Annotated in this window: 948 protein-coding genes, 15 tRNA genes and 14 pseudogenes (2 of these 977 only partly in view); 459 read left to right on the top strand and 518 right to left on the bottom strand. The window is 64.7% G+C overall.

What is annotated here, in order from left to right; translation table 11 throughout:
• The 14 genes from HACJB3_RS04980 to HACJB3_RS05040 all read right to left on the bottom strand — a co-directional run.
• Window positions 1–79, bottom strand: partial view of a Holliday junction DNA helicase gene (locus tag HACJB3_RS04980; protein WP_008414551.1) — the 5' portion only. It extends 287 nt beyond the left edge of the window; the window shows 79 of its 366 coding nt (coding positions 1–79); its start codon is at window positions 77–79; its stop codon lies beyond the left edge, outside the window.
• On the bottom strand, window positions 76–726 hold the full coding sequence (locus tag HACJB3_RS04985; RefSeq protein ID WP_008414552.1) for a hypothetical protein: 651 nt from the start codon (window positions 724–726) through the stop codon (window positions 76–78). The genes HACJB3_RS04980 and HACJB3_RS04985 overlap by 4 nt, the downstream gene beginning before the upstream one ends.
• Window positions 723–1,094 carry a hypothetical protein gene (locus HACJB3_RS04990; protein ID WP_008414553.1) on the bottom strand — a complete coding sequence of 124 codons (372 nt, stop codon included), beginning with the start codon at window positions 1,092–1,094 and terminating at the stop codon, window positions 723–725. The genes HACJB3_RS04985 and HACJB3_RS04990 overlap by 4 nt, the downstream gene beginning before the upstream one ends.
• Entirely contained in the window at window positions 1,091–1,312 is a 222-nt protein-coding gene (locus HACJB3_RS04995; protein WP_008414554.1) for a hypothetical protein, read from the bottom strand. Before HACJB3_RS04995 ends, HACJB3_RS04990 begins: the two co-directional genes overlap by 4 nt.
• Entirely contained in the window at window positions 1,309–1,509 is a 201-nt protein-coding gene (locus tag HACJB3_RS05000; protein ID WP_008414557.1) for a hypothetical protein, read from the bottom strand. The genes HACJB3_RS04995 and HACJB3_RS05000 overlap by 4 nt, the downstream gene beginning before the upstream one ends.
• 409 nt (window positions 1,510–1,918) lie before the next feature.
• On the bottom strand, window positions 1,919–2,146 hold the full coding sequence (locus HACJB3_RS05005) for a hypothetical protein (RefSeq protein WP_008414561.1): 228 nt from the start codon (window positions 2,144–2,146) through the stop codon (window positions 1,919–1,921).
• Complete coding sequence (locus HACJB3_RS05010) at window positions 2,143–2,520, bottom strand: DUF7344 domain-containing protein (RefSeq protein ID WP_008414563.1); 378 nt, start codon at window positions 2,518–2,520, stop codon at window positions 2,143–2,145. Before HACJB3_RS05010 ends, HACJB3_RS05005 begins: the two co-directional genes overlap by 4 nt.
• Window positions 2,517–2,909, bottom strand: a complete 393-nt coding sequence (locus HACJB3_RS05015; protein ID WP_238532828.1) for a DUF7344 domain-containing protein — start codon at window positions 2,907–2,909, stop codon at window positions 2,517–2,519. Before HACJB3_RS05015 ends, HACJB3_RS05010 begins: the two co-directional genes overlap by 4 nt.
• Window positions 2,902–3,024 carry a hypothetical protein gene (locus HACJB3_RS21000; protein ID WP_274378063.1) on the bottom strand — a complete coding sequence of 41 codons (123 nt, stop codon included), beginning with the start codon at window positions 3,022–3,024 and terminating at the stop codon, window positions 2,902–2,904. The genes HACJB3_RS05015 and HACJB3_RS21000 overlap by 8 nt, the downstream gene beginning before the upstream one ends.
• Window positions 3,021–3,596 carry a hypothetical protein gene (locus tag HACJB3_RS05020; protein ID WP_008414565.1) on the bottom strand — a complete coding sequence of 192 codons (576 nt, stop codon included), beginning with the start codon at window positions 3,594–3,596 and terminating at the stop codon, window positions 3,021–3,023. The genes HACJB3_RS21000 and HACJB3_RS05020 overlap by 4 nt, the downstream gene beginning before the upstream one ends.
• The gene (locus tag HACJB3_RS05025; RefSeq protein ID WP_008414566.1) at window positions 3,596–3,781 is read right to left on the bottom strand and encodes a hypothetical protein; all 186 of its coding nucleotides are present in this window, start codon (window positions 3,779–3,781) and stop codon (window positions 3,596–3,598) included. The genes HACJB3_RS05020 and HACJB3_RS05025 overlap by 1 nt, the downstream gene beginning before the upstream one ends.
• A 6-nt stretch (window positions 3,782–3,787) precedes the next feature.
• The gene (locus HACJB3_RS05030; protein ID WP_008414567.1) at window positions 3,788–4,606 is read right to left on the bottom strand and encodes a hypothetical protein; all 819 of its coding nucleotides are present in this window, start codon (window positions 4,604–4,606) and stop codon (window positions 3,788–3,790) included.
• The gene (locus tag HACJB3_RS05035; protein WP_008414568.1) at window positions 4,606–4,923 is read right to left on the bottom strand and encodes a PadR family transcriptional regulator; all 318 of its coding nucleotides are present in this window, start codon (window positions 4,921–4,923) and stop codon (window positions 4,606–4,608) included. The genes HACJB3_RS05030 and HACJB3_RS05035 overlap by 1 nt, the downstream gene beginning before the upstream one ends.
• A complete protein-coding gene (locus tag HACJB3_RS05040; protein WP_008414569.1) occupies window positions 4,920–5,174 on the bottom strand; it encodes a hypothetical protein in 255 nt (84 codons plus the stop codon). Before HACJB3_RS05040 ends, HACJB3_RS05035 begins: the two co-directional genes overlap by 4 nt.
• Window positions 5,175–5,912: 738 nt before the next feature.
• Between HACJB3_RS05040 and HACJB3_RS05045 the strand changes: the two genes are divergently transcribed.
• Complete coding sequence (locus HACJB3_RS05045) at window positions 5,913–6,140, top strand: DeoR family transcriptional regulator (RefSeq protein WP_008414570.1); 228 nt, start codon at window positions 5,913–5,915, stop codon at window positions 6,138–6,140.
• 7 nt (window positions 6,141–6,147) lie between these two features.
• Here the strand turns inward: HACJB3_RS05045 and HACJB3_RS05050 are convergent, their stop codons facing one another.
• The 3 genes from HACJB3_RS05050 to HACJB3_RS05060 all read right to left on the bottom strand — a co-directional run bounded on the left by HACJB3_RS05050 (window position 6,148) and on the right by HACJB3_RS05060 (window position 7,109).
• Window positions 6,148–6,513 carry a hypothetical protein gene (locus tag HACJB3_RS05050; protein ID WP_008414572.1) on the bottom strand — a complete coding sequence of 122 codons (366 nt, stop codon included), beginning with the start codon at window positions 6,511–6,513 and terminating at the stop codon, window positions 6,148–6,150.
• A gap of 63 nt (window positions 6,514–6,576) precedes the next feature.
• Window positions 6,577–6,765 (bottom strand): hypothetical protein, encoded by a 189-nt coding sequence (locus HACJB3_RS05055; protein WP_008414573.1) that lies wholly within the window; start codon window positions 6,763–6,765, stop codon window positions 6,577–6,579.
• Window positions 6,762–7,109: a hypothetical protein gene (locus HACJB3_RS05060; protein ID WP_238532829.1), complete on the bottom strand. Its 348-nt coding sequence runs from the start codon at window positions 7,107–7,109 to the stop codon at window positions 6,762–6,764. The genes HACJB3_RS05055 and HACJB3_RS05060 overlap by 4 nt, the downstream gene beginning before the upstream one ends.
• 443 nt (window positions 7,110–7,552) lie before the next feature.
• Here HACJB3_RS05060 and HACJB3_RS05065 point away from each other — a divergent pair, with 443 nt between their 5' ends.
• From HACJB3_RS05065 to HACJB3_RS05085, 6 genes are all read left to right on the top strand, one after another.
• Window positions 7,553–8,023: a hypothetical protein gene (locus HACJB3_RS05065; RefSeq protein ID WP_008414576.1), complete on the top strand. Its 471-nt coding sequence runs from the start codon at window positions 7,553–7,555 to the stop codon at window positions 8,021–8,023.
• Window positions 8,020–8,148, top strand: a complete 129-nt coding sequence (locus HACJB3_RS21005; RefSeq protein WP_008414577.1) for a hypothetical protein — start codon at window positions 8,020–8,022, stop codon at window positions 8,146–8,148. Before HACJB3_RS05065 ends, HACJB3_RS21005 begins: the two co-directional genes overlap by 4 nt.
• The gene (locus tag HACJB3_RS05070) at window positions 8,148–8,357 is read left to right on the top strand and encodes a hypothetical protein (protein WP_008414578.1); all 210 of its coding nucleotides are present in this window, start codon (window positions 8,148–8,150) and stop codon (window positions 8,355–8,357) included. Before HACJB3_RS21005 ends, HACJB3_RS05070 begins: the two co-directional genes overlap by 1 nt.
• 1 nt (window position 8,358) lies before the next feature.
• Window positions 8,359–8,643: a hypothetical protein gene (locus tag HACJB3_RS05075; protein ID WP_008414580.1), complete on the top strand. Its 285-nt coding sequence runs from the start codon at window positions 8,359–8,361 to the stop codon at window positions 8,641–8,643.
• Window positions 8,640–8,960 carry a hypothetical protein gene (locus HACJB3_RS05080; protein ID WP_008414581.1) on the top strand — a complete coding sequence of 107 codons (321 nt, stop codon included), beginning with the start codon at window positions 8,640–8,642 and terminating at the stop codon, window positions 8,958–8,960. The genes HACJB3_RS05075 and HACJB3_RS05080 overlap by 4 nt, the downstream gene beginning before the upstream one ends.
• 181 nt (window positions 8,961–9,141) lie before the next feature.
• The gene (locus HACJB3_RS05085) at window positions 9,142–9,648 is read left to right on the top strand and encodes a hypothetical protein (protein WP_008414582.1); all 507 of its coding nucleotides are present in this window, start codon (window positions 9,142–9,144) and stop codon (window positions 9,646–9,648) included.
• Between the two features lie 85 nt (window positions 9,649–9,733).
• Here HACJB3_RS05085 and HACJB3_RS05090 read toward each other — a convergent pair whose 3' ends face one another.
• The 4 genes from HACJB3_RS05090 to HACJB3_RS05105 all read right to left on the bottom strand — a co-directional run bounded on the left by HACJB3_RS05090 (window position 9,734) and on the right by HACJB3_RS05105 (window position 12,144).
• Window positions 9,734–10,273 carry a hypothetical protein gene (locus tag HACJB3_RS05090; RefSeq protein ID WP_238532830.1) on the bottom strand — a complete coding sequence of 180 codons (540 nt, stop codon included), beginning with the start codon at window positions 10,271–10,273 and terminating at the stop codon, window positions 9,734–9,736.
• Window positions 10,266–10,523, bottom strand: coding sequence for a hypothetical protein (locus HACJB3_RS05095; RefSeq protein WP_008414584.1), 258 nt, complete (start codon window positions 10,521–10,523; stop codon window positions 10,266–10,268). Before HACJB3_RS05095 ends, HACJB3_RS05090 begins: the two co-directional genes overlap by 8 nt.
• 142 nt (window positions 10,524–10,665) lie before the next feature.
• Window positions 10,666–11,256, bottom strand: a complete 591-nt coding sequence (locus HACJB3_RS05100) for a hypothetical protein (RefSeq protein WP_008414585.1) — start codon at window positions 11,254–11,256, stop codon at window positions 10,666–10,668.
• A 9-nt stretch (window positions 11,257–11,265) separates the two neighbouring features.
• Window positions 11,266–12,144 (bottom strand): hypothetical protein, encoded by an 879-nt coding sequence (locus HACJB3_RS05105; protein ID WP_148258233.1) that lies wholly within the window; start codon window positions 12,142–12,144, stop codon window positions 11,266–11,268.
• 143 nt (window positions 12,145–12,287) lie between these two features.
• Between HACJB3_RS05105 and HACJB3_RS05110 the strand changes: the two genes are divergently transcribed.
• Window positions 12,288–12,515, top strand: coding sequence for a hypothetical protein (locus HACJB3_RS05110; protein ID WP_013199407.1), 228 nt, complete (start codon window positions 12,288–12,290; stop codon window positions 12,513–12,515).
• Window positions 12,516–12,533: 18 nt separating this feature from the next.
• Here the strand turns inward: HACJB3_RS05110 and HACJB3_RS05115 are convergent, their stop codons facing one another.
• Window positions 12,534–13,298, bottom strand: a complete 765-nt coding sequence (locus HACJB3_RS05115) for a hypothetical protein (protein ID WP_008414586.1) — start codon at window positions 13,296–13,298, stop codon at window positions 12,534–12,536.
• A 240-nt stretch (window positions 13,299–13,538) separates the two neighbouring features.
• On the opposite strand from HACJB3_RS05115, the gene HACJB3_RS05120 reads away from it, so the two are divergent.
• The gene (locus HACJB3_RS05120) at window positions 13,539–14,258 is read left to right on the top strand and encodes a site-specific integrase (protein ID WP_238532831.1); all 720 of its coding nucleotides are present in this window, start codon (window positions 13,539–13,541) and stop codon (window positions 14,256–14,258) included.
• An 84-nt stretch (window positions 14,259–14,342) separates the two neighbouring features.
• Here HACJB3_RS05120 and HACJB3_RS05125 read toward each other — a convergent pair whose 3' ends face one another.
• The 43 genes from HACJB3_RS05125 to HACJB3_RS05340 all read right to left on the bottom strand — a co-directional run bounded on the left by HACJB3_RS05125 (window position 14,343) and on the right by HACJB3_RS05340 (window position 51,960).
• Window positions 14,343–15,953, bottom strand: coding sequence for an asparagine synthase-related protein (locus HACJB3_RS05125; RefSeq protein WP_008414589.1), 1,611 nt, complete (start codon window positions 15,951–15,953; stop codon window positions 14,343–14,345).
• A gap of 46 nt (window positions 15,954–15,999) precedes the next feature.
• A complete protein-coding gene (locus HACJB3_RS05130) occupies window positions 16,000–17,727 on the bottom strand; it encodes a right-handed parallel beta-helix repeat-containing protein (protein ID WP_238532832.1) in 1,728 nt (575 codons plus the stop codon).
• Between the two features lie 73 nt (window positions 17,728–17,800).
• Window positions 17,801–20,008: a hypothetical protein gene (locus tag HACJB3_RS05135; RefSeq protein WP_008414593.1), complete on the bottom strand. Its 2,208-nt coding sequence runs from the start codon at window positions 20,006–20,008 to the stop codon at window positions 17,801–17,803.
• 18 nt (window positions 20,009–20,026) lie between these two features.
• Window positions 20,027–20,860 carry a hypothetical protein gene (locus HACJB3_RS05140; RefSeq protein WP_008414594.1) on the bottom strand — a complete coding sequence of 278 codons (834 nt, stop codon included), beginning with the start codon at window positions 20,858–20,860 and terminating at the stop codon, window positions 20,027–20,029.
• A gap of 6 nt (window positions 20,861–20,866) precedes the next feature.
• Window positions 20,867–21,355, bottom strand: coding sequence for a hypothetical protein (locus HACJB3_RS05145; RefSeq protein WP_008414595.1), 489 nt, complete (start codon window positions 21,353–21,355; stop codon window positions 20,867–20,869).
• A gap of 39 nt (window positions 21,356–21,394) precedes the next feature.
• Window positions 21,395–22,282 carry a hypothetical protein gene (locus tag HACJB3_RS05150; protein WP_008414596.1) on the bottom strand — a complete coding sequence of 296 codons (888 nt, stop codon included), beginning with the start codon at window positions 22,280–22,282 and terminating at the stop codon, window positions 21,395–21,397.
• Window positions 22,283–22,288: 6 nt separating this feature from the next.
• The gene (locus tag HACJB3_RS05155; protein WP_008414597.1) at window positions 22,289–22,744 is read right to left on the bottom strand and encodes a hypothetical protein; all 456 of its coding nucleotides are present in this window, start codon (window positions 22,742–22,744) and stop codon (window positions 22,289–22,291) included.
• A 3-nt stretch (window positions 22,745–22,747) separates the two neighbouring features.
• Window positions 22,748–24,130 carry a baseplate J/gp47 family protein gene (locus HACJB3_RS05160; RefSeq protein WP_008414598.1) on the bottom strand — a complete coding sequence of 461 codons (1,383 nt, stop codon included), beginning with the start codon at window positions 24,128–24,130 and terminating at the stop codon, window positions 22,748–22,750.
• Complete coding sequence (locus HACJB3_RS05165) at window positions 24,127–24,651, bottom strand: hypothetical protein (protein ID WP_008414599.1); 525 nt, start codon at window positions 24,649–24,651, stop codon at window positions 24,127–24,129. The genes HACJB3_RS05160 and HACJB3_RS05165 overlap by 4 nt, the downstream gene beginning before the upstream one ends.
• 11 nt (window positions 24,652–24,662) lie before the next feature.
• Window positions 24,663–25,724, bottom strand: coding sequence for a hypothetical protein (locus HACJB3_RS05170; protein WP_008414600.1), 1,062 nt, complete (start codon window positions 25,722–25,724; stop codon window positions 24,663–24,665).
• A 15-nt stretch (window positions 25,725–25,739) separates the two neighbouring features.
• Window positions 25,740–26,657 carry a hypothetical protein gene (locus tag HACJB3_RS05175; RefSeq protein ID WP_008414602.1) on the bottom strand — a complete coding sequence of 306 codons (918 nt, stop codon included), beginning with the start codon at window positions 26,655–26,657 and terminating at the stop codon, window positions 25,740–25,742.
• A 2-nt stretch (window positions 26,658–26,659) separates the two neighbouring features.
• Window positions 26,660–27,109, bottom strand: coding sequence for a hypothetical protein (locus tag HACJB3_RS05180; protein WP_008414604.1), 450 nt, complete (start codon window positions 27,107–27,109; stop codon window positions 26,660–26,662).
• Window positions 27,110–27,111: 2 nt separating this feature from the next.
• Window positions 27,112–27,726: a hypothetical protein gene (locus tag HACJB3_RS05185; RefSeq protein ID WP_008414606.1), complete on the bottom strand. Its 615-nt coding sequence runs from the start codon at window positions 27,724–27,726 to the stop codon at window positions 27,112–27,114.
• A 2-nt stretch (window positions 27,727–27,728) separates the two neighbouring features.
• Window positions 27,729–31,274: a phage tail tape measure protein gene (locus HACJB3_RS05190; RefSeq protein ID WP_008414607.1), complete on the bottom strand. Its 3,546-nt coding sequence runs from the start codon at window positions 31,272–31,274 to the stop codon at window positions 27,729–27,731.
• Between the two features lie 65 nt (window positions 31,275–31,339).
• A complete protein-coding gene (locus HACJB3_RS05195; protein ID WP_008414608.1) occupies window positions 31,340–31,519 on the bottom strand; it encodes a hypothetical protein in 180 nt (59 codons plus the stop codon).
• Between the two features lie 48 nt (window positions 31,520–31,567).
• Entirely contained in the window at window positions 31,568–32,011 is a 444-nt protein-coding gene (locus tag HACJB3_RS05200) for a hypothetical protein (RefSeq protein WP_008414610.1), read from the bottom strand.
• Window positions 32,008–32,214 (bottom strand): hypothetical protein, encoded by a 207-nt coding sequence (locus tag HACJB3_RS05205; protein ID WP_238532833.1) that lies wholly within the window; start codon window positions 32,212–32,214, stop codon window positions 32,008–32,010. Before HACJB3_RS05205 ends, HACJB3_RS05200 begins: the two co-directional genes overlap by 4 nt.
• A gap of 124 nt (window positions 32,215–32,338) precedes the next feature.
• Window positions 32,339–33,583: a hypothetical protein gene (locus tag HACJB3_RS18710; RefSeq protein ID WP_049934310.1), complete on the bottom strand. Its 1,245-nt coding sequence runs from the start codon at window positions 33,581–33,583 to the stop codon at window positions 32,339–32,341.
• 92 nt (window positions 33,584–33,675) lie between these two features.
• Entirely contained in the window at window positions 33,676–34,077 is a 402-nt protein-coding gene (locus HACJB3_RS05215) for a hypothetical protein (protein ID WP_008414614.1), read from the bottom strand.
• A gap of 19 nt (window positions 34,078–34,096) precedes the next feature.
• Window positions 34,097–35,470 carry a hypothetical protein gene (locus tag HACJB3_RS05220; RefSeq protein ID WP_008414615.1) on the bottom strand — a complete coding sequence of 458 codons (1,374 nt, stop codon included), beginning with the start codon at window positions 35,468–35,470 and terminating at the stop codon, window positions 34,097–34,099.
• 71 nt (window positions 35,471–35,541) lie between these two features.
• Window positions 35,542–36,267, bottom strand: a complete 726-nt coding sequence (locus tag HACJB3_RS05225; RefSeq protein ID WP_008414616.1) for a hypothetical protein — start codon at window positions 36,265–36,267, stop codon at window positions 35,542–35,544.
• A gap of 10 nt (window positions 36,268–36,277) precedes the next feature.
• Complete coding sequence (locus HACJB3_RS05230; protein ID WP_008414617.1) at window positions 36,278–36,724, bottom strand: hypothetical protein; 447 nt, start codon at window positions 36,722–36,724, stop codon at window positions 36,278–36,280.
• Between the two features lie 3 nt (window positions 36,725–36,727).
• The gene (locus tag HACJB3_RS05235) at window positions 36,728–37,168 is read right to left on the bottom strand and encodes a phage virion morphogenesis protein (RefSeq protein WP_008414618.1); all 441 of its coding nucleotides are present in this window, start codon (window positions 37,166–37,168) and stop codon (window positions 36,728–36,730) included.
• A gap of 6 nt (window positions 37,169–37,174) precedes the next feature.
• A complete protein-coding gene (locus HACJB3_RS05240; protein WP_008414619.1) occupies window positions 37,175–37,780 on the bottom strand; it encodes a hypothetical protein in 606 nt (201 codons plus the stop codon).
• Window positions 37,781–37,797: 17 nt separating this feature from the next.
• Window positions 37,798–38,193, bottom strand: coding sequence for a hypothetical protein (locus tag HACJB3_RS05245; protein WP_008414620.1), 396 nt, complete (start codon window positions 38,191–38,193; stop codon window positions 37,798–37,800).
• A gap of 11 nt (window positions 38,194–38,204) precedes the next feature.
• Complete coding sequence (locus HACJB3_RS05250) at window positions 38,205–38,804, bottom strand: hypothetical protein (RefSeq protein ID WP_008414622.1); 600 nt, start codon at window positions 38,802–38,804, stop codon at window positions 38,205–38,207.
• A 6-nt stretch (window positions 38,805–38,810) separates the two neighbouring features.
• A complete protein-coding gene (locus HACJB3_RS05255; RefSeq protein WP_008414624.1) occupies window positions 38,811–39,881 on the bottom strand; it encodes an encapsulin in 1,071 nt (356 codons plus the stop codon).
• The gene (locus HACJB3_RS05260) at window positions 39,882–40,340 is read right to left on the bottom strand and encodes a hypothetical protein (protein ID WP_238532834.1); all 459 of its coding nucleotides are present in this window, start codon (window positions 40,338–40,340) and stop codon (window positions 39,882–39,884) included.
• Window positions 40,341–40,450: 110 nt separating this feature from the next.
• A complete protein-coding gene (locus HACJB3_RS05265; RefSeq protein ID WP_008414626.1) occupies window positions 40,451–42,769 on the bottom strand; it encodes a hypothetical protein in 2,319 nt (772 codons plus the stop codon).
• Window positions 42,770–42,781: 12 nt separating this feature from the next.
• On the bottom strand, window positions 42,782–43,774 hold the full coding sequence (locus tag HACJB3_RS05270) for a hypothetical protein (RefSeq protein WP_008414627.1): 993 nt from the start codon (window positions 43,772–43,774) through the stop codon (window positions 42,782–42,784).
• 21 nt (window positions 43,775–43,795) lie between these two features.
• Entirely contained in the window at window positions 43,796–44,200 is a 405-nt protein-coding gene (locus HACJB3_RS05275; protein ID WP_008414628.1) for a hypothetical protein, read from the bottom strand.
• A gap of 176 nt (window positions 44,201–44,376) precedes the next feature.
• On the bottom strand, window positions 44,377–46,080 hold the full coding sequence (locus HACJB3_RS05280) for an anti-CBASS protein Acb1 family protein (protein ID WP_238532835.1): 1,704 nt from the start codon (window positions 46,078–46,080) through the stop codon (window positions 44,377–44,379).
• 3 nt (window positions 46,081–46,083) lie between these two features.
• Complete coding sequence (locus tag HACJB3_RS05285; RefSeq protein WP_008414631.1) at window positions 46,084–47,697, bottom strand: hypothetical protein; 1,614 nt, start codon at window positions 47,695–47,697, stop codon at window positions 46,084–46,086.
• Window positions 47,697–47,894 (bottom strand): hypothetical protein, encoded by a 198-nt coding sequence (locus tag HACJB3_RS05290; protein WP_008414632.1) that lies wholly within the window; start codon window positions 47,892–47,894, stop codon window positions 47,697–47,699. The genes HACJB3_RS05285 and HACJB3_RS05290 overlap by 1 nt, the downstream gene beginning before the upstream one ends.
• Window positions 47,895–47,901: 7 nt before the next feature.
• Window positions 47,902–48,552 (bottom strand): hypothetical protein, encoded by a 651-nt coding sequence (locus HACJB3_RS05295; RefSeq protein WP_008414633.1) that lies wholly within the window; start codon window positions 48,550–48,552, stop codon window positions 47,902–47,904.
• A 523-nt stretch (window positions 48,553–49,075) separates the two neighbouring features.
• A complete protein-coding gene (locus HACJB3_RS05305) occupies window positions 49,076–49,366 on the bottom strand; it encodes an HNH endonuclease (protein ID WP_008414636.1) in 291 nt (96 codons plus the stop codon).
• The gene (locus HACJB3_RS05310) at window positions 49,366–49,554 is read right to left on the bottom strand and encodes a hypothetical protein (RefSeq protein WP_008414637.1); all 189 of its coding nucleotides are present in this window, start codon (window positions 49,552–49,554) and stop codon (window positions 49,366–49,368) included. The genes HACJB3_RS05305 and HACJB3_RS05310 overlap by 1 nt, the downstream gene beginning before the upstream one ends.
• Before the next feature lie 8 nt (window positions 49,555–49,562).
• Window positions 49,563–49,694, bottom strand: coding sequence for a hypothetical protein (locus HACJB3_RS21010; RefSeq protein WP_013199409.1), 132 nt, complete (start codon window positions 49,692–49,694; stop codon window positions 49,563–49,565).
• Between the two features lie 219 nt (window positions 49,695–49,913).
• Window positions 49,914–50,198: a hypothetical protein gene (locus HACJB3_RS05320; protein ID WP_008414638.1), complete on the bottom strand. Its 285-nt coding sequence runs from the start codon at window positions 50,196–50,198 to the stop codon at window positions 49,914–49,916.
• Between the two features lie 39 nt (window positions 50,199–50,237).
• Window positions 50,238–50,453, bottom strand: coding sequence for a hypothetical protein (locus HACJB3_RS05325; RefSeq protein WP_008414639.1), 216 nt, complete (start codon window positions 50,451–50,453; stop codon window positions 50,238–50,240).
• Window positions 50,454–50,814: 361 nt separating this feature from the next.
• Complete coding sequence (locus tag HACJB3_RS05330; protein ID WP_008414641.1) at window positions 50,815–51,012, bottom strand: hypothetical protein; 198 nt, start codon at window positions 51,010–51,012, stop codon at window positions 50,815–50,817.
• Window positions 51,009–51,206 (bottom strand): hypothetical protein, encoded by a 198-nt coding sequence (locus tag HACJB3_RS05335; protein WP_008414643.1) that lies wholly within the window; start codon window positions 51,204–51,206, stop codon window positions 51,009–51,011. The genes HACJB3_RS05330 and HACJB3_RS05335 overlap by 4 nt, the downstream gene beginning before the upstream one ends.
• Window positions 51,184–51,960 carry a hypothetical protein gene (locus HACJB3_RS05340; protein ID WP_238532836.1) on the bottom strand — a complete coding sequence of 259 codons (777 nt, stop codon included), beginning with the start codon at window positions 51,958–51,960 and terminating at the stop codon, window positions 51,184–51,186. The genes HACJB3_RS05335 and HACJB3_RS05340 overlap by 23 nt, the downstream gene beginning before the upstream one ends.
• A gap of 788 nt (window positions 51,961–52,748) precedes the next feature.
• On the opposite strand from HACJB3_RS05340, the gene HACJB3_RS05355 reads away from it, so the two are divergent.
• Window positions 52,749–53,363 (top strand): FxLYD domain-containing protein, encoded by a 615-nt coding sequence (locus HACJB3_RS05355; RefSeq protein WP_008414648.1) that lies wholly within the window; start codon window positions 52,749–52,751, stop codon window positions 53,361–53,363.
• 2 nt (window positions 53,364–53,365) lie between these two features.
• Here HACJB3_RS05355 and HACJB3_RS05360 read toward each other — a convergent pair whose 3' ends face one another.
• The 8 genes from HACJB3_RS05360 to HACJB3_RS05395 form a co-directional block, all read right to left on the bottom strand.
• Window positions 53,366–54,574 (bottom strand): hypothetical protein, encoded by a 1,209-nt coding sequence (locus HACJB3_RS05360; RefSeq protein WP_008414650.1) that lies wholly within the window; start codon window positions 54,572–54,574, stop codon window positions 53,366–53,368.
• 87 nt (window positions 54,575–54,661) lie between these two features.
• Complete coding sequence (locus HACJB3_RS05365; RefSeq protein WP_013199411.1) at window positions 54,662–57,484, bottom strand: type IV secretory system conjugative DNA transfer family protein; 2,823 nt, start codon at window positions 57,482–57,484, stop codon at window positions 54,662–54,664.
• Between the two features lie 23 nt (window positions 57,485–57,507).
• Complete coding sequence (locus HACJB3_RS05370) at window positions 57,508–58,605, bottom strand: hypothetical protein (RefSeq protein ID WP_008414659.1); 1,098 nt, start codon at window positions 58,603–58,605, stop codon at window positions 57,508–57,510.
• The gene (locus tag HACJB3_RS05375) at window positions 58,602–59,624 is read right to left on the bottom strand and encodes a hypothetical protein (RefSeq protein WP_008414660.1); all 1,023 of its coding nucleotides are present in this window, start codon (window positions 59,622–59,624) and stop codon (window positions 58,602–58,604) included. The genes HACJB3_RS05370 and HACJB3_RS05375 overlap by 4 nt, the downstream gene beginning before the upstream one ends.
• Complete coding sequence (locus HACJB3_RS05380) at window positions 59,602–61,554, bottom strand: VirB4 family type IV secretion system protein (protein WP_008414661.1); 1,953 nt, start codon at window positions 61,552–61,554, stop codon at window positions 59,602–59,604. Before HACJB3_RS05380 ends, HACJB3_RS05375 begins: the two co-directional genes overlap by 23 nt.
• A gap of 1 nt (window position 61,555) precedes the next feature.
• Complete coding sequence (locus HACJB3_RS05385) at window positions 61,556–62,995, bottom strand: hypothetical protein (protein ID WP_008414662.1); 1,440 nt, start codon at window positions 62,993–62,995, stop codon at window positions 61,556–61,558.
• Window position 62,996: 1 nt separating this feature from the next.
• Window positions 62,997–64,955 carry a hypothetical protein gene (locus HACJB3_RS05390; protein WP_008414663.1) on the bottom strand — a complete coding sequence of 653 codons (1,959 nt, stop codon included), beginning with the start codon at window positions 64,953–64,955 and terminating at the stop codon, window positions 62,997–62,999.
• A gap of 20 nt (window positions 64,956–64,975) precedes the next feature.
• Window positions 64,976–65,494 (bottom strand): hypothetical protein, encoded by a 519-nt coding sequence (locus HACJB3_RS05395; protein ID WP_238532837.1) that lies wholly within the window; start codon window positions 65,492–65,494, stop codon window positions 64,976–64,978.
• Window positions 65,495–65,866: 372 nt separating this feature from the next.
• Here HACJB3_RS05395 and HACJB3_RS20005 point away from each other — a divergent pair, with 372 nt between their 5' ends.
• Together HACJB3_RS20005 and HACJB3_RS05405 are read left to right on the top strand one after the other, a co-directional pair.
• Entirely contained in the window at window positions 65,867–66,007 is a 141-nt protein-coding gene (locus tag HACJB3_RS20005) for a hypothetical protein (protein WP_162147992.1), read from the top strand.
• A gap of 388 nt (window positions 66,008–66,395) precedes the next feature.
• On the top strand, window positions 66,396–66,953 hold the full coding sequence (locus HACJB3_RS05405; protein ID WP_008414668.1) for a hypothetical protein: 558 nt from the start codon (window positions 66,396–66,398) through the stop codon (window positions 66,951–66,953).
• Here HACJB3_RS05405 and HACJB3_RS20630 read toward each other — a convergent pair.
• Both HACJB3_RS20630 and HACJB3_RS05415 read right to left on the bottom strand, forming a co-directional pair.
• On the bottom strand, window positions 66,950–67,297 hold the full coding sequence (locus tag HACJB3_RS20630) for a hypothetical protein (RefSeq protein WP_238532838.1): 348 nt from the start codon (window positions 67,295–67,297) through the stop codon (window positions 66,950–66,952). The two genes, HACJB3_RS05405 and HACJB3_RS20630, sit on opposite strands and share 4 nt — an antisense overlap.
• A complete protein-coding gene (locus HACJB3_RS05415) occupies window positions 67,294–68,049 on the bottom strand; it encodes a ParA family protein (protein ID WP_008414671.1) in 756 nt (251 codons plus the stop codon). Before HACJB3_RS05415 ends, HACJB3_RS20630 begins: the two co-directional genes overlap by 4 nt.
• Before the next feature lie 97 nt (window positions 68,050–68,146).
• Between HACJB3_RS05415 and HACJB3_RS05420 the strand changes: the two genes are divergently transcribed.
• A complete protein-coding gene (locus tag HACJB3_RS05420) occupies window positions 68,147–68,716 on the top strand; it encodes a GIY-YIG nuclease family protein (protein WP_008414673.1) in 570 nt (189 codons plus the stop codon).
• A gap of 84 nt (window positions 68,717–68,800) precedes the next feature.
• Here the strand turns inward: HACJB3_RS05420 and HACJB3_RS05425 are convergent, their stop codons facing one another.
• The 9 genes and pseudogenes from HACJB3_RS05425 to HACJB3_RS05465 all read right to left on the bottom strand — a co-directional run bounded on the left by HACJB3_RS05425 (window position 68,801) and on the right by HACJB3_RS05465 (window position 75,004).
• A complete protein-coding gene (locus tag HACJB3_RS05425) occupies window positions 68,801–69,037 on the bottom strand; it encodes a MarR family transcriptional regulator (protein ID WP_008414674.1) in 237 nt (78 codons plus the stop codon).
• The gene (locus HACJB3_RS05430) at window positions 69,030–69,266 is read right to left on the bottom strand and encodes a hypothetical protein (protein ID WP_008414675.1); all 237 of its coding nucleotides are present in this window, start codon (window positions 69,264–69,266) and stop codon (window positions 69,030–69,032) included. The genes HACJB3_RS05425 and HACJB3_RS05430 overlap by 8 nt, the downstream gene beginning before the upstream one ends.
• 240 nt (window positions 69,267–69,506) lie before the next feature.
• Window positions 69,507–69,713, bottom strand: a complete 207-nt coding sequence (locus HACJB3_RS05435) for a hypothetical protein (protein WP_008414676.1) — start codon at window positions 69,711–69,713, stop codon at window positions 69,507–69,509.
• Window positions 69,714–69,849: 136 nt separating this feature from the next.
• A complete protein-coding gene (locus HACJB3_RS20635; protein WP_238532839.1) occupies window positions 69,850–70,062 on the bottom strand; it encodes a hypothetical protein in 213 nt (70 codons plus the stop codon).
• A 367-nt stretch (window positions 70,063–70,429) separates the two neighbouring features.
• Window positions 70,430–70,666, bottom strand: a complete 237-nt coding sequence (locus tag HACJB3_RS05445; RefSeq protein ID WP_008414679.1) for a hypothetical protein — start codon at window positions 70,664–70,666, stop codon at window positions 70,430–70,432.
• Window positions 70,663–73,578: a hypothetical protein gene (locus HACJB3_RS05450; RefSeq protein WP_008414681.1), complete on the bottom strand. Its 2,916-nt coding sequence runs from the start codon at window positions 73,576–73,578 to the stop codon at window positions 70,663–70,665. Before HACJB3_RS05450 ends, HACJB3_RS05445 begins: the two co-directional genes overlap by 4 nt.
• Before the next feature lie 51 nt (window positions 73,579–73,629).
• Window positions 73,630–73,755 (bottom strand): annotated as a pseudogene (locus HACJB3_RS21305) (DUF5817 domain-containing protein); the annotation flags it as partial.
• Between the two features lie 265 nt (window positions 73,756–74,020).
• On the bottom strand, window positions 74,021–74,365 hold the full coding sequence (locus HACJB3_RS05460) for a hypothetical protein (RefSeq protein ID WP_008414683.1): 345 nt from the start codon (window positions 74,363–74,365) through the stop codon (window positions 74,021–74,023).
• Between the two features lie 447 nt (window positions 74,366–74,812).
• Window positions 74,813–75,004, bottom strand: a complete 192-nt coding sequence (locus HACJB3_RS05465) for a hypothetical protein (protein ID WP_008414685.1) — start codon at window positions 75,002–75,004, stop codon at window positions 74,813–74,815.
• A gap of 228 nt (window positions 75,005–75,232) precedes the next feature.
• Here HACJB3_RS05465 and HACJB3_RS05475 point away from each other — a divergent pair, with 228 nt between their 5' ends.
• The gene (locus HACJB3_RS05475) at window positions 75,233–75,667 is read left to right on the top strand and encodes a Rieske (2Fe-2S) protein (protein ID WP_008414686.1); all 435 of its coding nucleotides are present in this window, start codon (window positions 75,233–75,235) and stop codon (window positions 75,665–75,667) included.
• Between the two features lie 11 nt (window positions 75,668–75,678).
• Here HACJB3_RS05475 and HACJB3_RS05480 read toward each other — a convergent pair whose 3' ends face one another.
• Together HACJB3_RS05480 and HACJB3_RS05485 are read right to left on the bottom strand one after the other, a co-directional pair.
• Window positions 75,679–76,572, bottom strand: coding sequence for an ABC transporter permease (locus HACJB3_RS05480; protein WP_008414687.1), 894 nt, complete (start codon window positions 76,570–76,572; stop codon window positions 75,679–75,681).
• Window positions 76,569–77,582: an ABC transporter ATP-binding protein gene (locus tag HACJB3_RS05485; RefSeq protein ID WP_008414688.1), complete on the bottom strand. Its 1,014-nt coding sequence runs from the start codon at window positions 77,580–77,582 to the stop codon at window positions 76,569–76,571. The genes HACJB3_RS05480 and HACJB3_RS05485 overlap by 4 nt, the downstream gene beginning before the upstream one ends.
• A 328-nt stretch (window positions 77,583–77,910) precedes the next feature.
• On the opposite strand from HACJB3_RS05485, the gene HACJB3_RS21015 reads away from it, so the two are divergent.
• Window positions 77,911–78,039 carry a hypothetical protein gene (locus HACJB3_RS21015; RefSeq protein WP_008414689.1) on the top strand — a complete coding sequence of 43 codons (129 nt, stop codon included), beginning with the start codon at window positions 77,911–77,913 and terminating at the stop codon, window positions 78,037–78,039.
• 6 nt (window positions 78,040–78,045) lie between these two features.
• Here HACJB3_RS21015 and HACJB3_RS05490 read toward each other — a convergent pair whose 3' ends face one another.
• The 3 genes from HACJB3_RS05490 to HACJB3_RS21020 are packed head-to-tail and all read right to left on the bottom strand — an operon-like array spanning window position 78,046 to window position 79,576.
• The gene (locus HACJB3_RS05490; protein WP_008414690.1) at window positions 78,046–78,420 is read right to left on the bottom strand and encodes a hypothetical protein; all 375 of its coding nucleotides are present in this window, start codon (window positions 78,418–78,420) and stop codon (window positions 78,046–78,048) included.
• 44 nt (window positions 78,421–78,464) lie between these two features.
• Complete coding sequence (locus HACJB3_RS05495; RefSeq protein WP_008414693.1) at window positions 78,465–79,445, bottom strand: YeiH family protein; 981 nt, start codon at window positions 79,443–79,445, stop codon at window positions 78,465–78,467.
• Window positions 79,445–79,576: a hypothetical protein gene (locus HACJB3_RS21020; protein ID WP_274378064.1), complete on the bottom strand. Its 132-nt coding sequence runs from the start codon at window positions 79,574–79,576 to the stop codon at window positions 79,445–79,447. Before HACJB3_RS21020 ends, HACJB3_RS05495 begins: the two co-directional genes overlap by 1 nt.
• Before the next feature lie 142 nt (window positions 79,577–79,718).
• Between HACJB3_RS21020 and HACJB3_RS05500 the strand changes: the two genes are divergently transcribed.
• Window positions 79,719–80,342 (top strand): adenylate kinase, encoded by a 624-nt coding sequence (locus HACJB3_RS05500; protein ID WP_008414696.1) that lies wholly within the window; start codon window positions 79,719–79,721, stop codon window positions 80,340–80,342.
• 90 nt (window positions 80,343–80,432) lie between these two features.
• On the top strand, window positions 80,433–81,392 hold the full coding sequence (locus HACJB3_RS05505) for a PH domain-containing protein (protein WP_008414698.1): 960 nt from the start codon (window positions 80,433–80,435) through the stop codon (window positions 81,390–81,392).
• Window positions 81,393–81,418: 26 nt separating this feature from the next.
• On the opposite strand, the gene HACJB3_RS05510 is transcribed toward HACJB3_RS05505, so the two are convergent.
• The gene (locus HACJB3_RS05510; RefSeq protein ID WP_008414699.1) at window positions 81,419–81,790 is read right to left on the bottom strand and encodes an SHOCT domain-containing protein; all 372 of its coding nucleotides are present in this window, start codon (window positions 81,788–81,790) and stop codon (window positions 81,419–81,421) included.
• Between the two features lie 149 nt (window positions 81,791–81,939).
• On the opposite strand from HACJB3_RS05510, the gene HACJB3_RS05515 reads away from it, so the two are divergent.
• The 3 genes from HACJB3_RS05515 to HACJB3_RS05525 are packed head-to-tail and all read left to right on the top strand — an operon-like array spanning window position 81,940 to window position 84,358.
• On the top strand, window positions 81,940–82,869 hold the full coding sequence (locus HACJB3_RS05515) for a DUF106 domain-containing protein (protein WP_008414701.1): 930 nt from the start codon (window positions 81,940–81,942) through the stop codon (window positions 82,867–82,869).
• Between the two features lie 41 nt (window positions 82,870–82,910).
• Entirely contained in the window at window positions 82,911–83,489 is a 579-nt protein-coding gene (cmk, locus tag HACJB3_RS05520) for a (d)CMP kinase (protein WP_008414703.1), read from the top strand.
• Window positions 83,489–84,358: an RNA-guided pseudouridylation complex pseudouridine synthase subunit Cbf5 gene (locus tag HACJB3_RS05525; protein ID WP_008414705.1), complete on the top strand. Its 870-nt coding sequence runs from the start codon at window positions 83,489–83,491 to the stop codon at window positions 84,356–84,358. The genes cmk and HACJB3_RS05525 overlap by 1 nt, the downstream gene beginning before the upstream one ends.
• Here the strand turns inward: HACJB3_RS05525 and HACJB3_RS05530 are convergent.
• Complete coding sequence (locus HACJB3_RS05530) at window positions 84,355–85,197, bottom strand: alpha/beta fold hydrolase (protein ID WP_008414707.1); 843 nt, start codon at window positions 85,195–85,197, stop codon at window positions 84,355–84,357. The two genes, HACJB3_RS05525 and HACJB3_RS05530, sit on opposite strands and share 4 nt — an antisense overlap.
• Window positions 85,198–85,323: 126 nt before the next feature.
• On the opposite strand from HACJB3_RS05530, the gene HACJB3_RS05535 reads away from it, so the two are divergent.
• From HACJB3_RS05535 to HACJB3_RS05560, 6 genes are all read left to right on the top strand, one after another.
• On the top strand, window positions 85,324–86,055 hold the full coding sequence (locus HACJB3_RS05535; RefSeq protein ID WP_008414709.1) for a helix-turn-helix domain-containing protein: 732 nt from the start codon (window positions 85,324–85,326) through the stop codon (window positions 86,053–86,055).
• 23 nt (window positions 86,056–86,078) lie between these two features.
• Window positions 86,079–86,149, top strand: a tRNA-Pro gene (locus HACJB3_RS05540).
• Between the two features lie 98 nt (window positions 86,150–86,247).
• The gene (locus HACJB3_RS05545; RefSeq protein WP_008414711.1) at window positions 86,248–86,841 is read left to right on the top strand and encodes a hypothetical protein; all 594 of its coding nucleotides are present in this window, start codon (window positions 86,248–86,250) and stop codon (window positions 86,839–86,841) included.
• Entirely contained in the window at window positions 86,838–87,491 is a 654-nt protein-coding gene (locus HACJB3_RS05550; protein ID WP_013199415.1) for a hypothetical protein, read from the top strand. Before HACJB3_RS05545 ends, HACJB3_RS05550 begins: the two co-directional genes overlap by 4 nt.
• A gap of 56 nt (window positions 87,492–87,547) precedes the next feature.
• Entirely contained in the window at window positions 87,548–88,522 is a 975-nt protein-coding gene (locus HACJB3_RS05555; RefSeq protein WP_008414719.1) for a metal-dependent hydrolase, read from the top strand.
• Window positions 88,523–88,570: 48 nt separating this feature from the next.
• Entirely contained in the window at window positions 88,571–89,446 is an 876-nt protein-coding gene (locus HACJB3_RS05560) for a succinylglutamate desuccinylase/aspartoacylase family protein (protein WP_008414721.1), read from the top strand.
• Here the strand turns inward: HACJB3_RS05560 and gfo6 are convergent.
• A complete protein-coding gene (gene gfo6, locus HACJB3_RS05565; RefSeq protein ID WP_008414722.1) occupies window positions 89,441–90,505 on the bottom strand; it encodes a D-xylose 1-dehydrogenase Gfo6 in 1,065 nt (354 codons plus the stop codon). The two genes, HACJB3_RS05560 and gfo6, sit on opposite strands and share 6 nt — an antisense overlap.
• 116 nt (window positions 90,506–90,621) lie before the next feature.
• On the opposite strand from gfo6, the gene HACJB3_RS05570 reads away from it, so the two are divergent.
• On the top strand, window positions 90,622–90,999 hold the full coding sequence (locus HACJB3_RS05570) for a transcriptional regulator (RefSeq protein ID WP_008414723.1): 378 nt from the start codon (window positions 90,622–90,624) through the stop codon (window positions 90,997–90,999).
• 1 nt (window position 91,000) lies between these two features.
• On the top strand, window positions 91,001–91,294 hold the full coding sequence (locus HACJB3_RS05575; RefSeq protein ID WP_008414724.1) for a DUF7521 family protein: 294 nt from the start codon (window positions 91,001–91,003) through the stop codon (window positions 91,292–91,294).
• 1 nt (window position 91,295) lies between these two features.
• On the opposite strand, the gene HACJB3_RS05580 is transcribed toward HACJB3_RS05575, so the two are convergent.
• Together HACJB3_RS05580 and HACJB3_RS05585 are read right to left on the bottom strand one after the other, a co-directional pair.
• Complete coding sequence (locus tag HACJB3_RS05580) at window positions 91,296–93,383, bottom strand: cation:proton antiporter (RefSeq protein WP_202946618.1); 2,088 nt, start codon at window positions 93,381–93,383, stop codon at window positions 91,296–91,298.
• A 129-nt stretch (window positions 93,384–93,512) separates the two neighbouring features.
• Window positions 93,513–94,268 carry a response regulator gene (locus HACJB3_RS05585; protein WP_008414725.1) on the bottom strand — a complete coding sequence of 252 codons (756 nt, stop codon included), beginning with the start codon at window positions 94,266–94,268 and terminating at the stop codon, window positions 93,513–93,515.
• Window positions 94,269–94,417: 149 nt separating this feature from the next.
• Here HACJB3_RS05585 and HACJB3_RS20135 point away from each other — a divergent pair, with 149 nt between their 5' ends.
• Window positions 94,418–94,579, top strand: coding sequence for a hypothetical protein (locus tag HACJB3_RS20135; protein WP_008414726.1), 162 nt, complete (start codon window positions 94,418–94,420; stop codon window positions 94,577–94,579).
• 5 nt (window positions 94,580–94,584) lie between these two features.
• Here the strand turns inward: HACJB3_RS20135 and ilvD are convergent, their stop codons facing one another.
• A complete protein-coding gene (gene ilvD / locus HACJB3_RS05590; RefSeq protein WP_008414727.1) occupies window positions 94,585–96,330 on the bottom strand; it encodes a dihydroxy-acid dehydratase in 1,746 nt (581 codons plus the stop codon).
• Window positions 96,331–96,483: 153 nt separating this feature from the next.
• Here ilvD and HACJB3_RS05595 point away from each other — a divergent pair, with 153 nt between their 5' ends.
• Genes HACJB3_RS05595 through HACJB3_RS05615 form a run of 5 tightly spaced genes read left to right on the top strand, consistent with a single transcriptional unit; the run spans window position 96,484 to window position 104,851 of the window.
• The gene (locus HACJB3_RS05595) at window positions 96,484–100,302 is read left to right on the top strand and encodes a glycoside hydrolase family 97 catalytic domain-containing protein (protein WP_008414728.1); all 3,819 of its coding nucleotides are present in this window, start codon (window positions 96,484–96,486) and stop codon (window positions 100,300–100,302) included.
• Between the two features lie 48 nt (window positions 100,303–100,350).
• Window positions 100,351–101,598 carry a four-carbon acid sugar kinase family protein gene (locus HACJB3_RS05600; protein ID WP_008414729.1) on the top strand — a complete coding sequence of 416 codons (1,248 nt, stop codon included), beginning with the start codon at window positions 100,351–100,353 and terminating at the stop codon, window positions 101,596–101,598.
• Window positions 101,591–102,613 carry a 4-hydroxythreonine-4-phosphate dehydrogenase PdxA gene (pdxA, locus tag HACJB3_RS05605; protein ID WP_008414730.1) on the top strand — a complete coding sequence of 341 codons (1,023 nt, stop codon included), beginning with the start codon at window positions 101,591–101,593 and terminating at the stop codon, window positions 102,611–102,613. The genes HACJB3_RS05600 and pdxA overlap by 8 nt, the downstream gene beginning before the upstream one ends.
• Window positions 102,610–103,914 carry a lactate racemase domain-containing protein gene (locus HACJB3_RS05610; protein ID WP_008414731.1) on the top strand — a complete coding sequence of 435 codons (1,305 nt, stop codon included), beginning with the start codon at window positions 102,610–102,612 and terminating at the stop codon, window positions 103,912–103,914. Before pdxA ends, HACJB3_RS05610 begins: the two co-directional genes overlap by 4 nt.
• 49 nt (window positions 103,915–103,963) lie before the next feature.
• On the top strand, window positions 103,964–104,851 hold the full coding sequence (locus tag HACJB3_RS05615; RefSeq protein WP_008414732.1) for a dihydrodipicolinate synthase family protein: 888 nt from the start codon (window positions 103,964–103,966) through the stop codon (window positions 104,849–104,851).
• 4 nt (window positions 104,852–104,855) lie between these two features.
• On the opposite strand, the gene HACJB3_RS05620 is transcribed toward HACJB3_RS05615, so the two are convergent.
• Window positions 104,856–106,220 carry a GntP family permease gene (locus HACJB3_RS05620; RefSeq protein ID WP_008414733.1) on the bottom strand — a complete coding sequence of 455 codons (1,365 nt, stop codon included), beginning with the start codon at window positions 106,218–106,220 and terminating at the stop codon, window positions 104,856–104,858.
• Between the two features lie 123 nt (window positions 106,221–106,343).
• Between HACJB3_RS05620 and ilvC the strand changes: the two genes are divergently transcribed.
• The 3 genes from ilvC (at window position 106,344) to HACJB3_RS05635 (ending at window position 108,927) form a co-directional block, all read left to right on the top strand.
• Window positions 106,344–107,351 (top strand): ketol-acid reductoisomerase, encoded by a 1,008-nt coding sequence (gene ilvC / locus HACJB3_RS05625; RefSeq protein WP_008414734.1) that lies wholly within the window; start codon window positions 106,344–106,346, stop codon window positions 107,349–107,351.
• 99 nt (window positions 107,352–107,450) lie between these two features.
• Window positions 107,451–107,909 (top strand): universal stress protein, encoded by a 459-nt coding sequence (locus HACJB3_RS05630; RefSeq protein WP_008414735.1) that lies wholly within the window; start codon window positions 107,451–107,453, stop codon window positions 107,907–107,909.
• Between the two features lie 52 nt (window positions 107,910–107,961).
• The gene (locus tag HACJB3_RS05635) at window positions 107,962–108,927 is read left to right on the top strand and encodes a beta-ribofuranosylaminobenzene 5'-phosphate synthase family protein (protein ID WP_008414736.1); all 966 of its coding nucleotides are present in this window, start codon (window positions 107,962–107,964) and stop codon (window positions 108,925–108,927) included.
• A gap of 5 nt (window positions 108,928–108,932) precedes the next feature.
• On the opposite strand, the gene HACJB3_RS05640 is transcribed toward HACJB3_RS05635, so the two are convergent.
• Window positions 108,933–109,085 (bottom strand): C2H2-type zinc finger protein, encoded by a 153-nt coding sequence (locus tag HACJB3_RS05640; protein WP_008414737.1) that lies wholly within the window; start codon window positions 109,083–109,085, stop codon window positions 108,933–108,935.
• Between the two features lie 137 nt (window positions 109,086–109,222).
• Here HACJB3_RS05640 and HACJB3_RS05645 point away from each other — a divergent pair, with 137 nt between their 5' ends.
• The gene (locus HACJB3_RS05645; protein ID WP_008414738.1) at window positions 109,223–109,546 is read left to right on the top strand and encodes a transcription factor S; all 324 of its coding nucleotides are present in this window, start codon (window positions 109,223–109,225) and stop codon (window positions 109,544–109,546) included.
• A 50-nt stretch (window positions 109,547–109,596) separates the two neighbouring features.
• Here the strand turns inward: HACJB3_RS05645 and HACJB3_RS05650 are convergent, their stop codons facing one another.
• On the bottom strand, window positions 109,597–109,848 hold the full coding sequence (locus tag HACJB3_RS05650; RefSeq protein WP_008414740.1) for a hypothetical protein: 252 nt from the start codon (window positions 109,846–109,848) through the stop codon (window positions 109,597–109,599).
• A gap of 279 nt (window positions 109,849–110,127) precedes the next feature.
• Here HACJB3_RS05650 and ppc point away from each other — a divergent pair, with 279 nt between their 5' ends.
• The 3 genes from ppc (at window position 110,128) to HACJB3_RS05665 (ending at window position 115,265) form a co-directional block, all read left to right on the top strand.
• Complete coding sequence (gene ppc, locus HACJB3_RS05655; protein ID WP_008414741.1) at window positions 110,128–112,836, top strand: phosphoenolpyruvate carboxylase; 2,709 nt, start codon at window positions 110,128–110,130, stop codon at window positions 112,834–112,836.
• Between the two features lie 120 nt (window positions 112,837–112,956).
• Window positions 112,957–114,438, top strand: a complete 1,482-nt coding sequence (locus HACJB3_RS05660) for a phytoene desaturase family protein (RefSeq protein WP_008414743.1) — start codon at window positions 112,957–112,959, stop codon at window positions 114,436–114,438.
• Complete coding sequence (locus HACJB3_RS05665) at window positions 114,435–115,265, top strand: prenyltransferase (RefSeq protein ID WP_008414744.1); 831 nt, start codon at window positions 114,435–114,437, stop codon at window positions 115,263–115,265. Before HACJB3_RS05660 ends, HACJB3_RS05665 begins: the two co-directional genes overlap by 4 nt.
• Window positions 115,266–115,396: 131 nt before the next feature.
• Here HACJB3_RS05665 and HACJB3_RS05670 read toward each other — a convergent pair whose 3' ends face one another.
• Complete coding sequence (locus HACJB3_RS05670; protein WP_008414746.1) at window positions 115,397–117,787, bottom strand: heavy metal translocating P-type ATPase; 2,391 nt, start codon at window positions 117,785–117,787, stop codon at window positions 115,397–115,399.
• 277 nt (window positions 117,788–118,064) lie between these two features.
• Between HACJB3_RS05670 and HACJB3_RS05675 the strand changes: the two genes are divergently transcribed.
• Together HACJB3_RS05675 and HACJB3_RS05680 are read left to right on the top strand one after the other, a co-directional pair.
• A complete protein-coding gene (locus HACJB3_RS05675) occupies window positions 118,065–118,844 on the top strand; it encodes a FixH family protein (RefSeq protein WP_008414748.1) in 780 nt (259 codons plus the stop codon).
• 199 nt (window positions 118,845–119,043) lie between these two features.
• Window positions 119,044–119,319, top strand: coding sequence for a hypothetical protein (locus HACJB3_RS05680; protein WP_008414749.1), 276 nt, complete (start codon window positions 119,044–119,046; stop codon window positions 119,317–119,319).
• Window positions 119,320–119,342: 23 nt separating this feature from the next.
• On the opposite strand, the gene HACJB3_RS05685 is transcribed toward HACJB3_RS05680, so the two are convergent.
• Complete coding sequence (locus HACJB3_RS05685; RefSeq protein ID WP_049934328.1) at window positions 119,343–119,906, bottom strand: hypothetical protein; 564 nt, start codon at window positions 119,904–119,906, stop codon at window positions 119,343–119,345.
• A 1,019-nt stretch (window positions 119,907–120,925) separates the two neighbouring features.
• On the opposite strand from HACJB3_RS05685, the gene HACJB3_RS05690 reads away from it, so the two are divergent.
• Complete coding sequence (locus tag HACJB3_RS05690; protein ID WP_008414751.1) at window positions 120,926–121,273, top strand: hypothetical protein; 348 nt, start codon at window positions 120,926–120,928, stop codon at window positions 121,271–121,273.
• Between the two features lie 62 nt (window positions 121,274–121,335).
• On the opposite strand, the gene HACJB3_RS18720 is transcribed toward HACJB3_RS05690, so the two are convergent.
• A complete protein-coding gene (locus HACJB3_RS18720; RefSeq protein ID WP_158306593.1) occupies window positions 121,336–122,496 on the bottom strand; it encodes a Fic family protein in 1,161 nt (386 codons plus the stop codon).
• A gap of 814 nt (window positions 122,497–123,310) precedes the next feature.
• On the opposite strand from HACJB3_RS18720, the gene HACJB3_RS05700 reads away from it, so the two are divergent.
• Window positions 123,311–124,903: a transposase gene (locus HACJB3_RS05700; RefSeq protein ID WP_008414755.1), complete on the top strand. Its 1,593-nt coding sequence runs from the start codon at window positions 123,311–123,313 to the stop codon at window positions 124,901–124,903.
• Between the two features lie 304 nt (window positions 124,904–125,207).
• Complete coding sequence (cruF, locus tag HACJB3_RS05705; RefSeq protein WP_008414756.1) at window positions 125,208–126,041, top strand: bisanhydrobacterioruberin hydratase; 834 nt, start codon at window positions 125,208–125,210, stop codon at window positions 126,039–126,041.
• A gap of 1 nt (window position 126,042) precedes the next feature.
• Here cruF and HACJB3_RS05710 read toward each other — a convergent pair whose 3' ends face one another.
• The 5 genes from HACJB3_RS05710 to HACJB3_RS05725 all read right to left on the bottom strand — a co-directional run bounded on the left by HACJB3_RS05710 (window position 126,043) and on the right by HACJB3_RS05725 (window position 130,774).
• On the bottom strand, window positions 126,043–126,993 hold the full coding sequence (locus tag HACJB3_RS05710) for a phytoene/squalene synthase family protein (RefSeq protein ID WP_008414757.1): 951 nt from the start codon (window positions 126,991–126,993) through the stop codon (window positions 126,043–126,045).
• Between the two features lie 74 nt (window positions 126,994–127,067).
• Complete coding sequence (gene aceA, locus HACJB3_RS05715) at window positions 127,068–128,132, bottom strand: isocitrate lyase (RefSeq protein ID WP_008414758.1); 1,065 nt, start codon at window positions 128,130–128,132, stop codon at window positions 127,068–127,070.
• Window positions 128,129–128,350 (bottom strand): hypothetical protein, encoded by a 222-nt coding sequence (locus tag HACJB3_RS19585; protein ID WP_049946385.1) that lies wholly within the window; start codon window positions 128,348–128,350, stop codon window positions 128,129–128,131. Before HACJB3_RS19585 ends, aceA begins: the two co-directional genes overlap by 4 nt.
• Window positions 128,351–128,467: 117 nt before the next feature.
• Window positions 128,468–129,718: an ornithine cyclodeaminase gene (locus HACJB3_RS05720; protein WP_013199422.1), complete on the bottom strand. Its 1,251-nt coding sequence runs from the start codon at window positions 129,716–129,718 to the stop codon at window positions 128,468–128,470.
• Window positions 129,719–129,754: 36 nt separating this feature from the next.
• Entirely contained in the window at window positions 129,755–130,774 is a 1,020-nt protein-coding gene (locus HACJB3_RS05725) for a sodium:calcium antiporter (RefSeq protein WP_008414762.1), read from the bottom strand.
• A gap of 84 nt (window positions 130,775–130,858) precedes the next feature.
• Here HACJB3_RS05725 and HACJB3_RS05730 point away from each other — a divergent pair, with 84 nt between their 5' ends.
• From HACJB3_RS05730 to HACJB3_RS05740, 3 genes are read left to right on the top strand one after another with little or no spacing between them, the layout of a single operon-like run.
• Complete coding sequence (locus HACJB3_RS05730; RefSeq protein WP_008414764.1) at window positions 130,859–131,527, top strand: SOS response-associated peptidase; 669 nt, start codon at window positions 130,859–130,861, stop codon at window positions 131,525–131,527.
• Window positions 131,520–132,215: an HAD family hydrolase gene (locus tag HACJB3_RS05735; protein WP_008414767.1), complete on the top strand. Its 696-nt coding sequence runs from the start codon at window positions 131,520–131,522 to the stop codon at window positions 132,213–132,215. Before HACJB3_RS05730 ends, HACJB3_RS05735 begins: the two co-directional genes overlap by 8 nt.
• A gap of 20 nt (window positions 132,216–132,235) precedes the next feature.
• Window positions 132,236–132,955 carry a fumarylacetoacetate hydrolase family protein gene (locus tag HACJB3_RS05740; RefSeq protein ID WP_008414769.1) on the top strand — a complete coding sequence of 240 codons (720 nt, stop codon included), beginning with the start codon at window positions 132,236–132,238 and terminating at the stop codon, window positions 132,953–132,955.
• 3 nt (window positions 132,956–132,958) lie between these two features.
• Here the strand turns inward: HACJB3_RS05740 and HACJB3_RS05745 are convergent, their stop codons facing one another.
• The 3 genes from HACJB3_RS05745 to HACJB3_RS05755 form a co-directional block, all read right to left on the bottom strand.
• Complete coding sequence (locus HACJB3_RS05745) at window positions 132,959–133,780, bottom strand: alpha/beta fold hydrolase (protein ID WP_008414770.1); 822 nt, start codon at window positions 133,778–133,780, stop codon at window positions 132,959–132,961.
• 78 nt (window positions 133,781–133,858) lie between these two features.
• Entirely contained in the window at window positions 133,859–134,377 is a 519-nt protein-coding gene (locus HACJB3_RS05750) for a gamma carbonic anhydrase family protein (protein WP_008414773.1), read from the bottom strand.
• 58 nt (window positions 134,378–134,435) lie between these two features.
• On the bottom strand, window positions 134,436–136,223 hold the full coding sequence (locus HACJB3_RS05755; RefSeq protein WP_008414775.1) for an asparagine synthase-related protein: 1,788 nt from the start codon (window positions 136,221–136,223) through the stop codon (window positions 134,436–134,438).
• Window positions 136,224–136,357: 134 nt separating this feature from the next.
• On the opposite strand from HACJB3_RS05755, the gene HACJB3_RS05760 reads away from it, so the two are divergent.
• Together HACJB3_RS05760 and HACJB3_RS20140 are read left to right on the top strand one after the other, a co-directional pair.
• Window positions 136,358–137,548 carry a redox-regulated ATPase YchF gene (locus HACJB3_RS05760; protein ID WP_008414776.1) on the top strand — a complete coding sequence of 397 codons (1,191 nt, stop codon included), beginning with the start codon at window positions 136,358–136,360 and terminating at the stop codon, window positions 137,546–137,548.
• A 42-nt stretch (window positions 137,549–137,590) separates the two neighbouring features.
• Window positions 137,591–137,743, top strand: coding sequence for a hypothetical protein (locus HACJB3_RS20140; protein WP_008414777.1), 153 nt, complete (start codon window positions 137,591–137,593; stop codon window positions 137,741–137,743).
• Here the strand turns inward: HACJB3_RS20140 and HACJB3_RS05765 are convergent.
• The gene (locus HACJB3_RS05765) at window positions 137,740–139,308 is read right to left on the bottom strand and encodes an HVO_0234 family beta-propeller protein (protein WP_008414778.1); all 1,569 of its coding nucleotides are present in this window, start codon (window positions 139,306–139,308) and stop codon (window positions 137,740–137,742) included. The genes HACJB3_RS20140 and HACJB3_RS05765 overlap by 4 nt on opposite strands.
• 88 nt (window positions 139,309–139,396) lie before the next feature.
• On the opposite strand from HACJB3_RS05765, the gene HACJB3_RS05770 reads away from it, so the two are divergent.
• Genes HACJB3_RS05770 through HACJB3_RS05780 form a run of 3 tightly spaced genes read left to right on the top strand, consistent with a single transcriptional unit; the run spans window position 139,397 to window position 141,372 of the window.
• On the top strand, window positions 139,397–139,891 hold the full coding sequence (locus tag HACJB3_RS05770; RefSeq protein WP_008414779.1) for a CBS domain-containing protein: 495 nt from the start codon (window positions 139,397–139,399) through the stop codon (window positions 139,889–139,891).
• A gap of 53 nt (window positions 139,892–139,944) precedes the next feature.
• Window positions 139,945–140,598 carry a hypothetical protein gene (locus HACJB3_RS05775; RefSeq protein WP_238532840.1) on the top strand — a complete coding sequence of 218 codons (654 nt, stop codon included), beginning with the start codon at window positions 139,945–139,947 and terminating at the stop codon, window positions 140,596–140,598.
• Window positions 140,599–140,643: 45 nt separating this feature from the next.
• A complete protein-coding gene (locus HACJB3_RS05780; RefSeq protein ID WP_008414781.1) occupies window positions 140,644–141,372 on the top strand; it encodes a hypothetical protein in 729 nt (242 codons plus the stop codon).
• Between the two features lie 297 nt (window positions 141,373–141,669).
• On the opposite strand, the gene HACJB3_RS05785 is transcribed toward HACJB3_RS05780, so the two are convergent.
• From HACJB3_RS05785 to hpt, 3 genes are all read right to left on the bottom strand, one after another.
• On the bottom strand, window positions 141,670–142,581 hold the full coding sequence (locus tag HACJB3_RS05785) for an NAD+ synthase (RefSeq protein ID WP_008414782.1): 912 nt from the start codon (window positions 142,579–142,581) through the stop codon (window positions 141,670–141,672).
• A 121-nt stretch (window positions 142,582–142,702) separates the two neighbouring features.
• Entirely contained in the window at window positions 142,703–142,891 is a 189-nt protein-coding gene (locus HACJB3_RS05790) for a hypothetical protein (RefSeq protein WP_008414783.1), read from the bottom strand.
• A gap of 182 nt (window positions 142,892–143,073) precedes the next feature.
• Window positions 143,074–143,619, bottom strand: coding sequence for a hypoxanthine/guanine phosphoribosyltransferase (gene hpt, locus HACJB3_RS05795; protein ID WP_008414784.1), 546 nt, complete (start codon window positions 143,617–143,619; stop codon window positions 143,074–143,076).
• A 235-nt stretch (window positions 143,620–143,854) separates the two neighbouring features.
• Here hpt and HACJB3_RS05800 point away from each other — a divergent pair, with 235 nt between their 5' ends.
• On the top strand, window positions 143,855–144,505 hold the full coding sequence (locus tag HACJB3_RS05800) for a helix-turn-helix domain-containing protein (protein WP_008414786.1): 651 nt from the start codon (window positions 143,855–143,857) through the stop codon (window positions 144,503–144,505).
• A gap of 168 nt (window positions 144,506–144,673) precedes the next feature.
• On the opposite strand, the gene HACJB3_RS05805 is transcribed toward HACJB3_RS05800, so the two are convergent.
• From HACJB3_RS05805 to HACJB3_RS05845, 9 genes are all read right to left on the bottom strand, one after another.
• Window positions 144,674–145,756, bottom strand: coding sequence for a deoxyhypusine synthase (locus tag HACJB3_RS05805; protein WP_008414787.1), 1,083 nt, complete (start codon window positions 145,754–145,756; stop codon window positions 144,674–144,676).
• A 351-nt stretch (window positions 145,757–146,107) separates the two neighbouring features.
• On the bottom strand, window positions 146,108–146,869 hold the full coding sequence (locus HACJB3_RS05810) for a Nif3-like dinuclear metal center hexameric protein (protein WP_008414788.1): 762 nt from the start codon (window positions 146,867–146,869) through the stop codon (window positions 146,108–146,110).
• A 235-nt stretch (window positions 146,870–147,104) separates the two neighbouring features.
• The gene (speB, locus tag HACJB3_RS05815; protein WP_008414789.1) at window positions 147,105–147,929 is read right to left on the bottom strand and encodes an agmatinase; all 825 of its coding nucleotides are present in this window, start codon (window positions 147,927–147,929) and stop codon (window positions 147,105–147,107) included.
• A complete protein-coding gene (locus HACJB3_RS05820) occupies window positions 147,929–148,306 on the bottom strand; it encodes a translation initiation factor IF-5A (RefSeq protein WP_008414790.1) in 378 nt (125 codons plus the stop codon). The genes speB and HACJB3_RS05820 overlap by 1 nt, the downstream gene beginning before the upstream one ends.
• A gap of 44 nt (window positions 148,307–148,350) precedes the next feature.
• On the bottom strand, window positions 148,351–149,421 hold the full coding sequence (locus tag HACJB3_RS05825) for an aminotransferase class I/II-fold pyridoxal phosphate-dependent enzyme (protein ID WP_008414791.1): 1,071 nt from the start codon (window positions 149,419–149,421) through the stop codon (window positions 148,351–148,353).
• Window positions 149,422–149,445: 24 nt separating this feature from the next.
• On the bottom strand, window positions 149,446–149,844 hold the full coding sequence (locus HACJB3_RS05830) for a GNAT family N-acetyltransferase (protein WP_008414792.1): 399 nt from the start codon (window positions 149,842–149,844) through the stop codon (window positions 149,446–149,448).
• Between the two features lie 31 nt (window positions 149,845–149,875).
• The gene (locus tag HACJB3_RS05835) at window positions 149,876–151,540 is read right to left on the bottom strand and encodes an ABC1 kinase family protein (protein ID WP_008414793.1); all 1,665 of its coding nucleotides are present in this window, start codon (window positions 151,538–151,540) and stop codon (window positions 149,876–149,878) included.
• A 6-nt stretch (window positions 151,541–151,546) separates the two neighbouring features.
• Complete coding sequence (locus HACJB3_RS05840; RefSeq protein WP_008414794.1) at window positions 151,547–151,903, bottom strand: Hsp20/alpha crystallin family protein; 357 nt, start codon at window positions 151,901–151,903, stop codon at window positions 151,547–151,549.
• A 38-nt stretch (window positions 151,904–151,941) separates the two neighbouring features.
• A complete protein-coding gene (locus tag HACJB3_RS05845) occupies window positions 151,942–152,718 on the bottom strand; it encodes a GIDE domain-containing protein (protein WP_008414796.1) in 777 nt (258 codons plus the stop codon).
• Window positions 152,719–152,794: 76 nt separating this feature from the next.
• Here HACJB3_RS05845 and HACJB3_RS05850 point away from each other — a divergent pair, with 76 nt between their 5' ends.
• From HACJB3_RS05850 to HACJB3_RS05855, 3 genes are read left to right on the top strand one after another with little or no spacing between them, the layout of a single operon-like run.
• Window positions 152,795–154,012, top strand: coding sequence for a molybdopterin molybdotransferase MoeA (locus HACJB3_RS05850; protein WP_008414798.1), 1,218 nt, complete (start codon window positions 152,795–152,797; stop codon window positions 154,010–154,012).
• Window positions 154,009–154,143, top strand: coding sequence for a hypothetical protein (locus HACJB3_RS21025; protein ID WP_008414800.1), 135 nt, complete (start codon window positions 154,009–154,011; stop codon window positions 154,141–154,143). The genes HACJB3_RS05850 and HACJB3_RS21025 overlap by 4 nt, the downstream gene beginning before the upstream one ends.
• On the top strand, window positions 154,140–156,008 hold the full coding sequence (locus HACJB3_RS05855; RefSeq protein ID WP_008414801.1) for a molybdopterin biosynthesis protein: 1,869 nt from the start codon (window positions 154,140–154,142) through the stop codon (window positions 156,006–156,008). Before HACJB3_RS21025 ends, HACJB3_RS05855 begins: the two co-directional genes overlap by 4 nt.
• Here HACJB3_RS05855 and HACJB3_RS05860 read toward each other — a convergent pair.
• From HACJB3_RS05860 to HACJB3_RS05895, 8 genes are all read right to left on the bottom strand, one after another.
• Window positions 155,988–156,653, bottom strand: a complete 666-nt coding sequence (locus tag HACJB3_RS05860; protein WP_008414803.1) for an HAD family hydrolase — start codon at window positions 156,651–156,653, stop codon at window positions 155,988–155,990. The two genes, HACJB3_RS05855 and HACJB3_RS05860, sit on opposite strands and share 21 nt — an antisense overlap.
• A gap of 59 nt (window positions 156,654–156,712) precedes the next feature.
• Window positions 156,713–157,084: an LWR-salt protein gene (gene lwrS / locus HACJB3_RS05865; RefSeq protein WP_008414804.1), complete on the bottom strand. Its 372-nt coding sequence runs from the start codon at window positions 157,082–157,084 to the stop codon at window positions 156,713–156,715.
• A 1-nt stretch (window position 157,085) separates the two neighbouring features.
• Window positions 157,086–157,361, bottom strand: coding sequence for a 4a-hydroxytetrahydrobiopterin dehydratase (locus HACJB3_RS05870; RefSeq protein ID WP_008414805.1), 276 nt, complete (start codon window positions 157,359–157,361; stop codon window positions 157,086–157,088).
• A 49-nt stretch (window positions 157,362–157,410) separates the two neighbouring features.
• Window positions 157,411–158,721 carry a glutamyl-tRNA reductase gene (gene hemA / locus HACJB3_RS05875; protein WP_008414806.1) on the bottom strand — a complete coding sequence of 437 codons (1,311 nt, stop codon included), beginning with the start codon at window positions 158,719–158,721 and terminating at the stop codon, window positions 157,411–157,413.
• On the bottom strand, window positions 158,718–159,362 hold the full coding sequence (locus HACJB3_RS05880; RefSeq protein WP_008414807.1) for a precorrin-2 dehydrogenase/sirohydrochlorin ferrochelatase family protein: 645 nt from the start codon (window positions 159,360–159,362) through the stop codon (window positions 158,718–158,720). The genes hemA and HACJB3_RS05880 overlap by 4 nt, the downstream gene beginning before the upstream one ends.
• Window positions 159,359–160,423, bottom strand: a complete 1,065-nt coding sequence (gene ahbB, locus HACJB3_RS05885; protein ID WP_008414808.1) for a siroheme decarboxylase subunit beta — start codon at window positions 160,421–160,423, stop codon at window positions 159,359–159,361. Before ahbB ends, HACJB3_RS05880 begins: the two co-directional genes overlap by 4 nt.
• A gap of 47 nt (window positions 160,424–160,470) precedes the next feature.
• A complete protein-coding gene (locus tag HACJB3_RS05890; protein ID WP_008414809.1) occupies window positions 160,471–160,872 on the bottom strand; it encodes a DUF5778 family protein in 402 nt (133 codons plus the stop codon).
• A gap of 118 nt (window positions 160,873–160,990) precedes the next feature.
• Window positions 160,991–161,185 carry a cold-shock protein gene (locus HACJB3_RS05895; RefSeq protein WP_008414810.1) on the bottom strand — a complete coding sequence of 65 codons (195 nt, stop codon included), beginning with the start codon at window positions 161,183–161,185 and terminating at the stop codon, window positions 160,991–160,993.
• A 154-nt stretch (window positions 161,186–161,339) separates the two neighbouring features.
• On the opposite strand from HACJB3_RS05895, the gene uppS reads away from it, so the two are divergent.
• The 4 genes from uppS to HACJB3_RS05915 all read left to right on the top strand — a co-directional run bounded on the left by uppS (window position 161,340) and on the right by HACJB3_RS05915 (window position 164,696).
• A complete protein-coding gene (gene uppS / locus HACJB3_RS05900; protein ID WP_008414811.1) occupies window positions 161,340–162,236 on the top strand; it encodes a polyprenyl diphosphate synthase in 897 nt (298 codons plus the stop codon).
• A 50-nt stretch (window positions 162,237–162,286) separates the two neighbouring features.
• Complete coding sequence (locus HACJB3_RS05905) at window positions 162,287–163,135, top strand: helix-turn-helix transcriptional regulator (RefSeq protein ID WP_008414812.1); 849 nt, start codon at window positions 162,287–162,289, stop codon at window positions 163,133–163,135.
• Window positions 163,136–163,253: 118 nt separating this feature from the next.
• Entirely contained in the window at window positions 163,254–163,871 is a 618-nt protein-coding gene (locus tag HACJB3_RS05910) for a DUF1326 domain-containing protein (RefSeq protein WP_008414813.1), read from the top strand.
• A gap of 12 nt (window positions 163,872–163,883) precedes the next feature.
• Entirely contained in the window at window positions 163,884–164,696 is an 813-nt protein-coding gene (locus HACJB3_RS05915) for a DUF2182 domain-containing protein (protein WP_008414814.1), read from the top strand.
• A 34-nt stretch (window positions 164,697–164,730) separates the two neighbouring features.
• On the opposite strand, the gene HACJB3_RS05920 is transcribed toward HACJB3_RS05915, so the two are convergent.
• A complete protein-coding gene (locus HACJB3_RS05920) occupies window positions 164,731–165,339 on the bottom strand; it encodes an undecaprenyl diphosphate synthase family protein (RefSeq protein WP_008414816.1) in 609 nt (202 codons plus the stop codon).
• Window positions 165,340–165,450: 111 nt separating this feature from the next.
• Here HACJB3_RS05920 and HACJB3_RS05925 point away from each other — a divergent pair, with 111 nt between their 5' ends.
• Window positions 165,451–166,758, top strand: coding sequence for a DUF92 domain-containing protein (locus HACJB3_RS05925; RefSeq protein WP_008414817.1), 1,308 nt, complete (start codon window positions 165,451–165,453; stop codon window positions 166,756–166,758).
• 4 nt (window positions 166,759–166,762) lie between these two features.
• On the opposite strand, the gene dnaG is transcribed toward HACJB3_RS05925, so the two are convergent.
• From dnaG to HACJB3_RS05940, 3 genes are all read right to left on the bottom strand, one after another.
• Window positions 166,763–168,055 (bottom strand): DNA primase DnaG, encoded by a 1,293-nt coding sequence (gene dnaG, locus HACJB3_RS05930; protein WP_013199425.1) that lies wholly within the window; start codon window positions 168,053–168,055, stop codon window positions 166,763–166,765.
• Between the two features lie 110 nt (window positions 168,056–168,165).
• A complete protein-coding gene (locus HACJB3_RS05935; protein WP_008414826.1) occupies window positions 168,166–168,468 on the bottom strand; it encodes a hypothetical protein in 303 nt (100 codons plus the stop codon).
• Window positions 168,469–168,488: 20 nt separating this feature from the next.
• Window positions 168,489–169,175: a DUF1405 domain-containing protein gene (locus tag HACJB3_RS05940; protein ID WP_008414827.1), complete on the bottom strand. Its 687-nt coding sequence runs from the start codon at window positions 169,173–169,175 to the stop codon at window positions 168,489–168,491.
• A gap of 88 nt (window positions 169,176–169,263) precedes the next feature.
• Here HACJB3_RS05940 and HACJB3_RS05945 point away from each other — a divergent pair, with 88 nt between their 5' ends.
• From HACJB3_RS05945 to pdxS, 3 genes are all read left to right on the top strand, one after another.
• A complete protein-coding gene (locus HACJB3_RS05945; RefSeq protein ID WP_008414828.1) occupies window positions 169,264–170,337 on the top strand; it encodes a pyridoxal-phosphate-dependent aminotransferase family protein in 1,074 nt (357 codons plus the stop codon).
• A 51-nt stretch (window positions 170,338–170,388) separates the two neighbouring features.
• The gene (locus HACJB3_RS05950) at window positions 170,389–170,571 is read left to right on the top strand and encodes a hypothetical protein (RefSeq protein WP_008414829.1); all 183 of its coding nucleotides are present in this window, start codon (window positions 170,389–170,391) and stop codon (window positions 170,569–170,571) included.
• A 61-nt stretch (window positions 170,572–170,632) separates the two neighbouring features.
• Entirely contained in the window at window positions 170,633–171,541 is a 909-nt protein-coding gene (gene pdxS / locus HACJB3_RS05955) for a pyridoxal 5'-phosphate synthase lyase subunit PdxS (protein ID WP_008414830.1), read from the top strand.
• A gap of 32 nt (window positions 171,542–171,573) precedes the next feature.
• Here pdxS and HACJB3_RS05960 read toward each other — a convergent pair whose 3' ends face one another.
• Window positions 171,574–172,785, bottom strand: coding sequence for a putative manganese transporter (locus HACJB3_RS05960; RefSeq protein WP_008414831.1), 1,212 nt, complete (start codon window positions 172,783–172,785; stop codon window positions 171,574–171,576).
• Window positions 172,786–172,920: 135 nt separating this feature from the next.
• On the opposite strand from HACJB3_RS05960, the pseudogene HACJB3_RS18730 reads away from it, so the two are divergent.
• Window positions 172,921–173,891: pseudogene (locus tag HACJB3_RS18730) on the top strand (Gfo/Idh/MocA family protein).
• 4 nt (window positions 173,892–173,895) lie between these two features.
• Here HACJB3_RS18730 and HACJB3_RS05975 read toward each other — a convergent pair.
• Both HACJB3_RS05975 and HACJB3_RS05980 read right to left on the bottom strand, forming a co-directional pair.
• A complete protein-coding gene (locus HACJB3_RS05975; RefSeq protein ID WP_008414835.1) occupies window positions 173,896–174,771 on the bottom strand; it encodes a homoserine kinase in 876 nt (291 codons plus the stop codon).
• Window positions 174,772–174,816: 45 nt separating this feature from the next.
• The gene (locus HACJB3_RS05980) at window positions 174,817–175,407 is read right to left on the bottom strand and encodes a DUF6149 family protein (protein ID WP_008414836.1); all 591 of its coding nucleotides are present in this window, start codon (window positions 175,405–175,407) and stop codon (window positions 174,817–174,819) included.
• Window positions 175,408–175,500: 93 nt separating this feature from the next.
• On the opposite strand from HACJB3_RS05980, the gene HACJB3_RS05985 reads away from it, so the two are divergent.
• The 11 genes from HACJB3_RS05985 to HACJB3_RS06035 all read left to right on the top strand — a co-directional run bounded on the left by HACJB3_RS05985 (window position 175,501) and on the right by HACJB3_RS06035 (window position 187,457).
• A complete protein-coding gene (locus tag HACJB3_RS05985; RefSeq protein WP_008414837.1) occupies window positions 175,501–176,736 on the top strand; it encodes an NAD(P)/FAD-dependent oxidoreductase in 1,236 nt (411 codons plus the stop codon).
• 113 nt (window positions 176,737–176,849) lie between these two features.
• Window positions 176,850–177,362 (top strand): monooxygenase family protein, encoded by a 513-nt coding sequence (locus HACJB3_RS05990; RefSeq protein ID WP_238532841.1) that lies wholly within the window; start codon window positions 176,850–176,852, stop codon window positions 177,360–177,362.
• 51 nt (window positions 177,363–177,413) lie between these two features.
• The gene (locus tag HACJB3_RS05995; RefSeq protein WP_013199426.1) at window positions 177,414–178,259 is read left to right on the top strand and encodes an aldo/keto reductase; all 846 of its coding nucleotides are present in this window, start codon (window positions 177,414–177,416) and stop codon (window positions 178,257–178,259) included.
• 40 nt (window positions 178,260–178,299) lie between these two features.
• Window positions 178,300–178,707 carry a DUF7124 domain-containing protein gene (locus HACJB3_RS06000; protein WP_008414839.1) on the top strand — a complete coding sequence of 136 codons (408 nt, stop codon included), beginning with the start codon at window positions 178,300–178,302 and terminating at the stop codon, window positions 178,705–178,707.
• A gap of 39 nt (window positions 178,708–178,746) precedes the next feature.
• Window positions 178,747–179,568 carry a hypothetical protein gene (locus HACJB3_RS06005; RefSeq protein ID WP_008414840.1) on the top strand — a complete coding sequence of 274 codons (822 nt, stop codon included), beginning with the start codon at window positions 178,747–178,749 and terminating at the stop codon, window positions 179,566–179,568.
• 41 nt (window positions 179,569–179,609) lie between these two features.
• The gene (locus HACJB3_RS06010) at window positions 179,610–180,137 is read left to right on the top strand and encodes a DUF5815 family protein (RefSeq protein ID WP_008414841.1); all 528 of its coding nucleotides are present in this window, start codon (window positions 179,610–179,612) and stop codon (window positions 180,135–180,137) included.
• Between the two features lie 211 nt (window positions 180,138–180,348).
• The gene (locus tag HACJB3_RS06015; protein ID WP_008414843.1) at window positions 180,349–181,176 is read left to right on the top strand and encodes a hypothetical protein; all 828 of its coding nucleotides are present in this window, start codon (window positions 180,349–180,351) and stop codon (window positions 181,174–181,176) included.
• A 195-nt stretch (window positions 181,177–181,371) separates the two neighbouring features.
• Window positions 181,372–182,607 (top strand): molybdopterin-dependent oxidoreductase, encoded by a 1,236-nt coding sequence (locus tag HACJB3_RS06020; RefSeq protein WP_008414844.1) that lies wholly within the window; start codon window positions 181,372–181,374, stop codon window positions 182,605–182,607.
• A gap of 79 nt (window positions 182,608–182,686) precedes the next feature.
• Entirely contained in the window at window positions 182,687–185,824 is a 3,138-nt protein-coding gene (gene carB, locus HACJB3_RS06025) for a carbamoyl-phosphate synthase large subunit (RefSeq protein ID WP_008414846.1), read from the top strand.
• Window positions 185,825–185,867: 43 nt separating this feature from the next.
• Window positions 185,868–186,569 carry an SDR family oxidoreductase gene (locus tag HACJB3_RS06030; protein WP_008414848.1) on the top strand — a complete coding sequence of 234 codons (702 nt, stop codon included), beginning with the start codon at window positions 185,868–185,870 and terminating at the stop codon, window positions 186,567–186,569.
• A 69-nt stretch (window positions 186,570–186,638) separates the two neighbouring features.
• The gene (locus HACJB3_RS06035; RefSeq protein WP_008414850.1) at window positions 186,639–187,457 is read left to right on the top strand and encodes a glycerophosphodiester phosphodiesterase; all 819 of its coding nucleotides are present in this window, start codon (window positions 186,639–186,641) and stop codon (window positions 187,455–187,457) included.
• On the opposite strand, the gene carA is transcribed toward HACJB3_RS06035, so the two are convergent.
• Window positions 187,454–188,512: a glutamine-hydrolyzing carbamoyl-phosphate synthase small subunit gene (gene carA, locus HACJB3_RS06040; protein WP_008414851.1), complete on the bottom strand. Its 1,059-nt coding sequence runs from the start codon at window positions 188,510–188,512 to the stop codon at window positions 187,454–187,456. The two genes, HACJB3_RS06035 and carA, sit on opposite strands and share 4 nt — an antisense overlap.
• Window positions 188,513–188,612: 100 nt before the next feature.
• On the opposite strand from carA, the gene HACJB3_RS06045 reads away from it, so the two are divergent.
• Entirely contained in the window at window positions 188,613–189,023 is a 411-nt protein-coding gene (locus tag HACJB3_RS06045) for an Lrp/AsnC family transcriptional regulator (protein ID WP_008414852.1), read from the top strand.
• Here the strand turns inward: HACJB3_RS06045 and HACJB3_RS06050 are convergent.
• Window positions 189,020–189,715, bottom strand: coding sequence for a PHP-associated domain-containing protein (locus HACJB3_RS06050; RefSeq protein ID WP_008414853.1), 696 nt, complete (start codon window positions 189,713–189,715; stop codon window positions 189,020–189,022). The genes HACJB3_RS06045 and HACJB3_RS06050 overlap by 4 nt on opposite strands.
• Before the next feature lie 51 nt (window positions 189,716–189,766).
• On the opposite strand from HACJB3_RS06050, the gene HACJB3_RS06055 reads away from it, so the two are divergent.
• From HACJB3_RS06055 to HACJB3_RS06070, 4 genes are read left to right on the top strand one after another with little or no spacing between them, the layout of a single operon-like run.
• Entirely contained in the window at window positions 189,767–190,693 is a 927-nt protein-coding gene (locus HACJB3_RS06055; RefSeq protein WP_008414854.1) for a diacylglycerol/lipid kinase family protein, read from the top strand.
• A gap of 22 nt (window positions 190,694–190,715) precedes the next feature.
• Window positions 190,716–191,282: an NUDIX hydrolase gene (locus HACJB3_RS06060; RefSeq protein WP_008414855.1), complete on the top strand. Its 567-nt coding sequence runs from the start codon at window positions 190,716–190,718 to the stop codon at window positions 191,280–191,282.
• Between the two features lie 34 nt (window positions 191,283–191,316).
• Window positions 191,317–191,979, top strand: a complete 663-nt coding sequence (locus tag HACJB3_RS06065) for an MBL fold metallo-hydrolase (protein WP_008414856.1) — start codon at window positions 191,317–191,319, stop codon at window positions 191,977–191,979.
• A 44-nt stretch (window positions 191,980–192,023) separates the two neighbouring features.
• Entirely contained in the window at window positions 192,024–192,254 is a 231-nt protein-coding gene (locus tag HACJB3_RS06070) for a hypothetical protein (RefSeq protein ID WP_008414857.1), read from the top strand.
• Here HACJB3_RS06070 and HACJB3_RS06075 read toward each other — a convergent pair.
• Window positions 192,251–192,496, bottom strand: a complete 246-nt coding sequence (locus HACJB3_RS06075; protein WP_008414858.1) for a hypothetical protein — start codon at window positions 192,494–192,496, stop codon at window positions 192,251–192,253. The genes HACJB3_RS06070 and HACJB3_RS06075 overlap by 4 nt on opposite strands.
• Before the next feature lie 3 nt (window positions 192,497–192,499).
• On the bottom strand, window positions 192,500–193,525 hold the full coding sequence (locus HACJB3_RS06080; protein ID WP_008414859.1) for a zinc-binding dehydrogenase: 1,026 nt from the start codon (window positions 193,523–193,525) through the stop codon (window positions 192,500–192,502).
• Window positions 193,526–193,600: 75 nt separating this feature from the next.
• Between HACJB3_RS06080 and HACJB3_RS06085 the strand changes: the two genes are divergently transcribed.
• Window positions 193,601–194,209 carry a MogA/MoaB family molybdenum cofactor biosynthesis protein gene (locus HACJB3_RS06085; protein ID WP_008414860.1) on the top strand — a complete coding sequence of 203 codons (609 nt, stop codon included), beginning with the start codon at window positions 193,601–193,603 and terminating at the stop codon, window positions 194,207–194,209.
• 3 nt (window positions 194,210–194,212) lie between these two features.
• Here HACJB3_RS06085 and HACJB3_RS06090 read toward each other — a convergent pair whose 3' ends face one another.
• From HACJB3_RS06090 to HACJB3_RS06110, 5 genes are all read right to left on the bottom strand, one after another.
• A complete protein-coding gene (locus HACJB3_RS06090) occupies window positions 194,213–194,536 on the bottom strand; it encodes a cupin domain-containing protein (RefSeq protein ID WP_008414863.1) in 324 nt (107 codons plus the stop codon).
• 41 nt (window positions 194,537–194,577) lie between these two features.
• Complete coding sequence (locus tag HACJB3_RS06095) at window positions 194,578–194,892, bottom strand: DUF7126 family protein (protein ID WP_008414865.1); 315 nt, start codon at window positions 194,890–194,892, stop codon at window positions 194,578–194,580.
• Complete coding sequence (gene guaA, locus HACJB3_RS06100) at window positions 194,889–195,806, bottom strand: glutamine-hydrolyzing GMP synthase (protein ID WP_008414867.1); 918 nt, start codon at window positions 195,804–195,806, stop codon at window positions 194,889–194,891. Before guaA ends, HACJB3_RS06095 begins: the two co-directional genes overlap by 4 nt.
• Window positions 195,806–197,437, bottom strand: coding sequence for a CTP synthase (locus tag HACJB3_RS06105; protein ID WP_013199427.1), 1,632 nt, complete (start codon window positions 197,435–197,437; stop codon window positions 195,806–195,808). The genes guaA and HACJB3_RS06105 overlap by 1 nt, the downstream gene beginning before the upstream one ends.
• Window positions 197,438–197,512: 75 nt before the next feature.
• Window positions 197,513–198,106: an alpha/beta hydrolase gene (locus HACJB3_RS06110; protein ID WP_008414871.1), complete on the bottom strand. Its 594-nt coding sequence runs from the start codon at window positions 198,104–198,106 to the stop codon at window positions 197,513–197,515.
• 50 nt (window positions 198,107–198,156) lie between these two features.
• Between HACJB3_RS06110 and HACJB3_RS06115 the strand changes: the two genes are divergently transcribed.
• On the top strand, window positions 198,157–198,996 hold the full coding sequence (locus tag HACJB3_RS06115) for a PspA/IM30 family protein (protein WP_008414872.1): 840 nt from the start codon (window positions 198,157–198,159) through the stop codon (window positions 198,994–198,996).
• A gap of 33 nt (window positions 198,997–199,029) precedes the next feature.
• Here the strand turns inward: HACJB3_RS06115 and HACJB3_RS06120 are convergent, their stop codons facing one another.
• Window positions 199,030–199,524, bottom strand: coding sequence for an HPP family protein (locus HACJB3_RS06120; protein ID WP_008414874.1), 495 nt, complete (start codon window positions 199,522–199,524; stop codon window positions 199,030–199,032).
• Between the two features lie 103 nt (window positions 199,525–199,627).
• On the opposite strand from HACJB3_RS06120, the gene HACJB3_RS06125 reads away from it, so the two are divergent.
• On the top strand, window positions 199,628–200,650 hold the full coding sequence (locus tag HACJB3_RS06125; protein WP_008414875.1) for a hypothetical protein: 1,023 nt from the start codon (window positions 199,628–199,630) through the stop codon (window positions 200,648–200,650).
• 7 nt (window positions 200,651–200,657) lie between these two features.
• Here the strand turns inward: HACJB3_RS06125 and HACJB3_RS06130 are convergent, their stop codons facing one another.
• Window positions 200,658–201,671 (bottom strand): hypothetical protein, encoded by a 1,014-nt coding sequence (locus HACJB3_RS06130; RefSeq protein ID WP_008414876.1) that lies wholly within the window; start codon window positions 201,669–201,671, stop codon window positions 200,658–200,660.
• Window positions 201,672–201,797: 126 nt separating this feature from the next.
• On the opposite strand from HACJB3_RS06130, the gene HACJB3_RS06135 reads away from it, so the two are divergent.
• Window positions 201,798–202,826: a hypothetical protein gene (locus HACJB3_RS06135; protein WP_008414878.1), complete on the top strand. Its 1,029-nt coding sequence runs from the start codon at window positions 201,798–201,800 to the stop codon at window positions 202,824–202,826.
• Window positions 202,827–202,867: 41 nt separating this feature from the next.
• On the top strand, window positions 202,868–203,059 hold the full coding sequence (locus HACJB3_RS06140; protein WP_008414881.1) for a hypothetical protein: 192 nt from the start codon (window positions 202,868–202,870) through the stop codon (window positions 203,057–203,059).
• A 1-nt stretch (window position 203,060) separates the two neighbouring features.
• Here HACJB3_RS06140 and HACJB3_RS06145 read toward each other — a convergent pair whose 3' ends face one another.
• Entirely contained in the window at window positions 203,061–204,110 is a 1,050-nt protein-coding gene (locus HACJB3_RS06145; protein WP_008414882.1) for a hypothetical protein, read from the bottom strand.
• 123 nt (window positions 204,111–204,233) lie between these two features.
• On the opposite strand from HACJB3_RS06145, the gene HACJB3_RS06150 reads away from it, so the two are divergent.
• Complete coding sequence (locus HACJB3_RS06150) at window positions 204,234–204,776, top strand: FxLYD domain-containing protein (protein WP_008414884.1); 543 nt, start codon at window positions 204,234–204,236, stop codon at window positions 204,774–204,776.
• Here HACJB3_RS06150 and HACJB3_RS06155 read toward each other — a convergent pair.
• Window positions 204,773–205,801, bottom strand: a complete 1,029-nt coding sequence (locus HACJB3_RS06155; RefSeq protein WP_008414887.1) for a dipeptide epimerase — start codon at window positions 205,799–205,801, stop codon at window positions 204,773–204,775. The genes HACJB3_RS06150 and HACJB3_RS06155 overlap by 4 nt on opposite strands.
• The gene (locus HACJB3_RS06160) at window positions 205,798–206,811 is read right to left on the bottom strand and encodes a DUF1611 domain-containing protein (RefSeq protein WP_008414888.1); all 1,014 of its coding nucleotides are present in this window, start codon (window positions 206,809–206,811) and stop codon (window positions 205,798–205,800) included. The genes HACJB3_RS06155 and HACJB3_RS06160 overlap by 4 nt, the downstream gene beginning before the upstream one ends.
• A 134-nt stretch (window positions 206,812–206,945) precedes the next feature.
• On the opposite strand from HACJB3_RS06160, the gene HACJB3_RS06165 reads away from it, so the two are divergent.
• Window positions 206,946–208,121 (top strand): inorganic phosphate transporter, encoded by a 1,176-nt coding sequence (locus tag HACJB3_RS06165; protein WP_008414890.1) that lies wholly within the window; start codon window positions 206,946–206,948, stop codon window positions 208,119–208,121.
• Between the two features lie 146 nt (window positions 208,122–208,267).
• A complete protein-coding gene (locus HACJB3_RS06170) occupies window positions 208,268–210,076 on the top strand; it encodes an SLC13 family permease (protein ID WP_049934536.1) in 1,809 nt (602 codons plus the stop codon).
• On the opposite strand, the gene HACJB3_RS06175 is transcribed toward HACJB3_RS06170, so the two are convergent.
• Both HACJB3_RS06175 and HACJB3_RS06180 read right to left on the bottom strand, forming a co-directional pair.
• Entirely contained in the window at window positions 210,073–210,951 is an 879-nt protein-coding gene (locus tag HACJB3_RS06175) for a Vms1/Ankzf1 family peptidyl-tRNA hydrolase (RefSeq protein WP_008414893.1), read from the bottom strand. The two genes, HACJB3_RS06170 and HACJB3_RS06175, sit on opposite strands and share 4 nt — an antisense overlap.
• Before the next feature lie 26 nt (window positions 210,952–210,977).
• The gene (locus HACJB3_RS06180; protein ID WP_008414895.1) at window positions 210,978–211,331 is read right to left on the bottom strand and encodes a DUF5802 family protein; all 354 of its coding nucleotides are present in this window, start codon (window positions 211,329–211,331) and stop codon (window positions 210,978–210,980) included.
• Window positions 211,332–211,448: 117 nt separating this feature from the next.
• Here HACJB3_RS06180 and HACJB3_RS06185 point away from each other — a divergent pair, with 117 nt between their 5' ends.
• Window positions 211,449–212,075 (top strand): DUF1405 domain-containing protein, encoded by a 627-nt coding sequence (locus HACJB3_RS06185; protein ID WP_008414897.1) that lies wholly within the window; start codon window positions 211,449–211,451, stop codon window positions 212,073–212,075.
• Between the two features lie 49 nt (window positions 212,076–212,124).
• Window positions 212,125–212,778, top strand: coding sequence for an ArsR/SmtB family transcription factor (locus tag HACJB3_RS06190; RefSeq protein ID WP_008414898.1), 654 nt, complete (start codon window positions 212,125–212,127; stop codon window positions 212,776–212,778).
• Here HACJB3_RS06190 and HACJB3_RS06195 read toward each other — a convergent pair.
• Window positions 212,775–213,215, bottom strand: a complete 441-nt coding sequence (locus HACJB3_RS06195; protein ID WP_008414900.1) for a hypothetical protein — start codon at window positions 213,213–213,215, stop codon at window positions 212,775–212,777. The two genes, HACJB3_RS06190 and HACJB3_RS06195, sit on opposite strands and share 4 nt — an antisense overlap.
• Before the next feature lie 89 nt (window positions 213,216–213,304).
• Between HACJB3_RS06195 and gatD the strand changes: the two genes are divergently transcribed.
• Together gatD and HACJB3_RS20640 are read left to right on the top strand one after the other, a co-directional pair.
• The gene (gatD, locus tag HACJB3_RS06200; protein WP_008414903.1) at window positions 213,305–214,552 is read left to right on the top strand and encodes a Glu-tRNA(Gln) amidotransferase subunit GatD; all 1,248 of its coding nucleotides are present in this window, start codon (window positions 213,305–213,307) and stop codon (window positions 214,550–214,552) included.
• Window positions 214,543–215,442 carry a GNAT family N-acetyltransferase gene (locus HACJB3_RS20640; RefSeq protein ID WP_008414905.1) on the top strand — a complete coding sequence of 300 codons (900 nt, stop codon included), beginning with the start codon at window positions 214,543–214,545 and terminating at the stop codon, window positions 215,440–215,442. Before gatD ends, HACJB3_RS20640 begins: the two co-directional genes overlap by 10 nt.
• On the opposite strand, the pseudogene HACJB3_RS20645 reads toward HACJB3_RS20640, so the two are convergent.
• Window positions 215,432–215,707, bottom strand: a pseudogene (locus HACJB3_RS20645) (ubiquitin-like small modifier protein 1); the annotation flags it as partial. The gene HACJB3_RS20640 and the pseudogene HACJB3_RS20645 sit on opposite strands and share 11 nt — an antisense overlap.
• Before the next feature lie 147 nt (window positions 215,708–215,854).
• Between HACJB3_RS20645 and HACJB3_RS06215 the strand changes: the two are divergent.
• Window positions 215,855–216,082 (top strand): TrmB family transcriptional regulator, encoded by a 228-nt coding sequence (locus tag HACJB3_RS06215; RefSeq protein ID WP_008414909.1) that lies wholly within the window; start codon window positions 215,855–215,857, stop codon window positions 216,080–216,082.
• On the opposite strand, the gene HACJB3_RS06220 is transcribed toward HACJB3_RS06215, so the two are convergent.
• The 3 genes from HACJB3_RS06220 to HACJB3_RS06230 are packed head-to-tail and all read right to left on the bottom strand — an operon-like array spanning window position 216,064 to window position 218,831.
• Window positions 216,064–217,146, bottom strand: a complete 1,083-nt coding sequence (locus HACJB3_RS06220) for a hypothetical protein (RefSeq protein ID WP_008414911.1) — start codon at window positions 217,144–217,146, stop codon at window positions 216,064–216,066. The two genes, HACJB3_RS06215 and HACJB3_RS06220, sit on opposite strands and share 19 nt — an antisense overlap.
• Before the next feature lie 55 nt (window positions 217,147–217,201).
• Window positions 217,202–218,314: a hypothetical protein gene (locus HACJB3_RS06225; RefSeq protein ID WP_008414913.1), complete on the bottom strand. Its 1,113-nt coding sequence runs from the start codon at window positions 218,312–218,314 to the stop codon at window positions 217,202–217,204.
• A 37-nt stretch (window positions 218,315–218,351) separates the two neighbouring features.
• Complete coding sequence (locus HACJB3_RS06230) at window positions 218,352–218,831, bottom strand: cation:proton antiporter regulatory subunit (RefSeq protein WP_008414914.1); 480 nt, start codon at window positions 218,829–218,831, stop codon at window positions 218,352–218,354.
• 129 nt (window positions 218,832–218,960) lie between these two features.
• On the opposite strand from HACJB3_RS06230, the gene HACJB3_RS06235 reads away from it, so the two are divergent.
• Window positions 218,961–220,172, top strand: coding sequence for a cation:proton antiporter (locus HACJB3_RS06235; RefSeq protein ID WP_008414916.1), 1,212 nt, complete (start codon window positions 218,961–218,963; stop codon window positions 220,170–220,172).
• Window positions 220,173–220,222: 50 nt separating this feature from the next.
• Entirely contained in the window at window positions 220,223–221,386 is a 1,164-nt protein-coding gene (locus HACJB3_RS06240) for an NAD-binding protein (RefSeq protein WP_008414917.1), read from the top strand.
• Here the strand turns inward: HACJB3_RS06240 and HACJB3_RS06245 are convergent.
• From HACJB3_RS06245 to HACJB3_RS06260, 4 genes are read right to left on the bottom strand one after another with little or no spacing between them, the layout of a single operon-like run.
• Complete coding sequence (locus HACJB3_RS06245) at window positions 221,383–222,390, bottom strand: AI-2E family transporter (RefSeq protein WP_008414918.1); 1,008 nt, start codon at window positions 222,388–222,390, stop codon at window positions 221,383–221,385. The genes HACJB3_RS06240 and HACJB3_RS06245 overlap by 4 nt on opposite strands.
• A 42-nt stretch (window positions 222,391–222,432) precedes the next feature.
• Window positions 222,433–223,431 carry an AI-2E family transporter gene (locus HACJB3_RS06250; RefSeq protein WP_238532842.1) on the bottom strand — a complete coding sequence of 333 codons (999 nt, stop codon included), beginning with the start codon at window positions 223,429–223,431 and terminating at the stop codon, window positions 222,433–222,435.
• Window positions 223,432–223,472: 41 nt separating this feature from the next.
• Window positions 223,473–224,201 (bottom strand): nucleoside phosphorylase, encoded by a 729-nt coding sequence (locus HACJB3_RS06255; RefSeq protein ID WP_008414920.1) that lies wholly within the window; start codon window positions 224,199–224,201, stop codon window positions 223,473–223,475.
• Window positions 224,202–224,241: 40 nt separating this feature from the next.
• On the bottom strand, window positions 224,242–225,033 hold the full coding sequence (locus tag HACJB3_RS06260; protein WP_008414921.1) for a DUF63 family protein: 792 nt from the start codon (window positions 225,031–225,033) through the stop codon (window positions 224,242–224,244).
• Between the two features lie 82 nt (window positions 225,034–225,115).
• On the opposite strand from HACJB3_RS06260, the gene deoC reads away from it, so the two are divergent.
• The 3 genes from deoC to HACJB3_RS06275 all read left to right on the top strand — a co-directional run bounded on the left by deoC (window position 225,116) and on the right by HACJB3_RS06275 (window position 229,444).
• A complete protein-coding gene (gene deoC / locus HACJB3_RS06265; protein WP_008414922.1) occupies window positions 225,116–225,748 on the top strand; it encodes a deoxyribose-phosphate aldolase in 633 nt (210 codons plus the stop codon).
• Between the two features lie 147 nt (window positions 225,749–225,895).
• A complete protein-coding gene (locus HACJB3_RS06270; RefSeq protein WP_008414923.1) occupies window positions 225,896–228,151 on the top strand; it encodes an amino acid permease in 2,256 nt (751 codons plus the stop codon).
• Between the two features lie 48 nt (window positions 228,152–228,199).
• Window positions 228,200–229,444: a tRNA (N(6)-L-threonylcarbamoyladenosine(37)-C(2))-methylthiotransferase gene (locus tag HACJB3_RS06275; RefSeq protein WP_008414924.1), complete on the top strand. Its 1,245-nt coding sequence runs from the start codon at window positions 228,200–228,202 to the stop codon at window positions 229,442–229,444.
• Here HACJB3_RS06275 and HACJB3_RS06280 read toward each other — a convergent pair.
• The 3 genes from HACJB3_RS06280 to HACJB3_RS06290 form a co-directional block, all read right to left on the bottom strand.
• The gene (locus HACJB3_RS06280; protein WP_238532843.1) at window positions 229,441–230,313 is read right to left on the bottom strand and encodes a mechanosensitive ion channel family protein; all 873 of its coding nucleotides are present in this window, start codon (window positions 230,311–230,313) and stop codon (window positions 229,441–229,443) included. The genes HACJB3_RS06275 and HACJB3_RS06280 overlap by 4 nt on opposite strands.
• 78 nt (window positions 230,314–230,391) lie before the next feature.
• Window positions 230,392–231,321: a cation diffusion facilitator family transporter gene (locus HACJB3_RS06285; protein WP_008414926.1), complete on the bottom strand. Its 930-nt coding sequence runs from the start codon at window positions 231,319–231,321 to the stop codon at window positions 230,392–230,394.
• 38 nt (window positions 231,322–231,359) lie between these two features.
• Entirely contained in the window at window positions 231,360–231,893 is a 534-nt protein-coding gene (locus tag HACJB3_RS06290; RefSeq protein WP_008414927.1) for an HIT family protein, read from the bottom strand.
• A 130-nt stretch (window positions 231,894–232,023) separates the two neighbouring features.
• Here HACJB3_RS06290 and HACJB3_RS06295 point away from each other — a divergent pair, with 130 nt between their 5' ends.
• Window positions 232,024–232,224: a DUF7835 family putative zinc beta-ribbon protein gene (locus tag HACJB3_RS06295; protein ID WP_008414929.1), complete on the top strand. Its 201-nt coding sequence runs from the start codon at window positions 232,024–232,026 to the stop codon at window positions 232,222–232,224.
• A gap of 63 nt (window positions 232,225–232,287) precedes the next feature.
• Here HACJB3_RS06295 and map read toward each other — a convergent pair whose 3' ends face one another.
• On the bottom strand, window positions 232,288–233,187 hold the full coding sequence (map, locus tag HACJB3_RS06300) for a type II methionyl aminopeptidase (RefSeq protein WP_008414931.1): 900 nt from the start codon (window positions 233,185–233,187) through the stop codon (window positions 232,288–232,290).
• A 228-nt stretch (window positions 233,188–233,415) separates the two neighbouring features.
• The gene (locus tag HACJB3_RS06305) at window positions 233,416–234,318 is read right to left on the bottom strand and encodes an isoaspartyl peptidase/L-asparaginase (protein WP_008414933.1); all 903 of its coding nucleotides are present in this window, start codon (window positions 234,316–234,318) and stop codon (window positions 233,416–233,418) included.
• Window positions 234,319–234,537: 219 nt separating this feature from the next.
• Here HACJB3_RS06305 and HACJB3_RS06310 point away from each other — a divergent pair, with 219 nt between their 5' ends.
• The 3 genes from HACJB3_RS06310 to icd all read left to right on the top strand — a co-directional run bounded on the left by HACJB3_RS06310 (window position 234,538) and on the right by icd (window position 236,986).
• Window positions 234,538–235,221, top strand: a complete 684-nt coding sequence (locus HACJB3_RS06310) for a hypothetical protein (protein WP_008414934.1) — start codon at window positions 234,538–234,540, stop codon at window positions 235,219–235,221.
• Complete coding sequence (locus HACJB3_RS06315; RefSeq protein WP_008414936.1) at window positions 235,218–235,652, top strand: hypothetical protein; 435 nt, start codon at window positions 235,218–235,220, stop codon at window positions 235,650–235,652. The genes HACJB3_RS06310 and HACJB3_RS06315 overlap by 4 nt, the downstream gene beginning before the upstream one ends.
• Window positions 235,653–235,726: 74 nt before the next feature.
• Complete coding sequence (gene icd, locus HACJB3_RS06320; RefSeq protein ID WP_008414938.1) at window positions 235,727–236,986, top strand: isocitrate dehydrogenase (NADP(+)); 1,260 nt, start codon at window positions 235,727–235,729, stop codon at window positions 236,984–236,986.
• Window positions 236,987–237,135: 149 nt separating this feature from the next.
• Here icd and HACJB3_RS06325 read toward each other — a convergent pair whose 3' ends face one another.
• The 3 genes from HACJB3_RS06325 to HACJB3_RS06335 all read right to left on the bottom strand — a co-directional run bounded on the left by HACJB3_RS06325 (window position 237,136) and on the right by HACJB3_RS06335 (window position 239,423).
• Window positions 237,136–237,978 carry an alpha/beta fold hydrolase gene (locus HACJB3_RS06325; RefSeq protein ID WP_008414940.1) on the bottom strand — a complete coding sequence of 281 codons (843 nt, stop codon included), beginning with the start codon at window positions 237,976–237,978 and terminating at the stop codon, window positions 237,136–237,138.
• Window positions 237,979–238,083: 105 nt separating this feature from the next.
• A complete protein-coding gene (gvpN, locus tag HACJB3_RS06330; protein WP_202946619.1) occupies window positions 238,084–239,010 on the bottom strand; it encodes a gas vesicle protein GvpN in 927 nt (308 codons plus the stop codon).
• A gap of 80 nt (window positions 239,011–239,090) precedes the next feature.
• Window positions 239,091–239,423, bottom strand: a complete 333-nt coding sequence (locus tag HACJB3_RS06335; RefSeq protein ID WP_008414955.1) for a cupin domain-containing protein — start codon at window positions 239,421–239,423, stop codon at window positions 239,091–239,093.
• Between the two features lie 53 nt (window positions 239,424–239,476).
• On the opposite strand from HACJB3_RS06335, the gene HACJB3_RS06340 reads away from it, so the two are divergent.
• The 5 genes from HACJB3_RS06340 to HACJB3_RS20655 all read left to right on the top strand — a co-directional run bounded on the left by HACJB3_RS06340 (window position 239,477) and on the right by HACJB3_RS20655 (window position 242,938).
• Window positions 239,477–239,989, top strand: coding sequence for a DUF5817 domain-containing protein (locus HACJB3_RS06340; protein WP_008414957.1), 513 nt, complete (start codon window positions 239,477–239,479; stop codon window positions 239,987–239,989).
• A 75-nt stretch (window positions 239,990–240,064) separates the two neighbouring features.
• A complete protein-coding gene (locus HACJB3_RS06345) occupies window positions 240,065–240,433 on the top strand; it encodes a response regulator transcription factor (protein WP_008414958.1) in 369 nt (122 codons plus the stop codon).
• Window positions 240,433–241,524 (top strand): HEAT repeat domain-containing protein, encoded by a 1,092-nt coding sequence (locus HACJB3_RS06350; RefSeq protein ID WP_008414959.1) that lies wholly within the window; start codon window positions 240,433–240,435, stop codon window positions 241,522–241,524. Before HACJB3_RS06345 ends, HACJB3_RS06350 begins: the two co-directional genes overlap by 1 nt.
• On the top strand, window positions 241,521–242,342 hold the full coding sequence (locus tag HACJB3_RS20650; RefSeq protein ID WP_238532844.1) for a glycosyltransferase family 2 protein: 822 nt from the start codon (window positions 241,521–241,523) through the stop codon (window positions 242,340–242,342). The genes HACJB3_RS06350 and HACJB3_RS20650 overlap by 4 nt, the downstream gene beginning before the upstream one ends.
• Window positions 242,303–242,938: a glycosyltransferase gene (locus HACJB3_RS20655; RefSeq protein WP_238532845.1), complete on the top strand. Its 636-nt coding sequence runs from the start codon at window positions 242,303–242,305 to the stop codon at window positions 242,936–242,938. The genes HACJB3_RS20650 and HACJB3_RS20655 overlap by 40 nt, the downstream gene beginning before the upstream one ends.
• Window positions 242,939–242,982: 44 nt before the next feature.
• Here the strand turns inward: HACJB3_RS20655 and HACJB3_RS06360 are convergent, their stop codons facing one another.
• Together HACJB3_RS06360 and HACJB3_RS06365 are read right to left on the bottom strand one after the other, a co-directional pair.
• Window positions 242,983–246,525, bottom strand: a complete 3,543-nt coding sequence (locus HACJB3_RS06360; RefSeq protein ID WP_008414960.1) for a PAS domain S-box protein — start codon at window positions 246,523–246,525, stop codon at window positions 242,983–242,985.
• Between the two features lie 49 nt (window positions 246,526–246,574).
• Window positions 246,575–247,171, bottom strand: coding sequence for a response regulator (locus tag HACJB3_RS06365; protein ID WP_008414961.1), 597 nt, complete (start codon window positions 247,169–247,171; stop codon window positions 246,575–246,577).
• A gap of 139 nt (window positions 247,172–247,310) precedes the next feature.
• On the opposite strand from HACJB3_RS06365, the gene HACJB3_RS06370 reads away from it, so the two are divergent.
• Complete coding sequence (locus HACJB3_RS06370; RefSeq protein WP_008414962.1) at window positions 247,311–248,180, top strand: hypothetical protein; 870 nt, start codon at window positions 247,311–247,313, stop codon at window positions 248,178–248,180.
• On the opposite strand, the gene hmgA is transcribed toward HACJB3_RS06370, so the two are convergent.
• Window positions 248,177–249,406: a hydroxymethylglutaryl-CoA reductase (NADPH) gene (gene hmgA / locus HACJB3_RS06375; protein WP_008414963.1), complete on the bottom strand. Its 1,230-nt coding sequence runs from the start codon at window positions 249,404–249,406 to the stop codon at window positions 248,177–248,179. The genes HACJB3_RS06370 and hmgA overlap by 4 nt on opposite strands.
• Before the next feature lie 62 nt (window positions 249,407–249,468).
• Here hmgA and HACJB3_RS21310 point away from each other — a divergent pair, with 62 nt between their 5' ends.
• Together HACJB3_RS21310 and HACJB3_RS06380 are read left to right on the top strand one after the other, a co-directional pair.
• The gene (locus tag HACJB3_RS21310) at window positions 249,469–249,636 is read left to right on the top strand and encodes a hypothetical protein (RefSeq protein ID WP_155828809.1); all 168 of its coding nucleotides are present in this window, start codon (window positions 249,469–249,471) and stop codon (window positions 249,634–249,636) included.
• Window positions 249,637–249,847: 211 nt separating this feature from the next.
• Window positions 249,848–251,362, top strand: coding sequence for an amidohydrolase (locus tag HACJB3_RS06380; protein WP_008414964.1), 1,515 nt, complete (start codon window positions 249,848–249,850; stop codon window positions 251,360–251,362).
• Between the two features lie 9 nt (window positions 251,363–251,371).
• On the opposite strand, the gene gpmI is transcribed toward HACJB3_RS06380, so the two are convergent.
• Entirely contained in the window at window positions 251,372–252,955 is a 1,584-nt protein-coding gene (gene gpmI / locus HACJB3_RS06385; RefSeq protein ID WP_008414966.1) for a 2,3-bisphosphoglycerate-independent phosphoglycerate mutase, read from the bottom strand.
• Window positions 252,956–253,000: 45 nt separating this feature from the next.
• A complete protein-coding gene (locus tag HACJB3_RS06390) occupies window positions 253,001–253,534 on the bottom strand; it encodes a hypothetical protein (protein WP_008414968.1) in 534 nt (177 codons plus the stop codon).
• Between the two features lie 91 nt (window positions 253,535–253,625).
• On the opposite strand from HACJB3_RS06390, the gene HACJB3_RS06395 reads away from it, so the two are divergent.
• A complete protein-coding gene (locus tag HACJB3_RS06395) occupies window positions 253,626–254,876 on the top strand; it encodes a DNA double-strand break repair nuclease NurA (RefSeq protein WP_008414970.1) in 1,251 nt (416 codons plus the stop codon).
• 4 nt (window positions 254,877–254,880) lie between these two features.
• On the opposite strand, the gene HACJB3_RS06400 is transcribed toward HACJB3_RS06395, so the two are convergent.
• The gene (locus tag HACJB3_RS06400) at window positions 254,881–255,111 is read right to left on the bottom strand and encodes a hypothetical protein (RefSeq protein ID WP_008414971.1); all 231 of its coding nucleotides are present in this window, start codon (window positions 255,109–255,111) and stop codon (window positions 254,881–254,883) included.
• 78 nt (window positions 255,112–255,189) lie between these two features.
• Entirely contained in the window at window positions 255,190–255,534 is a 345-nt protein-coding gene (locus HACJB3_RS06405; RefSeq protein WP_008414973.1) for a DUF7113 family protein, read from the bottom strand.
• Between the two features lie 75 nt (window positions 255,535–255,609).
• On the opposite strand from HACJB3_RS06405, the gene HACJB3_RS06410 reads away from it, so the two are divergent.
• The 4 genes from HACJB3_RS06410 (at window position 255,610) to HACJB3_RS06425 (ending at window position 258,589) form a co-directional block, all read left to right on the top strand.
• Window positions 255,610–257,367, top strand: a complete 1,758-nt coding sequence (locus tag HACJB3_RS06410) for an ATP-binding protein (RefSeq protein ID WP_008414974.1) — start codon at window positions 255,610–255,612, stop codon at window positions 257,365–257,367.
• Between the two features lie 38 nt (window positions 257,368–257,405).
• The gene (locus HACJB3_RS06415) at window positions 257,406–257,837 is read left to right on the top strand and encodes a universal stress protein (protein WP_008414975.1); all 432 of its coding nucleotides are present in this window, start codon (window positions 257,406–257,408) and stop codon (window positions 257,835–257,837) included.
• A 68-nt stretch (window positions 257,838–257,905) separates the two neighbouring features.
• Window positions 257,906–258,154 (top strand): hypothetical protein, encoded by a 249-nt coding sequence (locus HACJB3_RS06420; protein ID WP_008414976.1) that lies wholly within the window; start codon window positions 257,906–257,908, stop codon window positions 258,152–258,154.
• 168 nt (window positions 258,155–258,322) lie between these two features.
• Window positions 258,323–258,589 carry a hypothetical protein gene (locus HACJB3_RS06425; RefSeq protein ID WP_008414977.1) on the top strand — a complete coding sequence of 89 codons (267 nt, stop codon included), beginning with the start codon at window positions 258,323–258,325 and terminating at the stop codon, window positions 258,587–258,589.
• A 141-nt stretch (window positions 258,590–258,730) separates the two neighbouring features.
• Here HACJB3_RS06425 and HACJB3_RS06430 read toward each other — a convergent pair.
• A pseudogene (locus tag HACJB3_RS06430) lies at window positions 258,731–259,536 on the bottom strand (ABC transporter ATP-binding protein).
• Window positions 259,537–259,712: 176 nt separating this feature from the next.
• Window positions 259,713–260,642 (bottom strand): DMT family transporter, encoded by a 930-nt coding sequence (locus tag HACJB3_RS06435; protein WP_013199431.1) that lies wholly within the window; start codon window positions 260,640–260,642, stop codon window positions 259,713–259,715.
• A gap of 79 nt (window positions 260,643–260,721) precedes the next feature.
• Here HACJB3_RS06435 and HACJB3_RS06440 point away from each other — a divergent pair, with 79 nt between their 5' ends.
• A complete protein-coding gene (locus HACJB3_RS06440) occupies window positions 260,722–261,345 on the top strand; it encodes a reverse transcriptase-like protein (protein WP_008414987.1) in 624 nt (207 codons plus the stop codon).
• Here the strand turns inward: HACJB3_RS06440 and HACJB3_RS06445 are convergent.
• Window positions 261,342–262,412 carry a M24 family metallopeptidase gene (locus HACJB3_RS06445; protein ID WP_008414989.1) on the bottom strand — a complete coding sequence of 357 codons (1,071 nt, stop codon included), beginning with the start codon at window positions 262,410–262,412 and terminating at the stop codon, window positions 261,342–261,344. The genes HACJB3_RS06440 and HACJB3_RS06445 overlap by 4 nt on opposite strands.
• Window positions 262,413–262,535: 123 nt before the next feature.
• Between HACJB3_RS06445 and HACJB3_RS06450 the strand changes: the two genes are divergently transcribed.
• A complete protein-coding gene (locus tag HACJB3_RS06450) occupies window positions 262,536–263,366 on the top strand; it encodes a COX15/CtaA family protein (RefSeq protein ID WP_013199432.1) in 831 nt (276 codons plus the stop codon).
• Here the strand turns inward: HACJB3_RS06450 and HACJB3_RS19960 are convergent.
• Together HACJB3_RS19960 and HACJB3_RS06455 are read right to left on the bottom strand one after the other, a co-directional pair.
• On the bottom strand, window positions 263,360–263,509 hold the full coding sequence (locus HACJB3_RS19960) for a hypothetical protein (protein ID WP_155828810.1): 150 nt from the start codon (window positions 263,507–263,509) through the stop codon (window positions 263,360–263,362). The genes HACJB3_RS06450 and HACJB3_RS19960 overlap by 7 nt on opposite strands.
• A 56-nt stretch (window positions 263,510–263,565) precedes the next feature.
• The gene (locus HACJB3_RS06455) at window positions 263,566–265,014 is read right to left on the bottom strand and encodes a replication factor C large subunit (protein ID WP_008414992.1); all 1,449 of its coding nucleotides are present in this window, start codon (window positions 265,012–265,014) and stop codon (window positions 263,566–263,568) included.
• Window positions 265,015–265,109: 95 nt separating this feature from the next.
• Here HACJB3_RS06455 and HACJB3_RS06460 point away from each other — a divergent pair, with 95 nt between their 5' ends.
• On the top strand, window positions 265,110–266,363 hold the full coding sequence (locus HACJB3_RS06460; protein WP_008414994.1) for a hypothetical protein: 1,254 nt from the start codon (window positions 265,110–265,112) through the stop codon (window positions 266,361–266,363).
• 39 nt (window positions 266,364–266,402) lie between these two features.
• Complete coding sequence (locus HACJB3_RS06465; protein WP_008414996.1) at window positions 266,403–267,026, top strand: GNAT family N-acetyltransferase; 624 nt, start codon at window positions 266,403–266,405, stop codon at window positions 267,024–267,026.
• 2 nt (window positions 267,027–267,028) lie between these two features.
• Here the strand turns inward: HACJB3_RS06465 and HACJB3_RS06470 are convergent, their stop codons facing one another.
• The 4 genes from HACJB3_RS06470 to HACJB3_RS06485 all read right to left on the bottom strand — a co-directional run bounded on the left by HACJB3_RS06470 (window position 267,029) and on the right by HACJB3_RS06485 (window position 269,887).
• Complete coding sequence (locus tag HACJB3_RS06470) at window positions 267,029–268,204, bottom strand: metal-dependent hydrolase family protein (RefSeq protein WP_008414997.1); 1,176 nt, start codon at window positions 268,202–268,204, stop codon at window positions 267,029–267,031.
• 55 nt (window positions 268,205–268,259) lie between these two features.
• A complete protein-coding gene (locus HACJB3_RS06475; protein ID WP_008414998.1) occupies window positions 268,260–268,652 on the bottom strand; it encodes a zinc ribbon domain-containing protein in 393 nt (130 codons plus the stop codon).
• Between the two features lie 68 nt (window positions 268,653–268,720).
• Entirely contained in the window at window positions 268,721–269,209 is a 489-nt protein-coding gene (locus HACJB3_RS06480; protein ID WP_008415000.1) for a GNAT family N-acetyltransferase, read from the bottom strand.
• Between the two features lie 36 nt (window positions 269,210–269,245).
• Complete coding sequence (locus tag HACJB3_RS06485) at window positions 269,246–269,887, bottom strand: metal-dependent hydrolase (RefSeq protein ID WP_008415001.1); 642 nt, start codon at window positions 269,885–269,887, stop codon at window positions 269,246–269,248.
• A 143-nt stretch (window positions 269,888–270,030) separates the two neighbouring features.
• Here HACJB3_RS06485 and HACJB3_RS06490 point away from each other — a divergent pair, with 143 nt between their 5' ends.
• On the top strand, window positions 270,031–270,753 hold the full coding sequence (locus tag HACJB3_RS06490; RefSeq protein ID WP_008415002.1) for a helix-turn-helix domain-containing protein: 723 nt from the start codon (window positions 270,031–270,033) through the stop codon (window positions 270,751–270,753).
• Here the strand turns inward: HACJB3_RS06490 and HACJB3_RS06495 are convergent.
• Window positions 270,738–271,607: an AAC(3) family N-acetyltransferase gene (locus HACJB3_RS06495; protein ID WP_008415003.1), complete on the bottom strand. Its 870-nt coding sequence runs from the start codon at window positions 271,605–271,607 to the stop codon at window positions 270,738–270,740. The two genes, HACJB3_RS06490 and HACJB3_RS06495, sit on opposite strands and share 16 nt — an antisense overlap.
• Before the next feature lie 244 nt (window positions 271,608–271,851).
• Between HACJB3_RS06495 and HACJB3_RS06500 the strand changes: the two genes are divergently transcribed.
• On the top strand, window positions 271,852–274,437 hold the full coding sequence (locus HACJB3_RS06500) for a M14 family zinc carboxypeptidase (RefSeq protein WP_008415005.1): 2,586 nt from the start codon (window positions 271,852–271,854) through the stop codon (window positions 274,435–274,437).
• A gap of 12 nt (window positions 274,438–274,449) precedes the next feature.
• Here HACJB3_RS06500 and hmgB read toward each other — a convergent pair whose 3' ends face one another.
• The 4 genes from hmgB to HACJB3_RS06520 form a co-directional block, all read right to left on the bottom strand.
• Window positions 274,450–275,793, bottom strand: coding sequence for a hydroxymethylglutaryl-CoA synthase (gene hmgB, locus HACJB3_RS06505; protein ID WP_008415006.1), 1,344 nt, complete (start codon window positions 275,791–275,793; stop codon window positions 274,450–274,452).
• 130 nt (window positions 275,794–275,923) lie between these two features.
• On the bottom strand, window positions 275,924–276,508 hold the full coding sequence (locus HACJB3_RS06510) for a DUF2150 family protein (RefSeq protein ID WP_008415007.1): 585 nt from the start codon (window positions 276,506–276,508) through the stop codon (window positions 275,924–275,926).
• A gap of 36 nt (window positions 276,509–276,544) precedes the next feature.
• Window positions 276,545–277,378: a TatD family hydrolase gene (locus tag HACJB3_RS06515; protein ID WP_008415008.1), complete on the bottom strand. Its 834-nt coding sequence runs from the start codon at window positions 277,376–277,378 to the stop codon at window positions 276,545–276,547.
• 31 nt (window positions 277,379–277,409) lie between these two features.
• Entirely contained in the window at window positions 277,410–277,883 is a 474-nt protein-coding gene (locus tag HACJB3_RS06520) for an NYN domain-containing protein (RefSeq protein ID WP_008415009.1), read from the bottom strand.
• A 93-nt stretch (window positions 277,884–277,976) separates the two neighbouring features.
• Between HACJB3_RS06520 and gcvT the strand changes: the two genes are divergently transcribed.
• From gcvT to HACJB3_RS06545, 5 genes are all read left to right on the top strand, one after another.
• Window positions 277,977–279,059, top strand: coding sequence for a glycine cleavage system aminomethyltransferase GcvT (gene gcvT / locus HACJB3_RS06525; protein ID WP_008415010.1), 1,083 nt, complete (start codon window positions 277,977–277,979; stop codon window positions 279,057–279,059).
• Window positions 279,059–279,430, top strand: a complete 372-nt coding sequence (gene gcvH, locus HACJB3_RS06530; protein WP_008415011.1) for a glycine cleavage system protein GcvH — start codon at window positions 279,059–279,061, stop codon at window positions 279,428–279,430. Before gcvT ends, gcvH begins: the two co-directional genes overlap by 1 nt.
• A gap of 79 nt (window positions 279,431–279,509) precedes the next feature.
• Window positions 279,510–280,847: an aminomethyl-transferring glycine dehydrogenase subunit GcvPA gene (gcvPA, locus tag HACJB3_RS06535; protein WP_008415012.1), complete on the top strand. Its 1,338-nt coding sequence runs from the start codon at window positions 279,510–279,512 to the stop codon at window positions 280,845–280,847.
• The gene (gene gcvPB, locus HACJB3_RS06540) at window positions 280,844–282,271 is read left to right on the top strand and encodes an aminomethyl-transferring glycine dehydrogenase subunit GcvPB (protein WP_008415013.1); all 1,428 of its coding nucleotides are present in this window, start codon (window positions 280,844–280,846) and stop codon (window positions 282,269–282,271) included. The genes gcvPA and gcvPB overlap by 4 nt, the downstream gene beginning before the upstream one ends.
• Before the next feature lie 64 nt (window positions 282,272–282,335).
• Window positions 282,336–282,761 (top strand): nickel-responsive transcriptional regulator NikR, encoded by a 426-nt coding sequence (locus HACJB3_RS06545; RefSeq protein ID WP_008415014.1) that lies wholly within the window; start codon window positions 282,336–282,338, stop codon window positions 282,759–282,761.
• A gap of 8 nt (window positions 282,762–282,769) precedes the next feature.
• On the opposite strand, the gene arsB is transcribed toward HACJB3_RS06545, so the two are convergent.
• The 3 genes from arsB to HACJB3_RS06560 form a co-directional block, all read right to left on the bottom strand.
• Window positions 282,770–283,942 (bottom strand): ACR3 family arsenite efflux transporter, encoded by a 1,173-nt coding sequence (gene arsB, locus HACJB3_RS06550; RefSeq protein ID WP_049934346.1) that lies wholly within the window; start codon window positions 283,940–283,942, stop codon window positions 282,770–282,772.
• 94 nt (window positions 283,943–284,036) lie between these two features.
• Entirely contained in the window at window positions 284,037–284,486 is a 450-nt protein-coding gene (locus tag HACJB3_RS06555) for a RidA family protein (protein WP_008415017.1), read from the bottom strand.
• 99 nt (window positions 284,487–284,585) lie between these two features.
• Entirely contained in the window at window positions 284,586–284,975 is a 390-nt protein-coding gene (locus HACJB3_RS06560; RefSeq protein ID WP_008415019.1) for an ArsR/SmtB family transcription factor, read from the bottom strand.
• Between the two features lie 101 nt (window positions 284,976–285,076).
• On the opposite strand from HACJB3_RS06560, the gene HACJB3_RS06565 reads away from it, so the two are divergent.
• Window positions 285,077–285,445, top strand: coding sequence for an ArsR/SmtB family transcription factor (locus tag HACJB3_RS06565; protein ID WP_008415020.1), 369 nt, complete (start codon window positions 285,077–285,079; stop codon window positions 285,443–285,445).
• Window positions 285,442–286,236 (top strand): arsenite methyltransferase, encoded by a 795-nt coding sequence (arsM, locus tag HACJB3_RS06570; protein ID WP_008415021.1) that lies wholly within the window; start codon window positions 285,442–285,444, stop codon window positions 286,234–286,236. The genes HACJB3_RS06565 and arsM overlap by 4 nt, the downstream gene beginning before the upstream one ends.
• Before the next feature lie 42 nt (window positions 286,237–286,278).
• Here arsM and HACJB3_RS06575 read toward each other — a convergent pair whose 3' ends face one another.
• The 3 genes from HACJB3_RS06575 to HACJB3_RS06580 all read right to left on the bottom strand — a co-directional run bounded on the left by HACJB3_RS06575 (window position 286,279) and on the right by HACJB3_RS06580 (window position 288,270).
• Window positions 286,279–286,716, bottom strand: coding sequence for an arsenate-mycothiol transferase ArsC (locus tag HACJB3_RS06575; protein WP_008415022.1), 438 nt, complete (start codon window positions 286,714–286,716; stop codon window positions 286,279–286,281).
• Window positions 286,717–286,808: 92 nt separating this feature from the next.
• Window positions 286,809–286,970, bottom strand: a complete 162-nt coding sequence (locus HACJB3_RS20145) for a DUF7838 family putative zinc beta-ribbon protein (protein ID WP_008415023.1) — start codon at window positions 286,968–286,970, stop codon at window positions 286,809–286,811.
• 85 nt (window positions 286,971–287,055) lie between these two features.
• A complete protein-coding gene (locus tag HACJB3_RS06580; protein ID WP_008415024.1) occupies window positions 287,056–288,270 on the bottom strand; it encodes an MFS transporter in 1,215 nt (404 codons plus the stop codon).
• Between the two features lie 139 nt (window positions 288,271–288,409).
• Here HACJB3_RS06580 and HACJB3_RS06585 point away from each other — a divergent pair, with 139 nt between their 5' ends.
• Entirely contained in the window at window positions 288,410–288,943 is a 534-nt protein-coding gene (locus tag HACJB3_RS06585) for a cob(I)yrinic acid a,c-diamide adenosyltransferase (RefSeq protein ID WP_008415025.1), read from the top strand.
• Between the two features lies 1 nt (window position 288,944).
• Here HACJB3_RS06585 and HACJB3_RS06590 read toward each other — a convergent pair whose 3' ends face one another.
• Window positions 288,945–290,648, bottom strand: coding sequence for an adenine deaminase C-terminal domain-containing protein (locus HACJB3_RS06590; protein ID WP_008415026.1), 1,704 nt, complete (start codon window positions 290,646–290,648; stop codon window positions 288,945–288,947).
• A 130-nt stretch (window positions 290,649–290,778) separates the two neighbouring features.
• Between HACJB3_RS06590 and HACJB3_RS06595 the strand changes: the two genes are divergently transcribed.
• Window positions 290,779–290,853, top strand: a tRNA-Val gene (locus HACJB3_RS06595).
• Between the two features lie 81 nt (window positions 290,854–290,934).
• The gene (locus HACJB3_RS06600; protein WP_238532846.1) at window positions 290,935–292,416 is read left to right on the top strand and encodes a methyl-accepting chemotaxis protein; all 1,482 of its coding nucleotides are present in this window, start codon (window positions 290,935–290,937) and stop codon (window positions 292,414–292,416) included.
• Between the two features lie 115 nt (window positions 292,417–292,531).
• Here the strand turns inward: HACJB3_RS06600 and HACJB3_RS21030 are convergent, their stop codons facing one another.
• Together HACJB3_RS21030 and HACJB3_RS06605 are read right to left on the bottom strand one after the other, a co-directional pair.
• Complete coding sequence (locus HACJB3_RS21030; protein WP_008415029.1) at window positions 292,532–292,654, bottom strand: hypothetical protein; 123 nt, start codon at window positions 292,652–292,654, stop codon at window positions 292,532–292,534.
• A 46-nt stretch (window positions 292,655–292,700) separates the two neighbouring features.
• Entirely contained in the window at window positions 292,701–293,333 is a 633-nt protein-coding gene (locus HACJB3_RS06605) for an SOUL family heme-binding protein (RefSeq protein WP_008415030.1), read from the bottom strand.
• A gap of 77 nt (window positions 293,334–293,410) precedes the next feature.
• On the opposite strand from HACJB3_RS06605, the gene HACJB3_RS06610 reads away from it, so the two are divergent.
• The 3 genes from HACJB3_RS06610 to HACJB3_RS06620 all read left to right on the top strand — a co-directional run bounded on the left by HACJB3_RS06610 (window position 293,411) and on the right by HACJB3_RS06620 (window position 296,667).
• Entirely contained in the window at window positions 293,411–294,172 is a 762-nt protein-coding gene (locus HACJB3_RS06610; protein ID WP_008415032.1) for a GNAT family N-acetyltransferase, read from the top strand.
• 38 nt (window positions 294,173–294,210) lie between these two features.
• The gene (gene thrC, locus HACJB3_RS06615; RefSeq protein ID WP_013199433.1) at window positions 294,211–295,359 is read left to right on the top strand and encodes a threonine synthase; all 1,149 of its coding nucleotides are present in this window, start codon (window positions 294,211–294,213) and stop codon (window positions 295,357–295,359) included.
• A 225-nt stretch (window positions 295,360–295,584) separates the two neighbouring features.
• Window positions 295,585–296,667, top strand: coding sequence for a glutamate-cysteine ligase family protein (locus tag HACJB3_RS06620; protein WP_008415036.1), 1,083 nt, complete (start codon window positions 295,585–295,587; stop codon window positions 296,665–296,667).
• A gap of 1 nt (window position 296,668) precedes the next feature.
• On the opposite strand, the gene sucD is transcribed toward HACJB3_RS06620, so the two are convergent.
• The 3 genes from sucD to HACJB3_RS06635 form a co-directional block, all read right to left on the bottom strand.
• Window positions 296,669–297,538: a succinate--CoA ligase subunit alpha gene (gene sucD, locus HACJB3_RS06625; RefSeq protein WP_008415038.1), complete on the bottom strand. Its 870-nt coding sequence runs from the start codon at window positions 297,536–297,538 to the stop codon at window positions 296,669–296,671.
• Window positions 297,539–297,617: 79 nt separating this feature from the next.
• The gene (gene sucC / locus HACJB3_RS06630; RefSeq protein ID WP_008415040.1) at window positions 297,618–298,763 is read right to left on the bottom strand and encodes an ADP-forming succinate--CoA ligase subunit beta; all 1,146 of its coding nucleotides are present in this window, start codon (window positions 298,761–298,763) and stop codon (window positions 297,618–297,620) included.
• A 124-nt stretch (window positions 298,764–298,887) separates the two neighbouring features.
• The gene (locus HACJB3_RS06635; protein ID WP_008415042.1) at window positions 298,888–299,595 is read right to left on the bottom strand and encodes a DUF2270 domain-containing protein; all 708 of its coding nucleotides are present in this window, start codon (window positions 299,593–299,595) and stop codon (window positions 298,888–298,890) included.
• A gap of 103 nt (window positions 299,596–299,698) precedes the next feature.
• Here HACJB3_RS06635 and HACJB3_RS06640 point away from each other — a divergent pair, with 103 nt between their 5' ends.
• The 5 genes and pseudogenes from HACJB3_RS06640 (at window position 299,699) to HACJB3_RS06655 (ending at window position 303,132) form a co-directional block, all read left to right on the top strand.
• On the top strand, window positions 299,699–300,709 hold the full coding sequence (locus HACJB3_RS06640) for an ABC transporter ATP-binding protein (RefSeq protein WP_008415044.1): 1,011 nt from the start codon (window positions 299,699–299,701) through the stop codon (window positions 300,707–300,709).
• A pseudogene (locus HACJB3_RS06645) lies at window positions 300,709–300,987 on the top strand (ABC transporter); the annotation flags it as partial. The gene HACJB3_RS06640 and the pseudogene HACJB3_RS06645, both read left to right, overlap by 1 nt.
• 405 nt (window positions 300,988–301,392) lie before the next feature.
• Window positions 301,393–301,698, top strand: coding sequence for a hypothetical protein (locus tag HACJB3_RS06650; RefSeq protein ID WP_008415046.1), 306 nt, complete (start codon window positions 301,393–301,395; stop codon window positions 301,696–301,698).
• A 156-nt stretch (window positions 301,699–301,854) separates the two neighbouring features.
• Window positions 301,855–302,640: a hypothetical protein gene (locus HACJB3_RS19590; RefSeq protein WP_148258235.1), complete on the top strand. Its 786-nt coding sequence runs from the start codon at window positions 301,855–301,857 to the stop codon at window positions 302,638–302,640.
• Between the two features lie 138 nt (window positions 302,641–302,778).
• Window positions 302,779–303,132 carry a hypothetical protein gene (locus HACJB3_RS06655; protein WP_008415047.1) on the top strand — a complete coding sequence of 118 codons (354 nt, stop codon included), beginning with the start codon at window positions 302,779–302,781 and terminating at the stop codon, window positions 303,130–303,132.
• Window positions 303,133–303,513: 381 nt separating this feature from the next.
• On the opposite strand, the gene HACJB3_RS06660 is transcribed toward HACJB3_RS06655, so the two are convergent.
• The 4 genes and pseudogenes from HACJB3_RS06660 to HACJB3_RS18740 all read right to left on the bottom strand — a co-directional run bounded on the left by HACJB3_RS06660 (window position 303,514) and on the right by HACJB3_RS18740 (window position 305,985).
• Entirely contained in the window at window positions 303,514–304,020 is a 507-nt protein-coding gene (locus HACJB3_RS06660; RefSeq protein WP_008415048.1) for an SWIM zinc finger family protein, read from the bottom strand.
• Window positions 304,021–304,477: 457 nt separating this feature from the next.
• On the bottom strand, window positions 304,478–305,209 hold the full coding sequence (locus tag HACJB3_RS06665; protein WP_238532847.1) for a tyrosine-type recombinase/integrase: 732 nt from the start codon (window positions 305,207–305,209) through the stop codon (window positions 304,478–304,480).
• A gap of 69 nt (window positions 305,210–305,278) precedes the next feature.
• Window positions 305,279–305,479: pseudogene (locus HACJB3_RS21235) on the bottom strand (site-specific integrase); the annotation flags it as partial.
• Window positions 305,476–305,985, bottom strand: coding sequence for a hypothetical protein (locus HACJB3_RS18740; RefSeq protein ID WP_008415050.1), 510 nt, complete (start codon window positions 305,983–305,985; stop codon window positions 305,476–305,478). The pseudogene HACJB3_RS21235 and the gene HACJB3_RS18740, both read right to left, overlap by 4 nt.
• A gap of 62 nt (window positions 305,986–306,047) precedes the next feature.
• Between HACJB3_RS18740 and HACJB3_RS06670 the strand changes: the two are divergent.
• Window positions 306,048–306,554, top strand: a pseudogene (locus tag HACJB3_RS06670) (ABC transporter permease); the annotation flags it as partial.
• A gap of 39 nt (window positions 306,555–306,593) precedes the next feature.
• Window positions 306,594–307,547 carry an NADPH:quinone reductase gene (locus HACJB3_RS06675; protein ID WP_008415052.1) on the top strand — a complete coding sequence of 318 codons (954 nt, stop codon included), beginning with the start codon at window positions 306,594–306,596 and terminating at the stop codon, window positions 307,545–307,547.
• A gap of 1 nt (window position 307,548) precedes the next feature.
• On the opposite strand, the gene HACJB3_RS06680 is transcribed toward HACJB3_RS06675, so the two are convergent.
• Both HACJB3_RS06680 and HACJB3_RS06685 read right to left on the bottom strand, forming a co-directional pair.
• A complete protein-coding gene (locus HACJB3_RS06680; protein WP_008415053.1) occupies window positions 307,549–308,148 on the bottom strand; it encodes a HalOD1 output domain-containing protein in 600 nt (199 codons plus the stop codon).
• A gap of 4 nt (window positions 308,149–308,152) precedes the next feature.
• Window positions 308,153–309,043: a DUF7504 family protein gene (locus HACJB3_RS06685; RefSeq protein WP_008415055.1), complete on the bottom strand. Its 891-nt coding sequence runs from the start codon at window positions 309,041–309,043 to the stop codon at window positions 308,153–308,155.
• Between the two features lie 149 nt (window positions 309,044–309,192).
• Here HACJB3_RS06685 and HACJB3_RS06690 point away from each other — a divergent pair, with 149 nt between their 5' ends.
• The 6 genes from HACJB3_RS06690 to HACJB3_RS06715 all read left to right on the top strand — a co-directional run bounded on the left by HACJB3_RS06690 (window position 309,193) and on the right by HACJB3_RS06715 (window position 316,056).
• Window positions 309,193–309,894, top strand: a complete 702-nt coding sequence (locus tag HACJB3_RS06690; RefSeq protein WP_008415057.1) for an SDR family NAD(P)-dependent oxidoreductase — start codon at window positions 309,193–309,195, stop codon at window positions 309,892–309,894.
• A 157-nt stretch (window positions 309,895–310,051) separates the two neighbouring features.
• The gene (locus HACJB3_RS06695; protein ID WP_008415060.1) at window positions 310,052–311,407 is read left to right on the top strand and encodes a sodium-dependent transporter; all 1,356 of its coding nucleotides are present in this window, start codon (window positions 310,052–310,054) and stop codon (window positions 311,405–311,407) included.
• A 93-nt stretch (window positions 311,408–311,500) separates the two neighbouring features.
• Window positions 311,501–313,045 carry an acyl-CoA carboxylase subunit beta gene (locus HACJB3_RS06700; protein WP_049934540.1) on the top strand — a complete coding sequence of 515 codons (1,545 nt, stop codon included), beginning with the start codon at window positions 311,501–311,503 and terminating at the stop codon, window positions 313,043–313,045.
• Entirely contained in the window at window positions 313,026–313,283 is a 258-nt protein-coding gene (locus HACJB3_RS06705; RefSeq protein WP_008415064.1) for a hypothetical protein, read from the top strand. The genes HACJB3_RS06700 and HACJB3_RS06705 overlap by 20 nt, the downstream gene beginning before the upstream one ends.
• A 22-nt stretch (window positions 313,284–313,305) precedes the next feature.
• Window positions 313,306–315,132 (top strand): acetyl-CoA carboxylase biotin carboxylase subunit, encoded by a 1,827-nt coding sequence (locus HACJB3_RS06710; protein ID WP_008415066.1) that lies wholly within the window; start codon window positions 313,306–313,308, stop codon window positions 315,130–315,132.
• Window positions 315,133–316,056 (top strand): biotin--[acetyl-CoA-carboxylase] ligase, encoded by a 924-nt coding sequence (locus HACJB3_RS06715; protein WP_008415067.1) that lies wholly within the window; start codon window positions 315,133–315,135, stop codon window positions 316,054–316,056. It abuts the gene before it with no gap.
• Between the two features lie 2 nt (window positions 316,057–316,058).
• Here HACJB3_RS06715 and HACJB3_RS06720 read toward each other — a convergent pair whose 3' ends face one another.
• The 8 genes from HACJB3_RS06720 to HACJB3_RS06750 form a co-directional block, all read right to left on the bottom strand.
• Window positions 316,059–316,505, bottom strand: coding sequence for a universal stress protein (locus HACJB3_RS06720; protein WP_008415069.1), 447 nt, complete (start codon window positions 316,503–316,505; stop codon window positions 316,059–316,061).
• Between the two features lie 24 nt (window positions 316,506–316,529).
• Window positions 316,530–317,558, bottom strand: coding sequence for an amidohydrolase family protein (locus HACJB3_RS06725; protein WP_008415071.1), 1,029 nt, complete (start codon window positions 317,556–317,558; stop codon window positions 316,530–316,532).
• A 39-nt stretch (window positions 317,559–317,597) separates the two neighbouring features.
• Complete coding sequence (locus HACJB3_RS06730; RefSeq protein ID WP_008415072.1) at window positions 317,598–318,830, bottom strand: HD domain-containing protein; 1,233 nt, start codon at window positions 318,828–318,830, stop codon at window positions 317,598–317,600.
• 104 nt (window positions 318,831–318,934) lie between these two features.
• Window positions 318,935–319,201, bottom strand: a complete 267-nt coding sequence (locus HACJB3_RS19595; RefSeq protein WP_148258236.1) for a hypothetical protein — start codon at window positions 319,199–319,201, stop codon at window positions 318,935–318,937.
• Between the two features lie 149 nt (window positions 319,202–319,350).
• The gene (locus HACJB3_RS06735) at window positions 319,351–320,631 is read right to left on the bottom strand and encodes an amidase (RefSeq protein ID WP_008415074.1); all 1,281 of its coding nucleotides are present in this window, start codon (window positions 320,629–320,631) and stop codon (window positions 319,351–319,353) included.
• Between the two features lie 52 nt (window positions 320,632–320,683).
• Window positions 320,684–322,072 carry a short-chain fatty acid transporter gene (locus HACJB3_RS06740; RefSeq protein WP_238532848.1) on the bottom strand — a complete coding sequence of 463 codons (1,389 nt, stop codon included), beginning with the start codon at window positions 322,070–322,072 and terminating at the stop codon, window positions 320,684–320,686.
• Between the two features lie 71 nt (window positions 322,073–322,143).
• The gene (locus tag HACJB3_RS06745) at window positions 322,144–322,392 is read right to left on the bottom strand and encodes a hypothetical protein (protein WP_008415076.1); all 249 of its coding nucleotides are present in this window, start codon (window positions 322,390–322,392) and stop codon (window positions 322,144–322,146) included.
• A 42-nt stretch (window positions 322,393–322,434) separates the two neighbouring features.
• The gene (locus HACJB3_RS06750; RefSeq protein ID WP_008415078.1) at window positions 322,435–322,704 is read right to left on the bottom strand and encodes a hypothetical protein; all 270 of its coding nucleotides are present in this window, start codon (window positions 322,702–322,704) and stop codon (window positions 322,435–322,437) included.
• 101 nt (window positions 322,705–322,805) lie between these two features.
• On the opposite strand from HACJB3_RS06750, the gene cofD reads away from it, so the two are divergent.
• The 8 genes from cofD (at window position 322,806) to HACJB3_RS06790 (ending at window position 329,036) form a co-directional block, all read left to right on the top strand.
• Window positions 322,806–323,789, top strand: a complete 984-nt coding sequence (gene cofD / locus HACJB3_RS06755) for a 2-phospho-L-lactate transferase (RefSeq protein WP_008415079.1) — start codon at window positions 322,806–322,808, stop codon at window positions 323,787–323,789.
• Window positions 323,786–324,523: a tRNA-dihydrouridine synthase gene (locus HACJB3_RS06760; RefSeq protein WP_008415080.1), complete on the top strand. Its 738-nt coding sequence runs from the start codon at window positions 323,786–323,788 to the stop codon at window positions 324,521–324,523. The genes cofD and HACJB3_RS06760 overlap by 4 nt, the downstream gene beginning before the upstream one ends.
• The gene (locus HACJB3_RS06765) at window positions 324,520–325,344 is read left to right on the top strand and encodes a triphosphoribosyl-dephospho-CoA synthase (protein ID WP_008415082.1); all 825 of its coding nucleotides are present in this window, start codon (window positions 324,520–324,522) and stop codon (window positions 325,342–325,344) included. The genes HACJB3_RS06760 and HACJB3_RS06765 overlap by 4 nt, the downstream gene beginning before the upstream one ends.
• Window positions 325,341–325,946, top strand: coding sequence for a DUF447 domain-containing protein (locus HACJB3_RS06770; protein ID WP_008415083.1), 606 nt, complete (start codon window positions 325,341–325,343; stop codon window positions 325,944–325,946). The genes HACJB3_RS06765 and HACJB3_RS06770 overlap by 4 nt, the downstream gene beginning before the upstream one ends.
• 24 nt (window positions 325,947–325,970) lie before the next feature.
• Complete coding sequence (locus HACJB3_RS06775; protein WP_008415084.1) at window positions 325,971–326,165, top strand: 30S ribosomal protein S17e; 195 nt, start codon at window positions 325,971–325,973, stop codon at window positions 326,163–326,165.
• 133 nt (window positions 326,166–326,298) lie between these two features.
• Window positions 326,299–327,330 (top strand): aspartate-semialdehyde dehydrogenase, encoded by a 1,032-nt coding sequence (asd, locus tag HACJB3_RS06780; protein ID WP_008415085.1) that lies wholly within the window; start codon window positions 326,299–326,301, stop codon window positions 327,328–327,330.
• Between the two features lie 64 nt (window positions 327,331–327,394).
• Complete coding sequence (locus HACJB3_RS06785; RefSeq protein ID WP_008415086.1) at window positions 327,395–327,832, top strand: MarR family winged helix-turn-helix transcriptional regulator; 438 nt, start codon at window positions 327,395–327,397, stop codon at window positions 327,830–327,832.
• Window positions 327,833–327,893: 61 nt separating this feature from the next.
• Window positions 327,894–329,036 carry an MFS transporter gene (locus HACJB3_RS06790; RefSeq protein ID WP_008415087.1) on the top strand — a complete coding sequence of 381 codons (1,143 nt, stop codon included), beginning with the start codon at window positions 327,894–327,896 and terminating at the stop codon, window positions 329,034–329,036.
• 4 nt (window positions 329,037–329,040) lie between these two features.
• Here the strand turns inward: HACJB3_RS06790 and HACJB3_RS06795 are convergent, their stop codons facing one another.
• Together HACJB3_RS06795 and HACJB3_RS06800 are read right to left on the bottom strand one after the other, a co-directional pair.
• Entirely contained in the window at window positions 329,041–329,997 is a 957-nt protein-coding gene (locus HACJB3_RS06795; protein ID WP_008415088.1) for a D-2-hydroxyacid dehydrogenase, read from the bottom strand.
• A gap of 25 nt (window positions 329,998–330,022) precedes the next feature.
• On the bottom strand, window positions 330,023–331,180 hold the full coding sequence (locus HACJB3_RS06800; protein ID WP_008415089.1) for an amidohydrolase: 1,158 nt from the start codon (window positions 331,178–331,180) through the stop codon (window positions 330,023–330,025).
• A gap of 103 nt (window positions 331,181–331,283) precedes the next feature.
• Between HACJB3_RS06800 and HACJB3_RS06805 the strand changes: the two genes are divergently transcribed.
• Window positions 331,284–332,651, top strand: a complete 1,368-nt coding sequence (locus tag HACJB3_RS06805; protein ID WP_008415090.1) for an NAD(P)/FAD-dependent oxidoreductase — start codon at window positions 331,284–331,286, stop codon at window positions 332,649–332,651.
• Window positions 332,652–332,676: 25 nt separating this feature from the next.
• On the opposite strand, the gene HACJB3_RS06810 is transcribed toward HACJB3_RS06805, so the two are convergent.
• Window positions 332,677–333,921, bottom strand: coding sequence for a twin-arginine translocation signal domain-containing protein (locus HACJB3_RS06810; RefSeq protein ID WP_008415091.1), 1,245 nt, complete (start codon window positions 333,919–333,921; stop codon window positions 332,677–332,679).
• A gap of 374 nt (window positions 333,922–334,295) precedes the next feature.
• Between HACJB3_RS06810 and HACJB3_RS20150 the strand changes: the two genes are divergently transcribed.
• The 4 genes from HACJB3_RS20150 (at window position 334,296) to HACJB3_RS06825 (ending at window position 336,657) form a co-directional block, all read left to right on the top strand.
• Window positions 334,296–334,460 (top strand): hypothetical protein, encoded by a 165-nt coding sequence (locus tag HACJB3_RS20150; RefSeq protein ID WP_008415092.1) that lies wholly within the window; start codon window positions 334,296–334,298, stop codon window positions 334,458–334,460.
• Between the two features lie 42 nt (window positions 334,461–334,502).
• Entirely contained in the window at window positions 334,503–335,828 is a 1,326-nt protein-coding gene (hisD, locus tag HACJB3_RS06815) for a histidinol dehydrogenase (RefSeq protein ID WP_008415093.1), read from the top strand.
• Window positions 335,829–335,864: 36 nt separating this feature from the next.
• Window positions 335,865–336,230: an SHOCT domain-containing protein gene (locus HACJB3_RS06820; RefSeq protein ID WP_008415094.1), complete on the top strand. Its 366-nt coding sequence runs from the start codon at window positions 335,865–335,867 to the stop codon at window positions 336,228–336,230.
• A 64-nt stretch (window positions 336,231–336,294) separates the two neighbouring features.
• A complete protein-coding gene (locus tag HACJB3_RS06825) occupies window positions 336,295–336,657 on the top strand; it encodes a HesB/IscA family protein (RefSeq protein ID WP_008415096.1) in 363 nt (120 codons plus the stop codon).
• Window positions 336,658–336,686: 29 nt separating this feature from the next.
• Here the strand turns inward: HACJB3_RS06825 and HACJB3_RS06830 are convergent, their stop codons facing one another.
• From HACJB3_RS06830 to HACJB3_RS06850, 6 genes are all read right to left on the bottom strand, one after another.
• Window positions 336,687–336,887 carry a dodecin gene (locus HACJB3_RS06830; RefSeq protein ID WP_008415098.1) on the bottom strand — a complete coding sequence of 67 codons (201 nt, stop codon included), beginning with the start codon at window positions 336,885–336,887 and terminating at the stop codon, window positions 336,687–336,689.
• 48 nt (window positions 336,888–336,935) lie between these two features.
• Window positions 336,936–337,136: a helix-turn-helix domain-containing protein gene (locus HACJB3_RS18745; RefSeq protein WP_081461306.1), complete on the bottom strand. Its 201-nt coding sequence runs from the start codon at window positions 337,134–337,136 to the stop codon at window positions 336,936–336,938.
• Window positions 337,137–337,225: 89 nt separating this feature from the next.
• On the bottom strand, window positions 337,226–338,074 hold the full coding sequence (locus tag HACJB3_RS06835) for a phosphatase PAP2 family protein (RefSeq protein WP_008415101.1): 849 nt from the start codon (window positions 338,072–338,074) through the stop codon (window positions 337,226–337,228).
• Between the two features lie 3 nt (window positions 338,075–338,077).
• Window positions 338,078–339,844 carry an ABC transporter substrate-binding protein gene (locus HACJB3_RS06840; protein WP_008415102.1) on the bottom strand — a complete coding sequence of 589 codons (1,767 nt, stop codon included), beginning with the start codon at window positions 339,842–339,844 and terminating at the stop codon, window positions 338,078–338,080.
• A 46-nt stretch (window positions 339,845–339,890) separates the two neighbouring features.
• Window positions 339,891–340,208, bottom strand: a complete 318-nt coding sequence (locus HACJB3_RS06845) for a DUF7116 family protein (protein WP_008415104.1) — start codon at window positions 340,206–340,208, stop codon at window positions 339,891–339,893.
• 41 nt (window positions 340,209–340,249) lie between these two features.
• Window positions 340,250–340,486, bottom strand: coding sequence for a DUF5816 domain-containing protein (locus tag HACJB3_RS06850; protein WP_008415106.1), 237 nt, complete (start codon window positions 340,484–340,486; stop codon window positions 340,250–340,252).
• 170 nt (window positions 340,487–340,656) lie between these two features.
• On the opposite strand from HACJB3_RS06850, the gene HACJB3_RS06855 reads away from it, so the two are divergent.
• Together HACJB3_RS06855 and HACJB3_RS06860 are read left to right on the top strand one after the other, a co-directional pair.
• The gene (locus HACJB3_RS06855; RefSeq protein WP_049934351.1) at window positions 340,657–341,712 is read left to right on the top strand and encodes a polysaccharide deacetylase family protein; all 1,056 of its coding nucleotides are present in this window, start codon (window positions 340,657–340,659) and stop codon (window positions 341,710–341,712) included.
• A gap of 126 nt (window positions 341,713–341,838) precedes the next feature.
• The gene (locus tag HACJB3_RS06860) at window positions 341,839–342,240 is read left to right on the top strand and encodes a universal stress protein (RefSeq protein ID WP_008415111.1); all 402 of its coding nucleotides are present in this window, start codon (window positions 341,839–341,841) and stop codon (window positions 342,238–342,240) included.
• On the opposite strand, the gene HACJB3_RS06865 is transcribed toward HACJB3_RS06860, so the two are convergent.
• Complete coding sequence (locus HACJB3_RS06865; RefSeq protein WP_008415112.1) at window positions 342,230–343,168, bottom strand: mechanosensitive ion channel family protein; 939 nt, start codon at window positions 343,166–343,168, stop codon at window positions 342,230–342,232. The two genes, HACJB3_RS06860 and HACJB3_RS06865, sit on opposite strands and share 11 nt — an antisense overlap.
• Window positions 343,169–343,277: 109 nt before the next feature.
• Between HACJB3_RS06865 and HACJB3_RS06870 the strand changes: the two genes are divergently transcribed.
• The 14 genes from HACJB3_RS06870 (at window position 343,278) to HACJB3_RS06930 (ending at window position 355,951) form a co-directional block, all read left to right on the top strand.
• Entirely contained in the window at window positions 343,278–344,021 is a 744-nt protein-coding gene (locus HACJB3_RS06870) for a proteasome assembly chaperone family protein (RefSeq protein WP_008415113.1), read from the top strand.
• A gap of 67 nt (window positions 344,022–344,088) precedes the next feature.
• Window positions 344,089–345,141 (top strand): HTH-type sugar sensing transcriptional regulator TrmB, encoded by a 1,053-nt coding sequence (trmB, locus tag HACJB3_RS06875; protein ID WP_008415114.1) that lies wholly within the window; start codon window positions 344,089–344,091, stop codon window positions 345,139–345,141.
• Window positions 345,142–345,208: 67 nt separating this feature from the next.
• Window positions 345,209–345,409 (top strand): DUF4177 domain-containing protein, encoded by a 201-nt coding sequence (locus HACJB3_RS06880; protein WP_008415115.1) that lies wholly within the window; start codon window positions 345,209–345,211, stop codon window positions 345,407–345,409.
• Window positions 345,406–346,488 (top strand): hypothetical protein, encoded by a 1,083-nt coding sequence (locus HACJB3_RS06885; RefSeq protein ID WP_008415116.1) that lies wholly within the window; start codon window positions 345,406–345,408, stop codon window positions 346,486–346,488. The genes HACJB3_RS06880 and HACJB3_RS06885 overlap by 4 nt, the downstream gene beginning before the upstream one ends.
• 62 nt (window positions 346,489–346,550) lie before the next feature.
• Window positions 346,551–347,528 (top strand): aldo/keto reductase, encoded by a 978-nt coding sequence (locus tag HACJB3_RS06890; protein ID WP_049934542.1) that lies wholly within the window; start codon window positions 346,551–346,553, stop codon window positions 347,526–347,528.
• 42 nt (window positions 347,529–347,570) lie between these two features.
• The gene (locus tag HACJB3_RS06895; RefSeq protein ID WP_008415118.1) at window positions 347,571–348,644 is read left to right on the top strand and encodes a TrmB family transcriptional regulator; all 1,074 of its coding nucleotides are present in this window, start codon (window positions 347,571–347,573) and stop codon (window positions 348,642–348,644) included.
• 37 nt (window positions 348,645–348,681) lie between these two features.
• Window positions 348,682–349,221, top strand: a complete 540-nt coding sequence (locus HACJB3_RS06900) for a PH domain-containing protein (RefSeq protein WP_008415119.1) — start codon at window positions 348,682–348,684, stop codon at window positions 349,219–349,221.
• A gap of 43 nt (window positions 349,222–349,264) precedes the next feature.
• Window positions 349,265–350,053: a hypothetical protein gene (locus HACJB3_RS06905; RefSeq protein ID WP_008415120.1), complete on the top strand. Its 789-nt coding sequence runs from the start codon at window positions 349,265–349,267 to the stop codon at window positions 350,051–350,053.
• An 82-nt stretch (window positions 350,054–350,135) separates the two neighbouring features.
• On the top strand, window positions 350,136–350,507 hold the full coding sequence (locus tag HACJB3_RS20660; RefSeq protein WP_238532849.1) for a hypothetical protein: 372 nt from the start codon (window positions 350,136–350,138) through the stop codon (window positions 350,505–350,507).
• Window positions 350,465–351,574 (top strand): extracellular solute-binding protein, encoded by a 1,110-nt coding sequence (locus tag HACJB3_RS06910; RefSeq protein ID WP_238532850.1) that lies wholly within the window; start codon window positions 350,465–350,467, stop codon window positions 351,572–351,574. The genes HACJB3_RS20660 and HACJB3_RS06910 overlap by 43 nt, the downstream gene beginning before the upstream one ends.
• 1 nt (window position 351,575) lies before the next feature.
• Entirely contained in the window at window positions 351,576–352,577 is a 1,002-nt protein-coding gene (locus HACJB3_RS06915) for a carbohydrate ABC transporter permease (protein WP_008415121.1), read from the top strand.
• Entirely contained in the window at window positions 352,577–353,530 is a 954-nt protein-coding gene (locus HACJB3_RS06920; protein ID WP_008415122.1) for a carbohydrate ABC transporter permease, read from the top strand. The genes HACJB3_RS06915 and HACJB3_RS06920 overlap by 1 nt, the downstream gene beginning before the upstream one ends.
• A gap of 3 nt (window positions 353,531–353,533) precedes the next feature.
• Window positions 353,534–354,730: an ABC transporter ATP-binding protein gene (locus tag HACJB3_RS06925; RefSeq protein WP_008415123.1), complete on the top strand. Its 1,197-nt coding sequence runs from the start codon at window positions 353,534–353,536 to the stop codon at window positions 354,728–354,730.
• Between the two features lie 135 nt (window positions 354,731–354,865).
• On the top strand, window positions 354,866–355,951 hold the full coding sequence (locus tag HACJB3_RS06930; RefSeq protein WP_008415125.1) for a Gfo/Idh/MocA family protein: 1,086 nt from the start codon (window positions 354,866–354,868) through the stop codon (window positions 355,949–355,951).
• A gap of 47 nt (window positions 355,952–355,998) precedes the next feature.
• Here HACJB3_RS06930 and HACJB3_RS06935 read toward each other — a convergent pair whose 3' ends face one another.
• The 3 genes from HACJB3_RS06935 to HACJB3_RS20460 form a co-directional block, all read right to left on the bottom strand.
• Window positions 355,999–356,283: a hypothetical protein gene (locus tag HACJB3_RS06935; protein WP_013199437.1), complete on the bottom strand. Its 285-nt coding sequence runs from the start codon at window positions 356,281–356,283 to the stop codon at window positions 355,999–356,001.
• 56 nt (window positions 356,284–356,339) lie between these two features.
• Window positions 356,340–356,846, bottom strand: a complete 507-nt coding sequence (locus tag HACJB3_RS06940) for a Rho termination factor N-terminal domain-containing protein (protein WP_148258237.1) — start codon at window positions 356,844–356,846, stop codon at window positions 356,340–356,342.
• Between the two features lie 1,206 nt (window positions 356,847–358,052).
• On the bottom strand, window positions 358,053–358,352 hold the full coding sequence (locus HACJB3_RS20460) for a hypothetical protein (RefSeq protein WP_174264854.1): 300 nt from the start codon (window positions 358,350–358,352) through the stop codon (window positions 358,053–358,055).
• Window positions 358,353–358,929: 577 nt separating this feature from the next.
• Here HACJB3_RS20460 and HACJB3_RS06955 point away from each other — a divergent pair.
• From HACJB3_RS06955 to HACJB3_RS07000, 6 genes are all read left to right on the top strand, one after another.
• Entirely contained in the window at window positions 358,930–359,220 is a 291-nt protein-coding gene (locus HACJB3_RS06955) for a hypothetical protein (RefSeq protein ID WP_008415131.1), read from the top strand.
• Between the two features lie 277 nt (window positions 359,221–359,497).
• The gene (locus tag HACJB3_RS20665; protein ID WP_238532851.1) at window positions 359,498–360,169 is read left to right on the top strand and encodes a hypothetical protein; all 672 of its coding nucleotides are present in this window, start codon (window positions 359,498–359,500) and stop codon (window positions 360,167–360,169) included.
• The gene (locus HACJB3_RS06970) at window positions 360,159–362,981 is read left to right on the top strand and encodes a phage tail tape measure protein (protein ID WP_238532852.1); all 2,823 of its coding nucleotides are present in this window, start codon (window positions 360,159–360,161) and stop codon (window positions 362,979–362,981) included. The genes HACJB3_RS20665 and HACJB3_RS06970 overlap by 11 nt, the downstream gene beginning before the upstream one ends.
• Window positions 362,978–364,897 (top strand): phage tail protein, encoded by a 1,920-nt coding sequence (locus HACJB3_RS06975; protein WP_238532853.1) that lies wholly within the window; start codon window positions 362,978–362,980, stop codon window positions 364,895–364,897. The genes HACJB3_RS06970 and HACJB3_RS06975 overlap by 4 nt, the downstream gene beginning before the upstream one ends.
• Before the next feature lie 1,607 nt (window positions 364,898–366,504).
• Entirely contained in the window at window positions 366,505–367,302 is a 798-nt protein-coding gene (locus tag HACJB3_RS06985; protein WP_238532854.1) for a hypothetical protein, read from the top strand.
• A gap of 238 nt (window positions 367,303–367,540) precedes the next feature.
• Window positions 367,541–370,783: a winged helix-turn-helix transcriptional regulator gene (locus HACJB3_RS07000; RefSeq protein ID WP_081461307.1), complete on the top strand. Its 3,243-nt coding sequence runs from the start codon at window positions 367,541–367,543 to the stop codon at window positions 370,781–370,783.
• Between the two features lie 959 nt (window positions 370,784–371,742).
• On the opposite strand, the gene HACJB3_RS07005 is transcribed toward HACJB3_RS07000, so the two are convergent.
• Both HACJB3_RS07005 and HACJB3_RS20670 read right to left on the bottom strand, forming a co-directional pair.
• Window positions 371,743–372,675: a tyrosine-type recombinase/integrase gene (locus tag HACJB3_RS07005; protein WP_008415146.1), complete on the bottom strand. Its 933-nt coding sequence runs from the start codon at window positions 372,673–372,675 to the stop codon at window positions 371,743–371,745.
• Window positions 372,672–373,154 carry a hypothetical protein gene (locus tag HACJB3_RS20670; protein ID WP_238532855.1) on the bottom strand — a complete coding sequence of 161 codons (483 nt, stop codon included), beginning with the start codon at window positions 373,152–373,154 and terminating at the stop codon, window positions 372,672–372,674. Before HACJB3_RS20670 ends, HACJB3_RS07005 begins: the two co-directional genes overlap by 4 nt.
• Before the next feature lie 102 nt (window positions 373,155–373,256).
• On the opposite strand from HACJB3_RS20670, the gene HACJB3_RS07015 reads away from it, so the two are divergent.
• A complete protein-coding gene (locus tag HACJB3_RS07015; RefSeq protein ID WP_008415148.1) occupies window positions 373,257–374,228 on the top strand; it encodes a sugar phosphate isomerase/epimerase family protein in 972 nt (323 codons plus the stop codon).
• A gap of 497 nt (window positions 374,229–374,725) precedes the next feature.
• On the opposite strand, the gene HACJB3_RS07020 is transcribed toward HACJB3_RS07015, so the two are convergent.
• Window positions 374,726–375,871 (bottom strand): zinc-dependent alcohol dehydrogenase, encoded by a 1,146-nt coding sequence (locus HACJB3_RS07020; protein ID WP_008415149.1) that lies wholly within the window; start codon window positions 375,869–375,871, stop codon window positions 374,726–374,728.
• 108 nt (window positions 375,872–375,979) lie between these two features.
• Here HACJB3_RS07020 and HACJB3_RS07025 point away from each other — a divergent pair, with 108 nt between their 5' ends.
• Window positions 375,980–377,089: a Gfo/Idh/MocA family protein gene (locus HACJB3_RS07025; protein ID WP_008415150.1), complete on the top strand. Its 1,110-nt coding sequence runs from the start codon at window positions 375,980–375,982 to the stop codon at window positions 377,087–377,089.
• Here HACJB3_RS07025 and HACJB3_RS07030 read toward each other — a convergent pair.
• Both HACJB3_RS07030 and HACJB3_RS07035 read right to left on the bottom strand, forming a co-directional pair.
• Window positions 377,076–377,969 (bottom strand): alpha/beta fold hydrolase, encoded by an 894-nt coding sequence (locus tag HACJB3_RS07030; RefSeq protein ID WP_008415152.1) that lies wholly within the window; start codon window positions 377,967–377,969, stop codon window positions 377,076–377,078. The genes HACJB3_RS07025 and HACJB3_RS07030 overlap by 14 nt on opposite strands.
• A 70-nt stretch (window positions 377,970–378,039) precedes the next feature.
• Complete coding sequence (locus tag HACJB3_RS07035) at window positions 378,040–378,891, bottom strand: translation initiation factor eIF-2B (protein ID WP_008415154.1); 852 nt, start codon at window positions 378,889–378,891, stop codon at window positions 378,040–378,042.
• A gap of 280 nt (window positions 378,892–379,171) precedes the next feature.
• Here HACJB3_RS07035 and HACJB3_RS07040 point away from each other — a divergent pair, with 280 nt between their 5' ends.
• Window positions 379,172–379,555 (top strand): hypothetical protein, encoded by a 384-nt coding sequence (locus tag HACJB3_RS07040; RefSeq protein ID WP_008415155.1) that lies wholly within the window; start codon window positions 379,172–379,174, stop codon window positions 379,553–379,555.
• A 38-nt stretch (window positions 379,556–379,593) separates the two neighbouring features.
• Entirely contained in the window at window positions 379,594–379,815 is a 222-nt protein-coding gene (locus tag HACJB3_RS07045; protein ID WP_008415156.1) for a hypothetical protein, read from the top strand.
• On the opposite strand, the gene HACJB3_RS07050 is transcribed toward HACJB3_RS07045, so the two are convergent.
• The gene (locus tag HACJB3_RS07050; RefSeq protein ID WP_008415157.1) at window positions 379,812–381,272 is read right to left on the bottom strand and encodes an RtcB family protein; all 1,461 of its coding nucleotides are present in this window, start codon (window positions 381,270–381,272) and stop codon (window positions 379,812–379,814) included. The two genes, HACJB3_RS07045 and HACJB3_RS07050, sit on opposite strands and share 4 nt — an antisense overlap.
• A gap of 44 nt (window positions 381,273–381,316) precedes the next feature.
• A complete protein-coding gene (locus HACJB3_RS07055; protein ID WP_008415158.1) occupies window positions 381,317–381,904 on the bottom strand; it encodes a hypothetical protein in 588 nt (195 codons plus the stop codon).
• A 90-nt stretch (window positions 381,905–381,994) separates the two neighbouring features.
• On the opposite strand from HACJB3_RS07055, the gene HACJB3_RS07060 reads away from it, so the two are divergent.
• Window positions 381,995–383,227: a cation:proton antiporter gene (locus HACJB3_RS07060; protein WP_013199442.1), complete on the top strand. Its 1,233-nt coding sequence runs from the start codon at window positions 381,995–381,997 to the stop codon at window positions 383,225–383,227.
• Here HACJB3_RS07060 and HACJB3_RS07065 read toward each other — a convergent pair.
• Complete coding sequence (locus HACJB3_RS07065) at window positions 383,224–383,637, bottom strand: archease (RefSeq protein WP_008415160.1); 414 nt, start codon at window positions 383,635–383,637, stop codon at window positions 383,224–383,226. The two genes, HACJB3_RS07060 and HACJB3_RS07065, sit on opposite strands and share 4 nt — an antisense overlap.
• Before the next feature lie 81 nt (window positions 383,638–383,718).
• On the opposite strand from HACJB3_RS07065, the gene HACJB3_RS07070 reads away from it, so the two are divergent.
• From HACJB3_RS07070 to HACJB3_RS07085, 4 genes are all read left to right on the top strand, one after another.
• A complete protein-coding gene (locus tag HACJB3_RS07070; protein WP_008415161.1) occupies window positions 383,719–384,195 on the top strand; it encodes a GNAT family N-acetyltransferase in 477 nt (158 codons plus the stop codon).
• A gap of 33 nt (window positions 384,196–384,228) precedes the next feature.
• Window positions 384,229–385,410: a DNA primase small subunit PriS gene (gene priS, locus HACJB3_RS07075; protein WP_008415163.1), complete on the top strand. Its 1,182-nt coding sequence runs from the start codon at window positions 384,229–384,231 to the stop codon at window positions 385,408–385,410.
• 149 nt (window positions 385,411–385,559) lie between these two features.
• Window positions 385,560–386,396: a DNA replication complex subunit Gins51 gene (locus HACJB3_RS07080; protein ID WP_008415164.1), complete on the top strand. Its 837-nt coding sequence runs from the start codon at window positions 385,560–385,562 to the stop codon at window positions 386,394–386,396.
• Window positions 386,397–386,458: 62 nt separating this feature from the next.
• Window positions 386,459–388,063 carry a hypothetical protein gene (locus tag HACJB3_RS07085; RefSeq protein WP_008415166.1) on the top strand — a complete coding sequence of 535 codons (1,605 nt, stop codon included), beginning with the start codon at window positions 386,459–386,461 and terminating at the stop codon, window positions 388,061–388,063.
• A gap of 15 nt (window positions 388,064–388,078) precedes the next feature.
• On the opposite strand, the gene HACJB3_RS07090 is transcribed toward HACJB3_RS07085, so the two are convergent.
• The gene (locus HACJB3_RS07090) at window positions 388,079–390,352 is read right to left on the bottom strand and encodes a CDC48 family AAA ATPase (RefSeq protein ID WP_008415167.1); all 2,274 of its coding nucleotides are present in this window, start codon (window positions 390,350–390,352) and stop codon (window positions 388,079–388,081) included.
• Window positions 390,349–390,597, bottom strand: a complete 249-nt coding sequence (locus HACJB3_RS07095) for an Hsp20/alpha crystallin family protein (protein ID WP_008415168.1) — start codon at window positions 390,595–390,597, stop codon at window positions 390,349–390,351. The genes HACJB3_RS07090 and HACJB3_RS07095 overlap by 4 nt, the downstream gene beginning before the upstream one ends.
• A gap of 141 nt (window positions 390,598–390,738) precedes the next feature.
• On the opposite strand from HACJB3_RS07095, the gene HACJB3_RS07100 reads away from it, so the two are divergent.
• A complete protein-coding gene (locus HACJB3_RS07100) occupies window positions 390,739–391,515 on the top strand; it encodes an alpha/beta fold hydrolase (RefSeq protein WP_008415170.1) in 777 nt (258 codons plus the stop codon).
• Here HACJB3_RS07100 and panB read toward each other — a convergent pair.
• Window positions 391,509–392,315, bottom strand: coding sequence for a 3-methyl-2-oxobutanoate hydroxymethyltransferase (gene panB, locus HACJB3_RS07105; protein WP_008415171.1), 807 nt, complete (start codon window positions 392,313–392,315; stop codon window positions 391,509–391,511). The genes HACJB3_RS07100 and panB overlap by 7 nt on opposite strands.
• A gap of 89 nt (window positions 392,316–392,404) precedes the next feature.
• Between panB and HACJB3_RS07110 the strand changes: the two genes are divergently transcribed.
• A complete protein-coding gene (locus tag HACJB3_RS07110) occupies window positions 392,405–392,635 on the top strand; it encodes a DUF5822 domain-containing protein (protein WP_013199443.1) in 231 nt (76 codons plus the stop codon).
• Here HACJB3_RS07110 and HACJB3_RS07115 read toward each other — a convergent pair whose 3' ends face one another.
• From HACJB3_RS07115 to HACJB3_RS07150, 7 genes are all read right to left on the bottom strand, one after another.
• Window positions 392,636–393,187: an HAD family hydrolase gene (locus HACJB3_RS07115; protein WP_008415173.1), complete on the bottom strand. Its 552-nt coding sequence runs from the start codon at window positions 393,185–393,187 to the stop codon at window positions 392,636–392,638.
• Window positions 393,188–393,294: 107 nt separating this feature from the next.
• Window positions 393,295–393,939, bottom strand: a complete 645-nt coding sequence (gene tpiA, locus HACJB3_RS07120) for a triose-phosphate isomerase (protein WP_008415174.1) — start codon at window positions 393,937–393,939, stop codon at window positions 393,295–393,297.
• Between the two features lie 44 nt (window positions 393,940–393,983).
• Window positions 393,984–394,523, bottom strand: a complete 540-nt coding sequence (locus tag HACJB3_RS18750) for a multiprotein bridging factor aMBF1 (protein ID WP_049946389.1) — start codon at window positions 394,521–394,523, stop codon at window positions 393,984–393,986.
• Window positions 394,524–394,565: 42 nt separating this feature from the next.
• Window positions 394,566–395,174, bottom strand: coding sequence for a CDP-alcohol phosphatidyltransferase family protein (locus tag HACJB3_RS07135; RefSeq protein WP_008415177.1), 609 nt, complete (start codon window positions 395,172–395,174; stop codon window positions 394,566–394,568).
• The gene (locus tag HACJB3_RS07140; protein WP_008415178.1) at window positions 395,171–395,659 is read right to left on the bottom strand and encodes an adenylate kinase family protein; all 489 of its coding nucleotides are present in this window, start codon (window positions 395,657–395,659) and stop codon (window positions 395,171–395,173) included. Before HACJB3_RS07140 ends, HACJB3_RS07135 begins: the two co-directional genes overlap by 4 nt.
• On the bottom strand, window positions 395,656–396,735 hold the full coding sequence (gene hisC, locus HACJB3_RS07145) for a histidinol-phosphate transaminase (RefSeq protein ID WP_008415180.1): 1,080 nt from the start codon (window positions 396,733–396,735) through the stop codon (window positions 395,656–395,658). Before hisC ends, HACJB3_RS07140 begins: the two co-directional genes overlap by 4 nt.
• A 78-nt stretch (window positions 396,736–396,813) precedes the next feature.
• A complete protein-coding gene (locus tag HACJB3_RS07150) occupies window positions 396,814–397,542 on the bottom strand; it encodes a fumarylacetoacetate hydrolase family protein (protein WP_008415181.1) in 729 nt (242 codons plus the stop codon).
• 97 nt (window positions 397,543–397,639) lie between these two features.
• On the opposite strand from HACJB3_RS07150, the gene HACJB3_RS07155 reads away from it, so the two are divergent.
• Entirely contained in the window at window positions 397,640–398,368 is a 729-nt protein-coding gene (locus tag HACJB3_RS07155; RefSeq protein WP_008415183.1) for a metal-dependent hydrolase, read from the top strand.
• A gap of 62 nt (window positions 398,369–398,430) precedes the next feature.
• Here HACJB3_RS07155 and HACJB3_RS07160 read toward each other — a convergent pair whose 3' ends face one another.
• Window positions 398,431–398,700: a hypothetical protein gene (locus tag HACJB3_RS07160; protein ID WP_008415185.1), complete on the bottom strand. Its 270-nt coding sequence runs from the start codon at window positions 398,698–398,700 to the stop codon at window positions 398,431–398,433.
• A 225-nt stretch (window positions 398,701–398,925) separates the two neighbouring features.
• On the opposite strand from HACJB3_RS07160, the gene HACJB3_RS07165 reads away from it, so the two are divergent.
• Both HACJB3_RS07165 and HACJB3_RS07170 read left to right on the top strand, forming a co-directional pair.
• Entirely contained in the window at window positions 398,926–399,324 is a 399-nt protein-coding gene (locus HACJB3_RS07165) for an OsmC family protein (protein WP_008415186.1), read from the top strand.
• A gap of 87 nt (window positions 399,325–399,411) precedes the next feature.
• Window positions 399,412–399,807, top strand: a complete 396-nt coding sequence (locus HACJB3_RS07170) for an OsmC family protein (RefSeq protein ID WP_008415188.1) — start codon at window positions 399,412–399,414, stop codon at window positions 399,805–399,807.
• A gap of 8 nt (window positions 399,808–399,815) precedes the next feature.
• Here the strand turns inward: HACJB3_RS07170 and HACJB3_RS07175 are convergent, their stop codons facing one another.
• Complete coding sequence (locus HACJB3_RS07175) at window positions 399,816–400,259, bottom strand: ester cyclase (RefSeq protein WP_008415190.1); 444 nt, start codon at window positions 400,257–400,259, stop codon at window positions 399,816–399,818.
• Window positions 400,260–400,353: 94 nt separating this feature from the next.
• Here HACJB3_RS07175 and HACJB3_RS07180 point away from each other — a divergent pair, with 94 nt between their 5' ends.
• A complete protein-coding gene (locus tag HACJB3_RS07180) occupies window positions 400,354–400,830 on the top strand; it encodes a DUF5799 family protein (protein WP_008415191.1) in 477 nt (158 codons plus the stop codon).
• Here the strand turns inward: HACJB3_RS07180 and HACJB3_RS20155 are convergent.
• Window positions 400,827–400,976 (bottom strand): DUF7557 family protein, encoded by a 150-nt coding sequence (locus tag HACJB3_RS20155; RefSeq protein ID WP_008415193.1) that lies wholly within the window; start codon window positions 400,974–400,976, stop codon window positions 400,827–400,829. The two genes, HACJB3_RS07180 and HACJB3_RS20155, sit on opposite strands and share 4 nt — an antisense overlap.
• Window positions 400,977–401,076: 100 nt before the next feature.
• On the opposite strand from HACJB3_RS20155, the gene HACJB3_RS07185 reads away from it, so the two are divergent.
• Window positions 401,077–402,570, top strand: a complete 1,494-nt coding sequence (locus tag HACJB3_RS07185; protein WP_008415195.1) for a uracil-xanthine permease family protein — start codon at window positions 401,077–401,079, stop codon at window positions 402,568–402,570.
• A gap of 51 nt (window positions 402,571–402,621) precedes the next feature.
• On the opposite strand, the gene HACJB3_RS07190 is transcribed toward HACJB3_RS07185, so the two are convergent.
• From HACJB3_RS07190 to HACJB3_RS07200, 3 genes are all read right to left on the bottom strand, one after another.
• Window positions 402,622–403,077, bottom strand: coding sequence for an SRPBCC family protein (locus HACJB3_RS07190; protein ID WP_081461308.1), 456 nt, complete (start codon window positions 403,075–403,077; stop codon window positions 402,622–402,624).
• A gap of 135 nt (window positions 403,078–403,212) precedes the next feature.
• Complete coding sequence (locus HACJB3_RS07195; protein ID WP_008415199.1) at window positions 403,213–403,779, bottom strand: thioredoxin family protein; 567 nt, start codon at window positions 403,777–403,779, stop codon at window positions 403,213–403,215.
• 42 nt (window positions 403,780–403,821) lie between these two features.
• Window positions 403,822–404,238, bottom strand: coding sequence for an EamA family transporter (locus HACJB3_RS07200; RefSeq protein ID WP_008415200.1), 417 nt, complete (start codon window positions 404,236–404,238; stop codon window positions 403,822–403,824).
• 101 nt (window positions 404,239–404,339) lie between these two features.
• Here HACJB3_RS07200 and HACJB3_RS07205 point away from each other — a divergent pair, with 101 nt between their 5' ends.
• The gene (locus tag HACJB3_RS07205; protein ID WP_008415203.1) at window positions 404,340–404,828 is read left to right on the top strand and encodes an Lrp/AsnC family transcriptional regulator; all 489 of its coding nucleotides are present in this window, start codon (window positions 404,340–404,342) and stop codon (window positions 404,826–404,828) included.
• Window positions 404,829–404,951: 123 nt separating this feature from the next.
• The gene (locus tag HACJB3_RS07210; protein ID WP_008415205.1) at window positions 404,952–406,097 is read left to right on the top strand and encodes a pyridoxal phosphate-dependent aminotransferase; all 1,146 of its coding nucleotides are present in this window, start codon (window positions 404,952–404,954) and stop codon (window positions 406,095–406,097) included.
• A gap of 105 nt (window positions 406,098–406,202) precedes the next feature.
• Here HACJB3_RS07210 and HACJB3_RS07215 read toward each other — a convergent pair whose 3' ends face one another.
• Window positions 406,203–406,424 carry a hypothetical protein gene (locus HACJB3_RS07215; RefSeq protein WP_008415206.1) on the bottom strand — a complete coding sequence of 74 codons (222 nt, stop codon included), beginning with the start codon at window positions 406,422–406,424 and terminating at the stop codon, window positions 406,203–406,205.
• 93 nt (window positions 406,425–406,517) lie between these two features.
• Here HACJB3_RS07215 and HACJB3_RS07220 point away from each other — a divergent pair, with 93 nt between their 5' ends.
• Complete coding sequence (locus tag HACJB3_RS07220; protein ID WP_008415207.1) at window positions 406,518–407,486, top strand: ornithine cyclodeaminase family protein; 969 nt, start codon at window positions 406,518–406,520, stop codon at window positions 407,484–407,486.
• Between the two features lie 103 nt (window positions 407,487–407,589).
• Here HACJB3_RS07220 and HACJB3_RS07225 read toward each other — a convergent pair whose 3' ends face one another.
• Window positions 407,590–407,868, bottom strand: a complete 279-nt coding sequence (locus HACJB3_RS07225) for a YgaP family membrane protein (protein WP_049934357.1) — start codon at window positions 407,866–407,868, stop codon at window positions 407,590–407,592.
• Between the two features lie 268 nt (window positions 407,869–408,136).
• Between HACJB3_RS07225 and dhaK the strand changes: the two genes are divergently transcribed.
• The 3 genes from dhaK to dhaM are packed head-to-tail and all read left to right on the top strand — an operon-like array spanning window position 408,137 to window position 410,235.
• Entirely contained in the window at window positions 408,137–409,144 is a 1,008-nt protein-coding gene (gene dhaK, locus HACJB3_RS07230; RefSeq protein ID WP_008415209.1) for a dihydroxyacetone kinase subunit DhaK, read from the top strand.
• A gap of 3 nt (window positions 409,145–409,147) precedes the next feature.
• Complete coding sequence (gene dhaL / locus HACJB3_RS07235; protein ID WP_008415210.1) at window positions 409,148–409,855, top strand: dihydroxyacetone kinase subunit DhaL; 708 nt, start codon at window positions 409,148–409,150, stop codon at window positions 409,853–409,855.
• Window positions 409,852–410,235, top strand: coding sequence for a dihydroxyacetone kinase phosphoryl donor subunit DhaM (dhaM, locus tag HACJB3_RS07240; protein WP_008415211.1), 384 nt, complete (start codon window positions 409,852–409,854; stop codon window positions 410,233–410,235). The genes dhaL and dhaM overlap by 4 nt, the downstream gene beginning before the upstream one ends.
• A 5-nt stretch (window positions 410,236–410,240) precedes the next feature.
• On the opposite strand, the gene purL is transcribed toward dhaM, so the two are convergent.
• The 5 genes from purL to HACJB3_RS07265 all read right to left on the bottom strand — a co-directional run bounded on the left by purL (window position 410,241) and on the right by HACJB3_RS07265 (window position 416,911).
• On the bottom strand, window positions 410,241–412,427 hold the full coding sequence (gene purL / locus HACJB3_RS07245) for a phosphoribosylformylglycinamidine synthase subunit PurL (RefSeq protein WP_008415212.1): 2,187 nt from the start codon (window positions 412,425–412,427) through the stop codon (window positions 410,241–410,243).
• A gap of 116 nt (window positions 412,428–412,543) precedes the next feature.
• Window positions 412,544–413,689 (bottom strand): ABC transporter ATP-binding protein, encoded by a 1,146-nt coding sequence (locus tag HACJB3_RS07250; protein ID WP_008415214.1) that lies wholly within the window; start codon window positions 413,687–413,689, stop codon window positions 412,544–412,546.
• Between the two features lie 39 nt (window positions 413,690–413,728).
• Window positions 413,729–414,637: a carbohydrate ABC transporter permease gene (locus HACJB3_RS07255; RefSeq protein WP_008415216.1), complete on the bottom strand. Its 909-nt coding sequence runs from the start codon at window positions 414,635–414,637 to the stop codon at window positions 413,729–413,731.
• Window positions 414,634–415,605, bottom strand: a complete 972-nt coding sequence (locus HACJB3_RS07260) for a carbohydrate ABC transporter permease (protein ID WP_238532857.1) — start codon at window positions 415,603–415,605, stop codon at window positions 414,634–414,636. Before HACJB3_RS07260 ends, HACJB3_RS07255 begins: the two co-directional genes overlap by 4 nt.
• Window positions 415,606–415,618: 13 nt before the next feature.
• Window positions 415,619–416,911 (bottom strand): ABC transporter substrate-binding protein, encoded by a 1,293-nt coding sequence (locus HACJB3_RS07265; RefSeq protein WP_049934359.1) that lies wholly within the window; start codon window positions 416,909–416,911, stop codon window positions 415,619–415,621.
• Between the two features lie 282 nt (window positions 416,912–417,193).
• Here HACJB3_RS07265 and HACJB3_RS07270 point away from each other — a divergent pair, with 282 nt between their 5' ends.
• Together HACJB3_RS07270 and HACJB3_RS07275 are read left to right on the top strand one after the other, a co-directional pair.
• A complete protein-coding gene (locus HACJB3_RS07270) occupies window positions 417,194–418,600 on the top strand; it encodes a class II fumarate hydratase (protein WP_008415220.1) in 1,407 nt (468 codons plus the stop codon).
• A 94-nt stretch (window positions 418,601–418,694) separates the two neighbouring features.
• Window positions 418,695–418,934, top strand: a complete 240-nt coding sequence (locus tag HACJB3_RS07275) for an HVO_2901 family zinc finger protein (protein ID WP_008415221.1) — start codon at window positions 418,695–418,697, stop codon at window positions 418,932–418,934.
• A gap of 21 nt (window positions 418,935–418,955) precedes the next feature.
• On the opposite strand, the gene HACJB3_RS07280 is transcribed toward HACJB3_RS07275, so the two are convergent.
• On the bottom strand, window positions 418,956–419,198 hold the full coding sequence (locus HACJB3_RS07280; RefSeq protein WP_008415223.1) for a hypothetical protein: 243 nt from the start codon (window positions 419,196–419,198) through the stop codon (window positions 418,956–418,958).
• 95 nt (window positions 419,199–419,293) lie between these two features.
• Between HACJB3_RS07280 and HACJB3_RS07285 the strand changes: the two genes are divergently transcribed.
• Both HACJB3_RS07285 and gatE read left to right on the top strand, forming a co-directional pair.
• A complete protein-coding gene (locus tag HACJB3_RS07285) occupies window positions 419,294–419,539 on the top strand; it encodes a hypothetical protein (protein ID WP_008415225.1) in 246 nt (81 codons plus the stop codon).
• A 64-nt stretch (window positions 419,540–419,603) separates the two neighbouring features.
• Entirely contained in the window at window positions 419,604–421,481 is a 1,878-nt protein-coding gene (gene gatE, locus HACJB3_RS07290; RefSeq protein WP_008415227.1) for a Glu-tRNA(Gln) amidotransferase subunit GatE, read from the top strand.
• 139 nt (window positions 421,482–421,620) lie between these two features.
• Here gatE and HACJB3_RS07295 read toward each other — a convergent pair whose 3' ends face one another.
• The 3 genes from HACJB3_RS07295 to HACJB3_RS07305 form a co-directional block, all read right to left on the bottom strand.
• A complete protein-coding gene (locus tag HACJB3_RS07295; protein WP_049934361.1) occupies window positions 421,621–422,253 on the bottom strand; it encodes a LysE family translocator in 633 nt (210 codons plus the stop codon).
• A 180-nt stretch (window positions 422,254–422,433) separates the two neighbouring features.
• Window positions 422,434–423,150, bottom strand: coding sequence for an RNA methyltransferase (locus HACJB3_RS07300; RefSeq protein WP_008415229.1), 717 nt, complete (start codon window positions 423,148–423,150; stop codon window positions 422,434–422,436).
• Window positions 423,147–423,671 carry a hypothetical protein gene (locus tag HACJB3_RS07305; protein WP_008415231.1) on the bottom strand — a complete coding sequence of 175 codons (525 nt, stop codon included), beginning with the start codon at window positions 423,669–423,671 and terminating at the stop codon, window positions 423,147–423,149. The genes HACJB3_RS07300 and HACJB3_RS07305 overlap by 4 nt, the downstream gene beginning before the upstream one ends.
• Window positions 423,672–423,767: 96 nt before the next feature.
• Here HACJB3_RS07305 and folP point away from each other — a divergent pair, with 96 nt between their 5' ends.
• Both folP and HACJB3_RS07315 read left to right on the top strand, forming a co-directional pair.
• Window positions 423,768–424,895: a dihydropteroate synthase gene (gene folP / locus HACJB3_RS07310; protein ID WP_008415232.1), complete on the top strand. Its 1,128-nt coding sequence runs from the start codon at window positions 423,768–423,770 to the stop codon at window positions 424,893–424,895.
• A gap of 126 nt (window positions 424,896–425,021) precedes the next feature.
• Window positions 425,022–425,702: a 6-hydroxymethylpterin diphosphokinase MptE-like protein gene (locus HACJB3_RS07315; protein ID WP_008415234.1), complete on the top strand. Its 681-nt coding sequence runs from the start codon at window positions 425,022–425,024 to the stop codon at window positions 425,700–425,702.
• Window positions 425,703–425,704: 2 nt separating this feature from the next.
• Here HACJB3_RS07315 and HACJB3_RS07320 read toward each other — a convergent pair whose 3' ends face one another.
• On the bottom strand, window positions 425,705–426,670 hold the full coding sequence (locus HACJB3_RS07320) for a quinone oxidoreductase family protein (protein ID WP_008415235.1): 966 nt from the start codon (window positions 426,668–426,670) through the stop codon (window positions 425,705–425,707).
• 70 nt (window positions 426,671–426,740) lie between these two features.
• Here HACJB3_RS07320 and HACJB3_RS07325 point away from each other — a divergent pair, with 70 nt between their 5' ends.
• Complete coding sequence (locus HACJB3_RS07325; protein ID WP_008415236.1) at window positions 426,741–428,150, top strand: carotenoid oxygenase family protein; 1,410 nt, start codon at window positions 426,741–426,743, stop codon at window positions 428,148–428,150.
• Here the strand turns inward: HACJB3_RS07325 and HACJB3_RS07330 are convergent.
• A complete protein-coding gene (locus HACJB3_RS07330; protein ID WP_008415237.1) occupies window positions 428,147–429,145 on the bottom strand; it encodes a TIGR04024 family LLM class F420-dependent oxidoreductase in 999 nt (332 codons plus the stop codon). The genes HACJB3_RS07325 and HACJB3_RS07330 overlap by 4 nt on opposite strands.
• A gap of 66 nt (window positions 429,146–429,211) precedes the next feature.
• The gene (locus tag HACJB3_RS07335; protein WP_008415238.1) at window positions 429,212–430,105 is read right to left on the bottom strand and encodes a ribonucleotide-diphosphate reductase subunit beta; all 894 of its coding nucleotides are present in this window, start codon (window positions 430,103–430,105) and stop codon (window positions 429,212–429,214) included.
• A gap of 79 nt (window positions 430,106–430,184) precedes the next feature.
• Between HACJB3_RS07335 and HACJB3_RS07340 the strand changes: the two genes are divergently transcribed.
• Window positions 430,185–430,424, top strand: coding sequence for a glutaredoxin family protein (locus tag HACJB3_RS07340; RefSeq protein ID WP_008415239.1), 240 nt, complete (start codon window positions 430,185–430,187; stop codon window positions 430,422–430,424).
• Window positions 430,425–430,439: 15 nt separating this feature from the next.
• On the opposite strand, the gene HACJB3_RS07345 is transcribed toward HACJB3_RS07340, so the two are convergent.
• Window positions 430,440–431,462 (bottom strand): phosphate uptake regulator PhoU, encoded by a 1,023-nt coding sequence (locus HACJB3_RS07345; protein ID WP_008415240.1) that lies wholly within the window; start codon window positions 431,460–431,462, stop codon window positions 430,440–430,442.
• A gap of 498 nt (window positions 431,463–431,960) precedes the next feature.
• Here HACJB3_RS07345 and pstB point away from each other — a divergent pair, with 498 nt between their 5' ends.
• From pstB to HACJB3_RS07390, 9 genes are all read left to right on the top strand, one after another.
• Window positions 431,961–432,797, top strand: a complete 837-nt coding sequence (gene pstB / locus HACJB3_RS07350; RefSeq protein WP_049934545.1) for a phosphate ABC transporter ATP-binding protein PstB — start codon at window positions 431,961–431,963, stop codon at window positions 432,795–432,797.
• Window positions 432,798–433,466, top strand: a complete 669-nt coding sequence (phoU, locus tag HACJB3_RS07355; protein WP_008417745.1) for a phosphate signaling complex protein PhoU — start codon at window positions 432,798–432,800, stop codon at window positions 433,464–433,466.
• Window positions 433,467–433,529: 63 nt separating this feature from the next.
• Window positions 433,530–434,381 (top strand): SDR family oxidoreductase, encoded by an 852-nt coding sequence (locus HACJB3_RS07360; protein WP_008417744.1) that lies wholly within the window; start codon window positions 433,530–433,532, stop codon window positions 434,379–434,381.
• Between the two features lie 14 nt (window positions 434,382–434,395).
• Entirely contained in the window at window positions 434,396–435,463 is a 1,068-nt protein-coding gene (gmd, locus tag HACJB3_RS07365; protein ID WP_238532739.1) for a GDP-mannose 4,6-dehydratase, read from the top strand.
• A gap of 31 nt (window positions 435,464–435,494) precedes the next feature.
• Window positions 435,495–436,874 carry a cryptochrome/photolyase family protein gene (locus tag HACJB3_RS07370; protein WP_008417742.1) on the top strand — a complete coding sequence of 460 codons (1,380 nt, stop codon included), beginning with the start codon at window positions 435,495–435,497 and terminating at the stop codon, window positions 436,872–436,874.
• A gap of 91 nt (window positions 436,875–436,965) precedes the next feature.
• Complete coding sequence (locus tag HACJB3_RS07375; RefSeq protein ID WP_008417741.1) at window positions 436,966–437,913, top strand: UbiA family prenyltransferase; 948 nt, start codon at window positions 436,966–436,968, stop codon at window positions 437,911–437,913.
• 77 nt (window positions 437,914–437,990) lie between these two features.
• The gene (locus HACJB3_RS07380; protein WP_008417740.1) at window positions 437,991–439,673 is read left to right on the top strand and encodes a histidine kinase N-terminal 7TM domain-containing protein; all 1,683 of its coding nucleotides are present in this window, start codon (window positions 437,991–437,993) and stop codon (window positions 439,671–439,673) included.
• Between the two features lie 80 nt (window positions 439,674–439,753).
• Window positions 439,754–440,365 (top strand): superoxide dismutase, encoded by a 612-nt coding sequence (gene sod / locus HACJB3_RS07385; protein ID WP_008417739.1) that lies wholly within the window; start codon window positions 439,754–439,756, stop codon window positions 440,363–440,365.
• Between the two features lie 71 nt (window positions 440,366–440,436).
• Entirely contained in the window at window positions 440,437–440,721 is a 285-nt protein-coding gene (locus tag HACJB3_RS07390; RefSeq protein ID WP_008417738.1) for a DUF5827 family protein, read from the top strand.
• Here HACJB3_RS07390 and HACJB3_RS07395 read toward each other — a convergent pair.
• Window positions 440,718–442,547: a sensor histidine kinase gene (locus tag HACJB3_RS07395; RefSeq protein ID WP_008417737.1), complete on the bottom strand. Its 1,830-nt coding sequence runs from the start codon at window positions 442,545–442,547 to the stop codon at window positions 440,718–440,720. The two genes, HACJB3_RS07390 and HACJB3_RS07395, sit on opposite strands and share 4 nt — an antisense overlap.
• Window positions 442,548–442,644: 97 nt before the next feature.
• Between HACJB3_RS07395 and thyX the strand changes: the two genes are divergently transcribed.
• The 3 genes from thyX (at window position 442,645) to HACJB3_RS07410 (ending at window position 446,226) form a co-directional block, all read left to right on the top strand.
• A complete protein-coding gene (gene thyX, locus HACJB3_RS07400; protein WP_008417736.1) occupies window positions 442,645–443,388 on the top strand; it encodes an FAD-dependent thymidylate synthase in 744 nt (247 codons plus the stop codon).
• Window positions 443,385–444,605: a CaiB/BaiF CoA transferase family protein gene (locus HACJB3_RS07405; protein WP_008417735.1), complete on the top strand. Its 1,221-nt coding sequence runs from the start codon at window positions 443,385–443,387 to the stop codon at window positions 444,603–444,605. The genes thyX and HACJB3_RS07405 overlap by 4 nt, the downstream gene beginning before the upstream one ends.
• A 301-nt stretch (window positions 444,606–444,906) precedes the next feature.
• Window positions 444,907–446,226, top strand: coding sequence for a right-handed parallel beta-helix repeat-containing protein (locus HACJB3_RS07410; protein ID WP_008417734.1), 1,320 nt, complete (start codon window positions 444,907–444,909; stop codon window positions 446,224–446,226).
• 14 nt (window positions 446,227–446,240) lie between these two features.
• On the opposite strand, the gene HACJB3_RS07415 is transcribed toward HACJB3_RS07410, so the two are convergent.
• Window positions 446,241–446,981: an SDR family oxidoreductase gene (locus tag HACJB3_RS07415; protein ID WP_008417733.1), complete on the bottom strand. Its 741-nt coding sequence runs from the start codon at window positions 446,979–446,981 to the stop codon at window positions 446,241–446,243.
• 92 nt (window positions 446,982–447,073) lie between these two features.
• On the opposite strand from HACJB3_RS07415, the gene HACJB3_RS21315 reads away from it, so the two are divergent.
• The 3 genes from HACJB3_RS21315 (at window position 447,074) to HACJB3_RS07430 (ending at window position 448,660) form a co-directional block, all read left to right on the top strand.
• Complete coding sequence (locus HACJB3_RS21315; RefSeq protein ID WP_008417732.1) at window positions 447,074–447,526, top strand: helix-turn-helix transcriptional regulator; 453 nt, start codon at window positions 447,074–447,076, stop codon at window positions 447,524–447,526.
• Between the two features lie 86 nt (window positions 447,527–447,612).
• Window positions 447,613–447,687: transfer RNA gene (locus HACJB3_RS07425), tRNA-Glu, on the top strand.
• Window positions 447,688–447,757: 70 nt separating this feature from the next.
• Window positions 447,758–448,660 carry an NAD(P)-dependent oxidoreductase gene (locus HACJB3_RS07430; RefSeq protein ID WP_049934366.1) on the top strand — a complete coding sequence of 301 codons (903 nt, stop codon included), beginning with the start codon at window positions 447,758–447,760 and terminating at the stop codon, window positions 448,658–448,660.
• Window positions 448,661–448,683: 23 nt separating this feature from the next.
• Here the strand turns inward: HACJB3_RS07430 and HACJB3_RS07435 are convergent, their stop codons facing one another.
• Together HACJB3_RS07435 and HACJB3_RS21335 are read right to left on the bottom strand one after the other, a co-directional pair.
• Entirely contained in the window at window positions 448,684–448,983 is a 300-nt protein-coding gene (locus tag HACJB3_RS07435) for a hypothetical protein (protein ID WP_008417730.1), read from the bottom strand.
• A 45-nt stretch (window positions 448,984–449,028) separates the two neighbouring features.
• Complete coding sequence (locus HACJB3_RS21335) at window positions 449,029–449,139, bottom strand: DUF7563 family protein (protein ID WP_013199450.1); 111 nt, start codon at window positions 449,137–449,139, stop codon at window positions 449,029–449,031.
• A 156-nt stretch (window positions 449,140–449,295) separates the two neighbouring features.
• On the opposite strand from HACJB3_RS21335, the gene HACJB3_RS07440 reads away from it, so the two are divergent.
• Window positions 449,296–449,670, top strand: a complete 375-nt coding sequence (locus HACJB3_RS07440) for a DoxX family protein (protein WP_008417727.1) — start codon at window positions 449,296–449,298, stop codon at window positions 449,668–449,670.
• A gap of 5 nt (window positions 449,671–449,675) precedes the next feature.
• Here HACJB3_RS07440 and HACJB3_RS07445 read toward each other — a convergent pair whose 3' ends face one another.
• Window positions 449,676–450,740, bottom strand: a complete 1,065-nt coding sequence (locus HACJB3_RS07445) for a Gfo/Idh/MocA family protein (RefSeq protein ID WP_008417726.1) — start codon at window positions 450,738–450,740, stop codon at window positions 449,676–449,678.
• A 97-nt stretch (window positions 450,741–450,837) separates the two neighbouring features.
• Between HACJB3_RS07445 and HACJB3_RS07450 the strand changes: the two genes are divergently transcribed.
• Window positions 450,838–451,086 carry a glutaredoxin family protein gene (locus HACJB3_RS07450; RefSeq protein WP_013199451.1) on the top strand — a complete coding sequence of 83 codons (249 nt, stop codon included), beginning with the start codon at window positions 450,838–450,840 and terminating at the stop codon, window positions 451,084–451,086.
• Here the strand turns inward: HACJB3_RS07450 and HACJB3_RS07455 are convergent.
• Complete coding sequence (locus HACJB3_RS07455) at window positions 451,075–452,025, bottom strand: AIR synthase family protein (protein ID WP_008417724.1); 951 nt, start codon at window positions 452,023–452,025, stop codon at window positions 451,075–451,077. The two genes, HACJB3_RS07450 and HACJB3_RS07455, sit on opposite strands and share 12 nt — an antisense overlap.
• 192 nt (window positions 452,026–452,217) lie before the next feature.
• On the opposite strand from HACJB3_RS07455, the gene HACJB3_RS07460 reads away from it, so the two are divergent.
• From HACJB3_RS07460 to HACJB3_RS07475, 4 genes are read left to right on the top strand one after another with little or no spacing between them, the layout of a single operon-like run.
• Entirely contained in the window at window positions 452,218–452,559 is a 342-nt protein-coding gene (locus tag HACJB3_RS07460) for a hypothetical protein (protein ID WP_008417723.1), read from the top strand.
• 47 nt (window positions 452,560–452,606) lie between these two features.
• Entirely contained in the window at window positions 452,607–452,969 is a 363-nt protein-coding gene (locus HACJB3_RS07465; RefSeq protein ID WP_008417722.1) for a fluoride efflux transporter FluC, read from the top strand.
• A complete protein-coding gene (gene crcB, locus HACJB3_RS07470) occupies window positions 452,966–453,316 on the top strand; it encodes a fluoride efflux transporter CrcB (protein ID WP_049934368.1) in 351 nt (116 codons plus the stop codon). Before HACJB3_RS07465 ends, crcB begins: the two co-directional genes overlap by 4 nt.
• Before the next feature lie 31 nt (window positions 453,317–453,347).
• Window positions 453,348–453,638: an HTH domain-containing protein gene (locus tag HACJB3_RS07475; protein ID WP_008417720.1), complete on the top strand. Its 291-nt coding sequence runs from the start codon at window positions 453,348–453,350 to the stop codon at window positions 453,636–453,638.
• Window positions 453,639–453,954: 316 nt separating this feature from the next.
• On the opposite strand, the gene HACJB3_RS07480 is transcribed toward HACJB3_RS07475, so the two are convergent.
• Window positions 453,955–454,629, bottom strand: a complete 675-nt coding sequence (locus HACJB3_RS07480; RefSeq protein ID WP_008417719.1) for a hypothetical protein — start codon at window positions 454,627–454,629, stop codon at window positions 453,955–453,957.
• Window positions 454,630–454,746: 117 nt separating this feature from the next.
• On the opposite strand from HACJB3_RS07480, the gene HACJB3_RS07485 reads away from it, so the two are divergent.
• Complete coding sequence (locus HACJB3_RS07485) at window positions 454,747–455,556, top strand: alpha/beta fold hydrolase (RefSeq protein WP_008417718.1); 810 nt, start codon at window positions 454,747–454,749, stop codon at window positions 455,554–455,556.
• On the opposite strand, the gene HACJB3_RS07490 is transcribed toward HACJB3_RS07485, so the two are convergent.
• Both HACJB3_RS07490 and HACJB3_RS07495 read right to left on the bottom strand, forming a co-directional pair.
• Window positions 455,547–456,314, bottom strand: a complete 768-nt coding sequence (locus HACJB3_RS07490) for an enoyl-CoA hydratase/isomerase family protein (RefSeq protein ID WP_008417717.1) — start codon at window positions 456,312–456,314, stop codon at window positions 455,547–455,549. The genes HACJB3_RS07485 and HACJB3_RS07490 overlap by 10 nt on opposite strands.
• Window positions 456,315–456,352: 38 nt before the next feature.
• A complete protein-coding gene (locus HACJB3_RS07495) occupies window positions 456,353–457,837 on the bottom strand; it encodes an ATP-binding protein (protein WP_008417716.1) in 1,485 nt (494 codons plus the stop codon).
• 249 nt (window positions 457,838–458,086) lie between these two features.
• On the opposite strand from HACJB3_RS07495, the gene HACJB3_RS07500 reads away from it, so the two are divergent.
• From HACJB3_RS07500 to HACJB3_RS07520, 5 genes are read left to right on the top strand one after another with little or no spacing between them, the layout of a single operon-like run.
• Window positions 458,087–458,917: an NOP5/NOP56 family protein gene (locus HACJB3_RS07500; RefSeq protein WP_008417715.1), complete on the top strand. Its 831-nt coding sequence runs from the start codon at window positions 458,087–458,089 to the stop codon at window positions 458,915–458,917.
• Complete coding sequence (locus tag HACJB3_RS07505) at window positions 458,914–459,546, top strand: fibrillarin-like rRNA/tRNA 2'-O-methyltransferase (RefSeq protein ID WP_008417714.1); 633 nt, start codon at window positions 458,914–458,916, stop codon at window positions 459,544–459,546. The genes HACJB3_RS07500 and HACJB3_RS07505 overlap by 4 nt, the downstream gene beginning before the upstream one ends.
• A gap of 38 nt (window positions 459,547–459,584) precedes the next feature.
• Window positions 459,585–460,709 carry a glutamate--cysteine ligase gene (locus tag HACJB3_RS07510; protein ID WP_008417713.1) on the top strand — a complete coding sequence of 375 codons (1,125 nt, stop codon included), beginning with the start codon at window positions 459,585–459,587 and terminating at the stop codon, window positions 460,707–460,709.
• Between the two features lie 45 nt (window positions 460,710–460,754).
• Window positions 460,755–461,294 carry a winged helix-turn-helix domain-containing protein gene (locus HACJB3_RS07515; RefSeq protein ID WP_008417712.1) on the top strand — a complete coding sequence of 180 codons (540 nt, stop codon included), beginning with the start codon at window positions 460,755–460,757 and terminating at the stop codon, window positions 461,292–461,294.
• A 42-nt stretch (window positions 461,295–461,336) separates the two neighbouring features.
• Window positions 461,337–461,825, top strand: coding sequence for a phosphopantetheine adenylyltransferase (locus HACJB3_RS07520; protein WP_008417711.1), 489 nt, complete (start codon window positions 461,337–461,339; stop codon window positions 461,823–461,825).
• Window positions 461,826–461,845: 20 nt separating this feature from the next.
• Here the strand turns inward: HACJB3_RS07520 and HACJB3_RS21035 are convergent, their stop codons facing one another.
• Window positions 461,846–461,980: a hypothetical protein gene (locus HACJB3_RS21035; protein WP_008417710.1), complete on the bottom strand. Its 135-nt coding sequence runs from the start codon at window positions 461,978–461,980 to the stop codon at window positions 461,846–461,848.
• Window positions 461,981–462,033: 53 nt separating this feature from the next.
• Entirely contained in the window at window positions 462,034–462,342 is a 309-nt protein-coding gene (locus HACJB3_RS07525) for a hypothetical protein (RefSeq protein WP_008417709.1), read from the bottom strand.
• A gap of 91 nt (window positions 462,343–462,433) precedes the next feature.
• Here HACJB3_RS07525 and HACJB3_RS07530 point away from each other — a divergent pair.
• A tRNA-Leu gene (locus tag HACJB3_RS07530) sits at window positions 462,434–462,518 on the top strand.
• Between the two features lie 26 nt (window positions 462,519–462,544).
• Here HACJB3_RS07530 and HACJB3_RS20160 read toward each other — a convergent pair.
• Complete coding sequence (locus HACJB3_RS20160) at window positions 462,545–462,694, bottom strand: hypothetical protein (protein ID WP_008417707.1); 150 nt, start codon at window positions 462,692–462,694, stop codon at window positions 462,545–462,547.
• Between the two features lie 119 nt (window positions 462,695–462,813).
• Between HACJB3_RS20160 and dacZ the strand changes: the two genes are divergently transcribed.
• Together dacZ and HACJB3_RS07540 are read left to right on the top strand one after the other, a co-directional pair.
• Window positions 462,814–463,629, top strand: coding sequence for a diadenylate cyclase DacZ (dacZ, locus tag HACJB3_RS07535; protein ID WP_008417705.1), 816 nt, complete (start codon window positions 462,814–462,816; stop codon window positions 463,627–463,629).
• Complete coding sequence (locus HACJB3_RS07540; protein ID WP_008417703.1) at window positions 463,629–464,387, top strand: mechanosensitive ion channel family protein; 759 nt, start codon at window positions 463,629–463,631, stop codon at window positions 464,385–464,387. The genes dacZ and HACJB3_RS07540 overlap by 1 nt, the downstream gene beginning before the upstream one ends.
• Window positions 464,388–464,400: 13 nt before the next feature.
• Here HACJB3_RS07540 and HACJB3_RS07545 read toward each other — a convergent pair whose 3' ends face one another.
• The 3 genes from HACJB3_RS07545 to purD all read right to left on the bottom strand — a co-directional run bounded on the left by HACJB3_RS07545 (window position 464,401) and on the right by purD (window position 467,891).
• A complete protein-coding gene (locus HACJB3_RS07545) occupies window positions 464,401–464,910 on the bottom strand; it encodes an acyltransferase (protein WP_008417702.1) in 510 nt (169 codons plus the stop codon).
• Window positions 464,911–464,992: 82 nt separating this feature from the next.
• A complete protein-coding gene (locus HACJB3_RS07550) occupies window positions 464,993–466,516 on the bottom strand; it encodes an FAD-dependent oxidoreductase (protein WP_008417700.1) in 1,524 nt (507 codons plus the stop codon).
• Between the two features lie 52 nt (window positions 466,517–466,568).
• Entirely contained in the window at window positions 466,569–467,891 is a 1,323-nt protein-coding gene (purD, locus tag HACJB3_RS07555) for a phosphoribosylamine--glycine ligase (protein ID WP_008417698.1), read from the bottom strand.
• 116 nt (window positions 467,892–468,007) lie between these two features.
• Between purD and HACJB3_RS07560 the strand changes: the two genes are divergently transcribed.
• Entirely contained in the window at window positions 468,008–469,183 is a 1,176-nt protein-coding gene (locus HACJB3_RS07560) for a mandelate racemase/muconate lactonizing enzyme family protein (protein WP_008417696.1), read from the top strand.
• A gap of 133 nt (window positions 469,184–469,316) precedes the next feature.
• Here HACJB3_RS07560 and HACJB3_RS07565 read toward each other — a convergent pair whose 3' ends face one another.
• Window positions 469,317–469,622, bottom strand: a complete 306-nt coding sequence (locus tag HACJB3_RS07565) for a hypothetical protein (protein ID WP_238532742.1) — start codon at window positions 469,620–469,622, stop codon at window positions 469,317–469,319.
• Between the two features lie 298 nt (window positions 469,623–469,920).
• A complete protein-coding gene (locus HACJB3_RS07570) occupies window positions 469,921–471,321 on the bottom strand; it encodes a GntP family permease (protein ID WP_008417692.1) in 1,401 nt (466 codons plus the stop codon).
• 97 nt (window positions 471,322–471,418) lie between these two features.
• Here HACJB3_RS07570 and HACJB3_RS07575 point away from each other — a divergent pair, with 97 nt between their 5' ends.
• On the top strand, window positions 471,419–472,009 hold the full coding sequence (locus HACJB3_RS07575) for an NAD(P)/FAD-dependent oxidoreductase (RefSeq protein WP_008417689.1): 591 nt from the start codon (window positions 471,419–471,421) through the stop codon (window positions 472,007–472,009).
• Here the strand turns inward: HACJB3_RS07575 and HACJB3_RS07580 are convergent, their stop codons facing one another.
• The 3 genes from HACJB3_RS07580 to yciH are packed head-to-tail and all read right to left on the bottom strand — an operon-like array spanning window position 472,010 to window position 473,473.
• Window positions 472,010–472,369: a hypothetical protein gene (locus tag HACJB3_RS07580; protein WP_008417687.1), complete on the bottom strand. Its 360-nt coding sequence runs from the start codon at window positions 472,367–472,369 to the stop codon at window positions 472,010–472,012.
• 54 nt (window positions 472,370–472,423) lie between these two features.
• A complete protein-coding gene (locus tag HACJB3_RS07585) occupies window positions 472,424–473,161 on the bottom strand; it encodes an NRDE family protein (RefSeq protein WP_008417685.1) in 738 nt (245 codons plus the stop codon).
• A gap of 3 nt (window positions 473,162–473,164) precedes the next feature.
• Window positions 473,165–473,473: a stress response translation initiation inhibitor YciH gene (yciH, locus tag HACJB3_RS07590; RefSeq protein ID WP_008417683.1), complete on the bottom strand. Its 309-nt coding sequence runs from the start codon at window positions 473,471–473,473 to the stop codon at window positions 473,165–473,167.
• A 71-nt stretch (window positions 473,474–473,544) separates the two neighbouring features.
• Between yciH and HACJB3_RS07595 the strand changes: the two genes are divergently transcribed.
• Window positions 473,545–475,674 (top strand): thioredoxin domain-containing protein, encoded by a 2,130-nt coding sequence (locus tag HACJB3_RS07595; protein ID WP_008417681.1) that lies wholly within the window; start codon window positions 473,545–473,547, stop codon window positions 475,672–475,674.
• Here HACJB3_RS07595 and HACJB3_RS07600 read toward each other — a convergent pair.
• Together HACJB3_RS07600 and HACJB3_RS07605 are read right to left on the bottom strand one after the other, a co-directional pair.
• Entirely contained in the window at window positions 475,671–476,060 is a 390-nt protein-coding gene (locus HACJB3_RS07600; RefSeq protein WP_008417679.1) for a thioredoxin family protein, read from the bottom strand. The genes HACJB3_RS07595 and HACJB3_RS07600 overlap by 4 nt on opposite strands.
• 38 nt (window positions 476,061–476,098) lie before the next feature.
• A complete protein-coding gene (locus HACJB3_RS07605; RefSeq protein ID WP_008417678.1) occupies window positions 476,099–477,271 on the bottom strand; it encodes an MFS transporter in 1,173 nt (390 codons plus the stop codon).
• A 146-nt stretch (window positions 477,272–477,417) separates the two neighbouring features.
• Between HACJB3_RS07605 and HACJB3_RS07610 the strand changes: the two genes are divergently transcribed.
• Window positions 477,418–478,386 carry a PLP-dependent cysteine synthase family protein gene (locus HACJB3_RS07610; RefSeq protein WP_008417676.1) on the top strand — a complete coding sequence of 323 codons (969 nt, stop codon included), beginning with the start codon at window positions 477,418–477,420 and terminating at the stop codon, window positions 478,384–478,386.
• Here HACJB3_RS07610 and HACJB3_RS07615 read toward each other — a convergent pair.
• The 4 genes from HACJB3_RS07615 to cyaB form a co-directional block, all read right to left on the bottom strand.
• Entirely contained in the window at window positions 478,383–478,835 is a 453-nt protein-coding gene (locus HACJB3_RS07615) for a DUF5804 family protein (protein ID WP_008417675.1), read from the bottom strand. The two genes, HACJB3_RS07610 and HACJB3_RS07615, sit on opposite strands and share 4 nt — an antisense overlap.
• Window positions 478,836–478,884: 49 nt before the next feature.
• Window positions 478,885–480,051, bottom strand: a complete 1,167-nt coding sequence (locus HACJB3_RS07620; protein ID WP_008417673.1) for a tRNA sulfurtransferase — start codon at window positions 480,049–480,051, stop codon at window positions 478,885–478,887.
• A 37-nt stretch (window positions 480,052–480,088) separates the two neighbouring features.
• Window positions 480,089–481,294 (bottom strand): methionine adenosyltransferase, encoded by a 1,206-nt coding sequence (locus tag HACJB3_RS07625; protein ID WP_008417671.1) that lies wholly within the window; start codon window positions 481,292–481,294, stop codon window positions 480,089–480,091.
• A 62-nt stretch (window positions 481,295–481,356) separates the two neighbouring features.
• Window positions 481,357–481,899 (bottom strand): class IV adenylate cyclase, encoded by a 543-nt coding sequence (gene cyaB, locus HACJB3_RS07630; protein ID WP_049934550.1) that lies wholly within the window; start codon window positions 481,897–481,899, stop codon window positions 481,357–481,359.
• Window positions 481,900–482,175: 276 nt separating this feature from the next.
• Between cyaB and HACJB3_RS07635 the strand changes: the two genes are divergently transcribed.
• Both HACJB3_RS07635 and HACJB3_RS07640 read left to right on the top strand, forming a co-directional pair.
• Entirely contained in the window at window positions 482,176–482,844 is a 669-nt protein-coding gene (locus HACJB3_RS07635) for a TlpA family protein disulfide reductase (protein WP_013199453.1), read from the top strand.
• Between the two features lie 75 nt (window positions 482,845–482,919).
• Window positions 482,920–483,915: an FKBP-type peptidyl-prolyl cis-trans isomerase gene (locus tag HACJB3_RS07640; protein WP_008417665.1), complete on the top strand. Its 996-nt coding sequence runs from the start codon at window positions 482,920–482,922 to the stop codon at window positions 483,913–483,915.
• A gap of 13 nt (window positions 483,916–483,928) precedes the next feature.
• On the opposite strand, the gene HACJB3_RS07645 is transcribed toward HACJB3_RS07640, so the two are convergent.
• Window positions 483,929–484,555, bottom strand: a complete 627-nt coding sequence (locus HACJB3_RS07645; protein WP_008417663.1) for an RAD55 family ATPase — start codon at window positions 484,553–484,555, stop codon at window positions 483,929–483,931.
• A 188-nt stretch (window positions 484,556–484,743) separates the two neighbouring features.
• Here HACJB3_RS07645 and pyrB point away from each other — a divergent pair, with 188 nt between their 5' ends.
• Both pyrB and pyrI read left to right on the top strand, forming a co-directional pair.
• On the top strand, window positions 484,744–485,640 hold the full coding sequence (pyrB, locus tag HACJB3_RS07650) for an aspartate carbamoyltransferase (protein WP_008417661.1): 897 nt from the start codon (window positions 484,744–484,746) through the stop codon (window positions 485,638–485,640).
• Window positions 485,637–486,101 carry an aspartate carbamoyltransferase regulatory subunit gene (gene pyrI, locus HACJB3_RS07655; RefSeq protein ID WP_008417659.1) on the top strand — a complete coding sequence of 155 codons (465 nt, stop codon included), beginning with the start codon at window positions 485,637–485,639 and terminating at the stop codon, window positions 486,099–486,101. Before pyrB ends, pyrI begins: the two co-directional genes overlap by 4 nt.
• Before the next feature lie 48 nt (window positions 486,102–486,149).
• Here the strand turns inward: pyrI and HACJB3_RS07660 are convergent, their stop codons facing one another.
• On the bottom strand, window positions 486,150–486,557 hold the full coding sequence (locus tag HACJB3_RS07660; protein WP_008417658.1) for a universal stress protein: 408 nt from the start codon (window positions 486,555–486,557) through the stop codon (window positions 486,150–486,152).
• Window positions 486,558–486,726: 169 nt separating this feature from the next.
• Entirely contained in the window at window positions 486,727–486,954 is a 228-nt protein-coding gene (locus tag HACJB3_RS07665) for a DUF7860 family protein (RefSeq protein WP_008417657.1), read from the bottom strand.
• A gap of 82 nt (window positions 486,955–487,036) precedes the next feature.
• Between HACJB3_RS07665 and HACJB3_RS07670 the strand changes: the two genes are divergently transcribed.
• Window positions 487,037–487,870: a hypothetical protein gene (locus HACJB3_RS07670; RefSeq protein WP_008417656.1), complete on the top strand. Its 834-nt coding sequence runs from the start codon at window positions 487,037–487,039 to the stop codon at window positions 487,868–487,870.
• 1 nt (window position 487,871) lies between these two features.
• Here the strand turns inward: HACJB3_RS07670 and HACJB3_RS07675 are convergent, their stop codons facing one another.
• Complete coding sequence (locus HACJB3_RS07675) at window positions 487,872–488,435, bottom strand: NUDIX hydrolase (protein WP_008417654.1); 564 nt, start codon at window positions 488,433–488,435, stop codon at window positions 487,872–487,874.
• A 125-nt stretch (window positions 488,436–488,560) separates the two neighbouring features.
• On the opposite strand from HACJB3_RS07675, the gene HACJB3_RS07680 reads away from it, so the two are divergent.
• From HACJB3_RS07680 to HACJB3_RS07690, 3 genes are read left to right on the top strand one after another with little or no spacing between them, the layout of a single operon-like run.
• Window positions 488,561–488,758 carry a hypothetical protein gene (locus tag HACJB3_RS07680; RefSeq protein ID WP_008417652.1) on the top strand — a complete coding sequence of 66 codons (198 nt, stop codon included), beginning with the start codon at window positions 488,561–488,563 and terminating at the stop codon, window positions 488,756–488,758.
• Window positions 488,759–488,764: 6 nt separating this feature from the next.
• Window positions 488,765–489,181 carry an RNA-binding protein gene (locus tag HACJB3_RS07685; RefSeq protein WP_008417651.1) on the top strand — a complete coding sequence of 139 codons (417 nt, stop codon included), beginning with the start codon at window positions 488,765–488,767 and terminating at the stop codon, window positions 489,179–489,181.
• Window positions 489,182–489,239: 58 nt separating this feature from the next.
• On the top strand, window positions 489,240–490,616 hold the full coding sequence (locus HACJB3_RS07690) for an APC family permease (RefSeq protein ID WP_008417650.1): 1,377 nt from the start codon (window positions 489,240–489,242) through the stop codon (window positions 490,614–490,616).
• Here HACJB3_RS07690 and HACJB3_RS07695 read toward each other — a convergent pair.
• Both HACJB3_RS07695 and HACJB3_RS07700 read right to left on the bottom strand, forming a co-directional pair.
• The gene (locus HACJB3_RS07695) at window positions 490,613–491,701 is read right to left on the bottom strand and encodes an AMP-binding protein (RefSeq protein ID WP_008417649.1); all 1,089 of its coding nucleotides are present in this window, start codon (window positions 491,699–491,701) and stop codon (window positions 490,613–490,615) included. The genes HACJB3_RS07690 and HACJB3_RS07695 overlap by 4 nt on opposite strands.
• Window positions 491,698–493,305, bottom strand: a complete 1,608-nt coding sequence (locus tag HACJB3_RS07700; RefSeq protein WP_174264855.1) for an acetolactate synthase large subunit — start codon at window positions 493,303–493,305, stop codon at window positions 491,698–491,700. The genes HACJB3_RS07695 and HACJB3_RS07700 overlap by 4 nt, the downstream gene beginning before the upstream one ends.
• Before the next feature lie 8 nt (window positions 493,306–493,313).
• Between HACJB3_RS07700 and HACJB3_RS21040 the strand changes: the two genes are divergently transcribed.
• Complete coding sequence (locus tag HACJB3_RS21040) at window positions 493,314–493,448, top strand: hypothetical protein (RefSeq protein ID WP_274378057.1); 135 nt, start codon at window positions 493,314–493,316, stop codon at window positions 493,446–493,448.
• A gap of 31 nt (window positions 493,449–493,479) precedes the next feature.
• Window positions 493,480–493,905: a universal stress protein gene (locus tag HACJB3_RS07705; protein ID WP_008417645.1), complete on the top strand. Its 426-nt coding sequence runs from the start codon at window positions 493,480–493,482 to the stop codon at window positions 493,903–493,905.
• On the opposite strand, the gene HACJB3_RS07710 is transcribed toward HACJB3_RS07705, so the two are convergent.
• The 4 genes from HACJB3_RS07710 to HACJB3_RS07720 all read right to left on the bottom strand — a co-directional run bounded on the left by HACJB3_RS07710 (window position 493,902) and on the right by HACJB3_RS07720 (window position 496,479).
• Window positions 493,902–494,294 carry a hypothetical protein gene (locus HACJB3_RS07710; RefSeq protein ID WP_008417643.1) on the bottom strand — a complete coding sequence of 131 codons (393 nt, stop codon included), beginning with the start codon at window positions 494,292–494,294 and terminating at the stop codon, window positions 493,902–493,904. The genes HACJB3_RS07705 and HACJB3_RS07710 overlap by 4 nt on opposite strands.
• Before the next feature lie 26 nt (window positions 494,295–494,320).
• The gene (locus tag HACJB3_RS07715) at window positions 494,321–495,715 is read right to left on the bottom strand and encodes an NAD-dependent succinate-semialdehyde dehydrogenase (RefSeq protein ID WP_008417641.1); all 1,395 of its coding nucleotides are present in this window, start codon (window positions 495,713–495,715) and stop codon (window positions 494,321–494,323) included.
• Window positions 495,716–495,817: 102 nt separating this feature from the next.
• Window positions 495,818–495,946 (bottom strand): hypothetical protein, encoded by a 129-nt coding sequence (locus HACJB3_RS21045; protein ID WP_008417639.1) that lies wholly within the window; start codon window positions 495,944–495,946, stop codon window positions 495,818–495,820.
• A gap of 95 nt (window positions 495,947–496,041) precedes the next feature.
• Window positions 496,042–496,479 carry an Hsp20/alpha crystallin family protein gene (locus tag HACJB3_RS07720; RefSeq protein WP_008417637.1) on the bottom strand — a complete coding sequence of 146 codons (438 nt, stop codon included), beginning with the start codon at window positions 496,477–496,479 and terminating at the stop codon, window positions 496,042–496,044.
• An 80-nt stretch (window positions 496,480–496,559) separates the two neighbouring features.
• Here HACJB3_RS07720 and HACJB3_RS07725 point away from each other — a divergent pair, with 80 nt between their 5' ends.
• From HACJB3_RS07725 to HACJB3_RS07740, 4 genes are all read left to right on the top strand, one after another.
• On the top strand, window positions 496,560–497,261 hold the full coding sequence (locus HACJB3_RS07725) for an RNase P subunit p30 family protein (RefSeq protein ID WP_008417635.1): 702 nt from the start codon (window positions 496,560–496,562) through the stop codon (window positions 497,259–497,261).
• Entirely contained in the window at window positions 497,245–497,859 is a 615-nt protein-coding gene (locus HACJB3_RS07730) for a class I SAM-dependent methyltransferase (protein WP_008417633.1), read from the top strand. Before HACJB3_RS07725 ends, HACJB3_RS07730 begins: the two co-directional genes overlap by 17 nt.
• Before the next feature lie 307 nt (window positions 497,860–498,166).
• Window positions 498,167–499,756, top strand: a complete 1,590-nt coding sequence (locus HACJB3_RS07735) for a BCCT family transporter (protein ID WP_008417631.1) — start codon at window positions 498,167–498,169, stop codon at window positions 499,754–499,756.
• Window positions 499,757–499,806: 50 nt separating this feature from the next.
• Window positions 499,807–500,283: a DnaJ domain-containing protein gene (locus tag HACJB3_RS07740; protein ID WP_008417630.1), complete on the top strand. Its 477-nt coding sequence runs from the start codon at window positions 499,807–499,809 to the stop codon at window positions 500,281–500,283.
• On the opposite strand, the gene surE is transcribed toward HACJB3_RS07740, so the two are convergent.
• The 4 genes from surE to HACJB3_RS07760 form a co-directional block, all read right to left on the bottom strand.
• Window positions 500,280–501,050 carry a 5'/3'-nucleotidase SurE gene (surE, locus tag HACJB3_RS07745; protein WP_008417628.1) on the bottom strand — a complete coding sequence of 257 codons (771 nt, stop codon included), beginning with the start codon at window positions 501,048–501,050 and terminating at the stop codon, window positions 500,280–500,282. The two genes, HACJB3_RS07740 and surE, sit on opposite strands and share 4 nt — an antisense overlap.
• A gap of 34 nt (window positions 501,051–501,084) precedes the next feature.
• Window positions 501,085–502,548, bottom strand: coding sequence for a small ribosomal subunit Rsm22 family protein (locus HACJB3_RS07750; protein WP_008417626.1), 1,464 nt, complete (start codon window positions 502,546–502,548; stop codon window positions 501,085–501,087).
• Window positions 502,545–503,273 (bottom strand): prephenate dehydrogenase, encoded by a 729-nt coding sequence (locus HACJB3_RS07755; protein WP_008417624.1) that lies wholly within the window; start codon window positions 503,271–503,273, stop codon window positions 502,545–502,547. Before HACJB3_RS07755 ends, HACJB3_RS07750 begins: the two co-directional genes overlap by 4 nt.
• A gap of 267 nt (window positions 503,274–503,540) precedes the next feature.
• On the bottom strand, window positions 503,541–504,695 hold the full coding sequence (locus tag HACJB3_RS07760; RefSeq protein WP_008417623.1) for a M24 family metallopeptidase: 1,155 nt from the start codon (window positions 504,693–504,695) through the stop codon (window positions 503,541–503,543).
• A gap of 196 nt (window positions 504,696–504,891) precedes the next feature.
• On the opposite strand from HACJB3_RS07760, the gene HACJB3_RS07765 reads away from it, so the two are divergent.
• The gene (locus HACJB3_RS07765; protein ID WP_008417621.1) at window positions 504,892–506,172 is read left to right on the top strand and encodes an NRAMP family divalent metal transporter; all 1,281 of its coding nucleotides are present in this window, start codon (window positions 504,892–504,894) and stop codon (window positions 506,170–506,172) included.
• A 19-nt stretch (window positions 506,173–506,191) separates the two neighbouring features.
• Here the strand turns inward: HACJB3_RS07765 and HACJB3_RS07770 are convergent, their stop codons facing one another.
• Both HACJB3_RS07770 and HACJB3_RS07775 read right to left on the bottom strand, forming a co-directional pair.
• Window positions 506,192–506,989 carry an ABC transporter permease subunit gene (locus HACJB3_RS07770; RefSeq protein WP_008417618.1) on the bottom strand — a complete coding sequence of 266 codons (798 nt, stop codon included), beginning with the start codon at window positions 506,987–506,989 and terminating at the stop codon, window positions 506,192–506,194.
• Entirely contained in the window at window positions 506,982–507,914 is a 933-nt protein-coding gene (locus HACJB3_RS07775; RefSeq protein WP_008417616.1) for an ABC transporter ATP-binding protein, read from the bottom strand. The genes HACJB3_RS07770 and HACJB3_RS07775 overlap by 8 nt, the downstream gene beginning before the upstream one ends.
• A 96-nt stretch (window positions 507,915–508,010) precedes the next feature.
• Here HACJB3_RS07775 and HACJB3_RS07780 point away from each other — a divergent pair, with 96 nt between their 5' ends.
• Window positions 508,011–508,619, top strand: coding sequence for a TetR/AcrR family transcriptional regulator (locus tag HACJB3_RS07780; protein WP_008417615.1), 609 nt, complete (start codon window positions 508,011–508,013; stop codon window positions 508,617–508,619).
• On the opposite strand, the gene HACJB3_RS07785 is transcribed toward HACJB3_RS07780, so the two are convergent.
• A complete protein-coding gene (locus HACJB3_RS07785) occupies window positions 508,616–509,044 on the bottom strand; it encodes a hypothetical protein (RefSeq protein WP_008417613.1) in 429 nt (142 codons plus the stop codon). The two genes, HACJB3_RS07780 and HACJB3_RS07785, sit on opposite strands and share 4 nt — an antisense overlap.
• A 76-nt stretch (window positions 509,045–509,120) precedes the next feature.
• On the opposite strand from HACJB3_RS07785, the gene aroA reads away from it, so the two are divergent.
• The 8 genes from aroA to HACJB3_RS07825 all read left to right on the top strand — a co-directional run bounded on the left by aroA (window position 509,121) and on the right by HACJB3_RS07825 (window position 517,029).
• Window positions 509,121–510,440: a 3-phosphoshikimate 1-carboxyvinyltransferase gene (aroA, locus tag HACJB3_RS07790; RefSeq protein WP_008417610.1), complete on the top strand. Its 1,320-nt coding sequence runs from the start codon at window positions 509,121–509,123 to the stop codon at window positions 510,438–510,440.
• Window positions 510,437–511,588, top strand: a complete 1,152-nt coding sequence (gene aroC, locus HACJB3_RS07795) for a chorismate synthase (RefSeq protein WP_008417607.1) — start codon at window positions 510,437–510,439, stop codon at window positions 511,586–511,588. The genes aroA and aroC overlap by 4 nt, the downstream gene beginning before the upstream one ends.
• Before the next feature lie 103 nt (window positions 511,589–511,691).
• The gene (locus HACJB3_RS07800) at window positions 511,692–512,234 is read left to right on the top strand and encodes a DUF6789 family protein (RefSeq protein ID WP_008417605.1); all 543 of its coding nucleotides are present in this window, start codon (window positions 511,692–511,694) and stop codon (window positions 512,232–512,234) included.
• A 61-nt stretch (window positions 512,235–512,295) separates the two neighbouring features.
• Complete coding sequence (locus HACJB3_RS07805) at window positions 512,296–513,027, top strand: DICT sensory domain-containing protein (RefSeq protein WP_008417603.1); 732 nt, start codon at window positions 512,296–512,298, stop codon at window positions 513,025–513,027.
• A 126-nt stretch (window positions 513,028–513,153) separates the two neighbouring features.
• Window positions 513,154–515,058 (top strand): 2-oxoacid:acceptor oxidoreductase subunit alpha, encoded by a 1,905-nt coding sequence (locus HACJB3_RS07810; RefSeq protein WP_008417601.1) that lies wholly within the window; start codon window positions 513,154–513,156, stop codon window positions 515,056–515,058.
• Window positions 515,059–515,062: 4 nt separating this feature from the next.
• Window positions 515,063–515,998, top strand: a complete 936-nt coding sequence (locus tag HACJB3_RS07815; RefSeq protein ID WP_008417600.1) for a thiamine pyrophosphate-dependent enzyme — start codon at window positions 515,063–515,065, stop codon at window positions 515,996–515,998.
• A 91-nt stretch (window positions 515,999–516,089) separates the two neighbouring features.
• Entirely contained in the window at window positions 516,090–516,518 is a 429-nt protein-coding gene (lrpA1, locus tag HACJB3_RS07820) for an HTH-type transcriptional regulator LrpA1 (RefSeq protein WP_008417598.1), read from the top strand.
• A 37-nt stretch (window positions 516,519–516,555) separates the two neighbouring features.
• Window positions 516,556–517,029 (top strand): SRPBCC family protein, encoded by a 474-nt coding sequence (locus HACJB3_RS07825; RefSeq protein ID WP_008417597.1) that lies wholly within the window; start codon window positions 516,556–516,558, stop codon window positions 517,027–517,029.
• On the opposite strand, the gene HACJB3_RS07830 is transcribed toward HACJB3_RS07825, so the two are convergent.
• A complete protein-coding gene (locus HACJB3_RS07830) occupies window positions 517,026–517,436 on the bottom strand; it encodes a hypothetical protein (protein ID WP_008417596.1) in 411 nt (136 codons plus the stop codon). The two genes, HACJB3_RS07825 and HACJB3_RS07830, sit on opposite strands and share 4 nt — an antisense overlap.
• Window positions 517,437–517,512: 76 nt before the next feature.
• Here HACJB3_RS07830 and HACJB3_RS07835 point away from each other — a divergent pair, with 76 nt between their 5' ends.
• Entirely contained in the window at window positions 517,513–518,385 is an 873-nt protein-coding gene (locus HACJB3_RS07835) for a DMT family transporter (protein ID WP_008417595.1), read from the top strand.
• Between the two features lie 2 nt (window positions 518,386–518,387).
• Here HACJB3_RS07835 and HACJB3_RS07840 read toward each other — a convergent pair whose 3' ends face one another.
• Window positions 518,388–519,002 (bottom strand): DUF7504 family protein, encoded by a 615-nt coding sequence (locus HACJB3_RS07840; protein ID WP_013199454.1) that lies wholly within the window; start codon window positions 519,000–519,002, stop codon window positions 518,388–518,390.
• Between the two features lie 126 nt (window positions 519,003–519,128).
• Here HACJB3_RS07840 and HACJB3_RS07845 point away from each other — a divergent pair.
• Both HACJB3_RS07845 and HACJB3_RS07850 read left to right on the top strand, forming a co-directional pair.
• Window positions 519,129–519,852: pseudogene (locus tag HACJB3_RS07845) on the top strand (RAD55 family ATPase).
• Between the two features lie 134 nt (window positions 519,853–519,986).
• Window positions 519,987–520,388: a hypothetical protein gene (locus tag HACJB3_RS07850; protein ID WP_008417593.1), complete on the top strand. Its 402-nt coding sequence runs from the start codon at window positions 519,987–519,989 to the stop codon at window positions 520,386–520,388.
• On the opposite strand, the gene HACJB3_RS07855 is transcribed toward HACJB3_RS07850, so the two are convergent.
• Window positions 520,365–520,790, bottom strand: a complete 426-nt coding sequence (locus HACJB3_RS07855; protein WP_008417592.1) for a chemotaxis protein CheW — start codon at window positions 520,788–520,790, stop codon at window positions 520,365–520,367. The genes HACJB3_RS07850 and HACJB3_RS07855 overlap by 24 nt on opposite strands.
• The gene (locus HACJB3_RS07860; RefSeq protein ID WP_008417591.1) at window positions 520,787–521,713 is read right to left on the bottom strand and encodes a methyl-accepting chemotaxis protein; all 927 of its coding nucleotides are present in this window, start codon (window positions 521,711–521,713) and stop codon (window positions 520,787–520,789) included. Before HACJB3_RS07860 ends, HACJB3_RS07855 begins: the two co-directional genes overlap by 4 nt.
• 197 nt (window positions 521,714–521,910) lie before the next feature.
• On the opposite strand from HACJB3_RS07860, the gene HACJB3_RS18755 reads away from it, so the two are divergent.
• From HACJB3_RS18755 to HACJB3_RS18765, 3 genes are all read left to right on the top strand, one after another.
• Window positions 521,911–522,516 carry a response regulator gene (locus HACJB3_RS18755; RefSeq protein WP_238532866.1) on the top strand — a complete coding sequence of 202 codons (606 nt, stop codon included), beginning with the start codon at window positions 521,911–521,913 and terminating at the stop codon, window positions 522,514–522,516.
• A gap of 78 nt (window positions 522,517–522,594) precedes the next feature.
• On the top strand, window positions 522,595–522,786 hold the full coding sequence (locus HACJB3_RS18760; RefSeq protein ID WP_081461311.1) for a hypothetical protein: 192 nt from the start codon (window positions 522,595–522,597) through the stop codon (window positions 522,784–522,786).
• Window positions 522,787–522,891: 105 nt separating this feature from the next.
• Window positions 522,892–523,335, top strand: a complete 444-nt coding sequence (locus HACJB3_RS18765; RefSeq protein WP_081461312.1) for a hypothetical protein — start codon at window positions 522,892–522,894, stop codon at window positions 523,333–523,335.
• Here the strand turns inward: HACJB3_RS18765 and cheY are convergent.
• The 5 genes from cheY to HACJB3_RS07890 form a co-directional block, all read right to left on the bottom strand.
• On the bottom strand, window positions 523,269–523,631 hold the full coding sequence (cheY, locus tag HACJB3_RS07870) for a chemotaxis protein CheY (protein WP_008417586.1): 363 nt from the start codon (window positions 523,629–523,631) through the stop codon (window positions 523,269–523,271). The two genes, HACJB3_RS18765 and cheY, sit on opposite strands and share 67 nt — an antisense overlap.
• Before the next feature lie 50 nt (window positions 523,632–523,681).
• Window positions 523,682–524,146: a DUF7500 family protein gene (locus HACJB3_RS07875; protein WP_008417584.1), complete on the bottom strand. Its 465-nt coding sequence runs from the start codon at window positions 524,144–524,146 to the stop codon at window positions 523,682–523,684.
• A gap of 38 nt (window positions 524,147–524,184) precedes the next feature.
• Window positions 524,185–524,640 carry a fla cluster protein flaG gene (locus HACJB3_RS07880; protein ID WP_008417582.1) on the bottom strand — a complete coding sequence of 152 codons (456 nt, stop codon included), beginning with the start codon at window positions 524,638–524,640 and terminating at the stop codon, window positions 524,185–524,187.
• A complete protein-coding gene (locus HACJB3_RS07885) occupies window positions 524,641–525,087 on the bottom strand; it encodes a fla cluster protein flaF (RefSeq protein ID WP_008417581.1) in 447 nt (148 codons plus the stop codon).
• Between the two features lie 84 nt (window positions 525,088–525,171).
• On the bottom strand, window positions 525,172–526,026 hold the full coding sequence (locus HACJB3_RS07890) for an archaellin/type IV pilin N-terminal domain-containing protein (RefSeq protein ID WP_008417580.1): 855 nt from the start codon (window positions 526,024–526,026) through the stop codon (window positions 525,172–525,174).
• A gap of 284 nt (window positions 526,027–526,310) precedes the next feature.
• Here HACJB3_RS07890 and HACJB3_RS18770 point away from each other — a divergent pair.
• A pseudogene (locus HACJB3_RS18770) lies at window positions 526,311–526,647 on the top strand (helix-turn-helix domain-containing protein).
• Between the two features lie 9 nt (window positions 526,648–526,656).
• On the opposite strand, the gene HACJB3_RS07895 reads toward HACJB3_RS18770, so the two are convergent.
• Together HACJB3_RS07895 and btuC are read right to left on the bottom strand one after the other, a co-directional pair.
• Entirely contained in the window at window positions 526,657–527,892 is a 1,236-nt protein-coding gene (locus HACJB3_RS07895) for a heme ABC transporter ATP-binding protein (protein ID WP_008417576.1), read from the bottom strand.
• Window positions 527,889–528,956, bottom strand: coding sequence for a vitamin B12 ABC transporter permease BtuC (btuC, locus tag HACJB3_RS07900; protein ID WP_008417575.1), 1,068 nt, complete (start codon window positions 528,954–528,956; stop codon window positions 527,889–527,891). Before btuC ends, HACJB3_RS07895 begins: the two co-directional genes overlap by 4 nt.
• A gap of 76 nt (window positions 528,957–529,032) precedes the next feature.
• Between btuC and HACJB3_RS07905 the strand changes: the two genes are divergently transcribed.
• The 4 genes from HACJB3_RS07905 to HACJB3_RS07920 are packed head-to-tail and all read left to right on the top strand — an operon-like array spanning window position 529,033 to window position 531,655.
• Entirely contained in the window at window positions 529,033–530,097 is a 1,065-nt protein-coding gene (locus HACJB3_RS07905) for a PGF-CTERM-anchored ABC transporter substrate-binding protein (RefSeq protein WP_008417574.1), read from the top strand.
• Window positions 530,098–530,136: 39 nt separating this feature from the next.
• On the top strand, window positions 530,137–530,415 hold the full coding sequence (gene srp19, locus HACJB3_RS07910) for a signal recognition particle subunit SRP19 (protein WP_008417573.1): 279 nt from the start codon (window positions 530,137–530,139) through the stop codon (window positions 530,413–530,415).
• 4 nt (window positions 530,416–530,419) lie between these two features.
• The gene (locus HACJB3_RS07915; RefSeq protein ID WP_008417572.1) at window positions 530,420–530,647 is read left to right on the top strand and encodes an H/ACA ribonucleoprotein complex subunit GAR1; all 228 of its coding nucleotides are present in this window, start codon (window positions 530,420–530,422) and stop codon (window positions 530,645–530,647) included.
• Window positions 530,648–530,701: 54 nt separating this feature from the next.
• The gene (locus tag HACJB3_RS07920; protein WP_008417571.1) at window positions 530,702–531,655 is read left to right on the top strand and encodes a presenilin family intramembrane aspartyl protease PSH; all 954 of its coding nucleotides are present in this window, start codon (window positions 530,702–530,704) and stop codon (window positions 531,653–531,655) included.
• Window positions 531,656–531,659: 4 nt separating this feature from the next.
• Here the strand turns inward: HACJB3_RS07920 and HACJB3_RS07925 are convergent, their stop codons facing one another.
• The 4 genes from HACJB3_RS07925 to HACJB3_RS07940 form a co-directional block, all read right to left on the bottom strand.
• The gene (locus tag HACJB3_RS07925) at window positions 531,660–532,883 is read right to left on the bottom strand and encodes an MFS transporter (RefSeq protein WP_008417569.1); all 1,224 of its coding nucleotides are present in this window, start codon (window positions 532,881–532,883) and stop codon (window positions 531,660–531,662) included.
• Window positions 532,884–532,954: 71 nt separating this feature from the next.
• Window positions 532,955–533,953, bottom strand: a complete 999-nt coding sequence (locus tag HACJB3_RS07930) for an ornithine cyclodeaminase family protein (protein WP_008417568.1) — start codon at window positions 533,951–533,953, stop codon at window positions 532,955–532,957.
• 40 nt (window positions 533,954–533,993) lie between these two features.
• Window positions 533,994–534,227: a hypothetical protein gene (locus tag HACJB3_RS07935; RefSeq protein WP_049934554.1), complete on the bottom strand. Its 234-nt coding sequence runs from the start codon at window positions 534,225–534,227 to the stop codon at window positions 533,994–533,996.
• A 231-nt stretch (window positions 534,228–534,458) separates the two neighbouring features.
• Window positions 534,459–534,872: a DUF3054 domain-containing protein gene (locus HACJB3_RS07940; protein WP_008417566.1), complete on the bottom strand. Its 414-nt coding sequence runs from the start codon at window positions 534,870–534,872 to the stop codon at window positions 534,459–534,461.
• A 77-nt stretch (window positions 534,873–534,949) separates the two neighbouring features.
• Here HACJB3_RS07940 and HACJB3_RS07945 point away from each other — a divergent pair, with 77 nt between their 5' ends.
• Both HACJB3_RS07945 and HACJB3_RS07950 read left to right on the top strand, forming a co-directional pair.
• Complete coding sequence (locus tag HACJB3_RS07945) at window positions 534,950–535,480, top strand: GNAT family N-acetyltransferase (protein WP_008417564.1); 531 nt, start codon at window positions 534,950–534,952, stop codon at window positions 535,478–535,480.
• Window positions 535,481–535,514: 34 nt separating this feature from the next.
• On the top strand, window positions 535,515–535,976 hold the full coding sequence (locus HACJB3_RS07950; RefSeq protein WP_008417563.1) for an NUDIX hydrolase: 462 nt from the start codon (window positions 535,515–535,517) through the stop codon (window positions 535,974–535,976).
• Here the strand turns inward: HACJB3_RS07950 and HACJB3_RS07955 are convergent.
• The 4 genes from HACJB3_RS07955 to fen form a co-directional block, all read right to left on the bottom strand.
• Window positions 535,965–537,020 (bottom strand): asparagine synthase C-terminal domain-containing protein, encoded by a 1,056-nt coding sequence (locus HACJB3_RS07955; protein ID WP_008417561.1) that lies wholly within the window; start codon window positions 537,018–537,020, stop codon window positions 535,965–535,967. The two genes, HACJB3_RS07950 and HACJB3_RS07955, sit on opposite strands and share 12 nt — an antisense overlap.
• A complete protein-coding gene (locus HACJB3_RS07960; protein WP_008417560.1) occupies window positions 537,017–537,706 on the bottom strand; it encodes a CehA/McbA family metallohydrolase in 690 nt (229 codons plus the stop codon). Before HACJB3_RS07960 ends, HACJB3_RS07955 begins: the two co-directional genes overlap by 4 nt.
• Window positions 537,707–537,768: 62 nt before the next feature.
• Window positions 537,769–538,017 (bottom strand): BolA family protein, encoded by a 249-nt coding sequence (locus tag HACJB3_RS07965; RefSeq protein ID WP_008417558.1) that lies wholly within the window; start codon window positions 538,015–538,017, stop codon window positions 537,769–537,771.
• A 40-nt stretch (window positions 538,018–538,057) separates the two neighbouring features.
• Window positions 538,058–539,035, bottom strand: a complete 978-nt coding sequence (gene fen, locus HACJB3_RS07970) for a flap endonuclease-1 (protein WP_008417556.1) — start codon at window positions 539,033–539,035, stop codon at window positions 538,058–538,060.
• Between the two features lie 95 nt (window positions 539,036–539,130).
• Here fen and HACJB3_RS07975 point away from each other — a divergent pair, with 95 nt between their 5' ends.
• Genes HACJB3_RS07975 through gatA form a run of 4 tightly spaced genes read left to right on the top strand, consistent with a single transcriptional unit; the run spans window position 539,131 to window position 544,429 of the window.
• On the top strand, window positions 539,131–540,405 hold the full coding sequence (locus tag HACJB3_RS07975; protein ID WP_008417555.1) for a COG1361 S-layer family protein: 1,275 nt from the start codon (window positions 539,131–539,133) through the stop codon (window positions 540,403–540,405).
• Window positions 540,406–542,850, top strand: a complete 2,445-nt coding sequence (locus tag HACJB3_RS07980) for an efflux RND transporter permease subunit (protein WP_008417553.1) — start codon at window positions 540,406–540,408, stop codon at window positions 542,848–542,850.
• Between the two features lie 38 nt (window positions 542,851–542,888).
• Window positions 542,889–543,167 (top strand): Asp-tRNA(Asn)/Glu-tRNA(Gln) amidotransferase subunit GatC, encoded by a 279-nt coding sequence (gatC, locus tag HACJB3_RS07985; RefSeq protein WP_008417549.1) that lies wholly within the window; start codon window positions 542,889–542,891, stop codon window positions 543,165–543,167.
• The gene (gatA, locus tag HACJB3_RS07990) at window positions 543,164–544,429 is read left to right on the top strand and encodes an Asp-tRNA(Asn)/Glu-tRNA(Gln) amidotransferase subunit GatA (RefSeq protein ID WP_008417547.1); all 1,266 of its coding nucleotides are present in this window, start codon (window positions 543,164–543,166) and stop codon (window positions 544,427–544,429) included. Before gatC ends, gatA begins: the two co-directional genes overlap by 4 nt.
• Here gatA and HACJB3_RS07995 read toward each other — a convergent pair whose 3' ends face one another.
• Both HACJB3_RS07995 and HACJB3_RS08000 read right to left on the bottom strand, forming a co-directional pair.
• Window positions 544,430–544,780, bottom strand: coding sequence for a nuclear transport factor 2 family protein (locus HACJB3_RS07995; protein WP_008417545.1), 351 nt, complete (start codon window positions 544,778–544,780; stop codon window positions 544,430–544,432). It abuts the gene before it with no gap.
• 72 nt (window positions 544,781–544,852) lie between these two features.
• Window positions 544,853–545,203 carry a helix-turn-helix transcriptional regulator gene (locus HACJB3_RS08000; RefSeq protein ID WP_008417543.1) on the bottom strand — a complete coding sequence of 117 codons (351 nt, stop codon included), beginning with the start codon at window positions 545,201–545,203 and terminating at the stop codon, window positions 544,853–544,855.
• An 84-nt stretch (window positions 545,204–545,287) separates the two neighbouring features.
• Between HACJB3_RS08000 and HACJB3_RS08005 the strand changes: the two genes are divergently transcribed.
• Window positions 545,288–546,394: an aminotransferase class V-fold PLP-dependent enzyme gene (locus HACJB3_RS08005; protein ID WP_008417541.1), complete on the top strand. Its 1,107-nt coding sequence runs from the start codon at window positions 545,288–545,290 to the stop codon at window positions 546,392–546,394.
• Here the strand turns inward: HACJB3_RS08005 and HACJB3_RS08010 are convergent.
• Genes HACJB3_RS08010 through HACJB3_RS08020 form a run of 3 tightly spaced genes read right to left on the bottom strand, consistent with a single transcriptional unit; the run spans window position 546,377 to window position 549,772 of the window.
• Window positions 546,377–547,828 carry a class I adenylate-forming enzyme family protein gene (locus tag HACJB3_RS08010; protein WP_013199455.1) on the bottom strand — a complete coding sequence of 484 codons (1,452 nt, stop codon included), beginning with the start codon at window positions 547,826–547,828 and terminating at the stop codon, window positions 546,377–546,379. The genes HACJB3_RS08005 and HACJB3_RS08010 overlap by 18 nt on opposite strands.
• Window positions 547,821–548,840: a mandelate racemase/muconate lactonizing enzyme family protein gene (locus HACJB3_RS08015; RefSeq protein WP_008417538.1), complete on the bottom strand. Its 1,020-nt coding sequence runs from the start codon at window positions 548,838–548,840 to the stop codon at window positions 547,821–547,823. The genes HACJB3_RS08010 and HACJB3_RS08015 overlap by 8 nt, the downstream gene beginning before the upstream one ends.
• The gene (locus HACJB3_RS08020) at window positions 548,837–549,772 is read right to left on the bottom strand and encodes a 1,4-dihydroxy-2-naphthoate polyprenyltransferase (protein WP_008417537.1); all 936 of its coding nucleotides are present in this window, start codon (window positions 549,770–549,772) and stop codon (window positions 548,837–548,839) included. The genes HACJB3_RS08015 and HACJB3_RS08020 overlap by 4 nt, the downstream gene beginning before the upstream one ends.
• Window positions 549,773–549,862: 90 nt before the next feature.
• Between HACJB3_RS08020 and HACJB3_RS08025 the strand changes: the two genes are divergently transcribed.
• Window positions 549,863–550,066 (top strand): hypothetical protein, encoded by a 204-nt coding sequence (locus tag HACJB3_RS08025; protein ID WP_008417536.1) that lies wholly within the window; start codon window positions 549,863–549,865, stop codon window positions 550,064–550,066.
• A 14-nt stretch (window positions 550,067–550,080) separates the two neighbouring features.
• On the opposite strand, the gene HACJB3_RS08030 is transcribed toward HACJB3_RS08025, so the two are convergent.
• The 6 genes from HACJB3_RS08030 to HACJB3_RS08055 form a co-directional block, all read right to left on the bottom strand.
• On the bottom strand, window positions 550,081–550,530 hold the full coding sequence (locus HACJB3_RS08030) for a pyridoxamine 5'-phosphate oxidase family protein (protein WP_008417535.1): 450 nt from the start codon (window positions 550,528–550,530) through the stop codon (window positions 550,081–550,083).
• Between the two features lie 93 nt (window positions 550,531–550,623).
• Window positions 550,624–551,535, bottom strand: coding sequence for a 1,4-dihydroxy-2-naphthoyl-CoA synthase (locus HACJB3_RS08035; RefSeq protein WP_008417534.1), 912 nt, complete (start codon window positions 551,533–551,535; stop codon window positions 550,624–550,626).
• Window positions 551,536–551,571: 36 nt separating this feature from the next.
• A complete protein-coding gene (gene menD, locus HACJB3_RS08040; protein ID WP_008417533.1) occupies window positions 551,572–553,314 on the bottom strand; it encodes a 2-succinyl-5-enolpyruvyl-6-hydroxy-3-cyclohexene-1-carboxylic-acid synthase in 1,743 nt (580 codons plus the stop codon).
• Window positions 553,311–554,678, bottom strand: coding sequence for an isochorismate synthase (locus HACJB3_RS08045; protein ID WP_008417532.1), 1,368 nt, complete (start codon window positions 554,676–554,678; stop codon window positions 553,311–553,313). Before HACJB3_RS08045 ends, menD begins: the two co-directional genes overlap by 4 nt.
• Before the next feature lie 103 nt (window positions 554,679–554,781).
• Window positions 554,782–555,978, bottom strand: coding sequence for a Cdc6/Cdc18 family protein (locus tag HACJB3_RS08050; RefSeq protein WP_008417531.1), 1,197 nt, complete (start codon window positions 555,976–555,978; stop codon window positions 554,782–554,784).
• A gap of 529 nt (window positions 555,979–556,507) precedes the next feature.
• Window positions 556,508–557,104 carry a sulfite oxidase-like oxidoreductase gene (locus HACJB3_RS08055; protein WP_008417530.1) on the bottom strand — a complete coding sequence of 199 codons (597 nt, stop codon included), beginning with the start codon at window positions 557,102–557,104 and terminating at the stop codon, window positions 556,508–556,510.
• A gap of 150 nt (window positions 557,105–557,254) precedes the next feature.
• On the opposite strand from HACJB3_RS08055, the gene HACJB3_RS08060 reads away from it, so the two are divergent.
• From HACJB3_RS08060 to HACJB3_RS08070, 3 genes are all read left to right on the top strand, one after another.
• Window positions 557,255–557,467: a ribbon-helix-helix domain-containing protein gene (locus HACJB3_RS08060; protein ID WP_008417529.1), complete on the top strand. Its 213-nt coding sequence runs from the start codon at window positions 557,255–557,257 to the stop codon at window positions 557,465–557,467.
• 77 nt (window positions 557,468–557,544) lie between these two features.
• Window positions 557,545–557,823 (top strand): UPF0058 family protein, encoded by a 279-nt coding sequence (locus tag HACJB3_RS08065; RefSeq protein WP_008417528.1) that lies wholly within the window; start codon window positions 557,545–557,547, stop codon window positions 557,821–557,823.
• A gap of 54 nt (window positions 557,824–557,877) precedes the next feature.
• Entirely contained in the window at window positions 557,878–559,728 is a 1,851-nt protein-coding gene (locus tag HACJB3_RS08070) for a DUF7527 domain-containing protein (RefSeq protein WP_008417527.1), read from the top strand.
• On the opposite strand, the gene HACJB3_RS08075 is transcribed toward HACJB3_RS08070, so the two are convergent.
• Window positions 559,725–560,030, bottom strand: a complete 306-nt coding sequence (locus HACJB3_RS08075) for a hypothetical protein (RefSeq protein ID WP_008417524.1) — start codon at window positions 560,028–560,030, stop codon at window positions 559,725–559,727. The two genes, HACJB3_RS08070 and HACJB3_RS08075, sit on opposite strands and share 4 nt — an antisense overlap.
• Before the next feature lie 220 nt (window positions 560,031–560,250).
• On the opposite strand from HACJB3_RS08075, the gene HACJB3_RS08080 reads away from it, so the two are divergent.
• Entirely contained in the window at window positions 560,251–561,606 is a 1,356-nt protein-coding gene (locus tag HACJB3_RS08080) for an adenylosuccinate synthase (RefSeq protein ID WP_008417522.1), read from the top strand.
• 117 nt (window positions 561,607–561,723) lie between these two features.
• Here the strand turns inward: HACJB3_RS08080 and HACJB3_RS18775 are convergent, their stop codons facing one another.
• The gene (locus HACJB3_RS18775; protein ID WP_202946612.1) at window positions 561,724–562,176 is read right to left on the bottom strand and encodes a hypothetical protein; all 453 of its coding nucleotides are present in this window, start codon (window positions 562,174–562,176) and stop codon (window positions 561,724–561,726) included.
• Between the two features lie 143 nt (window positions 562,177–562,319).
• On the opposite strand from HACJB3_RS18775, the gene fdhF reads away from it, so the two are divergent.
• The 3 genes from fdhF (at window position 562,320) to HACJB3_RS08095 (ending at window position 566,879) form a co-directional block, all read left to right on the top strand.
• Window positions 562,320–564,449: a formate dehydrogenase subunit alpha gene (gene fdhF, locus HACJB3_RS08085; protein ID WP_008417520.1), complete on the top strand. Its 2,130-nt coding sequence runs from the start codon at window positions 562,320–562,322 to the stop codon at window positions 564,447–564,449.
• A gap of 88 nt (window positions 564,450–564,537) precedes the next feature.
• Complete coding sequence (locus HACJB3_RS08090) at window positions 564,538–565,749, top strand: AGE family epimerase/isomerase (protein ID WP_008417519.1); 1,212 nt, start codon at window positions 564,538–564,540, stop codon at window positions 565,747–565,749.
• 44 nt (window positions 565,750–565,793) lie between these two features.
• Window positions 565,794–566,879 (top strand): CobW family GTP-binding protein, encoded by a 1,086-nt coding sequence (locus tag HACJB3_RS08095; RefSeq protein ID WP_008417518.1) that lies wholly within the window; start codon window positions 565,794–565,796, stop codon window positions 566,877–566,879.
• Here the strand turns inward: HACJB3_RS08095 and HACJB3_RS08100 are convergent.
• The gene (locus tag HACJB3_RS08100) at window positions 566,876–567,028 is read right to left on the bottom strand and encodes a hypothetical protein (protein WP_169312201.1); all 153 of its coding nucleotides are present in this window, start codon (window positions 567,026–567,028) and stop codon (window positions 566,876–566,878) included. The genes HACJB3_RS08095 and HACJB3_RS08100 overlap by 4 nt on opposite strands.
• 94 nt (window positions 567,029–567,122) lie before the next feature.
• Between HACJB3_RS08100 and HACJB3_RS20165 the strand changes: the two genes are divergently transcribed.
• Window positions 567,123–567,284, top strand: coding sequence for a hypothetical protein (locus tag HACJB3_RS20165; protein WP_008417516.1), 162 nt, complete (start codon window positions 567,123–567,125; stop codon window positions 567,282–567,284).
• A 37-nt stretch (window positions 567,285–567,321) separates the two neighbouring features.
• On the opposite strand, the gene HACJB3_RS08105 is transcribed toward HACJB3_RS20165, so the two are convergent.
• Entirely contained in the window at window positions 567,322–568,482 is a 1,161-nt protein-coding gene (locus tag HACJB3_RS08105) for a glutathione-independent formaldehyde dehydrogenase (protein WP_008417514.1), read from the bottom strand.
• A 130-nt stretch (window positions 568,483–568,612) separates the two neighbouring features.
• Between HACJB3_RS08105 and yqeC the strand changes: the two genes are divergently transcribed.
• The gene (yqeC, locus tag HACJB3_RS08110; RefSeq protein ID WP_008417512.1) at window positions 568,613–569,338 is read left to right on the top strand and encodes a selenium cofactor biosynthesis protein YqeC; all 726 of its coding nucleotides are present in this window, start codon (window positions 568,613–568,615) and stop codon (window positions 569,336–569,338) included.
• On the opposite strand, the gene HACJB3_RS08115 is transcribed toward yqeC, so the two are convergent.
• Complete coding sequence (locus HACJB3_RS08115) at window positions 569,322–569,933, bottom strand: molybdenum cofactor guanylyltransferase (RefSeq protein WP_008417510.1); 612 nt, start codon at window positions 569,931–569,933, stop codon at window positions 569,322–569,324. The two genes, yqeC and HACJB3_RS08115, sit on opposite strands and share 17 nt — an antisense overlap.
• Window positions 569,934–570,038: 105 nt before the next feature.
• Between HACJB3_RS08115 and HACJB3_RS08120 the strand changes: the two genes are divergently transcribed.
• A complete protein-coding gene (locus HACJB3_RS08120) occupies window positions 570,039–570,233 on the top strand; it encodes a methytransferase partner Trm112 (RefSeq protein ID WP_008417509.1) in 195 nt (64 codons plus the stop codon).
• Between the two features lie 6 nt (window positions 570,234–570,239).
• Window positions 570,240–570,818: a DUF7524 family protein gene (locus tag HACJB3_RS08125; protein WP_008417507.1), complete on the top strand. Its 579-nt coding sequence runs from the start codon at window positions 570,240–570,242 to the stop codon at window positions 570,816–570,818.
• Here HACJB3_RS08125 and HACJB3_RS08130 read toward each other — a convergent pair.
• Genes HACJB3_RS08130 through HACJB3_RS08140 form a run of 3 tightly spaced genes read right to left on the bottom strand, consistent with a single transcriptional unit; the run spans window position 570,815 to window position 573,580 of the window.
• On the bottom strand, window positions 570,815–571,876 hold the full coding sequence (locus tag HACJB3_RS08130) for a DR2241 family protein (RefSeq protein WP_008417505.1): 1,062 nt from the start codon (window positions 571,874–571,876) through the stop codon (window positions 570,815–570,817). The two genes, HACJB3_RS08125 and HACJB3_RS08130, sit on opposite strands and share 4 nt — an antisense overlap.
• Window positions 571,876–572,742 (bottom strand): CbiX/SirB N-terminal domain-containing protein, encoded by an 867-nt coding sequence (locus HACJB3_RS08135; RefSeq protein WP_008417504.1) that lies wholly within the window; start codon window positions 572,740–572,742, stop codon window positions 571,876–571,878. Before HACJB3_RS08135 ends, HACJB3_RS08130 begins: the two co-directional genes overlap by 1 nt.
• 55 nt (window positions 572,743–572,797) lie before the next feature.
• Window positions 572,798–573,580: a response regulator gene (locus HACJB3_RS08140; protein ID WP_238532744.1), complete on the bottom strand. Its 783-nt coding sequence runs from the start codon at window positions 573,578–573,580 to the stop codon at window positions 572,798–572,800.
• 109 nt (window positions 573,581–573,689) lie between these two features.
• Between HACJB3_RS08140 and cysS the strand changes: the two genes are divergently transcribed.
• The 5 genes from cysS (at window position 573,690) to HACJB3_RS08165 (ending at window position 578,339) form a co-directional block, all read left to right on the top strand.
• Window positions 573,690–575,177 (top strand): cysteine--tRNA ligase, encoded by a 1,488-nt coding sequence (gene cysS, locus HACJB3_RS08145; protein WP_008417502.1) that lies wholly within the window; start codon window positions 573,690–573,692, stop codon window positions 575,175–575,177.
• Window positions 575,178–575,211: 34 nt separating this feature from the next.
• Window positions 575,212–575,859, top strand: a complete 648-nt coding sequence (locus HACJB3_RS08150) for a DUF6517 family protein (RefSeq protein ID WP_008417501.1) — start codon at window positions 575,212–575,214, stop codon at window positions 575,857–575,859.
• Between the two features lie 46 nt (window positions 575,860–575,905).
• On the top strand, window positions 575,906–576,556 hold the full coding sequence (locus tag HACJB3_RS08155; RefSeq protein WP_008417500.1) for a DUF6517 family protein: 651 nt from the start codon (window positions 575,906–575,908) through the stop codon (window positions 576,554–576,556).
• A 601-nt stretch (window positions 576,557–577,157) separates the two neighbouring features.
• Window positions 577,158–577,442 (top strand): DUF7545 family protein, encoded by a 285-nt coding sequence (locus tag HACJB3_RS08160; protein WP_008417499.1) that lies wholly within the window; start codon window positions 577,158–577,160, stop codon window positions 577,440–577,442.
• Window positions 577,443–577,496: 54 nt separating this feature from the next.
• Window positions 577,497–578,339, top strand: a complete 843-nt coding sequence (locus HACJB3_RS08165) for a M55 family metallopeptidase (RefSeq protein ID WP_008417498.1) — start codon at window positions 577,497–577,499, stop codon at window positions 578,337–578,339.
• A gap of 21 nt (window positions 578,340–578,360) precedes the next feature.
• Here HACJB3_RS08165 and HACJB3_RS08170 read toward each other — a convergent pair whose 3' ends face one another.
• From HACJB3_RS08170 to HACJB3_RS08190, 6 genes are all read right to left on the bottom strand, one after another.
• Window positions 578,361–578,756: a hypothetical protein gene (locus tag HACJB3_RS08170; RefSeq protein WP_008417497.1), complete on the bottom strand. Its 396-nt coding sequence runs from the start codon at window positions 578,754–578,756 to the stop codon at window positions 578,361–578,363.
• Window positions 578,757–578,934: 178 nt separating this feature from the next.
• Window positions 578,935–580,551 (bottom strand): bacterio-opsin activator domain-containing protein, encoded by a 1,617-nt coding sequence (locus tag HACJB3_RS08175; RefSeq protein ID WP_008417496.1) that lies wholly within the window; start codon window positions 580,549–580,551, stop codon window positions 578,935–578,937.
• Between the two features lie 353 nt (window positions 580,552–580,904).
• A complete protein-coding gene (locus tag HACJB3_RS08180; RefSeq protein WP_008417495.1) occupies window positions 580,905–582,095 on the bottom strand; it encodes a copper resistance D family protein in 1,191 nt (396 codons plus the stop codon).
• Between the two features lie 2 nt (window positions 582,096–582,097).
• The gene (locus tag HACJB3_RS19600; RefSeq protein WP_148258240.1) at window positions 582,098–582,313 is read right to left on the bottom strand and encodes a hypothetical protein; all 216 of its coding nucleotides are present in this window, start codon (window positions 582,311–582,313) and stop codon (window positions 582,098–582,100) included.
• Between the two features lie 503 nt (window positions 582,314–582,816).
• Window positions 582,817–582,889, bottom strand: a tRNA-Thr gene (locus HACJB3_RS08185).
• A gap of 113 nt (window positions 582,890–583,002) precedes the next feature.
• Window positions 583,003–583,992, bottom strand: a complete 990-nt coding sequence (locus HACJB3_RS08190) for a class I SAM-dependent methyltransferase (protein ID WP_008417494.1) — start codon at window positions 583,990–583,992, stop codon at window positions 583,003–583,005.
• Window positions 583,993–584,075: 83 nt separating this feature from the next.
• Between HACJB3_RS08190 and dph5 the strand changes: the two genes are divergently transcribed.
• Window positions 584,076–584,849: a diphthine synthase gene (gene dph5 / locus HACJB3_RS08195; RefSeq protein WP_008417493.1), complete on the top strand. Its 774-nt coding sequence runs from the start codon at window positions 584,076–584,078 to the stop codon at window positions 584,847–584,849.
• The gene (locus tag HACJB3_RS08200) at window positions 584,846–585,220 is read left to right on the top strand and encodes a VanZ family protein (protein ID WP_008417492.1); all 375 of its coding nucleotides are present in this window, start codon (window positions 584,846–584,848) and stop codon (window positions 585,218–585,220) included. The genes dph5 and HACJB3_RS08200 overlap by 4 nt, the downstream gene beginning before the upstream one ends.
• On the opposite strand, the gene HACJB3_RS08205 is transcribed toward HACJB3_RS08200, so the two are convergent.
• The 4 genes from HACJB3_RS08205 to HACJB3_RS08220 form a co-directional block, all read right to left on the bottom strand.
• The gene (locus tag HACJB3_RS08205; protein WP_008417490.1) at window positions 585,203–586,021 is read right to left on the bottom strand and encodes an undecaprenyl-diphosphate phosphatase; all 819 of its coding nucleotides are present in this window, start codon (window positions 586,019–586,021) and stop codon (window positions 585,203–585,205) included. The genes HACJB3_RS08200 and HACJB3_RS08205 overlap by 18 nt on opposite strands.
• 125 nt (window positions 586,022–586,146) lie before the next feature.
• The gene (locus HACJB3_RS08210) at window positions 586,147–586,944 is read right to left on the bottom strand and encodes a VOC family protein (RefSeq protein WP_008417488.1); all 798 of its coding nucleotides are present in this window, start codon (window positions 586,942–586,944) and stop codon (window positions 586,147–586,149) included.
• A 68-nt stretch (window positions 586,945–587,012) separates the two neighbouring features.
• On the bottom strand, window positions 587,013–587,729 hold the full coding sequence (locus HACJB3_RS08215) for a phosphatase PAP2 family protein (protein WP_008417486.1): 717 nt from the start codon (window positions 587,727–587,729) through the stop codon (window positions 587,013–587,015).
• A gap of 248 nt (window positions 587,730–587,977) precedes the next feature.
• Complete coding sequence (locus tag HACJB3_RS08220) at window positions 587,978–589,087, bottom strand: OBG GTPase family GTP-binding protein (protein ID WP_008417484.1); 1,110 nt, start codon at window positions 589,085–589,087, stop codon at window positions 587,978–587,980.
• Between the two features lie 160 nt (window positions 589,088–589,247).
• Here HACJB3_RS08220 and HACJB3_RS08225 point away from each other — a divergent pair, with 160 nt between their 5' ends.
• From HACJB3_RS08225 to HACJB3_RS08235, 3 genes are all read left to right on the top strand, one after another.
• Entirely contained in the window at window positions 589,248–589,448 is a 201-nt protein-coding gene (locus HACJB3_RS08225; protein ID WP_013199457.1) for a VNG_1110C family protein, read from the top strand.
• Window positions 589,449–589,537: 89 nt separating this feature from the next.
• On the top strand, window positions 589,538–590,026 hold the full coding sequence (locus HACJB3_RS08230; RefSeq protein ID WP_008417481.1) for a 50S ribosomal protein L11: 489 nt from the start codon (window positions 589,538–589,540) through the stop codon (window positions 590,024–590,026).
• A gap of 43 nt (window positions 590,027–590,069) precedes the next feature.
• Window positions 590,070–590,324, top strand: coding sequence for an amphi-Trp domain-containing protein (locus HACJB3_RS08235; protein ID WP_008417480.1), 255 nt, complete (start codon window positions 590,070–590,072; stop codon window positions 590,322–590,324).
• On the opposite strand, the gene HACJB3_RS08240 is transcribed toward HACJB3_RS08235, so the two are convergent.
• The gene (locus HACJB3_RS08240) at window positions 590,325–591,035 is read right to left on the bottom strand and encodes a hypothetical protein (protein ID WP_008417478.1); all 711 of its coding nucleotides are present in this window, start codon (window positions 591,033–591,035) and stop codon (window positions 590,325–590,327) included.
• Window positions 591,036–591,188: 153 nt separating this feature from the next.
• Here HACJB3_RS08240 and HACJB3_RS08245 point away from each other — a divergent pair, with 153 nt between their 5' ends.
• From HACJB3_RS08245 to HACJB3_RS19610, 7 genes and pseudogenes are all read left to right on the top strand, one after another.
• The gene (locus tag HACJB3_RS08245; protein WP_008417475.1) at window positions 591,189–591,827 is read left to right on the top strand and encodes a 50S ribosomal protein L1; all 639 of its coding nucleotides are present in this window, start codon (window positions 591,189–591,191) and stop codon (window positions 591,825–591,827) included.
• Complete coding sequence (locus tag HACJB3_RS08250) at window positions 591,828–592,874, top strand: 50S ribosomal protein L10 (RefSeq protein WP_008417473.1); 1,047 nt, start codon at window positions 591,828–591,830, stop codon at window positions 592,872–592,874.
• 16 nt (window positions 592,875–592,890) lie between these two features.
• Window positions 592,891–593,232: a 50S ribosomal protein P1 gene (gene rpl12p / locus HACJB3_RS08255; protein WP_008417472.1), complete on the top strand. Its 342-nt coding sequence runs from the start codon at window positions 592,891–592,893 to the stop codon at window positions 593,230–593,232.
• A gap of 105 nt (window positions 593,233–593,337) precedes the next feature.
• Window positions 593,338–594,210 (top strand): annotated as a pseudogene (locus HACJB3_RS08260) (tripartite tricarboxylate transporter permease); the annotation flags it as partial.
• 57 nt (window positions 594,211–594,267) lie between these two features.
• The gene (locus HACJB3_RS20010; RefSeq protein WP_162147994.1) at window positions 594,268–594,780 is read left to right on the top strand and encodes a hypothetical protein; all 513 of its coding nucleotides are present in this window, start codon (window positions 594,268–594,270) and stop codon (window positions 594,778–594,780) included.
• Window positions 594,777–595,772, top strand: coding sequence for a tyrosine-type recombinase/integrase (locus tag HACJB3_RS18780; protein ID WP_081461313.1), 996 nt, complete (start codon window positions 594,777–594,779; stop codon window positions 595,770–595,772). Before HACJB3_RS20010 ends, HACJB3_RS18780 begins: the two co-directional genes overlap by 4 nt.
• Window positions 595,773–597,201: 1,429 nt before the next feature.
• Window positions 597,202–597,921 (top strand): hypothetical protein, encoded by a 720-nt coding sequence (locus HACJB3_RS19610; RefSeq protein ID WP_148258242.1) that lies wholly within the window; start codon window positions 597,202–597,204, stop codon window positions 597,919–597,921.
• A gap of 46 nt (window positions 597,922–597,967) precedes the next feature.
• Here the strand turns inward: HACJB3_RS19610 and HACJB3_RS19615 are convergent, their stop codons facing one another.
• Window positions 597,968–598,747 (bottom strand): hypothetical protein, encoded by a 780-nt coding sequence (locus HACJB3_RS19615; RefSeq protein ID WP_148258243.1) that lies wholly within the window; start codon window positions 598,745–598,747, stop codon window positions 597,968–597,970.
• A gap of 286 nt (window positions 598,748–599,033) precedes the next feature.
• Here HACJB3_RS19615 and HACJB3_RS19620 point away from each other — a divergent pair, with 286 nt between their 5' ends.
• The 4 genes and pseudogenes from HACJB3_RS19620 (at window position 599,034) to HACJB3_RS08275 (ending at window position 601,525) form a co-directional block, all read left to right on the top strand.
• Window positions 599,034–600,524: a HEPN domain-containing protein gene (locus tag HACJB3_RS19620; RefSeq protein ID WP_148258244.1), complete on the top strand. Its 1,491-nt coding sequence runs from the start codon at window positions 599,034–599,036 to the stop codon at window positions 600,522–600,524.
• A 66-nt stretch (window positions 600,525–600,590) separates the two neighbouring features.
• Window positions 600,591–600,977 (top strand): annotated as a pseudogene (locus HACJB3_RS08265) (tripartite tricarboxylate transporter permease); the annotation flags it as partial.
• 99 nt (window positions 600,978–601,076) lie between these two features.
• On the top strand, window positions 601,077–601,256 hold the full coding sequence (locus tag HACJB3_RS08270) for an HVO_2753 family zinc finger protein (protein WP_008417465.1): 180 nt from the start codon (window positions 601,077–601,079) through the stop codon (window positions 601,254–601,256).
• Between the two features lie 2 nt (window positions 601,257–601,258).
• On the top strand, window positions 601,259–601,525 hold the full coding sequence (locus HACJB3_RS08275; RefSeq protein ID WP_008417463.1) for an elongation factor 1-beta: 267 nt from the start codon (window positions 601,259–601,261) through the stop codon (window positions 601,523–601,525).
• A gap of 174 nt (window positions 601,526–601,699) precedes the next feature.
• Here HACJB3_RS08275 and HACJB3_RS08280 read toward each other — a convergent pair whose 3' ends face one another.
• Window positions 601,700–602,875: a cystathionine gamma-synthase gene (locus tag HACJB3_RS08280; RefSeq protein WP_008417462.1), complete on the bottom strand. Its 1,176-nt coding sequence runs from the start codon at window positions 602,873–602,875 to the stop codon at window positions 601,700–601,702.
• An 88-nt stretch (window positions 602,876–602,963) separates the two neighbouring features.
• On the opposite strand from HACJB3_RS08280, the gene HACJB3_RS08285 reads away from it, so the two are divergent.
• From HACJB3_RS08285 to HACJB3_RS08335, 11 genes are all read left to right on the top strand, one after another.
• The gene (locus HACJB3_RS08285; RefSeq protein WP_008417460.1) at window positions 602,964–603,362 is read left to right on the top strand and encodes a hypothetical protein; all 399 of its coding nucleotides are present in this window, start codon (window positions 602,964–602,966) and stop codon (window positions 603,360–603,362) included.
• Between the two features lie 75 nt (window positions 603,363–603,437).
• Window positions 603,438–603,728, top strand: a complete 291-nt coding sequence (locus HACJB3_RS08290) for a 50S ribosomal protein L21e (protein ID WP_008417458.1) — start codon at window positions 603,438–603,440, stop codon at window positions 603,726–603,728.
• Complete coding sequence (locus tag HACJB3_RS08295; protein WP_008417456.1) at window positions 603,725–604,081, top strand: RNA polymerase Rpb4 family protein; 357 nt, start codon at window positions 603,725–603,727, stop codon at window positions 604,079–604,081. The genes HACJB3_RS08290 and HACJB3_RS08295 overlap by 4 nt, the downstream gene beginning before the upstream one ends.
• A gap of 41 nt (window positions 604,082–604,122) precedes the next feature.
• Window positions 604,123–604,689: a DUF655 domain-containing protein gene (locus HACJB3_RS08300; RefSeq protein ID WP_008417454.1), complete on the top strand. Its 567-nt coding sequence runs from the start codon at window positions 604,123–604,125 to the stop codon at window positions 604,687–604,689.
• Window positions 604,690–604,727: 38 nt separating this feature from the next.
• Window positions 604,728–605,561, top strand: coding sequence for a 16S ribosomal RNA methyltransferase A (locus HACJB3_RS08305; RefSeq protein ID WP_008417453.1), 834 nt, complete (start codon window positions 604,728–604,730; stop codon window positions 605,559–605,561).
• A complete protein-coding gene (locus HACJB3_RS08310; protein WP_008417451.1) occupies window positions 605,558–606,673 on the top strand; it encodes a mechanosensitive ion channel family protein in 1,116 nt (371 codons plus the stop codon). Before HACJB3_RS08305 ends, HACJB3_RS08310 begins: the two co-directional genes overlap by 4 nt.
• Entirely contained in the window at window positions 606,670–607,245 is a 576-nt protein-coding gene (locus HACJB3_RS08315) for a HemK2/MTQ2 family protein methyltransferase (protein WP_008417450.1), read from the top strand. The genes HACJB3_RS08310 and HACJB3_RS08315 overlap by 4 nt, the downstream gene beginning before the upstream one ends.
• Window positions 607,246–607,317: 72 nt before the next feature.
• Window positions 607,318–608,307: a hypothetical protein gene (locus tag HACJB3_RS08320; RefSeq protein ID WP_008417449.1), complete on the top strand. Its 990-nt coding sequence runs from the start codon at window positions 607,318–607,320 to the stop codon at window positions 608,305–608,307.
• Window positions 608,304–609,365, top strand: a complete 1,062-nt coding sequence (locus HACJB3_RS08325; protein WP_008417448.1) for a methionine synthase — start codon at window positions 608,304–608,306, stop codon at window positions 609,363–609,365. The genes HACJB3_RS08320 and HACJB3_RS08325 overlap by 4 nt, the downstream gene beginning before the upstream one ends.
• Before the next feature lie 60 nt (window positions 609,366–609,425).
• Window positions 609,426–610,430, top strand: a complete 1,005-nt coding sequence (locus tag HACJB3_RS08330; RefSeq protein WP_008417447.1) for a PfkB family carbohydrate kinase — start codon at window positions 609,426–609,428, stop codon at window positions 610,428–610,430.
• Between the two features lie 108 nt (window positions 610,431–610,538).
• Window positions 610,539–611,378: an aldo/keto reductase gene (locus HACJB3_RS08335; RefSeq protein WP_008417446.1), complete on the top strand. Its 840-nt coding sequence runs from the start codon at window positions 610,539–610,541 to the stop codon at window positions 611,376–611,378.
• A gap of 39 nt (window positions 611,379–611,417) precedes the next feature.
• On the opposite strand, the gene ndk is transcribed toward HACJB3_RS08335, so the two are convergent.
• Genes ndk through rpl7ae form a run of 4 tightly spaced genes read right to left on the bottom strand, consistent with a single transcriptional unit; the run spans window position 611,418 to window position 612,887 of the window.
• Window positions 611,418–611,882, bottom strand: coding sequence for a nucleoside-diphosphate kinase (ndk, locus tag HACJB3_RS08340; protein ID WP_008417445.1), 465 nt, complete (start codon window positions 611,880–611,882; stop codon window positions 611,418–611,420).
• Entirely contained in the window at window positions 611,879–612,289 is a 411-nt protein-coding gene (locus tag HACJB3_RS08345; RefSeq protein WP_013199459.1) for a 50S ribosomal protein L24e, read from the bottom strand. Before HACJB3_RS08345 ends, ndk begins: the two co-directional genes overlap by 4 nt.
• Window positions 612,289–612,513, bottom strand: coding sequence for a 30S ribosomal protein S28e (locus HACJB3_RS08350; RefSeq protein WP_008417443.1), 225 nt, complete (start codon window positions 612,511–612,513; stop codon window positions 612,289–612,291). The genes HACJB3_RS08345 and HACJB3_RS08350 overlap by 1 nt, the downstream gene beginning before the upstream one ends.
• An 11-nt stretch (window positions 612,514–612,524) precedes the next feature.
• Entirely contained in the window at window positions 612,525–612,887 is a 363-nt protein-coding gene (rpl7ae, locus tag HACJB3_RS08355; protein WP_008417441.1) for a 50S ribosomal protein L7Ae, read from the bottom strand.
• A 381-nt stretch (window positions 612,888–613,268) separates the two neighbouring features.
• On the opposite strand from rpl7ae, the gene tmcA reads away from it, so the two are divergent.
• Both tmcA and HACJB3_RS20170 read left to right on the top strand, forming a co-directional pair.
• Entirely contained in the window at window positions 613,269–615,491 is a 2,223-nt protein-coding gene (gene tmcA / locus HACJB3_RS08360) for a tRNA(Met) cytidine acetyltransferase TmcA (RefSeq protein ID WP_008417439.1), read from the top strand.
• Window positions 615,484–615,651 (top strand): hypothetical protein, encoded by a 168-nt coding sequence (locus tag HACJB3_RS20170; RefSeq protein ID WP_008417438.1) that lies wholly within the window; start codon window positions 615,484–615,486, stop codon window positions 615,649–615,651. Before tmcA ends, HACJB3_RS20170 begins: the two co-directional genes overlap by 8 nt.
• On the opposite strand, the gene HACJB3_RS08365 is transcribed toward HACJB3_RS20170, so the two are convergent.
• From HACJB3_RS08365 to HACJB3_RS08460, 20 genes are all read right to left on the bottom strand, one after another.
• Window positions 615,652–617,421 carry a glutamate--tRNA ligase gene (locus tag HACJB3_RS08365; RefSeq protein ID WP_008417437.1) on the bottom strand — a complete coding sequence of 590 codons (1,770 nt, stop codon included), beginning with the start codon at window positions 617,419–617,421 and terminating at the stop codon, window positions 615,652–615,654. It lies immediately after the preceding gene.
• 270 nt (window positions 617,422–617,691) lie between these two features.
• On the bottom strand, window positions 617,692–618,735 hold the full coding sequence (gene idsA3 / locus HACJB3_RS08370; RefSeq protein WP_008417436.1) for a geranylfarnesyl diphosphate synthase: 1,044 nt from the start codon (window positions 618,733–618,735) through the stop codon (window positions 617,692–617,694).
• Window positions 618,736–618,737: 2 nt separating this feature from the next.
• The gene (locus HACJB3_RS08375) at window positions 618,738–620,084 is read right to left on the bottom strand and encodes a ribonuclease J (protein ID WP_008417435.1); all 1,347 of its coding nucleotides are present in this window, start codon (window positions 620,082–620,084) and stop codon (window positions 618,738–618,740) included.
• A 205-nt stretch (window positions 620,085–620,289) separates the two neighbouring features.
• Complete coding sequence (locus tag HACJB3_RS08380) at window positions 620,290–621,105, bottom strand: hypothetical protein (RefSeq protein ID WP_049934380.1); 816 nt, start codon at window positions 621,103–621,105, stop codon at window positions 620,290–620,292.
• 43 nt (window positions 621,106–621,148) lie between these two features.
• Entirely contained in the window at window positions 621,149–621,874 is a 726-nt protein-coding gene (locus tag HACJB3_RS08385) for an isopentenyl phosphate kinase (RefSeq protein WP_008417434.1), read from the bottom strand.
• Window positions 621,871–622,854, bottom strand: a complete 984-nt coding sequence (gene mvk, locus HACJB3_RS08390) for a mevalonate kinase (protein WP_008417433.1) — start codon at window positions 622,852–622,854, stop codon at window positions 621,871–621,873. The genes HACJB3_RS08385 and mvk overlap by 4 nt, the downstream gene beginning before the upstream one ends.
• A gap of 93 nt (window positions 622,855–622,947) precedes the next feature.
• Entirely contained in the window at window positions 622,948–623,763 is an 816-nt protein-coding gene (gene rpsB / locus HACJB3_RS08395; RefSeq protein WP_008417432.1) for a 30S ribosomal protein S2, read from the bottom strand.
• Window positions 623,760–624,959, bottom strand: coding sequence for a phosphopyruvate hydratase (gene eno, locus HACJB3_RS08400; protein WP_013199460.1), 1,200 nt, complete (start codon window positions 624,957–624,959; stop codon window positions 623,760–623,762). Before eno ends, rpsB begins: the two co-directional genes overlap by 4 nt.
• The gene (locus HACJB3_RS08405; protein WP_008417428.1) at window positions 624,956–625,135 is read right to left on the bottom strand and encodes a DNA-directed RNA polymerase subunit K; all 180 of its coding nucleotides are present in this window, start codon (window positions 625,133–625,135) and stop codon (window positions 624,956–624,958) included. Before HACJB3_RS08405 ends, eno begins: the two co-directional genes overlap by 4 nt.
• A complete protein-coding gene (locus HACJB3_RS08410; RefSeq protein ID WP_008417427.1) occupies window positions 625,132–625,323 on the bottom strand; it encodes a DNA-directed RNA polymerase subunit N in 192 nt (63 codons plus the stop codon). The genes HACJB3_RS08405 and HACJB3_RS08410 overlap by 4 nt, the downstream gene beginning before the upstream one ends.
• Window positions 625,324–625,334: 11 nt before the next feature.
• Window positions 625,335–625,730 (bottom strand): 30S ribosomal protein S9, encoded by a 396-nt coding sequence (locus HACJB3_RS08415; protein WP_008417426.1) that lies wholly within the window; start codon window positions 625,728–625,730, stop codon window positions 625,335–625,337.
• Window positions 625,724–626,161: a 50S ribosomal protein L13 gene (locus HACJB3_RS08420; RefSeq protein ID WP_008417425.1), complete on the bottom strand. Its 438-nt coding sequence runs from the start codon at window positions 626,159–626,161 to the stop codon at window positions 625,724–625,726. The genes HACJB3_RS08415 and HACJB3_RS08420 overlap by 7 nt, the downstream gene beginning before the upstream one ends.
• The gene (locus HACJB3_RS08425) at window positions 626,158–626,511 is read right to left on the bottom strand and encodes a 50S ribosomal protein L18e (RefSeq protein ID WP_008417424.1); all 354 of its coding nucleotides are present in this window, start codon (window positions 626,509–626,511) and stop codon (window positions 626,158–626,160) included. Before HACJB3_RS08425 ends, HACJB3_RS08420 begins: the two co-directional genes overlap by 4 nt.
• 39 nt (window positions 626,512–626,550) lie before the next feature.
• A tRNA-Leu gene (locus HACJB3_RS08430) sits at window positions 626,551–626,635 on the bottom strand.
• Between the two features lie 124 nt (window positions 626,636–626,759).
• Window positions 626,760–627,506, bottom strand: a complete 747-nt coding sequence (locus HACJB3_RS08435; RefSeq protein WP_008417423.1) for a DNA-directed RNA polymerase subunit D — start codon at window positions 627,504–627,506, stop codon at window positions 626,760–626,762.
• 1 nt (window position 627,507) lies between these two features.
• Window positions 627,508–627,897 carry a 30S ribosomal protein S11 gene (locus tag HACJB3_RS08440; protein WP_008417422.1) on the bottom strand — a complete coding sequence of 130 codons (390 nt, stop codon included), beginning with the start codon at window positions 627,895–627,897 and terminating at the stop codon, window positions 627,508–627,510.
• Window positions 627,898–628,422, bottom strand: coding sequence for a 30S ribosomal protein S4 (locus tag HACJB3_RS08445; protein WP_008417421.1), 525 nt, complete (start codon window positions 628,420–628,422; stop codon window positions 627,898–627,900).
• Window positions 628,422–628,928: a 30S ribosomal protein S13 gene (locus tag HACJB3_RS08450; RefSeq protein WP_008417420.1), complete on the bottom strand. Its 507-nt coding sequence runs from the start codon at window positions 628,926–628,928 to the stop codon at window positions 628,422–628,424. Before HACJB3_RS08450 ends, HACJB3_RS08445 begins: the two co-directional genes overlap by 1 nt.
• Window positions 628,929–629,004: 76 nt before the next feature.
• Window positions 629,005–629,087 (bottom strand) — tRNA-Ser (locus tag HACJB3_RS08455).
• Window positions 629,088–629,184: 97 nt separating this feature from the next.
• Window positions 629,185–630,489, bottom strand: coding sequence for an aspartate aminotransferase family protein (locus tag HACJB3_RS08460; protein ID WP_008417419.1), 1,305 nt, complete (start codon window positions 630,487–630,489; stop codon window positions 629,185–629,187).
• A 76-nt stretch (window positions 630,490–630,565) separates the two neighbouring features.
• Here HACJB3_RS08460 and HACJB3_RS08465 point away from each other — a divergent pair, with 76 nt between their 5' ends.
• Window positions 630,566–631,522, top strand: a complete 957-nt coding sequence (locus tag HACJB3_RS08465) for an NAD(P)/FAD-dependent oxidoreductase (RefSeq protein WP_008417418.1) — start codon at window positions 630,566–630,568, stop codon at window positions 631,520–631,522.
• Here HACJB3_RS08465 and HACJB3_RS08470 read toward each other — a convergent pair.
• The 3 genes from HACJB3_RS08470 to HACJB3_RS08480 all read right to left on the bottom strand — a co-directional run bounded on the left by HACJB3_RS08470 (window position 631,493) and on the right by HACJB3_RS08480 (window position 633,932).
• Window positions 631,493–632,164 carry a hypothetical protein gene (locus HACJB3_RS08470; protein ID WP_008417417.1) on the bottom strand — a complete coding sequence of 224 codons (672 nt, stop codon included), beginning with the start codon at window positions 632,162–632,164 and terminating at the stop codon, window positions 631,493–631,495. The genes HACJB3_RS08465 and HACJB3_RS08470 overlap by 30 nt on opposite strands.
• A 146-nt stretch (window positions 632,165–632,310) precedes the next feature.
• On the bottom strand, window positions 632,311–633,294 hold the full coding sequence (gene moaA, locus HACJB3_RS08475) for a GTP 3',8-cyclase MoaA (protein ID WP_008417416.1): 984 nt from the start codon (window positions 633,292–633,294) through the stop codon (window positions 632,311–632,313).
• Between the two features lie 68 nt (window positions 633,295–633,362).
• A complete protein-coding gene (locus tag HACJB3_RS08480) occupies window positions 633,363–633,932 on the bottom strand; it encodes a hypothetical protein (RefSeq protein WP_008417415.1) in 570 nt (189 codons plus the stop codon).
• 150 nt (window positions 633,933–634,082) lie between these two features.
• Here HACJB3_RS08480 and HACJB3_RS08485 point away from each other — a divergent pair, with 150 nt between their 5' ends.
• From HACJB3_RS08485 to HACJB3_RS08495, 3 genes are read left to right on the top strand one after another with little or no spacing between them, the layout of a single operon-like run.
• Complete coding sequence (locus HACJB3_RS08485; protein WP_008417414.1) at window positions 634,083–635,123, top strand: Mrp/NBP35 family ATP-binding protein; 1,041 nt, start codon at window positions 634,083–634,085, stop codon at window positions 635,121–635,123.
• Complete coding sequence (locus HACJB3_RS08490) at window positions 635,120–635,338, top strand: hypothetical protein (protein ID WP_008417413.1); 219 nt, start codon at window positions 635,120–635,122, stop codon at window positions 635,336–635,338. Before HACJB3_RS08485 ends, HACJB3_RS08490 begins: the two co-directional genes overlap by 4 nt.
• Window positions 635,339–635,379: 41 nt before the next feature.
• Window positions 635,380–636,009 (top strand): uracil-DNA glycosylase, encoded by a 630-nt coding sequence (locus tag HACJB3_RS08495; protein ID WP_008417411.1) that lies wholly within the window; start codon window positions 635,380–635,382, stop codon window positions 636,007–636,009.
• Window positions 636,010–636,017: 8 nt separating this feature from the next.
• On the opposite strand, the gene HACJB3_RS08500 is transcribed toward HACJB3_RS08495, so the two are convergent.
• Both HACJB3_RS08500 and HACJB3_RS08505 read right to left on the bottom strand, forming a co-directional pair.
• Window positions 636,018–636,227, bottom strand: coding sequence for a hypothetical protein (locus tag HACJB3_RS08500; protein WP_008417409.1), 210 nt, complete (start codon window positions 636,225–636,227; stop codon window positions 636,018–636,020).
• A gap of 147 nt (window positions 636,228–636,374) precedes the next feature.
• The gene (locus tag HACJB3_RS08505) at window positions 636,375–636,575 is read right to left on the bottom strand and encodes a hypothetical protein (protein ID WP_008417408.1); all 201 of its coding nucleotides are present in this window, start codon (window positions 636,573–636,575) and stop codon (window positions 636,375–636,377) included.
• Between the two features lie 96 nt (window positions 636,576–636,671).
• Here HACJB3_RS08505 and HACJB3_RS08510 point away from each other — a divergent pair, with 96 nt between their 5' ends.
• From HACJB3_RS08510 to HACJB3_RS08520, 3 genes are all read left to right on the top strand, one after another.
• The gene (locus HACJB3_RS08510; protein ID WP_008417406.1) at window positions 636,672–637,409 is read left to right on the top strand and encodes a CAP domain-containing protein; all 738 of its coding nucleotides are present in this window, start codon (window positions 636,672–636,674) and stop codon (window positions 637,407–637,409) included.
• A 45-nt stretch (window positions 637,410–637,454) separates the two neighbouring features.
• The gene (locus tag HACJB3_RS08515; protein ID WP_008417404.1) at window positions 637,455–638,192 is read left to right on the top strand and encodes a hypothetical protein; all 738 of its coding nucleotides are present in this window, start codon (window positions 637,455–637,457) and stop codon (window positions 638,190–638,192) included.
• Between the two features lie 33 nt (window positions 638,193–638,225).
• Window positions 638,226–638,309, top strand: a tRNA-Ser gene (locus HACJB3_RS08520).
• Between the two features lie 204 nt (window positions 638,310–638,513).
• Here the strand turns inward: HACJB3_RS08520 and HACJB3_RS08525 are convergent.
• The gene (locus tag HACJB3_RS08525) at window positions 638,514–639,287 is read right to left on the bottom strand and encodes a CPBP family intramembrane glutamic endopeptidase (protein WP_008417403.1); all 774 of its coding nucleotides are present in this window, start codon (window positions 639,285–639,287) and stop codon (window positions 638,514–638,516) included.
• Window positions 639,288–639,377: 90 nt separating this feature from the next.
• Here HACJB3_RS08525 and HACJB3_RS08530 point away from each other — a divergent pair, with 90 nt between their 5' ends.
• Window positions 639,378–639,698, top strand: a complete 321-nt coding sequence (locus HACJB3_RS08530; RefSeq protein WP_008417401.1) for a DUF5785 family protein — start codon at window positions 639,378–639,380, stop codon at window positions 639,696–639,698.
• Here the strand turns inward: HACJB3_RS08530 and udk are convergent.
• Window positions 639,695–640,429 (bottom strand): uridine kinase, encoded by a 735-nt coding sequence (udk, locus tag HACJB3_RS08535; protein ID WP_008417400.1) that lies wholly within the window; start codon window positions 640,427–640,429, stop codon window positions 639,695–639,697. The two genes, HACJB3_RS08530 and udk, sit on opposite strands and share 4 nt — an antisense overlap.
• A 132-nt stretch (window positions 640,430–640,561) precedes the next feature.
• Between udk and HACJB3_RS08540 the strand changes: the two genes are divergently transcribed.
• The 3 genes from HACJB3_RS08540 (at window position 640,562) to HACJB3_RS08550 (ending at window position 641,734) form a co-directional block, all read left to right on the top strand.
• Window positions 640,562–641,128: a CBS domain-containing protein gene (locus tag HACJB3_RS08540; RefSeq protein WP_008417398.1), complete on the top strand. Its 567-nt coding sequence runs from the start codon at window positions 640,562–640,564 to the stop codon at window positions 641,126–641,128.
• 43 nt (window positions 641,129–641,171) lie between these two features.
• Window positions 641,172–641,642 carry a GNAT family N-acetyltransferase gene (locus HACJB3_RS08545; RefSeq protein ID WP_008417397.1) on the top strand — a complete coding sequence of 157 codons (471 nt, stop codon included), beginning with the start codon at window positions 641,172–641,174 and terminating at the stop codon, window positions 641,640–641,642.
• Between the two features lie 18 nt (window positions 641,643–641,660).
• Window positions 641,661–641,734 (top strand) — tRNA-Thr (locus HACJB3_RS08550).
• A 276-nt stretch (window positions 641,735–642,010) separates the two neighbouring features.
• Here HACJB3_RS08550 and HACJB3_RS21055 read toward each other — a convergent pair.
• Together HACJB3_RS21055 and HACJB3_RS08555 are read right to left on the bottom strand one after the other, a co-directional pair.
• The gene (locus HACJB3_RS21055) at window positions 642,011–642,133 is read right to left on the bottom strand and encodes a hypothetical protein (protein ID WP_008417396.1); all 123 of its coding nucleotides are present in this window, start codon (window positions 642,131–642,133) and stop codon (window positions 642,011–642,013) included.
• Between the two features lie 201 nt (window positions 642,134–642,334).
• Window positions 642,335–642,413: transfer RNA gene (locus tag HACJB3_RS08555), tRNA-OTHER, on the bottom strand.
• A gap of 76 nt (window positions 642,414–642,489) precedes the next feature.
• On the opposite strand from HACJB3_RS08555, the gene HACJB3_RS08560 reads away from it, so the two are divergent.
• Complete coding sequence (locus HACJB3_RS08560; protein WP_008417395.1) at window positions 642,490–643,782, top strand: 5'-deoxyadenosine deaminase; 1,293 nt, start codon at window positions 642,490–642,492, stop codon at window positions 643,780–643,782.
• Window position 643,783: 1 nt separating this feature from the next.
• Here the strand turns inward: HACJB3_RS08560 and HACJB3_RS08565 are convergent, their stop codons facing one another.
• The 5 genes from HACJB3_RS08565 to HACJB3_RS08585 form a co-directional block, all read right to left on the bottom strand.
• Window positions 643,784–645,646, bottom strand: coding sequence for an FAD-binding protein (locus tag HACJB3_RS08565; protein WP_008417394.1), 1,863 nt, complete (start codon window positions 645,644–645,646; stop codon window positions 643,784–643,786).
• A gap of 60 nt (window positions 645,647–645,706) precedes the next feature.
• Window positions 645,707–646,588 (bottom strand): succinate dehydrogenase/fumarate reductase iron-sulfur subunit, encoded by an 882-nt coding sequence (locus HACJB3_RS08570; RefSeq protein ID WP_008417393.1) that lies wholly within the window; start codon window positions 646,586–646,588, stop codon window positions 645,707–645,709.
• 1 nt (window position 646,589) lies between these two features.
• The gene (locus HACJB3_RS08575; protein WP_008417392.1) at window positions 646,590–646,958 is read right to left on the bottom strand and encodes a succinate dehydrogenase hydrophobic membrane anchor subunit; all 369 of its coding nucleotides are present in this window, start codon (window positions 646,956–646,958) and stop codon (window positions 646,590–646,592) included.
• Entirely contained in the window at window positions 646,959–647,351 is a 393-nt protein-coding gene (gene sdhC, locus HACJB3_RS08580) for a succinate dehydrogenase, cytochrome b556 subunit (RefSeq protein ID WP_008417390.1), read from the bottom strand.
• Between the two features lie 93 nt (window positions 647,352–647,444).
• The gene (locus HACJB3_RS08585) at window positions 647,445–648,461 is read right to left on the bottom strand and encodes a succinylglutamate desuccinylase/aspartoacylase family protein (RefSeq protein ID WP_008417388.1); all 1,017 of its coding nucleotides are present in this window, start codon (window positions 648,459–648,461) and stop codon (window positions 647,445–647,447) included.
• Window positions 648,462–648,544: 83 nt separating this feature from the next.
• Between HACJB3_RS08585 and HACJB3_RS08590 the strand changes: the two genes are divergently transcribed.
• The gene (locus tag HACJB3_RS08590) at window positions 648,545–649,900 is read left to right on the top strand and encodes a RimK family alpha-L-glutamate ligase (RefSeq protein ID WP_008417386.1); all 1,356 of its coding nucleotides are present in this window, start codon (window positions 648,545–648,547) and stop codon (window positions 649,898–649,900) included.
• 6 nt (window positions 649,901–649,906) lie between these two features.
• Here the strand turns inward: HACJB3_RS08590 and HACJB3_RS08595 are convergent, their stop codons facing one another.
• Window positions 649,907–650,500: a DNA-3-methyladenine glycosylase family protein gene (locus tag HACJB3_RS08595; protein WP_008417384.1), complete on the bottom strand. Its 594-nt coding sequence runs from the start codon at window positions 650,498–650,500 to the stop codon at window positions 649,907–649,909.
• Window positions 650,501–650,638: 138 nt separating this feature from the next.
• Here HACJB3_RS08595 and HACJB3_RS08600 point away from each other — a divergent pair, with 138 nt between their 5' ends.
• Window positions 650,639–652,609 carry a 3-hydroxyacyl-CoA dehydrogenase/enoyl-CoA hydratase family protein gene (locus HACJB3_RS08600; RefSeq protein WP_008417381.1) on the top strand — a complete coding sequence of 657 codons (1,971 nt, stop codon included), beginning with the start codon at window positions 650,639–650,641 and terminating at the stop codon, window positions 652,607–652,609.
• A gap of 51 nt (window positions 652,610–652,660) precedes the next feature.
• Window positions 652,661–652,735 (top strand) — tRNA-Glu (locus HACJB3_RS08605).
• Between the two features lie 150 nt (window positions 652,736–652,885).
• On the opposite strand, the gene HACJB3_RS08610 is transcribed toward HACJB3_RS08605, so the two are convergent.
• The 6 genes from HACJB3_RS08610 to HACJB3_RS08635 form a co-directional block, all read right to left on the bottom strand.
• Entirely contained in the window at window positions 652,886–653,347 is a 462-nt protein-coding gene (locus tag HACJB3_RS08610) for a DUF7344 domain-containing protein (RefSeq protein ID WP_008417380.1), read from the bottom strand.
• A gap of 194 nt (window positions 653,348–653,541) precedes the next feature.
• Entirely contained in the window at window positions 653,542–654,048 is a 507-nt protein-coding gene (locus HACJB3_RS08615; RefSeq protein WP_008417379.1) for a DUF7344 domain-containing protein, read from the bottom strand.
• 217 nt (window positions 654,049–654,265) lie between these two features.
• Window positions 654,266–656,263, bottom strand: a complete 1,998-nt coding sequence (locus tag HACJB3_RS08620; RefSeq protein WP_008417376.1) for a SpoVR family protein — start codon at window positions 656,261–656,263, stop codon at window positions 654,266–654,268.
• The gene (locus HACJB3_RS08625; RefSeq protein WP_008417374.1) at window positions 656,260–657,567 is read right to left on the bottom strand and encodes a YeaH/YhbH family protein; all 1,308 of its coding nucleotides are present in this window, start codon (window positions 657,565–657,567) and stop codon (window positions 656,260–656,262) included. Before HACJB3_RS08625 ends, HACJB3_RS08620 begins: the two co-directional genes overlap by 4 nt.
• Entirely contained in the window at window positions 657,558–659,834 is a 2,277-nt protein-coding gene (locus HACJB3_RS08630; protein ID WP_008417373.1) for a PrkA family serine protein kinase, read from the bottom strand. The genes HACJB3_RS08625 and HACJB3_RS08630 overlap by 10 nt, the downstream gene beginning before the upstream one ends.
• The gene (locus HACJB3_RS08635) at window positions 659,831–661,900 is read right to left on the bottom strand and encodes a PrkA family serine protein kinase (protein WP_008417371.1); all 2,070 of its coding nucleotides are present in this window, start codon (window positions 661,898–661,900) and stop codon (window positions 659,831–659,833) included. The genes HACJB3_RS08630 and HACJB3_RS08635 overlap by 4 nt, the downstream gene beginning before the upstream one ends.
• Window positions 661,901–662,244: 344 nt before the next feature.
• Here HACJB3_RS08635 and HACJB3_RS08640 point away from each other — a divergent pair, with 344 nt between their 5' ends.
• From HACJB3_RS08640 to HACJB3_RS08650, 3 genes are all read left to right on the top strand, one after another.
• Window positions 662,245–662,628 carry a DUF5820 family protein gene (locus HACJB3_RS08640; protein WP_008417370.1) on the top strand — a complete coding sequence of 128 codons (384 nt, stop codon included), beginning with the start codon at window positions 662,245–662,247 and terminating at the stop codon, window positions 662,626–662,628.
• A 25-nt stretch (window positions 662,629–662,653) separates the two neighbouring features.
• The gene (locus HACJB3_RS08645) at window positions 662,654–663,103 is read left to right on the top strand and encodes a UPF0179 family protein (RefSeq protein WP_008417367.1); all 450 of its coding nucleotides are present in this window, start codon (window positions 662,654–662,656) and stop codon (window positions 663,101–663,103) included.
• A gap of 88 nt (window positions 663,104–663,191) precedes the next feature.
• Entirely contained in the window at window positions 663,192–664,532 is a 1,341-nt protein-coding gene (locus HACJB3_RS08650) for a tryptophanase (RefSeq protein ID WP_008417365.1), read from the top strand.
• Here HACJB3_RS08650 and HACJB3_RS08655 read toward each other — a convergent pair.
• Both HACJB3_RS08655 and HACJB3_RS08660 read right to left on the bottom strand, forming a co-directional pair.
• On the bottom strand, window positions 664,529–665,032 hold the full coding sequence (locus HACJB3_RS08655; RefSeq protein ID WP_008417364.1) for a DUF309 domain-containing protein: 504 nt from the start codon (window positions 665,030–665,032) through the stop codon (window positions 664,529–664,531). The two genes, HACJB3_RS08650 and HACJB3_RS08655, sit on opposite strands and share 4 nt — an antisense overlap.
• Before the next feature lie 43 nt (window positions 665,033–665,075).
• A complete protein-coding gene (locus HACJB3_RS08660) occupies window positions 665,076–666,602 on the bottom strand; it encodes a phosphoenolpyruvate carboxykinase (ATP) (protein ID WP_008417362.1) in 1,527 nt (508 codons plus the stop codon).
• A gap of 183 nt (window positions 666,603–666,785) precedes the next feature.
• On the opposite strand from HACJB3_RS08660, the gene HACJB3_RS08665 reads away from it, so the two are divergent.
• Both HACJB3_RS08665 and HACJB3_RS08670 read left to right on the top strand, forming a co-directional pair.
• A tRNA-Leu gene (locus HACJB3_RS08665) sits at window positions 666,786–666,869 on the top strand.
• Between the two features lie 420 nt (window positions 666,870–667,289).
• Entirely contained in the window at window positions 667,290–668,423 is a 1,134-nt protein-coding gene (locus HACJB3_RS08670) for a DUF63 family protein (RefSeq protein ID WP_008417361.1), read from the top strand.
• On the opposite strand, the gene HACJB3_RS08675 is transcribed toward HACJB3_RS08670, so the two are convergent.
• The 3 genes from HACJB3_RS08675 to HACJB3_RS08685 all read right to left on the bottom strand — a co-directional run bounded on the left by HACJB3_RS08675 (window position 668,420) and on the right by HACJB3_RS08685 (window position 673,153).
• Window positions 668,420–670,126, bottom strand: coding sequence for a YcaO-like family protein (locus HACJB3_RS08675; RefSeq protein ID WP_008417360.1), 1,707 nt, complete (start codon window positions 670,124–670,126; stop codon window positions 668,420–668,422). The two genes, HACJB3_RS08670 and HACJB3_RS08675, sit on opposite strands and share 4 nt — an antisense overlap.
• Window positions 670,127–670,175: 49 nt before the next feature.
• A complete protein-coding gene (gene tbsP, locus HACJB3_RS08680; protein ID WP_008417359.1) occupies window positions 670,176–670,991 on the bottom strand; it encodes a transcriptional regulator TbsP in 816 nt (271 codons plus the stop codon).
• Between the two features lie 158 nt (window positions 670,992–671,149).
• A complete protein-coding gene (locus tag HACJB3_RS08685; protein WP_008417358.1) occupies window positions 671,150–673,153 on the bottom strand; it encodes a hypothetical protein in 2,004 nt (667 codons plus the stop codon).
• A gap of 146 nt (window positions 673,154–673,299) precedes the next feature.
• Between HACJB3_RS08685 and glyA the strand changes: the two genes are divergently transcribed.
• Both glyA and HACJB3_RS08695 read left to right on the top strand, forming a co-directional pair.
• Entirely contained in the window at window positions 673,300–674,550 is a 1,251-nt protein-coding gene (gene glyA / locus HACJB3_RS08690; protein WP_008417357.1) for a serine hydroxymethyltransferase, read from the top strand.
• Between the two features lie 44 nt (window positions 674,551–674,594).
• Window positions 674,595–675,038: a luciferase domain-containing protein gene (locus HACJB3_RS08695; RefSeq protein WP_008417356.1), complete on the top strand. Its 444-nt coding sequence runs from the start codon at window positions 674,595–674,597 to the stop codon at window positions 675,036–675,038.
• Between the two features lie 15 nt (window positions 675,039–675,053).
• Here the strand turns inward: HACJB3_RS08695 and HACJB3_RS08700 are convergent, their stop codons facing one another.
• Together HACJB3_RS08700 and HACJB3_RS08705 are read right to left on the bottom strand one after the other, a co-directional pair.
• Window positions 675,054–675,332: a DUF7513 family protein gene (locus HACJB3_RS08700; protein ID WP_013199466.1), complete on the bottom strand. Its 279-nt coding sequence runs from the start codon at window positions 675,330–675,332 to the stop codon at window positions 675,054–675,056.
• A complete protein-coding gene (locus tag HACJB3_RS08705; RefSeq protein WP_008417354.1) occupies window positions 675,329–676,885 on the bottom strand; it encodes a Na+/H+ antiporter NhaC family protein in 1,557 nt (518 codons plus the stop codon). The genes HACJB3_RS08700 and HACJB3_RS08705 overlap by 4 nt, the downstream gene beginning before the upstream one ends.
• A gap of 142 nt (window positions 676,886–677,027) precedes the next feature.
• On the opposite strand from HACJB3_RS08705, the gene HACJB3_RS08710 reads away from it, so the two are divergent.
• On the top strand, window positions 677,028–678,023 hold the full coding sequence (locus HACJB3_RS08710; protein ID WP_008417353.1) for a zinc-binding dehydrogenase: 996 nt from the start codon (window positions 677,028–677,030) through the stop codon (window positions 678,021–678,023).
• A 10-nt stretch (window positions 678,024–678,033) separates the two neighbouring features.
• Here HACJB3_RS08710 and HACJB3_RS08715 read toward each other — a convergent pair whose 3' ends face one another.
• Window positions 678,034–678,558: a DUF6789 family protein gene (locus HACJB3_RS08715; RefSeq protein ID WP_081461315.1), complete on the bottom strand. Its 525-nt coding sequence runs from the start codon at window positions 678,556–678,558 to the stop codon at window positions 678,034–678,036.
• A 155-nt stretch (window positions 678,559–678,713) separates the two neighbouring features.
• Between HACJB3_RS08715 and HACJB3_RS08720 the strand changes: the two genes are divergently transcribed.
• Window positions 678,714–679,607 (top strand): bifunctional methylenetetrahydrofolate dehydrogenase/methenyltetrahydrofolate cyclohydrolase, encoded by an 894-nt coding sequence (locus tag HACJB3_RS08720; protein ID WP_008417350.1) that lies wholly within the window; start codon window positions 678,714–678,716, stop codon window positions 679,605–679,607.
• Here the strand turns inward: HACJB3_RS08720 and HACJB3_RS08725 are convergent.
• The gene (locus HACJB3_RS08725; protein ID WP_008417349.1) at window positions 679,599–680,324 is read right to left on the bottom strand and encodes a DUF7117 family protein; all 726 of its coding nucleotides are present in this window, start codon (window positions 680,322–680,324) and stop codon (window positions 679,599–679,601) included. The genes HACJB3_RS08720 and HACJB3_RS08725 overlap by 9 nt on opposite strands.
• A 107-nt stretch (window positions 680,325–680,431) precedes the next feature.
• On the opposite strand from HACJB3_RS08725, the gene HACJB3_RS20175 reads away from it, so the two are divergent.
• The 4 genes from HACJB3_RS20175 (at window position 680,432) to HACJB3_RS08740 (ending at window position 683,869) form a co-directional block, all read left to right on the top strand.
• Window positions 680,432–680,578 carry a hypothetical protein gene (locus HACJB3_RS20175; RefSeq protein ID WP_008417348.1) on the top strand — a complete coding sequence of 49 codons (147 nt, stop codon included), beginning with the start codon at window positions 680,432–680,434 and terminating at the stop codon, window positions 680,576–680,578.
• A 311-nt stretch (window positions 680,579–680,889) separates the two neighbouring features.
• A complete protein-coding gene (locus HACJB3_RS08730) occupies window positions 680,890–681,165 on the top strand; it encodes a PadR family transcriptional regulator (protein WP_008417347.1) in 276 nt (91 codons plus the stop codon).
• 39 nt (window positions 681,166–681,204) lie between these two features.
• The gene (locus HACJB3_RS08735; RefSeq protein WP_008417346.1) at window positions 681,205–682,461 is read left to right on the top strand and encodes an MgtC/SapB family protein; all 1,257 of its coding nucleotides are present in this window, start codon (window positions 681,205–681,207) and stop codon (window positions 682,459–682,461) included.
• Window positions 682,462–682,525: 64 nt separating this feature from the next.
• A complete protein-coding gene (locus HACJB3_RS08740; RefSeq protein WP_008417345.1) occupies window positions 682,526–683,869 on the top strand; it encodes a class-III pyridoxal-phosphate-dependent aminotransferase in 1,344 nt (447 codons plus the stop codon).
• 240 nt (window positions 683,870–684,109) lie between these two features.
• On the opposite strand, the gene HACJB3_RS08745 is transcribed toward HACJB3_RS08740, so the two are convergent.
• The 3 genes from HACJB3_RS08745 to HACJB3_RS08755 form a co-directional block, all read right to left on the bottom strand.
• Window positions 684,110–684,439 carry a hypothetical protein gene (locus HACJB3_RS08745; protein ID WP_008417344.1) on the bottom strand — a complete coding sequence of 110 codons (330 nt, stop codon included), beginning with the start codon at window positions 684,437–684,439 and terminating at the stop codon, window positions 684,110–684,112.
• Between the two features lie 49 nt (window positions 684,440–684,488).
• Window positions 684,489–685,241, bottom strand: coding sequence for an SDR family NAD(P)-dependent oxidoreductase (locus HACJB3_RS08750; protein ID WP_008417343.1), 753 nt, complete (start codon window positions 685,239–685,241; stop codon window positions 684,489–684,491).
• Window positions 685,242–685,313: 72 nt separating this feature from the next.
• The gene (locus tag HACJB3_RS08755; RefSeq protein WP_008417342.1) at window positions 685,314–686,294 is read right to left on the bottom strand and encodes an AI-2E family transporter; all 981 of its coding nucleotides are present in this window, start codon (window positions 686,292–686,294) and stop codon (window positions 685,314–685,316) included.
• A gap of 98 nt (window positions 686,295–686,392) precedes the next feature.
• Between HACJB3_RS08755 and HACJB3_RS08760 the strand changes: the two genes are divergently transcribed.
• From HACJB3_RS08760 to HACJB3_RS08825, 14 genes are all read left to right on the top strand, one after another.
• Window positions 686,393–687,289, top strand: coding sequence for an A/G-specific adenine glycosylase (locus HACJB3_RS08760; protein WP_008417341.1), 897 nt, complete (start codon window positions 686,393–686,395; stop codon window positions 687,287–687,289).
• A gap of 30 nt (window positions 687,290–687,319) precedes the next feature.
• The gene (locus HACJB3_RS08765; RefSeq protein ID WP_008417340.1) at window positions 687,320–687,907 is read left to right on the top strand and encodes an NADPH-dependent FMN reductase; all 588 of its coding nucleotides are present in this window, start codon (window positions 687,320–687,322) and stop codon (window positions 687,905–687,907) included.
• A gap of 73 nt (window positions 687,908–687,980) precedes the next feature.
• Window positions 687,981–688,568 (top strand): thymidine kinase, encoded by a 588-nt coding sequence (locus HACJB3_RS08770; RefSeq protein ID WP_008417339.1) that lies wholly within the window; start codon window positions 687,981–687,983, stop codon window positions 688,566–688,568.
• 7 nt (window positions 688,569–688,575) lie between these two features.
• Window positions 688,576–689,196 (top strand): YIP1 family protein, encoded by a 621-nt coding sequence (locus HACJB3_RS08775; protein ID WP_008417338.1) that lies wholly within the window; start codon window positions 688,576–688,578, stop codon window positions 689,194–689,196.
• A 62-nt stretch (window positions 689,197–689,258) separates the two neighbouring features.
• Window positions 689,259–691,313 carry a DHH family phosphoesterase gene (locus HACJB3_RS08780; protein WP_008417337.1) on the top strand — a complete coding sequence of 685 codons (2,055 nt, stop codon included), beginning with the start codon at window positions 689,259–689,261 and terminating at the stop codon, window positions 691,311–691,313.
• A 45-nt stretch (window positions 691,314–691,358) separates the two neighbouring features.
• Window positions 691,359–693,014: a tRNA uridine(34) 5-carboxymethylaminomethyl modification radical SAM/GNAT enzyme Elp3 gene (locus HACJB3_RS08785; protein WP_008417336.1), complete on the top strand. Its 1,656-nt coding sequence runs from the start codon at window positions 691,359–691,361 to the stop codon at window positions 693,012–693,014.
• A gap of 307 nt (window positions 693,015–693,321) precedes the next feature.
• Window positions 693,322–694,023, top strand: coding sequence for a DUF4013 domain-containing protein (locus HACJB3_RS08790; protein ID WP_008417335.1), 702 nt, complete (start codon window positions 693,322–693,324; stop codon window positions 694,021–694,023).
• 34 nt (window positions 694,024–694,057) lie between these two features.
• A complete protein-coding gene (locus HACJB3_RS08795) occupies window positions 694,058–694,576 on the top strand; it encodes an HVO_2922 family protein (protein WP_008417333.1) in 519 nt (172 codons plus the stop codon).
• A 40-nt stretch (window positions 694,577–694,616) separates the two neighbouring features.
• A complete protein-coding gene (locus HACJB3_RS08800) occupies window positions 694,617–695,093 on the top strand; it encodes an SHOCT domain-containing protein (RefSeq protein ID WP_008417332.1) in 477 nt (158 codons plus the stop codon).
• Window positions 695,094–695,132: 39 nt separating this feature from the next.
• Entirely contained in the window at window positions 695,133–697,217 is a 2,085-nt protein-coding gene (gene rqcH / locus HACJB3_RS08805; protein WP_008417331.1) for a ribosome rescue protein RqcH, read from the top strand.
• Window positions 697,218–697,254: 37 nt separating this feature from the next.
• Window positions 697,255–698,172 carry a DUF4013 domain-containing protein gene (locus tag HACJB3_RS08810; RefSeq protein ID WP_008417330.1) on the top strand — a complete coding sequence of 306 codons (918 nt, stop codon included), beginning with the start codon at window positions 697,255–697,257 and terminating at the stop codon, window positions 698,170–698,172.
• Window positions 698,169–698,798 carry a DUF4013 domain-containing protein gene (locus tag HACJB3_RS08815; protein ID WP_008417329.1) on the top strand — a complete coding sequence of 210 codons (630 nt, stop codon included), beginning with the start codon at window positions 698,169–698,171 and terminating at the stop codon, window positions 698,796–698,798. Before HACJB3_RS08810 ends, HACJB3_RS08815 begins: the two co-directional genes overlap by 4 nt.
• A gap of 45 nt (window positions 698,799–698,843) precedes the next feature.
• A complete protein-coding gene (locus HACJB3_RS08820; RefSeq protein ID WP_008417328.1) occupies window positions 698,844–699,911 on the top strand; it encodes an mRNA surveillance protein pelota in 1,068 nt (355 codons plus the stop codon).
• Between the two features lie 40 nt (window positions 699,912–699,951).
• Complete coding sequence (locus HACJB3_RS08825) at window positions 699,952–700,323, top strand: 2Fe-2S iron-sulfur cluster-binding protein (protein ID WP_008417327.1); 372 nt, start codon at window positions 699,952–699,954, stop codon at window positions 700,321–700,323.
• Here HACJB3_RS08825 and HACJB3_RS08830 read toward each other — a convergent pair.
• The gene (locus HACJB3_RS08830; protein WP_008417326.1) at window positions 700,320–701,099 is read right to left on the bottom strand and encodes an MBL fold metallo-hydrolase; all 780 of its coding nucleotides are present in this window, start codon (window positions 701,097–701,099) and stop codon (window positions 700,320–700,322) included. The two genes, HACJB3_RS08825 and HACJB3_RS08830, sit on opposite strands and share 4 nt — an antisense overlap.
• A 101-nt stretch (window positions 701,100–701,200) precedes the next feature.
• On the opposite strand from HACJB3_RS08830, the gene HACJB3_RS08835 reads away from it, so the two are divergent.
• Window positions 701,201–703,927 carry an ATP-dependent helicase gene (locus HACJB3_RS08835; RefSeq protein ID WP_008417325.1) on the top strand — a complete coding sequence of 909 codons (2,727 nt, stop codon included), beginning with the start codon at window positions 701,201–701,203 and terminating at the stop codon, window positions 703,925–703,927.
• Here HACJB3_RS08835 and HACJB3_RS08840 read toward each other — a convergent pair.
• Together HACJB3_RS08840 and HACJB3_RS08845 are read right to left on the bottom strand one after the other, a co-directional pair.
• Window positions 703,924–706,635: an AAA domain-containing protein gene (locus HACJB3_RS08840; RefSeq protein WP_008417324.1), complete on the bottom strand. Its 2,712-nt coding sequence runs from the start codon at window positions 706,633–706,635 to the stop codon at window positions 703,924–703,926. The genes HACJB3_RS08835 and HACJB3_RS08840 overlap by 4 nt on opposite strands.
• 37 nt (window positions 706,636–706,672) lie before the next feature.
• Window positions 706,673–707,110 carry an NUDIX hydrolase gene (locus HACJB3_RS08845; protein ID WP_008417323.1) on the bottom strand — a complete coding sequence of 146 codons (438 nt, stop codon included), beginning with the start codon at window positions 707,108–707,110 and terminating at the stop codon, window positions 706,673–706,675.
• A gap of 99 nt (window positions 707,111–707,209) precedes the next feature.
• Between HACJB3_RS08845 and HACJB3_RS08850 the strand changes: the two genes are divergently transcribed.
• The 3 genes from HACJB3_RS08850 to HACJB3_RS08860 are packed head-to-tail and all read left to right on the top strand — an operon-like array spanning window position 707,210 to window position 708,356.
• A complete protein-coding gene (locus tag HACJB3_RS08850) occupies window positions 707,210–707,758 on the top strand; it encodes a hypothetical protein (RefSeq protein ID WP_008417322.1) in 549 nt (182 codons plus the stop codon).
• A 29-nt stretch (window positions 707,759–707,787) separates the two neighbouring features.
• Entirely contained in the window at window positions 707,788–708,159 is a 372-nt protein-coding gene (locus HACJB3_RS08855; RefSeq protein WP_008417321.1) for a nuclear transport factor 2 family protein, read from the top strand.
• Window positions 708,159–708,356, top strand: coding sequence for a hypothetical protein (locus HACJB3_RS08860; protein WP_008417320.1), 198 nt, complete (start codon window positions 708,159–708,161; stop codon window positions 708,354–708,356). Before HACJB3_RS08855 ends, HACJB3_RS08860 begins: the two co-directional genes overlap by 1 nt.
• Here the strand turns inward: HACJB3_RS08860 and HACJB3_RS08865 are convergent.
• Both HACJB3_RS08865 and HACJB3_RS08870 read right to left on the bottom strand, forming a co-directional pair.
• The gene (locus HACJB3_RS08865; protein ID WP_008417319.1) at window positions 708,353–709,306 is read right to left on the bottom strand and encodes a zinc-dependent metalloprotease; all 954 of its coding nucleotides are present in this window, start codon (window positions 709,304–709,306) and stop codon (window positions 708,353–708,355) included. The two genes, HACJB3_RS08860 and HACJB3_RS08865, sit on opposite strands and share 4 nt — an antisense overlap.
• A gap of 39 nt (window positions 709,307–709,345) precedes the next feature.
• Window positions 709,346–709,792 (bottom strand): hypothetical protein, encoded by a 447-nt coding sequence (locus HACJB3_RS08870; RefSeq protein WP_008417318.1) that lies wholly within the window; start codon window positions 709,790–709,792, stop codon window positions 709,346–709,348.
• Between the two features lie 80 nt (window positions 709,793–709,872).
• On the opposite strand from HACJB3_RS08870, the gene HACJB3_RS08875 reads away from it, so the two are divergent.
• The 4 genes from HACJB3_RS08875 to purF all read left to right on the top strand — a co-directional run bounded on the left by HACJB3_RS08875 (window position 709,873) and on the right by purF (window position 712,943).
• Entirely contained in the window at window positions 709,873–710,928 is a 1,056-nt protein-coding gene (locus tag HACJB3_RS08875) for a M20/M25/M40 family metallo-hydrolase (RefSeq protein WP_008417317.1), read from the top strand.
• 41 nt (window positions 710,929–710,969) lie between these two features.
• Entirely contained in the window at window positions 710,970–711,155 is a 186-nt protein-coding gene (locus HACJB3_RS08880) for an LSM domain-containing protein (protein ID WP_008417316.1), read from the top strand.
• Window positions 711,152–711,328, top strand: coding sequence for a 50S ribosomal protein L37e (locus HACJB3_RS08885; protein ID WP_008417315.1), 177 nt, complete (start codon window positions 711,152–711,154; stop codon window positions 711,326–711,328). The genes HACJB3_RS08880 and HACJB3_RS08885 overlap by 4 nt, the downstream gene beginning before the upstream one ends.
• A gap of 163 nt (window positions 711,329–711,491) precedes the next feature.
• On the top strand, window positions 711,492–712,943 hold the full coding sequence (gene purF, locus HACJB3_RS08890; RefSeq protein ID WP_008417314.1) for an amidophosphoribosyltransferase: 1,452 nt from the start codon (window positions 711,492–711,494) through the stop codon (window positions 712,941–712,943).
• A gap of 9 nt (window positions 712,944–712,952) precedes the next feature.
• Here purF and HACJB3_RS08895 read toward each other — a convergent pair whose 3' ends face one another.
• Window positions 712,953–713,516 carry a DUF420 domain-containing protein gene (locus HACJB3_RS08895; protein ID WP_008417313.1) on the bottom strand — a complete coding sequence of 188 codons (564 nt, stop codon included), beginning with the start codon at window positions 713,514–713,516 and terminating at the stop codon, window positions 712,953–712,955.
• Window positions 713,517–713,651: 135 nt separating this feature from the next.
• Between HACJB3_RS08895 and HACJB3_RS08900 the strand changes: the two genes are divergently transcribed.
• Window positions 713,652–714,950: a polysaccharide deacetylase family protein gene (locus tag HACJB3_RS08900; protein ID WP_238532745.1), complete on the top strand. Its 1,299-nt coding sequence runs from the start codon at window positions 713,652–713,654 to the stop codon at window positions 714,948–714,950.
• 247 nt (window positions 714,951–715,197) lie between these two features.
• Here the strand turns inward: HACJB3_RS08900 and HACJB3_RS08905 are convergent.
• Window positions 715,198–715,282: transfer RNA gene (locus tag HACJB3_RS08905), tRNA-Leu, on the bottom strand.
• A 131-nt stretch (window positions 715,283–715,413) separates the two neighbouring features.
• On the opposite strand from HACJB3_RS08905, the gene HACJB3_RS08910 reads away from it, so the two are divergent.
• From HACJB3_RS08910 to HACJB3_RS08920, 3 genes are read left to right on the top strand one after another with little or no spacing between them, the layout of a single operon-like run.
• Window positions 715,414–715,908, top strand: a complete 495-nt coding sequence (locus HACJB3_RS08910) for a helix-turn-helix domain-containing protein (protein ID WP_008417311.1) — start codon at window positions 715,414–715,416, stop codon at window positions 715,906–715,908.
• 30 nt (window positions 715,909–715,938) lie between these two features.
• The gene (locus tag HACJB3_RS08915; RefSeq protein WP_008417310.1) at window positions 715,939–717,165 is read left to right on the top strand and encodes an alanyl-tRNA editing protein; all 1,227 of its coding nucleotides are present in this window, start codon (window positions 715,939–715,941) and stop codon (window positions 717,163–717,165) included.
• Window positions 717,166–717,203: 38 nt separating this feature from the next.
• A complete protein-coding gene (locus HACJB3_RS08920) occupies window positions 717,204–718,322 on the top strand; it encodes an acyl-CoA dehydrogenase family protein (RefSeq protein ID WP_008417309.1) in 1,119 nt (372 codons plus the stop codon).
• Window positions 718,323–718,334: 12 nt separating this feature from the next.
• Here the strand turns inward: HACJB3_RS08920 and HACJB3_RS08925 are convergent, their stop codons facing one another.
• From HACJB3_RS08925 to HACJB3_RS08940, 4 genes are all read right to left on the bottom strand, one after another.
• Window positions 718,335–718,565, bottom strand: a complete 231-nt coding sequence (locus tag HACJB3_RS08925) for a SelT/SelW/SelH family protein (protein WP_008417308.1) — start codon at window positions 718,563–718,565, stop codon at window positions 718,335–718,337.
• 117 nt (window positions 718,566–718,682) lie between these two features.
• Entirely contained in the window at window positions 718,683–719,921 is a 1,239-nt protein-coding gene (gene dinB, locus HACJB3_RS08930; protein ID WP_008417307.1) for a DNA polymerase IV, read from the bottom strand.
• Window positions 719,922–720,020: 99 nt separating this feature from the next.
• Window positions 720,021–720,302: a hypothetical protein gene (locus HACJB3_RS08935; protein WP_238532746.1), complete on the bottom strand. Its 282-nt coding sequence runs from the start codon at window positions 720,300–720,302 to the stop codon at window positions 720,021–720,023.
• 40 nt (window positions 720,303–720,342) lie between these two features.
• Window positions 720,343–721,203 carry a DUF7504 family protein gene (locus HACJB3_RS08940; protein WP_008417305.1) on the bottom strand — a complete coding sequence of 287 codons (861 nt, stop codon included), beginning with the start codon at window positions 721,201–721,203 and terminating at the stop codon, window positions 720,343–720,345.
• 185 nt (window positions 721,204–721,388) lie between these two features.
• Between HACJB3_RS08940 and HACJB3_RS08945 the strand changes: the two genes are divergently transcribed.
• From HACJB3_RS08945 to HACJB3_RS08960, 4 genes are all read left to right on the top strand, one after another.
• The gene (locus HACJB3_RS08945; protein ID WP_008417304.1) at window positions 721,389–722,546 is read left to right on the top strand and encodes a mechanosensitive ion channel family protein; all 1,158 of its coding nucleotides are present in this window, start codon (window positions 721,389–721,391) and stop codon (window positions 722,544–722,546) included.
• Window positions 722,547–722,588: 42 nt separating this feature from the next.
• On the top strand, window positions 722,589–723,914 hold the full coding sequence (locus HACJB3_RS08950) for an NRAMP family divalent metal transporter (protein ID WP_008417303.1): 1,326 nt from the start codon (window positions 722,589–722,591) through the stop codon (window positions 723,912–723,914).
• A complete protein-coding gene (locus HACJB3_RS08955; protein WP_008417302.1) occupies window positions 723,911–724,450 on the top strand; it encodes a hypothetical protein in 540 nt (179 codons plus the stop codon). Before HACJB3_RS08950 ends, HACJB3_RS08955 begins: the two co-directional genes overlap by 4 nt.
• Before the next feature lie 438 nt (window positions 724,451–724,888).
• A complete protein-coding gene (locus tag HACJB3_RS08960) occupies window positions 724,889–726,157 on the top strand; it encodes an FAD-binding oxidoreductase (protein ID WP_008417300.1) in 1,269 nt (422 codons plus the stop codon).
• Between the two features lie 154 nt (window positions 726,158–726,311).
• On the opposite strand, the gene trxB is transcribed toward HACJB3_RS08960, so the two are convergent.
• A complete protein-coding gene (gene trxB / locus HACJB3_RS08965) occupies window positions 726,312–727,628 on the bottom strand; it encodes a thioredoxin-disulfide reductase (protein ID WP_008417299.1) in 1,317 nt (438 codons plus the stop codon).
• Window positions 727,629–727,748: 120 nt separating this feature from the next.
• Here trxB and HACJB3_RS08970 point away from each other — a divergent pair, with 120 nt between their 5' ends.
• From HACJB3_RS08970 to HACJB3_RS08995, 6 genes are all read left to right on the top strand, one after another.
• Window positions 727,749–728,036, top strand: a complete 288-nt coding sequence (locus tag HACJB3_RS08970) for a DUF357 domain-containing protein (RefSeq protein ID WP_008417298.1) — start codon at window positions 727,749–727,751, stop codon at window positions 728,034–728,036.
• Between the two features lie 291 nt (window positions 728,037–728,327).
• A complete protein-coding gene (locus HACJB3_RS08975) occupies window positions 728,328–728,603 on the top strand; it encodes a winged helix-turn-helix domain-containing protein (RefSeq protein ID WP_008417297.1) in 276 nt (91 codons plus the stop codon).
• Window positions 728,604–728,731: 128 nt separating this feature from the next.
• Complete coding sequence (locus tag HACJB3_RS08980; protein WP_013199470.1) at window positions 728,732–729,061, top strand: hypothetical protein; 330 nt, start codon at window positions 728,732–728,734, stop codon at window positions 729,059–729,061.
• A gap of 182 nt (window positions 729,062–729,243) precedes the next feature.
• The gene (locus tag HACJB3_RS08985; RefSeq protein WP_008417295.1) at window positions 729,244–729,957 is read left to right on the top strand and encodes a ferritin-like domain-containing protein; all 714 of its coding nucleotides are present in this window, start codon (window positions 729,244–729,246) and stop codon (window positions 729,955–729,957) included.
• 172 nt (window positions 729,958–730,129) lie between these two features.
• Window positions 730,130–731,137, top strand: coding sequence for a transcription initiation factor IIB (locus tag HACJB3_RS08990; RefSeq protein ID WP_013199471.1), 1,008 nt, complete (start codon window positions 730,130–730,132; stop codon window positions 731,135–731,137).
• A gap of 134 nt (window positions 731,138–731,271) precedes the next feature.
• Window positions 731,272–731,505, top strand: coding sequence for a UPF0058 family protein (locus HACJB3_RS08995; RefSeq protein WP_008417292.1), 234 nt, complete (start codon window positions 731,272–731,274; stop codon window positions 731,503–731,505).
• A 111-nt stretch (window positions 731,506–731,616) separates the two neighbouring features.
• Here HACJB3_RS08995 and HACJB3_RS09000 read toward each other — a convergent pair whose 3' ends face one another.
• The gene (locus tag HACJB3_RS09000) at window positions 731,617–732,054 is read right to left on the bottom strand and encodes a DUF555 domain-containing protein (RefSeq protein WP_008417291.1); all 438 of its coding nucleotides are present in this window, start codon (window positions 732,052–732,054) and stop codon (window positions 731,617–731,619) included.
• Between the two features lie 85 nt (window positions 732,055–732,139).
• On the opposite strand from HACJB3_RS09000, the gene HACJB3_RS09005 reads away from it, so the two are divergent.
• Genes HACJB3_RS09005 through HACJB3_RS09015 form a run of 3 tightly spaced genes read left to right on the top strand, consistent with a single transcriptional unit; the run spans window position 732,140 to window position 733,987 of the window.
• On the top strand, window positions 732,140–733,033 hold the full coding sequence (locus tag HACJB3_RS09005; protein ID WP_008417290.1) for a DNA-3-methyladenine glycosylase family protein: 894 nt from the start codon (window positions 732,140–732,142) through the stop codon (window positions 733,031–733,033).
• 35 nt (window positions 733,034–733,068) lie between these two features.
• Window positions 733,069–733,671 (top strand): hypothetical protein, encoded by a 603-nt coding sequence (locus tag HACJB3_RS09010; RefSeq protein ID WP_008417288.1) that lies wholly within the window; start codon window positions 733,069–733,071, stop codon window positions 733,669–733,671.
• Between the two features lie 40 nt (window positions 733,672–733,711).
• Window positions 733,712–733,987: an acylphosphatase gene (locus HACJB3_RS09015; protein WP_008417287.1), complete on the top strand. Its 276-nt coding sequence runs from the start codon at window positions 733,712–733,714 to the stop codon at window positions 733,985–733,987.
• On the opposite strand, the gene HACJB3_RS09020 is transcribed toward HACJB3_RS09015, so the two are convergent.
• Window positions 733,988–734,494, bottom strand: a complete 507-nt coding sequence (locus HACJB3_RS09020) for a hypothetical protein (protein ID WP_008417286.1) — start codon at window positions 734,492–734,494, stop codon at window positions 733,988–733,990. It lies immediately after the preceding gene.
• A gap of 98 nt (window positions 734,495–734,592) precedes the next feature.
• Here HACJB3_RS09020 and HACJB3_RS09025 point away from each other — a divergent pair, with 98 nt between their 5' ends.
• Together HACJB3_RS09025 and moaC are read left to right on the top strand one after the other, a co-directional pair.
• A complete protein-coding gene (locus HACJB3_RS09025; protein WP_008417285.1) occupies window positions 734,593–736,011 on the top strand; it encodes a bifunctional ADP-dependent NAD(P)H-hydrate dehydratase/NAD(P)H-hydrate epimerase in 1,419 nt (472 codons plus the stop codon).
• Complete coding sequence (gene moaC, locus HACJB3_RS09030; RefSeq protein ID WP_008417284.1) at window positions 736,008–736,502, top strand: cyclic pyranopterin monophosphate synthase MoaC; 495 nt, start codon at window positions 736,008–736,010, stop codon at window positions 736,500–736,502. The genes HACJB3_RS09025 and moaC overlap by 4 nt, the downstream gene beginning before the upstream one ends.
• A gap of 32 nt (window positions 736,503–736,534) precedes the next feature.
• On the opposite strand, the gene HACJB3_RS09035 is transcribed toward moaC, so the two are convergent.
• From HACJB3_RS09035 to HACJB3_RS09065, 7 genes and pseudogenes are all read right to left on the bottom strand, one after another.
• A complete protein-coding gene (locus HACJB3_RS09035; RefSeq protein ID WP_008417283.1) occupies window positions 736,535–737,959 on the bottom strand; it encodes an FAD-binding oxidoreductase in 1,425 nt (474 codons plus the stop codon).
• A 234-nt stretch (window positions 737,960–738,193) separates the two neighbouring features.
• Complete coding sequence (hflX, locus tag HACJB3_RS09040; protein WP_008417282.1) at window positions 738,194–739,486, bottom strand: GTPase HflX; 1,293 nt, start codon at window positions 739,484–739,486, stop codon at window positions 738,194–738,196.
• Window positions 739,483–739,839: a DUF2209 family protein gene (locus HACJB3_RS09045; RefSeq protein WP_169312205.1), complete on the bottom strand. Its 357-nt coding sequence runs from the start codon at window positions 739,837–739,839 to the stop codon at window positions 739,483–739,485. Before HACJB3_RS09045 ends, hflX begins: the two co-directional genes overlap by 4 nt.
• Before the next feature lie 130 nt (window positions 739,840–739,969).
• On the bottom strand, window positions 739,970–740,695 hold the full coding sequence (locus HACJB3_RS09050; RefSeq protein WP_008417279.1) for a ribosome assembly factor SBDS: 726 nt from the start codon (window positions 740,693–740,695) through the stop codon (window positions 739,970–739,972).
• Window positions 740,696–740,740: 45 nt separating this feature from the next.
• On the bottom strand, window positions 740,741–741,508 hold the full coding sequence (psmA, locus tag HACJB3_RS09055; protein WP_008417278.1) for an archaeal proteasome endopeptidase complex subunit alpha: 768 nt from the start codon (window positions 741,506–741,508) through the stop codon (window positions 740,741–740,743).
• A 4-nt stretch (window positions 741,509–741,512) separates the two neighbouring features.
• The gene (locus HACJB3_RS09060) at window positions 741,513–741,998 is read right to left on the bottom strand and encodes an Rpp14/Pop5 family protein (RefSeq protein WP_008417277.1); all 486 of its coding nucleotides are present in this window, start codon (window positions 741,996–741,998) and stop codon (window positions 741,513–741,515) included.
• Between the two features lie 324 nt (window positions 741,999–742,322).
• Window positions 742,323–742,667, bottom strand: a pseudogene (locus HACJB3_RS09065) (hypothetical protein); the annotation flags it as partial.
• On the opposite strand from HACJB3_RS09065, the pseudogene HACJB3_RS09070 reads away from it, so the two are divergent.
• Together HACJB3_RS09070 and HACJB3_RS09075 are read left to right on the top strand one after the other, a co-directional pair.
• Window positions 742,643–742,849, top strand: a pseudogene (locus tag HACJB3_RS09070) (CopG family ribbon-helix-helix protein); the annotation flags it as partial. The pseudogenes HACJB3_RS09065 and HACJB3_RS09070 sit on opposite strands and share 25 nt — an antisense overlap.
• 68 nt (window positions 742,850–742,917) lie before the next feature.
• On the top strand, window positions 742,918–743,919 hold the full coding sequence (locus HACJB3_RS09075) for an arsenic resistance protein (protein WP_008417274.1): 1,002 nt from the start codon (window positions 742,918–742,920) through the stop codon (window positions 743,917–743,919).
• Window positions 743,920–743,970: 51 nt separating this feature from the next.
• On the opposite strand, the gene HACJB3_RS09080 is transcribed toward HACJB3_RS09075, so the two are convergent.
• From HACJB3_RS09080 to HACJB3_RS09090, 3 genes are read right to left on the bottom strand one after another with little or no spacing between them, the layout of a single operon-like run.
• Window positions 743,971–744,327 (bottom strand): hypothetical protein, encoded by a 357-nt coding sequence (locus HACJB3_RS09080; RefSeq protein ID WP_008417273.1) that lies wholly within the window; start codon window positions 744,325–744,327, stop codon window positions 743,971–743,973.
• Window positions 744,328–744,378: 51 nt separating this feature from the next.
• A complete protein-coding gene (locus HACJB3_RS09085; protein WP_368085829.1) occupies window positions 744,379–744,684 on the bottom strand; it encodes a chorismate mutase in 306 nt (101 codons plus the stop codon).
• Window positions 744,642–745,499, bottom strand: coding sequence for a shikimate kinase (locus HACJB3_RS09090; RefSeq protein WP_008417270.1), 858 nt, complete (start codon window positions 745,497–745,499; stop codon window positions 744,642–744,644). Before HACJB3_RS09090 ends, HACJB3_RS09085 begins: the two co-directional genes overlap by 43 nt.
• Window positions 745,500–745,573: 74 nt before the next feature.
• Between HACJB3_RS09090 and HACJB3_RS09095 the strand changes: the two genes are divergently transcribed.
• Window positions 745,574–746,008, top strand: coding sequence for a DUF5796 family protein (locus tag HACJB3_RS09095; protein WP_008417269.1), 435 nt, complete (start codon window positions 745,574–745,576; stop codon window positions 746,006–746,008).
• 15 nt (window positions 746,009–746,023) lie between these two features.
• On the opposite strand, the gene HACJB3_RS21060 is transcribed toward HACJB3_RS09095, so the two are convergent.
• On the bottom strand, window positions 746,024–746,158 hold the full coding sequence (locus HACJB3_RS21060; protein WP_008417268.1) for a DUF7128 family protein: 135 nt from the start codon (window positions 746,156–746,158) through the stop codon (window positions 746,024–746,026).
• Window positions 746,159–746,247: 89 nt separating this feature from the next.
• Here HACJB3_RS21060 and HACJB3_RS09105 point away from each other — a divergent pair, with 89 nt between their 5' ends.
• Window positions 746,248–748,353: a CDC48 family AAA ATPase gene (locus HACJB3_RS09105; protein ID WP_008417267.1), complete on the top strand. Its 2,106-nt coding sequence runs from the start codon at window positions 746,248–746,250 to the stop codon at window positions 748,351–748,353.
• Here HACJB3_RS09105 and HACJB3_RS09110 read toward each other — a convergent pair.
• Window positions 748,350–749,021, bottom strand: a complete 672-nt coding sequence (locus HACJB3_RS09110; protein ID WP_008417266.1) for a protein sorting system archaetidylserine decarboxylase — start codon at window positions 749,019–749,021, stop codon at window positions 748,350–748,352. The two genes, HACJB3_RS09105 and HACJB3_RS09110, sit on opposite strands and share 4 nt — an antisense overlap.
• Before the next feature lie 144 nt (window positions 749,022–749,165).
• Between HACJB3_RS09110 and HACJB3_RS09115 the strand changes: the two genes are divergently transcribed.
• The gene (locus tag HACJB3_RS09115; RefSeq protein WP_008417265.1) at window positions 749,166–749,411 is read left to right on the top strand and encodes a hypothetical protein; all 246 of its coding nucleotides are present in this window, start codon (window positions 749,166–749,168) and stop codon (window positions 749,409–749,411) included.
• A gap of 6 nt (window positions 749,412–749,417) precedes the next feature.
• Here HACJB3_RS09115 and HACJB3_RS09120 read toward each other — a convergent pair whose 3' ends face one another.
• From HACJB3_RS09120 to HACJB3_RS09135, 4 genes are read right to left on the bottom strand one after another with little or no spacing between them, the layout of a single operon-like run.
• The gene (locus HACJB3_RS09120) at window positions 749,418–752,258 is read right to left on the bottom strand and encodes a DEAD/DEAH box helicase (protein WP_008417264.1); all 2,841 of its coding nucleotides are present in this window, start codon (window positions 752,256–752,258) and stop codon (window positions 749,418–749,420) included.
• Window positions 752,259–752,306: 48 nt separating this feature from the next.
• Window positions 752,307–753,077, bottom strand: coding sequence for a metallophosphoesterase (locus HACJB3_RS09125; protein WP_008417263.1), 771 nt, complete (start codon window positions 753,075–753,077; stop codon window positions 752,307–752,309).
• Entirely contained in the window at window positions 753,077–754,603 is a 1,527-nt protein-coding gene (locus HACJB3_RS09130; RefSeq protein WP_008417262.1) for a hypothetical protein, read from the bottom strand. Before HACJB3_RS09130 ends, HACJB3_RS09125 begins: the two co-directional genes overlap by 1 nt.
• On the bottom strand, window positions 754,600–755,868 hold the full coding sequence (locus HACJB3_RS09135; RefSeq protein WP_008417261.1) for a Single-stranded DNA binding protein: 1,269 nt from the start codon (window positions 755,866–755,868) through the stop codon (window positions 754,600–754,602). Before HACJB3_RS09135 ends, HACJB3_RS09130 begins: the two co-directional genes overlap by 4 nt.
• Window positions 755,869–755,951: 83 nt before the next feature.
• Here HACJB3_RS09135 and HACJB3_RS09140 point away from each other — a divergent pair, with 83 nt between their 5' ends.
• From HACJB3_RS09140 to HACJB3_RS09165, 6 genes are all read left to right on the top strand, one after another.
• Window positions 755,952–756,608 (top strand): 2,5-diamino-6-(ribosylamino)-4(3H)-pyrimidinone 5'-phosphate reductase, encoded by a 657-nt coding sequence (locus tag HACJB3_RS09140; RefSeq protein WP_008417260.1) that lies wholly within the window; start codon window positions 755,952–755,954, stop codon window positions 756,606–756,608.
• A 285-nt stretch (window positions 756,609–756,893) separates the two neighbouring features.
• Window positions 756,894–758,489: a bacterio-opsin activator domain-containing protein gene (locus HACJB3_RS09145; protein WP_008417259.1), complete on the top strand. Its 1,596-nt coding sequence runs from the start codon at window positions 756,894–756,896 to the stop codon at window positions 758,487–758,489.
• A 53-nt stretch (window positions 758,490–758,542) separates the two neighbouring features.
• Window positions 758,543–759,313 carry a DUF4397 domain-containing protein gene (locus HACJB3_RS09150; protein WP_008417258.1) on the top strand — a complete coding sequence of 257 codons (771 nt, stop codon included), beginning with the start codon at window positions 758,543–758,545 and terminating at the stop codon, window positions 759,311–759,313.
• 88 nt (window positions 759,314–759,401) lie between these two features.
• Entirely contained in the window at window positions 759,402–760,556 is a 1,155-nt protein-coding gene (locus HACJB3_RS09155; protein ID WP_008417257.1) for a hypothetical protein, read from the top strand.
• 79 nt (window positions 760,557–760,635) lie between these two features.
• Complete coding sequence (locus tag HACJB3_RS09160) at window positions 760,636–761,310, top strand: hypothetical protein (RefSeq protein WP_008417256.1); 675 nt, start codon at window positions 760,636–760,638, stop codon at window positions 761,308–761,310.
• Between the two features lie 23 nt (window positions 761,311–761,333).
• A complete protein-coding gene (locus HACJB3_RS09165; protein ID WP_013199473.1) occupies window positions 761,334–762,335 on the top strand; it encodes a sensor histidine kinase in 1,002 nt (333 codons plus the stop codon).
• A gap of 26 nt (window positions 762,336–762,361) precedes the next feature.
• Here the strand turns inward: HACJB3_RS09165 and HACJB3_RS09170 are convergent, their stop codons facing one another.
• The 7 genes from HACJB3_RS09170 to HACJB3_RS09200 all read right to left on the bottom strand — a co-directional run bounded on the left by HACJB3_RS09170 (window position 762,362) and on the right by HACJB3_RS09200 (window position 769,373).
• Window positions 762,362–763,651 (bottom strand): hypothetical protein, encoded by a 1,290-nt coding sequence (locus HACJB3_RS09170; protein WP_008417254.1) that lies wholly within the window; start codon window positions 763,649–763,651, stop codon window positions 762,362–762,364.
• Window positions 763,652–763,722: 71 nt separating this feature from the next.
• Window positions 763,723–764,982, bottom strand: coding sequence for a carboxylate--amine ligase (locus HACJB3_RS09175; RefSeq protein WP_008417253.1), 1,260 nt, complete (start codon window positions 764,980–764,982; stop codon window positions 763,723–763,725).
• A 358-nt stretch (window positions 764,983–765,340) separates the two neighbouring features.
• Entirely contained in the window at window positions 765,341–765,979 is a 639-nt protein-coding gene (locus HACJB3_RS09180; protein WP_008417251.1) for an acyltransferase, read from the bottom strand.
• 106 nt (window positions 765,980–766,085) lie between these two features.
• On the bottom strand, window positions 766,086–767,657 hold the full coding sequence (locus HACJB3_RS09185; RefSeq protein WP_008417250.1) for a lysylphosphatidylglycerol synthetase family protein: 1,572 nt from the start codon (window positions 767,655–767,657) through the stop codon (window positions 766,086–766,088).
• Between the two features lie 354 nt (window positions 767,658–768,011).
• A tRNA-Trp gene (locus HACJB3_RS09190) sits at window positions 768,012–768,213 on the bottom strand.
• 40 nt (window positions 768,214–768,253) lie between these two features.
• Window positions 768,254–768,481, bottom strand: a complete 228-nt coding sequence (locus tag HACJB3_RS09195) for a DUF5795 family protein (protein WP_008417249.1) — start codon at window positions 768,479–768,481, stop codon at window positions 768,254–768,256.
• Window positions 768,482–768,518: 37 nt separating this feature from the next.
• A complete protein-coding gene (locus HACJB3_RS09200; protein WP_008417248.1) occupies window positions 768,519–769,373 on the bottom strand; it encodes a DUF5794 domain-containing protein in 855 nt (284 codons plus the stop codon).
• Window positions 769,374–769,733: 360 nt separating this feature from the next.
• On the opposite strand from HACJB3_RS09200, the gene guaB reads away from it, so the two are divergent.
• Window positions 769,734–771,215, top strand: coding sequence for an IMP dehydrogenase (gene guaB, locus HACJB3_RS09205; RefSeq protein ID WP_008417247.1), 1,482 nt, complete (start codon window positions 769,734–769,736; stop codon window positions 771,213–771,215).
• 428 nt (window positions 771,216–771,643) lie between these two features.
• On the opposite strand, the gene HACJB3_RS09210 is transcribed toward guaB, so the two are convergent.
• Both HACJB3_RS09210 and HACJB3_RS09215 read right to left on the bottom strand, forming a co-directional pair.
• On the bottom strand, window positions 771,644–772,720 hold the full coding sequence (locus tag HACJB3_RS09210; RefSeq protein ID WP_008417245.1) for a hypothetical protein: 1,077 nt from the start codon (window positions 772,718–772,720) through the stop codon (window positions 771,644–771,646).
• A gap of 195 nt (window positions 772,721–772,915) precedes the next feature.
• Window positions 772,916–772,989, bottom strand: a tRNA-Lys gene (locus HACJB3_RS09215).
• A 204-nt stretch (window positions 772,990–773,193) separates the two neighbouring features.
• Here HACJB3_RS09215 and HACJB3_RS09220 point away from each other — a divergent pair.
• Window positions 773,194–774,672: a DHH family phosphoesterase gene (locus HACJB3_RS09220; RefSeq protein ID WP_008417242.1), complete on the top strand. Its 1,479-nt coding sequence runs from the start codon at window positions 773,194–773,196 to the stop codon at window positions 774,670–774,672.
• A 2-nt stretch (window positions 774,673–774,674) separates the two neighbouring features.
• On the opposite strand, the gene HACJB3_RS09225 is transcribed toward HACJB3_RS09220, so the two are convergent.
• The 7 genes from HACJB3_RS09225 to HACJB3_RS09255 all read right to left on the bottom strand — a co-directional run bounded on the left by HACJB3_RS09225 (window position 774,675) and on the right by HACJB3_RS09255 (window position 780,542).
• Window positions 774,675–774,974 carry a PRC-barrel domain-containing protein gene (locus tag HACJB3_RS09225; protein WP_008417241.1) on the bottom strand — a complete coding sequence of 100 codons (300 nt, stop codon included), beginning with the start codon at window positions 774,972–774,974 and terminating at the stop codon, window positions 774,675–774,677.
• A 294-nt stretch (window positions 774,975–775,268) separates the two neighbouring features.
• A complete protein-coding gene (locus HACJB3_RS09230; protein WP_008417240.1) occupies window positions 775,269–776,186 on the bottom strand; it encodes a DUF7544 domain-containing protein in 918 nt (305 codons plus the stop codon).
• Window positions 776,187–776,223: 37 nt separating this feature from the next.
• Window positions 776,224–777,195 (bottom strand): metal ABC transporter permease, encoded by a 972-nt coding sequence (locus HACJB3_RS09235; RefSeq protein WP_013199475.1) that lies wholly within the window; start codon window positions 777,193–777,195, stop codon window positions 776,224–776,226.
• Complete coding sequence (locus HACJB3_RS09240; RefSeq protein WP_008417237.1) at window positions 777,195–777,941, bottom strand: metal ABC transporter ATP-binding protein; 747 nt, start codon at window positions 777,939–777,941, stop codon at window positions 777,195–777,197. The genes HACJB3_RS09235 and HACJB3_RS09240 overlap by 1 nt, the downstream gene beginning before the upstream one ends.
• Window positions 777,938–779,005, bottom strand: coding sequence for a metal ABC transporter solute-binding protein, Zn/Mn family (locus tag HACJB3_RS09245; protein WP_008417236.1), 1,068 nt, complete (start codon window positions 779,003–779,005; stop codon window positions 777,938–777,940). Before HACJB3_RS09245 ends, HACJB3_RS09240 begins: the two co-directional genes overlap by 4 nt.
• 75 nt (window positions 779,006–779,080) lie before the next feature.
• Window positions 779,081–779,551 (bottom strand): YbaK/EbsC family protein, encoded by a 471-nt coding sequence (locus HACJB3_RS09250; RefSeq protein ID WP_008417235.1) that lies wholly within the window; start codon window positions 779,549–779,551, stop codon window positions 779,081–779,083.
• Window positions 779,552–779,585: 34 nt separating this feature from the next.
• Complete coding sequence (locus tag HACJB3_RS09255) at window positions 779,586–780,542, bottom strand: carbohydrate kinase family protein (RefSeq protein ID WP_008417233.1); 957 nt, start codon at window positions 780,540–780,542, stop codon at window positions 779,586–779,588.
• 242 nt (window positions 780,543–780,784) lie between these two features.
• On the opposite strand from HACJB3_RS09255, the gene dpsA reads away from it, so the two are divergent.
• Window positions 780,785–781,333: a DNA starvation/stationary phase protection protein DpsA gene (gene dpsA, locus HACJB3_RS09260; RefSeq protein WP_008417232.1), complete on the top strand. Its 549-nt coding sequence runs from the start codon at window positions 780,785–780,787 to the stop codon at window positions 781,331–781,333.
• A 51-nt stretch (window positions 781,334–781,384) separates the two neighbouring features.
• Here dpsA and HACJB3_RS20180 read toward each other — a convergent pair whose 3' ends face one another.
• A complete protein-coding gene (locus HACJB3_RS20180; protein WP_008417231.1) occupies window positions 781,385–781,549 on the bottom strand; it encodes a hypothetical protein in 165 nt (54 codons plus the stop codon).
• A 44-nt stretch (window positions 781,550–781,593) separates the two neighbouring features.
• Window positions 781,594–782,424 (bottom strand): hypothetical protein, encoded by an 831-nt coding sequence (locus HACJB3_RS09265; RefSeq protein ID WP_008417230.1) that lies wholly within the window; start codon window positions 782,422–782,424, stop codon window positions 781,594–781,596.
• Between the two features lie 116 nt (window positions 782,425–782,540).
• Here HACJB3_RS09265 and HACJB3_RS09270 point away from each other — a divergent pair, with 116 nt between their 5' ends.
• Together HACJB3_RS09270 and HACJB3_RS09275 are read left to right on the top strand one after the other, a co-directional pair.
• Window positions 782,541–783,632, top strand: a complete 1,092-nt coding sequence (locus HACJB3_RS09270) for an NADH:flavin oxidoreductase/NADH oxidase (protein WP_008417229.1) — start codon at window positions 782,541–782,543, stop codon at window positions 783,630–783,632.
• Window positions 783,633–783,669: 37 nt separating this feature from the next.
• Entirely contained in the window at window positions 783,670–784,296 is a 627-nt protein-coding gene (locus tag HACJB3_RS09275) for a DUF7547 family protein (protein WP_008417228.1), read from the top strand.
• A gap of 121 nt (window positions 784,297–784,417) precedes the next feature.
• Here HACJB3_RS09275 and HACJB3_RS09280 read toward each other — a convergent pair whose 3' ends face one another.
• The 9 genes from HACJB3_RS09280 to HACJB3_RS09320 all read right to left on the bottom strand — a co-directional run bounded on the left by HACJB3_RS09280 (window position 784,418) and on the right by HACJB3_RS09320 (window position 792,028).
• Window positions 784,418–784,780: an OB-fold domain-containing protein gene (locus HACJB3_RS09280; RefSeq protein ID WP_008417227.1), complete on the bottom strand. Its 363-nt coding sequence runs from the start codon at window positions 784,778–784,780 to the stop codon at window positions 784,418–784,420.
• Window positions 784,777–785,931: a thiolase family protein gene (locus tag HACJB3_RS09285; RefSeq protein WP_008417226.1), complete on the bottom strand. Its 1,155-nt coding sequence runs from the start codon at window positions 785,929–785,931 to the stop codon at window positions 784,777–784,779. Before HACJB3_RS09285 ends, HACJB3_RS09280 begins: the two co-directional genes overlap by 4 nt.
• Before the next feature lie 72 nt (window positions 785,932–786,003).
• Window positions 786,004–786,546 (bottom strand): DoxX family membrane protein, encoded by a 543-nt coding sequence (locus HACJB3_RS09290; protein ID WP_008417225.1) that lies wholly within the window; start codon window positions 786,544–786,546, stop codon window positions 786,004–786,006.
• Window positions 786,547–786,661: 115 nt separating this feature from the next.
• On the bottom strand, window positions 786,662–787,405 hold the full coding sequence (locus HACJB3_RS09295; protein ID WP_008417223.1) for a beta-ketoacyl-ACP reductase: 744 nt from the start codon (window positions 787,403–787,405) through the stop codon (window positions 786,662–786,664).
• Between the two features lie 88 nt (window positions 787,406–787,493).
• Entirely contained in the window at window positions 787,494–788,939 is a 1,446-nt protein-coding gene (phaC, locus tag HACJB3_RS09300) for a class III poly(R)-hydroxyalkanoic acid synthase subunit PhaC (RefSeq protein ID WP_008417222.1), read from the bottom strand.
• Window positions 788,936–789,493 (bottom strand): poly(R)-hydroxyalkanoic acid synthase subunit PhaE, encoded by a 558-nt coding sequence (locus HACJB3_RS09305; RefSeq protein WP_013199478.1) that lies wholly within the window; start codon window positions 789,491–789,493, stop codon window positions 788,936–788,938. Before HACJB3_RS09305 ends, phaC begins: the two co-directional genes overlap by 4 nt.
• Before the next feature lie 43 nt (window positions 789,494–789,536).
• The gene (locus HACJB3_RS09310) at window positions 789,537–790,004 is read right to left on the bottom strand and encodes a hypothetical protein (protein ID WP_008417220.1); all 468 of its coding nucleotides are present in this window, start codon (window positions 790,002–790,004) and stop codon (window positions 789,537–789,539) included.
• Window positions 789,997–790,320, bottom strand: a complete 324-nt coding sequence (locus HACJB3_RS09315; RefSeq protein ID WP_008417219.1) for an AbrB/MazE/SpoVT family DNA-binding domain-containing protein — start codon at window positions 790,318–790,320, stop codon at window positions 789,997–789,999. The genes HACJB3_RS09310 and HACJB3_RS09315 overlap by 8 nt, the downstream gene beginning before the upstream one ends.
• 109 nt (window positions 790,321–790,429) lie before the next feature.
• Window positions 790,430–792,028, bottom strand: coding sequence for an ABC transporter permease (locus HACJB3_RS09320; protein WP_008417218.1), 1,599 nt, complete (start codon window positions 792,026–792,028; stop codon window positions 790,430–790,432).
• A 104-nt stretch (window positions 792,029–792,132) separates the two neighbouring features.
• On the opposite strand from HACJB3_RS09320, the gene HACJB3_RS09325 reads away from it, so the two are divergent.
• The 3 genes from HACJB3_RS09325 (at window position 792,133) to HACJB3_RS09335 (ending at window position 795,030) form a co-directional block, all read left to right on the top strand.
• Window positions 792,133–792,642 carry a gluconate 2-dehydrogenase subunit 3 family protein gene (locus tag HACJB3_RS09325; RefSeq protein ID WP_008417217.1) on the top strand — a complete coding sequence of 170 codons (510 nt, stop codon included), beginning with the start codon at window positions 792,133–792,135 and terminating at the stop codon, window positions 792,640–792,642.
• Window positions 792,639–794,225, top strand: coding sequence for a GMC family oxidoreductase (locus HACJB3_RS09330; RefSeq protein ID WP_008417216.1), 1,587 nt, complete (start codon window positions 792,639–792,641; stop codon window positions 794,223–794,225). The genes HACJB3_RS09325 and HACJB3_RS09330 overlap by 4 nt, the downstream gene beginning before the upstream one ends.
• A gap of 157 nt (window positions 794,226–794,382) precedes the next feature.
• Window positions 794,383–795,030 (top strand): dolichyl-phosphate hexose transferase, encoded by a 648-nt coding sequence (locus HACJB3_RS09335; protein WP_202946624.1) that lies wholly within the window; start codon window positions 794,383–794,385, stop codon window positions 795,028–795,030.
• Here the strand turns inward: HACJB3_RS09335 and HACJB3_RS09340 are convergent.
• Genes HACJB3_RS09340 through HACJB3_RS09350 form a run of 3 tightly spaced genes read right to left on the bottom strand, consistent with a single transcriptional unit; the run spans window position 795,027 to window position 799,457 of the window.
• The gene (locus HACJB3_RS09340) at window positions 795,027–797,108 is read right to left on the bottom strand and encodes an ArnT family glycosyltransferase (protein WP_008417214.1); all 2,082 of its coding nucleotides are present in this window, start codon (window positions 797,106–797,108) and stop codon (window positions 795,027–795,029) included. The two genes, HACJB3_RS09335 and HACJB3_RS09340, sit on opposite strands and share 4 nt — an antisense overlap.
• Before the next feature lie 13 nt (window positions 797,109–797,121).
• Window positions 797,122–798,264: an extracellular solute-binding protein gene (locus tag HACJB3_RS09345; protein WP_008417212.1), complete on the bottom strand. Its 1,143-nt coding sequence runs from the start codon at window positions 798,262–798,264 to the stop codon at window positions 797,122–797,124.
• 44 nt (window positions 798,265–798,308) lie between these two features.
• Window positions 798,309–799,457 (bottom strand): hypothetical protein, encoded by a 1,149-nt coding sequence (locus HACJB3_RS09350; protein ID WP_008417211.1) that lies wholly within the window; start codon window positions 799,455–799,457, stop codon window positions 798,309–798,311.
• Window positions 799,458–799,593: 136 nt separating this feature from the next.
• On the opposite strand from HACJB3_RS09350, the gene HACJB3_RS09355 reads away from it, so the two are divergent.
• Complete coding sequence (locus HACJB3_RS09355) at window positions 799,594–800,730, top strand: ABC transporter ATP-binding protein (RefSeq protein WP_008417210.1); 1,137 nt, start codon at window positions 799,594–799,596, stop codon at window positions 800,728–800,730.
• On the opposite strand, the gene HACJB3_RS09360 is transcribed toward HACJB3_RS09355, so the two are convergent.
• A complete protein-coding gene (locus tag HACJB3_RS09360) occupies window positions 800,724–801,044 on the bottom strand; it encodes a 2Fe-2S iron-sulfur cluster-binding protein (protein WP_008417209.1) in 321 nt (106 codons plus the stop codon). The genes HACJB3_RS09355 and HACJB3_RS09360 overlap by 7 nt on opposite strands.
• A gap of 80 nt (window positions 801,045–801,124) precedes the next feature.
• On the opposite strand from HACJB3_RS09360, the gene HACJB3_RS09365 reads away from it, so the two are divergent.
• On the top strand, window positions 801,125–802,177 hold the full coding sequence (locus tag HACJB3_RS09365; RefSeq protein WP_008417208.1) for a zinc-dependent alcohol dehydrogenase family protein: 1,053 nt from the start codon (window positions 801,125–801,127) through the stop codon (window positions 802,175–802,177).
• A gap of 170 nt (window positions 802,178–802,347) precedes the next feature.
• Entirely contained in the window at window positions 802,348–802,761 is a 414-nt protein-coding gene (locus HACJB3_RS09370) for a helix-turn-helix domain-containing protein (protein WP_008417207.1), read from the top strand.
• A 14-nt stretch (window positions 802,762–802,775) separates the two neighbouring features.
• Here the strand turns inward: HACJB3_RS09370 and HACJB3_RS09375 are convergent, their stop codons facing one another.
• The 5 genes from HACJB3_RS09375 to HACJB3_RS09395 all read right to left on the bottom strand — a co-directional run bounded on the left by HACJB3_RS09375 (window position 802,776) and on the right by HACJB3_RS09395 (window position 807,680).
• A complete protein-coding gene (locus tag HACJB3_RS09375; RefSeq protein WP_008417206.1) occupies window positions 802,776–804,659 on the bottom strand; it encodes an archaea-specific SMC-related protein in 1,884 nt (627 codons plus the stop codon).
• Between the two features lie 77 nt (window positions 804,660–804,736).
• Window positions 804,737–805,354 (bottom strand): rod-determining factor RdfA, encoded by a 618-nt coding sequence (rdfA, locus tag HACJB3_RS09380; RefSeq protein WP_013199480.1) that lies wholly within the window; start codon window positions 805,352–805,354, stop codon window positions 804,737–804,739.
• Window positions 805,355–805,430: 76 nt separating this feature from the next.
• Window positions 805,431–806,585: a galactonate dehydratase gene (gene dgoD, locus HACJB3_RS09385; protein WP_008417203.1), complete on the bottom strand. Its 1,155-nt coding sequence runs from the start codon at window positions 806,583–806,585 to the stop codon at window positions 805,431–805,433.
• 143 nt (window positions 806,586–806,728) lie between these two features.
• On the bottom strand, window positions 806,729–807,148 hold the full coding sequence (locus HACJB3_RS09390) for a VOC family protein (RefSeq protein WP_008417202.1): 420 nt from the start codon (window positions 807,146–807,148) through the stop codon (window positions 806,729–806,731).
• A gap of 274 nt (window positions 807,149–807,422) precedes the next feature.
• On the bottom strand, window positions 807,423–807,680 hold the full coding sequence (locus HACJB3_RS09395; protein WP_008417200.1) for a hypothetical protein: 258 nt from the start codon (window positions 807,678–807,680) through the stop codon (window positions 807,423–807,425).
• A gap of 171 nt (window positions 807,681–807,851) precedes the next feature.
• Here HACJB3_RS09395 and HACJB3_RS18785 point away from each other — a divergent pair, with 171 nt between their 5' ends.
• The 3 genes from HACJB3_RS18785 (at window position 807,852) to HACJB3_RS09405 (ending at window position 810,293) form a co-directional block, all read left to right on the top strand.
• Window positions 807,852–808,706, top strand: a complete 855-nt coding sequence (locus tag HACJB3_RS18785) for an HNH endonuclease (protein ID WP_158306594.1) — start codon at window positions 807,852–807,854, stop codon at window positions 808,704–808,706.
• 151 nt (window positions 808,707–808,857) lie between these two features.
• Complete coding sequence (locus tag HACJB3_RS09400; RefSeq protein ID WP_049934563.1) at window positions 808,858–809,241, top strand: DUF5805 domain-containing protein; 384 nt, start codon at window positions 808,858–808,860, stop codon at window positions 809,239–809,241.
• Window positions 809,238–810,293, top strand: a complete 1,056-nt coding sequence (locus HACJB3_RS09405) for a tyrosine-type recombinase/integrase (RefSeq protein WP_008417197.1) — start codon at window positions 809,238–809,240, stop codon at window positions 810,291–810,293. The genes HACJB3_RS09400 and HACJB3_RS09405 overlap by 4 nt, the downstream gene beginning before the upstream one ends.
• A 138-nt stretch (window positions 810,294–810,431) precedes the next feature.
• On the opposite strand, the gene HACJB3_RS09410 is transcribed toward HACJB3_RS09405, so the two are convergent.
• The gene (locus tag HACJB3_RS09410) at window positions 810,432–811,193 is read right to left on the bottom strand and encodes an IclR family transcriptional regulator (protein ID WP_008417196.1); all 762 of its coding nucleotides are present in this window, start codon (window positions 811,191–811,193) and stop codon (window positions 810,432–810,434) included.
• A 432-nt stretch (window positions 811,194–811,625) separates the two neighbouring features.
• Here HACJB3_RS09410 and HACJB3_RS09415 point away from each other — a divergent pair, with 432 nt between their 5' ends.
• Window positions 811,626–812,537, top strand: a complete 912-nt coding sequence (locus HACJB3_RS09415) for an HpcH/HpaI aldolase/citrate lyase family protein (protein WP_008417195.1) — start codon at window positions 811,626–811,628, stop codon at window positions 812,535–812,537.
• A 35-nt stretch (window positions 812,538–812,572) separates the two neighbouring features.
• Here HACJB3_RS09415 and HACJB3_RS09420 read toward each other — a convergent pair whose 3' ends face one another.
• Window positions 812,573–812,941: a VOC family protein gene (locus tag HACJB3_RS09420; RefSeq protein WP_008417194.1), complete on the bottom strand. Its 369-nt coding sequence runs from the start codon at window positions 812,939–812,941 to the stop codon at window positions 812,573–812,575.
• Between the two features lie 104 nt (window positions 812,942–813,045).
• On the opposite strand from HACJB3_RS09420, the gene HACJB3_RS09425 reads away from it, so the two are divergent.
• Complete coding sequence (locus tag HACJB3_RS09425) at window positions 813,046–816,057, top strand: FAD-binding and (Fe-S)-binding domain-containing protein (RefSeq protein WP_008417193.1); 3,012 nt, start codon at window positions 813,046–813,048, stop codon at window positions 816,055–816,057.
• 133 nt (window positions 816,058–816,190) lie between these two features.
• A complete protein-coding gene (locus HACJB3_RS09430) occupies window positions 816,191–817,930 on the top strand; it encodes an L-lactate permease (RefSeq protein ID WP_049934389.1) in 1,740 nt (579 codons plus the stop codon).
• Between the two features lie 26 nt (window positions 817,931–817,956).
• Here HACJB3_RS09430 and HACJB3_RS09435 read toward each other — a convergent pair whose 3' ends face one another.
• Window positions 817,957–818,103, bottom strand: a complete 147-nt coding sequence (locus tag HACJB3_RS09435; RefSeq protein WP_008417191.1) for a hypothetical protein — start codon at window positions 818,101–818,103, stop codon at window positions 817,957–817,959.
• Window positions 818,104–818,219: 116 nt separating this feature from the next.
• Between HACJB3_RS09435 and HACJB3_RS09440 the strand changes: the two genes are divergently transcribed.
• Together HACJB3_RS09440 and HACJB3_RS09445 are read left to right on the top strand one after the other, a co-directional pair.
• Complete coding sequence (locus HACJB3_RS09440; protein WP_008417190.1) at window positions 818,220–820,469, top strand: NADP-dependent malic enzyme; 2,250 nt, start codon at window positions 818,220–818,222, stop codon at window positions 820,467–820,469.
• Window positions 820,470–820,590: 121 nt separating this feature from the next.
• Window positions 820,591–821,817: an MFS transporter gene (locus HACJB3_RS09445; RefSeq protein WP_008417189.1), complete on the top strand. Its 1,227-nt coding sequence runs from the start codon at window positions 820,591–820,593 to the stop codon at window positions 821,815–821,817.
• Between the two features lie 5 nt (window positions 821,818–821,822).
• On the opposite strand, the gene ddh is transcribed toward HACJB3_RS09445, so the two are convergent.
• Window positions 821,823–822,758 carry a D-2-hydroxyacid dehydrogenase gene (ddh, locus tag HACJB3_RS09450; protein ID WP_008417188.1) on the bottom strand — a complete coding sequence of 312 codons (936 nt, stop codon included), beginning with the start codon at window positions 822,756–822,758 and terminating at the stop codon, window positions 821,823–821,825.
• Window positions 822,759–822,919: 161 nt separating this feature from the next.
• On the opposite strand from ddh, the gene HACJB3_RS09455 reads away from it, so the two are divergent.
• From HACJB3_RS09455 to HACJB3_RS09465, 3 genes are all read left to right on the top strand, one after another.
• Window positions 822,920–824,536 carry a thiamine pyrophosphate-requiring protein gene (locus HACJB3_RS09455; protein WP_008417186.1) on the top strand — a complete coding sequence of 539 codons (1,617 nt, stop codon included), beginning with the start codon at window positions 822,920–822,922 and terminating at the stop codon, window positions 824,534–824,536.
• Window positions 824,537–824,596: 60 nt separating this feature from the next.
• Window positions 824,597–825,856 carry a CaiB/BaiF CoA transferase family protein gene (locus HACJB3_RS09460; RefSeq protein ID WP_008417185.1) on the top strand — a complete coding sequence of 420 codons (1,260 nt, stop codon included), beginning with the start codon at window positions 824,597–824,599 and terminating at the stop codon, window positions 825,854–825,856.
• Between the two features lie 168 nt (window positions 825,857–826,024).
• Window positions 826,025–829,000: an FAD-binding and (Fe-S)-binding domain-containing protein gene (locus tag HACJB3_RS09465; protein ID WP_008417184.1), complete on the top strand. Its 2,976-nt coding sequence runs from the start codon at window positions 826,025–826,027 to the stop codon at window positions 828,998–829,000.
• Here the strand turns inward: HACJB3_RS09465 and HACJB3_RS09470 are convergent.
• A complete protein-coding gene (locus HACJB3_RS09470; RefSeq protein ID WP_008417183.1) occupies window positions 828,997–830,205 on the bottom strand; it encodes a CaiB/BaiF CoA transferase family protein in 1,209 nt (402 codons plus the stop codon). The genes HACJB3_RS09465 and HACJB3_RS09470 overlap by 4 nt on opposite strands.
• 2 nt (window positions 830,206–830,207) lie before the next feature.
• On the bottom strand, window positions 830,208–830,990 hold the full coding sequence (locus tag HACJB3_RS09475; RefSeq protein WP_008417182.1) for an enoyl-CoA hydratase/isomerase family protein: 783 nt from the start codon (window positions 830,988–830,990) through the stop codon (window positions 830,208–830,210).
• 328 nt (window positions 830,991–831,318) lie between these two features.
• Between HACJB3_RS09475 and HACJB3_RS09480 the strand changes: the two genes are divergently transcribed.
• Window positions 831,319–832,374, top strand: coding sequence for an isocitrate/isopropylmalate dehydrogenase family protein (locus HACJB3_RS09480; RefSeq protein ID WP_008417181.1), 1,056 nt, complete (start codon window positions 831,319–831,321; stop codon window positions 832,372–832,374).
• Here HACJB3_RS09480 and HACJB3_RS09485 read toward each other — a convergent pair.
• On the bottom strand, window positions 832,371–832,805 hold the full coding sequence (locus HACJB3_RS09485) for a universal stress protein (RefSeq protein ID WP_008417180.1): 435 nt from the start codon (window positions 832,803–832,805) through the stop codon (window positions 832,371–832,373). The two genes, HACJB3_RS09480 and HACJB3_RS09485, sit on opposite strands and share 4 nt — an antisense overlap.
• Window positions 832,806–833,218: 413 nt before the next feature.
• On the opposite strand from HACJB3_RS09485, the gene HACJB3_RS09490 reads away from it, so the two are divergent.
• The 6 genes from HACJB3_RS09490 to HACJB3_RS09515 all read left to right on the top strand — a co-directional run bounded on the left by HACJB3_RS09490 (window position 833,219) and on the right by HACJB3_RS09515 (window position 840,320).
• Window positions 833,219–834,226, top strand: a complete 1,008-nt coding sequence (locus HACJB3_RS09490) for a Bug family tripartite tricarboxylate transporter substrate binding protein (RefSeq protein WP_008417179.1) — start codon at window positions 833,219–833,221, stop codon at window positions 834,224–834,226.
• Between the two features lie 78 nt (window positions 834,227–834,304).
• Entirely contained in the window at window positions 834,305–834,865 is a 561-nt protein-coding gene (locus tag HACJB3_RS09495; RefSeq protein ID WP_008417178.1) for a tripartite tricarboxylate transporter TctB family protein, read from the top strand.
• On the top strand, window positions 834,866–836,401 hold the full coding sequence (locus HACJB3_RS09500) for a tripartite tricarboxylate transporter permease (protein ID WP_008417177.1): 1,536 nt from the start codon (window positions 834,866–834,868) through the stop codon (window positions 836,399–836,401).
• Window positions 836,402–836,438: 37 nt separating this feature from the next.
• Complete coding sequence (locus HACJB3_RS09505) at window positions 836,439–836,831, top strand: VOC family protein (protein WP_008417176.1); 393 nt, start codon at window positions 836,439–836,441, stop codon at window positions 836,829–836,831.
• Between the two features lie 23 nt (window positions 836,832–836,854).
• A complete protein-coding gene (locus tag HACJB3_RS09510) occupies window positions 836,855–837,295 on the top strand; it encodes a cupin domain-containing protein (protein ID WP_008417175.1) in 441 nt (146 codons plus the stop codon).
• Between the two features lie 4 nt (window positions 837,296–837,299).
• A complete protein-coding gene (locus tag HACJB3_RS09515) occupies window positions 837,300–840,320 on the top strand; it encodes an FAD-binding and (Fe-S)-binding domain-containing protein (protein ID WP_008417174.1) in 3,021 nt (1,006 codons plus the stop codon).
• 200 nt (window positions 840,321–840,520) lie between these two features.
• Here the strand turns inward: HACJB3_RS09515 and HACJB3_RS09520 are convergent, their stop codons facing one another.
• The 4 genes from HACJB3_RS09520 to HACJB3_RS09535 form a co-directional block, all read right to left on the bottom strand.
• The gene (locus HACJB3_RS09520) at window positions 840,521–841,429 is read right to left on the bottom strand and encodes a hypothetical protein (RefSeq protein WP_008417172.1); all 909 of its coding nucleotides are present in this window, start codon (window positions 841,427–841,429) and stop codon (window positions 840,521–840,523) included.
• Between the two features lie 47 nt (window positions 841,430–841,476).
• On the bottom strand, window positions 841,477–842,418 hold the full coding sequence (locus tag HACJB3_RS09525; protein ID WP_008417170.1) for a hypothetical protein: 942 nt from the start codon (window positions 842,416–842,418) through the stop codon (window positions 841,477–841,479).
• A 49-nt stretch (window positions 842,419–842,467) separates the two neighbouring features.
• Entirely contained in the window at window positions 842,468–843,298 is an 831-nt protein-coding gene (locus HACJB3_RS09530) for an MBL fold metallo-hydrolase (RefSeq protein WP_008417169.1), read from the bottom strand.
• Window positions 843,299–843,467: 169 nt separating this feature from the next.
• Window positions 843,468–843,863 (bottom strand): YlbF family regulator, encoded by a 396-nt coding sequence (locus HACJB3_RS09535; RefSeq protein ID WP_008417168.1) that lies wholly within the window; start codon window positions 843,861–843,863, stop codon window positions 843,468–843,470.
• Window positions 843,864–843,942: 79 nt separating this feature from the next.
• Between HACJB3_RS09535 and HACJB3_RS09540 the strand changes: the two genes are divergently transcribed.
• From HACJB3_RS09540 to HACJB3_RS09555, 5 genes are all read left to right on the top strand, one after another.
• Window positions 843,943–845,469, top strand: coding sequence for a TrkH family potassium uptake protein (locus HACJB3_RS09540; RefSeq protein ID WP_008417167.1), 1,527 nt, complete (start codon window positions 843,943–843,945; stop codon window positions 845,467–845,469).
• Window positions 845,466–845,660, top strand: coding sequence for a hypothetical protein (locus HACJB3_RS19625; RefSeq protein WP_148258246.1), 195 nt, complete (start codon window positions 845,466–845,468; stop codon window positions 845,658–845,660). Before HACJB3_RS09540 ends, HACJB3_RS19625 begins: the two co-directional genes overlap by 4 nt.
• Window positions 845,661–845,697: 37 nt before the next feature.
• Window positions 845,698–846,378, top strand: coding sequence for a potassium channel family protein (locus HACJB3_RS09545; protein WP_008417165.1), 681 nt, complete (start codon window positions 845,698–845,700; stop codon window positions 846,376–846,378).
• Window positions 846,379–846,403: 25 nt separating this feature from the next.
• Window positions 846,404–847,438: a diphthamide biosynthesis enzyme Dph2 gene (gene dph2 / locus HACJB3_RS09550; RefSeq protein ID WP_008417164.1), complete on the top strand. Its 1,035-nt coding sequence runs from the start codon at window positions 846,404–846,406 to the stop codon at window positions 847,436–847,438.
• Between the two features lie 67 nt (window positions 847,439–847,505).
• Window positions 847,506–848,024 carry a hypothetical protein gene (locus tag HACJB3_RS09555; protein ID WP_008417162.1) on the top strand — a complete coding sequence of 173 codons (519 nt, stop codon included), beginning with the start codon at window positions 847,506–847,508 and terminating at the stop codon, window positions 848,022–848,024.
• 42 nt (window positions 848,025–848,066) lie between these two features.
• Here the strand turns inward: HACJB3_RS09555 and HACJB3_RS09560 are convergent, their stop codons facing one another.
• Entirely contained in the window at window positions 848,067–848,996 is a 930-nt protein-coding gene (locus HACJB3_RS09560) for an alpha/beta hydrolase (RefSeq protein ID WP_008417161.1), read from the bottom strand.
• Window positions 848,997–849,145: 149 nt separating this feature from the next.
• Between HACJB3_RS09560 and HACJB3_RS09565 the strand changes: the two are divergent.
• The 3 genes and pseudogenes from HACJB3_RS09565 to HACJB3_RS09575 all read left to right on the top strand — a co-directional run.
• Window positions 849,146–849,535 (top strand): annotated as a pseudogene (locus HACJB3_RS09565) (hypothetical protein); the annotation flags it as partial.
• A gap of 139 nt (window positions 849,536–849,674) precedes the next feature.
• Window positions 849,675–850,064, top strand: a complete 390-nt coding sequence (locus tag HACJB3_RS09570) for a hypothetical protein (RefSeq protein ID WP_008417159.1) — start codon at window positions 849,675–849,677, stop codon at window positions 850,062–850,064.
• A gap of 31 nt (window positions 850,065–850,095) precedes the next feature.
• On the top strand, window positions 850,096–850,713 hold the full coding sequence (locus HACJB3_RS09575) for an METTL5 family protein (RefSeq protein ID WP_008417158.1): 618 nt from the start codon (window positions 850,096–850,098) through the stop codon (window positions 850,711–850,713).
• On the opposite strand, the gene HACJB3_RS09580 is transcribed toward HACJB3_RS09575, so the two are convergent.
• A complete protein-coding gene (locus tag HACJB3_RS09580) occupies window positions 850,692–852,332 on the bottom strand; it encodes a rhomboid family intramembrane serine protease (RefSeq protein WP_008417157.1) in 1,641 nt (546 codons plus the stop codon). The two genes, HACJB3_RS09575 and HACJB3_RS09580, sit on opposite strands and share 22 nt — an antisense overlap.
• A 118-nt stretch (window positions 852,333–852,450) precedes the next feature.
• Here HACJB3_RS09580 and HACJB3_RS09585 point away from each other — a divergent pair, with 118 nt between their 5' ends.
• Window positions 852,451–852,732, top strand: coding sequence for a DNA-directed RNA polymerase subunit L (locus tag HACJB3_RS09585; protein WP_008417156.1), 282 nt, complete (start codon window positions 852,451–852,453; stop codon window positions 852,730–852,732).
• Window positions 852,733–852,741: 9 nt separating this feature from the next.
• Here the strand turns inward: HACJB3_RS09585 and hisF are convergent, their stop codons facing one another.
• Window positions 852,742–853,554 carry an imidazole glycerol phosphate synthase subunit HisF gene (hisF, locus tag HACJB3_RS09590; protein ID WP_008417155.1) on the bottom strand — a complete coding sequence of 271 codons (813 nt, stop codon included), beginning with the start codon at window positions 853,552–853,554 and terminating at the stop codon, window positions 852,742–852,744.
• Between the two features lie 84 nt (window positions 853,555–853,638).
• Here hisF and HACJB3_RS09595 point away from each other — a divergent pair, with 84 nt between their 5' ends.
• Window positions 853,639–853,896 carry a DUF7550 family protein gene (locus HACJB3_RS09595; RefSeq protein WP_008417154.1) on the top strand — a complete coding sequence of 86 codons (258 nt, stop codon included), beginning with the start codon at window positions 853,639–853,641 and terminating at the stop codon, window positions 853,894–853,896.
• A 44-nt stretch (window positions 853,897–853,940) separates the two neighbouring features.
• Here the strand turns inward: HACJB3_RS09595 and HACJB3_RS09600 are convergent, their stop codons facing one another.
• The 7 genes from HACJB3_RS09600 to HACJB3_RS09630 all read right to left on the bottom strand — a co-directional run bounded on the left by HACJB3_RS09600 (window position 853,941) and on the right by HACJB3_RS09630 (window position 860,075).
• Window positions 853,941–854,657, bottom strand: coding sequence for a ThuA domain-containing protein (locus tag HACJB3_RS09600; protein ID WP_008417152.1), 717 nt, complete (start codon window positions 854,655–854,657; stop codon window positions 853,941–853,943).
• 44 nt (window positions 854,658–854,701) lie between these two features.
• The gene (locus HACJB3_RS09605) at window positions 854,702–855,358 is read right to left on the bottom strand and encodes a uracil-DNA glycosylase family protein (RefSeq protein ID WP_008417150.1); all 657 of its coding nucleotides are present in this window, start codon (window positions 855,356–855,358) and stop codon (window positions 854,702–854,704) included.
• Window positions 855,359–855,403: 45 nt separating this feature from the next.
• Window positions 855,404–855,889, bottom strand: coding sequence for a halocyanin domain-containing protein (locus HACJB3_RS09610; protein ID WP_008417149.1), 486 nt, complete (start codon window positions 855,887–855,889; stop codon window positions 855,404–855,406).
• A gap of 74 nt (window positions 855,890–855,963) precedes the next feature.
• Complete coding sequence (locus tag HACJB3_RS09615) at window positions 855,964–856,284, bottom strand: cupin domain-containing protein (protein ID WP_008417148.1); 321 nt, start codon at window positions 856,282–856,284, stop codon at window positions 855,964–855,966.
• A gap of 44 nt (window positions 856,285–856,328) precedes the next feature.
• Complete coding sequence (locus tag HACJB3_RS09620; protein ID WP_008417147.1) at window positions 856,329–856,556, bottom strand: hypothetical protein; 228 nt, start codon at window positions 856,554–856,556, stop codon at window positions 856,329–856,331.
• 267 nt (window positions 856,557–856,823) lie between these two features.
• Entirely contained in the window at window positions 856,824–859,361 is a 2,538-nt protein-coding gene (locus HACJB3_RS09625) for a heavy metal translocating P-type ATPase (protein ID WP_008417146.1), read from the bottom strand.
• A 123-nt stretch (window positions 859,362–859,484) separates the two neighbouring features.
• Window positions 859,485–860,075, bottom strand: coding sequence for an AsnC family transcriptional regulator (locus HACJB3_RS09630; protein WP_008417145.1), 591 nt, complete (start codon window positions 860,073–860,075; stop codon window positions 859,485–859,487).
• Between the two features lie 129 nt (window positions 860,076–860,204).
• Here HACJB3_RS09630 and HACJB3_RS09635 point away from each other — a divergent pair, with 129 nt between their 5' ends.
• Window positions 860,205–860,396: a heavy-metal-associated domain-containing protein gene (locus HACJB3_RS09635; RefSeq protein ID WP_008417144.1), complete on the top strand. Its 192-nt coding sequence runs from the start codon at window positions 860,205–860,207 to the stop codon at window positions 860,394–860,396.
• A 223-nt stretch (window positions 860,397–860,619) separates the two neighbouring features.
• The gene (locus HACJB3_RS09640) at window positions 860,620–861,105 is read left to right on the top strand and encodes a metal-dependent hydrolase (RefSeq protein WP_008417142.1); all 486 of its coding nucleotides are present in this window, start codon (window positions 860,620–860,622) and stop codon (window positions 861,103–861,105) included.
• On the opposite strand, the gene HACJB3_RS09645 is transcribed toward HACJB3_RS09640, so the two are convergent.
• The 8 genes from HACJB3_RS09645 to HACJB3_RS09680 form a co-directional block, all read right to left on the bottom strand.
• Window positions 861,102–861,878, bottom strand: a complete 777-nt coding sequence (locus HACJB3_RS09645; RefSeq protein ID WP_008417141.1) for an HAD-IIA family hydrolase — start codon at window positions 861,876–861,878, stop codon at window positions 861,102–861,104. The genes HACJB3_RS09640 and HACJB3_RS09645 overlap by 4 nt on opposite strands.
• Window positions 861,875–862,693, bottom strand: coding sequence for an aldo/keto reductase (locus HACJB3_RS09650; RefSeq protein ID WP_008417139.1), 819 nt, complete (start codon window positions 862,691–862,693; stop codon window positions 861,875–861,877). Before HACJB3_RS09650 ends, HACJB3_RS09645 begins: the two co-directional genes overlap by 4 nt.
• Before the next feature lie 104 nt (window positions 862,694–862,797).
• Window positions 862,798–863,091: a hypothetical protein gene (locus HACJB3_RS09655; protein ID WP_008417137.1), complete on the bottom strand. Its 294-nt coding sequence runs from the start codon at window positions 863,089–863,091 to the stop codon at window positions 862,798–862,800.
• A complete protein-coding gene (locus tag HACJB3_RS09660) occupies window positions 863,088–864,605 on the bottom strand; it encodes a PH domain-containing protein (RefSeq protein ID WP_008417135.1) in 1,518 nt (505 codons plus the stop codon). The genes HACJB3_RS09655 and HACJB3_RS09660 overlap by 4 nt, the downstream gene beginning before the upstream one ends.
• Window positions 864,602–865,063 (bottom strand): PH domain-containing protein, encoded by a 462-nt coding sequence (locus tag HACJB3_RS09665; RefSeq protein WP_008417134.1) that lies wholly within the window; start codon window positions 865,061–865,063, stop codon window positions 864,602–864,604. The genes HACJB3_RS09660 and HACJB3_RS09665 overlap by 4 nt, the downstream gene beginning before the upstream one ends.
• A gap of 39 nt (window positions 865,064–865,102) precedes the next feature.
• A complete protein-coding gene (locus tag HACJB3_RS09670; protein WP_013199486.1) occupies window positions 865,103–865,804 on the bottom strand; it encodes an MBL fold metallo-hydrolase in 702 nt (233 codons plus the stop codon).
• Window positions 865,805–866,094: 290 nt separating this feature from the next.
• Window positions 866,095–866,400, bottom strand: a complete 306-nt coding sequence (locus tag HACJB3_RS09675) for a hypothetical protein (RefSeq protein WP_238532749.1) — start codon at window positions 866,398–866,400, stop codon at window positions 866,095–866,097.
• A gap of 143 nt (window positions 866,401–866,543) precedes the next feature.
• Window positions 866,544–867,521: an aldo/keto reductase gene (locus HACJB3_RS09680; RefSeq protein ID WP_008417129.1), complete on the bottom strand. Its 978-nt coding sequence runs from the start codon at window positions 867,519–867,521 to the stop codon at window positions 866,544–866,546.
• A gap of 80 nt (window positions 867,522–867,601) precedes the next feature.
• On the opposite strand from HACJB3_RS09680, the gene HACJB3_RS09685 reads away from it, so the two are divergent.
• Entirely contained in the window at window positions 867,602–867,838 is a 237-nt protein-coding gene (locus HACJB3_RS09685; protein ID WP_008417127.1) for a hypothetical protein, read from the top strand.
• Between the two features lie 22 nt (window positions 867,839–867,860).
• Here the strand turns inward: HACJB3_RS09685 and HACJB3_RS09690 are convergent, their stop codons facing one another.
• The 3 genes from HACJB3_RS09690 to ggt all read right to left on the bottom strand — a co-directional run.
• Window positions 867,861–868,325 (bottom strand): CopD family protein, encoded by a 465-nt coding sequence (locus HACJB3_RS09690; RefSeq protein WP_008417126.1) that lies wholly within the window; start codon window positions 868,323–868,325, stop codon window positions 867,861–867,863.
• A gap of 96 nt (window positions 868,326–868,421) precedes the next feature.
• Window positions 868,422–869,612, bottom strand: coding sequence for a M14 family zinc carboxypeptidase (locus tag HACJB3_RS09695; protein ID WP_008417125.1), 1,191 nt, complete (start codon window positions 869,610–869,612; stop codon window positions 868,422–868,424).
• Between the two features lie 104 nt (window positions 869,613–869,716).
• Window positions 869,717–871,114: the 3' portion of a gamma-glutamyltransferase gene (gene ggt / locus HACJB3_RS09700; protein WP_013199487.1), read on the bottom strand. It continues 375 nt past the right edge of the window; 1,398 of the gene's 1,773 nt are visible here — the last part of the coding sequence; the start codon falls outside the window, past its right edge — the gene reads right to left on this strand; the stop codon is at window positions 869,717–869,719.

Consider the following 871,114-nt stretch of genomic DNA (forward strand, 5'->3'; position numbering starts at 1 on the left):
CGTTGTACTCCCGCGAGGCAAGCAAATCGGGCCGGTCACTCGCCGTTCCGGCACCGCTGGCCGCGCCACCGGAGCTCACAGATACCCCTCCCGCATCGCGTCGATGCGATCGCGGCGCTCATCGGAATCGAGTAGCTGCCCGCTCGGCTTCGTGAGTCCGAGTTCTGCGAGCAACCCGCGGGTGAAGCTTATCCCACCGAGGGCAAGGCGCTGGTTGAGCGTGACGCAGTTGTCCATCTGCTCGGCAGCGTCCAGGACCTCCCGAAGGGCCCGACTCCCGGCACCGCGGGAGTCATATGCCTCCCGAACGATCGTGTGCGGGTCGTCTCTGAGCCACGCACAACCGTCGTCGGCCTCTTCCGAAAGCTCGTCAACGATCTCGTCGGCGCTCAGTCCGTCATCGAACTCGAACTCGAACTCGAATCCCTCTACGTCGATTTCCTCGCCATTAACGACGACTGAGGACTCGGTGACATCGAACTGGGGGGCATCGTCGCCGGCCTGATCATCCTGACCGTCGCCCATCCCGCTGACCTCGATCTCCTTGAGGAGCTCCCACTCCCCGTCGAGTTCGCTGATCGCATCGCGGACGTCGTCTGGTCGAGCGTCGAGCGATTCGGCGATCCCCTCAACGTGCACCGTCGGATTGTCCTGAATGCCAGCTACGATCGAGAGCTCGAGCCGGACGTCGTCGGGCCCGATCAGGTCGTACTCTTGATTGCTCATGGCTGCATCCACGCCTCCATCGGGACCTGGCTAAATCGCTGCAGGTAATCCATAGCTAGTTCCATGTCCTCGATTTCACCCTCACCGTAGTTCTCATGAAGGAACTCCGAGGTCCGACCAGCCGACTCTGACGGGTCGTCAGTGATTTCATTGGCGTCGAACTGTTCCCACTGACCACTATTGCGTGAGTAGCCGATACTCACGGCACGACCATCCTGGCGGTGATACGTCGCCGCGACGAATCGCACATTCTCATCAGCCCGCCAGCAAATGTCCGGCAGGAACCGGGCGGTCGTCTTCTGGAACAGGACTTCCGCTTCGTCCTCTTCGAGCGGCCGATTTGGAAGCGTGTCAACTAGTCCTCTCATCGAGATCTCTCCTTGTCGGCGTCCGAGTTCTCGACAACGGCTGTTGTGGGGAGTCTGAACGAGACATAATAATCGAACTCGCTCATCGCCCCCAGTTCGTGCCAATCAACCACTGTCACGTGCTGCGAGCTCTTCATCCTCTCAAAACCGGCCTCATAGAACGCGCCGGTGAAGGCGTTCGCTGATCGCTCGACACTGTTTGAGGATGTACCGCTCATCGCGACCCCTCCAGCCCAACGACAACCCGACCGAGCACGTCGACCATCTCACGGCCGAGATCGAGTGCCTCGGGCGCGTACTGGAGTAGCTGAAACAGCAGGATCGCGATCACCGTCAACGCGATCGACGTCACGATAAGCGCGATCGCGATGGCGACAAGCGAATAGGCGGCAGCTCGGATTCGCCAATCTGTCACTTGAACGCTCTGTTCACTTTCGCTGCGGGGTCTCGACTCTGGGGTTGGTTCTGATCGCTTAGACATCGGCTCTCACCTCTGGAGTCGCATCGTCGTGTTCGGTCTCTCCCTCTCTGCTGGCCGCCAAGGTGGGCCCGCCGATCACGATCGCTCGATCGGCACCGGGCCAGCGATGGCTCACGTCATGAACGGGGATCACGTCGAGATCACCCCGGCCATGATTGCCACGAATGCGAGCAGGAGGATCGACATCCACACCGCGACGAACCACGTGATGACCGTTCGTTCGGGGCTCATCGCGACTCACGCTCCTCGATCTCGCGAAGGTCGTTGCAGTTCCAGCAGGGCCGAAATCGAAGGGGCTCTCCACAGGACCGACAGTGCCCGTCGGGAGGGCGTGCAGCGGCCATCACTCCGACCCCTCTTTATCAACGTACACGCGGAGATGACCGGCGTCGAAATCCCCGATCGTGTTGGTCACATCAAGCCCGGCGCTGCGGGCGCTGGCGAACACTTTCGTAGCGTCGATCTTCCCCTCGGCCTCTTCCTCGCACGTCGCGACGAACTCCTCGCCTTCGTCGGAGATCGACACCCCGTCGAGCTTCACTGCCGCTTCGAGGAACTCGGCGTTGCTCACGCCATCTCACCCCCGTCGTCCACATCATCACCCGGCGGCGGGCCGCTCAGGATATCGTCGTGCTCCATCGCGTACTCGACGAGCGTTGTGAGTTCGCGCGCGAGAGCGTAGTTCGGGCCCGTCTCGACCGTCCTGCCCTCTCGATCCCATTCGATCACGTTGTGGGCATCGAGCTTCGGGAGGTGGATATGCCGTAGCGAGCGCCCGATCCCAGCCATCCCGGGGGTATCTTCGTGCCGGGACAGGACGCGAACGAGGTCCGAGACGGGCACTGCATCGCCTTCTGTGAGAGCGCGAAGGATCTGCCGACGGGCCGTCGTCGCGATCACTCCGAGCGCGTCGTCAGTCGTTAGCTTCGGCGCGACACCGTTCATGCCGACTCACCCGTTTTGCCCTCGCCGAGTGCACGCTCGGCGCTCATTGCCAGCGCCGCACCGTTCTTCGCGTTCAGAACGAGATCGAACGCCGGGCCCGGACTGATCGGATCGAGTCGGCGTTCGCCATCACCACCGGCACGAATCACGCCGTGATCCCTGAGCTTCGGGAGGTGGGTCTGGATCAGCGAGACGTGGGCGTTCTGATAATCACTGTAGCTGTGACCTTCGCCTTTCGTCCGAGTGACCAATTCCCGAGCGAGATCTCGCTTGTCCCACTCGCTTCGATCCCGTGCGAGTAACTCGATCACGATCAACCGGCGCTCGTTCGAAAGCAGCATGTAGATATCCGACAGAGAGAGCTCCGTCTCGATGTCGGCCTCAGACATCGTCCTCACCTCCTCGGAGATCGTCGCCACAGACCGAACAGAAGTTGTCCTGGCCCGAGCAGAGATGGCCATGCAGGCAGCGCTGCTGGCCGGAGAGTGGCGTGTCGCTGCTCATCGCCCGACCCCCATGTCGATCGGCCCGCCATCGGCTTCTCGAACGGCGCACTCCAGACACCGAACACCGTCGAAACCATCGGCCGTGCCGAACGGCCCGTCGCGCGTGTCACAGCGCTCGCAGCGCGTCGCGTTCTCTGCCGAGCTGCACTCCCTCTCGCGACGGATATCCTCGGCGAACGCTCGCATCTCGGCCTGCGTGATCGAGGAGTGCTCGCCGTGATCGAGCACCTCGATCCCATCGTGGCGATTGTCCCACGGGATGCCTCGATCGCCGTCGACGTCGGGGCAGTTGTGATGGACGTCCTGTCCTTTCAGATCCTCGAGGACCTCCTCGATCGGCATCTCGATCGGGTAACAGGCGATGACTGCAAGCAGTCGGTGATGGCTGACGTAGACGTCTTCTTTCTCTTGGCCCGGCGTCTCCGGTCGGTACTCGTACGAGCGCCACCGCTCGTAGCCCGCCCCCGTATCGCCGTTCGGCGTCGGGGGCTTGGTCTCGAACCTGGCGTAGGCCATCTGCTGGATCGGTGCGCGTCCAAGGACGTACGGCGGGGATTCGACCGCCGCCATCAGTTCTCACCTCCGTCATCGTCGTCGACGTCCGGTGCGACCGCGCCGTCGAAGGTGAGTTGGCCGCGTGGCCGGCCACCATCGAGCGAGCGCTGCGTGATCTGAAACCCACGCTCGGGTTCGTCCTCGTCCCCGGTCTCGCTGCCGACCGCTTCGCCGTCGGTATCGGAGTGAGTATCACACATGGGAGATCACTCCGACTGGATCCGCGGCGCAAGCATCACGGTCGTCTCGATCGTCTCCTCGTCCCCCCCGTCGACGAAGTCGAACTTGATGGGGAACTCCTTGCCGACGCGGATCTGCACCTCGCCCGATTTCGGGAGGACCTTCTCCATCTCTTCCACGTAGCTCATCGAGAGGATCGTGTCCGTCTCGCCGTGCTCGTGAACCTCCTGTTTGGTTTCGTCGGGGTCGACAAGCGTGTCGTCCGTGTCGCCCTCGGCGCTGAAGAACAGCCCCCAGTTGCGATGCTCGGACTCGCCATCGTAGAACCCAACCGAGATCTGATCGGACGTCAACCCACAGGCCTTGATCGCCCGCCGGAGCGACCCCACCTCGAGGTCGACACGCGTCGGCAGGTCGAGTTCTGGGAAGTCCGGCTCCTGTCGAATCGTATCGGGGTCGATCAGCGCGATCGACTGGTTGATCTCGCCCGCGCGCAGGTGGAGCATCCGCGTCTCGTCATCGAACCCGATCGAGACGAGCTCGTCGTTGCTGACGAGTCCGATCACGTCCTGGAGGCGATCGATAGCTAATCCGACGACGAGCGTGCCGTTGCCATCCGCACCGGCTCGGTGGCTCTCGAACGCCTGCTTGTCGAGGGCCGTCTCGGTCATCCCGACGTTCGCCGGATCGACAACGCGCGTGTGATAGCCATCGGGCGTAATGTGCAATTTAAACTCGTCGACGTACATCCCGACGTGGTCCAACCACATGTCGAGCGTCCCTGCCCGGATGATCGACTCGAAGGCCAGGTCCTCGCCGGCCTGCTCGAAGGTCGAGCGGGCCATCAGTTCGCACCCCCGGCCATCTCGACCCCAGCTGCAGCACTGAGATACCGCTTCCCGTTCGATCGGAGGAGATCGCGACCGCGCTCGGTGACACGGTACTCGTTCGTCCGCCGATCGCGCGAGGACTTCTCGACTAACCCCTCCTCGACAAGCGTGTCGAGATTCGGGTAGAGACGACCGTGGTTGATCTCAGTCTCGTAGTGCTCCTCGACTCTCGATTTGATCCCGAGCCCGTGCGACGCCCCGAGTTCTGCGGTCGTCATGAGGACGTCGCGCTGGAACGCAGTGAGGCCCGCGAGGGTAGCGATGTCGCTCATTCAGCGAACCCCCGGATCGCGACCTCGGTCAGATCATGCAACGACTCGAGGAGGGCCTCCCCCTCGTCTGTGAGACGCCAGTCGTGAGAGACGCCATCCGCGAACTCGCTTTTCGAGACGAGCCCGCACTCGACGAGCTGGTTGATCGAGCGGTTGACGTTCCGCCGATTCATTCGCTGATCAGTGATCTGTTCGATCTGATCGGAGATATCGACCCCTCGGATAGTCGACTTGCCCTGCTTATCGAGCATCTTGATCGCAATGAGCCCCAAAATCGCCCTTGAGTGGCCAACTTCTTCGATGCTGGAGAGTATCTCGCCGTCCAATCTATCAGTGCCTACCGTTGACATTTGTGTAAATTTTGTCTGATTGTCACTGAGCCGCATGAGTGCGGCCTGTTCGATTGCTCGAAGCCCCTGCTGGTCCGCATACGAGTAATTATTTAGTGGCGTATAATAGTAGTTTTCTGACGAGAATGACTGACAGATATTACGGACGGAAACCGTACATTGTTCCGTGATATATCTCGTGAAAAGTCTATTTCTCCACAAACGACTGTTTGACCAAAGGTAACGTTGTGCTCCCAATCCGGGGCGAGATATCCTACTAATAGCCGCGCACTTTCGTATCTGAAACAAACGTCTGACGCTACGCTCAGTAGATACTGTCAACTGATCGGTGTTAATTACGGTACGATTCGAGTCGGACAATCCCGTAGTGTTATTACGGGGTCGGTCGTGGTGTGACATGCGAAGCTCCTCGCGTCTCGGTTCCCCCGGTCGCTTCGACCGCGGGCAGGAACTGAGGCACGCGGGGATCCCAACCTCCTACAGATGAAATCCGATAGCGGTGCGTCTCAGTTCCTAATATCACCTATAGCTCTAGCGTATTCAACCTTGTGGAACGGACGTCGTGGCACGTACAACGTGGGAAAACCCTATTGGCACTCGACCCGTGGATACTATGTAATGGCGTCTGTATCATCGGCCATGTCTGGCCGCGACCGAGACGACGGCGGTCGGTTCACAGCGGCGATGAGCCTCGACGATGTCTACGAGTACGTTCGCGAGCAAGGCAACGTGACGACGACGGAGGTTGCCGAACACTGGGGTGTGAGCAGCGAGACTGCTAGGCGAAAACTTCGCGAGCTCGAAGAGGAGGATCGCGTTATCGCACGCGATGTTGGCTCGGCGCTGCTGTGGATGGCTGACGAATAAGCGACCGCTACGCTATCGTATAGTAGCTGGCGTCTTCCTCTGACGGATTATCGTCCTCACCTGATGGTATGACTCGACACTCTACATCACCGCTCGCCATCAGATCATCGAGATGGATATTGTACTCTCTTTGTAACATCATCATCCTGTCCCACTCGTCGGATTCGTGAATCTCGACGAGTTTGTCGGTCTGCCCTGGCTTTTGCAATTCTTCGATCACTTCACCCCAGCGGGTATCCTCGATCGCATCGCACAGTTCTGGCGTTGTAAATGCTTTATCCGGGTTGGATTCGAGGAACTCAAGAATTCCCGTTTTGTCTGAAATCCCCACGTCAGCTTCTTTCCAGGTGTCGCTTTCTGTCGAAATTGGCATAGCTATTCTGGAAGCTATCGGCGCATAATACCTTGGTTACCTCACCAAACCTAGTCTACCGAGTTACGCCTGCGCCCGCTCGACAGTACCCTCGAGGTGCTCCTCGCAGGCGAACTCCGAGAGGACGTCGCCGGTCAGGACGTAGTACTCACCGTCGCGATCGCAGTCCGAGTCCTGGCAGCGCCGAGGCGCGTTGGTCTCACCGAGCCGGAGGACGAGATCGACGCCAGGACGGGAGAGGCGTTCAGTCATACGACCCACCATTCGGCATCCGGGTGTTGTTGTGCCCACGCGAGCAGGATTGAAAGGGCGTGCCCGGCGTTTCCTGCCGTCGCCTCCCAGTAGTCATCGCTCTGTTCAGTTCCTAGTACATCCACGGCCTCGCGGAGACGCGCTTCGGTATCTCCAGCACGCTTGTCGTTGAGCCACCGAAGCCCCTCTTCTTCGTCGAGTGCTTCCTCGAAGAACTCGGAATAGTTGAATGTCACACTCATTTTGGCCTTAGTGACTCCACTGAGCGCGTATGATCCTCCCTCGGTGTGCCGGGGGGCCCCAACAGCTTCCTCGCCGTCTCTGAGTTCAACACTATATCCCATTTCCATCTCCGACTCTTGGATCGTCTACGAGTTCGTACAGTCCAGTCGGCTCGTGGACGTACTGTACACAATCTCCCGACAGGAGTGACCGTAACTGATTCTGGACAGTGTTTCTGGACAGGCCAGTCTGCTCTTGGAGGTAACCTGGCGTTGCTCGACCCTCCTGGAGCACATCAAGAATGGCTTCTGTGGAGGGTGTGATCTTGATCGCCATCGTTGCGTTGGGCATAATTGTCCTCACATGTTGTTTGTTCCGGTTGTACATATTTCTTTGGTCTATCTGACCACACACTCTTACATTACAGGTAGTAGCATTTATGATGCTGGCCCCTATACTATAGCATAAGCGCGGGATGCCCGGCAGAAGTCCGGGCCGGTGCTTGTGACACCGACCCCGTGCTGGAGATGTGACCCAGCAAATGAGTCAGACTCAATCAGCGACCATGAATCGAACGGTCCGAACGGACACCACGTCGGTGCGCTACGGCTTCCGGAGCGATCCCGAGCCACTCCCCGAATCGTGGGCTGACTTCGGTGGTCGTGCCCCATGCGGGACTGAGCCGGCGTACGAGGACTCGGAGGCGCAGCTGTACTACGCGGTCGAAGTGGCGGTACAGGACCGCCAGATTATCGACTACTCCGAGGGGATCGGAGAGAACGCCAACGTCCGAGAGGAGATGGCCGTGATCGTACGCTACACTCGCGGAGATGGTGAGGACGCGATCTTCCGCGAGTTCGCGGGTGTCGAGCGAGACGGGGCGGTCGTCCCGCGGATCGTCGCCGAGAGCGGGCCCGGGTCGTGGCCGGCAGTGCTCTCGCTGACGTCCGCAGCAGCGGATAGGTTCACCGACGCACCGGCACTCGGTGAGCGTGATACGGCCGCGATCACGCGCCTGTATGGTGATTCGCTATGAGTCGCTGGAGCCGAGACACGGAGAGCGTCCGCCTCGAAATGGCAGAAATTCGCGGCGAACACGGCGACGACGCGGACCTTATCGAGCACCTTGCCCGGCGCTGGGGCATGGAGGGGTCGGCATAATGCCCTTCAACGGCCCCATGCGTGAGTTGCACGGCGACGAGAATCACCGCGAGGAGTCGGTTTACTGTACGCAGTGTGGGTCGATATTCGTCAGGAACCAGATCGCCCGCTCATGCCCAGCATGCACGCTCGCCGAGCGCCAAGAGAAGATCATCGAACAGATCGACCGGCTTGACCGAGATCTCGATACCATCGACGGAGGGGTCTAAGATGAGTTCCAATACGGCGGTCGGCCCCGACCGATCCGACCTCGGAACTCTCGCCGACAAGCTCGCCGAGCGCGAGGACGTACTGGGCGTGCGGATCCACAACGAGCCCGAGCGCAACTGGCGCGACGCGTGGCTCGAGATGGCGATCGAGACCGAGAAGGAAGTGATTCCGTCGGCCGTCCACCGGCTGATCGCCGAGGCGGGCTGTGGAATCACGGAAGCCCACCCGCCCCAACTCGGTCAGACGCATCGCGCCGTCGAGATCAAGGAGGACCCCAGCGCATGAGCATCCAGCAACCCACTGACCCGTACGCAGTCGAAGCAGCGTTCCTCGGCCACGCAGGGACGGTCGAACCGCCGGGCGAACCCGGTGAGGTGGACACGTCCTGCGACGAGACGGACGACTTCGACGGGTGCTCGATGGAACTCCGGATCGGCGATGTCTACACCGGTGACTCGCTGGGCGTGTTGACGCCGTCGGAGGTCGCCGTCGAGGCCCACCAAGATCCCGATGGCTGGCTCGTCCTCGCCGAATCCAACGACGATTGTGACTGCCGGTGGATCCAGATGGCGAGTGCCGACACCGTCGAGATCGAACAGTAGCTGATCACCCCGCTGACGTTGCGGTATCTCTCCCCTTACGTGCGACCCGCCCGCGTGGATTCGCCGGGTTCGACTCCCGGCCGGGCAATTGCGGTGCAGTACGGTGCGGTCAAAGAGGTCAAACAAAACGATGGCAACAGCAGACAACTCAACAGAAGCCCGAGAAGCACAGTATCAGAGAATGCACCTCCAAAAGTTCCCCGTTCGTCTCTACTGGAAGATGGGCGACGATGGCGGGGAAGTCCCGGCGTGCAATATCAAGAACCCTGACGAGAGTGACGCAGCACAGCTCGTCTACGACGCCTACGACGTTGCGTCGTTCGACGAACTCGCCGAAAAGGTGTTCGGAACGACTGACCGGATGCCCTTCGGGAGCAGTGAGCAGCGTGTCGGCGTCCTCGTTGACGAGCCCGGTGAGAATGAAGAGTTCTTCACCGATCGGGAGTTGCTCGGTTTCGCGGACATCCTCGACGAGGAACTCGCCGACGGCTTGATCGAACTCTACGGCGACATTCCGTCGCTGTGTGAGACGGTTCGGGGTGGTCATGCAGGCGCGATTTGGGAGGATGCCGACATCGAAGGGTTCGAATGGACGGATAAGATTCCAGAAAATCGGGAGATCGAACGGTCGATGAAGCAGGCGAAGGTCTGGGAGGAGCCCGAGAACGTCACGGCAGACGACTGGTAGGCGTACTTTCCTTTTCACGGTCCTCAGAATAGTGTTGCCACTGGCGAGCGTTGCTAACCCGTCAAAAAGAACGCCCTGCGCCGCTTCAGTCGCCGATCCGCCGCTCTTTGTCGCCGGGATCTTCTTCGCGCTCAGTACCGACACGCAAGCCGAACGAATCCGCTATCTCTTCGATCCGCTCGGCGATCGGCTCGGGCGCGACGTCGACGACCGTCTCAAGTGGGTCGTACCCATCCAACTCGATGATCCCGTACCACGCCCACACGGCGGGGATCCCGACCGTCCAGATCAGGACGATCGCGCTGATGCCCGCGTTCGCATAGACGTGCTCGAGCGCGAGCAAGTGCGAGAGCACCCAGAGTGTGAAGCCGATCAGTACGGCGATCAGTGCGGCCGGGATCGAAACACCGTCTCGGTCGGGGTGCAAGATCCCGAAGAAGCCACCGAACAGCAGGATGCTCACGCCGAGTGCGCCAACGACACGCCGAAGCGAGAACGTCCCATTAAGAAAGCCGATGGCATGACTCGACAGCATCCACGCGACGGCGACGACGATCACCGCCGTCGTGAGGTTGCGAAACGCTTGCTTCCCCAAATCGGCGGCGACCGTGAGGAGTTTAGCCATCGTCACCGTCCCCATCGTTCGAGCCCCCGTCCGAATCCTTCGGGGCCTGGATCGACACCAGTCCCTTGAAGAAGTCCCCTCTGAGCGTGGCTTGCTGGCCGAGCAAGAGCAGGAGGATCAGGGCTGCGAGTGGGACGAACACCGGTTCGAGCGTGCTTGCGTCCGCGTAGCCGTACGAGTCGCCGGTGTAGATCACGATGACCATGATCACCAGTGCCGACCCCATCATCCGTGCCAACGTGTTCGTCATTTGTTTGCATCAAGATGCCAACTCGGTCCGTGCCTTGCCGCGACCGCGTTGTATTTATCATGATTGTGTGTGGGTGTGTGCGTCCCAACGGGGCTGTCTCCCCGTGGGGACAGGCGTCGGGGCAGACTCCCCGGCGCGCTACTCATGCCGGTGGTAGTCCCCCCGATGTGTCTTCGGAGTTGTCTTCGTTGATCCCGGACTCGTCAGTCTGTCGCACGCCTTCGTTCTCGCCCTCGAGAAGCGTCTCGTCATCGCGCTGGAGGAGTGCCTCCTCTTCGGGGAAGCGCCCCTCCCAGCGCTCACGCTGTTCGCTCTCGTCGAGCCCGCTGTACTCGTCAGTTCCCTCCTCGATCGACTCGCTGACCTCCCCGCGGGACGTCCCGTGGCTCATCGTGGTTGCGAGAAAGCGCTCGATCGCCTTTCCAAACCCACGCTGGGCCTGCCGGCGCTCACCATTGATCAGCGCCTTGATGCCGTACTCGACGAGTGCGACCGTCCCAGCATACGACGTCAGCGCGAAGCCGACGTGCTCGTAGGTCGGTTGGATCCCCAGGACCGCCGAGATCGCGCCGAAGACGCCGCCGAGGAGCACCGTCGTCGCGAACTTGATCGAATCGAACGTCTCGGGTTCGTCGGGATCGAGTCGCACTCGGGCGAAGAAGATCCCGCCGTACAGCATCGCGCCGAGGATACCCAGTACAACCGTGTTCTGTGTCAGTGTTTCAAGATTCATGAGTTGGGTTCAATCCGCCCGCATCGCTGCTTCGACCGCACCGAGGCATCGCGCACCCGCCTGTGCACTCGCCCGTCGCTTCTCGACACCGCTCGTCCGATCGACACTGGGGGCCGGGGACGTCCCGGTCCAGTTGACCGGCGCGCCCTTCCCTTCCGACCAGTTCTCGAGGCCGCCGAACTCGTTGCCCGATCGCCGCCAGCCGGTCGGGAAGCTCACGTTACGCTGATCCAGCGCGTCTCCCTCCTCGAAGTGGACGAACTGACAGTCCCGCGTATCGTAGCCGGGCGCACCCGGTGCCGGATGGCCTCGGATCCCGATCGCCGGACAGCCCGAGCGGGAGTACCATCCCGGCGTCGCGAAACGCTCGCGGGCGAGGAACGTACACTCGTAGGTGTTGAGGAACTTCCCCGCCGTCAGATCGCCGTCCTCGCCGCCGTTCTCGTCGAGATTATGCATGTCGATCGGGGTGAGCATGGCATTCGGTCCGAAGAGGTCGCCGCGACAGGTGTAGCCACAGTCGGGATGGCCAAAGCCCGTAATCGCGTGCCGGGTCGCGTCGTAGTAGTTGAGCTCCGACGTGACCGTACCGTTGTACAGGTTGATCCCGTAGCCGTATCCCGGAACCGCGCAGTTGTGTAACATCGACCGGCTCACCGTAACGTCGGGCGTGTGGTTCCGCGATCCGAAGCTGAGCGCCGCGTGCGTGAAGCCACGCGCCTCGATGTTCCGGACCGTTCCGTCGACGCGAGCGTTCAGCCCGCGCGAGAAGACCTCCGAACGCATGTCGTCGCGCTCCGAGAGTGTGGTTCCGTCGCGCGAGATCGGCTCGTAGCCCGGCCAGTCGATGACGTCGGCCTGCTCGAGCAGTCGATAGCCGTCAGCCATCTCGGGGCGCCACGAGGGGCCGTCGATCCGCACCCCTTCGAGATGCCACTCGCCGCCCGAGTCGGCACGGATCGCCCCACGGTAGGCGGCCGATCTCGGACCGGACGTCCGAATGTCGTCGTCCCCGGCTCGACGCCGGGCTTGTGCCGGCCGCCGACCAGGACCGACCCGGCGATGTCGAAATACTCGTCGGTCACTTGGACGGTCTCGCCGTCGGCGAGGTAGACGATATCGTTGTCGTCGGCGCGCTCGAACTCCGAGGTCTCGGAGACGATCACGTCGGCGTCGTCCTCACTCCACCGTGGTTCTCGAACGCTCTCCCCGCCACCGACGGCCGACGCTTCGAGTGCCGCCGCTGGGTCGATTGCTGACTCGTTCAGTGGCACAGGTCAGTCCTCCACGAGATCGTCGAATCCGAGATCGATGTTGGTCCAGTGATGCAGGATCGCGTCCCAGCCGGCGTCCTGGTAGTCGGCGAAGGCCTGCGATCCGGGCCCGGCACGACCGAGTTGCCACGAACACTCGGCTGTCAGCGGGACCTCTGGATCGTTGATGGCGTTCCAGTCGGCGATCTGTCGCCCTCGCTTGAGAGCGACGACGTCGTCCCCGGTCGGGTTGGCCGTGTCGCGAGTGATGAAGTACTGCTGGCCCTCGTGGACCGTTACGTCAGGATAGATCGTCTGTCGACCTTCCTCGAGGGTGATCTCCCGAGTTGCGATCCGCGAGCCGACGTCGTAGGTCTCGCTGGCCTCGTAGTCCATCGCGAAGACCTCGAGTAGCATCGACCCCGCCTCGCGGGCGTGGACGTCTGCCCCGCGCCAGTGGGCGTCAGCCTCGGCGGTGACGACGATTCCCCACGCACCGATCCCGTTGCCGTCACGAGTGGTGTGGAAGGCTTCGTCGTCGTGGCTCCCACTGGCGAGCGTCCGGGTGTGCGCAGGGCTGCTGACGAGCTGGAGCTCCTGTCGGGACTGGCGGATCTCCGCGAGTTCGTCCTCGAGTGCGGGTGTCGATCCGGCCCCCTCTCGGTTCGCGATCTCCTCGACGGTCGTACCGAGTTCGGCGATCGCCGTTTCTGTTGACTCGACGCGCTCTGTGAGCGCCGCGAGGTCCTCATCAAGCTGTGCTCCGGTCTGCTGATAGTTCTCACTCATGGTTTGAAGAGTTGCCGCGCCACTCGCATCGCTGCCCGGCCCCGTCTGTCTCAGGGACTATTCGAGACGGTCATCAGGGCCGGGCCATCACGTCCCGTCCGGATCACTTTCACCACGCTATCTGCAGCCTTTTGTAGCCAGAGCCGTACCTATCGATACGAAGCGCGGTTTCGCCGATTGCTATGAATGGAATCGGCCCGGAGTCCAGTCCGGACCGTGCTTCTGGAGGTGCCAGAAGCAATGTCACGTTCACCACCACCGACCAAAGGTATTGCGCACGACTGCCCTCGACACAGTAGCGAGGACGCTCTGTCCGAACGCGAGTTCCAGCTGTTACTTGAGGGCGCGGCCTCACTCCGAGATCCGTACGCCCAACAGGCCCGATTCGTCATTCTCGTCGCCGGCCGACTCGGGATGCGCGCCGGCGAGATCGCCCACATGGATCGCTCCTGGATCGACTGGCGGAACCAGATGATCGTCGTCCCACGCCATGATCCCTGCACTAAAGCTCGAGGCGAGGCTGGCCCGTGTGGGTACTGCAAGCGACTCGCCGAGCAGGCTGCCGATCACAACCCGGAACTCTCGTACGAGGCTGCACTGGCCCGTGCATGGACGCCAAAGACCGATAGCGCTGCGCGATCGATCCCGTTCGATTTCGACCCACGGACGGATCTCGTAATCGAGCGGTTCTTCGAGCGCTACGAGAAGTTTCCACACTCGAAGCAGGCGGTCAACCGGCGAGTCAACAAGGCTGCCGAAGTCACCGACGAGCTCGACGAAGACTCGATCTACCCGCACTGCCTTCGGGCTACGGCGGCCACTTACCACGCCTCACGAGGTCTGAGCGCACTCCCACTTCAGTCGATGCTCGGGTGGAGTGATCTGTCCACGTCTCAGAAGTACGTTCGTCGGTCGGGAGAAGCAACGGCCCGGGCACTTCGAACGGTCCACCGACAGTAACGCTACAGCCTGTCGGATACTTTTTTCTTGTACTTTATTGCACGAGGTTGCTGTTCGGATCGGCTGTTAGCTGAGTACTCAGTATCACTCGATAGCGATCCGGTTGTTGTCGGGAAGGCGGGAACTGTCCGGTGGCCTGAACGAGAGCAACCCGATCGCCTCCGCGGACCGAAACGAGTGATGCGATTCGTATCCTGTATTCAGTTCCTCGTATTGATCCGCGTTCAGAATCCCGTTGTATCCGAGTGGGTGCGAACCAACGCCTTGACGGCGCTTGTATATCGGGAGTAAGTAATCTCCGAGTGGACTACTCGCCACACGTCGAAGCCCGTCCATCACGACCGACTCAAGCCCAGCCCCCTCATCGCCACTGGGCGCGTCTGCGCCAGTTACCACCGGGTACAACGCATCTGTGTAGTCTCGCAATATCTGTTTATCAAATCTGTGCGTCGGAGAGACACCGCCCCACGTTGTGATGAACTCCCGATCAACTAATGGGAACCAAAAGTCATAGCCCCAGTCTGCATACAACATCCCGGCCTTCGCCATAAATTTTCCTTGGCGCTCCTTGAACTCCCACGATGCGAATTCTCGCCGGAGATCGGCAGTGGTGGTGATCTCATCAGGGAGTTGAGATGCGATCCGTGCCTTCATCCGCGCTTCCGTCTCGGATGTGCATCGGAACAGCGTATAGTGTTCGTCAAAGATGTGGTCAACTAACTCCCCCTTGCTTGCGGCACGGTCCGTGGCCCATCTCGCCGGGACGTGTTCCGAGACGCTCGCGACGGTTTGGCCAGGGACGATGATTGCATCGTCCCCGATCCGACCTGACTCTTTGAGGACTTTGAGCGCCGGCCAGCTACCGACGGGGGGTAGTGCATCACTGACGCCTGCGAACTCGAAGTAGTCCCGGCGTTCGTCGGAGTCGTACCACTGAGACCATTTCCCGGGGGTATATTCGACGTGCTCCCATTCCAGGCCGATGTCGTCCGCAACCTGCCGGGCAGTCTCAACCTCGGATTCGCCGGGCTGTCCATAGGTAAACGTGAATATATTGTTGTAGCCGGCTCGTTTGAGATGTAGCGCGATAAGGCGAGAATCAACCCCTCCACTCAGGGGAATGGCGATTTGTCGCCCATTAGCATAATCAACCAAACGCCCAATTGCGTTCCCAAGAGCGGAATCGAGGCGCTCGACAGTTTCGGACTTGTCCCGCCCTGTCGATGAGGGGGCGTACTCGCAATGGGTCTCGCGATCCACGACACTCCCCGTGCCGGTAAGCAGAACGGCTTCCCCGGCCTGGATCTGAGAGACGGATGGTGTCAGCGTATCCGACCCGGTGACGTATTGACACAGTAGGAACTCGGCGACCTCCTCCCGGTCAATCTTGGGTTCGTTAACTACGTCCGGTGAATCGCGGATCGCCCCATCAGTATCGTAAAACAGCGGCAGAGTGCGGAACTGATCGACCGCCGCCCCGACCCCTTCGTTGAGTGGTGTGATGAGTGCAAAGTGGCCGGTGAGATCCCCGACGAATGAGACGAACTGCTCCCAGGCATCGATACCGCGGAGTTCGTGGACTAATTGAGCAGTCGATAGTTGTTGGTCACCTCTAAAAGCGGTGCCCGCCGCCGCTGTGTCTCCGTCAATCGCCCATTCGTATCGTGTGAGTTCGGTTTTAATGTCTCTCGACATGGTGTGTAAACGAACACATCACCATGTTATAATGGTTATCGTTCCATCAGGCCTGTGCCCCCCGACAATTGCGAACGGTGAGGTTCGTCTCGTCGGTCAGTGAAATGTCAATATCCACGTCGACGGAGCCCTGTGCATCAACGTCTGAGAGGGTCATCCACGGCGAGTCGGCGCGCGACCGAACGTTTTGCCAGTTGCTCGTGAGTTGTCCCCCATCAATCCGAATGAAGTCAGCGGATTTCGTCCCTGATTCGTTGATATTGATACCGGCCGAATATGCCGACTGGCCGTTGTCCGTACATTGCGGGGCCGTGACATCCACGTAGACGTTCGAGCGAAGTTCAACACCATTCGATTCACTCCCTATTGCTCGTGGAGTCGTCAGTACAACCCGATCACATTCACGATATGTCTGGCCGTTGCCAGCATCATTAAGCGATTCCAACCCAGTCCCTTCAACTTCTGCGCCATCGGCCAGAATTCCGCTATCGCCACCATTGCCGCTCGTGATGACGGATGTCGCTTTAAGCGTTCCATTCTCGACGAACAGGCCTCGACCCGTATTTGCCCACGACCGGACATCTGATATATCATAGGTTATGGTTCCTTGGTCCTCGATGAGGTGGAGGCCGTGGTTGCCGTTGTCGTGGGTTCGGATGTTCGAGAGATGGACTGTCGCCTCCGTCGTCGCCTCATAGCGGACGTTAACCCCGACCTGCCCGTTTCCATACGATTCGATATTAGTCAAGTAGTATCCTTTCCCAGCCCCGTCCAACTGGTTTTGAGGACGGACGCCGTGTCGATAATGGTTTCGAGAGATGACGTTATGAGCACGAACATTGTTCGACTCGGGGATGTTGAGCCCGTAGTAGCCCCCGTTCTGGACGATGGCATTGCGGATCTCGGATCCATCCGTCTCCCCGAGGCGAACTACTGAGAGATATGCCTGCCCTCCTGTTTGAGAGGTTCCATCCCACGTTCCCCCGTCAATGACGACGTTATCCGCCCCTTCAGTATCCAAGAGGTACTCGTCGGCCTGTGTTTCGATCAGTGCGCCATGAGAGATAATGGTCGTGTCAGACGGCGGGGTGAGTTTTGTGCCGCCGCTGGTATGCGTTCCTGGCGTTATCCGAAGGACACCACCCGCCGCCTCCGAAAGTTTTGCATGAAGGTCGTCGCCCGGCTTGGCCTGAATTGTGTTATTTAGCTCCTCTGTATCTATCGCCGAGTAGTTCTCAAGTGTGGCCGTGCCGGCTCCGTCCTTCGGCGCTTTCTGTCCGGCTACCGTATCTATTTCTGCTTGTCTGGCAACACCCGTCTCACTCTCAGGCGCGTTCTCGACAGTCGCCTCTTGAGCGCTGATCGAGCCGAACACGCTGTTGAGTTCGAAGCGCCGGTTCTCGAACGCCGACGCCGAGATCGTCGCCACACCCGATCCGACCCAGATCTCCCAGAGCGGCGTCCCATCGAACTCGGAGAAGGCCGGCGGTGCGGGCCGAACCGCCCGCTTGCCACTATCGGCCTCCTCGACGGCCGCCTCGGGCGTACCCGGGATGATCGACAGATCGCCGGCCGGCGTTGCGATCAACAGGTCACGTCGAGGGTTGTCCGGATCCGACGTCGACACGCCGATCGTCTGCTCGTCGATCTCCTGGACGGTCCCGTCGACAAGGGCTGACCCGCCGCCGAACCGAAGGGTGTTCGTTGTGCCGAGATCGCCCGTCTCGATCGACAGCCCACACCCACTGATTACGCCATAGCCGGCGAAGGCCATCGCGAGTTGGTTCTGATCGAGTGCCTGAAACCCGTCTCTGTCATCTATTGCGTACATGTCTTAAAAGTCGTTGTCAGTTGGTCGTGACCACGCTGTACGGGTCGTGAACGGTCGTGTCCGTATGCGCTGTCACACTCGGGGCGTCGACCGGGCCCGTCCAGAGATCCGTGTAGGGCAGCCCCGTGAGGTCGATGTCAGCGTCCGAATCGACGTTCAGGAGTTTAACCGTCCCGCCAGTCGTATCCGATTCTCCGGCGACGATCGCGTCGAGACCCGTAGCGTCGATCTCGAAGTCCGTCCCGTCGAACTCGAAGTTGCCTTCCTCGAGAATGAGCGGTCCGATCCCGGTCTGGGCGTCGGCATGGACGCGAATGTCGCACTCGTCGAACTCAACCCGCCCGCGAACCGTCGCCGAGTAATTCGCGATGAACTCGGTCCCGATCGCCTTGATTGTCGAGTTGACGCCCGAGGAAATGATGCGCCCGCGCTGGAGCTCCCAGCGCCGGTCTTCGGTCCCACCGTGGTCGTCCATCGTATCGTCCGGGCCCCGGCAGTGAACCGACCCGCCAACCACAACCATCCGGCCGGCGACCTCGGCACCGTGAAACGAGAGGCCGTTCATCGAGACGCGAGATATCTGCGGATGGATGACCATCAGCGTATCACAGCCCGACCGGATGTCGGGCCCCCGGCGGACGCCCAGTGCTCGCGGTCGGACGAGCGCTATGTCAGTCGAGCCGTTGAAGTAGAACGGCTCGCCGCAAGACCCCGAGAGATTCATCGGCCTCTCCGCCCGAAGGTCCGCACCGACTGCGTTCATGTCGTCGCTCGTCGTCCAGACGTGCGAATCGAATCCGCGTGCGTAGACGTCCTGGATTCGTGCTCCCCGAGTCAGTCGCGTGCCGATGATGTGACGCGGCCCGCCGAGGACCTTCCCCACGCTTTCGTCGAACGTGGGCTCGTTGCGCGGGTAGACTTTGAGCCCCTGAATCTCGGGGAACTGGATCTGATTCTCGATGTGGGTCGCATACCAGTTGTCCTGGACGTCGTACCGGAGCGCCTTCGTGAGCTTGATCTCGCCCGTCGAGTCGTTGACCTCGGAGACGGTCGCAACGGTCGGCGTGTACGACCGATCCATCACCGAGCCAGCGGTATCGATATTCCGAACGACGATCCCGTCGCCGATATCGAATAGCCCTGGGTCGTCGATATACAGCGAGTCGGTGCCTCTCGGCGCACTCGAAGAAATTCCCGCTGTACTCCCGAGTTCGCCCCGGAAATAGAAGAGGGGTCGGTAGTGATTCTGATCGTTGGGATAGGCGAGCCCGTCGTGATAGTCCGATTCGATCCGCGCGCGGCGGGCGTCGATCGAGATCGCCTGCGTGATGCGGAGCTGATCCGCGAGGTAGTAAGTCCCGCTTCCGAAGACGATCTCGTCGTGCTCGTCACAGACGTTGTTCGCGAGGTCCTCGATCGCTGCCGATGAGTCTTCGATACCAGTGGGGTCCGCGCCGTAGTCGTCGACGTGATACGATGCTCCGGTTCCATCGCCACCACTGCCGCCACCACTACCACCGCCGGTATCGACGTTGCCCTGGATCCACCCGATCGTCGCGTACTCGTCCGTTTCGCTGGGGGGCGACGTTGCCCGGGCCGAGCTAAAGTACCCTGTCGCCGGATCGCCTTCGCTGCCGACCTGCCCACCTTCGTGACCCTGCGAGTCGTGCCCGCCGAGTTCCTGCTGGCGGACTCCGTCGGTCGGCTCCTCGGGCGGGTTCTCGATCGATAGCGACTGCGTTGAGACATCACCGAACGTCGGATTGATGTCCGTAAAGCGGCGCAGGATGTCACCGTTCGCGATCTCACTAACACCGGGGTCGACCCAGATCTCGCACAGCGGCGTCCCGTCGATCTCCTCGAACGTCGGTGGGGCCGGCCGCTTTGCCGTCTCAAGCCGGACGTACGATTCGCGAGGATGTTTCTCCTCTGGCGTGCCGTCGTTGACGATGAGCTCGTTACTCGCGTTGATCGAGAGGACGTCCCGTCGGGGATTGTCACTCGTGTTCTCGGGGATCGAGACTGGCTCGGCGTCGTGCTCCTGGAACGACCCGGCGACGGCGGCAATGCCCTCTGACACGGCAAGGGTATCCGCTTCGCCGACAGTCCCACTGCCGACCGAAACCTCGAGGCCGGAGACCACGCCGTAGCCGGCGAAGGCCGCCGCGAGAACGCCGTAGTCGACCGCTTGGTACGCCTGATAATCGTCTAATGTGTATGGCATATACGCTGATCACCTCTGTCAGTCCCACTCAAAGGCCGTCGTCGGCGGGATCTTCTCGGGGACGTCGATGTAGTAATGGCCACCCGGATTACCCCGAAAGCCGATCCCGTTCGGGGGGAGGGGATTGCTCTCGTCAGCGGCCATGTAGCCGAACTGCTGGGACGCGTCGCCGGTTCGGATGATCGGGCCGTCATTCTGGAAGTCGATGTCCGTCAGATACCACTTGCCGTCGACCGTCGGGATGCTCGAGACAGTATCCAGGACGTCACTGTTGTCCGAGCGCCGGAGGACCATGTCTGCGCCCGATCCAGTGCGGTGCTCGATTCGATACGTTTCAGGGTTCGCCTGTGTCTCGTTTTGCTGACAGACGTAGACCCAGAACTGGCCACTCGACCAGTCCATATTTCGCCACCAGACGGCAAAGCGCTCACCAACCGTCGGAAGCGGGTTGAGCGAGTAGGCCGGAAACGTCCAGAATGCCGAGGTGTTCTGGAGGTCCATCTCGAAGGCCCACCCGCCCCCGCGACCCTGACCGCTGACGGGCCGCTTGATCATCGTATCCGAATCAGAGCGCCAGTTCCCCGCAGTCCGATCCCAGGGGTCTTCGTTCGGCCAGTCGGCAAGCGGCTCACGAGCGCTTGAGGCGAGCCAGTACGTCCCGTCGACCGTCTCGATCACGTACGGGAGGTTTGCCTCCTCACGAGGGACGGTGCGGATATAGCCTGTCTCTTGGGGCCCACCGACGACAGTCCCCTCCTCGTTGGCATCGAGATGATCGGAGTCGTAGGCGGTCGCCTGGAGGAGGGTATAATCGCTCTCACCGCCGAACAGGAACTCGCCGATCTTCGGCACCGTCGATCACCCCTCGAAATCCGGGTCGTGCCGGATCGAGCCCGTGATGAGCTCACCGCCGTCCCACGACGCAACGGCGAAGTTCTCGACACGGTTGCCATCGCCGACGTCGAGGTTGCCTGTCATCGGGAGTGAGCCGTCTCTGAGCAGGTAGTCTTCGAGCATCTCGTCGATGTCGTTCTGGCGATAGTACCGCGAGTCGTGATTGTGACTCTCGAAGGCGTTTTGGAGGTCGTTATGGGACTGTTGAAGGGTCTCGAGGTCGGACTCAAGCTGGTCGATCCGCTCAAGAGCCGCCCCCAGTGCGGCGTTCAACAGCTCGTGGTTCGTCGTTGTCGACGAGTTATGGTCATTGTCGGTACCGGCATCGGGCTCCTTGCCGGGCTCGTACGCTGCCTCTTCGGGATCGGCAGGCGCTTCGCCGAGTGAAGGCCACGGATAGCCCTCGAGATCGACTGCGCCTCCCTCGGTGGTCGTGCGTGCTCTCTCTGGCATGGTTGTAGTAAGGGTCGTATCGAACGTCTGGAACGGTCGTCAGCGGTTATACCGCGACTTGTACGGGGCTTCGTTGTATCCGCGCGTGTGCAGCGTCGGGTCGTCGTCGCTCGCCGGCCGATGGCGGAACGGGTCTTCGATCGTCAACTCGACTTCGACGCCGGCCGCCGCAGCGCCGAGGACGTACTCGCGCAGCTCCTCGCGCTCGACCGGAGCCTGATCCAACAGTGGGGCGTCGAAGTCCACGACCATCGTCGCAGGGACCAGATCGAACGGTTCGGAGATGCGGATCTGTTCGCGATCGGTATCCAGGAGGACGGCGAGCATCTGGCGGATCTCGTCGATCGTCCCGCCGCTTACGCGCTTGAGGAACTCCGCTTTGATCCGGATTCGGTAGGGGTCGTCGCGCTCATCTTGTCGTCGCGGCGTTAACACGAGCGCCCCGATTCGATCGAGTTGCCGGCCACGGGCGAGATCGACGTATCGCTCGGCGAGCATCTCGTTCCGCATCGAAACCATCGCCTGCGCCATCTCGGAAAACATCCCGACGAGCGCCCCGAACTCCGTCGCCTCGTAGGTCCCGTCAGTTAGTCGTGGCGTCCGGAAGGGGGCCTTGAGATAGGACTCGAGGCGCTCGCGCTCGCTGATGGAGTCACGCGTCGGCGAGACCGTCCCGATCAGATCGGGATACTGCGCCGCAAGCGTCGCGCCGCGGGAGTTCCCGACGACGTCCGTCTCTCCTTCGAGGGTGGCGATGGCCGTGATGCGGCCCTGCATTGACGCATGCCCTGATTCGCCGACGGCCGCAGCGCCGACTCGGGCGTCGCCTGCCACGAGGCCGATATCGAACGGGTACTCCGTCGATGGCTGGTACCCCTCGTCACCTCCGTATCGGGCCTCTCCGTACCGGTCTTCTCCTGCTCGCATACCCGATCACCCCGTCTGTGTGATCGAGCCGGCGAACGAGAGGGTCAGGAGGGCGTCGAGATCGCGATCGCGACGGGTACCGTTTTGGTCCCGTAACGGCGCCGCGCCGATGAGGTGCATCTGGGCGACATCATCGGTCAGGGCGGCGAACTCTGCAGCGACAAACCAGGCATCGCTGATTCCGGTGGTGTTCGTCAGATCGAACTCCTGCTCGGCAAATGAGAGCCGCCAGTCGCCGTTAGCGTTCGCCTCGAGCGTGACGGCCTCACCGTCGAGTGCGTAGGCCAATCGAGCGTACTCGCCGGTCTGGGGCTCGCTCGTGATTGCACTCAGGTCGTCTGCATCTGAGAGACGGTCGGCAACGTCGTCATACAACCCGATCTCGAGCGTCGTTACTGCCGACAGGTCGCCGTAGGCCCGACGGACCATGTACTCCTTGCCGTAGTTTGAGAGTCCTATCATGAGTTACACCGTCTGGATCGTGATATTATCGGGCCCTGTCACGGCGAGTTCGGCGTCACCGATCGCCACTGAGGAGGTCCCCGTCGGAGAGGGGTCCGTTCCGATGTGGATGTAGTTGTACTCGTTCCAGCCCGGAACGGAGTCGTCGAGGATGTCCCCCAGTATCCAGTGATAGTAGACGTCCTCACCGATCTCAGTCCCCCGATAGCGCTCGCCGTTTAGCTCCCCGCCGATCCGGCTGACGATGTTCTCGACGAGCTGGTCGATCCCGTCGTACGGGAACTGGTCGGTCGTCTCTAACTCCGCGCTGACGTAGATCTGAATCTTCTCTGCAGGGTCGAACGCCAGCCCGTCGCCGTAGTCCTCGCCGGTCGCCTGCGTCGCGACGCCGCTGTACTCGCCGACTGACTGGATACCGCCAGCCCGCGTCTCGTAAATCGCCTGGATTACCTCATCACGTGCCGGCGGGGTATCCTCTTCGAGGGCGACGATCGGCCTGAACTGTCGACCCGAGTAGGTCCCGTCACCGTTGTCGACGATCGGGAGCTCCTCCTGGACGGTGACGCTCTGGACGATCTCGCCATTACCGCCGTTTCGAATCGACGCCTCGAGTGCGTCGACCGTCGCCCGGCCGCCGAACGCCAGGCTTGCCTCATATCGCCGGCGGAACTGCGTGTCGGTCTCGCGATCGCGACCGGATACGAAGTTGTACGGAGTGCCATCCGCGCGTTCGCCCGACCCGCCAGTCGGAAGTGGGTTCGTGACCTCACCAACGCCGAGAATCGGATCGATAATGCGCTCGATCGTCCCCGCGTCGACGTTCGTCGCAGCGCCGATCTGGTCGTCGTCGAGATCCGCCGTCTGATCGAGCGGGTCGACGGCCCGGATCGGGACCTGTCTGACTTCTGACTCGCCCTCGCGAAGCGTCACGGGCTCGGTCGTCTCGAAGATGATCTCCTCAGTCTCCTCGTCGGCGCGCGTCGCGACGCGCGTTCGGGCCTGGATCAGCCGATCGTTCGACACCGTGCCGTTGGCGGCGGTGAACGCCACCTCGCCGGTCGCCTCGCGGCGTTCGAGTCGGCGGAACCCAACGATCTCGAGAAGGTAGTCGAGTTGAGCATCCCGAGCATGCGAGTAGTATCCCGCATAATAGAGCGCCTCCAAGGTCTCGAAATAGGTGTACGTCCACAGCACCGCCATCTCGACGTACTGCAGCTCGGCCTCGGAGACGGCGGTGATCTGCTTGCCGAAGCGGTCCTCGGCTTCCCGGACGAACACTTCCCAGATGTGATCGACCGGAGGGCGCTGGAAGCCCTGCCGCGTAACGCCGTACTCACTGAAGAGGTCGGTGATTCCGAAGCCTTCGTTGTCAGGGATCGCGCTCACAATTGCGCTCCTCCGAGGCGTTCAGTCGATCGCTCTCGACCGCTCTGGAACCCATCACGAGTCATCCGTCCACGGAGTTGTGTCGCGAACTCGACCGGCGTCCCGTCGGCGAGGTACACCGTGATATGGACTTCGACGTCGTCCCGATTTCCGGCGGTCCGGTCGAGCTCGATATCGCCTGGCGCGAGCCGGGCAACGCGACTGTCGGCGTCCGGCCCGATTGCCTCGATGATTGCCTCCTTGGCAAGCGCCTCGGACGTCCCGAGCAACTTCGACCTGTCGAGTCCGTACTCCGGTCGGAAGGGATCGGTCCCACTGGCTCGATGGAAATCCTCGTCGTATCGATCCTCACACGGGGTGAGCAACGTTCGGACGAGTTGCTCGGCGACCATCTGCGGGCCACGGAGCACCCGAACGCGGTTCCGAGCGTCTCGACGGAAGTCACCCGAGACATGGTCGAAGCCCATCGCCTCGCCGTAGCTATCGCTTGCTTCGTCGTAGCTGTTGTAGACGTCTCTCATCGTTTGTCAGGTCAGGGGTAGATCGTATCGGCCGCTTCGTCCGCCGGGACCCAGATCTTGAGTTCTTGGTCTTCGGTATGCCAGAAGATGTGCATCGGAAGCCGGCGCTCGCCGATCTCGTCCTCGATCGCATCAAGGTCGACGTAGGCCGGATTCGTCGGGTCCGTCACGGCTGGATCGGGATCCATCTCCCGGCGCTCGGGGACTAACCCACGAAGCTCGAAGAACCCGCAGTTGAGCGGGCCCTGTAGCCGCGCCGTGTCGGGATTCCGGTACTCGGTCTGGGAGGTCTCGCTCGGATCGACGATCGGCGCAACGGGCTCGTCGACGCGATCATACGGCCGGGGGTCGTCGGGATCCGTGATCTCCGATTCGGTGTCCTCCCGGTAAGCATCGCGATCGCCGATCGATGCCCGTCCGTCGAGGGTCGCCTCGCCGCGCTCGTCGACGGCGATCGCGCCGGTCGGGTCGGTTGCGAACTCGTTGAGTGTATCGGGGAGTTGGATCGACGCCTGCTCGTCATCGACGAGGATCTCCGATGTCTCGCCGTCCGAGCGGGCGAACTCGATCCGGACCTGTCCATCGCTCACTTCGATCTCGTGGCCCTGCGGATGGCGCACGAAGACATCGCTTTCCTCAGTGACGTTGATCTCCGCTCCTCCGGGAAATCGATACAGGTACTCGAGAGGATCGGTCCCGAGATCCTCTTCGTCGTCGAACCAGATCCCGGGGATGAACAGGCCATCCTCGAACTCGTGATCGCGACGCTTCGAGGGCCGCTCGAGATACTCCGACGTCTCGATCTCCTCGGGCGTCGGGCGATCCGGTACGAGTAAGAGCCCCTTCTTCGGCACCTCGATCGGGTGTTCCTCGCCCCATCCATCGCCCGCCGACGTCCAGATGATCGGAACGTCCTTTGCCGACTGTTGCTCGTCATGGGCGTTGTGGACGAGGCCGCGATTCTTTCCGTCGGTGAGCTGCTCGAGGATCGCCCACTCGGCGAAGTACTTCTCCCGACGGACGCGTTCGGTCCCGCGAGCGAGGTCTTCTGCGACGTTGCTTAGGTCTACCATGATGTACGAAAAGCCTCACTGCACGGGATGATACCGGGCCCCAGTCCCACCCTCCTCGACGAGGCGATACTCGCCGTCGGTCGGGACGAGCTCGCCACTCATCGTATGACTTCCCGATTCGGTCGACGAGTCGAGCGTGTAGTGGGCCACTCGATAGGCACCGGCGTGCTCGGTCGACTCCAGTGGGACGAGAGCATCCTTCTCGATCAACGGATCGATTAGCGCCTCGAACTCGATGTTCGACCCACCCTCGGACTTCTTCTGCGTCCCTTCGGCCTCTTCGGCCCGGATCAGGTTCCCCTGCTCGCCAGACACGAGAGCGTTGATCTCGACCGGAGCGCTCGTGGCCTTCGGAAGGAAGTGTAACGTCCCGGCGATGGCGTACCATTCGTACTCTTCATCGCCGAGTTCGCCCGCCTCCTCGACGAGGCGATCGAGGGCGTGTTTGAGCGAATGCTTCTTCGAGATCGACCAGCGCTCGTCGAGCGTTCCACCGGGGGTATCGATCTGACCGGCCGAGATGCCCGCCATCGAGGCGATGTCTCGGACGACCATCCCGATGTCGGGCGATTCCCAGGTTCGCGTTCGGTATCGCCCCCGGATCGCTTTCTCTGACTCGTCGGGTCCAGAGATCGTGTAGGACGTATCCGCCTTCTCACTCTCCGGGCTGGCCTTCTCTTCGATCGTACCGAAGAAGACTGTCCGAACAGGCCCGTCCCGATAGCCCAGCTTGATTCGGAAGGGGTCGCCCTCGTCGATCGCCTGCCACGAGTCCCAGCTGATGTTCCAGATCGCAACGGTCGCCGACAGGCCATCGTCTTCGCTGTGGCTGACCTCGATCTCCATGCGGACGTCCTCGGGCTGACCGGCGGCCCGGACGGTCCACGCCGAGGTCGCTAGCTCTCGGACTTGCTGAAAGGCGTCGTAGCCCACCGTTACACCTCGACAGGTTCGTCCGCGTTCTCGTCAGTGTCGAGCTGTCGGGCAAGCCAGGCATCGAATCCGGGCGACCCACGTTCGGGAAGGGCGATCAACTCCACCTCACTCCCGAGGTTTGCGGGCGTGATCCGGCGCTCTCGTCGCGAGAAATCGACGAAGAGAAACGAGATCCGGTCGCGAAACGTGTACGGGTCGGCGTATCGGACGGGTTGGCGCTCGACGATCGTGGCGTCATCCATCCGTCCTGCGAGCTCGACAGTCCAGATCCACGCGCCCCCATCCCCGAACGATTCGTTCCATTCGAAGAGAAGAGTGAATGGCTGGCCCGGCCATGCTGGATGGTCGCGGACCGTTCGTTTGACCGGCCGCTTATCGGAGAGTCGTCCATCCGGGAGGGGAATCGCATCCCACTCCGTAACGTCGTACGTCTCAGGTTCGTTCGGCATGATCAGGAGAATAGCCCCGCGACGTCGTTCGCGATACTCGTGACGGGTGAGAGAGCACCACTTCCACCGTCACCATCAGTGCCACCCTCGCCATCGCCGCCATCGACAGTCGCCCCGTCGCTCGTCGATCGGGATTCGGATCCGACGACGTCGTCACCGGGTTGGCTTTCGGCCCCCTCAGTCGCCGGGCCGTCCTCGGTAACGGCCTCGATCGAGCCCGCGCCGACCTCGGCGACGAACACTTGCCGCCACTCGAACTCGATATCGAATTTGTTCGTGTACTTCCCTTCTCGATTCCGGCGGACGTTCTCGACGACGACCTCCGAGACGGTCCCTTCCGCCGTCGTAATCGAGATTGGGTCTTCCTCCTCGGCGACAGCCCGCAACTGCGCGATCTCCGAGGACTCAGCCGCGGCGTAGATCGTCCCCGACTGTGGTATGAGGACGTTGCGCTGGCTGATCTCTGCGCCGTCCTCGAGGGATTTCGTTGGGGCGTCCTGCCCGCTCGATTGATCGCTCTGGATCCCGGCACGGAGCTCCATGCCGTCGATGATCATCGGCTGCCCGCTACCGTGCGGGTTCGTGACTTTCCGGACGCCGGGTTCGTCTCCTGCCATAGTTAGTCACCGTCGCGGAACTTCCGGAAGACGCGTTTGACCTCCGTCTCGAACTCGGTCATGCGCTGGTTGAGGAGGGCTTCGCTGACCGCGTTGCCCACTTCTGCGGGCGTCCCCGCGTCACTGGCGTCGACGATCACGTCGCCGACGTTGGTCGTGATGTGGACGTCGATCGACTGCCCAGTCTGACCCGCCTGGCCCGTTGCACTCGACTGCCCTTCCGAATCTCCGGATCCAGTCCGGGGTGCCGGTACTGAAACCGGCCCACGAGGCCCGGCAGGCCCCTGTGGTCCAGGATCGAACCCATCACTCCCACCATCTCCCGAGTCATCCGGTCCCGATCGCGACGTCTGCTGTGGTGTAACGGGGGCGGTCGTCTGCCCGCCGCCAGCGACGGCCGCCGCAGCACCCGCCCCACCACCACCCGGACCGATCGGGCCAGTGGGTGAGACGGTCGTCTCGGGGGTGACCGGTGCCGAGACCGGCCCCGGTTGATCGACCGTCGGATTGATCGTCGGGTCGTCCACTTCGGGTGTCAGTATGTCGGTCGGCATGGTGATCGCGTCGTGAGCAGCCCCCGCCACACGCTCCATCTCACTTGCGACCTGGCCCTCGCTCGCCCGTGCGCCGAGCGCGAGGGTCTCCGGCAGCGCACGCCCTTGCTCAGTGAGATTCGACAGCGGGCCCCTGTCGGCATCGCTGGAGGGTAGGTACGAGGCCGCCGTCTCGGCGATCGACGACGCGACGGATTCGACCGCGCCCTCGCCAGCGTTGGCTCCGGAAGCGTACGTCTTGCCGAGCGCCTGCGAGTCGGCCCCCGGCTCTGCACCGCCCGCGGCGGGCTGGTCATCGCCGCCGAAGAGCCCGCCGATGATCGGGATATCCTCCTTCGAGGGGAGGTCGGGCACCTTATCGATCACGCGCTGCATCCAGGCGAGCAGTCGGCGGAACGGGTCGATCGCCGCGTTGATTCCCTGTTTGAACGAGTCGAAACGCTGCTTTGCGGCGGCGGTCCGCTCGTTGATCCGGTCGAGTACTGGCGAAAGCGCCCACGAGGCGAAGGCCGAGCCGATATTCAGCAGGCCACGGAGGACGCCCCGCGCCACGCCCAGTCGGTAGGCCCACACCTCGAGACGGTCGTTGAGTCGGCCGATCGTCCCCTCGACGGCCCAGTCGACGAATGCGTTGCCGGCGTCGGCGACGCCCTGAATGAGCCCGCCCAGTGGGCCGAGCTTCTCCTCGAGATCGTCAGCGCCGGTCGCCGCCCGGACGAGCCAGTAAACCAGCCCCGGCGCGGTGAACAACGACAGGACGCGGATGAACGTCGCCACCCGATCGGCAGCGCCGCCGAAGCGCTCGTTGAATCGGTCGACCGCGGTGTGGATCGTCTCGATGTGACTCCGCGTCGACTCGATCGGCGAGGCTGCCCGCTTCAGGAATCCGGTGAAGTAGCCCGCGGCATCGCCGGCAGCGCGGAACGCCGCGCCGATGAGCGATATCGGGAGCGTGATCGGCAGAGCGGCGATCTTGATTAGGATCCCTCCGAGCCGGCCAAGGACCTTGATGAACGACCACGTCGCGCCGGCAACGCCCGTGATGATATTCCACAGGCCGCCGATCGTCCCGGTCAGAATACCGACGACGGCGTCGGCCTCTTGGCCGATCCCGAGCCAGTCGAACAGGCCGGCCCGCCAGGCAGCCCACGCCGCCGTGATCCCGAGGACGATCCAGCCCAGCGGGCCGAGCGAGACGAGCAAGCCTTTCGCGGCGACGGCTGCCCCCTTCATCGCCCCGCCGGCAGCGGTGACGGCTCCGGTAAGCGTCATCTTGCTCGCCGCCGTCGCGAGTGAGCCCGCACGCGAGGCCCACAGCGCCGACGTGAGTTGCCCCGTCGAAGCCGTCATCAGCCACTGCGCACCCGCCGCCGCCCGAGAGGCTCCCGAGAGGATGTGCTGGGCGGCCGCGTAGCCGTACGTGCTGTCCATCGCCGACATCGCCGCGAGGTTCTGCAGCTTGATCTGGACGATTGCCGCCCCGAGTGCGGCCGTCAGCGCGAGGGAAGCGCCGGTCGCGACGACCATCCCCGCCCCCATCGCCTCAAGCAACCAGGGCATCTCGCCGAGTGCGTCGGCGGCCGTCATCGCGACGTCCAAGAACGCCGAGATCCCTGGGGCCGCCCCCTGGAACATCTCGTAGGCGAGCGCCGACGCACTACCTCGTAAGTACGTGATCTGCCCCTGGACGTTGTCCATCGCCGCCTCGGCGAGGTCGGCCGATGTCGTTGCCTCGTCGATCGACGCGGCGAGATCCTTGAAGCTGCCCTCTGCGTTGGCGAGTTGTGGGGCCAGTTGCTCCGCCGCCCCGGAGTCGATCGCGAGCCCCGCCTCGAGCATGAACGCCGCCTCCTCTTGCGAACTCGCTTGCTCACTGATCTGCTGGAGGACGTCCTCGGTACTGCCGGGTCGGAGTTCGAAGCCGACCTGTGCCTGGCGCGTCGCCAGTGCTTCGTCGTCGAGTCCCTGCAGGCGCTCGATCGCCCCGCCGGCCTGTGAGTAGGCCGTCTCCTGGAGCGTCTCGTTGAGCGACTCGGACTGGGCGATCAGCGAGCCCATCGCCCGAGCGCCTCGGGCGTTGAAGATCTGATTCAGGAGTTGGGATCGCTCGTGGGCGGAGAGATCGGCCATCTGCTCGTCGAGCATCGTCGCAACCTCGCCGATCGAGCGCATGTTCCCCTCTTCGTCGAAGAAATCGTCGGTCGTCAGACCAAGCTCCGAGAGCGCTTCCTCGGCTTTCCCGGCGGGGTTGACGAGCGAACGGAGCATGGCGTCCATCGACGTCCCTGCCGTGCTCGCGTCGAGGCCAGCGTCCGAGAGCGTCCCGACCGCAGCGGAGAGGTCCGTGACCGAGAGGCCGACCTGATTCGCGGACGTCGCCGCATAGCGCATCGCATCGCCGAGCCCCGAGACGTCGGCCGCCGTACTCGAGGCGACCGAGGCGAGCGTGTCGGCGACCGCCGAGACCTGATCGGCTTCAAGACCGAACGCGTTCATCGCGTTCGTCGCGATCGAGGCCGCCTGCCCCATCTGGAGGCCACCGGCGACCGCCAGTTGCGAGACGCTCTCGACGGCGGCAAGAGCCTCTTCGGCTTCGAGACCGCGACGGGTGAGCTGCTCGAAGGAGTTCGCGATCTCCGTCATCGTCAGCGGCATCTCCGCGCCGAGCGTCGAGGACATGTCCCGCATCGCGTTCATCTCCTCGGTCGTCGCCCCGGCCAGCACCTCGACCCGGCTAAAGGTCGCCTCGACGGGGCCGCCCGCCCGGACGATCCCGGCGAGGCCCGCAACGAGTGCCGTCGTCCCGGCCGCCGCAGCGAGGAACGCCCCCTCGAGAGCACGGGCCTTCCCGTCGACGGCATCCATCTCGGCTTCCGTCTGGTCGAGCTCGCCGCGAGCGGCACCCATCGCCGTCGTGAAAGACTGCGTGTCGCCCTGCAGGACGATCGAGAGCCCGCCGACGGGCTGTGCGCCCCCTCCTGGTGCTCCGCTCATGAGTTGATGAAAACAGTCTACAGCTGTCGCTCGCGCTCAGCAAGCGCCGAAAACTACCGTCCGTCCTATACGTCGTCGACCGGCCGCCGGAAGATCATCGCGATCGTCGAGCCCTGCCAGGTACAGCGCTCATCGAGCACCCACCCCTCAGCCGCGAGTTCGTTGATTCGGTCCTCGAGATCGCCATTCCGAACGTCGGCGATATCGGGGTTAAACTGTTTATATTCGAACTGTTGCGTTGCCATACGAGCGACCTCGGCGACCGGAGAGATGAATGCTTTGGCCTGACCGGCTCAGGCGAGCCCATCCTCGACGACGTCAATATCGACGTAGTCCGAGAGACGAACCCAGGCGGCGACGTGATCGAACAAGAGCGACCGCTCGCGTTCGGTGAGGGCGTTCGCCCACCGGTCGTACGTCAGCTCCGGCTCGTCAACGACGGCCGAACAGAGTCGGTACCGATCGTCCTCGATGACGGCTAAGAGGATCTGGTTCATCGTCTCCTCGGAATCGGGCTCGGCGAACACGAAGCGCTTTGGCTCGCCGCCATCAATCGGATGGATTCGGAACTCCGTCCGGGCCGGCTCGCCGATCCACGACTCGGCGATCACCTCGTAGTCACTGTCCTCTTCGACTTCGCTGAAGAGTTCGGTGTCAACCTGCTCGCCGGGGCCGAGGTCTTCGCGATCCTCGCCGTCGCCGTCGTACTCGTAGTCCGGTGTCGTTTGCTCGCTCATGTGTTGTTTTGTTGTTCTTTCGCCCGCTCGAGGAACAACTCGAGTTCGCGGTCGTCCGCCCGCCCCTTCGCGACGTCCTCTTTGATCTGCTCGGGCAAGAGGCCCCACTCCTCGTCGGTGAGGTGATCGGGCTTCTCGCCGTACTTCGCCCGCTCTTCGGCCCGCTCGCGTTCCTCCTCACGCCATTCGTTCAGGCTGTTCATGTTGATGAGGTAGAAATCCACGCGATCGCGTGACCAGCGGAGGACGTCCTCGTAGGTGTAGTTATTCCACTCTTGCTCCGCGATGATGAGCCGACGGCGCCCGGTCGGCGAATCGGCATACTCCTTAGCGGCGCCTCTGTCGAAATTTGGCGTCGCCGTGGACGAACTGGCCCATGCGCTGGCCGATCATCATGCGATCGTACCAGCTCATGGCATCCCAGATCGGGGTGGCGTTCGGGTGGCTCGCCAGCCCCTTCGACCCGTCCTCGTCGGCGATCACGAGGTTGCCCCGGTCGGGATGCTCGACTTGGTAGACGGCTTGGTGTGGGTGACCGTCGATCTCGAGGAGGTCGTCAGCGAGTTCGCGGGCGAAGCGCCGCGCCTGGGCCTCTTGCTTGCCACTATCGAGATCCTGGAAGTTCTCAAGCAACCCGAGCTTGTCCTCGTACTGCTGCTTGTCCTCAGGCTCCCAGACGTCGAACGGGACGCCCTTGTAGCCGAATTTGAGGACATCGCGTTCGCCGACCTTCGACGCATCGCTGATAACCTCCTCTTCTTCCCAGGGGAACTCACCGTCGTCGTTCAGGAGGTCGGTGCTCTCGAGTGTCGGCTCCGACTCCAGGCTCGACTCGTCAGCGTCCGTCATCGGCTCGTGTGCGCCCGTGCTCGACTGGTGTGACGCCGTGGCACTCTCCGAGGGGGCAGGGTTAGACTCGGCCGTCTCGTCCGTTACGGGCTGGTTCTCGCCCCGAATCGCCTCGGGAAGGACGGCCTCCATCTCCGCTTCGGAGATCTCGTCGTTCCGGTAGGCGTCGCGCACTTGCTCGACGGTCGGGGTGCGATCAGAGCGCCCGGTCACGACTCTGAGGACGGTGTTGAGGTTGACCTCCTCGTGGTCGGTTTCGAGTTCGTGATGAGTGCGAGGCTGGCCCTCTGCGCCGTCCGCAGTAGTGTCGTCCTCCCCTTCGTGCCGAGCCTCGAGCTCCTCTTGCAGGTGGGTGAGTGTGTTGATCGCCTCTTCGCGAGCCTCCTTGGATATCTCGGGATGGTCGAGGTCATCGAGTGTGATATCCATCGGATGCTTCCCGCGGAGATGATCGGGGATTCCGATCGAATCCTCGACAGCCCCATCCGACTCGGCGTGCATCTCTCGGAGGCGAGCGACTGCCGAGTCGTCGTTCTCGGTCGATGACGCTGGGCTGGATGCTCCACTCGTGTCCGGGATGGGGTCCTGATCCTGACGCTGATTCTGATCTCTGTCCCCGATCTCGGTCTCGATCCCGCTGAACGGCTGTTCGTCGCTCGACTGTGAGCGAGACTGTTCGTCTTGGTGATCGTCGCGATCGCGAGGGTGCGTATCGTCTGGCATGATGGGTGTCGTGCATCCGAAATGCGGTGTGGATGCGGTACGAAAAAGTGTGCGCTCTCGGGCCGGCAGGTCGTCGCCTGAGGCGGGACGCCTCAGATCACGAAGTCGCCTTCCCAGTCGCCGGTGTAGAGATACCCGGTGTCGAGCTCGTCCTGGGAGACGTTCGTGAAGCGAACGCCCGTTACTGCATGCCTGCCCTTCGTGTCATCGTCGGGGAGTGTGTAGGCCACACTCCCGATCTTGCGGGCGAGAATCGCCTCATACATCGCCGAGACGCTCGGCGACGTTGGATAGAGGCTGAACGACCCGCTGGGGTCGACCGGGCGATCGTAGTGGACGGTGTCGCCCTCAATAGCTCGCTCGCGCTCGCTCGGGTCCTCGATCTCGAAATCGAAGCCCGAAAAACGAATGAGCGGGACGCCAAGGACGTTCCCGGTTGCTTCTTCGACGGCGACGCGAGTGGACTGTCCGCTCGGGGTTTGTTTGATTGACATTGGTGAATCCTCCAGTCAGTTACAGCGTGGCCCGGATCGTCCCGCTCATGCGGTGGACGGGCTCGTTCAGGTTGATCAGCAGCTCGATGTTCTCCCAGATTCGATTGGCCCGCTCTTCGCGAGCCGTGTCTTCGGGCTCGGGGACGTTGTGTCCGACCGAGGTGAACATCGCGTTACGCCCACCGATGGCGTCGGCGAACTCCTCTTCGATGGCCTGCTCGATATCGGTCTTCGTGTACTGATCGAACGACCGATCGTCGGATCGGAGCAAGTCCTGCAGTGCGAGCTTCGCACGGTTCTTCGCGTAGGCGACGCGTCGCGTCCGGTCGAGGTAGCGATAGTCGTCTTCGATCCCGGCCGTCGTGAGCGAGTTCGTCGCGTACACACCGCCGTCGTCCTCGAGGACGTTCGACGGGCCGCTTCCCTCGTCACCACCTTCGAAGGTGCCCGAGAGACCCACATCGCCGATCAGGCGAGTGTACCGCGTGTTGTTCGGCACGCTCGCAGCGATCGACTTGTAGATGATGTTGTAGTCGACATCGTTCGTCGAGTAGAGCCCCGCGATCCGACCGCCGAGGCCATCGGTCGGCGATTCGTTCGCCATCGGTAGGACCCACTTCGAGGGGGCGTAGCCACCGACCTCATGGGCGAGCGCGAGCCCCTCCTCGGGCCGGTCGAACGTCTGGCCGTTGACGTACGGCTGCACTCGCATGACCTCCTCGGCGTCCATCCACGGGCCGAGTTCGTCCATGTCCCCGATCGAGTGATAGCCATACCGGTGGTTCGCGAGATCGATGATGTCGACCGTGACGCTCTCGAGTTCGTCGAACGCGTCACGCCACGGGAGTGTCGAGTAGGTGATCTCGATTCCAGTGCCGGTTCCGGACGTCTCGGTGTCGGTGGTCAGTTCGCCGGTATCACGGTTGAGCGCGGCCAGTGGTGGGGCGTCGACGGACTCCTCGCGACGCTCCTCGGCCTCCGTGATGTCCGGCGGGGCACTAATCACGTCGACGACCTCGGCATCAGTATCGTCGATAGTGACGGTGACGTCCTCGAGGCCGGTGATCGGCGTGTTCTCGACCTGAGCGGTGTCGGTCGCTTCGGCAGCGCCGAACGTCTCGGTGTGCTCGCTGGCCTCGAGGACCATCGCACGGAGCATCTCCGTGCCTTCGCCGAAGACCTCCATCGCGGCAGTGTGGACGTCGCTATCCTCGCCGAAGTCATCGGCGACCGCGCTGGCGTCGGTGTAGTGTGACAGGCTGTTGAAGCCTGCCGTCGGTTCCTCTGCAGTCGGCGCACTGCCGATCAGTGCGACCTCCTGCAGGGTATCTCGCGGACTCGCCGCGAACTCTTCCTCAACGGTGAATGAAACTGCGTTATCGATGCGTGGCATCTGTCAGTTGTGTCTCCTGTCTGTGATCGTGCCGCAGCTCGCGGCGATGATGGTTCTCTGCATTGGACTGCTCACTTCGTGTCGTACGGTTCGATCTCCTCGCCGTCGATGGCCGGCGTCGGATGGACACCCGCCTCACTCACGAGGTAGCGATACTCGGTCCACTCGTCGGCATATGCCAGTTCGACCGCGGCGTCGTACTGTGCGCCCGCGGCGTCGACCTGGTCGGTGACGTCCTTGGGCCCCCGCCCCGGGATCGGACGAACCGTTATCTCCGGGTCGATCTCGTCGGCGTACTGTGCGGGGAGCGACGGGTCGTCGGGATCGAGCGGAGCACCATCTGAGTCGAAGTGATCAAGCGGACGCGATGGCCAGCGCTCGATCAGGAACGATTTGACCGCATCCGCCAGTGCTGATGCCCGATCGTTGGGAGTGTACTGCTCGCCCGCGATCGTCGCGTTCCCCCGGGCAGTCACGATCAGGTTGAGGACGTCGTAGACGTCGTATCCCTTCGTGACCGCACCGTGAGCGTGCCCCTCCTCGACGCCCTCGGGATCGAACACTTCGCGTGAGCGCTCCCGATCGATCGTCTGCTCTTCTTCGAGAACGCCGGTCGGATCGAGAGACATCGTGACCGACTCGTACGGCGGCTCGGGCCGGTCGAAGCTCTGATAGTGCCATCGGAGCTGGGGCTGGATTGCCGTCTGCGAGATCCCCTCGTCAGGGTGATCGATATCGACCCAGTAGACCTCCGGTAGCGACCTCCGGATCGTCTCGCGTGTTGGCTGGTCGAGCATGCTATCAGGTCTATCGGACGGGGTAGCCGCCACTCTCTTCGTCGCTACTGTCGCCCCGCTCGTCGGCCGTCAGTGCGTACCACGCGATCCGATCGCCGTCGAAGTCCGTCACTTCCGGCGTGCCGACGCGATAGAGACCCGGCGATTCGTCACGGGCGTCGTCGAACGCCAGCCGGTCGCCCCGAGTGATTCCTCGCTCGAGCATCGCACACAGTGCATACTCGACGTCCTCGTCGGGCCCCTCGACGGCCCGGTCGAACGGCGAGACCTCCGGCGAGACGATGAGTAGTTCCATCTCGACGGGATCGCCGAACTCGTAGTCGGTCGAGCCATCGGTATCGCTATCGACGGCCTCGCCCGGACGCCAGACGACCGGCCGAGTAAAATCGGGATCGTCGATGACGCCGGCCAGTGAGTCATTCCACGGGCCAGCGTCGGTGGAGGCGTGCCAGGACATGATCTACCGGATCGCCATGCCGAACTTCAGCGCCAGGATCGCCTTCGCGATGCGCTTCGTGAGGACTGACCGCAGATGTCCGGCCCGGAGGTGTGTCTTCGCCGGACCCAGGACCTTCCGCGGTGGGATGTCTTCGGTCCCCCATTCGTGTATCTGGATCTTCGGATCGGCGATGCCCAACGTGACAGCGTTAGGCCCCGACCGACTCACGAACCCGCTCTGTCGCATGCTGCCGCTCTCGCGAAGGATCCGACTGTGCCCCTTCTTCCGAATCGTCGACTCGGCCAGCGGCGTCCATGACCGCCCGAGAGCGTCTTTGTCCTGGTCCCAGTTGCGTTCGATCCGTTCGAGTTCCGATCGGGCGGCCTCCAGTAGCCCCGTCGAGAAGGCCGCGACGATCGCCGTCTCGGCCTCTCGGAGGTTGTCGGATCGGTTGACTGGCATGGGCGATTAGCCGTCCGGGTCGTACTCGGGGTGGTGCGGGTCGCGCCGGGAGAGTCGGGCCGGATTGTTCTCCGACTCCAGACTCAGTTTGACCTGCATCCCACGGGTATCATCACCGCCGTTGGGATCGGTCCGGTAGGGCACGTCGTACGTTCCCTTATCCGGGTAGAACTCGCCGGCGACCCCCATCGCTGTCGGGACGAAGATCCGGAGCGTTTCAGGTGCGCCGCTGGCGTACGGATCGGGGAGGTCGACTCCCTCGAGCCCTGCTTCAGTCGCGCCTGCGCCTTGTCCGGCTCGTTGCATGGCCGGCGACGCGCTCGAACTGTTGACGTCAGCCGGCGTGAGGTCGGGCTCTTCGGTCGCGAGATCCGGGCCCGAGGTGAGGACGTCGAGTTCCTCGTCGAGCGCGTCGAGTGCCGTGCTCCGGGGGTCATCGCGGCGCATCTCGACGCGCCGGAAGGTCCGCAACTGCTCGGCGGTGTACTCGCCAGTGTCGATCGCCTCGCGGAGGTCGTCGACGGTGTGGTCTGTTTCGGTGAGGCGATCGCGCAGTGCCTCGCCGGCCTGTTCGTGCGTGCCGCTCAGTGGATGGTCGTCTGTTAGTGGCATGTATGATCCATGTGGTCTCAAAACCGGCGGGGCGTCCTGCACGTCCGACGATCGCCAACAGAATGAAGCGAGGGGGTGTTATCTCCCGTAATCTCGTCGAGGATTTCATCTCGCCGATTTGAAAGCCGGTCGATGAACTCCCCGACATCCCAGCTCTTGTCGACATCTGCAGCGCCCTTCGCGTCGAGGAATGCCTGTTTGTCCGAAGTGATGACGCGCCATGCCGCCTCAATGGCGATCGCCTCATCAACATCCGCAGCATCGGCTGATTCAACGCTCCGCTTTTCGACGAATCGAACCGCTCGCGACAGGTGGTACTCGATCAGGCCCGCGTCGAGATTCTGCTCAGTATCGCCGAGTTCGTAATGGACGGCACTTACACGATCGGTGCCATCACCGCCGTTCGAAGACATAGTCAGTCGGACTACTCAGCGAGATAGTCGCCGATCGCGTTTTTCACGCCGTCGCGGTCATCCCCGCCGGCCTCAGTTTCCCGAAGGGTTTCGAGCTGCTCGTCGGTGAGGTCAGCTACTTCGAGATCGGATTTGATCTCCGGAATCGTTTGGTCGAGAAACTCTTCGGGTGAGTCGAAACTCTTCTCTGAACCGGAATCCTCGGGGTTGGTTCCATCGTCGGCATCGGTGCTAGTCTCGGTGTCGGTAGTCCCGGACTCACTTTCCGGATCTTCGTCTCCGTCGGTGGGGAGGAGGTTGTCGGCGAACGCCCGAGCGATCCCCGCTTCGAAGTGCTCGATGTCGCCGGGTTGGGCGTCGCCAATCGGAGTTCGGTGGACACGATACTCCCCCGCCTCGACGGGACCGGGCTGATCGGCAAGAGTCGACGGACCGCCATTGCCACCAACGACCTGCGAGCGGAACTCGTCATCGGGCAGGTCTTCGTCCGCAGGGTGCAGATTATCCTCGAACGCACTTGCCACGTCCGGCGAGAGTTCGATTGTTTCGCCAGGTTGGGTACCGGCGATGGGCTCGTTCAGGACCTGATATTCCTGCGTATCATCTGCCATGCGCTATCAGGCCTCCGAATCAGTACCGGCACCAGCGAAGTGAACGATGCCGGTGTTGCCGTCCTGGTTGTGCTTGATCCTGGGCGCGAGCAGGTGGTAGAGTTTGAACTGGTTCACGACGCCACCATGGCTATCCCACGAGAGGTTGAGTGGGCCGTCGGGAAGACGCGCCATGTCGATGACCTGCGGACTGGGCTTGAACAGGACCGCCTCGCCGTCGGGCATCCGCGGAACGTGGACGATTCGGTCAAGATCCGAGATTTCCTCGAGACGATCCCGGGTCGAGGTGTCGTTGATTGCGGTGGTCTCGTAATCGCGGTTGAAGTACGTGTCCTGCTTCGTCGCAGTGAGCAGCCACATGCCCGACCCCTCAGCGTAGTACTTCCGGTCTTTCAGCTGACCGATGCCTTCGAGGACGTCGTTCTTCGCCGTCGGACCATCGTCCCACGTCCCGGACGTGGGCTGCTGAAGCCGCCCTTCGACGTTCAGCATACCAGGGCAGCCAAGCGTGTAGCCCTGCTGGGTCGTCAACTGGATGCGCGACCCGTAGAGCATCGTGTCTTCGAGGAGCTCGGACGCGCTCTCGCCCGCACCTTCGGCGTACTGTGCCTCGATGTCCGTGCCGTAGGCGATCGCCTTCTCGATCTGGGCCTGTGGGATGCGGTAGTCCTTGATCGTGTAGGGCACGGCAATCCCTTCACGACCCTGTGCGAGTGCGCCCTCTTCGCTGCGAGTCATGAGATCCGAAGAGTGCTCGGCCTCATTCATCCGCCCACGGATCCCCCACGAGGTTTCGGTCTCCCACCACTGGAGGTCGTGGGTCAGCTCCGCCTCCTCGAACAACTGCACGAGGACGAGGTTGTCGTACATCGGGGCCATGACCGTATCGTCGATCGAGTCGAGGATGGCCGGCGGGAGCGACGATGCATTGACGCGAAGTTCGTCGCGTTCTTCGGCCGAGTTGGCGTTGAGCTGGTCTCGAACGCTGCCGCCCATCTGCCCCTTGGCGGTCTGATTGAGTCCCTGTCCATCGAGTCCTGTCTGCCCGTCATTCATGTAGTAGTCCTGAGTGCTCATTTACATCATCACCTCCAGACGGATTCGGTTGGGGCCGTCTGACTCCCCACTCGTGTCAACGCCTTCGAGGGCGCGAACGATCGCGTTCTCTGCAGTCTCGCCACCGCCGCTGTCGATCGAACGGAACGTCCCGTCACCGTTCGAAACGAGGAGATCGTCCTCTTCAACCGTGTTGCCGTCGGCGAGAAGGCCCCACACACGGTGGAGCTTATCGAACCCGGCGAACAGCGCGGTATCACCCGCAAAGTGAGTTGCGTTGTTGACCGTCGAGAGTTCGTTCGCGAAGATATCGGTATCGTCGGCGAGCATTCCCCAGTCGCGCTTTTCGACGGCGAACATCGGCGATGCCGGGCCGCCGTCTTCGGAGTGGTTCTGGAGCTCGTCGCCGTTTCGCTCGACAAGTGCCCCTGGCCGAATGTCTTCGGCCGCGGGAAGGTCGTCGACTTCGATTTCGTCCATGCCGCGGAGGATGGCGGTGTGGGGGCTGTACGTCTCTGCGTTCGGATTCGGAGATTTGAATGGCATCTACGTGTACCTGTGTTGAGTATCGCAGTCAGTCGCGAATCGACTCAGTCGCTCGATTCCGCCTTCTGGTTGGCGGCGTATTCGGCAAAACTCCCGCCAGTACTCGTCGTTCCCTCGTCCTCGTCGGCGTTGCCGTCGATATCGGAGGGGAACGGTTCGTTGAGCCCGCCCCAGTCCGCAGCGCTGGTGGCTTCCTGAAGTGCGTTCGCCGTCGTCTCGAGTACTTCAGTGTCCATCTCGTCGAGTTGCTCGTCGGAGTAGCGATTCGAGTTCGCCTGAATGACGTCCGTCGCCTGCTTGCGACGGCGCTGCTCGTTCGCGTCGCGGTTGGCGTTCAGCTCGTCGATGACCTCCTGCTGGGCATTGACCGTCTGGCGGAGATCGGAGAGCTCGTCCTGGAACGCGTCAGGCAGGGCGTCGATGTCTGAGTTGACGTCAACGTCGTCGGTGTCGGTACCCCCATCGCCGCCCTCTTCAGAGGCTTCCGCAGCGTTCTCGACGAGAGTGTTGAGGCTCTCGAGTTGGTTGCTATCCATCCGACGGAGTTGCTCGGAGCTAAACTCCGTCGCATTTGCGATGCGCTCGTAGTCGTCGTCAGTAATATCGTCTCCCATTGTTGTGCTGCTCGTGTTCGTATTCGCTGAGTTGATTGCCTTCGTCTCCCGGCCGTTCGCGCTGCAGTGACACTCCTCATGCGTTCCCGTGTTGCAATCACAGGCAGTGTCACCACCCCCTCGACTGCTATTGAGGCCCGCCCGCTGGAGTAGCGACCCCACCGAGTGAAGGATGCCGGCTGCCTCATTGGCGTCCACATCGGCCGTGCTGTCACCGTCCTCGAAGTCGTGGCCGAACTCATCGACAAGTAACTGCCGAGCTACCTCGCGGGCGGACTCGCGTTGCTCATCGGGGATGGTCCACCGAGAGCCAGTCGTCCCGAGGACGTCCTCGAGAAGCTCCTCATGAAGAACGCCGTCGGGGCTGACCACCGCGCCCATCAGAAGGTTGTCCTCAGTCTCGGCGTCGGGATTGCCCAGTAGTGACTTCCGGGCAATCCACCCCCGAGCTCCGTCCGGCACTTCGCTCAGTGCGGAGTAAGGATCGCCCTGATAGTCCGCATCGGTCGCGTCAGCCCATGCCTCAAGGTACTCATCGAGGCCCCACCACAACTCCCAGGATTCGAGGCCTTCGGCGTCCGCTGCTGCAACGGACATCGTCTCGTCGTACTCCGGGGTGCGCGCCTCGGAGAGGATATTCCCCTGTATTGACGTACTCGATCGATTGCCGTTAGTAGTCACACCGTTCGAATCGATTTGCTCCGATGGGAACTCCTCGATGACAGTGAGGTTCTCCTCGAGGACCGTTTCCTCTTCGTCGGTGTTTTCCCACTCGACGCTATCGTCATCATCGTCTGTCGGGACTTGCTCGTAAACGGCGACGAGGACAGACTCATCGTCATCGTCGAGTTCGTCGGCTACGATACCATACCGCGTCTCGTCTGTGTTCTCCGCCTCCCAGCGGACGCGGTCGTCTTCGGATTGATTTAGCTCCATATCATAATCTCCCTCCTCGCTGGATTGGGGCGTAGATGGCCGATCACGTCCGCCCTCTGGTGGGCGCATGTTGACGAACACGCGATCGGCCGATCGGCCCGGTTGTCCGTTGACGCAGTAGCCCGCGCCGGGAACACCTTCTGGCCCGGCCGATGGTGGTGTATGCCCCGACACGCCGATCGTATTCGTGACCGGCGTCTCGGATTCGTCGACCGTCGCCAGTGCGTTCTCGACGATGCCGTCAGATGCATCAACACCACACCCATCTGAGCACGAGCACTTTCCGGGGCCCAGATCATCAGGCAACAGCGCGACGTGATCCGGACGGAGGTTGACTTTCACTTCATCGCGGTACGATTCACCATCGACGCCCTCGTAGACGCCTGGTGTGCCGGGGTCGCCCCGATATGCCGACGACACTTCGAGCTCGTCGCCATCTTCGAGGATCTCGATAATGCGCTCGCCGTACACCCCGAGTGTCTCAGTTTGCTCGACATCGACCCACAGATCACCGTTCAGTTCGCGCTCGTCGGTGTCATACGAGGCGTAGTACAACGAACCTGTGACGGCGTTGTCGATGACTTCCGGGAGGCGGGCGGTGATGTAGTTGCCGTGGACATCGACCGGGTGGCCGATCGGCAATGGAACGTGGTTCCACCCCGGAACGCTCTCAGCGAACGCCTCATCAGGGACGTATCCCCCGTTGAGGCTCATCGGTCGGGCGACCGTTACGTTCGCGACGAGGTACTCACGTCCGTTTCGTTCTTCTTCACGGACGGTCTCAACGTCGATGCTATTGGTACAGAGTTGCATTGCTGAATTGATCTAACCTGTCAAAACCACTCTACATCTACACCGAGGGTGTAAGGGTGGGTTCGGGCCCACGCCCGTCCGGATCTCAGTTAGCGTCCACGATGTCCCCTCGTATGGCGAACACCTGCCACAAACTCTGAGGTCTCCGGCGGTCGTGTACTCGTATTCAGGATCGTCGTCCTCGATGTCGTACTCGATCGAAACGCCGACTTCTTCGACGCCGACTTCGGCTCCACGCTCGATGACAGCCGTATTGACTGACTCGACGATCCGAGTATGAGCCGACGTCTCCGTACTGGTTTGGCCGACAGCGTTGACTCGGCCGACGACCTGATTCGTGAGCTCGCGGATTGTGATCCCGCCAGCAGCCGCAAGCGAGAGATCCTCCGAGAGGGTGCGCTGGGCCTGCGTATGCGTCTCATTGACTGCCCGATTTACGTCACCATAAATCTGAGTGCGCTCTTGTTTTAGCGCATCCTGATGGCGATCGCGCCCAACCAGGTCGCTCGGGTTTTCATCCCCGTCATCGCCAGTATTCGGATCGGGAAGTGACGACTGACGCAGATCGTGATTCGCGAGCGAGAGGCCACGAGCGTACGCCGCAGCGACCATCGCTGCAGTGTAATGGCCCCCCTCTTTGACACGCTCTTCATCAAGCGGCTCGAGAACGTGCTCGTCAAGGACGGCACGGAACCACTCGGAGAATCGTGAGAGTCGGTCGGCGTTCGACTCAGTACCGAAGTCATCGATTACGTCCGGGCGAAGTGTGCCGGGCGCGACCGACCGCTCGGGGCCATGATCGATGTCGCGGAGCCGGAGGGCATCGTTGCGTTCGAGTGTCTCGCGAAGGATCCCTCGGACAGTCGCCCATCGGTTGTTGAACGTACCAGTGGCGTTCTTTCGGGCTGTCTTCGTCCCCGTCGGGTCCTCGCTTCGAGCGTCCTGGTTCGGATGAAGCGTTGAGCCCGCTTCGAAGACGTCCGACTGAGACGTGGTACTACTCATCAGGGATGGGATGTGACGACGTTAGGCGAACCGGCCTTGGTACGGACTCCGCGGGCCATTCTCTGACTCTTCGTTTGGCTTGAGTGGTTCGGGCCAGTTCGCTGTGTAGCCGCTGAACTGATCGGAATGGATGACCGTATTGCCAGTCTCACCACATCGACGCCGAACGACCTCGTGTCGAATCCACCCCTCAGACTCACCGACCGTCGAGAAGATGAGACGTTCTCGATAGAACGGACACCCCTTTGCCCCACCCCGTGCTTCCGCTTCGAAGGGGTAGGTGGCGTCGATCGTGTGGTACGCCTCGACTTCGAAGTCGCCGTCATTCCATGTGGTGGTCGTAAGTGTTGTCGGGCCACTGAGTCGGATTGATGCGAGATCCTCGAGAATGGCAACGGCGGCGTCGCGGTCATAATCGTAGTTCATGCGGGCACCTCGCCGTTACTGTTTTTTACCGATTCGGGCAGCCCGTCGTAGCTTACCGATCGTGGGTCGTCGCCGCTCATCCGTCGCTCTCTTGTTCGTCTTCGTCGTCCTCATCGCTGTCAGGACGGAGTTCTTCCGGAGTCTGTGCGCGCTCGTCATCGGTCGCGGGCGTGATATCAGTCATCAGTCTGACCCTCGTTGGTTGATTGAATCGCATCGAATGCCGCCTGCACTTCTGGGTCGTCCTCGTCGATGTTGTAGGCCATGTCGCGATCGAAGCGCCCAGACCCACGCTCACCGTCCGCATCCGGCGGAGACAGCCCAACGGCCCGATAGGCCGCCTCTTCGTCAGCCCCCATCGCTACCGTATCGTGGATGTTCTTCAGGGCCTGTGAGAGGGTGTGCGTCATTTCCGCTTTCTCGAGGTCCGTCAGTTCGAACAACGAGCGCCAGTTGACGAGATACCCACTCGGACCACCCTCGGGTTCGGCGACCGCGCCGTATGCGATATAGTCGTCGATCGTTGGGATGACAAAGCGCTTTGCCGCGACTTGCTCTTGGCGCTCGGACATACGCGAGAGCCAGTTTGATTCATCCTGCGAACTCGCGAGCTCGCCGCGTTCGGACCCTTTCATGATCCGCTGGGGCTGTTGTGAGACACCCGCAAGCGTGTCGTAGAGTGAGTCGAGCAGCGGAGACGGATCGACCGACTCGCCGGAGATCTCTTTGATGTCGAGGTTCTCGCCGTACGCGGTCGTTCGCATCCCGTCGGTCATCTCGCGCATCTGCTCGTCGAACTGCTCGATTACCTCTTCGCGATCGGACCCGAGCGATCCCTCTTCCGATCCCATACCGATGAATTTCCGGTCGACGTTCCCGTAGTGAGCCTCGGCGGAACTCCCACGCACCTTCTCGAAGTCGATCAGGGCGTGGAGGATCGGTTCGAGACACCCCTCGCCCAGATACTCCGAACGGTCAGGCCGCTCGATGATATGTTGGAGCCGGGAGTAATGGACGATTCGCTTGTCCTCATCAATCGAGCCATCAGGTTTCGACGTCTCGAACGTGATCTCATAGAGAATCGGCTTGTCGGGGCGCTCGATACCATCCCGAGCTGGCTCACCCTTATCGAAGTCACCCGCGACTGCCCAATTCGTCACGTCTGACTGGCTGAAAACGTTACAGTAGGCGATATCGTCCGGCCCGTTGATGTTGTTGGCGTTAACGGGTTGACTCATTTTCCGCCCGTCGCGATAGCCTGTGAAAAGCAGGCCATACTGCACAGGACGCTGAGCTCGATCAGCCCATGACCAGTACGTGTTCAACCCAGCGCGCTCGGCATTGGGATCGCGATCCTCGGTCGAACCGTCGAGCAGCTGTTGAACGTCTTGTTCGAACTGGGTAGGATCGTCGCCGTCGGCCCGCCCCGTATCGCGGATGATCGGCGGGCGCTTCCATGTCGCCCGGACGGGGGCCTCGGTGATGATTCGTGCTTCGGGCTGTACGCGTGCCCGGAGTTCGTAATCTTCGGCGGACTGGTTGCGTGGGTCGGGATACCCGAACACGTCCCAGTAGTCCCGTCGGCCACGATGAGATCGGCCCACCCCCAGCGCACCCCGAATCCCGAACTGGGCCATCTGCTGCCGGCGAGCACGCCGTGCTCCTCGGACGGACTGATTCGCCATGTACTGCCCGAGAGCGGATGCCGTCGTATCGTCTAACTCCGGCGCGTCAGTCCCGTTCCGCGCGGCTGCAAGCGTGGCAACGGCTCGTCCCTGCTCGGCGAGCTGCGAGCGCTGATCAAGGATATCGACATCGGCATCACCGCTCCGACGATGTGCGCCGGGAGCCGAACGTTCGTTATCAGTGCTGTCACTCATGGATTAAAACCCGATGCTGTAGACCCGCGTTTCCTTTTTCTGCCCGCCTTCGTCGTCGCTGAAGTTTCTGAGGCCGATCTCCGCAGCGTCTAACATGTCATCATGGTCAGCAGATGGGAACGCAACGAACTCGTCCTCGAAGCCATCCCAGATCGGGAGTTGCTTGCCCCGCTTGCGAAGTGGGTCGACGATCTTCACATCGCCCGACTCGAACATCGGCGACATGCTGATGATCCGGTCTTCTTTGTTACCCGAGCTATGACTCGTTTCAAGCGGGAGACCGTGTTTTTCGCGGCCCTGTTGGGTGAACCAACTCTGAGCCTGATTGCTCTCGACGAGGCATTTTACAACCCGATTATAGTCCGAGAGATGACCGTCGACCCACTCAAGCGCTTGTGTGAGCGTCATGCCTCGCTTGCGAGCCATATCCTCAAGGTAGATCGCTTCTGTCGAGATGTCCTGGGCGTAGATCGACAGCGCGAAGTAGTCCGTGTTATTTGACGCCGCCTTCTCCGGGTCCTTCTCCGTTGCGAGGTCGAGCCCAGCATACCGGACGTAATCGGACTGGCGGCCGGGGAGGGCCGCCGTCCAGTGGAGCATGTCCGACGAGAGGACGGCGCCCGTCAGTGCGCTCGCGTCGTTCTGCATCTCCCGCTTCCACACCAGCCGGCTCTCGTCACGCCCGAACCCAGTGTGGAGGTCCAAGAGCAGCTCGTCGAGCGGCCAGCGCTCAGGCCACAGGACGGGGCACTGTCGGTGTGGGTCGGCCTCGATGATCGTTTCGTTCGGACCGCGAGCGCCAATTTCCGACGCGTTGTAGCGACGACGCTGTCCCGTCTCATCGTCGATCGTGATGAGATCGTACTCCCCGTTCTCGACGATAGACCAGTCTTCGATCGCCTGCTCGACGGTCGTGTTCCACCCGCCGGCGTCGATCAGGTTCTGGTAGATGTCCTTCGAGTGCTTGCGCGTCCCCAACGTGAGGAACACCGTCTCGTCGCTTGCCCGGAGACGGAGGTGTGCAAGGAAGTCCTCCTCGATCGTCTTGCGGCGATGGGCCGTCCGTTGGGCCGCCTGGTCGACGATGTCGTCGAAGATGATGTAGTCGTAGCGCCCACCCGTAACGCCCGTATCGAACCCAGCGGCGCGGATCGTCGGCTCGGCATGGTCAGCATCGCGCTCGAGTGTGAGACGAGTCTTGTTGGATTCAATGATGTTGTGGCCGTACTTCGGGGCAAGCGCCTCGAGATATCCCTTACACTTCTGGAGCTTGCCCTTCGCTTCCTCCGTGTTCAACATCATGATCAGGATCCGAACGTTCGGATCCTGTAACGCCTTCCAGACTGGAGTGACGCCCGATCCCGACTCCGATTTGGCGTGTCCACGCGGCTCGATCCGGGCGAGTGTCTTCGGCGCGTCGGGGTGATTGTCCGAAAAGGCTCGATGGATCGCCCCGTAGATTTCCCGAACGTGCGGCGGGGGGCTCTGCTCGTGGCCGAATACCTCCGACTCGCGAATGGCCAGCGTCAGTGGGTGGGCAAGGGGCTTGTTCCGGACGAGGTGCTCGAGAATCTCGCGATCGGACTCCCCGAGCGGGGACTGTGCTGTCGTACTCATCAGGGGGTGGAAAATCGCGGGTGGTAGAGATCGGTACCGTGCTCCATGAACTCAGAACAGCGATCGCAGACAACCGCCTCGATCTCCCAACCGATGACGATGGTTGAGGCACCGCACTGACAACGGTACTGAATATGCGGGAACCGTTCGAACGGGCCAGGATCGTAGTCCGTCACCGTGTGGGTTTCTTCGGACATGATAGTACTACCAGCCAATCTCAGGAGAGTCCTGGTCTTCGGAGTCTGAGCCATCCTCCCCCGAGCGAGAGGTGTCTTCGACCGCCTCGACCGCGATCTCGTCAGGCCCGCCGGTAATGCTGTCGAGGGCGGAGTGCTCCCGCTCGCCAAGCTCGTAGTCGTGATCGTGTTGATGCTGGTGGGCGTGTCGGTGGTTGTGCTCCATCTCCTCGCCAGGGAAGATCTGCGCTTTGTCGCACAGTTGCCGGTACTCGCGCAGGAAGCGCTCGTCGCCCGATCGGCGGAACTGTTCGAGAGCGACGCCAGCCATCATCCGAGCGTGTTTCTGCGATCCCTTGGGCGTTGAGAGGATTTCCTCGACGATCTCAACGCGACTGGCCTCCTCGTCAGTAAGGTAGTTCTCAAGGAACCCCTCGCGATACGCTCCGTGGGTTACGGCCCGGTCATTGCCTTCTGGCGCACCATCCCCCCCTCGATTCCCAACGGCGTTCTGGTTGCCTTCATGACTCGACCCGTCGGGAGACGTCCCGCGGTGTTTGCGGCACTTGCCCGAATCGAAGTCCGTCCCCCACCCTGCGGCGCGTCCGCATGGGTCGCCACGGGAGTTTGTCCCGCCGTGATCGCCGCATTCGTCGGCGTAATTTCGATTGTCCTCCATGAGGTGTGTCTGTTTCGTGGATTATGAAAATTCGTATACAGGAGTTCGTACGCGGGTATCCCACGGTTCAACGCAGGTTAGTACAAGAGTCGCTGCGGCCGCCTCCAGAGCGATAGTAGTGCGTCCTGTCCGCGATCTCCTGCACCGGGTACGTCACTGAGTGTTCACCAGACGGTCCGTCGAATCGGTCCGGGTCGTCATGCGGGACGAATTGAGCCTTGACAACTTCCCCAGGATACGGGCCCTCAACCGACCGCCATCCCGGAACTGTAAGAAATGCGTGCCCGGAACGCCACGCCGCCTTTAGCTCCCGTTCGAGTCGCTCGAGAAACTTGATCCGCCCCTGAAGTGAAAACGGTGGTATCTGTTCGTCATCCGACACGGGCGTTCCCGGGTCGACGAGATAGTCTTTGGGAAACCCGTGGACTGAAACCAGATCCAGTCGTGGGTAGTCATGCTCCAACTTTGATTCTGCGGCCGCCTCGGTATCACTGGTCTGAGTCATGGTTCGAAAGTATCAGGGTCAAGTATCCGGACTGTCTATCTCTGGCGTCGGCGGATCGGTATCGAACGGGATCGGGGCCTTTAGTTTCGGGCTGAGTCCGCGCCGGTTGCCATGCTCGCCGCCTTGATGACAGTCCGAGCACAGCCCCATCGTGTTATCCGGATCGGGGTTGCGCTTGTTTCGGTCTCGGTGGTGGACCTCGATCGCGTCGACGGCCTCTCGAGGGCGACCACAGCCCGGGCACTGATACTCGCTGCCGTTTCGGTTCTCCCAGAAGACGTCCCGGGAGGTCTTGCGTGGGTCGACCATCAACCCATGAGCAGCTCGTAGGTGCACTCACCGCAGAGCGTGATGGTCGTGCTCTCACTGTAGCCCATCTCGGCGAGTCGGCCACCGATCTCGGTCGTTCGGAAGAACTGTGGCGAGAACTGCCCGAGGAGGCCCGGTGCGGGCGTGCATTTGTCGTCGCACTTGTTGCAGGTTGCTGTGTAGCCCATCTGATTAGTTAGATGTAGTTCGGTGTTTCGGTGGAGTTAGCGACTGGGACTTCGCCGAGGAACCACGCGAAGCCGTGGACTACGAACGCCCAAACGACCATGACGATGGCGTATGCCACGATGAGATCCGGGTCAGCCATTAGAAGGGGACTCGCCGTATTCAACTCCGTGGCCGGCAGTCCCGTCAAGACCGTAGCGATTGTACGACCGGATCTCCCGCCCGGGTGCGAACTCCCGGTAGTCTTCCCGGCAGTCGTCATTGCAAAAGTACAGCGGGCCTCGATGCCGCCGGTCGTTGCTCTGAGCGATTCTGACGGCCCACTTCTTGCGGATATGCACTCCGCACTGTTCGCAGATCATCAGTATCGAAGCTCGTCGATGCCCTTGAGGACCTTTTTGGCTGACTTGTCCGAGGTCTGGGCGACGATGTCGGGGATATCATCCGTCGTCAAGACGGTCTCCGGTAGACCGTTACACTCCGTTACATCGGTACCAGTTTCAGTTGCTTCGTCGGACTGGTGCTCCTCGAGGCGGTCACAGGCACGGTGGAGTAGCTCGGTGGCCGACTCGTCTTCACGGCGGTCGAGTAGGTTCTCGAAGCGTTCGGCTGCCTCTCCGGCGACGGAGTAGTGTTGTCGGCTCATGGTGTAACGGTGGTGTTACGGTACAGCGGAAATGCGGTGTCACCGAGCGTCGGGAAGGGACGTCGCAACGCCAGGGAGGGCAGCGATCCACGTCCCTTCATCCCCGCCGATGCCGTTCGGGTCGAAGATCGTGACGCCGTCTTCGCTCGTCATCTTGTGATAGAGCTTGAGCGAGCGATGGCGAGGTGGGTAATCGCGAGGACCGTACGTACCTCTCGACGCGCCCCAGTCATCGCGCTCGTCGTACTGGCTCATCGGGTATTGATTCGTGTACTGAAAGAGCCGATGAGCCATACTCCCAATGGGGAGTCTATGGGGCCCATCGGCGATGGTCGAGCCAGCATCGTGGATTCACCACGCGACCAGATGCCAATCGACGTGCCCTTCACAGCCAGACGAGTTCGGCCACAACCGGGTTGGATTGTGGATTTGTCGATTCGGCGATCTTGCTGGCCGAGAGAACGCCGGACGTAACACGGATCACACACCCACGGACGATCCGTGGTGGATCATCTCCGGGAGGGTCAGGACTCTTGCATCGACTGGCAGGACTCGCAAAAGGGGCCCTCGTCGCGCTCGAGGTCGCGATCGCACTCCGCGCAGTGTTTGAGTGAGCTCATGATCGGTGGCCACCGTCGATGGTTGTCGCGTCTCGGATCGAGGCATCGATCAGCTCGTCACGCATCCGGCGAAGGTCGACGGGTGAGACGAGTGGTCTCAGTGCCTCGAGATCCCGAAGAGATTGCTCGACCGATCGTTTGAACAGGTCGGCATCGAACGTGATCGTGACCTCCTGCGAGTAGGTGTGAGTCATTCGAGGATGTCCTTCGGCGAGACGGCGATCGTCGTGCCGTTCTCGCGTTCGAGTGTTACACGCTCAGGAGCCCGCAGTGAGGCGAGCCCATAGTCGACGTCGGTAACGCGACCGGTGACATGGCGACCGCCGAGGTCGGCCGTAACGGTCCGGTGGAGGTACTCAGCGAGACTACTGTTCGTGTTCGTGCTCATGGTCGGAATCGGGATCGGAATCGAACTGGAGGGCTTCGGCCATCGCGTTGATGAACCGGTGTTGATCAGGAGTATGGTTCTGCGGGTCGGTCTTCTGGGCGCGGACCTCGTCCAGGAGGACGTCCGGATCGTGTGGTGGGGCCTCGCCCTCCTCGCAGAGGACGTCGAGCACGTCCGAGAGACGCAGTGCGTACCCCGCCACCATCTCCTCGACGCCCTGGATCGGGCGCACAGTCGTCGTGTGATGGCCGACGCCACAGACGCAGTTGAGGGTATTCGTCGGCTCTTTGGCCGTCTGATAGTTCGTATCGGGGTGTGGATCGCTCAGAGAGAGCCGATCGCCCGGCCCGCGTTCGGTATGTTTCGTCGGCACGAGCATCGGGTCGAGATGCTCTCGGTTGCCGTCCTCGCGGAAGTAGGCGTACGGGTCGGCTGGGGACTTCGTCCGGACCGGGTAGCGCCGGTTGGGGAGATTGACGTACCAGACCGCCGTCCGGACTTTACTCGAGCCGATCTCCCGACCTTGCTCGACGTACTCGCCGATCTGGTGGAACGAGTTCGCACAGAACCGGGGATCGTGTTTGATGTCGTTCATGATCCCGGCTGCGTCAGCCCGTCGTCGACAGGCCGGCATGCAGTACGGTTCTGAGTCCGTCTCGTCGACGGGATCGGAGTCCTCGCAGTGGCGGTATCGGCACGTGTCGTATTCCGTTATCGAGGCGATATCGCCGAGGCTGCTGGTGCTTGATGACATGGATGTGGAATATGAGGCCCCGAGCCCGCCGAGAAAAGCGACGGACCCGGGGCTATACCTGACGCGCACGGTAGCGCGCCCGTCGAAGGTCATCCGTCCCGTCGTCGCATGGCGGCTCGGGGACGGACTCTGGCCGTGAGGCCGGGATGGCGAACGTTTGGGGATGGGGTTGCGTGGTCTGGAAGGCCGCCAGGGGAAGCAGGCCAGGATTTCACGAGCCACCGGGGATGATGGCTCTACTGTGGGCGTGGGGCGGCAACAGTAATAGGTCACCCCAGTTGTAACACATATTGCGGCCGGATTCGACGGACGGATACTGAATCGAGAAGCGTGTGTTTATCGAGAGGTTACGAAGAGGTATGTCCGCAGCTAGTACACTCGTACTCCGCGCCGACGTTTCGGGTAACGGTTTCGCCGGTCACGTAGTCCTTCTCTCGCTTTCTGATCATTTGCTTCTTCATACGCCCGCCACATAGGTTGCAGGTTCCTCGCATTGTCTGACCCCACTATTGCCAACGTTGGCAAAGTACTTGTTTCTTGCCCACATTGGCAACTACTAAGATGGGATGGAGTCGACTGCCCAGCATGTCCGATATTAAAGAGCGGTTGTTAGATGTGATGGTCGTCTGTGAACCCTACTCAACGCGCGAACTAGCCCAAGAGGTCGGCGAGCCACGACGGACGGTCCTCTACAACCTCGAGCAGCTCGCCGACGATGGGGAAATAAATCGGAAGCAAAGTTCAAAGCGGGATGTGTCCTGGTGGATCGGGGTTGAGGCGGGACAAGGATGAACCGTCGACAGTACCTCAAGACAGGCGGTGCAACGGGCCTCGCCCTCGGGACGGCGGGCTGTCTCGGGTGGCTTCCGTGGCGCGATGATAGTGATCAGAAGCAAGTCCAAGAGGGCGCGCCCAGTGAAGGAAGTGACGAGCCCACGGAGAACGATACCTCTCCAGAGACAGACGAGCAGTCTGCAACCGGCGAGAAAGAGGAGGATAAGCGGACAGAGGCCGAAAACGAATCCGAGGGCGAACGGAATCCCCTCCCAGACGAGAATGATACTGAGATCGATCGAGAACAGTACAATGAGAGTGAAGAACGCGACGTAACGGAACTCGACGAATCATCCGTCTCCGTCGTAACTGATGCAACAGTTGACGATAGCGGGAGTGTAACTGTCCAGATTAAGGTGACAAATACGACCGACGCGACGATTGATGGCGTCGATCTCGAAGTCATATATCTCGATAGTGCGGGTAAGGAGATCGGGTTGGACTTGAAAGTCGTTCAGGGGCTCGGGCCGAGAGGAACAGAGTCCGTCGAAGCTCGTGCAAGCCCAGTCGATCTGCGTGGAGATATCGCAGAAGTGAGCGTAACCCCGACGCCACAGAACTACTCGTAACCCTATGGGATCTGTTGGACGGCCTCGAACGGGTTCGCCCACTGGTTGCCCGATGAATAGATGTTGACGAACCCATGTTCGTCGCGCGTATAGCGCGATGGGACACCACTCTGTTCGATTCCTGCACCAATTCCGGGGTGCGAACACCGGTTGTCCTCGAAGTAAAAGCCGTCGAGTGGGACGCCGCGAATCCGAGCGTGGGGAGTTCCACCGCCCTGATTGTGGTTGATGAAGGGGAGATCTGGAACTCGCTTGGCGAGGATATCACTCCCGCGGACGAGCATCGTCCCCCCTGCTCGTTGCTCCCAGTTCGAATCGGACGGGTCCGACGACCCACTCTCGTTTTCCCCAACACGGTGCATATCAAGTGGATGCGAGCTGGTCCACGGCCCGATCGTCGACTCAAGAACGTAGTAGTTCGCGTCGGCATGGCCCGACCCACACATTGCGTGACGAGCGGCATCAAGGTATGATTTATAAACAGTCACATCGCCGTGACGAATGTCGACACAGTAGCCGTATGATGTCATCATTGTGTTGTGGACGTGACTGTACGCGACAATTGCGTTCGAAACCGCCCCCTCACCCCCGACAGCAATCCCTTGTACTGAGAAGGCCCACACTTCGGAGTTGTCCACACGGCAGTTGTCGCCCTGGATGTGAATACCGCGGGCGAACCGTGCCTCGCGCCATCGCTCGCGCTCAGCTTCGCTCCCTGGAGCGAACGGGAAGTACCCTGGTATCGCCTGATGCTCTGTAACACTCGTATGCGGTCCACGGATCTCGACGCCCGTGATGCGTGCATTATCCTCCATCCGGATGAGGCCAGTTCCATTCGAGCCGCCAGCCCATGCAGGCGACGAGGTGCCTTCATCTTCTGTGAGGATCGTCGCTCCACCAGTAGACGATGACCGACCCGAGGCGATCGTAACGTCCGTGACGGTAAGGGTCGTACCGGAAAAGTCGTAGAGGTTCTCCGACGGGAGCCAAACGACCCGCCCGTCGTTTTGCGAGGCGTGGTGCTTGAGTTGCTCGACAGTATCGGCCTGCACGTCCGCGTCCCCGGGCTGGATGTCTTGAAGGGCGGGGACGCCACCACTCGGCAGCCGACCCGCACCAGGACCGTTATACTCAACAGTACAACCCGCCACGCCCACCACCGCCGCTCCGGCAAGCCCGGTGAGGAATTGGCGCCGGGTGGTCGGGTTCATTTCTCAGTCAAGAGAACGGTAGTATAGGCAATAATACTTACGAACCGTCCAGATAATTCGTCAAGTCCACAGGGTGGAAGGACGGGGTTACTCGAGCCGGGATTCTAGATCGGCGAACTTATCCCCGATAGACCCACCCGAGCCGGAGGCTGTTGTCTCATCGTCCGGTGCATCCTCAGCAGCACTATCCGCGGTGTCGTCTCCATCCTCAACCAGGGACGTAGGCGTGTACCGCAGAGGTTCCTCACTCGCCGACAGGAGATCCTCAGTATCCGCCAGATCGCCAAGGTCGTCGAAGGGGACGGCCTCGCCGTGATGGATGAGCGAAAGGTCCGCTGCCCGTGTCGTCCCTTCAGGAACGATTACGACGGCCCAGTGTTCCCGTGAGAGAGATGGCTCGGGCACGAGTTCGGTCGGTGCCCCAACCGCGACGTACTCCTCGCGTTCGGGATCGCCTTCTTCAAAGTCGGATTCGCGAGCGGGATACTTCCCAATGGCACCCGATGAGTCGATGTCTTCGCGTGTTTTGAACGACGCTATCGACGTCCCGTCAGTGTCCTCGAGCACCCAGTGATATCCGTCGTCCGGGTCGGGATCGTACCACCACACCGCGTTTCCGCCCTTGACGCGGAGCATGGGCTCGCCGTCGACTGTGACTGTTCCGAGATTGTACGAGCGCCGACGCCCGTTCTCGTCGACCTCGCGGCAGTACATCGGATCGGTGAGCGTATCGTAGACCTTCCATGCTTTCTCGGGACGGGCGGCGTAGAGACATCGTTCGCCGTCCTCGATGGCGTCGTGGAGGTGGCGAAGGGTCTGTCCGGGGCTGGACTCGCCGGTCGAGTCTTCGAGCTCCACGCGGACGTTCTTGCCTCCTGAGAGGGCAGCGAGTTCGGGGTTCTCCTCCATGAACCGTTCGCGGGCCTGGCGTGAATCTTCCGGGGTGACGATGTCCCACGAAACGGCATCCTTGAAGGCCCGCTCGATCGACGCGAACCCGTCGCTGGATCGGCCGATGGTCTGTTGCTCGATCTCGGTGTCGAAGCCTGCGTCAGTGAGGGCGTCGTAGAGTTCCTTGATCGCTTTGCGGTGGTCGCCCTTGCCGTCAACGGGCGAACCGCTGATCTTCTTGAAGAGAGTGATGCCACGGGACGTCGTCTTGAGTTTGACCTCACCGTCGCGCTTCTCTCGCTCAACGAGGTCGTCGCCGACCATGTCGAGGACACCCCACACCTGGGACTCGTGGCCGAGGTCTTCGCGATCGACGCCCAGATTATCGATGAGGCGGTGTTGGATTAGATCGGCAGAGACAAAGCCGTCATCATCACCGTGCTCGATCGCGACGTCATGGACTGTCTTACAGGTCTGGCGTTCGACACGGTCAAGGTCGATGTCAGCGACGGCCATCGACTTTCGGTTCCCGCTATCGTCGAGGATCGCACCGGCCCCGTCGAGCTGCCCGTCGCCGCGATTGAGGAGTAGCTCGTCCATGAGTTGCTGGTCGGACTTTGGCTCATGTCCGTCTCGGCGGACGATCCGCTCGATATGGTGGTCGGCTTCGGTTTGAGTGATCGTTGGCGGGAATGGCGGGAGTGCGTAGACACGGTATGGGTCCGGCGGCCCGACCGAAGTCTTCATCCAGACATGATATTCCTCTTCGTCGCGGAGTGTTTCCCACTTGAGTCCAAGATTTTTCCCGACGACCTTGCAGGCGTCGGCTGAGCCGACGGAGAAGGACATCTTCGTATCGCACTGGCTGAAGAGTGCTCCGACGATCTCAGGCGGGAGTTGATCGGGATACTGGCAACAGAGGAATAAACAGAGCCGCGAGGTCCGCGCCTTCGAGAGCATCGTCGGGAGTGAGGACCCCTCATGAGCCAGCAGATCAGCTTCGTCCATAAGGAGATGGAAGTTATCCGGGCCGCTCCCTCGCGAGCTCTTATCACCATCCCGGTCGCGTGCGGCGGCCCACGTCCGGCGGAGGATGGCCGTCCCAACCATCTCTTTGATACCCTCGTCCTCTTTGTTCATCCGCACGATGAGGATCTTGCCCTCGTCAATCACCTCTTGAAGGTTGATCGTATTGCCCCGGTGGGCGAACACGCGCCTCGCGATGGGGTTCTCAACCCAGTTTTTGAAGCGCCTGCGGATCGCGTCCAGGTCGTCATCATCGTACTCGGCGAGCTTATCGGCGAACAGCGCGAGGAAGATGTGGCCCGATGCGTTGACCATGTCCCTGTAGCGCTCGCGGTTCTCCTGATCCGCGAGGATGAAGTACAGGTCGATCATCGTGAACTCGGCGTCGTGGCGAGCGGCGAATCGGATGATGTTCTCCGCGATCGCGTCCATCAGCGGCCCCCAGTAATTACTCGCGCCGAGCATCTGCACCAGGTCGTTAAGGATATTCTCGACGATTAGTTCAAATTCGGGGTGGTCCGGGGAAACGCCAGGGTCGAGGAAGTTGAACCCGGTCTGGGCAGACCGAGTGCCGGCGGGCTCAAGCCATACGACGTCGCCTTTCCGGTGGTCGGGGAGGATGGAGTAGAACCGTTTTGCACCGTCGCCTTTGGGTTCGATATAAATCATGCCGTCGCCGGACTCGGCGATCGTCCGGCCGGCATTCATCATGAGGTTCGACTTCCCATAGCCCGTGCTCCCGAAGAGGACAGTGTGCTGGCGAAGGTCCGTCTGGTCGATTGAGGCGTGGCCACCGCGACGCGTTCCGACGCCGACTGCGATGGGGCTCTCGGCGTCAGCTCGCGGCGACCGCATCATCTGACGGGCGAGATACCCGGCAAAGACCTGCTCGTTGCTGTGTTCGTCGGTTCCATGTGACCGGAGCGTCTCATTCCCTTCGACGGCCTCGGTCGACTCCTCTTCCCAGATGTAGAGGCCGTCATCAGGGCTCAAGGGTTGTGTTGGGGCAGCCGCCACTAGTCCGCCACCTCTGGTTCAGAATCGCCGAGGTCGAGATTGGAATGGAACGTGTGGCTTTCCCGCGGGACGCCAGGGCCCGACTCGCGAGTCGCCCACTTCACGTCGGGGACCTCAATTGACCCGTTCGGAAGGTGGAAGAGCCCTTCCCATTCTTGGATCGTGAATGCGTTCGACGTTCCGTGGAGGAAGCGGCCGACGGGCGAGCGTTTCCGAACGCGCCGCCGGACGAGATCTTCAGCCTCGTTTATATTGCCAGTGTGCTTGAAGTATGTCGGTCGAAGTTTCTGCTTGTTGGCGTAGTCGTATTTTGAGAAGGACTTAGCGGCCTTTTCAAGAGCGGTTTGGACATCCGATTTATCAGGGCCGATCGCCATGAGACGGATACTGGTTCGAAACGTCTCATCGGAGACCTGCTTTTGCATATCTTTCGCGAGGTCTTCGTTGAGGTCAGACTTCACGACCTTTGTCGTCTCTTGGCGCAAGCCGATTGAAAGCGTGCCCTGTCGGGTCGAATCGGCGATTCGATCACCGTCGCCGCCGATCCGTCCGCGCTTGTACCACTTGCTCGAGATGGGTTTGCCACAGCCCTGAACAATCAGTCGGACATCATTCTCGTTGACGAACTTCGGGAGTGTCGACGAATACGGGTCGCCATCCAATGGATCACCGGTCGAGTCGCGGAAAGATATCGGGTGGATGGCGTCGAGTTGTGGTTCGACGCGGCAGGTAAACACCCACTCGCCGACCTTGGCATCGGGGAGTGGGTCTTGGTACGTCTCCATCCGGCTGTTGGCGTACTTAGAGTTGATCAACGACTGGATGTCGCTAAGGTCCTCGTCGGCAGCAGTGATCTGGGCAGTCAATTGATCTCGGAACCACCATTCGAAACTGAAGGTCCCGCCTTTTCGACCAGTGCCGACAGTGTTATAGATATCTTCAAGGAAGTCTGCGCCGCCGCTCATACCAGCAGTATCGACATAGGGCCGCACCTCTAAGCGGTTCGGATGTTCGATTTCGTGATAGAGCCGATCGATGCGATCCTCGAGAAGTTTCGTCGGTTTACCACCCCAAGAGACCCAGGAAAGGATGCTCATTCGTCGCCACCCCTGCTGTGCTGGAGTAGTTCCCAGTTAGGCCCGAGGTCGTACCACTTGCGTGCGAAGAGGTAGGCCGGGATGGAGATGATTGGTAGAAGTGCACCCACTGTAACGCCCACTACGAGCGATGCGATACCTGTAGCGACGCTCATTCGAAGGACGAACAGTTCGCGGTCGTAGCGGGGGACCCAGTCGACTCGGGAGCAGCACCGATCAGCACGAACGGCAGTCTCGAGGTTTGTAAACCCAATAATGCCGCTTGCGATGTACATCGAGAGCCCCAGCGCAAACTGCCCGCTGGTCGATGCGAGTGGCACCGTCAGAGCCCCACCAACGAGCCCTGCGCTGGCGATCGCGAGAACGGACCACGGGCCATCCGAGAAATTAAATTCCTGAACAGTCGTCCCACGATGATCATTTTTCTCGCGTTCGTGGAGGTGAAGCCAGTAGCTCCCCACGAGTAAGATCGTGCCTGCGAGGACAATAGCGGAGATATTAGCAGTGTCGAGGTAGTTCAGGGTCGGAACAAGTCCAGATGTGAATGCAGTCATGATCGTGGTGAGGGCAGTAGCAGCGAAGAGGAGGACGATACCAGCGGCAGCTCGTCGAGCGAATAGTGTCTTAACAGGTCCACGGCTGACCCAGTGAATCACCTCATCAAGACGGGTGTTGATCTGTTGGTCACGGCGATTCTGTCGAACGCGCATCTCCCACTCTTCGGTCCCGTGACAGTCGAGGCAGACGAGGGCATGGCTCTCGTCAGAGAAATCAACCTCATCGAGGTCGACGATGATCCAATCGCCGAGAGAAGTACCGTCGACAACCGTCCCGCAGCACTCGCAAGTCGAGCTGGCATTCCCGATCGTTCGGAGGATGACGCTTAGGTCATAGTCGTGTGGCGGCGTCGCTGTGGGGCTATCCCCGTCCGTCTCACCAGCACCATCCGAACTATTTTGAGTTGTCACGTTGGAATTTGTTCCAGTAGACATATTATTAAGCATTATCACCACCTCCATTGTCAGACGGATCCTTGCCGAGTTTGAGCAGTTCCTCCGCTAACGGTTTGATCTTTACCGGGTACGTCCCGTGGTCGTCGATATCAGCTAAACAGTGTGAATATCCCCGCTTTGGCGTCCCTTTGTTCATCTTCCGGGCGAAGGCGCACTCGTTCTCAGTGAGGCCCAGCTTCTCGCCATACTCGTCGAAGTGGATGCCCGGTTCTTTGTGAATAAACTTGTGTGACGTAAGGTTCGCAAGCGTCTCGGCCTTCGGATGGATAAAGAAGTCCTGAGCCTGCTGGGTGATCATATGCAACGAGATGTCGAAGTGTCGGGAGTGGCGGACAATCTTTTCGAGCCACTCGAGACTGTTTGGCGTCTCAAACAGCCGGTGGATCTCGTCGATGGCAATGACCATGCGTTTGTCCGACGCCTTAGCGCGCTGGTAGATCACGTTGAATGGAGCCTGGAGTCGGAGGGCCTTCTCCCGATCTGAACCGCCCTGTTGCACGTCGATTAGCGTGGACTTGCCTGAGAGGTCAATGTTCGAGCGGCGCCCCAGATTGGCAAAGTTTCCACCCTCGAACGAGTCCATCGCCATGTGAAGGTCCGCAGCAGCGTCTTCCCATTTCTCGGAATCGCGAACGTTCGATGCGCGATCGTCACTCGAGAAGTTGTACTCGCCATCTGGCGTTCGGGCGAAGAATCCCTCGGCATCGTCGGCGATCATGCCAAGCGTCTCGCGGAGATCGAGCGGTGCTGGACTCGGATTTGAGTGGGTCTTCGGATCTTCGTTGATCTCCATCCGGTAGGCGGTCTTGCGGATCCCTTTCTGCAGAACCGTCCACTCGTCTCGTGTGAGACCGCCGTCAGAGCCGCCGGCCTGCGAGAAGAACGTCTCAAACCACCCCAGCGTCGTCGATGCCCAATGGTTGAACGGGTTGAGTCCCTCTTCCTCAACAACGTGAATGGGCGTTGGCTGGATCTCCATCGGGTTGACAGCGTTCTCACCACCGAGAGGGAGGCGCTTTGCTCCAGTTTCATGGGCGAGTTTGTCGAGGCCGTTGACCGGGTCAATCATCACGAGGATGGTGTCGGGATCCATCGCAAGCCGTCGAAGCAACATCATCATCGTCCCAAAAGACTTGCCTGACCCGAGGTCGCCGATAGTGAGTGCGTTGTAGCCCCCCTCACGATTCCAGCGGTCGAAGGCGAACGGCTCGTCAGTAACCGCGTGGTACCCGATCAAGACACCATCGGGCTCGTAAAGCGTACTCGCAGAAAACGGGAACATCGCACCAACGGCATCCCCAAGCATCTTTCCCGACGCACCACCGAGCATGTCCTTCGCGATCGGGGACGTGCTTGTTAGTGCGTCGTCGCTCTGGTAGTCGATCGTTCGGATCGATATATCGTTCTTGTTGAGCTCGTCAGTGATCGAGCGTGCCTCGTTAGTGACGACATCTCTCGACTTGCCTCGAATGCGAATGTAAACGCCGACATCCCAGAGTTTCTGTGACCCCGTCTTGAGTTCATCGCGGATGAACTGGTGCTCTGCGATCTGCTGTTTTGTGAGGCCGATATCCGGATCCTCTTGTTTCTGCTGCTGGCGGAGTTTGACTTTGAGCTTCTGAATCGACCGGTCGATCTTCTGGACCATCTGCTGACTGTCAGCCGGATTGAAGTGAATGACGGGTTCGACAGCCGTGTTGGGGTGCGTATTGATCAGGTCAATGATTCCCGGTTCGATCTTCGAGGGCATCGACGTGATACAGAGGTGCTTGATCCAGTCTTCGCCAGACCGGCACCCGCCTAGTTCGTAGGCGACCGACGACGGGCCGACAGCACGCGCTTGGTGTTCTCGGGCCTCATCGACGGACCCAGTGTCCGCACTCGTGTCGAACTTGTCCGATACTTTTTCCTTCAGGTGTGCGATTTTTCCACTCATATTAACTCATTGCCTCTTTTGTCTCCGCATCTGCATCCGCGGCCTCCGTTGCTGTGTCCGACTGCTCCATCTCCTCGACAAGGGCCGCAGCAGCCTCTTCTATCGAATCATACTCTTTGCCAAGACTCGCCTCATCGGGCGCGGTCGATCCAGGCGATTCATCCGAGAGTTCCGGTTCGGAAGCAGTACCGAGATCTTCGTCGACGTTGTCTTCCGGGACGTCTTCAATGGTGCCAGCAGACCGCTGTAGATCGGAGATGATCTGCTGATCGAGTTCGTCATCGGCCAACTGGTCGGGCGAACGCATGTCGCCCTGCGTTTCCGTATATTCGCGAGACATCGTGACCAGCGGGAGTGAACGGTCGTCCCGTTCTTCAGTTACGACGCGCTCGCCGGTCCACGACTCCTCGAGGACGCTAATCAAGTCGTCCATTGAGAGTTGGTCCGCATCGCAACCAGTGATGCCCGCGAGATTTTTCTTGAGAGAGTTCCGTCGACCATTCATGACCTGCTCTTGTCGATAGCGAATCTCTGGGACAGTGAGATCCCTCGAGGCCAGCAATGAAGCGATTGTGGAGCCGACCAGAGGAAACTCGTCCAGACGGCCGAGGACCCGGTGGCCCTGCATTTGGACCTCCTCCATCGTGACCGGAGCAAGCATCTGGAAGCCGCGAATGCTGGCGTTCTTCGACTCCATCTGATTTGAGAGGTTGTCCTTGTACATCGAAACGTTCTGCTGGAGATTCGGGTTACTCCGGACATCCGTGTCCCCCAGTCGATCGCCGAATTTTCGCTTAACACCCTCAGTATCGATTTTAACCGAGCCGTTTCGGAGTTCTCCCGAGTGGCTGAGGGAATTGACGATGTCCCCGAGCTCGTCGGCGGCAGTCTCCCAGTCGGCCTGTGTGGCAAGCGAGAGTTCGGCAGGATCAATACTCACACCACCAACCAGAGCGCCATCGAATCGCCACACAGCATCGGATTGTGGTGCAAACCCATCGACACGGGTGAGATCCTCCAAGGCACGACGATCGCCGTTAGTCGAGATACTGTCCTTCGTGATCCGTCCCGAGTCGCCCCTGTGTGCCGACCGGTAATCAGACCCGAATTTGAACCCCTTCTTGCACTTCAACCATTTGTAGAAGGACATCCCCGGTGGCGATACGTAGATGCCGACGACGACGGTTCCGATGAGGAGTGTCGACATACCGAGGGCGAGGAGTGCCCAGTTGCGGCCGTCGGGGACGACGTTGCCGACGATGAGGAACGTCATCAGCGACCCGAACAAAAGAAGGATGTCCGAGAACGCGATGTCTGTATCGGTAAAGTCCATTACCCCCATCGTCCCGAGCGAGTCGAGATTCCGACGGGTGGCGTTCTTCTTCCCGTGGAGCGATTCAACCAAATCTTCGATTTGTGTTTGTTCCGAGTTGCTTGCCATATTAGATCCCTCGTGCGTTATCAACAGTCGACCGACTCTCTGCATTCTGTTCAGCTTCCGAAAGGCCGAGGCCATGATTATCTGACTCTGCGACTTCCGAGACATCGTAGAACTGCTGGTCGTTCTCTCCACGAACGAACAAGTCGCGTTCGCCGTAGGCATCGTCCACTCGCTTGAACGTCTCTCCAGTAACCATCTCCGACGATCGGGGGACATTGAGCATCTTCTGGAACTCGATGTCGGTTCCCGGACCGCTGCCGGTGAAGTACCCTGCACGATACTTCTGGTCGCCGGGCAGATCGTCCGGAGAAGTGACCGTCGTAATCGACGGATCATCCACAGAGACACGTCCCTCGGGAGAGTCCCGCACAGTAGCACCAGACGAGGTCCCCGACGAGGAGTGGCTTGCACTCGCGCTAGCGGACGGCCCTGACGACGGGCTAGGTCCAGATCCACCAGGAAGAGCTGTCCCCGACGGATTCGTTCCAGTAGATGCTCCCGCAGACGTGGGTGCGCTTGCGCCCGTGTCAGCGGATGCGAGGTCAGAGCCACCCGTAGAGAGTCCCGACGAGGACGAACCAGAACCGAGCGCCCCGCCCGTCCCCGAGCCGCCACTGCCGAGTGCGTGCCCATTGACTGCGTTGCTGATACCGCCAGCAGCTGCCGACGTGCCAGACCCAGCAGCCCCACCAGCGGCGGCACCAGCTCCAGCAGCGCTACCACCGCCGAGTCGGCCAAGCGCACTCGAGATCGCGCCAAGGCCGACCGATCCGGCGATGATGGCACCGGCACCAGCACCGACCCGCTTGAACCAGAACAAGTATATCGACGAGATGAACGCCAAGAGCCAGATCACGATGATTGCGACTGCGCTCACAGGGACAGCGCCCCACTCTGCAGGCCCCGGCAGGAGGTTCTCGATCGCACCGAGAACCGAGTATCCCACTGAGAGGACGACAACCGCGGGTAATGGGAAAAACGCCGCGGAGGGGAATAACTCGAGGACGCCTTCGAACGCTTCGGCGACACCCTTCATGATCCACACCTTCGGCACGCTCATGGCGATCAGTATCGGCATGGCTGGGAAGATGACATAGAGAAACAGCCAGGTCACGAAGAACGTGAATGCCATCGCGAGGGCGAACGCGCCACCGAACGCATAGAATAGGAGGATGCTGATTCCGGCCGCGGCATTGTTCGCAGCGATCGAGGATGTATCGGGAGCAATCGTGCTCGGATCAAGTGGAACGGCGTTCATCGCGAACGACGCTGCAAAGAGGATGATCGTTCCGAGCGCCCACGAAAACGGGATGAGAAGCAGCTTGATCCATGCCTCTTGCTGGGCGATCTTGATCTGCTGGTAGGTCGGCGTCGGCGGCCATACCATCCCCAGGATATACAGAACGAGGGTCATGATGAGCCAGATCGCCGCCCCTGCGACTAAACTGACGCCGTACCAATACTCGTACAGGATAGACATCAGGTCTCCATCGGGTTCGCCACTGACGGCGACCGAGCCATCCTGCATCGGATAGACCGTACTCGACTGGAGTGCCTCGGCCATCGAGACGAGGAGGTCAGTCCCGAACGTGAACCACGGCTCGAAGAAACTGATGAGGAGCCCGACGGGATCGATCGATATCGGGAAGATTCCACTGTCATCATTCTCCTCTGGTCGGTAGGTGTCCGAACCGCCGCCCGTCGCGTTTTCAGACTCGCTTTCTGAATCATTCACAGCATCCCCGCCCTGTGGAGTAGGGTTCGATGGGACCGAGTCGACGCGATCAGAGGCCGAACTATTACCACTCGCGTTTGGGCTCTCGACGCCCGTCGTCTCATTGGATTGGGCCACGACAGGCCCAGCCCCAACCATAACTACAGCCCCGACACTCATCGAGATGAGAAGAACAACCAGCAGGGCAGAGAGTGTCGCGTTGGTCTGTCGGGGACGGGTTATCATAGAAAGGGTCACTGGACGGATTAGAGAATGCCGAGCCCACCAGTAACGCACTCGGCAAATGTGAAGCCGAACACGTCGCCGAAGACCATCTGGATTAAGGTCGGGGCGAGGAGTGCAACGCCGAGTCCCATGAACCCACGCTTGGCCCAGTTGATGTCGCCCTCGAGCTTACCCGGTGTTTTGTGTATCGCGTAGGACATGCCGGCAACGATCAAGACGCCAAGGCAGACGACGAAGCCGATACGTTGGAGCATCGGAAGGCCATTGGCTGCTGCCTGCTGTGTGATCGTGGAACAACCTTCGCCACCAACATCCTGTGACTGAGCCAAGACAGTCCCGACGGAGAACATGTACGCAGTGATCCCGATTAAGGCGTAGATCGCCATGTCGGCCGCCATGGAGCGTGTCTCGTGAAGGGCATACTTCAGCCGACTCGATTCTTCGCGATCAAGTGGGTTCGTTCGTGAGCGTGCGATTCGGCCCGCCAGGCCGGACATCGCAGGTTCGTCGTCATCGGTACAGGACGTATCTGAGTCCATAGTAGTACACTATCCTCATGTGCAATTAAACTTACGTATCGTCCAGTAAATTCGTAAAGTCGTACCGAGCAAGCGAATCGAATGGAGGGAGTGACCAACCAGTACAACTATAATTGATGCCTCTCGAAATTATCACCACTACACTACATGTCATCCCGATTGACCCCTGTCGACAACCAGATTCTTACTGTTCTCAGCCTTGAATGTGCACGCACCCAGGGCTACCTTGCCGACCGGACTGGCCGATCGAGACAACAGATCCACACTCGTCTTCAGATCCTCTCCGAGGGGAGGGCGCTCCGACGCGTTCATTCATCCACAGCCACCTACGAGCTTATTACAGACCCGCGGGGTGGCGCTGACCAGCCCCTCGTGGAGCTGCAACTCATCAATCCTGACGGGGACGATCTCGGGACTGAAGAAGTACAGCTTGATTCTGCGGGCGTTCCGGTCGTACATCGCTACCAGTGGTATGACGAGGACGGCGATGGCGAGCAGCCCGCCGGCGATTGAGGCCGCACCGCACTCCGCTTCCCTGCTCTTCTCACAGCTTCTGGATCGCCCTGTGTCGACACTCGTTGAGGTGTTGATTAACTCTGCTCGAGGAGATGTTGATGGTCTTTATTTGATGAAATGTTGAGATTCTATATGACCCGCTGATCTGTTCTGTTGTGATGTGTTCTGAGTGATGAAGTGTTCACCAGGATCTGCATGATGAGATGATAGTGTCCTGGAGCCCCTGGGGTATCGGGTGAGCTTTATCGTGTTCTGTGTCCAGTACCGCTTTCGCACTGCGCGTCACCCCTGCGGGGTTCCTTACTTCGTCGGAGTTTGAGGCTGTACAGCTATTCTTTTGATGGCTGTAGGGAAGATTAAAGAGAAGAGGAACGTATCATGACACATGGCAATAGCAGTGGACTCCACCGTCGAGATGGATACCACCCTCCATCACAATGCTGTCAACGTCCTCCTCGCGATCTACGATGCGGAAGACGAGACAGCTAACACAAGCCAGATAGGGGCCGTTACGGGGCTCTCAAGTGCCAATATTTCCGGCGGACACGCTCAGACACTTGAACGGGAAGGATTGATTGAACGAGCTGGATCTGTCGAGAGTAGCGCGCCGAGGGATACGAACGTCTATACCGTAACACACCGTGGTCGGAAGGAAGCAAAGCGTCTTTTAAATGAAACCGATGCCGAGGTTCCGATGTCGGATGGGGAGAAGTTGGCCCTGTTGAATCTGCTCAAAGACCATGCCGGTGGCATCGAACAAGCCCCCAGGAGTAGAGGGCAGGATGCGGTAAGCCGAGAAGAGCTCAAGGAACTCCGTCAAGAGGTAGCCGAAGTTAAATCGATGCTGGAGAGTCACGAAGAGCGGCTGAATGACCATGACGATGGTTTCGAAAACGCATGGAATACATTAGAGAAGGTCGTAGATAGAGTAGTGGAAGACTAATCCTCGATCCCAAGCACTTCGCGTACAGTCTTCTCGGAGAAGGCTGCCTCCAAGACGGCAGGGTAGAAGTCTGCGTTCTTCTGTAGCTTCTCGCCGTGCTCACGGCGATACTCGAGGTTAAGTTCTTGGAATTGGAGATCAAGCGTATCTACTTCCTCCTCGGACAGGTACATCGTCAGGGCCGTCTTGTCCTTCGTAGACGGCCTACCAGTAGAGTTTGTAGATGATGTTTTGCTCGTTTTGGATGTTTTGTTTGTTTGTTCTTCAGTAGACGCTTCGTCCGAATTGTTCTGAAAGCGGGCGTTGAGTGAATCCTTTCGGGAGTCCTTTGGGTCATCGCTCATCGGACCACCTCAGCCATTTCGAGGAACACGTCTCCCATATCACACTCCTCCTCATGGTGGAATATGGACGTTCCGTTCGACCAGGCCCGTTTGAGTGCGACGCGTTTTCGGATCTCGTAGACTGGCACGGCCGGCTCGAACGTCTCTCGGAACCACGTCATCATCTCGTCTGACTCGCCGTCGTTCTCGACACGGTTCGCCGCGATCGCGTCGACGGCGATCGTCTCGTCGAAGTTCTCCTCGATAGTATCGACCTGGTCGAACAGTATCTCGACGGCACGGGTCGACGTTGATTCGGCCAGCCCTGGGACGACGATGCTATCGCACGCCAATAGTGCCGAGTCCGTGAGGATCCCCAGCCACGGTGGGCAGTCGATGATAATGTAATCCGGGTCAGCGTCGAGCTGCTCGAGCGCCATGTCGAGGCGTTCTCGATTTCGCATCTCGGTGATGAGCTCCGGTTCGGCGTTGAACATCTCGATGTTCGACGGAGCCAAGCGTAGTTCGTCATGGTCGACCAGAATGTCGTTGATTGTTGACTGGTCCGAGAGGAGTGTGTCGTATAGAGACGGGCCGGAGGCATCGTCATATTCGCCCGTGAATCCGAGTCCCTCAGTTGCGTTCCCCTGGGGGTCGAGGTCGACAAACAGTACGTCCTCGCCAACCTGGTTGAGTGCTCCCGCGAGATTGATCGCGACGGTGGTCTTTCCGACGCCGCCCTTCTGGTTTGTGATGGCTATCTTTTTCGCCATGTCTGTATTGTCTATCCAAAACGTCAAATAAGTACCGTCAGACAAGTCTATCCAAAACATCCAAAACAGACAATACGGAGTAAACTATATCGAGGGTATGGACTCAGACTGCGCGCTGTACGTCATTGAACTCGAACCGAAGAAGGACTCGAATGTGATGTGGTACGTTGGGATCTCGAAGCATCCTGAAAAACGATATAGAGAACACTGTGTAGAGTACGGGTCGAAGTGTACACACCGGAATACCTGCGTCGAGATGCATGTCCTTCTCTGGGGAAAGAGACGGCTGATGAGATCCCTTGAAGATCGTCTTACGCTAGCACTCTGGGATCAGTATGGGCCGGGGACAACACAAGGCGGGAATTACACTGGAGAGAAGCTTGGTGATGGTACTCTCCCAGACGATGTGGATACAAGCCTCCCGCCCCCACTGGCGTCGGCTTTGGAAGAAACAGGTGACGAACGGTTAGCGAAACTCAGTGAGAGGCGTCGAGTCTACATGACCATAGAAGCAGAAGTGCCATTCAGTTCAGTGGAGGAAGCGGGTGAATGGGCCGATCGAGAACTGCCCGAAGGTGCAAAGATCAGACTATCCACGTCCGACTACGAACTTGGTACCTACTATGCTGAAGATTCGAAGGCGGTTGAGAAGATAGAATCTGAGTAGTCATGCGATAGTGTGAAACCTTGTGCAACATCGGCAGGTCGTGAAAGGGGAGTGTTGCACAAGGGATGGCGACGAACGCAGCCCTTACTTGCTCGTCTGATACAGCTTCTGACGAGCGTCGGCCATGTTCGGTCGGACGGTGACAGTCTCCTCGCCGTCGATGAGGCGCTCGAGTGCGTATCGGACTGTCCGCGGGGGGAGGCGGGTGATCTCGCTGATGTCGCCTTGCGTCAGCTCGCCGTGATCGTCCAGAGCGTAATAGACCAGCTTGCACGACGGGGGGCAGTCCTTGATCTCGCGGGGGAGAGTCGTCTCACTCATCGCCACACTCCGCTTCCGGTGGGAGGGGGTCGCTTGTCGCCTCGCCACAGTTCGTGCAGTACCACTTGTCCGCCCCGGGCGTCCGCCCGATCTGGGACCGATTGGGCGTGAGGCAGACCGACTCGCAATACGGACACCGACGCATCTCTTCGTGAGGGGTTGACGAGCGAGCGTAGAGCGCCTCCTGGAGATCGAATCCCTCGGGGACGATATCGGACGAGCCGCTCATCGGTCGATCACACTCCAGTCGATATGGTCTTCGTCATACCCATACCACTCGGCGTGATTCGCCGCAATCTGGCGAGCGATCTCCTCGTCGCGCAGTTTGATATTGTAGTTGTAGCAATCGCAGTCGCCGCGATGGATCACGAGTGATCACCCCCCTGGGCACTCCCGCACCACTTACAGAACGGGACGACGACGGAGATCTCCCGATCGCACGACTGACAGGGACGCTGGTAGCCGTGCATCAGTGCTCACTCCCATCGAACTCGCCGAGTTGAGGGTGCTCATGTTCGTGCTCGTCGAGGTCGCCCTCGTAAAACGCGATCACCTCATCGTAGTCCTCGGGTTGGCGACCCACGATCCGCTCGAAGTCGTTTTTGTGCTTCCGGGCGTGTGCCGGTGCGCCGAGACCTCGGCTCACCTCTTGGCCACAGATCTGGCAGAAGGGCATTATGCAAACCTCCGGTAGTAGCTCGGCGTGCAGCTCGAGCAGACGAACTCGGGACTCCATCCGGCGGTCGAGCCGTCGTGATCAATGTCGGCCGTCCAGAGGGCGTCCATTTCGCCATCGCACGAGAGGCAGTCCATCAGTCATCCGCCTCCTGGACGTCGGCACCACCGTCCGTCATTATCGCGTTCTCGACGTTAAACGTATCTTCGACGCGGCGGCACTCGTTGTGTTCGTCAGACTCCCCGTGCAGTACCTCGGTGAACTCCTTTGAGTAACGAGCAGAGGACGTGAGATTGTAGAGAGTCTCACTCTCCGGCCAGAAGATTACCATCGCGAAGTCCTCGTGCATGTCCCCCCGTTCAATCCAGCCGTAGACCGAGACGGATTGTTCACCGTTCCACTCACCGACGGTGAATCGGTCCCACGAGACGAAACGGCAGGCTCGGAGTTTGCGCGCGATCCATCGCCGGTTTTCGATTCGGTCAGCCCCGTCTGAGGAAGTATCGCTCACGCCGGCTCACCTCCCGGAAGACACCAGTCATCGTGATTGGGGCCGTCACGCCCCGGGTCGACGCAATCCGGTCGACGAGAACAACGTTCTGTCGCTCCTGTATCACCGCGTCCGCGTTCGTGACCGTATTCGATCCCTGACGGGCCAATAGTTATCTGACGGCCACATACCGGACAGCGTTCAGTACCGTCTGAGGAGGTATCGCTCATCGCGAGTCCCCCATGAGATCGGCCAGCAGTTCCTCGTAACCGAGTTCGTCAGTCGTACAGCCACACTCGCCGCGGCCATGGTGTGGGATGTTCGACTTCGAGATCGAGAAGCACATCGCGAGCTCGCGATTCGTCCACTCGCCATACAGCAGGCGGATCGCCGCGCATTCCCGGGGCGAGAGGTCAGTCGACGGGCCCGGCGAGTGGACGTCGATGATCGGGTCGGTGCTCATGCCGCCACCTCCTGGATCGCGACCTGATCGGACTGCCTCCCGAAGCGAACCGTCCTCGTCTCGGGCTCGAGGCCCCGATGGGAGAGGCGCCCGGCCAGATCGATCCAGCGCTCGTAGACAGCGAACTGACCCAGTGCGCCGGCCCAGTCCTCACTGAAGAACGCCGCGCCGACCGGATGCTCGGAATCGTGAGCCGCCTCGCCAGAGATCGCCTCGGCGAGGTCGTAGAGGACGTCGACCGGATCGGCGCCCGTCTCCGTTGCGATCCCCGGGACGATGTCTGAGCCGCGCTCATCGCTCGTCGGGAAGGGGAGCGCAAAGCGAATCCCGGCCTCATCTGAGTCGGCCAGCCCGAGTGCCTCGAGACGCGGGAGGTGGGTGCGGACCGACCGAGACGAGACGTCCGCCCGGCCGGCGAGTTCACTCTGTGTGAGGGGTGATTCAACGGTCAGCAGCGCTTTCGTGAGTTTCTGAACTGTGGGTTGCATGGTTGGAAGGAGTCGGTCTGAGGGGAGCTGGGCGAGTGCCCGGCGCACCTCGTCGAGTCGGATATCTCGAGGGCGGTCCTCGGACTGCAGGGCGTAATCGATCGCCGCCGCGGCGTCGAGTGGCGAGCCGGCGAGAGCGTCGAACAGCGCGATCGACTCGCGAGTCGCTGAGAGGTTCTTCTGCGCGAGCCGATCGCGAGCAGTGAGTGCCATCGCCGGCCGGCCGACGTCGGTCGTGATCGACACGGGAACGTCGAACTCGGGGGCGTCCTCGTGGAGTCGACTATCGGCCCCGTCCGCCCCGCGGCGGATCTCTGCCCGGAGGTCGTCGGCCAGTCGCGAGATAGACGACCCGACGATAACGAACGAGCCGATCATGTCCCCGGACGGGTCATCGGCCGGGATCGACGGCTCCATCGCAGCTGCTCGTTTGTCTTCGTCGGCCTCGAACAGCTGCCGATAGGCAGCGAAGTGACCGTGCCGGCTCGCGATCTGAGCCCCGTGAACGACGTTCTTCGCGAGGTCGGCCCGGTCGTCGGCATCGAACCGGCGCGTGAACTCGGGGACGCGAACCTCCCGGACGAGCTCGACGTCGGCGAGATCGCACAGATGGGCGACCGTGCCGATGATCCCGTGAGAGAACCGAGTGATCCGAGAGCGGAACTCCTCGGGAGTACACGAGTAGTCGCCATTATGCCACTGCCGAGTCATGTCGAGAAGCTCATCTTCAGCGGCCATCAGCGCCTCCGCGTACCGCTCGGCAGTCGTATCTCGATCCGACAGCCAGCCGAGACAACGAGCATCCCGAAGGATCCGCGGGTCGTCCGTTGCGAGCCCACCGAGATCGCCGACGTCACCGTCGAGGCGATCGGGAGTGAGAACATCCCGGAACACACGGCGGTCGGTTAACGCTCGTGCAACACACACCGTGTACTGCATAGGGTTGCGGTACTCAGCGCCGGCCACCAGTCGGTCGTCGCCATCGTAGCTCAGGTACGGCTGGCGTAGCTCGTCACTCGGTTCAACTGGGTGGTCAACCAAGCTCACAGCGCCTTCGGTGGCACTTGCAGCAACCGCGGCCCCTCGCCACCGGGGCATATACTCCACAGTCACGGCGGCGCCGTGGCGGCGGCGGTCGGCCGGGCCGGTCGCGGCGGTGGTGGGGGTGTCCTCCCCTCCCCCATCTCGCTGCGTGCTTACACGGCAATAGATGGAGGACTTTCCGGAGTCGCTAACGCAACTATCGAGTGTTGCCTGCCGACCGATTTCAGCGTCGAGACGGTCCACAAACGCCGATCCTGCTTTGAGGAGTTCGACGTGCGGTCCATCGGCAGTCTCGAACGTCGCGACGAGATCGAGGTCGCTGAGTCGACCAACGCACTGTCGTATTCGCGAGGACGAAACGCCGGCACTACTCTCGATCGCGTGCTTCGGGAGGGTTTCGCTGGCCTCCCCGCTGAGTTGCCGGAGGATCGCCACCTCTCGCGAGTCGTGACTGAGTTCCAGGCCGGCCTGTTCGACTGTCGCATCGGTGGACTGCCCAGGACGGCCTGTACTGCAGATCTCGCTAACGCCGGGCAGGTCCTGGCGGTGCTTCCTCGCGAGCTTCCGACGGACGCCCATGGTCGTCACGACGCGGACGTCACACCCTCGTGCGAGTGCGGCAATGATCGACAGGACGCCCCGGCGCTGATCGGCAACCCGGTCGAAGAACTCCCGATCGAGTCGAACGGCGACGGTCGGCGTTCGACCACTCCCGGCGAGCAACTCGAGCGCATGCCCGATCTCCTCGGTCGGGGATGTCCCCTGGCCGAGCGTCTGGAGGTCGTCGACGAGTTGCCAGAGCGCGACCCGGTCGCCCTTCCCGATCCGGACTGCGAGCTCGGGATACGTATCGGGGAGATCGCGACCGACTAACTCCTCGCGATACTCGTTGGGTGACTTTCCGGTTGCGCTAACGCGGACCGACTCGATGATCGCCTCGATGAACGATCCCGTCTCGGTGAGTTCCGACCAGAGGTCGGTCGGCGAGCGATCGCCCACCTCCACGTCGACGATGGCAGACAGGGGGGCCTGATCGGTGAACGTCAGCGACCCGTCGCCGGTGATCGGCTCGCCCGCCTCGAACTCCTGGAGTTGCTCCTCGACCTTCGCCTCGTAGCGTCGATCACAGTCCTCGAACGCCCCCTCGTACAGCGAGGCGTAGAGGCTGTCCCACTCGTCGAGTGCACCCTCCGTCTCGCCGCTGGTCGAGTGGCGCTCGTTGAACGCTTCGAGACGCTGCTCTGCGATCTCGGCGTAGGGGTCCTCGAGGCCGAGTTCTTCGACGTCGCCCTCGGCTCGGAGGTAGCTGTGCTCGTCGGGGTCGTATTCAATCGAGTTATATGACTTGTTGGCGTCCTCGACGTTGGCCTTTCCACGCACCTCTCGAGCTTCTTCGGCTGTTTGGGTGGACTGAAGTACCCGAAGCGCACTCGTTTTGTGAACAGAACCACACGACCGACACTCAACTCGGTCTTTGAAACGAATATCCTCAACTATCCAATAGCTATTACAATGAGTACAGCCAACAACCGAGAAGGGCGCACTGTCGCCCCTCATTTGTCATCCTCCTGCGAAGCAACGATTTGCTTCCTCTCGCACCAAAAGTGTACTTCGATCTGGGAAAAGCGACACCAGTCATTTCGAGTGCTACTCTTCGCCTCTTCAATGGTTTCGCGCGTCTGGTGAACCGAATCTATTTGATATGCAAACTGTTCACCTGATTCAACATCGACCAGTCGGTATAGGAGAACGTATACGAATTCCCCCTTGATTTCTGATGCTCGGCGAAAACCGCGGGGATACTTATCGTCACGACTTGCCGTCATGCTGCCCCCTCGCCTTCATCGGCAGCTTTCGGTGCGGGGAGATCGACGCCCTCGATCGCCTCGAAGACGAGGATCTGACTCTTGGGGAACCACGCCTCGTCATCCTCTCGACCGAGGAGGATCGCGTCATCCGTCTCTCGGATGATAGATCCGGCGACGACTTCGCCACCTCCAGTCGACGGGTAGTCCTTCTGCCCGACGAGCCAGTCGGGGGCGTAGGCAACGAGTTCGCGACCGGCGTTGAGCTCGACGACGACCGCGTCGGCCCGCACAACGTTGAGGAACGGATCGCCGATGAGGTCGCCGTAGGAGCTAACCTCGACCGTATCGAGATCACCCATCGAGGTCACCCCGAGCAACCTGACCAGTTGTATAAACCGTATGACGATTTATGGATGCTGGTTGCTGGGGGTGACAGAAGTCAGCGTGAGAGGCCGTGTAAGCCTCCGTGATCTGGCCCAGATTCTCTGCGTCTGATGCAGAGCATGCGCCAGATGTTCGGCGGACGGTAGCTCCGTTTTCGCGGATATAGCTCCCGAAGGACGCCGTATTCTACCGTTTTTGAGCCAGCGGCCGCGATACATCCATTCTGGCTGGATGGCGGCCGTAGTAGGTCAATAACGGTGCACATGGCCTCGTTCCGGTGGCGTCCTTCTGCGACCGTCTTGGGAGTACGCCGATCGACGATCGGCATTATCTGCTACAAAAGTCGTGATGAAACGCAACGGAGGTATTCAACAGCACGATTCTGACAGCGTCTCTACCACTCACTGATGCGTATCCGAGGTTCACCCGTGACAGTTGGGGTTGTGGCTGGCGGCTGCGTCGGCGCCGTTGTGGCAACCGGCTACATCGACGCCGGCCGGGTTGTGCGCAGCGACTTCACCGGCAGCGCCGACGAGCAGCATCAGCGCGACGATCGCCAAGAGGATGGCGATTCGGTGATAGCGGATCGTGAATCGAAGGGCCGTATCTTTCATGAGTGCGACGACTTACCACACCTATCGCGGGACAATGGTCGTTCCGATCTATTCATCGGCTCGACGTTATTTCGGACGAAAGGACGAGAAGCGAGAGTCGTGGACGACCCGTCGTTTGCTCATGGACAGATGGCCGGAAATTCGTTCGGATAGACGGTTCGACGTGCTCTATATCACGAAGCGTCTACCGATCGAGGGGCTAAACTACCTCCCGACCGAGAGGCGACCATGAGCGGGCGCTATCGATTGACGAGCGTCGAGACGGTCGAAAACGAGGGTACGTGGTTGTTCACGGTTCGTGACGAGCGCGACGAGGACGTGGAGGTCCTGCTCGTGCCCTGTGAGGACGACGAGGGTGGAGCGGTCGAGGCGTGGGTCAACAGCTGTACCCACGAGGCTCAACCCCTCTACCGTGAGGGCGTCGGTGCGGCGGTCCGCGAGGGGGCAGTCGTCTGCCCGAAACACGGGTCGATGTTCGACACCTGTTCGGGCTACTGCGACAACGGCCCCGCCGCGGAGACGACCCTGCCCTCCGTCGAGATAAGCGTCGAGGACGGCCAGGTCTACCTGACCGACGGGGACGTCAGGTTCCTGCGTGCGGGCCCCAGCGAGGACGACGATGACGACGACGGGCCGAGTTCGACCTCCCACCTGCGACTGTAGATCGAAACGGGTCAGTCGACCTGCGAACTCGACGCGCGGTTCAGGTATCCGACGGCGATCGCGCCCAACAGGAGATCGAGTGCCACCAAGAGTCCGAGCGCCGGCACGAGTGTGTTCCAGATCCCGCCGAACGCCGTCACGTCGAGGACGGCAAGGACGTCCCGACCGAGTACGAGCGCTCGCACCGCATCGACGCCGTAGGTGATCGGGTTGACCGTCGCGACCGCCTGCACCCAGCCGGGCAGCACCTCGACGGGGAGGAAGGCGCTCGAAACGAACAACAGCGGGAACTGAAGCAGGTTCGCGCCGATGATGGTCGCCTCCTGATCGCGGGTCACGAGCGCGACGACGTTCGAGAAGGCGGTAAACCAGATCGCGAACACGACGGTGACCCCGAGGATCCCGAGGACGCCGAGCAGGCCGGTCTCGACGTAGGTTCCGACCTCGCCGCCGGTATCGATCCACAGGAGCACGTAACCGAGTACAAGGATAATAACGGTCTGGACGACGATCCGGACGACCTCCGAGAGGGCTTTCCCGAGGAACATCGCGCCGCGGCTGATCGGCGAAACGAGCACTTTCTCGAACATTCCGCTTTCCATGTCGTCGACTAGTCCGATGCCCGATCCGGCGGCCGCGACCAGTGCCGACTGGATCACGATCGCGGGGACGAGGTACGTGATGTAATTGACTTCCGCACCGAGCGCGCCGGCCAGCGCCCCGCCGGTCACCTGACCGAACACCTCGGTGAACAACACGAGGAACACGATCGGCTGGACCAGCGAGGAGACGACTACGAACGGGTTGCGCGTCGTCTTTATCAGCCAGCGCTTGAGAACGATCCAGACGTCGATCGCAAAGGCGTTTCCGCTCCGTTGCTCGACTACGCCGTCGGGAGTACTCACCGGCCCACCTCCGTCTCGACGGGCTCGCCGGGGCCGCCCGACTCCGTTCGGTCGCGCTCGTCGTTCGCCCGCTCGCCGGTGATCGCGAGGAACACGTCGTCGAGCGTCGGCGATCTGACGTCGAAGCCGGTCACAGTGAGCCCCGCATCGCGGAGCGCGACCAGCAGATCCGTTCCCGATCGGCGCGCGCGCTTCGAGGTGACACTGATTCCCTCGTCGGTGGGTTCGACGGTGCCGTCCTCGAAGAGCCCGGACCGCTCTGCGACCCGGCGAGCGCGAGTGCGGTCGTCCTCGCTCGCGTCCGCGAGCGTGATGTCGAGGACGTCGCCGCCGACCTGCGATTTGAGCGCCTCGGGCGAATCGGTGGCGACGATCCGCCCGTCTTGGATCACCGAGAGGCGATCGCAGAGCTGGTCGGCCTCCTCGAGGTACTGGGTCGTGAGAAACACCGTCGTCCCCTGGCGGTTGATCTCCCTGAAGTATTCCCAGAGGTCGATCCGGGCCTTCGGATCGAGCCCGGTCGTCGGCTCGTCGAGAAAGACGAGCGGGGGGCGGTGGACGAGAGCGGTCGCGACGTCGAGGCGCTTTCGCATCCCGCCGGAGAACCCGTCGGCGCGCTTCTCGGCGACGTCCGCCAGATCGACCAGATCGAGCAGTTCGTCGATCCGATCGGCACGCTCGCCTCGGGGAACGCCGTAGGCCTCACAGGCGAAACTGACGTTCTCGCGGGCGGTGAGTTCCTTATCGATGCTCGTCTCTTGGGCCATGTACCCGATCGATGCTCGCACCGCTCGTGGCTCCTCGATCACGTCGAACCCGTTTACCGCGACCGTGCCCGCGGTCGGGCGCAACAGGGTGGTGAGCGTCTTGATCGCCGTCGTCTTGCCGGCACCGTTCGGACCCAGGAACCCGAAAAACTCCCCTTCGGGGACCGCGAGATTGATCCCCCGGACGGCCTCGGTCCCGTCCGAATAGGTGAGTTCGACGCTCGTCGCCTCGATCGCGTTCATCGGATCGGTAAAGCGGACGAACGCGTATATAGATACTGAACGAATATTCAATCAACGTGAGCCGCGGCCGTCTTCGCCGGCCTCGGGGAGTATCCCGAGTCGCATCTACTGATCGGCGGTGAGGGCAAACAGGGCTAAACGGGGCCGGACCTACCTTCGGTCGGTTCCCCCGTTCGTAGCGGCCCCGGAATCCGTCTAAGCACCGCTTATCGACGATTATCGACTCCCTATCGCATCACGGGGCCGCACCGCCGCACGGAGCGGGTCGTTCGCGATGGTCGCCACTAGCGAGTGTATAGTAACGTATCATTTCGACTATCTATTCGTTATGGATCTCCAGCACGATGCTGCCGATCGCGTGTCGGCGTACTACCGGTCAAACGGTCTCGAACTTCGGGATGCGACCTCCGCGGAGGCGTGGCTGTTCGCCTCCGATCCCGTCGAAATCGAACAGTAATCGGACTCAGACTTCCGTCACCCACGCGACGTATCCCGTGGGTTGTTCGTAGACGGTCCGGAAACACCGTTCGACGAACTCCGCGAGTCGCTCCTCGTCGGTGTAGGCCTGGATCCGGACGTTCGTTCCCTCGGCGTTCTCGGGCCGGGTCAGTTCCTCGATCGAGAACGCAGCGAACTCGTCGAGCAGCCCTTCGAGGCGATAGAGTTCCTCGTCGGTGCAGTCGAGGTTCATGGTGTTCCCGCCGACCTGCATCCACGTCGGCCCCTCGGTGTCGGCTTCGAACGTACAGAATCGACTCTCGCGGGCCCGATGGGCGGCGATCGCGTCCGCGAAGAGCGCTTTGCGGTCGGACTCCGAATCGGCGCAGAATCTCGTCATACGTCGACTACGGAGGCGAGACCGAAAGGTCGCTCGAAGACTGACTACAGGAGCGCGCGGACGACCAGTAGCGTAACGATGCTGATCACACAGAACGCACAGAGGACGGTTGCGATCGGCGTCAGGCCGCTCTCGCGCATCCGGGCCGGTCGGATCTCGAAGCCGAGTCCGACGAACGCGAGGACGAACAGCCAATCGGCGGTTCGACCGATCCCCGCTATCGACTCGGGGGTCAACAGCCCGGCGTTGGCGACCGCCGCCACCAAGAGAAAGCCGACAAGGAACTTCGGGAACTGGAGCCAGAGGCGCTTGACGCCGGGATCGTTCGCCTTCCGAGTCGCGTACCCGAGCGAGTACGCGACGACGACCGCACCAAGGAGGGTGTTTCGGGCGAGTTTCGTCACCGTCGCCCACTGGCCGGCCTCCGGCGAGTGAGCAAATCCCGCCGCCGCGACCGGGCCCGTACTGAACATACTCAGTCCGGCCCAGACGCCGAACTGACGGGCACTCAGTCCCAGCAGATCCCCGAGGGCAGGGTAGAGCACGAGCGTGATCGCGTCGAAGAAAACGACCGTTGCGGCCGCGTACGTGAGTTGATCGCCCCGGGCCTCGACGACCCGCCCGACGGCCGCGACAGCGGACACCCCGCAGATGCTAGTTCCGGCCGCGAGCAACGAGGCGGTCTTCCCACGGAGACCGAAGACGCGGCGCGCTACCGCCTCGACTAACAGGAGGCTGAACGCGACCGTCACGACGACCAACACGAGAACCGTCGGCCCCGCCCCGATCAGTTCGTCGATCGCGATCGACGCCCCGAGCAGCACGATCCCGGTTTCGAGAAAGAGCTTGTGGTTCTCGATCCCGTGGGCGATCCACGGTGGAATCTCCACGAGGTTGCCGATCAGCACGCCCACGCCGATCGCGAGGACGAGGTCGTTGATCCCCACTAGGCCCGCGACGCTCCGGGCGACGATCCCGACGACGACCAGCGTCAGTATTCCCGGAATTTGTTGCCGCAAACCCATCAGATCGCCTGCCCCATCCAGTGTAGCCCGACGACGGCGACCCCGAGGATTACCGCCTGCCATCCCCGGTCGAGACCGGTCCAGTACGCGCTTATCTGTCCCGATAGCGGCGTTCCGTCGTCACGCTCCATGACCATGCTTGCGCGTATCCATCCGCGTGAACGACTTTACCGTGTCGTTTTCGCTGGCAAAAATCTCCGACGACTGCAACAACTTTCGGGGGCGAGTCGCGGTTCCTGTATCTCTTTAATGCTGGAGGAGCGAGGGGCCGATATGGCACAACCACAGATCCTGATCGTCGGGGCGCCCGGTGCGGGAAAGGGAACCCAGAGTTCGAATATCGCCGAGGAGTACGGGGTCGAACACGTCACGACGGGCGACGCCCTGCGCGCGAACAAGGACACGGAGACCGAGTACGGCACGCCACGCGAGTACATGGAGACCGGGGAACTGGTCCCCGACGAGCTCGTCAACGAGATCGTCCGCGAGGCCCTCGAATCGGCCGACGGCTACGTGCTGGACGGCTATCCGCGAAACGAGTCCCAGGTCGAGTACCTCGAAGGCATCACGGATCTGGACGTGATCCTCTATCTCGATGTCGCCGAAGAGGAACTCGTCCACCGACTGACGGGCCGGCGCGTCGACCCCGAGACGGGCGAGAACTATCACACGGAGTTCGACATGCCCGACGACGAGGCGGTGCGCGAACGCCTCGTCCAGCGCGATGACGACACCGAAGACACCGTCAAAGAGCGCCTGCGGGTCTTCGAGGAGAACACCGCGCCGGTCATCGAGCACTACGAGGACCACGCGGGGTTCGTCCGGATAGACGGCGAAGGGAGCCCCGACGAGGTCTGGGCCGATATCGAGGCCGCGATCGACGAGCGCGTCCGCTAACCACCGGTTCGGTCGCCCGTGCGGACGGATCGCCGGTCGGGGGCGTTCGGCGAAGGTATTTTACCCCGCCGAACATATACGCGAGTATTCATGTCCCACCGGCACGACCCGACGCTCCCCGTCGAGGCGTTCGAGACGCCCGACGCGGGGTTCATGGCCGCCGCGGGGGCCTTCCTCGCGGCCGTCCTCGTCGCGGCGGTGCTGACCGTCGCGGCCGCGGTCGGCGCGTCGGTGGCGAGCGTCCTCGGAGGCGTCTCGACCGCGGCGACCGTCGGCGTCATCGCCGGTGGCGTGGCGTCGAGTTTCGTCGCGGGCCTGCCCGAGCGCATCGGTCGGCGATCGCAACGGTTGGTCCTCCCGTTCGTTCCCGCCGTCGTTCTCGTCGGGATCGCCGCCATCGCGCTCGCGGTCCCCGCGATCCCGGCGCTGGTCGCCCTCGGTGCGGGTATCGGGGCGGGGCTGACGCTTCTCGGCGCGTTCGCGATCGCGACCATGTCGCGGACCCGCTATGCGCGCGCGATGACACCGGACGAGCCGACGGCGTCGGTCCTGTGGCTGAAGCCGAACCAGGACCGCCGGTGGTTCGCACTCGGCGCGCTCTGGATCGCGGGCTACGCCGCGTTGATCGTGGCGACGGGCGAGTTCTCGGCCGGAAACACGATCCTCCACGTCCTCGTGTGGGGTGTCTTCGCCCTCTACCGGGGACTCGAACTGCGTCTCCGACTCGGGAAGACCGGTCGGGACGGCCGACTGGCCCGGATTTTCGATCCGGACCGCCTCCTCGATTTGACGGATCGGTGGCTGCCGGAACTGCGGGTTCACGAGGCCGGACTCGCGGTCGTCCGGCCGATGCAACGGCGTTTCGTTCCGTGGACGACCGTCGCCGACGTCCGTCTGACAGCCGAGGAACTCGTCATCGAACGCCCCCGCCGATTCGATCTGCGCTGTGACCGGACTACGATCGACGACGCTGAACGCCTCTTCGATCGGATCGAATCCGCCCGGACGAACCGGGAGATCGCCGACGCATTGACGATTCGGAACGCTTGATCCGCCGTCGCCGGAACGAGGGCGTCTCAGTTCGATCGTTCGATCGACAGCTCCCGCGTTTCGACCCCCGCTTGGTCGGCCCGCTCGTTGGTCTCGATCAACCGGTCGAGCGCGGCTTCGAACTCGGCGTCGTTCATCTCGCCGGCGGCGTAGCGACGCTGGAGTGTCGTGACCGGATCGCGCTCGGATGGGTCGTCCTCGACGGTTCGACTGGAGTCGACCCGCTGGGTGAGATACCACGTCAGGAACACGCTGACGACGAGCAGCGCCGTAATGGCGACCGCGTAGATGGGATCGGCGAGCAACAGCGCCGCGATGATGATGACGTCGGCGAGGACGAACTTAATGATGAAGATCTCCACGACGTCGTAGCTGCTTTCCGTACTGTCACGACCCATAGTTGATTCATCGGTTCGTCCGGCAAGAGTATAATGGACCGTGTGCCTGTCGGTTCCGGGTCGAGCGCTCGATCGGCGGTCCGATCGTTCGGAGACCGCTCAAACCGAGAGGAACAGGTTGATTACCCACGATTTCCTACGGCGGGGTAATGGGACGAACCGCGGAGAAAGTACAGACACTCATCGAACAAAACCCCGAGATGGAACGCGCGATAGCGGTCGTGTTGCGCGAGTCCGAGGGCGACGGGGAGGTCGAGTGGGCGGACGTCCGCGAGGACATCACCAGCGGACAGTGGGGCCGATTGATCGAAAAGGGGATCCTCGTCGACGGTCTCGAAGGGTTCGAGGTCAGTGACCGCGAGGAGGTCGCCTCGGTCGTCGACGCGGCCGGGACGGGAACGACTACCGCAAACGCGACTACCACGAACTCGACGAGCGCGGACGACGACGAGGAGTCCAGCTGGTCGAAGTGGGACAAAATGGCCGCCGGCGGGGTCGCCCTGACCTTCCTCGGCTATGCGTGGGGCCCCGCCCGGGACGCCATCGGAGGGACGATGAACGTGGTTCTTGGCCCACTCAACGCCGCGTTGCCCTTTTATGCCGTCATCCTCGTCCTCGCGCTGGTGACGGGGCTGTACTCCTCGCTGTTGCAGTCGAACCTGATGGACACCTCGAAGATGAGCGAGTATCAGGGCAAGATGAAGGCCATTCAGGACAAACGCGAGCGCGCAAAGGAGCGCGGCGACGACGAGGCCATGGAGCGCATCCAACAGGAGCAGATGGAGGCGATGGGCGAGCAGATGGGCATGCTCAAAGAGCAGTTCCGCCCGATGGTCTGGATCATGCTGCTTACCATCCCAGTGTTCCTGTGGATGTACTGGATGATCGGTGCACGGGGAGCCGAGGCACACCTCCAAGAGGTCGGCGGGATCGTGATGCCGCTTGCCGGCCAGGTGGGGTGGACCAGCGGCATCGTCGGCCCGATGCAGGCGTGGATCGTCTGGTACTTCGTCTGCTCGATGGCGTTCACCCAGATCCTGCGCAAATCGCTCAACGTCAGCACGACGCCGACGGGCTAGCGGATAGAAACTTCTTTTAGCCTCTCCGGGCGAGAGTGGATATGTTACTCACGGTTTCGGGACCGCCGGGCAGCGGCAAGAGCACCGCCGCCGCCGGGCTCTCGGAGGCGCTCGACTACGAGCACGTAAGCGGTGGGGACGTCTTTCGCGAACTCGCCGCCGAACGGGGGCTCTCGCTCTCGGAGTTCAACACGCTCGCAGAGGAGGACGACGCGATCGACCGGGACCTCGATCGACGGCTCCGGGAACTGGCCGCCGAGCGCGAGGACCTCGTGCTCGAATCCCGACTCGCGGGCTGGATGGCCGCCGAACACGCCGACCTCCGGCTGTGGCTTAACGCGCCGGTCGAGGTGCGGGCCGAGCGGATCGCAGAGCGAGAGGACAAGTCGGTCAAGCAGGCCAAATCCGAGACGTTGACGCGGGCCGAAAGCGAGGCCCGTCGCTACGAGGAGTACTACGGAATCGACATCTCGGACCTCTCGATCTACGATCTGGCGGTCAACACCGCCCGTTGGGGGCCCGCGGAGACGACCGACCTGCTGGTTACCGCCGCCGAACGCTACGACCCGACCGGCGACGAGGGGGCCTTCCCGGTAGCGGGCGTGCGCTACGAGTTCTGATGGTTCGTGCCCCGCCAGAGGAGCGTGACCTCGGATCGCTCGTCGAGTTCGGCGTCGTCAACCTCGATAAGCCCCCCGGGCCCTCTGCCCACCAGGTGTCGGCGTGGGTCCGGGACCTGGTAGGCGTCGAGAAAGCCGCCCACGCCGGCACCCTCGACCCGAAGGTCACGGGCTGTCTGCCGGTCCTGACGGGCACGGCGACGCGGCTGGCCCCCGCGTTTCTGGAGGGCGAGAAGGAGTACGTTGCGGTGCTCGAACTCCACGGGCCGGCTCCCGCCGATATCGAGGCCGTGATCGGGGAGTTCGAGGGCGACCTCTACCAGAAACCACCGCGGAAGAGCGCGGTCTCCCGGCGACTCCGCGTCCGGACCATCTACGAACTCGACCTCCTCGAAGTCCAGGAGCGAAAGGCGCTTTTGAAGATCCGCTGTGAGAGCGGAACCTACGTCAGGAAGCTCTGTCACGACCTCGGCCTCGCGCTCGGAACGGGCGCGCACATGGGTCACCTCCGGCGGACCGCGACTACCCCGTTCGACGACGCCTCGCTGTGTTCGCTGTACGACCTGGCCGACGCGATCGCGTTCGCCGAGGAGGGCGACGAGGCCCCCTTGCGGGACCTCCTCGAACCCGGTGAGCGGGCGCTCGCCCACCTGCCTCGGGTGACGGTCGCGCCGAGTGCGGCCCACGAGATTGCCCACGGCGCGCAGGTCTACGCCCCGGGCGTGATCGACGCCGAGGGCGACCCCGACGACGAGCCGCTCGTTGCCTGTTATACCCCCGAGGGCTCGGCGGTCTGTCTCGGCCGGCTCGTGGGCGATCCCGCCGCCGAGACGGGGCGGGTGGTTGCGCTCGAACGCGTGTTGGTCTAGTCGAGGAAGGCGATCACCCGTTCGGCGAACTCCTCGGGGCGCTCGCGGGGAACCCAGTGGCCGGCGTCGGGGACGACCCAGCACTCGACACCCATCAGATCGGCGGCCCGAACCGACCAGCGCGGCGGGAACACCTCGTCCTCGCGCCCGTGGACGAACAGCGTCGGGGCGTCGATCTCCCCCAACCGGGACCGGTAATCGGTGCGAAACCCGCTTGAACTCACCTCGTGGCGGCGCCAACTCCGGTAGGCGCGTCCGGCGTCGGGGTGCTGGACGAGTTCGTAGACCGTCTCGACGAGTTCCGGGGGAAGGGACTCGGGATCGGTCACGATCCCCCCGAGACTCGCCCTCGTCAGGCGCCGACTCCGACGCAAGGCCGCCATGGAGAGGCGGTTCAGTGCCGGGAGCCGCGAGAGTGCGTAGGTGAGCCGGCCGTTGGGCAACTCCCGTCCGAGACCGTAGCTCGCGACGGGCACGAGCCGATCGACCCGCTCGGGCGAACGAAGCGCGAGGCCGAGCGCGACGCTTCCGCCGACCGACAGGCCCACGAAACTCGCGCTGTCGATCCCGATCGCGTCGATGAACGACTCGATGACCGCGACGTGGCGCTCGGTGCTGTATGCGAGGTCGGGTCGGTCGCTGTCGCCGTATCCCAGGAGATCGGGAACGACCACGCGAAAACGCTCCGCGAGCGGGGTGATGACCTCGCCCCACGAGAGGTGGGCGGCGTCGATCAGCCCGCCGTGCAACAGGACCACCGGCGGCCCCTCCGTGCCGGCCTGCAGATATCGGAGCCGGTAGTCGCCGGCGTTGACGTATCGTTCGTCGATCGCGCTCATGCTCCCCGTTTTGCCGCCGGCGGGTAGTTCCTTTCGGCGCGCTCGGTCCCGGTTCGGAGACCCGGCTTGCAGGTTCGGCGTCGGCAGAGGAACAATCGTTATGTACTCCGGTGCGGAGACACACCCATGATCGACCTCGCGATGGACATGGAGCAGTACGACTGCCCCTTTATCGACACGACGGACGATCACGGGGTCGCGTTCTCGGCGGTCCACTGGCATTTTGACACCGCGAGCGAGCGCCTCGAGACGCGCATGATCGTCGAGGCCGACTCCCATGTCGAACTCGAACGCGCGCTGGCGGCGCTCCGGGAGCACGACCGGCTCCACGAGTGCGATACGTTCATGAAACATGGCGATACGGGTCTCGTCCGGACGGTAATCGACCAGACCAACGCCATGCAAACGATCCGCGACAACGGCGGCTACATCACCGGCCCGTTTCACATCGAGGACGGCCGCGAGTGCTGGGAAGTGGGCTTCGACGACGAGGACGTCGCCGACGAGACGCTCTCGGATCTGGAACGCGAAAACGAGTTTTCGGTCACCGAGCGGGCGGCAGTTTCCCCCGAGGACCTGTTCGACGTGCTGCGAAACGCCGGGCCCGCCGCGGACCTGCTCTCGGCCTGTCGATCGCTCTCCGTGACCGAACGTGAGACGCTCTCGGTCGCGGTCGACCGGGGCTACTTCGAGACCCCGCGGGAGGAGACTCTCTCATCGCTCGGGACTCGGTTCGGGATCTCGGATACGGCGGTCTCGAACAACCTGCGCCGGGCCGAACGGAAACTCCTCGGGCGGGTCGTCGATACGGCGGCCGAACTCGACGATCACGATCGGGAAAACGATACCCTTAATTGACCGACGGGCGTTGTCCGAGACACGGGACCGTGGGGTAGTGGTATCCTCTGCGGATGGGGTCCGTAGGACCTGAGTTCGACTCTCAGCGGTCCCACTCTTCCGGCTGGAAACGGAACAGTCACGAGCGCTGCGCTCGCCCGGAAACACGAGGCATATACGTCGAGGCTCGGTAGTGTCTCAAACGAGTAGCGAATGGGTTCGACAGTGATCGACTCGTTTATCGAAACCGAGTCACGAAACGCGATCGCGGCGTGGCTACTCGCCGGGTTCGTCCTCGCCGTCGCCGCGAGCAGTCTCTTGGTGGGGGATCTCCTCTGGGCCGGGTTCGCGGCGTTCGTCTGCGTCCTCGCGGTGCTTCCGGCCGTCGCGTTTCGGAGCGGGCGGGTGACCCCGCCGTGGGAGGTGCTCGCGCTCGCCTCCGGACCGCTGGTCGTGCGAACGTTCGGGCCGGGCGGCGTCGGGGAGTTCGCGACCTACCTCTCGGTGGCGGCGATCGCGCTGTTGGTCGCGGTCGAGCTCAACGCGTTCACCCCCGTCAGGATGACCTCCGGGTTCGCGGTCGCGTTCGTCGTCATCGCGACGATGGCGACGGCGGGCGCGTGGGCCGTGGTCCGCTGGATCGCCGACCTCTATCTGGCGACCGGTTTTCTGGGCAGCGAGGAGGCGCTCATGTGGGAGTTCGTCGCCTCGACGGCCGCCGGGATCGTTGCCGGGATCGTCTTCGAGTTGTACTTCCGGCGGTACTCCCGGGCGCTCGAACGGCCGCTGGCCGGTGAAACGCCGTGAACCTCCGCGATCGCGTCGGAATCTCTTCGCGGACACAGCGGTATCTCGTGTGGTTGATGGAGGTCGCCCTCGTCGGGATGTTCTTCATCGGGCTCGAACGGGGCGAGACCGGCATCGTCGTTAACACCGGCGTGGCGCTCGCCGTGACCCAGCTCCCCCCGCTGCTCGAACGCGAGTACGGCATCGCGATGGACGCGGGGTTGACCCTCTGGATCACCGCCGCCGTATTCCTACACGCGTTCGGGACCGTAGGGCTGCCCGGAAGCCCGCTCAGCCCGTATAAGTCGATCTGGTGGTGGGATCACCTGACTCACGGGCTGTCGTCCTCGGTCGTCGCCGCCGCCGGCTACGCCACCGCGCGCGCCCTCGAGATCCACAGCGACGACATTCACCTCCCCTCGCGGTTCATGTTCGTGTTCATCCTCCTGTTCGTCCTCGCGTTCGGCGTCTTCTGGGAGGTCCTTGAGTTCGCCATCGCAACGATCTCCCCGTCGCTCGGCCTCGGCACGGTCCTCACGCAGTACGGCCTCGAGGACACGATGCTGGATCTGGTGTTCGACACCGTCGGGGCGATCATCGTCGCCCTCTGGGGGACGTCGCACCTGAACGAGCTCGTCGGCTCGATCACGACCCGCCTCGAAAGCGGGTGAGCCACGCGAGAGCGAGCCACGAACGACTTATATCCGTCAGGTGCGTTCGGGAGTCTATGTTCGTCGGCCACGCGATGCTGGCGTTCGCCCTCGGTGCCGGGGGCGCGCGACTGGCCGGACGCCGTCCCGAGCGGGCGCTTTCGATCGGCGTTCTCGCAGGGGCCTTCGCGACCGTCCCGGACGTCGATATGCTGTACGCGCTGTCGGGACTGGTCGGCGAAACGGGCGGCGTTGAGGGGTTCTGGAGCGCGAGCACGCTCGTCCACCGCGCCGCCACTCACTCGCTTCTCGTCGGCGTCGCAAGCGCCGTCGGGTTCTCGCTCTGTGCGGCCGGCCTCGCCTCGCTGCGACCGGGCGAGCGTCCCCTCGTGCGGGCGGCGGGTCCGCTCTCGGGACTCGCGATCCTGTTTGCCCTGCTCGCGGTCGCCGGGGCCGCGAGCGGCCCGCTCGGACTCGCGGTGATGGGGGCGTTCGTCCTCGCGGGGCTCGCGCTCACGGCGGCAGCCGTTCGGTTCGGCGGTCTCGGACCCGGCGTGGTCGGGGCGGCGGCGCTGGTCGGACTGGTGAGCCACCCGTTCGGGGACCTCCTGACCGGCGAGCCGCCGCTGTTTCTCTACCCGCTCGAAGCCCCGCTCGTCACCGAACGCGTCCTCTTGAGCCCGGATCCGACGCTTCACCTGCTGGGTGCGTTCGGCCTCGAACTGGCGACGATCTGGCTGGCCGCACTCGTCTACTGTCGGCTGACCGAGCGCTCGCTCCGGGGCCACGTCCACTGGCGGGCGGCGCTGGGCGTCGCCTACGTGGGTGGTGCGCTGGCGGTGCCCGCACCGACCGTCGACTCGGCCTACCGGTTCGTCTTCGGGGTCCTCGCGATCGGCGTCGTCGGCCCCGCGCCGCTGGCCCGGCGGATCTATCCCGCGACCCGGATCGCACAGTGGCGCCCGGACGGGGTTGCGACGCCGCTGCTCACCGGGCTGGCCGCGATCACGCTCGCGGGGCTGTCCTTTGCGGTCGGCTACGCGCTGCTCTGAGTGCCGTCTCACGGCGTTTATTTTCCGTCGGGACCTACTGCGCGACGGATGACACCTCCCGCCCGCCCCTCGCGTCGAACCGTCCTCGCAACCGTCGGTGGAACTGCCGCTGCCGCGCTCTCCGGCTGTATCGGCGGCCGCGACGACACTCCCCCGACGGACGACGGCGAACCCACGGAAACCGAACGAGAGACGTCCCTAATGATGGAGGGAACCGACTACGAGACGACCGTCCACGTCCTCACCGCGGGCGAGGGCCCCACGGGGATGGTCCTCGGGGGGGTTCACGGCAACGAGGTCGGCGGGGTCGAGGCCGCCCACGTCGCCACCGAATACGAGCTTTCCGGTGGTCGACTGATCGTCATCCCCGAGACGAACGCGCCCGCCGTCGAGAAGGAGGGACGCACCGGACCCGACGGCGACCTGAACCGCCAGTTTCCCATCGGCGAGGAGCCCACGACGGAGATCGCACGCGGGCTCTGGGCCGAGATCGAGGCCTACGAACCGGACTGTCTGATCGACATGCACACTTCGCGGGGCATCCTCGGCGTCGACGAGGGCGCGGTCGGCCAGACGATCTTCCCCTCGCCTGCAGAGGGGACGAGCGTCGACGCCGAGGCAACGGCCCAGTACGTAAACGAGGAGGTCATCGCCGAGTTCCTCGAGGAGAACCCCGAGTACGCCTTCCGGGCGGCGCGCGTCGAGGAGGAGAACATCGACCAGAACGACGAGAGCCACCTGATGGCGGTGATGAAGGCGGGCGCGGACCTCGGAATCGAGGGCTGGATCACCGAGGTCACCTACAGGGGCTTCGACCGCGACCAGCAGGCGTTTCTCCACGACCGGATCGCGACCCGGCTGCTCGCGGAAAACGGCCTCGACGTCGTGAGCCCGCTCGATGGCGAGTCGCTTCAGTCCCTATAGCTCGACGCGCTTTCCGGTCTCGGCGGCTTCGTAGACGGCCTCGATCGCCCGGATGTCGAGGACGCCGTGTTCGCCATCGGGCGCCGGCTCGGTGTCGGTCAGCAGGCAGTGGGCGAAGTAATCGAACTCCTCGCGCATCTGGTCGCGCTGGTCGAACGTTACCGTCGAGCGTGTTCCCTCGCGCTCGACGAGGAGCTCGCGGGATCGGCCGGGGAAGAAGGGACGGTCGAGCAGCAGTTGCCCCTCCGTTCCGACCACCCGCAGGTGGCTCTCCTCGCAGGCGCTGTGGCTGACCGACCCCGTGAGGACGATCCCGTCCTCGAACCCGAACTCGAAGCTCGCGTGCTCGTCGACGCCCTCGAACTCCGGACTCTCCGACCAGGTTCGCCCGGAGGCGGAGATCGGATCCCGATCCAGCAGGAAGCGGGTCGTGTTCAGCGGGTAGATCCCGATGTCGTTCATCGTCGTTCCCCCCGAGAGGTCGGGATCGAGGCGCCAGTGGTCGGGGCCGTCGACGAACGAGAGCATGTCGTCTGTCATCCCGCCGTGGACGCTGACGGGCTCGCCAATGACGCCCTCACGGAGCAGGTCCCGGGCGCGACGGGTTGCGGGGTCGGTCTGGACGCGGTAGGCGATCATCAGGGTGACGCCCGCTCGCTCGCAGACCGCCGTCAGCTCCCTTGCACGCTCCGCGGAGACCTCCATGGGTTTCTCACAGATGACGTCCTTGCCGAGTTTCGCGGCGGACCGAACGTGCTCTAAGTGCAGCGCGTTGGGCGTGGCAACGTACACGGCGTCGTAGGCCCCGCTTGCCTCGCCGTCGGCGAAGGCCTCGTAGTCGATGGCGTATTCGAGGTCGGTTCCCTCGACCTCACGCGGGTCCGAGATCGAACCGCTCACCGCCACGGTCGTCTCACAGAAGTCGCTGCCCTCGATCGCGGGGATGGCTTCCTCGCGCGTCCACCACCCCATCCCGACCATCGCGAGACGAACCGTTCCTTCCTCGCGGTGTTGCCAGTCGCGCTCGGTGAACCCGCCGAGGAACTCCTCCAGTGACATACGACCGGGCTTGGTCGCCCGATCGCTTATATCGTCCCCTGACACCGGTCCCCGGCCTTCCGAAAGCACCGGCGGGGCGCATCAGTTATGTGGCTCGGTTCTGAACGTCCGGTCGGATGGCCCGGGACCCGCTCGCCGAGGGGGACGAACCGGACCCCCAACGCGTCCTCGACGCGCTCTGTGACGACGACTGCCGGGCGATCGTCCGGACCCTCGACGGCGCGATGACCGCAAGCGATATCTCGGAGGCCTGTGAGATCCCCCTCTCGACGACCTACCGGAAACTGGATACGATGACCGAGGCGACGCTACTGGAGGAACTAACGGAGATCCGAGCCGACGGCCGCCACACCGCGCGCTATCGTCTCGATTTCGACTCGGTCACGGTCTCGATCACCGAGGACCGCCGGCTCGATCTGACGATCTCCCGGCCGACGCGGACGGCCGACGAACGACTCGCGGCGCTGTGGTCGGACGTTCGACGGGAGGTCTGAGATGGTCCACGAAACCGCACCCGAGTGGGTAACGATCGCACTGATCGTCGTCAAGACGCTGATGGTGGTTTTGGGTGGGGCGATCACCTTTTTCGCCTATCGGGCCTTTCGGCGCACTCGAAACCGGTCGCTTGGCCTCCTTACAGGCGGGTTCGCGCTCGTGACGCTCGGGAGCGCACTCGCCGGGCTTGCCTTCGAGATCCTCGGGGTGTGGATCGGGCTCGGGGTACTCATCGAGGGACTGTTCGTGTTGGCGGGGTTCTCGCTGATCGCCGCCTCCTTGCTCGGGGAGTGACTCAGCGGAGCCGGAGGAACTGCCGGTCGTCGGCGCGCTCTGCGCTGGCCGGGTAGACGACGAGGAAATCCCCGCCGTGGAGCGTCGAGACGCTCTTGGGGAGGGTTTCGAGTTCCGGATGCCACCCGCGGGTCCCGCGCCGGGCGCTCAGCAGGACGACCAGATCCCTCCGCGAGACCTCGTCTCGAATCAACGCGAGAAGCGCCTTCCAGTCCCTCACGGCGTCGGAATCGGTCTCGACCGTCGGTGCGACGCCCTCGACGGCCCGTCGACATCGTGGGACGTCGTCCCCGACGACGACCGCTCGGATCCCGAGGCCCGTCCGGCTCGCGAGGAGTTTGACGGTGTGGATCGCCTCGGCGAAGCCGGCGTTGTGATCGATTCCTGGCGGGAGCACGAGGACGACCCGGCTGGCCGTGGTGAGCGGTTCGCGGATACGGGAGACGACCACGAGCTGGGTGGTCCGTTCGAGGACCTGATCGATCACGTTCCCGTGAGCTTGCTGGCGGCGCGAGCGCGCGCCGTCCCAGCCGATGACGACCGTCGTGATCCGGTTCTCGATGCCCGCGTTGACGACGCCGGAGGCGACGTTGTAGTTGAGCCGCGTCCCCGTATCGACGGGGACCTCCGCTCCAGCGACGTAGGCGACGGTCCGCGCGAGCGTCGCTTCGGCCCGCGCCACGCGCGAGCGGGCGTCCTCGCCGGGTTCGACGACCGTCAGCGCCCGGAGCGGTTCGTCCGAGCGCGGGTTGCGGATCACGAGCGCCAGATCACACAGCGCCTCCCAGTGTTCGGACTCGGCCGAGAAGGGGAGTAAGATCCGCTGTGGGCTCGCGACTTCGTCCTCGTGCGGGGTTTCGAGCAGGATCCGCTTTCCGGCGCGTTCGACGACGGCGGGGCTGATGAGGCTCGCCGCGAGGATCATCAACACGACGGCGTTGACCATGTCCCCGTCGAAGCCGTCGATGCCGAGTTCGAAGCCCACGAGGACGATCGCGAGCGCGGCGGCGGCCTGTCCCAGCGAGAGCCCGAACATCCCGCTGACTTGTTCGGGGCTGTAGCCGTAGAGCCGGCCGGTGACCCACGCCGCCGCGAACTTCGTGGCGAGGACGCTGGCGACGAGAACGACCGTGATGAGCAGCGTCCGCGGGCCCGCGGCGATCGCGCGGACGTCGACGAGCATCCCGATCGACAGCAGGAAAAAGGGGATAAAGAGCGCGTTGCCCACGAACTCGATGCGGTTCATCAGCGTGCCCGACTCGGGGATCAGCCGGTTCAGAGCCAACCCCGCGAGGAAGGCTCCGACGATCGGCTCGACGCCCGCGAGCTCCGCGAGGAACGCACAGACGAACACCACCGCCAGCACGAAGAGGAACTCGAAGTAGCTCTCGTCGGTGTGGGTGCGGAAGAACCACCTGCCCACGTGCGGGACGAGCGTCCAGACGCCGAGGAAAAAGAGGACGAGGCCGATCCCGAGTCGCGTCCAGAAGAGTCCGTCGAGGACTCCCTGCGTCGAGGCCGCGACCACCGCCAGCACGAGCAACGCGAGCGTGTCGGTGACGATCGTCCCGCCGATGGTCACGGTCATCGCCTCGTCGCCGACGATCCCCAGCCGATTGGCGACCGGGTACGCGAGCAGGGTGTGGGAGGCGAAGATCGAGGCGAACAGCGACGCTGCCGGTATCGTGAGCCCGAGAACGAGAACGCCGGCGACGGTTCCGACCGCCTGCGGGATCACGAACGACAGCAGGCCGAAGACGACACTCCGATCGACGCTCTCGGTGAACTCGCCGACGTCGATCTCCAGACCGGCGACGAACATGAGATAGAGCAATCCCACCTCCCCCAGCAGGACGATCGTCGTGTCGCGTGCGAGGAGTCCGAGCGCGTTCGGGCCGATCGCCGCCCCCACGACGATGACCCCGACGATTCCGGGCAGGCGATAGCGCTGGAAGGCGAGCGGCGCAACGAGAAACACGAGAACCGCGAGCGCGAATATCAGGACGGGATCCGCGACGGGCAGGTCCGTCGCGAGCATCGCTGTCATCGGTTCGGTGGGGTTCGCCCTCGGAACACCCACTCGCCCCATCGCGGTCCGTCGATGCGATTCACGCTACCGTCTCACGAGTTCGCCAACCGACATAAATCTACGAGTCCCGGTCGGAATCCCGGGGACCGGTCGTCGCCGCGGTCGCGACACCCGCCCCCACGACCGAATTCAGGCGGCGTTCTCGACGTGGCTCTCGTCCAACTCCGAGACGGCGATCATGAGCCGGCCGTCGTCGAGTGCACTCACCAGTTTCGACTCGACGAACGTACTGCCGTCGGAGCGCAGCCCCTCGCTTCGACCGCTCCAAGTCCCCTGCTCCCGGACGACCGGCAACACGTGCGTGCGGATGTGCTCGACCTCCCACTCGGGGTGGAGTTCCGTCCAGTGTTTGCCCGCGACGTCATCGGGGGCGTAGCCGTAACACGAGGCGTAGGTCTCGTCGGCCCGCTCGAAGAACTCGTCGCTGCCGACGACACCGACGCCGTCGAGTTCGGTTTCGGCCGCCGGGTCGAATCGCCCGTCCGAGTCGACCGCGTGACCGACCCGACGGATCAGCATGGTGTACTGGTCGGTTCCCATCCCTTTCCGGAGGTAATCGGTCAGCCCCGCGTGGATGATCTCGGCGGCGACGGCGTTGGTCTCCTCGCCCGAGAACAACAACACCGGAAGCTCCGGATGGTCCTCGCGGACGGTCTCGAGGAACTCGATCCCGTTCATCCCGGGCATCCGGTAGTCGCTGATCACACAGTCGATGCCCTCGCCGTCGTCGAGTCGCTCGAGCGCGTCGACCGGGGACGTCTCGCTCAGCACGCGACACTCCAACCCGCTCGCCTCGCGTTCGAGGAACGTCTTTACGAGCCCTCCCAACGCCGGATCGTCGTCGACGTGAAGGATCGTCACTCCGTCGCTTCCCTCGGATTCCATATCCCTCAAAAGGGTCCGAAACATACAATATTATTGATACGATAAACGGCCGGGTCCGTCCCCGCTCGGAGCGAAACGGATCGCACGCGCGGTCACGTCGCCCCCGCGACGGGCGACGGCTTGATGGCGGTTCGGTCCTCGGGGTCGGTATGAACAAACGGTCGCTCGTCGCCAGCCTCGTTTTCCTCGCGCTCGCGTTCGTCGGCGTCGTTCACACGGTCGCGGACTTCGCCTACGGCACCGGCCTCTCGGGGATCGGGATCCCGGTCGTCGCGGTCGCGCTGGTCGGGCTCCTCGTCGTGAACCGCTGACTCTTCTATTCCTGTTTCGCGCCGGGATTGCTCACCGCGCCGTTGGCCGCCGAGCCGAAGGTCGCGCCGTATTTCGCGAGCACGCCCGTCGTATACTGGGGCTCGGCGCGTTCCCACGTCTCGCGGCGCTCTGCTAGCTCGCCGTCGCTGACGTCGACCGAGAGGGTCCGCTCGGGGATGTCCACGGTAACCGTATCGCCCTCCTCGACGAGCCCGATCGGGCCGCCGTCTGCGGCCTCGGGGGCGACGTGACCGATCATCGGGCCCCGAGTGGCACCCGAGAACCGACCATCAGTCAAAAGCGCCACGTCGTCCTCGTGACCCTGGCCGACGACCGCGGCGGTGACGCCGAGCATCTCGCGCATCCCGGGCCCGCCGCGCGGTCCTTCATTCCTGATGACGAGCACGTCGCCGCTTTCGAGGTGACCCTCTTGGACGTACTTCATCGCCGCTTCCTCGTTCTCGAACACTCTCGCGGGCCCTTCGTGGTGGAATGCGTCGTCGCCGGTCACCTTCAGCACCGCGCCGTCGGGTGCGAGGTTCCCGGTCAGGATCTTGATCGCGCCCTCGTCCTGATAGGGGTCGTCGGTAGTGTAGATGAAGTCGGCGTCGACCTCGCCGTCCTCGGGAATCTCGTTTGCGTCCTCCAGATGGGCGAGTTCCTCCTCTATTGTTCGCCCGGTGACGGTCATCGCGTCGCCGTGGACGTAGCCCGCCGCAAGCAGTCGGCGCATCACGACCGGGACGCCGCCCTGCTCCCAGAGGTCCTTCATCACGCGGGTACCGCCGGGCTGGAGGTTCGCAATCTTCGGCGTCCGCCGCGAGATCTCGTCGAACTCCTCGATATCGAGGTCGATGCCCGCCTCCGCGGCCATCGCAAGCAGGTGGAGCACGGCGTTGGTCGAGCCGCCCATCGCGACCTGCACGGCGATGGCGTTCTCGAAGGAGAGCTTCGAGAGGACCTCGGAGGGGGTGCGCTCGGCCTCGACGCATTCGAGGGCGAGTTCGCCGGCCCGACGGGCGATCTCGTAGCGTTCGTCGGTCTCGGCTGGCGCGCCCGCGCTGCCGAGCGGCGCGAGCCCGATCGCCTCCGAGATCGAGGCCATCGTGTTCGCGGTGAACATCCCGCCACACGAGCCCGCGCCGGGACAGGCCTCGTGTTCCATTTCCACTAATTCCTCCTCGCTCATTTCGCCGGAGCTGACCGCGCCGACGCCTTCGAAGACGTTCTGCACTGTGATCTCCCGTCCGTCGTGCTCGCCGGGCATGATCGAGCCCCCATAGAGGAACACGGAGGGGAGGTCCGTGCGGATCGCGGCCATCATCATCCCCGGCAGGTTCTTATCACAGCCCGCGACCGTCACCAGCGCGTCCATGCGCTCGCCGAAGGCGACGAGCTCAACCGAATCGGCGATCATCTCCCGGCTGATGAGCGAGGCCTTCATTCCTTCAGTCCCCATCGAGATCGCGTCCGAGATGGTGATCGTCCCGAACTCGATGGGCATCCCCTCGGCGTCGTCGACGCCCTCGATGGCGGCGTCGGCCACGTCGTCGAGGTGGACGTTACACGGGGTGATGTCGGCGGCGGGATTGGCGATCCCGACCATCGGCGAGGCCAGGTCCCGATCGTCGTAGCCCATTGCGCGGAACATCGCGCGGTGGGGTGCGCGTTCGGGTCCCTCGGTCACCTCGCGACTCGGCAGGTCCTCTCGTTTCTCGCCCCGTCGCTCCTGTTGTGGCGTGTTACTCATATCCATTCGGGCGGTTCGGAGGAATTAATAACTGCCGATAGACTCACCTGCGTCGGACGACTGGCTCCCTCGGATGGGTGCGGATTTCATACCTATTCTAGATATCATCTGAGACTAATTTTATTAATAGTACGGGTTAACACTCACTCGAAGATGAGTGAGAAGCGATCTCAGCGTGCGGTGACGGAGTCGAGTCGGCGAGGGTTCCTCGGGGGCGTCGGGGCGCTCGTCGCCGCGGCGGCGTACAGCCGGGACGTGCCCGCGGCGGTGGCCGCCCGGGTCACGAACGACGAGGACGACGCCGTCCAGCGCGTCTCCTCGCCCGACGGGTCGATCGCGGTGACAATCGACCTCTCGGACGGCGTTCCGACCTACGAGGTGGCCTGCAACGGAACGACCTACATCGAGCCCTCCACGGTGGGCTTTGACTTCCGGAACCAGCCATCCTTCGGCGCGAGCGAGGGCGAGGGCGGGGCTGCACTCGGGGCCACGGGAAGCGAACGCGAGTCGGCCACCGAGGGGTGGGACCCCGTCTGGGGCTCCTACGAACGTGTCTCGGCCGAGTACGAGTCGCTCGTCGTCGGCCTGGAGGAACGAGACGATCCGGGTCGATCGGCCAACCTGGAGGTCCGGGTGTTCGACGACGGGGTGGGCTTTCGTGTGATCCTCGACGAAAGCTTCGCGAGTAACTCCGAGCGAGCGGTCATCACCACCGAGAACACCGGCTTCGACTTCGCGGGTGACTACACCGCGTGGTGGATCGAAAACGAGGTCACGAACCCGCGATTCGAACAGGAGTACACCGAGTCGGCGCTGAGTGAGATCCCCGGCGGCACCCGCGAGACCCGCCCGACCGATACCCCGATACGGAACGGCGCGCACACGCCGCTGACGGTCGACGCCGGGGACGTCTACCTGAGCGTCCACGAGTCGAACCTCGAGGATTACGCCGCGGCGACGCTCGCGCCCCGCTCACAAGAGGGCGGAACCGAGTTCGGTACCGAACTCACGCCGCTTCCGGACGGGACGCGGGCCTCGCTCGAACTGCCGAACGCCACGCCGTGGCGGACGATCCAGATCGGGTCGACGCCCGGCGATCTCGTCGAATCGGAGCTGATACCGCTGCTTGCGGATCCTCTCGACGAACCGGCGTTTCCGACTGTCGGCGGGGAAGCCGACACCGACTGGATCATCCCCCGAAAGTATGCCGGCATCTGGTGGACGATGATCGCGGGGTCGGCAAACTGGGAGTACCGCCCCGACGGGAGCTTCGAGAGCCCGGAGGAGGCGGCCGGATACGTCCACGGCGCTCGAACCGAACGGATGAAACGCTACATGAGCTTCGCGAGCGAGAACGGTCTCGACAGCGTGCTCGTCGAGGGCTGGAACGAGGGCTGGGATACGTATCCCGGCGACGGCTCGGGACTCGAGTTCGGCGTCGACGACTCCTATCCCGACTTCGACGTGCGGGAGGTCACCGGGTTCGGGGCGGCCCTCGATGACCCCGTCGAGATGACCATCCACAACGAGACGGCGGGCAACCTCCCCCAGTACGAGGCCCAGATCGCCGAGGACGACATCTTCGAACAGTACGAGGAGGTGGGGATCCACACGATCAAGAACGGCTACGTCTCGGACCCGGGACTCATCATCACCGACGAGGACGAGAACCCCCAGCCGACCCACAACCAGCACAACCAACTCGCGGTCAACCACCACCGACTGGTCATGCGGGCGGCGGCGAAACACCGCCAGATGCTCGAGATCCACGAGGGGATCAAACCCACCGGCGAGATCCGCACCTACCCCAACGTCGCCAACCGCGAGGTCGTCAAGGCCCAAGAGTACGACGGGTTCGGCCAGCTGGGGTCGAACGTCGGGCGCGAACACCACGTCACGCTGCCGTTTACCCGGATGCTCGCCGGGCCGACGAGCTACCAGCCCGGCATCTTCGATCTCACCTTCAACGACGACCGAGGCGGGCGGATCCAGACGACGCGAGCCAAGCAGCTCGCGATGTACCCCACCTACCTGAGTGGTCTGCAGATGGTCGCCGACCGGATGGAAGCCTACGTCAACGAGGAGTTCGCACTCGGCGAGGCCCTTCAGGCGGCCTCCGGCGACCTCGACGGGATGATCACCGACGACGCGTGGCGAAACGCCTTCGGGACGAACTTCGTCGCGGTCGATCCCAACCGCGTCCCCAGCGGCTCGTCGGTTTCCGTTACGGTACGGGACGTCCCCTCGGCGGGCACGTACGACCTGCACCTCCGGTACGCGAGCGCGCCCGAGGACAACGCCGGGCGCGTGATCGAGGCCGGCGGGCCACGGGCGACACTGCGGGTCAACGGTTCGACCGAGACGATCGCCCCCGAGTTCACCGAGTACTGGGACCAGTGGGAGGTGTTCACGACCGCCGTCGAACTGGACGCGGGCGACAACGAGGTCGCCATCGAGCTGCACTACGAGAACGGCGAGTCCTTCGAGGGCGACGTCGGCGGGTTCAACCTGAACACGGTCGCGGTGACCGAGTCTGGCGATCCCTCGCCGATCCCCGCGGAATACGAGGGGTATACGCCCGAGAGCGAGAACTTCGACGCGAAACCCGAGTTCGCCTTCATCGAGGACGTACCGGTGGACTGGGACGAGACCCGTGTGGTGGATTCGGCCATCGGCGAGTACGTCGTCACCGCCCGACGGTCGGGCGAGGAGTGGTACGTCGGCTCGATGACCGACGGGGGCGGACGGGCACTCGACGTGCCCCTCGACTTCCTCGCACCCGGCGAATCGGGCGGGTCGGGGCGTGGACGGGCTCCACGCGGCCCGAAGTACGTCGCCGAGATCTACTCCGACGGGGTCGGTGCCGGCGTGGATAGCGATCCGACCGACGTGCGGATCGACGAGGCGATCGTCGACCCGAGTACGACCCTGTTGGTCTCGATGGCTCCCAGCGGCGGGACCGCGATTCGCCTCCGCCCGGCAAAGGGTCGGGAACGAAGCGAGCGTCCGAGCTACGAGCGTCCCGAACAGACGCTCACCTACTCGATCGACTCCGAGGCGGGGCTGGGCGAGCCGCTCGTCACGGCGACCGGGTCGAACGACGGCGATTTCGTCGGCGGAACGACCGTCGAGATCGAAGTCGACGGCGAGGTCGTTGCCGTCGACAACGTCCGGCTCCCGCCGGGCGCATCGGAGGACACTGTCGAACTGGGCTATCGGATCAGTTCCATCGGAACCTACGACGTGGTCGTTCGCGACCCCGAGAGCGGCGATGAACTCGCCTCGGGGACCGTCAGCGTCGAGCCCGGCGAACTCGTCGTCGAACTCTCCGATCCCGGCGGCGACGATTACGGCCCCGGCGGGTACGTCTATCCGACCGACGGGGCCTTCGAGGACGGCGCGTTCGACCTGCGATCGTTTGCCCTCTACGAGACGGACGCGCAGTATCGCTTCGCCTTCACCGTCGAGAACCTCTATGACACCTTCGACGGGGCGTTCTCGCCGCATTACTTCCTGTTGTACCTGCGCGATCCCTCGCGCTCGGACGGCCGGACGACCGGGCTCGACGACCTCGGACTCACCGCCGAGTTCGAGGCGCCCTGGCACTACCGGATCGACGCCAGCGGGTTCGGGCGCGCGGTCGTCGACAGCGAGGGTACGGGCCTGGGAACGCCCGACCTCGTCGTCGATTTCGAGAGCGATACCGTGATCGTCTCGGTCGGGAAGGACGTACTCGGCGGTCTGGACCCGACCGACGCGGAACTCGCCCCGCTCGTCGGCAGCGAGGACAACGGGGCGCTCCGGCCGGTTGCGGTCGATCCCGAGTCGTTCGTCTTCGGTGGCGCACGTGAGGGCGCGGTCGGAAACGCACCGCGGGTCGTCGACCTCCTGACCCCCGACGGCGTCGCCCAGGAGGCGGCCCTCGAATACGACGCCGACTCGCTCGCGACGATCCCGTTCACGTCGCTGTAGGGTCACCGCGATAGAACCGATTTTTACACGGGGGAGCGAATCGCCCCTATGCCACGCGCGCTGGTCGTCGCCGACGACCTCACCGGCGCGACCGACACTGCCCACGCGTTCGCGACGCGGGGCTACGAGACGGCGGTGCAGGTCGATCCGAACCGAACGGCCCCCGAGTCGACCGTCCTCGCGGTGAACACCGACTCGCGCTATGTCGACCCCGAAACCGCCGCCGGGCGGGTGCGCCGGGCGATCGCCGGGAGCGACGCCCGACTCGTCTACAAGAAAGTCGACTCGACGCTGCGGGGGAACGTCGAACGCGAGGTCGACGCCGCCATCGAAGCCGGGGGGTTCGACCTCGCGCTCGTCGCGCCCGCCGCCCCCGCCGTCGGGCGACTGACCGCCTGCGGCGCCCACCTCGTCGACGGCCGCCTGCTCTCGGAGACCGAGTACGCGGACGATCCCAACCCGCCTCCCAGCGCCCGCCCGGCGGCGCTGTTCGAGGGGGCGACTCGACCGGTCGAACGCATCGGGATCGAGGTCGTCGCAAGCGGTCCCGAACCCGTCCGGGAGACGCTCGCCGCCGTCCGGACCGGTGCGGTGGTCACCTGCGACGCGACCCACGACCGGCACCTCGCGGCGCTGGGGCGGGCGGGTCGGGAACTCGACCGCTCGGTGCTCTACGTCGGCAGTTCGGGTCTCGCCGAGCACGTCGCCCTCCCGGTCGATCCCGGCACCCCGCGTCCCACCGCGACCGGCGACGGGGGGGCACTCGGGATCGTCGGCAGCGTCAGCGAGACGAGCCTCGCACAGATCGCTGCGCTCCCGGCCGAATGGGTGCTCGCGATCGATCCCGAGGCCCTGCTTTCCGATCCCGAGCGCGCGGGCCGAGAGGCGGGTCGGCGGGCCACGGCACGCCTCGCAACCGGCGAGCACGCCGTCGTGACGGCCGCGCCGGATCGCGAAACGGTCGGGCGAACCCTCGAACTCGGTCGCGAACGGGGACTGACTGGCAAGGCGATCCGTACGCGGGTCGCGACGGCGCTCGCGGGCGCGGCGCGCCCGGCCGTCGCCGAGGCGGCGGGACTGTTCGTCACCGGCGGGGACGTCGCGATGGCCGCTTTCGACCGGCTCGGAGTGCGGGCGCTCTCGCTGTCGGGGGCGGACATCGAGGCCGGGATCCCGATCGGGCGGATCGACGGCGGACCCGCAGACGGTGTGGCGGTCGTCACCAAAGCCGGCGGGTTCGGAGGCGAGGTGACGGTAATTAACTGCCTGCGGACCCTCGGTGAGGACCATGAGTAAGCCCACGGTCGGGATCACGATGGGCGATCCCGCCGGGATCGGCCCGGAGATCGTCGTCAAGGGATATCGCGAGCTTCGAGCGGCGGCCGACGTGCTGGTGATCGGCGACGCCGACGTCGTCGAGAGCGCCCGCGGGATCTGTGGGTCGGATCTGGGTGTCGAGCGGATCGCTTCGCCGACCGAGGCGACCTTCAGCCCGGACGCGATCCCCGTCCTCGATCTCGACAACGTCGGCGATCTAGAGCGGGGCGTGGTCCGCGAGGACTACGGACGAGCGAGCCTCGGGTACGTCGAGCGGGCCATCGAACTCGCGCAGGCGGGCGAGATCGACGCGATGACCACCGCCCCGATCAACAAGCAGTCGACGAAACTCGCGGGCAGCGAACATGCGGGCCATACGGGGATGCTCGCCGACTACACCGACACCGAGAACTACTCGATGATGCTGATCGAGGACGACCTCAGAGTGACCCACGTCAGCACCCACGTCCCCCTTCGGGAGGCCTGCGACCTCGTTGGCGAGGAGGTCGTCCTCGACACCGTCCGCGTGACCGACGAGGCGCTTCGCGAGTTGGGCGTCGAGGAGCCGACAGTGGCGGTCGCGGGGCTCAACCCCCACGCCAGCGACGGCGGGTTGCTCGGCGCGGAGGATGGCGACGAAATCGAACCGGCCGTTTCGCGCGCCCGCGAGGAGGGGATCGACGCGTTCGGGCCCGAATCGCCCGACACGGTCTACGTGCAGGCCGCCCGTGGCGCCGCGGACTGTGTCGTTTCGATGTACCACGACCAGGGTCACATCCCGATCAAGATGCTCGGCTTCGCCGAGGGCGGCGCAGTCTCGGGCGTCAACGTCACGATCGGCCTCCCGATCGTCAGGACGAGCGTCGATCACGGCACCGCCTTCGACATCGCGGGCGAGGGAATCGCCAGCGAGCGGAGCCTGCTCGACGCCGTAGCGGTCGCAGGCAAGATGGCCCGAGACCGGACGCGCGCCGAGGCGGGTGAGGGCGCGTGAACCTCGAATTTCCCGACGCCGAGACGCTTCGGGGAGCCAACGACGTCGATCCCGAGGACCTGCCCCGCTTCGCACGCGCGACCCGCGAGCGCGACCTCGATTCGATCGAGGACGTCGATGCGGCCGCCCGGCAGGCCGTCGCCGACCTCCCGCTCGACGCGCTCGATCCCGGTGCGGAGGTCGCGATCACCGCCGGGAGTCGCGGCATTCACGACATGCCCGCACTGTTAGCGGCGGCCGTCGACGACCTGCGCGAGCGGGGGTTCGAGCCCTCGGTGATCGCCGCGATGGGTTCGCATGGCGGGGCGACCAGCGATGGGCAACGCGAGACGCTCGACGCGCTCGGGATCTCCGAGGACCGTCTGGGGTGTGCGATCCACACCTCGATGGCGGTCGCCGAAGTCGGACGCGATAGTCTGGATCGGCCGGTCTACGTCGCCGAGGACGCCCTCGACATGGACGCGGTGATCCTCGCGAACCGGATCAAACCCCACACCGACTTTCATGGACCGGTCGAGAGCGGGCTGTGTAAGATCGCGGTGATCGGGCTGGGCAAGCATCGCGGCGCCGAATCGCTGCACAACGCCGGGTTAGCGTCGGATTTCAGCGAGGTCATCCGGGAGCGAGCCGAGTTAATCATCGAGAACAGTCCCGTCGTGGGCGGGATCGGCCTGATAGAGGACGCCGCCGACAGGGCGACCCACATCGAGGGTGTTCCTGCGAATCGGATCACCGAACGGGAGCCCGAACTGCTCGACCGAGCGCGCGAGGAACTCCCGACCCTCCCCGTTTCCGACCTCGACTTTCTCGTACTCGACGAGATCGGCAAGGAGGTCTCGGGGACCGGCATGGACACCAACGTGATCGGGCGGGTGCTCTTTCACGGCGAGGCCGAACCCGAGTCTCCGAGTATCACCCGGATCTACGCCCGGTCGATCACGCCCGCCTCCCACGGCAACGGGCTGGGGCTCGGTCTCGCGGACTTCGTTCACCAGGGCGTCGTCGCGGACCTCGAACTCTCCGATATGTACGTCAACATCGTCACCAGCGGGGAACCCACCCGGGCGCGCATCCCCTTTACCGTTCCCGATGATCTGACTGCGCTCATGCTGGCGTGCTCGACGACAGGGGTGGCGGACCCCGCCGACCTGCGGGTCGCCCGGATCGAGAACACGATGGAGCCCGACGAACTGCTGGTCTCGGAACCCGTCGCCCGCGAGTTGGACGGTCGCGAGGACGTCTCGGTCGGTTCGCTCGAACCGCTCGGATACGAGGACGGAACGTTCGCGCCGTTCGGGTGACGTTACCGGGACGCCAAGTTCTTTGAGCGTGCTCCTCGGATCGGGACGTATGCCGACACTTGACAGCTCGTTCACCGGCGTCCTGTGCCCCATCGTCACGCCACTCGACGACGGCGAGGTCGACGAGGAAGCGCTCGCATCGCTCACCCAGTTCATTCTAGAGGGCGGCGTCGACGGCCTCTTTCCCTGTGGCACCACCGGCGAGTTCGCCAGCCTCGCGCCCGAACAGCGCAGCCAGGTCATCGGTACCGTCGCCGAGGTTGCGGGTGATGCGCCCGTGATCGCCGGCGCGGCCGCCACGAGCGTCCCCGAAACCCTCGAACGCATCGAGGAGGCCGAGGCCGCCGGCGCCGACGCCGCCGCGATCGTCGGGCCCTACTTCCACACCGCCAACGCCGCCGGAGGCACCCAGCAGTACTTCGAGGCGGTCGCCGACGAGAGCGCTCTGCCGCTCTATCTGTATAACATCCCGATGTACGTCGGCGACGGGATCGACGCCGAGACGGTAGGTGCGCTCGCCGAACACGACTCGATCCGCGGGATGAAAGACACCAGCGGCGACCTCTCGTATTTCCTCTCGGTGGATCGTCAGACCCCCGAGGAGTTCGTCCTCTTCCAAGGCTTTGACACCCTGCTTGTGCCAGCCCTGCGGATGGGCTCGAACGGTGGCGTCCACGCGCTCGGAAACGTCATCCCCGAGGTTTTTGCCGAACTGCTCGATTCTGCCGACGCCGAGCGCGGCGCCGAACTCCAGCGCGAGGCGATCGCGCCGCTGTTCGAACTCTGCGTGGAGTACGGCTTCGCCCCGGCGACGAAGGCCGCACTGGTCCATCGGGACGTGATTCCCTCGGATGCGGTCAAGCCCCCGCTGGTCTCGCTCGATGAAGAGGCCCGTGCGGAGATCGGCGAGGCCGTCGATCGGGCGCTCGACGTCTGACCAGTTACGTCAGCGGGAACAGCGTCGAGAGGATCAACACGACCGTGATTCCGGTGATCGACATGACGAAGTTCACCGCCGAGAAGGTCTTGAACGTCTCCGCCTGCGTGATACCCGAAACTTCCTTGACGATCCAGTAGCCGCTGTCGTTGTACCACGCAAAGAGCATCCCGCCGGTGCCGACGGCCATCATCATCCAGACCGGATGCACCCCCGCCCCGCCCGTCAGCGGCGCCATGATCGCCGCGCCGGTGAGGATCGCGACGGTTCCCGACCCCTGTGCGACGCGGATCAGACCGGCGATCAGCCATCCCGTGAGAAGGAGCGGAATGCCGACCTCGCCGAGCCCCTCGGCGATGTAATCGCCGATGCCGGCCGTCTGGAGCATCGCGCCGAACGCACCGCCCGCGGCCGTGATCGCGATGATGTTCCCGCCGCTTTTGAGCGCCTCCGTCAGTTCGTCGCCGAGGGCTTCCTTATCGAGGTCGCTCATTCGATAGAACGTCCCCGTCGCGGCGAGCGCAGCCAGCGTCAGCGCGATGTTCGGATCGCCGAAAAACCCCGTCGCCGAGAGGATCGACGAGCCCTCCGGGACCGCGACGCCGGCGATCGTGTTCGCGGCGATCAATGCCACGGGCAACGCGATCGGTAGCGACGACTCGGCCAACCCCGGCAGTTCGGCCGTCGATTTGTCCGCCGTCTCCTGAATACTCTCGCTGGTCGTGCCCATCGCCTCCCGGAGCGGAATGTCCATTCGCTGATCGATCCACCGCCCGTAGACGACCCCGCCAACGAGCGTCGTCGGGAGGGCAACTGACATGCCGACGAGGATCGCGAGACCGAGATCGACGTTCAGTTCCGCGGCCATCGCCAGTGGGCCGGGCGTCGGCGGGACGAGCATGTGTGTGCCGAGCGCACCGGCGCCAAGCACCGAGATGTAGATCGCGTACTTCCCCCCGGTCCGTGCGCGCATCGACCGGCCGATCGGCGCGAGCAGGTAGAACACGTTGTCGAAAAAGACCGGGATCGAGAGGACGTAGCTGCTTCCGAGCAGCGCGAACTCGGAGTTGTCCTTGCCGGTGAGGCCGAGGAACCCCCGAACGATACGCTCGGCGGCGCCACTTTCCATCAGCGTCTTGCCGATGATCGCCGCCATCAGGATCGGGATCCCGATCCCGACCAGTATCTCGCCGAACGCCTCCGCCGTCGTCGTCGGTACGTCCACGATCGGCACCTCGGTCGTGACGATCCCGACGACGAACGTCGCGATGATCAACCCGACAAACGCGGGCAGTTTCAACCAGACGAGCAACAGGACGACGGTCAACAACCCCACGGCGAACGGGATCAACGGGTTTTCGAGCACCATTTTCCATGAGTAATGATACCATGGGTAATAAATATGAGGTGCGAACACGCCGTCGTCATTCGATTACGTACACGACGGTGGACTGACCGGTAGAAATAAGCGACTGTGATCTAGGGTTCGTGTGTGACAGAGACAACCATATACGACGACTCGGATGCCGACCTCTCGGTGCTCGAGGGCGCGACCGTGGCGATGATCGGCTACGGGAACCAGGGGCGCTCTCAGGCGCTCAACCTGCGCGACTCGGGCGTCGAGGTGGTCGTAGGGAATCGCGGCGACGAGTACCGCGAGCGGATCGAGGACGACGGCTTCGAGGCGCTCTCGATCGCGGACGCGGCCGAGCGCGGCGACGTGATCTGTCTGCTCATCCCCGACGAGGTCGCCCCCGACGTATTCGACGCGGAGATCGAACCCGGACTCGAGGAGGGGAACACGGTCTACGTCTCGCATGGCTACAACCTCACCTACGACCTGTTACAGCCCCCCGAGACCACCGACGTCGTGCTCGTCGCGCCGCGCATGGGTGGGTGGGCCGTCCGGGAACTCTACGAGTCGGGCGAGGGGTTCCCGAGCGTGCTGGCAGTCGAGCAGGACTACACGGGGGACGCGAAGGCCATTGCACTGGCGATGGCGAAGGGGATCGGCTCGACGCAGGCGGGGGTGGTCGAGGGGACCGCGGACATGGAGACGAAGATCGACTTGCTTTCCGAGCAGGCGCTTCTCCCGATCATGATGGCCGCGATGACCACGAAGTTCGAGGTGGAAGTCGCCCACGGGATCCCCCCGGAGATCGTCATGTCCGAACTGTACCTCTCTTATGAGATGGCCGAGATCTTCGAGGAGATGGCCGAACGGGGCTACCTCGGCCAGCTTCCATTTCACTCGCGAACGAGCCAGTACGGCCAGCTCAGCCGCTTTGATCAGTTCGACGCCGAACCGCTGCGGGAGTTCTACGAAGAACAGCTCCAGGGGATCGATAACGGGTCGTTCGCCCGCGAGTGGAGCGCCGAGCAGGACCTCGACCGCCCGGGATTGAAACGCCTCTACAAGAAGTACCGTGAATCCGCGTTCTTCGAGGCCGAACGCGAGACGATGGAGCGACTCGACTTCGGGGCCGAAGACGGCACGTGAGACGATAGCGACCCGTTCGCCTCGCTTGCGACCCGTTCGACCGGGGTCCACCGCTTCGTCGCCCCAGTAGTTATGTCGGGGGTGGTCGATATAACAGCCATGTACGAGACGATACTCGTGCCGACCGACGGGAGCCCCCAATCGAGGGAGGCTGCCGACCACGCCCTCGAGATCGCCCGCCAGTTCGGAAGCACCGTCCACGCGCTGTACGTCCTCGACGACCGGGGGACCGGGCGCATGTCTCAAGCGGTTAACGAGCTCTCGCACGACTCCCCCGAGCGCAAGGAGATGGACCAGCGCCACGAGGAGGCCGGCGCGGAACTGACCGACGAGATCGTCGAGCGGGCCCGCGAGGCGGGGGTGGACGCCGAAAGCGTCGTCCGGAGCGGTGACCCCGCCGAGACGATCACCGACTACGCCGAGGAGCGGGGGATCGACCTCATCGTACTGGGTGCGCGCGGGCGAAGCGCGGTCGGGAAGTTCCTGCTGGGGGACGTCGCCGGCAAGGTCGCGCGCCACGCCACGACGCCCGTGATGCTGATCCGACCCGACGAGTAGGCCGGTTGCCACCGCCGAAACGCCCTTCTCCCGCGTCCGCGAACCACCGGCGATGACAGTTCGGGTGACCACCGGCGGCCGACTCCACTTCGGGTTTCAGAACCTCTCGCTGGCCCACGAACGCCTCTACGGGAGTCTGGGGCTCGCCCTCTCCGAACCCCGAGCGGTCGTCGAGTGTGCGTGCGCCGACGCGATCCGAGCGCAGCACCCGGACGCCGAGCGCTACGCCCGGCGCGCGGTCGAGATCCTCGACGTGCCCGGTGCGCACGTGACCGTCAACGAGGTGCTGCCGCGCCACGCCGGACTCGGCAGCGGCACGCAGCTCTCGCTTGCGGTCCTCGCGGGGATCGCCCGCGCGTACGGTCGCGAGCCGCGGATCGAGGACCGCGCCCCGCTGTTGGGTCGGGGCGGGCGAAGCGGCGTCGGGATCGCCACCTTCCGGGAGGGCGGATTCGTCTGTGATGGAGGCCACCCGGCGACGCGCTTTACCGCCGAACGTCCCCGCGACGGCACTTGGGAGGTCCCCCCGATCGTCGCGCGCCACCCGATCCCCGAGGAATGGCGATTCGTCCTCGTGATCCCCGACCTCGAACCCGGCAGAAGCGGCACTGAGGAGGACGCGGACATGCGGGCGGTCGTCGAGCGCGCCAGCCCCGCCGTCGCGGACGAGATCACGGCGATCGGCTCCCGACAGGTGTTGCCGGCGATCGTCGAGGAGGACCTCGCGACGTTCGGCGCGGGCGTCGCGGAGATCGGGCGACTCAACGGGGCGTGGTACGCGGACGCCCAGGGCGGGGTGTATCGGCCGCCGATCGGGACGGTCGTACGCGAACTCGAGGCCGACCGCGCAGTAGTGGGTGCGGGCCAGTCGTCGTGGGGACCAGTCGTCTACGGCGTCACCGATCGAGAAGGCGCCGCGGGTGCACGCGAGGCCGGCGAACGTGCACTCTCGCGGGCCGACATCGGGGGCAACGTACGTGTGGTCGCGGGTCGAAACACCGGCGCTCGAATCGACTGACGGTCTCAGGGCTGTTTGCTGTAGTCTTCCTCGCTCTCGTGTTCGGCCTCGCCGTGTTGTTCCAGTTCCTGCTGGCTGTCGAATGTCTCGTCACAGATCGTACAGCGAAACTGGTCGGTTTCCTCGGTTTCCTCGTCCTCTCTGGGATCAGTTACCATGGGACAGCTTTCTACCCTAATGATAATGAACTCCATACTTGCCGATGCAAGTGTGTTATATAATCTCACACGACACACCGGACGAAAATTGCCGGTTTCGGGGCCGTTGTGGGGCGGACTCGCATAGGACTGCCATCATGCAGTTCTGTCCCGACTGCGGTTCGATGATGAAAGCTGAGGACGATCGGTGGGTCTGTGGCTCGTGTGGCGAGACGACCGCACGCGACCGTGAGGCCGAATCGGCGTTCGTCTCCACCGAGGAACAGAGCGGCGACGAACTGATCGAGACCGAGGAGGGCGCGGAGTTCGAGGGCAAACCGACCGCCCGGGATGTGACCTGCGAGGAGTGTGGCGCGAGCGAGGCGTGGTACACGATCAAACAGACCGGCAGTGCTGACGAGCCCCCGACGCGCTTTTTCAAATGTAAGGAGTGTGGGTATCGCTGGCGCGAGTACAACTGACCGGCGCTCACACGCAACCTGCCGACCGCAGCCACAGGCAAAAAATGGGGTCAGTCGTCGTGAGCCGGGAGGTACAGAACGGTCCCACACCCGATACATTCGAACCCGAGGTTCCCGATCGCCCCCCGCTCGACGTCTTTCAGGATCGTCGCCCCACAATCGCCACAAACGTAGGTCGTATCGCCGCCTCCCTCGACGAACGACTCCATGTCCGGCTCCCCGACGAGAATCGTGATCTCGGGGTCGTCCCGGTCGATCTCGATGCCCAGATCCTCGATCGGCGTGAGCGCGTATGTGGGCATGTCTATTCATTGGCCGGCGGACGAGTTAGGGATATTGATAACTATTGTGCATACCGGGCGGGCGATCCAGTATTTCGTAGCGGCCTCGACCCGATCGTGAGTGGACCGTAGTTGGCGCTTCGAGAGGGGGATGCCGATCAGTACTACGGCCCACAGGAGCGACTCGGTGGTCGTAGCGGAGATGGAGGTCGCGGTTGGGTTTATCACGATTAACTCGGGTTCGAGACAACCTTCGCGGGTAGCAAGGGATTTTAGAGGGGGGCCGTGTTGGACACACCCATGAACGATGAGTTGCACAACCGGACGGTCAATCAGGACGTCCGGGAACTCGGTGCGCTGGTGGGGGATACGATCCGCGAGCAGGCCTCTCGTGACGACTTCGAGACGGTCGAGACCCTTCGGACTGCCTCGATCGCCTACCGTAACGGGGATGCCGACTCCAGACAGGGGCTCCACCAGATCCTCGATCGGCTTCGCCCCGACCGCGAGAGTATCGTCGCGCGCGGCTTTACCACCTACTTCGAGCTGATCAACCTCGCCGAGGAGCGCGAACGGGTCCGGGCGATCCGCAGCGCCTCCCAGGAGCAGTCGCTCGGGGACAGCCTCGAGGTCGCCGCCGAGGCGCTCGCGGAGGTCGACGAACACACCGCAAAACGCGTCCTCGAGGACGTCCTCATCGAGCCGACCTTCACGGCCCATCCCACCGAAGCTCGCAGGAAGACGGTCAAATCCAAGCTTCGAAGCGTCGGGGTGGACCTCGAGACGCTCGACGAACGCGATCTGACCGACAAGGAGCGAAGCCACGTCGACCGGGACATCGAAAGCGAGGTTGTCAGCCTCTGGCAGACCCCGCAGGTCCGGTATCGCCAACCCGAGCCGACCGACGAGGCCATCAACGTCCAGTGGTACCTCGAGAACACCATCTTCGACGTGGTCGGGGAGGTCTACGACGAGTTCGAGGAGGCCCTTTCGAAGGCCGGCCACGACATCGATGTGCCCAAACTGTTCGAGTTCCGCTCGTGGGCCGGTTCGGACCGCGACGGCAACCCCTACGTCACCCCCGAGGTGACCGCGGAAACCCTGGATCGCCAGCGACGGGTCGTCCTCGAGCGCTATCGCGACGCCCTCAAACGTCTCTCCGGGGTCCTCAGCCAGGACGGCAGCCGGATCGACGTGGGCGAGGCTTTCGAGAAGTCGCTGTCGGCGGATCGCGAGCGCCTGCCGGGGGTCGCCCGCGCCGCGGAGGACCGCTACCCGCGCGAGCCCTACCGCCAGAAGCTGAAGCTGATGCGCGAGCGGATCAACCGGATCGACGACGTCCGTCCCGGCGGCTACGAGGACTCGACCGAGTTCCGCGCGGATCTGGACGTGCTCGCCGAGAGCGCCGCCGAGAACGGCGGACAGAGCGTCGTGAACGCCCACGTCGATCCCCTCCGTCGGCAGGTCGACACCTTCGGATTCTCGCTTGCGAGCCTCGACCTGCGCGACCACCAGGAAAACCACACCGAGGCCGTCGCCGAGGCGCTCGCGCTCGAAGGGATCGACTACCGGGAGCTCTCCGAAGAGGAGCGCATCGAGACGCTCACCGAGGCCGTCGTACAGGACGAACCCGTGATCGACCCCGGGGCGCTGTATCGCGACGAGGGCGCCGACCTCTCGGAGACCGCCCGCACGGTGCTGGAGCTGTTCGCCCGACTCGCGGACTGGCAGGCCGAGTACGGCGACGACGCCATCGATACGTACGCCATCTCGATGACCGAGGAGCCGAGTCACGTCCTCGAAGTGCTCTTCTTGGCCGAGCAGGCCGGCGTGATCGCGCTGCCCGAGCACTCGGGAATCGACATCGTTCCCCTCCTTGAGACCGAGTACGCCCTCTCCGGTGCCCGTCGGATCATGGGCACGCTCTTCGAGAACGAGGCCTACAGTCAGGCGCTCGACGCGCGAGGGGACACCCAGGAGATCATGCTCGGCTATTCGGATTCGAACAAGGAAAACGGCTTTCTGGCCGCGAACTGGTCGCTGTACGACAACCAGCGCCGCCTCGCGGAGATCACCGACGACTTCGACGTGACGATGCGGCTGTTTCACGGTCGCGGCGGGTCAATCTCGCGAGGCGGGGGCCCGATGAACGAGGCGCTGCTCGCGCTGCCAAACGAGTCGGTCTCCGGACAGGTGAAGTTCACCGAGCAGGGAGAGGCCATCGCCGAGAAGTACGCCAACCCCCGGATCGCCGAGAGAAACATCGAGCAGATGGTCAACGCACAGGTCCGGGCCCGAAAGCGCGCCCTCGACGAGCCCGAGGAGGACGTCCGCGAGGAGTGGACCGGGGCCATGGAGACGATGGCCGACGCCGCCCGCGAGGAGTACCGCGACTTACTGGAGAGCGACGGGTTCGTCAGCTACTTCGAGCAGGCCACGCCCATCACCGTGATCGAGGAACTCAACCTCGGCTCGCGGCCCGCCTCCCGGAGCGAGGAGCGGTCGGTCGAGGACCTCCGGGCGATCCCGTGGGTGTTCTCTTGGACCCAATCGCGGTGTATCCTGCCGGGGTGGTACGCGCTGGCGGCGGGGATCGACGCCTACCTGGACTCGGGTGGCGACGTAGCGGACCTCCGGGAGATGTACGACGAGTGGCCGTTCTTCAGAACGACGCTCGATAACGCCGCACTGGCACTAGCGCGCACGGAGATGGAGATCGCCGCCGAGTACGCCGGCCTCGCCGAATCCTCGCTGGCCGAGACGTTCTTCCCGCGGATCGAACGCGAGTACGAGCGCGCCTCGGAGCTGGTGACCGAGATCGCCGGGCGCGACGCGCTGGTCCGCCGGGACTGGCTCGAAGAGAGCCTGCGGCGTCGCAACCCCTACGTCGACCCGCTGAACCTGCTCCAGACGCACCTGCTGGGACAGACCCACCGCACCGATGTCGAGGAGCGAACCCTCCGGCTCACGGTCAAGGGGATCGCCGCCGGGATGAAAAACACCGGCTAATCACCCCGTGACCTCCACCCGTCGCGTTCGTTGTCACTGAGAGCACGTCGCCGACGGCGCTGCCGACCGGTGCGACGACGTGGCACCCGGATTTATACCGTCGTCGGCCCGAGTGTCGACATGAAGCTGTCCGAGCAGTCGATCGTCGTGATCGGGAGCGGATTCGGCGGACTCTCTGTGGCGTGTTATCTGGCCGATGCCGGCGCGGACGTACGGGTCGTCGAGAAGAACGACGGGCTCGGCGGGCGCGCATCGCGGCTGGAAGCCGACGGTTTTCGCTTCGACATGGGACCGTCGTGGTACCTGATGCCCGACGTCTTCGAGCGGTTTTTCGCCGACTTCGGGCGCGAGGTCGAGGAGTACTACACCACCGAGCAGCTCGACCCCCACTACCGGATCTTCTTCAAGGACGGGGACGACGTCGATATCTCGCCGGATCTCGAGGAGACCAAAGAGACCTTCGAGGCCTACGAGCCGGGTGCGGGCGACGCTCTCGAAGAGTACCTCGAAAAGAGCGAACTCAACTACGAGGTCGGCATGGAGCACTTCGTCTACGAGGATCGGCCCCGGTTTCGGGACTGGGCCGACTGGGACGTGATGAAAAACGCCCGCGGGCTCTCGCTGGTCGGCTCGATGCAGGACCACGTCGAGAACTACTTCGATCACCCGAAACTCCAGCAGGTCATGCAGTACACCCTCGTGTTTCTCGGGGGGGCACCGAACAACACGCCCGCACTCTACAACCTGATGAGTCACGTCGATTTCAACCTCGGCGTCCACTACCCCGAGGGCGGGTTGGGCGGCGTCGTCGACGGGATCACCGAACTCGGCGAGGAGCTGGGTGTCACCTACCACACCGATCAGCCCGTCTCCGCCATCGAGGGCCGCGCCGGCGGGTTCAAGGTCGAGGCCCGCGACACCTTCCTCCCCGACCTCGTGGTCTCGGACGCCGACTACGCTCACACCGAACTCGACCTCCTCCCGCCCGAAAAGCGGGGGTACAGCGAGTCCTACTGGGACTCACGCACCTACGCGCCCTCCGCATTCTTGCTCTATCTGGGCGTCGAGGGCGACCTCGACGAACTGGCCCACCACACCCTCGTCCTACCCACCGACTGGGAGACCCACTTCGCGGAGATCTTCGACGATCCGGAGTGGCCCGCCGATCCCGCCTACTACCTCTGTGTCCCCTCGAAGACCGACGATTCGGTCGCGCCCGAGGGTCACTCGAACCTCTTTGCGCTGGTGCCGGTCGCCCCCGGCCTCGACGACCGGCCCGTGATCCGCGAGAGCTACCGAAACCTCGTCCTCGACGACATCGCCGAGAACACCGGCGTCGACCTCAGAGAGCGGATCGTCTTCGAGGAGACGTTCACGATCGACGACTTCGCCGACCGGTACAACAGCAGGAAGGGCACGGCACTCGGCCTCGCTCACACGCTCGAACAGACCGCCGTCTTCCGCCCGCCCCACCGCTCGAAGGAGGTCCCCGGACTCTATTTCACCGGCTCGTACACCACCCCCGGCATCGGTGTCCCGATGTGCCTGATCAGCGGGCAACTCACGGCCGAAGCCGTCGCGACGGACTACCCCGACCAGTGACCCTTCGCTACCTGCTGGTACTCTCCCGGCCGCGTTTTTGGTTCTATCTGGCCGGGCCGGTACTCGTGGGCGCGGTCTTCGGGGCCGACCGTCTCGGCGACCTACTCTCGGTCCCCGTACTCGCACTGTTCGCGTACTTCCTCGTGCCCGCGAACGTCTTCCTCTACGGGATCAACGACGTCTACGACCGGGAGATCGACGCGGCAAACCCGAAAAAGGAGGGCCGCGAGGCGCGCTTCGAGGGCCAACGGGCCGTCCCGGTCGCCGTGACGGTCTGTGCGCTCGTCCCGCTTGCGTTCTTTCCGGTGCTTCCTGCCGGTGCGTGGCCGTGGCTCGCGGCCTTTCTGCTTCTCGGGGCGGCCTACAGCGCTCCGCCCGCGCGGTTCAAAACCACGCCGGTTCTCGATTCGGTCTCGAACGGACTCTACTTCGCGCCCGGCGCGGCCGCGTACGTCGCCCTCGCGGGCACGCAGCCACCCGCGCTGGCGATCGCCGGCGGGTGGCTCTGGACGATGGGGATGCACACGTTCAGCGCGATCCCCGACATCGAACCGGATCGCGCCGCCGGAATCGAAACGACCGCGACCGTCCTCGGGGAGTCACGGACCTACGCGTACTGTGGTGCGTGCTGGGCGCTCTCGGCCCTCGCCTTCGGCGCGCTTGATGCCCGACTGGGCGCGCTCTTTTCGATCTACCCGGCGCTCGTCCTCGCGGTCGCGATCACCGAGGCCGATGTCTCGCGGGCCTACTGGTGGTTCCCGGCGATCAACACCGTCGTCGGCGCGCTGTTCACGATGGGGGGGCTCTGGGCGCTTGTGTACGGTTAGGTCCGGAATCCTCCCCTCCGGCCGCCGACTCTCGGATCTGTCGTAGGAACCCTCCATGACGGGCACCCCTCCGGTGGTGCTGTACGGCGTCGGTCTCGCGGTCGGCAGCGATACCCCGACGTTGGGCCCGGTCAGGCGGTTCGGCTGGGGGCTTCCTGGTCCCGAGCGCCGGCGTCGTCGGACGTGATCCGGGACAGTCGCATCGCATTGCCCGTCACGGCCGTCGTCATCCCGGCGTCACCGGCGAGAACGGCCAGCCAGATCGGGACGTAGCCGAAGGGTACCCCGATCGCGAGGGTGGCCTTGACCGCGAGGCTCGCGTAGACGTTCTGCCGGATGACCCCGTTTGCGTCGTGTGCGAGTTCGTACAGGTAGGGGAGTTTCGAGAGGTCGTCGGCCATCAGGGCGATGTCCGCCGTTTCGAGGGCGGTGTCGGTACCCGCCGCACCCATCGCGATGCCGACGGTCGCCGTCGCGAGCGCGGGTGCGTCGTTGATCCCGTCGCCGATCATCGCAACCCCCTCGTGGGTCGCGACGAGCTCCTCGATCGCGCCGACTTTCTCCTCGGGGAGCAGTTCGGCCCGATACTCGTCGACGCCGACCTGGTCTGCGATCGCGCGGGCGGTGCGCTCGTTGTCGCCGGTGAGCATGACGGTCCGTTCGACACCGAGTTCCCGGAGTCGGGCGACCGTCGCGGCGGCTTCCGGTCGGATCTCGTCGGCGACGCCGATGACCCCCTCGAGTTCCTCGTCGGTCCCGACGAGGACGACCGTCTTGCCCTCGGACTGGAGCCGGGGGACCGTGTCCTCGAGCAGGTCCAGACAGTCGTTTCGCTCACAGAGCTTGCGGGCGGTCCGCGTGACTGCGCCGCCGTCGGTCGTCGCGTGGACGTGCGAGAGGTCGAACCCGAGCTCCTCGAACAGGCCGGGTTTGCCCGCGAAGTGGGGCGTCCCGTCGAGGTCGGCACGGACACCCTTGCCGGTGATGCTCTCGAACTCCTCGATCTCGCGCTCGTCGACCTGCTCCCGTTCGGCGTAGGCGACGATGGCTTCGCCGATCGGGTGTTCGCTGCGGCGTTCGAGCCCGCGCGCACACCGCAGGACGTCCTCCTCGCTGGTACCGTTCAGCGCGACGACGTCGGTGACGGTGAGTTGGCCCTTCGTGATCGTCCCGGTCTTATCGAAGGCGACGACGTCGATCTCACCCATCGCCTCGAGGTGGTTTCCGCCCTTGATCAGAACGCCGTTTTTCGCGGCGCTGGTGATTCCCGAAACCACGGAGACGGGCGTCGAGATGACGAACGCACACGGGCAGGCAAGCACCAGCAACGTCAGCCCGTAGACGATTGCCGTCGGCCACGTGGTTCCGAGCACGGCGGGACTGGCGAGCGTTACGAGCACGGCGAAGGCGACGACGACCGGCGTGTAGTACGCCGAGAACCGCTCGACGAACTGCTCGCGTTCGGTCCGGTTCGACTGTGCGTCCTCGACCAGCTCGACGATCCGCGAGAGGGTGTCTTCGCCCGCCGCGGAGGTGACCTGCACTTCGAGGTACCCCTCCTCGTTGATCGTCCCGGCGTAGACCCCCTCGCCGACGGTCTTGTCGACGGGGACGCTCTCGCCGGTGATCGGGGCCTGATTGACGGCGCTTTCGCCCTCTAGGACCTCCCCGTCGGTCGGGATCTTCTCGCCCGGGCGGACGACCACGACGTCCCCGACCGCGAGCTCGTCGACCGGAACGGTCACCTCCTCGCCGTCCCGTCTGACCGTCGCCTCCTCCGGCGAGAGGTCCATCAGTTCACGCAGCGAGTTGCGCGCGCGGTCCATCGAGTAGCGTTCGAGGAGTTCGGCGACGCTGAAGAGAAACGCGAGCGTGGCGGCCTCGAAGTACAGCGCCTCCCCGAAGGCCACGCTCGCGACCAGCGCGCCGAGGATGGCCACCGACATCAGGAAATCGATGTCGAGGTTCAGGTTCCGCGCCGAGTAGTAACCGTTACGGACGATCTCCTGACCGCCGACGGCGACGGCGACGAGGAAAGCGATGTCGGCGACGAGCAACTCGCGACCCACGACGCTCGCGAGCTGGACGTTCGAACCGGTCAGCAGGAACTCGAAGAGGAGCCCGGCCGCGACGAAAACGCCACTCGCCCACGTCTTGAGCGCGCGCGGACTCGTCCGGATGTCCTCTCGCGTGTCGCTCCCGTCGGCGTCGTCGCCGGCGTCGGTGCTGCTCTCGACGACCTCGTAGCCGGCGCTCTCGATGGCGCTTTTCATCCCCGCCTCGTCGAGGGCGTTTGGGTCGTACGTGACGCGTACCGATCCGGTCGTCGGCCGCGCGTCGATCGCAGAGACGCCCGCGAGGCTGTCGAGTGCGTTCTCGATCTTTCCCGCACACGAGGGACAGTCCATTCCGGGGACGCCGAACCGAGCCACAGCGGTCCGTTCACCCGGGTGGTCGTGTGAACCGGCGCCGGAACCGGGTTCGCCGCCGGCGTCACTCGAGTCTCGATCGGGAGTACTCATCACCGCTGGCTAGGCCGCGTAGTTTTATTAAACTAGCTGCTAAAAAACCCGTTTCTATGCCCCATTATTGATAATTCAATCGAGATATTTTATTAACTCTCCAGGTAGCGACGAGACGCCGGACCGGGTCGGCGACTTCCGTTGGACTCGCCCAAATGGCCGATCGCGTCCATCGGTACCCGGGGCTGTCCAACGATGAATGAACAAACCTAAATGAATGATGGTGCTGTTTGACCGGCTTTATTTTTCCTGCTTTCGGGGATTGGTACGAACTACGATGGTTCGAAGAGATAGCGAATCCGACGGGACGCATCACCGACGAACAGTACTGAAAGCCGGCCTCGTCGCCACAACGGGTGTCGCCGGCCTATCGACGGCCGGGTTCGCCCAGAACGACGGGAGTTCCGAGGACCACGTGATCACGCTCACGGTCGTCGATCAGGACGGAAACCCGCTACAGGGAGAGGTGGCGATTTTCGAGGGGAATCACGGAGACATCGTCGACGACCGGGAACTCGACGAGAACGGTCAGGCGACGTGGGAAGTGAGTCGGGAAGGACAGTACTCCTACGACTACATCCGGTCCGGATACGAGATGGTTTCGGAGGACACCACCTTCGAAGTCGATGGCGGCACCGAGGTCACGGTCGAAATGCGAAAGGAGGACTGGGAGGTCGGGGACAACACGATCACCGTCACCGCCCTCGACGAGGAGACCGGCAAACCCGTCGAGGGGGCACGGGTCGAACTGGTCGGTGGACTGCCCGGTCCCGCCGAATCGGTCGATCGAGGCGAGACGAACGCCGAAGGCGTCTACGAGGCCACCGTACCGGCCGTCATGCAGGCGGTCAGCGTGGACCTCGTTGATGGGTACTACGGCGACTCTGCGCTGGTCGACCTCAGTGAAGGCGACGCCGAGGTGACGATCGAACTGACGCCCGCAAGCGGTTCGGACGACGGCGGGGAGGACTCGGAAGGCGATGAATCGCCGGCTGACGGCGAGGATTCGTCCGAAGCGGACTCGGACGACAGTGTAGACTGCGAGAAACGTACGTAACGCACTCGATTCCGCGTTCGGCCGTCCGGCGAAACCTCCTCAGTGCTGTTCACACCCAGTAGTTCCGAAGGTCAAAATCTGTGCAGGAGATCATCTCATCAAATCGTGTAGCGTAGAAAGTTGATCCATTGGCCCGAATGCCGTTGGCTACAAGCAAGGCAATAATACTACTGGAGTCCGGAACCCGAAATAACAAACCATGGGAAAAGACGATCTGATTGACGAGATTGAACGGCGAATAGAAGGATCAGAGACGCTGTCAGCCGAAGATTTAGACGTTGAGCAACGGTGCCGATATTGCGAGACACCACTACCGTATGAGGACTATAATGAGCACACCCCGAGCGCAGATTACGTCATCCACATCATGCCCACTGCCGGAGAACAATCACCTCCAGAAAAGAGAATATACTGCACCCCAGACTGCCTGGTCAAGGACATGCGCGAAATAGAGGAACAATTCCTCCAAGAATAAACCGCCGACAGAAGGTGTGAGCGTTACCTTCTGTGAAGACTCACCGCTCGCTCCGTAGCTTCGTAGACATTAGGGGTTGACCGCCAGTCGAGACGGCCATAATCTCCCTGCTGTACCGTCTCGTTTGCTTTAATCGCATTGACAGTTTCTTCAAGCCGATCCCGCTTCTCAAATAGGTCACCTTCGAAGAGGACTGAATTAACTTGATTCGGCGAGACCTCCAGAGCCTCGGCGATGACCTGACGCACGTGAGGATCTCTGTTGATGTGCTGAGTTACTCGTTGAAGTTCATCGTTCACAGCGGGCCCCATCTCATCTCCATAGACCCGCCCGTTCGTACGCTGATTCAGCAAGTAGCTGTCTGCTCCCTCACTCGTTTCATTGAGTAAGCCAATTTCTTCGGTCAGCCGACGGAGCCGACCATATGAGGCTTCAGGGCAGGCAGCTTCGATATCAGCTCGATACATGCCCGAACCTGGTGGTGCATTACTGGAGGTATAGGCGAGGACCTCCGCTAATTCGGGAGCAATTCGAATATCTGCATTCGCTTCACGTTCGACCGCGGCGATCAGATCTTTTCGAGACATATTTCAGTGGTGTTCAATGGCGTGTCAATCATATACGATACCATACACTAGCCACTCCCTCTATGGATTACCGAAGCGTCTAAGTCCTCGGAGGAGCTACAGCCTTGCACAGACCAGTGGGAGGTCTACCGGTCACTCTCTGCTAGTGCCAGAGACAGTGGCCGAATCGGCTTTATTGGAGGGTGTTATCTCATGACGAGACTTTGGCACGATATACATATAACACTTTCCCCAGATATTGACAATAAAGCATTTGAACCGGATTGAATTTTCTAATCGGAAATTTTGAATGTAGTCTTCCGTTCTAAAGATTAAAATTTATCCTATCAATCATAAAACATCAATATTTTCCCACCAATTATATGTCATATATGCTTGAACTAATGGGTATATTGCAATCCGAAGGTCAGAATCTGTGCAGGAGATAAATCCACGAGGAAGCTATACAAAACAATGACTAAACAACACATTATCGGCGGCTGCGAACGGTTCATCGAAAAAGCCGAACACTACACCCACTGCGAACATGGTTAAGTACAAGTGGAAAGCATCGATTTCGAAATCACGAAATTAACAGAGTCGGGATGAGTTTGAGGGAAAAGCGCCAACAGTAGCTTCGCGAATGGCAAATAGGTCTGAATCTCGGAATAATAAGTGCAAAAACGCGACAAAACTATGAGTATCAAGCCAAATCATACAATAACTAAACCACCGAAAGAACTAGATAGGGGGCTACCGTTGGGTACACTATGAGTGTTGGAGTTACTGTAGAAGAACGGGCCATTAGTGTTGACCTGCCTGATCAGCGAGAATATCGTAGCAAGGAGGATGCGGAATTAGATAAGGCTCTGGTAGAGTCAATTAAATGCGCAGAAGAGGCAGATAACGACTATTTGACGACAGTGTTGAAAAACGAACTCAAATCCCATTATTACAGCGAACAATTGAGTTACTGACTTAAGCAGATACCTCGCAAACATGCTAGGTTATTAAGTGGTAGTGAGTGTAGTTCCGTTATCATGGGCGAGGATGAAGTGAAAGAACGCGTCAAAGAATTGCTCTTAGAACACGAGGGTTCAGATGACCCTATCACTTCGCGAGAGATCAATGAGGAAACGAACCTTGACAATATCGGTTCTTTCCCCTCTACTAGAGCTGTGATTCGTGAGCTTGTACTGGAAGACCAACTGCCGATAGCAGCCACATCACAAGGATATTTCATTATCCAAGACGAAAATGAGCTATCAGAGTATGTGGATCAACTTGAAAGTCGCGTGATGAATATTACTGACCGCAAATTTGCTGTACAGCGCGCTGCTCTAAATTGGGATGAAGGGTTCACCGACGAAGACGACGATATTTTATAGCCCTAATTGTTGAGCTCTTTAATCGAGCATCGAGTAGAGAATCCCAGTAGCTCCGAAATAGATTAGCGATATTGTAACTCATCGACAGGCTTCTGGATTATATCGAAAACCTCTTTTGCTCGATAGACACGGTTCCTGCTCTGCCCCGTAGTCTCCTCTAATACTCCATCTTCTTCTAACCGATCTACAGCCTTATTCGCTGTTCTGTAAGCCATATCAATCATCTGTTTAGCTTCATTAACGGTAATATATGGTTGGGCGAATATTTCCATCGAAAGCTGTGAAACAGAATTTGCATCGTCTTGGTATCTGTCTCGATAATCATCACGCAAATCGAGCAAAGCAGAAGCCCTACTGAATGCCTCTTCTGTCTGCTGAGAAATACCTCTTAAGAAGAAAACTAGCCACTCTTGCCAAGCATTGTCTCGGCTTACAGCTAATAGCCGATTAGTGTATTCCTCTCTATTACGATTGAAGTATGAACTGGGATATAGAAAGGGTTCTGGTAAAAGGTCATCATCACACATCATCATCATGATGAGTAGCCGACCCATTCTACCGTTACCATCCCGGAAGGGGTGGATCGTCTCAAACTGATAGTGCACCAATCCTATATCGATTAGAGACTGATACCTGCCGCCAGTCTGGATATATGTCTCCAGATTCTGCATCGCATAGGGGACTACTGACGGTGGTGAGGGTACAAATCGTGCATCTTCTCCACGACCTCCGATATAAACTTGTGTATCACGAAATTTTCCAGGTTTTTTATCTCCGCCTCGAACACCACTCATCAAAGTATTGTGTAGAGAGCGGATAAGATCAAGGTCGATTCCGTTTTCCATTTTTTGAATTCCTTCGAAGACCGCTCTGACATAGTTATGAACTTCTTTTAGCTCATTACGGCTAGGCCCTGATGGGTCATTTTCCTGCCCTGCTTCGTATTCGTATACATCGGATAGTGTAACTCGTGTCCCCTCTATTTCAGAAGAGACGACTGCCTCTTTATAAATAAAAGGACTAATCAACATACTGGGGTTCTCAACACGCCTCCCGACGCCACTAAGTTGGCCTATGTTATTGGTTGCCTGCGTGAACACATCCAATAGTTCATCGTCCATTTCTATTTCTGGAGGAAGAGTGTCTGGTTTGAACGCGATATCTCCCCCAGAATTCACTAACTCTCCAGACATTTTGCCGGATCGGAATTGATCTATGTTCATATATCCTATCATTGGTAGAGAGCATATTAAACTGTTTTCCATATAGGTTCAATACAGGTGGATCACCGGAACTCATAGTGACCTTGTATTTCGGCCCAATATATATCTAAAAGGGCCTATACAGTGCTCAAAGTCGAAGAACCCGAGTTCAAAGTGAAATATAGGAAGTGAAATAAGAGGCAGGCATGAGGCGTATATTGATGTGCTACCGAAGATAGTACAATAAGCTATATCATGTTCACAGTAAAACATATATAGAGGATCATATAGTTCGGATCCAAATTGCCCGCCGTGGTTCTGGCTTTTTCTTTCTAACCCGCCCTTGCCCTGCTAACTCTTCGAGATAATTGTATACCGTCCGTCGCGGGGCATCAACCATATCCGCGATCTCACCTGTCGTATAGGGCTCCATTGGCTCCATCGCTTCGAAGACTGTCTCTACAGTAGCGCCATGTTCCGACTCAAACTGCCCCTTTTTGTCGCGATTTACGTCATTCATGTGTACCGAATGTAGTCGTCTGTGTTGCAACTTGCAACATGAACTACTTAGCCCTTGCCGTGATAGGAACCGGTATACTTATTGGCCATGCCTTACAAGGAATGGATATAGGAGCCTGGTTAATCGATAGACTGCGGTAGAATATCCGGGTGTTAGAGCACCCGGATTTGGCTCCTTGCGGAGCGCGCGGAGCTGATCCCCTATGTCCAGTAAGAGTCACAGCTCCAACGAGCAGTTGGAGACTACGGCGGTTAAGCATGGCGACAGAACACCCCATGATGCGCAGTATAATGCAATTTCTGGGGTTGCATTCTTATGAGCCGCGACGACGATGCACCACAGTCGCGGTTAGAGGCACAAGCAAGCGAGATTATTAACGAGGAAACAACAGTAATAGAACTAACCAGTCAACTCGATTTCGGCTACGTCAAACACAATGATCAGTACGCGGAGTGGCACGCTTCAGCGCCACTCCTGCCCTTAGTTCGGGCGTTGTTCGTACGGGAAATTGAAAGCCATAACACCAGCCAACTCCACCGAAACCTCGCAAACAGCCCGAGCGAAGCGGAGGCCCTTGGATTTGATGGCGTGCCTTCGCGGTCAACTTTCTCGCGTGCGTGGCGCGAACGCTTTAACGATAGTCTGAAGAAAAGTATCGAATTCAATGCGAAGCGCATCCGTAAGCTGGCTCACGAACGCGGGTGCTCGATCGGTCTGAACGCTACGAAGCCCGAAGACAAGCAAGACGCTTCACGGCGGACCCAAGACCGGTTCATCGCCAGCAAGTCAAAGGAGGTGACCGAAGAGATGCAGCGACTGGTATTCCCCGCCTTCGAATTCGGGCGCGCCGAGAACGCTACGCACAAGACGGACACTTTCCTCGAATTGCAGAGCCATATGGGCCTCTCACAGTCCGCTGCAGAGTCCGGTACAGATCTCTTCGCCGATGACACGGACCGCGAGTCCGGTGCCCCAGACGGCGACACACACCTGCATAACGTCAAGCAGCTTGGTCCTGACGCAATTCAAGAGATGGTCGATGAGGGCATTGGTCGGATGGTCCACGAAGCGAAGCACCATCTCGAATTTGACCGGCCCGCAGACGTGGCGATCGACATGACCTATATCGCCTACTACGGCGACCGGGATGAACTGGAGATGGTCATGGGTGCGCCACGGACGAAGGCTTATGACTGGTGCTACAAGTTCGCGACGCTGACCGTCGTTGGCGAGAACGTAAAGTTCACACTGGCGATGCGGCCTGTTGAGAAGGGTGATCGAATCGGTGTGATTGTCCGCGATCTATTCTGGCGGGCGCGTGAACACGTTAGTATTGGCACAGTCTATGCTGATTCGGAATTCTGTGCGGCTGATACTATCCACGCGCTCGAAGAGGCAGGAGTGCAGTACGTAATACCCTCGCCGAAGAATCGGCGTGTGAAGCGTGCTATTGAGCAAATGATTCAGAACGTGGAGGTTGAGCAAGCGTATGGAATCTATGGTCCAGTTCTTGGCAGCGGCACCCGGAAACGAGCTGAAACGAATCTCGTACTTATCCCATCAACGGCAGATGAAGACAAGACAGTTGCGTTCATCACGAACAAGGACGTTGACGACGAGATCGAGTTAGACCGACGCGAAACGAAAGGTGTGGTTGGTAGGTACCGGCGGCGCTGGGGTATCGAGAACAGCTACAAGACGATTAAGGACTTCTTGGCGTGGACGACCTCAAAGGACTTCAGCGTCCGATTGTTCTACTTCGGATTCGCCGTTCTGCTGTACAATATGTGGCTAATAGTCGATCTACTGGTGCAATTGAGTCTCGACATAGAACACCGCTATAAGCCGCGTGTCACGGCAAAGCGGTTCCTGAATCTGGCACGCAAGCAGCTCGCTGGCATCGGCTAAGCAACGACTGAAGGCGGCGTTCGCCCGTAATTAGTTACAACTCTGTTTTTGACGGCGATATTCGGGTTCGGTTTGATTCGGTTAGTCTCTTCTGAGTGGATTTGGCTGTTCTGAGTCTCGTAGGCCAGCTATCCGCCCTTTCTTAGCGGTAGTTTTATGCTCAAATCTACCATATTCGGAACTACTGCACACCTATTTCATATGGCGCTATAGGGTTTATAGACCGTCCCTCGGGACAGGGGAGGCCGGCGGGGAACCCGCGCGGCTAAGTGCCCGCCGTCCGAACGGCCGACGATGAAGGCAGGTGGTGACCGTGAGTGAACTCGCGACGCCGGGGACCCGTCGGCGGGTCGAATCGACCCTCGAACGCGTCGTCGAAGACAACCGCTTTACCATCGCCGTCACGTTCCCGATCGTCGGGGTCGCCCTGTTGCTCGCCGGCCGGGCGGAGCTGGTCCCGCCGCAGATCGCGATGAACCCGTATCTGCTGATCGGTGCGAACCTAGTGATGGTCTCGCCGCTGGTCGCGGGGCTCGTCCCACTGCTCGACCGGCGTGCGCTCGTCGGACTCGGGGTTCTCGCGCTCTTTACCTGGGGGATCGAACTCGTCGGGGTCCTTACCGGCCTCCCGTACGGGGCGTTCTCGTATGGGGTGGAACTCGGGCCGATGCTGTTCGACCTCGTTCCCCTCGGGCTGCCCGTTTTTTACTTTCCGATCCTGCTGAATAGCTATCTGCTCGCGCTGTTGGTCCTCGATTCCCCGTCGTTTCTCCGCCGGTTCGCGTTCACGCTCGGCGTCGTCATCGCGCTGGATCTCATCCTCGATCCCGGTGCGGTCGCACTCGGTTTCTGGGGCTGGGCGGATCCGGGCGGGTACTACGGCGTGCCCGCGGTCAACTACCTCGGCTGGCTTCTCAGCGGTTCGGTCGCTATCGCGATCCTCCAGGTGGCCTTCGACCACGAGGCGGTCCGCGACCGCCTGGAGCGGTGTGGCTTTTTCCTCGACGACCTGGTGAGCTTTCTGGTGCTCTGGGGGTTGATCAACGCCTCCGTCGGCAACTGGATACCCGTTGTGGTGGCGCTGGGGCTGGTCGGGACCTTGCTCACGAGCGACTGGTTCGACTTCGACGTGGTGTGAATCAGCGGGTCGGCAGGCTCTCGTGGCGGGGTTCGGCGGTGTGACTCGTCCGATTGGGGATGGCACTCACCCGTTCGAAGACGGCCTCGGGGTCAGTGTTCCACTGCCAGTACCACCGCACGCGGGCGACGATCCAGAGCTTCCGCAGGGTACTCAGTTCGGGTTCGTTGGTCAGGACGTCGTACTCGCAGTCGCGGATCAGGCGGTGGTGTTCGGCGTACAGGACCGCCGCCAACAGAACGGGGAGCTGGCAGTCCTTCGGGAGATACTTGATGCCGGCAACGCCCTCGCGGTAGAGCGATTCGGCACGCGAGAGTTCGATCCGGACAGCACTGGCGACGTCCTCGTTCATCTCGAAGCGCTCGATTCGTCCGTCGCTGACGCCACACTCCGCAAGCGTCGACTGAGGGAGGTAGATCCGATCGCGCTCGATGACGTCCTCGCGGACGTCCCGAACGAAGTTCGTCAGCTGGAAGGCCTCGCCCAGTGCCGTGGCATGGGAGAGGGCGTTCTCGGGGTCGTCGGGATCCATGATGGCGGTCATCATCCGCCCGACTGCGGCCGCAGAGCCGTTCATGTAGGCTTCGAGTTCGGCGTACGTCTCGTACCGTCGGGTGTCGATGTCCGTGAGCATCGCCTCGATAAACGTCTCGACGTCCTCGTCGGCGATATCGTGGCGCCGTTTGACGGTTCGAAACGCCTCCAGAACGGGCCCTTCGGGGTCGGTTCGACCGAGTGCCTGATCGCGCAACGATTCGAGTTCACGGCGCTGTTCCTCGGGGGGCGTTCCCGCGGCGTCGTCGACGACCTCGTCGGCGATGCGAAAGAACGCGTACAGCACGTAGGTGGCCTCGCGGACCCGGCCCGGAAGCAGCCGGGTCGCGTAGTAGAACGTCCGGCCGGTCCGTCGATGAATCGCCTTACTCTGTTCGATCTGATCTCTCTCTACCATTTCGGGCATTGATCCCTGATTCCGGCTAGGGACGCCCGATTATTAGTTGTTTGTACCGTCGTACTATCCTTCGCTCAGTCGTCGCCCTCGGCCTCCGTGCCTTCGGCGCGCTCCTCGGCTGTCTGGAGGGTGTCTCGCTCCTCGGCGAAGCCCTCCGAGCCCTCGATGCGCGCGCGGGCCTCGGCGTCGAACTCCATCTCGACGTCCTGATACCGGCTGACCTGCGAGAGCTCGTGGTGGGACTCGGTCGGGTGACCGATATACCGCCCTTCGAGATCGAACTGGGCCTGTTCGTCCTCCTCGGCGAGCTGCTTGAAGTCCTCGTAGACCGCGTGGGCCCCCGAGTGCAGGCCGAACAGCGTGATGAAGATGTACTTATAGCCCAGATCACCCAGCTCCTCGAACGTCAGCGGGTCGTCCTGGTCGGACCACGCAAACGAGGAGGAGTAGTTGAAGGCGAGATCCAGATCCGGGTGGGTCTCGTGGATCGTCTCGGCGTAGTTGACCGCGTCCTCCCGGCTCGGGTCGGGCATCTCGGGCCAGACTAAGTCGACCCCACAGTCGGCATAGAGGCGGCCGCGTTCGAGGTGTTCCTCCCAGTCACCGTTCGCGGAGCCGTAGGCGTCCGTGCGGGCGATGACCACGGTGTCCTCGCTCTGCTTTGCGTCGACCGCCGCCGAGAATCGGGCTTCTGCCTGCTCCCGAGAAACGATCTCCTTGCCGGCGATGTGCCCACAGCGCTTGGGCGTGGTCTGGTCCTCGATGTGGACCGCGGCGACGCCGGCCTTCTCGTACTCTCGGACTGCTCGCCGGACGTTGTGGACGCCGCCGTAGCCCGTATCACAGTCCGCGATCAGCGGGATGGTACAGGCATCGACCATGCGTTCTGCGTTCTCGACCATCTCAGTCATCGAGACCATCTCCAGGTCGGGGAAACCGAACTGGCCGAGCACGGTCGAATAACCGCTCATGTAGATGGCGTCGTGGCCGGTCATTTCGGCGAGCCGGGCGTCGAGTGCGTGATAGGCGCCGGGTGCGAAGACGAACTGCTGGTCTTCGAGTTGGCGGCGGAACTCCCTGCCGGCGGGGTTATCGATGTCCCGAACGGTCGTGTCGGTATCGCCGATATTCTCGATCATCGGGCTTCCTCCGTGGGGGTCTCGATGAGGTGGCTCCAGACTTCCTCCTCCATCGTCTCGCGGCGGTCTCGCGAGGAGCTTGCGGGGGTTAGTTGCGGAACGATCGGCAGTCCGGTGTTGTCGGTGTCGGTGTACATTGGGTTTCGGTCGCGGGCGGTCTGTGGGCGGTGCGATCGGGCGGCGAATCGCTTTCGTACACGATTTTTCACGACAGTCATGGAAACTCCGAACTGCTACTTAACTATAACGATTAATCATTTTAAACAGATGAAGGACACCCTATGATCGTTAATTAATAATATTGGCAGTATATCACACACTCTTCTCGGCGCTTCTCACTCGCGGCCGTCGAGCAGTTCGTCGGCCAGCAGCGGGACGAACGTCCCGATGTCGGTGACCATGCCGACCGTTTGGGCGCTCCCGCGATCCTGCAGTTGAGTGACCGTCGCGGGGTTGATGTCCACACAGACGACGCGGGTGGTCGAGGGCAGGCAGTTACCGACCGCCACGGAGTGAAGCAGCGTCGCGAGCATCAACACGAGATCCGCGTCGTGGGCCTGCTCGCGAATGGCGTTCTGGGCGGCGATCGAGTCGGTGATGGTATCCGGAAGCGGGCCGTCGTCCCGGATCGAGCCCGCGAGCACGAACGGGATGTCGTTCTCGACACACTCGTACATGATCCCCGAGTCGATCTTGCCCTCCGCGACGGCCTCGGGGATCCCGCCCGAGCGGATGATCTCGCTGATCGTGTAGATGTGGTGTTTGTGGCCCTTTCGAGGGTGCTCTAGGGTCTCGACGTCCATCCCCAGTGAGGTGCCATAGAGGTCGCGTTCGAGGTCGTGGACCGCAAAGCCGTTGCCGGCGCTGATCGAATCGACGTAGCCCTCCCGTACGAGGCGGGCCAGATCGTTTCGCGCCCCCGAGTGGATCACTGCAGGGCCGGCGACGACCATCACCGATCCGCCCCGGTTTTTGGTCTCGGCGATCGCGTCGGCGACGTTCCCGATCTGGGTGGTCGCGGGGCGCTCGCTGCTGACCCCGCCCTGCATGAACCCGAAGGCCCCACCGGCATCGCGCGGCCGTTCGGGCGGGTTGACGCGGATGCCCGTATTGCCCGTCACGACGAGATCGCCCTTCTCGATGGCGTTGAGAACCTTGGTGTAGGCACGTGGTCCGTCGTGATCGTCCTCGCCCCCGTCGGGGTCGATCACGACCGCACAGTCCATCTCGATGCGTTCGACCCCGATCCACTTGCCCTCGTATCTGATCTCGGTGGGGTGGTTCGTCGTCGAGTAGAAGCCCGCGGGAACGACTCGGTCGTCGGGCGCGGGCTCGATTCCGGCGTCGATGGGGTCCTCGAGGGTCGCGCCGGTCTGGTTGAGTTGATGCAGGATCTCGTGGAGGACGTCCTCCTCCTCGGCGGAGACGCGCATTCGGGCGTAGGTCTCCTCGTGTTTCCGGGTACCGACGTCGAACTGCTCGATATCGAACCACCCGCCCATGTCCATGACGATGCCGAAACACCGCCCCATCACACCCGAGTCGATGATGTGCCCCTCCAGTTCGACCGTTCGCGAGACGCTCATACTCGCCCATTACGCGCATGGCCCAAAGCCCCTGCGTTAGACGAGAACACCCGTGAGTCCGAGGCTTTCGAGCGTAAGCCAGAGCAAAAAGGCGAGATAGAGTCCGAGCAACGTCCATGGCTCCCAGGAGGCGAGTTCGAGGTCGGTCCTGAGGAACGCAAACAGCGCGACCGTCGCGAGGACCAGAACGGCGATCAGTGGGACGACAACCGCGAAGTCGACGGCCACCGCTTCGGTCGTCACGGCGCTCGCGACGATCACCCCCGCGGGGACCGCGACCAAGAGGTCGAAGACGTTGCTCCCGAGGACGTTGGCGATGCTGGTCACGTCGTGATCACGTTTCGCGGCGGTGACGCTGACGAAGGCGTCCGGAAGGCTCGTCGCGGCGGCGACGACGGTCAGCCCCCAGACGAAACTCGGCGTGCCGAAGGCGTTGCCGAACCCGATCGCCGCCCGGACGAGCGCCTCGACGCCGAAGAGGATCGCCGCGAGGCTCACGAGCATGTATGCCCACTGCGTTGCCGGAGCGATCCCCGAGACGTCGGGAGCGTCGTGCTCGATGGTGTCCTCGTACTGGATGAACAGATAGAGGAGGTAGGTCCCGATCGGGATGGCCGCGAGGACGGGCGTGATGGTTCCCGAGACGCCGTTCTCGACGGGGTAGTAGATCACCGCGAACGAACACATCAACAGGAAAACCGCGATGGAGACGAAGTAGAACTGTGCCTCCTTGTAAACCACATCTCGGTTTACGTTTAAGGCCCCCGGGCTGAAGGTCGTCGCCAGTCCGGGGATCACGAGGACGTTGAAGATCGCAGAGCCGATGATCGCACCGACGCCGAGGTCGAACTCGCCATGGATCAGCGGCGCGACGACCGCCGTAGTGAGTTCGGGAAAACTGGAGGCGACTGCGACGACGAGCGCCCCCTGTACGATCGCCGGAAGCCCGTAGTACGCCGAGAGCCTGTCGGCGGACGTTTCGAGCCAGTCGCTCGCCGTCCAGACGACAGCGGTACCCACGAGCGCGAGGACGACGTACCACGCGAGGGCCAGCATACTCGTCGAATCGTCGCTGGGAATGAAACCGGTGTCGTTGTCGTGACGCCGAAGTTTATACCCACGCCACCCCTTATCCGAACCATGTGTGGACGTTACGCCCTGTTTACGCCACCCGACGAGTTGGCCGAACGCTTCGACGTAGCGGTGCCGGATATCGAGCCGACGTACAACGCTGCTCCCTCCCAGCACCTACCGATCGTCCCCGACGACGCCGAGGAGATCCGCTTCGCGCGCTGGGGGCTGACCCCCGAGTGGGCCGACGAACGGCGGGATCTGATCAACGCCCGCGCCGAGACGATGACCGAAAAACCAAGTTTCAAGGATACTCGACGCTGTCTGGTCCCCGCCGACGGCTTCTATGAGTGGGTCGAACAGGGCGGCGGCAAACAGCCCTACTACGTCTCCCGGACGGACGGCGAGCCCTTCGCGATGGCCGGACTTCGGACGCACTGGACGCCGCCGACCCGCCAAACCGGTCTCGACGCGTTCTCCGACGGGGAAACCGGTTCCGAGGACGCCGAGGCGGTCGAGACGTTCGCCGTCGTCACGACCGAACCAAACGCGGTCGTCGAGAAACTGCATCACCGGATGGCCGTAATCCTCGACCGGGAGGGCGAACGCGAGTGGCTCTCCGGGGACCCCTTCTCGCTCGCCGCCGCCGACGACCTGCGGACGTACCCCGTCTCGACGGCGGTCAACAGCCCCGACACCGACTCGCCCGAACTCGTCCGGGAGGCTGTGGATGTCTGAGTACGACGCGGTCGTCTTCGACAACGACGGTGTGCTCGTCGAGCGAACGAGGAGGGACGTGCTTCACGGCGCGATCCGCGAGACCTACGAGGAGTTCGGCGTCTCGCCGGCCGAGGCGGAGGTCGAGGCCCTGCTCGGCGTGACCCGCGAGTCGGTCGACGAACTCGCGACCGAGTACGGTCTCGACACCGCCGAGTTCTGGTATCGCCGCGACATGCTCGCCTCGCGCGCCCAGTGTGAATCGATCGAAAACGGCGGCAAGCCCCTCTACGAGGATATCGGTGCACTCGACGAGCTCTCACCTACCCTGGGCGTCGTCAGCAACAACCAACACCGCACCATCGAGTTCATCCTCGAGCACTACGACCTGCACCACCACTTCGAGACCCACTACGGCCGCGAACCCACCCTGGCCGGGATCGAGCGAAAGAAACCCAGCGCCTACTACATCGAGCGCGCGCTGACTGATCTGGACACCAGAAACGCCCTGTACGTCGGCGACAGCGGCGTGGACGTGCTTGCCGCACGGGAGGCCGGCCTCGACTGTGCGTTTATCCGCCGACCTCACCGTGAGGACTACGACCTGCCCGCCGCACCGGCCTACGAGATCCGCAGTTTAGCGGACCTGCCCGTGATCTGTCGCGGAGACGGCGAGGCGTTCCGGCCGGATATGGAATCAGCTACATAGCGGGAGTTCACAGGGCGAGTATGCGACTCGCACGCGCCCTGACCGACGACGGGGTTCGGGAAGGAGAGCTTTCCGACGGAACGCTCAGCACCGACGACGACGAGTACGAGGTCGGACGGGAGGACCTACTCGCGCCGTGTGTCCCCTCCGCGCTGTACTGCGTCGGGCGCAACTACGCCGCAACGCTCGATCAGATGGACTACGAACGGCCCGAGGAACCCGACTTCTTCATCAAGCCGCCGGTCTCGGTGATACCGACCGAGACACCCATCCCGTATCCCACCTTCTCCGAGGAGGTCACCTACGCCGGCGAACTCGCCGCGGTGATCGGCGAGGAGTGCAAGAACGTCACCCCGGAGGCGGTCCCCGACGTGGTTCGGGGCTATACGATCATGAACGACGTCGACGCGCTCGACCAGCAGGGCCGCACGGCCCGCAAGGCCTTCGACGGCTCGGGACCCTTGGGTCCCTGGATCGAGACCGACCTCGACCCCCGCGGGATCGACATGCACACCGAGATCAACGGGGAGGTTCGTCAAGAAGCGAACACGGAACTGATGCTGTTCGACGCCCACGAGATCGTCTCCTATCTCTCCGAGCGCTTTACCTTCTCGCCGGGGGACGTCATCGCCTTCGGCAGCCCCGCGAACCCCGGGACCGTCGAACCCGGCGACGATATCGAGATCACCTACGAGGACGTCGGCACGCTCCGGAACGGGGTCGCGAAACCGCGTCGATAACCCCTACCGTTCGACTTCCTCGAGCAGTCCCGTGAGCACCGCATCGAACGCTTCCGGGTTGTCCTGGTTGACCAGGTGGGCGGCGTCGCGGATTTCGTGGACGTCACACCCGAGCGCACTCGCGAGGTCCCGGCTCTGGCGTTTGACCGGCGGGGCTTCGTGTTCACCGTAGACGACGCGTGCGGGGGCGGAAAGCCGGTCGAGTTCGGGCGGACGGAACCGGTAGAGCGCCGCAAACACCTTCTTGAACTCGTCTCTCGGCATCGCCTCGACGGTTTCGAGGGCGGTGGCGCGAACCTCCGAGTCGCGTGCGAGCCACGGACCCCCGGTCAACGGGCGGATGGTTGAGAGAAGCGACCGAAACGTCGCCCCGCTTCCCGTAAGGGCGAGCGAACTCGCGAGCATCGGGAGTGGCGTGAGCAGTCGCTTCATCGGGCCCGGGATCGCGACCGGCGGGAACGTCTGGACCGCACCCGCGAGCACGAGTCCGCGGATCCGGCCGGGATGGCGGGCGGCGTAGGTCTGTGCAACCATCGACCCGAGCGAGAGCCCACAGAGAACGCACTCCTCGATCCCCAACTCCGAGAGCAACGCGTCGAGGTCTGCGGCCAGCAGACCGATCGAGTAGCGGCGGGATTCGGATGCGCCGGTGCGACCGTGCCCCCGGAGGTCGGGGGTGATCACCCGGTACTCCTCGCCGAACCGTTCGCGCTGGCCGGCCCAACTCGCCGCAGAGAGCCAGCCACCGTGCAGAAATACGAGCGGTGGGCCCGATCCATCGTCGTCGTACGCGAGCCCGATCGTCGGGGCGTCCGTGGTTGTCACGACCGGTGTACGCGTTCGATGGCCCTGAATCGTTCGCTTGCCGCTCGGTAGCCCCGAACCCCGATGATCCTCGACGGGTCACTCGAACAGCTCCTCGTGGCGCTCGGCGAGGTTCGTGTACGCACCCGAGGAGTGTTCCTCGAAGATCGTTTCAGGATCGATCGTCGTCTCCGAGAGCGGCGTCACCTCCGCGGGAACCCCCCGAACGAACGATTCGGACGGGATCTCGTAGCCCTCCGGGACCGTCGTCCCGCTGGCGACGATGCTGCCGGCGCCTACGACGACCCGGGAGTTGACCGACGCGTTGAACCCGACGAGCGCACCGTCCTCGACGGTCGCGTCGTTCAACACCGCGCCGTGGCCGATCATCACCCGTTCGCCGAGCGTCGAGGCGTGGACCGTCGCGTTGTCCCCGACGTGCGAACGTTCCCCGATCACGACCGGCCCGACGTCGCCGCGCAGAACCGCGCCCGGCCAGACGCTCGCTTCTCCCTCGACGCGCACGTCGCCGACGAGTACCGATTCGCGGCTCACGCGCGCCGAGTCCTCGATCGTCGGTTCGGTCCCCTCGAACCCGTAGCCACCCCCTCGATTCATGGGTACTGGTATCTATCGCCACAAGTGAAAACGGTTCCGGCGATCGGGTGTCCCGGCATTAGGGTGTCGGCGTCCGTTCGTGTCGCGACGCGGTCACCGTCCGGGTGATCGGCATCTCCAGCAGCGTCAACAGACCGCAGAGCGCGGCGGTATGGTCGGCCCCTGCCATGTGGGCGTCGTAGGTCCGCCGGACGGCGTCGTACTCCACTAGGGGCAGGGCCCGAATGGTCGGCTCGCGGCGCTCGAAGAGCCTCTCGATCCAGTCGGTTTCCCTGAGCGTCGCCGCGTTGCCGGCGGCGTCCGAGCGCAGTTCCGCGCCCATCGTCGCGAGGCGGTGGAGCCACCGGGGCCGAGAGAGGGCCAGTCCGCTCGCGTCGTGGGGGACGGCGGCCAGTTCGGGTGCGAGGCGCGCGAGCGCCCGGTCGACGAGGTTGTACCGCAGCGCGTACGCCCTGGGCATCCGTAATGCGAGATCGATCAGCCGCCGGTCGAGGAACGGGTGGACCGTCGGGAGGACCTGCCCGTCGCTGTAGCGGTCGAAGGAGGTCTCGTTGGTCAGCGGGAACCAGAACCCGTGGGCCGAGAGCGCACCGTAGGACGAGTAGGCCATCCCGTGATCGACCACCGGGGTCCCGGTCGAGAGGTTTCGCTCGTGGGCTCGCTCGACGACGCCGTCGGGCAGGTACGGCGGTGTCGACGTGTCCCGCGCTTCGAGGACGTCCGCGCGCGTTTCGATGTTTTGGGCGGCCGGAACCGGCAGCGATGCCCCCGGAACCGAGAGGCGGCGAGTCGGTGTCGTCCAGCCCTTGAACAGCACGTCCGCGTAGAGCCCGGAGACGAGCGCGTCGACCTCGCGGCGCAGGGTCGCCTCGACGCCGATCGCCCGGCCTTCGTTGAACCAGCCGACGAAGTTGCTCACCGCGGCGTTGCGCCGGAGCAGGCGCCTGTCGTATCCGGGTTCGTGCTCGAAGCGAGTGAACGGGACGCCGGCGAGATCGGCCACCAGTCGTGCGGTTTCGACCTCGCCCGAGGGGTCCGCGAAGCCGTAGGCGTCGACGCGATCCAGCGTCGCGAGGACGAGGCGCGAGTCGCTGCCTCCCGAGAGCAACAGCCCGTATCGCCGGTCGGCGCGGATCCGGTCGTCGATCGCGTCGAGGAACCGCTCGGTAAACTGATCGACGAACGCCGACAACGGGCGGTTTTCGGGCCGGTGAATCGGTTGCCAGTACCGTTCGGCCCGCACCTCGCCGGCGTCGGGATCGAGGGTCACGACCGACGCCGGCGGGAGCTGTTCGATCCCCGAAAGCGGCGTGTGCAGCCCGCGGACGGTCTTCGTTCCCAGATACTCCGCGAGGTACTCGGGGACGTACCCGGTCTCGATCCCCGGGTGGCCCGCAAGGGCCTGGATCGACGTCGAGAACGTGATCGCCCCGCGTTCGGCACGGTAGTATACTGGTCGTGTTCCCAGCCGATCGGTGACGATCCGGACCCGGTCGCCGTCCGGGTGCTCGACGAGACAGACGAACTCGCCGTTCATCTCCGCCAGCGCTTCGATACCGTCCTCGGCGTAGGCCCGGGCGCAGAACTCGGCCGTGGTGACCTCCGGCGGGCGCCGCTCGTACCCCTGCTGTCGTTCCCGGCTGTAGACTGCCCCCCAGACGACCAGCGAGGCACCCTCTCCGGGGACCGTGGCCGGTCGCCCCGCCCGGTCGTGAGCGATCACGCTACCGCGGAGTCGCCCCGTCCCGTACTCGAAGCGTTCGTCCGTCTCGGAACGCGAGAGCGCCGCGGCGATCGGTTCGACGTCGAGGCGTCGCGAGCCGTACGATCCACAGAGGCCGACCATCGTTCGTGTTACGAATGGCAGAATATTTATTATTGAGTAGCTATACGATCGCCCGATACCACGTCATATGCCAGCACGGGCCGGTGAACGTTGGGTTCGCAACGCTTTCGGCCGCCGGCCGGTCATCGGGGGTAATGAGCTACCGGATCGGTCTCGTCGGCAAACCCTCGGTTGGCAAGTCGACCTTCTTCAACGCCGCGACGATGAACGACGTCCCCGAGGGAGCCTATCCCTTCACGACGATCGATCCCAGCGTCGGCGAGGCGTACGTCCGCGTCGAGTGTGCCGCCCCCGAGTTCGACCGCTCGTGCACACCGGAAACGGGTTTCTGTCGCGACGAGACCCGCTTCGTCCCCACCAAGCTCGTCGACGTCGCGGGGCTGATCCCCGGCGCTCACGAAGGCAACGGGCTCGGAAACCAGTTCCTGACCGACCTCAACGAGACCGACGTACTCGTCCACGTCGTCGACTTCTCGGGGACGACCGACGCCGAGGGCGAACCCACGGAGGGCCACGACCCGCGCGAGGACATCGACTTCCTCGAGACCGAACTCGACATGTGGTACCTCGAGATCCTCGAAAAGGGGATCGATAAGTTCGAGGGGAGGTATGGAGGCGAGGAGGCCGACATCGAGGTCGAACTCGCAGAACAGATGAGCGCCTTTCGGATCAACAAGGACGAGGTCAAGCGCCTGATCCTCCGACTCGACCTCGGGTTCGAGCCCGCCGAGTGGGACGTCGAGGACCGCGAAGCGCTCGCCCGTGAGATCAGAAAGGAGACGAAACCGATGGTGATCGCCGCGAACAAGATGGACACGCCCGCAGCCAGGACGAACTACGAGGCGATCACGACCGACCCCGAGTACGAGCACCTGACGATCGTTCCCGCGAGCGCGCACGCCGAGAAGGCGCTCAAGCGCGCCGACGAGCAGGGTGCGATCGAGTACCGGCCCGGCGACGGCGACTTCGAGATCGTGGGTGACCTCTCTTCCGACCAGGAAGCCGGACTCTCCCAGATCGGGGAGTTCGTCCGCGAGTTCGACGGGACGGGCGTCCAGCGCGCGCTCGAAGCCGCGCTGTTCGAGGAGCTCGACGCCATCGCCGTCTTCCCCGGCTCGGCGAACGGTGACCCCGAGGACGGGAAGTTCATGCGTGACTGTTTCGTCCTGCCCGAGAGCTCGACCACCGAGGACTTCGCGTACTTCCTGCATTCGGATATCGGCGACGGGCTGCTCCACGGGATCGACTGTCGGTCCAACCGCCAGGTCGGCGCCGGCCACGAACTCTCGCACCGGGACGTCATCGAGATCGTTTCTACCAACTGAACGGACACAACGACTATGCGGGTCGCTGTCGTAACACGAGGCATGGCCAGCGTACAGGCCGACTCGCGCTGTCTGAACTGCGGCTTCACCGCTGCGTCGGGGAGCGACGAGTGGGCGCACGTGGCGGTTCCGAAGCTCGGGACGCTCACGCAGTGTCCCGAGTGCAACAGCACGAACGTCACCAGCGGGCGCTAGCGGGCCCGTTCGAGGACCGTTCCGTCCTCGCCGACCGCTACCGAGAGCGCGCCGGCGGCGACCGCGAACAGGTCCGACGCCGTCGGCGAGTCGACCGACTCCCAGTCGCCATCCCGATTTTCGTGGATCGTTCCCTCGGGGCCGACCGCGATCCACTCCTCGTCGTCCGTAGCCAGCCCGGTCACTGCATCCTCCGAGACCCGAACCGGCGTCCAGACGCTCCCGTCGAACCGCTGGACGACTCCGGAGTCGTTCGCGACTACAACCGTCTCGTCGGTCGCGGCGAGCGCGTCGAACCCGCTCGCGTCCTCGATTCCGATGTGTTCGAACTCCTCGCCCTGAAGCCGGTAGACGCCCGCGTTGGTGTCACAGCAGTAGCCGAGCGATCCGTCGAGGAACGCGATCGCGCTCATCGAGGAGCCGCTGCCCGGTTTGACTGGTTCGGCCCACTCGACTTCGCTGCCGTCGTACTCGCCCAATAAGACCTGCCCGGAGCCGTTGACCAGCGCGACGCGCTCCTCGTCGGCCGCGCCCACGACCGCGAGACCGGACCAGTTGTCTGTGATCCCCTCCGGGGCCGAGTGGTCCGTGTGGCGAGCAGTAGCAGGGTCGTAGCGCCCGAGGGCACCGCCGTCACCGGCGACCCAGATCGCCCCGCCGTCGGTGGTGGCGTCGACCCCGCGGAGCGTCTCCGAGGCGGCCCCCGGGCCGTTTTCGAGGGCGGCTTCCCACTCGCTGCCGGGTGGGCGCGCGAGCAAAACGCCGCCCTCCCCGACCGCGAAGGCCCGCTCGTCCGCCACGACGGCGTCGAACAGCGCCCCGTCGGTCGGCGCGTCGGCCTCGACCCATTCGTCCGGCTCGCTCTCGTCCGCGCCGGTCTCGTCGGCCTCCGTGATCCCGTCGGTCGATGCGGGCCCGTCGTCGTCCCGCTCGTGTGATTCGTCACCGATCGCGTCGGGTCCCGTCGGCTCCGACTCGGCTTCGGATCCGCCCCCAGTCCCGCCTGTAGGTTCGGCTCCGCCCCGTCCGGTTGCCGCCGGGTCGTCCACGGGGTCGGATTCGTCGTCGAGGGTCCCGTCGTCCTCGCCGACCGACTCGGTGGCGCTCCCGGGTCCAGTTTCGAGGGCTCCGTCGGGCGGGGAGCCGGATCCCGCTCCGGCGGGGGCCGACCTCGCCGCGGTCGTGGTCCCTGGGGTTCCTTCGGCCGTCGGTCCCGTGTCCCGGTCCGGCCGCTCCTCGTCGACGTCGCTCGCCGTCGCCTCGGCGTCGGTACTGGCGTTCGTGACGGCGGGCCCGTTTGCGGCCGACCGGTTCGAACCGGTCGCTTCGCCCGTCTCGCCGTCTCCGCCGACCGGTTCCGGGGCATCTCCGTCGCGGGTCAGATAGAGGTAGATCGGCGGGAGGACGTAGACCGCGATCGCCAGCACGACGAACCCACGGTGGACGAACGTCAACAGCCCGAAGGCGGTCAGGGCGGTCGCGGTGATGGTGTGAATGCCGGTGTGGGCGTACTCGCGGTAGAACGTGAGAAACCCCTCATCGCCACCCTCGGCGGCCGTACTCATTGACGGCCCTACTCGCGCGACGCCGATGAGGCTTTCCGTTGCACCGTCGGACCACAAGACATAGCCCTCCACCGAGTGACCATCACACATGGACCTCTCCGCCCGCGAGATCATGACGACCGACGTCGAGACCGCCAGCCCCGACGACGAGGTCGGCACCGTGCTCGAACGCCTCGCGAAGGCCGATTTCAACGGCTTTCCGATCGTCGAGGACGGTCGGGTGGTGGGGATCGTCACGCAGGGTGATTTCGTGCGGCTCTTTCGCAAGAAGGATCGGCTAGTCTGGATCCCCATCGGCGTCCCGCCCTTCAGCGAGACGCTGCCATATGCCGTGGACTTCTCGCTCGACGAACTCGATCTGGGTATCGACTTCGTGAAGAACGCCCGCAAGGACGTGCGCGAGATCATGACGACGGACGTCGTCACCGTCGAGGCCGACTCGGGCGTCGGGGAGGTCCTCTCGATTCTCGCGGGCGAGGACCGGGACATCAACCGCGTGCCGGTCCTCGAAGACGGGGGACTCGTCGGGATCATCACCCGAGAGGACCTCCTGCGGGCCCTGCGAGTGGAACTGGATCGTTGAGCGCAAGCTTCTCTACGCTGGATGACTAATCGTACCCTGACTGGGGGAGGACGATGATCCAACTGGGAGGACTAACGATCACGTGGGGGATGGCAGTGCTCGCACTCGCGCTCGTCGCAGGAGCCGTGTGGCTGGTCCGGCGGTGGCCGTATGCGGTGCTCGTCGTCGTCGGCCTGGTCGGGGCGGTTCACGCGCTGGCCTACGGGACGGCGTATCTCGACGCGGCCCGGGTCACGAGCGCGCGCGAAACGGCGATCGAACTGGCCCGCGAGGGCTTTCTCGTGGCCGCCGCCGGCCTCGACGCGGCCTTCGGTACCGTCCGGGAACTGATCGCCGCCGGCCTCGCGGTTCTCGACGGGACGCCGATGCCGGCGGCCTCGACGTCGGTACTGGAGTTCGTGGCCTTCCTGCTCGGGGCCGTCGTCGTGAGCGGTCTCGTCGCCGGCGCGGTGCTCTGGATCGTCCACTGGGCCGACGGCACGCCGCTCGGGGCGTGGCTCGCGGGGCTGGGCGTGGTCTTCGGTGCGACGGGGATCCTCTGGACGTGGCTCCCCATGGGACTCGCCGAGATGAACGCGATCTACGCCGTCGCGATCGTCGCCGCGATCCTCGCGGGCGTGGTCGGCGCGGGCTATGCGATCTCCGCGCTCACGGCGACCGACTCGCCGACGATCGGCCCGCGAAAACGGATCCGTGCGGACCGATAGGCGCCCGACCGATAGCCTATCCCGCGTCGAACCCCTCGAGAGGGTATGCCCGAGTGGCCCGATCTGCAGGGTGATAGCGAGGCGGTGCGGACCCGACGCGACGAACTGGTCGGGGAGGTGCGCGATCACGCCGGACGAGTCGCCTACCAGCTCGCCCGGCTACAGGGTGGCGAGTACGGCCAGCGGACCTTCTCGACGAAACGGGGCGAGTGGACCGTCAAATACGAGGCTGGCGACCTCCAGTATCTTCGCTACGATCCGGCCGCCGGCTCCGAAACCTACGTCGTCTCGACGAAACAGCCCCCCGAGCCCGCGGCGCTCGCGGACGCCCTTTCCGATTACGGGGCGTTCGTCGAGGCCTACAACGAGTACGTTCGCTCGCTGGACGGCGTCCTCGATGGGATCGAGACGGAGTTTCCGGCCGTCCAGACGACCGACGAGGTCGTCGCCCAGCGCGATCGCGTCCTCGGACGGATCCGCGAGGCCTGTGATCTGATCGCGGGGGAACTCCACCGCTACGAGGGCGGTGAGTACGGCACGTTCACCGCCCGCGTCTCGGGGACGCGCTGGGAACTGAAGTGGGACCGCGACGGCGCCTCGTACCTCCGGGTCGGTGGTTCGGGGGGCGTCTATCTCCTCTCGCAGTACGAACCGCCCTCGGCGACGGACATCCGCGAGCACGCGCCGGCGTTTCCGGGATTCGTCGCGGCGTACAACGATCACGTCGAGGACGTCGAAAGCGACCTGCGAGAAGTGTCGATCGGGACGGAGTAGCCTAGTGTGTGATTAAGGGTTATTACTAGTTAGAATCGATATATGGGGAACTGTTATTATAGGCCATCACTTCCGTTCGCACATGGCATGACAGAAAAGCACACACCGACGTGATCCGATACGGAGTATCGCCTGCGAACGCCAACCGCCATGTGTAATCCTCGGAGCCCGCCACCGCCGTAGAGGCCCGGCAGTGGCTGTCGTTCTCCATTACGCCACATCCGCCACGACGAGTTCTCGCTTGATCCCGATGGCCCGCTTCGAAGAGACGCAGGATACCGCCCCGTTCGGACGACGTTACTCGGCCCGGTCGTCGGACCCGACCCCGAAAGCGGGCCGATCCCCGATTCCCGGTTTCGGTGGCGATGCCCGCTTGTGGGCCGATGATCGACAGCGCCGGCCGTACTCTTCGACCATCCCGCGTTCGACGCCGAGTTCGTCCGCGACCGTTTCCGCGCGCTTTCCCTCGTCGATGAGTCCCGTCAGGATCGCATCGAGCAGGTCGTATGGTGCGCCGAGGTCGTCGGCGTCGGTCTGCCCGGCCCAGAACCCGGCGGTGGGGTCCTTTTCGACGATCCGCCTGGGGACCCCCACCCGGGTCGCGAGCGCCCGGACTTCTGTTTTGTAGAGATCACCCAGCGGATGCAGATCCGCCCCGCCGTCGCCGTACTTCGTGAAGTAGCCGAGCAGCAACTCCGAGCGGTTCGCGGTCCCGAGTACGAGCGACGAGCGAACGTTGGCCGCGTAGTACGCACAGGTCATCCGGAGCCGTGCGACGACGTTCCCGAGTGCGTCCCGCTCGTCCGTCGGTCCGATCGTCGGGGCGACCTGCGTCTCGAAACGGTCGAGCAGCCCCCGTAGTTGGACCTCCCGATGTTCGATCCCCAGCCCCTCGGCGATCGTCCGGGCGTCCGTCGCGTCGAGGTACTCCGTCTTGTGACAGGGCAAGCGCAGCGCCAACACCCGATCGGCTCCGAGGGCCTCGGCGGCGATCGCCGCCGTCACCGTCGAGTCGATGCCGCCACTCATCGGGACGACGACCCCCTCCGCATCCGCCCGCTCGACGCGCTGGCTGATGAACGAGACGACCTCCTCTCGAACCCGTTCGAGGTCCATCGACGCCGTCAGGAACGGTCCTTCGTGAGGGTGTTCGAAAAACCGACCGTACGTAGTTTTATTCTCGATATACTCTGCGGTACAATCTTCCATGTCGGTAGACACTCGACTATCTATCATATATAAGCACTATCCTTAAACAAAGTAAGGTGTTCTGGCGAGCCCGGCGTCCCACCCGGGATCTACACGCTCCGTAAGAACGGGCCGGAACCGGTTAGTCGCGATCGGCGCTGAAGGCGGGCGAGACGCCGAGGTTCTCGTCGTCGATCAGACAGCCGAGCCGGCGACGGCAGCCGGTGTCGAAGGTCGCCGGCGCGCCGGCAGTCGGCTCCCTGTTTCGTTCGATGGGAGTAGTTCGTGGCGATTCGGTCGCGGGTCGGTGGGGTTGTGGGGTGCTACTCATCGGGTGTCGGGTTCCATGATCGGAAAGCGATGCTGGCGGGGTGGCGGTCAGTCCTGGACACGTACTACCGACATCTGTAGTTCGTCCCAGCAGCCGATACATAATGAATGTTCGGGTAGATTGGGGGGCTGCCGGATCGGACGGTACGGTATCGGGCAGGGTCGAACCGGCGATTCGACCGCTCAGTGGACGAGTACCTCGCCGTCTTCGACGGTGATGTCGAGCAGGCTCGTCACCTCGAACTCGGTGTCGTCGAGTGCGGAGGGACCGACCTTCCGCAGCACGACGACGACGTCGGCGATCTCGGCGCCGATATCCGAAAGCGAGGCACAGATCGCCGCGAGGGTGCCACCGGTGCTGAGCAGATCGTCGACGACGAGCACGCGGTCGCCGGCCTCGACGTCGTTGATGTACATCTCCGATTCGGAGTAGCCCGTCTGTTGGTGGAGCGAGACCTCGCCGTCGAGCCCGTAGGCGCGCTTTCTGATCACCACGAGCGGGATGTCCGTCTGCAAGGAGAGGGCGGTCGATAAGTGGATCCCCATCGCCTCGGGCGTGACGATCTTATCGACGTCCAACTCCGCCGTCTGCATGAGTTCGACGACGACCTCGCGCAACAGCGCGGGATCGAGCATCGGGACGCCGTTGCTGATCGGGTGGACGAGGTACTCGTAGCCGTCCTTGTCGATGATCGGCGCGTCGTCGAGCGAGGCGATGAGCGTCTCCATGGCACGGCTTCGGGCATTCGGGCTAAAAGCGGATCGTTCTGCCGGGTGGCCTCGGCACTCATAGGGCTCCTCATCGCACGCTGCCTAGACGTGCTCGGTGCGGGTGTTCGTCATCGGCCGGTGATGACTACCGGCGGCGTGCCAAAGAGGGTTGCTTTCGGCCCGCTCGTCCCGATGATATGTTGATGGTCGAACAAGCGATACTCGTATATCGATCCGAGTGCCAGAGTCAGTGATGAGTACCGTCATCGAGTTCACGGTTCCTGCGGACTCCTGTTCGCTGGGCCGGGCACTAGGCGGTGAGTCCGAAGCGCTGATCGAAATCGACCGCATCGTCCCGACGGACGACACCATCCTCCCCTTCTTCTGGGTCTGGGGTCGGGATCCAGAGGCGTTCGTGGCGTCCGCGAACGACGAACCCGCGATCGACCGGATCACGCTGGTCGACCGCGTCGAGGACGGCGCGCTGTTCTCCGTCCGATGGAACCGCGAGGAGGCCGGGACGCTGTTTGCGATCAGTCGCTCGGAGGGAGCGTTGCTGGACGCCCGAGCGACCCCCGAGGAGTGGCACTTCGAGGTCCGATTCGCCGAGCGGACCGACGTCACCGACTTCCGATCGTTCTGTGAGGATCGGAACGTTCCCCTGACGATCGAACGGGTGATCCCGACACACACTCCCGACGAGGACCGCTACGGACTCACAGCCGAGCAACAGGAGGCACTGACGGTCGCCTACCGACAGGGCTACTTCGAGGAGCCCCGCAGCGTCACGCTACAGGAGGTCGCCGCGGAGCTTGGCATCTCTCCGCGGGCGGTCGCGGGCCGACTGAGACGCGGGCAGGCGGCCCTGCTCGAACATATCGGTCTGTCGTCGTACCCGGCGTGAGTATATAAATCAGTTCAGCTGTGAACGGATAGAGCAATACTGTCGGCGGGACTATCGTAGTCTGCGGCCCGACGAGTTCCGTACCGACGGAAGATACGGCGCTCACCCGCTGTCGGCTGTGTCACGCATCGGGCCATGGAACCGCTGTCAGAGGCACCCACCCGGAGTTCATCCACCTTCTTCCTGTTCGATTCGCTCGCGAGCAGCCGCCAGCACCAGCGGGAGCGTGATCGTCGCGTCCGCGTAGACCGAGGCGTTCTCGCCGGCCTTCTCGATCTTGCCCCACGAGCGCGCCTCGTCGAGCGTCGCCCCCGAGAGCCCGCCCGTCTGAGGAGGATCCATCGTCAACTGCACCGCATAGTCGTAGGCGGTCGGCGTCACGAGCATCGTCTGGAGGACGTAGTTCTTCGGCACGCCGCCGCCGACGACGAACGCCCCCGTCCGTTCGGCGTGGTAGGCGAGATCGTTCAGGTGGGTCATGTCCGAGAGCGCATCCAGCGAGAACGCCGATGTCTGGGAGTACATCCACGCCTGCAGGCCGAGCACCGAGTCCTGGATCGCGGGACAGTAGATCGGGACGCCCGCCTCGTAGGCCGCGGCGGCGATGCCAGGGTCCTCCTCGATTCCCTCTTCCCGATTGACCTCTGCGGTCGCCCGCCCGAGTTCGGCGGTCAGCTCCTGAATCGAGACCGTCCCATCGAACGCGGGAAAGACCTCCTCTCGGAGGTGGGTCTCGAGCAGGGTGAAGTGTTCCTGTGGGAGATAGACGTTGTAGATCCGGTCGACCCATTCGTCGCGCAGGGTTTCGTCGTGTTCGCGTTCGGTGTCCTCGCCGTGCTCCCCGTGTTCACGCGAGTCGTCGGGCGAGTGTGAGCAGGGCGCGCCGGGCCGTCGGTCGTGTGGTCCGGCGCGCCCGTGGTGGTGCTTGCCGCCGATCCCCTCGATGGCGTCGTGGGTGAGGTTCGCGCCGGTCGTCACCAACGCATCGATATAGCCGTCGCGGATCAGATCGACCACGAGCCGGCGCATCCCAGTGGGGACCATCGCGCCCGCGAGCCCGAAGAAGACGCTGACGTCTTCCTCTCCGAACATCTGTTCGGTGATCCCGATCGCCCGGTGGAGGTCCGCCGCGCCGATCCCTGCGTTGCCGTACTCGGCGGCCAGTTCGCCGACGCTCATCCCGGCGCGAACCCTCGCGTGCTCGATCGGATCGTGGGCGAACTCCTCGCGTGGAGGGGTTTCGTCGGTCATGAATCTGCTGGGACCGGCAGGCGTTTCAAGCGTTCGATACCACGATGGAAAGGGGAATAGCCATGCGGGGCGGCCCGTTGTCGGATGGTCGGACCGCCCCCTGTTCGCCGGCGGTGCGGTTTCTGCCAGGAGACCGCACAGAGACGAACACGGGTCGAGCGTCGTTGGACCCGTCCGTACTCCTCCGATCGGGCTGTGAGCCCCCGGGGGAATACACCAACGTGTACTACCTGATAGCCCATTACTATCCACCAATTAATTTCGTGCGTTCTGTCCTGATCGTTTCCGATACCGAATTAGTGATACATTTATTACCTACTCGATGACGGTTTTTGACGTCAAATTACTGAACTAAATTCCCGTCGGGGCGTCGATCCACGTCGCTTCGAGCCCCCAGTCATCGGCGAGCGCCTGTAGGGAGCGAACGCCGAACGTCTCGGTCGCGTAGTGGCCCCCGAGCGCGACCGTCACGCCGGCTTCGCGGGCCTCGTGGTAGATCTGCTGTTTGCCCTCGCCGGTCACGAACGCGTCCGCACCCGATTCGGCGGCCTCATCCAGCCAATCGGCCCCGCTTCCGGTGACGATCGCCACCTCCGAGAGGGATTCGGGTCCGAAATCGAGGATTCGCGCGTCCCGACCGCCGGTATCGAGGTCCGAGAGCGTCTCGGCGAGTTCGTCGACACCGAACGCAGAGGGCGCATGCCCGGATAGTCCAATCGTCTCGCCGCCGAGCGAGCCGAAGGGCTCCGAGTCTTCGAGTCCCAGACGATCCGCGACCCCGGCGGCGTTTCCGAGTTCGGGATGGGAATCGAGCGGGAGGTGCGAGACGTACAGCGCCACCTCGTTTTCGATCAGCGCGGCGATCCGGTCGTGGGCCCGGCCCGTGATCCGCTCCAGCCCGCCCCAGACCAGCCCGTGGTGGACACAGAGGACGTCCGCGCCGGCCTCGGCGGCCCGCTCGATGGTTTCGACGGCGGCGTCGACCGCGAAGGCGACGTGGCCGACCTCGCCCTCGGAGCCGACCTGGAGGCCGTTCGCGCTCGCGTCGAGATCGGCGAAGGCGTCTGTTCGGAGCCGCTCGTCGTAGCGCTTACACAGCATCATCAGCTTCATGCCGGCCGGTTCGATCGCCACCGTTAAGAACGTGTGTTAACGAGTGCGCGTGCGGTTCGCGCAACGTCGGATCGAACGAGGTGACTCACGATGAGCAAGGTTCGAAAGGCCATGCGGACGTGGCGACGGCTGCCACGCAGCGTCAGACGGCGCATCACCAGCAAGGCACGGCGAATCGTTCGCCGAACCGGCTCCTCGAAGTGACGGTCGATCGACCGACGGCGTTCTTTCGGCGCTACGTCCGATTATTCGCGTGTTCGTGGACGAACTCCCTGAGTAGCTTTCCGCCCAGCGCCGCGGCCTGCCCGTCGTCGCGGTCGTTGACCTCGACGACGTCGAATCCGACAGCGTGGGGCGCGACCACCCGAACGACCTCACGCATCTCGCGGGGGGTCAGCCCGAACGGCTCTTTGGTGCCCGTCCCGGGGGCGAAACCGGGGTCCGTCCCGTCGATGTCGACGCTCAGGTAGACGTCTCGTCCCGAGAGGCGCTCCGTCGCGTCGGTCGAGCCGAGCCACGTGCTTGCGTCCTCGGGCGCGACGACCGTGACGTCCCCCTCGGCGGCGCGCTCCCACTCTTCTTCGCTTCCCGTGCGAGCACCGACGACGATCGCCTCTTCGGCCGTCTCCAGTACTCGCCGGGTGATACAGGCGTGGGACCACTCGTCGCCGTCGTACTCGCTCCGGAGGTCCAGATGGGCGTCGATCGTGACGAACAGTTCGGGCTCGGTCGCTCGGACGCCCGCGGTGCTGACGGTGTGTTCGCCGCCCAGAAGCAGGGGGATCGCGTCGTCCCAGACGACGTCGCGAAGCACACCCGAGAGGTACTCGATGTATGCGGGCACGTCGTTCCAGGCGTGGACGTCACCGTGATCGGACACGGAGAGGGCAGAGAAGTGCCGGTCGGTCCGTCGGTCGTAGTCGTCGAACGCCTCGGCGAACGTTCGGATTCGATCGGGGCCGAACCGCGTGCCGGGCTGGAAACTCGTCGAGACGTCGAGGGGCGCGCCGACGACCACGTACTCGGCGTCCTCGCGTGGTGCCGACGCACCGGGAAACATCAGACGATCTTTCGCTGGCCTTCCATCTCGAGGTACTCGATGCTGTCCTCGGGCGAGAGGTCGGCATCGGAGGGCGTGCTGATCGTGATGGTCTCGTAGGTGTCGAGGTCCATCACCTGTGCGACGGTGTCGCTCTCGACGCTGATGACCTGGCCCTGCTTTCGCTCGATTATCGGGACGCGGATCTTCGCGTCGACGGGCTGGGAGAAGCTGCGTTTCTTGCTGTCGAAGACGCCCTTGCCTTCGACGCGGGCTTTCGCGCTGCCGTGTTTGCCCGGTTTCGCAGTACTGTAGTGGGTGATCTTACACGCCGCCTCGTCCATCATGACGTAGCCGCCCTCCTGCAGATCGCGAACCTGCTTTTGCTGCGTTACCATAGGGAGCGGTATCCACGGTAGCTGTATAAGTGGTTTGGAACGCGCTACTCGTGGCGTTCGATCACACGCCCGACCCGGTCGAGACCCTCCTCGAGGGCCTCGGTATTGAGTCCAAATCCGATCCGGAAGTACTCCTCGAAGCCGAAGAACTCCCCCGGTGCGAGCACGACGCTCTCTTCTTCGACGACCGCCCGACAGAACGATTTTCCATCGGGAAACCCCTCGGGCACGCTGACGAACCCGTTGACGCCGACGGGGTCGTGCCACGACAGCCCGTGTTCGTCGATCCACGCCGCCACCCGATCGTGATGCTCGCGCGCCAGCTCGCGGTTCTCTTCGAGGATCGCCTCCTCCTGTCCGCCCAGCGCCTGTTTCGCGACGTGCTGACCGAAGACCGACGGCGAGATCGTGGTGTAGTCCTTCCAGCGCACAGCCCCCTCGATCACTTCCTTTGGTCCGGCGATCCACCCGAAGCGAAGTCCGGCGAGCCCGTAGGCCTTCGTCAGGCTCGTCGTGCTGATCCCGTACTCGCCAAGCGAGGCCACCGGCGCGATCGACTCCTCTGCGAGCAGCCGGTAGACCTCATCACAGAGCAGGTACGTGTCGTTCTCTTCGGCGAGGTCGTACAGCGCCTCGACCGTTTCCTCCGAGTGGTACTTCCCGGTCGGGTTGTTTGGGTTGTTGAGCACGAGCAGACGGGTCTCGGGTCGAATCGCGTCCGCGACCGCATCGAGATCCAGCGTCCAGTCGGGCGCTTCGAGTTCGACCTGCGAGACCGCACAGATCGACTCGGGTACCGCAGAAAGCGCCTGATAGGTCGGCGTGACGACGACCGCGTGATCTCCGGGGTCGAGCAACGACCGGAAGACGAGGTAGTTCGCCTCCTGGGTTCCACAGGTGAAACAAACCTCCTCGGCCGACCGGCCGTAGCGCTCCCCGACTTCGGCACGGAACTCGGGATCGCCGTCGGTCGGAATCACGTAGCCGAGCTGTCCGGGGTCGGTGTCGAAGCGCTCTGCGGGGAGGCTTCGGATCCCGCTCTCGGCGAGCATGATATCGGCCTCGTGTTCGTACTCGTCGAACCAGCGTTCGAGCTCGAAGGGGGCGATCTCCATGCGGCGGCTACGGTGGTGCGTGTATCAACCCTGCCGGTCCATCCCGACTAACTCGGGGGCACACGCCTCGAAGCCGAACCGTTCGTAGAACTCCGGAACGTTCGCGATCAGGTTGACGTAGGCCGTCTCGGGGGCGTTCTCGTCGAGATACGCGAGCAGCTCCTCCATCACCCGCCGGCCGAGTCCCTCGCCCTGCCGGTTGGGATGGACGGCGATATCGACGATCTGATAGACGGTTGCCCCGTCGCCGACGATCCGTCCCATTCCGACCGCCCGCTCGCCGTCGCGGACGGTCACCGCGAACAGCTCGTTGCCCAGTCCGCGGCGGGCGGCCGCCTCGGTGTGGGGGTTCAACCCCGCGGCGCGGCGCAGCGAGACGAACTCCGCGGGCGTGGGCGGTTCGGTCTCGATTTCGTAGCTCATAGTCGGGTGGAAGGACGCGGGATCATACTGATCACTCCTCGCGGCGCCTTCGCATGCTCTGGCGGGTGAACTGCGGTCGGGCGCGGATCCCCTTGCGGCGGCTCTTGAACGACCGATAGAGCACGTAGATGATGAACACCGACACCAGCGCGGGGACGACGGCGGGCTGCCAGGCCCGAAACGCGTAGATGATCGACGTCGAGATGAGCGTCACCGAGAGGATCAGCCCGTAGATCAGCCGCTTTGCGAACCGGTCGAAGACGTTGTTCGGGTCCTCGATATCGACGTTGACTGCGACGTTCCCGCGTTCGAGTTTCGTCAGCGTGCGGTCGGCCGTCTGGGGCAGGCGGATCGATGCCCGCGTCGAATCCCACAGCTCCCGGCCGGTCTCCTCGGCGACCTGTTTTGCCGTCTCCTCGCGATAGCCCTCTTCCGAGAGGTACTCCGTCGCGGTTTCGATGAAGTCGAAGTCTGGATCGAGCGTGACACAGACACCCTCGACGACCGTCGCGACACGAAGGACCAACGCGAGGTTCGACGGCAACCGGAGGGGGAACTCGTAGATGGTGTTTTCGATCTGGCTGATGATCTGGTTGACGCGGTACTGTTCGATCTGCTCGCCGCGGACGTCCGCAATCGCCAGTTCCATCACCTCGCCCATCACCTGCCGGTCGGCTTCCGGGGAGAGGGTCCCCATCTCGATCAGGGTGTCCAGAATGGCGTCGATGTCCTGGTTGGCGACGGCGATGTAGAACTCGACGATCTTGCCCTGGATGAACGGGTCGACCCGCCCGCTCATCCCGAAGTCATAAAAGACGATCGCCCCGTCCTCGCGAACCGCGAGGTTGCCGGGATGGGGGTCGGCGTGGAAGACCCCGTCGTCGATGATCATCTGGAGGTAGGTCCGTTGCAGGGTTTCCGCGAGTTCGTGGCGGTCGATCCCCTTCTCGTCGAGTTCGCGGACGTTGCTGATCTTCGTCCCGCCGATGTACTCCATGGTGAGGACGCGTCCCGTCGAGTGGCTCTCGACTATCCCGGGGATCCGAACCCGGTCGTTGCCCGCGAAGTTCCCGCGGATCTCCCGGAGCATGTCGGCTTCCCGCTCGTAGTCCATCTCCTCGCGGATCGTCTTCGCGAACTCCTCCGAGAGGTTCTCCAGTGAGAACGCCTGAGCGTCCTGGACGAACCGCAACAGTAGGGGAAGGGAGAACTTGATCACCCGCAGGTCGGCCTCGATCAGCGACTCGATGTCGGGTCGCCGGACCTTCACCGCCACGAGCCGGTCGTCGATATAGGCCCGGTAGACCTGTCCGAGACTCGCGCCGCTGATCGCGTTGCGGTTGAACTCCGAAAAGCGCTCCTCGACGGGGCCCAGGTCCTCCTCGAGGACCTTCTTCGCTTCTGCCCACTCGGCGGGCGGGACCTCGTCTTGGAGCTTCGAGAGTTCCTCGATGTACGCCGGCGGGAGGACATCCGGGCGCGTCGAGAGCAACTGACCGAGTTTGATGAACGTCGGTCCCAGCGTCAACAGCGACTCCAACAGCCGATTTGCACGCTCGCGCTGGGTTTCGACGTCCACCTGCCGTCCGCGCCCGAAGAACACGAATCGGCGTCGATCCCGCGTATAGGCCCACAGCAACGGCAGGAACTGCCATGCAACGACGAAAAACCGGCGGTACGCACGGAGCCGTACCATCCGGGCCTATGCGTCCTCGATCGGGATGATCGTCTCCTCGGTCGGCGGTCGGCGGGGGATTTCCAGTTCGAGGACGCCCTGATCGAGGGTCGCGTGGGCGTCCTCGCCGATCGCGTCCGGGGGCAGGGGCAAGTCCAGATCCACGAACAGCGAACGGTCCTCGCGGACGTACTCGAAGTCAGCGGGGACCGTCTTCTCGCGGCGCGCTTCGACCCGAATCCGGCGGTCTTCGGTCGTGATCTCGGTGGTCTCGCCCGTCGTGCCGGGCAGGTCGATCACCACCAGATACGCCTCCTCACCTTCGAGCAGGTCGGCGAAAACGGCTTCGGGCAACTCCCGCAGGGCCTCGCGCAGCGCTGACATACCCGACGGTAGGGACGCGGGGGCGAAAAAGCCCGCGGTCAGGCGACGAACACGAGCAGGCAGATCCCCGCGACGAGCGCCCCCGGCACGAGATACAATCCGCCGCGACCGAGCGCGCGAAGCCCCGTCGCCCGCGGCGAGCGATCCGATACCAGCAGTCGGGTCCCCGATTCGACGTCCGCCCCGACCACCGCGTTGACGCTGCCCGCACGCCCCGATTCGGGTCGAGCCCGCCCGAGGACGTAGACAGCCCCGCCGGGCCGGAGCCGCCGTTCGGTGTAGCGCCGGTCCGTCCCCGTCGACAACGAGAGCGGTCCCACGTCGAGGTGGGTGTTCTCACTGGAGAGGTCGTCGTTGTCCTCGATGTACCGCCGGATCTGCTCGGACGGGGCGGTCCCGCCGTCGACACGGACTTCCTCGACGTCCCGCCCGAGCCGTACGTTGGCCGCGCGCGGATCGACGAGTACGCTCCCTGAGTCGTCCGCGAGCACGAACGGTCTCGACCGGGTTGCCGAATCGACCTCGGTCCACGAACCGCCGTGCTGGTTCGACTCGTACTCCTCGACGACGACCTCCGCGAGCAGGCACTCCGTGCCGGTAACGGGGCCCGGGACCGTCCCGTCTGTGGTCCGTGCGGTGCCGTGGAGTTCGATCGCTCCCTCCGAATCGGTCAGCAGATCGCTTACCCGCCCGGTCGGGGCCGAGAACACCCGGTAGGCGGTGTGGAACTCGCGGCCGGCGACGAGGATCGACCCGAGGACGACGACCCCACAGACCACGAGCACGAGGAACGCGATCGGGGAGGCGAGGACCATAGCCGAACGTCACGGTTTCTTGATGTAAACGTATCGGCGACGTGGGCTTTTATTCCCGGGGCCGCAACCCCCTCGTATGAGTCAGGACGACCTCCAGCGCTCGGGGTTCAAAGAGCGCACGCGGATCGACGAGGCCCGCGAGCGGTTGCTCGATCGAGTCACGCCACACGAGCGAAGCGAGCGGGTCTCGCTTGCGCGCGCGGACGGTCGGACGCTCGCCGCCCGCGTGTCGGCGCCCAAGCCCGTCCCGGGCTACGACCGGGCGGCGATGGACGGCTACGCGGTGCGCGCAGCGGACACCTTCGGCGCGAGCGAGCGCTCGCCGAACCTCTTGCGAGAGGGCGAGGACGTCGGTCCCGAGACCGCGGTTCAGGTTCACACGGGAAGCGAACTCCCCGCGGGCGCGGACGCGGTCGTGATGATCGAACAGGTGGCCGAAATCGGCGGCGAACTGGAGGTCAGCGACGCGGTCGCCGAGGGCGAGAACGTCGGGCCGACGGGGGAGGACGTATCGGAGGGCCAGACGCTCTACGAGCCGGGCCACCGGGTTCGGCCCTCGGATCTCGGCCTCCTGAAATCGGTCGGGCTGACGGACGTGGCGGTCCGCGAGCGACCCACCGTCTCGGTAATCCCGACCGGCGAGGAACTCGTTCAGGCGGACCCCCAACCGGGCGAGGTGATCGAGACGAACGCGCTAACCGTCTCGCGGTTCGTCGATCGCTGGGGCGGCCGGCCCACCTATCGGGATATCGTCACCGATGACCACGAGGCCCTTCGGGCGGCGATACAGCGCGACCTCACCAAGGACCTGATCGTCACGACAGGGGGGTCCTCGGTGGGCGAACGCGACCTCATCCCCGAGGTCGTCGACGACATCGGCGAGGTGCTCGTCCACGGTGTCGCCCTCAAACCGGGCCACCCGGTTGCCTTAGGTATCGTCGAGGATACTCCCGTACTGATGCTACCGGGCTATCCCGTCGCGTGCATCGTCAACGCCGTGCAGTTCCTCCGGCCGGCGCTCAAACGCGCGGGCGGGATGGCCTGTGAGGATCACCCCACGACCGAGGCGGCCCTCGAACGCAAGATCAGAAGCGAGCCCGGAATCCGGACGTTCGCGCGGGTGAAACTCGACCGGGACGGTGGGGAACCCACGGCGCTTCCCACGCGGGTCAGCGGCTCGGGCGTGCTTTCGAGCGTGGCGCTTGCGGACGGCTGGGTTGTCGTGCCCGAGGAGCGCGAGGGGATCGCCGAGGGCGAGACCGTCGCCGTCGAGAACTGGGAGTGGTCGCCATGAGTTCCGTCGGACGACTCGCTCACGACGTTCGCGAGGCTTCGACCGACGACACCGCTGGAAACGAGTTCCAGCGTGCTCACGAGAGCGTTGCTCGCATGAACCTCACGCTCACACCGGAGGTGCTCGCATGAGCGAGCGAAAGGAGTTCCGCGAACTCGTCCCCCCGGAAGAGGCCCACGAGGCGATCGCGTCGCTCGATGTCGGCGGCGGTACCGAGGAAGTCCCGCTGCGCGAAGCCCGCGGGCGGGTGCTCGCACAGCGAGTCGATGCCACGCTCGACGTGCCGGGGTTCGACCGCGCGAGCATGGACGGGTATGCTGTTCGTGCGCGCGACACCTTCGGCGCGGGCGAAGCCGACCCCGTCGTGCTCGAACTGTCGGGGGCGGTCCACGCCGGCGAGGAACCCGAGATCCGGGTTGAGGAAGGGGCCTGCGCGGAGATCTCGACGGGGGCCGTGATGCCCGAGGGTGCCGACGCGGTGGTGATGGTCGAGCGAACCGACGAGGTCGAAAACGGGATCGAGATCCGCACCTCGCTCGCGCCGGGCGATCACGTCATGCTCGCCGGCGCGGACGTCGCCGCCGGCGAGCGCGCACTCGGGCCCGGAACGCAGTTGACGTCACGGGAAATCGGCTTGCTGTCGGCACTGGGCGTCGATTCGGTGCCCGTGCGGGCGAAACCCCGCGTCGGGATCGTCTCGACGGGCGATGAGCTGGTGCGCCCGGGCGAGGCGGTCGCAAGCGAGCGCGGACAGATCTACGACGTCAACAGCTACACGGTCGCCACCGCCGTCGAGGAAGCGGGCGGCGAAGCGGTCCTCTATCCCCACGCCGGCGACGACTACGAGGAGATGGAGCGGATCCTCACCGAGGCCGCAGCGGAGTGCGATCTGGTGCTGTCCTCGGGCTCGACGTCGGCGAGCGCCGTCGACGTGATCTACCGCGTGATCGAGGACCAGGGTGAACTCCTGCTTCACGGCGTGGCGATCAAGCCCGGCAAACCCATGCTCGTCGGCGAGTTCCCTGACTCGGCGTACGTCGGCCTTCCCGGCTACCCGGTCTCGGCGCTCATGATCTTCCGGCACTTCGTTGCGGGCGCGATCCGCCGGGCTGCCGGCGTCCCCGAGCCGCCCACGGCGACCGTCGAGGCCGAAATGGCCGTCGAGGAGCGCTACGAGGAGGGACGTACCCGACTCATGCCCGTCGGTATCCTCGAAAGCCGTGGCCGCACCCTCGCGTATCCCGTCGATAAGGGCTCGGGTGCGACGACCAGCCTCGTCGAGGCCGACGGGATCGTCGAGGTCGATTCCGATACCGCCTACCTCGACCCGGGCGAGCCCGTCTCGGTCACGCTCTTCTCGCCGGACGTCCGCCCGCCGACCGTCTTCGGCGTCGGCGAGGACGATCCCACCCTCTCGAACCTCCTCGACGACCTCGACCGGCCACGATATCTCGCTATCGGCGGGCGTCAAGGTCGACGCCGCCTCGCCCAGGGCGTTCCCGACTTCGCCGTCGTTACGGGCGGGAGTGACGACATCGAGGCGACCGAGCTCGGCGCCTGGACCCGCGAGTGGGGGCTGGTCGTCGGGTCGGGGAATCCCGAAGGCATCGAGGGACTTTCGGATCTCGTCGACCGGGAGCTACGGTTCGTCAACCGACCCACCGACGCGGGGCTCAGGACGACCCTCTCAAAGGCGATCGAGCAGCTCGCGGCGGCCCGCGGGGAATCACGCACCGAGCTGGTCGAGCGGATCGACGGGTTCGAACTCGCCGCCCGTGCCCAGGAGAGCCCCGCACGAAAGGTCGCCGCGGGGGGCGCGGACGCGGGGCTCGGACTGCGTTCGACCGCCGAAAAACTCGATCTAGACTTCGTCGCACTGGGCGAAGAGCGGGTGCGGGTACTCGCAAACCCCGACCGGGTCGGGAAACGGGGCGTCGAAGCGCTCAAAAACGCGCTCGCGAACGTCGACCCGGAGCTACCGGGCGTCGGGCGCTGAAGCGAGTTCGAGCTCCGAGAAGCTGCGCACGCGGTGGTCGCCGAGCACACAGACGCCCCGGCTGTCGGTGCCGTGGCGCTCGACGTGGATCGCGTCGAGGCCGGCGTTCCAGGCCGCTCCCACGTCGTTTGCCCCGTCGCCCGCGAGCACGCCCCGGCCCTCGGCGCCGAGATCCCCGATCGCTCGCTCGACGGGCGTCGGGTCGGGCTTCCAGCCCAGCTCGTCCGAACAACAGACGACGGTGTCGAACCAGTCGGTGATATCGAGCCGGTCGAGGACGGGCTCGGTGAGATCGGGTCGACAGTGCGTGACGAGCCCAACGGGTCCCTCGAGGTCGGCGACGAACCCCGCGTCCTCGTACAGCCGCGTCGCTTCGACACGCTCTGCGGGGGTTTCGACCGCGTCGAAGGCGGCCCAGAACGGCTCGCGGTCGAGGCCCAGCGCGGCGATCTGTGCCTCCCGATTGGCCCCGAGGCCGTACCAGAGGCCGCGTGCCTCGGTATCGGTGAACCTGCGACCGAGGCGCTCGCCCACACGGTCGAACGTCTCACGGACATACGGCCACTCCACGTCGACGAGGGTCCCGTCCAGATCGAGTAGCCAGAAGTCGTAGTCGTAGTCGGAGTCGGACGCGCTGCCGGTCATCGAGTGTCGTCCCTACGGGCTCACGGTCATATCAGCGTATCGCCTGCACTACCCGTTTCCTATCCGTCGGGTTCGACCTCGATCGAACTCCCGAAGTACTTGTTCAGCACCTCGCTTCCGGCCGTGGCGTTGAACAGGTCGAGATCCGCCGCGATCGCCTCCTTGAGCGCTGCGTACTCCTCGTCGGTGGTTTCGAACCGGCGATAGTCGACGGCCTCGACCGGGACGCTGAGTGCCTCCTCGGCGAGCGAGCGCAGGTGTTCTGGCGCGTTCGCCTCGCCGCGCCAGAGGGTGTCCCGGAAGAACAGCCACCCCTCCTCGCCCGGCGGGGCCGCCTCCTTCGAGAGGGTCGTCTCGAAGGTCGCCGGTTCGATCCGGAACCCCCGGTCGGGCTCGGGGCGAAACCGGACGCGAAAGACGTACCGGCTCACCTCAGCCCTCGTCGTTGACGCGCTCGGCCATCTCGATATCCTGGTCGGTGATGCCGCCCTCTTCGTGACTGGTAAAACGGACCTCGACCTCCTCGTAGCCGACGATCATCTCGGGGTGGTGAAACTCCTTTTCTGCGAGTTCGCCGACCTCGCGGGCGAAATCAACCCCTTCGAGGTAGTCGTCGAACTCGAAGGTCCGGGTAATCTCCTCGCCGTCTCGCTCCCAGCCCTCGGGGAGCCGTGACTGGATCTCCTCGTCGTCGAGCAGTTCTGCCATACCGCCACGAGGACGCGCAGGCGAATAAAAGCCGGCCCCGGACCGTGCGTCAGTCGTCCTCGATTCGGGCGGCGACCTCCGGCGGGACTCCCTCCGAGGAGTCGGGCCCGATCGTCTCGGCGCGAGTCGCTCCCTCGGTGGGATCGAACAGCTGGATGGCGGTGTTGATGGTCTCCCAGTCGTCCTCTGCGGCCGCCTCGCGCAGGCTCTTGGTGGGAGCCGAGAGCAGCTGGCCCACCAGGGCGTCGGCCATCGCCTCGACGGTTTCCCGCTGGTCGTCGGTCAGCCCGCCTTGCGATTCGAGCTTCGCGAGGGCAGTCGTTACCTCCGAGCGCTTGATGTGCTGGGCGCCCTCGTACATCCCGCTGATCGCGTCGTCGGCCTGTTTTCGCTTGAACTGCCCGAGCAGGTGCTCGAGTTCGCGGTCGATCATCGTCTCGACCGTCGAGGCCGCCGCCGCCCGCTTTGCTGCGGTCCGTTCGGTGACCGTCTCGAGGTCGTCGAGATCGTAGAGGGTCACCGACGCGTCCGTCTCTGAGTCACGCTCGATGTCTCGCGGTTTCGCGAGGTCGACGACGCACGTCTGGGGGTCGAACGTCCCGGCGTCGAGGACCGGCTCGTCGCTGCCGGTCGCGGCGATCACCACGTCGACGCCCGACAGCACCGTCTCGAGCCCGTCGAGCGAACGCGCCTCGGCGTTGACCGGGAGCTCCTCGGCGATCCGTTCGGCCCGCGAGCGGGTTCGGTTCGCGACGACGAGCTCCGAGAGGTCGTATCGCGAGAGCGCCTGTGCGGCGAGGGTTCCCATCTCGCCGGCCCCGATAACGAGTGCACTCGCACCGTCGATCTCGCGCTCGCCCGTGATTAGCGAGACGGCAGCGCTGCCCAGCGAGACGACCCCCTCGTTGATCGCCGTTTCGGTGCGCGCGCGCTCGCCGACGTGGATCGCCTTCAACAGGGCGTCGTCCAGTATCTCGCCGAGCGCGCCGATCCCGCGGGCCTCGGCGTAGGCCTCCTTGAGCTGGCCGATGATCTGGTCCTCGCCGACGACCAGCGAGTCGAGCCCAGCGGCCACCCGGAGGAGGTGGCGGAGACTTTCCTCGTGGCCCGACCACGTCGCCGCCCCGTCCGGGAGCTCCTCGGTCCACGGACCGAGCGCTCGCCGCCCCGTCGCGATGTCGTCACTGACGACGTAGGCCTCGGATCGGTTGCACGTCTGGAGGGCAAACGCCTCCGTGACGCCCTCGCGGGCCAGCAGCGTCTCGATCAACTCGTTTCCGTCGGGGCGACAGGCCTCGTCGATCGTATCGACCGAGGCGGTCTCGTGGGTGACCCTGACCCCCGTGATGACGCCACTCACGGCGACCGACCCTCCGATTCGACTCTATCGATCACGTCTGCAACCACTTGCGGGCGGTTCGTGTCGCCCGTACGTAAATCCTTCCAAACCGCCGACGAGGAGACGACCGCCCGGAGCGCCTCCCGGCGACGCTCGGGGGACAGGTCGGCCAGTTCCTCACGCAGTTCGGCGGTCAGTTCGGCCATCTCGCCGGCCCCCGCGAGTTCGGGTTCGATCCGTTTTCTGAGCTCCCGGCTCAGTGCCGGGCTCCGCCCGCCCGTCGAGATCGACACCACCACCCCTCCCTCGCGAACCGTCGCCGGCACCACGACGCTTCCGGGTTCCCGGGAGCCGTGCGTGTCGGCGCGATTGACCAGCACCCCGCGCTCGCGGGCCTCGCGTTCGACCGCCTCGTTCAACTCCTCGTCGTCGGTCGCCGCGACGACCAGCGCCGGATCGGCCCGCTCGAACCACTCGGGCACGTCCGCGGGCGTCGGCGCCGCCCGGACGAGTTCGCTCCCGTCGAACGCCCCCGAGAAGGCGGGGCTCACGACGACGACGCGAGCCTCGCGCGAAAAGCGCCGGGCCTTTCGCGCGCCGACGCTCCCGCCGCCGAAGATCAGCACCGTCTGGCCCTCGAAGTCGTGCAACAGCGGGATCATTCGGTGTTGGCCTCGGCGCGTTCCTCCAGCCTGATGCCGGTCTTTTTCAGGATGCGCGACGAGAACAGCGTGTCCCAGTCCGCCTCGCCGACGTCCCAGAACTCCGCCATGCGCTTTCGGACCCGCTCGATGCGCTCTTCGCTTTCGGCCTCGCTTCGCCCGTGAGTCATCGCGAAGAAGTTGTACGGCCAGACCCCCTCGTGGCGCGGGCGCTCATAACAGTGGGTGACGAAGGGCAGCGAGGCGACCGCGGGCCCGACCTCGCCCACGAGGTCGTCGGGGACGTTCCAGACGGTCATCCCGTTCTCGGTGTAGCCGAGCGCGTAGTGGTTCGGAATCGCGCCCACGCGCCGGATCTTCCCCTCGCGGTCGAACCGTTTGATCGTCGCGCGAGCCCATTCGGGATCGGCGCCGAGGCCCTCTGCGATCTCCTCGTAGGGATTGGCGACGATCGGGAAACCGCCTTGGATCGCGAGGACCAGATCGCGCTCGTCCGGCGAAAGCGTCGTGCTGTCGGTCGGCTCGACCGCGGGACCCAGATCCGAGCAGTCGACGTCGCCCTCGGAGATCGGTCCCTCGAGCATGAACTTCGCCTCGACGCGGAACTCCCGCTGTTTGGGCAGGTTGTACGTCTCCTCGCCCGTCTCGGATTCGATCTCGGCGAGCACCTCCTCGACGCGCGATTCGTCCGCCACCGAGAGGACGAACCACATGTTCAGATGGGGGTGCTCGCGCTCGTAGTTATGTGCGACCTCCCGGTGGCCGTTGACCGCCTCGGCGACCGCCTCGAAGCGTTCTTCGGGGGCGTGCATCGCCACCAACGTCGCGGTTCCTCCGATCTCCTGGGCGTTCACCAGCGCGCCGAATCGCGTGAGGACGTCCGCCTCGTCCAGACGCCGAACGCGTTCGAGCAGTTCCTCGCCGCCCACTTCGACGCCCCGCTCCGAGAGCGCCCGTGCGGCGTGCTCGAAGGGGCGTTCACAGACCGGAAACCCACCCTGAAAGGCGTTGAGCAGGGCGCGGTCGACGCGGTCGAGGTCCTCGACCCGAGCCCGATTCATACGCGACGCTCGGGGTTCGCGTGGGATAAGCGTCGCGCTCCGCCCCGCTACTCCCGAACGCCGGTGACCCGAAAGCCCGCCTCGCGGATCCCCGCGAGGATCGCCTCGTGATCCGCCGACGCCTCGTAGTAAAAGACGACGTCGAAGGTGCCCTCCCGGAGGAGCTGCTGGCACTCCCAGACGAACTCGTCGCCCTCGATGGTCAGCCCCTGGTGCTGGTTCGAGGAGAAGTCCGTGTCGTCGGTCCCCGAATAGACGTAGGTGTCGGTCGGGTCGTGGCCCGCGCCCTCGGCGATGATCTCGCCGATGTCGACGGTCGCTTGATGCATCTCGATGTCGTCGGAACTCTCCAGTTCGGTGTGGACGATCGCGCCGGCCAGTTCGATCTCACCGGGTTCGAGCAGCCGTTTGGTCCGCTCGTAGAGGTCGTCGTCGAGCGTCTCGCTCATACGATCGGTGGGCGTGCCGGCCCTATACCGTTCACGGTCGGCGTCGCTGGTGGCGCGTGAAAATGACAGAACGTGGTTCGCGGGCGGATGCCCCCGATCGATCGAGTCGAATCCGAGACTACAGTCGCTCGAGGTTGACTGCGCGCGGGCCCTTGTCGGCCTGCTCGATGTCGAACTCCACTTCCTGGCCCTCTTCGAGGTCGGGGCCGCCGACGTCTTCCATGTGGAAGAACACGTCCTCCTCGGAATCCTCGCTGTCGATAAAGCCGTAACCACCGGTGTCGTTGAAGAAATCAACCGTACCTTTCGCCATTGCAACTACCGCTTCGTCATCCACCTTTAAAAATGTGCGCACGTCCCGCCGAGAAACGACGACCGGGCGACAGATACGACGCGGTGGGTCGGAGGGCGTTCAGATGGGTCCCAACCGACAGTATCATTGTATCGGGTGGCGTCGCCGCAGATAGATGGTATCGCTCGCACGCTCGCTTGGTTCCCGCGTGTACGAGAACCTCCTCCTGCGCGAGATCGACGACGGACCCACCCACGTCGCCGTCATCCAGGACGGCAACCGTCGGTACGCCCGCAAACAGGGCACCGAAACCTCCGACGGGCACCGTGCCGGCGCACAGACCACCGAACGGGTGCTCAACTGGTGTGAGGAACTCGGCATCGAGGAACTCACCCTGTATGCCTTCTCGACGGAGAACTTGGAACGTCCCCCCGACGAGCGAGAGGCGATCTACGGCCTGCTGTGTGAGAAACTCCGAGAGTTCGCCGACGCCGACCGGGTCCACGACGGCGGCGTACGGATCCGCGCGCTCGGGAACCTCTCGCTGCTTCCCGAACGGGTGCAGGAGGCCGCCCGGTACGCTGAGCGACGGACCCGGGAGTACGACACCTTCGTGCTCAACATCGCGCTTGCCTACGGCGGCCGGGCCGAACTGTTGGGGGTCGCTCGCGACGTCGCCCGGGCGGTCGAGACCAGCGATCTGCGCCCACGCGAGATCGACGCCGACGAGATCGACCGGCGACTGTACGACGACGAACTCCGGGACGTCGACCTGATCATCCGCACCGGCGGGGACGAACGTACCTCGAACTTCCTGCCGTGGCACGCCAACGGCAACGAGGCTGCGGTCTTCTTCTGTGCGCCCTACTGGCCGGAGTTCTCGAAGGTCGACTTCCTCCGAGCCGTTCGGACCTACCAACACCGCGAGGCCTCCTGGCAGCGCACGCGAACCCGGCGCGCGATGGCGCTCGTGGGCGCGCTCTCGGACGTCGATCTGCCGAAGGCACGGGACGTCCTCGACGGCGAGAGCGAACCCGCTACCCGGGAGACCCCTGTGCCGATCGAACGATAGTCGCCCGAGTTCGACCCGAACGCTATTGTTACTGGCTGCGTATTGATAGCATGGTACATTCGTTCGACGACCGCGATCGGGACGGATCGGACGGTCCGTCGGGACGGCCGCCGGCGACCGAGGACGTCGCCTTTCTCACTCGGTCACAACACCGAACCGTCGTTCTCGACGCGCTTGCCGACCGCCCGCGGGATCGGCGCGACCTTCGGACGCTGGCCGGGGTGTCGGCCTCGACGATCTGTCGGACTCTACGTGAGTTCGAGACGCGGTGCTGGATCCGCAAGGACGGCCACCGCTACGAGGCGACCCAGTTGGGTGCGTTCGTCGCCAGGGGGACCGTCGAACTGATCGACCGGATCGAAACGGAGCGACGGCTGCGGGACGTCTGGCCGCTGCTCGCCATCAGGGAGGGCGACCTCGGTATCGGCGCGCTCTCCGATGCGGTCGTGACCGTCGCCGCGGCCGACGACCCCTACCGGCCGGTCAATCGGTTCGTCTCGCTGCTCCGAGAGACCGAACGGTTTCGCTTCGCCGGTCCCGAACTCGCGCTGCTCGAACCCTGCCGGGACGAGCTCCGGCGACGGATCCTCGACGGGATGACCACGGAGATCGTCGACCCGCCCGGCGGCGCCGACCGCATCCTCTCGACGTACCCTGACCACTGTGCGGCTCCCCTCGAAAGCGGCAATCTCACGGTCTTCGTATGTGAGGACCTGCCGACCTACGGGCTCTGTCTCCTCGACGACCGGGTCGGGATCAGCGGTTACGATCCCGACAGCGGCACGGTCCGGGCCCTGATCGACACCGACGCGCCCGCGGTCCGCGAGTGGGCCGAATCGACCTACGAGACCCACCGCCGGAAGGCGCGGCCGCTCGTCCCCGAAACCGCCGTCCCGTAACGGCTCGACTCCTTCGGGGCCGGCGATCCCTTTCACCGACTGCAATCCGATCACGTCCTCCCACTATATCACTAGTTGCCTACAATACCCGCGCGTCCGTACCTCGACCGGAGGTACCATGTCAGTAGATAACACGAATCAATGGAGCGTCCGAGGGGAGTTCGCCGAGGCCTGCAACTGCTCGGCCCCGTGTCAGTGTCTCTACGGCGAGGCGCCCGACGACGACGAGTGTACCGGGGCCCTGTTCTGGCACGTCGAGGAGGGCGAGTACGACGGGGCCGAACTGGACGGGCTCACGGTCGGCGTCCTCCTCTACGACGAGGGGATCCTCTTCGAGGGGGACTGGAGGGTCGTCTTCCTCCTCGACGACCGGGCGGACGAGGCGCAGGCGGCAGCCCTCGAGGCGGTCTTTACGGGACAGGCCGGCGGGGTCATGGGTGCGGTCGCCGAACTGGTCGGCGACGTGCGGGCGGTCGAGACCGTCCCGATCGCCTACTCGAGGGATGAGGACCACGTCTCGATCGCGGCAGGCGAGGTCGCGGCGGTCGAGGCCGACCTCATCGAGGGGTTCGGCGAGGTTCCCGGCGAGGTGTCCCCGCATCCGGTCACCGCACCGTCGATGGCGGTGACCACCGGAAAGTCCGCCACGGCGACCGTCTCGTACGACGAGGAGTTCTCGTGGGACGTCTCGGGGAACAACGCCTTCCTGGGCGAGTTCGAGTACGAAGGCGAGTAGACCGGAACCGCCATGTCCACACACGAACTGCGCGATCGCATCGATCTCAGCCGCCTCCCGCTGGTCGCGCTGTCGGCGTACCTGCTCTCGCTGCTCGCGTGGGTCGCGCTCGTCGGCCGGTGGCTCCCGATGCCGGGCGGGGAAGCGGGCCACGGCGGTTCGGCGGGGGCGACGATGGCCGACCCCGGCGTGCCGGAGGCGATGGCACTGTCGAGCGGGTTCTCGGGTATCGCGCTCTACTTGCTCATGTGGGGCGTGATGATGATCGCGATGATGTACCCCTCGACGGTGCCGCTGTTCCGGCTGTACGGCGGCGCGCTCCGGGACGCGACGGGGCCCGAACGCGCGGCCCGTCTCGGTGCGTTCATGGGAACGTACGCGCTCGCGTGGGCGCTCACGGGTGCGGTGCCGCTGGCGGTGAACCGCTACCTCCCGATCGCCGCCCTCGCCGAGGGCCACGGTGCGCTCTTCGTCGGCGGGTCGCTGCTGGTGCTGGCGGCCTACCAGCTCTCGCCGTACAAGCGTCGCTGTCTGGAGTACTGCCGATCGCCGCTGGGTTTTCTGACCGAGCACTACCGTCCCGGCGTTCGGGGCGCGATCGGCCTGAGCGCGCGCTTCAGCGCCCTCTGTATCGGCTGCTGTTGGGCGCTGATGGGGCTCATGGTGGTCGTCGGTTCGATGAACCTGCTGTGGATGGGCGCGATCACGCTCGTCGTCTCGCTCGAACGGCTGGTCCCGTGGGGCGACCGGCTGGCGACGGGGGTCGGTGTCGTCGCCGGCATCGCGGGCGTCGGACTCGTCGCGAGTTGGCTACTCGTCGGTTGATAGCCGACGCCGGGCTCGCCCCTCGTGCTTCGGCCTACCGGCCGAACCGCCGGCTTCGTTTCTTGTAGTCGAGCACGGCTCTGAGGTAGTCGCGTTTGCGAAAGTCCCGCCAATTGACGTCCGTGAAGTACAGTTCCGCGTAGACCGACTGCCAGATCATGAAATCGGAGAGACGCTCGGCCCCGGTCTTGATCAACAGATCGGGTTCGTCGGGAAAGACCAGTTGGGATTCGATGTCCGCATCGCGGATCCCGTCGGGGTCGCGCTCGCCGCGTTCGACCTCGTGGGCGAGTCCGCGCACCGCGCGGGTGAACTCGCGTTTTCCCCCGAGTCCGATCCCGACGCTGATCGGGGCGTCGACCCGTCGGGTGTCGTCGGGTCCGCGGACGTCGACCGCCCGGGGAGCGTCGATTTCGGCGAGTTCGCTCGCGAGGGTGGGTGCGGCCGCCGGGTCCAATACGCTCACATAGACGGTCACGCGGTCGGCCTCGTACTCGAAGGCCCACCGGAGGACGTCCTCGAGGGTCTCGTAGGCCCCTCGTTCGAGGAGGTCACGTTCGGTGATCACGATGGCGACGTGGCTCGGGGACGCCCCGTCGTGGCGTCGAACGCGGGCGGCGAGATACCGGTCGTACAGACCCACACGCCATCTCTCGCCGGCGGCCCCGTAAGCCTCACGACCCCGCTTTGTGAGCACCTCGGGGATCGCCCCACATCCGATAGTATAAGTGTTCGACCCCGAAACCGGAGCGGTGTGACCGGCGAAGTCCGGCGTGCGGGTGCGTTCGCGCTCGTGGGTAGCCTCTCGCTCGCCGCACCGTTTCTCGGCCCCGCCGCGTTCGTCCCCTTTGCCGCGGTCGGCCTGCTTGCCGCACTCGTCATCGACGGCGGGCCCGTCTTCGACCTCTTTGCGCGTCCCGGCGACCGCGAGGACAACACGCTCTACGGGCTGGCGGGCTTTTCGCTCGCCGCGACCGGCCTCGCGTTGTTGGTGATCGTCGGCTTTCCCCCCGAACTGTTCGCCGGCACGGTCTGTCTGCTCGCCGGCGGCAACCTCCTCCAGCAGGTAGTCATAGCCCGCCGGAGCGGGGATATGGCTCCCGCCGCCGGCTTCGTCGCCGGCGGTTTCCTCGCCGGGACCGCCGCCCAGTTGCTCGTCACGCCCGTCTCGCTTTCGGTCGCGCCGGCCTCGGCGGCGTTTCTCGCGGCCTGCGGTGCGCTCATCGCCTCGCTGCTCCGGAGCGTTCTCTACGAGCGCGACGACCCCCTCGTGTTGCTGAGCGTGGGGCTCGTGTTGTGGGTGATCGCGGATCTCGGCGTCGAGACCACGCCGGTCGAGATCGCCGCCGCCATCGCCGTGACGGCGCTTTTAGGCTACGTCTCCTATGCGCTGGGGACGGCCTCGATCCCGGGGATGGTCACCGGGATGTTGCTCGCGCTCGTCACGATCGTCCTCGGGGGCTACGGCTGGTTCGTCCTGTTGATCGCGTTTTTCGCCATCGGCGGGCTCTCCTCGAAGTTCCGATACGAGAGAAAGCGATCCCGTGGGGTCGCCGAGGACAACGACGGCGCACGGGGCAGCGGCAACGTCCTCGGTAATTCGGCGGTCGCGCTCGTCGCCGTGTTGGGCTATGCCGCCACGCCCGATCCGCTTTCGGTCGCGCCGGGCGTCTTCTTTTTCGCCTTCGCGGGTGCGGTCGCGACGGCGATGGCAGACACCCTTTCGAGCGAGATCGGTGGCGTCTACGACACCCCCCGGCTCGTCACCACCGGCGAGCGCGTTCCACCCGGAACCGACGGCGCGATCACGTGGCAGGGCGAACTCGCCGGGATCGCGGGCGCGCTCGCGGTCGCGGGGCCCACACTCGTGCTCTTCGAAACGATCACCCTGTCGGGGGCGGTGCTGATCGCACTCGGCGGCGTCGCGGGTATGACCGCCGACAGTCTGCTGGGTGCGACCGTCGAGAACCGCTGGCTCGACAATCAGGGCGTGAACTTCCTCGCGACGCTGGCCGGAGCGCTGGCGGCGGTCGCGCTGGCGGCGCTCGCGGGCCTGTTCTGAAACGCTACGCAGGGCCGACCAGTTCTTCGAAGGTGCGGATCCGAACGCTGGTGGGTCGTTTCGTGTACTGGCCGCGTTCGCGCGCGATCGCCTGCGAGACGCCCCGCTGGGCCGCGACGTCGAGGACGCGCTGGCTCAAATCGCCGTCGAGGACCATCGCGTGTGGCGGTTTCCCGGCGTCCCGAACCGTCTCGAAGGCGTCCTCGGTGGGCGCGTTCGCGAGTTCCCGGAACTCGCCATCGAGCAGGCGGACCATCCCCGTGCCCTCGCCGATCACCGCCTCGGCGTGTTCGCGAAGCGACTCGGGTTCCGGCTCCACCGAGGCCTCGACTCCCGACTCGTCGTCGGTGTCAGCGGGGCGATCCGCTCCCTCGTCGATAGTCGGTTCGACCGACGCTCGGGCCCCTTCGCCCGGCGTTTCTGCGTGGCCGTCGGGGGCGGGCCGGGCGCTACCGTCGGTTGCGGCGACGGCCTCGTGTGGACCCTCCTCGACCATCGCCTGATACGAGACCTTCTCCCGGAGCGCCTCGGTGACCTCCTCCCGGGAGAGGTCCTCGACCGACCGACCCGCGGGCGCGAAGGCGACCGAGTCGATCTCGCCGACCTGTGCGAGTTCCTTCATGATGAGTTCGCCCCCGCGGTCTCCGTCGAGGAAGGCCGTCGTCGTGCGCTCGTTGGTGAGTTCGGCGACCGCCTCGGGGACGTTTGTCCCCTCGACGGCGATGGCGTTCTTGATGCCGTACTTCAACAGCTGGAGAACGTCCGCCCGCCCCTCGACGACGATGATCGCGTCGCCGCCGGCCACGCGGGGCCCCGCAGGATAGCCCTCGTACTCGGTGATGTCCTCGACGCGAACGCTCTCGCGCACCTGATCGAGCAACTCGTCGCTCGAGAGCACCGTCTCGTCGAAGGCCGTCGAGAGCAGGTCCCGGGCCCGGCTGACGACCTCGCGGCGGGCCGCCGCACGGGTGTCCTCGATGCGGCTGATTTCGAGGGTCGCCCGGCAGGGCCCGACGCGCTCGATGGTTTCGAGCGCCGCCGCGAGAACGGCGGTCTCGACCTTGTCCATACTGCTGGCGACGGTTACAGTCCCAGTGGACTGGCCCGCTTGGCTCGCGATCTCGACGTCGATCCGCCCGACCTTCGAGGACTGCTGGAGGTCGTGGATCTCCAGGTCGTCGCCCAACAGCCCTTCGGTCTGGCCGAAGATCGCGCCGACGACGTCACTCCGCTCGACCACCCCGTCGGCCGTGATGTCCGCGTGGATGAGGTATTTCGCAGTATCGTTGAGTGTCATTGGTAACTGTCATGAACGTCTCCATGACGCCGTACGGTTCGCGCCCGACGGGGAAAATAATTGCCGTCTGCGTTCGACACGTACTCTCCGGGGCTCTCGCGGCGCTCGACTCACCGACCCCCGTCGCGGGCGTCGTGTCGGTACTCCTCGAAGATCGACTCGATGGTCTCGCGGGCGTCCTCGCGGCTCGTCTCGCCGAAGCGGTACTCCCCGATGGGGACGCTCTCGACGACGGCGATCGCTGCGGGGTCCTCGATCAGGAAGACCGTGACCGTCTGTGCCCCGTACCAGACCGCCATGAGCCGGCGATCGGCGCTGACGGCGACGTACTGTGCCTCGTCGATCGCTTCATCCAGTTCGATCGTCATGTCCTCCCGGTGGGCACCGACCGTGTTAGTTCTGCTCCCGGTCATGGGTAATCCCCGGCCGATGGCTATCGCGGCGCCGAACGGGAGGCACGTGTCGTCGCCTTCTTCGCACGGGTCGCAAGCGCGAGAAACGTGATCCAGACCGTCAGCAGCGTCGCGCCCCACGCGGCGACCAGAAACGCCGTCGTGTTGCCCGCAAGCGCGACGGCCGCCGGCTCGGCGTACGGGAGGGTCGTGTGGTGTGGTCCACCGAGAACGGGAACGAAGTAATCGACCGTGAGATCGACGCTGTACCAGACGAGCGCTGCGGCGATCGCCGAGATCGAAAAGTCGCTGTAGCGTTGGATCAAAAAGGCCTGTGCGACCATTCCGAGGTGACTCACCAGCAGGAAGGCGTACATCGGGGGGGCGGTCCCCGCGAGGAAGGCCTCCCGGAAGGCGACGAGGACGAAGGGGGTCCACAGTCCGAGTTTGATGTTGCCGAAGAAGGCGAGCATATCCACCAATTCACTCTGTCGGTCGAGCTTCCAGAGGGCGAGACTCAGTGCGATAAAGAGGGTGGCGAGCGGGCTGTCTGGCACCCACGGCCACATTACCGCCGGCGTGCCCGCGAACTGAAAGCGGTAGTACCAGAAGCCAAAGGCCGTTCCCACCACGTTGATCGCGACGATGAGCCACGCGTACCGCAGCGCGAACTCCTCCAGCCGGCGGGGGAGGGGCGCGAGCCACGCGGGGAGTGTCGGCCCGGTCATTATCCCGATGGGTGGGTGTGTGAACCAAAGACCTGCCGGTTCGACGCTCGACCCGACGGATTTAGGGCGACGAACCCGGAGCTACCGTATGGACGACCGAGAGACACTGATGATGACGCCCGGACCGACCGCACTCCCCGAGGAGGTCCGCGAGGCGATGGCCCGCCCGATACAGAACCCCGATATCGAACCCGCGTTTAGCGAGTTTTACGGGGACTTCCTCGGGAAACTCGCCCGCGTCTACGGCACCGACGACGACCTCGTGGTACTGGCGGGCGAGGGGATGGTCGGGTTGGAGGCGAGCGTCGCTTCGCTGATCGAACCCGGCGACACCGTCCTCTGTCTCGCGAACGGGATCTACGGAGCCGGGTTCGGGGACCTCGTTTCCCTCCACGGCGGCGAGCCCGTCCTCCACGAAGTTTCGCCCACGGAGGGGTTCGACCCCGAGGCGGTCCGGGAGGCGGTCGAAGAACACGAGCCCGACGTGGCGACGATGGTCCACTGCGAGACGCCGACCGGCGTGTTGAACGATTTCGACGGGGTTCTCGACGTGTTCGACGAGGCGGGCGTGCTGACGATCTGCGATGCGGTCTCCTCGCTTGGCGGCGTGGAGGTGCCGACCGAGTCCATAGATATCTGCCTCGGAGCCTCCCAGAAGTGTTTCAGCGCGCCGCCCGGCCTCGCGACCCTGTCGGTGAGCGAGGCGGCCTGGGAGCGAATCGAGGCAATCGAACAGCGCTCCTTTTATTTGAACCTCGAACCGTGGCGCGATCTCGGGTTCGAGGACCCGCCGGCGGCGTTCCCCTACACCCACTCGGTCTCGGACCTGTACGCGCTCGACGCGGCGCTCGACCGGCTGCTCGACGAGGGCATCGGAACCGTCTTCGAGCGCCACGCGCGGGCCGCAGCGCACTGCCGGGAACGCGGGCGTGACCTCGGATTGGAGCCGTTCGCGTCGGAACACAGCTCACCGACCGTTACCGCCTTCGCGGTCGAGAACGCGGACACGCTCCGAGAGCGGGTCGCGACGGAGGGCGTCGTTCTGGCGACCGGCCTGGGGGAGTTCTCCGAGAGCGTCCTTCGGGTCGGTCATATGGGCTACAACGCCGAAATCGGGAGAGTCGACCGCGCGATGGACGCGCTCGAAGCCGTCCTCGATTGATCTCATCGCTTCGGCAGTGACAGTTATCGTGGTTCGGGACGAACGGACGTCATGTCAGTTGATACGAACTCCGAACCGGACGAGGGCGATTCGGATGCGAATATCGGGGTGGGAATAGCTATCGGCGTCGCCCTCGGCGTCGGGATCGGGACAGCGACGGACGACCTCGCACTGTGGCTCCCGATGGGGATCGCCCTCGGGGTCGCCATCGGGGCGGGGATGGGAACCCGGTAGCGAAGCGGCGACGCATGGCACCACCGACACGTATTACCCATGTCCGTTCTACGGGCCGAGTATGGCCGAGGAGACCGACATCGAGGAGCTGAAACGAGGGACAGATCTCGTCAAACGTGGCTTCGCGCGGATGCAGAAAGGTGGCGTCATCATGGACGTCGTCAACGCGGAGCAGGCTCGCGTCGCGGAGGAAGCCGGCGCGGTCGCGGTGATGGCCCTCGAAGCGGTGCCCGCCGACATCCGCAAACGCGGCGGGGTCGCCCGGATGGCCGACCCCGCCGACGTCGCGGAGATCGTCGAGAGTGTCTCGATCCCGGTGATGGGCAAGTCCCGCATCGGGCACACGAAGGAGGCCCAGATCCTCGAAGCCGTGGGAGTGGACATGATCGACGAGTCGGAGGTGCTGACCCCCGCCGACGACGCCTACCACATCGACAAGCGCGACTTTACTGCGCCGTTCGTCTGTGGGGCACGCGATCTGGGCGAAGCTCTCAGGCGGATCGAGGAGGGCGCGGCGATGATCCGCACGAAGGGCGAGGCCGGCACCGGCGACGTCAATCAGGCGGTGCATCACCAGCGCCAGATCAAGGGCGCGATCAGGAAGATCGAGGGCATGGCCCACGAGGAACGCGAGGCGTTCGCCCGCGAGATCGAAGCGCCGGCCCACCTCGTCCACGAGACCGCAGAGGCCGGTCGCCTCCCCGTGGTGAACTTCGCGGCGGGCGGGATCGCGACGCCCGCCGACGCCGCCTTGATGATGCACCACGGCTGTGACGGCATCTTCGTGGGCTCGGGGATCTTCGGCGCCGAGAACCCCGAGGCGATGGCCGACGCCATCGTCGCCGCGACGACCAACTGGGACAGTCCTGAAAAACTCGCCGAGATCGCCTCGAACGTCGGCAAGAGCATGACAGGCGACGCGAACGTCGACCTCCCCGAGGAGGAAAAGATGCAAGACCGGGGCGTCTAAACGAGCTGACGCCGGTTTCGATCGGCTCGAACTCAGAGCACGCCGAAGCCGAACAGCGGCCCGAAGACGACGTGGAGGGCGATTCCGACCACGAGTGCCGGAACCGTCGTGTAGATTGAGGCGACGATCGCCGCGGTCTTGTCCATCGCGATCAGGGGAAAGAGCGCGTCCCCGTCCTGACTGATCGCGTTCGCCGTCAGCGCCGAGAAGGGGATCGCGCCCTCGGCGTAGACGCCCGCGAGGACGATTTGGGGGCCACAGCCCGGGATCAATCCGAGAAGCGCACCGCCGACCGGCGCGAGTAGCCCCGCCGCGGCCGCGAACGCCGCGATATCGACGTTGCCGAACTGAACGACGTACTCGTAGAGCAGGTAGCCCGCGATCACCCAGACGGTGACGAAACTCGTCTCCATCGCCGCGTGCTGGAAGGTGTCGTAGGCGCTGTGAAACGACTCGCGGACGTGCCCGACCCCGCCCTCGCCGATGTAGCGCCGGCCGACCGCGTAGAGGTAGACCGAGAGGATCGACCCAGTGATCCCGGCGACGGTGAAGGCTCCTTCGAAGGTGGGCGCGACGGTCATCGCCACGTCGGGCGCGCCCCGCAGCAGGTAGACGGTGCCTGCGATAAGCGCCACGAGCGCGGTGGCCCACCACGCGACGTGGGCGGCGTGGCTCAGCCACGTCATGAACCCCGGCTCCCGTTTCCGACTGTGGTCGTGGCTGCACGCGACGCCGTCGTACTCGTGGCCCGGGTTCGCCGCGGGGTTCGCGCCGGCCGTCCCACTCACGACACCGCCGTCGGTGGCGGTCGGACGGAGTCGGGCGACCGCGCGGTCGACGCGGCCGACGCCGAGGCCGAAGCGGTCGATCGCGTATCCCGAGACGATCGCCGCGCCGAACGAGATCCCATACGCATAAAGCGCCGCTTCGGGCGCGAGTGCGAGCAGGACGAACGCCGAGTCGCCGGCGGTGGCGATCAGCGTCGCGACGACGGTCCCGAAGCTGACGCTCCCCCGGACGTACAGCGGCATCATCACGATCGCGCCGCCACAGCCCGGCGTCAGTCCCAATAACGCACCGATCAGGGGCTGGGCGCGTTCGTTGCGTTCGAGGCGCTCGACCAGCCGTCCGCCGGTCCGGTACTGCAGGTAGCTGAAGAGGACGACCGTGATCGCGACGAACGCGCCCACCTGGACGAACCCGTCGCGGACCGACCCGAGGAGGATCCCGACCGGATCAGCCACACTGCTCACGCGCCGCCGGCGCTCGCTCCAATGAATTAGACATCTCTAATCCTATCTTTAGCCTACTACAATATAGGTTTTGCGCAGCGATCGTCGTCCGACCGGGTTTTTATACCGACCGCCCGACCCTTCGATATGGAGTTCGGCGTGCTGAGTACGGCGGGTATCGCGCGGAAGGCGTTCCTCCCGGCAGTGGAGGCGAGCGATCACGCGGTCGGCGCGATCGCCTCGCGCGACGGCGATCGCGCGCGAAGCGTCGCCGAGGAGTACGCGATTCCCCGCCACTACGGGAGCTACGAGGCGCTGTTGAGTGACGATGGGATCGACGCGATCTACGTCCCGCTGCCCAACGGGTTGCACGCCGAGTGGACCCGGAGGGCGACCGACGCGGGCCTCGACGTGCTCTGCGAGAAACCGCTCGCAGCGGACGCCGCGGAGGCCCGGGCGGTCGTCGAGCACTGTCGCGAACGGGACGTGACGCTGATGGAGGGGTTCATGTACCGCTATCACCCCCGCACGGAGCGCGCCGTCGAACTCGCACGCGAGGAGTTGGAGGGCGTTCACTCGGTGTCGGCGACGTTCAAGTTCCCGCTCGAAGGATCGGAGGACGTGCGCCTCTCGCCGGAACTGGCCGGCGGGAGCCTGATGGACGTGGGCTGCTATGCGGTTTCGGTGGCGCGGCACTTCTTGGGCGAGCCCGAGACCGCCTTCGCGACCGCCCACGATTCGCGGGACGCCGGCGTCGACACCGATCTCACGGGAATTCTCGACTTCGGCGGGGGCACTTCGGCCCGTGTCGCCTGTGGGTTCGACTCGCAACTGGTCCATACCGCGTCGAGGGGGAAAACGGCTGGATCGAGGTCGAGGACGCCTTCGACGCGCCCACCGACGAACCGACCGAGCTTACCTATCGGGTCGACGGCCGTGAGGGCACGGAGACCTTCGACCCGATCGACCAGTTCCGCCTCGAAGTCGAGGGCTTCGCCTCGGCTGTCGAATCGGGCGAGTCCCCGCGGACGGACGGCGAGGAGGCGATCGAAAACATGGAGGCCATCGACGCGCTGGCCGAGAGCGCCGAGCGGGGCGAGGTCGTCGACGTCGAGTGATCTCTCAGAACAGTTCCGCACCGCGTCCGACCCGCGTCTGGTAGGCGCGCGCCTCGATTCCCTCCCCGGCGAACCGATCGAGCATCGCGCTCGCGATGGGTTTTCGCCGGCGCTCCTCGCAGGCGGCGATGATCGCCGGGCCCGCGCCGCTGACGGTCACGCCGGTCGCGCCCGCTTCGAGGGCGGCTTCGCGCACGTCGGCGTAGCCGTCAATGAGGTCCGCGCGCGCGGGCGTGACGATCCCGTCCTCCATGCCCTGTCCGACGAGGTCGGGATCGTCACGGAACATCCCCGCGACGAGCGTGGCGGCCCGGCCGACGCACTCGACGATCTGTGAGACCTGTGCCGAGCGCGGTACCACCCGGCGGGCGTCCCGCGTCGAGATCACGATCTCGGGCAGACAGACCACCAGCGGGATCGAGGCGTCGACCTGCGTGACCCCCTCGGGGGTGGCGATCGTAAACCCGCCCATGATCGAGGGCGCGACGTTGTCGGCATGGGCCTCCCCCGAGACCAACGCCTCGCCCTCGGCGGCGTAGGGGACGAGTTCCTCGCGGGAGTAGCCCAGATCGTAGGCCGCGTTGATCCCGACGGCGACGGCGGCGGCGCTGGCCGCCGAGGAGCCAAGCCCCGAGGAGGGACGAACCCCCTTGTCGATCCGGATGGTCGCGGGCGATTCGAGTGCCTTCGCGACCGCGCCGGCGACGTTCTTCTCGGGGTCCTCGGGAATGAACTCGCTTCCCGCCCCCGCCATCTCGATCGTCGTCGCCTCGGCGGGTTCGACCCGAACGACGTCGGCGGGCTTCGAGAGCGCCGCGCCGAAGACGTCGAAGCCGCTGCCGAGGTTCGCGCTCGTCGCGGGGGCCCGCACGGTAACCATACCCGCCCTTCTTGTAGGGCCAGCAAAAAGGTAGCGTCTCCGCGCTTACGCGTCGCCCTCGTCGCGAACGCCCGGTGCGCTCCCGACGTCGACGTCCTCGGGTTCCTCGCCACCGCCGACGCCGACCTCGCCGTGTTCGTCTTCGACGTACAGGTCGTCCGCAAAGCCGCCCTCGGCGTGGGGATGCTCGGGATCGTCGAGTTTGTCGAGGGTCGCCGGTGCCTCGGGGATCCCGTCGGCGGGCCGGAAGGAACCGAGCGGGTCGTCGATGGTGATATCGTAGCGCTCGAAGAAGTTCGCGTAGCGCTCGTAGTGTTTTTCGAGTTCGTCGACGGGGATCTCCATCATCTCGGTCCATCCATGATTGAAGAAGTCGAAGTTGGCCTGGATGTGGGTGATCTCGCGGGCACCCGCCTCGTCGAAGTCCTCTTCGAGCGCGCGCAGGTAGGTGTCCATCGTCGCGTCGAAGAAGGCGTCCAGATGTGCGCGACGTTCCTCTTGTCTGTGTTCCTCGGCCTTTCCGAGGAAGATCCGCGTGTGCATCTTCACGAGTCCGTAGTTCGTGACGGTGCTGATGCCGGGAGTCGACAGCGCCTTTTTTGCGGCCCAGTGGCGCGGGTTCTGTCGGATCTTCATGCGAGCGGGTTAGAACGCCAAAACCTTGAACGTCCCGACGACGATCCTTTCGGAATAGCAACCGACTTTACCCCTCGTGTCGAACCGACGGCCATGACCCAGTCGTACGTGATCATCGGCGATGGGATCTCGGGGAGTTCCGCCGCCGAAACCCTCCGCGAGAAGGACCCCGACGCGGAGATCACGGTCATCACCGACGAGGGTGAACCGCTGTACAACCGCATTCTCATCAAGGAGTTCGCCAAAGGAAAACTCCCCGAAGCGCCCATCTCGATCCACGACGAGGGCTGGTACGAGGACCGGGACATCACCCTCTCGCTGAACACCCACGTCACCCGCATCGACCCCGACGCTCACGTCGTCCACACCCACGAAGGTGCGGATCTGGAGTACGACAAACTGCTGATCGCGACGGGCGGCACGCCGACCCAACTGCCCGTCGAGAACTCCGACGCGGACGGGATCCACCACTTCTGGACGTTCCAGGACGCCCGCAACATCGAGGCCGACGCCAGCGAGGCCGAGACGGGCGTCGCCGTCGGCGCGGGCCTGCTGGGGATCGACCTGGCGGCGATCTGTGGCGCCCAGGACGTCGCGGGCAAATATCTGATGCGCGGGAACCGCTGGTGGCGCTATGCGCTCTCGCTGGACGGTGCGGAGATCATCCACGATGGACTCCGGGAGAAGGGCGTTGAGCCGGTCTTCGACAGCGGTGTCGACCACTTCGAGACGGACGACTCGGGACGCGTCACCGCCGCGGTCGACCCCAACGGCGACCGCTACGAGGCCGACTTCGTCGGGATCGCTATCGGGCTGAACTTCAACACCGAGTACCTGCGGGGATCGGGTATCGAACAGGACGAAGGGATCGTCGTCGACGAGTACATGCAGACGAACGTCGACGACATCTACGCCGCGGGCGATCTCACCCGGTTTTACGACACGATCCTCGGCGAGTACGCCCAGAACGGCTCGTGGGGCTCGGCAAAGGAGCAGGGCAAGATCGCGGGCGTCAACATGGCCGCCGACGAGGAAAGCGAGGCGTTTCGCTGGGTGTCCTCCTACTCCATCACCCACTTCGATTTCCCCTTCCTCTCGTTTGGTCACCCCACCCTCGGCGACCAGCACATCGAGCGCAAGTACTCCGACACCGAGTGGCGCCGCATCGCCATCAAGGACGGCAAGGTCGTCGGCGGCGTGCTGATCGGGGATCTGGCCCCCCAGACCCGCCTGAAGAAGCTCATGCGCGAGGAGACCTCCGTTGAGGGCCAGACAGAGGTCCTGCTCGAAGAGGAGATCGACCTCGACCAACTCGTGGTCTCGCAGTAACGGTATCGCATACCGGTTCGACGCCCTCGCTCGGGGTGGTGTGATGACACCCCGTCGATTTTGCCGTCTTTCGGACCGCTAACTGGAAATCCGGGAAACACCTACCGAATAGGATGGTATCGATCAACAGGGGACGGATGGCTGCCGAGATCGACGGGGAGTACGTCGTCTACATCAACGGGATGCGGCTCAACAGGCTCCGAGCGCTCCCGAGGTATCTCTACGCCGGCATCCAAGCCGGGAGGATCTTCAAACGGTTGGAGGCGGATCCGGACAGCGGATTTCTGGGTTATCTGCCGGCGTACATGAGCCCGCGAAGCGGCGCCGCCATCCAGTACTGGCGCTCGCTCGAGGACATCAGACGGTTCGCACAGGACCCGGACGACCGTCACGTCCCGGTGTGGCGGTGGTACAACGAGGCGGGCGGAAACGACGGCGGACTCGGGTTCTGGGCCGAACTCTACGTCGTCAAGGACGGCAGTTTCGAGACGTTCTACCGCAACGTACCGCCCATCGGACTCGGCGAACACGGGTCGCTCGTTCCGATGACGACCCATCGCCGAGGACTCGGCCTCTCCGACGAGGAAACAGCCGTACATCCAGCCGACGACACCAATAACGGGTAAGGCCCGCTTCGAGGCACACACCGAAGGTCCTCGACACCCTTCTCCGAGTCGATGGTAGCAAACGAGAGCGACACGTTCGACATCGGCGGCGAGTTGACCGTCCACCGGCTCGGCTTCGGCGCGATGCGTCTCACCGGCGAGAACATCATCGGGCGACCCGAGGACGAGGGGGAGGCCCGGGAAGTCCTCAAACACGCCCGCGAGATCGGCGTCGACTTCGTCGATACGGCCGACTCGTATGGCCCGGCGGTCAGCGAGCGCCTGATCGGCGAGACCCTCTCGGGGGACGAGGACGTTACGGTCGCCACGAAGGGTGGCCTGTGGCGCACGCTGGACGGGAACTGGCCGCCGTGTGGTGATCCCGAGTACCTCCAGAACGCCCTGCTGGGAAGTCTCGATCGCCTCGGCGCCGAGTCGATCGACCTCTATCAGTTCCACCGCCCCGACCCTGAGGTGCCTTTCGAGGACTCGGTCCACCAACTGGCCGAGTTCAAGGACGAGGGCCTGATCGAGCACGTCGGCGTGAGCAACGTCTCGGTCGAGCAGTTAGAAACTGCCCGCGACATCGTCGAGGTCGCCACGGTGCAAAACGAGTTCAACGTCGGCGACCGGAGCGACGAGGACGTTCTCGAAGCGTGTGAGGACGCCGGAATCGGCTTCATCCCGTGGTCGCCCATCGGCTCGGGCGACAACGATTTGGGCGGGAAGGGTGAGGCGGTCGCGGAGATCGCCGGCGCCCACGACGCGAGTGACTCCCAGATCGCGCTGGCGTGGCTACTCCAGCGCTCGCCGGTGATCCTTCCGATCCCGGGGACCTCGAGCGTCGAGCACTTAGAGGAGAACGTCGCGGCCTCGGGGATCGACCTCACCGACGACGAGATGGCTCGCCTAGAGTAGGAAGCGGTACCGTTTTCGGTCGCCCCGGCCGAATACGGGTATGAACGGGGATGCGGACATGACGCTGGCGTTCGATCTGGCGGCGCTCCAGGAACTGGCCGAACCCGACCGGGTCTTTACCGACGCGCGCCAGTGGACCGAGTACGTCGGCGTCGTCAGCGAGAAGCCGACCTACGTCGTGACGAACTTCACGCGCAAACACCGGATCCGCCAGGACTTCTTCTCGGGCCCGCGCGGTCGCGAGGAGAGTCTAGAGAGCGTTCGCGAGCAGTTCGACACCGAACGCCACGTCTTCGTCGGCACGGGCGAGGAGGACCGCGAACTCGCAGAGCGGGTCGGCTGGGAGTACCTCCCGGTGGCGGACGCCGCCGAGGCGGCGGGCTGGACGCTGGCAGACGACGCCCCCGAACCGGAGCCCGACGAGGACGAACGGGACGACTGGCCCTGAACCGGGGAGACTTACTACGCAGGCCGGGAAGCGATCGATATGGCACTCGACGTCGTCCGTGCGCTGACGGAAGGCTTAGACCGACTCACGAGTCGCAACGGTTTCGTGTTCGTCGGCGCCTTCACGCTGATCGCGATCGTCGGCAACGTCGCCCTCGACAGCGCGACGGTTGCGCTCGAAGCGCTGACTGCCGACTTGGCTGCCCAGACGGACCAACCCCAGCCACAACCGCTGCCAGAGGGCGCGACGCCGCTTGCGGTCGATCTGCCTGGGTCCGTGATCGCCCTCCTGGTCCTCGGGTGGCTACTCGCGTGGGCAGCGACGAGCGTCCTCGCCGTGCGGGTCGTGGCGAGCGACCACACCGAGGCGATCCCCGACGATCTGCTCTCGCGGCGACTGACGCTCGCGACGGTCAACGAGGTATTCGCCCGGATCGTCGTCCTGACGCTCATCGGAATCGGGTTCGTCGCCCTCGTTCTCCCGGGGATCTTCCTCGCGATCTGTTTCTACTTCGTCCGGCCGCTGATCGCCATCGAGGACCGAAACGCGATCGATGCGATGACCGAGAGCTGGCGCCTCTCGCGGGGCAACCGGATCCGGATCCTCCTCTTGCTGGTCGGGGCGGTCGCCGTCTATGCAGCCATCTCGATCGCCGGGACCCTCGGCGCGCTGGCTCTCTCGGCGCTTCCCGTTGTGGGAACGGTGATCTCGATCGTCTTTGCGGCGGTCGCGAACGTCTTCTGGCTTGCCGTCTCCGCCCGGGCGTTCGTCCAGTTTCACGAGCCGGTCGAACCGGAACCCGAGGCCGGGGGGTCCGAGCCGGACGACGGATGGGACGACCCGCCGGGCGTCGAGTGGTAGAAAACGCGCCCTTTAACCGGCCGACGGGGTAAGGAAAAGCGATGGCAACGCCACGGGTTCCCGGTGACGAGGCGATCGAACTCCCCTGTGGCGAGTCGGTCTCGCTCGCCCAACTGGACATGGGGATGCGCGAGTACGCCTGTTCGTGCGGGGAGCGCCACGCCCTCGTGATGGACGTCCACCCACCCTCGCGGTTCGTCCCCGAGGCGATCGTCGCGGTGCTCAGAGAGACCGTCGAAACCGAAGACGAGTTCGGCGAGTTCGGCACGCCCCACATCATGGGCGTCGTCCTCGAGGAGTTTCCCGACGGAGTCGTCGCCGAGGACGTCTCGGAGAACGGCCAAGTCGGGTATTCGATGCTCTGGCTGACGGACTTCGACTCCCGACGCCTGCACGTCGTCGTCGTCGAGTTGCTGGTCGAACTGATGGAACACGCGATCAGCCACAGCGAGGACTCGGGGGCCACAAGCGAGTTCGAAGAGCAGATGCTCGAGTTCGACGTCGAGGCGTTCGTCGACGATTATCGAACGGCCCGCGAGTTCGAGAGCGAGTTCGACCGGCCGGCTTAGTTACTTCTACAGTAGTTCGCAGTCGTTTCGTACTCTGTGCATGATCCGTGCCGCCGGTTCACGGCCCAGGTATCACCGGTGTCACTGTAAGACGTTCATGTCCCGTCTTGAGTCTGCGCCTATCTGATCTCGTTGGCCCGGCTTGCGTTTCTCGTGGATCTCTGTCCGTTTCGTTCCGTGTATTTAATACATATTCTAATAGAATGGATTTATGGAAGACGTAGTCCTAGCTCTCTTGTTCAGCATCGGATCGCTTCTGGCCTTCGTGTGGTTCGGCTACCGAGGTGCGATTGTTTACCGTCTGTACAGATCGGTTTCGAACGGTGGTGGTAGCGATAGATCTGACCTCGTTGACGGGCGCAAAGCGACTGTCGAAGGGGATATCGTTATCGAGCAGGCTGCAAACGAAACCTACCCGGGAGAAACAACTCTTGAGTCGGTACCGGCCGCACTCTTGCTCTGGCGCGTCCGCAAGCGAAAGAACCGATCCGATGGATGGGATATGGTTGAATCCGGTTTGGAATCTGGCGTGTTCAAGCTAGATACCGGCGGCGGCCAGATCCGCGTCGATACGGACTGGCTTGTCAAACAACATGGAGATACGGGTATTGACTCGCTTACACCATCCGATTTGAAGAGTGAGTCGTTCAGGGATTCGCTTGCGGCCAAGACGGGTGTCGTATCACGATACGTCTACTTCGACCGGTTCCGCGATACCGTCGATGCTATGAAAACGGTGTCCTGGCCCCCGAACAGTTATCAGCATCTGGAACGTTCACGACAGAACTATCGGATCGAAGTCGCGATGGCGCCCGAAGCGAAATCGCTGACGGTCCATGGTCAGGTCGCCATCGAGCAGGGCGAAGTCGTACTATCCGGATCCGATAGCGTGCCGATGGCGATAGCCGATACTGGAATCGAATCGCTAGAAAGTAATCTGCGAGCGCAGATGACCACGTCCGGTGTGTATGCCTTTGGCTCGCTCATCGCCTCGGCGGCCTTCTTCTACGTGTGGGTGCTCCCCGAACTCCCCCTTTAGTCCGGCTGTACGCTACTGGCGTCGTTTCAGTGCTGACTGTTTCTCCCCTTCGCTCCCCCTGGTGATCGCCGTCGTACGGCTTTCCAGCCGACCTTGCTGGCCCGCCTACTGGTCCCCGCCCCTGTTGGAAGAGGAACCGTCCCGTTCGTGTACAACCATGCAAATAGGTTTGTGTATGAGCGTTCAGGATGCGGTATGGCAACTACCGACCGCTCGCGGGAGCGCCGCGAGGAGATCGAGGCGATCCTCGAACGCAAGCCGGGCGTCCGCGAGGTCCGCGACGAGGCCGACCGCTACACCGTCGTCGGGGCCGCGGGCCGAGGAACCTACGCGAACTGGCTGACGCCCATCGAGGAGCACTTCGTCTGTCACCGCAACGCAATCCCCGAGATCGCGGACGACTCCTGGACGATCACCTTTTCCGGCGGTCTCGACGGCGAGGCCTCCGTGGCCGACCTCACCGAGCGATTCCCGACAGTCGCGGTCGCGCACACCATGGAGTGTGCGGGCAACGGCCGCGGCCAGCACGACCCCGAGACCGCGAGCGTCCAGTGGGGTTTCGAGGCCGCCGCCACCGCCGTCTGGACCGGCGTTCCCCTCAGTTCCGTTCTCCGAGCGTTTTCGGAGGAACTCCCCGAATCGGGATGGCTGACCGCCATCGGCGGCGACCCCGGCGAGGAGGGGGTCTTCGCCCGGTCGATCCCAGTCGAGAAGGCGACCGACGACTGCATCCTGGCCGTCGGCGTCAACGGCCGGCCGATCCCCGCCGAACACGGCTACCCAGTACGATTGCTCGTTCCGGGCTGGTACGGCGTCAACAGCGTGAAGTGGCTCGACGAACTCCGACTCATGGACTCGATGGTCACGGAGGGCTCGCTCGACCGACCCGGGCGCCACGCCGAGTGGCAACAGGACGAGTACCGGATCCATCCCGCGGGTGAGACCCCTGAGCCGATGGAAACCATCGAAACGTTCGACACGTGGGACCAGTTCGAGTCCGACGAGATCGACCATCCCTACACCTTCGACGAGAACGTGATGTCGGTGATCGGCGCACCCGACGGCGAGGAACCGGTCCGCGCCGGAGAAGTCGACGTCTGTGGCGTCGCGTGGGCGGGCGACGATACGGTCGAGCGCGTCGAGGTCTCGACGGATGGCGGCGAACACTGGAGCGAGGCAGAACGGTTCGGCCCCGACTACGCGGGCGCGTGGCGGCTCTTTCGGACCACGTGGGACGCGACGCCCGGAACACACACGCTTGTCTCGCGGGCGAGCGACGACCGGGGCCGGACCCAACCGGCGACGATCGGCACCCCCGAGGAGGGGTTCGGAGCGCTCGATTCCGGCCGATACCCGTGGAACGAGGGCGGGTACGCCGCGAACGCCTATCTGCCGAACGCGTTCGAGGTCGAGGTCGAACCCGAGAGGTAGTCTTCGAATCTCGAAACGCGGCTTCGCTTTTCACAACGTATCGTTCCTCTTATTACGATGTGCGAACTGGGTCCGGGTGATGACCGACGAGGACACGGTCGACGGGGAGCAACGGACGATCCTTCTCATCGGAAGCGGCCCGATCCAGATCGGGCAGGCCGCCGAGTTCGACTACTCCGGCGCCCAAGCCTGCCGAGCGCTTCAAGAGGAGGGGGTCCGAGTCGTCCTCGTCAACTCAAATCCCGCGACGATCATGACCGATCCCGAGATGGCCGATAAGGTCTACATCGAGCCGATCACGACCGAGGCCATCGCGGAGATCATCGAAAAGGAACGCCCCGACGGCGTCATTGCCGGTCTGGGCGGCCAGACGGGGCTGAACGTCACCGCCGAACTCGCAGAGGAGGGCGTCCTCGAGGAGTTCGACGTCGAGATCATGGGCACGCCCCTCGAGACCATCTACGCGACCGAGGACCGCGATCAGTTCCGCGAGCGCATGGAGGAGATCGGACAGCCGATGCCCCGCTCGCGCACCATCGAGTCCGTCGGCGAGGTCGAGGACGCCGTCGAGGCCGTCGGCGGCCTGCCGGTAATCATGCGCACGACCTACACCCTCGGCGGGTCGGGGTCGGGCGTCGTCGAGGAGATGGACGAACTCAAGGAGTCGGTCCGCAGGGGACTTCGCCTCTCCCGGAACGGGGAGGTACTGATCACGGAATCCATCTCGGGCTGGGTCGAACTCGAATACGAGGTGATGCGCGACGCCGACGACTCGTGTATCATCATCTGCAACATGGAGAACATCGACCCGATGGGCATTCACACCGGCGAATCGACCGTCGTCACCCCTTCGCAGGTGATCCCCGACGAGGGCCACCAGGAGATGCGCTCGGCGGCGCTGGAAGTCATTCGCGACCTGGGGATCCAAGGCGGGTGTAACATCCAGTTCGCCTGGCACGACGACGGCACGCCCGGTGGCGAGTACAGGGTCGTGGAGGTCAACCCGCGGGTGTCTCGCTCCTCGGCGCTGGCCTCGAAAGCGACGGGGTATCCCATCGCCCGCGTAACGGCGAAGGTCGCGCTCGGAAAGCGTCTCCACGAGATCGAAAACGAGATCACCGGCGAGACGACCGCCGCCTTCGAGCCGGCGATCGACTACGTCGTAACCAAAGTCCCGCGCTGGCCCAAGGACAAGTTCGACGAGGTCGAGTTCAAACTCGGTACCGCGATGAAGAGTACGGGAGAAGCGATGTCGATCGGGCGGACCTTCGAGGAGTCACTGTTGAAGGCGCTTCGCTCGACGGAGTACGTCCCCGACGTCGACTGGGGGACCCTCTCGGACGAGGACCTCGAGGAGGGGTACCTCGAGACGCCCTCACCGGATCGCCCCTACGGGATGTTCGAGGCCTTCTCGCGGGGCTATTCGGTCGAGGAGATCTGTGAGTTGACCGGGATCTACGAGTGGTACGTCGAGCGCTACGAGACCATCGCCAGCGCGGCCGACGCCGCACAGAACGGCGAGTTCGGGGAGGCGGCCGAGATCGGCTTTACGAACGCACAGGTCGCGGCGGGGATCGACGCCAGCGAGGCCTCGACGATCCCGCAGGCCGACGGCGGCGCGATCGACGCCGTCGAGGCGAGCGCGCCCGAGCGCGACTTCAAGCAGGTCGATACCTGCGCCGGGGAGTTTGCTGCCTCGACGCCGTATTACTACTCCGCACGCGCCCGCGGCGACCGGCTGGGCCGCGACGAGGTACAGGTCGATACCGACGCCGAGAGCGTCGTGATCGTCGGCGGGGGCCCGATCCGCATCGGCCAGGGCGTCGAGTTCGACTACTGTACGGTCCACGCCGTCCAGGCACTCCGCGAGAACGGTATCGAGGCCCACGTCGTCAACAACAACCCCGAAACCGTTTCGACGGACTACGACACCTCCGACGGGCTCTTTTTCGAACCCATCACCGCAGAGGAGGTCGCGGACGTGATCGAGGCCACGGGTGCCGACGGCGCGATGATCCAGTTCGGCGGCCAGACCTCCGTCGACATCGGCGAACCGCTGGAGCAGGAGATCGAGCGTCGTGGACTGGACTGTGAGATCATGGGTACGGCTGTCGACGCGATGGACTTAGCGGAGGACCGCGACCGGTTCAACGGACTCATGGACGAACTGGGCATCGCCCAACCCGAGGGCGGCACCGCGACCAGCGAGGCCGAGGCGCTCGATCTCGCCCACGAGATCGGCTATCCCGTGCTCGTTCGCCCTTCCTACGTGCTGGGCGGGCGGGCGATGGAGGTCGTCCATTCCGATTCGGAGCTCGAGGAGTACATCGAAGAAGCAGTGCGTGTCGCCCCCGACAAACCGATCCTCGTCGATAAGTTCCTCGAAGGCGGCGTCGAACTCGACGTCGACGCCGTTTCCGACGGCGAGCGCGTGCTGATCGGCGGGATCATGGAACACGTCGAGAGCGCCGGGGTCCACTCGGGGGACTCTGCGTGTATGATCCCGCCGCGCTGGCTCGAGGCCGACGCGATGGGGCGCATCCGCGAGGTGGTCGAGCAAATCGCCCGCGCGCTCGACACCGTGGGCCTGCTCAACGTCCAACTGGCCGTCTACGAGGGCGAAGTCTACGTCTTGGAGGCGAACCCCCGGTCGTCCCGGACGGTGCCGTTCGTCTCGAAGGCCACCGGCGTCCCGATTGCGAAGCTCGCCGCCCGCGTGATGGCCGGCGCAAGCCTCGACGACCTGGATGCGAGCGAGGGGATCCCCGAACAGACCAGCGTCAAGGAGGTCGTCCTGCCCTTCGACCGCCTGCCCGGATCCGACCCGCGCCTCGGCCCCGAGATGAAGTCCACCGGGGAAGTCATGGGCACCGCCGATTCGTTCGGCAAGGCCTACTGGAAGGCCCAGCAGGCCGCCGGCGCCGTCCTCCCGCGCGGGGGCACTGCCGTGATCGATCTGGACGTCGACGGCTTCGACGAGTTCTACGAGATCAGGGAGTTCGAGGACGTGCCCGAAGCGATCCGCGAGGGCAAGGTCGATCTGGTGATCACGCGCGATCGCGAGTCACTCCAGACCGCCGTCGAGGAGGACGTCACCTACTACTCGACCGCGCCGAGCGTGCAGGCGGCCCTCGAGGCGCTGCGCGCGCGCGACGACCCCCTCGATGTCCGGGCGGTTTCGGACCGGCCCGTCCGCGAGGCCGAGTGGGGGCGATGACTGCCGGGTAAACCTTCAACCGGCTCGCGCCGGTAGGTCAACTATGGCTATCGAGACCGTTCTGGTGGCGGGCGCGAGCGGGAAGACGGGTCGCGAGATCCTGCACCTCCTTCGGAACACCGACCTCCACGTGCGCGCGATGACGCGCGACCCCGCGAACGTCGGCCGCCTCACGCGGCTGGGAGCCGACGAGGTGATCGTCGGGGACCTCCTCGAACAGGCCGACGCCGACCGGGCGGTCTCGGGGGTCGACACCGTTCTCTGTGCCGTGGGAACGAAACCGGGACTCGACGCCCTGACCGGCGGGTTCGTCGACGGACAGGGTGTGATCAACCTCGCCGACGCCGCGAGCGAAGCGGGCGTCGAACGGTTCGTCTTCGAGTCCTCACTGGGGGTCGGCGACGCGAAAGCGGGCCTACCCCTGCCCGCGCGCGTCCTCATCGGGCCGATCCTCCGGGCGAAAGACGACTCCGAGACCCACCTCCGCGAGTCGGGGCTGACGTATACGATCCTCCGGCCCGGCGGGCTGACGACCGGGCCGCCCTCGGGTGAAGTCGTCGTCGGCGAGGGCGGCGATTCTGTTTCGGGCCGTATCTCACGGGCCGACGTCGCCCGTCTGATGGTCGCCGCGCCGTTTACCCCCGAGGCCGAAAACCGCACCTTCGAGGTCGTGAGCCACGAGGGACTCCGGGGGTCGCCGAAAAACGTCGTCCCGATGACGTGGGTCGAGCCGAGCGTGGCCTGAGTCGGACGGACCGACCGCACGTAGATTTGTCACGAAAATATTTAACGCATTCCACCGGATAGGACGCCAATGATTCCCGATACGGACGTCGAGGCGATGTGGGCCGTCGGGCCCGACGTGGCGAGCGCACCTCCTCCGATCCCCGAGGGGACGCCCGCGCTGATCGCACACCGCGGGTTCGCGGGACAGTACCCCGAGAACACGGTGGGTGCGATCCGGGCGGCCTCCCGGACGGCCGACTGGATCGAGATCGACTGTCGCCCGACCGCCGACGGCGATCCGGCCGTCTTTCACGACCACCGGCTCGATCGCCTCACCGACCGGCGCGGCCTCGTCGCCGAGACACCGAGCGAGGTGGTCTTCCGGACGGAAGTGCTCGAAAGCGGCGCCTCGATCCCCCGTCTCGACAGGGCGCTCGAGGCCGTCGGGCCCGACGTCGGCGTCGTCCTCGACCTCAAGGGCCGGTTCGGCGCTCTTTCGGGTCCCGACGGGCGCTCCGAGACGTGGGACTGGGTCGCGTCGGCACTCGACACCCTCGCGGGGGCCGACCGTCGCATCCTCGTCTCGACGTTCTGGGAGGACGCGCTGGCTGCCGTCGAGGAGACGGCGGACGTCCCGACTGCCGTCCTGTTCTGCGAGGACGCCGCGGGCGGGCTGGCGGTCGCTCGCCGGTATGGCTGTGAAGCGATCCACCCCGCCGCCCACCTGCTGACCGACGTGGGCGGCGGAGCGGCCCTCGTCGATCGGGCACACGAGTCGGGCATGGCGGTCAACGTCTGGTCGCCGGTCACCCGCTACGAGGGCGCGCTTCTTTCGGCTCGCGGGGTCGACGGCGTCATCACTGACTACGACGACGTGCTGCGGCCCCGGCGGGTGCTCCCGCCCTAGTCGGCGGTTGCGACCCGTCGGTCGGCCAGTTCGAGGACGTTATCGAAGAAATCGAGCGAGTCGTGGGGACCGGGGTTGGCTTCGGGGTGGTACTGACGGGTGAGTACGCCGAGGTCCTCGCTGTCGAGGCCTTCGGGTGTGTCGTCGTTGACGTTCACCTGCGTGACCTCGAGTTCGCCCGGTTCCGAAACCGTGTAGCCGTGGTTCTGGGTCGTCATGACGACCTTGCCGGTGCGCAGGTCCCGGACGGGCTGGTTGACGCCCCGATGCCCGAAGGTCATCTTCTCGGTGTCGCCGCCCAATGCCCGGGCGACGACCTGCTGGCCGAGACAGATCCCCGCGATGGGGATCTCGCCGACGAACTCCTCGACGAGTCCCCGGGCGGCCTCGAAGTTCGCGGGGTCGCCCGGCCCGTTCGAGATGAAGAGGACGTCCGGGTCGAGTTCGGTGATCTCCGCGGGCGTCGTATCGTAGGGCAGGACGTGGACGTCCGCGCCGCGGTCGGTCAGCGAGGAGGTGATCGAGCCCTTCGCGCCACAGTCGACCAGCGCGACGTCGTATTCGCCGCCGCCTTCGACGGTGTAGCGCTCGGCGACGCTGACCTGTGCGCCGATATCGACGTGCTCGCTCATCCCTTTGCACGCTTCGAGCTCCGCGAGCGCGTCCTCGGGAGTGGCCTCGGGCCCGGCGGCGATCCCACAGCGCATCGCCCCCTCGTCGCGGATCTCGGTGACGAGATCGCGCGTATCGAGGTGGTCGATCGCGGGGATCCCCTCCTCGGCGAGCCACTCGGCGACGTCGTCGGTTAGTTCGAGGGCGACGGCCGCGGTCGGGTGGATCCGGTCGGACTCGAATCGCTCGTCTCGGACGCCGTAGTTCCCGATCAGGGGATACGAGAAGGTCAACACCTGCTCCTCGTAGGAGGGATCGGTCAGGCTCTCCTCGTAGCCCGTGTACGCGGTCGTAAAGACCAGCTCCCCTCGGGCCGTCCCGGGCGCACGCCCGCGCGCTTCGAGAACACGACCCCCTTCCAGTGCCAGGTAGGCATCCGACATTACGAGAAGCGTATGAACACGCCGAGTATAAACCTTGCTTTCGAAGCGAAGTTACGAATTTCGTAACGATGAAGCGCGCCCGCCCACAACTACCGCTCCGATGGACGAACTGGATCGGGAGATCCTCGACGTGCTCCGCCGGGACGCCCGGATCCCGTACACCGAGATCGCAGAGAGCGTCGATACCAGTGAGGGGACCGTCAGAAACCGCGTCGACCGGATGCTCGAGACAGGCATCATCGAGCGCTTTACCGTCGCGACCCGGACTGGCAACATCAAGGCGATGATCGAACTCGGCGTCGACGTGGCCGTCGACACCACCGAGGTCGCAGAACGGATGGCCGACTGGGCGGCCGTCGACTTCGTCTGGCAGGTCAGCGGCGAGCAGGACGTGGTGTTGATCGTCGACGCGGCCGACACGACCGCCGTCAACGACCTCATCACCCGCGCGCGCGACGTCGAGGAGGTCGTCAGTACCACGACTCGGCTGATCCTCGACGAGCAGCGCTAGTCCTCCGGTGGCGCCCCGACGCCCGGCGTCGGATCGAGCGGGAGGTGGCCTTTGCGTTTGTGGATCCGCTTATATCCCCGCCGGAGGAGACGGGCGAGCGTTCCACCCGCGACCGCCGGCTCGACCCGTCCCGCCCGGATCGCCCCGACGATCGCCTCGGGGGTCGGTTCGGCGTCGATCTTCGTGTAGGCCCGCCCGACCTCGACGGGGTAGTGGGCGTCGCTGCCGCCCACGAGTGGAATCCCCCGCTCGTTGGCGATTTCCCGGACCAGCGGCCACGTCCGGGGGTGTTTGCCGTTGCACTCGATGGCGTCGAACTCGACGTCGGTCTCGCGGATCGTGCTGTTGCGAAACGGGTGGGCGATGATCGCCACACAGCCCCGGTCGTGGGCCAATTCGACGGCTTCGGCGGGCGTAATCGCTCCCTTCTTGGTTCGAGTCGGCGGATCCGAGCCGACGACGAGGACGTGGCCTTTCGTCGTCGAGATCTCGATGCCGGGAACGGAGAGAAATCCCTTGCTGGGGCTGCCGAGCGGCCGATAGTAGTCATGGTTCGTCAGCGCTACGCCATCGAGCCCGCGACGGCGCGCGACGGCCGCGAGCGCGGCGTGACCGTATGGGTCGAACCGTTCTGCGAGCCGGTCGCGACCGTGGAAAAAGCGCGTATGCGTGTGGAGATCGAGCGAGAGCATAGTCCCTCTGGGTGTCGCCAGCCCTTTGCGCTTGCGCCTCGACGGTCAGGTATGACCGGTGACGAATCCGATTGCGTCGTCGTTGCGAATCCAGTGAGTGGCGGTCCCGACGACGACATCTCCGAGATCCGGGAACTGGCGGCCGAGTACGGCTTCGGGCTCGCGGTCTCCGAGGAGTCGGGCGATGCCATCGAGTTGACCCACGAGGCGATCGAGGCGGGCGCGATCCGGGTCGGCGCCTACGGCGGTGACGGGACGATAAACGAGGTCGTCCGCGGGATCGACGCCGCCAACGCCTTCGAGTCGACGACGCTGGGGGTGCTCCCCGGCGGGACGGGCAACAACTTCGCGGGCAACATCGGTGTCGAAAGCGTCGAACACGGGTTCTCGCTGCTCGCGGAGGGCGAGACCCGGCGGATCGATCTGGGCGTCGCCGGCGACGAACTGTTCGTCAACTCCTGTGTCTGCGGGCTGACCGCCGACGCGAGCGAGGCGACCTCCTCCGAGTTGAAGGGGCGGTTCGGCGAACTCGCGTACGTCTTCAACACGATCGACCGGATGCGAAATTTCGAGTCGATCCCGCTGCACGTCCACGCCGAAGACGAGGAAGTCCTCTGGGACGGTGACGCGATGTTCGTCCTGATCGGCAACGCCAGACGATTTCCCGCCGGCGGTAGACAGCAAGCCAACGTCGAGGACGGCCTTTTCGAGGTGACGATCATCGAGGATGTCTCGACGGGCCAACTGGTCAGAGAGACCGCGACCCGGCGACTGCTTGGCGGGGAGGTCAGCAGCATCCACCGCCTCACGGCCCCGTCGCTGACCGTCGACGTCCGACGCGAGGAGCCGGTGTCGTTCAGTTTCGACGGCGAGATCGACCAGTTCAACCGGCTCCCGTGTCAGGTCCGCCCGCGGACCCTCGCCGTCCGGGTCGGCGAGGGCTACGATCCCGTGCCACCGGAACCGGAGGATGTTTGACCCCGGTCGCTGATATCGGGATATGAGCGCTCAGGACACCGCGGGCGAACAATCCCACGCGAACGCCCGCCAGAACGTCGTCGCGGTCGATGCCGACGACGCGAAACAGGGCGTCGTCAACCGACTCGAGGCCCACACCGGCGAGGGGATCCGCCACCGGGCGTTTACCGCGCTCGTTTTCAACCACGACGATCACGTGTTGTTGGCCCAGCGAAGCCCGGACAAACGCCTCTGGGACACCTACTGGGACGGCACCGTCGCCTCCCACCCCGTCGAGGGACAGAGCCAGTCGGACGCCACCGAGGCCCGACTCGCCGATGAACTGGGCATCCAGTCGAACCAGTACACCGACCTGCGGGTGACCGATAAGTTCGAGTACAAACGCTACTACCCCAACGAGGGCCTCGAATGGGAGGTCTGCTCGGTACTGAAATGCACGCTCGACGACACCGCGCTCGACCCCGACGAGAGCGAGGTCGCGGGACTCATGTGGGTCCCCTACGAGCGCCTCTATGACAACCCCAAGTGGTACCGCCAACTGCGCCTCTGTCCGTGGTTCGAGATCGCGATGCGACGGGACTTCGACTGAGGGGCTTTTTGGGTTCGGCGCGAAAAGGAACGACATGGCACTCGACAGTCGCGTCTATCGCCTCGTTGACGGTCCCGCGAACGTGTATCTCGTCGACGACGGCGAGTTGACCCTCGTCGACGCCGGCGTTCCGGGCGACGCGAAGGCGATTCGCGACGGGATCCGCGCGCTCGGCCACGCCGTCGTCGACGTGGATCGGGTCCTCCTGACCCACTACGATTACGATCACGTCGGCGCGCTCGCCTCGCTGGGATTGGACGCGCCGGTCCACGCGGGCGACCCCGACGGAACCTACGTGACCGGCGCGGCGAAACCGCCGCGTTCGAACCTGAAGGGCCTCACCCAGCGTGTAATGGCTCGGAATCTCGATTTCCCGGACCTCACCACGGTCCCCGTGGCCGACGGCGAGGAGATCGGCGACTTTCGAGCCTACCACACGCCGGGCCACACCGCCGGGCACATGGCGTATCTCCACGAGGACCTCGACATCGCCTTCCTCGGCGACTGCGTGCGCGAAACGGAGAGCACCCTTCAGCCCATGACCGGCTGGCTGTGTGCGGACGCCGAGCGAAACCACGAGAGCATCAAGGACCTCTCGGCGCGCACGCCGACGTTCGATTACGGCGCGCCGGGACACGGTGACCCCATCACAGCGGGTGCAAGCGCCGTCCTTCGACGGGTTGCGGCCGGTCTGTAGCCCGCGGCAGAACCCTTATTTCGTCGCCTCCGCTAGGACGGGACATGGCCCTTCAGTACTACGACCTCGTGTTGCTGGGTATCGCCGGCAGCGTCGTCCTCGGGCGGTTGATCGGCGCGTTCACGGCCGTCGGGATCGTTCCCGCCGTGATCGGCACCTCCGCGCTCGCCGCGGGGTTGATGGCCCACGCGATGTTCGTCCGCGGGCCCGTCGACGGGGTCGGGGATCTCACGGAGGAGGTCGAGCGGGTCGGGCCGGTCGAGTTCTCGAACTAGCGGGTCGTCGACCAGACCGCGACCAGCCCCAACAGCACGGCCGGGGCCAGCGGGAGGACGAGGTACGCGACGAAAAACGGCAGGGTCTCGGGCGGGTGAAAGAGGATGACCGCCGGCGCGACGAGGAAGGCGAAGACGATCACGCCGACGAGCGTCCAGCCCCGCCAGTCGAACTCCCGCTCGTCGGGGCTGGTCGCCCGCTCGACCCCCGGTTCATAGACGTACCCCCGATCGTCGCTCATCACCTACAGTTCACTATCCGGAACCACAACTACCTTTCCGAATCCCTCGCGCTCCTCGATGATCTCGTGGGCGCGGGCGGCCTCGCTCATCGGGAGCGTCTCGCGGATCTTCGGCTCGAAGGTACCGTCCCAGACGAGTTCGAGTGCCGTCTCGGCCTGCTCGGGGGTCGCCATCGTCGAGCCGATAACTGAGAGTTGGTTCCAGAACATCCGGTTCAAGCCCGCGCCGGGGTTCGGTCCCGTCGTCGCCCCACAGGTGACGATCCGCCCGCCCTTCGCGAGGCTCTTCAAGGACTCGTCCCACGTCTCCGCGCCGATGTGGTCGACCACCATGTCGACCCCCCGGCCGTCGGTCAGTGACTTCACCTCGCTCCCGAACTCCGTCTCGGCGTAGTTGATCGTCTCGTCGGCGCCGATCTCCTCCGCGTACTCCAACTTTTCGTCCGAACTTGCCGTCGCATATACCGTTGCCCCTGCGTGGGCCGCGACCTGCACGGCGGCGTGGCCCACGCCCCCCGAGGCACCGAGCACGAGCACGTCCTCGCCCGCTTTGAGCTCGCCGCGCTCGATGAGCATGCGCCAGGCGGTCTGAAAGACCAGCGGCGCGGCCGCTGCGGTCTCCCACTCGACGCCCTCGGGTACGGAAACGAGGTTGTCGGCGGGAGCCGCCGCGTACTCGCTGTGGACGCCCCGAACGTGCTCGCCGATGATGTGGAATCGCGGGTCCAGCGTCGGGTCGTCCATGCGCTCGTCGCCGACGCCCGCGATGAGCGCGACCCGGTCGCCCTCCTCGAATCGGGTGACGCTTTCGCCGACCTCCGCGACGACGCCCGCACAGTCGCTGCCCGGAATGTGGGGCATCTCCAGATCGAGGCCCGGCAGGCCCTTTCGCGTCCAGATGTCGAGGTGATTCAGCGCGCCGGCTTTCACGTCGACGAGCACCTCGTCGCTCTCGATCTCGGGATCGGGGAACTCGCCGTACTCGATTACCCCTCGGCCACCGTGCTCCGCAAACTGGACTGCGTCCATACGCGTGAGCATGGCTACCGCACCCAAAACTGTACTGGTGGCGGCCTTTTAGACGGTGGCCCTCGAAGGCGGGCTATGGCCGAGGAAACACGACACGACGACCGCAAGAACGAACACGACCATCACGAGAGCGGGGGCGCCGACGGGTCCGACGGCGATCACGGTCATCGGAACCACGACCACCACGCCCACGACGCCGAGGAGATCACGGCGGGCGTCGTCACCGTCTCCTCCTCGCGCGAATCCGGCGAGGACCCCTCGGGGGACGCGATCATCGAGGTCCTCGAGGACAACGGGATCGAACTGACCCACCGCGAACTCATCCCGGACGACTTCGACCGCGCCCAGCAGACCGTCGATACCCTCACCGACCGGGACGACGTCGACCTCATCGTCACCACGGGCGGGACGGGCGTCACGCCCGACGACGTGACCGTCGAGGCCGTCGAACCCCTATTGGGAAAGATGTTACCCGGGTTCGGCGAACTGTTCCGAACGCTCTCGTACGAGGAGGTCGGCACCCACGTCGTCGCCACGCGGGCGATCGCCGGGATCGCCGACGGCGTCCCCGTGTTCTGCCTGCCGGGCAGCGAGAACGCCGTCCGGCTTGGCACCCGCGATATCATCGTCGAGGAGGCCGGACACCTCATCGGCCTCGCCACCCGCGACGACGAGGACGAGTAACACCTACGACGGGAGCGGACAGAGACTCGCGGTGAAGACGACGACCTCGTCGGTGTCGTTTCGAGCGCCGTGAGCGACCCCGCGTTCGTGAAGCACCACGCCTGGCGCGCCGATCTCCTCTTCCGTGTCACCCTGAACGACGGTCACGACCCCTTCGAGGACATGAAAGACGTTCGTCGAGTCGGCGTGTTCGTGCGCCGAGAGTTCGGCGCCCGGTCCGAGCGCGAAGGCCTTGACCAGCACGTCGTCTTCGACCACGAGTTCGGTGCTCTCGACGTCACCCTCGTCGGGATCGAGACCGTGCTCCCCGTAGCGATCGAGTGTCATAACTGGCCTTCGGCGGATCGGCACAAAAACGCGGCGGTCGTTCAGAGCTCCTCGGCGACCGCATCGGGGCCCAACAGTCCGGGATCGACGATCAGGTCCGCGAGCGGGCGGGCGAATTCGGGCAGCGAGTCCTCCGCGTAGACGACGATCCGGAGGTCCTCGTTGAGTTCGCGCGCGATCGGAATCCCCGTGGCGTGGACCGTATCGGTGATCGCGAAGACGTCAGCGGAGCCGACATCGGCCGCTTCGAGGGTCTCGCGGTCGGCGAACCCCGCTATTCGAGTGACTTCGAAGCCCTCGACTTCGAGCGCTGCACCCAGTCCCGCGGCGTCCTCGCCCGCAATGATCGCGTTCATTCGTACTCGATGGTCGCGGGCGGTTTGTGCGTCACGTCGTAGACCACGCGCGCGACGTTCTCGTTCTTGCCGGTGATGCGACTCTGGATGCGTTGGAGCGTCTCCCAGTCGATCTCCTGGGCGCGGGCGGTCATGCCGTCACGCGATTCGACCGACCGAACCGAGACGACCCAGCCATGCACTCGATTGTCGCCTTTGACCCCGGTGGCTTTGCCGATCACCGCCGCCAGTGCCTGCCAGGGCTCGTACTCCTCGAGTTCGTCTTCGACGACGTGACACGCCTCACGGGCCACCGAGAGTTTCTCCTCCGTGACCTCGCCGATGACGCGGACCGCGAGACCGGGCCCCGGGAAGGGCATTCGCTCTGCGACGAGTTCCTCGAGACCGAGTTCGCGTGCGACCTCGCGGACCTCGTCCTTGTAGAGATCACGCACCGGTTCGACGATCCCCTCGAAGTCGATCACGTCGGGGAGCCCGCCGACGTTGTGGTGGGATTTGATCCCGCCCTCGCTCTCGATCCGGTCGGGGTAGATCGTCCCCTGGACTAGATAGTCGGCGTCGGCCTCCTTTGCCTCGCGTTCGAACTCGCGGATGAACCCCTCGCCGATGACCTCGCGTTTTGCCTCGGGGTCGGTCACGCCCGAGAGGAGGTCCAGAAAGCGCTCCTCGGCGTCGACCACTCGGAGCGACTCCATATACGAGAAGGTTTCACTCACTTGTTCGGTCTCGCCCTTTCGCATCAGCCCGGTGTCGACGTAGACCGGCGTGAGCTGGTCGCCGACGGCCTCGTAGGCCAGTGCCGCGGCGACCGAGGAATCGACCCCACCCGACAGCGCGATCACGGCGTTGGCGTCGCCGATTTCGTCCCTAATCTCCGCGACCGCGTCGTCGACGAACGCCTCGGGTCGGACCATCAGGCTTCGACCTCCGTTCGAGCGCGTTCGAGCACCGCATCCACCAGCCCGACGAAAGGTGGGCTCGCCCGTCCGGGCCGCGAGCGGAACTCGGGGTGGAACTGCGTCCCGAGGAAGTACGGGTGGTCCTCGATCTCGAGGATCTCCATGCGGTTTTTGGCGCGCCCCGAGAAGGTAAGCCCTTCCGCTTCCAGTTGCTGGATGTACTCGGGGTTGACCTYATATCGGTGTCTGTGGCGTTCCGTACAGGCCTCTGCGCCACCGTAGACCTTGCTTGCGAGCGTGTTCGGTTGAATGTCGGTATTATGAGCGCCCAGTCGCATCGTTCCGCCCATGTCCTCGATTTCGTACTGTTCGGGCAGGATGTCGATCACCGGGTGGTCGGTCTGGGGATCGATCTCCGTCGAGTGGGCCCCCTCGAGCCCGCAGACGTTCCGGGCGTACTCGACGACCGCCATCTGGAAGCCCAGACAAAGCCCCAGATAGGGAATCCCCTCCTCGCGGGCGTAGCGCACTGCTTCGATCTTCCCGCGCGTCCCGCGCGAGCCGAAGCCACCGGGGACGACGACCCCGTCGGCCCCCTCGAGGCGCTCGCGGTGGGCGGCGGCCATCTCGTCGGAGTCGACCCAGCGGACGTTGACCTCGACGTTGCGCTCTAGTCCGGCGTGTTTCAGCGCCTCGTGAATCGAGAGATAGGCGTCCTCCAGGGCGTACTTGCCGACGAGGGCGATGTCGATCTCCTGGTCGGCCTCCTGGGTGACCAGCTCGCGCCACTCGTTTTTCCGCTCGGCCTCGGGCAGGGCCTCCCCGGACAGCCCCAGTCGCTCCATGACGTACTCGTCGAGGCCCTCCGATTCGACCATCAGGGGGACCTCGTAGATGTCCTCGACGTCGGGGTTCGAGAACACCGCCTCGGTGGGCACGTCCCCGAACAGGGCGATCTTCTCCTTGGTCTCGGGTTCGAGGCGGTCGTCACACCGCCCGACGACGATGTCGGGCTGGAGCCCGATCGAGCGAAGTTCCTTCACCGAGTGTTGGGTCGGTTTGGTCTTCTGCTCGCCGTTTTTCGAGTACGGAACGAGGGTGACGTGGGCAAAGAGGATGTCCTCGTCGTCCTCCTCGTGGGCGAACTGGCGCAGTGCTTCGAGATACGGCATCCCCTCGATGTCCCCCACTGTGCCCCCGACCTCGATGAGACAGACGTCTGTGCCCGCGGCGGCTTCCCGAATGCGCCGTTTGATGTCGTCGGTGATGTGGGGGATGATCTGGACGGTCTTGCCGAGGTAGTCCCCGGCGCGTTCCTTCTCGATGACGTGCTGGTAGGTCTTGCCCGTCGTGACGTTGTGGTCGAACGTCATGTCGATGTCGAGGAACCGCTCGTAGTTTCCCAGGTCGAGATCGACCTCGCCACCGTCCTTCAGGACGTAAACCTCGCCGTGCTGGTAGGGGTTCATCGTTCCGGCGTCGACGTTCAGGTAGGGGTCGATCTTCACTGCCGTCACCGAGAAGCCGGCGTTTTTTAGCAGGCGACCGGTGCTCGCGGCGGTGATCCCCTTTCCGAGCCCGCTCATCACGCCCCCGGTGACGAAAATGAACTTCCTCCCGAGGGAGGGATCGTAATCGGTCGGCATACTGACCCTGTGCGAAGGGGATAAAAAACGGTTTCGGAGGGGTGTCACCGGGACAGCGGTTGGCACGACCGGCCCCTACGGGCCGGTTCCGCCGGCGAAGAACTCAGCCACCGACTCGCCGATCCGCTCGTGCTTGCCGAGAAAGAAGTGATCCGCCGATAGCTCCTCGACGCTCGCCCCGCGTTCTCTCGCCGCATCCACGACCGACTCCCACTCGGCGGTGCTGTCGCGGGTGCCGTAGACCACTTGGAGGGGACAGTTGAGGTCCGCGACGGCGTCGACCACGTCGAGATCACCGCCGACCTGCGCTGCGGGCGCGAGCGCCGACACCCCGATCAGCGGTTCGTCAATCGAAGCCGCAGCGAGAATCGCCATCGCGCCGCCGAAACTGTAGCCGAAGACCCCCACCGAATCGTACTCCTCAGCGGCCCATCGGATCGCGTTGCGAGCGTCCTCTCGCTCGCCCCGACCCTCGTCCCACGCGCCGTAGTCGAAGCGCAGGCAGGCGACCCCCCGCCCTCCCAGCGCGTCGCTCACCGCCGTCAATCTGGGATCGCCCCGATGACCGCGATGCTGGGGATGGGGCGGGCAGGCAACCACGGCGGTCTCGCCCGCGCCGTCGAGGGTCCCGCGAACGTCCCTCGCTCCGGGAACGACCACGTCGGTCATACGCCCCGTTCGGCGGGGATATTTTTAAGCACTGGGCCGCAACTACGGCCATGGGAATACTCTCGCGGATGTCGTACGTCATCCGGTCGAAGGTCAACGCCGTCCTCAATCGCTCGGAGGACCCCCGGGAAACGCTCGATTACTCCTACGAGCAGATGCGCGACCGCCTGCAGGACGTCAAACAGGGGATCGCCGATCTGACCACGCAGAAAAAGCGCCTCGAAATGCAGAAACGACGCCTCGAGGAGAACGTCGAGAAACACAACGAACAGGCCCGCGAGGCCGTCGCTCAGGACCGCGATGATCTGGCCCGCCAGGCCCTCGAAAAGAAGAAGGCCAAAATGAGCCAGATCGAACAGCTCGAGGATCAGATCGCGGACCTCCAGAACAAACAGGAGAACCTCGTCGAACAGAAAAACGAACTCCAGAGCCGCATCGAGCAGTTCCGCACCAAAAAGGAGACGATGAAGGCCCAGTACGAGGCCAGCGAGGCCAGCGTGCGCGTTTCGGAGGCGATGACGGGCGCGGGCGACGAAATGGAGGACGTCTCGCGGGCCATCGAGCGCGCCGAGGAGGACACCGAGGAGATGGAGGCCCGTTCGGCCGCGATGGACGAACTCCAGGACACCGGCGCCTTTGACGACGCACTCTCGGATCAGGACAGCATCGACCGCGAACTGGCGGCCGGCCGGACCGACAGCGAGGTTGAGGCCGAACTCGAAACCCTGAAAGGCGAGATGGGCAAGGAGACCGCCTCGGTCGAGGAGAGCGAGGACGACGGCGAGACCGAGACTGAAACGGAGACGAACGCGGACGTCGACGTCGAAGAGGAGCTCCAATCGAGCGAGATCGACGAGGAGCTGGAGGAGATCCGCGACGAGCAGCGATAGTCCACGGCGCCCGCTTTCGAGCCGGCCCGGCAGTTACTCCCCGACCACCCGCTCGAACAGCGCGAGCACCACGGAGTGGATCTCGACGAGCACGACGACGCTGACGACGATTATCGCGACCTGCAACGGCGTCGAGAGCAGACCCAACGAAACGATCAGCGTGGTCGCACATGCCGGCGCGTGGTTCGTGTTCGTCGCGATCATCGCCCAACTCGTCAGGACGATCGAGCAGACGCCGCTTGCGGCGAGCCACAGCCCGTCGGGGGAGAACGCGGCGGGAGCGGGCGTGATCGAGACGCCGTGTGCGAGCAGGCTGTAGGAGAGCAATCCCACAACGCCGCCGATGAGGTGGCCGCCGACGATACGGTAGGTCCGCGTGCGCTCGCCGCGCCGGTCGAACGCGAGGATGAACGCCGAGGGGCCGAGACTCGGGAAGACGAACGGCTGGCCGCTCGCCCAGGCGACCAGTCCCAGCACGGTAAACAGGACTCCCGCATAGAGGCTGGTCCCGACCCGTCGTCGTACCATGTCCGTTCTCCACCGGCACGTCGTAAAACCCTATTCAACCCGTCGGTGCTCACGGTTCCGTGATCGCCAGATTGAGGTGGGAACGCATCGACGCGGATGTACTGTGAGCGACTCCGACGACCTCGTGCCGCCCGCCGACACGATGCGCGAGCGGACCGACGAGAGCACGCTGAAGATCTGGTTTCTCGTCACGGCCAACCGCTGGCTCGTCACCGGACTCCTCTCGCTTTCGATGGTCGCCATCTTCGTCGGACTCTACTTCCTCGGACCGACCAACCTCCCGGGCGTCATGGGGGCGTCGTCGGTCGGAAACGTCTTCGGGTCGGTGATCATCGCCGTCGTTACCGGCGTCTCGCTCATTCTGGCCATCGCCCAACTGGTCCTCTCCGAACAGATGGGGCCGTTGGGCGAGAAACAGGCGGAGATGCGCGATCAGATCGAGTTCCGCGGCGAGGTCGAAGACCGGATCGACGCCGCCGTTGGCCCCGCGACCCCCTCGGCGTTCCTCTCGGCGCTCATTGAGGCGGTCGACCGGCAGGCGCGAGCGCTCAGGGAGTCGGTGGCCGACGACGACGTCACGGAACTCTACGAGTACGCCGACTCGCTTCTCGAACACGGGGAGGAGGTCAGCGACCAACTCGAAAGCACCGAATTCGGCTCTTTCGAGGTGATCCTCCCCGTCTTGAACTACAACTACTCCTGGAAGATCGTCGCCGGCCGGACGCTCGCGGCGCGATACGCCGACTCGATCGGTGACGACACCGAGCGACATCTCGAGAAGCTGATCGAGTCGCTTCGATTCTTCGCCCCGGCTCGCGAGTATTTCAAGATGCTGTACTTCCAGTGGGAGATCAACAACATCGCGCGGGGAGTGCTATACGCCTCGATCCCGTCGCTTGCGATCGCCGCCTACATGATCCTCGCGTTCGACGCGACCCTGATCACGGGTTCGACGCTGGGGCTTCCAAACCGGTATCTCGCCGTCGGCCTCCTCTATTCTCTCGCGTTGTTGCCGTTTACGGTGGTGCTCGCGTACATCCTCAGGATCGTCACCGTCACGAAACGCACGCTGGCGCTCGGTCCGTTCATCCTCCGGGAGACAAAACAGGCCGGCGACGTGAATTGAACCGGTCTCAGTGTTCGGTCACGTCGGTCGAGGCCGCCGTCCCCTCCTCGACTTCCTTGTTCGGGACCATCGGCCCGATCGAGGCCGTCCGACGGGTGACCGTCGCCGAGCGAAGCACGAACGCCGAGAGCAACGCCAGCGGCGAGAGCACTACGAGGATCAGCGGGATGATCACCTGTGGGGCGATCTCCGGCGAGACGGTCAACCCGCCGCGATCCCCGTAGAGCAGTCCCGTGCTCAACGCCGCGAGGATCGCCGGGATCCCGAGGTAGGTGATCAGCCGCGACAGGCGCGAGAGTTCCCGTTCCATGTACGTCGTCTTGAAGTGCGAGCGGGCGACGTTGAACAGCTGGAGGGTTTCGAGCAGATCGGTCAGGGCCTCGTCGGTTTCCTCGTCGATCCCCTCCGCGTGTTCGTTCTGGAGGTAGCGCCCGGCGTAGATCTGCTGGGAGTCGTCGTAATCGATCGTCAGCGAAACGGCGTGAAAGGTCCCGAAATCGGCGTCGTCGAGGCGATCGCGGGCATCGCCGGCGGCCTCGGCGACGGTCCGTGCGTACTCCGAGACCTCCCGCTCGCGTTCGTTTTCCTCCGCGACCGTCTCCCCGAGGCGGATCGCCCGGTCCTCGACCGCGCTCATCACCACTTCGAGCAGCGCGGTCGGTTCGGCGGGGCTGGCGTGGACGTCCGCTTTCTGTGCGATGTCCTCGCGCAGTTCCATCACGCCGTCGAGGCGCTCGCGCAGTTGACTGGCGGCGGCGAACTGCCGGGAGAGGATCAACTGGTTGATCGTGATGACGATCGTGACGACGCTGAACGTTCCCGCGACCATCCCGTTCGCGAGGCGGTTGATCGAACTCTCGTTGGTGAATCCGACCACGTCCGCGGCGGTGAGCGCCGCGAGTACGAGGCCGCTGACGGCGAGGATCCCTGCCGCAATGAGAAACCGGTTCCCGTCGAGGAGGATCCACCGCAGCAGTCCGCTTTCCGAGCCGGTCGTCGGTCCCGTTCGTTCCTCACCCATCGCCTTTGCCTACTCGGCTCCAGGGTAAAAACCATCACCCGGCAGCGGCGAATCGACGACACCCACACACAGCGCCGCCAGCCGAACAACCGCACGCTTTTGTGAGCACTCTCCTACAACCCCGTAATGAGCGACGAGCCGAACGATACGATGCGCGAGCGCGCCGACGGAAGCGGGTTCCGGTTGTGGGTGTTGATGCGGATGAACCGATACGCGCTCGCCGGAGCGATCATGGTGGGGTTGTTCGCGACGATCGTCGCCCTCGGGTTCGTCGGATTGAACCCCCTCTCGGTGCTCTCGGTTCAGGACCCCGACGCGATTCAGACGCTCTTTAGCTCGATGGTTGGGCCGATCATCACCGGCGTGACGCTGGTGGCGACGATCGGTCAACTGGTGCTCTCACAGGAGTTGGGCGCGGTCGGCGACCAGCGCGAGCGCATGCAGGAGGCCATGGAGTTTCGCCGCGACATCGAGTCCAAAACCGAACAGGACGTCAGCCCACCCGAGCCCGCCGCATTCTTGCGCGAACTCGTGGCGGGGATCGAGGACCACGCGGAAGCCCTCCGGGACGCCGTCGCCGGGAACTACGACGGGGAACTCGAAAGGGAGATCATCGAGTACGTCGAGGCCCTCGACGACCACGCGGAGGCGGTCCGCGAGAAGATCGAGAACACCCAGTTTGGCACCTTCGACGTGATCTGGACGGCGCTCGATTTCAACTACTCGTGGAAGATCTTCCAGGCGCGACAACTCCGCTCGGAGTACGGCGACTCGCTCTCGGAGGAGGCCGACGGCCTCCTCGATGAGTTGATCGTGACACTACAGTTCTTCGGACCGGCCCGCGAGCATTTCAAGACGCTGTACTTCCAGCACGAACTGATCAACCTTTCACGGGCGCTGTTGTACACCGGCCCGCCCGCGCTGGTCGTGGTCGCTGCGATGATCATGTACGTCGATCCGAACACACTGCCGGGAACGCTGTTCGGGATCGAGCGCATCTCCCTGCTGGTCAGCGGGGCGTTCGTCCTCACGCTCGCGCCGTTCGTCCTGCTTGTGAGTTTCGTCCTCCGGATCGCAACCGTCGCCCAACGGACGCTCGCGATGGGACCGTTTATCCTGCGGGAGTCGAGTCGCGACGCCGACAGCGACGTCTGAACCCAAGGGGGTTAACCCCGCGGGCCTCCCGGTAGGGACCGATGGACCGAAACAACGCGTGGGAGTATCGAACGCTCGTTCCGCCGCGGGAGGCGACCCAGAAGGAGGCGGGCAATCCCGAAGAGGAGATGAACGATCTGGGCGCCGACGACTGGGAGTTCGCCGGGACGATCGATTACACCGGCGGCGGCACGAAATACCTGCTGTTCAAGCGGCCGGCCGGCGGGGACTAACTCACCCCTCGACGCGGTCGAGGTCCTCGGCATCGGCCTGCTCGCGGAGAATGAACGGACCGATGGTGAGCGTCCGCTGGGAGACGGTCACCATCCGCAGAACGAACGACAACAAAAGCGCGAAGGGAAACAGCGAGAGGACGATCACGACCGAGACGACCACGAACGCGCTGTCGAGTCCGAGGACCGTCCCCGCAAACGGTGCGACGTCGAAGGCAAACCCCATGAACGTCGTCAACCCCAGCGCGGGCATCGCGGTGTAGAGCAACACCCGTGAGACGTCGATCAGTTCGTGCTGGTAGTACAGCAGCTTGAAGTACTGGCGGGCGGGGCCAAAGAGGCTGAGGTTCTTGACCAGTTCGTCGAGCAGTCGGTCGGTCTCGGGTGAGAGTTCGTCGCCGTGGCGATCGCGGAGGCGGCGGGCGGTGCGGGTCTTCCAAGAGTAGTTGAAATCGAGTACCGCCGACAGCGTCCCGAAGGTCCCGAACTCCGTGTCGTCAAGGTCGTCCATGACCTGCTGGCCGTGATCGGCGACGAGGTCCGCGAGCATTGTGACCTCCGTCGCTGCCGTCGAGTCGGGTTCCTCCGCGACCTGCTCGCGAAGCGCCGTGGCGCTCTGTTTGGCGCCCAGGAGTAACGTTCGGAGAAAGCCCGTCGGCGTCGCTGGTGGCACCCCGACGTCCATCGAGGTCTGGACGTCCTTTCGAAACTGGATCTCGTCTTGCATCCGGCTTCGCTGCTCGCCCAGATCCCCCATCTCCTCCGAGAGGATGAGTTGGCCGATCGTCAGGGTCAGCGCGATGCTCGTCACCGTCGCGAGGAAGATCGACTGAAACAGCGAGCGGATCGACGACGTGGTCAGGGCCGCCTCGAACGACCGCGGGAACGCGAGTCCCACGAGCATGATAACGAGAAACGAGACCACCAAAAGCAGGCCGGCAACGGCCCACCGGTTCCCGTCGATGAGAAACCAGACCTTGAGTCGGCCGTCGCCGACCCGTTCCCGCATCGTATCCGCCGGCGGCGACAGCGTTCCATCGGATTCGCTCACGGCGGGTCGTTGTGGGGCGATGGTCTATAGTCGTTCCATCTCGACTCGCGAGACGACCCGCTTTCGGGCCGGGGTTTCGACGTCAAGGAGCAGATTCAAGCGCGCGCGCTTCGATCCTCCGACATGGATTCGAACGCGGCCCCCGATCGGGGGGAGTGCGAACGGACGGATCGCCACGACAGGATCGGCCGCCGTCGGTTCGCCACGCTCGTCGGCGCTGGCGGCCTGTTCGGCCTCGCGGGCTGTCTCGGGTCGGGGTCGTCGGGCCAGCCCTCCTACGAGTCGGGCGACGTCCCCGACGACATCAACGGCAGCGCGCGCAATACCAGCGAGGCGTCGGCCGCATACTCCGCCGGCAGCACGACCCCTCGCACCGACCTCGCCCCGCTGTCGGACCTCTCGATCACCGATCACGAGTTCGTCTTCGAGAGCGGGTACACCGGCTCGACGGTCCAGGGCACGGCGGAGAACGCCGGCAACACCCAGATCAACACCGCGGAGGTCCGCGTCCGGGTGTACAACTCCGACGGCCAGCAGTTGGGAACGTACCTCGACTCGACGAGCGACCTCGGGACCGGCGAGGAGTGGTCCTTTCAGGTGATCATCCTCGAGTCGCCCTCGGACATCGCCGACTACGACATCGCGGTCGTCGGCCTGCCGGACTAACGGACGCCGGTGCCGCGTTCGACCGCCGCGAGGTCGATCCCGCCGGCCGGCATCCCGACCCCGTCGTAGGGGTCCTCGTCGAGCAACAGCGACCCGTCGAGGTCGGCGTAATCCAGAAGCGGCGCGAGGTGACACGCCGCCGCGATCGAGGCGTTCGATTCGTTCATACAGCCGAGCATCGTCTCCAGTCCGTTGGCACGCGCAGCCGCGAACATCTCGCGGGCCTCCCGGAGCGAGCCACACTTCATCAGCTTGACGTTCGCGATGTCGGCGATCTCCGCTACGCGGGGGATGTCCGCAAGCGTCACACAGGACTCGTCGGCGGCGATGGGAAGGGGCGCTCGCTCGCGGACGAAGGCCATCCCCGCCGGATCCTCCGCGGGCACGGGCTGTTCGACGAACTCCACGTCGTGGGCGGCCAGCGCCTCGATCTTCCCCACGGCCTCGCGCGGGGCCCACGCCTCGTTGGCGTCGACCCGGATCGTCGCTTCGGGTGCTTCCTCACGGACCGTCTCGATGATCTCCTCGTCGCGATCGGTCCCGAGTTTGATCTTCAGCGTCGAGTAGCCCCGTTTGCGGGCGACGGTGGTCTTCTCGCGCATCCGTTCGGTCCCGTCGATTCCGATGGTGTAGGAGGTCTCGGGCAGCTCCTCGGGATCGAGTCCCCAGTAGCGATACAGCGGGAGGTCGAGCCGTTTTGCGACCAGGTCGTGTAGCGCGATCGATATCGCACACCGCGCGGCGGGGTTTCGGTTCACCCGTGCCTTCATTCGACGCTCGATTCGCTCCAACTGGTGGGGCTCGCCGACCTCCTCAACGATGTCGAGAAGCGTGGGTAAGACGGCCTCGACGGTCTCGACCGTCTCGCCGTAGTGCGGGGAGGGACCGGCCCCACCGAGCCCCGTGAACTCGCCGTCGCTCACCCGGACGATCACGTTCTCGGCGGTCTCGACGGTCCCCCGGGAGATGGTAAAGGGAAACTCAAGCGGCAGCGAGACGCGCTCGAAGTCGGTCTCGAGGCTCACAGCAGCGCCTCCAGCACCTCCTCGGTGTCGAACCGGACGGGGTCCGTCGCGGGCACGCCCAGATCCGATCCGTACTCGGAGACGGCGTCGCGGGCGGGACCGTCGTCGGCGATCTCCATCGTGTTGAGCGCGCCCGCGGCGACCTCGGCCTCGTGGACCGGCCCGGCGAGCCCCTCGTAGAGGTCGACGTAGGTGTCGACCGGCGGGATCGAAAAGTCCTCGTAGCCGTGGATCGCTTCGCGCCCGGCAGCGTGACAGAGCACGAGTTTGTCGGGCATCGCGCCGTGGAGGATACCACACGTCACCGCCGAGTACGCCGGGTGGATGATCGTCCCCTGGCCTTCGACGAACAGATAGTCGTGTTCGTCACCTTTCTCGAGGATCATCTCCTCGACGGCGCCCGCAGTGAAATCGCTGACGACCCGGTCGATCGGGTTGCCCCAGCCCTCGATCATGATTCCTGTCTGACCGGTGGGGATGAACCCGGCGTCGACGCCCTGGGCTTGGGCCGCACGTGCGAGTTCGAGCGAGACGGTCATCTTCCCGACCGAGCAATCGGTTCCGACCGTCAGAACCACCTCCGCATCGACGTCCTTTGCGATCCCTTGGCTGACGGTGAGGTCCTCGTCGGGTTTGCGGACGTCCCACAGTTCGCAGTCGTTCTCCGCCGCGAGCGAGACGAACTCCTCGTCCTCCGAAAGGAAGTAGTGCAGCCCGGAGATGACGTCACACCCTCTCGACAGGGCGTTCTCGACGTCCTCGCGCCAGCTCTCGTCGAATCCCCCTCCAATCGGTGCGATCCCGATCAGCAACGCGTCGGCGTTCTCGACGTCTTCCATCCCCTCGACGATGGGGGCGTCCGGGACGCCCGGCAGATACTCGTTGACCCGTCCGCCGGCGCGGTCGCGATCTAGAACGGCGGTCACGTCGTAATCGGCGTATCGGAGGACGCCGACGGCTGTTTTCGCGCGCTCGGGAAACTTCTCGTGTGCGAGAACGGCGACTTGCATACCGGAGGGATGCACAACGGGGTGTTAACCCTTTAGATGCCGACCGGCCCCACCCGCCCGCCGCCGACCCGCCGATTCCCGGCCCGTCGGCCCGGACCGCAACATATACCCCGATCTATTACGTAAGTTATCGTATGGTTTCTGTACTTCTGGTTCTGGGGATGTTGGCGGCCGTGTTCGTCGGATTCAACATCGGCGGCTCCTCGACGGGCGTCGCGTGGGGGCCGTCGGTCGGCGCGAAGATCATCAACAAGACCGCCGCCGCGGCGCTGATGACGTTTTTCGTCTTTCTCGGGGGCTGGACGGTCGGCCGGAACGTAATCGACACGCTTGGCGGGGACATCGTCCCGCAGACGATCTTTACGATCGAGGCGAGCATCATCGTCCTGTTTTTCATCGGACTCGGGATGATGGTCGCGAACGTCTACGGCGTACCCGTCTCGACCTCGATGACGGCCGTCGGTGCGATCTCGGGGCTCGGGCTGGCGACGGGTCAACTGGACATGGCGGTGCTGGGCGGAATCGTCATCTGGTGGCTCGTTGCCCCGATCACCGGGTTCTGGTGTGGTGCCGTCGTCGGGCGCTATCTCTATCCGCACCTCGACCGACGGTTCGCCCTCGAACAGTCCGAGGGCCCGCTTCTCGTCCTCGATCGCACGGGCGCGGTCCCGAAACCGACGCTGGGACCGGGCACGACCTCCCGAGAACTGATCAGCACCGTGGTCGTCGTCCTGATCGCCTGTTACATGGCGTTCAGCGCCGGCGCGAGCAACGTCGCAAACGCTGTCGCGCCGCTGGTTGGGGGCGGACTCGTCGGGGTCGAGGGCGGAGTGGTCCTCGCGACGGTCGCGATCGGGCTGGGCGCGTTCACGATCGCCCGGCGGACGATGGACTCGGTGGGCAACGACCTGACGGCGCTCCCGCTCTTGGCGGCGATGATCGTCATGATCGTCGCCGCGAGCATCACGACCGTTCTCTCGTGGATCGGCATCCCGATCAGCCTCGCAATGGCGACGGTCATGTGTATCGTCGGGCTGGGCTGGGGACGGGCCACCCGTCAGGCGACCGCGCGCGACCTCGTGCGGGGCGACCTCGCGAGCGACATCTCCGTCGACGCGATCACGGCCGAAACTACGGAGGAAGTCCCGCGGGTCGGCGAGGAACGGCCCGAGGACCTCCGGGGCGTCGAGCAACTGTTCGACGGGTCGGCGGTGATCCGGTTCGTCTCGTTTTGGATCATCGGGCCGTCGATGGCGACGATCCTCTCGTATCTGGCGTTCGTCCTCCTCCCGATCGCCGGCACACCGTAAGCGGGCGTCCGCGAGCATGCCGATCCCCTGTAGGCTTTTGCTTACCTCCGCCGTAGGACGAGATAATGGTCCCCCTCGGGCGATCCCTCCTTGACGTGTTCTCTCTTTTCCAGATCGTCGGACGGGTCCCCGAGATCACGGCCGGCATGGTCGTCGTCTCCGGGATCGTCCTGTTCGCGCTCGTGGCGTTCATCACCGAACCCGTTCCGATCGACATCACCGCGATTACCGTGATGGTGCTGTTGATCGTCCTCGAACCGTGGACGACGATCTCGCCCGCCGAGGGCGTCTCTGGCTTTGCGAGTTCCGCGACCATCACCGTCCTCATGATGTTCGTCCTGAGCGAAGGGATCCGGAAGACGGGGGTCGTCCAGACCATCAGCGCGAGGATCGCCGCCTTCGCCGGTGACGACGGGCGAAAGCTGCTCGGGTCGATCGTCGGCGTCTCGGGGCTGTCTTCGGGCTTCATCAACAACACCCCTGTCGTCGCGATCATGATCCCGATGGCGAGCGATCTGGCTCGCCGGGCGAGCGTCTCGCCCTCGCGCTTTATGATCCCGCTTTCGTACGCCTCGATGCTCGGCGGCATGCTCACCCTGATCGGCACCTCGACGAACATCCTCGCGAGCGACGTCTCCGCGCGCCTGATCGGGCGCCCCTTCTCGATGTTCGAGTTCACCGCGCTTGGCGCGCTCGTCTTGCTCGTCGGTTCGGCGTACCTGTTGGTGATCGCCCCGCGACTGCTTCCCGACCGGCTTCCCGCAGAGGGAGATCTCACTGCGGAGTTCGGCATGGCTGACTACCTCACCGAGGTGATCGTCCGCGAGAACTCGCCGTTCGTCGGGCACACGGTCCGGGAGGCCATCGAGGACGCGGAGTTCGAGTTCGACCTCGTCCAGCTCATTCGCGAGGGCGAGGTGTTCGGCGAACCGCTCGCCCAGAAGACGATCCGACCCGACGACGTCCTCGTGGTGCGGACCGGTCGGGACACCGTGGTCGACCTCATCGACGTCGAAGGGGTCGACCTGCTTCCCCACGTCGCCTTTACCGACGCCGATCTGGCCGCAGGCGAGGGGGGCCGCCGGACCGATTCCGGGGCCCGACAGGACCTCGTCGAGGTGATCGTCCCGCCGGACTCCTCGCTCGTGGGCGAGACCCTCGTTAGCGCGAACTTCCGGAGCAGTTTCGACGCGACCGTCCTCGCGCTCCGCCGGGGGCCGACGGTGCTTCATCGCCGGATGGACCACGTCGAACTGCGCGGTGGCGACACCATGCTCGTTCAGGCCAGTCGCGGCTCCATCGAGCGACTGGGTGCGAACCGGGAGTTCATCCTCGGAAGCGAGGTCGCTCGCGCCGAGTACCGCCGCTCGAAGCTTCCGGTCGCGGTCGCGATCATCGCCGCCGTCGTCGGACTCGCAGCCCTGGAGATCTATCCCATCCTCGTCACCGCGATCGCCGGGGCGGTCGCGATGGTCGCGACCGGCGTGCTCGATCCCAACGAGATCTACGACGCCGTCGACTGGTCCGTCATCTTCCTGCTGGCCGGGCTGATCCCGCTCGGAATCGCGATGGAGCGGACCGGTGCGGCGGCCTTTCTCGCGGGGATCGTGGTCGCGAGTACGACCGCCTTCGACGCCGTGGTCGTCCTCGGGGTGTTCTACCTGTTTACGGCGCTGATAACGAACGTTATCAGCAACAACGCGAGCGTCGTGCTCATGATCCCCGTCGCCGTCGACGCCGCAAACCGGATCGGTGCCAACGAGTTCGCGTTCGTGCTGGCGGTCACGTTCGCGGCCTCCTCGGCGATGCTCACCCCGATCGGCTACCAGACCAACCTCATGGTCTACGCCCCCGGCGGCTACCGGTTCACCGACTTCGCGCGCGTGGGAGCACCCCTTCAGTTGATCCTCACGGTCGTCACCACGCTGGGGATCGCGACCATCTGGGGGGTCTAGAGCCGGTAGAGCCGGGTTGTGAAGAACTCGCGAAGCGCCTTCTCGAGTGCCGCCTCGGGGTCACCCGTCGCGTCGACCGCCCGCCGGGCGTCGGCGTCGAACTCCTTGAGGAGGGTTCGCTGGCCGACGACGATCAACCGCTGTGCGTTCCGTGCGGCGATCGCCTCGTGGCACCTCTCGAGGTGGGCCGCGATCTGGTTGTCCCGGCGGCGCTCGAACCGGCCCTGTGAGAACCCGCCCTTCGAGTGGTCGCCTTTCACGTCGCTTTCGAAGGCCCGAACCGACTCGCGCTCGCTCCCGTCGTACTCGCCCATCGCAAACAGGTCCGAGCGAACGAGCGCGAACGCGAACTCGCCCTCGGGGAGGAACCACCCGGGATCGATCTCGACTGCGTCGCTCCACACCTGGAAGGCCGCGGGAGCCAGCGGAGGGCGGAGCGCGACGCTCACGAGACCGGCGTCGTCGGTCACCGCCAGACAGGGCTCGACCCGCGAGAGCAACGGGGCGCGCTCGCCGAACGCCGCCGTGACCACCTCGGGGAGTTGCCCGTCGACCATCGCCGTGAGCACGCCCTCCTCGCCGGTTCGGAGGCTCTCGAGGCGAGCGAGGACCTCACGGAGGCGCCCCCCGCGGAGGGTCTCGACGCCGCGAAAGTCGAGTTCGCACTCCCCGTCGGTGCGCCCGAGGCGTCCCTCGAGGTCGCTGATTCGGTCCTCGAGGCGGTTCTCGCGCTCCTCGGCGGCCTGCTTCTCTCGGGTCGCCACCCGGCGGCGCTCGCGTTCGGCCTCGAAGCGCGCTTCGAGGCGCTCGCGCTCGCGTTCCAGCTCGGCGATCCGATCCCTGAGGGCGGTCCGACCGAGCAGGTCGTCGAGCATACCGGATGGCGGCGGCGGGTCGGCTTTTATCTTCCGGCCCGTTCGGGGGAAACGATCTCCAGCAGTTGAGAGGCGCGATCCGCTTTCGCGAGCAGCACCTCGCGGGGGGCCGGGAGCGTATCGACGTAGCCGGGATCGAGCCCGTCGCGGGGGACCAACAGGGTGCGTTCGGGGACGCCGTCGTCGCCGTGAACCGCGAAGTGCTGTTGGGAGAGCTTCATCACGAGCGGGAGGTCGAGCCGTTCTACGCCCTCGCCGGTGGCATAGAGCTGCTCGTTGACCAGCTCGTGGTGATCGCGGCGCAACACCGCCCGGTCCCCGTCGTAGGGCTCGACGAACAACCGGCCGACGTAGTAGCTTCGGGAGAATGTCTCAAACATGCTATACGGTAGCACGTTAGAGGTGGCAGTATATAACGCTTTTGCGACATGTTTATGTCGAACCGCACTGCGGGGACAACGCCAGCGCTTTGGCCGTGGGGCCCGCGCTCACGGACGATGATCCCGCGGCGGTACGCCCGCTACTATCTGGAGAACGCCCCGAGTCTGTGCTGGCTCGTCGGCCTCAACGCCCTCGCGATGCTTGTCGGGGTTCGCTTCTACGTCGAGACGATGCCCTCGATGTCTACGTTCCTGTGGCCCCTCTATCTGGATTCGCCTGCGGCACTGTTTCTCGCGACGCTCTCGCTGGTGACGCTGCTTTCGACCCTCGGGCGCTCGCTCGATGAGGTCCCTCACAACCTCGCGCTCGCGTATCTCCACACGCTGGCGTTCGTCTGGCTCGTCAAGTACGGTCTGTGGACCGTTCTCGCGCTCAACCTGGGCTTCTGGGAGTACTTCCCCGATCTGTACGACTACTGGTTCATCGTCCTCACGCATTCGGCGTTTGTCCTCGAGGCGTACCTGATACCCCACTACGGGACGACGACGCGGGGCGCGCTCTTACTCGCGCTCGCGCTCCTCTTGGCCAACGATATCTTCGATTACGTTCTGGGGAACCACCCGCCGCTTCGGTACGAACCGGGGCTTGCGCTCGTTTTCGGGACTCTTCTGCTCTCGGTGCTCTCAGTGTGGGGTGCCTCACGGGCGTTCGAGCGTCTCGACCGATCGGCTGTGAGGCGCTGAACTCACGGGGAGACACCCTTTTCCGTTCCCATCGCATAGCGTCAGATAGATGGACTCCGCGGCGTTGCTGGATCTCCTCGGTAACGAAAACCGACGGCGGATCCTCCGACTTCTCTCACAAAAGCCCTGCTACGTCACGGAGATCTCCGAGTACCTCGGCGTCAGCCCGAAGGCGGTGATCGACCACCTCCGGAAGTTAGAGGAAGCGGGGCTAGTCGAGAGCCGCACCGACGACAGACGCCGCAAATACTTCCACATCGCGCGCAACCTCCGGCTCGAAGTGAGCGTTTCTCCCTACGGGTTCGCCTCGAAGAGCGCCTATCCTGCGAGTTCGAGCCTCGACATGACCAGTTCCTGTTCGCACCTGTCGATCAACGTCACCGCCACCGACGGGGGCGACGTCTGCGATCTGGCGGGGGAACTCCGGACCTTAGAGGAACTCGAAGACGAACTCTCCTTGGCCCAGCGCTGGGTGCAGGGCCGGATCGCCGAGGCCCACGAGCGCATCAGCGAGGCGATCGGTGACGCCGAAAACAGCCGCCTGTACGCGGCCGTTCTGTCGGCGCTCGATGACGGGGCGACCGATACGGAGACGATCGCCCGCGAGGCGGAGTTGCCCCCGCCGGTCGCGGAGGACGCCCTCTCGGTGCTCGCGGATCACGGCGTCGTCGCGCGCACGGAAACCGGTTGGGCGCTCGATTAGATCTCGCGGGTCAGCCCGTCGCGCAGGTCGGCCCCGAAGTACGCGCCGAGCGTACAGACGACGAACCCGACTGCCAGTCCCAGCGCCGCGATCGTCCGTCCGTTCCCGCCGACGAGCCACGGGAGGTAATCGAACGCCGTCGAGAGTCCCACCACTGCCGCGCCGGCCACTCCCGTCTCGATCATCGGGCGGTGTCGGCTCGCGACGCCGACGAGAAAGGCCCCGACGAACGCCCCGATGATCCCGCCGGCGACGGGAACGACCCCGCCGACCAGCGTCCCGGCGACGATCAGCGCGAGCGCGAACAGGAACCGTTTCGGGGAGAACAGCGTCCCGGCACGCTTGCGGACCCGGCCGGTCCGCGAGGGCGGCTCCTCGAGGTCGAGTTCGTGGTCCGCCGAGCGGGCTTCGGTCAACTGGTCGGTTCGCTCGGCCATACTCTTCCTCCCGTTCGCAGGAGCAAGGACCTTTCGGCGGGGTCGGCCAAACGGGTGGATTGAAGTCCGATCGCCGGGAATCGCTCCGTATGAACGCAGGCGACCGGGTCCGAGCACGGCGGGCCGAAACGACTTACGAGGGCGTCCTCCTGCCCTCCTCGAACGAGGACCACCTCGTACTCAAGCTCGACGGCGGGTACAACGTCGGGATCTCCCGCGACGGGGCGGACGTCGAGACGCTCGAATCGGGCGTCCACGAGATCGGGACCGAGAGCGACGGCGACAGCGAGGTCGCCTTCGACGAGGACCTCCCGACCGTCTCGCTGATCAGCACTGGGGGAACGATCGCCTCGACAGTCGATTACCGTACCGGGGCGGTCACGGCGCAGTTCGACGCCGAGGACGTCCTCCGGGCGGTGCCGGACCTGGCCGGCCTGGCGAACTACCGCGGGCGGGTCGTAGCGAACATCCTCTCGGAGAACATGACGCCCGACATCTGGCGGGAACTCGCCGAGGCGGTCTACGAGGAGATCGAGGCCGGCGCGGACGGCGTCGTCGTCATGCACGGTACCGACACGATGCAGTTCTCTGCGTCGGCGCTCGCGTTCATGCTCGACACTCCGGTTCCGGTGGTCTTCACCGGCAGTCAGCGTTCGGCGGATCGGCCCTCCTCCGACAACGTCATGAACGCGGTCTGTGCGGTCGAGGCCGCCAAAAGCGACCTCGCGGAGGTGCTCGTCTGTATGCACGCCACCGAGTCGGACGACCGCTGTGCGCTGCATCGCGGGACCCGAGTCAGGAAGAATCACACTTCCCGAAGGGACGCCTTCGAGACCGTCGGACGAAACCCGCTCGCCGAGGTCGACTACGAGAGCCGCGAACTCACGATCCGGGGCGAGCACGTGGCACGAGGCGACCGAGCGCTCGCGCTCTCACCCGCCCTCGAAGCCGACGTCGAGCTCTTGAAGTACACCCCCGGGATGGGTCCCGAAGCGCTGTCCCCCTACGAGGACAGTGCGGGCCTCGTGATCGAGGGCACCGGGCTGGGGCACGTCCACACCGACTGGATCCCCCGGATCGCCGAACTCGTCGAGTCGGGGACACCCGTCGTAATGACCAGCCAGTGTCTCGAAGGGCGGGTCTGTGACCGGGTCTATGACACTGGACGCGATCTGCTTTCGGCGGGCGTGATCGAGGCCGGCGACACCCTGCCCGGCACCGCGAAGGTCAAGCTCATGTGGGCGCTCGCGAACGCCGACTCGGCCGGGGCGGTCGAGGAGGCGATGGGGACCTCGGTCGCGGGCGAGCTCACCGAGCGCTCGGTGCCATGGAACTGAGGGACGCCCGACTGGAAGACCACGAGGCGGTCGCCGCCTTCACCCGGGACACCTGGCCCGACCGGGAGGCCGGCGACTACCTGCCCGGGATCTACCCCGAGTGGATCGAGGGCGACAACCGCACCCTCGTGGCCGACGCCGGATCGGAGATCGCCGGGATCGCCCAGTGTGTGATGCTTTCGGAAACGGAGGCGTGGTGCCAAGGGATGCGCGTGAACCCGGCGTATCGCGGCCGGGGAGTCGCCAGCCGGCTCACCCACGCCCTGTTCGAGTGGGCGCGCGATCAGGGGGCGCTCGTCGCCCGCAGCATGGTGTTCTCGTGGAACGTCCCCAGTCTGGGGCTCACGCGGAAGATCGGTTTCGACCCCGCGGCGGAGCTCCGCTGGGCCACGCCCGAACCGGACCCCGACGCCGAGCCCGGCCTCACGGTTACGGACGAGCCCGACGCCGCGTGGCACGCCTGGACCGACAGCGACGCCCGCAGCCGGCTGGGCGGGCTCGCGCTCGATCGCGAGGAGACGTGGGCGGTCTCGGAGCTCACCCGCGAGAACCTCCGGCGGGCGGCCGACGAGACCGCGGTCCTCGTGGTGTGTGAGGACGGACTCCGGGCGATGAGCTACCGGGTACGCGACTACGAGCACGAACACGAGGACGGGACAGAGCGCTATGCCGAGTACGGAATCGGCACCTGGGACGACCTCGAGGCGGGACGGGCGTTGTTCGCCGCGATCGCCCGAGACGCCGCCGAGGTCGGTGCCGACCGCACGCGGGTGTGGATCCCCGAGACCACGGGCTACGTCTCCGATGCGGCCTACCTCCGGGCCGGGGCCTCCGAAGAGCCCGATTTCGTGTTCGCGGCCGACCTGACCGCCGACCGGACCCGCCGCTAACTGGGGGAAAGAGCGCGAGCTCGTCGCCCGATTCGAGCTCGGTGTCCAGTCCCGCCCCCTGAATGAAGACGTTCGATCCGTTGTGAAGCAGGTTGATGTGTTCTGCCAGTTGGCCTTCCCCGTCGAGTACGCGCTCTTCGAGCGCCGGCTGGGAGTCGAGCAGCGCCGCCAGCGCCTCCCCGACGGTATCGCCGGGCCCGGCGTCGACGGCGACCCGTTTCCCGCCGGCCAATTCGGCCAGGTCGGCGAAGAGTTTCCACTCCATACCCGCTATGGTCCCTCGGTCCGAATGAGGGTTCCGCTCGTCGCCTCGTCACACGTCACCATCGTACATTATGCCATTATATAACACACTTACGCATTATCCGATATATGGACTAGGTTTATATTGGATGACAGACAGCAGTTGGGTATGAGCGCGACGACACTCACCCACGACCGCACCGAACTCCCGACCGAGATAGAATCGACCGGCTCGAAGCTCGTCTACCTCTACCTGCACACCGCCGGCGAAGCGACCATCGAGGAACTGCAGTCCTCGCTGGGAATGAAGCAACTCGCGCTGTTCCCCGTCCTCGATACGCTATCGAGCGAGGGGTTCGTCGACCGCGACGGCGAGACCTACACCCTGACGGCCTGATCCAGCACGTAGACCACCTCCTCGTTTTCCAGCCGCCGCCGGGGATCGGGCAGCACCTCGAAGTCGGCCCCCTTGATCCCCAGTACGACCCGATCGAATTCGGCCACTCGACGACCCGCGAGCTCGGCGTCCACACGACGTTTCGTCACCGCGGACCTGAACAGCGCTCTTGCGGCCCGTTCGGCGCCGTTTCCTTCCGCGAGCGTCACCAGCCGGTACTCCTCGGGCGCGAGGGGCGTATCGTCCGAATCGAGTGCCACGGTCGCGACCGTTTCGGTCGCGTCCCGGAGTTCGCCCGTCGCGATCCGGTGGCCCTCACACCAGAGTTCGATCGCGTCGCCAGGGCTCGCGTCGGGTGCCGGATCGGCGCGGATCGCGAGTGCGACGGTCCCGGGCGCGAGCCGTGGTCCGAGCCCCGAGGCCCGTAGCCCGACCGCGAGGCTCGATACCGTTCCATCCGTGCTGATCTCGCAGTCGACGTGGCCGATCCCGTAGTCGTCCCCGAGTCGACTTTCGAGGCGCTCGCGCAGTTCCGCGACGGTCAGTCCCCGCGGGAAGACGAACGTCGCCCCCGCCAGCGTCTCCTTGGTGTCCTTCGAGACCGGCTCGTAGCCCGGTGCGTCCTCGACCGTCGTCGGCAGCGTCACGGTGAGCACGCGCCCGACGGCCTTGACCAGCGGGCTAACCTCCCCCTCGACCGAGCGCGCCCCCGCTAGCACCGAGGAGTTCGCCGCGAGCCGATCGCCTGCTCGACGACCCAGCTCCGCCGCCCCCGCGCTCGCGGCGAACACGAGGACGTTTCGCACCGCTCGGACGGGAGCCAGCGGGTCCGTCCCGGCGTCGACGTACTGGGTCAGCGCGACGACGGTGTTGAGCCAGATCGCGACCGCGCTCAGTCCGACCAGAATCCCGAGGCGCGCCGGCATCGTTTCGCGGGCGTACAGCCGGTAACCCGCCGCGGCCGTCGCTGTCACCGCGCCTGCGAGCGCCGCGAGCGCGAGCGTCCGGACGGCGACCGAGAGCGCGGCGGCGATTTCGACCTGCAGCGCCGAGAGCGCGCTCACGTGATCCCCCCCAAATCGAGGACCCGGCGTACTCGCGTTCGCTCGGGGCGCTCGCTCACGCGAGCACCTCCCGGAGACCGCGAAGCGTTTCTGGCGTTCCGACCGCGAGCAACTCCTCGTCGTCGGCTACCTCGAGCGATGCGCTCGGCACCCGAACGCCGCCGGTTCCACGGACCGCGATCAGTTGGGCGCCGGTCTCGGCGCGGAGTTCGCCGGGATCGAGCGTCCGCGCGCGCCCGACCGGGACCGTCCGCACCCGGAACCCGGCCGCCTTCAACCGGCCGAGCAGGTCCCGACCGTTCGCCTCCCCGCGGACGCCGACCCGCACCTCGGAGTCGCCGAGGACTGCCTCGACGTCGGCCGGCGAGACGGCGACGGTCAGTCGTCGCGCAGGCGTCTCCTCGTCCTCGTTCCCGTCACCGACGCCGAGGACCTGTCCCTCGACGGTCCGCTCGGGAAACCAGAGGACGGCGCTGTCGCCCCGGTCGATCCCCTCGGGAACCAGCGCGTCGACCGAGACCGCACGCTGGCCGGCAGGGACCCGTCGGGAGAAACCCCCCAGGGCGGGTGCGGCGGTGACCGTCGCATTCGCCCGGCGATCCAGCGAGACGTCGACCGTCTCGAGGTCGTACGACGACAGCAGGCGGTCGCGGATCCGCGTTTCGAGTTCCGAAAGCGGCAGGTCGGCGGGCAGGGAGAACCGTTCGCCCTCGAGTTTCTCGCGCAGGCCCGATGGGAGGGGCGGATACCCCTCGACGTCCTCGACGCCCTTGACCGTCGCGTGGACCCGCCCGAAGCGACCGACCCGCTCGACGGCGTCCGCGGCGATGGTTCGCCTGCGGATCGAATCGAGGGTGATGCGACGCGGGAACACCTCGCCCATCTTATCGCCCTGATTATGCGCCCAGAAGGAGGCCATCAACACGACCAGCGCGGCGACGATCCCGACTGGCGTCTCCGAGATCGCGGGATCGAGCAGGCCGAGCAGCCCCCCCGAGAGGCCGGCGATCGCCGCCGCGACGACGACGACCCCGAGCCCGGGGACGGTCACGCCGGTCACGTACCGAAACGAGAACCCGAGCGCCCACGAGACGAACGCCGGCAACACCCCGGTCAGAACGCCGAGATACAGGCCGACGAGTACCTGTGCGAGAAGGGACTCCGGCATACAGGGCGCACCCGGCGACCGACCATAGGCCTGTCGGCTACGCCAGCAGCTCCTCAAGCCGGCGCTGGTTCTCCCGGGTACCGACCGCGACGGCGACGTCGCCCGCCCGGAGCGTGAAGTCGGCCTCGGGGCTGGGAAAGACCTCCTCGCCGCGCTCGACGGCGATGATCGTCGCGCCGGTCCGCCCGCGGATGTCGCTCTCTTCGAGGGGCTCCCCGACGATGGGGTCCTCGTCGTCGAGGGTGTACCACTCGAGGATGACGTCCTCTCCCAGCGTCGCCTCCGGGGATTCTGTCCGAACCGGCTGGAAGAACGCCCCCTCGAGGATCGACCCCACCACCCGCGATTCCCGATCCGTCAGATCGAGCAGTTCCTCCCCGTCGGCGTCGGGCGATTCCCGATAGAACAGTTCGCGTCGGCCGCTGTTGTGGATGACGACGACCGCGACACCCCCCTCCTCGAGGGCGACCTCGAAGCGCTTGCCAACCCCTGGGAGATCGGTTTCCGAGACGTCCATACAGCGCCTTCTGGCTTCGGCCGTATAAAGGTAGAACCCTCGCGCGGATGGAAAGGCTATTCTCCGGTCCCTCACATCGGGTAGGTATGTATCGTCGGTCGAGCGAGCGACGTCCCCGTCGGATGTAGAATGGCCGCAGAGAACCACCTGCTCGAGGTCGGGGTCATGTTCGCGGCGGTCGCCGGCGCGGGCGTCCTCGCGAGCCGGATCGACCAGTCGGTCATCCCCTTTTACATCCTCACCGGGATGGTGCTGGGACCGAACGTCCTCGGCCGGGCCGGCCTTCCCTTCGTCGAGGAGACGACCTTCGTCGCGGTCGGCGCGGAACTCGGGATCGTCTTCTTGCTGTTTTTCCTCGGATTGGAGTTCAACCTCGACCGGCTCCTCGAAAGCAAACACCGGATCGGCCGGGCCGGCACCGTCGATCTCCTGATCAACTTCGGGGCCGGACTCGTACTCGGGTATCTCGTCTTCGGGACGCTCCTTTCGGCCCTGCTGGTCGCCGGGATCGTCTACATCTCCTCGTCGGCGATCATCACCAAGTCGCTGATCGATCTGGGCTGGATCGCCAACCGCGAGAGCGACCCAATGCTCGGGACGCTCGTCTACGAGGACCTCTTCATCGCGGTCTATCTGGCGGTCGTCTCGGCGCTGGTGCTGGGCGGGGGCGGCCTGAGCGAGGCGCTCGGCTCGGTCGGTCTCGCGCTCGGGTTCATCCTCGCGTTGCTCCTCGTGGTCTACTTCGGCACCTCGTGGTTCGAGCGGGCACTCCACACCCAGTCGAACGAGTTCTTCGTCCTGCGGGCGGTCGGGATCACCGTCCTCGTCGCGGGGGCGGCACTCGCGGCGGGCGTGAGCGAGGCCGTCGCGGCCTTCTTCATCGGAATGGCCTTTAGCGCCACCGACTACGTCGACGAGATCGAGCACAACCTCGAGTCGATCCGGGACGTCTTCGCCGCCGTCTTTTTCTTCTGGATCGGCCTCGTGACCGATCCCTCGCTGTTTCCGGGGGTCGCCGGGTTGGTCGCGCTTGCAGTCCTCGTAACGACACCCACGAAGCTCGCCAGTGGCTTTCTCGCCGGGCGGATCTACGGTCTCGACGAGCGTCGGTCGACCCGCGTCGGGCTCGGCATGGTCACCCGCGGGGAGTTTTCGCTGATCATCGCGACCGTCGCCGCCGGCGGCGCGGGCCTAACGATCCCCGAACCGGTCGCGGCGACGATTCAGGCCTTTGCGGTCGGCTACGTCCTCGTGATGAGCATCCTCGGGACGACCCTGATGCGCTACTCGTCGGTCTTCGAGGAGCGCGTCCTCGCCCGATTGCCCGAATCGACCGCCTGAGAGGGAGCCGAACACGGGAGGTCTATAACGCCCACCCGGCGAATGGATGTATGGAGTGGGGCGAACGACGGGGGCTGATCGGGACACACCTGACGGTCGTGCTGACGGGGACCGTCGCCGTTCTCTCGATCGTCACCGGGATCGCGAACATCAGCGCTCCCGCGGTCGGACTGCTCGACGATTGGATCGCCATCCCGGAGATCGTCCACCGTACCGCCGGATTTACCGGCGCGATGACCGGCTTTCTGATGTTGCTCTCGGCCTACGGCCTTCGCACTCGGCTTCGGGTCGCGTGGTGGTCGACGGCCGTGTTGTTGCCGATGACCGCGATCCAGGGATTGCTCCAGTCGAGCGTGCTCTCGATTCCGCTCATACTCGTTTCCGCGCTTGCGATGCCGAACCTGCTTGCGAACCGCGCGCGCTTCGACCGCGAACTCGAACTCACGAACACCCAGATCGCCGCCGGCCTCGCGCTCGTCGGCGCACAGGCCTACGGCACGCTCGGCACCTACGCGCTGCGCGAGGAGTTCGGCGAGGTCGAGACGATCCTCGACGCTTTTTACTTCACGCTCGTAACCGCAAGCACCGTCGGCTACGGCGACGCGACCCCCCTCACCCAGCAAGCCCGGCTGTTCGGGATGTCGGTGCTGTTGGTCGGGACCGCGAGCTTCGCGGTCGCGCTCGGTGCCTTGCTCAGTCCCGTCATCGAAGCCCGCTTTGCGGCCGCACTCGGAAGAATGAACGACGCAGAACTCGCTTCACTGGACGATCACGTACTGGTTCTCGGCTACGGCGAACTCACCGAGCCGATCCTGCAGGAACTCGAATCGCGCGCACCCTTCGTCGTCGTTACCGAACACGACGAGCGCGCCGACCGGCTTGGCGAGCGCGATCTCCTCGTGCTCCGGGGTGATCCAAGCGACGAGGAGACCATCGAGCGCGCCGGCCTCGACCGGGCTCGGGCGGTCGTCGTCGCGACCGACACGGACGCCGAGGACGCCCTGACGGTGCTGACCGTCAGACAGCTTCGCCCCGACGTCCGTATCGTCTCGGCGGCGACCGACCGGGAGAACGTCCCGAAACTCAGACGCGCCGGGGCCGACGCCGTCATCAGCCCCGCGACCATCGGCGGCCGGCTCATGGTCCAGTCCGCGCTGGGACGGGACGACACCGAGGACGTCGCCGACAGGCTGCTCGGCGACCGTGACCGTTAGAGCGCCTCGTAGTGCTCGTCGAAGATCTCGAGGACGACCTTCAGCGCACCGACGATCACGGGGCCGACGAACAGCCCCATAAAGCCGATCAGGTAGACCCCGCCGATCACGCCGATGATGATGATGCTGGGGTTGATCTTCGCGTGGCGGTCGACGACGATGGGTCGGAGGAAGTTGTCCGTCGCGTTGACGATGATCGTCCCGTAGAGCAACAACCCGACGCCGAAGACTGTCTGACCGGTCGCGACGAGGTAGATCGCCGCGGGCCCCCAGACGAGGAAGGACCCGATTATCGGGATCAGCGAGAGGACGATCATGATGAACGTCCACAGCGTGGCGTTCGGGATGCCGACGACGAACAGGCCGATCCCGGCGATCGCTCCCTGGACGATCGCGACCAGCACGTGGCCGAGCAACACCGCCCACGTGATCTCGTTGAGCGAGGCGTACAACTCGTCCTGGACCGTCGACGGGAGCGGCAGCGTCTCCCTGAGCCACCCCATCAGCTTGCTCCCGTCCTTCAACAGGTAGTACAGCACGAACAGCCCGAGGCCGAGGCCGACGAACGCATGTGAGATCGTGCCGAACACGCCGGGGGCGCTCCCCGCGACGATCCCTGCGGCCTGTTCGGCGTACGCGCTTACCCGGGAGGCAAGATCGATCTGGAAGCCGGTGTACTGCTGAATTAGCGCCTCGACTTGGCCGAGGCCGAACCCGCTTACCCCGCCGCTCTGGAGTTGCTGGGCGAGTGCCATCGCGTCGCCGGCGACGGTCGCGCCGACCACGACGAAGGGGATGACGAACGCGATCAACGAGCCGACGATCAGGATCGCTGCCGAGAGCTGTCCGCCCACCTTCGGTTCGAGACGCTCGTGGAGCGGGTGGAGGACGAACGCGAGTAACAGCGCCAACAGGAGGTACTGGAGGAACGGCTGGACCATCGCGAACGACACCGCGAGCAGCAACGCGATCAGCCCGAGCAAGAACCCCCGTCGCACGTTCATACCGCCCCTGAACGCGCCCGCCGGATAAAATGCGGCCTTGCGTCACCGGTCGACGTAGTACGTATCGAAGGTCTCGATGGCGATCTTGAACGAGCCGACGATCACCGGCCCGAAGAACAGTCCCATCACGCCGAGCAGGTAGAGCCCGCCGACGACCCCGAGCATGATCGTCGCGGGGTTGAGTTGGGCCCGCCGATCGACGAGGATCGACCGCAGGTAGTTGTCCGAGAGGCCCACGACCGTCATCCCGTAGAGAAACAGCCCGCCGCCCGCGACTGGATCGCCCAGCGCGACCAGATAGACCGCCGCCGGCCCCCAGACGAGAAACGCACCGACGACCGGCAACAGCGCCAGCAACATCATCGCGACCGTCCAGAAGACTGCGTTGGGAATCCCGGTCACGGCCAGTCCAATCCCCGCGAGCAGGCCCTGGATCGCCGAGACGAGGACGTGGCCCACGAGCACCGCCCACATGAGGTCGTCGACGTTCGTGGCCAGTTCGCCCAGCACGACGTCGGGAAGCGGCGTGACCTCGAAGAGCCACTCGGTGAAGTACCGGCCGTCCCGCAGGAAGAAAAACAGGAGGAACGCCGAGAGGGTGATCCCGATCAGGGCGTGGGTGAACACGCCGACCAGATCCGAGGCGTTCCCGACGAGCACGCCCGCGAAGTTCTCGCCGGCGGTGCCGAGCGTCGTCGAGAGGTCGACCTCTCGGCCCGTCGAGGCGGCGATGACGCTCTCGACTTCCTCGAGGTCGATGTCGCTGTCGCTCAGACGCTGGGCCAGATCGAGCGCGTCGCTCGCGACGACCGATAGCAACGCCGCAAACGGCAGGATCACCACGCCGGTCGCAGCCCCCATCAACGCCAGCGCACCCCCCGTCTCGCCGGTGACGGGTACCAGCCGGCGATAGACCGGCGTGAGCAGGTACGCGATCAGCACCGCCAACAGCACGTACTGGCGGAAGGGCCAGACGATCGCAAGCGACAGCGTCCCGAACGCGCCGATCACGACCAGCATAAATCCCCTGCTGACGTCCATGCGAGATGACACGCCCGCAAGCGAGATAAAACGATCCGGCGCTACGAGAGCGCGAGGACGGCGTCGAGGCTGATACCGATGGCGCGCTCGACGTTGTCTTTCGCCTTTTCAGGCAGTTCCTCGTCGTCGGTCTCGCCCTTCTGGGTCCCCTCGACGAGGTTGCCGTCGACGGTACAGATCGCACCCGCACGCATCCCCTTGCGCCGCGCGAGGGTGAAGACGGCGGCGGCTTCCATCTCGACGGAAAGGATCCCCGCCCGCTCCCAGCCCTCGACGTACTCGTCGGTTTCGGCGTAGAAGGCGTCATCGGAGGCGATCGGGCCGACGTGGACCGCCTCGCCCCGGCCCTCCGCACCGTCGACCAGCGCCGAGAGCACCTCGAAATCGGGGACGGCGGGGTAGGTGACCGACTCGTAGCGCTTCGAGGTCCCCTCGTCCTTCGCGGCACCCGTCGCGACGATCATGTCGCCGATCTCGATGTCGTTCTGCAGGGCACCCGTCGTGCCCACGCGGATCACCGTCTCCACTCCTACTCGCTCGAGTTCCTCGATCGCGATGGCCGCGGAGGGACAGCCGATCCCCGTCGAGCAGATGGTCAGGTCGGTCCCCTCGTAGGTCGCGTTGACGAGTTTGTACTCGCGGTTCTCGGCGACGACCTCGGAAGACTCACAGAGGCCGGCGATCCGGTCGACGCGACCGGGATCGCCGGGAATCAGCGCGATATCGTTGAGGTCGCCCTCCTCTACCAGCAGATGTGGCTGTTTCGCCATACGCGCGAGTCTCGGGGGCCGGACAAAAGCCGTGCGGTCCTCAGCCCCCGACCGCGAACAACAGCAGGTTGTGGACGCCGGGACCGAACCCGACGGCGGCGATCAGCGCGAGCAACAGAAAGCCCTCGTTCGGTTCGTCCTCGACGTACTCGGCCATGAGCCAGACAATCACGCAGGCCAATGCGAGTTTTACGAGGACGAACAGCCACCCGACGCCGATGGTTTCGGCGGTGGGAAGTCCCTCGGCGACCCCCATGATTGCCCGCGGCAGGGGCGAGCGTTCGGTGACCTCGAGTACGTCGATTCCCACGGCCGTCGAGATCCCGTCAAGGGCGTGTGCGAGGACGACCAGCGCGCCGGCCACACCGGTCGTCGCCGCGACGCCCGGGAGCGCACGCCGAAACAGCCCCCACGTCCCCGCCGCGAGGACGATCGAGAGCACGAGCGCGACGAGCGGCCAGTAGGGTGTGATCGTTCCGCGCCCGTAGCCGACGCCGAAGGCTGCCCCGACCGCCAACAGCGCCGCGAGCGTGCCCGCGAGTGCGAGGAACCGGTCGTCCGTGACCGTCCAGATCGCCCCCGCGAGGACGAACGTGCTGACGTAGACGCTCGGGGTCCCCAGCAAGGGCGCGAAGGCGGGGGGAACGGCCTCGATCACTTCGAGGACGTGACACGCCGCACCGGCGACCATCCACGGGACGAACGCCAGCACCGTCGCCTCCCGGACGGGTGGTCGCCGCCGCCACAGCGCCGTCGCGACCGCCGCCGCCGCCACGAGCAAGACGAGGAGATATGAGAGCGGGGGCAACGAAAAGCCGTCGGGCAGGACCATACGCGGACCTCTCGGCGTGAAACGGAAAGCATTGCGATACGATTCCCCGTGGTATTTAGTCCCTCGCCACCATCCACCGCTGATGGAACGAACGGAGTTCGCTGCGGCCATCGATCACACCGTCCTCGGGCCGGAGACGACCCGCGAGGACGTCCGGGGAACCGTCGAGGAGGCCGCCGAATACGGGATGAACGCCTGTATTCCGCCGTGTTACGTCGAGGACGCCGCCGAGTACGGCGAGGTCACGCTCGTGACCGTCGTCGGGTTCCCCCACGGCCAGAACTCGCCCGGGGCGAAGCGAAAGGAGGCCGTCGAGGCCTGGAAGGCGGGCGCGGACGAACTCGACGTGGTCTGTAATCGGGGACGGCTCCTGGGCGGGGAGGACGAACGGTTCCACGACGAGCTCGCCGAGATCGTCGCCGCGGTGCCGGTCCCGGTGAAGGTGATCGTCGAAGCCAGCGAACTCGACGAGGCCGAACTCAGGCGGGCGGCCGAACTTGCCGTCGAGGCCGACGCCGCCATGCTCAAGACCTCGACCGGGTTCGCCGAGGGCGGGGCGAGCGTCGAGGCCGTCGAAATCCTCGCGGAGTACCTCCCTGTGAAAGCAAGCGGCGGGATCGGCGACTACGAGACCGCACGGACGATGCTTGCGGCCGGTGCCGAGCGGATCGGCGCCTCCTCGGGGGTCGCGCTGGTCGAGGGGTTCGACGGCTGACCTCGACCCCCGCCGGGTGGCGCTTGGCCGCCTTCGAACGTGTTAAGGAGCCTCCTCGAAAAGAAGGGCCATGTCATACCCTCCGAGTCATACGGATCGGGATCGCGACAGGACGGGCCAGCCCACCGTCGGCAGGCGCGACCGATAATGGCTGACGAAGAACTCGCGAAGGACCTCGGACTTCTGTCGGCGCTCACCATCGGTATCGGGACGATGATCGGCGCGGGCATTTTCGTCCTCCCGGGGGTGGCGGTCAGCGATGCCGGCCCGCTGGCGGCCGCGTCGTTCGTCCTCGGTGGCGTCATTGCGCTGTTTACCGCCCTTTCGGCCAGCGAACTCGGCACGGCGATGCCGAAAGCGGGTGGGGCGTACTTCTATATCAACCGTGCGCTCGGGCCGCTCTTCGGCTCGATCGCGGGCTGGGGCAACTGGATCGGGCTGACCTTCGCTTCTGCCTTCTACATGTTCGGCTTCGGCGAGTACGTCGCCGCGTTCGTCGCCGTCCCCGGGATATCGCTCGGCCCGCTCGCGCTTGCGGGTCCGGAGATCATCGCGCTGCTCGGCGCGACGTTTTTCACCACCGTCAACTACGTCGGCGCCAAGGAGACCGGCAAACTCCAGAACGTCATCGTCGGCGTTCTGGTCCTGATCCTCGCGGTGTTTACCCTCTTTGGCGTGTTCAACGCCGACCTCCAGACGCTGCGGCCGATCGCCCCGGAGGGCTTTTCGGCGCTGTTGCCCGTTACGGGCCTGATCTTCGTCTCGTATCTCGGCTTCGTCCAGATCACCTCCGTCGCAGAGGAGATCAAGAACCCCGGGAGGAACCTCCCGATCGCCATCGTGGGCAGCGTCGTCGTCGTGACCACGATCTACGCGCTGGTGTTGGTGGTGGTGCTCGCGGCGGTGCCAAACGAGATCGTCGCCGGCAACGATACCGCCGTGGTGCAGGTCGCGGAGATCCTCATCGGCCCGCTCGGCGCGGGCGCGATGTTGCTCGGCGGCCTGCTCGCGACGGCATCCTCGGCGAACGCCTCGATCCTCTCCTCGTCGCGGATCAACTTCGCGATGGGACGCGACAGGCTCGTCAGCCCGGCGCTGAACGAGATCCACGGGAAGTTCGGGACACCGTATCGCTCGATCGCGATCACCGGGGGGTTGATCGTTCTGTTTATCGTCTTCGGCAACCTCGAGTTGCTCTCGACGGCCAGCAGCGTGCTTCATCTAGTGGTCTACGGGCTGTTGAACGTCGCGCTGATCGTCATGCGCGAGGCCCGCCCCCCCGAGTACGATCCCGATTTCACCGTCCCGTTATACCCGATCACGCCCATAGTCGGAGCCGTGCTCTCGTTTGCCCTGATCGGTTTCATCGAACCTACCGTGATCGTCCTCTGTGCGGTGTTCGTCGTTTTTGCGGCCCTCTGGTACCTACTGTACGCCCGGAGCAAGACCGAATCCGAGGGGGTTCTTTCGGAGTACGTCCGCTCGCGCTCGGAGGCGATGCCCGACGCGGCCGTCTCGGCCGCGGAAAGCGTCAAACCCGAGGCCGCCGACTACCGGGTGATGGTCCCGCTTGCGAACCCGCGGACCGAACAGCACCTGATCACGCTCGCCAGCACGCTCGCGAAGGCAAACGGGGGAGCCGTCCACGCGGTCCACATCGTGCAGGTGCCCGATCAGGTCCCCCTATCGGCCGCCACGGACCACATGGCCGATCTCGACGCGGACTCGGAGACGCTGCTCGATCGGGCCCGCGAGGATGCAGAGACCTTCGGCGTGCCAGTCGAGACCCACACCCTCGTCTCCCATCGCGGGTTCGAGGAGGTCTTCGAGGCCGCCCGGACCTACGAGGCCGACATGACGATCATGGGCTGGAGCGAGAACGCCCACTGGTCGCCGGGGCGCGCCGAGAGCGCCTTCGACGAACTCGCCCACGACCTGCCGTGTGATTTCCTCGTCCTGAAAGACCGCGGGTTCGGCGTCGAACGCGTCCTCGTACCCACGGCGGGCGGGCCCGATTCCGACCTGAGCGCCGAGGTCGCCCGGACGCTTCGCGACGAGGTCGACTCGACCGTCTCGCTGCTGTACGTCGTCGATGGGCCGGAAGAACGGGTCGAGGGCGAGGCGTTCCTCACCGAGTGGGCGGAGAGCCACGGCCTCGCCGACGCCGAGATCCTGATCGACGAGTCGGGTGAGGTCGAGGGGGCGATCGCTCGGGCGGCCGAGGACCACGATCTCGTCGTTATCGGTGCAACCGAGCGGGGCCTGCTCTCGCGGCTCGTGCGCGGTTCGCTCGCCTACGACGTGATCGACGAACTCGACCGGTCCGTGCTGCTGGCCGAGCGCCCGACGTCCCGGTCGATCCGTGAGCGCCTGTTCGGTTCGGGGAGCGGTTCGGACGACTGACGTCGCCCGATCCGTCGTGCTTTTGGCCCCCGAGGCGCTCTCTCGGGTATGGCCCGGTACCACATCGAGACCTACGGCTGCACCTCCAATCGGGGTGAGAGCCGCGCGATCGAGAGCGCGCTGCGCGACGCCGGCCACTACCGGGCGGCGGGTCCCGCGGAGGCGGACGTCGCCATCCTCAACACCTGTACCGTCGTCGAGAAGACCGAGACGAACATGCTGCGGCGAGCCAAGGAACTAGAAGAGGAAACCACGGACCTCATCGTCACCGGCTGTATGGCGCTCGCCCAGAGCGAGGCCTTTTCCGACGTCGACGCCCGCGTGATGCACTGGGACGAGGTGCCCCAAGCCGCGCTCAACGGCGAGTGTCCGACCCCCGGGCCGGGCGTCGAGCCCGTTTTAGAGGGCGTGGTCGGCATCCTCCCCATCGCCCGAGGCTGTATGTCGAACTGCTCGTACTGTATCACCAAGCACGCTACTGGACGGGTAGACTCCCCGACGATCGAGGCAAACGTCGAGAAGGCCCGCGCGCTGGTCCACGCCGGCGCGAAGGAACTGCGGATCACGGGCCAGGACACCGGCGTCTACGGCTGGGACGACGGGGAGCGTTCGCTCCCCGAACTGCTCTCGCGGATCTGTGCCATCGAGGGCGAGTTCCGCGTGCGGCTGGGCATGGCTAACCCCGGCGGGATCCACGGCATCCACGAGGAACTCGCCGAGGTCTTCGCCGAAAACGAGAAGCTGTATGACTTCATCCACGCCCCGGTCCAGTCGGGCAGCGACGAGGTATTGGAGGAAATGCGCCGCCAACACAAGGTCGAGAAGTTCAGGGAGATCGTCAAGACCTTCGATCGGGAACTGGACCACTGGACACTCTCGACGGACTTCATCGTCGGCTTTCCGACCGAAACCGAAGCGGACCACGAACTGAGTATGGATCTCCTACGCGAGATCCGCCCCGAGAAGGTCAACGTCACGCGCTTTTCGAAGCGGCCCAAAACGGACGCTGCCGATATGAAGGGCCTCGGCGGGACGATCAAGAAGGAGCGCTCGAAGGCGATGAGCGAGGCAAAGAGAGAAATCGTCGGCGAGGTCTACGAGGGGATGGTCGGGGACACGTGCGAGGTGCTGTGCGTACAACCGGGCACCGGCGATTCGGTGAAGTGTCGCGATCCGGCGTACAGACAGGTGATCGTCCAGAACGCCTCCGAGTACGGGATCGAGCCCGGTGACTTCTTCGAGGCCGAGATCACCGCGAGCCAGACGATGTACGCGTTCGGAAAGCCGGTCTAACGTTCTTTTCCTCCCGAGAACCGGTCTCTCGGTACGTCGCGCAGTTCGACACCCACCTCCCCGTCGAGTTCCGTCGGTCCGCCATCTCCCAGTTCGATTCCGGCTTCGGGAAGCCGGGTTGCGATCTCGCGGGCGTACTCCGAGCGCACCCTGGCGAACGACGCGCGCGTCGGATCCGCGATCCAGATCCGCGCGGAGAGTCGAACCCTCTCGTCGACGCTGGTGATCCTGACCGATGGCTCGGGAGCGTCGAGTACGTCGGGGTGGTCCTCGGCCGCGCTCACGAGCACCGCGACGGCGGTATCGAGATCGGCGTCGTGACCGAGTTCGAGCGGGAGGTCGATCCGCAGCCGGTCGTTCAACACGGGGTTGACGACGGTCGTGGTCGTGAGCGCGGCGTTCGGGACGGTGACGACCTCGTTGTCGAACGTGCGCACCCGGGTCGCCCGGAAATCGATGTCCTCGATGGTCCCCTCGCCACCCTCCCAGCGGATCCAGTCGCCGATGTTGAACTTCGGATCCGTGACGATGAAGGCGCCGCTGACGACGTTGCCGACGACGTCCTGGGCGGCAAACCCGAGTGCGACCGTCAGCGCCGCGACGACGATCGCCGAGCGATCCAACAGGTACCCCAGTCCGGCGACCCACAGTCCGGCGACGACGCTCGCGACGACCACGGCGACCGCGAGCACCCGCTGGAGCCCCCGCCGGAGCGTCGGTTCCGTGCCCCGAAGTTCCATCAGGTAGCCAGCAGCGGGTTCGACGAGAAACCGACCGAGGGCGTACGCCAACGCGACCGTCAGGAGGAACGTCGCGACGTTGTCGAGAAGCGCGGCGTACCTCGCGAACAACCCGGCGAGTCGTGGCACGATCACGCCCTCCCGAACGCATCGCTCCCCCTCAAACCTTGGCCCGGCATGCCCCTCGAACGGCCATCGGGCGGGATATCAGCCTTCGCCCTCGCTGTCGAACTCTAGCAGTCGGTCGGCCGTCTCGTCCTCTTTCCACTCGCCGAGTTCCTTCGGGTCGATGTGGACGAACACGTCGTCGACCTCGGGCAGCTCGCGTACCGCCCGAACGATCTCGGTTTCGATCCCGTGGGCTTCGAGCAGGGTTCGATCCCCCTCGACCTCGATGTGGACGGAGACGTCGATCTCGGGGCCGACGTAGTGGGCGACCACGTCGTGGACGCCCTCGACGTCGGGGTGGGCGATGGTCCGCTTGACGATCTCGGCGTGGAGGTTCTCGGGCGGGGCACGTCCGATGAGGTAGTCGACGTTGTCCCTGAGGACCTCCCAGCCGGTATAGAAGACGCCCAGCGAGACGACGGCGGCGGCCAGCGGATCCAGAACCGGATAGCCCGCACGCGCACCGAGGACGCCGATCAGCGCGGCACCGACGGTCAGGACGTCGTTTCTGCTGTCCAGTCCGGCCGCGACGAGCGCCGGCGAGTTGTAGTCGTTCCCGACCCGGAGACAATATCGGTAGAGTCCGAGTTTCGCGGCACCGGCCCCGACGAGGACGACGGCGGCGGCGGGACCGGTCGCGACCGCGATCTCCCCGGCGTACAGCGCTCGGGCGGCTCCCCAGAGGATCGCCCCGCCGGCGGCGAAGATCGCCATGGCGATGAAGAGCGACACCAGCGGCTCGATGCGCTCATGGCCGTGTGGGTGATCGACATCGGGGGGCTGGGTCGTCAGGTACAGCCCCGCGAGAACGACAGCACTGTAGATCGCGTCCGTGAGGCTGTTTACGGCCTCCGACCCGATCGCGAGACTCCCCGTCCGATACCAGACGAGTGCTTTCGCGACGACGAGCCCCAGGTTCACCCCGAGAATCAGGAATCCGACCCTGCGCACCGTCACGGCCCGGTTCACAGCGGCCGTTCACAGCGGGCGGGTATATGGCCTTCGGGCTATCCGAACCGAACGGCCCCATCGTCGCTCGCTTCCGCCCCATCGAGTCCCCCGAACGCGTCGTACAGCCGGTCGTAGGTCTCCTCTAGGGCCTGGACGATCACCTTCGTCTCCCCGATGACCGGCATGAAGTTCGTATCACCCTCCCAGCGCGGGACGACGTGGGCGTGGAGGTGATCGTCGATCGAACCGCCCGCACCCCGCCCGAGGTTGTAGCCCGCGTTGAACCCGTCCGGCGAGAACGCCGTCTCCATCGCTCGGAAGGTCCGTCGTTTCAATCGAGCGTGATCTAGCAGTTCCTCGTCGGAGAGGCCCGCGTATTCGCCGGTGTGGCGGGCGGGGATCACCATCACGTGACCGGGGTTGTACGGGTAGTTGTTCAGGAGGACCAACCCGCGGTCGCTGCGGGCGACGACGCGGTTCTCCCGGTCGGCCTCTGCGGCCTCGAACGCACAGAACACACAGCCGGTCTCCTCGTCGGGCGCGTCGCGCTCGACCCACTCGATGCGCCACGGGGCGAACATCCGGTCCATGGCTCCGAATCGGTGATCGGACTCCTTAGTTGCACCCGTCCCCGGTCGCACGCCCGTCCGTCGCCCGAGTTATATTATTAACAACCTAAAAAAGATAGATTTTTTTATGATTAGGTGGTGTACTATCGTAATGGCCGCCAAAGAACCCTCCCCCCAAACGGTGCTCGAGCGCTGTTCGAACTGCGAGCGCGAGACCGAACACACGGTCTCGCTGGAGATACGGACCGAAGGATCGAACCCCGAGACGGACCACTACTCGCGGGAACCCTACCGTTTGACGCGGTGTCTCGGCTGTGGAACTCGCCGGAGCCAGCGGATGAACAACGCCTGATTCGGTCGATTCGACCCGAGGGCGTCGAGAACGGCCCTCCCGTCGTCCGGGTCGTGGGGTCGATCAGCCCCGCGTCGTCACTTCACAGCCCTCTTCGGTGACGATGACGGTGTGTTCTTTCTGACTGACCAGTGTGCCGTCGCCCTCCTTGAGCACCGGATAACCGTGGACGAGCCCGTGGGTTTTCAGGCGGCGAAGCGCCATCTTCGGACGGTCGGTATCGAGCCATCGAGCGGCAAAGGGGAGCGTCCGAAACTCCTCGGTGATCTGTTCGAGGGCCGCACGTGCGCCCCGGTCGCGGACCGACCCCTCGCGGTCGAGCGCGAAGATCTCCTCGTCGTTGCCCTCGGTGACCTTCCCGCTGCCGTCGGTCGCGAACGGTTCGATCGCGACCACGTCGCCGACTTCCAGAGTCGTGCTCTGGGAGACCCCTCGATTGGGAATGCTCGGTTCGGTGTGCTGGTCCCAGTGGCCAAGCCCGTGTCCCGAGAGGTTGACAACGGGGTTGAACCCGTAGCCCTCGATGGTCTCCTCGATGATCCGTCCGAGTTCGCCGGTCTCGACGCCCGGTTCGACAAGTTCGATCGCGGCCTCCAGCGCTTCCTCGGGGGCCGCCGCGAGGTCGTCGTGGCCCGAGAGGTCCACGGTGATCGCGGTATCGGCCAGCCAGCCGTCGCAGTGAACGCCGATGTCGAGGTTGATCATCTCCTCGCCGAACGTCGCCTCGTCGTCGGCACTCGGGGTCGCGTGGGCGGCCTCCTCGTCGATAGAGATGTTGACGGGAAAGGCCGGCTCCCCACCGAGTTCGCGGATACGGTCCTCGGCGTACTCCGCGACGTCGAGGTGGCTCGCGCCGACCTCCACCCGGTCTGCGGTCTCCTCACGGACTTGCGCGAGGATCTCGCCGGCCTCGCGGACCTTCTCGTGTGCCTCGCTTCCCAGTTCGATCCGGCTGTCTGGCATAGGTGCGCTTCGGACGAGCGATCCAAAGCCCTTGCGTTGCGCGGTTCCGGCGGTGACCGGCGCTGTAGCGAGTCGCCGGCGGTGCGGTGGCCGGCGCGAACGGGATCGCCATCTCCGGCGACCCCGTTCGCAGGGCGGGGAAAGGCTGGCTGACTCGGAAGCGGCGCGTAACTGCGCGCCGCGACTCGGCGGTGCCTGGCTGGAAATGAAAAGGGCGAACGAGGGACGTCAGTCCCGAGTGAGGGCTTTCGTTTGCATGAGCTCGCTGTTGTAGGCACTGCCCGTTTCACCGGCCCGATCGCAGACGATGACCCCTGCAGTCGAGTCGGTGAGGTCGGCGAACTCTCCGATAGCGCGGTCGGCGGCGTTTTGGGCGCTCGCGCCGTCCTCGAGATACGAGACCGCCTGCCGCGAGAGGGTCACGCGTGCGATGTCCTCGCCCGCACCCGTGGCGCTCGCACCGCCTGCCGGGGTGCAGTAAAACCCGCCGCCGATCTGCGGGACGTCACCGACCCGTCCCGCGAGTGCGAGCCAGCGCCCGCCGGTCGACGTCGCCGCCGCGACGTGCTCGCCGTCGCTTGCGACCGCACCCACCGTATCGTGGTCCTTTGGATCCCCGTCGATATCGCGGCCGTCCGGATCCTCGGCGCTCTCACCGAAACGGTCTTTCACCCACTCTAACTGCTCTCGTGGGCCGCCCGACGGTGGTTCGAGATCGTCCCAGTGTTCGCGTGTGCGTGAAGACCAGAGGTCCTGTTCGACCTCGATCCCGTGGTCGGCGGCGAAGTCGACGGCGTGAACACCCGAGAGGAGGACGTGGGGCGTCTCCTCCATCACTGCGCGTGCGACGTCGACCGCGTGGGTCACGCTGGGCATCGAGCAGGCCGCGCCCGCCTCCCTGCGGCCGGTCATGATCCCCGCGTCGGTCCTGACGATCCCGTCGCTCTGGACCGCCCCGCCGATGCCGGCGTTGAATCGGGGTGACTCCTCCAGAACCGCGATGGCCCCGCAGACTGCCTCGACCGGCGAGGCGGTCGCCGTCCCCGTTCTCGCGGCCTCGTCGAGGACCGTCTGCCGCGATTCGGGATCCTCGGGTGTGCTCCCGGCACCGCCGTGGACGATTACGTTCACGGCTACGGATCCGACCCGATGCGCTTAACACTACCTCCTGAAAAACAATCAGAATATATATGTAATCCGAATGTGTATTGAAGGTTGAACGTGAGACGGTGAGAACCGTCCCCGTCACGTCTGGCGGTTACCGGCGGGTAAGTGGTGGCCGTTACCGATATATTGGCTGAATTATATATGTGTTCCTCGGTCAAATGTGAGTGTACTCGGAGCCCACCAATGAACTCCCAACCCCTCGATACCACGGCCGGTCAGTTCGGAACGCCCACCGACGCCGAAGGATACGACATCGACGCCGACGCCTTCGGCGAGGCCGACGAACGCGAACTCGCCCGCTTCATGTCCGAACAGACCTGCCTCGGTTTCATCTACCACGACCGCCGCGAGTACGAGGCCGCCGTCGAGGCGTTCTATCAGGTCGACCGCCACCAGTTCGCCCACCTCACCGACGAGGAGGCACGCGAGGCTGCACGAGCGCTCACGGATGCGTTTTGGGCGAAAGACGACGTCGAACAGGCTCACATCGACGGCGCGGACGTCGATCCCGAACTCGACGAAGCCGACTGGAGCCCTGTCGAGGACGCCCTGTCGCGCCGTGCCGGGATCGTCGGCATGGACCCCGAATACGCGCCCAAAACCACTGAAGCGTGGCGAAACCACAAGACCGGCGGGGATTACTGGACCCCGACGATGGTCGCCCAGAGCCACGAGATCGACGCGGCGATCGGCTCTCCCCAGGAGAAACCCAAGTACGGCCGATCGGGCTACGGCCACCTCACCACCCGGTATCTGACCGGACTCGAACTCCACGATATGCACACTGAACGCCACTGGAAGGAAGCAGCGGACGTGATGACCGACTACTACGCCGAGATCCTCGGCGCCCAGGAGGCCGACCGATGAGCGCCAACGACCGCACGTTCGATGACGCCATCACCGAGGCGAAGGCCATCCTCGAAGGTCACGACGAGGCCGAATACGAGGCACTGTCCCCGAGCGCGAAGGCGAACTACCAGGAGGCCCTGGAATTCCTCTTGCGGCTCGAGGACTCAATCGAGGACGACACGGCGGACCGAGGCGACTCCGCTGGGTCAGCGACCGGCGGACGGTCCCCGAAGGAGGCCGAAACGGCGGACGACCCGGAGTTCGAGATCGATACGGATCTCGAATCGACGATGGGCGACGATGGCGACCGGGTCGGTCCCTTCGGCGACGATGGCGACCGGGTCGGTCCCTTCGGCGGCGACGACGTGGTCGTCTACGATCCCAAGGACGACGACGGGTGGCTCTCGATGCGCTACGACGCGACGATCCCCATCGAAAACATGCGTTGAACTGACGACCGGCCGATAGCTCCGAGGGCGAATACGTAGGTCTTTTACCGCCGATTGCCGACCGTCTAGGTGATATGAGCTACGAGAAGGTCGAAGTCCCGGAGGAGGGTGACGCCATCGAGTTCGACGGCGAGGAACTCTCCGTCCCTGACACCCCCGTTATTCCCATCATCTACGGCGACGGCATCGGTGTCGACGTCGCCCCCGCCGCCCAAACGGTATTGGAAGCTGCCGCAAACGCCACCGGCCGCGACATCGCCTGGATGCGCGTCTACGCCGGCGAGGCCGCCAACGAACAGTACGGCGAGGGCGAACACCTCCCCGACGAGACCGTCGAGGCCTTCGAGCAGTTCCACGTCGGCATCAAGGGCCCGCTGACGACACCCGTCGGCGCGGGCTTTCGCAGCCTCAACGTCGCGCTTCGAAAGAAGCTCGACCTCTACGCGAACGTTCGGCCCACCTACCACCTCAACGGCGTCCCCTCGCCCGTGACGAACCCCGAGCAGATGGACATGGTCTCGTTCCGCGAGAACACCGAGGACGTCTACGCCGGCATCGAGTGGGAAGCCGGCACCGATGAAGCCGAAGAGGTACGCGAGTTCGTCGAAGAGCAGATGGGCTTCGACTCGACCATTCATGACGGGCCCGTCGGCATCGGCATCAAGCCCATCTCCGAGTTCGGCACCAAACGTCTGGTCCGGCGCGCGATCGACTACGCGCTCGAACGCGATCGCGACTCGGTGACGCTGGTCCACAAGGGCAACATCATGAAGTTCACCGAGGGTGCCTTCCGCGACTGGGGCTACGAGGTCGCAGAAGAGGAGTACGGCGAGGAGGTTATCTCCGAGGACACCCTCTGGGAGGAGCGCGACGGCGAGGCGCCCGAGGACGCGGTGGTCGTCAACGACCGGATCGCCGACAACATGCTCCAGCAGGTCCTCACACGCACCGACGAGTACGACGTGCTGGCACTACCGAACCTCAACGGCGACTACCTCTCGGACGCGTGTGGTGCCCAGATCGGTGGGCTGGGCATCGCGCCGGGCGCGAACTTCGGCGAGGGCCGATGTCTCGCAGAACCCGTTCACGGGAGCGCACCCAAATACGCGGGCCAGGACAAGGTCAACCCGACAGCGATGATCCTCTCGGGACGCTTGATGCTCGAGTATCTGGGCTGGGACGACGCGGCGGATCTCGTCCGCGATGCGGTCGAGCAGACGATCGAGTCCGGAACCGTGACCTACGACCTCGAACGCCAGATCGAGGGCGGCGAGAAGGTCGCGACCAGCGAGTTCGCCGACGCGATCGTCGAGAACATCGAAGAGATGGCCTAGGCCATCTCTTCAAGCAATCAGACGCCTTCTGCGTCTGATCACATCGAAGAGTTGGCGTAAACAACGGTTCGGGCTCTCACGGCATCGCCACGAGAACGAACCGGCATAACCAGTTTCTCTGACCTCCGAGCGAACCTCGAGAACGGTTCTCAGTCCGCCGTCATCAGTTCCCTGTCGGCGATGCTCGCCACGAACGCTTTCAGCCTCCCGTTGAACTTCTCGGACTCCTCCCAGAACGGGCTATGTCCGCTCGCCGCAAACGTTACGAGTTCGGAGTCGGGGATCTGCTCGTGCATCCATTCGCCCACCAGTCCGGGGAAGACCGCGCTGTGTTCGCCGTAGCAGAGCAGCGTCGGAACCGCGATCGTCGGGAGGAATTCCCTGAAGTCCCGCGGAACCATGTCGTTCAACATCGCCGTCGCGACCGAGGTCGGCGTCAGCATCGTCCGGGCGTAGATCTCGGCGAGGCGCTCCTCGGAGCGGGGCTCGGCGAAGAAGGCCTGGATGATCGGCTTGACTGTCTCGGAACGGTTGGCCTCGATACCACCGACCAACCCGGCGAGCGCCTCCTCTGAGAACTCGCCCATGAGCGGGAACTCCCAGCCGTCGTCGGAGTAGAACTTCGGGGTTTGGTCGATCAGGCCGATCGCTCGAACCCGTTCGTCACCGATCTCATCGAGGTACGTCATGACGATCGGCACGCCCATCGACCAGCCGACGAGCGTCGCGTCATCCAGATCGAGCGACTCCATGAGGAATTCGAGATCCGCCGCGTAGCCCGAGAGGGTGTGGCCGTCGTCGGTCTTCCCCGAGAGCCCGTGGCCTCTGAGGTCGTAGGTGACGAGGTGGTGATCCATCGCGAGCACGTCGGCGTTCTTCTGCCACCAGAACTCGGAGTCACCCGTCCAGCCGTGGACGAGTACGATCGTCTCGCCCTCGCCGCGTTCGTTGTAGTACAGCGATACCCCATCCGGTGTCTCGATATGAGTCATACTATTATAATGATCGATAATTAGAAATACGTTTTCGTCTTTTCGGCGGAATATTCGGTATGGGATGTATGCAACGCTCGGCTAGGAACGTCGAGGCGGACCGGGCTAGCTCGCCACGTCTTCGATCTCCTCGCGGATCTCCTGGACGTCCTCGAACGATTCTGCCTTCGAGCCCAGCACGTCGACACAGACCTCGACGAGTTCGTCCTCGCCGAAGGCGACCTGCCCTTCGGCGATCATGACCGCTGCGCGCGTCCCGACGTGGAGTTCGAGGCGATCACGGAGCTCGCGGACGATATCGACGATCTCCTCGATCTCTCCGTCGTCGAGATCCGAGACGCGCGACGAGACGATCTCGATCTCGGTGTCGCGCTCGTAGTAATCGAGGTGAACACCGATGAACCGGTCAAGCAGGGCGTCCTGCGGGCGGTGGACGCCGGCGTATTCCGTCGAGTTCGAGGTGAAGATCGCACGAAAGTCGGAGTCGACCTCGACGATCCGGTTTTCGCCGCGCTGGCCGGGCCGGTCGAGGACGCCCTCCTCGAAGACCGAGAGGAGAACGTTGTGGGCGGCGGGTTTCGTTCTCGAAAACTCGTTGTAGACGAGCGTCGCGCCGTTCTGGACGGCGACGGAGAGCGGGTTGTCGACCCACCGATCCCGGATGATCGACTTCTTCTTCATCACGCCCCGGACGAAGTTGTCCCGCTCTTTGTACTGGGCCTTGCCGGCGTGTTCGCCGACGAGTGATCCGGTGTCGATCAGTTCGTCGCCGTTGACCCAGACGACGGGCTGGTCGCGGGCGGCCGCGATCGAGAGTGCGAGTGCGGTCTTCCCACAGCCGGTCGGCCCGACGATGTGGACCGGTCGGGGGACGTCGAGCCAATTGCGCACGCGGTCCTGTATCGACTCGATCTCGTCGGTCTCGACGAACGAGCCGCCGATCGCCTCCTCGACGCTCGTCGGCGCGAACGTCGCGCCGTCCTCCCCATGCTCCCGTACGAACCGTTCGAGTTGGCGTTCTTCCTTGTCCATGGCTGTGTTCTCGGCCATCCCCGCTGATGAACGTGTGGATCGACAGTCGGCCGGTGACGGGAAAAAGGGCTGTGCTTGCGTCACTCGCCCCAGTCGGGGTTCGGGCGCGGCGGGCTGAAGACGTCCACCCCCCGGACGATGCTCTCGCCCCGATTCTCCGCGCCGTGGACCTCCTTGCCCGCGATAACGTACGACTCGCCCGCGTTTACCGTCTGCTCGCCGTCCTCAAGCAGGAAGGTCAACTCACCCTCGTAAATAAAGCCCGTCTGCTCGTGGTGATGGTCGTGTTTTGGGACCGTCGCGCCGGGCTCGAACTCGAAATGCTGGACGCTCATCTCCTCGCCCGCAGCGAGTTGGGCGAGGTGGACGTTCTCGACGGCCTCGGTCGTCTCCGCGAGTGGAACGTGCTCCATACCGTCTGCTCGCGCGGACGGATCTTATATATCGCCCTCTCCAATCCGGAGGCATGTACGCCGTCGTCGGCTGTACCGATTGCAACGCCCTCTGGCTCATTGAGGGGCGCCAGGAAACGGTCCGGTGTCGGGGCTGCGGGAGGACCCACCAGTACGGAAAGTTAAAACAGTTCGTCGAGACCGAGGACGCGAACCACGCCCGCGAGGTGCGCGCCTCGATGCTGGCAAGCCGGGGCGGGCACGCCGACGCCTTCGCCGCAGTCGATTCGTTCGCCGACCTCGATTCGCAGGTCGAGCGGTCCGTCATCGACGACGACGAACTGCTTGAGGGGGCGGGTATCGACGCCACGGCGGCGGCCGCGGCCGGAACCACCGAAAGCGCCTCGAAGGACCGCAGGGAGGTCGTCCTCGACGCCGTCGAACACTACGAGGAGCCGACGGCGCGGGCCGTCGTGGACTACGCCACGGAGCGGGGCATCCCGGAGGGCTACGTCGAACGGGCGCTCGAGAAACTGGTCCGCGCCGGGGAACTCACGGAGTCCGACGGCCGGTACCGCCGCCTCTGAGTTTCCTCGTCGAATTAGCCTGTCGGTAACTAAATACTTATACGCATAGTTACAGGTATACATCCTTCGAGACCCATGAACACGGACGTCTTTGTCGTCGACGACGAGCCCGAACTCCGGGAGCTAGTCTCGTTTCACCTCGAGACGGCCGGGTACGACGTGGCGACGTATCCCGATGGCGAGGCCTGCTGGCAACAGCTACAGGGGACGGATTCACCCCCGGACGTGCTGCTCGTCGACGTGATGATGCCGAACATGAACGGTTTCCAGCTGCTGAAGGCCGTTCGGGACGGCGAGGGTCTTTCGGAGCTGCCCGTCATCATGTTGACTGCCCGCGGAACCGAGACTGACGTGGTACAGGGATTCGACATCGGCGCGACGGACTACCTGACCAAACCGTTTCGCTCACAGGAACTGCTCGCCCGGATCGGGCGGTACGTCTGATGGCGCTCCCGCCCGGATTGGTATCCCGACCGTTCGTCTACGGCCTCTTAGCGGTCGTCCTCTGTTCGCTACTCGTCGTGGGACTGTTCACGGTCGGTCGTGCGATTCGGATCGAACGGCGAAACGAACGACGGGAAGCGGTCCGGCCGGCGGTTCGGGCTGCCCTGTTCGACCGGCTCGGGGGAGACGACCCCGATTGGGAGCCGTGGATAGAGGGGCTCACGCCGTCCGAGCGAGCGGTCCTCCGGGACCTGCTCGATACGCACCTCCGACTGCTCGACGGCGACGACCGCGAGCGCCTCCAACCGGCCGTCGCCGCCGTCGGAATCGATGAGTGGGCGATGCACATGGTACGGACGGGCGACCGATACGCGAAGCTCAGGGCCCTGAGTTGGCTCGCCTACGTCGACCATCGCCACGACCCAGCGCTGATCCGTCGGGCGTGTGCCGACGATCCCGCGCTCCAGGCCGCAGGGGCCCGCGTCATGGTCGAACGCGCGTACCCAAAGGCTCCGGCACGCGGGATCGCACTCCTCCTCGACGATCCGCCCGAGTCGCTCTCGGCGTTCGGTCTCGACACTCTCTACGAACTCGCCCGCACGCGGCCGGGTTTCCTCGCCGAGTACGCGGAGGCGCGATACGAACGCTGGACGGACACACTCCTGATCCAGGTGTTTCGGGTACTCCGAGTGACCGATTCGGGCGCTGCCGTCGATCGGTTCGACTGGGTCGTCGACCACTGTAGACACGATTCGCCGGACGTGCGGGCGGCCGCGATCAGAACCCTCGCCGACGGTGGCTGGCGACCCGAACTGCGCTTGCAGGTGCCGATCGACGCTCTCACCGACGACCCCTCGCCGGCGGTCCGTGCGGCGGTCTACGAGATGCTAGGAGAATGGGGCGACGCGGAAAGCGTTCGGACGCTTGCTCGGGTTGCCCGCCGAGAGGAGGATTCACGCTGCCGTCTCCGGGCTGTCCGGGCCCTCGCCCGGGGTCGACCGGACGACGATCTCGAAGCGGCCGTCAGATCGGACTTCCCGTCGCTGTGGGGCTGGGCGGTCACCGGCGAGGACCGGGTGAGCGCTCGATGATCGACGCTGCCACGTTCGTCGCACTCTCGGGGCTGTTCTTCCTCGGCTACTACCTCCTCGTGCACGCGAACTACCTGGTTCTTCACGTCCTCGCACTCGCGGAACTGCGCGAGAGCACACGCCAACGGACCTACGAACCCGCCTACCAGCCCTTTGCCAGTCGGTTCCTCCCTGGCGTGGCGATCATCGCGCCGGCCTACAACGAGGCGCCCACCATCGTCGACAGCGTCCGCTCGTTGCTGGCGGTAAAGTACGCCGACAAAGAGGTCATCGTAGTCAACGATGGTTCGACCGACGACACCTTCGCGAGACTCGACGAAGCCTACGATCTGCAGACGGTCGCGGACTACCCACTGGAGATACCGTCGGCGACGGTTCGCGGGGTCTATCGGTCAGCCGTCTCCGAGGAGCTGTTGGTGGTCGATAAGGAAAACGGCGGAAAGAGCGACGCGCTGAACGCCGCGGTCTGGATCACCGACCAGCCGCTGTTCTGTGCGGTCGACGCCGACTCGGTGATCGACCGCGACGGGCTATTACAGGCCGTCGAGCCATTTCTCGAGGACCCGAACCGGACCGTCGCGACCGGCGGGACGATCTGGGCGGCAAACGGCTGTGAGATCGAACATGGCGTCATTCGGTCGTTCGCACTCCCCTCGAGCCTGCTCGCGAAGGTGCAGGTCGTCGAGTACCTGCGCTCTTTTTACGCGGGGCGACTTGGATTGAGCCGGCTGAAGGGGTTGATCCTCATCTCCGGGGCCTTCGGCGTCTTCGGACCGACGTGGTCCGCGAGATCGGGGGGTATCGTCGCGACACCGTGACCGAGGACATCGACCTCGTGTTACGAATCCACCGCCACGCCGCCGAAATCGGGCGCGAATACCGCGTCCAATTCGTCGCCGAGCCCATCGTGTTGACGGAGGTACCCGAACGGCTGGGTGAACTGAGCCGACAGCGCCGCCGGTGGTATCGCGGATTGATCGAGACGGCCGTCGCCCATCGCGATATGATGGGACGCCGGTCTTACGGCCGCGCGGGATACGTCCTGCCCGTGTTCGTCGTCGTCGAGGTGTTCGGACCGCTCGTCGAGGGCCTCGGCTATGTAGTGGTCACGGTGGCCTTCGGCGTCGGTGCGCTGGATCTCGAGTTCTTCGTGCTGTATTTCGTGATCACGACCGGCATCGGTGTGTTGCTCTCGTGGTTCAGCGTCCTCACCATCGTCGGCGGTTTCAGCCGCTACGACCGGGTTCGACAGATCGTCGCGCTGCTCGGGATCGGCGTCCTCGAGAACCTCGGCTTCCGACAGTGGAAGGCGCTGGTTTCCTGGCACGGCCTCCTCGAGTACCTCCGAGGCGAGGACTCGTGGGGTGTCATGAGACGGAGTGGTTTCCGGGGCATCGAGGATACGGAGAGTTGAGCGGTACGGTTCCGTCGTCTCGACCGCGAGCGCTCGCGGTCGCATCACGCCCCCGAGTGACGCGTCCCCGGGTCGCCCTCCGTCGATGACGGATGGACCGAGAACTCGAATCGAGCACCGCCGTCGGTGCCGTCCGTGACCGTCACCGTCCACCCGTGTGCCTCAACGATAGTGCTGACGATCGACAGTCCAAGGCCGGTGCCGGATTCGGTGGTGGTGTGACCGTATTCGAAGACCGCCTCACGGTCCTCCGCCGGGACCCCGGGCCCGTCGTCTTCGACGTAGAACCCGTCGGGTGTCGCGCCGACACGACACGTCACCCCCTCGCTTCCGTGTTCGATCGCGTTGCGAAACAGGTTCTCGAAGACCTCCTCCAGTCGACTCCCGTCGGCCGCGACACACCCCGGATCGCCATCGACGACGAGTCGTGCCTCAGCAGTCTCGACGTTCTCCCAGGCGTCCTCGACCACCTCCGCGAGCGAAACGGATCGCGTCTCGCCGATGGCCTTTCCCTGGCGGGCGAGCGTCAGGACGTCCTCGATGATCCGTTCCATTCGGTCGTGAGCACTCTGAACCTTCCCGAGGAACTCGCGTTGTTCCTCCGGAACGTCGAGGACTTCGAGGTAGCCGCTGGCGACCGTCAGCGGGTTGCGGAGGTCGTGTGAAATCAGGCTCGCAAACCCTTCGAGGCGCTCGTTTTGCCGTTCGAGTTCCCGCTCGTGGTTCCGTCGTTCGAGTTCGCTTGTGACCCCGCGAACGAGGAGGTCGACGAACGCCAGTTCGAGGTTGGTGAAGTCCGACTCGCGCGGCGCGCGACTTGCGAAACAGACGAGGCCGTAGCGCTCGCCGTTGACGGCGAGTTCCGAGGTGACGTAGGAGTCGAACCCGAAGCGCCCGGCGACGGGATCGTCGTCCCACTCGGCGTCTACGACATTGGGGACGGCGACCGGTCCATCCCGGCCGATCGTCTCTTGACAGTACGACTCCGGTAGCGACCACTCCTCGTCCGGCCGGACGTTCCCGTCCGACCCGCGGACTTCGAGGATCCGGTGTCTGTCGTCCTCCAGACGCGTGAGGAAGGCCCCGTCGGCGTCGAGGTACTCGCGTCCGAGTTCGAGCGCACGCCCGATCCGGCCGTCGCCGACCGTGTCGGTGTCAGACCAGAGTTCGTACAGTCGGCGGCGGTACTCCTCGTGTCTGCGGTGTTCGCTGACGTCGGTGTAGATCCCGAACGCCTCTGTCCCCTCGGAGTCGATCGGGACGTTCCGGAAGAGGAACTCGTGGACGTCCCCGTCGGCCGTCCGCCGGTGGACCTCCGCCGTGATCTGCTCGCCCGCCATCGCCGTCCGGTCGATCTCGGCCGCCTCCTCCCTACGGTCGGGGGGAACGATGAGGTCGTTCAGCGACCGGCCGACCGCCGTCTCGGCGTCGTAGCCGAACACCTCCTCGAAGCCATCGTTGACCGACGTGACGATCAGATCGCCGTCGCGGAAATCGACCGTCACGGCCGGATCCGGGATGTAGTCGAACAGCGCCGCGAACCGGTCGCGCTCGCGGGCGAGCCCGAGTTGGTGTTCGCGTAGGGCTTGCTCGCGATCCGAGCGATCGATCGCGACCTCGGCGTTGGCTGCGAGCACCTGTACCAGCCCGAGGTCCGACTCGTCGAACTCCCCGACCGCGGTCGATCCCACGAGGACTACGCCGTGGTCACCGAGTGGTACGTACATCCCGCTTCGGATCGGCGTCTCGTGGTTGTACACTTCGCTTGTGGTACGGACGTCGTCGTAGACGGCCGCCTCGCCCGTCTCGAAGGCTTCCCACGCCAATCCCGAACCGGCTTCAAAGGTCGGCGGCCGACCGATCATCTCCTCGGCCGCCGGCGTCAGGGCGATCGGGACGAGACCGTCGGTATCCGGATCGTGGTAGTGGACGCCGACCAACGGGTGATCGAGCACGTCGACGACCGTCTCGACGACGATATCGGCCACGTCTTCCGGCGTCCGAACGGCCATGAGTTCCCGCGTCGCGTCGTGGAGCGCCGCCAGCATCCGCTCGTGTCGCTTCTGTTCGGTGACGTCCTGGAACGCCCCACGGATCAGCACTGTCTCGCCGCTCTCCTGGTGGGGCTTTCCCGCGACTCGGACCCAGCGGACGTTCCCGTCCGCGGTCGTGATCCTGGCCTCGATGTCGAAGGGGTCGCCGTCTTTGATCGCGCGCTCGATGGCCTCCTCGATGGTCGGGACGTCCTCGGGATGGTAGTATCCGAGGACGCTCTCTCTATTTAGCTCGTCCTCGAACGACAACCCGTGGATCCGGTAGACCTCGTCGGTACACCGCAGCGTCTCCTCGACGAGGTCGAGTTCCCAGCCGCCGACGGTAGCCATTCGCTGTGTGTGTTCGAGCAGATCGGTCTTGCGGTCGAGTTCGCGCTGGCGTTCGCGGCGCTCCGAGACGTCGCGGATCGCGCCCACGACGCCGTTGAACTCCCCGTCGTCGATGCGGGGCGCCAAGTGGTCCTCACAGGGGATTCGCTCGCCGTCTTCGGTTCGGATCTCGAACTCGACGGTGGTCTCGTCGATTCCCGTAGAGAGCATCTCCCCGAGGACCCGCTCGAACATCGCGGTCGTCTCGGGGTCTTTGATACAGTCGACGCCCTCGCCGACGACGCTCGCGGCCTCGTAGCCCGTCAGTTCGGTGAACGCCCCGTTGACGAACTCGAAGCGGCCCCGCCCGTCGAGGACGTAGACCGCGTCGTCCATCGCCTCGATGATCGCCTCGTACTGTTCGAGGTCGCGCTGGTGGCGCTTTCGCTCGGTGATGTCGCGGATGACGCCCGTAAAGAGGTGGGATCCGTCCTCGACGTACTCTCCGAAGGAGATTCCGACGGGGAACTCGTGGCCGTCGCGGTGGCTCGCGGGCAGTTCGGTCCAGTCCCAGTCCAGCCGCCGATCGCCCTCGCGGAGATAGCGACTGACCGCCTCGAAGTGGGGCTGTTCGAGGCGGTCGGGAACGATCTTGTCCAGCGAGTCCCCGACCATCTCCTCGGGGGCGTAGCCGAACATCGCCTCGACGGCCTCGTTGGCGTACTGGACGACGTTGTCCTCGTCGATCGTGATCACGGAGAAGGCGGCGTTTTCGGCGAGCGACCGAAAGCGCGCGTCGGCGGTCCCGAGCGCGCAGGGCTCCTTCCGACGCGCTACGTGTTCGCGCGCCTCGACCGCGTCCGCGATCCGCGTTCCGAGAAGCGCTCCCCGACGGGGCTCGATCTCGGCCGGGAGGACGTCAGTGACGCCTGCGGAGATGGCCGTCTCGACGGCGTCCTCGTCGTCGACTCGGAGGAACACGGGGAGGGCTGCGTCGACCTCACGAACCCGATCGAGGAGCGCGAGACCGTCGGTTTCCGGTGGGTCGTGCTCGCCGAGGATGCAGTCGATACTCGATTCGGTGAGTCGCGTGAGGTCGTCGTCGGTGGCCGTCCGCACCTCGAAGGCGCGACGGTCGCTTTCGATGGCTCGACGCGTCCGGGCGGCTGCCTCGGGGTCGCCGACGTAGAGGACCTCTATCGGTACGTGCTCCGTCTCGCTCATCGGCGCGGAATGTGGGACCCGGTCGGCGGTGGTCGTGTCGTCGCGCCAGTCATCGCCGGTCCCGGAGCCCGTCCGACCCCGACCCGCCGTCGTTGCCCTCCATCGATCCGGCGATGGTGTCGAGTTGCCCGGCGAGATCCGCCAGTCGCGATTCGAGGGTCGCGTACTCCTCGTTTGCGGCCCGGTCGGCCTCGGTCGTCTCCTCGGCCAGCAGGATCCGTTTGCGCGAGAGGGTCGAGAACTCCCGCAGCGTCGCGTGATAGCTCGCCATCGTGAGCGTCCGCCGGATCGCATCCCGGAGTTCCGCTCGCGTGATGGGTTTGCGGAGATAGCCGTCGAACTCCATGCTCACGAGGTCGAAATCCGGTTCGACGCCCGAGGCCACGAGGACCTGACAGGACAGATCTCGCTCGCGGATGACGTCGAGCACGTCGTCGCCCGAGAGCGACGGGAGCTGTCTGTCCAGTACGACTACGTCCGTCTCGGAGTCGATCAGCTCTAAGCTCTGCTCGCCGTCGGTCGCCGTCCGGACGCTGTTCACATCCGACAGCCACTGCGTATAGAGTGCGGCGAGATCGCGGTCGTCCTCGACTACGAGGACCGATACGTCGTCGAGGGCCGGTGAGTTCGGCGTTATCGTGGACATTCGGGGGGCACCAATCGGATACGTATTATCTTTCCGATGATTTATAATTTTCTCTAGTACATAATGGGACGCGATCGAACGGGAGCAACCAAAAAATATCGCCGGAACGTTTATTTCCGATTCGTTACTATCTTCTGATATGAGCGTTCGCGAACCGGTCGAGTGGCGGATCGATGCCGCCAGCTCGTGGGGACTGCGTGCGCTCGTCTACGTCGTCGTCGGGCTCTGGGGCGGCGGCGCGCTTCTGGTCGCCGTCGGGACGACGTTCCTGGGCGTTTCGATGGGGCTGGGCGGTGAGTACGGCTTTCTCGCCTTCCTCGGACTGCTCGCGCTGATCGGCGGGCCGCTCTCGGTGCTCTACCTTCTGCCGATACTCACGGACCGCGAGCAACGCCCGCCGCTCGCGGCGCTGTTCGCCGACGAGAGGGTCGCCGAGCGCTACACCGCCGCGTTCACCCGGGGACGGCTGTTCGCGGCCGTCCTCGGTGGGGCGCTCGCGATCCTCGCGGCGCTCTCGGTCGATCCGCGGGCGCTGTTCGTGCTGGTCGTCGGGACGTTGTTGCTGATCCCGCTCGGATCGGGCGTGGTCTCCTGGGGTCGGATCGATCCCGAAGAGGGGACCCTGACCCACCGCTATCGGACGATCTCGCTCTCGCGGGTCGAGCGGGTCCGCCGGGTCGACGTCGGGGGCGTCTCGCTGTGCTGGCTCTCCTACCGTCCAGGCGCCGCTGACGTGACGAGCCCACGATTCCTCGCGACCAGTCCCGAAGCGGCCGACGCAATCGAGCGGGCGCTCGCCGCGATTCCCGATATCGACGACGAGTACGAACCGGATCGGGCGGTGCAGGCTGCGCTCGCCGTTCTCGCGCTGTGTTTCCTCGGCCTCGCAGGGGCGGTGTTCCTCGCCGAACCCGGCGGCGCGGGCGATCCCGTCCTCAAGTGGTACATCGTCGTCGGGTTCGGTTTTTTCGGGACGATGCTCGGGCTCGCCGCCCTCGTTTCGGGTTAGCGCCCGAGGTCCTCGTGGGCACTGGAGAGGTGCCGCGAGGCGAGCGCAGCCAGCAGCGAGAGTTCGCCCGCGAGCGCGCCCGTCGCGATGATCTCCGCGAGCGCGTCGGCGTTCGAGCCGGGTGGGTCACCGCCGCCGCTCAGACCCAGAACGTCGAGTGCCTCGGCCTGCGTCGGCAGTTTCGTTCCGCCGCCAACCGTCCCGACTTCGAGGCTGGCGATCGAGAGGCTCGCGTACAGCGAGTCGTCCTTGACCTCGGCGGTCGTGATCGCGTTCGAACCTTCAACTACTTGGGCGGCGTCCTGGCCCGTCGCGAGAAAGGCCGCCGCGATCGTGTTCGCGGCGTGGGCGTTGAACCCCAGACTGCCGGCCTTCGCGCTCCCGATCAGGTTCTTTCTGGTGTTCGCCTCCGCGATCGCCTCGGGGGTGGTGTGGAGGCGCTCCTCGACGACCTCACGGGGGATCGTCACGTCGGCGGTGACGCTCCTGCCGCGGCCCTCGATCGCGTTGATCGCGGCGGGTTTTTTATCCGAACAGAGGTTGCCCGAGAGCGCGACCAGCGATGCGGTGGTCTCCTCTTCGATCAGGTCGCACGCGGCCTGGGTCGCGATCGTCACCATATTCATCCCCATCGCGTCCTTCGAGTCGAACCGGAACCTGAGGAAGACGTTGTCGCCGACGACGTACGGCGTGATATCGAGTAGCTCGCCGTGATTCGTCGTCCCCTCCGCTTTCTCACACAATTTTTCGATACTGCCCTGGACCCATTCGACGATCTCGGCGGCCTCGGCGATCCCCGCGACGCGGAAGACGGGCGCACGGGTCATCCCCGACTTCGTGACGCGAGCGTTCGCGCCACCGGCGGTCCGAATGACCGAACAGCCCCGGTTGACCGAGGCGACGAGCGCGCCCTCCGTGGTCGCGAGCGGCAGGTAGTGCTCGCCCCCGGCCGCGCCGCCCGCCGAGTCGCCATCGGTATTGATCGGAACCGGGCCGACGACGCCCATTGGGAGCTGTGCGCCACCGATCATGTTCTCGATGTTGGGCTCGGCATCGCCCGCCGAAAAGGAGAAGTCGCCAACTGTGCCGAGGTCGGCGTCGGTTTCGGCTTCGAGCAGCTTCCGGCGGGCGGCGGCGGCCGTCTCGGGGTCGGCGTGCTCTTCGAGCTCGTGCAGGCGCAGGTCGCCCTCGCGGACGCGCGCCGCGAGGGCTGCTGGATCGTTCATACCGGCCCCTCTCGTCGGGCGGGCCTAAGAATGCCGATCCGGACTACACGACGAACGCGAACATGAGATACGCACCGACGGTCGCGACCACCGGGATAACGTGTTGCATGGCGAAGACGTGGGTGGTTTTCGTCGGGTCGAGCGTCTCGACGACTCGCCGGCCGAGCGTACGCCCCCAGCTCGAAGAAGGTGGCCATCAGCAGGCCAGCGACGGACTTCGAGACGGGTGAGACACCGACCGCGGGGCCGAACGCGGGGGCGGTCGTCGCGCCGCCGATGTCGTAGCCGATGAACAGCGCGGCCAGCAGGATACCTACCAAGAGGAGGGGACTTAACGAGACCTCTCCGGAGTTCGACAGTATGAACCCGTGTGACCCGCCAAGTACGTCACTGGATCGGCGACTTCGGAAGGCTTACCGCCCTCTCGGCGGTGGTCGGGGTATGACGCACGCCGCGGATCTGCTGTTTCGAAACGCCGAGGTACACACACTCGTCGAGCCCGACGCGACCCACGAGGCACTCGCGATTCGGGACGGTCGGATCGTCCGCGTGGGTAAGACCTATGAGATCGAATTCCTCGAGGGCGTGGAGACGGATGTGATCGACTGTGAGGGCCGAGTCGTCCTCCCCGGGTTCGTCGACGCCCACACCCACATGGAGACGCTCGGGCGATACCTCGTCCACGCCGACCTCTCGGGGGCAGGTGGGCCCGACGACTGCGTCGAGCACCTCCGCGAGTCGGCCGACGAGCGAGGGGACCACGAGTGGATCCTCGGCTTTGGCTACGACGAGAGCCGGTGGGACGCGGGATATCTCACCAGCACGGACCTCGACCGCGTCAGCGGGGAGCGGCCGGTAGCGGCTTTTCGCGAGGACATGCACGTCGCCTCGCTCAACACCGTCGCCCGCGAGCGCTACGAGGACGACATGCCCACCGGGGACGTCAAGGGCGACGGCGTGATCGTCGAGGAGGCCGTCGACGTCGTCTACGAGGCGATCGCCCCCGGCCCCGAAGAGACACGCGAGCTCCTCGTCGCCGCGGGTGAATACGCCAACGCCCGCGGGGTGACCGGTGTCCACGACATGGTCAGGAACTCCCACGCCCCGCGTGTCTACCGGGACCTCGACGACGAGGACACCCTCACCCACCGGGTCCGCATCAACTACTGGAGCGATCACCTCGATGCCGTCTCGGAGGCCGGTTTGCGGACGAATCACGGCAGCGAGATGGTTCGAACGGGCGCGATCAAGACCTACACGGACGGGAGTTTCGGCGGCCGGACCGCGAAACTCACCGAGCCCTACGAGGGGGGCGGGACCGGCCAGTGGGTCGTCCCTCCGGAAGAACTGCGCGAACTGATCAAGCGCGCCGACGGCGAGGGATACCAGCTCTCAGTACACGCCATCGGGGATCGGGCGATCGAGGAGACCCTCGACGCCATGGAAATACGCGACGACCCGGGCGCGGCGCGCCACCGGATCGAACACGCCGAACTCCTTTCCGAGGAGGCGATCGAGCGCTTTGCCGAGTCGGGAATCGTCGCGAGCGTCCAGCCGAATTTCCTCAAGTGGGCCGGAGACGGCGGGCTCTACGACGATCGACTCGGAGACGAACGCCGAACGCGGACGAACCGCTATCGGGACCTGCTGGATGCGGGTGCACGCCTCGCCTTCGGCAGCGACTGTATGCCCCTCGATCCGCTTCTCGGGGTTCACCACGCCGTTACCGCCTCCGAACCGAGCCAGCGACTCTCGGTCACGGAGGCGCTTCGGGCCTACACCTCGGGGGCGGCCTACGCCGGCTTCGACGAACACCGTCTCGGCACGGCAGAACCCGGCAAACTGGCCGATCTCGTCGTCCTGGAGGAGTCGCCGTGGGAGAACGACGACCGGATCGACGACATCGAGATCGCGACGACCCTCGTCGACGGCACAGTCGTCTACGACGCCCGCTAACGTTCGAATCTACGCTCGATCGATCAACAACGGCTCGCCCGTCATCGCCTCGGGTCGGTCGATCCCGATACGCTCTAAGAGCGTGGGTGCGAGGTCACAGAGCGATCCGCCCTCGCGGACGGCGTATTCGCCGCCGGTCCCGTCGGGATCGAGGTAGATCATCGGGACGGGGTTGTACGTGTGGGCAGTGTGTGGACTCTCTTCGGTACCCATGTCGTCGGCGTTGCCGTGATCCGCGGTGACGATGACGTGCGCGCTGTGGGCCGAGAGCGTTTCGAGCAGTCGGTCCAACTGAGCGTCGACGGCCTCGACGGCCTCGACCGCCGCTTCGAAATCGCCCGTATGGCCGACCATGTCGGGGTTCGCGTAGTTGAGTACGACGACGTCGGGTTCTTCGCCCTTGACGATGGAGATCGTGTTGTCGGTGAGTTCGGGGGCGCTCATCTGGGGCTGGAGGTCGTAGGTCGGCACGTCCGGACTCGAAACGATCTCGCGGATCTCACCGTCGAACTCGATTTCCCGTCCCCCGTTCAGGAAGTAGGTGACGTGGGCGTACTTCTCGGATTCGGCGGTTCGAAGCTGTGTCTTTCCACGATCAGCGAGTACCTCCCCGAGCGTGTCCGCGGGCTGGTTTGGCGGGAAGGCAACGGGCACGTCGAAGGTCTTGTCGTACTGAGTCATCGCGACCAGATGCACGTCGGGCGCGGGCGTATCGACGTCCCATTCGGGGCGGATGTCCTGGAGCATGCGTGTGAGCTGACGCCCCCGGTCGCCCCGGAAGTTGAAGAAGATCGCCGCGTCATCGTCTCGTATCGCGAGACGGTCGCCAGCCGAACGCTGCTCGGTGCTGTCACCGTCCCGTGTCGTGGGACCGCTCTCTACGAGCGTCGGCTCGACGAACTCGTCGGTCTCGCCGCGGTCGTAGGCCGCCTCGACCGCCGCGGTCCCCGACGGGGCGGTGTACTCGGCCTCGCGATTCACCATCGCGTCGTAGGCTTTTCTGGTGCGCTCCCAGTTCGTGTCCCGGTCCATCGCGTAGTACCTGCCGGAAACGGTCGCGACCTCGCCCGTTCCTGCCTTTTCGATGACTTCCTCTAGCTCGCGCAGATAGCCCGCGCCGCTTTTCGGGTCTGTGTCCCGGCCGTCGGTAAAGGCATGGGTGACGGCCTCGACGCCCCGATCTGCGGCCCATTCGATCAGCGCGTGGAGGTGTTTCTGGTCGGAGTGAACCCCACCGGCACTGACGAGGCCGAGAAAGTGGACGCGGCCGCCTGACCCCTCTACATGGTCGAACACCCCGGCCAACGCCTCGTTCGTGCGAAATGCGCCGTCAGAAACTGCGTCGTTGATCCGGGTGTAGGCCTGTTTGACGACTCGGCCGGCGCCGATGTTGAGGTGACCGACCTCGCTGTTTCCCATCTGGCCCTCGGGGAGGCCGACGCGCCGGCCCGTCGGATCCAGCCGGCCGAACGCACCCGACTCCCGGATCCGGTCGAAGGTGGGTGTTTCGGCGCTTGCGACCGCATCCCGACCGCCGTCGTCGCCCGGTTCGCGAAGTCCCCAGCCGTCCAACACGATGAGTGCGCCGTCCATGCACGAGGTGAGACCCGCCGCCGGTAACTACTCTTCGCTACTCGCTCAGGTTCGTCCGGACTCGCCCTCCAGTACCGCCCGGCGTTCGCGGGCGGCTCGGGCTTCTTCGAGGGAGTCGTTCGAGACGAGACGATCGACCCGGCGTTCGAACTCGCGTTCGTCGATCTCGCCGTCGACGTACTGGCGTTTCAGCTCCGCGAGCGTCCGCTCGGCTCGCTCCTCGGGGGTCGGCTCGGGCGGGGAGAGCGACTCCGAGAGGCCAAGCGCTCCGAGCAGGGGGACCTCGCGTTCCGCTCGCCCGGCCACCGACGCCAGCCGGTCGTTTTTCGGAATCGAGGCGCGTTGCAGCAGCGACCACCCGAACCAGATCCCCGAGAGCACGACGAGGACGAGCAAGACGGCCACGACGGGGAGATACGGGACCGTCATATCGAGGAGGATCCCGACGATCGGCGTCCCCGTCATCAACGCGGAGTAGACGACGAGCCCGAGGTAGCCCAGTACGACTGCGAGCAGGCTGCTCGTGACGAGCAACACTACCAGCGAGATCCCGAGAGCGCGATTACTGAGCCAGCCCATTTCCTCCGGCCTATGACCGCTGTGAAGGTATATCTCTCGATCCCGGGCCGCCGACCGCAGCGTTTTTTTCGTCCCCGAAAGAGGCTCTTCTATGACGCTGGATCCGGTCCACTTCGAGGGGATCGCTGCGCTGGCCCGGCAGGTCGGCCGCGAGGTCGACGACGCCTCCCACCGGGAGTTCGCCGAGCGCGTCTGGGAGTCGTTTCTCGACCCCCTCGAAGTCGACGGCCGTCGGGTGCTCGAACCGCTCGACCGCCAGTACCGAAAGCGCGTCGCCATCGAGGACGCCGCCCTCTGTGAACGGCCCTTCCCCGAGAGCTACGGGATCGACTCGGGGACGATCAACCCCACGACCTACAAGAACGGCGTCGTGATGGACGTCGCGCATGCCGCAATGGGCTGTGTACCGACGGATTTGGATTGTCACCGCTCTCGGACCGTGGTGATCGGGCTGCATATCGACGACGATGCGCTCACCTTCGATGAGGACTGGGTGATCTACGACGAGGGCTACAGCCGTCGGCGAGTCCTCTTGCTTCGGGATATCGAGCGCCGCCGGTACACCGAGGCGACCGTCCACGCCCTCTCGCTGTACCTCGCAGAAAGCGAACACGCGCTCGCCAACGCCGACGGGATCAACGACCTACTGATCCTCGACGGGCCGCTCTACCCCAAGGGACTGCTGAGCTGGCGCGATCGCGAACCCGAACTCGCAGACCAGCTCGAAGCGAAAACACCACGCGAAGTGGTCGCGAGCTACGTCCAACTCGTCGAGGGGTTCTTAGAGAGGGGGGTGCCACTTGCGGGCTTCGTCAAAAACCCCGCGTCGAAGCGGATCACGAACGCCCTCGGCGAGCGCACGCCCGCACCCTGGACCGACGACGCGGCGCTGTTCGTGCGCCTGCTCGAACAGCACGAGGACGGCGAGCGGGTCCGGGACGAACTCACCTACACCAACTGGTTCGTCTCGCGGGCCGGCACGAACCGGATGTTCGCCAAGGACGGCGACGCCCTCGGCTTGGAACGGCGCCACACGGCGGCGGACTACGAGGTTACCTTCTTTGCGATCTACGATCCGCGCGACGACCTGCTCTACACCGTCGAGGCGCCCTACGGAGTGACGAAAGACGAGGAAACACGCACCGCACTCCAGACACAGATGCTCGCGGAGGTCGCCACCCAGCGTGACCCGCCGGAGGCGGTGGCGAAAGCCGACGAACTCGCACGCATCAGCGCCCGCGAGAAGGACTCGTTGCGCCGGATGATCGAGGACGAACTCGACACCGAACTCACGCGGACCTACGACGACCGACGATGGGGCGGCGATGAGACCTTTTTCTGATCCGCTAACCCTTGACGTACCCGATGGTCGGATCGTTACCGAGCCAGAACAGGAGGACGCCCACGCCCGCGATGATTCCGATCGGGAGGCTCACGGTCGGGGCGATGACCCCGCCCTCCGCGAGCATATCGACGAAGTAGAGCGCGCCCATACTGAGGAACCCCGCCATGGCGAACCATCCCAGCGGCCCGATCCGGTGCCCGCGACCGTCGACCGTCCTCGTCTTCGTTCCCATACGTTCCCTATTCGACCAGAGGTATATAATTCTAGGTTTTTGATAGGAAGATATAGTTCTCCGGAGGCCACGGGATCCCTATAGTTCCGCACCCGGTTCTGCCTTCTCGACGGCGAGTTCCACGTCGGCAGGGGGGATACCGATCCGGGCGAACTGCGTGCGGACGTGTTCTTTCGCGGCGGCGATCCCCTGTTCACGGGTGTCAAAGCCCCGTGGCATGGGCGACTCGAAGGCGACGTGCATCGTCCGACCGCCGACCTCCATCTCCGAACCGCCGCTTTCGACCTCGTAGAACTCGTCGCAGACCCAGACGTAGGGGGCGTCCTCGTCGGGCGCGCCCCGAAATGTGGGTGCGCGCTCGCCACGCTCGAAGAGCGTCCCGGTCAGCGTCGTGCCGCCCGCGCTACCCTGAATGAGAAGCATACCTCACCTATCCAGCCAGCGGGCAAAAGCCCGTTGGCGGTAGTGTTTTCACGCTCGCTGCCCGATGGCGCAGATATGTCCGATCTCGGCGATTTCACGCCCTCCACATCCTCCTCCGACGACTCAGCGACGGACCGGTTCGAGGAAAGTTCGCTCTCCGCGGCCGGCGACGACGTGGGAATCGGGGCCATCCCGACCGCCAGGGGACTGAAGATCGCCGAGGACGGCGACGACACGGAGATCCGCGCTTCGATCACCGCGGGCAACCGCTCGAACGTTCGCCTTGGAAAGTACCTCCTGCTCTCGTATCCCGACGACGAGAAACTGTTCTGTCGGATCACGGGGCTCGAATACGACCAGGAGTTTCATACTGACGACGCGAGCGAGATCCACGTCCGGCGGGCGATGCGAAACGGGGGGATCGAGGAGACTGACTACAAGTTCCTCGCGACGCTCGAACCCATCGCGGTCCTGTACAGCGACGGCGACGAGTTGAAACGGCGAATGGCCGACCGGGTCCCGAAACCCGAGACCGTAGTGCGAGAGGCGACCGACACCGAGGAGATCAAGACGGGGTTGAAGATGCCCGAAGACGGTGTCTTCGTGGGCCATCTCGCGGTCGGGGGTGAGAAGGTCCGGACCGCCGCCGAACCGCCGACGATCGACTACCGCTTGAAGGACGACTACGGGGCGGGCGACCCGCTGGTCTTCCGTCACACGCTCGTCGCCGGCGGCACCGGCTCGGGCAAGACCCACGGTGCGAAGAACGTCCTCCGGCAGTACCTCGGTTCCGACCGCGAGTACGAACTCGACGACGGTCGGACGATATCGCCGGCGGTCGTTCAGTTCGACCCGCAGGACGAGTACGCCCAGATGCACGACGACAACCCCGCCGTCGGGAGCGAGGACGAGCGCGCCTACGAGCGCGAGGGAATCGCCTACGGCGGGCATAGTGACACGAAAGCGTTCGTTCCGGCCGTCGGCGATTCCTCGTATGCGGCCGACGGGCACCACGCCGAACAGGTCGAGTTCACGATCCCGTTCTCGATGGTCCGGGCCAACAAGTGGCTTGTCGCCGGGAGCGACCTCAACGACAACCAGTTCAACGCGCTGACCTACCTGCTCGATCGTTTCTTCAAACAGTACGGCGATTCGGGGACCTACCGGGCGTTCAAGAGCTTCCTCGACGACCCCGCGTTGCGCGAGGAACTCGACGAAAGCGGTCGCGTCCACGAGGCGACCTTCGACGCGGTTAAACGCCGCGCCTACGGGTTTGACAGCGTCTTCGATCAGGACGTCCCCGCGATCACCGACCTCGTCCACGAGTTCGTCCGTCCGGGCGGCCTCTCGGTGGTCCCGACCTACCACATCAACGACTCGCGAGCCACGGAGGTCGTCGTCCTCGCACTCGCGAGCCTGCTCGTCGACCAGAAACTCTCGAACGACCCCTCATTCGACCGAATCAAGGAGACGCCGCTCGTACTGGGGATGGACGAGGCCCACAACTTCCTCAGCGGTGCGGAAAGCGCACAGGGCGGGAAAGTGATCGGGAAGTTCGCGGAGGCCGCAAAGCAGGGGCGCAAGGAACGGTTAGGGCTCTTTCTCATCACACAGGACCCACAGGACATCGCCGACGCCGTCTTCAAGCAGGTAAACACCAAACTCGTCCTCAACCTCGGTGACGAGGACGCCATCTCGGCGGTGAACATCCCCACGAGCCTCGCGGGAAAGGTTCCTTACATGGAAAAGGGCCAGATGGTCGCCTACTCGCCGGACAACTCCGAACCCGTCGAATTGATCGGTCTCTCGAAGTGTCTCACTAAACACGGTTAGGCACAGAGTATAATTGATGGGGCGGTGATGGGGGACGTATGGCACAGCGCGTCCTTGTCCCGATCGATGGCTCGCCACAGGCACAGGAGTCGTTCGAATACGCTATCCGCGAGTTCCCCGACGCGACCCTGATCGCGCTCACCGTTCTCGATCCGGCGGAGATGAGTGCCGGCGGGACTGAGATGGGGATGGCATCGTACGCCGACCGCTGGATGGAGGTCGAAGAGGAGCGTGCCGAGGAACGGTTCGATCGGGTTCGCGCGCTCGCGGCCGACGGCGACGTCGCGCTCGAGACCCAAACCGTGCTCGGTCGACCCGCACGGGCCATCGTCGAGTACGCCGAGGACAACGACGTCGATCACGTCGTCATGGGGAGTCATGGACGCGACGGCGTCTCGCGCATCCTGTTGGGGAGCGTCGCCGAAACCGTCGTTCGACGCTCACCGTGTCCAGTCACCGTCGTGCGGTAGTCGCCGGCCATCGTTCGGCCCGGAGGCCCACCGGAGACGGTTTTACCTCTCGGTCCCCTTCTCGAGGTATGGTCCGTCTCGATACCGCGACCGTCGGCGGCGGGTTCGTCCTCGCCGGACTCACACACCTCCTCGCACCGCGACCGTTGCTCGCGGTCGCCCGTCGTGCCTACCGGCAAGTGCTGGCCGCGGAGTTCGATGGGGACGAGCGAACTGAACGGCGCGTCCGTGCGGTCGGTTTGGTGTTGCTCGCGATCGGGACCGTCGTGGCTCCGGCCCGGAGGTCGATCTCGATCGTGCTCGAGAAGTCGAGATAGGAACAACTAGCTCTGCTGAAAGTATAAACTTTCTTACTAGATCTACGCCAGTCGTGAAACGTCGTTAGTAGTGTATCAATTCGGTAAAATGAAGAAAAACGGAATGAAATCTCGTGTCATTATATGTACTTGTCTAACACATAGGAAAACAGACACGAGGTGTCCCCGATGTCAGTACCCTCCATTCACACGGACAACACGTCCGGCTGCGCGGACCCCGAACAGCCCACCGATCATGCGAGTCGATTCGATGCCGCGGCCCTCGCCCGTCCGGTCGAGGCGGTCGCCTTCTGGAGCGCGATTGCCCTTCCGTTTCTGTATCTCCCGTTGTTGGTCAGCGGGCTCGGCTCGACGGCCCAACTCACCGCGTTTCTCGCGTTGCTCGCCGTTCACGCCGCTTCGATCGTTGGCGGTCACCGGTATAATCGACGCTAGACGACTACTGTTCGTTCGTCGTATCGAGTGCGTTCCGGGGCGAAAAGTCGGACACTCCCTGGAGCCGGTTCGTCGGATCCGTCGAATCGTTCGCCGGGACAGTGACGTATGGCCGGACTGTTCGGTCGGGAAAACGAACGTCTACCGGTCGTGTTCACGGGCGGTTTCGGGTTCTTCGTCTCCGGATGGTCTCTGATCCGGAACCGCCGCCTGTGGCGTCTCGTGGGTTACCTCGAGGAAGGCGTCCTCCAGACTCCGCTGTTTGCCGGTTTCCGCGCGCCGTTTCAGGTCGTCGGGCGACCCCTCCGCGACGAGACGTCCGTCGTGAATCACGCCCACGGCGTCGGCGAGTTCGTCGACGACGGGGAGGATGTGCGTCGAGAGGAGGATCGTCATCTCCTGGGCGGCGAGCTCCGCGATGGTATCGCGCATGGTCCGGGCGGCCCGTGGATCCAGGCCCGTCGTCGGTTCGTCGAGGAATACGACCTGCGGGCGGTGGAGAACCGCCTGCATGATACCGAGTTTCTTTCGCATCCCCGTCGAGTACGAGTCGATGCGCTTGTCGGCGCCCTCGACGAGGTCGAAGCGCTCGAACAGTTCGGTCATCCGCTCGCGGGCTTCCGTCTCGGGGACGTCGCGGAGACCGGCGATATATGTCAACTGTTCGCGGCCCGTCAACTCGTCGTACAGGGGGGCTCGTCGGGCAAGTAGCCGATGTGGGGCGTGACGCTATCGCGGTGCTCGATAGAGGCCCCGGCGACGCGTGCGGTGCCGCTGGTGGGCCGGGTAAGCGTCGTGAGCATCCGCATCGTCGTCGTCTTTCCTGCGCCGTTGGGCCCCAGAAACCCATAGACGCTCCCCGATTCGATCGAGAGGGTGAGATCGTCGACCGCGGTTTCCTCGCCGTAGCGTTTGGTCAGTCCTCTCGTTTCGATAGCAGCGGTCATGGCTCGTGTTACTCCCGGGCCCGTATATATTTTCTTGCTGACTTATTATGAAATATTGTGGCGGAGGGCGGCGTAAGCGTAGCCGACGGCCGAGGGAGCGTCGGCTCTCAGTACAGCGAAAAGCATTACATTTGTCCACTTTCAAATTTGAAATGCCAAAATCATAAGTATATAGGTTACAGTCGGTCGGTTATCGCGGCCCGCATCGCGGGGAGTTCAGCGACGAGTTGGCGGCGCTTGATCAGGCAAAAGCCGACGAAGATAATCAAAAAGCCCCCGATGGTCGCTGGATCGAGCGCCTCGGCGAGCAACAGCCACCCGGCGATCGCCGTGACGACCGGAACGACGTAGGAGACGAGGTTGATCTCGATCGGTCCAAGCCGTTCGAGCAGGTCGAAATACAGGAGAAAGCCGACCGCGCTCGAGACGACCGCGAGGTAGGCGAGCGCGAGGACGGCCTCGGAACTCCACTCGACGGCCGCGAAAGCCTCACCCGGCATCCAGACGGAGAGGGCATGCATCAACAGCGCGCCCAGCGCCATCGACCAGCCCTCCAGCGTTTCGATCGGGAGTTCGGCCTCGGCCCGTCTGAGCAGGACGCTTCCGAGGGCGAAGGCGGCCGCACCGGCCAGGATCAGCCCCGTCGCGATCACGTCCGCAGAGAGGACGTTCCCGGGATCCGGACGCGAGAGGATCGCGACGCCGGCCAGTCCGAGCGCCATCCCGAGGAGGCCGGCGGGCGCGAGACGCTCGCTCGGGAGCAAAACGCGTGCGAAGGCGGTCGTCAGAACGGGCGAGAGGCTGACGATCACGGCCGCCATCGCGCTGGTAACGCTCTGTTGGCCGACGAAGAGAAAGGCGTGATACGCGGCGATCAGTAGGGTGCCGCCGATCCCGACCGCGAGCCACTCCTCGCGAGTGCGGGGAACGGGTCGGTCGGTCGCGTAGGCGGCGTAGGCAAGCATGAACGCCGCCGCGAGGTCGTACCGGAGGGCGGCAAAGAGCACGGGCGGGAAGTACTCGAGACCGGCCCTGATGGCGACGAAGGCGGTCCCCCAGGCGACCGCCAACAGGAGAAACGAGGCGACGGTTCGGTACCGGCTCACGTCGGAACTGTCGGGGCGACCGCCTTGAAGGGCTCGACTCTGGGCCATATTTATATAGAATCGCCGTCATACTGGAGGTATGGCCGCCTATGGCCGCCGGTCCCTCCGAGATCGCTTCGACAGCGCGCCGACCCCCCACGTCGCCCACCCGCCGCGAACCCACCACCGGGACTTCTACGTCGCGACCGACGGGTCCTATCACCTCCACGACCATCGCGCAGGGATGGGGGTCGTCATCGAGACGCGCGACGGCACGCGCGTGGCGCGCTTTGCTCTCCCGACGACGGCGACCGACAACAACGTCGCCGAGTACCAGGCGCTTCACTTCGGGCTGGACGTACTGGCCGCCCGTGCTCCATCGACCGCCCGCATCGGTGTCCTCACCGATCACGACAGTCTGGCGACGAACGTCAACAGCGCCGCGCTCACTCACGACGGCTGGGGTCCCGGTGAGATACGCGTCCCGCTCGCCAGCCAGAACCACTGGCGCGGAATCCGCGCGCGCATCGCCGGGTTCGGGGAACTGCGCGCAGCGGTGATCGACGGGACCGACAACCCTGCCCACCCGCTCGCGAACTCGCCGAAGGAGTACGCCCACGTCAACCGCGAACCCGACCGGTGTGTCCGACCCGAGACGCCCCCTGTGAGCAGCACGCCGGGCGTCCCGCCGCCGTCACGCGCCGACCGCCACGCGAGCGACTAGTCGAGTTCCAGAACCGCCGGCCGTTCGAGCTCCAGCCCCCCCTTCGAGACCGACCGAGTCGGCCACTCGCCCGTCGTCGTCAGGACCTCCGGTTCGTCTTCCCTTACTAGCACCGTATCCTCGCTTTTCGCACCCTGCACCGTGGGGTTCCACGCGTAGGCCATCGGGAGCGTCACCTCCCCGTCGTGCCACGGGGTGGCGATCCACTCCCGTCCCTGATAGCCCGCTGCCCCGCCCTGGTGGTGGTGTTTCCACTCGCGAGGATAGCTCACCTCGCGGTAAGCTTCTTGAATCGCCTCGAAGACCTCGCGGGCTTTGCCGCCGGTTCGCCCCACCTGTCGAGTCGCGGCTAGTGCCGCCGTTTCCACCTTCGTTGCCGCCTCGTGACGCGATTCGAGCCACTCGGGGGCGTCGAACGCCACGGTGCGGGTACAACTGGCGTGCAGACCGTCCCGACGGGCGGTCACCGAGACGAGCGCGTACTTCCCGAGCTTCTTCGTCGTCGGCGTGTAATGGCGGTACTCGCGGGCGCGTTTCGCCCCGCCGACGAGCGCTACTGGCGAGTCGATCCCCTGCTCGGCGAGCTCCCCTCGGAGGTCGGCGGCCACCTCACGTTCCGTACTGGTGGGTTCGAGCTCCCGACAGACCCCTTCGAGGACCTCGGCTGTCTCGCGACCGAGTTCGCGATACGTCTCGATGTCGCCGTCCGTCAGCGGGTAGCGAAGCGCCGAGATATCGACGTGACGGAAACCGGGCACCCGGAAGTCCGCGGCCGCCCGTCCGTCGGTGTAGGAAGCGACCGCATCGGCGAGCGAGCCGGAGTACCAGTCGTAGGTCACGATCCGCTCGTCAGAGAGTTCCTCCTCCGCGAGCCGCGCGGCCTCGATGTTGTCGGTGATGACGGTGACCTCGTGGCCGTCATAGCCCGCGGCGGCGACGCCGAGGTCGCCCGCGCGGTCGACGACGTTGGTCCCGCCGGTGAGCCACGCGAAGTTCTCCGGCCGGGCGAGCCAGATCGAATCGAGGTCGTGGCGCATCCGGTAGGCGTCTAGTCGGGTCCGTTTCATGGTCGCGAATCGCCCGGCAGGACCAAAACTGCCGGGGACCGTTCCCGGTTGGACAGACCTATGTGCGGCCGGCCCCGAAATCCGGACGATAGCCATGACGCGAGTCACGACACGGGGGCGACGATGAGCCGCGACCGACTGCGGTCCCTCCTGTTGGCGACGACCGGCCTCACGTACGTCCTGTTGTTGATCGGTATCTATACTGCCGCTTCGGGTGCCGGCCTGACCTGTGCAGGGCGTTGGCCGCTGTGTGACGGCGCCGTCTTCGGGCTGTTTCCCGCCAACTGGCCCAGTTTCATCGAGTGGTTCCACCGCCTGATCGCCATGATCGCCGGGTTCGTCGTGATCGGCGCGACCTACGGGGCCTGGCGCTGGCAGGACGGCCGTCGGATCCGACTGGCGATGACCACCGCCCTCGCGCTGTATCCCGTTCAGGCGTTGCTGGGGGCCGGGACGGTGCTCGATTACTCGTTGTTCTACCTTACGGCGCACTTTCTCACCGCACTCACGATCTTCGGATCGCTCGTGCTCGCGACGCTGTGGTACGTCGCCGATATCGCGAGTATCAGACGAGTCCGATCCGCGCTGTTCGTCGCCGTTGGGCTGTTTCCGGTCCTCGTCGCGCTCTCGCCGGGGACGCTGGTCGACCACACGGCGGCCGTACAGGCGATTTACTATGCGATCGGCCTCGCACTGTTCGCGACGCTGCTTGCAGCAGCCGTCTGGTCGGGTCTCCTCGAAGCGACCGCGTCCCGCCTCTCGCGGGTGCGCCTGCTTGCGGGCGTCGGGGCCGCGACACTCGCCGCCCAACTCCTGTTGGGCCGGTACGTCTACACCGACCTGATCCAACTGCTCGATGCGACGGCGATGGCCGCCGCGTTCCTGATCGCCGTCGCCGCCGCGTGGCTCACCGCTCGGATCGAACCGGCCGCGGCCAGCCCGCAGGCTCAGTAGTAGTACAGTTCGAACGCGCTCTCACAGTCGAGACAACTCTCGACGCTGCCAGTCAGCCGGCCGTTCTCAGGCGACGGGGTCATCGTCGCCGCGGTCGGGGCGCCACAGTGCGGGCAAGTAACGCGGAGTTCGGTGGAGGACATAGACGCTACCGTTCGAACTGCTAACATATAGTTACGACGGCCCTATCGACCGGGCCTCACATGAAGTCGCCCAGACCCGACTGCGAGTCACTGGCGTCGGCCTGCTCGTCGTCGTCGGTTTCCATCGACTCGGTATCGGCGTCAGGTGACGCCGACTTCTCGGCCGTCGGGTCCTCTTCGGCGTACGTTCGGCGCGCACCCTCGAATGCCCCGCCCGAGCTCTCGACAGCGGCCTCCTCGCGTAGGCGCTCTGCGTCCGCGACGATGTCCTGGACCTTGTTGGTGTCCTTCCCGCTGCCGGTGACGAAGGCGACGTGTTCGGCGTCCAGTTCGTATCGGGCGGTCATCGCCACCGTGAGTTCGCGATTCTTACAGTGATGGGTCATCGCGGCGAGGTAGGGCAGGACCTCTCGGCGGGCACTCGACATGCTCACGCCACCGGATTCGGCGATCTTTTGGGCGACGTAGTCCCGGCGGTCGCGCGCACCCCGGGAACTCCCGAGTTTGCGCCAGTAACTCGGCGGGCCATACCGGGTCCATCCCCCTTTCGGCTCGCGGCGGGCGGCGGCGACCCCGGCGGTCATGTTGTCGCCCGCGTAGCGCCAGTACGAGTAGTTCTGCGTCGCACGCACCCGCCCGAGCCACCGGTCCGCCCGCGCGAGGGCGCTGTAGGCGTCGGCGAGTTCCCTCCCCGCGAAGTCCTTGGGGACGTTGTCCTCGATCCAGTTGATGAGGTCGTCGGGCGTCTCGTCGACCTCATAGGAGGCATAGAGCGCCTCCTGTGCCCCTTTCTCCTTGATCACCTCGTCGAGGAAGTCGAAGATCCCCTTGGTGCGGTCGCGCTCACCCGTGACGACCGCCTCGGCGGTGAGGCGATCCTCGCGTTCGGCGAGCGCCTGCAGGTCGTTGACCGCCGAGCGCAGGTCGCCGTCGGTGTTTTCGGCGATCGCCTCCAGAGCTTCGGCTTCGAATTCGATGCCTTCCTGTCGGCAGATGTCCCGCAACACGGGGACGATCGAGCGCTTCGAGACGTCCCGAAACTCGACGGTTTCACAGCTGTTTCGCAGGTTCTGGGACATGTCGTAGAACTCGTTTGCGATCAGGACAACCGGCTGGTTCGCCGACTTGATTACGTCCGTGACCGCGCGCGAGCCGCCGTAGTCGACGTTCCCGTGGAAGTTGTCTGCTTCGTCGAGGATCACAAGCCGCCGGCCCGCGGTCCCGCCGGTGAGGGTGCCGCTCTTTGCCGCCTCGCCGGCGATCCGTTTCACGATGTCGGCCTTTCGCTGATCCGAGGCGTTGAGTTCGATCGTCGGCCAGCCTAGGTCGTTCGCAAGCGCGTGGGCCGCCGAGGTCTTCCCGACGCCGGGGCTCCCGTGGAGGATGACCGCTTTCTGGTGGTCCTCCCAGCTCTCGGCCCACTCGCGGAACGCGTCGCGGGCCTTGTCGTTGCCCCGCACCTCCGACAGCGTCGAGGGGCGGTACGTCTCCGTCCAATCGGCCATTACCGGAGGGAGGGCCGAGGCGCGTTTAGTGGTTGCGAACTCCTGAACGGAATCCGGCAGAACGCCTTTATGCCCCGTCCGGATAGCCGGAAGCGATGGTAACCGTCGTTCCAATAGCGCTCGGTGTCGTCGCTCTCGCAATCGCCGCGGAGGTCGTCTCCCAGCGCGCCCTCGAACGCTACGGAGAGGGACTGGGTAGCATGCCGACCGTGGTGCTGGAGGAGTTCCCCGAGATCAGCTCCGGGCTGCTCGGAAAGTACACCAGCTTCGACCCCGATCTCGGGTGGGTCCCCCAGCCCGATCAGCAAAAACAGAAAGACACGGGCGATCACCTCCCCGGCGAGGAGGTCGAGAGCGTCGTCACCTACTCGACCGACGAGTACGGCAGCCGGGTCTGTCCCGCCGCTGACCGCGATGAGGGCCGCGGCGCGGTCTCGACGTACGGCGACTCGTACTGCTTTTGCCGGGAGGTCGACGACGAGGATACCTTCCAGAACCGCCTCGCACGGAGGATAGACGCCCACGTCGGCAACTACGGCGGGGGTAACTACGGCCTCGATCAGGCGCTCTTGCGGATGAAACGCCAGTACCCCGAGGACCCGACCGATCACGTCTGTATCGTCGTGACCGCCTCCTCGATTGCCCGGATCCTCTCGGTCTGGAAGCACTACCAGGAGTTCGGGAACGTGCTGGCGGTCAAACCGCGCTACGAACTCCGGGACGGCGAACTCGAACTCCTCGAGAGCCCCGTCGACGAGAAAGAAGACCTCCTTGACCTCGAATCCCGTGCGCCCTTCCTCCGGACCCACGACGGCCACTACGAGAACTGGTTCAAACCGCACCTCGCCAGTTTCCCCTACGCAACCGACTTCCTCGACGACCCCGACCAGGTCAAGTACGCGCTCTACGCCGCGGGAATGGACCTCGAAAGCGAGTACGGGATCTCGATCCCGGGGGTCGACCTCGGCGCGCGCCAGGCCGCGACGACCCTGCGGCTCGAACAGTCCCGCGTGCGCTATCACGAGCGACTGTTCGAGGAGAAGGCGGACCTCTTCGACGCGCTGATCGGCGAGTTCGTTTCGTACGCCGACGAACACGACTTCACGCCGACGTTCGTCATGGTCCAGCAGCTCCGATACGCAGCCCACGAGGCCGACCGTGGCCCGATCTACGGCGACCTCATGGACCGGCTCGACGAGCGCTATCCCGACCTGGAAACGATCGACATGGCCGAGCACCTCTCGGGCGACCCCGAGTCTCTGTACGTCCAGCGCGGCGAGGGCGGTCACTACAGCCCCGAGACCAACGCACGAATCGCCGAGGTGCTCGAAGAGCGTCTGATCGAGTGACGCACACAACGGTTTTACCGTGGGTTGCGAAGAGCCGTCATGTTCCCCGAGACGATCGCGACGGATCGCCTCAGACTCGAGCGACTGACTCGTGAGCTGGTCGATCCCCTCGAAGCCTACGAGCATTTCGCGAACGGCGACGACATCGAGGAGGAGACGCAGCATATCTCGTGGAACCCCCACACCACCCCGAAGGAGACGTGGGACGTCCTCGGCGAGTTCGAGGAGCGGTGGGAACAGCGCGAGGACGCCATCTATGCTCTCTTCCCCCGTGAGGGCGAGGCGGGGACGGGCGAGTTCGCCGGAACAACTGGCTTGCACTTCGAGTGGGACAAGCACGCCGCGGACCTCGGCATCTGGCTGCGAAAGCCGTTCTGGGGGCGTGGGTACTCCGGCGAGCGCGCGGCCGCCCTGTTCGCCCTCGCGTTCTCACGGCTCGACCTCGAACTCGTCTCGGTAGCTCATTTCTCCGGCAACGAGCAGTCGAAACGAGCCATCGAGAAGTACGTCGAGCGCTTCGGTGGGCGATACGAAGGCCGGCTGAGAAACCATCTCGTCGACGCCGACGGCGAAGTCCACGACGCGCACCGCTACAGCGTTTCACAAGAAGAGTGGTCCGATGCCGTCTCGGAGGAACGCACGGCCGTTTCCTTCGAAGGCTGAGCTTACTCCCCGTCCGGCAACTCGCCCGCGACGACCGCCCCACCTTTGAGAACCGCCGTCGGCTCGCGGAGCAACGAGACGTCCTCCAAGGGGTTGCCCTCGACCACGAGCAGGTCGGCGTATTTCCCGGGTTCGAGGACGCCCACGTCGAGGCCGACCACGTCAGCGGCGCTCGCAGTCATCGCCTCGATCGCTTCCGCCTCACTCATCCCGTGTTCGACCATAAAGGAGATCTCCGTGCTGTTGGTCCCGTGGTAGTTGAACGGGGTACCGACGTCGGTGCCGCCCGCGATGTTCACGCCCGCCTCGTAGGCTCGTTTGAACGACTCGATGTGGCGTTCGTAGACGTTACTGGTCTTCTGTGAGCTCTCCTCGGTCGCCTGCTCTGCGTTGCGTGCGATCCGGTAGGGCGCCGAAAGGGTCGGCACGAGCGTCACGTCGTTGGTGACGAGCATGTCGATCGCCTCCTCGTCCATGAACGTGCCGTGCTCGACCGTGTCGACGCCCGCCGCGGCCGCGGCCTTGATCCCCTCGGCACCGTGGGCGTGGGTCGCCACGTGGACCCCCCGCCGGTGGGCCTCGTCGATCAGCGCCTCCAGTTCCTCGCGGGTAAAGGCGAGCGTCTCGGGGTCGGTTCCGGGCGTCGTCACGCCGCCGGTCGCCATGAACTTGATGAAGCCCGCCCCCTGTTTGACCTGCTCGCGGACCGCCCGTCGACACTCGGTGGGCCCGTCGACCTCCCGACCGAGGTGGTGGCCGTGCCCGCCCGTAATCGTGATCGAGCGACAGTTCGCGAGGGTACGGGGTCCGGGGACGTCCCCGCGGTCGATCGCGCGTTTGAGGACGACGTCGAGGTCGCGAGCGCCCATCGCGCGTACGCTCGTCACGCCCGATTCGAGGGTCGTCCGGGCGTTTTTCACCTCGCTCAGCGTGAGTTCGGCGTCGCTCTGCCCGACGACGTCTTCGACGGTCGCCTGCCCCGACAGGGAGAAGTGAACGTGGGCATCGACCAGGCCGGGCAGTATCGTGTGGCCCGACAGCGAGAGCACGGACTCCTCGCCCTGTGGCTCGGCGTCGCCGACCGCCTCGATCAACCCCGACTCAGGGTCCATACGGATCGCTCCGTCCGCCGTGACTTCCTCGCGCCCGTCGAACAGGCGCGCGTCCCGCAGAATCATTACCGGTGTTTATCGGTGCGGGTGCTTGAATGGCACGAAGCGCGCGCCGAACCCGTCAGCGTTCGTGACCGTCGGTCACCGGGAGGTCCGACCCACACCACTCGCAAAAACCCACCTCGGCCGAGAGTTCGCGAGCACAGTGCGGACAGCGGCGGGACTCCCGGATCTCCTCGGCGAATCGTTCACGGCGTGCGATCAGGTAGGCGTCAACCACGCTCGCGGCGGCGGCGAGGGCTAGCGGAAACACCTCCCGGAAAGGTGCCGCCACGAGTGCGGCCGGACTCTCGAGCGCGCTCGCCGGAACGAACAGCGTCGACACCGCGGTGACGACGAGCAACCAGCCGAACGCGCGCTTCCAGCGCCGGAGGTAGATGTGCCCGAACCCGATCACCGGAACGGCGAGTGCGGCCGCGAGCCACGGCCGCTTTCGATTCGCTGGTCCGTCCATGTCCTAACTGAACGGTCAGTCAGTAGTAAGGATTACGGAACCCGGGATTTCGTATCGTCGGCTCCGCTTTATTCGAGCGGACGGGCGATCATCTCGCCCCACGGCTCGAAGCCGTGGCGGTCGTAAAAGGCGCGCGCACGGGCGTTGGCGGGGTCGACGTCGAGGACAAGGCGTTCAAGCGGGAGGGTCTGCTCGCGTGCGAGCGCACACGCCGCCGCCATCAGGTCGTCGGCGACGCCGGTCCCCCGGTGTTCGGGGGCGACGTAGAGTTCGTTCACCACCGCAGCGTCCCAGATCATCGCCAGTCGCTCCGGGAGGACGAAGACGTAGCCAACGAGGCCGTCGTCCTCGGCGACGGTCAGACAGCGCGGATCGTCCGCGACACAGCGCCCGACCCATGCGAGATACCGCTCGCGGTACGCGTCGGTGAGTTTCGCCTCGTAGGTCGTTTCCTTCGTCTCGCCGCCGGTTTCCGCGCCGAGTCCGCGCTCGAAGGCTGCTTTGAGCGTCCACAGATCGTCGTCGTCCGTTCCGGGTTCGTACGGTCTGGTCTCCATGGCTCGTCTTCGCGGGGCCCGCGTTTCGAGTTGTCGTTAGTCCTCGCTCAGATACTCGGCGGTGCGTGCGGTGGTGGTCGTCCGGAGGTCCTCGACGATCCGTCTCGTGATGGCCGCACCGCTTGCGACCAATAGCACGAACTGTTCGCCGGTCAGGGCGACGGGGAATCGGCGCCCGTTGGCCCGGACCGTATCGAACCCGGTCCCGTAGTGGGTGTCGGCGGTCGTTCCGAGTTCGACGACGTTGAGGACGTCAACGGTGAACCCCCCGTCGTGCCAGAACACCAGGTCCCCCGTGATCATGTAATACCGGTCGTACACCGGCCAGAAAGCGTTGATTCCGGAGCCGAACGAGTCGAGGACGATGTGTGCAAGCGTCATCGAGACGATGGCGACCCAACACACCTGAACGCCGTAAGTCCCCCAGCGACCGGACACGAACGAGCGCTCGCGCCAGTAGACATCCCAGATCAGAAGAACGGAGAGCATGATCGGAAACAACACCGAGTGCAACGCCGCCCGATGGGCGCCGGGGATCACGAACCCGACGAACACGTCGAGGTCGGGAACGGCCGCCGCCCCCATCACGACGAAGATGGCTCGCGTATCGAAGTGATCCGCGAGAAGCACCGCACCGATCAGTCCGCCCAGAGCGATGTGGACCGTCACAGGTGGCATGATACCACGTACCATTCGTTCCTATATGAGTCTGTTCGCTACCGAACGTCAGGAGAGTGCTCCGTATCGGTACCGACAGCTATGTGTGTGTTGTAGACGATCGTCGAAGCAATGTTCGTCACGAGCAATACCGGGGGCCGGTCGTGAGTTCCCGCTCGCCGCGGGAGGAACTCGCCGAGAAGGTCGCCGGGGAGATCACCCTCAGCGAGGATCCCGGAGCCACGTTGCGAAAGTGGCGCAGCGACTTTACGGTCTCCCAGACCGAACTCGCCGAGGAGCTCTCGATCTCCTCGTCGGTGATCAGCGACTACGAGAGCGGCCGTCGCGAGAGTCCGGGGATCGCGGTCGTCCGGCGGATCGTCACCGCGTTGCTCGACATCGACGAGCGCCGAGGCGGCGGCCGGATCCGCCAGTACGCGCGCGTGATCTCGGCGGGCTTCGAGAGCGACATCGTTCAGGACCTCCGGGAGTACCCCACGACGATCCCGCTGGCGCGTTTCTACGACGCGATCGACGCCACCGAACTCGTATCGGGCAACTCGGATCGCATCAGCGGTCACACCGTAATCGACAGCATCGAGGCGATCACGAGGCTGTCGAGCGAGGAGTTCTACCGCCTCTACGGGCAAAGTACAAACCGCGCGCTGGTGTTTACCGGCGTCACGCGGGGCGAATCCCCGCTAGTGGCGATGCGCGTCGTGAACCCGACGCCGAACGCGGTCGTCCTCCACGGGCTTTCGGAGGACGACCTCTGGGAGCACGCTCCCGATCTCGCGCGGGTCGATGGGTTCTCGCTCGCGGTCTGTAATACGGACATCGAGACGACCCTCGAACGGCTGGGGGAGCTCCCTCAAGTGACGAGATAGTACGGGTCGGCGAGGATCTTCGGCGTGAGTACCTGCCGGATATCGCGGGCGCGAAACGCGAAGACCTGCAAGCCGTTCAGATCGTAGCTATCGAGGACGCCCGCACGTTCGAGGTCCTCGCGGATCTTCGCCCGGTTCCACGTCATCGCCATCGTATACTCGTGCGAACGGTGGGTGATCGACTCACAACTCCCGTCCTCGCGACAGATCACTCCCTCGTACTCGACGATCTCGACGTAGGGCACGTTCAGGCGGTTTTCGAGGTAGTGGATGTGCGAGGAGCGAAGCCAGTCGGTTCCGACGTTCAGATACTGGACGTTCTCCCGATCCAGTTTGGCGAAACAGCCGTCGGCCGCCCAGGTGTCGTCCTGACGGCAGTCGTCGAACCGGTAGGGTCCCCGGACCAAAATCGAGTTCGTCGGGTCGTCGGTCCGGTACTCACAGTCCTCGAGAAACAGCCGCGAGAACGCCCCAAATCTCGGCATCGAGTGTCGTTTGTGGTAGATTCCCCCGTCGACCGACCGAAACGCGGGCGTGAATCCCGGGTTGAGTATCGACCCGAAGCGGTCGTCGAGTCGATTCAGGAGGAATACGTAGGGGTCCCGGTCGAACGCTCGGCTGATGTCGCGCAGACCGACGTGAACGAAGACGGCGTCGGTCCCCGCGTGCGAATCCAGCACGGACTCGAAGTCGGCTTCCGAGACGGTCCCGACGTCGTAGTTCCGTCGCTTTCGCCGGAGGGCCATCGAGGTCCGGTTGCGGAGTGCCCGACCGCGGTGGTAGCCCTCCGTCGCAGTCCGGAGCGTCGTGTCGATGCGCGAGTCCCCCCGTCGGTCCACCAGTGGTAGCTCCATGTTCCCCCTCGTCAGTAGTGTTGTCAATCCAACTAATCAATGTATCGCATATCACGATACGGATACGTACCGTCGGAGAAATGTTTCAGACCTGCTCGATTTGTTATAATGTTGAATACATAAATCCTATTCAAATAGAGTAAAGTTACATACTAACTCATACTCGATAATGAAGAGATCAGTTGCGGACGGCCGATTTTCTGACGTACCGGTCTCCCGGCGACGATTCGTCCAGTTGTCGGCCATGACAGCCGGCGCGCTCGCGTTACCGGGCAGCGCACACAGCGATCACACCTCCGAGAAGACGGGCGATCTCTACGAGTTCGTCAGGAACCACACCCCCGAGGAGTACCGTATCCCGACGCTGATCCGAATCGACGACGGGTCGGCATTCGAGGCGCTCTCCGCGCTCGACGGGATCGAAGCCTACCGCGAGACCAGAGAGCCCGAACCCGCGGCCTACGGCCGACTCGACGGGGCGGCAGTCGCGACGGTCCTCGACGTCGGGGGCGTCTCGGAACTCGAGTACGCGCCGGGGGCGAACCCGTTCTGGAAGCTCGGTGTGTTCCCCTCGAGGGTGTTTCCGGCCGTCGAGGACAGCGTCGGCTACATCGGCTTCGAGGAGTGTGAGGCCGGCCTTGCGGCGCTCGCGGAGGCCCACCCCGAGCGGCTCGCGCTCACCTCGGTCGGCGAGAGCCCCGGCCACCGGGACCTGTTCGAGGGCGATACGGACCCGAAGGACCTGTGGGTGGCCGAACTGACCAACGACGTCGGGAACGACTCTTCGTTCGAGGAGAAGGACAAGCTCGTCTACACCCTCTCGATCCACGGCGACGAGCGCGTCGGCGTCGAGGCCGGGAGCCGGTTCATCGAGCGGGTACTCGCGGGCGAGGAGCCGGCCGTCGAGGACCGCCTCGACGACGCCGTACTCGTGTTCCTGTACGCGAACCCGGACGGGTGGGTCGCCCGGGAGCCTCGGTATCCGAGCCCGGACGACGGCTTCGAACGCGTGAGCGCGACTGGGGTCGATCCGAATCGCCAGTACCCGACCGCGGGCCGGATCGACCCGGTCCACTACCCGGCGGACCCGGACGGGGCGGACCTCATCGACGACGCCCCCGGCGTCGACGGGGATATCCCCGAGCGCGTCGCCGAGCACGCACCCGACGCGCTCTCGATCGCCCGGCACATGCGTGGGTACGAGAACGTCGAACTGTTCTGTGACCTCCACGGGATGCACTGGTCCGAGCAGTTCGTCGTCTCGCTGGTCGCAAACGCCCAGTACGACCACCGTCGACTCGCGGAGATGGACCTGCTCAACCGCGCGATCGGGGCGGAACTCGAAGCGGAGATCGGCTCGCTCGAGGAGAACCGCGAGGCGCTCTCGATCGGGGCCGAGCGCTACGATCCCGTCCGCGAGGAGGGTGGGGAGGTCCCCGACGCGGAGGCGATGGTGCCCGAGTCGCTGTACGACTTCGGAACGGTCTACGACACCCTCGGATACAGCACCACGGGCGCGTTGCTGGGCTGGGCGGCCCACCCCGAGGAGGCCGGCGGGCTCGGCGCGAAGTCGATCGCCCTCGAGATGGCCTTCTCGAACACGATCTCGCCGATGCGACTGGAGTACAGCCCCGAACTGCTCGACGTGCAGGTCGGTGCGTACCTCGGCGCGCTCCGGGCGGCCAGCCGCGAGGCCCCCGCCGACCGGGACCCGTCGATCTCGGGGGAGGGCTCGACCGCGGTCGTCACCACCGACGACCTCGCTCGGTCCTCGGACGCGCTCTCGTTCGTCGGCGCGCGCTCCGAGGAGACCCGTACCACTGCGGAGATCGACCCGCGGGGCGACGAGACGGTCACGTTCGGCGTCTCGGCGCCGACCGACGAGATATCCCTTCGCCTCCGTGCCGACGGGACCGAACCGCTTCACGCGACGGTCTTCGGTCCCGACGGGGCAGAACGCCACGCCTTCGACGGCACGAGCACCACGTCGGGCCGGGACCCGAGTTGGACCGTCGCCGACCCCGCCGTGGGCCAGTGGCGCGTGGCGATCTCGAACCCGCGGTCGGTCCGCGCCGAGGTCGCCGTGCTGGTCGATGCGGTCGTCTCGGATGCAAGCGCCGACCCGCCGGACCCGCGGGACGTACTGGGGTACGAACAGCGCCTCTACGAGACGAACCCGCTGTCGTATTTCGAGTCCTACGCCGAGTTCGCCGAGGGAAGCGTCGAGTTCGTCTCGCCGGCGGAGGTCGCCTCGGGCGTCCTCACTGACGGCGACCGGCCGGTCTACGACGCCGTGGTCCTGATCCACGACTCGTTCGAAGCCCCGGAAGCGATCGACGAGTACGTCGAGGCCGGCGGCTCGCTCGTGCTCACCGATTCGGGTGTCGAGTTGCTCTGCGATCTGCACGCCGGGTCGCTCTCGGTGATCGGCTCCCGTGCGATCACCACCGGTCGGCGGGAGTTCGCCGCGCTCGACGAGTACCGGGCGAGTGAGCACCCCCTGCTGGCCGAGACCCGCGGGATCGAACGCGAACTCTGGACGCTCGCGCCGAAGGGCTACGCCATCGGGGAGGAAGCGCCGGTCACGTCCGTCGTTCCCGAGGTCTTCGAGGCCGCCGGGGGGTCGGTCGCCGCGACCATCGGCGGCGGCGTCGCCGTCGGCTCGATCGGAAACGTCCACGTGATCGGAAGCCTGCTGCCCCCGAGCAGTCAGGCCCACCTTCACCCGTTCGGTCTGCTCGATCACAGCGTCTCGATGCTCGGGCACACGATCCTCTCGAACGCGCTCGGCTACGCGGTCGGTCGGGGCGAGAACGAACCGCTGTTCTGAGCGTCCGACGGTCTACTCGACGAAGCGGTACTTGCGTTCGCCCATCCGGCCCCAGCCGTCGAAGACGAACTCGGCTTCGGGCGCGGTGAACTCCTCGACGTCCGCGTCGGTCTCGACGTCGTGGTTGTGGACGTCGTGGACGCGCTCGTACTCGTCATAGGAGAGGTCGTACCGCTTCTCGATCCCCTCGTCGACGGTCATCGCCTCGATCTTCTCGGTCCAGCCCTCCTGGACGGTCTCGGCGTGGATCTCGGCCTGCGCGCCGCTGCCGTAGGATCCAACGAGCAGGCGCTCGCCGGCCAGGTCGCGTCCCTCCTCGGCGGCGGTCTTGAGTGCGCTCGCCCGGGCGAGGTGGACCGAACCGGTGTACCAGTTGCCGACCTCCCGCGAGATCGAAAGCGTGGGATCGACGACCCGCGCGTACCACTCCTGATAGGCGTCGGTGCGTTTGAGCCCGTCCATGTACTCGCTGAGCGCTTCTTCGAACGTCCCGTCGTCGTCGAAGGCCTCTTCGCGGGGCTGGCGACCGATCTCCCCGGCCAACTCGTCTTCCTTCTGGGTGTCGCGGATCATGTGACGATAGCCGAAGAGCGCGGCCTTCCGGACCATCCCCGGGAACGGGGTGTGAAACGGGATGTACGTGAAGTCCTCGGTGTGCGTGCGCCCGGCGACGCTCTCGAAGTCCTCCAGGGCCTCGCGCATCCGGGAGAGATACACCTGCACGGAACGCTTGCCGTCGACCGAGGGGAACTGCTGGTTCGGTTTGAGGAAGTCGGTCTCGTCGGCGCTCCCGTAGCCCTGCTCGGTCGAGAGCGCCACGAGGTCGGGCTCCTCGGAGATGAGCATGGCGACGGCACCGCCCCCCTGTGTGGCCTCGCCGGGGTCGTTTCTGGCGTACAGTGCGGTGTCGGTCGCGATCACGAGCGCCGAGCGACCCCTGTGTCGCCCGGCCTTGATCCAGTTGTAGGCGTCGTCGATCGACTGGGTGCCCGCCAGACAGGCGAACTTGCGTTCGCCCTTGTTGGCGTGGCTGAACTCCCCGTCGAAGACGGCCTCCAGACAGCCCGCGATGTAGGTCGAAACGGGCTTCGAGTTGTCGAAGGAGCTCTCGGTCGCGACGTCGATCCGCCCGATGTCCTCGGGCCCGAGCCCCTCGCGTTCCATCAGGCGGTGGGCGGCGTTCGCGCCCATCGTGACGATGTCCTCGTAGGTGTCGGGAAACGAACTCGCGTTCAGTCCGAGGCCCTTGGTGTACTTCTCGGGATCCTCACCCTTCGCCGGCGCGAAGGTGTTCGGCAGATCGAGCTTGAGCTTCCCGGTTCGGATCTCGATGGCGTCGATACCGACGTCTGTCATGTGTCGTAACTATCGTGCGGATTATATGGGTCTGTCGACTATTGATTCGACGATCGACGAAATAATCGGGCCGCTGTCGGGCTCTCGGGCGGGCGGGTCCGCGAAAACCGTCGCGTGGGCCGGTCGGTCCTCAGTCCTCGTCCTCTTCCTCGATGACTTCGGGGTCGCGCATCGCGCTCTGAAGGCTGTCGAGGCCGTTGACCCACTCGGCGACGAAGCCGTACTCGATCTCCTCGCCGACGCTCACGTCCAGATCCTCGCCGTCGATGATCCGGGTACCGCCCTGCGCGCAGTAGCCAAGAGCCGCGTCGAAGTCCTCCTCGGCCTCGGCGTCGGCAGCGGCGTGGACGTACTCCTCGACGGTGGCTTCCTCGCTCGCGCCCCGGAGGATGAACTCCTCGGCGGCAGCGAAGACACAGACGAGACTGGTCTGGACGCCGTCGATCAGGAAGGCGGTTTCCTCGTTCTCGACCTCGACGTCCGAGAGGACGATCTCCCGGACCTCCGCGAGTTCCTCGACGGCCTCCTCCTCGCTCAACTCGCCCTCCTCGTGGGCGCTGACGATCTTCGCGACGGCGATGGCGGCGTCGTCCTGCAGGTTGAGAAGCAGGCGCGCCGAGTCCTCGTCCTCGGGGTCGATGTCCTCGGCTTTCAAGCGGTCGATCCAGTTCTGCCAGCGTTCCTCGGAGTAGAACGCTTCGGGCGGGGTGCTCATACCGAGAGGTGTCGACCCGCGTTCAAAGCCCTTTCTCTACTCGTCCAGTGTGCTGACCGTATCGATCCCGTAGACTTCCTCGGGTGTCTCGACGTGGGCGGTCCGGATCGCCCCCTCGTAGCCCTCCTCGCGGAGCCAGGTCACCCGTCGGGGGACGGTCTTGGGTCCCAGCACCGCCCCCGGACGGTCGGGATCGTCGATGAAATCGGTCTCCATCATGAAGGGCGCGTTCGATTCGGCCGCGCGCCGGAGTTCGTCCCTCTGACAAATGACGCTCGGGGTCGGACCCTTCAATCGGCCGTTCGCGTAGTGCTTGACGACGCGGTGAGCGGGTAAGCCACGCTCCTCGGCCCACTCAGCGATCTCGGTGAGGTCTTCGCTACCCTCGGTGTGGAGTTGAACCGCACACTCGTGGTCCGCGCCGAGCGAAAGGGCGTGTTTGAGGACCGCGTTCGAGGCCTTCCAGACGGCCTCGCTCACCTCGTAATGCGGTCGGCCGGACTTGAGGCCAAGCGCCGCCCCGCTCGCGACGTACTCCCCGGCGCGATCCAGCCCCGCGCGCATGATCTCACCCGCCTCCTCGGGTGTGTGGCCCGCGTCGGTCAGTTGTGAGATCAGTCCCGGATGGACGCCGAGGATCGGCCACGCACACCCATCGAGGACGTCGGTGGCCTCGGCGACGGCCCCCAGCGTCGTCTCGAAGACGGACTCGAAATCCGCACCCGCGTCGGGCAGATCCCCGAGGTGCCAGGAGGGTTTGTTGACGACGAGCAGGTGGGTGCCGCCGGCTCTCGAAAAGTCTTTGACGGCCTCGACCCCCTGACCGTGATCGGGATCGAGGTGCATGTGATCGTCGAGGATCGGCTCCATACCCGGCCTTCGCGTGCGCACCCGAAAGGGCCTACGTATCGCCGTCGAGCAGGACCGCCTCCTGGGCGGCGTTGCGCAGTGCGTCCGAGCGCCCGTACGTACCGGGTGCGACCGCGACGGTGTGGATCCCCCGTTTGGCTGCCTTCTCGAGGACGGGCTTGAAGTCGGTGTCCCGCGAGACGACCATCAGGGTGTCGACCGCGTCGGTATAGACGAGTTCGGTGGCGTCGATCGCGAGTTTCACGTCGACGTCGCCGCTGGTGATGACCACCTCGTACCCGCGGGCTTCGGCGGCCTGAATCAGTCCGGGCGTGGCGTGTTCGTCGAGGTAGAGTCGCGTCGCGACGAGGGTGCCGGCGTCGTCGCCGACGGCACGCACGTCGTCCAGATCCACGTCGAACTCCTCGCGCAGCACGTTGGGCCCGTCGACGAGCAATCCGACCCGCCGGCGCTCCGAGCGCTCGCTCCGGAGCCGCCTCACGACCTGTCGTAAACCCCCGACCATGCGTTTCCCACCGTGGAGGCCCCCCAAAACCGTATCGAAGTTTCGGCGGGATCGGAGGGAAACCCTTAGCCCCTCGCGTGCGACACCGGAGGTATGTCCGAGCAAGAACCGCCGCTGTACACCACCCACGAGGAGCGGGGCGCGAAGTTCACCCCCTTCGGTGGGTGGGCGATGCCCGTCGAGTTCGACTCCATCCGAACCGAACACGAGGCCGTCCGCGAGTCGGCCGGGATCTTCGACGTCTCGCACATGGGTGAGATCGAGGTCTCGGGGCCGGACGCCGCCACGCTCCTCCAAGGACTGACGACCAACGACGTCGAGTCCCTCTCCGTAGGGCGCGCCCAGTACTCGACGATCACGAACGAGGAGGGTGTCATCCTCGACGACACCGTGATCTACCGCCTCGCAGAGGAAGAGTTCTTGTTCATCCCGAACGCGGGCCACGACGGGGAGATGGAGGAGCGGTGGGTCGAGCATCGAGCGGAGTGGGACCTCGACTGTGCAGTCGAGAACCGAACCGACGAGTGGGCGATGTTCGCGATCCAGGGCCCCGACGCGGCGGCCCTCGTTTCTAAAGCGGCTGGCGAGGGACTGCGGGACCTCTCCCGGTTCTCGATCACGCGCGCCGAGGTCGCGGGCACGGAGTGTCTGTTCGCTCGCACCGGCTACACCGGCGAGGACGGCTACGAGGCGCTCGTGCCGTGGGACGGTGCCGAAGGGGTGTGGGAGGAGTTCGACTGCCAGCCCTGTGGACTCGGTGCCCGCGACACCCTCCGGATCGAGGCGGGCTTCCTGCTTTCGGGCCAGGACTTTCACTCGGAGGAAAACCCCAGAAACCCCTACGAGGCGCGCGTGGGCTTCACTGTCGATCTGGATACCGAGTTCGTCGGTCGGGACGCGCTCGCGCGCGTCGACGAGAACGGTCCCGAGGAACTGTTCGTCGGCATCCGCCTCGAGGAGCGTGGAATCCCGCGACAGTGCTACGAGATCCGCGCCGACGGGGAGCCGGTCGGCGAGGTCACCAGCGGGACGATGAGTCCCACGCTGGGTGAACCCATCGGGTTGGGCTACGTTCCTACCGACTACGCCGAGGAGGGAACCGAGGTCGCGGTGCGGATCCGCGGGACGGACAAAAGGGCAAGGATTGAAGCCCCCGGCTTCCTCGGTGATAGGTAATGAGCTTCGAGGTACCCGAGGACCTGTACTATCTGGCCTCACACGAATGGATCGACCCCGAGACCGGGCGAGTCGGAATCAGCGAGTTCGCACAGGACGAACTCGGCGACGTGGTGTTCGTCGAACTCCCCAACGAGGGCGAGGATCTCACCCAAGAGGAGGAGTTCGGCGTCGTCGAGTCGATCAAGGCCGTCTCGGACCTCTATTCGCCCGCAAGCGGCACGGTGACCGCGGTCAATGAGGCGCTGTTCGACCGGCCAGAACTCGTCAACGACGACCCGTTCGGCGAGGGCTGGATGCTCGAACTCGACGTCGCGGACGACCTCGACGGGGTGCTGTCGGCGGCGGAGTACCGCGAGCAGATCGAGTAGCGAAACCCCGCCGTTCATGTACTCGTACCCGTAAGAGCCGCCATGAACCGGCGGACGAACGCTACGCTTTTGACGATGTATGATGACACGACACAGCCGCGGTAGTCCCTTCGCACCCCACACAGACGGGGAGACGGCCGCGATGCTCGAGGCGGTCGGCGCCGAGAGCATCGAGGACCTCTTCGACATCCCCGAACCGATCCGGTTCGACGGCGAGTTCGGGATCGAGCCGCGAAGCGAGCGCGAGATCAGAACGGAGATGCGGGCGCTCCTGGGGAGAAACGACGACCTCACGGAGTTCCTCGGACGCGGGCACTACGACCACTACGTCCCGTCGTTGGTCGATCACCTCGCCGATCGCTCGGAGTTCCTCACGAGCTACACCCAGTACCAACCCGAGATCACCCAGGGCTTTCTCCAGGTGCTCTTCGAGTACCAGTCGATGCTCGTCGAACTCACCGGATTGGAGGTCGCGAACTGCTCGATGTACGACGCCGCGACGGCGCTCGGTGAGGCCGCGACGCTTGCGGACAGGGTGCGGGAAACGAGCGGTTCGACCGTTCTGGTCCCCGAGTTGCTCCGCGAGGAACGTCGCTCGGTGCTCGAAAACTACACCGAGGGCGCGGGACTGACCGTCGAGACGTATCCTTACGAGGACGCCAACGCAGACCGGGAGGCGCTCGCGGACCTCGCGAGCGAGGGGACGGTGATGATCTACGCCGAGAGCCCCACCGTCCGGGGGACCGTCGAAGAAGGGCTGGGAGCGATCGCCGACATCGCCCACGACGAGGACGCGCTGTTCGTTCTGGGCTCGGATCCGGTCGCCCTCTCCGTGCTCGAAGAGCCCGCGAACGTCGGCGCCGATGTGGTGATCGGGGACGCCGCGACGCTGGGACTGGGCACGAGCTACGGGATGGGGCTCGGCCTTTTCGCCACCCGCGAGGGGTTCGTCCGGCAGGTCCCCGGACGGCTGGTGGGTGCGAGTACCGATTCAGCGGGTGAACGGGCCTACACGCTGACGCTCCAGACGCGCGAACAGCACATCCGGCGCGAGCGCGCAACCAGCAATATCTGTACGAACCAGGCGTGGGTCGCGCTTCGGACCGCGATCCACGCGGCCTCGCTCGGGCCCTCCGGGCTCGTCGACCTCGCGAGCGACTGTCTGGAGGCGCCTGCCGAGCTGGCCGACCGTCTCGACGACATCGTCGGGGTCCAGGCCCCGGTCCACGACCGCCACCATTTCCGGGAGTTCGTCGCCCGGACCGACCAGCCCGCCGAAGCGGTCCGCGAAACCCTAGAGGAGTACGGCTTTGCGGTCCACGCGATCGACGATCACCTCGTGCAGGTCTGTGTAACCGAGACCAATCGCAAGAAAGCGGACGCGCTGGTCACCGCGTTCAGGGAGGCCGCCAAATGACGCTCGAATACACGCAAGCGCGCTGGAACACGGACGACGAGGGGTACGAGCCGCTGCTCGCCGAGAAGAACGAGGAGACCGTCGATACTGACGACGTTCCCCTCCCGGACGACCTGAAACGGGACTCGCTAACGCTTCCCGAGCTCTCAGAACCCGAGCTCGCGCGCCACTACACCCGCCTGTCCCAGATGAACTACGGAGTCGATAGCGGCCCCTACCCGCTGGGCAGCTGTACGATGAAGTACAACCCCAAGTTCACAGAAGACGTCGCGGCGCTGTCGTCGGCCGGGGTCCACCCGGATCGCTCGCCGGGAAGCGTTCAGGGAACTCTCGAACTCCTCGCGCGACTCGAAGAGCAACTCGGGCGCATCGGCGGCATGGACGCCGTCACCCTTCAGCCGCCCGCGGGTGCGGCCGGCGAGTTCGTCGGCATCCTGATCGCGAAGGCGTATCACGAGTCACGCGACGATGAGCGCACGGAGGTCGTGATCCCCGACGCGGCCCATGGAACGAATTTCGCGAGCGCCGCACTCGGCGGCTACGACGTCGTCGAACTCCCTTCCGGCGAGGACGGCCGGGTCGATCTCGACGCCCTCGAAGCCGCCCTCTCCGAGGAGACCGCGGCGCTGATGCTTACGAACCCCAATACGCTGGGGCTGTTCGAGCGCGAGATCGAGGAGATCGCAGGGATGGTCCACGACGTCGGCGGCTTGCTCTACTACGACGGTGCGAACCTGAACGCCCTCCTTGGGCGGGCGCGCCCCGGTGACATGGGTTTCGACGTCATGCACTACAACGTCCACAAGACGTTCGCGACGCCCCACGGCGGGGGCGGCCCCGGCGCGGGCCCCGTCGGCGTGGTCGAGGAGCTCGCGGAGTTCCTGCCCAGCCCGCACGTCCGAGGGGGCGACAGTGGTTACGAGCTGTTCGAGCCCGAGAGCACCATCGGCAAGGTCCACGGCTTCATGGGCAACTGGCTCGTCCTCATCAAGGCGTATGCCTACATCGCCCGGCTGGGTGACGGGGGCCTTGCCGATGCGAGCGCGAAGGCCGTGCTCAACGCGAACTACCTCGGGAGCCGGATCGAGTACGAGGTTCCATACAGCCCGTTCCACCACGAGTTCGTCGCGAGCGCGGGCGAACAGGACGCCGCCGACGTCGCAAAGCGAATGCTCGATTACGGTGTCCACCCCCCCACCACCAAATGGCCCGAACTCGTCGGAGAGGCGCTGATGACCGAGCCGACCGAGATCGAGAACAGACGGTCGCTCGACCAACTCGCCGCGGCGTTCAACGCGGTCGCGAGCGAGGATCGAGCGGCGGTCGAGACAGCCCCCGAACGAACAACCGCCGGACGGATCGACCAGACGGAGGCCGCACGGAACCTCCGGCTCTCGTGGCAGTCCCTCGACGACAGTTCATAACTGGCCGGCACTCTCGGGGGGTCAGTTAGCAACTCTTACTATCTACCCTCCCTTCGATTAATACATGACCGTCGTTAGCGTCTCGATGCCCGAGGAGCTTCTGAACAGGATTGACGAGTTCGCGGACGACCACGGCTACACCGGCCGCAGCGAGGTGGTTCGGGAGGCCTCTCGGAACCTGCTGGGCGAGTTTCAGGACCGTGAACTCGAGGGCCACGACCTGATGGGCGTCGTGACCGTGCTGTTCGACTACGAGACGACGACCGTCGAGGAGCGCATGATGCGTCTGCGCCACGAACACGAGTCGCTGGTCGCCTCGAACTTCCACAGTCACGTCGGCGATCACTACTGCATGGAGCTGTTCGTCCTCGAGGGCGATCTGGAGTCGATCTCGCAGTTCGTCGGGAAGGTCCGGGCGACGGGCGACGTCCTCACCGTGGATTACTCGGTGATCCCGGTCGACGATTTCGCGGCGACGCTCTCGAAATAGACGGCCGTTCAGTCGTCGTCGGAGCGCTCCGAAACCGCCCCTTCTCGCCTCACCGCATCCGAGCGCCCGCTCTCCGAGCCCGTCCAGTCGAGTCGGCGCTGGAGGTACAGCGCGACGTGGACCAGCGCGAGCAACACCGGCACCTCGATCAGCGGGCCGACGACGGTCGCGAAGGCGACGCCGGAGCCGACGCCGAAGACCGCGACCGCGACGGCGATCGCGAGTTCAAAGTTGTTCGAGGCGGCGGTGAATCCGATCGCGGTCGTCGTCGAGTAGTCCGCACCGATTCCCCGACCCATTCCGAAGCTCACGAAGAACATCACGACGAAGTAGATCGTCAGCGGCACCGCGATCAACAGCACGTCGCCCGGCGAAGCGACGATGTTCTCGCCCTGCGTGGCGAACATCACGATCACGGTGAACAGCAGCGCGATCAAGGTCAAGGGATCGATCCTCGGAACGAACTGCTCGTCGTACCACTCCTCGCTTTTCGTTCGGGTCCCCAGATACCGCGAGAGGAACCCGGCGGCGAAGGGAATCCCAAGGAAGACGACGATCGCCTGGATCACCTGCATCGGGGTGATGTCGAAGGTCGTGATACCTGCGACGAGCGATTCCATGCCCAGAATCGGCGGGAGAACGAGCGCGAAAAACCAGACGTACACCCCGTAGGTGAGGATCTGAAACAGGCTGTTGAACGCCACCAGCCCGGTGACGTACTCGGGCGAGCCCTCCGCGAGTTCGTTCCAGACCAGCACCATCGCGATACAGCGGGCCATCCCGATGAACACCAGCCCGAGGAAGAACTCCGGGCGCGCGGGCAGACCCGGGACGAGCCCGCCGAAGAAGACCACCGCGAGCGAGAACATCAGCGTCGGTCCGATCAGCCAGTTCTGGATCAGACTGAGCCCCAGCACGCGCCAGTTACGAAACACGGTCGGCAACTGCGAGTAGTCGGCCTTCGCGAGCGGCGGGTACATCATCACCACGAGGCCGATCTCGACGAGGTGGAACTCCCGGATCGGGCCGACGATGGAGGGCGCGACGAAGCCGAGGCCGACGCCGATAGCCATCGCGGCGAAGATCCAGACGGTGAGGTACTTGTCCAAGAAGTCCATCGAGCGCGGATCGCCACAGGCCTCACAGTCACAACCGGGTCCGTGGTCGTGCTCGACGCTCATCGCGTCTTCCCCGGAGATGCGGTGGTCGTCGTTGTCCGACTCGATTCGACTCGGTCGCGTGGGTGTTCCAGTATCTGTCTCATCGGTATCGTGCTCACTCCTCGGCGGCGACGACGTCCAGTTGGATCCCCGCTCCACCGGGCAGCGAGCAGACCCCGACGGTCGTCCGCGGCGGGAACTCGCCGTCGAAGCGCGCCCGGTAGACCTCGTCGACCGCCTCGCGCACGTCGAGGTCGGTCAACTGGACTTCGACCTTCATCACGTTCTCCAGCGTCGCACCTCGCCTATCGAGCATCGCTTCGAGACGGTCGAGACACGCCACAGTTTGCTCATCAATTGAATGAGTGTTCAACACGTTTCCGTCGCGTTCGGGGAGGACCCCTTCGAGAAAGAGGAGGTCAGAACTCCCCGACCGCTGGCCGAACGCGCCGGTGGTTCCGATTCCCTCGCGCTGTTTCCGGCTCTCGTTGCTCGGTCGATCGATTCCACTCGAGACGGTCGAGCCGTCGTTCCGCGTCATCCGTTCGCCGAATGATTGAACCATATTTCAATTGAATATACAGTCATTCATAAATCCATTGCTACCGGCACGGGTCGTCGGTGTAGTCTGCGACCGGGTCGAACTATCAATGGAAAGGGCGGATCAACGGGTACCGTCGAGAACGACCAGAAGCGCGCTCGCACGCGGAGTCGCCCGGTACTTGCGCCACCGTCCGTCCTTACGTTTGGTGACGAGGTCGGTATCAACGAGCTTCGCGAGCGCGTGGCTCACGGCGCTGTCGCTGACGTCCATCAGCGGCGTGAGCTCACAGACACACAGTTCGCTGTCGGCTTCCACCAGCAGCCGGACGAGTCGGTATCGCGTCTCGTTGCCCAGCGCCGCGAGGGCCCCGACGTCTGTCGAGAGCGCCTCCTCGTCGACCAGCGCGTCGAGTTCGTCCAGTTCGTCGAGGCGCTTCTGGAGGTCCTCGCTACGACACTCTCCGAGCTCGTCTGCCAGATAGCGCTCGATCCGACTCGTCGCTTCGGCCATACAAACAGTTGTCCGATTACTCAAATAAGGGTTCCGGCGCGCTCATCGGTAGCCGACCGCAACAGCTATATTAGCAACTGCTTATATTAGAATACACTAATATGGTCGAGACGAACCAGTTTCAGGAGGCTGTATCGACTCCGACAGACGGGGAGGGATGCTGTTCTCCGGCACCGCAACCGGACGCCGCTGTCGTCGAGGCGGACGTGCGATTGCTGTCGGCGCTCGCAAGCGAGACGCGCTACGAGGCGCTTCGAGTGCTCGCGGATGCGGAGGGCGAACGCTGTGCCTGTGAGATCGAGAGGGCGCTTCCCGTGAGCCAGAGCGCGGTCAGCCAGGCGCTGGGTGCGCTGTACGACGCCGGCCTCGTCGAGCGCCGAAAGGAGGGGCGGTGGCGCTACTACCGGCCGACCGAGCGTGCACGAGCCGTGATCGAGACCCTCGACGCCGTCCGGAGTGAGCGGCGATGACCGGTGGAATCGATCCGGCCGAGCAGCGCGCGGCCGTCCGCGAGCGGTACGCGACGATCGCCACGGGGGACTCGGAGGGGTGCTGTGATTCCGGATCCTCGGGGTCGTGTAGTGGCTCGTCCGAGGAGGCGAGCGAGCGACTGGGCTACTCGTCCGACGAGATCGGAGCGGTCGCGGGCGAGGCGAACCTCGGGTTGGGCTGTGGGAACCCGACCGCGATCGCGGATCTGCGGCCCGGCGAGACGGTCCTCGATCTCGGTTCGGGCGGCGGGTTCGATTGCTTTCTGGCAGCCCGCCGGGTCGGCCCCGAGGGCCGCGTCATCGGCGTCGATATGACCCCCGAGATGGTCGAGAAGGCACGAAAGAACGCCGAGAAGAACGACGCCGGGACCGTGAGCTTTCGCCTCGGCGAGATCGAACACCTGCCGGTCGCGGACGAAAGCGTCGACGCGATCGTCTCGAACTGCGTGATCAACCTCTCGGCGGACAAGCCGAGGGTGTTCGCGGAGGCCTTTCGCGTCCTGCGTCCGGGCGGGCGACTGGCCGTCTCGGACCTCGTGCGCACGGCCGAGCCCCTCGACGGGCTACGGGCCGACCCCGAAAGCGTCGCGGCCTGCGTGGCGGGTGCCGCGACGATCGAGGGACTCGAAGCGATGCTCGCGGCGGCGGGCTTCGAGGACGTCGGAATCGACCCGAAAGACGACAGCGAGGAGTTCATTCGCGAGTGGTCCGACGAGCGCGACCCGAGCGAGTTCGTCGTCTCGGCGACCATCGAGGCCCGAAGACCGTAGCAGCGACTCATAATCGAGCGTGCCGTCGGGTCGTCGGCCCGGCTACTGCTCGGGTTCGATCTCGGCGAAGTACTCGTCGAACAGCGCTTCCACCCGGTTCGCGATCTCGTCGCGGATGGCCCGCACCTCCTCGGGGTCCTTCCCGTCCGGGTCGGGGAGGTCCCAGTCGCGCACGTCGGTCTCGGCGTCGAGATCGAGCGTCGAACAGCCCATGGTCGCGACGGCGGTACAGGATTCGAGTTCCGCTTCGGAGATCTCGCGGGGCGCGCGATCGGAGAGGTCGATGTCGAGGTCGGCCATCGCCTCGATCACCTCCCCGTGGACCGCCTCGGCCGGCAGCGTCCCGCCGGTGACGATGGCGAGGTCCTCGCCCAGTCCCCGCCGCTCGCGTTCGCGCTCCGCGAACGCGGTGGCCATCTGGCTACGGCCGGCGTTCTGGACACAGACGAATCCGAACCGGATCGGCGGCTCCGAACTCATACGGGTAATTCTGGGAGGGCTGTAGCTTTACTGCTACTATGTGGGCTATATACCCCTATGGACCTCCTGTGGGTCCGTGAGGCGGCGTGCGATCAGGCCTGGCTGGAGTCGATCCCGTTGATCTGGACGAACCCGTAGTCACAGTCGGGACAGTGCCACTTTACCTTCTCGCCCAGATGGAGCGTCGTGCTCGCCGCCCGGTAGAACGTGCGTTCGGCCCCGCACTCCGGACAGTCGTGGTCGAGTTCCTGCATACCGGTCCTCGAACGCGCCGGCGCTTAACCGTGATGATTCCTCGTCCCAGCCGTAGCAGAGAGCGCGACAGACCGCGGCGTCGGATCACTCGCTGACGGTGGTCCGAGGGCTGACGCTGCCGGTCTGACGGTAGACGCCGTAGACGAGGATCGCGCCCGCGAGCAACGGAATGACCGCACACGCCGCGTACACCGGCGAGAAGCCGACCGATTCGACCAGCGGCAAAGAGAGCACCGGCCCGAGACCCCCGCCGATGTCCCCGAGGACGTTGTTCGTGCCCATCGCCCGCCCCGTCCGGTCCTCGGGGGTCAGATCCGCGAGTAGGGCGATCAGCGGGCCGCTGGTGCCGCCCTGGCCCGCGCCGATAAACACGCAGGCAAGCAGCAGGCCGCCGACCGAGCCCGCAACGGTGAGCAGGAGAAAGCCGACGAACGAAACAGCCAGAAAGGCGAGGAGGACGGGCACGCGCCTTCCGAGGCGGTCGCTTACGACCCCGCCGCCCAGCATCAACACCGACGCCGAGAGGACGGTGATCGCCATGAGCACGCCGGAGGTGGCCTGCGGGCCGTATTCGAAGACGGAAAAGTCGTTCGCGGCCAGAAAGAGCACGAGCGTCGAGAAGAGCGCGCCGAGGTAGGCGAAGTACAGCCCGAAGTTGACGAGTCCGACCGTGAGCGCGGGGACCGTCGTTTCGATTTCCCAGGGCTTGATCGCCGTCTTGGCCCCGCTGACGTGGGTTTCGGGAATGGTCGCGGACGCGAGCACGCCCGCGACGAGGGCGAACGCCGCCGCGAGCGCGAAGGCTGTGGGAATCGAGAACAGTTCGCTCACGACCCCGCCCAGCACGAGGCCGGCGGGAAAGCCGAGCGTCATCCCGCCCCGAACGACGCCCATGTTGGTGCCCCGCGAGGCGCCGGTGCTCACGTCGGCGGCGATGGTGTAGGCCGTCGCGAACACGAGCGCGCTGCCGATCCCCCAGATCACGCGTGCGAGCAGGAACCACGCCTCGGGGGAGGCAGACAGCATCGCGGCGATATACCCGAGGGTGGCGACGGCTTCGACGAACAATCCCGTAATAAAGGGACGACGAGTGCCGATCCGGTCGACGAGCGCACCCGCGGGGGTGTTCGCGACGGTCCGCGTAAATCGGTTAGCACTCAGGATGATCCCGACGAGAAACGGCGAGATCCCCAGTATGCTCCCGAGGTTCGGGAGGATCGGAAAGACCACGCCGCCGCCGAAGCCGACGAAGAAGGTGCTGAGGATGACCGCGAGTACGATCGTGTGGTCGCGTCTCACGCCGTAGACGGCCTCCGACGCGAGCGAGGACGGGCGTCCATTGGGGCCTCTACCCCGCTTGCGCGTTTAGGGCTTGTCGCTGCGGCACGGCCTTCCGGGAGCCCTCGGAAGCTAAGTGGGTCCGCGCGCTCTCGTCGGTATGAAGGTCTACACCGGCCGCGGCGACGAGGGACAGACCGACCTCCGGACCATGGAACGGGTCTCGAAGACCAGCCCCCGGATCGATGCCTACGGCACGGTCGACGAGGCCAACGCGCTGGTGGGGACGGCGCGGCCGGCTGGCTACGACGACGTCGACGACCAGCTACGGGGGATCCAAAACCACCTTCACGTCCTGCAGGCGGACTTCGCGAACCCCGACCCCGACGAGGACGACCACCGCGTGCGCGAGGCACACGTCGAGCAGTTGGAGGCGTGGATCGATTCCTACGACGAGGAACTCGACCCCCTCCAGCAGTTCGTCCTCCCGGGGGGCAGCGAGACGGGCGCGAAACTGCACCACGCCCGCGCCGTCGTCCGGCGGGCCGAACGCCGCGCCGTCGCGCTCGCCGAGGACGAACCGATAAACGAGGTCGCCGTCGTCTACCTCAATCGCCTCTCGGACGCGCTGTTCGTGATCGCACGGGCGGTGAACAAACGCGAGGGCGTCCGCGAGGAGAACCCGACGTACTGACCTATCGAAGGCCGACCAGTTCGCGCGCCCGAACGTCGGCGTAGCCCGAAAACGAGAGTTTCAGCGCGGGGACGCCCGGAAACGAGAGCGTCTGGATCGCAAGCAGTGGGCGGTCGACCCCGACCCCGCGGGCCCGGAGCGCGCTCTCGACCGTGCCAGTCAGCGTCGCCGTCTCCTCGACGTCGAGGTCCGAGCAGAGCCCGCCGACCCGCAGCGGGAGTTCGGCGACGATCTCCCCGTCGGCGACCGCCCACCCGCCGCCCATCCCCGCGACGCGCGCGGCGGCGCGGGCCATCTCGCGCTCGTCGGCCCCGACGACGATCACGCCGGGGCGCTCCCAGGCCAGCGACGTGGCCACCGCACCCGATTCCAGCCCCAGCCCCGTCAGAAAGCCGGTAAACCCCCCCTCGCTGTCGGCGCGCCGATCGAGCAACGCGGCCTTGAGCACGTCCCCGTCCGGATCCGGCCGGAACCCGCCGCCCTCGACGACCGGCGAGACGCGCTGTTCACCGGTCAGGAGTCCGCCTTCGAGCGTGATCGCACGTACCCAATCGCCGTCGGCCGGTGTCGAAAACGCCCCGGGATCGGTCGGGATCGAGACGCTGTCGTAGAACTCCGGGGGGTACTCGCGGTTGCGCGGGCCGACAGTGGCCGAGCCGTTTCTGACGACCACCTCCCCGCCGCTGACGACGGTCTCGACTCGCACCCCTTCGAGGTCCGAGAGCACGACCACGTCGGCGACGTTGCCCGGCGCGAGCGATCCGCGGTCCGAGAGGCCGAAGTGTTGGGCCGGCGAGAGCGTCGCCATCCGGATCGCGTCCGTCGGTTCGATGCCGGCCTCGATGGCGCGGCGGACCACCCGATCCATGTGCCCGTCGGTCAGATCGCGCGGCCAGACGCCGTCGCTCGACAGCGAGCACTCGGCGGGGTCGACCCTGTCGATGGCCGCGGCCAGCGCCTCGATGTCGTCGCGAACCGACCCACACCGCCCGACGACGTGGATCCCGTTTTCGGCGCGCTCGATGACTCCCTCGCGAGTGATGGCCTCGTGGTCGTCGTCTATAATCGAGGCGAAGGCGGCGAGGTCCGCCCCGCGACAGCCCGCGGCGTGACCCGTCACCGGCTTGCCGACCTCGCCGGCGCGCTCGTAGAGCGCCTCGGCGGGCGTATCGCGGCCGACCGCGTGGATCCAGCCGCTCTCGCCGACCCCCACCACCCGGTCGTCCGCGAGCAGGTCGAGCAGTTCGCTCGCCTCCTCGTCGGTCGCCGCCGGGGGCTCGAACGTATCGAACAGCGGGGTCGGCGGGAGGGTCGCCCGTACGGTGACCGGCAGGTAGGCGGTCGCCGCGAGGAACTCCTCGATTCCGGACGGGCCGAACGAACCGAACCCCGAGCACTCGGAGATCACCGTCGTCGTCCCGCCCTCCAGCGAGTAGTGGTAGGCCAGTTCGTAACACTGCTGGAGGTCGAGATGGGTGTGGGCGTCGATAAAGCCCGGAACGACCGCCCTGCCGTCGGCGTGGATGACCTCGGTGTCGGGGCCGACCGCCGACTCGGGGTCCGCGGGGAGCGCCGCGACGCGGTTGTTGACGACCGCGACGGCCCGCGACTGGAACTCGCCCAGTTCGGGGAGTAACACCCGTCCGCCCTCGACGACGAGGTCCGCGGACGCCTCGCCGAGCGCGACCATCTGGAGGTCGTTCATCCGTCCACCACCGCCCGCTTGCACGCTGGCATGGCACGTGGTACCAGAGCGGGGATTAAACCTGTTGTGTCACGACCGGCGGGCCGGGAGACAGAATCCTTAAGTCGAGTCCGGGGAAACAACTCGCTGCGGGTCGGTGATCTAGTCCGGTTATGATACCTCCTTCACACGGAGGAAGTCGGCGGTTCGAATCCGCCCCGACCCACTGATTCTGTGGCGGTACGCGAGTATCCGACGTGATAGCTGGACGAATAGATATATATTCTCAGACATTAATTTTGACTAAATGACAGCTGTGGATCAGACGGCCGAGGACGGATCGATCGCCCTCGGCGTCGGGTACGAGGCGGTGCTCGACGGGATCCGGTATCCCGCGTTCGTCCTCGACGCCGAGCGCCGGGTCGTCGCGTGGAACGGGGCGCTGGCGGCGTTCACGGGGACGCCGCGCGAGGAGATTATCGGTCGAACGGAAGCCAGCACCGCCTTCTATCAGGACGGCCGTCGGGCGAAGACGCTCGCCGATAAGGTGATCGAGGCGCCCGAATCGGCCGACGAGGTCTTCGACGTGCCCCGGACGGACGCCGAGGGCACGGCCTACGGCGACGAGAGCACCATGTTCAACGCCCGCGGCGAGGAGCGAAACATCCGCTTTACGGCGACGCCGCTGTACGACGGCGAGGAACTGGTCGGCGCGGTCGAGACCGTCCGGGACGTCACCGACGAGAAGCGCCGCGGCGAGGCAATGGAGCGGCTGGTCGAGGAGACCGTCGAGACGATGAGCGCACTCAGCGCGGGCGAGTACTCGGCGCGCGCGAGTTTCGACTGTGAAGCCGGAGTCATCCGCGAGGACCTCCTCGGCGTGGTCGACGCGACCAACCGGCTGGCCGACCGCTTCGAGGCGCTGATGGACGACCTGCAGGCCGAATCGGAGACCCTCTCGGTGACCATCGACGACGCCGCCGGCGCAGCCACCGAAATCGACGCCCTGACCGACGAGCAGAACCGCTCGTTGCGGACGGTCGCCGACGGGATGGGCGAGTTCAGCGCGAACATGCAGGAGGTCGCGGCGACCGCCGCTGAGGTCTCGAACGCCGCCGACGCGGCGACCCAGGCGACGAGCGCCGGTACCGACGCCAGCGAGAACGCCCGCGAAGCGACCGACGAACTCGTCGCGACGAGCGACCGACTCACCGGGACGGTCCGCGAACTCGACGAGCGGATGGCCTCGATCGAGAACGTCGTCGAGGTGATCGAGCGCGTCGCAGACGAAACGAACCTGCTCGCGCTCAACGCTTCGATCGAGGCCGCACGCGCCGGCGAGGCCGGTGCGGGCTTTGCGGTCGTCGCAAACGAGATCAAATCACTGGCCGACGAGACGAAGACACACACCACTGAAATCACCGCACTCCTCGACGGCGTTCAGGAGCAGACGGCGGTCACCGTCGAGGCCGCAGAGCAGTCGAACCGGCTGGTCGAGGACGCCACGGGCGAGATCGACGAGGCGTTCTCGGCGCTCTCGCGGATCGAGGAGGCGGTCGACGAGGCCGCCTACGGTATCGAGGAGGTCGTGGCGGCCAACGACCAGCAGGCCGCGACGATCGAGGAGGTCACGGCGACCGTCGAGGACGTGACCGAGCAGTCCGACGAGATAACCGATCTGAGCGGCGATATCGTCGACCGGACGACCGCCCAGCAGGAGTCGCTCTCGTCGCTTTCGGCCCACCTGCGCTCGGACCGATCGCGGGCGGACCCGTCAACTGACGGGTGAACCTATTAGTACGTCGCCGGTCTGGGAACGGACATGACCGCTGGACTCAAAGGACTGCTCAAACGCGTTTTCACACTGAAGCTGCTCCGGAAACTCCTCCGGAAGATCCGGTAGCCTAGAGCAAGCCGACGAGCCGATAGAGCAACCCGATCACGAACAGCGCGACCAGCAGGGCCGTCACCACGGGGACGGCCGGCGAGAGCGTCCCCGGTCCGGTTCCGAACTCGGTGTCGAACATACACGCCACTCTCGCCGATGGTGGATAAGCCTTCCCTCGGCGCGGGTCATCGGTCCTCGAGGACGACCGCGACCTCGTTGGTCCGCATGAACGGCGGGGTCAGCGGCGGATCGTAGCGCAACAGGACCGGCTCGCCGACGGTGGCGATCCCACGGTCGGCGAGCGCGTCGGCGAGACGAGCCGTAATCCGCCGCGTCCGGTCCTCGGTCGCGTACCACGAGAACGACGCGATCCCGAGGGTTCGCTCGGGGTCGACGACGAGCCGTACCGACGGGTCCGTGGGCAGCGGTGCGTCCTCGGGGTCGTATTCCGACGGGAGGTAAAACGCCATCCGAACGCTTCCGTCCGCGGGCACGTCGGTGGTTCGGACCGGCGCGGTCATCGGGATCTCGACGCCCTCGGTTCTGTCGGTCCGGACCGGGGCGGTCATCGCGATCTCCTCGCGTCGCTCGTTCGCACCGCTGATGTACTCGAACAGCCGGCCGAAGGCCACGCGCTCGTCGGGGGCGGTGGTCTCGACGGCTATCGTCGGGGGATAGCGACGGAGTTCGACGCCGTCGAACCGATCGAGCACCTCGTACGGGACGCGCTCGGCGGCACGTGCCCGATGGAGCCGTCTCGCTGAAACGGCGGTGAAGAGGGCGATCCCGGCGGCGAGGGCGACGGTTCGGCGGTTCATGTCTCGAGGAGGCGCCCGGGCGGCAAATACCTGCGTTCGCGGAAAACAGTTTAGTAGCGAGCACCCACAGACGGGGTATGGCAATCCGAGACGCGACCCGTTCGGACGTCGCGGCCATCCGCGAGGTGGCCCGCCAATCGCTGCGGACGTCCTACGCACACTTTCTGGAGGAGCAAACGATCGATGACGCCGTCGAGCAGTGGTACGGCGACGGCCGACTCGAGGAACTGATCTCCGACGAGGCCGACGACGTCTCGATTCCCGTCCTCGAGGTCGACGGCGAGATCGTCGCGTTCGCTCAGTGTTACCTCGTCGAGTTCCCCGAGCGCGTCGGCGAGATCCACTGGCTGCACGTCGATCCCGAACACCGCGGCGAGGGCTACGGCTCGCAGCTCTACGAACACGTCCGCGAGACGTTCGAGGAGGAGGGAATCGACCGGTTCAAGGGCTTCGTCTTCGCGGAGAACGAACCCGGCAACGAGTTCTACGAGCGCCGGGGCTACGAGTCGGCCTACACCCACACCCAGGAGATCGCCGGCGAGGAGTACACCGAGAACGTCTGGGTCGATATTCCCGAAGGCGAGCGGTATCGCCGTGCGGTCGAGCCCCACGAGGACGCGGACGGAACCACGCTGTACGTCGCCTACCGGGAGGCCTCCGTGGGATCGCGCGGAGCGTTTCACGTCGCCTATCTCGACGAGGACCTCGAGGAGCGCTACGGCTGGTTCTGTTCGGCCTGCGAGAGTTTCGACAACGCGATGGACGCCTCGGGCCGGATCGTCTGCAACGAGTGTGGGAACACCCGCAAGGCGACGCGCTGGGACGCCGCCTACCTCTAACCCGTAGGCTCTTTTCGCCGCCCGCCGTCGCCTCGCGTATGTCGACCGTCCGATGTTACGACTGTGGCCGTTCGTTCGCCTTTCCCGAGCGAAAGCGCTGTGAGTGTGGCGAACCCCTCTGGTTCGACCATGGGGAAGTCGCGTGGCCCGATCGACGCGATCCGGGGATGTGGCGCTACGCCGACTCGCTTCCCGCCGCGGCCCCCGCGGGCGTCGGGGCCGCCGCCGGCGGCACGCCGCTGGTCCGGGCGCCCCGCCTCGATACCGGCGGCGTCGAACTGTACCTGAAAGACGAGGGGCAGAACCCGACGGGAAGTTTCAAGGACCGGGGCAGCGCGCTGGCGGTCGCCTCCGCCCGCGAGCGCGGGATCGATCGTGTGGGGACCGTCTCGCATGGCAACATGGCGATGAGCACCGCCGCGTGTGCGGCCGGCGCGGGATTGGAATGTACGGTCTGTGTCCCCGCCGACATCCCCGAGGAGCGTCTTGCCCATATTGCACGTTACGGCCCCGAAATCCTGCGCGTCGAGGGCGAGTACGGTCGTCTGTACGAGCGATCCTTAGAACTAGAGGGGGTTGACTTCGTCAACTCCGATACCCCGCTTCGGGTCGCGGGCCAGAAGACGGTCGCCTACGAGATCTGCGAGGCGTTCGCGTCCGACGTCCCCGACGCGATCGTCCTTCCGGTGTCTAGCGGCGGCCAACTGAGCGGGATCTGGAAGGCGATCCTCGAACTGCGCGCCGCCGGCCTGATCGACGAACGCCCCCGCCTGTACGCCTCTCAGGCGAGCGCCTGCGACCCGATCGTCCGGGCGTTCGGGGCCGACAGACGGGAAGTGAGCCCGATCGAGGGTGGGGAGACGATCGCCTACTCGATCGCCAACGCCGACCCCCCGAGCGGAAATCGGGCGCTCGCGGCGCTGCGGGATACGGATGGCGGGGCGGTGTCGGTATCCGACGATGCCATCCGCGCCGCCCAGCGACGACTCGCCCGCAAGGGGGGCTTTCGCGTCGAGGCGTCCTCGGCGGTCGCCTACGCCGGTCTCGAACGACTACTCGAGCGCGGCGAGATCGGCTCCGGAGAGCGCGTCGTGGTGATCCTCACCGGGAGTGGGTTCAAGGAATCCGACAGCGTTTCGATCAACGCGAAGAGGGTCACACTCGACGCGCTGACGGGCGCGTTCTAGGACTGTCGCGATACCCCCGAAGACGCGACAAGAGTTATAGGGGTGTCCCGCGACACTACGATTGAATAGAAACATCGAAACCGTGTCCGGGGTTCGGTGTTCGTTCGAACGATTCCGATCCGGTCGGAGTCGAGCCCGTCCAGCCGTGTGAGAGAACGACTCGCTTGCCATCGTTTCTCGGGTACGGAGCTACTGGCGGCAGCGGTCGAGACCGGACGAAACACAATGAAAACGAGCATCGAGGTGGAGTTCTGGGTGATCGACCGGGACGGATCGCTGACCGATCCCGGGGATCTGACGGAGATCTCCCCACAGGTCGAAGAGGAGTTCGTCGACTGTCTCTTCGAGATAAAGACGACCCCGTGTGAGTCGATCGACGAACTGCGCGACGAACTGGTGGGACGACTGGCCGAAACCATCCGCGAGGCGAAGCGACGCCGAAAGGCACTCGTGCCGCTCGGCACGCCGATCAACGGCGGAGACATCGCCCAGTTTCCCGAGGAGCGAAGCCGCATCCAGCGCCGGGTCCTCGGTGAGGACTTCGACTATGCCAAACACTGTGCGGGCACGCACATTCACTTCGAGAAGCGTCGCATCGTCGACCAGTTGAACGCGCTCGTCGCGCTGGATCCAGCCCTCGCGCTGGCGAACTCCTCGCCGTACTACAAGGGCCGACGGGTCGCCGCCGGCGCACGGCCCTACATCTACCGCAAGCGGGGCTACGCCCAGTTCCCCGATCACGGCCAGCTCTGGAGCTACGTCGATAGCGTCGCCGAGTGGAACGACCGCCTCACCGAGCGCTACGTCGAGTTCGAGCGCGCCGCGCTCGATGCCGGGATCGACGAGCGCACGTTCAAACGCCACTTCACGCCCGACGATACCATCTGGACCCCCGTCCGACTGCGGAAGGCCTACCCCACCGTCGAGTGGCGCTCGCCCGACGCCACGCTCCCGAGTCAGATCCTCCGCCTCGCCGAGGAGATGTACGCGGTCGTAGAGCGGGCAAACGAGAGCGTCACCATCGAGGGCCACCACGGGTTCGCGACCGACGACGGGCTGGTGTTGCCGGAGTTCGACGTGGTCCGCGAACTCACCGACGCCGCCATCCACGAGGGACTGGGGGCGGATCGCGTCCGCTCGTACCTCGACGGAATGGGATTTGCGGTCGATGCCTACGACCCGCTCACCGAGCGCCTCGACGGCCAGGAGTACGTCGGCGAAGCGGACGCCCGCTCGCTCAGAACGACGTACGCTCGCCGGCTCGAACGCGACGTCGCCCGTCTCGAAAAAGGGCAGCAGCGCGTGTAGTCTACAGCAAGTCCTCGACGTTGTCGGCGACCTCCTCGGGGGTGTCCCCGACGGGAACGCCAGCGTCGTTCAGCGCGTCGATCTTCGATTCTGCGGTGCCCGTCCCGCTGCCCGAGACAATGGCACCGGCGTGGCCCATCCGCTTGCCCGGCGGGGCCGTGCGGCCGGCGATGAAGCCCGCGACAGGGGTGTCCATGTTCTCGGCGATGAACTCGGCGGCCTGCTCTTCGTCCTCGCCACCGATCTCGCCACACATGACGACCGCGTCGGTCTCGGGGTCCTCTTCGAACAGCGAGAGGGCGTCGACGAAGGAGGTGCCGATGATCGGGTCGCCGCCGATACCGACGGCGGTCGTCTGACCCAGCCCGCGGTTGGTGAGGTTGTCGACGACCTGGTAGGTCAGGGTGCCCGAGCGCGAGACCAGCCCGACGTTACCCGACGAGAAGATGTTGCCGGGTAGGATGCCGAGTTTGGCCTCGTCGGGGGTGATAAGGCCGGGACAGTTCGGACCCACGAGGTGGGTGTCGACCTCCGAGAGGCGCTTGTAGACCTTGCTCATGTCCTGGGTCGGGATCCCCTCGGTGATCGCGACCGCGAGGTCGAGCTCGGAATCGAGCGACTCGAAGATGGCGTCCGCGGCGAACGCCGGCGGGACGAAGATAACGGAGGCGTCCGCGTCCTCCTCGCGCACGGCCTGGGAGACGGTGTCGTAGACCGGCACGCCGGCGACCTCCTGGCCGCCGCGTCCGGGCACCGCGCCCGCGACGACGTTCGTGCCGTACTCCATCATCTGTTCGGTGTGGAACTTCCCCTCGCCGCCGGTGATGCCCTGGACGACCACGCGGGTGTCCTCGTCGACTAGAATGCTCACGCGAACCACCTCGTGGTGAGGGTGAAGTTATCGTGCGCGAGCGAGCGAACTCCGTGAGCGAGCGAGTGTACGATTGAACTCATTGGTGGACCTCCTGTGCGTTCTCGACGGCACGCTGAACCGCTTCCTCCAGCGTCTGTTCGACCTGTACTAGATCGGCGTTCAGGATTTCCATGCCCTCCTCGGCGTTCGTCCCCGCCAGTCGGACGACGACCGGTTTCGGAATCTCGTCGAACTGCTCTAAGGCGTTGTTGATCCCCTTTGCGACCTCGTCGCCGCGGGTGATGCCCCCGAAGATGTTGAACACGACCGACTCGACGTTCTCGTCGGAAAAGACCATGTCCAGCGCGTTCGCGATCCGGTCGGCTTTCGCACCGCCACCGACGTCGAGGAAGTTCGCGGGCTCACCACCATAATAATCGACCAGGTCGAGCGTCGTCATCACGAGACCGGCGCCGTTGCCGATGATGCCGACGTCGCCCTCCAGGCGGACGTAGTCGAAGCCATACTCGCCGGCCTTTCGTTCGAGGTCGTCGGTGTAGGACTCCTCTTCCATTTCGGCCAGCTCGGCCTGGCGAAAGAGCGCGTCCTCGTCGATGTTCATCACGGCGTCGGCCGCGATGACCTCGCCGTCGCTGGTGACCATCAGCGGGTTGATTTCGGTATCGGAGGCGTCGCGGTCGTCCCAGAGCGAAAAGAGCGTCGTGAGGACGCTCGAAACGTCGCCTGCGACCTCGCGGTCGATCCCGGCGTCATAGACCACCCGGCGGGCCTGATAGGGCTGGAGGCCGAAGGCGGGGTCGACGTGCTCGCGGGCGATCGCGTCGGGGTCCTCTTCTGCGACTTCCTCGATGTTCACACCGCCCTTTCGTGAGACCATCGCGACGGGTTTCCCTTCGCCCCGGTCCATCGTCACGCCGACGTAGAGTTCGTCGACGAAGTCGACGGCCTCCTCGACGAGGACGCGTTCGACGGTGTAGCCTTTCAGGTCCATCCCCAGGATCGAGTCGGCGGCCTCGCGGGCCTCCTCGTCGTTCTCGACGAGTTCGATCCCGCCGGCCTTGCCGCGCCCACCGACCTGCACCTGCGCCTTGACGGCGACTGGATACCCGACCGACTCGGCCGCAGACAGCACCTCCTCGGTGCTTTCTGCGAGTTGCGAATCGGGCGTCGGGATGCCCGCGTCGGCGAACACCGACTTCGCCTGATACTCGTGGAGCTTCATTGGTGACTCGAACGGAACTCCTGCGTACGGCGAGTTAGTAGTACCGAAAGCGGTCGCAATGCTTGCCGCGAGGGGGCGATTCGCCGGGAATCGTCCGGTCCGTTGATTCCGGGTCGATGGCGGCTCACTCCTCGTCCTTCCACTCGCCGGCCTCGACGCCGTGGTACTCGCCTTTGGCCTGCCGTGGAGTCGGCCACGCCGTCAACGCGAGCGCACAGGTGTAGTACGCGAGGACGGTTCCGACCACGACCGTCCCCGGGACCCCCGGCATCGCGGCGGTCTCGACCCAGCCCTCCCCGGGAACGAAGAGGCTGATCCGAAACAGCCACGCCAGGAGCAGCACGCTCAACAACAGGAAGTAGACCCGTCGCAGTCGTCGTGTTATCGCCTCCCGGGCCGAAACCTTCAACGTGGGGTTTCGCAGGTCGTCGGCGAGGTCGGTGCGCCATTCAGGTCGGATCGAGCTCTCGGGGTTGAAGGCGTTGGCGAAGACGTTCTCCTCGATCATCCGGACTCGTGATCGCGTGGCGTCGAACGACCGGTAGCGCCTGATGTCGAAGACGAGAAAGACCGACAGGGCGAACATGCCGATCAACAGGAAGTACGGCGGACTCTCGGACGAGGCGAACGACAGCGAGAGGACGGCGGCGATCACGGCGATGGCCCAGTCGGTCGTCAGGTCCAGCCTGTCCAGCCGTTTCGACATCTGTCCGACCTCCCCCCGGTAGTAGTGAGGCAGCAGGGCCAAGAAGTCCGAGGCCTCCGTGCCGGCTTTCGCGGCCACCTCACGCGCCTCGTGGGTCTCGGGGTCGAATCGATCGGTTCGGTCCATGTTCCCACTAGGCGCCCACGACCAAAGCTCTGGACGCCCCGGCGGTCCCGAACAGGCTTCCGCATCCGTCGCGCTTTATCGTCGCGAGCGCCTCGGTTCGACAATGACGCTTGCGATCGACGCGACCGATCTCGAAAAGGAGTACGGCGACGTCCGGGCGCTCGACGGCCTCTCGCTGTCGGTCGAGGCCGGGGAGTTCTTCGGTCTTCTCGGGCCGAACGGTGCGGGCAAGACCACGTTCATCAACACGCTGGTCGGACTGGTCAGAAAGACCGGCGGCGAGGTCAGCGTCTTCGGCGAGGACGTCGAGGACGACTACCGGGCGGTGCGCGACAGCATCGGGCTGGCCCCACAGGAATTCAACGTCGACCGGTTTTTCCCGATCCGCGAGGTGTTGATGCACAAGGCGGGCTACCATGGCGTGAGCGAGGCCGAACGGGAGCGACGGGCCGACGAGGCGCTCAAACTCGTCGGGATCTACGACAAGCGAAACACCCGTTTCGACTGGCTCTCGGGTGGGATGAAGCGCCGGCTCCTGCTCGCGCGTGCGATCGTCACCGAGCCGGACCTCCTGATCCTGGACGAGCCGACCGCGGGCGTCGACGTCCAGTTGCGCCACGACCTCTGGGAGGTGATCAACCGGCTGAACGACGAGGGGACGACGATCCTTCTCACTACGCACTACATCGAGGAGGCCGAACGCCTCTGTGACCGGGTCGCGATCATGGACTCGGGCCGGAAGGTCACGGTCGCCACACCCGAGGAACTGACCGAGCGGGGCAGCGACACGATCACCGTCGAACTGCGCGACCCGCCAGCGAACGCCCCGCCCCTCGACGGGATCGAAGCGATCGAGGGGACGCGACTGGAGGGGGACCGACTGGCCGTCCGGGTGGCCGGGAGCGGCGGTCGGGTCGCCCCCCGAGTGCTCAACGCCCTCGAAGACAGGGGTCACGAGATCACCGACATCGAGATCTCGCGCACGTCGCTGGAGGAGATCTTCGTCGAACTCACCGAAGGACAACGCGGGAGCGGTGACCCCGAGGAGAACGACGAAACCGACGAGGACGGTGTGACCGACGGGACGGCGCGTCTCGCTGGGGAGGCGCGCTGATGGCCGCAAACCCCCTCTCGGCGCGCTTTTATACGCTGCTCGAACGCGAGGTCCAGCGGTTCGTCCGCCGGCCGTGGAACACCTTCCTCCCGCCGATGATCACGAACGTACTCTACTTCTCCGTCTTCGGGGTGATCCTCGGGACGCGCATTCAGGAGATCCAGGGCTTCTCGTACATCCTGTTTCTCCTGCCCGGGCTCGTGGTGCTGGGTGCGATCTCGAACGCCTTCGAGAACGCCTCGTTTTCGATCTTTCACGGCCGGTGGAACGAGTACATCAATCTAAACGTGTGTAAAAGGTTGTGAGTACTTATAATATAAAGAGTATTCTCAGTATCACCTCAGTCGTGTCGAGATCCTTGGATTCTTGGATTCATATCAGTCTTCATATCTTTTTTATTTGGCGAGAGAATCCTTCCTTCTCGTATCCCGTCCGACCTGACTTCAGAAATCCCTCTACTCCTCGTTCAGTATAATGAAAAGTCTGTACACATATTATGTAACATTTCCGAAAGCTTTAAGTATCAGGAGATTGTAACTATATACGTATGACGCATAATATCATTCGAATGAATCAAAGCGAGAAGGATCGGCTCATGAAATCTATCGAAAAGAGGTACGGCGACCCCAATCGTATTTCTCACGGGCTCGCTATTGCTGAATTATCGGAGGAGGCTACAAAGAATGAGTGATACTCAAATGGCGCGAATGGCTGTCGCTCTATCGAGTCACTCTCCGAAGTATAAGGAGTATTCCGAAGAAGAAGAAGTGATCGAAGAATTACTTAAGGAGGAGGTCGAGCATACGACGAAACTACTTGAATCGAGAATTGCTATTAGTTCGAACGACGAAGATACTCAGTCGATTAGTGAGTTGAAGAAGTCTCTGCCGTCTACTGATACAGTCACCGAATTGGAGGAGTCTCATGGCTCTGAGAAGGCACAGCACATTCTCGATAAACAGAAAGAATTGCGAGAATTGCGAAAATAATTACATAGAATGATCTCTCTAATTTAATTTACTGAAAGAAAACTGCAAGTGTGATCGACACACCGCATATCCTATGAATTCCATATTGTGGTATGTGACGGTGCTACTTAAATCTGTCGATCACTTGTCAGGAAGACGAGAGCATTCAATTCATGAATGTCAACTACAGATACTACAAGTGTACAAACGTATAGTGATCGACCGAATATTCCCATTAAGGGTAAAGAATGGAGCGACGTAGAGTATTCTTTCAATAAAAAATTGAGTAAGACAGCACCTCATATTTATATGGGCACCGCGACTCCCCGCTTCACAAAGCCGCATGGAGATTATCATTACGCGAGGATCAAAGCAGTATCCGATTACTGTGAAGAACACTATGATCCTCTCACGACCGTCTGGCTCTCTCTTCAAGCCGACGAGAAAATCAGGGGAGAGTGGGTAGATCCATTGATGCACGACGATGGTTTCAGATCTAATGCCGTGAAACAATCCCTCTTTCGTGTGAGAAAGAAACTCGACGTAGACGAATGGGCTGGCTGTTGGCTGATGAGTCCAAGAAGAACAGGCTATAGCCACCGGCACTATGCTCTATGGATTAACAAGGAGGTCGAAGTAAGTGATTTTCATTCGGTGATCGATAGCCATGTACGTAATCACCCGACGGCTTCGAGTGAGAAAAACCAGTATAGAGACGCGATTCAGATTCGGCAAGGCGATGAGGTGAAAGGATTACCTGCCGAGATTGCTCATAATCTTCCCGAGATCGGAGCCTCTACTGATGTGAGAAGCGTCGATGAAGCGAGACGCTGGTGCTCGATGTACTGGTTCGATGATCGGATTCGATTTCAAGAATTAGGGAGCTTCAGAGAGTATGCCGAAGACAGTCGTCCAGAGAGAGAAGGTGTGTTCAAACACGGGCGAGGTTGGGTGAATGAATGAAGTGTTACGATCCTTCAGGATGTCATAGAACTCTTACCATGGTCGCTATTTTCACGGGTAGTCAGGACGAATTGACCGATATGTAGAGCCTGCGAATCTATCAGAAACTATTTTATCCGATAAACGACAATAGAAAACATGGCATGGATGGCTCAAGGGCTGGTTTTACTGTTTTTCTTGGTGCTTACTGGCCAGTATGCGTATCGGGAAGCGAAGAGGGAGAACCGGTCGTCACCGAGGCTTCGAGGGATCTTCTGGATAGTGTTCGGTATCCGAGGGGCCGTCACCTATCTTGTTCAGATCCAAAAACGAGAGTGGAAGCGATTAGGATGGATTGGATTTTCGCTACTACTCTTTGCGGTGTGGGCCGTCGGAACCTTCGGCTTCTGGGGACTAAGCGGTGGTTTTCATCTTTGGGGAGGACTGTTCGCTGGGCTCCTCGTCCTGTATTGGCAATTCAACCTCGAACAGGAGGGGGATGAGTTTAGATAGCTCACCATCGAGATATAACCGTGAAGTAGTGCCACTATATCTACCGATTCCACCCCTCCGAAGAGAGGGTATGAACTGTTCTATGACACCCTCATCCTTATTATGTGGTTCATGTGATAACACAGAATCCATCGAATCATCGATCTGTTACGATCCTTATTATGTGGTTCAGAGAGATGAGAGTATCCTTCGATCCTCAAATCATATAATGGTCATCGAATAAATCACTCAATCCATGAACCATATAATAGTCATCGTAACAGATCAATTACTCCTCGTATCTGACTCTATGATTACATGGACGATAGTATCGATCAGCGGGCGATGGTCCGACGATCTCGATATAGAGAATCCTCATACCACATACATGACATCGATCCATCACCGCTCCTCGAAGTGACGGCAGTCGAGAGAGTGAGTGAGCTGATCGAATCCTCCGAGTTTCGAGAGTAGTTCGTGTTCACAGTCACGGCACTTCTCGTATTCCTCGCCTCCCTGATCCTCCGGTTCGATGTGAGTACTGTATGCCTTCTGAAGAGCCTCACGTCCATCCTGAGAGCCGCCGTCCGTCACGAGAGGCGTAGACATTGCCACCATGATCGGCGCTCTTAGGAGGCAAGCGAGGCCGTGTTTACACATCCCTGAATGGTACTCGAAGGCCTTGCACGTGCAACGAACGGGCATCCCGTCCTCGAAGTGAACGCTGTAGGTATGGCCATTCTCGCCCTCATACGACGTGTTGTGAACGTTCACGACCTCGTGGGAGGCGATGCAGGTGAACTGATAGCAGTCGTCCTGTGCCTTCAAGAGAGCGCCGCTGGTAGCTCCCTCGATCAGGTCCTTCTTCGATCCGATACCGTTTTCCGATCCGCTTGTGTCTACTGACATGGGTTGATCCCAACCCACGGCTTCGGTGCTGCAAACACCGGAGCCACTTTCTATAATGGCTCGCCGTGAGTTACATCAACCTATGAGCCATACCCATATAAAGCTATCTGAATAATACTGATATGATATACGTATCCTATAGATCCTGTGCTCCGTTCTGAGAGCGATGAGTCTGAAGAGGTCATATGATACTCGTATCAATGCCATTCCTCTGAGGATGCCAGCACGTTCCATAGAATTGAATCCTACTCATACTCATTCCCTCAATCGAGGGCTTACTCTCTCCAATATATGAAACATCTGAGCATTACTGTATATAGATATAAACACTTTGCATGTCTTTATAGTATCTGAATAATACTGATAAGTTATATATATATCCTACATATGTAAAACGACCCCATGTAAGTATGAAGATGCTGTATTCCGACAATAGAGTACACTGAAAGCTCACATCTCAATATGGTGTGAATGCTCTTGCCGCCTTCTTATGATCCTCTTCTGCCATCTTCATATAGATTTCAGTTGTTTCAAGCTTTTCATGTCCGAGGAGAGCTTGAAGATTCCTCGGATTAATGCCACTCTTGATAGCCTGCACCGCGTAACTGTGTCGAAGGGTGTGGCTTGTAATCATATTGAGCTTTCTCTTACCACCTGCATAGCTCCCGGCAGTTGATTGTAAGTCGGCAGACTCTGCCGCTCCTTTCACAATTTGATTAATATAATCCGTGGTAACATGAGGATTCGTCTGTGTTGGGAAGAGATACGTATCAATATCTTTACCTACTAAGTTCTTCCCTCTGTATCCATCAAGGTATTCATCCATCAGAAAATCGATATACTCAGGGTTGTAGTACACAGTTCGAGAAGACGGTGACTTGGATTTGAAGGAGGGGATGTATATCGATGTCTCCTGTCTGTCAATCTCATCCATTTCGATAGACGCAAGTTCTCCGACTCGCATTCCTGTGTTGAATTGAAGTCGTATAAGAAGCTCATTTCTTCCGATAGGTGACGGCACATTTCTACAGAGAGTATCGATCTCATCAGGCGAGAGATATTGAATACCCTCTTTATTTTGAGACTTCCGAGATTTCTTCGTATCTCCTCTGAGGATTTTCTTGTCGTCCTTGTCGAAGCCCTCGTATGGATTTTCAGGCACCTTCGGCATGTCGAAGATGTCGGTCATCTTCGCACACTCCTGATAGAAGACGCTCACTGCCGAGACGTGAGTCGTGATCGTCGTCGGAGCATAGTCGTCTCTTGAGAGTTGCGTAGTATATGCGCGTAAATCTGCCGTTTGTGCATCCCATACAGTTTTTTCTCTTGATTCTTCAAGAAATGTCTTCCAATGTTTGATATTCCTCACATATCTCGATGCCGTCGCTCCCGTTTCCGAACGAGAGATGTCATTCCGACGATGCTCGAATTCTTCGAGGATTCCATTCCAGTTCATCATTCTCGTTTAATGTACACAGTTTTCTCGTTACTGTGGAGTCGCTCTACTCGGCTCGTCATATTTATGATATTATCAAGAGCGTCCTCCACCGTCTCCAAATCAGCACCTATAGATGATGCGATTTCATCTGCCGTGATCCCGTATTCCGCGTAATACCTTGTTCGATCAGCCGGAGGTACAGGGATCGCGTATTGAAGAAGGATCTTTGATAGATCATACAGTTCTCCTTCAGTTGATTGCTGATTATCCATATGGGTGACAGTCGTCTGAATATCAGAGACGTTTTCCTCCAATTCATTGAGCGCACTCATCAACTCTTCAGACGCGCCTGTGTCTCTCTGAGGAGCCTGTCGATTCTGTGAATGTAATCCTTCGAGTTCTCTGAAAACGCTTGTACGGATCAATTCTGCAAGGCTCTCATACTCTCCTGAGAGCACAGCATCTTCCCATTTCTCTTTCCTCTGTTCATTGACGACGAGAGCAATTCGTGGTTTTTCTGAAGGCATACCTTCTCTTTATCGAGGAGCACCTTGAACCTTTACACAACTTCTTGTACACCATCAGATTGATCGAGTACATCCACGAGACGATCACCTCGCCGCTTTCCTACACCGAGATGGTGCTTGCGTACGTCCTCTCGAGCGCTTCCAGAGGGATCGTCGTCGGGATCATCATCGCGGTCATCGGCGCGTTCTTCACCCCGGTGGGGGTCGAACACCCCCTGTACCTCGTGGCCTTTCTACTCGTGGTCACGCTGCTGTTTGCCGCCCTCGGAATCGTCGGTGGGCTGGTCGCCGAGGACTTCGACCACCTGACAGTGATGAACCAGTTCATCCTCCGCCCGCTGGTGTTTTTCGGCGGCGTCTTCTACTCGCTCGAGATCCTGCCGTCGCTGTGGCGGACCGCCTCGCTGTTAAACCCGATGGTCTACATGGTCAACGGCGTGCGCTATGGGTTTCTTGGTTACTCCGACGTGGACCCGAACGCCGCGCTTGCGGTACTCTCGGGGCTGACGCTCGCGGTGATCGCGCTCGATATCGCCATGTTCGCACGGGGCTACGGGCTGACGGACTGAGGGGGTAGGGTTTTGTCGTCCGAACCCGACTCCCCGCGTATGCGTGCGGTACGATACCACGACCACGGCGGCCCCGAAGTACTGAGCGTCGAGGAGATCGAGCGACCCGAACCGGGCGGACACGAACTGCTCGTCCGGGTCGCGGCCGCGGGGGTCAACCCCGTCGACACCTACTTCCGCGAGGGATCGTTCCAGCCCTATCAGCTGCCGATGACGCCCGGCTCGGACTTCTCGGGTGTCGTCGAGGAAACGGGCGACTGGACAGCCGGATTCGAGGCGGGCGATCGGGTGTTCGGAACCGGTCTCGGACGGGACCACCAGGGCACCTACGCCGAGTACGCGCTCGTGCCCACCGATAGGGTCGCCCACCTGCCCGAGAACGTCGACTTCGACGCGGGCGGCGGGGCGGGTGTCGCCGCCGTGACCGCGTGGCGCGCGCTGATCGACCACGCGGGCCTCGAACCCGCAGAGACCTGCCTGATCCACGGCGGTTCCGGCGGTGTCGGACACGCCGCCGTCGGACTGGCGGCGGCGACCGGCGCGGAAGTGGTGACGACCGCCGCGCCGGAGTACCACGACGTGTTGGAAGAACTGGGCGCCGATACCGTCCTCGACTACGCCGACGAGGACCTCGAAGAAGCGGTCGGGAAGTACGAACCGGCGGTGATCCTCGACCATCGCCTCGACGAGTACCTCGATTTCGACGCGGCGGTGGCCCAGCAGGGTGCGCGGATCGTCGGGATCGGCAACACCCGACCACAAGCGGGCTGGGAGAACGTCCCGGCCGCCCGTGCAAAGGAGCTCACCGTCCAGTTGATGAGCATGTTCAACACGCCCGACCTTTCGGCTCGTCTCGAACGGGTCGCGCGACTCATGGAGCGCGAGACGCTGTCGATCCACGTCGATCGGTGCTATCCACTTGAGGAGGCGGGCGAGGCCCAGCGCGCGGTGGTAGAGGAGAGCTTCCTCGGCAAACTCATGGTCGAACCCTGACTCAGTCGCCGACGTAGTACCACATCGCGTTGCCCTTCGCGACGTCGGGACAGGCCCCGAGTCCGGGCTTGACGACGGTCTCCCACCACCCGCCGTCGGGAATCGCGTACTCGCCCGGATAGCAGGGATAGACCTCGCGGATGAAGTCGCTCCGGCGGGCGCTGCCCTGGCCCCTAAGGAAAGCGTAGGCGGCAAGGATCGCCCGTCGGCGTTCGGTCTGTTCGGTGCCGGTCCCCGGGATGTATCGGTCCTCGATGAGGCTGCGGACCTGCTCGGGAGCGTCGCATTTGGGCTGGCGCGGTCGGTCGGTTTCGACGACGATCCGCCCGCTCGCGTGGACGGTGACCGCACAGTCTTTGTAGCGAAACGAGAGCGGGTCGTCGTCGCTCTCGTTGTCGAGGTGATCGCGGATCGAATCGGTGTCGACGACCGATTCCAGCGGCGGGACGAGGTCCATCGGGGCTTGGTCTCTGGCGGCGGCGATGGCCGTCGTGACGGCGACGATGGGCGACGTGTCGGCGGTGGGCGGGTAGTGGATCTCGTGGGTGGTGCCCTCGCCTTCAGTCGTGTCCGGCCGGCGGATCGGGTCGTCTTGTGACATGGTCCTAGTCGTCTCGTCTATGAGTTCGGTCGAGGAGTCGGTCGACGTGTGCCGGCTCGACCGCGAGTGCGGCGGTTCGTCCCGTCCAGTCGACGCTCACCAGCTCGTCGTCGGCCAGTTTGGGGAGCCCGGCGTGGTAGAGATCGATCGCGACCAGACGCGCGTTCGCGGGGTCGCGTCCCTCGGGGTGGTGGGCGTTCTCGTCGGCGGCGACCCGGCCGGCGATCGTCTCGATCGAAAGGGTTCCCGCGTCCCGCAGCACCCGCAACACCCGCTGTTCGCGCGAGTCGGCCACGGCGTTCTCCGTGGTTTCGACCGCCACGACACGGTCGAAGGCGTCCCCGATCATCGAGAGGGTGTGGTCGTCGTGGTCGCGCGGGTCGACCCGCACGTAGGCGATCGCGCCGGTCATCCGCAGGCGCTTCGCGAGGGCCTCGACGAACGACGCCGTTCGTCTGGTCCCGACGTGTTCGATCACCGGCGTCAGCGATTCGAGCCAGATCACCGTCTGCTGGTCGGTGTGGAGCCACTCGGTGATGTAGAGGTTGATCGCAGTGTAGAGTTCGGCCAGATCGCTCGGGCGCTCGACGGCCGTCAGCGGCAGGTCGACCGTCTCGTGGGTCGGGCGCTCGGGGGTCGCGGGAGCGATCGGCGTTCCGATACGGATCGCGCCCGTCTTGACGGGCAGTTCGCCGAGTTGTCGCTCGCAGGCGTCGACCCATTCGAGGGGGTCCAACTGCGTCGTGATCGCCAGCACGTTCATCCTCGCCGGATCGCGCTGGTCCCAGATCGGTCCCCAGGCTTCCTCGGAGGGCCCCCGGAGCAGGATCGTCGCCGGACCGTCGCCGTCCTCCCCGATCCCACCCGGCGTGACCGACTGTGAGGTCTGCGTCATACTCGCCCCTCAACCGGGAGCGGCAAGTACCTTGTCGTTCGTCGGCCGGTATCGGCCCGTGGACAGGTCAGATCGGGGAATTTCGCCCGCCTCCCTCGGATCCCGTCCCGGCGGTCGGATTTATTCACGTCGGCGTCCAAACGGGGGACATGTCCGCGAACTTCGAATACGACGGGCGGGTGGTACTGGTGACTGGCGCCTGTGGCGCGCTCGGCAGCGCGGTCTGCGAGGCGTTCGACGCGGCGGGCGCAAGCGTCCACGCGACCGACGTGATCGACGTCGAGAGCGAGGATTCGCTGCTCGATCCCGACCGCGTCGAGTTTCATCGGGGCGACCTCACCGACGAGGACGACGTCGAGCGGGTCGTCGAGGCGGTCGTCGACTCGGCGGGCCGACTCGATTATCTGGCGAACGTCGCCGGGACGTGGATGGGCGGCCAGCCCATCGACGAGACCGACCTCTCGGAGTTCGAGACGGTCCTCGATGTGAACCTGAAAAGCGCCTTTCTGGTCTCGAAACACGCCCTGCCCCATCTCCGGGAGACCGACGGTGCAATCGTCTCGGTCTCGGCGCGGGCCTCCCTCAAGGGCGGTGAGGGCGACGGTCCCTACCGGGCCTCGAAGGCCGGCGTTCGGCTGCTGACCGAGACCCTCGCCGAGGAGAACCGCGGGACGGTTCGAGCCAACTGCGTCATGCCCAGCGTGATCGACACGCCCGCGAACCGCGAGATGATGGACCCCAAGGAGGAGTGGGTCGATCCCGCCGACATCGCCGAGGTGTTTCTGGTCCTCTGTAGCGACGCGACGGGTCCCACGAGCGGCGCAGCAGTCCCGGTCTATGGCGAGGCCTGACCCCTCGCTTCGCCGGAGTGTTCGACGTCCCACCGATCCGATTCCGGCGTGATCCCGCCGCAGGGGAGTGATTCGATCCGTTCGGCGGCGCTCGAAATCATGTCATTTGCTTTCATGTATCGGTGGGTTTATATACGGTGGTGCGAATCTTGGCCCCATGTCACAACGAGAGACGTGGGCGACCAGAACGGGGTTCATCCTGGCCGCCGTCGGCAGTGCGGTTGGCCTGGGGAACATCTGGCGGTTCCCGTTCCAGACCTCGGCCAACGGCGGGGCGGCCTTCCTGGTCGTCTATCTGGCGGCGGTGTTGTTGATCGGGATCCCGGTGATCCTCGCGGAGTTCGCGATCGGGCGACGGGCGAACGTCGACGCCGTCAAGGCGTTTCGTAACCTCGATAAGCCGAATTGGCGCTTCGTCGGGGCGATCGGAATCCTCGCGTCCTTCTGGACGCTGTCGTACTACAGCGTCGTCGGCGGGTGGGTCACCCGCTACATCGCCGGCAGCGTCACCGGCAACGCGCTCGCGGCCCCCGAGAGCTACTTCGGGGCGGTCTCGGCTGGCGTCCCCGCGGTCATCACTCACGCGATCTTCATCGCGGTGACGATCGGTATCGTCGCCTTCGGCATCGAACGGGGGATCGAACTCGCGACGAAGTTCATGGTCCCGAGCATCGTCGTCCTGCTCGTGATTCTGGCGGGATTCGCCGCCACGCTGCCCGGCGCGGGCGAGGGCTACGCCTTCTTCCTCTCGCCCGATTTCGGCGTGGTCGCCGAGAACTGGCAGTCGATCCTGCCGGCGGCGTTCGGACAGGCGCTCTTTTCGCTGTCGCTCGGCTTTTCGGTGATGATCACCTACGCGTCGTACCTCGGGAGTGACGACAGCCTCTATGCCGACGGACTGGCGATCGCGATCACGAACACGTTCGTGGGTGTGCTCGCGGGACTGGTCGTCATGCCGCTGCTGTTCGCTCAGGGCGTCCCGCCGGGCGAGGGCGGTGCCGGTGCGGTGTTCATCGCGATTCCGACGGCGCTCGCGGAACTGCCCGGCGGTGGACTGGTCGGACAGGTCATCGGCGTCGTCTTCTTCGCGGTCGTCTTCATCGCCGCGCTGTCGTCGGCGATCAGTCTGCTCGAGGCCGTCGTCGCCTACGCCGTCGACACCTTCGGAATCGCCCGCGCGCCGGCCGCCGTCGGGCTGGGGATCGCCGGCTTCCTTCTCGGAATTCCCTCGGCGCTCGACACCGCGTGGCTCGACTGGTTCGACGGGCTCGGCGTGACGCTGTTCCTGCCGCTTGCGGTGCTTGCGGTCGTCGTGTTCGTCGGCTGGATCATGGGCGGGGAGGCTGTCGACGAACTCCGGCGTGGCTCCTCGCTTGGCGTCGGGCCGGCGTGGCTGTGGTCGCTGCGGACGTTCGTGCTCGTCGTCGTGCTGGTGGTCGTCGCACTCAACTTCAACGACCTCTTTCTCACGCCCGAGACGGGCTACTACATCGTTCCGGCCCCGCTGCAGTAGCCCCGATCGGGCTCGACCGTGCGGAACGTTTTTGATCGACTCGGTAATGGGTTGGCGTATGCTGAACCGTGATGGATGGTGGTGGCCGTGACCATCGACGACGACATCGAGGAGCTCCGCGAACTGAAGGCGGAGGCCGAACTCGGCGGGGGCGAAGACCGTATCGAGTCCCAACACGAGAAGGGCAAGATGACCGCCAGAGAGCGCATCGAGTACTTCCTCGACGAGGGTACCTTCCACGAGTTCGACCAGCTTCGGACCCACCGGAACCACAACTTCGGAATGGAGGAACGCAAGATCCTCGGCGACGGCGTCGTCACGGGCTACGGCGACGTCAACGGCAGAAAGACGTTCGTCTTCGCCCACGACTTCACCGTCTTCGGGGGCTCCCTCGGGGAGGTGTTCGCCGAGAAGATCTGTAAGGTGATGGATACCGCCATGGAGGTCGGTGCGCCCATCGTCGGGCTGAACGACTCCGCGGGCGCGCGCATCCAGGAGGGCGTGGTCTCGCTTGCGGGCTTTACCGAGATCTTCCACCGAAACCAGAAAGCCAGCGGCGTGGTCCCACAGATCTCCGGGATCATGGGGCCGTGTGCGGGCGGGGCGGTCTACTCGCCCTCGATCACGGACTTCATCTTCATGGTCAAGGACACGAGCCACATGTACATCACCGGCCCGGGGGTGATCGAGACCGTCACCGGCGAGCAGGTCACCCAGGAGGAACTGGGCGGCGCGCGCACGCACGCGAACCAGACCGGGGTCGCGCAGTTCGCCGCCGAGAGCGAGAAGGCCGCGCTGGACGACATCAAGCGCTTGCTCTCCTACGTTCCCCAGAACAACGTCGAGGACCCCCCGAGGGTGGAACCGTGGGACGACCCCGAGCGCCGGGACGAGGAACTCAACCGGATCGTCCCCGACGAGCCCCGCAAGCCCTACGACATGGTCGACGTGATCGACGGGGTCACCGATGAGGGGGCCTTCTTCGAGGTCGCCCCCGAGTTCGCGAAGAACATCGTCGTCGGCTTCTCCCGGCTCGACGGCCACTCCATCGGGGTGGTCGCCAACCAGCCACGGGCCAACGCCGGGACCCTGACGGTGGATTCGAGCATGAAGGCCTCGCGGTTCGTCCGGTTCTGTGACGCCTTCAACGTCCCCATCCTCACCTTCGTCGACGTGCCCGGCTATATGCCCGGGACGGATCAGGAACACCGGGGGATCATCCGTCACGGCGCGAAACTGCTGTACGCCTACTCGGAGGCGACGGTGCCGTTGCTGACGGTGATTACCCGCAAGGCCTACGGCGGGGCCTACTGCGTGATGGCCTCGAAACACCTCGGGGCGGACGTCAACTACGCCTGGCCCACAAGCGAGATCGCGGTGATGGGTCCCCAGGGCGCGGTGAACATCCTCTACCGCCAGGAACTCGAGGAGGCCGACGACACCGAGAAACGGCGCCAGGAGCTGATCGACGAGTACAGAGAGGAGTTCGCGAACCCGTATACCGCCGCCGACAGGGGCTTCGTCGACGACGTGATCGAACCCGCAGACACCCGCTCGCGGCTCGTCGACGACCTCGAAATGCTGCGCTCGAAACGCGAGTCCCAACCGGAGAAGAAACATGGAAACATCCCACTATAACCTCGACCTCCCGGACGACGCAAGCGAGGACGAAGCCGCGGCGATCGCTGCCGCCATCGGATCGCACCTGCGTGCCCAGGAGGCCGCCGCCACCGAGGGCGACGAGCCGACGTGGGAGGGCGAACGCTGGACCTTCGCGGGTCGGGTCGAGGCCACACAGGGGCGGCGAATACGCGTACCGAGCGGCGCGCCGACCGACCGGTGGGCGGCGGCGGGCCGAACCGATAGAATGAGGTAATCCACTCGGAGATAATTCAACAATGTTCAGGAAAGTCTTAGTCGCGAACCGAGGTGAGATCGCCGTGCGCGTCATGCGCGCGTGTGAGGAACTCAACATCAGCACGGTCGCCGTCTACAGCGAGGCCGACACGGATTCGGGCCACGTCAGATACGCCGACGAGGCGTACAACGTCGGCCCTGCGCGGGCCGCCGACTCGTATCTCGATCACGAGGCGGTGATAGAGGCCGCACGGAAGGCCGACGCCGACGCGATCCACCCCGGATACGGCTTTCTCGCGGAGAACGCGACGTTCGCCGCGAAGGTCGAGGAGACGGATGGCATCACGTGGATCGGCCCGAAGAGCGACGCGATGGAGCAACTGGGCGAGAAGACCAAGGCCCGCCGGATCATGCAGGAGGCGGGCGTGCCGATCGTCCCCGGGACGACCGACCCCGTCGAGGAACCCGAACAGGTACGGGAATTCGGCGAGGAACACGGCTATCCGGTCGCGATCAAGGCAGAAGGCGGCGGGGGCGGGCGCGGGATGAAGATCGTCCACGATCCCGAGGAGGCTGACGAGCAGCTCGAAAGCGCGAAACGCGAGGGCGAGGCGTACTTCGACAACGACTCGGTGTACGTCGAGCGCTTCCTCGAGAACCCCCGGCACATCGAGGTCCAGATCCTCGCCGACCACGCCGGCAACGTCCGGCATCTGGGCGAACGGGACTGCTCGCTGCAGCGGCGCCACCAGAAGGTCATCGAGGAGGGTCCGAGCCCGGCGCTGACCGACGAACTCAGAGAGCGGATCGGCGAAGCCGCCCGCCGGGGCGTGAGCGCCGCCGAGTACACCAACGCCGGCACCGTCGAGTTCCTCGTCGAGGAGGACGTAGAGCGGGAGGGCGGCGAACTGCTGGGCTCGGAGACGGACTTCTACTTCCTCGAAGTGAATACGAGGATCCAGGTCGAACACACCGTCACCGAGGAGATCACGGGCATCGACATCGTCAAGTGGCAACTTCGGGTCGCCGCCGGCGAGGAGATCGGGTTCGCACAGGACGAAATCGAGATCGACGGCCACGCGATGGAGTTCCGGATCAACGCCGAGAACGCGGCCGAGGAGTTCGCGCCCTCGACCGGCGGGAAACTCGAAACCTACGACCCGCCGGGTGGGATCGGCGTGCGCATGGACGACGCGCTCAGGCAGGGCGATTCGATCGTGACGGATTACGACTCGATGATCGCGAAGCTGATTGTGTACGGCAGCGACCGCGAGGAGTGTCTCTCGCGGAGCCTGCGCGCACTGCGCGAGTACGAGATCGAGGGGATCGTGACCGTGATCCCGTTCCACCGACTGATGCTCGCCGACGAGCGGTTCGTCTCGGGTACCCACACCACGAAGTACCTCGACGACGAGCTGGACAGGAGTCGCATCGAGGAGGCCCAAGCTCAGTGGGGCAGCGAGACCGACGGCGCGAGCGACGACGAAGACGTCGTCCACCGCGAGTTCACCGTCGAGGTCAACGGCAAGCGTTTCGAGGTCGATCTCGAAGAACGAGGCGCCCAGGCGGTCGGTAGCGCAGGCGGTGGCGGCGCCGCACAGCCCCCCCAGCCGGCCGGGGGAAGCGACTCCGGTGGCGAGGAGGTCGCCGCCGACGGCGAGCAAGTGACGGCGGAGATGCAGGGCACCATCCTCTCGGTGGAAGTCGAGGAGGGCGACGAGGTCGAAAGCGGCGACGTGCTCTGTGTGCTCGAAGCGATGAAGATGGAAAACGACGTGGTCGCCTCCTCGGGCGGGACCGTCGCGCAGGTTCTGGTCGGCGAGGGAGAAAGCGTCGACATGGGCGATACCCTGGTGGTCATCGACTGAATGGAAACACGGAAGGCACTCTGTGACGCCCTGGCCTCGGGGCCCGTCTCTGGCCCCGACCTCGCCGAGGAGTTGGGTGTATCGCGCAACGCCGTCTGGAAGCAGGTCGAGGAGCTTCGCGAATCGGGCTTCGAAATCGAGAGCACTGACGCAGGGTATCGAGTCGTCTCGGTTCCCGAGTTCTGTGGCTCGGCCGTCGAGTACGGGTTGGACGCCCCCTACGAGATCGAGTACCACGAGGCGATCGACAGCACGAACGCCCGGGCACGGGAGTTGGCGAAAGCCGGCGCGGGGCGCGTTGCCGTCCTCGCGGGCGAACAGACCGCCGGCCGGGGCCGGCTCGAACGGGCCTGGAGCGCTCCGAGCGGTGGGATCTATCTGAGCATCGTCCTTCGCCCCACGATGACGCCGATGCAGGCACCCCTCCTGACGCTTGCGGGTGCGGTGGCGACGACCCGCGCGCTCCGGGAGGCGGGCGTCGACGCCGGCATCAAATGGCCCAACGACATTTTACTGGCATCCTCGGGCGAGAAGCTCGTCGGGATCCTCACCGAGATGGAGGGCGAGGCCGATCGCGTCTCGTGGGTCGTCTGTGGGATCGGGGTCAACGCCAACGTCGACGCTGCTGCGCTCCCCGAGGGCGCGACCAGCGTCCGCGAGCAGGTCGGCGATATCGACCGACGCGTGTTCACCCAGCGCCTCCTCGAGGAATTCACGACGCTTCGGGCCGACCCCGACGCGATCCTCGACAGGTGGCGCGAGCACGCGCTCACGCTCGGCCAGCGCGTGCGCGTCGAAACAGGGGCGGGCGACGTCGTCGGTCGAGCACTCGACATCGAGTCCCCCGGCCGACTGGTGATCGGGACCGACGAGGGCGAGGTCCGGGTACACGCCGGGGACTGCGAGCACCTCCGACCGGTCTGATCTCAGTCGAGGTCCTCCTCACGAACCCGAACGGTGAGGACGGGGACCGGCGAGCCCCGGACGACGCGCTCGGCGACGCTCCCCAGCAGGAGGCGGTCGATCCCGCCCCGCCCGTGGGTGCCCATGACGATCAGGTCACAGCCCTCCGCCTCCGCGTATCGGACGACCTCCTTCGAAGGGGTCCCCTCGATCAGGGCCGTCTCGACGGGGACGCCGTATCGATCGGCGATCTGCCGGACGCGTTCGAGCGCCTTCTCGCCGTCCTCCCGGAGCATGTCGCTGACGCCCTCCCAGGAGGTCTCCATCGGGAGGCTCGCGAAGCTCGCGGTGTTGACGACGAAGACGGCGTGGATCGTCGCCCCGTGGACGTCCGCGAGCGCCGCGGCCTGTTCGATGGCGCGCTCGACGCCCGCCGACCCGTCCGTGGGAACGAGAATCCGGTCGTACATGTGCACGTTGTTCGCATACCGACCTTAACTGTGTTGCGCCGGGTGGAGCACCTCGCTGACGTCCGAGACGCCGGCCCGGCGTACGACCGCCCGCACCGGATCCCGAACCCCCGCGAGGTTGTCCGAATCGCCGTCGAGGACGCACAATCGGGCCTCCCGCCCTTCCTCGATCGTGCCGGCGTCGAGCCCCATCAACTCGGCACCGGCGCGGGTCGCCATCGCGAGCACCTCGGGCGCGTCGAGGGTCGTGACCTTGGCGGCGAACTCCATCTCGCGGAACATCGAGGGGCTGTTGAGCATCACGTTGTCCGTCCCGAGCGCGACGGTGGTTCGCTCGACCAGTTCCTCCATGGGCGGCAGGCCCACGTTCGTTACCAGATTGGCCCGCGGACAGACGACGACCGGAATCTCCTGTTCCTCAACCCGGTCGAGGTGCTCGTCGCTCGCGTTGACCATGTGGACGAGATAGTCGGAGTCGAGATCGAGCGCGGGGACGATGTCGTCGGTGCGGTTCTCGCCAGCGTGGATGCCGAAGGGCTTGCCCGCTTCGCGAGCCGCTTCGCGCTCGCGCGTGAAATCGGCGTCTGCCGCGCCGCTGGCGCCGTAACCGTCGCCCGCTTCGAGGGCTGCGAGTTCGTCACGTCCCATCGCGAAGGCCTCGACCGGGAGCCCCTCGGCCGCTTCTCTGAGGACCGAGACGCCGTCGGCCCCGCCCTCGCGGAAGTCGAGAAAGCCCGTCACGCCGCCCGCGTGCATGAACTGGATCGATCTCTTGATGGCTTGGACCATCTCCTCGCGGTCGCTCTCACGAAGCAAACGGTGTTTCAGCCCGTCGGGTGGCGCGACGAGTTCCTCCAGGGTCAGTCCTCGCCCCGCTTCCTTGGCGATGGAGTCCCCGATGTGGGTGTGGGCGTTGATAAAGGCGGGAACGACGATTCGGTCGCTCTCGACGCGCTCTTCCTCGATTGCGGTGATGTGCCCGTCCTCGCAGACGACCCGTCCCTCGACCGGGGTGTACTCTGGCCCTCGGAGGACGGTCCCCTCGACGATCATATCGGGGACAGTCGCTCGCGGGATTTGAACCCGGCCATTCTACTCGGCGCCGACGCCGAAGCGATCTAGCGTGGTGTAGAGCCCGGGCCTCGCGTCGCTGATCAGCGTGCCATCGGTGTCGAGCCCGAGGACGGCCTCGGTCGCGTGGCCCACCCGTTCTGTGGCCTCGGCGGGCGCGTACACCCCGAGGCGCCACTGGTTGAGCTGTGACTGCCTGAGTGTGCGAACGAGTGGCGATTGCTCGTCCAGTCGGCGGATCTCCCCGCCGACGACCACGCGGGTGCTCGATTCGGTCATCTTCGGGTACGCCGGCACGTCGAGGACCACGCCGTCGGGTTCGATGCCGGCGCGGTCCGCGATCGTCTCCTCGTAGTCGACGAGCGCCTCGTGATCGAGGTCGAGCAGGTCGCCCGGAACGTCCCGGTACTCGGCCCAGACGGCCCGCTTGAAGAGGTTCCGGTGGGCGAGCCGACGGGCGATTTCCGATGTGCGTTCGGTCGTCCGCAGCGCCACGAGTAGGTCGTGGTCGTCCATCCTCCTGAGGTCCCTTGGGTCGGTCCTCGCCGCGATCAGTCGTTCGGCCCCCCGACGGAGCATCGACTTGCCGATCCGGGCGACGTGGTGGCTGTAGACGGTGGGGTTCATCAGTGCTCGGGCGACCAGCAGGCTCTCTGCGGTCTGGACGTTGCCCTCACCCAGCACGAGTTCGTCCTCGACGAAGCGCAGTTCCCGAACGAGCCGACCGTGGTCGATGGTGCCGTAGGGGACGCCGGTGTGGTGGGCGTCCCGCACGAGGTAGTCCATCCGGTCGACGTCGAGTTCGCCCGAGACCAGCCCCCCGTACTGGCCTTCGCCGTGGATGAGCCCGGCCACTCGGTCGGGGTCGAGGTCGTACTCGGCGAGGACCGCCTCGACCGAGCCGCCGTCGATGATCCCCTCGACGTCCTCGTGGTACTTGCCGGTGTGGCGCTCGATGACGTCCTCGACGTTGTGGCTGTAGGGGCCGTGACCGATATCGTGTAAGATTGCGGCCGCCCGGATTCGCTCGGCAGTTCGACCCTCGATTCCGAGTTGGGAGAGCGCTTCGCAGGCGAGGTGATAGACGCCAAGGGAGTGCTCGAAGCGGGTGTGGTTCGCGGAGGGATAGACCAGCGAGACGGTCCCGAGCTGCGAGATGTGGCGCAGGCGCTGGACCTCGGGGGTGTCGAGCAGCGCGCGGGCGACCCCGTCGACTTCGATGTGGTCGTGGACGCTGTCCTTGATCGTCTTCATACCCGATCTGGGTCGTCCGCGTGCTTAAACCGCCGGACCGAGCGAATCTACGGTGGCTACACGTCACTCGTCGGATCCATCCCGATGGAAAATCCCGATCCGGATTATATGAAGCCGAGTACGAACGCGACGATCCCGATCGTACCGAGAAGTGCTGCCGACTTGTGATCGATATCGGGATCGTTCACGTCGATATCGGCAAACTCGCCCCATTCGAAAAGGACCGCAATACCCATGACGATCAAGCAGATCGCTCCGACCGAACCAGCTAGATCTGCTAAGAGATCGATTGGGACTGCGCCCGGATCGGAGAGTACTCGTGGAACCGCCTGAAAAGAGAGACCATTGTGTTGCGCGAGGAAAAATCCCATACTCAGAGGTACGAGACCGAATGCCCTTGGTTCAGCCACGCTAGTATGTTTTACTTTCTATAATAAATATTTTCTTCCGATGTGATTCGTCGTTTTCAGGCACCGATTCGTATCGCTCTCGGAGATAAATCGCCTGTCAGCGTTGGCGGCTACAGTGCAGCGGCGATCCCGTCGGCCCAGCTCAGGAGGGATTCGTCCTCACCGTAGCGCGCGACACACTGCAGCCCGAGCGGGAGTCCGTCAAGTTCGCCCGCCGGCAGCGCCATCGTCGGCAGCCCGCAATGGGTCCACGGGAGGTTCATCACCGGATCGCCCGTATCGTCGATCCCCTCCGGTGCGGGCCCGGGTGCGCCCGGACAGACCCAGACGTCGATCCCCTCCTGATCCATTTCCCGCTCGACGGCCTCGCGGAGCGCGCCGCGTCCGATTCGCGCTTCGCAGAGCTCGCCGACGTCGACGTCGTGACCCTCGCGGATCAGGTCGGCGGTCGCTTCGGCGTAGCGATCGCCGTGCTCCGCAAAGCGCTCGCTGTGGGACAGCGCGGTCTCGGCGGCGACCAGACGTTGATGCCGGTCGTTGATCGCGTCGATATCCTCCAACAGCGCGACCCGCCGAACCTCGTAGCCCGCCGTCTCCAGTCGGGCGACCTGCTCGTCGAAGGCCTCGCGGGCCGCCGGGTCGGCCTGGTCGAGATACGGCCCCTCGGGGACCCCTAGCGTCGGCACTCCAGTACTCTCGGGCCGCCAGTGCTCGTAGAGGACGCTCGCGGCCAGTTGTGCGCCCGCCACGTCCTGCGTGAAAAAGCCGACGTGATCCACTGAGGGTGCGACCGGGAGCACGCCACCGATGGGGATCCGTCCGTAGGTCGGCTTCAGGCCGACGATCCCGCAGAACGCGGCCGGGCGGATCACCGAGCCGATGGTCTGGGACCCCAGTGCCAGCGGGCAGAAGCCGGCGGCGACCGCCGCGGCTGAACCACTGGAGGAACCGCCGGGGGTGTGCTCGGGATCGTGGGGGTTGCGCGTCGGACCGGGCTCGAAGTAGGCGAACTCGGTCGTGACGGTCTTTCCGAGTACGAGCGCGCCGGCTTCCTTGAGCGCCCGTACGCTGTCGGCCTCGGGGCCGGTCACCGTCTCGGACGGGACGGTCGAACCCGCTTTCATCGGGAACCCCTCGACGTTGAAGATGTCCTTTACCCCCACTGGAACCCCGTACAGCGGCGGTCTCGTCGCCGGATCGTCGAATCGGGCTTCGAGCGCGCCCGCCTCGCGCTGGAGTCGGTCCCATCGGGCCGGTTCGTCGAGCAGCGCCTCGATTCGCGGTTCGGCACGCTCGACGCGTCCTTCGAAGGTCGCAAGATATTCGCCGAGTTCGATATCACCGGTCCGAAGCACTCTCGCGATGTCCGCGAGCGGTTCGTCGTCGATCATTCCCGAACCGAGGGGGCCTCACCCCTTAATCGTTGATGATCGTTATCAGGGATCAGTACGGCAGGAAGTACAGCCCGACGGCGATCACGGGCGCGAGCGCGACCATGACGATCAGGGTGTAGCCGAGGATGTCCCGCGCGTCCATCCGGGTGATGCCCAGAAGCGGGATTGCCCAGAAGGGCTGGAACATGTTGGTCCACATGTCGCCGGCGCCGTAGGCGATGATCGCCTGTCCGGGTTCGACACCGAGTTCGACCGCGGTTCCGCCAACGATTCCGCCGATGATGCCCCACTCGCCGCCGCCGCTGGGGACGAAGATGTTCATGACGCCGCCGAGGAGCCACGCCACGACCGGGAACGTCGCCGGCGTGGCGACGTCGAGTAAGAACGCCGCGATCAGATCCGAGAGCCCGGAGTTCGAGATGATCCCCAAAATTCCGGCGTAGAAGGGAAACTGCAGGATGATTCCCGCCGAACTCTCGGTCGCGTTCCGAATCGCGCCCATGTAGGCCGTCGGCGTGCCGTAGAGGAAGAGGCCAGCGGCGATGAAGGCGAAGTTGAAGACGTTCAGATCGAGGGCCTCGCCCAGACCCGCCGTCGCGAAGTGCTGGAGGACGTAGACGAACATCCCCGTCCCGACGAGGTAGGCGATCAGTCGGCTCTCATTGAGCCGTTCGGAGGGGGTCCGTGCGACAGTCTCGCCGCCGTCGGACCGCGGCTCCGTGTCGGGCCCGTCGAGCAGTTCGGGCGCGTACTCCTCGATCCCCACGGCGTGATCGGGTTCGGGCGCGAGGTAGTACATCAGCGGAACGACCGTCAGAAAGACCATGACAGCGAGCCCGAACGCGTACAGGGTAAAGGCGCTCTCGGAGAGGGGGACGACCCCGATGACGTCCTCGAAGACGTGGCCCTCGGTCGCCGAGAGCAACCCGGCGCTCGTCGAGGGGCCGACGTGCCAGATCACCTGACTGGTGTAGCCGGCCGCGCACAAAAGCGGGTAGTGGAACGTCTTCCCGCGCTCGCGGCCGGCTCGGGCGACGAAGACCGCGAAGATCGCCCCGACGATCAGCCCGACCCCCCAGTGGAAGTAGCCGGCGCCCATCGCGACGGCCGCGACGAGCGCGGCCGCCTGCGACCCGGTGTCGGGTATCGAGGCGATCCGGTCGAGCAGGCCGCTGACCTGCTCGGAGTCGGCGACCGCGTAGCCGGTGACGAGAATGAGCACCATCTGCATCGCGAACTCCAACAGGGTCCAAAACCCGTCGTACCAGTTGACGATGTTCGCGAGCGGGCCGTCCGAGGTGAACGCGAGCGCCGCCACGTACGCGATCAGCGTGAGGCCGATCGCGAAGATAAACGGGCTCGGTACCCACCGCTCGGACCAGCGTGCGACCGACTGCCCGAGCCGCTGCAACGATCCTTGGGAACTGCTAGCAGACATACGACCGATGAAATCACGCGGGGGTGATAGCCGTTTTGCTTCGATCCTCGAAAGCCGGGCTATCCGGAGAACTAGGACCCATCGTACAGGGCACGGAGGGCGAGCAAGCCGAAGTAGAGCAAGACCAGCGGCGGGAGCACCTCGAAGAGCAACCCGCCGCCGAGCGTCGGGCCGCCGACCGCCAGTCGACCGATCCAGACGATCCCCAGCACGACGGCGACCGCCCCGAGGGCCCCGCGCCCGAGCGTCCCGAGCCTCCCGGACCCGCCGCTCGCTTCGTCTTTCGAGTCGTCGCGCTCGGTACCGTCCCCGTCTGTCATGAGGCGGCTACTCGCGGCGGGGCCCTAAGTCGCTTCGTCTCGCTACGACTCGATCTTCGCGACGATCTCGCGGGCCTGTTCTTTCGCTTTCTCCTCGCCGACGTGTTTCTCGATCAGCACCGAGGTCACCTCCCAGTCGTCGCTCCCCTCGATTTTCCCGGTACGGACCTCGCTTCCCTCCGAGACGGATTCGGCCGGCTCCTTCGCCCAGTCGGGGGTCCGGATTTCTTCGTAGCGGTCGGGATCGCGGAACCTGACGTGGACGTACTCGTCGTCGGTCTCGACCAGTTCGATGTCGGGTATCTCGGCCATGCGTCGCGGTACCACTGGCGACGACTAAAGCGTCGAGGTTGCTCGCGCCGGCCGCCCGGCGAGAGCGAGCGCTTAAGGCCGGCCGACCGCCTACCCGGCGTATGGTCACGTTCCTCTCCGGGGGGACCGGGACGCCGAAGCTCCTCTCGGGGACCGCGGGCGTCTTTCCCCCGGCGGAGATGACGGTGATAGCGAACACCGGCGACGACATCGAACTCGGGGGGTTGTTCGTCTCGCCCGACGTCGACACCGTGCTCTTCGAGCGCGGGGGCGTCCTCGATTCCGAAACGTGGTGGGGGATCGAGGGCGATACCCACGAGACGAACGACTTCCTCTTCGAACTCGCCGAACGAGCGGGATTGGACGGCGGGCCGCGCTACCTCCCCGAGGAGGCACAGACGAACGGGCGCGAGATCGCTCGCTGGCGGCGTTTTTCGGGAATCGCGGAGTTCATGACGATCGGGGACCGGGACCGGGCGGTCCACCTCACCCGGACGAGCCTGCTCGACGAAGGTCACAGCCTCACCGAAGTCACCCGCACTCTCGCGGGGGCGTTCGGCCTGGAGATCGACCTCGTGCCGATGAGCGACGACCCGCTCGCGACGATCGTCTCCACCCCTGACGGGCCGATGCACTTCCAAGAGTTCTGGGTCGGACACCGGGGGACACCGACCGTCGAGGGCGTGGAGTTCCGCGGGGCAGCCCGGACGACGGAGGCGGTCCGGGAGGCGCTTTCCGAGCCCGTGGTGGTCGGGCCCTCGAACCCGGTCACGAGTATCGGCCCGATCCGGGCGGTCGAGGGCGTCGAAGAGCGCCTCGCCGAGACCCCGGTGGTCGCGGTCTCGCCCTTTATCGGGGATCGTGTCTTTTCGGGGCCGGCGGGCGAGTTACTGGCCGCGATGGGGTACGAGCCGAGCACGGCTGGCGTCGCCGAGGCGTATCCCTTCGCCGACGCGTTCGTGCTGGATTCCGCGGATGAAACCGACCTGGACCGCCCGGTCGTTCGCACCGACACGACGATCGACTCGCCCGCGGACGCGACCCGTATCGCACGGGCCGTCCGCGAGGCGCTGGAGGGGATATGAGACTCGTCGCCGCGAGCCTGAGCGGGCAGTCGGACGCCGAGTGGGCGCGTGTTGCAAGTCCGTACGTCGACCGCGCGGTCCTCGGCGGGATCGCGCTCGACGAGCCCTCCCGAACGGCGGCCCGCGAGCTGGTCGCCCGGGATCGCGAGGAGTTCCTACCGGCGGATCCGCTCGCGTTCGTCGACGAGCAGCTCGCGGCGCTTTCGGACGTGCCCCTTGAAACGGGCGTTAACGTACGAAGCACGTCGACCGCGCCGATCCGTGCCGCCGGGGAGATCTGTCGGCGCCACGACGCGATCTGTGAGATCAACGCCCACTGCCGACAGGCCGAACTCCGTCGCGTGGGCTGTGGCGAGACGCTGCTTGCGGACACCGACCGACTCTGTGAACAGGTCCGTGCGGCAGCCGAAACGGGGGCGCGCGTCAGCGTGAAGGTCCGCGCCGAGGTTCCGGGAGTGGACCTCGTCGAGACGGCGCGCGCGGTCGAGCGGGCCGGGGCGGGGATCATCCACGTCGACGCGATGGATTCCGAGCCCGTCGTTCTGGCAGTGTGTGAGGCGAGCGAGCTCTCGGTAATCGCGAACAACGGGGTCCGAGGGCGAGAGAGCGTCGCGGAGTACGCCGAGTACGGCGCGGATGCGGTGAGTGTCGGGCGGCCCAGCGACGACCCGCGGGTGCTCACACGTGTTCGCGAGGCGGTCGACGAGCTGGCCTCACGGGAGGCACACGTATGAGGCCCGCCGAGAACGCCCAGCTCGCGCTGTTGCTCGAGGTCTCGGGAACGCCGAAGCCGGGCAACGTCGACCGCGACCGGAATCTCTCTGACCTCCGATACGAGGATTTCCTTGTAGGTGCAGTCGGCGCGGGACGGGGGCTTCGCGCGGCCGAAACGGGGCCCGTCGGCGAGGCGTTCGAGCGTGCCGTCGAGGGGATGGCCGAGCGCCATGGGCGAAACAGCCAGTTCGGCGCGCTGCTCCTTCTCGTGCCCCTCGTCCGGGCGGCAAGCGAGGGCGAGCTCTCGCCGGCGGGTGCAGAGCGCGTGGTGAACGACACTACCGTCGCGGACGCCGCGGACTTCTACCGGGCGTTCGAGCACGTTGCCGTGTTCGTGTCCGACCCACCGGCCGACGTGGACGACCTCGACGTGCGCCGCGGGGCGGCGGCGATCCCCGCCCTCGAAGACCGGGAACTGACCCTCGCCGACGTCATGGCGCTTGGCGACGCCGACGACGTGGCCCGCGAGTGGACCACCGGGTTCGAGCGATCCTTTCGGGTTGCAGACCGGGTCGGGGAGCTGTCGGGACCGCTCTCGGCCCGGGCCGCCGAAGCGTTCTGCGAGCAGTTGGCCGAGCATCCCGATACGCTAGTGGTGAAAAAGCATGGCGAGGAAATCGCCCGGGAGGCGAGCCGGCGGGTTGCCGACGCGATCGGGAGTCGTGATGATATCGATGCACTGGCTATGGAGTTCGTCCGCCGCGGGATCAACCCCGGCACTACCGCCGACATCGTCGCGGCCGGCCTGTTCATCGCGCTCGAACGGGGGGTCGAGCCGTGAGCAGCGCGGGCGAGGGAAAGGAGGGGTGGCCGGTCGAACTCACCGGCGTCACCGAGTCGGTCGTCTCGACGCTCGGGCCGAACGACCGGTGGAACTTCGCGGCGCTCGGCCTGTTTGCCGGTGAGCCGGTCACCGCCCGTACCTGGGGGAACACGCGCACGCGACGGAACTTCCACGGACGGGGCGAGGGCTACGTCCAGTTCACCCGCGATCCCGTCGCGTTCGTCGAGGCAGCCTGCTCGATCCACGAGCGCGAGGAGCCGGTTCTCCCCGCGGCGGACGCGTGGGTTCGTGTCGAGGCCGAACACGTCGGCAGCGGGGAATCCGGCGGGACACAGTGGGAGGAGTGGGCGCTCCGCCCCGTCGAATCCGTCGTCGAAAACCGCGTGGTGCCGACGACCTCGCGTGGGTACTCCGCCGTGATCGAGGGGACGGTTGCGGCCTCCCGGCTCGACGTCGAGAGCTACGATACTGGGGCGCTGCTCGACCGTCTCGCGTACTTCGAGGGAGTCGTCGAGCGCTGTGGCGGCGAGCGCGAGCGCGAGGCGTTCTCGCGGCTCTCCGAACACACGGGCTGGACGCACCGAAACGAATCCTTTTAGGCCGATACTCCAGTAGAGCGGGGTATGGCAATCAAACCGGCCTACGTCAAGAAAACCGGGACGCTCCTCATGGAGCGCTATCCGGAAGCGTTCGGCGGCGACTTCGAGCACAACAAGCGAAGCGTTCGGGAGCTCACCAACATCGAGTCGAAAGGCGTCCGCAACCGCATCGCGGGCTACGTCACCCGGAAACACGACCAGCAGCAGGCGGCTCAGTAACACCGATTCTCGCAGCAGTTCGTTCCGACAGACGGCGACAGCGACGCGTCTAGCAGCATTTGCCAGTACCGTAACCGGCTTTCGGGCGTTCGTATCCAAACCGTTTTGAACGGCTCCGGCCCTAACTGCGCCAATGACTCACACTGTCGGTATCCTCGGCGCGACCGGTGCCGTCGGCCAGCGACTCATCCAGCTACTCGACCCCCATCCCGACTTCGAGATCAGCGCGCTCACCGCGAGCTCCGAGAGCGCGGGAAAGCCCTACCGAAAGGCCGCAAAGTGGCGAATCAGCACGCCCATTCCCGAAAGCGTTGCCGGGATCACCGTCGCCGAAACCGATCCGGACGCGATCGGCGACGTCGACCTGCTGTTCTCCTCGCTTCCCTCCTCGGTCGGCGAGCGCGTCGAGCCGGCATTCTGCGAGGCGGGCTACGTGGTCTCCTCGAACTCCTCGAACCAGCGCATGGCCGAGGACGTCCCCCTCGTGATCCCCGAGGTCAACGCCGACCACCTCGGGCTGCTCGAAGTCCAGCGCGACTCACGGGGCTGGGACGGCGCGATGATCAAAAACCCCAACTGCTCGACGATCACGATGGTGCCCACCCTCGCCGCGCTCGATACGTTCGGCCTCTCGAGGGTCCACGTCGCGACCCTGCAAGCCGTTTCGGGGGCTGGCTACGACGGCGTCACCTCGATGGAGATCATCGACAACGCGATCCCGCATATTGGCGGCGAGGAGGAGAAGATGGAAAGCGAGTCCCGTAAACTGCTGGGCGGGTTCGACGGCGCGGAGCTGTCGATGCACGACGCGACGGTCTCGGCCTCCTGTAACCGCATTCCCACCCTCGACGGCCACCTCGAGAACGTCTGGGCCGAGACCGAGGAGGAGGCGTCCGTCGAGGACGCCCGCGAGGCGCTCGAATCCTACGAGGGGATCGACCTTCCCAGTTCACCCGACCCCCTCATCGAGGTGTTCGAGGAGCCAGAACGTCCCCAGCCCCGACTGGACCGCGAGCGTGAGGACGGCATGCAGATCTGTGCGGGCGGGTTACGCGAGAACGAGACGGGGCTTCAGTACAACTGTCTGGCCCACAACACGCTCCGGGGCGCCGCGGGTGCGAGCGTGCTCAACGGGGAGTTGCTCGCGAAGGAAGGCTACCTGTAGACGCGATTCCGCCCGGCTTGATCGGGAACCCGCCGATTAAGTTGCACCAGCAACTACCTGCGATATGGCGACGGACGAGCGACTCGCGTGGCACGTCTCGTTGGCCGGGCGCGCGCTCAGCGCGCGCATTCAGCGCCGCCTCGCGGAGTACGGCCTCGGACACGGCGAGTACCGCGTGCTGTTCGCGCTATACGACGAGGAGGGGCTGACTCAGACCGACATCGTCGAGTGCCATCACCTCGATAAGTCGGTCGTCGCCCGCGTTACGGGCCGCCTCGAGGAGAAGGGCTACGTCGAACGACGTCCGGACCCCGAGGACCGGCGGCGCAAGCGGCTGGTTCTCACCCCGGCCGCCGAGGAGCTCCGCCCGGCGGTTCGGGAGATCAAGGAGGAGGTGAACGCGGAGGTGACCCGCGGGCTCGACGACGGGGAGGTCGAATCCCTCGTGGCCGGCCTGCGGACCGTGGCCCGGAACCTCGGCGCCGAACTGGAGGACGAGTGATGGTCGTCGAGAACCGGGGAGCGGCCGGCGCGAGCGGTCTCCGACGTCCCGAGATCGCGCTGTGGGTGGTCGTCGCGTCGGCGACGCTGACCGTCATGGCGGGGCCATCCTCGGGCCGGTCGTCAACCAGATCCAATCCGGGCTGGGGGTCCCCCAATCCCAAGCCGGGTTGATCATCACGACTCACGGCCTGTTTATCGTTCTGACCAGTCCCATCGCCGGCGCGATCATCGACCGGATGGGGCCGCGGCGACCGTACGTCGCCGGCCTGTTCGTCTACGGCGTCGCCGGGGCCGCCGGGCTGGTCGTCGAGTCGTTCCCGCTGTTGCTGGCCTCGCGGGCGGTCCTCGGGGTCGGCGTCGCGTTCGTCTACACCGGCGTGACGGTGCTCATCTACAACCTCTTTTCGGGCGAGCGAAAGGACCGCGCGATGGGGCTTCGCGGGAGCGCCAACAGCCTCGGCGGCGCGGTCTGGCCGGTCGTCGGCGGCGCGCTCGGAACGCTGTCGTGGCACGCTCCCTTCGCGGTTTACGGGCTGGCGCTTCCGCTGGGAGTGCTCGCGTCCCTCACGGTCCCCGAGACCGCCCTCAACCGCGAGATATCGGCAGAAACGGGCGACGACGGCGGAATCGCCGGTCTGCTCTCGGTGTTCGCCGCCCGACCGGTCATCCTGTTGGTCTATGGGCTCTATTTCGTCGCGAACCTCCTGTTGTACGCCTACACCGTCTACTACCCCGCGCTCTTGGCGACGTTCGGGGTCGAATCGTCGCTGGTCATCAGCCTCTACCTCGCGGCGCTCGGCGTCGTCGGCGGGACGAGCGCGTACTTCTACGACCGGATCAAACGACGCTTCGGCTACCGACAGCTCACGCTCGCGGCACTCGCGCTGTGGACCGTCGGCTTTGCCGTCGCGGCGGTCGCCGACGGGCGGTTCGTGGCCGTTCTCCCGGTCGCGCTGTTCGGGCTGGGCCAGGGGCTCGTCTTTCCCACTGTCTTGCTCTGGATCGAGGAACTGGCCCCTGCCGATCGGAAGGGCCAGTACAGCTCCTATGTAGCGATGTTCGGCTATATTGGCCAGTTCCTCTCACCGGTGGTACTCGGACCCGTCGCGGGTGCGGCGGGCGTCCACGCCGTCTTCGCCGTCGCTGGCACGTTCGTCGGCGTCGCGGTGCTGGGCGTGGCGATCGCCCACCACCGCCGGTAGCGGCTCAGGCGACCTGATTCTCCAACTCGTCCTCGCCCGCGTCGATTCGCTCGACGTTCCCGGCGACGATATCGGCGAGGCGCTCGTAGTATCTCGGCGTATGCCCGGCGTTGTGGGGCGTGATCTGGACGGTGCCGAAGTCCCACAGCGGGTGGTCCCCGGGGAGGGGTTCGGGGTCGGTCACGTCCAGCGCCGCCCCGCGGAGCTTGTTGCGCCGCAGCGCGGAGACGAGCGCCTCCGTCTCGACGACGGGACCGCGCGCGATATTTACTAACAGAGCGTCCTCAGGCAGCGTGACGAACTCCTCCTCGCCGATCAGTCCGCGAGTCGTGTCGGTCAACGGGCAGGCGAGCACCAGCACGTCGGTTCGGGAAAGCGCCCCATGGAGGTCCGCTTCCTCGAAGCCGACCACTTCGTCGGTCGGACCGCCCTTCTCGGGGGTGTAGCGCACGCCAATGGTGTCGACGCCGAAGCCTGCGAGGCGCTCGACGATCGCCTGGCCGATCGCGCCCAGGCCGACGACCGTCACGGTCGCGCCCATGAACTCGTCGGTCTGGTAGTGGCGCCACTCGTGGTTCGTCTGGCGGTCCCGGCCCTCGAAGAAGCCCCGGTAGAACGCGAGGATCGAGCCGACGACCCCCTCGGCGATGTTCGGGCCGTGGACGCCGGCAGCGTTGGTCACCGCCACGCCCGCCTCCTCTAGAGAACCCATCGGGAGGTGGCCCGTGCCGGCGTAGGCACACGCAAAGAGGTCGAGGTTCTCGGCGTGGCTCAACAGGTCCTCGTCGATCCCCATCCCGACGGCGATCCGTGCGTCGGCGATCAGTTCGCGCTCCCCGACGGGGGTCTCGGCGACCCGGATCTCGTGATCGGGTAATCGGTCTCGGAGCTCGTTCGAGAGGTCGGTGACCGGCATGCCGTGCGTACCCCGTCGAAGGACGAGGATGGGTTCGGTGGACATGTCTCGTCGGTCCCGCTGACGGACCTTAACTCTCCCCGATAGGCTCGCCGTCGACGAACACCCAGTCGGGGCTCGTCGAGATCTCGAAGGGCTCGCCGTCCCAGATCACGAGGTCACCATCGGTCCCTTCTTCGAGGGTGCCGACCCGGTCCGCGATCCCGAGGATCTCGGCGGGGTTCTTCGTCACGGTCGCAAGGGCGGCCTCCTCCGGGAGCCCCTCGCGGATCGCGAGGCCCACACAGACGTCGAGGTGCTTCTGTGGGAGGACCGGCGCGTCGGTTTGGATCGCGACTTTTACGCCGGCTTCGTGGAGGATTCCGGGGGTCTCGAAGGTGATGTTCGAGAGTTCGTACTTCGCGCCGCTGTAGAGGCTCGGGCCGACGACCGCCGGAACGCCCCGCTCGGCGAACTCCGCGGCGATCAGGTGTCCCTCCGTCGCGTGCTCGATCGAGAGGTCCTCGATCCCGAACTCCTCGACGATCCGGAAGACGGTCATGATGTCGTCGGCGCGGTGGGCGTGAACTCGCAGGGGGAGATCGCCCTCGATCACTCGCGAGAGGTTCTCCATACCGAGATCGCGCTCGAAGGGCTCGTCGTTCTCACGACTCGCCTCCCTGCGTTCGAGGTAGTCCTCGGCGTTCATCAGCGCCTGTCTGAGCGTCGCCGCGACGCCGGGTCGGGTGACCGGCGCACGATCACGGTCCTTCCCGTGAACTCGCTTTGGGTTCTCGCCGAAGGCGGCTTTCATGCCGTCCTCGCGGATGAACATCGCGTCGGCGGTCGTCCCGTGGGTCTTCATCGAGCAGATGATCCCGCCGACGACGTTCGCGCTGCCCATGCGCGCGCTGACGGTCGTCACGCCGCCGCGACACGCGTGGGAGAGCTCCTCGTCGCCGGGGTGAAACCCGTCGAGGACGTTGACCTCGGGAGTTACGGGATCCGACACCTCGTTGTGATCTGAGTCCTCGGGCTCGCCCCATTCGCTGACGCCGGCGTGACTGTGTGCGTCGACAAGCCCGGGCGTGACCGGCTTTCCGCCGGCGTCGATCTCCCGTACCCCGTCGGGGATCTCGACGTCGGTTCCGACGGCCGTGATCGCGCCGTCCTCGACGAGAACGGTTCCGCCCTCGATGGATCCCGCCTCGGTGAGCGTGTGAACGTCCCCATTGGTGATCGCGTACATACTCCACCCTTCGGGGAGGCCGCGATCAATATTTCGGTTCGAAACACGCTTTCGTGCACTATCGGTTCAGGAGGTTTAAGAGCGTCCGAGCGACGTTCGGTGTATGGAGCGCGTTGACGTTGCGATAGTCGGCGGCGGCCCCGGCGGAATGTCGGCCGCCGAGGAGGCCGCAAAGCGCGGGGCGAGGACGCTCGTCGTCGAGAAGGGCGTTCCGCGGGCGGATCGCGAGAGACCGGGTCCGGACTCGACGGACGCCGCCGGGATGCTCGATTACTGGGTCGACATCATGGACATCCCCTTCGAGGAGATCCCCGACGAGATCGTTCTCCGGGAGCTCGAGGGAACCGAGTTCGTCGGCCCCACCGAAGGCTGTACGATGTACTCGACGGGGATCGATTCCTCGTACTCGAAGTTCGGCTTTACGTTCGACCGGCCCCGGATGGACGACTGGCTGCGCGAGCGCGCCGAGGAGGCCGGCGCCGAATATCGCGTCGGCATGGCGGTCAAGAGCGTCGAGAGTGACCTCTCGGCGGGTCACACGCACCGTCTGACGCTCGGCGACGGCACCGAGGTCGAAGCCGAATACCTCGTGCTTGCCGACGGTCCCCAGCGAAACGTCACGATCCCGGTTCTCGACCAGTTCATCCCTGGAAAATCGATGGGCGATCTCATGGGCACCCACGCCAACCACATCGCCTACCAGGAACACCGCCGGTTCCCCGAGGAGGTCTTCGAGGACGATCTCCTGACGTTCTGGTGGGGCCACATCCCCGGTCGCACCGCCTACCCGTGGATCTTTCCCAACGACGGTACCGTCGCCCGGGTCGGCCTGACGATGCCCATCGGAATGAGTCTAGACCAAATCGAGAACCCGGAGAGCTACCCCCTTCTCAAGCCCGACGACGAGCGCCTGCCCTCCGGGCGGGAGTACCTCCGGCGCCTGCTCGAACGCGAGTACGGCGATCGCTACGACATCGAGGAGGACTTCCCGCTGGTCGCCGAGCGCGGCAAACGCGGGGGCACCGAGGCCTACCCGATCTCCTCGACACGGCCGATCGACTCGCCCACGAGGGCGGGGATCGCCGTCGTCGGCGGGGCGATGGGGACGACCTCGGCGTTTCACGAAGGCGGCTATCACGTCGCCGTCCGATCGGGGAAGATCGCAGGTCGACTCGCCGCCATCGGCGATCTCACGAGTTACAACGACACCTGGAAGGGCCGGATCGGCGAGGAGATCCTGCGCAACGTCTCGATGGCGGAGCTCGTCAAAGAGTACACCCCCGCCGACTGGGATCGGACCTTTCGGGTCGCCGACCGGATGCTCGCCGAAAGCGGCGGGTACGACATGTTCCGCCGGAAGTTCGGTGCCGGAGTGGGCGCGACCCGCCTCCTCTTTCAGTACCGAAAGACCAAGTTCGGCTTCCGTAACGGCCGGTACGTCCAGTTCCACGAATCGGAGTACTCGCTGTAGCTCCGACCGCACGACCGGGACGCGACTACGGGTCGGGAAACGCCCGTAGTTCGCGCGGCGGAACGAGGTAGTTGCCCCGCCGTCGCACCGTGAGATACTGGAGGATGCCGTTGTTGGTGATCGAGCCGACGGCGCTGTCGGCGGCGAGATCCGCGCCGGTCATCGCCTCGCGTACGCGGACGAACTCGTCGATCTCGCGCTGCAGCGAGAGGAAGTGAAGCCCGGGTCGGTCCCCATCGGTGGTGTTGAAATCCCGGCGAAGGAGGAGCGGTTCGCCGTCCTCGCGGGCGCGAGCGGCCTTCTGGGCGTGGCCGACGACGCCGTGGTCGCGGGCGTCCTCGAGGGTACTCGCGATGCGCTCGGCGCTCAGGGCGTTCGAGTCGTCGAGTTTCTCGCCGTACTCGCCGACGAGTCCCTCCGCGGCGTGCTGGTGGCTGAACAGTTTCGCCACCCGCTGGAACTGCGAGTCCTGTTCGTACCACTGGCGGAGATCGATCGCGATCGATTCGACGTGGCGCGTCGTGCCCCCGGCGAAGGGGCCCTCCTCGATGGTCACGCGATCCTCGGTCGCCTGACTCTCCTCGAAGCCCGAGCGAAACCCCATGAAGAAGGGTGCCTCCTCGTGGATCGGCTCCGAGTCGGGCACGCCCGGCGTGTCCTGGTGCTCGGCGGGCAGACCGGGACCGACGAAGCCGGTGAGCCGCTCGCGCGAGCCAACCAGATCCGCGATGTCGGAGTCCATTTCGACGCCGTTTACCTCCTCGACTTCGCCCAGCAGCGACTCCTCGGCGGCGAGCACCGCCTGGGAGTGGTCGCTCGCGAGGTGGATCTGGCAGTCGCCGGATTCGAACTCGGGGGACTCGAAGTCGGTCAGCGCCGTGGGTTCGGGCAGGCTGTCCCAGCCGACCCGCTCGAAGTACTGTGGGGTGTAGCCGACGGCAAAGAGCAGTCCCTCGTGGCTCCACTCGTAGGCGCGTTCGAGGGTCGCGAGCGCGTTCTCGAAGCGCTCTCGGTCCTCGTCGGTCGGGTCACGCGCGAGGGATACGGAGAGCAGGACGTGATGGCGCGCGGGGACGACGTTCTCGTTGTCCCCGGAGAGGACGCCGTTCCAGGCGTGCTGGCGGGCCGGGACGGCATCGGGATCGCCCGCCGGGATCTCGACGTTCGATTCCTCCTCGAGACAGGCCGCGAGTGCGCTCGCCCCGCCGACGGCGACGAGTCCCTTGAGGTACTCGCGACGCGAGAGGACGCCTCGGTCGGGGAGGGTCATTCGAGTTCGACGTAGGGTGTGGGCGCGCAAATACCTGTCTTCGCCCGCTCGATACACAGGGCTTAATCGCCCCGCGCCCATAGGGGGACTGCACACCTCAAGTCCCCGGCGGAGTTCTCCCACTCGGGAGCGATGATCGCACGGCGAACCCGGGTGTGCGATATTCCGGTCCGTCCGTGACCGAACGCGGAACGACCGCGAACGGATGCGCCCGGCACGAGGGTTTCCCGGTCGACGCGGCACGCCGCCTCGGGATGAGACCGGTCGTTAGTGTTCCGGGCGACAGTTCCCCTGTGATGAGCCGACCGGCCGCGAGACGACCGTCCCATCGGTTCACTCATGAACCACCGGTGCCTACTTCGGGGTGAACGACCATGGGCGATCGACTCACCGGGTTCGTCGGAGACGCACGCGGAATCGCGGAGGAGTTCCTGTACGACGACGGCATGCTCGGAACGGTGCTCGCGTTCGTACTGGTGTTCGGCGGGTCGGCCGCGGCCGTCCTCCTGATCGTCCTGATCGCCGGCCTGCTCGCGTGACGCGATGGAAACGACTTTTCGGGGCAGGGTGCAAGCGAGGGTATGAACGTCCAGTCCATCGCCGATCTGGGTCCCGAGCGTCGCCGCGCGCTGTTCGAGCGCGACGCCGGCATCGAGGCGATCCGGGGCGACGTCGGGGAGATCGTCGAGCGCGTCCGTGAGGAGGGTGACGTCGCAGTCCGGGAGTTCTGCCGGGAGTTCGACGCGGTCGACGTGGGTAACCTCGATATTACCGACGCCGCCGAGCGCGCCTTCGAGGCGGTCGATGCCGACACGCGGGCGGCGATCGAGACCGCCGCGGAGAACGTCTGGGAGTTTCACGAGCGCCAACTCCCCGAAGACTGGCGCGAGGAGTTCGCCGAGGGGCGCGAACTCGGACGACGGTTCCGGCCCCTCGATCGGGTCGGCGTCTACGTCCCCGGCGGGGCGGCGGCCTACCCTTCGAGCGCGCTGATGGGGGTGATCCCCGCGACCGTCGCGGGCGTCGAGACGATCTGCGTCGCGACCCCGCCCGCAGAGGAGATCAACCCCGTGACGCTGGCGGCGATCCACGCCGCGGGCGCCGACGAGGTCTACAGCGTCGGGGGCGCACAGGCGATCGGGGCGCTGGCCTACGGGACCGAGTCGGTCACACGAGTCCAGAAGGTCGTCGGCCCCGGCAACCGCTGGGTGACGGCCGCGAAAGCCGAGGTTCGGGGCGACTGCGAGATCGACTTCCTTGCAGGCCCGAGCGAGGTGCTCGTGATCGCGGACGAAACAGCCGAGCCGGCGTTCGTCGCGAGCGATCTGCTCGCCCAGGCCGAACACGACGAGAACGCCTCGGTGGTCGCCGTCACGACCGACCGGGCGGTCGCCGAGGCGATCGCCCGCGAGGTCGACGAGCGGGCCGCCGACCGCGATCGCCGAGAAACGATCGAGGCGGCGCTCGAACAGGACGCCAGCGGCGTTTTTGCCGCCCGTTCGATGAGCGAGGCGATCGCCTTCGCCGAGGCGTACGCCGCCGAACACCTCTCGATACAGGCCGATGGGGATGAGGCCGTTCTGGATCGGATCGACAGCGCCGGGAGCGTCTTTCTGGGACCGTACACCCCCGTCGCAGCGGGCGATTACGCAAGCGGCACGAACCACGTCCTGCCGACTAACGGGCTCGCAAAGGTCACCGGCGGCCTGTCGATCGAGCAGTTCCTTCGTGCGAGTACGGTCCAGCGCCTCTCGCCCGGTGGCCTCGACTCGCTCTCGGATACGATCGACACTCTCGCGCGTGCGGAGGGCCTCGAAGCCCACGCCGAGAGCGTCGCCGTCCGGTCGCGCGAGCGGGCCGAACGCGAGGGGGAGGGCGGGGAGGAGCGCGATCCGCTCGGAGAGTAGGCGAACGTTTTTATCGACGGGCAGGTATCGGGGAATATGGATGCCGAGGACAGGGACGCGCTGTTGATCCTCGGGACGATCCTCGTTCTCGTGATCGTTCTCCCCCTCCTGATCCTCGAGGCGCCCTGGGTGCTCGCGCTCGCGATGGTCCTCGTAGCGGGCTACTGGTGGGAGACGAGGCGAAATCCCGTTTCCGTGATCCTCGAGGCCGTCCGGGACGATCAAGCGGCCGACTCACGGGATCGACTGGATCCTGCTACTGACGACCCCCTCACCGTGCTCCGCGAGCGCTACGCCCGCGGGGAGATCAGCGACGAGGAGTTCGAACGCCGCCTCGACCGCCTGCTCGAAACCGAAACTGAGTCGCTGTCCCGCGAGCGCTCGCGGATCTACGAGCGGTGACCGGCGGTGGACGGACGGATCTGTCGGCGTCACAGTTAACCGCCTCGGGGACAGATCACTGGACATGAGCACCGAGACCACCACCGGGGCGGATCCGGAGATCCAGGTCTCCCCGACGGCCGCAGAGCAGGCACTCAGTCTGCTGGAGGGCGAAGACCTCGATACCGGCGTCGCGGGCCTGCGACTGTTCGTCCAGCAGGGCGGCTGTGCTGGCCTCTCGTATGGAATGCGTTTCGACGACGAACCGGAAGACGACGACACCATCTACGAGCACCACGGCCTACGCGTGTTCGTCGACCCCGCGAGCATGCGGTATATCGAGGGCAGCGTCCTCGATTACGAGTCCGGCCTGCAGGGTGCGGGCTTTCACGTCGAGAACCCGAACGTCGTCAGCGAGTGTGGCTGCGGGGAGTCCTTTAGAACGTAGCTCGGGATCCGATAAAAACCGCCGCCCGCTCAGTCCTCGACTTCGAAGGCGACTTCGAGGGTCGCCTGATACTCGGGTTCGTCGACGTTCTTGAGTTCGACGCCGAACTCATCGACCTCCGCCCAGTAGACGTTCTCGAGGGTGTTCTGGGCACGTTCGATCGCGTTGTCGGCGGCGTCGTCGAAGCTCTCGGTGCTCGTCCCGACCAGCGTGACCTTTTTGAATACCATCGCACCGTCTACAACGGCCGCCCGTCGCTTAAAAACCGGGGCCGGTGGCTACGTTTCCTCCTCGTCATGGGGGCAAGTGACGGTGAGGGCGTTTTCGACCAGCGTCCCGTGGCCCCGTCGGAGCCGATTCGAGAGCGCCTGTGGGGTGATTCCGAGTTCTCCGGCCAGTTCCTTCATCGAGAGGTCGCGTGGGATCCCGTAGTAGCCGGCCGACAGCGCGGTAACGAGGGTGTCGTGTTGGAGGTCGATTTCGGGTTGTCATAACAACCCCACTACTAGCCGGTCGGCTGCAAACGGCATCGCAACGGGGTCGATTCCCAACCGGTAGCGAACTGTCCCTATGGCCGCGAGCGAAACGCGGCGGCGAGTCTCGGCGTGGCGCTCGTCACGGCCTCGCGCCAGCGGTCGGCCCCGTGGACGCCGATCCAGTAGCTCGCGCTCGCGAGACCGATTCCGGCGATAACGTCGGTCAGCCAGTGGATCCCGAGATACATCGTCGAAACCGCGACGCTCGTCGCCAGCACCGCCGCGATGGCGAGCCAGCGCGGATAGGCCCCGCGCGTGCGCCACGCAAAGAGGAGGACCGTCACCGAAAGCGAGGTGTGAAGCGACGGAAAGACGTTCGTGGGCGTGTTGACCGCGCTCGTGAGGAATCGCGAGGAGGGATAGACGTTGTACATGAACTGTTCTGCGATGCCGAGGTTCCGCGGGCCGTAGGCGATAAAGAGCAGGTAACAGACCAGCCCGAGGGCGTAGTTTGCGGTGTAGGCGATAGTCAGCTCGTGGAGCGGCCGCTGTTTCGAGAGCGCGAGATAGGCAAACAGGGGAAAGACGAGCAAGAACACGTAGCCGTAGACGTAAACCGCCGAGAAATACAGCGTCAGCTCGGTGGTCTGGAACGTCTGGACCCACGCGACGAACGTCCCCTCGAGCCGGAATATCCGGTCGGTGATCTCGACGCCGATCAGCCACGACAGGCGCTGGGCGGTCCGGCGGGTGAGGCTGTTTACCACGAGGACGACCGCCAACAGCCCGATCGCGGGGGCCGCGAGTCGGAGTCGCGCTCGCAGGTCGTCCCTGAGTTCGCGAAGCTGGCGGCGATCGATGCAGAGGGCCGCCCCGACGACGATCAGGGCGGTCACGACCACGACGATCGAGAGCAGTACCGTTATGAGTCCACTAGCCATGCCTCAGCGCACGATAAGTTCTCCTCCCTCATTGTATATATACCCTGCCTCGCGGAAGAGGTCGTGTGCGGTCTTTTCCTCGACGGTTCCGCTTCCGCTCTCGCCGACGAACCCGGCGGGATGATCCGTGGTCCACTCGTCGTCGGGACCGCCGACGGCGATAGGGTCAAACGCCGGGATCGCGTTCCCGGCGAACACCTCCGTGCGCAGGTACTCCCGGTCGAGCAGCCGCGAGAGGGCGCGTCTGAACCGGGGGTTCGACAGCGGCGCGTTGCGCGTGTTGAATCCGACGTGGTAGTACGCGCTGGTGGTCTCGGCGGCGAGGTCGACCTCGCTCGCTTGTCGAGCGCGTTCGATCTCCCCGGGCGAGAGCGCCGTTGCGCTGGCGTCGAGATCGCCCGCCTGGATCGACTCGACGAGGGTCGCCTCCGAAGGGAAGTAGACGAAGGTCAACCGCTCGTATGGCGGTCCGCCCTCGAAGGCCGGGAACGAGCCGTCCGACAGTTCGGCGAGGAAGTGCTCGTCGTTGCGAACGAGTTCGAGGCGAGTGTCGGGCGTCGCCGCCTCGAACCGGAGGGGTCCCGAACCGACGGGGTTCATGTTGTCGACGACGAGCGCCTCGGTGACGTTCTCGAGGTCGAAGACCGCGATCGAGGTGAGGGCGGTCCGCTCCTCCCAGATGTGAGTCGGCAGGATCGGGACGGTGAGAGCGCGGAGACCGGTCTCGGGCGTGCCCGCGAGCGCGAACTCGACGGTTCGCTCGCCGGTGGCTTCGACGCCATCGACGAGCGAGCTCCGGGCGCGAAAACAGGGTGCCGGGACGGTCGGGCTCTCGGCGGTGCCGGTGGTGTCCCGAAGCAGTCGGTGAGTGAAGGCGACGTCGTGGGCGGTCAGGTCCGTCCCGTCGTGCCACGTGAGTCCCTCGCGGAGGCGAACGCGTAGTCGGTCGTCGATCCACGACCAGTCGTCCGCGAGCCACGGTTCGACGGCTCCCTCGATGTAGCGCCCTAGCGGATCGTACAGCAGTCCGGTGACGACCCATCGGTCGCGGTATTCGGCGGAGAGGGGGTTCAGGTTGTAGGTGATTCGCCTGTCGGTGATGCCGACACGGAGCGTCTCGCGCGGCCGGGACCCGCGTTCGGCCCCGGTTCGCTCCTGAAGGCCGAGGTAGCCCAGTGGGGATTCGAAGGATCGATAGCTCCACCCCGAGTACCGGTCGGTTCGGATCGCCCGCGACTCCTCGGGGTAGGCGACGACCGAGAGGGGCGCTTCCTCGCGGACGGCCTCGGCAAGCGAGGAAAGCGCCGTCGTCCGGGTGTCGCCGCTCGCCGTGCGCTGGGTTTCGAGCGGGTCGTCCACGCCGGGGACGTTCACGTAGCCGTAGGGGTTCTGCCAGCCCGGTTCCTCGCTGAATCGCGAGTGAAGCAGTCCATACAGGTAATCCGGATCGAAGTGGCCGGGATGCTGGCCGACGTATAGGTCGAAGTTCTGGTTCAGGAGGACGTTGCGCCAGAGCTTCTCGGTGGTCACCGGCTGGAGGCCGACATCGATGCCGGCGGTCGCGAAGGTTTCGGCGAGATGGCGGGCGATACCGACGGGAACGGGGTCTTCGTCGGCGGGGACCGTCGAGATGGATAGTGAGACCTGCTCGGGCGTATCGCGGTCGACGGAGGCTTGAAACCGGTTCAGACAGCCGGCGCTCGCGGCCAGCGCGCCGGCCGTGCTAGCGAGGAGGGTACGGCGACCGAGCGGTCCCTTCGGTACGGGCACAGTTCTGACGGTACGGGGTCCGGAAGCATCAACGTTCGGCCGTGGCCTACGCTCGCATCGAGGGTGCGTGGACCACGTCGTAGCCCGATCCGTCGGTGACCGAGATGACCGCCCACTCGTAGTCGGGTTTCAGGTCCGAGAGGCGGCGAACGAGCGACTCGGCGGCCTCCCGATATGTGACGAAACAGCGAAGCGAGCCCGAATCCGGGATCGAGTCTTCGTCTTCGTCGGTAGTTGCGGTTACGTGAACGACCTTCCACTCGCGCTCGGCGCGGAACTCGGTGCCGTCTCCCGACAGCGTGTAGCCGAGTTCGCTGAAGATCGACCGGGCCTGCTCGACGGGTGGTATGCTAACAGGTCCCATCCGGTAGGTGCTACGACGACGGCGATTATAAAGGTTCACCCTTATTCGTGCGCCGCGTCCCACTCGGTGGGCTTGCGCTGGTTAGGACAGTCGTTACAGACGATCCGACCCATGGTGTCCATGGCGGTGTTGGTGCTCTCGCAGTTCCCACAGAGATAGCCCCACCGCTCGCGTCGGTCCGTCGTCCGGTAGACGACGTAGAAGGGCCCGTTCGAACCCCTCTCTGCCTCCTCGCGGGCGACGTAGTGAGTCTCCCCGTCGATCGACAGTCGGTCCATACCTCCCCTCGCCGTGCCGGCCGCTTGAGGGTTACCCTAACCGGACGCGGTGGTCTCTCCCGCCCGGATTCCTCCCGACGACGACATCTCGACGGTCCGATACATTCTAATCAGGAAAATTGAATTAATAAGTTGACAATAATACGGGTCGAAGACGAAGTCACCGGTAGATGACACAAAGATCACCCTCCCGTCGGGCGATACTCGGGTTGAGTGGAGCGACCCTCGCCGGATTGGCCGGCTGTCTCGGGAGCCTCTCGACGGACACCGACGAACCGACCGACCACATCGACGATACCGACAACGAATCGGATGACGGGAGCGACGACGAGGACTCGACGCCCCCGGAGCCGCCGGACGGCGGGGCGGTGGTGTTCGTCTACGACGACGGCCCGATGGAGGATTACACCCAAGCGTTGCCGGCCCACCGGCGTTTCGATGCCCCGGCGACGGTCGGGATCGTCAGCGACTGGGTCGGGCGCGCCGACTATCAGGACAACGGCTGTATGGACGTCGAGCATCTCGAAGAACTGGTCGATGCCGGCTGGGAGATCGCCTCCCACACGACCGAACACACCACGCTGGGCACGTTCGAACTCCTGAAAGACGCCCACCCCGACGACACGCGCATCTACCCCGAGGAGATCCGCCATGGCTACCACCGGGGCAAGACCATTGAGATCATCAACGATGAACACGATTTCACCCGCACGGTCGCGGATTACGGAACTGACGGGACGGGCAGATACGTCGAGGTCGACACGCCCATCGACCGCCGGTGTCTCGCCGGCGAGACGATAGTGCGCTACCCCGAAGAACAGATGCGCACCTCGCTAGAGGAGTCGAAGCGCGCGCTCGAAGGGATGGGGTTTTCGGTCGAGACGCTGCTTGCGCCCTACGACAACTTCGGCGAGTACGCCCGACAGTTCGCCACGGAGCACTACTCGGGCGTGGCAAACGCCCGCCACGGCGAGCGAGTGAACGCCCGCGAGGGGTTCGACCCGTATCGGACGCGTCGGGATTACTTCATCGAGTACACGGATCGCGAGTCGGTCACACGCGACCTGGACGAGATCGCCGAGACGGGGGCCCTGGGGGTGGTGGGTGCACATACGTTCAAGGAGGAGGTCACGGAAGAACGGATCGCGGACACCCTCTCGTGGGTCCACGAGCGCGATATCACCGTCCTCACCCTGCGCGAGGCCATCGAACGCTACGCGAGGTGATCGTCGGAGCTCGACCGGCTCGTACCGATCGATGGAGCGGGCCCGTAGCCGGAAGGGATCCGGCAGTGGGCAGGCGTGGCGGATCGAAGGGAAAGGTTGACGCCGGTCGACGGGCGAACAACGGGTGTGACTCGCGTCGTCGTTCCGGTCAGATATCCCCTCTCGAGACGCTCGAAACGGACCGTCGAGCGCGCGCTCGCTGTCGCAGAAGACGACGACGCCGACCTGACCGTGTTACACGTCAACCTCTATCAGAACGGCCACCCGATCACGCGTTCGGAACTGAAGCGCGCGATCGAGACCGAGTTCGGGCGACTACCGAGCGTTCGCTACGTCGTTCGGTCGGGCTTTTTGGTCGAGGAGACGATCCTCGACGAGATCGCCGCCGAGGACGCCGACATCGTCGTCATCGGCCACAGGCAGGCCTCGCGCTGGAAGCGCCTGATCAACCGTCTGGTGCGCGATCCCGACATCGAGAGTTTCCTCAAGAACCACCTCGACTGTACCGTAATCACCGTCAGCGGCTGACGTCCGACTCGGTCTGTCCCTCGGCGCGGTCCATCGACACGCGGGCCTCGCCGCTGGTGTCGTCGAAGACGACGTGTGCGTGAGGGTACGGGATCTCGACGTCGAGGTCGTCGAGTTCCTTCCAGATCCGCTCTTGGATCTCCGACTGGACCTTCGCGGCGTAGTACGGCGTTCGAACCCAGTAGCGCAGCCTGAGTGCGACGCCGTGATCGCCGTATTCGCGGATCTGACAGGTCGGACGGGCCGGATACCGGGCGTTGCCGACTCGGATCGTCGGCCCGCCCGCGATGACGCCCTCGGCCTGCCGGGCGGCCCGCACGACCAGCCGGCGCGCCTCTGCGAGGTCGCCCTCGTAGGTAACGGTCATATCCAGCGTCATTCGCGTGCGCTCGTCCTCGGCGGAGTAGTTGATCACGTCCCGTTCGCGGATCGTGGCGTTGGGGATCACGAGCACGGAGTTGTCCTCGGTGAGGATCTTCGTATAGCGAAGCGTGATGTCCTCGATGAACCCCCGCTGTTGGGCGTCGACGATCTCGACCATGTCGCCGATCTCGTAGGGTTGGTCCGCGAGCACGAACAGCCCGCCGACGTAGTTGCCGATGACCGGCGCGAGGATGACACCGATCACCGCCGAGATCACGGTCACCGAGAGGAAGATGTTGCCGATCCCGACGCCGAGGATCCCGGCAGCGATCGTGACCGCAAAGAGGATGATTCCGAGTTTGATGCCGCGTAGGACCGTCCGCGAGAGGCTCTGGCGCTCGAATTGCTGGGCGACCGGCCGTCCGAGCATCCGGACGACGACGCCCGAGACGTACCAGCCGACGACCAGCACCGCAAGCGCGAGCAACAGCCGACCCGTGATCGAGGTGACGAGCCACTGGAGGAATCCCTCGATCGTCTCGACGATCGTCTGGCCGATCTGCATCGTCCGTAGTTGTACGAGCGGCGCCCAAAGCGTTGTCGTCTGATGGCCGGTCCGGGAACCGAACGCCGGGCGCCGACAGTATAACGAACCACCCGAGCGTAGCCCGGCCATGGCGCAGACTCCCATGGAGACGTCGTTTCACGTCACACACGAGGCCGATCGGACGGGCGAGACGCTGCTGGTCGGCCTCTCGCAGTTCGGACTGGCCGGGCTGACGGCCGTCGACTACCTCGCCACTCAGCTCGAACTCGAAGAGACCGGTCACATCACCGCCGAGGCCCTGCCGTCGATCACGCCCTTCGCCGAGGGCCGCCCGCGACACCACACGCGGTTGTACTCCCGTCCGGACCTCGAGTTCACCGTCCTCGTCGGCGAACTGTTCGTCCCTGTTCAGGCGGCCGACCCGTTCAGCCGGGCGATCCTCGAGTGGACCGACCACAACACCGTCGACGAGGTGGCCGTCCTCTCGGGGATCCCCCTCGCACACGGCCCCGAGGACCACCGCACCTTCTATATCGCCACCGAGGACTACCGCCGCGACCGGCTCGCCGAGACCGACGTCGACCCGATGGGGATGGGGTTTCTCGACGGCGTCAACGCGAGTCTCATCGAGCGAGGACTCGATACGGACCTCGACGTGGGCGTGTTCGTGACTCCCGTTCACGCCCAAACCCCCGACGCCGAGGCGGCCCTTCGCCTCCTCTCGACGCTGAAGGCGGTCTACGACCTCGATCTCGACACCGGACCCCTCGAAGCGTTCGCGGGGGAGGTAAAGAACCACTACGCCCAGCTCTCCGAACGCCTCGAAGCCGCCCAGTCCCACGAGCGCCCCGACGACCGGATGTTCATGTAACGCCGTTCCGAAACGGCGTGCTACTCGAATCCGGATACGTAATATGGTGCCGGCGTCAAGACTGCCCATGACCAGCCCGGATCTCCGTGCGACCCTCGAAGCAGTCGGCGAGCAGTTCAACCTCGGCGAGTACGAGATCGACGCCTACCTCACCGTCCTCGAACACGGCCAACTCACCGCAAGCGAGATCGCCGACAGGACCGACATCCCCCAGCCGCGAGTCTACGACACCGTTCGCAGCCTCTCGGACCGCGGGCTGGTCGAACTGCGCGAGACCCGCCCGATGCAGATCATCGCGGTCGACCCCGAGGAGGCCTTCTCGCGGGTTCGGGGCTCGCTCGAGGAGATGGTCGACGAACTCGAGGCGCGTTACACCGCCCCCGCCCGCGAAACGGAGGCGGTCTCGTTGGTGAAATCCCGCTCGACGATCCTCAGACACCTCGAAGACGTGATCGAGGCCGCCGAGTACGAACTGATCCTCTCGTTGACTCCGGACCTGCTCGATCGGTTCGCCGACGATCTGCGCGAGGCGCTCTCGTCGGGGGTAAGCATCGAACTGCTCGTCGCGCCCGTTTCCGAGGCTCCCTCGCCCGAGGAGTACCCCTACGGCGAGGTCTCGACGGTCGCTCGCGGTCGGCGCGGGATCACCACGCCCGTGATCGCAGTCGCCGACGGGGTCTACTCGGTGTATGCCACCCAGGACGCCATCCGCGACGACCGCGACCGGTACGGCGTGATCTTCAACCGCTCGGCGCTTGGCTTTCTCGTCTCGGGCTTTTTCGGGACCGTACTCTGGACCACGGCCGAGACGCTCGCAGAGAACGGCGACGGACGGCCCTTCCCGAGAAAGTACGCCTCGATCCGCCGGTGTGTCAAGGACATCCGCGAACTCGGTGGGGATTTCTTCGCGAGCGTCGAGGGCCGGGACGTCGAGACCGGCGAGCCCCGCGTGGTGCGCGGGCGGGTCGCAGGCGTCGACTTCGAGGATACCGAGGAGGTCGCGACGATGACCATCGAGACCGACAACGGCGAGGTGAGCGTCGGTGGGCGCGTGGCCGCACTCGAGCGGATCGAGGCCCACGAGATCCACGTCGACCGCGACGGCGTTCCCTCCCAGTAACTCGACGACGGCAGCATTGCGCAAGGGTTGGATACTTGCTTTTCGAGCACGGCGATACGGTAGAGCGATGAGTCAGGACCGAGTACGATGGGAGTACGAGACGCTCAGGCCTCCCCGCGAGGCGACGAAAAAGGAGGCCAGCGACCCGAAGGCTGAACTGAACGCGCTCGGCGAAGAGGGCTGGGAGCTGGTCGAGACCGTCGAGTACACCGGCGGCGGAACGAAGTTTCTGCTGTTCAAGCGTCCAATTGACGACGGAGCGACATGAGCGCGGACCCCGATGCCGGCCCCGACATCGAGGCCAACGCGGAGACCGAAACCGAGATCGAGACCGATCGCGACACCGACATCGGCACCGCCAACACGATGCGGGAACGTTCGAACGAGAGTCGCGTCAAGCTCTGGGCGACGATGACGGGAAACCGGCTACTGATCACCGGTCTACTGGCGCTCAGTTTTTTCATCGGGTTCGTCGTGGTCGGGGAGTGGTTCGTACCGAATTTCGAGTCGACGATCCATTCCGACAGTATGATCAGCTACATGTTCTCGACGATGATCAGCGCGATCGTCACCGGGACGACGCTGGTCGTTACGATCAGCCAGATCGTGATCTCACAGGAGAACGGCCCGCTCGGTGATCAGCGCACACGCATGAGCAACACGATGGACTACCGGGAGTACACCGAGGAAATGATCGGCTCGCCGGCTCCCGCGGATCCCTCTGCGTTCCTCCGACAGATCATCGGCGCGACCGAACGTCGGGCGCGATTACTGCGCGATAGCATCGCCGGTAACGACGACGAGCAACTGCGCGCGGAGGTCGACGACTTCACCGAGAGCCTGATCGAGAACGCAGAAGAGGTACGAGACGAGCTAGAGGGAGGGAGTTTCGGCTCGTTCGACGTTCTCAACGCCGCACTCAACTACAACTACGGCATCAAGATCTTCCAGGTCGAGCGCATCGCAAACGACCACCCCGAGGATCTCACCGACGAGGACATGTCGATCCTCGACGACCTGAAGTCGACGCTTTCGATGTTCGGGCCGGCCCGCGAGCACATCAAGACGCTGTATTTCCAGTGGGCGCTGATGGACCTCTCACAGATGATCCTCTATACGTCGGTTCCGGCCCTGCTGGTCGCCGGGAGCATGCTCGGGTTTTTCGACGGGCTCTCCCTACCGAACACGACCTTCGGCGTGAGCAACACCATCCTGATAGTCGGGGCGGCCTTTACCGTCACGCTGATCCCGTTCCTGTTGCTGATCAGCTACATCGCCCGGGTGGCGACCGCCGCGAAACGCACGCTCGCGATCGGCCCGCTCGTCCTTCGGGAGTCACAGCGCTAGTCCGGCGCCAGTCTTTTGCTCGCCTGCCCCGATAATCGAGCGTGAACGACGCCGACGACGGGATGGAGTATACGACCCTCGGAACCACCGGCCTCGAGGTCTCGACGCTCTGTCTCGGCTGCATGAACTTCGGAAGCGACCGGCCCTGGATGATCGACGACGACGAAAAGAGCCGGGCGGTCATCGAGCGCGCGCTCGATCTCGGGATCAACTTCCTCGATACGGCGAACGTCTACTCGCGCGGGGAGAGCGAGGAGATCGTCGGGCGGGCCATCGAGGGCTACGACCGCTCGGAACTCGTGCTCGCCACCAAAGTCTACGGGGAGATGGGCGAGGGCCCCAATCAGGGCGGGCTCTCACGAAAGCACATCATCGACCAGTGCGAGGCGAGCCTCGACCGACTCGGGACGGACTACATCGACCTCTATCAGATCCACCGCTGGGACGACCAGACGCCGATCGAGGAGACGCTTTCGGCACTCAACCATCTCGTCGAGGAAGGGCTCGTGCGGTATATCGGCGCCTCGACGATGATGGGCTGGCAGTTCGCGAAGGCCCTCTACGAGAGCGACCTCAACGATTACGAGCGATTCGTCTCGATGCAGCCCGAATACAGCCTCGTCGATCGCCACGAGGAGGAGAACCTGCTTCCCGTGTGTGCCGATCAGGGCGTCGGCGTGGTTCCGTGGAGCCCGCTCGCGGGCGGCTTTCTCACCGGCAAGTACGAGCGCGACGCCGAGCCCGAATCGGGGCGGGCGGCCACCGACGAGCACACCCGCGAGCGCTTCACCGAGGAAAATTGGGCGGTGCTCGACGCCGTCCGCGAGATCGCCGCCGAGAAGGACGCCTCGCCTGCACAGGTCAGTCTGGCGTGGCTGTTGCACAAACCGGTAGTCGACGCCCCGATCATCGGGCCCCGGTCGCTCGACCACCTCGATGAGAACGCCGGGGCGGTCTCGGTGTCGCTGACCGACGAGGAGATCGAGCGTCTAGAAGCGCCGAAGACCCCCGTTTGGTCGCGTGCGACCGGCGACCTCTGAGGCGACCAGTACGTTTATCCCCCGTGGCGGGGACTCCCAGCTATGTCCGGCGACGAGGGCGATCTCGGGACGATCCTCGAGGAGGGTGGTCTCTCGCCGTATCAGGCCGCCGCCTTCGTCGCGCTGTTGGATCTGGGGTCGGCGTCCGCCCGGACGATCGCACGGGCGAGTGACGTACCCGACCCGCGGATCTACGACGTGTTGCGCGATCTGGAAGCCGACGGCTACGTCGAGACCTACGAACAGGACCGTCTGCACGCCCGGGTGAGCGACCTCGATCGGATCACCGACAGACTGGCCGCACGCGCCGAGCGCTTCGCGTGGGCCAGCGAGGAGGTCACGGAGCGATACGAGCGCCCCCACGCGGAGATCGGCGAGGCGCGGATCGTCGGCCGGTTCGAGACGGTGTTCGACCACGCACGCGGGGCCATCGAACGGGCGACCGACCGGGTGCAAGCCTCGCTCACCCCCGAGGAGTTCGCGGACCTCGAACCCGCGCTCGCGGCCGCCATCGACCGTGGCGTCGACATCCAGCTCTCGATCCACGGCAACGAGGACTCGATGCCCGCCACCGGGACGCTCGCGGGCGCCTGTACTGAGGCGCGCTATCGGCCGCTTCCTGCGCCCTTCGTCGTGCTCGTCGACCGCTCGGAGCTGTGTTTCGTCCCCCACAGCGACTCGATCAACGAGTACGGCGTGATCGTCGACGACCGAACCCACGCCTACGTGTTTCACTGGTTTTTCACCCTCTGTCTGTGGGACGTCTGGGAGGTCCACTACTCCGGGCGGGCGAACGAGCCGCCGATCACCTACGCCGGCCTGCGCGAGTGTCTCCGGGCGATCGAACCCGAACTCGACGCCGGGCGGACCGTCCTCGTGACGGTCGAGGGGCGGTGGACCGACACCGGCGAGGGCTGTTCGATCGTCGGGCAGGCACTCGAGTGTACCTACACGACCCAGTCGGCAAACGTGCGGGTCGACCCGACGATCGCCGCCTACGCCGGGCGCGCGACGCTGACTGTCACCACCGACGACGGTCCCGTCTCGGTCGGCGGGTGGGGTGCGACCGTCGAGGATGCCGAGGTGAACCGGATCACCGTCGAGTCGATCGAGTAGGACAACGCTCTTGCCGGTTCCGGCCGTTTCGACGGGTATGGACGAACTGCCGGCGCGTTTTGGCGGCGCCGACTGGCTCGATCTCGGACCCGACGAGGAGGTCCTCTGGGCCGGCCACCCGAGTTTCGTCCCCTATCTCGGGGGATTCGCCCTCGGGGCGGCGTTGATCGTCGCCGGCGTCGCCGGGGCGATCCTGCTCGGGGAGTTCGCGCTCGTGGGCGTCCTCGCGTTCGCGGTCGGTCTCGCAGTGGTCGGTTGGACGTACTACCAGCGGATCTCGACGGGTTACGTCATCACGAGCGCCGAGGTCTACCACAAGGAGGGTCTGATCGCCCGGGACGTGACCCAGATCCGCTACGAGCGGATCCAGAACACCTCCTTCAGCCAGACGGTCCTCGAACGCACGCTCTCGTATGGCGACGTGATCATCACCAGCGCGGGCACCGGCGAGGTCGAGATCACCCTCCGGAACGTTCCCGACCCCGAGCGGCTCAAGCGACTGTTGAGCGAGCAACTCGACGCAGTTTACGCGACGGGGACCGCGCGGGCGGAGCGGTCGATCCGGACCGACACCTGAAACCGACACAACCCTCATACCGTCGCCCCGAGAACGGACATCGATGGGACCCATCGTCCTCCGTCGGCCGGAGTACACCGGACAGAACCGGTGTTGGCCCTGTACCGTCGCCAACGGCCTCGTCCTCGCAGGCTGTTGTCTCGCGCTCGTGCCCCTCTCGATCCCGCTTTCGCTTTTCGCCCTGCTCGCGGGCGCGGGTGCGATTCGATACCGGGGCTATCTCGTCCCCTACACCCCACAGCTCACCGCCCGCGTGCGCCAAGCGATAGCCAGCGAACCGGCCCGCCCCCGTGCCGGCTCGCTCGATCTGAAGGACGACGAGGAACTCGGCCGGCGAACGGTCGAGACGCTGCTGGCCGAGGGAGTGCTCGTCCCCGACGGGGACAGACTCCACCTCGAGGAGCGGTTTCGCGGGGCGTGGCGCGAGGAGATGACCCGGCTGCGTGCCCGCTCGGACGAGGGACTGCTCGCGGCGATTACGGCGGCGACCGACGGGACCGACGTCGAGCTACTCGAGGCGGACCGTCCCTTGTTCGTCCTCACCGGTTCTGTCGGCGGCGAGGCGTGGGTATCCCGGCCGGTCGTGATCGCGGAGATCGCCGCCGAGCGGGCACTGGGTGTATGTGTCCCCGACATGAATCGCCGGGATCGGCTCACGGCCGCTCGTGCGCTGCGCTCGTTTCTCGAGTACTGTCCGGTCTGTGAGACGCCGACCGAGGAGACCCGTCCCCACCTGTGTTGCGGGAGTGCTCCCACCCCGGAAGCACGCTCGGGAACGGTCCTCGTCTGCCCGGCGTGCGACGAGGCGCTGTATCGGTTTCTCGACGACTAATCGCCCGACGGGGCGGTTTACAACGCTTGTAGTATCGTTATTCCAAACAACTAAATAGGAAAGATCCGTTTCTCTGCCAGAGATGGGCCGAGGGAACACTAGACGACGCTCTGGGGTATCGAGACGAACCTTCGTCAAGGCGGCCGGTGCCTCGGGCGTCACCGCCGGGTCGCTCGGGTTGGCCGGTTGTGTTGGGAGCGCGAACCAAGACGCGCTTATACTGCACGCCGACGCGCGCTTTCAGAGTTCACAGGACGCGATCCAAGAGGCGCTCTGGGAGGCCGGTCTCGATCAGGAGATCGAATTCGACGTCCGGGCGGCCTCCCAAAACACCGAACAGCGCCGCCAGGAGATCCAGTCAGCCCTACAGGCGGGTCGGGCACCCCCGGACGTCTTCCTGATGGACTCGGGGTGGACGATCCCGTTTATCCTCCGCGAACAGACCTCAACCTGACCGAGCGACTCTCGAACGACGTACTGAGTCGGGTGCAGGACACCTACATGGACACCTCCGTCGAGACGGCGAGCCATCCCGAGACGGGGGATCTCCATGCCCTGCCGCTGTTTCCCGACTTCCCGGTGATGCTCTACCGGAAGGACCTCGTCGAGGAGGCGGGCTACGACACGAGCGGGTGGGCGACCAACGCGCTCTCCTGGCAGGAGTTCTCCGAGGTCGTCGCCGACACCCAACAGCAGGCCGGTCTCACGTACGGCTTTACCACACAGGGGGCGGCCTACGAGGGGCTGTCGTGTTGTACGTTCAACGAGACGATGTCGGGTTGGGGCGGGGCGTACTTCGGCGGTATCGACAACCTCTTCGAGGCCGGCGACCGGCCCGTCACCGTCGACGAGAAGCCGGTCCTCGACGCGATCCGCATGATGCGGGCGTTCATGTACGGCGAGGAGGACGAACACGCCCTCGACGGGTTCCAACAGATCTGTCCCACCGCGATCGTCCAGTGGATCGAGGACGACTCGCTGGGTCCGTTCCAGAACGGCAACGCCGTCGCCCACCGGAACTGGCCCTATGCGATCGCAGAAACCGCAAGCGAGGACGCCTTCGGCGAGGCCATCGGCGTAATGCCGATCCCTTACGGCGTCACGCCCGAGCAGGCCCAGTACGAGGGAACCGGCGGGACCTGTGCGGCGCTCGGGGGATGGAACCTGGCGATCAACCCCTACAGCGATCGTGTCGATGAAGCCATCCAGATGATCGAGGCGTTCTCCCAGGAGAGCATGCAGGTCTTTCTCTTCGAGGAGCAGAGCCTGTTTCCGCCGAACCTCGACCTGCTCGAAACGGAGGAGATCCGACAGATCGAACCGCTCGGGCGGTACGTCGAGACGCTCCAGACGCTCGGCGAGAACGCTATCCCGCGGCCGGTGACGGACATCTGGGCCGAACAGGGCGCCGTGATCGCGATCGAGGTACAAAACGCCTACACCGGACAGAAATCACCCGAAGAAGCGATGACCGATCTGAGAAACCGACTGCAGGAAAGCGAACAGGACGTGGGGAACTAGAATGGCGACCGACACGCGCAATCGCGGACGGCTCGCCCCGGTCGTCGACTGGATGGAAAACTTGAGCGAGGCGGCCTACGCCTACTTGCTGTTGCTCCCGGCGTTCGGGCTTCTGACGCTCATTGCGTTCTATCCACTGATCTCGACGTTCTGGATGTCGCTACTCGAAGACCAAACCCGAGGTGCAGAAACCCTCGGCGGGTTCGTCGGACTGGACAACTACATCGGCATCCTCACCGGCGATGCGCGCCTCGCCCGGCAGTTCCTCGATATCCAGTTCACTGGAAGCTTCCCGTTCTTCGAACTCGGCGTCGGGTTCTTCCAACAGGCGCTGTTCGTCACGCTGGCGTTTGCAATCCTGAACGTGCTGTTTACGACGCTGATCGGGTTCGGTCAGGCGCTCGTACTCGATAAGGACTTCCGAGGGCGGCGCTGGGTCCGGGTCGCGGTCATCATCCCGTGGGCGGTGCCGATCGTCGTCCAGGGGATGATCTTCTACCTGATGTTCCAGCCGACCGTCGGCTTCGGTGCCGACCTGATGAACGGCCTCGGCCTGTTCAGCGCCAATCCGCTCGCGAGCAGCCGGGACTCGTTTTTCATCATCCTGATCGCAGACGTCTGGAAGACCTCGGCGTTCATGGCGCTGCTCATCCTGGCGGGCCTCCAGAGCGTCGATCGGAGCCTCTATGACGTCGCGAAGGTCTCGGGGGCCTCGGCGTGGCAGCGATTCAAACTCATTACCTTCCCGCTCGTCCTTCCGGCGCTGCTGGTCGCGATGCTGTTTCGGACCATGGACGCGATGCGGGTCTACGGGCTGATCGAATCGACCGCGGGCTGTACGACCGTTCCCTCGATGACCTGTATGGTCATCGAAGGGATGTTCGGCGGGACGCGAATCTACGGCACCGCAGCGGCGGTGGCGTTCATGACGGCGGTGATCATCGGGGTGTTCATCTCGGTCTACATCGTCAAATTCCGGGACACGGACGGAGGTGTTTACTGATGGCAACTGAAACGGAGACGAGGACACGGACGGAAGGCGAACAGGACGACGACGCGGGGCCGTTCAAGCGATGGGTTTCGGGGTCGATCTCGCAGCCCGGACGGGCCTACCGGCCGATGTTCTGGCTCGTGACGATCTTCTTCCTCGTTACGACGCTGTTTCCCTTCTACTGGCTGTTGATGGTGGCGCTGACGCCCGAGGGCCAGCTCCAGGACGTGCTGTTTACGCCCAACGGCTTCAACCCCGGCGTGTTCGTTGAGATCTTCCAGATCCTGCCGTTTCACCGCTACATGTTCAACAGCTTCGTGATCGCGACGGTGACGACCGCCTTCGTCCTCGTGGTGGCGAGCCTCGCGGGGTACGTCTTCGGGCGGCTGCGCTTTCCGGGGAAGAGCCCGCTCATGTTACTGGTCTTGCTGGTGTCGTTTTTCCCGCCGGCGGCGTTTTTCATCCCGCTGAACGACCTGTTCAACGCGAACATCGACATCCTCGAACCGGTCCTCTCGAACGGGAGTCTCTACAACACGCCCTACGCGCTGGTCATCCCGATGTCGGCGCTGTTCATGCCGCTTGCGATCTTCATTCTCACGACCTTCTACAGCCAGATCCCTGACGGGCTCGAAGACGCCGCCCGAGTCGAGGGAACCACCCGACTCGGCGCGCTGTTTCGGGTGATCATCCCGCTCTCGGCGCCGGGCGTCGCCACCGCGGGCGTGCTGACCTTCATCGGCGTCTACAACGAGTTCTTCTTCTCGTTTCTGATGACCGACGGACAGCCCCAGAACTGGGCCCCGGTCCTGCAGGGGATCCTCGGGTTCCAGGGACAGTACCAGACGCTGTACAACGCGATGGCCGCGGCGTCGATCGTCGCGGTGTTGCCGATGGCGATCCTCGTGGTCGTCGCACAGGAGAAGATCGTTAGCGGACTCACTGCGGGCGGACTCAAGGAGTAACCCATGGCAAACGTAACACTCGACGGAGTCACGAAACGGTACGAGGACGTAACGGCAGTCGATGACATGAACATGGAGATCGGGGACGGGGAGTTCGTCACCTTCGTTGGTCCCTCCGGCTGTGGGAAGTCGACCACGATGGAGACGATCGCCGGGTTGACTAAGCCCACCGAGGGCCATGTCTACATCGGCGAGCGCGACGTAACCAACCTCCCGCCCAAGGACAGGGGGATCGCGATGGTGTTCCAGAACATCGCCCTGTTTCCCCATATGGACGTCTACGACAACATCAGCTTCGGGCTGCGGATCCGCAACCACGAGAAATCCGACATCGATCGGCGCGTCGAGGAGGCCGCCGAGATCGTCCAGCTCGACGGGATGATGCACCGGATGCCCGAGGAGATGTCCGGCGGCCAGCGCCAGCGCGTCGCGATCGCCCGTGCGCTCGTCCGGGAGCCCGACGTGTTCCTGATGGACGAGCCACTCGCGAACCTCGACGCCAAGCTCCGTGTGCACATGCGCACGGAGCTCCAGCGACTCCACCGCCGGCTCGACACCACGATCATCTACGTCACTCACGACCAGGCAGAAGCGATGACGATGTCCGACCGGATCGCGGTGATCAACGCCGGGAAGCTCCAGCAGATCGCCCCGCCGCTGACCTGTTATAACGAACCGGCAAACCGCTTCGTCGCGGGTTTTATCGGGTCGCCCTCGATGAACTTCGTCGACGCCGAGGTCACCAACGACGGGCTCGAAAGCGAGAACTTCACCATCGAGTTCGATCCCTCAACGACTGACGGACTCGCCCCCGGCGATCGCGTAACCGTCGGCGTCAGACCCGAGGACGTCTACCTCGAACGTACCGCCGACGGCGTCGAACATCCCACGGGGCTGATCGACGCCCGAACCGACGTTCTCGAACCGATGGGCAACGAGGTGTTCGTCTACCTCGTCACTGGCGACGACACCGAGACCAGCATGGAAATCGAGGGCGGCGCCACGACCGACGACCAACTGCTGATGAGCGTCGATCCCGACACTCGAATCGACGTCGACGAGGACGTCGAAGTCGTCCTCGACCGCTCGCGGATCCACCTCTTCGACTACGAAACCGGCGATGCGCTGCGCCACGGGCTCGTCGATATCGCCAGCGCCGGCTCGGGGACACCCGAACGCGGCGTCGGCGACAGCGACTGAGCGGCTTTATAGTCAGCATAACAATACGTCCACGATCCGAGTTCCGGATGTAGTCTCATCCGACGAACGACACATGAAACGGACGACACGATCATGAACGAAAGGGTAATCCCATGAGTTTCGCTAGTTCCTCCAATGAACGATCCACGAGACGTTAAGATCGGGGTCATCGGCCTCGGAAACATCGGTCGCTACCACGCCGACCGACTGCGTAGCTACGGGGCGGAGATCGTGGGCGGGATGGACGTGCTTCCGGAGGCTCGCGAACGCTTCGGCCGGGATTACGGCGTGGCGATCTACGAGGACCACGAGGAACTCTATTCGGTCGCGGACGCGATCATCGTCACCACGCCCAACAAGTTCCACGAGGAATACGCCGTCTCCGCGCTCGAAGCGGGACTGGACGTCTTGCTCGAAAAACCCCTCGCACACTCCGTCGAGAGCGCAGAGCGGATCGCGGCGGCCGCCCAGTCCTCCGAGGGGTTCTGTATGGTCGGCTTCCACAATCGCTATCTCCCCTCCATCGAGGTGTTGACGACCGAACGCGACCGGGGACGGTTCGGCGACCTCTCGCATGTCGAAGCCAACTACATCCGCAGGCGCGGGATCCCCGGGCGCGGCTCGTGGTTCACCTCCCGGGAGATCGCCGGTGGCGGCGCGCTGATCGACATCGGCGTCCACGCGCTGGACCTCGCGCTGTACGTGCTGGATTTCCCTGAAATCGCGGAGGTTTCGGGCGTTGCACGCTCGGAGTTCGGTACCCGTGAGGACTACACCTACCTCCAGATGTGGGGCGACGACGCGGGCCACGAGCGCTTCGACGTCGAGGACTCGGTCAGCGCGTTCATCCGCTGTGTCGACGGTCAGACCATCTCGCTCGAGGTCGCGTGGGCGGCCAACCGTCCGACCGACAACGAGTTCGTCGTCCGTGGTAGCGACGCTGGCGCGCGCTTCGACCGGGCCAGCGGCGACATGACCATCTACGAGACCAGCGCCGACGGCTCGCCACACTTCAACGACACGCAGGTCAAAACCCGCGAGCGAGACGCCCACGCCGCCGAACAGGAGACGTTCCTGCAGGCGGTCGCCGCAGGCGAACCGCCCGAACGGAACACCGTCGAACAGGGGCTGCTCGTCCAGCGAGTGATCGACGCGATCTACCGTTCGAGCGAGAAAGGGCGGACGATCACGTTCGACGAGCGGCCGCTCGTGGCCGAATAATCACCGGGGTTTAAAAAGAAACGTTACCACACCTGTGGACACACGTTTTACTTGTCGATGTTTATCTCGACATCGGCATCTCCAGAGACATCTACATCAATATCTACATCATCAGTTTCCTCTCGCTCTTTCAGAGCATCATATATCGCCTGCGCTATGACCTGCGATCCAACCATAAAGACGAATTCAAGAATAACCCCTGCCTCGCCGGAGCCCGTCCCACTCCCACGAACCTGTATTGGTTCAACTTGTGACTTGATTTGATCGCGTATCTCGTGTGCGTCTTTGAGCGACGCCGTATCCATATCTACGTTCCAGGTTACTTCAGGCATACAGAATAGCATACTCGTATCCTGAAATAAGTATGCCTGAGAAAGGAGCCAGGGGGCTACTCTCTGTCGCCCGAGGGGGCGACAATCCTGAGAAAATATGGGGTGGAGCTATTCATCATCCACCTATCGTCCTTGGGGCCTCTATAGCGCCTCAGGTGAGCGCCCCTGGCCCTTGGGCCTCCGTCCAATGGGACAATGAGCCTGTGTCTCCCACCCTGAGTCGTCTTCATAGTCACAATGATAGTGTCATCGTTGCGCTCAACTCCTGTGACTACTGGCGTAGCTTGAGACAAATGACTCACCTCGACGACGTCGCCTTCCTCTACCTCCAGCATGTCGCTGAACTCTCCTCGTCGCTCGACACATGACTTGAGCTCGTCGAAGTCGACATCCTTCGGGCCGACGAGCCTTTGCTCGTCAGTCAGTGCTTCGAGCAACTCGCCCTTCGTCATCTTCGATCGACCCTCGACACTTTGCGACTTTGCGACTTCGTACAATTCATCGCGAGTCTTCACTTTGAGATTTTGTGCGCTCATCTTTTTTGGGACCTCTTTTCCATTCATTCATTTAGTCTGACACACAATAAGTGTCACTCTTTCAATACGAAAAGTGCCTGCAGCCGGTGGTGGTGGAGCCATCCTGTGCTTTACTGTTCCACTCACAGACTCGCTCTCGTGACACTTGTATACAGAACTGCCTCCGACTCGAGCCTTTTGTTTCATCCGCCCACCTCGCAAAACGAAATCAATCCCACGGCAGAGTGCCGAAACCGAAAATTCTCGCAGCCCTGAAGTTCAAGCCTTAGTCAACAGTTGACGCTCCACCGACAAAACCACTTACAAATAACGAAACAGACTCACAAACCGTTCTCGTCTCTAATTTTCTGCCTGACGAATTCAGGAAGGTTATGATGACCTCGTCCGTGCAATTCCGGCATTGTTTCACCTGATGTATCGATGTGATCAGGCAAGTCACCATCATGCAGAAGACCAAAATGCACCGAAAGTCGATACCCTGCGTCGAATTCCTTACCACACTCCGGGCAATTCATCGAGTCACTTCACGATTGTCGACGATCGCCTCCTCCTGAAGCCCGTGAGCACAATCTGAACAACAATTGACTTCGAAATGGCGGTAGTCTTCGAGACTTCCCTTCACGATGACGCTAGCGCGCCGATTACATTTCGGGTTCTCACAATTCCCGAGAAGCTCCGTGTGCTTCACATCGTAAACTGAACATTGAAAAACGGTTTCGTCTAGCATATGATATATATAGTTTGAAATGTGATAAAGGTTAACATTTATTGTGATACAGTCCATATTATGATATGCAGTACAATAGGTACCATCGCCCCCTTCCCTGTTTGGGGATAAAAACAGGAGAGCTGTTCAGTGAGTTTTCTGACACATCGAGCGGGTGGAAATCCCGCTTCACTCATTCCTCGCTAGAGCCGCGCTCATCGTGAGAATGCTCGATACAGATTCGCGATTGTCGACAGAATAGTCGACCATCATCATGTTTAACTCAGTCCGTTGATCGATTTTTTCCGCAGCTCCCGAGAGTACATTCGGCGTCGGAACGAAACGAGTAATCTTGAATTCCGTAACCGGGTTGTCATTCATATTATCAAAGCAGTGCTGACGACAGTCATCGCAAAGTTCGCCTCTGAGAGCGCGATATTCGCTCCCGAACGATCCTTCGATGAACTGACTACACATTGGCGGGAGTAGCACCTGATAATTTCCTTCGTCTTCACATCGTGCGCAAATCATTGTCCAACCTCCGTGACTTTTGCAGCTCGTTCTTCGAGGAATTCGACGTCGACATCTTCGTAATTGAAAATGAGCGGCTCATCACATTCCTCAACTGGGTTTTCACAGTACATCAGGACTGGAACCGCGTCGACCCTGTGAAGATTCAAATTTAGGCCGAGAACCTGTTCAGTGACATCAATATAACGCCTTCCGATGATCGCGACCTGAGTTACTGATCTACATCGTGGGCACGCTGAATCGAGGTCGACGCGAATGATGCCGCTGACTTCTGAATGGGATTGTGGGAGGCTCATTCTTCTACCGTAGCTTGTTCCGACGAGCTGAGTACGACATCTGATTCGATGAGAAGAGTTATTCTACTTTCTTCGTTCACGCAATCTCGGAGAACCTCTTCGCTCACTCCGAATATTGATGCAAACGAGACTGGAATATCCCCTGTGTTTTCTCCACATTCCAAACAACGAAGTGTTACGTTGTTATCATTCCCTGTCGCATCAGTAGTGACTCGTTTCGGAAATATGCAAGAACAAGAGTTCATTGTTCGTATTCGTCCAGGAGTTCATTGACGATTTCAGTATACGTTTTCTCAAAGCCCTTCATTTTTCTGAGCCGATTCCTCGTAGTTTTTTGGATTCCGACCATTTTTCTGTCCATTAATCCAATAATTAATAATACATGTAAACAAATAAGTGTTCTCAATATTCTGATGATTCCGCGGAACTATGTAATTTGATTGATAGCTCAAAATCATTCCTGTACTATATATTTAGTACGAATATGATTTCTTGCTATTAACGAAGGGACATGTATTCCCAACTATGCGCGTCATGTAAGTGATACATTTATTGTCATACATTCTATATATTATATATGGACTCTCAGATCCCGGTCCTGGAGTGCTGCTCAGATAAGGAGCAAGTCCTACTCGTGCTGACGATGTGCGATGAGCCGGTTACTGATGAAGAAATTGCGGAGTACACAACGATTAGTGTCGATCGCGTGCACGCGATGTTATTGGAGTTGGTCGACGGCCCAAGTATCAGGAGGGTCGGAGAAACAAAGTGGGAGACGACAGATCCGTTCCGTTCAGCAGTGGAGGTAATCCCTGAGTGGCGTCTCGATCCCGATGACGACGATTCATACGTCAAAATTGCCGTTTAGACATGTTTCTTATATTTCGGATTTCGGCGTAAAACATACCTAGATATCCGTTTTTTAGCCTTTCAGTCACATACATATCAAATATATGTCAATACTTATTGTGATTCGGATATAATAATTATATAGATCATGTCACAGACCAAGAAAGATCTAACGACAGTCGCAGTGTCGAAGCAAACGCATCGGTGGATCAATGGACTCCGCCGTGGCGGCGAGACGTTCGACAGACTCATTCAGAAGATGGCTGCGCAGTACGATCCGGAGGAGGCGAACTGAGATGTTGGGAAACTTGACGAGCGGTGGGAGTCACGCACCGTCAAATCCTCACGAAGTCGTCAAGGAAGAGGTCGATTTCAGTGAGCTCTATGATTCGGCCAATACTGGACGAGTTGCAGTACCGCTACGACGTATGTATCAAGCTATTATCCATTCTGATTCTTCTCTCACTGATGATGACCTACTTGTTCATTTCAGTGGCGCTGATAGTGCTACTTCTACGCCTCATGGCGTTTATTCCACTGGATCCGCTCATCGCTTTCTTGCTGATTATCGTGACGAGCTTAAGTCGCTCCCCGGCGTAAAGCTGAAAAACGGACACTGGAAGTTCATCGGTGTCTCGAAAGGCCAGAACACTATCCCACTTAGTGAGTTGCGTACTGATCCGGTGACTCAGTTTGAGGCAGGATTGGATCAGAAGGGCGTCCAGCGTGATTCGGAAGAACGGAAGCGCCACCTGAAAGCATTTGAGGAGTTGCGCGCTGGCAACTTCGATCCTCATCGCGCACGCATTGATCTTGATGTCTTCGCCTCACTACCCACTGTGAACAAGGTCGTCGATGACCCGCCTGAACCGGAGGACATCGAGATCGAGACCTACGCCGATGTTCTTGAAGCGGAGGAGTTGCTCGATAAGGATCCCACTGTGACTTGGGAGTTCGATGGTCAGTAACCCGTTTCAGGAGGGCCTCACAGTAGAAATCGCGAGTGACGCTTCGAATTTCGACGCAGGGATTGCTCAGGCTACATCAGTTCTAGACTCGTTTGAGGCGAAAGTCGGAGCAGCCGGAGGCGCTTTAGCCGCCTTATCTGCAGGCGGATTAGCAAAAGCAGCTAATTCGGCTGCAGATTTCGATCAAGCGATGACCGAGTCGTTGTCGGTTGTCGGCGATGTGAGCGCTGAAATGGAAGAGCAGATGAGGTCTACTGCTCGGACTGTAGCTCAAGAGACTACGTATTCTGCACAACAGGCAGCAGAAGGGTACTACTATCTCGCATCTGCCGGTCTTGAAGCCGAAGAACAAATCGCTGCACTCCCTGAAGTCGCTAGTTTCGCGACTGCCGGTAACATCGAGATGGCAGAAGCATCTGATTACGCAACTGACATCATGAAGGCGTTCGGCTATGAAGCCGATGAGCTTGATACTGTGATGGATACCTTGACTGCGACGTTTACAAATCACAATCAGACGGCGCAGGATATGGGTACTGCGATGTCGTATGTCGCGCCAGTTGCTGAAGCTGCAGGGATGTCGATCCAAGAAACTAGTGCTGCCATCGGGATGATGGGTGATGCTGGTATCAAAGGCTCGAAAGCTGGTACATCACTACGTCAAGCGATTGCCAGTCTTCAGAGTCCGACGTCGAAACAAGCTGAGTTGATGAACGAACTCGGCATTAACGCGACTGATTCTGAAGGTAATCTCCTGGGTATGACGGAGATCATTCGGCAACTGGAACAGGCTGGTGCCGGCTCAGCGGAGGTCATGGAGTTGTTCGGTACCCAAGCTGGTCCTGGGATGCAAGTCCTACTGAGTGAAGGCTCAGCCGCTCTCGACAAAAATACTCAGAAGATCCGTGAATCTGGTGGCGTTACTCAAGAAGTCGCCGAGAAACAGCTTCAAACATTCAACAACCAGTTACAGATCCTGAAATCGAGGGTTGAGGAGGTCTTCATCGCGATGGGTCAAAATCTCCTACCTGTGATGAATGGTCTGGTCCAGATAGCTATTGATGCAGTCGGTGCATTCGCAAATATTAATTCATCGACAAACGGCCTGTTAGGAGTAGTCATTCTTCTTACTGGTCTAGTCGGTGGCTTGGCAATGGCAATCGGTTCAGCAGTGAATGCGGGCCTGACGCTCACGTCAGTACTCCTACCGTTGAAAACTGGACTATCAGTGATCGGAGGCGTCATTGGTGGTTTGACACTTCCGCTAGTAGCACTCATTGGCACAATAGTGGCATTAGCAGCCGCTTGGAAAACGAACTTCGGCGGTATTCGTACTCAAACAATGCGCGTCGTCAAAGCATTGCGCGACGCTCTCTCACCTGTACTTGATCTCTTCGGTGGCAAATCGGTCAACATTCTTGGAATGGTCAAACAGGCCTGGAATTCATTCATTGCGATCGCGGAACCGATCTTCGCGACATTATTCACATGGTTTGCCGACAAGCTCATTGTAGGGATTGAGGCATTCGGAAATGTCCTACGTGTCGTGATTCCAGCTGCGATTGGCCTCTGGAATCAGTTGAAGTCAGGAGTCGGTGGAGCAATCAACTTCATTCGAAATTCGGTCATAGCTCCCTTTGTTGAGTGGTTCGCACCGGTCTTCAGGAAAAACGTCATGCCTGTGATCAAAGAAGCACAGAGGACGTTCAAAGTCTGGCAAGAAATCGCCACATACGTCTTCGATACTATCCAGAAACGTGTCGGAGCGTTCATCGAATGGTTCAGTCCTTACTGGAACTCATGGCTTGGTGACACACGCCAAAGCTTCAATACTCAGATGGCCGGCATCAGAGATCTTTGGGACAAGTACGGTGACGAGATCATTACGATCGTAAACTTCCTCACTGACACTGTCTCTGGCGTGTTCAAGGGCTTCTTCAAAGTCATTAGTACTTCAGCACAGTCGTTCTTCGCACTACTTCGCGGCGACTGGCGAACAATGCTTGAGGTGTGGCTTGACTTGTTCAAGGACATCGGAGGCGGTATCATCAGCTTCGTTGAGAAGTGGGGCGGTAAGCTCACTGGCGGGATCGGTGATATCGTCGATGCTGTCGTTGGCTGGTTCGAAGATCTCTACGAGAAGCTCATCGGTGGCTCAATCGTCCCGGACATGTTCAATGACATCCTTGGCGCGACGAAACAGTTCGCTAAGGACTTCGTGAACTTCTACAAAGGCATCTTCGAAGACGTCATCTCTGGAATGACGAGCTTCGCTACGGACGCTACGAACAAGATTGACAACATTATGGACGATGTTCTTGGTAAAATCACAGGTGTTGCAAGTGACTTCAAGGCCGCTGGAGGTGATCTCGTTGAATCACTGGCAGATGGTATTTCTGGAGCAGTTGGTTCAGCAACAGATGCAGCCGGTGATGTAGTTGGTAAGATCAGGGATTTCCTCCCTGGCTCAGACGCAGATACTGGTCCATTGTCGGATCTTGAGGCAAGCTCGCTCAGTCTCTCTCAGACGCTTGGCGAAAAGATGCTTGATGGCACACGGTTTGTCGAAAGAGCTTCTCAACAGCTCGCACAAGCTGCTACGATCGACGCTCAGGCTTCTACACCGAGCTATGACGGATCCGGTTACTCACTCAACCAAGCTGTCTCATCTCTCACGAGTGAGGTCGAAGGGCTTCGTCGAGATGTCCGGCGCGGAAGCGACAAACGAGTCGAACTTGACGGCAAAAAGGTCGGGTCGACTGTTGACAAAACGATGAGCAGGAAGACACACCAGTGGGAGGTATCACGATGAAACTTAGGATCAAACACCCAGCATACGGCATTCCGGGAGGCAGTCGCCCGTTTGAGTCCGTACTCAATGGGATCGAAGCAACGATGGAGGAATCATTCGATAAACAATCTCATGCCGAGATAACCGTGTATCGTGACGAGTGGAACGAAATTGTCGATGACGTCGACCCACTTGTGGATGAGTTTTACATCGAAGACGAAAATAAATCTGGATCGATTTTCGGTGGTAGACTCACGGACGTAAAGCGCGGAGGTGTTCAAATCGAACTTATTCTCGGTAGTTTCGAGACGGATGCGCGTCAAGGCGAGCCAGTTCAGGACACCGTCGTGTTCGACAATTCGCCTGACAGCCTCGTCGTGAGTTCCGCACTCGAACGAACTGATACGTTGTCAGCCGGGCAAATCCAGAACGTCGGTCATGAGATGTCAATCATGTTCTCAAAGACGAGCCCGGCGAAGATGATTCGAGACACAACGGAGATGACCGGCGGTGAAGTTCGGTATAATCCGGACAAAACTGTGGACTATAAACACAGGTTGGGGAGTGATAAGTTAGACATCATTGGTCCTACAAATCAGACTGTCACGGAGGAATTCGCTGCCACACAGGTTACTCAGGAGCGTCCGACTCATCTCTTGATGCTGGGCGCTGGAGAAGGAGACGCTCAACTACAAACTACCTCAGTGGCTCCATGGTATGACGATTCCGTGCCGCGACAAAACTGGATTAAGCGTGCCAACAAAGAGATCACGAACGAGCGTCGTCTACAGCGCGTAGCAGATCATGCTATGGCGGAATATAACGAATCTCCGCAGTACATTGAGATAGAAATCGAAACATTCGATCTACAGATCAGTCTCGGTGATACCTTCCCTGTGATATATGAGGAGGAAGACATCAACACACGTCTCCGTGTTATGGAGCTGACGACGAACTACTCATCTGAAGGGGTCACTCATGAAGCGACCTTGTCTAACAGGAGGTTCACTCGTGCATCGAACCCTGGACAAAATACGAGGGAAACGGCTGCGCAATTTCAGGAGTCGTTCCAAGGATCTACTGTTCCCATCTCAACGACAGGTGGTCGTCAACCAGTTAGCAATGATCTCAACTACGAGATGAGCGTCGATTACCCAAGTGACGTCCAGAAGGAGATGCGTGCTAAGCTTCACGTGAGGGGATTGCCTTACAGGGCATACTCACAAGGAGTGTCGGCTGGAGGCGGAGGAATCCTCTCAGAGACGTCTGGAGACAACGCTGATTTCGAAAGCGTCGTAGACTCACAAATCGATTCCGTATTCCAAGGGACTGATAACGCCTGGCAAGAGATCGGGTCGTTTACCACCGACGAAGACACATCGATGTTGTTCGTCTCAGTGCGCGCTCAACGAGAAGGGACTACCGGGAGCGATGACTTGGGAGGTACGTACATTCGCCTCCATGATCAGGGTGACGACAGGTTTTATCCACGGCATCTTGGGTCTCAGATCAGTCCTCAGGAAAACGATACGGTATCACGGACGCTACTCATTCCAAAAAACGTGAACGGAGATGACATCATTCTCCAAGCTCGATACTCCGGCGAAGACTCGACAACAAACATTGGCTTCGAGAGTGACTGGGTCGCAGTCGGGCAACACAACCATGAGATCGAGCTAGAACTCAACGAACACTCACACGATGTTAAGCCAGGGATCATCGAATTCGATGAATATCCGTCACGGTGTGATGTAAGAGTCAACGGTGAATCACATGAAGTCTCACTCGGCGATGGATCAAACGAGTTCGAAGAAACAGTCGATATTTCTGACAGGCTCGATGAAGGATTCAATGAGATCGAAGTGACTTCCGAAACGCTCGGACACTTGGACGTCACATGTGCTTTGGACGTCTACAGGCAAATTAGAGGCGAATAGAGGCTGCTGCGACTGATCTTTGGTGCCGTTACCCCTTGGGGTTACAGTTAGGAAGTACCGCTCCGGAATCAGTTATTCAGTTTGTCGCGCCAATCGTCTACAGGATCAGCCTTGATCGCTTCACGATGTGCCTCCGTGATACTCGTGTCAATGTATTCGTCAGGCGTTCCGTCGTGTTTTTTCGCAAGGTGGAGGACGACGCCGTGACGTGACTTGAATTTCTTATCACAAGCAGGACACGGTTCAGTCATCTCCGGCTCGTCATCCCGATCTGAATCACAGTTTGGGCGCTGCGCTTGGTGCATCGTGACACCAAACTCATTCGTGAATGACTCACCACATTTTTGACATATTTCCATATATACAGTATGTTTTGAACCGCAATACATATTGTTATATGTCAGGTATATTATTTCACAGATACCATCATTTATAATGATATAGGCATTATAATCATTCAAGGACAAATCACATTCAGTAATCTCACAGTAATTGTGAAAAACCGAGTGGGCTAACACTCGGTCAAAAGCTGAGGTGACATGGTCCTGATGAGGAAGACGATGTCAAAAAAAGATAACAGCCATCGATCAATAAACGTAACGGAAGCACTGTGGATTAGAAATAAAGACGCCGAGCCAAAGGAATGTGAACTAGACTCCTGTCATCGGGATTGTAATTCGCTGATCAGTTTCGGTGAAACCGTCAAGGAACTCTGTGATCCACATTCTGCAGCGATTTGCAAAGAGTCCGATCATCACCTGGTGCTAGATGCATGAAGGACCTAATTCCACGTAAGCAGGAATATCACTACCTCATCACTGAGGCACAAGATGACACAGAATGCGACTTGTGCGTGTGGGGTAATACTGCTGACTATTCAGTGTTCTTTGACCTGAATCGAGTGGATGCGTGTGAGTACTGTTTAGCGGAACATGATCAGCTCGAAACTGGATATGATGTTCCATACGTCAAATATAACGACGGCTGGCACGAGGTTAAAGAGCCATCTCATTGCTGCAGTAAATGCGATCAGAGCGGCTACATCAAGATCAAGAGAACCTACTGTTACGATCACTTCCAAGAAGAATTCTTCACGGTGGTCGGGCAATGATCTCCGGTCTCGTAGTTCGTGAGCATATCGACGGAGAGAACTGTCACTACTGTCCTAGAACTGCGCGATTCACGGTGCACCATAATTGCTCATGGCCTACATTCGATGTCTGTGAGCAGCATCTCAACCAGGACAATGAACTGTTCGATACAGACGATGCCCCCGACGCTTCAATGTACTACTACAATGGACACGACTGGATCGCGGTCGTCCGAGAGAAACTCAATACCTGTGATGAATGCAGTGCTGACTCATTTGTGAAGACATCACAAGGAACAGTATGGTGTCGAGGGCACTTCCGAATAGCATTCAGCAAGCACCTTACTGCGGATATGATTACTGATCAAATAGCAGGATAGTTCTTAACTGATATTTATAAATATCCAACTAGTACAATATTCTTATTTTTTATTGATCTAATAAATTTACTTATATTCTACTGGGTTATTCTCTCTGGATAGAAAAGAATATTAATTAATCACGTATAGTTAATCGCATGCCTAAAATTGGACTACGGTTTGGCGAAGTACAGGCAGACGAGATGATCCCTCCAATGGAGACTATTGCTGATGAAGTCGAAAATAACCGTATTTTCGGAAAAACTGGATCTCAACACGGAGTGGCGATGTCTTCGTCTGAAGAAGAATATACGATTGGAGACGATTACATTTTTGCGCGCTATGTACACGAAGTACCGCAGGAACGAACAGAGATCAGCGATGGGGAAGTAGTTCTTGCAGAAGGGAATGTCGCGAGAATAATGCACTTCCTCTTGACTCGTGATGGTGACTACGCGTACGAGTCAGTCGATCGTGTCTATGATGATCATGCTCTTGAGTATTTCATTGGGGATGACTCATTCGAGATCGACTTCGAGTGTAATCGATATAATCGGTTTACTCGAGATCAAATGCGAGAATTCTATTCGAATGCATTCCGCGTTCGAGGGATGAAACTGAAAGAGATCGGGGAGCGAGATCGAAATGGTACCTCAGTTTCTGACGAAGTCGCAGATTACATCGAAAACGCTGGTGAAAACACAGTCAGGTCTGAATTTAGCACTGGACAAAAAGACAAGAATCTAAAAGGGCCCGATATCATCGACGGATTTGGACAGCTGTCTGAAATAGACTACATCCGCATAAAAGACTCGGAAGGTGAAATCAATGAGGCATACAATGATGGTCGTTACACGATGTCTTATTCGACAGATACTAACCTCAGCGATCTTGGTGGGAAGGTTCGAGATACGATTTCCACAGTCACAACCGGTCTTACGAGAGTAGACGACTAGCGCCGTTCGGAAGAGTCACTCGTCACTATGAAGTCGCGATGCTAAGCACGAAAAACTGAGTAAGTGCTTTCTTTTTCTTCTGATTTGTGGAGAATCCTTAATTGTTTACAAGTATTATCAATGACTGGATGGAAAGAACTACCATTGCGCTCGAAGCACAAACGAAAGAACGATTGCGTGACGCGAAAGCAGGGTCGACGTTCGATAAGATTCTGAACGAACTAATGAATAACTACGAATGAGCAATAATGGAACCGAGGAAGATGGAGCCTCCTCAATGTTAAATAACAACTGTAAATATAAAAGAATTACGGAGGAGATGAACAGTCCGCGTTGGAAACAAGCGATGGCTATCGCGATTGAATGGTATCATGACCAGATCGACGAAGTAATTGAGGATCACACTGAGGATGGGAATCATCCAGAACGTCCAACGACTGCTCGCGACTATTTTCACAACCGTGGGTGGACGGATGAGACGATAGAACGATTCAAACTTGGATGGGCGCCTGGTGATCAACGCAAACTCGGGGATATACTCATTGAACACGATTTCAGCGATCCGGACCTCAAAAAAGCAGGACTCATGAGTGAGTATGGACCGGAATACCAAGGGAGATATATCTTCCCCTACTTCGAAAATGGTGATCCGGTCCACCTTATCGGGCGGTCAACAGGTCCAAAAGGTGAATATCATCCCGATGATTACGAGCATAATGGTGGATACCAAAAAATAAAATCACGCGATCACATTGAGGCATCTGAACCAATATTTGGTGTTGATCAAATCGGTGACAACGATACTCTTCTTATCACAGAAGGTATAGCAGACGCGATATCTGCACAACAATGTGGTTATCCGTGTATTTCGCCGGTTACGACATCGTTCAGTCACAAAGACAGGGAAAAACTCATAGAGCTGTTTGAGGACGAAACTGTCGTCGTCATTCAAGACAAGGACGCAGTCGAATGTTCGCTTGGGAACGACGGAACTGTTATCGATACACCAGAATATGGGCCAGGTGAGAGTGGCGCTCGGATTACAGTTGATTATCTCAGACAACATGGGATCGACGCTCGGTTGGGTCATCTTCCACAACCAGCGTCGATGAAAGTCGATCTTGATGACTACCTATTGAGATGGGAGGGCGATCTAACTCCTGTAATAGCAGCTGCGAAGCCAATCGAAATCGAGGAGGAAAAACGAGATCGCGATTACGAGCCTGCTCAGTCGCTTAGGCAAGCTGACGAAGTCACATCACTCTTTAGTCTCAAACTGACCGATGTCGCGCCTGTTGAACCCGGGTTCAGGGGAAAGAACCCAGTATATCACTCCGGCGAGTCAGATGACTACTTCGTCGTCTCAGACGATGGTGAGACTGCATACGATCATAAACATGGGAATGTTACTCTAAACGCTCAAACGTACCTCCTCTGTGAGATGGGAGAACGGAGAGTCAGAAATGTCGAAGGACCCCTCTCACGCCGAGAGAAATTCCTTGTGTTCAAGAAGGCAAAGGAAGAGGGCTTCATTCCTGACGACGACAGAATCACGAAAGACGCAATGGTATACGTTGCGCTGGAAGAAGGATTCTGCACAGAAAACGATCTAGCCGGAGATGGTATTCTCCCAGCACGCGCATACAACAAAGTTCTCGATCATCTCGACTTCAAACATGGACGACATCCAGTTAACGAGAAAGACATCCCAGTCATTCCTACATTTGATCCAGAACATCCAATTGTATACCAACAGTCGACGGGCATGTCACTCAACGATGTCCGGAAAACTACTCAGGCAGAAATTAAAGCCGCAATAGAGAGCAGCGACGATGTTCTCCTGTATGCCCTTCCGTCAATGGGGAAAACAGACAGTTCGATATACGCTGTCGAAGAGGCAAACGGGAAAATCGCGATCCTTGTACCAAGGGGACATGAAAGCGATTTCGATCAAGGACTCTATCGTGACATCGAGGATACGTGTGTTGCTGTCGGGGTCGAAAGCAGGATCTTACCGAGTTTCCACAGAGAATGCGAATCAGCAGTAGGGGCTCATGGAGATGATGTTAAAGACGACGTGATAAGCGCATACAATAATGGAGCGTCAGCGAGCGAAATTCACAGCCAGTGGGACCTTCCATGTCAAGAGAATGGTGGGTGCCCTTACATCGAGAAAATGAGCGAAGATTTCGACGAAGACGTCCTTATCGGTCACTACAAACACGCTCACGTTGAAAGTGTCATAAAGAATCGAACTGTTATTATCGACGAATATCCTGCACAAGCATTTGAAGTATCACTAAAGGGAGATACGCTAAACAGCGCGATCAATACCTTCATCGACAGTGATGATGACGAAGTCGATTTCATGACACTAGTCGAGAACAGCGACGAAAACCTCATCGACCTTATCGCGCCAGAATACGTCACACCGGAGGGCGACTTCAAAACGCGCAATAACGACTTTGCATTCACTGAGAACGGTAACGTCTGGGCTCCGGCTATTATCATGACGATCCTCTATGGGCAGTCAGTCGGATCCTGGAGGCGGCTTGTCATCAACGATAAGGTTTGCATCTTCACACGAAGCAACCAGGACGACACACCGGAATTCCGGATGCTCAACAGACCTGACTTCTTTAATGCGAATAATATCATTGCGCTCGATGGAACACCAGAACAGGAACTGTGGGAATTCGCGCTTGACAAAACGCTTGAACAGCGGACAGTCGTGAGTCACATTCACGAAGAATTTGTCACTGATATTCTCAGGAACGAAATCGTCCTAACGAAAAACACTACATATCCAGCCGGCGCTGGAGGGAATCGCGTCAAAGCGATCCGTGACATCAAGCTCTTTGAATATATCGATGACAAGCACGACGAACTGACACCCCTTATCGCGCCACGGAGAGCACTCGAAAAGTACCGATTTGTTAACGGAACTTCAATTACGAGTGAGCGGGAGGTAGGGTGGTACGGAAACCTCCTTGGATCGAACAAATTCAAGAACGCAGAAATTGGTATCGTCTCTGGCAGCAGACACAACGGTGACAGCTACATTGAACAATGGTGCGCCTACAACGATGTCGAAATAGAACGTGAAGGGACAGGAATGGACCTCACATACAATGACGAATTTGCCGACGCACTCCTTAGACAAATGCGCGAACACCAAACTGTTCAAGCGATATTTCGATTTGGGAGGGACAATCGGCCATCGCGCATTTACGTCAACACAAACGCGCTGCCAGAATGGTTCCCCATCTACGATGAAGTGCTATGGACTGATGAAACAGGATTAAATATCCTTGAAGTACTAGATAAAGCTAACGAGCTTCAAGCGTCTGAGATAGCCAACGAAATAGATATGAGCGCCTCTAACACGCGAAAACGGCTCAACGAACTACATGACGAAGGGCTCATTTCGAAGCGAACACATCGAGGGCGAAATCATTGGGGCAAACAAGTTAACGAGTAAACAACAAGAAATCATATTCGTACTAAATATATAGTACAGGAATGATTTCTTGCTATCAATCAAATGATACTTATTCCCAACTATGCGCGCTAGACTTGACTACGTTATCTCTTTGCATGTAACTATAGGCAGTTACATCTAATGCTTTTCGTCATGTCAAGTAAACTAAATTGGATACATCAAACGCACCATCAAACGCTGTAATGAATTTCAATTTTAGTTAGAGTAAACTCTAGTTTAATTCGTGTTTCGAATTCGCTTCTGCCGGTTCCTGATCGATTGTTCGGAAGAATTGTGAAATGAACTTGTTTCAAGTTTAGAGTTTAGTCTAGATCGTCATGCGCGCGGCTTGATTTTGATATAACTGGGCAAAGGGTCCATCGAGTGAAACTGCACGCACGAAATCGGCCGGTTCGGTAGAATGACATTGCTATTGCTCCTTGATGTGGATGTCGCGCACTGTCACATAAGATGTGACGGAAAGACGCGCGGCAGGTTAGACCAATGATAGAGTGTCAACGATGCGGAGCAGAAGATATCAGCGAAATCCAAGATGGAGATGGACTCACGTTTTGTGTGGACTGTCTCTATGAGTTAGAACAGACAGCGTGCCACGATTGCGGTAACGAAATGGACGATTATTTCGACCTATCGTCAACAACACTCTGGCTTGAAAGTACGATTCGGCTTTGTTATGACTGTTTAGAAGGGTACGACGACGTCGAAGTACCAGAAAAGCGCACTCCAATCTGCGGGCACTGTGGGGACCTTACAGCTAAAACAGAAATCGTGACTGTAGAAACGAAAAATGGCGATAAAATGACAATATCTGTTTGTCCCGCCTGCGAAGATTTAATTAGCGATGAGCCGACATTAGCTATTGAGCGCACCGTCTTCCAGCACTGAACCCCAAGGGGTAACGGCACCAAAGTGCCGTCGCAGCAGTAATGAGCGATGGCTCAGCTGAATTTTTTGTAAGCTTCTGCGACGTCGTCTTCGACAAGTCTCATGTATTGCATCGTCCGTTCAAGGCTCGCATGCCCTAGTTGTTCTTGGACTGCTCTGACGTTGACCCCTGATTTTAGCGCATGGACTGCATGACCATGTCGAAAGCTATGAGGGCGGATTCTCATTCGTTTGTTTCCGTCCTGAGTTTCTTGAGCGACCTCATTGAATTCTTGTGCAGCATCGAGTATGACGCTCCTGACGACGGAGTAGCCGATCTGGTCTGATGATTGACCTGGGAAGAGGTATTCGCTATTGGCTCTAAGTGGGCGTTCAGTTTCAAGCCAAATATCGAGTAGACGATTGAGTGAGTTTTGGTAGTGAACGTAGTCCCATTCTGATGTCTTTTTCCGATAGATTTTGATCCGGTTGTTGCGTTGATCAACGTTGTCGACTTCGATGTCGATAAGTTCTGAAACACGCATTCCGGTTTGCCACAGGATCTCGATGATGAGTTTGTTTGAGACAAAGTGACGCTCCGGAAGCGCGTCTATCATTTTGTCTTTTTCATCTTCTGTGACATAGTGGAGGGTATCGTCGTCGCGCTTCGAACTGATGTTGAGATCTGAGAGTGTGATTCCGTCACAGGGGTGGTGGTCGATAACCTGAAATTTGTCTTTCGCGGAGCTGTATAGTGATTGGACCGCTGTATATCGTGTCCGAATAGTATTTGCCGAGTAGTTATCATTCTTGAGTGACAGGATGAAGTCTTCGATGTCAAGTGGTTCTACCTCTTTAGCGCTCAGGTTCTGTTCATGCAGCCACTGATCGTATTGTTTCAGGCACATGCTATACTGGATATACGTGCCATGGTCGTCTCCCTTGATCCGCATGAGCCGGTCCAGAAACCGCTCTATGAGCTCATCGCTAATATCCTGATGTCTCATGACCGGTAGTACACTCCGTTAATCGAGTGGACGTTGTGCAGTTCGTTTTGTAATTCTTTGAGCGCAGTCCGGACGTCCTCGACATTCCCGTCGATGTGTCGAGCGATGTATTCCGGGTTTCCGGACGCCTCCGTGTGGCTATGCTCATCGAACATCGCGCCGTCTCGATCTGGAATCGAATTGGGGAGGAGCTCGTAGACTTGTGAGGCGATATCTCGAGTTGGCTTGAGCATCGACTCGATCACTGCTAGCCGATGTTCGACGTCGTCTGAGCCGAGTGAATTTTCGAGTTTATCGAGCCTCTGGTGTAGTTCGCTGAAGTCCTGAGTTTCACTACTGAAGCCGTTGATCTCCTTAAGAACGCAAAACCTGATGAATTCTGATAAGTTTCGTCCTTGTGAGTTGGCTTCTTGTTCCCACCTTGACTTCGTCTGTTCTTTTAGTCGAATTCTGACTGAGCTGTTTCTCCTTTTTGCCATATATGTATGTAAGACTACATAAGACAATAAAGGTTACACATACGTTATCACGATTATCTAATGACCACCGGGATTTATTCTCGTTCGAGTTCATCCCGGTGTATGGACATCGGCGTACTCACCGTCCCGCTGGGCGGTCAGTCCCGAGAGGAAGCGTTCTCGTATCTCGCCGACCTCGGTGTCGGCGCGGTCGAACTCGGCTGTGGGGGCGCTCCGGGTGACGACCACCTGCCCCGTGGGGAGTTCCTCGGGGACGAGGCGGCCCAATCGGACCTACTGAATCTACTCGACGAGCACGATCTGCGCATCAGCGCGCTCGCGACCCACAACAACCCGTTGCATCCCGGCGAGGAACACGCCGAGGAGGCCGACACCGAACTGCGCGAGGCAATCGAACTGGCCGACGAACTCGACGTCGGGATCGTCACCTGCTTTTCGGGACTGCCCGCAGGCGGCCCGAACGACGAGACGCCGAACTGGATCACCGCGCCGTGGCCCACCGAACACGCCGATGCCCACGAGTACCAGTGGGAGGAGGTCGCGATCCCCTACTGGCAGGACCTCGCGGAGCACGCCGCGGATCACGACGTCGACGTCGCCATCGAAATGCACCCGAACATGCTGGTGTACGAACCACACGGCATGGCTCGACTGCGAGAGGAGACCAACGAGTACATCGGCGCGAACTTCGACCCCTCCCATCTGTACTGGCAGGGGATTTCTATTACTGATGCGATCCGGTATCTCGGCGAGCGCGACGCCATCCACCACGTTCATGCGAAAGACACCAAGGTCTACGAGGAACAGGCACGCGAGAAGGGCGTCCTCGACACCACCCCCTACACCGACGAGCCCAACCGCTCGTGGCTGTTCCGTTCCATTGGATATGGCCACGGCGAGAGTCACTGGAAGGACGTCGTCAGCACGCTTAGAATGGTCGGTTACGACGACGTGCTCAGCATCGAACACGAGGATTCCCTGACGAGCGCGAACGAAGGGCTGGAGAAGGCCGTCGACGTGCTCGACAGGGCGGTCTTCGAGACGACGCCCGGCGAGGCCTACTGGGCCGAATAACGAGATTTAGCGCTGTTTCATCGGTTCATCACTACGTCAAACCCGATCGACTTGATCTCGCGTCTGTCGGCAAATCCGTACTGATGGGATAGGAACCGGTTTGTTCCTGAGTTCTAAAAACGATATAATCTATCAATTGACTTATTAGATAGTAGACCATATCCCGCTTCATGGTGCTAAATGATATGGTCTTGACGTATGAGAACGATGCCCGAAAACCACTCGACAGTAGCCGGGAACGTACGTTTCACCAGGGATGGGAAGATGCACTTGACAGTGGGCCGTATAGTGAAGGAACGTTCAACAAGTTGAGTTGGCAAAACCTAGGCAATTGCCTTGGTTGTCTCTTTGGAAACGTACCTGACGAAATGCGAGACGAACTCATGTTTTGGGCAGAGCGGCAACGCCGACTCGATTAACACTAATCCATTATATATCTGGTACGCATCCCACATACGATCGACTAACGCAGCGGGAAGCTGCGCTTTGACAAAGTATTACGGCTCCAGAACGACCTTGACGCAGTCGTCCTCTTTGTTGTTGAACGTCTCGTAGAGTTCGGGGCCGTCCTCGAGCGAGCCCCGGTGGGTGATGATCTCGGTGGGGTCGATCTCGCCGTTCTCGATCGTCTCGAGCAGCGGGTTCAGGTAGGCCTGGACGTGGGTCTGGCCAGCGTTGACCGTCAGGGCCTTGTTCATCAGCGGGCCCATCGGGACGTCGTCCATCCCGTCGATGTAGACGCCCGGAATCGAGAGGGTCCCGCCCTTGCGACAGGACTTGATCGCCTCCTGGAGCACGTACGGGCGATCGGGCTCGTCGGGGACGTGGTCGACGCAGGTGTGGTGGGCCTCGGAGCCGACGGCGTCGATACACCGGTCGGGTCCGCGCCCGTCAGTCTCGTCCATCAGCCAGTCGTAGACGTCGTCCTCCGAGTAGTCGACCACCTCGGTGTCGGCGTGACCCTCGGCCATTCCTAAACGCTCTTCGACCCGGTCGATGGCGATCACGCGATCGGCACCCATCATCCAGGCGCTCTGGACGGCAAACTGGCCGACCGGCCCACAGCCCCAGACGGCGACCGTGTCGTTCTCCTCGATCTCGGCGTTCTCGGCAGCCATATAGCCCGTGGGATAGATATCCGAGAGGAACAGCACCTCCTCGTCCGAGAGGTCCGAGTCGATCTTGACGGGCCCGACGTCGGCGTGGGGTACCCGCAAATACTCGGCCTGCCCGCCATCGTACCCGCCCAGTGTGTGCGAGAAACCGAAGAGGCCAGCCGGCGAGTGGCCCATCGTCTCGGCGGCCATCTCGGCGTTCGGGTTGGTCTCGTCACACAGCGAGTACAGGTCGTTCTCGCAGAACCAGCACTCGCCACAGCTGATGGTGAAGGGGATGACGACCCGATCGCCCTCCCGCAGGTCGTCGACCTCCTCGCCGACCTCGACGACCTCGCCCATCGGCTCGTGGCCCAGGATGTCGCCCTCCTCCATCCCCGGCATGAAGTCGTTATAGAGATGGAGATCCGAGCCACAGATCGCCGTGGCCGTGATCTCGACGATCGCGTCGGTCGGTTCCTCTATCTCTGGTTTCGGAACCTCGTCGACGCGGACGTCGCCCTCGCCGTGCCAGCGGAGTGCTTGCATACAGTTACGTACTGGGTAGTCGTTTCGATAAAAGCGCGGCCTGTCATGGCAACGCCCCTTGCCGCCGATACGGAAACTCCTAACTACATCTGTGGTGAACGATCGCGCATGACACTCGACGTCGGCGTACTCGGCTACCGATTCATGGGCAAGGCCCACGCGAACGCGATGGCGCGGCTCCCGATGTTCTTCCCCGATGCCCCCGAGATCAATCGGGAGGTCCTCGTGGGCCGCGACGAGGAGGCCCTCTCGGAGGCGACCGACCGGCTCGGTTTTTCGAGAACCACCACTGACCCGACCGAGGCCATCGAGTCGGTCGACGTCTTCTACAACCTCGGTCCGAACTTCGTCCATCCCGAATACTCGATCGAGGCGCTCGAAGCGGGCGTGCCGGTCTTCTGTGAGAAGCCGCTCGCGCCCACCATGGAGGAAGCAGAGGGGATGGCCGAGGCGGCGAGCGAAGCCGGCGTCCCCAACGGCTGTGCGTTCAACTACCGGTTCGTCCCGGCGATCCAGTATGCGAGAAATCTGATTGAGGCTGGCGAACTCGGCGAGATATATCACGTCCGCGGGCGGTATCTGCAGGACTGGCTGGTCGACCCCGAGGCTCCGTGGGCGTGGCGCCTCGACGAAGAACTGGCGGGGAGCGGCGCGCTCGGGGATCTGGGTGCCCACACGATCGATCTCGCACGCTTTCTCGTCGGCGACGTCGAGGGAGAGATCAGCGAGATCTCGGGCCGGCTGCGGACGTTCACCGACGAGCGCCCCACCGAGGACGGCGAGACCCGCGAGGTGACCGTCGACGACGCCTACCTCGCGACCGCCGAGTTCGAAGGCGGCGCGGTCGGGAGCTTCGAAGCCTCCCGGAACGCCAACGGCCGGAAGAACGACCACACCATCGAGATCGAGGGCTCGAAGGGGAGCCTGAAGTTCTCGCTCGAACGGCTCAACGAACTGGAGTACAAACGCGAGGGTGCACGCGGGTTCGAGACGGTGCTGGTGACCGACAGCGACGACCCGTACATCGATCACTGGTGGCCACCGGGCCACGTCATCGGCTGGGAGCACACGTTCGTCCACGAGAACTACGAGTTCCTCTCGGCAGTCGATTCGGGTGGGGAGTTCGCCCCGAGCTTCGAGGACGGGCTCGCGACCCAGCGCGTGCTCGCGGCGATCGAGGAGAGCGACGAAAGCGGCGAGCGCGTCAGTCTCGATTGAGAAAACCAACGAGCGACTCGTTGACCCGGTCGGTGGCGTCGAGTTGGACCCAGTGGCCCGCTCCCGCGACCCGCTCGATCTCGATATCGGGCACCCACTCCTCGAGGCCTTCGGTGAGGGCGGGCGAGAGCGCCTCGTCCTCGGTCCCCCAGAGAAGCAACGTGGGCCGCCCGACCAACCCGTCGCTGGTGGTCGAACAGGGCCGACTCTGCCCGGGGATCTTCGAGCCGAGCGTCCCTCGGAACAGCGCCCGGTAGTAGTTGAGCATCGCGCTCATCGCACCGGGTCGCGTGCACGCGTCCGTATAGCGCTCTATCGCCTCCTCGTCGAACGCCTCGGGGGACCGCGAAGCTCCCCGAAACAGCGCCCCGAGGAGGCGTTGCCGTCCGAACCGAACGAGGAGTTCGGGGAGCCACGGCAGTTGGAAGAGGAGGACGTACCACGAGCGCCGTCGCTGGTCGGACTCGCGGTCACGGAGCTCGCGGCGGTACGCGCTCGGATGGGGCGCGTTGAGGACGACCAGTCGATCGACACTGTCGGGATACCGGGCGGCGACTTCCCAGGCGACGACGCCACCCCAGTCGTGGCCGACGAGGTGGGCGCGCTCGGCCCCGAAGTGGGCGATCAGCTCGCGGACGTCCTCGATGAGATGTCCGATCCGGTAGGCGCTCACGCCGGGCGGTTTCTCCGAGCGGTTGTATCCACGCATGTCCGGCGCGACGACCCGGTAGCCCGCCTCGACGAGCGCGGGGATCTGTTCGCGCCAGCCGTACCAGTGATCGGGGAACCCGTGGAGGAGGACGACGAGCGGTCCCTCCCCCGCCTCGACGTAGTGCAGCCTGAGGCCGTTGACGATCGCCTCCCCATGGGACCAGTCCATGCCAGATTCTCCGGGCGACAGCCGGGTAGCTCTTGTGCTCGGGGTCGCGGGCATCGAGCGCGGCTCCGCCTCAAAAGGACATGGCCCCGTCATCGGTGATGATCGCATCGAGAAGGCGGACGGGGGTCGCGTCGTACATCGGGTTCTCGATAGCGAAGTCCTCGGCCGGTTCGAGCAGCACCTCGCTCGCCGGGCGGTACTCGTTCTCGAAGACGAACCCGCCATCGATGAGTTTCGCCCCCGATCCGGTCACGTACATCGGCACGTCGAGGTCGGCGGCGGTCGCCGCGATCGGGTAGGTCCCTACGCGGTTGTACAGCGTCTCGCCGACCAGACAGTCCATTCCCATCAGCACGCAGTCACACTCGCCGAGATAGGTGCCCGACGCGCTGTCGACGATCAGCGTCGGCTCGACGCCCTCGATCGCGGCCAGTTTGCGAGCGGTCTTTCGTCCCGCGAGCCTGGGGCGGGCTTCGGTGACGTAAACCGACAGCGAGACCCCTCCGTCGACGGCCCGCTCGATCGCTGCGTTCACCGTCGAGGAGTAGTCGTGGGTCAGGATCGTCATGCCGTCCTCGAGGTAATCGGCCGTGTGGGCGGCGGCGCGTTTTTTCCCCCCGTCGATTCGTTCGATCACCCGGTCGATCGCGGCCGTGAGCGCGGCCTTTCCTTCCTCGACCGTCTGTGGGTCCGCTTCCTCGACCTCGCGCGTGATGGTCCGGTGGACGTTGTACAGCGAGGCGTGCGAGGGGTTCGCCCGCCGGAGCACCGAGCTGTTTCGCTCGACGTCGCGGACGAACTCCTCGACCGTCGCGTACTCGCGACCGGTCAGCTCCGAGAGCGCACGGGCTGCCTTGACAGCCACGACCGAGGAGCTGTGCGTCTGCATCTCCTCGATCTCCGCAACCGTCTCGTCGATCATACCCGAACCAATCAGCCTCAAGCAAAAGACCTTCCGACGAATCCCTCGCTTGCCCTCTTCATGTCGCTACGAGAGAGCGCGTCGCGCTCTCTCGGCATCCCGGAAATCAAACATTTCCGAGGACTACCCCTCTCCGGCGTTCTCGGGCGGTCGGGCAGGCGGCAACTTCGCGGCCCGCCCTCGGCCACCGTACTGTCCGCTCCAAGCACCCCGCAACCATCGCCGTCTACCGCTGATCGCCCACCGGGGAGCTAAACGGCCCCGGTACCTACGTGGAGGTATGGTCGAGGTCACCTACTACTGTCCCCGCTGTGGCGCGCTCGCGGGACTCGAACGCGACGCCTATCTCGCCGACAAGTCGGTGACGCCCTATCCGCTCGAGGGCTGGGAGTACGCCACACCCGGCGAGGACTACGAGGACGCGGAGGGCGTACGGTTCGTCTGCGGGAGCGGGGAGTCGCCGGCGCTGTCCTTTCGGCCGCCCGAGGACGGCGAAGGGAGTTCCGAGGACGTCGGCTGTGGCGAGCCGTTCTACCTGAGTTTCGTCCGGTTCGAGGCGGGCAGAGAGATCGAACCGCGCCCGCCCGACGAGTACGTCGAGATCGGTGCGGGGATCGGTCCGCGGGGACTGCGGGGACCGCGTGGACCCGACGGCCGGTCGTGACGGGGGAAAGATAAGGCCGATGGGAGCATAGGGTGAGTATGAACGATCGGATCCTCGAGGACCAGCACGAACTCGTCGAGCTGCTGGAGGCCGCCGGCTGGGACGTGACCGACGCCGAACTCTCAGTCTACGAGAGCCCGTGGGAGAACGAGGAGGTACCCGAAGCATCGGTCACACTCAGCGCGCGAAAGCGCTACCCCGAGGAGGAGGGGGACGACGGGGACGATGGCGACGACGAGAGCCCCTACCGGATCTCCTAACCCTTGATGTTACAGACCGGAAACGTGCGCGCGACCCGGTCGCCGATCCCCAGTGCGTCCGAAACGCGAACCACCTCGTCGACGTCCTTGTAAACGCCCGGGGCCTCCTCGGCGACGGTCGCGCCGCTCTGGGCTTTGACGTAGATGCGGTCCTGGTCCTGCAGGTCGTCGCGTACGTCCTCGCCCCAGAACTCGTTTTTCGCCTGCGTCCGGCTCATCACCCGGCCCGCGCCGTGGGCCGTCGAGCCGAACGTTTCCGCCATCGACTCGCTGCCCCCCCGCAGCACGTAGCTGCCCGCGCCCATGCTCCCGGGGATGATGACCGGCTGGCCGACCTCGCGGTAGGCGGCGGGCACCTCGGGGTGGCCCGCCGGGAACGCCCGGGTCGCGCCCTTGCGGTGGACGTACAGTTCGCGCTCCTCGCCGTCCACCTCGTGGACCTCCTTTTTCGCGATGTTGTGGGCGACGTCGTAGAGCAGTTCCATGCCCATCTCCTCGTGGTCCCGTCCGAACACCCGCTCGAAGACCGCCCTCGTTCTGTGGGTGATCAGCTGGCGGTTTACCCACGCGAAGTTGATCGCCGCACACATCGCGCCGTAGTACTCCTCGGCCAGTTCGGAACCGGCGGGCGCGGCCGCAAGCTCCTTATCGGGGAGCTCCGCGAGCAGGTCGCCGTGGCGTTTCTCGATCTTCCGGAGGTAGTCCGTACAGACTTGGTGGCCGAGTCCCCGCGACCCACAGTGGATCAGGACGACGATCCGGTCCTCAGCTAGTCCGTAGGCCTCGGCGACGTCCTCGCGGAACACGTCGGTGACGCGCTGGACCTCGAGGAAGTGGTTTCCCGAGCCGAGCGAGCCGATCTGGTTCTTCCCTCTGTCCTTTGCTTTCTGGCTCACCGCTGCCGGATCGCTGTCCTCTCGTACGCCCTCGTCCTCGCAGTGATCGAGATCAGCGGGCACGGCATACCCCTCTTCGAGGGCCCACTCCATGCCCCGGTCGAGGATCGCCTCGACGGTGTCGATCCCGCTTTCCACGACGCCGCCCCCGCCTAACCCCGAGGGAACGTTCGCAAAGAGGGCGTCGACGAGTTCCTCCTCGCGGCCCGCCACGTCATCGTAGGTGAGGTTCGTCCGCACCATCCGCACGCCGCAGTTGATGTCGTATCCCACGCCGCCCGGCGAGATACAGCCCTCCTCGGCGTCGAGCCCGGCGACGCCGCCGACCGGAAACCCGTATCCCTGATGGCCGTCGGGCATACACAGCGCGTGCTCGCTGATCCCCGGCAGGTGGGCGGTGTTTTTCAGCTGCTGGAGGGTCTTGTCGTCGCTGATCTGCTCTAAGAGCGCCTCGCTCGCGAGGACGCGGGCGGGCACGCGCATCCCGTCCTCTCGGGGGATCTCCCAGACGTACTCACGCACCTTCTCGAGCGTGATCCCGTCGGCGTCGAACGTGGTCATACCCGACACTCGACCACGCGGTGGGGAATACGTTTCGACGCGGCTCACTCCTCGGTGGCCGACCCGATCCCCGCCGGCGAGTGCCGGGATTCGACGGTCCCGGCGACGCGCTCGCCGTACTCCGTCGCGCTTGCTGTACCTTGGTGATACTCGAGCGCCCACGAAGTTTCGACCTCGGCGGCGCCGAAGACGGTCGACCCGCCGTCGAGGATCGTCACATCGAGGAACGCCGCCTCGTAGCCCGCCCCCACGATCGCGGCGTACGCGCCCGCGATGGGGCCGAGGTCCTGAAAGACTCCGCCGTCGCCCAGACCGGTCGCGACGTACTCGACGGTGAGGGCCCCCCGTTCGCGCTCGACGGTCTCGACGGCGACGCCGTGCTCCGAGAGGGTCTCCTCGAACTCCGTCTCGTCCTCGATGTCGCGCTCTGCGAGCGCCTCGATCCCCGCGACGAGTACGTCAGAGCGCTTCGTGACCGGCAGCGCGGGGACGTACTCGCCGGTCGGCCACTCCCGGTTGGGCGGGAACTGTTCACCGACCTCGGCGACACAGCCCGAGAGGCCACCGAGGGCCACGAGCCCGCCGGCGCCGCGGGCGAGCAGCGCCCGGCGCGAACACGAGGGGTCGTCCATGGGCCCCCTACGAACGCTCGGGGTATGGATCTACGGCCGGCATTGGCGTGCAGGCTCAACCGTTTTGACGCCCGTGTCTGTACGTCCGCCATGGCGATCGAACTGTACGACGTCGCGCTGGTAGTGATCGGGATCGCGCTGCTCGGGGTCGCCGTCCTGCCGCTGGTGGTCTCCGAGCGACCGATCTCGCTGCCGATCTTCTTCGTCGCCTTCGGCGCACTCGTCTTCTGGCTGCCGGTCGCACCCGCACCCGACCCCCTCGAACAGGGTCTTCTCACCGAGCACTTCGCCGAACTGGGGGTGGTCCTCGCGCTGATGGGTCTCGGGCTGAAGATCGACCGCCCGCCGAGTCTGCGGGGGTGGGTCTCGACGTGGCGCCTGCTCGCGATCACGATGCCCCTGTCGATCGCCGGGGCCGCCCTGCTGGGCTGGTGGCTCGTCGGCCTGCTTGCCCCCACGGCGATCCTACTGGGTGCGGCGATCGCGCCGACCGACCCCGTGCTCGCGGGCGAGGTCCAGGTCGAAGAACCCGGCGAGGGTCATACGAGCGAGGAGGGCTCGGAACCCCGCTTTGCGCTCTCCTCGGAGGCCGGCCTCAACGACGGGCTTGCCTTTCCCTTTACGAACCTCGCGATCGCGATCGCGCTCGTCGGTCTCGCGCCGGGTAACTGGCTCGGCGAGTGGCTCCTCGTTGCGGTGGTCTACAGGACCGTCGTGGGTACCCTCGCCGGAATCGTTTTCGGGGCGATACTCGCCCGGCTGGTCTTCGCGGCCGTCCCCGAGACGCGGATCGCCCAGTCGGTCCGTGGGCTGGAGGCGATCGCCGGAACGCTCGTCGTCTACGGGCTGACCGAGATCATCGGTGGATACGGCTTCATCGCGGTGTTCGTCGCCGCGCTCACGATCCGCCACTACGAGCGCGACCACGAGTACAACGAGTCGCTCCACCGGATCTCCGAACTCGCAGAACAGATGCTGATGGCGCTGATAATGGTGTTCTTCGGCGGCGCGCTCGTCGGGGGTCTGCTCGACCCGCTCACGACCGAGGGGTTGATCGTGGCGCTCGCGACCGTCTTTCTCGTCCGGCCGCTTGCGGGGATCGTCGGCCTCGCCGGGTCCGGCCTCGCGTGGGCCGACCGGGGTGCGATCGCCTTCTTCGGCGTGCGGGGGATCGGTTCGTTCTACTATCTGGCCCACGGGCTGAACGAGGCGGCTTTCGCCGACGCCGATCTGCTGTGGGCGATCGTCGGTGCCATCGTCCTCGTCTCGGTCCTCGTCCACGGCGTCAGCGCCTCGCCGATCATGAATCGCCTCCACTCCTAAACGTCCAGAACGACGTAGGCCTCCCAACCGTTCTCGACCTCCTCGATGCGCATCTCGGAGTAGGTGACGGCTTTCACCTCGCGGGCCTCGACCGCTTCGAGGGGCACCCCGCGCGAACTCGCGTCGAGTCGCCACTCCTCGCCGGGGTCGATTGTGATCCTGTTGTCGACCGGGAGGACGAGTCGAACGTCGCGTTCGTAGATGAGCTGATCGAGATAGTCGAACAGCAGCGCCTCGCGACTTTCCGCGATCAGCGAAAACGAGAAGCGCTCGCCGTCGGCGGGAATCGAATCGCACTGGGCGGCTGCGAGTCCATCCCCGAGCGCGCCGAAGACCGAATCGAGGGTCGGGCCCGAAGCCCCGATCCCCACGTCGGCCGTGTGCTCGCGGAGGTCGAACGTCGCGTCCATACCGTGTGTGGGGTAGTGCAGCGCCTAAAGGCGTCGTTAGGGGCGGTGAACTTATAGTGAGGTCGGTACTATACAAGGAGAGTGAGCGTCAACGTCGATCTGCAGGTCGTCGGACCGGGCGACGACACACACGTCGAGACCGCATGGCGGCTGAAGGAGGACATCCGGCTCCGGGAGGGCGTTCTCAAACAGCGCCGCGGCTTTTTCACCGACGCCTATCGTCGGTCGACGGTCCATCTCCTCTTTCTGGACGATCGCCTCGTCGGTTTCGCGGCGACCCGTCGGGACGGCTACCTGCTCTTTCTGGCCGTCGACCCCGAGTACCGCGGACAGGGCTTTGGCGAGCGGCTGGTCGATCTCGTCGCCGAGGACCACCGCGCCGTGACCTGTCACGCCCGCACGACCAACGAGGAGGCGCTTTCCTTCTACGACCATCTCGGCTTCGAGATCGTCCGGCGGATCGACAACTACTATGAGGACGCGGGGGACTCCTTTTATCTCAAGCGCGGGAATACCGATGGGATCGCCGGACGACTCTCGGCGTATCTCCATCGCTAGCCCTATATCGACGGGACCGAGAGTCACTCGGGTATGGAGGAGCGAACGTGCGCGTATCTCCGGGGGCGCTTTGGCGACCACTATCGCCGAGCGACGGTGAGTCCGCCGCCCGGAGCCGGCGAACGCGAGTGGGGGTACATTCCGTGGCGCACGGGCGGGACGACGATGATCCGCCATCGCTCCCTGCTCGACCTCGGCGACATCGACGACTTCCTCGCGCGCGAACGCCCGCGACACGTCTACTTCTCGGCGGGACGGTACGACGATCCGGGGGCGGGCTCGATGGGCGAGAAGGACTGGCGTGGCTCGGATCTGATCTTCGATCTGGACGCCGACCACCTGCCCGGCGTCGTTCCGAGCGAGGACTCCTACGGGGAGATGCTCGCCGACTGCAAGGAGGCGCTGTTCAAGTTGCTTTCCTTTCTCGATGCGGACTTCGGGTTCGAGGAACTGACGGTCGTCTTCTCGGGCGGACGGGGCTATCACGTCCACGTCCGGGACCCAGGCGTCCAGGACCTCGAACGCGACAGCCGGCGCGAGATAGTCGATTACGTCCGGGGGATCGGGCTGGATTTCGAGGAGCTGATCGTCCGTGAAACGGTCGCGGGCCTCGGGCGGCGAACCCCTGCCGAAAAACGCACCCTCGATACCCGCGGCGGGTGGTCAAAACGGGCCCACGAACACGTCCTCGATCTCGTCACCGAACTCGTCGAACTGGCCGACACAAACGAGGAGACCGCCATCGACCGGCTCCGCGAGTTCGAGGGGATCGGCGAAGGGAAGGCCAGAGCCGCGCTGACGGCGATGACCGAGAACCGCGCCGAAATCGAAGCCGGGAACGTCGACGTTCATCCGGCCTTTTTCAGCCTCGCCCGGCAGATCGCCGCCGAGAGCGTCACCCGGGACAACGCGCCCATCGACGAACCGGTCACGACCGACACCAACCGTCTCATTCGCCTCCCCGGAAGCTTACACGGGGGCAGCGGGCTCGCGGTCAAACGCTTGGACCGCGAGGAACTCGACGACTTTGCCCCGTTGATCGACGCGGTCCCGGGGACGTTTCGGAACCACGAGATAACCGTCGAACTCTCCGAGTCCCGTCGAGTGGAGTTAGGCGGGCTCGACCGCTCGCTTGCGCCCGGAACGCACACCCTACCCGAGTACGCGGGGATCTTCCTGATGGCGCGCGGGTGGGCTGAGAAGAGCCGCGAGTGAAACAGTTAAGAGGATCGGGAATGACAGTCGGGGATATGCACTTACTGTCGGACGCAAACCATTGTGCGAGTTCGCCGAACCGTTGTGGCGAACTCGCACAATCAGTTGCAGCCGATAGTAACTGGTTCGTCGAGGAGGTGTGCCGGTAGGTGGATCTCGGCGAACTCCAGTCGGTCAAGGACACCGAGCGGGGCAAGGACAGCCTCCAGCACCTCCCCGATTCCTTCTACACCGATGTCGCGGATCACATCGCGTCGCTGAAAGACGAGCGAAGCGCACGCGCGAACGAGGCCGACGACCCCTTCGGCGACCCCGAGGTCCAGCGCCTGACCGGCGAGATCGACTCGACCGAGCAGGTGGTCACCTCGATTTACGAGCGCCGAGTGGGGAAACTCGTCAAACTCGCGAGCTTCGCCGCCGCCGACATGCCCGCCGACGAGGAGGGACTCACGAGCGAGGAGCGCGAACTGTTCTCGGACCTCGTCGCTCGGATCAAGGAAAACCGCGGGCACGTCCTTGACGTACTGGCCGGCGAGACCGACCCCGACCCCGTCGAACCGGCCGACGGATCGCCCGAATCGACGCCCGATTCGCCCGACCAGCCCGATCCGACCGAGGAGCCGTCGGAACCGACCGACATGGGGTCCGAACCCGACTCGACGGTCACCGCCGCCGACCTCATGGGCGACGGCTCGGAACCCGAGAGCGTGCCCGCGAGCGCTGGCGCGATGACGGACGAACCCGACACGGACGACGTGGCCGGTCCTGCCGGGCCATCCGACCTACCCGAACCGTCCGAACCGGACCGCGCGGACGATGACGACGGGCGGGTCGAGCGGACCACCCTCCGGATCACCCGCGACGTCGGCGAGATCGTCGGGGTCGACGACCGCGAGTACGAACTGGCGACCGACGACATCGTCACCCTCCCCGAGGTTAACGCCGGCGCGCTCCTCGAACGCGAGGCCGCCGAACGCCTCGACTAGGAGGATTCGTTCAGCCGCTACTGATCGGATACTTGATTAGTACCGGCTCTCGATATCGGAGTATGGCTCTCCGACGGGAGTTGCACCACGCCCACCGGATCGCCCGCGTCGAACTCCGCCGCGGCTGGCGCTCGGCGGTCGACCGGTGGACGCTCGTCGGCGTCGGGCTCGGCGTGTGTCTGTTCGCCGGCTGGACGCTGTTTCTCGGCGCGATCAGCTACGTTCTCGGGTCGGTTGCGGGGGGCGAGGCGCTTTCGATCACCGATTCGACGGGCGGGCAGCTGGTCGGCTGGGTGTTGTTTCTCGCCGGGTTGATCGCGTTTCAGGTCGTCGAGCGCCGCGCGCGAATCGACAACGAGGCGCTGCTGTTTACGACCGTTCCCGCACGGGCCGTGCTTCTCGGGCTCCTCGGTACGGAACTGGCCCGCGAGTCGCTGCTGTTCGGACCGTTCGTTCTCGTCGGCGCGACCGGCCTCGCGCTTGGGGCGGGCGCACCGACGCTGGTTCCGGTCGTCGCCCTCGTGGCGCTTCCGGTGCTCGCCCTCGTCGTGTTGTTCGGCCATACCGTTGGGATCGCGGCGAAGCTCCTGGCCGAACGAATGAGTGGGTTCGGGTGGCTCCGGACGGTGCTGGGGACTGTCCTGGGCGTCCTCGTCGGGCTCGGGCCCGTGGTGTTCTTCGGCGGGGCCGACTGGCTCGGCCTCTCGATCGACGTCGGTTCGCTGCTCGCGGTCGTCCCCGTGGCGGCCTACGTCGACCTGCTGGCGATCGGAACGCCCCTGCAAGCCTCGTTCGGCCCCGACACGGTCGTGGCGGTGGCTCTCGTCCTCGGTGCGATCCCCGCCCTGTTCGTCCTCGATTGTCGGCTCGCGCTGGCGCTCTGGTTCGGCGAGTCCGAAGGGAGTACTGCAGTCCACCGGCGTGCCCGTACGCCGCCGGCGTGGCTCGAACGTGGCTCGACCGGCTGGCTCGTCTGGTGGTACTGGGTACGGGGACTGCGTGCGCCCGCCCGCTTCTCGCACCTGCTGTACTACACGTTTCCCCTGTTCTGGCTCGTCTTCGACGCGATTCGAGACCCCTCGACGCTCCCCGTGGCGGTTTCGACGGTGCTCGCGGTGCTGGGCGTAGCGTTCGCCGGTGCGACGTTCGGACTGAACCCTCTGGGCGACGAGCGCCGGGCGCTGCCGGCGGTGCTCACGACGCCGTCCGGGGAACGGTTCGTCCGCGCTCGCGTCCTTGCGGGCCTGCCCTGGACCGCCCTCGCGATCGCGGGCGTCGCCATCGCGGGCGCCATCGGTCGGTTCGATCCGGTGACGACGCTGTTGCTCGGGCTCGTCGTCCTCGCACTCTGTGTCCTGAGTGCGACCATCGCGCCCGTCGTCGGGATCGCACTCCCCCGCTTCGAACCGATCGCCGCGACGAACACCGAGGCGATCACGCCCAGCTTCGGCGCCGTTCTCGCCCATCTGGTCGCCGTCGGAACGGCCGGTACCGTCGGCCTCCTCGCCGTCTTCGGTCCACTGATCCTCGGTACGCTCTCGGGATCGGCGCCCTCGCTTGCGACAAGAGTGGGGCTCGTCTGTGGCGTCACGCTCGTCGTTCTCGGGACGAGCTACGTGGCGTATCGCCGTGCCGCGGGTCGTTTCGGGACGACGAGGATCGCCTAAAAGATGGGCGCCGGCTTACTGGAAGGTCCGGCTGACGTTGTCCTCCTCGAGTTCGGCGCTGCCACGGTCGAAGCGCTCTTCGATCTCGGCGTAGCGCTCGCGGGTCTCGGGGGTGACGCTCGGGTTGACCTCCTCTAAGGCCTGCTCGAAGTGCTCGCGGCTCACCCGGACGTTGCCGACGCTGTCGGCGGCCTCCTCGGGGCCGACACTGTTGATGAACTCCCGCGTGGCTGCCATCGAGGCCTCCCGGCAGACCGCCTCGATGTCCGCGCCGACGTAGCCCTCGGTTTCCTCGGCCAGCTCGTCGAGGTCCACGTCGTCCGCGAGGGGTTTCTCGCGGGTGTGGACCGTGAAGATCGCTTTTCGAGCCGCCTCGTCGGGCACCGGCACGTGGACGTGACGGTCGAGTCGACCGGGGCGAAGCAGTGCCGAGTCGATCAGGTCCGGGCGGTTCGTCGTCGCGATCACGACGACGTCCTCCAGTTCCTCGAGCCCGTCGAGTTCGGTCAGCAGTTGCGAGACCATCCGCTCGCCGACGCCGGAGTCGCCCGAGTGACGGCCCCGCTCGCCCGCGACCGAGTCGATCTCGTCGAAGAAGATCACGGTCGGGGCGTTCTCGCGGGCCTTGCTGAACACCTCGCGGACCCCCTTCTCGCTCTCGCCGACGAACTTGTTGAGCAGCTCGGGGCCCTTGATCGAGATGAAGTTCGACTCGGCCTCGTTTGCGACGGCCTTCGCGAGCAGCGTCTTGCCCGTGCCCGGCGGACCGTAGAGCAGGACGCCCTTCGCGGCGTCCAGGTCCATCGACTCGAAGACCTCGGGGTACTCCAGTGGCCACTGGATCGTCTCGCGCAGGCGCTCTTTGGTGTCCTCGAGCCCGCCGACCTGCTCCCAGGACGTGTCGGGCACCTCGACGAACACCTCACGCAGTGCGGAGGGTTCGATTCCCTTGCGAGCGCTTTTGAAGTCCGCCTCGGTCACGCGAAGCGCGTCGAGCACGTCGGCGTCGATCTCCTCGCTCTCGAGGTCGAGTTCGGGGCGGATCCGTCGCAGCGCGTTCATCGCTGCCTCGCGGGCCAGGGTCGCGATATCCGCGCCGACGAACCCGTGGGTGTTCTCGGCGTAGCGCTCGAGGTCGATCCCCTCCGCAAGCGGCATCCCCCGGGTGTGGACCTGCAGGATCTCGCGGCGTCCTTCCTTGTCGGGGACGCCGATCTCGATCTCGCGGTCGAAGCGCCCGCCGCGGCGCAGTGCGGGGTCGATGGCGTCGACCCTGTTGGTAGCGCCGATGACGATGACCTGCCCGCGCTCTTCGAGCCCGTCCATCAGACTCAACAGTTGAGCCACGACGCGCCGCTCGACGTCGCCGCTGGTCTCGCCGCGCTTTGGCGCGATGGAGTCGAGCTCGTCGATGAAAACGATCGCGGGAGCGTTCTCCTCCGCTTCCTCGAACATCTCGCGCAGTTGCTCCTCGCTCTCGCCGTAGTACTTCGACATGATCTCCGGGCCGGAGATGGTGTGGAAGCTCGCGTCGATCTCGTTGGCGACGGCTTTCGCCATCAGTGTCTTACCGGTGCCGGGCGGGCCGTGCAGCAACACGCCCTTGGGCGGCTCGATACCCAGTTGCTGGAACAGCTCGGGGTGGCGCATCGGCAGCTCGATCATTTCCCGTACTTGTTCGAGCTCGCGGTCCAGTCCGCCGATGTCCTCGTAGGTGATGTTCGGCGAACCGCCCTGACCGCCTCCGGCGATCCCCTCGTGGATCTGCTCGGCGGGTTTTTCGCTGATCGTGATCTCCGTGCCGTCGGTGACGACGACCGTCCCCGACGGGGTGGTGTCGGCGATCTTCAGTGGGATCTCCCGACCACCGCCGGACATCGGCCCGATCCCGAAGCCCACGCGAACAGTCTGGCCCTGCGTGATCGCCTGTCCACTCAGGCGATCACGAACCAGCGGGCCGATGTTACCCTGAATACGGAGGTTCTGGGGCGTCGCGATGGTGATCTCGGTTGCGGGGTTGACCTCGGCCTTCTCGACGGTCGCGCGGTCGTCGATGCCGACGTTTGCCTCCTGTCGGAGCCGGCCATCGATACGGATCACACCCCGGCCGTCGTCTTCTGGATAGCCCGGCCAGACGCGCGCAACGGCCTTCTCGCCCCCGCCGCCCGCGATGAGGATGTAGTCCCCGTTCTCGAGGTCCAGTTCCCGCATCGACGCGCGGTCGATGGCCGCGAGTCCGCGCCCCGCGTCCTTCTGTTTCAACGGTTTGATCGTGAGTTTCGCGCTCATTGCTCCACCTCGATGGTGAGAACGCCGTTTCTGATAAACGCTCGTGCCTCCTCACCCGGAAGGTCGAACTCCTCCTGGTGCTCTCCGTCGGAGGTTTCCGTGATCACGATCGCGGTGTCGCCGACCACGTCGACGGTCGACTCACCCGCTTTGCTGCCCAGATCGACCGCGATCACGGACTCGTCGTCGTACTCGTAGCGACGGACGAACGCCTCGTTCTCGCCTGCTTTGTGTTGTGGCGTCATCGTTGTACTAACTCTACGTTAGTCACGTTGATATATAAAACCTTTCCCGGCAGTAGCACTACCGGGGGGCGATCGCCCTCGACCGGTGGTATTGTGATTCGGGGTAATGAGCTTTATCAGACGAGCGATCGAACCGATGGTATGGAGACTGTCTCACATCACGGCCGGGAGACCGCCTACGAGCACCGCGACCGTGGTGGCGGGGGACGGGGGATCCTCTGTATTCACGGCAGCGGCGGCTCGCGCGACGTCTGGAAGTCCCAGGCGAGACTGGCCGACGACCGGCCCGTGATCGCGCTCGATCTCTCGGGCCACGGCGAAAGCGGGGATATCGCCAGCGAGGCGGGCTTCAGCACGCTGTCGGCGTACGCCGACGACGTGATCGCCGTCGCGCGCGAGACCGACGCCCGGGTGCTCGTGGGCAACTCGCTGGGGGGTGCGGTCGCGCTTCATATCGCGCTCTACCGGGAGTTCGATCCCGAGGCGCTCGTGCTGGTCGGGACGGGAGCGAGGCTCGCGGTGCTCGAGGACCTGCTGGCGTGGCTCGCCGAGGACTTCGAGCGCGCGATCGACTTCCTCCACGAGCCCGGCCACCTCTTTTACGATGCCGACGACGCGCTCGTGGCACTCTCGCGGGGAGCGATGGACGAGTGCGGGCGGCGGGTCGTCGAACGGGATTTCAGGAGCTGTCACACCTTTGATGTCCGCGACGATCTCGACGGGATCGCGGTCCCGACGCTTGCGGTCTGTGGCGAGCACGACCGGCTCACGCCGCCCGCCTATCACGAGTACCTGGCCGAGGAGATCCCCGACGGCGAGTTCGAGACGATCCCCGAGGCTGCCCATCTGGCGATGCTCGAACGACCAGGGGCGTTCAACGAGCGGGTGTCGGCGTTCCTGACCGACCGCGATCAGTAGACGTCCTCGACTTCCTCGACCGTTTCGGCGTGTTCCTCGGCGGGGAACTCCCCGCCCTCGACGGCCTCCTTGTACGCGCCGACGGCGGATTCGATCTCGCCGCGAACGTCCCCGAACTGCTCGGAAAAGGGCGGGGTCCACTCGCCGAGCCCGATCACGTCGGTGATCACGAGCACTTGTCCGTCACAGTCGGGTCCGGCGCCGATCCCGATCGTTGGAACCGAGAGCTCCTCGGTGATCCGGGCGGCGAGGTTCGCGGGGACGTGTTCGAGCACGAGCGAGAACGCCCCGGCTTCCTCGTGGGCGACCGCGAGCTCCGCGATCTCGGTGGCGGCCTCCCGGGTCGTACCCTGTCGGCCGTAGCCGCCGAGCTGGTTCACGCGTTGTGGGGTGAGCCCGAGGTGAGCCATCACGGGGATCCCCAACTCAACGAGCCGCTCGGTCAGCTCGACGGTGTGGGGCCCGCTCTCGAGTTTGATCGCGTCCGCGCCGGCCTCCTTGATCATGCAGCCGGCGTTCTCGATGCTCTCGGCTTCCTCGACACCGAACGAGAGAAACGGCATGTCCGCGACGACCAGCGTCTCCTCGGTCGCCCGCGTGACGGCTCCGGTGCGGCTGTGGACCTCCTCGACGGTCACGGGAAGCGTCGAATCGTGACCCAACACGGCATTTCCCATGCTGTCGCCGACGAGGATCACGTCGATCCCCGCGGCCTCGATCAGCTCGGCCGTCGGGGCGTCGTAGGCGGTCAGCATCGTGATCGGCTCGTCGGCCGCGCGAATGTCCGCGACAGTCGGCATGGAGGGGATTGCCACCGCCCGACCTAAACGACCGCGGTTCGTCGGTCCGAACCCACAGGCTTACGAGCGCACCGCGCCCACCGTCGGGCGTGCCAACCCCAGTCGAGCGCCACGACCCCGAGGGAATCGATTACGGCTGGGTCATGCAGGTCACGTTCGTGCTCACGATCGTGGTCGGTGCGCCGGTCGTCGCGCTGCTGTCGATCGCTGCGGACCTGCCGACGTGGGGCGACCGACTGGAGTTCACCGTCCGAGTAGGGTCGGTCGTCTGGATCGCCATCGGCCTCACGACGTTCCTCTACGCGCGCCGACGGGTCTGATCAGACCAGCTCGCGGACGTACAGGAACCCCGTTCCGGCCCGTTCTGCTGTGATCGCGTCCCTGTCGGTATCGCCGACGAAGACGGTCCGTCCGAGGGGTGCCCCGAGGGCCTCGGCGGCCGCTTCGAGCGGCCCGGGGTCGGGTTTGGGCTTCGCCACCGAGTCCCGGCCGATCACCGCCTCGACGTGGTTCTCCAGGTCGTGTTTCTCGAGGGCGATCCGGCAGGCCTCCTCACAGTTGAGCGAGCAGACCGCCACCGGACGGTCTTCCCCGACGATCTGGTCGGCCAGCGCCAGTCGCTCCGAGCGACGGGCCCCGCCCCGTTCGTACTCGGAGATGATCTCCTCGACCTCGCCCCGCAGATCCACCTCTGAGGCGCGCTCGAGCAGATCCCAGAGCGAGCCGCTCGTGTCGACCCCCCGCTTGGCGAAGGTCGTGACCACCGCGGTCGCGACCTCGTCCCAGTCGACCGCGAGATCGACGAGCGTGCCGTCGAGGTCGTAGACGATCGCCTCCCACCCGTCGTCGATCCGGCGTGGCCCGTCGGTCATACCGGTGTGGTAGGTGACGCGGGGGAAAAATAGCTTGCCAACGAAAGGCAGTAGTGGGCGTGACAGCACGTACCGTACTCCATCGGTGACCGAATCGAAGCGCCCCCTCACAGGGGCTCGACCAGGTCCTCGAGGGCCGCTTTCGGGTCGTCGGCCTTCGCGACCCCGCTCGCGAGCAACACGCCCTCCGCACCGAGATCGGCGGCCGCGGTCAGGTCCTCGCCGGTGCTGATGCCGGCCCCACAGAGTACGTCCACCGAGTCGTCGACCGCTTCGGCCGCGGCGACCGCGTCGGTCACGATGTCGGGATCGGCCTGACTCACGGGAGTGCCCGAACCGATCAGTTCGGGCGGCTCGACGGCCACGCTGTCCGGGCCGAGCGCCGCGACGGCTTTTACCTGCTCGGGGTTGTTCGCACAGACGACCGTCTCGAGGCCGGCACGCTCGGCGGCCCCGATCCCGGCGTCGATATCGGCGAGTGTCAGGCGTTTCTCCGAGTGGTTGATCATGGTGCCACTCGCGCCCGCTGCCGCCAGCGATTCTGCGAGTGCGCTACCGGTGTGACTGCCCGTCTCGTTGCCATCGGTATGCTGGGCCCACGTCTCGACGCCCGTCCCGGCGACCGATTCTAACCGAGCGGTCTGGGGCGCGACGGCGATCCGGGTGCCCGACTCCTCGCTGACCTCGTGTGCCGCCGCCGCGATCTCGACTGGGTCACACGGGTAGGCCTTGCAGTTGACCAGAACGAACATGGCTCGACCGAGGGCGGGGTAATTAAAGAGTCTTCCCGATCAGGTCAGGAGTCCTTTCGCGTGACGACGTCACCGAGCGTATAACTGCCCGTCGAGGAGCCTCCTTCCCACTCTGTGTCCTCGGTGTCGCCCCTCTCCGACAGCGAGATTTCCAACTTGCGTTCGAGCTTCTTCTGGACCGAGTCGCTGGGCAGCATGTCGCCGCGTTCGAGCTTGCGGATCAGGCTGGCTTTCTCGTTGAGCTCGCCGGCCAAGTCCTCTTGACTGAGTCCGGCCGACTCGCGGGCCTCGCGGATCCGCTGGTCGTAATCGGTGGCGACCTCATCCATCTCGTCGAACATGTCGCGCCGGCGTCGGCTCGAACCGCCGCCCGACCCACCCGAGGTCGTCGACTCCGAGGAGCTCGACTCCGAGCGACCCGACGAGGAGGACGTCGAGTACTTCGAGGAGCTCCCCGAGGAGTCCTGGGTCTGGACCTCGGTCCCGAAATCCGCACAGGAGTCACAGACATCGAGTTCAGCGCCCTCGATCTTGACCGTCTTGGGTGTGGACGTCTCGGTGCCACACATCTCACACTGAACCATACCCGTTCTTGCGGGCGGGGGTGTATAAATGGTGCGCCACGCTCACCCAAGGGTTCCCATCGCGTGATAGAACCGCTGGAAGGCGGTGACGTGGCCGACGACCGCGAACACCACGAGCAGCCAGCCCACGAGCGTGAACCAGCCGATCGTGACCGGGAGCAAGCCGGTGAGTACCGCGACGACACCGACGAGAACGAGCCGGTCGGCCCGGCCGAGCAGTCCCCCATAGACGCGATCCAGTCCGACGGCCTGGGCCTGCGTCCCGAGATACGAGGTCATGAGCACGCCCGTGACGGCGACGAATCCGAGCGCGTACTCGCCGATCCCGGCCGCCAGCCCGGCGATAATGAGGATGTCCGCGTAGCGATCGAGCACGTGGTCGAGCAGATCGCCCGCCGTCGAGGCGACGTTCTGCCGGCGCGCGAGCGCGCCGTCGAGCAGGTCGAGCGCCCCGTTGAGCAGGACGAGCAACGCTCCGATGAGATACCAGCCGGGGGTCGCGCCGGCGAGGTAGAAGGTCCCGGCCGCGACGCCCGCGAGTGCGAACGCGAGGACGCTCACGCCGTTGGGCGATAGTCCGATCCTGTCGGCACCCTCGACGAACGGCTCAAGGGCGCGATCCGCGAGCGGGCGGTACTTATCAAGGGTCACGAGAACGTCACCTCCCCGGCACTCGGCTCTCGCTCGCCCGCGAGCACGCGCTCGATCTCGCTTGCCACCTCGTCTGGCGACCGGTCGGTCGTGTCGATCTCGTAGACGCTCTCGAGACCGTGTTCGGTGACCGCCTCCGAGAGGATCAGATCGAGTTCCTCGCTCTCCCGGTTCTCCCCGGCTTTCGCCTCGTCCTCCCCGCGCTCTCGCAGGCGGCGTTCGAGGTCGTCGGGGGCACACCGCAGGACGATCACTCGCTCGGCGGGCAGGTGGTGTGCGAGGTGGGACTCGACGATCCCCTCGCGTCCGCCGACGAACTCGCCGAGGGCGTCCAGATCGACCACGAGGCTGTCGCGCTCGGCGTCGCGCTCGGTGTAGAGCCCCTCGCGTTCGATCACGTCGTTCAGGTGGAGCACCTCCCGGTCGAGGCGCTCGGTGGCGCTCGTTTTCCCCGTTCCGGGGGTGCCGGTGACGACGGTTCTCATGTCGCCCCCCGGAGGACCTCGTTGCACTCGGTGATCGCGAGCCGGGTCTCCTCCTCGGTCCCGCAGGTGATGCGGATGCACTCGGGCAGCCCGAAGCTCGTACAGTCCCGGACGATGACTCCGCGCTCCCGGAGGCGTTTCGCGACGTCGCTCGCGTCGCCGACCTCCGCGAGCACGAAGTTGCCCGCACTCTCCCAGGTGGGGGCGTCGAGGCGCTCGCAGATGCGGTCGCGCCCGGCCTGCACGAGCGCGACCGAGCGCTCGACGTGCTCGGTATCGGACAGCGCGGCCAGCCCCGCCCGGCAGGCGATTTCGCTGGCGGCAAAGGGCGTGTTGACGCGCGCGTAGGCGTCCGCCCACGCTTCGGGAACTAGCGCGTAGCCCAAACGAAGCCCCGCAAGCCCGTAGGCCTTCGAGAACGTCCGCAACACGGCCACGTCGTCGCGTGTCTCGACCAGCGAGACGGCGCTCGGGCTCTCGGCGAACTCGCCGTAGGCCTCGTCGACGACGATCAGGGTGTCCTCCTCGGTTCGTTCGGCCAGCGTCTCGACCTCCGCGACGGGGATCTCGCTGCCGCTCGGGTTGTGCGGACTGGTGAGGTAGACGATCCGCTGGCCGTCGTAGTCGGCGAGGATCTTCCGCGCGCGCTGCTCGAAGCCCTCGGCCTTCGAGACCGGATAGGTCGTCACCTCGCCGTGGTGAAACCGGGCGCTCATCCCATAGTAGGCGAATCCCGGTTCGGGGACGAGCACGCGATCGCCCGGGTCGATGGCCGTCCGCGCGAGGTAATCGAGCGCGCCGTCGCCGCCGTTGGCGAGCCAGACCTGATTCGGATCGAGGTCCCAGCGGGCGGCGAGTTCGGCCGTGAGATCCGCGTGGGAGGCCTTCGGATAGGTGTGAACCCGATCTGCGTGTTCCCGAATGGCCTCGACGGCCGCCGGGGACGGCCCGAGGGGGTTCTCGTTGGAGGCGAGTTTCACGAGCGAGTCGGGATCGAGCCCCAACTCGCGGGCGACCTCCTCGATTCCCCGCCCGGCCTCGTAGGCGGTGTGCGAGGAGAGGTCCCGTGGATACATGGTCGCCTGAAATCGGTCGGGAGTATTAAGCGTGGTTACACGCGCCGCCCGGCACCACCCGCGGATCGACCGGCCGTGCTACGGCTGGCGCACGTCGTGTTCGAGGGTTCCGATCCCCTCGATCTCGACTTCCACCCTCTGGCCGTCCTCGACGGGACCGACGCCCTCGGGGGTACCGGTCGCGATCACGTCGCCGGGTTCGAGGGTCAGATACTGGGTGATCTCCGCGATCAGCTCCGGAATCGAGAAGATGAGGTGCTCCAGGGTCGAATCCTGTCGGGTCTCGCCGTCGACCCGTAGCTGGATCCGGGCGTCATCGGGCACCTCCTCGGGGGGCGCGAGTACCGGCCCCATCGGCGCGGCGTTGTCGAAGGCCTTTCCGCGGACCCAGTTCTGTTCCTCGTCCTGGTCGTCTCGATTGGAAAGGTCGTCGAAGCAGGTGTAGCCCGCGATGACCTCGTCGGCCTCGTCCTCGCTCACGTGACGGCACTGCTCGCCGATCACGACCGCGAGTTCAGCCTCGTGTTCGACGTACCGCTCGGCGGGCAGGGTCACGGTGTCGCCGTGGCCCGCAACGGCGTTTGGCGGCTTGAGAAAGAGGAGGGGCCGGTCGGGAAGTTCCTCGTCGCGCTCCGCGGCGTGGGCGGCGTAGTTGCGGCCGATGCAGACGATTTTCGAGGGTTCACACGGCGCGAGGACGTCGATCTCCTCGCTGTCGTACGTCTCGCCGGCGAAACTGACCTCGCCGTCTACCCATTCGCCCTGTCGGATCGAGCCGGCGGGATCGCGGAATCGAACGCGGTGCATGGGTGGTCCTCAAAGCGCGCCCTCAAAAGGGTTCGTTCGGCGGCAGGACTGCCGCGGCGACACCTTTTATGCGTTCGTCGGCCGATGGTCCAGCCGTATGGAACTCACCTGGCACGGCCACTCGACGTGGCACGTCACCGTCGGCGACACCGACCTGTTGATCGACCCGTTTTTCGACAACCCGAAGACCGATCTCGAACCGAGCGATATCGACTCGCCCGACTACGTCCTGCTCACGCACGGTCACGCCGACCACATCGGCCACGCCGGCGAGTTCAGCGACGCGACCCTCGTTGCCGTGCCCGAACTCGCCACCTACGCACAGGAGGAACTGGGCTTCGAGGACGCCGTCGCCGGCATGGGGATGAACATGGGCGGGACCGTCGAGTGTGGCGACGCCTACGTGACGATGTGCCGTGCGGATCACACCAACGGTATCAATACCGACTACGAGTACTCCGCGGGCCCGCCCGTCGGGTTCGTCATCGGCGATACGAAGCCGACACAGGTTTCGGACGAAGAGAGCACCAGCTTCTATCACGCCGGCGACACCGGCCTGATGACCGAGATGCGAGAGATCATCGGCCCGTATCTCGAACCCGACGCCGCCGCCCTGCCGGTCGGCGATCACTTCACGATGGGGCCGTGGCAGGCCGCCATCGCCACCGACTGGCTCGACGTCGATTACGCCTTCCCGATGCACTACGATACGTTCCCGCCCATCGAGATCGACACCGAGGAGTTCGAACGCGAGGTGAACGCTACGGGCAGCGACGCGGAGGTTCACGTACTCGACGGCGACGAGACGTTCGACCTCTCGGCGTAACCGGACTGTCACGCGCTCGGTCTCCGTTCGCGAAGCGACGACAACTGACTCCCGTCGCCGGATCAGCAGTAGTACACCCAGAACCGGTGATCGTTATCGCACGCGGCGACAATATGCTCGCCCGCGAGCGCGACGCTTCGCCGGATCAGCAGGTCGGTTCCCGGAGTCGGACTCGGGACGACGACCTCGTCCCCGCAGCGTGGACAGGGAATCGTGCTCGTCGAATACGCTGATTTCGTTTCGGTTCGGCTCCGTTTCGTGGTCGTCGAGCGCGGCCTCCCCCGTCCGCGACGGTGTCGCCCGGTCGACGGACCCCCTTTCGTGTCTTGCATAGCTCCCCTCGGCGACGCCGCGGGCATCTCGGACTCCCGTGCTACGACCGTTCCACCCACGTCCGGCGCCACCGGTCGTCGATACGTATTGTGTACTGATAACATATATTATTTAGTACCGATCGCCGAATCGGTGGCCGAAGCGAGTTTTACGGTAACCGGTACCGGTGCCCTTCGCCTGCTAACACCACCTTTAGGACCTTCGCGCCGAACCGTCGAACTGCAATGACCGACATCGAGACGTCCACCGTCAGCGAACAGGGCTTCGTAAGCAACAGTCAGGTCGGCGACTTCGAGCTCACCATCGACGCGACCGAGGAGGAGGGCCCGGGTCCGAACGGCGTGCTCGTCGCCGACTACGCCTCGTGTTTCCTGCCCGCCTTCCGCGTCGGCGGCCAACAGCGCGACCACGACGATCTGGGCAAGCTCCAGATCGACGCCGAGGCCGACCTCGACGACGACGACGACCTCACCGCCATTCGCTTCGACATCTACGTCGAGGAGGACCTCGACGACTCGGAACTCGACGGGATCGTCGAGCGCGCAGAAGGCATCTGTCACGTCCACTCGGCGCTGCGCGAGGAGCTGCACGCAGACATCAGCGTCGAAGGCGGCGCGTTCTGAGCGGTCCACACTTCTTTAAGCGAGCGCGCGACCCGTCGGGTTCGTGAAACAACACTTACGCCCGACCCCGTCGTGGGGTGAGTCGCGATGGTAAAAGAGCTACGCACCACGAGCGAGGAGGGGTTCCAGTCGACCAGTTCGATCCGGGAGTTCGACCTCACGATCGACGCCGAGGGTGAGGAGACGCCCGACACGGTCGAGACGCTGCTTGCCGATTACGCCGCCTGTTACGTCCCGGCGCTCCGCGTCGGGGGCCGACAGCGCGACGTCGACGACCTCGGGCGGATCGAGAACGCCATCACCGGCGAGGTAGACGACGACGGCAAGCTCACGGCCGTGCGTTTCGAGATCGAGGTCGAGGCCGATGTCGACGAGGAGACGGGCCGCCGGATCGTCGAGCGCGCGGACGAACTCTGCAAGGTCCACGACGCGCTCAAAAACGGTCTTCACGCCGACACCACGATCGAGGGCGGGGCGTTCTGACTCGGCGGTCAGCGGGGCAGTTCGACCGCCCCGAGCTGTTCGAACAGCCCGAGCATGTCGAAGGTCGCCCACGTCTCGGCGACCCGGCCGTTCTCCAGGCGATGCATGACGTTCCCGGTCAGGTCGACGCGCGTTCCGGTGGGTTCGATTCCCATGAACTCGCCCTCGTGGGTCCCGGTCTCGGTCGCGCGGAAGGCGACCAGATCACCCGCCGCGACGGTCTCGTCGAGGGTCATCTCGACGTCCGGAAAGCCCGCCCGCCACATCTCGACTGTCTCCTTGAACCCCTCGGGGCCGCGCTTTTCCTCGGGGATCGACGGATCGTGTCTGACGTAGTCGTCGGCGAACAGTTCGTCCGCCGTCGCGTAGTTCCCCTCGTTGACGACCTCCCGGACGAACCGTCGGACGATCGCCTCGTTTCGTTCAGGATCCGATTTCGCTGTCTGTGCCATCTCTCACCACCGTGTGTGTATATAGCACTCGGGCGGGGATAACGCTGTCTCGCCGTGGAAAACCCTGATACGCCCGCTCTCCGAAACGAGGCCCATGAGCGAACAGCCGTGGATGGACCGGATCGTCGGCGACCGGATGGCCGTCGACCGGGAGTTCACCGAGCGAGTCAGTGACTCGCGGTTTTCGAGCCAGCAGTGGGGGTTGATCATGACCGCCACCGAGTTCGAGATCCGCGACCCGGACGAGCCCGAGCGGGCAAAGTTGGTCGCCAACACCGAGAAACTCTCCCAGATCATGCCCGAACTGGAGAAGATCGACGCCCAATCGGGGGCGATGGGCGGTGCGAGCGAGGCCGGACGGTCCCCCGACTCCTCGGGGGGCGTCATCGACTCGATCAAGGGCGCGCTCGGATTCGACAGTGCCGGGGGTGGGGGTAACGATGAGGACCGACAGGCGGCCGAAGCGCTCACCGCCGAGTACGCAAACCGACTACAGGAACGCCTCGAAGGGCAAGGAAAGTGGGAATCGGCCCGCGAGGCGGCAGCCGAATCGACGTCGGATAGGCCTTAGAGCTCCTCGCCCGCGTGGTGGAGGCTCATCTCGCCGGCCTCGTAGATGTTGATGAGTTCGTTGACGAGCTCGTCGTACGATTCGTCGTCCTCGCGCAGCGCGTCGAGTCGCTCGATCGTCTCCTCCTCGAGATCGACCTGTGTCATACTCGCCCCTTCGCGGGCTGACGTTGTAAGTGTTGGCCGTGCCGCGGCCGAACCAGCAGGCATTTGACCCCCCGAGCGCGAAACTGAGGCAGTTTGGACAATGGGTGAGGATCGGGCCAGTTTCGTCGAGTACGGTATCGAGGACAGACCGCCGCTTTCGGAATCGATCCTGTTGGGGCTTCAGCACTACCTCACGATGGTCGGCGCGAACATCGCGGTGCCGTTGATCCTCGCGGGCGCGATGGGGATGCCCGCCGACGTCACCGCGCGGTTCGTCGGCACTTTCTTCGTCGTCTCGGGGGTCGCGACGCTCGCCCAGACGACGCTTGGCAATCGCTATCCCATCGTTCAGGGTGCGCCCTTCTCGATGCTCGCGCCCGCCTTGGCGATCATCGCCGTCGTCGGGACGATCCCCGGTGAACCCGCCTGGCAGACCGACCTGCGCTCGCTGCAGGGGGCGATCATCGCCGCCGCCGTCGTCCAGATCGCAATCGGCTATCTCGGCCTGATCGGCCGCATTCGGAGGTTCCTCTCGCCCGTGGTGATCGCCCCCACGATCGCGCTGATCGGGCTGGCGCTCTTCGACGCCCCTCAGATCACCGCCGCGAACCAGGACTGGTTCCTGTTGGGGCTCACGGTGGGGTTGATCGTGCTGTTCTCGCAGTACCTGAAGACCAGAAACCGGGCGTTCCAGCTCTTTCCAGTCATCCTCGGGATCACCATCGCGTGGACGGTCGCCGCCGTCCTCTCGGTCGTCGGCGTCTATTCGCCCGACTCGGCGGGCTACGTCGCACTCGGGCAGGTCGCCGCCGCGCCCGCCCTGATGCCGATCTACCCCTTCCAGTGGGGCCTGCCCCGCTTCGAGTTCGCGCTCGTCGTGGGCATGGTCGCGGGGGTGCTGGCCTCGATCATCGAGAGCTTCGGGGACTATCAGGCGGTCGCGCGTCTGACCGGCGCGGGCGCGCCGAGCGAGAAGCGCATCAACCACGGGATCGGCATGGAGGGGCTGATGAACGTCTTTTCAGGTGTTATGGGCACCGGCGGCTCGACCTCCTACTCGGAGAACATCGGCGCGATCGGCCTCACCGGGGTCGCCTCGCGGTACGTCGTGCAGGTCGGCGCGGCGATCATGCTCGTCGTCGGGTTCGTCGGGTATTTCGGCCAACTGGTCGCGACCATCCCCGACCCGATCATCGGCGGCCTGTTCGTCGCGATGTTCGGCCAGATCGTCGCGGTCGGGATCAGCACGCTGAAACACGTCGATCTCGATTCCCAGCGAAACGTCTTCATCGTCGGTTTCGCGCTGTTCGTCGGCCTCTCGATCCCCCAGTACATGGCGAACTTCGAGAGCGCAGCGGCCTTCCGTGAACTGGCTGCCGGCGTTTCGCCCGTGCTGGGATCGCCCCTGTTCGCCGACACGGTCTTCGTCATCGGCGGCACCGGCATGGCCGTCGGCGGGCTGGTGGCGCTCGTACTGGACAACACGATCCCGGGCACCCGAAAGGAGCGCGGGCTCGAACAGTGGGACGAACACACCGAGGACGAGACGGCCTTCGAGAGCGCCTGGGAGCGCTTCCGACAGACCGCGGACTGACAGCGCGTCGGGACCTGCGCTGGGGGCGCTACTCACCGAAAAAGTGTGCGTTTACGCCGCTTGGGGCGTCTTTCGCTCGGCTTCCATGATCGTCTTGAGGTTCGCGAGCATCGTCTCGACCTCGCGTTCGTTGTACTTCCTCACGACGGGTCTAAGTACCGTATCGAGCACTTTCGACGGGAAGGCAACGTCCATCACGCACGTAAAGCGCGTCCCGCCGTTTTCCGGCTCGAAGGTGTAATGCATGCTGCCCTCGATCTCCCCGCTCATCTCGTAGACGCGCCGTTCGTGGGGGACGAACTCGACGTCCTCGAAGCGCCCGTCGATCGGGATGCCGACCATCTTGAACCGGAACTTCCCGCGGTGGCCGCCGCTCGGTACCGCCTCGACGTTCTCGATCCTCTGGAGACTCGGCATCACGTTCAGGTGATTTTCGGGCGACCCCATGTACTCGAACACCCGTTCCGGCCGCGCGTCCATCCAAATATCTCTCTCGATTGTGACCATCTACTCCTCTCCGACCACCGAACCCCGGCGTCGACCGCCGTCGATTCCGGTGATCCGACGTACTATATGGCGCGCTGAGAGCATAAACGCTGCTACCTCGGCGCGGTCGGGGACCGAATCCCGACTCCGGCGCGTTCAGGCCACGTCTCGCCACTTGATCGAACAGCCCCGCGAGGGCCGTTCTTCAACCGAGACTGCCTCGCCCGCGAGCAGTTGCTCGATGGCCTCGCGGAGGTCGTGTTCGCTCGGCTCGGCGTCGGGGTCGTGGGCGTCGTCGACCCGGCCGTGGTAGGCGAGCCGGAACTCGCCGTTTTCCCGTCGGAACAAAAAGGGGTCGGGCGTACAGACCGCGCCGTAGGCGCGCGCGACCGCCTGGGACTCGTCGCGCAGGTAGGCGTCGTACCCGATGGATCCGTCGGCGACCAGCTCTTTCATGCGGTCGAACGAATCTTCTGGGTATTCCTCGGCGTCGTTCGCGTTGATTCCGACGACCGCGACCTTCTCGTACTCGCGTCCGAGTTCGTTCAGCGGTTCGATCTTCGCCTTCGCGTACGGACAGTGATTGCAGGTGAAAACGACGAGCAGCGCCTCGCGGTCCGCGAACTCCTCGGGCGAGTGGGTTTTCCCGTCGGTTCCGGGCAGTTCGAACTCGGGGGCCCGATCACCGCGTTCGAGGTCGCTGTCGGATTTCTGGAGCGCCATACCGAATCTCGGGGCCGCGAGGGACAAAAGCGTTGATTCGAATCACTCGACGGCGGTGAGGTAGACCGCCAGAACGGCGAAGCCGATCCCGGCGACTTTTCGGGCGGTGATCGCCTCGTCAAGCGCGACGAATCCGACCAGCGAGCTCGTGACGAGGAACATCCCGAAGATCGGAACGACGACGCTGACCGGCCCCATCGAGAGCGCCCGGTAGTACGCGAGAATGCCCACGGCAAGACAGATTCCGGCGGCGTACATATAGGGCGCGTCGGGGTGGGTGAGATACTCGGCGACGGGTTCGTTCGAGAAGACGACCACCACGAACGCGGCGACGACGAGCATGGAGTTCGAGACGATGACCGCGACGTTGCTCGGCACCTCCGTCGTCGCGATGCTCATCAGCGGTGCGACGAACGTGTACGCCACCAGTCCCACCAGCGCCCACAGTAAGTAGTTCATACCGACCCTATCGGTGCCGGTTCGGTATGCGTTGCGATCCCGGCAGGGGCGAATATCCGGCTAGAGGGAAGCCTTAACCCGCTGCCCTTTGCTCTCCCTGTATGGAAGCGAAACGCGAACTGCTCGACGTCCTCTGTACGAACGCCCGTACCGAGACGGCGGATCTCGCGCGCCAGACCGGCCTTTCCGAGGACGAAGTCGAGACGGCGATCGCCGACCTCGAAGGCGAGGGAACGATCCGGGGCTATCAGGCGATCGTCGACTGGGAAGCCGTCGACGAGGACCACGCCCGCGCCGCGGTCGAACTCAACGTCACGCTGGATCGTGAAACGGGCTACGCGGAGGTTTCAGAACGCCTCGCGAAGTTCCCCGAAGTGTCCTCCTTGCATCTGGTCAGCGGGAACTACGATTTCCTGATGATCGTCGAGGCGGGTTCAGTGCGCAAGATCTCCCGGTTCGTCAGCGAGAAGGTCGCACCGGTCCCCGAGGTGACCCAAACGGTGACACACTTCGTCATGGAGACGTACAAGGAGGGCGGTATCGGGATGAACGGCGGCGACGACGACGACCGCCTGTCGGTTTCGCCATGAAGGTGATCGGATACCCCGTCGCCTCCGAATCCCCGCTCTATTGCGCTCACGAGTGCCAGACGGGGTGGCTGTCGTGAGCACGGTCGCAGCGGAGCTGCTCCCTGCTCACAAGGACTACACGAGGTGGTCCTCGTGAGGACCTCCGAACGTATCGGACGGGTCCCGCCGTCGGGCATCAGGAAGTTCTTCGAACTCGCAGAGGAGCGCGAGGACGTCATCTCGCTCGGGGTGGGCGAGCCCGACTTCTCGGCACCGTGGGCCGCCCGCGATGCCGCCATCGCCTCCCTCGAACGGGGCCGGACCTCCTACACCGCAAACCGGGGAATGTACGACCTCCGAGAAGCGATCGCGGACCACTGCGCGGAGCGCTACGACCTGCGCTACGACCCCGACGAGGAGATCCTCGTGACGACGGGCGTCAGCGAGGGCGTCGACGTGGCGCTGCGAGCACTGGTCGACCCCGGCGACCGGGTCGCGATGGTCGATCCCTCCTACGTCTCCTACCGGCCGGGAGTGTTACTGGCCGACGGCGAGCCCCTGCCCGTGCGAACCCGCGAGAACGAGCACTTTCGCCTGACATACGAGGCCCTCGACCGGGCGGGCGCGAGCGAGGCCGATCTGCTCATCCTGTGTTACCCGAACAACCCCACGGGCGCGGTCATGCACGAGGAGCACCTCGAACCCGTCGCGGAGTTCTGCCGCGAACACGACCTTCGGGTGCTCTCGGACGAGATCTACGCTGACCTCACCTACTCGGGTGAGCACACCTCGATCGCCACTCTCGACGGAATGCGCGAGCGAACGATCGTCTTCAACGGCTTCTCGAAAGCCTACGCGATGACCGGGCTTCGCCTCGGCTACGCGCTCGGCCCCGCGGAGGGAATCGGGGCGATGAACCGCATTCACCAGTACTCGATGCTCTCGGCCCCGACGACCGCCCAGCACGCCGCCCTCGAAGCCTTGGTGAGCTGTGATGACGACGTCGAGGAGATGGTGAGCGCGTTCAACCGCCGCCGGCGGTTCGTCCTTTCTCGCTTCTCGGAGATGGGCCTGGACTGCTTCGAGGCCCAGGGGGCGTTCTACGTCTTTCCGGAGGTCCCCGGCGACGACGAGGCGTTCGCGGAGGGACTGCTCGAAGACCAAGGCGTGGCGGTCGTTCCGGGTTCGGTCTTCGGCGAGGCCGGCGAGGGCCACCTCCGTGTGTCGTACGCAAGCGGTCTTCCCCAGTTGAAGGAGGCGATGAACCGGCTGGAGGCGTTCCTCGCCTGACCGGCGGTTCGTCCGTCACGATCCCCGCCGAACCGGCGCTCGCGGTCGAATCGCCCCCTTCGGCCGAAGCGTACTACGTCGAGAGGCCCTGATGTCGGATGTGCCTCATGGCTGCGTTTCGGCCATCAGACGCTCGAAATGGTCCAGTCTTCGACGTGACGGGCAGATCGATTCTTGTGGGGAGTCGGCGTGGTCGTCCGAGACGACCGTGTGACCGGAGTGACAGTGGTGCTCGATGGCCAGCCGCGAGACCTTGACGCGGCCGTATCCGTCGTCCGTACTCGCGGTCCAGTCACAGTCGGTGCAGTGGAGGGTGATATAATCCATGCGGAGTCGGACCCGCTAAATACTGACTTTGGGATACCAAGGTGATTAAGACGACACCGATAGCGTATTTCCCTCACCGTCCGTGAACCGAGCATGGTTCGGATCCTCTCGGATGCGGACGTCGACGTGCTTCTCGACCTCGAAGGCCTCCTCCCCGTCGTCGAGGAGGCCTTCGTCAAACAGGGCCGCGGCGAGGTCGAGCGCCCCGATCGCCCGCACTTTCCGGTCGGCGTGGGACTGGAATCGGACGACCCCCTCGGGACCGGGCTGACCATGCCCGCGTATATCCACGGTGAGGAGTGCTATGCGACGAAACTCGCGAGCGTCCACCCCGATAATCCCGACCGGGGGCTGGCGACGGTCAACGCCCAGATCGCCGTCACTGACGCCCGAACGGGGCAAGCGAGGGCGTACATGGACGGTACACGGGTGACCGGTGCACGCACCGGCTGTATCGGCGGACTGGCCGCCCGCGATCTCGCTGGCGACCCGCTCACGGTGGGCGTCATCGGCGCGGGCACGCAGGCCCGCTGGGGGGTTCGCGCCATCGCCACCGGAAGTAGTGTCGAATCCGTTCGGATCCACTCGCCGAGCGACTCGCGAGAGCGCTGTGCGAGCGACCTCGCGGGTCGCGGGCTCCCGGCAAAGGCCGTCGACTCGCCGACGGAGGCCGTCACCGGCGCCGACGTGGTCCTGACGGCGACACCGAGCGAACAGCCGGTGTTCCCGGGGAACGCGCTCGAACCCGACGCGCTGGTCGTCGCCGTCGGGGCCTACAACGGGGCGATGCGCGAACTCGACGCCGAGACGATCGAACGGGCCGAAGCGGTGCTCGCGGACGTCCCCGAGGAGGTTATCCGCACGGGCGACCTGCGCGAAAGCGGCCTCGAAGTCGGGGACCTCGTCCCCTTTGCCGACGTTTTCGAGGGGCGTTTTTCCCGGCCCAACGGGATCGTCGTCCTCTGCAGCGTCGGTTCTGCGGTGCTCGACGCCGCGACGGCCACCCATCTGGTCGAACGTGCCGAGCGCGAGGAAGTCGGAACGACTGTCGATATCGAATGATGGAGTATGTCCCGCTCCCTCACAGCGGAGGGCCTCGTGGCCTCGGTAAACGACCCTGAAATCGATATAGTGCGACGAAAAGTCGAACGAGCGGGCGATCCACTCACGCGGGTCGCTCGGTGGGCTCGGTTTCCGCGTCCTCCCTCAGCGGTTCGCCTTTGTAGGTGTTGATGCCGAGCAGCCGGTTCATCGGGCATTTCTGGGTGAGACCGGTCACCGTCAGGACCGCCCCGACGACGAGGCTTACCACGATCAGGACGGGCGCGAGAGCGATCATCCCGAGTGCCGCTGCGATCCCGACGAGCACGAGCACCGGTCCGACGACCAATCGAACTCCCCGGTCCCAGCTACCGACATTTTTCTCTTTCGGATAGAATCTCATTTCACTCCGCCATGTGAGGATAACCCTTCCGTAGAGATAAGTCCTATTTTAATCATGAGTATATACTTTTATGGGTATTTAAACTCACACTCTGGTGTTATTATACGCGAAGGAGTACGAAACGCGAATCGGAAGACGATCTGGATCGGTCGGTCCGTTCGAAGGACGGGAATGCCGATCGATCGTGAGTCGGCGGGCTGGCTCGCTCGGCGCGAGACGGCGCGAACGCGTAGGCTTATGCGCGAATCGGTGCATGGTATACGCGAACATGAAGAAACTGATCAACGAACCCGAAGACGTCGTCGACGAGATGCTTGAAGGGATGGTCGCAGCCCACCCCGAGTACGTCCGCCGGCTCGAGGGGACGAACGTGCTCGTGCGCGCCGACGCGCCGGTCGAGGGGATGGTCGGAATCGTCTCGGGTGGGGGAAGCGGCCACGAGCCGACCCACGCGGGCTATCTGGGCGAGGGAATGCTCACCGGGGCGGCCGCCGGCGAGGTCTTCACCTCGCCGACGGCCGACCAGCTCCAGGGGATGATCGCCGCCTGCGAGGGCGGCGCAGGCGTGCTCTGCGTGGTGAAAAACTACGAGGGTGACGTGATGAACTTCGAGACGGCGATCGAACTCGCCGAACTGGAGGGCGAGACCGACGTCGAGTACGTCGTCGTCGACGACGACGTAGCCGTCGAGGATTCCCTCTATACCTCCGGTCGCCGCGGCGTCTGCGGGACGATCCTCGTCCACAAGATCGCGGGCGCGGCCGCCGCACGGGGCGACGATCTGAGCGAGGTCAAACGCCTCGCCGAGAAGGTAGTCGACGGGGTCGGAACGATGGGGATGGCCCTGACTTCCTGTACGACCCCCGAGAAGGGCGAGCCGACGTTCGACCTTCCTGACGACGAAATCGAACTCGGGATCGGGATCCACGGCGAACCGGGCGTCGAGCGCACCGACGTGATGGGTGCCGACGCGGTCGCAGAACACCTCACCGAACGGGTACTCGAGGACCTCGATCTCGCGGAGGGCGCGCGGGTCGCCACGATCGTCAACGGGATGGGCGCGACCCCGCTGATGGAGCTGTACGTCGTCAACCGCCGCGTGCAGGAACTGCTCGACGAGCGGGGGTTCGACGTCGGGGAGTGCTGGGTCGGCGACTACATGACCTCGCTGGACATGGCCGGCTGTTCGGTGACGGTACTGGAACTCGACGAGGAACTCGAGGAACTGCTGGGCGCGCCAGCGGACACGCCCGCCCTGACGGTCCGGGGGGACTGAGCCGTGGACGAGGGCATCCAGCGCGAGGCGCTTGTGGCCACACTGGCGGCGATCGCCGATCGGATCGAAAGCGAAAAGGACCACCTCACAGATCTGGACTCGGCGATCGGCGACGCGGACCACGGCGCGAACCTCCATCGGGGTTTTCAGGCCGCGCTCGACGGGGCGGATCCCGACGACGACCCAGCGGCGTTCGTCAAGGCCGCCGGGATGGCGTTGCTTTCGAAGGTCGGGGGCGCATCGGGCCCGCTCTACGGGGGCTCGCTCGCCGTCGCGAGCAGCGAGTTCGAGGAGGGGATCACGACCGAGTCGTCGGTGGCGTTCGCGGAGGCCTACCTCGAGAAGGTGAAGGATCGCGGCGGGGCGAGCGTCGGCGATAAGACGATGGTCGACGCGCTCACGCCTGCGGTTCACACCTACAAGCGCGCGATCGAAGTCGACGATCTCGACCCACTGGCGGCGCTCTCGAAGGCGGTCGACGCCACAGAGCGGGGCGTTCGCTTTACCACCCCGATTCGCGCGAGCAAAGGCCGAGCGTCGTATCTCGGCTGGCGCTCCGTGGGCCATCCCGATCCGGGCGCGACGAGCACGCTCTACCTGCTCGAGGAGATCCACGACGTGGCCGCCGAGTACCTCGACGGCGAGGCGGCGACGGTGGTCGACGCGGCGGCCGAGACGGAAGCAGAAGAGGGTTCGGGGGTCGAGGAATGATCGGCCTCGTCGTCGTCTCCCACAGCGCTCGGCTCGCAGAAGGGGTGTGCGAGGTCGCCGGCGAGATGGCGAGCGAGGCGAGCATCGTTCCTGCCGGCGGCACCGATGGCGGCGAGTTGGGAACCAGCGTCGACCTGATCGCCGACGCGATCGAGGCGGCGAGCGCGGGGGCGGAGGGCGTCGTCGTGCTCGCCGACCTCGGAAGCGCGGTGATGAACGCCGAGATGGCCGTCGAAGTGAGCGAAATCGAGGCGACCTTCGCGGACGCTCCACTGGTCGAGGGTGCGGTCAACGCCGCCGTGAGCGCGACGAGCGCGAAAGCCACCCTTGAGTCGGTCAGGGAATCCGCGGAGGAGGCAGGCGACCTCTCGAAGACCTGAGTCGGTCAGTCCAGTTCGCGCGCGAGGACGTCGCGCAGGTCCGCGATCTCCGCGGCCGAAGAGGTCAGTTCGCCCGTGTCGGTTTCGATTTCGAGGACGCCATCGGCGGTCGCCTCGCCGATCTCGACGACGGGCGCGACTCCCGCAACGCGCTCGTGGACGCCCTCGGGGTCGGTCGTCTCGATTACCGCTCGCCCCACCCGTTCGTGAAAGAGCCGTCCGAGCGCCGGGCCACCCGAGAGGTCGACCCGCGCGCCGGCCTCGCCGACCATCTCCGCGAGCGTCACGGCGAGCCCGCCGTGGCTCGCGTCGTGGACCGCAAGCGTCCCCTCGTCCTCGGCGACCTCTGCGAGCGCCCCGACGAACGCGGGGGCGCCTTCGGCGGGGGCGGGGAAGCGATCGGAACCACCGAACCGCGCGAGCAGTTCCGAGCCGCCCAGTTCGGGCGCCACATCGCCCGCCAGCACCGGGTCGCCGACAGCCAGTAGGGCCCCTTCGCCCGCGAGGCGCGTCGGCGGGGCGTCGTACCCCGCGCGCGCGCCGACCATCGCGAGCGTCGGGGTCGGCGGGATCGGGCCGGTCGCAGAATCGTTGTACAGCGAGACGTTCCCGCCGACCACCGGGACCGAGAGGTCAGAGCAGGCGTCCGCGAGCCCCGAGACGATCGCCCGAAAACCGCCGTAGACCTCGGGCTTCTCGGGGTTGGCGCCGTTGAGACAGTCCACGGCCGCAAGCGGCGTCGCGCCCTTCGCCGCGAGGTTAGTCGCGTTCTCGACGGCGATCGCCCGCGCGCCCTCGTAGGGATCGGCCGCGGTCCAGTTCGGGTCGGCACCCGCCGAGATCGCCAGTCCGGTGCCGGGCCCGCGGTTCGCACCGTCCGGGCGGTCCGTGCCCTCCCTGATCGCTAGCACGGCGGCGTCGTCGCCCGGCTTGACGGCCGTTCGCAGGCCGACTTCGTGGTCGTACTGCCGGTAGACCCACTCCTTGCTCGCGGTGTTCGGGCTCGAAACGACCGCCTCGAACGCGTCTTGTAGGTCGATTTCGGGCAGATCGCGCTCGGGGTCGGCCGGCTCGACGTATGCGAGGTCGTTCATCGGCGCGCCGTCGGCGAGCAGTTCCGGAGCGACGTCGACGACCGTCTCGCCGTCGAACTCACAGACGTAGTTGCCCTCGGCGACCTCCCCGATGACCGAACAGCCCAGATCGAACCGATCCGCAACCGCCCGGACCCGCTCGACGCTTTCCGGGCGCACCTCGTAGCACATACGTTCCTGGGACTCCGCGAGCAGGACTTCCACGGCCGTCATGTTCGGCTCGCGCTGGTGGACCCGCTCCAGGTCGATTCGCGCGCCTAACCCGCCCTTCGCGACGAGTTCCGAGGAGGCCCCACCCAGCCCCGCCGCACCCAGATCGCGGGCAGACTCGATCAGCCCCTCGTCGATCAGGGTTTCGTTGGCCTCGATCAGTAACTTCTCCGTATACGGGTCGCCGACCTGCACGGCGGGGCGGTCCTCCGTCTCGGCGTCTTCCGCTAAATCCTCGCTGGCGAACGATGCCCCACCCAGACCGTCCCGGCCGGTCGCGTTGCCAACGAGCACGAGTTTGTTGCCCGCCCGCTTGGCCGCGGCGGTGACGAGGCGCTCCTCGGAGAGCAACCCGACGCAGGCGACGTTTACGAGCGGGTTCCCCTCGTAATCGGGGTGGAAGGCGAGGCTTCCCCCGACGGTGGGAACCCCGATGGCGTTGCCGTAGTCGGAGATCCCCTCGACGACCCCCTCCAGCAGGTAGCGCGTGTGGTCCCGGTCGAACCCACCGAAGTACAGCGAGTCCATCAGCGCGATCGGGTACGCACCCATCGAGAGGGTATCCCTCACGATGCCGCCGATCCCCGTCGCCGCGCCGTCGTAGGGATCGACGTAGGAGGGGTGGTTGTGGCTCTCGATGCCGAGCGTGACGTAGGTCTCGCTCGGCTCTCCGGTTTCGGTGTCGGGAAGCGCCACGACGGCGGCGTCGTCGCCCGGCCCGACGACGACCTGTTCGCCCTCGCTCTCGAACGCGCCCAAAAGTGGCCGCGAGGAGCGATACGCACAGTGCTCGCTCCAGAGGTTCTCGAACAGCGTCGCCTCCGCGCGCGTGGGTTCCCGGTCGAGTTCGGTGGTGATGATCTCGCGATCCGAATCCGAGAGGCTCATTCACTCTCGTGTTCAGCCGAGGGCGATAAATCGCTTTCCATATACACGGTCGTGCATCAACATGTGGGACAGGTGTGACCTCGTCGCCGGGCGGGACCACGAGGGATCGGAGCCGATCAGACCGGCGAGTCGGCCGTCAGTTCCTCGTCGAGCCGTCGGTTGTGCAATGCGGTGCCGTTCGTCCGGTCGAAGAGGTGGATCGCTGCTTCGGGGATCCGGATCCGAACCGTCGACCCCGTTTCGATCGACCGGAGGCCGGGGACGGCCGCAATGAGGTCGATCCCGTTCATGTCGAGATAGACGTTGTTCTCGTTGCCCTTGGGTTCGACGACGGTCACTGACGCCTCGAACTCGTGGTCCGCGGGTGACCCCGAACGGGCGACGACTTCGATATCCTCGGGTCGGACCCCCAACACGAGGTCGGTCACCTCACCGAGATCGGCGAGGGTCGCCTCGTCGAGCGAGTACTCGAGGGCACCGTCGCCCGTCACGAGGCGCTCGCCGTCCCGGCGAACGTCGATGAAGTTCATCGCGGGTTCGCCCATGAACCCGGCGACGAACAGGTTGTTGGGTTGGTGGTAACACTCCAGGGGTGTCGCAATCTGCTGGAGGACGCCGTCGTTGAGGATCGCGATCCGGTCGCCCATCGTCATCGCCTCGGTCTGGTCGTGGGTGACGTAGATCGTCGTCGTCCCCAGTTCCGATTGGAGCTGCTGGAGCTCCGTGCGCATCTCCGCGCGGAGCTTCGCGTCGAGGTTCGAGAGGGGCTCGTCCATCAGGAAGACCGACGGATCGCGGACGATCGACCGTCCGAGTGCGACCCGCTGTTGTTGGCCGCCCGAGAGCTCACCGGGCTTGCGATCGAGGAGGTTCTCGATACCCATCATCGAAGCGGTTTCCTCGACGCGCTCGCGGATCTCCTCGTCGGGCATGTCCGTCGATTCCTCGAGCCCGAAAGACATGTTTTCCCGCACCGTCATGTGGGGATACAGCGCGTACGACTGGAACACCATCGCGATGTCCCTGTCCTTGGCGGGCACGTCGTTTATGGTCCTGTCGTCGAGGGAAATCGTGCCCGACGTGATCGATTCGAGACCCGCGACCATTCGCAGCGTCGTCGACTTCCCACAGCCTGAGGGGCCGACGAGGACGAGGAACTCGCCGTCGTCGATGTCGATCGATACCTCGTCGACGGCGACGATCTCGCCGCCGTCGTCCTCCGTGAACACTTTCGTTACCTTGTCGAGTTTGGTGTGCGCCATCTTAGAACCTCCGTACGCGTCGGTGCAGTCGTCGCCCGGTCATACTTCTACCCCCTCGGCGAACTCGTCGGCGAACAGGACGTAGACCACCAGCGTCGGCAGCGCCGTGATGAACGCGCCGGCCATCCGCAGCGGGTAGTCGGTCCCCTCCAAGGCCTCACCAAGCCCCGAGAGGATCAGCGTCGCCGAGGCCGCCGGATCGCTGACGCTCCCGATGATCGTCAACGAGAACAGAAACTCGTTCCAGATCTGGGTGAACTGGAAGATGAACACGACCGCGAACATCGGAATCGACAGGGGAAGGACGATCCGCCTATAGATGCGCCAGACGGTCGCGCCGTCCAGTCGGGCCGCCTCGATCATCTCCCAGGACATCGTCTTGTACTGGGAGCGAAACAGCAGCGTACAGATCGGGATCCCGTAGGCGGTGTGGGTGATAACGAGTTCGAGGAGCGTCGCGGCCCGATCCGACAGTATCAGCCCGAGTCGCACGTCGAGCATCGCGTACTGCGACCAGAACTGCGTCAGCGGGACGATGACCGCCTGATAGGGGATGAAGATCCCCGCGATGAACAGCGTGAACACCGCGACCTGCCCGCGCCAATCGACCAGCGTCAGCCCGTAGGCGGCCATGCTCCCGAAGACCGCACAGAGAAGCGTCGCGGGGATCGTAAACAGCATACTGTTTATCATCCCGCTCCACAGCGTCTCGAAGGCGAACTGCCACTTCTCGAAGGTCACGCCCGCCGGCCCGGGCGGGGCGAACGGCTGGGTGTTGATGAGCGCCTCCGAGGTCTTGATCGAGGTCACCAGCCCCGACTCGATCGGGAGCAGGTAGAAGACGACCAGCGCAAGCATCGTCGCGTACAGGCCGATCCGCCGGAGATCGAAGCCCGTCGTCGTTTCGTCGCCCGTTTCCTCTCCGGCGGAAACCGATCGTTCGCTCATAGGTTACCTCGTGTGTACTGGCTGTAGAGATACGGCGCGATCACCGCGAGCGACAGTACGAACAGCGCGATCGCGATCGCGGAGCCGTAGGCCCACTCCGATTGGCCGAAGGCCTCGCGGACCATCTTGGTCGCGAGGATGTCGGCCCCCTGTCTGGGGCGATAGCCTCCAAAGACCGCATACAGGAAGTCGAAGGCCTTCAGCGCAAACAGCACCAGCGTCACCGAGGCGCTGACCATCGCGGGGCGCAGTTGCGGGACGATCACGCGTCGATACATCCGGAGGGTGCCGGCACCGTCGACTCGGGCGGCCTCGTACTGGTCGGTCGGGATCGAGCGCAACGCGGCCAGGTAGATCACCATCGTATAGCCGCTGAACTGCCAGACGAGCGCGAAGATCACCGCCCCGAGGACGATCTGTGGGTTCCCCAGCCAGTTGTACGGCCCGAGCCCGAAGATCCCGACGAACTGGTTGACGATACCGTCGTTGACGTTGTACATCCACCGCCAGAACTGCGCGGTGACGATGAACGACAGGGCGAACGGCAGCAGGTAGATCGTCCGAAACCCTCGCCCGAAGCGGACCTGTCGATCGAGCAAGATCGCGAGTCCCAGTCCGACGAGCAGACACGTGACCGTAAAGACCACGAGCAGGACGAAGGTGTTCCGGGTCGCCTCCCACATCGCCGGGTCCTCGAGCATCAGCCGGTAGTTCTCGAAGTTCAGGTTGCTGTAGTCGGCCCCGCCAAAGCCCGAGTAGTCCGTCAGCGAGAGGACGAAGTTCCAGCCGATCGCCGCGTAGACGAAAAAGCCCATGAGCAGGAACGGCGGGCCCCAGAAGGGCGCCGACTGGACGATGTCGCTGTCGAGCCAACGCCTGGCCGTCGAGCGACTCTCCGTGGCCCCGCCGTCGGCCCGGACGCGGCGCTTCCCGCGCATCCGCCGCAAAAACGTTAGAACACGTTTCATACAGATGGCGTGGTCAGACCGTGTCCATGAACCCTTGGGTCGCGGCGTCGACGTCGAAGGGGTCCGCGAAGTTGTCGTTCAGGACGCCCTCGAGTTCCGACTGGGTGCTCTGAGGGACCGCGAGCCCGTGGGCCAGCGTCGGAGGCTTTTGCTCCGCGTTCTGGAAGTCCTCGATGGTGTCGGTGAGGTACTGGTTGAACTCGTCGGTGGGGACCTCCTGGCGGGTCGGAATCGAGCCCTTGTACTGGTTGAAGGCGACTTGGGCGGCCTCGCCGCCGGCAAAGCGCATGAAGGTCGCGGTCTCCTCGGGGCTTGGGTTCTCGCCCGGGTAGATGAACGAGTCGATGTGAAGTCCGTACATCCCGTCGGTGCCGGGGAACCGGACCGCGTCCCACTCGGCGCCGTACTCCAGGCCCTCGTTGATGTAGGCACCGGCGACCCAGTTGCCCTGGTGGATGAACGCTGCGTCGCCGTTCATGATACGCTGGTTGACCTCCGTGAAGTCGACGGAGGCGGCATCGGCGTTGATGTAGTTGCCCAGAAGCTCCCCAAGCGTCTCGAAGGTCGAGCGCACGGCCGCCTCATCGCCGTTGCCCTCGATGAAGTTCGTGTAGGCGTCGAAACCGTGCTCGCTGAGCATGGTGACCGCCCAGGTCTGAAGGATCCCCCACGGTGCGAGCGCGAACGCCATCGGCGTGGCCTCCGTCTCGGTGCTGACCGTATCCAGGGCATCGATCAGCGCGTTCACGTCGGTGAGCGACGCGGGATCGACGCCAGCCTGCTCGACGACCTCGATATTGTAGAAGAGGTCGTTCATCCGGTGGGAGCCGATCGGGACCGCCGAGAAGCCGCCGTCGAACTGGCAGGCCTCGACGGCCTCCGGGGCGTGGGCGTCCTGTAGGTTCGCCTCGTTCCAGACGTCCTCCTCGATGTCGCCGAGCACGCCCTCGTACTGCTGGAGGTTCGCACCGGGCCAGCCGGCGAAGGAACTCGGCGGGTCGTTGCTCTGGAGTCGGTTCGCGACCGTCTGGTCGAGGCTCTGGTTACCCCCGCCGCCGATCGGGTTCTCGTCGAGTTCGATATCGGAGTGTTCCTCCTCGAAGGCCCCGAAGAGGGCCTCGGCCGCCTCCGCGCCGTCCCCGCCGGTCCAGCCGTGGAGGATCTCGAGCGTGTTACCGTCACCGCCCGACCCCCCCTCGCCGCCGCTCAGACAGCCCGAGAGACCCATGAGGCCCGCGGCACCGGCCGCGGCGCTCCCCGTCAAATACGTCCGCCGTGAAATCGTCCTCGATCGTTCATTATTCATGGTTAGTACTGTAGTACATCCATACAGGTGGAGGCAAACCACTTAATCGTTTCGAGAATTTTTCATTACCGAATAACAAGGTAAATCTATAGATATAAAATCGTCTCCATCATTCGATTTCTCACAAACACGTCAGTTCTCATATAGTCTGTTTCGTTCCTCAGTGGGTGTTCCGGGCTCGTTCACACATCGGGTCGGGTCTCCGTCTGCCGGCAGGTCGTCGACCGTGAGTCACCGGCCGGTTCCAGTAGGTTTTACCCCCCGGCCCGCGAGGGCCCGGGTATGAGCGAGGACGTGCGGATCGAAGAGGACAGTCTCGGCGAGATGGAAGTCCCTACCGAGGCCTACTGGGGCGCACAGACCCAGCGCGCAGTGGAGAACTTCCCCGTCTCGGGGATCACCTTCCCCCGGCGGTTCATCCGCGCGCTCGGGATCGTCAAGAAGGCGGCCGCCCAAGCCAATCGCGACCTCGATCTCGTCGAGGACGAAACCGCCGACGCGATCGTTGAGGCCGCAGACGAGGTCATCGCCGGCGAGCACGACGAGGAGTTCCCCGTCGACGTCTTCCAGACGGGCTCGGGGACGTCCTCGAACATGAACGCGAACGAGGTGATCGCGAACCGCGCGACGGAGATCCGAGGCGGCGAGATCGGTTCGCGGGCCATTCACCCGAACGACCACGTCAACTACGGCCAGTCGAGCAACGACGTGATCCCCACGGCGATGCACGTCTCGGCGCTCGAAGCCCTCGAAAAGGACGTTCTGCCCGCCCTCGAATCCCTGGAGGGGGAACTCGAAGCCAAAGAAAAGGAGTTCGCCGACATCGTCAAGACCGGGCGAACCCACCTCCAGGACGCCACGCCGGTGACGCTGGGTCAGGAGTTCGGCGGCTACCGCACGCAGATCGAGAAGGGCCGCGCCCGCGTGAAGGCGGTGCGTGCGCACCTCTCGGAACTCGCACTCGGCGGGACCGCCGTCGGCACGGGACTGAACACCGATGAGAAGTTCCCCGAGAAGGCCGCCGAGTACATCAGCGAAGAGACGGGGGTCGAGTTCGTCGAGGCCGACAACCACTTCGAGGCCCAGGCCGCCCACGACGCGATGGTCGAGGCCCACGGCGCGCTGCGCGTGGTTGCCGGCTCGATGAACAAGATCGCAAACGACCTCCGGCTGCTCGCGTCGGGGCCGCGAAACGGTCTGGGCGAGCTCGAACAGCCCGAGAACCAGCCCGGCTCCTCGATCATGCCCGGCAAGATCAACCCCGTCGTCGCTGAATCGGTCAATCAGGCCCACAAGCAGGTCGTCGGCAACGACGCGGCCGTCTCCGCCGGCGGAGCGCGGGGCGAACTCGACCTGAACCTCTACAAACCCGTTCTCGCGCACAACTTCCTCGAATCGGCCGGGATCATCGCGAACGCCGCAGAACAGTTCGGCGAGCGCTTCGTCGCGAAACTCGAAGCCAACGCCGAGCACTGTGAGGACCAGGTCGAACAGTCGATGGCGCTTGCGACCGCGCTCAACCCCCACATCGGCTACGACAAGGCCTCCGACGCTGCCAAGACGGCGCTGAAAGAAGGCAAGACGGTCAGAGAAGTCGTCCTCGAGAAGGGCTATCTCGACGAGGACGAGGTCGATGACGTACTCGACCCCGAGCTGATGACCCACCGCGGAATCCTCGGCCAGGAGTAACGTTCGAGCGGCCGTATCGTGTTCCCGAGTCACACGTCTCAACGACCCGACTGAAACCAGTACAGCTATGTCTGACGTGTGAGTAGCATCTGATATGTACACGTGTCGGAACTGCAAGCGGACCTTCCGGACCGAACTCGCGCTGTCGCTGCACCGCGATGCGTGCGCGGAAGGTCAGCTGTTCTGTCGGGTCTGCGGGGACCGGTTCGCCGAGCGCCGAGCCACCCGCGACGGCTGGCACTACACCTGCCCGAACGAGGAGTGCGACGGCGAGGGCCTGACCGAGGACCTCCTGCGGGTCGACGACGTCCGGATCGCGACCCGGACGCGATAGGTTGTCGGGATCCGTGGGCCGTTACTGGAACCGGGCCTCCTCCGAGAGGACGATCCCGCGGGCGATGGCATACACCAGCGCGTTGCCCACGCCCGTCACCATGAGCAAGATCGCGAGCCACCGCAGGACGGTCGTGAGAAACGTGCTTCCGAGGGCGAGCGCGGGTAGCGTCACGATCAACGCGACGACCCACCAACATAGCAACACCGCCCCGATAACGAACCCGTCGGCCAGAACGTCGTCGAACGAGAGGGTCGAGTCCATACCTGTTCGTACAATGACGGGATACTAAACCGCTCCGCCCAACCCCTCGAAACGCGAGTCGTTGCCTCTATACTACCGGGTCGCTTCTGGTCGGTATGCAACGACGCAGTTTTCTCGCGCTGAGTGCCGCGAGCGTCCCGCTGATCACCGGCTGTACCGATGTCGGAAGCATCACCGAGGAGGAGCCCAACGGGGACGCCGAAAACCACAGTCACGACGGGGACGGAAATCACAGTCACGACGAGGGCGAAGAGGGACACAGCCACGACGAGGACGAAGCGAATCATACTCACGACGGAAACCACAGCCACGACGGTGAGGAGAGCGAGGATACGCACTGAGCGCCTTCGTCGTCGAGGCGGAGACTGAACGGTTTTTTACCCCTCGGATTCCCACGTCGCCACAATGACCGACAGCGACACCTACGACTACGAGGAGTTGGGACTCGTCGCCGGCCTCGAGATTCACCAGCAACTCGACACGGCGAGCAAGCTCTTCTGTGCGTGCCCGACCGAGCGGCGCGAGCCTGCCGAATCGACGCGGACGTTCACGCGCTTTCTACACCCGACCAAGAGCGAGCTCGGCGAGATCGACGAGGCCGCTCTGGAGGAAAGCCGGGTCGATCGGGAGTTCGAGTATCTGGCCTACGATACGACCTGTTTGGTCGAGGCCGACGACGAGCCACCCCACCGAATGGACGGGGAGGCTCTCGGGGTCGCCCTCGAAATCGCCCAGTTGCTCGACATGGATCCCGTCGATCAGGCCCACGTGATGCGCAAAATCGTCGTCGACGGCTCGAACACCTCGGGCTTTCAGCGCTCGTCGCTGATCGCCACCGACGGTGAGATCGAGACGAGCGAGGGACCGGTCGGGATCGAGGACCTCCTCTTGGAGGAGGAAAGCGCCCAGCGAATCGAGGAAACGGAGTCGGGGGTGCGCTGGAGTCTTGACAGGTTGGGGATCCCGCTCGTGGAGATCGGTACCAGCCCCGACATCTCCTCGCCCGAGCAGGCCCTAGAGGCCGCCGAGCGCATCGGGATGTTGCTTCGCTCGACCGGGACGGTCAAACGTGGACTGGGGACGATCCGACAGGACGTCAACGTCTCGATCGCGGAGGGCGCCCGCGTCGAGATGAAGGGCGTCCAGAGTCTGGAGGACATCGCTGACCTCGTACGCGGCGAGGTGGGGCGACAGGTCGCGCTCTTGGAGATCGCAGACGAACTCGCAGAGCGGGGGGCGAGCGTCGGCGATCCCGTCGACGTCAGCGACGTCTTCGCCGGGACCGACAGCGGGGTCATCGGCGGTGCCCTCTCCGGGGATGGTTCGGTGATGGCCGTCCCGCTGTACGGTTTCGACGGGTTGGTCGGTCGAGAGATCCAGCCCGACCGCCGGCTGGGAACCGAACTGTCGGATCACGCGAAGCGCCACGGCGCGGGCGGGATCTTCCACACCGACGAACTGCCGGCCTACGGCGTTACCGAGGGGGAAGTCGCGACGCTGCGCGAGGCGGTCGACGTGGACGAAACCGACGCGGTCGCCATCGTCGCCGACGATACCCCCACTGCCGAACGTGCGATCGAGGCGGTGGCGGCCCGCGCCGAGACCGCTCTCTCGGGGGTGCCCGAGGAGACCCGCGGTGCGAACGCCGAGGGCACCTCGCGCTATCTCCGTCCGCTGCCGGGTGCCGCACGGATGTATCCCGAGACGGACGTGCCGCCCGTCGAACCCGATCCGAGCGAGGTCGAGACGCCGGAACTCCTGACCGAAACGGTCGAACGCTACCAGCGAGAGCACGGACTGGACGCCGGACTGGCCGAACAGGTCGCCTACGGCCGGCGCATGCCGTTGTTCGAGCGCGCCGTGAGCAAGGGCGTCGATCCCACCCTCGCGGCCGGGACGCTCGAATCCACCCTGACCGAACTGCGCCGCGACGACGTGCCTGTCGAGAACCTGAGCGAGGACCAACTCGTCGGGACGCTCGCGCTCGCGCGCGACGGCGACCTCCCGAAGGGAAGCGTCGGCGATCTCCTGGGCGCCCTCGCCGAGTCCCCCGACCTCACGCCCGAGGAGGCCCTCGAACGCGAGGACCTCGGCGGGGCCTCCGACGACGAAGTACGGGAGGCGGTCCGCGCGGTCGTCGAGCGAAACGCAGAGCAGGTCGAAGCGGAGGGAATGGGTGCCTTCTCGGGGCTGATGGGCGAGGCGATGGGCGCTTTGGGAGGAAAAGCCGACGGCGAGGCCGTCAGCGCCGCCCTGCGCGAGGAGATCCAGCAGCGGACCTGAGCCCTCTTCGGCGACCGAATCGGAACGGTGTCGGTTCGCGCTGTAACGCGTCGTCGAACGCGTCTCGTGAGTGCGAAGGTCGGCCGATTTTGGCAGTATTGACTGTCAGGTAGCTCTTGGGAACGTTCCAGTACCCGCTCTACGGAGCAGTTCGTTCCTCAAGTGCGAGTTTCAGACCGAATCCGATCAGAACACTCCCACTTGCCGTACGAAGTAGTGTTTGGACGAGATCGCGTTCGGAGATCACGTGCCGTGCCCGCGCTGAGAAGACTGCAAGCACTGCTTGATAGACGAACCCAAGACTGGCAAAGAGTACGCCGAACGTGAATATCTGGAGGGTAACGCTACTTCCCGGTTGAACAAATTGTGGAAGGAAAGCGAGGAAGAATACAGCTACTTTGGGGTTTAAGACGTTGATGAGGAGCGCGCTCTGAAACGACTCCGTCGGCGTATAGCTGGTACTCTCTGGTGATATTTCGAACTCATCCGGCTTTCTGAACGTCTGAATGCCGAGATAGACGAGATACGCCGCACCGACGAATTTGACGACGGTAAACGCCACCGCCGACGTTTGCAGAACAGCCGAGAGCCCCAATACAGCTCCTGTCGTGTGAACGATACTTCCGGCTGATGAGCCCAGTGCGGCCATCACACCAGCAGATCGACCATCACTAACACTTCGAGTTAACGTGTAGATACTGTCCGGACCTGGTGAGACGATTACGGCGATTGCAAGTGGAATGAACGCGAGGAGGACACCAGCGTCTAACATACACCGCTACCACTACCGAGTCGTATAAATCTACGTATCTAGAGGGACTCTCCTCGACAAGGCAATCACTTCTGCCTTGTAAGGCTGGTTAGCTACTCACTCTGTCTGTATCACTTCAGACGTCCTTTATCGTTTGACGAGTGTGTACGATCCGTTGTTCAATAACTCTGAAAACATCCGCTATCGCTCCCGCGTCGCGCGCTCTACCGCCCGCAGAACACCGTGTAAGGTCGTGATCTCCCGGTCGGTGGGATGGGACCGTCCGACTAACCGCCGGACCAGCCGCATCGTCTTCGGACGCTTCCTGTCGGGATACCCCACCGCTTGTAGCGTCTCGTCGAATCGGTCGTAGAAGCGCTCGATCTCGGGTTCGGCGGCGCGTTCGTGTTCTACATCGGGCAGTTGTGACTCGTTCATTGCGAGGTCCCGGAGTTCGTAGAGCGCCACCGTCGCGGCCTGTCCGAGGTTCAATACCGGGTAGTCGGCGCTCGCGGGGATCGCACAGATCTGGTCCAACCGTGCTAGCTCCTCGTTCATCAGGCCGACGCGCTCGCGACCGAAGACGAGCGCCACGTCGGTTTCGACGCTCGCGAGGTCCGCGGCGAGGTCGGTGGGCGTCCGGAAGGGAAATCGAACGTGTTTGCGGGCGTCCTCGTTGGTCGTCGCAGTGAACCCCACGGTGTGAAAGCCCTCGATGACTTCGTCGAAGGTCACCACCTCGGCGTCCGGCAGTACGTCCTCGCGGGCCTGCCCGGCGAAGCCGTAGGCCTCCCCATCACGGTCGAGTTCGGGCGGGTCGACGAGCTTCAGGTCGCTGAAGCCGAAGTTCTTCATCGCGCGGGCGATGGTGCCGACGTTGCCGGGCGTTTCGGCGTCGACGATGACGACCGAAATCACGAGGAGGGGTACTCCTGACCCAGGTCGACGTCCCGGAGATCGATGCGCTTGCCGTCCTCGGGCTGTTCGATCGCCAGTTCATCGGGATCGACCTCGCTGGGATCGGGGACGTCCGCAGGGTCGGTATCGACGTGCTCGATCCCCTCGTATTTGCCCGGCGCGCGCCCGCCGTCGGCGAACCACTCGTGGAAGGCGTCCTTCAGTTCCTCTTCGCCCATGTACTCCCGTCCTCCGTCGTCGCGAAACCAGTAGAGGAAGTCGGGTTCGTGTTCGTCACAGAGTAGCACTTCCGAGCGGGGTTCGCCGTAGACCGCCTCCGCGACGTTGCACTCGGCGATGTCCTCGTCGCCGTGGAGCAGCCAGCAGGCCTGACACGGCGCGGTGACCAGCAGTTCGAGACGTTCGAGGCGCAGGCGCGTCTCCTCTGGGATCTCGCCCAACTCCTTGAACTCACCGTCGTCGTCGAACACTTCCCCTTCCTCGAACCGCCACCCGCGAAGCCCGATGCTCACCTTGCCCATAGTCGTCTTACCCGCGCACTCGGTAAAAGTCGCGTGGATCGCCCCGCACGCGGGCGAACCGGGTCGCCTATTTCCCCGTCGACCCAACCCCCGGGTATGCAGACCGTCGAGGCCGCCGGATTGGGGATCGGCGACGACCACCCGCCGCGGATCATGGGCGTTCTCAACGTCAGCGAGGAATCGCCGTACGATCCGAGCGTCTTCGCCGACCCCGGCGAGGCGGCCGCGTACGTCGAGCGCGAACTGATCGAGGAGGGCGCCGACATCGTCGACGTCGGCCTTGAATCCGCGAACAAACGCCTCGACGTACTCTCCCCCGAGGCGGAACTCGACCGCCTCGATACCGCCGTCGAGACCCTCGAATCCGTCTCGAGCGAGGCGGTCTTCTCGATCGAAACGCGCTACTCGGAGGTCGCAGATGCGGCGCTCTCGCGGGGGTTCGACATGGTCAACGACGTCTGTGGGTTCGCCGACCCCGCGATGCCCGAAACCTGTAGAGCGCACGACGCCGCCGTCGTCAAGATGGCCTCGCCGCCGGACCTCGAACGCCCTGGTGCGGTCGAGTCCGTCGACGGGATCTACGAGGCCCTCTCGATGAACGGCTTTACCGAGAAGACGATCCTCGATCCCGCCTTCGGGGGCTGGAGCCCGGAGAAGTCCCTCGCGGACGACCGCGAGACCCTCTCCAGATTACGGGAGTTTCGCGCCTACGGTCGGCCCCTGCTGGTGTCGATCAACCGCAAGAACTTCCTGCGCGATATCGCCGGTCGCAGTACCGAAAAGGCGCTTCCGGTTTCGCTGGCGGCGACCGCGATGGCGGTCGAGCGGGGGGCACACGTCCTCAGAACGCACGACGTGGCCGAGACGCGCGACGCCGCGTTGATCGGCCGGGAGTTCTCCCGCGAGCGCGTTCGCGAACCCACGGTCGAGGAACTCGACGTGACCAGCCACCGCGAGGCCGCCCGCCACCTCGAACGCGTCGACGGGGACGCCGAACTGGCCGACGCGGGCGTCACCCGCTGGTTTCGCCTCTCGGATCTCGGGGACGCCGCCCAAGCGCTCGCCCTCGCGGTCGCCGACACGGAGGGGGTCTCCCTCGCCGGCACCGATCCGACACTCCTCTTTGGCACCCGGGACGGGTTCGCCTCGCTGAATCGAGCGGTACCGGCCGAAACGGGCCCTCTCCCGGAATTACTCTCGAAGATCCTAGATGATTTCAGCTAAGAGAAAGCTTATACCGGAGGCGATAAAACGAACGGATGGAAGCCGGATAGGCCCCCGGGTAGGGGTACTCGGGCCGATCCGGCTCACGGAACCGATTATATCGACGCAAACTCGACAGCGACTGGCATGAACTTCGAGACGTGGGAGCCGATTTACGAGTCGATCATCACGGACTTCGGGTTCGATCGCCGGGAGGACGAACGCGCCCGCGACGCCCTCGCCCGACTCGTAGAACCGTTCGACGAGCGCCGTCTCGCGGCCCTCGGGGATGCGACCGTCGCGGTGGCGGGGGCGGGTCCCTCGCTTCCCGACGATCTCGATCGCGTCGCGGGGGCCGACTATGTGATCGCGGCCTCGACGGCCGCCGACACCCTGCTCGCGGCGGGGCTCGACCCCGATCTGATGGTTACGGACGTCGATAAGAACCCCGAGACGGCCCGCCGGTTGACTCGACTGGGGACGCCGGTGGCCGTTCACGCCCACGGGGACAACCTCGGGCTGGTCGAGCGATGGGTGCCCCGGTTGGGAGCCGAGAGCGTCCTCCCGACGACCCAGGCCGCCCCGCGCGGTCCCGTTCGGAACTTCGGCGGGTTCACCGACGGCGATCGGGGGGCCTTCCTTGCGGATCACTTCGGCGCCTCCGAACTCCTGTTTCCGGGGTGGGATTTCGAGGACCCCTCGGTCGGGGCGACGAAAGCCCGTAAGCTCCGGTGGGCCGAACGCCTGCTCTACTGGCTCGAAACCCGACGTGGGGAGCGGTTCGGCGTCCTCGACGGGCGGCGCGACGGGATCGAGCCGGTGGTGTAGTCCTAGGGAACGAGCACGACCTTGCCGCTGCTCTGGCGGTTCTCGATGTACGCGTGGGCGTCGGCCGCCTCCTCCAGAGCGAACGTCTCGCCGACGACGACCGATAGCTCGCCCGACGCGAAGCCCTCGGTCAGGTCCTCGACGGCCGAGAACACCCGTTCGGGCGCCTGTTGGCTCGCTTTCCCGAGATGGTAGCCGATCACCGAGTTGTTCCCGAAGAAGAGCCGGGGCGTCTCCACCCGACCGGGTTCGCCGCTCGCCACGCCGTACGTGACGATCCGGCCGAAGGGCGCGAGCGACTCGACGCTCCGCTCGAAGCTCCGGCCGCCGACCCCGTCGAGGACGAGGTCCAGTCCCTCCGCCGTGATCTCCCTTACCGCCGCCGGGAGGTCGGCCTCGGTGTAGTTGATCGGGTGCTCACAGCTCAGATCGCTCGCCAGATCGAGTTTCTCCTGTGTGCTCGCGGTGCCGAAGACCTCCGCGCCCGCCCGCGAGGCGAGTTGGACGGCGGCGGTTCCGACCCCGCCGGCAGCGGCGTGGATCAACACCCGCTCGCCCTCCTTCAGGCCGCCCCACTCGAACAGGCAGTTGTGGGCGGTGAGATACTGGACGGGAAAGCCGGCGGCCTCCTCGAAGTCCATTCCCTCGGGGATAGGAAACAGCGCCTCGACGTCGGCGACGGCGTACTCCGCGTAGCCGCCCCGCCCGATCAGCCCGACCACGCGATCGCCCTCCGAGAGGTCGGTTCCCCCGGCGTCGCTGACGATGCCAGCGACCTCCATGCCTGGCGTGAACGGGGGCTGGGGACCGCCGGGGTACTCCCCGCGTCGCTGCATGACGTCCGCGAAGTTGATCCCGGCCGCACGCACTTCGAGTTCGACCTCCCCCTCGCCGGGGTCGGGCCGGTCGATCTCGCTCGTTTCGAGCGCGTCGCTGTCGCCGAACTCCGAGACGGTGATCGCATTCACGTCACCCGGTTGGGTCGCTAGGGCCATAAAACGGGGCCAGAGCTATGCGCCGCGGCGTCGTGTCCTCGCCATGGCAGATCACCGCCTCGGGTTTCGATCCTTCGACGAGGAGACCGATTCCCTATCGCTCGAGGTCATGGGGGAGCTTCCCGACTGGCTCTCGGGGACGCTCTATCGGAACGGACCCGGCCGCTTCGAGGTCGGGGATCGGACGCTGACCCACTGGTTCGACGGGTTCGCGCTGCTGCGGCGCTTTGCGTTCCGCGATGGGGGGGTCGAGTACTCGAGTCGGTTCCTCGACAGCGACGCCTACCGGGCAACACAGGACGGCGAGCTTCGCTACGGGGAGTTCGGCACGGTCCCTTCGCGGTCGCTGTTTGATCGGTTCCGAACCCTCTTTGGCGGCGCCCAGACCGACAACGCCTCGATCACGGTCCGCCACCGCGCGGGCGAACACCGTGCGGTGACCGAGACGGCCCGCGAGGTCGCCTTCGATCCCGCGGACCTCTCGACACTCGGTCACCGGACAGGAGCGGTCGGGGCGACCGGCACTATCGCCCACGACCACTACGACGGCGTTCAGGAGGAGTGGGTCGGCCTCGGGACGCGCCTCGGTCGCAGATCGGGCTACGTCCTCTATCGCGACCCCGACGACGGCGCCGTCGAGGAGATCGTCCGCATCGAGCGCGCCGAACCCGCCTACGTCCACAGCTTCGCGCTGACGGATCACTACGCCGTCCTCACCGAACACCCGCTCAGGACCGCCCCGCGGCGCCTGCTCGCGGACCGACCCTACGCCGAGAGCTTCCGGTGGTATCCCGGGCGCGAGACCCGGTTTCTCGTCGTCGACCGTCGCGACGGCGAAGTGGTCGCCGAACCCGGCGTTTCGCCGTTTTTCACCTTCCACCACGTCGACGCCTTCGAGCGGGGCGAGGAGCTCTTCGTGGATCTGATCGCCTACGAGGACCACTCGATCGTCCCCGCGCTCTCGCTCTCGAACCTCCGGTCGCGGGAACCCGACGTCCCGGCCGGCGAACTCAGGCGGTATCGGATCGACCTCGAAACCGGGCGTGCGGAGGGACGGCCCATCGTCGAGGGCGGGATCGAGTTCCCCACGATCCACTACGCCGAGGCGAACCTCCACCCCTACCGCTTTTGCTACGGCGTCGGATCGGAGACGGCGTTCAACGACCGCCTCCGGAAGGTCGACGTCGAACACGGAACCGACCGGGTCTGGGAATCGGAGGGGATCCACCCGGGCGAAGCGCTGTTCGTCCCCCGACCCGACGGGGAGCGCGAGGACGACGGCGTCCTGCTCTCGGTCGCGCTCGACGTCGCGGAGGAGCGTTCCTGTGTGCTCGTCCTCGATGCGACCGAGTTCGAGGAACTCGCCCGCGCGTACCTCCCCCACGTGCTCCCGTTCGACTTCCACGGCACCTTCGACGCGGACGGCGAGGAGCCGGTTCCGTCGATGAGTTAGGGCGCGAGCGTGTCGATCGTCGCTTCGATCTCGTCCTCACTCGCCCCGCGGGGAAAGCTCACTGCGACGGCGTCGAGCCCCTCGACGGCCTCGAAGCGCTCGATCGTCTCGCGGGCCTCCTCGGGCGTGCCCGCTGCACAGAGGTCGTCGAGCAACTCGTCGGGGATCGCCGCCAACGCCGCCTCGCGATCGCCGCTGCCCCACGCCGAGGCGACGGCGTTCGCTTCCTCCTCGTAGCCCTGGCGGGCCAGCGACTCGCGGTAGTAGGTGCCCATCCCGCCGACGTAGAAGGCGGTGTGCTGGCGAGCGAGTTCGCGAGCGCGCTCGCGGTCCGCTAGGGCACAGCAGGTCAGCGAGAGGGTCGTCCGTAGCTCGGCAGGATCTCGATCCCCTAGTTCCGCACCCCGTTCGAGGTCGGCGAGCCGGTCCCGGATGCCGTCGGGCGTGAAGACGACGGCGTGCCACCCGTCCCCGAACCGACCGGCGAGTTCGACCGACTTCGGGCCGAGCCCGGCGACGTCGATTCCGGGCGCGGTTTCGGGGGGGTCGCTCCGGAGTCGGAACCCCGAGAGTCCGAATATCTCGCCGTCGTACTCGACGCGCTCGCCGGAGAGTACTCGCCGGACGATCTCGACGGTCTCGCGGGTCCGCTTGAGTGGCCGCTCGAAGGACTCGCCGTGCCAGCCTTCGATCACGGCGGGGCCGCTCGGGCCGATCCCGAGGCGGAATCGCCCCTCGCTCACCTCTTGGAGGGTCGCGGCAGTCTGACCGATCAGCGCCGGCGAGCGCGAGTAAACGGGAAGGATACTCGCACCCAACCCGACCGAGTCGGTGCGCTCGGCGATGACCGCGAGCACGGTCGCGGCGTCCCGGCCCCACGTCTCGGGAAGCCAGACCCGGTCGTAGCCCGTTCGCTCGGCCCGCCGCGCGTCGGCGACCAGCGAGTCGACCCCCGATTGGGCGGCCACGGGCAGGTGGACGTCCCGGGCCGTCATTCGAAACTCACCGAGAGTTGTGCGTGCATACTCCCGGGAGGAGGGCGGCTCACTAAAAGAGCGGGGTCATTCGATCGAGACGAGGTCCTCGACGTCGGGGATCTCGGCGCTCGTCGTCGAGAGCTGTTCCATACGTTGCAGGTGTTTTTCGGCGGCATAGGCGGTCAGTTCCTCCTCGCCGAGTCCGGCGCCGTTCTCGCTTGCGGCCGCGGTCGCGGCGACCTCCTGGGTGAGGGGCAACAGTCCGTTGACGGTCCCGTGGATCACGTCGATCGAAACCCCCTGCCGTTCGACGAGTTCCTTGAGTTTGGCCATGCCGAAGCCGACGTGTCTGCCCTCGTCGCCGCGGATCTCGGTGAACCCGTCGACCAGCCCCGGCAACAGCGGGAGCTCGGGAATCTCGCCGCTGTAACTGGTCTGGACGGCATAGTAGCCCGTCTGGGCTATGACCCCTTCGATGGTCAGGTGGTAGTGACAGAGCGCCCGGGCGCGGTTTTCGGGCGTGTCCTCTTTGAGGACCCGATCCATCGCGCGCTCGTTTCGCTCGAACAGGTCGTGATAGGCCTCGAAGAACCACCGGTCATCGAGCGGCGAGGTCCGTTCGAGTCCGCGGTCCTCCTCGGCGGGATGGATCACCGCCCGCCAGTATCGATCGAAGAAATCAGCGTGTTTTGCCTCCTCGTAGAGCTGGGTCGTGACGAACATCTGGTCCTCGATCCCCTCCAGAACCACCGCCAGTGGCGCGAGGTCCTCCGTGACCGCGGCCTCGCCCGCCCCGAACAGCGCGAGCGTCCGCCGGAGGTCCGTAAACGTCGCTCCGTCGAGCTGAGAGAGCCGCTCGCGATCCACACTCAGATCGATCTCGGCGGGATCCCAGTGGCGCTCGACGGCGTTGCGATAGTATCGATACGTCCGTCGGCCCCGGTTCAGAGCAGTGTCTCCTCCCGCGGTTCGATTCATATACCCACCTAGTTCATTTTGAATAAAAGGGTATTGCATGCGGAGTTGACTTTTTACCGTTGGATACCCATCGTCCGGCATGTCCGTTCGGCTGTACCAACTCGACGGCTGTCCGTACTGTGAGAAGGTCGCTGATCGTCTCGACGAACTGGGCGTCGAGTACGAGAGCGAGTGGGTGGAGGCGCTTCACTCGAGGCGAAACGAGGTCAAACGGGTCTCCGGTCAGCGCGGCGTTCCGGTGCTGGTCGACGAGGAGTACGGGATCACGATGCCCGAGTCCGAGCGGATCCTCGAGTTCGTCGATCGAACCTACGCGTGAGACGACCACGACCGCTCACAGCGGGCTCGGGGCAACCGTCGTGCCGGGGGTCGGAGTGGCCTTCTGGAGGGCTGTTTCGGCGATGTTCACGCCGTAATCGCCGATCCGCGACAGCGAGTCGACGATCAGCCCCAGCTGTTGAGCGTCGGCGGGGTCGACGGTTCTAAGCCGTTCGTCGATCGTCCGCGTCCGCTCGTCCAGTTCCGTCGCCCGCGCGAGCGTCGTCGTCGCGAGTTCGGTCGCTCGCTCGTGGTCCTCGACGAGAAACGCGTCCATCGCGTCCTCGACGATGGCCCGCGACTCGCTCTCAAGGCCCGAGAGTGGCTCGCGGACGTTTTCGGGGAGGGACTCGATGTCGTCGCCGTGGCGTGCGATCTTGACGGCGTGATCGGCGATGCGTTCGATCTGTCTGGCACAGGTCCGGTAGTCGAAACAGGTCTCCCGACCGAGGTTGATCGCGGCAGCAGAGCGCGGATCGCGCAACACGGATCGGAACAGCCGCGAGGTCACGTACCAGAGCCTATCGACGTCGTCGTCCCGGTCGGCGATCCCGGGCGCGTAGTCGGGGCCGTCCTCGAACAACCCGTCGACAGCGTCCTCGAGCATCGACAGCGAGAGCAGGCGCATCTGCATCACGGTGTCATGAAGCGACAGCTCCGAAGAATCGAGCAAGTCCTGCAGGACGATCCGGTCGGTCGTTTCGGTGCTGACCTCGAATCCGACGAGCGAAGTCGCGGTTCGTCGAACCGCACGGCGTTGCTCGCCCGAGATCTGCTCGGCTTTCACGTCCACCTCATCGAAACCGTTGATGTACAGGGTGACGATGCGACTCTCGAGTTCCTGGGGCGCCATCCCCTCGATCGAGAGCGTGACACCCGTCGTACTCGCCCCGTCGACGGGTGTCGCGACCAGCGTCTCGCCCTCGGGGTAGAAGGTCAGTTCGCTTCCCGCTTCGATCCCCGTCTCCGTCGCCCACTCCTTCGGCAGGGAGACGGTGAAGGTCGACCCGCCCGTGATCTGAACCTTGCGAACCTCCATACCCCTTCGTTCGACCGTCAGTACATAAGCTCTTCCATAAATATATAGTATTCGTGGATGGTGGACGATTCAAGCGGTTTTCCCCAACCGACTACACGATCGATGGGCTCTATCGAAGTCCCCCACTACGACTGATCTCCCGAGCCACCCGAAATAACCCGATAGAGGTCCTTTAGATACCACATAATATCCGAGGCACGAACGGTCCCTTTCGAGCGTCCCGAACGAATACTAATCTGTATAGAGATATAGATATACGGACTACTATATATCTCTATTAGAAGGGTACTTCATGCCGGTCGTACTGTGTTCGATCGACGACCGGCCTCCCGTATCGGGGATCCCACGGGTACTACGGAGGCGGGTGTGGCCTCGACGTTTCGGACCCGCGATCCCCCGTTCGGTCGGTTACAGTTCGACGGCGGGGGCGTTCGATTCCCTGTCGGAAGTTCGTCGGAGGCGCCGTCGGTCGAGATGGAGCCGATCGAGTCCGTAACCATGTCATCACAGAAATCACCCCGGCAGTCGAAGCCCGAGATCCGGACCGAGATCGAAATCGATCGAGACGACCGCTCGATTCGATCCGTCGACACCGTTCTCGAATCGAGGGACCTAGCGGTGTACTACGGCGAGGAGCAGGCGCTTCAGCCCACGAGGATGGGAATCCCGGAACACCAGGTCACGGCGATCATCGGACCCTCCGGCTGTGGGAAGTCCACCTTCCTGCGCTCGATCAACCGCATGAACGACCTCATCGACGTCGCCCGGGTCGAGGGCGAGCTCCTCTTTCGGGGCAAGAACGTCTACGACCAAGACGTCGATTCCGTCGCCCTGCGCCGCCGCATCGGCATGGTCTTCCAGAAACCGAACCCGTTCCCGAAATCCATTCGGGACAACGTCGCCTACGGGCTGAAAGTCCAGGGCGAAGAGGTCACCGACGAGAAGATCGAGCGCGCGCTCAAACACGCGGCCCTCTGGGAGGAAGTCAAAGACAAACTCGACTCCTCAGGGCTGGATCTCTCCGGGGGGCAGCAACAACGATTGTGTATCGCCCGGGCGATCGCGCCCGACCCGGAGGTGATCCTGATGGACGAGCCCGCGAGCGCGCTCGATCCCGTCGCCACCTCGAAGATCGAGGACCTGATCGAGGACCTCGCCCGCGATTATACGGTCGTGATCGTCACCCACAACATGCAGCAAGCCGCCCGCATCAGCGACAAAACCGCCGTGTTCCTCACCGGCGGGGAACTCGTCGAGTTCGGCGACACCAACAAGGTCTTCGAAAATCCGGAAAATCAGCAGGTCGAGGACTACATCACCGGTAAGTTCGGATAGATGGCCCGAAACGAGTATCAGAGTCGTCTCGATGACCTCCGCAAGGAGGTCCTTCACATGAGCGAGGTCGTCCGCGAGCGCCTCGGGATCGCATTACAGGCGCTTTCGGAGCGAAACGACGAACTAGGACGTGAAGTACTCGAACGCGACGCCGAGGTCAACGAGATGTACCTCGAACTCGAACGCGAGTGCACCGACCTGATCGCGCTCCAACAGCCCGTCGCGGGCGACCTGCGCTTTATCGCAGCCTCCTTTAAGATCATCACCGATTTGGAGCGGGTCGCGGATCTCGCGACCAACCTCGGAGCCTACGCGGGACGGGCCGAACGGGAGATCCTGCCCGACGTCGACGTCGCGTACATCGGCGAACGCGTCGACGAGGCGGTCGGTGAGGCGATGGCTGCGTACGCCGAGGAGGACGCCGACGCCTGCTATCTGATCGCCGAGCACGACGACGAGATCGACGATCTCTGTGAACGTGCGAGCGAACTCGTCATCCGGGACCTGATCGACGGGGATCGCGAGGACGCCGACGCCGAAGGGGTCTTCTCGGAGGTCTCGCGGCTCCTATTGACAGTTCGGGACCTCGAACGCGTCGGCGACCATGCGGTCAACATCGCCGCACGCACCCTGTACATGGTCGAGAACGACGACGAACTCATCTACTGAGACGCGGACGGCGGGTCGAGGAACGACAAGCTATAACCCGGTCAGTCCCGACGGCTTTACTCGATGACCTCCCTTCTCGTCACGGGCGCGAGCGGGCTTCTCGGGCGGTGTCTCCTCGACGCCGAGTGGAGTGGCGGCCGCGTCGTCGGGACCTACTACACGACCCCGATCGAGTCGGGCCACGAGACGGTTCACCTCGACGTTCGGGACGGCGAGGCTGTTGCCCGCCTCGTCGAACGTGTCGATCCCGACGTCGTGATCCACAGTGCCGCCGCCACGAGCGTCGAGGCCTGCGAGGACGATCCCAAGCTAGCTCACGGGACCAACGCGCGCGGGACGAAACACGTCGTTGACGCCGCGACGGCGGTCGGTGCGCGGGTGATCTACCCCTCGACGGCGTACGTCTTCGGCGACGGTGGGCCCGTCCACGCCGAGGACGACGAGCCGGCCCCGATGAACCGCTACGGCCGCTCGAAACTCGACGGCGAGCGGTACGTGCAGGCCGCATCCCCGGAAAACACGATCGTGCGCTTCTGTGTCGTCGTGAACCTCGGGCCGGCCGATAGCCCGGATTTCGGAAGCTGGGTCCGGGGGCGGCTCGAATCCGGCGAGCGGGTTCGGTTGATCGACGATCAGGAGATCACGCCGACGGTGCTCTCGGACGCGATCGACGCGCTGGGATATCTCGTCGAACACGAGACGGCGGGGGTCTTTCACGTCGCCTCCCCCGACCGGCTGACGCGCTACGAACTGGGTGTCGAGATCGCACGTAGACACGGTCTCGACCCGGATTTACTCGAGGCGATCCCGATAGCAGAGATGGACTGGCAGGCGCCGCGGCCGGATCACCTCTGTTTAGGTGCCGAAAAGCTAAGTCAGTACGGCTACCAAACGACAAGAATACGGACAGAGTGACTATGAAAGGGGCTTTGATAACTGGGGTCACGGGACAGGACGGATCGTATCTCGCCGAGATGCTACTCGAGAAGGGCTACGACGTCCACGGGATCGTACGATGGAACACCACTGCCGGGTCCTGGGGTGCTCACACGGAACGCCGGGTCGAGGAGATCGAAAAACGGGCCGAACGCACCGGACAGCACCTCGAGTTTCACTACGGTGATCTCACCGACGGCAGCAGCATTCGACGGGTGATCCGCGAGGTCGAACCCGACGAGATCTACAACCTCGGCGCACAGAGCCACGTCGCCGTCTCCTACGATCAACCCGACTATACCGCCGAAGTGAACGCCCTCGGGACGCTTCGCGTGCTCGAAGCGATCCGCGAGACCGGCGTTGACGCACGATTCTATCAGGCCTCGACGAGCGAACTGTTCGGCAACGCGACCGAAACGCCACAGGACGAGTCCACCCGGTTCGATCCCGAGAGTCCCTACGCCTCGGCGAAACTCTACGCCCACCACATCACGAAGAACTACCGGGACGCCTACGACATCTTCGCCTGTAACGGCATCCTCTTCAACCACGAGTCGCCCCGCCGCGTCAAGGCCGCCGTAACCCGCAAGATCTCCCGAACGGTCGCACGCATGGACGCCGGTATGGAAGACCGCCTGTATCTCGGGAATCTGGACGCGAAACGCGACTGGGGGTACGCCCCCGAGTACGTCGAGGCGATGTGGGAGATCCTGAACAACGACACGCCCGAGGACCTCGTGATCGCGACCGGCGAGACACATACCGTACGGGAGTTCGCGACCATCGCCTTCGAGACGCTCGGCTACGAGATCGAATGGCAGGGCGAGGGCGTCGAGGAGCGCGGGATCGACGCCGACAGCGGGGAGACGCTCGTCGAGGTCACCGAGGAGTTCTTCCGGCCGACGGACGTCCACCTGCTGAAGGGCGACGCATCGCGGGCCAAACAGGAGATCGGCTGGGAGCCACGTACCACCTTCGAGGGACTCGTCGAAATCATGGTCGAAGCCGACAGAGAGGCCCTCGAACCCGATCGCTCCGAGCCGACGGTTCTCGAACGGTAGGGTTGACGGTTCGCCGGTCCCACGTCTGGACATGGACCTCTGTTGGCACCGCCGCGACCTCCGGGTGACGGACAACCGGATGCTCGCGGGCCGCAACGCCCTCCCGGTCTTCGTCCTCGACGAGGCCGTACTGGAACACGCCGCACCCCCGCGAGTCGCGTTCATGCTCGACGCGCTCGAATCGCTCCGCGAGGCCTATCGCGAGAGGGGTGGGAACCTGCTGATCGAACGGGGCGATCCATCGGCGGTCGTCCCTACCCTCGCCGCCGAGTTCGGCGTCGATACAGTGGTCTGGAACCACGACTACTCGGGGCTCGCCCGCGAGCGCGACGAAGCGGTCCGCGCGGCCCTGGACGAACGAGGGATCAATCACGAGCAGTACCACGACGCCGTCATTCACGAACCCGGTTCGATCACCACCACCGACGGCGACCCTTACTCGGTGTTTACGTACTTCGGAAAGAAGTGGTTGGATCGCGACAAACCCGATCCCGTTTCGGCACCCGAGTCGGTCTCCGACCCCGACGATCCCGGTGGGATCCCCGCACTCTCGGATCTCGGGTTCGAAGCGCCCGAGGGTTCGGTCCCGGATGCGGGACCGGACGCGGCCGAAAACAGACTTGAGACGTTCTGCGACGGACCGATCCGTCGGTACGAGGAGGACAGGGACTACCCGTCCAGAGGGGGTACCTCGCGGCTCTCGGTCGATCTGAAGTTCGGAACGGTCGGAATTCGCCGGGTCTACGCGGCGACCGAGAACGCGAAGGCCGAGGCCGGAAGTAAGGAAGAACGCGGCTCCGTCGAGGAGTTCCAATCGCAACTCGCGTGGCGGGAGTTCTACACGCAGGTGCTTTATTATCATCCTAACGTCGTCACGAAGAACTACAAAACCTACGACGGGGAGATAGAGTGGCGAACGGACGAGGAGGGATTCGACGCCTGGACGGAGGGAAAGACGGGCTATCCGATCGTCGACGCCGGAATGCGCCAACTCCGCGAGGAGTCGTGGATGCACAACCGCGTTCGGATGCTCGTCGCCGCCTTCCTGACCAAGGACTTGCTCGTCGACTGGCGGGAAGGCTACGACTGGTTCAGGAAACACCTCGTGGATCACGACACCGGAAACGACACCGGCGGCTGGCAATGGGCCGCCTCGACGGGCACCGACGCCCAGCCCTACTTCCGGATCTTCAACCCGATGACACAGGGCGAGCGCTACGATCCCGACGCTGAGTACATCCGCGAGTACGTCCCCGAACTCCGTGAGGTCGACCCGAAGACGATCCACGCGTGGCACGATCTCGACGACGAGGCCCGTCCTGACGTCGGATATCCCGCACCGATCGTCGACCACGCGATCCGCCGGGAGGTAGCTATCGAGACGTTCGAACGTGCCCGCGGCGAGGAGTGACGTGATCCGGCGAGTCGCTCCCGCGATCGGTATATTTTGCACGACTTGTCACTAGATCTATCTAATCGGTCCCGTAACCGTATCATTGCAAATGGTACGACTCTCGATCGCAAACGGGGACGAACTGCGAGCCCTCCGGCGGTGGCTCGATCACCTCCGTGGAACGCGTCCCGTAGCGGCGGCCGAACGAACGTACGCACTCTGTGTCCAGTGCTCGTTGCTGTTGGCGGTGATCGGAGCGAGCAAAGTGGCGGTCGTCTCGCTTCTCCTCTCGATCCCGATCAACGCCGCCGCGGGGGTGGCGTTTCTGGTGACGCTCGCCGTCTACAACCACAACAAACTGACCGACCTCGAGGAGGACGCGGTCAACGATCCCGAGGGGGCCGCCCTCCGTGGCTCTCGGAAACGACTCTTCGCGGCCCTCTCGGTCGGATCATACGTACTGGCGCTGTGTCTATCGGCCCTCGGTGGCCCGGTGGCGTTCTCGCTGACGCTGTTTCCGGGCGTGCTGGGCGTACTCTACAGTAGTCGCTGGCTGCCGGGTCCGGGGCCCGACCGACTCAAGGACGTGTTGCTCGTCGGGACGGGCGCGGTCGCATTCGCGTGGGCCGTGCCCCTCGCGCTTCTGCCCCTCGCGTTCGCCGGCGACGCCGTCGGCCTCGGTGCGCTCGTCGTTCTCGCCTTCTTCTTCGTTCGGACGGTACTGGCCGTCGAACTATTCAACGTCCGCGATGTCGAGGGCGATCGGTGCCGGGGCATCGCGACGCTTCCGGTGGTCCTCGGCGTCGATCCGACGCGGGTCGTCCTCGTCGCGCTCAACGCCTGCTCTCTGGCGTTGCTCGTTGCCGCGGTGTTCCTCGGTGCGCTCGCGCCGGTCGCACTCGCGGCCGCCCCCGCGGTCGGGTTCTCCCTGGTACTGGTCGGGTGGCTGGACGCGGATCGGTCCGCCGATCGGCTCTGTCTGGCGAGTTACCTCGAAGCGCCCCTCATGGCCGCCTGTCTCGTCCTCGCGAGTGGCTCCGTGCCCCCGGTCGCGTAGTTTTGGCGGTCCATATACAAGTATAGATATATCGTGTATCCGTCACGAACGACACGCCCGCTCGGAACGATGATCCGATGATTACACTATCGCCGACGGTCGCGCTGATCGTGGGTTCGGTGCTCGCCGCCGGAAGCGTCGGGGTTCTGGCGTGGCGCCAGCGCCCCGAACCCGGTTCGTTCAGCCTCGCTGTTCTCATGGCTGCGGCCGCGTGGTGGTCCGCGACTCAGTTGGGCACCCTCCTCGCAGGGACGCTCCCCGGCGCGCTGTTCTGGGCACGCCTCCAGTGGCTCGCGAGCGTGACGCTTCCGGTCGTGTGGTTGGTCTTCGCACTCGAGTACACCGGCTACGACAGGTACGTCAGGCGATCGGTCGTCGCGGGACTGGCGATCCCCTCGGTGCTTACGCTGGCGCTCCTCGCGACCAACGGCACACACGGGCTGATACGCGAGAGCGTGACCCTCGCCGACCACCACGGCTACCTCGTCCTCCAGTCGACGTGGGGGCCGTGGTTCTACCTCATCGTCGGCTACGCGTACGTCCTCGTGACGGTCGGGTCGCTCCTGTTCGTCCAGCTCGCGATCGGGGCGTCGCTTTTGTATCGAACGCAGGCGATCGCGCTACTCGTCGGGGCCGCGAGCCCGTGGTTGGCGCATCTCGTCTATCTCAGCGGGTTCGTGCCCTGGGCCGGTCTCGACCTGATGGGGGCGACGTTCAGCGTCTCGGGGGCCACACTACTGTTCGCGCTCGCTCGCGGGAGGCTCCTCGATGCCAATCCGGCCGCGAGCCGTCTGGCGAGCGATTTCGTCATCCGGGGGATCGACGACGGGGTGCTCATCACCGACTCCAGTGGCCGCGTGGTCGATCTCAATCCCGCAGTGAGGTCGATCCTCGGGGTGAGTCCGGCCGACGCCGTCGGTCGGCCGGCAGTCGCCGTCGTCCCAGGATGGGACGGCTCGTCTGCGGAGCCGGACTCGGAGGTGACGACCAGGGTCGGAGATGGCGCTCGGTATTTCGACGTCCGCGTCTCGGTCCTCACCGACTATCACGACCGTCCGGTGGGCCGAGCGATCGTCCTGCGGGACGTCACCGAGCGGCGGCGGCGCCGCCAGCGACTCACGGTGCTTCAGCGGATCCTCCGTCACAACCTGCGAAACGAGATGACGGTCATCCACGGACACGCACAGTGTCTCGAGGACGAAGGAAACGACGCCGCGGGCGCGATCGAGGAGAGCGCGAATCGCGTTCTCGATCTGAGCCAGAAGGCCAGCCAGATCGAGCGCCTCGTCGCAAAGAGCGAAACCGACGCGACGACCCGTCTGGACATCGTGATCGAAAACGCGGTCCGATCGCTTCGATCCGAACATCCCGGAACGACGTTCCTCGTCGGCGAGCTCCCGTCGGTGACTGTGTGCGTCTCGATCGAGACGGCCGTCTACAACCTCCTCGAGAACGCAGCCGAACACAACACGGGCGACGACCCCACGGTCACCGTCGAAGCGAGCGTCAGCGACAGGGAGGTCCGAATCACGGTCGCCGACGACGGGCCCGGGATCCCCCCGATGGAACGGCAGGTCCTTCAGGTCGACGGCGAGACCCCGCTGCACCACGGGAGCGGGATCGGGCTCTGGTTGGTCCACTGGACCGTCGAACTGCTCGGGGGAACGGTGACGTTCGGGGAGAACGACCCCATCGGAAGTGTCGTCAACGTTCGCGTTCCGGTGGCTGGCTCGCCCGGCGGCCACGAGCGGGGCGCGTGATCGGGAATGGTATACGATAACGTGGGGCTTCTAAAGCTTTAACAGCGCGGCCGGAGATGGTAGAACTGGAGGAGATTACCATGCCAGAGAAATCAAACGCCGAACTGCCGCCGCTTCCGTACGACTACGACGCGCTCGAACCGTCGATCTCCGAGCAGGTCGTCACGTGGCACCACGACACGCACCACCAGGGATACGTAAACGGCCTCAACAGCGCCGAGGAGACGCTCGCGGAGAACCGCGAGTCCGGTGATTACTCCTCGACGGGCGGCGCGCTCGGCAACGTCACCCACAACGGCTCGGGCCACTATCTCCACACGCTGTTCTGGGAGAACATGAGCCCCGAGGGCGGCGACGAGCCGTCGGGCGACCTCAGAGAGCGCATCGAGGAGGACTTCGGCTCCTACGAGGGCTGGAAGGGCGAGTTCGAGGCTGCCGCAAAGGCCGCCGGTGGCTGGGCGCTGTTGGTCTACGACCCGGTTGCCAAGCAGCTTCGCAACCTCGCAGTCGATAAGCACGACCAGGGTGCCCTCTGGGGGGCCCACCCCGTGCTGGCGCTCGACGTCTGGGAACACTCGTACTACTACGACTACGGCCCGGACCGCGGCGACTTCATCGACGCCTTCTTCGACGTCGTCAACTGGGACGAGGCCGAAGACCAGTACCAGAAGTCCGTCGACCACTTCGAGTAACTCCCTAGACTTCCCGTTTTTTGCGCCGCCGCACCGTGAGCTTTAGTGGCGTCTCCGTCGAACCCCATCCCATGCCCAAACCCAAAGGGGAGTTCGACGAACTCTACCCGTGTGACTTCTACACCCCGGCGGAGCTGTTCGAACCCGACGAGATGTACACCGTCTACGAGATCGGGCGTCTCCTCCAAGGGCTCGATCCCGAGGCTGAACTCGAACCCGATACCGAGGCCGTGCTGCTGGACTGGGCGATCCCGTGGGTGGTGAAAAACGGCGAGGACTTGGTGGTCGGCGATCCCGTCTCCGAGGACCAGCCGGGCTACTACGGGCTGAAACGCGAGGAGGACCGAGAGGACTAGCCCGCCCCGTTCGCGTCCGTCGTGATCTCGATTCGCAACCCGCCGGCCTCGCCGCAGGCCAGCGAGAGGCCCCAGCCGTGGCCTTCGGCGATATTTTGTATGATCACCAGCCCGAATCCTGTCCCCTCATCGGTGCTGTAGCCCGGTTCCAGGGCCGCCTCGCGTTCGGATTCGGGGATGCCGGGACCGTCGTCCACGATCGCGAACCCGTCGGGAGTGGCTTCGACGGTGACGGTCACGGCCGCCGAGTCGTGTGCCCCGCTGTCGCCGGAATCCGCAGGGTTCTGGCCACGCGTCGGGCCGTGTTCGACACTGTTTCGGAACGCGTTCTCGAACAGTTGGGTCAGTCGGTTTCTGTCGGCATGGACCGTCCGATCCTCCCCGATGACGAGGGTCGCCCCCTCGGTTTCGACGTTCGCCCAGGCCTCCTCGGCGACGGTTCCTAGGATCACCGGCCGCGTCTCGCCGACGGCCCTGCCCTCGCGTGCGAGCACGAGCAGCCCCTCGATGATCTCGCGGATCCGGCGGTGGCTCCGGTTCACCTGCTCGAGGTGGTCGAGATCACCGGTCTCCGTCGCCAGCGAGAGCGCGCCTTCGGCGACGTTCAGCGGGTTTCGCAGGTCGTGCGAGACGACGCCGACGAACTCCTCAAGGCGGGCGTTTTTCGCCTCGAGTTCGCTCTCGTGGGTGGCCCGATCCAACGCGACGGTGGCGGTCGCCGCGAGCAGTTTCGCGAAGTAGACCTCCGCGTCGTCGAAGGCATCCAGGCTGTCGGCGGCGATGATGAGCACGCCGTGACTCCCGAGCGGGAAGATCATCTCGCTGCGGAGATGCGTCTCGGGGTTGTGCGCGCCCGCCTCCTCGTGGACACCCTCGAAGATTCCGTCCTCGCCCGACTCGAAGACCTCCCACGCGAGACACTCGCCGCGTACGAGGGCCGGTACCGTCCCGAGGGAGTCCTCGACGGTGTCGGTGTAAGCGACCGGTTCGAGGTGCTTGCCGGCCGCATCGACGAAGTGGATGCCGGTGTGGGTGAGCCCGAGGACGCGATCCGCGGCCGCCACGGTGACGTCCGCGACGTCCGAGCGTCCCTCGGCGACCATCAACTCTCGCGTCGTCTCGAGCAGGCGTTCGAGCGTCCAGACCGTTCGTCGGTACTCGGTGACGTCGCGCCCGATCCCACAGACGACCGTCCGGCGGTCGGCGTCGAGGCGCGAATTGGTGAACTCGTAGGGAGTCGACCGACCGTCAGGTCGGGGGAGTTCGGCTTCGGTCGTGACCGGTAGGTCGTCCGGATCGCAGTCGGCGATGAGCGCGGCGATCCGGTCTGTGTCCTCCCCGGAGACGAGATCGACCGGGTGCATCGACGCGAGCTCCGCGTCGTCGAGGCCCGTCACCTCGGCGAGACGGTCGTTCCAGTGGATGAAACCCTCCTCGTCGAACGCGTAGATCACGTCGGTCACAGTGTCGATCACCGTGCTCGCGAGATCGTCCCGCGTCGTCGCGGCGCCGCGCTCGGCGGCGGTTCCGATTTGGGCGATCAGAGTCTCGGGACGACGTACGACCTCCTTGGGAATGACCCGCACACCGGCCGCCCGGGCGGTCCGTGCGTCCGCCTCGTCGTCGGTCAGGACGATCGTCGGCGGCCACCCCGCAGCGTGCTCGGCCGGGAGCGAGCCGAGACAGAGCACACAGTCGATCCCCGAGATAGCGCCGACCTCCTCCGGCGGGACGGAGCGCAGTCGCACCCGCTCGTCGAGGTCGCGCCCGATGGCCGCCCATTCCTCGGACGCCCCGACACAGGCGACCCGCACGGGTGGATCCATTACCGTGGTTACCATTCTGAGATAACATATCATTTTCGATACGATCTTCCCGAACCGGATCGGTGAGTGTTTCCCGGTCGGTTGCGAGCCACCGAGTATGGACGTTAGGCTGCTCGAAGCCACCGACGACCCCGAGCGGGTCGTCTGTCTGGGGGCGCGAAACGATTACATGAGCGACTTCGTCGGCGATCAGTCCTTCGAGGAAGTCATGGAAAGCGTCGACGGCGGGAGTCTCGAGGAGAAGAAACGGACCCTGATCGGGCACCTGCTCTCACACGGTCACTTCGGCCCGTTCGAACATCCACAGATCACCATCGCCGTCGAGGGGATCAGTCGCTCCTGTATGGCCCAACTCACCCGCCATCGCCACGTCTCGTTCGACGTTCAGTCGATGCGCTACGTCGCCTTCGACGAGGTCGACCCCGCGGAGGTTCGGAACGGCGAGATGGTCGTCGTCCCGCCCTCCGCGAGCGATCCGAACTGGGTCGGGCGTAATCAGAAGAGCGGCGCGGTCGACGAGGAGACGGTAAAAGAACGCGAGCGGGTGTTCACTGAGTCGGTCTCTCGGTCGGTCGAGGACTATCAGGAGCTGCTCGACCTGGGGATGGCCCCCGAGGACGCCCGGTTCGTCCTCCCGATCGGTACCGAGGTCAACCTCGTGATGTCGATGAACGCCCGAATGCTGATGCACGTCGCCGACATGCGCGCCGCGGCCGACAGCCAGTGGGAAATCAGGGAACTCACCGAGAGCGTACTCGATATCGCCGCCGAGTGGTGTCCGCTCACCTTCGAGTACTACGACGAGCACATGAAGGGCCGGAAGAACCGCCTCGCGCCATGACCGGCGAGGCCCGCGACGCGGCGGGCGAGGGCCCGCTTTCCGGACTGACGGTGCTCGATTGCTCGCAGGTGCTCGTGGGCCCGTTCTGTACGATGCAACTCGGGGACCTCGGTGCGGAAGTGATCAAGATCGAGCGCCCCGGCGTGGGCGATCAGACCCGCGGGTGGCATCCCCCGCGCTTCGGCGAGGATGGCCCGAGCGCCTACTTCGCGAGCGTCAATCGGAACAAACGGTCGGTGACACTGGATCTGGGGAGCGACGAGGGCCAGGAGGTCCTCCGGACGCTCGCTGCCGACGTGGACGTCCTCGTCGAGAACTTCCGGGTCGGCACGATGGAGAAGTGGGGGCTGGACTACGAGGCGCTCTCGGCGGTGAACCCCGAGTTGCTCTACTGCTCGCTGTCGGGCTACGGCGAGTGGGGCCCCTACAGCGACAAACCGGCCTACGACCTGATGATCCAGGCCGAGGGCGGGATGATGAGCATCACCGGCGAGGACGGGGGCGATCCGGTTCGCGTGGGCGTCGCCGTCGCCGACATCGGCGCGGGGATGTACGCGACCCAATCGATCCTCGCGGCGCTTCTGGGGCGTGAACTGCGCGACGTGGGCGGTCAGAAGATCGACGTGAGCTTGCTCGACGCCCAGGCGGCGTGGATGTCCTACATGGCAACGAACTACTTCGCGAGCGGCGAGGTCCCCGGAAAGATGGGCAGCGCCCATCCCACCATCGTTCCCTATCAGGCGTTCGAGACCCTCGACGGCCACGTCGTGGTCGCGGCGGCCTCCGAGAAACTCTGGCGGGCGTTCTGTCTGGCGATCGACCGCGAGGAGCTCACCGAGGACGACCGCTTCGCCAAAAACGCCGATCGGGTCGAGAACCGCGAGACGCTGGTCCCGATCCTCGCCGACGAGATCGAGGGCTACGCCACCGACGAGGCCCTCTCCCGGTTGGCCGACCACGACGTGCCCGCGCGGGCGGTCAACGACATGGCCGACGTCTTCAGTCACCCACAGATCGAAGCCCGTGGGATGGCCCGCGAGGTCGAGGGCCCTTCGGGGTCCGTCGAGATGCCCGGTAGCCCGATGTTCCTTTCGGAAACGCCGACGGCGATCCGACGCCATCCGCCCGAACTCGGCGAACACACGGAGGGGGTCCTCCGGGAGAGCGGCTACACCGACGGGGAGATCGATCAGTTTCGCTCCGAGGGCGTGATCTGATCGCCCGCAGCGTCCGGGATCGCCCGCCGGTAGTTCGATTAATACGGATTTAGTCTATCATAATACAATATCTGAAACAATAAGATTGTAGTAAATATCGTAGAACAGTACTGTAGAGTCGGTTGTCGTATCACGGTAGGGACTGGTTGGATTCGAACCTATCCACCGGTTTCACGACAGATAATCGCGGTTTTCGTCGTCTACTTTCTCAATTCTAGTTACCATTTTTTATAAAATTCAGTTACTATACTGAAAATTTAGTTCGGTGGATTTATTCTTCAGTACCTGACGGGGATGGGATATGCGACGGAGCACCGACAGAGATCTCGCGGGTGTCGATCGACGAACGCTGTTGCGGACCGTAGGGGGTGCGGCGCTCTCGACCGGGTTGCTCGGAACGGCGGCGGCCGACGACGGGGAGTACGGAACCGTCGTCGACATCGCCGAGGCCGGGGCCGACCCCACTGGGGCCGAACCGATCGACGACGTCTTCGAGGAACACGCCGACGACGATACCTTGCTTCGGTTCCCCGAGGGGCGCTACCGGGCGAACGACCTCAGCCTCTATGCGCTTTCGAACTTCGCCATGGTCGGTGAGGGCGACGTCACCCTCGTTCCGGGCGAGGAGTACGACGAGGCCCTCTGGCTCGGCGGGGCCGAGACCCGCGACCTCCGCATTGAGAACTTCACCATCGACGCGACCCGCGAGGGTGTCGCCCCCGAGGTCGTCGTCAGCGCCTACGACGGGCTCGTCGTTCGCGATCTCCGAAAGGAGGGCTTTCACGACGGCGATACGTCCATGGGCTTTCGTACCCTCGAGGAGGACGGCCACAGCCTGATCGAGAACCTGCGGGCGACCGATGGCGGTTCGGGGACGGGCGTCTACGTCAACACGACCGGTTCGATCGCGTTTCGGAACTGCGAGGTCGCGGGCTTCGCTGACAACGGGCTGTACGCCTCTCACTCCTCGGGACCGGTCACCGTCGAGGGCGGCCGGTACGCCAACAGCAACGTCACGCAGATCCGTCTGGGAAGCGCCGGCAGTTCCGTCGAGGACTGCGAGGTCGTCGTCGACGAACAGCCCGACGGGTTCGGCAACATGCGCGGGATCCGGATCGCGGACGGTCCCGGCCCGGTAACGATCGAAGACTGCGAGATCAGTGTCGAGGACAGTCAGGGAACGGGCGCCGTCGTCGGTGCGTACTCCGGTGGCTCCTTCGAACTGCGCGATACCCGGATCCACGTCGGCGAGGGATACACTACCCGGCGTTCGGGCGGGTCACGCACGAGCTACGCGGTCTACGTCGACGACGCCACGGCAGTCGACCCTGGCACACGAACGATCGAGAACGTCTCGGTCACCGGAAGCGGGACGTATCGGGGCGCGATGCGCTTCTCGCGGGATCACAACACGGTCGAGAACGTCTGTATCGACCAGTCGGGGCGGCGCCGGAACGGGATCGTCTTCGAGGACTCGGCGGACAACGAGGTCTCGAACGCCACGATCGACGTGACCGGCGAGGCGGTCGTCCTGAACGGCGGCTCCGCGGCCGATCGAAGCGAAATCGCTACCTCCGGGGGCTGTCCGGTCCCCGATATCGGTGCCGACAGCTCAGACTGAACTGTCGTGGGGGTTCAAAAGCCGCTGAACTTGTTGCGCCGGTAGAGATCGAGTTCGCTCACCGTCGAGTTCTGCTGGCCGGCGGCGAAGACGACCGCGTCGGCGACCTCCTCGGGTTCTGTGACCTCGCCCTCCTGGAAGCGCTCGGCAAAGGACTCGCCCGAGGCGCTCCCGAACTCCGTCCGTACTTCCGAGGGATTGATCACGGTGACGGCGACGCCCTCCTCGCCGACGCTGGCCTGGACGCTGCTTGCAAAGCCGCGGGTCCACCACTTGGTCGCCGCGTAGACGGGGTTCGAGGGGCGGGGGAAGTGTCCGGCGAAGCTCCCGATAAAGATCAGATTGCCCTGGGACTCCTTCAGGTGGGGCAGGGCCGCCCGCGTCGTGAAGAACATCCCGTCGACGTTGGTGTCCTGCATGAGCCGATAGTCCTCCGTCGAGAGCGACTCGACGTCACCCCCGCGGCCCAGTCCCGCGTTGTTCAGGAGGATATCGAGCCCACCAAAGCGCTCGACCGTTCCTTCGACCATCGACTCGACGCTCTCCTCGTCGCGGACGTCAGCCGATATCGTGAGCGTCTCGACGTCGTGTTCGGACTCGACCGCGTCCGCGATCTCGTCGAGGCGGTCTTCGCGGCGCGCGGCGAGCGCGAGGTCGACCCCTTCGCCGGCGAGCGCGTGCGCCGAAGCGGTTCCGATACCCGAACTCGCGCCGGTGATCAGTACGGTTCGTCCGTCGAGCGAGAGCGTCTCCATACGTCCCGATATCTCCGGCCCCTGTTGACTGTTCGGTTGTGATCCGTGACGGTCATAAGATTTTTTATATTCGAGAAATAATATGATCGAGAATGTACTGGGTGAGCAGTCCGTTCGGGGGACTCTCGTCGGTCGTCGGGCTCCAGACGCCGCCGACCGGCACCGCGGCGCTCCTCGTCGGTCTCTGTGTCGTTCTGGCGGCAAGCGGTGCGATCGCGTGGCGACGGCGGGCCTCGACACGGACGCCGGAGCCCGAACCCGAGACGACGACGGCGATCGAGGACGACCCCGGTCCGACCGACGAACCGGCGGCTCTGACCGACGAGGAGCGAATCCACCGGTTGCTCGAATCGAACCAGGGCCGGATGCGCCAGCGACGCATCGTCGAGGAGACGGACTGGTCGAAATCGAAGGTGAGTACGCTCCTTTCGAGCATGGAGTCGGAAGGGACGATCACCAAACTCCGGATCGGGCGCGAGAACCTCATTAGCCACCCCGGGTTCGAACCCGACGCGACCCGCTCCCCGCTCGAATCGAAGACGTGAGCACACGATAGCGCCCGCCACACCTGCGATAAAACGCAACTGTTAAACGACTCTCTCGGTTAGCGAAGAGTGCAGAGGCGACACGGGCTCCGTTGGTGTAGTCCGGCCAATCATCTTGCCCTCTCACGGCAAGGACCAGGGTTCGAATCCCTGACGGAGCACTTCCTTTTCTCATACGATCCTGCCGTCTGCAATAGCTATTTACGAGCGTTGCTCCCAGTATGCCACGATATGACGGACAAGACAGTCGGTTTCGTCGGACTAGGAATCATGGGTCTGCCGATGGCAAAGAACCTCCTCGACGCGGGCTATCAGGTCGTCGGTTACAACCGCTCCGAGGCCCCGGTCGAGGAACTCGTTGAGGACGGCGGCGAGGACGGTGGATCGCCCGCGGGCGTCGCCGAACGGAGCGACGTCGTCCTCCTGTGTCTCCCCGATTCGCCGGACGTCGAGAACGTCGTCCTCGGCGAGAGCGAGGAAGCCGAGCCCGTGATCGACGGGTTGAGCAAGGGGATGACCCTGGTGGATCATTCGACCATCTCGCCGACGGTCACCGAGGGGATCGCGGAGCGACTCGAGGAGGCGGGCGTCGCCATGCTCGACGCGCCGATCTCGGGCGGCGAGGAGGGGGCCATCGAGGGGACGCTCTCGATCATGGTCGGCGGGCGCGAGGCGGTGCTCGACGAACAGATGGACGTCCTCGAGGTGCTCGGCGGGACGGTCACCCACTGCGGGCCGAGCGGCGCCGGCCAGACGACCAAAGCGTGCAACCAGATCGTCGTCGCCGCCCAGATGGTCGGCGTGAGCGAGGCGCTGGTGTTCGCCCAGCAGGCGGGCGCGGACGTCGAGGCAGTGGTCGAGGCGATCAGCGGCGGCGCGGCGGGCTGTTGGACGCTCGATAACCGTGCGCCGGCCATGGCCGACGGCGATTTCGACCCCGGGTTCTTCGCCGAGTACCAGTACAAGGACCTGCGGATCGCGACCGACGCCGGCGAGGCCTTCGGCGCGCCGATGCCCCAGACCGCGCTCGCTCACGAACTCTACAAGACGATGGTACAAAACGGGATGGGGCGGGACGACAACTCCGGGGTGATGCAGGTCATCCGGATGATGGCCGGCGATCGGGAGGACTGAACCGGTCGGATCCGGTCCGTGGCTCAGCCGCCCCCGTCGGACGCGTTCGGTTCGTCACCGAAGACCGGCTCGGACGGCTCGCCGCTCGCGGTCAGGGCGTTTTCGGTATCGTCGGTGCTCCCGTTTCCGGCGTCGTCGGCGCTCTGGCTGGGATCGACCGGCTCCGAAAAGGTCGGAAATCCGTGGAGCACGCCGCCGATGCCGATGATCACCGTCGCGATGACCAGCATCATGGCCGCGAACGTCGCGAACGTCCGGGCATCGGGCGGGTCCGGTTTCCCCTCGCTGCGCGGTTTGGGTGGACCCCGGAGGCGTGTCGACATCGCTCACGTCTTATGAGCGTCGGTACTTGTACGTGACGAACGGCCCTACCGGCGGGCCGGCGCACCGTTGATGATTGCGGTCATATCGGTGCAGGCCGGACAGCCGTAGACTTCGCCGTCGTTTCCGGCGAACACCCGCTGGAACCGTCCAGTCACGTGTTCCCCGCATGTGGCACAGGTTGGCATGTGCATCCCCACGTCCACCTACTACCGACCCCGTTATCAATTTGTCCTGTCTATCAGGTATCAGTAACGGGCGGCTCTGCCGCTACCCGTCGCCTTTTGCGAGTTCCGGCCGAAAGGCGGGCGTCGATGAACGACGACACTCCGTCGCTGCTCGGCCGGCTCCTGTTCGGCGGGAGCCTCGCCGCGCTAGCCTACGGCAACTTCCAAGAACTCGAAGCGATGATCGGCTACGCCGACTCGAAGGACGTCCCAGAGGCCGACCGTCTGGTGCCTTTCGCCAGCGGGATGCTCGCCTTCGGCAGCCTCGCGGTGATCCTCTGGCGGGTCCCGCGACTCGCCGCCGGCGCGATCGCCGGCTTCCTCGTCGGAGTCACGCCGCTGATGCACGACTTCTGGAACGCGGAAGGACAGGAGCGCGATACCGAACAGACGAACTTCCTACAGAACGTCGCGCTGCTCGGTGCGGCGCTCGTCTTCCTCGGGCGAGCCGACGACGACTGAATCGGCTACTCGATCCGAACCGACGTTCCTTCTTCCGCGGAGCGATAGACCGCGTCGATGACTCGCTGGACGGTCAGCGCCTGCTCGACCGTGTTCAGTTCGGGCGCCTCGCCGCGGGCGACGCTCTCGGCGAACAATTTGTCGCTTGCGGCCCACCCCGTCTCGGGTAGACTGCCCTCCAGTTCCGAGCGCACGAAGTGATCCGTCCCCTGATGGCCGGTTTCGAACAGTTCCAGTTCGTCCTCGCCGAGGCTGAGCCGGGCACCCGCCTCGGTGCCGCGCACGGTGAACTCGTTGGTCGGCTCCTGTGAGGCCGCCCACGAGACCTCGAGCGAGACGGTCTGGCCGGTCTCACACCGGATCAACGCCGTAACGGAGTCTTCGACGTCGAACTCGCCCTCGCCGGTTCCCCAGTCCTCGGGGTCGGCGTAGTCTTCTCGCCCGGCGACGTTCGACCGGCTGATCCCCATGACCTCCTCGACGGCCGGGAAATCCAGCAGATAGAGCGCGAAGTCGATGGCGTGAACCCCGATGTCGACCAACGCGCCCCCACCAGCAAGCTCCTTCGAGGTGAACCACGTTCCCAGTCCAGGCACGCCACGCCAGCGGACGTAGTTACCCCGCACGTGGGTCAACTCACCGAACTTCCCCTCCTGGTCGTAGCCCTTGAGCATCTCGGCGGCCGCTGACAGACGGTTGTGGAAGTTCACCGCGCAGAACCCCTCTGAATCGCGGGCGGTCGCGGCGATTCGTTCGGCGCTCTCTAAGGTGTGGGCCAGGGGCTTCTCACAGAGCACGTCGACGCCGCGTTCGAGCGCGGCGACGACCGCCGGCTCGTGGAACTTGTTGGGCACCGAGACCGCGACCGCATCGAGGTCCTCGGCGTCGTACATCTCGTCGTAGTCCTCGTAGGTCGACGCCCCGAACCGGGAGCCGAAGGTCTCCCTGGCGTCGGCGTCGAGGTCGACGCCGGCGACGACGTCGTGGCCGAACTCCGCCGTGTTCTCGGCGTGGACCGTCCCCATGAACCCGAGGCCGACGACCCCGAGGCGAATCGATTGTTCCGTCATGTCTCGACTCACTCGAGTACGGGTGAATATTCTGTCGGTTGTGAACCACCCGGCCGCGAACCGAAACGGCCCTGTCGGTCCCGCACGAGCGACGAGTGTGAGCGAGCCAACCGTCATCACCGTCTACACCCGCGAGAACTGCCACCTCTGCTCGGAGGCGATTCGGACGATCGAGGACGTGGCGAGCGGGGTCGACCGGTCGGTCGAGATCGAGTCCATCGACGTCGACGAGGCGGGCCTCGCCGAGGAGTACGGCGAGCGCGTTCCGTACGTGCTCGTCGACGACAGGCCGGCGTTCAAGTATCGCGTCGATCCCGACGAGCTCCGCGCCGAGCTACTCCCATAGCCCGTAGAGGTCGTCGCGAACCGGCTCGGTGATCCGCTCGCCGTCGAGCGCGAGGGCGGGCTCGCCTTCCGTAACTCTACCGACGGCCGCAGCCTCGATCCCTGCCGCCGCGAGCGCGTCGAGCGCTTCCGTGACTCGCTCTTCGGGTATCGTCGCGAGCAGCGCCCCCGAGCCGAATATCTTCAGCGGGTCGACGCCCATCGCCCCACAGAGTTTCTCGGTACTGTCACGAACCGGCACCCGGTCGCGCTCGATCTCGACGCAGGCGTCCGAAGCGACCGCGAGTTCGAGCGCGCCGTCGATCAGTCCGCCCTCGGTCGGGTCGTGCATCGCGGTCGCGTCCTCGCGCAGCAGTCGGGCCTCGGGGAGGACGCTCAACTCGGCAAAGAGCGCCTCGCCGCGGTCGAGAAGGGGTTCGGGGAGGTCGAGTTCGTCCCGGAAGTCCGTCGCCAGAATGGCCGTCCCCTCGATGCCCGCGCCCTTTGTGAGGAGCACGCTGTCGCCCGGTTTCGCGCCACCGGTCGGCACGTACTCGTCGGCGAGGCCCAGACAGGTAAGGGTAAGAAGCGGCCGGTCGCGTTCGGGGGCGTACTCCGTGTGACCGCCGACGATCGCCACGCCAGCCCCCCGGGCGGCCGTATCGAGCTGCTCTATGACGGGATCGAGCAGCGACTCGTCGGGCAGGAAGACCGCGGCGGTCAGCCAGCGCGGTTCCCCGCCCGAGGCGGCGACGTCGTTGCAGGCGACGTGGACGCCGATCTCGCCGATGCGTTCTGCGGCTAGCGAGACGGGATCGGTGTTGACCACGAGCAACTGTTCGCCGATCCGGATCGCAGCGGTGTCCTCGCCGTAGGCCGGGCCGACCAGCACGTTGTCGTCGGGCGCGCCGGTCTGCGAGAAGACGCCTTCGAGGCGGTCGGGGTCGACTTTCCCGATCATACCTCGGACGGAGCCACCCGAGAACCGTATACTGTCGGGTATCGACCCGCCGGACCGCGCCCCCGACCGAGGATCGCGCCTGGCGGGCGCTCGGATCGGGTGTGATTCAACCGCCAGTTTCGTTGAATGAAACACGAATGTCTGACGGATAGCTGACTGAGTTTCAAGAGGGTGCCACAAGAGGGTAGGGGTATGGACTCGCTTGCAGACCATACCTCCCGTCGAACCACCGGACGGCACGGGCCCGATCCGGAATCCGGCGGGGCAACTGCCGCGATCAACAGGGTCCTCTTGTTGGCCGGGGCGTTACTGTTCATCAATGGCATCAGCGTGACACTCATTGCTGCACTCATCCCGGTCGCCATCAGTAGCGCCATCGTCATCACGTTCGTCACCGCCCTCACCGTTGCGAGTGCCCTCTGGTATCTCGTGCGGCGCAACCCCGCGAGGACGCGGGCGGCCATCGAGGCCACCCGCCCGCTGATCGAGAGCCTGACCGAGCGCGACCGCGCTCGCCGACAGGGCGGCCTGTAGCGTCGAAACCGTTCCATTTTATTGGTGACCTCACGGATCGAGTAGCGATGGCTTCCCGACCGGCCACCCTCGCGCTCGTCGCGACCGGCGGTTTCCTCGGCGCGATGGCCCGATACGGTGTGGCGCTACTCGGGCCGGGGCTGGCGGGGACGTTCCTCGCCAACGTCACCGGCTGTCTCGCCCTCGGGTACGTCTTTTACACCGCGGCCGCCACCGAGCGGATCTCACCGGAGACGCGACTGTTCGTCGCGACCGGGTTTCTCTCCTCGTACACCACCTACAGCACGTTCGCCCTTCAGACGACCGAGGCCTCGCCCGCGTGGGGGGTTCTCAACGTGCTCGGGAACTACGCCTGTGGCTTTGTCGCCGTCGTCCTCGGCCGGCGACTCGCCCTGGGTGAGTGGCGATGATCGACGCGCTGCTGGTCGGTATGGGTGGGGCGACCGGGGCGGTGTTACGATACCTCGTCGGACTCGTCGTCGGTCCTCGCAGCGAGTTCCCCCTCGAAACGCTCACTGTCAACGTCTTAGGGAGCTTCGCCCTCGGCTGGGTGACGTTCGCCGGGGTCGGTGAGAGGCCCGCCCTACTCGTCGGCGTGGGTGCTTGCGGGGCGTTCACAACCTTCTCGTCGTTCTCGGTTGATACGGTCCGACTCGTGGAGGACGAACGGGAGGCTCTGGCCGGGGTGTACGCGCTCTCGAACCTGCTCCTCTCCGTGGGTGCGGTTCTCGTTGGCGCGCTCGTCGCAACAGTATAGGTTTTACATAGTCGCTACCCTCAGAGGAGGTATGGCAACCGAGGAGATCCCCGCAAAGTTGACCGCACTCGCCGAGAAGATGGCGACGGAGTACCGAGAGTCGGAGTACGATATCGCGGTAGCGCTCGCGAACGCCGGAGAACCCCTCTCGACGGCGGAACTGGCCGAGGAGACGGGCTACACCGAACGAACGGTCAAAAAGCGCGTCGGCACCCTTGAGGAAGCGCTGGACGGCGAACCGCTGCTCCGGCGGGACGAGGAGGACCGACCGGTGTTAGCCGCACCGCTCGCGACGGCGGTCCGCGAACAGGCGGGCGAATAACCCGCGGCGTCGTCGCTGTATCGTAGCTTGTTCCAAAACGGTGTACGCGACCGCCGACCGGCTTCCGGTCGGCGCGGTGATCCGGGGTGGGGGGGAAAGCGGATCACCCGCGTACAGATGATGGCGTCGAATCGCCATCGAGAGTGCGATGGGGAGGGGGGGGGTGGCCTCTGACAGGCACAACGGCCGTCTCCTTGACGGCGATTTTTTCGAGGAGGTCTACGAATAAATACTTTGTGTATTATGTAAATCATAGTGGATAATATAGGTGTCTAGTTGACACCAACTGTTGCAGGACGGATCGCGAGGGACCCGGTCAGCGGTCGATTCCGAGCCCGAGAGCCATGAAGAGGCCACCAAACAGGAGCATCGTCACCGACCCGATCCCGAGCCCTGTGAGAAATCGCGCCTCCATTGTGGGTGCGCTCAGGCCGCGCGCGAGAAACGACCACCCCAGCGCGAGCCCGACGACCGCGAATATACTACCGACGACGACCGCGAGCGCTCGCGCGAAGGGACCGGACGGCCCGGCGGGGAGTGTCGTTTCGGGGGCTGACCGCCCGCCGGACTCGCGTCGCCCGCGGGCGGGTGCCGGATCGAGCGTCCACATCGCGACGAGGCCCGCGAGCAGCGCGAGCAGCGACACGGGCGGCGATACCGAGACGAGCACGAACTGACCGAGCGCGCCGAGGACGAACGCGAGCCCTGCGATTCGCCGATCCAGTCGTTCCGCGAGCGAAACCAACTGGAGAAGCGGGATGGCGTGCAACTCGTCGCTCGCCGGGCGCTGATCCGAGTTCCGGACCACCAGCCACAGGGCGAGCCCCGGGCCAGCCAGCAGCGCGACGCCGAGGAGCGCCGAGACGGGCGAAAGCGCCTCCATCGCGAACAGGACGAACCCCACGAGGAGCACCGTCACGAACCCGCCGACGGCGCCGAGCGCAACGTACAGCGTCGCCTGCCGGGAACGCGCGTCGAACCGGTCACCCATACCTCAGCATCCGATCACTGCTGAATAGTCCTGTCGGGCGACGGTTTTTGGTCCGTCCCGACGACCATCGGGTATGAGGCGTCCCTCGCCCGACCGACCCGCCCGAGGTGGCGAGCAGTGATCGGAACCCCCCTCCGTCGTGGTCGGTGGGCCAACCACCCCTACGTCGCCGTCGGCGACGGCCCGCGAACCCTGCTCGTGATTCCGGGCCTCAACGACCCACTCTGTCGGGTCACCGACCGGTGGTGGTTCAGCCTGTTGGTCGCGACCTACTGCGAGCGCTATACGGGTCGGCACACGGTGGCGATGGTGAGCCGTCCCGCCGGCCTCCCCGACAACGCCTCGACGCGCGATCTGGCGGCGGGGTATTCGAACGTCCTCGAGGAGGTCGGCCCCGCGGACGTGCTGGGCCTGTCGATGGGCGGGTTTCTCGTCGAGCACCTCGCGGCCGACTGCCCCGACCTCCTCGAGCACGCGATCCTCGGGTTGGCCGCGGCCCGACTGAGCGAACACGGACGCACGGTCGTCGAGCGCTGGCACGCACATGCCGACCGCGGGGAGTTCCGGCCGATCTACGAGGAGGCCGCGGGCGCGGTCGCGGTCGGCCTCCGGGGGCCGGTCGTCCGGGGGGCGGCCCGCCTCTACGGCCGTCTCGGCTCGCCCCCGCCCGTCGACCGCCGGGATTTCCTCGTCTCGGCCGACGCCTGTCTCGCCCACGACGCGACCGACCGTCTCGTCGATATCGAGGTCCCGACGCTCGTGATCGGCGGGACCGAGGACCCCTTCTTCACCAGGGAGCACTACCGCGAAACCGTCCGGAGGATTCCCGGGGCCGCGTTCGTCGAGATCGAGGAGGCCGGCCACGAGGCGGTCCTCGACCGTCGAGGCGAGTTCGACGGCGGGATCCGCGAGTTCCTCTACGAGTGAAACTCGGGGTCGCGATCCGCGAGGAACGCATCGACGCCCTCGCCGTGTTCTTGCGTGCCGTAGGCCTGTGACTGGACGACGTTCTCGTAGTCGAGCGCCTCCTCGAACCCGCGTCCGAGGTTCGCGTGGATCGTCCGCTTGGCGAGCCCGATGGTTCTCGTCGGGCGCTCCCGGAGGGTGTCGAGCAGGTCGTCGATCCGGTCGTCCAGTTGGTCCTCCCCGACGACCCCGTTGACTAGGCCGAGGTCGGCCGCCTCCCCGGCATCGAAAAACCGGCCCGTAAAGGCCAGGTCCTTCGCCGCTCGCAGGCCGACGAGCCGGGGCAACAGAAAGGTCCCGCCGGTGTCGGGGATCAGCCCCACGCGGACGAACGCGGCGCTGAAGCGAGCCGACTCGACGGCGTAGGCGAAGTCGGTGAGCGCGACGATGGCCATACCGGCTCCGACGGCGTCGCCGTTGACCTGAGCGACGATCGGCACCCGACAGGAGAGTGCCTCCTCAGCCAGCCGACCGAACGTCTCGTCGATGCGCTCGTAGGCCTCCTCGGGAGTTTCCTCGCGGGTGGCCATCGATTCGACGTCGCCGCCGGCGCTGAACGCCCGGCCCGCGCCCGTGAGTACGATCGCGTCGAACTCGGTGGGGTCGGCGCCGGACAGGACGTCGGCGAGTTCGGCCGCGGCGTCGGTTGTAAAGGCGTTCAGGGCGTCGGGGCGGTCGAAGGTGATCCGTTGAATCCCCGCGTCGTCAGTGACCTGCATGTCCGAGCGGATTCGGCCCACCGAGGTAAGTCCTCGCCTCAGACCGAAAGCGGGTCGGCGCTCTCGCGGACGAGTTCCCGCGCGGTCGGCGAGAGGGTGTAGATCCCGTCCGAGCGTCGCTCGACACAGGAACACTCGCGAAGCTCCATCAGCAGGGTCCAGACGTGCTGGAACGGCGCCGACACCGCCCGACCGACCTCCGTGGCCGTCGCCCCATCGCGCTCGGCCAGCGCCTCGATGACGGCCCACGTCTGGGCCTCGCTACAGAGCGACCGGCGGCTCGCGGCCTCGATCTCGGCGGCGATCCCCGCGGCCTCGGTATCGTCGTCCGCGTCCTCGACGCTACCCGACGACTGCCCTGGTTCCGCCTCGGGGCTCGGATCGGCCAGCCGCCCGTGTAGCTCCTCGATCTCGGCCTCCAGCGCGGTGTTCTCCGAGCGCAGTCGCTCGAGTTCCTCGTCCATTGTGGCCTCGGAGAGGGTCGCCTGTGCCGGCGGCATCGACCCGGAGCCCGACAGCGCGTCCGCCATCCGACTGGCCGCCTCGCTCACGTCGCGGGCGGACTCCAGTTCGCGTTCGAGCTGGTCGATCCGCCGGTCCCGTTGGGCGAGCTCGCGCTCCAGTTCGGCGACGCGCTCTTGCTCGCGCTGTTGGTCCGCGGTGATCGACGCGAGGTCCCCAACCAACCCGTCGCTGACCGACTTGAGTTCGGGTCGTTCGAAATCGTCGAGGCCGGGGGTCGCCCCCGCGTCGAACGTGCGTTTCCGTTTGAACCGCACCCGCCGGACGTCCCCGTCGGTCCAGTCGGTCTGGAGGAAGGCCTCGCCGGCGTCGAGTTCCGCGACGCGCTCGCCGTACTCGCCGCCGACGATCCGACCCACCACTTTTGTGTCGTTGTCCCACGTCAAACGGTGCCAGACCAGCCAGTTCGCCTGCGTGATGAAGTCCTTTTTCACGTCGGCGGGGCGCTGGCTGATCCCGACGATGCCCAGGCCGTGTTTGCGCCCGCGCTTGCCGATCTTGATGAGCATTCGGCCCGTCTCGTCCATGCCGCCCCCTTCGGGGATGTACTCGTGGACCTCCTCGACGACCAGCAGGAAGGGTTTCTTGAGCTTTTTCTCCTTGGCGAAGAGGTGGCGGGCGGTTTCGCGCAGCAGGTCGTTCGCAGCCGCCTCATCGAGATAGCCCGAGACGTCGAGGATGGTGGGGACGTTCTGCTCCAAGGCGAGTTCGGCGACTTTTTCGGCGTGTTCGGGGCCGACCTGGATGTCACACTCCTCGTCGGCGCCGGCGTGCAGCAGTTCGTACTCCTCTTTGAGTCCGTAGTACTCCCCGTCAGTATCGACGATGAGGACGGGATAGCCCGCTTCGAGCAGCTCCTCGACGACGACGCTCGCGGTGTTCGACTTCCCGCTCCCGCTCTTGCCGGTGATAAATCCCCGGCCCGTCAGGAGCTGGACGACCGGCATCTCGACGCGCTCGCCGTCGCCCTCGGTCCCGACCCGCACCTGTTCGTCGCTCATGGGTCGCCTCGCGCGGTCATTGTCGGAACGTATCGGCTATATTACTTAAACCCATCCGCTCGTCGGGGGGCGATGAGGGGGCGTGCCATCCGAGCCCGAGCCCACGGGACGGCCTGCTCTCCCGAACGCGAGTCAGACGACCTACGCGTCGCGGCCAGGAATGGTCACTGTGAGGTCTTCCATGGCGGGCGGTCACACCGCCGGACGGGAAGTCGGAGGGGTTTACCCGATCGGCCGAGTAGCGGCCCCATGAGCGAGGGATGGTTCGCCGATATCGACCCTGACGACCCCGAGGGAGCCGTCCGCGCCATCCGCGATGGGAGCGCCGACGCTCCCGACGAGTGGCCGACGATTGCCGTCGAGAGCGGGTTTGCAACCGACACGGAGGAGTACTACGAGCGCCTTCGGGAGGTGACGATCGACGCCGCCAGCGAAGCGGTCCGCGAGCGCGAACGGGCCGACGACGCTCAGCTCGTTCACGCCGTGCGGGCGATGGACGACGCCGACCGGATCGCAAACGAGCTGGCTGAGCGGGTCGCCGAGTGGGGCGGGAGCCTCTTTTCGGAGTCGGGATCGGGCGTCGAGTACGCCCGCCGGCTGGCCGACCGCGAGCCCCGTGGACCGGCCGAGGAGCGCGCGATCGCCCTCGCCGTCCGGACGGTGGAGGTGGCCGACGAGGCCGAGGCGCTGCGGGTGTTCATCGAGCGAGCCACGCCGACGGCCGCGCCGAACCTCGCGGCCCTCGCCGGCCCCGTACTGGCGGCCCGACTGATCGCGCTGGCGGGCGGACTCGGCGAACTCGCCAAAAAGCCAAGCGGCACGCTGCAGGTGCTCGGCGCCGAGGACGCGCTGTTCGCCCATCTCCGGGGTCATGCCCCCTCGCCGAAACACGGGGTCATCTACACCCACGAGTACGTCCGGGGCACTCGCCACGCGGATCGGGGCTCTGCGGCCCGGGCGCTTGCGGGCAAACTCACCATCGCCGCGCGGGTCGACCACTACGCCGGGGATCGTCGGCCCGAACTCGAGGAGGAACTCGACGAGCGCATCGCGACCATCCAGGCACGGGGGGAATCATGAACCTCACCGAGGGCGTCGAGGAGCGGGAGTTCGACGGCCGGCAACGCCTCGCGACCTGTGGCGAGGCGGTCTACGGCGAGCCGGTCGAGGACGGGTGGCGGGCATGGGATCCCCATCGCTCGAAGGTGGGTGCAATGATCGAGAAAGGCATGGACCTCGGGCTTCCCGACGAGCCTACGGTGCTCTATCTCGGGGCGGCGAGTGGCACGACCGTGAGCCACGTCGCGGACTTTTCGGGTCCCACCTACGCCGTCGAGTTCGCACCCCGCCCCGTTCGGGACCTCGTGGGAGTCGCCGAGGATCGAAGGAACCTCTTTCCCCTGCTGAAGGACGCTCGAAAGCCAGAAACCTACGCCCACGTCGTCGAGCGCGACGTCGACGCCGTGATTCAGGACGTGGCGACCCGCGGACAGGCCGACGTGGCGCTCGGGAATCGGGAGTTCCTCGCGGACGATGGGCGACTCCTCGCGGCGGTCAAGGCCCGAAGCGAGGACGTGACCCGCGATCCCGGCGACGTGTTCTCGGACGTTCTGGATCGGCTCTCCGAGGGCTACGAGGTCCTCGAAACCGAGCGTCTCGAACCGTATCACGAGGATCACCTCGCCGTGGTCGCCCGGCCGCGGATATAACAGGGGGTATTTATTCGCGGGGGCCGAACCCGGTTCCGATGGAGACGGGTTCGGCCGAGAACTTCGAGCGGATGGGCACCCTCGGGATCGAAGAGGAGTTTTTCGTCGTCGACGAATCGGGTCGGCCCGTCTCGGGGACCGACGAACTGGTCTACGCGAACGACCCTCCCGGAGTTCTCGCCGACCGTCTGGATCACGAGCTGTTCAAGTGCGTGATCGAGACCCAGACGCCGATCATCGGATCGCTCCCCGAAGCCGGCGACGCGCTCCGGGAGGTCCGGGACACGCTCGTTTCGTATGCCGCAGCACACGGCTACCGGATCGCCGCCGCGGGCCTTCACCCTGCCGCGAAGTGGCGCGAACTCGACCACGCCGAGAAACCCCGCTATCGCTCCCAGCTCGACCGGATCCAGTACCCTCAGCACCGAAACACCACCGCGGGTCTGCACGTCCACGTCGGGGTCGACGACGCCGACAAGGCGGTCTGGGTCGCAAACGAGATCCGCTGGTTCCTCCCGATCATGCTCGCACTCTCGGCCAATTCGCCCTACTGGAACGGGTTCGACACCGGCCTGGCCTCGGCGCGGGCGAAGGTCTTCGAAGGGCTACCCAACACCGGGATGCCCACGTCGTTCGAGAGCTTCGAGGAGTTCGCCACGTTCGAGCGCCTGCTGGTCGAGCGGGGCTCGATCAACGATCGCGGGGAGCTGTGGTACGACGTGCGGCCCCACTCGGAACACGGCACCGTCGAGGTACGGACCCCCGACGGACAGGCCGACCCCGAGTACGTGCTGGCGTTCGTCGAGTACGTCCACGCGCTGGTGACCGATCTGGCCGAACGCTACGAGGACCGCGCGGACCCGTGGGCCGCGTATCGGTCGAGCGGACACGGTCCGCGGGACGGCGAGGCCGGCTACGATCACCGCCGGGAACTCCTCGATGAGAACAAGTGGCGTGCGATGCGCTACGGCCACGCGGCCTCGTTTATCGACCGGGACCACTCGGGTGTCATCTCGCTCTCGGAGGTCGTCGACCGGGAGTGTGATCGGCTCGACGTTTCGGGGATCGGTCGGCTCTACGACGCCGAGAGCGGTGCGAGCCGCCAGCGACGGATCCGCCGCGAATCGGGCCCCGAAGCGCTCTACGAGTCGCTCGTCCTGTAGACAAGACTTTTTACCGGGGCTGGCTTTCGTCCTTCCAGAGAGGACATGTCCGAAAACGACCCAGACGACGGCGAGGAGATCCCGGTGACGATCGACACGGAGGAGGGAACGGACGCCCGCACGCGAATCGGGGAGGGCGCCGACCGCGCGGTCGAGGAGTTCGATAAGGGGATCGTCGACCTGCTGGCGTGGGTGCTCGACACCGAAACGCGCGCGCGGATCTACGTCTACCTCCGGCAGTACCCCGGCTCGACCAGCGAGGAGATTGCCGGGGGGACGGGTCTGTATCCGAGCACCGTCCGCGAGGCGCTTGCGGAACTCAACGAGGAGGGCAACGTCTCCCGCGAAAAGCGAGAGAGCGAGGGCGCGGGCAACAACCCCTACGAGTACACCGCGATCGCGCCAAGCGAACTCGTCGGCGGGATCGTTCATCAGGTTCAGGACGAACTCAACACCGTCTTCAACCTCGACCAGTACCTCACGGAGGATGGAAGCGAGGCGAGTCGGCCGATCACCATCACCGTCGACGACACCGACGATGAGGGTGAGGACGACGGCGACGACGCGGAGGAAGTCGAGAAGTAGCCCTTCCGAAGCCACTAAGCCACCGGCTCACATCGCCCCGGTATGCAGGTTGCGCTGGGCGGGACGTTCGACCCCGTACACGACGGTCATCGCGCGCTATTCGAGCGCGCGTTCGAACTCGGTGACGTCACCGTCGGCCTGACGAGTGACAAACTCGCACCGGAGACCCGCCGAGAGGACCGCTACGTCCGGCCGTTCGAGGAGCGAAGGGCCGATCTCGAAACCGAACTCGCGGCGCTCGCCGAGGACCGTGGCCGCGAGTACGAGGTCCTGGAACTCGAAGAGCCGACGGGTATCGCCACCCGGCCCCGCTTCGACGCGCTGATCGTCTCTCCCGAGACCGAGGCCGGCGGCGAGCGCATCAACGACCTCCGGCGCGAGCGGGGCCACGACTCCCTCGAACTCGTCGTCGTCGATCACCTCCGCGCCGAGGACGGCGACATCATCTCGAGTACGCGCATCGTCGACGGCGAGATCGACGAACACGGCCGGCTAACGCCCGACCGCGACGGGCGCGGTCGCGAACGCTGAGCCGATCGAAAACACTCCGCCTACGCGGTGACGCCCAGCCGTTCGAGGTCCTCGCTCGAATACTCGCCTCGCAGTTCCTCGATGGAGTGTTCTTCGCGCACCTCGGTGCGCTCTCGCTCGCTCATCCCCTCGACGGAGCCAAAGCAGTGACACATGCTACCTCGTTTGGCACACTCGGACAAAACTCTACCGGCAGTCCCGGTCGGCGTCACCACGTCGGGGGTTCCAGTCCTGCCGTTTCGAGCAGCGGTTTCCAGCGCTTTTGGACGGTCAGTCGGGTCACGCCGACCGCCTCGGCGACCGCTCCCTGCGAGCGTCTGTCGCCCGCGATCAACCCGCCGGCATAGAGGCTCGCGGCGATGGCAGCGGGTTTCGAGCGTTCGGCGTCGGGGGCCGTCGAGAGAAAGAGGTCCTCCGCGGTCGAGCGCGCGTCGCTCCCCATATCGAGGTCGTCGGCCGCCCGTCCGAGAGCGGCAAGCCAGCGTTCGTTCCGTACCCTGTCGCTCGCGCGATACACACCTCCGATTGGGCGCCATCGGAGTTAAACTCCCGGACCGACGGACCGACAGCGACGGGTTTTTACTGTGTTCTCGGGAAGTGCGTTGTGCGCGCGGGTTGCCGAGCCAGGCCAAAGGCGCAGCGCTTAGGACGCTGTCCCGTAGGGGTCCGCCGGTTCGAATCCGGTCCCGCGCATGAAAAACGAGCGGCGTCGGTCGCCGTCAGTTCGACGACTTCGACCCGCCCAACGCCTTCTTGACGAACCGGTAGCCCCACAGGGCGAGGACGACCGAGACGAGCGCGCCGGGGATCCCGTATTTCTTGTAGCCGAACGTCGCCGCCTTCTTGATAATCGCGAGTAGGGCAACCATCGTATCGGACGGTTTCGCGGAGACGCACAAAAGCGTTCGGCAGGAACGCGTCAGCCACCCGTCGGACGGCCCGAGACCGTCCACAACGCTTTTTCGCGCGCGCTGAGTGTCTTTGAACAATGGACACAGTCTCCGAGCTCCTCTCCGACATCGTCGAGAACGCGGACGCGGTCGCGCTCTTCTCGCCCACGGGATCCTTATACGAGCGGTTCGTCGAGGCGGACCTCGACGTCGACGTGATCGTCGTCGGAACCGAGAACGCCGTCGGCGCCGACGCGTTCGTCGATATCCCGCTCGACTTTACGGACATCGACGACCTCGTTGAGTTCGGGGTCGGCGCGGCCGTCGGGGACGGCTATATCGAAGAAGGTGACGTCGTCGTCTGTGCGATGGGCGTCTTCGGCGAGGAGATCGATACCGTCTCGCGGGTGCGCGCCGAGGAGTCGGTCCACTCTGATCTCTACGACCTGTTCGTCAACTCGCGGGCCGAACCCACCGTCATCCGGAGCGTGCTGGAGGTCGCGATCGATCTGGGCAAGAAGGGCCAGAAGGGCAAACCCGTCGGCGCGCTCTTCGTCGTGGGGGACGCGGGCAACGTGATGAACAAGTCCCGGCCCCTCTCGTACAACCCCTTCGAGAAGTCCCACGTCCACGTCGGCGACCCCATCGTCAACGTCATGCTCAAGGAGTTCTCCCGGCTCGACGGCGCCTTCGTCATCAGCGACTCGGGCAAGATCGTCTCGGCCTACCGGTATCTCGAACCCGACGCGAAGGGCATCGACATCCCGAAGGGGCTGGGCGCTAGGCACATGGCCGGCGGCGCGATCACCCGGGACACGAACGCTACCTCGATCGTGCTCTCGGAATCCGACGGCCTGGTACGGGCGTTCAAGGGCGGAAAACTCGTCCTCGAGATCGATCCGGAGGAGTATTGATGCAAGTATCGCTCCTGCGCGAACCGCTGGTGCTCGCACTCGTCGTGTTCGTCGCGGTCGTCGTGCTCGGATACGTCCTTGGCCAGCTACTGAAACAGGTGCTGACCGCCATCGGCGTCGGCGACGCCGTCGAGGGGACGGCCTTCGAACGCACCGCCCAGGGGCTCGGGAGTTCGACCGTCTCGGTCGTCTCGCGTCTGAGTTCGTGGTTCGTCTACGGCGTCGGGTTGGTGCTCGCGCTCTACGTCGCGGGCATCCTCGACGTGAGTCTCTTCTTCGCCGAGCTCACGTGGTTGCTCCCCCGGGCGTTCATCGCGCTGTTCGTGGTCATCGTCGGGATCATCGCCGGCGACAAGGTCGAGGTCCTGATCAACGAGCGCCTGCGAAGCGTCAAGTTCCCCGAGGTCGGCCTCGTCGGGACCGTCGCGAAGTACAGCGTCATCTACGTCGCGGTCCTCATCGCGTGTGGCCAACTGGGGGTCGCCACCACTGCCCTGTTGATTCTGCTCACGGTGTACGTCTTCGGGCTGGTCTTTCTCGTCGGGATCGCGGGCCGGGACCTGCTGGCCTCGGGCGCGGCGGGACTGTACCTCTTCTTGAACCAGCCCTACGGGATCGGCGATCGGGTACGGATCGGCGAGCGGGAGGGTGTCATCCAGGAGGTCGAACTGTTCATCACCCGCATCGAGGACGACGGCACCGAGTACATCGTTCCCAACAGAACGGTCTTCGAGGAGGGTGCGAGCAAACGCCGGTAGCGGGACGGGGCCATTACTCGCTCGGCTCCCGAACCTCGGCGGGAACGCCGACGGCGGTCGCACCCGGGGGCACGTCCTCGACGACCAGCGAGTTCGCCGCGACGCTCGCGCTCGCACCGATCTCCACGCCCGGCAGCACGACCGCGCCCGCGCCGATCATGGCGCGCTCGCCGACCCGGACGGGGCCGGTGCGATACTCCTCCTGGAGGAACTCGTGACAGAGCAGGGTGGCGTCGTAGCCGATGATCGCGCCGTCCTCGACGGTCACGAGATCGGGCCAGAAGACGTCGGGGGTCGATTCGAGCCCCCACGAGACACCCGCGCCGACGGTGACGCCGATCCGTCTGAGCAGCCAGTTTTTCACCCGGAGGCTCGGCGAATGCCGGGCGAGGACGATCGCGAGGTAGTTGATGACGATCCGGAGGGGGTGGCGGGCGTCGGGCCAGTGCCACAGCGAGTTCGCACGACCCGGTGTCGGGTGGCGGGTCACGCGGTCGTGGCGGGGCGTAGTCTCGTCGCTCACGGCCCCCCGTACGCCCGAGCGCCCCTTGAACTAGCGTGATCGCTCGGAGTCGATCCCGTCTCGGCCGTGGGGGACGTCCCAGTCACTTCTCCCGTGCCGTTCGGCGCGGAAGGTCCTCGATCGCCGGCCCGTCGAGCACCCGTCCCTCGGGGGTAAAGCGCGAGCCGTGACACGGACAGTCCCAACTGGCCTCGCCGTCGTTCCAGCGAAGCACACACTTCATGTGCGGGCAGACCGCCGAGACGGCGTGCAGGTCGCCCGATTCGGATCGCGAGACGCCGACCGGCCCGTCGTCGGTCTTTATCACGGTCCCCTCGCCCGCGCGCAGCGTCGCCTCCTCGCCGGCCAAAAGCGAGCGTGCCCAGTCGGCGGTGAAGTTCGCGCCGACCGCGGCGTTGTGGGTCAGAAACGACGCCGCCGACTTCTCGGTGATCCGCGCGGGCGAGAACACGTCCTGCTGGGGATGCTCGCCCTCGTCGATCAGTCCCGCGATGATCCGGCCGGCCGCGACGCCGCCGGTCATCCCCCAGCCACCGAAGCCGGTCGCGACGTAGGCGTTCTCGCCCACTGGTCCGAGCCGACCGATGTAGGGCACCCCGTCGAACGGTTTGTAGTCCTGGGTCGACCAACGATAGGCGATTTCCCGAACGTCGAAGTGCTCGCGGGCGAACTCCGCGAGGCGTTCGTAGCGCTCTTTCGTCGACCCTCCCCGTCCCGTCTCGTGGTTCTCGCCGCCCACGAGGACGAGCGGTTCGCCGTCCAACCGGTGAACGCGGATCGAGCGGTAGGGATCGCCCGCCTTGTAGTACATCCCCTTTGGGGGGTCACCCGCGACCCGCACCCCGATGACGTGCGAGCGTTTCGTCTCCATTCGCGCGAAGTAACCGCCGCGGTCGAACACGGGAAAGTGCGTCGCACAGACGACGGCGTCGGCGGCGACGACCCCGCTTTGGGTCGTGACCTCGCAGGGCTCACCGACCTCGAGGTCGGTCGCCCGCGTTTCCTCGAAGACGGTGCCGCCCGCCGCCTCGACGCCTTCAGCCAGCCCGAGGACGTACTTCCGGGGGTGGAACTGCCCCTGCTCGGAAAACCGGACCGCGCCAGCAGTGTCGTAGGGGAGATCGAGCTCGTTAGGTTCGACGAACTCGGCGGGCAGTCCCAACCCGCCTGCCGCCCGTGCCTCCTCGCGGACCTGCTCGCGTCCCGCCGAGTCCTCGGCGTAGAGGTAAGCGTCCCGTCGCTCGAACTCGGCGTCGAATTCCTCGCTTCGCTCGGCGACCTCCGCGAGGGCGGCCTCGTTGGCCTCGGCGTACTGGCGGGCCCGTTCCTCGCCGACGGTTTCGAGCAGGTGGTCGTACTTCAGGCCGTGCTGGGAGGTGACCTTCGCGGTGGTGTGGCCCGTCACCGCCGCGCCGACCCGGTCGCGCTCGATCACCGCGACGTCCGTTCCGCTTTCGGCGAGGTGGACGGCAGTCGAGAGTCCCGCAATACCCCCTCCGATCACCACCACATCGACCGTCCGGTCGCCCGAAAGCGCCGAGAATCGCGGGCCGTCGGTCGTCGCGAGCCACGGCGATTCGTCGCGGGTTCGTCCGTGATCGTCCATGCGACGTGTCACCACGGGGAGGTCCCTCGTCGTTGTCCCTGCGTACGCCGGGCTACTCGCCGCGCAGTTCGGCCGCGTGGTCGATGCGAGATTGCACTAGCTCCTCGGTGCCGATGTCGTGGCGGATCCGAACGCCCTCGTCAGCGTTCGAGAGGGCGCGCTCGGCGATCCCCTCGGCCTCGGAGATGGTTTCTGCGATCCCCACGACCGCGAACGCCCGCGAGGTGGTGGTGTAGACCCCGTCGTCCCTGCTGTCCACGCTGGCGTAAAACAGCCGGGCGTCGCCGTTCGTTTCCACCGTGGCGCTCGCTGCCTGTGCCACGGTCTCCTCGTCGACCTCGATCGGGGTACCTCCCTGCGGGTCGTCGGGGTAGCCCTCGGGGACGGCGTACTTACAGACCGTCGCGCGCGGGGCGAACGAGAGTTGGGGCAGGTCCTCGCCCTCGCGGGCGGCGACCAGTACGTCGAGGAAATCCGTGTTCATCACGGGCAGGGTATTCATCGCCTCGGGATCGCCAAAGCGGGCGTTGTACTCGATGACCTTCACCCCGTCGGCGGTCAGCATGAACTGCCCGTAGAGCACCCCCGTATAATCGCCGAGCGCCGCGACCGTCTCGTCGAGGATCCCGACGGCGTCTCGGTACTCGTCTTCGGTCAGGAACGGGAGTTCGAGGCCCGCGTCGCTGTAGGACCCCATCCCGCCGGTGTTTGGCCCCTCGTCGCCCTCGTAGGCGCGCTTGTGATCCTGGACCGCCGGGGTCACTCTGAGAGAACCGTTCGCGACGAGTCCTTGAACGGTGAACTCCTCGCCGACGAAGCGTTCCTCTAAGACGACTCGGTCGTAGGTCTCCTCGCGGAGGTACGCCTTCGCGCCCTCCTTGTCGACCTGATCGCCGATGACCTTCACGCCCTTCCCTCCGGTGAGGCCGGCGGGTTTCACCGCGAGGTCGGCTTCGGAGGAATCGATGTACGCACAGGCGTCCTCCGTACTCTCGAAGGTCTCGAACTCGGGACAACCCGGAATGTCGTGTTCGCGCATGAACCGGCGCTGGTAGGCCTTGTCCGTCTCGATTTTGGCCCCCTCGGCGCTCGGGCCGAACGGGAAGACCCCCGCGTCCGAGAGCGCGTCGGCCACGCCCGCCTGCAGGGGTGCCTCGGGGCCGATCACGGCGAGGGTCGCACCGACCTCCTCGGCGTAGGTCGTCACGGCACTCGTGTTCGTCGTATCGAACGTCTCGAATCCCGCTGCGATCCGGTCGATTCCCGGGTTGCGGTTGCCGGCACAGGCATAGAGTTCACAGTCGCTGCCCTCGAGCGCCCGCGCGATGGCGTGTTCGCGCCCACCCCCGCCGACCAGCAACACCGTCTCTGACATGGCTGAGTGAGGCGCGGGCCACGGGGTAAAGGTTGCCCTTCCGCGGAGCCCGCCGGTCGCAGGGCCAGGCGGCGTCGGTAGTATTACTACTCCCGAATCGAGTGGCCCAATCGAGCATGGAGGACGTAACGATCACGGACGTCGAGACGTACATCGTCGCGAACCCCTGGAAACCGTGGGTGTTCGTCGAACTCGAAACCGACGCGGGCGTCACCGGCCTCGCCGAGGCCACCACCCACGACAAGCCCCGTACCGTCGCCGCCGCCATCGAGGAGATGTCGAACTTCTTCGTCGGCAAAGACCCCTTCGACACCGAGGCGATCTGGCTGGAGATGTACCGCGACGAGTGGTTCTCGAAGAACGTCATCAACACCACCGTCTGTTCGGCCGTCGACATGGCCTGCTGGGACATCAAAGGCAAGTTGCTGGAGACGCCGGTCTACGACCTGCTTGGCGGGCAGGTCCACGGCGACGAGCTCCGTGCGTACGCCAACGGCTGGTACACCGACACGCAGGGCGAGCCCGACGGGTTCGCCGAGGCCGCAGAGCGCGTCGTCGCCGATGGGTATGACGCGATGAAGTTCGATCCCTTCGGAACGGCGTGGCAGCACATGTCGAAAAAGGACGTCAATCACTCCGTCGACATCGTTCGGGCAGTCAGGGAAGCCGTCGGCCCGGACATCGACCTCCTGATCGAGTGTCACGGGCGCTTTTCGGCCGCTCAAGCGATCGACATTGCGCGCAAGCTCGACGAGTTCGATCCCACCTGGTACGAAGAGCCCTGTCCGCCGGACTCGATCAACAGCCTCGCCGAGGTGGCCGACAAATCCCCGATTCCGGTCGCGACCGGCGAACGCCACATGACCAAACACGACTTCTTCGAACTCGTCACCCGCACGGACGTCGACGTCTTCCAGCCCGACCTGATGAACACCGGTGGTATTACCGAGGGCAAGAAGATCGCGGGCCTCGCGGAGGCCGACCACGTCAGCGTCGCCCCGCACAACCCACAGGGCCCGGTCGCGGGCGCGATCTACTCGCATTTCTGTACTGCGACGCCGAACTTCCTGATCCAGGAGATGTTCCAGACCTACGACGTCGAGTGGGTCGACGACCTCCTGACCGAGCCCCTCGAAGTCGAGGACGGCTACGTGCAGGTACCGGAGGGTCCCGGCTTCGGCATCGACCTCGACCACGAGGTCGTCGAGGAACACGCCTACACTGAGGCAGGCGTCCACACGATCAACCTCTTCGAGAAGGACTGGGAGAAGCGCGAAGTCGACATGCGATAACGCAGCGATCGCTCCGTTGACTTCCTGTTTTTCAGATACTAGCCCGAATCGACCGGTCGATAGCGAGGTTACGGTGGGCGTGGGTCGCTTGAAACCCGTTCGTGGGTGCAGAAGACGGCCCTCAGTGGGATTCCTACCGGCCCCCAACAATGAGATCGGGTGCGAAGACGACGATTGCCAGCATGGACAACAACACGAGAACCGCTATGACACGCAGTAGACCGGCCGCTCGCCATCGGCCCGCCAGAAGGGACTCGGCAATACCCGACAGAACGGTCCCAACGACCATGAACAACAACCAACTGGCCGATGAGAACCCACCGGCCGCCCCGTTATAGACGTAGAGGATCGAAAAGAAGAGCGCGCTCGTGAACATCACTGCTGCATGGCGGCGGCCCGATGGCTCACTCACTATCGCTTCGCGGACTGTGGAGGACATTGAACGAATACTCCTTTCAGAGAACAAGTAGATTATGGCTATCAGATCTTTTCTACTCTGTTGGGCACCCCAGCCGCTACAAAAGAATCAGGAACTAGAGTCAAAGAAGCGAGTATTCGCACTGACCCCTGTTTTAGAAAGAATAGTCAATAAATTTATATTATCATTACAATCGCTTAGGCGCGGTTCGTTCACTTCGTACGAATTCTCGACTATTTTCTCAGAGGAGTGTCGGACAATCGGGATCACAACCGAGCCGAAGAATCGTAAAGCCGCTTATAGGCGAATTTCGACCTACTTAGGCAAGCGGCAGCACCGTCGAGATGACCAGCGTCGCCAGCAGACCGACGACCCCGATCAGGATCGTCGCCACCGTCCACGTTTTAAGGGTTTCCGCCTGCGTGAGCCCCCCGATCTCCTTGACGATCCAGAAGCCCGAATCGTTGTACCACGAGCAGAAGGTAGCGCCCGCGCCGATCACCATGACGAGATAGGCCGTGTTGACCGTCAGTTGGCCGGTAAAGGGTGCGACGATGCCGGCCGTAGTGACGATCGCGACCGTCGCCGACCCCTGGACGAGGCGCACGCCGGCGGCGATCACCCACGCGGTCACGAGCAGCCCGAACCCGATGTTCTCTAGCCCGCTCGCGATGTACTCGCCCGCGCCCGCCGCAGCCAGCATCGCCCCGAATGCACCACCGGCGGCGGTGATCGCGGCGATGTTTCCACCGCTTTTGAGCGCCTCCGTGAGTTCGTCAGAGAAGGTCTCCTCGGTGAGGTCGCTCATCCGGTAGAACGTAAACGCCGCCGCCAGCGCGGCGATCGTCAGCGAGAAGTTCGGATCGCCGAAAAAGCCCGTGATACTTGCGGCCCCGCTCTCCTCACCGAGGTACGTCTCGACGCCCGTATTCGCGGCCACGAGCAGGACCGCGAGCAGGATCGGAAGCAGCGACTCGAACAGCCCCGGAAGGGCGCTGGTCGGCCTGCTGACCTTCTCTTCGAGTTCCTCGACGTCGGTCCCCATCGCATCGCGCAGCGGGATGTCGAGCCGGCGATTGATGAAGTGCCCGTAGCCGAGCCCGGCGACGAGCGCGGTCGGGAGCCCGACCAGAATCCCGACGAGGATCGTCGTCCCGAGGTTGGCACCGACCTCGGCGGCCGCCAGCAGCGGGCCGGGCGTCGGCGGAACGAACCCGTGGGTGGTCGCACCGGCCACGCCCATGGCGACGATAAACAGCGTGTAGTCCCCGCCCGTCCGGGAACGGGCAGCCCGCGCCAGCGGCGCGAGCAGGTAAAAGACGTTGTCGAAAAACACCGGGATCGCGATCACGAAACTGCTCCCGAACAGCGAGATTTCGGATCGGCCCTCCCCGAACAATGAATTGAACCCGCGGACGATGCGATCAGCGGCCCCGCTTTCGATCATCGACTTGCCGATGACCGCCGCCATCAGGATCGGGATCCCGATCCCGGCCATGTTGTTCCCGAACGCTGTGGCGAACTCGGCGGGCACCTCGCCGAAGACGATCTGTGGTGTGACGATTCCGACGACCAGCCCCGAGACGACCAGCGCGATAAACGGGGGCAAGTCGAAGACGATCAACATGATGATGATCGCTACGATTCCTGCCAGGAGCGAAACGAGGGGCCCCTGCCCACCTAACTGCAGTACGGTAGCGTCGAACATTCCGTTTGCCATCACGGATAAGGGGTATTTAATAATTATCAATATCCAGCTGGCCGATGTATCGGCCGCCGTCAGTAGGTTTATAGTCAAACTCCCCGTTCGCTATCACATGACGGACGTAGCGATCGTCGGCGGCGGTCCGGCCGGACTGAGCGCGGCCCTGTTCACCGCGAAAAACGGGCTCGATACCGTCGTCTTCGACACTGACGGGACGTGGATGCACAAGGCCCACCTGTTCAACTACCTCGGGATCGGCTCGGTCGACGGCAGCGCGTTCATGGCGACCGCCCGCCAGCAGGTCGACGATTTCGGGGTCGACCGCAAGCAAGGCGAGGAAGTCACAGGCGTCGAGGCCGCCGACGGCGGGTTCTCGATCACGACCGACGACGGGGAGTACGAGGCCGAGTACGTGATCCTCGCGACCGGCGCGAACCGCGACCTCGCCGAGGACCTCGACTGTGAGTTCACCGACGAGGGCGTCGTCGACGTGGACGTCTCGATGGAAACGAGCGTCGAGGACGCCTACGCGACGGGCGCGATGGGGCGGACGGAGGAGTGGCAGGCGGTCATCTCGGCGGGCGATGGCGCGGCCGCCGCACTCGACATCCTCTCCAAGGAGAAGGGCGAACACTACCACGACTTCGACGTCCCCGCCGACGCCGAGGAGACCTTCGGCGCGATGGTCGACGCGAGCGAGTAATCAGACCCCCGGGATTCCGACCGCCGAGGCCGAAACCAGCCCCCCGATCGCGAGCGCGTAGAGCACGGCCCCGGCGACGAGCCACGCGACGACCCCGATCAGAGCCGCCGTGCCCCACCCGCCCGAGTGTCTGAGGTTGATGACGCCGACCCACGCCAGAAGCGCCAACAGCGCGCCCACCAGCGGGAGCCATCCGAGAAAGAAACTCACGAGACCCCACGCGAGCGCGCCGGCCAGCGCGGTCAACGTCGCTCCCCCGAAGCCGATCGCCTCGTTCGTCGCGAGACTGACCCCGACGTAGATCCCTAGACTCCCGACCAGCAAACTGATCAGGAACACGATCACGGTATCGAGTACCATACCCGTACTCCGATCGGCTCGTTGATAAGAACGCTGCCTGCTGTCTCCGACCGCTTAGGTGTCGATGGGTTCGTAAGCCGTCTCGCAGGGCGGGCCGTCGGCGAACCGGTACTCGGTAGTGCCGTCCGCGTTCACGCGGATCAGCGACGAGGAGCGCGTGCCGTACTCGTCGGCGTGAACACAGAAGGTGTACTCGTGGTCTTGCAGCACAGCAACCGCCCGCTCGTGCCACTCGCGGGGGCGCTCGCCGGGGTCGGGCCGGAGCACCTCGCGTGCCCGCCGGGCGCTTTCTGCCTGTCGTTCCGCGAACTCGGCCCGTTCAGCGGGGATTTCGAAGTCGCCGTCGGCGCCGACGTTGACGACGACGTGAACGCCGGGATCGAAGTTCCTGACGCGAAGCCCGCCGTTCCACTCCAGCAAGATCGCGGCGTTCGCGTCGATCAGCGCGAGGTTGAACCCGTCGTACTCGAACTCTCTCACTGAATGCTCGACGAACCGGGCGGCGTCCTCCGCCGATTCTCGTTCGAGCGCCTCGCCGACCAGCAGGCCACGGGAGCGCTCGGCGGCCAGTTCGGTATCCAGCCACCGGTTCGTAACGACGGCGGCCACCCCGTGTTCGTTGGAGCCGATCCACGTCCCGCCGGCCTCCTCGTCCCACGGGGCGACGATTCGTGGGGTTTCGCTGTACAGACCCGGTGGGTGGGAGGGCCGGCCGAGCGCTTCGTCCCTGTTCGCCGCGATCAGTACGGGGGCGTCCTCGAAGACCTGCCACGCGAAGATGAGCGTACACACGCGTTAGGCCACCTCGAACCCGCGCTCGCGCAGCAGGTCGGGAACGCGTTTCGCGTGCTCGCCCTGTAGTTCGATCCGGTCGTCCTCGACGGTTCCCCCGACGGCGAGCGCGCGCTTGAGCTGGGAGGCGAGTTCCGTCAGATCGACCGCTTTCGGATCCAATCCCTCGACGAGCGTCATCGGCTTGCCGTAGCGCCGGGACTCGACACGGACCGTCGCGCGCTGATCGGCCCGCGCCAGATCGTCGTCGATCCCCAGTTCGTCCGGGAGCCCCGAGACCGAGCCCAGTCCGTCGTCGTTGTCGTCGGCCATAGCTCCGATAGGGACTCGGGAGGCATAGCCCTGTGGCCACGTTTACCCGTCGTGACCTCCTACGCCGAGCCATGAACACAGACCGGAACCGGCTCGACGAGGAGGCGAGCCCGTATCTCCGACAGCACGCCGACAACCCGGTGAACTGGCAGCCCTGGGACGACGCGGCCCTCGCGGAGGCCGAGGAGCGCGACGTGCCGATCTTCCTCTCGGTGGGGTACTCGGCGTGTCACTGGTGTCACGTCATGGAAGAGGAGAGCTTCGAGGACGAAGACATAGCGAAGCAGCTCAACGAGAACTTCGTCCCGATCAAAGTCGATCGGGAAGAACGGCCGGATCTCGACAGCATCTACCAGACGATCTGCCAGCTGGTCACCCGCAGGGGAGGGTGGCCTCTCTCCGTATGGCTCACCCCCGACGGCCGGCCCTTCTACGTCGGGACGTACTTCCCACGGGAATCGCGCCGTGGGACGCCGGGCTTTGGCGACCTCCTCGGAAACCTCGCCGAGAGCTGGGAGGGGGACCGCGAGGAAATCGAGAACCGCGCCGATCAATGGACCCGGGCGATCACGGACCAACTGGAGGAGGTTCCTGAGGCGGGCGAGCGCCCCGAAGGGGTCCTGATCGAGGCCGCGGACGCCGCCCTCCGGGGTGCGGATCGCGAACACGGTGGGTTCGGCCAAAACGGCCCGAAGTTCCCCCAGACCGCCCGATTGGAAGTACTCCTCCGAGCGTACGACCGCACGGGGCGCGGGCCGTACGACGAGGTCGTTCGCGAGACACTCGACGCGATGGGTAGTAGAGGAATGTACGACCAGCTCGGCGGCGGCTTTCACCGGTATGCGACCGACCGCGAGTGGGTCGTCCCGCACTTCGAGAAGATGCTCTACGACAACGCCGAGCTTCCCCGGAGCTACCTCGCGGGCTACCGGGTCACCGGCCAGGAGCGGTACGCACGGATCGTCCGCGAGACGCTCGCGTTCGTCGAGCGCGAACTCGGGCATCCTGACGGCGGGTTTTACAGCACGCTCGACGCCCAGAGCGAGGACCCCGAAACGGGCGAGCGCGAGGAGGGTGCGTTCTACGTCTGGACGCCCGCGGCGGTCGAGGAAGTCCTCGACGAGGAGCGCGCGGCGCTGTTCTGCGAGCGGTACGGCGTCGACAAGCGGGGGAACTTCGAGGGGAAAACGGTGCTGACGCTCGCCCGGAGCGTGGGGTCGCTGGCCGAGGAGTACGGGCTCGATGAGGACGAGGTCGAAGACCGGCTGGTCGAGGCCGAGCGGAGGCTGTTCGAGGCCCGCGAGGAACGCCCGCGACCGCGCCGCGACGAGAAGGTGCTCGCGGGCTGGAACGGCCTGATGATCTCGTCGTTCGCGGAGGCCGGGCTAACACTGGACGGCTCATACGCGAAGCGAGCCGCCGAGGCGCTCGAATTCGTTCGCGAACAGCTCTGGGACACGGAGGGAAAGCGGCTCTCGCGGCGTTTCAAGGACCGAGAGGTGAAGATCGACGGCTATCTCGAGGACTACGCATTCCTCGCACGCGGCGCGTTCGATACGTACCAGGCCACCGGCGACGTCGAACACCTGAAGTTCGCCCTCGATCTGGCGCGGGCGATCGAGCGGGAGTTCTGGGACGAGGAGCGCGAAACGCTGTACTTCACGCCCGAGGCGGGCGAGGAGCTCGTCGCCCGGCCCCAGGAGTTGAACGACCAGTCGACGCCGTCGAGTCTGGGCGTCGCCTGTGACGTGTTGCTGTCGCTGTCGCAGTTCGCCGACGCCGATTTCGAGGGGATCGTCGAGCGGGTGCTCGCCAGACACGGCGACCGGATCCGAGGGAACCCGCTCGAACACGCGACGCTCGCGCTGGTCGCCGACCGCTTCGAGAACGGCTCGCTCGAGGTGACGGTCGCCGCTGATGTGCTTCCGACGGAGTGGCGCGAACGGCTGGGCGAAGCGTACCTCCCGGGGCGGGTCCTCGCGCGACGGCCGCCGACCGAGGAGGGCTTGGAAGGGTGGCTCGACGAACTCGGGCTGGAAGAAGCGCCACCGATCTGGGCGGATCGCGAGGCCCGCGAGGGCGAGGCGACCGCCTACGTCTGTCGCTCGTTTACCTGCTCGCCGCCGGTCACGGATATCGAGGAGGCCCTGGAGTGGGCCGACGAGCTCGATCCGGCGACCCCAACAGCGGAGTCGAGTTAGGCCGAGGCTTCGAGCTCGCGGAGCTGTTCTGCGAGATACGAGATGGCGGGGATCGGCTCGCTCTCGACGAACCGGGCGACCTCCTCGCCCTCGCGCTCGACGATCACCGTCGGGATGAGTTCGATCCCGTACGCTTCGACCAGTTCGCCCTCCTTCGAGCCGTCGTCGAGCTTCTCGACGGGGTACTCGTGGATCTGCTCGTCGGGAATACCGGCGGCATCGATGGCGGCACCCAGATCGGGCAGGACGGCCCGGCAGTCGCCACACCAGTCCCCGCCCCAGACGCGGACGGTGAGATCGTCGGCGTGTCGTTCGAAGGGGGCGAGTTCGCGTTCGTGCGCATTGGGATCCCACGCGGGGTTCGGGCGCATCGTTTCGAGGCTCATGGCCGGGCGTTCGGGGTCGAGTATCTTAACGGGTGGGTTCAGTCGTCGGGGACGAGCGCCGTCAACACGATCCCCGCCGCCGAGAGGACCGCGAGCCCGAGAAAGGCGCCGTCGAAGTAGTTCAGATCCGCGACCGCACCGACGACGAGCGGCCCCGTCGCCCCGAGTGCGATGTGACCGGTCCTGAGCAGGCCGAGCCCGCTGCCTTTCATGTCCTCTGGCAGCGCGTTGACGAGGAACGTCTGGGTCAGCGGCGTTACTCCCAAGAGAGCGCTCGCAACGACCGTGACGACGACGAGGCCTACAAAGCCCTCGACGAAGGGGAGGGTGCCGAGTGCGAGCGTCGTGATGGCGATGACGACGTACAGCGTCGGGCGGGTGCCGAAACGGTCGCCGCTCGCGCCTGCAATTGGCTGGACCGCGACGCCGCTCGCGAAAAACAGGCCGAACAGCCCGGCGGCGAGGCCCGGCGAGAGGCCCTTCATCTCGACGAGGTACGTGGGATAAAAGCCCGTAAAACCCTGATAGACGAAAAAGAGGAAGACGTGGACGCCGGTGACGATCAGGATCGAGCGTTCCGCGATCCCGCTTGCGACGTACTTCAACGTCCCGACCGAGAGGCTATCGACCGCGCTGCCCTCCGAGAGTTTCCCCGGAACGACCCGATAGAGGACGATCGCCATCAGGAAAAAGAGCGGCACTGTCACGCCGAAGCCGAGTCGCCACGAGGCGACCGCGGCGAGCACGCCGGCGACGACGGGTAGGATGGCGTTGCCCGCCTCCCCGACCGCGAGCGTCAGGCCGATGGCGGTGCCGTCGCGCTCGTCGTAGATCGTAGAGAGGATCGTAAAGCGGGCGGGGCCAAACAGCGCCGTCGAGAAGCCAAAGAGCGCGGTCGCGAGAAAGAGGACGAGGGCCGTGTTCGCGACCGCGACGACCGCGATGGTCGTCCCCGAGACGAGGGTGCTGACCACCAGCGCGTTGCCCTCACCGAGGCGATCCCCGATGATCCCGCCGGGGAACTGTCCGAGCGCGTAGGCGACCCACAGGACGGTGATCAGCAGGCCCGCGGTGGTCAGCCCGAGCGAGAAGGCCTCCCGTATATACGGGAGGAGCGCGGGAAAGACGAGGCGGACGCCGAGCGAGAGGAACCAGCCGCCGGCGACGCCGAGCAGGATCCATCCCCGGCCGTCGCTCCAGAGATCACGCACAAGGGTTCGGAGGGCTGGGGTGCCGACTGACTGCACGGTCAGTCTCACGCCAAGCGGTAGCATTCGCCTGTCGATCCCGGCAGGATCGTCGGGGTTCGTTCCGCCGTCCATCAGGGGTTTATACCTGTGTTCCCTACTCGTCGGGTATGCACGGGAGCATTCTGGACGCGATCGGGACGCCGCTGGTCCAGGTCGACTCCCCGGAGGGCGCCACCGTGGCGGCGAAACTGGAGTCGTTCAATCCGGGGGGGTCGGCGAAGGACCGACCCGCGATCGCGATGATCGAGGCCGCCGAACGCGAGGGGGTCCTCGAACCCGGCGACTCGATCGTCGAGCCCACGAGCGGGAACACGGGGATCGGTATCGCGGTCGCCTCCGCCGCGAAGGGCTACGACCTGACGATCGTCCTGCCCGATACGATGTCCGAGGAGCGCCGGCGTCTCCTTCGGGCCTACGGCGCCGACATCGAACTCGTTCCCGGCGAGATGACCGACGCCCGGGAGCGCGCCGACGAGATCGTCGAAGAGACCGGCGCCGTCCAGTTGGGCCAGTTCGTGAACCCCGCGAACGCCGAGGCCCACTACCGGACGACCGCCCCCGAGATCATCGAGGCCGTCGGGGATCGAGAGGTCGACGCGCTGGTCGCGGGCGTCGGTACTGGTGGCACTATCACTGGCACGGGCCGGCGGCTCAAAGAGGCGTACCCCGAGATGGAGGTGATCGCGGTCGAACCCGTCGAGAACGCGGTACTCTCGACGGGTGAACCCGGCAAGGACGAGTTCCAGGGGATGGGACCGGGGTTCGTCAGTGAACTGCTCGACGTCGAGTTGCTCGACTCGATCGAGACGGTCGCGCTCGCGGACGCCGAACGCGAGTGTCGCCGTCTGGCCCGTCGGGAGGGGATCCTCGTCGGCCAGTCCAGCGGCGCGGCTTCCATCGCCGCGCGCCGAGTGGCCGAGCGTCTCGCGCGGCCCGACCTGAACTGCCCCGAGGTGCCCGACGTCACCGCCTTTAGCGACGGCGGGGCCGAGGCCGGCTACGACGACTGCCCGCTCGTGGTGACGATCTTCCCCGACAGCGGCGAGCGCTACCTCTCTACTGGGCTGTTCGACTAGGCGCCGAACTCCTCGGCGGCGACCCGCACGACGACTGTCCCCTCGACGTCGCGCAGGTCGTATTCGGGAACCGACCCGTCCCGTCTGGTGACGTACATTGGCTCGACCAGTTGGCCCTCCGAAACGCCGTAGATCGCGAGCGACTCGTCCGTCTCCGCTGCGCGGATCTCGTTGTCGCGAACCCGCTCGGCGAGCGTCCGCGAGAGCCACTCTTCGGTGCTGATCGAGGGGTCCTTGACGAACGCCGCCTCGGCGAACCGGACCAGATACCAGTTCAGATCGTTCAGCAGCGAGACCGCCCCACCGAGACTGACCGTCTCGACGGTGATGGAGTTCGCCCACGGCTCCGAGAGGTCGTAGGTCGCGAGTGCCCCGCGAGCGGTTTCGCGGCTCAGCAGCTCGAAGCGCAGATCCACGTCCTCCTTCCCGACGATACAGACGGTCGTCACGGCCGGAGAATGTCGGGTCCGCGAAAAAGCGGTTTTGGTTGTCGCCTCACTAGAGGCCGACCCGATCGATCCCCGCGAACGACTCCTCGACGAGCGCGTCGAGGTCGGGTTCGGCGGCCTCGACGGCCTCCAACGAGGCGTTCGTCTCGGGATACTCGGGCGCGATCCGGTTACAGCCCGCCTCGACGGTCGAGTCCTCGTAGGTCCCGATCTCCCGGGCGCGCGCGATGATCTCCTGTTTGTCCCGGGTCAGCAGCGGGCGGTGGACCGGTAGTTCCGCGACCGCGTCGGTCACCGCGAGGTTCGCGCTCGTCTGGCTGGATTTCTGGCCGATCGCCTCGCCGGTGACGATCCCGACCGCGCCCGTCTCACGGGCGAGTCGTTCCCCCACCCGAAGCATGAACCGGCGCAGCGAGAGCATCCGGGTCGGGCCGATCCCCTCGACGAACCGGGCGGCCGCCGCGCCCGCGGGCGCGATCCGCAGGTCGCGCGTGTGGTTGGGTGCGTAGCCGGCGAGGGTGCGGGCGGACTCGACGGCGCGGGCGACGTGATCCACGCCGCCGTAGGCCTCGAAGTCGAAGTACAGCGGGATCACGGGCGCGCCGCGTTTCATGAGTTCCCACGCCGCGACCGGCGAGTCGATCCCGCCCGAGAGCAGCGCCACCAGCGGACGCTGGCTCCCCAACGGAAGGCCGCCGGGCCCTGTGCGCTTCTCGACGAAGACGAACGCTTCATCGGAGCGACACTCGACGTAGAACGTCCGCGAGGGGTCGTCGAGGTCCACCGCGGGGTCGGAAAGGGCGTCCCAGATGGCCTGCCCGCCCTCGCGCTCGATGTCCTCGCTCGTAAACGGGTGGGCCTCGCGCTCGCCGGCACGGCGGGCCGAGACGGCGAAGGGCCCCTCGACCCCGAGCGCACCGGCGGTCTCCGACAGCGCTCTACAGATGGCGGCCATCGTCGGTTCGACCGAGACCGCCGGACTCGCGGAGACGATCCCGAACGTATCGCAGGCGACGGCCGCCGCGGCGTCGACCTCGGCGGTCCGGATCCGCGGTCGGGACCACCGCCAGTCGATCTCGCTCGGAACGGCCCGCGAATCGAGCATCGCCCGCAGGTTCGTCTCCAGGGAGTCCTCCATATCCCGCTGGACCTTCGTGCTCTTGACGCCGATGTCGCCGTAGCGCACGAGGACGGTGTCGGCTCCGGGCGGGATCATAATCGGGCTATACCGTGGGGGAATAAACGAGCTTCATCTAGAACGTCGAGAGCTCGCCGTCGATCGTGCGGCGGGTGATCTCGGCGACGTCCGCGAGTTCGCGGTCGACGATCTCGATCACGTCGGCCTCGATATCGCTCAGTTCGACCCCTGCCTCGGCGACGACGTGGGCGTCGGCGACGTGCGGTTCGTCGATCGGCCGGCCGATCTGGGACAGGAGGCGGACCCGGAGGTCGCGAATCCCATCCACTTCCTCGACGACCGCGTGGGCGATCTCCGTCGAGAGTAGGTTGTAGATCTTCCCGATGTGGTTGACCGGGTTCTTCCCGCTGGTTGCTTCCATCGACATCGAGCGGTTCGGCGTGATCAGGCCGTTCGCGCGGTTCCCCCGACCCACGGACCCGTCGTCGCCCTGCTCGGCGCTCGTCCCTGTCGTCGTGAGGTAGATCGAACCCTGCTCGTAGTCGTCGGCGGTGTTGACGTGGACTGAAACGTCCCTGTCGGTGTATTCGCCGGCCAGCTCCGCGACGTGTTTCCTGACGCCGACGACGGCCTCGTCGTACTCGTCGAGGTCGGCGACGTACTCGTCGATCATCGCGGCGGCGACGGTGATGTCGATGTGCTCGCCCTCACGCTTGCCCATGATCTTCACGTCGGGGCCGACCTCGGGGTTCGCGTCGCTGTACTCGCCGTTGAGGCTGTATTCGGCCTCCAGAACGATGCGCTCGGTCTCGGTCAGGGGGGCGTGGCCCACTCCGAAGGAGGTGTCGTTAGCCATCGGGACGGTCGCGCCCTCCTCGCCGAACACTTCTTGGAGGTCGCCACTCCCCTCGCCGAGTTTCACGTCGACGATCACGTCGGTGCCGAACTCCAGTTCGGGGAGGTGCTCGTCGAGGTACTCGCGGGCGGCCTCCAGTGCGATCTTGCCCGTCGGGATCCGCGTCCCCTCGTACTCTTTCGTGGCGCGGCCGACGATCAGTAGGTAAATCGGGTCGATCATCTCGCCGCCGCCGAACGCGGGGGCGGCGTTGCCCGCGACCAACTGGGTCTCGTCGGTGTTGTAGTGTAGCACCTTGCCGACCCGATCGAGGTAGGCCTGCGAGAGCGCACGCGAGACGCTTTCGGCGACGCCGTCGCAGATCGAGTCGGGGTGGCCGATCCCCTTTCGCTCGACGATCTCGACTTCCTGGTCCTCGACGGCCCGGCGGTCGATCGGCTCGACTCGGATGTTCCGCTCGGTCATTGACGAGCCTACACGTCCGGGTATGCTATACCTTGCGATAACTACTCGGCTCGGAAATATGCTTACTGCGCATCATCGAGCAGCAGCTCGAGATACGAGGTCTGAATCTCCGCCGCGGGATCGAGTCCGAGCGACTCGACCGTCCGGGCGACGCCATCGCGTGCGCTGTCGATCTCGGCCTCGGGGACCTCGGTTTCGACCTCGACGAACTCGCCCAGGCCGGCGATCGAATCGAGCGTGACGACGTACTCCCCGAGCGAGAAGTGCTCGCGGTCCTTCTCGACGGTCTCGACGGGGACGAACCCCAACGAATCGAGGATCGATCCCACGATTTCGCCGTCCTCGACACCCGTCTCGTGTTCCTCACGTGTCTTCGAGTTCTCGCCGACCAACGGCCCCTTGTACGTGAGCACCGCTCGTTCGGTATCCTTCCGTGTCTCGCGGCGGATACGAAGCGCTTCGTCGGTTTCGGCGAAACTCCGCGTCGGCGCGTCGTAGTACGTGTCCCGCTGTGTGACCGCATCGCGGGCGGTCGCACCCCGATCGTTCAAGGCGGCCCGCACCCGTTCGTGATCGGCCCGGACCTTCATCTCGACTTCGTACACGCCCCCTCCAACGACCGGGGGCTCGAAAAACGCCCCGCTCCCGATCGGCTCGTCTCGGCCGACTCCATCCGGTCGTCCACTACCCGTGGCGGTCGCATTCCCGGTTAGCATCCCGCTAGAACCGTTCGATGGCCCGGCATCGGTCGGGTTCGCGCTGGATGGGAAACCGGCCTGAGAACTGGATCGTTATCGGTTCCCTAGAACTGATTTTATCATAGATAAGTAAGTATCATCGAATCTACTATTCAGGCGATGCGCGACATAAACCGTCGACGTATGATTCAGCTGTCCGGTGGCATAGCCCTCGCGAGCATGGCCGGCTGTCTCGGGAGCGACGACGATCCGAAAGACACCGACGACCCGAAGGACGACTCCGGTAAGAACGACGACTCCTCCGGGAATAACGGGAAGAAAGACGACAAACCGAAAAGCGGGGACGACGCGCCGAAAGTCGACGTCGAGACCTCTGATGGAAAGACGATCACCGTCGAGGCCAAGGACAAACCGACCATCGTGATGTTCGCCGACGTCGAAAGCGAGGAGTGTAAGTCCTACTCCGAGACGCTGGCCGACCTCCACGAGAAGTACGGCGACCGTGCGTACCTGCTCACGGTCAACACCAACATGGACGTCTCGAAGACGGAGCTGAAGGAGTTCCACGAGCAGTACGGGGGCGACTGGGACCACGCGATGGGTCGCCCCGAAGTCCTCGAGAAGTACGGTATCGAGGCTACGGTGACGGTCTGTGTCATCGACGAGAACGGAAAGATCGCCTTCCGCACCGACGGCGAGGTCGACCACGAGACGGTCGAGAAGGCCCTCGACGCGTACGCTGCCGGCGATCTCGACGAGGAGGACATCGAGAAAGCCCTCGACGCCTACAGGAAGGGAGATGTCGACGAGAAAGACATCGAAGAGGCGATCGAGGCCTACGCCGACGATTGAAGCCCCGCTGATCGCCCGTGTCCGCGACGGACACGAAACGTTGTTCTTAAGGCACGAACGCCTGTCGTCTGTGGTATGAGTGATGAAGAAGAGCCAGACGTAGCCGACGAATCCGAGACCGACGCTGACGCCGACGTGGAGGCCGAGTCGGAAACCGACGAGGAACAGGTCGAGGGGCTCTCCGACGGCGACTTCGTTCGCCTCGCCTACACGGCACGCACCGTCGAGGGCGACCAGCTCGTCGACACCACGGATCGGGAGCTCGCCGAGGAGGAGGGCGTCGACGTCGAGGAACGAAACATCGAACCGCGCGTGATCACGCTCGGCGCGGGCCACCTCTTCGAGACGGTTGAGGCCGACATCGAGGGCAAGGAGGCCGGCGACTCGGGAACCGTCGTCGTTCCCGCCGAAGAAGCGTTCGGCGAGTACGACGAGGGTGAGGTCCGCACCATCAGCGCCGAGAAGCTCCCCGAAGACGACCGCTACCCCGGCGCTCACGTGGACATCGACAACCAGCACGGCCACGTCGAGACCGTCATCGGCGGCCGAGCGCGTGTCGACTTCAACCACCCGCTCGCTGGCGAGGACGTCGAGTACGAGTACGAGATCGTCGAGGAGGTCGAGGACCGCGTCGACCGCGCGAAGGGGATGCTCTCGATGTTCGTCGACGCCGACCTCGAGATGTGGATCGAGACCGACGAGGTCGAAGAGGAGACCGTCGTCGAACCCGACGAGGACGCGGACGAGGACGCAGAGCCCGAGACGGAGGTCGAGACCGTCGAGAAGGAGACGCTGTACATCGAGGCGACCCCACAGCTGACGATGAACCAGCAGTGGATGTTCCAGAAACAGCAGATCGCCCAGGACCTGATGGATCGACTGGAGCTCGATCGGGTCATCATCCAGGAGACCATCGAGGGCGGCGGCATGATGGGTGGTCTCGGCGGTATGATGGGCGGCATGGGCGGCGGTGGCGGCGACATCGAAGAGGCACTCGAGGACGCCGACGTCGACGCCGACGAGATCGTCGAGGAACTCGAAGGCGACATCGACATCGACGCCGAAGAGTAACGCTTCCGACCGGCTATGCGATATCGCGGCTCGTATCGACGCGGACACGATCACCGAGTTCGAGCTTGATCGTCTCGGAGAGCGCCCGACCGCCGCGGAACTTCGGTACCGCGAGCCTGTTTTCGATCGACTCGCCGGCCACCCGCGTCTCCAGCGAGAAGACCACGTCGGCCATGTACTCCGTGCGGTCGCGACCCGACGGCGTCGAACACCCCGAGAGACAGTGGAGTACGGCGACGCTTCCGGTGTTTACCATCGCGGTCTGGAGCGCGTTCATGAAGCGACGGTACCGGGCGGGCTCGCACCGTTCGAGCGGGTCGACCGGATCGACGATCAGCGTTGACTTCCGCGGGAGCGTCTCGACGAGCCGGCCCGCCCCATCTAGGGGTGCCTCGCCCGTCACCTGTTCGATGTCGGGTGTGCCGGCGGGGGCGTCGGTTCGCTCGAACGCGTCCCGGACCGCCTCTGCGGATCGCTCGGTCGTCAGGTACAGCGTCTCCCGAGGCACAGTGAGTTCGTACAACAGGAGTTCGGACTGGCTCGCGGGTGCAGCGACGAGGGCGACGATGCTGCCCGCGGGGATCCCGCCGCTCAGCGTCCGGTCGAGCACGTCGATCCCCGTCGGTAGCCGTTCGTTCACCGCACTACTTATATGTAGTCCAACAGAAATAAACGTTCGCCCTAGAACTCGCCGGCGAGGAGTTCCTCGGCCGAGAGGGTATAACCTAACTTAACCATGGCGGCGGTTCAGCCGCCGCGCAAGAAATCCCACACCGATACTGGCACCGACCGCGGGATTGAAGGCCCCCTGTCTCCCCTGTCAGCCTGATGCGGCACGATCACGTGCTGACCGCAAAACAGTTCTCGCGGGCGGACATCGAGACGATACTCGACCGCGCGGGCGACTTCGACGGCCCGACGGGCGATACGCGTCATACCGACTCGTTACTCGGGTTGCTGTTTTTCGAACCCAGCACGCGCACCAAGATGAGCTTCGAGACGGCGATCAAACGCCTCGGCGGGGACACCATCGACATGGGATCGGTCGATAGCTCCTCCGTGACCAAAGGCGAGAGCCTCGCCGACACGGTCCGGGTGATCGAGGGGTATGCCGACGCGATCGTGTTGCGCCACCCCAAACAGGGCGCAGCGAAGATGGCGAGCGAGTTCGTCGACGTTCCCGTGGTCAACGCGGGCGACGGCGCGGGCCACCACCCGACCCAGACGCTGTTGGATCTCTACACCATCCGCGAGAACGCCGGGTTGGACGATCTCACGATCGGGATCATGGGCGACCTGAAGTACGGTCGGACGGTCCACTCGCTGGCCCAGGCGCTGACGAACTTCGAGACGACCCAGCACTTCGTCAGCCCCGAGAGTCTGGCGTTGCCACCGGAGGTGCGCTACGACCTCGACGAGGCCGGTGCGGCGGTCGCCGAACACACCGAACTGGAGGGCGTTCTCCCGGACCTCGACGTGCTGTATGTCACCCGCATCCAACGGGAGCGGTTCCCCGACGAAAACGAGTACCGCGCGGTGGCAAGCGAGTACGGGATCGACCTTCGGACCCTCGAGGACGCAACGGACGACCTCTCGATCATGCACCCGCTCCCGCGGGTCGACGAGATCGACCCCGCGATCGACGAGACGCCCCACGCGACGTACTTCGAACAGGCGCACAACGGCGTCCCCGTGCGGATGGCGCTGCTCGATTCACTGCTATGACTGACGACCACCAACTCCGCGTCGGCAAGATCCGAAACGGAACCGTCATCGACCACGTCACCGGCGGCCAAGCGCTGACCGTGCTAGCGATCCTCGATATCGACGGCTCGGGCGGCGAGGAGATCTCCGTCGGGATGAACGTCCCCTCCGACCGGATCGGACGCAAGGACATCCTCAAGATCGAGGGCCGCGAGCTAAGTCAAGAGGAAGTCGATGTCCTCTCGCTTGTCGCGCCCGACGCGACGATCAACATCGTCCGTGAGTACGACGTAGCGGAGAAACACCGCGTCGAACGCCCCGAGGAGGTCGTCGGCGTGCTCTCGTGTCCGAACGCCAACTGCATCACGACCGAGCGCGAGCCCGTCGAATCGCGGTTTGCGGTCCTCGCCGACGGCGTGCGGTGTGCCTACTGTGGGACGCTGATCCGCGAGGCGTTCGCCGACCGCATCGAGGTCGAATAGCCGACCGAACCACGGTCCCGGCGAGGGCGCTGTCCGGTTCGATCGTCGTCAACGAACGATCGTCACCGGAACCGGCGAGCGCCGCGCGACCGCCTCGGCGACGCTGCCGAGCAGGACCCGCGTCGCGCCCGTCCGGCCGTGACTGCCGATGACGACCGCGTCGAACCCTCCTTTGCCAGCGAAATCGACGATCTCACGGGCGGGGTTCCCGGTCGTGATCCGAGTGTCGATCCCCGAATCGATCCGGCCTCGGGCCTCCTCGAACAGTTCCTCGGCGTGGTCGCGGGCCTGCTCGTAGCCGGGCATGACCTCCGGATCGTCGGCGAACGCCGCCCAGTAGCCCTCGACGGGGATGACGTGTATCGCCGTGATCTCGGCGTCGGGAAACGTGACGTCGGCGTACTTGATCGCCGCGCGTGACTGATCGGAGTCGTCGATCGGAACGAGGATGTTCATGGTGATCTCCCGGTGAACGTTCGCCGGAGAGCGATATAGCCGGTTCGCGTATTCTCGATCGCTGGGAACGACCCGTTGGTACCCGAGACCCGGGGACCGCCGCCGGCGGCGGACGGTGCTGGCGCGGTCGGTCGGAGGCCGGTTCGATCAGGGAGTACTGGGGGCGGTCCTACTCGATCAGCGGCAGGACGATCGCGAAGACGAGCGGCGAACAGAGCGCGAGGCCGATCCCGGAAAACTCCATGACGGTAAACAGCGTCACCTCCCACGCGGGGAGCGCGCCCAGCAACGCCGGACCGACGGCGTGACCGAGGATCCCGACGAGGAACACCGCCACGCCGAGGGCGAACCCGCCGCGGGCGTACTGGGAGTACGACAGTCGTTGGTGCTGTCCCATGGTTTTGAACACGAACAGCGCCGATCAAAACGTTGTCGGCCGACGTAGCAACGCACTTACGCGCCGCGGCGATAGGACCACCATGTTCGGGGTCGTCACGCGCAACCGGGAGGAGTGTACCTGGCCCGAGTTCGATCTCGCCTTCTACGAGTCGAAGGACGTCAGCGGACGCTCGACGGAGCCGGTCCCCGAGGCCGTCACCATGATTTCCTGTTTCGGCGACAACGCCGCCGCCGAGAGCTCTCCGGAACTCGTCCCGCGGAACCGGGAGGGCGAACTCGCGACCCGCGAACGGCCCTACTTCGACTGGGCGTACATCTGCCCGACCCACGAGGGCTACCGGGAGGGACTCCTCGAAATGGTGGGCGAAGCCACAGACGTCACCGAGAACGTCCGCCTCGACGACGTGGGCTTTCCCCGTCGGGAGTACTGTTTCTGCGAGCGCTGTACCCGACTGTTCGAGGAAAGCGAGTTCGAGGACCGCCTCGCGTGGCGCGCGTCGGTCATCACCGAGTTCGTCGCCGACGCCGCAGAGCGGATCCCCGGGAAGACCTACCTGACGCTGTATCCCGACCCGTATCCGGGCCACCTCTACGAGCGCGCCGGACTCGACATTGAGGCGATCGAACCCCACGTCGACGAGTTCGTGATCCCGCTGTACGACATGGCCTACACCACCACCTACTGGCTCGAAACCATCGCAAGCGGTTTCGAGAGCCTGCTCGATACCCCCTTTAGCGTCGAACTGTACGCGGTCGACGTCGAGATCGATAACCTGATCCACGCCGCGGAAGTCGCAGACGCCTACGGCGAGGACGTCTTCTTCGGCTACGACGCCGCAAACGCCCAGGCCGCACTGCGGCGGATGCGTGCGGATACCCGCGAGGGCAAGAGTTACGGACCGGACTCGACGTAGCTCACGGTTCGAGTTCGCGCTCTCGCCACGCCAGCAAGTCCTCGCGATCGCGGGTGTCCTCCGGGAGATCACCGAACCACCGCGCCGCGGAGATCTCGTCGTCGGGGTCGGCGATGTGTGTCTCGGTCGTGAGCGCACGGGCGGCAAAGACCGGGATCACGCCCCACGTCTCGTACTCCCCGGAGGTGATCCGAACCCGGGTGAGAACACCAAGCCCCTCGTAGTCGGCGTCGACGCCGGCTTCCTCTGCGAGCTCTCGGACCGCGGCGCGCTCGAAGTCCTCCTCGGGGGCAACCTCGCCGCCCGGCAACACCCACAGATCGACGCCCTCGTGGCGGACGAGCAGGAGCTGGCCGGAGGGTCGGTAGACGATGGTGTGGGCCCCGTAGGGCGCGCCCGTCCGCTCGACGCGCTCGGTCAGGGTGCGAAAGCGTCCCCGAGAAACCCGCCGGTGGCGCTCGCGTTCGAGGACCGCGTCGTGGCGCTCTCGCAGGCGATGGTACGCCTGTTCGGCCCGCTGGCTCGCCTCGTTCGCGCGAAACCACAGACTGTCGATCGTCGTCACCGGCCACCCCCCGGAAGCGATAGGAACGCGGCGATGTACATACCGGGCCAACGGTACGGATCGGGAATAACGCTTCGGCGGGATGAATCACGCTACTTTTATCGAACCGGGGGCTATCCGTGGGTATGAGCTTCGACGAGGACGACCGCGTCGTGCTGTCGGACGACCACAGCGAGTTCGACGGCCAGGAGGGACGGATCACGCAGGTGATGGACACGATGTTCGGCGACGCCACCTACACCGTGAGCTTCGAGGACGGCCAGGAGACCGGCATCCCCGAATCCGACCTCTCGGCGGCCGACGACACCGAGACAGAGGAGTAACGCCCGATGGCCGCCGTCCCGCTTCACTACGTCGACCTCCGAACCTTCTGTTATGCAACCGAGGACGAAAAGCGGGTCGAGGAGGCCCTGCGGACCTACTTGCCCGAGGGCTTCGAAATAGAACGTGCCGAGACCGAGGGCTATCACGGCGACCGCATCCTCGTCCTCTCGGCGCGCGTCGAGAACGCCGACGGCATCCGCCACGTCCTCGAGCAGTTGCGCGGGTCGGCGGACTTAGAACAGGTGCGTGGACAACTCGACGACCGGGTGACCGAGAACTGCGAGCTGTTCCTCTATCTCGACAAGCAGGCCGCCTTCGGCGGCGAGGCCCGACTCGGCGAGGGGATCACCCTGCGCGCGAAGGTCGAGGCCTACCCAGCGAAAAAGGACACGGCGATCGAGAACGTCCGCGAGGTCCTGTAGACCTCGGCTGGTTGCCGCCGACGGAACGTATTTGTTCCCATGTCGTGAGGGGCCGTGTATGTCAGAGGCAGACACGACCGAGCGCGGGCTGACGAAGGCCCTCTCCCAACGGGATCTACTCGTGCTCGCGTTCGGCGCGATGATCGGCTGGGGATGGATCGTCCTCTCGGGCCAGTGGATCGACGAGGGTGGACCGATCGGCGCGATCTCTGCGTTCGTTATCGGGGGAACGTTAGTGATTTTCGTCGCCGTGATCTACGGCGAGCTCGCCTCGGCGATGCCCTTCGTCGGCGGGGAACACGTCTACAGCCACCGGGCGCTGGGGGCGCTCGGCTCCTTCGTCTGTACCTGGGCGATCGCCTTCGGCTACGTCAGCGTCGCCGCCTTCGAGGCCGTCGCCCTGCCATCGGCGCTCGCGTTCGTGATCCCGGGGTTCAACGCGATCGAACTCTGGTCGATCGCCGGCGATCCCGTCTACGGGACGTGGGTGCTCGTCGGTGCGGGCGGCGCGGCCGTCATGACCGGCGTCAACTACGTCGGGATCCGCCCGGCCGCCCAGTTCCAGGCGATCGTCACGCTCGTCATCGCGCTCGCGGGTGTGGTGCTCGTGATCGGCGCGATCACCGGCGGCCAACCCTCTCCCGACCCGCCCGTGATCGGTGGAGCGGCGGGGATCTTCGGGGTCGTGCTCGCGACGCCCTTCATGTTCGTCGGCTTCGACGTGATCCCTCAAGCCGCCGAAGAGGCTGACGTTCCCACCCGGTCGCTTGGGACGATCATCGTCGCGGCGGTGCTGATGGCGACCCTCTTTTATATCGCCGTTCTCTGGGGCTCCAGTCGGGCCCTGCCGGGCGCGCAGCTCGTCGAGAGCCCGCTGCCGGCCGCGGCGGCCATGGAGACGCTGTACGACAGCGTGACCGTCGGTCAGCTGATGGCGCTTGCGGGGATCGCCGGCATCCTCACGAGCTGGAACGCCTTCGTCATCGGCGGGAGCCGCGCGATCTTCGCGATGGCCGAGTCGGGAATGTTGCCCGCCTTCCTCGCGAAGACACACCCCGAGTACAACACGCCCCACAACGCCATCGTTCTGATCGGCGTGTCGTCGGTACTCGCCCCGCTGTTCGGCGAGGGAATGCTCGGGTGGATCGTCAACGCCGGCGGGCTCGGGATCGTCCTCGCGTGGCTGTTCGTCTGCGTCTCGTTTCTCGTCCTCCGGCGCCGGGAACCCGGGATGGAACGGCCCTTCAAAGTTCCCGCCGGCTACGCGATGGGCGGGGTTGCGCTGGTGCTGTCGGCGTTTTTCGTCGTCCTCTACCTTCCCGGCGGCCCCTCGGCGCTGGTCTGGCCCTACGAATGGCTGATGGTCCTTCTGTGGGCGCTTTTGGGTGTCGGGCTGTTCGCGCTCTCGCCGCGCGGGCGCGCATTCGTCGGTTAATCCGCCTCGATCCAGTAATCGCCGTCGTCGTCGCGCCTCGCGCGCAGCCCCGTCTCGATCCACCCCTCGAATCGCTCCTCGAGGGTCCCCTCGGCGACGACGGGGCCGCGCGCCTCCAGTCGATCCTCGGAGAGTCGGACCTCGCAGTCGAGGACCGGCCTGCCGACGCTGTCGCCCTTCTCGAGGGCGTCCTCGCGCTCGGGCAAAAACGTGAGCAGGTGGGGCGCGGCGGCCGTTCCGAACAACCGACCGACGGGGTGGTCCGCGAGCAGGTAGGCGTCGTGACACTCGGCGGGCAACGGGGCACTCGAGTAGAAGGCCTCGACGCTCGCGAAGTTCGCGGTTTCGAACCCGTCGGCGTCGGTCAGCCGATCGAACTCCAGCGGCGTGGCGTAGACGTGGGTCGCGTCGTGGCGCTCGATGAGTTCGAGGGCGGGATCCGGGCGAAACGCCCGGTGGAGGAGGACGGTGCCGCCGACGTACAGCGCCGGGAGGACTCCGACCAGCAGTCCGTCGGCGCGGAAAAAGGAGGTGAGGTTCGCCACCCACGGGCGGCCGAACCCCCACGTCGTGATCCCGGCGATGCAGTTTCGCTCGACGCTTTCAGTCGAGTACGCGTGGACGGTCGAATCGGCCTCGTCGGGCGACTGAAACAGCAACCACGGCTCGGGCGGCGAGTCGGCGCGCTCGTAGTCGGCTCCCTCGCCCTGTGAGAGTTCGGCGAAACTCGTCGTCGAGGGGACCTTTCGCAGTCGGTCGGATTCGGCCTCTTCGTGGAGGACCGTCTCGGGATCGACTCGATCCACGAGGTCCGAGATGGCGGATTTCGATCGGTACGGCGAGACGAACGCCAGCGCGCACCCCACCCGTCGGACGGCGAAGGCGATCGCGAGGACCTCGATCCGGTTGCGCGAGAGCAACGCGACCCGGTCGCCGGGACCGACGCCCAGCCCCGCGAGTTTGCCGGCTAGTTGGTCCGCGAGCGCGTCGAGGTCGGCGTAGCTGTAGCGTCGGTTCTCGTTGGTATCGATCACGGCGGTCCGGTCGCCCCAGAGGGTCGCCCGCCGGGAGAGCGAGACGGTCATTCGACCGGGACCTCGACGAGCGTCATCTCCTCGGAGGGGACCACTTCCTCGAGGACGCCCTCGAGGCCGTCCCACGTCTCGGGGCGATACCCCTCGATCCCGAAGCTCTCGGCGAAGGTCACGAAGTCCGGGTTCGAGAGTTCGGTGCCGAACTGCTCGCCGGTGTGATCGCGCTGTTTCTCGCTGATCAACCCGTAGTCGTTGTCGTTAAAGAGGAGGATCGTGTACCCGAGCCCGAGCCGTTTCGCCGTCTCGATCTCGGCACCGTTCATCAGGAAGCCGCCGTCACCGGTCGCGGCGACGACGTTCGACCCGCAGGCGAGATCCGCCGCGAGTCCCCCGGGGACGGAGATGCCCATGCTCGCGAGCCCGTTCGAGATGATGCAGGTGTTCGGCTCGTAGGTCGGAAACGACTGGGCGATCGTCATCTTGTGGCTGCCCACGTCCGAGAGCAGGACGTCCTCGTCGGCCATCACCGCCCGCAGGATCGGCAGGGTACGGCGCACGCTGAAGGGCTCGTCGGGGTCGGGTCGGCGGGTAACGTCCTCCAGAATTCGGTCGTGAACGTCGGTACACCACGCCGTTCCCGAGCCCGGATCCGTCGCCTCCGTGAGCGCCCGCAGGCTCGCGGGGATGTCCGCGACGATCTCGATTTCGGGGTTGTAGTGACGGTACACCTCTGCGGGCTCGTGATCTACATGGATCACGGTCGTTTCGCGGTCGGGGTTCCAGCCCGCCGGGTCGTGCTCGGCGATGTCGTAGCCGACCGCGAGCACGCAGTCGGCGTCCTCGATGGCCGCCGCGGCCTCGCCGTCGGGGCCCGAATCCAGTGTCAACAGTGAGTGAGGTTGGCGATCCGAGATCGCGCCCTTGCCCATGTAGGTCGCGACGACGGGCAGGTCCGCCCGCTCGACGAGGTCGCGAAGCCGGTTTGCACTCTCGGAATCGCGCTCGGCCCCGCGCGCCCGCGTCCGGACCGCGCCGTTTCCGGCCAACACGATCGGGCGCTCGGCCCGTTCGAGGAGGTTGCCTGCCCGCTCGATCGAGCCGGGATCGGGGTCGGGCCGACGCACCCGCTCGCGGGTGGGCAGGGGCGTGTCGGTCGTCTCCTCGCCTGCGACGTCCTCGGGGAACTCCAGGTGAGTCGCACCGGGTTTCTCGTGTTCGGCGAGTTTGAACGCCTTTCGGACCGACTCGGCGACGATCTCGGGTTCGCCGATCTGGGTGTTCCACTTGACGACCGGTTCGAACGTATCGACGATGTCCAGGGCCTGATGGCTCTCCTTGTGGAGCCGTTCGCGTCCGCCCTGCCCGGTGATCGCCACGAGCGGGGACTTATCGAGGTGGGCGTCGGCGACCCCAGTCAGCAGGTTCGTCGCACCCGGTCCCAGGGTACTGAGACAGACGCCGGCCTCGCCGGTCAGTCGGCCGTGGACGTCCGCCATGAACGACGCGCCCTGCTCGTGGCGCGTCGGGACGAACCGGATCCCGGAATCCCGGATCGAAAAGAGCAGGTCCTCGAGTTCCTCGCCCGGCACGCCGAAGACGTACTCGACACCCTCGTCCTCGAGACACTCGACGAGCACGTCGGAGGTCTTGACCATGACGGGGAGTGGGAGAGCCAGCGCCATTACTGCACCGCCGTCGCCGCGGGGGCGTCGAGACGGTCCCGGCGGGAGTCGGCGAACTCGCTCGACTGCAGGCGGCGGACTGGGCCCCCAGTAAGGTCCCCGAGACGGGCGCGTAGTTAGAAGTGTCCGGGGACCGAACGCCCGGCCATGTACGACAGCGTCCTGATCCCGACCGACGGCAGCGAGATGGTCGACACCACCCTCGAACACGGCCTGCGGATCGCGCGCGATCACGACGCGACGGTCCACGCGCTGTACGTCGTCGACTCCCGTGTGGCTCGCGCCGCCGAGGACGCCCGCGAGGACGTCGAGGCCTCGCTACACGCGGAGGGCGAGAAGGCGACCGAACACGTCCGCGCGCGCGCCGAGGACGCCGGAGTTGAAACGGTCTGTGAGATCCGGACCGGCACCCCACAAAAGGAGATCGTCGAGTACACCGAGGAGGCGGGGATCGACTTGATCGCGATCGGTACCCACGGCAAAAGCCCCCGCGAGAAGCTGCTGTCGATGGGTAGCGTCACCGAGCGGGTCGTCGACAGCGCGCCCGTCCCGGTGTTGGTCGTGCGCGACTAGCCGTAGCCCCGTTCGAGAACGATCTCGGTCTCGACGTCAGATCCGTCGACCGTCACCGGCTCCTCGACGTTGGTGTACTCCTGGCTCTCGACGACGATCACGTACTCGCCGTTGCTGAGTTCAAAGGAGACAATTCCGTCGGGACCGGGTACCTTCGCGTCGGCCTGCGGGACGAGCTGGGCCGTCTGGATCGAGACCGAGGCTTCGGGGGCCGGCTCGCCGCCGTCCTCGACGAGCGCGACCGTCAGCGTGTAGGTCGCCGACTCGCCGCCGTCCTCCAGCGGTGCCTGATTCGAGTTCGACCCCGAACAGCCCGCGGCCGCCGTCGCCAGCCCGAGCGCTCCGACACGAAGCAACCGCCGCCTGCCGAGACCGCGCCCGTCAGCCATTGGGGCCTGTTGCGTGCCCGCCCTCTTTACTCCGTCGCGACGTCGTCGGCGCCGCCGGGCGACTGGACCCAGACTGTCTTCTCGTTGACGAACTCGTGGATTCCCTTCTGGGCGAGTTCCCGGCCGTACCCGGAGTTCTTCACCCCGCCGAAGGGGATTCTGGGGTCCGATTTGACGAGTTCGTTGACGAACACACAGCCCGCCTCGATCCGGCGCGCGAGGCGATCGCCCCGCTCTAAGTCATCGGTCCAGATCGATGCCCCGAGCCCGAAGTCGGTGTCGTTTGCCAGTTCGATTGCCTCCTCCTCGCTCTCGACGCGGAAGACGGCGGCCGCGGGGCCGAAGACCTCCTCGGTGGCCGCAGCGGCGTCCTGGGGCACCTCGGTCAGCACCGTCGGCGGGTAGAAGTTGCCCTCCTCGTCGGGCCGTTCACCGCCCGTGCGCAGGGTCGCGCCCGCCTCGACGCTGCGTTCGACCTGGTCGTGGACGTCCTCGACGAGGTCCTCGCGGGCCTGCGGGCCGACGTCGGTACCCTCATCCATCGGGTCACCCATCGAGAGCGACTCCATCTCCTCGGTAAAGCGCTCGACGAACTCCTCGTAGACCGCCTCGTGGACGATAAAGCGCTTGGCGGCGATACAGGACTGGCCCGAGTTGATGGTGCGGGCTTGTGCGCCCGTCTCGGCTGCGGCCTCGATGTCGGCGTCGTCGAGCACGACGAACGGGTCGCTCCCGCCGAGTTCCAGAACGGTCTTTTTGATCTCGCTGCCCGCGGTTTCCGCGACCGCCCGACCGGCCCCCTCGCTTCCCGTCAGCGTCACCGCCGCCAGTCGGTCGTCGCGGATCACGTCCTCGATGGCGTCCGAACCGACGAGCAGGCTACTGAAGACGTCCTCGGGGTAGCCCGCCTCCTCGAAGACCTCCTCGATGGCCTTCGCACAACCCGGGACGTTCGAGGCGTGTTTCAGCAGGCCGACGTTGCCCGCGGTGAGGTGCGGGGCGGCGAAACGAAACACCTGCCAGAACGGGAAGTTCCAGGGCATCACCGCGAGCACGGGACCGAGCGGTTCGTACGAGACGAGCGAGCGCGAGTCGGGTTCGCTACCCAGCACCTCGTCTGCGAGGAACTCGTCGGCGCGCTCGGCATAGAAATCACAGACCCACGCGCACTTCTCGACCTCGGCGCGCGCCCCGGTGATGGGTTTGCCCATCTCCTCGGTCATCAACTGGGCGTACTCCTCCTCGTTCTCCCGGAGCACGTCCGCGGCGTTGGAGAGCAACACCTGTCGCTCTGAGATAGGTCGCTCGCGCCACTCATCGAAGGCCTCCGTGGCGTTGTCGAGTGCGCGGTCGACGTCGGCCTCGGTGTGGTCGTCGTACGTTTCGAGGGTCTCGCCGGTCGCTGGGTTGACGCTTTCCATGGTGGTCCTCCGGTCTACCGCGAGACCAGATGTCCCGGGCTACGACCGACACGCCCATAGGGGTTGGCCCTGCGCCATGCACACCGCCCGCGCCGGACGGGATCAGCGGCGTCGATAGCGCCCCAGAACCCGCCCGCAGTCCGGACAGTGAACGACCAACAGCGGGCCGTTCTCGTGGCGCGTCAGCTCCTCGGCGGCGAACTCGCCCCCACAGCGTCCGCAGGTCGGCATGGGAAGAAGTGGTCGCCCAAGAGCATGGCTGTGGCGACGGATCGGGTGTTGACCGCCGGTGGGAGGCTCCGCCCCGACCGACGGCCTCGAACGCGCTACTCGATGTCGATCGACTTGCCGCCGGTCTCGGGCTCGCGTTTGGGGAGCGTGATCGTCAGCACGCCGTTCTTGTAGGTCGCGGAGACACCCTCCTCCTCGACGGGTTCGGGGAGCTGAAGCGTCCGCCGGAGCGACTCGCTGTGGCGCTCGCTTCGCAGGTAGGTCTCCTCTTCCTCCTCGGTGTGTTCCTCGCGTTCGGCCTCGATGGTGAGTCGGCGCCCGGTGACGCGGACGTCGATCTCCTCCTTCGAGAAGCCCGGAGCGTCGGCGGTGACGACGAACTCCGCGTCCCGGTCAGCCAGGTCGACGCTCATGCGGTTGGCCCCGCCCATACCGAAGACGTCCTGGTCGAATCCGGGCTGGTTTTCGAACTGGCGACTGAAACGCTCGAAGAACTCTTCGAGGTCATCGAAGGGATTTCTACGTCGGGACATACGGGTGGGGGTACGCCATCAAGGATGTTAACCCTAACCCGAACCGCCACGGGTATGGCGACCCTCCTTGAAGGAGGGGTATGTACGAGGCGGTCTACGCCACCCCCGAGGGCCGTTCGACGGTCGCGCGGTTCGCGCACACCGCGAGCGAGTACGGCTTCTCGGGTCTCGTCGTGCGCAGCGGCGCGGCCTGCGGGGCGGACGATGCCGAGGCGATCGCCGAGAGTACCGGGATCGACGTCGTTCACGGCACCGAGATCCGCGCCGAGGGCCCGCAGAAAGCGAGCGGCTATCTGGGCGACCGCCGCGAGGAGTACACCGTCCTCGCGCTCCGAGGCGGGACGAACGAACTCAATCGCTTTGCGGTCGAACAGGAACGCCTCGACGTCCTCACGAAGCCGATGGCTGGCGAGGGCGACTTCAACCACGTGCTCGCGAAGGCCGCCGCGCGAAACGGGGTTCGCGTCGAGTTCGACCTCTCGACGGTCCTCCGGCTGGAGGGCGGCCCGCGGGTGCAGGCGCTCTCGGACATGCGCAAACTCCGCGAGCTCGTCGGCCAGTACGACGCCCCCTACGTCGTGAGCGGGGCTCCCGAAAGCCACCTCCAGCTGCGCGGGCCCCGCGAACTGGTCGCGGTCGGCGAGCGGGTCGGCTTCTCCGCCGAGGAAATCGAACACGGGCTCCGCGAGTGGGGTCGGCTCACCGACCGGAACCGGGAGGTCGTCTCCGAGTCGTTCATAGAGCCGGGCGTGCGTAGGGGTCGGTATGAAGAAAACGGTTGAGGAACACGCCGCCCGCTTCGACGACCACGCCGCGGAGTACGACGAGAGCCAGAACAGCGAGGAGTACAAGGCCTGTGCGAGCCTCGTGATCGAGCACGCCGATCCCGGCCCCGAGGAGACGGTCCTCGATCTCGGCTGCGGGACCGGCGCGATCGCGCTGGCGCTCGCGCCCGATGCCGGACGCGTGGTGGGCCGGGACATCAGCGAGGGGATGATGGAGCGCGCGCGGGAGAAAGCAGCCGAACGAGGGCTGAACAACGTCGAGTTCGGCGAGGGTCGTTTTCGCGCGCCCAACTACGACGGTCCCGTCGATATCGTGACCTCGAACTTCGCGATGCACCACCTCGCGAACGAGGAAAAACGCGAAGCGATCTCGGTGATCGCCGATCTCGGCCCGCGGAAGATCGTACTCGGTGACGTGATGTTCTTCGGGCAGCCCGATCCGGAAGAACCGTTTTACAGCCCCGAGGTCGACGATCCCGCAACCGTCGGCACCCTCGTCGAGGCCTTTACCGGGGCGGGCTTTGCGATTACACACGCCCAACGGGTTCACGACCAGGTCGGCGTCCTCGTCGCCGAACGCCTCGACGGGCGCTGATCGCGCCCCGTCAGATCGGGTCGTCGGGTGGTGGGTCCGGGCCATCCGAGTCGCCTCGGCGGCGTACTGCTCGCGTAACTCTGCCCCGACCGACCCCGGGGTTCTCGGGGTCGAGAACGACAGGTTCAAACGAGAGGAAGCGCCAGCACTTCGGACGTGGCGTCCCACGCGTGGGGCGGCGCTGCTCGCCGAATCGAGCGGGAACCGATCGATCGGTACGATTCCGTTCACTCATGACATCCACTGGGAGCGAGAGACGCGTCTACGACGTCGAACAGGGCCACAAACACGACGCGGAGGGCGGACGGTGAGCCTCTGGACCGTCTTCGGACTGGAGGACACCGACCGGGCGACCAAGGGCTTTTTCTTCGGGACGATCACCGCGCTCGCGGCGCTCGTCCTCGTGGGTCTTCTGTACCCTACCACGCTCGAGAGCGCGCTCAACGGCGCGTTCGACTGGGTGTTGTATCGCTTTGGCTGGTGGTTCATGGCGCTGGGCGTCGCGCTGGTGGTCTTTACCTTCTTCATGGCCTTCTCCAGATACGGCCGGATCCGGATCGGCGGCGAGGACGCCGAGCCCGAGTTCGGGGTGTTCTCGTGGATCGCGATGGTGTTTACCGTCGGGTTCGGGAGTTCGATCGTCGTCTGGGGGGTCGGCGAGCCCATCTCGATCGTCACCCAGCCGCCACCGTCCTCGCCGGTTCCGGGGGCGTCGATCGAGTCGCTCGCGCTCGCGTTCATGTTCCTTCACGAGTCGTTCCCGGGGATGGCGATGTGGTATCTCCCCTTTGCGCTCGGCTTCGGGCTGATGGCCTACACCAGCGGGAGCGGCGACTACCGCATCAGTTCGATGATGGCAGTGGTTCTGGATCGGGAACGCTACGGCTGGCTGTTCTGGCTCGTCGATCTGGCCGCGCTGATCGCCATCGTCGGTGGGCTCGCCACCACGCTCGGGTTTACCGCCCAGCAGCTCGCGACGATCCTGAGCGACGTCTTCGGTGCGGAGACGAACCTCATCACCTACGGACTGTTCGCGCTTATCGGGCTCGTCTTCCTCGCGGACGTCTGGCTCGGGCTCCACGCGGGGATCCGCAACGCCGCACGCATTACGTTCGTGCTCATGTTGCTCACCTCCGGCGTGTTGCTCGTCGTCGGCCCAACCCTCTTCATCCTCAACGTCACGCTGGACGCGACGGGGATCTGGCTCAACAACCTCCCGCGGCTCGCACTGTACACCGCCCCGACCGAGGGCGCACAGTGGCCCCAGAGCTGGACGAGCTTCTGGTGGGCCTGGTGGGCCGCCTGGGGCCTCTTTGTGGGGAGCTTCGTCGCGCGCGTCTCGAAGGGGCGAACGATCCGCGAGACGTTCGTCGCGCTGGTCGCCGCACCGACGCTACTCACCTGGCTCCAGCACGGCATCATCGGCGGGTGGGTGCTCGCGCCGGGCTACGTCGGTCCGGTTGGCGAGGCGTTCACCGAGGGAGACATCCCCGCGGCGGTCGCGACCGCGATCACCCTGACGCCCTTTAGCACGGTCCTCGGCGTCCTGCTCGTGCTCATCATGGCGGGCTACGTGCTCACCACCCTCGATTCCGCCGTGTACATGCTGAGTGCGATCACGCTGGGCGAGGAAGACCCCAACGCCAGAAACCGGGCGTGGTGGGGGGCGTTGCTCACCGTGCTCGGGATCATGACGCTCAACCTGCCCGCGTTCAGCGCGATGGAGGCGTTCTCTCCGGTGATGGCGCTGCCCTTTACGCTGTTTTTCGTCGTGTTGATGTACACGAGCTACGTCGCCGCCCGCCGGCACTACCGCGAGGAGTACAAGGAACCGGGCGAACGGCCGTACTTCGCGATCTCGCGGGCGGGCGAGGGATCCGAGGACGACAGGACCTGACGGGGTCGGATCCGAGCGGCTTTGACGGCAGGCACCCTAGCATCGGGCGGATGGAGACGCTGTACGACGTTCTCGGGGTCGATCCGAACGCCGATGCGGCGGCGATCCGTGCCGCGTACCGCGAGGGGGCGAAACGCCACCACCCCGACGCTGCCGACGGCGACGCGGCGACGTTCCGTCGGCTCACGACCGCGCGCGACGTGTTGCTCGACGAACGCCGTCGGGAGCGCTACGATTCACTCGGCCACCGCCGGTACGCCCGGCACCATCTGGGCGAGGAGCGGCCGGCCGGGGAGTCGACGCGCGGACGGCGTCAACACGCCGAGTTCGACCGGTCGAGCCGTCAGACGAGTCGCCCACGCCGGGGTCGCCCCGCCCGGCCCGATCGCCGCGAGGGCGCTCGTCGAGGGGGGACGACCGACGGCCGCGTCGCGGTCTCGACGTACTGGCCGGTGATGAGACGTGCGGGTCTCGTCCTCGGAGCGCTCCTCGTGGTGGCGTTCGTCCTCGCGGCACTGTCGCTTTAATACTCCGCCGCGAGCCGGTCGAGCGCCTCGTGGCGTTCGGTGGTGTGGGGTGCGGTCAGCGGCGAGACGCTGACCTTCCCCTCCATGACCGCGCGCCGGTCGGTGCCCTCCGGGTCGTCGATCGTCCCCTCGCTCATGGCCTCCCAAGAGAGGTCGTGCAGCGTGATCGAGTCCCCGTCCTGTGTGGCGCCCATCTCGTAGACTGTCGAGGGGCGGGTGATCGCCATCGGTGCGGGGTCGTCCGCGGGAAGCGGCACGTTGACGTTGAGGTACTCGGCGTGCTCGAAGACCCCTCTCGTGGGTGCGCGCTCGACGAGGTACCGGGCGGCGCGACCGGCCTCGGCGTACTCCTCGACCGCGGGCGTCCGGGGCCACTCGTCCTGTGGGACGTGCAACGAGACGGCGATCGCGGGGATCCCACAGAAGGCCGCCTCGACGGCGGCGCTCACGGTACCGGACCGCCCCAGCACGTAGGCCCCGAGGTTCGCGCCGGTGTTACAGCCCGAGACCACGAGGTCGGTCGAGGGGCCAAGCGCCTCGAGGCCCGCGACCACGCAGTCGGCGGGCGTGCCCGCGATGGCAAAGCCCAGTTCGTGCTCCTCGATGCCGACTTCGCTCGACATCGACCGGCCGACGGCGCTCTGATCGCTGGCGGGGGCAACGGCAGTGACGTTGGCTACCGCCGAGAGCGCATCGTAGAGCGCACGGAAACCGGGGCTGTCGATCCCGTCGTCGTTGGTCAGTAGAACCTCGAGATCCGTCTCCATACGGTCGAGTCGGGACCGGGCGACAAAAACGCGATTATCCGACCCGGTCGACGATACACTCCTCGTCGATCACGAGGTTGTACGCGCCCTCGTCGTCGTTCCACAGCACCAGCGCGGATTCGAAGACGAGTACGTCGCCGTAGTCGGCCTCGGAAAGCGCGCGGTTCAGCCCTGTTTCCCGTGTGAGTACGGCGTAGTGACTCTCCGATTGGCTCCCGTCGCCCAGCAAGAACAGGGGCCTGGACTCCGAGAGCGAGCGACTGAGTTTGACCGCGATGCAGTCGATCCGGTCGGTGACGTGGGCCTCGCTGTCGGCGAAGGGGGCAAAGCGCTCGGGATTGGCGGTGGCGTCGATCCGCCGACGGCCGTCCCGTCGGAGGATCGAGTAGGCGTACTGGACGTCCCGATTGAGGAACTCGCCGGTGGCGGCGTCGCGCTCGCCGCGCTCGCGGTCGGCGCGTTTGCCCTCGTCGAGGCGGCGCTGGAGTCCCGGGAGGTCCAGATCGGGCTTGCGCTCGAACGACCAGCAGTGGTCGGTCGGCTCGCGGTCGGGCCACAGCCGCAGGGTCGGCGCGAAGACGGTGTACTCGCTTCCCGCGACGACCTCGTGTTCGACCGCCCGCAGGCCGGTCGCGGTGTTCTTATCGGCCGGCGAGAGCGCGAGGGCCGCTCCACCGGAAACGAGGTGTGTGAGGTACTTCCGCAGGACCGCCGCGGGTTCGGAGAGTTCGCTCAGCACGTTCGCGAACAGGAGCAGGTCGTACCCGGCGCGGGACCCGTCCGATTCGCGCTGGCCGTCCGTGTCCAGGGCGAAGACGCCGTCGGGCTCGAAGGCCTCGGCGCTGCGCCGGTGGATCGTCGGGTGGAAGTTTCGGGGTGTCTCCGCGAGCACCCCCTCCAGGACGTCGGCGGCCGCGCTGGGTTCGATCGCGTGATACTCCACGAGCGCGTCCGTGGCGTACTCCGCGAGTGCCAGCGCCGGTCCACCGACGCCCGCACCCACGTCGAGTACGCGCAGCCTCGCGGGAAGCAGGCCGCGCGAACCCAGTTCGTCGAGGACGTACCCGGTCGCCGCGTAGTAATCCGGCAGGTGGTAGATCGCGTATCCCAGCGCCGCCTCCTCGTCGTACTCGACGGGGTGTTGGCGGTAGTAGCGCTCCTTGAGTCGGCGGATCGCCTCCCTGAGAGCGGCCCCGCTCTCGCCGTCGGGCCAGTCGGGGCCGAAGCGCTCGATCAGGAGGTCCTCGAGGCGGGCGAGATACCGATCGGGAAGCGCGTACACTCCCTCGGAGGCGGGCGAGAGCGGCCCCTCGCTCGCGGGGACGAAAGTCCCGTCCTCGCGTTCGGTCAGGCCGAGCGAGAGCGCTTCCTCACGCAGCGTCCGCCGAACGACCGCGGGATGGGCGCCGCCCTCGACGTACTCGCAGACCTCCTCGGGATCGATGGGCCGGACGTTCCGGAGGTACTTCGCGGCGTCGAGGACTGCCCGCCGGTTCATTCGCCCGCCTCGCGGTACAGCGATTCGAACTCCGTCCGGTCGGCTTCCGCGACGTCGATCGCGGCCTCCGCGACGTCGGCCGACCCGGGGAAGGCCGACTGGATGTCGGCGTACACCCGCGGATTGCCGCCGGTGACGGTGCGGACGAGCCCGTCGAGTTCGCGCGAGACGGGCGTCTCGAAGCCCTCGGGGACGGCGTCCGCGGCGAGCGCGTACGCCAGTACCGCCGTGTGGGCCTTCGTCTGGACGGTCTCCATCGCCCGGTCGTGCTCCTCGGGCGTGGTCGCGACGAGGGCGTTGCCGGCCTCCCGAAGACGCTCTTCGATCCACTCGGCGACCGGTCCCCCACCGGCGACGACCGGGACGTTACCGGGGGCGTTCTCGGGGGCAAAGAGCGGATGCAGGCTGACGTGTTCGCGCTCGGGAGCGACTGCCTCCATCGCCTCGATCGGCGCGCCCATGACGCCGCTGACGTCCGCGAGCGCCCGGTCCGCGAGCGGAGCGTACAGTTCGATCACACGCTCGACGGCCGGGATCGGCACGGCCAGACAGACGATATCGAAGCGCTCTGCGGTCTCCTCGGGGATCGCCCGGCCGCCGACCGCGTCCGCGGCCTCCCGGGCAGCCTCGGCCTCGCGGTCGACGAACGCGACCCGTCCCTCCTCGCCGACGACCTCGCCGAACCACCGACCCATCGCCCCCGCGCCGACGATCAGTACGTCCATCGCCCCCACGTTGCGCGCCGGTCGAAAAAGGCGTTGGCATCCGCGCCGCTCGTAACCACACCCGAACGTGCAAAAAACGGCGGATGCTACGCCGTCGGGGGCGTCGCCTCGCGGGTCCCCACGTAGCCACAGTCGGGACATGTCTCGTAACCCTGGACGTTCGCCAACCGCACCCCACACTCTGGGCAGTGCATCGCACTCGCTATGGGATTCGACGGAGCATAAATATGGGTACGACGATCGACGAATACCCTCGTGTGCCGCGTCTCAGAGCACGAGTTCCTCGGGGTAGTCGGTGAGGTTTTCGCACCCGTCTTCTGTGACGGCCACGAGGTCCTCGATGCGAACGCCGCCGACCTCGGGGTCGTAGAGGCCCGGTTCGACGGTGATGACGTGGCCGGGCTTCAGTTCCGCGCCGCCGGGGGCCAATCGGGGGAGTTCGTGGACGTCGAGGCCGATCCCGTGGCCCGTCGAGTGGATGAAGCCCGTCTCGGTCGCGGGGTTCTCTCGAAGGGTCGGCAGGCCAGCGTCCTCGTAGACGTCACAGACGGCGTCGTGGACCTCCTCGCCCGTGACACCGGGTTCGACCGCGGCGAGGGCCGCTTCCTTGGCTTCGGCCGTGAGGTCGTACCACTCGCGGGCGCGCGCCGAGGGCTCGCCCACCGAGAAGGTCCGGGTCATATCGGCGTGGTAGTTCGTGGCCTTGTTCTTGGGGAAGACGTCGATCACGATCGTTTCGTTCGAGCGGAGCGGCCCGCTGCCGCCGTCGTGGGGGTCGGCGGCGTCGATCCCACAGGCGACGATCGTCTCGTCGAGGGCGTGGTCCCGTTCGAGGAGCGCGATCTCGATCTCCCGACGGACGCGCTCGCTGGTCAGTTCCCGACCGTCGTGAATCAGGAGTCCGTCCTCGACGCTCGCCTCCCGCAGGAGCGTCTCGGCGCGCTCCATCGCCCGCTCGTTGGCGCGCTGGGCGTCCCTGATGGACTCGATCTCCGCGTCGGTCTTCGTCGCGCGGATCCCGGTGAGCACGCCGTCGGTTTCGGCCTCAACGCCGATATCGCGCTCGCGCAACCCGTCGGCACTCGCGAGTGGGAAGCGCGCGGGAACCGAAAGGGAGGAGACGCCGTGGTCGACGAGGAAGTCCGCGAGCATTCGGTCCCGTTCCTCGGGCGAGCCGTACTGGTAGTCGTAGTCCGCATACCGGGAGACCGAGTCGGCGCGACTCTCCTTTTTCGCGCGGCCGTATTCGAGCCCGGAGACCAGCAGGTGGGTCTCACCAGTGAAAAGGGTGAAAAACGGGTCGTGGGCGTCGAACCCCGAGAGGTAGCGCTGGTCCGAATCCGAGGAATCGGCGTCGATCAGGTAGCCGTCGTCGCCGGCGTCCGCGAGAAACGAGTCGAGGGCCGAGAGGTCCGGGTCCATGTCCCGTATCGGGGACGAACCGTCAAAACGGTACGGATGACCGTCCATCGAGGGGCCGGGATTCAGACCGGCATGCATTGGCGTGGCCAACGTTTACCCGTCCGAAAGGGTCAGTGTCTATCGAATCCGACATGTCACACTTGCGTATCGAAGGGACCGGCGATTCGACTCACTCGATCGAACAACCGATAGTTTCGTGGTAGAAACCCGAACCGAAGACGGGACGGGACGGGGAGAACGGCGCGATACGACCAGCGGCTTCTTCCAGCGCTACGGGCTGGCGTTCGTGATGGTCGCGAGCGTCGTCGGGGCCGGCTCGATCTTCGTCGCCAGCTCGGCGGGGATTCAGTACGGCTACACCCTCATCTGGGCGTTCGTCGGCGTGGCGCTGATCGGGGTCATGGCTCAGGACATGAGCGCCCGACTCGAGATCTTCGGCGAGCCGCTGGGAGCGTTCATGCGCCGGAAGTTCGGCGAGCGTCTCGCCGTGGCGATCGGGTTCGTCCTCTCGATCGGGGCGTTCCTGTGGGTGATCGAACTGACGGCCGCGACCGCCAAGGGGATCGCCGTCCTCACTGGCGGCGCGATCGGGTGGATGCCACTCGCGATCGCCGTCACGGTCCTCTCGATCCTCACGGGCGTGTTGAACTACGATGGGCTCGAACGGGTCATGACGGCCATGCTGTTCGTGCTGTTCGGCGCGTACCTCGTCGTGACCGGCGCGAGCGCGCCCTCGCCCGTCGGTATCGCCTCGGGGCTGGTGCCCGCCTTCCCGGGTCCCGGCGCGCTCGGTCTCACGGCGTCGATCCTCGGCTCGACGGCGATCTGGTCGAACTTCTTCCTCGAGTCGAACCTCGTCGAGGAGAAAGACTGGACGGGCGCGGAGGACGTCCCCGCGATGCGCCGGGACCTGCTTTTGGGCTACGGCATCGCGGCGATACTGATCGTGCTGGTGTTGATCGTCTGTGCGGCGGTGTTGCGCCCCGCCGGCTACGACCAGTTGGGGAGCTTCATCACGCCGGGCCTCGCGCTCGCCGAGACCATCGGCCAGTGGGCGATGGTGCTGTTTCTGGTCGGCGCGGCCGCCGCCGCGTTCAACAGCATCATGCCGGTGGTGTGGTCGGTCGTCTACCTCTTCGAGAACGCCCGCGGGAAGGACGTCGACAGCGCCGACCGCTCGTTCAAACTGCTGTATACGGTCGGCGCCGCCTTCGGCGTTCTCGGGCCGGTGATTAGCCTGACGACCGGGATGAGCGTCGTCGACATGATCGTCCTGTTCCCGGCCTACAGCGGGATCGTCTCGCTTCCGGTAACCGCCGTACTGCTGTTCTGGGCGATCAACAGCGAGGCGGTCATGGGCGAACACACCAACGGAACCGTCTCGAACGCCGTCAACGCCGTGCTCGTCGTGCTCGCGTTCGTCCTGGCGGCGCTGTCGGCTCCGGACCTGCTCAGTTCGCTCGGCGTGCTTCCGTGAGGGCCAACGCCTGCGATCTTCACGCGCCGATGTCGGCCCGCGAGAACCGGAACCGGGCGAGCGCCACCAGCGCGACGACCGCGACCAGCAACGCGGCGGCCCCGACGAGGTCGTAACTCCCCTCGACGAGGATCGCAGTCGGGTCGTAGTAGTGCGTGGGGCTGGCGTAGCCGAGCCACTCGAAGCCGTCCGTACTCGCCGAGACCGACTCGACGAGAAAGAGCACGAACACGAGCGCGATGGCGATCCGTTTCGCGACGTCGGCGCGCGAGACCAGCACGGAGAGTACCAGCCCGATCGCCCCGCAGGCGAGCAGATAGGGGATCGACAGGAGGTGGACCATCGCGAGGTCGACGAGGTCGATCGACTGGCCGATCGCGAGCACGCCGACGTAGACGGCGACGGCGACGACGGCGTTGAGCGCGAGGACGGGTACTGCAAGCGAGAGGAACTTCTCGACGAGGACGCGCGACCGGGAAACCGGCAGCGAGAGGGTGAGGTCCATCCGGTCGCGCTCGACGTCGCTCGCGATCAGCCCGGCGGCGCTGTACGCGAAGTACAGCCCGAGTAAGAGCAGCCAGATGAACTGGTAGATCTCGACGGCGAGAAACCCCTCGACCGTGCTGAGGGTGGCGATCCCGAACGCCTCCTGAACGGCGGGCGGGTACGCCGCGAGCATGGCGTCGATGTCGACGTCGGCCGAGTCTAGTGACGGGAAGAAGGCGACGAACACCAGCGCGAGGACGGCAATTCCGACGGCGAGCGCGGTAGTCCCGCGCAGTCGCTTTTTCACCTCGTAGCGGGCGATCTCAAGCATCGAGCGCCTCCGCGTGCGGTGTCGAGGAGTCACGCTCCGGGACGGTGTCCTCGCCGTAGTAGTGCATGAACACGTCCTCCAACGGCGGTTCCTTGATCTCGACGTCGAGGACGTCGTAGTTCGCGAGGTGGTTCAGGAGGGCGTTGTACTCGCCGACGTAGGTGAACGTCACGGTGCTGTCGCTCATCCGTCTGTCGAGCATTCCGTCGGTGAGAAACGCCTCGTCGGGGTCGTCCGCGAGCCGAACGCGGACGCGTTTGCCGCCGCGGTCCAAGAGCGTCTCGACGTCCTCAAGCGCAACGAGTCGCCCCTCCCGAAGGATCGCGATCCGATCGCAGATCCGCCGGACGTCGCTCAGGACGTGCGAGGAGAAGAACACTGTCGTCCCGCGCTCGCGCTCGGTTTCGAGGAAGGCGTGAAACGCCTCCTGTTTCAGTGGGTCGAGGCCCGAGGTCGGCTCGTCCATGATCACGAGATCCGGGTCGTGCATGAACGCTTGGACGATGCCGAGCATCTGTTCGTTGCCCGTCGAATACTCGCGAATCTCGCGCTCTACGGGCGGCGTAAACAACTCCAAGAGCTCCTCGCGACGCTCGCCGCCTTTGATCGCGGCGTGGTGGTCGAGCACCTGCTCGCCGGTCATCCCCTCGTCGAACCCCAGGTCGGCGGGGAGATAGCCGATCCGGCGTTTGGCCTCGATCAGCGCCGCCTCATCACGGATGTCCGCCCCGAGGACCTGCGCGGTGCCCTCCGTGGGCGAGAGCAGTCCCAACAACGTTCGGATGGTCGTCGTTTTGCCCGCCCCGTTGGGGCCCAGAAACCCGAAGACCTCGCCTTCCTCGACCGAAAAGGAGAGCGAATCGATAGCGACGACCCCGCCGTCGCCGTATCGTTTCGTGAGATCGGTCACTTCGATGGGTGCCATACCCCAAGCTACGCTTTGTGACTGCATATCTATTCTGGTCACGAAGTCATGACCGATGAACGAGATAGTTATTCAGTCACAGACCGAAGGGGACGTATGCGAGGGTTCGACGACGAGGAACGCGAGCGCATCGAAGAGGAGCTGGTCGAGACGGGGCGCGAACGCCTCGTTCGCTACGGGCCCGCAAAGACGAACGTCGTCGACATCACGGAGCCCGTCGGCATCGCGAAGAGCACCTTCTACCGGTTTTTCGACACCAAGGCCGAGCTCTACGTCGAGATCTACCGCCGGGAGGTAGCGGAGTTCGCCGAGGGAACACGGGCCGAAATCGACGAGGCCGACTCGTCACGCGAGGGGCTCGAAGCGCTCTTTCGCTCCTACGCAGGGTGGCTAGAGGACAACCCGTTCGTCCAGCGGATGGTCGTCCAGAGCGATTACCGGTCGTTCTATCAGGACGTGCCGGACGAGACGATGGAGGCCATCCAGCGGGAGGGGTTGGCCGAGTTCGAGGCGGTCTTCGAGCCGCTCCGCGAGCGCGAGGGGGGACTGCGTGAGGACGTCGAGACCATAGAGCTGTTGGGGCTGCTCTCGCTGATCGGTCTCCTCGTGATCCATCGCGAGGAGTACGATAACTACAACGCCTCGTACTACGAGCGGGTGCGGGACTTGCTGATCGAGACGCTTGCGCGCGGGCTCGTCGGTTAAGGGTTCGCCGCTCCCAGCACCTTGACCTCGATCTCGTGGGCCCCCTCGTCGGTGTCGATTTCGAGGCGCTCGACGAACGCGTTCGTCGCGCCCTCGCGCCACGTCCGGACCCGCTGGACGTGGCGGTCGTGGTGCAGCTCCGTCGAGTAGCTCAGTTCTGGGTCAGCGCGGATCTCGGCTTCGGTGTCGGCCGGTTCGGGATACGCGGGCAGGCGCTCGGGATCGAAGAGATCGCCCGGGGCGACGTGGATCGCCCCCGAGTCGTCGGGGTCCCCAAGGTGGAGGCGAGCACGCATCCGCCCGGCGAACGGCGGCGTGATCCGTAACACGGGGTCGGCGGAACTTCGCTCGCTCGCCTCGTAGGCCGAGACGGCGTCCTCGGCGGTGACGGCGATCGAGCGAATCCGTCGGGGATCCGCGGACATGGTGTGGGATATGCGTCCAGCGCCTTGGCGTTGTCGCCACCGATAGCGTGATAGTACGAGAGGCTCACGCTCGCGCATGGACGTCACCATTACCCGCGCTTCGCTCCGCGGGACCGCGCAGGCCCCACCCTCGAAGAGCTACACGCACAGAGCCATCCTCGCGGCGGGCTACGCCTCGGGTGCGACGGTGTACGACCCGCTCGACAGCGCCGACCCCCACGCGACCGCCCGCGCCATCGAGGCCTTCGGCGGCGACGTGAGCGCTGTCGACGGTGGCTTCGCGGTCGAGGGCTTTGCAGGAGTCCCCGACGTGCCCGCAAACGTCATCGACTGTGGGAACAGCGGCACGACGATGCGACTCGTCACGGGAACCGCGGCCCTCGCGGACGGGATCACCGTCCTCACCGGCGACGACTCGCTTCGCTCGCGCCCGCAGGGCCCCCTTCTCGACGCCATCGAGGGGTTGGGAGGGCGGGCCGAGAGCACCCGCGGCAACGGGCAAGCCCCCTTGGTAATCGAAGGGCCAGTCTCGGGAGGACGCGTCTCGATCCCCGGCGACGTTTCGTCCCAATACATCACCGCCCTGTTGATGGCCGGTGCGGTCACCGAAGAGGGGATCGAGATCGACCTCGAAACCGAACTGAAATCCGCGCCATACGTCGACATCACGCTCGAAGTCCTCTCGGCGTTCGGTGTCGAGGCCGAACCCGTGGGGGCCGACGGCGGCGAGGTTCGCTCGGCCGGCGCATCGGGCTTCCGGGTCCCAGGCGGACAGACCTACGAGCCCGAGGGCGGCGAGTACCACGTTCCCGGCGACTTCTCCTCGATCTCCTATCTGCTGGCGGCGGGCGTGCTTGCCGCCGACGAGGGCCTGACGGTCCGCGGTGCCCAGCCGAGCGCGCAGGGCGACACGGCGATCGTCGGGATCGCAGAGCGCATGGGCGGGGACGTACAGTGGGACCGCGAGGCGGGCGAGATCGAGGTCTCGAAATCCGAGCTCTCGGGGATCACCGTCGACGTTGGGGACACGCCCGACCTCCTGCCGACGATCGCGACACTGGGAGCAGTGGCCGACGGCGAGACACGGATCACGAACTGCGAACACGTCCGGTATAAGGAGACCGACCGGGTGAGCGCGATGGCGACCGAATTGGGGAAGCTGGGTGCGAGCGTTACCGAGTACGAGGACGAGCTCGTGGTGCACGGCGAGGACTCGGAGCTCTCGGGCGCGATCGTCGATGGCTACGACGACCACCGGATCGTCATGGCGCTCTCGCTCGCGGGACTGGTTGCGGAGGGGGAAACGGTGGTTCGGGGAGCCGAACACGTCGACGTCTCGTTTCCCGACTTCTTCGACGTGCTTTATGACCTCGGAGCCACCATCCAGCGACAATGAACGGCAACACCTTCGGCAGGCTGTTCCAGGTGACGACCTTTGGCGAGAGCCACGGCGAGGCGATGGGCTGTACGGTGTCGGGCTGTCCCGCGGGCCTCGAACTCACGGAAAAGGACATCCAGGGCGATCTGGATCGGCGAAAGCCCGGCCAGTCGATGATCACCACCAGCCGGGGCGAACCCGACGCCGTCTCGATCAAATCCGGTACCCAGGACGGCTATACGACGGGGACGCCCATCGGGATGGTCATCCAGAACAAGGACGCCCGCTCGGGCAAGTACGAACCCTTCATCACCGCGCCGCGGCCCAGTCACGGCGACTTCACCTACTCGGCGAAGTTCGGCACGCGCAACTGGGGTGGCGGTGGGCGCTCCTCCGCGCGCGAGACGGTCAACTGGGTCGCCGCGGGCGCGATCGCGAAGAAAATCCTCTCGGCCCAGGGCGTCGAGATCAAAGCCCACGTCAACCGGATCGGGGACGTCGAGGCCGAGGGCGTGAGCTTCGAGGAGATGGTCGAGCACAGCGAGGAGAACGCCGTCCGGTGTGGCGATCCCGCGGTCGCCGCGGAGATGCAGGCGCTGATCGAGGAGTTCCAGGAGGCGGGCGACTCCATCGGCGGCTCGATCGAGTTCGAGATCCGGGGCGCGCCCCGCGGACTCGGCGCACCACGATTCGACTCGCTTCCCGCACGACTCGGCCAAGCGATGATGAGCGTCCCCGCGACGACCGCCTTCGAGTTCGGTCTCGGGCGGGAGGCAAGCGAGTACTCGGGCTCGGAGCGAAACGAGGACTGGCAGTTCGACGAGGAAGGCGACCCGGTCCCCGTCGGCAACGATCACGGCGGCATCCAGGGCGGGATCAGTACTGGAGAACCGATCACCGGCGAGGTGACGCTTCACGCGCCGACCTCGATCCCAAAGGAACAGACCACCGTCGACTGGGAGACGGGCGAGGAAAAGCAGGCACAGGTCATCGGCCGGCACGACCCCGTTCTGCCGCCCCGCGGCGTCCCCGTCGTCGAGGCGATGTGCGCGCTCACGGTCGTCGACTTCATGCTCCTTGGGGGAAGAATCAACCCCGACCGGATGGACGGCCGGCCCGGCGAGTACGACACCGACTACCACCCGAGCGGACCGGACGAGCAGTAGCGAGAGCGATAGTCGATGGCAAGGCCGGTAGGACACCCCGGTGGACTCCGCCAGAATGACAGGTCACCAATAGCTTATGCCGACTCCCGTGGTAGATAGTACCATGGACGACTCGACATCGGGGATGGACGAAGCAACGAACGGGGAGGAGTTCGAGGCCGTACTCGGCGAGGAGTCGAACGGAATCGAGGAGTTCGATTCGCTGTTCGGCATCGTCGCCGACGGTGTCGTCGGCGCGGCTGGTGGGCTGGTCGGGACGGCAGCGATGACGGTGGTGTTGCTCATCGCCGAATCGGTCGGGGCGTTCTCGCGCGAGTCGTTCGCCCAGTTGGCGCAGTTCGGGATCGAGAGCGTGTTGACGCCGGTCGCGCTTGGCTATCTCGTCTTCCTGTTGGGAGGGATGGTTCCGTGGCCCTTGCTGTTCGCCTCGCTGAAGGAGTACTTACCCGGCGGACGCGATCCCGTGAAGGGCGTCGTCTTCGGGACGATCCTCTGGACGGGGTTCGCGCCGGCCTTTTACGCCGGCTACACCGGGTCCGCACTCGTCCTGTACGCCGCCGCGACGCTTCTGGCCCACTGGGTCTACGGCTTCGCGCTCGGGTCGGTCTTCGAGTACCTCTCGACACGGCCCGACTCGCTCGTCTGATCGGGCCGGATCGTGCAAGCGATGCATAAATGCCCTTACCGGCCGGAGGGGCGATAGAGAGATGTCGCTCACCGAACTCATCTCGGGGGTCGAGAGCCACGAGCGGACCCTGACCGTCTACAACGCCGCCGACGCCGTCGAGGACCTCCGGGATCGCTTTGCCGATCGAAACCTCGTCGTCGAAGCCGTCGAGACCGAAACAGGGCCCGAGCGATTTCTCGTACTCAGCCACGACGGGGAGTTCCTCACGGCTGTCGGGGTCGACGAGTTGCTTTCCGATCCCGAACCGACGAGCGCGGGCTTCGGGGGCGATCCCTACCAGCCGATCCTCGATCACATCGACGAGACGCTGTTTACCTCCTACGACCGGGGCGAGATGCTCGCGGCCTCCCGCGAGATCGAGGATCGTGCGTGGCGGGTCGGGGCGGGCGAACTCCACGCGGGCTTCCAGCGTATCTCGACGCTCGAATCACAACTGGACACCTACAGCGCGCTCGGCTCCCTGGAGGCGCTTTCGGTCCATACGTATGCGAGTGCCGACACCGAAGTGCCCGCCCAGACGGACTTTCTCATCCACGCGGATGACGCCGAGGAGATCACCGCCTCGTGGTTCGTCGCGTTCGACGGGGCCGGTCTCGATCACGCCAAGTGCGCGTTGCTCGCGGAGGAGCGCTCGCCCGGCGAGTTCTACGGCTTCTGGAGCTACGACCCCGACACGGTCGAGTACGTCATCGAGCACCTCCGGTCGACCTACGTCCACGCCGACGACGGGGTCTCCGAGCGCCGACAGTAACCCCCGAAAAACCGACGGACGAGGCGCCTATCCCTCATTATCGTTCCTTGCTAATTGATGGCAAAGGCTTTACTTAGCCCCCGGCGAACTACTTCTCAATGGCCCACGCGGGCCGGGATTTCACATATGGCAGACAACGAACTCATCTGGCGAATCGCGGGGGGTTCCGGCGACGGGATCGACTCGACGAGCCAGAACTTCGCAAAAGCCTTGATGCGATCGGGGCTCAACGTATTCACGCACCGACACTACCCCTCACGGATCCGTGGCGGCCACACGTACGTCGAGATCCGAGCGAGCGACGAGGTCGTCGACTCGCGCGGGGACGGCTATAACTTCCTGCTCGCGCTGGGGGACTCCTTCGCTCGCAATCCGAAGGAGGACGCCTACTACGGCAACGAGGAGGTCAAGCCGCTCTCGGAGAACCTGGACGACCTCCGCGAGGGTGGGATCATCATCTACGATTCGGGCCTGCTCGACGCGAGCGAGATCCCCGACTTCGAAGAACGCGCAGAGGAGAACAACTGGCACGTCTTCGACCTCGACCTTCGGAGTATGGCCCGCGAACACGGCCGCGAGGTCATGCGAAACACCGCCGGCGTCGGTGTGACCGCGGCGCTGCTCGAGATGGATCTCGACGAGATCGAGAACCTGATGGAGAACGCGATGCCCGAGAAGATCCTCGAACCCAACCTCACGATCCTGCATGAGGCCTACGACATGATGGTCGAGGACTACGAGTTCGAGCACGACCTTCGCATCCCGACGGGCGAACACGACGAGGAACAGGTGCTCATCTCCGGGAGCAACGGCGTCGCCTACGGCGCGCTCGACGAGGGCTGTCGGTTCATCGCGGGCTACCCGATGACCCCGTGGACCGACGTGTTCACGATCATGTCCCAGCACCTCCCGAAGTTCGGGGGGATCTCCGAACAGGTCGAAGACGAGATCGCCGCCGCGGCGCTCGCACTCGGTGCGTCCCACGCGGGTGTCAAGGCCATGTCCGGCTCTTCCGGTGGTGGCTTCGCCCTGATGAGCGAGCCGCTGGGCCTCGCGGAGATGAGCGAGACGCCGATCGTGCTGGTCGAGGCGATGCGTGCAGGCCCATCGACGGGGCTGCCGACCAAGCCCGAACAGGGCGACTTAGAGCACATCCTCTATTCGAGCCAGGGTGACTCCTGTCGGGTCGTCTTCGCGCCCGGCACGCCACAGGAGGCCTACGAGCAGACTCGAAAGGCCTTCGAGATGGCGTACAACTACCAGATCCCCGCGATCGTCGTCATCGACCAGAAGCTCTCGGGCGAGAACCAGAACGTTCCCGCGAGCGCGTTCGACCGCGATCCGAACCCCTCGCTTGGACCGACGCTTACCGAGGAGCAACTCGAAGACGCCCCCCACGACCCGACGGGCAAGTTCCAGCGCTTCAGCCACGACGACCCCAACGACGACGGCGTGCGACCGCGCTCGCTGCCCGGCCAGAAGGGCGGGCGCTTCCTCGTGACCGGTAACGAGCACAACGAGTCGGGCCACATCGAGGAGGACCCCGACAACCGCATCACCCAGATGGACCTGCGGATGAAGAAGCTCGAATCCATCCGGGAGGACCTCGACAGCGACCCCGAGACGTCGAGCCAGACGTACTTCGGCCCCGACGAGGCCGACTACGGCATCGTCACCTGGGGATCGAGCCAGGGCGCAGTCCGCGAGGCCGTCGAGCGCCTCAACGACCAGGGCCACTCGGTCAAAGCGATCGGCGTCAGCGACCTGATGCCCTTTGCCGAAACGGAGGTCACGGAGTTCCTCGAAAGCGTCGACGAGGCGCTGGTCGTTGAGATGAACGCCACCGCCCAGTTCCGCGGGCTCACACAACGCGAACTCGGCCAGTTCGGCGAGAAACTGACGAGCCTGCTGAAGTACGACGGCAACCCGTTCGAACCCGCGGAGGTCGTCGAAGGATTCGAGATCCAGATCGCCGGCAACGAGGAGGCACCGACCGCGAACACCAGACTCGAACCTGCGGTAAGCGACTAAGACAATGAGTGCATTCAACGCAATCGGAGAGGAACGAGAGATCGACCGCGAGGAGTTCACACCGGGAATCGAGCCCCAGCCGACGTGGTGTCCGGGCTGTGGTGACTTCGGCGTGCTCAAAGCACTGAAACAGGCCCTGCCGGAAGTCGGACGTACCCCCGAGGAGACGCTTCTGTGTACGGGTATCGGCTGTTCGGGCAAGCTCAACAGCTACCTCGACTCGTATGGTTTCCACACCATCCACGGGCGTTCGCTGCCTGTCGCGCGAGCCGCGAAGCTCGCGAACCCCGGCCTCGAAGTGATCGCCGCCGGCGGCGACGGTGACGGCTACGGTATCGGCGGGAACCACTTCATGCACACCGCCCGGGAGAACCACGATATGACGTATATCGTGTTCAACAACGAGATCTTCGGCCTGACGAAGGGCCAGACCTCGCCGACGAGCCCGAAGGGCCACAAATCGAAGACCCAGCCCTCCGGCTCGGCGAAGGACCCCATCCGACCCCTCTCGCTGTCGCTGACCTCCGGTGCGAGCTACATCGCCCGGACCGCCGCAGTGAACCCGAACCAGGCAAAGGAGATCCTGAAGGAGGCCATGGAGCACGACGGCTTCGCGCACGTCGACTTCCTGACCCAGTGTCCCACCTGGAACAAGGACGCAAAGCAGTACGTGCCCTACATCGACGTCCAGGAGAGCGAGGACTACGACTTCGACATCAACGACCGTGGGGAGGCCCAAGACATGATGTACGAGGCCGAGAACGTCCTCAAAGACGGCACCGTCCTGACGGGCCGGTTCTACGTCGACGACGAACGCCCCTCCTACCAGGAGGAAAAGCAGTCGCTCGGCGAGATGCCCGAAGAGCCGCTTGCCGAACGGTACTTCGACGACGACTACGAGTGGGAGCGCAGCTACGACCTGCTCGACCGACACAAGTAAGCGCTCTCGGGTCGCGCTGACGGCATGCGGTGGTCAGACAAAGCGCTTTCCGATTCGCAAGGTATTTTTTCTCCGACGCAAAAGAAGAGGTGTGGCGACTAACTCGACATCGGACCGGATCCTCGCCGTCCTCGAGGAGGACGCGCAAGCGTCGTACGCGGAGATCGCACGCCGTGCGGGGGTCTCGAAGCCAACGGTACGCAAGTATATCGACCAGTTAGAGGGCGACGGCGTAATCGTCGGGTACTCGGCCGATGTCGATCCGAAGAAACTCTCCGGGCGCTCGATCGCGTTAGTGGGGATCGATGTCGAGAGCGAGCGCTACGTCGAGGCGACGCGCGCGCTCGGCGGAATCGACGATATCGAGGCGCTGTACTCCTCTTCGGGCGATCACATGCTGATGGCGGAGGTCCGTGCGACCGACGGCAACGAGGTCGGCGAGATCATCAGCGAGAAGATCCTCTCGGTCGAGGGTGTGACCGCCGCCCATCCCTCTTTCCTGCAGGAGCGACTCAAGTAGTTCGAATAGTTTTACGCGAGCGGTTCGTACGGCGAGTATGGCGACCTACGAGCGCGAGACGTACGTCGACGCGCCGCTCGAAGACGTCTGGGAGTTTCACTCGCGAATTGCAGGTCTTGAAGCTCTTACACCCCGCTGGATGGGGCTGTCGATCCGGGCCGTCAGGGGACCGAACGGCGAGCCCGATCCCGCGGTCCTCGAAGCGGGGGCTGAGATCGATATGACGCTCGGACCGCTCGGCCTCCCCGGCGACTCGTGGACATCGGTGATCACCGAGCGAACCAGCAGCGACGAGCGGGGACTGTTCAAAGACGAGATGCACGGTGGTCCCTTCGCCCGCTGGGTGCACGTCCACCAGTTCTCCCGCGAGGGCGAGGGGACGAAGATCCGGGATACGGTCCACTACGAACTACCCGATCCCGTTCGAGCCACTTCCCCGCTCGCGGTCGTTGGCTTCGAACCGATGTTCCGGTATCGCCACCGGAAGACCAAGGAGCTCTTGGAGGGTTAGCGCAGTTCGACGACGAGGATCTCTTCAGGGACGTCTCCGGTTCTGACGTAGCGTTTCGGGTCGCGTTCGAGGGCGAAGACGGCCAGCCGGATCACGAGTCGTCCCGTGGGAAGCGACGCGCGAAGTATCGGTCCGGTGCCGGTGATCGTTACGTACGGCGGGGCGGCCACAGGCGGCGCGGAAAGCGACTGACCGAGCGTGTCGACGGCGCTCGCGAGCACGGCGGGGTAGGTTTCGAGAACACCCGCATGATCGAGGGCCGCCCGTAGGGGCATCGCGACCGCCTCGCGGTCCGTCGCCGGCTCGGTACCCGAACTGGCGACGGCCTCGGCACAGTCGATCGTCGCTTCGAGCGCCTCTGAGTGGACCGCGAGGAGGCGCGCGCGGACGCGGGCGGGGTCGTTCACGCTCGGGGATCGTCCGGCCGTGGCCTAATGGTGCCGGTTCCACAATCAGTAAACGCCGGCCGGCCGAGCCTCTCGTGTGGCTCGGGTCCCGCCGCCGGTCGCGCTCGCCGTCTCGATCCTCGCGCTGAGCACGAGCGCGATCCTCGTGCGCTGGAGCGAAGCGCCGAGCGTCGTCGTCGCCTTCTACCGCGTGCTGTTTACCCTGCTGTTGCTCGCACCAGTCGCCCTGGTGCGCCATCGCGCCGATTTCCGGGCGCTCTCGGTTCGGGACGCGGGAGTCGCGGCCGTCACGGGCGTGGCGCTCGCGATCCACTTCGCCGCGTGGTTCGAGAGTCTGAACTGGACGAGCGTCGCCGCTTCCGTCACGCTGGTCCAGACCCAACCCGTCTTCGTCGCGATCGGGGCGTACCTGCTGCTCGACGAGCGAGTTACCGTCCGCACGGTCGGGGGAATCACCCTCGCGCTGGCGGGCGCGGCGGTGATGTCGGTGAGCGACCTGCTTTCTGGGACGACGCTTGCAGGCACCGCTCCCTACGGAAACGCCCTCGCGCTGCTCGGGGGTCTGATGGCCGCCTGTTACGTGCTCGCCGGCCGGTCGCTGCGCCAGCGGATCGCCCTGCTTCCCTACGTCAGCGTCGTCTACGGGAGCTGTGCGCTCGTCTTGCTCGTACTCGTGTTCGCGGGCGGCACCCCTCTCACAGGGTATCCGGCCCGCGAGTGGCTGTTGTTCGTCGCGATGGCGGTCGGGCCGGGCGTGTTCGGCCACACGGTGATCAACTGGGCGCTCGCCCACGTCGAATCGAGCGTGGTGAGCGTCTCACTGCTGGGCGAACCCGTCGGGGCGACGCTGCTCGCGTTTCTCCTGCTCGCAGAGATCCCCGGGCCGACAACGGTCCTCGGAGGGCTCGTCGTGCTGACCGGAATCGGGCTGACCGCACGCACCCGATGACCCTAAAACGCCATCCACTCGCTGGCGTTCGGGTCGAGCCCCGCGACTCGTGCCTCCCGCCGGCCGTCGGTCTCGCGGGTCTCAATGCGGGCGTCGAACGGATCGAGAACCGTATTCGTCGCTTGCTCGTCGTGCATCGTCGGGTCGAACGTCGCGAAACACGACCACCCCGAACTGCGGACCTGCCCGGTGAAAACCTGTAGAAACCGGTAGACAGAGCGGAGATCCGCGTAGACCAACAGCGGCGAGATCGAGTGTAGCCCCACCCGTCCCGTAGTCCCGGAACGGCGATCGAGGAGGTCGGTAAAGGCGGTACCGACCCGCGTCAGGTTCCCCGGATCCGACACGTAGCGAACGTCCTCGGAGTCGGGGGTCTCGACCCCACGGGAACGGCTCGCACAGTCGACGACCGAGAGCGTTCCGGACCCGGCCCACTCCCGGTAGTCATCCCTGACGGTCGACTCGTCCGTGTCGGTCGTCACGACGATCGCGTCGGTCGCCGAGAGCAACCCGACGAGCAGGTCGTATTTCCCGGTCATCGGAGGCCCCGAGAGCAAGAACGCGGAACCGGCAGGAGCCGACTCGACGAGATCCCCCAGCCGCGCTGGAACGCACATACTTGATTGTGTCGACTACGTGTATATATCTTGTATCTGTATGAGAGTAATAGAAGGTAGTAGTAAATACGATTTGTAGAAAAGCTCAACGAATACGATTAAAGTACTGAAGCAATATGTGACTGTATGGTCGAACTCACCGCGACGGGAATCGAGGGACTCGATTCAATTCTCAACGGCGGGCTAGTGAGCCAGTCGACGGTGCTCGTCAGCGGCAACCCGGGGACCGGGAAGACGATTCTTGGGATCCAGTACCTCTATTACGGCGTCCGGGAGTTCGACGAACCGGGGATCTACCTCACGCTGGAGGAAGACGAAGCCGACATCAGGGCCGCGGCCGAGTCGATCGGGTTCGATGACTGGGGGGGATCTCGTCGAGTCAGGCGACATCACCGTCTTCGATAAGGAGCAACTGCTTCGCGATCAGGAGTTCACCGCGACACTCGACGAGTTGCTCGCGGCGATCGAACGGACGCAGTGTGATCGGCTGGTGGTCGACTCGCTGACCATGCTGTCGCTGTTTTTCGAGACCGAACGCGAAAAGCGGACCTACCTGCTGAAGTTCTCGGACATCCTCAAGAAGAACGGTCTGACGACACTGTTCGTCGCCGAACAGGGGAGCCGGTTCCCGGATCAGGAGGTCGGTCTCGAACACTTCCTCACCGACGGCAACATCTCCCTGATTCAGACGCCGACCGACTCGGGTGTCAATCGCTATGTCTGGGTCGCGAAGATGCGAAAACGCCCGATCCGCACCGACATCTTCCCGATCGACATCGGCGAGGGAGGGATCACCGTTCACGATCGGGCAGCCGGGTTCTCGCTGATGGGCGAGGAGGACCCGTTCTAAAACGTATCAAATCAGAGTAACTTTTATGTCGTGTAGTTGTGTAGATATATCAACGTGTATCTCGATCACGAGCGTCGAAACCGGGACCGGAACCAGCGCGACGAGCGGCCGATAGTACGGGCGAGGCTGTGGATATGACTCGGATCCACATCGTGACGGCAGACCCGGGGCTTGCGGCCCGGTGTGGCGCCGCGCTGGCCGGATTCGAGTGGCGCCACGCGGCGGAGTGGCCACGAGCGACGGATATCGGGCCGACCGACGTGATCCTGTTCGATCCCGACGGTCTCGGTCGACCGGCCCACGCGGTCGACTCTCGCCGGACGATCGCGATCGGGGACCGCCTCGAACCCACCGTCCGCGGGGTCGAGCGTACCGTCGCGAGCAGTCGGTTCGAGGCAGCGATCGACGCTCGGTTCGACGCGTTGACGACGGGATCGGACGACCCGCCAACGATCGAGGTACCCGAGGCGCTCGACGCGAGCGCCTTCGGAGAACTGTACGGAGCGATCGGCTCAGACCGCGACGGACTGCGGTGAGATCCAGATCACGAACCCGTCCTCGCGTTTGACGATCCCTTCGATGGCGTCGTCCTCGAGGGGCGAATCGTCGACCGTTCCCGGATCGACGGTGACGACCTGATCGACCTCGTCGACGACCCACCCGATCGCCCCCTGCGTGTCGGTGGCGGCGGGGTCGAAGACGATGATCCGTTTTTCTGCACCCGTCGAGTCGGCGTCGAAGACGATCTTCGGGTCGATGATCGAGGTCGTCCGTCCCCGCAAGTCCATCACGCCTCTGACGTGACTCGGAGCGTTCGGGATCCGGGTCAGTTTGTCGGTGTCGACGATCTCGGCGACGTAGCCGATGTCGACGCAGTACGTTTCCGGCCCGAGATCGAACTCGAGGACCTGCGTTCCCTCCCCGTCGGCGTCGCTCATCGCTCCTCCGCGGTGTCGAGACTCGATATCGCGGCCGATACCTCCCGGATTTTCGCGGTCTGCTGTTCGTTGGCCGCCGCGACGTCCTCGATCTCCGTCGAGATCACGTCCGCGCTGTCGGCGACCTGATCCACCATGCTCGCGACCTCCTCGGTGCTTGCGGCCTGCTCGTCGGTCGCGTCGGCGACCTCCTCGATCCCGCTCGAGGTCTCCTCGACGGCGGTGACGATCCCCTCTAGATTGCCCATCGCGCCCTCGACCTGCTCGATCCCGGCGCCGATCCGGGTCTCGGTCTCGTCGATGCTCTCGATGGTGCTCTCGGTGCTCGTCTGGATCCGGTCGACCTGCGATTCGATGCTGGTCGCGTGCTCCTGAGACTGCTCGGCGAGCGATTTGACCTCGTTTGCGACGACTGCGAAGCCGTCGCCGGCCTCGCCCGCGCGTGCGGCCTCGATCGAGGCGTTGAGCGCGAGCAGGTTCGTCTGATCCGCGATATCGTTGATCACGCCGACCACCGAGTCGATCTCGGCGACGCTCGACTGGAGCTGTTCGATGTCCTCCGAAACCGCCTGCGTCGAAGCCTCGATCTCCTCCATCATCTCGATGGCCTCGTCGGCTGTTCGGGACCCGTCGACCGCGAGATCCTGGGCCTGCGAACTGCGCTCTCTGACCTGCTCGGCCGAGGAGGCGATCTCCTCGACGGTCGCGCTCAGGTTCGAGACCTCGCTTGCGGCCGTGCGTGCGCCGCTCGACTGTTCGCGGGCGGCGTCGCTGATCTCCTGGGAGCTTTCTGCGACCTCCGAGGAGGCCTCCGAGAGCTCCGCGATCGAGTCGGTGATCCCCGCGACCGCCTCCTCGTGGGCGAACTCCTCGTCGTCGATCCGCTCGCCCGCGTCCGTCCGATCCGCCGTCTCTGAGGACATGCTCCCACATTCGTATCAGAAAAGATATATCTTCCCCGCAGAATATCGGTTCCGATACGCTCCCGGTTATCAAACCTGAGGACCGCCCGCGAAGATTTATGGTATTGAAATTATATATTGAGGCCAAGAACTACATGAGTACACAACCAGCGGACCGGGTCGCGACGCGGGCGGTGGTGGTCGACGACTCGTCGTTCATGCGGACGGTGATCGGCGACGCCCTCCGGGAGGGCGGCATCGACGTCGTCGCGGAGGCCGAGGACGGAGAGCGCTCGATCGAGGTCGTCCTCGAACACCGGCCCGACATCGTGACGATGGACATCGAGATGCCCGGGATCGGCGGCGTAGAGGCCGTCGGACGGATCATGGAGCGGGCCCCGACGCCGATCCTCGTGTTGAGCGCGCACGCGGGCGAGCGGGCCGAGGTGACTTTCGAGGCCATCGAGCGCGGGGCGGTCGATTTCTTCACCAAGCCCGGCGGCGAGGTCACGACGGGGATGCCCGCCGTCGAAACCCAGCTTCTCCGGGCAGTTCGTTCGGTCGCTGGCGCGGATCTCACGGCACGCGCCGGCCAAGCACGGACGAAGACGTCCTCGACGGGTCGATACCTGCCCGATCCGACGATCGTGATCGGTGCCTCGACCGGCGGGCCGGGCGTCGTCGAGCGGGTCCTCTCGGAACTGCCGATCGAGGCCGACGCGCGTGTGCTCGTCGTCCAGCATATGCCCGACGCCTTTACCGCGGGGACCAGCGCGTCGGCGACCGTCCGCGCGGACGGTTCGTCGAAGAGGATCGCCAGATAGCCACTCGGTTGTCCCCGGTATTCGAGGACAACGCCGACGTAGTCAGTCTCGCCGACGTGGGCCGGTACCTGCTCGATCGTGACGAACCGACACTGGCTGATCTCGACGTCGGTCTCGATGCCGGTCATCGACGTGATGTACTGGGCCGCCTGCGAGGCGCCCTCGCGGGTCATGTCGTTGAACGCCGCGAACTTCTCCAGCGGGACCGCCCCGTCGTCGCTCCGGCGGTCGAGGACGGCGGCGAGGGGCTCCCACTCGGGGAGCATGTAGATCTCGAACTCGGCGCCGGTCTCGACGCTCTCGAGCCGGCTCTCGAAGACGAACTCGGCGTCGACCGGGATCGCCAGCGAACCGTCGAGGGGTGTCGGCGGTCGCGTGTCGATCGCGGTCCCGAGCGAATCGGCCCAGCCGTCGATCGCCCCGCTGAGCATGATCGAGCCGAACTCCTCGATCCCGCTGTCGATCACCGCGGCGTCCTCCTCGGGGAGACACTCCGCGAGGAGCGCTCGGACGCGCGTCCGATCGAACACGAGCGTCGTCCGGCCCGAAAGCGCACCCTCGAAGCCGAGTTCGACGCCCGCCATCTCCCGGGAGAAGCGCTCGCAAGCGCTCTGGCGGGAAATGAGCGTGACGCTGGTCGATTCGACGCGCGTCTCGACGCCCGTCAGTTCCCGGAACGCGTCGGCGGCGTGTCGTGCGCCGTCGGCGGCGATAGCCCGAACGAAATCGAGCGAGTCGGTGTCAACGCGCATCTATGCGGGCACGACGTCGTCAATGGCCTGGAGGACGCTCGGTTTCTGGAACGGTTTGGTGATGTAGCCGCTCGCGCCGGCTTTGACCGCCATCTTCATCTTCTCCTCCTGGCCCACGCTCGTACACATGATCACCCGAGCGTCGGCATCCCCGGCGGTGATCGCCGTCGTCGCCTCGATCCCATCGCGGATCGGCATGACGATGTCCATCATCACCAGATCGGGATCGTGTTCCTCGTACAGTTCGACGGCCTCGACGCCGTTTTCGGCTTCACCGACGATCTCGTAGTCCTCGGCGAGGATCTCTCGCAGGAGGCTGCGCATGAACTCCGAGTCGTCGACGATCAGGACGCGTGTCGACATGATATATATCCTATTCTACACGATAACGTATAAATCATCCTAGCAAAATATCAGCGCTGAGTTTCGAGGGCAGCAAGCAGGTCCGCGATCGAGTCCGTGGGCGTGAGGTCGTGGCGATCGAGGGCTGTTTCGACGGTCGGGCGCGGCCCGATTGCGAGGTCCGACTCCGCGACGAGGATCCCGAGGACGCGTTCGGGATCGAGCTCGTCGTCGACCTCCCGGGCGTACCACCGCAGAAGATCCGAGAACGTCGCGACCACGTCATCCGATCCTGTCCGGTGATTCGACGTCTCACCATCGAAGCGCCCCTCGATGACGACCTCATACCGAGCGCCCGAATCGAAACGGTGGGAGTCGTCGGACGTCTCGGCCCCGCTCGGCTCGGGTACGGTTCGGTCGGTCGAAACGACGTACCGACCGTCGTCGATCTCGGCGACGTACTCGCTGTCGGCGAGATCGAGATCCGACGGCGAGAGGACGCCGTCGTCCGAACTGTTCTGTCGCTCGTCCGTCATGCGCGACTAGATGTCAACATATGGTAAATAGCTGCCGGTCAGAACCGGAAGTCGAACGTCGCCCGACTGCCGTTGACGATGACCGTCGCGCGGTGATCGCCGGCATCGAGGCCGCCCTCGACGGGGACCGTCACCGTCGCGACCGCCCCCGGCGACCATCGACTCTCCCCGGAGACGACCGTGACGGTCGGTCCCGACCGGTACTGGCCGTCGATCAGTGTGTCGAGGGACGACCCGTTCGCCTCGATGGGCGTCCGGCCGGTGTTTTTCACCAGCAGGGAGACCGTTTCCGCTTGCTCGTCGTAGACCGCGTCGCTCGACGGGTCGCTGATGATCGCGACGTCGGTGTCGATCTGCCGGGTGATGTCCTCGCTCTGGCGATCGACGGAGCTACTGACCTGCTCGACACCCGTCACCAGCGTGCCGGCGACGCTGGCCGCGACCAGCAGGCTCGCGATGAAGATGATCAGGTGCGAGATCGAGACCGAACCCATCTACGCTCCCCCCGAGTCGTCGACGGTCGCCGTCGCGGCGACGCCGCCTTCGGTGACCACCTTCACGCTGGTCGCGTTCGATTCGAGTTCGTATGCGAGCGTCTCTCCGGGCACCCACAGGTTCGTCTCGGCGGTGACGTTGCCGCTCGCGTCGATCACCGCGGGATCCGTGGTCACGTACTCGCCGTCGACGAGCAGGTCCGTGCGATCGATCGAGAGCGCGGTCGAACCGGTGTTCGTGACCGAAACCGAGAGGGCCGTCCCGTTCCGGGTCGCGTCACCGATCTCGATGGCCGTATTCTGTCGATCGAGGAGGCGATCAGCGTGCTCGTCCTGTGCGGTCGTCACCCGGTCGAAGCTGTCGGTCGCGACCGTGAAGATCACACTGAACGCTATCAGACAGCCGATGAGGATGACCACCGTGGATCCGCTGACGCTGAAGCCCATTTTGTATCGTGTTCCGTGTACTGAAAGCCGACACCGCATCGCAACGCCGACCGGTCGATAGGTTGGTTAGTGAGCGATACTCGATTACAGCGCGACGACACTCCCGGCACTCGCGAGCGAGTCGGGGACCTGGACGGTCACGGTCCGCTGTGCGCCCGAAGCCGTCGTGAGCGTCAGTTCGGCCTCGTCGCCGGCTCCGAGTGCAGCGATGTTGAACCCGCTACCACCCAACGCAGTGTGGTTGAGCGTGATCCGGTAGCGGTCGCCGTTGTCGGTCATGACGTTGTCGCCGCCGCTCTCGGAGGAGATGGCGCTGACCGTGTAGCCGGTATTACCATCCGGTCCGGCGGGGTCGCTAGTCTCGGTATTATCCGACCCGAGAGTGATCGTCTGGGATGCATCGTCACTCACAGTAAGGGTCTCGCTACCGGTAGCAGAGCCATCCGTAGCTTCGATATCATACGTACCCGCGGGGAGTTCGATGGTAGCCGTCCCGGAGTCGTCCGCCGTCACCGACGTCCCAATTGGAGCAACGGAGACGTCTGCGTTTGCACCTGTACCGGTTCCATCTTCAACGTCTACCGTCACCGTGTACGTCTCGGCGGCACCGATGTTCTCAGCACCGCTGGGACCGAGATACTGGATGTCCATCTCGGAGAGATCGATATCGCCCGCGCCGGGCGCTCGCTGGAGGGTCAGCGAAGTCTTCTCAACCCCACTTCCGTCGTCAGCGACCGAGCCAACTTCGGTGAGCACTCGCACGTTGTCCGAAACCTGCTGGGTGCTTTCGATACCCGTGTCTTCTGCTTGCGTCTGGAGGAAGCCGGCGGTATTGATCAGCACGCCCGCTGCGATCGCTGCAACGAGGACCATCGCGATGAACACGATGAGGGTGCCGATACCGACCTGACCCCTGTCTTCTGTCTGTGTTTCGAACATTGTTTCTGTTGGCTCCGCCACTTGGACGAACCCTATAACATATTGATTTGTTTATGTTTATAAGTATAACCTTCCCAATATCAGACGTGATTGACAGGTCACAGGACTCCGCTTCGGGAGAAGGAAATCCGGGCGTTCGAGAAACCCGACGGGTCCGGGAGCGAACCCGGGATCGGCGTCCCCGCGGGAAGTCTCCGCGACCTGCCAGCGTTTCGGAACGTGTCGGTCGATATCACGGTAGTCGCCATCTTTATTATTATCGTAAATATCATACTATTCAGAAAATGTATTCTGTAGACGTCCTCCTCGCACTCGGCAACGAGTACAACGCCGAGATCCTCGGGGCGACCGACGAACCCCGCTCTGCCCAAGCGCTCAGCGACGAGCTCGATATCCCGATCGCGACCTGCTATCGGCGCCTCGAACAGCTAGGAGGCCGACCTCCTCGAACATCACGGGCGCGTCCTCTCGGAGGACCGTCGCCGGGTCAGCGTCTACCGGCGCACCGTCGACCGCGTCGTCGTGGAGTTCGAAACGGAGGGGTACGACGTGTCCGTCGAGGACCGGGCGAACGTGACGAACAAGCTGGATGAGGTCTGGCGGTCGGTTTCGAGTTCCTGAACCCGTCGATCAGGAGCTCCGGTCCATCGCCTCCTCGACTGCACCGAACACCTCGCTTCCCTCAACGACCGTTCCCCGCCCGATCACCGCCTCGTAGAGCGCCCGTGCGTCCGCCCCGGCGTAGTTTCGTTCCTCGAACGGCCGATCCTCGACGACGACCAGCGCGTCGCTTGCGAGTGCGCATTCGAGGTTCGCGAGGTTCCCCGATCCCACCTCGATATCCCCGAGGACGGTCACGTCGGCCCGGGCGATCCGCTCGGAAACCCGCGTTCGCGTCTCGGCGTCGATGGGTGCGAACGGTTCGACGATGACGGTATCGAGACCGAGCAATCGTGCGGTTTCGAGGTCCGAATCGCCCGTCCCGAGCGCGCCGACCGACACCTCGTAGCCCGCCGCCGAGAGCACGTAGAGCAGTCGCGAGACGGTCCCGCCCCCGCCGATCACGTGGACTCGGCCCTCACGGTCGCCGGTCCGTTCGGGGAGCGCGGTGACGTAGACCGCTCCCGTAACGGGGTGGCGGCTCACGACCGCACGGGCGTCGAACGCCCGCGTGAGGTTTGACTCGGTGAGCACGTCCTCGGGCGACCCGCTGTCGACGATGGCTCCCTTTGAGAGCAACAACAACTCATCGCAGTAGTGCGCGGCGAGGTTCAGGTCGTGGATCGCCGCGATCACGGTCTTGCCGTCGTCGGCCAGATCGCGGACGAGTTCGAGGGTGCGGATCTGGTGATTGATGTCGAGGCTCGCAGTCGGTTCGTCGAGCAGCAGTATCGGCGTCTCCTGTGCGAGCGCGCGTGCGAGGACCACTCGCTGGCGCTCGCCGCCGCTGACCGCGCCGATCGATCGCTCCGCGAACGCCTCGGTTTCGGTCCGCGAAAGCGCGCGCTCGACCGTCTCCTCGCCCGCCGGATCCGCGCTCGACCGAAAGCGCGAGCGGTAGGGGGTTCGTCCCATCGCCACCACCTCACGGACGTCGAAATCGAAGGAGAGGCTCGTGTCCTGGGGCACGGTCGCGACCCGGCGACTGGCCGCCCGCGAGGGGAGGTCGTGGACGTCCTCGTCCCCGAGCAAGACGGTCCCCGCGTCGGGTTTCAACACGGCCCCGATCGCGCGCAACAGGGTGGACTTGCCCGCGCCGTTCGGGCCGACGAGGCCGACGAACCGCCCCTCGCCGATAGAGGTACTGACCGAATCGAGGACCGCCATCCCGCCGAGTCGGACGTCCAGATCGCGGACGTCGATCACAGCGCGTGCACCTCCCGAGTACGAAGCAGATAGAGGAAGAAGGGCGCACCCAGCGCGGCGGTGACGATCCCGACGGGCACCTCGGCGGGGCCGGCCCGTGCCACGGTGTCGGTTGCGACGAGGAAGACGCTGCCCGCGAGCGCGCTCGTCGGGAGCAGGATCCGGTGGTCGGGCCCGACCAGCAGGCGCATCACGTGGGGGACGATCAGCCCCACGAAGCCGATCACCCCCGAGACGGCGACCCCTGCAGCGGTGATGACGCTCGCCGCGGCGAGCAGTAGTCGCTTGGTCCGCTCGACCTCGATCCCGAGGCTCTGGGCGTCCTCCTCGCCCAGAAGCAGGACGTTGAGATCGCCCGCGTACACTACGAGCAGGACGAACAGCGGGATCACGACCGGCAACGAGAGGCGCACGTCGGTCCACGTGCTCGCGTGCAGGTGGCCCATCAGCCAGTAGACGACCTGTTCGAGGCTCTCGCCGGCGCTCAACTGGAGATACGAGATCATCGCGCCCAGAAACGTCTGGATGGCGACGCCCGCAAGCAGCAGGGTCGCAACCGGCGTACGCCCGCCCTCGCTGGCGATCAAGTAGACCGCGAAAGCGGTGAGGATCGCACAGAGAAACGCCATCGGGCGCAACCCAAGCGGGAGCGGGAGGACGATAGAAGCGACCGCACCGAGCGCAGCGCCCGAGGAGACGCCGACGATCGAGGGATCGGCCATCGGATTGCGAAAGAACCCCTGCATCACCGTCCCCGCGGCCGCAAGCGCGAAGCCGACCGTCGCCGCGAGCACCACCCTCGGAAGCCGGATCCGCATGACGATCGTCTCGTGGGTTGCGGGCACCGCAAAGTCGAAGACCGACGCCCATTCGAGTCGGGGGAGCGGAATCGAGAGCGGGCCGACCCCGGTCGCACCCGCCGGTTCGATCCCGACCGGGAGCGCCACCGCGTTGAGAAGCACCTCGGCCACGACGAGCGGAGCCACCCGGACCGGTCCGAACGCCGCGCTGAACAACACGACACAGACCAGCAGACAGGAAAGACCCGCCGACCACGCCCCCATCGCGGTACGTCGCGTCACGATAGTAAATGAATTTGCTTTAGGTAAATACTTATTGAACAAGTCCGCACTCGGTCGCATGCGTACACTGCTTACCGTCCTCGCGGCGCTGTTGGTGTTGACGTCGACGTTCGGAGCGGGAGCCGTCGGCGGGCACGCGGGCGTCGCGGCCGCACAGCCCGCGTGTGAGTTCCCCGTCGACGTCACCGATGCGACGGGCGAGGAGATCACCCTCGAAGAAGAGCCAGAGCGGATCGTCGCCATGCAGCCGAGCGACGCCCAGACGCTCTGGGAGATCGGCGCCCGCGAGAAGGTCGTCGGGATGCCCGTTAGCCAGTACACCGAGTACTTGGAGGGCTACGACGAACCGACCGACATCACCGCCGACGACGGTGTGACCGTCAACACCGAGGAGGTGATCGAACTCGACCCCGATCTCGCACTCGCCTCGGCGGTCGCCGACGAGGAGCAAGTCGAGCAGCTCCGTGATGCGGGCATCACCGTCTATCAGGTGCAGGATGCGACCTCGGTCGATGACGTGCGCGGGAACGTCGAGACGTACGGTCAGCTCACCGGCGAGTGTGCGGGTGCGGCCGAGACGATCGACTGGATGGACGAGGAACTCGGTGCGATCGAAAACGCTGTCGAGGGCGAGGACCGGCCCACAGTGTTGTTCGCGATGGGTGACGGCTACACCGCCGGTCAGGGCACGTTCATCGAGGACGTCATCGAGACTGCGGGCGGGGAGAACCTCGCCAGCGCGGCGGGGATCGAGTTCTACGGGCAGATCAGCGAGGAGGTCGTGGTCAGCGAGGACCCCGACTGGATCGTCTACCCCGACACCTTCGAGGAGCCACCCGTGAGCGAGCAGGTCATAGAGAGCACGACCGCCGGCCAGGAGGACCAAATCGTCCAGGTCGATTCCGACCGAATGAACCAGCCCGGACCGCAGGTCGTCCTCGCGGTCCAGACCCTTGCCGAGACCTTCCACCCCGACGTCTACGCCGCCCAGGGCGACGCGAGCGGCCAAGAAGACGGGGACGGCGGAGCGAGCGCGGACGGCGAGGACCAGCCCGGCTTCGGCATCGTCGCCGCCGTCGCCGCGCTCGTCGCCGCGGGCTTCCTGTTCGTCCGGCGGCGATAGGTCGCAAGGCGTTTTACCGCCCGGGGAGCGAGAGGTGGTATGGTCGAGAACGTGATCTGGCCCGCCTACCTCGACGCGGAGGTTTCGCGCTCCGCGGGGCGGCGTGTCCCGCTGGACCTCGCGGTCCCGGAGCCGACGGTCGACGAGATCGCCGCCGCCGCCCAGCAAGTGGGCTACGACGCCGTCATCGAGCGCGAGCGGACCTATCCTCGCGAGTACGAGCCCCGAGGGCGTGTGCTGGTCAAGGACGCCGACGACGCCTCGAAGAACGACCTCGTGCAGGCGATCGCCGCCTACGTGACGGCCCTGCGGGAATGAGCCGATGAAACGCGTCGGCGAGGTCGTCCGCACCGCACAGGGGCTCGCGATCGCCCGCTGTCCCGAGGGAACCACGCCGGAGATCGGCACCGTCGTGATCGACGAGGACCTCACGGAGGTCGGCCGGGTCGTCGACGTCTTCGGGCCCGTTTCCCGGCCGTACGTCGCGGTCACGCCCGAGGATCGGACGGGTCTCCCGGCCCTGCTCGGGGGGAAGCTCTACGCGCGCTAAATTGCACGCGGAGGCGAACGAAACCCCCAAGGTCCGCCGGGGATAGCCCGAGACATGGAGCAGCGTCGTCTGCTGGTCGCGGTCGCCGGAACGGTCGGGCTCTTTCTCGCGATCCAACTGGGTGCTCTCGCGCTCGTCGAGCCGTTCCAGTCGGCGGGCCTGCAGGCCGTCGAGGACCCCGAGGACCCGACCAACTCGTTCCTGTACATCGGTGCGATCCTCGTGGCCACGGGGCTGATGCTCGCGGCGTTCAAACTGGATCTCCATTGGCTCATCAGGGGGCTGGTCGTCCTCGCGAGCGTCCTGCTGTCGTGGTACGTCCTCTCGGTCGTCGTCCCGCCGGCGGTGACGGTCGACGGGCTCAACGTCCCCGCCGCGATCGGCGCGATCGCCATCGGCGCGGGACTTGTCGTTTATCCCGAGTGGTACGTCATCGACGCCGCGGGCGTGGTGATGGGCGCGGGCGCGGCGGGGCTGTTCGGGATTACCTTCGGGATCGGGCCCGCGCTCGTCCTCCTGACGGTGCTTGCGGTCTACGACGCCGTCAGCGTCTACGGCACCGAGCATATGCTCTCGCTGGCGGACGGCGTCATGGAGATCAAGGTGCCCGTGTTGTTGATCGTCCCCGTCTCGCCCGGATATTCCTTTCTCGACGACGGTAGCGACGACCGCGATGGGGACAACGAGCGCGACGACGAACCGGACGAAAACGGGGGTCGGGATGCCTTCTTCATCGGACTCGGCGACGCGGTGATCCCGACGATCCTGATCGCCAGCGCCGCGTTCTTCGTCGCGACGCCCTCGCTCGGCGTTCCGGGGCTCGCGTTGACCGTCCCCGCCCTCGGCGGGATGGTCGGGACGCTCGCCGGCCTGCTCGTATTGTTGTGGTTGGTCCTGCAGGGACGTGCCCACGCCGGCCTTCCCTTACTCAACGGCGGGGCCGTCGCGGGCTATCTGGCGGGCGCGCTCGCAAGCGGGCTGACGCTCGCACAGGCGCTGGGGCTGTGAGTGGCTACGTGCTGAACCGGCCTGCAGCGACGATCGCGCCGGCGCCGACCAGCGCGAGCACGCCCGCGGCGACGAACGCCGGCGAGTAGGTCCCGATGGCGTCGTGACCAGCGCCGGCGAGATACGGCGAGACGAGCCCCGAGAGGCCGAGCGAGACCGACACCAGCCCGAAAACGGCGTTGATGTTCTCCCGGCCGAACAGGTCGGCGGTCAGCGGCGCGAGCAGCGCGCCGTTGCCGCCGTAGGCCAGCCCGTAGACGCCCGCGAAAGCGAACAGCGCCGCCGCGGTATCGAGCGCGGGAAGTGCGATCGCCGCGCCCCCCATCACCGCCGAACAGGCGGCAAACGTCGATACGCGGCCGATCCGGTCCGCGGCGTGGCCGATCGCGACCCGCCCGACGACGCTCGCCCCGCCGATCAGCGCCACGGCACTGGCACCGACGGTCCGCGAGAGGCCCAGATCCACGGCGTGGACGACGAGATGCGAGAGGACTACGTACAGGGTCGTGTAGATCAGTAGCCACCCGACGAACTGCGCCAGAAAGGCGGGCGAGCCGGCGATAGCGCGCACGGCCGCGAGCTGATCACGAAGTGGCGGTCGCTCGCTGGCGCGAACCCCACGGTCGAACTCGCGGGCGGGGACCTGCGCGGGGGCCGGTTCGTCGCGGACGGCGACGATGGCGACCGCAAGCAGCGCCACCGCCCCGGCGGCGAGTATCGACAGTGCCGACCGCCAGCCCACTCGGACGATGAGCGCGTCGGCGGCGGGCGCGACGACGACCATCCCCATCCCGAGACCGGCCGAAGCGAGTCCGCCAGCCAGTCCCTGTCGTCGGTCGAACCACCGGGGAACGGTCGCATACGAGACGACGAAGAGGACGCTCATCCCGAGTCCGGTGACGATCCCGTAGGTGAACACGAGAACCAAAAGCGACTGGGCCCGGCTGGTGGCGAGCAGTCCGAAAACGAGGACGACGGCTCCGGCCGCGAGCATCCGGCGGGTCCCGTAGCGGTCGACGAGCACGCCGATTCCGACCGCACCGAGATAGAGCATCAGCGACTGGACGCCGAAGGCGACCGAGGTCACGCCCCGCGAGCGGCCGAATTCCGCGAGGATCGGCTCGAAGAACACGCCGAAGGAATAGGAGAGCCCGAAGACGACGAACGAACCCAGAAAGCAAGCGGCCACGACGACCCAGCCGTAGTAGACCCGTCCCGCCAGTGACATGGGCCAACGACGGGTCCGAGCCGGGTTAAACCGTCGCGTTGAAGCAAACCGCCCCCGGTCGGCTCGGACCGCTATCGGCCCGCCATCGCCTCGCTGGCGGGGGCGAATTCGATCCCGGTGCCCCGGCCCGCCTCGCGGGCGCGCTCGTAGAGCATGTGGGCGGCGGCGACCGTCTCGATGCCGGTTCCGCCGCTGTCGAAGACGGTGATCTCCTCGTCGTCCGTGCGCCCCTCGACTGCCCCGACGAGCACGTCCCCGAGTTCGCCGTGGAGGTGATCCGAACCGACCGCTCCGGCCTCGGTCGCCGCGATGAGCGACCCGGCGTCGCGGTCGGCCCGGGCCCGCAGGTCGAGGACGTACGTCGCGCGCGAGACCGTAGCGGCGTCGAGTTCGTGTTTCTCCGGATCGTACCGGCCCATCGCGGTGACGTGGGTACCCGGCTCTAGGAGCTCGCCGTCGAAGACCGGTTCGTCGGCGTTCGTCGCCGTGACCACGACGTCGGCGCCTTCGAGGGCGGTGGCGCTCGAATCGACCGCGCGAACGTCGGCCTCCAGCTCCGCGTCGAAGTCGGTGGCGAACCCCTCGCGGTTCTCGCGGGTCGGCGAGTAGACCCGGACGGAATCGAACTCGCGGACGGTCGCCGCCGCACGGAGCTGGCCGCGGGCCTGCGCCCCGCTGCCGATCAGCCCCAGCGTCGAGGCGTCCTCGCGGGCGAGCGCGTCGATGCCGACCGCGCCCGCAGCGCCGGTCTTAAAGGGGTTGAGGGACGCGCCGTCGAGCACCGCCAGCGGTTCGCCCGACTCGGCGTCGAACACCGGCGTGACAAACCACGCGTCACGTTCGCCAAAGCCCGCCCCGTAGGTGTATCCGCCCATCGCGCCCGTCTCGGGGAGGATCGCCATGTAACCCGTCAGCATCCCCGGCGGACGCTCGTTGAGGAGCTTCTCGCGCGGTTCGGCGGGCGCGCCCGCGCCGCGCTGGCGATAGCCCTCGCGGACCGCATCGACGTAGTCCTCGGCGTCGGCCAGATCGATCAGTTCGTCGCTCGAGAGAAACAGCGCCTCGGTCATACGCCGGCGTTCGAGCGCCAGCGAGAAAACGGTTCGTGGTCTATTCCGACGGCTGCTGGGACGGGGTCGGCGACGCGGTGCTCGCCGAATTCGGGACCGGGGTCGGCTGGGACGGGTCATTGACGAACAGCGCGTGACCGATCAGGCCGATCGCAACGGAAGCCGCCGCCGGCACCGCAATCGGCAGGGGCAGACCCACACCCACTAGCGTGCCACCGATCCCCAACAGCGCGATCGGAATGAGAACGAGTATCAAATCGTAATAGTTAGTCATGATGTGTTTCAACCTATGAACCATACCCCTATAACTGTTTTGTCTATCAGTTGTATTCTCTTCCGATATAGTCTCGATGGAGTTGCAGTACCTAATTTGATACCCACTCATAAGTTACTCATGTATAAGGGCGCCAAAGGCGCTCGATCGCTCGAATCGGTCCGTCTCGAGAGGGGCTAAAAATCGGGTCAGATGGGCGGATCGGTCGGCTCGTGAAAGGTGATAGGACGGTCAGGATCGCAGGCGGGCGAGCGCGACGACGAGTACTCGCCACGGGAGCAACGTCGCGAGGCCGGTGGCGACGGTAACGAGGACGAAGGCCGGCGGTGCCCCGCCGACGAGCCACGGGGTCGCGCGCAGTCCAACCCCGATCAGCGCGGCGACGATCCACGCGAGGCCCACCGAGAGGAGCGTCTCGACGAGTGAGCTACGCACGCGGGCGGTGTAGACGCCGAGCATCGGGGCGGCGAGGAGCCACCCGAGCAGGAAGGGAGCGACGGTCTCGACCGTGTAGAAGGGGTCGGCGAGCGGGTCGGTACCGTGAGTGATCAGTCCGTACGAGAGCTGTGCGGCGACGATAGCCAGATCGACGACGAGGACGAGAACCGTCGTCGCCGACCGGTCGAACCGTGCGAGGTCGGCCATGGCGGGCGTTCTCCCGGCAGGGCCATGTGTCCCCCGGTTCCCACATCGCTCAACACGCCCGGGGGCCAACGGGCCGTATGGACCTCGAACTGGTCGGCTGGCCCCCCGACGGGCCGAAACTCGACCTTGACTACCGTTCCTTTAGCTATGCCGGGAAGTTCGTCATGACGAACACGGGAAAGGCGCTCGTCCGCGAGGACGGCTCCGTCCGCGCCGCGGCCGCGTTCAACGAGGACCGGACCGAGCCCGGGACGCTCTGGATCCGGTATATCACCACCCACGTCGACTACCGGGGCGACGGTTTCGGGCCCCGACTGCTCGAGTTCGTTCGGGACCGAGCGCGCGAGCGGGACTACGACACCGTGCGGATCGCGGTCAACAACCCCTTCGCCTACGAGGCGTGCTACCGGGCGGGGTTCGGCTACACCGGTCGGGAGACCGGCATCGCGGAGCTCGTTCTGGAGACGCCCGCGGATCGCTCCCGCGAACGCTATCAGGAGGGATTGGACGCCTTCCGGGCCCGGGATCTCGAAGAGCCCGAACGGGCGTTTCTCGAGCGGAAACACGGTGTCGACCCGCCCGCCGGGTCGGACGGGCGAGGCGAATAGAAACCGCCAAACGCCTGTCGGAGTTCGAGGAGGTATGGAAACGACACGCCACTTCGTCGCGACCGTCTACGTCGTCTACGGCGGCGCGACCCTGCTGCACGAACACCGGACGCTTGGGCTGTGGCTCCCGCCGGGCGGGCACCTCGACCGGGACGAACTGCCCCACGAGGCGGCCCTGCGCGAGGTGCGCGAGGAGACGGGCCTCGACGTAGAGCTTCTGACCGAACACGACGGCGTCCGTTCCCCGACCGTCGAGTCGCTGCCCGAACCCGCCCACCTGCTGCTCGAGGACATCGACACCTACGACGGGGCGGTCGGCCACCAGCACATCGATTTCGTCTACTACGGCCGGGCGGACTCGCGCACGCTCGATCCCGGCGACGGCGAGCAGTCCGCAGACGCGTGGGAGTGGGTCACGAGCGAAGAACTGGACGAGGAGCGCTTCGACGCCGACGTGACCCGGCTGGGCCGGGAGGCGATCGGCTCAGTCGAGTAGCGACTCGACGTACTTCGTGACGTGGTCGTCCATTCGGCGTTTGAACCCCGCCTGCCGGGCGAGGCGATCGAGTTCGCGCGCGATCAGGCTGCCGTACTGCATCGCCTTCTTCTCCCGGTTTGCCACCTCGCGGGGGACGAACTCGCGGGCCGCCTCCCGGAAGACGCGTTTTCGCTCCTCGTCGGTCGCGAGCATCGGGCCGTCGAGACGCAAAGCCGCCCGCACCACCCGGTCGTCGAGCAGGGGTGCGACCGGTTCGGCGCCGGCGGCACGGATCGCGAGAACGTCACGTTCCAGTTGGTCTGGGAGCGAGGCGATCACCTCGCGGGTCGCGCCGCGCACGGAGTCGGATTCGACTCGGTGGTCGGTCCGGACGACCTTCTCGTAGCCGCCGAACAGCTCGTCGGCGCCTTGGCCGATCGCGAGGCGGTCGAAGCCGTCCGCGACGGCTCGCTCGGCGACGAGAAACAGCGACAGCGCGATCCCCACGTCCATCGCGTTGGTCCGGTCCGTCGCGCGAGCCACGCGGGGGACCGCCCGCTCGATGTCGGCGTGGGTACACTCGACGACCCGGAGATCCCGCCCCATCGCGCTCGCGCCCTCGCGGGCCGCGGCGATGTCGTGGCTCCCCTCGAAGCCGACGACGTACAGGGGTGCTTCGAGGCGACTCGCGACGACCGCCGAGTCGACGCCGCCCGAGAAGGCGACCGCGAGTCCGTCCGAATCGAGCGCGAGGCTCGCCCCGATCGCACCTTCGGTCGCTGCGACCGCCTCGCGCTCCCCGGCGAACGGGGACGGGGCGGGAAGCGTCCAGACGCGCTCGTCGTCGACGTGACCCGCCGGGAACGGGACCGGATCCGCGAGGGCGGTCGGTGAGAATCCCCACCCCTCACCCGTGCGCTCGACGAACAGCGGAACGCGCCCGAGAACGTCCCGGACGAGCCTGCCGTCGGGGAGGTCGCCGGCGAACCCTCGCGTCCCGGGGAACGGATCGCGGTCCTCGAGTGCGCGTTCGACGAGCGCGGAATCGCTCCCGTGGATCATCCGAAAAAGGAGGAGGCCCGGCGTTTCACCCGCCGTTTCGCCCCGCCGCCGGCCTGGCGAAAGCTGATCCGCCACGGGGTGCGCTTGCCCTCGACTGCCGTCTGTCCCTCGCGGATCCCGTCGAGGATCGCCTCGACGTTTCGCTCGCCGCCGGTTTCGACCCGGGTGATCGCCTGCCCGACCATCTCGTTGATGTGAGCGTCGCTGCCGGCGGTCATTGCCAGTCCCCGTGACCGGGCGAACCGTTCTGCCTTCCGGTTCGCCCTGCCGGTCAGCAGCCGCGAGTTGTAGACCTCGATGGCGTCGGCCCTCGCCAACTCCTCGCGGGAGACGTTCGCGCCGACGCCGTGTCGGGAGGACTGGAAGGGGTGGGGAACGACGGCGATCCCGCCGGCCCCGCGGATCCGTTCGATGGTCTCCCCGTAGGGAAGACCCGCCTCTACGGGTACGTCGACCCCGATTCCGAGGACGTGGCCGGCCGAACTCGTGACCTCGATGCCGGGGATCCCGACCAGCCCGTACTCGGGGGCGAGTCGGGCGGCCTCGCGGCTCGCCTCGAAGGCGTCGTGATCGGTGATCGCGATGGCGTCGAGGCCGACGGCACTGGCCTGTTCGAGGAGGAAGTCCACGGGATCCCGGCCGTCGTGCGAGAGCGCGGAGTGTGCGTGGAGTTCGACCGAGAGCACACCCCCCGTTCGGCCGGTGCGTTCAAAAGACGATCGGTCGCCGAGCCCGTCCCAAAGCGAGACTAGCGGGGTTCGTACTCGTCGGGCGTGTAGGTCTTCAGTTCGAGGGCGTGGATGTCGGTGGTCATGTGATCGCCAAGCGCGTCGTAGACCAGTTGGTGCTGGGCGACCAGCGACTTGCCCTCGAAGGCCGGCGAGACGACGACCGCCGCCAGATGGTCCTCGTCGTGAGTCCCCCGTGGATGGGTGACCGTCGCCTCACAGTCCTCGATTCCCGCCTCGATCAGCGCTTCGACGTCCTCGGCGTCCATGGTCGGACTGTGCGCCCGAGGCCCAAAACGGTTTCAGATCTCAGGTCCACTGATCCAGCCCGGTCTGGGTGACCGATTCCTCGATGCGCTCGAATCCCCTCGATACCTCATCGGCGGGGATCTCCCAGTCGGCGACGTACTCGCGGGCACCCGCGACGTCCGGCGAGAGGGCGGTGTCGAACCCGTAGTCGTCGGTCACGTCCGGCTGTAAGAACAGCTCGCGGACCGCCTCCATCTCCCCGACCACGGCGTCTCGGGCGTCGAGGACGCCCGCCAGGTCGCCGTGTTCGTGGATCGCCTTCACCGCCGTCTTGGGCCCCATCCCGTGGACGCCCTCGTTGAAGTCGGTCCCACAGAGGATCCCCACGTCGACCAGCTGCTCGTGGGTCAACTCGTGGGCCGCGAGGGTCGCCGCCAGATCCATGCACTCGGGGTCACCCTTGCTCGTGAGTTGCCGTAGCGTCAGGGGCGCCCCGAAGAGCAAGGCGTCGTAGTCCTCGGTGCCGGCGTAGTCGACGTCGGCCGATTTCGCCATGTGGGCGGCTTGGGCCTCGCCCTCGGTGGGGGCCTCGACGATGGGGACGTCGAGCAGTTCGAGCAGCTCGCGGGTGGTCCGTTGGATCGTGTCGGTCAGGCGCTGGGTGCGCGCCTCGAGCCGGGCGGCCTCGACACGATCGCCCCGCTCGCGGGCGTTTCGGGCCTCCGCCGCGGCGCGTTCCTTGGCGGCGCGCCGGTCGTCGATCTCGCCGTCTTTGAGGTCGGTGACGACGCCGTCGAAGACGAACACGGGGACGAGGTCGTTCTCGAAGAACTTCGGTAGCCCCTGAACGATCCCCACGAGGTTGGCGACTTCGGTCCCCTCGGCGGTGGTGTAGACGTCGTCTGCGGTCCACTTGACGGTCGTCGTGAGATACCGATAGAGCCAGTTGTGCGCGTCGACCGCGACGACCGCCCCCGACAGGTCCTCAAACGGGACCGTCTCGATCGCCGCGAGGTCCCGAAGCGCTGCGTTTCCCATTGTAGGGGGTACGAACGGGGACGGTTTCAAGCTACGGATGGGTTGTCTGTAGCGAAACGACAACACTTAATCGCGCGATCCCGTCGAACCGGTATATGCTCGGATGGGGAAGGTTGTGGCCGGGTCGCCGGGGGGCGACCGCGATCGGATTCGTACTGCTCGTCGTCCTTGCAAGCGGCGTCGTCGCCGGGGTGCAGGGCCAGCCCAACGTGAGCGTCTTCGCACCCGAGAACACGGTCTCGCCGGGCGAGACGACGCAGATCGACCTCCAGTTGATGAACAACGGGACCATCGAGGAGGGCAGCGAGGGCATCGAGGTCATCACCCAGCAGGGTGATCGCCAGCGCGTCCAGACCGCGCGCAACGTGACCGTCGAGGCCGAGGCCGACGGCCCGCCCTTCGAGGTCGAGACCGCGACGGTCCCCGTCGGAAGCCTCCCGGAGGGGACGAGCCAACCGATCCCGATCACCGTCTCGGTCAACGAGGACGCGCCGGCGAGCACCTACCAGCTGACGGTCACCGTCGAGTACGTCTATACGAGTCAGGTCGAGAACGGCGAGGAGACGGTCGTCTCCGAGACGATCACCGAGGAGGTGCCGATCGTGATCGAGGAGAGCGCTCGCTTCGACGTCGAGAGCGTCGAGAGCGACCTCGAGGTCGGCAGCGACGGCGAGGTGACGGGTACGGTCGAGAACGTCGGCAGCGGGGACGCCGAGGACGCCGTCCTCCGGCTGACGAACGAGTCGGGTACCCTCGGCTTTGCCGAACGGGAGTACGCGCTTGGCGACGTCGAGGCCGGCGAGAGCGCCGAGTTTACCTTCGACGCCGACGTGAGCGCCGAGGCGAGCGCGGGCGACCGGCAACTGGACTTCGTCGTCGCCTACCAAGACGAGCGGGGCAACGACCGCGAGGCGACGACGAGCACACAAGTGGGCGTCGACCCCGAAAGCGAGAAGTTCAGCGTCGAACCGCTCAACGCGAGCGTCGAGAGCGGGGCGAGCGACACGGTCGAACTCGAAGTCACAAACGAGGGCGAGGAGGACGTGAGCAACCTCAACGCACAGCTCTTCGCCGACAGCCCGCTCTCGGTCGGGAGCGATCAGGCCTACGCCGCCGAACTCCCCGCCGGCGAGTCGGTGGTCCTCTCCTTCGACGTGAGCGCCGAGAGCGACACCGCGGGGACCTACCCGGTCGATATCGACTTCAGCTACGACGACGGCGAGGGCGACACCCAGCTCTCCGAGCAGTACCAGGTCCCCGTCGATGTGACCGAACCGGCCGACGACGGCTTCGGCGGCTGGACGCTCGGCGCGGCCGGCCTCGCGCTGGCGATCGTCGGGCTGGCGGTCGGAATCCGCCGGTTCGCGTAGATGTCGCGCCACGAGCGCGCCGTCGAGCGACTCGGCGGGCTGATCACCGAGCGGCCGGGGACCATCGTCCTCGCTTTCCTCGCGGTCACGCTCCTGTTTGCGGGCGGGCTCGGGGGGACCGGCACCGAGGCGGGGACCGGCCAGTTCACCGAGGACGTCCCCGCACAGCAGGCTTTGGAGGACGTCCAGGACCGCTTTGGCCCGCGCGGCGAATCCGCCGACACCGCCTCGACACAGCTCATCCAACGGGGCGAGAACGTCCTGACCCGCGAGGGACTCCTGCGGATGCTCGCGCTCCAGGAGTCGGTCCTCGACCGCGAGGAGTTGCGCGCGACCGAGGCTACCAGCGCCGCGACGACGGTCGCGCGGACGATCGACCCCGAGGCGGAGACGCTCGCCCAACAGCGTGCGACCCTCCGAGAGGCCAGCGACCGCGAGGTCCGCGAGGCGGTGCGGGAAAACGCCGATAGCCCGGCGTTCACGGGCCAGCTGAGCGAGGACTTCAACGCCGAATCGGCGACCGCCTCGGCGACGATCGGGACCGTCACCCACGAGCTTCCCGGCGGCGTCTCGGGGACGACCGGCAACGACGCGAACAGCCCGATGACGCCGATCCAGCAGGAGATCGAGACGATGGCCGAGCGAAGCGACGGCCAGTTCCAAGTGTTCGGCAGCGGCATCGTCTCCGGGGAGTTCCAGACGATCATCGAGGACTCGCTGCTGATCGTCGTGCCCGCGGCCGTCGTGTTGCTGCTGTTCTTCCTGATCGTCGCCTACCGCGACCCGATCGACCTGGCGGTGGGGCTGCTCGCGCTCTCGATGACGGTCGTCTGGACGTTCGGGTTCATGGGGCTCGCCGGGATCCCCTTCTCACAGATGCTGATCTCGGTGCCGGTGTTGTTGCTCGCGGTCGGGATCGACTTCGGGATCCACATCATCAACCGCTATCGCGAGGAACGCTCCGCGGCGGCCTCCGTCGGGGCGGCCATGGAGCGGACCACCGACCAGTTGCTCGTGGCGTTCGTGCTCGTGATCGGTACCACGGTGGTGGGGTTCGGCGCGAACTACACGAGCTCGCTCCAGCCGATCCGCGATTTCGGGCTGGTATCGGCGCTGGGGATCGCCTTTACCTTCCTCATCTTCGGGATCTTCATGCCCGCGCTGAAGGTGCTCACCGACCGCTGGCGCGAGGACAGCCCGATCCCCGAGTTCAGCTCCGAGCCGCTGGGCGAGGAGGATTCGGCGCTCGGGCGCGTACTGCCGGTCGGGGTCGCCATCGCCCGACGGGCCCCGATCGCGTTCTTGCTCGTGACGCTCGTTGCCGCCGGCGCGATGGGGGCCTACGGGAGCGAGGTCGACACCTCCTTCAGCGACGAGGACTTCCTCCCGCCCGAGGAGCAACCGGGCTACATCGAGTACCTCCCCGCCGAACTCCAGCCCGCCGAACCGCAGGTCACGGGGACGATGAACTACCTCGAGGAGACGTTCCCGCAGGGCCAGGAGGGGACGGTGATCGTCTCCATCGACGGGCAACTCCGGGAGGACTACGCGCTCGAATCGATCCATCGGGCCGGCGAGGACCCCCCCGAGACGGTGATCCGCGATGGTCGATATGCAGACTCGCAGAGCATCATCACCGTCATCGAGCAGTACGCCGCCCAGAACCCGGAGTTCGCCGCATTGGTCGAGCGAAACGACCGCAACGGCAACGGCGTACCCGACCAGAACCTCGAGACCATCTACGACGAACTGTACGCCTCGCCCTACGAGGACCAAGCCCGCCAGTACATCACCGAGGACTACCGCGCGGCCCAGGTCCAGTACGCCGTCGAGGGCGACGCCGCACAGGAAGCGGTCGGCGAGGACGCCCGCGAACTCGCGGATCGTCACCGGCTGGACGCGACCGCGACCGGCGAGACGCTCGTCTTCGAGGCGGTCTCGGACGTGATCTTCGATTCGGCCGTCCGCAGCCTCGCTCTCGCGCTCGTGGCGACGGGGCTGTTCCTGATCGCGGGCTACTGGGTCGTCGCCCGCCGGCCGTCGCTCGGCGTCGTCAACCTGTTTCCCATCGCCGTCTCGATCGCCGCGCTGGCGGGGACGATGCGCTATGCGGGGATCCCCTTCAACGCGCTGACTGCGACGATCCTCTCGGTGTCGATCGGGCTCGGCGTCGACTACACCGTCCACGTCGTCCACCGGTTCGTCGACGAACTCGACGACGGCGTCGATACCCTCACGGCGCTCGATCGCACCGTCCGGGGAACCGGCGGCGCGCTCACGGGCAGCATGCTCACGACGGTCACGGGAATGGGCGTACTCGTGCTCGCGATCACGCCGATCCTCGGGCAGTTCGGACTGTTGCTCTCGATCTCGATCCTGTATGCCTATCTGGCGTCGATCATCGTGTTGCCCTCGGCGCTGGTGGTCTGGGCGCGCGTCGCCTGATCCGAAACCCTTACTCCCCGTCCGGGGGTGCTTCCGGTATGAGCGATCAGTCCGTCGACGGCGAGGAGGTTCGCCACGTCGCCGCCCTCGCGCGGGTCGACCTCGACGAGGCGGAGGTCGAGGCCTTCGCCGAGCAGTTCGGCGAGATCCTCGACGCCTTCGAGACACTGGACGAGGTACCCGAGGTCGAGCGTGAGGACGACCTCGAGAACGTGATGCGCGAAGACGAGGTGCGCGAAAGCCTCGACCGGGAGGAGGCACTGCGCAACGCCCCCGAAAGCGAGGACGGCTACTTCAAGGGGCCGAGCGTCTCATGAGCGGGATCTTCATCACCGAAGAGCACATCGAGGGCGACTCCGAGGGACCCCTTTCGGGCGCTACCGTCGCCGTCAAGGACAACATCAGCACCGAGGGCGTGCGCACGACCTGTGGGTCGGCGATGCTCACGGAGTACGTCCCACCATACGACGCGACGGTAATCGAGCGCCTGAAGGCGGCGGGCGCGGAGATCGTCGGCAAGGCGAACATGGACGAGTTCGGGATGGGGAGTACGACCGAGACCTCGGCGTTCGGTCCCGCGCCCAATCCCGCCGCCGAGGGGCGAGTTCCGGGCGGTTCGTCGGGCGGGTCGGCGGCGGCGGTCGCCGCCGGCGAGGCCGACGTCGCGCTGGGGACCGACACGGGCGGGTCGGTCAGGAACCCGGCGGCGTTCTGTGGGGTCGTCGGGATCAAGCCCACTTACGGGCTGGTCTCGCGATACGGGCTGATCGCCTACGCCAACTCGCTCGAACAGATCGGGCCGCTCGCGCCTACCGTCGAGGACGCCGCCCGCCTGCTCGACGTCATTTCGGGCCCGGACGAGCGGGATGCGACGACGCGAGCGGAGGGGAAAAACAGTGACTACGCGAGTAGCGCCGACGGCGACGTCGAGGGGCTCTCGATCGGGGTTCCGACGGAACTCGTCGAAGGGGCCGACGAGGGCGTCAGGGAGACCTTCTGGGACGCGATCGCGACCCTCGAATCCCGGGGTGCGAGCTACCACGAGGTGAGCCTGCCCTCGATCGAGCACGCCGTCGCGGCCTACTACGTGATCGCGATGTCCGAGGCCTCCTCGAACCTCGCGCGCTTCGACGGGGTGCGCTACGGCCCCGCGACCGACCGCGAGGGCGACTGGAACGAGGTCTTTTCGGCCGTGCGCGAGCGGGGCTTCGGCGAGGAGGTCAAACGCCGGATCCTGCTGGGGACCTACGCCCTCTCGGCGGGCTATCACGAGAAATACTACAAGAAGGCCCAGGACGCCCGCGCGTGGGTGAAACAGGACTTCGACGACGCGCTCGCGGAGGCGGACGTGCTCGCGAGCCCGACGATGCCGGTTCCCCCCTTCGAGGCCGGCGAGAGCCTGGAGGACCCCCTCCAGATGTACCTCTCGGATGCGAACACCGTCCCGGTGAACCTCGCGAACCTGCCGGCGATCTCGGTGCCCGCCGGCGAGACCGACGGTCTGCCGGTGGGGCTGCAGCTGATCGGGCCCGAATTCGGCGAGCGACGGATCATCCGGGCGGCGAGCGCGCTCGAATAGTCAGTCCTTCGGGGAGACCTTCCCCGCGAAGGTCTGGAACTCGATGATCTCGTCGGGAATGTAGAACGTGTCGGTCGCAAACTCGTAGACGTTTTCGGGCGTTTCGGCGTGCCAGATGATATAACCGAACTCTCCCTCGGTCAGCTGTTCGTCCATCGTGATCGTCGCCTCGGGGTCGGCGAACTCCGCGAACAGGTCCTCAAACAGCCCTTCGATCTCCTCGCGGCCGCGAAACGTCCCCATGTTGGTGACGACGACCGACCCGTCGGTGTAGTCCTCCATGACTCCCGTGAGGTCCTGTTCGGCGAACGTCTCTAAGTGGTGGTCGAGAACGGATTCAGTCGTGTTCATGATGTATCTCACGTCCCGTCGGCTATGCGACAGGGACGGACGGAGTTCGACACGACAAATGATAAAGGTTCGTCAGCGCTCGTAGGCGAGGTTCATGATCCACTGCGAGAAGGCGTCGCTATTGGCGTCGATTTCCTCCTCGCCGATAAAGGGCGAGAGCATGTCCCCGGCCATCAGCAACGAGAAGTCCAGATCACGCGCCGCCGGCGTGAGCAGGTAGGTGTTGTGACCGTTGTAGACGGTGTCGTGGCGCTCGATCAGCTCGGCTTGGGCGAGCTTGTCGACGATGCGGCTACCCTTGCGCGAGGAGACGTCCAGTTCCTTCCAGAAGTCGCTCTGGTGGATCCCCCCGCTCTGGCGGACGAGTTCGAGGCCGGCACGTTCGTCCTCCGACAGCTCGGCTTCGAGTTCGGCGGCGCTCATACCCGTACAACGCCGCCCGACGCCTTTAACGTTGACCGTCCGCGACCGGGAGGATTCATGGAGTAGTCCTCCGTAGGCCCCGTCATGACTCCTGAGGAGCTTCGCGCCGAGACGCCCGGCTTCGAGAACTGCACCTACCTCAACACGGGCGCAAGCGGCCCCAGCCCCCGCCGAGTCGTCGAGGCCGCGACCGGCTTTCTCGAACGCCATGAGTACGAAACGCCCGCCGGTGAGGGGATGTACGTCGCCGCCGACGCGGTCTACGAGGAGGCCCGCGAGGCGGTGGCAGGTCTGTTGAACACCGACGAGCGACGGGTCGCGCTGACCCAGAGCACGACCGACGGGATCAACCGGATCGCGAGCGCGATGGATTTCGAGCCCGGCGACGTCGTGGTTCGGACTGACCTCGAACACTCCGCCGGAATCCTGCCGTGGCAGCGACTCGCGGACGTTCACGACCTCGAAATCCGGATCCTCGAAACCCGCGAGGGACGGATCGATCCCGAAGAGTACGCCGAGGCGGTCGCGGACGCCCGGTTGGCCTGTTTCAGCGCGCTCACGTGGACGCACGGGACGCGACTACCAGTCCGAAAGCTGGTCGAGATCGCCCACGACGCCGGCGCGCGCACCCTGGTCGATGCCGTCCAGATGCCCGGACAGACGGGACTGGACGTCGAGGCGTGGGGCGCGGACGCGGTCGCCGCGGCGGGGCATAAGTGGCTGCTCGGGACGTGGGGTGCGGGGTTTCTCGCCGTCTCGCCCGACTTCCTCGCGGAGCTCGAACCCCGATCGGTGGGCTATCGCAGCGTGGCCGAACCGGACGCCGAGGCCTACGCCTTCCACGAGGGGGCCCGTCGTCTCGAGATCGGCACGACGAACCCCGCGCCCTACGCCGCGCTCACCGAGGCCATCGAAACGATGGATCGTGTGGGGTACGGCCGGATCGAATCCCGGATCGCCGGGCTGACCGACCGGCTCAAGGACGGGCTGGACGAAGAGCGCCTGTACAGTCCCCGGGAGTACGAGAGCGGGCTGGTCACGTTCGCCGACGAGGACCCCGAGGCCACGGTCGAGCGGCTGGGCGAGGCGGGGATCCGGGTCCGGACGCTCCCGGGCCCGGAGGCGATCCGCGCGTCGGTCCACGCGATAAACACCGAGGCCGACGTCGACGCGCTACTCGAGGCGCTCTGAGCGCTCGGCGAGGCGGTCGCGGACGGTCTCGCGGTCGACCGTCCCCGAGACGGTCCGGGGCAGCGAGTCGGCAAACGCGATCGTCTTCGGGCGCTTGTAATCCGCGAGTCTGCCCTCACAGAACGCCCGGAGCGCCGCCTCGCTCGCCTCGCCGACCACTAGCGCACAGACGCGTTCGCCCCACTCGGGGTCGGGCAGGCCAACGACCGCACACGCCTCGACATCGGGATGCTCGCGCAGGATACGGGCGACGTCTGCGGGATGGACGTTCTCGCCGCCGGTGATGATCGCGTCGTCGACCCGGCCGAGCACCCGGATCGAACCGTCGGGCTCGACGACCCCGAGGTCGCCGGTCCGAAAGCCGTAGGGGCCAAAGACCCGGTCGGTCGTTTCCGGGTCGCCGTAGTAGCCCGTCGTGACCGTCGGTCCCGAGACGACGAGTTCGCCGGGTTCGCCGGGCGCGAGGGGCTCCTCCCCGTCGAGTGCCCGAACGCGGGTGAACGCGAGCGGTCGGCCGGCCCGGTCGGGGTTCGCGTACGCCTCGGCGGGCCGGGCGGTCGCGACCTGCGAGGCCGTCTCGGTCATGCCGTAGGTGGGGTGGATCGGGACTCCCCGCTCCTCACAGCGCGCGATCAGTTCCGGCGGGGTCGGCGCACCGCCCGTGAGGGCGAACCGGAGCGACTCGGGGAACTCACCTGCGTCGAGCAGGCGGTCGAGCATCGTCGGAACCACGGAGACGCCCGTGACTTCGTGGTCGTGGAGGTGCGAGAGCGCCCGCCCGGCGTCGAACCTGTCCGGGAGGACGACGCAGGTGCCGTAGAGCGCCGAGCGGACGATCGGCGCGAGCCCGCCCATGTGATACCCCGCCAGCGGGTCGTACCAGCGGTCCTCTGGCAGGACCCCCAGCCGGAACGCGGAGGCGACGGCGCTCGAAACGAGGTTCCGGCCGGTGAGGACGACCGCCTTTGGCTGACCCGTGGTCCCCGAGGTAAAGAGCATGACGCGGGGGGCGTCGGGCGGCGGGTCCTCGGCGACGAATTCGGCGGGCTCCGTGGCGCTCGCCTGGAGCGATTCGACTGGGACCTCGGCGATCGACCGGGCCCGTTCTGCGTGTGGTCGACCGGCCAGAAGCGCCACGAGGTCGACGCACGCGAGTCGCTCGCGTAGCTCTCGCTCGGCGAGGTGCGTATCGAGCGGGACGAGGACCGCACCGATCCGCCACGTTGCGTGGACCACCCGGGCAAAGTCGGGGCCGGTGTCCGCGAGCACACCGAGTTGATCGCCCGGGCGAACCCCGAGCGCCCACAACCGACCGGCGGTTCGTTCTACCGCCCGGTCCAGTTCGGCGTAGGTCCACCGCTCGTCGGCCCCGGCGTCGAGAAGCGCTGTCGAGTCAGGACCCGAGTGTCGCTGGGAGGCGACCGGATCACGCATCTGCCCCACCCCCAGTCCACGGGCCGTCGGTCCCCAGTCCCGGACCCCGCGGGACCGCGACCGTCCCCGCGCGAACGGGCGCAGGGTCGGGCGCGAGATCAGCCGCCAGCAGGTCCGCGGTCGCGAGCCCGCAGGCGCGCTCGATCCCGAGCGCCGCGGCGGCATGGATCGCGCCGGTCCGGGCGATCACGGCGTCGATGGTCGTCGTGACCACGACCCCAACACCCTCGGCGCGGAGTCGGGAGCCTACCTCGACGACCCGATCGACCCCGCCAAGCGCCATCGGCTTCAGGACGAAGACGTCCGCGACGTCCGCGACCCCCTCGATCTCGTCGGGCGTGTGCCCGGCCAGCGACTCGTCGAGCGCGAGCGGTATCCGACGGGGGAGTTCGCGGTGGCCCGCGATGTCGTCGGCCGAAAGCGGCTGTTCGACGAGAGCGATGTCGAACTCGGCGAGCCCGTCCAGTGCGTGCTCGGCCTCCTCGCGACTCCAGCCGCCGTTGGCATCGACCCGTATCGCGGGCCCCGGCCCGACCGCCTCGCGGACCGCGCGGATCCGCTTGAGATCCGACTCGACCGACCGCGCGCCGACTTTGCACTTGACCGTTCGGAACCCGCTCTCGACGGCCTCACGGGCGGCCGCGGCGCTCCCTTCGGGCGAGCCGTCGCCGACCGTCGCGTTGACCGCCACCGTCCCGGTCAGGTCCTCGTCCCCGCCGAGGTGTCGAGAGAGGGGGACCGCACGCTCGCGGGCCGCCCCATCGGCGAGCGCGAGCGAGACCGCGTGGCGTGCGGCCGGACGATCGTCGAGGGTCGCAAGCGCGGCGTCGGGGTCCTCGATCCCCGAGAGGGCCTCCCGACACTCTTCGACGGACTCGGTCCAGCCGGGAAGCGGCGTCGCCTCGCCAACGCCGCCGCCGATCCGGACCGCGAACCCCCTGCGCTCGCGGATATCGCCGCCGGCGGTCGAGAGCGGCGTTTTCAGGGGCAGGGAGAACTCCTCACAGTTCATCCGATCACCAGCCCGACGGCGAACAGCGCGGCAAAGGCCGCGAGTAGCTTGCCGGTGCGTTCGAGCGCCGGATTGAGCGCCTCACCGGAGGTCTCCGAGAGCAGCGTCCGGAGGACTGAGGCGGCATACGGGACGGTAAGATACGGCAGGAGGACCGGGAGGCCAAAACCCGTCGCGAGGAACCACAGCGGGGTGAGATACGCCAGCGCGAACAGCGCGGCGTACTCGAAGCGACTGAAGCGATACCCCAGCAACACCGCCAGCGTCCGCTTGCCGGTCTCACGATCGGTCTCGCGGTCCCGGACGTTGTTGACCACGAGGACCGCCGTCGCGAGCGCGGCGACCGGCAGGCTGGCGACGACCGCCTCGGTGCTGACCGTGCCGGGAGGGACCCACAGCGGGAACGGGTCGGCGAGCAGTGCTGCGGCCTGTACGTAGTAGGTTCCGGTGACGGCGACCAGCCCGAAGAAGACGAACACGAAGAGGTCGCCGAGGCCACGATAGCCGTAGGGGTATGGGCCACCGGTGTAGGCGATTCCCGAGGCGATGCTCGCGAGACCGATGACGAGGATCGGAACGCCGCCGACGGAGACGAGGTAGGTCCCCACGAGGACGGCGAGCGCGAAGGTAAGAGCCATCGCGCGCTTGACCTCCTCGGGTTCGATCAGCCCCGACTGGGTCACCCGAGTAAAGCCCTCCCGCTCGTCGGTGTCGGCACCCTTGATGGCGTCGTAGTAGTCGTTCGCGAAGTTCGTCCCGACTTGGATCAGCGTCGCGCCCACGAACGCCGCCAGCGCCGGCAGCGGGGCGAAGACGCCCGCATCGAGCGCGAGTCCGACCCCGACGAGGATCGGCGCCGCGGCCACCGGAAGCGTCTGGGGGCGGGCGGCCATCAGCCACGCTTTCCGCCGGGAGACGTCGACCGTACTCATTCGGTCCCCCTTACCGGCGGCGGCGCATAGCGCCTGTGGTTCGGCCCGGTGTCGGGAAAAATATTTGATATGAGAGAACAAGTACCACATATGAGATACACGCTCTCGGAGGCGCGCTCGTCGCCGGTGGCGTTGGCCGTGTTTCTGTTGGGTCTTGCAGTGTTCGTGTTCGCACTCGCGTTCGCGGACGGCTCGTGGGGCGCGCCGGTGGGCTCCCCCGAGTGGCTCCTCGGGGCGGGGTTCGCGGCGCTGGCCGTGATCCTGGGCGTTCGGTCGTGGTTAGGTGGCGGGTAGCTTCCGGGTGGGTCTCAGACCTCGGTTCGTGACTCCTTTCGGCTGGTCAGTCGCTCGGGGACGAGCCGGAAGTACTCGAACGACACCGTTCGTGGCGGCTCACCGAAGACGTCGACGATCGGGATGTGGACCCGTTCGAGCCCCTGTAGGGTCTCGGTGGCGATCGGTTCGGCCGTCGTCTTCTCAAGGCGACCGACCGCGATGACGCTCTCCCAAGCGTCGTCTTCGTGCCCGTAGGTCACGAACGTGACCGTCCGGCCCGCCACGTCGCCTTTCTCCCGGTCCGAGCCCACCGCGAGACGGAAGTAGAAGGTGGTCTCGGTCGCGTCGTAGCCGTAGGAAACCGGGATCGCGTGTGGCGGGTCGTCGGCCGGCGTCGGAACGGATATGACGCCGGTCCCGCCGGTTCCGAGGAAGGCGTCGCGCTCGTCGTCATCCATCTCGACGGGAGTCCGCTCGTCCATGCCGGCATTAGGGCCGGCGGGAACAAAAGCGTGGTCGGCAGTCCCATACCGTGATACTGTGTAGTAACTCCTCGCGCTCGCCGACGACGGGTCTCAGTAGTGCCAGGGGTACTCCGAGAAGTCGGGGTCACGTTTCTCCATGAAAGCGTCCCGACCCTCGCGGGCCTCGTCGGTCATGTAGCCCAGTCGGGTGGCCTCGCCGGCGAAGACTTGCTGGCCGACCATCCCGTCGTCGACCGCGTTGAACCCGAACTTCAACATTCGGATCGCGGTGGGGCTCTTCGAGGTGATCGCCTCGGCCCACTCTAGGGCGACGTCCTCTAAGTTCTCGTGAGCGACCACCTCGTTTGCCATGCCCATCTCCACTGCCTCCTCGGCGGAGTAGGTCTTTCCGAGGAAGAAGACCTCCCTGGCTTTCTTCTGGCCGATCTGGCGTGCGAGGTACGCGGAACCGAACCCGGCGTCGAAACTCGCCACGTCGGGGTCGGTCTGGAGGAACTTCGCGTGTTCTTCCGAAGCGAGGGTCAGATCACAGATCACGTGCAGCGAGTGACCCCCGCCGACCGCCCACCCGGGCACCACGGCGATCACGGGTTTGGGCATAAAGCGGATGAGTCGCTGGACCTCGAGGATGTGGAGTCGTCCGGCTTTCGCCTCCCGAACCGTCTCGCTGTCGTCCTCGCCGGCCTCGTCCTCGCCGCGGTACTCGTAGCCCGATCCCCCGCGCACGGACTGATCGCCCCCCGAGCAGAAGGCCCAGCCGCCGTCGATCGCGGAGGGGCCGTTGCCGGTCAATAGGACACAGCCCACGTCGGTCTGTTTTCGCGCGTGGTCCAGCGCGCGATAGAGTTCATCGACCGTGCCGGGCCGGAAGGCGTTTCGCACCGCCGGTCGGTCGAAGGCGATCCGCACCGCGCCCGTTTCGGGCGCGCGGTGGTACGTAATGTCGTCGAAGTCGTTGTCGACGGGCTCCCAGCGGTCGGGATCGAAGAGTTCCGAAACCATGCTCGCCGGTACGCAACCGGCCGACAAAAGCGCCCGTTATCCGAGGCGCTCGCCGACCCGCTCGTGGATCGCCTCGCGCCGTCGATGGCTCGCTTCCCCGTCGGTGCGTACCTCGATGACCTGCGTCCCGGAACTCGAAAGCGAGGCATCGTACGCGGCCTCAAAGCCCGAAAGCGAGTCCGTGCGGACGAACTCGAACCCGTACAACTCGCCCGTCGGCGCGAAGTCGAGGCCGTGGGGGGTCTCGAACTGGTCGGTGAAGGGCGGGTCGAAGGCCTCGATGGGGAGCATATGGAAGATGCCCCCGCCGTCGTTGTTGATGAGGACGATCGTGGCGTCGACCCCGCATCTGGAGAGCGCGAGCAGGCCGTTCGTGTCGTGGTAGTACGCCAGGTCACCCGTGACGAGCACGAGCGGGTCGTCGGTGGCGCTTCCGGCGCCCAGGGCGCTGGAGGTGATCCCGTCGATCCCGCTGGCACCGCGATTCCCGAGGACGGTTAGCTCGGCGTCTCGTGGTCGAGCGAAGCGGTCTGTGTCCCGGATCGGCATCGAGTTCGAGACGAAGACGGTCGCGGGGTCGGGCGCACCCGAGAAAACGCGTTCGAGGACCGCCCCCTCGAACAACTCGCCGGTTTCCTCGGCGATCGCCTTCCAGTATCGTGTTTCCGCCTCCGCGAAGCGTTCTCGCCACGTTCCGGGTTCGGGGGAGTCGAGATCAGCGGCGAGCGCGGAGGCGAGATCAGTCCCGTCGGCGACGACCAGATCCGTGGCCGTGAACGTCGCCTCGCGCCACTCGCCGGCGGGGTCGACGACGATTTGGCGGGCCTCTCCGTCCCGGAGGTAGTTCCTGAGCGTCTTCGAGGTGGGCGAGGCACCGAAGCGAACGACGAGATCCGGATCGGGCCACTCGACGCTCGCGAGCCACGAGTCGTAGCCGCCGATCACGGTCGCCCCGTCGGTCCCCGCAGTGCCAAAGCGCGCCCCCGAGAGCGGGTCGGCGAGGAGCGGAAACCCGGCCGCACGGGCGAGCCTACGGATCGCCCCGCCGTCGAGGGAATCGGAGGGCCCGGCGACGATCAGCCCGCGGTCCGCACCGTCGATCGCCTCGACCAACGTCCGGCGATCGCGGGGAGCGATCGCCGGACGACCCGGCGTGACCGAGACGAACGGCCCCTCGCGACCCTCGACCGCGGTGGGGCGGCGCCTTGGGAAGTCGGCGGGAACGTCGTCGGTTTCGGTCGGTTCGAGCGGTTTGGCAAACGGGGCGTTGATGTGGACCGGTCCCGCTGGCGTGCCAGTACTCTCGGCGAGGGCTCGACAGACAGTCGTCCGAAGCGAGCGGAGCCGGCGCCCCTCGGGTGCGGGTTCGGGCAGTTCGCGGTAGCTCCGAACGGCCTCGCCGTAGAGTTTCGTCTGGTCGATGGTCTGGTTCGCGCCCGAGTCGCGTAACTCGGCGGGACGATCCGCGGTCAACAGGAGCATCGGCACCCGCGACTGGGACGCCTCGATCACCGCGGGATGGAAGTTCGCGGCGGCGGTCCCGGAGGTACAGACCAGCGGCGTCGGCTCGCCGGTGCGTTTTGCCCGTCCGAGCGCGTAGAAGGCCGCCGAGCGCTCGTCGAGATGCGAGTGGACGGTGATCGAGTCGTGGGTCGAAAACGCCACCGTCAGCGGCGTCGATCGGCTGCCCGGCGCGAGACAGACGTCCTCGATACCCGAGGCGACGAGTTCGTCGACGACCGTCCGCCCCCAGAGGGTCGCACGATTCGGCGCGCTCATTCGCCCAGCGCGTCGAGGATCGGCCGGTATTTCAGCTGGACCTCGGCCCACTCCTCGTCGGGGTCGCTGTCGGCGACGATCCCGTTGCCCGCAAACAGCGTGAGGCGGGCGTCGCTGGCGACGCCCGACCGGATCGCCACGGCGAACTCGCCGTCGCCGTCGGCGTCGAACCAGCCCACGGGCGAGGCGTACCAGCCCCGATCGAAGGTCTCGGTCCCGCGGATCGTCTCCCACGCCCTCTCGGGGGGCAGACCGCCGACCGCGGGCGTGGGGTGGAGCGCCTCGACGATCGAGAGGACGTGTTCCTCGTCCGCGAGGTCGGCCCTGATGGGCGTCCGGAGGTGCTGGATCGTCGCGAGCTTCCTTACGGTGCGCTCGTCGACGCGAATCTCGCCGAGCGGTTCGAGTTGCTCGCGGATGGTGTCGACGACCACGCCCTGTTCGTGTCGGATCTTCTCGCTCTCGAAGAGCGAGCTCATCAGTTCGTGGTCCTCCTCGGGCGTCTCACCGCGCGCGACCGACCCCGCAAGCGCCTCCGTCTCGACGCGCCGTCCCGAAAGCGAGACCAGCCGTTCGGGCGGTGCGCCGAAGAAACTCGCCGCGTCGGTGGGTTCGATCAGGAAGCGGTAACACTCGGGGTAGGTCCGTCTGAGCCGTTCGAGCACGTCGGGAATCTCGATCCCGGAGGCGAGGTCGACTTCGAGCGACTGGGCGAGGACGACCTTTCGGAGCTCGCCCGCGGCGATGCGGTCGGTTGCGCGTTGGACCTGCCGGGTCCACTCCTCGCGGGAGGTCCGCAATCGGGTCCCGGCGATGCCCGGCGAGCCGCCGCTTGGCTGCATCGCGGGGTGGGCGGCGAGCGCCGCGCGGACGTCTTCGAGTTCCCGCTTGACGTCCCCGACCGCGACGTCGGTCCCGGAGGCCGAAACCGTGAGCCACGTCGTCTCGTCGGTCCGGGTGAGCTGGATCCGGGGAACGACGAACTCGGCGGCCGGAAACCCCTCCCAGGGGGTGACGGGGTCGTGGCCGGCGTGAAAGGCTACGCCCCCGAAGGCCCGCGGGCGGGCGGGCGCGGGCAGGTCGTCGCCGCCGGCCAGCGCCGCGTTGGGCGAGGAAAACAGGCGCTCGGCGTCCGCACGGAGGGTCTCGAAGCGTTCGTCCCCCGTCGCGCGGAGCCGAGCGGCCGCGCCGCCGCCGGCGATCTCGAGACCGTGGGGGGCGGTCCAGTACACCCGCGGGGGCGCGCGATCGGCGAGAAACGAGCGATAGGAGAGGTCCACGACCTCGCAGGCCCGACTCACGACCGGCCCGCTCTCGTCCCCGGCGGACGCGATCGTCGGACCATCCCGGTCTGAGACGGTCATTACCCGTTCTCGGGGTCCCGTCCCCTTCAGCGTACCTATCCGACAGTTGGACACCGTGTTTCCGGTGAAATACACCGGGTTTCCGGTGAATTCGGACCGAGAGTCAGCCCTGATCGACGAGGACGTCCCGAACGACCGTCGGGTCCTCGAGCAGCCGGTGTTTGGTGTAGCTCCCTTCGGCGCTGCCGCCGCTGTGGCGGGACTGTTCGATGATGTCGAGAAACGCGTGTTCCTTCAGGAGGTCACGAACCCGACGCAGCGAGAGCGTATCGGTGCCCTCCTGCCTGCAGATCTCCTCGTAGACGTCGTATATCGCGGTCGTTCGGAACCCGTCGGTACCGGCATCGTTCAGCGAGAGGATCGTCAGCGCGTTGAGGACGTACCGCGAGTGGGGCGTCGACCCACGGATGAGTTCGCGAAACCGGTCGGTTTCGGCGCGCTTTCTGGCGTCGGTGACGAACCCCTCCTGCACCCGCTCGGCGCCCGTCGACTGGGCGATCTCGCCGGCATAGCGGAGGATGTCGATCGCCTTGCGGGCGTCGCCGTGTTCGCGGGCGGCCAGCGCCGCCGCCCGCGGGATCACGCCGCCGTCGAGGACACCCTCCCGGAAGGCGTCGCGTCGGGCCTCCATGATCTCGCCCAGCTGGGAGGCGTCGTAGGGTGGGAAGACGAACTCGCGTTCACAGAGGCTCGATTTCACCCGTTCGTCCATCCTGTCCTTGTACCGGATTTTGTTACTGATCCCGACGACGCCGATCTTACAGTCGGTGAGCTTGCCCGCTTCGCCCGCCCGCGAGAGCTGCATGAGGATCGCGTCATCAGCGAGTTTATCGATCTCGTCGAGGAGGATCAACACGACGTCGTAGCTCTCGTCGAGGATGCGCCAGAGGCGCTTGTAGTAGGTAGCGGTGCTGATCCCCTTGTCGGGGATGTTGATGCCGGTCGCCTGGGGGCGGTTGAGGCTGCTGGCGATCGTCTGGACGGCCTGGGTCTCGGTGGTGTCTTGGGCACAATCGACGTAGGCGAAGGCGGCGGTCACGCCCTCGCTCTCGGCTGCGTCGACCAGCCGCCCGGAGACGTGTTTCGCACACAGCGATTTGCCGGTCCCGGTCTTCCCGTAGATGAGGATGTTGCTCGGACTCTGCCCGAAGATCGCGGGGTTGACGGCGTTTGCGAGCAGCTTGATCTCCTCGTCGCGTCCGACGATCCGGCCCTCGTCGGGGAGGTGGTTGATCTCCAAGAGCTCCTTGTTGACGAAGATGGGGTCATCGCGAATGAACAACTCGTCCGTCTCGACCATACCCCACACCACGTTTCCGGTGAAATAGCGCTTGTGTTTCGCCTCGGCGGACGGCCAAGCGACGCGAGCGCACACACACCGGGTTTCCGGTGAAACGGGAATTGAGGGCGAGTTACCCTCCAATCGAAGCCGGGGTGTGGGACGAACGTCGAACGGGGAACGGGGAACGGGGAACGGGGAACGGGGAACGATCCGGGCGCAGGTTCGGTCGGTAGTAGGCGAACGTTGAAGACGGCTCGAAGCGGCCCTGAGTGGCCATTCAGATGGAGAGTCGAGCCACGACGCGATCGAAGATCGCCTCCTTTCCTATTTTTGCGATCTACTTAATGAACTATACACTGGCTATAATACATATACTATTCGATACCGTCGAGCGTATCGCTCGGAAAGGCCGAATTCCGATGGGGTCCCTAACTGCCCTCGTTTCACCGGAAACCCGGTGTGTGTGTCGAGCCAGCAACCGATCGGACGGTGTCGGGACGCCGTTCTCTCGGGCGGGTTCGTAGTCCGGCGGATCGTTTCGCCCGACTCAGCCGTACCGTTCCTCGTTCCACGGGTCGGCGGTGTTCGAGTAGCCGCGGTTCTCCCAGAACCCGCGTTCGGGCTCGGTGAGGAACTCGATACCGTCGACCCATTTCGCGCCCTTGTAGGCGTACTTGTGAGGTGTCACCACGCGAAGCGGTCCACCGTGTTCCGGCGGCAAGGGCTCGCCGTCGAACTCCCACGTCAACAGGACCTCCTCGCGCAGACAGTCGTCGAGCGGGAGGTTCGTTGTGTACCCGTCGAGCGCGGAGAACATGACGTGAACCGCATCGTCATGGATTCCAGCGCGGTCGGCGAGTTCGGGGAACGGGATACCGGTGAACTCGCAGTCGAACTTGCTCCAACCGGTGACACAGTGAAAGTCCTGGCGCTGGGTCGTCGTGGGGAGGTCAGTAAACTCCTCCCACGAGAACGAACGGTCCTCCGCTACGGCACCCGTGACGGTAAATTCCCACGATGTGGGATCGAACTCCGGAACGGGCCCCTTCGAGAGGACTGGAAACGCCGAGGTCTCGCGTTGACCCGGCGGTAGCCGGTCCTCCCCGAACTCCCGATAGAGCTCCGTGACATCGGTCGCGTTCATGGGTACTACGAGTCGACCGACGACCGTATGCTTACCGAACCGGCCGGGGCGCGAAGCGGTGTTTATCGATTCGTTGATTTCCTTTCGTATTTCGAGATGATTTCTCCCGTCAGAGTTAAATACGCCTCTATCGAAGCCCCGGTTGTTCCGATGCCGAAAGTAGAAATCACCGTCCCGGAGCACCTCGAGATGCAGATCGCACAGATGGTCGATCAGGGCGAGTTCGCGACCCGCGAGGAAGCGATCGAGGACCTGCTCTCTGCCGGATTGAAAGCGTATAAGACGAGCGGTCCACAGATGGACGAAGAGCCCACGCTCGAGGATGACGGAATGATGGGCCACGACGACGAGTACGTCTTCTGAATCGGCCGAGGCCGGTGACGGAGGGACGGGCCAGGCGGGAAATTCTTAACACGCCGTCCGTCATAGCGGTAGATACGATGCACAAGGACGAACTTCTGGAGCTTCACGATCAGATGGTCTCCATCATGGAGTACTTCAAACGACAGGAGGATGTCGACGAGGAACTCTTCGCCCCCTACGAACAGCTCGACGTCGACCCCTCGCACGTTCACAAGTCCAAAAGCGAGCACAAACACGCCGTGTTCGTCCTGGGCAACGCGCTCGCGAACGCCATGAGCAACGACGAGTTCTCCAGTGCCGGCCGGATCGGCAAGCGCATGGCCGAACTCGCCGACGACGCCGAGCGAAAGATTTAATCTAAATTCTTGTATGTAGGAAGAATAATGTATTAGTGACGTCTCTCGACCGGCATGCAACCGCGTACGGAGACCTGCGTCGCGGGCTGGGAGCCCCGGTCGGCGGCGACCGGCTACGCCGGCCTTGGGGCGCTCGCCGAGTCGGAGTTCTCGGGTGCGATCGCTGCGTCGGGAGCCACCCTGTTCATGCTCAACGGCCGCGCGATCGGGCTCTTCGGGGGATCCATCGAGGAGTTCCGGGCGGCCCCGCTGACCGCCCACAGCGCGCCGCACCCGGCTCTGCCGTTGCTCCTTTCGATGCGAGAGCGTGGCGGCGAGACGCGTGCGACCTACTACACCGACGAGACGCCGATCGAATCGACACAAGAGACCCTCGAATCGAGCGGGTTCACCGGCTACGTCGAACTCTCCGAGAACGTCCTCAGCGGCGATTACTTCGTCGTCTACCACCGAGGTCGATCGATGAGCGTCGGCTTCGTCGGATCGACCGACCGACTGCTCACCGACGAGGACGCCGCTTCGCGCCTCGCCGACGAGGTGGGGATCTACACGGTCGAGGCGGTCGACGTCGACGAGATCCCGATCCCCGATGCGACGGCCGACACGGGGACGGCGACGGATCTGGATGAATCGAGCGGGACGGACGCGACCGACGGCGACCCTGCGCCCGACGAACCCAACGACGCCCGCACCGAGGCGCGGGCGGTCGAGGAGGAGACCGATTCGGAGCGCGACCCCCCGGAGGCTAACCGTACCGACTCCGCCGAACCCACTGCCCCTACCGAGTCCGAACTGAACGCCGATAGCGACCACCCGGTAGCCGACGTCGGAGCACCCTCCGAACCGACCGACGCGAGCGAGCGCTGGGGGTCGGTGATCGAGGAGCCCGTCGAGGATCGGATCGCCGCCGAACGCCAGTGGCGCGAGACCACCCGGATCCCGTCTCTCGACCCCGCCCGGAGTGCGCTCGCGACAACGGAGGCCGAGGCCACACCGCCGGCCGAAACCGCGCCCGAACCTGGCGAGGAGCTCCTCTCACAGGCGCTCGACGCACTCGAATCGGAGCGCAAGGCCCGCGAGGACGCCGAACGGACGATCACGCGACTCCGTGAGGAAGTCGAGGACCTCGAACGACGACTGGCCGCCCAGGAGAACGCCCCGTCGACCGACTCGGGGTCGGAATCGGAGACACCGTCGGGCCGGGAACTGGATCCGAGGACGGCCCTCTCGGGGACGAACCTCTTCGTTCGCTACGCCTCGAAGGGGGCCGCGACCCTCGAGGACGCCCATGCGGGCGAGATCGACCGAGAGACGCTCGCGGAGAATCTCCGGCTCGAACGGCGCACCGAGTTCGAGGCGGCCGATGTGACGGTCGATGGCGACCCTTTCGAGGGGTTTCTTACCAACCGCCTCGAACACCGGTTCGCCGAGTGGCTCGTCGGCGAGTTGCCGTTCGAACTCGCGGCAACGGGCCACGCGAACTCGCTCGGCGCGCTCTACGATGCGCTGCCCGCGATCGACCGGATCGAGTTCGACGGGGTGATCGAAACCGAAGCGGGATCGTGGCGCTTCGACGTGATCTGCCGGGATCGGATGGGCGAGGCGCTGGTCGTTCTGGATTGTGACGCGACGCGCGCGGCGACGACCGCAGACCGGGTCGCGGCGCTCGTCGAGGAGGCGACCGACGCGAAAACGGCGGCGACCGACCTCGCGGGCGCGATGGTACTAACGACGAGCTACTTCGATCCCGAGGCGCTCTCGACGGCCGAGGAGGCGACGCGCTCGGGCCTGCTCGGCGGTGACTCTCGGGAGAGTTACGTGACGATCTCGCGGCGCACGGGCTATCACCTCTGTCTGATCGAGACACACGACGGGACGTTTCACCTCACCGTTCCAGAACTCTAGCTTTCGACTTCGGCGACGCCCTCGATTTTCATCCCTTCGAGGGTGCCGATCGTCTCCGCGAGTTTGTCGTCGAGATCGGCGACGAACTCCTCGGTGCGCTCGGTAGTGATCGCTCCCTGACTGGAGGGTTCGATGAGGTTCTCCTCCTCGAGGACGCGAAGCGAGTAGCGGACTTTGTGGTGGGGGTAGCCGGTTTCGTTCGACATCTTCACGATCCCGATGGGTTCGTTCTCGATGACCATCTTCAGGACCTGGAGGTGCCGTTCCAGCATATCGACTTCTTTCTCAAGCCGGTCTATCATGGCATTTGTTAACTTGTCGTTGCACCTTTTAAACGTTGCCCTCGGGCGGCGCCATCCGCGATTCCAACTCGGGTCTACGTCGTGGCAGTAGGTAACGTTTCCGGTCCACTCGGAACTCCCGCCGAGCGGGGCCGGTTCGATCGAAGGCGGCGAGAGTCGGTTCCGGGCGGCCACCCATACCGTAATCGGTTTAGCGGCCGGGGAAGAACCGGCGGCTGTTATGACCGTCACCATCGTCGGGTCTCAACTCGGCGACGAAGGCAAGGGCGGGGTCGTCGATCTCTACGGCGAGTCCGTCGACGTCGTCGCCCGCTATCAGGGCGGCGACAACGCCGGCCACACCGTCGTTCACGGCGACGAGGAGTACAAACTCTCGCTCGTCCCCAGCGGCGCGGTTCGCGGGAAGGTCGGCGTGCTCGGCAACGGCTGTGTCGTCAACCCCGAGACGCTGTTCTCGGAACTCGACGCCCTGCGAGAGCGCGGGCTCGACCCCGACGTGCGGGTCGCAGAGCGCGCCCACGTCATCATGCCCTATCACACCGTCCTGGACGGGATCGAGGAGCGCGCCAAATCGGACTCGGACCTCGATGCGGGCACCACCGGCAAAGGGATCGGTCCGACCTACGAGGACAAGGTCGGCCGCCGGGGGATCCGGATCGGCGACCTGCTCGATCCCGACTCGCTCAGAACTAAACTCGAGTACGCCGTCCCCCAGAAGCGCGCGCTCGCCGAGGACGTCTTCGGCGCGACGACCGACGAGGCCTTCGACATCGGGAGCCTCTACGAACAGTACCGCCGGTACGGCGAGCGCCTCGCCGAGGAGGGGATGACCGTCAACGCCGGCGACTATCTCACCGAGCACATCGAGGCCGGCGAGAACGTCATGTTCGAGGGCGCACAGGGCACCTCCATCGACATCGACCACGGCGACTACCCGTTCGTGACGTCCTCGAACCCCACGGCGGGCTACGCCGCGACCGGCACCGGCGTCGGCCCGACGGTCGTCGGGCGCGGCGAGGTCATCGGCGTCGTCAAGGCGTACCTCACGCGCGTCGGCACGGGCGAGCTTCCGACGGAACTCGGTTCGGTCGAGGGTCAGACCCCCGAGGACGGTGGCCGTCCCGGGATGGCCGACCTCGCCACCGAAATCCGCGACGAGGGCGGCGAGTACGGCACGGTCACCGGTCGCCCGCGCCGGGTCGGCTGGCTCGACGTGCCGATGTTGCGCCACGCCGCGCGCGTCAGCGGTTTCACCGGGCTCGCGATCAACCACATCGACGTGCTCGCCGGCCTCGACGAGGTCGAGGTCGGCCACTCCTACACGCTCGACGGCGAGGAAATCACGACGCTACCCTCGACGAGCGAGCGGTGGGCCCGCTGTGATGTCAATTATCGGTCGTTCGATGGCTGGCCGGCGGTCGACTGGGAGACGGTCGCCAGCGAGGGCTACGACGCCATTCCCGAGAACGCCCGTACCTATCTCGAATACATCAGCACGGAACTCGATACCCCGATCTACGCCGTCGGCGTCGGTCCCGGTCGCGAGCAGACGGTCGTTCTCGAAACGCCGTTCTGAGCCGTTTCCGTTCAGTTCTCGCGTCCAAGCCGCCAGAGCGCGCGATAGAGTGTCCAACAGTCGATACTGGCGTCCTCGGCGACCGCCCGACACGTATCGAGAAACCTGCGGTACTCCTCAATAGAGAGCGACTCGGGATACGGGTCGTCGAGTTCGCCGGCTTCCGAGAGCGCGCCCCATGTCCGCCCGTCGACGGCTACGTAGCGTTCGGGGTCGATGAACTGGAGGAAAGCGCTCGCGACGGCGACATCGACACCCTCTAGCCCCGACAGGTGGCCGATCGCGTCCTCGATCCCGGCGGCGTTCGCCGCGGCGATGACCGCCTCGCGGACCGCACCGCGCCCGTTCTCGCCGAAGTGCGCCTCGCCCGCTCGGGCCTCCCCGGTTGCCGGCGCCCAGATAGCGCCGGTAGTACCACTGGACGACCCATTCGGCGTCCCGGAAGCCGAATTCGCCGGCGGCGAACGCCGCCGGATACGTCTCGATTCCCTCCTGTTCGACGGGATAGAACGGCTCTTCGCGCTCGTACTCCGCCACCTTCTCCTCGATCGTCGAGCGAGTGAGTGTCATACTCACTATTCGACAGGGAGTGTCCTCAACGTTCGCCCCGTAATCGCGTCCCGTTACGTATCACCTAGTGGGACACACGCAGGCGTTAAGTGAGTGGTACACCTTTACATGATCGATGATCAAACACCGAGGGAGGAAGAACAATGGCATCTGAAGAACAGGAGCCGGTCAAGACGATCTGTCCGTACTGTGGCGTTGGGTGTGGCATCCAGGTGAAACCGGGCGAGGAGCCCGGCGACATGCGTTTCATGCCGTGGGGCGAGGCGCCGGTCAACGAGGGAAAAATCTGCATCAAAGGCGGTGCGGCCACGCAGGTCATCGACCACGAGGATCGACTGACAGACCCGCTGATCAAGGAGGACGGCGAGTTCCGCGAGGCGACGTGGGAGGAGGCCTACGGCCGTATCGTCGAGGAACTCGAACGGATCCGTGAGGAGTACGGCCCCGACGCGATGGGGTTCTACGGCTCCTCGAAGACGATGAACGAGGAGAACTACCTCCTCCAGAAGCTCGCGCGCCGGTACGGGACGAACAACGTCGACAACTGCACGCGGATGTGCCACGCCTCGACGGTGTGGGCCCTTCGAACGAGCCTCGGCGCGGGCGCGATGACCAATAGCATGAAAGACCTCCGCGAGGAGGCCGACGTCTTCTGGATCCAGGGCGCGAACCCCGGCGAACAACACCCGATCGCCAACAGCGTCTACTTCCGCCAGGCGGTCTTGGAGGGCGCGACGGTCATCCAGGTCGACCCCCACGCGAACAAGACGACCCGCTCGTTCAAGATCGACGACACCGACCGGCACATGCACCTCCAGCTCGAACCGGGCACTGACATCCCGCTTTTGAACGTCGTCATCAAGACGATCCTCGAAAAGCACGAGGAGAACCCCGCCGAGGGCTGGATCGACGAGGCGTTCATCGAGGAGCGCACCGAGGGCTTCGAGCACCTCAAAGAGACCCTCGAGGACTTCGATAAGGAGGCCGCCGCCGAGGAGTGTGGTGTTCCACTCGAAGACCTCGAACTCGCCGCCGAGAAGTACGCCAGCGCCGACAACGCCGCCATCTTCACCGGAATGGGGATGAGCCAGCACGCCTGTGGCGTCGACAACGTCCAAAACGAGATCAACCTCGCGCTGATCACGGGCAACCTCGGGCGACCGGGGACAGGAGTGAACCCGCTGCGGGGCCAGAACAACGTCCAGGGGACCTGTGACGTCGGCGCGATGCCGAACGTCCTCCCCGGCTACCAGCTGGTCGACGACGACGAAGCCAGAAAGAGCGTCGAGGAGGTCTGGGGCTTCGACGTACCCCCGGAACCGGGGCTGACGAACGTCGAGATCTCCCACGAGTTCGGCGAGTCGGTCAACGGGCTGTACGTCATGGGCGAGAACCCCGTGATGAGCGAGCCCGACGCGAACGACGTCGCGGAACGCATCCAGGAGCTGGAGTTCATCGTCGCCCAGGACATCTTCATGACCGAGACGGCGAAGTACGCCGACGTGGTGCTGCCGGCGACGACCTGGGCCGAGCGCGGCGGCACCGTCACGAACACCGACAGGAGGGTCCAGCGGATGCGCCCGGTTCAGAAGGTCCACGAGAACACCAAACACGACCTCGAGATCGTCTCGGAGATCGGCACCCGACTGTTCGGCGAGGGGTTCGACTTCGAGGACCCCGAGGAAGTGTTCGAGGAACTTCGACAGGTCTGTCCGAGCTACCACGGGATGACCTACGACGCGCTCGGCGAGGAGGGGATCCAGTGGCCCTGCTACGAGGAGGGCGACGCGGGCGACCAGTACCTCTACGAGGAGGATTTCGACACCGAGAGCGGACTGGGCCACATCGAGGGCGTCAATCACACCCCGCCGGCCGAAACCCCCGACGACGAGTACCCGCTGATCCTCACCACCGCGCGCCTTGAGGAACACTACAACACGGGGACTATGAGCCGACGGTCGCCGACGCTGAACCGCCAGCACCCCGAGAACTTCGTCGACATCCACCCGAACGACGCCGAGCGCTACGGGATCGAGGACGGTCAAGAGGTGACGATCCGCTCGCGGCGCGGCGAGATCACCGTCGAGGCGCAGATCACCGAGGACATCAAGGAGGGGGCGATCTGGACGACGCCGCACTTCGCCGCGGCCTCCGCGAACCGGCTCACGAACGACGTGCTCGACGAACGCGCGAAGATCCCCGAATACAAGGCGGCAGCAGCCGAGATCGAGGTCGGCATCGAACCCACCGACGAGGCACCGGCCGACGACTGATCGCGACCCGAACTTCGATCGCCAACACGCCCTCGGGACGGAACCACGGTGGCTATGTCCCCCGCGGTTCCGTTGGCCTAGGACGACCATGGAGACGAACGTCTATCGCACACGCGAGGGACTCCGCCACGCCTTCCGTGACGTCTTGAACTTCTACTACCCAGACTGTCTCGACACGCGAGTCGGTGGCTACGTCGCCCAGCTCGACGAACGGGCGGGATACGTCTATGACTCGCGCAGCAAGCACCTCGTCGCAACCGCCCGCGCGATCAACAACTTCTCCTTGGGAACCCTCGCCGACGGCCCCGAGTGGTGCCGCCATGCCGCCGAACACGGGCTCCGCTTCCTCTCAACCGCTCACTGGGACCCCGAGCACGAGGGGTACGACTGGCTGCTCGACGAGCGTGCGCCCGTCGATCGGACGCGCTTTTGTTACGGCCACGCGTTCGCGCTACTTGCGGGTGCGCGGGTACATCAGGCCGGTATTCCGGGTGGACGAGCGGAGCTCGACCGGGCGTTCTCGGTCCTTGAGAAGCGCTTCTTCGAGCCCGAACGGGGACTCTACGCCGACCGAGCCTCGCCCGATTGGGCGGAGCTCTCGCCGTATCGGGGTGCGAACGCGAACATGCACACCCTTGAAGCGCTGCTCGCTGCGGGCGAGGCCACGGGAGAGGAACGGTTTTTCGAGCGAGCCATCGAAGTCGCCGAGCGCTTCACCCGCGAGCTCGCCACGGAGACCGACGGCCTGCTCTGGGAGCACTACACGGAGTCTTGGAAGCACGACCTCTCGTACAACGAAGACGAGCCCGACCACCAGTTCCGCCCGCCGGGCTACCAGCCGGGCCATCACGCCGAGTGGGCGAAGCTTCTGATCCTCCTTGCCGAACACCGCGAGGAGGACTGGCTCACCGAGCGTGCGATGGAACTGTTCGACAGCGCGATGGAGCTGGGCTGGGACGGAAATCATGGGGGGCTCTACTACACGGTCGAAGCCTCCGGAGAACCGATCGTCGACGAGAAGTACGGCTGGGCCCACACCGAGGCGATCGGCGCGAGCGCGCTGTTGGCCCGGTACGACTCCTCGTATCTCGAGTGGTACGACCGCCTCTGGGAGTATTCCGCCGAGCACCTGATCAACCCCCGATACGGCAACTGGTACGAACGACTCACCCGCGAGGGCGAACTTCCCGAGCCCGATCACGGACCCGCAGTCGAACCGGGGTATCACCCGATCACGAACTGCTGGCTCGCGATGGGGGTCCTCGAGGACGATCCGACGGCACTGGACGCCGACGGGTAGGCCGGCCGCGACACGCTTTTGCCCGGGCCGACAGTTGTTCACATATGACGGAGCCGATACCGGTGACGGTCGTTAGCGGTTCGCTCGGAGCGGGCAAGACCACGCTGGTCAACCACGTCCTCACGAATCGCGAGGGCTACGAGGTCGCGGTGATCGTCAACGACATGGGCGAGGTCAACGTCGACGCGAACCTGATCGCCCGGGAGGGGGATAACGAAGGGATCGTCGACCTCTCGAACGGCTGTATCTGCTGTGAACTGCGCGAGGACCTGCTGACCGAGGCACGGCGCCTCGCCGAGAGTCGCGAGTTCGACTATCTCCTCGTCGAATCCTCGGGCATCAGCGAGCCGATCCCCGTCGCCCGGACCTTCACCCAGGGCGAGGGGAGCGATGCGAACGACGAGGGCGCTCCCGAGAACTTCCGCCTCGACACCACGGTATCGGTGATCGACGCCGCGGCGTTCGAGCGGGCGTTCGACGCGGGCGAAATCCCCGAGGCGGGGAACGGAGGGGCCGACCGCCCGCTGACCGAGCTCCTGATCGACCAGATTGAGTTCTGCGATCTCCTGCTTCTCAACAAGACGGACCTGGTCGAGGAGACGAAACTCGACGAGATCGAGGCGATCGTAGAGCGCCTGCAGCCACGCGCGGAGATCGTTCGTACGACCTACTCGGAGATCGACCCGGGACGGGTGCTCGGAACCGGCCGGTTCGACCTGCAGGAGGCCCAGCGCCACGTCGGCTGGAAGCGCGAGCTCGCCGGCGGGCACGGCCACACGCATCCCGAAGAAGCGCTCGGCGTCGAGTCGTTCGTCTACCGCGAGAACCGCTCCTTCCATCCCGAGCGCCTCGACGAGGCCTTCGAGTCGCTCTCGGGGATCGTCCGGGCGAAGGGGATCTTCCGGCTCGCCGGGCGCGACGACGTGATGGGCTTCAACCTCGCCGGCGGGTCGATCAAGGCCGGGCCGATCGGGCAGTGGCATCCCGAGGACGACCGGCGAACCGAGCTCGTCTTCATCGGGACGGAGCTCGATGAACCGGGGATCAGGGCGACGCTCGACGAGGCGTTGGTGACCGACGCGGAGCGTGACTCGGGACTCTCGGGCGTTGCCGATCCGTTTCCGCCCTAGTCGTCAGCGCTGAACTGCTCGCGGAGGTCGTCCCAGGACTCGTGAAAGCCGTAGTTTTCCGCCTTCTTTCGGCTGTCCTGATAGGTAGCGTCGTACTGGAGGAGCTGATCCCAGCCCTCGTGGGTGTTGTAGCCACAGTACTTGCACATGAACTCCTGTTGAGTGCCCGGGAGCATAACGGTTGTCGCGCGACCGGGGCCCGGGGAGCGACAGGGGGAGTACTGTGGGGCGCTATCGAGTAGCATGGACGAACCGAACCCCTTGGACGGTGTCGGCGAAAGGCCCCTGCTCGGTCGGTGCGATCGGTGTTCGTGGTCAGTCACTGCCGGCTCACACTCGGCGGTCGTCAAGGCCTACCAGAACCACCTGCGAGAGCGCCATCCCGAGGCGTGGCTGCGCGGGTAGCGTCAAAAAACGGGAATCGCTGCGCTAACCGGCAGTTTCAGGGTTCAAGCAGGACCTTCGTAACGCCCTCCTCGCGGTTGTCGAAGGCCTCGTACATCTCGGGGGCCTCGTCGAGACCCACACGATGGGAGACGATCCAGCTCGGGTCCGCCCGTCCCTCGATGATCAGGTCACGGAGGGCGCGGTTGTACTGCTTGACGTTACACTGGCCGGTGCCACACTTCAGGCCCTTCTCGAAGAACTTCCCGAAGTCGATTCCCAACCGCCCCTGTGCGGCCATCTCGTCGGGCGCGCCGGGATCCGAGGGGACGTAGAGTCCGGGGATCCCGAGCTCGCCGGTCGGGCGAACGACTTGGATCAGCTGGTTGAGGACCACGGCGGGGTTCTCCCTCGCCGGGTTGTAGGCGTCGTCCGAGGGGTCGGTTTCGGGGTCGATCGCCTGATAGCCCACGGCGTCGACGCCCTTGTCGACCATGCCGCCGTGTTCGTTCTTGATCTGCTCGACCGGATCCGAGTCCTCGAAGTTGATCGGGATCGCCCCGCAGTTCTCCTCGACCGCGTCGAGTCGGCTCGGCACCCGGTCGACAGTGTAGATCTCGGCGGCACCCTTGATGTGGGCGCTGTAGGCGGCCATCGCGCCGACGGGGCCGGCCCCGAAGATCGCGACCGATTCCCCTGGTTGGAGGTTCGCGAGTTCGGTCCCGTGCCAGCCTGTCGGGAAGATATCGGCCAGAAGCGAAAACGAGTCCTCGTGCTCGTCGCCCTCGGGGAGCTTCAGCGCGTTGAAGTCCGCGTACGGAACCCGCAGCCGTTCGGCCTGTCCGCCCTTATAGGGCCCCATCGCGACGTAACCGTAGGCCCCGCCCGCGAAACCGGGGTTGACGTTCGTACAGAAGCCCGTGTAGCCCGCCTCGCAGTTCTGACAGAATCCACAGGCGACGTTGAACGGGAGGACGATCCGGTCGCCCTCTTCGAGGGTGCTTACGCCCTCCCCCACTTCGTCGACGATCCCCATGTTCTCGTGGCCGAAGACGATCCCCGGCTCGGCGTCGGTGCGCCCCTCGTACATGTGGAGGTCGGAGCCACAGATACAGGTCGTCGTGATGTCGATCACCACGTCATTGGGGTGCTCGATCTCCGGTTCGTCCACTTCCTCCACCGCCACGTCGTGCGGTCCCTGATAGACCACGGCATTCATTGACATCGTTTGATCCCGACTAGCGGATGGGCCGCGAGGGGTATAATCATGATTGTTAATTAACTAGTAGGAGATAACAACCTCCACGGACGACCACAACCTGTTTGCTCGACAGGGAAGTAGAGCGGGCATGAAGCTCACGGAGGCACTCCCGACCGAGGGGCTGACCTGCGTCGTCGGGGCCGGCGGGAAGAAGACGACGCTGTACGCGCTGGCCAACGCGCTCGAGCGGGCGGTCGTCACCGCCACGGTCCGGATCCCGATCTTCGATCCCCACGTCGCGCGGGTCGTCGTCACCGACGATCCGGTGAGTGCAATCGAGGAAAACGACGAGTGGCCCCTCGGTGTCGTCCCCGAGCGAGAGTTCGAGGACCGCTATCGGGGCTACGATCGGACGGTCGTCGAGGAACTCGCCCGCGAGACCGACACACCCGTCCTCGTCAAGGCCGACGGCGCGCGGATGCGCGAATTCAAGGCCCCCAACGGGGACGAACCGCAGCTCCCGGCAAACGCCGACGCCGTGCTCCCGGTCGCGAGCGTCCACGCGGTCGGTGAACCCCTCTCGGACGCCGTCGTCCACCGGCCCGAACGTGTCGGCGCCATCGCCGGTATCGAGGCCGGCGAGGAGATCACGCCCGCGGCGGTCGCTCGCGTGCTCGCGAGCCCCGAGGGCGGGCTGAAGGGCGTCACCGAGGGAGCCGCGGCGATCCCGATTCTCAACAAGGTCGACGATAGCGAGGACGAGACGGTCGCCCGCGAGATCGCCCACGAGATTCACGAACGCGCGGCGGTCGAGCGCGTGGTGCTCGCGCGGATGGCAGAGCCCGAGATCGTGGACGTCATTCGAGGCGCTTGAGCGCCTCCTCGAACTCCTCGCGGGTGTTGAGGTTCTCGAAGGTCTTCAATAGGGCGTACTCGAGGACCTCGGACTCGCCGATCACGACGTACTCCAGATACTCGAGGGGTGCGATCACCTTCCGCTCGCCCGCCGCGAGCGCGCGTTCGCAGGCCTCGACCATCGATTCGGTCCGGTAGACGGCGTGGGTGGGTTGAAACCAGCCGTCGCCCACCCGAGGGACGGCGGCGTCGTACCCGTGGGCGCGCTCGAAGAGGTGTGCGACGAGCGCGGGCTCGACGAAGGGCATATCGCAAGCCGCGACGAAGGCGTACTCGCTTTCGGTATCTCGAAGTCCCGTCCGGATCCCCGCCATCGGCCCTTCGTCAGGATCGGGATCCTCTGCGACGACGAGCGGGTTCGAGTAGCCCTCGAAGGCCGCCTTGATGGCCGCCGTCTGGTCGGCCCGGCAGTTCACGACCAACCGGTCGGTCGCGCCTTCGAGGCGGTCGCCGACCCGACGGATCATCGGCGTGCCTCCGAGGTCGGCAGTGGCCTTGTCCGTCTCGCCGAAGCGGGTCGAGCGACCGCCGGCGAGGACGACGCCGTCTGGCATACGCGAGGGTTCTCGTGCAGGAACATAGTTCGCTCGGCGCGAACCCGTCATACTTTTCCCACCCGCAACCCTCGGTCGAGCCATGTATGCCGCAGGTGAGGGACGATGAAGGAGTCGCTGATGGAGATCGTCTGCTGTCCGATCGACAAGGCGGACCTCGAACTCGACGTCGAGGAGCGCGAGGGCGAGGAGATCCTCGAGGGAAGTCTGACCTGCACCGAGTGTGGCGAGGTCTACCCGATCGAGGACGGAATCCCGAACCTCCTGCCCCCGGATATGCGCGAGGACGCAGCCGCGTAGAGGACCGTGGCACGGACGCTGCCAGTCGAGATCAACCGCCGGTCGGTCCACTCCATCGAGCCGGGGGTCCGCCAGTTCGAAACCAGCGAGAGCTTCGTCATCGAACTCACGAACCGCGGCTCTGCGACCCACGTCCACATCAACGTCGACGACGGCCTCGCGGAGGCGATATCGCTCGACGGCGGCAACCACTTCGTCGAGGCCGGACGCACCTACCGGATCGAGGCCAACGTCGACCAGCGAAGCCGCCCCGTCAGCGGGCACCTGAAGGTCGTCACCGGCTACGGGGCCCAGACGGCCGTGATCGACGTCTCGCTGATCCCCCCCGAAGAGCCCCAAGAACGGACCCCCATCGAGGTCGACGAGCGCCTCGCGAAACCACAGCCCCGATCGCGCGAGCAACCCGCTCGGACGACCGAGAGTGCGGTTCCCGGACGGACGCTCGCCGCGGGCGCGCTCGTCGTCCTCGCCTTGCTGTTCGTCGTCGTCGGCTCGCTGGTCGCGGGCAACCCGGCGGTGATTCTGGGCGTCGGAATCGTCCTCGCCGCGATCGGCGGCGCGGCCGTGTTACTCTATAGCACCTAATCCTCGGGGTAGGTGGACGTCCCCGAGAGCTCCCCGTCGGGCATTCGACGCGCGCGCAGGTATCGCGCCCGATAGCGGTTTGCCCCTTCGTTGAGATCGGCCTCGCGGATCTCGTCGGTTCGTCCCTCCGCGACCGCGTCGATGATCTCCTCGATCTGCTCCTTTTCGGTGGGTGTGAGCTCGAACTCGTAGCTCCGCATCTCTTCCCGGCCGAGCGTGACGAACTTCCGGGCGGCGGTAACGAAGAGCGAGCACGGCTCCCGGCAGGGGAACTCCCCGTCGCCGCGGGGGACGTCGAGGTCCGTTTCCTCGTCTTCGTCCCATTGCCGGCGCTTGAGACACTGTGAGTCGACACAGCAGGTCTCGGCGGCGGCTTCGAGTTCCTCGACCGAGAGCTGCGAGACGATCTCGTAGATGCCCGACTGGCGTTCTGCGGCCTCCCGGAAGTGTGTCACGTCGAGTTCGCCCTCGCGCTCGCGATGCCAGTTCTCGACCGTCGCCGGATAGATGAAATCGACCGTACGAACGAGGTCCTCCCCGTCGAGGTTGGGATACTCCCAGCCGGTCGGCAGGGTCGGTGCGGTCGAAAGCGGCCGGTACCGTCCTCGGTCGTCGAGTTTGACGAGTTCGCGGGCGGCGAGCGGGTCGCTGTAGGTGTCGAGACTCGCGCTCTCGGCGTCATCGACGTGGCCGAGCGCATACCGGCGCTTTCCGTCCTCCCCGATCGTGGCACTGACCCGTAGCTGTCCCCAGGTCCGCGAGACGCCCGTCGAGAGGGCCTCGTAGCGCTCGCCGACCGGCCGACCGGCGTCCTCGATCCATCGCAAGAACGCATAGCGCGCGCCCTCGCTCCCGACGGTCCGGGTCCAGTAGTACCAGTTCGAGACGTACCAGGGGTTCTCCTCGGCGAACGCCCTGAGGCCCGCCTCGTCGGTTTCGAGGCGCTCGCCGGGGATCTCGACACGATATTCCTCGCTGTCGGCGGCGACCGAGAGGCCATCGAACTCTACTCCCTGTGATGCGCTCGCGACGAGCGCGTCGAGCTGTGGTGCGTTCATCAGTCGTCCGCAACCCCCCGACTCGCGTCGCCGTCGGACAGACCGCGTACGTCCGCGCCGGCTTCGGCGGCCCGTTCCAACAGCACGTCGGCCATCAGCGACTCGGTGCCGACCGCGCCCGAGTACCAGATCCGGTGGCCGTCGACCTCCGCGGGGACGTCATAGCCCCTCCGGTAGTCCTCGGTCAGGCCCATGTCCTCGGGGATGTCCTCCTGGGTGTGAAAGCCGTCGGCGATAAACAGGGGGACGACGACGATGTCCGTCGTGGAGAAGAAGTCGGTGACGTCGTCGACTTCGGGCTCCTCGTCCATGAACAGCGCCCGCACCTCGTCGAACCGGCCCGACTCGCGGATCCGGTCGGTGTGGTACTCGATGGCTTTCGCGCTGTTCTCGTTTCGCTCGGTGCCGTGGCCGACGATCGCGAGGCCGAACCCGTCGCCGACCTCGGAGTCGCCGGTGACCGACTCCGCGCGCCGCACGATCACGTCGCTCATCGAGTCGTGGGTGCCCGCCGGCCCGCAGTAGTGGATCGTCTTCTCGACGTCGCTGGCTTTCAGCGTGGCGTGATCCGCACTGACGCCGTCGCCCGACTCCCACGCCGAGACGTCCCAGCCTTCGAGGCGGAGCTCGCGGGGGATCACCTGCTCGGTGAAGTAGCCCTCGCTGATAAAGAGCGGGACGACGTAGACCTCGTCGCTTTCGAGGGTGCGAAGCACCTCCCGAAAGGAGGGCTCTTCCTTCCAGAACGCCTCGCGAACCTCGTCGAAGACCCCCGTTTCGCGGATCGTATCCGCATGTGAGAAGGTCGGTCTCGATGAACCGGGATTGAGGTGTGACCCGTGGCCGACGATGACGAGCGCCTGCATACCCGACCTAGCGACGGCGCGGCCATAGGAGTTACTGTCGCGCTCCGATCGCCCGCTATCGCTCGCGCAGGTCCCGGAAGATCGCCTGGACGAGTCGCTGGTCGTTGAGGTCGAAGGGGGCGGCGCTGATCTCGACGGGAATCTCGTTGCCGTCGGCATCAACGACCACGATCTTTCGCTTCTCGTGGATGATGTCTCTGGAATCGGCGTGTTCTGCAAAGATCCGTTCGTAGTACTCGCGCTCGTCGGCCGGATGGAGCTTCGTCTGGTGGAGCCCCTGGAGCTCCTCGCGCGGGCGACCGAACAGCTCCTCTGCGGCGGTGTTGACCTCCAGAAGCACTCCGGTTTCGGCGTCGACGACGAGGATGGCGTCGGGCGCGGTCTCGAGCAGCTTCTCGTAGCCTTTCCGGGTGGCCGCAAGCGCCTCCTCGACCCGGCGCTGTTCGACGGCTCCTCGGACCCGATTTGCAAGCAGTTCGAACCCTTCGAGACCGCCCCCCTTCGAGACGTAGTCGGTCACACCCGCCGTGATGGCCTCGCTCGCGACTGTCTCGCTGCCCTGACCGGTAAAGAGGACGAAGGGAAGGTCGGGGTACTCCGTCCGGATCCGTCTAAGCAAGTCGACGCCGGTGAGCGCGGGCATCTGGTGGTCGCTGACGACACAATCGACGGTTCCCTCGTCGACTCGGTCGAGTACCGCCGTCGGATCCGTCGTCTGCTCTATCCGAAGGTCGGGATCGATCTCCGCGAGCGACGTTCTCGTCAGTCGCAAGAATGCCTCGTCGTCGTCGACGTGTAGTACGCTGATCGGCCCCTCCTCCGGGCGTACCGACTTCATCTCCATACGCTGTGCGCTTCTACGGAATAGATGTTTATATACTCCGGGTAGCGCTGAAACGAGAGCCCGACCGACGGGTTGAAAGGCGCGCCCGGCGACCTACAGGACGATGCTGTCCGTGACGAACACGCTCTCGGACGAGCGCGAGGAGTTCCGACCGACCGGCGACGAAGTGCTCGTATACGTCTGTGGGCTGACCGTCTCGGACGACGCCCACCTCGGCCACGCCCGCGTGTGGGTCCACGCCGACGTGATGTGTCGCTGGCTTTCCCACGAGGGGCACGCGGTTCGCCACGTCGAGAACTTCACGGACGTCAACGAGAAGATCGCCGCCCGGATCGACGAGGGCGATCTGGGCGGCTCCGAACTCGGGGTGGCGCGTCGCTTCATCGAGGGCACCCTCGAGGACATGCGCGGGCTGAACCTGCAGCGCGCGACGGTCTACCCACGAGTCTCCGAGCACGTCCCCGAGATACTCGCGCTGATCGAGCGCCTGCTCGAGTCGGGTCACGCCTACGAGTCCGACGGGTCGGTCTACTTCGACGTCACCACCTTCGAGGAGTACGGCAAACTCTCGAACCAGCGCGTCACGGACCTCGAAGCGCAGGGCGATCCTACGGAACGGTCCGAAAAGCGCAACCCCGCGGACTTCGCGCTCTGGAAGGCCGGTGGCGTCTCCGAAAGCGCGATCCGCGACCACGAGAAGGTCGACCACGCTCATCCCCCGGACGGCGAGACGTGGGACTCGCCGTGGGGCGAAGGGCGGCCCGGCTGGCATATCGAGTGCTCGGCGATGGCGATGACTCACCTCGACGAGACCATCGACATCCACGTCGGCGGGCACGATCTGGTCTTTCCCCACCACGAAAACGAGATCGCCCAGAGCGAAGCCGCGACCGGAAAACCCTTCGCGAACTACTGGCTGCACACGGGCCTGCTCGAGACCGACGGCGAGAAGATGAGTTCGAGCCTGGGCAACTTCTTTACCGTTTCCGCTGCGCTCGATGAGTTCGGCCCCGACGTGTTGCGCTCGTTTTACCTCGCGACGGAGTACGGCTCGAACCAGACGTTCTCCGAGGACGCGATGGCCGAAGCCAAAGAGCGCTACGAGCGCCTCGAACGCGCCTACGAGCGCGCGATAGAGGCCGCGGACGGCCCCGATGCGCGGACCAAAATCGAGGACCACGAGCTCCGGGCGGCGATCGAGGAGGCCCGCGGGGAGTTCGTGCGGGCGATGAACGACGACTTCGGGGTCCGGGAGGCGATGAGCGCGCTGCTCGAACTCGCCGGCGCACTCAACCGGCACCTCGACGCCCGCGAGGAGTACGACTACCGGGCGCTTCGCCGGGCCATCGAGACGATCGAGGGGTTCGGCGGCGAGATCTTCGGCTTCTCGTTCGGTTCGGGGGCCGGCGACGGGGTCGACCTCGCCGGCGACCTCGTCGAACTCGTCCTCGAGGTGCGCGAGGCCGAACGCGAGGCGGGCAACTACGAGCGCGCCGACGCCCTCCGAGAGGACCTCGAAGCGCTCGGGGTCACGGTCGAGGACGAGGCCGAGGGCGAGGGGACCACCTACCGCCTGTCGGATCGATCCTAGAAACTTATTTTATCTGAGATGTTGTAGAGAATGTATGGATCTCAAGCGACGAACGTTCACAGTGGGGTTGCTCGCGGCGCTGGGTGCGACGAGCGGCTGTCTCGGGTTCGTTCGCGGCGAGGACGCCCTGGCGTTCGAAGCCGTCGGCGCGCGCCCGAGTGAGGGGGCGCTCGCGGAGACGGATTATCGACACGCCCACACCGGGGTCGAACCGCTCTCGGAGACGATCGAGATCGGCGAGCGAACCCGCGAGGTCGAACTGACCAACGTCGTCGCCGAGTACGGTCGGGACGTCGATCTGGGCGCGCTCGGGACGCTCCCGGCGGCGACGTTTGCCGTCCTCGCGACGCCGCAGTTCGAGGTGCTCGGTCGGACGTTTCACCCTGGAGAGCGCGTCGACCCGCGCCGCCTCGTGAGCGAACTCGACTCGACCTACGACGCGGTCTCGGTCGGCGAGGAACTCGAGGAGTGGTCGCTCACCGTCTTCGACGAGCGCGTGGACGTCTCGACGTTCGAGGGGCGGATCACGATCGAACGAACCGAGATCGACGCCCGCGTCCACGTCGGCACCGCGAGCAACGACGACGACCTGGTGATCTTCGCCGGGGCGCATCCGACCGCCATTGGGGACGAACGCACGGCGATCGCCCGTCTGGCCGGATCGCTCGTCCCGATGGCGTGAGTACGCCGCGGTGTTTATGGCGCGCGACCGATAACCCGACACAGCGATGGCCACCACACGCCGCGGGCTCTGTTCGCTCGCTACGCTCGCCCTGACCAGCAGCGCCGGCTGCCTGGACACGCTGGCCGGCGGCCCCGCTCGATTCGTCGCCCCGCTGGCTCCGGTGGCCGACCGTGCCCTCGATACGACGGGCTACGAACTCGAGGACACGGCCAGACGCGAGGAACGCCGGACCTTCGAGGTGACCAGACTGAGCCGCGAGGTCGAGGTCGTCAGTCGGGTCGCGCAGTACCACCGTCGGATCGACGCGGGCCCGCTCGGCGAGATCCGGGGGGCGGTCTTTGTGACCCTCTGTACCCCCGCCGTCTCGGTGCTCGGTCGGACTTTCAACCCCGTCGAGGGGATGGACAACCGCGAGCTCGCGACCGAAGTCCAGTCCCAGTACGAGGAACTCTCGGTCGGTCCGGAGGTCGACCGTCGGACCGTCCGACTGCTCGACGAACGGGTCGCCCTCTCGAAGTTCGAGGGCGAGGCGACGTTCGGGGGCGTCGGGATCGACGTGTTCGTCCACACCGCGCTCGCGGAGGGCGACGACGAGTTCGTCGTCGTTTCCGGGATCTATCCCCGCCTCCTCCCGGACGAGGAAGGAGCGGTCACCTCGCTCGCCGAGGGCGTTCGGATCGAAGACTCGGCGTGAGTCGAAAACGAGAGCGTTACGTATCGGACGATGCGCGCGACGGAAACCCCGCCGATAGGCGGGGGGCATCGAGTATCACTATCCGTCCGTTGCTGGCGCGTGCCAGCACTCGTTGGTACACTCACGAGCGATATACCTATGTGGGTGCTAAGCGGTCACGCTCGAAAACGGGCCGACCGGAGTCGAACCCGCGTAGAGAGAATCGCAATGCCAGAGTGCCCCTGAACGTCGACCGTCAATCGATGTGTGTGACCTCTGGCGTACCAATGCGGAACGCCCATCCCCATAGTAGTTTCCCTGTTATCGGGACGGAATCAACCCGTCCCGAGCCCGGTTCCGGCGACTCGCACGGGCGATCGAGAGACCCCGACGGCGAATCGACCGCAGGCAAACCTGGTGCTCGGGAGGACAGGGGACGAAACATGAACGGACGACCGTACCCGGTCGCCCGGAACCGACGGGCCGGACACTACCCCGGCCCACGCGATTGTCGATACGGCTCGTCGGCACATAGCTACGGAGGTCCTAAACCGGGGGAGAGATCGGACGACGCACTCCCTCGACCAATAGACGTTTTCCTCCACCGGTCGAACTCCCTCTCGTGTCGACTACCACCACACTCAGAATCGACGGCGAGGACGGATCGAGCGACGAGATAGCGGTTCCGGCGTCGCTGCTCGATCTGCTCGCGGACGGCGAGGAGACGCCCGCCGAGACGATCGGTGATCTCGCGGTGCTGTCGTGTGCACAGCAGATCCACGCGATCAGCCACCACTCACAAGGCGAGCCCGACGAGGAGATCCAGACGATCGAAGAAGAGACCATGGTGGCCTTCGAGGAACGGTTCGGCGCCACCTTCGCGGAGATGACCGGCCACGACCACTAGTCGGTACTTCGCTCTAGTCGCTTATTGTCGCGGGTCGGGTAGACACCGGTCAGCGTGCACGTACTCGTGATCACGGACTTGGAGGGACCGGCCGGGGTCGATTCCTTCCGACAGACGCGGACGGGACGGATCGAGCGAAAACGGAGCGCGATGGACCGCCTCGCCAGCGAGGTCAACGCGTGCATCGAGGGCGTCCGGTCGGTCGCACCCGACGCGGCGATCGACGTCTGGGACGGCCACGGCAGCGGCGGACTGCGGGAAGGTGACCTCGTCGGCGGGCGCTACCTCGCGAGCGGCCGCCCGTACTTCCACCTCGAGGATCACGACGCGGTACTGTTCGTCGGTCAGCACGCGATGGCCGGCACGCCCAACGCGCCGCTGTGTCACACCTATTCGTCGCTCTCGGTCGACTACTACAAGCTCAACGGGGTGTTCGTCGGCGAGTTCGCCTGCCGGGCGCTGATCGCCGGACGACAGGGCGTTCCCACGGTGTTCGTCGCCGGTGACGACAAGGCGATCCTTGAAGCCAGACAGTTCGTCCCGGAGATCGAGACGGCGATCACGAAGTACGGAGCGGGTCGCGAGTCCGCCCGCCACCGCGACCCCGACGAGGTCGATGCGGCAATCCGCGACGGCGCCGCCGCCGCCGTGAGACGGCTCGGGGAGATTCCGCCGTATACGGACCTGAAACCACCCTATTCGCTGAAAATCCGGTATTTCGAGCCCGAAAACGCCTCGAAGATCGACCGGGCCGCCGGATGGGTGCGACAGTACGTCCCGCCCCTCCGGGGACTCCTCCCCGTCGCAACGGGCGTGAGGCGGATCGACTCGCGAACGATCCGTGTCGAAGCCGAGCGACTGACCGACCCCGAGTCGGGGCTCTATCACCGACTCTGAATGCGAGTTCGCGGTCGTTGCTCAGTCGCCGCTCGTCCGGAGGCGAGCGGAACCGGCGGCATAGGACTCGAAGGGGACGTCGTTTCGGCGGCGCTTTCGAGCCCACCACCGACGTGCGTCCGCGGCGAACAGGTCGATCCGATCGCCACAGCTCCCGATGGCGTTCGAACGGTTGTACGGCGATGCGGGCGCGCGGAAGACGCTGATGAGCGTCCACATCAGACACGTCGTGAGCGCTCCCACGGCCGAGAACGTCATTCCGAGGGTCCCGAACGTGAACGCGTAGACGCCGCCGATAGCCATCGACGGGAAACTCGTTGCGAGGGGGACCCGCGCGGTGGTATCGCGCAACGTCGGTGCGAGAAACACGATCGAGAGGCTGCTGCCCAGCATGAAGACCGCGTCCTGCCAGATCACGGTTGGACCTCCGTCTGGGAGGGGTTTGATTCAGGGATCATCAGGCCTTACTCGGATCGTAGTAAATATATATCTTTCGTCATCAGATGATACGAATCCGCCGATAGATCGTGAGAGTCGAGGAGCGGTCCGAATGCTCCTGTGGACTTCGAGGGGCGCGTCGGTCGGCGCGTTCGACTCAGTCGCGCTCGTAGATCACCGTAAACAGGTTCCGCTGGGCGGCCCTGAGGTGCTGTGCGAACGTCGGTGGCGCGACCTCGAGCATCGCGGCGACCTCCTCGCCCGTGGCCGTTCGGGGCCACTCGAAGTAGCCGCTTGCGTACGCGGTCCCGAGTGCGACGCGTTGCTTCTCGGTGAGGCGTTCGCCCAGGACGTCGACCAACTCCCGTCGGGTCAGCTCCTCGCGGGACCGGGTGCGCTGGGCGAGGAGTTCGGTCCCGGGATAGAGTTCCGCGAGCGCCTCCGTTATTCGTCGGGTGTCGGTTCTGGGGGGCACCTCCGCGATGAGCCTGACGTCCTCGGATGTAATGATGAGGTCCCGTATGCGGCCCCCGTAGGCCGCCAGCGTGGTGCTGAGCGAGGGCTCCGATACCCTGAGTCCGAGCAACGCGCCCTCGCCGTCGGACCCAAGTTCGGACTCGCTGAGGACGGTCACCTCCTCGACCGACGGAAACTGTGAGAACGCCTCTACAAAGCGGGCTGCGGGCCCACCGGTCGCAGTGATGATCTGGAGGAGAGATCCGTCTTCGACGGGGGTCGTTCGCTCGACCGAGAGGGCTAGATCGTCGCTGCCGTTGGATACGTCCCCGTTCGGGACGAACAGATCGACGAGTTCGGTGTTGCGGAATTCGAGTTCGACCACCGAATCCGTGGTGAGCACCACCCGTTGTTCGAGCGCGTGGATCGCGTGGCCGACGACGCCGCTCAGATGATCCAGCGCCTTGTAGGTCGGGTCGTCGAAGGCCTCGGTCGTGGTCGCGTAGACGTTCAAAACGCCGTACAGGACGTCGTCGTACAGCAAGGGAAAGGCCGCCGACGCGGTGAAGTCGTGTTCGGTTGCGGCGTCGCGCCACGGGTCGTACTCAGTCGCCGTCCGGATGTCGTGGACCACCTGCGGTTCCCGGGTCCGGATCGCCGTTCCGGTCGGACCGTGTGCGGACGGGTCGGCGTCCTCGACGGAGATCCTGACCCCGTCGAGGTACTGTCGGTGGTCCCCGCTGCAGGCGACCGTGGTCGGCGTGACTTCCCCCTCGCCGCGGTTCACGGTACCGATCCAGACGAGCGGATAGGATTCTTCCTCGACGAGCCGATCGCAGACTCGCCGTTCGACCCGGTCTCTCGACGACGCGTTGAGTACCGCATGCGAGAGGTCCCGGACGAGCGAGTTCAACTGGACGAGCGTCGTGAGGCGCTCGTAGTTGCGTGCGAGGGTCCGTTCGTATCGCTTCTCGGCGGTGTTGTCCTGGAGATGGAGGGTCGCTCCCTCCGGCGACGGGTGGACCCGAGCCGTCAACCACCGCTCCGGGTCGGACCGGCGCGCCTCGAAGGTGACCGATTCTCGTGTCCCCACCGCCCGTTCGCATCGCTTTTGGAAAGTGGTCCCGATCTCGTCCGGGACGACCCGCCAGAGCACCCGCCCGAGCAACTCCTCGCGTGAGGCGTCGAAGACGGTCGCGGCCTGCTCGTTACAGTAGGTCACCCGGGTGTCCGAATCGAGCGTCAGGACGGCCTCCGTCGTGTGATCCAAGACGGTTTTGAGGTCCGCTGGATTGTTGTCGGTGGTCGGGGTGTCCATCTCACTCGCGTTCCGAGGTGGCCGTAGCAGGGGCTCGAATCGACGTTTTCGGGTGCACTGATCCGTTTCTCGTCGGGTTCGACGCATCCCGTTTTCCATGCGGGAGATCCCATCGGTGGATCATTACGTACAGAGAGCGACCCAACGACTATCTACCTATCCATGTAGGGATGAGACTCATTAGGATACCACCCGTTTCCGAACCCGTACGCTACTCACTGCGACGGCGTCGGATGAGCTCCCTGCGCTTTGGTCACATGACCGTCGCACCGATGGCGTGCATGGGGTGCCTCTGACACCCTTTCGTTCTCGCATCCGTATCTCGGTTCGATTAGTGCCCGTCGCGTTCGCACTCACTTACGTTCCGCGCGTGTCTCCTCGGGCGAGCGGTGCGACCGGCGCTCGTGGGCCTTCCGGTCGACGGCGAACTTCCCCACCTCGTAGCCGAGCGCGAGCGCCCCCGCGAGCGCGATCGCGACCGCACCCAAATCGAGGAGCGTCCCGAACCCGGCGAGGGTCACGCCGCCGACCACGACCTCGGTCGAAGCCTGCACCGCCGGTTCGAGCAGTTCGTACGACGGCGTCATAGCCGTCGTGAGCACGACCGACAGCCCCATCGCCGCAAACAGGATCAGCAGTTCGACCCGGACCGACCGCGCGACTGCCGGGGCGGCGTCGTGCGGGTCGACCTGCGGTCTGATGCCCGTCAACATCCCTGGCAGGGCCGCGACCTCCGTCGAGCCGTCGATCGAGTGGGCGATCCCCTCGTGGAGCACGACCCGATTGAACCCGCCGATGGCGGCCGCGACGACCACCAGCACCACCTTCGCCGAGAGGACGAGCCCGTAGGGGGTCGTCGCGAGCGCGGTCAGCGTCGGGACGTGCCACGCCGCGATGACGACGCCGGTCGCGAACGCGACCGTGACGCCGGCGACGGCGAGCATCGAGAACCGCCGAACCGTCGCGAGGACGAGTTCGGCCCGCTCGATGCCGTCGTCGCCGCGGGGCACCAGCGCCGGGAACACGGCGAGTACGGCCAGCCCGCCGACCCACAGCGCGCCGCCGGTCATGTGCCCGACCTTCACCAGGATCGCCAGCGCCGGCCGTTCGACGGCGACCGAGTAGCGCGTCCAGCAGAACGCGATCAGCATCACGAACGCCCCGAGACACACCCCCGTAAGCCAGGAGCGCCGCGAGATCCGATCGGAATCGATGTACCGTCCGGCGGTCAGTCCCCCCGCGGCGACCGCAGCGAGGGTCAACGCCACCCACGCCTGGCCCGCGACGGTCGAACTCGCCCACGCGAGTACCGACCCCGCCTCCGAGGCCCGTGCGTTTCCGACCGCCAGCCCGGCGGCGGCCAGCCCTGCCCCGATGAGTGTCGCGAAAATGGTGGGGAGGGCGACGCGATGTGCCGGCGCTGTATCGAAACCGCGACGTTCCAGTTCGGGGAACACGACGAACGAGAGGGTAGGCGGGACGCCGACGAGCAACACCAGCGCCGTCACCAGAACGCCCCGGAACAGCGGGGTCCACGGCTCCATCGTCACTCACCTCTCGGGCAGATCCGCTCGTTACAGTCCACCCACAGCTCCCCGTCCCACGTTGCCGTCCGCACGCGGGTCGAGGCCTCCCGCCGTGGGGCCGATAGCGTTTCCCCTCGGAAATCGGACATTCCGTCCGCACCCCGTGACGAGTCGTCGATACCCGGTACTGATCCCCGTCGGGGTCGATCGGCCGGGTCCGTTCGTACTGCGCTCATGGTCAGGTTAATACCACCTATCGCCCGCATTAACGGTTGTGATGGCTTTTTTCGGCCAATAACCCGACCCAATTCGGACCTGTCCGAAGGCCCGCTGAAATATATGTTCGGTTCGATACTACCCGAACAGTGTTATGATTATAAAACAACTAGTAAGAATACCTGTATATTAGTATTGACGTAACAGAAAAACTACCACTTCCCCGATCCGTCGTGAGTTCTCGACGCTCGATCGCGGGACGAAACGTCCGGGAGAGACCGTAAACGACCGTTTCGGTGGTGTCCGTAACGATAGGGTCCATCGACGCACCACCCGTGTGATCATCGAGGATCCCGATCGGCGATCGTTCTTCTGGGGATATCTATCGTTCTCTAGACTATCGTTCGTTGGTGTCGGATATCGTATGCGTCGTTCGAGAACACAGTTAGCGGTCGGCGGGCTGGAAATACGGAGGTCGAGTAACGACTTCTCGTACCCGATAAATCGATTCGAAAACGGTGAAAGCCGGTGGAGGGATTTGAACCCTCGGCCTATTCCTTACGAAGGAATCGCTCTGCCAGCTGAGCTACACCGGCGGACTTGCGCGCAAGTCCGCCGAGGATCGCAGTTCCGTTCGGAACTGCTCACCACCGGCGCGCTACGCGTCGTATCCATACGTAGACGCCAACACCGGTTTAAGCGTTGTGAATCATGCCGCCCGCGAGAGGCGAACGTCGAGACAGACGTTCAGTTCGTGGGGAGCGTACGAGCGAACGACGTGACGCGTCAGTACCTCGACGTCGTACCCCTGGGCCGAGGCGGCGGCGCGGATCGCCCGCTCGCCCGGTCCGAACGGGTCCTCGTCGTGCTGGATGTCGTAGTAATGAAGTACGCACTCGTCGCCGGCGAGCGAGACTGCCGTTTCGAGGAACCCCTCGGCGCTGTGTGGCAGGTTCATCAGGATCCGGTCGGCCCAGCCCTCGTATTCGGGGGCTACCTCGCGCACGTCCCCGTGAAACGCCGTCACCCGATCCCCGACGCCGTTTCGCTCGGCGTTCTCCCGGAGATACTCGATCGCGCGCCCGTTGACGTCAGCACCGACCGCCTGAGCGCCGCGAGCCGCTGCGGGGATCGCAAACGGGCCGACCCCGGCGAACATATCGAAGACGTGTTCGTTCTCCGCTACCTGCTCGGTCACGCGATGGCGTTCGGTGGCGAGTCGGGGTGAGAAGTACACGGCCGCGAGGTCCAGCGCGTACTCGAAGCCGTACTCCCGATGGACCGTTTCGGTCCCCTCGCCCGCCAGCAGCTCCCAGTCGCGGATGCGCGTCTCCCCTTTGACCTTCGATGCCTTGTTCAGCACCGTCCCGACCGGGAGGTCCGACGCGACGATCGCGCGGGCGATCCGGTCGGCGCGCTCGGGGTCGTCCTCGTCGAGCAGGACGATATCGCCGAGGCGTTCGTAGGACGGATCGACCCCGAGCAGGTCGGCTGGTGTGGTCTGTGTCTCGCGTTCCGGGGCGTCGCGGACGACGAGGTCGAACCCGTCGGGTACCGCATCGGGATCGACGACGGGAATGTAGAGCCAGTCCTCTTCGACGGTGATCTCTCGGTCGTCGGCGATCAGGTCGGCCTCGGCCAGCTCGCGGCGCGTCGCCTCACCCTCCGCCCGCGGTACGCTGACGCACGGAACCTCCATACCGGAGCCTGTCGGCCGGCCGCTTTACCGTTGGCGCTTCGCTCGAACGCGCCGTTTAACCTGCCGGCCCACCGATCCCGGATATGCTCACGTTTATCGGTCTCGGCCTCTACGACGAGCGTTCGATCACCGTCGAGGGCCGCGAGGTCCTCCGTAGCGCGGATCGAGTCTTCATGGAGCAGTACACGAGCCGGCTGATCGGCACCGACATCGAAACCCTCGAAACGGAACACGGGATCGAGATCGAGTTGCGGGACCGGGCGGGCGTCGAGCAGGACCCCAAGGAGATGCTCGCGGCCGCCGAGCGCGAGGACGTCGCCTTCCTGGTTGTCGGCGACCCAATGGTCTCGACGACCCACGTCGACCTGCGGCTCCGGGCCGCGGATCGGGGGATCGAGACGCGGATCGTCCACGGCACGACCGCCGAGGCTGCCGCGAGTTCGCTGACCGGCCTCCAGAACTACCGCTTTGGACCCGCGACGACGCTGCCGTTTCCCTACGCCCACGGCGCCGAGGGTCTGCCATCGAGCGTCACGAACACCATCGACGACAACCGCGAGCGGGGGCTGCACACCCTCGTCTACCTCGATATAAAACACGAACGCGAGGAGTATATGACCGCGGACGTCGCCGCCGCGTTGCTCGCCGCGGAGTACCCCGACACGCTCGCGGTCGCGGTCTGTCGCGCCGGGAGCCCAGAGCCCGTCGTCGCGGCCGATTCGCTCTCGGAGCTCGCGGACCGGGAGTTCGGCGGGCCGCTGCACCTGCTCGTGATCCCCGGAGACCTGCATCACATCGAGGCGGAAGCGCTGCGGGCGTTCGCGGGTGCGCCCGCCGATCTCGCGCCACTGGAATGATCGCCTCGGTCCACAAGCGGTGGCTGACCGTCGCGATCCTCGCCGGGACGATCCTCGTCGTCTCGCTGATCCCGATCCCGGGTGCGGTCCCCGAGGACGGCGGGATCCCACCGAGCGTCCTGTTTCACTTCATCGGGTACGCCGCCCTCGCGGGGGCGGTCGGGATCGCGCTGCTCGTTTCGAGTCGGACGCGGGCGGTGGCCGGCGCGTCGGTCGGTGCGAGCGCGTACGGCGTGCTGATGGAGTGTCTCCAGTACCCGCTTTCGTATCGTTCGTTCAGCTATGTCGACATGGCGATCAACACGACCGGCGCGACTCTCGGCGCGCTACTGGTCGTGTGCGTGCTCTCGCGCTCAGATGACCATCGTTAGCCCGCCGCCCAGCACCGCCAGCCCGCCGAGGGCGACACAGACGATCCAGAAATCCACCTTGTGGACGACTCGCATGATCGCGTCGATCATCGCGTAGCCGACGATCGCGCTGATGACCAGCGCAATGACCGCCTCCAGGCCGGTCGTCGGTAGTCCCTCGTCGACGAGGATCAGTACGCCCGCGCCGATCCCGGCGGGGATCGAGAGGAGGAAGGAGAGTCGGAAGGCGGCGGGGCCCTCGTAGCCCCGAAACAGCAGGACACTCGCGGTGGTACCCGATCGGGAGACGCCGGGCAGGATCGTCATCCCCTGGAACGCGCCGACGATGATCGCGTCTACGAGCGACGGGGTACCGCGCTCGCCGAGCGAGACGTCCTCCGAGGCGCGTTCGACCAGCCCGGTCACGACGAGCAGCCCGCCGATCAGCGCGACGAACGCGCCACCGGTGAGCTCGCTGGCCAGATCGATGAGCGCGACGTAGATCGGGATGCCGACGAGCCCGGTCATCGCGGTCGCCACGAGGACGAACGAGGGCTCGGCGTTCGAGCCGGCAAAGGCGCTTCGGGGGCGCCAGCCGGGGGCGCTCGCAATCGCATCGAGGATCGTCTCGCGATAGTAAAGCGCCGCCGAGAGGGTCGTCCCCATCTGGAGGAATAGTGCAAGTCGAACCGCGATGTCGGGCGAGGTCCCGAGTGCGGTGAGAAACAGCGAGAGGTTGCCCGAACTCGAGATCGGCAGCCACTCGACGAACCCCTGGACGATGCCGGCTGCAACGGCGACGAGGATCTCGCGAAGCGTCACTACTTTCGGACGCTCACGACGCGATAATAGGGGTGGCGGTTCGGCGCGGACCGTTTTACGGCTCGGGTGTGCTTCGCACACCACTCGCCGCAAAAACCTCCTCCGAAAATGGTCCGAAACGCGCTTTATTCGGGGAAGAGAGCGTCGCTGCTCGGATCGCGCTCGATGATCTCGATCTCGTGGTCGTCCATGTCCTTCGTGAAGGCGTACTCGTCGTCACAGGACTCCGGGTCGCGGTAGTCGGGGGCGTCCCGCGTCATGAGGTCGTCCCAGAACTCGTTCAGGTCGTCGGCCCGGACACAGAGGTGACCCCACGCGTCACCGAGGTCGTAGGTGTTGTCCCCGTAGTTGTAGGTGAGTTCGAGCGCCATCGCTTCCTCACTAGCTCCCTCGGGTTTCATGAAGTAGTTCGCGAAGGAATCGGCCTCCCAACGGCCCGTGTGTTCGTACTCGAACTTCCGGGTGTACCAGCCGAGGGCCTCGTCTGCGTCCTCGACGCGGATCATGGTGTGGTCGATCGACCAGAGCGGCCCCTGCTCGGGGTCGCGCTTGACGATCTCGATCTCGTGGCCGTCGGGGTCCTTGACGAAGGCGTACCGGCCGCCACACGAGTCGGGGTCCCGGTAGTCCTCGACGCCCTCGTCCATGAGCTGCTCGTAGTAGTCCTCGAGTTCGCCGTCGGGGACGCGAACCGCGATGTGGCCCCAGGCGTCGCCAATCTCCTCGGGCCCGCCGTCGTGGTTGTGGGTGAGTTCGAGCATCGCGCCCTCCTCGCCCAGTTCCTCGGGGCCCAGATAGACGTTTGTGAAGGTGTCGGCCTCCCAGCGGTCCTTCTCCTCGTAGCCCAGATGCTCGCCGTACCACTCGAGCGATTCCTCTAGGTCCGAGACGCGCATCATGACGTGGTCGAGTGTCGCTCCCATACCCGGGCCAACGCCGCCGGGGGCCAAAACAGTACCGAGAGCCGACTGATTTGCCGCCTATCGGGTTGCTACGCGGCGACTCGCTGCGGGTCGGCCCGCCATGAGAGGCCGAACAACGCGAGCGCGACCGCCAACAGCGCCAGCGCCTCGATGTGGATACCCGTGACGACGACGGCGGCGAGCGCGAGTACGCTTCCGATTCCCAGCGCGACGGTTCGACGTGTCTCCGACGAGCGATAGCGAGCCAACAGGCGGAACGCGAGAAAGAGGAAAACGGCACTCAGGGCGATCCCCGCGAGCACGTCGACGAGGTAATGAAGGCCGAGGGCGACCCGACAGAAGCCCACGATGGCGAGGATCCCCGTCGCGGCGGCGTACCGGCGTCGTCGCGTACTCACCGGCAGTACCGTCGCGAGCGAGAGGTACGTCGCCGTCGAGACGACGGCGTGGCCGCTGGGAAAGCCGTAGCCGCTGGCGTAGCCGGTCAGCGAGTAGATGAACTGAAACGGCACCCAGAGCGCTTCGATCGCGACGAGCGGCTGGTCGGGACGGGGCAGCGCGAAGAGCTCCTTGGTGAACAACACCAGCGCGATCGCACCGATCACCAGTCCGCCGGCGGCGACGATCCGGTCTCGGTCGGTCCCGTCGTAGCGGACGGCAAGGACCACGAACAGCAGCGTCACGAACCAGATATCGCCCAGTTGGGTGAGCAACGCGACGACGATCGCGAGCGAGTCGGGGATCGCCCCCTGAACGAGGTCGAACTCGCCGACGCCACGGGACATACACGAGGGTTCGTCCCGAGCCGTATAGGCACCTCGGTCGTCGGCGAGGCGGCGTCTCGCGGCCTAAGGACTCGCCGGGTCCGTCCCGCGGACCCGAATCGGTCCTCGTCCAACCGGTGGATCGCGCGGCGGTTCGCGATGGCCAGCACGATCGCCGGAAGGCGACAGAATCGGGAAGGATCCGAGGCCGTCAACCACGTCACGACCGTTCGAGAACCCCTCACAACAGCTCGCTCGTGCTCGACGGTCTATCGTCGGAGGATGAACTTCACGACGTCCTCGTCGGCGAGTTCGTGGTCGGTGCCGACCTGCTGTTCGTCGTGTTTTGCGCTCGGGCCCGAGACGCGTGCAAAGCGGAAGCGCTCCTTGAACTCTCCGCCGAGTTTCTCCATCGCGTCCTCGATGTCGCTGCCTTCTTTGAGGATCAACGGCTCCTCGTAGTCGACCCCGCGGCCGGGCTTGTCCATGTAGATCCGGATCAGTCCGAGCGTCTCCCAGATCCGCTCTTTGAGCCCCTCCAACCCCTTTTCTTCCTCGGCGGAGATGAACGTCACCTCCTCGGGGTCCAGATCGTGGGCCCGAAGGTCCTCGTTGACCGTCTCCAGATAGTCGCGGTCGATCAGGTCGGCCTTGTTGACGGTGACGATCGAGGGGAGATACACCCGGTTTTCCATGATCGAGTCGATCAGCCGGTCGACATCGAGTTCCTCGCGAACCGTGACGTTCGCGTTGACATAGCCGTTCTCGCGCAACACCTCCTTGATTACGTCCTTCGGGAGGCCCGGATCGCCGCTGGCTGTCACGCGGATCCCCCCGCGGCCCTTCTTTACGATCGAGAGGCTCGGCGGCTCGGTGTCAAGGCGGACCTTGTTCGCGTAGAGCTCCTCGCTCAGGCGCTCGTACTGGTCGATCTCGAACACCGAGAGGACGTAGACGACGAGGTCTGCGGCCCGGACCACTGAGAGGACTTCCCGGCCGCCACCCCGCCCGCTCGCGGCACCTTCGATCAATCCCGGGACGTCCATGATCTGGATGTTCGCACCCCGATACTGGAGCATTCCGGGGTTCACGTTGAGAGTCGTGAACTCGTACGAGCCGACCTCGCTTTCGGCGTTGGTCAGCGCGTTCAGCAGGGTGGACTTGCCGACGCTGGGAAAGCCCACGAGCGCGACGGTGGCGTCGCCGGTCTTCTCGACGGCGTAGCCGCTGCCGCCGCCCGCGGAGGACTGGTTTTCGAGTTTCTCCTTCTTGTCGGCGAGTTTCGCCTTCAGTCGGCCGATATGAGCCTCGGTCGACTTGTTGTACGGCGTCGAGGCGATCTCCTCCTCGATCGCCTCGATCTCTGCTTCCAGTCCCATCGATCCATACTCGCCGCTTCGAGCGAAAAACCCTTTCCGTTCGGTGCAGCGTATCGGCGTCGTATTCCGGGCGAATACCCCGACGGGCGTCGGACGACGGCGTACGCGGCGCCGACTTCGATACCTTCATACCACTTGCCTGTCTCGTTAAAAATGTACGATGCCAGACCCGTCACGGCTGCGAGATAGCACCCAGATCGTGGTTCCGCCGACAGCCCTCGCCGGGATCAGGAGCGATCTCGAGGCGCAGTTCGCCGTGACGGTCTTCGAGGAATGTGAGGCGGTTCGGATCATCGGCAGTCCCGTGGAGATCAAGGGCGTGAACACGTACCTCGCCCGCCACGGGGTATCGGTTCCCTGACCCAATCGACCAGCTCGGGGGTGGAACTCACACTCACGCCCGCCGATCGGAAGGCAAGTCTTAAACCCGATGCAGCGGTTCTACCGGGTATGGCTGGAACGATCGAAGCGCTCGTTCCGGGCGGCGAGGCCACCCCCGGCCCGCCACTCGGTCCCGAGCTCGGACCTACCCCCGTAGACGTACAGGCCGTCGTCCAGGAGATCAACGACCAGACCGAGGCTTTCGACGGCACCGAAGTCCCCGTGACGATCACCTACGAGGACGACGGCTCCTTCGAGATCGACGTCGGCGTCCCGCCGACGGCGGCGCTGGTCAAGGACGAGGCCGGCTTCGATACCGGCAGCGGCGAGCCCCAGAAGGACTTCGTCGCGGACCTCTCGATCGACCAGGTCAAACAGATCGCCGAACAGAAACTGCCCGACCTGCTCGCCTACGACCTGAAGGGCGCCGCAAAGGAGGTCGTCGGCACCTGTACCTCACTGGGCGTCACCATCGAGGGCGAGAACCCCCGCGAGTTCAAAGAACGCCTCGACTCGGGCGAGTACGACGACGAGTTCGCCGAAGAAGTCGCGGCCTGAGGGCGATAGTTTTACCCGCCATCCGCGTGAGGTAGCAGTCGCTATGGCCGGAGAAATCGAACACGAAGCCGAGTTGACCCGCGAGGAAGCCGCGACCTACTTCGAGGAGGTCGCAGCGGGACTGCGCTCCGAGGAATCTTTTACCGTGGTTCTGGGCGACATCGAGGTCGATGTCGACCCCGCCGAGACCGTCGAGTTCGAAGTCGAACTCGAGGACAGCGAGGACGAGCGCGAGTTCGAGATCGAACTGGAGTGGGAACGCGGCGACGAGGAACTCGAGATCGACGCCGAGGAGTAATCAGACGGCGAGCAGCAACACGGCGTAGCCGAACGCTCCGAGGGCGAAGGCCCAAAAACGGCTCTCGCGTTCGGCGGGTAGTTCTTCTTTGATCGTGTTGAGCACGATCGCCCCGCCGAGAAATGCGACCGGAACCGCGAGCGCGACCTCCCCGAGTGCGACCGTCGTTCCGAGCAGCCAGCCGATCAGTACGCCTCCCGCGAGCATCCACCGGCCGATCCGGTGGTAGCTCCCTTCGTGGTGATGACGGAGCCCGTAGTCGTTGACGAGGAAGTGAAGCGCCATCGCGACGGTAAACAGCGCGAGCGATTCGGTAGCAGGACCGGTGCGATGGACGAGCAGGTAGCCAACCAGACAGTTGTACAGTCCGAACGAACCGATGTGGATCCAGAAGACGGGCTCGTCGACCGCCCGTTGGCCACGGCGCGAGCGTTGGGCGAGGCGTTCGAGCCCGTAGAACGTGGCGAAGCCGGCGAGGGCAAGCAGATAGACGTGGTGATCGAGAAAGCCGACGAGAATGCCGGCGTCCTCGAAGGCGTGCTGGCGCTCCCCGAGTTCGGGCAGCATGTGGACGAACACGTACGCGACCGAGACGCCACCCCCGGCCGAAAGCCAGCGACTCCGGGGAGTTCGATCGAGCGCGCGGAGCCGCCCGGCAAGCAGGTGGACGGCCGCGAGACAGCACGCGGCGATGAACGAGAGGATGGACATGGGATCAGTAGGGCAGTCGAACGCATTCGCTTTGTGTCGGCCGACAGTACCGGTTCGACGGGTTTAAGTCGCCCATTGCACTTTTCCCAACCGAGACAGGTGCAGCCTGTTTCACACCGTAGCAGACACGCAGTCGTACTACGGAGGTGAACGATGGCAGATCAGGACATAGAACAAGCAGTCGCTCGCGCACTCGAGGACGCACCGCAACGGAATTTCCGTGAGACGGTCGACCTCGCGATCAACCTGCGCGATCTCGATCTCAACGATCCGTCGAACCGTGTCGACGAGAGCGTCGTCCTTCCCTCGGGAACGGGACAGGACACGCGTATCGTCGTCTTTGCCGAGGGCGAAACCGCCGTCCGGGCCGAAGAAGTCGCCGACGAGGTCTTCTCTAGCGATGACCTCGCCGATCTCGGCGACGACCAGGACGCCGCGAAAGACCTCGCCGAAGAAACAGACTTCTTCATCGCCGAAGCCTCGATGATGCCCACTATCGGTGCATCGCTCGGGCAGGTGCTCGGCCCCCGCGGGAAGATGCCGACGCCGCTTCAGCCCGACGAGGACGTCGTCGAGACCGTCAACCGGATGAAGAACACGGTGCAGGTCCGCAGCCGCGACCGGCGAACGTTCCACGCGCTCGTCGGCAGCGAGGAGATGTCCGCCGAGGAGATCGGCGACAACATCGACACGATCCTGCGCCGACTGTACGGCGATCTGGAGAAGGGCCCGCTGAACATCGATTCGGTCTACGTCAAGACCACGATGGGACCGGCAGTGGAGGTGGCCTAAATGAGCACCACACAAGCCGAGGGCGAACGCAAGACCGAGAACCTCCCCGAGTGGAAGCGCGAGGAGGTCGACGAACTCGTCGAGATGCTCGATTCGTACGAGAGCGTCGGCGTCGTCAACATCGCCGGCATTCCGAGCCGCCAGCTCCAGAACATGCGCCGTGACCTCCACGGCAGCGCGGAGCTGCGGGTCAGCCGCAACACGCTGCTCACTCGCGCGCTCGAGGCCGTCGACGACGGCCTCGAACAGCTCACCGGACACGTCGCGGGGCAGGTCGGCGTCATCGGGACGAACGACAACCCCTTCGGGCTGTACAAACAGCTCGAAGAGTCGAAATCGCCCGCGCCCATCGGTGCCGGCGAGGTCGCCCCGAACGACATCGTCATCCCCGAAGGGGATACGGGAGTCGACCCGGGCCCGTTCGTCGGCGAGCTCCAGCAGGTCGGTGCCGCCGCGCGGATTCAGGACGGCTCGATCCACGTCACGGAGGACTCACAGGTCCTCTCGGAGGGCGAGGAGGTCTCACAGGACCTCTCGAACGTCCTCTCGGAGCTCGGCATCGAGCCAAAGGAGGTCGGACTCGACCTTCGATCCGTCTACAGCGAGGGCATCCTCTTCGACCCCGAGGACCTCGCGATCGACGTCGACGAGTACCGTGCGGACATCGAGGCCGCCGCCGCCGGCGCACGGAACCTCTCGATCAACGCCGTCTACCCGACGGCCCAGACCGCACCCGCACTGCTCTCGAAGGCCACGGGCGAAGCCAAAAGCCTCGGCCTGTTCGCCGCCATCGAGAGCCCCGACCTCGCGGGCGATCTCGTGAGCAAGGCCGACGCGCAGGTGCGCGCACTTGCGGCACAGATCGACGACGAGGAGGCCCTTCCCGAGGAGCTGCGTGGCGTCGAAGCGCCCGCAGCGCCCGCCGAGGAGGAGGCCGACGCGGATGCGGACGAGGAAGAACAGGCTGACGAAGACGAGGCCGACGCCGAACCCGAGGACGACGACGACGACTCGGGCGGCGAAGGGCTCGGAGCGATGTTCGGATAACGAGGAGATACTTACAATGGAATACGTTTACGCAGCACTCATCCTGAACGAGACCGGCGAAGAGATCAACGAAGACAACCTGACCAGCGTCCTCGAGGCCGCTGGTGCCGACGTCGAGGAATCCCGAGTCAAGGCGCTCGTCGCCGCACTCGAGGACGTCGACGTCGAGGAGGCCGTCGAGCAGGCCGCCGCCGTCCCCGCCGCAGGCGGGGCCTCGGGCGGTGCCGCCGCGGGCGGCGAGGCCGACGAGGCCGACGAGGGCGATGCGGACGAGGCCGAGGAAGCCGAAGCCGAAGAGGAGGACGACGACGAGGACGAGGGCGACGGCGGCGAGGGCCTCGGCCAGCTGTTCGGTTAGACGCCTCGATTACAGCTTTCTCTCGTTTATTGACGAAGCGAACAGCGGTAGCTCCAGCGCCCGCCGGCCCGGAGGTTCATATACGACCACGAATCCAAGAGTCCCGTGGACCCCGGTGTCTCCCTCTCGCTCGACCCCGCCTTCGCCCTGCAAGCGTTGGCGTTCGTGCTGGGCGGCGCGCTGTTAGGCACGCTGAGTGGACTCACACCGGGGCTGCACGCGAACAACTTCGCGCTGATCCTGGCCGGGATGGCTCCCCTCATACCGGGCCCACCGCTCTTGGTCGGCGCGGCGATGCTGTCGGCGGGTGTCGTCCACACCTTTCTGGACGTCGTGCCGGCGTTAGCGCTGGGCGTTCCCGACGCCGAAATGGCGGTGGTGGCGCTGCCGGGCCACCGTCTCGTGCTCGAAGGACGGGGTTACGAAGCCCTGCGGCTCTCAGCGATGGGCAGTGCGCTGGCCGTCGTGTTCGCCGTCCCGCTCGCGGTCCCGGTGACGCTGGTAATGGTCGAAGCGTGGCCGACACTCGTCGAGCACATGCCGCTCGTTTTGGGGACCGTCGTCGCGATCATGCTGCTGACCGAAAACACCCTCTCGGGGCTCGTCGGCGGGCTGGTTGCGTTCGGAACCAGCGCCCTTCTGGGAATAACGGCGCTCGATCTCGATCCCGCAGCGCCGCTGTACGGTGACATCCTCGCGCCGCTGTTCGCGGGGCTGTTCGGCGCGCCTGTCTTGGTCGATGCGATGGGTGGCTCTGGCATCCCCGAGCAGACCGACGACACCATCACGATCCCGCGGCGGGCGGTGTTGCTGCCGGCGGCGGCCGGGGCGCTCGCGGGGTCGGTCGTCGGCTATCTGCCCGGTGTCTCCAGCGCGATCGCGGCCGTCCTCGCGCTGCTCGCCCTCCCGGGATCGAGTGGGGACCGCGGGTTCGTGATCGCGACTAGTGGTGTGAACACCGCGAACACGATCTTCGCCTTTGGTGAGTAATACTAAGTAATACAAAACCAAAGGTAGATCAGGAGAGATCACAAAATGACTGAATGGGAACATGTTACATTACGAATAGCACCAGAGACAAAGAAAGAGTGGGAGTCTCATATAGAGACAAATCCTAATGCAGAGAATCTCAGTCATCTTGTACGATTATCAGTTCATCGAGAGATTCATAGAGATAATGAAAAAGACGCTCAGACTCCGAGAGAGCTACAGCAAATCGGTGAAGTAATTGAAGGCATCAACACTCTTGAAGACTCTTTGAATGGTATTGAGAGCCGTTTGAAGGCGATTGAAGAGGAAAGACAGATAACAAAAGGAATGAGACTACAGAAACAGGTTCTCGCCGTTCTTCCTACACCACCTCATACTGATGAACCAGTACAACCGAATAGTTGGGGACAAACAGCAGAGAGATTATCTGCTCGTCTTGGTATAGATGATACTGAAACTGTACAACAAGTACTTGATCAATTATCTTCAGTAACAAAACAGGTAAAAAGTGCTACTGGTGGAAAACCTCCTAAAACCTATTGGTGGAAGACAGAATGAGTAGCTCGGATCCCTCTGCTGTTGTTCTTTCTCGACTCAAAAGGCGAAAAAGTGAGTCAACTTATCGAGAGTATAAAAGGCATATTAATCAGTTTCAAGAATGGATCGAAACAGAACATGATATCTCGATTTTTGAGATAGATATGTTATCTATAGAGGACATGATCGATACCATGATTGATGAAAAGTATTCAGCATCCTCAATTCGGGTTCGATTATCTGCTCTCTCTGAATTTTACAAAGAAGTAAATAAAATAAATAATGACCTCATTGAAGTACCAACTACAAAGAATCCGGTAGAAAATATAACTCTTTCCGAATGGAACGATGTATATAAAGAAGAAAAGAAAAAGGAGCCAACTACGAAGGAAGATGTTTCATACCTTCCTCCTACTGGAATAGAAGAATTAGCAAATAATGTACCGAAACCCCGGATGAGAAATGAATTACTAATAAGATTATGCTATCAAACAGGCTTACGGAGAAAAGAGCTTGTTAAATTAAAATTATCTGATGGTACTTGGCATAGTTATGGAAGGCCACGGAAAATTACTATAAGATCAGAAAACGCCAAGAACGGGAAAAGGAGAGTCGTCGGATATCAACCTTCCTTGGATCTCCTCCTTGACCAATGGGTATCAACTATACGTCCAAGTCTTGCCATGGCTACTCAAAGCGAGTATCTCTTCCCGAGTAATCGGAGCAAGCACCTATCTGGTCAACAGTTCAACAGTATAGTAAAAAAGTCAGCGAAGAATGCAGGTATTCAATCGGTAAAAGCTGTAAACAAATCCGGAGAAGCAAGATCGTCCATTACAGCCCATACTCTTCGTCATTCATTTGCAATGGCAGCTGTCGAAAAAGGGTGGAATCTATATGTGTTAAAAAATGCTCTTGGCCATTCTTCAGTAGAAATTACTGAAATGTACCTTCATGAAGATGAAAAAGAAGTACTGACAAACTATCGTCGGAGAGGGCCAAAATCGGAATAATTAAACATACTTCAATATTGTTAGACATATTCAGAGATGTATTCTATGAGAAAATAACGGTCTTCGTTGAGAGGGACAAAACATTATTTCCTATCGTTAATACATTCAAATCTATGATACATAAAGTACTGCATGGGCTATAATTGTATATACAACAATGACATACATTATATGATTTATTAAGAAGTATAGTGGTAGAGAGATGCGAATAATTCTGAGAACAATGACTCCTCCCTTTCGACACAATCAATTCTAAGGACGAGAAAAGCGATCTGAGAAGGATAACGTGCCGAAATGTAACTAATTACGATCTCAAGATCATCACTCTTAAAACGCCGTCTACTTCTTCTAAAAAGAAGGAAGGAAATCTTGAAGAATTAAATATTGAAAATCATATCCTATGTGGAAATTCTCACTGATATGAATATAGTAGCATTCGTTTACTTTGGTTATTGATATATGATCAAGGAGGGATCTGACTCCTGCTGTCAGGAAATGTATGATACTTTTGGGAGAACACCTTCAAGGATCTACGGAAGACTGAAATGATCGTATATAGATCAGGGGATCAGTAGAAGGCTTCATCTCTCGACTCCCGTTATTACTGGACGAACGGCCTTTGGAAAGCGTAGTCACTTGGAAACTGCTTCTGATCCTTACGAAGACAATCGATCGCTCGGTTATCTCCCCCACACCCATGCCTTTCTCTTCGTAGAGACGGTGTTCACTCACACCATTGGGGTTCCGTGAGGGCCACGATACCATCGAGGCTCCGTTTACCGCTCGGATGCCTTCCCCTTACGAGGACCTTATCGGTTTTCAGGATCAAATTTCATCTTCATAGGATTTGGGTATTATACCAATCCTCCAATGCTTTTATTTAAAGAGATCTGACATCAGTGTGTCGTCTCCCTCCTTACATTGGGCGTACACCACTACCCCCAATGATCTATATGTTGATATGTGATGGAGATATATAAAGCTTTCCATTGAAGATGATGTATATAATATGAGAATGATGAATGAATATATGCACAATAGTGTGTAGATAGAACGATCTAAGAACATATCTAAATAAATTTGCCAGCGAATAATTTGGATATTCATTATTCTGAACACATATTTAGAATATTTCGGAAATAGGTTAGGAGAAGGTGATGTATAGTTGAAAAATACATTCATATAAAAATAACCAGAAGTCTAAATATCATGAATATGAAAAAACTCTACGCTTTCAATATTTCGAACTTTAGCATACGTTTTATTCACACTTCCTCTATATCAAAAATAACAAATGGAGTATTGATCAACGAGATATAATGTCACCTATCCCTTTATTATTGATCGTATTCATGTATATACTGTGGTAGAAACAAAGTTGCGGTTCGGGAGCTTTACGTCTACAAGTGGATCACGGGGGTTAGATTCCTTGGCTGAGAGGGCACGCGAGGAAGGGGTTACACGCTATAACCAGCTTCGGAGAGGAATATCATCTTCGAGTGATCTGGTTCGGGAAGAGGATTATTTATATCTGAGATTCGGAAAAGAAATAACAGAGGCTCGACCTGAATATGACGATGATGACGTTATTGTACTGGATGAAGATCGAGTAGCTCGTACGATGCTCTTTTGTGTGACAGAGGATCGGCGATTTGCCTACCAATCACGGCAAGGGGTTACTGCAGAGGATGCAGTCAGATATCTTCTTGAGGATGACGTTGATGACGTTGATCAGAACATATCCTATGACATCGTAGGAGAGTTCCAGAAGGAGGTGACTAAGAATATCTATACAAATGCAGACTTTGTAAGATCGTTGAAATTAAAGAACATAGGTCTCAGATCGGATTCATCTGTCAATAATGGTATTGTGGATTCCCTCGATAACGCGAGCGGAAATACTGATACGATCGAAATAAGTACCGGTAATGGAGAGAATGATGACGACCTATCTTTAGTAGAAGCAATTGATGGTCTTGCACGTCTTTCCGATATAGACCGTATCCGTACCCGTACTGAAGATGGGAAAATAGAGGAAGTAGGTCTAAATGGACGTTACACTTACACCCATTCAAAAGATGTGACTGATGAAAATCAGGCACAGAATCTCAGAGATGCGATTGATTACGTCTATTCAGACTTGCTTTGAGGAAAAACCAAATAATTGCTCTTACTTTGTTTTTCGAATAATCATGTTATGCTTCCTGATTTCTATGCTGCGCTATTTCTGATTCACTCATCTCGTATCCCTTAACGTATTGTTCTCGAATTGACCCCAGCTTGCGTGAAATTTCTTCATTCGATTCCTGAATATTATCAGCCATATCTCGTAACTGCTCAAAATCCTCTTGGAATCGTTCCTTAGCTCTGATTCCGGGTATCAGGCAGTAAATAACATCTATATTACTATCCATCCCGCCTCGTCGTATTTTCGGCAAACCCACGTCAAGAATAGTGGTTGAATAGTATCTTGCAGTCTCTTCATTCCTGATAACGTTAATGTTCCGGAAGAGATGTTCTGAGTTTTCAAGTAGATATGTCTTAAGAGAATTTTTGAGGCCATTCCGGAGATCCGAATAACGTCTTATCAACTGATTGTAGGAATCTATATCTTCCCTGAAATCAGAATAATCCGTCGTCAAATCATTCTGGATATGTTCTTCTGGCTCAAGCTGCTGTATCGGACGATAGGGTTGAATATCTATCAACGGAGATTCAGAGGAAAACTCGTTTTTTGAATTATTTAAATATTTATTGTGATTGTCCAACTTATCTCGGAGATCATCCATATAGGATACCAAATATACACTTGATGATCGGCTTTCTGAGGGGAAATTTGATTTTTTGTCAGTAATTCTATTCCAAGAACGGCTGAAGAAAGGATCAACGAGCCAGTTATAGATTATAGCACCAAGAATGGAAACACCGAGGGTCACCCCAATAGTCATAAAGCTAAATCCCGTTTCAATACCCATCTCTAATCAATCATATACCACATCACAACAATCTTTCGTCTTTTATGAATCTCCTGTTCACTAATTGCGTTTTTATAGATGAATTGTACTCTCGGCGATAGTCTCTCCAGTAATAGATGTATTGTAACACGAAGTAATATTGAGTATATTCAAATACGATCTTAGCATTATCTAATCTATTTTACGCGCGCCTTCTACTGACGATTTATATATCGAGAGGACATTTGATGACCTTCTATAAAATCATGTACATAAGGTACAAGCATCGAGAATCTCACAATGATATATGGAAAATAAGAACGAAGAAATCAAATCCTCCATTGAGAGAGCAGTCAGAAAATTCATGGTTATGGCTGGTCGAAAAATGGATGCTTTCTTAATCGGTATTCCAGAGCGCCGTGTATTCCTACCTGTAGATGATGGTATAGAAGAATGCAACGTTACTGATTATAGAAAATTAGTACATAATGCAATACCATATGATAATGAAATTTTGATAGATACTGCTGAATTGATCCAATACCACGATTTATATGATACTGATAACGTTCCGATAGAGTGGCGGTCCAGAATTATAGACTTTGAAGCAAAAGAATATCAGATTGACGAGGATATAGACATATATAAACATGATTTGATACAACTAACCGGTCTGGTCGCAGAAGCGCAAGGGGATCTTAATTTCGACCAAGAAGTGTTCAATAATGTGTGCGACAATGTTTTTAAAAATATCACCAATAGTATCCGGACGTTTTCCGTCTATTGTCCTATCATGAACTCGCAAGGAGATTTTGAGTCGATTACATTACCGTTAGATTTCAACTTTAAGAATGTTCCAGAAAGGTATAGTATAAACAAATCAGAAATCATACCTATTAATGATAGACATATAGCGGGTTACTATACAGCTGCGGGTCGAAGAAGTATCCCCAGAGTAGATCCCAATTTTGAACATCTAATAAGTCATTTATTAAAAATAGATATTTTAGGAAAACCCGGATACAATGCTTACCGGCAGTATGTCAAAGCTCTTGGAAGATGCCTTCGACTCAGAAGACCCGAATTTGGAGTGGTATATATGGGACCAGCATTCATCCAAGATCATAATATTCTTCCACATCGGTTTAACATTCCCCAATTCAGTTCGATAAGTCCTTCTGAATTATCGGTAGAACATACGTATACTACGGAAACCTATGGTCTATCAGCGTGGGATAGATATACAATTAATGAAGAGGAAGTCGAAGAACTTGAGAGATTTATAAACCGATATCTAAAGCATCTTAATGCAGAATATGATACAGAACTTTCAGGAACGATTCGAAGATATGATAAAATGTTTTCGAATTTATACATAGAAGATAAATTGGTGGATTGTGCAATAGGGTTGGAAGGGAGTCTCTTACGAGATATAGGAAACACCTCTTCGTTCACATTTCGGTTGAAGCTACGAGGAAACGCCCTTTTGCAATCTTTGGATGTTAATAGATCCGACATACAAGATTTCTTTAAATCCTTATACTATGTACGAGGAGAGATCGTCCATAATGACCGGAATATCGATAATCTTATTGGAAATATAGATTATCAACCACCTACCGTTTCAGAAAATTCTTTGGCTATTGACTATTCTACATTCGCCAAAAGAGTATTAGCAGATACGATTATCTCTTATATTGATATAGACATTGATCTTGGAATGGGTGTTACTGAGACAAATAAGATGATTGATGACGAATTATTGAATACTCGCATAGAGTTTGATAGCGTCGAATAAATCAGACATGATCATATTGTAGTCGTATACGAATCTGGTAATACGACGTAATACTGTATATAACCAAACACGATCTTCGCGCTGTTCGCACTCGTGGCTCTGGGCGCACCCCGAACGGGCGTGCTCGTCGCCGTCGAACGCGCCGACGTCCCGTTGAACCTGCCGGTGCTCCTTTCTGCCGTCGCTATCGCCGCTGCGATCGGGTTCGTCCTCGTCCTCGTCGTCGGCGACTGGTATCTGCGGGCTATCGGCCGGGTCGATCATACCAAACTCTGTGTCGGTATCCTCGCCCTGCTCGTGGTTCTCTCCTACGTCTTTGCGGGCACGATCGGGATCGTCGTGTTCTTCGTCAGTGCGATCGTCGGGTTCATTCCCGTTCGCTTCGGCGCGAACCGCGTTCATCTGATGGGCGTGCTGATCGCCCCGATCGCGCTGTTTTACTACGGGCTCTGATCCCGGCGTGAGTCGGTTAGCTCCGTGCCTGCCGGAACGAGTGATACGGATCGGCCGAGAACGACAACGGTTAAAAGCGACGCGACGAAAGGGGGATTCATGAGTCAATCCCAGCAGAAACAGGCACGAAAGTGCGTCTCGTGCGGGATCAACATCTCGGGCACGAACGCCGCCCGGTTCGACTGCCCCGAGTGCGACACCCAGATCTACCGCTGTGCGAAATGCCGAAAGCAGAGCAACCTCTATGAGTGTCCTGACTGCGGTTTCATGGGCCCATAACGATGGGGAAGGTCGCCGCGAAGCTCAAGGTCATGCCCCAGAATCCCGAAATCGACCTCGATGAGCTTCAGGACCGACTCGAAGGCTCGCTTCCCGAGGGCGCGAAGATCAACGGCTTCGAGCGCGACGACGTCGCGTTCGGGCTCGTTGCGCTGCTCCCGACCGTGATCGTCCCCGACGATGCGGGCGGGACGGAGGCCGTCGAGGAGCGCTTCTCGGATGTCGACGGCGTCGAGAGCGTCGAAGTCGAGAACGTCGGCCGCATCTAACGAAAGGCCTCGCGACAGACTGGCGTCTGCCACTCGCTCTTTTCATTTCCGCCAGGAACACAGCACAGTTGTCCGGCCGGACGACTGCTTCGAGTACCAGCCTTTCCCCGTTCGCTCGGAGGCCGACAAGTTGTCGGCCCCCGAGCGAGGCCATCGCCCACCGTGGGAACCTCTTCAATTCACGGCGGTGTCGATCGCCTGCTCCAGATCCGCGATCTGATCCTCGACGTTCTCAAGGCCGACACTTACTCGAATGAGGCTGTCGGTAAGGCCGGCCGCAATGCGCTCTTCTTTGGGGATCGCCGCGTGGGTCATCGGCGCGGGCTGTTCGATCAGGCTCTCGACGCCGCCGAGGCTCTCGGCGAGCGTGAAGACCTCCGTCTCGGTGACGAGCATGCTCGCCTGTTCGAGCGAGCCATCGAGTTCGAAACTGAGCATTCCGCCGAAATCGTCCATCTGCGTGGCCGCGATCTCGTGACCGGGATGGGATTCGAGGCCGGGATAGTAGACCCGCTCGACGGCGTCGTGCTCGTCGAGCCAGCTCGCTATTTTCCGGGCGTTCTCACAGTGGCGGTCCATCCTCACGGGAAGGGTCTTGGTCCCTCGAAGGACGAGAAAACAGTCGAAGGGACCGGGCGTCGCTCCGACCGAATTCTGGTAGAAGCCCAGTCGATCGTCGAGCTCCTCGTCGTCGGTCACGAGCGCGCCGGCGACTACGTCCGAATGACCACCGAGATACTTCGTCAAGGAGTGACAGACGACGTCCGCACCGAGTTCGAGCGGGCGCTGGAGATAGGGCGTCGCGAAGGTGTTGTCGATGGCACAGAGCGCATCGTGTGCGTGGGCGATCTCGCTGGCTCCCGCGATGTCGACGACACTCATCAGGGGGTTGGTCGGGGTTTCGAGCCAGAGCAGTTCTGTGTCCTCTTCGAAGGCGTCCTCGATCTCCGAGAGGTCGGTCATGTCCACGAACGAAAAGTCGATGTCGTACTCCTCGTAGACCTGCGTGAAGATGCGGTGAGTGCCGCCGTAGACGTCCTCACCGGTGACGACGTGATCGCCCGATTCGAGCAAGTTGAGAACCGTGTTGATCGCGCCCATCCCCGAGGAGAAGGCCCGACCATACGCCCCACCTTCGAGTGAGGCGAGGTTCGCCTCAAGATCCGTACGGGTGGGATTCCCGGTGCGTGAGTACTCGTAGCCCCGGTGCTCGCCGGGAGCGTCCTGAACGTACGTGGAGTTCGCGTGGATCGGCGTCATCAGCGCGCCGGTCTCGTCATCAGGGGTCTGGCCGGCGTGGACCGCGCGGGTCTCGATTCGTTTCTCGGTTGGGCCCTCGGAATCGTCCATACCCCCTCTCGTGTGGCGGGGCCGATTACTCTTGTCGTCGGCGTTCGCTGGTCGGTACTCTATTAACACCTCATACACAACCCGGCACATGCGAACGGAAGCGAAGATCCTCGTATTCGATATCGGCGTCTCGCTGCTCGGCATACTCAGTATCGCCTTCAGTTGGTGGATTCAACGCCAACACGACGGGGCTTCCGAGTGGGGACCGTTTTCGTTTCGAGAGGCGATACTGGGTGCAACCTCGTCGATAGCGGTTTCATATGTGTCCGATCACGACTGGTGGGGGGTCCGTCGGAGTCGCAAACGAAGGACGCTGCTCTCGCTCGGCTGGAACGTCTTGTTCCAAAAGCACACCTCGGAGTCCGACTGGTCGTTCGGTCTCGGTAGCGTGCTCGGATCGCTCAGCTATCGGATCTGGTTTGGCATCGTCCGTCCGATCCCCGAACCTCGGCTGACGTATCGCGGGTTTCTGCGCCGACGGAGCTGACACGCTCGCTCCGGCCGTCGACACCCGCGGATCATACGATTTATAACCGTCACGGGGTAACTCGTCGGTACGACTATGCCGAGTTCAAACGGACCCCTCAACGGCACACGTAAGAAGCTCTCGAACCACCCGCGCGAGCGCGGTACCTCCCCGCCACAGCGCGCGGTCACTCGCTTCGAGGAGGGCCAGCGCGTCCACCTCAAGATCGACCCGAGCGTCCCCGACGGGCGCTTCCATCCCCGATTCAACGGCCACACCGGCGTCGTCGCCGGCGAGCAGGGCACGGCCTACAAGGTCGAGATCACCGACGGCGGCAAGCGAAAGACCCTGATCGCAAAGCCCGCCCACCTGCGCGCTCAGGAATGACGATCTTCAAGGAGGTACTCGGCGAGGAGTATCTCACCGTCTCGGAGACCAAGGCGTTGCTCTCGGAGGTCGAAGCCGAGCGTGCTGCCGATCCCGATCGGGAGATGCGCTATGAACTCGCGCGTGCGATCGAGCACGTCAACCGCTTTACCGTCCTCTCGCCGGAGGACGCCCAGGCGCTTGTCTCGGACCTTGAGGCCCTCGAGAAGGTCAACGAGTCGACGGCCTACAAGATCGCCGACCTCCTGCCGCGGGACCGGGACGAACTGCGATCCGTCTACGCCCAAGAGCGCTATTCGCTCTCGGGTGAGGAACTCGACGAGGTCCTAAACGTCGTCTCGCAGTACGCGTAAGTCGGCCGACCGTTTAAGTGGCCGCTTCGCGTACAACCGCCATGAGCGAGAGCGACGTTACCCCCTCGGAGGACGCGATCGTCCTCGATTATCTCCCCCATGGCCGCGCCGACGACGACCGGCCCGGCTATCAGAAACCGCCGATCGCGTTCGCCCTCGATGGGGATGAGTTCTCCCTCCACGAGTTGACGCTCACCGACGACGCCGACCTCAAGATCGGGGACCGGTTCGATGTCTCGACCCCGCCCGAGGGCGTCGATAGCGTTCGCCCAATCGAGTACGGCGACCTCTCGGGGGGCGCCCGATCGGAACTGGAGTACGTCATCGAAGACCTCATCGACGAGGAGGAAGACCGGTTCGTCGCCATCTACAACGAGGCCCAGCCGATCACCCTCCGACTCCATCAGCTCAATCTGCTGCCGGGGATCGGCAAGAAACTCAGAAACACGATCCTCGACGAGCGAAAGCGAAAGCCCTTCGAGAGCTTCGAGGAGATCGACGAGCGAGTCACCGGTCTGCACGACCCGAAAAGCGTGCTCGTCGACCGGATCCTCGAGGAACTGCGCGAGGACGAACTCAAATACCGGCTGTTCGCCCGCGGGGAATAACGAGAGGTTTACACCGAACGGCCGTCTACGCCCGAAAAATGAGAGACCCGGACGGACTGCTCGCGCGTGCGGGCGTTCGCGGCGATCCGAACGCCGACCAGCACTTCCTCATCGACGACCGGGTGCTCGACCGGCTCCCGACGTATGCCACGGCGATCGACGCTGACCTCTCGCACGTACTGGAGATCGGCGCCGGTCCCGGCGCGCTGACCGACCGGCTCTGTCGCGTCGCGGACCGCGTCACCGCCGTCGAGCGCGATCCCGACCTCGTCTCGTTTCTCCGCCGCGAGTTCGCCGACGAGATCGCCGACGGGACGCTTTCGGTGGTCGAGGGCGACGCTCTCGACGTATCGCTTCCGGAGTTCACGGCCTGTCTCTCGAACCTGCCCTACGGCGTCTCGAGTCAGATCGCCTTTCGACTGTTTCCCAGAAAGCGCCCGCTCGTGTTGATGTTCCAGCGGGAGTTCGCAGAGCGGATGGTGGCCGAACCGAACACGCCCGAGTACGGCCGCCTCTCGGTGTCAGCACAGCACTACGCCGATCCCGAGATCGTCGAGACCGTCCCGAAGGAGGCCTTTTCGCCCCCGCCGGCGGTCGAGAGCGCACTCGTCCGGGCGCGCCCGAGAGATCCCGAGTACACCGTCTCGGACGAGGCCTTCTTCCTCCGATTCGTCAAGGCGCTGTTCACCCAGCGACGAAAGACCCTTCGGAACGCGATCCGCAACACGGGCCACATCTCCGGACTCGAGGATCCCGATGCGGTCGTCGAGGCGGCCGACGAGGACCTCATGGGGAGGCGGGCGGGGACCCTGGCCCCGACGGAGTTCGCCGCGCTCTGTGAACTGGCGCTCGAGCGGGGTGAGCCGGGGTGAACGAGTTGCTCGCGGGGTTGGACGTACTGGCCGAGCGCTACCCGGCGGTGCCGACGCGGATCGCGATCACGCTTCTGGCTATCGGGGTCGTCTCGCTGGTGAGTTGGAGCGTCGCCCGTCTGCGTCGGTTCCCCGAGGACGAGGTGCACTCGACGGTCGTTGATCTGGCGGGCTCGATCGTCATCGCCGGCTCGCTCGTGGGCGCGACCGCCGTCGTGATCGGGGTCTGGGGGCAGGCGAGCACAGTCGCGTTCGCGCTCGCCCGGGCGAACGTCGACACCGCGACGTTCGGGCGCCTGTTGCTGACCGTCGGCCTGTTCGCCGGAACGCTCGTCTTCGTGCGATTCCTTCGGGGACTGATCTCGGAGTTGCTGAGCGGTCACGAGACGGTCAGCGAACACCAACTCGAGGTGACCTACCGGCTCACGCAGATCGGAAGCTACATCCTCGCCGTCCTCGTCGCCCTCGGCCTCTGGAACGTCGACCTGAGCGGGCTGTTGATCGGGGCGGGCGTGCTGGGGGCGATCCTCGGGCTCGCGGCCCAGCAGACGCTCGCGTCGATCTTCGCGGGGTTCGTCCTCATGTTCTCGCGGCCCTTCGAGATCGGCGACTGGATCGAGATCAGCGATCAGGAGGGAATCGTCAGCGACATCACCATCGTCAGCACCCGGATCCAGACGTTCGACGGCGAATACGTGATCGTCCCCAACGACGAGGTGAGCGCCCAGACGATCAACAACCGCTCGAAAAAGGGCCGCCTTCGCCTTCGGGTCCCGGTCGGGGTCGATTACGATACCGATCTGGACCGGGCCGAGTCGGTCATCCGAGAGGCGATCGACGACCTCGAATTGCTCATGCGGGTCCCCACCCCCCAGATCGTCGTCACGGAGTTCGGCGACTCCTCGATCGACTTCGAGGTCCGCTTCTGGATCGACAAGCCGAGCGCCCGGCGACGCTGGCGGGCCAAACAGGCCGTGATCAAGGCGATCAACGCCGCCTTCGACCGCGAGGACGTCTCGATCCCGTTCCCACAGCGCGAACTGTCGGGTCGCCACGGGACCTTCGGGAACGACGAATCCGCCCCGTCGCGGGCGGCCGAGGGCGACCCGTGACCCGCGATCTGGCCGACCGGCGCGGGGTCGAAACCGAGGTCTACGGGGCCGCCGAGGACTCCGAACTGCTCGCCGGGGCCGCGGCCGACCTCGTCGGATCCGGGTGGACGGTGCTGGACTGTGGCACCGGTTCGGGACACGTCGGCGTGCGAATGAGGAAAGCAGGCGCTCGGGTGATCGCCTCGGACCTCAACCCTCACGCCTGCGAGCGGGCCCGCGAGGCGGGACTCGAAGCCGTCCGAGGGGATCTGCTCGATCCCTTCCGGTCTGGCGTCTTCGACGCCGTGGCGTTCAATCCACCCTACCTGCCGACCGAACCGGAAACCGAGTGGGACGACTGGATGGAGGTCGCACTCTCCGGGGGTCAGTCGGGTCGGGCGGTAATCGAGCCGTTTCTGGACGGGGTGGGACGGGTCCTCGCGCCCGACGGGATCGCCCTGTTGCTCGTCAGCAGCTTAACGGGCTACGAGTCGGTCCTCGGATACGCCGGGGACCGGGGCTTCGAGACGAGCGTCGTCGCCGAGGAGTCGTTCCCGTTCGAGACGCTCTCGGTGGTGGCGCTGACGCGGTGATATCCCATATTACTCATATGCATCACACAGAATAAGAAATATTAAACACTCGCATCACGTAGCGCCGAGGAGATGACCGTAGTCACGACGACACCGGGATTGTATCCGCTCCCGGACTGGGCGAAGGACTCGCTGTCGAGTCTGAAGGGCCACCAGAAAGGCGACCTGATCGGGGACGACGAGGACGAGGAGATCACCGCGGTCTACGACGAGGTCCGCGAGGAGTTCCTCGCCGATCAGCGCGAGGCCGGCCTCGACCTCGTCACCGAGGGCCAGGCGCGCTGGGACGACATGCTCGCCCACCCGCTTGCGGTCCACGAAAACGTCGAAACCCGCGGGATCGTCCGGTACTACGACAACAACAACTTCTATCGCGATCCGGTCGTGACCGGCGAGCTGACCGAAAGTGGCGACGTCGCACGCGAGCTCGAAACGGCGAGCGAGTACACCGACTCGCTGCAGGCCGTGCTTCCGGGTCCGTACTCGCTCGCGGATCTCGCGAGCAACGAACACTACCGCGAGAACGAGTTCCTCGACGTCATCGCCGAGTTCCTCGCCGGCGAGATCGGGGCGTTTCCGGACCACGAGACGCTGTTTTTGCTCGAACCCTCGCTGGTCGAGAACTCGCCCGAGGACGGGGAAGACGAGCGCGCAAGCGAGGCGATCGACCGCGTGGCCGCGGCGACCGACGCCGACGTGATCGTTCACACCTACTGGGGGGCGCTCGAAGAGAAGGTCCACGCCCACCTGCTCGACGCCGACATCGACGCCGTCGGCTACGACTTCGTCAGCGACGTCGAGGACAACCTCTACAACATTCAGGAGTACGGCACCAAGGACTCGATCGTGCTCGGCCTGCTCGACGGGCAGAACACACTGGTAGAAAGCCCCGAGACGATCGCCGAACGGATCGACTGGATCGGCGAGCGCCTGCCCGCCGAGGAGTTCGACACCACCTACGTGAGTACCAACACCGAGCTGTTCTACCTGCCCGAGAACAAATACAAAGAAAAGCTCGCGGCGCTTGGTGAGGTCGCTGCCCGAGAGGAGGTGACGGCATGAACAATCGAGAACAGTTTCGTCGACCGGATCACGACAACGAGACGTTCATCCTCACCACCGTCGTCGGCAGCTACCCCAAGCCGAAATGGCTCCACCGGGTTCGTGACCTCTGGGAGGACGAGGAAGCGAACTTCGACGACGAGAACTGGGCGGAGGCCACCGACGACGCCGCCCGTGTCATCACCGACGAACACGAGCGCGCCGGGCTCGACGTGCTGGTCGACGGCGAAGTTCGACGCAACGAGATGGTCGAGTTCTTCGCCCACCGGATCGAGGGCTACGAGTTTAACGGCCCCGTCAAGGTCTGGGGACACAACTACTTCGATAAGCCCTCGGTCACCCGCGAGGTCGCCTACGACGAGAGCTGGCTGGTAGAGGAGTACGAATTCGCCGCCGACCTCACCGACAGGCCAGTGAAGGTCCCGATCACGGGGCCGTACACGCTGGCGAACTGGTCGTTCAACGAGGCCTACGAGACCGAGGAGGAACTGGTCTACGATCTGGCCGACCTCGTCAACGAGGAGATCGAAAAGCTCGTCGAGGCCGGCGCACGCTACATCCAGATCGACGAGCCCGCACTGGCGACGACGCCCGACGACCACGCGATCGTCGGCAAGGCTTTAGAGCGTATCGCCGAGGACATCCACGAGGACGTCTATCTGGGGCTGCACGTCTGTTACGGCGACTATTCGAGAATTTACCCCGAGATCCTCGACTATCCGGTCGACGAGTACGACCTCGAACTCGCCAACGGCGACTACGAGCAACTCGACGTCTTCACCGACCACGAGTTCACCGGCAACCTCGCGCTGGGCGTCACCGACGTCCACGTCGCCGAGGTCGAGTCGGTCGCGGAGATCAAGGAGAACATTTTGAAGGGTCTCGAAGTGGTCCCGGCGGATCGACTGACGATCTCGCCCGACTGTGGGCTGAAGCTACTGCCGCGTGACATCGCGTACGGGAAGATGGCGAACATGGTACAGGCCGCCCGCGAGGTCGAAGCCGAGATCGACAACGGCGAGATCGAGGTCGCGCGCACGCCTGCGAGCGCGGACTGAAGCCGGACCGGCCGACCACGACCTGCGTCCCTTTTCATTCGCGCGCCCGTTTCGAAGCGCATGAGTTACGACGAACTGTCCGAGGTGCTCGCGTCCGAGAACGGGACCCGGACGATCACTGCCTTCCCGGACGGCAGCGTCGATGTCTACTACAGTGCCTACGACGTCCACGGCGACCCCATCGAGGACAGAGCGGGGTTCGCAGAACGCCTCCTAGAGGACCCGCCGGCGTTTCCCGTCACGCGCGAGTCGACCGAGCCCGGCGGGCAGGCGGTCAACACGGCGATCCAGGCCGACGCGCTCGGCGATTCCGTGACTCTGTTCGGCCACCTCGACCATCCCGCCTTCGAGGGGCTCGGCTTCGAGACGCGATCGATGGGTGAGCCCTCGCGCGTCGCGGTCTATCCCTTCGACGAGGACGTGCTCTTCGCCGAGCGATCCCCCGAACTCGCGGCGTGGACGCTCGGCGATCTCCGTACCGCAGCGGCCGATTTCGAGGGCGCGCTCGAAGCCGACGTCGTCTCCTGTGGCAACTGGGTATCGGTCACCGGGATGACGGAGGTGCTTCGAGGGCTGGCCGTGGAGTCGATCGACGGCAACGCGTTCCTGTTCGATCCGGGAGCGATCTCGATCCGTTCTGAGGGGGCGATCCACGAGCTGTTCTCGGCGCTCGCCGGCCTTGAATCGACTTACGACGTCGTGTTGAGCGTCAACGGTACGGAGCTTGCGGCCGGGGCGGCGGCACTCGGTTTCTCCGGCGGTCGACGCGAACGACTTTCGGCGCTCAGATCCGAGACGGGGATCTCCGCGGCGGTACTCCACGCTGGCTCGGCGGCAGTCGCGGCCACCCCCGAGGGCGTCGTTTCCGTCCCTACTCGACCCGTCGAAGAACCGGTCCGGGAAACGGGGGCCGGCGACCGGTTCGATGCCGGCCTCGCCTACGCGCTCGCGCGCGACTGGGACTGGGATCTCGCGCTCGCGCTGGGCAACGCGTGTGCGGCCCACTACGTCGCGACGGCCCGGACGGCCGATCGAGAGACGCTGCGGGCGCGACTCCGATCATGACCGACACGATAGGAGGTGAATGGAGCTCCCCGACCCCATTTGCGCGCGGATCGATCCGTGGCTGCATGAACCATTAAGTGAGTCTGTGTGCCCTTTCTAGGCGATTCGATGACTGTACCATCTTCAACGCTGCCGAGCGGCGATTCGATCCCGACCGTTGGCCTCGGGACGTGGGACATCGCGGGCGAAACCGTCGAGGAGTCCGTGCGCGCGGCGCTCGACGCCGGCTACAGCCACATCGACACCGCCGAGGGCTACATGAACGAGACCGAGATCGGCGGCGTCCTAGCCGACTACGACCGCGAGGACGTCTTTCTCACCTCCAAAGTGCTCCCGTCGAACCTCGCGTACGAGTCCGTCATCGAGGCCTGCGAGGCCTCGCTCAATCGGCTGGGGACCGACTACCTCGACCTATACCTGATCCACTGGCCCAACCCCGCGATCTCGCTTCGCGAGACCCTGAACGGGATGGCACGGCTTCACGAGCGCGGGCTGGTCCGGAACGTCGGCGTCTCCAATTTCAGTGCCTACCAGCTCAGCGCCGCCCAGCACGTCTCGGAGGTCCCCATCGCCGTCAACCAGATCGAGTTCCATCCCTGGTTCCAGCGCCCCGACCTCGTCGAGTACTGCCGGGAGACCGACACGGTCATCGAGGCGGCGGCGCCGCTGGCCCGGACGGGGGTTTTCGAGGACGATACGATCGGGGAACTCGCACAGAAATACGACACCTCGCCCGCTCAGGTCGCTCTTCGTTGGGCGATCGAGAAGGATGTCGTCGTCCTCCCTAAGTCCTCCTCGGCCGAACACGTCCGTGAGAACCTCACGGTCCTCGACTGGGAACTCGACGAAGAAGACCACCGACGGCTCGACGGGATCGACCGCGACCAGCCCTGTTACGACACCGGGGCGAGAGACTGGTCAGACGACGTCTACGGGATCTCGCAGTAAACCACTGAAACGGGCTGTCGGCGGGGCGAGCGAACCGGTCTACTCGTAGAGCCAGTTCTCGTCGATGCGCTCGTAGTCGAGCAGCTCCTCCTCATCGAAGAAGAGGTCGATCTCGCGCTCGTTTGCGCCCTCGTCCTCGTGGTCCGACCCGTGGACGACGTTGCGACCCAGATCCAGTCCGAAATCGCCGCGGATGGTACCGGGCGCGGAGTCGGCCGGATCGGTCTCGCCCATCATGTCCCGGACCTGTCGGGTTGCGTCCTGGCCCTCCCAGACCATCGCGAAGACCGGCCCGGAGGTGATGAAGTCGACCAGCCCCTCGAAGAAGGGCTTGCCCTCGTGCTCGCCGTAGTGTTCGTGGGCGAGCTCCTCGTCGATCCGCATGAACTTCCCGCCGGCGAGCTTGAGGCCGCGGTCCTCGAATCGGGTGACGATCTCGCCGATCAACCCCCGTTGAACGCCGTCGGGCTTGATCATCACGAAGGTGCGCTCGTTCTCACTCATTCTTCGGTGGCCTCGTCGTCCTCCTCGTCGACGGTCTCTGCCTGTTCGGCGCCGTCGTCGCTCTCGACGTCGCTGTCCTCAGCGGTGACCGCCTCCGCGGTCTCCTCGTCGGTATCGACCGTGGCTTCCTCCTCGGTGGCGGCGACTTCGGTACCGTCCTCGCCGGCGTCCGCCGCCGTCGATTCGGTCCCCGCGTCGGCCTTCTCGGCGGCGCGCGCACGGCCTTCCTTCTCGGCACGGCCCGCGGCGGTCCACTCTAGGTCGCGCGCTTCCCGTCCGAGGAAGTAGTTCTTCTCCGCCTTCGAGTCGACGAAGTTGAGCACGGTACCGTCGGTTCGGACGAACATGACGCCCGTGCCGGGTTCGATCTCCTCGCCGGTGTAATCGCAGGTACGTGTCTCGACCATCATTGACCCCCGATGGAGTCGGCCTCCCGGGCGGTCTCGCGAAGCTGCAGGACGTCGCCTTCGCGGACCGGGCCCAAGACGTTTCGCGTGATGATGCGTCCTTGGTTCTCGCCTTCACGGATGCGACATTTGACCTGCATGGCCTCGCCGTGCATCCCCGTCTTGCCGACGACCTCGATGACCTCTGCGGACGTCGAGTCGTCAGTGGTCTCCTCTGCGCTCATCCTCTCTCACCTCAGCGAAGGTCCTCGACCTTCTTCCCGATGTCCTCGACCTCGCTTTCGGCCTCGCCGGCGTCCGTGATCGCGGCGGCCGCCGAGCCGACTTCGAGGCCCGCGGCGTGGCCGACGTCGTCCTGAGTCTCGACGAAAACGAAGGGGATACCCTTCTCGTCGGCGAGCTCGGGGAGGTGCAGCACGATCTCCTCGGGCTGGACGTCCTCGGCGATGACGACGAGAGATGCGTTGCCACGCTCGATCGCTTTGGTCGTTTCGTTGGTACCTTTCTTTACCGAACCTGTGTCTCGGGCGACCTCGAGGGCCTCGAGGGCGTCCTCTTGAAGGTCGGCCGGGACGTCGAAGTTGACGTATACTGGCATTGTGATCTCCTCCTGCACGCGGGCTCTCGCTCCCCTGCCTGATAGATCCTAGACGGCTAGGAGCCTCATGACCCCGCGCAGGCTGTAGACTTCAGTAGCGCACCACCCCATAAAAGCGTGTTCAAACGGTAGAGGCCGTGTGAGCCGGACACACGAAAATAGTCATAACGTGTTTGTATGTGGAATAAAGGACGACGGTCACGAACGGTCGAAAACCGGATCGGAGCGATAGCCACCGCTTCCGGCGTCCCCATCGTAGCTGTCTACAGCCCCTTCATCGGAAACGTCCTTTTAGCGGTCTTCGCAGTCGAGCGCTACGTGGACCGTCGGTAGCGCGACCGGAGGGGAAACGGCCATACGGCGGCGTTTCCAAACCGGGATATGGACCCCGTCGCGGTCGCCACCGCCCTCCTCGCGGAGGCACGTGAGACGAACGAGCGCCGACTGCTCGTGCTCGCTGGCGACCGCGAACGCGGGTTCGACGCTCTCCAGGAGATTCTCGATGCGCTCCCGGTCGGCGTCTCGGATACCGTCCTCGTAAGCGACCGGGAGGGTGTCCCCTGCGAGCGGATCGACCCGAAACGAACGACGGCGTTGCTCGGGACCACCCGCGAGATCGTCGGTTACGACGCCCACGACCGATTCGAACCGAACGCGCTCGGACGGCTCACGGGCGTCGTCAACGGCGGCGGCTTGCTGATCCTGCTCGCCCCGGCTCTAGAGACCTGGTCCGACCGGCGCGATGGGTTCGACGCGACGCTTGCGGTCCCGCCGTTCGAGAGGGCTGACGTAACCGGGCGGTTTCGCGACCGGTTGGTCTCGCTTCTCCGTACCCACCCCGGAATCGCCATCGCGAACGTCGATACCGATGACACGGAGTGCGACGGGCTGACCCATCCGTCAACGCGGCTCGCCGAAACGTCGATAGCACTCCCCGACGACCACGTGTTCCCCGAAGCGGCCTACGAGGCCTGCCTGACGGGCGATCAGGTCGAGGCGCTGTCGGCGCTCGAAGCCCTTCGCGAGGGGCGCCGGGCGGTCGTGATCGAGGCCGACCGCGGCCGGGGGAAATCGAGCGCAGCGGGACTGGCTGCGGGTGCGCTGGCGGCCGCGGGCGAGGACGTACTCGTGACCGCCTCGGACGCCCGAAACGCAGCCGAGGTGTTCGCACGTGCACGGGAACTGCTCGATGGGGCGCTGACTCGCGACGACGAGCGCCGCCTCGAAACCGCAGCCGGGGGGCGGGTGCGGTTCGCTAGTCCCCTGGACGCAGCCGATGCCGATCCGGACGTACTGATCGTCGACGAGGCGGCTGCGCTCCCGGTACGGGTCCTCGAACGCTGTCTCGAGAACGAGCGGGTCGCGTTCGTCACCACGGTCCACGGCTACGAGGGTGCGGGCCGGGGCTTTTCGGTGCGATTTCGTGATCGGCTGGCCGAAAGCGACCACGAACTCCACTCGGTGACGATGATCGACCCCATCCGGTACGCCGCGGGCGATCCCATCGAGGTCTGGGCCTTTCGAGCGCTGTTGCTCGACGCGCGTCCGGCCGTCGATCAGCTGGTCGAGGACGCGACGCCCGAAACCGCCGCGTACCGTCACCTCTCGCGGACCGACCTCGCCGCCGACGAGATACTCCTCCGGGAAACGTTCGGCCTGCTCGTCGCAGCCCACTACCGGACCGAGCCCAACGACCTCGCCCGGCTGCTCGACGCGCCGAACCTCACGGTTCGCGCGCTGACGCATGACGGCCATGTCGCAAGCGTCGCGCTGCTGGCTCGCGAGGGGGCTCTCGCGTCCGATACCCGCCGGGAGCTCTATGACGGTGGCCGAGTTCGAGGAAACATGATTCCCGACCTGCTGACGAGCCAGCTTCGCGACGAGGGGGCCGGAAAGCCGGTGGGCTGGCGGGTGCTCCGGATCGCGACCCACGACGCCGTCCGTTCCCAGGGACTCGGCTCTCGGTTGCTCTCGGCGATCCGTGATGAGTTCGCCTCGCGGGCGGACTGGCTCGGTGTCGGCTACGGCGCGACGCCCGAACTCCTCTCCTTTTGGGCCGACAACGGCTTTTCGACCGTCCACCTCTCGACGACCAGAAACGACGCCAGCGGCGAATACTCAGCGATCATGCTCTCGCCGACGAGCGCTCGGGGACAGCGCCTCCACGACCGCCACGCCACGTGGTTCGCCGGGCGGATCGCGGGCGTACTTTCGGACCCCCTCGATGACGCCGACCCGGACGTGATCCGAGCGGCGCTCGCGTCCATCGCGACGGTCGTCGAGCCCGGCCTCACGGAGCGCGACTGGGTGCACGTCGCAAGCGCAGCCTACGGCCCCGGGACCTTCGACGCGTCGCCGGGGAGCTTTCGTCCCCTCGCTATTTCCCATCTGATCGACGGCGAGGCCACACTGACCGACCGACAGGAACGCCTGCTCGTCCGAAAGGTCCTGCAGGGCCACCCGTGGAACGCGGTCGCCGACGAATTGGGGTTCGTCTCGACGCGGATGTGTATGCGCGAACTCGGCGCGTCGTTCGAACCGCTGGTCGACGAGTACGGCAGCGAGGGAGCGCTCGAAGAGAAGCGCCGCTACACCGATGACTGACACCCAAACCTGCGCTGAGGACGGCTGTGAACGGGTCGGTGCCGTCAGACTCCACATCCCGTGGGCCGATGAGCGCGTGGTCTGTACGGCCCACGCTCGCGCGCTCGTCCAACAGGAGGGCGTCGTCGCAGAACCGCTCGACGGGGCCGACTGGGAGTAGTTATGGGTGTGCGAAGTACGCTACCGATTCGTCCTCGGCGTGTTCGTCCCGTGGTGTATCACCGCTCGACCTGTCCTTAGAACGTTGGGCCACGCTGTCCACTCGTGCGAAGCCGATCCGCTCGAACTGCACCATCTCGTCCACGTCCGTTTCGCCGAACTCGGGTTCAACCCGCCCTTCGACATCCCCATCCATCGTCCGCAGCCTGACGGGGGCGCTCTCCTCGACGGGCACCCAGTGGATCACGTCGACGCCCTCCTCGCGCACGGCGTCGATGTCGTCACCCGTAAACACGAACCCTCCGTCCGAGTAGCGCACACAACCGAGGCCTTTGAGCCAGACGCGCTCGCCCTCGCTCGGGACGTCTTCGGGTTCGACGAAGACGGCGTCCCCGACGGGGATCTCGCGGGTGCCCCGTTCCTCGTGATCGGGGTGGCGCGGCGGTTCGGCCACCGCGGGTCCCTCGCCCGAGAGGCCGACCCGCTCGCCCCCGCGTACGAGGAAGTATCTGTCGGCGCCGTCGTCGATCTTCTCCCTGTTTTTCGCGTAGACCGTGCTCATCGCGAGGTCGACGTCGCTGGTCGAGGTACCGAGCTCGATCATCGCCGCCGTCAATGCGTCCCCGCGAATGCCACGCCGGCGCACGCTCGCGATGGTCGGCGCGCGCGGGTCGTCCCAGCCGTCCAACTCGCCGTCCTCGATCAGCTTCTTGATCCGCGAGGTGCTCATTTTCACGTCGTAGGCGTCGATCTGGACGTGCCCCCAGTGGATCACCTCGGGGTACTCCCAGCCGAAGTACTCGTAGAGGAAGCGCTGGCGCTTCGCCGAGTCCTGCAGATCGATCCCGCGGATGATATGCGTAACGCCCGTCAGATGATCGTCGACGCCGGATTGGAAGTCGAGCATCGGCCAGCAACGGTACTCTGCGGCCTCCTCGCGCGGGTGGGGGCGATCGACCATGCGGAAGGCGACCCAATCGCGTAGCGCCGGGTTCTTGTGGGTGATATCGGTGCGCACCCGCAGGACGATCTCGCCAGCGTTGTACTCGCCGGCGACCATTTCCTCGAATTCATCCATACTTTCCTCGACGCTTTTCTCGCGGTGCGGGCAGGCCTCGCCCGAGTTCTTCAGCTCCGAGAACGTCTCGCCGGGGCACGTACAGGTGTAGGCCCCGCCGCGGTCGATCAGCTCCCTCGCATGATCGTAGTAGGTCTCGACGCGGTCCGAGGCACGGACCACCTCGTCGGCCTCGAATCCGAGGTACTCGATGGCCTCGAGGATGGCGTCGTAGGCGTCGAGGTCGGGCCGCTTGGTCTCGGGATCGGTGTCGTCGAACCGACAGAGCATCGACCCGTCGTACCTGTCCTTGTAGGTACCGATCACGGCGGGCATCCGGGCGTGGCCGAGATGCCACGGCCCGTTGGGGTTCGGCGCACAGCGCATCCGGATCTCGTCGTACTCGGCGGCGTTCGGCAGGTCGGGGAGCACGTGCTCGTCGGCTTCGTCCTCGGCTTCGAGTTCCTCGAGGAACTCGGGTGCGAGATCGGCAAGGCGGTCGCGGCGGTCCTCGGGTGCGAGATCGTTGACCCGTGCGGCGACGGGGGCGGCGATTTCGGGAATGTCGCCGCCATGGGGTCGAAAGTCGGGGTTCTCGCCCATCAGCGGCCCCATGATCGCGCCGACGTCGGCGTCGCTCTCGTGCTTGACGGCGTTCATCAGTGCGTGTCGCTCGGCCTCCCGCTCGATCCGCTCTCGAAGCTCCTGGTCCATTACCGAATGGTTCGCACGACCGGGTGAAAAGGAAAGTGATCGGACGCGATAGATCACAGCGGGCGGTACAGGGCTCGGTCAGGTACGCTGTCGATGACGCCTTCAGCACGACGGTGGACCGATTGCGCTCCGCGCGCTCGATTTCTTCGTGAGTGAAACGAACGACGGTTCCGCACGGCTTTCCGTGACGGTGTTTTTGGAGGAGGGTTGTGCTCCGAGCGGGTCGCTACGCGACCTCGGTGAGGAAAACGGTCCGTATTAACAGGGCCGCTAGTAGCCCCGTTCGATCAGGTAGTCGGCGATCGCTTCGAGTTGGCTTCTGGCTTCGTTCTCGGGTAACACGGCGAGTTCGTCCTTGCCCTCGCGGACGAGCGACTGGGCGCGTTCGCGGGCGTACTCGATGCTGCCGACCGCTTCGAGTCGCGAGACGGCGTCGTCGATCTCCCGTTCCGTGACCGCTTCGGGGTCGTCGGTTCCGATCAGCGAGTCGACATCCACACCCTGTTCGCGCGCGTGAAGCGTGATTAGGGTCCGTTTTCCCTCCACGAGGTCGCTGCCCCGCTGTTTGCCCAGTACGTCGCTCGGGACGGTGAGGTCGAGCACGTCGTCCTGGATCTGGAAGGCTTTGCCGATGTCGATCCCGTAGCGATAGAGCGCTTCGACCGTGCGATCGTCCGCACCCAGCAGATCCGCGGGGACGCTCGTGGCCGAGCCGTACAGGACCGCCGTCTTGAGTTCGATCATCTCGAGGTACTCCGATTCGCTGACGTCCTCGCGGCGTTCGAACTCGACGTCGAGCGACTGGCCCTCACAGATCCGCGTACAAGTGCTCGCGAGTGTGCGAAGCGCCTTGAGACTCCGTCCGGGATGTGCCCCGCTTTCGAGCATGATCTCGAACGCCTTCGAGTAGAGCGTATCGCCCGCGAGGATCGCGGTTTCGAGGTCGTATTCGCGGTGGACCGATGGCACCCCCCGTCGGAGGTCGTCGTCGTCCATGATGTCGTCGTGGATCAGGGTAAACGACTGGATGGTCTCGATCGACACCGCCGCGCGCAACACGTCGACTGTGTCCCCGTCGAGCGTCGGGAACTCGCGATAGTCCGTCGAGAGGGGTGCGACGTCACAGAGTGCCTCGGCGGTCAACAGCAACACGGCCGGACGAAGCCGCTTTCCCCCCGCGTCCAGCAGGTAGCGCGAGGCCTCGTAGAGGCGCTCGGGCCGGGCGATCGGCAGTTCCTCCTCGATCGCTCGGTTGACCCGCTCGCGGCGCTCGGCCACCGCCTCGGTCACCGACCGGACCTCTGAGTGCGTCATACTTACTCGACCAGCGAGATGACGTTCCCGTTGTGCGTGACGTGGATGTCACGGCCCAGTTCGTAGCCCTGGTTCTGACAGAGGTCGACATAGCCCGAGTAGCCCTTCATGTTCTGGTGGGCCGGGATGACGTGTTTGGGCTGGAGTGCGTCGAGCATCGTGTAGTGGCCCTCTTGACAGAGGTGGCCCGAGACGTGGATCTCGTCGTAGATGCGCGCACCCTGCATCCGCAGCAGGTTCTCGGACTGGTAGCGCTGGCCCTCGTTGGTCGGCTCCGGAATGACCCGTGCCGAGAAGATGACCTTATCACCGTCGTCGAGCTGGTAGGGCGTCTCGCCGCGGCCCATTCGAGTGAGCATCGCACGGGGCTCGCCTTGGTGGCCCGTCACGATCGGCAGGAAGTTCTCCTTGCCCTCGTTCATGATGCGCTTGAAGGTCCGGTCGACTGACTTCCGGTGGCCGAACATCCCCACTTCGTCGGGGAAGTCGACGAACCCGAGCCGTTCTGCGGTGCCCGAGTACTTCTCCATCGAGCGGCCCAAGAGCAGGGGCGTACGACCGATGTCTTGGGCGAACTCGACGAGCGAGGAGACACGGGAGATATGACTGGAGAACGTCGTGGCGACGATCCCGCCGTCGTAGTCCTCGATACTCGTCATGACGTCCTGGAGGTGGCGCCGTGCGACCGACTCGCTCGGGGTCCGGCCCTTCTTGTTCGCGTTGGTGCAGTCCTCGATGTATGCGAGCACACCCTCTCCCTCGCGACCGATCTCGCGGAAACGCTTCATGTCGATGGGGTCCTCGATAACGGGCGTGTGGTCCATGCGCTTGTCCAGCCCGTAGACGATCGCGCCCTCCGGCGTGTGGAGCACGGGGTTGATCGCGTCGATAATCGAGTGGGTGACGTGGACGAACTCGAGTTCGAGCCCGTTGCCGATCTCCATCGTCTCGCCGCCTTCCATCTTCTGGAGGTCGTTCTCGACGACGAACTTGTTCTCGTCGTTGATCTCCTGTTTGACGAGCTCGATGGTAAAGGGCGTCGCGACGATGGGCGCGTCGTAGCGGTGGGCGAGCTTGCTGAGCGCCCCGATGTGGTCGAGGTGACCGTGGGTCGGGACGATCGCCTGGACGTCGCCCTCGATGTCGGACATGACGCGGTCGTCGGGAATCGCGCCCATGTCGATCAGGTCGAGGCTGTGCATCTTTTCGGTCTGTACGTTGTCGTGAATGAGGACCTTCGACAGGTTGAGCCCCATGTCGAAGATGACGACGTCGTCGCCTGCGCGGACGGCGGTCATCTGCCGTCCGACTTCCTCGTAGCCGCCGATTGTTGCGATTTCGATTTCCATAGTTGGATGTATAGCCGCTCGCCTGATGGCGAACGCGCTCATTGAAAACCGCGGACGCTCCCGGCACCGCACCGCCGTGAGTCGACAGGTCCCGAACGCTTTCGAGTTCCCGCATGCGGCAACGGCCGCATTACCCGCGGGTTTCGTTACGCGGCGCTACGCGACCCGTCCGTATAAACTACGTGGGTTCGGTTCACCGCGTGGCTCACGCCGGCCGTCCGACCGACAGCGCCCCGGCGGTCCCCTCGAACCAGCGGGTCGCCGTCCCCCGGTCGCCGCCGACGTCCTCGACGGTGAACTCCGTCCCCGGCCACCACGGCCCGCGGCGTTCGAGGCGCAACCGCTCGCCCTCGCGCTCGGCGAGCGCGATCCGCGAGCGGGGGACGAACGTGCTGACGCGCGCGCCACCGTCCTGGCGGATCAGCCCGCCGTCGACCAGCCGATAGGTCCGGGGGCGTCTCGCACCAAGTACCCCCGAAAACAGCGCCGAGAAGCCAAGTCCCATCACGAGCGACCGGAACACCGACGGAAGGCTGACCAGCCACACGCCGACGATCACCACCACGCCGCCGACCCCGAACAGCACGGCCCGCCGTCGACGCGTCCGGGCGGTCGGGCGCACCCGCAGGTGGACGACCCGCTCCGAGTGCTCCTCGTAGTGGCGCGCCTGGGCGTTCGCGACGCTCGCGTACAGTGCAATACCAGTCATCGACCAGCACAGGAGTATCCATGTCAATGGGTCGAGCGGCGAAACGAACGCCACGCCGGGAACGTAAACGCTCACGATCAGGGGGACGAACGGAACCGCCGCGAGACCGACATGGAAACGACGGTCCGCGAGCGCGACCGCCGGACGCGGGTGAAGGCGACCTAAGACCACCACCAGTCCGACGCTGCCGGCGACGGCGACGAGCACGAGCGGGCCGCTCAACGGCACGCCGTCGAACGTCAGGACGAACAGCGACAGCGTGAACAGATACGCGCTCGCCGAGACGGCGCCCCATCCCGGTGTCCGTACCATGAGCAATACATCTCCGATAATCGATAAAAACGTTCCGGCAGGCTCAGTCGATCCGGGTCCCGGCGCCCTCGCCCGCGAGAAATCGACCGATTGCGTCCGGCCCAAAGACCGACGCCGGGGCTTCCAGTTCGAGCAGCGCCCGCACCTTCGCGGCCATCCCGCCGGTGACGTCCGTCGAGTCGCTCTCTCCGAGGTACTCCGCCACCTCGTCGTAGCTCCCGATCCGGGGGATAACCGCGCCCGCGTCGTCGAGGACGCCCGGAACGGTCGAACACAGCCCTACCCCGTCGGCGTCCAGTCCCTCGGCGAGTGCCACGACGAGTTCGTCGCCGCTGACGATCGTCGCGCCCTTCTCCTGTTGGGTGATCACGTCGCCGTACGTCACCGGCACGAACCCCTCGGCGAGCATCGTCTCGATTCCGTCGAGCGGTAGCGATAGTTCCCCCTCTCGCGTCCGGTAGGCGAGCGAGAGCGGATCGACGGGCACGGCCGACACGCCCTCGGCCCCGAGCGCCGACAGCACGCGCTCGTTCAGTCGCTCCATCGATCCGTGGATCTCCCGGACCGCCGCCCCGTCGTGGGTTCCCTCAGTAATCGAGACGCCGTGTTTCGCCGCGTAGCGGTGCCCGAAACTCCCCGCACCGTGGACGAGCGCCACGTCCTCTTGGCCCGCGAGCGCACCCGCGAGGGCCGCGAGTCGGTCCTCGTCGATCGTTTCCTCGCGGTCCTTCTCGGTGATCACCGACCCGCCGAGTTTCAGGACGATCACTCGACACGCACCCCCTCGGCGTCGAGTTCGGCCCGAAAGCCCTCCTCACAGCCCGGCGTGAACCGTAGGGCGGTCTCGGTCTCCTCAGTTTCGTCGAGCGCGACGATACAGCCCCCACCGCCCGCACCCGTCAGCTTCGCGCCGTGGGCACCCGCGTCGCGGGCGGCCCAGACCATCCGGTCAAGCGAGCGCGAGGAGACCCCCAGCGCCGACAGCAAGCCGTGATTGAAGTCCATCAACGTGCCGAGTTCCGCGAGGTCGCCTGCCGCGAGCGCGCGCTCGCCCTGTCTGACGATGTCGCCGACCGTTTCGACGGTATTCGCCGCAAACGAGTAGTGCTCGCGTAGCTCCCGTACCCCCGCGACGAGCTCACCGGTGTTGCCCGCCCCGCCGTCAAAGCCGATGACGAAGGGCAGATCGGGCGCGTCGATCGCCCGACAGTCCTCGCCCTCGACCCGGACCGCACCGCCAGTGGCCGAACAGAAGGTATCGGCCCGCGAGGCCTGTCCCTCCTGGACGTCGTATTCCGCACGATACGCCCGGTCTGCGATCTCGGTCGTGCTCAGTTCGACGCCCAGCTCGCGGGTCGCGGCGTCGATCCCGGCCACGACGACGGCTGCCGAGGAGCCCAAGCCCGCACCCAGCGGGATCGCGCTCTCGACGGTGACGTCGAAGCCCGCCTCGGGCACACCGGCGGCCTCGCGGGCCTGGGAAACGGCGGCGTCGACGTAGCCCATCGCCGCCTCGACCAGATCGGTCGAGACGTCGACGTCCGGCGTCGCGTCGGCCTCGCCGCTGTACTCGACAGTGAAGCCGTCGAGCGAGAGGTCCTCCGCGTGAACGTGCAGTCGGCTGTCCCCGCGGCGCTCGACAGTGACCCGCGCCCGGCGCGAGATCGCACACGGAACCGCGGGCTCGCCGTAGACGACGGCGTGCTCGCCGAAGAGGTACACCTTCCCCGGCGCGCTTGCGGTAGTCATACAGTAAGGGTGGTCAACGACGCGGTTTATACGTACAGGTTCGTCGCGGCGGGCGCTGATCGGCTGTGACGCCGCCGAAAAGGGTGAGCGTCGTCAGATCCCGCTCTCGAAGTCCTCGAGGGCGTAGACCGTATCGGCACCGCGGCGATCCAGCGTCTCGTTCGCGAGCAGCCAGTAGACGACCGACAGGGCCTTGCGACCCTTGTTGTTCGTCGGAATCACCAGATCGACGTTGCTCGTCGAGTTGTTCGAGTCACACATCGCGATCACGGGGATTCCCACGGTAATCGCCTCGGTGACGGCCTGTGCGTCCCCGATGGGGTCGGTGACGACCACGACGTCGGGTTCGATGTAGCCGTCGTACTTGGGGTTGGTCAGCGTCCCGGGGATGAACCGGCCCGTCCGGGCGCGCGCGCCGATCGTCTCGGCGAACTTCTCGGCCGGGAACCGGCCGTACTGGCGCGAGGAGGTCACGAGGACCTGCTCGGGGTCGTAGTTCGAGAGGAAGTCCGCGGCGGTGCGGATGCGCTCGTCGGTCTTGGAGATGTCCAGCACGTACAGTCCATCCGTGCGCACGCGGTGGATGAACCGCTCCATGTCCTGGGTCTTCTGCTGGGTCCCGATGTGGGCCCCCGCGCCGAGGTACTCCTCGACGGGAATGAGGAGGTCTGCCTCCTCGTCGGGCATGACGTCCTCGTCGAGCGACGGCCCGGCTGGATCCTCGTCCACGTCTGTGTCTGCTTCGGCCTCGGCCTCCTCGGTGTCGGCGTCGGCGGTCGGTTCCTCGGTCTCGGCTCTGACGTCCTCGTTGGGATCGACGTCGGGGTCCCCGCCCGCTTCGGGTTCGGGTTCCTCGTCGATCTCCTCCTCGGCGGCGTCGAGCCCGTCTTGGTCTGGTTCGTTGCTCATAGTGCGTCCTCCGCGATGCGGATGAGTTCGTTGAGTTTGGCGGTTCGCTCGCTGCCGGCCGCGCCCGTTTTGATGAAGGGGGCGTCGGTCGCCACGGCGAGGTGTGCGATGGTCGTGTCCTCGGTCTCGCCCGAACGATGCGAGACGACCGGCTCGATGCCGTTTCGCGTCGCGAGTTCGATCGCGTCGAAGGCGTCCGTCAGCGTCCCGATCTGGTTGGGCTTGATCAGGATCGAGTTGGCCGATCCCTCCCCGATGCCCTGCTGCAGGCGCTCGGTGTTGGTGACGAAGAGATCGTCCCCACAGATCAGCGTCTGCTCGCCGACCTTCTCGGTCAGCTCGGCGAAGGCCTCGAAGTCGTTCTCGTCGAGGGGATCCTCGACGTAGACGAGATCGTACTCGTCGACGAGGTCAGCGACGTACTCGATCTGCTCTGCGGTCGAGCGCGTGCGGTCGGAGTACTGGTACTCGCCCTCCTCGTACATCTCGGCGGCCGCGACGTCGAGCCCGAAGCCGATCTCGAATCCGACCTCGTCGGAGACGGTGTCGGTCGCCTCGGCGACGATCTCGAATGCCTCCTCGTCGCTGATCGAGGGCGCCCACGCGCCCTCGTCGCCCTTTCCTGCCGGAATGTCGCGCTCGGCGAGGATGTCGTGGACTTCGCCGTGGACCGCGGCGTTGGCAAAGACCGCGTCGGTGACGCTCGGTGCGCCGACCGGCGCTGAGAGGAACTCCTGGATGTCCGTCGCGTCGGCGGCGTGTTCGCCCCCGCCGACGACGTTTCCGAGCGGTATGGGAAAGTTCTCGCCGCGGAATGCTCCTCCTAAATGCTGGTACAGCGGCGCACCGAGCATGTCCGCGCCGGCTTTCGCGGCGGCCATGCTGATGGCGACGGCGCTGTTCGCGCCGATCTCGGAGAAGTCGTCCGTGCCGTCCGCCGCGTGCAGCGCCGCGTCGACGCTTCGCTGATCGCCGGCGTACACCTCGCCGACTAATCGGGGAACGGCTCGTTCGCGCGCGGCGGCGATCGCCTCCTCGGGGGCGAGTTCGATCGCTTCGTGCTCGCCCGTGCTCGCGCCGCTGGGTGCAGCCGCACGACCGAACCCGCCGCTCTCGGTCAGCACGTCGGCCTCGACGGTGCCGTTGCCCCGCGAGTCGAGGATCCGGCGGAGCCGGACCTCGGCGATCAGCGTCATCGTCTCCCCCGCTTGACGGTGAACGGGAGCGCCCCCGCGTCGTACTCCTCGGCGGCGATAAGGATCGGTTCTGACTGGTCGGTCTCGATCAATACCGGCGCGCCGTAGGACACCTGCAGCGCTCTCGCGCCGAGGATGCGGGCCTTCTCGTACCGGCTGAACTGTTGGCTCGTCATTGGTAGGGTGCCACTACGTCCACGAGGTCGGTGTGGCTGACGAGCATCCGGCGACAGCAGTGTCGGGTCACGCCCAGATCGTCGAGCACCTCGGCGGGATCCTCGCCCTCCTCGACACGGCTGGTAAAGGCCTCCCAGTGCTCGCCGACGACGCTACCACACGTGAAACACCGGACTGGTACCATCATGGGTGAATCACCTAGCGGTAGGACTTCTGGTAGCGCGCCCGCGCACCGGGCCCGCCCCACTTTTTCGGCTCGGACTGGCGCACGTCGTTGACCAGCAGCGAGCGGTCGAACTCCATGTAGGCGTCGCGCAACTCGGCGTCGTTGTTGAACTCGACCAGCCCGCGGGCGATCGCGGTCCGGACGGCGTCGGCCTGCCCGTTGTAGCCGCCACCCTGAACGTTCACGTCGATGTCAACGCCCTCGCGAACGTCCTCGACGATGCGAAACGGTTCGAGCATCTTCAGGCGGGAGATCTCCGGTTCGACCAGCTCGACTGGCTGGGAGTTGATGCGAACGCGCCCCTCGCCGTCGCTGACCGTGGCGCGGGCGATGGCCGTCTTCTTCTTGCCGCTCGTGTTCGTTACCATGTGACGTTTGCCCCCAGGTTCTCGCTTACCTCGCCCAGCTGGACGAACTTGATGTTCGAGAGTCGATCCAGCGACGTTCCGTCGAGGACTTCCGCGTCCCGGTCGTGGGGGTTGCCGACGTAGACGCGGACGCTCTCGAAGGCCTCCCGACCGCGCGTCGTTTTGTAGGGTATCATCCCGCGGATGGCACGCTTCATGAGGCCATCCGGTCGTTTCGGGTAGTACGGGCCGCGATCGCTCCCGATCTCGGCTCGCTTCTCGTAGACGCTCATGATGTCGTCGTCGCTGCCGGTGATCACGGCCGATTCGGCGTTGATCACGGCCACGCGCTGGCCGTCGAGTGCGGCCTCTGCGACCTGACTGGCGACCCGGCCGAGGATGCAATCGCGGGCGTCGACGACGAGGTCTGCTTCGAACTCGGCGACGCTCATGCGATGACCCTCACGTTGCTACCCTCGGGGTTCTGTTCGATGGCCTCCTCTAGTTGCACGACTTGGCCGTCGGCCTGTTCGATCTTCGTCTCGGCGGTCCCCGAAAAGGAGACGGCCGCGACGGTGACGTTCTTTTGCAACACACCGCTTCCGAGAACCTTCCCGGGCACGACGACGGTCTCGTCTTCGGTCGCGTACCGTTCGATGCGACCGAGGTTGACCTCGGCGTGGGTCCGGCGTGGTTTCTCGAGGCGGTCTGCGATGTCGCTCCACACGTCGGCACCCGACTCGCGGGAGACCGACTTGCATTCGGCGATGAGACTGGTGAGCCTCGGATTGGTCTTACTCATAGTTCCTCCTGAGTGTAAGTGGACTGCGGAAAAGCGGAGTGCAGGGAGCAGGATTTGAACCTGCGGACTCCTACGAGACAGCGCCCTGAACGCTGCGCCGTTGGCCAGACTTGGCTATCCCTGCTCGCAACTCCTCGTACTTTCTGCCCCGTAAAACCCCTTTCGGTTACCCACTGCTGGCCAGAGCGTGCGCTCTCCGCGGGAGCGAACGCCGTGAGGTGGGTGACGGGACACATGACGATACTATCCTATAGCGCGACCGCGTCCTCGAGTTCCCGGGCACGGTCCCCGAGCGAGGCGGCGGCCCGATCGACCAGCTCGGAGGCCGTCATCGAGCCGTCCGTCTCGACGTGGAAGACGAACGCGTCCGGAACGTCCTCGAGGCGCAGCTCCTTGCCGGGATATCGGTTCGTGAGGTCGTGATCGAACTCATCCGTGAGGACGAGTTCGCCCTCGTCGGTTTCGACGACCCCGCGGACGATGTTCGCTTCCTCGTCGGCGAACTCCTCGCGGTCACCTTCGATGTTCACCCGAACGAGGTGTCGATAGCCGACCGCGACCCCGCCCTGGTGTTTGGCGTGTTCGCGTCCCACGTCGAGGACGGCGTCGGCCTCCAGTTCGAGGCGTTGGCCCTCCTTGAGTTCGATGATGGGGACGTTCCGATCGGCCGGTTCGACCTGCTCGTCCGAACTGACCAGGTCGCCCGAGTAGGCGGTCGCGGGGCCCTCGACGTCGAGCGCGAGGGTCACGTCCTCGCCCAGCTCGTAGTCCTCGGGGGTCGAAAGCGGGACGAGCCCGAGTCGAAGCGCGAGCTGCTCGTTGAACATCACCGAGGAGTTCTCGATGAACCGGACCGAATCGATCGATAGCGTGGGTACGTCCGCGAGCATCGCGCGGCGAATGCCGTTTGCGAACGCCGGCGTCGCACCACGAACGAGAAACCGCGCGCTGCGGTCGTCGCGTTCGATGATCTCGACGTCGAAGTTCCCCTCCATGCTAGAACCCGCTGTTTTTGGGCGCGCGACAGCCGTCGTGCGGGATCGGCGTGACGTCCTCGATGCGGCCGATCTCCAGTCCGGCACGTGCGAGCGCACGGATCGTCGCCTGTGCGCCTGGACCGGGGTTCTGCTGGCGGTTGCCGCCCGGACCGCGTACGCGGACGTGAACGCCCTCGATACCGGCATCGAGGACTTCCTGGGCGACGGTTTCGGCCATCTGCATCGCCGCATAGGGCGAGGCCTCGTCGCGGTTCTGTTTCACGACCGTCCCGCCCGAGGATTTGGCGATCGTCTCGGCGCCGGTCTGGTCGGTGATCGTGATGACCGTGTTGTTAAACGAGGCGTGAACATGTGCGACGCCCCACTTGCTGTCTCCTGATTCGCTCATCTATTGTTCCTCCGCGCGTTCGGGGTGCAGTTCGTCCGCGAGCGGGCTGTTCTCGTCGAAGCTCACCGAGTCCTCCTGGCTGACTTCCACCATGTACGACGGCACCGTCACCCGCTGGCCGTCGACCGTGACGTGGCCGTGGGCGATGAACTGGCGGGCCTGTTTTGGCGTGTTCCCCACGCCCTTCCGGTAGGCGACCGTCTGCAGGCGGCGTTCGAGCAGGTCGGTGACCTCAAGCGACAGCACGTCGTCGAGGCCCTCCTCGTTGCCGAGGATGCCGATTCGCTGGAGCCGCGAGAGGAACTCCTCGCCCTCGCGGGCGGCCTCCTCCGCGTCGCCCTGGGCCTGCCCGAGCAGTTCGCGGGCCTCCCGGCGGAACGAGCGCAGCTTCGACTGCGCGCGCCAGAGCTCTTCTTTGTTCTTCAGGCCGTAGCGCCCGACCAGCGAGTGCTCGCTGGCGATGCGCTCGCCCTGGAACGGGTGGTTGGGCGTCTCGTAGAACTTGGTGTTGGATCCGAGCGCCATTATTCGTCACCCTCCTCGGCCTCTTCCTTGATGGCCTCGACGTTCACGCCGATGGTCCCCTCCGAGCGCCCGGTCGAACGGGTGCGCTGGCCGCGGACCTTCTGGCCGCGCTGGTGGCGCACGCCACGGTAGGCGCTGATCATCTGCAGGCGGTTGATGTCCTGCCGGCGGGTGAGTTCGAGGTCGTTGCCCGTCTCGTGGGTAATCTCGCCGTCGTAGTACCCCTGGTGGTTCGCGAGCCATTCGGGGTTGTTCTCGGCGAATCCCTCGACTTCCTCGACGATGGCGTCGATCTCGTCGTCCTCGAGGCGCCCGAACGTCGCGGTACGCGAAATACCGGCGTTCTGGGCGATGATTCTGGCCGCTCGGCGGCCGATACCGTTCATCTCGCTCAGTGATCGTTCGACGGTCTTCGTCCCATCGAGGTCGGTCTGCCCGATGCGAACGAAGTATCGGAGGTCGTCGTCCTCCTGTCCGTCCTGTTGTTCTGGGTCTTCTGCACTCATGTGTCTCTGTGCGGGCTGTCTTGCGCCACAGCGGTTGCGGTGGTGGTGTGCTACCGGGTCGTCCCGATAGTGTAAGCGTCGTGGCGGGGATTCGAACCCCGGAGGCTGAACGCCACAGAGTTAGCAACCCTGCGCCTTAGGCCGCTTGGCTACCACGACACGCGATCTGTACTGTCGCCCTGACGGACTCGGGACGCCTCGTCCCTGCAGTGTAGGCACCACAACCTATCCATGTCGGGTATTTAAGCCCACCGGATCAGTTCACCGGGAGCGACCCCAGCACTGCGTCGGCGGCCGCGAGATACGTCTCCAGTTCGGCCTCGCCGTGGGCCCACGAGAGGTGCTGGCGCTTGTAGGGATTCGGCGTGAAAAAGTGCCCGCGCTCGCGCATCCCGCGTGCGAACGCGACGAACCGCTCCTCGTCGAGCCCGAGGACGTCCTCGTAGCGCTGTGGCTCGCCCGTCACGCCGAACTGTGGCGAAAAGACGCTGCCGTAGCCCACGACCCGCCCCTCGATCCCGTGTTCGGAAAACAGCCCGTCGAGTCCCTCACGATAGCGCTCACCGAGCGCCGTTATCTCCTCGATGACGGGCTCCGCAGAGAGCACCCGCAGCGTCTCGCTGGCGGCCGCCAGCCCGACGGGGTGGCCCGAGTACGTGCCGCTGATGACCACGCCGCTTGTGTTGTCGCCGCCAGCCTGGGCCATGAGGTCCTCGCGGCCACAGACCGCTGCGACGGGGTACCCGTTGCCCATCGCCTTCGCCAGCGCGGTCAGATCGGGCGTCACGCCGAGTTCGTGTTGCATTCCGCGCGCCGAGTGGCGAAAGCCCGTGATCACCTCGTCGAAGATCAGCGGCACGTCGTTTTCGGCCGTCGTTTCCCGAAGTGTTTCGAGGAACCCCTCGTCGGGCACTAGACAGTCCACCGAGTGGGGGATCGGCTCACAGATCACCGCCCCGATGTCGTCGAATTCCGCGAAGGCTTCGACGACCGCCTCGGCGTCGTTAAAGGGGAGGACCTCGGTGTGGTCGACTGCCTCGGGGAGCATCCCGTCCGATTCGGGGTGGGTCTCGCCGACGCGCTCCCGCGGCGGGTACACGCTGATGTCGACGTAATCGTGCCAGCCGTGATAACACCCCTCGAACTTGAGTACACGGTCGTTGCCCGTGTAGGCGCGTGCGAGTCTGATCGCGTGGTAGGTTGCCTCGGTGCCGCTGTTACAGAAGTTGACCATCTCCGCACTCGGAAGCAGGTCGACGACCCGTTCTGCGACCTCCACTTCTAGGGCCGTGGTCGCCGCCCCGTAGAGTACCCCGTCGTCGATCGTTGCTTTCGCTGCGTCGTCGACTGCGGGATGGCCGTGGCCCAACACGATCGGGCCGAAGGCGAGGTGGTAGTCAGTGAATTCCTCGCCGTCGACAGTTTCGAGGGTCGGACCACTCGACTCCGAAAACGCGACCTCGCCGAGATCGTACGCCTGTGCCCGCAGTCCCGTCTGTGCACCACCCGGGATCACCGCCCGCGCGCGTTCGACGACCGAGCGGCTCGTCGTGTCGTCCATATCGGGGTCACTATGCAGGCCGCCCTAACGGTATCGACTCGGAGGGAACTATGTCGGCGGCGACCCGACGGAGGGTATGGAGATCGGGATCGTTGGCGCGGGCGTCGCCGGTATCGGGGTCGCATACGAACTTCGGGAGTCGAGCGCGGCGGTGACCGTCCTCGAGAAGGGCCAGGTCGTGGGCGGGCGGGCCGCGACCCGGCGGAAGAACGGCTGTATCTACGATTACGGTGCAAACTACATCACGCCCGACGAGGACCTCGAACGTCTCGTTCGCGAGCGGGCGAGCGCACGACCGATCGGGATCGAGGCCCCGGTCTGGACGTTCGACGCCGACGGCGTGGTCACCCCGGGCGAGGACCGCGACCGACCCGCGCTGACTTACGCCGACGGGATCGCCCGCAAGGGTGAGCGCTGGCGGGTCGAAAGCGAGGACTTGGTGGAGACCTTCGATGCGCTCGTCTTGACGCCGCCGGCCCCGCAGACGGCCGCACTCCTGACGGACACAGACTGGGACGATCCCCTGCGGGACAGGCTCGTCGGCGGGATCGAAACGGTGTCCTATCGGACGATCCTCTCGATCGTGCTTCACTACCCGTTCGAGATCGACCGGCCCTACTACGCGCTCGTCAACACCGACAAGGATCACGAGATCGGCTGGTGCTCCCGAGAGGAGTGCAAACCCGGCCACGTCCCCGACGGCCAGGCGCTGCTCGTCGTGCAGATGGCGCCCGAATGGTCGCTCGAACGCTACGGCGAGCCCGACGAGCGGATCGCCGATGCGGCCGCGCGACTGGCCGCCGACCTGCTCGACGAACCCCGGATCGCAACGCCCGACTGGTGCGACCTCGGGCGCTTTCGACACGCACTGCCCGACGGCGCACCCGAAGCGGACGTCCTCTCGACGGCGGCGGATCGCTCGCTTCACTTCGCGGGCGACTGGGTCACCGGGGAAGGACGAGTTGGAGCCGCCTTCGAGAGCGGGCGCGACCTCGGCCGGCGACTATCCCAGTCGGTCGACGAGCCCCGATAGATGGTCGATCCCGACCACGGCGACGACCGGGCCGGGTAGCTCGCCGAGCGCCTCGGCCATGCAGTCCTCGCGGATGGCGTCCCGGTGGCCGACGTACGGCGGCGAGAACGCGCTCGCGGCCCGCGCCATCGAGACGTGTGAGCGCTCGTCGGCGGCCAACTCCTCGATCCCGCCGGCCGGATCGCACTCGTAGGTGAACGATCGGTCGCCCTCGATCCCCCGGCGGCGACCGGGTTCGGTGGCGGCGAGTTGGCAGCGAAACGCACGCGCGCTCGCGGTCCGGACGCTCTCATAGAGCCGTTCGAGCGTCTCCGAATCGGGTTCCTCGCGCTCGACGTATCGGCGAAACGCGCGTGCGAACCCGGCTCCGGGCCCGTCGATCCCGACGACCGGCGCGTCGCTCGCGCGGATGGCGGCACTCATTTCGCCGCCCGAACCGCGATCCTCGCTGGCGTACGAGCGATACAACGCGAGCGCGAGCGGCGGGAGTTCGAGCGCGAGCGTCTCGTGGGCCCATTGGCCCAGCACCGTCTCGACGCGCGCGACGCTCGCGGGGTGGTCGTGGACGACGCCGACGAGGACCAGATCCGGCAGCCGTCGGACGTACTCGGGGTTCGGAACGGGGGTGAGGGTGTTCGACACGGGCTCTCGAGTCGAACCATCCGCGTCTCGAAGGTATAGTTCAGCGAACCGACGGGTAACCTGGACGGGTACGTACCGGTAGACGGTGAATTGCGGGTACTCGCCCGCGATGGTGACGGGGACCGACGGGACCGCAACGCGCCCGTTCAGGCGTTGACGTACTCGTCGTTGATCTCCCAGCCGCCGTTCCCGTCCCGAACCATGTACTCGCCGTAGAACGGCACGCGGTTCGCGACCGTCTCGCGATAGGTCTCGCGGATCTCCGCCCTGCTCATCTCACCCATCGGTCGGAGGTCGTCGTTGCGGTTCAGACACCCCTTCAGGTAGCCCTCGTGGGTGACCCGCACCCGGTGGCAGTTCGCACAGAACTCGGGGTTCTCGACGGGGTCGACGATCTCGACCATCCCCTCGCCGTCGCCGTCGTCGCTCTCGACCCAGTAGCGCGCGCGGTGGTGCATCTCGCGGCGTTCGACTCGCGTCGCCTGCTCTTCGAGCCAGCCGTGGACCCGCTCGATGTCGATGTTCCACTCGGGCTTGCCGGTGAGTTCGGGCATGTACTGGATCAACTGGAGTTGGAGACCGTCGTTCTCGGCGACGTGCTCGACCATCTCGGGGACGTAGCCCGCGGTGTGCTCGAAGACGACCATGTTGAGTTTTACCGGATCGAGCCCGGCGTCGAGCGCCGCGTGAACCCCCTCGATCACCCGGTCGTACGCGCCGCTTTTCGTGATCTCGGCGAACTCCTTCGGGTCGAGTGCGTCCTGTGAGACGTTCACCCGCGAGAGCCCGGCCTCGACGAGCCCCTCGGCGCGACCGGGCAGGAAGGTGCCGTTGGTCGTCATCGAGACCTCCATCTCGTCGGGCGTCCGGCGGATGATCTCCTCCAAGTCGTCCCGGAGCATCGGCTCGCCGCCCGTGAACTTCACCTTCTCGACGCCGAATTCCCGGACGACCTCGAGAAAGCGGACCACGTCGTCGGCGCTCATCTCGTCGTCCTGTGGGTCCATCGGGCCGCGCGTATCGCCAAGCCCCTCGTTGTGACAGTACACACAGTCGAAGTTACACCGGTCGGTCAGCGAGATGCGAACCCCCGTCACCTCCCGCCCGAAGTCGTCGGCGAGGACACTCATGGAACTCACTATCAAGCCGAGGAACTTAAACTGGTGGCCACGTTTGCGAATGGAGTAACCGATAGTGGTTACCAGAGGTACGCGACCAACAGCGTGAGAAAACAGAGCATGAACGCCGCCGCGAGTGCACCAACGACGTTCATCGCGCCCGCGGTGGCGACGAACAACAAGAGGAGATAGAGGACGGTGATCCCGAAGCCGAGGCCGGCGATCGGACCGGTATCGCCGGTCACGCCCGGAAACGACTCCTCGAAGCGGCGTTCGGGGTCCTCGGCACGCCACTCGCCGTCGACCCGTTCGAGGACGATCTCCTCTCCCTCGATCCCCTCGAGGTTGCTCGGACTGTAGCCCAGATCCTCGATCACGCGCGCGAACTTGAAGCGATCGCTCCACGGGATCGGTTTCTCGAACGCCTCGCTCACGTGAACGTCGTGGGGAAGGCGATACCAGAGTTCGAGTGTCTCGGCGTCGCGATCGACGACGGTCTCGATCCGGGCGCGCAGTCGGCGGTCGTCGACCGATCGGAGCTGGATCCGTCCCAGTTCGTCCGCAAGGGCGGCGGCGTCGGACTCCACCGGGGCGGGTGTCGGTCGTACTGTCGTCGTTCTGCCGCTGGTGTCGTGTTCGTGCGGGTCCATTGTCTCCCCCTCCCACCGTGGGATGTCTACACACTACTTGGCCGACCGACATACGTATTGTGTCCGGGATGCGACCGATCGATCCTCGGGCAGACCGGCGACGTTCCTTCGACAGTAAGCGTTATCCGCCCGAGAACGCCTACCTCGGGCATGGACGACAACGACGTCCTCGATCGTCTACGGAGCGTCGAGGACCCGGATCTCGGCGACGACATCGTCTCGCTCGGGCTCGTCAACGAGGTCTCGGTCGACCCTGACCGGATCTCGATCTCGCTCGCGCTCGGGGCGCCGTACTCGCCGACCGAGACGCAGATTGCGGCCGACGTCCGGGAGACGCTCTCGGATCTCGACCGGGAGATCGACCTCTCGGCACGCGTCGAGTCGGGACTCTCGGCCGACGAGCAGGTGCTGCCGAACGTCGAGAACGTCATCGCCGTCTCCTCGGGGAAAGGCGGCGTCGGGAAGTCGACCGTGGCGGTGAACCTCGCGGCCGGCCTCTCGCAGATGGGCGCGCGCGTCGGGCTGTTCGACGCCGACATCTACGGGCCGAACGTCCCGCGGATGGTTGACGCCGACCAGCGTCCCCAGGCCACCGAGGAGGAGGTCATCATCCCGCCGGAGAAGTTCGGGATGAAGCTCATGAGCATGGATTTCCTGGTGGGAAAGGACGACCCCGTGATCTGGCGGGGCCCGATGGTGCATAAGGTGCTCACCCAGCTCTGGGAGGACGTCGAGTGGGGCCACCTCGATTACATGATCGTCGACCTCCCCCCGGGTACGGGCGACGCCCAGCTCACCCTGCTCCAGAGCGTGCCCGTCACGGGTGCGGTGATCGTCACCACACCACAGGACGTCGCGATCGACGACGCCAACAAGGGCCTGCGGATGTTCGGGCGTCACGACACGGTCGTACTGGGGATCGCCGAGAACATGAGCGGCTTTATCTGTCCCGACTGTGGCAGCGAACACGAGATCTTCGGGAAAGGAGGTGGCAAAGCCTTCGCCCAGGAGAACGAACTCCCCTACCTCGGGGGGATTCCGCTCGATCCGTCCGTGCGAACCGGTGGCGACGAGGGCAAACCGATCGTGCTCGATTCCGACAGCGAGACGGGCAACGCCTTTCGCGTCCTCACCGAGAACGTCGCGAACAACATCGGCGTGACCAAACGCCAACAACAGAGCCAGCGATGAGCGAGTGGGGGGATCCGGATCCCGAGCGGGTCCGCCTGCTCCGGAAAACCGCCGACGACCTCCGGGGCGAATGTTCGGAAAGCGAGCAACTGGCGGCGATCCTGTATCGGGTGAGCGACCTCTACGACGAGGACGAGGAGACGGATCCAGAGGAGATCTACATCGCGGTTCGGAACATCCTGAACGTCAAAGAGAACGGCGGGCTCGGCCGATAGACGACGACAAGAGGTTTCCGCGCGGGCCGACTGGTGTGGCCATGGACGCCAATCAGCTCTCTTCGAGCAACCCCTTCGGGATGGACGAGGACTGTACGAACTGTCCCGATCTCTGCGAGGCGCGAACGGAGATCGCCCACGGCTACGGCGACGTGGGTGCGGAGTTCCTCTTCGTGGGCGAGCGACCCTCGCCGGGTGCGGACGAGACGGGCATCCCGTTTTTCGGCGACGAGCGCGGCGAGGCGTTTCAGGAGATCCTTCACGCGCTCGGTTTCGCGGGTCAAGATCCGGGCGAAAAACCCGAACTCGACAACGTCTATCTCACTCTACTCACGCGCTGTCGACACCCCGAGCGCCCACCGACAGAGGCGGAAATCGGGAACTGCGAGCCGTACCTCAACGCCGAGATCCGAATGATCAACCCCGAGATCATCGTCCCGGTCGGCCAACGGGCACTCGAAGAGATCGCGACCGAGTACACCACGACCCCCGCCGAGGAGTTCGACATCGAAGCGGATCACGCGACGGAGATCCGCGGGCGCGGGTTCGAACTCGTGCCGATGATCGATCCCGCCGAGGTGACCGACGAGCAGCGCGAGGACTTCCTCCAGGCGTTTTCGGACCTGTTCGGGCGGGACTACCGCCAGACGAAGGGGCGACGGGGCCGATAGGGCCGCTCTCACTCCGACTCGAAGGAGGCGTCGTAGCGGGCGTACCAGTGTGCAAAGAGGACGAAGGCGGCCAGCGCGCCGACGAACACGCTCGCGAACCCGGCGACGGGCCCGGCCATCGAGACGAGCGGTCCGCCGACGATGTACATCAACGTGAGGACGGCAAGCCCGAGGAGAAACCGGGTGACGAAATTTCGCTCGACGGGGTTTCGTGCCATATGTTTATTACGAACATCCGACATATAACGGTTCGGACCGCTGGAACGGTGGCCTCGTGACGGGGCTGCGAAGCGAACGCGAGACGGGTATCCTGCTGTCCCGGCGAAACGAAGCGGACCACGAACGGGGACCCGGGCGAGGACGTTCTACCAGTAGGGCGTTCGTGGCCCCTTGTCCGCCCACGTTCCGAGGGCGATCGCGGCGAGAACGGCGAGGGTCATCGCGACGAGCGTGCCGAGCGCTCCCGCATCGCCGAGCGTGGTCGTCGCGAGCGTTCCGAGGGCACCGACTGCGAGAAGCGCCGTCCCCGAAAGCAGGGCGGCGATCGCAAACGAGTCTGCACGCATAGCTCGTGGGTCGTGCTATCGCGCCATAAGCGATCCGTCCGGTAGCTTATGGCCTCCCGGACCGTAGTTACCGCCAATGGTCACCCGTGCGTCAGGATGGGGAGACACGTATCGCCGGTGGTCGCCGTGATCCGGCGATTGATCGGCGCGGTGTTCTCGCTGTTGAGTCTCGTGCTGTTCGTCGGTCTCCTGCTCGGTCTCGTCTGGTCGGCCTCGCTGATGGGGCTGGTCGATACGAGCGGCGTCGACTCGCCCGTCGTCGAGGACGTCGTCGAACCACCGCAGTGGTTCATCGACTCGCCGTTCGTCTGGGAGGTGCCCGCAGAGAGCCAGGGCGGCGAACCACCTGAAGTAGACCCGAACGCTTCGCCGCCCGAGGGTGATCCCGGGACCACCACCGCGGGCGACGTGACCTCCGACGAGGTCGAAGCACAGATCCACACGCAGGTCAACGAGATTCGCGCCGAACACGGTCTCTCGCAACTCGAACACGACGACGAGATCGCCGCGGTCGCCCGCACGCACAGCCAAGACATGAACGAGCGCGATTACTTCAGTCACACCAACCCCGAGGGTGAGTCGCCCGCCGATCGCTTCGGGAGCCTCTACCCGAGCGAGTGTCGCGCTGTCGGTGAGAACCTCGCGTACATCCAGACCGGCATCGGTTCGGGCGGCTCCGCGGAGGAGATCGCAGAACGGATCGTCCAGGGCTGGATGGACTCGGAGGGCCACCGCGAGAACATCCTCCGTGAAGGCTGGGACAGCGAGGGGATCGGCGTCTACATGGCTGACGGCCGGGTCGACGCCACCCAGAACTTCTGTACGACGACCTGAGCCGGTATCCGCGGGTTGAAGGGGCTCGCGGGCCGACTCACCGTTATGACGACCGTCGCCGTCCTCGCGGACCCGCCGCGCCCGGGACTCGTTCTGTCGGAACTGGTCGAGACGAGCCCGCTGTCGACCGAACAGGCCGCGTCGCTCTACGGGGCGATGCTCTCGGATGCGTGTCTCGCGGTCGAGCGAAGCGGCGGCGAGTTACTCGTCAACTACCGACCTGCGGACTCCCTCCCCGAAACCCACGCCGGCGGGGATCCCGAAGCGGAGATCCGCGAACACCTCGATGGCGTGCTCGACGAGCCCCCGCGCACGGAAGTCCAGGTCGGCTCGACCCACGCCGCCCGCGTCGGGAACACGATCACGCATCTCCTCGAAACGGAGGAGGTCACCTCCGCGGCGGCCCTCGCGCCGACCGCGCCGCTTTGCCTTCGGACCCACATCGACAGCGCGGCGATGAAACTCCGGAACAGCCCCGTCGTCCTCGGTCCCGCGACCGACGGCCGGGTCTACTTCGCCGGGTTCGCCGAGCCGATCGACTTCGAGGGGAGCTACGAGCCGCCCGCGATCGAGACGCTGGCGTGGCACGCCGGCGACGCCGGCCTCGATACCGACTTCCTCCCGATGCTCCCGGTCGTCGAGACGGGGACCGACCTCGCGACGCTGGTCTCGGTGATCCGCGCGCGCCACGTCGCGGGACGGATCGTCCCGCCGAACACCGGCGAGTGGGTCGAGGAAATGGGCCTTCGCGTCAAGGGCGACGAACTCGTATCGGACCGATAGGCCTTAGACGCCCGAACCGAAACCAACGCCCGCGGTGGGGTGGCAGAGCGGCCCAATGCGCCTGCCTTGAGAGCAGGTGTCCGAGAGGACTCATGGGTTCAAATCCCATCCCCACCGCTTTTCCGGCAACCACGCGCGCGCTCACGAACCTATTAGTCGATGCCTCGCGCCGATTCCGTATGACGAATTATCCCCGCGATAGCCGGCTCTCCGAACGCGTCACAGTCACCGAGCGCTCCGCGATCCGGACTTCGACACGCCCCAGGATGTAGCCGTAACCACCGGCGGGATCGAAGCGATGGTGCGCGAGGAGACCCCACCTCAGAGCGCGACCAGCCACAGCATCTCCCCGCCGCCGGTCGTGACCGACCAGTAGAGGATCGAAAACTGGATCGCGTTGAACAGCCCGTGGATCACGGCGGGCACGACGAGGTTCTCGCTGAAGTGGTAGCTCCCGCCGAGGATGAGGCTCAACACGACGTAGGTGACGAGCGTCGGGAGTAACCCCTCGCCGGTCAGCGAGCCGACGTGGGCGAACGCGAAGATCACGCTGGCGATGGAGATGCCGACGACGACGCCGAACCGGAGCGTGAGCAGACGCTGGATGACGCCCCGAAAGAGCAACTCTTCGCCGGGGCCCACGAGAAGGATCGAGAGGGGCACCAACACCAGCAGCATCTCGGGGTTCTGCGTGCCGAGTTCCTGCAGGCTGTGTTGTGCGGATTCGATCCCGAAGGTGGTCTGGATGAGGCTCATCCCGATCAGCGCGACGAACAGCGCGATCAGTCCGGCGGCGACCCAGATCGCGTCCCGGAGATCGGGCATCGAGAGCATCAACAGGCCGAGACCTTCATCGCGAGTCGAGAGGTAAAACAGCGCGACCGAGCCGAAGCCGAGGCCCTGCAGCGTGAGGACGCCGACGACGATCTGGAGGACCGGACTCCCGAAGACGTCGATACCGACCGCCCCGAGGAGTCCGGCGACGACGACCGTGAGGATCGTCCCGACCCCAAAGCCCGCAACGCCGATCAGGAGAACAGTAACGAGCGTGGTGGCGTACGCGAGCGGTCCCGCGTCCGTCGTCTGAGTTGCCATCCTGTAGCGGTTCGGACCGACGGACCTTTTTGCTGTCGTTTGCCAGCGACACACAGTAACCTTTTTTCGCCCCTCGCGCCCACCCCGTGTATGGACTGGCCCCACGACCCCGACGGCGAGGAGGGAAGCGAGGGAATGCGCAAGTACGGGATGGCGATCTTCGCCAAGAAGGTCGACGAGGAGGGTGACTTCCCGCTTCGCTTCGAGGACTTCCTCGCCGAGTACGGCGACGACCCGATCCGCATCAACTCCGCGACGGTCGTCCCCGCCCGGGAGATCCTCGAACGCGTCGACACCGACGAGGTCCCCGACATCGTCGAGTTCCACCGCGCCATCGGCCGTGCGATGCGTGAGGGTGGGTTCTGGGACTACCACCCCGTCGGTGCGAACCCCGAACGGAAGTCGGCCTAGTCGTCGTACTCGACCAGCGGTGCCCCGGTGTCCTCTGCCGGCGGCTCTCGTCCCGCCCGACGGTTCCGGATCGTTCCGATGGCGGCTTCGAGGAGGTCGACCGCGACCGCGTTGGCTCCCTCAGGGATGACGAGATCCGCCTCTTTTTTCGTCGGCTCGACGAACTGCTCGTGCATCGGTTTCACGGTCGAGAGATACTGCTCGATCACGCCCTCGAGGCTTCGGCCCCGCTTGAGGACGTCACGGCGGATCCGCCGGAGGATCCGCACGTCGGCGTCGGTCTCGACGTAGATCCGGAGATCGAACAGATCGGTGACGGCCTCGTCGTGCAGCGCGAGGATCCCCTCGACGACGATCACGTCGGCCGGTTCGACGCGCACCCGCTCGTCAGTGCGGGCGTGGACCTCGAAGTCGTACTGTGGCATCTCGACGGCGCGACCCGCACACAGCCGATCGAGGTGGGTTCGGAGCAGCTCCCAATCGAACGCGGAGGGGTGATCGTAGTTGATCGACTCCCGTCGGGCGAACGAGAGGTCCGAGCGATCCGCGTAGTAGTTGTCGAGCGGGACGTGCGTTACCGACTCCGACGCCATGAGGTCGTCCCGGTCGGCCGACGGATTCTCACACTCCTCGTCGTCCGCCCGGAGGGCGGCAGTCACCTCCCGTGTGACGGTGGTCTTGCCCGCTCCGGTTCCACCGGCGATCCCGAGTACGAACGACGGGGTGATCATTACCGACTGTGACGGACCCGAGAGTTTCAACGTCCCGGTTCCGGACGCGCGAGACGACCTTGATACTATCACGCACGGGGGCATAACTCTGCCGGGAACACACTTTAGACCACCTATGCTAAACACCCACATATGGTTGAAGACCTCACCGTCAGAGACGCGATGACCACGGCGTACGTGGGGGTGAGCGAATCGGATACGATCCGGGACGTCATCGACGTGATGATCGATGAGGGTGCCGACGCCGTCGTCGTCCTCCGGGGATCCGAGGCTGTCGGAACCGTCACCGAGCGCGATCTCCTGCGGGCGACGACCGGGACGATCCCCACCGACGCCAGTATCGCCTCGGTCATGTCCGGTCCCGGTCCGAGCGTCGGGGCGGATCTACCGCTTTCGGACGCCGCGAGCGCACTCTCGACGGAGGACAGGCGTCAACTGCTCGTGCGAAACGGCGACGGCGTCGCCGGCGTCCTCACCTCTCAGGACGTCATCACGGCCACCGCGTCGCTCCTCCCGGCCTCGGAGCGGGACGCCGAGACGCTCTCGACATCGACATCGGACCTGCAGACCGGAACGAGAACGGAACCGGAAAACCCCGAGTACTCCTCACAGAGCGTCTGTGAGGCCTGCGGGTCGCTCATGCCCGGTCTGGAGTCCGTCAACGGGCAGGCGATCTGTGCCGACTGCCGCGGGGCCTGATCGACCGGACGGTTCTTTTGACTCGGGCGTCTCCATCGGAGCGATGCGGATCGAACCGCCGGAGTTCGACGAAACCGCCGCGATCGCCGACCTCTGGGTCGCCCTCGCTCGCGGCCAGCGCGCGTTCGGCTCACACCTCGCGAGCGAGACGAACCGCGAGCGTATCGAGGAAGCGATCGGGCGTCACATCGCCGACGGAAACCTCCTCGTCGCCCGGTCGGACGGCGCGGTCGTCGGGTTCGCGATGTTCGCCGTCGAGTATCGCCTCTACGACGTCGATACGGTTCGAGGGATCATCCACAACCTCTTCGTGGTTCCCGATCGGCGTGGCGAGGGCATTGGTTCGAAACTGCTGGAGCGAGCCGAGGAGACCCTTCGGAAGAAGGGCGCGGCGGCGATCGGGCTCGAGGTACTCGCCGCAAACGAGGCTGCACGACGCTTCTATAGCGCGCACGACTACCGACCCCACCGAATCGAACTCGAGAAACGAGTCGAAACCGATAACACTCCGTAGCGACAGCATACGGGACGAGCCAGAGGAGCTTGGGCGGTTCAAGCACCCGACTTGTAATCGGGAGTTCGGGGGTTCAAATCCCTCCTCTGGCTCCTTTCGATTCGTTTCATCGAACCGATGCCGCCTCAGACTGTCCGTATCGCCGATTTAGGACCTCCCAACCGCGAGTTAGTCGCTGTATATCTATGTGTGTCTCGGGCGTAGCAAAGGATGCTGGCAGACAGCCAGCATGGTGTGGGGAGGACGTGGCATGCTGGGTGCCACTCGCCGCCCACCCCCGCTTGGTCCGCTGGACACACGGCACGGTCTCCTGTCCGGGCGAGTGCGACTCGCCCATCCGCTTTCGTAGCCGCGCCGGCCGGCCACCGTTATCGGTCGGCCCGTCTCCCGTCTCCTGTGAGTCGCTGTGGACGCGACGTCAGAACCCATTCGGTCACGAACAGCGCCACCGCGAGCGGGACGACCAGTGTGATGATAAACATCGAGGACATCTGTGTTCAACTCCAACTTTTGATACGAGTTTAGTCTATAAAAATATGTATGTTTAGAAGAATAAATTACAGTACAGTTCTAGAGACGTCGACTCGGACCTCAGTGACGGAGCGGATTCGAGATCGCTCGTAACGATGTGTTCCTCGTTCGTATCCCTCGATTTCGCTTTCGCTGTTCGTCCAATCACTCACAATCGAACACGGAAGGGGCGGGATTCGAACCACGCGAAGCCTGTTGCACGAAACGTGCGTCGGCGCTCTACCACTGAGCCACCCTTCCGACTCGGCAGAGGGCACTCGGAGCCATGAACTTAGCGGTCGGTTCGCATATAAGCCGTGCTTACCGAGACTGTGTCATGCTCCTCACCGGAACAGTCGTCGTCGACTCCTCGACGGTCCTCGAAGACGGTGCGGTCGTCACCGACGGCGGTGAGATCGTCGCCGTCGGTACGGCGGCGGATCTCATCGATCGATATCCCGATCACGAACGTCGGAACTACGACATGCTCGTGCCGGGACTCGTCGGCGCGCACGTCCATTCGGTTCAGAGCTTGGGTCGCGGGATCGCCGACGACACCGCGTTGCTGGAGTGGCTCTATGAGCACGTCCTTCCGATGGAAGCCGCGATGAACGGCGAGGCCATGGAGGTCGCGGCACTCCTGGGATACCTCGAACTGATCGAAAGCGGCGTTACGACCTGTATCGATCACCTCTCGGTGTCGCATGCGGATCGGGCGTTCGAGGCCGCCGGTGAGGTCGGGATCCGAGGGCTGTTCGGAAAGGTCCTGATGGACAAGGACGCTCCGGAGGGGCTTCGCGAGGACACCGACGAGGCGCTCGCCGAAAGCGAGCGTCTCATCGAGCGATACGACGGGCTAAACAATGGGCGGATCCGCTATGCCGTCACGCCCCGGTTTGCCGTCTCCTGTACCGAACCCTGTCTCCGGGGTGCGCGCGACCTCGCCGAGGAGTACGGCGTCCGGATCCACGTCCACGCCAGCGAGAACCGCGAGGAATGTGCGGTGGTCCGCGAGGAGACGGGCATGGACAACATCGAGTGGCTCGACGAGGTCGGACTCACCGGCGAGGACTGCGTGCTCGCCCACTGCGTTCACACGAGCGAGCGCGAACGCGAGATCCTCGCCGAAACCGGAACCCACGTCGTTCACTGTCCCTCCTCGAACATGAAACTCGCAAGCGGGGTCGCGCCGGTCGAGGCGTACGTCGACCGGGGGATCAACGTCGCGCTCGGCAACGACGGCCCGCCCTGTAACAACACCCTCGATCCCTACACCGAGATGCGCCAAGCGAGTCTGCTCGGGAAGGTCGATTCGCTCGACCCGACGACGCTTCCGGCCCGAACCGTCTTCGAGATGGCGACGGTCAACGGGGCGCGTGCGGCCGGGTTCGACCGCGTCGGAACACTCCGAGAGGGATGGCGGGCCGACGTCGTCGGTCTCTCCACGGATTTGACGCGGGCGACGCCGATCCACGATCCCCTCTCGCATCTCGTCTTCGCCGCCCACGGCGACGACGTGCGTTTTACGATGGTCGACGGGGAGGTGCTGTACGACGACGGCGAGATCACGACCGTCGACGCCCGGCGAGTGAGAGCGCGAGCGAACGAACTGGCCGAAATGATCGTCTAAGTCAGTAACTGCGGATCTTCGGCTCGTAGGTTTTGTCCTCACCCTCGAGGATCACGGGCTTGAACCAGAGTTCGGGCGTGCCGTCGTTCCACGACAACAGCGTGTGTTTGAGCCACTTCTCGTCGCGGCGCTCCTGGTACTCCTGGCGCCAGTGGGCACCGCGGAACTCGTCGCGCGCGAGCGCGCCAAGCGTGATGGCCTCGGCGGTGTCGATCAGGTTGCGCATCTCGATGGTCTGCTGGAGGTCGGTGTTGAAGGTGCGCGAGGGGTCGTCCACGTAGACGTCCTGGTACTGTTCTCGCACCTCGCGGATGTCCCGCAGCGCCTGTTTGAGTCCCTCCTCGGTCCGGAAGACGTTGACGTTCCGCGTCATCGTCTTCTGGAGTTTCTCGCGGAGTTCGGCCTGCTGGATGCCCTCGTCTTTCTCCATCAGGTGGTCGATCCGTCGGTTCTCGGCCGTAAGGGCCCGTTCGACGACCTCGTCGGGTTCGGGGACGACGCTCGCGCCGTCCGCACGCGGCTCCCCGCCGTCCGCGACGGCGTCATCGTCGGTGTCGCCCGCGTGAATCGCGCCGGGCGCGACGGGCGTGTCGACCTCGCCGATCTCGGTGTCTTCGGTGCGTCCGGTCCGGATGATCGCCTCGCCGAGATCCGTCCCGGCGGCGTGGCGTCCCGCCCGTGCGCCGAAGACGATGAGTTCGGGCAGCGCGTTGCCGCCCAGTCGGTTCGAGCCGTGCACCGAAACGCAAGCACATTCGCCGACGGCGTACAGCCCCGAGACGAGGGTTTCGCCGTTCTCGTCGGTCTCGATGCCGCCCATCGCGTAGTGCTGGCCTGGCTTGACCGGCATGGGCTCAACCAGCCCGTCGACGCCCTCGAAGTCCCCCGCCAGATGCAGGATGTTCTCCAGGCGGTCGATGATGCGCTCCTCGCCGAGGTGGCGCATGTCGAGGTGGACGTACTCGTCGTCGACGCCGCGACCCTCGTTGACCTCGGTGAGCTCCGCACGCGCGACCACGTCACGCGAGGCGAGTTCGCCGGAATTGGAGGCGTAGCCGTGTTCGAACATGAACCGTTCTCCTTTCTCGTTGTAGAGAATCCCCCCCTCGCCACGGACCCCCTCGGAGATCAACACGCCCGTACTCGGGAGCGTCGTCGGGTGGAACTGGATGAACTCCATGTCCTCCATCGGGACGCCCGCCCGGTAGGCCATCGCGGGACCGTCGCCGGTACAGGAGACGGCGTTAGTGGTGTGATCGAAGACCTGCCCGGGGCCGCCCGTCGCGAGGACGACGCCGTTTCGTGCCCGGAAACCGGCGACTTCGCCGGTCTGCACGTCGAAGGCGACGATCCCGTGGCACTCGCGTTTCTCGGGGTCGGGATCCTCGCTGACGGCCAGTCGGGTGACGTACCACTCGTCGTAGACCGCGATGCCGCGTTTGACGACCTGCTGATAGAGGGTGTGCAGCAGGTGGTGGCCCGTCTCGGCGCCGGCGTAGGTGGTTCGGGGAAACGACAGTCCGCCGAACGGGCGCTGGGAGACTCGGCCGTCGTCCTCCCGGGAGAAGGGCATTCCCCAGTTTTCGAGCTGGATCGTCTCCTCGGGGCTGTCCTTACAGAGGGTCTCGATCGCGGGGGCGTCCCCGAGGTAGTCCGAGCCCTTCATGGTGTCGTAGGCGTGATCCTCCCAGGAGTCGCCCTCCCGGAGTGCGGCGTTGATACCACCCTCGGCCGCGCCGGTGTGGCTGCGCACGGGATGGAGTTTCGTGACGATCGCCACGTCCGCGCCCTCCTCGTGGGCCGCGATCGCGGCCCGGAGGCCGGCACCGCCCGCGCCGACGACGAGTACATCGTGTTCGTGCATGATCTGTGATTTGGAGTGTATGGTATTGAGGCTGTGGTCTGCGTTGCTGTGGTTCTCGGGTTACCAGAACTTGAGGTTCTTCTTGACCGCTTCGCGTTTGAGCTCCTGGATGTGCTCCGTGAGCGGGATGTCCTTCGGACAGACGTTCGTACAGGAGAACTGGGTCTGACACCGCCAGACGCCGTGTTCCTGCTCGATGATTCGGAGACGGTGCTCTTTCATGTCCTCGCCCTCGCGTTCGTCCATCGCAAAGCGGTAGGCCATGCTGATCGGTGCCGGGCCTAGGTACTGGTCGTCGCCGGCCGCGATGTTACACGAAGACATACACGAGGCACACCAGATACAGCGCGTGCCCATCTTGATCTTCTCGCGGTTTTCGCGGGTCTGGCGCTGCTCTGCGAGTTCGTCCTCAGGGAGTTCGTTCGTCTGGAAGTACGGCTCGACGGCCTCCATCTGCTCGTAAAACGAGTCCATGTCCACGACGAGGTCCTTGACGACCTCCTGGTGGGGGAGGGGCTCGATCCGAACCGGGGTATCGAGTTCGGCGATCTGGGTCTGACAGCCCAGTCGCTGGCGGCCGTTGATGAAAAACGCGTCCGACCCACAGATCGCCTGCCGACAGGAGTGACGGAAGGTAAGCGAGGAGTCGTAGTGATCGCGCGCGTACATCACCGCGTCCAGTACCGTCATCCCCTTCTCGAAGGGGACATGAAACGTATCGAAGCGCGGTTCCTGTTTTTCCTCGACCTCCGGATCGTACCGGAAGACCTTGATTTCGACGGTGTTCTCGTGTTCAGCCGCGCGTTCTTCGCTCTCGCGTTGGCTCTGTTCCGCTCGTGTCGCCTTCTCCTGGAGGCGCCGGTCCTGGTGGGGCGAGCGTGGTTTCGCGTCGCCGGCGTCGACCTCTGTACTCTCGCGTTCCCGTGTGGCTGGTGTGCTCATGTTAGAACGTAATCCCTGCGAATGCGTTTGCCGTTCGAATCCCCTGAGCGATCAGCAGTACGCTCGCGACGATCAACACGCCCTTGACGGCGGTCTTCTGGGTGCCGTCGAGCCCCTGATTGACCAGGGCGTTGTAGACGCCGTTGACGCCGTGGAACGTCGCGGTGATCAGAAACGTCACCATCAATGAGTAGTAGCTCAGCGTTCCCATGCGGTACTGGCTGCCCGCGAAGGTGATCTCCGAGGCGTGGTTCACGAAGTGAAGGAGGAAGAAGTGAAACGCCAGTACGAGGACCAGAAACGCCGCCGTCACGCGCTGGAGCAACCAGAGGGTGCCGCCGGGCTTGAACGAAGAGTAGCGCTCTGCCATCTAGAAGACCCCCTCGAGGAACGTCGGAACGCTTGCGATGGCGATCAAGCCCGTCACGATCAACGCCGCGTAGAAGCTCTTGTCCTGTGCTTCGAGGCCCACCCCCAGATCGACCATCAGGAGACGAACCCCGTTGAGGATGTGAAAGACCGCGACCGAGAGCAGTCCGACCTCCAGCACCCGGACGACGAAGAGACTCTCCAGACTCTGGAGCGTCTCGGTGTAGACCCCCGTTCCGACGGTGGCCGTACTCAGGACGGCGATGTGTGTAAACAGGTACCCGACCAGGACCCAGCCGGTGAACTTGTGGAAGATCCACGCCCACATGCCGGCGGTGAACTCGCGCCACCGGCCGAAGTCCTCGATGAAGCCGCGATTGTACGACTGACTCATTCCTGGTTGGGTCTTGGACTCATGGACTAAAGAGGTTACTACCTCACACGATCGACCGACTCGATGGCTGTCGTGACGGTTCTCGTCCGTGAGCTACTCCCCGACGGGATGTTGGGAGGCGACGATGTGTTCGATCGCCTCGTCGAGTTCGACGAGATGACACATCGGGTTGCCCGGATAGACGACGGGGTTCTCAAGGACGCCCACGAGAAGGCCGGTAAACGGTGCCTCGACGACGTCCGTTTCGGTCATGAAGGGGTTGGTGATCGTACAGATCGCCTCGTCCTCGTAGACGAGCGCTCCCCGCCGGTGGTGCATATCGACGATCCCGCCCGAATCGGCCCTGATCCACGTCTTCTCGAGGTCGTCCTGGATGACCGTGCGCCACCCCGGCCAGCGGACCTGTGTCTCCGGCCGGAGGCCGTATTCGGCGAAGACGCTCTCGACGCCGGAGAGGGCCTCGTCGATAAGGTCGCGTTGGAACTGGTGGGCCCCGCCCATCTCGATGGTCACGGCCGGGACCCCGTCGTCGCTTGCCTCCCGGCGAAGCGTTCCCTCGGGGCCCTGTCCGGCGATGATGACGTTCGAGGCGAAGGCGTTCGCGAGGCGCTTGACGGCGGGGTTCTCCATGTTCGCTCGGGCATGGAGCATGTTGTTCCGTCCGCGTGTCGACGTATGGAAGTCCAGTACGAAATCACACGGTCTGATGAAGTTCGTGTAGATCCGATGGGCCATCCGGCGGGCGCTCGTACCCGATTCGTAGCCCGGAAACGACCGGTTCAGATCCCGATCAAGGATTGGGAGGTAGCGCTGCTGGGCGAGGAATCCGGGGACGTTCAACACGGGCATACAGACGATGGTGCCGTGCAGATCGCTGTGGTCCCACTCGTAGGCCACGGCCCTGACGACCTCGATGCCGTTGAGTTCGTCGCCGTGGGTCGCGGCGGTGAGACAGGCGGTCGGGCCGGGATGCTCGCCGTTGACGATCGTCACGGGGATCCGGATGGGATCCCCGAGGTAGGTCTCGCTGACCGTGTATCGAATGTTCGCCGTCTCGCCGGGTGCCACCGTCCCCCCGTTGTACGTAAAGGGGGCGGGCGAATCGGTCATACCCGTTCGTGGGGACCGAGCGTATAATAAGGCACTCAGTTCGCACCGGCAACGTTTTTGCACCCGCCATGAGTTGTCAGCGTATGGAAGACGGGAGCGTTCGAGTTGGGGTACTGAGCCTACACAGCAGCAAGGAGACGAAAGCGATCCTGAACGCCGTCGAGGATCTGGGCCATCGCGGGGAGTGGATCAGACAGGAGAACACCGCGATCGAGATCGATTCCGAGGGGGTTCACCTCGAACCCGACGTCGACGTGATCGCGAACCGCCTCCTGCTCTCGAACACCGGCCACCCGAGCGAGGAACTCGGGCTGGCAACCACCTACGAATCGCTGCGTCCGATGCTCAACGAGCCACAGGCCACGCTCACGGCGCTCCATAAGTTCGCGACCGGCGTGAAACTCGCCAACGCCGGGGTGCCGGTACCCGATGCGCTGCTCGCACTCGACAACCGCCGGCTCAACGAGGGCCGCGGCGAGTTCGGCGAGGAGGTCGTCTACAAGACCGCTATCGGGACCCACGGCGGGGGCACCTGGAAGATCGGCCCCGATGAGACGGTCAACCCCCGGGTCGGCAACCGGCAGGCGTTCCTCCAGAAACTCATCGAGCGCGACGGCGAGCACCACCGCGATCTACGGGTGTACGTCGTCGGCGACCGGATCATCGGCGCGATGAACCGCTACGCCCCCGAGAACGACTGGCGGACGAACGTCGCCCTCGGCGGGGACGTCGAGGACGCGAGCGACCGGCTCCCCGACACCGTCGTCGAGATGGCGACCACGGCGGCCGACGTTGTCGGACTCGACTACGCCGGGGTCGACCTCATCGAGGGTGAAGACGGCTGGTTCGTCCTCGAAGTCAACCCCACGGCGGGCTTTCGGGGGCTCTACAAGGCCTCGAACGTCAGCCCCGCGCCCTACATCGCCCAGCTTGCGATCGAACTCGGGGGCGGCGAGGTCGACCCCGAGCGGGTCGCGGACCTCTCGGCGACGCTCGACGACTCGCGACCGTCCTCGATGCCACGGGAGGCCGAACAGGCTCACGAGGAGGCCGTCAGTATCGGCTACACCGAGGAGGTGCTGGTCAGCGGGACCAGCGGGAGCAAGACCGTGATCGCCAAATCCGACACCGGCGCGGCCAGAACCAGTATCGACACCGGGCTCGCGGCCGAAATCGGTGCCGGCCCGATCAAATCCATCACGCGGGTCCGATCGGGCAGTTCGAAGTCCAGCAGATCACGCCCCGTCGTCGACCTGGTCGTCGGCGTCAGCGGCAACCAGCACACCGTCACCGCGAGCATCGAGGACCGCAGCCACATGGACTACGCGCTGCTTCTGGGCCGAGACATCCTCGAGAACTACCAGGTCGACGTCCGCCGTCGCGCCGAGGCCGAGGACTACGATCCCGACCGGGAAGAGGAAGAAGAAGAGGAGCTCTGAGACGGCTCAGTCGCCCTCGTAGGCCGCCCAGACGTACTTCGTCCCGGTCGACCGGTAGGGCCGCCAGGCCTTCGCGATCTCGGTCATCTCTTCTCGGGTGAGTTCCTCGCCGTCGTTATAGAGGGTCTCGATACCGCGTCTGACCGCGAGATCCCCTAGGGGCAGGACGTCCTCGCGTTCGAGGACGAACAACAGGTACATCCGGGCGGTCCACTCGCCGATTCCCCTAATGCGAGTCAGTTCCTCGATGACCTCCCTGTCGGTGTGGTCCGCGAGCCCCTCGCGGGTGAGGTCCCGTTCGAGGAAGGCCTCGGCGGCGTTGTTCACGTACTCCGTATTCTGTGTACCGAAGCCCGCCGCCGCGAGTTCGTCGTCGTCCGTGGCGAGAACCGCCTCGGGCGTGATCGGGCCGTCGAACAGCTCGTAGACGCGCTCTCTGACCGCGCTCGCGGCGGCCGTCGAGATCGATTGACTGATCACCGAGACGACGAGGCGCTCGAACTCCTCGCCCCACTCGGGTTCGGCGTAGGGGTCGTACTCCTCGATCAACCGCGCCATTACGGGGTCGTCCCGAAGGTGAGTGCGTGGATCGTCGGCCATCACCTGCCCTATGGACGGGACTTACCTGACGATATCGGTTCACGAACCGCCGTCCTCGAAGAAACGGAATAAACGGCTGACGAGTTGTCAACGCCGAAGAGGGAAACGTTGAAACCCGTTCCAACTAGAGTATCGGCCATGGAGATCGACGATATCAACACCATCACGGTTCTCGGTGCCGGAAACATGGGCCACGGGATCGCGGAGGTCGCCGCGCTCGCTGGCTACGATGTGTATATGCGAGACATCAAAGAGGAATTCGTTCAGAACGGCTACGAGGGGATCGAGTGGAGCCTCAACAAGCTCGCGGAGAACGACCGGATCACCCAGGACACCGCCGACGCGGCCCTCGATCGGGTCACCCCCGTCGTCGACATGGAAGAGGCCGTCTCCTCGACCGATTTCCTGATCGAGGCGGTCCCCGAGCAGATGGAGATCAAAAAGGACGTCTACGGCGATGTCGAACAGTACGCTCCCGACGGGGCGATCTTCGCGACCAACACCTCCTCGCTTTCGATCACCGAGCTCTCGGAGGTCACCGAACGGCCCGAGCGCTTCTGTGGGATGCACTTTTTCAACCCGCCGGTCCGCATGGACCTCGTCGAGGTCATCACGGGCGAGCACACCGATGAGGAGACACTCGAACTGACCGAGGCGCTCGCAGCGGACTTCGGGAAGACGCCCGTGCGCGTCCACCGGGACGCCCCGGGATTCATCGTCAACCGCGTGCTCGTCCCGCTGATGAACGAGGCGGCGTGGCTCGTCAGCGAGGAGCAGGCGACGATCACGGAGGTCGACTCAACGACGAAGTTCGATATCGGCCACCCGATGGGCGCGTTCGAACTCGGCGACCAGGTCGGCAACGACGTGAGCTACCACGTCCTCCAGTACATGAACGAGGTGCTGGGTGAGGCCTACGAGCCCGCGCCGTTGCTCGCCGAGAAGGTCGAAAACGAGGAACTCGGGAAGAAGACCGGCAAGGGCTTTTACGACTACGAGGACGGTCCCGGTGCCGAAATCCCGGCCGACGAGGGCTCGGAGTTCGTCGAGGCCCGCCTGCTCGCCTCGATGGCCAACGAGGTCGCAAAACTGATCGGCGGCGACATCGCCCCGCCCGAATCGATCGACGAGGCGGTCACCCTCGGTGGCGGGTGGCCCGAGGGGCCCGTCGCGGTAGTCGACGACTACGGACTCCAGTCGCTGCTCGAAACGCTCGAAGAAGCGTACGAGGAGACGGGCCACGAGCGCTATCGTCCCGACGATTATCTCCGTGAGCGCGCCGAAGAAGGCGGGTTTTACGACGCCGAGGAGGCCGATACGGAAGGGTATACGTACGACACCATCGCGGTCGAGATCAACGAACGGGTCGGTCGCCTCTCGATCGACCGGCCCCACCGGATGAACACCATCACGACCGACATGATCGAGGAAATCGACGACGCGCTCGATCGGCTCGTCGAGGACGACGAGGTTCGCGCGATCCTCCTGACGGGTGCCGGCGACCGGGCGTTTTCGGCTGGGTTCGACGCCTCGACGGCCGCGGCCGGCAGCGGGCTCGAAACCGCCGAACTCTCCCGGCGCGGACAGCACGTATTCGGCCGCCTCGAGGAAGTCCCGAAACCCGTCCTCGCCGCGATCGACGGCTACTGTCTCGGTGGGGGGATGGAGCTTGCGGCCTGTGCCGACATGCGGATCGCAAGCGAACGCTCGCAGTTCGGCCAGCCCGAACACAACCTCGGACTGATGCCCGGCTGGGGCGGCACCCAGCGCCTCCCGCGGATCGTCGGCGAGGGACGTGCAAAGGAGATCATCTTCACCGCCGACAACGACTACGACCCCGAGACGATGTCCGACTACGGCTTCGTCAACGAGGTCGTTTCGACCGAGGGCTTCGAGGACCGGGCGTGGGAACTCGCATGCGACCTCGCCGCGGGCCCGCCGATCGCCCAGAAGCTCACCAAGCGGGCGATGCTCGCCGGGCGCGACGACATCGACGCTGGACTGGAGTACGAGGCCTCCTCCTTTGGCCACCTGTTTACCACCGACGACCTCTGGGAGGGGCTCTCGGCGTTTCAGGGCGACCGGGAGCCCGAGTTCGAGGGAGAGTAGGGACGGAACGGAACGTTTAAACGAATCTGCCGGGAACGGTAGTACGCGTTGGCTCGGTTGGTGTAGTCCGGCCAATCATCTTGGCCTTTCGAGCCGAGGACCAGGGTTCAAATCCCTGACCGAGCACTTCTCGAACGACCCGAACAGTCGACGAGGTGGATCCACACTCACCCGTCGAGGGAGATGACCGCTCTCGTGGCTACTCGTTCATCGTCCGTGATGAAAACGACTATCCGAGAGCGATCCGGTCAGGTTATCGGGATTCGATGATCGACTCTATCGGTTGAGAAGCGACCGCACGGCCGATCCGAGCGACGATCGGTCCTCGGGAATCGCGATCCGCTGGTCGATCGGGACGGCGTCGAACTCCTCGTCGAGATACGGCTCGAAGAGCGCGGTTAGCGCCGTCGGAACGATCAAGCCGCGCGGTTGGTTGTACTCGATGACCCCGTAGTCGTCGAGTTTGGGGAGATGAGATTGATATAGGGCGATGTACACGCGTTGGCGCTGGTCGGAACTCAGCTGTTCGACGGTCGTTTCATTCTCCCAGGCGGCGATCGCCTCCGCGACCGCACGCATGTTGAACTCCTCTTTGCCCGGGTGGGCCGCGAAGTACCGCAACACAGCGCGGCGGCGGGCGTTTTGAAGGAGGTGAAACAGGTCGTCCTTCGAGATGGATGGCTGTTCGGCGACCGTTTCCGTGGGAACGTCTTCGGCGGGCGTCGTCTGGATACTCATGATGCCTACAAACATATAGTTCAGAAGGCATAATATAAAGAGAGTATAGTTCACAGACTTTTTCCCTTCCTAACTGGTTCCAAACCGGCGCTTAAACCGTCTTAGGAGTGTATTAAAATTCTGACACGTACGTTTCGGAGCATGACGAACGGCGAATCGATTGGGCTGCCACTACTCCCGGGAACCGGCGTCGATCACGACGTCGACTGGGACCAAGACTGGTACGCGCCGAGAGCAGTCACGACGCCGAACAGTACTACGAGTACCCCGTTCGGACGCAACCCGGCCACCGAATCGGCGATAACCGAAACGGTCGCGAGAAGCAAACCGAGAGCGCCGACCACGAAGTACGCAAGCGAGAAGCGGGACCGACCGGTCCCCTGCTGGTGTCGATTCATGTAGGCCTCGACGGTGGTCGCCCGATCGTGGAGGCGCACGTCTTTACTGTCGGTATCGTATTTGACGACGCCGAGTCCCTCGAGTTTTGGGAGATGTGTCTGATGAAGCGAGACGTAGACGCTTTGGCGAACGTTTCGCGGCGGCGGATCCTCGCCACTCTCGACGGCGGCGATATGTTCCGAGAGTTCCCGGATCGTCACGTGGTCGTTGCTGGTCGACAGGAATTCGATAACGGCGCGTCGCCGGTCGTTCCTGAGGATGTCGTGGATTTCGCCCTCCTCCAGTTCCACGTCGTCACTCATATCTGTCCTCGTTTTCGTCACTCCACGACCGGTCTTCGTTCATCCCGCATGAGTCCTCATTGAGAGATGATATTATTGTTACGTATTTTTACACTACTATTCCATCAAACATTATCGCTATGGATCGACTCTCTAATCGTATGGTATCCTGCATAATGGCTCTCTAACGACCGACAGGGCACACGAGGCCGCTCACCCGATCGCTACCGACGGACGTTCAGGCGAGCCACTCGGGGGGCTTCGTGTCGTAGTCGATATCGTTAGCCTCGATGGCGACAGTCAGGTCCTCGTCGAGTTCGGTCGTTTCGAACTCCAGTCCGTCATAGCGGATCCGAATGCCCCGTTCGGTGGGCTCGGGTTCGCGATTTCGCCGTCTCGCGACCTCGATGTCCTTCTCGGAGATCTCCTTTCTGATGGTCATGAGGTTCACGGGACGCCCCCAGAGTTCGAAGATGCGAGCGAGCGTCTGTTTGGCCTGTCCGATGTCGAGCGCGACGCCGTTGTACCGGTGGCCAAGCAGTAGCTCGTTTCGGTTCCCGAAGTTCCCGTCGTGGACCTCGATCGTCGGTTTGCCGAAGTTCGTAAACTGCAACAGCAGTTTCTTTTTAACGTCCGTAGCGTCTGTGCTCGTCGCACGGTAATCGCCCGTCGCATGGGCGTACTCGTAGGTGAAGTAGTGATGGCGGTCGACGAACTCCTGTGTGAGGAACTCGTCGATGAACGTCACGTCGTTGTGGCTCGTCCGGACCTCGGCCATGCGCCGCCAGCCTGCGGTTCGATCCACGTCGGCGATCGCCTCCTCGACGCTTCCATAGAGAGAATCGTCGAGGACGTATCGTCCGACCCGCTCGAGGTCCGCCTGCGTGATCCGTCGGAGAACACCCCTGTTCTGGGGTTTCACGAGCGAGTAGTGGCGCTCTGCGAGTCCCTCGTAGGAGAGGACCTTCCACGGATATCGACTGACGTCTATCCCGCCCGCCCTCGCGCGCTCGAGTGCGTCGTGATCGACCGCGTTCCCCAGCGATTCCAGTTCGTCGAGACGATCCCGGCGGATCTCGTCGAGGGGCGCGCGCGGTTCGAGGAGCTCTCGAACTCGCTCTAGATCGACGGTATCGTGGAAGTTTCGCCACGTCACCCCCTCGATTCGGAGGAGTTTGTCGATCACTTCGCGCCTGTTTTCCGTGTTTTCGAGGTACTCCCAGAGTTCTTTGCCGAGTTTGTAGGGGTTGAGCCCGGGAGATCCGAGCACGCGAGCCTGGTGGTCGGCGTAGTCGATGAACTCCTCGCCGTCGGCAAAGCCCTCCTCGCCCATCATCATCGACTCCCAGTAGGCCGCCCAGCCTTCGTTCATCACCTTCGTCATCCGCTGGGGGGCGAAGTAGTACGCCTCCGTCCGGAGCGCGTCGAGCACGTCCCGTTGCCACGGCTCCATCTCACGGGCGCGTTCGGCCTCGGCGTCGTACCGCTTTCCGTGCTCGCGCAGGAACGCGAGCAGGTCCCGATCGGGTGTCTCGGGGAACGATTCCCCGGAGGGCCCCTCGCGTTGACCTTCGAGCCACTCCTCGTCGAAGACCTCCCGGCGGACCGCATCCGAGATGCCGAGCCCTTCGAGGGCCTGCTCGATGTCCTCTCGATCGAGGTCCTCCTCTGCGATGCGCTGGTGGACGAACGCGCTGTGCTGGTCGATGGCGTCCTCGATACACAGTACGTTATCGATCCAGCGTTCGACCTCGCTTCGCTCGACGTCGGTGTCTGCGATCGCGGACTCGATCGTCTTCGCGTGGCGCGCGAGCATTGCCGCAGCCTTCGGACTCGATCCCGGTTCGTCGCCGGTAAAGAGGCCGAACCAGCGGTTGTTCGCGAAGAAGTCGGCGTGGGCCTCGACGTGGGTGATCACGGCCTTCTGATCGGCAAGCGAGTTCGACTCCTGGAGAAAGGCGTTCGAGGGGTCGTCATTGTTGACGAGTTCGAAGGCCTTCCCGCCGACGTACTGGTTGGTCTTCTGCTGGCGATCGAACTTCATCCCCCAACGCCAGTGGGGATAGCGCTCCTGGAAGCCGTCGTAGGCGATCAGCTGGTTCATCTCGTCGTTGTCGACGATCCAGTAGTTCACCGGATACGGATCGAGTCCGAGCTTTCTCGCCAGTTCGTTGGCCTCCCGGACCGGCTCTTCGAGTTCGTCCGCGATGCGCTGGGCCTGATAGTTGGTGGTCATTCCTCGTCCTCCGTGCTAAGTATCTCGTAGATCGCCCCCGTCACGTCGTCGGGCCCCGAAACGTAGGCCACCGCGACGTTCTCCCGGTCACCGAGGCGGCGTTGGACCTCCTCTGCGTGGGTCGCGTTGATCGCACTCCCCGATGGCTGGGTCTCGACGTAGGCGTGGAGGTTCGCCTCGATTCCCTCCATCAGCGGGATCACACGCTCTTCGGTGTCGTTCGAGGAGTTCTCGGAGTCGCCCGCGGCGAACACGTAGCGGTTCCACTCGCGCCACGGGTAGCGCTCCTCTAAGATCTCGGCGGCGAGTTCGTACGCGCTCGATATCTTCGTCCCGCCACCCGAACGGATCCCGAAGAAGTCCTCCCGTTCGACCTCCCACGCGCTCGCGTCGTGGGCGATGTAGACGAACTCGGCGGTGTCGTACTTGCCCGTGAGATACCAATCGAGTGGGGTAAAGGTGCGCTCGACCAGTTCACGCTTGTCCTCGCGCATCGAGCCCGAAACGTCCCGGATGTTGATGACGACGACGTTGTGTTGCGGTCTGGTGACGACCTCGGGGTACCGATAGCGCTCGTCCTCCCGCCGGAAGGGAATGTGGCCGATCCCTTCCCGGCGGATGCGTTGGCTGAGTGGTTCGCATTCGACGTTCGCCTCCATGGTCTCGATACTCCGCCATCGACCGCGTTCGGCGTCGGGAATCGCTCCCATGGCGTCGTCGATCCACGCCTTCGAGACGGGGATGTGGTTCGTCCGCGCGTAGCGAAACGCCTCCTCGGGGGTGATCCCCTCGACACGCAGGAGTTCCCGAACGTACTCCTCGTCGAACTCCATGGCGAGTTTCCGCTTGAGCCCCTGTTTGAACAGGCGCTCGACGTCGAGCGTGCTGTCGGGTCCGGTCCGGGTCCGGTCGGTCAGTTCGCCCTCCTCTTCGGTTTCGACCTGTTTTCCCTTCGGTTCGAGGTCCAGTCCGAGCCGCTCGTCGAGTTCCTGGGCGAACTCCTCGGGATCCATCTCGTAGTACTCGTGGTCGCTTCCCTCCTCGCCGGCCTCCCCCTCTCCGTCGCCGTCGCTGGGCTGGGGTTGGCCCACCGGGTCGCCGGGCTCGGGTGTGCCACCCTGGCCCTGTCCGACGCCGCCCATATCGAGGCGGTCGTAGGCGAACTCCGGCAGCGAGACGATCTTGATCGGGATGTGAATATCGTCGCCCTGCCCGAGATCGCCGTACTGGATGAACTCCGCGAGGTCCTGGCGGCGCTTCTCGCCGACCTCGCGATAGCGCTCGAAGTCCTCTCTCAGTCCCATCGGTAGCTCACCTGTCCCATGACGTGCCGGCTCGTCAGTTCGGCCGACGCCGGCGAGTAGCCGAACTCCGAGATCAGCGTTTCGAGGGTTCGGTCCTTGATCGCCGCCGTCTCGGTGTTCGCCGGCGGGTCGTCCCACTGTTCGGGATCGAGATCCTCGTAGACGCGCGCGACGTCGCTCCAGCCGTGCGTTTCGAGGACGTCCCGGATCACGGGGATGTCGAGTAAGTTCACCTCGTCGATAGCGAAGTCCTCAGTGCGGTGTTGCCAGGCGTGACGATTTAGCGCCGTGATGATCCGATCGTTTCTGAACGTCCTGACCGTGGGCATCGGCGTCGTGCCGTCGTACTCCTGTTCGCTGAATCGTCCGAGGTGCTCGATCTCGAAGACCTTCATCTTCAGGGGGTCCGGTTCGATCTCGCCCTGGTCGGTCGTGACGACGTCGTCGGTCGCCCACGCGTAGACGTGTTCGACGTACTCCTCGACGGTCTCGGGTTCGACGCGCTTTTCGTGCATGATCGCGTCGATCACGTCCGTCTCCTGCTGGTCGAAGACGTGGTTCTTGACGGCGACGAGTCGGTCCTCGAACTCCCGGTGCTCCCCGCGGGAGAACATCGGCGCGTCGTGAAGACGTTCGGCCATCGCGTTGAGCACGTCACGGGGCATGAGGACGTTTTCGACGGCCAGTTCCGGATGGGTCCGGTCGCGCGGCGTGTTGAGCAACTCCGCGATGATGTCCCGGGTGAACGTAACCGGAATGCCGTGGGCGCCGTCGTTCGAGTTCGGATCGAACTCGAAGGCGTCGGCTTCGACCCGCTCGTCGCCCTCCCGGAGGTAGCCTCGGTCGAACAACAGCGCCTTCTCGACCAGCGAGAGCCCCTCCGGGAGGTCGTCCCGGTCGAGCCGCGAGACGACGCTGTAGAGGGCGGCCGATTCGATGGCGTGGGGTGCGAGTTCACGCACGGCCACCCGACCGCCCCGCTCGCCGACCCGAATCGAAAGCGGGGCGCGGATCCGGTCGTGGAGCTCCTCGCCGTCGCTTCCCTCCCAGATCGACGTCTCGCCGGTGAGTTCGCGGTGGATCAGCTCACACTCCAGTCGGAGGTTCGTGAGGTAGCGGAACTCGTGGCGGTCGAGACGGCGTTTGAGCGCCCGCAGCGGGTCCGCGCCGTTTCGGTCCGCATGCTGGTTGAGTTGGGCGTCCAGATCGGGATTCGAGATGATCAGCAACTGGGTGTCGACGTCCATCCCGATCGCCTTATCCAGTTTGACGTGGCGCTCGTCGGGGACGTTCAGCAGCTTCTGGAGCAGGTCGGCGTGCTGGGTCGCGTCCTCAACGATCGTCAGCAGGCCGTTTCCCTGCGAGAGGACGCCGTCGTAGCTAAAGGCCTGGGGGTTCTTCCGGCCGCGCGAGTCGAGTTTCTGGAGCATGCCGGCCATCCAACTGCCGACGAGACGCTCCTTTGGCCGCCCGTCGTCCTCCGAGTGGAGCACGCCGATCCCCTGGCCCACGTCGACGACGTAGTTCGTCACCCGCAGATGCCGGGCGTCCGTCACGGCCGAAAAGAGGTCCGAGACCCCATCGCGACGGTATCGCTTCTCGAGGTAGTCGTAGGCCTCCCGAGAGAAGGGATCGAGGTCGGTCTCCGCGCGAATCGGCGTGTGGTCGCCGTGTTCGGCCGCTAGATCCGCGAGGATCCCGTCCCGGACGGGCTCGGGAAACACGGACAGGGGGTTCGACTGGACGGGACTCACGTACCAGTTGTCCTCATCGATCCGGGAGACGTCACCGTAGGTGAGTCCCGGGTCGTCTTCCGCGCTGGCGATGTTCCACTCGACGGTGTAGCGCCGTCCTTCGGGCGTCTTCGAGTATTCGCGCAGCCCGTTGACCAGACACCGCTTGAGTTCGGATTTCCCGGTGGCGGTGGGTCCGTCGAACCAGATGATCTTCTCCTCTTTCCCGCGGCCCGCGGCGATCGAGCGCAAGTCGTCGACGAAATCGTTGAGTATCCCCGTGTTGCCGAGGATCGCGTGTTCGCCGTCGTTGTGTGTATCGTCGAAAAAGCGGTAGCGCTCCCGTTCCTCGCCCTCCTCGATCACCGTGCGGGTGCCGGCGGCCTCGATCGCATCGAGGAGGTACTTCGAGGCGTGGGCGCCGATCGAGGGGTGGGAAAACAGTCGGTCGACGTACTCGGCGAGGCTCATGGGCTCCTCGTAGGCCGCGTCGAGTTCCCGATCGGCCTCCCTGAGGTACTCCGTCCCGGTCATGTTTCGAGTTCACTCTTTGCGACCTCGGCGCCGGCGAACTCCAGGACCTCCATTGCGCCCTCCTTGGAGTAGCCCTGTTCGATCAGCGCGTCGACCCAGGCGTTTCGCTCGTCGTCGTCGAGTTCGTTCGCACTGACCAGCGCCGAGAAGTTGATGTTGTGTTTCTTGTCCTCCCAGAGCTTGCGCTCGAGGGCCCGACGCAGGCGATCGTTGTCCTCGGGGCTGAACGCCTCGCCCTCGCGTGCTCTCCTAGACACCCAGTTCGAGACCTCCTGTCGGAAGTCGTGTTTTCGGTCCTCGGGGATGTCGAGTTTCTCCTCGACGGCCCTGAGGAAGGTCTCGTCGGGTTCCTGTTCGCGTCCCGTTAGATCGTCGGGTACGGTGTCGTCGTCGATGTAGGCCATCACGTGGTCCATGTACTTCTCGCCCTGCCGGCGGATCTCGTCGATGTCGTAGGCCAGCGCGTGACGCACGTCCTCGATGGCCCGGTCCCTGTACTCCTCGCGGACCAGTTCGAGATACCGGTAGTACCGTTCGAAGTTCTCCTCGGGGATCGACCCGTGGTTCTCTAAGTTCTCCTCGAAGTGGGTGAAGACCGCAAGCGGCGAGAGGTACGACCGACCCCGATGCATCGAGTCCATGATCGCTTCGGCGATCTCGTCGCCGATAAACCGCGGCGAGATCCCGATCATCGCTTCGGCGATCTCCGCGCTTTCCTCGCCTTCCTCGCGGAGCTTCTTTACGTCGACGTCGTCGCCGTCGCTCGACTCGCCGTTGTAGGCTTTCGCCTTCTGGACGATGTCGACCGTCTCCGTATGCGGTTCCTCAATACGGGTCAACACGCCGAACAGTCCGGCCATCTCCAAGGTGTGGGGTTCGACGTGGATATCGGGGACGTCCGCGTTGCTCAGCAATTTGCCGTAGATCTCCGATTCGGCGACATACTCGAGTACGTACGGGAAGTCGATGCGCTTGGTCCGGTCGTTAAACGCCTCCATCGACTCGTCGCCCTTCTTCTCGCGGTATTCGGGCATGTTCGTCCGGCCGACGATCACCTGATCGATGTCGATGCGGGGGTTGTTTTTGGGCTTGATCGTCTGTTCCTGAGTCGCGTGCAGGAAGTCATAGAGGAACTCCCGCTGGAGTTTCAACAGCTCCTCGCCCGAGAAGATCCCCCTGTTTGCGTTACAGAACGCCCCCGAGTAGTCGAACGCCCGTGGATCGCTTTCGCCATAGACCGCGATCTTCGAGTAGTTGACGTCGCCCGTGAGTTCGGTCTCGTCTTGGTTTTTCTTGTCCTTCGGTTCGAAGGTCTCGATCGCCTGGCGCTTGTTCTCGTCGGCGATCAGGCGGACGACCTCGACGTGGTTCTCGAGGACGGTCTGGAGGTCGTCGTCGTAGTACGCGAGCAGGCGATCCATGTAGAAACTGGAGACGGGATCGAGTGACTGCTCGTTGCGGATGGTGTAGGGTGCTTCGAGGCGCTCGTTGATCTCGTCGATGACCTGCTGGCGTTGTTCGAGCGGGAGGAGCACGAGCGGGTCCTGGTTCATCGGCGACTGGACCACGTCGTCGGCGGGGTCTTGATCGGCGATCACGTCACAGAGGTTCGTCCACCGGAACGTGTATATTCGGCCCTCCTCGCGGGCGGTGTAGTCCTCGAAGTACGTGCGAAGCTGGGAGTCGAAGGCGGACTTCCCCGAACCGACGGGCCCCAACAGGAGCTTGATCCGGCGGTCGGGCCCGAGGCCACGCGCACCGCTTTTGACCTTGTTGACGAACTCGTGGATCGCCCGGTGAACCACCTCGCCGTAGAAGGTGTTCTCGCCGTCCCCAAGCGGGTCCTCCGAGGCCAGTAGGTACTCGACGGTTCCCGACTCGGTGTCGTAGTGGGTGCCGTAGTAATCGAACATGTCGGCCACGCGCTGGTGGGCGTTTCTCGTGACCTTCGGGTCGTCGTGGACGACATCTAGGTACCACGCGAACGTCTTTGCGTCGCGCAGGTCGCTCGGAACCGTCTCTCTGTACTGCTGGCTGAGTGCTTCGAGGGTGTTGTCAGCGGTCATGGTTGTTGTGGAGTCGAGAAGAGTGTAAACACACAGACCGACAGATCCACGTCACCGACGAGAGGGTGTCACGGCCGCCGGCCGCCTCCCATCGCTGGCTCGACACGGGTCGGCTGGGGAACCGCGGACGGGTGGTGAGAGCAGTCATGGAACGAAGGTCGCTGCCGGGACCCCGGTCGGGACTATCGAGAGAGGGACGCGGACAGCGCGGGTCGTTCGGCGGGCGGACACCGATACTATTTAATATGGGTGTGCTACGTTAACATAAATCTTTCCCTGGATACGGCCAGTATCGTGTTCTCGCGAACCCGAGTGCACTTATTTGCGGGTGGTGCACTTTCGATATGGAGGACCCACCGGGAGGATGGGAGCAGTGGAGCGACGAACCCGACCGACAGGTGTTCGTTTACCGGCCGGACGTGTTCGATTCGCAGGCGTTTCCGGCGCCCTGTCTGCCGACGTTGTATCTGAGCAACGGCCCACACAGGAATCGCAGACCCGAACAGCGCCACGAACGAGGTGGGTGCTCGTGGCACCTCACCCTCTATCTCGAACCCGACGTCGTCCTCGCCGAGGAGCGCTACGACGAGCGCACGGAGGCAAGCGAGGCCGCGACCGACCTCGCGCGTCGGTTCGCCGATGGCGACCTCGACTACAGGGACGCCTATCAGGTTCCCCGCGAAGCGTATCTGGATCGGCTCGACGAACTGACCGGGCGAGAGGCTTAACCCGCAGGTCGGCCTAGCGACGACAATGAGCACGCTCACCCTGATCGGCACCCGGCTCGCGGAGGCCGGAACCGAGTTCGTCTACCACGGCGAAGCCGACGCCTGTGAGGGCTGTCCGTACCGAAGCCAGTGTCTGAACCTCGTCGAGGGCCGGAAGTACCGCGTCGAGAGCGTCCGGGAAAACGCCCAGACGCTGGAGTGTGGCGTCCACGATACGGGCGTCAACGCAGTGGAGGTCACACCTGCGAGAATGAAAGCGAACGTCCCCTCGAAGGGACTGTACGCGGGGAGCAAGGCCCGTCTCGCCGGCGACTGTCCGTACACCGAGTGCCCGAGTCACGAACTCTGTGTTCCCGATGGCGTCGACATCGACGAGGAGTACAGAATCACTGAGGTCGTCGGTGACCCGCCCCACGAGTACTGTATGCTCGACCGGGAACTCACCACTGTGGAGTTCGCAGCCCCCGAGGAGTGAGCGAGTTCGGGGCTCGATACCCGATCCCCGACTTTTGTGTACAACTCTGTCGCGGTAGGATTAAACGGTCGTCGCCCGAGGTTCTGGTATGTTCTCCTATACGTCTGCGATGGCATCGTCTACGGAACTCCTCTCCCGGGACGAACGAGAGGAACGACTCGAATCGGCCGGCTACAACGTTTTCAACCTCGCCAGCGAGGACGTGTTCGTCGATCTGCTGACCGACAGTGGCACCGGCACGATGAGCGACACCCAGTGGGCCGCGATGATGGAAGCCGACGAGGCGTACGCCGGCAGCGAGAGCTTTCTCGCACTCGAAACGGCGATCGCCGAGGTGATGGGGTTCGATCGAGTGGTGCCGACCCATCAGGGTCGTGGCGCCGAGAACGTTCTCTACGGGTGTTTGATCGAGGTGGGCGACGTCGTCCCGAACAACACCCACTTCGATACCACCCGGGCACACGTCGCCGAAAACGGTGGTGATCCCGTAGACTGTCCCGTCGAAGGTGCGGGGGATCTCGACAGCGAAGATCCGTTCAAGGGTAACCTCGACACGGAGTGCGTGCGCGAACTCGCAGATGACGTCGGCCCCGAGAGCATTCCCGCGGTAATCCTCACGATTACCAACAACTCGGTAGCCGGCCAGCCGGTGAGCATGGCGAACATCGAGGAGACGCGTGATCTCGCGGACGAACTCGACGCAACGTTCGTCATCGACGCCTGCCGGTTCGCCGAGAACGCGCTGTTCATCCGCGAGCGCGAGGACGGCTACGCCGAGCGCTCGAGTGCCGAGATCGCCCGCGAGCAACTCTCCCACGCCGACACGATCGTCATGAGCGGGAAGAAGGACGGACTGGTCAACGTCGGCGGGTTCGTCGGGGTTCGTGATCCCGACCTGTTCGAGCGCGCGAAACAGCGGGCGATCCTCTACGAGGGCTTTTCGACCTACGGCGGGATGGCCGGCCGGGACATGGCGGCGATGGCCGTCGGGCTTCGGGAGGCCGTCTCCGAGGAGTACCTCACGGCTCGGATCGGGCAGGTCCGCGCACTCGGCGAGCGCCTCCGGGAGCGAAACGTCCCGATCTACACCCCTGTCGGAGGCCACGCCGTCTACATCGACGCCGGACGAGCGCTGCCTCACGTTCCCGACGAGGAGTTCCCCGGCCAGGCGCTGGTCTGTGAACTCTATCGCGAGGGCGGCGTTCGCGGTGTCGAACTCGGTGGGTTCGCCTTCCCGAACACGGACCGTCCGAACCTCGTCCGCCTCGCGCTTCCGCGACGGACCTACCACGACGAGCACCTCGATCACGTGGCCGAAACGGCCAGTGCGGTCCTCGAACGGGGCGAGGAGGTCCGAGGATTAGAAGTCGTCTCGGAGCCCGAAAACGAGGCGCTACGGCACTTCAGCGCCCGTCTAAAGCCGGTTTAAGGGCCGTGTTCGAGCGCCTCCGCGTAGGCGTAGTCCGTCCCGTGAGCCGTCGGGTGCTCGCCGTCGAGTCGGATCCGCCACCCGTCTATCTCGGAGGGCTCGTCGAGGGCGCTCGTGAGGGCCGTCCGCACGTCGACGATGTCGACGCCGTAGAAATCATCTGGCACTCCCTGTAGGTACTGCAGTGCCGTCTCGAACAGCGATCGCATCCCCGCATCGTCCTCGAAATCGACGTGTTTGTAGGTCCCTGCGGCGACCTGTACCATCCCGTGGAGGAACTTGCTCTCGGTGTTACCGCTACCGTAGTTGTACCATTCGTCCTCGAAGCAGTCGTGCGATTCGTGATACGCGCCGGAGTTAAAAAGGCGCACGCCGTGAACGGTCGCCCGTCGAAGCGTTCCGTGCTCCCATCCGTTCGAGGGGACCCGGTTCGCGCACCACCCGGTTGGGGTGCCGGAGACCGGCGGCCCGACGGTGTCGTCGCGGGTGTGCTCGTCCATACTCGATCCTCGTGTCGGGGCTGCCTAACGGTTCGGTTCCCGCTCAGTAGACCGCCTCGCGGATCCCCTCTCTGAGGGTATCGAAGCCCGCGAGGTACTCGCGGCGCTCCTCGCGCAGCGCGGCCAGTTTCGACTCGTAGTCGGCGATGTTTTCCTCGGGACGGAACTCGCGGATCTCCATTCCGGGCACTCGTTCGGGGACCTCGAAGCCCAGCCGGTCGTCGTAGGTCCACTCGATTCCGCCGCGTGCGGCGGCAGTGAGGATCGCGATGGTGTCCTCGACGCCGATCCCCTTCGAGCCGACGGAACCGGTGTTGAGGACGAAACACTCCGCGTCCGTTTCGCCCATCAGATCGGCAAATCGGTTGCCCTCCTCGCCCTCCGGGCCGACGATGAAGGGGTTGGTCCCGACGACGCGGATCGACTCGCCCGCGCGTTCGGGATCGCCGGCACTCGTTTCGACCGACTCGCCGAGCATGAACGCTACCGCCGCCTGCTCGGGCGTGAGTCGTGCGGCCGGCGGCATCAGCGGGTTTCGGGTTATGAAAAACACCTGATCGGCGCGCTCGCAGTCGATCTCCGGGGCGGCACTCGGGAGGTCGTCTCGCCGAATTACCGCCCGCCCGTTTGTAGTCAGGGAGCCGTCGTCGAAATCGACGGTCCCGTCCGCATCGACGGAGACGTTCTCGAGGATCGCCTTGGGCTGGGTTACAGCATGGTGCAGCGCCGGCTGTTCCGCTTCGTCGAGTCCGATCGTCTTGATGTAGAGACCGCCGCCCTCGCTGCCGGCGAGCGCGTCGGGAAACAGCGCACAGACGTCGTCCTGGAGCATAACCGCCGACTCGGGCGAATCGAGCCAGCAGCCGTGGCCGGTCAGGGTCGACTTGCCGGTTCCCGAGAGGCCGAGAAAGGCCTGATGGACCTCCGAGAGCTCGCCGTCGTCGGTTTCGAGGGTGAGGCGCTTGCTTCCGGCGTGGAGCCCCAGTCCGCCGCGCTGTTTCGCCCGGTACATGAACAGTCGGAGGAACGATTTCTTCGCCTCGCCGGTGTAGTCGCTTCCCAGTACGACGGTGGCACCCTCTTCGGGCAGAACGCGGATCGCGGTCTCCTCGGCGTCGGGTAACTGGAGGGTGTAGAAGTCCGGCTCGCGACCCTCGGGGGCGGGGTCAAGCAATTTCGCCCACGCCAGTGCGATCCGGCCGTACTCCTTCGGGACGAACAGCCGACAGCAGTAAGCGTGCTCGGAGTGGCGACCGACCATCCGGTCGAGACAGACCAGATCGGTCGTTTCGGCGGTAGTGAGCGCCCGGTCGACGAGGCGCCAGTCGGCCTCGGTGAAGGTGTCGTCGACCGCGTTTTTCGTCCGATCCGAGCTCCGGGATCGGAACTCGCTGACGTAGCTCGCGCTCCCGTATTCGGTGGTCGTCTCGAGGGGCTCGGAGAACGCACGCAGTTCCTCGAAACTCGGCTCGTAGACGACCGATTCCGCGGTCGGATCGGGGAAGTCGAACGGAGGGTCGACCGACCGAGTGCTCTCGGTCAGACCGCTGAGGGTGGCGTCACCGGACATGTGTCTGCTGTAGGATCGCCATGGCCCTTAATTATACTGTGGCTACAAATCACACGACCACTCTTCTATGAAATTAACTCGGATAGTAGTACGAACGTCGGAGCGAGTGGACGAACGGTCGCTCGGCACCGCATACGGGATCCGGAATCTTTTAGCCGGCGGCTAACCGAGGTGGCCGTGCGTGCGAGGGTAGCCAAGCCCGGAAACGGCGGCGGACTCAAGATCCGCTCCTGTAGAGGTCCGTGGGTTCAAATCCCTCCCCTCGCACTCGAAAGAGTGCGGAAGAGGCTCTCGGAGCGCTCTTCCCTCGCAAAGTTCTCACCGACGCCGACCGGACAGCCAAGGCGCCGAGCGAATCGAACGAAAAATCGGAGCCGACGGTATATACCGTTTCAGTTCGCGGACGCGGGCCCCAACCGCTGGCGGTGGTGGCAGTTGAGACACGGCCGGATACGGAGCGGCTTCCCACACGTCTGGCAGTGCCAATCGGGGTATCGTCTGTTCATCGAACCCACGTTGTGATAGAGTAACACGCCATATATATGTCTTTGGGCACCTGTCACACGGATTTCAACCGAACCGAGTGGGCCCTCTCGGTGTGTCGGTCCGGGAGCGGACACCCTCCGGGAAACGTATCGGTACGACTAGACCGGAACCCTAAAATTCCCCGCCCGCACCATCGGAGATATGAACGACCTTTCGGCCCGGATCGATCCCGCTCGGGCGTGGGTCGCCGCGGCACTCGCGGCGCTCGCCGCCCTCGTCGTCGGTTCGGTCGTTTTTCCTCGACGGGTCTACGATGGGTTTTTCTGGCGGTACTTCTGGGGGCCCGTCGTCGCCGACGGAACGGGTTCGACGTGCGCCCGGCGGGTCGGCGGCGAGACGCGACTCCTCGATAGCGCCGTCGAATGCCAGCAGGCGACGGGAATCGTGGCCGAACCCGGCTACACGACGGTCTCGACGCTGAGCTACGCTGTCGTTTTGGTCTTCGCGCTGCTAGGCGTCGTCTTCTTTTTGAAACGACTCGACATCGGGACGCGACCGGGCTTCTTCTTCGCGCTGTTCCCGTTCATGCTCTTTGGCGGCGCGCTCCGAACCGTCGAGGACGCGAGCATCGCCACGCTGCGTGCGACCGGCGAGCCGGCGATCGCGTTTCCCCTCAGCGGGTTGTTCATCAGCCCCTTCATCTACTTCACCGTCTTTTTCGTCACGCTCGGGGCGCTGTTGGTGAGCGTCGCGGCGGAGCGTTCGGGGGCGGTCTCCCGATACGAGTACCCGCTGGCCGCCATCGGCACGCTCGTCCTCGCGGTGACGGTCGGCTATCTGGGCTGGCTTGCCGTTACGACCGACGTCCTCGTCTTCAATCCGGCGGTCGCGATTATCACGTTCGGGGGTGCATCGGTCGTCGCGGCGCTGGCGTGGGTCGGCACCGAGCGCTTCGCCCCCATGGTGAACGCCGCGACCGGCTACATGGGCGTGCTCGTCGTCTGGGGTCACACCGTCGACGGGATCGCGAACGTCCTCAGCCTCGACTGGGCCGAGGAACTCGGCCTCCCGACGTACACGCCCAAACACGTCGTCAACAGCGCGATCGTCGACCTCACGGGGGCGCTCCAACCTCCGTCGGTCTCGGCAGCGATCGGGACCGCGTGGCCCTTCCTCCTCGTGAAGATCGGGGCCGCGCTGTTCGTCGTCTGGGTGTTCAACGACGAAATCTTCGAGGAGAGCCCACAGTATTCGATGCTGCTTCTGGTCGCGATCCTCGCGGTGGGGCTCGGCCCGGGGACCCGCGACACCCTCCGTGCCACCTTCGGCATCTAGGGGTACGGGTGGGGGTCGCGTTCTAGACGTGGCTCGAACCCCATCGACCGGGGAACCGCTTCCGCGCGTTCGCCGAAGACCGGCCCGGCCGTAAAGAGCGGCTGGGCCGCCGGGACGAGCACGCGGGTCGCCTCGAACCCGAGGGTTCGGATGTCACTCGGCGTGACCCACGCCGCATACGGTGCCATTCCGACGTCCTGCACCCGCTCTACTAGCGATCCCAGTTCGTCCTTGGGCCCGAGCGATCGGTCCCCGACGGCGTCGGCCTCGACCCGGCCCGAAACGTCGAGGAACTCCCGTGCCGGATCGGGGAGCGAAGCGTACCGTCCGATCCAGCCCGACTGCTCGCCCGCGGCTTCGGGTCCCATCGACCGGAGCTCCATCCAGTTCTGCAGGGCCTCACAGAGCGCCGACCGGGCGGCCGCGCCGGCATCGAGGTCGGCGTCGGAGCCGAGCGCGAAGCGCGGCCAGTCACCCTCGCGGTGGACGGCCACCGCCACCACGGGGACGTCGACGTCCTGTGTCACGAGCAGCGGCGTCACCGAGAGTCCCTCGCCGGCCGCCCGGCGTTCGAGGGTTCGGAACGTTTCGTCCTCGACGTCGAGTTCGAGCGGTTCGAACGTCGAGTACCACGCAAGCATCGTCGCGTCGCGCTCGATCACTTCGTACAGCCCCGAGAGCAGCGCCTCGGTTCGCGTGTTCCCGAGGCCGAGTCCCGTCGTGATCGCGGGGCCAAAGCGCTTTTCCGGCGGCGGGAAGTGAACGAACTCCGCGGGAAGCGAGGCCGATTCGCCGGTGTCGAGTCGCTCGCCGGCGACCCACGGGATCTCCTCGTCGGTCGCCTCGGCACCGACGAACCGCTGGGGAGCGATCGCGTTGGCCATCCCGTCGGGACGGGCGTACTCGAACCACTCCGTCCGGTAGACGCCCGCGGCGTAGCGTTCGAACGCCTCGCCCAGCGCCTTCATGTAGGCGGCGTCCCAGTCGGCGGCGACGCCGGCGGCCTGATTCGCCGCGCTCGCGTCGCTGAATCCCTCGGTCTCGGCGCTCGTCGCGAGGTAGTACGGGACGGGAAAGGACGCGACCTCGCCGACGGATCGAACGATCCCGACCCGTTCGTCGACCCCCGGTTCGGCGCGAGAGATCGCCTCCGTGACGGAGCGACTCTCGCCCTCTCCCACGGGTGGGGAGGACCGCTCGCCGCAGCGATCGCAGGTCGGAACCTCGAGAAACCGGCGCTCCGTGTAGGGCAGTTCGATCACGTGTCCGAACAATCTCTCGTTCTTTCCACGAAGCGCCTCGACGATCCGATAGCCGGCGATCGCTCCGATCAGGCGCGCGACAACGGGATCGGGATCGAGGTGGTGGTCGGACTCTTCGGGTCGGCTCTCGTTGGCCTCGATTCTGGTCTGTAGACAGCGATAACAGCCCGTTTCGGGGGCGAACCCAGCCACCGACGCCTCGACGCCCTCGATCGAGTACCCGCCGATGCCACCGAGTTCGACGCCGACCCACGGCTTCTCGCGTGAACCGTCGACGGTCGCGAACACGTCGTCACCCGCGGAGCCGACCACCACCCCGAGGTGATGCTCGGAGAGCGTTTCGGGGGGTCCCCGCTGCGTCACTACGTCGGCGTCACTCAGCGCGGCCGCTATCGCGTCGGCGGCGGGCCCCGAGCCGGCGATGCCGATGGATACATCCATACCGTCGGCTCGGGGGACTGGACGAATAAAACCGACCGGTCCGACCGAATCAGTTCAGCAGGTTCTGTGCGACGCTCGCGAGCTGGTCGGTGTTGGCTTCGCGCAGGCGCTCATCGCCGAATTTCAGGCGCAGGCGCGGCCGACCGACGTCGATTGGGACCTTCTCGGTGTCGATCAGGCCCATGTCCTCGAGGCGGGTCTTCGTCCGGGAGAAGGTCGCCTTCGAGGCGATGCCGACGTCCTCGCCCCACTTGCTGATGTCGTAGAGCAGGACCTCGTTTTTCGCCGCGATGAGAAGGCTGATCGTCACTTCGTCGAGGCCGTCGCCGTCGCCACGGGCGGTCTGTAGCGAGTCCAGAACGCCGGTGAAGTCGGCTTCGACCGGTTCGCCGATGTCCTCTGCGAGTGTAGAACGGACCCGCGAGAGCGGAGGCGTACGGAGATTGAACGTCTCGGCTTCCTCCCACGTCGTCGTATACGAGTCGTACGCCAGCGAGACGAACTCCTCGTCGTCGGTCGTCAGCCCGGCGACGGTGTCGCCGACGTTGATCAGGGCGACGACCTCGTTCGGGGAGATCAGAAGCGAGTTCTCGCTGCCGTCTGCGAGCGCGCGGAGTTCGAGTGTCTCCTCGTCGATCAGGTCCGCGGCGTTGCTCGCGAGGATGAAGTCGCTCATCACGCCTTTCAGCGTCGATTCATCGCCCAGAAGGCGGATCCGCGGCGGCTCCGAAATGCCGCCGGCGACGTCGATCAACTCCTCGATCGCGTCCGCGGACGGGTTCACTACGATGAGATCCTCAGAGGCGGTCTGTAAGACCGTTCTGAAGATATCTTCAATGCTATCATCGAGTAAATTTGAGGCCATAGTTGTGGGTGTACAATGTTTTTACAAGTATTTAATTATAACGGCCGAGAGACAGGGATTTCACTGCGAATACAAATTCTATCCGAACGGTCGACTTCATCCCTCTCGTCCCCGATTTCGAGGTATTCGTCCGACCGATCCGCAACGAAGTGTCGTTATCATTCTTGCGAACGGAGCTGGATGAGGAGTTCCTCGGGCCAGAAGAACTGCCCGTCGTAGATGACCGGCGCGTTGATCGACTCAAGAACCGCGAGGAACGCCTCCCGATCGAGCGTCGATTCCGTCGCCGTGCCGTAGAGGTGCGGTCGCTCGTTGTCGATTCCCGCCGGGCGATACCAGCCACCGGCGGTCCAATTGGGGAGGACGTCGTAGGTGATCGAGACACCCTCCTCGACGGGCTCGGCGAGTAAGGTTCCCGGGTGGGGGTCGCGCCGTCCTCCCAGTACGTGGGTACCGTCGCCGACGACGGCGTAGTTCTTACCCATCATGATCTGTCTGCGGGCCAGTTGCATCGCCCGATCGATGCTGAACCCGTAGACGAGCAGGCGAGCAAACGTGGTGCCGACCGCTGCGGCCTGCTCGTTGAGCACCTTCGAGAACGTTACCCCGCCCGCGACGCTCCCGCGCTCGACGAGCGCTTTCCCCTCGTAGAAGGAGCCACAGGCGTTCAGGAAGAACGTCCGGGCGTTACATTCGGGGATCGATTCGGCCGAGAGGTTGCCGTCGGTACAGCGCAGTCCCTCCGTATCGCAGTGGCCGACGTAGTGGACGAACGCGCTCGGGCGCTCGAAGACGGTCGAGAGCTCCTCGCAGGTGAGTTGCCGGTGGACGGTGATATCGATAGGCAGGTCCGCCGCATGGTCCTCGTAGATACGGGCGACCTCGGCGTACTCCTCGCCCATCTCGGGGTCGTTCTGGACGACGACGAAGGGGAGTCGACCGCCGGTGTCGGCCCTCGAGAGACCGTTCTCGAAGGCCTCGGTCCGGGCGTTGAACACGTCGATCGGCGTCGTCTCGTCGAGCCAGGCGTGTGATCTGGCGGGACCGAGGACGGGTCTGACGGCGTCGACGGAGGCCGCAGTCCGATCGCCCCGTCGGTAGAAGTCGGTCAACGATCGGCGCAGGAGTTCCCGACCGTCGAGCGGCCCCGTTTTGGGGGGTTGGATCAGGCTCAAGCGATCGAGCGCGTACGGGAGTGCGCGGGCGGCCTCYGCCTCCGCGGGGACGTACGTCGCGAGGTGCCACTCGGGAAGCGAGCGTGACTCGTCGTCGAGTTCGAGGTAGGCCGCGAACCGACGGACGGGATCCGAGAGCCGGGCGGACGCGATCCCCAGTGTCTCGGGGTCGGGGAGGCCGGCCAGCGTAGGACCGGCCTCCCGACAGCAACAATCGAGATAGAACGTCCGCCGGAGCACCGAGGCGACTGCCTCGGGTAGGTCCCCGTCGAGACGGTGGGTCAGCCCTGGCGCCGTGATCGTCGGGGTGGCCCCCCGCTCGACCGAGACATGCGCCTGGAGGTAGTACGCGAGCGGCGAGACCGTCAGGATCGTTTCGAGGTCGGCGGGCACACACAGTCCGATCCCCGTTTCGGCGGTCGCGTCCGCGACCGCATCGGGGATCTCGACGGCGTCTGCGAACTCGATGCGCGGCGGGTGACCTCGGAGCGCGGGGATCGATTTCGCGGCACGGGTCGTCTCGAAGCCGGCGTGAAGGTGTGAGAGCGCACGCGCGAACCCGGCTGGAGTCGGCGGGATCCGGATCGTCGATTCGGGCCCGCGAAACTGGCTTCTGAATCCGAGCGTGACCGACTGTCGCCCCCCGAAGGAGAGTTCGAGCGACCGATCCGGCGCGTGGATCGTCGCCGGTCCGTCGAATCGGACGGCGGTCTCGATGGGCGTCGGAACGTCCAGAAGGTAGCTATCGGTGGGGAGGTCCGTCGACCCGTCGACGGCGGTGTAGGTATCGCCGCCAGTCAGGCTCGTGACCGTCGCCCGCGGCGTTCCGAACCCGAGTTTCGAAACCTGACCGGAAACTGTCGTATCGACTGGACGTGGCAGCGACCCACCAGCGTAGAACTCCCCCCAGTCGGGGGCCGCTATCTCGACGGCGGCGCGATGGTCCGATACCCTGAGCCCCGCTGTCGTAACCTCCCAGTCGATCATGTTGCGACATGAACCGATATCACCGACAGATAATAGGTCTGTCGGAGCGAGATACTGTTCGGAGAACCGAACACGTACCGAGCGGGTCGAACCACTTCGGAGGGATATGGGGTACACTTTAGCCTCCCGTGGTGAAACCCCATTCCATGGAGTACGATACCGTTCGCGAGGTCGACCCGGAGATCGCAGACGCGCTCGAAGACGAAGTCACCCGTCAACAGGAGGGGCTGCAGATGATCGCGAGCGAGAACCACGTCTCGCCCGCCGTCATGGAGGCCCAGAGCAGCGCCCTGACCAACAAGTACGCCGAGGGTTATCCCGGCAAGCGCTACTACGCCGGCTGTGAGCACGCCGACACGGTCGAGAACCTCGCGATCGAGCGCGCCAAGGAGCTGTGGGGGGCCGAGCACGTCAACGTCCAACCACACAGCGGTTCGCAGGCGAACATGGGCGTCTACCTTGCGGTGCTCGACCCGGGCGATAAGATCCTCTCGCTGGACCTCACTCACGGCGGACACCTTTCGCATGGTCACCCCGCGAACTTCGCGGGCCAACTGTTCGACGTCGAGCAGTACGAGGTCGACGCCGAGGCGGGCTACATCGATTACGAGGGACTCGCAGAGCAGGCAGAAGCGTTCGAGCCGGATATGATCGTCTCCGGGTATTCAGCGTACCCACGGGAGGTCGAGTGGGACCGGATCCAGTCGGTCGCCGACGAGGTCGGCGCCTACCACCTCGCCGACATCGCCCACATCACCGGCCTCGTCGCTGCCGGGGTTCACTCCTCGCCCGTCGGGACCGCCGACTTCGTCACCGGCTCGACGCACAAGACGATCCGGGCGGGACGGGGCGGCATCATCATGTGCACCGAAGAGCACGCGAGCGACGTCGACTCGGCCGTCTTCCCCGGCGCGCAGGGCGGCCCGCTGATGCACAACGTCGCGGGCAAGGCCGTCGGGTTCAAGGAGGCCCTCGAACCCGAATTCGAGGAGTACGCCGAGCAGGTCGTCGAGAACGCACGGACACTCGGCGATACCCTCGCGGAGCACGGCTTTTCGCTGGTCTCGGGGGGGACCGACACCCACCTCGTACTCGTCGATCTCCGCGAGTCCCACCCCGACACCACTGGCGGCGACGCCGAGGATGCCCTCGAGGACGCGGGGATCGTCCTGAACGCCAACACCGTCCCCGGCGAGACCAGAAGCGCGTTCAACCCCAGCGGGATCCGGGCGGGGACGCCCGCACTCACCACCCGTGGGTTCGAAAGCGAGGAGATGCAGGCGGTCGGCGACGCCATCGCCCGGGTCGTCGACGCACCCGGGGACGAGACGGTGCGCAACGAAGTCCGCGAGGACGTCCGCGCGCTCTGTCAGTCGAACCCCCTCTACGAGGAGTAGGCGACCTGCGCGCGCTTATTTCCCTCGGCGACGTATCGAGTGGTATGGTAACAACCAACAGTACTTCGGCGACAGACCGCGGATGGATCGTCGAAACCGTCTCGGAGTGGCCCGGCGTCGAGACGGGACCGCATCGGTTCGGGGCGACCGAGTTCACCATCGACGGTCGCGAGATCGGCCACATTCACGGCGGGCGGACGCTGGACATCAACTTCCCCAAACAGATGAAAGAACGCCTGATAGCGGACGAACGGACGGGCGAGCACCGCTTTGCCGGCGGCGGTTGGACGACCTACCGGATCGAATCGCTTGAGGACGTCGATCACGCTCTTCGACTGTGTCGCCTCTCGTATCTCTACGCCCTCCTGACGAGGCGACGCAGGCCCACCGGGAGCACGATCCTCGCGGAACTCGACCTCGACGCGGAGTTGGACCGACTCGATCTCGATCCCGACCTTCGCGCGATGTTCGAGCGAATGCGACGATAGACACGGTGTAGCGGGTTACCCGGCGTAGGAGCTCTCCCCGACGACCCTGACGAACTCGCCGTAGCCCACCGAGTCGTCGGGACGGAACTCCTTGACGGCGACCCGAACGCGCCTTCCGACGTGGTCGGACTCCGCACCCGAGACGTACAGCCGGGTATCGCCCACGAGCGCGAGGCCGGCCTCCTCGTCGGGATCGTACTCGGCGAGGAAGACGTTGACCTCGGTTCCGGGTGCGAGTGTTGGGTGTGTGGTCCGAAACGACCAGCCCTTGAAATACTTCGAGAGGAAGCTCATACCCGAGCCACCTCCGCCGACTCGCGGTCGATCAGGTACTCCCGTCCGAAGCCGGTGATCGCCGCGAGGACGAACACTGCGACCAGCAACCAGCCGTGGAAGACGAAGGGGACGACCTCGACAGGGTTGACGACGAGCGACTGGTCGAACCACTCGTACTGGGCAGGAAGTTCCTGCATCGCCGTGAACCCGACGAGCACGCCGCCCGACCACGGGAAGATGTAGCCGAGTGCGGCGGTCTGGGCGTCGAGGATGTTCGCGCGGCGATACCCGTTGAGGTTGAACCGCTCGCCGATCTTCGAGATGTAGGGCCCGATTGCGACCTCGGCGGCGGTGTTGATGGTGATGATCGCGTTGATGAGCGCGGCCGAACCGACCATCGTGAGTTCGGCGTTTCTGACATTTGTCGCCACGTTTTCGAGCGACCAGTCCAGAATCGCCTGGAAGGCTCCTCCTCGAATCATGATCTGGGCGGCGGCGATAATGAGCAAGACGAGGATCGAGAGGGCGAAAAAGCCCGATGCACCGTCGATGATGCTGCCGCCGACGCTCACCGCCTCGGGATCGTCGACGATCTGCAGGAACGGCAGAAAAGCGAGCGGTTCCGCGAGCGGCGCGTTCGCGGGCGCGTTGAACGAGACGATGTCGGCCACCGACGTCAGTCCCAACAGGAGGTTCGCCGCGACCGCGACGACGATCCCCCACGAGATCGCCTCGACGATGTGCCGGCCCGAGATCGCGAGCACGAGCAACACGCCCATCGACAGCAGGTGGATCAGCCCGACCGGGTCGCTCTGGGAAACCAGCAACTGCTGGGCGTCGGCGGCGATATCGACCCCCGAGAGCACCCCGCCGACGAGGACGTAGGCGATCGCCGCCGGGATCGCCGCCGCGAGCGCGTACTTGAACCGGGAGGCGACGACGCCGCCGATGTCCGAGTCCTGCGTGACCGCGCTGACGATGGTAGTGTCGGAAACCGGTGCGAGGTTGTCCCCGAAGATCGCCCCCGAGAGGATCGCCCCGAACAGCAACACCGGGTTGGCACCCAGCAGGACGCCGGCCGGGAAAAACAGGGTCACGAACGCGACCGTCGAGCCGTAGCCCGTCCCGATCCCGGTCGTAAACAGCGCCGCCAGCACGAACGTGGCTGCAGGGAACAACACCGCACCGATACCCGCGACGTTCGCGAGCCAGACCAGCCCGTCGACGAACCCGCCGTCCTGGAGCAGTTGGGCGAACATCCCCGCCCAGATCCACGCGACGATGGCCGTCACCGCCACGGGCTGGGTCATGCCCTCGAAGATGGTGTCGGCGTAGGTCTTCCAGTCGCCTTTGACGAAGAACATTCCGACGATCAGCCCGATCAGCATGCCTGCAATCAGTCCCGCGGTGTCGGAGATGCGCCAGAGGGCGGTCTGGGCGATCGCCCAGACGATGAAAAACGCGATCGGGAACGCGCTCATGCCCCGGCCGCCGTAGAACTCGATTCGCGGGCCATCCCCCTCGCCACCGCCGAGCCCGGTCAGTACCTCCGGATCACCTGATTCGCTCATGTCGCACTCATCTCGGTCAGTTCATGGCTCAGAACCGGTCGAGATAAACCTGTCGTCTGCTCGCGTACCGATTGGGGTTTCGAACGGGAAACCGCCTTCCGCCACGACAAGGTACACCCGCGCCGAGGACGATCTCACGGGTATGCAGGCACGAGTCATCGAGGAGTTCGGCGAGCCGGCTGTCTTCGAAACGCGCGAGATCGAGACGCCCGAACCCGGTCCGGGCGAGGTCCGGATCGCGGTCGCGGCCTCAAGCGTCAACCCGGTCGACTACAAGATCCGCCGTGGCGACCTGCCCCCCTTCGCCCCGGAGTTCCCCGCGGTGCTTGGCTGTGACGTCGCCGGCACAGTCGACGCCGTCGGCGACGGGGTCACGGCGTTCGAGCCCGGCGACGAGGTCTACGGTATGCCCGGCGGCGTGACGGGGAGCCCCGGCGCGCTCGCGGAGTACATGGTCGCCGACGCCGAGGCGATCGCGCCCGCCCCCGAGTCGCTCTCCCTGACTGAGGCCGCCGCGCTGCCGGTGGTGGCGCTCACCGCCTGGGAGATGTTGATCGATAGGGCAAGCGTCGACTCGGAGGACGACGTCCTCGTCTACGGCGGCTCGGGCGGCGTCGGCCACGTCGGCGTCCAGATCGTGAGCGCGGCGGGCGCGCGGGTCGTCGCGACGGGCTCGACCGAGGAGAAACGCGAGATCGCCAAAGAGCTAGGCGCGGACGCCACCGTCGACTACACCGAGACATCGGTCGAGGAGTACGTCGAAAGCCACACCGACGGCGCGGGGTTCGACGTCGTCTTCGACCCGATCGGCGACGACCACCTTCAGACGGCCTTCGAGGCGGTCCGTCCCTACGGCCGGGTCGTCACCACCGAATCGAGCTCGACACAGGAGTTGGAAGCGATGCATTTGAATGCCCTCTCGCTGGATGTCGTGCTCGTCATCTTGCCGATCCTTCGGGACGCGTGGCACGCCCGTCTGGGCGAGGAGCTACGCGAGATCGCCGACCTGGTCGACGACGGCGACCTCGCGCCGCTGCTCGACGAGCGGCGCCACGGATTCAGCGAGGTCGAGGAAGCCCACCGCCGGCTCGAGGAGGGCGATGCTCTGGGCAAGATCGTGCTCGAAAACGATCTCTGAGGCGAGGACCCTACCGACCGTGCTCGTACTCCCCGTAAGACGACGTGGAATCGGCCCGAGAGCCGACCCACGTCCCGAGTGCGATGCCGTAGACGGCGTGACTCGCGTGAAAGACCGTCTCGGCGTCCGCGTCGAGGTCGATGTCGAGCAGCCGATTCATCATCACGCGCTCGCCGAAGACCGAGAGCGCGAGGCCGAAGACGGTCCCCCAGACGACGCCCTCGGTCTCGGTGGCCGAACGCGGGAGGCGCAACCGAGGATACAGCAGGCCGAAGAGCGCGCCGAAGGAGATCCCGTAGAGGAAATGGAGGAAGATCCCCATTCCCGTGTACTCTTCGGGGTGGCCGTCACCGACGTACTTCGCCCAGAAGTTCGCAGAGGGCGGCAGCGACCGGAGGATCGGTAGCCGGAAGGCGGTCATCACGACCGTCGCGAACGCCCCGCCCTGAATGGCCCGGAGCAACGACCGCACGACTGACGTCGAGGACGGTCGTTCACTAGTGGCCCGGTCCGAACCGAACGGTGAGTCCCTCATCGTCGTGTAGTCTCTCCGTCCGTCTCCATAAGTCCGGACCCGGCTCCTCGACCGTCCGACGAATGTATCCACGTTACTGCATAGATTTCGGACAATATCACCAGATATACGCACGGATCCGAGCGTTGAAGGCGATGGACGGACCAGTCTCCCCCATGGCGACTATCATCGACGGGAACGCAGTCGCGAGCGCGATTCGGGACGACCTCGGGGCGGCCATCGGGACGCTCGGCGACGAGGGCGTGACGCCCGGACTGGCGACCGTCCTCGTCGGCGACGACCCCGCAAGCGAGACGTATGTAAACATGAAACAGCGCGACTGCGAGGAGGTCGGACTGAACGGGATCCACGTCGACCTCCCGGGCGATGCCTCCCCCGAGGAACTGTACGACGCCATCGAGGACCTCAACGCCGACCCCGCGGTCCACGGCTATCTGGTTCAGGACCCCGTCCCCGAGCAGATCGACTACCGGGAGGTGATCCGCCGGATCGACCCCGCGAAGGACGTCGACGGCTTTCATCCCGAGAACGTAGGCCGGTTGGTCGCCGGTGACGCCCGGTTCAAGCCCTGTACGCCCCATGGGATCCAGAAGCTGCTCGCCGCCTACGACGTCGAGACCGAGGGTGCGGACGTGACGATCGTCGGCCGGTCGGACATCGTCGGCAAGCCGATGGCGAACCTCCTGCTGCAGAAATCCCACGACGGCAACGCCACCGTCACCGTCTGTCACTCCCGAACCGAGGACCTCGCGGCGAAGACCCGGCGTGCCGATATCGTCATCGCGGCCTGTGGCGTGACCGAACTGATCGACGGCTCGATGATCGGGGAGGGCGCGACGGTGATCGACGTCGGGATCAGCCGGGTCGAGGACGACTCCGAGAAGGGCTACGAACTCGTCGGGGACGTCGAGTTCGAGAGCGCGAAGGAAGTCGCGGGCGCGATCACCCCCGTCCCCGGCGGCGTCGGGCCGATGACCCGCGCGATGTTGCTGTACAACACCGTCAGCGCCGCGAGCCTGCAGGAGTCGGTCCCCGTCGACCTACCCTAGGGCGTCGAGGCGCTCCCTGGCGCGCGCGAGTGCGAGTTCGTCGTCGTCCCGGACGGCGCTCCCGAGGTCGCGCGCGGCCTCGACGAGGCGTTCTGGCGTTCGCGTCTCGACGCTTCCGTCGAGGGCCTCGACCCGTCGGACGTGATCGTCGAGCCGGCCCAGCGCACGCCTGACGGTCGGAGACGCCTCCTCCCGGGCGTCGAGAAAAGCGAGGAGGTCCTCTCGGTAGGTCGAGACTGCCTTCGCGTAGGCGAGCGCGCGGGCGGATACGAGCGAGTCGGGTACCTCCGCCGGCGGCGGCCGCTCGCCTCCCAGCAACGCGAGGAGATATAGCTGTTCGGCGTCGTCGGTTTCCGTCTCGAGCGCGCCCGAGGAGAGCGAGCGCTCGTAGCTCCCGATCGCGGTCCCGAGTTCGCTCGCGATCAGGTAGGTGTCGTCCAGATCGCGCAACTCGCCGCCGTCGACGAACCCCCGCTTTCGGCGGTAGCTCCGACAGCGCTCGGCGACCTCGCTTGCGACCTCGCTCAGCGGCCGCTCGTCGATCCCCTCGATGAGCGGGGCCAGATCGAGTTCCGCCGGGCCGTCGGTGTGGAGCTTTCGCTCCTCGTGGCCGACGCTCCGGAGGCTCCCACAGTCGGGACAGGCGACCTCGCCGGTCTCGTAGTACGACCAGCGCGTCCCACACGCCGTACATTCGCGCTCACCTCTGATCTCCATGGCCGGGCGTTGGTACGCCGGGGTAAAAACCGATCCGACGGCCCCGGTGGTTCGACGAAGCGAAACCGGCGTGTAGTTTGATGTGGCGTGCGGTCGCAGATGGACGTATGCGCACAGAAGAAGAAATCCGCGAGCAGTACGAGTTCCTCGCCGAACAGCTCGAAAGCGAGGAGATGCGCCACCAAGGAGTGAGAGAAATGTTTACATACTACAAGCGTGCGTTGGGCTGGGTGCTCGAAGAGGAGTACATATAACAAATCGGACTAGTGTCGGTAGGTTTAATACGCAATGGCGTGATTAGTCGAGTGACGCTTCGCTTTGGAGGGCCGAAGCGTCAGCGGGGACCAATTCAGGGCGGCAAGCAGCCACGCGGGGATTTTTCCTCCCCGCGTGGATTGCTTCCATGAAACCGAATCCGCGAGCGCCGCGGCCGGTCCGACTGCCGACGGTTCTGTCCTATCGTAGTAGATACCATACCTGTTCGACGTGATAGAATCGCCCGACGGAGCCGTTGTCCCCGACATGTTTATGCGTGCCGCCACTGATCTGTCAGTACAGTATAGACATGCACGACCTGACGGGCTTTCAACGGGATCTACTCTACGTCATCGTGGGAGAGGAGGAACCGCACGGGCTGGCGATCAAGGAGGAACTGGAGGGGTACTACGAGAAGGAGATCCATCACGGCCGACTGTATCCGAATCTCGACACGCTCGTGGACAAGGGCCTCGTCGAGAAGGGGCAACGTGACCGACGGACCAACTACTACACGCTGACGCGACGCGGACGCCGCGAGATCGAGGCGCGACGGGAGTGGGAGTCGCGGTACGTCGATCTCTAAGCGGAGGCGTTAACCGGGTGCTCTCGGTAGAGGGGAGTCGTGAACAGCGTCGGCCTTATCGCAATCGAAGGGGACCTCCTCCGGATCGTTCTGGCCGGCGCGCTCGGACTCCTGTTGGGGCTCGAACGCGAGTGGTCACACAAATCCGCCGGGATCCGCACCTTCTCGCTGATCGGCCTGCTCGGGGCCGTCTTCACCGTCCTCGACCGGCCGCTGTTGCTCGCGATCGGGGGACTGTTCGTCGCCGTACAGGGGCTCATCCTTGCGGTGCAGGGACTCCTGCGCGAGGAATCGGGTCTCTCGCTGACGACCAGCGTTTCGATGCTCGTCGCCTACGGCGTCGGCGTCCTCGTGGGTACGGGCCTGCTGCTCGAAGGCGTCACCGTCGCGGTGCTGTCCTCGCTGTTGCTCGTGTTGAAGCGCGAGCTCCACAGTTTCGCGTGGGGGCTCACCCGCGAGGAACTCCGATCGACGACCGAGTTCGCCGTGCTGGCGTTCGTCATCTATCCGCTCCTCCCAACGGGGGACGTCCCAATCGCCGCGGCGGGCTTCGAGGTCGCCGTCGAGCCCCGCGTCGTCTGGCTGATGGTCGTCACGGTCGCGGGGATCGGCATCGTGAACTACGCCATCGTCAGTTCGTACGGGGGCCGGGGGATCGCCGTTACGGGGTTTTTCGGTGGGCTCGCCTCCTCGACGGCAGTCGTCGGGACGATGCTCGATCACGTCCGTCAGCACCCGGCGGCCGCCTCGTATGCGGTGGCGGCGATCCTGCTCGCGGACGCCGCGATGGCCCTGCGCAACCTCGGTATCGCGCTCGCGTTTACCATCGACGCGCCGCTGGTCGGGGCGCTGGTTCCGCTGGGGACGGTGGTCGTCGGATCGTTCCTCATCGCCGCGGTCACCGCCGACTGGAACGAGGCCGTCGAGATGGAGTTGGAGAGCCCCTTCTCGCTTCGCAACGCGCTCGGTTTCGGCGCGATCTTCCTGTTGATCGTCGTCTCGGGCGGGTTCGCGGAGGCGTATCTGGGGACCGCCGGTTTCTACGCGACGGCGGTCCTCTCGGGGCTGGTCTCCAGTGCCGGGACGACGACCTCGGCGGTCGTCCTCTATCGCACGGGCTCGCTGGAGCACGACGTGGCCGTGATCGCCATCCTGCTTGCGACCGCCTCTAGCCTCGTCGTCAAGGCGCTGCTGGTCGCGACGAGCTCCGACCGGGCCTTTGCACGCCGGGTCGGCCTCTGGACCGCCGTCCTGCTCGCTATGGCCGGGATCGCGACGGCAGCCGTGCTGTTTTGACGTCACGCAAATACTGTTGGGATCACAACGAACATTTTACACCCCCGTCCCGTCAGTCCCTCGCATGGACCGAGAGACGGCCGAACCACGCGTCGAGACGATGCCCGGCGAACGCGCCCGCGAGTGGGCCGCCCACCACCGCCGGACGGCCGCCAGAAGCACCTACGTCTACGATTTCGTCTGGGACATCACCGCCGAGGCCGTGGGCCCGTTCTGTACCGACGTCGACGGCAACGTCCTGCTCGATTTCACCAGTCACGTCGCCGCCGCGCCGCTCGGCTACAACAACCCGCTGATCACCGAGCGCTTCGACGAGTTCGACCTCCCCGACCCGACGAAGATCGCCGGTCAGGACTTCTACGTCGGATCGCCAGGAACGCCCGAGGATCCCGACCTCCCGGGGCCGACACAGCTCCTGGATCGGCTGATCGAGATCACGAGCGAGTACGGAATGGACCGGGCCTTCCTCTCGAACTCGGGGGCCGAGGCCGTCGAGAACGCGATCAAGAGCTGTTATGATGCCACCGACGGGACCCGCGGGATCACCTTCGAAGGGGGTTTTCACGGCCGGACGCTGGGGGCGCTCAGCCTCAACCGATCGAAGTCCGTCCAACGGGCGGGCTACCCGGAACTGGCGGGGATCACGGACGTGCCCTACTGTACGGAGCGGAGCTGTACGCCCGAGAGCTGTGGCTGTGGCTTCTTCCGTGAGGACGGCTCGGCCCTCGCCACGAAACTCGACCGCGAGACGGGCCACCTCCCGCCCGAGGACCTCGCATACCTCGTGCTCGAACCTGTTCAGGGGGAGGGGGGCTACCGGATCCCCAGCGAGGCGTTCATGCGCGAGGTCGCCGACGTGTGTACCGACCACGACGTCCTGTTGATCGCCGACGAGATCCAGACCGGACTCGGGCGCACCGGCGAGATGTGGGGGTCGGATCACTACCCCATCGAACCGGACGTGATCACGTGTGCGAAGGGCTTGCGGGTGGGTGCGACGATCTCGCGTTCGGACGTCTTCCCCGAGGAGGGTGCGCGGATCTCCTCGACGTGGGGGGCCGGGGACCTCCTCGCCTCGATGCAGGGGGCTCTGACCGTCGATGCGATCCGCGAGGAGGGCCTGCTCGAAAACGCCCGACTACGTGGCGAGCAGGCGAAGGAGCTGCTCCGGGACGCTGCCCCCGAGGGCGTCGTGGACGTACGCGGGCTGGGCCTGTTGCTCGCCGTCGAGTTCGACTCCAAAGAGCGACGAGAGGCCGTCATAGAGGCAGCGCTGAAGCGCGGGCTGCTCACGCTGGGGTGTGGTCACAGGACGCTCAGACTGCTGCCGCCGCTCGACGTCACCGAACGCGAGATCGGGATCGGGATCGACCTGCTGTGTGAGGCGATCGCGGCCGTCGACGGATAGCTAATCGAAGCGGATGCGCTGGCCGGCGCGAGCGCGGGCGGCACTTTCGCCGCCCGCGTGAGCGGGACGGGGAAGGGCTGGCGTCCCCGGAAGCAGCGCGTCATCTTCTCGCGGCCAAAGGCCGCTCGAATGGTCCGCGGAGCCGAAGTCGCCGCTCAGCCCGAAAAGACCGCGAAGGGGTCTTTTCTTGGGAGATGAAAAGGGCGGGGCGGGTCTACCAAGGGCCGCCGAGGGCTTTCGCTAGAACTGGTACCGGCGCTCCTTCCCGTCGGACTGTTCGGCCGGGACCGTCCCGCCGCTCATCTCCTCGTAGGTCATTCCTGATAAGTATTCGTCGTAGGTTACGCCGTAGCCCTGTCGGAGGTGCATGTCGAGTTGGCCGGTATCGGTCGTCGACTGGAAGAGCAGGTGGACCGCCCGGCGGACGAGGTCGTCGGTGCTCTCGGGGCCCAGCGCCGCCGTCAGCACGGCGAGTTCGTTTTTCGTCTGCGTATCGAGCGCGATCGACAGCTCGTCGTCGAGACCGGCGTATGCCGATTCGACGTCACCGGTCAGTTCGTCGAGGCTCATACCGGCGGGAAGCCGCCCCTGTCGAATACGGGTTTCGACTTTTCGCGTCCTACAGCTCCTGGCGTGTCGGGCGGATCAACAGCTCGTTGATGTCGACGTGGCTGGGCTGGGTCACCGCAAAGCGGATCGAGCGGGCGATGTCCTCCGGTCGCAGCGGCTCCATCTCGTCCATCATCCCCTCGATCTGCTCCTTTTGGTCTTCATCGGGGATGTGCTCGGCGAGCTCGGTGTCGACCGCGCCGGGTTCGATGGTCGTGACCCGGATGTCCGAATCGACGACCTCCTGACGCAGCGCCTCGGAAAAGGCCGTGACGCCGAACTTCGAGGCGTTGTAGCCGCCCGATCCCGCATACGCCTTCCGGCCGGCGACCGACGAGAGGTTGACGATGTCACCCGCGCCCTTCTCCTGCATATGTCCGAGGGCGGCCTGCGAGGCGACCATCAGTCCCTGGACGTTGAGATCGAGCATCTGCTGCCAATTGTCAGGATCGGCGTCCGCGATCGGTTCGAGCAGCATGACGCCCGCGTTGTTGACCAGTACATCGAGTCCGCCCAGTTGCTCGACGGTCTCCTCGACCATCCCCCGGACTTGCGATTCGTCGGTGGCGTCGGTCGGGACGACGAGGGCCTCGCCGCCCGCCGATTCGATCTCCTCGGCGAGTTCCTCGAGGCGCTCCTCGCGGCGCGCGGCGAGCGCGACGGCCGCGCCCTCGTCGGCCAGCGAGCGTGCGGTCGCCGCGCCGATGCCCGAGGACGCTCCCGTGACGAGTGCGACGTCGCCGTCGAGTGTATCGGATGTCATCGCTCGACTGGAGGGTCGTCACACGGAAAGGCTACCGGGAGACGACAACTCGCGCCGGATTCGACAGGGCGATCAGAGGCGGTGGTAGTCGTTTTTGAACGTCGAGAGGGTCGCGCCCAGAACCCCAAGCGCGATCGGGCCGACGAACCCGAGCGAGTAGATCCCGCCGAAGACGCCCACGAGGATCACGCCGGGGTTGAGCCGCGCCCGCGCGTCGATGATGATCGGCCGGACGTAGTTGTCGATCATGCTCACCACCACGATCCCGTAGACGAGCAAGAACAGGCCGGCGTAGGGGTGGCCGATCAGAAGCAGGTAGACCCCGGCGGGCGCCCAGACGAGGAACGCCCCGATCAACGGGAGGAGCGCGAGTAGGATCATCACGGCCGTCCAGAAGACCGGATCGGGGACCCCCGCGAGGAGCAGCCCGATCCCGCCGGCCATCCCTTGGACGAACGCGACGAAGACGTGGCCGACGATCACCGCCCAGGTGGTCGCGTCGATGCGACAGTAGAGGCGGTCGGTGACGTCCGGGGGAAGCGGCGTCGTCTCCTTCAGCCACGCGACGAAACACGCCCCGTCTTTCAGTAGGTAATAAAGCAAAAAGAGCACGAGTGCGAGTCCGAACGACGCCTTGAGCGCGGCCCCGAACAGCTCCGCGAGGCCGCTGAACGAGACCTCGAAGATCGTCTCGGCTCCGACCCGGATCCAGCGTTCGAGGTCGACCGACCGACCGGTGTAGGTCGCGATCGTTCCCTCGACCTCGGCGACCCGAAGCCCGCTTTCACCCGCCGCGATCGCCCGGAGGTCCCGGACCAGCGCGGCGAACACGTACGCGAACGGTGCCACGACGGCGACCAGCGAGAAGCCGATCAGCACGACCGGGGAGAGGCGCGGGCCGATTCGCGGGGCGAGTCGAACGTGCAACGGGTGAAGGACGTACGCCAGCAGGATCGCCGCCAGCACGTACTCGAGAAACGGGAGCAGAACGTACAAACCCAGCAGGAACGACAGACAGACGGCCAGAAGAAGGAACCCCCGTTGTTTGTTCATGATAACTAGTATATTTCAATAAGCATAAATTTTGTTATACTAATGGATTGGGAGCGGGATCGCGGGGCCTAAACCGCCGCCCGACGTACCGGAGGTGAATGAGCGGGTCGGAGTCGTTGCCGGGGGAGATAGACCGAGTTCGTGCGTCGCTGATCGAGTGGTACGAGCGGGACCATCGCGACTTCCCGTGGCGACGGACCGAGGATCCCTACGCCATCCTCGTCAGCGAAGTGATGAGCCAGCAGACCCAACTGGAACGCGTCGAGGAAGCGTGGGCGACGTTCCTCGAACGCTGGCCCGACCCCGAGACGTTGGCGGCCGCGGACCGCTCGGCGGTCGTGGGTTTCTGGACCGACCACCGGTTGGGCTACAACAACCGCGCGAAGTACCTCCACGAGGCCGCCGGCCAGGTGATCAAGGAGTTCGACGGGGAGTTCCCCGAGGAGCCGGAAGGACTCCAAGAACTGCAGGGCGTGGGTCCGTATACCGCCAACGCGGTGGCGAGTTTCGCCTTCGACAACGGCGATGCGGTAGTCGATACGAACGTCAAGCGCGTGCTGTATCGGGCCTTCGACGTGCCCGACGACGATTCCGCCTTCGAGGACGTAGCGCGGGCGCTCATGCCCGCCGGGGAGTCGCGCGTTTGGAACAACGCCATCATGGAACTGGGCGGGGTGGCCTGTCAGAAAACGCCCCGTTGTGAGGAGGCGGGCTGTCCGTTCCGCGAGTGGTGTTCGGCGTACGCGACCGGCGACTTCACCGCGCCGGATGTCCCCACGCAACCGACGTTCGAGGGGTCACGCCGGCAGAAACGCGGGCGGGCGATTCGGATACTAAAGGAGTACGACGAACTCCCGCTCGACGAACTGGGGCCCCGCGTGCGGGTCGACTACGGCGGGGAGCATGGAAAAGAATGGCTCCGAGGGCTCGTCTCGGATCTCGCCGACGACGGACTGGTCGAGGTCGAAGGCGACCGGGTACGGCTCAGACGGTAGTTTTTCCCCGCACTCGCCCCTCGTTTGGGTATGGCCACGCCACCGCACGTCGCGGCGATCACCGGCAGCCTGCGCGAGGGCAGTCACACAAGAAGAGCGCTCCGCGGGGCCCTCACGGGCGTCGAGGACGCCGGAGCCACCGGCGAGTTGCTCGATATCGTCGAGTACGACCTGCCCGTATTGAATACCGACGACGACTCTACCGAGGGCGTCGAGGCGTTCACCGCGGCCGTCCGGGAGGCCGACGCCGTGATCCTCGGGACGCCGATGTACCACGGCTCGTACTCGGGCGCCCTGAAGAACGCGCTTGATCACTGCGGGTTCGACGAGTTCGAGAACAAGACTGTCGGATTGCTCGCCGTCTCGGGCGGGAGTTTCCCGATCACCGCACTCGACCATCTACGATCCGTCTGCCGGGCGCTGAACGCGTGGGTGTTGCCCTATCAGGCGGCCGTGCCCCGGTCACACAGCGCCTTCGAGGGCGGGGAGTTCGTCGAGGAGGACACCGCAGAACGGGTCCGGACGCTCGGGCGGCGAACCGTCCAGTACGCCGACATCGAACCCGACCCGGCGTGTTTCGAGAGCGAGCAGAACGTCGGCGCGACAGGCGACGACTGACCCGGTCGTGAACCGAGCACACGCCTCGGCGGGATGAGTAACGGTTTTACTCGCCGGCCGAGCCCCTAGCGGCGTGCACGCGATAACCCGTAGTGGCTGGGTCGAGGTGATCGCCGGCTGCATGTTCGCCGGTAAGACCGAGGAGCTGTTGCGGCGGCTGCGTCGCGCGGAGATCGCCGGCCAGGAGGTCGCCGTCTTCAAACCCGCCACCGATGACCGCTACGGGAAGGCCACGGTCGGGACGCACAACGGCCGCCAGTGGGACGCCGACGTGATCGGGACCGACGCCGAGGCGGTTCGCGCGATCCCCGACCGGCTGAACGGCGAGCAGGTCGTCGCGATCGACGAGGCGAACTTCTTCTCGCCCGCGCTCGTGGACGTCTGTGAGGAGCTGGCGAACGACGGCCGCCGGGTGATCGTCTCGGGCACCGACCAGACGTTCCGCGGCGAGCCCTTCGAACCGCTGCCCCAGCTGCTGGCGATCGCCGAGTACGTCGAGAAGTTCCAGGCGATCTGTTCGGTCTGTGGCGAGCCCGCGAGCCGGAACCAGCGGCTGGTCGACGGCGAGCCCGCCCGCCGCGAGGATCCGACCGTCATGGTCGGCGCCGAGGAGTCCTACGAGGCGCGATGTCGCAACTGTCATGTCCTGCGTGGCGAATAGTCGGGACGTGACACAGTGGGTTGCGGATCCGAGGGGCGGGCGCGGTCGCGGCCCGCGGGCGATCGCCCGCGCGTGGGTCGAGGTACTGGTCCGCCCCCGTCGGTTCTTCCGGGTCGGCGTCGCCCCCGCCGACCAGGCGCCCGGACTCCTCTTCGCCGTGGGCGTGGTCTCGCTGGCCTCCCTGCTCCGGCTGGCGCTCGCCGGCGAGACGGTCGTCGGCGCCCCGTACCCGACGTTCGGCGGCCAGCGAGTCCTCTCGGTCGTCCTCGTCTTCTCGGTGATCGTCGCGCTGGTCGCCCCGCTCGTCCTCCACCTCACCGCGGCGCTCCAGACCCTCCTGCTCCTCCCCTTTGCCCCCGACCGCGCGGGGGTCAGCGAGACCGTTCAGGTGATCGCCTACGCCACCGCGCCCTGCGTGTTCGTCGGAGTTCCGCTTGCCCCCCTTCAGGCGCTCGCGGCGGGCTACGGGGCGGCGCTGTTCGTACTCGGGATCAGCGAAGTCCACGCCGTCTCGCTCCCGCGAGCGGCGGCGCTGTGTGCGCTGCCGGCGGCGGCCGTCTTCGGGATCGGGTTCGGCGGGTTCGACGCGACCGAAACCGCGTTTTTGATCCCGCTGTTCGGGCGGTGAGGCCGTCCGCCGGAGCGACGTTTCGACAACCGTTTTAGTGCGGGACCTCTCTTGGCTGCTAAATGGATCACTGTATCATCTGCGGCACCTCGGTCGATGGGGTCGTCTGCCGTTCACACCAGGAGGACGTCGCCTTCCGATTCACCGGTACCCGCCCGGACCAACTCACCCCCGGTCGGTTCTACCAAGGAACCGTCGACGGCTTTGCCGACTTCGGCGTTTTCGTCGACATCGGCGACTCCGTCACCGGCCTGTTGCACCGAAGCGAACTCGACCGGCGCCTCGAGAGCCTCGACTGGGACGAGGGCGACACCGTCTACGTCCAGGTCACGGGCGTTCAGGACAACGGCAACGTCGATCTCTCGTGGTCGATCCGCCAGTCCACCCGCGAGTTCCGCGGCGAGGTGATCGACAGCCCCGACGGAGATACACTCCCCGAAAACGACGAACCGGTCGCTGACGAGGCCGAGCCCGAACCTGAAATCGAGACCGAGAGCGAGCCCGAACCCGAACCTGAACCCACTGACGAGAGCGCCCCTCACGACGAGGAGCCCGAGGCCTCGACCAACGGCGGGAGCGCGAGCGTCGAGCCCAAAACGACCGCCGAGCCGATCGAATCGGGCCCGCCCGAACGCGTGACCGTCGAGACGCTCACCGAATCCGTCGGCGAACGCATCCGCATCGAAGGACGAGTCGTCGACGTCCGCCAGACCGGCGGGCCAACGATCTTCGAGGTGCGCGACGAGACCGGCATCGCCGAGTGTGCGGCGTTTAAGGAGGCCGGCGTCCGGGCCTACCCCGAGATCGAAGTCGGCGACTTGATCCGTCTCACCGGGGAAGTCGAGCGCCGTCGGGGCGACGTGCAGGTCGAAACCGAATCGCTCAAACCGCTCGCCGAGGCCGACGCCGAGGCGGTCGTCGAGCGGCTCGACGACGCGCTCGAATCGAAGGCCCACCCCGGCGAGGTCGAGCCACTCGTCGAAGACCCGGCCCTCGAAGAGCTCGGCGAGTCCATCGCCGACGCCGCCGGCGCGATCCGGCGGGCGATCATCGAATCCCGGCCCATCGTGCTGCGCCACACCGCGACCGCCGACGGCTACGTCGCCGGGGCGGCCATCGAACGCGCGGTCCTCCCGCTGGTCCGCGAGCAACACGACCGCGAGGACGCCCAGTACCACTACTTCGACCGCCAGCCCCTGGAAGGCGAGGACTACGACATGGCCGGGGCGACGAACGACGTCACCCGGATGCTCGACAACCGCGCGCGCCACGACGAGAAACTGCCGCTGGTGGTACTCGTCGACACCGGCAGCACCGCCGAATCGCGCGACGGCATCGAGCTGCTCGACGTCTACGACGTCGACCGACTCGTGATCGACGCCGATCCCGGCTTCGAGACGAGCGATCTGGTCGAGGGCGTCGTGCCCGACGAGGCGGGACTCACGACGACCGTGCTCGCCGCGACCGTCGCCTGCGGCGTCGGCGAGGTACGAGAGGAGATCGCTCACCTGCCCGCCGTCAGCTACTGGGAGGAGGCCCCCGACCGATACGCCGACCTCGCACGCGACGCGGGCTACGACGCCGATACCGCCCGTGAACTCCGCGAGGCGGTCGCACTGGAGGCGTACTACCAGGCCTACGAGGACAAGCGCGAACTCGTCGCGGACCTGCTCTTTGCCGGCGACGAGGACGTCCGCAGCCTCGCTTCCCACGTCAGCGAACAGTTCCGCGCGAAACTCGACGACGAACTCGAGACGGTCCGCTCGCACGTCGAGACGCGCGAGGACGATGACGTTACGGTCGCGCTCCTCGATACGGACGCCTTCACCCATCGCTTCGACTTCCCACCGACGGCGCTGTTGCTCGACGCGCTGTTTCGCGACCTGCGCGAGGAACACGAGCGACTCGCCGTCGTCGGCCTCGACGAGGCCGACCTCCAGATCCGCACGACCGAATCCCTCGACGTCCGAGAACTCGGCGAGCGGGTCGCCGAACGCGTCCCCGAGGGTGGCGTGTTCACCTCCGGCGTCCGGCGCGGTCGCCTCTCCTATCTGATCGGCGAGCGCGAGGCGGTCCGCGAGGCGGCCATCGAGGAGGTCGCCACGCTCGCCGCGTAGGCCGACATCCTTATTTCCCGGAGCCACAGACCACTCGATACTCGAATGAGCACCGACGTCGAGCCAGCGGAATCCGAGGCCTTCGAGAAGGCCTGCGAGGAACTCGCCGAGCGCGTCCTCGCCGGCGAAATCGAGCGCGAAGACGTCGAATCCGCCAAACTCGAGGTCTGTTCGGAGTTCTCCTCGCCGAAGGTACCGACCAACGGTGACATCCTCGCGAAAGCACCCGACGACCGCCGCGAGCAAGCCGAGGCGGTGCTTCGCAGGAAGCCCGTGCGCACCGCCTCGGGGGTCTCGCCGGTGGCGATCATGACCTCGCCACATATGTGTCCCCACGGGAAGTGTCTCTACTGTCCCGGCGGCCCCGCTTCGGAGTTCGACAGCGCCCAGAGCTACACGGGCCACGAGCCCGCCGCGGCCCGCGGGGTCCAGAACGATTACGACCCCTACGGACAGGTCACGCTCCGGCTCGCCCAACTCAGGGAGATCGGTCACCCCGTCGATAAGGTCGAACTCATCCTGATGGGCGGGACGATGACCGCCCGGAGCCACGACTACCAGGAGCACTTCGTCAAGCGCGCACTGGAGGCGATGAACGACTTCGATCCGGAGAACCCGCCCGAGCCGACCGAAGGCGAGAGTTTCGCCCAGAGTCACGACGAGTACGACTTTTCGTATCTAGAGGACGTGATCGCCGAGAACGAGACGAACGGCGTGCGAAACATCGGCACCACCTTCGAAACCAAGCCCGACTGGTGTGACCCCGAGCAGATCGACCGGATGTTGGATCTCGGGGGGACGAAAGTCGAGGTCGGCGTCCAGACCACCTACGAGCGCATCAACCGGGAGATGCACCGCGGGCACGGGGCACAAGCGAGCATCGACGCCAACCGCCGGCTGCGCGACGCGGCGTTCAAGGTCGGCTTTCACATGATGCCCGGCCAGCCCGGCATGAGCCTCGATATGTGCCGGGAGGACTTCCAGCAGCTGTTCGAGGACGCGAACTGGCGACCCGACTACCTCAAGATCTACCCCAACCTCGTCGTCCGGGGGACCCGGACCTACGATATGTGGCGCCGCGAGGAGTTCGACCCGTTGACCAACGAACAGGCCGCCGAACTGGTCGCGGAGATCAAGGCGATGCTCCCGAAATACGTCCGCCTTCAGCGCGTCCAGCGGGACATCCCCGCGGACTTCATCGACGCAGGCGTCTGGAAGTCGAACCTCCGGCAACTGGCCCGGAAACGGATGGCAGAACATGGCTGGACTTGTGACTGCATCCGGTGTCGGGAGGTCGGGATGAACGACGCCGAACCCCAAAACGTCGAACTCGATATCATGACCTACGAGGCGGTGGGGGGTATCGAGAAGTTCGTCAGTTTCGAGGACCCCGACAACGACCTGCTGGTCGGCTTCTGTCGCCTGCGATTCCCCGGCGAGACGGTGCGTCGGGAGCTCGAAAACGCCGCGTTGATCCGTGAGCTACACGTCTACGGCAACGAACTCGGCGTTGGCACGGCGAGCGACGCCGACTGGCAGCACAAGGGCTACGGCCGCCGACTGATGGCGACAGCCGAAGACCTCGCACGCGAGGCCGGCTTCGGGAAGCTAAGCGTCATCTCGGGAATCGGCGCCCGCGAGTACTACAAGAACAAACTCGGCTACCATCAGGACGGTCCGTACGTCTCGAAGCGCCTCTGAGTGGTCGCCTCGCACGCCGGAGGCGTGTGGTTTCGCTCGATAAACGCCTCAGAGACGCGTCGCGCGATTCGACGGGCCCCTCCTGGCAAATGGCAAAGCCGACCGTAACTCCCGCAGAAAACCGGCCGGACATACGCTATTCGACATAATACTCCAAATATTTATCACAAACTACCAATCTAATTTAATATCTAGTCGGTCCTACTTGACTCACTGAACACTCACGCTGTGGGTACTCAGAGAGGGAAACGATGACCACCACGACGACGGAAACGACGTATCGCGGATCGAACGAAGGTGAGGACCGATGATCGCGGAAGCGATCGGCTACTTACAGGAAGACGACGACGCCGCCACGACGGTGTTGCTGGGCGGGGTACTGACGCTGTTTGGCTTCCTGCTCGTGCCGCTGTTCGCGGTCGCGGGCTACCTCATTCGGGTACTGGACCGCACGGCTCGGGGCGACGACGAGCCGCCGGCCTTCGACGAGTGGGGAGCGCTGATCGTCGACGGTCTGAAGGCGAGCATCATCGCGTTCGTCTACGCGCTGGTCCCGACGGCCGTCCTGCTCGCGTTTCTCGTGAGCGGCGGTCTGCTCGGCGCGAGCGGCAGCGACGTGCTGGGCGCGATCGCCGGCATCGGGGTCCTGCTCGGTCTGCTCGTCTGGTTCGCGTTGACCCTGCTGGTCGCCTACGCGGTTCCCGCCGCGCTGGCGAACTTCGCCGAAACCCGACGCCTCGGCGCCGGCTTCGAATCCGCGACCATGCGGCGGGTGCTCGTCGATAAGACCTACGCGACCGGCTGGCTGAGCGCCTTCGTGATCGTCGTCGCCGGCGGGGTCGTGACGAGTGTCCTGAGTATGGTTCCCGTCCTCGGGTTGGTCGCGGGTGCGTTCGTGGGGTTCTACACCGCCGTGGCGGCCTACTACGTCGTCGGGCACACCTGGGGCGAGATCCGGCATCCCCCCATGCGCCAACGCCCCGAGATCAGCGAGCAAGCCGGGATCTGAGCGCCTTTTTATACGTACCCGTCGTATTTCAGTCATGGGCGAGGAGACTCTCTTCGAATACGAAGCCGATCGGAGCCGGAGCGAAATCGCGGCCTATCTGCGGGCGTTGGCCGCCGAGATCGACGGTGACGGCCCCGTGGTGTTTCGCGACGGCGAGTACGCGGTGGCGGTAGGGCTCCCCGAACGGGCCGAACTGGACGTCGAAGTCGAGCGCGAGTACGAGGACGGGACCGACGAAAGCGAGTTCCAGATCGAACTCGAGATCGAGTTCGAGGAAGGGGATGAAGCGGGTGCCGAACGGATCGACGAGCCGGCCGAACCCGCCGTCGGGGTCCAGTTTTCGCCCGACGACGAGGAGCATCCGGAACCAAGCCAGGGTCGGTTCGAGGTCTACCGGGACCGTGCGGGCGAGTGGCGCTGGCGGCTCGTCCACCGCAACGGCAACATCATCGCCGACGGCGGCGAGGGCTATTCGAGCAAGCGAAACGCGATCAAGGGCCTGCGCAGCGTCCAGCACAACGCTCCCGGCGCGGGGGTCGAGGAGGTCGAGTGACGCCGACGCGTTTTTGTCAGCGTGGTGAGTCACTGAAACCATGAGCAGCGAGACGCCGGGCGATCGCCTACGTGAGAACGCCGTGTCGGTCGCGAGCATGCTGGTCGTCGGTGTTGGGCTCCTCTCGCTCTTTACCGGAATCGGCCCGTTCTGGCTCGTCTTCCTGCTTGGGTTCCTGGTTTTCGTTCCGCTGATCGCGTTGCTGTTCGGCAACGAACAGGAACGTGCGGAGTGGTGGGACGGCATGTGGGGAGATACCGACTGGGAGGACTGGGGCAAGTGGTGGGACGGGTCGACGGAGCGAAAGGACGACGCTCCGGGACCCGCCCGCCCCGAACCGCCTGCGGCCGGGTCGATGTCGAACCGCGACGCCCTCCAGACGCTACGCTATCGGTACGCACAGGGCGACCTCACCGACGAGCAGTTCGAGCGCAAACTCGAACGGCTGCTCGAAACCGACACCATCGAGAACGCCGAGGACAGACGACGAGCGCGCGAGCGCCTCTACGAACGATAGAACGACAACGCCTTTTTTCCGGGGCCTGCGAGTATCGGCATGGATCAGAAACGGGAGCTGACCAGCATCGATCTCGCGGCGCTGGTCGGCGAACTGAACGAGTACGCGGGTGCGAAGGTCGATAAGGCCTACCTCTACGGCGAGGACTTCCTTCGCCTGAAGCTGCGCGATTTCGACCGGGGACGAGTCGAGTTGCTGATCGAGGTCGGCGACGTCAAACGCGCCCACGTCGCCGCGCCCGAGCACGTCCCGGACGCGCCGGGTCGCCCGCCCGATTTCGCGAAGATGCTTCGCAACCGGCTGTCGGGCGCGGACTTCACCGGGGTCTCCCAGTACGAGTTCGACCGCATTCTCAGCTTCGAGTTCGAACGCGAGGACGGGAATACGACGATCATCGCCGAACTGTTCGGCGAGGGCAACGTCGCGGTCTGTGACGAAACGCGCCACGTCATCGATTCGCTCGAGACAGTGCGCCTGAAATCGAGGACCGTCGCGCCCGGCGCACGCTATCAGTTCCCCGACTCGCGGGTCAATCCGCTGGAGGCGACCGAAGAGCAGTTCACGGCGCTCATGCGCGAGTCCGATACCGATCTCGTGCGGACGCTCGCGACCCAGCTCAACCTCGGCGGGCTGTACGCAGAGGAGGTCTGCTCGCGCGCGGGCGTCGAAAAGACCGTCGCGATCGACGAGGCCGACGACGACCAGCTCGAACGCCTGTACGGCGCCCTCTCGCGGCTGGCCGCACAAGTCACCGAGAAGCGCTTCGACCCACGGATCTACCGCGACGACGGCCAGATCGTCGACGTGACTCCCATCGCGCTAGACGAGCACGCCGCCCTCGAGGGCGATTCCTACGACCGGTTCAACGAGGCGCTCGACGACTACTTCTTCGAACTCGACACGAGCGAGGACGAGGAGACCGATACGAGTCCGGAGTTCGACGAGGAGATCGAACGAAAGAAGCGGATCATCGACCAGCAGGAAGGTGCCATCGAGGGGTTCGAACAGGAGGCCACGGAGGAACGCGAGCGCGCCGAACTCGTCTACGCCAACTACGACACCGTCGACGAGGTGCTGACGACGGTTCGCGGTGCCCTCGAGGAGGGACGGGGCTGGGAGGAGATCGAGGCGACCTTCGAGCAGGGTGCCGAGCAGGGGATCGACGCCGCCGAGCGCGTCACGGGGTTCGACCCCGAAAACGGGATGGTGTCGGTCGATCTGGGTGAGGCGACCGTCTCGCTCGAGGTCCGTTCGGGCGTCGAGAAGAACGCGGACCGCATCTACACCGAGGCCAAACGGATCGAGGAGAAGAAGGCGGGCGCCGAGGAGGCCATCGCCGACACCCGCGAGGAACTCGACGCCCTCCGGGAGCGAAAACGCCAGTGGGAAACGCGCGACGAAACACAGGACGACGGGGGCGAACCCGAGGAGATCGACTGGCTTTCGCGGGCATCGATCCCCGTCAGGAAGAGCGAGGAGTGGTACGAGGACTTCCGTTGGTTCCACACCAGCGACGGTTACCTCGTCATCGGCGGGCGGAACGCCGACGAGAACGAGGACCTCGTCAAGAAGTACCTCGACCGGGGCGATCGCTTCTTCCACACGCAGGCCCACGGCGGCCCGGTCACGGTCCTGAAAGCGACCGGTCCGAGCGAGCCCGCAAAGGACGTCGAATTCCCCGAATCGTCGATCCAGGAGGCCGCCCAGTTCGCGGTGTCGTACTCGTCGGTCTGGAAGGAAGGTCGCTTCGCCGACGACGCCTACTCCGTCAGCCCGGATCAGGTCTCGAAGACGCCCGAGAGCGGCGAGTACATCGAGAAAGGCGGGTTCGTGATCCGCGGCGACCGGACCTACCACCGCGACACTGAGGTGGGCGTCGCCGTCGGGATCACCTGCGAGCCGAACACACGGGTGATCGGCGGGCCGCCCGCCGCGATCGTCCCGCGCGCGGAGACGGCCATCGAGGTCGAACCCGGTCGCTACGCCCAGAACGACATGGCGAAGATGCTCTACCGGGAGTTCCGCGATCGATTTACCGACACCGCGTTCGTCCGCAAGGTCGCGAGTCCCGACCTGATCCAGGAGTTCCTGCCCGCGGGCGGCAGCCGGATGCTCGAGGAGTGACCGTGATTTACACCCACCCGGCGAGAACGACGGGACGATGCTAGGCGACGCGATCGAGTATCCCGCCCGCGGCGAGGACGCGCTCACGACGGTGCTGGTCGGCGGGTTGTTGCCGGTGCTTTCGGCGATGGTCGGGTTCGTGGGTCTCGCGCTGTCGGTCGTTCTGATCGGGCTCGCGATACTCCCGTTCGCGGCGCTCCCGCTTCTCGCGCTGTGTGGCTACTACGTCGCCGTCCTCCGGCGGGTCGCCGCGGGCGATCCTGACCCGCCGCAGTTTCGAAACTGGGGGCGGCTGATCGTCGATGGCCTGCGCTTTCTCGCCGTCAGCATCGCCTACGCGATACCCTTCGCGCTCCTGTTGGGGCTCTTTTTCGCCGTGCTGGCCGCGAGCGAGGCCGCAGTGGGCAGTTCGGCGGCCGAGACGGTTGCCGCCATCGGTGCCGTGCTGACGGCGCTGCTCGCGGTCGGCTCGCTGGTGGCGTACGCCTACCTCCAGCCCCTCGCGCTCGCGAACCTCGCGCGCGAGGGACGACTGGGGGCGGCGTTCGACCTCGGGACGATCCGGAAGGCGGGCCTCTCGCGGGCTTACGCCACCGCGTGGGCGCTCGGGGCGCTGGTCTGGGCGGTCGGGGCCGCACTCGAAGGGGCGCTGTGGGTCGTGACGATCGGGCTGTTCGTCGGCTTCTACGCCGACGTGGCCCGGTACTACCTCTACGGACGCGGACTCGGGCGGGCGCTCTCGGGGCCGCCCGCCCGGGAACCACCACGCGCCGAAGACCGCGAATTGCCGCCCCCGGTCGTGCCCGCGAGCGAGCGGGCGGCCTGCCCGGTCGACCCCGAGACGATACCCAGAATCGAGGACCCCGCGACCTTCGAGACTCGGACCGGCGGTCGCGATCGACGGCGGGGCTGGCCCGACTGGGAGTCCGAATCCGACCCCGACGAGCGCCCATGAGCGAGCGGCTCGGCTTTCTCCGGGGACCCAACGCCGAGGAGGCGCTGCTGGTCGGCTGGATCTGCCTGTCGGTCCACGCGCTGTTCGTCCCGGTCGTGGCGCTCGTGCCCGCCGCCGGTTACCTCGTCGTGGTCGCGAGGGCGGTCATCGACGGCGAGTCGGCGCTCCCGCGCGTCGCGTTCGGCCCGCTCGTCGGTGAGGGGCTCGTCGCGGGCGCGATCGCCCTTGCCTACGGGGCCGTCCCGCTCGCGGTCGGGACGGTTACAGTCTCGCTGGCGACCGGTTCGGCCCGCGCGCTCGAGGGCGGGGCGTCGCCGTTTTTCCTCGTCGGGTCGACGCTGACACTGTTTTTCGTCCTCGCGGGGCTGTACGTCGTCCCGATCGCGCTGTGTGGGTACGCCCGCGACGGCCGCGAGGCTGTCACGGCCCCGTCGTTTCGCGTCGCGGGGCGGGCCGCGTACTTCGTCGGCTGGACGAGCGCGCTGGTCGTCCTCACGGCCGGCGCGCTCGCCGGTAGCGTCGCCGGGGCCGTCCCACTCGTCGGGCCGCTGCTCGCGTCGCTTTGCTGGTGGATCACGGCGCTCGCGGCGACCCGGCGGCTCGCGGCCGGCTACCGGGAGGCGTAGCGCACGCTTCGGGAGGACTATGGCCCGCGAGCGCCGACGGCGGGTATGCGAATCACGAGTCAACAGCACGTCGAGGGCGGCAAGGAGCGTCTCACGCTCGTGCCCGAGCACCTCGACGACCTCTGGCATCTCACGTACGTTCTCGAACCTGGCGATCTCGTTTCGGCCGACACCACCCGCCGGATCCAGCGAAACGACGACCAGATGCGCGATACGGGCGGCGAGCGAGAACCCATGCGAGTCACCATCGCCGTCGAGGACGTCGAGTTCCACAAGTTCGCGAACCGCCTACGGGTGGGCGGCGAGATCACGTGGGCCTCCCGCGAGGACCAACTCGGCCACCACCACACCCTCAACGTCGAGGAGCACGACGAGATCGAGGTCGAGAAGGTCCTGAAGGCCGACCAGCGCGAACGCTTGGAGGAGGCAGAGGAGTCGAGCGAGAACCCCGACGTGGCGATCGTCACCGTCGAGGAGGGCGAGGCCCACATTCATACTGTAGCGCAGTACGGCACCGAGGAGCGCGCGACCTTCACCGGCCCGACCGGCAAGGGCGAGTTCGCCCGCGCGCGCTCGGAGCTGTTCTCGCAGATCGCCGACGCCCTCTCGCGGATGGACGCCGACGCGATCATCCTCGCCGGACCGGGCTTTACCAAACAGGACGCCTACGAGTATATCGAGGAGAACACCCAGGACATCGCGGAACTGATCACGGTCGTCGACACCTCGGGGGTCGGGGATCGCGGCGTCCACGAGGTCCTGAAACGGGGCGCGGTCGAGGACGTCCAGGCCGAAACACGCATTGCCCGCGAGGCCGAACTGATCGACGAGTTGACCCGGCGGATGGCCGAGGGCACAAAGGCCGCCTACGGGATCGAGGCCGTCGAGGAGGCTGCGGAGTTCGGCGCGATCGAGACGCTTCTGATCACCGACGAACGCCTGCGCGAGGAGCGGGCCGGGTCGGGCGACTGGGACATGGACGTCAACGACCTGATCACGACCGCGGAGCAGAAGGGCGGGGACGTCGTCGTCTTCTCCAGCGAGTTCGACCCCGCGAGGCAACTGAAGAACCTGGGGGGCGTGGCGGCGCTGTTGCGCTATCGTCTCCAGTGAGTTCGCATCGCTTTTCGCGCTCCGGGACCGACCACGGGTGATGGGAGAGACGACGTACAGCGTCGAGATCGTCGTGCCCGAGGACGCCGACTCCCAACGGGCCGGCGAGACCGTCGAGACACGGGTCGACGAGGACGACTACGTGCTGGCGTCCGCCCGGAGTCAGGACGTGTGGCTGGCCGCCGACTGTCAGCAGGGGTGGTGTACGACGTGTGCGGCCGAACTACTGGAGGGCGAGGTCGACCAGTCGGACGCGAAACGCTACTACGAGAGCGACGAGGCGGCGGGCATGATCCTGCCCTGTACCGCGAAACCCCGCTCTGATCTGACGATCCGGGCCTTCCAGTACGAGGAGATGCTCGAACACCGCGCGGCGAACGACAACCCACCGGGGAACTCGAAGCTCGATTAGCTGATCGTCACACTGAGGCCGTCCTCCGCGAATCGGACGTCACCGTCGTACTGGGCGGCGATGGATTCGAGCATCTCCTCGTGGCGCCCGTCCGTGTGGGGATAGAGGTGTGAGAGGTAAATGCGGCCGATTTCGTGGCCCGAAAGCGCTTCGCCTAACTGTGCCGGCGTCGGGTGGCCCGAGACGTCGGTGTCGTCGGGGAACGAACAGTCGTGGACGAGCACCGCAGAGCCCTCCGCGAAGTTCGCGAGCCCCTCGAAGGCGTCGCTGTCGGCGCTGAACGTGAACACGCCGCGAGACTTCGTCTCGCGAACTTCCGAGTCGGACTCGGAGACGCCGCCGAAGCGGTAGGCCAGACAGTACATCGAGTGGCGCGTCTCGTAGCCCTCGACCGAAAAGTCCGCGATCTCGAAGTCGTAGGGACCGACCTCCCGAACCGTGAGGTCGAGGCGACCCCGCATGTACTCGTGGACGTTGAGGAGGCCGTCGACAAGCGATTTCGTGCCCCGGGGGCCGGCGATCTCGAGGTGGTCTTCGCCCGCGAGCCAGCGGGCTTTCATCAACGGGAGGAGGTCCGCAACGTGGTCGAGGTGGTGGTGGGTCAGAAGCACCGATGAGACGCCCTCGTAGCCGACACTCGTCCGGGCGAGACCGTGAAGTGCGCCGCTGCCACAGTCGACGAGCAGCGTCCGGCCCTCCCGTTCGAGCAACAGTCCGGTCTGGAAGCGTTCGCCGGTCGGCATCGCGCTGCCAGTACCGAGAAACGTGATTCGCATACCGGGAGAGGGTGCGCGAGCGACGAAACGCCTTCGGTCGTGGGGTTCACTTTCGGTGCGGTAGCCCAACGCACTTGGTAGTCCCATCCCAACTGTGGGCGATGGGAACACGCGAGCGCCTCACCGCCCGAAACGTCGACCCGGATCGGGTAGCGGACCTCACAGTCCTCGATTCCCTGTCGCCGGTCGTCCAGGAGTGGTGGATCGAGCGCTTCGGCGAGTACGTTCCCCAGAACGGCGGCGTCTTCACCCCGCCCCAGCGCGAGGCGATCCCGCTGGTGCGCGAGGGGGAAAACGCCTTGATCTGTGCGCCGACGGGCAGCGGCAAGACGCTCGCCTCCTTCAGTGCGGTAATCGACGACCTGATCGAACGGGATCGCGAGGACGACCTGGAGAACTCCGTCTACTGTCTGTACGTTTCTCCCCTGAAATCGCTCGCGAACGACATCCATCGTAATCTCGACGTACCGCTCTCCGAGATCACCGACAGCCTTGCGGAACGTGGCGAGGACTGTGCGGTCCGCCACGCGATCCGCCACGGCGATACGCCCGACGCCGAGCGCCGGAGGATGCTCGAGGAGACGCCACATATCCTCAACACGACCCCCGAAACGCTCGCGATCCTGCTCAACTCCCCGAAGTTCAAGGAGAAGCTCGCCACCGTGGAGTACGTCATCGTCGACGAGATCCACTCGCTTGCGGCGAACAAACGCGGTACGCACCTCTCGGTGAGCCTCGAACGCGTCGAGGAGATCGCCGAGAGTTCGCCGACGCGGATCGGCTGTTCGGCGACCGTCGAGCCGCTGGAGACGATCGCGGAGTTCTTGGTCGGATCTGAGGACGACTCTCCCCGCGAATACAAGATCGTCGACACCCGGTTCGTCCGGGAGTTCGACCTCGAACTCGCCTGTCCGGCCGACGACCTCATCAACACGCCCCCGGAGGTCGTCCAGAACCGGTTTTACGAGCAGCTTCACGACCTGATCGCCGACCACGAGAACACGCTCGTCTTTACGAACACCCGGTCGGGCGCCGAGCGCGTCCTCCAGAACCTCCGCGAGCGCTTTGGTTACGACGAAGCCGACTCGGGCTGCCATCACGGTAGCCTCTCGAAAGAGGTCCGCCAGTCGGTCGAGGAGGGGCTAAAAGCCGGCGAACTGGACGTGGTAACGACCTCTACCAGTCTGGAACTCGGGATCGATATGCCCCACGTCGACCTCGTGGTGCAGGTGGGCTCGCCCAAATCCGTCGCCTCGTTGCTCCAGCGCGTCGGCCGGGCGGGCCACCGGCTGGGCCAGACGGTTACGGGGCGGGTAATCGCGCTGGATCGCGACGAATTGGTCGAGTGTGCGGTGATGCTCGAAAAGGCCGAATCGGGCTTCGTCGACCGGGTGTTCGTCCCGGAGAAGGCGATGGACGTCGCCGCCCAGCACGTCTACGGGATGGCGATCAACGCCATCCGCCCCGAACGCGAGATACGGGCGATTCTCGAACGCGCCTACCCGTATCGGGAGTTCACGGATCGAGAGTGGGAGTCGCTCATGCGCTATCTCACCGCCGACTACGAGGGGATGGAGGAGAAAAACGTCTACGCGAAGGTCTGGCGGGATACGAACGACCCGCCCGACGGCGAGCACCACTACGACGACTACCCCGTCGGGACCCCGCTGATCGGCAAACGCGGTCGGCTCGCCCGCGTCATCTACATGACCAACATCGGGACGATCCCCGATTCGTTTACCTGTAGCGTCTTCACTCGCGGCGACAACCAGCGCGTCGGCGACCTCGACGAGAACTACCTCGACACGCTCGACCCGGGCGACGTGTTCGTCATCGGGGGCCAGCACTTCGAGTTCCGCTATCGACGAGGGTCGAAGGTGTACGTGGATCGAACGAACGCCCGGCCCACTGTGCCGACGTGGTTTTCCGAGCGCCTGCCGCTTTCCTACGACCTCGGACGGGAGATCCTCGCATTCAAACGCGAGCTGCTCGCGCGCTACGAGACGGACGGGCCGGCAGGGGTCAGACGCTGGCTACGGGTGTTCCCGATCGACGAGAACAGCGTACGCGCGCTGGCGCGGATGTTCGACGAGCAGATCCGGTATGCGGGAACCGGAAGCATCAGCACCGATTCCCGGCTGGCTATCGAGGAGGAGCGCGACCGCACCGAGTACAAACGCCGCTACTACGTGCGCTCGAACTACGGTCGGCGGTTCAACGAGGGCTTTTCGCGCCTGCTTGCCTACCGCTGTGCCCAGGAAGCCAACGCCAACGTCACCGTCGCGGTCGCGGACAACGGCTTTACCCTCGCCATGCCGCTCAACCGGAAGGTGGACCTCGCGGGAATGATCGACGGGACCGACCCGGAGGAGGCCCGCGACCTCCTGCGAGCGGCCCTCGACGGGACCGACCTCCTGCAGCGATATTTCAGAATCAACGCCACCAGATCGCTGATGATCCTCAAACGCTACAAGGGCTACGAGAAATCGGCGAGCGAACAACAGGTTTCGAGCGAGATGCTGCTCGGCTTTGCGGGCGACCTCGAGGAGTTCGCAGTGCTCGAGGAGACCTACCGCGAGATCCTCGAGGACACACTCGCGATCGGGGCAGTCGAGGACGTGCTTCGGGGGATCCGTGCAGGCGAGATCTCCCTCGCACTCGACCGGGTCGACTCGCCCTCGCCGCTGTCGTTCGGGCTGGCGACGCTGTCGGCCAGCGACGTGGTGCTCGCAGAAGACGAGAGCGCGGTGCTCAAGGAGTTTCACGAGCGTGTGCTCGAATCTATCGGGGACGGCGACCGGGCTGACGCGCTCCCCGTAGAGGACTAGCGACTCGCCCAGTCGGCCATTCGCCCATACAGCGGGTCAGCCGAAAGCGCCCCGCGCGTGCCGACGAGGCCCAGCGATTTTTTCGCCCGCGTGAGCGCGACGTTCAGCCGGCGGTAGTCATCGAAGATCGGACCCTCCAAATCGGCGGGCGTGCTCGCGACGAACGAGACGAGGATCACCTCCTTGCTCGAACCCTGGAACCGGTCGACGGTGTCGACCGCCACGCCCTCGCGGACCGTTTGGGTGATCGTCGCGACCTGTGCGCGAAACGGCGCGATGACGCCGATCTCCTCGGGTGGAACCCCCGCTTCGACGTAGCGTTCGACTAACTCCGCGATCCGCGTGGCCTCCTCTGTGTCGGTGTGGGCCGCGTCGTCGCCCTTGACGTCGATGAAGGCAACGGGATCGCGAAGCTCCTCGGGGAGGGTGCCGGGAGAAACGCCCTCGAGGTCAGTGAGCCGCTGGGCGGCGACGGCTCCTGTGGCGGGTCTGAGCTTGCCGTCGTAGAACTCCTGAGAGGAGAACGCCTGGATGCGCTGGGCCATCCGGTACTGGCGTTCGAGCATGACGCCCGCGTCGGGATGCTCGCCGATCAGGCGCTCGAACAGCGAGCGCGAGAGGTCCGCGCCCTTCGCGTCGCCCGTGCTCTCGTCGGCTTCGGATTGGACGACCGGCGGGAGCTGGTGGTGGTCGCCCACGAGGACGAACCGTTCCGCTCTGTTTATCGCTGCGAGGGTTGCTGGCTCCGTCAGTTGCGACGCCTCATCCACGAGCGCCACGTCGAAGCTCTGCTCGCGCAGGACCCGTGAGCCACAGCTCGACGTGGTCGCCGCGACCACGGGGGCCTCCCGGAGGGTGCTCGCGAGCGTTCCGGGCTCGCCCCGGCCGTCCAGTCGGTAGGGTTGCATGTCCTCGCGCACGCCGTGTTCGGTGCCGACGCGGACGAAGTTCGTGAATCCCTGATCGGAGAGGGCCTCCAGTGCGTTGTCGACGGCGCGGTTCGTAAACGCCGAGAGGAGAACGCGCTCGCCGCGCTCGACCATCGTGCGGATCGCCCGTGCGATCGTGTAGGTCTTGCCGGTGCCCGGCGGGCCGTGGATCAGCGCGAAGTCCTTGGCCGCGATAGCTCTGGAAACCGCCTCGTTCTGGGCGGCGTTGTTCTCGATGAACGCCCCCTCGACCGTGCCGAACTCGGGGGTGGCGTTGCCAAAGAGCAGCTCCTTGCGCCGATCATCGCCCTTCAGTAAGGCATCGTGCAGCGCGGTGAGCATACCGTCGGCGCTCATATCCGAGGGGTAGACGTCGAGGCGCTTGAGGGCGACCGGCTCGTCGGTGCTCACGACGATCTCCTCGCCGAGTCGCTCGATGCGTGCGAGTTCGGCGTGACCCGAGATGGGATCGCCGTCGCTCGCAAGCGCCACGTCGCCCTCGCGGATCTTCGAAACCGCCCCCGTCGAGCGGGCGCGAAGCGCCCACCGCCCGTCCTCGCGGAGCTCCTCGTCAAGCGGTTCGAGCCCGATCAGCGCCCGGTCGTCCTCGGCGCGTTCCTCCGGGGTCTGTTCCCAGAGCTTCGTGTACTCGCGATGGGACGATCGACGCTCGCGCTCGACCGCCTCGTACATCCGATCGAAGTACTCCCGCTCGCGTTCGGGCAGCGGGCTTGCGATCTTGCCGGCTTTCGACTCCTGGTCGAGTCGGCCCGAAACCACCATACAGGTGTCCCGTTCGAAGCAGTACTCGCATTTGGCGTTGGCCTCGTAGCCCGTCGGCACGCTCGAATCGAACTCCATCGCCGCGATCTCGTTTCTCGTTCGGACGACGTATTCGAGGAGGCCCGAGCCGATCGAGAACTCCTTGGCCGGCGAGAGGTCGCCCGACTCCTCGTTGCGATCGAGCGCGGTGTTTTTCGTATAGAGCAGGGTGCCGGTATCGGGGGCCCCGCCGTCCGCTTCCAGTTCGTCCCCAACGCCGCCCTGTTCGTCCAACAGGAGGGCGTAGCAGGCCGCCTGGATCTTGTCGGGAAAGCGCGGCTCGCGGTTGGTGTTCTTGCCCGTTTTGAGCTCGACGGGCATGCCCCGTCGCAGGGCGTCGGCCCGGCCTTTGATCCCGAAGCGCTCGCTGATCAGAGTGTACTCGCTTCGCCACGAGTCGTCCTCACTTAGGGTGCCCTGTGAGAGCCAGCCGTCGATCGCGCGGGCGTTCTGTCGGACCTCCTCGCGGACCGCCTCCGGATCGCGATCCAGCAGGCCGAGTTCCAGTCCGGCCTCCTCGATGCGGTCCGCGACGGCCGCCTCGAAGTCCGCACCCCGCAGGAGGTCGCCGAAGACCTCGTGGACGATCGTCCCCTTCACCACGGGGTAGTTCAGCGGCACGCCTGAGAGCTTGTTGAGGTAGTACATCCGGGGACACTGCACCCACGAGCGGATGTCCGTGACGTTCACCAGAAAGCCGGGCTCGACGATCACGTACGAGTCCCGCCCGGTCGCATAGCCCGTCTCACCCTGCCACTCGGTCTCCTCTGGGTCGGTGACGACGAGTTCCATACCGGGTTGGAGGTACTCGCCGGTTTCGGCCCACTTGCCCCACAGCGTGACCGAGAACTCGCCGTCGTCGGTCCGGACCAACGCCTCGGCGAGGTCGCGCTCGCCGTGGCGGGTGCTGACGGTTCTCGTCTCGCCCGGATCGAGGACGGTACCGCGGATCTGCACGGTCGAACCACGCCTGCGTGGCGAAAAACGCTGTCGGTTACCTCTCGACCAGCGGGAGGTAGGCGTCCATTCCGGCGGCGAGTCGATCCGGCAGCGGGAGGGGACGCCAAAAGAGGTCGTAGATCTGGCCGTCGTCCTCGCCGCCGCCGGTCACCTCGTGAGCCCACTCGTCGCGGGTTTCGTCGACCGGGAAGTGAAAGAAGTGCCGGGCGACCCGTTTTCCGTCGGCGCGACGATACCGATCCGAAGCGAGGTGATAGACCGGTCGGTCGTGGTCCAGCCCGGCCTCCTCCCTGAGTTCGCGCCTGACCGCGCAGTCGGGGGTCTCGTCGGCCTCGATCCCGCCTTTCGGGACCTGAACCCCGGCATCGGGGTCCGCGCGCTCGCGAAAGACGAGCAGTTGGCGGCCGCTTCCGTTGGCCCTCGTCACGTACGCGTAGGCTTTCTGGCTGTAGCGTGCCCCAGGGCCGTACATATCGCCCACCTATTCGGGGCGGGATATAAATTGTTTCGGCTATGTCACGTCTTCCCATGGGACCGATACGTTCTTTCACCCCGACCGAGGAGATCCGGTATGCGGATCCGCGAGTGGCAGGACATCCTGTACGATGTGATCGAGTCGGGGGCGGACCCGGAGGGGTGGCGGGCAGTCGCCGGCGATCGCTCACAGGGGGTGGGCGAGGACCTCTATCTCGGCCATCCGGGGGCCGGCGTCTATCACCTGAAGACCTACGCGAAAAACCCGTTTTCCGTTCGGGGCGTCGGCACGCGGGTCGCGCGCAACCTCGACGACGAGATCGGGTCGTATCTCCCCGAGGACGACCGGGGCCGATTTGCGCTTCGGTCGGCGCCCGAGAGCGACGAGACCGCGAGACGACAGGCGAAACACCTCGAGGAGACGATCAGGGCCCACGCCGACGCACCGACGACGCCAGACGCCCTGTTCGAGGACGTGATGGACGCCGTCGACAGCCCCGCGTTCGGTCCGATGGAGTACGACTCCTACGGTCGCCCCGAGAACCTCGACCGCCTCGCGGAGGGCTTCGACGAGGCCGAAGCGCTGTTGAACGCCGAACTCGACGAGCTGATCGACGCCGACGACGTCGGTCGGGGCTTCCAGTAGGTTAAGGTCCCGTGGCCCAACGCCCAGACATGAACGCCGAGGACACTGTCGAGGCGTACTACGACGCGCTGCGTTCGGGCGACGCGCTCGTTCCGTTCTTCGCCGAGGGCGAGACCGTCGTAAAAGTCGGGATCTCCGAGCGACTCGTCGGTTCCGAACGGGTAGCAGAAGGCCTACGCGAGCAGACCCGGACCACGAGCGACTGGGTCGTCGAGAGTCGCGACCTCCACGTTGACGGGCGCGAATCGGTCGCGTGGTTCGCTGACACGGTCCGGATGTCGTGGACGACCGACGGGGGTGAGCGCCACGACTTCGAGACGCGCTGGAGCGGCACCCTCGAATACAGAGATGAGGACTGGCGGTTCGTCGGGATGCACGTCAGCGCGCCCCGGGAGTTCTGATGGTCGGGCCGATGACCGACGACGAGCGCCGCGCCGGCTCCCAGCGGCTGTACGCCGGGTTCGTCGTCCTCGTCGGGGCGTCGGCGGGCGTCATGGCGCTGTCGGGCGGGGCGACGCTCGTACAGGCCACACTCGTCGCGGGCGCGGGGGTCCTCCTCGGCGGGGCGTTGTTGTGGTGGCTCTTCCGGATCGTTTAGCCGACCCGCGCGAGCCACTTCTCGGGCGCGTCGAGTTCCTCGCCCGACGGAAGCGTCTCGGGAGAGTCCCAGACGACGCTGGCGCCCTCGATCCCGCGGGCGTCGGCGACGGTCTCGAAGAAGGCCTTCCCGCGTTCGTACTGACGACGTTTGAGCCCGAGCCCGAGCAGCCGACGCATCAACTGGGCGAGCGGACCGCCGCCGCGACGGCGTGCCTCGACTTTCTCGCGCAGGTCCGCGTATTCGTCGTCGAACGCCCGGTCCATGATCAGTTCCGCGTAGCCCTCGACGGCGGTCATCGCCGCGTCGAGCTCTCGGAAGGCCTCACGGTCGAACCGGCCGCTCGCGAGCCCGGCGATCCCGCGTTCCATCTCCCCTTCGAGATGTCCCGAAAGCCACGGTGCAGCCCCGAACTCGGCGGCGTGGGCGACCTCGTGGAAGGCGATCCACCGCCTGAAGCGCTCCTCCTCGACCTCGAGTTCCGTCGCAACCCGCCGGATGTTCGGGTGGACGAAGTACAGCGCGTGCTCGGCGTCGCCTTCGGCCAGCAGGAGGGGGTCGTACTGGCCGAGCACGTTCTTGCCGAGAAACGACAGCATGAGCGTCGTCGATCCGGTGTTCAACACCCGCGAGGCGTCCGGAAAGAAGACGTCGGTGTGGGTTTCGATCGGTGCCATCACCCGGCGGAACGTCTCGACGTTGGCGTCGATCCAGTGATGGCGGTTCTGGATCTCGATGGTATCGGGCAGGTCGAACGAGACCGCCGCGAGCTCGCGGATCGAGCGTCGGGCGGCCGTGACGTCCCCGCGATAGCCGTCGATCTCGTGCTGGGTGAGATCGACCGATCCGGGCGAGGTGACGTCCTTGGCGGCCGCGCCGACCGCGCCCCAGTCGACGGGCCCCTCGCCCGAGGCCTGCGAAATAGTGCGGAGACTACGAAGCGGATTCACACGACCGCGTAGGGGCCGCGCGGACAAAATGCTTCGGGACTAGTTCTCGTACTCCGAGAGCTCGACTTCCTCGTAGGCCTCTCCATCTTCCGGGGCGACGAACTTCTTTGCGACCGCCGCGACGACGAGCAGGAACAACAGCCCGATGAGGAGCCCGAGACCGCCACCGGATTCGTCCTCGACCGCGTCGGGATCTTCGACCTCGACTTCGGTCTCCTCCGTTTCCGGCGCCGGCTCTCCGTCGGCTTCCTCGCTCTCGGTCGACGTCCGCGAGAACAGCCCCGAACTCGTCTCTTGGTCCTCGTCGATTCCCTCGCCGTCCTCGTCGTCCTCCGAGACCCCTTTTGAGCCGAACAGGCCGAGTTTCGAACCCTTGCCGTCGATTCCTTCGACCGCCTTGGCGAGTTCGTCCCCGAAGCGCGGGCTGGGGCTGAACTCGAAGTTCTCGACGTTGATCTCGAACAGCGTCGTCTTCTTCTCTCCCATGGTCCACAGTGCGCCGACGGGACACTTAGCCGTTTTGGACGGTCGCAACGTTGATGCGTGGGCACTCGACACCATCAGGTATGGACGACCGTCAGCGCGAGTTACTCGAAGACCTCCTCGCGACCCCCTCGCCATCCGGGTTCGAAACCGACGGCCAGCGCACCTGGATCGATGCCGTCAGTGAGGTCGCCGACGAGGTACGGACCGACGACTACGGTAACGCCGTCGCGACCATAGAGGGCGGTCCGACCGAGATCGCGGTCGTCGGCCACGCCGACCAGATCGGCTACATCGTCCGCCGGATCGACGACGACGGATTCCTCCACCTCGGGGCGATCGGCGGCGTCGATAAGACCGTCTCGCGGGGTCAGTACGTCACAGTCCACGCCGACTCGGGATCCATCCCGGGCGTGATCGGTCAGACCGCGATCCATCTGCGCGAGGGCGACGAGGAGTACGACGAGATCGCCGACCTGAAGGCCGACATCGGGGCCGAGGACGGCGAGTCTGCCCGCGAACTCGTTTCCGTAGGTGATCCCATCACCGTCGAGAGCCGACAACGGGATCTCCAGGGGAGCCGGCTGGCCGCGACCGGACTGGATAACCGCGTCGGGACGTGGACCGCCGCCGAAACCCTGCGGGCGGCCGCCGAGTCCGGGGTCGGCCCGACCGTCCACGCCGTGAGCACGGTCCAGGAGGAACTCGGGGTCCGGGGTGCGCGCATGGTCGGGTTCGACCTGGCGCCCGACGCCGCCATCGCGGTCGACGTGACCCACGCGAGCGACGGCGCGGACGCGCCCGCGAGCCGAGGGGGCGACCTCGATCTGGGCGCGGGCCCGGTGATCGGACGGGGGAGCGCGAACCACCCGGCGCTGGTCGACGCTCTGAGGGAGGCCGCAAGCGAGGCGGGGATCGGGGTACAGCTAGAGGCTCTCGGGACCGCGACCGGTACCGATGCCGACGCCTTTTACACCGCCCGCGGTGGGATCCCCTCACTCAACCTCGGAATCCCGAACCGGTACATGCACACGCCGGTCGAAGTCGTGGACACCGAGGACCTGCGCGGGTCGGTCGCCCTGCTCGTGGCGTTCCTCGAGAACGCGGCCGGGGACGAGCGCTTCGCCGTTGAACTCTAAATTCCGGTACGCTTAAGTGAGAATCGGGTGCGCGTAGGGGTATGAGTGGACGCCCGCTTGACGTACTCGAGGCCGCGATCGGCGACATCGTCACCGTCCAGCTGAAGGACGGAGAGGAGTTCGTCGGCACCCTGACGGGCTACGATCAGCACATGAACGTCGTCGTCGAGGACGATGACAACACAACGATTATACGCGGCGATAACGTCGTTTCGATAACTCCATGACCGGTGCAGGTACCCCGACGCAGGGTAAGAAGAACATCACCACGCACGTCAAGTGCCGACGCTGTGGTGAGAAGGCGTATCACTCGAAGAAGAAGGTCTGTGCCTCCTGTGGCTTCGGCAAGTCGAAGAAACGCCGCGGCTACGAGTGGCAGGGCAAGACCGGCGACAACTGATCCGCATCTCTCTTTCGACTTTTCACCCCCGTAGCCACGCGTCCCTCCAGCGGTACGGTTCGCGAAACCGTATGTATCCACGAATGTGTATATAAAACTGCAGTCGAGTCGGTACTGATCCAGCTACGTGGGATTTTTACTGCTGGGTGTGTATCCAACGGGTATGGACACGGGGCAGGCGGTCGACGGGCCGACCGAGAAATGCGGCGTCGTCGGCGTCTCCTTCCGGGACCGGGACGCCGCGCGGCCGCTGTATTACTCGCTGTACGCGCTGCAACACCGCGGCCAGGAGTCGGCTGGGATCGTCACCCACGACGGCTTCCAGCAACACAGCCACGTCGGCATGGGGCTCGTGGGCGATGCCTTCTCCGAGACGGACCTCGCCGAGCTCAACGGACAAACCGGGATCGGCCACGTCCGGTATCCCACTGCGGGCAGCGTCGATTCGTCCTGCGCCCAGCCCTTCTCGGTCTCCTTTAAGAGCGGGTCGCTCGGGCTCAGCCACAACGGTAATCTCGTCAACGCCGACGAGATCCGCGAGGAACTGGCCGGGATGGGTCACGCCTTCACGTCCGACGGTGACACCGAGGTGATCGCCCACGATCTGGCGACGAACCTGCTGAACGAGGATCTGGTGCGGGCGGTCAAACACACGATGAACCGGATCCACGGCTCCTATTCGCTCGCGATCTCCCACGACGACACCGTCCTGGGGCTTCGCGACCCCGAAGGTAATCGGCCGCTGTGTATCGGGAAACTCGACGAGGGTTACATGATCGCCTCCGAGTCGGCGGCGATCGATACGCTGGACGGTGAACTCGTCCGTGACGTCCGTCCCGGCGAGCTGGTCGTGCTCTCACCTGGCGGTTTCGACTCCTATCAGTTGGTCGAGCGCGAGCACACCGCCCACTGTTTCTTCGAACACGTCTACTTCGCGCGGCCCGACAGCGTGATCGACGACAACCTCGTCTACGAGGTGCGCCGCGAACTGGGGAGACAGCTCTGGGAGGAGAACGGGATCGACACCGACGTCGTAATGCCGGTGCCCGACTCCGGTCGAGCCTTCGCCTCGGGGTACGCTGAGGCCTCCGAGGGCGTGGAGTTCGCGGAGGGACTGATGAAGAACCGGTATGTCGGACGGACGTTCATCATGCCGACCCAAGACGAACGCGAGCGAGCGGTTCGGCTGAAGCTCAACCCGATCAGGTCGACCGTCGAGGGCAAGTCGGTCACGCTGATCGATGACAGCATCGTCCGGGGGACGACCTCGAACCAGCTGGTCTCCTTGCTCCGGGAGGCAGGGGCAACGGAGGTCCACATGCGGATCGGCGCGCCACCGATCACCGCCCCCTGTTATATGGGGATCAACATGGCGACCCGCGAAGAACTCATCGCTGCCGGCCAGTCGGTCGAGGACGTCCGAGAGGAGATCGGGGCCGACAGCCTCGCCTATCTCTCGATCGACGCGATCGCCGCCGCTCTCGGCGAGAAACACGACGACCTCTGTCTGGGCTGTGTGACGGGAAACTACCCCTACGAGATCGACGGAGAGGACACGGATCGCGAGGTCGAACGTCCACAGATCGACGATCGGGGTCTCCCGGCCGACGACTGATCGGCGTGATCAGTAGACGACGTGCAACAGGGTGTAGACGACGATGCCGAGGCTAAAGGAGACGAGCCACAGCGAGGCGGCGATCCGACCGACGGTCGGGTGGCGCGTGCGCCCGAGTTCGCCCACCGGATACGAAACTGCAAGGAGGAGGGCGTAGTAGACCAGCGGAATACAGACGACCGCCAACAGGATATGTATCCCCAAAAGCGGCAGGTAGACGAACTGATAGACCGTCTCGGGACCGGGAAACGGTTCGGGACCGCCTAAGAGGACCAGTCGGTAGAGGTACAGGGCGAGAAAGCCGGCGAACAGCCCGGTCGAGGCGACCATGGCCAGGCGATGGGTTCGGACCCGCCCGCGACGGATCCAGTACCACCCAAGCGAGATGGTCCCGATCGCGCTCAGGCTGATGAGGGCGTTCGCGTGGGGAATGGCGCGGACGACCCACTCGGGTGCGGCGGGAACGAGCGTCCGCGGGACGTACCCGAGGGCGGCGCTGAAAACGAGCGCGAGCGAGATCGCGGTCAACACGCCCGTCAGTGCGGGGACGTGCTCTCTGACCTGCTGTTGCATACTCCACCAATGGGTCGGCGCCTGTATAGCCGTTATCAACCCGCGTCCAAAACACATAATCAATCCGTTATGAAAAGGTTAATAGGATTTAAGCACCGTATTAGAAAGAGGACGCGGTACGGAGAACACATCGATATGAGAAAATCACTATCCCGACGGACCTTTATCGGCACTGTTGGCGCCTCCTCCATCGCGCTGGCCGGCTGTATGGGTGATGGAAACGACACTAACGGAAACGACAATGACGACAACAATTCCGGGAACGGCTCCAACAACGACTCCGGGACCGGAAACGGAGACGACAACAACAACGATGACGGGCCGAGCGAGGCCGCCCAGGCCGCCCAAACGGAGTACGGCGAGGTCCTCGACGACTTCGAGTCCGTCAACTGGTACGCCCTCCGGGACGAACAGGTCAACCCCGACGGACAGGCCGTCACCGGCAGCCAGTCGATGCTGGTCGAAACCGACAGCAACGTCTCGACTGTTGCGCTGGCCCCGTCCTCGCCGCTGGACCTCACCGATCAGTACCTCTCGGCGGCGGTGAAGGTCACCTCGCCCGTCGGCGGCCGGCTGTCGATGCACGTCCGTGCGCCCAACGGGGACAACTACGTCACCTCCGCGCGCACGCTGCCAAGCGGCGTCGACGAGTGGTTCCGGGTCGACTTCGGCTACACCGTCGGCTACGGCGGGCCCGACTTCTCGGAGGTCCAAGAGATCCGCCTTGAGATGGTCGCCCCCGATGGCGAGTCCATCGAGTACCGGGTCGACGACCTGCGGACGACGCCCGCACAGGACGAGAGCAACGTCATCCTCGCCTTCTACGGCGGGTTGGAGGAGCACTACGAGACGGTCTTCCCGATGCTCGAAGAACGTGGCTGGGTTGGGACGCTCGGCATCTCGCAGGACTACCTCAACACCTCGGGCCGGCTCAATATCGAGCAGCTCCGGGAGATGCGCGACGCGGGCTGGGACGTCTGTTCGTATCCCATGCACGCCGGCGACCTGACCCAGTACGGCGCCGAGGAGCAACGCCGGATCGTCGAGAACAACCGCGACTACCTCGCGAACCGCGGGTTCGAGGACGGCTCTCAGCACTTCTTCACACCGCGCAACCGGATGAACAACGACCTGCTGAACGTGCTGCGTGACACCCACGAGACCGCCTACGTCTTCGGCGGGTGTTCGAGCGGGATCCCGCCGACGGGCCGTCACACCATCTCGGCGATCAGCGGATCGAGCTACCAGAGCACCCGTAAGCCGATCCTGCGTGCCGACATCCACAATCAGGTGGTCGTTCCGTACTTCGAGCACATCGGCGAGGAGGGAATGAGCGTCGAGGAGTTCGAGATGCAACTCGACCGCATCGAGGACAACAGCTACGGCGCCGGTCTCGAGCCCATCACGCCGACCCAACTGCTCGAGAACTACTGATACTACTGACCTAACCGACCTCGCGCGACCGGTTTTCGGCGATCCGTTTCGGCGACAGTACCTGTCCTGAGAAGCGAGGACACAGCGGAACGCCGCCCGTCGAGGACGAGTTGCGCCGCTGATCGGTATCGCGTCGGAAGGATTGTGCGTGGGTGATGTCCGCGAAGGGACCGGTCGTGTGTCGACCGGCCGCCGAGCGGTGCCCGGCGGAATCACCTGCATCTTCGGTGGATGTGCCACCGCACGATGCGTGGGACCGGATTTGAACCGGCGGACCCCTACGGGACAGCGCCCTCAACGCTGCGCCGTTGGCCTGGCTTGGCTACCCACGCTCGTTGTGTCTTTGCACCCGTCTCTATTCCATCTCCCATAAAAGGGCTTTCGCTTCGCCGATCCCGTGGTTGGGCCTGTCACTGCCCGGGAGCGACAGTATATTCAAATGTTCGGGTTGCATAACGGTCTCATGGCAAAATACTCCACCGGCGGCTCCTCCGACGGGGGCGACGGCGGGTCCTGCGAACTCTGTGGGGAGTCGACGGGCTCGCTGAAGACGGCGACCATCGCCGGCGCGACCCTCCAGGTCTGTAGTGCGTGTGCGCCCCACGACGACGCCCCGAAGAAACGCGACGAGCGCTCGAAAGAACGCGACCGCAAACAGCGTGCGGCCCGAAAGATCGCCGAGATACAGGACTCACAGGGCGGCGATTCGAGTCGCTGGGAACGCGAAGGGACGAACTACGCCGACGACCCGCTTCCCTATCTCGTTTCGGGCTACGGCGACCGTCTCAAGGAGGCCAGACAGGACGCCGGACTCCAGGTCCACGAACTCGCCGAATCGCTCGACGTGCCCGAAGAACAGCTCATGGCAGTCGAACAGGGCCGGGCCGCCCGCGCGGGCGTCGGCGGCTCGTTGATCGCGGATCTCGAATCCGAACTCGACATCGAACTGGCCGAGTAGACTTTTAGCGCTCGGCGAACAGCCACCCGTATGAACGCTTCGGCAGCCGCCGAGCCGTACGTGACCGAGTTCGAGGCCCGTATCGACCGCGTCGACGGCCGCGAGGTCGTCCTGGACCGGACCTACTTCTACGCCGAGGGTGGTGGTCAGCCCGCGGACAGGGGCGAAATCGACGGGGTAGCGGTACGAGACGTCCAGACACGGGACGGAACGGTCGTCCACAGCCTCGCCGACGGAAGCGGAGTCGAAACCGGCCGGACCGTCGCCTGTGAGATCGATCCGGCGTTTCGGACCTACTGTATGCGGACTCACACCGCGAGTCACGTCCTCTACGGGGCCGGTCGCAGGCTGCTGGATGACCTGGGCTACGGCGGGTTCGACATCGACGAGCGAAAGGCCCGGATCGACTTCGAGACGAGTACGGATATCGACGACGACGTACTGATCGAACTCGAGGTGCTCGCGAACCGCACGGTCTGGGAAGGACGACCCGTCACTTGGGAGACCGTTCCGGTCGCGGACGCCCGTGCCCGCGAGGCGGTGGCGTTCAACACGCGGACCGAGGAGGGTGTCTTCGAGGAAGACAGGGGGGTCCGGATCGTGTCCATCGGCGCGGATCGAACCCCCACCTCTACCGCCGAATCGTGGGACGACGCCGCCTGCGGGGGCACGCACGTCTCGAACACCCGCGAGATCGGCCCGATAAGCGTGCTCGGCCGCTCAAACCCCGGCGAAGGGCTGACCCGGGTCGAACTGGCGGTCGGTCCCGCCGCCATCGAACATCGCACGGAAACCCGGCGGGCGGCCGAACGCGCCGCTCGCGAACTCGGGGTCGGCGTCCCGGACCTGCCGGCGGAGATCCGGCGCCGACGGGAACGGATCACGGAACTGGAGGACGAACGCGCCGCGTTGCTCGGGCGGATCGCGGACGCCCGGATCGACGCGCTGGGCGAGGACGTCCTCGAACGCGACGGCGAGCGCTGGCTCGTCGGGTCGGTTCCGCACGTCGACAGTGATACCCTTTTGGAGCGAGCGCGCGCCCTCGCCGGCGGGGACTGCGAGGTCGCCGCGCTCGTAAGTGACGAGCGCCCAACGACGGCCGTCGTCGCGAGCGCGAACGGGACGGACGCGGGTGCGGTGATCGACGCCCTGACGAGCGAGTTCGGCGGCGGGGGAGGCGGCGGCGAGGAGTTCGCTCAGGGCGGCGGGATCGCGGCCGAGCCCGCCGAGGTCGTGTCGTTCCTGCGTGACCCATAGAACGATCATCTTTTTTCGACCGCGATACAACGCGAGGCATGGAACTCACCGCGGAACAGCGCGCGATCCGGGACGTTGTCCGGGAAGTCGCCGTTGAGGAACTCCGGCCCCGCGCGGCCGAGGCCGACCGCACTCAGACGTTCCCCGAGGACGCTTGGGACGAGCTGGCGGACCTCGATCTGACGGGTCTCGCCGTCCCCGAGGCCTACGGCGGGTTCGACGCCGACCGGACGACCTACAGTCTCGTCAACGAGGAACTGGCCTACGGCCACCTCTCGGTCGCGACCGCGCTTTCGGTACACTGTCTCGCGACCGCCTGTATCGCCCGGTTCGGGACCGACGGTCTGAAGGAGCGCTGGCTTCCCGAGATGGTTTCGGGCCGGCCCGTCGGGGCGTTTGCCCTCTCGGAACCCGAGGCTGGATCGAATCCCGCGGAGATGTCGACCCGGGCCGAACGCGACGGCGAGGAGTACGTCATCGACGGGAAAAAGCAATGGATCACCAACGGCTCGCGGGCGGGCGTCGTGATCCTCTTTGCGAAGACCGGCGAGAACGAGATCACGCAGTTCCTCGTGCCCGCCGACAGCGACGGACTCGAGGTCGGCAAAAAGGAGGAGAAACTCGGGCTTCGCGCGAGCGACACGACCGCCCTGCTGTTCGACGGCGTGCGCGTTCCCGAGGAGAACCGTCTCACCGAGGAGGGACGCGGGCTGAGCGCCGCCCTCTCGATCCTGACCGGCGGGCGGATCGGGATCGCGAGCCAGTCGGTGGGCCTCGCACAGGCCGCGATGGACGACGCGCTCGCCTACGCCACCGAACGCGAGCAGTTCGGCGGCCCCATCTCGGAGATCCAGACGATCCGGCACAAACTCGCCGACATGGAGACGAAGCTACGAGCCGCCCGGCTGTTGACCCGCGAGGCCGCCCGCAGGGAGGATGCGGGCGAGGACCCCCGTCTGGACGCAAGCATCGCCAAATACTTCGCGAGCGAGGCCGCGATGGAGATCACCAACGAGGCCGTCCAGATCCACGGCGGGGCGGGTTACACGACCGACTTCGACGTTGAGCGTTACTACCGGGACGCGCGGATCACGACCATCTACGAGGGGACGAGCCAGATCCAAAAGAACGTGATCGCCCGCGAACTGCTGGGGTGACTCCCGAACGGTTCAGACGTACGCGCGGACGTCCCGCGTAATCTGATCGACGTCGTACGTGTCCTCGCTCTTCTCGAAGACGATCTCGCCGTCGACCCGGACCTCGAAGATGCCGTGATCGCCCGATACGAGGACGAGTTCGTCGATCTCCTCGCCGAAGTTCGTGAGCAGGGCGTGCTGGACGGCTTCGGCGCGTTCGAGGAAGCCACACGGGACGCAGTACTCGATCTCGACGGTGGTCATGCACGACGATACGGTCGGACTCGGGATAAAAACCCGCCTCGCTCACCGCGAGATCGGGTACTCCTCTCGGATGCCGGTGTCGCGATCGTCGTCGACTCGCTCGCCACGGGGCGTGGCTCACTCGAACTCCGAGAGCGACGCCTGTCCCCGGCGAGCGGCCGAGTCGACGGGGTCCGAGTCGTCCTCACCGGATCCGCCCGCTACACCGTCTCCCCCGACCCAGCCGTCGAGACTCGACTGTGCGGCCGCGCCGAACTCCAGATTCGAGACGCGCACGCCGATCTTTCGGATCCGCTCGCCCTCGAACTCGGAGAGGAGGTCCCGCACGATCCGATCGACCAGATCGGGGTCGTCGACGGGACCGGAAAGCGAGCGCGCCCGCGTGTTCACGTCGAAGGGCGGTGTGACGACCTTGATTCCGACGGTGCGATAGAGCGCGTCCTTCCGGGTGGCACGCTCCGTAACCGCCGCAGCGAGCGCCAGCGCGCGCTCCTCGATGGCCTCGTAGTCGGCCGTCGGTTCGACGAACGCCGATTCACGCGAGAGGCTCTTGGGGCGTCCCTTCGGGGTCACCTCGCGGTCGTCCTCGCCGCGGGCCCGATCGTAGAGGTCCCCGCCGCGCTCGCCGAACGCCGAGAGGAGCGCGTGGCGATCCGCGCCTGCCAGCTCCCCCGCCGTCCCGATCCCGCGCTCGCGGAGGGTCCGTGCGGTGACGGGCCCGACGCCGTGGAGCTCTTCGACCGGAACGGGCGCGAGAAAGTCGCGTACCTCCCCGGGCTGGACGACCACGAGTCCGTCCGGTTTCTCTGCGTCGCTCGCGATCTTTGCGGTGCTCATGTTCGGGGCGATCCCGACGCTTGCGACCACGCCGATCTCCTGTTCGATCCGGTCTTTGATCCGCCGGGCGAACGCCTCCGCGTCGTCCCACGTCGTCCGTTCGGTGACGTCGAGGTACGCCTCATCGATGCTCACCTCGCGGACGACTTCGGCGTTTTCGTGGAGTATCCCCCGGACCTCCTCGCTCACCGACTCGTAGAACGGGATGTCGACGGGGCGGTAGAAGCCCGAGCGTTCGATATCGAGGTGCGCGTCGGTCGCGGCCGCCCGCTTTCGCGGAAGGTGTTCGAGGGCCGCCGAGATCGCCTGTGCGCTCTCGACGCCGAAGGCGCGGGCCTCGTAGCTCGCGGTCGCGACTGCGCCGTTGTCGGTGCCGGGTTCGTATCCCATCCCAACGACGAGGGGCTCGCCCTCGAGAGCGGGTTCGCGAAGGCGCTCACAGGCGGCGTAAAAGCAGTCCATGTCGGCGTGGGCGACGATCCGTGCCTCCGATTCGGTACCCGGCAGCCGCGCTCCCATCGTCGACTATGCGTGGCGGCCGGTGTTAAGCGCCGCGGCTACGGGACCGACACCGACCGTCGAGGTTCGCAACGACACCTGGTATCGATTTGCATAGGCTCACGCCGGCGGACGACGATACCGCCAGCCGCTCGCTGCGACACTGATTATTACCAACGCGAAGAAGGCGACGGCGAGCCACCGTCCCGTTTGCGTCCCGACGAAGTCGGCGAGCGCTCCCAGCAGGTCGAGACCGAACGCCTGCCCGAGCGCAAACAACAACAGGACGGTTCCCAGGACGACCAATCCCGTTCTGACGATCCCACGGGCCAGAAACGCGGTCGTCCGTTCTTTGGTCGGCCTCTCGTGGGCACTCTCCGAACGCGTCTCTCGTTCTGCCATGACCATTCATACCAGCTATCTGATTAATACTATGGGGGCGCTAATCGGGACGGTCGTGGTCAGCGACCAGTTCGAGATGGGGTTCGAGCGCCTCGATCGCAGGGCAACCCGTGACGTGGGTCTCCCCGACCGAGATCAGGCCCGCGTCCTCGAGTTTCGGGAGGTGTGAATGGTGCATCGAGATCTCGATGCGATCCGCGTCAGCGTCGGGTTCGTGATGGGCGATCCGCTTGACGAGCGCCGAGAGGGGTACCGAACCGTCGCGTTCGTATATATATCGTAGCACGTGCTGACGACGGGAATCACGCAGTACGTCGAAGGCCGTTTCGGGGGTGATCGTCGGGGTCGGGTCCTCCGGTTCATGGACGGAATCGAAGAGTGGTTCGAGCGTCCGGACGATCCGGTCGTCGGTGGCCGACGGATCGAGCGAGAACTGCGAGATCGCGTCGATCCCTGCGAGTCGTCGGGTCAGGACGTGCAGGAACCGGAACGCCGCTCGAGACCCGACGCGGTCGATCAGACACTCCAGCGAGTGAAAACAGACGAGCGTCGTCCCCTCGGTCCAGTCGTCGAGAAACAGGCTGATCGTCGTCCCTAGTTCCGCTAGATCCGTCGGGTTCCGGACGGCAGCCGTGATGTCACACCCCGATCGGGAGATGGGCGCGGCGCCGCTCGAACTGTCGCTCCCGGTGCCGACCGAGATCGCCCCGAAGGCGGCGGGTCTCTCCTCGATCCGGTCGTGCCACGTCTTCTTGAGACTCCGGTGATCCCACCCGTAGGCAACGACCAGTACGTTCCACTCCTCCGTGAATTCGCCCTGCACGAGGACTCGCTCGATGTCCTCGACCGGGCTCGTCTTCGGGGCGAGAACCAGGTCGTTTCGGGCTTCGTGCGTAGTCATCTGTGACATGGTAAGTACATCCTAATTACATATCTATTTGACTTGATGTATTATAAACATACTGTGCGACGACGGCCCACGACAGAGCGGTCGCCGCCCGTTCGGAGGCTACGGGTACGATCGCCCGCAGATGACGGGCGAACACTAAAACATATCACCGTCGTGAGTGTAGGTAGCTAAACGAGATGTCGGCTGACACCACCGGAGGTCACCCCCCCGCAGCCCTCCGAACGGAGTGGATCATCGAGTTACAGCAGTCGTACTTCTCGGCGACGGGCGTGCAACTCCTCGCAACGGTGGTGATCGGTGTGCTAGTCATCCTCGCAATGAAGTTCGGCCGTCGCCTGGAAACCCTCGTCGATCACCGCTACGGCCGTAACGTCGGGGAAGCCAGTCGGGTCATCTGGCTGCTGGCGGTCGTCGCCACCGGTGTCTACTCGCTGAGCATCGTCTGGCACGTCACCTACTTCATCGATATCGTCTTCAGAACGCTCGCGATCGATCGTTGGACGGCGGTCCAGCAGTTCATGACGATCGCGATCGTGCTGGTCGCGTACCTGCTGATTCGCTTTGCCAACCGGTCGATCGACCAACTCCAGCGGACCTCGTCGCTGACCAAACACCAGAGTGAAGTCGCCTACCACGTCTCGGACATCGGAATCGCGCTGGGGACGATGACGCTCGTGCTCACGCTGTGGGGGGTCGACCTGACCAACATCTTCATCGGCGCGGGCGCGATCACCGCGATCGTCGGACTGGCCGCACGCGAGACGCTCGCGGCGGTGCTTGCGGGGTTCATCCTGCTGTTTTCCCGCCCCTTCCGTGTCGGCGACTGGATCGAAGTCAAGGACCACTCGGGGATCGTCAAGGACGTGACGATCTTCAACACGAAGATCCAGACCTTCAGCGACGAACACGTGCTGGTGCCAAACGACATCATCACCGAGAGCGACCTCACGAACCTCTCGCGAAACGACCAGCTCCGCGTCGAAGTCGAGGTCGGAATCGACTACGAAACCGACGTTCACTACGCCCGCGAGGTCGTCGTCGAGGCCGTCGAGGATCTGGACTCGATCCGCTCCTCGCCCGACCCACACGTGATCGCGAAGCGCTTTGCCGACTCCTCGATCCTGCTCGAGGTGCGTGTGTGGATCGGCGAGCCCACGATGCGCCGGCGCTGGAACGCGAGGACGGACGCGATCGAGGCGATCAAGGACGCGTTCGACCGCGAGGGGATCACCATCCCGTACCCACAGCGCGTGCAGTCCGCACGTGGTGACGGGTTCGATGTCGGCGTCCCGTCGACGGACGAGACGACCGCCGTCTCGGTCGGGAACGAGTAATACCACGCGGTTATATACTCGCGGGTAAAAGCGGAGACGATGATGGAGACGGGACGAGAGTCCGGGAAACGACTGGGACCGACCTGGCTCGCGGGGGCGATCGCGGCGGGGCCGGCGACGATGGCGAGTTTGTTGAGTGCAGGTGCGGGCTACGGCTATGCGCTTTTGTGGGTCGTGATCCTCTCTGCGCTTTTGGGTGCACTCGGGCAGTATCTGGCCGCCCGCCTCGCGCTCTTTACCGAACGGGGGATCGTCTCGACCGTCGAATCCCACCTCGGGGCGGGGTGGGCGTGGGTGCTCGTGATCGACGTGGTGCTCGCCGCCGGCCTCGCGCAGTTGGTGATCATGAAGACCGTCGCCGACGTGAGCAGCGTTCTCACCGGCGTCGACGCCCGGGTCTGGGGCGTCCTCTGGGCACTCGTCCTCGCGATCGGGCTGGCCGGCGGCGGCTACCGTATCGCCGAGGTCGGCGCGAAACTCCTCGTCTCGCTCGTGGTGGTGCTGTTCGTCGCGACGGCGATCGTCGTCCCGATCGACCCCGGAGCCGCCGCGGGCGGGCTGGTACCGCGGATTCCAGCGGGCCTCTCGGGCGCGCTCGTCGCCGCGGGTGTGCTGGGCGGCGCCGTCCACGTCACCTTACTCGTGATGCAGAGCTACACCATGCGTGCACGTGGTTGGACGCGCGCGGACGGCGCGCTCGCCCGCTTCGACATCGGATCGTCGATGCTGCTCGCCTTCGGCGGGTACAGCCTCGCCATCTTCCTCGTCGCGGCGAGCGTCCTCCATACCCCCGGGATCGACGCCGCCACGATCACCGCGATCGGGGCGGGACAAGCGCTCGAACCCGCCGTGGGCACGGCTGCCACGTGGCTCTTCTTGCTCGGGCTGCTTGGTGCTGCGGTCTCCACGCTCGGGGGCAATACCGTCGTCCCGCCGTACGCGCTCGCCGACAAACTGGGGTGGGGTCAGTCGGTCGCTGACCCGCGATACCGTGCGCTCGTGGTCTGTGTCGCGCTCGCCTCCGCGCTCGGGGCCTTTCTGGAAGGGTCGTTTTTCTCGCTTCTGGTACTCGTCCTCGCGTTCGGGCTGGTCGGTACGCCCTTCGCGATCGTCGTGATCCTCCTGTTGCTCAACGACTCCGGCGTGGTCGAGGAGCCCCTTTCGTTGCCCGCGAACCTCGGCGGGCTCGTGTTGCTCGGTGTGGCGCTCGTCACCGCCGGCACGTTCGTCCGCGAGCAGGCCGCCGCGATCGCCGATCCGCTCTCGGCGTTCGTCGTCGTCTTCGCCGCCGGGATCGGCCTCGCAACCGCACTCTTGCTCGTGCGGTTCGTCCGCACCGCGCAGCGATCCACTGCCGTCGAGGCATGACGCTCCCGACGAGCGGACGGATTCTGCTGACCGGCCCCTCGAACGTCGGCAAGACCCGCCAGACCGCGCGGGCGCTCGCCGCGTGGGTCGAAGAACACGGGGCCGAGGGCGTCGCGATCCTCGAGTTCGCCCCCCAACTCGAACGCGAGGGGGTCCTGCTTGGCGGTCGACTCGACCGTTTCATCCACCTCCCTGAGCGGGCGTGGACCGGAATCCTCGACGCGCGTGCCCCGCGCGCCGAGGGCGATACGGAGGCGAAAGCGCTGGCGCTCGCCCGGGCGAACGCCCGCGAGGGGATACAACTTATCGAATCGATGCCGCCCTCCCGAGCCGTCTTCGTCAACGACGCGACGATCCCCTTCCAGCACGCTGGCGACGTCGAAGCCTTGCTCGTCGCCTGCGAGGGCGCCGAGTTCGTCGTGATGAACGCCTTCGCGGGCGAGGAGCTGGGGACCGACGACTTGATCTCGCGTCGCGAGCGGGAGGCGAGGAGGCGATTGGCCGACTGGGCCGACACGCACGAGGAGCTACGATGACCGTCTCAGGCTGCGATACGAGTGGCGGTGGGTTAGGACTCGCAGACGTGACATGATCCACTCCGTTTCCGACTAGATCCGAAACCCGTCGGAGCGTGTCGATCGCTCGGGCCTCGATATAGCCGCCTGCTATAGCTTCTGGTTTCGAACTCAGTTGAGGTTCCCCGAGTTCGATAGGAGACGTAGTAACTACAGAGGCGGATTCCGGCAAATGACAGGTGTGCAAACGACTATCGTAGTTTGTGCCGTAGGTGATCTAGCGCTCTCTCTGGGAGGGGATGGAAACGACGAGGCATCGAGATGAGCGCGAAAGACGGGGGAGACAATGACAACGACAGTAGACGCTAACGGAATCGAGGATTTCGAAGGGGTGTTACGGGGGGAACTGATCCGACCTGAAGACCCGAACTTCAACGAAGCGCGCGCGATATACAACCGATGATCGACAAGCACCCGGCAGTGATCGCCAAGTGCGTCGATGTGGCGGACGTGATCGCGGCTGTGAATTTCGGCCGCGAATCCGACCTCGAGACCGCCATCCGTAGCGGTGGCCACAATGGACCGGGGCTGGCACTGGTGGACGATGGACTGGTCATCGACCTTTCCGATATGAGGGGGATTCGCGTCGATCCCGACGAGCAGACGGTGCGCGTCGAGGCCGGGTGCACGTGGGGGGACGTCGACCACGCTACCCACGCTTTCGGGCTGGCGACGGTCAGCGGAGTCATCTCCACGACCGGTGTCGGGGGGCTAACCCTCGGCGGCGGTCATGGCTATCTAACCCGCAAGTACGGCCTGACTATCGACAATCTCGTAAGCGCGGATGTCGTGCTGGCCGATGGACGGCTGGTTCACGCGAGTGAGGACGAGCATCCGGACCTGTTCTGGGCGCTGCGCGGCGGTGGCGGCAACTTCGGTGTGGCCACTTCGTTCGAGTTCCAGGCACATCCAGTCGAGACGGTCGTCGCCGGACCGCTGTTCTGGCCGATCGAGGAACTCGAGACCACCATGCGCTGGTACCGTGAGTGGCTGCCCCAAGCGCCCGAGGACGTCTACGCCTTTTATTTGATCGCGGAGGTGCCCGGCGACCCCTTCCCGGAGGAACTCCATGGCGAGAACGTCTGTGGACTGATGTGGTGCTATTTAGGGCCGAATGACCGGATCGATGATGTACTCGAACCAGCCCGCGACATCGCCGAACCGCTGTTCGAGCACATCGAGGAGATGCCCTATTCGACGGTCCAAGGGATGTTCGATCCGTTGTACCCACCTGGAGATCACTGGTACTGGAAAGGTGACTTCGTGCGCGACCTGACCGACGAGGCCATTGCAGAACATCAGCGCTTTAGGGAGGTACCGACGCCACAGTCAACGATGCACCTCTATCCCGTTAACGGGGCCGTCAACCACGTTGACGCGGACGAGACCGCTTGGCGTTATCGCGACGCGAACTGGTCGATGGTCATCGTAGGCGTTGATCCGGATTCGGCCAAGAGTGAAGAGATCACTACATGGGCCCAAGAGTACTGGGAAGCGCTACATCCATATTCGGCCGATGGCTCGTACATCAACTTCATGATGGAAGAGGGCCAGGACCGAATACGCGCGACGTATGGCGATAATTACGAGCGGTTACAGGAGGTCAAGGCCAGGTACGATCCCGACAACTTCTTCGACGTGAACCAGAACATCCAGCCGGCGGACTGAGGCTGGAGCACTCGTTTCAGTCATCGATTGTGCCACGGCCGAGACGGACCTGCCACATTCGCGCCTGATATTCAGCACGAGGTTCGGAACGCCTCGGCCACGGATACGTCCGACAGGCCGGTTTCGATACGGGAGACGCGAGTCGAGGTTCCAGTCAGTCGTCGGACTGGGCCACCGCCGGCTCGGCGGCGGTGCTCGCACCGCGTTCCTCGTTTTCGAGAAATTCGTCGGCGTCGATTGCGGCCTTACAGCCCATCCCGGCCGCGGTGACCGCCTGCTGGTAGTGATAATCCACGACGTCGCCCGCACCGAAAATACCGGGAACGTCCGTTTTCGTCTGGCCGCCACCCTTCTCGCCACGCGTTTGCAGGTAGCCCTCGGCGTCCATCTCTACCCCTGTGCCTTCGAGGTACTCGGTGTTGGGGGTGTGGCCGATGGCGATGAAGAAGGCCCCCACGTCCAGCTCGGAGGACTCCGTCTCGGGGTCGTCGAGTTTCGCCATCGGATGCCCCTCGGGGTGGGTCACGAGCGAGACCTCCTCGACGCCGTCCTCGGGCGTGCCGTGGATCTCGGTGACCTCGGTGTTCCGGAGGATCTCGACGTTCCCCTCCTCGACCTGTTCCTCGATCCGGTCGACCCAGTAGTCCTCGGCGCGGAACTCCTCGCGGCGGTGGATCAGATACACCTTCTCGGCGAACTTCGTGAGGAAGTTCGCCTCCTCCATGGCGGCGTCGCCGCCGCCGACGACGACCATCTCCTCGCCCCGGAAGAACGCGCCGTCACAGGTCGCACACGTTGAGACGCCGTAGCCCATCATCTCGTCCTCGCCGGGGATCCCCAGCGTCCGGGCGCTCGCGCCGCTCGCGGCGATGACGGCGTCGGCGGTGTAGACGTCGCCGTTCTTCATGCGTACCTCGTAGGGCCGTCCCGAGTCGTCGACCGACTCGATGACGCCGTTGATGACGTCGGCGCCGAACTGCGTCGCCTGCTCTTTCATGTTGTTGATCAGCTCCGGGCCGCTGATCCCCTCCGGGAAGCCGGGGTAGTTCGCGACGTCGGTCGTAAGAGTGAGCTGGCCACCCGGCTCGGTCCCCTCGATGACGAGCGGCTCGTTGTTCGAGCGGGCGGCATAAATTGCCGCAGTCAGCCCGGCGATCCCGCTGCCGGCGACGACGAGGCGACGGTGTTCGACTTCCGCCTCGGACTCGATTCCCAACTTCTCGTCGAGCTCGCCAGTCTCGTCGAAGGCGCTGGTTTCGTCCCAGCCGCCGATCAGCTCGTCGTCGATGAAGACTTCGGGGGCGGTCTGGCGACCCTCGGCGCGCTCGACCATCTCCTCGAACAGTTCCTCGTCCTCCGAGACGTTGTACAGTTCGTACTCGACGCCTTTCGCGTCGAAGAGGTCCGTCGCCTTCTCGCAGTACGGACAGGCGTTTTTCGTGTAGATCTCCACTCGTGGCTGGTCGCTCATGTGCCGACGTTATGTGCGCGCGGTATTTACTTTGCGTCCTCGATGCAGTGTCGGCCGCTACATGTGACGGCGGGACGCTCTCCGAAGCCCTTAGGACCGACCTCGGCCGACAACGGGTATATGCCCGCCGATCTAATCGAGAAAACCGACCGATACGAGAGACTGCTTACGGAGGCGCTCGACGCTGCCGAACCCGCCGGCGACGAGGGAAGTCCGCTCGCCGATGCCGCCACCGAGTGTCTCGAAATGGCCCGATCGTATCTCGACGACGGACGGCATTTCCGGGAGAACGACGACCCCGTCAACGCGCTGGCGTCCTTTTCGTACGGCCACGGCTGGCTCGACGCCGGGGCGCGCATCGGCGTGCTGTCGGTCCCTCGGGACGGTCACCTGTTTACCGTTGACTGATCTCGAACTCCGGACGAATTGTGGACTCGGTTCGAAAACCCTCTTTTGACCGTCAGGTGTCGGGATTACTGCGGTCGACTTCGCTCGAACGCACCATCATGACGAGACGTAGTGACGATTCCCACTCCCCGTTGAACACGTCGTCGGGACCGCCGGGGATTCTTGACCACCAAATCCGACGAGGGATCCAAATCGCTCAACGGGGATTTGGATACCGAAGCGGGCGCTCGTACTGTAAACGATCGGGATGAACCGCTATTCTTACATCGGTAACCGGTCATAGTCCCGATAATGGAGGCCGTTCTCTGGTACGTGCTCACCGGAACCCGCGGGGGGCCGAACCGCGTCCGCCTCCTGCAGGCGATCGACGAACGGCCACGCAACGCGAACCAACTCGCCGAGGCTCTCGACCTCGATTACACGACGATCCGCCACCACCTCGACGTGCTGATGGACAACGGGATGGTTCAGAAAAGCGGCGGCGACTACGGTGCAGTGTACCTGACCACCGATCAGGTCGAGCACCACTGGGAAACCGTCGAAACGATCACCGAACGGGTAGAATGAGTATGGACGAATTTGGGAAAGTGTATATCCGAACGCGGCGGAAAGGGGGATCGTAGATGGGTCCCTGGACAGCAGCCATCGCCACGACTATCGGAGCCCCCCCGATCCCGCCCTCCCTCGTAGCGACGGTGTGGGCACCGCTTCAGACCGACCCCGGTATCTGGCCGACGGTTGCCCGAATTTCGGTCAGTGCGAACGTCCTGTTGTTGGCCGTTCTGGGCGCCATTTGGGCGCGCAACTACTGGCAGTTCCGGTCGAAACACACCCTCGGGCTGCTCGTCTTCTCGATTCTCCTGCTCGCGGAGAACGCCCTCGCGCTTTATTACTACATGATCGATCCGATGCTCGCCGGGTGGTTCGCGACCGCCGTCCCCGCCATCGCCTGGCGCGCGATGATGCTGCTTCACGTCCTCGAAACGGTCGCCCTGCTCTTTCTCGCGTGGGTGACGTGGGACTGAACCGACGCCCTCGAACGGCTCGCACCCCCCTCCGGTTTTCGAACCCCAATACCGTTTGAACCCCGATCGACCGGGACGATGGACGAAATTGGGAGAGTCTCCGGATGGAGTACGGACGTGGTTCGGAAAACGCTCTTTTAGCGATCCGTCGTCGTTCCAACCGCGCAAACGCGCACCCAACCATGCGAGAGACCGACCCCACGAACGACGGAACGAACCGAAAGAAGACGAACAGCACATCACGACGACGCTTCATGGCTGCCTCGGCGCTGGTCGGGGCCGGAGCGTTCGGCCTCGGCGGACCGGTCGGAGCGGTCGCGGCCGACGAACACGGCGGCGGGATGGATGACAGTGGGATGAGCGGCGAGTTCGAGGACGACATTGCCATCCTGAACTACGCGCGGACCCTCGAATTCCTCGAGGCCGAGTTCTACCGTCGGGGCCTCGACACCCTCGGTTGTTCGGGTCTGCTGGATGCGTCGCTCCTCGCGGACTTCGGCCAGCCGATTCGTACGCGCGTCTTCGACGACCTCACGGTCATCCGCGACCACGAGTTCGCCCACGCCGAGGTGCTCGGGAAGACCATCGAAGACCTCGGCGGTGACCCGATCGAACAACCGGAGTTCGACTTCGGTACCGCGGTCGAGGACCCCGACGAGTTCCTCGTTACCGCCGCGATCCTCGAGGACACCGGCGTCGGCGCCTACGCCGGTGCGGCTCCGTCGATTCAGAACGCGGAACTCGTTCCCCCGGCCCTGAGCATCCACTCGGTCGAGGCCCGCCACGCATCGTTCCTGCGTGTCCTCGGTGGCGAAGTCGGCTTCCCGGCGGCGTTCGACGAGGCGCTGAGCCGCGAGGAGGTCCTCGAACGCGCCGCCCCCTTCATCGTCGAGTAACCCCGTCTGACGCCTCCTTCCTCCAGTTCTTCACGATCGATCACCAAAGGTATATACGAAACATTTAAGTAGCTTTCGGTGTTACATAGTGTTAGGAAGCAACGAGGCCTCCGGGATTTCTTCAAGGGATACTCCCGCCGGAGCGCACTCTCGCCGTCATACGATCATACCCATGAAAGAACGAACATTCACTAACGAGTCGGTCGCCGAGACCGAACGAGAGGAGACCGAGGAGACGACCGAAAACGAGACCGAACTCACCTGTCCCGAGTGTGGCGGCCGTCTCGAGACGGACACCGAACACGGCGAGACGGTCTGTTCAGCCTGTGGCCTCGTTGTCGAGGAGAACGAGATCGATCGCGGGCCCGAGTGGCGCGCCTTTGACTCCGCCGAGCGCGACCAGAAGTCGCGTGTCGGCGCGCCCACCACGACGATGATGCACGATAAGGGTCTCTCGACCAATATCGGCTGGCAGAACAAGGACGCCTACGGCAACACGCTTTCGAACCGCCAGCGCCAGAAGATGCAACGCCTCCGCACGTGGAACGAGCGCTTTCGCACGCGAAACTCCAAGGAGCGAAACCTCAAGCAGGCACTCGGCGAGATCGACCGGATGGCGAGCGCATTGGGCCTCCCGAAGAACGTCCGGGAGACCGCGAGCGTGATCTACCGACGGGCGCTCGAGGAGGATCTCCTGCCCGGCCGGTCGATCGAGGGCGTCGCCACCGCGAGCCTCTATGCGGCCGCCCGCCAGGCCGGCACGCCGCGAAGCCTCGACGAGATCGTCCAGGTTTCGCGGATCGATCGGATGGAGCTCACCCGCACGTACCGGTACGTAATCCGGGAACTCGATCTGGAGGTCCAGCCCGCAGACCCCGAGAGCTACGTTCCCCGGTTCGCTTCGGACCTCGAACTCTCGGACGAGGCCGAACACCGCGCGCGCGAACTGCTCTCGAACGCGAAGCAGTCGGGCATCCACAGCGGGAAATCGCCCGTGGGACTCGCGGCCGCGGCGGTCTACGCCGCGGCCCTGTTGACAAACGAGAAGGTCACGCAGGCTGAAGTGAGCGAGGTCGCGAACATCTCCGAGGTGACGATCCGAAACCGGTACAAGGAGCTGCTTCAGGCCGATGATACGAGCCCCGCAGCGGGCGCAGCGAGCGCGGAAGTCGCGGACTGAATCGAGCTTGAAGGTGTTAGGCAATGAATAAGTCCGCGTATCCGGCGCTTACCCGCCCTCTGTCACTGATTCTACGTGTGTCAATGGAACTCAGGATACTAATATAACCCTGCAACTGTAACGGTTGAGTGCTCATGAAAAAGCAGGAGCTCATCCACCTTCACGGCCTGCTGGCAGAGGTTTCGAACCACTACGAGCAACACGCTGGCACCCCCGATTTCGAGGAGTACGAGTCGCTGGGCGTACGGCCCACTTCGATTCACAAATCGAAGACTGACCACAAAGCTGCCGTCTTCGCCATCGCGACCGGCATCACGTCCGACATCACCGAAGAGTCACAGGAAGCGGTCGCCGCACAGGCCGACTGAGCCTCAGACGTTCTTCGGACGTCCTATCGTCGACGAGCGCCGCCGCCGGCGTTTGGCGTCGATAACCGAATTAAGACTGTCGTTAATCGGAGAGGTGTCGCCGTTTCACCGCTACTCGAGTAGGTCGTCGAACTCCGGTAACATCTCCTCGCCGCCGTCTCCCCGTTCGTCCCCGTCTCCCTCCTCGTCGGCGTCGGCTTCCTCCTCGTCGTCCGATTCGATGATTTCGACCTCCAGAACGTCGAGCGGGATGTTGCGCAGGCGCTGGCCGATCTCCTTGCGGGCGATCCGCGAGGCGTGTTCCTCGCGCTCGACGTTGAAGACCGTCATCTCGAGTTCGAGGGCAACGAGTGCCTCGTCGGCGACGATGAAGACGGGTTCGAGTTCCTCGCCGCCCGGGGACGTACGCGAGCCCATCGAGATCTCGACGTAGTTCAGGTCGGGATTGAGCATCTCGCCGGTCTTCGAGATGGCGATCCGTACGGCCTCGTCGGCCGTGGAGACGTCGTACACCGGAACGGCCGCCTCAACGACAACTCGACAGTCCATGGTCACTGTGAACATCACGAGCCAGGTGCATGAATGTTGCCTCGAAACCACAACCCACAAGCGTTCACTCTCCCGAGAAAGAGCGATGGAACGTGGGACGATCCCGCTTGAAACGTGTCCCGGCGGCCTCGATCTCCGAGCGACCCTCGAGAGCGGCCAGTCCTATCGCTGGCGACGCGAGGACGGTCTGCTGTACGAGGGCGTTCCGGGTGGGTGGTACCACACGGTCCTCGACGGGAATCTGATCCGGGTCCGCCAGACTGACCGCGCACTCGAGTGGGAGTCGACGACCGATGCGGTTCCGTACTTGCGTCGGCTCCTCAGGCTCGACGACGACCTAGACGCGATCGTCGGGACCGGCCCCGACGACCCGCTATTATGCGAGGCCTACGCCGCCCACAGGGGGCTACGGATCGTCAACGACCCCGTCTTCGCCTGCCTGATCTCGTTCATCTGTTCGGCACAGATGCGCGTCGGGCGAATACACGGAATGCAGACGACGCTTGCCGACCGGTTCGGGGCGAGCCTGGACGTCGATGGACGCACCTACCACGCGTTTCCGACGCCCGACCAGCTGGCGAGCACGAGCGTCGAGGAACTGCGCGACTGTTCGTTGGGGTATCGCGCCCCCTACGTCAAGCGCACGGCGGAGATGGTCGCCGGTGGCGAAGCCCACCCCGCGGAGGCCCGGGGGCTGGATTACGAGACCGCCCGCGAGTTCCTCACGCGCTTTGTCGGCGTCGGAAACAAGGTCGCCGACTGCGTACTGCTGTTCTCGCTGGGCTACCTCGAGGCCGTGCCGCTGGATACGTGGATCCGGTCGGCCATCGAGGAGTACTATCCGGAGTGTGACCGGGACTCATACCGCGAGACCTCGCGGGCGATCCGCGAGCGCCTCGGGGGAGAGTACGCGGGCTACGCCCAGACGTACGTCTTTCATCACCTCCGGACGGCCGGGACGGCCGAAGCCGGAGAATGAAAGGCTATAGGCCCCGACCGTCCTAGCGAGAGGCAATGGACTCGGCGCCGAATCGGTTGAACGCTGCCCGACGGGCGATCAAGCCGCCGATCCACCGGCTGTTCGACTGGGCGTTCGGGGGCTATGCGATGACCGACAACACCGAGGAGGAGTACGTCGGGACCGTCCAGATGTCCCAGCCGGAACTCGAAACGCTGCTCGCGAACGCGGGCTTCCGGCGAAACGTGGTCTCCTCGCTCAAAGTTCGCATCGATGGCAACATCTCCGATGGCTCGTGGGCCTGGCGCGAGTCTCCGCTCGCGGACTGGCAACTGCACGTCATTCTCCACGATGTCGGCGAGAGCGTCGAGGTCTACGCTCACTGGGAGTACTCCTGGATCACCAACCCGATCAAACACTACGCCGCGACCGGCTGTAGCCCCGAGCGGGGCGTCGAGATGACCCGGACGTTCCTCGGGAACTACCACAGCGGGACGTATCCCGACGGGATCCCCTTCGAGATCGAGTCGTTCTACTGGCGAAAGCCGTGGTATCTCACCCGCCTGCACAACGTCAGCGAGCGGGTCAACGGCGGGGCGGAGCGCCTCGAGAAGTGGGCGAGCGGGGTCAAACGCAGCATCAGCGCCCGGCGGTCGTGAGACGGGGAGGAACTTTACCGCTGGGGGATGACGTCGACCCATGTCCCGCACACGCGCACACCTCTTCGCCTCGGGAACCGTACAGGGCGTCTACTACCGCGCAAGTACGCGCGATACCGCCCGCGAACACGGCGTCTCGGGCTGGGTGAGAAACGTCGATGACGGCCGGGTCGAGGCGGTCTTCGAGGGGACGAGGGAGGACGTCGAGGCGATGGTCGGCTGGTGTCACGAGGGGTCGCCGGCCGCACAGGTCGAGGACGTCGAAGTCGAGTACGGCGAGCCCGAGGGGATCGAGGGCTTCGAGATCCGTCGGTAGCTACCGCTCACTCCGACGGCCGTCGGGTGCGTACGCCGCGAGCCACGGCGGTTCGTCGGTGTGGTTCCACTCGGCCCACGCGGCCTTTTCGCCGGCGTAGTACGCCCGGTAGGCCTCGACGGGATCCTCGCGTTTGTACTCCTCGGGCATCGCCTGCGGGCGAGGCGTCGGCTCCGCCGTGGGAAAGGCTATCCCTCCGGAGTCGATCCGCTCGATGACGTCCCAACTGGCGTGGTTCTCCTCCTTGCCGTAGCGCTCTGTGAACTCGGTGTTGAGTGCACGGGCGTGCTCGCGAAGCCGGAGCCAGTTCGCCCGCGACTCGCCAGCCCACTTCGTCACGGGGTGGCCGGTATGGGTCGACTTGTAGAGAAAGTCGGCCTCGTAGCCGTTCTCCCTGGCCGCGGTACAGAGGACCTGTGCCGCCTCCAGCAGCATCTTGTTGACGTGCTGATCGCAGTGATAGCGAGCGGCCAGTCGCGGGTCCTCGTCGAGCCAGAAGACGTTCATACGTAGGGGAGAGATCGGAGCGAAATGAGAGCGTCGTCCGGCCACTGTCCTATTCCGACGTCCGCAATCTTCAACGACCGTCCCCTCGAAGCCCGCGTATGATCACGGCAGCACGGATGGGTGCGGTCGACCGCAACGCCGAAGCGCTCGGCGTCTCACAGAAGCAACTCATGGAGTCGAGCGGCAACGCCGTCGCCCGCGCCGTCCGCGAGGAGGCAAGTGAGGGCGATACCGTTACGGTGGTCGCCGGCCGGGGAAACAACGGCGGGGACGCACTGGTCGCCGCCCGGTTTCTCGACGCCTTCGATCTCTCGGTTCACCTGCTTGGCAAGCCCGAGACGATCACGACCGAGATCGCCCGCGAGAACTGGGCGGCACTCGAGGCGGCGAACTATCCCTGCGAAACCGTCGCCGACTCGGCGGACTTGGAGGTGGGCGATCCCGAGGTGATCGTCGACGCCATGCTCGGGACTGGGATCAGCGGCGATCTGCGAGAGCCCGAGGCGACGGCCGCCCGCGAGATCAACGCATCCGACGCGACCGTGATCTCGGTCGACGTCCCCTCGGGTGTGGACGCCGACTCCGGCGAGGTCCCCGAAAACGCCGTTTCCGCCGACCGCGTGATCACCTTCCACGACGGGAAGCCGGGACTGGCGGATCTCGACTGCGAGGTTCGGGTGGCCGACATCGGCATCCCGGGCGCCGCCGAGCGCTACGTTGGACCGGGCGACCTCGAACTGGGATCGCCGGCACCCGACGCCGAAACCCGGGTGTTCGTCATCGGCGGGGGCCCCTACACGGGCGCGCCGGCCCTCTCGGCGCAGGCGGCGCTTCGATCGGGTGCGGACCTGTCCTTTCTGGCCTGTCCCGAATCCATCGAAGACGTGCTCGCGGGCTACACGGAGGACCTGATCGTTCAGGCCTACGAGAGCGAGCGCCTGAGCACCGAGGAGGTAGACGGCCTGATCGAGACGGCGACGAAACACGACGACGTGGTCGTACTCGGTCCGGGCCTCGGTACCGCAGAGGAGACCCTCGAAGCGGCCCGTACGTTCCTCGAGGAGTTCGAGGGACCGATGGTCGTCGACGCCGACGCGCTCTCGGTCGTCCCCGAGGTCGAGACCGAGGCGACGCTGATCTGCACCCCGAACCGCAAGGAGTTGGCGGGAATGGGCGGGCCCGAACTCGACGATCTAGAGGCGGGAGCCGACGATATCGAACGGTTTGCCGCCGAGTTGGGCCACGTCGTCATGGCGAAAGGCGAGGCCGACGTGGTCTCGGACGGCGAGCGAACCCGGATCTCGACGCGGGGCACCCCCGGGATGACCGTCGGGGGCACCGGCGATACGCTCGCGGGGATCACCGCCGCGTTCATGAAGGACAACGATCCCCTGAACGCCGCCGCCGCGGCCGCCTACGCCAACGGTCGGGCCGCAGAACGCCTCGATAGGGGCGGCGGTCTGCTCGCGTCCGACCTGCTCGACGAGGTGCCCGAGGTCGTCTGGGGGGAGCGATGAGCGACCCCGGTGACGACCACGACCTGACGCACGTCGACGAGTCGGGCGAGGCCCGAATGGTCGACGTCGGGGAGAAGTCCGACACCGCCCGGCGGGCGGTCGCCACCGGGGAGATCCACCTCCGGGAGTCGACGATCCGGGCGATCCGCGAAAACAGCACCAAAAAGGGTGACGTCCTCGCGACGGCTCGGATCGGAGCGATCCAGGCGGTCAAACACACGTGGGAGACGATCCCCATGTGCCACCAGATCCCGATCACGAACGTTGAGGTCGAATTCGAGGTCGACGAGGATCACGTCCGACTCGAGGTCGGCGTCGAAACCACCGGGAAGACCGGTTGCGAGATGGAGGCTCTCGAAGGGGTGACGACGGGGCTGAACGTGGTCTGGGACATGGTCAAGGCCGCCGAGAAGGACAGCGAGGGGCAGTATCCCGGAACCCGGATCGAAGACGTGCGGGTCGTGAGGAAAGAAAAACGGGCGCTCGAATAGCGGACCCGGCGGCGAGGAGTACCCGAAGTGCCTCAGACCGTCGGCGTGACGTTCTGGTTCGCCTGAAACAGGTTCGAGGGGTCGTACCTGTTTTTCACCTCGACCAGCCGGTCGTAGTTCTCGCCGTAGGCCGCCCGCGGGACGTCCTCTCGCTCGTCGAGGAACCCGGGGAAGTTCACGTAGATCGCATCGGAGGAGAACGGCCGCATCTCCACCCAGACCTCGCGAGCCCACGCGACGTTTTCTTCCGCATCGTCGGGATCCTCCCAGTTGGCCTCGATACCGAGCAAGAACGGCTCCGAGCGGTGTGCGAACGCGGTGTGGTCGGGATCAACGCGGGCAATCGCACCCCCGAGTTGCCAGACGTCGACGGTCGAGAGCGCCGAGGGCGCGCGCTCGCCGGCGGCGAGGAGGCGCTCGATGCACTCGTCGCTCAGATCGGTCAGGTAGAGCGACTTCCAGTAGTAGTTCAATCCGTCGGGGTAGTCCTCGTCGAGAAGCGCCTGGAAGTCGGCGTACTCCGTCTCGCCGCTGAAATCGACGATCGGATCGGCGACCTCCCGAAGGGGTCGAAACACGTGTTCGCCGTCGACCCGATCGCCAGCGTAACATCCGAGGAAGACGAGGGCTGCCTCGCCCCACGCCTCCTCGGGGAACTCCGCCGTCTCGGGGACGACGGCGTGAAACGCCAACACGCTTGCCTCATCGGGGGCCGACGCGGCGTACTCGCGAAACAGTCGGAGCGCGTCGCCCACCCGATCCCCGGGGTGCCAGACGAAACACGTCGTCACCGTCGGACCGACCGGGTACAGTCGGTACTCGAAGGCCGTGACGACGCCGAAGTTTCCGCCACCGCCCCGAACCGCCCAGAACAGGTCGGGGTTCGTCTCCTCGTCGGCGGTCAGAACCGTTCCCTCGGCGGTGACGACCTCGACGGAGACGAGCGCATCAGAGCTCAGGCCGTGCTTTCGCCGCAGGTGGCCGAGACCGCCGCCGAGGGTCAGCCCCGCGATCCCCGTCTCCGAGACCACGCCCCCGGGCGTCGCCAGGCCGAACCGCTGGGTCGCCCGGTCGACGTCGGCCCACGTCGCTCCGCCTTCGGCACGAACGACCCGGCGGTCGGGGTCGACGCGGACGGCCGTCATCCCCGAGAGGTCGATCACGATCCCGTCGTCACAGACGGCGGTACCCGAGACGTTGTGCCCGCCGCCACGCACCGCGACCGGCAACTCGCTCTCGCGGGCGAACTCGATAGCCACGAGAACGTCCTCGACGCCCGCACAGCCGGCGATGACGGCCGGGAACCGGTCGATCATCCCGTTCCAGACACTCCGGGCCTCGTCGTATTTCCCGTCCTCGGGGCCAATCAGCGCCCCGTCGAACCGCTCGGCCAACGCCCGCAGGCGCTTTTCGGGTACTCGTTCGCTCCCTTCGCCCGGTGGTGTCGTCGTTCCCATGGTTGAATGACACTACATCTAAGTCGATAAACCTATTCAAGTGTACAGTAATAGTAGCTACCGTTCCTCGGACGTGTCGTTATAGCCGGTGTCGGGCGGATCGCGCGCCCGATACTCGGTCCCGTCCGTCGATCGTCCACGCTCGCTGTCGTCGATGGATCCGAGTGGGGCCGACGGCGGTCTACGAACGGACAGGCCGAACTGATACCGTAACGGCCGGCACTTGGGATCCGATCAGGCCGACTCCGGGATAGTCAACTCGCTCGCTTTCGACCGGGAGCGCTCGATCACCGACGGCCGGGCCGCAAACTCCACGAGCACCTGGTCGGCGTCGTAGGTTACCTCCTCGACGCAGGCGTTATCGTAGAGCCACGAGACGAGGCTCATGGTGTCTTCTGCCATCGGCAAGACGAGTCGCTCCTCGCGCAAGGGGGGTAGGTCCGCGGCGATCCGGTCCGTGAGTGCCTCCACGTTCAGTCCCTCCTTGCCGCTGACGGCGACGGGGTCGGGTGCGAGCGCCGACAGGGCCGCGCGTTTTTCTTCGAGCTCCGCTTCGTCCACGGCGTCGATCTTGTTCAACACGGTGACGATGGGCGCCTCGTTTCGTTCGTAGAGCGTGTCGTGACAGGTTACGACTTTCTCGCGGATCTCCTCGATCGGCTCGCTGACGTCCACGACCAGGAGAACGAGATCGGCTCGGTAGACCTCGTCAAGCGTCGAGCGGAAGGACTCGACGAGCCAGTGGGGCAGGTCGCTGATGAACCCGACCGTGTCGGTCAGGAGGACGTCCCGCTCCATGTCGGCCCGTCGGGTGGTCGTCCCCAGCGTGGTGAATAGCCGGTCTTCCGATTCCGCGGTGGTGTCGAGGTCCGGGTGGAGGTCCTCGTTCTCGTCGACCGCGAGGTCCGCAGCGAGGCGTCGCAGGAGCGTGGATTTCCCGGCGTTGGTGTAGCCCGCCAGCGCCACGAGGTCGAACCCCGACTCGCGGCGCTCTTCTCGCCTGTGTTCTTCGGTTTCGGCGATCGAGGCCAGTTCCTCCTTGATCCGGCTGATCTGGGATTTGATGTCCCGTTCGCGGGACTCGTCGTACTCGCCGAGCCCCATGAACCCGGGGTGTTCCTCGCGTTTTGCGAGGCTGACCTTCGCGTCCACACGGGGCAGTTCGTAGCGCAACTCGGCGAGTTCGACCTGCAGTTGGGCCTTTCGAGTCTGGGCGCGCTGGCCGAAGATATCGAGGATCAGCGTAAAGCGGTCGATCACCTCGACGTCCTCGGGTATCTCCCGACCGATGTTGTAGATCTGGTAGGGGCCGAGCCGGTTGTCGAAGATCACGGTCTCGACACCCGTTCGGGCGACGAGACTCGACAGCTCGGCGACCTTCCCCTCGCCGATGTGGTAGGCGGCGTCCTCGGTGCGCGTCTGTGTCAGTTCATCGAGGACGGTATAGCCCGCGGCGCGAGCCAGGTCCCGGATCTCGTTCGTGTCGGCTGTCCCCTCGTCTACTCGTTTGACGATGACCGTATTCATAGTATGAGCGCTCGTGTGGCGTAGGCGGCGTGGTGGGCGATCTCGATGGTCCGTCGCTCCCCGATCGACTCGACGTACTTGAACTCCGGGGCGAACGACGCCCCGACCGCCCGTTCGGGTTCCTCGTAGAACTCCCCGCGCTCGGCGACGACCGGGCCCTCGGGCAGGTCCGGAAGCGCCCCGATGGCCTCGTCGGCGATCGAGAGGGTGGCCTCGAGTGTGGGCTCAAGCCGGCTGGTCGCGAGCCCGATTCCGGTCACTTCACGGATCCGGTTCGAGCCGACGCTCGCGGCCACGGCGGCACCGACCATCAGGTACTCGCCACGCTCCTCGTGACGGCCGCTGATATCGATGCCGACCACCTCAGCCGCGCCGGGCCTCCACCTCGGCGCCGAGCGGTTGCCACACGACCATAGACGGAAGTACGGCCCCGGTCGACTTGAATCCCGCGCCGTCCTCGCGAGGGTCTTCGAGCGATCGGCGCTACCGGGTGCCGATCTCGTCTTCGTCCTTGATGATGCGCGTTTCGGCGGTGCCGCTGGTGTGTTCGTTCACCAGATCGTAGAAGTCGTTTTGCATCCCCGCGGGGAACTCGAGTACCCCGACCCACGAGCCGTCGTTTTGCCACTCCTCGCGTTTGAGATCGCCGAACTGCCTGACCTGGGCCTGTGCGCTGCCGGCGTGCTCGGCAGGGATCTGGACCGCGACGATCACCTCGTCGAACCGAATGGGAATCACGGGCCTGAGAGCGTCGAGCGCGTCGTCGACCTGCTGTTCGACCGGTTCCATCGCGTCGATCCGAAAGTCCGTCTCCTCGAGGGCGCTTTCGATACGATCCGGCGGATGGGGCGCGTTGTCCATCTGGGGGTTGACCGCGTTTCGCGCGATGCGGTTGATCAACTGGCGGCGCTTCTGTTCTTGCATCTCGCGGCGCTGCTCGGCGGTGATCTGGATCTCCCCGCGCCGGATGACCTCGGGGATGATCTCCAGGGGGTCGGTCGTCTCGAAGACGTCCTCCAGATCCGTTTCGGCGGGGCGATCCCCGCGCGAGGCGTTCTCGAAGACCTCCTCGGCGGCGATCACCTCCTCTAGATCGCCGTCGAACTCCTCGCGTTTGATCGCCAGTGCCGCGTCCGGATCGACGAGCACTTCGAACCGTGCACCGTGGGATTCGAGGCGTGCGGTCACCGCCTCGTCAAGCGATATCATACCCACGCGTTCGGGCCGGCGATAAAAGAGTGTTCGCGCTTTCGCCTATTCGGCCGCGTCGTCGGACTCCTCGTCGTCCTCGGCCGCCAGCAGGTCGAACTCCGCGAGATACGAGTCGATCTCGTCGTCCTCGACCTCGGTGAACGTTTCGGTCTCGGTCGGGATCGTCGCCATGCCGATGCTCTCGGGGCGGAGTTCGCCGTCGTTGACCTCCGCGAGCGCCCGGAGCGCGAGTTCGATCCCGCCCTCTAGGTCGGCCGCTTCCTCGTAGTTGGCCTCGAGGTAGTCCTCGATGTCGCCCCGGTCCGCACCCACGGCGAGGGCCTTCCACTCGTAGGGCGTCCCCGAGGGGTCGGTCTCGTAGAGGCGCGGCTCGCCGTCCTCGATGCCGCCGATGATCAACGCGACGCCGAAGGGGCGCGCACCGCCGACCTGGGTGTACTGCTGGATGTGGTCGGTGACGTCCTTGGTCAGCGTCTCGACGCCGATGGGCTCGCCGTAGCGAAGCCGATTCACTTGCGCGTTCCGCCGGGCGAAGTCGATCAGCTGGCGAGCGTCGGCTACGTGGCCCGCACTGGCAATGCCGATGTGGTCGTCGGCCTTGTGGATCTTCTCGACGCTGGTCCGTTCCATCAGCGGCGAGCGGATGCGCTTATCGACGGCCAAAACGACGCCGCCCTCGGTTCGAATGCCGATGCTTGCGGTGCCGCGCTTTACGGCCTCGCGGGCGTACTCGACTTGATAGAGGCGTCCGTCCGGGGAGAAGATCGTGATCCCGCGGTCGTAGGCCTGCTGTTGGGATTGTCCCTGCATAGTATCACACTGGAGTTACGTCGAAGTCCGTCGCGCCGGTGTACGCATCCCCGACCCGTACGTCGACGAGGCCGTCGCGCGTGACGGCGGCCCGGTCTGCGTTTTCGAACACGACGCGTTTCTCGCCCGAAACTTCCGGTCGGCGTCCTAAATACTTTTCTTCACAGCCTCTTACCGTCCCGCTCACGCCGCGGACGGCGATGCCGACCTCCTGGCCCTCGATCTTGTCGAGACAGGCGAGCGCGGCCCGTGCCTCGCCCACCGTCTCGCGTCGGGTGCGCACGACCGCCTCGCCGACGCCCTCGTCGTGGTGAAACGCGAAGACGCTGAGGTCGGCGTCCGCACAGCCCGGATCCCCGAGCAGGTTCTGACCCGCATACCAGAGACGGCGCTGGAACGCCCGACGCGAGAGGTCGGCCTCGGGCCAGGATTCGATCCCGACCGCGAGGTAGCGCCACTTGGGACGCAGGTGTTTCGGGAGGTGTCTCACGGCTCTACGAACGGTCCCCGCACGGATAGGTCCCCCGCCCCCGGCGAAGGAGGGTGGTTTCGAAACCCGATACGGGTCCGAAATCGAGTCGGTCGCAGTCTCCTCTCGGATACCACCGAGGCGCTACTGCAATCCTGCTCGTCGAATCGTGGTGTGCGCTATCTGTTCTCGCGTTGCTCGACCGTGTTCAGGTAGATACAGTCCGAGCTATAATATAAAGAAATAAAAGTATTTTCTGGGCTGAGAACTCTCGAATACACGCGTTACAGAGCTCTAATCGCGTTCTGGTACAAATACGATCAGATACGGTCCGATAATCGCGCTTCAGAACAGGCCGGTGATGAACCCGACTCCCATGATGATGAGAACGGCGGCGGAGAACGCCGGGAGGTACGGCGTGTACGTCTCGATTCTCTCTTCCGAGTGCTGGTACCCCGCTATCAACGGCATCGTCAGCCCGACGATACCGACGATGACGGTAATGGCGTACGCGCTCATCAGTTCGAGACAGTGGTTCGACCCGGCATAGAGCGCGATGATCTCGAACTCCTCCTCGTGAGCGAAGCCGAGGACAAACGCGAACCACGCGATACCGAGAAGGCCACGTTCGGCGGCCTCGTCGGGGCTTCCATGTGAGTGGGAGCGACGTGACACAGGAACTCCACGCTGTCCAGCACGACTATCGGGACGTCATCCTCAACACGAGTCACACACATCAGGGCGAGTGGTGTCTCGAATCGCTCTTTTGTCGCGGGGCCGCCGAGCGAATACGTGAACTAACGTACCGACTCCGAGACTTCGATGGTGTGCGACGAGTCAAGGTAATGGTGATTCGAGACAGTGTCGAATAAATGAATTAGAAGACAGCCGATCGATAGACCGAGGACAGTTTACCGATAGCCCACAAAATGGACGGTAGATGGATTCGAAGAGATGGCTTCAGCGGCATCAAGTCGTCGTCTATACGGCCTTCGTTTTCCTCGCCGTTAGCATCGGACTCGGTCGCCCGAACTCAGCCACAGTCTTCGAGCGACTCATCGACCCCGTGCTGGCCGTCCTGCTCTACGTTACGTTCCTCGAAATCCCGTTCGTTCGGCTCCGTCGCGCGTTTCGGAACCAGCGATTCATCGCGGCGGCGCTGGGGATGAACTTCCTCGTCGTCCCCGTCGTCGTCTGGGGGCTCACACGGTTTCTCCCCCGACGGCCAGTCATTCTCGTGGGTGCGTTTATGGTTCTTCTGACGCCGTGTATCGACTACGTGATTACCTTCACCGAACTTGTAGAGGGCGACTCCGAGCAAATTACGGCGACGACCCCGGTCCTGATGCTCGTCCAACTGTTGTTGCTCCCGGTGTATCTGTGGCTGTTCATGGGTTGGGAAGTTGCGGAGGTCATCGAGCCGGAGCCGTTCGTCGAGGCGTTCCTGATAATCATCGCGCTGCCCCTGACGCTCGCGTGGCTGACCGAAGTGTGGGCGGAACGGTCGTCGAGAGGTAAAGTATGGGGAGAGACGATGGGGTGGTTGCCGGTTCCGATGATGGGTGCGACGTTGTTCGTCGTCATCGCGTCGCAACTCCCCCGGGTACAGAACTCGATCGGGCAGATCGCGGTCGTCATCCCGGTGTACGTCGCCTTTCTCGCCGTTATGCCAATACTCGGACGACTCGCGGCGGGAGTACTGGAAATGGATGCCGGTGAGAGTCGCGCGCTCGTGTTCACGTCGGTTACCCGTAACTCGTTGGTCGTCTTGCCGCTCGCACTTGCGCTTCCGCCGGACTATCGATTGGCACCAGCCGTCGTTGTGACCCAGACGCTCGTCGAACTTGTCGGAATGGTCACGCTCACCCGCATAGTTCCAGCGTGGCTCGTACCGGAGTCACCAAAGCGAACCGCACTTCCCGAACTCATGAGCCGTGAGTGAGTATTCAGTCCGATTTGAACGCTGGGGACTTGTTCAGGTCTCTGACTGACGTTACAGATTTCGCCCAAGTTGCCGCTTTTCTTCGGAGTCGGCTTCCACAAGAGCGATTCGCACCCAATCGCGCCCGCCGCTGATTATGACCACATCTAATCCATACTTCTCAGCAATTTGACGGACACTATCGGGTGCGTACTCCGGGTCAGTTGGAAGCGTCGTTCCGAACGGAAGCGAGTCAAGAACCTTCCATCGAAACGGGTGATTCTCTCGTTTCAGTCGTCCCTCGCGTTTAATTCTCCCAACGAGCCACGACCCGGACACGCCGGGCACCGCTGTCTCGCCCCTATCGAACTCGAAATCCGAATAGCCCTCCTCCGCCAAATCGAGTTCGACTTGCTTCCACTCGACCATTAATAGTCGATAGAACGCTGTCAGTAATGGTTCCGTATGTCGCGCTATTTGTTACCGATTGTCCCGTTGGTGGACCTTGTTCAGTTCGATCAACAACCGGAAGATCGCCTTCACGAGGTTCGAGTCGACCTCGAACTGCTCGGCGTTCTCACCGGCCCGGTCCATCACGCGCTGTTCTTGGCCCTCGTCGGTGGTGGGGAGGTCACGCTCGGCTTTCACCTCCGCGATGGTATCGGCTACGTACGTGCGTCGCGCGATCAGTTCGACGAGATCGCGGTCGATCTCCTCGATCTCCTCGCGCAGTTCGTCCAGACTCATCCCCTTTGTGCGCCCTCGGTCCGCGTCGTTGTCAGCCATGTGGTTCCATCCCGTGTCTCCCACTCATCCCGGAGGTCCGCTAAAACCTGTCGTTCGCCGACCGCGACGTAGCTCGGACCGGTCCCCGACAGCGAGACGCCCGCGACGTCGGGCAGCGCCTCGAGCATCGGCTCGGTCGGGAAGCCGAGCGCCCCGCAGAACGCAAAGCCGTTGATCGACATGGCTTGCCCGTATCGGCCCTGCAAAGCGAGTTCGCAGACGACGTCGGCGATCGAAGCGACCTTCCGGCAGGCCTCGACGTCCGCATCAGCGCTGAACGCCTGCTCTGGGGGCGTCCAGACCAGCACGTCCCATTCGACGGTCTCGTGAGCGAGCAGTTCGTCGTCGGCGTTGTCCGTCACGGTGACGCCCCCCAACATCGATGCCGAGGCGTCGTCGAACGCGCCCGTCACCGTGACCCCGACCTCGCGGGCCGCCCGCACGCCCAGCCGGCAGGCTTCGAGGGGCTCGACGTCGACCCTGAGCGCCTCGCAGGTCGCCAGTACCGTCGCGTTGGCGGCGGCACTCGAACTCTTCAGCCCCGCCGCGAGGGGTACATCGCTTTCGGTCCGCACCGTCCCGCCCGCTGTCCCCGCCGTCAGGTCGCCGTACTCGGCCACGGCGAGTTCCACGCACCGTTCGATCAGCGCGGTGTCCGCGTCGGGCGCGCCGCCGATCTCGCCACGTACCTCCCGGGAGCCGTCGAGTTCGACGGTCGCGGTGGTTTCGAGGTCGATCGCGAAGGCCGCGCCCCGCTCGTTTGCGAGCGCGTTGAGGATCGTGCCCGCCGCGGGCGCGTGTGCTCGGCCGTCCATACCGGACTCACTCGGAGTCCCCATTTATCGGCTTCGAACGCGGCGCTTTTCCGCCGGGGCACGTAGTGAGAGCAATGAGCCAGCGAAGCAACGTCTCGCCCGCGACGCTTGGGATCGAGTTACAGGAAAGCGGGATCGCAGTCAGATACATCGACGGCCGGGAAGTCTTCTATCACGGCGTGCCCGAGACCGTCTCGGGAACGCTCCGAACCCCGCCGGGAAAGGAGGTCCACGTCCTCGTGACCGATCCGACCGAAACCGAGGGCGTGATGGTGTACGTCAACGACCTGAAAACCCACGACGACGTGCTCGAATCGACCGGCGTGGGGCGGGTACTCGTCGAATCCGGCGAGCGAGAGGAGGTCTTTCCGGGCGTCGAGGTCCGGTCGGAGGGCCACCGGGTGTTCGTCGAGGGCGATCCCGAGATCGCCCGCGGGCGGGTGTTCGTCTTCGCCGAGGACGAGATGAGCGAACACGCCTACGAGATGGTCAACGACGCCGAGGAGTGATCGCGGGGGCCAGGGCTACTGGATGTACGAGGGGTCTTCGGCGTCGCAGTTCGCCTCGTGCTGGCGGGCGTCCTCACGCTCGTCGAACATGAGTCCACAGCCCTCACACTCGTACCACGTCCCGTCCTCGCGCTGGGTCTGTACCACCATAGCACACAGTCTGATGGGACGGACCAAATGCGTTGTGTCGACCCGGACGAGTCCGAACGGTAAAGACACCCCGACCCCCACGAACTGACATGAACGATCCCGAGGTGACCCTGACGGTTCGCGGCGCCGAGAAGCGCGATGCGGGTCGTGGGGTCGCCCGCCTGCCCGAAGCTGCCCGCCAGGCGCTCTCCGTGCTGAGTGGCGACACCGTTCTCATCGAAGGCGAGCGAATCACCGTTGCCAAAGTATGGCCCGCCGGCCCGAGCGCCGAAACAGGAACGATTCAGATCGACGCCGATACGCGCGCGAATGCCGGCGTGAGCATCGGAGATACCGTCTCGGTCCACAAACAGACCGTCGAGGATGCCCGCTCGGTGACGATCACGCCGCCCGTCTCGATCTCCGCGGAGGACGCAGAAAGTGTCGAACGAGCCGTGAAACGCGACCTGCGGGACCGGCCGGTTCGGGCCGGCGAACGCGTCCGGATCGAGCGCCTCGGGGTCGGCCCGTTTTCGATCACCGACACGAACCCGGACGGAACCGTCAGGATCACCGACTCGACGCGGGTGACGGTGCCGGCGGACGTCGAGGCCGCAGAAACCGCCGAGAGCACGGGTGACGGCCGGATCAGCTACGAGGACATCGGCGGGCTCGACGACGAACTCGACCTCGTCCGCGAGATGATCGAACTCCCGCTTTCGGAGCCTGAACTCTTCCGGCAGGTCGGCATCGACGCGCCCAAGGGCGTGTTGCTCTACGGGCCGCCGGGTACGGGGAAAACGCTGATCGCCCGCGCCGTGGCGAACGAGGTCGATGCGAGCTTCCACACCGTCTCGGGCCCGGAAATCATGTCGAAATACAAGGGCGAAAGCGAGGAACAACTCCGGGAGGTCTTCGAGAGGGCCAGGGAGAACTCGCCGTCGATCGTCTTCTTCGACGAGATCGATTCGGTCGCGGGAAAACGCGACGATTCGGGCGACGTCGAGAACCGCGTGGTCGCCCAACTGTTGAGCCTGATGGACGGCCTCGATGCCCGCGGGGACGTCGTCGTCATCGGCGCGACCAACCGCGTGGACTCGCTCGATCCCGCACTGCGCCGGGGCGGGCGCTTCGACCGCGAGATCGAGATCGGCGTCCCCGACGCCGTCGGCCGCCGAGAGATCTTCGAGGTTCACACCCGAGGGATGCCGCTCGCCGAGGAGGTTTCGCTGGACCGGCTCGCCGATCACACCTACGGCTTCGTCGGCGCGGACATCCACGCACTGGCGACCGAGGCGGGGATGAACGCCCTGCGGCGCTTTCGCTCCGATGGGGGGACGCTCGCCGACCTCACCGTCACTCGCGCGGATTTCGACGGGGCGCGCGCCGCGGTCGACCCCTCGGCGATGCGCGAGTTCGTCGCCGAAACCCCTCAAACGAGCTTCGCGGACGTCGGCGGGCTGGATGAAGCGAAACAAACCCTCCAAGAAGCCATCGAGTGGCCGCTTTCCTACACTGAATTATTCGAGAAGACCGCGACCGAACCGCCATCCGGGGTGTTGCTCTATGGGCCGCCCGGCACCGGAAAGACCCTGCTGGCGCGCGCCATCGCCAGCGAGAGCGGCGTCAACTTCATCCACGTCGCCGGCCCCGAACTGCTCGATCGCTACGTCGGGGAAAGCGAGAAAGCCGTCCGCAAGGTGTTCGAGCGCGCGCGCCAGACGGCCCCGTCGATCGTCTTCTTCGACGAGATCGACGCGCTGGCCGCCGAACGCGGCGGAGGACATGAGGTGACCGAGCGCGTCGTCTCGCAACTCCTGACCGAACTCGACGGGCTGGCGGACAATCCCAATCTAGTGGTGCTGGCCGCGACCAACAGGAAAGAAGCGCTCGACCGGGCGCTGATCCGACCCGGTCGTCTGGAAACCCATATCGAGGTACCCGCGCCCGACGAGGCCGGTCGCAGAGCGATTCTGGCGATCCACACCCGCGAGAAGCCGCTGGGCGAGGACGTCGACCTCGACGCGCTGGCCGCAGACCTCGACGACTTCACCGGTGCGGATCTCGCGGCGCTGTGTCGGGCGGCCTCGATGCGCGCGATCCGGGAGGTCGCAAGCGAATACGGTCCCGAGGAAGCCATCGAGCGCGCGGACGAAATCGAGATCAGAAAGGAACACTTCGAGGCCGCACGCGAGGGGATCGAACCCTCGCGCTAATCGGCGGGCTCGGCGTTTTCGGCGCCCTCGTCGTTCGTGTCGCTGTCGGCGGCGGGCCACTCCCACTCGTCGTTCGCGCCCGGTGGACTCGCGATCTTGGTCTCGCCCGCCGTGATTTTCTCGCCGCGTTCGACCCGCAGGTCGGGGTAGTGGATCTCCGGCGGGAGCAGAACATCGACGCGGCTCCCGAAGGCGATGTGGCCGAGTCGCTCGGCGCGTTCGAGTTCCTCGCCCTCCTCGACGTAGGGAGTGATCCGACGGGCGAAGGCGCCCGCGATGAGGGTTACCTCGCTCTCCTCAAAGCCGATCCGGACCTTCTCGTTTCTGTCCGACTCCTTCGAGAACGCCGGGCGATAGCCGCCCGACTCGTGCTCGACATGCTGAACGACGCCGTCGTCGGGCGCGCGCACGACGTGGACGTCGTGGACGTTCATGAAGATGCAGACTCGCAGCTGGTCGCCCTCCGTTCTGATCTCCGAGATCTTGCCGTCGGCGGGCGAGACGATCCCCGTAAAGGGCGGCGTGCGCTCGGGGTCCCGGAAGAAAAACAGCGTCCCGGCGGCACCGATCACGAACAGCCCTCCGAGCATCGGGCTGACGACGAACGCCGGAAAGGCGAGCAACAACAGGGGCACGACGTACCACCACGCTCCCGAGGCGAACTTCATGGCTCGCGATTCAACCCCCTGTCATACGGGTCTTTCGCTTGCGCTAAGTGCTGTCTGAGGCCCTTTTCAGCACAGCATCCGAACCGACCGACGGTCGCCAGCAGATATATGTATGTTGTATGATGATAATACACCGAGTCTCAGATGGATCACGAGCATGATATCGTCGAACGAGCCGTCGAAGACGTCCTCAGGGAGAAGGCGAAAGCGAGCCTCCTCGCCGTTGTTTTCGCGTTTTCGTCCGTCTTCGGACTACTGATCGTCGCGTCCTCGTTCAACAGAGGGGTCCTCCTCATGGCGCTCGGCGTCGTCTTCGGTCTCACCATCGTCGCCTCCAGTCTCCGATATCTCGGGCGGAACGTCTCGGTCCTCGTCGGCTATCGTCCCTGAACGGAGCTACCAGAACGCCTGCGTCCGGGCGTACTCGCGTTCCTTTTCCAAAATGTCCCGATAGAAGTCGTCCTCGCTCTCGCGGTGGTTGTTGATGATGTAGGCGGCGTTGCGAGGACCGACACCGCGTGCGGCGAGTGCGATCACGGCCTGCTTACCGTGGCCCTGGACGAGACTGGCGGCCGTGTAGGCCCGCCGGGTCGCCTTCTCCTCCTCGGTGTCCTTTTCGTTCTTTCGGACGGCCTCGACGACCTCCTCGGCCCACGGGTTGAGCGCGGCGACCATCGTCGACCCGCAGTTGGGACACTCGGGCTGCTCCGCGACGCGCTCGACCTTCTGGGTACGGTCCCATTCCTTGCAGTGCAGACAGGCCAACAGTACCCGGTCCTCCTTGATCCGCTCTCGCACCGTCTCGATCACGCTCGCGTCGGCGTTCTCCGGCGAGAGCAGTTCCGTACTCGACGATCGGCCCCCGATTCCGAGCGGCGTGCGCTCGCCGACCCGGGACAGGGCGAGTTCGCCCGACTGAACCCGTTCGAGCACGCGGGCCGCACTCGGGACGTCAAGGTCCTCGTGAAAGACCTCCCGCACCGCCTCCTCGTACATGGGGGTGTCTTCGAGCGCACCCAACAAGCGGTCCATCGAGATCCGCTCTCTGGATCCCTGCCAGGATTTGAGCGCGCCGAACTTCGCGGCGACCTGCGCGAGGCGGAACTTGAGCGCGTCGGAGTTCTTCAGACTCAACTCGATCAGCGCCTCGACGTGTTCGGGGTCCGTCCCTTCGAGAACCTCGACGACGTCCCGGGCAGCGATCCCCGAGGGAACCGTCAGCTCGATCCGGTAGGGGTCGGTTTCCAACCCGACCGACGAACCGGTTCGCTGGCCCAAAAGGGCAGAGAGCAACCTCCCCAAAGTCTCGTTTACCTTGTGGCCGAAGCAGGCGTTCACCACCACCGTGCCGCCCGAGAATTCGATCAGCAGGCGGTCCTCGTCGGGGATCGGGTGGCCGGTCTCGACGTGGCGTTCGATCGGCGAGAGCGCCTCGCTTGCGGTGTGGCGGTCGGTCGGGTAGCGCGAGACGAACTCACGGGCGACCGACTCGCGTGTCGCGCCGCCCTCGAACTGCGGGGCGGCCACCCGCCGGAGCTCGCCGACGTTCTCGGCAACCGCCTGGGGAACGGGGATCTCCTGGCCGACCCAGGAGGGGATCTCGCCGGTCGGGTTCTCGACGGGGCTCACTCGGACTTTTTCCTCTTCGTCCTCGATCTCGACGATCCGCCACATCTCGCCTCGCTGGATGAACGTCGCACCCGGCTCGGCGAAGGTGGTGACGAAGCGCTCGTCAAGGGTGCCGACCCCGCGGCCGCTCGCGACGTCGCGGACCTCGAAGGTCGCCTCGTCGGGGATCATCGAGAGGTTCGCGTAGACGTACTGCCAGGTGCCGCCCGATTTCTCGAGGCTGTCGCTTTCCTCGTCGAGCCAGATGATCCGGTTGTTCGAGAGCTCCCGGACGACCTCCCGAAACGTCTCCTCTGGCAACTCGGCGAACGGTGAGGCGTGGGTAACGATCTCGTAGGCTTTTCTGGCGCCGATCTCGCCGTGGCCCATTACTAACCCACTGATCTGGTTCGCGAGCGTATCGAGACTGCCGGTGTGGATCGCCGCCCGCTCGACGTCGCCCCGACGAGCGCGGTCGACGATCGCGAGCGCTTCGAGCGCGTCGTCGGGGCTGGTGGCGATCACGGTCCCCTGTGAGACCTGGTCGCTTCGGTGGCCCGCCCGCCCCACGCGCTGGAGCAGCCGCGAGACCTCCCGGGGGCTCGAGTACTGGACGACGTGATCGACCTGCCCCACGTCGATCCCGAGCTCCATCGAGGACGTACACAACAATCCGTCGAGTTCCCCGGCTTTGAACGCGTCCTCGACCTCGATTCGGGCGTCCTTCGCGAGCGAGCCGTGGTGCACCCCGATGTTCGCCTCTAGGACGTTGAACCGCGACCCCAGCGCTTCGGCGGTCTGGCGCGTGTTGACGAAGATCAGTGTGGACTCGTTCTCCTCGACGACTTCTCGAATCGCTCGCACGTGGCTCGCCATCTCGGGTTCGGTGACGAGTTCGCTTGCGAGCCCCTCGTCGCCGGGTTCGATCTCGGGAGTAAGCACGCGCAGATCGAGCCGGCTCCCCGCCTCCACCTCGCAGATCTCGCAGGGCCGGTTCCCCGTCAGGAAGGCGCCCACCGACTCGGGATCCCCGACGGTCGCCGAGAGGCCGATTCGCTGGAAGTCGCCCGCGAGTTTGACCAGCCGTTCGAGGGCGATCGCCATCTGCGCGCCGCGTTTCGAGGCAGCGAGTTCGTGGACCTCGTCGACGACGACGAATTCGATGTCCGAGAGGGCCTCCCGGAGCTTCGAGCCGGTCAGCATCGCCTGCACCGTTTCGGGAGTCGTCACGAGCACGTCCGGCGGGTCGTTGGCCTGTTTCTGGCGCTGATAATCCGAGGTATCGCCGTGGCGCACCGCGATTTCGATTCCCAATCGCTCGCCCCACCAGTCAAGGCGTTCGCGCATGTCGCGGTTCAGCGCCCGCAGCGGCGTGATGTACAGTGCCGAGAGCCCGAAGGGAGTCTCCGAGCGGGTGATCGAATCGAACACCGGCAACATGGCGGTCTCGGTCTTGCCGGTTCCAGTGGGCGCGATCACGAGCGCGTTCTCCCCGGCGGCAAGCGGCGCGATCGCTGCGCGTTGGGGCGCTGTCGGCGTCTGAAACCCTCGCTCGGAGAGCGCTGCCCGGACCTCGCTGCCGAGGTGTGTGAAGGTCGCAGAACCCGACACGGCCCGCTGTTCGCTCATCGGATCTCGTACGTGTCGGAGGAAAGTAAGCGCGTTGCCTGCCCACTCTCAAACCGCCTCGTAAGGTCCTAGCCGCGTTCCGTCGAGCAGGTACGCCTCGCCCCCGTCCAACCCATCAGGCAAAAACGGACAAAGAAAGTCCTGACCGACATTGACCCACGTCCCACCCATCAGTTCGTTGAACGCCGGGAACACGACCAGATCGGTGTCCGTCCACGCACCCACACGATCCGCGAACGGCTCCCGGGAAAGCGCGCCCCGGAGCCACACCCGTTCGGTACGAGTGCCGCCGACCTCGTCGGTCAGCCTGACCTGCGGGTGTTCGTGACCCACACAGACCACCCGGGCACCGAGCACCTCCGGTGCGGGCCAGCTGTGACCGTGGCAAAAGCCCACGTCGCCGAGCCGACAGCCCCCACCCGAGGTAACGGTCACCGCGGGGATCGACCCGGGCGTTCGGGGCGAGCGGGCGTTCTCGACGATTGACTCGATGTCGCCGTCGTGGTTACCCTTGACGATCGTCACGGGAACAGTGAGGGATTCGAGGAAGACCTCGATCTCGCCGCGCTCCGCGCCGCCCGGCCCGCCGATCGAGTGCATGAAGTCACCGAGGATCACGAGCCGGTCGGCGTCCGTCTCGCCCAACAATTGTTGGACACGTTCGCGGCGTTGTTCGGCGCGGCTCGCGACCTCAACGCCGTTCTCGTAGCGAAGCGCCCCCTCGATCCCGGCGTGGAAGTCCGCAAGCACGACCGCGCGTTCCGTACCGAGATCTACGCGTGCGGCGGGTTCGCCCGGAATCGGCTCGACGAGCGCCATCAAATGGGCTTCAACACGTCGTCCTGGGGCTCGTAGCACCGCCCGCTCAACAGCGCGCTGTCGATGGCCTCGTCGACTGTCTCGGGGCCGACGCCGGCCTCGTTCGCGACCCGCTCGATCACTTGCTCGCGGTCCGCGCCGTCGCCGTCGGCGAGCTCTTTCATCACGGCCATGGCCCGGTCTTCGACGTCGACGTCCTCGTCGGGCGATTCGTCCCCGGTGGTTTCGTCCACGCCGGACGTGGGCTCGGTCCCCGAGTCAGCGACGCCCTCGGTGTCCGTTTGCCCGGCCGGTTCCGTGACGTCGGTTGTCTCGTCGCTCGGCCCGTCAGGCTCGGGAACCTCGATATCCGCCTCGCCGGGGTCGTCGACCTCGTTGCCCGAGGAGAAGTCCATGTCGAACTCGGATTCGATCTCGGCGCGCTCCTCGGCGTCGAACTCGTAGAGTTCGTTCTCGTCGGCCGCGGCTTCGGTCGGCTCGTCGTCCGCTTGATCCGTCCCGGACGTCTCCGAGTCCTCGACGTCTAACCGGTCGCTCGGTTCCTCGGTCTCCGAGGGCGACGCCCCGGTCGCGTCGGCCGTCCCGGTCCCGTCGACCCCCGTCTCACTCGTTTCGGACGGCGTTTCAGTCGGCTCTCCCTCGCCACCCTCCGCCGCCTCAACCGCACCGGTGTCCGGTTCGGATTCGCTGTCGAGTTCGGTCTCCGGTTCTTCCTCGGCGTCCGCCGTTGTCGGCTCGGCTACGGGAGAGGGTTCGGACGGTTCGCTCGTCTCGGCCGTCTCCTCGGCTTCGCCGGTGTCGGACCCGGCGACCGTGGCGTCCCACAACTCGCCGAGAATGACGGCTCGACCGTCGTCTTCGCCGGGGGTGATCCCCGGCGGCGTCACCTCTTCGGCCTCGCCGGCGACGAGGCGGGCTGTATCGAGCGCCGTGTCGCGAAGCGCCGACAGATACGCGGGCGTCGTCGCGTACTCCTCGCGCGCCAGCCCGACTCCGCTCGTCGGATCGCTCTCCCCGCCGTCGAGGACGCGGGCGAACTCGCCCACCCGTCCGAGAGTGTGTTCGGCCGCCTGGACGGTCCAGCGATCGCGCGTCTCGGCATCGACCTCCGCGATGCTCTCTGGGCGAACCGAGGTGTAGACCCGATCCGAATCCTCGGGCTGGAAGGTGTTCGCCTTCCCCGTCACCGCGACGAACATGGGCGGGTCGGCCCGTTCGAGAAAGGCCAGCGCGTCGGGCTGGTACTGGCCGGCATACACGACAAAGGCGCCCGTCGGGTCGACCACTCGTGCGCGGACGACCTCCTCGTTGACCCGCTCGACCTCGGTGAGGACGCCGACGACGAACAGCCGGTTGACCCGCGCGCCCGACGGCGTGATTACGTATTTCGGGGCGCGTTCCTCGTCGCTGTCGGCGTATTCGAGGCTTGCAGCATCGAACTCGCAGGCGAACAGTCGGTGGGCGATCTCGCGGGTTCCGGGTCCGGAATCGCCGCTCGAAGCGCCCCCGTTCTGGTTCGAACTCATTCGCTCACCTCCGCGAGCAGCGCCGTAGCACGCTCGGCCGGCGGTTCTGTGACCTCGTGGAATTCGCTCGCGTTGAGGTTCGCGCCGTACTCGTCGATGCTCAGCGAGCCCCGCACTGCGTACTCCCGACCGACGAGCGTCTCGCGGATCGAATCCGCGACGACCTCCTGGTCCATCGCATCGCGGGCCTGCTCGCGCGCGTCGTCGATGTCCCCGCCGTAGATCTCGCGGGTCAGCTCGGTCCCCAGGATCGCGGTCACGGTACCGGTTCCGTCGTCGAGGATCGCCTTCACCCGGAGGTCGTCCTCGCCCTCGACCTGCCCGTGGCTGCGACACTGCCCCTTCTGAACCATTCGACCGCACTCGGGACAGCGCTGGATGAGTCCCGAGCCGTCGCGCACGGCGACGATCGTTCCGACTAACTCGACGTCGAACGCCCCGCCGCTTTCGACCGCCTCGCCGATGGGTTTTCGGGGGGCCGAGTCGCTGACCGCGATCTCCCGGTCGAGCGCCGAGACGGTCGTGAACTCGGAACAGTTGACCGAGGGGGCGCCCCTGAACTCGCGGATGTAGACGTTCTCGAAGCGCAGGTCGGCACCCTCGCGGATCTCCTCGCGTGGTTCCCAGTCGGTAAACGGCAGTCTGGCGCTCTCGTCGCCGAGCACGCCCGAGAGGATCTCGGTCTCGCCGTCCCGTCCGTCGATGGTCCGGGTCTCGACTTCGAGGATACGGGCCTCGACTGTCAGCCCCCGGTCGCCCGGTTCGACGCCTACGAGATCGCGTTCGCCACCGATCTCGTGGGGCACGTCGAGAGTCTCGTCCTCGAAGGCGAGCGACGTCGATTCGCCCAGGTTGAGTTCGGGGTGGCCGTCCCACTCCCGTACCCCGGCGTTACCCGCCGTGACCGTATCGCCGGGCGAGAGGCCGAACTCCTCCCAGGCGGTGTAGTCGATGGAGCCGCTTGAATCCGCGAGCACGCCTTCGGTGATCACCTGCTCGTTACCCTGATAGCGGATCGAGCGTTTCCCGGCCGTCAGCACGCGGGCGGTGACGGTGACGTTGCTGTCTGCGGTCGTGATCTCGCCGATAGCCTTCGATTCGGGTTCGCTCCCCGTCGAGGCGCCGCCGTACTTCCGGCGGAGACTCTGGACGGCCTCGTCCATCGGCACGCTGTAGGAAACGAGGTTTTCGAGATCCTGTTTGACCTCCTCTTTGTCGATACCGAGGTCGGAGGCGAGCGCCTCGGCACGTTCGTCTACGCTCATCACCCCCCATTTGAGCGCGGTCAGGCATAAACGGTCGCCCAGCGGACCGGAACTGGTTTTCGCCGTCCCCGACAGGAGCGGGTATGGACGTCGTCGTCAACGCCGCGACCAGCGCCGACGGGAAGCTCTCGAACCGACGGCGCGAACAGATCGCGATCAGCGGCCCCGACGATTTCGACCGGGTCGACGACCTCCGGGCCGAATCCGACGCCGTCATGGTCGGGGTCGGGACCGTGCTGGCCGACGATCCCCACCTCACGGTCGACGAGTCCACCAGTGCGGTCCGTACCGAACGCGGCGAACCACCCCAGCCCGCCCGAGTCGTCGCGGACTCGCGGGCGCGCACGCCGCCCGATGCGAGGATCCTCGACGGGGTGGCCAGAACTTACCTGCTCGTGAGCGAGGCCGCCCCCACGGAACGGGTCGAACGCCTCGAAGCACAGGATGCGCGGGTCATCACGGTAGGTGATGACCGGGTCGATCTCGAAGACGGGTTCGAAACGCTCGCCACCGAAGGTATCGACCGCCTCCTGGTCGAGGGCGGGGGCGAGCTCATCTTCTCGCTGTTCGAGGCCGATCTGGTCGACGAACTCTCGGTGTTCGTCGGCCCGACGATCATCGGCGGGCGCGAGGCGCCGACGCTGGCAGACGGTGACGGGTTCGTCGAAGGGTTCCCGGAGCTGTCGCTCGAATCGGTCGAGCGGCTCGATCGCGGTGTCGTGCTCCGCTGGCGCGTCTGAACCGGTACAGAAGAAGGGACGAGCGGTCTCGTCCCCATCCACCTTCGTAGTTCGCGCCGGTCGAAACCAGCGCACGCTTCCATCGTAATTATAACATGATAAATAGTTCGATGTTCGTTCGTCGGACGCCGCGTTCGCTCGGTATCACGCAGACTCCCGTCGGTACGGACGGACTCCGGTTCGAGACGTCGACTGACCTGTCCGTATACCGGACCAATTGGCGGCGTTCGAAGGCGGCGGGGAAACGACCGACAGCCTATTCGTCCGGTTGTCCCACATCGAACCATGAGCGACGACGGGCTGATCGAGCGGGCCATCGACGAGGCGCCGATCGGGATTACGATCGCGGACGCCACGCGGGAGGACGACCCGCTGATCTACATCAACGACGCCTTCGAGCGGCTCACGGGCTATCCACCCGAGGAGACCCTCGGCACCAACTGTCGATTCCTGCAGGGAGAGCGGACCGCGGCCGAACCCGTCGCGACAATGCGCGAGGCGATCGAGGCCGAGGAACCGACCTCCGTCGAACTGCGCAACTACCGCAAGGACGGCACCGAGTTCTGGAACAAGGTCGACATCGCCCCCATCCACGAGGACGGCGACGTGACCCACTTCGTCGGCTTTCAGACCGACGTGACGGCGCGAAAGCGCGCCGAGCGCGAGGTCAAACGCCGGGTCCGGGAGGTCGAACGCGAGCGGCGCAAACTCCAGGACGTGCTCGATCGCATCGAGGGCCTGCTGGAAGACATCACCCGAACCCTCGTCGGCGCGACCACCCGGGAGGGGATCGAGCGGGCCGTCTGTGACAGGCTGGTCGCGGAGGGAGTCTACGACGCCGCCTGGATCGGGGAGCGCGACCCGACCACCGAGGAGATCGTCCCCGAGACGTGGGCAGGGGCGCTCGACCCTGCCGCGAGCGCGCTCCCGACCGACCGCCGGGAGGATCCCGCCGCGTGCGCGCTTGTGAGCGGGGACGCTCGGTTCGTCGCCGGCGAGGACGTCCCGGCGTGGCACGAAACCGTCAGAGAGCAGGAGACGCGGGCGATGGCCGCGCTGCCGCTGATTTCGGGCGAGACGGTCTACGGGGTATTGGTCGTCTACGCCGCCCGCCCCGACGCGTTCGACGACCACGAGCGGGTGGTCTTGGAGTCGATCGGACGGGCCATCGCCAACGCCTGTAACACCCTCGAGAGCCGGCGGATCCTGACCGCCGACAGCGCCGCCCAACTGACGTTCGACTTGGGGAGCGAGGACCTGTTTTTCGTCTCGCTGTCGGCCCGGACGGGCTGTCGCTTCGAGTACGAGGGATCGGCCACCGACGGCGACTCGCTGCTGTTTTTCACCGTCGAGGGGCTCGATCCGACCGCGATCCTCGACCTGGCTGCCGACTACGAGTCGGTCACGGAGACGACCGTATTGACCGCAAACGACACCACCGGCCTCGTCGAGTTCCGGCTGTCGGGCATCTCGCTGGTGACGAAACTGGCAAACAGGGGCGTGCGCATCCGGTCGATGCACGCCGACCGGGGGTCGGGCCGTCTCGGACTCGTCGTCCCCGGGGGCGTGAACCCGCGCTCGGTCGTCGAACTGATCACCGAGTCGTGTCCGAACGCGACGCTCGTCGCCTCCCGGGAGTACAACCGCCCGCCCCAGACCGACGACGAGTACCGCCTCTCCGTGGAGGGCGAACTCACCGACAGACAACGCCTCGCGCTCAGGAAGACCTACGTCAGCGGCTACTTCGATCCCGATCGACGGATCTCGGGCCAGGAGATCGCCGCTTCGATGGGCATCAGCCGCTCGACGTTCCATCAACACCTCCGGGCGGCCCACCGGAAGCTGCTGGGGGAGTTCTTCGATCGGGAGTTACCCGACTAGTCGGGTAGATCGTTCATTATCCCTGCGCTCTTACCAGTAATCGGAGTTACATCATGCCACAACGATCGGGTATCTCACGGCGGCGGTTCGTACAGCTCGGGGGCGGCGTCGCGGTCGTCGGCCTCGCCGGAGGATTTGCGAGCGCGGACAACCACAGCGACGATCAGGCGGAGGGCGGCGACTCGATGGACGACGGCGGGGAGACCGCCAACGTCCGGGTGGCCCACCTCTCGCCGGACGCCCCGAACGTCGACGTCTTCGTCGACGACGAGGCGGTACTGGAGGACGTTCCCTTCAAGGCCGTTAGCGACTACCTCGAACTCCCCGCCGGCACCTACAACGTGAAGGTCGCACTCGCCGGCGAGGGCGCCGACGCGGCGGTGCTGGACGAGGATCTGGACGTTCCAGCGGCCGACCTGACGGTCGCGGCTGTCGGCGAGGTCGCAGACGAGAACCAGTCCCTCGAACTCGCGGTACTGGAGGACGACAACAGCGATCCGGGCGAGGACACGGCCCGCGTGCGCGCGGTCCACGCCTCGCCGGACGCCCCCGCGGTCGACGTCGTGGTGGCCGAGACCGGTGACGCCCTCTTCGAGGGCGTCGAGTTCGGCGATGCGGCCTACGCGGAGGTGCCCGCCGGGGAGTACCGCCTGTGTATCTACCCCGCCGGCGAGCGCGAGGAGGCCGTGCTGGGTGCAGACGTCGAGGCGATGGGCGGGACCGTCGCCTCCGCGTTCGCGACGGGCTACGTCATGCCCGAGGAGGCTCCCGCAGACGAGGCGTTCGACATCGTTCTCGCCGTCGATTCCGACGGCGAGAACTGACGGCTCCGTTCGATCCGTTTTTTCGTACCTGCCGAGCCAGCGACGTCCAGTCCCGCTACGTTAACTGTCGGACCCGCCTACGAACCGTATGAAGGAACTCGAGTACGCGATCGAGGCGGCCGACGAGGGGACCTTCGAGAACGTCGCGGCGGCTTTCATCCGCTCGCGGGGCTACCGGACCAAGGAGTTCCGTGCCGACACCGGCGAGTGGAGCGCGCGGATCTGGATGCGTTCGCGCCCCGGCATCGCCTGTGCGAGCGTCGCCGCGGACTGGCGGGAGGCGCTTCGCGCCTCGGCCCGGAAAGTAAAACGCATCGAGCGCGAGCGCGGCGAAGAGTACGGCCTGTTCGTCTTCGTCACCAACCGGGACGTCACCGGCCTCCAGGAGTTCGACATGGAAGACGAGATCTGGAAGGAGTACGGCTGGCGCCTCCGGCTCTATCACCGCCAGGACCTCATCGGCGAACTCTACAACACCGCTCCAGGGCTGGCCAAACACCACCTCGACATCAACCTCGGGTTCGACACCGACCACCTCGCGACCCTCGAGGAACTGCGCGACGAGCGCCTCGACGGAATTCGGGCGCGGGACGGCGCGGCGACCGAACTCGCCCCCGGTCCGGCCGTGGCCCTCCACGTCGTCCCGAACGGGATCTTCTCGTTCGAGCGCCGGTGGGCTTCCTCGGAGATCCCCGACCCGAGCGTCCTCGCGGCGACCGACACGCCGGCCGTCGACGCCCGCGAGACCCTGAAGATCGCCTACGACCGGGACGACGACGAGTACGCGGGGTACGGGCTGATCCGACACGACGGCCTCTACGAGTCGGCGACGACGCGGCTGTTTCGCTTGTCCGGGGACGAACTGCTGGTGCGGACCGCGGGCGAGACGGCCGGACTGGACGCCGCGGTCGTCGCCGCCGTCCGCGAGGCGCTCGCGGCCCTCTCGTCGATGGGATTTTCGGCGACGGCCTCGGTCTGGATCTCGGTGCTCGACGCCGCCGACGCGCGGCTGGATCACGACGACGCCCACGGGCCGACCGGTCCGTTCGGGTTCGACCGCTACTCGACCCGGGTCGCGACGGCGTCGATCGCCGACCGTGAGCACGCCACGGTCGTCCGGGACCTCGAACCCGCCCTCTCGGAACTATGGCGGGCCTTCGGCCATCCCGACGGCACGCCGAACGTCGAGGACGGCGAGTGGCGCGGGAGGACGATCCCCATCGAAGGAGGACGGTCATCTTAACGAAACGATACATGCAGCACACATATTGGTCGATACACTTTTCACATCGTATTGTTTAGTAGATTCAAACGCCGTGTCCATGGGAACTGTTCAAGCAACTGATGGGTCTGACGACGCGCACCTCGCCGCCACCGCGTTGCTCGGCGCGTATTACAGACAGGACGAGCGCGAGAGACACCTCCTGTCGGGGGACGCAAAACGCGCGAGGGAGGCGGGCGCGGCGGCGCTCGACGAAATGGCGAGGACCTACGAGGTGGAGTTCCCGTGGCTCGATCGCTCGCGGGCGCGGGCGGCCGGCGAGGCGTTCATGCACGGGCTGTTCGTTCAGGACGAGATCGAGAACTGGCCCGTACTGCGGGCGGTCGCGGGCGACGACGTCCTCGACACGCTCGTGAGCGACCCGGGCGCGTACGGGCCGGACCTCGAAGACGATGGTCGCTGGAAGTGGGTCGAGGCGTCCCTCCTGCGGGCGTGTCGGGAGGCCGGCATCGACGAGCGATACGCGCGACGCCAGACCCGCTTTTGGCAGTTACACGGCCAGTCGGATCCGGAGTGGGAGCGGGCCGCGCTCGGGGCTCACGAACTCAAGTTGCGGGCGCTGGTCGAGAACCCATCCGAGAGCGCCATCGAGCGACTGGGGCGGCGGTTCGTCGAGGGGGTTCGCATTCACGACGAGTCGAGACTCGACGAGGCGGTCGCGGTCGTCACCGAATACTACGACGAGATCTTCACATTGCGCTCCGGGAGGCGGTGAGTCTGGGCGACCTCGACTTGCGGATGTACGAGGAGGCGTTCCGAAGCATCGACGCTCCGGCGCTGATCACCGACACGAACATGCTCATCAGGGACGTCAACGAGGCGGGGCTCTCGTTTACGGGCTACGAGTACGAGGAGTTCGTCGGACGGTCCGCGACGATCGTCGCGGGCGACGAGGACACCTATGCCGAGATCGTCGAGACCGTCCTCGAGGGCAAGGCCTGGAGCGGGGACTTCGAACTCCGGACGAAGACGGACGAGGGGGTCTTCGGACGCGGGTCGGTCGCGCCGATCGTCCTCGACGGGGAGACCCGCGGGTACCTGGCGATCTTCATCGACACGACCAAACAGCGACGCTACGAGAACACCGCCGAGGTTCTCAACCGCCTCCTGCGACACGACCTGCGAAACGAACTGAACATCGCCTACGGGAACCTCCAGAACGCCCATTCGCGGATCGGCGACGACGAGATCGGTGCCTACCTCGAACGGGTCGACGAGGCGCTGACCCGCCTCATCGCGAAAAGCGAGCGCGCCCACAGCCTCGGCGAACTCCTCGAGGACAGCTACGAGGCCGAGAACCACCTCGTCCGGCTCGACTACGTGCTCCACGAGGCGATGGTCGAGACCATCGACTCCTTCGAGGACGCGCAGTTCCGCTTCGAGGAGTTCCCCCCGATCCGGGTCGTCGCCGATCACCTCCTCACGACCGTCTTTACCGTCGTCCTCGAGAACGCCGTGGTCCACAACGACGCGCCGACTCCGGTGGCCGAAATCGAGATCGAGGACCATGAGGACGACGTAATCGTGCGCATCGTCGACAACGGTCCGGGTATCGCGGAGGGGGAGGTGGACCTGATCTTCGGACGGGAGGAACAGGACCAGCTCCACCACGGCAGCGGGATCAGCCTCTTTTTCGCCGACAACGTGATCAAGAGCTACAACGGCGACATCGGGGTCGACACCGACAGGGAGGAGGGTGCGGCCTTCGAGATCAGGCTGAAGAAGTCGTCCGACGGCTGAGTCGGACTAGACCGACCCGGTCGCAGTCACTCCCAGAACTCCGGGACGGTCGCGTCGATCTGGTAGCCGCCCTCGAGGAAGCTATCGGAGACGAGCGTCCGCCGGTCGCCGTCCATCGACAGCGGGCCCATGACGTTCGAGAGCAGAATGTCGCGGGTCTCGGTCCGGTGGAGTTCGTACCACTCGTCGCCGTCGACGCTCGCGAGTACGACCGAGTCCGCGGCGCTGTCGAGCATCGTCGAGTATCCGAACGGCATGAGACAGAGCTCGCGGCCCGTTTCGAGGTCCTCGCGGATGTGCCAGCGCCGCCGGGCGTACAGTTCCATGACGTCGTCGTCGGGGTCGGTCCGGATCTCGACGTGGGCGCGCTCGAAGGCGTCGGCGCCGCTCGGTTCGTCGTGCGGGCCATCGCGCTCCCAGCGCATGATCCCTTCGGGCACGCCGTCAGTACCCAGGACGACACAGTCTTTGAACGCGGCGACCTGCGTGACCATCGTAATCGCACCCCGGTCGTCGATCTCACTCCAGGACTCGCCGTGATCGTCCGACCAGTACAGTTGGGAGTTACCGTGATCGCCGATCGCGACCCAGATCCGCTCGGCGTACGGGTCGTACTCGACGTCGTGGATGTGGTGGTTCGCCGCGTCAGTGGTGTGGAGTTCGCGTTCGAGGACCTTCTCGAAGGACCGGCCGCCGTCGGTCGAGAGGATCACTTCGTTGGCGTGGCGTCCCGCCCCGAAATCCGACAGGTGGTAGGTCCCGATGACGACGATGTCCCCGTGGACGGCGTGACCGAACTCGCTCGAAACGCGCCCGTAATCGAACTGGTAGAGCAGCTCCGAACCCTTGAGGTCCTCGTCGATGAGGTGGACCTTCCCGCCGGTCTCACCTCGTCCCCCGGTCGCGGCGATGATCCGGCCGCTGTCGGGGACGATGACCATCTGGACGTACTCCTCTTTGGTCCCCTCCTCCTCGAAGGAGTAGAGCGTCTCGGTGGTCTCCCACCAGTCGTCGCTGACCACCACGCGGGGACTGTCGCGCCCGTAGATGCGTCCGTCCCGGTCGATCCAGACGGGGTAGCCCGCCTCCTGCTCGTTGTGGATCTCGAGGTCGTAGTGGTAATAGGGTTCGCCGTCCCCGCCCTCGGGTTCCGGCCCCTCGGCTTCGGGTTCGGTCTCCATTTTCGTCCCTTCCGGGTCAGTGTCGTCGACGGCCGTCCGTGCCTCTTCGGGGTCCTCGTCGGCCGTACAGCCCGCGAGCGCGACGCCGAGTCCCGCCGTCGCGGCCGTCCGCTCGATGAACCGTCTCCTATCCATAACATAGATGATATTTTACAGACACATAAATTTATTGATGTATTCGGACGAACAGGTCGAGCGCCGGCGGTTCAGTCGACGACCGGGACGTCGTCCCGGATCACGTTCCGCCGGCGCTCGCGGAGTTTCGAACCCGTCGCCGCACCGCATCGACGAGTGCCCACGAGGGCAGCCTCGCCGAGGGCGACGGCGGTCGGACGGGGGTCGTCGACCGAGACGAAGGTGTGTTTCGGCCCGACGAATGCCCGTAGGAACGGTCCGACCGCCCCGACGTTCCCTTCCGCGAGGTGATGACCCAACCAGTTGATGTCGCCGTACAACAGTCGTCGCTGTAGTACGTCGGTTCGGTACGTCGGCGGCGGGTCCGGTCGCTCGCCCCGCAGGAGTTGGTAATGATACCACGGGAAGTCGACGCCGCTGTTGATCGCAAGCGGGAGCGAGCCCCAGTAGCGACCGTTCATCTCGATGAGCCGGTACTGGCCCCCGGGCGTGCGCATGAACTCGACCTGTGCCGGCCCGGTCCACTCGAGGGCCTCGATCAACTCACGAGCGTGCTCGAACATCCGCCGGTTTCGAACGCCCGACAGAAGCGTCGAGTTCCCGCCGCTCGGGGGGTCGGTCCGCAGTCGCCGCTCCTGGAAGTGGACCAGAACCTCGCCCCGATCCGCCAGCACGACCGTGGTCTGGGTCTCGCCCGGAACGTACTCCTGAATCAACGGCGGGTGTGCCTCGAAGGCCGCGCTCGACTCGGATATCGTCCGGTAGACGCTGTCGAGTTCGTCGGGCGAGTCGGCGTAATGGGAGTCGTCGACGCGGCTCAGTTCGTGGGTGCCGTCCTCGGTCCAGATGCTCTTGCTGCGGGATTTCACTACGACCGGATACGAGAGATCCCCCCGTATCCGGTCGAGGTCGGCCGGCGACGTCGGTGCGACCGTCGTGGGTGCCGGAACGTCGAGTCCCTCGACGATATCGAACGTCCTCGATTTGTCGTACGCGAGCGAGAAGGTCTCCCAGTCCTCGGTGGCGACTTTCGTCCCGGTCCGTTCGAGGTCGACCTTGTGCCGTGCGAGAAGCGCCGTCGTCTTGTCCGTCGCCGGGACGACGGCGGCGTAGTCCTCGTCGGTCAGATGGTCCGTCAGGTGATCCAGAAAGGCGTAACAATCGACGTCGGGGTCCGGATAGACGTAGCTATCGGCGGCGTATTTCGATTGCGGCCCGAGAGCGAACGTGCTGTCCGCCCCGGCGGTGACGCTGACGTCGTGTCGTCCGAGCGATCGAACGATGCTGAGGGCCGAGTGTCCGTGGCTGTCGAGTACGAGTACCTTGTTCATCGTTAATGTCTCCCTGTAGAAGCGACCGTGATAGCGCTTGACCACTCGATCACGCGTCTGCTGGACGACAAACCTGGTACGACCGTTCGTCCCATTGTAATGGCGGGATTGTTCCCGACCCGGGGGGCCGAACCCGGTAAGGGGACCGTACGACCGGTTTAGGGTGACCGTACGATCGGTAGGGTCGGCCTATCCGTCGTCGTCCCGGGTCGGCCGGCCTACACCGCATCCGCCCGCATCACTCCGTTGTGGCGGTCTCTGCCCCGGTTCGCTTCGCGAGTGGGGGTAACGGGACGTACCCCCGTCGTCGTGACGGAACCGTCCGGGTGATTCGAGTCACTTCGTGGGGCGTGCGACATCACCGATACGCGTCAGCGAGATCGTCCGCGAGGACGACCTCGTGCTCGGCCGCGAGCGCTCGGGTCTCCTCCTCGGAGAGGTGGGACTTAAACCGGCGGACGCGTGCGGGCACACCGGCCGCGATGGCGTGAGGTGGGAGATCGTCAGTAACCACCGCGTTCGCACCGACGACGGTGTTTTGCCCGACCGAGACGCCCTCGGTCAGAAACGCGAACGCTCCGATCCAGCAGTGATCCCCGATCGCGGTATCGCCCTCGCTAACCGCGAGGCCGTCGTTGGTGTTGGGCGCGGTGCTCATGTCCTGATCGGCGATCCGGTTTCGCGTATAACAGAACACGAAGTGACTCACGGCCGTGTTCTCGCCGATCCGGACCGTCCCGCCCTCGGCCTGAAGCCGCGAGTGGCGCCCGATGTAGGAGTTCGCCCCCAGTTCGATTCCGCCGTCGCCGTACAGGAGGATCCCCGGCCCGTTGAACTCGAAGGTCCGGTCGATGTCGTAGTCATTCCTGTAGCGGGCGTACTCCCGTCGATAGCGGGCCGCCTCGAAGAACTGGCCGACGGACCCAGTCAGGTCGTTGAACAACAGCGCGTTCGTCACGGGGTTCTCGACCAACTGCCGTTCGAGTGCGCGGAGCATACCCGACACACGGGCGGCCGTCCGATTGTTACGCCTCGATTTCCGAGCGACGAGGTCCCCCGTACGAAAGTCCGCGGACGTCCCCCTCGCGGGCGAGCCTGCGTCGCTACCGCGGTCGGCGAGTTCGGTCTGCCGACCGCCCCCCACGGAGAGCGATCCTCCAGAGGACGACACAGGCGATGGCGAGGACGGCCAACACGACTGCACCGAGACGTCGAACCGCACGCGGAGGGAGAGCGCCCAACTGATCGGCTACGGATGGCGATTGATAGACGACGATTCCGAGCCAGAGCGCGGCCGCCGCGACGATCGCCACGGTGGCGAGCCACTCGGGGGTAATCCACGTATCGTCCGGTCGCAACCGATCGGAGAAGTGAGCACGTGCGGGAACGACCGACAGCAACACCCCCGTGAAGACGATCGCAACCGCGTAATCGCCGCGTCGAAGCATCGAGAGGGCCGCCCCCGCCGTGAGCAGCACTACCGTCCAGGTGTGTGCCCTCCGAAGTCGAAGCTGCAGCCCGCGAGCGAGAACGAGCAATCCGACACCGAGGAGGATCGAGACGAGATGCGACGCCTCGACGACCGACAGGGGAAGCAGCCGATCCAGCGGCGCGAGTCGCGTCACCCCATCGGGTAACACACCCACGAGAACCAGTATCGCCCCGGCAACGGTCGTCACGCCGGCCAGGAGATCCGGGACCGTTTGCGCCGCCCACGTCCCGAACGCGTTGAGGTCGCCGATCTCGTTCGAACGTCGGTCGATGCCGAGCCGTACGCCGACGATCACGACGGCGACGGCGAGCGGGAGCAGGTAGTAGAACAGGCGGTACACCAACAGCGCCAGCACCGCCGTCGGGAGCGGGATCGAGTCCGGCCGGAGCGCGAGAAACGTCGCCTCTAGCGCGCCCAGACCGCCGGGAACGGGAGCGACCGCGCCGACGAACTGGGCACCGAGGATGGCGGCTAGGACGGTCGTGACCTCGGAGAGTGATGGCGAGAGGAAGACGAGCAGGATGGCGCTCGTAAACAGCCAGTTGCACGCTCCGAGCAGCAACTGTCCGATCGCGAACCGCCGCGACGGGACGACCATTCGAATTCGTCCGCGACCGATCGCGTCCCATCGCCCGCTGATGAACACGTACCCGGCGACCAAGGCGAGCAACGCGACTCCTAGAACGCGACCGTCGCCGACGCCCGCCGGTTCGATCACGGTCGGATCGACGAGTACCAGGGGGCCGAACAGCGCGAAGAACCCCAGCCAGTTCGCGACGAAGGAGAAGGCGACGATCCTCGCGGCGTCGCCCGCGGAGACGCCGAACGTGGCGTAAATCCGGTACCGGATCGATCCGCCGACGACGAACGAGATGCCGACGTTGTTGCTCACCGCCAGACTGACGAACGAGGGAAGCGCGACCCGACGAATCGCGTGGGGCCGCTCGATATACCGAAACCCGAGGACGTCGAACCCGATTAGGGTCGCGTACGTTGCGGCGGTCAATCCGACGGCCCCGACGAGGACGACCGGACTGTAGGCCTCGACGCCGTGAAGGAACCCCTCGGGGGAGACCAACCTGAACTCCCGGTAGAGCGCGACGAGAGCGACCCCGAAGACGACGAGTGCGAACAGCACCTTGAGGACGGTGAGGGCCGAACGGAGTAGCGGGCTGTCTCGCATGGGACTGCAGTGGTATCCGGTGTAAGCATCCATAAATATTGGCCAGTTGAAATTTGTGAGCGGGCCTACCAACCCGTCGACGACAGCATGGTCGCTACCACCATTGAGCCTGATTGACACGCCAGCACGTGGGACACCGGCGTTGGCAGCGACTTTCTAGTCGTTCCGTTTCCAGTAGAGATCAGCCGGTGTAACCTCGCCGATCGGTGTCGACTCGATACTCACGCTGGTCTACCCTCATTACACTGCACTAGTGAGTTGACGTGGGTCAACCACCGGTAGAGATGCGTCGCGAACAGATATTTCTTCTCAGATTTATCTCTAGTGAATAATGGGAAAGAATTAATTTCAGAGTGGGGTCGGAGGGATTTGAACCCCCGATCGACTGATATCTCCGGTCGCGTCTCGGTACTCCAGAGGGTCGTCAACGCGGCGCGATGATCAGTCGGCCGCTCCGTATATCAGTCTGGAGTCTCGTCACCGAACGCGTACGCCGTAGCGTACCACGGCGTATACCTCTGGAGTCAGTCGCCATTCCGGGCTTGGCCACGACCCCGCGCCCCGACGTACGCCCAAATCACCTAAAGGGGTTTCGATTACTCCCGGTCGGTCTCGTGCCACTCGCAGTTCTGGCACTTGTAGCCGGTGACGAACTCGCTGACGCTCGGCATGTAGCCCACCTGCAGGACGTCCCCGCCACAGTCGGGACACGTGCGCTCGGCGTCCTCGATCTCCGTGGCCTCCATCGGTCGCTCGCCCTCGATGAGTTCGGCGAGTCGCACGGCGTTGACCATGCGACCCTCGACGACGCGGTTCTGGCTCATGGGTCCTTTCAGACGGGGCGGCCACAAAAGCACCGCGCTACAGCCAGGGTTCGCGCTCGCGTTCGGGTGCCTGCCCGCGGTCGGACCCGTTTCGCTCCTCGTCGGTTCCGCCGTCCGCGGCGGCGCCGTCGGGTGCTGGTCCGCCGATCCCGTCGGCGGGGTCGAACGCGAGCACGCCGGCGACGATCAACACTGCGAGGGGCGCCTGCTCGAAGACGACCCCCAACAGCGCAAGCGGGAGGACGCCGAGTGCGACCGCGCTCCCGAAGCGAAACGAGTCGATATCGAGGTTCTGGCGCAGCCACGGGCTAGCGAGCGCAACGACGAGCGCGAAGGCGACGCCGACGCCGGCGGCCGCGACCGCCCGGCCGACCAGCGCAGGATCGGGCAAAACGACGACCTCGAAGCCAGAGGGATCGACACTCGCGACGAACCCGAGGCCGACGATCACGGCCGGCGAGGGGAGATACTCGCCGATCCGGGCGCTTGCGGTCTTGGCGGCGATGGCGACGATGACCAGTGCGGCAAAGCGCTCGAAGATCGCGAGATCGATCACGCTCGCGATGGTCGGCGCAAGCGTGGCCTCCAGTGCGGCGAGCGGTATCAGCCCGGCCGCGACGAGGAGGACGACCTTCATCTGTTCTTTCGGGGCGTCGTCCATCTCCGCGAGGATCACCGCAAGCACCGCACTGCCACCGAAGACCAGCAGGCCGACCTGCAGGATCCCCGCGACTGAGTCGATCCCGCCGGCCAGTATCAGCGCCGGGAAGATCCCGTCGATCAGCGGGAGGAACATCACGATCGCAAGCAGCTTCGCGGGGCCCGAAACCGCCTCCCGGAGACCGAGCGCCCGTTCGAGTCTGAGCGCGACGGGGTGTCGGGAGCTACTCATGACGATAGCGTAACGACTCTCGTGGTTCCCGGTCGCTGCCGACCGCTGGCGCGAGAACCCGTTTGAACCCCATCAAAGTCGCGAAGCCGGTGAATGTGGCGCCGAAGTCGGTTCGCTGTCGACTCACATTCCATCCGGTCGCGCTGATAGCGTCCATACATCGTATAACGTTGATGAATATTCATAAGCGTTGTGTGGGTGATGTCGTCATCCAGCAGTACGCACGTCCGATCATCGGCGTACATTCCCGGTCGAACGTCCACAATTCTGTGCCGGTGGAGCGACGGATTCCCCGGATCCGACCGTCATTCGCTTTTCCTGTCTCGCAACCCTTTTGGGCGGGCGTGGCAGACGATTTATATGGCGAGTACCGCTTTCCTCGACAAACTCGACGTACCGGAAGCGCTGACGTTCGACGACGTGTTGCTTCGACCCAAGGAGAGCCGCGTCGAACCCGACGACGCCGACCTTTCTACACGCGTGTCGACGAACGTCTCGCTCAACGTTCCCGTCCTCTCGGCGGCGATGGACACCGTCACCGAGAGCGAACTGGCCACCGAGATGGCCCGCCAGGGCGGGCTGGGCGTGCTCCACCGGAATATGGACGTCCCCGAAATGGTCGACTCGATCGAGCGCGTCAAGCGTGCCGACGAACTGATCATTCGGGACGTCGTGACCGCGAGCCCCGAGCAGACAGTCCGAGACGTCGACGCGATGATGGAACGCGAGGGAGTCAGCGGCGCCCCCGTCATCGACGAGGAGCAGGAAGTCCTCGGCATCATCTCGGGCACCGACATCCGGCCGTATCTGGAGGTCGGCGAGCGCGACGCGGTCCGGGAGGCGATGACCGACGAGGTCATCACCGCCCCCGAGGACGTCTCGGCGCGGGAAGCCCTCGAACTGATGTACGACCACAAGATCGAGCGCGTCCCCATCGTCGACACCGAGAACCGACTCCAGGGACTGGTCACGATGCAGGGGATCCTCCAACGCCGGGAGTACGGAAACGCGATCCACGACGCCGAGGACCGACTGCGAGTCGGGGTCGCCGTGGGCCCGTTCGACGATGAGCGCGCGGTCGCCGCCGACGAGGCCGGCGCGGACGTGCTCTTCATCGACTGTGCGCACGCCCACAACATGAACGTCATCGACAGCGCGCGGGCGATCACCGAGAACGTCGAGGCCGACGTCGTCGTCGGCAACGTCGGGACCCGCGAGGCCGCCGCCGAGATCGTCGAGTTCGCCGACGGCCTCAAGGTCGGGATCGGTCCCGGCTCGATCTGTACCACCCGCGTGGTTTCGGGCTCGGGCATGCCCCAGATCACCGCCGTCGCACAGGTCGCAGACGTCGCGAGCGAGTACGACGTCCCCGTGATCGCCGACGGCGGCATTCGTTACTCGGGCGACGCGATCAAGGCGATCGCCGCCGGCGCCGACGCCGTCATGCTCGGGTCCTATTTCGCGGGCACCGATGAGGCACCCGGGCGCGTCATCACCATGAACGGCAAGCGCTACAAACAGTACAGAGGAATGGGCTCGGTCGGCGCGATGCGCTCGGGCGGGGGCGACCGCTACCTGAAGGACGAACCCGACGAGGAAGACGAGTACGTCCCCGAGGGCGTCGAGGCCGCGACACCATATAAGGGCAGCCTCGAAAGCGAACTCCACCAACTGACGGGCGGGATGAAAAGCGGGATGGGCTACGTCGGCGCGGGGACGATCCCGGGGTTCAAGGAGCGCGCGGAGTTCGTGCGCGTCTCCTCTGCCGGCCAGGCCGAAGGCCACGCTCACGATGTCGTGATCACCGACGAGGCACCCAACTACAGCCCGACACAGGAGTAGGGTCGCCGCTCGTCCGGTTCGTCCCCAACGTTTATTTTTAATTTCGTACGTAATCTATGGATCAGAGCCGTTGGACCCGTTTTCTCGTGACGACCGTCGTGTCGGTCGGCGTCGGGTTCGCGGTCGGGACACTGTTGGTTCCTCCCGACCCGTCGACTTAACTTCCGGTCACTATCGCGGTGGCACTCCTCTCGGTTCCGCTCTCGTACTGGCTCGTCTATAGGGGTGGGATGGCGCGTCTCCGGGGCCGATCCGGGACCTGAATGTTGAGTCCAGCCCGCTGCTATACTATTGACCGCGGACGAGCGAAGCGAGTGAGCGGCTTCCTCGCGGCGACGTCGCGACGGTTTTTGGAGGAGATCTTTCGAGGAGTGGTGCCCACAGCGCGCCACAGGCGCGCGAGGACACCCGACGAAGAAAAAGGTCCATTAGAAGGTGTAGCCGTACTCCTCCTGAAAGACGTAGGCGGCGGTCCCCCAGACGTAGTCCTCGCCGGGCCACCACGTCCGGGCGTTGTTCAGCCCGCAGACGAGCACCTGTTCGGGGTTCGCGGGGTCGGGGGCGAACGAAACCGAGCCGCTGTCGCCGTCGGTGAAATCCGATGCGCTGCCCCACTTCAACTGGCCGCGCTTGCAGGGATCGCCGTAGACGCAGGTGACCCCGTCGATCGCCTGGATCTCGCCGGTGGAGTGGCCGGTCATCGCGCTGATCTTGTGGATCTCGGCGCCGCGGGCCTTGAGGGCCGCGAGTCCCATGCGCGTGAACTGGCCGGCGACCGGACGAGGCTCCTCGCCGTCGAGTGCGTGGGCGGGCGTAAAGTCGCCGGTCGGCTCGACCAGCGCGAGGTCCTCGCGGCGGTAGTGGCGGGTGGCCTCGCCGATCGGGACCCGCCCCTCGTCGGTGACAAGCGTGAGTTCGGGGTCGTCGACGCCGGCGTAGAGGTGGTCCGCCGTCGCGAAGTACCGACTCCCGGTCTCGGGATCGTAGACGGCGGGTGCGAGCGTCGCGAGCCCGCCCGTATCCCCACAGGCGACACCGCCTGGGACCGCAAAGCCCCCGTCGGGGTCGAACCGGCGCGTGGGTTCGAGGTCGTCGCGAGAACCGTCCGCGGTCGGCTCGACCACCGATCCCTCGACCGGCGTCCCTTCGAGCAGGTCGCTAACGGTCGAGACGATCCCTTCGTCCGTGACGTTTACCGACACCCGCGTCCGCTCCTCACCGTCGCCCGGGACGATCGAGGCGTCGATCACGCCCTCGATGGCGGTCGGGTCGAACGTCTCGTAGCTCGACAGTGCCGCCTGCAGGTCGTTGTACCATTCGGCGCCGACGGTCGTGATCTGCGGTGCGATCGAAGCCGGGTCCCCGGGATCGTCGCGCGCATACGCGTAGACGATCGGCACCTCGTCGGTCCCCACCGCCTCGAAGTGGCTCGCCGACAGGCGACTCGCGCTCGCGACGCTGAACCCCGCAGCCACGAGCGTCTTGACGAACCGTCGGCGCCCCATCCTCGAGAGAGGCCGCTCGTGTACCCGCTCTACTTCCGGCCCCCGTTCCTCCATTCCCACCCCCCCATTGACCCGCTCTACGACCTCCTCGTACTTCAGTCAAACTGAATGAGTGACAGTAACACACACGGGAGTACGACCGCGATCCGCCCGCCGACGGTCGAGTTATAGCGGTCGTGTCCCTCGTCGTGAAAACGGGCCGGGCGCGATTCGAACACGCGACCGTCTGGTTAAAAGCCAGACGCTCTGCCGGACTGAGCTACCGGCCCTCGCTCATCAGTTCCGCCGAGTGCATAAAGAGACTTTCCTTTTTCGGGACGTCTGCTCGGGGTTCCAATCGACCAACTTACCGCGTGGGAGTGGAGCGACTCCCGGTGCCCCTGAGCCGGCGGTTCGACCGCAGACGCGGACGTATCGCCCTATCTGAACCGAAAGGCGGGGGATTAAGTACGGTCCGTGGCAAGGAATTGGCGATGAGTACCGGCGTTACGATCTCCTCAATGTCTCGCTATGCGATTCTGGGCTGTGGGAGCGTGGGACACGCGGTCGCCGACGAACTGATCGAACAGGGAAAGGACGTGCTGATCGTCGACCGGGACGACGACCGCGTCGAGACCCTGCGCGACCGGGACATGAACGCCCAACTGGGGGACATCCGCGACGAAGAGGTCGCAGAGAGCGTCGCCGAGCGCGACGTCGTGTTGATCCTCTCCTCGGACATCGGGGCCAACAAGGCCGCCGTCTCGAACGTTCGTGCGTTCGACGACGACCTCTTCGTCATCGCTCGCGCGAGCGACCCCGTCTCGGGCGACGAACTCGCCGATCTCGGGGCCAACAGCGTTATCAACCCCGCTGCGGTGATCGCCGAATCCGCCCTCAGGCTGCTCGAATCGGGCGAGCTCGAACACCGCGCACAGCACCTCTCGGAGATCATCACCACCACCCAGCAGAAACTCGCGATCGTCACCCACGACAACCCCGACCCCGACGCGATCGCGAGCGCTGTCGCGCTCCGGGCGATCGCCCAGTACCTCGACGTCGAGGCCGAGATCTTCTACTTCGGGGACATGGGCCACCAGGAAAACCGGGCGTTCGTCAACCTTCTGGACGTCGAGATGACGCCCGTCTCGCGCGAGGACGACGACGCCTTCGTGGGGTTCGATACGATCGCGCTGGTCGATCACGCGATGTTGACCGACACCAACGAGGAGTTCGATCAGCCCGTCGACATCCTCATCGACCACCACGACATCGATATCGAGCGCGACCTCCCACAGGATCTGCCGTTTATCGACATTCGCCCGCAGATGAACTCCACCTCGACGATCCTCACCAAGTACGTCCAGGAGTTCGATCTGAGTCTCGAGGAGTCGGTCGCGACCGCCCTGCTCTATGGGATCCGCGCCGAGACGCTCGATTTCAAGCGCGACACCACGCCCGCCGACCTCACCGCCGCCGCGTACCTCTACCCGTTTGCGAACCACGACACCTTAGAGCAGGTCGAATCGCCCTCGATGAGCCCCGAAACACTGGACGTGCTCGCAGAGGCCATCACGAACCGCGAGGTTCAGGGCAGTCACCTCGTCTCGAACGCGGGATTCATCCGGGATCGTGAGGCGCTCGAACAGGCCGCCCAGCACCTCCTCAATCTGGAGGGGATCACCACGACCGCCGTCTTCGGCATCGCGAACAACACCATCTACCTCGCGGCTCGCTCGAAGGACATCCGCCTGAACATCGGGCGCGTGCTGCTGGACGCCTTCGAGGAGATCGGCGAGACGATGGGGCACTCGACACAGGCCCGCGTCGAGATTCCACTGGGTATCTTTACCGGCATCGAGACCAGCGAGGACAACCGCGAGACGCTCCTCCATCTCACCGAGGAGGCGGTCCGAAAGAAACTCTTCGCTGCGATGGGCGTCGAGAGCGAGGGCGGAAACGGCGGCTCGTAACGCTACGCGACGACCTCTTCGCCCTCCTCTTCGGGGGTTTCGAGGCGCTCGACGACGTCGTTTACGAGTACCACGTCGCCGACCGCCCGAACCCATCGGTAGGGGATGAGGACGCCACGGGTGCCCCGGACGTCCGCTCCGAACAGCTCTTCGTTGGGGTCGCGCAGCGCGAGACCCGTGACGATCTCGGTCCCGAGATCGAGTTTGATGTCGTCGACTTCGCCGACGAACACGCCGTTGTTCGAGTAGACCTCGCGGCCCACGAGCGACGTGATCTCTTGGGACGTTCGCTCCTGATCCATACACGCACGTCGAACGGCGGGGTATTATACCCTCGGATGTCACCCCTCGACACGCCCGTCCGTTCCCGGCGGCCGACCCGGCTAATATATAAATAACAAAAACTTTTATATACTATCACACACCTTCCGAGGAGATTCCCACCCCGTGATGTAAAGAGGCTTCCCGAATAACCCCCAGTCGCCGGGTGCCTCTGACAGACCGGCAACGCCGACGACCGTCCTTGCCCGGGACTCGGTCGTCGGGGATTTTCGACACCACTGCGTTCACAGACCGGATGGTCGATACCGCTCCCGTCAGTCACGTCTGATCGTCGCCCGAACCCTCGGGATCGGATCGTAGCGTTCCTCCGTATCGCCAAGCACGAACAGTCCGACGTACCGGAGGTAGGTCACGAACGGGACGTGAACCAGCAGGATCAGCAACAGGACCACGAGCAGGTACGGCCCCAACAGGGTGCCGATGATCGCCTGATCGACGACGGAACGCGACAACCCCTGAGCGACGAGCGCGCCGCCGACGGCCGTTCCGAGGGCTCCGAAGGGAACGAGAACGACGAGCGCTACCAGCGCGCCGAGCAGGCCGCCCCCGAGCGCAATCGCCGCCCAGAGGGCCGCCGCGATCAGCAAGTAGAGCGCGTACTCGCGCCATTCGGCACCGAGCGCCGGCGAGAACGCCCGCCACCCCGCCGCCAGCGAACACCCCTCCAGAAGCATGATCGGGACGACGAACGCGCGCGTCAGGTGATCGATGGCGAGACACGCGAGCGCGAGCACGAGCGCGCAGACGGCGAGCGCCGCCGGAGGCTCGAACGAGAGGACCGCGACTGACAGGCCCCCCGCGAGCGCCACGAGGACGACACGCAGCGCGAACACCTGTAGACCGGCCCGAAAGCGCCGGGCGCTGTCCGCAACCAACCGTATCCGTTCGCCGCGAAGCGCGTCGAGAAAGACGAACTCGAAGACCGAGCCGACACAGAGCGCCGCCGCCCCGAGGACCACCGCCGCCGCCAGCAGGCCGGCCGTCGCCGTCTCCGGGAGGGCCGCAAGCACTGACCCGCCGCGGTTGAAGTCGGTGAGAAACGGCGTGATCAGCGTTCCGACAAACGACGCGAGGACCGCAAAGCGGAGCCACGCCGAGAGCGACGCCCCCGCGAGCAGCCGTCGGGCCGCACTCACTGACTCGCCGACCGCCCGGAGTGCGTACCACGCCATACGACCCGTACCCGTGGCGAACACTTATGCGTGCGGATCAGCGCGCGCCCGATCCGGCCCGGTTCGGCGCGGCGATCGAGAGCAGGTAGATCCCGATGGCGACGACGACGATCGTCGCGCCGGGTGCAAGCGAGTAGCGCCACGAGAGCAACAGGCCCGCGACCGCCGCACACTCGCCGACGAGGACCGCCGCGAACAGCGAGTCCCGGAACCCGTTGGTGAGCTGTGCGGCCGCCGCGACGGGCACGACCAGCATCGCCGCCACGAGGATGACTCCGAGGATCTGCATCGAGCCGACGACGACCATCGCCGTCAGGACGATCAGCAGGGTGTTGTACGCCGAGACGTTGAAGCGGGCGACGCGGGCGGCCTCCTCGTCGAACGTGATGTACAAAAGCGGCTTGTAGGTCAGCGCGACGGTTCCGACGACGGCGATGCTTAAAACCGCCATCAACAGGACGCTCCCGCCGCCGACGGTCGCGATCGAACCGAAGAGGATGCTGTTGATGTCGACGGTCGCAAAGCCGCCGCCCAGACTGATGACGAGTGTGCCGAGCGCGAAACTGCCTGTGAGCATGATCGCGATCGGAACGTCGCCGTAGGAGCCGGTGCGGTCGGCCAGAAACTGCACGGCGAGCGCGCCGACGATCCCGGCGACCAGCGCCGAGAGCAAGAGCGGGGTGCCCCACCCCGACCCGGCAAACAGCAAGGTACCGACCGCGACGCCCGCGAAGGCGGCGTGGGCGAGGGTCTCGCCGATCAGCGCCATCTCACGATGGACGAGGTAGGTGCCGATGACGGGGCCGACGATCCCGATAAACACCGCCGTCGTCAGGGCGTTCCAGACGAACCCGTAACAGGCGATCGAGGTCCCGAACGACCGGCCGGCCGAACAGGAGGCCTCGAAGAAGACACGGGGCATGATCCCGAACGCGATCGGGACGAACAGACCGAGGACGGCGACCCCGAAGACGACCAGAAGGATCTGCCGAAGGCGTTTCGAGACCATCAGTGGCCGTGTTCGATCAGTCGACTGTTTGTTCCGTACGCGCGTGCGAGCGCGTCGCTCTCGACGAACCCCGCCGGATCGCCGTGGTGGTACAGTTCGCGGTTGATGCAGGCGATCCGGTCGGCGTGGTCGGTGACGACCCCGATGTCGTGTTCGATCAGGACGACCGTGATCCCCCGATCGGTCAACTCGTCGAGCAGAGTGTAGAAGGCGTCCCGGGAGTCGGCGTCGACCCCGACCGTGGGCTCGTCGAGTGCCAGCAGGTCCGCCTCGCCCGCCAGCGTCCGGGCGATGAAGGCGCGCTGTTTCTGCCCACCGGAGAGCTCGTTGATCCGGCGGTCCGATAGTTCGGCGATCTCCACCCGTTCGAGGGCCTGCTGGACCATCTCGCGGTCGTGACGTCCCAACCGTCCGAAGCGCGTATGCGGGTACCGCCCCATCGTAACGACCTCCCTGACCGTGATCGGCATCGTCCGCTCCGCGCCCGTCGAGTGCTGGGAGACGTAGCCGAGGCGCTCGCCGTCGTCGAACGCGTCTACCGGCTCGCCGAACAGCTCGACCCGCCCGGCGTCGGGGGCGACCAGCCCCAGCATCAGCTTCAACAGGGTGGTCTTGCCCGAGCCGTTGGGCCCGACGAGCCCGAGGAACTCGCCGTCCTCGACGGTTAGCGAGACGTCCTCGACGGCGGGCCGGCCGTCGTAGGCGAAGGTCACGTCCTCGAGACGGACGATCGGCGACTCGCTCACGACCCCGCCCCCAGTGCCGCCCGGAGCGCCGGGAGGTTGATCTCGCCCATCTGGCCGACGTAGTCGAGCCCCTCCGCGTCCCATTCGGTGGTAATGCTCTCGGCGGGCGAGAGCGCCGCCACGTCGCGTACGGTTCCGGCCTCCTCGGCGATGGTTCGAGCGAGGCTGTCACCCTCGAAGTGGTCGTAGAGGACGACCTCGATCCCCTCGCGCTCGATCAGATCGACCGTCTCGGCGATCTGGGACGGGGTGGCCTCGGTCTCGGGGGAGACGCCCTGTGGGGTGTGGATCTCGAATCCGTAGCGCTCTCCGAGATAGCCATACGAATCGTGACCCGCGACGACGACGGTGTCGTGGTCCCGACCCGCGAGCCCCTCCTCGAAGCGTCCGTGAAGCTCCTCGAGGTCCGTGAGGTAGGAGCCGGCGTTCTCCTCGTAGGTCTCGGCGTTCTCGGAGTCGGCCTCCATCAGCCCGTCCCGGATCGTCTCGACGACCTGCCGGGAGCGCACCGGATCGACCCAGACGTGGGGGTCGTAGTCGCCCTCCCCGTGGTCGTGGCCATGCTCGTGATCGCCGTGATCATGGTCGTGATCGCTTTCGTTATCGTGGTCGTCGCTGTGACTGCCTTCCCCGCCGCCGTCGTGGTTATGGTCGTGGCCGCCGTATTCGGAGAGTTCGACGTCCTCGGCGGCGGCGATTGACGCCACGCCCTCGTGGTTACGCTCGATCTCGCCGACGACCTCGTCGGCCCAGCGCTGGAACCCCTCGATCCCGAGGTGGACGAACGCGTCGCGCTCGACGATCTCGACGGTGATGTCGGAGCGAGGCTCCCAGCCGTGTCCGTGCTGGCCCATCGGAACCGCGTTCTCGACGGAAAGCGCCTCGCCAGCGACGTTCCGAGCGAAGTCCGCGAGCGTGAAAAACGAGGCCGTCGCTGCGGCGCTGTCGTCCGATTGGCCCCCCACGCTCGGCGCGCCGCTGCCCAACGAGTCCAAACAGCCGGCAGTTGCGGTGGCGAGTGCGCCGGCTCCCCCCGTCAGGAATCGGCGCCGTGTTCGGTTCATATCGAATCAAGGGCCCGACAGCCCTAAAAGAGTTGTTATTGGTGGTGGAAGATTTAATAACTCGCGGCGCGGGCCTCAGACAGTCACGTCGTGTTCGGTCGCGTCGGCGAGTCGTTTCAGGCGCTCGGGATCGACGGGGAAGACGGCCTGGGGGGTGCCGGCGGCGGCCCAGACGGTTTCGAACCCGCTCAGGGTGGGATCGAACAGTACCGGGAGTTGCGAGTCGTGACAGATCGGCGGGACGCCGCCGATAGACCAGCCGAGCGTCTCCCTGATCCGGTCGGTACCGGCCATTCCGACCGAGTCGGCCCCGAGCGCCCTGGCGAGGGCGTCCTCGTCGACGCGGTTTGCGCCGCTGGTGACGACCACGATGGGGTCGTCGTCGGCCAGAAAGACCAGGCTACTCGCGATCTGCGCGACCTCACAGCCGACGGCCGCGGCGGCGTCGGCAGCCGTCTTCGTGCCCTCGGGGAACTCCTCGACGTCGATCTCGAGTCCGTGCTCCTCGGCCGCCCGTTCGCGGAACTCGGCCGCGCGTGGATGCATGGAGTGGCTGCGTACTGGAGGGAAAAAGAGTTGGCTACTCGCGTTCAGCCCGGAAGCGCTCGACGCGCTCGCGCTCGGGCAACGCCGTCATCGCGCCCTCGGCGGTCGTCGTCGTCGCCGCGACCGCGTTCCCGAACCCGATGGCCTCCCCGAGGTCCCCGCCGCCCGAGAGCGCCGCGATCGCCCCCGCGGTGAAGGCGTCCCCTGCGCCGGTCGTATCGACGGGATCGACCCGATAGCCCGGGTGGGTCGCCTCGCCGCTCCACGGCGCTCGATCGGTCGCGACCGCGAGCGCGCCCTCGCCACCGAGGGTCAACAGCGTCGTGTGCGGGCCCCGGTCGCAGGCCGCACGCGCGAGGTCCGTCCCGTCGCCGTCGATTCCCGCCTCCGCGAGGTCCTCGGGGGTCGCCTTCAACACGTCGACGTGCGGAAGGATCTCCTCGATCAGTCGTTCGAACTCCTCGCGGTCGGGCCAGAGTTCGGGCCGGGCGTTCGGGTCGAAGGAGACGGTACAGCCCGCATCGCTCGCGCGCTCGGCCAGTTCGAGGGTCGCCGTCCGCGAGGGCTCGCTCGCGAGGGTCACACCGCCCAGGTGGACCCACGAGACGCCCTCGACGAGGTCGTCGTCGAGTGATCCGGGCTTCATGCGTGTATCGGCCGTCCCGTCCCGATAGAAGCTGAACTGGCGGTCGGCGGTTTCGTCGTGGGAAACGAACGCCAGTGTGGTCTTCGCGTCGGGGTCGCGCTCGACGAGGTCGTCGGGGAGACCGTACTCGACGAGCGTCCCGACGAGGGCCTCCCCGAACGGGTCGTCCCCGACACGCGTCCAGAACCAGGGAGTTTCGTCGAGAACCGCGAGGCCGACGGCGACGTTCGCGGGTGCGCCGCCGGGCCTACGAGTGAAGGTCTCGACCTCCCGAAGCGATCCGGGGTGTTCGGGGAGGAAGTCGATCAGCGTCTCGCCCGCGACGAGGATGTCCGGGTCCGACATACTTCGTGTCCGACCGAGACGACCAAAGGCGTAGCGAATCGGCTACCGATGTCTCGATACCGGGCGGGGGTGCAAACGGCCTGCACCGACCCGTTCGACCCTCGATGGCCGACCGGTCACACGACCGTCTTTCCGAACGGAGTGTCACTCGATGGCAAACCGAAAACAAAATTTTAGGTGAGACGAAAACGAGTTTTCGGAAACCAATCTTTAAGGGGGAGGGCGTCGTAGACGGAGGTGAGATGAGCACCCAGAAATCCGTCCGTCAGCAGGCCGACGAGGTAGAGGAGAACCCGATCCGGTTGGACACCGAGAAGGCAGAGCAGGTCATCGACGCGCTGAACACCGACCTGTCGAACCTCTACGTCATCTACCACCAGCTCAAGAAACACCACTGGAACGTCGAGGGCGCGGAGTTCCGCGACCTGCACCTGTTCCTCGAAGAAGCCTACGAGCACGCCGAGGAGCACGCCGACGTCATCGCCGAGCGCGCCCAAGCCATCGGCGGCGTCCCGGTTGCCGGCCCCTCGAACCTCGAGGAGCGTGCGACCGTCGAATTCGAGGGCGAGGACGTCTACGACGTGCGTACCTCCCTGTCTAACGATCTGGAGATCTACGCCGAGACGGTCGAGCGCATGCGCGAGCACGTCCAGCTCGCGAGCGATCTGGGCGACTACGGCAGCGAGGAGATCCTCCGCGAGGCGCTCGTGGAGATCGAGGACGACGCCCACCACTTCCACCACTACCTCGAGGACGACAGCCTCGTCGTCGAGGAAGCGGTCCACAAGTAAGACCGGTTCCGAGTTTTTTACGACACGCCGGAAACGCCGGGAGCGACGCGTCTATTGGGTAAGCGAGACGGTATAGTCCGTCGCGATCCATCCCTCCGAGTTCCCGTCCTCGGTGAAGACGATCCGATCCGGAGAGGTTCGGAGAGCGGAGACGAACGCGGCAGGCTCTTCGTGCTCGTCGATTGGTTCGATGTCGTGTCCGTCCGTGACTGCCATGTCTCGACTTAGGTGGGCCTAAACCCATATAGGTTTTGGTCGGCCTAAGCCCGTCCGATCGAACAGCCCGAGATGGGAGTGCACTCGACGCCCCGCTCCTCGAGGGCGTCGATCAAGGCGTTCAGCCCGATCGCGTCCGAGGCGATGTGGCCCGTGACGACGAGGTTCTTCTCCTCGTAGGCCTCGCGCAGTTCGCGGGCGTCGCCCGCGCCGACGTGGATATAGAGTAGCGTATCGACCCCGTTCTCGAAGTACGCGCGCGCGACGTCCGCGCCGCCGTTGGTTCCGGCGGCGTGGTGGACGGCGACCTCGCCCAGTTCGTGTTCCCCGTTTCCAACCCGTATCTCCACGTCGGTTTCGGCCGCGGCGAGTTCGGGGATCTCCTCGAGGGCGGCGACGAACTCCGCCACGGAACTCTCCGAACCTATCCCCTCTGCGACGTCGATAAAACGCCGACGGCCGATCTCGTCGGGGGCCAGATGAATGTTCATATAGGGCTGGTCGAGCAGTTCGGCCACGCTGGGGTCGTGCCGGTAGTTCGCGCTGTGGGCACCGAGTTCGACGCGCTCGCGGAGGTCGGCGACGGCATCTTCTGCCTGCGATTCGGGGACGCCGTGGTCGGTCATGAACTCGATCTGGCGGTTGAGCACGTCGGGAAAGTCGAGACGGGCGCGCTCGCCGGCCGGATGGTGGGCGAGCACGAGATCGTAGCCCTCGCGCTCGGCGAGTTGGACCTCGGGGCTTTCGAGGTCGATTCCCACGAGCGCGCTCTCGATGTTCTCGCCGGGGACGTAGATCGTGCTGTCGGCGGGGACTTCGTCCCACTCGACCAGATCGAGACTGAGCTGCATGATTTCGTCCGTGGTGAGTGCCATGCCCCTCCGTTCTTCCCGCCCCCTTTGGAACCCCTCGATGCCGGCAATCGCCACTACCCCCGGCAACCCCATCCGATGCCGAGCGGCCTTTTCCCGTCCGTCCCCTAGAGAGACCGATGACAGCCGACCTCTTCAGCTCTCTCGCGCTTCGGGAGACCGAACTCCCGAACCGCGTCATGGTCTCGCCGATGTGTCAGTACTCCTGTGAGGACCGCGACGGTCTGGCCACCGAGTGGCACCGCGTCCATCTGGGCTCGCGCGCAGTGGGCGGGGCGGGCGTCGTCATGGCCGAGGCGACCGCCGTCTCGCCCGAGGGACGGATCACGCCCGAGGACCTCGGAATCTGGAGCGACGAGCACAAAGAGCGCCTCGCCCCGATCGCGGAGTTCATCGCCGAGCAGGGCAGCGTTCCGGCGATCCAGCTCGCCCACGCGGGCCGAAAGGCGAGCAAGAGCCGCCCGTGGGAGGGCAGCGAGCCGCTCCAGCCCGACGAGGGCGGCTGGGAGGTGCTCGCCCCGAACGAGGACCCCTGGCCCTACGAGAACGAGTCACCACCGCAGAAGGCGATGACTCAGGCCGACATCGAGGGCGTCGTCGAGGACTACCGCGCGGCCGCAAAACGCGCACTGGAGGCGGGCTTCGAGGTCGCGGAGGTCCACGCCGCTCATGGATACTTACTCCACGAGTTCCTGTCTCCCGTGACCAACGACCGCACCGACGAATATGGGGGAGACTTCGAGAACCGCACCCGACTGGTCCGGCAGGTCACCGAGGCCGTCAGAGACGTGTGGCCCGACGACAACCCCGTCTTCGTGCGGATCTCGGGCACCGACTGGCTGCCCGAGCGCGAGTCGTGGACCATCGAGCAGTCGGTCGACCTCGCGGACGAGCTCTACGAACTGGGCGCGGACCTGATCGACGTCTCCAGTGGTATGCTCCACCCCGACCAGCAACTGCCCCAGGAGGGCTCTGCGAGCCAGCTTCCGCTGGCGGCGCAGGTCCGCGAGGAGCGCGAAACCGACATCGCGGTCGGCGCGGTCGGCGGGATCACCGACGCCGAGCAGGCCGACGAACTGATCCGCGAGGGCGATGCGGATCTGGCGATCGTCGGTCGCGAGCACCTCCGAGACCCCTACTTCGCGCTGCACGCTGCTGCCGAACTCGGCGAGGACGTCGAGCCGCCGGTCCAGTACGATCGCGGGTTCTGAGTCGACCCTTTTTCCGCTCGCCACTCCAAAGGGGTCTATGACAGATGAGGACGACCTGGAGGAGCGCGTCGACGATCTCCAGCGCACCTTGGAGGAACTTCGCCGGGAGATCGAACCGCGACCGCCCCGCGGTCCCGGCGGGCTGCCCCGACCGCCGACGCCCGGCGAGTTGATCCGGTTTGCTGATCAGCAGGCGATTCCCACGGCTATCGCGGTGTTGGAGGCGAACGTCCGCGCACTCGAACTCCTACAGGGGGCGCTTCGGCTTGCGGACACCGGTCGGGCCGCGGGCGAGGAGGTAGAGCGCACCCGACGACGCGCTGCGGACGCCAGCCGCCGGAGCCTCGATCGACTCGACCGGGTCCTCGACGATCTGCAGGAGGCGACGCGGGGCGATACGCTCCCAGAAAACGGCGACGCCCGCGACATCCTGCAGGAAGCCCGCGACCTGCGCGAGGAGATCGCAGATCGCATCGGCGAGGCCGAGCGCGACCGCGAGCGCGCTCGCGATGTCGAGCGTGAGAACGGTACGCAAGTCGATTCGACCGCCGACGGCGGCGTCGAGATCGACGTCGAGGACGAACTCGATTCGATCCGCGCGGAGATGGAGGACGACGAGGACGCTGACGAGAAATCGGACGAGGACGGAGACGAGGAGAACTGATCCGAGCGGCGGTTACTCCATTTATACCTACCCTTCGAAGTCCCGATCGGTGGGGGATTTCGGCGTCGGCCCTGTCACGGGCGATCCCGTAGGGCGAGCCATCGGCGGTCCGCGCGGGAGCTTAGCCCGTGGGTTCGAACCGGTAGCCGTCCCAGTCTTGGCTCTCGGGCTCGCGCATTCCCGCACCCGGCTCGCGCAGCTCCTCGACGTAGGTCGGACGGACTTCGTCGCCGATCTCGATCTCGCCGGTCGTGAGCTGCCCGAGGACGCGCACGGCCTGTCCATCGATATCGAACTCGACGATCGCGAGGTGGTTGGGCTGGCGAACCCCCGGCGGAGTGGCCGTCGAGGTCGTCCACGTCACCACGGTCGCGGTTCGTTCCGTGAGGTCGATCTCCTCGACCGGTTCGCCGCCCTCCAGTCCACGGGGATGGGCGGGGTAGCTGATCGTGCCGTCGTCGTACTTGATCGCGTTCATGCTCATCGTGCTGCCTCCAGGATGGTTGTGATCACGCAGTTACCGAACCCGCCGACGTTGCAGGCGATACCCGTCTCGGCGTCGACCTGGCGCGCGCCGGCTTCGCCACGGACCTGCTGGTAGAGTTCGTAGATCTGTGCCACGCCGCTTGCCCCCAGTGGATGCCCCTTCGATTTCAGCCCGCCGGACGTGTTCACCGGGAGGTCGCCGTCCTTCTCGGTGAGGCCGTCCTCGACGGCCTTCCAGCCCTCACCCTTCTCGAAGAAGCCAAGATCCTCGCTCTGGAGGAATTCGAGGATCGTGAACATGTCGTGAAGCTCGGCCACGTCGATGTCCTCCGGGCCCATATCGGCCATTTCGTAGGCGTCCTTTCCGCTCTCGACGACCCCACCCATCACGGTGGGGTCCTCGCGCTCGTGAACGACGTGGGTGTCGGTCGCCCCACCCACGCCCGCGATCACGGCGTAGTCGTCGGTGTACTCCTCGGCGACGGATTCGGGGCACATGAGCAACGCCCCCGAGCCATCGGTGATCGGACAGAAGTCGTAGAGCCTGAGGGGGTCGGCTACGATCGGCGATTCGAGCACCTCCTCTAGACTCACCTCCTTCTGGAACTGGGCGTGGGGGTTGTCGACGCCGTTCTTGTGGTTCTTCACCGCGACCTTCCCCAAACTCTCGCGGGGCGCGTCGTACTTATCGAGGTAGTGACGCGCGGTCAGCCCCGCAAAGCTCGGGAGGGTGACACCCTGTTTGTACTCGTAGGGATGCGTGATCGAGGCGATCACGTCGGTGGCCTCCGCGGTCGAGCGATGGGTCATCTTCTCGCCGCCGACGAGCATTGTCAGATCGCTCGCGCCGCTGGCGACCGACTGCCAGGCAGCATAGGTGCCCGCCCCGCCCGAGGAACTGGTCTGATCCACCCGCTGGGTGTAGGCGGGCACCGCCCCGATGTCGTGGGCAAGCATGTTCGGTACCCCGGTCTGGCCCTCGAACTCGCCGCTGGCCATGTTCGAGACGTACAGGTGATCGATCTCGCCCGCTTCGATCTCCCCGTCGTCGAGACAGTCGAGTGCGGCTTCCACGAGCAGATCGCGGAGCCAGCCCTCCCGTTTCCCGAACTGGGTCATCGATGCGCCGATGATCGCTACGCGGTCCATATCAACGACTCTCACGGGGGGACTATATCTGCTATGTTATGCCATCGGCCGCACGAGGAGGCCGACCCGATGTCAGCCGACGAGATAGCGCAGCCGGGGGTAGCGCTCGATCGCCGGCTCTCCGTCGACCTCGTGGCGCGCGAGCAGCGCGTCGAGTCCCCAGTATCGACCCGCCGCCAGCACGACCAGCGCGAGAAACACCACCAGATAGACCAGATCGGCGTTGACGAGGCCGTTTGCGACGTCCCAGTTGCCGACGTAGAACGCCCCCATCATGAGCGTGCCGAAGAACGCGGCCAGTCGGACCAGCCCGCCGACGAGCAGGCCCACCCCGATCAGCACCTGTCCCCACGGAACCGCGACGTTGATCAGGTCCATCACGACCGGATTCGCGGCCATCGCGCCGTAGATCCCCGCCGCAGGACTGGCCGGATCGACGTTCGCGAGGTAGCCCGCGGCGTCGAACGGTTCGCCCGTCAGTTTCCCGATCCCGGCGGTCAGGAAGATCCAGCCCATGAGAAGTCGGAGCCCGACGGCGACGCCGGCGACCCTCGATTTCGTGTCTTCGGTCGGTACGTTCTCGATCCGCCGCGTGGTTCGTGTCGTGGTTTCCATCGTGTTCACCTCACGTGTACTCGTCGTGTGGCTCGACGAATAGATCCCGACGACGGTTCCCGACGGCCGAGAACTGGCCCCGCCCTTCTAAGGGGCGAAAAACGGCCGACGCGCGCTATAAGTCCATTCCACCGTTGACGTCGAGTACCTCGCCGGTGATGTACGAGGCGTTCGGGCTGGCGATAAACGACACCGCACAGGCGATCTCCTCGACGGTGGCGAAACGCCCCAGCGGGATCTCTGCCTGGATCCGTTCTCGCACCCGCTCGGGGATCCCCTCGACCATCTCCGTCGCGGTAAAGCCGGGGGCGACGCAGTTGGCCGTCGAACCGCTGTCGGCGAGTTCGAGCGCGAGCGTCCGCGTCAGCCCGAACATCCCGCTTTTCGCGGCCGCGTAGTTGGCCTGTCCGAGGTTGCCCTGCTTGCCGACGATCGAGGAGATGTTGATCAGACGGCCCTCCTCGGCGTTTGCAACGTCGTCGAAGAACTCCTTGGTGCAGACGAACGCGCCCGTCAGGTCGACCTCGATGACGCGGTCCCATTCCGCCCGCGTCATCTCCGAGAAGAGGGTGTCGACGTTGATACCGGCGTTGTTGACGAGGATGTCCACGGACCCAAACCGGTCTTCGATCTCCTCGTGCATCGCCTCGACTTCCGCCTCGTCGGTGACGTCGGCCTGGGTCGCCATCGCGGACCCGCCGGCCGTATTGATACCGTCGACGACCTCCTCTGCCGCACCCGACGACGCCCGGTAGTTGATCGCGACGCTCGCACCCTCGTTCGCGAGTTCTTCAGCGATGCCGCGACCGATACCCCGTGACGAGCCTGTGATCAGGCAAGTGCGATCTTCAAGTTTCATATGTATCCGGAGTCGGGCGCCCCGCTCCGAATGATACATGTTATCGTCCCCTCCTAAGTGTTGTCCCGCTGAAGACCGTACGAAGGGCCTACCGGTCGGCCGCGGCCTCGACCCAGTCGCGCACCCGCTCGGTCGAGAGGTCCGTTCGCTCGGCGAGATCGGCCGGGTCGGCCGCTTCGAGGTCCGCGATGGACTCGATGCCCGCCTCGCGAAGTCGGTCGGCGTACGACGGGCCGATTCCCGAGATCGATTCGAGGGTGTCTTCGTCGTTTTCGTCGTCCTCGTCGTCTCCCTCGGCCCCGTTTTCGCTTTCGGCCGCCGCCGTCTCGACGGTGTGCTCCTCGTCGGTGCCCGTCTCGTCGCCCGCGACGTCCTCCGCGAGTGCGGCGTCGGGCTCTTCGGGTTCGGTGACGGATTCGGCCTCGGTATCGGGCTCGTCGTCCTCGACCGTCGAGCGCTCGGCGTACCACTCACAGACGCTCGGCCAGAGTTCGGCATGGGATTTCGAGGAGACCGAGAGGCCGATGTGGCCCGTCGGGAACTCCATGGTGGTCGTGTCGTCGCTCGCGACCAGGTCGTTGAACGGTTTGCTGGCCTCCGGTGGGATCAGGTGGTCGTACTCGCCCATGATCTGCAGGATCGGCATATCGACCTTCGAGAGATCGATGTGTTTCTCACCGAGATACAGCTCGTTTTCGGCGAGCTTGTTCTCCTGATAGATATCGGTGAGGAACTGCTCGTAGGTCTTGCCCGCGACGTCGATCCCGTCGCCGATCCACCGCTCCATGCGCGCGAAGTTCTCGACGAACTCCTCGTTTTCGATGTTGTCGTAGAGCTGGACGTACTTCGTGAGGAAGTTCTGGACGGGATCCATCACCGCAAAGCCGATGTCGAGGAAATCGGCCGGAACGTTCCCGAAGGCGTCGGTGACGGCCTCGGGCGAGTAGTACTCCTCGTCGCCCCACTGTTCGAGGACACCACCCGTACCCGTGAAACAGAGCCCGGCGGCCATCAGCCCGAGGTTTCTGACTTTCTCCGGGTGGAGCGCGGCGTACATGACGCTCATCGTCCCGCCCATACAGTAGCCGAGGAGGTTGATCGACTCCTGCCCGGAGCGTTCACACACCACGTCGACGCAGTTGTCGATGTAGCGATCGACGTAGTCCTCGAGGGTGAGGCTCGCGTCCATCGTCGAGGGCTCGTTCCAGTCGATCATATACACGTCAAAGCCGTTCTCGAGAAGGGTGCGGATGACGCTGCGATCCGGCTGGAGGTCGAGTATATACGGCTTGTTGATCAGCGCATAGGCGATAAGGATCGGGACGTCGTGTTGTTCGTCGGTCTGGGACTCGTAATGGAGGAGTTCGAGCTTGTTCTCCTCGTAGACGACCTCGCTCGGGGTCCCTCCGACCTCGACTTCGGCCATCCGTTCGAGCTGTTCGGGCGCGTCAGTGTTCTTCTCGATGGTTTCGGTCGCCTGCTCCCAGCTCTGACGGTAGAGATCGAATCCCAGCGTGAACGGGTTCGACGTCATTCCTCGTCCTCGAGGTGCTCGATGACGGTGTCGAGTTTGTTCTCGACGGCGTGCTGGCGGCGTTCGAGTTCGATCAGGCGCTCACCGACCTCCTGGACGTCGCTTTTGGTCGCGAATCCGAGGTTGTGCAGGGTCTCGTCGGCCATCTCGTCGATCTCTTGGCGGTAGTCGAGGGCTTCCTCGACGGTCTGTCCGGTGGCCGCGGCGAAGGCCGTGGTGTCGGTGACGTCCTTGAACGCCTCGTTGGCGGCGTTGAGCCAGATGTCGCGGAACTCCTCGGTGGCGACCTCCTCGCCCGAGACCAGATCCATCGAGCGCTCGTAGGCCCGCTGGGAGGCGTCCATCCACGTCGCGTACGCGTTCGCGTAGCCCTCCGCGCCCTCCTCGAACTGCTCGGGGTCGGTCGTCTCCTCGACGGCCTCGACCCACGATTCGACGAACGAGGCCTGGGCCTCGACGTTCTGTTCGAGCGATCGGGCGAACTGATCGTTCATCGACTGCATAAACTCGTTCCACTGCTCGGCACCGGCCATCGGCGTGTTCATCTCTGTCATGGTGTGTACTGGGGGGTCTGGTATCAAAAAGGTACGTAACTTCCTACTGATCGACGGCGTCCTCGGCGGACTCGACGGCGATCTCGGTCTGCTCTTCGGCCTGCTGGCTGGCCTCGACGGCCATCTCCGTCGAGTCGTCGGCCATCGATTCGAGCTGCGAGACGAACTCGTCGTAGGCCTCGGCGTTCTCCTCGGCGAGCTGCTCGAAGGCGTCCCAGGACTGCTCGTGGAGTTCGAGGAAGACCGAGAACTGCTCGTCGATGGTGTCGTGGACCTCGCGAACGCCCATCGCGTCGCCGCCGGCGTCCTCGATGGCCTCGAAGTAGCTGTCGACGGCGCGCTGGGTCGCCTCGACGTTGCGGCGCTGGGTCGACTTCTGCGTATCGAAGGTGCCTCGGAACGCCTCGAAGGCGTCGTGCTGGAGCTTCAGTCCGCGCTTGAACGTCTCGTTGCTCTGGTTGATCATCGTGCGCTGTGCGTCGAACATCGGGGTCATGAGTGTATCAGTCATTGTCTTCACCTGTGTCGAGGGGGATGACGATCGTCTGGACGATATCGCCCTCGTCGATTCCGAGCGCCTCCCGTTCCGCGTCGGGAATGGAGATCCGACCGCCGCTCTGGACGCGCGTCTTGAACGCCGCAGCACCCATGCTCATCGCCGAGAGCTGCGACAGCCCGCCCATGCTTCGACCGCCGGCCGGGTTCATTCCCGAGACCCACTGAGCGAACAGCTGCTGCTGTCGTTTGGCGGCTTCTTCGCTGGCCTCCTGCATCTGATCCGCGAACATCGCGGGCGGCCACCACGCTCCGTCGGCGTCGTTCGTCATCTACTCGGTGAAACGGGCGCCGATCACATAAGTGTTACCTCTCAAAACCATTCTGTGCCATCGAGTGGTTCGTGACACCAGCCAGTGTATGAAACCGGTTCTTCGCGGGTCACGATCCCATCTCTCCCTCCACGAGTAGGACGACCATCGACAGTCCCGAGACACCCACGAGCAACAGTGCGGGGACGGCGGCGTGCTGGAAGTAGGCGGCCTCCTGTGCGCGCCAGATCTGGGTGACGAGCGTCTCGAAGCCCGTCGGCCGCAGGATGAGCGTCACCGCCAGTTCCTTCATCGTCGTCAAGAACACGAGCGCCATTCCGGCGATCACGCCGGGGCGGATCATCGGCAGCGTCACCCGGCGAAACGTCGCCAGCGGGCGGGTGCCGAGCGTACGCGCGGCCTCGAGCAGCGTCGGATCGACCTGGAGGGTCGTCGTCCGGATCGAGCCGATCGCCTGGGGCATGAAACGCACGACGTAGGCGAACACGAGCAGCGGGATGGTCTGGTAGATCGCGGGGGCGTAGCCGGCCCCGAAGTACACCAGTGCCAGTCCCAGAACGACCCCGGGGACGGCGAAGCCGACGTAGGTCGCCCGCTCGAAGACCACAGAGAGCCGCGAGTCGTGGCGGGCGGCAAAGTACGCGACCGGCAGGGCCGCTAGGGCGGCGACCAACGCGGCTGCGGCCGACACCGAGACGGAATTGACGGCGTAGCTCCACTCGAAGGCCATCGAGGGCCGCGTCGGCGCGTCGGTCCTAACGAGCCACAACAGGAGGATCCCGATCGGGACGAGCAGTCCCATCCCGGCGACCAGCGCGGGCAGGGCCATCGCCGGCCACCGCCACGCGCCAAGCGGGACGACGGCCTCGCCCGAGCGCTTGCTCAGATCGCTGTGGACCGTCTCCCCCGACCGGACCCACCACTCGAGGGCCAGTACGACCACGACCACCGCAAGCAGTTGCAAGGAGAGCAGCGCCGCGTAGTCCTGCCCGAAGGAGTTGTATTCGACGTAGATCTCGCGGGTGAACACCGACAGGCGCATGATCGAGGGCGTGCCGAAATCGGAGACCGCATACAACGCCGCCAGCAACCCGCCCGCAGCGATCGCCGGGCGGATGTGGGGCAGAGTCACTCGACGAAACGCCGCCCACCGGCCGTGGTTCAGGGTCCGGGCGGCGTCGACCAGCGACGTATCGAACGACAGCAGGGCGGCGCGGGTCGTCAGGTAGACGTAGGGGTACGTATAGAGCGTGATCACGAGCGTCGCGCCCGGCAGCCCGTAGATCTCCGGCAGGCGCTCGATCCCCAGCGGCGCGAGTACGGTATGAAACTCCCCCTGCGGGCCGAACGCCGAGACGAACGCGAACGCGCCGATGTAGCTCGGGATCACCAGCGGCAAGGCGACGACGACCGACCAGAAGCGCCGGAACGGCAGGTCCGTCCGGACCGTCAGGTAGGCCAGCGGGACACCCAGAAGCACCGAAAACACGGTTACGAGCCCCATCAACAGCAGGCTGTTGGTCAGGACCTCGACGGTCGTCGGTCGCGTGAGCATCCCCCACGCACGGGCGGGGTCGATGTTCGCCGCCCGGACGAACAGCCACGTCAGGGGAAACACCGTGCCCGCGGCGATCGCCCCGCACAGAAGCGCCAGCCCCACCGGTAGTCGATCGGTTCGCGCACCCGTCGTCGTCGAAAGCGATCTCATGACTCTCGTGGTGGCGGGCGTCGGGCGCTGGTCCGGACGCCCGCCGATCGTCCGCCGGTTGCGTTTCGACGGGTATAAGTTTTAGGTTTGCCTAATCCGCTCTCATGGAGCTGACCAGGCGCGACGCGATCGCCGCGCTCGGGGCGCTCGGTGCCGCCGGAGCGCTGACGGTCGGCACCCGCGAGCGGGGGAACGACGACGAGCGCGTTCGCGAGACGTTCGTCGCCGCCAGCGAGGTGGTCTTCCCCACAGAGGTCGAAGGCATCGAGGGATTCGTCGAGACGTTTCTGGACGGACGTCTCGACCGGCCGGCCCACGCCACCGGTCTGCGCCGGACCGTCGCGGAACTCGACGACCGCGCGGCCGACTGGTACGGCGATCGGTTCGCGGCGCTGGCACCCGACGACCGGGATCGACTGCTGCGGGAAGTCGGCGCGGACACTGCAGAGGAGGACCCCGAGGGGACGACCGCGGAGCGGGTGCGCTACTACGTGGTCAACGAACTGCTGCTCGGGCTCTATAGCTCGCCGACGGGGGGAGAGCTGGTTGGGATCGAGAACCCGCAGGGTCACCCCGGCGGGATCGAGAGCTACCGGCGGGGGCCGGGGGAGTGACCGCGCGGACCCCGATCGGGAACGCGGCGGTCTGTGTGATCGGCGCGGGACCGGCCGGGGCGCTGATCGCGGATCGGCTCGCGGACGCGGGTCGGGAGGTGGTGGTGTTGGAGGCCGGCCCGCGCTTCGACCCGGCCGACCGGCTCGAACGCATGGAACGATCGATCCGGCCCGCACACGGCCCGCCGGACGTCTGGGAGACGGGCGGGAATCGGGACGCCTACTCGGACTCCGGGGAGCGACCCTACCCGCTGAATCACGCCCGCGTGAAGGGCGTCGGCGGTACGACGCTGCACTGGCAGGGGATGGTGATGCGGCTGCACGAGGACGACTTTCGCTCGGAAAGCGCCCGCGGGGTCGGGGTCGACTGGCCGATCTCCTACGAGGAGCTCCGACCCCACTACGCCGGGGCGGAATCGGAACTGGGCGTCGCCGGGGCCGACGACAACCCCTTCGGACCGCCTCGCGAGGAGCCGTTTCCCATGCCGGCGTTTCCCCCGTCCTACAGCGACTCGCTGTTCACGTCGGCCTGCGAGGATCTCGAGATCGCGACTCACTCGGTGCCAAACGCCCGCAACTCCGCGCCCTACGACGGCCGGGGCGCCTGCGCGGGTTACGGGACCTGTCAGCCGGTCTGTCCCTCGCGCGCGAAGTACGACGCTACGGTTCACGTCGAGCGTGCCGAAAAGAAGGGTGCGACGGTGATCGACCGCGCGCCCGTCCGCCGGCTCGAACACGACGCCGACCGGATCACGGCCGCACGCTATACGATCCCCGGGGGCGAGACGCACAGACAGGAGGCAGACGCCTTCGTGGTGGCCTGTGGCGGCGTCGAGACGCCCCGGCTGCTGTTGCTCTCGGCTTCACAACAGTATCCCGACGGCCTCGCAAACACCAGCGGTCTCGTCGGCCGGTATTTCACCGAGCACCTCTTTGCGGGTATGGGCGGTACACTGGACGAGCAGACCCGACAGAACCACGTCGGGTTCCTGACGAGCGAGAGCCACCAGTTCTACGACGAGGCCGACGACGAACTCGCCCCGTTCAAACTCGAATTCCTCAACTACGCCGGCCCATCGCCGGTCGAGGAGGCCCTTGCGGGCGACGACTGGGGCGACCCGCTGCTCGAACGGCTGCGCGGGAGCTACGGCACCCACCTCGGCGTTGGCGCGCTGGTCGAACAGCTCCCCAGCGAGGACAGCTACGTCGGACTCGATCCCGATGTGACCGACGACCGCGGCGACCCGGTCCCCGAGATCCACTGGTCGATCGACGAGCGTGCGCTCCGGACGCTCGAACGGGCCAACGACCTCCAGCGTGCGATCCTCGAGGAACTGGACGCGGAGATCACCTGGCGGGTCGGCCCCGAGAACACCGGACCGGCCTTTCACCACATGGGCACGACACGGATGGGGGCCGATCCCGCCGACAGCGTCGTCGACCCGGACCTGCGGACCCACGACCTCTCGAACTGCTGGATCGTCTCCAGTAGCGTCTTCCCCACCGGCGGCGCGCTCAACCCCACACTCACCATCGCGGCGCTTGCGCTGCGGGCCGCCGATCGGATCGACGTGGCGCTGTGAACCGCACTTTAGGCGAACCTAAAAGAATAAGTCCCCCCGGACGAAAGGGCGCTCAATGAGTCAGGTTTCTCGGGGCGGGAACGTGCCGCTCGACCGACCGGGGGCGGAGGCGGCGTCGGCCGAGGAGGGATACACGTTCGAGGACGTCAGCGTCGTGATGGGCACCTACAACGAGGCCGCGGCGATCGGGTCGGTGCTCGCCGATATCGAGCGGGTCACCGACGGGAACGCCGAGGTCGTCTGTGTCGACGGCTCCTCGGATCGCACCCCCGAGATCGCCCGGGAACACGGCGCGCGGGTGATCGAACAGGAGCCCCAAGGCTACGGCGTCGCGGTCCGGGCGGCGATCCTGGCGCCCGACCGACCCGTGGTGGTGACGACCGACTGTGACGACACTTACCCGATGGAGCGACTGCCCGCGTTCCTCGAATCGATCAACGCGGGCTACGACGTCGTCAGCGGCGACCGACTCTACCACGGGGCCGAGGCGATGCCGACGGTCAATCGGCTGGGCAACGCGACCTTCGCGCTGCTGGCGAGCGCCCTGATGGGCCGGCGTGTCCACGACACTACAACAGGGATGCGCGCGTACCGACGCGAGGTCGTCGAGTCCATCGAGTGGACCGAGAATACCGGTCTCTCAGCGGAGCTATTGATCCGGTCACTGATGCGTGGCTACGCAGTCCGGGAGCTGCCCATCGAATACCGCGAGCGCGCGGGCGAGACGAAACTCGACCCGCTCTCGGGCGGCGCGGCCATCGCGAAATCGATCCTGCGGGTCGGCCTCGGGGAACACCTGCGTTAGGCTGGTTCGATCCGTGTCTCGAAGGCGACGCCCTCGCGGTGGGCGTCGGGGGTGTCGGGGAGGTACGTGCCCTCCGATCCACACCGAGTCACGAGCGGACAGACGGTGCGCTCGGGTGGCGCGATCGCCTCGACGCGCTCGCCGTCTCCCCGGACGGCCGTCTCCTGTCGGTACGTCAGCGTCGAGCCGTCGGGCTGAACCAGCGTGATCGACAGCACTACCTCCTCGGTAGCCCCGAGGCCCACGGGCGAGTCGACTGCCCCCAATCGGGCCGCACCCGGTTCGAGCGTCCAGTCCACGACGACCTGCTCGCCGGGGTCTTCGATGCCGTACTCGGCGACCTCGCCGTCGGCCTCCAGGCGGACCGTCGCGCGGTCGACGTTCGCGGGCACGCCGACCGTCGTCTCGCCGGCGAGCGCCTCACCCGAGCGCACCGAGAGCGCCTCGAGTTTTGGGGTGACGCGGTCGTCGGGGTCGGGCGTCCACTCGCCGCGGTAGGCGTATCGGTAGTTGTCACGGTCGGGGTACGCATCGAGCACGGCGAAGTCCTCGGCGGGCTCGCGATCGAGCGCGTAGACGACCTCGCCGTCGAGGCCGGGATCGTTGCGGAGATACTGGAACGGGTGGTTCTGCCACTCGCCGTAGGGAGTCGGCAGGAAGACCAGCGCCCCGTCGAAATCGGTCGCCTCGATCGGTTCGTAGGCGGTCTCGTACTTCTCGGTGTGGGCGGCGTTTCGCTCGATCGGTTCGGCCACCGGTGGGGCGGCCGCGATTCCGGCGAGCGCGAGACCCACGAGAAGCGCGAGCGCGAGCACCGCGCGGGCCACCGACGGGCCACTGAGAGCCCGGACCCGCGTCGCGAACCGTCGCCAGCCGGTGACGATCGCCAGCGCGGCGAAGATCGACAGTGGGGCCAGCAGGTCGAAGTGATAGAGCGGGCCGAACTCCGCGATCAGGCCGTCGGTTGGGTCTTCGAACGTCGCGAGCACGTTGTAGTTGCCCCAGAAAAGGAGGTTCCCGACCGGGATCGAGACGAACAGCCCAACGAGGAGGAGACCGGGGGTTCGGTCCGTGGACACGGACGCCGAGCCGTACCACCGGCGGATCGAGAGCGCCAGCCCACAGACCGCACACGCGGTTCCGAGCGCACCGGCGGTGAACCACCGAGTCAGAAGGTACCACAGCACGTAGCCGTTGGCCTCGGCGGCGAGTGCGGGCGTGTACTCGACGGCGTGTTCGAGGAGCCGTCGCCGACCGAACCCAGGTCCGTCCATCGGCGCGAACGCCGCGTACGGAAAGACGAGCGCCGATCCCGTGAGAGAGGCGTTGTACGCAAGCGTCAGTCCGACGAAGGCCAGCCCACCGCCGGCGGTGAGCGCGTTTCGCACCAGCGGGTCGGGAACCGGGCCGCCCTTGTGCTTGCGAACCGTCGTCACGACCGACCACAGCGCGTGGGCGATGAAGGGCGCGGCGAACAACACGGCGGTGTAGGGCCGGGCGAAAAAGGCCAGCCCGATCGCCACTCCCGCGAGGGCCGCACTCGTCCGGCTTCCCGTCCGGACGCCGGAGAGATAACAGACGGCAAAGAGCAGGTTTAACAGCGTCGTCGGGGCGTATGGCAGGAACACCGACGTGGTCACGAGCGCCATCGGCGCGGCCGCGAAGATCGCCGCGGCCGCGACGCCGACCGACCGGTCGAACGCCATCGCGCCCAGCGCATAGACGCACAACGCGTTGCCAGCCGCGACGGCCGCGAGCGTCACGCGGGGCTCGCCGAACAGCGCCATCGAGGCGGCGTACATCGCTGCGGGCACCGGCGAGTACTTCGGATACAGGGTCCCGCCGTCCTCGACGAAGAACCACGGCCGGAACGCCCCCGATAGCTCGCCGGGGAACAGCCGCAGTTGCTCCTCCAACAGCATCGCGGCCTGCTGGAGGTAGACGCCCTCGTCGTGGTTGATCGAGTGATAGGGGAAGACTCGGGTCGCGATCGCGAACACCGCGACGCCGGCGACGAGTGCGACCAGAAGGGCCGCGATCCGCCGGCGCTCGGGTGGATCCGTCGGGAGGGATCTCACGGCGGCGGGACGATCAGACGTCGGCTCCGGCCTGGCGCATCAGGTCGATCGTCGGTTCGAGGTTCGACAGCTGTGTCAGGTCCAGTTCCGAGGGCGGGTTGAGTTCGTCGATCGTCGGTAGGTCGCCGATCGGCTGGACCTCTGGGTGCAGCGGGTACTCGAAGGTCGTCCGGGCGAAGTAGTCCTGGGCCTCGGCCGACAGCAGGTGCCGAACGAAGTTCGCCGCCAGATCCGCGTCGGCGGCGGCGTCCAACACGGCTCCGCCCGCGACGTTGAAGATCGCGCCGGCGTCGCCCTCGGTGAAGGCCGTATCGATCGGGGCCCCGGGTGAGCCGTCGAGGACGCGCTGGATGTAGTAGTGGTTGGTGAACCCGGCATCGATCTCGCCGTCGGCGATCGCCTGACAGACCGCGAACTCGTCGGGGTAGCTGGCGATGCCGTTCTCGACGACGCTCTCGACCCACTGGCGGGCCCGTTCCTCGCCCTGTAACAGTCGCATCGCGGTGACGAACGCCTGGCAGGAGCCATACGAGGGCGCCCAGCCCAGGTCCGCGCCGAACTCCTCGTAGGCATAGATGTCACTCGGCATCTCCTCGGCCGACAGTGCCTCCGTGTTGTACGGGACCGTCCGGGCGCGCCCCGAGATTCCGATCCAGTCCTCCGTGGCGAACTCCTCGGGAACGACCCCGACCAGGTCCTCGGGAAGCGACTGGGTGCGTCCCTCGTCAGCCAACACGCCGAGCGAACCGGCGTTGACCGAGTAGAAGACGTCCGCCGGGGTGCCCGACCCCTCGCTGAGGATCTGGTTGACCAGGTCTGCGGAGTTACCGTAGCGCACCTCCATCGAGAAGTCCCCGTAGAGGTCGTCGATGTAGTTCACGAGGTCGCCGATGAGGAACTCGTTGCGACCCGAGTACAGCGTCAACTCGCCCTCGAGTGCTGGCATCTCCTCCATGGGGGTGCCGCCGGGCGCGCCCCGACCCTCGCGTCCCGAGCCGATCTGGCCGATGTCGGAGTCCGGGGATCCACCGTCCTCACCCCCGTCGCCGCCACCGCCGAACAGACCCGTACAGCCCGCCGCGCCGGCCGCGCCGACGGCCGCCACGCCGCCCAAAACCGCCCGCCGCCCACCGTCGATCCGGTCTCCGTCGTCCATGGTCTTTAGGCTACCCTAAATTCACTTATATCCGTCGGTCCCGATCAGTTCCCGGCGAGCGCGGCCGGCCGGTCGAGTTCCTCGAGACACGCGAGCCAATCGAGCATGTGTTCGCCGACGTACGTGAGGAACTCGCCGTTCCGATAGGAATCCCATTCGCTCTCGGCGAGGCGCCGCCCCATCGCCTCATAGACCTCGGCGTAGCTCCCAGCGTCGGGGTCCACGCTGTCGACGATCTCCCAGAGGTGTTCGTTGAGTTCCAGGCCCGCGACCTCGTTGTGGAGGTCGTCGAACGTCGAGCGCGGCGCCTTGTTGTGCTCGCACAGCGGCGCGCCGTTGTAGATCTCCGAGTCCAGCAGGTCGCAGGCTCGCTTGAGGAAGACGCCGCTCCAGATGTCGTCGAACCGCCCGACCTCCCACGGGTTGTCGTCCATGGGCAACTGGTAGAACGCGGGGATCACCTCCCGACGGAAGGCGAGGTTCATCGAACAGACGGTAAGGTAGTCGCCCCGCGCGGCGACGAAGTCCGTTCCGAAGTCCTCTGCCGTCGTCCGGGTCCGGGCCTGGCCCTCCAGATCGCCGTCCATCAGGATGCGCACGGCGTCCAGATCCGGCACGTTCGTCCACAGCCCCTGGGAGGCGACCACCCCGTCGACCTCCCGGCGGTCGGTCTCGACGGTCTCGTCCATCGCCGAGTAGGGGTACCCGCGGGGGTACAGCCCGTGCTCGTCGGCGTTCCGATACAGGACGTTCACCCACCGCTTTTTTGAGGAGACGGTCTCGATCTCGCCCTCGAACGCGAGGTTTTCCAGATGGCGCCCGAAGAAATCCCACTCCCCGTGGGGCAGGGTGTCGTCGTCGATGAACACGCCGTACTCGAAGTCGTTGGCCCACATGTACAACAACCCGAAACTCGTCTGGGCGTGGCTCGCTTCCGGCACGAGGTGCTCGTACTCCGCGATCCCCCGCCGCTCGAACCACTCCTCTCGGCGCGTACCGTCGAAGACCTCCCCCGAGACGCCCTCCGCCTCGAGCATTGCGGCCATCGCGCCGGTCTCACAGAAGTCCTCGGTAACGAGCACGACCTGCAAGCGCGAGACGTCGAACCCGTGGACACGGGCGTTTTCGACGTACGCGCGCACGCATTCGTACTCCCTGATCGTCGGCACGATTACGCAGACGTCCTGATCCATGGCTCCGTCTCTTTAGGCTCCCCTAAAAGATTGCCGGTTGGCCCGCGACCCACCTTTAGGAAGACCTAAACGGGAGGGAGTAGTAGGCGAGAAGCGAACGGGCGGACCGGTCGCGGTTCCGCTCGATGGGTGGACCATGGTATCCGAATCAGTACACGCCGACCCGTCGCGAGTCGGGGTCGATCGCGACGACCGGAGTGGCGAGACGGGAACGACCGTCCTCGAACTCGACGGGATCACCAAGCGATACGGCCCCGAGACCGCGGTCTCGGACCTCTCGCTGTCGGTCCGGGACGGCGAATTGCTCACGCTGCTCGGTCCCTCCGGTTGCGGGAAGACGACGACACTGCGGATGATCGCGGGTCTCGAACGTCCCGACGAGGGTGCGATCCGCATCGACGAGGACCCCGTCGCTGGCGAGGAGTTCGTCGACCCGGAGGACCGGGACGTCGGGATCGTCTTCCAGAACTTCGCGCTGTTTCCCCACCTCACCGCCGCCGAGAACGTCGGGTTCGGGCTCGAGAGTTGGGATCGCGAGGCCCGCGAGGCCCGCGTCGCGGAACTGCTCGATCTGGTCGGTCTCGCCGACCACGCCGACAGCACGCCCACTGAACTCTCGGGCGGCCAACAACAGCGCATCGCGCTCGCGCGCTCGCTCGCGCCCGAACCGGAGATCCTCCTGCTCGACGAGCCGTTCTCGAACCTCGACGTCGACCTCAGGGTCGAGATGCGAGAGGAGGTCCGCCGGATCCTCACCGAGACGGGCGTGACCGGGATCTCCGTGACCCACGATCAGGAGGAAGCGATGTCGATCTCGGATCGTGTCGCCGTGATGAGCGAGGGGCGCCTGATGCAGGTCGGCCGTCCCGAGGCGGTCTTCCAGCACCCTGAATCCCGGTTCGTCGCCGGTTTTCTCGGTCACGCGAGCTTCCTCTCGGGGTACGTCACGGACGATCTGGTCGAAACCGAACTCGGAAGCGTCGGTCGCGACCGGATCCACGGACTAGCCCCCGAGTACGACCGGACTAGGATCGACGTGTTGGTGCGGCCGGACGACGTGTTGGTGCGGCCCGCCGACGGCGAGACGGCCGACGGCCGCGTGACCTACCGGCGGTATCTCGGCCCGACGGTGCTCTACCGCGTAGAACTCGACGACGGCGAAGTCGTCGAGGCGATGCACAACCACGCCCAGCAGGTCTCGCTCGACACGCCCGTCACGGTCGATCTCGCGGCGACCCACGAGTTGGCGTGGTTCCCCACCGAAGATCACTGATCGACGTTCTGTCCCCAGAACCCCCCGTATTTCCTGACCTCGACGTCACCCTCGATGTGGGTCTGACAGGCCAGCCTGAGCCCCGAATCGAGGTCGTGGGGCCACTTCGAGAGGCGCTTTCGCTCGGCCTCACTCATCTCGCTTACGGCCCCGTCGACCGCGACCGCACAGGTGCCACAGACCGCCCAGCCACCGCAGTTGGCGTAGTTCGACGCGCCGTTGTGTGGCGATAGTCCCGCTTCGAGCAGGGCCTCCCGGAGTTCTGTTCCCACCGCACACTCGATGCGCTCGCCCTCGTAACTGATCGTGGGCATAGGTCTCATACGACACCGGAGGGCAAAACGATTGGCACGCTATCGACGCGTTCGTATGGCCCGCGACCGTCGGACCCCTCATGCAAGCAGTCGTTCTCGAATCACACGGTGACCCGCTCGCGCTGCGTGACGTTCCGGAGCCCGACCTCGAACCCGACGGCGTGATCGTCGACGTCGAGGCCTGCGGGATCTGTCGCTCGGACTGGCACGCCTGGAAGGGCCACGGCGAGTGGGTCGACGACGTCCCCCCCGAGGGGCAGATCCTCGGGCACGAACCCGCCGGGACCGTCCTCGAGGTGGGCGATCGAATCGAAACCCTCGAAGAGGGCGATCGGGTCGCCGTCCCGTTCAGCCTCGGGGACGGCACCTGCTCGCGGTGTCGAAACGGCCACGGGAACGTCTGTCCCAATGGAACGGCTCTCGGGTTCGAGCCCGCCGGTCAGGGCGCGTTCGCCGACCGGATCGCGGTGCCACACGCCGACTACAACCTCACGACGCTCCCGGAGGGGGTCTCTGCGAGCGCGGCCGCCGCGCTCGGCTGTCGGTACATGACCGCCTATCACGGGCTGGCCCACCGCGCCGACCTCGCCCCCGGCGACTGGGTTGCGGTCCACGGCTGTGGCGGGGTCGGCCTCTCGGCGGTCCAGATCGCGAACGCACTCGGCGCGCGCGTCCTCGCCGTCGACGTTCGGTCGGCGCCCCTCGAAAAGGCCACCGAACTGGGTGCCCACGAGACGGTCCACGGCGGGGGTGACGTCCCCGGGAAGATCCGCGAGCTGACGGGTGGCGGGGCGGCGATCTCGATCGACGCGTTGGGTATCTCTGAGACCTGTCGCAACTCCGTGGCCTGCCTCGCCAGCCTCGGCCAACACCTCCAGCTGGGGTTGACGACCGATGCCGAGCGCGGCGAGGTTTCCCTGCCGACCGACTCGATGGTCGGCCGAGAGATCGACTTCCTCGGTTCGCGCGGGATGCCTCCGACCCGTTACGACGAACTGCTGGGGTTCGTCGAAAGCGGCGCGATCGACCCCGGTGCGCTCGTGAGCCACAAGGTCCCGCTCGCGGAGGTCCCCGAGCGGATCGCCGCGATGGACGAGTTCAGTGCGGTCGGGATCGAAGTCTACGAGCGCTAGTCGGGGATTCTATATAGCGCTATCCAGTTTAATGAGTATGTGATAATACAACATAAACTACCGCAAAAACGGTCGCGGATCGACCGACCCGTCCGAAACCGACCGCTCTCGGCGGACCCGCCACGAACGGTGGCCTAAAATATAATTAGTTGTAATCAGAAGGGAGACTAATGGGCAAGCTCGAGGACGTTTCGGCCGCGGATCTCCGCGAGGCGCTGGCGACGACGGAAAACCACAAGGCGGTCAGGCGGTTGATGGTCGCACTCGCCTACAAGGACGGCGATCGGGTCAAGCACCTGTGTCGGCTGTACGGGATCCCCGAATCGACGCTCTACTACTGGCTCGACCGGTTCGAGACTCGCGGGCTCGACGGCGCTCTCGAGGACGAACCGCGCCCCGGTCGCCCACCGAAAGTCGACGAGAGCACGCGGAACTCGCTCGCGGCCGATCTCACGGACTCGCCGGCAAAGTTCGGGTACGACCGAGCGAAATGGACTCCCGAACTGGTCAAGGATCACCTCGAACGCGAGTACGGCGTCGAGTACTCGCTCGGACACGTCCGCCGGGTCCTTCGGGATCGTTAGTCCAACTATTTCTGCTAGATTTCGGTGATACGGGGGTACTCCTCGTCGAGGGCGGCGGCGTCTTCCGGCAGGAGCGCGACGACGATGTAGGGTGCGTACTGTTCGAGGTACTCGACGAGCGCGGCGATGCGTTCGGAATCGAGCGCTTCGAGGGAGTCGAGTAGCATGAACGGGACCCGTTCGTGGACGTCGTGGACGAGATACCCCGCGAGTGCGACGATCAAGCCGGTGACCTCGCGTTCGCTCTCGCTCAGGTGGGCAATCGAGTCCTCGTAGGTCGCGCCCGACTCCGTGCTTCGCGTGACGTGGAGTTCGAAGGTCGCCTCCTCGCCGGTCGCGAGGCGCTCGATCCAGATCCGTTCGAGGTTGGCGTATTCGAGCAGTCCCAGCACGGTCTCCATCTGTTCGTTGAACGCGCCGATGGCCTCGCGCTCGAGGCGCTCGATTCGGGTGCGCTGTTCTTCGAGTTCGTCGTTGATCTCCTCGCGGCGGTCGTTCAGTTCGGAGCGTTCGGCCAGTCGGTCTTCGATCTCCGCGAGGTCCTCGTCGATGGTGTCGAGTTCGCGCCGGAGGCGGTCGCGTTCGACCTCGTTTCGCGTCACGGCCTTCTGGGCGTCGAGGGTCTCGTCCTCGTCGGCTTCGATCTCGGTTTCGAGGTCCTCGACCGTCGATAGCAGCGAGTCGCGCCGTTTTTCGAGTTCGTCGATGCGATCGCGGCGCTCCGTGAGCTCCGTTTCGAGGTCCGAGAGGGTGCGTTCGAGCCGGTCGTGTTCCTCGCGGCGCTGTCGGTGCTCGGTGCGCTCCTCGGTCAGCGATTCGAGCCGCGTGGAGACCTCGTTTCGCCGCTCGACTTTCTCCGTTCGGAGGTCGCGGAGGCTCGACAGCGTCTCCTCGATCCGCCCGGTCTCGACGCTGCTCCCGCAGGTCCAGCAGGTGACCTCGCGGTCGGCGAGCAGTCGGTCGGTGACCTCGCCCTCGTCTTCGCCGAGCAGTTCGGGATACTCCGCGTCGACCATGTCCTCGTTGAACTGGATCACGGTCTGGAGCTGCGAGACCGTCTCGTCGAGCTCCCGCTTGCGTCCCCTGAGACGCTCGATCTCGCCCGCCAGGTCGTCGATCGCGTCGCTCTCGACGGTGAGATCCGACAGCTCGTCGCGTACCTCCTCGCGCTCGGTCTCGAGCGACTCGACGCTCGCGCGCTCGGTTTCGAGGTCGTAGGTCACGTCTTCGAGGTCGGTCTGGGCCGCCCGGAGCCGGTCGAATCGCTCGGATCCCTCCGTCTCCGTGTCCTCCTCGGCCAGCGCCTCCCGAGCCTCCGAGAGGCGCTCCTCGACGGATTCGAGTTCGTTCTCGAGGCGGGCGCGTTCCTCCTCGAGGGAGCCGTGTTCGCGCTCGGCCGCCGACAGGCTCGACAGCTCCTCGTCGATCCCGCGTTTCTCAGCCTGTAGGCGCTCGATAGTCGCCTCGATCTCGTCGACGTCGATGGGACGAAGGATGAGTTCGCGCAGATCGTCGCCGCGGACGACCGCCCGTCGGGCCTCGTTCGATTCGAGCAGGAACGCAAAGAGGTCCGCGAGCTGTGGCCGATCGAGGTACGGGTCGCCGCCGAACGCGATCGAGCCGTTCTCCCGCGAGAGCGTCCGGCTGTAGCTTCGGCCGCCGATCTCCATCTCGACGCGCCCGCGCTCGGCGTCGCCCTTTAGCGACGCGCGGTCGCTCCCCATGGCGGCCATGATCGCCTGCAGGAAGGAGGTTCGATTCGTCGCGTTCCGCCCGGCCAGAGCCGTCACGCCGGCGTCGAACTCGACGCTCGTGGCGTCGATCCCGCCGATCTTCTCGGCTCGAACGGTGACCGACTCACGTTCAGTGGTTCGCTCGGGCTCCTCGGTCGAGGACATACCTGTTCGATCGGCCCGTTCGGCCATAAGCCTTCATATTCCCCGTACAGTCGGTTACACGCGTATTCGTGTAAGCGTCAGCGTCGACACGAACAGCCGCCCTCCTCGAGGAAGGTCGTCGCTGAGATCGAGCGACCACAGGCCTCACAGGTGACCTGTACGTCGACGAAAACGCCCGATATCCCGCCCGAGAGGGCGTCCCTGGCCGCCAGCCGGTCGATCGAGTCCTCGGTGACGACGCTCGTCCGGGTGATGAGCGCCCCGATCTTGTCGAGTTCGCGCTCGCGGCGTTCCTCCGGGGTGAGCTCGACACTCGAGGGATGGGTCGCCTCGCGGTACTCGGTCAGGTAGGTGTAGATCGACTGATGGGAGACGAAATCGGATTCGAGTTCCTCGATGTCGAGGCCGGCGCGGTCGAGTTCGCGGCGGGTCTGCTCGCGCATCCCCGCGCTCACGTCGTCGTCGCTGAGCAGGCGGTACCGGTTTTCGACCTCGCCGTCGAGCGAGCGCATCCCCGCCGCGTCCATCGCCGCCTCCAGCACGCGCCGGTTGAACAGGTCCGCGAGCGCACGGAGACTGTACTGTTCGCCGTCCTCCCCGGTCCAGTACGCCTCCAGTTGCGTGCCGAACCCGTCGAGACCGTATTTTTCGATGACGCGTCCGACCTTCCCCTGGGATCGTCCTTCGCTGGACATTGCGCGGTAGTTCTCGCCCAACACCAATAAACACATGGCACCGTTCCGGGCGCGTTCGTCCCGCTCGGCGTAGCGCTTACCACTCCGCGACGCTGCCGTCGTCGTGGCGCCAGACCGGGTTGTGCCAGTCGACGGTTTTGTCGGCCTGCTCTTCGATGTACGTCTCGTTGAGGTCGATCCCCAGTCCCGGCCCGTCGGGCGCGGCGACGTATCCCGCCTCGTACTCGAAGACGGCCGGATCCGCCAGATAATCCAGTACGTCGCCGCCCTGATTGTAGTGGATGTCGAGGCTCTGCTCCTGGATCAGCGCGTTCGGCGAGCAGACGTCGATCTGCACGCAGGACGCCAGCGCGATCGGCCCCAGCGGGCAGTGTGGTGCCAGTGCCACGTCGTAGGCCTCGGCCATGTCCGCGATCTTCTTGACCTCGGTGATCCCGCCCGCATGCGAGAGGTCCGGCTGGATGACGTCCACACTTCCGGATTCGAAGACTGCCTTGAAGTCCCACCGCGAGAACATCCGCTCGCCCGTCGCGATGGGAATCGAGGTGTGGGCGGCGATCGAAGCGAGAGCGTCGTTGTGTTCGGGGAGGACCGGCTCCTCGATGAACATCGGGTCGTAGGGTTCGAGCGCCTCGGCCAGCCGCTTGACCATCGGTTTTGCGACCCGTCCGTGGAAGTCCACGCCGATGTCGACCTCGGGGCCGACCGCCTCACGGACCTCCTCGAGTCGGTCTTCAGCTTCTCGGACCGCAGCGGGCGTGTCCACCCGCCGTAGTTCGCTCGTGGCGTTCATCTTCAGGCCGGTAAAGCCCTCCCGGACCTTTTCTTTCGCCGCTTCGCCCACCTCGCTGGGACGATCCCCGCCGATCCATTGATACACCCTGATCCGGTCGCGGGCCCGGCCGCCGAGCAGTTCGTAGACCGGCGCGCCGAAACGCTTGCCCTTGATGTCCCAGAGGGCCTGATCGATCCCGGCGATGGCGCTCATGAGCACCGGCCCGCCCCGGTAGAAGCCCCCGCGATACATCGTCTGCCAGTGGTCCTCGATCCGCGAGGGGTCCTCGCCGAGCAAGTAGGTCTCGAGTAGCTCCTCGACGGCCGCCCGCACCGTCTTCGCTCGCCCCTCGACGACGGGTTCGCCCCAGCCGACCAGTCCGTCGCTCGTTTCGAGACGCAGGAACAGCCAGCGCGGCGGTACCTCGTACAGTTCGTAGTCGGTGATCTCCGTCATCGATCCCCCGATCCGCTCTCAGTCGCGCACTCGTCTGTCGGTTTCGCTCGCCGTCTCGCCCGGCACGGTCCGTGCCGAGAGTCGTCGGTCGCCATACCGGCTCTTGACCGTGTACCCGGATTAAATGATGTGGTCGCCGGGCGTCAGGTTTCGAGGATCTCGACGAGGTTTCCCTCGGGATCGCGGACGAACAGGATCCGAGTGCCGCTCTCGGTCGTCCGGGGCTCGCTGAGCGTCTCGATGCCCTCTGGCAGACCCTCGTAGAACCCATCGAGGTCCGAAACCCCGAGGCCGACGTGTGTCGCGCCGGGCTGGTTCACGTCCGGTTCGGGTCGCCGGTCGCCCTCGGGATCGTACTCGATCAGCTCGATACGAGCACCGTCACCGTCGAGATGAACGAACTGCCCGGTCGCGTCCTCGACGCCGACTCCGGCTGAGAACGCCTCCCCGGAGACGGTAAACCGCTCCAGTACGTCGAGTCCGAGCACGTCCCGGTAGAACTCGACCGCCCGTTCGAGGTCCGAGACCGTCACGCCGACGTGGTGTGCATGCGCGTTCGTCATACGGGATTGACGAATGCGCGGCGAGAAGTGCCTTTCGAGTCGCCGGCCGCGCCGCTGGAATCGCTCTCGCAGGGCGCCCGAACGCTTGAGGCCGTCCGCCGTCCGCCGTCCGCCGGGGCGGTGGCGAGTCATCCCGGACCGAAATCGTATATTTCGCCGCGGCTTGACTACTGAACGAATAGAACAGGGAACCCCAGTCTCCGGGAACGAAAAGACGCGGCCTCGTTCCGACGAACGATATATCAGAAAGAGGTTTATCCGATCAACGAGGCCCCTATCGGTCGCCCAACCGGGCTCGCTCGGCCCGTGCTTGATCCATAATGGCCTGCCGTATGTAGGCGGTCCTGTCGCGCGTCGATTCGATCTCGATGTCCTGAGAGTCGAGCGCTCGTTCGACGGCGATACCGGTCCGCAGAAGCTCTCGCATCCGCGCGCTCCGCGAGTCGCCGTACTCTAGCTCCGAGACGATCGCCTCGTAGAGTTCCCGGTCCTCCTCGTCGTCGGAGAAGTGAACACCGATCGACTGGATCATATTCTTTCTACGAATCGCGCTAGGTCAAACACCCCGTCACGGGTATTGGAGCCCAACCCTTCGTCCATCTCTTACAGTAATATAATTTATATTTCAGTTGCATCGTAACAGTCATTTTCCTACACTGTTTATTTGTATATATGTATGGACCCTACTGATGAGACACGCATAATGGATGGTGAATGGGCCAAACTGAGACAAGAAGTATTATCAAGAGATACACATCAGTGTGTAAATTGCGGCTCATCAGAGGAACTTGAAGTTCATCATGTAGTACCTATTAATGATTTTGGTACAAATAAAAAATCGAATCTAGCAACTCTCTGCTCACGCTGCCACTATTCCGCACACAGTAAAGAATCTGCAGGAGATAAGAAGGACCGGCCAAAGAATGTGAGATGGACTCCGTCTCGCGTAGACATGTCTAATTTTATTAATAGCGTACAGCACCCTCTTAAGAAAGCTATCGCATCAACAGTTGTCAAGACTGGAATTGGAGTTGGTGAGTTATGCAATTTAACTGTAGATGATGTATATTTGACCAAGGAGTGGACAGCACGACCATTTTACCAAGAACGTCCAGACTGGCTTACGGCAAATATAGCAGCCCTTCGCGTACGGAATTCTTCAGCGGACCAAAACTACAATATTCGAAGAGACAGAGAGCATAACTCAGTTATCCCAATAGACAACGAATTGCATCAGGCCTTAGCACAATGGATGGCACTCCGTCCAGATGCTCACGACTCTCAGCCATTCTTTATGAGTACCTCCAATTGGGGTGATCCCCTATCTCCAGATTCAATCCATCATATTATTGAATCTAGTGCAAAGCCTCTTGGCATGCATAACAAGGGACAGGAATTGGAAAATCTGACTCCATATACCTTAAGACATTTCTTTATTGAGCGATTCCGAGGTAAGGCTACTGTTAGAGAGTATATATTAGGCCATTTTTCAGCGAACTCTATGCCACTTAGTGATATAGCTTCTCATTATCAAGAGGAGATTTTTACAATTACATAATCTCTCTCTATAGTACTACTCCAGAATAGATGGAGCTATTTTCATCGAATTGGCCAGCAAAGTCCGGGGTAATATAGACCTTTGAATGTTGATTAAAACCCTAATCGATGAATATAGGAACATTAATTGTCGAGAGATGATTACTATATCTATGGCAAGTGAGGACGCGACAGAGCGAACCACCGTAAAGACATATGTCCCCAAATACCAAAAAGAAATCTGGAAAGAAGACGCGGAGGATTTTGATATGTCTCAGAGTGAATTTATACGAACAATGGTCCAAGCTGGTCGTCGTGGCTTCAATTTAGAACAGCCGAAGGATACTTCTTCGGACGCAAACCCCAGGGGTAATGGTGTGAAAGAAGGGGTGCTCAACGCTCTTCAAAACGAAGTCCACACGTGGGATGAACTCCTATCCAAAATGTCTGAGGGCATAGAGGATAGGTTAGAAGAGTCTCTTCAAGAATTACAAGAAAATAACCGTATTCAATACAGTGGACGGCTTGGTGGATACAAGATTGTCGATAATGAATGAAGAAAATCGGTTTTAAGATGGTAAACAATGAGCAGAAGAATGACCTAGTATCCTACTTCCTTAAAGACATGAAATACCATGGGCGAAGTGAACGAACTCGACGTTGGTATGGCCGAGTATTGCGGCAGTTTGAAGATTTTGTACTATCTCAAGGAGAAAAAATTGATTCCATTCAGGAAGCAACCTCTCGACAGTGCTTGAGATGGTTGCATATGCTCCGCGAAGAACATTCAACAGGTACAATTGCTACATACGCGTCCTGTATTAATCGGTTCTATACGTACATGATCTCTATCGACATAGTTGATCGAAATCCAATGAACGTCGTTATGGAAGAGATGAATGAAAGCATAGAAAGCGACCCAGAACGGCGGGATATTTCGATTGCTGAGATGAGATCGTTCATTAGGAACATTACCCATCCATTAGATCGAGCAATTATTACAACCTTTCTGAAAACAGGAATACGAGTTGGGGAATTAGTCAATCTTGACCTACGTGATTTGAATATCAATATCGAATATACAAACTTCAGTAACCAACCGCAATGCCGACCCCAGATTACACACGAGTCGAATAGTATATATATAACAAAAGACATATCTTATAAAGATACCATAAACGGAGAAAAAAGATTGGCATCGAATAAAAGGAAGCGTTCTACTATTATTCCTGTAGATGAGGAATTGCAATTCGAACTTGAGCGTTGGCTAGCGATTCGACCAGATTCAATTACGACAGCGCAACCACTTTTTCTCAATGTGAATGATTCTTGGGGGAAGCGGCTCACACCTTCCATCATTAGGTCAATAATAAAGAAACATGCTCAGAGAAGAGAGTGGTACCAGGAAGGAGGTGACGCGACTCAAAACGTCACGCCACATTACTTCCGCCATTTCTTCACCACCCATCTCCGCAACGCCACCGGCGAACGGGGAATCGTGAAGTACCTCCGTGGGGATGTCGCCGACGACATCATCGACACCTATACCCATAACTGGGGGAATAACGTCCGTGAGACGTACGAGCGGAGCATCTACCGCTTGTTGTAAGTAATCACTGTCGCCCTCATACGGTCATAAATCGGGTGTCGCTACATGAAATTCGACACGCACGCCGACCGTACGTATTACTTCTGACATATAAATCGAATTTCACGCGGAATACAATTACACTCGTATTTGTGTAATCTACGCGTAGGTACTGTTGATCTCGATGACGTTGGCCGCACTCGTCGTCAGGGCGGGCAGTTCGTCGGTGTACCACTCGCCGGTCATCCGGCTCTTCGGGCCCGAAACGCTCACCGCGCCGAGTACATCGCCGTCGACGATGACCGGGGCGGCGATACATCGCAGTCCCTCCAGTCGTTCCTCGTCGTCGTACGCGTAGCCCTGTTCGCGAACCTCCTCGAGTTCGCCCAGCAACTGCTCGCGGTCGGTGATCGTGTTCGGGGTGATCCGAGGGAGGCCATGGCGGTCGAGGATCGACTCGACGCGTTCGTCGGGTAGGTGTGCGAGCATGGCCTTGCCGAACCCGGTAGTGTGAAGGTGAACCCGCTTTCCGGCGTGGGTGTCCATGTGGACGGCGTCGGCCCCCTTCGCCCGGTAGAGGAACACGCCCCGGCCGTGTTCTTCGACCAGCAAGTTCGCCATTTCGCGGGTCTCTTCGGCGAGTTTTTCGATCTCCGGCGGGCCGATAGTAGCGATCTGTCGGCGGTCACGTGCGTACTCCCCCAACTGGAGAAATCGCAACCCCACATCGTACTCCGACCCGTGTTTGATGACGTATTCGTTTCGGCGGAGCGTCTGGAGGTGGTTGTGGACCGTGCTCTTGGGGAAGCCGAGGTGACTCGACAGTTCGGTCACACCCGCACCGTCGAGTGCCCGAAGGGCGTCGAGGATCAGAAAACTGGTTTCGGTCGCCCGCACCGTCGTCGGTTCGTCAGTCGACATGCCGTGATCTATTCCACGGGGACTATTAGTTCTACAGGTCGGATAGGTGTTCAGATAGGGTGAACAATATCCTCTCGCGACGGGACACTCGCCGAGACGTACGGTGAAGCACCGTTTATTCGGCCAGTCGGCTGTCGCGTTCGTCTGGGAAACACCACCTTTCTGCTCAGAGAATGATTCGTTCATTCTAGCCGAATACCGCCGACCGGCGAACCCGATCCGAATTCGGATCGGAATCGGATCAGAACCCCCACTAATTGTCGAATAATACACGTTCGTCCAAGAATAGAGTATAGTATTCATTGAATACTTTTATCCGAGGCGTTCAATGAGACTGAATGCGTCGAACGCACTCGAAAAATGACGTTCTACCATGTTCCAGGGATATCTTTATGGGCCGGCCTCGTCCAGTACCGAACGGAGTGAACCAGCATGAGTGACGTGACACTACGACGCACACAGTTAGCGACACCGGCGAGCGACGAGAAGTTCATGGAGAGCGCTTCGAACAGCGCCGCCGACGAGGTCTTTCTCGATCTCGAGGACAGCGTCGCACCGAACGCCAAGCCCGACGCCCGCGAGCCCCTGATCAACGCCGCCCAAACCCACGACTGGAGCGGCAAGGTGCTTTCCTACCGGATGAACGGGATCGACACCGAGTGGTGGTACGACGACGTCATCGACGTCGTGAGCGCCGCCGGCGAACACATCGACGACATCATCATCCCCAAGGTCAAGGGCGAAAGCGACATCCACACCGTCGAGAACCTCCTGACGCAGGTCGAGAAGAACGCCGGCCTCGAAGTCGGCGCGATCGGCCTCGAACCCCAGATCGAGGACGGCGAGGGGATGCACAACGTCCACGAGATCGCCCACGCGAGCGATCGCCTCTCGAGCATCATCTTCGGGCCCGGCGACTACTCGGCGGCGATGGGCACACCGGGATTGGACATCGGGCAGTTCCCCGACTACCCCGGCCACTACTGGCATCACGCGCTCTCGGAGTGTAACGCCGCCGCGAAAAGCGCCGGTCTGCCCTGCCTGGACGGCCCGTACGCCGACATCGAGGACGAACAGGGCTTTCGCGACTCGTGTAACAACGCGAGCATGATCGGCTGTGACGGCAAGTGGGCGATCCACCCCAGCCAGATCGAGATCGCGAACGAGATCTTCGCGCCCGACCCGGAGACCGCAGAACGCGCCCAGCGTATCGTCGAGGCCTACGCCGACGCGATGGACGAGGGCAAGGGCGCGGTGAAGGTCGACGGCCAGATGGTCGACGAGGCGACCAACAAGATGGCCCAGGACATCGTCGAGAAGGCAAAAGCCGCCGACATCCTCTAAGACGCGGCGTTCAGTTTTCGATTCTTTTTTCGGACTTAGTCGAGCGACTCGACCAGTTCGACCCGGCGACCGTCGGGGTCGCGCACGAACGCGGTACGAGCGCCCGCCTCGGGCTGATCGCCGGGCTCCTTGTCGACGCCGTAGTGGTCGATTTCCTCGAAGACCTCGTCGACGCTGTCGACCCCGATCGCGAGGTGATCCCACGCCGTGCCGGGTTCGAACTCCTCGTCGCCGTCGGTGTCCGAAAGCTGGAGTTCGGTTCCGTTCTCGTCGGCGATATATCGGTTCTGTGTCTCGCCGTCGGGTGTCTCGAACTCCCAGGACTCCTCGAAGCCGAACTGCTCGTAGAAGGCGATGGTCTCCTCTGCGTCCGCGACGTTGACGTTGACATGGATGAGTTCCATGAGTCCACTCCCGACCACCGACCCCTTAAATCCGTGGGTCCGGCCGCCGTGACTGGGTTCACCAAACACAGTATTTATCACCATCAACCCCCGACCGGAAGCTAATGGCCGTCGAAAAGCCCCACGGGGACATGAGTAATTTCGAACGGTATCGAGAGGCGCAGGGCCACGAACATCCGGACGCGAGCGAGTACGCGGAACTCGCCGCGGACCTGCGGGCAGTCGTCGACGGCGAGGTCCGATTCGACGAGTACGCGCAGGTTCTGTACGCGACCGACGGCAGCATCTACAAGGCCAAACCCGCCGGCGCGGTGCTCCCGCGCGACAGGGATGACGTCAGGAACGCGGTGAAGATCGCTGCCGAACACGAGGTACCGATCATGGCCCGCGGGGCGGGGTCCTCGCTTGGCGGTCAGGGCGTCGGTCCGGGCTGTATCGTCCTCGACATGACGACGTACATGGACGAGATCCTCGAGATCGATCCCGAAAACCAGCGCGCGCGCGTCCAGCCCGGCGTCGTTCAGGACCACTTCGACGACGCTGCCAAAGAGTACGGCCTGAAGTTCGCGCCCGATCCGGCCTCCTCGAACCGCGCGACCATCGGGGGCGGGATCGGCAACAACTCGACGGGGGCGCACTCGGTGCGCTACGGCATCACCGACGCCTACACCGAGGAACTGGACGTGATCCTCTCGGATGGCACCGAGATCAGAACACGAGAAGTCGTGCTGGATTCGCCCGAGTACGAGGGGATCGTCTCGAAGGAGGATCGAGAAGCCGAGATCTACGAGACGGTTCGGGGGATCGTCGAGGACAACGAAAGCGAGATCGAAAATCGGTATCCCAACCTCAAGCGGGTCGTCTCGGGCTATAACCTCAACCGGGTGATCTACGAGAACGAGAACGGCCAGCAGGTCATCAACCTCTCGAAGCTGCTCGTGGGAGCCGAGTCCACCCTCGGAATCGTCGTCGAGGCCGAGATCTCGCTGGTGAGCGTTCCCGAGGAGACGGCGCTCGCGCTGTACTTCTTCGACGACCTCGTCGACTCGATGAAGGCGGTCCCCCAGGCCCTCGAATACGACGTCAGCGCCGTCGAGTTGATGGACGACGAGGTGTTCCGGATGGCCGCCGAATCCGACGGGTACTCCCAGTACGTCGAGCCGATCCCCGAAGAAGCGAAAGCCGCGATCATGCTCGAGTACGACTCCGAGATGGTCGAGAACTTCGAGGACGCGATCGGCGAGACGAACGAGCGGTTCGTCGAGAACGGCGACGCTTTCGACGTCCTTGAGGCCTATACCGAGGAGGACCAGGGGAAGATCTGGAAGCTCCGCAAAGCCGCGATTCCCCTGCTGATGAGTCTGGAGGGCGACCCGAAACCGTATCCGTTCATCGAGGACGCGACGGTCCCGCCGGAGGAACTCGCCGAGTACGTTCAGTCGTTCAAGAAGGTCCTCGAGAATCACGGCACCTCGGCGGCGTATTTCGCTCACGCCGGGTCGGGAACGCTTCACATCCGGCCGATCCTCAACCTCAAGGACGGCGAGGGCATCGAGACGATGCACTCGATCACCGACGAGATCACCGACCTCGTCGTCGAGCACCACGGCGCCTTCTCGGGCGAGCACGGCGACGGGATGGCCCGCACGGAGTTCAACCCGAAGATGTTCGGCGACGACCTGTGGGGCGCGTTCAAGGAGCTGAAGACGGCGTTCGACCCCGAGTGGCTGATGCACCCGGGCAACGTCGTCTATCGCGACGGTCCCGAGGACCCCGGTCCCGACACCGAACGCGGGGTCGGCGCGGACAACCGCGAGAACCTCCGCTACGGCGCGGGCTACCAGTCGATCGAGCCCCAGACCAAACTGGATTTTACCGACGAGGGCGGCTTCTCGCACCTCGTTGAGCTCTGTAACGGCTGTGGGACCTGCCGGCAGACCGACGACGTGATGTGTCCCACCTACCGGGGGATGAAAGACGAGATCGCGACCACCCGCGGTCGGGCGAACATGCTCCGGGCGGCGATCTCGGGCGATCTGTCCGAAGAGGAGATGTACACCGAGCAGTTCCAGGAGGAGGTACTCGACCTCTGTGTGGGTTGTAAGGGCTGTAAATCCGACTGTCCCACCGGGGTCGACCTCGGGAAGCTCAAAGCCGAGACGAAACACCAGTACCACGAGCGCGAGGGGATCGGGCTCCGGACGCGCGTGTTCGGCAACATCGACACGCTCTCGAAACTCGGCAGCGCGCTCGCGCCGGTTTCGAACCTCGGGACGAAGGTGCCCGGCGCGCGCAAGGCGATGGAGAAAATCGTCGGGATCGCCCCCGACCGGGAGCTCCCGCCGTTCCGCCGGGAGTCCCTCGAGGACTGGTACGACGCGCGCGGCCCACGCGTGAGCGAAGCCGAAGCCGACCGCAAGGTCGTGTTGTTCCCGGATACCTACACCAACTACAGCTACCCCGACCCGGGCAAGGCCGCCATTAGGGTGCTCGAAGCCGCCAACACCCATGTAAAGATCCCCGGCGACCTCGGCCCCAGCGGCCGGGCGGCCTACTCGAAGTCGATGCTCGACGAAGCCGAGAAGCGCGCCCGGCACAACGTCGAGCGCTTCGAGGAGTACATCGACGACGGCTACGAGGTCGTCGTCGTCGAGCCCTCGGACGCGGTCGTCTTCCAGGACGAGTATCTCGACCTGCTCTCGACGACGGCCGCGGAGCGCGTCGCCGCCCACTCGTACGGTATCTGTGAGTACCTCGACGTCCACCGGCTGGTCGACGACTTGGAGACGACCGAGACCGACGAAGCGCTCACCTATCACGGTCACTGCCACCAGAAGGCGACCAACAAGGACCACCACGCGGTGGGCGTCCTCCGGCGCGCGGGCTACGCGGTCGATCCGTTGGACTCGACGTGCTGTGGGATGGCCGGTTCCTTCGGCTACGAGACCGAACACTACGACCTCTCGAAGTCGATCGCGAACCGGCTGTTCGACCAGATCGACGAGAGCGGCGGGACGCCGGTCGCGCCCGGCGGCTCCTGTCGCAGCCAGATCGGTGAGGAGTACGACGGCAACCCGTCCCACCCCATCGAGAAGGTGGCGGCAGCCGTTCGATAACGCGGGTTCGCTTTCCCTCGTATTCGGCAGACGGAGAAGCGAGTTCATCCATCATATTTATTAGCCACCGTTGAACACGTAGGCGTGAGTCGTTCACAATGATCACGAGGGTACGGAAAAACGGTGGTCGAGCATGGTACTAGAGATAGTTCTAGCGGCGTTGCCGCTGTTGGTGGTGGCGGTGTTGCTGGTCGGCCTGCTGTGGCCGGCGACGCGGGCGATGCCGATCGCGTGGATCATCGCGCTGGGCGTGGGTTTTTTCGCCTGGAACATGCCCCCGGACTGGCTCGCGGCGGCCTCGATTACCGGTGTGATGACCGCCCTCGAGATCCTCTGGATCGTCTTCGGCGCGCTCTTGCTCCTGTACACGCTAATGCAGGCCGGCGCGTTCGATCGGATCAACCAGGGATTCGCCACGATCAGCGACGACCGCCGCGTACAGATCGTTCTCCTGGGGTTCTTCCTCGCAACGTTCATCGAGGGAGCGGCGGGCTTCGGGACGCCCGCCGCGGTCGTCGCACCCCTCCTGTTGGGACTCGGATTCCCGGCGCTGGCGGCGGTCATCGCGGCGATCATCGGCCACGTCATCGCCGTCACGTACGGCGCGGTGGGGACGCCCATCATCGTCGGCATTCAGGACCCGCTGGCCTCGGCCGGCTTCCAAGACGAGATCGCTCAAGGGGGCTACACCGTGCCCGAGTACTCGACGGAGGTAGCTGCTTGGGCGGCGACCTACCACACGCTCGTCGGCTTCGTGATGCCGCTGTTCGCCGTGGGAATGGTGGTGTACTTCTTCGGCGATCGTAACGAGCGTTCGCTCTCGCCCGCCTGGGAGGTCGCGCCGTTGTGTCTGGCCTCGGGGATCGCCTTCGCGGTTCCGTACTGGCTGTCGGCGTGGTTCTTCACCGCGGAGTTCCCGAGTCTCATCGGGTCGATGGTCGGCGGGGCGATCATCGTCAGCGTGCTGAAGGCGGGCTACCTCCTCCCCGATTCCCACTGGGATTTCCCGCCGCGTAGCGAGTGGCCGAGCCACTGGGTCGGAACCATCGAGCCCGGTGAGAACGGCGCGACGACGGGCCGGCCGAACAAGGCGACGGCCACCGACGGCGGCATCCCCAGCGGCCCGGAGATGTCGCTCGCTCGCGCGTGGTCGCCGTACGTCCTCGTCGTCGTGTTGCTCGTGGTCACCCGGGCGGTCGGCCCGATCTCGTCGTTCATCAACCGACCGGCCTTCATCGTCGAGTGGCAGGAGATCCTTGGCACTGGGATCTCCGGTAGTATCGCGTGGATGAACGTTCCCGGGTTCTGGCTGATCGTCAGCGCGGTGCTCGCGATCCCGATCTTCGGCATGAGCGGCGGACAGGTCTCTGCAGCATGGCGCGAGGCCGGGCAGAAGATCGTCTCGCCGCTCATCGCGCTGATCTTCGTCATCGCGATGGTGCAAGTGATGATCAACTCCGGTGCCCACCCCGGCGCCCCGGCGGGCGGCAGCATGATCGTCGTGCTCGCGACGGCGACCGCGGACCTGCTCGGTCCGGTCTACCCGGCGGTCGCGGCGCTGATCGGCGCGCTCGGCGCGGCGATGGCCGGTTCGAACACCGTCTCGAACATCACCTTCGGCGGCTTCCAGTTCGAGGCCGCCCAGCAACTGGGCCTGCCGACTCAGATCATCGTGGGCGCACAGGCCGTCGGCGGCGCGATCGGCAACCTCGTGGCCATCCACAACGTCGTCGCGGCGCTGGCGACGGTCGGTCTGGTCGGGCAAGAGGGCCGCGTCATGCGCCTGAACCTGATTCCGCTGGTCTACTACTCGATCTTCGTCGGGTTCTGGGCGCTGCTGTTCTCGTACGTGCTGTTCCCAAGCGCCTTCTGAAACGCCGGCTCGCTGCCGGCGGTTTTTTATTTGAGGTCCGGCGCGATCAGTTCGATCGGATGGTGCGGTTTTCGTTCCAACAGCGCGTCCAACTGATCCGTACAGGAAGTCCCGCTCGCGAGCACGGTCCGGTCGCGCTCGCCAGCGTCCTCGAACGTGTCAAGTGTAGACATACCGGTTCGTTCGACCACAGAGACATGGGTGTTTTCATCCGAGTGGTTCGTCGATCGTCGAATGTAGAGTCTGCCCCTGTCGATACCTTTTTGTCCGTCTCGAAAGTGGGTCCGGTATGTCACTGGAGGACGACTCCCTCGACTACCACGAGGCCGACCCACCGGGCAAGATCGAGATCGCGACCACCAAACCGACGAACACCCAGCGCGACCTCTCGCTCGCGTACTCGCCGGGAGTTGCCGGCCCCTGCCGAGCTATCGACGAGAACCCCGACGACGTCTATCGCTACACCGCCAAGGGCAATCTGGTCGGTGTGGTGTCCAACGGAAGCGCGGTCCTCGGGTTGGGCGACATCGGCGCGAGCGCCTCGAAGCCGGTTATGGAAGGGAAGGGCGTCCTGTTCAAGCGCTTTGCCGATATCGACGTCTTCGACATCGAACTCGATCTGGAGGACCCCGAATCGATGATCGCCGCGACGAAGGCCATGGAGCCCACCTTCGGCGGGATCAACTTAGAGGACATCAAGGCTCCCGAGTGTTTCCAGATCGAGGAAACCCTCCGAGAGGAGATGTCGATCCCGGTCTTCCACGACGACCAACACGGCACTGCGATCATCTCCGGAGCGGGGCTGCTCAACGCCGCGGAGATCGCCGGTAAGGAACTCGCGGACCTCGATGTGGTGCTCTCGGGGGCGGGCGCGAGCGCGATCGCCACGGCGCGGTTTTACGTCTCGCTCGGGGTCAAACGGGAGAACATCACGATGTGTGACTCCTCGGGGATCATCACCGAGGCGCGCGCCGAGGAGGTCAACGAGTACAAACGCCAGTTCGCTCGCGACCTCCCCGAGGGCGGCCTCGCGGACGCGATGGAGGGCGCGGACGTGCTCGTCGGCCTCTCGGTCGCCGGCATCGTCTCGCCGGAGATGGTCCGGTCGATGGCCGCCGACCCGATCATCTTCGCGATGGCCAACCCCGACCCCGAGATCACCTACGAGGACGCGAAGGGTGCCCGCGACGATACGGTGATCATGGCGACCGGGCGCTCCGATTACCCCAACCAGGTCAACAACGTGCTCGGCTTCCCGTTCATTTTCCGAGGGGCCTTGGACGTCCGGGCGACCGAGATCAACGAGGAGATGAAGGTCGCCTGTGCGGAGGCGCTTGCGGACCTCGCAAAACAGGACGTCCCGGACGCGGTCCGGAAGGGCTACGGCGACCAGCCACTGCAGTTCGGCTCCGAGTACATCCTCCCCAAGCCGATCGATCCCAGAGTCCTCTTCGAGGTCGCACCCGCGGTCGCACAGGCGGCGATCTCCAGTGACGTCGCGCGCCGCGAGGTCGAACTCGACGAGTACAAAGAACAACTCGAAGCCCGCCTCGGGAAGTCCCGCGAGATGATGCGGGTGGTGCTGAACAAGGCCCGTAGCGACCCCAAGCGGGTCGCGCTTGCGGAGGGCGAGGACGAGAAGATGATCCGCGCGGCCTACCAGATGCAGGAGGAGGGGATCGCCCAACCCGTTCTCATCGGCGACCGCGAGGAGATCGAAACGACGCTCCGACGGCTCGGGCTCGCCTTTGAGCCCGACGTGGTCGATCTCTCGGAGGCCGAGTACGACGAGTACGCCGAACGCCTCTACGACCTGCGCCAGCGCAAGGGCTTTACCCGCAGCGAGGCCGCAGACATGGTCCGCCGGGACTCGAACTACCTCGGAAGCGTGATGGTCGAAGCCGGCGACGCCGACGCCCTGCTGACGGGGCTGACGCATCACTACCCCTCGGCGCTTCGCCCGCCGCTCCAGACCATCGGTACCGCCGAGGACGCCAACTACGCCGCCGGGGTCTACCTGCTGGCGTTCAAGGATCAGGTCGTCTTCTGTGCGGACGCGACCGTCAACCAGAACCCCGACGAGGACGTCCTCGCGGAGGTCACGCGCCACACCGCGGACCTCGCCCGCCGCTTCAACGTCGAGCCGCGTGCGGCGATGCTCTCGTATTCGAACTTCGGTTCGGTCGACAACGAGGGGACGCGAAAACCCCGCGAAGCCGCCCGACTCCTCCGCCGGGATCCGGACGTGGACTTCCCGGTCGACGGGGAAATGCAGGCCGACACGGCCGTCGTCGAGGAGATCCTCAACGGTACCTACGACTTCGCGGAGCTAGAGGAGCCGGCGAACGTGCTCGTCTTCCCGAACCTCGAGGCGGGCAACATCGGCTACAAACTGCTCCAGCGTCTGGGCGGAGCCGAAGCCATCGGCCCGATGCTCGTCGGCATGGACAAACCGGTCCACGTCCTCCAGCGTGGCGACGAGGTCAAGGACATCGTCAACCTGGCGGCGGTCGCCGTGGTGGACGCACAGAACCAGTAGTCCGGCGGCCGCGCCCGCCGTTCCCGGACGAACACCTGCCCCAACACAATTAATTAAGAGGGTCCGTGACGCTCCTTCCTAACATGAAACGGGAGAACGGAACAGACCGGCCGGGGCCGGCATGAACGGCAACGACCGCTCGATCGCCGGGTTCACCATGCTCGCCCACGGGACCTTCCACACCTACGAGCTGTCGATTCCGCTCTTTATCGTGATCTGGCTCGATGTCTTCGACGTCTCGGCGTTCGTCCTCGGAGTCGTCGTCAGCGTCGGGTACGGGCTGATCGGCGTCGGCGCGCTGCCGAGCGGCGTGCTCGCCGACCAGTACGGCTCGCGCCGACTGATCGTCGCCGCGGTCGTCGGAATGGGCGGCGGTTTCTTCCTGCTCGCGCTCGCGCCCAACGTCTACACGCTCTGTGGGGCGATCGTCGTCTGGGGCGCCGCGGCGAGCATCTACCACCCCGCGGGTCTGTCGTTGATCAGTCGCGGGGCCGAGGAGCGCGGTACGGTGTTCGCGTACCACGGCGTCGGCGGCAACGTCGGCACCGCGTTCGGCCCGCTGCTTGCGGCACTCCTCCTCGTTTTTTTCGACTGGCGGATCGTCATCGTCGCGCTCGCGATCCCGGCGGTCGTCGTCGTGGCGGTCGGTTCCGCGATCGAGTTCGACGAGACTGCCGCGACCGCCGCCGACGGCGGCGAACGACCCGACACCCACGATAGCGACGACGGGTTCGATCTCGGGGGGATCGTCGCCGATTCCCGGCTGCTCTTTACGACGGGATTCGCCCTCGCGTTCGTGATCGTCATGCTCTATGGAACCTACTATCGTGGGTTGTTGACGTTCATGCCCGACATGATCGCGAACCTCCCGCAGTTTAGCACGTACACGGTCATGGGTCAGGCGGCCGAACCCGCCCAGTACATCTACACCGGCCTGCTGATGGTCGGCATCCTCGGCCAGTACGCCGGCGGCCGGATCACCGACCATATCAGAACGGAGTACGCGCTGTTGGCGACGCTGACGTCGCTCGCGGTCCTTGCGGTCGTCTTCCTTCCCGCGGCCGGTTGGGGGGTCGTTCCGTTTCTCACGGTGTGTGCGATCCTCGGGTTCTGTCTGTACGCGACCGCGCCGATCTACCAGGTCGTGATCGCTGAATACGCCGCAGAAGACGTCCACGGGCTCTCCTACGGCTTTACGTACCTCGGGATGTTCGGCGTCGGTGCGGGCGGGGCGGCGCTGGCGGGCGCGCTGTTGACGTACTTCAGCGCCGCCGTGTTGCTCGGAACCCTCGGCGCGATCGCGCTTCTGGCGGCGGGGCTCGTGGTGGTCGTCCTCGAATTCGTCTGAAATCCTCAGGCGACGCGGTTTCGCAGTTCTTCACCCGCCCAGTAGTGCTCGACGTTCTCCTTCACTAGATCGGCGATGTCGAGGTGATAGCGGTTGGTCGCAGAGCCCTTGTGAGGCATGACGAGTACCTCCTCCATGTCCCACAGCGGCGACTGGTCGGGGAGGGGCTCGGTCTCGAAGACGTCGAGTGCCGCCCCCGCGATCTCGCCGTCCTCGATCGCCGAGACGAGTGCGTCCTCGTCGACGATCGGGCCCCGAGCGACGTTCACGAGATACGAATCCTCGCGCATCGCCTCGAACTCCGGCGTCGAGAGCAGCCCGTCCGTCTCGGGGGTGTGGGGTAGCGTGATCGCGACGAACCGGGCGTCAGAGATGGCCTCGTGGAGGTCATCGGGGCCGTAGATCTCCGAGACGCCAGGGACTGGTTCATCAGAGCGCCGCACGCCGACGACCTCCATTCCCAACCCGTCCGCACGCGTGGCGATCCCCTCGCCGATGGTACCCAGTCCGAGCACACAGAGGCGCTCGTTCTCGACGGTGAAGGGGCGCTCGTAGTCGGGAGTGTACCAGTGGGTCTCGTTCTGGTTGTCCCGGTAGACGTGCAACATGCGTGCAAGCGAGAGCATGCAACCGATGGCGACCTCGCCGACGGTCGCACCGTGGATGCCCGAACTGTTCGTCAGAGGGACCCCGGCCTCGGCGTAGGCCTCGGTGTCGAAGGCGTCGTAGCCCGCCCGGGCGCAGTGGACCCACCCGGCGTCGAGGAACTCCTCGCCGGGGACGTAGGTGACCACGCCGTCGCGCTCGTCGTACTCCTCGCCGTCGCCGACGAGTTCGACCGGGATCGGGAAGTCCGAAAAGGCCTCGACGAACGCTTCCTTCGGGATGACGTTCTCGACGGATTCGTGGACGTACAACTGCTCGAGGTCGTTTGTAGCCATGCGCGTGAGTGTATCACTCCCGGGGTTGAAGCTTTCGGAACAGGGCTCCTCTATATCATGATCTATCATCGGGAATTCGGTGTTCGAGCTTGACAGAATTGGTAACTCTTATCACATAGTCGGACAGCATATTGGATAGTCACCGTAACGGTGAGGATATCATGGACGTCAACGAAGCGATCGCGCAGACGCTACGAGAGGAGGGTGTAGAGTACTTGTTCGGGTTCCCGAGCAATCCGCTGTTCGATACGGATTCGGCGGAGGAGGCGGGGGTTCGATCCATCATCACGCGCCAGGAGCGCACGGCCGTCCACATGGCCGACGCGGTCGGCCGGCTGACCTCCGGCGAGCAGGTCGGTGCCTTCGCCTGCCAGCACGGGCCGGGCACCGAGAACTCCATCGGCGGCGTCGCCCAGGCCTACGGCGAGTCCGCGCCCATCGTCGCGGTCCCCGCGGGCTACGACCTGGCGAAGACCGACGTGGATCCGAAGTTCAACTCCCTGGTGAGCTACCAGTCGGTGAGCAAGTCCTGCGAGCAGCTCGCGGATCCCGAGGCCGTAAGCGAGACGATGCGCCGGGCCTTTAGCTCGGCGCGAAACGGCCGGCCCCGTCCCTCCGTGGTCGAGGTCCCCAAGGACGTCTTCTATACGGATCTCGAAGAGGAGTTCGAGTATACGCCCTCGAAAGCACGACGCTCGGGGCCGGACCCGGCCGACGTCGAGACGGCGGCCGAGACGCTGGCCGAGGCCGAGCGCCCGGTGATCTTCGCCGGACAGGGCGTCCACTACGCGAAGGGCTGGGACGCTCTGAAAGAACTCGCAGAAACCCTCGAAGCGCCGGTGGCGACGAGTCTGAACGGGAAGAGCGCGTTCCCCGAGGACCACCCCCTCTCGCTGGGCGCCGCGAGCAAGAGCGAACCGGGACAGCTCACCCACTTCGTCCGGGAGGCCGACGTGCTGTTCGGGATCGGCTGTTCGTTCACCGAGACCGCTTACGGGCTAACGATGCCCGAAACGAGCGACAAGACGGTGATCCACTCGACGCTCGATCCGACCGACATCGACAAGGACGTCGTCTCGGACCATTCATTGGTCGGCGACGCCGACCTCACCCTCACAGCGCTGATCGAGGAACTCGACGGCCGCGTCGACGAGGACCGGGGACGGGCCGACGATGTCGCAAGCGAAATCGAGGAGGTTCGCGAGGAATGGCTCGCCGAGTGGGAGTCCAAACTCACCGCCGAGGACACCCCGATCAACCCCTACCGCGTGATCCGCGAACTCGACGAGACGGTCGACAAAGAGGAGGTCGTCATCACCCACGACGCGGGCAACCCGCGCGACTTCCTCGCGCCCTTCTTCGAAGTCACCGAACCCCTCTCGTATATCGGCTGGGGAAAGACCACTCAGTTGGGCTACGGGCTGGGGCTGACGATGGGTGCGAAGCTAGTCAATCCGGAGAAGCTCTGCATCAACGTCTGGGGCGACGGCGCGATCGGGATGACGGCCCTCGATCTGGAGACCGCAGCCCGCGAGGACATCCCGATCCTCTCGATCCATCTGAGCAACTTCGAGATGGCCTCGTATGACACGCCCTTCGGCGGGCACTGGGCGGACGTCGCGGAGGGGCTTGGCTGCTACGGCGAGCGCGTCGAGGACCCCGACGAACTCGGGGCCGCCATCGAGCGCGCCATCGAGAAGACCGAGGAGGGCACGCCTGCGCTGCTCGAAGTCATCACCTCGAAGGAGACCGAACTCTCGCGGCCGGACCTCGAATAAGCACCTCGCCCTCCAAGGGCGACGGGAACGTTTAACATCGACAGCTGAAACCACTACATCATGGAATCCGATAGCACGAGTCAGGAGAAGATACTCGACGGGATCACCGTCGTCGATCTGACGACGTTCGTCACCGGCGGTTTCGCCACACTAATGCTCGCGAACCAGGGCGCTGAGGTCATCAAGGTCGAACGTCCCGAACTCGGCGACGACAGTCGCCACTCGGGCCCGCCGTTCGTCTCGACTGAGAACTACGAAGGGCCCGGAAAGTCGGCCGCATCCCAGGGCGAGTCGCCGTACTTCTGGACGGTCAACTACGACAAGCAGAGCATCGAACTCAACCTCAAAAGCGAGGAGGGCCTGTCGATCTGCAAGGAGCTGATCGAGGAGGCGGACGTCGTCGTCGAGAACTACCGACCGGGCACCGCCGAACGGCTGGGCCTGGGCTACGACGATCTCCAAGATCTGAACCCCGAACTCGTCTACTGTTCGATCTCCGCCTTCGGCGAAACCGGCCCCTGGAGCGACCGACCGGGCTACGACCTGCTCGTCCAGGGCATGAGCGGGATCATGAGCGTCACCGGCGAGGAGGGGGGCGACCCGGTGAAAGTCGGCCTTCCTCAAACGGACCTCATCACGGCGATGTGGGCGGCCTTCGGGATCGTCGGCGCGCTGTTCCGGCGCGAACGCACGGGCGAGGGCGAGCGTGTCGAGTTGGGAATGCTCGATTCGTCGCTGCCGTGGCTCACCAAACAGGCCGCAAAGGCGTTCGTCGGCGAGGAAACGAGCAGAATGGGCACTAAAGACCCCGTGCTCGCGCCGTACCAGAGCTATCCCACCGCGGACGGGTATCTGAACGTCGCCTGCGGAAATCAAAAACTCTGGGAGGGGTTTTGCACCGAAATCGGGCGGGAGGACCTCCTCGAAGACCCCCGCTTTAGCGAGAACGCAGACCGCGTCGAACACATGGACGAACTGGAAGGGGAACTCTCGGAGACGCTCCGCGAGCGCACGACCGACGAGTGGGTCGAGACGCTGGCCGAGGAGGCGGGTCTGCCCGTCGGGCCGGTCTACGAGGTCGATGAGGCACTGGAGAGCGAGCAGGTCGAGGCCCGCGGCGCGGTCGGCTCGCTTTCCCATCCCGCGGCGGGCGAGATCCCGAGCCTCGAACACCCGCTGAACTTCGAGGGCGCAGACAGCGGGTTCGACGACGCACCGCCGTTGCTCGGCGAGGATACCGAGGCTATCCTCGACCGACTTGGCTACTCCGAGGAACAGGTTGCGGAGCTGCGTGAAGCGGGTGCGATACCCGACGCGTAGAACGACAGTGAGGTTCGGACGCAACACATTTATCCGTGTGTTACGATCTCTCATTCGACACCCAACCGGCGTGACCCGTCCTTGCTGTGTTCCAGCCGGGACCTCTGGGTGCGTCGACGGAATACGGACCGGAACGCGGAGACGATCACAGAGGAGACACGCTTGACAATGGCAACAACCGACCGAAACGATCCTGCGACCGACGACCGAGCGAACTACGACTACACGAACGGCGACGTCGAGCGCCCCGACCTCGTGGCCGACCTCGAAGCCCGTGTTGAGGGCGACGTGCGCTTCGACGAGTACTCCCGGGAGCTGTACGCGACCGACGCCAGCGCCTACGAGGTCACGCCCATCGGCGTGGTCTTTCCGGCCTCGACCGAGGACATCGCCGCGGTGATGGGCTACTGTGCCGACCGGGAGATTCCCGTGTTGCCCCGTGGCGGCGGGACGAGCCTCGCGGGCCAGTCGGTCAACGAGGCGGTCGTACTGGACCTCTCCCGATACATGACCGACATCACCGACGTCGATCCCGACGCGATGCGCGCACGCGCTCAGACCGGCATCACGCTCGGCGAGCTCAACCGCACCCTCGAACCCGAGGGGATCAAGTTCGCGCCCGACCCATCGACGGCCGACCGCAGCGCCCTCGGGGGTGCCATCGGCAACAACACGACCGGCGCCCACTCGCTGTTGTACGGTAAGACCGACGCCTACGTCGAGGAGTGTGAGGCCGTCCTCTCCGATGGCTCGGTCCATACCTTCGGTGAGGTGAGCGTCGAGGAACTGCGCGAAAGCGCCGATCCCGACGGCGAGCTGATCGAGCGGATCCACGCCGAAGTGGTTCGCATCATCGACGAGGAAAGCGACGCCGTCGCGGAGCGCTACCCGAGCATGAAGCGAAACGTCTCGGGGTACAACCTCGACGTGCTTGTCGAGGAAGCCCGGGGGGAGGGGGCGACGGAGGAAGGGACAGTGAACCTCGCGCGCCTGTTGGTCGGCAGCGAGGGCACCCTCGCCATCGTCACCGAGGCCGAGGTAGCGCTCGAAACCATCCCCGAGACGAAGTCGATCGGACTGCTGACCTACCACAGCCTGCTGGAGGCGATGGAGGACGTCGGCCCGATCCTCGAACACGAGCCTGCCGCCCTCGAAGTGCTCGACGGCGTACTCGTCGACCTCGCGCGCGGGCTCGACGAGTTCAAGGACGTCATCGGGATGTTGCCCGACGAGACCGACACGTTCCTGCTCGTCGAGTTCTACGCCGATTCCGACGAGGAGCGCCGCGAGAAGGTCGAAACCCTGCTCGAAGACCGAGTGGATGAGATCGCCTTCGACGGCTACGAGGCCTACGACAAAGAGACCCAGAAGGACTTCTGGAAGATGCGCAAGGCCTCGACGCCGATCCTCCTTTCCAGAACCGGCGACGAGAAACACATCGCCTTCATCGAGGACGTCGCCATCCCACCCGAGCACCTCCCCGAGTACACCGCCGACTTCAAGCAGGTCTTCGAGGACCACGACACGTTCGGGAGCTTCTATGCGCATGCCGGTCCGGGCTGTATGCACGTCCGCCCACTGATCAACACCAAGACGGCGGAGGGCGTCGAAACGATGGTCTCGATCTCGGACGCCGCAACGGACCTCGCAGTCAAATATGGCGGCAGCGTTTCCGGGGAGCACGGCGACGGCAGAGCCAGAACCCAGTGGAACAAAAAGCTCTACGGCGAGCACCTCTGGGACGTCTTCCGCGACCTGAAGACGGCCTTCGACCCCGATTGGTTGTTGAACCCCGGTTCGGTCTGTGGGGACTTCGACATGAGCGAGAACCTCCGGTTCGGCCCGGACTACGAGTTCGAGGCGGGCTTCGAGCCCTCGCTCAACTGGGAGAACGACAACGGGTTTCAGGGGATGGCCGAGCTCTGCCATGGGTGTGGCGGCTGTCGTACGAGCCAGGACGGTGCGGGCGGGGTGATGTGTCCGACCTATCGCGCCGCCGACGAGGAGATCACGAGTACGAGAGGTCGGGCGAACATGCTCCGGCAAGCGATGAGCGGCGACTTACCTGACGAAGAGCAGTTCGACGTCGAGTTCATGCACGAGGTGATGGACCTCTGTGTGGGCTGTAAGGGCTGTGCGCGGGACTGTCCCTCCGAGGTGGACATGGCGAAGATGAAAGTCGAGGTCGAACACGAGTACCTGAAGCGTCACGGGGTCGACCTGCGCTCGCGCGTCTTCGCGCGGATCGACTGGCTCTCGGATCTCGGGAGCGCGACCGCGCCGCTCTCGAACCTCGCGAGTTCGCTGCCCGGGTCGGGGCTCCTCACCGAGAAGGTGCTGGGGATCGCCCGCGAGCGCACTCTGCCCGCCTTCGAGCCAGAGACGCTCACCGAGTGGTACGAAAAGCGCGGCCCGAAAGTGAGTGAGGAGCAAGCGGACCGGAAGGTCCTGCTTTTTCCCGATACGTTCACCGACCACAACAACACGAAGGCGGGTAAGGCCGCAATCGAAGTGCTGGAGGCCGCGAACGTCCACGTGCGGATTCCTGAGGGTGTGACCGGCAGTGGGCGGCCCGCCCATTCGAAAGGGCTGATCGGCCTCGCGAAGGAGAAGGCCGACCGGAACGTCACCGCGCTCGCACCGGACGTCAACGCCGACTGGGACGTCGTCGTCGTCGAGCCCTCCGACGCCGTGATGTTCCAGCTCGACTACCGGGACCTGCTCTCGGGTGAGGCGGTCGAACGGATCGCACAGAACACCTACGGCGTCATGGAGTACATAGACCGGTTCCGCCTCGACGAGGCGATGAGCTTCGGCGCGCTCGACGAGTCGCTTACGTATCACGGCCACTGCCACCAGAAGGCGGTCAAGAAGGACCACCACACCGTCGGCGTCCTGCGCCGGGCGGGCTACCGGGTCGACCCCCTCGATTCGGGCTGCTGTGGCATGGCGGGCTCCTTCGGCTACGAGGCCGAACACTACTCGATGAGCCAGGCGGTCGGCTCCATGCTGTTCGGCCAGATCGAGGAAAGCAGTGGAGAGAGCGTCGTCGCCCCCGGCTCGTCGTGTCGCAGTCAGATCGGCGACGAATACGGGGAGAAGCCGCCCCACCCGGTCAGGAAACTCGCCGAGGCGTTGGCTTAATCGGAGCCGAACGCGCCGCCCGCGGTCCACTCCTCCAACGTCGTCTGATCCTCCGCGACCTCCGAGAAGACCTCTTCCGTGTGCTCGCCGAGTCGCGGTGCGGGCTCCCTGATCTCGGGTTCGTAGTCCGCGAAGTCGATCGGGTGACCCGGGAGCAGGCACTCGCCCCAGTCGGGGTCCTCGTGGGGGATCGTCAGGTCGCGCGCGTCGGTCTGTTCGTGCTCGACGACGTCCTCAACGTCGTTGATCGGCCCGCAGGGAAAGCCATAGTCTGTGAGCGAATCGAGCCAGTGTTCCGTACTCTCCGTCTCGAACTCCGATTCGATGATCTCCAGAACCTCCTCGGCATGCTCCTGTCGGTCGTCGTTGGTCGGGTACTCCGCGAGTTCCTCGCGGCCCACCAACTCGACGAAATCGTCCCAGCGGTCGTCGCTCGGGACGCCCGTGACGAGCGCTCCATTCGAGGTTTCGAAGCGCTGGTAGGGCACGAGCGTCTGGTGGCTCGTCCCCTGTGGGCCCGGCACGCTCCCGTCCATCGAGTACTCCGTGAGGTACTCGTTCATGAGCGTCACGATCGAATCGAACAGCCCGACGTCGAACTTGCCGACGAACTCGTCGCTCCGCTCGCCCATGCGCTCGCGCTCGTAGAGCCGCGTGAGGACGCCCATCGCCGCGAACATCCCCGTCGTGAGGTCGCCGATGGCCTGGCCCACCTTCACGGGCTGGCCGCCCTCGGGTCCGGTGACGCTCATGATCCCGCCTTCCGCTTGGAGAATGAGGTCGAGACCCGGTTTCTCCTTATACGGTCCGCTCTCGCCGTAGCCCTTGATGCTCGCGTAGACGATCCCCGGGTTCTCCTCGCGGAGGTCCTCGTAGCCGATACCGAGTTTGTCGGTGACGCCGTAGCCGAAGTTCTCGACGAAGACGTCGGCCGCCGAAAGCAGCGATCGGGCGGCCTCGACGCCCGCCTCGCTCTTCAGATCGAGCGTCACCGACCGCTTGTTCCTGTTGTTCGCCATGAAGTACCCCGACTTCCCTTCGGGGCCGACGCCCTGGGTGCGTGCGGGGTCACCCGCGCCGGGCCGTTCGATCTTCACGACCTCCGCGCCCATGTCCGCGAGCAACGCGCCACAGAAGGGGCCTGCACGGTGGGCGGTCATCTCGACGACCGACACTCCCGAAAGCGGGCCCTGATTCCCGTTCATGCTCACTCGTCCTCGTTGAACTCGTCGACCAGTTCCCGGCGCTCGTCGGTGGCGAACTGCTCCCACCAGAGGTCGGCTTCGAACTCCCGGGCGTCGGCCGCGTCGGTCGCGTCCGCCGCGTAGTTGAGCGCGCGCTTCGAGTTCTTGACCGCCTTCCGCCCTGTGTCCTGGATCCCGTCGATGATTCCCTGTACCGTTTCGTCAAGCTCCTCGCGCGCAACGGCGTGGTTGATCAGCCCGATCCGCTCGGCCTCGGCGGCATCGACGTAGCCCGCGGTGAAGACCAGTTCCTTGGCTTTGGCCTCGCCGACGAGTTCGATCGCCCGCTTGTTCGCCCCTCCTGTCGGTATCTGGCCGATGTTCGCGGTCGGCACGCCGAACTTCGCGTCCTCGACCGCCACACGGAGGTCACAGAACATCGCGAGGATCAGCCCGCCACCCACACAATACCCGTTGATCTTCGCGATCACGGGCGCGTGACAGTGCAGGGCCTTCCGGTACATCTCGTAGAACAGTTCCTGGCGGTCCTGCTGGTGGGCGTGGTCCTCGGTCGTGCCGGCGTATTCCGTTATATCCGCGCCCGCAGAGAAGGCGTCCTCGCCCTCTCCCGTGATGACGACCGCATCGATCTTCCTGTCGAGTTGGATCTCGTCGAAGGCGCGCGAGAGGTCCAGCATTACCTCGTCGTTCAACGCGTTGTACACCTCGGGGCGGTGGAACTCGATCGTAGCGACGCTGTCTTCGACATCGACGCTGATGCTCTCGTAGGCCGTATAGCTGACCATGTGGAGTCACCGCACACCCGGGGGAAAAGTCTTCCCGAAAGCCCTCGGCCGGACTTGGCAGTTCGACCTCGCCCTTTGCATTTCCCAAGAAAAGACCGCTTCGCGGTCCTTTCGGGTCCCGAAAATCGAAGATTTCCGAGGACCGCCAGGCCGCATTGCGAGCAGTCCGGATTCGAACTGCTCGCTGGGGACGCCAGCCCTTCCCCGCCCCACTCGCGGTGCCGTCGGGAGTGACGGCACCGCTCGCGCCGGCCATAGCGAGGACCCTCCCGAACTCACGCTCCGACTCCGTAACGGCTTAATCCTCTCCCCGGATGTGTGCGAGTGCATGTCTTACGAGATCGCCACGATTCCCGGCGACGGGATCGGGCCGGAAGTCGTAGAGGCGACCCTCCCGCTGTTCGAGGAGGTCGCCGGGAATCACGGCGTCGAGGTCGAGTTCACGCGCTACGATTGGGGCAGCGACCGCTACCTCGAAGAGGGCGCGATGATGCCCGAGGACGGCCTCGAACGGATCGAGGGAAGCGACGCCATCCTGCTGGGGGCCGTTGGCCACCCCGAGGTGCCCGATCACGTCACGCTGCATGGGTTGCTTCTGCCTATCCGTAAGGAGTTCAACCAGCAGGTCTGCGAGCGTCCGTCGATCCTCTTCGAGGGCGTCGAGAGTCCACTCAAGGGTTACGAGGGTGGAGACGTGGATTTCGTCGTCTACCGGGAGAACACAGAGGGCGAGTACGCCGACGTCGGTGGGCGCGAACACGTCGGCTTCGGCCACGAGATCGCGGTCCAGAGCTCGGTGTTCACCCGCCAGGGAACCGAGGCGATCCTCCGGGCGGCCTTCGAGGCCGCAGAGGAACGCGAGGGTCACCTCACGAGCATCACGAAGTCCAACGCCCAGGCCTACAGCATGGTCTTCTGGGACGACGTGGTCGCCGAGGTGGCAGCGGACTACCCCGACGTCGAGGTCGAGAGCCTGCTGGTCGACGCCGCCTCGATGGACTTCATCCGCCGACCCGAGGAGTTCGACGTGGTCGTCGCCTCGAACCTCTTCGGGGACATTCTGACGGACATCGGTGCGATCGTCACGGGAAGCATGGGGCTGGCTCCCTCGGGCAACATCAACCGTTCTGGCACCTACCCATCGATGTTCGAGCCGGTCCATGGAAGCGCCCCCGACATCACGGGCGAGGGCGTTGCGAACCCGATCGCAACCGTGCTCTCGGGAGCGATGCTGTTCGAGAACGTCAGCGAAGAGGCGGTCTCGGCGGATCTCTGGGGAGCAGTTCGCGAGGTGCTCGCCGACGAGTCGGCCCCGACGCCGCCTGATCTGGGCGGATCGGCAGGAACCGAAGAAATGATCGGGGCGCTTTCGGGCCGGCTCTAGTCCGATTCGGCCCGTATCGAAACGACGGGACACTCCGAATCCAAGAGCACGGATTGAACGACGCTGCCGAACAGCGCCTTCCCCACCGGCGAGCGTTTCCGCCCGGCGACGACGACGTATCTCGCCGCCTGCTGGCGGGCGTACTCGACGATCTCGTCGGCCGGGTCGCCGATGAGCCCGACCGGCGTGGCGTCGGCGTCCGCCGTCGCGATGGCTTCGGCAGCGATGTTCTCGGCGGTCCCGACGACGCGTTCGACGGGGACCGCCTCTCCGGTCTCCCCTACGTTCGTCCGTTCGAGCGAGACGAACTCCTCGCGTGTGAGGACGTGGACCACGTCGACGGGCTCGTCGAACGCATCGCCGAGGGTGACGGCCTCGCGGACGACGGTACCCGCCCTGTCGCTTCGGTCGATTGCTGCAACGATGACCATGGCTCGTGTTGACTGCCACCAGTATTAAACGGTCCGGAACTATTTGATCGTTGGTACGATACGCGCGGTAGGGGGGCGACCGTCGGCCGATATTCCTCGACTACCTCGTCCCCGTCGACGGGCGATGGGGAGTTTCGTCAGGATCCGCGCTCGCCGGGTAAATCATACGGAAAGATTTATATATCTACTCTATAATCATGATAGTGAGACCCTACCGTACAGGATCGGCGGCGGGCGGCCTCGCCTGTCGGGGTGATAATCGGACGACCACACTCACCCCGACGGGATCCGACGCTCCCAGTCCGATTGTCGTCCGGGGTCGGAAACGAGAATCCATGAGAAATCAAGACAACGATTCGACATCACAGGGGGTAGCGAACCGAGCGATAGCCGGACGCCGACGGTTCTTACAGTTGGCAGGCGCCGGATCCGTTGCCGCGCTCGCGGGCTGTCTGGCCGGCGACAACGGCGGTGGCGGCGGCGGCGAGGGCGAGGGCGACTGGGAGCCGAGCCAGTCGATCCGGTATATCGTCCCGTACGACCAGGGTGGCGGCACCGACGTCTACGCCCGGGGGATTCAGGAGGGGCTAGCCAACGCGACCGGCCAGTCGATCCAGATCGACAACGTCCCCGGCGCGGGCGGGCTCAACGGCTACGGCGAACTGATGGGTGCCCAGCCCGACGGCCACACCATCCTCGGGAGCGCGACCCCCCTGGAGGTCGCCCCACAACTGCTGGAGGACCCCGGGTTCGACCAGCGTGACGCCGAGGGGGTTTCGATCTTCGGACAGTCGGTCTGGACGCTCGTCGTCAACGAGCAGTACCAGGGTCAGGTCGAGACGTTCGACGACGTCATGGAGATGTACAACTCCGGCGAATGGGAGTCACTCGGTGTCCAAGAACCCGGCAGCTCCCAGGACGTGATCGCCCTCCTGGCGAAGTATCAGTACGCCGATGAGTGGGGCTGGAACTGGACCGAACGCGTCCAATACACCGGGACCGGTCCCGTTTCGCAGGCGGTCGCGAGCGGCGAGGTCCCCGCCGGCATCGGGACCGACGCGGGGACGCAGTCCGTCGTCGACAACGGCCGGATCTACCCGGTCGTCACGTTCGTCAGCGACGGTTCGCAGGTCTATCCCGACGTGGAGTCGGTGACCGATGCGGGCTACCCCGAGATCGACTTCGTCGGCGGGCTGAGTCGAGGGGTCTTCGCCCCACCGGAAACCGAGGAAAGCCGCAGACAGACGCTTTCGGACATGTTCGCGGAGGCCGTTGAATCCGACAGTACCCAGAGCTGGTCCGACGAGACCGGCAACCCGGTCTTCCACGAGGGGCCCGAGGCGGCGAACCAACTCCTCGACGACGTCTTCGCGGCCTACGAGGAGAACAACGTCATCGACCTCGTCCAGCAGTACTCCTGACCGATCGCCATCGTGGCGACCTCTCCCTCAAATATGTCAATAAAAAATAAGTACGAACAGGCGACGCCAGAGCACGTGATGCTCGTCGTCCTCCTCGTTCTCAGTGCGGTGTTCCTGATCGAACCGATCGTCTCGAACTACCCGGACGACGCCCGCGTGTTTCCCCAGATGACCGCGGCTGTCGTCCTCGTGGGATCGCTGTTGTTGCTCGTGCGGAACTACCTCCCGGGGGCGCTCGGTACGGTCGTCAACGAGAGCATCAACATCACGACTAGCGACTCGTCGGCCCAAGAACAGGTCGCCCAGCGCGAGGCAGAACAGACCGGTTCGGCACCCAAACGAACGCTCGGTCGGGAGTACGGCTACGAGGTAAACGACACCGTGTTCATGGTCGTCTCCTCGACGATCTACTTCTTCGCCGGCTGGGCGGCCGGGTTCCTGTTCGTCACGCCGTTGTTCGTGCTGGCGTACACCGCCTGGTTTCGGATTCGACCGCTGCTGTGTGTCGCGCTCGCGGTGTTGTCGACCGTCATCGTCTACCTGTTCATCGAGTTCCTGCTCCTGCCGTTGGATCAGGGCCAGATACTCGACTTCAGTCCGTTTCTCGACCCGATCGGACTGGTCGTCGGGGTGATCTAGATGGTCGTCGAAGCCGTCGTCGAGAGCCAAGTGCTCCTCCAGCTCGACACCATCACCGAGGGGCTTCGGATCGCGATCAGTTGGCCCGTGATCGGGTGGATGGCCGTCGGGCTGCTGTTGGGGATCGTCCTCGGCGCGCTGCCGGGGATCGGCTCGCCGGTCGGGATGGCGATCGTCCTGCCGCTGACCCTGCCGCTCGATGCGACCGCCGCGATCATCCTCCTCGTTGCGATCTACAGCGGGGCGATGTTCGGGGGATCGATCGCCGCGATCCTGATCAACGCGCCGGGGACCGAGTCGGCGGCGGCGACCACGCTCGACGGCTACCCGATGGCCAAACAGGGCCTCGCGAAGAACGCGCTGGCGATCGCGACGACCGCCTCGGCGCTCAACGGCTTCCTGGCCGCGATCGTGCTCATCCTGATCTCGCCGATCCTGATCGGAGTCGTCCTCGCCTTTGGCTCGCCCGAGTACTTCCTGCTCGCGATCCTCGGCATCTCGCTGATCACGATCGTCACGCAGGGCTCGCTCGTCAAGGGGCTCGTCGCCGGTGCGCTCGGACTCATGATCTCGACGATCGGAACCGGGATCCTGAGCCCGACGCCGCGATTTACCTTCGGCCAGTTCGGCCTCTACAACGGCATCAGCTTCGTCGCCGCACTGATCGGGATGTTCGCGTTCGCGGAGATGATGAAACTCGCCGCCAGGAGCCAGATCGCAGAAAGCGACATCGAACTCGGCGGCAGCATCAAGGACGGCGTCATGACCGTCTTCAAATACCCGAAGACGGTGCTCAAAGCCGGACTGATCGGCATGGGGATCGGGATGATCCCCGGGTCGGGCGCGACCACCTCTACGTTCGTCGCCTACGCCGAGGAGGCCCGCTCGTCGGCCACGGACGGGCGCTTCGGCGAGGGAGATCCCCGCGGCGTGATCGCCCCCGAGGGGGCGAACAACCCGACGGTAAGCGGCTCGCTCGTTCCGACCCTTTCGTTCGGGATCCCCGGCAGCGGTTCGACGGCGGTCCTGCTCGGTGGCCTGTTGATGCACGGTCTCCAGCCCGGCCCGACCCTGTTCGGCGATCAACTCCAGATCACGTATGCGATCTTCGTCTCGCTGTTCCTCAGCAACATCCTCATCGTCCTCGTCGGACTATCGGTCATCCCGTATGCGAGCCGGCTCACCGAGATCGACACCAACATCATCATCCCGGTGGTGGTGGTGCTCTCGTTTATCGGCGCGTACACGCTGAACCGGAACTGGTTCGACGTCGGTGCGGTACTCGCACTCGGCGTGCTCGGGTTCTACATGGTGCGGTACAACTACTCGGTGATCGCGTTCGTCCTCGGGATCGTACTGGGGCCGATCGCCGAGGAGAACTTCTTCCGATCCTTGCAGATCTCCGGCGGGAGCTACGACATCTTCTTCGATCCGATCAACCGCCCGCTGTCGTTCCTGCTCGTGCTCGGTATCCTCTTCATCCTCGTCGGGCCGTTCCTCAAACCCGCTATCGAGCGCGCCCTCAACCGGGCCTGACCCATAGCACTATTTCCTCTCGCGCCCGTACTCGTGTATGCATCCCACCGGCATCGATCACCTCGTACTCACCGTCCACGACCTCGAGGCGACGTGTGGCTTTTACGGCGACGCGCTCGGCGCGACCGTCATCACGTTCGGCCCCGAGGACAGGACCGCCCTGCAGTTCGACGAGCAGAAGATAAACCTCCACGAGGCCGGCGCCGAGTTCGACCCGCACGCCCGCTCGCCGACGCCCGGGTCCGGCGATTTCTGCCTGCTCGTCGAGCCACCCATCGAGGCCCTCGCCGACCGCCTCGGGGAACACGACATCGAGATCGTCGACGGACCCGTCGAAAAACACGGCGCACGGGGGTCGATGCGGTCGGTGTACGTCCGCGATCCGGACGGCAACCTCGTCGAGCTCGCCGCCTACGAGGAAACCGATTAGTCCTCGCGCTACCTCGGGCCGGTATGGCCGATGGATGTCACCGCGTCTCGCTTTCGGATCTGACCACGAACCCCGAGAAACCCGGCGATCGCTGGGAGATCTCGCCCGAACTCGGGATCGGGGCGTTCAACTTCAACGTCGCGATCCTCGAACCGGAGGATCGCCTCTCGCAGAACCACTACCACTACCACGAGAACCAACGGGAGCTGTTTTTCGTGATCGAGGGGCGATGTCGCATCGAGACGGTCGAGGAGGGCTTCGAGATGGGTATCGACGAGGCGGTGGCCTTCGAGAAGGGGGAGGCGGGTGCACACGTGCTCTACAACCCCTTCGAGGAGCCGTGTAAGGTCGTCGCGATCGGCTGGCCCGCCGACGGACGCTACCCGGTCTACCAACTGGAGACCACCGACACGGTAAGCGAGGACCGCGATCCACAGAGTAATGGGTCGTCCCCGGAGAACTAGGGCCATGGCGACGAACCCCACGACGAACGCCCCGCCGGCGCGCGACGAGCGTGCCTCCTACGACTACGCCGACACCGAGGAGGCGGTCCCGGAGGCGCTGTCGGCGCTGCCCCGATTGGTCGGCGGCGAGGTCCGATTCGACGACTACTCGCGGGAGCTGTACGCGACCGACGCCAGCGCCTACGAGATGACTCCTATCGGCGTTGTCTTCCCGACCTCGACCCGTGACGTGCAGGTGGTGATGCGCCACTGTGGGAAAAACGGGGTCCCCGTGTTGCCGCGTGGCGGCGGGACGAGCCTCGCGGGCCAGTCGGTCAACGAGGCGGTCGTGCTCGATTTTACCCGCCACATGGACGGCGTCGTCGAGGTCGACCCCGACGGGCGGCGCGCCACGGCGGAGGCGGGCGTCTATCTCGGCGACCTCAACGCCGAACTCGCACCCCACGGTCTGAAGTTCGCACCCGACCCCGCCTGGCGCGATAAGAGCGCCCTTGGTGGTGCGATCGGCAACAACTCGACGGGCGCGCACTCGCTGAAGTACGGCAAGACCGACGCCTACGTCGAGTCCTGCGAGGTCGTCCTCGCCGACGGCACCCGGACGACCTTCGGGGAGGTCACGCCCGAGGAACTCGACGCGCGGGCCGACCCCGAGGGGGATCTGGAGGCACGCATTTACGCCGAGATCAGGCGGATCATCGAGGAGGAGGCCGGGGCGATCGAGGCGGCCTACCCCGACCTGAAGCGGAACGTCTCGGGGTACAACCTCGATATGCTGATCGAGGAGGCGCGTGCGGTCCGGGACGGCTCCGCGGAGACGATCAACATCGCGCGCCTGCTCGCCGGCAGCGAGGGCACCCTCGCCATCGTCACCGAGGCCGAGGTGAGCCTCGAAGCGATCCCCGAGACGAAGGCGATGGCGCTTTTGACCTACGACAGCCTGATCGACGCGATGGAGGACGTCGCGCCGATCCTCGAACACGATCCTGCGGCGGTCGAAGTGATGGACGACGTCCTCTTGGATCTGGCCCGCGAGACCGAGGAGTTCGCGGACGTCGTCTCGATGCTACCTCCCGAAGCCTCCTCCGTACTGCTGGTGGAGTTCTACGCCGACAGCGACCCCGAGGGCGTCAGGAAGGTCGCGGGACTGCTCGCCGACCGGATGCCCGACGCCGACCACGAGGGCGAACCGGGCGAGGATCGAGTCAGAACCGACGCCACGATCAACGCGACCGCGGCGATGGAGGCCCACGACGCCGACGAGCGCGCGCTGTTCTGGAAGATGCGAAAGAGCGGGCTGCCGATCCTGCTCTCCCGGACCACCGACGAGAAACACATCTCCTTCATCGAGGACTGTGCGGTCCCGCCCGAGCACCTCCCCGAATACGCCCGCGAGTTCCAGGAGATCCTCGAAGACAACGGTACCTTCGCGAGCATCTACGCCCACGCCGGCCCCGGCGTGCTCCACGTCCGCCCGCTGATCAACACCAAGGACGTCGCGGGCGTCGACGCGATGGTCGACATCGCCGACCGGGTGACCGACGCCGTCGCTCGGTTCGGCGGAAGCGTCTCGGGCGAGCACGGCGACGGGCGGGCGCGTACCCAGTGGAACGAGAAACTCTACGGCGAGCATCTGTGGGGCGTTTTCCGTGATCTGAAGACGGCCTTCGACCCCGACTGGCTGCTCAATCCTGGTTCCGTCTGTGGGGACTTCGACATGAGCGAGCACCTCCGCTTTGACCCCGACTACGAGTTCGAGATGGGGTTCGACCCGGTCTTGGAGTGGGACAACGACAACGGCTTTCAGGGGATGGCCGAGCTTTGCCATGGGTGTGGCGGCTGTCGGGGCCCTCAGGAGACCACCGGCGGAGTGATGTGCCCGACGTTCCGCGCCAGCGAGGAGGAGATCACCTCGACGCGGGGCCGCGCGAACATGCTCCGGCAGGCCATGAGCGGCGACCTTCCCGAGGGTGAGGCGTTCTCCGAGGAGTTCGTCACCGAGGTGATGGACCTCTGTATCGGCTGTAAGGGCTGTGCGAAGGACTGCCCCTCGGAGGTGGATATGGCCAAACTCAAGGCCGAAGTGACCCACGAGTACCACCAACGCCACGGTGCGGGACTGCGCTCGCGGATATTCGCGAACATCGACACCCTCTCGACACTCGGCAGCGCCACGGCCCCGCTCTCGAACTGGCTGCCCGAACTCCCGGGCGCCCGACTGGCGATGGAGAAGACGATCGGAATCGCCCGCGAGCGCTCGCTGCCCGAGTTCCACCGCGAAACCCTCGAAGACTGGTTCGATGCGCGCGGCCCGCAGGTGCGTGAGGCTGACGCGGATCGCAAAGCCCTGCTCGTGCCCGACACCTACACCAACCACAACCACCCGGCGGTCGGCAAGGCCGCCGTCCGCATCCTCGAGAACGCGGACGTCCACGTCGAACTCGCCGACGTGGGCGACAGCGGGCGTCCGGCCTTCTCGAAGGGCTTTCTCGACGCCGCCCGCGAGCGCGCCGAAGAGAACGTCGCGGCGCTCGCACCCGAAATCGAGGCGGGCTGGGACGTGGTGGTGTGTGAGCCCTCGGACGCCGTGATGTTCCAGTCGGACTACCTCGACCTGCTGTCCGGTTCGGCGGTCGAGTCAGTCGCAATCAACACGTACGGGGTCATGGAGTATCTCAACGCCTTCGATCTCGACCTGCCGGCGGGCACGGGATCGCTCGCGTATCACGGCCACTGCCACCAGAAGGCGACGAGAAAGGACGTCCACGCCGCGGCGGTGCTCTCGAAGGCGGGCTACGACGTCGATATACTCGATTCGGGCTGTTGTGGGATGGCCGGTTCGTTCGGGTACGAGGCCGACCACTACGCGATGAGTGAAGCGATCGGCTCGATCCTCGTCGATCAGGTGAAGGCGAGTCCCGGCGAACGGGTCGTCGCACCCGGCGCTTCCTGTCGGGGCCAACTGGAAGACCTCACCGACGACGAACCACCCCACCCGATCGAGGTGCTCGCAGCGGGGCTGTCCTGACGGTCCGATCGGGACGCTTACCCCGAGGTGAACGCATTGGATGAAACTAATTGAAACCGCTCGAGGCGGGCTTCGGCGGACATGAGCTACGATACCGGACGAGTCTCGTCACGCGTATTCGAAACGGATCCAAAACGTCTATAGTTTCGGCTTTTCGCGCCCGCCGGGGAACGCTGTCCCGTCGCTGATTCCAACTACTTCTAGACGCTGATCTCCGTTTCGATGTCGGTTCCGTCGAACAGTGCCTTCGCTCGGCGCGCGGCCTCGTGGCCGGCCTCGGGAATGTTCTCCATCAGAACCGTCTCGCTCGGGAAGAGCCGTTCACCGACGTCGAGACCGTGATCGCGGGCGGTCGAGCCGGTGACGGTCAGGTAGACCCCGAGCCCCACGTCCGCGATGTCGGCTTCCTCCTCGCGGCCGGTCGTCGGATACTCGAACGTGATGTTCTCGACGACATCGGTCCCGAGGACGGCCCGAACGAGCCGCTCGTACCGCGGGGAGATACACAGCGAGCCGTCGTACCCGCGGAGGAACTCCCGCGAGGGGCGCGGTTCACCCTCACCGTTCGGGACGACGTCGGGTCGACCGAGCAGCGTGTGGTGGACGGTATCGCCGAGGCCGGCCACGACCCGAACGTCCGTATCGCGGGGGTCGATTCGTTCGTTGATGTCGGCGATCGTCGAAAGCGGTTCGGGTTCGAGCGAGACGACCTCCTCGAGGACGAGGTCCGCGCTATCGAAACCCAGCGCGAACTCGTGGGTACGAAGCGCCCGGAACGGCTCCTCGCGTCCGACCAGTTGGAGACGGAGATCCCCCTGTGAGAGGGTGAGGCTGTCGAAGACGACCCGTCGGGGCTTCCCGTCACGGTCGTCCCGGAGCAGCGTGTACTCCGGCCGAGCGGGATCCGTGAGGTCGCTGTAGGCGGCGAGGCGCTCGTAGACGTCCCGATCGGGCGCGGCGGTACCCTTCGTAATCGATTTCTCGTAGCGCAACGTCGAACAGATCTCGTCGGCCACCTCGGTCGCGTCCATCCGCGCGGCGAGTCGGTCGAGTACGGCCTCCAGCGGCCGGCCCTTACGGGGTACGGCTACCGGAATCGTCGCTGTCATTGTCCCAACCAGGGAGTTCTCCGATAAACGGATTACGCCTCGGCGGTCTACTCGCTATCGAACGCCACGCCAAGTTGGTCGCGCCAGCGTCGCAGTTCGTCGACCTGCTCGTAGAGCGCATCGAGGTCGTCGCTGACGGCGTCGACGTCCGCCGCGATCTCCCCGCGGTCGGCGACCGACCCCTCGAGCGAATCGAGATCGGATTCGAGCGATTCGATGGCCGCCCCGTGGCGGTCGGTCGTCGCCGCGAGGTCCGCCTCGGCCGCCTCGACGGCCTCCCGGAGGTCCTCACACTCGGTGCGGAGGTCGTCGACGAGCCGGTCTGCGGTCCCGTTCTCGTCGAGGAACGAGCCGAACGCGTCGGCGTAGGCTTCGAGTTCGCTCACGCGCGCCTGGAGGTGCCCGAGTTGGACCCGCTGGCGTTCGGGCGGGGTCGCTCCGAGCGCCTCCCGGAGCGCCTCTCGATCGGCTTCCGGGACCGACCCCGAGCGAAGCTCCGCCGCCAGTGCCGCCGCGACGCTCGCGGTGTCGTCGTCGGCCGGGCTCTCGACGCGCGATACCGGAATGGGTGCTGTCTCTCCAGCGCCGTCGGCGACGATCGGTGCCTCGATATCGCTTCGCTCCCCGTCAGGCCCGAGTGTGCTCACCGCGAGTTCGGGTTCGGTCATGAAGGCCGCGGCCTCCTCGTCCGTCGTGATGCGGACGCCATAGACGGTCACGAGCGTCGTTTCCGGGTCGATCCGGCTCTCGAAGACGACTCGCCCATCGGTGCGAGCCTCCCAGTGCTCGCTATCGTAGTCGGGGTGAAATCCGATTCTCTCGGGCGAGAACTGCTCCGGCAGTCGGTCCTCGAGACGGACTTCGACGGGTGACTCACCCGCAGACCGGATCTCGAAACTGATCGTCGGGACCGCGAACTCCTCGGGCACGTACCGCTTCGTCACCGTCACGTCCCCGCTGGCGATACTGATCGGTTCGGCTTCGTCCATACAATAATATGCAAGTAATATTATATAAAATACACGACCGTTCAGATACTCAGAGATCGACCCGGTCGCCGATCTCGACGAGCTCCAGCCGTCGGGGGTACTCGAAGCTCGCAGCGTGGTGGTGGAGGTTCTTCGGGTCAGCCGTCAGTCCCTTCCACATGTCCCAGTGGCTCGGCAGGAGGCGGTCGAGTCGCAGGTCGTTCGCGCTCTCGATGATCTGGGTCTCGTCGCTGTACCACTTGGTTCTCTGGGGCTCGCCCGTCTCCTTATCGGGAATCGTTCCCACTGTGCCGAAGGCCAGCACTCCGAGGTCGATGTCGTAGTCCTCGCCGATCGGCGCGAACTCGCCGGGCCGGGCGTCCCCGCCATGGAAGAACGTGCCCGCCTCGTGTTCGATGACGTAGCTCACAGGGTGGGAGGCGTCGGGGTCGTTCGCGGGTTCGACGTTCACCGTAAACGAGCCGATATTGTGGACTTCGTCCTCGTAGACGTCGACGAACTGCTCCTCTGTGAGGTCCCACGCCTCGTGCCACGCCTCCTGTGTGCGGACGACGTCGAGGCTGTCCTCGGGGGCGTACATCGTCGCGCCGGTGTTCTGGAGGATCGGGGCCTGACTCTCGCCGTGGACGTGATCCGTGTGCTCGTGGGTGACGAGCAACGCGTCGGCCTCCCCGACGTCCTCGGGGTCGAACGGGACGGGAATCATCCTGACCGTTCGCGGCGGGTCGCCGGTCCCCAGATACGGATCGATAAAGAGGGTGGTCCCGTCCGCGGCCTTCAGGACGAACCCGTTGCAGCCAAGATACCAGACGGCTACTCCGTCGGGGGAACTCTCCTCGATCTCGCGCACCAGCCAGTCGCCCCAGTCGCTTCGTGGCATACCCGGCCATGGTCCGGACAGCGCCCTAATTGTACCGATCGCTCCCGCCGACCGGGACGACAGACGGGAACGCGGCCGATCGAACCGTCGTCCGCGTTTGGACACGGGGACGGCTAAGCCTCCACGAGGCGATCCGACCGCGAGCACAGCCGAGAAAACAGGTGGGCGTTCAGTCCTGACAGCAGCCGCCGGCCTGCTCGCCGAAGTCGACGCTGAGCGGCTGGGAGATCGCCTCGTTGAGCGCTTCGAGCTTCGCGTCGAGTTCCGCCTGCGCTTCGAGGTACTCGGCCATTACGGGAATCGAGTGCAGTTCCTGTTGGGCCTCCTGCAGCCGCCGGAGGTCCTCCTGGGTCGCGTCGCCGGTCTGTCGGGCGAGCATGAACTCCTGACGCAGGGACTCGAACTCGTCGATCTTGTCCTGTGCGTGTTCGCTCTCCGTGACCTGCTCTTGGGCCTCCTCGTAGGCGGCGTACTCCTCGGTCCGGGCGATCGCCTCGCCGAGTTCGCCCGCAAGCCCCTCGATGTCGGTCGTCTCGGCCGTCGTCGACTCGGTTTCGACGCTCATCGTCCGCCCTTGGAACGCCGACGGTTTCAACCTGCCGATAGGTGAACAGTAATGCGACCGGCGGGCGAATCGGAACCGAATGGGGGGAACTCCGGCGACGGTCGGGCGCGACCTCGGACGGGTACTGCTCGCGTTCTCCGGGCTGGTCTTCGTCTCGGTGGCCGTCTCGCTGGTCTGGGGCGAGTACTACGCGATCCCCGGGCTCCTGGTCTCGGGAGCGATCCCGCTCTCGCTCGGGTGGGCGCTCTCGCGGCGGTACGCCGACGCGCGCGAACCCGGGAAGTTCCACGGAATGGTGATCGCCGCCTCGGGCTGGCTTCTGATCGCGCTGTTCGGTTCGCTTCCCTTTCTCGCGGTCGCCTGGACGGTTACGCTGGCCCCCGACCGGTTCGGCACACCCGAAATGACGTCGACGCTCCGGGCGTTTCGATCGCCACTGAACGCCCTCTTCGAGAGCATGAGCGGCTTTACCGGAACGGGACTGACCATGGCCGACCGCGAGAGCGTGCTTCCCCGCACGCTGCAGTGGTGGCGCTCGTTTAGCGAGTGGGTCGGCGGTGTCGGCGTGATCGTGCTCACGACCGCGATCCTCACACGGGCGGGAAGCGGTTCGCTCACGCTGTACGAGAGCGAAGCCCGCTCCGAGCGGATCCACCCCAGCATCGTCTCGACGGTGCGGACGATCTGGTGGATCTTCCTGCTGTTTACGTTCCTCTCGATCAGCGCCCTTTGGCTCGCCGGAATGCCGCTGTGGCACGCGATCAACCACGCGATGACCGGGCTCTCGACCGGTGGCTTTTCGGTCACCGACGCGAGTATCGCGACCTACGACAGCGCGTCCATCGACGCGGCGCTGCTCCCGGTGATGGTCGCCGGCTCGATCGCCTTCCCGGTCCACTATCTCGTTCTCCGGGGCGACCTGGCGGCGATCCGCGGGGACGTCCAGACGCGATGGCTGCTCGTGGGATTCTCGGCGCTCGCGCTTTTGCTCTCTGCCCTGCTGTACGTCGAGGGGACCTACGAGACGGCGAGCGAAGCGCTGCGGTTCGGTGCGTTCCAGTTCGTCTCGGCTGCGACGTGTACGGGCTTTCAGACCGCAAACGACCTGGGAACCGGGTGGTCGCCGCTGGCACAACTGACGGTCGCGGCGGGGATGGTCGTCGGCGGGGCGGCCGGATCGACCGCGGGCGGGATCAAACTCATCCGGTTGATCACGCTCTCGAAAGGGACGGTCTACCGGATCGGCGGCGTCTTCTACCCACGAAACGCGGTTCGTCACCTCCGGATCGACGGGCGGACCCTCGACGACGCGGCGGCCTCCCGGGAGTTCGAGGAGGCGGCGATCATCGCGTTGCTCTGGGGGGTGTTTCTGGGGGCGGGCACGGTGGTCCTGTTGCTGTCGGTCCGTGCGCCGCTCGAAAACGTCCTCTTCGAGGTGGCAAGCGCCCAGAGCAACGTTGGCCTCTCGACGGGGATCACCGGTCCTGCCATGCCGACGGTAGTGAAAGTGGCCTTCCTGTTCAACATGTGGATCGGGCGCCTCGAGATCGTCCCCGTTCTCGTCGTGCTCAGGGCGCTGATCTCACGCCGGGGTCTGTACGCGTGAGCCCCCCATCAACCCCGTTTGCGCGCTTTCGCGGCCCCGATCCGGTCTTCGATCTGTTGATGATTGTCGGGCCGCTGGTTCTGGCTGCGATCGCGCTGTGGGGACGGACCCTCGTGACGAGCGCTCTCGCCGGCAGTTATCTGCTCGCGTTCGTCGGGTACGTCCTCTATAGCGGATCCAGGGGTTTCTGAGGACAAGAGCGATCAACGGCGCGCCGGTACTACCCGTATGTACCTGATCGTCGTGGGCGCGGGCAGCATCGGCACCGAAATCCTCTCGGTGGGCGCGACCTCGGGCCACGAGATCGTCGTTATCGACCGCGACAGGGAGCGAGCCGAGCGCGCGGGTCGCGAGTTCGACTGTCTGGTGTTGCACGCCGACGCCACCGACAGGGAGGTGCTCCGGGAGGCGGGTGCCGACCGGGCGGACGCGATCATTTGTACTACCGAGGCCGACCCGACGAACATCATGGTGCTGTTGCTCGCAAAAGAACTGGGTATCCCCTCACTGATCTCGGTGGTACAGGACCCCCAGCACACGAAGGTCTTCGAGGAGGCCGGCGCGACCACCCTCGGAAACCCCCAGCGTCTGATCGCCGAACACCTCTACCGGGCGGCAGAACGCCCCTCGATCGTCGACGTGATGCACCTCTCGGGTGAGGCGGAGGTATTCGAGGTGATGGTCACCGAGGGCGCGCCGATCGCCGGGCGAACCCTCCTGGAGGCCGATACGGCGGGGCTGCTCAACGAGGGGGTGTTGATTGTCGCCGTCGAGCGCGGCGAGGCGGTACTCACGCCCCGCGGAGAGACGGAAATCCACGCCGGGGACGTGCTGACGATCTTCTCACAGGCGGGCATCACGCCGGCAGTGATGGGCCCCTTCGAGGACGGGCGAAAGCGCCGAGGTTAAACGCTCGCGGCCGATAGACGGGATAATGAGCCAGAACGAGTTCTCCGAGGGCGATCTGCGAAATACGGGGATGGCGCTGAAACACGACCGGGAGTGGGACTACGAACTCGACCGGATCGTCGAAGCGGTCCACGACCGGGACGCGAAAAAAGTGGGCCTACAGTTCCCCGAGGGGCTCAAACGCCGCGGCCCGAAGGTGACCGACGACCTTCGAGAGCTCCTGCCCGAGGACGTCACCGTCATGATGTCGGGCCAGCCCTGCTATGGCGCCTGCGACCTCGACACCTACATGATGCGCCGGACCGACGTGTTCGTCCACTTCGGGCACTCCCCGATGAAGGAATCGGAGAAGATCATTTATGTTCCCCTCTTCTCGAACGTCGAGGTCCTCCCCATCATCGAGGAGTCCCTCGAAGAGATCGAGGGCGAGGAGGTCGGCCTCGTCACCACCGCCCAGCACATGAACCGATTCGAGGAGATGCGCGAGTTCCTCGAAGAACGTGGCTACGAAGTCCACACCCGCAAGGGCGACGACCGGCTGACCCACGAGGGGCAGGTGCTTGGCTGTAACTACGCTTCCGCCGATATCGACGCCGACAACGTGCTCTACGTCGGCGGCGGGAAGTTCCACCCGCTCGGGCTGGCGATGGAACACCCCGAGAAGAACGTCGTGATCGCGGACCCCGTCAACAACGTCGTCACCGTGGCGGACACCGAGAAGTTCATGAAACAGCGTTACGGCGCGGTCCACCGCGCGATGGACGCCGAGAAGTGGGGCGTGATCTTCTGTACGAAGATCGGGCAGGGCCGGTGGGACCAGGCCGAGGAGATCGTTGATAACAACGAGAACGCCTACCTGATCACGATGGACGAGGTCACCCCCGATCGCCTGCGAAACTTCGACATGGACGCCTTCGTCAACACGGGCTGTCCGCGGATCACCACCGACGACGGCCCGCAGTTCCACAAGCCCATGCTCACCCCCGGCGAGTACGAGATCGCGGTCGGGAACAAGCCGTTGGACGCCCTCGAATTCGACACGTTCCACGGCACCTGGTAGATCTCTGCACCCCACTCTCATCGATCCACTCATATCTGAAATTATATATTGGCGGTGTAGACGGGTTATGAATACCAGCCGACGGGAAGTTCTCGGTCTCGCCGCGGTCAGTGCCGGGTCCGTTGCGGGCTGTCTCGATCTCCCGTTCACGGGGAGATACCAGTTCAGACGGGGTGGATTGCTCCGAACCGAGGAGGCGCTGATCGCCGACACCGCGATCAGCTTCGACAGCGCGTATCCCCACCAGTACTTCGCGCTGATCACGACCCGAAGCGAGGCCGAGCGCGTCCGCTGGGAGTATTTCCGCGAGGAGGACCCGGTGTTCGCCGGGAAGTTCGAGGACACGGATTTCGAGGAGGGATTTCTCGCGTTCGCCGGGCTCGTGTTGCCGAAGACGAAGCAACTGGAGAGCGGCGAGACGACGTTCGACGGATCGACGATGGAATCGACCTACCGCGTGATGGACACGCGGGACGAATCGGACGACCTCGCGGTCCAGACCGTCGTCGAGTACTGGGAGCGCGACGCGAAAGCGCCGACCGAGTTCTCGGTGTCCTACACCTACAACCCCCAGCGTCCCGACTGAGATCAGTTTTTGAGTCTCCGTATTCGGTCGGAGCGGGACGACCTACCGGAACGCCTCGTCGAGATCCGCCCCGAGCGCGTCGATCGCCTCGCCCGCGGCGTCGAGGTGGTCGAGCAGGTTCACGAACCCGTGGATCATCCCCTCGTATTCGTGGCGCTCGACCGGAACGCCCGCTGATTCCAGTCGGTCGGCGTACTCCCGGCCCTCGTCGCGAAGCGGGTCGAAGCCTGCGGTCAGGACGGTCGCCGGAGGAAGGTCCGAGTAATCGCGCGCGAGCAGCGGCGCGGCGTAGGCGTTTCTGTGATCGACGGGATCGGGGAGGTAGCGCTCTACGAACCACTCGATGCTCGCGGCTTCGAGCAGGTAGCCCTCGGCGTTCTCCTCGTGGCTCGGGAACTCGTGGACGGCGGGCGAAGCGACGGCGGGGTAGATCAACAGTTGGTAGGCGATCTCCGGGCCGTCCCGATCCCGGCTCATCAGCGAGGTGGCCGCCGCGAGGTTGCCCCCGGCGCTGTCGCCGCCGACGGCCACCCTCCGAGGATCGCAGTTGATCCGCTCGGCGTACTCGGCGGCCCACTCCAAGGCGGTGTAGGCGTCCTCGACGGCCGCCGGAAACGGGTGTTCGGGCGCGAGGCGGTAGTCCACCGAGAGCACCGCACAGTCGGCAGCGTTCGAGAGGGCGCGACAGACCGCGTCGTACGTCTCGACGTCGCCGATAACCCACCCGCCGCCGTGGTAGAACACCAACAGGGGGTGATCCTCACCCGCAGGCGCGTAGAGTCGGACGGGGATCGATCCGTCGGGTCCGGAAATCGAGAAGTCCTCGACCCGGTCGACGGGATCGCCCTCGCTCGCGAACAGTTCGGCGAGTTGCTCGCGGGCGCTCTCGGGGGAGAGCGCGTACGTCGGCGGTCGGCTCATCGTCTCGACGGTTTCGAGCAACGCCTCGGCCTGCGGGTCGAGTTCGCCCATACTTCGCCCCTCGAATGCCCCGCCCTTAGCGTTCGTCGTATAATCTCAATACTAATAATAAAAAATATTGGTATTAAGGCGCGAATACTAGTTCGTCAATGGTCACCGATTCCCGAGTATCGGTCCTCATCGAGTGGTACGAGCGGTATATCGGCGAACCCGACGCACAGACGGATATCTACACCGGGTTCGGGCTGTTTTTCGGAGGGATCGCGCTCGCGATCTATTACCAGAACCTCCTCGACTACGTCATCGAGAACATCTCCCGCGAGGTCAACGAGGGCGACATCGAGGAAGGTCTGGACGTGCCGGTCGTCGTCACCGGCGGGACCTCCAGGCCCCGCGGCTTCGAGAATCACCTCCTGTCGGCGTCGATCCCCTTCTCGATCAGCGGCGTCCAGCGAGCGAGCGAACCGCTCTACAGCGTGGCCCGCGGCGCACTCGTGGCCGCCCGCTCGGACGAACAGGAACGGGCTCCGAGCGAGGAGACCGCCGCGGCCGACGGCGGCGACGAGATCGAAGCGGAAGCCGAAGAATAAGCCGAACCGGCCGCACACGGTCTGTCCCCCGATTGTCGGTTTTTCGGACCCATCCCCCGTACCTCCTCCGGTGCCACGTGGAATTACTACTGAGCATTTAAGAAGATTTTTATATATCTACTGTGTATGGTCCGACGATATGAGCACGCTACAGCGTCCCGCGGTCGAGCCGTGTCGCTCGGAGGAGGCCACCCCCGTTCGAGTCGACGGCGAGGTGCTCGACTCGACCGCACCCGAGTACCTGCGCGAGTTCAAGCAGGGGCTGGCCGCCGATCGGCTCGTCCCGGCTCGCCTGACCGTCGAGGCCCGCTTCGAGGAGGACTGTTCGCTCTCGACCCAGCGGGAGGCCGAACGGATCCGCGAGCACATCCGGGCGGCGGCCTTCCTCGGGGCCGGCACGCTCACCGTCTCGTTCGGCGACGTGGCCGACGAGCGCAAGGTCCGCCCGGCGCTGGCCGCCTGCGCCGAGCGCGCGCGACGTGACGGCGTGACCCTCGATCTCGACGGCCCCCTCACGCTCGAACCCTAAGCTTTCTGCGTTCGGTCCGCTTCCCCTCGACATGGACACGAAGCGGGCGCTCGAACGGCATCTCTCGCGGGTCCGGGGGTTCGACGAGCCGCGCGTCGAACTCGAACAGTATCCCACGCCGGCCGGCATCGCCGCCCACCTCGTCCACATCGCGGACCTCCGGGGCGACCTCGGAGGGACGGTACTCGACCTCGGGACCGGCACCGGGATGTTGGCGCTGGGGGTCGCGCTCCGGTCTCCAGAGCGGGTGATCGGCCTGGACGCCGACCCCGCGGCGATCGAAACCGCCCGCGAGAACGCCCGTCGGGTCGATCCACCCCGAGACCCCGACTGGGTGCTCGGGGACGGCGGGCGTCCCGGGTTGTGTCCCGCGGGCGCGACCGTGCTCATGAACCCGCCCTTCGGCGCCCAGCGGGGCCGACGCGGCGCCGACAGGCGGTTCCTTGCGAGTGCGCTCGACGTCGCGGACGTGGTCTACTCGATCCACAACGCCGGCAGCCGAGGGTTCGTCGAGTCGTTCGCCGCGGATCGCGGCTGGCGGATGACTCACGCCTACGGGCTCGCGTTCGACCTCGACAGGCAGTTCGAGTTCCACGAGCGCGAGCGGACGACGATCGAGGCCGAGTGCTACCGGCTCGTCCGCGAGTAGGTCTCCTCGCGGGCGATCGGGACGGTCGTCGCCCCGTCGCTCGCGATCAGCGTCCCCTCGTCGTTCCGGATCGCGATCCCTCCGACCGCTCGTTCCTCGCCGGGTTCGGGGACCGGTACACGCCCGGTTGCGCTCGCGCCGTCGACCTCGACGAGAAAGCGCCCCGACTCGCTGTGGAGCGTGATCGTCCGACCGTCGACGACGGCGTCGACCCGAACGGGCTCGGAGTCGAAGGCGTGGACCCGCTCGCCGCCTGTTTCGAAGTGCACGGCGTAGACCGTTCCGTTGGCGACTTCCCAGCCCGTCCGCTCGACCGCGATCGTCTCGCTCCACGTCAGTCCGCCGACCCTGACGGCCGCGCTCCCGTCGGTTTCGAGCGTTGCAGCCGAGACCTGCTGACTCCAGACGCCTCGCTTGGGATTGGTGACGATCACCCCGCTCGTCGTCACCCCGGTGGTCTCGCCGAAGGCCTCGACGTCGACGACCGAGAACATCCGGTTTTCGACCTCCTCATCGTAGAAGACGGTGTACTCGCCGGCATCCACCCCCGCCTCGCGGGGCTGAGTGTCGACCGTCGTCAGGTTCAGCGGGATCGCGATCAGACACATCGCGACCAGCGGGACGACGAGTGCCGCCGTCGCCACCCGCCTGTGGGTCACCGACCCCCACAGTGGGCGGTCGGTCGCGGCGAGTGCGGCGACGACGGCCGCCGCGAGCGCGAACACGAGGACGACCCCGAGGGCCCGATAGAGGACGTACGTCTGCGGGCCGCGGACCCACCAGACCGCCCACAACGACAACGAGAGCGTCGTGAGGACGGTCCCGAGCCAGAGCGCGATCGGGTCCGTCCCCGTTTCGCGGCGCCGACAGAGCACCACGCCGGCGAGCACCCCGATGAGGAAGCCGAGCGCGTGGCCCTGAATCGCGATCCCGTACCACCACGGCGGGGAGACGGCCGGGGTCACCTCGACGACGCTGACGGGTGCTCCCAGCGCGTCGAGGACAGTCCCCACGGCGCTTCTGACAGCGAGGGCGACCACTGTGAGGAATGGGTGGCGCACGAGGACGAACCCGACCAGCGCGAAGACGACCCCCGAGAAACCGATCACGGGTCCCCACGAGAACAGCCCCGTCGCGAGGCCCGCTCCGACCACGCCGAGCGGGAAGAGCACGAACGCGCGGACCCGCGGGTCCGAACGCGCGCCACGGGCACCGTCCGGTTCGGAGCCGTCTTCGGGGACGTGTCCCCAGACGTACTCCGCGAGCGGGGCGAAGACGAGGGCGGTGGTGAGGTTCCCGAGCAGGTGGTCGGGGCCGGCGTGGGAGAACGCCGAGAAGGCCACGCCGAAGGGGTAGGAGTACGACCACGCCGAAAACGGAATCGAGAGGGGGTCGGACCAGTGGTTCAGCCCGCCCTGGACGAACAGGTAGACCGCGAGGACGCCACCGAGAACGATCAGGGATCCCCACGGGACGCCGAGGTAAAAGCGCTCGCGCAGGGCCGAGCGGACGCGCCGGTCGCGACCCGCGATTCGGAGGGCGACCCACGCCGATCCGACCAGCGCGAGGGCGAGGAGGGCCTGCCACGCGAGGGCACCGACCGCGTCCGCGACCGACATACCCATCCCAGGGGGCCGACCGGGTTGAGAATTGCGCTTCCCGCTTCGCGGCCCGGTCGACGGTTGGTCCACGAGGGGTTTCGAAGGCTTGAAACGCGCTACGGACCAACGACGACCCATGGAACTGCGCGTACTCTCCCGGGAGGATCGGGAGCTGGCACTGGAGATCGCCGGCGAGGACCACACCTTCATGAACGTCCTCAAGGGATCGCTGCTCGAAACCGAGGGCGTCACCGCCGCGACCTACGACGTCAACCCCGAGCAGTCGGGCGGGCAGACCGATCCGGTCCTGACCGTGACCACCGCGGAAGGCGTCGATCCGCTCGATGCCATCTCGGAGGCGGCCGCCAATATTCAGGAGACGACCGACGCGTTCCGCGACGCCTTCGCCGCGGCCTAAGCGCGCTCCTTACCGTCTGACGGGGACCCCCCGCTCGTCGAGATACTCCTTTACCTCCTCGATGGAGTACTCCCCGAAGTGGAAGATGGAGGCCGCGAGCGCGGCGTCGGCGTCCGCCTCCTCGAAGACCTCGTGCATGTGCTCGGGTCCACCGGCACCCGAGGAGGCGATCACCGGCGTCGAGACCGCCTCACAGACTGCGCTCGTGACGGGCAGGTCGTAGCCCGATTTCGTACCGTCGGTGTCGATGGAGTTGACGAACAGCTCGCCGGCACCGCGGGATTCAGCCTCCTCGGCCCACTCGATCACGTCGATTCCCGTCCCTTCGCGCCCGCCCTTGACGGTGCACTCGAACCAGCACGATTCGCCGTCGATCTCGGCGTAGTGTTCGCCCCGCTCGTCGAACCGGCGTTTCGAATCGACGCTGATGACGATACACTGGCTGCCGAAGGCGCGCGCGCCCTCGGTGATCAGTTCCGGCCGCTCTAGGGCCCCGGTGTTGATCGAAACCTTGTCCGCGCCGGCTCGCAGGGTCTCCTTGATGTCCTCCTTTTCTCGGATCCCGCCACCCACTGTCAGAGGGATGAACACCTCGTCGGCGACCTGCGAGACGGTGTCGAGCATGGTCTCGCGGCCCTCCGCCGAAGCGGTGATATCCAGAAAGACGAACTCGTCGGCGCCCGATTCGTTGTAGGCTTTCGCCATCTCGACGGGATCGCCGGTGTACTCGAGGTCCTCGAAGTTGACACCGGTGTAGACCGCGGCGTTGCCCTCCTCGTCGACGTCGACGTCAATACAGGGGATGATCCGTTTCGTGAGCATTCGTTGCCGGGGATTCGCGCGACGCCGGGTTGAGGGTTTCGACCGGATGGGTGCGTTTAAGAGTTGCGCGCGACGATTGGGGGTATGAGCGACCGAGCCGAGCGGGAGGACCGCGTCGACGCCACCGGCGAGGAGGCGACCGGAATGACCGATGAGGACCCCGGCACCCAGAAGGCCGCCGTCAGCGCCCCCGAGAAGGAACAGCCAACGGTCAAAGCACCCCTTGCAAAGCGCACCACCGCCCCCCAGAGCCCCTACTCGATGCGCCAGGCCGGGATCGGCGCCGCGGTGCTGCTGGTCGGGCTGTTGGTCACCTTCGCCGTTCCCCTTCTGCTGTTGTAGCCGCGAGAACGCCCGCAGGCGATCCCGGGTCACTAGTCCGGCCGTCAGTCGAGGTGCTCGATCGGTTCTCGCTCGCCGTACGTGGGCTCGGGTCCCTCGGTGGGGGCGGCCCACCGGACGGCGTTTGCGATCACCTGCTGGATCTCGGGACGACGATAGATCGGATACGTCTCGTGGCCCGGCCGGAAGTAGAATATCTTCCCCGACCCGCGGCGGTAGCAACACCCCGAGCGAAAGACGTTACCCCCCTCGAACCACGAGTTGAAAACCAGCGTCTCGGGTTCGGGAACGTCGAAGCGCTCGCCGTACATCTCGGCCTCGGACAGTTCGATGAACTCCTCGACGCCGGCAGCGATCGGGTGGCTCGGCTCGACGACCCACAGGCGCTCTCGTTCGCCCTCCTCGCGCCACTTGAGCGAGCAGGAGGTTCCCATCAGGCGCTTGAAGATCTTCGAGTAGTGGGCCGAATGGAGGACGAGCAGCCCCATCCCGTCGAGGACGCGCTCGTGGACCCGCTCAACGATCGCGTCTTCGACCTCGTCGTGGGCGGCGTGACCCCACCACAGGAGGACGTCGGTGTCCTCGAGAACCGCCTCGGTGAGTCCGTGTTCGGGTTCGTCGAGCGTCGCCGTCCGGGTCTCGAACCCGCGCTCGGCGAGGCACTCGGCGAGGACCTCGTGGATGCCGTCGGGGTACTGCTCTTTGACGGCTTCGTCCTCGCGTTCGTGGCGGAACTCGTTCCAGACGGTGACCTGAACCATACGCGAGTCTCGCCGCGGAAACAAAAGGACCTACCGGTGCGGTCTCAGCGTACGAAGTACAGTTCGTCGGTGCCCAGAAACCGACTCAGATCCGCCGTCCGGCGGTAGTCGCTGCCCCGGATCGCCGCGATGGTCTCGATAAACGCCTCGCCGTCGCCCTCGCTCCAGTCGGTCGGCTCCCTGACGGGAACGACCAGAAAGCCGCTGCCGCGGATCTCCGTCGCGTGAAGCGTCGCCATGTCGAGCTCGATTCGTCCGTTTCGGGCGGTGTACTGGTCGATGACGTGTTCGGTCGCGCGTTCGCCGACGGACACGAGAACGTGGGCGGCGATCGCCCGGAGTTCGGCGTCGAAAAAGCGCTCCATGTTCGCGTAGCTCTCGGCGGTCGGGTCACCGTCGGGCGGACAGCACATATGGAGGTAGCTCAGAAAGCAGTTCGAGAGGTGGGGCTCGTCGCTGTAGGGCTCGCCCGCGAAGCCGGTCTCGAACAGCGCCCGCTGGATCGCCTCGCCCGCGGGCGTTTGGGTGAACGGAACCGCGGTGTTCGCGCCGCCGTGGATCGCGGGATGGTCGCCGATGACGTGGAAATCGGCGTTGGCGTCGCCGTAGCCGAAGACCGCCTCGACGCCCGCAGAACAGGCCGTCTCGCAGGCGGGGCGCATTCCGAAGGGGTTGCTCGTCCGGTCGGTTACGTTCTCCACGGCCCGTCTACCCAACAGAGGGTCAAAACGCTCGCGATTTCGAGTTCACTCCGCGATCGCGACCGCCCCGCGCATCCCCTGTGCGTCGTGCGGGATACAGGTGTACCGCGAGACGCCCGGTTCTTCGAAGGCGTGCTCGAACGTATAGCCCTCCTCGGTCTCGATGGGGCTCTCGTAGGCCTCGTTTTCCTCCGCGACGTTGTGCCCGCCGCCGTCGCCGGTCCACTCCCAGACCACCGTGGTGCCGGGATCGACCATGATCGCCGCCGGCGAGAACGACCGTCCGCGACTGCCGGTGCCGACCATGACGGTGACCTCGCTCTCGCCACGGAGGTCGGCGGTGCCGTCGTAGGTCCGCGCGGAATCGAGCCAGCCGCCGTAGTCGGGTTCTTCCTCGGAAGGGACCGTCTCGTAGTCGGGTCCGTCGTCGCCGCCTTCCTCCTGCCCGGTACAGCCCGCGAGCGCGGCAACCGAGAGCGTGCCGGCCGCCCGGAGGACGCTGCGCCGGTCGAGGAGCGGATCGGATTGCATCTCGATCCCGCGTACGCGACGAGCGAGCAAAAGCAACGTGAAACCGCCACAGGAGTGATGGATGGTACCGTATCCTACGGCGCGCCGGCCAGAACGAACCGGCTCTCGGTCTCGCCGTTTTCGATCCGGCGTGTGGCCTCGGCCGGGATCCGGACGGCCTCGCCCGCTTCCATTAGGACCGATTCGCCGTCGACGACGATCGTCGCCTCGCCCTCTACTAGCAGGTAGACCTCCTCGTGGTCCTCCTCGGCGTGATCGTGTTCCTTGCCGCTCCAGCCCGGCTCGCACTCGAGAACGCTCACGCCGAGGTTCTCACAGCCGAGCGGTTCGCGCAGGAAGTACAGCGAGTCGGCGACCGGTTCGACCTCCGTGTAGTCGACTTTCGTATAGTCCATCGGGTCCCCGTAGGGACGCCGGAACCAAATAGGTCCGGCCCGGCCTACAGGTATCGCAGGTACTCACAGCCCGTACAGCGCAGCTCGTCCCCGTCGTGGACGATCCAGCCCGACCGACAGCGATCGCACTCCCACGCGCGCTCGGTTCCGCCGGCCACGGGGGGCCTTGGCCGTCGTTCGGCCTGCTCTAAGCGCTCGATCCGACGCTGCTGGAGGGCGAGGCGACGCTCTAACTCACGGAGCGTCGTCTCGGAGTACGCCGTTCTGAGCATCCTGTGTCACCGCTTCTGGTACGCTATACGGTAGCATGAATCTATCGCGTCCCGTGAGGATCGTCAGAAACGGAAACGGTTCGCACCGTTTCCCTTCCGTCCGCGGCCGTCCGGGGCAATAGGTCGCCCCGAACGAAATGCTGGGGACGGTCGTGGTGTGTCACGCCAACGCAGGTTGTCTATGGCCTCAAGTCTGCGATCTCCCAGCGTCCCTGCTTTCTCGCCGTGACGGAGTAAGTTTTGTGCTTCCTGATGACCGTACGACACCTACCGGAACCGACCGAGCAGCCGGTAGTCCTCGTGGGGATCGTACGCGCGGAACGCGAGGCTGTTGGTCATCACCGAGACCGAGGAGCCGGCCATCGCGAGCCCCGCCAGCGCGGGGTTGAGAAGCCCCAGCGAGGCGACCGGGATCAGCGTCGCGTTGTACGCCAGCGCCCAGAAGAGGTTCTGGTGGACCTTCCGGATGGTGGCCTCGGAGATCCGGATCGCCTTCAACACGTCCGCGGGGTCGTCGCGCATCAGGGTCACATCCGCGGATTCGATGGCAACGTCGGTGCCCGAGCCGACCGCGACGCCGATGTGAGCGGCGGTGAGCGCGGGCGCGTCGTTGACGCCGTCCCCGACCATCATCACGCGCTTGTCCCCGGCCTGGATCGACTCGACGGCGTCGGCCTTGTCCTCTGGCAACACGCCCGCGCGGACGTTCGCCTCGTCGATCCCGACCTCGCGGGCTACCGCGCGGGCGGTGCGCTCGTTGTCGCCGGTGATCATCAGCACGTCCAAACCCCGCTTTCCGAGTTCGGCGACGGTGCGTTTCGCGCTCTCTCGCACCGTGTCGGCGGCCGCGACGACCCCGACGAGCGCGCCGTCAGATGCGACCAGCATCGCTGTCTTGCCCTCGCGTTCGAGCCGTTCCATCGTCTCCGCGGCGGGCGCGGGGTCGATTCCGTTCTCATCCATCAGCTTGCGGTTGCCCACGAGCACCTCGCGTCCCGCGACCGTCGCGCGAACCCCGTGGCCGGGGACGTTCTCGAACTCCTCGGCGTCGTCGAGTGCGATGCCGCGCGTGCGAGCCCCCTCGACGATGGCGCGCGCAAGCGGGTGTTCGGAGCCGGACTCGGCGCTTGCGGCCGCCGCGAGGACCGCCGTTTCGTCGCGCTCCGGTTCCGCCAGCAATCCGCCGTCGGAGGCGACCTCGCCACCGTCCGTCTCTGTTTCTCGAACCGGAACGACGTCGGTGAGCTCCATCTCGCCGCGGGTCAGCGTGCCGGTCTTATCGAAGACGACGGCGTCGATCCCGCGGGCACGCTCGAGGACGTCGCTACCCTTGAACAGGACGCCGTTGGTGGCCGCGATGGTCGAGCCGACCATCGTCGCTGCCGGGGTCGCGAGCCCCAGTGCACAGGGACAGGCGATCAACAGCGCGCTCGCGAGTACGACCATCGAGAACTCGCTTACGGGGATGCCCCCGGCCACTGGCCCGCCGCCGACGGGTTCGAGCACCGGGATCCACGCGCCGAGCGCCGAGGAGACGCCGTAGAGCGCGTTCGGCGCGAGCGCCCAGACGACCGCCCAGAGCACGGCGTTCGCGATCACCGCGGGCACGAAGTATGCGCTCACTTTGTCGACCAGCCGCTGGATGTCGGGCTGGCGCGACTGGGCCTCCTTGACCCGCTCGACGATCCCCTGGATCGCGGTGTCAGACCCGACCTTCGTGGCCTCGACCAGTAGAACGCCGTTCTCGTTGATCGTCGAGCCGATCACCTCCTCGCCCGCGGCCTTCTCGACCGGCACGGACTCGCCGGTGACCATCGACTCGTCGACCGCACTTTCTCCTTCCCGGACGACGCCGTCCGTGGGCACGCGCTCGCCGGGGCGGACCTTCATCAGGTCGCTGACTGCGACCTCCTTCAGCGGGACCGTCCGCTCCTCGTCCCCGTCGATGATGGTGGCCTCCTCGGCTTCCATCTCCAGTAGCGTCCGCAAGGCGTCGCTGGCCTGGGCCTTCGAGCGGGCTTCGAGCCAGTTGCCGAGCGTGATGAACCAGAGGATGAAGGCGACGGCCTCGAAGTAGAGCCCGCCGGTGATCGCTCCGAGGAGAACGGCCGTCGAGTAGACGTACCCCACTGAAGTGCCCATCGCGACCAGCGTGTCCATGTTCGCCCGGCGGCTCTTCGAGAGGGCGCGCCACGCCCCCGAGAGGAACTCCCGCCCGAGCGTCGCCATCAGCAGCGTCGCGAGGGCGAACTCGATCCACCCCACCGGGAGCCCGAGGACCGTCTCGGGAAGCACACCCACTCCGAGCATCGCGGCCATCACGAACACGAAGGGCGCGGTCAGGACGCCGCCGGCGATGACGAGGCGCCACTGCTTTTGCATCTCGCGCTGGGCGGCGCTTTCCCGTTCCTCCTCGTCGTCCCCGCGGACGGGCTCGTAGCCGGCGTCCTCGATCGCGTCGTAGACGGTCTCGAAGTCGGTCCCGGCGGGGTTGTACTCGACGCGGGCCTCGTCGGCGGCGAAGTTGACGCTCGCCTCGAGCACGCCCGGAACCGACTCGATGGCCCGTTCGTTGGTTTCGGCACAGGTCGCACACGACATCCCGCCGATCTCGATCGTTCGGCTCTCGCGGGCGGGTTCGTAGCCCGCCTCCTCGATCGCCGCGTAGATCTCCGCGAGCGAGACGACCTCGGGGTCGTACGCCACCGTCCCCTCGTCGGTGGCGAAGTTCGCGTCGACCTCTCCGACGCCCGCGAGCGAGCCGACGGCCTCCTCGATGGTGCCAGAGCAGGTCGCACACGACATGCCGGAGATCTCCAGTTGGTGTGTCCTCACGATATCACTCGTCTCTAGAGAGGGGCGCATCGTTAATCGGGGTTGTCCTTGTGATTCGTAACCCACACCAGGAATTCGCCGTCGATTCGAAGGTCAATCGGCGCCTTCCGCGATGTCCTCGTAACGCTGGACGTAGAGGCGCTCACAGGAGCCACAGCAAAAGGGTTTGACGTCGCCGTCGATCCGTCGGGTGACGCCGTCGGCACCGACCTCGTTGCCACACTCGACGCAGGTGAGCGCGAAGTCGGTGTCGCCGTCGACCTGCAGGTTCCAGTCCGCGCCCGTCAGGAGTTCGACGTCGATCTCTCGGATCGGGTCGGAATCGACGTGCTCGAACACCCACGACGCCACGTCCGTCGTCGGCGCGTGGGCGGTGATGACCACCTGCCCGCCGGCCGTGGTGAAGACGTGTTCGACGCCGTCGAGCCCGGACAGCGCCTCGCGGACCCTCTCGACCCCGTCGGGGGCGACCGAGAGCGTCACCAGCACCGGCGTTCCCTGCCGGAGTTGTGAGCGATCCAGATCCAGCGTGAACCGCCGGATAATGCCGTGGTTCTGGAGCTTCGAGACGCGATCGGAGACCGCCGGCGGCGAGAGGTCGACCCGCTCGCCGATCTCGCTGTAGGGACGCCGGGCGTCCTCGGTCAACAGCCTGAGGATCTCCACGTCGGTGTCGTCGAGCATACGCCCCGTTTCGACCCTCGATACTAAAGCCACTTCGCCATGATCGGTTTCGGTTTGTAGATCCTACCGGGATCTGACTTCGATATCGAATGGACAATGCCAGAAAAGGTCGAGGGCCTCCGTAGGGATATGGCACGAACGCTGACCGTGAGCGATATGCGCTGTGGCGGCTGTGAGGAGGCCGTGGTCGACGCGCTCCGGGACGTCGAGGGCGTCGCGAGCGCGAACCACGACGAGGGGACCGTCGCGATCGAGGGCGAGGCCGACGGAGAGGCCCTCAAGGCGGCCATCGAGGAGGCAGGCTACACCGCCGAGGCCTGACGCTGCCGGCAGGCTACAGCAGACCGCGGCGACTCAACACGACGAGAACGCTGTAGCCGACCGCGCCGACGGCGAAGATCACGACCGGGATGAGAAACGGTCCCAGCAGGTCGACGACCGATTCGAGCGCCATGCCGGCGATTGGGTCGTCGGGGTCCTAACCCTACTGGTCCGGACGATCCGGAGGTGATAGAGTGATATACCGACGACCGTAACTACCACCATGCACGCGCCGGGTCACGTCGGGACCGCGTTGCTTGTGTACTCGCCGATCGGCCTCGTCCTCCTGCTCGTGGGGTTCGACGAACTCGCCGTCCTCGGGGGCGTCGGGATGGTCGCGCTCGCGACGTTTCCGGACTGCGATCACCGGCTGCCGGTCGTCTCCCACCGCGGTCCGACCCACTCGATCCTCTTTGCGCTCGCCGTCGGAGCGGGCCTCGCTAGCGCGGGCTTTCTCTTCGGGGAAATCGCCGCTGTCCGGCCGGGAGTGATGGCGGCCTTCGCGTTCGCGATCGGCGCGCTCGCGATTCTCTCTCACCTCGCTGCGGACTCGATCACGCCGATGGGGATCCGCCCGCTGTGGCCCCTCTCGCGGTGGCACTACTCGGCGGACATCGTCCGTGCGAAAAACCCCATCGCGAACTACCTGCTGTTGGCCGTCGGGCTCGCCGCCGCGACGGGCGCGCTCGTGGTGGCCGCGACGGTCTAAAGCAGCGATCCGAGGTCGGAAATCGACTCCAGTACGTGATCGGGGTCGATTGTCGCGGACGCGAGCGCCCGCTCGTCGGTGACGCCCGTACGCACCAGTACCGTGGTCATGCCCGCGCACTCGCCCATCGCGATGTCGGTGTCCAGTCGGTCGCCGACGATCAGGCAGTCCGCAGCGTCGAGCCCGAGCGTGCGTTCGAGGGCCTCGACCGCGCTCGGGGCGGGCTTGCCCATGATCGCGTCGGGTTCCCTCCCCGTGACCCCTGTGATAGCGTTGATGATCGCACCCGAGCCCGGCACCTCGCGGTCCTCGGTGGGGATCGTCCGGTCGGGGTCGGTCCCGAGAAAGCGTGTCCCGTCGGCGAGCGCCCACAGCGCGTGTTTCAGGTCGTCGTAGGAGAACTCCCGGTCGATGGAGGCGATCAGGGTGTCGGCCCGGTCGTACTCGTCGGTGAGCGAGAGTCCGGCCTCGCGAAGCTGGATCTCAAGGCCCTCCTCGCCGACGATGTACAGCTCCTCGGCAGCGTGCTCGCGTGCGAGGTATTCGGCGGTGATCGTCCCGGCGGTGATCAGTTCCTCTGCGTCGAGCGAAAAACCGTGGCGTGCGAGGCGCTCGGCGTAGGCTTCGCGGGTCCGGATCGGGTTGTTCGAGACGAACGCGACCGGGAGCCCGCGCTCTCGGAGCGACTCGACCGCTTCGATCGCACCCTCGATCGGCTCGCGCCCGCGGATCAGCGTGCCGTCGACGTCGAGGACGACCCCCTCGGGGCTCATTCGGCGGCCGGCGGCTCGCTCCAGGGCGCGTTCTCCGGGTCGATCAGGCGCTCGCGGCCCTCGATCCCGTCGATCTTCTCGATGTCGGCCTCGGTGAGCTCCTCGACCAGTTCGAGCGCGCGGTAGTTCTCCTCGATGTGCTCGCCGCTGGCCTTCGGGATCGGGTGGATCCCTCGGTCGACCAGCCACGCGAGTGCGACCTGCGTGGCCGTCGCGCCGTGCCTGCCCGCGACGTCGTTGATCGCGGGGATGTCGGTCACCTCGCCGCGGGCGATCGGCGAGTACGCCACCAGACGGTGGTCGTTCTCCGCCGCGAACCTCGCGAGGCGCTCTTGGGGCAGGAGGGGGTGGCACTCGACCTGATGGGCGAAGATCGGCGCGTCGAGGACCCGCTGGGCCTCCTCTAGCTGGTCGACCCGGAAGTTGCTCAGGCCGACGTGCTCGATGGTGCCGTTTGCGACGAGGTCGTCGAACGCTTCTAGCGTGCGCTCGGCATCGTACTCGCCGGTCGGCCAGTGGACGTACAGCAGATCGATCGTCTCGACGCCGAGTTTCTCTCTACTCACCTCGACCGATTCGAGGACGTCCTCGTAGGCGAGGTTCTCGGTGTCGATCTTCGTCGCGAGGAAGACCTCCTCGCGGGGGACGGCGCTTTCTTCGATCCCGTCGCCGACGTAGGCCTCGTTCCCGTAGACCTGTGCGGTGTCGATATGGCGGTAGCCGGTCTCGAGCGCGCGCTGGACGTTCTCGACGCAGTCTTCGGGCTCGTCGAGTTTGTACGTCCCGAACCCGAGTGCGGGGAGCGATTTCGGCATGGTTCGAGATGGGAACGCGATTCATAAAGCGACTGTGGTTGCGAGGGTCATCGAGGCGCCACGAGGGTTCTGTCGGCCCTCACACCACACCGCAACCGGCCGGATCAGTCGACACGCGCGAGCACCCAGAGCGCGAACAAGGCCGCGCCGATGGTCTCGGGGATCGCGAGTCCCGGGCCGATCCGGAGGCCCGCGGCCCACGCGAGCCACTGGAGGAGGTGGGTGTTGGCGAGCCAGATCGCCGCGAGTCCGAACCGGGACTCGCCGGCCAGCACGCCCGCGGTGCCGTCTAGCCAGAGGGCGAAGGTAACGAGCAGGTAGAAGCCGGCGGCGACCGGGAGGTGGTACGGATGGCCGGTCGGAAACCATCCGACACCCGCTCGCACCGTCCCGTTCATGTGGCCTCGAACCGCGGGAGTGCGCGGTCGATCCGCCGGTCGCGCGCCCCGCCGACGGCCCCGCGCCGTCGGTTCCTGAGGGTGGTCTGCAGTCGCTCGGCGACGGCTTCGCGCAGTTCGGTCGCCGCCGTCTCGTCGAGGTCGAGCGCGCGGGCGTCGCCGCCGACGAGGCTGCTCGTGCCGGCGGTGTCGATCACCACGGAGGCGAGTCGCCACCGGCGCTGGAGGACCGTCTGGGTGTGGATCGCGTTCTGGACGCGGTAGTAGGGGACGATCCGCGTGGTGCGGTTCCAGAATCCCGTCCGGGTGAGGACGTGGTCGGCACCGAGACAGTAGCCCCGCGAGGCCCACTTGTAGTGGGCCGCGACCGGCGCGAGCGGGAGCCCCAGAAGCAGGGCGTACCAGTACATCTCGAACCCGAGCACGAGGGTTCCCGCGTAGACCAGCCCCGCGAGGACCCCGAGTGCGAGCAGGTAGCGGACCGCGTAGCGCCGGCGTGCGCGTTTCGGCGGGCGGACGAACGTCGGTTCCTCGAACGGTTCGATCTCGCGGGCGATCGTCCGGACGGTCCCCCGGTCGGCGATCGGGACGGCGGATTCGGAGCCGACGCCCCCGTCCTGCCCCGGCGCGTAGCCGGCGGTCTCGACGGCGAGGCTCGCGTAGCCCAACAGCCGTTTGAGGAGGTTCTCGCGCACGACGAGCGACTGGACCTTATCGAGCGGGATCGATCCGTCGAAGCGCTGGATCAGCCCGCGTTCGTAGCGCAGTTCCTCACCCGAACGGGTGAGCCGAAAGCCGTAGGTGCCGAGGACGGCCCCGGCCCCGCTCAGAAGCGCCGAGGCGATCACCACGAGGACGACCACCGCTCCGACGACGAGAAACGGGCTGACCGGCAGATCCGTCAACAGTTCGAGCAACACCGGCGGGCCGGCAAACGAGAGCAACACGGAGAGAAACGAGGCCAGCCGGAGGTCGAAGGAGGCGACCGCGAGCACCGCCAGATCCTCGGGCGTGATCGCGTACAAGAGGTCCTCCTCGTCGCTCGCCTGTGTCCCGCCCTCCGTACTGTGTTCGGCGCGCTTTCGCCGTCGAAGTTCGTCCTGGAGGCGTTTTGCTTCCTCGTAGCCGACGTATCGCAGGACAGCCTCGGTCTCGCCCCCGCCAGCGGTCTCGATGCGCAACTCGGCGATGTCGAGGGCGCGCTGGACGACGTTTCGGGAGATGTCGACGTTCTGGACCCGCCGGTAGGGGATCTCGCGGTGTCGACGCGAGAGCACGCCCGAACGGATGTCGAACGTGTCGGGGGTCGTCTCGTAGTCAAAGCGCCGGTAGTAGGCGAGCTGCCAGGCGACGACCGCTCCGAAGCCGACGACGGTCGCGAGGACCGCAATGGCGAGGCCGATCCCCCCGAACGCGGAGCCCGAGGGGAAGGCGATGAATATCACGAGCGGGACGTACCCGAGAACGGCCTGTGCGACCCGGTACGGGACCGACAGGGGATGCAGACGGGTCATACCGCGTCGTCACCCTCGGCGTCGATGGCGAGCGCCTTCAGCCGCCGCTGGAGGTCGTCGGCACCCTCCGGGGTGAGACCCGGAACTGTGACATCCGCGCCCCGCGATCCTGCGGTGTAGACGACCGTGCTCGCCAGTCCGGTCGCGCGTTCGAGCGGGCTGCGCCGCGAGTCGACGTGCTGGATCCGGACGAAGGGGACGACCGTCTTCACGCGGGTAAAGACGCCGCGTTCGAGATACAGGGCGTCCTCGCGGACTTCGTAGCGCCAGACCCGGTAACGAAGCAGACCGTGCGCACCGAAGAGGGCGATCAGCACGCCGAAGACCGCGACCGGCAGCCCGAGTCCGAGATCGAACGCGAAGACGCCGACGGCCCCGACGATCGCTGCGAGCACCGCCGCCGAGAGGGCCGCCTGGAGGACCCAGACGACCCGGATGCGAGGATGGAGCGAGCGCATTACCTGCCGTTGGGACCCGGGGGAAATGAAGGGTCTGGATCAGACCTCGGGCGAGAGTATCTCGACGGTCAGTCCCCGCCCGCGCGCCTCGGCGGCGAAGGCCTCGGCGTCGGCTTCGAGCGCCTCGAAGGTGTCGTAGTGGACCGGCACCACGAGGCCCGCGTCGATCCGCTCCGCGAGGTCGACGATGGCGTCGGGCGACATCGTGAAGGCGTCGTCGATGGGCGCGAGGAAGACGTCGGCGGAGAGGCCCTCGTACTCGGGGACGACATCGCTGTCGCCGGGGTAAAAGACAGTCGTTCCGTCGAAATCGAGCCGATAGCCCACGCCCCCGCCCTCGGGGTGATACGGCGTGCCGTCCTCGCGGACGTGGCCGTCGGGCGTGTTGTAGGCGCTGATCGCCTCGACCGCGATTCCCGCTCCCTCGAAAGTATCGCCGATCCCGACCCGGCGAATCTCGTAGTCGAGCCCCGAGACGGGACGCGAGTCGCGCTCGATCTCTTCGCTACGAATCCCGTCGAAGACGCAGACGACGGCGTCCTCGGCGGCGACACGCTCGATCCCGTCGGGATCGTAATGATCGTCGTGAGTGACGAGAACGAGATCGCCGTCCCGGGCGTCGTAGCTGTCCAGAACGCCGTAGCGGCCGGGGTCGATGTAGACGACACGGTCGCCGTCGGTGATCCGCAAGGTCGCATAGCCGAGCCAGTCGATCGTCAGGTCGCCGTACGTAGTGGCCATGGGTTCGGATACGTCGAGGAGGGGCAAAAAGCCACGAGAACTGCTGTCGTCGTTCGATAAATCGTTGTTTGCGATACGAAACTGCCGTCACCGACGGGGCTGGTGAGGGAGCATGTACTGTTGCTTACTAAGTATAAGTGGAAAATTGCAAGACTGCGGCGACTCATCACGGCTACGTCGTTCTACTCTCGAAAAGGATATATAAAAGAGCGGTACACCGTGTGCAACGATCGCTTTCTTTACCGAGGCTAATGGGGGATCGGCCGGGTTTCTACCATGAAACGCTCGACCTATTCGGGGTCCTCGACGGTCCGGATGTCGTTCGCGCCACACTCGGGACACGCGAGTTTCCCCTTGGTTTCCGTGGTGGCCTCCGAGCGCGAGAACGTCGCGCCACAGGAGGCACACCGAGCGTTCTCACGTTGGGTCAACGTGGTGTGCTGTTCGGGAATCCCGCGGACGACGCCACAGCCACAGGCCGGGCACGCCAGTTCGTTTTCGGTGTCGGTGGTCGCCTCACTCCGTGGAAACGTCGCCCCGCAGGCCGTACAGCGGGCGTTGATCGGGTTCGGCATATTCGTGGTATCGTGTGGCACACGCATAGTTCGTCCGGTGGTACGGACCACCGTTTTCCGTTTCGCCAACGAGCGCTACCGGCGAGTGTGTCTCGAACCCGCGGAGCGCGGGCGTCCCCGTGATCCGGTTCTACCACCACACCCACGACCAGATCCGTCTGGGGTTAGCTGTGTCCCGACACGCGCACGGGCTCGTAGGGTTCCTCGAGATACTCTATGTCGCTCTCCGAGAGCGAGAGTTCGAGGGCCTCGACGGCCTGTTCGAGGTGTTCGACGCTCGTCGTCCCGACGATGGGGGCGTCGACCCAGTCTTTGTGCAGCAACCACGACAGCGCGATCTGGGCCATCGTCACACCCTTTTGGTTCGAGATTTCCTCGACGCGCTCGTTGATCTCCCGGCCCCCGCCCTCGCGGTAGGGGTGGTCGTACATGTGCTCTTCCGTCTCGCCGCGCGTGGTCGAATCGATCTCCGCGGCGGGCCGGGCGAGATAGCCGCGCGCGAGCGGGCTCCAGGGCATCACGCCGATGCCTTCCTTCTCACAGAGCGGGAGCATCTCCCGTTCTTCCTCGCGGTAGACGAGGTTGTAGTGGTTCTGCATGGTGACGAACCGATCCAGTCCGAGGGAATCGCTGGTGTGCAGCGCCTCGGCGAACTGGTGGGCCCACATCGACGAGCCCCCAACGTATCTGACCTGCCCGCGACGCACCGCGTCGTCGAGCGCTTTCAGGGTTTCCTCGACGGGCGTCTCGTCGTCCCAGCGATGCGTCTGGTAGAGATCGACCGTCTCCATGCCCAGCCTGTCGAGGCTGTTCTCTAACTCCTGTTCGACGGCCTTCCGGGAGAGCCCGCGGGCGTTGGGGTTGTCGTCGTCCATCGGGTTGTAGACCTTGGTCGCGACGACGGGCCAATCGCGGTCGTAACCTTCTAGAGCGTTTCCGAGGATGCGCTCGCTCTCGCCGCGTGAGTACATGTTCGCGGTGTCGAAGAAGTTGATCCCCAGATCGATCGCCCGCTCGATGATCTCGTGGCTTTCGTCCTCTTCGAGAACCCACTCGCGCCAATCGGGGTCGCCGAAGCTCATACAGCCCAGACAGAGCCGGCTGACGCGCATGCCGGTCGAACCGAGCGTGGTGTACTCCATACGACCGAGTGTGCAAGCGGGGTCAAAAGGCTACGCGTCGCGGCGAAGGTTAAGTGAATCGACGCGGTAGGGCCGCCTGGATGAACACGCTACGGTTGCTCAAGATCGCGGGCTACGTCCTCGTAGCGACCGTCGCGCTGATGGTCATCGGCGCGCTCGCGAGTCTGTTGTTGTCGTTGCTCGGGATCGTCATCGGAATCGCCATCGTCGCCGGGATCGCCTACCTCGCCTACAGGCTCTATCGGATGTCCGACGACGGCGACGAGTTCGCCGTCGATTCGACGGTCGAGGACCTCGAACGGGAGTTCGAGCGCTGAGGGCTCCGAGAGTGGCGTCCGGTTAGAACGGGATCGCCGTCGGCACCGAGAGTAACCCGGCGTCGAGAAAGAGCAACGCGCCGACGACGGAGGCCGCGAGGAAGTACGGTCGGGCCTCGCGTGCGGGCCCGCGGACCTTTCGCTCGGCGAGACCGTTGGCCAGTCGTTTCGAGCCCAGTTCCACGAGAAGTCCGAGGACGAACCACAGCGCGAGCATCGCGAGCACGAGGTGGCCCTGCGCGCTCCCGAACAGCGAGTCGGCGGTGTAACGCGTGCCGGCGAGGTGGCCGCCGCTCGCGAACAGCGCCAGCGCGCTGGCCCGCGAGATCCACTGGAGCCTGCTCGTGACGGTCTCGAGCGGGGCGGCGTCGAACGCGCCGTTACGGGCGAGCGGGAGGACCGCGAGGGTGAGAAAGACCACGCTACCGACCCAGAGCCCGGCGAAGCCGAGGTGGATCGCGTTCATCGCGGCGTCGAGAAGCGACATGGGCGACGGTTCGAAAGCCGACAGGACAACCCTTGCGGTTCGTCCGAGTCGGCGTGTACCGTGGACCGATCCCGCTCTCCGGGTGCGTATCGCGTCTCAGACGGTGAACGAATCGCCGCGTTCGGGGAGTTCGTCCACGCCCTCAGGATCGACGTCGTCGAGCGAGCCGTCGGCCGTCGCGTGGGCACTCGCCAACACCGCCTCGAACACCTGCCGGATGCGGAACTCCCGGTCGCCGAGGGTTCCGGCGCTGAGTTCGAACAGAACGCTGCCGTAGCCCGCCAGCGCGTGGCCGTTTCGCGCGATGCCGCCGAACGTCCCGCCGGGATAGCGCGTGTAGTTCGTCCCATCGAGTTCCGAGAGGGCGTCGTACATCGTATAAACGACCTGCTTCGAGCGGTCCCGCACCCCTTCCTCGACGTCCGGGTTGATCGGCCAGAAGATCGATCCCGTGACGATATCACCGTCGCCGGGGTCGTCCGGGTCCGGGGGGTAGTCGGTCGCTTCCTCCTCTTCGTTGTCCTCGTCGAGTACGGCTTCGAGGTCGAACTCCGACTCGTAATCGACGACGTACTCGCCCTGCCGGTGGAAGTCAGCGATCCAGTCGGGCTCGACTTCCCCGACTCGGTCGATGATCGCGCGCGCCTCGGGGACCGGGTTCTCGGGGTACTCCTCCGGGAAGTTCTGGTACAGTTCGTGTTCGGTCCACTCGTGGCGGTTGTACCGGTTGATGTCCCAGCCGATCCCCTCCTCGGAGGCGGCGAAGATCCCGTTGTCGGCGCCGAAGATGTCGCTGCCCTCGTCGTCGGCCGGGGCGTCGGTGTCGACGTTGTACCGTTGGCGGGCGACGAACCCGTCGGGGTTCACCCGCGGGACGACGTGGACCGAGACGCCGTCGAGGATCCGCTCGGCCCGCCGGTCGCCGCCGGCGAGGAATCGGAGCGCGGCAAGGGTCCCCTCGGCCATGATCCCCTCGTCGCCGTGTTGCTGGGCGATCACCATCACGTCGGGGCAGGCCTCGCGTTTACTGACCGTCGCCGAGTACAGCGGACGCCCCTGGTTTGACTCGCCGATCTGCTCGACGCTCACCCGGTCGGGGTGTCGATCCGCCAGTCCGTACAGGATCGTCTCCAACTCCCGGTTGTCGAGCAGGTCGTCGTTCTCCAAGTACTCCAGTCCGAACTCCCGCTCGGTTTCGGGATCCGAGAGGGCCGCCGTCGAGCCGCCCGCGGCCAATACCCCGACCCCACCGATCGCCTTGAGCAGATCGCGCCTGTCTAGTTCCATGACCAGTATTCACATGATATGATCATAGCATAAATCATTCTATTATATAGAATATCTAATTTAAAAGCAATAACTAATATCTGCGGATCGAGAAGCGAACTGAGTTACTCCTCGTTCAGACCGACGGCGAGGCCATCGCGCGTCTGGTCGGCCGCACCCTCGTAGCCGTCGTCGACCTTGAGCGCGTTGACGTTACCGATGGGACCCGGTTCGTCGCTCCACTCGTTGCCGAGGTCGGCGGCCTCCTCGCGGGCCGCCTCGGGGATCGCTTCCTCCCAGAGTGTGATCTCCGGGGAGTCCGGCGCGTAGATGCTCGGTTCGTCGAGCGCGTCGATGGGTTCGAGACCGTACTCCAGGTGATGGAGGATCGTCTGGGCGACCGAGGTGATGATCGTCGGCCCGCCGGGCGAGCCGACGGTAAGGTAGGGCTCGCCGCCGCGGGTCATGATCGTCGGGCTCATGCTCGACAGTGGCCGTTTGTTCGGCTCGACACCGTTCGCGCCGCCGGGCTCGGCGTCGAAGTCGGTCAGTTCGTTGTTGAGCATGAAGCCGTACCCGGGGACCATGATCCCCGAGCCGAACAGCTGTTCGATCGTGGTGGTATAGGAGACGAGGTTACCCTCCGAGTCAGCGACCGTGAAGTGGGTCGTGTGGCCGAGCGCCCGGGGCGTCTCCTGGGTCATCGAGGCCGCGTTCCCGGACTGGTAGGCCCACGGGTCGCCCGGTTGGGGATCCTCGTTGAGCGAGTCGGGACCGATCAGCCCGCGGCGCTCGGAAACGTAGGCGGGATCGAGCAGCCCCTCCATGGGCACGTCGACGAACTCGGGATCGCCCATGTACTCGCCCCGATCCGCGTAGGCAAGGCGCATCGCCTCGGCGAGCAGGTGGTACTTCGTGCCCGACTGGATGTCGTAGTTCTCGCCCAGATCGAACCCCGAGAGCAGGTTGAGGATCTGGATGACGGTCAGACCGCCGGAACTCGGCGGGGGCATCGAGTAGATGTTCGCGCCGCGATAACAGCCCTGTACGGGCTCGTCGATGGTGGCCTCGTACCGACAGAGGTCCTCCATACTCATGCTGCCGCCTGCGTCCTGGACCGTCTCGGCAAGCGCCGCGGCGATCTCGCCCTCGTAGAACTCGCGGATCCCCCGGTCGCGCAGCAGTCTGAGGGTGTCCGCCAGATCGGGCTGGGAGAGGGTGTCGCCCTCGGCGAGCGGTTCGCCCTCGTCGAGGAACACCTCGCGGGCGGCGTCGTTGAACTTCCACTCGTTTGCCGCGATCTCCTCTGCGAGAACGCCGTCGACCTCGGTTTCCTCCGCGAGGTCGATCGCAGGGTCGATCAGCTCGTCGATGGAGCGCGACCCGTAGCGCTCGGCGGCGTGTCCGAGCCCGCTCGCGGTACCCGGCACCCCGACGGCGTTTCCGTGGGTGTGCCGTTCGTCGAAGGGGATCGGCTCGCCGTCCTCGAGGAACATCTCCGGATCCGCGCCGGCCGGCGCCCG

Source organism: Halalkalicoccus jeotgali B3 (assembly GCF_000196895.1).
Taxonomy (GTDB): Archaea; Halobacteriota; Halobacteria; order Halobacteriales; family Halalkalicoccaceae; genus Halalkalicoccus; species Halalkalicoccus jeotgali.

What these genes read in the sequence shown, in the direction of transcription:
- HACJB3_RS06955 (WP_008415131.1), top strand. Translation starts at nt 358,930, where the DNA reads ATGGACTCTCAGATCCCGGTCCTGGAGTGCTGCTCAGATAAGGAGCAA.
- HACJB3_RS06940 (WP_148258237.1), bottom strand. Translation starts at nt 356,846, where the DNA reads ATGAATGGAAAAGAGGTCCCAAAAAAGATGAGCGCACAAAATCTCAAA.
- HACJB3_RS05700 (WP_008414755.1), top strand. Translation starts at nt 123,311, where the DNA reads ATGAGCCGCGACGACGATGCACCACAGTCGCGGTTAGAGGCACAAGCA.
- HACJB3_RS05755 (WP_008414775.1), bottom strand. Translation starts at nt 136,223, where the DNA reads ATGGTCGGCCTCTGTGGATCGTACGGCTCGCGACGCCTCGACGTCGAA.
- HACJB3_RS07700 (WP_174264855.1), bottom strand. Translation starts at nt 493,305, where the DNA reads ATGGTCAAGACCTCCGACGTGCTCGTCGAGTGTCTCGAGGACGAGGGT.
- HACJB3_RS06705 (WP_008415064.1), top strand. Translation starts at nt 313,026, where the DNA reads ATGGAAACATCCCACTATAACCTCGACCTCCCGGACGACGCAAGCGAG.
- HACJB3_RS08615 (WP_008417379.1), bottom strand. Translation starts at nt 654,048, where the DNA reads ATGAGTGACGACGTGGAACTGGAGGAGGGCGAAATCCACGACATCCTC.
- HACJB3_RS08215 (WP_008417486.1), bottom strand. Translation starts at nt 587,729, where the DNA reads ATGTCCCGTGGCGTCGGCGAGTTCGACCTCGTTCAGGGGGCGATCCCC.
- arsM (WP_008415021.1), top strand. Translation starts at nt 285,442, where the DNA reads ATGACCGGTGGAATCGATCCGGCCGAGCAGCGCGCGGCCGTCCGCGAG.
- HACJB3_RS06395 (WP_008414970.1), top strand. Translation starts at nt 253,626, where the DNA reads ATGACGCTGGATCCGGTCCACTTCGAGGGGATCGCTGCGCTGGCCCGG.
- HACJB3_RS05905 (WP_008414812.1), top strand. Translation starts at nt 162,287, where the DNA reads ATGGTACATTCGTTCGACGACCGCGATCGGGACGGATCGGACGGTCCG.
- HACJB3_RS05530 (WP_008414707.1), bottom strand. Translation starts at nt 85,197, where the DNA reads ATGAGCGCGATCGACGAACGATACGTCAACGCCGGCGACTACCGGCTC.
- HACJB3_RS08200 (WP_008417492.1), top strand. Translation starts at nt 584,846, where the DNA reads ATGATCGCCTCGGTCCACAAGCGGTGGCTGACCGTCGCGATCCTCGCC.
- HACJB3_RS06050 (WP_008414853.1), bottom strand. Translation starts at nt 189,715, where the DNA reads ATGCTCTCGCTCGATCTCCACACGCATACGCGCTTTTTCCACGGTCGC.
- HACJB3_RS05185 (WP_008414606.1), bottom strand. Translation starts at nt 27,726, where the DNA reads ATGGCAGGAGACGAACCCGGCGTCCGGAAAGTCACGAACCCGCACGGT.
- HACJB3_RS06650 (WP_008415046.1), top strand. Translation starts at nt 301,393, where the DNA reads ATGAGTGATACTCAAATGGCGCGAATGGCTGTCGCTCTATCGAGTCAC.
- HACJB3_RS08925 (WP_008417308.1), bottom strand. Translation starts at nt 718,565, where the DNA reads ATGACCACCGTCGAGATCGAGTACTGCGTCCCGTGTGGCTTCCTCGAA.
- HACJB3_RS06660 (WP_008415048.1), bottom strand. Translation starts at nt 304,020, where the DNA reads ATGTCAGTAGACACAAGCGGATCGGAAAACGGTATCGGATCGAAGAAG.
- HACJB3_RS07840 (WP_013199454.1), bottom strand. Translation starts at nt 519,002, where the DNA reads ATGTGCGTTCCAGCGCGGCTGGGGGATCTCGTCGAGTCGGCTCCTGCC.
- HACJB3_RS06190 (WP_008414898.1), top strand. Translation starts at nt 212,125, where the DNA reads ATGGACTCCGCGGCGTTGCTGGATCTCCTCGGTAACGAAAACCGACGG.
- HACJB3_RS06180 (WP_008414895.1), bottom strand. Translation starts at nt 211,331, where the DNA reads ATGTTTGAGACATTCTCCCGAAGCTACTACGTCGGCCGGTTGTTCGTC.
- HACJB3_RS08070 (WP_008417527.1), top strand. Translation starts at nt 557,878, where the DNA reads ATGCAACCGCGTACGGAGACCTGCGTCGCGGGCTGGGAGCCCCGGTCG.
- HACJB3_RS06230 (WP_008414914.1), bottom strand. Translation starts at nt 218,831, where the DNA reads ATGGACGTCTCGGAAACCGATCTCCCAGGGGTTGGCAAGCGCTTCGAG.
- HACJB3_RS07065 (WP_008415160.1), bottom strand. Translation starts at nt 383,637, where the DNA reads ATGGACGCGACGTTCGACCTCCGCGAGCACACGGCCGACGTGGGGATC.
- HACJB3_RS05975 (WP_008414835.1), bottom strand. Translation starts at nt 174,771, where the DNA reads ATGGTTACCGTGCGGGCCCCCGCGACGAGCGCGAACCTCGGCAGCGGC.
- HACJB3_RS05570 (WP_008414723.1), top strand. Translation starts at nt 90,622, where the DNA reads ATGGCCCGGGACCCGCTCGCCGAGGGGGACGAACCGGACCCCCAACGC.
- HACJB3_RS07375 (WP_008417741.1), top strand. Translation starts at nt 436,966, where the DNA reads ATGGTACGACTCTCGATCGCAAACGGGGACGAACTGCGAGCCCTCCGG.
- HACJB3_RS05015 (WP_238532828.1), bottom strand. Translation starts at nt 2,909, where the DNA reads ATGTCTGAGGCCGACATCGAGACGGAGCTCTCTCTGTCGGATATCTAC.
- HACJB3_RS07220 (WP_008415207.1), top strand. Translation starts at nt 406,518, where the DNA reads ATGGTTCGGATCCTCTCGGATGCGGACGTCGACGTGCTTCTCGACCTC.
- HACJB3_RS06750 (WP_008415078.1), bottom strand. Translation starts at nt 322,704, where the DNA reads ATGGCCGAGATACCCGACATCGAACTGGTCGAGACCGACGACGAGTAC.
- HACJB3_RS08485 (WP_008417414.1), top strand. Translation starts at nt 634,083, where the DNA reads ATGGACGACAACGACGTCCTCGATCGTCTACGGAGCGTCGAGGACCCG.
- HACJB3_RS06095 (WP_008414865.1), bottom strand. Translation starts at nt 194,892, where the DNA reads ATGAACGCGATCATTGCGGGCGAGGACGCCGCGGGACTGGGTGCAGCG.
- HACJB3_RS09520 (WP_008417172.1), bottom strand. Translation starts at nt 841,429, where the DNA reads ATGACAGCGACGATTCCGGTAGCCGTACCCCGTAAGGGCCGGCCGCTG.
- HACJB3_RS08935 (WP_238532746.1), bottom strand. Translation starts at nt 720,302, where the DNA reads ATGGCAGAACGAGAGACGCGTTCGGAGAGTGCCCACGAGAGGCCGACC.
- sod (WP_008417739.1), top strand. Translation starts at nt 439,754, where the DNA reads ATGCCAGAGAAATCAAACGCCGAACTGCCGCCGCTTCCGTACGACTAC.
- HACJB3_RS04990 (WP_008414553.1), bottom strand. Translation starts at nt 1,094, where the DNA reads ATGAGAGGACTAGTTGACACGCTTCCAAATCGGCCGCTCGAAGAGGAC.
- HACJB3_RS07305 (WP_008415231.1), bottom strand. Translation starts at nt 423,671, where the DNA reads ATGGGCAAGGTGAGCATCGGGCTTCGCGGGTGGCGGTTCGAGGAAGGG.
- HACJB3_RS08785 (WP_008417336.1), top strand. Translation starts at nt 691,359, where the DNA reads ATGAGCACCGACGTCGAGCCAGCGGAATCCGAGGCCTTCGAGAAGGCC.
- HACJB3_RS06765 (WP_008415082.1), top strand. Translation starts at nt 324,520, where the DNA reads ATGAGGCCCGCCGAGAACGCCCAGCTCGCGCTGTTGCTCGAGGTCTCG.
- HACJB3_RS08105 (WP_008417514.1), bottom strand. Translation starts at nt 568,482, where the DNA reads ATGAATGCCGTGGTCTATCAGGGACCGCACGACGTGGCGGTGGAGGAA.
- HACJB3_RS09160 (WP_008417256.1), top strand. Translation starts at nt 760,636, where the DNA reads ATGGGAACTGTTCAAGCAACTGATGGGTCTGACGACGCGCACCTCGCC.
- HACJB3_RS07475 (WP_008417720.1), top strand. Translation starts at nt 453,348, where the DNA reads ATGGCAACCGAGGAGATCCCCGCAAAGTTGACCGCACTCGCCGAGAAG.
- HACJB3_RS08705 (WP_008417354.1), bottom strand. Translation starts at nt 676,885, where the DNA reads ATGAGCGAATCAGGTGATCCGGAGGTACTGACCGGGCTCGGCGGTGGC.
- HACJB3_RS09680 (WP_008417129.1), bottom strand. Translation starts at nt 867,521, where the DNA reads ATGGAGTACACCACGCTCGGTTCGACCGGCATGCGCGTCAGCCGGCTC.
- HACJB3_RS08000 (WP_008417543.1), bottom strand. Translation starts at nt 545,203, where the DNA reads ATGAGCGCCGCCGAACTCGAAGCCGAGCTGTCGGAGGACGAACGTGCC.
- HACJB3_RS06845 (WP_008415104.1), bottom strand. Translation starts at nt 340,208, where the DNA reads ATGGGACCTGTTAGCATACCACCCGTCGAGCAGGCCCGGTCGATCTTC.
- HACJB3_RS05810 (WP_008414788.1), bottom strand. Translation starts at nt 146,869, where the DNA reads ATGAAGCTGATGATGCTGTGTAAGCGCTACGACGAGCGGCTCCGAACA.
- HACJB3_RS08970 (WP_008417298.1), top strand. Translation starts at nt 727,749, where the DNA reads ATGCCCGCCGATCTAATCGAGAAAACCGACCGATACGAGAGACTGCTT.
- HACJB3_RS09000 (WP_008417291.1), bottom strand. Translation starts at nt 732,054, where the DNA reads ATGGACTGTCGAGTTGTCGTTGAGGCGGCCGTTCCGGTGTACGACGTC.
- HACJB3_RS09400 (WP_049934563.1), top strand. Translation starts at nt 808,858, where the DNA reads ATGGCAAGTGAGGACGCGACAGAGCGAACCACCGTAAAGACATATGTC.
- trmB (WP_008415114.1), top strand. Translation starts at nt 344,089, where the DNA reads ATGACCAGCCCGGATCTCCGTGCGACCCTCGAAGCAGTCGGCGAGCAG.
- HACJB3_RS07285 (WP_008415225.1), top strand. Translation starts at nt 419,294, where the DNA reads ATGCAACGACGCAGTTTTCTCGCGCTGAGTGCCGCGAGCGTCCCGCTG.
- HACJB3_RS05100 (WP_008414585.1), bottom strand. Translation starts at nt 11,256, where the DNA reads ATGAATCTTGAAACACTGACACAGAACACGGTTGTACTGGGTATCCTC.
- HACJB3_RS07335 (WP_008415238.1), bottom strand. Translation starts at nt 430,105, where the DNA reads ATGAATCGAACCGCGGGAGGAGACACTGCTCTGAACCGGGGCCGACGG.
- yqeC (WP_008417512.1), top strand. Translation starts at nt 568,613, where the DNA reads ATGAAGCTCACGGAGGCACTCCCGACCGAGGGGCTGACCTGCGTCGTC.
- HACJB3_RS08510 (WP_008417406.1), top strand. Translation starts at nt 636,672, where the DNA reads ATGGGGAGACACGTATCGCCGGTGGTCGCCGTGATCCGGCGATTGATC.
- HACJB3_RS06400 (WP_008414971.1), bottom strand. Translation starts at nt 255,111, where the DNA reads ATGGGAACGAAGACGAGGACGGTCGACGGTCGCGGGCACCGGATCGGG.
- HACJB3_RS06275 (WP_008414924.1), top strand. Translation starts at nt 228,200, where the DNA reads ATGGCCCGGTACCACATCGAGACCTACGGCTGCACCTCCAATCGGGGT.
- HACJB3_RS07740 (WP_008417630.1), top strand. Translation starts at nt 499,807, where the DNA reads ATGGAGACGCTGTACGACGTTCTCGGGGTCGATCCGAACGCCGATGCG.
- HACJB3_RS06600 (WP_238532846.1), top strand. Translation starts at nt 290,935, where the DNA reads ATGACAGCTGTGGATCAGACGGCCGAGGACGGATCGATCGCCCTCGGC.
- HACJB3_RS05375 (WP_008414660.1), bottom strand. Translation starts at nt 59,624, where the DNA reads ATGGAGGTGGTGATAATGCTTAATAATATGTCTACTGGAACAAATTCC.
- HACJB3_RS09315 (WP_008417219.1), bottom strand. Translation starts at nt 790,320, where the DNA reads ATGACGAACGACGCCGACGGAGCGTGGTGGCCGCCCGCGATGTTCGCG.
- cheY (WP_008417586.1), bottom strand. Translation starts at nt 523,631, where the DNA reads ATGTCGACACGCGTCCTGATCGTCGACGACTCGGAGTTCATGCGCAGC.
- HACJB3_RS18740 (WP_008415050.1), bottom strand. Translation starts at nt 305,985, where the DNA reads ATGCCTTCAGAAAAACCACGAATTGCTCTCGTCGTCAATGAACAGAGG.
- HACJB3_RS07050 (WP_008415157.1), bottom strand. Translation starts at nt 381,272, where the DNA reads ATGACCACGTTCGACGCCGACGGGATCACGCTCGAGAAGGTGCGTGAG.
- HACJB3_RS09350 (WP_008417211.1), bottom strand. Translation starts at nt 799,457, where the DNA reads ATGGATCAGGACGTCTGCGTAATCGTGCCGACGATCAGGGAGTACGAA.
- HACJB3_RS08135 (WP_008417504.1), bottom strand. Translation starts at nt 572,742, where the DNA reads ATGCAGGCGCTCGTCATCGTCGGCCACGGGTCACACCTCAATCCCGGT.
- HACJB3_RS08210 (WP_008417488.1), bottom strand. Translation starts at nt 586,944, where the DNA reads ATGGGAGCGACACTCGACCACGTCATGATGCGCGTCTCGGACCTAGAG.
- HACJB3_RS07575 (WP_008417689.1), top strand. Translation starts at nt 471,419, where the DNA reads ATGACGGACGTAGCGATCGTCGGCGGCGGTCCGGCCGGACTGAGCGCG.
- HACJB3_RS07390 (WP_008417738.1), top strand. Translation starts at nt 440,437, where the DNA reads ATGCCCAAACCCAAAGGGGAGTTCGACGAACTCTACCCGTGTGACTTC.
- HACJB3_RS08410 (WP_008417427.1), bottom strand. Translation starts at nt 625,323, where the DNA reads ATGATGGTACCAGTCCGGTGTTTCACGTGTGGTAGCGTCGTCGGCGAG.
- HACJB3_RS06825 (WP_008415096.1), top strand. Translation starts at nt 336,295, where the DNA reads ATGAGCACCGAGACCACCACCGGGGCGGATCCGGAGATCCAGGTCTCC.
- HACJB3_RS08845 (WP_008417323.1), bottom strand. Translation starts at nt 707,110, where the DNA reads ATGTACGGCCCTGGGGCACGCTACAGCCAGAAAGCCTACGCGTACGTG.
- HACJB3_RS06240 (WP_008414917.1), top strand. Translation starts at nt 220,223, where the DNA reads ATGGAGTGGGGCGAACGACGGGGGCTGATCGGGACACACCTGACGGTC.
- HACJB3_RS08910 (WP_008417311.1), top strand. Translation starts at nt 715,414, where the DNA reads ATGGCAAAATACTCCACCGGCGGCTCCTCCGACGGGGGCGACGGCGGG.
- HACJB3_RS09170 (WP_008417254.1), bottom strand. Translation starts at nt 763,651, where the DNA reads ATGGATAGGAGACGGTTCATCGAGCGGACGGCCGCGACGGCGGGACTC.
- ppc (WP_008414741.1), top strand. Translation starts at nt 110,128, where the DNA reads ATGAACGATGAGTTGCACAACCGGACGGTCAATCAGGACGTCCGGGAA.
- HACJB3_RS08575 (WP_008417392.1), bottom strand. Translation starts at nt 646,958, where the DNA reads ATGGCAGAGCGCTACTCTTCGTTCAAGCCCGGCGGCACCCTCTGGTTG.
- HACJB3_RS08830 (WP_008417326.1), bottom strand. Translation starts at nt 701,099, where the DNA reads ATGCGAATCACGTTTCTCGGTACTGGCAGCGCGATGCCGACCGGCGAA.
- HACJB3_RS08445 (WP_008417421.1), bottom strand. Translation starts at nt 628,422, where the DNA reads ATGGCGCTCGGATCCAACACCAAGTTCTACGAGACGCCCAACCACCCG.
- HACJB3_RS08985 (WP_008417295.1), top strand. Translation starts at nt 729,244, where the DNA reads ATGCGAGAGACCGACCCCACGAACGACGGAACGAACCGAAAGAAGACG.
- HACJB3_RS08320 (WP_008417449.1), top strand. Translation starts at nt 607,318, where the DNA reads ATGACCGTAGTCACGACGACACCGGGATTGTATCCGCTCCCGGACTGG.
- HACJB3_RS05660 (WP_008414743.1), top strand. Translation starts at nt 112,957, where the DNA reads ATGAAGCTGTCCGAGCAGTCGATCGTCGTGATCGGGAGCGGATTCGGC.
- HACJB3_RS05595 (WP_008414728.1), top strand. Translation starts at nt 96,484, where the DNA reads ATGAGTGAGAAGCGATCTCAGCGTGCGGTGACGGAGTCGAGTCGGCGA.
- rpsB (WP_008417432.1), bottom strand. Translation starts at nt 623,763, where the DNA reads ATGAGCAACGAACCAGACCAAGACGGGCTCGACGCCGCCGAGGAGGAG.
- HACJB3_RS20160 (WP_008417707.1), bottom strand. Translation starts at nt 462,694, where the DNA reads ATGGTTGCCCTACTCGCGATTATCAAGAAGGCGGCGACGTTCGGCTAC.
- HACJB3_RS06735 (WP_008415074.1), bottom strand. Translation starts at nt 320,631, where the DNA reads ATGATCGACGACGAACCGCTCGCGGACATCGCGAGAGTGCTTCGGACC.
- HACJB3_RS09545 (WP_008417165.1), top strand. Translation starts at nt 845,698, where the DNA reads ATGTACCTGATCGTCGTGGGCGCGGGCAGCATCGGCACCGAAATCCTC.
- HACJB3_RS09085 (WP_368085829.1), bottom strand. Translation starts at nt 744,684, where the DNA reads ATGGCTGACAACGACGCGGACCGAGGGCGCACAAAGGGGATGAGTCTG.
- HACJB3_RS08065 (WP_008417528.1), top strand. Translation starts at nt 557,545, where the DNA reads ATGCACAAGGACGAACTTCTGGAGCTTCACGATCAGATGGTCTCCATC.
- HACJB3_RS07405 (WP_008417735.1), top strand. Translation starts at nt 443,385, where the DNA reads ATGACCGGCGAGGCCCGCGACGCGGCGGGCGAGGGCCCGCTTTCCGGA.
- HACJB3_RS07270 (WP_008415220.1), top strand. Translation starts at nt 417,194, where the DNA reads ATGAGCGAGGACGTGCGGATCGAAGAGGACAGTCTCGGCGAGATGGAA.
- tmcA (WP_008417439.1), top strand. Translation starts at nt 613,269, where the DNA reads ATGGACCCCGTCGCGGTCGCCACCGCCCTCCTCGCGGAGGCACGTGAG.
- HACJB3_RS05120 (WP_238532831.1), top strand. Translation starts at nt 13,539, where the DNA reads ATGTCACGTTCACCACCACCGACCAAAGGTATTGCGCACGACTGCCCT.
- pdxA (WP_008414730.1), top strand. Translation starts at nt 101,591, where the DNA reads ATGAGTAAGCCCACGGTCGGGATCACGATGGGCGATCCCGCCGGGATC.
- HACJB3_RS06740 (WP_238532848.1), bottom strand. Translation starts at nt 322,072, where the DNA reads ATGTCTGCTAGCAGTTCCCAAGGATCGTTGCAGCGGCTCGGGCAGTCG.
- HACJB3_RS05645 (WP_008414738.1), top strand. Translation starts at nt 109,223, where the DNA reads ATGCAGTTCTGTCCCGACTGCGGTTCGATGATGAAAGCTGAGGACGAT.
- HACJB3_RS08610 (WP_008417380.1), bottom strand. Translation starts at nt 653,347, where the DNA reads ATGAGTATCCAGACGACGCCCGCCGAAGACGTTCCCACGGAAACGGTC.
- HACJB3_RS09540 (WP_008417167.1), top strand. Translation starts at nt 843,943, where the DNA reads ATGGGGGGAACTCCGGCGACGGTCGGGCGCGACCTCGGACGGGTACTG.
- rpl12p (WP_008417472.1), top strand. Translation starts at nt 592,891, where the DNA reads ATGGAATACGTTTACGCAGCACTCATCCTGAACGAGACCGGCGAAGAG.
- dpsA (WP_008417232.1), top strand. Translation starts at nt 780,785, where the DNA reads ATGAGCACCCAGAAATCCGTCCGTCAGCAGGCCGACGAGGTAGAGGAG.
- HACJB3_RS07000 (WP_081461307.1), top strand. Translation starts at nt 367,541, where the DNA reads ATGAGCAATAATGGAACCGAGGAAGATGGAGCCTCCTCAATGTTAAAT.
- HACJB3_RS07930 (WP_008417568.1), bottom strand. Translation starts at nt 533,953, where the DNA reads ATGACCGAGGCGCTGTTTCTCTCGAGCGACGAACTGATCGATCTGGCC.
- HACJB3_RS05835 (WP_008414793.1), bottom strand. Translation starts at nt 151,540, where the DNA reads ATGGTACGGCTCCGTGCGTACCGCCGGTTTTTCGTCGTTGCATGGCAG.
- surE (WP_008417628.1), bottom strand. Translation starts at nt 501,050, where the DNA reads ATGGAGACGGATCTCGAGGTTCTACTGACCAACGACGACGGGATCGAC.
- HACJB3_RS07015 (WP_008415148.1), top strand. Translation starts at nt 373,257, where the DNA reads ATGGACATCGGCGTACTCACCGTCCCGCTGGGCGGTCAGTCCCGAGAG.
- HACJB3_RS07325 (WP_008415236.1), top strand. Translation starts at nt 426,741, where the DNA reads ATGGCAGATCACCGCCTCGGGTTTCGATCCTTCGACGAGGAGACCGAT.
- HACJB3_RS09095 (WP_008417269.1), top strand. Translation starts at nt 745,574, where the DNA reads ATGAGCCAGCGAAGCAACGTCTCGCCCGCGACGCTTGGGATCGAGTTA.
- HACJB3_RS06120 (WP_008414874.1), bottom strand. Translation starts at nt 199,524, where the DNA reads ATGGTACGACGACGGGTCGGGACCAGCCTCTATGCGGGAGTCCTGTTT.
- HACJB3_RS06495 (WP_008415003.1), bottom strand. Translation starts at nt 271,607, where the DNA reads ATGGAGCTACCACTGGTGGACCGACGGGGGGACTCGCGCATCGACACG.
- HACJB3_RS07395 (WP_008417737.1), bottom strand. Translation starts at nt 442,547, where the DNA reads ATGGATCCACCCGTGCGGGTCGCCTGTGTCGGGGCGTCCGAGGAATGG.
- HACJB3_RS05200 (WP_008414610.1), bottom strand. Translation starts at nt 32,011, where the DNA reads ATGAGCGAGCAAACGACACCGGACTACGAGTACGACGGCGACGGCGAG.
- HACJB3_RS09670 (WP_013199486.1), bottom strand. Translation starts at nt 865,804, where the DNA reads ATGGCCACTACGTACGGCGACCTGACGATCGACTGGCTCGGCTATGCG.
- HACJB3_RS06020 (WP_008414844.1), top strand. Translation starts at nt 181,372, where the DNA reads ATGGCAACTACCGACCGCTCGCGGGAGCGCCGCGAGGAGATCGAGGCG.
- HACJB3_RS04985 (WP_008414552.1), bottom strand. Translation starts at nt 726, where the DNA reads ATGAGCAATCAAGAGTACGACCTGATCGGGCCCGACGACGTCCGGCTC.
- HACJB3_RS06325 (WP_008414940.1), bottom strand. Translation starts at nt 237,978, where the DNA reads ATGACTCATATCGAGACACCGGATGGGGTATCGCTGTACTACAACGAA.
- crcB (WP_049934368.1), top strand. Translation starts at nt 452,966, where the DNA reads ATGATCGACGCGCTGCTGGTCGGTATGGGTGGGGCGACCGGGGCGGTG.
- HACJB3_RS05620 (WP_008414733.1), bottom strand. Translation starts at nt 106,220, where the DNA reads ATGGTGCTCGAAAACCCGTTGATCCCGTTCGCCGTGGGGTTGTTGACC.
- HACJB3_RS09425 (WP_008417193.1), top strand. Translation starts at nt 813,046, where the DNA reads ATGGCCGTCGAAAAGCCCCACGGGGACATGAGTAATTTCGAACGGTAT.
- HACJB3_RS07920 (WP_008417571.1), top strand. Translation starts at nt 530,702, where the DNA reads ATGGAGCAGCGTCGTCTGCTGGTCGCGGTCGCCGGAACGGTCGGGCTC.
- HACJB3_RS07975 (WP_008417555.1), top strand. Translation starts at nt 539,131, where the DNA reads ATGCTCGGATGGGGAAGGTTGTGGCCGGGTCGCCGGGGGGCGACCGCG.
- moaC (WP_008417284.1), top strand. Translation starts at nt 736,008, where the DNA reads ATGAGCGACCCCGGTGACGACCACGACCTGACGCACGTCGACGAGTCG.
- HACJB3_RS09525 (WP_008417170.1), bottom strand. Translation starts at nt 842,418, where the DNA reads ATGGACGAAGCCGAACCGATCAGTATCGCCAGCGGGGACGTGACGGTG.
- dph2 (WP_008417164.1), top strand. Translation starts at nt 846,404, where the DNA reads ATGAGCCAGAACGAGTTCTCCGAGGGCGATCTGCGAAATACGGGGATG.
- carB (WP_008414846.1), top strand. Translation starts at nt 182,687, where the DNA reads ATGACCGACGAGGACACGGTCGACGGGGAGCAACGGACGATCCTTCTC.
- HACJB3_RS20180 (WP_008417231.1), bottom strand. Translation starts at nt 781,549, where the DNA reads ATGGCAGTCACGGACGGACACGACATCGAACCAATCGACGAGCACGAA.
- HACJB3_RS08435 (WP_008417423.1), bottom strand. Translation starts at nt 627,506, where the DNA reads ATGGAGGGGAACTTCGACGTCGAGATCATCGAACGCGACGACCGCAGC.
- HACJB3_RS05320 (WP_008414638.1), bottom strand. Translation starts at nt 50,198, where the DNA reads ATGAGCCGACAACACTACTCCGTCGCCGGAGAGGCAGCCGAACGCTTC.
- HACJB3_RS07315 (WP_008415234.1), top strand. Translation starts at nt 425,022, where the DNA reads ATGAACTTCGAGACGTGGGAGCCGATTTACGAGTCGATCATCACGGAC.
- HACJB3_RS05260 (WP_238532834.1), bottom strand. Translation starts at nt 40,340, where the DNA reads ATGGACGAAATCGAAGTCGACGACCTTCCCGCGGCCGAAGACATTCGG.
- HACJB3_RS06710 (WP_008415066.1), top strand. Translation starts at nt 313,306, where the DNA reads ATGTTCAGGAAAGTCTTAGTCGCGAACCGAGGTGAGATCGCCGTGCGC.
- tbsP (WP_008417359.1), bottom strand. Translation starts at nt 670,991, where the DNA reads ATGGCCTCAAATTTACTCGATGATAGCATTGAAGATATCTTCAGAACG.
- asd (WP_008415085.1), top strand. Translation starts at nt 326,299, where the DNA reads ATGACTCACACTGTCGGTATCCTCGGCGCGACCGGTGCCGTCGGCCAG.
- HACJB3_RS06270 (WP_008414923.1), top strand. Translation starts at nt 225,896, where the DNA reads ATGGCTGACGAAGAACTCGCGAAGGACCTCGGACTTCTGTCGGCGCTC.
- HACJB3_RS21055 (WP_008417396.1), bottom strand. Translation starts at nt 642,133, where the DNA reads ATGTCCTCGATGTTTATCATCACACTGGTCGTCCCGCTCGCGGTGGCG.
- HACJB3_RS18720 (WP_158306593.1), bottom strand. Translation starts at nt 122,496, where the DNA reads ATGAACATAGATCAATTCCGATCCGGCAAAATGTCTGGAGAGTTAGTG.
- HACJB3_RS07780 (WP_008417615.1), top strand. Translation starts at nt 508,011, where the DNA reads ATGCGAGGGTTCGACGACGAGGAACGCGAGCGCATCGAAGAGGAGCTG.
- gcvPA (WP_008415012.1), top strand. Translation starts at nt 279,510, where the DNA reads ATGATGACACGACACAGCCGCGGTAGTCCCTTCGCACCCCACACAGAC.
- thyX (WP_008417736.1), top strand. Translation starts at nt 442,645, where the DNA reads ATGGACGTTAGGCTGCTCGAAGCCACCGACGACCCCGAGCGGGTCGTC.
- HACJB3_RS05380 (WP_008414661.1), bottom strand. Translation starts at nt 61,554, where the DNA reads ATGAGTGGAAAAATCGCACACCTGAAGGAAAAAGTATCGGACAAGTTC.
- HACJB3_RS21035 (WP_008417710.1), bottom strand. Translation starts at nt 461,980, where the DNA reads ATGTGTCACTGCTTTGGCTCCGTCGAGGGGATGAGCGAGCGAGAGCGC.
- HACJB3_RS08590 (WP_008417386.1), top strand. Translation starts at nt 648,545, where the DNA reads ATGGAAGACGGGAGCGTTCGAGTTGGGGTACTGAGCCTACACAGCAGC.
- cofD (WP_008415079.1), top strand. Translation starts at nt 322,806, where the DNA reads ATGGTCACGTTCCTCTCCGGGGGGACCGGGACGCCGAAGCTCCTCTCG.
- HACJB3_RS08660 (WP_008417362.1), bottom strand. Translation starts at nt 666,602, where the DNA reads ATGTCCGGTGACGCCACCCTCAGCGGTCTGACCGAGAGCACTCGGTCG.
- HACJB3_RS07260 (WP_238532857.1), bottom strand. Translation starts at nt 415,605, where the DNA reads ATGAAACGTGTTCTAACGTTTTTGCGGCGGATGCGCGGGAAGCGCCGC.
- HACJB3_RS09410 (WP_008417196.1), bottom strand. Translation starts at nt 811,193, where the DNA reads ATGTCGACTGACGAACCGACGACGGTGCGGGCGACCGAAACCAGTTTT.
- HACJB3_RS07725 (WP_008417635.1), top strand. Translation starts at nt 496,560, where the DNA reads ATGTACGAGGCGGTCTACGCCACCCCCGAGGGCCGTTCGACGGTCGCG.
- HACJB3_RS09005 (WP_008417290.1), top strand. Translation starts at nt 732,140, where the DNA reads ATGGAACGTGGGACGATCCCGCTTGAAACGTGTCCCGGCGGCCTCGAT.
- HACJB3_RS05010 (WP_008414563.1), bottom strand. Translation starts at nt 2,520, where the DNA reads ATGAACGGTGTCGCGCCGAAGCTAACGACTGACGACGCGCTCGGAGTG.
- HACJB3_RS05855 (WP_008414801.1), top strand. Translation starts at nt 154,140, where the DNA reads ATGAGCGAGCGAAAGGAGTTCCGCGAACTCGTCCCCCCGGAAGAGGCC.
- HACJB3_RS05435 (WP_008414676.1), bottom strand. Translation starts at nt 69,713, where the DNA reads ATGCCCTTCTGCCAGATCTGTGGCCAAGAGGTGAGCCGAGGTCTCGGC.
- HACJB3_RS06475 (WP_008414998.1), bottom strand. Translation starts at nt 268,652, where the DNA reads ATGGACGGACCAGCGAATCGAAAGCGGCCGTGGCTCGCGGCCGCACTC.
- deoC (WP_008414922.1), top strand. Translation starts at nt 225,116, where the DNA reads ATGGAACGAACGGAGTTCGCTGCGGCCATCGATCACACCGTCCTCGGG.
- HACJB3_RS05145 (WP_008414595.1), bottom strand. Translation starts at nt 21,355, where the DNA reads ATGCCAGAGAGAGCACGCACGACCACCGAGGGAGGCGCAGTCGATCTC.
- HACJB3_RS05910 (WP_008414813.1), top strand. Translation starts at nt 163,254, where the DNA reads ATGTCAGTAGATAACACGAATCAATGGAGCGTCCGAGGGGAGTTCGCC.
- HACJB3_RS05895 (WP_008414810.1), bottom strand. Translation starts at nt 161,185, where the DNA reads ATGGCGAAAGGTACGGTTGATTTCTTCAACGACACCGGTGGTTACGGC.
- HACJB3_RS06900 (WP_008415119.1), top strand. Translation starts at nt 348,682, where the DNA reads ATGGACGAACTGCCGGCGCGTTTTGGCGGCGCCGACTGGCTCGATCTC.
- HACJB3_RS06055 (WP_008414854.1), top strand. Translation starts at nt 189,767, where the DNA reads ATGACCGGTGACGAATCCGATTGCGTCGTCGTTGCGAATCCAGTGAGT.
- pyrI (WP_008417659.1), top strand. Translation starts at nt 485,637, where the DNA reads ATGACTGACGACCACCAACTCCGCGTCGGCAAGATCCGAAACGGAACC.
- fdhF (WP_008417520.1), top strand. Translation starts at nt 562,320, where the DNA reads ATGGCATCTGAAGAACAGGAGCCGGTCAAGACGATCTGTCCGTACTGT.
- HACJB3_RS05830 (WP_008414792.1), bottom strand. Translation starts at nt 149,844, where the DNA reads ATGAGCTACGAAATCGAGACCGAACCGCCCACGCCCGCGGAGTTCGTC.
- HACJB3_RS09140 (WP_008417260.1), top strand. Translation starts at nt 755,952, where the DNA reads ATGGACGTCGTCGTCAACGCCGCGACCAGCGCCGACGGGAAGCTCTCG.
- HACJB3_RS08465 (WP_008417418.1), top strand. Translation starts at nt 630,566, where the DNA reads ATGGAGATCGGGATCGTTGGCGCGGGCGTCGCCGGTATCGGGGTCGCA.
- HACJB3_RS07340 (WP_008415239.1), top strand. Translation starts at nt 430,185, where the DNA reads ATGTCCGTTCGGCTGTACCAACTCGACGGCTGTCCGTACTGTGAGAAG.
- HACJB3_RS07360 (WP_008417744.1), top strand. Translation starts at nt 433,530, where the DNA reads ATGACCTCCCTTCTCGTCACGGGCGCGAGCGGGCTTCTCGGGCGGTGT.
- HACJB3_RS05575 (WP_008414724.1), top strand. Translation starts at nt 91,001, where the DNA reads ATGGTCCACGAAACCGCACCCGAGTGGGTAACGATCGCACTGATCGTC.
- HACJB3_RS07810 (WP_008417601.1), top strand. Translation starts at nt 513,154, where the DNA reads ATGGCAGACAACGAACTCATCTGGCGAATCGCGGGGGGTTCCGGCGAC.
- HACJB3_RS08715 (WP_081461315.1), bottom strand. Translation starts at nt 678,558, where the DNA reads ATGAGGGACTCACCGTTCGGTTCGGACCGGGCCACTAGTGAACGACCG.
- HACJB3_RS08695 (WP_008417356.1), top strand. Translation starts at nt 674,595, where the DNA reads ATGGTAACAACCAACAGTACTTCGGCGACAGACCGCGGATGGATCGTC.
- ddh (WP_008417188.1), bottom strand. Translation starts at nt 822,758, where the DNA reads ATGGCTACAAACGACCTCGAGCAGTTGTACGTCCACGAATCCGTCGAG.
- gcvH (WP_008415011.1), top strand. Translation starts at nt 279,059, where the DNA reads ATGAGCTTCGAGGTACCCGAGGACCTGTACTATCTGGCCTCACACGAA.
- HACJB3_RS08325 (WP_008417448.1), top strand. Translation starts at nt 608,304, where the DNA reads ATGAACAATCGAGAACAGTTTCGTCGACCGGATCACGACAACGAGACG.
- HACJB3_RS07280 (WP_008415223.1), bottom strand. Translation starts at nt 419,198, where the DNA reads ATGGACTCGACCCTCTCGTTCGACGACGTTCTGGCCGACGGGTTCGTT.
- HACJB3_RS21015 (WP_008414689.1), top strand. Translation starts at nt 77,911, where the DNA reads ATGGATCTCCAGCACGATGCTGCCGATCGCGTGTCGGCGTACTACCGG.
- HACJB3_RS05390 (WP_008414663.1), bottom strand. Translation starts at nt 64,955, where the DNA reads ATGATAACCCGTCCCCGACAGACCAACGCGACACTCTCTGCCCTGCTG.
- dnaG (WP_013199425.1), bottom strand. Translation starts at nt 168,055, where the DNA reads ATGACACTCAACGATACTGCGAAATACCTCATCCACGCGGACATCACG.
- HACJB3_RS08960 (WP_008417300.1), top strand. Translation starts at nt 724,889, where the DNA reads ATGATCGACAAGCACCCGGCAGTGATCGCCAAGTGCGTCGATGTGGCG.
- aroA (WP_008417610.1), top strand. Translation starts at nt 509,121, where the DNA reads ATGGACGTCACCATTACCCGCGCTTCGCTCCGCGGGACCGCGCAGGCC.
- HACJB3_RS06365 (WP_008414961.1), bottom strand. Translation starts at nt 247,171, where the DNA reads ATGTCCACGATAACGCCGAACTCACCGGCCCTCGACGACGTATCGGTC.
- HACJB3_RS08600 (WP_008417381.1), top strand. Translation starts at nt 650,639, where the DNA reads ATGGAGATCGACGATATCAACACCATCACGGTTCTCGGTGCCGGAAAC.
- rqcH (WP_008417331.1), top strand. Translation starts at nt 695,133, where the DNA reads ATGGATCAGAAACGGGAGCTGACCAGCATCGATCTCGCGGCGCTGGTC.
- HACJB3_RS05850 (WP_008414798.1), top strand. Translation starts at nt 152,795, where the DNA reads ATGAGTCAGGACGACCTCCAGCGCTCGGGGTTCAAAGAGCGCACGCGG.
- HACJB3_RS06015 (WP_008414843.1), top strand. Translation starts at nt 180,349, where the DNA reads ATGGAAGACGTAGTCCTAGCTCTCTTGTTCAGCATCGGATCGCTTCTG.
- HACJB3_RS06985 (WP_238532854.1), top strand. Translation starts at nt 366,505, where the DNA reads ATGCCTAAAATTGGACTACGGTTTGGCGAAGTACAGGCAGACGAGATG.
- HACJB3_RS05130 (WP_238532832.1), bottom strand. Translation starts at nt 17,727, where the DNA reads ATGGCCTTCGCCGGCTATGGCGTAATCAGTGGGTGTGGGCTGTCGATC.
- HACJB3_RS09600 (WP_008417152.1), bottom strand. Translation starts at nt 854,657, where the DNA reads ATGGTTCAGGTCACCGTCTGGAACGAGTTCCGCCACGAACGCGAGGAC.
- HACJB3_RS08545 (WP_008417397.1), top strand. Translation starts at nt 641,172, where the DNA reads ATGCGGATCGAACCGCCGGAGTTCGACGAAACCGCCGCGATCGCCGAC.
- HACJB3_RS06565 (WP_008415020.1), top strand. Translation starts at nt 285,077, where the DNA reads ATGGTCGAGACGAACCAGTTTCAGGAGGCTGTATCGACTCCGACAGAC.
- HACJB3_RS09120 (WP_008417264.1), bottom strand. Translation starts at nt 752,258, where the DNA reads ATGAGCGAACAGCGGGCCGTGTCGGGTTCTGCGACCTTCACACACCTC.
- HACJB3_RS05090 (WP_238532830.1), bottom strand. Translation starts at nt 10,273, where the DNA reads ATGGCTAAACTCCTCACGGTCGCCGCCGATTTGGGGAAGCAAGCGTTT.
- HACJB3_RS08650 (WP_008417365.1), top strand. Translation starts at nt 663,192, where the DNA reads ATGTTCTCCTATACGTCTGCGATGGCATCGTCTACGGAACTCCTCTCC.
- ahbB (WP_008414808.1), bottom strand. Translation starts at nt 160,423, where the DNA reads ATGAATCGGGCTCGGGTCGAGGACCTCGACCGCGTCGACCGCGCCCTG.
- HACJB3_RS08250 (WP_008417473.1), top strand. Translation starts at nt 591,828, where the DNA reads ATGAGCACCACACAAGCCGAGGGCGAACGCAAGACCGAGAACCTCCCC.
- HACJB3_RS19615 (WP_148258243.1), bottom strand. Translation starts at nt 598,747, where the DNA reads ATGGGTATTGAAACGGGATTTAGCTTTATGACTATTGGGGTGACCCTC.
- HACJB3_RS09110 (WP_008417266.1), bottom strand. Translation starts at nt 749,021, where the DNA reads ATGAAGTTCGCCTCGGGAGCGTGGTGGTACGTCGTGCCCCTGTTGTTG.
- HACJB3_RS08100 (WP_169312201.1), bottom strand. Translation starts at nt 567,028, where the DNA reads ATGTGCAAGTACTGTGGCTACAACACCCACGAGGGCTGGGATCAGCTC.
- HACJB3_RS05060 (WP_238532829.1), bottom strand. Translation starts at nt 7,109, where the DNA reads ATGGGATATAGTGTTGAACTCAGAGACGGCGAGGAAGCTGTTGGGGCC.
- HACJB3_RS09595 (WP_008417154.1), top strand. Translation starts at nt 853,639, where the DNA reads ATGAGCGACCGAGCCGAGCGGGAGGACCGCGTCGACGCCACCGGCGAG.
- HACJB3_RS18755 (WP_238532866.1), top strand. Translation starts at nt 521,911, where the DNA reads ATGCGGACGGTGATCGGCGACGCCCTCCGGGAGGGCGGCATCGACGTC.
- HACJB3_RS21010 (WP_013199409.1), bottom strand. Translation starts at nt 49,694, where the DNA reads ATGGCTGACCCGGATCTCATCGTGGCATACGCCATCGTCATGGTCGTT.
- HACJB3_RS06455 (WP_008414992.1), bottom strand. Translation starts at nt 265,014, where the DNA reads ATGGCCGATTGGACGGAGACGTACCGCCCCTCGACGCTGTCGGAGGTG.
- HACJB3_RS06085 (WP_008414860.1), top strand. Translation starts at nt 193,601, where the DNA reads ATGGCCGAGGAAACACGACACGACGACCGCAAGAACGAACACGACCAT.
- HACJB3_RS09090 (WP_008417270.1), bottom strand. Translation starts at nt 745,499, where the DNA reads ATGGACGGCCGAGCACACGCGCCCGCGGCGGGCACGATCCTCAACGCG.
- dacZ (WP_008417705.1), top strand. Translation starts at nt 462,814, where the DNA reads ATGGACACAGTCTCCGAGCTCCTCTCCGACATCGTCGAGAACGCGGAC.
- HACJB3_RS04995 (WP_008414554.1), bottom strand. Translation starts at nt 1,312, where the DNA reads ATGAGCGGTACATCCTCAAACAGTGTCGAGCGATCAGCGAACGCCTTC.
- HACJB3_RS06830 (WP_008415098.1), bottom strand. Translation starts at nt 336,887, where the DNA reads ATGGTATTCAAAAAGGTCACGCTGGTCGGGACGAGCACCGAGAGCTTC.
- HACJB3_RS05690 (WP_008414751.1), top strand. Translation starts at nt 120,926, where the DNA reads ATGGGCGAGGATGAAGTGAAAGAACGCGTCAAAGAATTGCTCTTAGAA.
- HACJB3_RS05510 (WP_008414699.1), bottom strand. Translation starts at nt 81,790, where the DNA reads ATGGGTCGTGACAGTACGGAAAGCAGCTACGACGTCGTGGAGATCTTC.
- HACJB3_RS08450 (WP_008417420.1), bottom strand. Translation starts at nt 628,928, where the DNA reads ATGAGTGCAGAAGACCCAGAACAACAGGACGGACAGGAGGACGACGAC.
- HACJB3_RS05945 (WP_008414828.1), top strand. Translation starts at nt 169,264, where the DNA reads ATGGACGACCGAGAGACACTGATGATGACGCCCGGACCGACCGCACTC.
- HACJB3_RS08220 (WP_008417484.1), bottom strand. Translation starts at nt 589,087, where the DNA reads ATGGGACTGGAAGCAGAGATCGAGGCGATCGAGGAGGAGATCGCCTCG.
- HACJB3_RS18750 (WP_049946389.1), bottom strand. Translation starts at nt 394,523, where the DNA reads ATGGTTCAGTGTGAGATGTGTGGCACCGAGACGTCCACACCCAAGACG.
- HACJB3_RS08585 (WP_008417388.1), bottom strand. Translation starts at nt 648,461, where the DNA reads ATGACCGATTCGCCCGCCCCCTTTACGTACAACGGGGGGACGGTGGCA.
- HACJB3_RS07600 (WP_008417679.1), bottom strand. Translation starts at nt 476,060, where the DNA reads ATGAGCCTCGAAACGATGCGCCCGAACCCCGCGTGGGATCCCAATGCG.
- HACJB3_RS18785 (WP_158306594.1), top strand. Translation starts at nt 807,852, where the DNA reads ATGGATGGTGAATGGGCCAAACTGAGACAAGAAGTATTATCAAGAGAT.
- dhaM (WP_008415211.1), top strand. Translation starts at nt 409,852, where the DNA reads ATGATCGGCCTCGTCGTCGTCTCCCACAGCGCTCGGCTCGCAGAAGGG.
- HACJB3_RS06225 (WP_008414913.1), bottom strand. Translation starts at nt 218,314, where the DNA reads ATGCCGGAGTCCCTTCTCGCACAGGTACTCGTCGGCCTGTATCTCGGC.
- HACJB3_RS05065 (WP_008414576.1), top strand. Translation starts at nt 7,553, where the DNA reads ATGAATCGAACGGTCCGAACGGACACCACGTCGGTGCGCTACGGCTTC.
- HACJB3_RS08050 (WP_008417531.1), bottom strand. Translation starts at nt 555,978, where the DNA reads ATGGTCGAGACGGACGAGTTGTTCATTCGCGATGACCCCATCTTCGTC.
- HACJB3_RS06010 (WP_008414841.1), top strand. Translation starts at nt 179,610, where the DNA reads ATGGCAACGCCACGGGTTCCCGGTGACGAGGCGATCGAACTCCCCTGT.
- HACJB3_RS09310 (WP_008417220.1), bottom strand. Translation starts at nt 790,004, where the DNA reads ATGACTGATACACTCATGACCCCGATGTTCGACGCACAGCGCACGATG.
- HACJB3_RS05150 (WP_008414596.1), bottom strand. Translation starts at nt 22,282, where the DNA reads ATGCGAGCAGGAGAAGACCGGTACGGAGAGGCCCGATACGGAGGTGAC.
- HACJB3_RS06135 (WP_008414878.1), top strand. Translation starts at nt 201,798, where the DNA reads ATGAGCGACGAGCCGAACGATACGATGCGCGAGCGCGCCGACGGAAGC.
- rpl7ae (WP_008417441.1), bottom strand. Translation starts at nt 612,887, where the DNA reads ATGCCAGTATACGTCAACTTCGACGTCCCGGCCGACCTTCAAGAGGAC.
- HACJB3_RS06470 (WP_008414997.1), bottom strand. Translation starts at nt 268,204, where the DNA reads ATGATTCTGCGGGACGCGCGCCTGTTCGACGGGCGCGAGGAAGTCACG.
- HACJB3_RS05230 (WP_008414617.1), bottom strand. Translation starts at nt 36,724, where the DNA reads ATGTCCTGGCACGCCTCCACCGACGCTGGCCCGTGGAATGACTCACTG.
- HACJB3_RS05515 (WP_008414701.1), top strand. Translation starts at nt 81,940, where the DNA reads ATGGGACGAACCGCGGAGAAAGTACAGACACTCATCGAACAAAACCCC.
- HACJB3_RS08015 (WP_008417538.1), bottom strand. Translation starts at nt 548,840, where the DNA reads ATGAACTGTGAGGAGTTCTCCCTGCCCCTGAAAACGCCGCTCTCGACC.
- HACJB3_RS05600 (WP_008414729.1), top strand. Translation starts at nt 100,351, where the DNA reads ATGCCACGCGCGCTGGTCGTCGCCGACGACCTCACCGGCGCGACCGAC.
- HACJB3_RS09230 (WP_008417240.1), bottom strand. Translation starts at nt 776,186, where the DNA reads ATGGCGTGGTACGCACTCCGGGCGGTCGGCGAGTCAGTGAGTGCGGCC.
- HACJB3_RS08030 (WP_008417535.1), bottom strand. Translation starts at nt 550,530, where the DNA reads ATGGACGAGCGGACTCCCGTCGAGATGGATGACGACGAGCGCGACGCC.
- tpiA (WP_008415174.1), bottom strand. Translation starts at nt 393,939, where the DNA reads ATGTTCGTTCTGGTCAACTGCAAGGCCTACCCGTGTGACCCAGTCGAG.
- HACJB3_RS08290 (WP_008417458.1), top strand. Translation starts at nt 603,438, where the DNA reads ATGCCGAGTTCAAACGGACCCCTCAACGGCACACGTAAGAAGCTCTCG.
- HACJB3_RS08525 (WP_008417403.1), bottom strand. Translation starts at nt 639,287, where the DNA reads ATGGCAACTCAGACGACGGACGCGGGACCGCTCGCGTACGCCACCACG.
- HACJB3_RS06575 (WP_008415022.1), bottom strand. Translation starts at nt 286,716, where the DNA reads ATGAGTTCGGAGCCGCCGATCCGGTTCGGATTCGTCTGTGTCCAGAAC.
- HACJB3_RS06215 (WP_008414909.1), top strand. Translation starts at nt 215,855, where the DNA reads ATGAGCGCGACGACACTCACCCACGACCGCACCGAACTCCCGACCGAG.
- HACJB3_RS09660 (WP_008417135.1), bottom strand. Translation starts at nt 864,605, where the DNA reads ATGACCCGTCTGCATCCCCTGTCGGTCCCGTACCGGGTCGCACAGGCC.
- HACJB3_RS09615 (WP_008417148.1), bottom strand. Translation starts at nt 856,284, where the DNA reads ATGGACTATACGAAAGTCGACTACACGGAGGTCGAACCGGTCGCCGAC.
- pstB (WP_049934545.1), top strand. Translation starts at nt 431,961, where the DNA reads ATGTCATCACAGAAATCACCCCGGCAGTCGAAGCCCGAGATCCGGACC.
- HACJB3_RS06150 (WP_008414884.1), top strand. Translation starts at nt 204,234, where the DNA reads ATGGATTCGAACGCGGCCCCCGATCGGGGGGAGTGCGAACGGACGGAT.
- HACJB3_RS09225 (WP_008417241.1), bottom strand. Translation starts at nt 774,974, where the DNA reads ATGGATCAGGAGCGAACGTCCCAAGAGATCACGTCGCTCGTGGGCCGC.
- HACJB3_RS05685 (WP_049934328.1), bottom strand. Translation starts at nt 119,906, where the DNA reads ATGTCTCGAAAAGATCTGATCGCCGCGGTCGAACGTGAAGCGAATGCA.
- HACJB3_RS08020 (WP_008417537.1), bottom strand. Translation starts at nt 549,772, where the DNA reads ATGAGTACGGTCGACGTCTCCCGGCGGAAAGCGTGGCTGATGGCCGCC.
- btuC (WP_008417575.1), bottom strand. Translation starts at nt 528,956, where the DNA reads ATGGGGGCGTGGTCGGCGGGTCTTTCCTGTCTGCTGGTCTGTGTCGTG.
- HACJB3_RS08815 (WP_008417329.1), top strand. Translation starts at nt 698,169, where the DNA reads ATGAGCGAGCGGCTCGGCTTTCTCCGGGGACCCAACGCCGAGGAGGCG.
- HACJB3_RS09265 (WP_008417230.1), bottom strand. Translation starts at nt 782,424, where the DNA reads ATGGCACTCACCACGGACGAAATCATGCAGCTCAGTCTCGATCTGGTC.
- HACJB3_RS09480 (WP_008417181.1), top strand. Translation starts at nt 831,319, where the DNA reads ATGTCTTACGAGATCGCCACGATTCCCGGCGACGGGATCGGGCCGGAA.
- HACJB3_RS09145 (WP_008417259.1), top strand. Translation starts at nt 756,894, where the DNA reads ATGAGCGACGACGGGCTGATCGAGCGGGCCATCGACGAGGCGCCGATC.
- HACJB3_RS07565 (WP_238532742.1), bottom strand. Translation starts at nt 469,622, where the DNA reads ATGTCCTCCACAGTCCGCGAAGCGATAGTGAGTGAGCCATCGGGCCGC.
- HACJB3_RS05020 (WP_008414565.1), bottom strand. Translation starts at nt 3,596, where the DNA reads ATGGCGGCGGTCGAATCCCCGCCGTACGTCCTTGGACGCGCACCGATC.
- HACJB3_RS05790 (WP_008414783.1), bottom strand. Translation starts at nt 142,891, where the DNA reads ATGAGTAGCACCCCACAACCCCACCGACCCGCGACCGAATCGCCACGA.
- HACJB3_RS07635 (WP_013199453.1), top strand. Translation starts at nt 482,176, where the DNA reads ATGATTCAGCTGTCCGGTGGCATAGCCCTCGCGAGCATGGCCGGCTGT.
- HACJB3_RS06290 (WP_008414927.1), bottom strand. Translation starts at nt 231,893, where the DNA reads ATGGACCGGATGTTCGCCCCGTGGCGCATCGAGTGGGTCGAGCGCGAC.
- HACJB3_RS07905 (WP_008417574.1), top strand. Translation starts at nt 529,033, where the DNA reads ATGCGTACACTGCTTACCGTCCTCGCGGCGCTGTTGGTGTTGACGTCG.
- HACJB3_RS08335 (WP_008417446.1), top strand. Translation starts at nt 610,539, where the DNA reads ATGACTGTACCATCTTCAACGCTGCCGAGCGGCGATTCGATCCCGACC.
- HACJB3_RS06925 (WP_008415123.1), top strand. Translation starts at nt 353,534, where the DNA reads ATGGCAAACGTAACACTCGACGGAGTCACGAAACGGTACGAGGACGTA.
- HACJB3_RS08120 (WP_008417509.1), top strand. Translation starts at nt 570,039, where the DNA reads ATGAAGGAGTCGCTGATGGAGATCGTCTGCTGTCCGATCGACAAGGCG.
- HACJB3_RS05040 (WP_008414569.1), bottom strand. Translation starts at nt 5,174, where the DNA reads ATGCTCGATAAGCAGGGCAAGTCGACTATCCGAGGGGTCGATATCTCC.
- HACJB3_RS06035 (WP_008414850.1), top strand. Translation starts at nt 186,639, where the DNA reads ATGATTCCCGATACGGACGTCGAGGCGATGTGGGCCGTCGGGCCCGAC.
- HACJB3_RS08025 (WP_008417536.1), top strand. Translation starts at nt 549,863, where the DNA reads ATGAGATACACGCTCTCGGAGGCGCGCTCGTCGCCGGTGGCGTTGGCC.
- cysS (WP_008417502.1), top strand. Translation starts at nt 573,690, where the DNA reads ATGCTGTCCGTGACGAACACGCTCTCGGACGAGCGCGAGGAGTTCCGA.
- HACJB3_RS07805 (WP_008417603.1), top strand. Translation starts at nt 512,296, where the DNA reads ATGTCGCTCACCGAACTCATCTCGGGGGTCGAGAGCCACGAGCGGACC.
- HACJB3_RS07215 (WP_008415206.1), bottom strand. Translation starts at nt 406,424, where the DNA reads ATGGATTATATCACCCTCCACTGCACCGACTGTGACTGGACCGCGAGT.
- HACJB3_RS09535 (WP_008417168.1), bottom strand. Translation starts at nt 843,863, where the DNA reads ATGAGCGTCGAAACCGAGTCGACGACGGCCGAGACGACCGACATCGAG.
- sdhC (WP_008417390.1), bottom strand. Translation starts at nt 647,351, where the DNA reads ATGAGTCAGTCGTACAATCGCGGCTTCATCGAGGACTTCGGCCGGTGG.
- HACJB3_RS07520 (WP_008417711.1), top strand. Translation starts at nt 461,337, where the DNA reads ATGCAGGTTGCGCTGGGCGGGACGTTCGACCCCGTACACGACGGTCAT.
- HACJB3_RS09510 (WP_008417175.1), top strand. Translation starts at nt 836,855, where the DNA reads ATGGCCGATGGATGTCACCGCGTCTCGCTTTCGGATCTGACCACGAAC.
- HACJB3_RS08480 (WP_008417415.1), bottom strand. Translation starts at nt 633,932, where the DNA reads ATGGACCCGCACGAACACGACACCAGCGGCAGAACGACGACAGTACGA.
- HACJB3_RS08730 (WP_008417347.1), top strand. Translation starts at nt 680,890, where the DNA reads ATGCACGACCTGACGGGCTTTCAACGGGATCTACTCTACGTCATCGTG.
- HACJB3_RS06380 (WP_008414964.1), top strand. Translation starts at nt 249,848, where the DNA reads ATGACGCACGCCGCGGATCTGCTGTTTCGAAACGCCGAGGTACACACA.
- HACJB3_RS05105 (WP_148258233.1), bottom strand. Translation starts at nt 12,144, where the DNA reads ATGGCTGACGGCTATCGACTGCTCGAGCAGGCCGACGTCATCGACTGG.
- yciH (WP_008417683.1), bottom strand. Translation starts at nt 473,473, where the DNA reads ATGGCCGACGACAACGACGACGGACTGGGCTCGGTCTCGGGGCTCCCG.
- HACJB3_RS07095 (WP_008415168.1), bottom strand. Translation starts at nt 390,597, where the DNA reads ATGACGCCACAACACAAAGCAGGCGAGAACGAGGCGTTCGTCCGTCGC.
- HACJB3_RS07490 (WP_008417717.1), bottom strand. Translation starts at nt 456,314, where the DNA reads ATGCAGGTCACTGACGACGCGGGGATTCAACGGATCACCTTCGACCGC.
- HACJB3_RS07410 (WP_008417734.1), top strand. Translation starts at nt 444,907, where the DNA reads ATGCGACGGAGCACCGACAGAGATCTCGCGGGTGTCGATCGACGAACG.
- HACJB3_RS06420 (WP_008414976.1), top strand. Translation starts at nt 257,906, where the DNA reads ATGGTCCGTCTCGATACCGCGACCGTCGGCGGCGGGTTCGTCCTCGCC.
- rdfA (WP_013199480.1), bottom strand. Translation starts at nt 805,354, where the DNA reads ATGTCCAGCGAAGGACGATCCCAGGGGAAGGTCGGACGCGTCATCGAA.
- HACJB3_RS06635 (WP_008415042.1), bottom strand. Translation starts at nt 299,595, where the DNA reads ATGGACCGAACCGATCGATTCGACCCCGAGACCCACGAGGCGCGTGAG.
- HACJB3_RS20150 (WP_008415092.1), top strand. Translation starts at nt 334,296, where the DNA reads ATGGGCGATCGACTCACCGGGTTCGTCGGAGACGCACGCGGAATCGCG.
- HACJB3_RS06870 (WP_008415113.1), top strand. Translation starts at nt 343,278, where the DNA reads ATGGCGCAGACTCCCATGGAGACGTCGTTTCACGTCACACACGAGGCC.
- gpmI (WP_008414966.1), bottom strand. Translation starts at nt 252,955, where the DNA reads ATGGACGGCGCACTCATCGTGTTGGACGGCTGGGGACTTCGCGAACCG.
- HACJB3_RS05385 (WP_008414662.1), bottom strand. Translation starts at nt 62,995, where the DNA reads ATGGCAAGCAACTCGGAACAAACACAAATCGAAGATTTGGTTGAATCG.
- HACJB3_RS20460 (WP_174264854.1), bottom strand. Translation starts at nt 358,352, where the DNA reads ATGAGCCTCCCACAATCCCATTCAGAAGTCAGCGGCATCATTCGCGTC.
- HACJB3_RS05340 (WP_238532836.1), bottom strand. Translation starts at nt 51,960, where the DNA reads ATGTCATCAAGCACCAGCAGCCTCGGCGATATCGCCTCGATAACGGAA.
- HACJB3_RS07785 (WP_008417613.1), bottom strand. Translation starts at nt 509,044, where the DNA reads ATGTCCGCGGATCCCCGACGGATTCGCTCGATCGCCGTCACCGCCGAG.
- HACJB3_RS08955 (WP_008417302.1), top strand. Translation starts at nt 723,911, where the DNA reads ATGACGCTCCCGACGAGCGGACGGATTCTGCTGACCGGCCCCTCGAAC.
- HACJB3_RS07825 (WP_008417597.1), top strand. Translation starts at nt 516,556, where the DNA reads ATGGCGACCTACGAGCGCGAGACGTACGTCGACGCGCCGCTCGAAGAC.
- HACJB3_RS08035 (WP_008417534.1), bottom strand. Translation starts at nt 551,535, where the DNA reads ATGGTTTCGGAACTCTTCGATCCCGACCGCTGGGAGCCCGTCGACAAC.
- HACJB3_RS09180 (WP_008417251.1), bottom strand. Translation starts at nt 765,979, where the DNA reads ATGCTCCGCGCACTCGAACGGCAGTTGGTCGAGAACCCCGTGACGAAC.
- HACJB3_RS06795 (WP_008415088.1), bottom strand. Translation starts at nt 329,997, where the DNA reads ATGTCCACCGAACCCATCCTCGTCCTTCGACGGGGTACGCACGGCATG.
- HACJB3_RS06185 (WP_008414897.1), top strand. Translation starts at nt 211,449, where the DNA reads ATGATCCCGCGGCGGTACGCCCGCTACTATCTGGAGAACGCCCCGAGT.
- HACJB3_RS05845 (WP_008414796.1), bottom strand. Translation starts at nt 152,718, where the DNA reads ATGGTCCTCGCCTCCCCGATCGCGTTCCTCGTGCTCGTGGTCTGTGGG.
- HACJB3_RS05805 (WP_008414787.1), bottom strand. Translation starts at nt 145,756, where the DNA reads ATGACCGACGAAACCCCTCCACGCGAGGAGTTCGCCCACGATCCGATC.
- HACJB3_RS09295 (WP_008417223.1), bottom strand. Translation starts at nt 787,405, where the DNA reads ATGAAACTTGAAGATCGCACTTGCCTGATCACAGGCTCGTCACGGGGT.
- HACJB3_RS05180 (WP_008414604.1), bottom strand. Translation starts at nt 27,109, where the DNA reads ATGCCGAACGAACCTGAGACGTACGACGTTACGGAGTGGGATGCGATT.
- dgoD (WP_008417203.1), bottom strand. Translation starts at nt 806,585, where the DNA reads ATGACGGAGATCACCGACTACGAACTGTACGAGGTACCGCCGCGCTGG.
- gcvT (WP_008415010.1), top strand. Translation starts at nt 277,977, where the DNA reads ATGTCCGAGCAAGAACCGCCGCTGTACACCACCCACGAGGAGCGGGGC.
- hisF (WP_008417155.1), bottom strand. Translation starts at nt 853,554, where the DNA reads ATGCTCACGAAACGGATCATCCCCTGTATTGACGTCGACGTCGACGAG.
- glyA (WP_008417357.1), top strand. Translation starts at nt 673,300, where the DNA reads ATGGAGTACGATACCGTTCGCGAGGTCGACCCGGAGATCGCAGACGCG.
- HACJB3_RS05880 (WP_008414807.1), bottom strand. Translation starts at nt 159,362, where the DNA reads ATGATCCCGCTGTTGCACGACTTCGAGGGCCAGACGGTGCTGATCTTC.
- ndk (WP_008417445.1), bottom strand. Translation starts at nt 611,882, where the DNA reads ATGAGTGAGAACGAGCGCACCTTCGTGATGATCAAGCCCGACGGCGTT.
- HACJB3_RS08560 (WP_008417395.1), top strand. Translation starts at nt 642,490, where the DNA reads ATGCTCCTCACCGGAACAGTCGTCGTCGACTCCTCGACGGTCCTCGAA.
- hisD (WP_008415093.1), top strand. Translation starts at nt 334,503, where the DNA reads ATGAACGTCCAGTCCATCGCCGATCTGGGTCCCGAGCGTCGCCGCGCG.
- HACJB3_RS05285 (WP_008414631.1), bottom strand. Translation starts at nt 47,697, where the DNA reads ATGAGTACGACAGCACAGTCCCCGCTCGGGGAGTCCGATCGCGAGATT.
- HACJB3_RS09365 (WP_008417208.1), top strand. Translation starts at nt 801,125, where the DNA reads ATGCAAGCAGTCGTTCTCGAATCACACGGTGACCCGCTCGCGCTGCGT.
- HACJB3_RS07435 (WP_008417730.1), bottom strand. Translation starts at nt 448,983, where the DNA reads ATGTCGACACGCCTCCGGGGTCCACCCAAACCGCGCAGCGAGGGGAAA.
- HACJB3_RS06970 (WP_238532852.1), top strand. Translation starts at nt 360,159, where the DNA reads ATGGTCAGTAACCCGTTTCAGGAGGGCCTCACAGTAGAAATCGCGAGT.
- HACJB3_RS07710 (WP_008417643.1), bottom strand. Translation starts at nt 494,294, where the DNA reads ATGGCTGACGGGCGCGGTCTCGGCAGGCGGCGGTTGCTTCGTGTCGGA.
- HACJB3_RS08620 (WP_008417376.1), bottom strand. Translation starts at nt 656,263, where the DNA reads ATGACCACCAACTATCAGGCCCAGCGCATCGCGGACGAACTCGAAGAG.
- carA (WP_008414851.1), bottom strand. Translation starts at nt 188,512, where the DNA reads ATGTCGGATGCCTACCTGGCACTGGAAGGGGGTCGTGTTCTCGAAGCG.
- dhaK (WP_008415209.1), top strand. Translation starts at nt 408,137, where the DNA reads ATGAAGAAACTGATCAACGAACCCGAAGACGTCGTCGACGAGATGCTT.
- HACJB3_RS08500 (WP_008417409.1), bottom strand. Translation starts at nt 636,227, where the DNA reads ATGGCACGAAACCCCGTCGAGCGAAATTTCGTCACCCGGTTTCTCCTC.
- HACJB3_RS07670 (WP_008417656.1), top strand. Translation starts at nt 487,037, where the DNA reads ATGTTCGGGGTCGTCACGCGCAACCGGGAGGAGTGTACCTGGCCCGAG.
- HACJB3_RS06690 (WP_008415057.1), top strand. Translation starts at nt 309,193, where the DNA reads ATGTCCGCGAACTTCGAATACGACGGGCGGGTGGTACTGGTGACTGGC.
- HACJB3_RS05445 (WP_008414679.1), bottom strand. Translation starts at nt 70,666, where the DNA reads ATGAGCACCGACCCGATCATCGACGTCCACTCGCCGGGCCCGTCGACT.
- HACJB3_RS05135 (WP_008414593.1), bottom strand. Translation starts at nt 20,008, where the DNA reads ATGCCATACACATTAGACGATTATCAGGCGTACCAAGCGGTCGACTAC.
- HACJB3_RS09470 (WP_008417183.1), bottom strand. Translation starts at nt 830,205, where the DNA reads ATGAACGGGAATCAGGGCCCGCTTTCGGGAGTGTCGGTCGTCGAGATG.
- HACJB3_RS09645 (WP_008417141.1), bottom strand. Translation starts at nt 861,878, where the DNA reads ATGAGCCCCGAGGGGGTCGTCCTCGACGTCGACGGCACGCTGATCCGC.
- HACJB3_RS06730 (WP_008415072.1), bottom strand. Translation starts at nt 318,830, where the DNA reads ATGAAGACGATCAAGGACAGCGTCCACGACCACATCGAAGTCGACGGG.
- folP (WP_008415232.1), top strand. Translation starts at nt 423,768, where the DNA reads ATGCAGACCGTCGAGGCCGCCGGATTGGGGATCGGCGACGACCACCCG.
- HACJB3_RS05585 (WP_008414725.1), bottom strand. Translation starts at nt 94,268, where the DNA reads ATGGAATCCGAGGGAAGCGACGGAGTGACGATCCTTCACGTCGACGAC.
- HACJB3_RS07730 (WP_008417633.1), top strand. Translation starts at nt 497,245, where the DNA reads ATGAAGAAAACGGTTGAGGAACACGCCGCCCGCTTCGACGACCACGCC.
- HACJB3_RS05650 (WP_008414740.1), bottom strand. Translation starts at nt 109,848, where the DNA reads ATGCCCACATACGCGCTCACGCCGATCGAGGATCTGGGCATCGAGATC.
- HACJB3_RS06065 (WP_008414856.1), top strand. Translation starts at nt 191,317, where the DNA reads ATGGCACTCGACAGTCGCGTCTATCGCCTCGTTGACGGTCCCGCGAAC.
- HACJB3_RS08710 (WP_008417353.1), top strand. Translation starts at nt 677,028, where the DNA reads ATGCAGGCACGAGTCATCGAGGAGTTCGGCGAGCCGGCTGTCTTCGAA.
- HACJB3_RS06340 (WP_008414957.1), top strand. Translation starts at nt 239,477, where the DNA reads ATGTACGCCGTCGTCGGCTGTACCGATTGCAACGCCCTCTGGCTCATT.
- HACJB3_RS09495 (WP_008417178.1), top strand. Translation starts at nt 834,305, where the DNA reads ATGCTCGTCGTCCTCCTCGTTCTCAGTGCGGTGTTCCTGATCGAACCG.
- HACJB3_RS05250 (WP_008414622.1), bottom strand. Translation starts at nt 38,804, where the DNA reads ATGGCAGATGATACGCAGGAATATCAGGTCCTGAACGAGCCCATCGCC.
- HACJB3_RS05545 (WP_008414711.1), top strand. Translation starts at nt 86,248, where the DNA reads ATGGGTTCGACAGTGATCGACTCGTTTATCGAAACCGAGTCACGAAAC.
- HACJB3_RS05370 (WP_008414659.1), bottom strand. Translation starts at nt 58,605, where the DNA reads ATGAGCATCCTTTCCTGGGTCTCTTGGGGTGGTAAACCGACGAAACTT.
- HACJB3_RS05950 (WP_008414829.1), top strand. Translation starts at nt 170,389, where the DNA reads ATGTCAGTTGATACGAACTCCGAACCGGACGAGGGCGATTCGGATGCG.
- HACJB3_RS08375 (WP_008417435.1), bottom strand. Translation starts at nt 620,084, where the DNA reads ATGGAAATCGAAATCGCAACAATCGGCGGCTACGAGGAAGTCGGACGG.
- HACJB3_RS06075 (WP_008414858.1), bottom strand. Translation starts at nt 192,496, where the DNA reads ATGAGCGACGATCGGGGGTACGTCTATGAACCGGGGGTCGAGCGGGCG.
- HACJB3_RS09445 (WP_008417189.1), top strand. Translation starts at nt 820,591, where the DNA reads ATGAACGGCAACGACCGCTCGATCGCCGGGTTCACCATGCTCGCCCAC.
- HACJB3_RS19585 (WP_049946385.1), bottom strand. Translation starts at nt 128,350, where the DNA reads ATGACTGTCGTGAAAAATCGTGTACGAAAGCGATTCGCCGCCCGATCG.
- hisC (WP_008415180.1), bottom strand. Translation starts at nt 396,735, where the DNA reads ATGTATCCACGGGACCTCTCCTCGCACACCGCCTACGAGGCCGGGCGG.
- HACJB3_RS09415 (WP_008417195.1), top strand. Translation starts at nt 811,626, where the DNA reads ATGAGTGACGTGACACTACGACGCACACAGTTAGCGACACCGGCGAGC.
- HACJB3_RS09485 (WP_008417180.1), bottom strand. Translation starts at nt 832,805, where the DNA reads ATGGTCATCGTTGCAGCAATCGACCGAAGCGACAGGGCGGGTACCGTC.
- eno (WP_013199460.1), bottom strand. Translation starts at nt 624,959, where the DNA reads ATGACGCTGATCGCCGAGGTCCGGCTCCGCCGGATCCTCGACTCGCGG.
- HACJB3_RS06245 (WP_008414918.1), bottom strand. Translation starts at nt 222,390, where the DNA reads ATGAACGTGCGACGGGGGTTCTTGCTCGGGCTGATCGCGTTGCTGCTC.
- HACJB3_RS07955 (WP_008417561.1), bottom strand. Translation starts at nt 537,020, where the DNA reads ATGATCCACGGGAGCGATTCCGCGCTCGTCGAACGCGCACTCGAGGAC.
- HACJB3_RS05170 (WP_008414600.1), bottom strand. Translation starts at nt 25,724, where the DNA reads ATGGTAGACCTAAGCAACGTCGCAGAAGACCTCGCTCGCGGGACCGAA.
- HACJB3_RS08990 (WP_013199471.1), top strand. Translation starts at nt 730,130, where the DNA reads ATGAAAGAACGAACATTCACTAACGAGTCGGTCGCCGAGACCGAACGA.
- HACJB3_RS06315 (WP_008414936.1), top strand. Translation starts at nt 235,218, where the DNA reads ATGAGCGCCAACGACCGCACGTTCGATGACGCCATCACCGAGGCGAAG.
- HACJB3_RS07860 (WP_008417591.1), bottom strand. Translation starts at nt 521,713, where the DNA reads ATGTCCTCAGAGACGGCGGATCGGACGGACGCGGGCGAGCGGATCGAC.
- HACJB3_RS06605 (WP_008415030.1), bottom strand. Translation starts at nt 293,333, where the DNA reads ATGAACCGCCGAACCGTCGCCCTCGCCGCCGGGATCGCCCTCTTCACC.
- HACJB3_RS09505 (WP_008417176.1), top strand. Translation starts at nt 836,439, where the DNA reads ATGCATCCCACCGGCATCGATCACCTCGTACTCACCGTCCACGACCTC.
- HACJB3_RS21025 (WP_008414800.1), top strand. Translation starts at nt 154,009, where the DNA reads ATGAGTTCCGTCGGACGACTCGCTCACGACGTTCGCGAGGCTTCGACC.
- HACJB3_RS06195 (WP_008414900.1), bottom strand. Translation starts at nt 213,215, where the DNA reads ATGGCCGAGCGAACCGACCAGTTGACCGAAGCCCGCTCGGCGGACCAC.
- HACJB3_RS05670 (WP_008414746.1), bottom strand. Translation starts at nt 117,787, where the DNA reads ATGAGTACTCCCGATCGAGACTCGAGTGACGCCGGCGGCGAACCCGGT.
- hmgA (WP_008414963.1), bottom strand. Translation starts at nt 249,406, where the DNA reads ATGAACGATCCAGCAGCCCTCGCGGCGCGCGTCCGCGAGGGCGACCTG.
- HACJB3_RS09020 (WP_008417286.1), bottom strand. Translation starts at nt 734,494, where the DNA reads ATGAACGTCTTCTGGCTCGACGAGGACCCGCGACTGGCCGCTCGCTAT.
- HACJB3_RS07880 (WP_008417582.1), bottom strand. Translation starts at nt 524,640, where the DNA reads ATGGGTTCGGTCTCGATCTCGCACCTGATCATCTTCATCGCGAGCCTG.
- HACJB3_RS05990 (WP_238532841.1), top strand. Translation starts at nt 176,850, where the DNA reads ATGGTATCGATCAACAGGGGACGGATGGCTGCCGAGATCGACGGGGAG.
- HACJB3_RS06140 (WP_008414881.1), top strand. Translation starts at nt 202,868, where the DNA reads ATGGACCGAAACAACGCGTGGGAGTATCGAACGCTCGTTCCGCCGCGG.
- HACJB3_RS08095 (WP_008417518.1), top strand. Translation starts at nt 565,794, where the DNA reads ATGACGGAGCCGATACCGGTGACGGTCGTTAGCGGTTCGCTCGGAGCG.
- HACJB3_RS09500 (WP_008417177.1), top strand. Translation starts at nt 834,866, where the DNA reads ATGGTCGTCGAAGCCGTCGTCGAGAGCCAAGTGCTCCTCCAGCTCGAC.
- HACJB3_RS06460 (WP_008414994.1), top strand. Translation starts at nt 265,110, where the DNA reads ATGGTAACCGTCGTTCCAATAGCGCTCGGTGTCGTCGCTCTCGCAATC.
- HACJB3_RS07800 (WP_008417605.1), top strand. Translation starts at nt 511,692, where the DNA reads ATGGACGACTCGACATCGGGGATGGACGAAGCAACGAACGGGGAGGAG.
- HACJB3_RS07665 (WP_008417657.1), bottom strand. Translation starts at nt 486,954, where the DNA reads ATGGGACAGCACCAACGACTGTCGTACTCCCAGTACGCCCGCGGCGGG.
- HACJB3_RS09285 (WP_008417226.1), bottom strand. Translation starts at nt 785,931, where the DNA reads ATGGACCGCGTAGCGATCATCGGCGCATCGATGACCCAGTTCGGGAAA.
- HACJB3_RS05825 (WP_008414791.1), bottom strand. Translation starts at nt 149,421, where the DNA reads ATGGAGATCGCCCCCTTCGAGCTCGAACGCTGGTTCGACGAGTACGAA.
- HACJB3_RS09440 (WP_008417190.1), top strand. Translation starts at nt 818,220, where the DNA reads ATGTCACTGGAGGACGACTCCCTCGACTACCACGAGGCCGACCCACCG.
- HACJB3_RS07440 (WP_008417727.1), top strand. Translation starts at nt 449,296, where the DNA reads ATGAACGACGACACTCCGTCGCTGCTCGGCCGGCTCCTGTTCGGCGGG.
- HACJB3_RS08950 (WP_008417303.1), top strand. Translation starts at nt 722,589, where the DNA reads ATGGAGACGGGACGAGAGTCCGGGAAACGACTGGGACCGACCTGGCTC.
- HACJB3_RS05640 (WP_008414737.1), bottom strand. Translation starts at nt 109,085, where the DNA reads ATGGTAACTGATCCCAGAGAGGACGAGGAAACCGAGGAAACCGACCAG.
- HACJB3_RS09390 (WP_008417202.1), bottom strand. Translation starts at nt 807,148, where the DNA reads ATGACGAACGCGCATGCACACCACGTCGGCGTGACGGTCTCGGACCTC.
- HACJB3_RS07775 (WP_008417616.1), bottom strand. Translation starts at nt 507,914, where the DNA reads ATGGCACCCATCGAAGTGACCGATCTCACGAAACGATACGGCGACGGC.
- HACJB3_RS08860 (WP_008417320.1), top strand. Translation starts at nt 708,159, where the DNA reads ATGGTCGGGCCGATGACCGACGACGAGCGCCGCGCCGGCTCCCAGCGG.
- HACJB3_RS07445 (WP_008417726.1), bottom strand. Translation starts at nt 450,740, where the DNA reads ATGACGGAACAATCGATTCGCCTCGGGGTCGTCGGCCTCGGGTTCATG.
- HACJB3_RS20660 (WP_238532849.1), top strand. Translation starts at nt 350,136, where the DNA reads ATGGGCCGAGGGAACACTAGACGACGCTCTGGGGTATCGAGACGAACC.
- HACJB3_RS08795 (WP_008417333.1), top strand. Translation starts at nt 694,058, where the DNA reads ATGGGCGAGGAGACTCTCTTCGAATACGAAGCCGATCGGAGCCGGAGC.
- HACJB3_RS09280 (WP_008417227.1), bottom strand. Translation starts at nt 784,780, where the DNA reads ATGAGCATGAACGCGATCAAGTACGACGACGGCACGATCAGCTACCCC.
- HACJB3_RS09635 (WP_008417144.1), top strand. Translation starts at nt 860,205, where the DNA reads ATGGCACGAACGCTGACCGTGAGCGATATGCGCTGTGGCGGCTGTGAG.
- HACJB3_RS05940 (WP_008414827.1), bottom strand. Translation starts at nt 169,175, where the DNA reads ATGACCGGGCCGACACTCCCCGCGTGGCTCGCGCCCCTCCCCCGCCGG.
- HACJB3_RS09655 (WP_008417137.1), bottom strand. Translation starts at nt 863,091, where the DNA reads ATGAACGGGACGGTGCGAGCGGGTGTCGGATGGTTTCCGACCGGCCAT.
- HACJB3_RS08515 (WP_008417404.1), top strand. Translation starts at nt 637,455, where the DNA reads ATGACGACCGTCGCCGTCCTCGCGGACCCGCCGCGCCCGGGACTCGTT.
- HACJB3_RS08150 (WP_008417501.1), top strand. Translation starts at nt 575,212, where the DNA reads ATGGATCTCAAGCGACGAACGTTCACAGTGGGGTTGCTCGCGGCGCTG.
- HACJB3_RS07550 (WP_008417700.1), bottom strand. Translation starts at nt 466,516, where the DNA reads ATGGACGATCACGGACGAACCCGCGACGAATCGCCGTGGCTCGCGACG.
- HACJB3_RS05275 (WP_008414628.1), bottom strand. Translation starts at nt 44,200, where the DNA reads ATGAACTACGATTATGACCGCGACGCCGCCGTTGCCATTCTCGAGGAT.
- HACJB3_RS05305 (WP_008414636.1), bottom strand. Translation starts at nt 49,366, where the DNA reads ATGGTCGACCCACGCAAGACCTCCCGGGACGTCTTCTGGGAGAACCGA.
- HACJB3_RS07720 (WP_008417637.1), bottom strand. Translation starts at nt 496,479, where the DNA reads ATGTCCCGACGTAGAAATCCCTTCGATGACCTCGAAGAGTTCTTCGAG.
- HACJB3_RS09375 (WP_008417206.1), bottom strand. Translation starts at nt 804,659, where the DNA reads ATGTCCTCGACCGAGGAGCCCGAGCGAACCACTGAACGTGAGTCGGTC.
- HACJB3_RS07155 (WP_008415183.1), top strand. Translation starts at nt 397,640, where the DNA reads ATGGAACTCACCTGGCACGGCCACTCGACGTGGCACGTCACCGTCGGC.
- HACJB3_RS06835 (WP_008415101.1), bottom strand. Translation starts at nt 338,074, where the DNA reads ATGGCTAGTGGACTCATAACGGTACTGCTCTCGATCGTCGTGGTCGTG.
- HACJB3_RS07885 (WP_008417581.1), bottom strand. Translation starts at nt 525,087, where the DNA reads ATGGGCTTCAGCGTCAGCGGATCCACGGTGGTCATCCTCATCGGCTGT.
- HACJB3_RS05125 (WP_008414589.1), bottom strand. Translation starts at nt 15,953, where the DNA reads ATGTCGAGAGACATTAAAACCGAACTCACACGATACGAATGGGCGATT.
- HACJB3_RS08945 (WP_008417304.1), top strand. Translation starts at nt 721,389, where the DNA reads ATGTCGGCTGACACCACCGGAGGTCACCCCCCCGCAGCCCTCCGAACG.
- HACJB3_RS09115 (WP_008417265.1), top strand. Translation starts at nt 749,166, where the DNA reads ATGGATCACGAGCATGATATCGTCGAACGAGCCGTCGAAGACGTCCTC.
- HACJB3_RS08870 (WP_008417318.1), bottom strand. Translation starts at nt 709,792, where the DNA reads ATGGGAGAGAAGAAGACGACGCTGTTCGAGATCAACGTCGAGAACTTC.
- HACJB3_RS08790 (WP_008417335.1), top strand. Translation starts at nt 693,322, where the DNA reads ATGATCGCGGAAGCGATCGGCTACTTACAGGAAGACGACGACGCCGCC.
- HACJB3_RS05735 (WP_008414767.1), top strand. Translation starts at nt 131,520, where the DNA reads ATGTCTGAGTACGACGCGGTCGTCTTCGACAACGACGGTGTGCTCGTC.
- HACJB3_RS05025 (WP_008414566.1), bottom strand. Translation starts at nt 3,781, where the DNA reads ATGTGTGATACTCACTCCGATACCGACGGCGAAGCGGTCGGCAGCGAG.
- idsA3 (WP_008417436.1), bottom strand. Translation starts at nt 618,735, where the DNA reads ATGACGCACTCAGAGGTCCGGTCGGTGACCGAGGCGGTGGCCGAGCGC.
- HACJB3_RS05205 (WP_238532833.1), bottom strand. Translation starts at nt 32,214, where the DNA reads ATGAACAGCCTGAACGAATGGCGTGAGGAGGAACGCGAGCGGGCCGAA.
- HACJB3_RS09245 (WP_008417236.1), bottom strand. Translation starts at nt 779,005, where the DNA reads ATGAACCGAACACGGCGCCGATTCCTGACGGGGGGAGCCGGCGCACTC.
- HACJB3_RS06555 (WP_008415017.1), bottom strand. Translation starts at nt 284,486, where the DNA reads ATGGTTCAATCATTCGGCGAACGGATGACGCGGAACGACGGCTCGACC.
- HACJB3_RS07180 (WP_008415191.1), top strand. Translation starts at nt 400,354, where the DNA reads ATGAGCGAACAGCCGTGGATGGACCGGATCGTCGGCGACCGGATGGCC.
- HACJB3_RS05980 (WP_008414836.1), bottom strand. Translation starts at nt 175,407, where the DNA reads ATGAAGATCCGACAGAACCCGCGCCACTGGGCCGCAAAAAAGGCGCTG.
- HACJB3_RS08055 (WP_008417530.1), bottom strand. Translation starts at nt 557,104, where the DNA reads ATGAACGCGACCGATGTCACGGAGCTCTATCGGGAGTTCGGGGAGGAC.
- HACJB3_RS08895 (WP_008417313.1), bottom strand. Translation starts at nt 713,516, where the DNA reads ATGCAACAGCAGGTCAGAGAGCACGTCCCCGCACTGACGGGCGTGTTG.
- phaC (WP_008417222.1), bottom strand. Translation starts at nt 788,939, where the DNA reads ATGACGTCGAACCCGTTCACGCTGGGATTCGATCTCTACCGTCAGAGC.
- HACJB3_RS08280 (WP_008417462.1), bottom strand. Translation starts at nt 602,875, where the DNA reads ATGGACGATTCCGAGGGCCCAACCGAGAAACGAATCGAGACCCGCGCG.
- HACJB3_RS07035 (WP_008415154.1), bottom strand. Translation starts at nt 378,891, where the DNA reads ATGATCGACGAGACGGTTGCGGAGATCGAGGAGATGCAGACGCACAGC.
- HACJB3_RS08490 (WP_008417413.1), top strand. Translation starts at nt 635,120, where the DNA reads ATGAGCGAGTGGGGGGATCCGGATCCCGAGCGGGTCCGCCTGCTCCGG.
- HACJB3_RS07170 (WP_008415188.1), top strand. Translation starts at nt 399,412, where the DNA reads ATGGTAAAAGAGCTACGCACCACGAGCGAGGAGGGGTTCCAGTCGACC.
- HACJB3_RS08940 (WP_008417305.1), bottom strand. Translation starts at nt 721,203, where the DNA reads ATGACTACGCACGAAGCCCGAAACGACCTGGTTCTCGCCCCGAAGACG.
- HACJB3_RS08655 (WP_008417364.1), bottom strand. Translation starts at nt 665,032, where the DNA reads ATGGACGAGCACACCCGCGACGACACCGTCGGGCCGCCGGTCTCCGGC.
- HACJB3_RS09195 (WP_008417249.1), bottom strand. Translation starts at nt 768,481, where the DNA reads ATGAGCCAGAACCGCGTCGTCGAGGGTCGCATGGTCAACGCCGTGCGA.
- HACJB3_RS08900 (WP_238532745.1), top strand. Translation starts at nt 713,652, where the DNA reads ATGAGAAAATCACTATCCCGACGGACCTTTATCGGCACTGTTGGCGCC.
- HACJB3_RS09515 (WP_008417174.1), top strand. Translation starts at nt 837,300, where the DNA reads ATGGCGACGAACCCCACGACGAACGCCCCGCCGGCGCGCGACGAGCGT.
- HACJB3_RS05420 (WP_008414673.1), top strand. Translation starts at nt 68,147, where the DNA reads ATGGACTCAGACTGCGCGCTGTACGTCATTGAACTCGAACCGAAGAAG.
- HACJB3_RS09080 (WP_008417273.1), bottom strand. Translation starts at nt 744,327, where the DNA reads ATGGTCGAGTGGAAGCAAGTCGAACTCGATTTGGCGGAGGAGGGCTAT.
- HACJB3_RS06930 (WP_008415125.1), top strand. Translation starts at nt 354,866, where the DNA reads ATGAACGATCCACGAGACGTTAAGATCGGGGTCATCGGCCTCGGAAAC.
- HACJB3_RS09370 (WP_008417207.1), top strand. Translation starts at nt 802,348, where the DNA reads ATGGGCAAGCTCGAGGACGTTTCGGCCGCGGATCTCCGCGAGGCGCTG.
- HACJB3_RS09355 (WP_008417210.1), top strand. Translation starts at nt 799,594, where the DNA reads ATGGTATCCGAATCAGTACACGCCGACCCGTCGCGAGTCGGGGTCGAT.
- HACJB3_RS06235 (WP_008414916.1), top strand. Translation starts at nt 218,961, where the DNA reads ATGGCCGCAGAGAACCACCTGCTCGAGGTCGGGGTCATGTTCGCGGCG.
- HACJB3_RS06915 (WP_008415121.1), top strand. Translation starts at nt 351,576, where the DNA reads ATGGCGACCGACACGCGCAATCGCGGACGGCTCGCCCCGGTCGTCGAC.
- HACJB3_RS06350 (WP_008414959.1), top strand. Translation starts at nt 240,433, where the DNA reads ATGGCGCTCCCGCCCGGATTGGTATCCCGACCGTTCGTCTACGGCCTC.
- HACJB3_RS05425 (WP_008414674.1), bottom strand. Translation starts at nt 69,037, where the DNA reads ATGAGTGAGACGACTCTCCCCCGCGAGATCAAGGACTGCCCCCCGTCG.
- HACJB3_RS09125 (WP_008417263.1), bottom strand. Translation starts at nt 753,077, where the DNA reads ATGGCGCTCGTCGAGCCGATTCCGGGCGAACCCGCCGCACGCGTAGAT.
- HACJB3_RS09220 (WP_008417242.1), top strand. Translation starts at nt 773,194, where the DNA reads ATGAGTACCGGCGTTACGATCTCCTCAATGTCTCGCTATGCGATTCTG.
- HACJB3_RS08820 (WP_008417328.1), top strand. Translation starts at nt 698,844, where the DNA reads ATGCGAATCACGAGTCAACAGCACGTCGAGGGCGGCAAGGAGCGTCTC.
- HACJB3_RS07330 (WP_008415237.1), bottom strand. Translation starts at nt 429,145, where the DNA reads ATGACGGCCCGGGACGTCCACCTGCCCGTGGCCGCCCAATCGGGGGTC.
- HACJB3_RS08760 (WP_008417341.1), top strand. Translation starts at nt 686,393, where the DNA reads ATGAGCGGGTCGGAGTCGTTGCCGGGGGAGATAGACCGAGTTCGTGCG.
- HACJB3_RS07020 (WP_008415149.1), bottom strand. Translation starts at nt 375,871, where the DNA reads ATGCAAGCACTCCGCTGGCACGGCGAGGGCGACGTCCGCGTCGACGAG.
- HACJB3_RS05215 (WP_008414614.1), bottom strand. Translation starts at nt 34,077, where the DNA reads ATGTCAATCAAACAAACCCCGAGCGGACAGTCCACTCGCGTCGCCGTC.
- HACJB3_RS05505 (WP_008414698.1), top strand. Translation starts at nt 80,433, where the DNA reads ATGTCCCACCGGCACGACCCGACGCTCCCCGTCGAGGCGTTCGAGACG.
- HACJB3_RS07205 (WP_008415203.1), top strand. Translation starts at nt 404,340, where the DNA reads ATGGAAGCGAAACGCGAACTGCTCGACGTCCTCTGTACGAACGCCCGT.
- HACJB3_RS06045 (WP_008414852.1), top strand. Translation starts at nt 188,613, where the DNA reads ATGGACGAACTGGATCGGGAGATCCTCGACGTGCTCCGCCGGGACGCC.
- HACJB3_RS08090 (WP_008417519.1), top strand. Translation starts at nt 564,538, where the DNA reads ATGGAGACGAACGTCTATCGCACACGCGAGGGACTCCGCCACGCCTTC.
- HACJB3_RS07940 (WP_008417566.1), bottom strand. Translation starts at nt 534,872, where the DNA reads ATGGCCGACCTCGCACGGTTCGACCGGTCGGCGACGACGGTTCTCGTC.
- HACJB3_RS05770 (WP_008414779.1), top strand. Translation starts at nt 139,397, where the DNA reads ATGGACCTCTCCGCCCGCGAGATCATGACGACCGACGTCGAGACCGCC.
- dinB (WP_008417307.1), bottom strand. Translation starts at nt 719,921, where the DNA reads ATGGGAGCGCGGCTGCCGGGTACCGAATCGGAGGCACGGATCGTCGCC.
- HACJB3_RS06885 (WP_008415116.1), top strand. Translation starts at nt 345,406, where the DNA reads ATGAGCGCGGACCCCGATGCCGGCCCCGACATCGAGGCCAACGCGGAG.
- HACJB3_RS06655 (WP_008415047.1), top strand. Translation starts at nt 302,779, where the DNA reads ATGGCATGGATGGCTCAAGGGCTGGTTTTACTGTTTTTCTTGGTGCTT.
- HACJB3_RS05680 (WP_008414749.1), top strand. Translation starts at nt 119,044, where the DNA reads ATGGGAAAAGACGATCTGATTGACGAGATTGAACGGCGAATAGAAGGA.
- HACJB3_RS05360 (WP_008414650.1), bottom strand. Translation starts at nt 54,574, where the DNA reads ATGAACCCGACCACCCGGCGCCAATTCCTCACCGGGCTTGCCGGAGCG.
- HACJB3_RS07695 (WP_008417649.1), bottom strand. Translation starts at nt 491,701, where the DNA reads ATGACCGTCTCGCTCTCCCGGCGGGCGACCCTCTGGGGCGACCGGACC.
- HACJB3_RS07275 (WP_008415221.1), top strand. Translation starts at nt 418,695, where the DNA reads ATGTACACGTGTCGGAACTGCAAGCGGACCTTCCGGACCGAACTCGCG.
- HACJB3_RS05245 (WP_008414620.1), bottom strand. Translation starts at nt 38,193, where the DNA reads ATGTCTTCGAACGGCGGTGATGGCACCGATCGTGTAAGTGCCGTCCAT.
- HACJB3_RS06560 (WP_008415019.1), bottom strand. Translation starts at nt 284,975, where the DNA reads ATGGCCGAAGCGACGAGTCGGATCGAGCGCTATCTGGCAGACGAGCTC.
- HACJB3_RS08835 (WP_008417325.1), top strand. Translation starts at nt 701,201, where the DNA reads ATGGGAACACGCGAGCGCCTCACCGCCCGAAACGTCGACCCGGATCGG.
- HACJB3_RS09530 (WP_008417169.1), bottom strand. Translation starts at nt 843,298, where the DNA reads ATGCCACGAAGCGACTGGGGCGACTGGCTGGTGCGCGAGATCGAGGAG.
- HACJB3_RS05270 (WP_008414627.1), bottom strand. Translation starts at nt 43,774, where the DNA reads ATGAGTAGTACCACGTCTCAGTCGGACGTCTTCGAAGCGGGCTCAACG.
- HACJB3_RS06685 (WP_008415055.1), bottom strand. Translation starts at nt 309,043, where the DNA reads ATGACGCAGACCTCACAGTCGGTCACGCCGGGTGGGATCGGGGAGGAC.
- HACJB3_RS06880 (WP_008415115.1), top strand. Translation starts at nt 345,209, where the DNA reads ATGAGTCAGGACCGAGTACGATGGGAGTACGAGACGCTCAGGCCTCCC.
- HACJB3_RS08115 (WP_008417510.1), bottom strand. Translation starts at nt 569,933, where the DNA reads ATGCCAGACGGCGTCGTCCTCGCCGGCGGTCGCTCGACCCGCTTCGGC.
- HACJB3_RS08235 (WP_008417480.1), top strand. Translation starts at nt 590,070, where the DNA reads ATGGCCGGAGAAATCGAACACGAAGCCGAGTTGACCCGCGAGGAAGCC.
- HACJB3_RS20670 (WP_238532855.1), bottom strand. Translation starts at nt 373,154, where the DNA reads ATGGCAAAAAGGAGAAACAGCTCAGTCAGAATTCGACTAAAAGAACAG.
- HACJB3_RS07935 (WP_049934554.1), bottom strand. Translation starts at nt 534,227, where the DNA reads ATGACTAACTATTACGATTTGATACTCGTTCTCATTCCGATCGCGCTG.
- HACJB3_RS07175 (WP_008415190.1), bottom strand. Translation starts at nt 400,259, where the DNA reads ATGGCACAGACAGCGAAATCGGATCCTGAACGAAACGAGGCGATCGTC.
- cmk (WP_008414703.1), top strand. Translation starts at nt 82,911, where the DNA reads ATGTTACTCACGGTTTCGGGACCGCCGGGCAGCGGCAAGAGCACCGCC.
- HACJB3_RS08765 (WP_008417340.1), top strand. Translation starts at nt 687,320, where the DNA reads ATGGCCACGCCACCGCACGTCGCGGCGATCACCGGCAGCCTGCGCGAG.
- HACJB3_RS07715 (WP_008417641.1), bottom strand. Translation starts at nt 495,715, where the DNA reads ATGGAAAGCGTCAACCCAGCGACCGGCGAGACCCTCGAAACGTACGAC.
- HACJB3_RS06760 (WP_008415080.1), top strand. Translation starts at nt 323,786, where the DNA reads ATGAGACTCGTCGCCGCGAGCCTGAGCGGGCAGTCGGACGCCGAGTGG.
- hpt (WP_008414784.1), bottom strand. Translation starts at nt 143,619, where the DNA reads ATGGAGACGCTCATCGCCTCGCTCGACGACGCGCCGATCATCGACAAG.
- HACJB3_RS09585 (WP_008417156.1), top strand. Translation starts at nt 852,451, where the DNA reads ATGGAACTGCGCGTACTCTCCCGGGAGGATCGGGAGCTGGCACTGGAG.
- HACJB3_RS06130 (WP_008414876.1), bottom strand. Translation starts at nt 201,671, where the DNA reads ATGGGTGAGGAACGAACGGGACCGACGACCGGCTCGGAAAGCGGACTG.
- HACJB3_RS08330 (WP_008417447.1), top strand. Translation starts at nt 609,426, where the DNA reads ATGAGTTACGACGAACTGTCCGAGGTGCTCGCGTCCGAGAACGGGACC.
- HACJB3_RS06865 (WP_008415112.1), bottom strand. Translation starts at nt 343,168, where the DNA reads ATGCAGATCGGCCAGACGATCGTCGAGACGATCGAGGGATTCCTCCAG.
- HACJB3_RS06785 (WP_008415086.1), top strand. Translation starts at nt 327,395, where the DNA reads ATGGCGACGGACGAGCGACTCGCGTGGCACGTCTCGTTGGCCGGGCGC.
- HACJB3_RS09165 (WP_013199473.1), top strand. Translation starts at nt 761,334, where the DNA reads ATGTACGAGGAGGCGTTCCGAAGCATCGACGCTCCGGCGCTGATCACC.
- HACJB3_RS05115 (WP_008414586.1), bottom strand. Translation starts at nt 13,298, where the DNA reads ATGAGTGAGAACTATCAGCAGACCGGAGCACAGCTTGATGAGGACCTC.
- HACJB3_RS06590 (WP_008415026.1), bottom strand. Translation starts at nt 290,648, where the DNA reads ATGAACGACCTCCAGATGGTCGCGCTCGGCGAGGCGTCCGCGGACCTC.
- HACJB3_RS21045 (WP_008417639.1), bottom strand. Translation starts at nt 495,946, where the DNA reads ATGCCGACCTGCGGACGCTGTGGGGGCGAGTTCGCCGCCGAGGAGCTG.
- HACJB3_RS09650 (WP_008417139.1), bottom strand. Translation starts at nt 862,693, where the DNA reads ATGCCGAAATCGCTCCCCGCACTCGGGTTCGGGACGTACAAACTCGAC.
- HACJB3_RS07005 (WP_008415146.1), bottom strand. Translation starts at nt 372,675, where the DNA reads ATGAGACATCAGGATATTAGCGATGAGCTCATAGAGCGGTTTCTGGAC.
- HACJB3_RS06935 (WP_013199437.1), bottom strand. Translation starts at nt 356,283, where the DNA reads ATGCCTGAAGTAACCTGGAACGTAGATATGGATACGGCGTCGCTCAAA.
- HACJB3_RS05195 (WP_008414608.1), bottom strand. Translation starts at nt 31,519, where the DNA reads ATGGCAACGCAACAGTTCGAATATAAACAGTTTAACCCCGATATCGCC.
- HACJB3_RS08270 (WP_008417465.1), top strand. Translation starts at nt 601,077, where the DNA reads ATGAGTCAATCCCAGCAGAAACAGGCACGAAAGTGCGTCTCGTGCGGG.
- HACJB3_RS21060 (WP_008417268.1), bottom strand. Translation starts at nt 746,158, where the DNA reads ATGGTGGTACAGACCCAGCGCGAGGACGGGACGTGGTACGAGTGTGAG.
- HACJB3_RS06715 (WP_008415067.1), top strand. Translation starts at nt 315,133, where the DNA reads ATGGAAACACGGAAGGCACTCTGTGACGCCCTGGCCTCGGGGCCCGTC.
- HACJB3_RS06310 (WP_008414934.1), top strand. Translation starts at nt 234,538, where the DNA reads ATGAACTCCCAACCCCTCGATACCACGGCCGGTCAGTTCGGAACGCCC.
- HACJB3_RS07760 (WP_008417623.1), bottom strand. Translation starts at nt 504,695, where the DNA reads ATGGACCCGGACCTCTCGGCCCTCGACTCGTTTCTCGCGGACGCCGGC.
- HACJB3_RS18775 (WP_202946612.1), bottom strand. Translation starts at nt 562,176, where the DNA reads ATGACACTCACTCGCTCGACGATCGAGGAGAAGGTGGCGGAGTACGAG.
- HACJB3_RS07255 (WP_008415216.1), bottom strand. Translation starts at nt 414,637, where the DNA reads ATGAGCGAACGATCGGTTTCCGCCGGAGAGGAAACGGGCGACGAAACG.
- HACJB3_RS07495 (WP_008417716.1), bottom strand. Translation starts at nt 457,837, where the DNA reads ATGAGCGACGAACAGGTGCGGGTCGGGACCGAGGGCGACGGCGAGCGC.
- uppS (WP_008414811.1), top strand. Translation starts at nt 161,340, where the DNA reads ATGGTATCGCTCGCACGCTCGCTTGGTTCCCGCGTGTACGAGAACCTC.
- HACJB3_RS07265 (WP_049934359.1), bottom strand. Translation starts at nt 416,911, where the DNA reads ATGAATAATGAACGATCGAGGACGATTTCACGGCGGACGTATTTGACG.
- HACJB3_RS08595 (WP_008417384.1), bottom strand. Translation starts at nt 650,500, where the DNA reads ATGGCCGACGATCCACGCACTCACCTTCGGGACGACCCCGTAATGGCG.
- HACJB3_RS05800 (WP_008414786.1), top strand. Translation starts at nt 143,855, where the DNA reads ATGAGTACCGTCATCGAGTTCACGGTTCCTGCGGACTCCTGTTCGCTG.
- HACJB3_RS06905 (WP_008415120.1), top strand. Translation starts at nt 349,265, where the DNA reads ATGGGACCCATCGTCCTCCGTCGGCCGGAGTACACCGGACAGAACCGG.
- HACJB3_RS06485 (WP_008415001.1), bottom strand. Translation starts at nt 269,887, where the DNA reads ATGCCACCTGTGACGGTCCACATCGCTCTGGGCGGACTGATCGGTGCG.
- HACJB3_RS08725 (WP_008417349.1), bottom strand. Translation starts at nt 680,324, where the DNA reads ATGGAGATCAGAGGTGAGCGCGAATGTACGGCGTGTGGGACGCGCTGG.
- HACJB3_RS08625 (WP_008417374.1), bottom strand. Translation starts at nt 657,567, where the DNA reads ATGGGACTGAGAGAGGACTTCGAGCGCTATCGCGAGGTCGGCGAGAAG.
- HACJB3_RS05785 (WP_008414782.1), bottom strand. Translation starts at nt 142,581, where the DNA reads ATGGAAGATTGTACCGCAGAGTATATCGAGAATAAAACTACGTACGGT.
- HACJB3_RS09015 (WP_008417287.1), top strand. Translation starts at nt 733,712, where the DNA reads ATGTCCCGCACACGCGCACACCTCTTCGCCTCGGGAACCGTACAGGGC.
- HACJB3_RS05330 (WP_008414641.1), bottom strand. Translation starts at nt 51,012, where the DNA reads ATGACTCACACCTACTCGCAGGAGGTCACGATCACGTTCGATGCCGAC.
- HACJB3_RS08380 (WP_049934380.1), bottom strand. Translation starts at nt 621,105, where the DNA reads ATGGTACGGACACCGGGATGGGGCGCCGTCTCGGCGAGCGCGTATCTG.
- HACJB3_RS09630 (WP_008417145.1), bottom strand. Translation starts at nt 860,075, where the DNA reads ATGCTCGACGACACCGACGTGGAGATCCTCAGGCTGTTGACCGAGGAC.
- HACJB3_RS08740 (WP_008417345.1), top strand. Translation starts at nt 682,526, where the DNA reads ATGGACCGAGAGACGGCCGAACCACGCGTCGAGACGATGCCCGGCGAA.
- HACJB3_RS08670 (WP_008417361.1), top strand. Translation starts at nt 667,290, where the DNA reads ATGAACGACCTTTCGGCCCGGATCGATCCCGCTCGGGCGTGGGTCGCC.
- HACJB3_RS08630 (WP_008417373.1), bottom strand. Translation starts at nt 659,834, where the DNA reads ATGACCGGGACGGAGTACCTCAGGGAGGCCGATCGGGAACTCGACGCG.
- pyrB (WP_008417661.1), top strand. Translation starts at nt 484,744, where the DNA reads ATGCGGCACGATCACGTGCTGACCGCAAAACAGTTCTCGCGGGCGGAC.
- HACJB3_RS09175 (WP_008417253.1), bottom strand. Translation starts at nt 764,982, where the DNA reads ATGAACAAGGTACTCGTACTCGACAGCCACGGACACTCGGCCCTCAGC.
- HACJB3_RS05095 (WP_008414584.1), bottom strand. Translation starts at nt 10,523, where the DNA reads ATGACGAACACGTTGGCACGGATGATGGGGTCGGCACTGGTGATCATG.
- HACJB3_RS09200 (WP_008417248.1), bottom strand. Translation starts at nt 769,373, where the DNA reads ATGAGTAGCTCCCGACACCCCGTCGCGCTCAGACTCGAACGGGCGCTC.
- HACJB3_RS08855 (WP_008417321.1), top strand. Translation starts at nt 707,788, where the DNA reads ATGAACGCCGAGGACACTGTCGAGGCGTACTACGACGCGCTGCGTTCG.
- HACJB3_RS09690 (WP_008417126.1), bottom strand. Translation starts at nt 868,325, where the DNA reads ATGTCGCTTCTCGACGCCGCGATGAACGCGATCCACCTCGGCTTCGCC.
- guaB (WP_008417247.1), top strand. Translation starts at nt 769,734, where the DNA reads ATGGCGAGTACCGCTTTCCTCGACAAACTCGACGTACCGGAAGCGCTG.
- thrC (WP_013199433.1), top strand. Translation starts at nt 294,211, where the DNA reads ATGTCGACCGTCCGATGTTACGACTGTGGCCGTTCGTTCGCCTTTCCC.
- HACJB3_RS09695 (WP_008417125.1), bottom strand. Translation starts at nt 869,612, where the DNA reads ATGGAACTAGACAGGCGCGATCTGCTCAAGGCGATCGGTGGGGTCGGG.
- HACJB3_RS05985 (WP_008414837.1), top strand. Translation starts at nt 175,501, where the DNA reads ATGACCCAGTCGTACGTGATCATCGGCGATGGGATCTCGGGGAGTTCC.
- HACJB3_RS05050 (WP_008414572.1), bottom strand. Translation starts at nt 6,513, where the DNA reads ATGCCAATTTCGACAGAAAGCGACACCTGGAAAGAAGCTGACGTGGGG.
- HACJB3_RS05500 (WP_008414696.1), top strand. Translation starts at nt 79,719, where the DNA reads ATGGCACAACCACAGATCCTGATCGTCGGGGCGCCCGGTGCGGGAAAG.
- HACJB3_RS09610 (WP_008417149.1), bottom strand. Translation starts at nt 855,889, where the DNA reads ATGCAATCCGATCCGCTCCTCGACCGGCGCAGCGTCCTCCGGGCGGCC.
- HACJB3_RS05165 (WP_008414599.1), bottom strand. Translation starts at nt 24,651, where the DNA reads ATGAGAGACGTCTACAACAGCTACGACGAAGCAAGCGATAGCTACGGC.
- HACJB3_RS06295 (WP_008414929.1), top strand. Translation starts at nt 232,024, where the DNA reads ATGGCCGCCAAAGAACCCTCCCCCCAAACGGTGCTCGAGCGCTGTTCG.
- HACJB3_RS07660 (WP_008417658.1), bottom strand. Translation starts at nt 486,557, where the DNA reads ATGAACATCCTCGTTCCGATCGACGACTCCGATCAGTCACGCGCGGCG.
- HACJB3_RS07185 (WP_008415195.1), top strand. Translation starts at nt 401,077, where the DNA reads ATGGGTGAGGATCGGGCCAGTTTCGTCGAGTACGGTATCGAGGACAGA.
- HACJB3_RS05190 (WP_008414607.1), bottom strand. Translation starts at nt 31,274, where the DNA reads ATGAGCGGAGCACCAGGAGGGGGCGCACAGCCCGTCGGCGGGCTCTCG.
- HACJB3_RS07580 (WP_008417687.1), bottom strand. Translation starts at nt 472,369, where the DNA reads ATGGTACTCGATACCGTGATCGTGTTCCTGATCAGTTTGCTGGTCGGG.
- HACJB3_RS07115 (WP_008415173.1), bottom strand. Translation starts at nt 393,187, where the DNA reads ATGACCGACGGGCCACGCCGGATCGACGACGGGTGGGAGGCGATCGTC.
- HACJB3_RS07705 (WP_008417645.1), top strand. Translation starts at nt 493,480, where the DNA reads ATGTACGACAGCGTCCTGATCCCGACCGACGGCAGCGAGATGGTCGAC.
- HACJB3_RS08405 (WP_008417428.1), bottom strand. Translation starts at nt 625,135, where the DNA reads ATGACGAGCCAACAGTTCAGCCGGTACGAGAAGGCCCGCATCCTCGGC.
- HACJB3_RS07165 (WP_008415186.1), top strand. Translation starts at nt 398,926, where the DNA reads ATGACCGACATCGAGACGTCCACCGTCAGCGAACAGGGCTTCGTAAGC.
- HACJB3_RS06855 (WP_049934351.1), top strand. Translation starts at nt 340,657, where the DNA reads ATGACACAAAGATCACCCTCCCGTCGGGCGATACTCGGGTTGAGTGGA.
- HACJB3_RS09320 (WP_008417218.1), bottom strand. Translation starts at nt 792,028, where the DNA reads ATGAGATCGCTTTCGACGACGACGGGTGCGCGAACCGATCGACTACCG.
- HACJB3_RS07200 (WP_008415200.1), bottom strand. Translation starts at nt 404,238, where the DNA reads ATGAACTACTTACTGTGGGCGCTGGTGGGACTGGTGGCGTACACGTTC.
- HACJB3_RS07690 (WP_008417650.1), top strand. Translation starts at nt 489,240, where the DNA reads ATGTCAGAGGCAGACACGACCGAGCGCGGGCTGACGAAGGCCCTCTCC.
- HACJB3_RS05255 (WP_008414624.1), bottom strand. Translation starts at nt 39,881, where the DNA reads ATGAGCACTCAGGACTACTACATGAATGACGGGCAGACAGGACTCGAT.
- HACJB3_RS07915 (WP_008417572.1), top strand. Translation starts at nt 530,420, where the DNA reads ATGAAACGCGTCGGCGAGGTCGTCCGCACCGCACAGGGGCTCGCGATC.
- HACJB3_RS08885 (WP_008417315.1), top strand. Translation starts at nt 711,152, where the DNA reads ATGACCGGTGCAGGTACCCCGACGCAGGGTAAGAAGAACATCACCACG.
- HACJB3_RS09025 (WP_008417285.1), top strand. Translation starts at nt 734,593, where the DNA reads ATGATCACGGCAGCACGGATGGGTGCGGTCGACCGCAACGCCGAAGCG.
- HACJB3_RS20155 (WP_008415193.1), bottom strand. Translation starts at nt 400,976, where the DNA reads ATGACACAGGTCGATCTCGAGGAGGAGACGATCGAGCGACTCGACGCG.
- HACJB3_RS05265 (WP_008414626.1), bottom strand. Translation starts at nt 42,769, where the DNA reads ATGCAACTCTGTACCAATAGCATCGACGTTGAGACCGTCCGTGAAGAA.
- HACJB3_RS05840 (WP_008414794.1), bottom strand. Translation starts at nt 151,903, where the DNA reads ATGTCAGCGCTGCGCGAGGCCCTGCGGGAGTTGCCCGAAGCCGTTTTC.
- HACJB3_RS08140 (WP_238532744.1), bottom strand. Translation starts at nt 573,580, where the DNA reads ATGAAGTCGGTACGCCCGGAGGAGGGGCCGATCAGCGTACTACACGTC.
- HACJB3_RS08635 (WP_008417371.1), bottom strand. Translation starts at nt 661,900, where the DNA reads ATGACCGCTGACAACACCCTCGAAGCACTCAGCCAGCAGTACAGAGAG.
- HACJB3_RS08530 (WP_008417401.1), top strand. Translation starts at nt 639,378, where the DNA reads ATGGACTGGCCCCACGACCCCGACGGCGAGGAGGGAAGCGAGGGAATG.
- HACJB3_RS09010 (WP_008417288.1), top strand. Translation starts at nt 733,069, where the DNA reads ATGGACTCGGCGCCGAATCGGTTGAACGCTGCCCGACGGGCGATCAAG.
- HACJB3_RS08225 (WP_013199457.1), top strand. Translation starts at nt 589,248, where the DNA reads ATGCCAGACCCGTCACGGCTGCGAGATAGCACCCAGATCGTGGTTCCG.
- speB (WP_008414789.1), bottom strand. Translation starts at nt 147,929, where the DNA reads ATGTTTCCCGGTGCGTCGGCACCACGCGAGGACGCCGAGTACGTGGTC.
- HACJB3_RS08920 (WP_008417309.1), top strand. Translation starts at nt 717,204, where the DNA reads ATGGAACTCACCGCGGAACAGCGCGCGATCCGGGACGTTGTCCGGGAA.
- HACJB3_RS05535 (WP_008414709.1), top strand. Translation starts at nt 85,324, where the DNA reads ATGATCGACCTCGCGATGGACATGGAGCAGTACGACTGCCCCTTTATC.
- HACJB3_RS06800 (WP_008415089.1), bottom strand. Translation starts at nt 331,180, where the DNA reads ATGTACGCGATCACCAATGGGGACGTTCACACGCTCACCGAGGCGGGA.
- HACJB3_RS08460 (WP_008417419.1), bottom strand. Translation starts at nt 630,489, where the DNA reads ATGGACGACACGACGAGCCGCTCGGTCGTCGAACGCGCGCGGGCGGTG.
- HACJB3_RS07225 (WP_049934357.1), bottom strand. Translation starts at nt 407,868, where the DNA reads ATGAGATTCTATCCGAAAGAGAAAAATGTCGGTAGCTGGGACCGGGGA.
- HACJB3_RS05555 (WP_008414719.1), top strand. Translation starts at nt 87,548, where the DNA reads ATGTTCGTCGGCCACGCGATGCTGGCGTTCGCCCTCGGTGCCGGGGGC.
- HACJB3_RS07570 (WP_008417692.1), bottom strand. Translation starts at nt 471,321, where the DNA reads ATGGCAAACGGAATGTTCGACGCTACCGTACTGCAGTTAGGTGGGCAG.
- HACJB3_RS07045 (WP_008415156.1), top strand. Translation starts at nt 379,594, where the DNA reads ATGAACGATCGGATCCTCGAGGACCAGCACGAACTCGTCGAGCTGCTG.
- HACJB3_RS06610 (WP_008415032.1), top strand. Translation starts at nt 293,411, where the DNA reads ATGGCAATCCGAGACGCGACCCGTTCGGACGTCGCGGCCATCCGCGAG.
- psmA (WP_008417278.1), bottom strand. Translation starts at nt 741,508, where the DNA reads ATGCAGGGACAATCCCAACAGCAGGCCTACGACCGCGGGATCACGATC.
- HACJB3_RS19595 (WP_148258236.1), bottom strand. Translation starts at nt 319,201, where the DNA reads ATGGGATTTTTCCTCGCGCAACACAATGGTCTCTCTTTTCAGGCGGTT.
- HACJB3_RS08750 (WP_008417343.1), bottom strand. Translation starts at nt 685,241, where the DNA reads ATGACATCCGATACACTCGACGGCGACGTCGCACTCGTCACGGGAGCG.
- HACJB3_RS08060 (WP_008417529.1), top strand. Translation starts at nt 557,255, where the DNA reads ATGCCGAAAGTAGAAATCACCGTCCCGGAGCACCTCGAGATGCAGATC.
- HACJB3_RS06725 (WP_008415071.1), bottom strand. Translation starts at nt 317,558, where the DNA reads ATGATCGTCGAGGGGACCGTCCTCCGAGGGCCAGAGTACACCCCGGTC.
- HACJB3_RS08300 (WP_008417454.1), top strand. Translation starts at nt 604,123, where the DNA reads ATGAGCGAGAGCGACGTTACCCCCTCGGAGGACGCGATCGTCCTCGAT.
- HACJB3_RS07815 (WP_008417600.1), top strand. Translation starts at nt 515,063, where the DNA reads ATGAGTGCATTCAACGCAATCGGAGAGGAACGAGAGATCGACCGCGAG.
- HACJB3_RS05525 (WP_008414705.1), top strand. Translation starts at nt 83,489, where the DNA reads ATGGTTCGTGCCCCGCCAGAGGAGCGTGACCTCGGATCGCTCGTCGAG.
- HACJB3_RS09580 (WP_008417157.1), bottom strand. Translation starts at nt 852,332, where the DNA reads ATGTCGGTCGCGGACGCGGTCGGTGCCCTCGCGTGGCAGGCCCTCCTC.
- HACJB3_RS08745 (WP_008417344.1), bottom strand. Translation starts at nt 684,439, where the DNA reads ATGAGCCTCGACGAACTGACCGGTGACGTCGAATCGGCATACGCCGGT.
- HACJB3_RS05325 (WP_008414639.1), bottom strand. Translation starts at nt 50,453, where the DNA reads ATGAGCCAGTACGACGAGCGCGATGACTGGGGCGCGTCGAGAGGTACG.
- HACJB3_RS06640 (WP_008415044.1), top strand. Translation starts at nt 299,699, where the DNA reads ATGACGCTTGCGATCGACGCGACCGATCTCGAAAAGGAGTACGGCGAC.
- HACJB3_RS05820 (WP_008414790.1), bottom strand. Translation starts at nt 148,306, where the DNA reads ATGGTAACGCAGCAAAAGCAGGTTCGCGATCTGCAGGAGGGCGGCTAC.
- HACJB3_RS05725 (WP_008414762.1), bottom strand. Translation starts at nt 130,774, where the DNA reads ATGCTGGCCCTCGCGTGGTACGTCGTCCTCGCGCTCGTGGGTACCGCT.
- HACJB3_RS05710 (WP_008414757.1), bottom strand. Translation starts at nt 126,993, where the DNA reads ATGGTAGAGAGAGATCAGATCGAACAGAGTAAGGCGATTCATCGACGG.
- HACJB3_RS07500 (WP_008417715.1), top strand. Translation starts at nt 458,087, where the DNA reads ATGAGCGAGGGATGGTTCGCCGATATCGACCCTGACGACCCCGAGGGA.
- HACJB3_RS07370 (WP_008417742.1), top strand. Translation starts at nt 435,495, where the DNA reads ATGGACCTCTGTTGGCACCGCCGCGACCTCCGGGTGACGGACAACCGG.
- HACJB3_RS19960 (WP_155828810.1), bottom strand. Translation starts at nt 263,509, where the DNA reads ATGTCCTCCACCGAACTCCGCGTTACTTGCCCGCACTGTGGCGCCCCG.
- HACJB3_RS07505 (WP_008417714.1), top strand. Translation starts at nt 458,914, where the DNA reads ATGAACCTCACCGAGGGCGTCGAGGAGCGGGAGTTCGACGGCCGGCAA.
- HACJB3_RS05495 (WP_008414693.1), bottom strand. Translation starts at nt 79,445, where the DNA reads ATGGGTTTGCGGCAACAAATTCCGGGAATACTGACGCTGGTCGTCGTC.
- HACJB3_RS07055 (WP_008415158.1), bottom strand. Translation starts at nt 381,904, where the DNA reads ATGGACGACCCCTCGTGTTCGCGCCGGGCGCTGCTCGCCCGCGGCGCC.
- HACJB3_RS07855 (WP_008417592.1), bottom strand. Translation starts at nt 520,790, where the DNA reads ATGAGCGACGCCGACGGGGAGGGAACGCAGGTCCTCGAGTTCGATCTC.
- HACJB3_RS05395 (WP_238532837.1), bottom strand. Translation starts at nt 65,494, where the DNA reads ATGGACTCAGATACGTCCTGTACCGATGACGACGAACCTGCGATGTCC.
- purF (WP_008417314.1), top strand. Translation starts at nt 711,492, where the DNA reads ATGGACACGGGGCAGGCGGTCGACGGGCCGACCGAGAAATGCGGCGTC.
- HACJB3_RS07595 (WP_008417681.1), top strand. Translation starts at nt 473,545, where the DNA reads ATGAACACAGACCGGAACCGGCTCGACGAGGAGGCGAGCCCGTATCTC.
- map (WP_008414931.1), bottom strand. Translation starts at nt 233,187, where the DNA reads ATGCCAGACAGCCGGATCGAACTGGGAAGCGAGGCACACGAGAAGGTC.
- HACJB3_RS07540 (WP_008417703.1), top strand. Translation starts at nt 463,629, where the DNA reads ATGCAAGTATCGCTCCTGCGCGAACCGCTGGTGCTCGCACTCGTCGTG.
- HACJB3_RS06170 (WP_049934536.1), top strand. Translation starts at nt 208,268, where the DNA reads ATGGTCGTCGTCTCCGGGATCGTCCTGTTCGCGCTCGTGGCGTTCATC.
- HACJB3_RS05310 (WP_008414637.1), bottom strand. Translation starts at nt 49,554, where the DNA reads ATGGGCTACACAGCAACCTGCAACAAGTGCGACGACAAATGCACGCCC.
- arsB (WP_049934346.1), bottom strand. Translation starts at nt 283,942, where the DNA reads ATGAGCGTCGAGCACGACCACGGACCCGGTTGTGACTGTGAGGCCTGT.
- HACJB3_RS05155 (WP_008414597.1), bottom strand. Translation starts at nt 22,744, where the DNA reads ATGATAGGACTCTCAAACTACGGCAAGGAGTACATGGTCCGTCGGGCC.
- HACJB3_RS05490 (WP_008414690.1), bottom strand. Translation starts at nt 78,420, where the DNA reads ATGACGAGATTCTGCGCCGATTCGGAGTCCGACCGCAAAGCGCTCTTC.
- HACJB3_RS06545 (WP_008415014.1), top strand. Translation starts at nt 282,336, where the DNA reads ATGACCGTCGTTAGCGTCTCGATGCCCGAGGAGCTTCTGAACAGGATT.
- HACJB3_RS09625 (WP_008417146.1), bottom strand. Translation starts at nt 859,361, where the DNA reads ATGTCGTGTGCGACCTGCTCTGGCACCATCGAGGAGGCCGTCGGCTCG.
- HACJB3_RS08245 (WP_008417475.1), top strand. Translation starts at nt 591,189, where the DNA reads ATGGCAGATCAGGACATAGAACAAGCAGTCGCTCGCGCACTCGAGGAC.
- moaA (WP_008417416.1), bottom strand. Translation starts at nt 633,294, where the DNA reads ATGAGTGTCCTCGCCGACGACTTCGGGCGGGAGGTGACGGGGGTTCGC.
- HACJB3_RS06005 (WP_008414840.1), top strand. Translation starts at nt 178,747, where the DNA reads ATGGCACTCGACGTCGTCCGTGCGCTGACGGAAGGCTTAGACCGACTC.
- HACJB3_RS05630 (WP_008414735.1), top strand. Translation starts at nt 107,451, where the DNA reads ATGTACGAGACGATACTCGTGCCGACCGACGGGAGCCCCCAATCGAGG.
- HACJB3_RS08440 (WP_008417422.1), bottom strand. Translation starts at nt 627,897, where the DNA reads ATGAGCGAATCAGGAGACAGCAAGTGGGGCGTCGCACATGTTCACGCC.
- HACJB3_RS09135 (WP_008417261.1), bottom strand. Translation starts at nt 755,868, where the DNA reads ATGAGCGTAGACGAACGTGCCGAGGCGCTCGCCTCCGACCTCGGTATC.
- HACJB3_RS09460 (WP_008417185.1), top strand. Translation starts at nt 824,597, where the DNA reads ATGGAATCCGATAGCACGAGTCAGGAGAAGATACTCGACGGGATCACC.
- ilvD (WP_008414727.1), bottom strand. Translation starts at nt 96,330, where the DNA reads ATGAGTAACACGCCACAACAGGAGCGACGGGGCGAGAAACGAGAGGAC.
- HACJB3_RS09465 (WP_008417184.1), top strand. Translation starts at nt 826,025, where the DNA reads ATGGCAACAACCGACCGAAACGATCCTGCGACCGACGACCGAGCGAAC.
- HACJB3_RS19590 (WP_148258235.1), top strand. Translation starts at nt 301,855, where the DNA reads ATGTCAACTACAGATACTACAAGTGTACAAACGTATAGTGATCGACCG.
- dph5 (WP_008417493.1), top strand. Translation starts at nt 584,076, where the DNA reads ATGCTCACGTTTATCGGTCTCGGCCTCTACGACGAGCGTTCGATCACC.
- phoU (WP_008417745.1), top strand. Translation starts at nt 432,798, where the DNA reads ATGGCCCGAAACGAGTATCAGAGTCGTCTCGATGACCTCCGCAAGGAG.
- HACJB3_RS08720 (WP_008417350.1), top strand. Translation starts at nt 678,714, where the DNA reads ATGGCGACTATCATCGACGGGAACGCAGTCGCGAGCGCGATTCGGGAC.
- HACJB3_RS05780 (WP_008414781.1), top strand. Translation starts at nt 140,644, where the DNA reads ATGCCCGAGTGGCCCGATCTGCAGGGTGATAGCGAGGCGGTGCGGACC.
- HACJB3_RS05295 (WP_008414633.1), bottom strand. Translation starts at nt 48,552, where the DNA reads ATGGAGGACAATCGAAATTACGCCGACGAATGCGGCGATCACGGCGGG.
- HACJB3_RS09130 (WP_008417262.1), bottom strand. Translation starts at nt 754,603, where the DNA reads ATGAGTTCGAACCAGAACGGGGGCGCTTCGAGCGGCGATTCCGGACCC.
- HACJB3_RS21030 (WP_008415029.1), bottom strand. Translation starts at nt 292,654, where the DNA reads ATGTTCGACACCGAGTTCGGAACCGGACCGGGGACGCTCTCGCCGGCC.
- HACJB3_RS06675 (WP_008415052.1), top strand. Translation starts at nt 306,594, where the DNA reads ATGCGTGCGGTACGATACCACGACCACGGCGGCCCCGAAGTACTGAGC.
- HACJB3_RS05235 (WP_008414618.1), bottom strand. Translation starts at nt 37,168, where the DNA reads ATGCCAGTCAACCGATCCGACAACCTCCGAGAGGCCGAGACGGCGATC.
- HACJB3_RS06250 (WP_238532842.1), bottom strand. Translation starts at nt 223,431, where the DNA reads ATGGACGTCAGCAGGGGATTTATGCTGGTCGTGATCGGCGCGTTCGGG.
- HACJB3_RS20650 (WP_238532844.1), top strand. Translation starts at nt 241,521, where the DNA reads ATGATCGACGCTGCCACGTTCGTCGCACTCTCGGGGCTGTTCTTCCTC.
- HACJB3_RS06745 (WP_008415076.1), bottom strand. Translation starts at nt 322,392, where the DNA reads ATGACAGACGGGGACGGTACCGAGCGCGACGACTCGAAAGACGAAGCG.
- HACJB3_RS09075 (WP_008417274.1), top strand. Translation starts at nt 742,918, where the DNA reads ATGGATTCGAAGAGATGGCTTCAGCGGCATCAAGTCGTCGTCTATACG.
- HACJB3_RS20145 (WP_008415023.1), bottom strand. Translation starts at nt 286,970, where the DNA reads ATGCAGGAACTCGACCACGACTGTCCGGAGTGCGGGGCCGAACGCACG.
- HACJB3_RS05220 (WP_008414615.1), bottom strand. Translation starts at nt 35,470, where the DNA reads ATGCCACGCATCGATAACGCAGTTTCATTCACCGTTGAGGAAGAGTTC.
- HACJB3_RS06060 (WP_008414855.1), top strand. Translation starts at nt 190,716, where the DNA reads ATGAGCGCTCAGGACACCGCGGGCGAACAATCCCACGCGAACGCCCGC.
- gcvPB (WP_008415013.1), top strand. Translation starts at nt 280,844, where the DNA reads ATGACGCTCGAATACACGCAAGCGCGCTGGAACACGGACGACGAGGGG.
- HACJB3_RS07625 (WP_008417671.1), bottom strand. Translation starts at nt 481,294, where the DNA reads ATGACCGAGCGGAACATCCGAGTCGAGCCGATCGACCGCCGGGCCGTC.
- HACJB3_RS09255 (WP_008417233.1), bottom strand. Translation starts at nt 780,542, where the DNA reads ATGTCGGACCCGGACATCCTCGTCGCGGGCGAGACGCTGATCGACTTC.
- HACJB3_RS09570 (WP_008417159.1), top strand. Translation starts at nt 849,675, where the DNA reads ATGAGCACGCTACAGCGTCCCGCGGTCGAGCCGTGTCGCTCGGAGGAG.
- HACJB3_RS05860 (WP_008414803.1), bottom strand. Translation starts at nt 156,653, where the DNA reads ATGACCGGCAGCGCGTCCGACTCCGACTACGACTACGACTTCTGGCTA.
- gatC (WP_008417549.1), top strand. Translation starts at nt 542,889, where the DNA reads ATGAGCGATCAGTCCGTCGACGGCGAGGAGGTTCGCCACGTCGCCGCC.
- HACJB3_RS09395 (WP_008417200.1), bottom strand. Translation starts at nt 807,680, where the DNA reads ATGATCCAGTCGATCGGTGTTCACTTCTCCGACGACGAGGAGGACCGG.
- HACJB3_RS06805 (WP_008415090.1), top strand. Translation starts at nt 331,284, where the DNA reads ATGGAGCGCGTTGACGTTGCGATAGTCGGCGGCGGCCCCGGCGGAATG.
- HACJB3_RS05890 (WP_008414809.1), bottom strand. Translation starts at nt 160,872, where the DNA reads ATGAGCGAGACGCTCGACGACGACCTCTACGAGCGGACCAAACGGCTG.
- priS (WP_008415163.1), top strand. Translation starts at nt 384,229, where the DNA reads ATGGAGGAGCGAACGTGCGCGTATCTCCGGGGGCGCTTTGGCGACCAC.
- HACJB3_RS09360 (WP_008417209.1), bottom strand. Translation starts at nt 801,044, where the DNA reads ATGCCCACGATCAGTTACGAGGGCGAGCGCATCGAGTGTGCGGTGGGA.
- HACJB3_RS05075 (WP_008414580.1), top strand. Translation starts at nt 8,359, where the DNA reads ATGAGTTCCAATACGGCGGTCGGCCCCGACCGATCCGACCTCGGAACT.
- HACJB3_RS08305 (WP_008417453.1), top strand. Translation starts at nt 604,728, where the DNA reads ATGAGAGACCCGGACGGACTGCTCGCGCGTGCGGGCGTTCGCGGCGAT.
- HACJB3_RS06680 (WP_008415053.1), bottom strand. Translation starts at nt 308,148, where the DNA reads ATGTCACAAGACGACCCGATCCGCCGGCCGGACACGACTGAAGGCGAG.
- HACJB3_RS05615 (WP_008414732.1), top strand. Translation starts at nt 103,964, where the DNA reads ATGCCGACACTTGACAGCTCGTTCACCGGCGTCCTGTGCCCCATCGTC.
- HACJB3_RS05415 (WP_008414671.1), bottom strand. Translation starts at nt 68,049, where the DNA reads ATGGCGAAAAAGATAGCCATCACAAACCAGAAGGGCGGCGTCGGAAAG.
- HACJB3_RS09250 (WP_008417235.1), bottom strand. Translation starts at nt 779,551, where the DNA reads ATGCATCCACGCGCGGCCGAGTTCCGCGAACGGGCGGCCGAGGAGCAC.
- HACJB3_RS05750 (WP_008414773.1), bottom strand. Translation starts at nt 134,377, where the DNA reads ATGAATCGAGGGGGTGGCTACGGGTTCGAGGGGACCGAACCGACGATC.
- HACJB3_RS05460 (WP_008414683.1), bottom strand. Translation starts at nt 74,365, where the DNA reads ATGGGTGATCTCGATACGGTCGAGGTTAGCTCCTACGGCGACCTCATC.
- HACJB3_RS05935 (WP_008414826.1), bottom strand. Translation starts at nt 168,468, where the DNA reads ATGACCGGGAGCAGAACTAACACGGTCGGTGCCCACCGGGAGGACATG.
- HACJB3_RS05765 (WP_008414778.1), bottom strand. Translation starts at nt 139,308, where the DNA reads ATGAGTACGGCCGCCGAGGGTGGCGATGAGGGGTTTCTCACGTTCTAC.
- HACJB3_RS08350 (WP_008417443.1), bottom strand. Translation starts at nt 612,513, where the DNA reads ATGAGCGCAGAGGAGACCACTGACGACTCGACGTCCGCAGAGGTCATC.
- HACJB3_RS09235 (WP_013199475.1), bottom strand. Translation starts at nt 777,195, where the DNA reads ATGGTCTCGAAACGCCTTCGGCAGATCCTTCTGGTCGTCTTCGGGGTC.
- HACJB3_RS07380 (WP_008417740.1), top strand. Translation starts at nt 437,991, where the DNA reads ATGATTACACTATCGCCGACGGTCGCGCTGATCGTGGGTTCGGTGCTC.
- HACJB3_RS09575 (WP_008417158.1), top strand. Translation starts at nt 850,096, where the DNA reads ATGGACACGAAGCGGGCGCTCGAACGGCATCTCTCGCGGGTCCGGGGG.
- HACJB3_RS06440 (WP_008414987.1), top strand. Translation starts at nt 260,722, where the DNA reads ATGGCCGCCTATGGCCGCCGGTCCCTCCGAGATCGCTTCGACAGCGCG.
- HACJB3_RS08915 (WP_008417310.1), top strand. Translation starts at nt 715,939, where the DNA reads ATGAACGCTTCGGCAGCCGCCGAGCCGTACGTGACCGAGTTCGAGGCC.
- HACJB3_RS09665 (WP_008417134.1), bottom strand. Translation starts at nt 865,063, where the DNA reads ATGCGCTCGCTCCATCCTCGCATCCGGGTCGTCTGGGTCCTCCAGGCG.
- HACJB3_RS09475 (WP_008417182.1), bottom strand. Translation starts at nt 830,990, where the DNA reads ATGGTCAGCTATACGGCCTACGAGAGCATCAGCGTCGATGTCGAAGAC.
- HACJB3_RS06030 (WP_008414848.1), top strand. Translation starts at nt 185,868, where the DNA reads ATGGCTATCGAGACCGTTCTGGTGGCGGGCGCGAGCGGGAAGACGGGT.
- HACJB3_RS19620 (WP_148258244.1), top strand. Translation starts at nt 599,034, where the DNA reads ATGGAAAATAAGAACGAAGAAATCAAATCCTCCATTGAGAGAGCAGTC.
- HACJB3_RS06820 (WP_008415094.1), top strand. Translation starts at nt 335,865, where the DNA reads ATGGATGCCGAGGACAGGGACGCGCTGTTGATCCTCGGGACGATCCTC.
- HACJB3_RS06415 (WP_008414975.1), top strand. Translation starts at nt 257,406, where the DNA reads ATGGCACAGCGCGTCCTTGTCCCGATCGATGGCTCGCCACAGGCACAG.
- HACJB3_RS08810 (WP_008417330.1), top strand. Translation starts at nt 697,255, where the DNA reads ATGCTAGGCGACGCGATCGAGTATCCCGCCCGCGGCGAGGACGCGCTC.
- gvpN (WP_202946619.1), bottom strand. Translation starts at nt 239,010, where the DNA reads ATGGACAAGGAAGAACGCCAACTCGAACGGTTCGTACGGGAGCATGGG.
- mvk (WP_008417433.1), bottom strand. Translation starts at nt 622,854, where the DNA reads ATGACTACCGCAAGCGCGCCGGGGAAGGTGTACCTCTTCGGCGAGCAC.
- gatA (WP_008417547.1), top strand. Translation starts at nt 543,164, where the DNA reads ATGAGCGGGATCTTCATCACCGAAGAGCACATCGAGGGCGACTCCGAG.
- HACJB3_RS08700 (WP_013199466.1), bottom strand. Translation starts at nt 675,332, where the DNA reads ATGAGCTTCCTCTCGAAGTATTTCAAGGGCTGGTCGTTTCGGACCACA.
- guaA (WP_008414867.1), bottom strand. Translation starts at nt 195,806, where the DNA reads ATGGTCCGACCCGAGGCGTTCGTCGACGACGCGGTCGCGGAGATTAGG.
- HACJB3_RS06000 (WP_008414839.1), top strand. Translation starts at nt 178,300, where the DNA reads ATGAACGGGGATGCGGACATGACGCTGGCGTTCGATCTGGCGGCGCTC.
- HACJB3_RS07455 (WP_008417724.1), bottom strand. Translation starts at nt 452,025, where the DNA reads ATGATCGGGAAAGTCGACCCCGACCGCCTCGAAGGCGTCTTCTCGCAG.
- HACJB3_RS05635 (WP_008414736.1), top strand. Translation starts at nt 107,962, where the DNA reads ATGACAGTTCGGGTGACCACCGGCGGCCGACTCCACTTCGGGTTTCAG.
- HACJB3_RS06665 (WP_238532847.1), bottom strand. Translation starts at nt 305,209, where the DNA reads ATGACCGACATCTTCGACATGCCGAAGGTGCCTGAAAATCCATACGAG.
- HACJB3_RS09555 (WP_008417162.1), top strand. Translation starts at nt 847,506, where the DNA reads ATGAATACCAGCCGACGGGAAGTTCTCGGTCTCGCCGCGGTCAGTGCC.
- HACJB3_RS08075 (WP_008417524.1), bottom strand. Translation starts at nt 560,030, where the DNA reads ATGATAGACCGGCTTGAGAAAGAAGTCGATATGCTGGAACGGCACCTC.
- HACJB3_RS06360 (WP_008414960.1), bottom strand. Translation starts at nt 246,525, where the DNA reads ATGAGCGAGACGGAGCACGTACCGATAGAGGTCCTCTACGTCGGCGAC.
- HACJB3_RS08540 (WP_008417398.1), top strand. Translation starts at nt 640,562, where the DNA reads ATGGTTGAAGACCTCACCGTCAGAGACGCGATGACCACGGCGTACGTG.
- HACJB3_RS07345 (WP_008415240.1), bottom strand. Translation starts at nt 431,462, where the DNA reads ATGGAGGTTCGCAAGGTTCAGATCACGGGCGGGTCGACCTTCACCGTC.
- HACJB3_RS09290 (WP_008417225.1), bottom strand. Translation starts at nt 786,546, where the DNA reads ATGGAAACCACGACACGAACCACGCGGCGGATCGAGAACGTACCGACC.
- HACJB3_RS09430 (WP_049934389.1), top strand. Translation starts at nt 816,191, where the DNA reads ATGGTACTAGAGATAGTTCTAGCGGCGTTGCCGCTGTTGGTGGTGGCG.
- HACJB3_RS20665 (WP_238532851.1), top strand. Translation starts at nt 359,498, where the DNA reads ATGTTGGGAAACTTGACGAGCGGTGGGAGTCACGCACCGTCAAATCCT.
- HACJB3_RS07965 (WP_008417558.1), bottom strand. Translation starts at nt 538,017, where the DNA reads ATGGACGCCGAGGACGTCGAAGCGCTGATCGAGGCGGGAATCGAGGAC.
- HACJB3_RS06450 (WP_013199432.1), top strand. Translation starts at nt 262,536, where the DNA reads ATGAGCCGCGACCGACTGCGGTCCCTCCTGTTGGCGACGACCGGCCTC.
- gatE (WP_008415227.1), top strand. Translation starts at nt 419,604, where the DNA reads ATGACCGACAGCGACACCTACGACTACGAGGAGTTGGGACTCGTCGCC.
- icd (WP_008414938.1), top strand. Translation starts at nt 235,727, where the DNA reads ATGAGCTACGAGAAGGTCGAAGTCCCGGAGGAGGGTGACGCCATCGAG.
- HACJB3_RS20170 (WP_008417438.1), top strand. Translation starts at nt 615,484, where the DNA reads ATGACTGACACCCAAACCTGCGCTGAGGACGGCTGTGAACGGGTCGGT.
- HACJB3_RS05720 (WP_013199422.1), bottom strand. Translation starts at nt 129,718, where the DNA reads ATGAGCGTCTCGCGAACGGTCGAACTGGAGGGGCACATCATCGACTCG.
- HACJB3_RS08230 (WP_008417481.1), top strand. Translation starts at nt 589,538, where the DNA reads ATGGCTGGAACGATCGAAGCGCTCGTTCCGGGCGGCGAGGCCACCCCC.
- HACJB3_RS06975 (WP_238532853.1), top strand. Translation starts at nt 362,978, where the DNA reads ATGAAACTTAGGATCAAACACCCAGCATACGGCATTCCGGGAGGCAGT.
- HACJB3_RS09105 (WP_008417267.1), top strand. Translation starts at nt 746,248, where the DNA reads ATGAACGATCCCGAGGTGACCCTGACGGTTCGCGGCGCCGAGAAGCGC.
- HACJB3_RS05085 (WP_008414582.1), top strand. Translation starts at nt 9,142, where the DNA reads ATGCACCTCCAAAAGTTCCCCGTTCGTCTCTACTGGAAGATGGGCGAC.
- HACJB3_RS07950 (WP_008417563.1), top strand. Translation starts at nt 535,515, where the DNA reads ATGGAAACGACACGCCACTTCGTCGCGACCGTCTACGTCGTCTACGGC.
- HACJB3_RS09620 (WP_008417147.1), bottom strand. Translation starts at nt 856,556, where the DNA reads ATGCTCAGAACGGCGTACTCCGAGACGACGCTCCGTGAGTTAGAGCGT.
- HACJB3_RS21000 (WP_274378063.1), bottom strand. Translation starts at nt 3,024, where the DNA reads ATGAGCAGCGACACGCCACTCTCCGGCCAGCAGCGCTGCCTGCATGGC.
- HACJB3_RS07160 (WP_008415185.1), bottom strand. Translation starts at nt 398,700, where the DNA reads ATGCAAGACACGAAAGGGGGTCCGTCGACCGGGCGACACCGTCGCGGA.
- HACJB3_RS21020 (WP_274378064.1), bottom strand. Translation starts at nt 79,576, where the DNA reads ATGGAGCGTGACGACGGAACGCCGCTATCGGGACAGATAAGCGCGTAC.
- HACJB3_RS08995 (WP_008417292.1), top strand. Translation starts at nt 731,272, where the DNA reads ATGAAAAAGCAGGAGCTCATCCACCTTCACGGCCTGCTGGCAGAGGTT.
- HACJB3_RS07945 (WP_008417564.1), top strand. Translation starts at nt 534,950, where the DNA reads ATGGACCTCGAACTGGTCGGCTGGCCCCCCGACGGGCCGAAACTCGAC.
- HACJB3_RS08640 (WP_008417370.1), top strand. Translation starts at nt 662,245, where the DNA reads ATGGAGGACCCACCGGGAGGATGGGAGCAGTGGAGCGACGAACCCGAC.
- HACJB3_RS08130 (WP_008417505.1), bottom strand. Translation starts at nt 571,876, where the DNA reads ATGAACGCACCACAGCTCGACGCGCTCGTCGCGAGCGCATCACAGGGA.
- HACJB3_RS20140 (WP_008414777.1), top strand. Translation starts at nt 137,591, where the DNA reads ATGGCCAGCGTACAGGCCGACTCGCGCTGTCTGAACTGCGGCTTCACC.
- trxB (WP_008417299.1), bottom strand. Translation starts at nt 727,628, where the DNA reads ATGAGCGACCAGCCACGAGTGGAGATCTACACGAAAAACGCCTGTCCG.
- HACJB3_RS08295 (WP_008417456.1), top strand. Translation starts at nt 603,725, where the DNA reads ATGACGATCTTCAAGGAGGTACTCGGCGAGGAGTATCTCACCGTCTCG.
- gatD (WP_008414903.1), top strand. Translation starts at nt 213,305, where the DNA reads ATGAACGCAGGCGACCGGGTCCGAGCACGGCGGGCCGAAACGACTTAC.
- HACJB3_RS07195 (WP_008415199.1), bottom strand. Translation starts at nt 403,779, where the DNA reads ATGGCGCTCCAGAAATCCGACAGCGACCTCGAACGCGGTGATCGGGCC.
- HACJB3_RS07025 (WP_008415150.1), top strand. Translation starts at nt 375,980, where the DNA reads ATGACACTCGACGTCGGCGTACTCGGCTACCGATTCATGGGCAAGGCC.
- HACJB3_RS07770 (WP_008417618.1), bottom strand. Translation starts at nt 506,989, where the DNA reads ATGCTTGAGATCGCCCGCTACGAGGTGAAAAAGCGACTGCGCGGGACT.
- HACJB3_RS05045 (WP_008414570.1), top strand. Translation starts at nt 5,913, where the DNA reads ATGTCTGGCCGCGACCGAGACGACGGCGGTCGGTTCACAGCGGCGATG.
- HACJB3_RS05465 (WP_008414685.1), bottom strand. Translation starts at nt 75,004, where the DNA reads ATGAAAGATACGGCCCTTCGATTCACGATCCGCTATCACCGAATCGCC.
- HACJB3_RS05730 (WP_008414764.1), top strand. Translation starts at nt 130,859, where the DNA reads ATGTGTGGACGTTACGCCCTGTTTACGCCACCCGACGAGTTGGCCGAA.
- HACJB3_RS08800 (WP_008417332.1), top strand. Translation starts at nt 694,617, where the DNA reads ATGAGCAGCGAGACGCCGGGCGATCGCCTACGTGAGAACGCCGTGTCG.
- HACJB3_RS05055 (WP_008414573.1), bottom strand. Translation starts at nt 6,765, where the DNA reads ATGACTGAACGCCTCTCCCGTCCTGGCGTCGATCTCGTCCTCCGGCTC.
- HACJB3_RS05035 (WP_008414568.1), bottom strand. Translation starts at nt 4,923, where the DNA reads ATGAGCGACATCGCTACCCTCGCGGGCCTCACTGCGTTCCAGCGCGAC.
- HACJB3_RS06090 (WP_008414863.1), bottom strand. Translation starts at nt 194,536, where the DNA reads ATGACACTCGATCGCTACGGGGAGCACGGTCTCGATCCCGACGAGGGT.
- HACJB3_RS08420 (WP_008417425.1), bottom strand. Translation starts at nt 626,161, where the DNA reads ATGAGCGTCGCCGAGTTCGAAGCAGACCTCGTCGTCGACGCCCGCGAT.
- HACJB3_RS20635 (WP_238532839.1), bottom strand. Translation starts at nt 70,062, where the DNA reads ATGCACGAGGACTTCGCGATGGTAATCTTCTGGCCGGAGAGTGAGACT.
- HACJB3_RS06500 (WP_008415005.1), top strand. Translation starts at nt 271,852, where the DNA reads ATGACAGCCGGCGCGCTCGCGTTACCGGGCAGCGCACACAGCGATCAC.
- HACJB3_RS08180 (WP_008417495.1), bottom strand. Translation starts at nt 582,095, where the DNA reads ATGGAGCCGTGGACCCCGCTGTTCCGGGGCGTTCTGGTGACGGCGCTG.
- HACJB3_RS06335 (WP_008414955.1), bottom strand. Translation starts at nt 239,423, where the DNA reads ATGGAGCACGTTCCACTCGCGGAGACGACCGAGGCCGTCGAGAACGTC.
- HACJB3_RS05080 (WP_008414581.1), top strand. Translation starts at nt 8,640, where the DNA reads ATGAGCATCCAGCAACCCACTGACCCGTACGCAGTCGAAGCAGCGTTC.
- aroC (WP_008417607.1), top strand. Translation starts at nt 510,437, where the DNA reads ATGAACGGCAACACCTTCGGCAGGCTGTTCCAGGTGACGACCTTTGGC.
- HACJB3_RS09325 (WP_008417217.1), top strand. Translation starts at nt 792,133, where the DNA reads ATGGAGCTGACCAGGCGCGACGCGATCGCCGCGCTCGGGGCGCTCGGT.
- udk (WP_008417400.1), bottom strand. Translation starts at nt 640,429, where the DNA reads ATGATCACCCCGTCGTTCGTACTCGGGATCGCCGGTGGAACCGGAGCG.
- HACJB3_RS09405 (WP_008417197.1), top strand. Translation starts at nt 809,238, where the DNA reads ATGAAGAAAATCGGTTTTAAGATGGTAAACAATGAGCAGAAGAATGAC.
- HACJB3_RS08825 (WP_008417327.1), top strand. Translation starts at nt 699,952, where the DNA reads ATGGGAGAGACGACGTACAGCGTCGAGATCGTCGTGCCCGAGGACGCC.
- HACJB3_RS06390 (WP_008414968.1), bottom strand. Translation starts at nt 253,534, where the DNA reads ATGGGCTGGCTCAGTAATCGCGCTCTCGGGATCTCGCTGGTAGTGTTG.
- HACJB3_RS05870 (WP_008414805.1), bottom strand. Translation starts at nt 157,361, where the DNA reads ATGGCAGAACTGCTCGACGACGAGGAGATCCAGTCACGGCTCCCCGAG.
- HACJB3_RS06425 (WP_008414977.1), top strand. Translation starts at nt 258,323, where the DNA reads ATGTCAGTACCCTCCATTCACACGGACAACACGTCCGGCTGCGCGGAC.
- HACJB3_RS07430 (WP_049934366.1), top strand. Translation starts at nt 447,758, where the DNA reads ATGACGGACAAGACAGTCGGTTTCGTCGGACTAGGAATCATGGGTCTG.
- HACJB3_RS07680 (WP_008417652.1), top strand. Translation starts at nt 488,561, where the DNA reads ATGAGCTTCGACGAGGACGACCGCGTCGTGCTGTCGGACGACCACAGC.
- HACJB3_RS08645 (WP_008417367.1), top strand. Translation starts at nt 662,654, where the DNA reads ATGAGCACGCTCACCCTGATCGGCACCCGGCTCGCGGAGGCCGGAACC.
- HACJB3_RS05915 (WP_008414814.1), top strand. Translation starts at nt 163,884, where the DNA reads ATGTCCACACACGAACTGCGCGATCGCATCGATCTCAGCCGCCTCCCG.
- HACJB3_RS08415 (WP_008417426.1), bottom strand. Translation starts at nt 625,730, where the DNA reads ATGGTAACGAACACGAGCGGCAAGAAGAAGACGGCCATCGCCCGCGCC.
- HACJB3_RS07295 (WP_049934361.1), bottom strand. Translation starts at nt 422,253, where the DNA reads ATGTTAGACGCTGGTGTCCTCCTCGCGTTCATTCCACTTGCAATCGCC.
- HACJB3_RS05355 (WP_008414648.1), top strand. Translation starts at nt 52,749, where the DNA reads ATGAACCGTCGACAGTACCTCAAGACAGGCGGTGCAACGGGCCTCGCC.
- HACJB3_RS07850 (WP_008417593.1), top strand. Translation starts at nt 519,987, where the DNA reads ATGACTCGGATCCACATCGTGACGGCAGACCCGGGGCTTGCGGCCCGG.
- HACJB3_RS06720 (WP_008415069.1), bottom strand. Translation starts at nt 316,505, where the DNA reads ATGTACGACCGGATTCTCGTTCCCACGGACGGGTCGGCGGGCGTCGAG.
- HACJB3_RS06410 (WP_008414974.1), top strand. Translation starts at nt 255,610, where the DNA reads ATGTCCGATCTCGGCGATTTCACGCCCTCCACATCCTCCTCCGACGAC.
- HACJB3_RS18780 (WP_081461313.1), top strand. Translation starts at nt 594,777, where the DNA reads ATGAGTAGCTCGGATCCCTCTGCTGTTGTTCTTTCTCGACTCAAAAGG.
- HACJB3_RS06895 (WP_008415118.1), top strand. Translation starts at nt 347,571, where the DNA reads ATGTCCGGCGACGAGGGCGATCTCGGGACGATCCTCGAGGAGGGTGGT.
- HACJB3_RS07925 (WP_008417569.1), bottom strand. Translation starts at nt 532,883, where the DNA reads ATGTCACTGGCGGGACGGGTCTACTACGGCTGGGTCGTCGTGGCCGCT.
- HACJB3_RS08975 (WP_008417297.1), top strand. Translation starts at nt 728,328, where the DNA reads ATGGAGGCCGTTCTCTGGTACGTGCTCACCGGAACCCGCGGGGGGCCG.
- HACJB3_RS18710 (WP_049934310.1), bottom strand. Translation starts at nt 33,583, where the DNA reads ATGCCAGACGATACGCACCCTCGCGATCGCGACGATCACCAAGACGAA.
- HACJB3_RS08285 (WP_008417460.1), top strand. Translation starts at nt 602,964, where the DNA reads ATGCGAACGGAAGCGAAGATCCTCGTATTCGATATCGGCGTCTCGCTG.
- HACJB3_RS06260 (WP_008414921.1), bottom strand. Translation starts at nt 225,033, where the DNA reads ATGGTCCTGCCCGACGGCTTTTCGTTGCCCCCGCTCTCATATCTCCTC.
- HACJB3_RS07040 (WP_008415155.1), top strand. Translation starts at nt 379,172, where the DNA reads ATGGTCGAGGTCACCTACTACTGTCCCCGCTGTGGCGCGCTCGCGGGA.
- HACJB3_RS07755 (WP_008417624.1), bottom strand. Translation starts at nt 503,273, where the DNA reads ATGGACGTACTGATCGTCGGCGCGGGGGCGATGGGTCGGTGGTTCGGC.
- HACJB3_RS05675 (WP_008414748.1), top strand. Translation starts at nt 118,065, where the DNA reads ATGGTTCGAAGAGATAGCGAATCCGACGGGACGCATCACCGACGAACA.
- HACJB3_RS06070 (WP_008414857.1), top strand. Translation starts at nt 192,024, where the DNA reads ATGGCCCTTCAGTACTACGACCTCGTGTTGCTGGGTATCGCCGGCAGC.
- HACJB3_RS06480 (WP_008415000.1), bottom strand. Translation starts at nt 269,209, where the DNA reads ATGGAGACCAGACCGTACGAACCCGGAACGGACGACGACGATCTGTGG.
- HACJB3_RS09275 (WP_008417228.1), top strand. Translation starts at nt 783,670, where the DNA reads ATGACAGATGAGGACGACCTGGAGGAGCGCGTCGACGATCTCCAGCGC.
- aceA (WP_008414758.1), bottom strand. Translation starts at nt 128,132, where the DNA reads ATGATCGAGAATATCGGCGATACCGACACGACCGTTCGGGACATCGAT.
- HACJB3_RS08425 (WP_008417424.1), bottom strand. Translation starts at nt 626,511, where the DNA reads ATGAGTAAGACCAATCCGAGGCTCACCAGTCTCATCGCCGAATGCAAG.
- HACJB3_RS07995 (WP_008417545.1), bottom strand. Translation starts at nt 544,780, where the DNA reads ATGAACACGACTGAATCCGTTCTCGACCACCACTTAGAGACGTTCGCC.
- HACJB3_RS20630 (WP_238532838.1), bottom strand. Translation starts at nt 67,297, where the DNA reads ATGAGCGATGACCCAAAGGACTCCCGAAAGGATTCACTCAACGCCCGC.
- HACJB3_RS06345 (WP_008414958.1), top strand. Translation starts at nt 240,065, where the DNA reads ATGAACACGGACGTCTTTGTCGTCGACGACGAGCCCGAACTCCGGGAG.
- HACJB3_RS05995 (WP_013199426.1), top strand. Translation starts at nt 177,414, where the DNA reads ATGGTAGCAAACGAGAGCGACACGTTCGACATCGGCGGCGAGTTGACC.
- HACJB3_RS09640 (WP_008417142.1), top strand. Translation starts at nt 860,620, where the DNA reads ATGCACGCGCCGGGTCACGTCGGGACCGCGTTGCTTGTGTACTCGCCG.
- HACJB3_RS07515 (WP_008417712.1), top strand. Translation starts at nt 460,755, where the DNA reads ATGTCCGAAAACGACCCAGACGACGGCGAGGAGATCCCGGTGACGATC.
- HACJB3_RS09420 (WP_008417194.1), bottom strand. Translation starts at nt 812,941, where the DNA reads ATGGAACTCATCCATGTCAACGTCAACGTCGCGGACGCAGAGGAGACC.
- srp19 (WP_008417573.1), top strand. Translation starts at nt 530,137, where the DNA reads ATGGTCGAGAACGTGATCTGGCCCGCCTACCTCGACGCGGAGGTTTCG.
- HACJB3_RS05225 (WP_008414616.1), bottom strand. Translation starts at nt 36,267, where the DNA reads ATGCTCGACCAGCCAACACGCGAGACGATCCGGAGGTCGCTACCGGAG.
- HACJB3_RS06585 (WP_008415025.1), top strand. Translation starts at nt 288,410, where the DNA reads ATGAAGGTCTACACCGGCCGCGGCGACGAGGGACAGACCGACCTCCGG.
- HACJB3_RS08850 (WP_008417322.1), top strand. Translation starts at nt 707,210, where the DNA reads ATGCGGATCCGCGAGTGGCAGGACATCCTGTACGATGTGATCGAGTCG.
- HACJB3_RS06115 (WP_008414872.1), top strand. Translation starts at nt 198,157, where the DNA reads ATGGGAATACTCTCGCGGATGTCGTACGTCATCCGGTCGAAGGTCAAC.
- HACJB3_RS09270 (WP_008417229.1), top strand. Translation starts at nt 782,541, where the DNA reads ATGACAGCCGACCTCTTCAGCTCTCTCGCGCTTCGGGAGACCGAACTC.
- HACJB3_RS07480 (WP_008417719.1), bottom strand. Translation starts at nt 454,629, where the DNA reads ATGGGTGACCGGTTCGACGCGCGTTCCCGGCAGGCGACGCTGTACGTT.
- HACJB3_RS06255 (WP_008414920.1), bottom strand. Translation starts at nt 224,201, where the DNA reads ATGGCGAAACAGCCACATCTGCTGGTAGAGGAGGGCGACCTCAACGAT.
- HACJB3_RS07085 (WP_008415166.1), top strand. Translation starts at nt 386,459, where the DNA reads ATGGCTCTCCGACGGGAGTTGCACCACGCCCACCGGATCGCCCGCGTC.
- HACJB3_RS08505 (WP_008417408.1), bottom strand. Translation starts at nt 636,575, where the DNA reads ATGCGTGCAGACTCGTTTGCGATCGCCGCCCTGCTTTCGGGGACGGCG.
- HACJB3_RS09335 (WP_202946624.1), top strand. Translation starts at nt 794,383, where the DNA reads ATGGGCACCTACAACGAGGCCGCGGCGATCGGGTCGGTGCTCGCCGAT.
- HACJB3_RS07250 (WP_008415214.1), bottom strand. Translation starts at nt 413,689, where the DNA reads ATGGCGCACACCAAACTCGACAAGGTAACGAAAGTGTTCACGGAGGAC.
- HACJB3_RS06890 (WP_049934542.1), top strand. Translation starts at nt 346,551, where the DNA reads ATGGAGTATACGACCCTCGGAACCACCGGCCTCGAGGTCTCGACGCTC.
- HACJB3_RS06920 (WP_008415122.1), top strand. Translation starts at nt 352,577, where the DNA reads ATGGCAACTGAAACGGAGACGAGGACACGGACGGAAGGCGAACAGGAC.
- HACJB3_RS05280 (WP_238532835.1), bottom strand. Translation starts at nt 46,080, where the DNA reads ATGAGTGACAGCACTGATAACGAACGTTCGGCTCCCGGCGCACATCGT.
- HACJB3_RS05070 (WP_008414578.1), top strand. Translation starts at nt 8,148, where the DNA reads ATGCCCTTCAACGGCCCCATGCGTGAGTTGCACGGCGACGAGAATCAC.
- HACJB3_RS08755 (WP_008417342.1), bottom strand. Translation starts at nt 686,294, where the DNA reads ATGAACAAACAACGGGGGTTCCTTCTTCTGGCCGTCTGTCTGTCGTTC.
- HACJB3_RS07415 (WP_008417733.1), bottom strand. Translation starts at nt 446,981, where the DNA reads ATGGAGACGCTCTCGCTCGACGGACGAACCGTACTGATCACCGGCGCG.
- HACJB3_RS06175 (WP_008414893.1), bottom strand. Translation starts at nt 210,951, where the DNA reads ATGCTCGACGACCTGCTCGGTCGGACCGCCCTCAGGGATCGGATCGCC.
- HACJB3_RS09035 (WP_008417283.1), bottom strand. Translation starts at nt 737,959, where the DNA reads ATGGGAACGACGACACCACCGGGCGAAGGGAGCGAACGAGTACCCGAA.
- HACJB3_RS07890 (WP_008417580.1), bottom strand. Translation starts at nt 526,026, where the DNA reads ATGTTCGAAACACAGACAGAAGACAGGGGTCAGGTCGGTATCGGCACC.
- HACJB3_RS06465 (WP_008414996.1), top strand. Translation starts at nt 266,403, where the DNA reads ATGTTCCCCGAGACGATCGCGACGGATCGCCTCAGACTCGAGCGACTG.
- HACJB3_RS09050 (WP_008417279.1), bottom strand. Translation starts at nt 740,695, where the DNA reads ATGATATCGCTTGACGAGGCGGTGACCGCACGCCTCGAATCCCACGGT.
- HACJB3_RS05430 (WP_008414675.1), bottom strand. Translation starts at nt 69,266, where the DNA reads ATGAGCGGCTCGTCCGATATCGTCCCCGAGGGATTCGATCTCCAGGAG.
- HACJB3_RS06695 (WP_008415060.1), top strand. Translation starts at nt 310,052, where the DNA reads ATGTCACAACGAGAGACGTGGGCGACCAGAACGGGGTTCATCCTGGCC.
- HACJB3_RS05475 (WP_008414686.1), top strand. Translation starts at nt 75,233, where the DNA reads ATGAGCGGGCGCTATCGATTGACGAGCGTCGAGACGGTCGAAAACGAG.
- HACJB3_RS08565 (WP_008417394.1), bottom strand. Translation starts at nt 645,646, where the DNA reads ATGCACGAACACGATGTACTCGTCGTCGGCGCGGGCGGTGCCGGCCTC.
- HACJB3_RS08080 (WP_008417522.1), top strand. Translation starts at nt 560,251, where the DNA reads ATGACCGTCACCATCGTCGGGTCTCAACTCGGCGACGAAGGCAAGGGC.
- HACJB3_RS09560 (WP_008417161.1), bottom strand. Translation starts at nt 848,996, where the DNA reads ATGGGCGAACTCGACCCGCAGGCCGAGGCGTTGCTCGAAACCGTCGAG.
- pdxS (WP_008414830.1), top strand. Translation starts at nt 170,633, where the DNA reads ATGGCCGAGGAGACCGACATCGAGGAGCTGAAACGAGGGACAGATCTC.
- HACJB3_RS06405 (WP_008414973.1), bottom strand. Translation starts at nt 255,534, where the DNA reads ATGCTTCTCATTCAGGGTAGCGCGGGCGGCACGACGCTGACCGGGACG.
- HACJB3_RS20175 (WP_008417348.1), top strand. Translation starts at nt 680,432, where the DNA reads ATGCGCACAGAAGAAGAAATCCGCGAGCAGTACGAGTTCCTCGCCGAA.
- HACJB3_RS08495 (WP_008417411.1), top strand. Translation starts at nt 635,380, where the DNA reads ATGGACGCCAATCAGCTCTCTTCGAGCAACCCCTTCGGGATGGACGAG.
- sucC (WP_008415040.1), bottom strand. Translation starts at nt 298,763, where the DNA reads ATGAAGCTCCACGAGTATCAGGCGAAGTCGGTGTTCGCCGACGCGGGC.
- HACJB3_RS06620 (WP_008415036.1), top strand. Translation starts at nt 295,585, where the DNA reads ATGAAAACGAGCATCGAGGTGGAGTTCTGGGTGATCGACCGGGACGGA.
- HACJB3_RS08875 (WP_008417317.1), top strand. Translation starts at nt 709,873, where the DNA reads ATGGACGACCGTCAGCGCGAGTTACTCGAAGACCTCCTCGCGACCCCC.
- HACJB3_RS20640 (WP_008414905.1), top strand. Translation starts at nt 214,543, where the DNA reads ATGGAACTGAGGGACGCCCGACTGGAAGACCACGAGGCGGTCGCCGCC.
- HACJB3_RS09305 (WP_013199478.1), bottom strand. Translation starts at nt 789,493, where the DNA reads ATGACAGAGATGAACACGCCGATGGCCGGTGCCGAGCAGTGGAACGAG.
- HACJB3_RS06160 (WP_008414888.1), bottom strand. Translation starts at nt 206,811, where the DNA reads ATGCAAGTCGCCGTTCTCGCACACGAGAAGTTTCCCGAGCGCGCGAAA.
- purL (WP_008415212.1), bottom strand. Translation starts at nt 412,427, where the DNA reads ATGAGCCTCTCGGATTCGGATCGCGAGATCATCACCACCGAACTCGAC.
- hflX (WP_008417282.1), bottom strand. Translation starts at nt 739,486, where the DNA reads ATGAATACGGTCATCGTCAAACGAGTAGACGAGGGGACAGCCGACACG.
- HACJB3_RS05485 (WP_008414688.1), bottom strand. Translation starts at nt 77,582, where the DNA reads ATGAACGCGATCGAGGCGACGAGCGTCGAACTCACCTATTCGGACGGG.
- HACJB3_RS07460 (WP_008417723.1), top strand. Translation starts at nt 452,218, where the DNA reads ATGGACTCGCTTGCAGACCATACCTCCCGTCGAACCACCGGACGGCAC.
- HACJB3_RS08880 (WP_008417316.1), top strand. Translation starts at nt 710,970, where the DNA reads ATGAGTGGACGCCCGCTTGACGTACTCGAGGCCGCGATCGGCGACATC.
- HACJB3_RS05030 (WP_008414567.1), bottom strand. Translation starts at nt 4,606, where the DNA reads ATGGCCCGCTCGACCTTCGAGCAGGCCGGCGAGGACCTGGCCTTCGAG.
- HACJB3_RS05740 (WP_008414769.1), top strand. Translation starts at nt 132,236, where the DNA reads ATGCGACTCGCACGCGCCCTGACCGACGACGGGGTTCGGGAAGGAGAG.
- HACJB3_RS07030 (WP_008415152.1), bottom strand. Translation starts at nt 377,969, where the DNA reads ATGGACTGGTCCCATGGGGAGGCGATCGTCAACGGCCTCAGGCTGCAC.
- HACJB3_RS06080 (WP_008414859.1), bottom strand. Translation starts at nt 193,525, where the DNA reads ATGGACGCAGTCCAGTTTGCGGAGCACGGTGGCCGAGGGGTAATCGAG.
- HACJB3_RS09685 (WP_008417127.1), top strand. Translation starts at nt 867,602, where the DNA reads ATGAACACGCTACGGTTGCTCAAGATCGCGGGCTACGTCCTCGTAGCG.
- HACJB3_RS06445 (WP_008414989.1), bottom strand. Translation starts at nt 262,412, where the DNA reads ATGAAACGGACCCGACTAGACGCCTACCGGATGCGCCACGACCTCGAT.
- HACJB3_RS20135 (WP_008414726.1), top strand. Translation starts at nt 94,418, where the DNA reads ATGAACAAACGGTCGCTCGTCGCCAGCCTCGTTTTCCTCGCGCTCGCG.
- HACJB3_RS07750 (WP_008417626.1), bottom strand. Translation starts at nt 502,548, where the DNA reads ATGAACCGGCGGGCAGTCCTCGACGCCGCGAAGTACCTCCGGAACGTC.
- HACJB3_RS08780 (WP_008417337.1), top strand. Translation starts at nt 689,259, where the DNA reads ATGGATCACTGTATCATCTGCGGCACCTCGGTCGATGGGGTCGTCTGC.
- HACJB3_RS08005 (WP_008417541.1), top strand. Translation starts at nt 545,288, where the DNA reads ATGACTCCTGAGGAGCTTCGCGCCGAGACGCCCGGCTTCGAGAACTGC.
- HACJB3_RS07100 (WP_008415170.1), top strand. Translation starts at nt 390,739, where the DNA reads ATGGAGACTGTCTCACATCACGGCCGGGAGACCGCCTACGAGCACCGC.
- HACJB3_RS07060 (WP_013199442.1), top strand. Translation starts at nt 381,995, where the DNA reads ATGGCGATCGAACTGTACGACGTCGCGCTGGTAGTGATCGGGATCGCG.
- HACJB3_RS08190 (WP_008417494.1), bottom strand. Translation starts at nt 583,992, where the DNA reads ATGGAGGTTCCGTGCGTCAGCGTACCGCGGGCGGAGGGTGAGGCGACG.
- HACJB3_RS05405 (WP_008414668.1), top strand. Translation starts at nt 66,396, where the DNA reads ATGGCAATAGCAGTGGACTCCACCGTCGAGATGGATACCACCCTCCAT.
- HACJB3_RS08675 (WP_008417360.1), bottom strand. Translation starts at nt 670,126, where the DNA reads ATGGATGTATCCATCGGCATCGCCGGCTCGGGGCCCGCCGCCGACGCG.
- HACJB3_RS06370 (WP_008414962.1), top strand. Translation starts at nt 247,311, where the DNA reads ATGAGCGTTCGCGAACCGGTCGAGTGGCGGATCGATGCCGCCAGCTCG.
- HACJB3_RS06510 (WP_008415007.1), bottom strand. Translation starts at nt 276,508, where the DNA reads ATGAGCACCCCGCCCGAAGCGTTCTACTCCGAGGAACGCTGGCAGAAC.
- HACJB3_RS21005 (WP_008414577.1), top strand. Translation starts at nt 8,020, where the DNA reads ATGAGTCGCTGGAGCCGAGACACGGAGAGCGTCCGCCTCGAAATGGCA.
- HACJB3_RS07640 (WP_008417665.1), top strand. Translation starts at nt 482,920, where the DNA reads ATGAGTGATGAAGAAGAGCCAGACGTAGCCGACGAATCCGAGACCGAC.
- fen (WP_008417556.1), bottom strand. Translation starts at nt 539,035, where the DNA reads ATGGGAAACGCAGCGCTTCGGGACCTCGCGGCGATCGAGACGGTCCCG.
- HACJB3_RS05775 (WP_238532840.1), top strand. Translation starts at nt 139,945, where the DNA reads ATGATCCAACTGGGAGGACTAACGATCACGTGGGGGATGGCAGTGCTC.
- HACJB3_RS08010 (WP_013199455.1), bottom strand. Translation starts at nt 547,828, where the DNA reads ATGCGTGATCCGGTCGCCTCCCAGCGACACTCGGGTCCTGACTCGACA.
- HACJB3_RS08155 (WP_008417500.1), top strand. Translation starts at nt 575,906, where the DNA reads ATGGCCACCACACGCCGCGGGCTCTGTTCGCTCGCTACGCTCGCCCTG.
- HACJB3_RS06165 (WP_008414890.1), top strand. Translation starts at nt 206,946, where the DNA reads ATGGTTTCTGTACTTCTGGTTCTGGGGATGTTGGCGGCCGTGTTCGTC.
- HACJB3_RS05240 (WP_008414619.1), bottom strand. Translation starts at nt 37,780, where the DNA reads ATGCCACTAACAGACGACCATCCACTGAGCGGCACGCACGAACAGGCC.
- HACJB3_RS08365 (WP_008417437.1), bottom strand. Translation starts at nt 617,421, where the DNA reads ATGGACCAGGAGCTTCGAGAGCGGATCGAGCGGGAGGCCGAGCGACAC.
- HACJB3_RS07875 (WP_008417584.1), bottom strand. Translation starts at nt 524,146, where the DNA reads ATGACGGACGAGCGACAGAACAGTTCGGACGACGGCGTCCTCTCGCCG.
- HACJB3_RS06850 (WP_008415106.1), bottom strand. Translation starts at nt 340,486, where the DNA reads ATGGACCGACTGTCGATCGACGGGGAGACTCACTACGTCGCCCGCGAG.
- HACJB3_RS19600 (WP_148258240.1), bottom strand. Translation starts at nt 582,313, where the DNA reads ATGAGCGCAGTACGAACGGACCCGGCCGATCGACCCCGACGGGGATCA.
- HACJB3_RS06110 (WP_008414871.1), bottom strand. Translation starts at nt 198,106, where the DNA reads ATGACCGACGTGGTCGTTCCCGGAGCGAGGGACGTTCGCGGGACCCTC.
- HACJB3_RS08045 (WP_008417532.1), bottom strand. Translation starts at nt 554,678, where the DNA reads ATGACCGTCTCAGACCGGGATGGTCCGACGATCGCGTCCGCCGGGGAC.
- HACJB3_RS07190 (WP_081461308.1), bottom strand. Translation starts at nt 403,077, where the DNA reads ATGGTCACAATCGAGAGAGATATTTGGATGGACGCGCGGCCGGAACGG.
- gfo6 (WP_008414722.1), bottom strand. Translation starts at nt 90,505, where the DNA reads ATGTCACTGGAGGAGTTCCTCGGCGGGTTCACCGAGCGCGACTGGCAA.
- HACJB3_RS05580 (WP_202946618.1), bottom strand. Translation starts at nt 93,383, where the DNA reads ATGGGGCGAGTGGGTGTTCCGAGGGCGAACCCCACCGAACCGATGACA.
- HACJB3_RS07980 (WP_008417553.1), top strand. Translation starts at nt 540,406, where the DNA reads ATGTCGCGCCACGAGCGCGCCGTCGAGCGACTCGGCGGGCTGATCACC.
- HACJB3_RS05560 (WP_008414721.1), top strand. Translation starts at nt 88,571, where the DNA reads ATGACACCTCCCGCCCGCCCCTCGCGTCGAACCGTCCTCGCAACCGTC.
- HACJB3_RS05290 (WP_008414632.1), bottom strand. Translation starts at nt 47,894, where the DNA reads ATGTCCGAAGAAACCCACACGGTGACGGACTACGATCCTGGCCCGTTC.
- HACJB3_RS07560 (WP_008417696.1), top strand. Translation starts at nt 468,008, where the DNA reads ATGGAGGACGTAACGATCACGGACGTCGAGACGTACATCGTCGCGAAC.
- hmgB (WP_008415006.1), bottom strand. Translation starts at nt 275,793, where the DNA reads ATGACAGACGTCGGTATCGACGCCATCGAGATCCGAACCGGGAAGCTC.
- HACJB3_RS07610 (WP_008417676.1), top strand. Translation starts at nt 477,418, where the DNA reads ATGCACGGGAGCATTCTGGACGCGATCGGGACGCCGCTGGTCCAGGTC.
- HACJB3_RS09155 (WP_008417257.1), top strand. Translation starts at nt 759,402, where the DNA reads ATGAAGGAACTCGAGTACGCGATCGAGGCGGCCGACGAGGGGACCTTC.
- HACJB3_RS09455 (WP_008417186.1), top strand. Translation starts at nt 822,920, where the DNA reads ATGGACGTCAACGAAGCGATCGCGCAGACGCTACGAGAGGAGGGTGTA.
- HACJB3_RS06515 (WP_008415008.1), bottom strand. Translation starts at nt 277,378, where the DNA reads ATGGAGCCGATCCTCGACGATCACATGCACCTCGATCCCGATCACGGT.
- HACJB3_RS09435 (WP_008417191.1), bottom strand. Translation starts at nt 818,103, where the DNA reads ATGTCTACACTTGACACGTTCGAGGACGCTGGCGAGCGCGACCGGACC.
- HACJB3_RS09150 (WP_008417258.1), top strand. Translation starts at nt 758,543, where the DNA reads ATGCCACAACGATCGGGTATCTCACGGCGGCGGTTCGTACAGCTCGGG.
- HACJB3_RS07140 (WP_008415178.1), bottom strand. Translation starts at nt 395,659, where the DNA reads ATGAGAACCGTCGTCACCGGCACCCCCGGAACGGGGAAAACGAGCGCC.
- HACJB3_RS09185 (WP_008417250.1), bottom strand. Translation starts at nt 767,657, where the DNA reads ATGCGAGACAGCCCGCTACTCCGTTCGGCCCTCACCGTCCTCAAGGTG.
- HACJB3_RS21315 (WP_008417732.1), top strand. Translation starts at nt 447,074, where the DNA reads ATGTACTGGGTGAGCAGTCCGTTCGGGGGACTCTCGTCGGTCGTCGGG.
- HACJB3_RS07685 (WP_008417651.1), top strand. Translation starts at nt 488,765, where the DNA reads ATGGCCGCCGTCCCGCTTCACTACGTCGACCTCCGAACCTTCTGTTAT.
- HACJB3_RS08345 (WP_013199459.1), bottom strand. Translation starts at nt 612,289, where the DNA reads ATGGTCGAGACACGTACCTGCGATTACACCGGCGAGGAGATCGAACCC.
- HACJB3_RS07465 (WP_008417722.1), top strand. Translation starts at nt 452,607, where the DNA reads ATGGCTTCCCGACCGGCCACCCTCGCGCTCGTCGCGACCGGCGGTTTC.
- HACJB3_RS08570 (WP_008417393.1), bottom strand. Translation starts at nt 646,588, where the DNA reads ATGAGCACACCAGCCACACGGGAACGCGAGAGTACAGAGGTCGACGCC.
- HACJB3_RS09345 (WP_008417212.1), bottom strand. Translation starts at nt 798,264, where the DNA reads ATGGACGACGGAGACCGGATCGACGGTGGGCGGCGGGCGGTTTTGGGC.
- HACJB3_RS08275 (WP_008417463.1), top strand. Translation starts at nt 601,259, where the DNA reads ATGGGGAAGGTCGCCGCGAAGCTCAAGGTCATGCCCCAGAATCCCGAA.
- HACJB3_RS07090 (WP_008415167.1), bottom strand. Translation starts at nt 390,352, where the DNA reads ATGAGCGCGAAACTCACGATCAAACCGTTGAAACAGAAGGACGCGGGG.
- purD (WP_008417698.1), bottom strand. Translation starts at nt 467,891, where the DNA reads ATGTCAGAGACGGTGTTGCTGGTCGGCGGGGGTGGGCGCGAACACGCC.
- HACJB3_RS09210 (WP_008417245.1), bottom strand. Translation starts at nt 772,720, where the DNA reads ATGGGGCGCCGACGGTTCGTCAAGACGCTCGTGGCTGCGGGGTTCAGC.
- HACJB3_RS20165 (WP_008417516.1), top strand. Translation starts at nt 567,123, where the DNA reads ATGGACGAACCGAACCCCTTGGACGGTGTCGGCGAAAGGCCCCTGCTC.
- HACJB3_RS06810 (WP_008415091.1), bottom strand. Translation starts at nt 333,921, where the DNA reads ATGACCCTCCCCGACCGAGGCGTCCTCTCGCGTCGCGAGTACCTCAAG.
- panB (WP_008415171.1), bottom strand. Translation starts at nt 392,315, where the DNA reads ATGCCGACTGTCGCGGACATTCGCGCGGCCGACGAGCCGATCACGATG.
- HACJB3_RS06775 (WP_008415084.1), top strand. Translation starts at nt 325,971, where the DNA reads ATGGCAATCAAACCGGCCTACGTCAAGAAAACCGGGACGCTCCTCATG.
- HACJB3_RS05760 (WP_008414776.1), top strand. Translation starts at nt 136,358, where the DNA reads ATGAGCTACCGGATCGGTCTCGTCGGCAAACCCTCGGTTGGCAAGTCG.
- HACJB3_RS08240 (WP_008417478.1), bottom strand. Translation starts at nt 591,035, where the DNA reads ATGTCCATCCTCTCGTTCATCGCCGCGTGCTGTCTCGCGGCCGTCCAC.
- menD (WP_008417533.1), bottom strand. Translation starts at nt 553,314, where the DNA reads ATGAGCGCGCCGAATCGTGCGACCCTCTGGGGGCGGACGGTCGTCGAC.
- HACJB3_RS07620 (WP_008417673.1), bottom strand. Translation starts at nt 480,051, where the DNA reads ATGATCCCGCCCGGAGCCGACACCGTCCTCGTGCGCTACGGCGACATC.
- HACJB3_RS20010 (WP_162147994.1), top strand. Translation starts at nt 594,268, where the DNA reads ATGACTGAATGGGAACATGTTACATTACGAATAGCACCAGAGACAAAG.
- HACJB3_RS07510 (WP_008417713.1), top strand. Translation starts at nt 459,585, where the DNA reads ATGGAGACGGGTTCGGCCGAGAACTTCGAGCGGATGGGCACCCTCGGG.
- HACJB3_RS06520 (WP_008415009.1), bottom strand. Translation starts at nt 277,883, where the DNA reads ATGGTCGGGGGTTTACGACAGGTCGTGAGGCGGCTCCGGAGCGAGCGC.
- HACJB3_RS05335 (WP_008414643.1), bottom strand. Translation starts at nt 51,206, where the DNA reads ATGAGCACGAACACGAACAGTAGTCTCGCTGAGTACCTCCACCGGACC.
- HACJB3_RS08175 (WP_008417496.1), bottom strand. Translation starts at nt 580,551, where the DNA reads ATGGACACCCCGACCACCGACAACAATCCAGCGGACCTCAAAACCGTC.
- HACJB3_RS07150 (WP_008415181.1), bottom strand. Translation starts at nt 397,542, where the DNA reads ATGCACCGCGTTCGATTCCGCGATCCCGCCGGCTCGATCCGACAGGGC.
- HACJB3_RS21310 (WP_155828809.1), top strand. Translation starts at nt 249,469, where the DNA reads ATGAGATACGCACCGACGGTCGCGACCACCGGGATAACGTGTTGCATG.